This window comes from Nocardioides sp. zg-1308 (genome assembly GCF_013155375.1).
Taxonomy (GTDB): domain Bacteria; phylum Actinomycetota; class Actinomycetes; order Propionibacteriales; family Nocardioidaceae; genus Nocardioides; species Nocardioides renjunii.
The window spans coordinates 563,095-1,467,805 of the sequence record NZ_JABJQY010000002.1 but is presented as its reverse complement, the minus strand read 5'-3'; the positions used below and the strand labels follow the sequence as shown (position 1 = coordinate 1,467,805).

The window sequence follows — 904,711 nt, the reverse complement described above, 5'->3', positions numbered from 1 at the left end:
TGGTCTCCATCTTCTACCTGCTGGCCCAGATGGTCGGCGCGGGCACGCTCGTCGCGCTGCTCCTCGGCGTCGACAGCGAGGCCGTCAAGAACCTCACCATCGTGGGCGTCGGCGCGCTGATGATCTTCTACGTCGTCGTCGGCGGCATGAAGGGCACCACCTACGTCCAGATCGTCAAGGCCGTGCTGCTCATGCTCGGATCGGCGCTGATCGTGGTGCTCGTGCTCGCGGAGTTCGACTTCAACCTGTCGAAGCTCCTCGGCGCGGCGGCCGACAACTCCGGCAAGGGCGAGGCGTTCCTGCAGCCCGGCCTGCAGTACGGCGCGACGCTGACGTCGCAGATCGACTTCCTGTCGCTCGGCCTGGCCCTCGTGCTCGGCACCGCCGGCCTGCCGCACATCCTCATCCGCTTCTACACGGTGCCGACCGCGCAGGACGCGCGGAAGTCGGTGCTCTGGGCGATCGGGCTCATCGGCGCGTTCTACCTGATGACGCTGGTGCTCGGCTTCGGCGCCGCAGCGCTGCTGGACCGCAGCCAGGTCGACCCGCTCGAGGGCGGCAACCAGAACCTCGCCTCCCCGCTCCTCGCCGAGGCCGTCGGTGGCGGCGAGGGATCCACGGGCGGCGCGATCCTGCTCGCCCTCATCGCCGCGGTGGCCTTCGCGACCATCCTCGCGGTGGTCGCCGGGCTGACCCTGGCCAGCTCCTCGTCGGTGGCGCACGACCTCTACAAGGGCGTCATCAAGAAGGACGAGCCCGTCACCGAGAAGGAGGAGGTGCGGGTCGCCCGCATCGCCGCCTTCGTCATCGGAGCGGTCGCCATCGCCCTGTCGATCCCCGCGCAGCGACTCAACATCGCGTTCCTGGTGGCGCTCGCGTTCGCCGTCGCGGCGTCGGCCAACCTGCCGGCGATCATCTTCAACATGTTCTGGAGGCGCTTCAACACGCGCGGCGCCACGTGGAGCATCTACGGCGGCCTCATCGCGGCCGTCGGCCTGGTGTTCTTCTCGCCGGTGATGTCGGGCCTGCCGACGTCGCTCTTCCCGGACTCCGACTGGTCGATCTTCCCGCTCAACAACCCGGGCATCATCTCGATCCCGATCGGCTTCCTGCTCGGCTACATCGGCACCATCACGTCGAAGGAGCCGGAGGCCGAGGACCGCTTCACCGAGCTCGAGGTCCGCGCCCTCACCGGCGCCGGCGCCGAGCAGGCCGTCCAGCACTGACGCCGTACGCGGTCGCCACACCCCCGTGACCCCCTCGCCGAGCCGGAGTAGGTTCGGCGAGGGGGCACGACCCCACACACGCACAGCCCCAGGAGAGAGCCTTGTCCGAGCAGACCCTGTCCAACCTGTCCCGCGAGGAACGACGCTTCGAGCCCCCGGCCGACCTGGCCGCGAACGCCAACGTCACCGAGGAGGCGTACGCCCGTGCCGACGAGGACCGCGAGGCCTTCTGGGCCGCCGCGGCCGACCGGCTGGACTGGGGCCAGCGGTGGGACCAGGTCCTCGACTGGTCGAACCCGCCGTTCGCCAAGTGGTTCGTCGGCGGCACCCTCAACGCGGCGGTCAACTGCGTGGACCGCCACGTCGACGCCGGCAACGGCGACAAGGTCGCGCTGCACTGGGTCGGCGAGCCGGACGACGACACCCGCGACATCACCTACTCACAGCTCAAGGACGAGGTGTCCAGGGCGGCCAACGCGCTCACCGAGCTCGGCGTGCAGAAAGGCGACCGGGTCGCCATCTACATGCCGATGATCCCCGAGGTCGTCGTCGCCATGCTGGCCTGCGCCCGCCTCGGCGCACCCCACACCGTCGTGTTCGGCGGCTTCTCCGCCGACGCCCTCGCCTCCCGCATCACCGACTGCGAGGCGCACGTCGTCATCACCTCCGACGGCGGCTACCGCCGTGGCGCGGCCAGCGCGCTCAAGCCGGCCGTCGACGAGGCCGTCGAGAAGACCGGTGACCTCGTGCGCAACGTCCTGGTCGTGCGCCGGACGGGCCAGGACGTCGACTGGCACGAGGGCCGCGACGTGTGGTGGCACGACGTCGTCGACAACGCCTCGCCCGAGCACGAGGCCGAGATGCACGACTCCGAGCACCCGCTCTACGTCATGTACACCTCCGGCACCACCGGCAAGCCCAAGGGCATCCTGCACACCACCGGCGGCTACCTCACCGGGACGTCGTTCACGCACTGGGAGGTCTTCGACCTCAAGCCGGAGACCGACGTCTACTGGTGCACCGCCGACGTCGGGTGGGTGACCGGCCACTCCTACATGGTCTACGGGCCGCTCGCCAACGGCGCGACGCAGGTGATGTACGAGGGCACGCCCGAGAAGGGCCGCTGGTGGCAGATCGTGCAGGACTACAAGGTGACGATCTTCTACACCGCCCCCACCGCGATCCGGACCTTCATGAAGCAGGGCCGCGAGATCCCCGACGGCTACGACATGTCGTCGCTGCGCCTGCTCGGCTCGGTGGGCGAGCCGATCAACCCCGAGGCCTACGTCTGGTACCGCGAGGTCATCGGCGGCGACCGCTGCCCGGTGGTCGACACCTGGTGGCAGACCGAGACCGGCCAGATCATGATCAGCCCGCTGCCCGGCGTGACCGCCGGCAAGCCCGGCTCGGCGATGAAGGCGCTGCCCGGCGTCGTCGCGGACGTCGTCGACGACGAGGCCCGCTCCGTCGGCAACGGCAACGGCGGCTACCTCGTGCTCAAGGAGCCGTGGCCGGCGATGCTGCGCACGCTGTGGGGCGACGACCAGCGGTTCAAGGACACCTACTGGTCGCGCTGGGAGGGCCTCTACTTCGCCGGCGACGGCGCCAAGCTCGACGAGGACGGCGACGTCTGGCTGCTCGGCCGCGTCGACGACGTGATGAACGTGTCGGGCCACCGGCTCTCCACCACCGAGATCGAGTCGGCCCTCGTCTCCCACCCCAAGGTCGCCGAGGCGGCCGTGGTGGGTGCCGCCGACGAGACGACCGGTCAGGCCGTGTGCGCCTTCGTCATCCTCCGCGAGTCCGCCGGCGACGGCGGCCCCGACATCGTCGAGGAGCTGCGCAAGCACGTGCAGAAGGAGATCGGCGCCATCGCCAAGCCGCGCCAGATCATGGTCGTGCCGGAGCTGCCGAAGACCCGCTCCGGCAAGATCATGCGCCGCCTGCTCAAGGACGTGGCCGAGCACCGCGAGGTCGGCGACGTGACCACCCTCGCCGACTCCACGGTCATGGACCTGATCAAGGACAAGGAGGGCTCGGCGCCCTCGGAGGACTGAGGTCTCGCCCCCTCGCTGGCTGCGTCATACGAGCCCGCACCTGGTGGTGCGGGCTCGTGTGGCGCTCAGGACGACGACGCTCAGGACGACGACGCCGCTGCGTCCTCCGGGACGTCGTCGTGGTCCCGCCCGCGGGTCGCCGCCAGCAGCGCGACCACGCCGAGGACGGCGGCGAGCAGCGAGGCCAGCAGGATCGCGATCTTCGCCTCCTCGGTCAGCAGCTCCTCGCCGGGGAACGACAGGCCCGCGATGAAGATCGAGACGGTGAACCCGATGCCGCCGACCGCGCCGAGCCCGGCGACCATCGGCCAGGTGGTGTGGTCGGGCAGCCGGCCGAGCCCGAGGCGTACGGCCAGGAACGACGCCACCAGGATGCCGACCGGCTTGCCGAGCACCAGGCCCAGCACGATCCCGATCCCCACCGGCTCGGTGAAGACCTTGCCGATGGCCCCGAGCTCGACGCCGGCGTTGGCCAGGGCGAAGACCGGCAGCACGACGTAGGCCGACACCGGGTGCAGCGTGCTCTGCAGCCGCTCGACCACCGACACCGACTCCTTGAGCAGGAAGCGCAGCTTGACCAGCTCCTCCGGGTCGAGGGTGTTGTCGCGCAGCGCCTCGCGGGCGTGCTGGCGCGCCACCTCCTCGTTGAGCAGCGGCACGGCGGGCGCGAGCAGCCCGATCGCGACGCCGGCCAGGGTGGCGTGGACGCCGGACTCGAGCAGGGCGTACCAGACACCGACACCGAGGACGGCGTACAGCACCATCGTCCAGATCCGCAGCCGCCGCGCGACGACCATCACCGCCAGCAGCAGGAGCGCGATCGCGAGCCAGCTCAGCGACAGGTCGCTGGTGTAGAAGACGGCGATGACCAGGATCGCGCCGATGTCGTCGACGATCGCCAGGGTCAGCAGGAACAGCCGGGCCGCCGACGGGATCCGGCGCCCGAGGATGCCCAGGACGCCGACCGCGAACGCGATGTCGGTCGCCATCGGGATGCCCCACCCGGCGGCGCCGTCGCTGCCCGGCGGGTTGAGGGCGAGGTAGAGCCCGGCCGGCACGAGCATCCCGCCGACGGCGGCGACGATCGGCAGGGCCGCGGTCTTGGGGTCACGCAGGTCGCCGTTGACCAGCTCGTACTTGATCTCCAGGCCGACCACGAAGAAGAAGATCACCATGAGCGCGTCGTTGACCCAGTGCTGCAACGACTCGTCGAGGTGCAGCGGGCCGACGTCGAGGACGAGGTGGGTGTGCCACAGCGCGTCGTACGACGACGCCCACGGGCTGTTGGCCCACACCAGCGCGACGGCCGCCGCGAGGAGCAGCAGCAGCGAGCCGGCGGCCTCGACGCGGAGGAACTCGCGCACCGGTCGCGCGACGAGCCGGGCGAGCGGCTTGTCGCTCGCGATGTAGACGGGACCGGACTCCCAGAGGTCGTCGTCCACGCGTGGTGGGACGCGCGGCGAGTCGGTGGGTGAGTCGTGCGGGTCGTGGGGTGAGGCCATGCGGCGGCGCATCCTTCGGGGGTCGTCGGGGCACTGTCACCGCGGACTCGCGCCACGGGCCGACCAGACTTCCCGGCTCACCTGCGGCCCAGTCTAGACGGACACCGGGCGCGGGCAGACCCGTTGGTAGGGTCGCAGAGACAGCCCCCGGCGTACACCGAAGGACCGCATCCCATGTCGACCCGCCTGACGACCGACCCGGTCAAGGACTCCGACCCCACCCTCGGCAAGCTCGTCATGGACGCCCAGCGCGACATCTCGTCCCTGGTCTCCAAGGAGATCCAGCTCGCCAAGACCGAGCTCAAGGTGAGCGTCAAGCACGGCGGCGTCGGCATCGGGCTGTTCGCCGCAGCTGCATTCCTCGGCCTGCTGGCCGTCATCATGCTGTCGGTCGCGTTCGCCTACTTCATCCACTGGAACGGCGACGGGCTCGACCTGCAGTGGGCGTTCCTCATCGTCTTCGCGGTCTACCTCCTCGTCGCCGCCCTCCTGGCCTTCATCGGCGTCCGGCAGGTCAAGAAGGTCAAGGCGCCCGAGCGCGCGATCGAGCAGGGCAAGCAGATCCCGCAGGCACTCAAGGGCCACGGCTGACGCTCAGCGCACGCAGGTCCCGGTGTCGACCGGCGCCTGCCGCGACAGGCCCGACGCCGCAGCCTCGGCGACCTGGTCGGCGGTCAGTGCGTAGCCGGTGTCCGGGTCGCTGACCGACGCGGCGAAGACGACGCCGGCCACGTCACCGGCCGAGGTGATGATCGGCCCGCCGGAGTTGCCGGGCCGGATCAGCGCGCGCAGGGAGAAGACCTGCCGGATGACCGTGCCCTCGCCGTAGATGTCGGGCGAGCGCAGCCGCTGCTCGGAGCGCACCCGGCCGGACTGGACGTCGTAGGGACCGTCCTCGGGGTAGCCGAGGACCGCCACCGGGTCGCGGGGCCGGACCTCGGTGTCGAAGGCCAGCGGCGGCACGCCGGCGTCGGGCAGCGAGAGGACGGCGACGTCGAGGTCGGCGTCGTAGAGCACGACCGACGCGACCACAGAGGACCCGGCCACCTCGACCTCGGGGCGGGTCACGCCCGCGACGACGTGGGCGTTGGTCATCAGGCGCCCGGGCGCGTAGAAGAAGCCGGTGCCCTCGACGCCGCTGCCGCAGCCGTTGGCGCCGCGCACCTTGACCACGCTGCTCTCGGCGGCGAGGACGTCGGGGTCGGTGAGCATGCGCGGGTCGCCGGGCTTGACGGCGACGATGCGCTCGGGGGCGAACGGCTCGAGGTAGCGCGGGAAGAACGTCGTGCCGACCACGTTGTTGAAGGTCTGCAGGACCTTGCTGGAGTCGGACGGCAGCGTGCGGTTGACCTCGGCCAGGATCGTGGAGTCGCGCACCAGCGGCGTGATCGCGCCGATGCGGGTGCCGGAGACCGCGACGCCGAGCGCCCAGGCGACGAGGAGCACGGCCACCGCGCTCAGCACCGAGCCGCCGATCGCGTCCACTGCCCGGATCGGCTGCCAGGTGATGCGGTCGCGGATCTTGGCGCCGACGTACTGCAGGACAGCCTGTCCCAGCGACGCCGAGACGATCACGATGAAGAGCGCGCCGAGGGAGACCCACAGCGACGGGGCCGCGTCGCCGAGCGCGAGCGGCGCGGCCCAGATGCCGACCAGGCCGCCGAGGAGCAGGCCGGCGGTGGCGCAGGCGCCGGTGATGAAGCCCTGCCAGTAGCCGGAGAGGGCATAGATCCCCACGAGTGCGACGAGGCACCAGTCGAGGACGTTCATGCGCTACTCCTCGAGCTTGGTGTTCTGCGCCGGGTCGGGGGCGAGGTCGGTCTGCCGGGGTTCACCTTGCAGCATGTGGTCCGGCAGGTCACGCACCCGCGCCCGGTCCCAGTCCTCGCCCCAGCCGAGGTAGGAGAACAACCGGGCGATGATCCCGGCCGTGAAGCCCCACAGGATGACGTCGCGCCCGGGCCCGATGAGGAACCCCGGACCGGTCCAGCCGCTGGGGTGGCGGACGTTGACCCGGTTGTCGGGGTCGAGCAGCTCGGCGATCGCGACGTGGTGGATCTCGTGCACCTCGTCGGGGCTGGCGATGCGCACCTCACCGCGGTCGCGCCAGTAGCCGAGGACCGGGGTGACCGCGAAGTTGCTGGGCGGCAGCCACAGCTCGGGCAGCTCGCCGAAGACCTCGACCTCCGACGGCTCGAGCCCGATCTCCTCGTGGGCCTCGCGCAGGGCCCCCTCCACCGGCGTCTCCCCCGCGTCGAGCGAGCCGCCCGGGAACGACACCTGGCCGGGGTGGGAGCGCATGTGGTGTGCGCGCTCGGTGAGCAGCAGCTCGCCGCGGTGGGCGAGGTCGTCCGGCGTGGTGGGGTCGGCCTCACGGTCGGCGAAGACCATCAGCACGGCGCCGCGCCGGGGGTCGCTGTCGTCGGGCGGCATGAAGCGGGTGAGCTCGTGGACGGTGATCGTCGAGGCGGCCGTCACGACCGGGGACAGCCAGGCCGGCAGCGCGCTGCTGCCCGCCGGGTCGCTCACAGGTCGATCCCGAGGTGCTCGGCCACGAGGTCCTCGACCTCGCCGACCGACGCCACGCCGCCGGAGTCCTGGCCGACGACCGTGCCGTCGGCGTCGACGAAGAGGAAGACCGGCAGGCCGCGACGGGCGATCGCGAAGGTCTCCTCGGCCATCAGGTCACCGCCCGGGTCGGCGACCGAGGGGTAGGTCGCCCCGGTCTCCTCGGCCAGCGCGAGCGCGCCGTCGGGGTGGACGTCGTTGAAGTCGATGCCGAGCACGGCCACCTGCTCGGCGTGCTGCTGGTGGAACTCCTCCAGCGCCGGCATCTCCTCGCGGCACGGACCGCAGTTGGCCTGCCAGAGGTTGATCACCATCGGCCCGCGCAGCGTCGACAGCTCCACGTCGGGACCGCCGCCGAGGCACGGCAGGGTCACCTCGGGCAGCCCGCCCGCCACGGGCTCACCGGTGCCGGGCCGGCAGTCGTCCATCCCGATGCGCGCCTTGACCTCGCGCAGCGCCGGCGTGTCGACCTCGACGTCGGGAGGGCGTACGTCGACCCCGCCGGCGTCGGACGAGCACGCGGCCAACGAGACGGCGAGCAGCAGGGTCGCGAGCGTCCTGCCGAGGAGCTCGGTCATGCAGGTCCCTGGGTGGTGACCAGCTTCTCCGCCTCGACCGGGTCGGTGGGGCCGGTGCCGTAGGAGGGGCAGAGGCGCGCCACGGGGCAGGCGCCGCACGCGGGCTTCTTGGCGTGGCAGCGGCGCCGGCCGTGCCAGATGAGGTGCTGCGACAGCGGCGTCCAGTCGCGCTTGGGGAACAGGGCGCCGACGGCGTGCTCGACCTTGACCGGGTCGCTCTCCTCGGTCCAGCCGAAGCGGCGCGCCAGCCGGCCGAAGTGGGTGTCGACGGTGATGCCCGGGAGCCCGAACGCCTCGCCGCGGACGACGTTGGCCGTCTTGCGACCCACGCCGGGCAGGGTGACGAGGTCCTCCAGCCTGCTCGGCACCTGGCCGTCGAACCTCTCGACCAGCGCCTGGCTGAGCTTGAGCAGCGACTCGGTCTTCTGCCGGAAGAACCCCAGCGGGCCGAGCAGCTGCTCCATGTGCTCGCGCGGGGCGGCGGCCATCGCCTCGGGCGTCGGGTAGGCCGCGAACAGCGCCGGGCTGGCGGCGTTGACGCGCCGGTCGGTGGTCTGCGCGGAGACCACCGTCACGACGAGGCACTCGAAGGGGTTGGTGAAGTCGAGCTCGGTCGCGGCGTCGGGATAGGTCTCGGCGAGGATGCGGTCCATCTTGCGGGCCCGGCGCACGAGCGACGTGTCGGGCTTGACGGGCACGATCGGAGCAGGCACGCGCTCAGCCTACGGTGGCCCTCCGACACCGCCCGAACGGACGCGATGCGGGGCCGACACCCGTGGGAGTGGCCCTTGTGACCCGGACCACGGCTAGGATCGTGCCGATCCCGGCCGTCCGGCAAGAGGCACGCAACGGGGCGCACCTACATGGAGGAATGACGTGGACAACGACGTGCTTCGGCAGGCACCGCTGTTCAGCTCGCTCGACGACGAGGCGGCGACTGCACTGGGCGGTTCGATGGCCGAGACCACGCTCCGTCGTGGCGACGTCCTCTTCCACGAGGGCGACTCGGGCGACAAGCTCTACGTCGTCACCGAGGGCAAGGTGAAGCTCGGCCGCTCGTCCTCCGACGGCCGCGAGAACCTGCTCGCGATCATGGGTCCTGGTCAGATGTTCGGCGAGCTCTCGCTCTTCGACCCGGGTCCGCGCTCGGCGACCGTCACGGCCGTCACCGACGCCACCTTCGCCTCGCTGTCCCACGACGACCTGCTCAAGTGGCTCGAGGGCCGCCCCCAGGTCGCGCGTGGCCTGCTGTCGCAGCTCGCCGGACGCCTGCGCAAGTCCAACGACGTCGTCGCCGACCTGGTCTTCTCCGACGTCCCCGGCCGCGTCGCCAAGGCGCTGCTCGACCTCGCCGACCGGTTCGGCCGCACCGCCGACGACGGCGTCCACGTGCACCACGACCTCACGCAGGAGGAGCTCGCCCAGCTGGTCGGCGCCTCCCGCGAGACGGTCAACAAGGCCCTCGCCGACTTCGCCTCGCGCGGCTGGCTGCGCCTCGAGCCCCGCTCGGTGGTCATCATGGACCTCGAGCGGCTCTCGCGCCGCGCCCGCTGAGACCTCCTCCCGACTTTCTCCGCCGCACTGACCCCCGAAGCGCCGCCCGCGGGCGTCGTACGTCGTGAAGGGGGTCGACATGATCACGGACGACGAAGCGGGGTTCGACGCGTTCGTGACCGCGCGCGGCGCGGCGCTGTCGCGCACGGCGTACCTGCTGACGGGTGACCACCACCTGGCCCAGGACCTGGTGCAGGCCGCGCTGCTGCAGGCGGCGAAGCACTGGCGGCGGATCCACACCTCGCCGGAGGCCTACGTCCGTCGGGCGATGTACCACCAGAACATCTCGTGGTGGCGCCGCCGCAGGCTGGTGGAGACGCCGCTGCTGTCCCACGACGGCGCGGCCCGGCTCGCGGACACCGACCTGCGGCTCACCCTCGACGAGGCGCTCGCGCGCCTGACCGCCAAGCAGCGAACCGTCCTGGTGCTGCGCTTCTACGAGGACCTCACCGAGGTCGAGACGGCGCGCGCGCTCGGCATCACCGCCGGCACCGTGAAGTCGACGACCCGCCAGGCCCTGTCCCGGCTGCGCACCCTCGCGCCGGAGCTGGCCGAGCTGATCGGAGCAGACGCATGACCACCCCGCCGGACGCAGACCTCCGCACCACCCTCCACCGGCTCGCCGACACGAACGAGCCGCTGCCGGTCTCCGACGACCTGTGGCAGCGCGGACGGGCGGCCCGCCGCCGCGGCCAAGCCCTCCTGGTCGCCGCGGTGCTCGCGCTGATCGTCTCCGTCGGAGGAGTCGCCTCCCTCGTGGTCGGTGACGACCGGGAGGCGCGTACGGCGTCCGGCGAGGTGCCGGGCGGGGCCATCCCCAGCCGGATCACCGACGGCACCAACGAGCCGTTCGAGGACGACCTCGCGATCGGGCGGGCCTCGGTGGCCTTCGTCTCCAACCACATCCGCGTGATCACCGCCGAGGACGGGCGCTACCACCACGTCGCGTTCGACGACCCGGAGCTGGCCCTGTCGCGCGAGCCTGCGGTTGCTCTCTCGCCGGACGGACGACGCCTGGCGTGGTCGACGCCGAGCCGCATCGCCATTGCCGACCTGGAGTCCGGCGACATCGTCACGTTCCACCACAACGGAGGTCGTGGCGCCGAGGTCGCCTCCCTGGTCTGGCTGCCGGACTCGGTCCGCCTCAGGTGGCAGGGCGCACACGACGGCCAGGAGGTGGCGGCGGACATCGACGCGACGGGACCGTCGGAGTCCCCCGCCACCCCGGTCGCGGAGCGTCCCGCGGTGACCGGGATCCCCTCACCCGACCTCGACATCCTCGCCATGCGCGCCGACGTCGTCGTCACGGCCGCGCCGTTCCTGCAGGAGGGCGACGGCCCCGGCGGCGGGCCCGAGAGCGAGAGCATCGATCGTGTCCTCCCGACCGACCTCTACCCGGACGGCGCGACGGTGCGACCGCTGGGCTGGGCCGAGGACGACCTCGTCGTGGCGGTGGTCGACCCGCCGCAGAGCGACGTGGTCGAGCACCCGCGCCTGGCCATCTTCACCTCGCCGGACCGCCCGGAGTCCGAGTGGACCTATCGCGAGTTCCTGCCGCGCCTGCCGCCCGTCGAGTCGCTCAGCATCGCCGTGGACCTGGTGCCGGACCTGACGGGCGATCCCTCCCAGCAGCTGACCCACGACTTCGGCACCCCCTCCGACGACGACCCGCCACGGCCGCTGGGGATCGAGCTCTCGCTGTTCATCGGGCTCGGCGTCGCGGCAGCGATCGCCGTACTGCTGGGGCTGCGGTGGCTCTGGCGCCGGTTCCTGGCGGGGTAGTCCCCATCAAAGGGGTCGCCGGAGGGGCCGCAGCACGACCCGTTTGATGGGGACTACCGACGGGCACGTCGGACGGACCGAACGCACGGGCTACCGACCGCTCACGCGGAGCCCCGGCAGGTCGACAGCCGTTCGGTCCGTACGACGGCCAGGCTCAGGCCCGCGGGTCGCGCCCCGCAAAGGCGACGAGCCGGTCGTAGGGCAGTGCGTCGTCCGGGACGCTGACCGGCGGGCCGAAGGCGCCGGCGCGGTTCTCGTCGGTCAGGCCCTGCTGGAGGAACGCCAGCCCGCGCTCGGCCACCTCCGGGTCGAGCGGCATCGAGTGCCCGGTCGCTCGGAGCAGGTCCCAGGTGTGCACCCCGATCTCGGCGCTCTGCCAGTCCGCCATCCCCGCCTCCTCCTCGGAGCGGTCCGCCCAGTGCTCCACGAGGCGGTCGGCGTCGGCGCGGAAGTGCTGGGCCCACTGGTCGTCGGCCACGTCGGGGACCGCCGACCAGTCCACCTCCTCGCCGCGGGCCATCGCGAGGAAGTTGCCCGGAGCGGCCACCAGGTGCCCGACCAGGTCGCGCACGGTCCAGTCACCGCAGTGCGTCGGCAGGTCGAGGTCCTCGGGGTCGAGGGTCGTGAGGGCGGCGCGCGCCTGGTCGAGGGCGCGGGACAGGACGGTCACGGGACGCGGGATGTCGGCCATCCGCCCACGCTAGGGCGGCGTGCCGGGACCGGCAACGCTCAGGAGGAGGTGAGGTAGGCCAGCTGGGCGCGCACCGACAGCTCCGCCGCGCCCCACAGCACCGGGTCGACGTCGGCATAGACGACCTCGACGATCGCCCGCGGCAGCGTGTCGTGCGGGAAGGACCCTCCCTCGCGCGCGGCCGCGTGCAGCCCGCGCAGCGCCTCGCGCACCTGGGCGAGCCGCTGCTCGCGGTGCGCGAGGTAGGTCTCGAGCGCGCCGAGGGCGTCGTCGATCACCGGGCCGTGGCCGGGCCACACGGTCGTGATCCCCTGCTCGCCGCACAGGGCGTGCAGCCGCTGGAGCGAGGAGAGGTAGGCGCCGAGCTGGCCGTCGGGGTGCGCGACGACCGTGGTGCCGCGGCCGAGCACGGTGTCGCCGGTGAGCACCGCCCGGTCCTGCGGGACGACGAACGACAGCGAGTCGGCCGTGTGGCCGGGCGTGGCCACGACGTGCACCTCGAGGCCGCCGACCACGACGACGTCGCCCTCGCCGAGGCCCTCCGAGCCGAGGCGGTGCGCCGGGTCGAGTGCGCGTACGCCGCAGCCGTGCCGCTCGGCGTACTCGCGGGCCGCCTCGCTGTGGTCGGCGTGGTGGTGGGTCAGCAGCACCACGGCCACGTCGCCCGCGGCGGCGTCGATCGCGTCGAGGTGCGACGCGGTGGACGGGCCCGGGTCCACCACGACGGAGCGTGACGAGTGCGGGTCGCGCAGCACCCAGGTGTTGGTGCCTTCGAGCGTCATCGGGCCGGCGTTGGGCGCGAGCACGCACGTCCCGGTCGACCCGAAGACCCCTCCCGACCAGGTCATCGACGAGCCATCAGGTCGGCGTAGGCGGGCGGCGTGGAGAGGATGAAGTCCTCGCCGTCGGCCACGACCTCCGGCATGAACATCTCCACGGTCCGGTCCCGCGCGGCGGCGAGCACCGCGTCGGGGTCGGCGTGCTGGCCCACCTCGAGGCAGGTCAGCCAGGTCGGCGGGAGCATCATGATCTGCTGCTGCTCCACCTGCGCGACAGCGTCGAGCGCGGCCGCCCAGGTGACGGAGGACGACTCGGTCGAGACGTCGCGGGTGACCTGGCCCTCGGGCAGCCCCGCCACGAAGAACCAGGTGCGGTAGCGCCGCGGCTCGAAGACCGGCGTGAGCCAGCCCGACCACGGCCCGAGCAGGTCGGTGCGCAGGACCAGCGACCGCTTCTCGAGGAAGGCCGTCAGCGACAGCTCGCGCGTCTCGAGCGCGACCCGGTCGGCCTCCCAGTCGTCACCGGTGGTGTCGGCGACCACCTCGTCGGCACCCGCCCCCGCGAGGAGGACGCCCGACTCCTCGAAGGTCTCGCGCACGGCGGCGCACACCAGCGCACGGGCCCTCGGCTCGTCGCACCCCAGGCGCGCGGCCCACTCGGCGGGCGACGGCCCGGCCCACAGACCGCGGTCGACCAGCTCGTCGTCGAAGTCGCGCGGGTCGACGCCGCCGCCGGGGAAGACGCACATCCCGCCGGCGAAGGCCATCGACGTCTGACGCCTCAGCAGGTAGACCTCGGGACCGGACGACGCGGCGCCGTCCGCCCCCGGCCGCAGCAGCACGACCGTGGCCGCGTCGCGCGGCTCGGCCGGCGTGGCGCCGCCCTCGGCGTACGACCGGGCCTGTGCGACGAGGGCGTCGGGAAGCGGCAACCGCTCCACGCTGGCCATGGGGGATCAGACCTCGACGATGATCTCGACCTCGACCGGCACGTCCATCGGCAGCACCGACACGCCGACGGCCGAGCGGGCGTGCTTGCCGGCCTCGCCGAAGATCTCGCCGAGCAGCTCGGACGCACCGTTGGCGACCTTGGGCTGGCCGGTGAAGTCGGGCGTCGAGGCCACGAAGACGACGACCTTGACGACCCGCTTCACGTCGTCGAGCGAGCCGATCTCCGCCTTGACCGCGGCGAGCGCGTTGAGGGCGCACTGGCGCGCGCACTCGTAGCCCTGCTCCTCGGTGACCTCTCCGCCGACCTTGCCGACGGCGATCATCTCGCCGTCGCGGGCGGGCAGCTGGCCCGCGGTGAAGACGAGGTTCCCGGTGCGGGCGGTGGGCTGGTAGGCCGCGACCGGCGGGACGACCTCGGGAACGGTGATGCCCAGCTCGGCCAGGCGTGCCTCGGCGCCCACGTCAGCCCTGGCCCGGGCGCTTGAGGAAGGCGACGAGCCCACCCTGGGCGTTGGTGTGGATGGCCACCAGCTCCCAGCCGTCCTGGCCGAAGTTGTTGAGCATCAGCGCTTCGTTGTGGAGCGGAATCGGCGCCACCTGGTATTCCCACTTCGTCATGGCTCGCACCCTACTCGGGGCCCATCCGCACGGGCAGACGTCCTCCCGCGGACTGACGCGGCGCCTGTCGGCTCCGTCTATCGTCCGCACCATGGACGAGCACCCGTGGCGGCTGGGCCCGCGCGCGCGGCTGTGGTTCGACCGCCTGCTCGTCGGTGTCGTGCTCGTCCTCGGCGGCGTCGGCCACGCCGCGGCGGGCCAGCCGGTCGCGGCGCTGCTCACCGTCGTGGAGGCCGTGCCGCTGCTGTGGCGGCGCCGGCACCCGTGGCCGGTGTTCCTCGCGGTGGCGGGGGCCAGCGTCCTCCAGGCCGCGGTGGAGGCCGAGCCCATCGTCGGCCAGCTCGCCTTCCCCGTCGCGGTCTACTCCGTCGCCCGCTGGTCGCCGCGGTGGCAGTCGGTGACCGCGCTCCTGGTCGGCTACGCCGGCGCCGTGGTCGCGGCGGTGCGCTGGATCCTCGGCTTCGGAGCCGGCGAGCTGACCGTCGCCAACCTCGCGCCCTACACCGTGACGATCAGCGCCATCGTCACCGCCGCGTGGGCGCTCGGCTTCGCCGCGCAGGAGCGGGAGAGGTACGTCGCCTCGCTGGTCGCGCGCGCCGAGCAGGCCGAGCGGATGGCCGAGCGCGAGGTCGAGCTGGCGGCGCGCGACGAGCGGTCGCGCATCGCCCGCGAGATGCACGACGTGGTCGCCCACGGGCTGTCGGTCATCGTCATCCAGGCCGACGGCGCCCGCTACGCCGCCGCGAAGGACCCCGGGGTCGCGGTGGGCACCCTGGAGACGATCTCCACCACCGGCCGCGAGGCGCTCACCGAGATGCGGCGGCTGCTGGGGCTGCTCCGCGACGGCGACACCGGCGTCGCGCCGCAGCCCGGGCTCGGCGACGTACGCCACCTCGTCGACGAGGCACGCGCGGCGGGGACGCGGGTCGAGGCCGACCTCCCGGCGCCCGTGCCGGAGGTGCCCGACGGCGTTGCGCTGGCGGCCTACCGCATCGTGCAGGAGGCCCTCACCAACGTCCGCAAGCACGCCGGCCCCGGCGCGACGGTGCGGGTACGCCTCGCCGTGGGCCGAGCGGTCGAGGTCGAGGTGCGCGACGACGGGCGCGGTGCCGCGGCGGACACCGACGGGCACGGGCTCGGCCTGGCCGGCATGCGCGAGCGCGCCGCGGTCCACGGCGGGACGCTGGAGGCCGGACCGGCTGCGGGCGGCGGGTTCGCGGTGTCTGCGAGGCTGCCGCTGTGACCGAGGGACCAGCAGCAGCGCCCGTCCGCGTCTTCCTCGTCGACGACCAGCAGATGGTGCGCGCGGGCTTCCGGATGCTCGTGGAGAGCCAGGACGACATGGTCGTCGTCGGCGAGGCCGGCGACGGCGGCGAGGCACTCGAGCGGCTGGCCGTCACCACCGCCGACGTCGTCCTGATGGACGTCCGGATGCCGCGGCTCGACGGGGTGGAGACCACCCGGCGGCTGCTCGCGACCGACGCGCCGCCCCGGGTGATCGTGCTGACCACCTTCGACCTCGACGAGTACGCCTTCGCCGCGATCCGCGCCGGCGCCTCGGCCTTCCTGCTCAAGGACGCCGCGCCGCCCGACCTCCTCGGCGCCATCCGGGCGGTGCAGGCCGGCGACGCCGTCGTTGCGCCGAGCACCACCCGCCGGCTGCTCGACCACTTCGCCGCCCTGCCCGACCCCGCTGCTGCGGCGACCACCGACGACCGGCTGGCGCTGCTCACCGAGCGCGAGGTCGAGGTGCTCACCCTCATCGCCCGCGGCCTCAGCAACACCGAGATCGCCGCCGAGCTCGTGGTCGCCGAGACCACCGTCAAGACCCACGTCGGCCGGATCCTGGCCAAGACGGGCTCGCGTGACCGGGTCCAGCTCGTGGTGCTCGGCTACGAGTCGGGGCTCGTGTCGGCCTGACGAGCCTCCCTGGGGTCACCGGACATCCGGTGACACACGACGCTCACCCGGCAGCGACCCGGTCGAGCCACTCGGCCAGCAGCTGCCGCTCGGGCCCGCTGAGGACGTCGAGCCGGGGCGCGACCGCGCGGAGCGAGATCGCGGCAGCGACCGGCGCGTCCCGCACGACGTCCGCCCGCGCCCCGTCGGCGACGACGATCGCGGCCAGGACGGCGTCCATCATGGCCTCCCCCAGCCCGGCGTCACGCGCGTCGGCCGGGGTCGCGAGGAGGGCGTGCACCGCGCCGATCCCCGCAGCGTGGATGAGGTCGACGGCACGGGCCTCGGGCACCCGGAGCAGGCCCGCGACCGCCAGCCGGTGCACGCGGGTGGCCAGGACCTCACGACCTGCCCGGGCCGCCGACGACCCGACAGCCCGGTCCGGGTCGACCAGGAGCCGGAAGACGGCGGGGTTCGCGAGCCCGAACTCGACCTGCCGGCGCCAGCTCGACCGGAGGTCCTCGAGCGGGTCCGCGCCGGCCGCCTCGGCGGCGGCCATCCCGGCCGTCTTGTCGGCGACGAACGTCGTCATCACGTGCTCGGCGACCGACTCGAGGAGCCCGTCCTTGTCGCCGAACAGCCGGTAGATCGTCGGCGCCTGCACGCCGGCGAGCTCCGCCACCCCGCGGGTCGTCATCGCCGCAGGGCCTCCCTCCCGGAGCAGGCTCGCGGCCGCGTCGACGATGGCACGGCGGGTGTCGGTGCGGGCGCCGCCGCGGGTCTCGCCGCCGGGCTCGGCGCTGGTTTCGGCGGGAGTCTCGGAGCCGGTGTCCACGGACCAAGGATAACGGCGTGTTGCTAACGATGGAACGGTCTCCTATGGTGAGTGTTATCACTGATAACACGAAGGACGTACCCATGATTGCGATCACCGGCGCCACCGGCGCCCTCAACGGCGCCACCGTCGACCACCTCCTCCACCGCGTGCCGCCCGACGAGCTCGTCGTCGTCGCGCGCGACGTCGCCAGGGCCGACCGGTTCGCCCGGCTCGGCATCGAGGTCAGGCGGGGCGACTACGCCGACGCCGAGTCCCTGCCTGCGGCCTACGACGGCGCCGACCAGCTGCTCCTGGTCTCGTCCAACGACCGGGGCGCCGACACCGTGGCGCTGCACCGCGCCGCGATCGACGCGGCCGTCGCCGCCCGGGTCGGCCGGATCCTCTACACCAGCCACCAGGCCGCAGCGCCGGACAACCCGTTCCACCCGGGCACGGTGCACGCCGCCACCGAGCAGCTCCTGGCCGGGTCGGGGGTCGCGTGGACCTCGCTGCGCAACGGCTTCTACGCCCACAGCCTCCAGTGGCTGGCCGGGCCGTGGCGCGAGACGGGGGTGATCGCCGTACCCGGTGACGGGCCCGTGTCGTGGACCGCCCGCGAGGACGCCGCCGAGGCCGCGGCCGTCGTGCTCGCGTCCGACGGGGCGTACGACGGCCCCGTCACGCTGACGGCGCCGGCCGCGCCCACGTTCGTCGAGCTGTCCGACGTCGCGTCGGAGCTCGTGGGTCGCAGGATCACCAGCACGGTCCTGACGGAGGACGCGTGGCTCGCCGCCCAGGCGGAGGCGGGCGTGCCGCCCCAGGCGTCGAGCTTCCTCCTCGGGTTCTACCGCGGCGCGCGCGAGGGCTTCTTCGCCGGCACGGACCCGCTGCTGGGAGAGCTCCTGGGCCGCGAGCCGCGCAGCGCACGCGACGCCCTGGCCCTCACCTGACCCCCGAGGACGTCCCGCAGGCCGGTCCGCCCGTCCCGCGGTCACCACGTCCTCAGGCACCGGTGTCCTCCCACGGTCGTACCCCGACCACCAGAGGTGCGACCGCGGACGGACCACAGGTCCGTGCCGGGGACCGACGATCGTGCGGGCCGGTCCGAGGAGGGTCGTCCCCATGACGACGACCCTCCAGCACACCGCCCTCGCCGCGAGCGCCCGCGGCCTCACCCGCACCTACGGCAGCGGCGACAACACGGTGCACGCCCTCCGCGGCGTCGACCTCGACCTGCCCGCCGGCCGGTTCACCGCGATCATGGGCCCGAGCGGCTCCGGCAAGTCCACCCTGATGCACTGCCTCGCCGGGCTCGACGCCGCCACGTCGGGCACGGTCACCGTCGCCGGTCGCGACCTCGCCGGCCTCGACGACACCGCCCTCACCCTCTTCCGGCGCGAGCACATCGGCTTCGTGTTCCAGGCCTTCAACCTGCTGCCCATGCTCACCGCGGGGCAGAACATCGTGCTCCCGCTCGAGCTCGCCGGCCGTCCCGTGGACCGCGAGCGCCACGAGCAGGTCGTCGGCGTGCTGGGCCTCGCCGACCGCCTCGGCCACCTGCCGAGCCAGCTGTCCGGCGGCCAGCAGCAGCGCGTCGCGATCGCCCGCGCGCTGGTCACGCAGCCCGACATCGTCTTCGCCGACGAGCCCACCGGCAACCTCGACAGCGAGGCGAGCGCCGAGGTGCTCGGGCACCTGCGGCGCTCGGTGCGCGAGCTCGGCATGACCGTCGTCATGGTCACCCACGAGCTCGACGCGGCGGCCTACGCCGACGACGTGGTGGTCATCCACGACGGCGTCGTCACCGCCCACCTCACCCGGCCCGGCCAGGACGAGCTGGTCGCCGCACTGCGGGGACGGAGCGCCTGATGCGCAGCGTCCTGCTCGCCTCGCTGCGCCACCACACGCGCAGGTACGTCGCCGCCGCGCTCGCCGTGGTCATCGGCGTCGCCTTCGTCGTCGTCACCGGGATGCTGACGGGCGCGACCCGCGCCGGGCTGACCGCGGACGTCGGCGCGCCCGTCGCGGCGGTCGACCGCGTCGTCACCGTCGACCGGGCCCGCGACGCCACGCGGCTCATCGACGCCGCCGCGAAGGAGGGCGTCCCCGCGCTCACGCTGGGCTACGCCATGGAGACCGTCACCCGCGACGGCGTCCAGCTCGCGGCGACGGCCGACATCGCCGAGGTGTCCCTCGACCCGGCCCTGCAGTGGCAGGAGCTCGAGGACGGCCGGTTCCCCGACGCCGCCGGAGAGGCGGTGGCCGACGCCAACGCGGCCAAGAGCACCGGGGTCGGCCTGGGCGACGTCGTCAGGATCGGGACCGGCGCGGCCGCCGCCGACGTCGAGGTCGTCGGCCTGGTCGACAGCCCGCCCGCGATGGGCGCCTCGCTCTACGTGCCGTGGGAGGTGCTCGAGGGGTTCCGCGCGACGCTGTGGGTGGAGTCGGTCGCCTGGGGCGGCTCCGAGGGGCTCGCGTCGACGGTCGCGCCCGGCTCGACCGTCGAGTCGGCCGACGACTGGGTCGCGGCCAGGCAGGCCGAGATCTCGCGCGGCGTCGACGTGCTCGCCGTGATGGCGCTGATCTTCGTCTTCATCGCGCTGTTCGTCGGCGTGATGGTCATCGCCAACACGTTCGCCATCCTCTTCGCCCAGCGCCAGCGCGACTTCGCCCTGCTGCGGTGCGTCGGCGTCACCCGGCGCCAGCTCCGCCGGGCGGTGCGGCTCGAGGCGTTCGCGCTCGGCGTCGTGGCGTCGCTCGCCGGCGTCGCCGTCGGCGCGGCGTCGGGCTACGGCCTCGTCGCGCTCGTGCGGCACTGGTTCGCCGACATGGGTGCCGCGCGTCTCGACCCGGTGTGGACCGGAGGCGGCTTCGCCATCGGCCTCCTCGTCACGCTCCTCGCTGCCTGGCTGCCAACGCGCGCCGCGACCAAGGTGGCGCCGCTGGCAGCGCTGCGGCCCGACACGGGCGTCGACGTACGCTCCGCCGCCGGCCGCTGGCGGCTCGCGTCCGCCGCGCTCCTCCTGGTCGCGGGCGCGGCGGGGATGGCCGTCTCGGTGGCCACGCAGGCCGTGCCGGTGATGCTCGTCGGCGGCGCTGCCGCCTTCGTCGGCGTGCTCCTGCTGGGCCCCGTCCTGGTGCCGGCGCTCATCCGCCTCGTCGGCCGGCTGGCCGGCAGCGGTCCGGTGCGCACCCTCGCGACGGGCAACGCGGTGCGCAACCCGAGGCGTACGGCGACCACCGCCGCGTCGCTGCTCATCGGCGTCACCCTCACCACGGCCGTCCTCACCGGGCTGGCCTCCTCGCGCACGGAGCTCGACCGGGAGATGGACACCTCGCACCCGCTCGACGCGACGATCACGGCGGTCGACGGCCCGCTCGAGGCAGACCTCGCCGAGCGGACGACGGCGGTCACCGGGGTCGCCGACTCGGCCGTGCTCGACGGCACGATCGCCACCATCGCGGGCGTCGAGCTGCCTGTGGCCGCGGTCCCGCAGGGGCTCGACGTGGTGCGCGGGCCCGACGATCTCGCGCCGGCCGACGGGGTGCTCGTGCTGCCCTCCGACGTCATCGACGAGCTGCCGGGCAAGGTGGGCGACCGCGTGTGGAGGGACCTCGAGGCCACCGTGGCCGTCGACGGCCGGGAGCGCACGCTGGAGGTCGAGCCGGCCAGCGGGTGGGGCCGCGCCGGTCTCGTCTCCGCGGCCACGCTCGCCGCGCTCGACGCGTCGCCGCAGCCGACGGCTCTGTGGGTCCGCGCCACCGACGGTGCGGACGCCGAGGACCTCCGCGGTGACCTGGCCGCGCTCGCCGGCGCCAGCGGCGCCGGGCTCGACGGCGGCTACTCCCAGCGGGCGTGGGTCGGCCTCCAGGTCGACGTCCTGACCGGCGCGGTCGTCGGCCTCCTCGCGATCGCCATCGTGATCGCGCTCGTCGGCATCGCCAACACGCTGGGCCTCTCGGTGCTCGAGCGCGGCCGGGAGAACGCCCTGCTCCGGGCGATGGGCCTGACCCGTACGCAGCTGCGGCGGGCGATGGCGACCGAGGGACTGCTGCTGTCGGCGGTCGCGACGCTGCTCGGCACGGCGCTCGGGCTGGTGTTCGCCTGGGTCGGCGTGCAGGTGCTGATCGCGAGCGTCGTCGACGACGCCCGGCTGACGGTGCCGGTGCTGCAGGTGGGCGGTGTCGCCGTCGTGGCGGCCCTCGCCGGCCTCGCCGCGTGCGTCGTACCGGCGCGCAAGGCCGCACGGGTCACCCCGGCGGCGGGCCTGGCCCTGGACTGAGGGCCGACAGGGTCCCCGGGAACGCCCGGGCACGGCACGGGCCCCGGACCTCCTCGGGGGAGGGGTCCGGGGCCTGTCGTCACTGCCTCAATCTGTCTTGCGCGCCACCAGCACGCCGAGCACGGCGTAGCCGACGACCAGGTGGAGGCAGGCGACCGCGTGACCGACGGTCTCGCCGAAGATGCCGAGCGCCGGGATGGTCACCACGGCCCAGCTCTCGGCGACCATGGGCCAGAAGCGGGTGACGCCCCGCCACCGACCCGCGATGGCGATGCGGATGCCGATGAGGAACATGCCGAGCATCGACAGCGGCCAGAACGCGTCGAGGAGCAGCCACCCGACCTGGTCCATGTCGGTGAACCCCAGGCCGTCGCCGGCGGTGGAGCAGATCGCGAGCAGGACGGCGGCGGCCTCCACGCGCAGCACGGCCCGGGCCAGCCGGCCGACGCCGAGCGCACGGGTCCGCCACAGCGTCCGGAGCAGGAACAACAGGCCGACCTGGAAGAGGCCGGAGGACAGCGAGAACGCCAGCTCGGCACCGCGGGTCTGCGGGTCGAGGCCGACGACGGCCATCGTCGCGGCCCACGCCAGCGCGCCGGTGGTGAGCACCAGGCCGTGGACAGCGTAGGGACGGGTGGGGGTCGCGGTGCCGTTCGCGGCGGCGGCGACGTCCGAGCGGGCGGGGGCGGGTGAGTGCGAGACGGTCACGATCGGGATCCTTCGGTGGCAGGGACGGGGCCGCTGTCTGCGGCACACCCCGACGTTCGCGGACCCGGTGACCCGCCGGTCAGGGAGGAGCGTCCCGACGTCGGTCCCGTCGCCGGGTCCCGTGGACGAGGGACCTCGGTCCCGGGACGACGGGACCCCTCCGCGGTGATACTGCTCGCGTGAGGAAGGTCTTCGAGCCCGTCGCGATCGCCGTGATCTGCCTCGCCGCGGTCGCCGCCTCCCTCTGGCTCGACCTCGCCACCACGGGCGCCGAGCGCGCCGCCGCCTCCACCGAGCAGGCCACCGCCACCGCGGTCCCCGGGCTGCTGCTGGCCGTCGCGGCTGTGGTGGTGCTCGTGCACCGGCCCGGTGACGCCGTCGGCCGCCTTCTCGGCGTGGTCGCCTGCTGGTGGACCCTCGACGGCACGCTCTACGGCTGGGTGCCGTTCAGCCTGGCCCGCGACCTGCCCGGCACCGACCTGGGCTACTGGTTCGTCGCCCGCATGGGCGCGTTCCTGCTGTCCGGCCTGGTCGCGCTGCTCCTGCTCTACCCCACCGGACGGCTGCTGCGCGGCCGCTGGCGGACCGTCGCGATGGTCGTCGCCTGCGCCTCGCTCGCGCTGCCGGTGATGCTGCTGCTCGCCCCGGACCCCGTGGTGTTCTCCGCCGGTGAGCCGGTCGGGTCGACCGAGCTGGTCGACCTGCCGGTCTCCGACGCCACGGCCGCGACCGCCCTGCGGGTCGCCCAGCTGCTGACCTTCGGCTCGGTCATCGGTGCCGTGGCGATGGTGTGGGTGCGGCACCGGCACGCCGACGCCCGTGAGCGTACGCAGCTGAAGTGGCTGCTGTGGGCCGGCATCATGTGCGTGCTGGTGGTGCTGGCCGGCGCCACCTTGTCGGTCGGGGGCACCGTCACCACCGTCCTCCTTGGCCTGGCGGTGGCGGCGCTCGCCGTCTCGGTCTCCGTCGGCCTGCTCCGACCCGGGCTCGGCGACGTCGACGCCCTGGTCGCGTGGACGCTCACCACGGCCGCCGTCGCCGGCGTCGTGGTGGTGGTCGACCTCGCCGTGCTGGCCGCGGGCACCACCCTGCTCGGGGAGCAGCTCGACGAGCGCGACGTCACCCTCGTGGTGCTGGTCCTCGCCGTGGTCGTCTACAGCCCGCTGCGCACGTGGCTGGGCGGGCTCGTGCGCCGCGCGCTGCTGGGGCGTCGCGGCGACCGGTACGGCGCGGTGTCCGCACTCGCCGCCCGGCTGGAGACCACCGGCACGGTGGACGAGCAGCTGCCGGCCCTCGCCGGCGCGTTCGCCGAGACCTTCAAGGTCGGCCACGTGCGCGTGGAGGTGGTGGCGCCCGACGGCGGCGTGCTCTCAGCGTCCCACGGCACCGCACCCGTCGAGGTGCAGGAGATCGACATCGCCTACCAGGGCGAGCGCGTCGGCCGCCTCGTCCTGCCGGCCCAGGGCTTCCGCTCCATGCTGTCCCAGCGGGACCAGGGCCTGCTGGTCGACCTCGTCCGCCAGGCCGCGGTGGCGGTCCGGGCGCGGCTGCTCGCCACCGAGCTGCAGGAGAGCCGCGAACGGCTCGTGCTCGGCCGGGAGGACGACCGGCGGCGCATCCGCCGCGACCTCCACGACGGCCTCGGCCCCGCGCTGGGTGGCGTCGCCCTCCGGCTCCAGGCCGCGGGCAACGCCATCGACGACGACCCCGACCGCGCTCGCGAGCTCGTCGCCCTGGCCCGCACCGAGATCGGCGAGGCGCTGGACGACGTACGCCGGCTCGTGCACGACCTGCGACCGCCCGCCCTGGACGACCTGGGCCTCGAGGCCGCCGTGCGCCAGCAGGCCGACCGGGTCCGCCCGGAGGTCGACGTGGAGGTCGAGGCCGAGGGGACGACGGGGCTGCCGGCCGCCGTCGAGGTCGCGGCCTACCGCATCGTCGCGGAGTCGCTCACCAACGTGGTCCGCCACGCGGGGGCCAGCCGGGCCCGGGTACGCCTGCTGGCCGGTACGTCGGCGCTGGAGGTCGAGGTCGCCGACGACGGCCGCGGCATCGGCCCGGACGTCACCGCCGGGGTCGGCCTGCTGTCGCTGCGCGAGCGCGCCGAGGAGCTCGGCGGGCGCTGCGAGGTGGTCTGCCCCGCGTCCGGCGGCACCACGGTGCGCGCGGTGCTGCCCTACGGCGCGGCGAGGGACGAGACTGGGCGCGTACCTGTGCCAGGGAGGACCATCCCGTGACCGATCCCATCCGGCTGCTCGTCGTCGACGACCACCCCGTCTTCCGCGACGGGCTCGCGTCCCTGCTGGCCCCGCTGCCCGGGATGGAGGTCGTCGCCCGTGCCGCCGACGGCGCCGAGGCCGTCAGGCTGGTCGAGGAACACCGTCCCGACGTGGTGATCATGGACGTGCAGATGCCGGTGATGAACGGCATCGACGCCACCCGCGCGGCCGTCGCGGCCCACCCCGGCGTGGGCGTGCTGGTGCTCACGATGGGCGAGGACGACGGCACCGTGCTCTCCGCGCTGCGCGCGGGAGCGCGGGGCTACCTCCGCAAGGGGGCCGACCAGGACGAGATCGTGCGCGCCGTGTCGACGGTCCACGGGGGCGGGGTCGTGTTCGGCGCCTCGCTGGCCGCCCGGATCGCCGAGGTGCTCGCGCCGACGGCCCGCCCGGAGCGTCCGTTCCCCGAGCTCACCGAGCGGGAGACCGAGGTGCTCGACCTGATCGCCGCCGGGCGCAACAACGCCCAGATCGCCCAGCAGCTCTTCCTGTCCCCCAAGACCATCCGCAACAACATCACCAGCATCCTCGCCAAGCTGCAGGCGACCGGCCGCGCGGACGTCATCATCCGGGCCCGCGACGCAGGACTGGGCCGCCAGGGGTGACGACGCCGGGCGCCGGTGGCACTAGGTTCCGGGCATGGAGCAGCGGACTGATGCGGCCGAGAGCCGCGAGAAGAGCGACGGGCTCGACCCCTTCGAGAGGTTCGTGGAGATCTCGACCAAGCTGATCAGCCGGGCGCCGTTCTTCGCGGTGTGCGTGGCGGTCGTGGTGATCTGGGCCTTCAGCTATCCGCTGTGGACGTCGACCACCAAGTGGGAGCTGGCGATCCACACCTTCGGTGCGGTGCTCTCGCTCCTCCTGCTGGTGCTGCTCGAGAACGCCGGCCGGCGCAACACCGAGGCCATGCAGGAGAAGCTCAACGTGCTGGCCGAGGCGCTCGCCGCGCTGATGGAGTCACGCGCCGCCGACGACCCCGGGCTCGACGAGGCGGTGACCAACCTGCGCGAGGCCGTCGGCCTGGAGGAGCGCCACTCGCTGTGACGTCCAGGGGCGCGGTCCGGCTCAGCCGGCCAGCAGCCGCAGGGTGATCTCCCGGTTGGGTGACGTCGTCGGGTCCGTGCCATCGTGGGCGCCGGCCACGGGGTGCACCATCACCTCGTCGACGCCGTACTCCTGCGCCAGCTCCTCGATCCGGGCCCGCGCCTGCTCGGCCGAGCCGACGATCCAGCGCCCCGACATGGCGTGCCCGACGGAGCGCTGGTCCGGGGTCATCTCGACCACCTCCGCCTCCTCGACGAGCCGCTGCGGGTGGAGCGGGGCGCCGGTGCGGAGCGCGATCATCTGCTGCACGTTGGGCAGCGCCTGGCGGCGCGCCTCCTCCTCGGTCTCGGCGACGACGGCGTTGACGGTGAGGAAGGTGCGGGGCTCCGGGTGCTCCGGGGAGGGCCGGTACGACGACCGGTAGAGGTCGAGCGCGACGCCGGTCCCCTCGCCGGAGAAGTGGTGCGCGAAGACGTACGGCAGGCCCTTCTCCGCCGCGAGGCGGGCGGAGTAGTCCGAGGACCCCAGCAGCCACATCTCGGCGACCGACGTGGCCGCCGGCGTCGCGCGCAGCGGCTGGCGGCGCGGCCCGATCTGGAGCTCCACGCCGTCGGTCGACATCAGCGTGCGGATGTCCTCGACGTACTCCGGGAACTTGCTCACGGCCTCGTCGGCCGACTCGGCGCTGCCGCCGCGCAGGACGTACCTGGTGAGCGGGTCGGTCCCGGGCGCGCGGCCGATGCCGAGGTCGATGCGGCCGGGGAAGGCGGCCTCGAGGAGGGCGAACTGCTCGGCGACCACGAGCGGCGCGTGGTTGGGCAGCATCACGCCGCCGGAGCCGACCCGGATCCGCGACGTCGCCGAGGCGAGCATGGCGATCACGACGGGCGGGTTGGTCGCGGCGACGGCCGGCATGTTGTGGTGCTCGGCGACCCAGTAGCGGCGATAGCCGAGCTCGTCGGCCACCTGCGCCAGGCTGCGGGAGGCGGCCACGGCGTCGCCGGTGGTCTGGTCGCTGCGGACGGGCACGAGGTCGAGGACGGAGAGTGCAGTCACTGCCGACCCAGCGTCGCGGGCGCCGCTCTTATTCCGCGGCAGCGGCCCGGCGGACGTCACAGCCGGTCCGATTGCCCTCACGTGCACGCGAGGTCCTAGCGTCGTCCCGTGAGCACCGAGACGACCGCCGGCACCGACCGGTCCAGCGAGCGGCTGCTCGCGCCGGCCTACGCCGCCACGACCATCGGCCTGTTCTCCCTCATCGCCTTCGCGGCCTTCGAGTCGATGGCGGTCACCACGATCATGCCGACGGTCGCCCGGGCCCTCGACGGCTTCGACTACTACGCGCTGTCCTTCGCCGCCCCCTTCGCGAGCGGCGTCGTCGGCATGGTCGCCGCGGGGATGTGGGCCGACCGACGCGGACCGCTCCGGCCGCTGCTCGTCTCCCTGGTCACCTTCTCGCTCGGGCTCCTGGTGTGCGGCACGGCGCCGGCGATGGAGGTCTTCGTGCTGGGCCGGATCGTGCAGGGCCTCGGCAGCGGCGCGATGGTCGTGGTCGCGTACGTCCTGGTCGGCCTGGTCTACCCGGCGCGCCTGCAGCCGGCGGTCTTCGCCTCCTTCGCGGCCGCCTGGGTGCTGCCGGCGCTGTTCGGGCCGGGCGTCGCGGCGTTCGTGGCGCACGCGGTCGGGTGGCGGTGGGTCTTCCTCGGCATCGTCGTGCTGGTCGCCGTCGCGGCGGCCCTGGTCACCGGCACGGCCCGGCGGCAGCCGGTGCCCGAGGACCCGGCCAAGGCTCCGCTCGCCCGGCTGGGCTGGGCGGTGCTCGCGGCCGTCGCCGTGCTGGCGCTCGAGCTCGTCGGCTCGGGGACGGGGCTGGTGCTCGTCGCCGCGGCGGGCGCCTTCGTGCTCGTCGTCGTCGGGCTCCGCCCGCTGCTGCCGCCCGGCACGCTGAGGGGCGGGCGCGGGCTGCCGTCGGTCATCGCCACCCGCGGCCTGCTCGCCGCGTCGTTCTTCTGCGCCGAGGCCTACATCGTCTACGTGCTTCAGGAGCGCTGGGACCTCACGCCCGGCCAGGCCGGCATCGCGCTCACCTGTGTCGGCGTCGTCTGGGCGACCTCGAGCCAGGTGTCGTCCCGCCTCGGCGAGCGCGTCTCGCACGGCGCCGCCCTGCGGTTCGGGACGAGCGTCGTGCTGGTCGGCGTGGGTGCCATCGCGCTGCTGGTCTGGCTGCGAGCCGGAGGTACGGCGGTGCCGGCGGCCGCGCCCGTCGCGGCGTACGTCCTCGCGAGCGTCGGCATGGGCTTCGCCTACCCCCGCACCGGCGTCGCGATGCTCGCCGACACGACCGACGAGGACCGCGGCTTCAACTCCTCGGCCCTCACGGTGGCCGACTCGCTCGGGGCCGCCCTGGCGCTGTCGGTCAGCGGCATCGCGTACGCGACCGCCGAGCGCGCGGGCCAGGACCCGTTCCCGGTGGTCTACGCCCTCGCGGTCGCGATCGGCGTCCTCGGGGTCCTCGCGGCGATCCGGGCGGCCCAGCCGGCCGGCTCGTCGACCGCCTGACCCGCGCGGGGCTTTGCACCCGGGTTTCGTGCTTCGAGGTCGAGATCTCCACCTGTAGGCAGGGGAGTCACCGGATATCCGGTGACTCCAGGACGGAAGCGCCACCCCGGCGACACCACCCCGGTGACTCCCCTGCCTCCCCCCTCAACGGCGCCGGAGCGCCGCCTCCACGAGGGCCGGCGGTGCGTAACCCCGGTCCGCCTCGTTGAGCGTGGTCCCCGGCGGGACGATCTCGTCGATCCGGTCGAGCACGTCGGCCGGCAGGACCACCTTCTCGACGCCGAGCTGCGACTCGAGCTGGTCGAGGGTGCGGGGCCCGATGATCGCCGACGACACCGCCGGGTGCGCGAGCACGAACCCGAGGGCGAGGTGGATCATCGACAGGCCGGCCTCGTCGGCGAGCTCCTGCAGCTGGTGGACCGCCTCGAGCTTGACCCGGTTCTCCGGGCTGCTGGGGTCGTGGCGCGCCGGCTGGCGCTCGAGCCGGCTCGAGGTGAGCTGCGGCTCCTCGCCGCGCCGGTAGCGGCCCGAGAGCCAGCCGCCCGCGAGCGGGCTCCACGGCAGCACGCCGAGACCGTACTTCTGCGCCGTCGGGAGGATGTCGCGCTCGACCTCGCGGGCGAGGATCGAGTACGGCGGCTGCTCGGTGACGGGACGCTCGCGCTGGCGCTTCTCGGCCACCCACTGGGCCTCGACGACCTGGGACGGCAGGAACGTGGAGGTGCCGATGTAGCGCACCTTGCCCTGCCGGACGAGGTCGGTCAGCGCGCCCAGCGTCTCGTCGATGTCGACCTCCGGCCGCGGCCGGTGCACCTGGTAGAGGTCGATGTGGTCGGTCTGCAGCCGGCGCAGCGAGTCCTCGACCTCGCGGACGATCCAGCGGCGCGAGTTGCCGGCCCGGTTGGGGTCCTCGTCGTGCATGCTGCCGTGGAACTTCGTCGCCAGGACCACCTCGTCGCGGCTGCCCCTGCGGGCCTGCAGCGCCTTGCCGACGATCTCCTCGGACTCGCCGCGGGCATAGACGTCGGCGGTGTCGATGACGTTGATGCCCGCGTCCAGCGCGCGGTGGATGATCGCGATGGACTCGTCGTGGTCGGGATTCCCCCACGCGCCGAACATCATCGCGCCGAGGGTCAGCGGGCTGACCTGGACGCCGGTGCGGCCCAGCGGACGGTAGTGCTCGAACGTCATGCGGTCTCCTGGTGGACTGTGGCGGGCTGGGGTGCGTACTGGCTGGCGGGCCGCTCGAGGCCGAGGTGGTCGCGCAGCGTGCTTCCTGTGTACTCCGTGCGGAACAGGCCGCGGCGGCGCAGGATCGGCACCACCTCCTCGATGAAGACGTCGATGCCCCCCGGCAGCCACGGCGGCATGACGTTGAAGCCGTCGGCCGCACCCTGCTCGGCCCACTCCTGGATGGTGTCGGCGACCTGGTCGGGCGTGCCGGTGACGACGCGGTGCCCGCGCGCGCCGGCGAGCCGGTGGCAGAGCTGGCGCAGGGTCGGCTGCTCGCGGTCGACGATGTCGAGCACGAGCTGGAAGCGGCTGCCCTCGCTGCGCTCGACGTCCGCGTCGATGACCTCGCGCGGGAACGGCCCGTCGAGGTCGTACGACGACAGGTCGACGCCGGTGAGCCGGTGCAGCTGGGCCAGCGAGTACTCCGGCTGCGTGAGGTCGTTGAACTGCTCGTGCAGCTCCTCGGCCTCCCGCGCGGTCGAGGCGATGAACGGGCTGATGCCCGGCAACACCTTGAGGCCGTGCGGGTCACGGCCCTGTGCCCGGGCGCGGGACTTGATGTCGGCGTAGAACTCCTGCGCCGACCCGAGCGTCTGGTGCGCGGTGAAGATGGCCTCCGCCCAGCGGGCGGCGAAGGACCGGCCGTCCTCCGACGACCCGGCCTGCACGTAGACCGGCCGGCCCTGGGGCGAGCGCGGTGCGTTGAGCGGACCCTTGACCCGGAAGAACCGGCCGACGTGGTCGACGGTGTGGATCTTGTCGGTGTCGGCGAAGAGCCCGCTCTCCCGGTCGGCGACGACCGCGTCGTCCTCCCAGCTGTCCCACAGCTTGGTGATGACCTCGACGTACTCCTCGGCGCGGGCGTAGCGGTCGCGGTGCAGCGGGTGGGCGTCCAGACCGAAGTTGAGCGCCGCGTTGGCCGCGCCCGTCGTCACGATGTTCCAGCCAGCGCGGCCCTTGCTCAGGTGGTCAAGCGCGGCGAACTGGCGCGCGAGGTTGTAGGGCTCGGTGTACGTCGTCGACGCCGTGCCGATCACGCCGATCCGCTCGGTCGCCGCCACGATCGCCGTCATCACGGTGATCGGCTCCAGGCGGAAGCGGGCGGCGTACTTGATGTTCTCCGCCAGCGAGGGGCCGTCGGCGAAGAAGACGGCGTCGAACTTGGCGGCCTCCGCCTTCTGCGCGAGCTCCTGGTAGTAGTCGATGTCCAGGATCCGCTCGGTCTGGCTGCCCGGGTGGCGCCAGGCCGCTTCGTGGTGGCCGTCGGGGTAGATGAACAGGTTGAGGGCGAGCTGCTTGCCGGAGCCGGTCACGAGGCCGCCCTCTCGCCGAGGTCGGCGCGCACCGGCCGGCCGGGCGCGTCGTGGTCGTCCTCGACCCCGAGCTCGGACAGCAGCTGGGCCCGGAGCCGGGCGAAGGCGGGGTCGGCCTGCGATCGGCGGCCGTCGAGGTCGATCCGGGCGTCGTGGCGCACCACGCCGTCGTCGAGCACGATCACCCGGTCGGCCAGCACGATCGCCTCGTCGACGTCGTGGGTGACCAGCAGCACGGCCGGCTGGTGCACCTCGCAGAGCTTGCGGAGCAGGGTGTGCATCCGGATGCGGGTGAGCGCGTCGAGGGCGCCGAACGGCTCGTCGGCCAGCAGCAGCTGCGGCTCGCGGACCAGCGAGCGGGCCAGCGAGGCACGCTGCTGCTCGCCGCCGGACAGCTCGTGCGGCCAGGCCGTCTCGCGGCCGGCGAGGCCCACCTCGGCGAGCGCGACGGAGCCGCGCTCGGCGGCGTCGGGGACCCGGAGGCCGAGGGTGACGTTGTCGACCAGGCGCTTCCACGGCAGCAGCCGGGAGTCCTGGAAGACGACCGAGACCTTCTCCGGCACCTCGATCCGGCCGGTGCCGGCGACGCCCCGGTCGAGCCCCGCCAGCGAGCGGAGGAGCGTGCTCTTGCCGGAGCCGCTGCGCCCGAGGAGGGCCACGAACTCCCCGGGGGCGATGTCGAGGTCGAGGCCGTTGAGCACGCCCCCGGCCTCGTTGAAGCTGCGGTGCAGGTTGCGGACCCGGACGGCCGGGGTCAGCTCGCGAGCGTGCGACGCCATGACAGTGCCTTCCTTTCGATGAGGCGGACCGCGCTGTCGGCGGTGACGCCGAGGAGCGCGTAGACGACGAGGCCGACGACGATGATGTCGGTCTGCCCGTAGTTGGACGCGAGCGTGATCATGTGGCCGATCCCGCTGGTGGCGTTGATGACCTCGACCACGACCAGGGCCAGCAGCGACGAGGTCACCGCGAACCGCAGGCCGAGGAGGAAGCCGGGCATCGCACCGGGCAGGACCACGTGGCGGATGAACTCCGCGCGGCTCACGTCCAGGGTCTCGGCGAGCTCGGCGTACCTGCCCTCGATCGAGCGCAGGCCGTTGTGGGTGTGGATGTAGATCGGCACGAAGACCGCGAGGGCGATCGTGATCACCTTCATCGGCTCCCCGATGCCCAGCCACAGGATGAGCAACGGGATCAGCGCCAGCGTCGGGATCGAGCGCTTGACCTGGATGGGACCGTCGATGAGGACCTCACCGAAGCGGGAGAGCCCGGAGATGAGGGCCAGCACCGCGCCGACGAGGACGCCGAGGCCGAGGCCGAGCGCGGCCCGGATGCCCGACGTCACCAGGCTCTCCTGGAGGCGGCCGTTCTCGATGAGCGTGACGGCGGTGCCCACGACGGTCCACGGCTCGGTCAGGGTGCGCGGGTCGAGCAGCCCGGTGGCCGACCCGACCACCCACACCAGGAGCAGCAGGGCGATGCCGATGAGGCCGCCGAAGCGGATGGAAGCGCCCGGGCTGAGCCGGCGCCGCACCGGTCGTACGTCCTCCGTGCCGGCCGCGACGACCGGGCGGGACGGGGCGGTCAGGGTCGTCATGACCCCTCCACCGCGGCCTTGATGGCCTTCTCGAACCGGCGGTCGTAGAGCGTCTCCACGTCCAGCGGCTCCTGGTCCTGCGCCTCCACGAGGGTATCGACGGTCTCCTGGTGGCGGGCGATGAACTCGTCCCAGTCGGTCGGCACGGTGAACTCACCGAGCGCGTCGACGACGTACTGCGCGTCCTCGGGCGAGAGGCCCTCGTGGTCGACGTAGTAGGCCTCGGCGAACTCGTCCGGGTGGTCGGAGATCCACTGCTGGGCCTGCGCCCAGAGGCCGACGTACTCCTTGATGGCGGCGGCCTTGTCGGCGTCCTCGAGGACGGTCGTCGGCGCGTAGAGGGTCCAGGCGTCGTCGCGGACCCCGGGGGCGATGGTGCTGGCGCCGTCGCGCTCGTACTTCGCGAGGTAGGTCTTGACCAGCGTCTGGCCGAGCGGCGCGACGTCGACCTGCTTGCCGGCGAGGGCGACGGAGAAGGCGTCGTCGACGCTCTGCATCTCGACGAACTCGACGTCGTCCTGGGTCAGCCCGGCCTCGCGCAGGACGTTGAGCACGAGCGCGCCCTGCGCCTGGCCGGGGCTGTAGGCGATCTTCTTGCCCGCGAGGTCCTCGATCGAGGTCACGTCGACACCGGGCGCGACGCCCAGCTCGTACGTCGGGTGCTCGGCGGGGTCGACGGTCTCGCGGGCGGCGACGATGCGGACGTCGGTGCCGGTCCAGTGGGCGAAGAGCGGCGGGATGTCGGCGACGGAGCCGATGTCGATCGCGTCGGCGCGGAAGGCCTCGAGCGTCTTGGGGCCACCGGTGATGTTGGCCCACTCGACGTCGACGTCGAGCTCGTCGATGAGGCCGGACGTCTCGAGGGCCACCTGCGTGGCGGGGTCGCCGACCCGGAGGACGGTGTCCTCCGCGGGGGCGTCGGGCAGCGCGGCGCTGAGCTCGAGCTTGGGTCCGGCCTCTGCTCCACCGCAGGCGGACAGGGTCATCAGGCCGACGGTGGTCAGCACGGCGGCACGGATCAGGGGGCGGCTGGGCCCTCGGCGTGGCATCAGGGGGTTCTCCTTCTCGGGGTGAGGACTCAAAAGTACAGTAACTAACTCGACTAACCGCACTATTGGGTGCGACGAGTTGCCTGTCACCGGTGCGCGGGTGTCAGGCGGAGCGCAGCAGCGGCAGCAGCGAGTCGCCGACCCGGGCGATCTCCTGCTCGTACGGGGTGTCGCTGAGGACGAAGTGGGTGACGCCCAGGTCGGCGTAGCGCCGCAGCGCCTTGGCGACGTCGTCCGGCGAGCCGACCAGCCAGGTCGTCCCCGCACCGCCGCCGCCGACCCGTCCCGGAGCGGTGTAGAGGCAGTCGTCGAGGACGTCGCCCTGCCGGGCGAGGTCCAGCAGGCGCTGCTGGCCGACGGCCACCCGGCGCCCGGGGTCGGCGGTCCACTCGTGCTGGCCCTCGGCCATCGCGGCGACCCTGGCCTCCGCGTCCGCCCAGGCCTCCTCGGTCGTGTCACGCACGAGCGTGGTGATCCGCAGTCCGTACTCCAGCGGCGGCAGGTCGCGGTCGAGCTCGGCGCTCAGCGCGCGCAGGTGGTCGATGCGGGCGGCGACGCCGTCGAGCGGCTCGCCCCAGAAGAGCTGGACGTCCGCCTCGGCCGCCGCGGTCCGCTGGGCGGCCTCCGAGGCGCCGCCGAAGTAGAGCTGGGGGTGCGGGCGACCGGGCCGGGCGACCGGCTTGTGCTCGAGCGTCGCGCCGGTCGCGCGGTAGTACGCACCGTCGACCGTGACGTCGTCCTCGGTCCACAGCCGGCGTACGAGCCGCATGAACTCCCGCGTGCGGGCGTAGCGCTGGGCCTGGTCGCCCTCGTCGTCGCCGTACTGCGGCTGGTGGTCGGGCCCGGAGACGACGTTGACCTTGACCCGGCCGCCGCTGAGCTGGTCGAGGGTGGCCGCCGACGACGCGAAGTGGGCCGGCTCCCAGTAGCCGGGGCGGATCGCGATCAGGGGGTTGAACGTCGTCGTGCCGGCCGCGAGCGCCGTGGCGATGGTGAAGGTGTCGGGACGCTTCCAGCCGGTCCCGATGAGCGCGCCTCCCCACCCGTGGTCCTCGACGGCCCGCGCGAGGGCGGTGAGACGCTGCAGGCTGTTGTGGCCCTCGACCGCCGGGTCCAGCCGGTGACCCGGCGCCACCTGGTTGGGGATGTACCAGAGGAACTCCATGGAGCGCGACCTTTCTTGCTTTTGTCTAGTGGGTTACTAGAGATAGCACACCGTCAGCGGCGCTCGCGTCGGCGCGCCGGGGACCGAGACGATCCGGGCCGAAGACGGGACCGAATGCGGACGACGGCTGACCTGATGGCGCCCTAGCCTCGATCCATGGACATGAAGCTGGAGCTGGTGATGGTGCCCGTGACGGACGTCGACCGGGCCAAGGAGTTCTACGAGAAGGTCGGCTTCAGCGCCGACCACGACCAGGTGGTCAGCGACGACGTGCGGTTCGTGCAGATGACGCCGACCGGGTCGGCCTGCTCGATCGCCTTCGGCAAGGGGCTGACGCGGCTCGCGCCCGGGTCGCTGGACAACCTCCAGATGGTTGTCGCCGACGCCGACGCCGTACGCGCCGAGCTGGTGGAGCGCGGCATCGAGGTGAGCGAGGTCGATGAGCTCCAGTGGGGCCGCTTCGTCTTCTTCACCGACCCCGACGGCAACGGCTGGTCGCTCCAGCAGCTGCCCGACTGGTCGGCGGGCGCGGGGGGCGACGGCTACCAGGCGTAGGCGGCGGGGGGCCGGGATCGATCCCCGGGCGCGGGCTTCGCACCCGAGTTCCGTGCTTCGTGGTCGAGATCTCTACCTGTAACCCCGGCGGTCACCGGATATCCGGGGACCGCCGGGCCAGCACCGCCGGGCCAGGACGCGCCCCGCCGGGCCATGCAGGACGACCCCTCACCCCAGCTCGGGCTGCGTCTTCTCCCGCACCTCGTCCTCGGTGACGCCCGGCGCGAGCTCGACGAGCCTGAGCACCCGGTCGCCGGAGGTGCCCGACGGCGCGACCTCGCCGGTCGCCGGGTCGATCACGTCGATGACGGCAAGGTCGGTGATGATCCGCTGCACCACCCGCTTGCCGGTGTAGGGCAGGTCGCACTCGTCGAGGATCTTCAGCGAGCCGTCCTTGGCGGTGTGCTCCATCAGCACGATGACCCGCTTGGCGCCGTGGACCAGGTCCATCGCACCGCCCATGCCCTTGACCATCTTGCCGGGGATCATCCAGTTGGCGATGTCGCCGGCGGCGGAGACCTGCATCGCGCCCAGGATCGCGGCGTCGATCTTGCCGCCGCGGATCATCCCGAACGACTGCGCGGAGTCGAAGAACGACGCGCCCTTGCGCAGCGTCACCGTCTCCTTGCCCGCGTTGATCAGGTCGGGGTCCTCCTCGCCCTCGAAGGGGTACGCCCCCACGCCGAGGATGCCGTTCTCCGACTGCAGCACCAGCTCGACGTCGTCGGGGACGTAGTTGGGCACCAGTGTCGGCAGCCCGATCCCGAGGTTGACGTAGGACCCGTCCTGCAGCTCCGAGGCCGCCCGCGCGGCCATCTCCTCACGTGTCCAGCCCATGTCAGCCTCCCAGTCCGAAGCTCGCCGCGTCGTCCGAACCCTGCACGGGGTCGCCGCCCTGCTGGGGCCGCGGACGCGTGGTGACCTTCTCGATGCGCTTGTCCGCCACCTGCTCCGGGGTCAGCGCGACCACGCGCTGCACGTAGACACCCGGGGTGTGGACGTCGTCGGGGTCGAGCTCGCCCGGCTCGACGAGCTCCTCGACCTCGGCGATCGTCACCCGGCCGCACATCGCGGCGAGCGGGTTGAAGTTGCGCGAGGAGCGCCGGTAGACGAGGTTGCCGTGGCGGTCGCCCTTCCAGGCCCGCACCAGCCCGAAGTCGGCCACGATGGCCTCCTCGAGGACGTACTCCTTCTCCCCCTCGGCGGTCGAGAAGGTCTTGGTCTCCTTCGGCGGCGAGGCCACGACCACGTTGCCGTCAGTGTCGTACTTCCACGGCAGACCGCCCTCGGCGACCTGCGTGCCGACACCGGTCGCGGTGTAGAAGCCGGGGATCCCGGACCCTCCCGCGCGCATCCGCTCGGCGAGCGTGCCCTGGGGCGTCAGCTCCACCTCGAGCTCACCGGAGAGGTACTGCCGGGCGAACTCCTTGTTCTCCCCCACGTAGGAGGAGATCATCCGCCGGATCCGCTTCGCGAACAGGAGCCGACCCAGGCCCCACTCGTCCACGCCGCAGTTGTTGGAGACCGCCTCGAGGTCGGTCGTGCCCGCCTCGAGGATCGCGTCGATGAGCACCGACGGGATGCCGCTCAGCCCGAAACCGCCGACCGCGAGGCGCGCGCCGTCCGGGATGTCGGCCACCGCTTCGGCTGCCGAGGAGACCACTTTGTCCATGCCCGGCACCCTAGCGGCCGTGTGAGGACCGCCACGTCGGGGTACTGGAGGAAACCTCTGCCTGCTATCGAAGGGTTCGCCACATGCGCCGATCGCACATCCTCCCCGCGGCGGCGGTGCTGCTCGTCACGACCGCGTGCACCGGCACCGGCGGCGGGTCCTCCGACGACGGCGGCGACCCGCAGTCGATCATCTGGCTGATCGAGGAGCCGGAGGACGCGGAGGCGCTCCAGGCCCTGAAGGACCACGTCGCGACCTTCACCGAGGAGTCGGGCATCGAGGTGGAGGTCAACTCACTGCCGCTCGACAACATGCGCACGGTCCTGCAGACCCAGCTGCGCTCCGGCGAGGGCCCCGACGTCTTCAGCTGGGGATCCGGTCCGGGCTTCGGCGGCGCGCTCGCCGAGGCGGGCCTGCTGCACGACCTCACCCAGGAGTACGAGGACCGCGGCTGGGAGGTCTACGACTTCGCCCGCGACCGGGTCACCTTCGACGGCAAGGTCTACGGCGTGCCGGGCGAGATGGAGACCATCGGGATCTTCTACAACAAGGACGCCCTCGCCGACCTCGGGCTGTCCGAGCCGCAGAGCCTCGGGGACCTCGAGGCCGCCTCCGAGGCGATCGCCGAGGCGGGCACGATCCCGATGGCCGTCGGCGACAAGGAGGGCTGGGAGGGCGGCCACCTGCTGAGCATGGCCCTGTCCAGCACCGCCGGCCCCGAGACGGCGGAGGCCGTCATCACCGGCGAGGAGTCGTGGGACTCCCCCGAGGTGGCCCAGGCCTTCGAGCTGTGGCGTGACTACAACGAGCAGGGCTTCCTCCCGGAGTCCCCCACGTCGGTCGACTACGACACCTCGATCTCGATGTTCTACTCCGGCGAGGCCGCGATGATCCCCACCGGCAGCTGGCTGGTCGGCGAGATCGACGACAACGTCGACTTCGAGGTCGGCTTCATCCCGTTCCCGGCCCCCGACGGTCCCGGTGTCTTCACCGGCGGCCTCGGCTCCGGCCCCTACGTCTCCGCCGGCACCTCCAAGACCGAGGCGGCGGTCGAGTTCGTCGACTTCCTCGCCTCCCCCGAGCACGGCGAGTGGACGGTGGAGAACCTCCACACGATCCCGCCCGTGCCCGTCGACACCGAGGGCCTCGACGTCTCACCGCTCTTCGCGCAGGTCCTCGAGGACACCGCCACGCTCGGCAGCAGCGGCGAGTTCGGGCAGAACATCGACGTGCTGGTCTCCGACGCCGTCAACGAGGCGATGTACGACGGGTTCCAGGGCGTGCTGACCGGCCAGACCACGCCGGAGGACGCCGCCAGCGGCATGGCGGCCGCGGCGGACCAGTGAGCGGGCCGGCCCCCGCCGCGACGGTCGCGCCACCTCCCGCACCGGCACCGCGCCGTCGCGGTCGGCGCGCCCCGTCCTACGCGTACGTCGCCCCGCCGGCCACCCGGCGCGCGCAGCGGCGGCTCGGCATCGTCTTCGTGCTGCCCCTGGTGGCGATGGTGGCCGTCTTCCTGCTCCTGCCGATGGCCAGCGCCGTCTACTACGTCTTCGTCGACTTCAACGGGATCAACCCGCAGCCGCCGTTCGTCGGGCTCGCCAACATCACCGAGGTCTTCGGCGACCCCGAGGTCTACGACGCACTGTGGAACAACGTCATCTGGATCGTCATCGGCACCCTCGCGCCGCTGCTCCTCGGCCTCGGGCTCGCGCTGCTGCTGACGCAGGTGCGGCGGGGCAGCGTGTTCTACCGCACCGTCTTCTTCGTGCCCTTCGTGCTGCCCCAAGTGGCCGTGGGCGTGGTCTGGGGCTGGATCTACGCGCCGTCGCGCGGCTGGCTCAACAACGTCCTCGAGGCCGTCGGCCTCGACGCCTTCACCACCGGCTGGCTGGGCAACCCCGACACCGCGCTGTACGCCGTCCTCGCGACGGCGGTGTGGTCGCAGGTGGGCTTCGTCTTCGTGATCTTCCTGTCGGCGCTGCGCAACGTCGACGTGGACCTCGTCGACGCGGCGAGGCTCGACGGCGCCAACGGCGGGCAGCGCCTGCGCCACGTCGTCCTCCCGCAGATCATGCCGGTGCTGCTGATGGTCTTCACCATCACGCTGCTCGGCGGGTTCAGCGTCTTCGACATCATCTTCGTGATGACCGGGGGCGGCCCGGCCGGTGCCACCGAGGTGCTCGGCACGTACGCCTACAGCAGCGCGTTCCAGCTCAACCGCATCAGCTACGGCACGACCCTCGCGCTGCTGATCACCGTCATGGCCATCCCGTTCGCGGTGTGGCTCAACCGGCTGCAGCGCCGGACGTCGCTCGAGGGGGGAGCCACGTGAGCCGCGGGGTCCCCCAGGGCCGTCCCCGCACCTCGCGCGCCTGGGCCGGACTGGGCGCCCGCCACCTGGTGCTCGGGATCACCGCGGCGATCATGCTGTTCCCGATCGTGCTCACCGTCTCCACGGCCCTCAAGACGCCGGGCGACGTCAAGGTCAACCCGTTCGGCCTCTTCACGTCCTTCTCCACGGCCAACATCGAGTCGGCGTGGACCACCGGCGCCTTCAGCAGCTACGTCCTCAACAGCTTCCTGCTCTCGGTGCCGAGCACCGCGCTGGTGGTCGTGCTGTCCACCCTCGGCGGGTACGCCTTCGCGCGGCTGCCGTTCCCGGGACGCGACCTGGCCTTCTACCTCGTCGTGGTGGGGCTGCTGGTCCCGTTCTTCACCTACATGATCCCGCTCTACTTCCAGCTGCGCGGGATGGGCCTGCTGGACAGCCTGGTGGGGACCAACCTCGTCCTGGCCAGCACCGGGTTGTCGTTCGGCACGTTCTTCATGCGGGCGTTCTACTCCGACCTGCCCACCGAGCTCGAGCAGGCGGCCCGGATGGACGGCGCCTCGGAGTGGCAGATCTTCCTGCGGGTCATGCTGCCGCTCACCACCTCGGCGGTGGGCGCGCTCGCGGTGTTCACGTTCCTGCAGAACTGGAACAACTTCCTCGTGCCGCTGCTCTACATCCCCAGCGGCGAGTACCGGCCCCTCACCACCGGGCTCTACCTGTTCCTCGGCGGGCGCTCGGTCGACATCGGTCCCCTGGCCGCGGGCACCCTCATCACGATCCTGCCCGTGCTGGTCCTCTTCGTGACCATGCAGCGCCAGGTGACCCAGGGCTTCCTGTCCGGTGCCGTCAAGGGGTAGGCACCCGATGGCTACGCTCGACCCGTGACCGCCCACCCCGACCGGACCGTCGACTGGCCGCGCGTGGCGCTCCACGTGGTCACCGGCAAGGGCGGGACGGGCAAGTCGACCGTGGCCGCGGCGCTCGCGCTGGCGCTGGCGTCGTCGGGCCGCAACGTCCTGCTCTGCGAGGTCGAGGGACGCCAGGGCATCGCCCGGATGTTCGACGTCGACCCGCTGCCCTACGAGGAGCGCCGGATCTCCAAGGGCGCCCCCGACGCGACCGGACGTGCCGGCCAGGTGCACGCGCTGCACATCGACCCGGAGTCAGCGCTGCTGGAGTACCTCGCGATGTACTACCGGCTCGGCCGGGCGGGCAAGGCGCTCGACCGGTTCGGCGTCATCGACTTCGCGACCACGGTCGCCCCCGGCGTCCGCGACGTGCTCCTCACCGGCAAGGTCTACGAGGCGGTGCAGCGCCCGCGCCGGCCGGAGAAGGGCCGCAACACCGGCGTGCTCACGTACGACGCGGTCGTCCTCGACGCCCCGCCGACCGGCCGGATCTCGCAGTTCCTCGGGGTCAACTCCGAGGTCGCTGGCCTCGCCAAGGTGGGCCCGGTGAAGACCCAGGCCGACAAGGTGATGGAGCTGCTGCGCTCCCCGCGCACCGCCGTGCACCTGGTGACGATCCTGGAGGAGATGCCGGTGCAGGAGACGTCCGACGGCATCGCCGAGCTGCGGGCCGCGGGCCTGCCCGTCGGCGGGGTCGTGGTCAACCTGGTCCGCCCGCAAGCGCTCAGCCCGGGTGCGCTGGCGCAGGTGCGCGGCGACGCGGTCGACCCGACGGCGGTGATCTCGGACCTCAAGCGTGCCAACGTCGACGTCGACGCGGAGCTGGTGCGGTCCCTGGTCGAGGAGGCGCACGACCACGCCGTACGCCGGCGCCTCGAGGACGGGCAGCGCGAGCTCGTGCTCGCCGAGGGCGTGCCCACCTACGAGCTGCCCCGGCTCGCCTCGGGGATCGACCGGGGCGCGCTCGTCGAGCTGGCCCAGATGCTGCGCAACCAGGGGATGGCATGAGCACCACTCGCACGGCGCAGCACACGGCGCCCGTCCTCGACGTCGACGCCCTGCTCGACGACCGCTCCACCGAGATCATCGTGTGCTGCGGGTCCGGTGGGGTCGGCAAGACCACGACATCGGCAGCGCTCGCCCTGCGGGCCGCGGAGCGCGGGCGCAAGGTCGTCGTCCTCACGATCGACCCGGCCCGTCGGCTGGCGCAGTCCATGGGGATCGAGCAGCTCGACAACACCCCGCGGCCCGTGCCCGCCGTGGACGCGTCCGCGGGCGGGTCGCTCGACGCGATGATGCTCGACATGAAGCGCACCTTCGACGAGGTCGTCGAGGCGCAGGCCAGCCCGGAGAAGGCCCGGCAGATCCTGGAGAACCCGTTCTACGTCGCCCTGTCGAGCTCGTTCGCCGGGACCCAGGAGTACATGGCGATGGAGAAGCTGGGCCAGCTGCACCGCCAGGCGCTCGCCGACGGCCGGCACGACCTCATCGTGGTCGACACGCCGCCGTCACGCTCGGCGCTCGACTTCCTCGACGCCCCCGAGCGGCTCTCCAGCTTCCTCGACGGACGCCTCATCCGGCTGCTGCTGGCGCCGGCGCGCGGGCCCGCCCGGCTGATGAGCGCCGGCTTCTCGATGATCACCGGCGCGCTGACCAAGGTCCTCGGCGGGCACCTGCTGCGCGACGTGCAGACGTTCGTCGCCGCGCTCGACACGCTGTTCGGCGGCTTCCGCCAGCGCGCGGAGAAGACGTTCGCGCTGCTGCAGGCCGACGAGACGGCGTTCCTCGTGGTCGCCTCGCCCGAGCCCGACGCGCTGCGCGAGGCGGCGTACTTCGTCGACCGGCTCACCGACGACGAGATGCCGCTGGCCGGCCTGGTGGTCAACCGCGCCGTCCCGTCGCTGAGCACCGGGCTCTCGGCGGAGGAGGCGATCGCCGCCGCCGACCGGCTGCGGAGCCAGGACTCGTCCTCGCTCACGGCCGGGCTGCTCCAGCTGCACGCCGACCGCGTCCGCATCATCGAGCGCGAGCAGCACCTGCGCGACCGCTTCGCCGCGTCCTACCCGCAGGTGCCGACGGCGGTCGTGCCGGCGATGGCCGGCGACGTCCACGACCTGGCCGGGCTGCGCGCGATCGGCGACAGCCTCGCCCGGACGTAGCCGGGCCGACGGACCGAGCGGCGACGACAGGCGTCGACGGCTCAGCCGACGGCTCAGGCGTTGACGGAGGGCGCCTCGACCTTGGTGCGCGCGGTCTCCAGGATGGAGCGCCACGACGAGCCGGGACGGCGGCGGAGCAGCGCACGGCGCTCACGCTCGGTCATGCCGCCCCAGACGCCCCACTCGATCTGGTTGTCCAGAGCCTCGGCCAGGCACTCGGTCCGCACGGGGCAGCCCGCGCACACCTGCTTGGCCTTGTTCTGCTCGGCGCCGCGCACGAAGAGCGCGTCCGGCGTGTCGCCCTTGCAAGCGGCGCGTGATGCCCAGTCCTCGACCCACATAGTCAAAATCCCCACGGTGTGTGTGAGCTGGTCGGCCGCCCCCATAGCGGCCATCCCCGACTCGAGTAGAAAAGTAAACGAAATGCCGGTCGCCCCGGCAGGGCCAGGTGGTCCAATTCGAGTAGTCCGATGTGACTATCTGCCTGCGCACGCATGATTGATGGTGGTAGGCCCTCGCCCCGTACTCTGGTGACCATGTCTTCCCGCCCGCAGCGCCCCCACGGACGCCCCGACGCCGGCCGTGTGGCCTCCCACCTCGCCGTGATGGGTGCCGTCGCGGTCGTCATGGGCGTCCTCGCCGCCTGCCTCGCCATCCCATTCGCGGGCCTCGTCGGCGTGGCCGCGAAGGACGTCAGCAAGGGCATGGTCAACCTGCCGGAGTCGATCGAGGCCAAGGACCTGTCGCAGAAGACGCGGATCTACGACGTCAACGGCAACCTGATCGCCTCGCTCTACGACCAGAACCGGATCAACGTCCCGCTGAGCTCGATCTCGCGGCCGATGGTCAAGGCGATCGTCGCGATCGAGGACTACCGCTTCTACGACCACGGTGCGCTCGACCTCAAGGGCACGCTGCGCGCGTTCATCACCAACCAGGCCAACGGCGGCTCGGTGCAGGGCGGGTCGTCGATCACCCAGCAGATGGTCAAGCAGACGCTGCTCTACCAGGCGGAGACCGACGAGGAGCGCAAGGCCGCGACCGAGGAGACCTACGCGCGCAAGATCCGCGAGCTCCGCTACGCGATCGCCTTCGAGAAGAACCACACCAAGGACTGGATCCTCGAGCGCTACCTCAACATCGCCTACTTCGGCGACGGCGCCTTCGGCGTCCAGTCGGCCGCGCGGCACTTCTTCTCCAAGAACGCCAAGGATCTCAACCTCCTCGAGTCCGCGACGCTCGCCGGGCTCGTCAAGAACCCGGTCGGCTACGACCCGATCGACAACCCGGAGCGGGCCGAGAGCCGGCGCAACGTCGTCCTCGACCGGATGGCCCAGCTCGGCATCCTCACCGAGAAGAAGGCCGAGCGGCTCTCCAGCAAGCCGATCGGCAAGACGCTCAAGATCGAGACCTCGCCCAACGGCTGCCAGCAGTCCCGGGCGCCGTTCTTCTGCGACTACGTCGTCAACTGGCTGCTGAAGGACCCGGTCCTCGGCGACACGCCCAAGGAGCGTCGCCGCACGCTCAACAACGGCGGGCTGACGATCAACACCACGATCAACCTCGACATGCAGAAGGGCGCCGACGACGCGGTCTCGAGCCACGTCTTCCAGACCGACCAGGCCATCGGCGGTCTCGCCATGGTCGAGCCCGGCACCGGCGACGTCCGTGCGATCGCGCAGTCGCGCCCGATGGGCAAGGACAAGCAGGGCGGCGAGACCTACCTCAACTACGTGGTGCCGAAGAAGTACGGCGACGCCAACGGGTTCCAGGCCGGGTCGACGTTCAAGGTCTTCGTCCTCGCCGAGGCCATCAACCAGGGCATCCCACTGAGCACCACCATCAGCTCGCCGCAGGAGATGAACATCCCCGACGAGGCGTTCGAGAACTGCGACGGCCCCTACGCCGGTGACGGCGAGGGCTGGAACGTCTCCAACTCCACCGGCTCGGGCACGTTCGACCTCTACTCCGGCACGCAGCAGTCGGTGAACACCTTCTTCGCCCAGCTCGAGACCCAGACCGGGATGTGCGAGCCGCTGCGGCTCGCGGCCGACATGGGCGTGAAGGTCCCGCTGGCCCAGAAGGTGCCGTCGTGGATCCTCGGTGTCTCCGACAGCAACCCGCTCGAGATCGCCCAGGCCTACGCCACCTTCGCCGCCCGCGGCCTGCACTGCGAGCCGCGCCCGGTCACGCAGGTGCTCGACTCGTCCGGCCAGGTGCTCAAGGACTTCGCCCCCGACTGCGAGCAGGTGATGCCGGGTGCGACCGCCGACGCGGTGAACGACATCCTGCGCGGCGTGATGGAGCCCGGTGGGTTCGGCCAGAACATCGCCATCGACAAGCCGTCGGCCGGCAAGACCGGGACGAACCAGAACAACATGTCGGTGTGGTTCGCCGGCTACACGCCCACCATCTCGACGGCCGCGATGGTCGCCGGCGCCAACGAGTTCGGCGAGTGGGTGAGCCTCAACGGCCAGGTCGTCGGAGGCACCTACATCAGCGAGGCCTTCGGATCGACCGTCGCCGGACCCATCTGGGGTGACGCGATGGCCGCTGCGTCGCCGAACCTCCCCGACGAGGACTTCCAGGCCCCGCCCGGCGACGAGATCGCCGGCGTGCTGACCAGCGTCCCCGACGTGACCGGCCAGGCGGTCGAGGCGGCCACGGCCCAGCTCGAGGCGGCCGGCTTCACCGTCGCCGACGGCGGCCAGGTCAACTCGGAGGTCGAGGCCGGACTGGTGGCCTCCACGTCCCCCGAGGCCGGCACAGCGCTCAGCACGGGTGACACCGTGACGATCTACGGCTCCACCGGCTACGTCCCGCCGCCCGCCACCGAGGGCGGCAACGGCAACGGCAACGGCAACGGCAGGGGCCGCGGTCGCGGCCGCGGCTGACCCTCCGCCCCGACCTCGGCGGGCGGGCCTCAGCCCAGCTGGCGGCGTACCTCCGCGGCGACCGCGCCGCCGTCGGCGCGACCCTTGACCTGAGGCGTCACCACGCCCATCACCTTGCCCATCGCGCGCATGCCCTCGCTGGCTGCGCCGGTCTGCTCGACGGCCGCGGTGACGAGGTCGGCGATCTCGGCCTCGGTGAGCGGGGTCGGGAGGTACTCGGCGATCACGCGGCCCTCGGCGGCCTCCTTGGCGGCCATCTCGGCGCGGCCGCCCTCCTCGAAGGCGGTCGCGGCCTCCCGGCGGCGCTTCGCCTCGGTCGACAGCACGCCGAGGACGTCGTCGTCGGTGAGCTCGCGCGCCTCCTTGCCGGCGACCTCGGCGTTGGTGATGGACGTCAGCACCATCCGCAGGGTCGAGGACCGCAGCTCGTCACGCGCCTTGATGGCGGTGGTGAGGTCGGCGCGGAGACGGTCCTTCAGAGCACTCATGCGGCCATTGTGGCAGCCTTGCCGCATGGTCTCCCTCCCCCGCCCGGGCCGCGGCGTGGCCCGAGCGGCGACGCTGGCGGTGGCCGCGGGCGCCGGCCTCGCGTCGTACGCCGCGTGGGAGGCCCGGCAGTACACGCTGCGTCGGGTGAGCGTCCCGCTGCTGCCTCCCGGCCACGCCCCGCTGAAGGTGCTGCACCTCAGCGACATCCACATGGCCCCCGACCAGCGCGCCAAGCAGGAGTGGCTGCGCGGCCTGGCCGACCTGGGTCCCGACCTCGTCGTCAACACTGGTGACAACCTCGCCCACATGCGGTCCGTGCCGGTCGTCACGGATGCGCTGGGCGGCCTGCTCGACGTCCCCGGCGTCTACGTCCTCGGGTCCAACGACTACTACTCCCCCGGCATGCGCAACCCGCTGCGCTACCTCCTGCCCGACGACGGCAGGCGCAACACGCAGGTGCCGCAGCTGCCGTGGCCGGAGCTCAAGGAACGCTTCGGCTCCGCCGGCTGGCTCGACCTCACCAACGGGTTCGGGTCCCTCACAGTGGGCGGCACCACGATCGCGTTCGCGGGCGTGGACGACCCGCACCTCGGCTACGACGACCTCGACCGGGTCGCCGGGCCCGCCGACCCGGCGGCCGACGTGCGGCTCGGGGTCACCCACGCGCCGTACCTCCGCGTCCTCGACCAGCTCGCCCGGGACGGCTACGACGCGATCATCGCCGGGCACACGCACGGCGGCCAGGTGTGCCTGCCCACCCTCGGCGGGACGGGCCGGGCCCTGACCACCAACTGCGACCTCGAGCCGGCCCGGGCCCGCGGCCTGCACCGCCACCCCGCCGACTCGTCCCCCGGCGACGACGGCTCGGCGTGGCTCCACGTCTCGGCCGGCCTGGGCACCAACCCCTACGTCCGCTTCCGGGTGGCCTGCCGGCCGGAGGCGACCCTGCTGACCCTCACCTAGGAGAGCCATGTCGCTCGTGCGCGTCCACAACTTCTCGATCTCGCTCGACGGCTTCGGGGCGGGCGAGCCGCAGAGCCTCGAGACGCCGTTCGGCCACGCCGGGCAGCGCCTGCACGGGTGGATGATGGCCACGCGGTTCTGGGACCCGGCCACGGGCGGGGCGGGGGTCGACGACGTGTTCGCCGAGCGCCACAGCATCGGCATCGGCGCCGAGATCATGGGCGCGAACAAGTTCGGTCCCCCCGGCTGGCAGGACGACACCGACTGGCGCGGCTGGTGGGGTCCGAACCCGCCGTTCCACACACCGACGTACGTCCTCACGCACCGGCCGCGCCCGTCGCTGGAGATGGAGGGCGGCACCACCTTCCACTTCCTCGACGCCTCCCCGGCCGAGGCGCTGGCTGTCGCGACCGAGGCGGCGGGCGACCTCGACGTACGCCTCGGCGGGGGCGCGACCACGATCCGGGAGTTCCTCACCGCCGGCCTGGTCGACCACCTCCACCTGGTGCAGGTGCCGATCGTGCTGGGCCGCGGCACGCGCCTGTGGGACGGCCTGGAGGCCCTGGAGGACACCTACGACGTCGAGGCCGTGTCGTCGCCGAGCGGCGTGGTCCACCTGACGCTGGCGCGCCGGGCGGCGACGTCCGCCTGACGTCAGGTCTCGGTCCCAGCCCGCGGCGTCCACGCCGCCGGGGGCGATTTCGGGACGCCTCGACCGCTCCGGTATGCTCGCCCGCGTTGCCCGGGCCGGTTCCATCGACCCGGGCGGCGGGGTGTGGCGCAGCTTGGTAGCGCGCGTCGTTCGGGACGACGAGGCCGCAGGTTCAAATCCTGTCACCCCGACAGCCGGAGCTCCCGGACCCGTGATCGGGTCCGGGAGCTCCTGTCGTTCGTCCCCCCGCCCTCGGCCCGCGCCGCGTCATACGGAGCGGCGTCCGCCGATCAGCGAGCGGCAGCGATGAGCTCGGCGAGCTGCACCGTGTTGAGGGCGGCGCCCTTGCGCAGGTTGTCGTTGCTGATGAAGAGCGCGAGCCCGCGGTCGCCCGGCACGCCCTGGTCCTGCCGCAGGCGTCCGACGTAGGACGGGTCCTTGCCGGCGGCCTTGAGCGGGGTCGGTACGTCGTCGAGCTCGACGCCGGGGGTCGAGGCGAGGATCTCGCGGGCCCGCTGCGGCGTGATCGCCCGCTCGAACTCGGCGTTGACCGCCAGCGAGTGGCCGGTGAACACCGGGACGCGCACGCAGATGCCGGACACGAGCAGGTCGGGCAGGCCGAGGATCTTGCGGGACTCGTTGCGGAGCTTCTGCTCCTCGTCGGTCTCGCCCAGCCCGTCGTCGACGATGGACCCGGCGAGAGGCAGGACGTTGTAGGCGATGGGCTCGACGTAGGTCGCCGGCTCCGGGAACGTGATCGCCGAGCCGTCGTAGGCGAGCTCGCGGGCCTTGTCGCCCGCCGCCTCGACGCCGCGGGCGAGCTCCTCGACACCGGCGACCCCCGAGCCCGAGACGGCCTGGTAGGTGGAGACGATCAGGCGGCTCAGCCCGGCCTCGTCGTGCAGTGCCTTGAGCACCGGCATGGCGGCCATCGTCGTGCAGTTGGGGTTGGCGACGATGCCGCGCCCGGCCTCGATCACCGGCGCCATCGCGTCGGGGTTGACCTCCGAGACGACCAGCGGGATGTCGGGGTCCTTGCGGAAGGCGGAGGAGTTGTCGACGACGATCACGCCGGCGTCGACGAACCTCGGCACCAGCGCCCGGGAGGTCGTCGCGCCGGCCGAGAACAGCGCGATGTCCAGCCCGGCGGGGTCGGCGGTCGCCGCGTCCTCGACGGTGATGTCGCGGTCGCCGAACGGCAGCACGGTGCCCGCGGAGCGGGAGGAGGCGAAGAAGCGGACCTGGTCGGCCCGGAAGTCGCGCTCGAGCAGGATCTGCCGCATCGCGACGCCCACCTGTCCGGTGGCACCGACGATCCCCAGCGAAACCATCAGGACTCCATCTCGGCACGGGGTCCCCGCGCGGTTGTGGGCGGAGGAGCGAAGCGGAGGAGCACAGAACCGCGTGGGGTGTGCTGTCCGGTGGCGCCGACGATGCCGATGTTGACGCCCGCGCTCATCGGCCGGTCCCTCCGTAGACGACCGCCTCGACCTCGTCGGCGTCGAGGTCGAACGCCGTGTGCGTGGCGCGGACGGCGTCGTCGACGGCGTTCTCGTCGACGATGACGGAGATCCGGATCTCGGAGGTGGAGATCATGCCGATGTTGACGCCGGCCGAGGCGAGGGCGCCGAAGAACTTGGACGTGATGCCGGGGTGCGAGCGCATGCCGGCGCCGATGAGCGAGACCTTGCCGATCTTGTCGTCGTAGAGCAGCTTGTCGTAGCCGACCTCGGCCTGGATGCGGGCCAGCGCGGTCATCGCGGTCTGGCCGTCGGTCCGCGGCAGGGTGAAGGAGATGTCGGTGAGGCTGGTCGCCGCGGCCGAGATGTTCTGCACGATCATGTCGAGGTTGATCTGCGCGTCGGCGAGGGCCTCGAAGATGCGGGCCGCCTCGCCGACCTTGTCGGGCACGCCGACGACGGTGATCTTGGCCTCGCTGCGGTCGTGGGCGACGCCGGCGATGATGGGCTGCTCCATGGTGACTTCCTCGCTGGGTGCACTGAACTGGTCGGGGCGCGCGGGCGTGTCGACGACCCGGGTGCCCTCGAGCTGGCTGAACGACGAGCGGACGTGGATCGGGATGCCGTAGCGGCGGCCGTACTCCACGCAGCGCAGGTGCAGGATCTTGGCGCCGCAGGCGGCCAGCTCGAGCATCTCCTCGTAGGAGACGTGGTCGAGCTTGCGGGCGCTGGGCACGATGCGCGGGTCGGCGGTGAAGACGCCGTCGACGTCGGTGTAGATCTCGCACACGTCGGCCTCGAGCGCAGCGGCCAGGGCGACGGCGGTCGTGTCGGTGCCGCCACGACCCAGCGTGGTGATCTCCTTGGTGTCCGCCGACACGCCCTGGAACCCGGCGACGATCACGATGTGGCCCTCGCCGATCGCCTGGGTGATCCGGCCCGGCGTGACGTCGATGATCTTGGCCTTGCCGTGCACCGAGTCGGTGATGACGCCGGCCTGGGAGCCGGTGAACGACCTGGCGGTGAACCCGAGGTCGCTGATGGCCATCGCGACCAGCGCCATGGAGATGCGCTCGCCGGCGGTGAGCAGCATGTCCATCTCGCGCGCCGGCGGCAGCGGCGAGACGCCGGTGGCGAGGTCGACCAGGTCGTCGGTCGTGTCGCCCATGGCGGAGACGGCGACGACGACGTCGTGGCCGGACTTCTTGACCTCCACGATGCGCCGGGCGACGCGCTTGATGGCGTCGGCGTCGGCGAGCGAGGAGCCGCCGTACTTCTGCACGACAATGCCCACGGTGTGGTCCTCGGGGATCGGGGTGCGGCTCTCGGGCCGCGTCGGGATGGCGGGCCCGCGGCGCCGTTGCCGGCAGGCCGACCCCGATTCTACGGCTGCGTCCCCGGCTCGACCTCGAGCATCTCATCGGCGACCGCGACGGCCTCGGCGTTGGCCTCGAAGTCGGTGTCGAAGCGGTCGTGCGCGACGACCGTCAGCAGTGCGTTGAGCGCCGCCCCGGCGAGGTTGCCCCAGTTGTTGACGTAGGAGAACTGCCACCACCACAGGGCCTCGTCGACGTCGCCGGCGCGGTAGTGGCGCAGGCCGTTCTCGAGGTCGATGGCGATCGAGGCGAGGTCGTCGGAGAGCCGGCTCTCGACGACCTCCGGGACGAAGGGGTCGAAGACGAACGTGTAGGGGTCGATGCTGTCCAGCATGTCGGCGAGCCGCAGCCGCAGCTCGTCGATGTCGGCCTCCGGGCCGACGTCGGGCTGGAACTCCTCGCGGGGCGTGAAGTCGGTCTGCGCCCCGAGCCGCGCGCCGGCGAGCAGCACCTGGCTGATCTCGAGGAGCAGCAGCGAGACCGCCTCCGCGCCGTTGCCCTCGCGGGCGATCGCGCGCAGCGCGATCAGGAAGCTCGTCACCGAGTCGGCGATCTGCTCCTCGAACCTGATCTTCTCGACGCTCATTCGGCTGATCTCCTTCCGGCGAAAGCCCGCCCGAGCGTGACCTCGTCGGCGTACTCGAGGTCACCACCCACCGGCAGTCCACTCGCCAAGCGGGTCACGCGCAACCCCATCGGGAGGAGCAGTCGCGTGAGATAGGTCGCGGTGGCCTCGCCCTCGAGGTTGGGGTCGGTCGCGAGGATGACCTCGGTGACGGTGCCGTCGGCGAGCCGCGGCATCAGCTCCTTGACGTGGAGCTGGTCGGGTCCGATGCCGTCGATGGGCGAGATCGCCCCTCCGAGGACGTGGTAGCGGCCGCGGAACTCGCGGGTGCGCTCGATGGCCACGACGTCCTTGTACTCCTCCACGACGCACAGCACGCTGGGGTCGCGGCGCTCGTCACGGCAGATCCGGCACCGCTCGTCCTCGCTGACGTTGAAGCACGTCGAGCAGAACTTGACCCTGGCCTTGACCTCGATCAGGACGTCGGCGAGGCGGCGCACGTCGACGGGCTCGGCCTGGAGCAGGTGGAACGCGATGCGCTGGGCGCTCTTGGGCCCGACGCCGGGCAGCCGACCGAGCTCGTCGATCAGGTCCTGGACGACACCTTCGTACAACGACGTCGCCTCAGCCCAGGCTGGGCGGCTGGAAGCCGAGGCCGCCGCCGCCCGCGCCGCCCCCGAGGCCGTCGGTCAGCGGGCCCAGGGAGTCACCGGCGAGCGCCTCGGACTTGGCCCGCGCGTCGCGGTAGGCGGCCACGATGAGGTCGGAGAGGTCCGACAGGTCGTCGGGGTCGGTGCCGTCGAACTCACCGGAGCGGATCGTGACGCCCACCAGCTCGCCGACGCCGTTGGCCGTCACCGTGACGGCGCCGCCGGCGACGGTGCCCTCGACGGTCTGCTGGGCGAGGGCGGCCTGGGCCTCCTCGAGCTGCTGCTGCATCTGCTGCGCCTGCTGGAGGAGGGCGTTCATGTCGAAGCCGCCGCCGAGGGCGTCGAACGGGTTCTGGGTCATCGGGTCTCCCACGGGGGATCGGGTGCGCGGACGGGGATGGTGCGGGCGAGCAGGACGGTGCCGGTCAGTCGTTCCTGATCTCCTCGATCAGCTTGGCACCGAGGGTCTGGCTGAGCAGCGACTCGGTGTCGAGGGCGCCCGACTCGGCGTCCGGGTCGTCGGGGTCGACGTCGTCGTCGGCCGACCGCACGGGCTCCGACGGCTCGGGCGGACCCCCGGCGCGGGCAACCTGGAGCGCCTCGCGGGCCGGCGCCGCCGAGACCGAGGGCTGGGGCGCGGCCACGGGGGCCGGGGCGGCGTCGCCCGTCACCCAGGAGGGCGGGCCGTCGGGGGCCTCCTGGGCCGCGCCGCCGGGCGGCCGGCCGGCGAGGTCGGCCACGGACGGCGAGGTCGGGTCGGGGGACGGCGCGGTGGCCGACTGGCGCACGACCGGGGCCTCCGCGGCGGCGCCCGAGGGGTCGACGATCGACTCGACGCGCCAGTCCATGCCGACGATGTCGATGGCGGCCTGCCGCAGGATCTCGTCGCAGCCGCCGTTGACGAACGAGTCGCGGGCACCGGCGTTGGCGAAGCCCACGGTCAGGCGGGTGCCGTCGACGTCGACCACGTGGGCGTGCTGGGAGAGCACCATCCACGCGAGGCGGCGACGGTTCTTGGTCTGCTCGAGGATGTCCGGCCACAGGCGGCGTACGTCGACGAGGCTGAGGCCGCCGCGCGGACCGGCGGGCTGCTCGGCCACCGGGTCACCCGGGGCGGCCGAGGCCGCGGCGACCGGGGCCGGCTCGGCGACCACCGGCGGCGCCTGCGGACCGGGCTCCGACGAGGTCGCGGGGGACGGGGCGTGACCGTCAGCCGGCACCGCCGACGGCATCGGCGGGGGCGGCGGCGGGCCGTCGTCCCGGCCCTCCGCCGGCGCCGCGGTGGGGACCGGCGGCGGGGGTGCGGGCTCGTCGGACCGGGCCGGGGCGGGCCGTGACTGTGCGGGCACTGCCGCGGGCGTTACTGCAGGTGCCGTCGGGGTCGCTGCGGGAGGCGCCGCGTGGGTGGGCGCCGCCGGGGCGACGGGCTGCGGGAGGTCCGTCGCGGGCGCGGCCGCGGCGGGGACGGCCGCCGCGCGGGCCTGGGCGGCCGGGGTCGGCGCGCCGGTGACGTCGAGACGGCGCTCGAGGCGCTCGAGGCGGGCCATCACGCCCTCGGAGGTGTGGTCGGCCCCGGGCAGGAGCACCCGGGCGCACAGCAGCTCGAGCAGGAGCCGCGGAGCCGTCGCGCCGCGCATCTCGGTGAGGCCGGCGGCCACGATGTCGGCGGCACGGCTGAGCTCGATCGCGCCGAACCGGGCGGCCTGCGCGACGAGCCGCTCGCCCGCGTCCTCGGGGACGTCGATGAGCCCGGTGGCCGGGGCGCCGGGCACGGCGGTGACGATGACGAGGTCACGCAGCCGGCGCAGCAGGTCCTCGGTGAAGCGGCGGGGGTCCTGCCCGGTCTCGACGACCTTGTCGACCACGGAGAACACCGAGGCACCGTCGCGCGTCGCGAAGGCCTCGACGACCTCGTCGAGCAGCGAGTCGGGGGTGAAGCCGAGCAGGTCGGTCGTCAGCTTGTGGGTGACGCCGTCGGGGCCGGCGCCGCCGAGCAGCTGGTCGAGCACGGACAGGGTGTCGCGGGCCGAGCCGGCACCGGCGCGCACGACGAGCGGCAGGGCGGCCGGCTCGATGGCCACGCCCTCCTCGGTGGCGAGCTGGGAGAGGTAGTCGCTGAGCAGGCGCGGCGGGATGAGCCGGAAGGGGTAGTGGTGGGTGCGCGAGCGGATCGTCGGCAGTACCTTGTCGGGCTCGGTGGTGGCGAAGATGAACCGGAGGTGCGGCGGCGGCTCCTCGACGAGCTTGAGCAGCGCGTTGAAGGCCTGCGGCGTGACCATGTGGGCCTCGTCGATGATGTAGACCTTGTAGCGGTCGCGCACCGGCGCGAAGAACGCCTTCTCGCGCAGGTCGCGGGCATCGTCCACGCCGTTGTGGCTCGCCGCGTCGATCTCGATCACGTCGAGCGAGCCGGTGCCGCCGCGCGCGAGCTCGCGGCAGCTGTCGCACTCGCCGCACGGGTCGGAGACCGGCGCCTGGGCGCAGTTGAGCGCGCGGGCCAGGATGCGCGCCGAGGTGGTCTTGCCGCAGCCGCGGGGCCCGGAGAAGAGGTAGGCGTGGTTGACGCGGTTGGCGGCGAGGGCCGCGCGCAGGGGCTCCGTCACGTGGTCCTGCCCGATGACCTGCTGGAAGGTCTCGGGCCGGTAGCGGCGATAGAGCGCGAGCGGTGACTCCACGTCGTGAACCCTAACCGGGCGGACCCACAGTGCACACCGGGCGTGGCCCCCGGTCCGTCCCCGGTCCGTCCCCGTGCGAGCCCCGGACATGAAGAGGCCCCCCACGCACCCGTCAGAGCTCACTGACCCTTGCTGCCTTCCGGCCCTGGGGGATTGGGCGAGGTGACGCCGCGTGGGGGGTTGCCGGGAGTCTAGGCGAGCCGATGTCGGGCGCCCAAACCCGGGGACCGGCGGCGTCGGCGTACGCGATTTCACCGGCACCGGGGCGACCGGTACTCTCCTCGGCGGAGGTATCGCCTAGTGGCCTATGGCGCTCGCTTGGAAAGCGGGTTGGGTTAACGCCCTCGGGGGTTCGAATCCCCCTACCTCCGCCGACACGACGGCCCCGCACCTGCTGGTGCGGGGCCGTCGTCGTCCTCGGCTCAGCGCAGCTGGGCGCGCAGGCCGTAGCGCCACTCCTCCGAGATGAGCAGGCTGTTGTCGTCGAGGCGCCGCTCGACGGCGTCGACCAGCATCGCCGACGCCTTCTCCGGGTAGACCCGTTCCCACGACAGCTCGGCGCGGTGCTCGAAGACGTGGTGGATGACGCTGACCATGAGGTCCTTGTGGATCGGCGGCGCGAGGAAGTTGCTGCCGGCCAGGAAGGTCTCGGACCGGTCCGAGCCGAACCGCAGCGTCACGCAGGGCACCTCGAGGACGTTGGCCTCCTCCACGATGCTGCCGGAGTCGGTGACGATCACCGCGCACATCGACATCGCGGCGACCACGTCGAGGTAGCTGTCCCACACGGGCGTCGAGATCAGCGCGTCGCCGTACCTGGCCTCGAGGTCCTCGAGCCACTGGCGGCGGCCGAAGTTGTCGATGGCGGCCTCGGTGCCGAGGAGGCGGATGAACAGGACGTGGTGGCCCTGCTCGAGCAGCTCCTCCATCGCGTCCATCAGCAGGTTGAAGCGGTCACGGTTGGTGGTGTTCTCGCGGCGGTGCACGCAGAAGCGCAGGAACGACCCGTCGCCCATCTGCGGGTACTTCTGCAGGACCTGGTTCTTGTCGCTACCGGCGACCGCCTGCTGCAGCGCGTCGACCACCGAGTTGCCGACCACGTCGATGGCGGCCGGGGCGAAGCCCTCCTCGAGCAGGAACTCGCGGTTGAGCTCGACGGGCGCGGCGTGCAGGTCGGAGCCGGCGTCGGCGACGCGGGTGTTGAACTGCTCCGGCGAGGGCTCCCGGCTGCCCTTGGACCAGCTGGCGCGGTCGATCGACTGCTCGCGGAACGACGCCCAGTCCAGGTCGGCGCCCTGCTCCATCCAGCCGCGCAGGACCTCGGGCTTCGGCGAGAGCGTGCGCAGGCCGGCCTCCACGTGCACGAGCGCCTGCCGCTCGCCGAAGGTGGCCAGCGCGCCGGCCATGGCGGTGGTCGTGTCACCGTGCACGTAGGTGATCGGGAAGCCGCCGCGCTCGGCGAAGCCGCGCAGGTAGAGCGCCAGCTTGGCGGTGATCCCCGACACGAGGTCGTTGACCCCGCCGCGGACCTCGAGGTTGACGTCCTCGCGCACGCCGAACTCGTCGAGCATCGACTGCGAGAGGTTGTGGTCGTAGTGCTGGCCGGTGTGGCACAGCACCACGTCGTGCCCGCGGTTGCGCAGCTCGTGGTAGATCGGCGCCTGCTTGATGATGTCGGGCTTGGTGCCGACGACGACGATGTGCTGGCTGTTCTCGTGCGACATGGGTTCCTTCGCTGGGGAGCGGTGGGAGGTCAGAGGAGATCTTCGCGGGTGCTGGCCGCGAGGAGCGAACGCAGCCGCTCCAGGGTGGGGGTGTCGAGGGCCTTCTTCTTGTCGAGGACGTAGACGGCGTCCTCGTGGGTCACCACGATGAGCCCCCTCGCCCCGAGGGTCACGACCGGCCGGCCGTCCATGCTGGCGACCAGGACGTCCTCGGCGTCGAGCTGGAGCGCCGGGCCGATCGAGGTGACCCGCTGGTCGTGCAGCACGCGCTCGAGGCGCGTCCAGGTGCCGACGTCGGTCCAGCCGAGCCGGCGCGGGACCACCAGGCACTCCATCCCGGCCCACATCAGGGGGTAGATCTCGTGGCCGCCGATGGTGGCGCCGCGGTAGGCCTGGTCGGTGCCCTGGCTGCGGGCGAACCGCTCGATCGAGTCGAAGATCAGCGGGAGGGCGGTGCGGTAGGCCTCGCACGCCTGCCCCACGCGTACGCCGTAGCAGGCGGTGTTCCAGTAGAGCGACCCCGTGCCGGACAGCTCGTCGACGAGCTCCTGGTCGGGCTTCTCGTGGAAGGAGTCGATGACCTCGACGCTGCCGTCGCCGTCCTTGGTGTGGATGTAGCCCAGGCTCGGGTCGTACCTGCTGGGCTCGGCGCCGAGCACCACCATCGACTCGGGGGTCTTCTCCAGCTGCGCGAGCATGTCGCGGGACGCGGCGTTGAAGGCCTCCTCCTCGTTGATCAGGTGGTCGGAGGGGGCGATGAGGGCCGGCGCGTTGCCGTAGAGGTGCGTCAGGGTCGCGACGCTCAGCGCGAAGGCGGTCGCCGGACCGGCCGGGTCCTCCTCGAGGATCAGGTTCTCCGCGGGCACCGGCCCGAGGTTGGCGCGGGCCGCGTCGGCGAAGCGGGCGCGGGTGGAGACGTGGATGCGGCGGGGGTCGACGATCTCGCTGAGCCGCTCGATCGTGCCGGTGAGCAGCGGCCGGTCGCGCACGACGGGCTGGAACTGCTTCGGGGCGCGGTCACGGCTGATCGGCCACAGGCGCGAGCCCTGCCCGCCGGCCAGGATGACGGCAACGGGCTCGTCCGAGGTGTCGGTCATGGGGCGATTCCATCACGCCGCACCACCGCCTGACTCAGCGTCGCAGCAACGGGCGCAGCATGAAGGCGAGCGCCAGCAGCGACCCCGCGACCAGGCCGGCCCACAGCAGGATGGCGCGCGGGGTGCTGAAGAGGTCGACGCGCTCCGGGGCCGGCGGCGCCTGGGCGTCGGCGCGCGTCTCGGCGACGGTCGTCTTCACCGTGCCACGGCGGCTGGGCTGGATCTCGCGCGTCAGCGCGTCGTGGGCCTGGACCACGCCCGCTCCCGTCCAGGGGTTCTCGACCACGGCGTCCGGGCCCTGCGGCGCCCCGGCGCCCTCGGTCGTGGCCTGCAGCCGCGCGACGAGCTGCCGCGGGGTCTCGCGGGGGAAGCGCTCGCGCAGCAGCGCCAGGATGCCGCTCACCTCGGCGGCGGCCCAGGACGTGGCGACCTCGCCGACCACGCACACCTGTCCGGTGGCGTTGGCCGAGATCGCTCCGACCGTGGGTGCCGCGACGTCGGTGTCGAGGTTGGGCACGACGTAGGCACTGGGGTCCTCGCCCTGGGGCGGGGTGGCGCTCACGGCGAGCACGCCGGGGTAGTCGGCGGGGAACACCTCGGCGTCGTTGCCCGGGGTGCCCCGGGACCCCTCGTCGTCGGACCCGTCACCCTCCTCCACGTTGCCGGCGGACGCGACCACGACGACGTCGAGGGCGACCAGACGGGCGACCGCGGCCTTCAACGCGGGGTCGGACGAGTCGACGGCGAGCGAGATGTTGACCACGTCGAAGCCGACCTGGCGGTCGTCGGCGATGACCGCCTCGATCCCGGCCACGATCCCGGCGGAGGTCGGCTGCTTCTGGCCCTGCGACACGTCGGCGGTGTCGGAGTCGTAGACCTTGTAGTCGAAGACCGTCGCGCCGGGCGCCACGCCCCGGGGACCGGCGATGAGCCCGGCGACGATCGTGCCGTGGCCCGACAGCAGGCCGGTGCCGGAGGCGCCGGCGAGGGCGCGGGCACCCCCCACCGTGATGCCGTCGACCCGCATGACGCCGCTGTCGATGACGGCGACGTCGACCCCGCGGCCCATGGCGAGCTCCTGCGCCTGCTCGACGTGCATCCGGTCGAAGACCGGGTTGTCCTTCTCGTGGGTGTCGGCCAGCCGCTCGGAGCCGGGCACCTCGCCGACCGAGCACGGGGCGTCGTGGTCGGCGTGGGCCGGCGATCCGGCCCACAAGGGGACGACCGACGCTGCGACCACGCCGGCCGCGAGCGTCGTACGCAGGCGTGCCGGTCCCATCACCCGGCGTCCGCCTCGGACTCCGGTGGCGGTGCGTCCTCGGAGACCCGACGCGCGCTGTTGGTCGACAGCGCCACCCCGGTGTCGAAGAACTGCAGCCAGGCGCTCGGCACGAGTGGCGGCTCCACCTCGGCGTAGCCGATGAACTCGGGCACGCGGGGGCCGAGCGTGTAGCGCGCGCCCTTGGTGTCGATGACGTAGGGCGTCCCGCCGGGGGCGGCGGTGTCGGACCCGGACAGCACGTAGGCGCCGGCGCTGGGCTCGACGTCGACGTCGTGGCGACCGGCGCGGACCGCGGCGTCGGTCTCGGCGGGGTCGGCGGCACCGGTGGGGTTGGTGGCGAGGGTGACGGCCGGGTCGCCGTCGGTGCCGGGGTGGAGCACCGCGCAGAGCGCGCCGGTGCTGACCGCGGTCGGCAGCTCCGAGGGCCACTCGGCGGGGGAGCTGGTCATGGCGAAGTCGACGACGAGGTCCTCCGACAGCTCGGTGGCCTGGCGGCCGACCACGGAGTAGACCTCCCCGGCGAAGGCCGACAGCCGCTCGGGTCCCTCGTCACCGAGGAGGTAGTAGCGGCCGCTGGCCGAGCGGAGCAGGTCGCCGACCTGGTAGGCCGAGAGGTCTGTGCGGGTGTCGCCGTAGGGCACCGGCTCGCCGTCGCGGGTGACCCCGAAGGCGTCCTTCTCCAGCGCGTCACCGAGCGGGAAGAGGTTGAGCCAGTCCTGGTCGACCTCGACGGGCGCCGACGTGAAGTCGAGCCGGTCACCGATGGTCGAGGCGCTGGTGTCGTCAGCCGGCATCGGGAACCGGTAGGCGCGGCCCTGGGTGGAGCCGACGGGCGGCGCGGTCGCGATCAGCCACTCCTTGCCCTTGGTGGAGACGAGGAACGCCGACCCGGTCAGGTCCTCGACACCCGGCTCCTGCTGGACGGCGACCTTGATGCCGAAGCCGTCGGCGGTGCAGGCGGTCCACCCGTCGTCGACCAGCTCGTCGGCCGCGGGGAGACCCGCGGGGGCGCCCTCGATGCCCAGGTCCTCGCCGAGCTGGACGGTGCGGATGTACTTGTCGCGCACGGTGTAGGGGGTGAGCTCGGCCTGCTCGAGCAGCAGCTGGGCCGAGACGTAGTTGGGCACGCGTTGGATCATCGGGTCGTCGCCGCCGCGCAGGACGACGTACTGCTCGCCGGTGTCCTTGGAGATGATGAAGCTGCCCTCGTCGAGCCACTGCGCCGGCGGGCGCCCGAGCAGGAAGCCGGCGATCGCCGCGCCGGCGAGCAGCAGCACTGACAGGGCCACGCCGCCGATGAGCACCCGGCCGGGTCGCACGGGCTCGACCTCGCGGCCGCCGGGCGCCCCGGAGACGAACGCCGTCACCAGACGGCGGCGGCTGAAGGCGTGCGCCTCGACGAGGTCCTTCTTGGTGGCCATCGGCTCAGCCCGCCACGGCCGCGACGAAGCCGGCCGCCAGCACCATGAGCGGCAGCAGTGCGAGCAGGGTCATCGTCTCCACTACGTCGCCCAGCCGGCCGCGCCGCACGGAGGCCGAGGCGGGGACGAGGGTGAGGGCCAGCAGGAGGGCACCGAGGGCGGCCAGGCCCATCGCGGCACCGGAGCGCCAGCCGTCGTGGATGAGCAGCATCGACACGGCGACCGAGACGAGGCCGAGGATGCCGGACGCGAGGCCCGCCAGCACCTCGGCGCTGGTGCGGTACTGCCGGGTGCGGAACATGACCGCGAGGCAGCAGACCGCGGCCAGGACGGTGCCGTAGACGCCCCGGTCCACCGCGAACGGCGCGAGGAGGACGAGCAGCGTGCCGACCGTCGCCGACACCGCGAGCAGGATCTCGTGGCCGACCCGGGCGTCGTCGGCGACCTCGTCGGGGTCGATCTCGTCGGGGTCGGCGGTGATGTCGTGCAGGGAGTAGAGCTGGTCGACGGTGGTGCCGGTCACCCCGAGGGCCAGCCACGGCAGGACACTGCCGGCGAGCACCACGAGCGTCATCAGCACGGTGAAGACCGGCCCGGGGTCGAGGTCGAAGACCCGGATCACCACGGACCCGGCCACCAGGACGGCACCCACGACCACGGCCGGGATGACCAGGGGACGGCCGTCCTGGAGGCCCACCACGGCAGCGAGACCCACGGCGAGCACGCCCAGCCCGGCGAAGAGCAGCGGGTCGGTGAAGAAGGCGTCGTCCAGCGGCCAGCTCCACGCGGGCAGGTCGCCCGGCGCCAGCAGGAGCCCGGCGACGCCGGCGTAGAGCGCGGCCAGCAGGGAGACGACCACGCCGGCCTCGGGCTCGCCCTGGGCGCGGGCCAGCACGATGCCGCCCACCACCAGCAGGCCCGCGATCACCGCGGCGGCCACGCCGCCCAGCAGGCTCTCGCCCTGGAGCAGCAGCGCCAGCGCGCCCAGGCCGAGCAGGATGCCGCCCGCGCCGAGCGCCGTACGCCGTCCGGCGGCCGGCTCCCACGGCTTGAGCTCGTTCTCCACGACGTCGGCCATCGCCTCGACGACGTCGTCGTAGACGCGGGGCGCCTTCTCGTCGACGCCGGCGGAGACGGTGAGCAGGCCGCCGTCCTCGATCCCCTGCATGGTGAGTCCGGCGTCGGCGGCGAGGATCCGCCCCTCCTGCGTCACCAGGCGGTAGCCGCCGTAGACGGTGGAGGCGTCGAGCAGGCCCACCGAGCGGGCGAGCTCGGGCACCAGCTCGGCGACCGGGATCGACCCGGGCAGCACGAGATCGACCCGTCGAGACCCCGAGGCGATGGTGACCCGGACCAGGCCCGAGGCGACCGAGGACCCCTGACTCATCGATGTTCCCCCTGAACGTGCATCACCTGCGCCGGCCGGCGGGCCGGGCGCTGAACGGAGAGCAGCCTAGGCGACTGCGGCGCGGAAATGGGCCGAGGCCGGCCATCCCCGGAGGGACGACCGGCCTCGGCCGGTGGGCTGCGCTCAGAAGCGGTTGGCACCCCGCGCGTCGGCGGCCTTGTACTCGGCGTTGGACGCGTCGACACCCTGGCTGGCCTGCTGGAGCAGGAGGGTCATCTCGGTCATGGCCTGGTCCCACTTGGCCTTGGCCTGGTCGTAGGCCATCTTGGCGTTACCGTTCCAGTCCGACTTGAGGGGGTTGAGCTCGTTCTCGAGCTGGTCGAGGCGGGCCTCGATGTCCTTGGCCGCCTTCATCACGTCGGCCGCACCGGCGTCGAGGGAGCCGTGCTGGACCTTGATTCCGTCGAAAGTCATGTCGATCTCCTAGATCTCAGAAGGGTGTCGGCGTCAGCCGAGACGGCCCTGGAGGTTGGCGTGGGTGGCGGACTGGTTCTCGTCGGTCGAGACGTTGTCGCGCTCGGTCTCCTTCATCGACGCCGAGAGCTGGTCGAGGGCCTTGAGGATCGTCTCCTGCTTCTGGTCCCAGGCGATCATGAGGTTGTTGAACGCGGTGGCACCCTGGCCGCCCCATCCGCCCATCATCGTCTGGATGTTGCCGGAGAGGACGCCGCACTTGTTCTTGACGTCACCGCGGGCCTGGTCGACGAAGTCAGCGCCCTTGGAGAGGGCCTTCTCTGTCTGGCCGTACATGTCGCTCATGGAAGTTTCCTTCTCCCTCGGCGGTCGAACCGAACCGAGTGTTGTGTTGGTGATCCACTGGTGGTGATCCGGTGCCCGGGGAGACGTCCCGACCCCCCGCGCTGACGTGCATCTACCCGACGAAATCGGGGCTAAACCTAGGAAGTCATTTCCCACAGGCGGCGGAACACGCCGGCCGCCACGACGGCCGAGGCGAACGCGAGGCTGCCGCACAGGGACTCGGCCACCTCCGCCCGGCGCGACCACCACACCGAGCGCCACCCGCGGCCGGTGGCGACGGCCGCCGCGAGGGCGATCGCACCGAGGCCGACAGCGACGTAGAAGAAGGTGTCGACGTGCCCGGCGCCGGCGCCGGCGACGAGGTGCACGGCGAGGGCGGTCAGCGCGCCGAGGCCGGCCATCCGCAGCAGCGCCCGGGCGGCGGCGTGGCGGTAGGACCGGGCGGCCAGCAGCAGCGAGCAGCCGGCGAAGAACACCAGGCAGCGCGCGCCGATGCGGTCGAGGTCGATGGAGGCGGCGTGGAGCAGCAGGGGGCTGGCGACCACCACCGTCACCAGAATCGCTGCCGCGGCGCCGGTCACGATCCGCGAGGCCCGGTGCACCAGCCGCTCCATCGCGTCGGCGGCCACGACGATCCGACCGCGTCGTCCCCGGCGGGTGCTGTCGCGCGCCGACCAGGCGGTGACCGCGAGCCGGTCGAGGTCGAGCAGCGCCTCGTCGGGCACGTCGATCGCGAGCGACGGGGCGAACCGCGCCGCCATCATGGAGAGGAAGACCAGCAGCGTCCAGGCGACCCGGGCGTCCCAGCCCAGCAGCGCCGGGACGGCGCAGCAGACGAACACGGTCAGCCCGGACGCGATCCACACGGTGCTGGTCTCGTCGCTGCCGACCGACAGGGCGCGACCGATGCCGGCGACCACGGCGGCGGCGATGCCGGCCGCCCCCAGGATCGCGGGGAGCAGGTGCACGCCGGGCTCGTAGAGCGCGGCGAACGCCGCAGCCGCGGCGAAGGCCGGAGCGGCGGCGGCGCGCTGACGGGCGTGGCGCCCGACCGGCAGCACACCGACGAGCGCACAGGCCAGCAGCACCCCGACGGCCGTCGTGCGGACGGTCTCGTCCGTCGCGCGGGCGGCGTACCAGGAGGAGAGGACGGCGGCGAGGGCGGCGATCGTGGCGATCATCGAGGCGAGCGCCGGGCTCTCCGGGGCGTTCTTGGCGGCCTCGAGCAGGGTCACCTTGCGCGGGCGGTGCACGCCCGTGGTCGCCACCAGCACGTCACCGGCCTGGATGCCCGCCTCGCTGAGCGGCTGCGCGGCGTTGAGCCGCTGGCCGAGCGACGTCTGCAGCAGCGGGATCCCGCCGCCGGCGCCCGCGAGCCCGGCCTGCTTGGCGTACTCCCGGGCGACGTCCACCGAGGTCGCGCCGGCCGGGACGACGAGGTCGAGCACCCCGGCGGGGCCGTGGACGCTCACGGCGATGGTCGCCTCGGCGGAGCCGGGCATCGCGACCTCCGACAACGGATCCCCCTTCGCGGCAGCGGGCGCTTCCCGGTGCAGGGTAGGCCATCGTCGACCCGCCCGCCCCGGGTCCCGCCCCGACCTGCGGACAGCGCGACGTGCTGCCGGTCGCGGGCGGTGGTGCGCGCACCTATCATCATCGCGACTCCATCAGGTGAGGCAACGGGGGATGCGTGAGCACGACACTGCGTGGCGGCCAGCGGCTCGACGAGCCGGAGATGCCGGGCGGCCAGATCGTCCTGCAGCCTCCGCCGGAGCTGCAGGAGGGCGAGGGCGCCAGCGGCGTGCTGATGAACGCCATCCCGATGCTCGGCAGCCTGGGCTCCATCGTCCTCGTGGCGACCATGGGCAGCGGCTCCAACCGCGGCCGCAGCTTCCTCGCCGCCGGCATGTTCCTCTTCGCCACGCTCGGCTTCATCGTGGTGCAGATCGACCGGCAGCGGAAGCAGCGCGCACAGCAGGTCACGGGCTCGCGCACCGAGTACCTCCGCTACCTCTCCAACATCCGCAAGGTGGCGCGTGAGGCGGCCGACCAGCAGCGCCGTGCCCTCAACTGGCACCACCCCGAGCCGGCCGCGCTCCCCTCGCTGGCCGAGGACCGCACCCGGCTGTGGGAGCACACCGGCTCCGACGACAACTTCCTCCACGTGCGCTACGGCCTGTGCTCGCAGCCGCTGTCGCTCGAGCTGGTGCCGCCCGAGAGCGCGCCCGTCGACCAGGTCGACCCGGCCGCGGCGTCGGCCCTGCACCGGCTGCTCGTCGTGCACCGGCTCCAGCCCAACCTGCCCGCCTCCATCGACCTGCGCGCCTTCGACCGCATCGAGCTGTGCGGCGACGCCGAGGAGGTCCGCTCGACCGCCCGGGCGATGATCTGCTCGGCCACGGCGTTCCAGAACCCCGACCAGCTCGTCGTCGCGGTGCTGAGCTCGGAGCAGAACCTCACGCACTGGGACTGGATCAAGTGGCTGCCCCACGCCCAGAGCAGCCGCGAGGCGGACGCGGTGGGGCCGATGCGGCTGGTCTCGACCTCGCTCGACGACCTGGGCAACCTGCTGCCGCCCGACCTCAGCGACCGCCCGCGCTTCGGCGCCGACGAGCGGGCGGCGACGCCCCACATCCTGCTGGTGATCGACGGGGGCCACCTGCCGCCCGGCAACCACATCGTCCCGCCCGACGGCCTCCACGGCGTGACGCTGCTCGACCTGCCGGCGCGGTGGGACGAGCTCGAGGACTCCACCCGGCTGCGGCTGGAGTTCGCCGGCGGCCCCGACGAGCTCGGCAAGCGCCCGGTGAGCGCGCTGCGGCTGCGCGGCGAGCCGGTCAAGGCCCTCGCCGACCAGTGCGACATCGCCACCGCGGAGGCCTTCGCCCGGCGCATCGCCCCGCTCAAGACCGCCAGCGCCGAGTCCGCCTCGGCGGGCGGCGCCGTCGACATCACCTCGACCACGCCCGACCACATGGACCTGCTCGGGCTCGGCGACATCTTCACCTACGACCCCGCGACCGCGTGGCGCCCGCGCCCGGCGCGCGACCGGCTGCGGGTGCCGATCGGCATCGGCGACTCCGGTGGACTGATCCACCTCGACATCAAGGAGTCCGCCCAGCAGGGCATGGGCCCGCACGGCCTGGTGATCGGCGCGACCGGGTCGGGCAAGTCGGAGTTCCTCCGCACCCTCGTCCTCGGCCTGGTCATGACGCACTCCTCCGAGCAGCTCAACCTGGTCCTGGTGGACTTCAAGGGCGGCGCGACGTTCGCCGGCATGGCCGACATGCCGCACGTCTCGGCCGTCATCACCAACCTGGCCAACGAGCTCACCCTCGTCGACCGCATGCAGGACGCGCTCTCGGGCGAGATGACGCGTCGCCAGGAGCTGCTGCGCGACGCCGGCAACTACGCGTCGGTGCGCGACTACGAGAAGGCCCGCGCCAACGGCGAGCCGCTGGAGCCGATGCCCTCTCTGTTCATCGTGGTCGACGAGTTCTCCGAGATGCTGTCGGCCAAGCCGGAGTTCATCGACCTGTTCGTCGCTATCGGCCGGCTCGGCCGCTCGCTCGGCCTGCACCTGCTGCTCGCCTCGCAGCGCCTCGAGGAGGGCCGCCTGCGCGGCCTGGAGTCCCACCTGTCCTACCGGGTGGGGCTCCGCACCTTCTCGGCCGGTGAGTCGCGCGCGGTCCTCGGCGTCCCGGACGCCTACGAGCTCCCCGCCGTCCCGGGCCTGGGCTACCTCAAGCCCGACCAGTCCACGCTGCTGCGGTTCAAGGCGGCGTACGTCTCGGGGCCGCCGTCGAGCCGCACCCGCGTCACCCGCGACGAGGGCGGAGCCATCCGCGGCATCCTGCCCTTCACGATCTCCGAGGTGCAGGCGCTCGCGCCGACCGCCGAGGAGCGGGCCGACATGCCGGCGCCGCAGCCGCAGCAGCAGGGCGAGCAGCCCTCGCTCCTCGACGTCGCCGTCACCCGGATGATCGGCAAGGGGCCCGAGGCGCACCAGGTGTGGCTGCCGCCGCTCGACGTCCCCGACACCCTCGACGAGCTCATGCCCGACCTGGCCGAGCACCCCGAGCTGGGCCTCACCTCCCAGCAGTGGCGCAACGTGCCGGGCCTGGTCATCCCGCTCGGCACGGTCGACCGCCCGCGCGAGCAGCGTCGCGACACGATGACGCTCAACCTCACCGGAGCCGCCGGCCACGTTGCCGTCGTCGGCGGTCCCCGCTCGGGCAAGAGCACCCTGCTGCGCAGCATCGTGACGAGCATGGCGCTGGTGACGACGCCGCGGGAGTCGCAGTTCTTCGTGCTCGACTTCGGCGGCGGCACGTTCGCCCCGCTGACCCGGCTGCCGCACGTCTCCGGCGTCGCGACGCGCTCCGAGCCCGACGTCGTACGCCGCGTGATGGCGGAGGTCGAGGGCATCGTCGACCGGCGCGAGGCCTACTTCCGCCAGAACGGCATCGACTCCATCGAGACCTACCGCTCGCGCCGCGCTCAGGGCCGCGCCGACGACGGGTGGGGCGACGTCTTCCTCGTCATCGACGGCTGGAGCACGCTGCGCGCCGAGTTCGACGACCTCGAGATGGAGATCCAGCAGCTGGCTGCGCGCGGCCTGACGTTCGGACTCCACATCGTCACCGCGTCGACGCGGTGGGCCGACTACCGCGCCGCGATGCGCGACGTCTTCGGCTCCAAGCTCGAGCTGCGCCTCGGCGACCCGCTCGACTCGGAGGTCGACCGCAAGGTCGCCGCGCTCGTGCCCGTCGGCCGCCCCGGCCGCGGCCTCGTGCCCTCCAAGCTGCACTTCCTCGGCGCGCTCCCCCGCATCGACGGAGACGGCAGCGCCGACACGCTCGGCGACGGCGTCGACGACCTCATCGACAAGATGGCCGCCGCCTGGAAGGGCCCCGAGGGACCCAAGCTGCGACTGCTGCCGGAGATGGTCACGCTCGAGGCGATCCGCGAGGACGCCGTGCGGCGCCAGGTGCCCGAGCGGCACGTCCTGCTCGGGATCAACGAGAAGGAGCTCGCCCCCATCGGTCTCGACGTCGACGCCGAGCCGCACATGCTCATCTTCGGCGACGGCCAGTCGGGCAAGAGCGCCCTGCTGCGGACGTACGTCCACGAGATCATGCGGACCCGCACGCCCAAGGAGGCGCAGATCGTCCTCGTCGACTACCGGCGCTCGCTGCTCGGCGAGGTCCCCGACGAGTACCTGCTCAACTACCTGACGTCCGCCACCCAGGCGACGCCGACGCTCAAGGACATCGCGAGCTACCTCGAGGGCCGCATCCCCGGGCCGGACGTCACCCCGGACCAGCTGCGCAACCGGTCGTGGTGGACCGGCGCCGAGGTCTTCGTGGTGGTCGACGACTACGACCTCGTCGCCACCCAGCAGTCCTCGCCCGTCTCCTCGCTCCAGCCGCTGATGGCGCAGGCCCGCGACGTCGGCCTCCACGTGGTGGTGGCGCGACGCACCGGTGGTGCGTCCCGCGCCCTCTACGAGCCGGTGATCCAGTCGCTGCGCGACCTCGCCATGCCCGGCGTGATGCTCTCCGGCCCGCGCGACGAGGGCATCCTCATCGGCAACCTGCGCCCCCAGCCCGCCCCCGAGGGCCGGGCGCGCGTGGTCACCCGCGACGGGGGGACCCAGACCGCCCAGCTGGCCTGGCTCGACGCGACGATGTGATCCGGGGGTTCGTCTCTTCCTCCGCTCCCCCGCTGCGTCAGACGAAGCCGCGCCCATGCGTCCCGGTTCGTCTGACGCTCGGCTGCAGGGGTCGTCGTAGGTCGCTCGAGGCGGGCTGTGCACCCGGGTTCCGTACCTACAGGTGGAGATCTCTACCTGTCAGCACGGCGGTCACCGGATATCCGGGGACTCCAGACGTCGGCAGCTCCCAGGGCGCGGGTACGTCACACCAACCCGCACCCATGCGTCCCGGTCCGGATGACGCTCGGCTGCGGGAGGGTCGTCGTACGCCCGCACGAGCCGGGGCCTTGCACCCGAGTTCCGTACCTACAGGTGGAGATCTCCACCTGCAAGCACGGCGGTCACCGGATATCCGGGGACTCCAGACCCCGGGAGCAGCACCTACCGCCGCCCGCTCTTGAACATCCCGCGCGCGATCTCCCGGGCGGCGGTGCTCATGAAGTCCTTGAAGGCCCGCGACTTCACGACGTCCATGACCAGGCCGTCGTCCTCCTTGGCCGCCTTCGCCGTCGACTTCTTCGTGACGCGCTCGTTCTTCTGCTCACGGGCCATCTCCTTGACCCGGGCGTCCTCGGCGGCCTTGCGCGCGCCCTCCTCGAGCTTCTTGGCGAGCAGCTCGCGGGCGGACTCGCGGTCGATCGCCTCGGCGTACTTCGCGGTCAGCGGCGACGCCGCCACCGCCGCCTCCATCTGGGCCGTCGGCGCCGGGTCCATCAGGGACTCCGGGGCGCGCAGGCGGGTCCACGCCACGGGGGTCGGCGCGCCGCGCTCGTTCATCACGGTCACGACGGCCTCGCCGATGCCGAGCGACGTGATGACCTCGCCGAGGTCCTCGTAGTCGCTGTTCGGGTAGGTGTTGACGGTCGCCTTGAGCGCCTTCGCGTCGTTGGGCGTGTGCGCGCGGAGCTGGTGCTGGATGCGCGAGCCGAGCTGGGCCAGCACCTCGTCGGGCACGTCGGTGGGCGACTGGGTCACGAAGAAGACGCCGACCCCCTTCGACCGGATCAGCCGCACGGTCTGGGCGATCTGGTCGAGGAAGGCGTCGGAGGCGTCGTTGAAGAGCAGGTGCGCCTCGTCGAAGAAGAAGACCAGCTTGGGCTTGTCGAGGTCGCCCTCCTCCGGCAGGTCGTGGAACAGGTCGGCCAGCAGCCACATGAGGAAGGTGGAGAACAGCGCCGGCCGGTCCTGCAGGTTCGGCAGCTCGAGCAGGCTGATCACGCCACGCCCGTCGTCGGTGGTGCGGAGGAACTCCTTGGTCTCGAGCTCCGGCTCGCCGAAGAAGACGTCCGCACCCTGCGCCTCGAACGCCACCAGCTCGCGCAGGATCACGCCGGCGGTCTGCGGCGACAGGCCGCCGATCGTCTTGAGCTCGGCCTTCCCGGCGGCGTCACCGGTGAGGTACTGCAGCACCGCGCGCAGGTCCGCCAGGTCGAGCAGCGGCAGCCCCTGCTTGTCGCAGTAGTAGAACACCAGGCCGAGGGACGACTCCTGGGTCTCGTTGAGGCCCAGCACCTTGGCCAGCAGGGTCGGCCCGAAGGCGCTCATCGTGACCCGCACGGGTACGCCGACGCCCTCCCCGCCGATCGCGTAGAGCTCGGTCGGGAAGCCGGTCGCCGTCCACTCCTGGCCGACGCTCGCGGTGCGCGCCGTGAGCTTGTCGCTCGCCTCGCCGGGCACGCCGAGACCGGAGAGGTCGCCCTTGATGTCGGCGGCGAAGACGGGTACGCCGTTGGCGCTGAGCTGCTCGGCCAGCAGCTGGAGGGTCTTGGTCTTGCCGGTGCCGGTCGCGCCGGCCACGAGGCCGTGCCGGTTGAGCATCGCGAGCGGGATCCGCACGTGCACGTCGGCGAGGCGGTCCACGTCGAGCATCAGCCCGCCCAGCTCGAGGGCCGCGCCCTCGAAGCTGTAGCCCGCCGCCACGGCCTCCGCGATCGGGTCGCTCGGCGCCGGTGCGTCCTCGGCGGGTGCGGCCGGGGGCGGCGTCGGCTCGGCGGCGGGAGTCTCGGTCATGCCCGGAGCCTAGTCAGCGCGGTGGGCGCCGACGAGGGCGTCGTTATGATCACCGGCGTGATCTTCAAGCGGGTGGGCCTCGGCCGGCCCTACCCCGACCACGGGCTGAGCTCGCGCGCCTGGGCCGACCTGCCCCCGCGCCAGGTCCGGCTCGACGAGCTCGTGACCACCAAGGACACGCTCCACCTCGACACGCTGCTCGACGAGGACTCGACGTTCTACGGCGACCTGTTCGCGCACGTCGTGCAGTGGCGCGGCGACCTCTACCTCGAGGACGGCCTGCACCGCGCGCTGCGCGCGGCCCTCCAGCACCGCAGCGTCCTGCATGCCCGCGTCCACCAGGCGGCCGACCAGTGAGGACCCCATGACCGGCGCCCTGAAGTCGGCCCTGACCCTGGCCGTGCTCGCGGTCCTCGTCCTCATGGCCGCGGTGTGGGGCTGGGCGGCGTTCACCGAGCCGTTCCCCCAGGACGAGCCGGTGGCCATCTGCGAGGACACGGAGGTCACCGCCGGCAGCGAGGTGCGCCGCGACCAGGTCGTGGTCAGCGTCTTCAACGGCAGCGGGCGCAGCGGCCTGGCCAGCTCGACGAGCGCCCAGCTGACCGAGCGCGGGTTCGTCGCCGGCGACGTCGGGGACTCGCCCCAGCCGGCGGCGAGCACCCAGATCTGGGCCGCCGACCCGACCAACCCGGCGGTCGCCCTGGTCCGCAAGCAGTTCAAGGGCGCCCGGATCGTGGGCGGCGACGCCCTCGGTCCCGGCGTGGTGGTCGTGCTGGGCGAAAAGTTCACGGCCCTGCGCAAGAAGCAGGTCGAGTCGGTCGTCGCCGCTCAGGACGCGACGTACTGCCGGGCCACCGGCTCCGAGTAGGACCGCCGATCGGCGTCAGGTCCGTCAGCCGCGGTCGCGGTCGCGGCGCGTCGGGTCGCCCAGCCACTGCGCGAGGCGACCGTTCTGCGACACCTGCCGCAGCCGGCCCTCGGTGACCTCGCGCAGCTTGCGCGGGGTGACCACGAGCAGGTCGTCGCCCGCGCGCAGGACCGTACGACGCTCGGGCACCAGCACCTCCCCGGACCGGATGACCAGCGACACCGAGGCGCCCTTGGGCAGCCGCAGCTCACCGACCTCGACGCCGTGCATCTTCGAGGTGGCGGCGATCGTGACCTGCAGCAGGTCCGCCGCGACCCGGTCGAGCGGAGCCGCCTCGACGTCGAGCCCGCGGGGCTGGAGCCGGTGCGCCACCCCCAGCCGCCGCGCGACCCAGGGCAGGGTCGGGCCGGTGAGCAGGGTGTAGACGACCACCATCACGAAGACGATGTCGAACAGGTCGTCGGCACCGTCGACGCCCTCGGAGAGCGGGATGGTGGCGAGCACGATCGGCACGGCGCCGCGCAGCCCGGCCCACGAGATGAAGGCGAGGTCGCGCGCGGCCATCGGCTGCACGACGCTGCTCACCAGCACCGAGAGCGGCCGGGCGACGACGGTCAGGACGAGGCCGGTCACCAGCGCGTGGACGACCGTGTCGACGTCGATGCGCCCCGGCGAGAGCAGCAGGCCGAGCATGACGAACAGCCCGATCTGGGCCAGCCACGCGATGCCCTCGGCGAACGACCGCGTCGTCATCCGGTGCGGCAGCTCGCTGTTGCCGAGGATGAGCGCCGCGACGTAGATGGCGGCGAACCCGGAGGCGTGCAGCGCGGCCGCGGCGCCGTACGCCGTGAACGCCAGGCACAGGACCGCGAGCGGGTAGAGGCCCGAGGACGGCAGCGCGACCCGCCGCATGATCCACGCCCCGGCGACGCCGCACACCACGCCGACGAGGCCGCCGGCGATCAGCTCGAAGACGATGATGCCCGCGGTCTCGAGCACCCCTGAGTCCGCCGCCGCGCCGGTGGAGATGATGCCGACGAGCACGACGGTCGGGGCGTCGTTGAGCCCCGACTCGGCCTCGAGGGCGCCGGTCAGGCGCTTGGGCAGCGGCAGGGCCCGCAGCACCGAGAACACGGCCGCGGCGTCGGTGGGCGAGCAGATCGCGCCGAGCAGGATGGCGAGCTCCCACGGCAGCCCCAGGAGGTAGTGGGTGCCGACCGCGACCACCGCGACGGACACCGCGACGCCGACGGTCGCCAGCGACAACCCCAGCCGCACGCTCGACCGCATCTGGCGCCAGTCGGTGGTGAGACCACCCTCGGCGAGGATGATCGCGAGCGCGCCGAAGCCGAGCGCGTGGGCGAGCTGCGCGTCTTCGAACGGGATCCCGAACGGCCCGCCCTCGCCGAGCACCACGCCGATCAGCAGGTAGATCAGCAGCGACGGCAGGCCGACGCCCGCCGAGACGCGTACGGCGAGGATCGCCGCCAGGGTCACGACCGCGCCGACCAGCACGAACTCGTCGAGCTGGTGGACGTCGAAGGTCATTGCACCTCGTGCAGGTCGGCTGGGCGAGCCGGAGCCGGCTCGCCGCGGGTCGGCCTGCTGATCCTATCGGCCGAACACCCTTGCGGTTGACGTCGCTCGTGCCCGCGGACGCGGCCCACAAGCGGTCCGCGGCGACCGGTCCGCGGCATCGGCCGGGGTGTACCGAGCGTGCCCCGGTGGTGGACAATCCGGCGCGGGACGACGTTTGGACCGTGCGGGCAGCGGGTAGGCGTCCTCGGACGAAGGGGTGTGATCGATGTACGGCGACACCGCCGCGGGCCGCAAGCGCGTCGCCCAGCTGCGCGAGCAGGGTGGTGACATCCGCGCGCTGGCCGCTCGCCTGGTCTCCCAGGCCGAGGCGGTGCCGTGGCACGGCAAGGCGGCCGAGGCGATGCGCGAGCGGATCAAGGACCGTGCCGACCACCTCCGCACGGCGGCCGCCCAGCACGAGACCGCCGCCGACTCGCTGGCCAAGCACCTCGTCGAGGTCGACACGCTCAAGGAGGCGATCGAGGTCCGGACCCACAAGGCCCGCACGCTCGTCGAGGACGCCCGCACCCGCGCCAGCGAGGCGGCTCCCGCCGACGGCGGCGCCGCGGCCGAGCCCGACGGCGCCGAGGCCGCCCTGCTCGCCTTCGACCCCCCGCCGGCCGGTCACCGCGACTGGCTCACCGTCGACCTCCCGGGGCTCTGACATGGTGACCATCGACCTGACCACCCCGCCCCCGGTGCCCACGACCTTCCTCGAGGGGATGGCCCGCCGGATCGCGCTGACCCTGCCGGAGCTACGGCTGGTCGCCGACCTCGCCGGTGGCGCACCCCTCCCCTTCGACGTGCAGGACCCGCGCGGCGCCGCCCCGGGTGCGGGCTCGCTGTCCGGACGCCTCGGCCAGAGCCGGGGATCCGCCGAGGACTCCGCCTACACCGACGCACTCGGCACCCTCCACGACCCCGAGGACTCGCTGCGCCGCCGCGGGCTGGTGGGCGACCACGGCGCCGACCCCGGCATCGTCGGGGCCGTGGGCCTCCTCGCGACACCGCGGCTCGCGCTCGACATCGACGTCGCCGCCGGCACCACCCAGGTCAAGGCGTGGCACCGCCAGGACGGCGGGGCCGTGGCGAGCCTGTCGACCTGCGACGGCATCGTCTTCGAGCTGGCCTGGTTCCCCGTCGACCAGTGGACCAGCGAGCTGTCCCGCGTCACCGAGGTCCCCGAGGACATGCCGCTCTCGGAGTCCCACGTCCCGGCCCACCTCGACGTGCCCTACGCCCTCGCCGACACGATCGGCGAGGCCCTGCGCTCCGGTCGCTCCGACCTCGTCCCGGTCCTCATCGGCCAGGCCGACGGCGCCGTCCTCGCCGACGGTGACGAGCTCGGCGACGCCGAGGCGGCCGCCGCCGTCTCCGCCGTGCACACGGAGGGACGCGGACGCCTCCGCATCCTGGCCGCCGAGGTCTCCGAGCGCGCCACCACCGCGGTCGGCGTGGTGTCGTGGGTGCTGCTCCGCGACGGCTGGCACTCGCTCACGCCGCGCCACGACGACGGCGCCCGGGTCGCCGTCGCCCGCGTCGACCCCGACGACCTGCCCACCGAGCTGGCCCCGGTCCTGGCGCAGGTCGCCCTCCGAGAGGCGGTCTCCTGATGGGCGACCTCGACATCCCCCGCACCCACGAGGCCGGCGCCCCCGAGTCGTCGGCCGCCGTCGCCGCCGCCGACAAGTACGACCAGATGCTGGCGCTCGCCGACCTCTTCGACGCCACCGGCGGCGAGATGCGCACCCGCGCCCGCCTCGGCGGCGTGATCCTCTCCGACGACGACGTCGTCGACTCCGGCGAGCTGTCGAAGGCCACCTGGGCGCAGGCCGAGGAGGACATCCGGGCCGCGACGACGGGCAAGCACGGGCTGCTGACCCGGTCGGTCGAGCTCGACGCCGACGCGCTCGTCGTACGCGCCACGGTGCTGACCTACCGCTGGATCGACGAGCTCCAGGAGGCGGCCTACAAGACGCTCGGCTCCATCGCGGGCCGTGCCATCGGCTACCTCGCGCCGGAGGTCGCCCTCGGCGGCGCGATCGTGAGCGCCGGCCTCATCGAGACCGACACGCTCGACCGCGACGGCGTCACCGCCTACCTCAGCGAGCTCGCCGACAACAACCCCGACCTCATGGACCACCTGTCGGGTGGCGGCGGGCTGCTCGACGGCCTCCACCTGCGCTCGCTGCTCACCGCCGGCGTGCTGGCCTCCGACCAGGGCGTGGCCGCCGCGCGCGGCGGCCTGCGGGCGATCGGCGTCGAGCCGTTCCCGACCGACGCGATCTCGGCGTTCCGCGACTCCGCCGGCTCCTTCGTCGAGATCGAGCAGCCCGACCCCGAGGTCGGCACCAGCGCCGCCGCGGCGCCGCGCTCGCTCGAGGAGCTGATGGCCAACCTGCTCGCTGAGGACCGGCGGATCAGCGTCCAGCGCGTCGGCACCGGCCGCTACATCGCCTACCTGCCCGGCACGCTCGGCGTGGAGTCCGGACGGCTCCGGCTCGTCGGCGCCGACCCGACGACGACCGCCACGCAGGTGGTCCGCGCGATCGAGAAGGCGGTCACCGACGATGACGCCCGCGTGATGCTCGTCGGCTCCGCGGCCGGCGGGACCGTGGCCGCCGAGATCGCCGCCACCGCGGCGTCGCCGCGCTTCGTCGTCGATCAGGTCGTGACGGCGGGCTCACCGTCGGCGCAGGTGCCGCGGATCCCGGAGGGCACCCGCGTCCTGTCGCTGGAGGACCGCTCCGACCCGGTCGCGCTGCTCGGCTCGCTGATCAACGCGGCGACGACCAACCGGCTCACCGTGGTCTTCGACGGCAGCGAGGCCGACGGCACCGACATCTACGTCGCGGGCGCCAAGGCCGCCGACAGCGCCGGGCACCCCGAGGTGCGCGCGGAGATCACCCGGATGCAGGACCTCGGCTACCTCGCCGGCTAGACGATCTCGTGCACGAACTCGCCCAGCTGGGCGAGGTTGCGGCACTCCACCATGGGCACCACCTCGCCGTACCGGTCCGCCGCGCTGTCCCCGGTGCCCCAGTGCCGCGGGTGCTCGGGGTTGAGCCACCACGCATGACGGGCCCGGCCGGCGAGGTCCGCCAGCACCGGCAGCGCCAGGTCGCTGTAGTTGGAGCGCGCGTCGCCCAGGACCAGCAGCGAGGACCGCGGACCGATCGCGTCGGGGTGGGCCTCGGCGAAGCGCGTGAGCGCCCGGCCATAGCTGGTCCGCCCGAAGAGGGCGGCGTGCGAGATGCTCGCGGCGAGCGAGTCCATCACGTCGACCACGTCGGCACCCGGGCGGAAGGCGTCGGTGACCTCGACGACGTCGTCGACGAAGGTGAACGCCCGCACGCCGCCGAAGGCCTCGCGCAGCGCGAACACCAGCATCAGCGTGAACTGCGCGAAGCTGGCCACCGAGCCGCTCACGTCGCACAGCACCACCAGGTCGGTGCGGTGCGGCCGGCGCGGACGGTGGTGCGTCGTCAGCGGCACGCCGCCGGTGGCGACCGACGCCCGCACCGTGCGGCGTACGTCCAGCGGACCGCGCCGCCGCGCGTGCTGCTCCTTGGTCAGCCGCGCGGCCAGCCGCCGGGCGAGGGGGTAGATCTCGCGGCGCATCTCCTCGAGGTCGGAGCGGCGGGCGGCGGTGAAGTCGAGCCGGTCGATGGTGGGCCGCACCGTCACGTCCGCGACGTGCCGCGGTCCCTTCTCCTCGGCGATGCGCCGGCGGGCGTCACCCTCGACCAGGCGGGTGAAGTCGCCGATGCGCCGGCCGGCGGTGCGCTGCGCCCGCTCACCGTCGAGCCCCTCGGCCAGCAGGCCCTGGACCAGCCGGTCCAGCAGCTCGGAGGGCGAGACGCGCTGCAACGACGTGTACGCCGACCAGCTGGACAGGCCCGGCCCGCGACCGGGCATGGCGCCGAACCGCCCCACCGCCTCCGCCGCGAGGTCCTGCAGGGCCTGCTGGTCGCCCGCCGCCAGCGCGTCGGCCAGCGCCTCGCGGAAGCGCTCGAGGTCCGCACCCGTGTCGCGGGGGCCACCGGCCGGGGCGGAGTCCCCCTCCGCTTCCTCGTCGGTCGTGTCGTCGGCGCGCACCCCGTCGCCGACCAGGCGCGGGTAGTAGATGTCGAAGACCGCGTCGAACGTGACGCGCTGCGGCTGCCGCTTCACCAGCGTGGCGGCGTACGCGGCCCGGACGGTCTCGCGGTCGTCCCAGCGCACCTTCTCCAAGGCGCTGATGGCGTCGAGCCCCTCGGCCAGCGACACCGCCAGGCCCGCGGAGCGCAGCGCCTCCACGAAGCCGATGTGGGTGTCGAGCAGGGTCACCTCACGGCCAGCTTGAGCTCGGTGACGGCCCGTCGCTGGTCCGAGGCGTGCTTGAGGACCACACCGAGCGTCCGGGCGACCGTCGCCTCGTCGAGGTCGCCGATCTGCAGCGCGATCAACGTGCGGGCCCAGTCGACGGACTCCGCGATGGACGGCGCCTTCTTGAGCTCGAGCTCGCGCAGGCGTACGACGACGTCGACGAGCTGGGCGGCGACCCGGTCGTCGAGCCCGGGCACCTGGCTGGTGACGATCTCCCGCTCGCGCTCGGCGTCGGGGTAGCCCAGGCGCAGGAAGAGGCACCGTCGCTTCACCGCCTCGGACAGCTCGCGGCTGGCGTTGGACGTGAGGACCACGAAGGGACGCCGGGTCGCCGCGACCGTGCCCAGCTCGGGGATCGTCACCTGGAAGTCGCTGAGCACCTCGAGCAGGAGCCCCTCCACCTCCACGTCGGTCTTGTCGACCTCGTCGACGAGCAGCACGGTCGGCTCGTCGCGCCGGATCGCGGTGAGCAACGGCCGGGTGAGGAGGAACTCCTCGGTGAAGATGTCGTCTTGGGTCTCGCTCCACGAGTCCGGACCGGCGTCGCGGCCGCCGCTGGCCTGGATCCGGAGCAGCTGCTTCTTGTAGTTCCACTCGTAGAGGGCCCGCGCCTCGTCGAGGCCCTCGTAGCACTGCAGCCGCACCAGCTCGGCGCCCGTCGCCCGGGCGACGGCCTTGGCCAGCTCGGTCTTGCCCACGCCCGCCGGGCCCTCGACGAGCAACGGCTTCTCCAGCGCTCCCGCGAGGTACGTCGTCAGGGCGGTCGCGTCGTCGGTGAGGTAGCCGGCCGCGCGCAGGCGCTCGGCCGCGTCGTCGGCGGACTCGAACCAGGTCGTCACCGGACGGAGCCTAGCCGCGGCCGACTGCGGGAGCGGCGGAGCGCGGGCCGACGCCCCCCCAGCCCGCGCCTCGCTCCGCTTCGCCGTGGCAGAGGGGGCGGGATTCGAACCCGCGGTAGGTCTCCCTACGACCGCTTTCAAGGCGGTTCCGATCGGCCGCTCCGGCACCCCTCCTCGTGCCGCGCCGAGGGCGCCCGCACACCGCGGGACTCTACCGAACGGCGCCCGCCGCGACCCGCGCGCGGGGCGGTGCCGGCACACGTGGTGAAATCGGCGGCGTGACCGACACCGCCACTGTCCACCGCCTCGCTCCCGCCGTCGCGGCGCGACTGCTCGGTGTGGTCCTGTGCACGGTCGCGGTGCTCATCCTGCTCGGCACGCTGGCCATCGCGGTGCTCGACCTGCACACCCTCTTCCTGCTGGTGCCGGTGACGCTGACGATCGCTCTGCTGGTCGCCACCTGGTGGGCGTGGCGGCAGAAGGGCTGGGTCGCGCGGCTGACCCCGGAGGGCTACCGCATCCAGTGGGTGCGCGGTGTCGGCGCCGCGTCGGGCCGGTGGAAGGACGTCGAGGACGCCGTGACCACGACCGTCGCCGGCTCGCCCGTCGTCGTGCTCCGCCTGCGTGACGGGCGGACGACCACGATCCCGGTCGAGATGCTCGCGACGGACCGCGAGGCGTTCGTCCGCGACGTCCAGGACCACCTCCAGCGCGGACACGGCCTGCGCAAGTGGTGACCTGATTCGGCGCAGGCGCGCCGAGCCTTGTAACCTTCTGTGCGCCCGGCCGCGGTCGGGCATGGAGGCGTCGCCTAGTCCGGTCTATGGCGCCCGCCTGCTAAGCGGGTTTGGGGCTACAACCCCATCGAGGGTTCAAATCCCTCCGCCTCCGCAGTGGTCGGCCCCCTTCCTCCGAAGGGGGCCGACGCCGCGCTGCCCGCGTCGTTTGCAGGATCCTGCATTGCACAGACCTGCAGCGACAGGGGTGGGACGCCACGATGGGCCATGGGTGAAGATGGACCACGTCATCCCCTGTGACAACGTGACTTCGAGGTGAAAGCAATGACCCCAGTTCGCCGTATCGCCGCAGCCGCTCTCGTGGCCGCGCTCGGACTCGGTTTCGTCGGAGTGAGCGCAGGCCCCGCCAGCGCCGCCACCGACACCACGTGGGGCGGCAAGGTCAAGGCAAACTTCTGAGCCACACGTGCCATGATGTGCACGCAGTGAAGAGCTGGGACACGGACCCCTCAACCCCCCACGAGTTCTGGTCCGACGGCCTCCCCCACAGGCCCGTCCCGGCAGCAAGGGCAGCAGCTCCCCGAGCTGCTGCCCTTGTCTTTTCCCGAGAACCCGTCAGGGTGTCGGCTCGTCCGTCTCCCGGCCGGAGATGCCCCGCTTGCCCATCTCGTAGCCGAGCTGGAACCTCGTCTCGACCTCGAACTCGTTCTTGAGGTCGGCGACGTAGCCGGCGTACGTCCGCGGGCTGACGCCGAGGCGCTTGGCGCCCGCCGGGTCGGCACGGCCCTCGAGCAGCATCCGGATCGTCATCGCGCGCTGCTCGGCGGCGATGTCACGCATGAGAGAGGTCTCGCTGCTGGTGAAGGGGCGTGCCCGCTCCCAGTGGCGCTCGAACATGTCGACGAGGTAGCCGACCATCGACAGGTCGCTGATGACCATCGCCGCGCTGAGCCCCTCGTGGCTGGGGATGATCGCGATCCGGCGGTCCACCACGATGAGGCGGTTGAAGAACTCGTCGAGGGTGCGGACCTCGGCGCCGGCGGCGGTCACCGCGGCGACGTACTTGCGGGTGTCGGCACCTCGTCGGGCGGCGTGCTGGTAGAGGGTGCGCATCTTGACGCCCCGCTTGAGCGCCGCGATCTCGCGGGCACCGGCCTCGCCGAGCTGCTTGACACCCCGGCGGTCCTGCGGCTGCGCCGTCAGCAGCTCGAGCTCGGCGTCGCCCACGAGCGAGGCGAGGAAGCTGGCGATGGTGCTGAGGCCGCGGATCTCGGCGAACGGACCTCCGACGGCGCTCGGGGAACGACGCCAGGCGTGCGACAGGGTCGAGAACGCCTGCGCCCAGTGGGCCGACTCGGCGATGAGCTCGGCACCCTGCTGCCCCAGCGGGGCGACGACCTGCGCCTGCACCGCGGCGGGATCGACCGCGCGCCACTGCGTGCCGTCGTCGCTCCTGACGACCAGGCCGACCTCGACGAGGAGCTCGAAGGCCTGCTGGAGCTCACCCCGGTCGACGATGCGACGGTCGGTGGTGCTGATGCCCCCCGAGGTCACGATCTCCTCGTAGAGCGGCGTGGCCTGCTCCTCGAAGATCCCGCGCTCCTGCTGCCCCAGGGGCATGACTGACCTCCGCTCGACCCCGTACCCAGTGGGGCGATGGTGCCACACCAGCACAACGCCGACGCCCCGGACGGCGTCGACCCGCCCCCCGGTGGCGCGGGAGGCGGGTCGGCGGCGTACGACGGTGGCTCAGGCCTCGAGCCGGGCCTTCAGCGTGTCGAGCTCGCTCCACAGCACGGCCGGGAGGTCGTCGCCGAACTTCTCGAACCACTCCTCGATCTGCGGGAGCTCGGCCCTCCACTCCTCGGCGTCGACGGCGAGCGCCTGCGCCAGCTGCTCCTCGGTCACGTCGAGCCCGTCGATGTCGAGGGAGCCGGGCGCCGGGACGTGGCCGATGGGCGTCTCGACGGCCGCTGCCTGGCCGTCGATGCGCTCGATGACCCACTTGAGCACGCGGCTGTTCTCGCCGAAGCCCGGCCAGAGGAAGCCACCGTCGTCGTCGCGACGGAACCAGTTGACGTAGAAGATCCTCGGCAGCTTGGCGGCGTCGTTGTCCTTGCCGATGCCGACCCAGTGGCCGAAGTAGTCGCCGGCGTTGTAGCCGATGAACGGCAGCATCGCCATCGGGTCGCGTCGCACCACGCCGACGGCGCCGACGGCGGCCGCGGTGGTCTCCGAGGAGAGCGTCGCGCCCATGAAGGTGCCGTGGTTCCAGTCGCGGGCCTCGGTGACCAGCGGGATGGTCGTCTTTCGGCGGCCGCCGAAGAGGATCGCGTCGATCGGCACGCCACGCGGGTCGTCGTACTCGTCGGCGAGGATCGAGCACTGCTTGATCGGGGTGCAGTAGCGGCTGTTGGCGTGGCTGGACAGCTCGCCGGTCTCGGCGGCGATCTCCGGCGTCCAGGGCTCGCCCTTCCAGCTGGTGGCCCGGGCCGGCGGGTTCTCCAGGCCCTCCCACCACACGTCGCCGTCGGCGGTGAGGGCGACGTTGGTGAAGACCGAGTTGCCCTTGCGGATGGTCTCCATCGCGTAGGGGTTGGTGTCCTCGTTGGTGCCCGGCGCGACGCCGAAGAAGCCGAACTCCGGGTTGACCGCCCACAGGCGGCCGTCCTCGCCGACGCGCATCCAGGCGATGTCGTCGCCGATGGCCTCGACCGTCCAGCCCGGGATGGTCGGCTTGAGCATCGCGAGGTTGGTCTTGCCGCACGCGCTCGGGAAGGCCGCGGCGACGTACTTGGTGACGCCCTGCGGCGAGGTGAGCTTGAGGATCAGCATGTGCTCGGCCAGCCAGCCCTCGTCGCGCGCCATGACGGAGGCGATGCGCAGGGCGTAGCACTTCTTGCCGAGCAGGGCGTTGCCGCCGTAGCCCGAGCCGAAGCTCCAGATCATCCGCTCCTCGGGGAACTGGACGATGTACTTGGTGTCGTTGCACGGCCACGACACGTCGTCCTGGCCCGGCTCGAGCGGCATGCCGACCGAGTGGAGGGCGGGCACCCACTGGGGGTCCTCACCGGCGTCGGCGAGCTCCTCGATCCGGCGCAGGACGTCGGTGCCCATGCGGGCCATGACGCGCATCGACACCGTGACGTAGGCCGAGTCGGTGACCTCGATGCCGAACATCGGGTGGTCGGCCTCGAGGTGACCCATGACGAACGGGACGACGTACATCGTGCGGCCCCGCATGCAGCCGGCGTAGAGCCCGCGCATGAGGTCCTTCATCTCGGCCGGGTCCATCCAGTTGTTGGTGGGGCCGGCGTCACGCTCGCGCACCGAACAGATGTAGGTGCGGTCCTCGACGCGGGCGACGTCGGTCGGGTCCGAGGCGGCGTGGAAGGAGTTGGGCATGAGGTCCGGGTCGAGCCGGGTGAAGGTGCCCGTCGCCTCGAGGGCGGCGGTGAGCTGCTGCCACTCCTCGTCGGACCCGGTGCACCAGTGGATGGCGTCGGGCTGCGTCAGCTCGGCCACCTCGGTGACCCAGGCGAGGATGCCCTGGTGGGTGGTCGGCTGCTCGGTGGGAGGAGTCGTCTGGGTGTCGATGGTGGCGGTCATGACCGGTTCCTTCGGGAAGCGTCGCGGGTGGTTCGCGCGGCGTCGTTGTCGGCGACTTGCGCGGGACGCTAGCCCGTGGATCGGCTCCCCCCTATTGGATCGATCACAGGGGTGTGACGTGGATCTCGGTGCTCCGGCGCATCAAGTCCCGGAGGCCGGTGACCGGTGTACCGACCCCCGTCGGGAGGCCGGTGGGCGGTCCGGAGAGGCTCAGGCCTCGACCGGCGCGCGCATCGCCTCGAGCTCCGCCTCGCGGGCCACGTCGGCCTTGTGGGCGCGCCACGAGTGGTTCACCGCGAAGCCCCACACCGCGGCGATCGCGACGTAGAGGACGACCGCGACGTTGCCCGGCACGGCGACCAGGTCGGCGTTGACGAGGGTGCGGGTGTTGGTCAGCACGATCAGGCCACCGACCAGCGAGCCGAGCATCCGGGCGGGGATGACCTTGACCAGCATCGCGGCGAACGGGGCGACGATCACGCCGCCGATGAGCAGGCCGAGGACGATCTGCCACTGGATACCGGCGAAGCCGAGCGCGGTGAGGAAGCCGATGGAGGCGGCGAGGGTGACGACGAACTCGGAGGTGCTGACCGAGCCGATGACCTTGCGCGGCTCCATCCGGCCGTTGGCGAGGAGAGCAGGGGTGCCGATCGGGCCCCAGCCGCCGCCGGCGGTCGCGTCGACGAAGCCGGCGATCCCGCCGAGCGGGACGAGGAAGCGGCGGCTCACCGGCTGGCCGACCCGGGTGGAGTCGAAGCCCTTCACGGTGAAGCGCACGAGGAGGTAGGAGCCGAGCGCCAGCAGCAGCACCGACATGACGACCTTCGCCAGGTCGACGGGCATGTTGACCAGCAGCGTGGCGCCGACGAACGCGCCGACGGCGCCGGGGAAAGCGATGTTGCGCACGACGCGCCAGTCGACGTTGCCGAAGGAGTGGTGCGCGATGCCCGAGGCGGCCGTCGTGCCGAGCTGCGCGAGCTGGACCATCGCGGAGGCCATGGCCGGGTTGGTGCCGATCATGAGCAGCAGCGTCGTGGAGGTGACGCCGTACGCCATCCCCAGGCTGCCGTCGACGAGCTGGGCGGCGACGCCCACGAGGGCGAACATGACGAGCTTCTGCACGGGGACTCCTCGAGCACGGATCAGGACGTTGTCGCCAAACTACAGTGTGTTGATAGGCAATACCTAATCAGTGGTTGGCGTGTCCTTTCACCTCCGAGGCCTCGGTGGCGGCACTCCCCGGGCGAGTCGCGCTGGTCTCGGCTTCTGCAACGGCCTGGACGTGACGAAGTCCCCGCCTGGGCGGGGACTTCGACAGGGACGAGCGGCAGGGAGGAGGGGTCAGGCCTCGCCCTCGAGCTCGGCGGCGACCCGGCGGTGGGCCTCCCAGATCTCCTCGGGCATCCGGTCGAACTGGGCGAGGTGCTCCTCGCGGAAGCCCATCTCCTGCTGCCACCGCTCCTTGTCGATGGTGAGGATGCGCTCGAGGTCCCGGTCCGGCACGTCCATGCCGGACAGGTCGAGCTCCTCCTCGGTCGGGATGATGCCGACCGCGGTGCGCCGACCCTCGACCTCACCGTTCTTGAGCTGCAGCAGCCACAGCAGCGGGCGCAGGTTGTCGCGGTAGCCGGGCCACAGGAAGTGGCCGTCGTCGGGGTCCTTCTGGAACCAGTTGACGTGCGCGAAGATCGGCTGCTCCTTCGCCGCGCCGACGATGTCGAGGTAGTGGCGGGCGTAGTCACCCTCGCCGTAGGCCATGAACGGCCGGTTCGACATCGGGTCGTAGCGCAGCTGGCCGTCGACGCCCTCGGCCGCGAAGGTCGCCTCCGCGCCGAGCGTCAGACCGTCGTAGACGCCCTCGGCGAGGTCGGTGATCGCCCGGATCAGCGGCTCGCGGTCGCTGGTGCGGCCGCCGAAGATGATCGCGTCGATCGGCACGCCCGCCGGCTCGTCGTAGTCGGGGGCGATGTTGGGGACGTTGTCGAGCGTCGTGGTGAACCGGCTGTTGGGGTGCGCCCACGCCGCGGTGTCGTTGCTCTTGCGGTCGGCGAGCGGCGACCCGGTCCAGTCGAGCCAGCCGCGCACGTTGCTCGGCGGCTTCGGCGTCTTGCCCTCCCACCACACCTCGCCGGTGCTCGGGTTGTAGGCGACGTTGGTGAAGATCGCCTGCGAGCCCTCGTCGATGGAGTGCAGCGCGTTGGGGTTGGTGGTCTCGTTGGTGTCCTTGGCGACCCCGAACACGCCGTACTCCGGGTTCATCCCCATGAGCCGGCCGGTCTCCTCGTCGACCCACAGCCACGCGATGTCGTCGCCGTAGAACGACACGTGGTAGCGGTCGCCGAGGGCGTCGGGGGCGGCCATCATCGCCAGGTTGGTCTTGCCGGAGGCGCTCGGGAAGCCGCCACAGACGTGGTAGGTCCGCCCGGTCTCCTTGTCGTGGATGCCGATGAGCATGTACTGCTCGGCGAGGAACTTCCGGCTCGCCCAGCCGTCGTACGCCCCCTGCCGCAGGCCGTGGGCGATCTTGCCGAGCAGCGCGTTGCCGCCGTAGGACGAGCCGAAGTGGAGGATGGTGCGCTCGTCGGCGACGGTGACGAAGTAGCGCTGGTCGTCGGGGGCGCCCTGGCCGAGGTGCTCCAGGTCGCCGGTGACGTGCACCGCGCGGACGAACGAGCCCTGGTCCTCGAGGTCGTTGACGTAGCGCACGCCGACGCGCGCCATCCGGATCATGTGGAGGACCACGGTGCGGGTGTCGGTGAGCTCGACGCCGGCCGCCCACGGCTCGAGGGCGTTGCCGGCAGGGGCCATCAGGTAGGGGATGACGTACATCGTCCTGCCCTGCGAGGCGCCGCGCATCCGCTCGTGCAGCATCGGCTTCATCTCCGAGGCCGGCCGCCAGTTGTTGTAGACACCGCGGTCCTTCTCGTCGTTGGTCGCGACGATGGTGCGCTCCTCGGAGCGGGCGGTGTCCTTGTGGTAGCTGCGCGAGTAGTAGCGCCCCTCGCCGGCGCGCTGGAGCTCCCCGGCCGCCACGGCCTCCTCCAGGAGCCGGGCGTCGTCGGAGGCGTTGACCACCTCGATGCGCTCGGCGCCGGTGAGCTCGGCGTACTCCTTCACGAACTCACGGACCTGGGTGTTGGTCAGTCCGGCCTCGTCCATGACTGCCTCGAGATCTGCCATCACGCTGCCTCTCATCCTGCGGCGGGTGCGGACCGCCGCGTGTGCGGGTGCTAGGCACCATAGGGCACCGCCGAGGGCCGTCAACCGGCTGACGGGGTGAGCCTGATTTCGCCCGTCCGGACCATGTCGGCTATCCTCGACCAGTCCACGCGGCGCGCAAGCGGTGCACGGACGGGCGCCTGTAGCTCAACGGATAGAGCATCTGACTACGGATCAGAAGGTTTGGGGTTCGAATCCCTACAGGCGCGCAGGACGGAGCAGCCCGGTCATCACGACCGGGCTGTTCTGCGTCCCCGGCCCGGCAGGCGACTCGCCGCCCGCTGTCGGCCCCGGGCCGTAGGCTCGCTCCCGTGCCGCCCATCGACGACGCCAGCCGTCCCCGCGTGTCGGGCTCCGTCGAGCTGACGCCGCGGCAGCGCTCGGGCGGCGACCACCTCCGGATGATCCACGACCACTTCCGCCACGAGCTCGAGGCGCTCACGCGGGCCGTGCAGTCCCTGCAGGACGGGGCGGGGGACGTCGACGCCGTACGGGCCGGGGTCCACGGGCTGGCGCCGTCGCTGACGGCCCAGCAGGTCGCCGGGATGTGCGGGCAGGTGTGTCGCTTCCTCACGATGCACCACTCGATCGAGGACCAGAGCATGTTCCCCGCGGTCGCGACGCTGGAGGCCTACGCCCCCGTCGCGCAGCGGCTGGCCGAGGAGCACCTCGTCGTCCACGCCCACCTCGAGCTGGTCGACGACCTGGCCCTGGCCGTCCGGTCCGACCCCTCCCGCGTCGACGAGCTGGTCGCGGCCGTCGCCGCGCTGCGCGCCGACCTCGAGTCGCACTTCACCTACGAGGAGACCGAGATGGCCGAGCCGCTCGGCCTGCTCGGCCTGGGCGTGTGACGCGGCGGGTCGTGCTCGACGTCGACACCGGCATCGACGACGCCCTGGCCCTGCTCTACGCCGCCGCGAGCCCCTCGCTCGACCTGTGCGGGGTGACGACCGTGGTGGGCAACGTCCCGGCCGAGGTCGCGGCCCGCAACTCCGCGGCGGTCCTCGCGCACGCCGGCGCCCACGACGTACCAGTGGTGACCGGGGCCGCTCGGACGACCTCCGGCGCCGGCCCGCGGACCGGTCCCACCAACCACGGACCCGACGGGCTCGGCGGTGTCCCGGTGCCACCCGGACCCGAGACCACCGGGCCCGAGACCACCGGGCCCGAGACCACCGGGCTCGGCGTCGCGGACGTCGTGGAGGCAGCCGGCGCGGGTGGACCGGTCACCCTGGTCGGGCTCGCCCCGATGACCAACCTCACCGCGCTCGCACCCCTGGCCGACGAGGTCGTCGTGCTGGGTGGCGAGCTGGCGGTGGGCGACCCGCCCGAGCTTAACGCGGCCCACGACCCCGTCGCCACCGCTCGGCTCCTGGCGGGAGACCGGTCCTTCACGCTCTACGTGATCGACGTGTTCGAGCGCGTCTCGGTGCGTGCGGAGGACGTCGCCCGGCTCCGGTCCTCCAGCCGCCCGGCCGCACGCCTGGCCGGGGAGCTCCTCGCCGTGCGACGGGGTCGACTGGTCGGTGACGCGGGCGCGCTCGTGCTGCTCACCCACCCCGGGCTGTTCCGGGTCGAGCCGCGACGGATCGGCCTGGTCGGCGACCGCCTCACCGAGACGCCGGACGGCCGGTGGACCGACGTGGTGGTCGACGTCGACGCCGCGGCCGCGGCGACCGCGTACGTCGACGCGCTCCTGGGCCCGGCCGTTCCGCTCTGAGCGGAACCCGTAGGACCCGGCGCCCGGCCTCGCTACCGTCGATCCATGGGCGAGATCCTGGAGTTCCCCGAGCGTGCGGCCGACCGGTCGGCCGAGGCACCCGAGCCGCTGTGGCGCGAGCTGGTGGGCCGCGAGCTGCACCGCGAGCGCACCCGTCGCGGCGAGCGGCTCGTCGACGTCGCGCAGCGCGCCGGCGTGTCCGTGCAGTACCTCTCCGAGATCGAGCGCGGGCTCAAGGACCCCTCCTCGGAGATGCTCCACGCCGTCGCCGGCGCGCTCGAGCTGGGTGTCCGCGAGCTGGCCGGACGGGTCAACCGGTCCGACGCCTCCTGCCTCGCCGCCTGAACCCACGCCGAGCGACCGCCCGCGGCTCAGACGTACGCCGGGCCCTGCTCGTGCAGGACCGTGTCGACGATGCCGTAGTCGACGGCCGCCGAGCCGGGAAGCACCAGCGTGCGGTCGGTGTCCTGACGGATCTGATCGGCCGTGCGCCCGGTGTGCTGCGCCAGGACCTCCTCGAGCAGCAGGCGCACCCGCGCCACCTCGTCGGCCTCCAGGATGAGGTCGGGGACGGTGCCGCGGCCCTGCGTGGCCGGCTGGTGGAGCACCACCCGGCCGTGCGGCAGGATCGCCCGCTTGCCCGGCGCACCCCCGGCGAGCAGCACGGCGGCGGTCCAGGCCGCCTGGCCCACGCACACCGTCTCGACGGCCGGCCGCACGAACTGCATGGCGTCGTAGACCGCCAGCATCGCCGAGATCGAGCCGCCGGGTGAGTTGATGTAGAGGCTGACGGGGAGGTCGGGGTTCTCCGAGGCGAGGTGGAGCAGCTGGGCGATGACCGCGTTGGCGACGCCGTCGTCGATCTCGGTGCCGAGGTAGATGATCCGCTCGGAGAGCAGCCGCGAGTAGAGGTCGAGCGTGCGCTCGCCCCGCGGCGTCTGCTGGACGACGTACGGGATCGTGTAGGTGCTCATCGCACACCCGCCAGGCCGATGCCCTGCGGTCGCGCCGGGGTGACGTGGTCGATGCTGCTGATCAGCTGGTCGACGAAGCCGTAGTCGAGGGCCTGCTCGGCGCTGAACCACCGGTCGCGCCGGGAGTCGCGCTCGACGGTGTCGCGGTCCTGGCCCGTGTGCGCGGCGATCAACCCGAGCACCGTGTCGCGGGTGTGGCGCAGGTCGTCGGCCTGGATCTCGATGTCGACCGCCGTCCCGCCGATGCCGGCCGAGCCCTGGTGCAGGAGCACCCGGGCGTGGGGCAGGGCGTAGCGCTTGCCGGGCGTACCGGCGGACAGGAGGAACTGGCCGGCGCTGGCGGCCATCCCCATGGCGACCGTGCTCACGTCGTTGGGGATCAGCTGCATGACGTCGTGGATCGCGAGCATCGCCGAGACCGACCCGCCCGGCGAGTTGATCCAGAGGGTGATGTCGGCGCGGGGGTCCTCGGCCGACAGCAGGAGCAGCTGGTGCATCAACCGGTTGCCGTTGCGCTCCTGCAGCTCCTCCCCCAGCACGATGATGCGTTGGTGCATGAGGCGGCGGACCAGCTCGTCCTCGATGCGTTCGGATGTCGGGTTCAGGCTCATGCCGCCAGCCTGCCGTCGGGTGGGGGCGGACCACAGGGTGTTCCGCCCGGGGCGGATCCGCTCCCGGCAGGGCGGCCGACAGCCGTACGCGCGCGGCCCGCGGTCAGCGGTCGAGCAGCGGCCGCGCCGGGTCCCACGTCGTGCCGTCGCGCTCGTCCTGGCGCCGGCGGGCGATCGCGGAGAGCGCCTCGAGGACGACGCGGTTGGCGAGCGCCGCCGTGATGTCGGCGTGGTCGTAGGGCGGGCTCACCTCGACCACGTCGACCCCGACGACGGGCAGCTCGAGGCAGATGCGGCGTACGGAGTCGAGCAGCTGGCGGGCCGAGAGGCCGCCGGGCTCCGGGGTGCCGGTGCCGGGGGCGTGGCCCGGGTCGCACACGTCGATGTCGACGGAGAGGAAGACGCCGTCGCACTCGTCGGTGGCGATCGCGAACGCCTCGGTGAGGCAGTCGTCGAGCCCGCGGTGCACGATCTCGGTCATCTCGTAGGACCGCATCCGCTCGGCGGCCATCCAGTCGAGCGTCTCCGGCCCCGGCCAGTAGCCGCGCAGGCCCATCTGCAGGAACCGGTCGCCGCGCAGGGCGCCCGACTCGATGAGGCGCCGCATCGGCTGGCCGTGGCCCCACAGCGAGCCGAACTCGATGTCGCCGGTGTCGGCGTGCGCGTCGAAGTGGATCATCGACACCCGGCCGTGGCCCAGCACGTTGGCGACGCCCTTCGCGTCGGGGTAGGCGATGGAGTGGTCGCCGCCGAGCACGACCGGGATGGCGCCCGCGCGGGCGATCTTCTCGACCGCCGCCTCGATCCGCGGGAGCGCGACCTCGATGTCGCCCGGCGGGAGCTCGACGTCACCGGCGTCGACGACCCGTAGGTCCTGCAGCCCGTCGGTGCGCAGGGCGAGCGACGGCCGCGAGCCGTCGTGGGGGAGGTAGTCGGTCATCCGGATGGCCTGCGGGCCGAAGCGCGTCCCGGGCCGGTGCGAGGTCCCTCCGTCGAACGGCGCGCCGATCACGACCACGTCGGCACCGGCGTACGTCGCCTCGTCGTCGAGGTCGCAGGCGGGAACCCCCAGGAAGGTGATGTCGGGACCGAACTGAGCGCCGTAGCGAGCCATGGGCCGACTCTAGGGGCGCGGAGGGTGGCGGCACATCGCATCGTCCGGCCTTCCTCGGGTGTGATCTGCCGCCACCCCGAGGGAAGTGAGGCAGCGGCGGCCCTCAGTGCTGCGCGTCGTCCAGGGTGAGGTCGGCGGGGACCAACCGCCAGACGGCGTACGCCGCGAGCGCGGTGAGCAGCGCACCCACCGCACCGACGGTGGCGAAGGCGGTCAGGAACGCGTCGCCCGCCTCCGCGGCCCACGGTCCGCCCGCCGCTCCGGCGACCGACTCGCGCGCGGCGGCGCCGACGCCGTCGGAAAGGCTCGCGCGGTAGACGGCGCCGACGAGGCTGCCGAGGAAGGTGATGCCGAGGACGGCACCGAGCTCGTAGGTGATCTCCTCGACGGCGGCGGCCGAGCCGGCCTGGTCGTCGGTCGCCGCGCCCATGATGAGCGCGGAGCCGAGACCGAGTGCCGACGTGCCGAGCCCCACCACGGCGAACGCCACGGCGATCCAGGGGTAGGTCGCCGGCACGACCGCCAGCAGCGCGAGGCCGGCCGACAGCACGAGCAGGCCACCGGCCAGCACGGCGCGGGGGCTCGTCCGAGCGGCAGCCGCGGGGGCGAACGGCGAGGCCACCATGGCCCCGACCGCGAGCGGCAGCAGGCCGAGACCGGACTCCAGCGGGCCCCAGCCCTCGACGAGCTGCAGCCACTGGCTGCCGACGAAGAGGACCGCGGCCATCGCGGCGCTGCTGGCCAGCGCGGCGACGACGCCCGCGCGCAGCACCCGGCCGCCGAACAGCCGCACGTCGAGCATCGGCCGGTCCGAGGCCAGCGCGATCCGCACGAAGGCGGCGAGAGCGGCCACGCCCGCCGCGAGCAGCACCAGGGTGGGCAGGCTCGGGCCGTGCTTGCCGAGCTGCTTGGCGGCGTAGACGACGGCGGTGAGCCCGCCGGCGGACAGCAGGACGCCGGGGGCGTCGATCCGGCCCGGCACGCGCGAGCGGTTCTCGCGCAGCAGCCATGCGGCGGCAGCGATCGCCACCACCATGAGCGGCACGTTGACGAGGAAGGCGGCGTGCCAGCTGAACGACTGCAGCAGCGCTCCGCCGACGACGGGACCGACCGCGACGCCGAGCGCGGCCGTCGCGCCCCAGATGCTGAGCGCCAGGGTGCGCTCGCGCGGGTCCGCGAAGACGGAGCGGATGAGGGACAGGGTCGACGGCATCACCATGGCCCCGCCGACGCCGAGCAGCGCTCGGATCGCGATGACGGAGGCGGCGCTGTCGGCCCACAGGATCGCGACCGAGCCGACGGCGAAGGCGGCGTAGCCGGTCAGCAGCATCCGCTTGCGGCCCCACCGGTCGCCGAGGGCGGTGACCGGCACGAGGAGGCCGGCGAGGGCGAGGGCGTACGCGTCCACGACCCACAGCTGCGCGACCGAGCCGAGGCCGAGGTCGGCGGCCATCTCGGGCAGCGCGACGTTGAGGATGGTCATGTCCATGACGACCACCAGGAGGCTGGCGGCCAGCACGACCAGGGCCCACCAGCGGCGGGGGTCGGCGGTGGTCCGCGGCACGGCTTGCTGGAGGTCGGTCACGGCGTGCCGACCCCGGTGAGCAGCGACGAGAGGACGAGGTGACCGACGTCGCGGCGGGCGACGTCGCCGATGCGCACGGCCTCGCGCGCCGCCACGAGCAGCCCGTAGACCGCGTGCCCGAGCCACCGCAGCGGGAGATCGGTGCGCAGCACGCCGGCTCGCTGTGCGGCGGCGAAGAGGACCGCCTCGCGACCGGCGAGCGCCTGGGTGCGCTCCACGAGCTCGGCGTTGGCGAGGATCACCTGGTCGGTGAGGGCGAAGCCGAACGCGTCGGAGTCGTCGACGTAGCCGAGCACCAGCGTCTCGAGCGCGGCGCGCAGGCTGGCCGGGGCGGCCTCCGCCGCCAGGGCCTCGACGTCGACGTCGTCGAGCCGCCGCTCCCACCGGTCGAGGGACCGGGTGCCGAGCTCGACCAGCAGCGACTCGCGGGAGTCGACGTGGCGGTGCAGCGTGGCCCGGCTGATGCCGGCGGCCTCGGCCACGGCCGACATCGGCGCGGCCGGGTCGGCGTTGAGCACGCGCTGCGCGGCGCGCAGCACGTCGTCGCGATCGGTTGCCATGACGCCCCCTTCGTAGTGAGACGTCACTGTCTCACATGAGACGTCAGTGTCTCAACTCGAGGCGTCGCCCCGCGCCGTACGCCCTCGCGAGCAGGAGTCAGCGGGGCGGGTCGAGCCTCGCCAGTGCGCGCAGCCACATGCGGTCGACGTCGGCCGGCGGTGTGGCCGGCGCGGGTGCCGGGTCGTCGAGCAGGTCGTCGACGCTGCCGGGAGGTGTGGCGCCGCTCGCGCGGGCGGCACCCACCAGCACGCGGGCGGCCGCGAGGGCGGCCGGCCGGTGGGTGCTGATCACCGACTCGAAGACCGGGTCGCGGTCGGGCGCGCCCGGCACCTCCCACGCCGAGACGACCGCTGCCCGGGTCGCGCTCACGGTCACCACCGTCCACTCGCGGCGCAGCGCGGAGTCCTCCGGGAGCTGGCACCGGGCCGGGCGCGCCGCCGGGTCGGCGGGCAGCGCCTCGTCGAAGTCGGCGACGACGGCGGCCCAGGACGCCGTCCGCGCCAGCTCGTCCCAGCGGTGCCGCGACCGGGAGTAGCGGTGGCCCTCCTGGAAGGAGCCGAGCACCACCGGGCGGTCGGCCCGTGCCAGCGACTCGTCCTCGACCGCGTGGGAGGCCGCGATCAGCGCGCGACGGCCCAGTCGCTGGGGACGCAGCTCGGGGAAGTCGGCCGACAGGGCGGCGTGGACCGAGTCGTGGCCGAGCGACGAGCGACGAGCCACGGAGTCGATGGCGACCTGCAGCGGGACTCCCGAGGCGCGCACGTCGAGCACCTCGCGGACCTGGCGGACGTCGGCCTCGGTGAAGCGGCGGTGCCCCGTCGGGGACCGCTGACCGGCCGGGAAGCCGTAGCGGTTCTCCCACGTGCGCAGGACGGCCGGGGTGAGCCCGGTGCGCGCCGCCAGCACGCCGATGCTGAATCCCTCGGAGGCGCCGACGGTCATGTGAAACCTTCCCGTGCAGGTCTTGTACATAGTGCCGAAATAACTTATACAGGACTGTAGAGGTATTCGCCTCGTCCTACCAGTGCACCAGGAGAATCCCATGGGAACAGTCATCCTGATCGGCACGGTCGCGATCGTCGTCGCGATCGTGGGTTGTGCCGTCATCTGGCGATTCGACGCCTCCCGGGCCGAGGAGGTCGAGCACCAGGCCCCGCCGTCGCCCCCGGCCGAGCCGCGCGGCCGCCTCGACGCCGCCCGCGCCCCCGAGCGACCGCGGTCCCTCGACTCCTGACCGGGACCGCCGCTCCTCCCTCCTCGTCGACGCCACCGATCGCGGGTGGCACCTCCACCCGCACGGGTGTCGCTCGGCACCCACCTGCGTGGCAGGTTGGCAGTGGGCCACCCCGGTCCGCACCGCACCTCACAGGAGGAACGACGATGGGTCTGGACGACAAGTTCGACAACAAGTCCGAGGAGCTCAAGGGCAAGGCCAAGGAAGCCACGGGCAAGGCGACCGACGACGAGAAGCTCGAGGCCGAGGGCAAGGGCGACCAGACGGGCGCCAACCTCAAGCAGGCCGGCGAGAAGATCAAGGACGCCTTCAAGGGCTGATCGGCTCCCCCACCCAGACGTGCCCTCCGTCGCCCGCGTCGGCGACGAGCAGCAGGTCCTCGCCGGCGGCCACCACCAAGGTGTGGTCGCCGGCGGTCTGCGGTTCGAGGGGTACGTCGACCCGCCGCCAGTCGCGACCGTCCCCGGTCTGCCAGAGCTCGTAGTGGTCGCCGGTGCTCACGCTCGCGAGCGCCCCGGCCGTAGTCGTGACCAGCGACGCCACGTAGGGGGCGCCGCGCCACTCCTGCGCCACCTCCCCGAACGACACCCCCTCGCCCCACCCGTCGTCGTCCCGCACCCAGGCGGCGTACCGGCCCTCGTGCAGGCCGACGGCGAGCAGCCGCCCGTCGTCGAGGAGCGTCACCCGGTGGACGTCCTCGGCGCCCTCGGCGGCCGGCATCTCCTCGGGTGTCCAGGTGAGCCCGTCCCGTGACGTCCAGGCCAGGGGGTCCGGGTCGAGGTGCCGGCCCGTCCGGGCACCCGCGCCGACCACGACCCACTCCTCACCCGCCCAGCCGGCGCCCTGCGCGAGCGACTCGAGGTCGCCGTCGTCGGTGAGGCCGGGCTCCGCCTCGACCCGGGTGAATCCTCGGGGGTCGTCGGTCCACCACACGCCGGGTCCTGACGTCCGGTTGCCCGTGATCAGCCAGCCGGTGGGGCCACCGGCGATCGGTCCGACGTTGGTCGCGCTGACGCCGCCGTACTGGGTGAAGACGGCGCGCACGTCGACCAGGCTCGCGCCCTCGGCGTGGAAGGTGGTCACCCGCGGGTTGCCGTGGGCGCCGCCGGAGCGGGCTCCGACGACCGCCACCCGGCCGCGCGAGCAGGCGACCGAGTTGAGGATCGCCCGGCGACCCCAGTAGGTGCGGGCCTCGACGGGGACGGAGCGCCACGTCCCACGGTCCGCCGAGAACCACGCCGCCGGCCGGGTGTCGCGGGTCTCGCTCGGGCGGTCGAGGAAGACGGCGCCCACGACCCACCAGCCGTCGCCGCACTGCACCGCGTCGCGCACGACCGTGCGACCGGGCGCGCCGTCGGGAGGAGGCAGCTGCTTCTCGACCCAGGTGACCCGGACCGGCTCGGGCCGGGCCGGCTCGCGCGGCTCGTCGGTGCACCCGGCCAGCGCGAGCACGCCGATCGCGGCCAGCGCGGCAGGTGTCCGTCGGTGCACGCACAGATCCTCGCCGACGGCGCCACGCCCCGCCAGAGCCGCGGGAGCGTCGGGGCGTACGGCGCATGCGCGGGACGGGGGCGGGTACGGGCACGCCATGAGCCCTCGCGACCCGGACGACGTCGACCCGACCCAGCAGAGCGGTCGCCCCTTCATGGTCACCGGCGCCCTCATCGGCATCCTCGTCGCCCTGGCGATCCTCGTGGTGGTCTACCAGTTCGCGAGCTGACCCGCCCCGGCCGTCCCCCATTGGGGGTAACGCGCCACCGCAGCGCCCCCGAGGTGTGACGACCGCCACACACTCGACGGAATCGGCGCCGCGCCGTCACCGGCGGCACGGCCACGTTCGATCGAGGGGCGAGGTCCATGGTCAGCTCAGCACGTCACGCCGCCAGGTGGGTCCTCCTCGCGCTCCTCGTCCCGCTCCTGCCATCGGTGGCGCTGGTCGCGGCGACCGCTCCGGCGGCCCAGGCGGCGCCGCCCGGGTTCACGATCGAGGACCTCCCCTTCACCGGCCTCGCCCAGCCCGGCAACGTCGAGTTCGCCGCCACCGGGCAGGTGTTCGTCGCCGAGCGGCGCGGCGTGATCAAGGTCTTCGACAACCTCGACGACGCCACCAGCCGCCAGGCGGCGGACCTGCGGCTGCGCGTCTACAACAACGGTGACCGCGGCCTGCTGGGCATGGTGCTCGACCCGGCCTACCCCCAGCGGCCCTACCTGTGGGCGCTCTACACCAAGGACGCCGACCCCGGCGGCACCGTCCCCAAGTACGGCAACGCCACCTCCGACACCGACCCGTGCCCCACCGACGGCGGCGCCAACGACTGTCGCGTCTCCGCCGAGCTGACCCGGCTCACGCTCGACCCCGTCACGGGCGCGTGGACCGGCCAGGAGGCGGTGCTGCTCGGCGGCGGCTGGTGCCAGCAGTACGGCAGCCACACGATCGGCACCGTCGAGTTCGGCACCGACGGCTACCTCTACGTCGGCTCCGGCGACGCCGCCAGCTACAACCAGGTCGACGTCGGCAACCTCGGCTCGCAGCGCTGCGCGGACGTCTCGGGCTGGGGAGGTGCCCTCCGCGCGCAGTCGGCCAGGCAGCCCGCCGGCACGGCGGTCGTCCCGCACGGCTCCATCCTCCGCATCGACCCCGACACCGGCGCCCCGGCGCCGGGCAACCCGTTCATCTCCGACCCCGACCCGATGCGCAAGCGGATCGTGGCCCACGGCATGCGCAACCCGTTCCGGTTCGCCGCCCGTCCCGGCACGTCCGAGATCTGGGTCGGCGACGTCGGCTGGACCCGCTTCGAGGAGCTCAACAAGATCGTCGTCGACGGCACGGCGGAGAACTTCGGCTGGCCCTGCTACGAGGGCAGCGGCCGCCAGCCCGGCTACGACTCCGCCGACGCGCCCGCGTGCGAGTCGCTCTACGCCCAGGGCGCCTCCGCGGTCACCGCCCCGGCGCTCTCGTACGCCCACGGCACCGCGCTCGGGACCGGCTGCGGCTCCGGTGGCTCGTCGGTGTCCGCCGTCGCGTTCGGCAGCCAGTCGCTGGCCTACCCGGCGTCGTACCGCAGCGGCGTGTTCTTCGCCGACTACTCCCGCCGCTGCCTGTGGTTCGCCCAGCTCAACGGGGGTGACGTCGTGGCCGGCAGCACGACCGTCTTCGACAACAGCATGTTCGCCGCCGAGCTCGAGGCGGGCCCCGGCGGCGACCTCTACGCCGTCGACATCGCGACGGGCCAGGTCAAGCGGATCCGCTACAACGCCGGTGGCAACACGCCGCCGATCGCGGTCGCGCGCGCCAACCCGTCCAGCGGGCAGACGCCGCTCGTCGTCCAGCTCGACGGCAGCGGCTCGGCCGACCCCGACGCCGGCAGCAGCATCTCGTACGCGTGGGACCTCGACGGCGACGGCGCCTTCGACGACTCGACCGCGGTGAGCCCGTCGTGGACCTACACCACCGGCGGGACCTTCACCGCCCGCCTGCGGGTGACCGACAACCTGGGCGCGACCGACGTCGACACGGTGAGCATCACCGCCGGCAGCGACGCCCCCACCGTCGTCCTCAACTCCACCGCCTCGACCACGCCGTGGCGGGTGGGCGACGCCATCACCTTCACCGCGTCGGCCACCGACCCCGAGGACGGTGCCCTGCCGGCCGCCTCGCTCAGCACCCAGCTCGTGGTCAAGCACTGCCCCAACGGCAGCGAGTGCCACGAGCACACCCAGGCCAGGTTCGACGGGGTGGGCACCGGGTCGTTCGTGGGCCCGGACCACGAGTACCCCGCCTGGCTGGAGCTGCAGGCCACCGCGACCGACTCCGACGGCCTGGTGGGCACCACGACGCTGCGGCTGGACCCGGCGGTCGTCAACCTCACCGTGCAGACCGTCCCCTCGGGACTGCGCGCGACCGTCGGCTCGGAGGAGCAGACCACGCCCTTCTCCGTCCCGGTGATCCAACGCTCGGTCAACACCGTCGCGGTCGCCTCGCCGCAGACCCGCGGCGGGACCTACGAGTTCGCCTCCTGGTCCGACGGCGGGGCCCGGTCCCACACCGTCACCGCCAACGCCTCGGCGACCTACACCGCCACCTTCACCGAGACCTCGGCGCCGCCCGCGGTGCCCGGGCTGGTGGGTGCCTGGAGCTTCGGCGACGGCACCGGCACGGTGGCGCGCGACTCGTCGGCCACCGGTGCGAACGGCACGCTCGAGGGCGGACCCACGTGGGTGGCCAACGGCCGGCGCGGCGGCGCCCTCTCCTTCGACGGGGTCAACGACCGGGTCTCGATCCCCGACCGCAACGCCTTCGACCTCACCACGAGCTTCTCGCTCACCGCCTGGGCCCGACCCAGCGCCGCCCGCACCTGGGACCAGGTCGTGCTCAAGGAGCAGCCCAACGGACTGACGTACGCGCTCTACGCCAGCGGCGAGCTCGCGGGCCGCCCCAACGGGTCCGCCTTCATCGGTGGCGACCGCTACGTCGACGCACCCTCGGCCCTCGCGCTCAACGCGTGGTCGCACCTCGCCCTCACCTACGACGGCGCCACCATGCGGCTCTACGTCAACGGCACGCAGGTGGCGAGCCGCGCCCAGACCGGGCCCGTGGCCACCAGCAGCGGGCTGCTGCGCATCGGCGGCAACGCGATCTGGGGCGAGTGGTTCGCGGGGCTCCTCGACGAGGTGCGCATCTACGACCGTGCCCTGGGTGCCGCCGAGGTCGTGACCGACTCGACCTCCGATCCGGGCACCGGCGGTGACACCGTGCCGCCGACGGCTCCCACCGCGCTGCAGGCCACCGCCGGGCCGGGCAGCGTCTCGCTCAGCTGGACCGCGTCGACGGACGACGTCGCCACCCCGACCTACGAGGTGCACCGCAGCGGCGTGAGCGGCTTCAGCCCCTCGGCCTCGACCCTCGTCGTCACCGGCCTCACCGCGACGTCGTACGTCGACACCGCGGCGGCGCCCGGCACCCACTACTACCGCGTGGTCGCCTCCGACGGCACCAACGCCAGCGCCCCGTCCGCGCAGGCGCAGGCGGTGGTCACCGCCGACACGGCGGCACCGACGGTGCCCGCCGGCGTCACGGCGCAGGTCTCCGGCAGCACGGCGACGCTGACCTGGTCGGCCTCGACCGACGACCGCGCGGTGACGGCCTACCAGGTGCAGCGCAGCGGCGGACCCGGCGGCGCCGTGACCTTCTCGGTGACGGCGCCCACGACGACGCTCGTCGACGCGGGACTCGCCGGTGGCACCTACTCCTACGAGGTGCGGGCCCGCGACGCCGCCGGCAACTGGTCGGGCTGGTCCTCGCCGGCGACGGCCCAGGTGGTCGTCGACCAGGCCGCGCCGACGGTGACCGTGACCGCACCCGCCAACGGGGCCACCGTCTCCGGCCAGGTGGCGCTGTCGGCGACCGCCACCGACGACGTCGCCGTGGTGGGCGTCCAGCTCCGGGTCGACGGCGTCGCCGTCGGCGCCGAGGACACCGCCGCCCCCTACACCGCGACCTGGTCGTCGACGACCGTCGCCAACGGCCAGCACGCGATCACGGCCGTGGCCCGCGACGCCTCCGGTCGCACCACCACCTCGGCGCCGGTGACCGTCACGGTCGCCAACGCCGGCGTGCCCGGCCTCGTCGGCGGCTGGTCCTTCGACGACGGCACCGGCACCACGGCCGCGGACAGCTCGGGGCGCGGCAACACCGGTACCCTGGCCGGCGGCCCGACGTGGACCGCCCAGGGCAGGTACGGCGGCGCGCTGGTCTTCGACGGGGTCAACGACCTCGTGACGGTGCCCGACGCCGCCAGCCTCGACCTGACGACCGGGATGACGCTGTCGGCGTGGGTCCGTCCCACGACGCTCGGCGCGTGGCGCCAGGTCGTGCTCAAGGAGCGTCCGTCGGGCCTCACCTACGGCCTCTACGCGACCGGCGGGGCCGGCAACCGGCCCAACACCACGCTCGCGATCGCCAACGTCGAGCGCGAGGTCAACGCCCCGGCCGCGCTTGCCGCCGCGACGTGGACCCACCTCGCGGTGACCTACGACGGCGCCGTCGTCCGGCTCTTCGTCGACGGGACGCAGGTGGCGACCCGCACGCAGGCCGGGTCCCTGACCACCAGCACCGGCGCGCTGCGCATCGGGGGCAACACGGTGTGGGGCGAGTGGTTCGCCGGCACCATCGACGACGTACGTGTCTACGACCGGGCCCTCACGGCCGCGGAGATCGGGACGGTGCGCGGCAGCGGACTCTGACCCGACCCACGGGTGTCGGTCGCCGCTCATAGGGTGGCGCCCGTGACCCTCCACCTGCACACCGCCGAGCGCACCGACGCGCTCGCCGACGGGCTCGCGGACCTGCTGGTCACCCCGCTGGCGGACCCCTTCGCCCGCGAGGTCGTGGTGGTCCCCGCCCGCGGGGTCGAGCGCTGGCTCACCCAGCGGCTCTCCCACCGGCTCGGCACCGGGACGCGCGGGGGCGACGGCGTCTGCGCGGGCGTCGACTTCGTGACGCCGCACTCCCTGGTGTCGATGCTGCTCGACCGCGACACGGAGGACCCGTGGAGCCCCGACCGCCTGGCGTGGCCGTTGCTCGAGGTCATCGACGAGGTGATGGGCACCGCGGGCTTCGAGGACCTCACCCACCACCTCGGCGGCGGCGATCCCGACGACGACCGCTCCGCCCGCCGCTACGCCGTTGCGCGCCGGCTCGCGGGGCTCTTCTCCTCCTACGCCGTGCAGCGCCCGGCCCTGCTCAGCGAGTGGCGCGAGGGCCGCCGCACCGACGGCGCCGGGGGCGAGCTCGACCAGGACCTGCTCTGGCAGGCCGCCCTCTGGCGCCGCCTGGTCGACGTGGTGCCCGCTCCTCCTCCCCACGTCCGCCACGCCGACACCGTCGAGCGGCTCCGCTCGGGCGGCGACACGCTCGACCTCCCGCCGCGGCTGTCGCTGTTCGGGCACACCCGGATCCCGGAGACGGAGGTGTCGCTCCTGTCCGCCCTCGGCGAGCTGCGCGAGGTGCACCTCTGGCTGCCGCAGGCCTCGACCGCGCTGTGGGAGGCGTTGGCCCCCGCGGCCCGCGAGGGGCAGGTGCCGCGCACGGCCGACACGTCCGCGGCCGTGGTGGGCCACCCCCTCCTCGGGTCGCTCGGCCGCGACGCGCGCGAGCTGCGCCGCACCCTCGGCGACCTGCCCAGCACCCCGGCGGCCACCGCGCCGCCGGCGAAGGGCACGCTGCTCGGCTGGCTGCAGCACGACCTCCGCGCCAACTCCGCGCCGACGGCGCAGGAGCGCGCCGGCCGCACCGGGCTGGACGACTCCGTGCAGGTCCACGCCTGCCACGGCGCCGCGCGCCAGGTCGACGTGCTGCGCGAGGTGCTCGTCGGGCTGCTCCAGGACAGCGTCGACGACCCGCGGCAGGAGCCGCTCGAGCCGCGCGACATCCTCGTGATGGTCCCCGACATCGAGACCTACGCCCCCCTGATCTCCGCGGCGGTCGGCATGGCCGACGTGGCGGGCGAGGGGGCCGGGCACCCCGGCCACCAGCTGCGGGTCCGGCTGGCGGACCGGTCGCTCGTGGCCACCAACCCGCTGCTGGCGCTCGCGGCGCAGCTCGTCGAGCTGGTGCGGGGCCGGATGACCGCCAGCCAGGTGCTCGACGTGGCCGGCGCCGACCCGGTGCGGGCGCGCTTCGGGCTGGGCGACGAGGAGCTCGAGCGGATCACCCACTGGGTCGGCGTCAGCGGCATCCGCTGGGGCTACGACGCGCAGCACCGCGGCACCTTCGGGCTCGACGGGCTCGAGGCCAACACGTGGGTGACCGGGCTGAGGCGGGTGCTGCTCGGTGCGGCGATGTCGGGCCTCGACCACCGCCAGGTCTCCGGCACGGTCCCCGTGGACGACGTGAGCGACGGCGACCTCGACCTGGTCGGCCGCTTCGCCGAGCTCGTCGAGCGGCTGCACGACTTCGTCGAGAGCGCCGAGCGGGCGCGGACCGTCACCGACTGGACGACGGCGCTGTCCGACGCGGTGCACCGCCTGACCTCCACGCCGCTCACCGAGGTGTGGCAGGTGGCCCAGTTCGACCGCGAGGTGGCCCGGATCGCGGCCGGCGCCGGCGACAGCGGCACCACGCTGCGGCAGGCCGACGTACGCGCGCTGCTGCAGCAGCGGCTGCGCGGGCGGCCCACCCGCGCCAACTTCCGCACCGGCACGCTGACGGTCTGCACGATGGTGCCGATGCGCTCCGTCCCGCACCGGGTGGTCTGCCTGGTCGGGCTGGACGACGGCGTCTTCCCCCGCGTCTCCACGGTGGACGGCGACGACGTCCTGGCCCGCCGACCGCGCACCGGTGAGCGCGACCTCCGCGCGGAGGACCGGCAGCTCTTCCTCGACGCGATCACCGCAGCGACCGACACGCTGGTGATCACCTACACCGGTCGCGGCGAGCACACCGGCGCCGAGCGCCCGCCCGCGGTCCCGCTGGGCGAGCTGCTCGACGCGCTCGACCGCACCGCCGCCGCTCCCGTCCGCTCCCACGTGGTCACCCACCACCCCCTCCAGCCGTTCGACGAGGCCAACTTCGTCGACGGGTCCCTGCGCGAGCGCGGCGCCTTCACGTTCGACCGCTTCGCCCTGGCCGGCGCCCGCGCGGCGCGCGGCGAGCGGGCGCCGGTGGGCGTGCTCGTGCCGTCGCCGCTGCCCGCCCCGGGGCCGGTGGCGCCCGACGTCTCGCTCGCGGACCTCCAGGACTTCTTCGCCCACCCGGTGCGCGGCTTCTTCCGCCGGCTGCGGATCGCGCGCCCCTACGCCGCCGACGAGGTCAAGGACGCCATCCCCATCACCCTCGACGCGCTGGAGAAGTGGGCGGTCGGCGACCGGATCGTCACCAACGTGATGGCGGGAGCGGACCCGCAGTCCGCGATGATGGCCGAGCAGCTCAGCGGCACGCTGCCGCCGCTCGGCCTCGGGGTCGGCGTCCTGACCGACATCGTCAAGAACGCCCGGCCGCTGGTCGAGACCGCACAGTCCCTCCGGCGCGGCGCCCACCGCACGCTCGACGTCGACGTCGACCTCGGTGCCGGCCGCCGGCTCTCCGGGACGGTCGGCGACGTGTGGGGCAACAACGCCGTCACCGTCTCCTTCTCCAACCTCGGCGCGAAGCACCGGCTGGCCGCCTGGATCAACGCACTGGCGCTCGCGGCCGGGCTCCCCGACGAGAACTGGACCGTCCACACCATCGGCAAGCACCGCTCGGGCGGGCAGGTGCAGCAGATCGGCCCCCTCGCCCAGCACGAGGCCGTGCAGTGGCTGCGCGACCTCGTCGCCCTCTTCGACGCCGGACAGCGCGAGCCGCTCCCCCTGCCGGTGAGGACGTCGCTGGCGTGGGCCGAGGAGTGGCGGCGCGTGCGGGCCGGGAGTGACGGCGACCCGGACCTCAAGGGGCGCGCCGAGTGGGAGACGCCCCGCTTCAACGACTCCGGCTTCGCCAAGGAGGACGCCGACCCGTGGCACGTGCGCGCCTTCGGCGAGCACGCCGACTACACGCTGCTCGCCGGGCCCGCGGGCGCCGGCGAGGACGGACCGCACCGGCTGGGCCACGTCGCGTGGCGCCTGTGGGGTCCGCTTATCGACACCGGCCACGAGCAGGTGCGGGGGTTGTGAGCATGCCGATCGACACCTTCGACATCGCCGCCGAGCTCCGGCCGGGCACCACGCTGCTCGAGGCCAGCGCCGGCACCGGCAAGACCTGGGCCATCGCCGCCCTCGTCACCAAGCACATCGCCTCGGGGCAGGTGCGCCTCGACGAGATGCTCGTGGTCACCTTCACCCGGGCCGCCAGCCAGGAGCTGCGTGAGCGCGTACGCCGACAGCTCGACGAGGCCGTCCAGCTCCTCACCGACCCGTCCACCCGCCACCCCGACAACCGGCTCCACGACTGGCTGCTCGACGCCTCCGCCGGCGCGGTCGGCGCGCGCCTCGAACGGCTGACCTCGGCACTGGTGTCCTTCGACGCCGCGACCATCGCGACCATCCACCAGTTCTGCCAGCTCGTGCTGCGCAGCCTCGGCGTCGCCGGCGACACCGACGCGTCGGCGACGTTGGTCGAGGACCTCGAGGAGCTGACCACGGAGGCGGTCGACGACCTCTACCTCGCGCGCTTCGGCGCGGAGGCCGACCCGCCGTGGAGCCGCGCCGACGCCCTGGAGCTCGCCCGTTCCGTCACCAACGACCCGCGGGCGCGCGTCGAGCCGGCGGCGGTGCTCACCGACGCTCCCGACTCGACCGCCGCGATGCGCGTGCGGTTCGCGTGCGACGTGCTCGAGGAGGTCGAGCGGCGCAAGCGACGCCTCGGGATCCTCAGCTACGACGACCTGCTCAGCCAGCTCGCCGACGCCCTCGAGGACACCTCCGCCGCTGCGCGCCGACGCATGCGGCACCGGTGGAAGTTCGTGCTGATCGACGAGTTCCAGGACACCGACCCGGTCCAGTGGCAGGTCTTCCGGCGCGCGTTCTCCGAGACGACCACCATGGTGCTCATCGGCGACCCCAAGCAGGCGATCTACGCGTTCCGCGGCGGTGACGTCGTCACCTACCTCCAGGCGGCCGAGACCGCCACGACGACCCAGACGCTCGGGGTCAACTGGCGCTCTGACCGCCCCCTCCTGCGGTCCGTCCACGCCGTCCTGCAGGGCGCGCAGCTCGGTGACGAGCGCATCGTGGTGCACCCGGTGGAGGCCCACCTCGACGAGTCCCGCCTCCAGGGGGCGGGCGCTCCGTTCCGGCTGCGGGTCGTGCGCCGGGCCGAGCTCGGCAAGGGACCCCGCTCCCGACCACCGGTCGCCGTGTGGCGCGACCACGTCGTCACCGACACCGCCCACGACATCAAGCGCCTCCTCGAGTCGGGGCCGACCTTCGAGGGCCGACCCCTCGAGCCCGGCGACGTGGCGGTGCTGGCGGCTCGGCGCAACGAGCTCGAGGCGGTGCAGCACGCCCTGGCGCTCGTCGGCGTCCCGTCGGTGGTCAACGCAGGCGGCTCGGTCTTCCACACGCCCGCCGCGGGCGAGTGGCTGACCCTGCTCGAGGCGCTCGAGCAGCCGCACCGCGCCGACCGGGTGCGCGCCGCGGCGCTGACGTCCTTCTTCGGGCACACCGCGCAGTCGCTCGACGCGGGCGGCGACGACCTGACCGACGAGCTCACAGCGCGCGTCCGCACGCTCACCGACGTCTTCACGCACCGCGGCGTGGCCGCCGTGGTCGAGGTCGCCGCCGTCGACGGCCTCACCGCGCGGGTGCTCGCGCGCGTCGGTGGCGAGCGCACGCTGACCGACCTGCGCCACGTCGGCGAGTCGCTGCTGCGGGTCTCCACCGAGGAGCGGCTCGGCCTCGTCGGGCTGCTCGCCTGGCTGCGCGAGCAGGTGGCCGACGACAAGCTCGAGGTGTCCTCCGAGCGCACCCGCCGCCTCGACTCCGACGCCGACGCGGTCCAGCTCGTCACCATCCACGGCAGCAAGGGCCTCCAGTACCCCGTCGTCTACCTGCCGACGCTGTGGAACCGCTACACCGGCCGCGACCCCGCCATCCCGCTCTTCCACGACGACGAGGGCCGGCGCTGCCGCGACGTCGGCGGCCCGAGCGCGTTCCACCGCGAGGCGGTGGGGCGCCACTGGCGCGAGGACGCCGGCGAGTCGCTCCGCCTGCTCTACGTCGCCATGACACGGGCGCAGTCGCAGGTGGTGGCCTGGTACGCCGCCGCGGACCGCAACACCCCCGACTCGCCGCTGCACCGGATGCTCTTCGGGCGTCGCCCCGGCATGGCGCCCGTGCCCGACAGCCAGGCCCTCGTCGACGAGGACCGGTTGCTCGCGATCCTCGCGGCGTGGCAGGACGCCGGCGGGCCCAGCGTCGAGCTCGCGGCCCTCACGCCACCGGACCCCACGCCGCTCGAGCGCTCCACCGAGGCGCTGTCGGTGCGGTCGTTCGGCCGGTCGGTCGACACGTCGTGGCGCCGCACCTCCTACTCCTCGCTGTCGGCGGCCAGCGCCGCCCACGCGGCGGCGGCGTCGCTGTCCGAGCCCGAGCTGGTGCCCGACGAGGACTCGGACACCACCCTCGACGACGTGACCGCCGACCTGGGCGGCCTGGTCGTCGACGGCAGCGACGCGGGCGCCGCCTCGGTGCCGTCGCCGATGGCGGACCTGCCGGTCGGCGCGACCTTCGGGTCGCTGGTCCACGCGGTGCTCGAGCACGCCGACCCGGCCGCGGACGACTTCCGCGCCGAGCTGCTGCGGCTGGTCGAGGAGCAGCTGGTCTGGTGGCCGGTCGAGCTCGACCCGGGCGGGCTGGCCGACGCGCTGGTCGCCGTGTGCAGCAGCCCGCTCGGGCCGCTCGCGGGCGACCGGACCCTCCTGTCGCTGGGCCTGCCCGACCGGCTGCGCGAGCTCGACTTCGAGGTGCCGCTGGCCGGTGGCGACACGGTGGCCGCGCCCGCCGACGTACGCCTCGGCGACCTCGCACCGCTGCTGCGCCGACACCTGCCCGAGGGCGACGCCGTGCGGGTCTACGCCGACGCCCTCGACGGCGACCCCGACCTCGCCGCCCAGTCGCTGCGCGGCTACCTCACCGGCTCGATCGACGTCGTGCTGCGCCTCGAGGTGGACGGCGCCCAGCGCTTCCTCACCGTCGACTACAAGACCAACTGGCTGGGGCCGATCGATCAGCCGCTGACGGCACACGACTACCGCCCCGAGATGCTCGACGAGGCGATGGCCCACTCCGACTACCCCCTCCAGGCACTGCTCTACACCGTCGTGCTCCACCGCTACCTGCGGTGGCGGCTGCCCGGCTACGACCCGGCCACCCACCTCGGCGGCGTGCTCTACCTCTACCTCCGGGGCATGTGCGGCCCGGAGACCCCGGTGGTCGACGGGATGCCGTGCGGCGTGTTCTCGTGGCGGCCGCCCGTCCCGCTGGTCGAGGAGCTGTCCGACCTGCTCGACGGGGTCGTGCGCCGATGAGCGAGACCTTCGAACCGGTCGACGCCCACGACCGCGACCTGGCCGTCAACGCCACCGGCCTGCTCCGCACCTTCAACCTCGCCGGGGTGCTGACCGCCGCCGACGTCCACGTCGCCACCAACCTGGGGCGGGTCACGGGCGAGCGCGACGAGGCGGTGCTCCTCGCCGTCGCCCTCGCGGTCCGGGCCGTCCGCCACGGCTCGGTCTGCCTCGACCTCCCAGCCGTCCCGGCGACGCTGCCGGACGTCGACGTGCCGTGGCCCGAGCCGTCGGCGTGGACGGACGCCGTCTCGTCCAGCCGGGTGGTCGCCTCGGGTGTCGTCCATCTCGAGCACGGCCTGGTCTACCTCGACCGCTACCACGAGCAGGAGACGCAGGTCCTGCACGACCTGCGCGACCGCAGCCGCGTGACGCACGCCGTCGACACCTCGCTCCTCGACCGGTCGCTGGCGCGGGTGTTCCCGAGCGCCGAGTCCGACGAGCAGCGAGAGGCCTGCCGCCGGGCGGCGACGCAGGCGACGACCGTCGTCACCGGCGGTCCCGGCACGGGCAAGACGACCGCGGTCGCCGGCCTGCTGGCGGTCCTGGTCGAGCAGGCGGAGGCGCGGGGCCAGACGCTGCGCATCGCGCTGGCCGCCCCGACCGGCAAGGCCGCGGCGCGGCTCGAGCAGTCCGTGCGCGACTCCGCGACCCGGTTCGGCGGGGCCGACCAGGACCGCCTCGCCGACGTCGGCGCGATGACGCTGCACCGCCTCCTGCGCCAGCACCCCGGCAACAGCACCCGCTTCCGCCACCACCGCGGCAACCGGCTGCCCCACGACCTCGTCGTCGTCGACGAGGCCTCGATGGTCTCGCTGACGATGATGGCGCGGCTGCTCGAGGCCGTGCGTCCCGAGGCCCGGCTGGTGCTCGTGGGCGACCCCGACCAGCTCAGCTCGGTCGACGCGGGCGCCGTGCTCACCGACCTCGTCCGCGGCTACGAGCACCGCCCCGACAGCCCCGTGGCGGCCCTCACCACGGCGCACCGCTACGGCGAGGACATCGGCCGGCTCGCCGAGGCGCTGCGGCTCGGCGACGCCGACGCGGCCGTCGCGGCCCTGCGGGCCGGTGGCGGGGCCGTCGAGTGGGTGCCCGAGGGCGACCCCGCGTCGACGATCCGCTCCGCCGTGCTCCCCCACGCCCTCGCGGTGCACGACGCCGCCGTGGCCGGTGACGCGCAGCGGGCGCTCGCCGCCCTCGACCGGCACCGCCTGCTGTGCGCCCACCGCGACGGCCCGTTCGGCGTACGCCACTGGAACCGCCGCATCGAGCAGTGGTTCACCGTCGAGACCGGCGTCTCGGTGCACGACGCGGCCTACCTCGGTCGTCCGGTCCTCGTGTCGTCCAACGACTACTCCCTCGGCATCTACAACGGCGACACCGGCGTGGTCGTGGCCGGCGCGGCGGGTCCGCGGGCCGCGATCGCCACGGGCGTCGGCCACCTCGAGCTGGCGCCGTCACGGCTGGGCGAGGTCGACACCATGCACGCGATGACGATCCACAAGTCACAGGGCAGCCAGGCCGACGAGATCACCGTCCTCCTCCCCGACGAGGAGTCACGGCTGCTGACCCGCGAGCTCTTCTACACCGCGGTGACGCGCGCGCAGCGCAAGGTGCGGGTGATCGGCTCCGAGTCGGCGGTGCGGGCGGCGATCGCGCGGCAGGCGCTGCGCGCCAGCGGCCTGCGTGCCCGGCTGTCGGATGGCTGAGACGTCGCAGACACAGATCCCCGATAGCCTCCACGCATGCCCTACCTGATCCGCGTGGAGCTGCCCGACGTCCCGGGCTCGCTCGGTCGCGTGGCGAGCGCGATCGGTGAGGCGGGCGGCGACATCGAGGCGATCGAGATCGTCGAGAAGCGCGACGGCTTCGCGGTCGACGACGTGCTGCTGGAGATCGCGCCGGGCACCATGCCCGACTCCATCGTCTCGGCGTGCAGCGTGCTCGACGGCGTCAGCGTGCTGTGGGTCAACCGCTACGCCGCCGGCGGCAACCTCTTCCTCGACCTCGAGGTCGTCGAGGCGCTCACCGAGGACCCGGCCAACGCGCAGGACCGGCTCATCGACCTGCTGCCCATCACGTTCCGCGTCGACTGGGCCGCGCGCCTGCGCCGCGACGGCGACGGCTGGGCAGTCGCCCACGCCACCGACGCCGCACCCACCGAGTTCGACCTCGACGAGGTGACCGCCCCGACGCGGCTGCCCGACCACGAGATCTACGTCGAGTGCGCGGCCCCCTTCGGCCGCGACCTCGTGCTCATCGGCCGCCGCGGCGGCCCGGAGTTCCTCGACTCCGAGCTCGCCCGCCTCGAGCACCTGCTGGGGCTGGCCATGACGATCAGCCACGCCTGACACGGGCGTCGTACTCCGGCTCCTGTCGAGCGGTGAGTGAGGCAGGTTCTGCGGCTCGAGAAGCTGCCTCACTCACCGCTGACGCGCGTACGCCCGCGCCGCAGGTCGCCCGACGCATGCGCCGCGGTGGAGCGGGTACGCGAGCGATCCGGTGATCCGACACGGAAGGACCGCGCGATGAGCATCAACGACGGTGACCAGCAGGCTCCCACGGACGTCGACATCGACGCCGAGGACGAGTCGACCGAGCGGCTGGAGCCGGAGGCCCCCGCCCACGTCGATCCCGACCCGGAGGCGGTGGTGCACGACGGGGACCGCGACGACGAGGCCGTCGTCGAGGGCGCGGACCCGACCCCGCCCCAGCCGAGCTGATCCGTCAGGCGCGCTCGAGGAGGAACAGCGGGATCTGGCGGTCCGTCTTCTCCTGGTAGGACGCGTAGGTCGACCAGGTCTCGACGGCCAGCTGCCACCAGTCGGCGCGCTCGTCCCCGCTGAGCTCGCGGACCCGGTAGACGTGCTTCTCCGCCTCGTCCTGCAGCTCCACCTCCGGGTGCTTGCGGAAGTTGTCGGCCCACGCCGGGTCCTCGGGGGCCCCACCCTTGGACGCCACCGCGAGGTAGGCGCCGTCGCGCTCGACCCGCATGACGGGGTTCTTGCGCAGGTTGCCGGACGACGATCCGACCGACGTGATGACGACGATCGGGTACTTCGTGCCGGGCAGCGTGCCGGCCCGCTCGCCGTCGGACGCCTCGTACTCCGCGACCTGGTTGCGGACCCACTCGGCCGAGCTCGGGACATAGGTTCCAGTCAGTGCCATGCCCCCACAACACCACGGGCGGCGGCGAACTTCCAGCGCCTCCCCACTACCCTCGCGCCATGAGTGCGATCGAGGGCGTGAGCGAGATCTTCGACCCCGAGTCCTGGGACGCCGTGCCCGGCTTCGAGGACCTCACCGACCTCACCTACCACCGGGCCCGCGAGCACGGCACCGTCCGCATCGCGTTCGACCGCCCCGACGTCCTCAACGCGTTCCGGCCGCACACCGTCGACGAGCTGCTGCGCACCCTCGAGCACGGTCGTACGTCCGCCGACGTCGGCTGCGTGATCCTCACCGGCAACGGTCCGAGCGCCAAGAACGGCAAGTGGGCCTTCTGCACCGGTGGCGACCAGCGGATCCGCGGCCGGGCCGGCTACCAGTACGAGACCGCGGGCACCGAGCCGCGCACCGGGGGCGACGCCGGGTCCGAGCCCAACCCCATCGACAAGGCGCGGCTCGCCCGCCTCCACATCCTCGAGTGCCAGAGGCTCATCCGCTTCATGCCCAAGGTGGTCATCTGCGTCGTCCCCGGCTGGGCCGCGGGCGGCGGGCACAGCCTGCACGTCGTCGCCGACCTGACGCTCGCCAGCCGCGAGCACGCGCGGTTCAAACAGACCGACGCCGACGTCGGCTCGTTCGACGGCGGCTACGGCTCGGCCTACCTCGCCCGGCAGGTCGGCCAGAAGCGCGCCCGCGAGATCTTCTTCCTCGGCGACGAGTACGACGCCGAGGAGATGCACCGCATGGGCGCGGTCAACCGCGTCGTCGACCACGCCGACCTCGAGAAGGTGGCCCTCGACTGGGGCCGGAAGATCAACGGCAAGTCGCCCACCGCCCAGCGGATGCTGAAGTACTCCTTCAACCTCCTCGACGACGGCCTCGTCGGCCAGCAGCTCTTCGCCGGCGAGACGACGCGGCTGGCCTACATGACCGACGAGGCGCAGGAGGGCCGCGACCAGTTCCTCGAGAAGCGGGAGCCCGACTGGTCGCCGTACCCCTGGTACTACTGATCGGTCCGATCAGGCGACCAGTCGCAGCACGGTGGTCGCACGTCCGATCCGCACCGTCTGGCCCCAGGTCAGCGTGAGGGCGTCCGCCTCGATGCCGTCCCCGAAGGCGACCAGCCGGTCGGACCTGACCGTCAGCTCCAGCTCGCCGGCCGTGAGCTCACCCTCGGTCAGGACGGTCCCCGTGGCGGGCGAGGGCCACGCCTCGCGGACGAACCAGACGAGGCGCGGCTCCTCCGGACCCGGGAGCGTGATCGGGCTGCGGCGCTCCAGAGCCACCGAGCGGCACCACCCGGTGGCACCCGTGCCGCTCGAGACGATCATCCCGGACGACGCCTGCGACTCCCCCGCCGCCTCGGGTGTCAGGAGGTCGTAGCGAGCCGTCTGGTGGCTGGGGTGGCCCACGAAGACCTCGTTGAGGGCGAGCAGCTCCTGGCCGTCGTCGAGGGTGGCACGGACCATGGTGTGCCGGGTGACGCGGTCGGTGCTCCGCAGCAGGCGAGGCAGGTCGCCGGCGGCGTGCGTGACCAGCACGCCGGCGTTGCGTGCCGGGTCCGGGTCGATGCCGATGACCGGCTGGCCGTCGAGGTACTTGGCGACGTTGGCCACGAGCCCGTCCTGCCCGACGACGACGATGACGTCGTCGGGTGAGAACAGGAACCGGGACACGTCACCGCGCTCCACGCTGCCCCGGCGCCAGTCCACCGGGATCGCGGCGGCCACCGTGTCGAGCGCCTCGCGGGTCAGTCGGTGACGTTCCTCCAGCTCGGCGATGTCGCGTCCGCGGGTGCTGAGGAAGAAGGCCGCCTGACCGCGCGTCCCGTGGGTGGCCACGAGCTCGTCGAGCTCGGTGCGCCGGTGGACCACGACGACGCGGGGCGCGAGGCTCACGACGCCGCCGTCCGCCCGCCGGCCAGCTGGGCCAGCGCGGTGCTCACCAGGTCGGGGCTCAGCACGAGGGTGTCGATCGCGGGCAGGTGGGCCGCGAGCTCCTTGGCGGCGAGCGCCCGTCGTTCGAACGTCGCCCGGTCCGACTCCTGCTGCACGCGCTCGCGGGTCGGGGTGCGCAGGGCCTTCTCGACCTCGGGCTCGGGGCGGACCGCGACCACTCGTACGCCGACCACGGCGATGCCGGTCTCGGCCAGTCGCTCGTCGGCCCTCAGGCCGTCGGTGATGACCGAGCGCACGGGCCCGACACCGCCGGCCATCGCGTCGGTCAGGTCGACGGTGGCCAGCATGTCGATCGCGTACTGCTGGGCCGATTCCGTCAGCAGCCCCGCCACCTGGTCCAGCGGGGTGCCGCGCCAGGCGCCGGTCTCCGGGTCGATGGAGAAGTCGATGCGACCGGCCGCCGTGGAGGGGTCGGTCACGCGGTAGGTGATGGTGGCCTGGACCGTGACGTCCTGGAAGTCGCTGGTGCGGGCGTGGAACAGCAGCGGCAGCTCCCGGTCATCGACGGGCACCTCGTGCCGGACCGCGCTGAGCGGCCGGAACCAGAACGAGGCGCCGACACCGGCGTGGATCGTCCTGCCGTTGCGGACGTGACCGACGTGCGTGGTGCTCGAGCCGCGGAGGTGGCGAGCGAAGGGGTAGCGGGCGATGTCAGCCAACAGGTGCTCCTTGTCCGGTGTTAATGTCACTATGACGATAACTACCCTGGCCAGTTCTCGTCAAGTCGACACTAAGTCGGTAGGCTGCCGTCATGACCGACCCCGACGAGCACGCCCCCGTCGCCGTCACCGTCGACCTCGTGGTCCTCACGGTGCGGGACGACCAGCTGCAGGCGCTGACCATCCGTCGAGGGGAGGAGCCGCACCGGGGTCGGTGGGCCCTGCCGGGCGGCTTCCTCCGGCCGGACGAGGACCTGCCGGACGCCGCGGAGCGCGAGCTCCGGGAGGAGACCGGTCTCTCGGCCGACCGCTTCCACCTCGAGCAGCTCGGTTCGTACGGCGCACCCGACCGGGACCCGCGGATGCGCACCGTGACCGTGGCCTACATCGCCCTGGCCGCCGACCTGCCCACGCCCACTGCGGGGACGGACGCGGCGGACGCCCGGTGGCAGCCGGTCAGCCGGCTGCTCGGGACCGACGACGCGCTGGCCTTCGACCACTCGGCGATCCTGGCCGACGGCGTTGAGCGGGCACGCGCGAAGCTCGAGTACACACCCCTGGCGACGGCGTTCTGCGGCGAGGAGTTCACGGTCACGGAGCTGCGGCACGTCTACGAGGTCGTGTGGGGCACGTCCCTGGACCCGCGGAACTTCCACCGCAAGGTCACCGGGACGGCGGGGTTCCTGGAGCCGACCGGGGCGACCACCACCCGTGACGGAGGGCGACCGGCCCGGCTCTTCCGGGCCGGGACGACCAAGCACCTCCACCCGCCGCTCCTGCAGTGACCGGTCGCCGCGCCACCCGGTGCCACCCGGGGGCTGCCGGCGTGAGCCTCAGCTCGTCGCGAGGCTGTGGTTGTCGATCTCCGGGTAGTGCCGCCGGATGTTGATCTTGCGCTCGAGCTCGCCGATGACCGCCGGGGCGAAGTTCACGTCGTAGAGCGCCTGGGCGCTGCCGAGGCCGCCCGGGCTGAAGACGTTGATCTCCATCAGCTTGTCGCCGACGATGTCGAGTCCGACGAGGAACATGCCGTCGGCGACCAGCTTGGGGCGCACCACCTCGACCATCGCGAGCATCTCGTCGGTGACGGTGACCTTCTCGGCCGTGCCGCCGGCGGACATGTTGGAGCGGATGTCCTTGGTCTTGTTGCTGCGGCGGAAGGCGGCGTACTCGCCCTGGTGCACCAGCGGCTCGCCGTTCATCACGAACAGGCGGACGTCGCCGTTGACCGCCTCGGGGAGGTACTCCTGGGCCACGACGTAGCCGTCGCGGGAGATCGCCTCGATGATCTGCGTGAGGTTGGGCGCCTCCTTGCGGTCGACGAGGAACACGCCCGCGCCGCCGGATCCCTGCAGGGGCTTGAGGACGGCCTTGCCGCCGAGCTCCTTGATGAAGGCCTCGATCATCCCCTGGTCGCGCGAGATGAGGGTCCGGGGCCGCACCACCTCGGGGAAGTGCTGGAAGTACGCCTTGGACAGCGCGTTGGCAAGGCTGGTCGGGTCGTTGACCACGAGCACGCCGCTCGAGGCGATCAGCTGGCCGAAGGCGACGCCCGCGTTGTTGCGCCACGGGTCCGACTCGGCGTCGTCGGCCGGGTCGTTGCGCAGCATGACGACGTCGAACTCGTCGAGCCCGAGGAGCTGCTCGACGTCAGGCTTCTGCACGTCGGCGAGGTGGCGCTCGAGGGAGCGGTACGTCTTGGCGTCACCGGCCCGGGCCCGGGTGCTCAGCGACCCGTCCGGCTCGTAGGCGAAGTCGCCGATGCCCATGTACCAGGCCTCGTGGCCCATCTCCTTGGCCGCCATGGCCAGGCGGTTGGTCGTGTACTCCGCCTTCTCCGTCTCGATGTCGTTGACGACGAACCCGATCTTCATGCGTGCTCCTCCAGGAGTGTGCTGAGGTCTTCGGTCCCGGCCGCCCGCGCGAGGTGGGCGTGGGCGTCCGGGTCGTGCAGGTATCGGGGCAGGACGCGCGGCGGCCGGAGCAGCCCGCGGTCCTCGAGGTCGCCGATGAGGGGCAGGTCGCGCAGCGAGAACTTCCCGAGCCACAGCCGGTCGAGCGAGCCGCCCGACCCGAGGTGGTCGAGCAGCTCGACGAGGCCGCGGAGGTAGATCGCGTCCTTGGTCATCCCGCCGGAGCGGTAGACCCGCATCACCGTGGTCCAGGCACTGCCGGCGCGGAAGTCGTCCGCGACGAGCGCCTCGTGCGCCTCGGCGAAGCTCGCCCCGCCGATCATCCGGTGCACGGTCACGACGCGGCTGGCCAGCTGGCGCAGCCGGAACGCCGTCAGCCCGCCGCACGCGATCTCGGCGAGGACGGCCAGGCCCTCCTGCGTCTCGTCGTAGCCGGCGAGCCCGACGCCGAGGACCTTGACCGGCTGGTGGCTGCCGTTGGCCTGCGTCACGAGGTGCGTGCCGACCTCGTGGTGCAGCAGGGCCTGGGCCCGCGCCCGCTGCACCTTGGTCTCCGGACCGATGAGCAGCACGTCGCCGGAGACCATCACGCCGTTGACGTCCGAGCGGACCTCGGCGTGCATGTCGAGGTCCGGGTCCTCGGCGCGGTAGCGGGCGATCTCCTCCTCGGCCAGCGCCAGGAACTCGTCGGCGTCCAGCGGGTCGTCGCTCGGCTCGGTGCGGGTGATGTCCGTCAGCAGCGCCTCGGCCCGGGTGCGCAGCGCGGGGGACACGGCGCCGTACAGCTCGACGCTGAGCGGCAGGAAGTCGTCGGTGTTGCGCGCCTCCAGCATGTCGAGCTGGAGCTCCATCTCCCGGTGCTTGGCGCGCAGGAGCTGCGCGAGCACCGGGTCCTCCACCTCGCCCGGGGTGATCCCGTCCAGCTCGGCACGCACCACGGCCGGGTCGGTCTCGAGCTCGCGGTAGGTGAAGACCGGGTCGCGGTCCCGGCCCTCGAGGAAGTCGTCGCGCAGGTCGTCGGCGTCGACGGGCGTGACGTCGAGGAGGAAGCGGAAGCTCTGGGCGAGCAGCGAGAGGCGGTGGTCGACGGCGAGGTCGGCGGCGCTCAGCGACGGATGCTCATCCTCGTCGCTCACCTCAGCCTCTCCAGCTCGTCGTGGAGCCCGGGCAGGGCGGCGGCGAGGCCCTTCCGGACGGCCTCGAGGCGACCCTCGTCCACCTCGCCCGACCACTCGTCCATGAACGTCTTCTTGAACTCGAGCGCTAGCACGCAGCCCACGCGCGGGTAGCGGTCGTGCACCCACCACGCGAGGTTGCGGCCCTCGAAGGCGACGTTCTCGCGCGCGTCGAGCGGACCGCAGCCCACGGACGCGTCACGGAGGTCGGCGGTGAAGCGCTCGACCAGCGGACCGAACAGGTCGTGGTCGAGGCTGCCGGTGCCGACGTTGACCTCCGGGTTGTCGACCGCCGGGGCCGGCGGGCCGTCGGCCCCGTCGCGGCGGTGGTTGTAGGAGTGCACGTCGAGCAGCACGAACGGGCCGCGCTCGGCCAGAGCGTCGAGGCGCGGCGCAAGGGCGTCGTAGAAGGCGTCGTAGGTCGCCAGGCTGCCCTCGAAGAGCTCGTCGGAGAGCACGCCGTCGCGCCACACCTCGAGCCCCCAGCAGTCCTCGGGCTTGCGGTAGACCGCCTCGCGGCGCGGCCGGTTGAGGTCGGCCTCGAAGCGGGACCGCGACGTCACCACCCGGTCGGGGACGACGGCCGCGATGCGGTCGGTGTGCGGGTCCTCCTCGCGCAGCCGCTCGGACTCCTCGAGCACCATCGCCTCGGCGATCTCGGGCCTCAGCCCGTGGCCGGCGTGCACCGACGTCGCGACCACCGGACCGTGCCACTCTCCCTCGAACGCGACAGCGTCCGACGTCCCTCCCAAGTCCGTCATGGCGGTCTGTCTACCGGAGTGCGGAGGCGCGCTCCACGCGGCGGCACCCCTGAGGGTGAACGGCTGGTAGGACTGGGGCATGGCTCGCCACACGCGCATCGTCGTCCTCACCGGAGCCGGGATCTCCGCCGAGAGCGGGCTGCCGACGTTCCGTGACGCCGACGGGCTGTGGGAGGGCCACGACCCCATGCAGGTGGCGACCCCCGAGGCGTACGCCGACGACCCGGACCTCGTGCAGCGCTTCTACGACGAGCGGCGGGCGGCGCTCTCCCGGGTCGAGCCCAACGCCGCCCACCGGGCCCTCGCGCGGCTCGAGGCGGAGCTCGGGGACGACCTGCTGGTCGTCACCCAGAACGTCGACGACCTCCACGAGCGGGCCGGCTCGCGACGGGTCCACCACGTCCACGGGCGGCTGCGCTCGGCGTGGTGCACGACCTGCGACGAGCGGCACGACTGGTCGGGCCCGCTGGCCGACCGGCCTCCGTGCCCGGCGTGCGGCGCGGCGACGCTGCGCCCCGACATCGTGTGGTTCGGGGAGCTCCCCTACGGCATGGACGTCGTCGAGGAGGCGCTGGAGCACTCTGACCTCTTCGTCTCGATCGGCACCTCGGGCCTGGTCTACCCGGCGGCCGCGTTCGTGCACTGGGCCCGCGGCGCGACCCTCGAGCTCAACCTCGAGCCGAGTGCGGGCGCGACCGACTTCGCGGAGTCGCGCACCGGTCCCGCGACGCGGCTGGTGCCGGCCTGGGTCGGCGAGGTGCTCACCGGGTCGTCGGGCCGGGGCCGGGCTCGGGGGCCGCGCTAGGGCCGGAAGTGCAGGCGCACGGTCGTGCCGTGGCCCAGCGCCGAGCTGATCTCCACCGAGCCGCCGTGGCGCTGCATGATCTCGCGCACGATGCCGAGGCCGAGCCCGGTGCCGGGGCGGAGGAGCGCCTGGTCGTTGGTCGAGCGGAAGAGCGGGGCGAAGAGGTTGGCCTGGTCGGCCTCGGAGATGCCGATCCCCTCGTCGCGGCAGCTGAACGTGAGGCCGCCGTCCTCCCGACGCTCGACCCCCAGCCAGATCTCGTGGTCGGGGTCGGAGTACTTCACCGCGTTGTCGACGAGGTTGGTGACCGCGCCGGCGATCTCGCGCACGTCGCCGAGCACGAAGGCTCCCGTGGTGTCGCCGACGACGTGGAGGGTGATGCCGGCCTTCTCGGCGACGGCCGCCATCGACGAGATGGTCTCCTCGACGACGCCGACGAGGTCGAAGCGCTCCATCGTCGGCGGGCGGTGCGGGTCGCTCACCCGCGACAGCATCGAGAGCCCCTGGAGCAGGTCGCCGAGGCGCTCGGTGCCCCGCAGGATCGCCTGCGCACGGCGTACGTCGCGGTCGTCGGCGGCCGGGTTGGTGGCGAGGAACTCGGCGTTGGCCGCGATGACGGTCATCGGGTTGTTGATCTCGTGGGTCAGCTCGCGCAGGAACCAGTGGCGGGCCGCCTCGAGCTCGCGCAGCTCCTCGAGCAGGCGCCGCTCGCGCTGGGTGGCGTGGGCGTTGGCGACGGCGCGGCCCAGGTCGTGCCCGAGCTCGAGCGCCGCGAGCCCCTCCCCGTCGGTCCAACGCCGGGAGCCGGTGCGCCGCGCGCACAGCAGCATGCCCAGGACGTCGTCGTCGACACCCATCGGCGCGATGACGAGCGCCTCGTAGCCGAGCTGCAGCAGCGGCGCGGTGAACCAGTCGGCGTGCTCGGCGGCAAGGGCGGTGTCGCCCCACACCTGGCCCGGCTCGATGATCACCACCCGCTGCTCGGTCCACGCCCGGGCCGCCGCCTGGTGCAGCGCCCGGCACACGGCGCCGTCGATCTCGAGGCCGAGGCTGTCGGGTTGGTCCACCTCCTCGTCGAGGAAGACGTGGATCTCCAGCTCGTCGACGGCCAGCGCGTCGAGGAGCGTCTCCCGCGCCTCGCGCAGCAGGTGGTTGACGTCGTGGCGCGCGGGGCTGGACTGCACGACCCGGCGGGCCGCGCGGATGCTGCGCACGAGGTGGGCGAACTCCTCGCGCTCGATCACGGTCACGACCGTGCTGAGGGTGAGCGACAGGGACGGCGACAAGGCCTCGAGCTCGGCGCGGGAGGGGCGCTTGAGACCGAACGGCTCGTCGAGGTAGAACAGCGCGCGCAGGCTGCCGCGCTCGTCGCGGACCTCGGCGACGAGCATGTCGAGCGGCTGCCAGTCGCCGGGGTCGTCGGTGCGGGGGATGTCCGGGATCCAGGAGCCGTCCCGCAGGCGCTCCTCGAGCCCGGGCGCGTAGGACTCCTCCGCGACGAAGGTGACGGAGCCGAAGGCCTCGCCGCCACCGATGGCGGCGACCATGTCCTCGAGGCGCGAGCCGGTGCCGAGCAGCTGGCGCGAGCCCTCGGGCTCGCCGGTGATCGCGACGAACTCGAGCAGGCCCTGCGGGCGCACGACCTCGATGGCGGCGACCCTGAACCCGGCCCGCGCCGCGGCGTCCGCCGCGATGTCGTGCAGCAGTGCGCGCGCCCGGGGTCCGCCCCAGCTCAGGTCTCGCATGGTGCACCCCCCTCCCGGGCGTGTCGACCGGCGGACGTCCCCCTCGGCCCGCCACTGCGATGGTAGGGGCGGCCCGAAGCGTCCCGGGGCGCTTTCGACAGGTCTTGACCTTCGCAGCACCCGTCGCCGCGGTGGGCGAGCGGTCGCCCCGACGCCACCGGGAGCCGGCAGAGGTGCCCTAGCGGCCGTTCTGGCTGAAGTGCATGTAGTCCTTCGACCAGCGCCACGCGCCGCCCCACTCCCACCCGATCCGCGCGAACGCGCGCACCACCGGGCCGTCGGCGGTGACCATCCCCGACCGCACCCGGCGGCGGTCGAGGTAGGAGGAGGCGAGCTCGGGCAGCACGACCTCGCCCTTGGCGTAGGGGTTCTGGAAGGAGTTGAGGTCGAGCGCGAGGCCGTAGGCGTGCTGGGAGAAGTACGTCGCCCCGGTCGAGGGCCGGCAGACGAACGCGCCCGTGCCGTTGCCGTCGCCGGTGCTCGGGGCGTCCGGGTCGTAGGACCGGACGATGCCGACCTGCTCCTGCGGGAAGCGCACGCGGTAGAGCGCGCGGAAGACCTGCACGACGTCGGCGGCCACCGAGGCGTGCACCAGCAGCTCGCCGGTGTGCCGGCGGCCGTCGAAGCCCCAGAACGCGAGCCGCAGCCAGGCCAGGTCGCTCGCCGCCACGGGGCACCCCGGCTTCCACGTCGAGCGCCGGACGACGTGGGCCGGCGCCGGCGAGACCACCCTGCTCGCGAACCCCGAGCCCGGCAGCATGCGGACGTCGTCGGGCAGCGTCCAGCGGCGCTCGCGCATCACCGGCGGGGTCGGACGGACCTCGCCGTAGCCGGTCGCCGGGTCCTCGGGCAGCACGCGGGTGCCGAGCCACGCCGGCGGCACGCTGCCGGGGCCGGTGGCCGGTGCGGGCTGGGTCCCGTCGGTGCTGGGCTGGACCGCGACTGGGGCGGCCGCCGGCTCGACCGGGGCCACGGGCAGCGCGGTGACCGCGAGCACGGCCTGGACCAGCGCGGCGACGAGGGCATCGGGGAGCACCCGCTCAACGTACGCCGACGGGTCCCGCGAGCGGCAGCGTCACGGTGAACGTCGTGCCGGCGCCGAGCACGGACTCGACCTCGACCGTGCCGTCGTGGCGGTCGGCCACCCGCTCGGTGATCGCCAGGCCCAGACCGGTGCCCGGACGCCGGCGCGCGTCGGGGCTCGCCGAGCGGAAGAAGGGCGTGAAGACGTGCGCGAGCTCGGCGGCGTCGATGCCGATGCCCGTGTCCGAGCAGGTGAGCCGGACGACGTCGCGCCCCTGCTGGGTGTCGGGCGCCAGGGTGACCGTCACGCTGCCACCGGGTCCGGTGTACTTCACCGCGTTGGACAGCAGGTTGGTGACCAGCCGGTGCAGGCCCTTCTCCTCGCCCGTCACGACCAGGTCGTCGACGACGGTCGTGCGCAGCTCCACCCCGGCCCGCTCGGCCGTGGACGCCATGAAGTCGCAGACCTCGTCCACCAAGGCCGAGAAGTCCACCGGGACCGGCTCGGTCGCACGCGTCGGGTCGCTGGCCGCGGCGAGCGCCAGGAGGTCCTCGATCATGTCCTCGATCCGGCGGGTGGCGCGGTCCATCGCCGCCATCGACTCACGCATCGGGCCGAAGACCATGCCCAGCTGGCCGAGCATCTCGATGTGGGTCCACAGCACGCTCACGGGGTTGCGGAGCTCGTGCGCCAGGGTGTTGACCATGTCGCGGCGGTAGTCGCTGATGGCGCGCAGCTCGGCGTTGAGCGTGCGCTCGCGCTCCATCAGCCGGGCGTCGAGGACGACCTGCGCGAGGTCGCTGGCCACCGCGGCGGCGGCGTTGATCTCGGAGTCGATCCAGCGGGCGCCGCCCACCGTGCGACCCAGGCCCATCGTCCCGAGGTACTCCTCCCCCATCCCGATGGGCACCAGCAGCCAGGAGCCCAGCCCGCGCCGCTCCATGAGCCGCCGCATCACCTCGGGCGTCGGGATCGCGTCGTCGGCAACGCCCCACGCCAGCGCCGGCTCCAGCACGACGTGACCGCCCCGCAGCCAGACCTCGCGCATGTCGGCCTCCAGCGACGCCGTGTGCGGCTCGAGCTCCGGCGCGCCCGCGCCCGCCAGCAGGACGTCGACGCTGTCGAGCGCCATGACGGCGACCATGGCGTCGGCCATCTCGGCCAGGAGGTCGTCGACCCCCAGGCCGGGCCGGATGCTCTGGATCGCGGTGCGGGCCTGCGTGACCATGCGGACCTGCTCGCCGTAGAGCTCGCGCTCGACGATGCTGACGACGGCCTCGTACATCACCTCGACCTCGGCGTTGATGGCGTCGACCACCTCGGCCGTCGGACGCAGCCCGGACAGCGGCTCGTCGAGGTAGAGGGTCGCCCGCAGGTCGCCGTCCTCGTTCTGCAGCAGCCGCACCAGCCGGTCCTCGGCGCGCCAGCCGTCCGGCGCGTCGGACGGGGGCAGGTCGGGGGTGTGGCCGTACTGCGCCATCCAGGCCCGGGTCTCCTCGTCAACCCGCTCCTCCGGCACGTGGACCCAGCCGCCGATGTGCGTGCCGAACGCGATGATCTTGTCCAGCGCCAGCGGCGCGGCACGTCCCAGCAGCTGGTCCCGCGCGTCGTCGTCGCCCGCGATCGCGACGAACTCGAGGTTGCCGTCCGAGCGGAGGACCTCGATGGCCGCCACCCGGTGCCGCGAGCGCCGGGCGACGTCCTCGGCGATGGCATGCAGGACCGCGCGTTGGGCCTCGTTGCCCCACGCCTGTCCTCGCGGGCGCACGTACGCCCCGCCGTCATTGCTCACCGATGCTCCCGCGCCGACAACGAGTCAGCCGGGGTGACGTTACGCGGGTGGCCGGTCGTGCGGGATCGATCTTCAGGATGACTCGTCGCCCAGGTGACCCGCGGGTAACATAGCGGCCATGAAGCGTGACATCTACGACGAGGACCACGAGGCCTTCCGCGCCTCGGTCAAGCAGTTCCTGGACCGCGAGGTGGTCCCGCACCTCGAGACGTACGCCGAGGGCCACGGGCTCGACCGCGACTTCTGGCTCTCCGCCGGCAAGCAGGGCTTCCTCGGCCTGGAGATCCCCGAGGAGTACGGCGGCTCCGAGGCCGGCGACTACCGCTTCAACGCCGTGCTCACCGAGGAGCTGGCGAAGGTCAACATGACCCTGCCGAGCTGCCTCGGCATCCACGCCGACATCACCGTGCCCTACCTCGTGCACCTGACCGACGACGCCCAGAAAACGCGCTGGCTGCCGGCCGCCGCGACCGGCGAGCTGGTCACGGCGATCGGGATGACGGAGCCGGGCGGCGGCTCCGACCTCGCCAACCTCCGCACCACGGCGGTCCGCGACGGCGACGACTGGATCATCAACGGCTCCAAGACCTTCATCACCAACGGCGGCTCGGCCGACCTCGTGCTCGTCGCGGCCCGCACCAGCCCGGAGAAGAAGGCCAAGGGCATCTCGCTCTTCGCCGTCGACACCACCCTCGACGGCTTCAGCGTCGGCCGGGTGCTCGACAAGGTGGGCCAGGACGAGTCCGACACCGCCGAGCTCGCCTTCGACAACGTGCGGGTCAGCAACGACGACCTGGTCGGCCCGCTCGACACCGGGTTCATCTCGATGATGCAGTTCCTCCCGCAGGAGCGCCTCGGCTCGGCCATCACCAACCTGGCCCACGCCAAGCAGATCCTCGAGGAGACGGTCCAGTACGCCAAGGACCGCCAGGCCTTCGGCCAGCCGATCGGCGCCTTCCAGAACACCCAGTTCCTGCTCGCCGACCTCGTCACCCGCGTCGACGTGACCCAGGCCTTCGTCGACCAATGCGTCGTCGCGCACACGAGAAAGGAGCTCACGCCCGTCGACGCGGCGAAGGCGAAGTGGTGGACCTCCCAGGTCCAGAACGACGTCCTCGACCACTGCGTGCAGGTGCACGGCGGCTACGGCTACATGAACGAGTACCGCGTGGCCCGCGCCTGGCGCGACGCCCGCGTCACCAAGATCTGGGCCGGGTCCAACGAGATCATGAAGATGCTGATCGGGCGCGACCTGGGGCTGTGAGGGGCGGAGCGGCGATGCGCATGTTCGTGGCGGTGCAGTCGCCTGCCGAGGCCGTCGAGCACCTCGACGAGTTCCTGTCCCCGCGCCGCGAGGCCGCGGCGTTCCGCTGGTCCGACCCCGAGCAGTGGCACCTCACCCTGGCGTTCTCGGAGTCGGTCCCCGAGCGGGGCCTCGACGAGCTCGGCGAGCGAATGGCGCAGGTCGCCGCCAGGCGGCCCGCCTTCGACCTGCGGGTGGCCGGGGGCGGCGCCTTCCCGGACCCCGACCGGGCGCGGGTCCTCTTCGCCCGGCTCGCCGTCGACGACGACGCGGCGAGCGCCCTCGAGGCGCTCGCCTCGGGCTGCCGCGCGGCGATGTCGGGTGCGGGAGCGCGCGTCGACGGCCAGCGCTTCCGCCCGCACCTCACCCTGGGTCGGCTCGGCCGGCCGGACAACGTCACGTCGTGGGTGCGCCTGCTCGACGCGTACGACGGCCCGGCCTGGCACGTCGACGAGCTGGCCCTGGTGGCCTCGCACCTCGGCGAGGGCCGGCGCCGGCGCCCGCGGCACGAGGTCGTGGAGACGTACGCCCTCGCCTGACGCGACGACCGACGTCAGGCGTCAGGCCGGGGCGGGGCCGGTCGAGCTCCTCAGCACCAGCTCGGGGGCGAAGAGGTACTCCCGCGAGGCGACGGGGTCGCCGCCGATCGCGTCCGCGAGGGCGGCCACGGCGGTGCCGCCCATCTGGGCGACCGGCTGCCGCACGGTGGTGAGCGGCGGGTCGAGGAAGGCCACCAGCGGCGAGTCGTCGAAGCCGACGACGGACACGTCGCCGGGCACGTCGAGGCCGGCGGCGCGGGCCGCCCGGATGGCGCCGATGGCCATCATGTCGGAGCCGCAGACGATCGCGGTCGCACCCTGCTCGAGGAGCTGCTGCGTGGCGGCGGCACCGCCCTCGACCGAGAAGATCGTCTCCGCGATCCAGCCCCTCGCCTCCGCCTCGCCGGTGCCGAAGTGGCGCCCGAGGGCGGCGACGAAGCCCTCGTGCTTGCGCGCCGACGGCATGAAGCGCGCCGGGCCGATGGCCAGGCCGATGCGCCGGTGGCCGACGTCGGCGAGGTGCGCGACGGCGATGTCCATCGCCACGCGGTCGTCGGCCGACAGGAAGGGCGCGTCGAGGCCGTCGACGAAGCCGTTGATGAACACGACGGGCAGCTGGCGCTCGAGCAGCGCCTGGTAGCGCTCGTGGTCGGCCCGGGTGTCGGCGTGCTTGCCGGAGACGAAGATGATGCCGGCGACGCCGTGGTCGAGCAGCGACTCGACGTACTCGTCCTCCGACAGGCTGCCCGGGGACTGGGTGCAGAGCACCGGCGTGAACCGGCGGCGCGCGAGCGCGTCCTCGATCACCTGCGCGAAGGCCGGGAAGATCGGGTTCTCGAGCTCGGGGACGACCAGGCCCACGAGGCCGGCGCTGCGCTGGCGCAGGTGCGTCGGGCGCTCGTAGCCCAGCACGTCGAGGGCGGTGATCACCGACTGGCGGGTGCCCTCGCTGACCCCCGGCTTGGAGTTGAGCACCCGGCTGACGGTGGCTTCGCTGACACCGGCTTCGACGGCGATCTGCGCGAGGGTGGCCATGCCGGAATGAAAGCACCGTTGCAGCAGCCCTGCAAGGTCTTTCATTTCTTGCACACTTCTTGCTAGCCTCCGGTGACCGTCATCACAGCGCCCTCCCCCCGGGCGCGGACATCTGGGAGAAATTCGATGCGTCGACTCAAGGCCGGCTCCGCCGGGATCGCCGTCGCCGCCCTCGCCCTCACGCTTGCGGCGTGCGGCAGCGACGGCGGGGACTCCGACAGCAACAACGACAGCGAGGCGGACAGCGGCTCGACCGAGCTCTCCGCCGAGCTCACCTGGTGGGACACCTCCGACCCCGACAACGAGGCCCCGGCGTACGACGAGCTGATCGCCAAGTTCAACGAGGAGTACCCCGACATCACGATCGACCACCAGATCGTGCCGTTCGACCAGACGCAGAACAAGTTCAAGACCGCGGCCGAGGCCGACTCGGGCGCGCCCGACATCCTGCGCGCCGAGGTCGCCTGGACCCCGGAGTTCGCCTCCCTGGGCTACCTCTACGCCCTCGACGGCACCGCCGCCCTGGAGAACAACTTCCTGGAGACCCCCCTCTCGAGCAACGAGTTCGACGGCAAGACCTACGGCGTCCCGCAGGTCACCGACACCCTCGGCCTCATGTACAACAAGGAGCTCTTCGAGAAGGCCGGCCTCGACCCCGAGGCCCCGCCGACCACGTGGGACGAAGTCCGCGAGGCCGCCGCGGCGCTCAAGAGCGAGGCCGGCGTCGACGGCATCTACCTCAACTCCGGCGGCTACTTCCTCCTGCCGTTCATGTACGGCGAGGGCGCCGACATCGTCGACACCGAGTCGCAGACGATCACCGTCAACAGCCCCGAGGCCGTCACGGGCATCGAGACCGCGCAGAGCCTCGTCGAGGACGGCTCGGCCGTGAAGCCGACCGCCAACGACCCCTACGGCACGATGATGACGCTGTTCAAGGAGCAGAAGGTCGGCATGATCATCAACGGTCCCTGGGAGGTCGCCGGCATCTCCGACGACCCGAAGTTCGGCGGCATCGAGAACCTCGGCGTGGCGCCCGTCCCCGCCGGCGGCGCCGGCCAGGGCGCCCCGGTCGGCGGCCACAACTACGTCGTCTACTCCGGCATGGACGACCAGAAGGCGGAGGCCGCCGCGGCCTTCATCGCCTTCATGAGCTCCGCGGAGTCCGAGGCCTTCATCGCCGACGAGCTAGGCCTGCTGCCCGGCAACGCCGACTCGTACGACATGGTCTCCAACGAGCGCGTCGCCCTGTGGGCCGACGCCATGGAGGTCGCCCAGCCGCGGCCGTGGATCCCCGAGGGCGGCCAGTTCTTCGCCGCGCTCGACACCATGGCCACCGAGGTGCTCATCCAGGACAAGCCCGTCCAGGGTGCGCTCGACAAGGCAGCCGACACCTACAAGAGCGACGTCGTCCCCGACTACTCGCTCCAGTGACGCAGCGCTGACCCTGCTCGACCCGCTGCACCCCGCCGGACCCCGCTGACCGCGGGGGCCGGGCCACGCCGGCCCGGCCCCCGCGGCAGCCCGGTCCCTGCATGGCCCCGCACCTCTCCGACACCCCCAAGGACGACCTCGGATGCGCAAGAGCTTCGACCGGCACTGGTACGCGTGGGCGATGGTGCTGCCCACCGTCATCGTGCTCGGTGTCCTCGTCTTCTACCCGCTCGTCCAGGGCGTGTGGCAGTCGTTCACCAACCTCAACGAGTCCAACCAGCGCGAGGAGATCTGCACGAAGGTCCTCGGCGGCGCCGAGACGTGCGAGCCCAACCCCGACGGGGCGCGCTTCGTCGGCCTCGAGAACTACGTCGACGTCCTCACCGGTCAGCAGGGCCACTTCTGGCTCCAGCTCTCCAACACCCTGGTGTGGACGATCGCCTGTGTCGTCCTGCACTACGGCATCGGGCTGACCCTCGCCGTGATGCTCAACCGCAACTTCCGCGGCCGCGGCTTCTACCGGGTCGCCCTCATCCTGCCGTGGGCCGTGCCGTCGTTCGTCGCGGCCTTCGCGTGGCGCTTCATCTTCGACGAGCGCTTCGGGATCATCAACGGCGTCCTCCGGGCGGTCGGCCTCGACCCGGTGGCGTGGTTCGAGCAGCGCTGGACGTCGCTGTTCACCGCGATCGTCGCCAACGTCTGGCTCGGCGTGCCGTTCATGATGGTCGCGCTGCTCGGCGGCCTCCAGTCGATCAACGGCGACCTCTACGAGGCGGCCGAGATGGACGGGGCCACCCCGTGGCAGCGCTTCGTCAACATCACGCTGCCGGGGCTGCGCCCGGTCAGCTCGACGGTGATCCTGCTCGGCACGATCTGGACCTTCAACATGTTCCCGATCATCTACTTCGTCACCCGCGGGCAGCCGGCGGGTTCGACCGAGATCCTCGTGACCGGCGCCTACCGGGCGGCCTTCGAGGGCATCCGTGACTACTCGCTCGCTGCGACCTACGGCGTGCTGATCCTCTCGATCCTCGTCGTCTACGCCAGCGTCTACAAGCGGATGCTCGCCAAGCAGGGAGAGGTGTTCTGATGACCGGCATGTCCGCCATGCCCCCGGCCGCCGTGGCCGCCGACCCGGTGGAGTCCGTCGCCACCACCCGGACGCGCAGTCCTCGGCGCCGCAGCGAGCGCTCGGTGCTCGCCAGCGTCGGGCTGCACGCCACGCTCATCGTGGCGACGTTCTGCGCGCTGTTCCCGATCCTGTGGGTGGTGCTGAGCTCGATCAAGCCGCCCAGCGAGATCCGCCGCACCGAGATCCAGCTGTTCTCCAGCCCCACCCTCGACAACTACCGGCGCCTGCTCACCAGCACCGACTTCCCGGTCTGGTTCCTCAACTCGGTGATCGTCGCGGCCTTCACCATGGTCATCGGCATCGCGATGTCCGCCACGGCCGGCTACGCGCTGAGCCGGTTCAACTTCCCGGGCAAGCGCGGGCTGATGTGGGTGTTCCTGCTGACCCAGATGTTCCCCGTCGCGATCCTCATCGTCCCGATCTACACGATCATGGCCAACCTCGGGCTCATCGACACCAAGCCGTCGCTGGTCATCGCCTACCTCACCGTGGCGGTGCCGTTCTGCGCCTGGATGCTGCGCGGCTACTTCGACACGATCCCGCGCGAGCTCGACGAGGCGGCGGCCCTCGACGGCCTGGGTCCGTTCGGCACCTTCTGGCGGGTCGTCCTCCCCCTGGCCCGGCCGGGCCTCGCGGTCACGGCGTTCTACACGTTCCTCACCGCGTGGGGCGAGGTGGCGTACGCCATCGCGTTCATGCAGGGCAGCGACCACTACACGCTCGGCGCCGGCCTGCAGACGTTCGTGCCGCAGTTCAGCCCCCGCTGGGACCTGCTCACCGCGGGCGCGGTGCTCATCACCGTCCCGGCCGCGATCGTGTTCTTCTTCGCCCAGAAGCACCTGGTGGCGGGGCTGACCGCCGGAGGCACCAAGGGCTGACCGGAGCGTACGCGCCGCCGCTCCGGTCAGCCGAGGGCGGCGACGATCTCGCTGACCCGGTCCTTGGCGTCACCGAACAGCATCTGGGTGTTGTCCTTGAAGAACAGCGGGTTCTGCACCCCCGCGTAGCCGGTGGCCATCGACCGCTTGAAGACCACCACGTCCCGGGCGTTCCACACCTCGAGCACCGGCATGCCGGCGATGGGTGAGCCCGGCTCCTCGAGGGCGGCGGGGTTGACGGTGTCGTTGGCGCCGATCACCAGCACGACGTCCGTGGCGGGCAGGTCGTCGTTGATCTCGTCCATCTCGAGCACGATGTCGTAGGGGACCTTGGCCTCGGCGAGCAGGACGTTCATGTGGCCGGGCAGGCGTCCCGCGACGGGGTGGATGCCGAAGCGGACGTCGACCCCCTTCTCGCGGAGCTTGCGGGTCATCTCGGCGACGGGGTACTGCGCCTGGGCGACCGCCATGCCGTAGCCCGGCGTGATGACGACCGACGACGCGTCGGCGAGGAGGGCGGCGACCTCGTCGGCCTGGATCTCGCGGTGCTCGCCGTAGTCGCGGTCCTCGCCGCTGCTCGCACCGTCGGAGCCGAAGCCGCCGGCGATGACGCTGATGAACGAGCGGTTCATCGCCTTGCACATGATGTAGCTGAGGATCGCACCCGAGGAGCCGACCAGGGCGCCGGTGATGATCAGCAGGTCGTTGCCGAGCATGAAGCCGGCCGCGGCCGCCGCCCAGCCGGAGTAGCTGTTGAGCATCGACACGACGACCGGCATGTCGCCGCCGCCGATGGCCGCCACGAGGTGGAAGCCGAGGAACAGGGCCAGGGCCGTCATCAGCAGCAGCGGCACCAGGCCCAGCTCGAGCTCGCCGTCGAGGGCGACGAACCAGACCATCAGCAGGACCGAGACCACGATCACGGCCAGGTTGAGCAGGTGGCGCCGGGGCAGGGTGAGCGGCGAGGACGACATCCGCCCGCTGAGCTTGGCCCACGCGACGATCGAGCCGGTCAACGTCACCGCACCGATGAACACCCCGATGAAGACCTCGACGTCGTGCGCGGCGTCGCCGAACCCATCGAGCTCGAGGTAGGAGTTGATGCCGACCAGCACCGCGGCGAGGCCGACGAAGCTGTGCAGCATCGCGACCAGCTCCGGCATCCCGGTCATCTCGACCGTGCGCGCCCGCCAGGCACCGACGGCGGCGCCGGCGCCCATCATGACGAGGACGAGCAGCAGGGTGACGGCGAAGCTGCGCTCGCCGAGGAGCTCGGCCTTCTGGGCGGCGAGCAGCAGGGTGGCGACGAGCGCCAGCCCCATGCCGGCCATGCCGGCGAGGTTGCCGAGCTTGGCCGTCTCGTGGCGCGAGAGGCCGGCGAGCGCGCCGATGAAGAGCAGGCCGGCGATGACGTAGGCCCCGGTGACCAGCCCGTAGAGGTTGTCCGAGGTCAGGAAGTCGCTCACGTCAGTCCTTCCTGAACATCTCGAGCATGCGCAGCGTCACGAGGAAGCCACCGAAGATGTTGATGCTCGCGACGAAGACCGCGACGAGCGCGAGCAGCATCACCGCGACGTTGTCGCTGCCCACCTGGAGGATGCCGCCGACCAGGATGATCCCCGAGATGGCGTTGGTCTCGGCCATGAGCGGCGTGTGCAGCGCGTGCGAGACGTTGGAGATGACGTAGTAGCCGACGACGACGGCCAGCGCGAAGACGGTGAAGTGGCCGAGGAAGCTGGCCGGCGCCAGCGACGCGAGCACCGCGAACGCGACCGCGCCCAGCCCGGCGGCGTACCACTTCCGCCTCGGGTCGACCGGCGTCGGTGGGGGTGCCGCGGCGGCGGCCGGCAGCACCTGCGTGGTGGTGGCGGCGGAGACCTGGACGGGCGGCGGCGGCCACATGACGGCGCCGTCGCGGGTGACCGCGATGCCGCGCTGGACCACGTCGTCCATGTCGAGGACGAGCCGGCCGTCCTTCTCGGGCGTGAGCAGCTTGAGGAGGTTGACGACGTTGGTGCCGTAGAGCTGGCTGGTCTGCGCGGCGAGCCGCCCTGCGAGGTCGGTGTAGCCGAGCACGGTGACGCCGTTCGCGGTGACGACGCGCTGGTCGGGGACCGTCGCGGCGACGTTGCCACCGTTGGCCGCGGCCATGTCGACGACCACCGACCCGGGCCGCATCGCGGCGACGGTCTCGGCGGTGACGAGCTGCGGCGCGGGGCGGCCCGGGATGAGCGCGGTGGTGATGACGATGTCGGCGGCGCGCGCCTCCTCGTCGTACATCGCGGCCGTCGCGGCCTCCTGCTCGGCGGTCATCTCCTTGGCGTAGCCGTCGGTCGAGACCTCCTGCTCCATCTCGACGGTCACGAAGTCCGCGCCCATCGACCGGACCTGCTCGGCCACCTCGGGGCGTACGTCGAAGGCGCGCACGACCGCGCCCAGCGACCCCGCCGCGCCGATGGCGGCGAGTCCGGCGACGCCGGCGCCGACGACGAAGACGCGCGCGGGGGGCACCTTGCCGGCCGCGGTGACCTGGCCCGTGAAGAGCCGGCCGAACTCGTGGGCCGCCTCGATGACGGCGCGGTAGCCGGCGACGTTGGCCATCGAGGACAGCACGTCCATCGACTGGGCCCGCGAGATGCGGGGCACGGCGTCCATCGCCAGCGCGGTGACGCCCGCGGCGGCGAGCCGCTCGACCAGCTCGGGGCTGCGGGCCGGCGCCATGAGGCTGATGACCGTCGCGCCCGGGCGCAGCCGGGCGACCTCGTCGTCGGCCGGCGCGTTGACCTTCACCACGACGTCGCTCGCCCAGACCTCCTCGCCCGTGCCGAGGCGCACGCCCGCGTCGGCGTACGTCGCGTCCGGCTGGTCCGCCGCCGCACCGGCGCCCTGCTCGACCACCACGTCGTAGCCGAGGGCGGCGAGCTGCGCGGCCGTCTTCGCCGTGGCGGCGACGAGCGTCTCGCCGGGTCGTGACTCGCGTGGGATGCCGATGCGCACTGCGTTGCCTCCTGGGTGGGGGCCCGGGTCGGGTCGGGACCTGGGCGGCGTGCGGGCCGGGGCACAAGGTACCGAACCGGACGCCCGTGTCACCCGTGTCTCAGGCCGGGGCAGGCGGCTCGACCACGTCCAGGCGCTCGAGCAGGAACAGCAGCGCGGCGGCGAACGGGCTCTGCGCGGTCTCCTCGCGCACGCGGGCGAAGTCGACCTGCTCGCGCAGGGCACGGACGACCGGGATCATCGGGCCGAGGTCGCAGGTGTGCTCGTCGAGGGCCAGCATCTTCTGCACCACCACCTCCGTGGCCGACAGCACCGGCATCTGCACCGAGAGCACCTCGAGCTCGTCGGCGTCCTCGACGAGCGACCGCGGGGCCGGCCCGCCCGAGTGGCGGTGGATGAGGTCGACCATCGCACCGTCGGTGTAGGCCTTGAACAGCCAGTCCTCCGGCGGCTGCACGACCTCGACCCCTCGCTCCTCGAGCGCCTCCGCGGCCTGCGCGGCGTCCTCGGCGGCCACGAGGAAGTCGACGTCGTGGACCGACTCCGGCCCGCCGCGCGCCCACACGGCATAGCCGCCGGTCAGCGCGAACAGCACGCCCGCCTCCTTCAGGACGACGGCGACGCGCTTGAGCGCCTCGCGCAGCGCCTCCTGCGACTCGGGCTCGGCGGAGCGTGGCATCCGAGGCGGACCTGACCGCACTCGCCGCCGAGGCGATGGGCGCTCAGGAGCACCGCTTCGTCGCGGCGCTCTCGGGGGTGCCCGGCGCGACGTGGATGGTCGCCGACGGCAACGAGCAGCCGGACAGCGCGGCGTACGGCATCGCCCTGCTGTCGCGCTGCCCGGTGCGGGCCTGGCGCACCGTCCGGCTCGCGCCCGTCCCGGTGCGGGTGCCGATGTGGTTCACGGGCTCACGCCGGCCCGAGCTGGTGCGCGACGAGCCGCGGGTGGCGGTCGCGGCCACCATCGAGGGTCCGCACGGCCTCATGACGGTCGTCGACGTCCACCTCACCTTCGTGGAGTGGTGGAACGGCCGACAGCTGGCGCGGGTCCGTGACTCGCTGGCCACCGCCGACCGACCGCTCGTGCTGATGGGCGACCTCAACATGGAGCCCGACCGCGCCGTGCGCATCACCGGCATGCGGCCGCTGGTCTCCGAGCTGACCTTCCCCGCCGACGCCCCGCGGAGCCAGCTCGACCACGTGCTGCTGGACGGCGAGCTGCCGCCCGCGACCGGGCGGGCGGTCGAGCTGTCGCTCTCCGACCACCGCGCCCTCGTGGTCGACCTCTAGCCCGTCCTCCTCAGCCGAGGGTCGAGCGGCGCGCCACCAGCTCCGGGGTGAACACCACCTGCTGGTGCAGGTGCGCGGGGTTGTCGGCCTCGTCCAGCACCAGCTCCGCGGCCCGCTGACCGAGCTCCTGGCGGGGCTGCCGCACGGAGGTCAGCGGCACGGCGGCGGCGCTGGCGTACTCGATGTCGTCGTAGCCCACGATGGCGAGGTCGCCGGGGACGGCGAAGCCGGAGGTGCTCAGCTGCTGGAGCAGCCCCAGCGCGAGCAGGTCGTTGGCGCAGAAGGCGGCCGTCGGGCGGCGGCGCCGGGCCACGCCCATCACCCGCTCGCCGGCCGAGCGGCCCTCGACGACCGTCAGCCCGCTGGTGGGGACGACCGCGAGCTGGTCGTCGGGCAGGCCGGCCTCGGCCCAGGCGCGGCGGGCGCCGGCGAGCCGGTCGCGGACCTGGCCGATCGTGTCCGGGCCGCCGATGAACGCGACGCGGGTGTGGCCGCGCTCGATGAGGTGCTCGACGGCCAGCCGGCCCCCGAGCTCGTCGTCGACGGCCACGGAGCAGAACGCGTCGTCGCTGCGGGTGCGGTCGACGATGACGAGCGGCGTGCCGTTGCGGCGTACGTCGTCGAGGACCGCCGCCTGCGGGTCGACCGGCGTCACGAGGATCCCCTGCACCCGCTGCTCGACGAGGTGGGCGAGGTAGTCGCCCTCGCGGGACGCGCGGTTGTCGGAGTGGCAGAGGAAGAGGGACAGCCCGGCGGTCTCCGCGGCCCGCTCCGCGCCCTCGGCCACGTCGGTGAAGAAGGGGTTGCGGGCGTCGAGCAGGACGTAGGCGAGCGTGCGGCTGCGGCCGGCGCGCAGCTGGCGCGCCGACTCGTTGCGCACGAATCCGAGGTCGTGCATCGCCTGCTCGACCTTGGCGCGGGTCTGCGGCGAGACGCGGTCGGGCCGGTTGAGCACGTTGCTGACGGTGCCGAGGGAGACGCCCGCGCGCGCGGCGACGTCCTTGACCGAGGAGGCCCTGACCACCCGCCGCACCCCCTCCCGTGCCGATCGCGCGCACGTGCTGCCGCCGCCGTTGAAACGATGTGGACCGGAGCGTACGCCACCGGAGGACGTCATGGTGCGTGGTCGCTCCGCCGGCCGCCGCCCATGACGTACGACGACGACGTCCTGGCGAGCGGTCGCCGCGATGACCGCCCGCCATGACGTCCGGCGCGGCCGGACGAGCTGTCCGAAAAACACCGGGAGCGACTCTTGACACCTGTGACGACCCTCACTTACGTTTCGTTGAAACCTTTCAACCGAGGAGCTCCATGTCCGCCAGGAACACCGCCGCACCGGTGCTCGTGCTGCGCGAGGTGACCAAGTCGTTCGGCCCCGTGGTCGCGCTCCGGTCCGGCAGCCTCAGCGTCGACGCCGGCTCGATCCACGCCCTCATCGGCGAGAACGGCGCCGGCAAGTCCACGCTCGTGAAGGTCGTCGCCGGGGTGCACCGCCGCGACGCGGGCGTCTTCGAGCTCGGCGGCGAGGCGGTCGACTTCTCCTCGACCGCCGAGTCCAAGCAGGCCGGCGTCGCGGTGATCTACCAGGAGCCGACGCTCTTCCCCGACCTCTCGGTGACCGAGAACATCTTCATGGGCCGCCAGCTCCTGGCCCGCGGCCGGCGCATCGACCGCGCGGCGATGTACGCGGAGGCCGAGCGGCTCTTCACCCGGCTCGGCGTGCGGATCGACCCGCGCCGCCCCGCCGAGGGCCTGTCCATCGCCGACCAGCAGATCATCGAGATCGCCAAGGCCATCTCCCTCGACGCCCGCCTCCTCGTCATGGACGAGCCGACCGCGGCGCTCAGCGGCGTCGAGGTCGAGCGGCTCTTCTCCGTCGCGCGCAGCCTGCGCGACGAGGGCCGCGCGCTGGTGTTCATCTCCCACCGCTTCGACGAGGTCTTCGAGCTCGCCGACACCGTGACGGTCATGCGCGACGGCGCCTACATCGACACCCGTCGCACCGACGAGACCTCCCCCTCGGAGCTGGTGTCCCTCATGGTCGGACGCGACGTCGACGACCTCTTCCCCAAGGTCGCCGCCACGATCGGCGAGCCGGTGCTCACGGTCCGCGGCCTCAACCGGGCCGGCGTCTTCCACGACATCGACCTCGAGGTGCGCGCCGGCGAGATCGTCGGGCTCGCGGGCCTCGTCGGCGCCGGTCGCAGCGAGGTGGCCCGGGCGGTCTTCGGCGTCGACCCCTACGACTCCGGCTCCGTGTCGGTGGCCGGCCGCGACGTCCGCGCGCACGACCCGCGCGCGGCCATCCGCGCCGGCATGGCCTTCATCCCCGAGGACCGCCGCAAGCAGGGCCTGGTCATCGACTCCTCCGTCAGCCGCAACGTCGCCGGCGTGATCCGGCGCGGCATCGCGAAGGCGGGCCTGCTCACCGCGTCGATGGAGAACCGCGCCGCCGGCCCCTGGGCCGCCCGGCTCGAGGTGAAGACCAGCGCGCTCGACATGAACGCCGCGACGATGAGCGGCGGCAACCAGCAGAAGGTCGTCATCGCCAAGTGGCTGGCCACCAACCCCCGGCTGCTGATCATCGACGAGCCCACCCGCGGCATCGACGTCGGCACCAAGGCCGAGGTCCACCGGCTGCTCTCCGAGCTGGCCGGGCAGGGCCTCGGGATCCTGATGATCTCCTCCGAGCTGCCCGAGGTGCTCGGCATGGCCGACCGCGTGCTGGTCCTGTGCGAGGGCCGGATCACCGCCGAGCTCGACCGTGCCGACGCCACCCCCGAGGCCGTGATGCACGCGGCCACCCACCACCTGGAGACGACCCGATGAGCCACACCGACGTCGAGCGCCCGGACGCGGGGTCGAGCGAGGTCTCCGCCGGCGAGGCGCTGCTTGTGGAGCCCAGCCGGCTCTCCCCGACCCGCCGCGCGCTCACCACCGTGCTCCGCTCGCGCGAGCTCTCGATCTTCCTCGTCCTGGTCGCGGTGGTCGTGCTCGCCACCTCGAAGAACAACAGCTTCCTCTTCAGCGCCGACGGCTGGCGCAACTTCCTGCTCAACCCCTCGATCCTGCTGCTGCTCGCGGTCGGCCAGGCCGTCGTCATCATCACCCGCAACGTCGACCTGTCGGTCGGCTCGGTGATGGCGCTGACCGCCTACCTCACCGGTCGCCTCTTCATCGACCAGCCCGGCATCCCCGTGGTCGCGGTGATCGCCGCCTGCCTCGCGCTGGGCGCCGTGCTCGGGCTCGTCAACGGCGTGCTCGTCGCCTACGGCAACGTACCCGCGCTCGTCATCACGCTCGGAACGCTCTACATCTACCGCGGGATCATGCTGACCTGGGCCGGCAGCGACCGGATCAACGCCGGCGACCTGCCGTCGGGCTTCCTGTCGCTCGGCACCCAGACGTTCCTCACCATCCCGCTTCTCACCATCGTCGCGGTCGTCGTGCTCGCCGCCGTCGGCTACTACCTCCACACCGCGCGCGGCGGACGCGAGCTCTACGCCATCGGCTCCGACCCCGACGCCGCAGTCCTCTACGGCTTGTCCGTACGCCGCCGCCTCCTCGCCGCGTTCGTCCTCAGCGGTGCGCTGGCGGGCCTGGCCGGCGCGCTCTACACCGCCCGCTACGGCACGGTCAGCTCCAACGTGGGCCTCGGCATCGAGCTGCAGGCCGTCGCCGCGGCCGTCATCGGCGGCATCGCGATCTTCGGCGGCAGCGGCACCGTGTGGGGCGCAGCCATCGGCGCCTTCCTGCTCGTCACCATCAACCGGGCCCTGCCCAGCCTCGGCATCGAGGACTTCTGGCAGCGCGCCGTCGTCGGCGTCCTGATCCTCGGCGCGATCGTGCTCGACCGGGTCCTCGCCACCAGACAGGCCCGCCGGCTCGCCGAATCGAGGGACCACGCATGAGCACCTCCACCAGCACCGGCGCCGGCACCGCCGCCCCCGCCCGCACGTACGACGCGTACTCCGCGCCGCTGTGGCAGCGCCTGCTCCTCACCCGCGAGACCGCCGTGATCGCGCTCACCGCGGCGGTGATCCTCTACTCGATCGCCAACGTGCCCAACTTCGACGGGCCGCTGACCCTCAAGTTCCTGCTGCAGGACATCGCTCCGATCCTGCTGATCGCCCTGCCGATGACGCTGGTGATCATCACCGGCGAGATCGACCTGTCCGTGGCCAGCATCATGGGGCTGAGCAGCGTGCTGCTCGGCGTCCTGCACGAGAACGGCATGTCGGTCCCGGCGGCCGCGATGCTCGCGCTGCTCGCCGGCCTGGCCTGCGGCGCCCTCAACGGCTTCCTCATCGCCTACGTCGGACTGCCCTCGCTCGCGGTCACGATCGGGACGCTCGCGCTGTTCCGCGGCATCGCGGTCGGGCTGCTCGGCACCAAGGCCATCACCGACTTCACCGAGACGTGGACCGACCTCGCCACCGACACCATCGGCGAGACCCAGGTCCCGCTGGTGATGATCCCCTTCGCGGTGCTCGCGGTCGGCTTCGTCGTCCTGCTGCACTTCTCGACGTTCGGCCGCGGCGTCTACGACATCGGCCTCAACGACGAGGCCGCCCACTTCACCGGCGTCGACGTCGCCCGCACCAAGCTGGTGCTCTTCGTCCTCTCGGGCGTCGTGTCCGCGCTGGCGGGCATCTACTTCACCCTGCGCTTCGGCTCGGCCCGCGGCGACAACGCGACCGGCTACGAGCTCCAGGTGATCGCCGCCGTCCTGCTCGGTGGGGTCTCGATCTTCGGCGGCCGCGGCCGGCTGCACGGCGTGCTCGCCGGCGTCGTGCTGATCGGCGTCATCTCCAGCGCGCTGCGCCTGGAGAGCGTGACGGTCAACGTCACCAACATCATCGTCGGCCTGCTCCTCGTGGCCTCGGTGATCCTCCCCAACGTCCTTGCCGCGACCTCCTCGAGGTTCTCGCGCAAGCCGGCGGCTCCCCCGGAGCCGCGCCCCCACCAGGACGCGGCACCCGCCGGCGTCGGAACCACGAAAGGCAGTGACTCATGAAGCTCCACACGAAGCGCCCGACCGCGCTGGCCGCGCTCCTGCTCACCGCGACCTTCGCCTTCGCCGGCTGCGGTGGCGACGACAGCGGTGACGGCGGCGGGTCCGGGAGCGAGGGCGGCGGCGACCTCAGCCTGACCATGCTCCCGAAGAACCTCGGCAACCCCTACTTCGACACCAGCACCGCCGGCGCGGAGAAGGCCGCCGAGGAGCTCGGTGCCGACATGGAGGAGGTCGGTCCCGAGACCGCCAGCCCCGACGCCCAGGTCTCCTACATCAACACCGTCGCGCAGCAGGGCCAGGACGCCCTGATCCTCTCCGCCAACGACCCCGAGGCCCTCTGCGACGCCATCGAGGAGGCGCGCAGCGCCGACGTCAAGGTCGTCACCTTCGACGCCGACACCAACCCCGAGTGCCGCGACCTGTTCGTCAACCAGGCCACCGCCGAGGGCATCGCCGCCAAGCAGCTCGAGCTCATCTCCGAGCAGATCGGCGGCGAGGGCGAGATCGCGATCCTCTCGGCCAGCGCCAACGCGACCAACCAGAACGCGTGGATCGAGATGATGGAGACCGAGCTCGCGGACAACCCCGACTACGCGGACATCGAGCTGGTCGACACCGTCTACGGCGACGACGAGGACCAGAAGTCCTTCGACCAGACCGAGGCGCTCCTGCAGAACCACCCCGACCTCAAGGGCATCATCTCCCCGACCACCGTCGGCATCGCCGCCGCCGCCCGCTACCTGTCGGACTCCGACGCCAAGGGCAAGGTCGCGCTGACCGGTCTCGGCACCCCCAACCAGATGCGGGAGTACGTCGAGAACGGCACCGTCGAGTCGTTCGCCCTGTGGAACCCCGAGGACCTCGGCTTCCTGGCGGCGTACGCCGCGGCGGCCCTGGCCAACGGTGACATCACCGGCGAGGAGGGCGACACCTTCGAGGCCGGCGAGCTCGGCGAGTTCGAGGTCGGCGCCGACGGCGTCGTCCTGCTGGGCGAGCCGTTCACCTTCGACGCGGACAACATCGGCGACTTCGACTTCTGATCGGCGGGCCCGAGCTCGCAAGGGCCCGAACAGCCGATCAGGTTGAGGAGGGTCGCGCAGACCCGCACGTAGTGAGGGGCTGCGCGACCCGTCTCGACACCAGATCACGTCGGGTGACCGGCCCTCGGCCCTCCTCGACCAGCGATCCACCACCAGAAAGGAGACCGCGATGCACCGCGTCTGCTTCACCCTGCAGGTCCGCCGGGACCGGATGGAGGAGTACGCCGAGCGCCACGCCGCGGTGTGGCCCGAGATGCTCCGCGCGCTCCACGACACCGGCTGGCACGACTACTCCCTCTTCCTGCGCGACGACGGCCTGCTCGTGGGCTACCTCGAGACGCCCGACCTGGCAGCCGCGCAGGAGGGCATGGCCCGCACCGACGTCAACGCGCGGTGGCAGGCCGAGATGGCCGAATTCTTCGAGGACCTCGACCTCCCACCCGACCAGGGCTTCTGGCAGCTGACCGAGGTGTTCCACCTCGAGGACCAGCTCGCAGACCTGCCCCCGGACACCACCCCGGCCAGCTCTCCGGCAACGCCCGCAGGCACCCCTGCACCCACCGACGCTCCCACCCAGACAGCTCAGGACCAGTGATGACCACCTTCTCCGACATCAGCGACCGGCTCGGCGACCTCGCTATCGAGGTGCCGTCCTGGGCCTACGGAAACTCCGGCACCCGCTTCAAGGTCTTCGGCACCCCCGGCACCCCCCGCACCGTGGAGGAGAAGGTCGCCGACGCCGCCGCCGTGCACCGCTTCACCGGCCTCGCCCCGACGGTCGCGCTCCACATCCCGTGGGACGTGGTCGACGACTTCGGCACGCTGTCGGCGTACGCGAAGGAGCAGGGCGTCGCCCTCGGCACGATCAACTCCAACACCTTCCAGGACGACGACTACAAGCTCGGGGCGCTCACCCACACCGACCCGCGGGTGCGGCAAAAGGCCATCGACCACCACCTCGCGTGCATCGACGTGATGAACCGGACCGGCTCGCGCGACCTGAAGATCTGGCTCGCCGAGGGCACCAACTACCCCGGCCAGGGCGACATGCGCGCCCGCCAGGACCGGCTCGCCGAGGGCCTGCGCACGATCTACGACCAGCTCTCCGAGGATCAGCGGCTCGTGCTCGAGTACAAGTTCTTCGAGCCGGCGTTCTACCACACGGACGTCCCGGACTGGGGCACGTCGTACGTCCACGTCGCCGCCCTCGGCGACCGCGCGAAGGTGTGCCTCGACACCGGCCACCACGCCCCGGGCACCAACATCGAGTTCATCGTCGCCCAGCTGCTGCGGCTCGGGAAGCTCGGCTCGTTCGACTTCAACAGCCGCTTCTACGCCGACGACGACCTGATCGTCGGTGCCGCCGACCCGTTCCAGCTCTTCCGCATCATGGTCGAGGTCATCCGCGGCGGCGGCTTCGGCCACCAGGCCGACGGCACCCCCAACGACGTCGCGCTGATGCTCGACCAGTGCCACAACATCGAGGACAAGATCCCCGGGCAGATCCGCTCGGTGCTCAACGTCCAGGAGATGACGGCCCGCGCCCTCCTCCTCGACACCGACGCGCTCGACGAGGCGCGCAGCGCCGGTGACGTGCTGCTCGCCAACGAGGTGTTCATGGACGCCTTCTACACGGACGTGCGCCGCGACCTGGCTGCCTGGCGCGAGGAGCGCGGCCTGCCGGGCGACCCGATGCGCGCCTACCTCGACTCCGGCTACCAGCAGCAGATCGAGGCGGACCGCGTCGGCGGCTCGCAGGCCGGCTGGAACTGACACCCCCCTACGAATGTCGAAGGAACACGACCGTGACTGACACCAACCCCACCGTCGCCGAGCTCGTCGAGCGCTCGAACCGGCTGGGCGCCGACCCCCGCAACACCAACTACGCCGGCGGCAACACCTCGGCCAAGGGCACCGAGACCGACCCGGTCACCGGCGAGGACGTCGAGCTGCTCTGGGTCAAGGGCTCCGGCGGCGACCTCGGCACCCTGGCCGCGTCGGGCCTCGCGGTCCTGCGGCTGGACCGGATGCGCGCCCTCGTCGACGTCTACCCCGGCGTGGACCGCGAGGACGACATGGTCGCGGCCTTCGACTACTGCCTGCACGGCAAGGGCGGTGCCGCACCGTCGATCGACACCGCGATGCACGGCCTCGTCGACGCCGCGCACGTCGACCACCTGCACCCCGACTCCGGCATCGCGATCGCCACGGCCGCCGACGGCGAGGAGCTCACCCGCACGATCTTCGGCGACGAGGTCGTCTGGGTGCCGTGGCGCCGGCCCGGCTTCCAGCTCGGGCTCGACATCGCCGAGATCAAGGAGAAGAACCCGCAGGCGCGCGGGTGCATCCTCGGCGGGCACGGCATCACCGCCTGGGGCGACACCTCCGAGGAGGCCGAGGCCAACAGCCTCTGGATCATCGACGTCGCCTCCACCTACATCGCCGAGCACTCGAAGGCGGAGCCGTTCGGCCCCGCGCTCGAGGGGTACGCCGCCCTGCCGGAGGACGAGCGCCGCGCCAGGGCCGCAGCCCTCGCGCCCACGATCCGCGGCATCGCCTCGGCCGACCGCCCCATGGTCGGCCACTTCACCGACTCCGACGTCGTCCTGGACTTCCTCGCCCACGCCGAGCACCCCCGCCTCGGCGAGCTCGGCACGTCGTGCCCGGACCACTTCCTCCGCACGAAGGTGAAGCCGCTCGTCCTCGACCTGCCTGCGTCGGCCTCGGTCGAGGACAGCATCGCCCGCCTGCAGGAGCTCGCGGTCTCCTACCGCGAGGACTACCAGGGCTACTACGACCGCCACGCGACCCCCGAGAGCCCGGCGATCCGCGGCAAGGACCCGCTCGTCGTGCTGGTCCCGGGCGTCGGGATGTTCAGCTACGGCAAGGACAAGCAGACCGCCCGCGTCGCCGGTGAGTTCTACGTCAACGCGATCAACGTCATGCGCGGCGCCGAGGGCATCTCGACGTACGCCCCCATCGACGAGTCGGAGAAGTTCCGGATCGAGTACTGGGCGCTCGAGGAGGCCAAGCTCCAGCGGATGCCGAAGCCCAAGCCGCTCGCCACGCGGGTCGCGCTGGTCACCGGCGCGGCGTCGGGCATCGGCCTGGCCACCGCGAAGAAGCTGGCGGGCGAGGGCGCGTGCGTCGTCATCGCCGACCTGTCGCTGGAGAAGGCAGCGGCCGCCGCCGCGGAGATCGGCTCGGGTGACGTCGCCGTCGGCGTGCAGGTCGACGTGTCGGACGCCCCGGCCGTGCAGGCCGCGCTCGACGCGACCGTGCTGGCCTTCGGCGGCGTCGACCTCGTGGTCAACAACGCCGGCCTCTCGCTGTCGCGCTCGCTGCTGGAGACGACCGAGCAGGACTGGGACCTCCAGCACGACGTGATGGCGAAGGGCTCGTTCCTGGTCTCGCGCGCCGCCGCCAAGGCCATGATCGAGCAGGGCATGGGCGGCGACATCGTCTACATCTCTTCGAAGAACTCGATCTTCGCCGGACCCAACAACGTGGCATATGGCGCCGCCAAGGCCGACCAGGCCCACCAGGTGCGGCTGCTCGCGGCCGAGCTCGGCGAGCACGGCATCAAGGTCAACGGCGTCAACCCGGACGGCGTCGTCCAGGGCTCGGGGATCTTCGCCGGCGGGTGGGGCGCCTCGCGCGCCGCCGTCTACGGGGTGGAGGAGAAGGACCTCGGCAAGTTCTACGCCCAGCGCACGCTGCTCAAGCGCGAGGTGCTGCCGGAGAACATCGCCAACGCCGTCTACGTGCTCTGCTCGGACGAGCTCAGCCACACCACCGGCCTGCACGTCCCCGTCGACGCCGGCGTCGCCGCGGCGTTCCTCCGCTGACCGGGACGGGAGGACACGTCGGTGGGCGAGGTGGGAGCGCAGCGGCTCCGGGGGCACTCCCCGGTGTCCGTCGCCGCGATCGACCTGGGGGCGTCGAGCGGCCGGGTGATGCTCGGCGAGGTGGGCGCCGACCGCCTGCGCCTCACGGCGGCCGCGCGCTTCGCCAACGGCCCGGTGCGCCGCGACGACGGCCTGCACTGGGACGTCTCGGCGCTGCACCGCCACGCGCTCGACGGCCTCCGCTCCGCCGCGGCGGCGGCGCCGTCGGCGCTCGCGAGCGTCGGCATCGACTCGTGGGCGGTGGACTACGGCCTGCTCCGGGACGGGCGCCTGCTCGACGAGCCGTTCCACTACCGCGACGAGGAGCGCGGAGCCGTCGGTCCCGGCCTCGTGCACGCCGTGGTGCCCCCCGAAGAGCTCTACGCCCGCAACGGCCTGCAGTTCCTGCCCTTCAACACCGTCTACCAGCTCGCCGCCGACCACGCGCACCCCGGCGCCGACCGGCTGCTGCTAGTGCCCGACCTCCTGGCCCACTGGCTGACCGGGGTCGAGGTCGCCGAGCGGACCAACGCCTCCACCACCGGGCTGCTCGACCTCCGCACCGGCGCGTGGGACGACGACGTGCTCTCCCGCCTGGGGATCTCTCGCTCGCTCCTCGCCGACCTGGTCGAGCCCGGCACGACGATCGGCACCCTCCTGCCCCAGGTGGGCGAGGCGGTCGGCGCGCCCGGCCTGCCGGTCGTGGCCGTCGGCTCGCACGACACCGCCTCGGCCGTCGTCGGCGTGCCGATGGCGGGCGACGAGGCGGCGTACGTCTCCCTCGGCACCTGGGGCCTGGTCGGCCTCGAGCTGACCGAGCCGGTCCTCACCGAGGAGGCGCGCGCCGCCAACTTCACCCACGAGGGCGGCGTGGACGGCACCATCCGGTTCCTCACCAACGTGATGGGCACGTGGCTGCTCAGCGAGACCCTGCGCACCTGGCGCCGCGACGACCTCGGCGCGCTGCTGGCCGCCGCGGCGGACGTCACGGGCGAGGTCCCGCTCTTCGACGTCCAGGACCCGCGGTTCGTCCCGCCCGGCGACATGCCCGCGCGCATCGCCGCGTGGTGCGCCGAGCACGACGTCGCCCCACCGGTCGACGCCGCGAGCCTGGTGCGCTCGGTGGTCGAGAGCCTCGCCGTGGCGTACGCCGACGCGCTGGCGACCGCGGCCTCGCTGACGGGACGCACGGTCCGGCAGGTGCACGTGGTGGGCGGCGGCAGCCAGAACGCGCTGCTGTGCCAGGCCCTCGCCGACCGGACCGGCCTCCCGGTCGTGGCAGGGCCCGTCGAGGCGACCGCCCTGGGCAACGTGCTCGTGCAGGGCCGTGCCGCGGGCGCGATCAGCGGCGGCCTCGACGACCTGCGGGCGCTCGTCGCCCGCACCCAGGACCTCCGCCGGCACGAGCCGCGCGAGGTGAGCGTGCCGTGAACGCGACCGACGAGCCCGTGCTGTCCGAGGACGAGCTCGCCGTGCTGCGCCTGATGGCCGAGGGCCAGACCGTGGAGGCCGTCGCCCGCCGCCTCGAGGTGTCGGAGCGGACCGTGCGCCGCAAGGCCCGCGCCGTCTGCGCCACCGTCGGCGTCGACACCCCCGTCGAGGCGATCGTCTGGGCCGTGCGCCGCCGCCTCATCTGATCACCACCCCCCGACCCACCCGACCCACCCGACCCGCCCCTGCTGCCCGTGGAAGGATGCCGACCGTGAGGGTTGCCCTCCAAGTCACCTGCGTCAACGACGCCATGTTCCCCGACACCGGGAAGGCCGTCGTCCGGCTGCTGCGCCGTCTCGGCGTGGACGTCGACTTCCCGTCCGCGCAGACGTGCTGCGGCCAGCCGATGGTCAACACCGGCTACCTCGACGAGGCGGTCCCGGTGGTGCGCGCGTTCGTCGACGCGTTCGCCGGCTACGACGCCATCGTCACGCCGTCGGGCTCGTGCGCCGGGTCGGCCCGGCACCAGCACTCGATCGTCGCCGACCGGTCCGGCGACCCGCGCCTCGCCGCGGCGGTCGCGGAGACCGCCCCGCGCACCTACGAGCTCTCGGAGCTCCTCGTCGACGTGCTCGGGGTGACCGACGTCGGCGCCTACTTCCCGCACCGGGTGACCTACCACCCGACGTGCCACAGCCTGCGGATGCTCGGCGTCGGCGACCGGCCGCTCCGGCTGCTCGAGAACGTGCGCGGCATCGACCTCGTCGAGCTGCCGAACGCCACCGAGTGCTGCGGCTTCGGCGGCACCTTCGCCCTCAAGAACGCGGACACGTCGGTGGCGATGGGCGGCGACAAGGCGCGCCACGTCCAGGACACCGGCGCCGAGGTCCTCGTCGCCGGCGACAACTCCTGCCTCATGCACATCGGCGGCATGCTGTCGCGCCAGCGGGCCGGCGTACGCGTCATGCACCTCGCCGAGGTGCTCGCCGCCACCGAGGACTCCGAGAGCAAGGCGCCCGGCCCGGTCGTCGGCGCCCGGGTGGAGGACCTGCCGTGAGCGGCACCTTCGTCGGCATGCCGGCGTTCCCGACCGCCGCGCGCGAGGCGCTGGGCGACACGCAGCTGCGCCGTAACCTGGCCCACGCCACCCACACGATCCGCGACAAGCGCGCCCGCGTCGTCGCCGAGGTGGAGGACTGGGAGGACCTGAGGCTCAGCGGCGCCGGGGTCAAGGAGGCCGCCCTGCGCGACCTCGCCACCCACCTCGAGACGCTCGAGGCCTCCCTCGTCCGCGCCGGCGCGACCGTCCACTGGGCCCGCGACGCCGAGGAGGCGTGCGCGATCGTCGCGTCCGTCGCCCGCAGCCACGGCGCCGACGAGGTGGTCAAGGTCAAGTCGATGGCCACACAGGAGATCGGCCTCAACGAGGCGCTCGAGGCCGAGGGCATCGCCGCCTGGGAGACCGACCTCGCCGAGCTCATCGTCCAGCTCGGCGAGGACCTGCCGTCCCACATCCTCGTGCCCGCGATCCACCGCAACCGCGCCGAGATCCGGGAGATCTTCATGCGCCGCATGGCCGACGTCGGCCGCGCGGCCCCCGACGGCCTCACCGACGAGCCGGCCGTCCTGGCCGGCGCGGCGCGCGAGCACCTGCGCGAGAAGTTCCTGCGCGCGCGGGTGGCGGTCAGCGGCGCCAACTTCGCCGTCGCCGACACCGGCACGCTCGTCGTGGTGGAGTCGGAGGGCAACGGCCGGATGTGCCTCACCCTGCCCGACGTGCTCGTCAGCGTCGTCGGGATCGAGAAGGTCGTCGCGACCTGGTCCGACCTCGACCCGATGCTGCGCCTGCTGCCCCGGTCGTCGACCGGCGAGCGGATGAACCCCTACACGTCCACGTGGTCGGGCGTGACGCCCGGCGACGGGCCGCAGGAGGTGCACGTGGTGCTGCTCGACAACGGCCGCACCCGTGCGCTCGCCGACGACGTCGGCCGCCAGGCGCTGCGCTGCATCCGCTGCTCGGCCTGCCTCAACGTGTGCCCGGTCTACGAGCGCGTCGGCGGCCACGCCTACGGCTCGGTCTACCCCGGCCCGATCGGCGCCATCCTCAACCCGCTGCTGCGCGGGGTGTCCGACGAGCAGACCGCGTCGCTGCCCTACGCCTCCTCGCTCTGCGGCGCCTGCTTCGAGGTGTGCCCGGTGCGCATCGACATCCCCTCGGTGCTGGTGGACCAGCGCGCGGCGGTGGTCGACTCGCACCGCGGCGACCGGGTGCCGAAGGCCGAGGCGGTGGCGATGAGGGCAGCGTCCTGGACCTTCTCCGACTCCCGCCGCCTGCGGTGGGCGGAGCGCGCGTCGGGTCTGGCGGGCCGCGTGATCGGCCGCTTCTCGCGCACGTCGCTGCCCGGCGGCCGTCCCGCAGCCGGGCGCCTCCCCGGCCCGGCTGCGGACTGGACCGGCGCGCGCGACCTGCCGGCCCCTCCCGAGGAGTCGTTCCGCGAGTGGTGGGACCGCACCGACGGCGGCCGGGACGGGGGCGGCTCGTGAGCGCCCGCGACGAGATCCTCGGCCGCGTGCGCGCGGCCCTGGCCGACGTGTCGCCCGCCGTGTCCGTGCCCGCCGCGCCGCGCGTCCCCGACCGCGGCGACCTCGCGGCGCTCTTCGTCGAGCGCGTCGAGGACTACCGCGCGGTGGTCACCCGGTGCACCGCCGACGAGCTGGCCGGCGTCGTCGCCGGCGTCCTCGGTGGCGCCAGCAGCGTCGTACCTCCCGCGCTCGGCCTCGACGTCCCCGGCGCCGTCGTCGACGACGGCCTGACCTCCGCCGAGCTCGACCGCGTCGACGCCGTCGTCACCCGCGCCCGCGTGGGCATCGCGGAGACCGGCACGATCGTCCTCGACCACGCTCCCGACCAGGGCCGCCGGGCGATCAGCCTGGTGCCCGACCTGCACGTCTGCATCGTGGCCGCCGACCAGGTCGTGGCCGACGTGCCGGATGCGATCGCTGTCCTCGACCCCGCCCGCCCGCTCACCTGGATCAGCGGCCCGTCCGCCACCAGCGACATCGAGCTCGACCGGGTGGAGGGTGTCCACGGCCCCCGGACGCTCCACGTGGTGCTGGTGGGCTGAGGCCTCCCCGCCCGCCCGCCCGCCCGGCGCTCGCTCGCCGCTCGAGCGGTGAGTGAGTCACCTTTTCGCCGCGCAGGACCTGCCTCACTCACCGCCGCTGCGGCGTGTCTGCCGGGACACGCCGACCAGCGGTGCGTGACGCACCTTCTCCGCGCGCAGAACCTGCCTCACTCACCGCTCGGACGGCGGCGGAGGCGAACCTCAGTGCGCGACGCCGTACAGCCGGTCGCCGGCGTCGCCGAGGCCGGGCACGATGTAGCCCTTGTCGTTGAGCATCTCGTCGAGCGCCGCGGTCACGACGGTGACGGGCACGTCGAGGTCCTTCAGGCCCGCCTCGAGGTTCTCCACGCCCTCCGGCGCGGCCAGGAGGCAGATCGCGGTGATGTCGTCGGCGCCGCGGTGGGTGAGGAACTGGATCGCGGCCGCGAGGGTGCCGCCGGTCGCGAGCATCGGGTCGAGGACGTAGCACTGGCGCCCGGACAGGTCCTCGGGCAGCCGCTCGGCGTACGTCGACGCGGCGAGCGTCTCCTCGTTGCGGACCATGCCGAGGAAGCCGACCTCCGCGGTGGGCAGCAGGCGCATCATGCCGTCGAGCATGCCGAGGCCGGCCCGGAGGATCGGCACGACCATCGGCTTGGGCGCGGCGAGGCGTACGCCCGTCGTCGGGCCGACCGGCGTGGTGATGTCGACCGGCTCGACCCGCACCTCGCGGGTGGCCTCGTAGGCCAGGAGGGTGACCAGCTCGTCGGTCAGCCGCCGGAACGTCGGCGAGTCGGTGTGCTCGTCGCGGAGGACGGTGAGCTTGTGGGAGACGAGGGGGTGGTTCACCACGTGCAGGCGCATGGGCCTCACCCTAGTGGTGACCGCGCTCGGCCCACGAGACGCAGGAGGGCGGCAGGAAAGAGGGTTGGCGCGCCTCGGTGTTTCTGCGACATTGGACGGACAGCTGTCCTGGGGAGGTCGGTCATGTCCGAGCAGACCGGTGGGGTGGACTTCGCGCTGGTCGCGTTCCGCCACGAGGGCGTGTGGGAGGTGCAGGACATCGCCTCCCCCGCCTACGAGACCGTCGAGTCGCTCAGCCACGCGCTGCGACAGGTGGCGCGCGAGGACGGCGCCGTCGCGATGGTCGCGGTCGACGAGGACTTCTTCGTGCTGGTGCGCGTCGACGGCGCCAAGACCCGCGTGCTGCTGTCCGACGTCACCGCGGCCGACGAGTGGGAGCTCGCCCAGTCCGTGATCGACTTCCTCGGCCTCCCGCCCCCCGAGGACGACGACGTCGAGGTGCCGGCCGGCGACCTGGGGCTGCTCGACGACCTCGGCCTGCACGCCGTCGACCTGGGCGCCCTGCTCGACGACGTCGAGCTCTATCCCGACGAGATGCTGTCGGAGATCGCGCGCCAGCTCGGCTTCGGCGAGCTGTTCGACGACGCCGTCGGGCTGACGTCTGCATGAGCTGGGACGACCCGATGCGCCTGGCCCTCGCCGAGGCGCAGGCGGCGCTCGCGGGCGACGACGTACCGGTGGGGGCCGTGGTCCTCGACGCCTCCGGGGCGGTCATCGGCACCGGCCGCAACACGCGCGAGTCGCACGGCGACCCCACCGGCCATGCCGAGGTGGTCGCGCTGCGGGCGGCGGCCGCGACGCGCGGCGAGTGGCGGCTCACCGGCTGCACGCTCGTCGTCACCCTCGAGCCGTGCACCATGTGCGCCGGGGCGCTGGTGCTCGCCCGGGTGGACCGCCTCGTCTTCGGGGCCTACGACGACCAGCTCGGCGCGGTCGGCTCCCTGTGGGACGTCGTCCGCGACCGCCGGCTCAACCACCGCCCGGAGGTCCTCGGCGGTGTGCTGGCGGCCGAGTCCTCGGCCCTGCTCGACGCCTTCTTCGCCCGCCACCGGAACGGCGCCGGGCCCGTCACCGACACCGTCCCCGGAGCCGCCCACACCACCCGGGAGCCCACGTGATCGACGTCCGCCGTGCCACCGTCGCCGACGCCGCCGTGCTCGGACGGATGCTCTGGGACTTCAACACCGAGTTCGACACCGAGACCGACGACGCCGACGTCCTCGAGGAGCGCTTCACCCGGCTGCTGAGCCTCGACGACGTCGTCGCGGTGCTCGCGGAGGACGGCGACCGGCCCGTCGGGTTCGCCCTCATGACCCTGCGCCCGGCGATCTGGTTCGACGGCCCGGTGTCGCAGCTCGAGGAGCTCTACGTCGTGCCCGGGCTCCGCTCCCACGGCATCGGCACCCGCGTGCTCGACCTCTGCAAGCGGCTGGCCCGCGAGCACGGCTCCCCGGAGATGCACATCGGCGTCGACGAGGTGGACGTCGACACCCGGCGCTTCTACGAGCGGCACGGCTACGTCAACATCGAGGACGGCGTCGACTACCGCATGCTCTACTACGTCGGCCCCACCGACTGACCGTCCGCCGCGGGCGCGGCGGACACCATCTCCTCGACCCCCTCGGCCAGGCACTCGGCCAGCGCCTCGAGGTCGGAGACCGCGCTCGCGTCGACGTTGACGCCGATGCAGGCGGTGTCGCCGCACGTCACCAGGCTGACGGTGAGCGCGGCGCCCGGCAGCGGCCCCAGGACGTACATCCCCTGCACCTGCGCGCCCGCCATGTAGCGCCGGCGCGGTGGGCCGGGCAGCGTGAGGACGAACGCGTCGGGAGGTACGGCCGTGCGCAGCGCCGCCGCGCCGACGAAGGACGGCAGCCGGTTGACCACCGGGGCGGCCACGTCGAGCACCTCCAGCGCGCGCTCGGTGTGCAGCGACAGCACCTCGCCGCGCACGGCCGCGACCCGGTCGACCGGGTCCTCGACCGCCAGCGGACCCGAGATCACGGCGCCGGCGAACCGGTTGCCGAGGTCGTCGGCGCGGTCGAGCGAGACGCGTACGCCGACGGGGATCTCCGGCACGGCGCTGCCGCGTCCCTCGTGGTAGCGGCGCAGCCCGCCGAGCACCAGCGCGACGGCGGCGTCGTCGAGCGTGCCGCCGCCCTGCCGCGCCACCGCGCGCAGCGGGTCGAGGGGGGCGTCGAGGGTGAGGAAGGACCACCGCTTGCCGGTCCGCGGCGACAGCTCCGGCGAGGGCGGCGCCGCCTGGGTCATCAGCCGGCGCACCGACGCGCCGTAGCGCAGCGCGGAGGCGACGACCACCTGCGGCCGGGCCGCCGCGTGGGCCAGCGTGCGCGCCGACGCGACCGCGGCCTCGGGCAGCGTCGAGACGTCGACGCGCAGGCCGGCCACCGCGAGCTCGACCGGATCGGCGTCCACCGACGTGGCCGGCTCGGCGCCCAGCGGCTTGCGCGGCGTGTGCTCGCGCCGGCCGGACTGCAGCATCGAGAGCAGCTGCACGGTGCCGAGCGGGTCGGCCAGGGCGTGGTGGATCTTGAGGGCGTACGCCGCCGCTCCGTCGGGCAGCCCCTCGAACAGCACGCCCTCCCACAGCGGCCGCGAGCGGTCGAAGGGGCGCAGGGCGACCTGGGCGGCCTGGGCGAGGACCTCGTCGCGGCTCGAGACCCGCTCGCGGCGCAGGTGGTAGCCGAGGTCGAACGTCGGGTCGTCGGCCCACGTGGGAGGTGCCGTCGGCACGAGCGGGTCGACGACGCGCTGGCGCAGCCGGCGGACGAGACGGGTGCCCCACTCGGCGGCGGCGACGAGGCGCTCCCAGTCGGGCGCCCGGTCGAGGTCGACGACCACCGTCGACGTGGACGACTGCACCGGGTGGCGCTCGGCGCGCCACAGCAGGGTCTGCACGGGGGTCAGCTCGGCCGAGGCGGTCCAGGTGGCGGCCGCCGTCCAGCGCTCGACGTCCTCCTCGCTCATCGGTGCTCTCCCGAGGGCCAGTGGGCGAGGGTCTGCTCGAACGTCGTGTGCAGGGAGGCGATCCGCTCGCTCATGTCCTCCACCCTCCAGTCGGTCTCGGGCTCCAGCACGCACACGTCGACCACGCCGGGGTTGAGCACGAGGGAGCTGCGGCCCATCAGCTCACCCGTGTTGCGCAGCACCACCGGCACGACCGGCACCCCGGCCTGCGCGGCGAGGTGGAACGCGCCCTTGCGGAACGGGCCCAGCACTGGTGTCGGCGACCGCGTGCCCTCGGGGAAGATCATCAGCGAGGTGCCGCCCCGGACCCGCTCGACGACCCCGGCCAGCGTGGCGCGGGCCGACTCGGAGTCGGAGCGGTCGATCCAGGCCGGGTCGATCACCACCGACCCCACCACGGCGCGCGGGTCCCAGCGCGCCTCCTTCTTGGCGACGATCGTGAAGTCGCGCTCGAGCAGCCTGCCCAGCACCGGGATGTCGAGCGAGCTCTGGTGGTTCGCGATGAAGATCGCCGGCCGGTGCGACCACAGCCGCTCACGGTGGAGCACGTCGAGCGAGACACCGGCCAGCGCCATCGGCAGCCGGGTGGCGAGGCCGATCGCCGCGTTGCGCCCGCGGCGGAGGTCGCCGCGCGCGAGCCCGTAGGCCAGGCCGGCCCCCACACCGGCGTTCATCCCGGCGAGGGCGGCGACAGTGCGTCCCGCGGCGAGCAGCGAGCCGCCGACCGGGTCGCTCAGGTCGAGCACCGGCCACCCCAGGCGGGCGGCGGCGGCCCGCAGGTCGCGGTGCGGGCTGAGTGCGGTGGGGTGGCCCACGGAGGAGAGGAAGGCGACGTCCTCGTAGCCGTTGCCGTAGGCGTACGACGCGGTCAGGTCGACGTCGTGCTCGCGGGCGAAGGCGCGCACGCCGCTCGCCTTGTGCCGGCCCCACAGCATCGGGCCGTCGGTGGCGCCGGTGAACTGGCCGTCCTCGACGACCAGCCGGGTGCAGACCAGGTGCTCGACGCCGAGGTCCCGGGCGACCGGCGCGATCTGGTAGGCCGTGGCGGCGGACGCGACGGCGACGGTGTGGCCGGCGCGCTGGTGGGCGTGGACGAGGGCGCGTGACTCGCGGCGGATGGTGCCGGCGATCTTGGAGCGGAACAGCCGCTCGCCGAGGTCGGCGAAGGCCTCCTCGGACTCGCCGCGCATCGCGGAGAAGGCGACGTGGGCGATGCGCGTAGGGTCGCCGCCGAGCTCGCCGTCGACCGCCGTCACCACGGTGCGGACGAACTCGGCCGGCGAGACGGCGCGGCCCCTGAGCCGGTCGCCGTAGAAGGTCGCCGCCGTGTAGCCGGCGACCAGGGTGCCGTCGAGGTCGAAGAAGGCACCGACCGTCGGGCCCTGCGGCCCGGCCCCGATCGCCTCGATCGCCTGCTCGACCTCGGCGGAGAGTCCGCTCACCTGGTCTCCTGCGGCTGCGGCTGCGGCTGCGGTTGGGCTTGCGGCTCCGGACGCGGGTCGGGGTGCCGGACGGGCACGATGTCACCCGCGATCTCACCGATGATGTTGACCCGGCGCACCGAGTCGCGCAGCTCGGCAGCGAACGCCTCCCGGGCGGTGCCGACGCCCTCGCCGGCCTCGAGCAGGCTCTTGTGGCGCGCCAGCGACAGGGCGGTGCGGAAGAGCTCCAGCGAGATCGACTCGGCACTCGCGACCCGTCGCTGCAGCGCCCACTGCTGACCGACAGCCAGCGAGTCGGCGAGCAGGTCGTCCTCGTCGACGGGGCCGTCACCGCGGTCGGCGAGCCGGTCGGCCACGACGAGGTAGGCGTCGAGGAAGGGCCGGAGGACGAGGTGGGCGAGGTGCGGGCGGGCGGTGACGAGCAGCTCGCGTGCCGTGGTCGGCGTCATCTCGGTGACGCCCTCGCCGACGAGCAGGTGCAGCTCGGTGCGCAGGTCGTCCTCGAAGCCGGCGCGGCTGGGGAAGAAGAACTCGAACTTCAGCAGGTCGCGCATCCGCTTGGCCTCCTCCCAGGCCACCTCGAGCTCGCCGCCCGGCGGGAGCTCGGCGTCCGGCTCGAGCTCGCTGACGGTCAGCAGCGCGAGCTCGCCGATGGCGCGCTCGACGAGGATGTGGATGACCGTGTTGCGGTAGAACGCGGCGACCAGGTGCTGGTCGTCCCCGATCTTCCAGACCGGCTCGGTGCCGCCGTCGTACGCCGTCAGCACGCCGCTGCGCGACAGCTCGGCGAGCGCGCGGCGGATGGTCGAGCGGTCCCGCAGGTCGGCGGCCCCGGCGACCGGCCAGTGGCGGGCGTCGATGTAGGACGCGAGCGGCTCGACGGTGTCGAGGACCTCGTCCACGGTCAGGGCGCGGTCGGCGCCGAGGATCGCCAGCGAGACGATGGCGGTGACGGTCACCGGGGTGGCGCGGTTGAGCCGGTGGGAGATGTCGAGGGCGACGCGCTCGACGGCCTGGTTGCCGGTGACCCCCTCGGCGGCGAGCTCCTCCATCCGCGCCCGCAGCGAGAACGGCTCGCCGACGGTGAGGTAGGCCCGCCCGAGCCGGTTGCGCTGGAGCCGCGCGAACCGCACCAGCCAGCGCCAGTCCTCCGGCGTCTTGCTCGCGCCGCGCGACTCCTCGGTCATCGACGAGACCTCGTGCAGCTGGTCGTAGACCACCGAGACCGGCACGACCTGCACGTCGGGGGCCTCGTCGCCCTCCCCGCGGCTCTGCACGGTGTCGGTGAGGTACTTGAGGATCCCGTGGACCGGGGGCCGCAGCTTGCCGGTGCGGGTCCGGCCGCCCTCGATCGACCAGGCGAGGTTGCGCTTGTTGGTCACCATCTGGCGGATGTAGGAGCGCAGGGCGAGCCGGTAGACCGGGATCTCCTGCGTCGAGCGCCGGATGAAGATGAGGCCCGTGCGGCTGGCGACCGAGCCGATCAGCGGCAGGTTGAGGTTGGCGCCGCCGAACGTGTAGGTCGGCGAGAACCGCCGCGCCATCAGCACGTTGGGGATGACCATGCCGTCGAGGTAGGACCGGTGGCTGAAGGCGAGCGCGAGGCTGTGTGTGCGGTCGACCCGCCGCAGCTGGTGCATCTGGTCCTCGTCGACCAGGACGTCGTAGGCCCGGAGGAACCAGTCGCCCATCCGCGCCCAGCCCTGCGAGGCGCGATCGTCGTGCGCCGCCGACATCTCGTGGAGGTAGCCCTCGACCTCCGACCACACCTCGTCCTCGGACCGGCCCTGCTCGGCCGCCGCCTCGGCGACGGCCGCGCGGAAGCGCTCGTCCTGCAGCAGCTCGGTGACCTCCTGCGGCGGGGCGGCCGGCAGCCGCCCGCCCACCGCGCGGGGCAGGGACGACGTGGCGAGCTCACGGATGCGTCGGACGGCAGTCACGGTCGGCACCGCTCCTCTCCCCCGCGCTGCGCGCGGACCCTGCGTGCGCGCAAACTACCTCCCGCACGCGTCCGCTGGCCACGGCAACGGAGAAGTTCCCCCGTGATGGCAGCCGGGTCGCCGGTTTCCGGCTCGCGCTCACCCTCCGGTAATGTTCCGCGCGGTGGCGTGTCCGAGCGGCCGAAGGTGCATCACTCGAAATGATGTGTGGGGTCAAACCCACCGTGGGTTCAAATCCCACCGCCACCGCCAGACAACCGATCGGGCCGGACCCTCACGGGGCCGGCCCGATCGTCGTTCCCGGCGCGTCGCCCTCACACGACCCGGGTGATGCGGCCGCATCGTCCCCGGCCTCCAATGGGAGCCGACGACGGGAGACGAGATGTGCCGATGGCTCGCGTACTCGGGTTCGCCCGTGCTGCTGGAGGACCTGCTCTTCAAGCCGGAGAACTCGCTGGTGGTGCAGAGCATGCACTCCCGGCTGGGGGCGGAGGCCGTGAACGGTGACGGCTTCGGGGTGGGCTGGTACGACGCCCAGGACCGTCCGGGCATCTACAGCAGCACCGAGCCGGCGTGGAACGACCGCAACCTCCGTGAGCTCGCAGGACACGCACGCGCCGACCGGGTGTTCGCCCACATCCGCGCGACCACCGGCACGCCCGTGCAGCAGACGAACTGCCACCCCTTCCGCCACGGGCGCTGGCTGTGGATGCACAACGGCTCCATCGCGGAGTTCCCGACCGTGAAGCGGGACCTGACCGTGGCCGTCGACCCGGCCCTGTTCCCCCACATCGAGGGATCGACGGACTCCGAGCTGTTCTTCCACCTCGCCCTGACGTTCGGCCTCGAGGAGGATCCGCCCGCCGCCGTGGCCCGCGCCGTCGGCCTCATCGAGGAGACCGGACGTCGCCACGGGGTGGAGCACCCGATCCAGATGACCGTGGCGGTGACCGACGGCGAGACCACCTGGGCGTTCCGCTACTCGAGCATGGGCGCCTCGCGCTCGCTGTTCCACAGCACCGACATCTCGACGCTCCGCGCCCAGTACCCCGACCACCCGCTGCTGCACGGGCTGTCCGACGACACCCGGGTCGTCGTGTCGGAGCCCCTCGGCGACCTGCACGGCGCGTGGCGCGAGGTGCCGGAGTCGACGTGCCTGGTCGTGCACGGCGGGCACGAGGAGCTGCGCGACTTCGCGCCCGCACTCGTGCCGGCCTGAACCGGGTCGGCCGAGCTCAGCGGGCGACGGCGTGGCCCGGGTCGCCGCCGGGCTCGGCGCCCGCCCCGCCCCCGATCTCGTCGGCGATGGAGACGACCAGGCCACCCAGCATGAACGCCACGATCGCGGCCACCAGTGTCGAGGTGGCGAAGGCGGGGATGAGGCGACGCGTACCCGTGGGGCTCGAGGCGGCGTGGTGGTACTCGTGGGTCAGCGCGTGTCCCTTGCCGCGGCGCAGCAGGTGGCGGTTGACGGGGTAGGCGGCGAGGAAGGCGGCGGTGAGGGCGATCATCATCGACACCCAGAACACCCAGTTCACCAGCCCGGCGTCCATCGCGCCCGGGATGAGGGCCATCACCGCGTTGTCGACGACCTCCATCGTGGCGATCGACAGGGTGTCCGCGGCGAGGACCACGGACAGGGCGGCGCCGACGCCGAGTCCCGCCCGGAGCAGCGGCAGCGTGGAGAGCGTGTAGCCGAACAGGAAGGCCAGGCCGACGGCCAGCACGACGGTCCAGCCGGTGCTGAGCCCGACGGCGGTGCCGATCATGAGGCCGGCGATCTCTCCGATGGCGCAGCCGGTCAGGCAGTGCAGCGTGGCCGACAGTGCCATCGTGTCGACGCCGCCCGTCCCGTGCCCGGAGTGCGGCTCGTGATGCGCGTCGTGGTGGGCGTCGTGGTCCGTGTGCTGGTGGTGCTGGTCCATCGGTTCGACCCCTCGATGTCTCGAAAGCGGGTGGATACCCCGCCACCGTATACCCCCGGGGGGTATCAGTCCAGGCTCACCGGCACCCGCCTACGGCAGGATCGACCCATGCGTGCAGTCGTCGTCGATGCCGTCCGCTCCCGGCCCGAGGTGCGTGACGTGCCCGAGCCGTCGGCACCCGCGGGAGGCGTCGTCGTACGCGTCGCGGCGACGGGGATGTGCCGCAGCGACTGGCACGCGTGGGCGGGCCACGACGACATCGCCTTCCCGCACGTCCCGGGCCACGAGCTCGCGGGCGAGGTGGTCGAGGTGGGCACCGGCGTCGTCCGGTGGCGGGTCGGCCAGCGGGTCACGGTGCCGTTCGTCTGCGGGTGCGGTCGCTGCGAGTGGTGCCTCGGTGGCGACGCGCAGGTGTGCCCCGACCAGGAGCAGCCGGGCTTCACCCACTGGGGGTCCTTCGCCGAGCTCGTCGCCCTGCACGGCGCGGACACCAACCTCGTCGCCGTCCCCGGGACGGTGGACCTCGCGACCGCTGCCGGCCTGGGCTGCCGGTTCGCCACCGCCTACCGCGCCCTCGTGGGCCGCGCCCGCGTCGCCCCCGGCGAGTGGGTGGCGGTCGTCGGCGCCGGCGGCGTAGGGCTCAGCACGGTGATGATCGCGCGGTCCCTCGGCGCCCGCGTGGTGGCCGTCGACCGCAACCCCGAGGCGCTCGCCGTCGCCACCGACCTCGGCGCCGAGCGCGTCGTGCTGGCCGACGGGACCGACGTGCCGGCCGCCGTCGCGGACCTGACCGGCGGCGGCAGCCACGTCGCGGTCGACGCGGTGGGGAGCGAGCAGACCTGCGCGGACGCGCTGCTGAGCCTCCGTCGGCGAGGTCGGCTGGCGCAGGTCGGCCTGCTGCCGGCGGTCGACGGCCACCCGCGGGTCCCGATGGACCGCGTCATCGCGTGCGAGCTCGACGTCCTCGGCAGCCACGGGATGGCGGCGTCCGACTACCCCGCGATGATGGCGCTGGTCGAGTCGGGCGAGCTGCGGCCGCAGCTCCTGGTCGAGCGCACCATCGGCCTCCAGGAGGCCGCGTCGCTGCTGCCGGTCTTCGACCGGGCGCCCGTGGCCGGCATCACGGTGGTGGACCCCACGCGCTGAGCGGCTGACCGCGGAGGTCAGCTGTCGTACGGCGTGAGGAGCTGGTCGACGGGCGCGTGGTCGTCGGTGAGGACCGGGGCGTCGCCGACCCACGCGGCGAGGTCGTCGCCGGTGAGCGCGCTCCACCCGAGGTCGCGCTCGGCGATCCGCCCGAGCACGGCCTCCACCTCCAGCGGGGAGTGGGACGCCACCACGACGAGGTTGCCGCCGTCGTCGCCCGCGAGCACCTCGGGGTCGGCGAGGAGGGCCACGTGGTCGAAGACCTCACCGGTGGTGCCGACCGCCGCCCGGGCGAAGGCCAGCGGCGGGTTGTCGATGAGGTTGGCGACGTAGACGCCGTCCTGGTCGAGCGCGCGGCCCAGCCCCTCGACGGCGTCGACCGTCGCGAGGTGCCAGGGGACGCTGACCCCGCCGAACGCGTCCCCGACCACGAGGTCGAGGCTCCGCGGCTCGAGGTCGTCGACGGCGAGCCGGCCGTCCTCCACGACGACCTCGGTGCGCTCCGGGAACGCCGCCCCGAGCAGCCGGACGTCGGCGTCCACGACGCCCGCGTCGATCTCCGAGACCCGGCTCGTCGTGCCCGGACGGGTCTCGGCGAGGTAGCGCGGCAGCGTCAGTCCGCCGGCGCCCAGGTGGTAGGCGTCGAGCGGCTCGCCGGTGGGGAAGGCGGTGTCGACCACCGACGCCATCGCCTCGACGTACGCGAAGTCGAGGTAGGTCGCGTCGGCCAGGTCGACGTACGAGTGCCGCAGGCCGTCGAGCACGAGCACCCGCCCGGTCGGGCGCTCGGGGTCCTCCACGACCGCCAGGCAGTGGTAGGTCGTCTCCTCGTCGCAGCCGCTCGGGGCCGCCCAGGCGCCGAGGCCGGCGCCGACCACGACGAGCGCCAGCACGACGTCGCCGCGGCCCCGGCGCCCGGACGCCTGGACGACGACCGACGTCGCCAGCAGCAGGACGCCGAGGCCCACCAGGATCCCGCTGACCGGCACGCGGGAGATGAGGACGAAGCCGGTCAGCACCGTCCCGAAGATGGCGCCGACCGTCCCGATGCCCGAGAGGTGACCGACGACGGTGCCGGTCTCGCGCAGCGTGGTCAGCCGCAGCTTGATGACCACCGGCGTCACGGCCGACAGGAGCGCGCCGGGGACCAGGATGGTCGCGGTCGAGGCGAGGAGCAGCAGCCCGGGGCTGTCGGTCGCGGCGGCACCGCGCACCAGCGCCGGCGTGAGCGCCACCGCGGCCCCCGAGATCCCGAGGAGCGGACCGAGCAGCAGCCGGGGCTCGGCGCGGTCCGCCGTCCAGCCACCGGCCCAGGTGCCGGCCGCGATGGCGGTGAGCGCGAGGCCGATGACCAGCGTGTTGGTCTCGAGCGTCAGCCCGTAGTGCGGCGCCAGCAGCCGCAGCGCCACCAGCTCCACGACGAGCACGGCGGCCGAGGAGCCGAAGACGAGCGCCGCGGCGGCCCACGCCCGCAGGCCGGCGCGCGACTCGTCCGCTGCGTCCGCCATGCTGCCGATCCTGTCAGCCGCCCCCACCCCACCCCGATAGTCCGTATCAAATGGGTCCTTGCTGGCGCCCAGCGACGACTCTTTCGATAGGGACTATCCGGGCGGAGACCCGCCCACTTGCACTGAGTGCAACACTGGGACGGTGAGTACGACGACCCGGCCCCGCGGCCCCAGCCTGCGCGACCAGCGGCACGACGCCATCGTCGACGCGGCGCGCGCACTGGCGACCGGGCGTGGCGCGCAGGGGTTCACCGTCGAGCAGGTCGCGGCCGCGGCCGGCGTCTCGCGGCGCACCGTGTTCAACCACTTCACCGGCCTCGACCAGCTGCTCGTCGCGGTGTGCCAGCAGATCCTCGCCGAGGTCATCGCCGAGCTGCTCGAGCGCGTGGACCGCAGCCTTGCCGACCTCCCCGACGGCGAGGAGGGCGGCCGGCTGGCGCTGGACGCGGTGCACGACGTCACCCGCGGCGCCGACCTGCCCTCCGCGATCGTGGTCATCCACCACGTCCTCGGCCGTCCCGAGGGCGAGGACGAGCGCGCCGAGGCGATCTCCCGCTCCGCCTTCGAGCACGTCGTCGGCCGGCTCCGCGAGCGGCTGCTGACCCGCGCCCCGAGCCTCGACCCCTTCGACGTCGAGCTGTCCCTCGCGCTGCTGACCAGCGGCCTCGCGCTGCTGGCCCGGCACTGGCTCGAGCGCCACCCCGACCTCGACCGCGACGTACCTCGCGAGGCGCGCGCCGACTGGGACCGCCTCCTCGACCGCCTGCTCGACCGCCTCCGGTCCGGCCACTCCGGCCACTCCGGCTGACCGACCGCTCCGCACCCACCCGCGCCAGACCACGACCGCACCCACGAAAGGCCCGCCACCGACATGGCTGAGCTCCTCTACCGCATCGGTCGCTTCGCCGCGCGCCGCCACTGGACCGTCGTCGGCGCCTGGCTGGCGGTGCTGGCCGTCACCGCGACGACGTACGTCGCCTTCGCGGGGACGCTGTCGTCCAACATCACCCTGCCCGACACCCCCACCACCCGCGTCTCGCAGCAGCTGGAGCGGGACTTCGAGGGCACGGGCGGCGGCAACGGCGCGATCGTCGCGGAGACGACCGACGGCTCGGCCTTCACCGAGGAGCAGGAGCGCGAGCTGGCCGACCTCTTCGACCGGGTCGCGGAGGTCGACGACGTCGCGGACGTCACCGACCCCTTCGCCACGCAGCAGCGGCTCGACGAGTCGTGGGACGAGGTGAGCGAGGGTGAGCAGCAGCTCGCCGCGGGAGTGGCACAGCTCGACGGGGCGCAGGCGCAGATCGACGCGGGCCGCGAGGCGCTCGCCGAGCAGCGCGCGCAGGCTCGCGAGGACGGCACGCTCGCGTCGGTGCGCGAGCAGCTGGCGGCCGCCGAGCAACAGCTCGACGACGGCCAGGCCGAGCTGGACCGGCAGCGGGCGAAGGTCGAGGAGCAGTCGGAGCAGCTCGAGGTGGGCAAGAGCCTGACGCGGCTGTCCGTGGCCTACCGGAGCGTCTCCGAGGACGGCAGCGCCGCGGTGGCCAACGTGACCTTCGACGTCGCCATCAACGAGGTCAGCACCGAGGTGAAGACCGAGATCGAGGACCTGGCCGCCGACGCCGACATCGACGGCGTCGAGCTCCACCCCTCGCAGGACATCGCGCAGACCGTCCCCTCCATCCTCGGCCCCGGCGAGATCGCCGGCGTGGTCGTCGCCGCCATCGTGCTCACCGTCATGCTCGGCACCCTGCTCGGCGCCGCCCTGCCGCTGGTGACCGCGCTGCTGGGTGTCGGGGTGGCGTCGCTGGCCTCCCTGTCCTTCTCCGGCGTCGTCCAGTTCGTCTCGGTCACCCCCGTGCTCGGGGTGATGCTGGGGCTCGCGGTGGGCATCGACTACTCCCTCTTCATCATCAACCGCCACCGCCGCCAGCTGAAGCAGGGCGCCGACCTGCACGAGTCCATCGGGCTGGCCAACGGCACGTCCGGCAACGCCGTGGTGTTCGCCGGGGTGACCGTCATCGTCGCGCTGCTCGCGCTCAACGTCACCGGCGTCGGCTTCCTCGGCCTGATGGGCACCGTCGGCGCCGTCGCGGTCCTCGTCGCCATCCTCATGGCCGTCACCCTCACGCCGGCGATCCTGTCGCTCGTCGGTCCGCGCATCCTCCGGCGCCGCGAGCGCGAGCGCCTCGCCGCCGGCGAGCGCGACGACGACGACGCGATCAGCGACCGCGACAAGCCGATGGGCACCGGTCGTGCCTGGGCCGTGCTGGCCCTCGGCGTGGTCGGCCTGCTGCTCGTCGCGGCGCCGGCGACCCAGATGCGCCTCGGGCTGCCGGACGGCTCGACGCAGCCGCCCGAGTCCTCGGGCTTCCGGGCCTACGACGTCCAGGCGGAGAAGTTCGGTGAGGGCTTCAACGGCCCGCTGCTCGTCGTGGCCGACCTGCCGGAGGCCATCGGCGAGGACGAGGTCGCCCGGGAGCAGGCCAACCTCGGCGAGGCGATCGACGAGCTCGGCGACGTCGCCGCGGTGGTGCCGATCGGCGCGTCGCGGGACCGTACGGCGCTCGCGTTCCAGGTCGTCCCGGACTTCTGGCCGTCCAGCGAGTCCACCGAGGCGCTCGTCCACGGCCTGCGCGACCTCACCCCCGAGACGGTCGGCGGTGGCGAGGCCAGCCTCGGCGTGGCCGGCAACGCCAGCGCCAACATCGACATCTCCGAGCAGCTCTCCGACGCGCTGCCGCTCTACCTGGTGCTGGTCGTCGGGCTCTCGCTGCTGATCCTCGTGCTGGTCTTCCGCTCGATCCTCGTGCCGCTGACGGCGACGCTGGGCTTCGTGCTGTCGCTGCTGGCCGCGTTCGGCGGCATCACCGCGATCTTCCAGCTCGGGTGGTTCGCCGACGCCTTCGGCGTGCACGCCCCCGGCCCGGTGCTCAGCTTCCTGCCGATCATCGCGACCGGCATCCTCTTCGGCCTCGCCATGGACTACCAGCTGTTCCTGGTGTCGGGGATGCGGGAGGCGTACGCCCACGGCGCGCCGGCGCGCGTCGCGGTGCAGCACGGACTCCACGCGGGCCGGGCGGTGGTGACCGCGGCGGCGATCATCATGATCTCGGTCTTCGCGGGCTTCGTGTTCTCCCACGACGCCACCATCAAGCCGATCGGCTTCGGCCTGGCGTTCGGGGTGCTGCTCGACGCGTTCGTCGTGCGGATGCTCATCATCCCCGCGGCGATGCACCTGCTCGGCGAGAAGGCCTGGTGGCTCCCGCGCTGGCTGGACCGGATCCTGCCGGACGTCGACGTCGAGGGCGCCGGCCTGGAGCGCAGCCACCCGACGCGTGCCGCGGACGACACGGCGCGCTCGGACGTCGGCTCGGACGAGGGCGGCCAGCCGCTCGCCCGGCACCGCGCCGCGGCGCGGGAGTGACCGACTCCTCCATGGTCGACAATGGCCCGGTGAGCGAATCCCGACCCGTGCGCACCTGGCTGACCGACATGGACGGCGTCCTCGTGCGCGAGGAGGACCCGATCCCGGGGGCGAAGGAGTTCATCGCCGCGCTCCGCGAGCACGACGTCCCCTTCCTGGTCCTGACCAACAACTCGATCTTCACCCCGCGCGACCTGCGGGTGCGCCTGCTGCGCAGCAGCGGCATCGACGTGCCGGAGGACTCCATCTGGACGTCGGCGCTGGCGACCGCGCAGTTCCTCGACGACCAGCGCCCGGGCGGGTCGGCGTACGTCGTGGGCGAGACCGGGCTGACCGCCGCCGTGCACGACATCGGCTACGTGATGACCGACCAGGACCCCGACTATGTCGTGCTCGGCGAGACCCGGACCTACTCGTTCGAGGCGATCACCCGCGCCATCCGGCTCATCAACGACGGCGCCCGCTTCATCGCGACCAACCCGGACCCCAGCGGGCCGAGCGCGCAGGGAATGCTCCCGGCCACGGGCTCGGTCGCCGCGCTGATCAGCACCGCGACCGGACGCTCGCCCTACTTCATCGGCAAGCCCAACCCGCTGATGATGCGCAGCGCCCTCAACCGGCTCGAGGCGCACTCCGAGACGACCGTGATGATCGGCGACCGGATGGACACCGACATCATCAGCGGCCTCGAGGCCGGGATGCGCACCGTCCTCGTCGCCACCGGCGCCACCGAGCGGCACCAGGTGCAGCTCTTCCCCTACCGACCGACGAAGGTCGTCGACTCGATCGCCGACGTGGTGCCCTTCGTGGGCCAGATGTGCCTGCCCGAGGACTCGTGAGTCGCGGCGGAGGGCCGGAGGTCTCCCTCCCGGTCCTCCGCCGCGACGCCCCCACGGAACGGCCCTGTGTCAGGTGCCGAGGTTCAGCAGCCCCAGGATCTGGTTGAGCAGGGTCTGCAGCTGGCCGAGCAGGCCGGCGAGCGGTCCGCCGTCGAGCAGGCCGGCCACCGCGCACAGCAGGTTGCCGAGCAGGTTGCCCGCACCCGGTACGGCGGTGATGTCGAGCACCACCTGGTTGAGGTTGATCTGCAGGCCGAGCACGTTCAGGTCGAGCGGCCCGAGCACCAGGTTGAGGATGTCGCAGGCCGCGACGGACGACGCAGCGCGAGCGCTGGTGACCGGCGAGCCGTTGATCTTCTTGATCGGGATGAGCTGGACACCGGAGAAGCGGGTGTCGGGGCCCTTGTCCTTGATGACGCCCTGGAGGAAGCCCTCCATGTAGAGCACGCCGTTGCTCGTGACGACCTGGGTGGGCGTGAACTTGCCCTTCACCTTGTCACCGGTCGACGTGCGTCCCATCACCTTGCTGGTGATCTTGCCGGCCTCGGACTTGCCGACCACCGACGTGCCGGAGCCCGCCCTGGCCGAGTCCGCGGCGGACGCGGCCCCGACGCCCACGGACGTCAGTCCGACGACCATGGCCAGTGCTGCCACGGCTCCGACGACGATTCCTCGTGCTGTTCGTGCGACTTCTGACATTTCCCCTCCAGAGGTGGTGAAGTGCCTCCCGCGGGAGCGGCATCCGCCGCCCAGCAACCCCGACGCTAAGGACGGCCCCCGGGGACCGCACTACCCGTGGGGCGGCGACCGGTGGTCGAACAGCGGGTCGAACGCCGAGTTACCACCCCTACGGAGCGGTCTCAGGCGGCCAGGGCCAGACCCAGGACGACGCCCGTCGCCGCACACGCGCCCAGGGTGCGCAGCACCGACCAGCGCCGCCAGAAGATCAGCGCGCACCCCAGCACCGTGATCGCGAGCGCCGCCCAGTCGACCGAGGCGAGCCGCGGGTACTCCAGGTCGAGCGGCCCGGCGGTGACGCGGCCGGTCTCGCCGAAGAGGGTGTGGAGCGCGAAGAAGACCGCGAGGCTGGCGATGACGCCCACCACGGCGGCGGTGATGCCCGCCAGCGCGGCGGCCAGGTCGCGGTTGCCGCGGAGGCGCTCGACGTACGGCGCCCCGAGGAGGATGAAGAGGAAGCACGGGACGAACGTCACCCAGGTCGTCAGCAGCGCCGCGACGACCGCCGCCACCCACGGGTCGAGGTCGCCGGGGGCGCGGTAGGCGCCGACGAACGCCACGAACTGCACGACCATGATGAGCGGGCCCGGCGTGGTCTCGGCGAGTGCGAGGCCGCGGACCATCTCGCCGGGCGCCAGCCAGCCGTAGACCTCGACGGCCTGCTGGGCGACGTAGGCCAGGACGGCGTACGCCCCGCCGAAGGTGACCACCGCCGCGCCGGAGAAGAACAGGCCCTGGTCGACGAAGATGCTGGACCGCCCGAACACCGCCGCGGCGAGGGCGACGGGGGCGAACCACACCACCAGCCCGATGACGAGGACCTTGGCGGCGTGCCGGCCGGAGGGGCGTTCGGTGTGCAGCGCGTCGTCGCTGATGAGCGGGGGCGGTCCGTCGTCGACGGCCGCCCTGGCGGGCGCGGTCAGCGTGGGGATCCTGCGGCCGAGCACCCAGCCGAGCACCGCCGCGACCAGCACGACGACCGGGAACGGGACGCCGAAGAAGGTGAGGGCGACGAAGGACAGCACGGCGAGCGCCACGAGCGCGGGGTGCCCCAGCCCCTTGCGCCCCACCCTGATGACCGCCTGGAGGACGATGGCGATGACGGCCGGCGCGAGGCCGAGGAACAGCGACTCGACGAGCGTGGTGTCGCCGTAGGCCACGTAGACGCCCGAGAGCACCAGCAGCGCGACCACGCCTGGGAGGATGAACAGGATGCCCGCGACCAGCGCGCCGCGGACGCCGTTGAGCAGCCACCCGACGTACGTCGCCAGCTGCTGCGCCTCGGGCCCCGGCAGGAGCGTGCAGTAGGACAGCGCGAAGAGGAACCGCTGCTGGCCGATCCAGCGCTTCTCCTCGACCAGCGTGCGCTGCATGACCGCGATCTGGCCGGCCGGGCCGCCGAAGGTCTGCAGCGAGATGGCGAACCACGCCCGCGCGGCCCGGCGAAGCGGGATGACGTCGCGCGTCGACGTCGGAGGTGCGGTCATGGCTGCACCGAACCGCCTCGCCGGGGCTCAGTCAAGTCGTCCGGTGCACTGACGCTCGGCGCCCCGGACGGGCGGCACTCACCCCGCCTGTGTCGCCGCCTCGCCGAGCGCGGCGTCGAGGATCGCCAGGCCGCGACGGGCCTCCTCGTGCGTGATCGTCAGCGGGGGCACCACGTGGATGCGGTTGACGTTCGCGAACGGGATCATCCCGCCCCGACGGCAGGCGGCGAGGACGGCGTCCATCGCCGGGCTGCTCGCGCCGTAGGGCGCCAGCGGCTCGCGGGTCGCGCGGTCGGCGACGAGCTCGAGCGCCCAGAACGCCCCCGTGCCGCGGACCTCGCCCACCCACGCGTGCCGCTCGGCCATCGCGGCGAGCGCGGGTCCGATCACCTCGGCGCCGAGCGCCGCCGCCTGCTCGACGATGCCCTCGTCCTCCATGGTCTCGATCGTGGCGACCGCCGCCGCGCACGCCAGCGGGTGCCCGGAGTACGTCAGCCCGCCGGGGTAGACGCGGTCGCCGAAGGTCCGGTGCACGGCGTCGGAGATGGCGACGCCGCCCAGGGGCACGTAGCCGGAGTTCACCCCCTTGGCGAAGGTGAGGAGGTCGGGCACGACGGTGCCGTCGGAGGCGTGCTCGACGGCGAACCACCTGCCGGCTCGGCCGAACCCCGACATGACCTCGTCGGCGACGAGCAGGATCCCGTTCCGGTCGCAGACCTCCCGCACGCCGGCGAGGTAGCCCGGCGGCGGGACCATGATCCCGGCGGTCCCCGGGATCGACTCGAGGACGACCGCGGCGATGGTGGCGGGGCCCTCCATCGCGACCACCTGCTCGAGGTGCTCGAGGGCGCGCTGGCACTCCTCGGCCTCGGTCGTGGCGTGGAAGGCGCTGCGGTAGAGGTAGGGCCCGAAGAAGTGGACCGTGCCGTCCGAGCCCAGGTCGTTGGCCCACCGCCTCGGGTCGCCGGTCACGTTCACCGCCAGCTGCGTGCCGCCGTGGTAGGACCGGTAGGTCGACAGCACCTTGTGCCGGCCGGTGTGGAGGCGGGCCATCCGGATCGCGTGCTCGTTGGCGTCCGCGCCGCCGTTGGTGAAGAACACCCGGTCGAGGTCCCCCGGGGTGTGGCTCGCGATCAGCCGGGCCGCCTCGGACCGGGCGCCGTTGACGTGCGCCGGCGCGACGGTGCAGAGCGTGGCGGCCTGCTGCTGGATGGCCTCGACGATCCGCGGGTGCTGGTGGCCGAGGTTGGTGAACACCAGCTGCGAGGTGAAGTCGAGGAGCCGGTTGCCGTCCTGGTCCCAGACGTGGGAGCCCTCGGCCTTGGTGACCACCATGGGCCGGCGGCCCTCCTGGGCGGACCAGGAGTGGAAGACGTGCCGGCGGTCGAGCTCGAGGGCGACCTCCGGGTCGTCGTGGGCGCGGGCGGGGCGGGCGCGCTCAGACATTGCGCGGGAACCCCAGCTCGAGGCCGCCCTCCGGGCGGGCGGCGGGATTGATCCAGCGGGTGGTGACGACCTTGGCGCGGGTGAAGAAGTGCACGCCCTCGGTGCCGTGGGCGTGGGTGTCGCCGAACAGCGAGCGCTTCCACCCGCCGAACGAGTAGTAGGCCACGGGCACCGGGATCGGCACGTTGACGCCGATCATCCCGACCTCGACGTCGTTCTCGAAGCGCCGGGCCGCCCCGCCGTCGTTGGTGAAGACGGCCGTGCCGTTGCCGTGGTCGTTGGCGTTGACCAGCGCCACCGCCTCGTCGTACGACGCGACGCGGACCACCGAGAGCACCGGGCCGAAGATCTCCTCGCGGTAGATCTCCATGTCGGGGGTGACGTGGTCGAAGAGGGTCGGGCCCAGCCAGAAGCCCCCGCCGGCGCCGCGGGCCTGCACGTCGCGGCCGTCGACGACCAGCTTGGCGCCGGCCTCCTCGCCCGAGGAGATGAAGCCCGCCACCCGGTCGCGGTGGGCCGCGGTGACGAGGGGACCCATGTCGGCCTCGGTCCGCTCCTCGGAGGTCCGGCCCGCGCCGCCGTCACCGACGAGCAGGGTCCGGGTGCGCTCGGCGATGCGCGCGACCAGGTCGTCCGCGACGGGGTCGACGGCGACCAGCACGCTGATCGCCATGCACCGCTCACCGGCCGAGCCGTAGCCCGCGTTGACCGCTGCGTCCGCCGCGAGGTCGAGGTCGGCGTCGGGCAGCACCACCATGTGGTTCTTCGCGCCGCCGAGGGCCTGCACCCGCTTGCCGTGCCGGCTGGCCTGCTCGTAGACGTACTGCGCGATCGGCGTGGAGCCGACGAAGCTGATCGCCGCCACCTCGGGCGACTCCAGCAGTGCGTCGACGGCGACCTTGTCACCCTGCAGCACGTTGAACACGCCGTCGGGCAGGCCGGCCTCCTTCCAGAGCTCGGCGATCCACAGTGAAGCCGAGGGATCCTTCTCGCTCGGCTTGAGCACGACCGCGTTGCCGGCGGCGATGGCGACCGGGAAGAACCACATCGGCACCATGGCCGGGAAGTTGAACGGGCTGATGATGCCCACCACACCCAGCGGGGCCCGCTTGGAGTGCACGTCGACGCCGGTGGAGGCGTTGTCGCTGTGTCCGCCCTTGAGCAGGTGCGACATGCCGCACGCGAACTCGACGACCTCCTGGCCGCGGGCGATCTCGCCGAGGGCGTCCGAGTGGACCTTGCCGTGCTCGGCGGTGATGAGGTGCGCGAGCTCGTCCTTGCGGCTGTTGAGCAGCTCGCGGAACGTGAAGAGCACCTGCGTGCGACCGGCGAGCGAGGTCTCGCCCCACGCCTTCGCGGCGCGGGCGGCGGAGGCGATGACGGCAGCGGCGTCGGCCGCGTCGGCCAGGGCGACGCGACCGGTGACCTCGCCGGTCGCGGGGTTGGTGACGTCGGCCCACCGGTCGGAGGCGCCGTCGAGGCGGCGGCCGTCGGCCCAGTGCGTGAGGGAGGTGGTCATGCTGCATCATCGGCCGACGCGCCGTGCTGGCCGCCCGACGATCCGTAGGATGCGCCGAGAAGGAGCGACGACCTGTCGGCTCCCGCACTGGTCGGCCGGAGGTGTGCTGTGGCGGTGCTGACCGTCGGCGAGGTGCTCGCCATGCCGCCGCTGCGGGGCGCGCGGGCGCGCGTGGTCGCCGGTGCGTCGGGCCTCGACCGGCCGGTGCGCTGGGTGCACACCACCGAGCTGGCCGACATCGCCCCGCTGCTGCGCGCGGGCGACCTGCTGCTCAGCACCGGCATCGCGATGCCCGACGGCGGGCCCGAGCTCGAGGCGTACGCCGCCAGCCTGGCCGGCACAGCGGCCGCCGGGCTGGTCGTCGAGCTCGGCCGGCGCTGGACCGAGCTGCCGCAGGCGCTGGTGGCGGCGTGCGAGGACCTCGGCCTGCCGCTGGTGGCGCTGCACCGCGAGGTCCGGTTCGCGGCAGTGGCGCAGGCCGTGGGCGAGCGCATCGTCGACCGGCAGGTCGCCGAGCTCCGCGAGGCCCAGCGGGTGCACGAGACCTTCACCGAGCTCGGGATCGCCGAGGCCGGACCGAGCGAGATCCTCGATGCCGTGCAGCGGCTGGCCGGCACCGCGGTGGTCCTCGAGAGCGAGGAGCACCAGGTGCTCGACTACCGGCCCGGGCCGCGGGACGCCGACGGCTTCCTCACCGACTGGGCGGCCCGGTCCCGCGAGGTGCCGCAGGAGGACCGGACCACGTGGGAGGAGTCGCACGGCTGGCTGGTCACCCGGGTCGGCCGGCGGGACCGCCGGTGGGGCCGGCTGGTCGTCCACTCCGCCGACGAGCCGTCCGAGCGGCTGGTCGCGGTGGCCGAGCGCGGCGCCGCGGCGCTCGCCCTGCACCGGCTGCACGACCGGCAGCGCGACGGCGCGGTGCGTCGTACGCACCACGAGCTGGTCCTCCGGCTGCTCACCGAGGCGCCGTCCCCCGACCTGCTGCGGCGGTGCGAGCTGGCCGGGCTGCCGACCAGCGACCGCCAGCTCGTCGGGGTGACCCTCCGCCCCCGCTTCGAGGACGCCGGCCCCGGATCGGCCGCCGCGCTCGTCGAGGACGTGATCGCCGCGACGGTCCACGCCACCCACGAGCTGCGGGTCCCCGCCCTGGTGTGCGAGATGGAGCGCGACGTGCGGGTGCTGCTGTCGTTCCCGCCGTCCACGCGGGTGCGGACGGTCGTCGACGACCTGGCCGCCCGCGTACGCCGGCACCAGCCGCTCGTCGTCGGCGTGGGCCGGCCGGTGGGCCGCGCCGCCGCCATCGACCGGACCCTGCGCGAGGCGCAGCAGGTGGTGCGTTCCGTCCCCGGCGGGGCGGCCGACGGCGTGCACCGTCTCGAGGACGTCCACCTGCGGGGGCTGCTGGCGATGATCGGTGACGACGACCGGCTGCGGCTCTTCGTCGATCGCGAGCTCGACCCGCTGCGCGAGCACGACGAGCGCACCGGGAGCCGGCTGCTCGACGCGGTCCGCGCGCTGGTGACCCACCCGACGAGCAAGTCGGACGCGGCGGCGAGCCTGCACCTCTCCCGACCGGTGTTCTACGACCGGCTGGCGAAGGCGTCGCGCGTGCTCGGCGCCGACCTCGACCACCCCGACGTCCGGGTGTCGCTCCACGTCGCGCTGCTGGCCGACGAGGTCGAGGCGGGGCCGCGTCCCGGTCGGACCTGACGGCGGGGCCCGCGTTCGCTCAGTCGACGTCGAAGATCGTGCTGTGCCACGGCTTGGCGGCCACGCCGGTGATGTCGGCCATCACGTGCTTGACCTGGGTGTAGTCGTCGAAGGAGTACGACGACATGTCCTTGCCGTAGCCCGACGCCTTCATGCCGCCGTGCGGCATCTCCGAGATGATCGGGATGTGGTCGTTGATCCACACGGTGCCGGCGTCGATCTCGCGTGACGCCGTCTGGGCGCGGTAGACGTCGCGGGTCCAGGCCGATGCGGCCAGCCCGAACGGCACGTCGTTGGCCAGCCGGATCGCCTCCTCGTCGGAGTCGAAGGGCAGCACCGCGAGGACGGGGCCGAACGTCTCGGCCTGGACGATCTCGCTGTCCTGCGCGGCGCCGACGAGCAGCGTGGGCTCGTAGTAGGCGCCGCGGGCCAGGTCGCCGCCGGGCGCGCTGCCACCGGTGACCGCCTTGGCCCTGGCGTCGACGGCCCGGTCCACCATCGATGCCACCTTGTCGCGCTGCCGGAACGAGACCAGCGGGCCCTGGTCGGTGGCCGCATCGGTCGGGGCACCGAGTCGGACGCGGCCCATCAGGTCGGCGACCCCTTCGACGAAGTCGTCCAGCACCGAGCGGTGGACGTAGGCCCGGGTCGCCGCGGTGCAGTCCTGGCCGGTGTTGATCAGGCTCGCGGCGACCGCGCCGCGGATCGCGGCCGGCAGGTCGGCGTCGTCGAACACCACGAAGGGCGCCTTGCCGCCGAGCTCGAGGTGCAGGCGGGTGCCGTTGCCCGCCGCCAGCGCGGCGATGTGGCGACCGACGGCGGTCGAGCCGGTGAACGACGTCATCGCGATGCCCGGGTGGGTCACCAGTGCCTCGCCGGTCAGCGGTCCGGGTCCGTTGACGAGGTTGAGGACCCCGGCCGGCATCCCGACGGCGGCGCAGGCCTCGGCCAGCATCAGGGTGGTCAGCGGGGTGTTCTCGGCCGCCTTGAGCACGATCGTGTTGCCCGCGGCGATGGCCGGCAGCACCTTCCACATCGCCATCTGCAGCGGGTAGTTCCACGGTGCGATCGACCCGACGACGCCGATCGGCTGCCGGCGGATCGTCGAGGTGTGGTCGGCGGAGTACTCCCCCGACGCGTGACCGTCGAGCCGACGGGCGGCGCCGGCGAAGAAGGCGACGTTGTCGATCGACCCCGGGACGTCGAACTCCCGGCTGAGCCGGATGGGCTTGCCCGTCTGGGCCGTCTCGGCCTGCGCGAGCTCCTCGGCCATGCCCTCTAGGTGGGCCGCGAGGGCGACCAGCACGCCCGATCGCTCCGCCGGCGTCGCACGCGACCACTCGGCGTACGCCGCTGCGGCCGCGGTGACCGCCGCGTCGACCTGGGCCGGCTCGTCCGCCCGGTAGCGCCAGATCTCCTCGCCCGTCGAGGGGTCGATCACCGACTGCTCGGGCCCGGTCCCGGTGCCGGCGACGCCGCCGATCACGTTGCTGGTCGTGCGGTCGCTGCTCACGGTGGCTCCTCCGGTGTCGGGTCCGGGTGGTCTCCCCCGCGGGGCGGGGGCGAACCGGAGGTCCATCGTCGCGTCCGGCGCCGCCCGGGACAACCGACGGACCGTCGGGAGGGCGGCGCGGCGACGTCGGAGCGTCGGTCCGCTCCGGTCACCAGGTCGCCGCGTGGCACTCCCGCGCCGGGTGCGCCTCGACCTGGAGCGTCGCGTGCTCCATGCCGTGGCCCTCGCGGAGCGTGGCCTGCGCCGCGGCGAGGACCGCCTGGGGCTCGGCGCCCACGCACACGACCAGGTGCGCGGTGGCGACGTTCATCCCCGACGTCAGCGTCCAGGCGTGGAGGTCGTGGACCTCGGCGACGCCGGGGACCCGCTCCAGGTCGCGCACCACCGCCGCGAGGTCGACGTCGTGCGGCGCGTGCTGGCCCAGGACGGCCAGCACCTCGCGGCCGAGCACCAGCGCGCGCACGGCGACGAACGCGCCGATCGCGACCGCGACGGCCGTGTCCCACCAGCTCGCCCCGGTGAGGGCGACCAGCACCCCGGCCGCCAGGACGCCGACGCTGCCGGCGGCGTCGGCGACGACCTCCAGGTAGGCGCCGCGGACGTTGATCGACTCCTGCGCGCCCCCGCGGAGCAGCCCGAGGCAGACGAGGTTGACCAGCAGCCCGACGGCACCGACGACCAGCATCGGCCCGGACGACACCTCGATGGCCGTGCCGGCGCGGCGTACGGCCTCGACCACGACGTAGGCCGAGACCCCCAGCATGAGCAGGACGGTGAAGCCGGAGGCGAGGACCTCGGCCCGGTAGGAGCCGTAGGTCCGCCGGCCGGTGGTGTCGGGCCGGGTGGCGATCGACGTCGCCACCAGTGCAGCGCCCAGGGCCACGACGTCCGCCGCCATGTGGCCGGCGTCGGAGAGCAGCGCGAGGGAGCCGCTCAGCAGGCCGGCGACGAGCTCGACCACGAAGAAGGCAGCGACCAGGCCGAAGGCCACGGCGAGGCGCCAGCGGTGACGCGCGCCGGCATGGGTGTGACCGTGCCCCGATCCCATGTCGCTCCTCCATCGCCACACGCCTGTGTCATCGCCGTACGTCGATGCTAGCCGATGCGTCCCGCTTCGTCGACGGTTGTCCCGATGCCGCAGGATGTACGCGTCCCGCCCCCGTCCGACGAGGAGATCCCTCCACCATGAGCCAGCGCGCCGTCGACGGTGAGCCGCAGGAGCGTCCGCTGGCCATCGGCCTGGTCGTCGGCGGACTGGTCGGCCTGGTCGCGTCGGCCGTGCTGCTGATCGAGCGGATCCGGTTGGCCGAGGACAGCAGCTACGTCCCCTCGTGCAGCATCAACCCGGTCCTGAGCTGCGGCAACGTGATGGAGTCCGCCCAGGCCGCGCTCCTCGGCTTCCCCAACCCGATCATCGGCGTGGCGGCGTTCCCGGTCGTCATCGCGACCGGGATGGCGCTGCTGGCGGGCGGCCGGCTCGCGCGGTGGTACTGGCTCGGCCTGCAGGTCGGCGTCAGCGTCGCGCTGGTGCTGGTCTCGTGGCTGGTCTTCCAGAGCCTCTACCGGATCGGCGCGCTCTGCCCCTACTGCATGGTCGTGTGGGCGGTGGTGATCCCGCTGTTCTGGTACGTCACGCTCCGCAACCTCGCCGCCGGCGTCCTCGGCGCAGGCGCCGCGGGCAGCCGGGCGACGGCCGTCCTGCGGGACTGGCAGGCACCCCTGCTCTTCGGCGCCTACCTCGTCGTCGTGCTGCTGATCCTCGAGCGGTTCTGGTACTACTGGTCGACCCTGTTCTGACCCGCGTCAGGCGGTGCACCCGTCGGGGGTGCAGCCGTCAGGGGTGCCGCTCCTCGTAGTCGTGCCCGGGGGTGACGTCGTCGCCGGTCAGCGCGAGCAGCCGCTCGGCGGTGGCGAGGACCTCCAGCACGGGCTCGCGGTGGTTGAGCGACCACATCGAGGCCCGGCCCTCGGGGCGCGACGTCACCAGCCCGCAGTCCTTGAGGCACGCCAGGTGCTTGGACACGGTGCTCTGCGCGAGGCCGAGGTGGGCGGTCAGGTCGACGACGCGGTGCTCGCCGAGCGCGAGGTGCCGCACGATGAGCAGCCGCGACGGGTCCGACAGCCCGTGGAACAGGGCCGCCGTCACCGCGAGGTCCTCGGCGCGCTCGTCGGTCCCGCTCTCCCGCATCGCCACACGACGATGCTAGGCGACGACCCGAGGTGACGACTGAGGTGACGACTGAGGTGACGACTGGGGTGACGACTGAGGTGACGACGCCGGGCGAGCCGGGCTGCCGACGGAGGCGCCCATCCGGTGACCTAGCCTGCCGACGTGGAGAGGCGACTGCTGGCGGACACCCGCCCGCTCGCCAACCCGCACTTCCGACGGCTCTGGCGCGCCAACATCGTCACGGTCATCGGCGCCCAGCTGACCGTCGTGGCGGTGCCCGCGCAGATCTACGCGATGACCGGCTCGTCGGCGTACGTCGGGCTGACCGGCGTCTTCGGTCTCGTCCCGCTCGTGGTGTTCGGCCTGTGGGGCGGCGCGCTGGCCGACGCCTTCGACCGACGGACGCTCCTCCTCGTCACGACCACCGGGCTGATCGCCACCAGCGCCTGCTTCTGGCTGCAGGCGGCGTTCGGCGGGGAGGACGTGTGGCTGCTGCTGACCCTCTTCGCGGTGCAGCAGGCCTTCTTCGCCGTCAACCAGCCGACGCGGTCCGCGCTGCTCCCGCGGCTGCTCGACGACGACCTGCTGCCTGCGGCGAACTCCCTCAACACCACCGTCATGCAGGCCGGTGGCATCGCCGGGCCGCTCGTCGGCGGCGCGCTGATCCCGTTGATCGGCTACTCGTGGCTCTACCTGCTCGACACGATCACCCTGTTCGCGACCCTCGGTGCCGTCGTACGCCTGCCCCCGCTGCCGGTCATCGGCGCGACGGTGACGCCGGGCATCCGCGCCGTCGTCGACGGCTTCCGCTACCTGCGGCAGCAGCCGGTGCTGATGATGTCCTTCGTCGTCGACATCATCGCGATGGTGTTCGGGATGCCCCGGGCACTGTTCCCCGAGATGGCGCACCTCGACTTCGGCGGTCCCAGCGAGGGCGGGCTCGCCTTCGCGCTGCTCTTCGCCGCCATCCCGGCCGGCGCGGTCGTCGGCGGCGTGCTGTCGGGGTGGGTCTCGCGGGTCGAGCGCCAGGGACTCGCCGTCATCGTCGCGATCCTGGTCTGGGGCTTCGCGATGGTCGGCTTCGGCGTCTCGGCGATGCTCGCGCCCCGGGCGCCGGCGGCCATGCTCGGCGTGGCCGTGCTGATGCTCGCGATCGGCGGTGCCGCCGACATGGCGTCGTCCGCCTTCCGGATGTCGATGCTCCAGGCGGCCACGGACGACTCGGTGCGCGGCCGGCTGCAGGGCATCTTCATCGTCGTGGTCGCCGGCGGGCCCCGCGTCGCCGACGTGGCCCACGGCGCCACCGCGGCCGTCACCGGTGCCGCCGTCGCGGCGGCGGGAGGCGGCGTGCTGGTCGTGGTGCTGACGGTCGTCGCCGCGCTCGCCGTGCCGGCCTTCGTGCGCTACCGGGTGACGCGCCGGGGGTGAGATTCCCGGAACGTCGTGTGGGGCCGGGGCCCGACCCCTAGCGTTCCGATGTCACCCCCACCGCGCATCGGAGTCCCCGTGAAGCTCGTCATCTCGCTCGCCGCGACCGTGGTCGCGCTCACCTCCGTGCCCGCCGCCGCCGTACCCACCGACGCCGTACCCGGCCGATCAGCTGACCGGGCCGCCGCCGCCGCCAAGGCGGTCGTCACCGCGTCGGCCGAGCAGGTGACGGAGGGCGACAGCCTCACGCTGCGGGTGAAGGTGCCGACGTCCAAGGACGCGAAGAAGGTGGTGCTCGAGGAGCGCCGCGACGACGTCTTCGGCGACCCCACGTGGGACCGGATCGACGGCACGCGGGCCAAGGCGCGGCTGGCGTTCGCGACGACGGTCACCGCGCAGAACGAGGCGACCTACCGGGTGACCGTCACCTACCGCGGCCGCGAGAAGCCGGTCGCGTCGCGCCCCGTCACGGTCACCGTGTGGCGGTGGATCGCCCTGCAGGAGTTCGAGCCCTACCTCCAGTCGTCGACCGCGACCTACACCGAGGCGGACATCAACGGCACCAGCTACGCGGTCTGGGGCGGCTACGGCAGCACGGCCCGGTCCTGGGAGGCCCGAGTGACGCCCGGGCGCAACTGCACCAAGTTCCGCGCGGTCCTCGGCCTGTCGGACGGCTCCGACGACGGGTCGTCCGGGGTCGTGTCCTTCACCTCCGACGAGGCCACGACCGTCTACCAGTCCCCGTCGCTCGTCCCGGGCATGACCGTGCCCGTCGCGCTCGACCTGGCCGCGCCGTACCGGTTCGGCATGTCGGCGACGAACACCTCGGCCGACAAGGTCAGGTCCTACCCGATGGTGGCCGACGGTGCGTTCTACTGCACCGGCATCGAGGACTGACCCGCCGGTCGACACGTGTCCGAGATCCTGCCCCCACCCTGGGTAGTCCAGTGACGAGCCGTCGTCAGAAGTGCGTCGTGGGAACGACGCGACACTGGACTACGGCGGAGTGCGGTCGGGGACACGTGTCCGAGATGCTGACCCCGTTCCGGCCGGCCGAGGGCAGGATCTCGGACACGTGTCGAGCCCGCTTACGCCGCCCGCGCCCCAGCGGTGAGTGACGCAGGTTCCGCACCTCCAGAACCTGCCTCACCCACCGCCCGAGCGGCGGGCGGGCACAGGCCGGGCACGCCGGCCGCGAGCCTCAGACGACGCGGGTCTTCGGCGCACCCTCGGCGGTCTTCGCAGGGTCGCGGACGACCACCGAGCCGAGGGCGTCGTCGATGCGCTTCATGACGTCGGCGTCGAGCGTCACGCCGGCGGCCTTGACGTTGTCGGCGACCTGCTCGGGGCGCGAGGCACCGACGAGGGCGGCGGCGACGTTGTCGTTCTGCAGCACCCACGCGATGGCCAGCTGGGCCATCGTCAGGCCGAGGTCGTCCGCGACCGGCTTGAGGTCCTGCACCGCGGTGAGGACGTCGTCCTTCATCCAGCGCGCGATCATGTCCGAGCCGCCCTTGGTGTCGGTGGCGCGGGTGCCCTCCGGCGGCGCCTGGCCGGGGAGGTACTTGCCCGAGAGGACGCCCTGCGCGATGGGGCTCCACACGATCTGGGAGACGCCGAGCTCGCGGGAGGTCGGGACGACCTCGTCCTCGATGACGCGCCAGAGCATGGAGTACTGCGGCTGGCTCGAGATGAGCTGGAAGCCGAGCTCCTTCGACAGCTCCACGCCGGCGCGGATCTGGTCGGCGGTCCACTCGCTGACGCCGATGTAGAGCGCCTTGCCCTGGCGCACGACGTCGGCGAAGGCCTGCATCGTCTCCTCGAGCGGCGTCTCGGTGTCGTAGCGGTGGGCCTGGTAGAGGTCGACGTAGTCGGTCTGCAGCCGCTGCAGCGACCCGTCGATCGCCTCCATGATGTGCTTGCGCGAGAGGCCGGTGTCGTTCTTGCCCTTGGGGCCGGTGGGCCAGTAGACCTTGGTGAAGATCTCCAGCGACTCGCGACGCTCGCCCTTGAGGGCCTCGCCGAGCACCGTCTCCGCGGCCGTGTTGGCGTAGACGTCGGCGGTGTCGAACGTCGAGATGCCCTCGTCGAGCGCGGCGCGCACGCACTGCGTGGCGACGTCGTTCTCGACCTGGGAGCCGTGGGTCAGCCAGTTGCCGTAGGTGATCTCAGAGATCTTCAGTCCGCTGTTGCCGAGGTATCGAAACTCCATGCCTCCAACCTAGCGAGGGGTCGGTCGCAGCCTGCGATCGAGCCACCCGTACAGCGCGAAGAGCAGGATGAAGAGAATCGTGATCCCCACGCAGGCGGAGCCGACCGCCCCCCAGCCGTCCTCGTCCGGGTCGAGGAACGGGTAGGGCACCCAGCCGTCGACCCTGCCGACCACGAGCGTCCACGCCAGCCAGAGCACCGGCCAGACGAGGGCGTACGCCGCCTCGCGCGCGGTGATCCGCGGACGGGGCCCGGCCCAGGCCCACGCGGCGACGGCGAGCGCCGGCACCACCATGTGCAGCAGCTTGTCGACGGCCCAGCTCGGGCCCTCGAGGTCGAGGAGCGGTCGCAGCAGGAAGAAGTGCACCAGCCCCGTCACCGTGATCCCCACCAGCGCCGCCACCCGCGCCACCCGCCACCCGCGGTGGTCCAGCGAGGGGTCGAGGGCCAGCGCCGTCGACGTGACCGCGACGAGGAGGTTGCTCTGGATGGTGAAGTAGGCGAGGAAGCGGTAGACCCGCGCCGCCAGGCCCGGTGGGTCCGTGTCGACGAGGACGGCCTCGCCGGTGAGCGTCAGCACGAGCTGGAAGGCCAGGGAGAACCACGCGACGGCGGCGACGACGAGGTGCACGCTCCGGGCGCGCGCGGGGGTCATGGCAGGAGCGTAGGGCCCTGCTCGCCGCGTGGGATCAGTCGAGCACGACGAGGACGTCGCCGTCCTGCACGACGTCGCCCTCGGTGACCTTGATGGAGGTGACGGTGCCGCCGCGCTCGGCGAGCATGGGGATCTCCATCTTCATCGACTCCAGCAGGACGACGGTGTCGCCGGCCTCGACGCGGTCGCCCTCGGCGACCTCGATGGTGAGGACGTTGGCGACCAGCTCGGAGACGATCTCGAGGGACGTGGGGCGGGCCATACGGCCGACGCTAGCGGTTACCCGGGCGTACCGCCGGACCGGGTCGACCCGGTGCAGCGTGCTGCGGGGCTCAGAGCTCGGCGAAGCGGCGCGGCTCGGGGCGGTGCGGCCCGGCCTCCTCGGCGCGGCGGCCGCGGCGGCCCTTCGGCCCGGTGAGGGCGAGGTCGGCGCGGATCACCAGGTAGCCGAGGGGCAGCCCGAGCACGAGGGAGTAGACCGCCCGCAGGCCGGCCTCGGCGTACGAGCTCTCCGGCGCGACCAGGGCGGTCGCCAGCGGCACCGTCGCCGCGACACCGAAGGCGCACACCCACCAGCCCTGCCGGCGGCGGGCGCGCACGTGCGTGCCCCACACGATCGCGGGGATGCCGAGGAGGACCACGAGCGGACGCGGGAAGGCGCCGATCCGGGCGGCGGTCCAGTCGGCGAAGTCGAGGACGGACGACACGAAGGTCTGGGCGCCGTAGCGGCGCAGCAGCTCGGCGTACGCCAGGGTCAGCACGAGGACGGCCAGCCCGATCGAGACGACGATGAGCCCGCGCCGGCCGAGGCCGTGGAGCCCCGCGCCCAGCCGGTAGACGATCCCGAACGCGAGGACGAGCGCCAGGAACAGCGCGGCGAGGTCGAAGCGCTCCGTCGCCACCGTGGGCTCGAAGCCGACGGCCGCGAACGCGGTCACCGCGGCGACGAGGGTGGCGATCACCGCCTCGCGCCCGGCCTTCCACCACGTGACCGCCGGCACGGTCACCATCACGGCGTAGACGCTCCCGACGACGCAGGTCATCACCGCGGCACCGGTGGGCAGCACGCGTCCGCCGACGAGCAGGCTCGCCACCCCCAGCGCGAGCGCCAGCCCGGCGGAGATCAGGGGACGGCCGGCGGTGCGGGTCGCCAGCAACCACGCCAGCGCGGTCACCACCGCCACCGCTCCCGCGCCGTCGAGCCACGACGGCCCCGGCCCGAGGTCCCTCAGCAGCTGGCTGTCGGCGAAGATCCCCTGCGCCGCCGACCACGCGAGGGCGGCGGTGCCGACGGCGAGCAGGCCGAAGCACAGGGCGAGCAGGGAGCGGCGCGGTCCGGCAGCGGCCGGGGACGCGTCCGGGAGCGCGGCCGACTCGTCGGTCCCGGCCCGCTGCGGAGCAGGCGTCGGTGCCGCCGTGGACCCGGCGCCTGCGGTCCGGCGAGGCCGGTCGACCCGCCGCAGCCGCGACGGCGGCCGCTCGGCAGCCCGCTTGCCACGGGGGGTCCCGCGGGGGCTGTCGGAGGAGGGGGCAGGCACGTCGGAGGAGGCTACAGCCGTCGATTGGCCAGGGACGGATTGGTGCGCCGGGCTGCGTCGAGGTCCGCCCGGTCGAGGACCGCCTCGAGCGTCTCCTCCTCCGCGCCGGCCGCCGCGAGCGTGTCGCCGAGCGGCCCGACGACCGCGGAGTGGCCGCAGTAGCGCGGTCCGGGCTGGGCGGCGCCGACGACGAAGCAGGTGTTCTCGATCGCGCGCGCCGCGAGGAGCGTGCGCCAGTGCTCGACCTTGCGCTCCCCCGGCAGCCACGCGGCGGGGACGACGATCACCTCGGCGCCGGCGTCGACGAGCCGGCGGGCCAGCTCGGGGAACCGCAGGTCGTAGCAGGTCATCAGCCCGACCGCCCACCCCGCGACGTCCACGACGACCGGCTCGAGCGGGCCGCCGGTCAGCCGGTCGGACTCGCGGTAGCCGAAGGAGTCGTAGAGGTGGATCTTGCGGTACGCCGCCCGGCTCGCGCCGCCGACCACGAGCGTGTTGTAGGGCCGGTCGGGGTCTGCCGAGGACTCGAACATCCCCGCCACCACGGTGCACGCCGCCGCGTCGGCGACGTGGGACAGCTCGTGGGCGAACGCGCCGTCGAGCGGCTCGGCGTACGCGCTCACGTCGGAGCCGGCCTCGCCGAAGTCGCGGGCGAACGCCTCGGGGAAGACGACCAGGTCCGCGCCCGACGTGGTGCCCTGCGCGAGGCGGACCCGGTTGGCCTCCGGGTCGAGGCCGCTGGCCCACTGCTGGACGCGGACGCGCAGCCGGGTGCTCATGGCTCCAGAGTGCCAGAGGTGGGGGCTCTCCGACCCGCCGACGACCCCGCCGCTGCGAGGATGGCCGCATGGACCTTGACCCGGCCGCCGGCTTCTGCGGCGTGGTCATCGCGGGCGGCACCGCCGCACGCATGGGCGGGGTCGACAAGGCGAGCATCGAGCTCGACGGCCGAACGCTGCTCGCCCACGCGCTCGACGCCCTCGTCGACGCCGTCGAGGTCGTGGTCGTAGCGCCCACCGCCGTCCCCACCGAGCGCCCGGTGACCACCGTCCTCGAGGACCCGCCGCGCGGCGGACCGGTCGCCGGGCTGCTCACCGGCGTCGACGCCCTTCGCCACCGGCCCACGCTGGTCGGGGTCCTGGCGGTCGACATGCCGCGGGTGACCGCGGCGACGATGCGGCGCCTGCGTGAGGCGGCGGCCGGCCGGGACGGCGCCTTCCTGGTGGGCGCCGACGGTCGTCGGCAGCTGGCGGGCGTGCTGGACGCGGCCCGGCTGGGCGGCGTACGTCCCGACGCGGAGGGGCAGCACGGCATGGCGCTGCACCGGCTGCTCGCGCCCCTCGACCTCGCGGAGGTGCCGGCGACGGACGACGAGGCGCTCGACGTGGACTCCTGGTCCGACCTGCGCGAGCTCGGCGGGTGAGGCCGCGGAGCCGGGTCAGGGTCTCTTGCCCAGCCCGGGTCCGTTGCGAGACATTGGGCCCGTGAACCTCCACGACTGGATCGACGAGCTGAGCGACGTCCTCGACGTCGAGGCCGAGGTCGACGAGGGGCTGATCCTCGACCTCGCGCGAACGGCCGCCCAGAACGTGCAGAAGACCGCGGCACCGGTCACCACCTACCTCCTCGGCCTCGCCGCCGGGTCCGGCAGCGCCGACCCGGAGACCGTCGAGCGGCTGGCCGCCCGCGCGCAGCAGCTCGCGGAGAGCTGGGACCGCCCCGCGGACGCCGCCGACCCCGACGACATCGACGACGACGTGCCGGACGACTCGACCGTCGACCACTCCGACGACCTCTACGAGGACTGATCGCGTGCGTGCTGTGGTGACCACCGGCGCCGGTGGCCCCGAGGTCCTGTCCGTCGGCGACGTCGAGGAGCCGCGCCCGGGCGCCGGCGAGGTGCTCGTCGAGGTCGTCGCGACGGCTGTCAACCGCGCCGACACCCTGCAGCGGCAGGGCTTCTACCCGCCCCCGCCCGGCGCGCCCGACACGATCGGCCTCGAGTGCAGCGGCCGCGTCGCCGCGCTCGGCGAGGGCGTCGAGGGCTGGTCGGTCGGCGACGAGGTCTGCGCGCTCCTCGCCGGTGGCGGGTACGCCGCCCGCGTGGCGGTGCCGGTCGGACAGGTCATGCCGGTGCCGGCCGGCGTACCCCTCGTCGAGGCGGCCTGCCTCCCCGAGGTGGCCGCCACGGTGTGGTCCAACGTCTTCATGACCGCCCACCTGCAGAAGGGCGAGCGCTTCCTCGTCCACGGCGGGGCCGGCGGCATCGGCACCATGGCCATCCAGCTCGCCGCCGCCCGCGGTGCGGAGGTCTTCACCACCGCGGGCTCGCCGGAGAAGCTCGAGCTGTGCCGCTCGCTGGGCGCGGCCCACGCGATCGACTACCGCGAGGACGACTTCGTCGAGGTGCTGGCCGACGCCGGCGGCGCCGACGTCATCCTCGACAACATGGGCGCGACGTACCTCGGCCGCAACGTCTCCGCCCTCGCCACGGGCGGGCGCCTCGTCATCATCGGCATGCAGGGCGGCAGCAAGGGCGAGCTCGACATCAACGCGCTGCTGCGCAAGCGCGCGTCGGTGACCGCCACGTCGCTGCGGGCCCGGCCGCTCGCGGAGAAGGCGGCCATCTGCTGCGGCGTGGTGGAGAACGTGTGGCCGCTGGTCGCCTCCGGCGCGGTCCGGCCGATCGTCGAGGCGACGCTGCCGCTGGAGGAGGTCGGCCGAGCGCACGAGCTCATGGAGGCGGGCGGCCACGCCGGCAAGCTCGTGCTCACCCTCTGAGGGGTCCGGGCCGTCATGCCCGGCGTCATAGTCTGGGGCCCATGACCGAGCACCAGGAGCCCCGTCCCGAGTCGAGCGCGGGAGGCGAGGACCAGGTCGTGGTCGTCGGTCCCGACGGCCAGCCCATCGGCACCATCCCCGCGAGCGCCCTGCCGGAGATGGCCCGCTCCGGCGCGGACGGCGACGGTGACGGCGAGCGCCACATCACCGAGCTGGTCGAGCAGCCGGCCAAGGTGATGCGGATCGGCAGCATGATCCGCCAGCTCCTCGACGAGGTGAAGGCCGCACCGCTCGACGAGGCGAGCCGCCAGCGGCTCAAGGAGATCCACGCCGCGTCGATCAAGGAGCTCGAGTCCGGGCTCGCACCCGAGCTGGTCGAGGAGCTCGAGCGGCTCTCCCTGCCGTTCACCGAGGAGGGCACCCCGTCCGAGGGCGAGCTCCGCATCGCGCAGGCCCAGCTGGTCGGCTGGCTCGAGGGGCTCTTCCACGGCATCCAGACCGCGATCTACGCCCAGCAGATGGCCTCGCGCGCCCAGCTGGAGCAGATGCGCCGCGCACTTCCGATGGGCCAGGGCGGCCAGCCGCAGCCGCAGCCCACGGGCATGCCGACCATGCCGACGGGCGGGCCGGGCGAGGAGTCCGGCAACCCCTCGGGCGGCATGTACCTCTGACCGGCTGAGCCACCGCTGATCGGACTCCGGGGTCCGCTCCGCCCGCTCCGCCCGCTCCGCCCGATAGTCCCCATCAAACGGGCTGCCGCGGACCCGCTCCGACCGCCCGATTGATGGGGACTACGCCGGCGCCGGGCTCAGCGCCGGGCTCCGCGCCGGCGCCGGTCTCAGCGGCGCGCGAGGCGGCGTACGACGACGAGGCCGAGCAGGCCGATCAGCGCGGCCGCGGCACCGGGAGCGGCGGTGCGCGCGAACCCCGCGGGCGGCGAGTCCTCGACCCGGGTCAGCTCCGCCGTCGGCGGCGGGGGCGGCTCGACCGAGGTGCCCTCGCCGAGCAGCGCCTCGATCTTGTCGACCTTGGCGGGGTTGGCGACGCTGGTGCCGCCGCAGCTGTCGGCGTCGTAGGGCGCGGCGTCGCCGGTCGCGAGGAAGACGTAGGTCGTGCCGACGCCGAGCTCGCCGAGGCCGCACGCGTTGCGGCCGCCGACGGACACGACCTGGGTCGAGCGCTCCGGGGTGCCTCGGTAGGCCCGGGAGGCGGTGATGTCGTAGGTGTGGTCGTCGCCGGCGAGCTCGACGTTGTCGACCGTGCCGATGAAGACGACGTCGGCGCGCTGCACCTGCTGCTCGAGCTGGCCCTGCTTGCAGGTGCAGGCGGCCGGCGCTGGCGCGGCGGCCGCGAGGGCCGGGCCGGCGACACCCACGACGAGGCCTGCCAGCAGGCCGAGGCACGCGAGCAGCATGGTGGCAGCAGGACGTACGGCACCGAGCATGCGCGCCAGCCTAGCCATGCGCGGCCGGCGACCCGAGTCGAGCGCGCGTGCCCGTGGCGGCGGCTGCCGTGGGCGCACCCGGACCGGCACTCAGCCCTCCAGCGAGAAGAGGTCGGCGAGCACCGTGGCCACCCCGTCCTCGTCGTTGGCCGGGGCGAGGTGCTCCGCGAGGTCGCGCACCGACTGGTGGCCGTTGGCCATCGCGTAGGACGTGCCGGCCCACTCGAGCATCGGCAGGTCGTTGGGCATGTCGCCGAAGGCGACGACCTCGGCGGCGTCGATGCCCATCTCGGCGGCGATCGTCGCGAGCGTGGTGGCCTTGGTGACGCCCGCCGCGCTGATCTCCACCAGCGCGAAGGTCGAGGACCAGGTCGTCGTCACCAGGTCGCCGACGGCCTCGGCGACGCGGTGCCAGAAGTCCTCGGGGTCGAGCTCGCGGTGCACGGCCAGGACCTTCACCACGTCGTCGGTGTAGATCGACTCCCACTCCCCCTGGTGCGATCCCTGGTCGTCCGGGTGGCGCGGGAACGCCGCCTCGCTCGCCCAGCCGGAGGTGTGCTCGACGGCGAACGTCGTCCCGGGTACGGCGGCGCGCACCAGCTCGGCGACCTCGAGCCCGACCCTGCGCGGCACGGCGCTGAAGTCGCGGACCTTGCGGGCGGCGACGTCGTAGACGATGCCGCCGTTGCTGCAGATCGCGAGCCCGTGGCCGCCGACCGCGTCCCAGAGGTCCTCCATCCACCGCACCGGCCGGCCGGTCGTGAAGACGACGGGCACGCCGAGGTCGTCGAGCTCGTCGAGCACCGCCCGGGTCCGCGCGGTGACGGTCCCGTCGGGGTGCAGCAGGGTGCCGTCGAGGTCGGTGGCGACCAGGCGCGGTCGGGACTCAGCCACCGGTGGTGTCCGCCCGCACCGACAGCGTCACCGTGAGGAGGTCGCCCTCCTCGACGCCGGCAGCCGCGCGCACGGCCTTCTTCACCGGGAGCGCGAAGCTGCCGCTCGCTGCGTCGGGGAACACGCTCGTGTCCCAGGTGGTGTCGCCCACCTCGACGCGCACGCGCACGGACCCGAAGCCCCGCGGCTCACCCGCGCGCTGGCGGACCTCGTCGGCGACGTCGAGGGGCAGCGTCACGAAGCACCACGCCCCCGTGTCGCCGGTGTCCTCGCGCGCGGTCCACCGCCACAGCGGTGCGGTGAAGGTGAACCGGTCGGCCACGGATCAGACCTCACGGGGAGGGAACCACCGCGACATCTCGACGGCGGCGCCCTCGTCGTGGACGGAGGCCGTCACGTCGTCGGCGGCGGCCTTCACCTCCTCGACGGACTGGCCCATCGCCACCCCGCGACCGGCCCACCGCAGCATCTCGATGTCGTTGCGCCCGTCGCCGATCGCCAGGACGTCGGCCGCGCCGAGGCCGAGCGCGTCGCAGACGTGCTGCAGGCCCGACGCCTTCGAGACGCCGACCGGGGACAGGTCCATCCAGGCGGTCCACCCGACGACGTAGTCGGTGCCGTGCAGGCCGAGCCGGGCCGCGAGCTCGATGAAGTCGTCGGCGGTGGCCGCGGGGTCACGGATGATCACGCGGCTGACCGGCTCGCCGACGATGTCGCCGACCTCGGTGATGAGCTGCTCGCCGGAGAGCTCGCCCTCGGGGAAGACGCGGTTGACGCGGTAGCCGCCCACGCCGCGCTCCTCGACCGCGACCAGCGCGTCGGGGTGGTGCTCCAACACCGCGGCCACGGCCGGCGCGGCGTCGAAGGTCTCCTCGTGGACGACCTCCATGGGCGGGTAGCGGAAGACCACGGCGCCGTTGGAGGCGACGACCCACAGCTGGTCGGCGTCCTCGCGCGGGATGTGCAGCAGGTCAGCGATCCGGGTCATGCCGTGCGGCGAGCGGCCGCTGCTGAGCACGATGTGGGCGCCGGCGTCCAGCGCGCGGTGCACCGCGTCGTGGACCGGCGCGGTGATGGTCTCGTAGTCCTCGGTCTGCCCGTCGACCCACTTGAGCAGCGTGCCGTCGATGTCGAGCGCGACGACCCGGGGCGTCCAGTCAGCCAAGGGGCTTGATCACCTCGAGGCCACCCAGGTAGGGGCGCAGCGCCTGCGGGACGGTGACCGAGCCGTCCGCGTTCTGGTGCGTCTCGAGGATCGCGACGATCGCACGGGTGATGGCGGTCAGCGTGCCGTTGAGGGTGGCGACCGGCACCGTCCGGTCGCCCTCGCGGGTGCGGATGTCGAGGCGCCGCGACTGGAAGTCGGTGCAGTTGGAGGCCGACGTCAGCTCGCGGTACTTGCCCTGGGTCGGGATCCACGCCTCGCAGTCGAACTTGCGCTGCGCGCTCAGCCCCAGGTCGCCGGCGGCCACGTCGATGACCCGGTAGGCGAGCTCGAGCTTGTCGAGGAACTCCTTCTCCCAGGCCAGCAGCCGCTCGTGCTCGGCGTACGACTCCTCGACGGTCGTGTAGACGAACATCTCGACCTTGTCGAACCAGTGCACCCGGATGATGCCCTTGGTGTCCTTGCCGTGCGAGCCGGCCTCCTTGCGGAAGCACGGGCTGAACGCGGCGTAGCGTCGCGGGAGCGAGGCGCCGTCGAGGATCTCGTCGGAGTGGTAGGCCGCCATCGCGACCTCGCTGGTGCCGACGAGGTAGAGGTCCTCGCCCTCGATGCGGTAGACGTCGTCGGCCGCCTGGCCGAGGAACCCGGTGCCCTCCATGGCGCGCGGCTTGACCAGCGACGGGGCGATCACCTGCGTGAAGCCGGCGTTGCGGGCCTGGTCCATCGCCATGTTGACCAGCGCCAGCTCGAGCTGCGCGCCGATGCCGGTGAGGAAGTAGAAGCGTGAGCCGCTGACCTTCGCGCCGCGCTCGAGGTCGATCGCGCCGAGCATCCGGCCGAGCTCGATGTGGTCGCGTGGCTCGAAGTCGAACTCGCGCGGCGTGCCGACGTGCTCGAGCACGACGAAGTCGTCCTCCCCGCCGGCGGGCGCCTCGTCGGCCGCGGGGTTGGGAATCGCCTTGATGGCCTCGTCCCACGCGGCCTCGGCCGCGTTGCGGGCGGCCTCGGCCTGCTTGACCCCGGCGGCGAGCTCCTTCACCTGCGCGAGCAGCGCCTGCTTCTCCTCGCCCTGTGCCTTCGCGACGAGCGCGCCGCTGGACTTCTGCTCGGCCCGCTTCGCCTCGAACTCCGCGATCGCCTGCCGCCGGGCGGAGTCGGCCTCGAGCGCCCGGTCGACCGGTTCGGTGGACAGTCCGCGCTTCACCTGACCGGCTCTGACGCGGTCGGGATCGTCACGGAGGAGGCGGGGATCGATCATGGGGTCAGGCTATCGGGAAGGCATACTGCACGACGTGCTGGACGCCCCTCCCCGAGTTCCCCTGACGTGGGCGGCGCTGTGCCTGCTCGGCTTCGCCGCCCTGGCGTGGGCGGTGACCGGGGACCGGTCCCCGCTCGACCAGGTCGACCAGTGGGGCCGGACGGGTGAGGACTGGGCCGACGACTTCGGGCCGTTCGTGCAGGTGCTGCGGGTGGTGGAGCTGGGGTTCAACACGATCGGCATGACGGTCCTCACCACCGTGGCGGCCGCGTGGCTGTTCCTGCGCGGGCAGCGCCGGGCGGCGCTCTTCGCCGTGGTCGTCATGCTCGTCACCGCGCTCGCCACCACCGGGCTCAAGCTCGTGCTGGCCCGCGACCGCCCGGAGTGGCAGGACACCCTCGGACTCCTCGAGACGCACAGCTTCCCGTCCGGGCACGCGTCCTCCGCCGCCGCGTTCGCCGGCATCCTCATCACCCTGTCGACGCTGTTCGTCCGCAAGGCCAACCTGCGGCGCGCCGCGGTCGCCGTCGCCCTCGCGTGGTGGCTGCTGGTCTGCGCCGACCGCGTCTTCCTCGGCCGCCACTACCCCACCGACGTGGCGGCCGGCACGCTGCTGGGCGCCGCCGTCGTGCTCCTCACCATCGCGGTCATCAACCCGCGACCGCGCTCGACCGCGGCCAAGGCCGACCCGCTGCCCGAGGTGTACGCCTCCCAGCGGCGGCTGGCAGTGATCCTCAACCCGATCAAGGTCGAGGACGTCGGCCAGTTCCGCTCGCTCGTCGCCACGATGGCCGAGGAGTCCGGCTGGTCCGAGCCCGCCTGGCAGTACACAACCGTCGAGGACCCGGGCAGGGGGATGGCCGAGCAGGCCGCCGTCAGCGGTGCCGACCTCGTCATGGTCTGCGGCGGCGACGGCACCGTCCGCGAGGTCTGCGCCGAGCTGGCCGGCACCGGCATCCCGGTGGGCATCATCCCGGCGGGCACGGGCAACCTCCTGGCCCGCAACCTCGGCATCCCGCTCTACCTCCGCTCCGCCGTCGACGTCGCGCTCAACGGCCAGGACCGGGCGATCGACCTGGTCAAGGTCGGCGGGGACGCCATCGACGACACCCACTTCATGGTGATGGCCGGCATGGGCTTCGACGCCGCGATCATGGAGGGCGTCAACGAGGACATCAAGAAGAGGATCGGCTGGGTGGCCTACGTCATCTCCGGCATGCGGTCGCTGATGTTCCCCGCGGTCAAGGTGGAGATCCAGATCGACGACCAGGAGCCCACGGTCCACCGCGCGCGCACCGTCGTCGTCGGCAACGTCGGCTTCCTCCAGGCGGGGATGCCACTGCTGCCGGACGCCACCATCGACGACGGCATCCTCGACGTGGTGATCATCCACCCGCGGCAGTTCCTGTCGTGGATCACCGTCGCGCTGCGCGTGCTGCGCAAGAGCCCGGTCGTCGACGAGACGCTCGACCGCCGCACCGGCACGCGGGTCCGGATCAAGGCCTCGTCCGACACCCCGCGCCAGCTCGACGGCGACTCGATCGGCGAGGGCCGCGAGCTGTGGATGGAGTGCGTGCACGGGCGACTGCTGGTGCGCGTCCCGCGCTGAGCCACCGCCCGGCCGCTGTGAGTGGCCCGGGGGTCAGGGGGCGGCGCGGCGGTACTGCACCGGCCACAGGTCGGTGCCGGTCTCGCCCAGCTCGTACGCCGCCCGCAGCGGCCAGTACGGGTCGCGCAGCAGCTCGCGACCCAGCAGCACGACGTCCGCGGACCCGTCGGCCAGGATCTCCTCGGCCTGCTTCGGCTCGGTGATGAGGCCGACGGCACCGGTCGGGACACCGGCCTCGGTGCGGAGGCGCCGGGCGAAGGGCACCTGGTAGCCCGGCTCGACGGGGATGTCGGCGCGGGGCACGTTGCCGCCCGTGGAGGTGTCGACGAGGTCGACGCCCGCCTCGCGCACGAGCTCGGCGAGCCGCACGGTCTCGTCGGCGGTCCAGCCGCCCTCGACCCAGTCGGTCGCGGACACCCGCAGCAGCAGGGGCATCCCGGCAGGCACGCGGCCCCGCACCTCGCGCACGACCTCCAGCACCAGGCGTACGCGGCCCTCGAAGGATCCGCCGTAGCCGTCCTCGCGGTGGTTGGACAGCGGGGAGAGGAACTCGTGGAGGAGGTAACCGTGGGCGCCGTGCAGCTCGATGACGTCGAAGCCGGCCGCGACAGCGCGCTCGGCCGCGTCACCGAAAGCGGTCACGACGCGGGCGATCCCGGCTGCGTCCAGCGGCTCCGGGTCGGGGCGCAGCCCCTCGAAGGGCTCGGCCGAGGGGCCGACGGGCCGCCAGCCGCCGTCGGCGTCGGGCACGCCACCGCGCTCGCCGGTGAAGCCGCTGTAGGTCGACGCCTTGCGGCCGGCGTGGGCCAGCTGGACACCCGCCGCCGCGCCCTGGGCGTGCACGAAGTCCACGATCCGCGACCACGCGGCCCGCTGCTCGTCGTTCCACAGCCCGGTGTCCTCGGGCGAGATCCGCCCCTCCGGCACGACCGCGGTCGCCTCGGTGAGCACGAGCCCGGCGCCGCCGCGCGCGAAGGAGCCGAGGTGCACCAGGTGCCACTCGTCGGGGACCCCGTCGGCCGCGGAGTACTGGCACATCGGCGCGACCCAGACGCGGTTGCGGAGGGTCAGGTCGCGGAGGGTGACGGGGCTGAACAGACGGCTCACGGTGGGTGCTCCTGGGTGCTGCTGGTCGGGGACGTTCCGTGGTCCGCAACCGGGGCGCGTGGCGCTTTGTTCCTTCCGCCCGTCAGGGACGGGCGTGCTCGATCGCCTCCTCCTCCTCCGGGGAGAGCTGCTGCTCGCAGGTCCAGCCGGCCACCGACTTGGCGTAGGTCCGGGCCTCGCTGCGACCGTGGATGGAGGTCAGCACGACGCCGTTGCCGGCGTCGTCGAGCACGGCGAGGCTCCAGCTGAGGTGACCGCCGACGTCGCCGAAGGCGTCGTAGCGCACGACCGAGAGGTGGCGCAGCGCGTCGGCGTTCTCCGCCTTGAGGGCCGCGACCTCCTGCCGCAGGCCGTGCACGTCCTCGGGCAGCGCCTCGACGCCGTCGCCGGTGGAGCGCGAGGGCGTACGACGGAGGGCGAGCCCGGCGAGGACGCAGGCCAGGGCGGCGAGGACGACGGCGAGCACTGCGAGGATCTCGGCGAGCACACCCGCACCCTATGTTCGGGTGCCGGGCACGGCCGGTCGGACACGGCCGGGCGTGCCAGACTCGCCGGCGTGACTCGCCACGTGACGGAGGCCGACGCGCCGGGGCCTGACGTGCCGGTGGCGACCCGACGGATCGCCTACCAGGGCGAGCCGGGCGCCAACTCCCACCTCGTCTGCCGGCAGGCCTACCCCGACTGGGAGCCGGTGCCGTGCGCGTCGTTCGAGGACGCCTTCGCGGCCGTCGAGGGCGGCGACGCCAACCTCGCGATGATCCCCATCGACAACTCGATCGCCGGCCGGGTCGCCGACATCCACCACTTCCTGCCGACGTCGTCGCTGAAGATCGTGGGGGAGCGCTTCCTGCGCATCCAGTTCTCCCTCATGGCGCTGCCGGAGGCGCGCATCTCCACGCTGCGCACCGTGCACAGCCACGTCCACGCGCTCGGCCAGTGCCGCGGCGTGATCCGTGAGCTCGGCCTCACCCCGGTCGTGGCGGGCGACACCGCCGGCGCCGCGCGCGAGGTGGCCGAGTCCGGCGACCCGACCCAGGCCGCGATCGCCCCGCCGCTGGCCGCGGACATCTACGGCCTGCAGGTGCTGCGCGAGGAGATCGAGGACGAGGACCACAACACCACCCGCTTCGTGGTGCTGTCGCGTGACTTCGAGAAGGCGCCGCACGGCGAGGGCCCGGTCGTGACGACGTTCATCTTCAACGTCCGCAACCTCCCCGCCGCGCTCTACAAGGCGCTCGGCGGGTTCGCGACCAACGGTGTCAACATGACCAAGCTCGAGAGCTACATGGTCGGCGGGCACTTCACCGCCACCCAGTTCCTCGCCGAGGTCGACGGCCACCCCGACGACCCACCCGTGCGCAACGCCCTCGAGGAGCTGGCCTTCTTCACCACCGAGGTGAAGGTGCTCGGGGTCTACCCCGCGGACGCGTTCCGGGGGGCGTGAGCCCGGGCTCGGCAGGTGCTTCGCACCCGAGTTCCGTACTTCGTGGTGGAGATCTCCACCTGGAACCCCGGCGGTCCCCGGATATCCGGTGACCGCCCAGCCAGTGCGACACTCCCCGCATGATCGACCTGCTCGTCGTCGCCCTCGCTTTCGGCGCCATCTTCGTCGTCGAGCTCCCCGACAAGACCTTCATCGCCACCCTGGTGATGTCGACGAAGATGCGCCCGCTCCTCGTCTGGATCGGCGTCGGGCTGGCGTTCCTCGTCCAGACCGGCGTCGCGGTCGGCGTCGGCAAGGCCGCGTCCTTCCTGCCCGAGCAGCTCATCCACACGGTCGCCGCGCTGATGTTCGTGGTCGGCGCGATCATCCTGTTCCGCGCGGCCCGCTCCGCCGACACCGAGGAGTCCGAGCAGGAGGACGAGTACGCCGCCCGCGCCGATGCCGGCGCCCACGGCCTGCGGGTCGTGGTCACGTCGTTCCTCGTGCTGTTCGCCGCCGAGTGGGGCGACCTGTCGCAGCTGCTCACGATCTCCCTCGTCGCGAAGTACGACGACCCGGTCTCGGTCTTCATCGGCGCCTGGGGCGCGCTGCTGGCGGTCTCGGGACTGGCGGTCATCGTCGGGCGGCTGCTGCTGCAGCGCGTACGCCTCTCGGTCCTCCACTACGTGGGTGCGACGGTCTGCGTCCTGATGGCAGTGTTGACCGTGTGGGAGATGACACGCTGAGCGGCCGGGTCCTGGCCGAGCTCCGGGACCGCTACGTCGCCGTCAACGGCGCGCACCCGATGACCGCCGAGGACGACGCGTACGTCCGCGAGCACTTCGTGCCGGCGACCCCCGAGGCGATGGCCGAGATGCTCGCGGGCCGCCTCCCGCTGCCGTCGTACGTCCTCTCCGACGGCACGCCGATGGTGCCCGAGGCGCACGGCCGGCTCGCCGACGTGGCCGCCGGGCTCGACGGGCTGCACGACTGGTTCGTGAGGTTCTGGGAGGACGACCCCGCCACGGGGGAGCAGGAGTGGGCGAGCTACCTGTCGGGACAGTACGTCTGCCTGCGCGAGGTCACCCCGGTGCGGATGAAGCAGAAGACCGAGCGCGTCGCCGAGGCCGCGGCCGCGGTCGAAGTGCTGCGGCGCGACCCGCACGACCCGGTGGCCCGCGGGATGATCGGCGAGGCCGTCGACGGGGTCCTCGCCGTGCCCGGCCTCGACTCGCTGCTGCTGCCGATGACGGCGTACGACCGGCTCCGCTTCGGCGGCCCGACGTCGCGCGACACCTGGGTCGACGGGCCGCGCGCGGAGTTCCTCACGCCCGTCCCGCCGGTGTGGCCGCTCGTGACCGAGCGCCTGGTGCTGCGCCCGTTCGAGCCCGGCGACGCCGACGGCTTCGTGGAGGCGTGGGCCTCGGAAGAGTGGACGAGCATGTTGCTGAGCCGTCCGATGAACCGCGCCGAGGTCGAGGAGATGGTCCGTCGTCGGACCGAGCCCGGCGACGGGCGGTTCGTCGGCCTGGCCGTGGTGACGCACGAGGGCACGGTCGTCGGGGACTCGATGCTGCACCTGCAGGGCACCGGCCTCAGCGAGGGCGAGATCGGCTGGACGGTCGTCCCCGGGCAGGGCGGGCGGGGCTACGCCACGGAGGCGGCCGAGGCGGTGCTGCGCCTCGGGTTCGAGCACTACGGCCTGCGCCGCATCGTGGCCAACCTCGACGCCCGCAACGACCGCTCCGCCGCTCTCTGCGAGCGCCTCGGGATGCGCCGCGAGGTGCACCGGGTCGGCGACTTCTGGTCCAAGGGCAGGTGGACGAGCTCGTACGAGTACGCGGTGCTGCGCGAGGAGTGGGCGGCAGCCCGGGGCTGACCGGGGCGCAGGGCTGGTCGGGGCCGGGCTGGCCGGGGACACGTGTCCGAGTTGTTGCCCTCCGCCGCCCGTTCCGAGGGCGACATCTCGGACACGTGTACGCCGCGCGGCGCGACCCTGTGGACGACGCCCGACGCCCGAGCGCCGGATCCTCGACGCTGGCGGCATGGCCTTCGACCCGCAGCAGCCGTTCCTCCGGGCCGTCGGGCTGGAGAACGGGCTCACCGAGAAGGTGATGCGCGGGCCCGGCTACCGGCGGCTGTTCCGCAACGTCCTGGTCTCGGCGTCGACACCGCCCACCGCCGTGCAGCGCGTGCAGGGCGCGCTCGCGCTCCAGCACGAGGACGCCTGGGCGAGCCACGCCTCGGCCGCCCGCCTCAAGGGCGCGCCGATCCCGACGATCGCCGACGAGCACGTGAGCGTCGCGCACCAGAAGATGCGGCGACACCACCGCGGGCTGCGCTGCCACGTCGGGGACCCGTCCGGCGTGGTCGTCGAGCGCGGCCTGCGGGTCTCGGGCGACGTACCGATGTTCATCGAGCTCGGCGGCCAGCTCGGGCTGGTGGACCTGGTGGTGGTCGGCGACTGGTTGGTCCGCCGGCGCGGGATCGACCCGGGGAAGCTGGTCGCGGCCTGCGAGCGCAGCCGGCACAAGGACGCGCGCAAGGCGCTGGCCGCCGCTCGGTTCGTGCGCGCCGACGTCGACTCGCCGATGGAGACCCGCCTGCGGATGCTGCTGGTGCTCGCGGGCCTGCCGGAGCCCGTGGTCAACGCCGTCGTGCGCGACGAGACCGGCGAGGTGATCCGGCGCTACGACCTGTCCTACCTCGTCGTACGGGTGGCGGTGGAGTACAACGGCAGGCTCCACGCCGAGCTGGTCGCCCAGTACGACGACGACCTCGAGCGCCGGGCCGACATGGACGAGGACGGCTGGCGGTTGGTCGTCGTGACTGGTGCCGGCATCTTCCAGGACCCGCTGCGGACGCTGCGCCGGGTGCACCGCGCGCTGCTCGCCCGGCGCATGCCCGGCGTCCCGCTGCGGCTGAGGGACGACTGGCGGCCGCACTTCCCGGGGTTCTCGGACGCTGCGTGAGGCGTCGTACGCACACGTGTCCGGGATGCTGCCCCGACATCGGCCCGCCGAGGGCAGCTTCTCGGACACGTGTCCGGCGCGCCGCCCCGCCACCCCACCTCCCGGGGCAGGTTCGCGGACACGTGTCCCGCGGACCAGCGCTAGAGTCCGGCCTATGGTCTCCACCCCCCACGGCGCGGACAGCGAGGTCGGCCGCCTGGCCACCGTGATGCTGCACCGCCCCGGCAACGAGCTCAAGCGCCTGACCCCGCGCAACAACGACCGGCTGCTGTTCGACGGCATCCCGTGGGTCAGCCGAGCGCAGGAGGAGCACGACGCGTTCGCCGAGACGCTGCGCAACCGCGGCGTCGAGGTCCTCTACCTGACCGAGCTGCTCACCGAGACCCTCGAGAGCGAGCTGGCCCGCAACCACGCCATCACCAGCGCGCTGTCCGGGCTGCACCTCGGCGACACGATGCGCCGCTACCTCGCCCAGGCCCTGCGTGACCTCAGCCCCGCCGAGCTGACCGACGTGCTCACCTCGGGCATCCGCAACGACGAGGTCAGGGGCGGCCACGGCCTGGTCACCAGCCTGCTCGACCCGCACGACTTCCTCGTCGACCCGCTGCCCAACCTGCTCTTCACCCGCGACTCCAGCGTGTGGGTCCGCGACCGCGTCGCCGTGACCAGCCTCGCCATGCCCGCGCGCAAGCGCGAGACGCAGCTGACCGAGCTGATCTACACCGAGCACCCGCGCTTCGCCGGCACCCGCAAGATCCACGGCTGGCACAACGAGCACGTCGAGGGCGGCGACGTCCTCCTGCTCGCCCCCGGCGTCATCGCGGTCGGCGTCGGCGAGCGTACGACGCCCGCGGGCGTGGAGCGGCTGGCCCGCCAGGTCTTCCACGCCGACCTCGCGCACACCGTGCTGGCCGTCCCGATCGCCCAGGAGCGGGCGACCATGCACCTCGACACCGTCTGCACGATGGTCGACGTCGACAAGGTCGTGATGTACCCCAACGTCGCGGACACGCTCCGCGCGGTGACCGTGACGATGGCCGACCCCGGATCGGGCGAGTCCGACCTGACGCTGAGCGTGAGCGACTCCGAGCCCTTCCTCGTCGCGGCCGCCAAGGCGATGCAGATCGACACGCTGCACCAGATCGACACCGGACTCGACCCGGTGACCGCCGAGCGCGAGCAGTGGGACGACGGCAACAACACCCTCGCCCTCGCCCCGCGCGTCGCCGTGGCCTACGAGCGCAACGACGAGACCAACGACCGGCTCGAGGACGCCGGCATCGAGGTCGTCCGGATCGCCGGCTCCGAGCTCGGCTCCGGTCGCGGCGGGCCGCGCTGCATGAGCTGCCCTGTCGCCCGCGAGCCGCTCACCGAGGACTGACCCCCGCCGGTCGGGCGCCGCACCGGGCGCCCGTCCGGTCGGCGCTGCGGTCGACGCCGCCGTTCGAGCCGAGCCGGCAGCGTCCGGACATGTGAGAACCCGGTCGTTGTTGACGGGGGAAACAACAACGACCGGGCACTGACCAAACTACTCCGCTCGCGAGCGCATCCACAATGGTTGGCCCGGTTGTGTTCGACACGTGGTGGAGTCGTGGGCCGATCCTTACCGGATGGTCACCTGGCGGTTGGCGAGTCCGGCCCGGGCGGAGCGCTCGGCAGCGGTGAGCTCGTCGCCCTGCATGGCCTCCTCGAGGTCGGCGGCGAACTTCTTCGCGGGCTCCTCCAAGACCTCGGCGCCCGTGCCGACCGGGAGGTCCCACACCGGGGCGAGCAGGCCGTGGGCGCGGAACATGCCGACGAAGCGCGACCCCTCGGCCACCGAGTCCTGCCCGGCGGCGTGGAGGCGGGCGAGCGCGTCGAGGAGCCGGTCCTCGGGGTGCGGCATGACCCAGCGCAGGTGCTCCTTGGTGCCGACGTTGGTCCAGTACGCCGCCTCGACCGACGTGAGCCGGCTGGTGGGCATCACCCCGCCGTTGGCCTGCTCGAGGGCGGCCTCCATGGTGGCGTCGCGCTCGGGGATGTCGTCGATCCAGTAGTCGAAGCCGTCGTGGACGGTGATGTCGAGGGTCTCGTCGCTGATCAGGTCCTGCAGGGTGGGTCCCTCACCGGGGGCGCTCATCAGGCCGACGATCCCGGCCTCCTCGGTGGCCAGCGCGGCCTCCAGCACAGCGCCGAGGTCGCGCGCCGGGTTGCCGTAGGAGTGCTGCACCTGCAGGCCCAGCCAGATGTCGCCGGAGTCGCGGACCATCGCGGGCGCCGCGCCGGGCAGGAGCGTGGCCAGGCGGACGGTGCGGTCGCTGTCCTTGAGCGTGAGCGGGGCGGTGGCCGCGGGCACGAGCTCGCGCAGCGCGATCACGTCGCACTCGCCCGGCATGCCCTCGAAGGGCCGGGCCACGAAGGTCGGCGCGGCGCCACCGGCAGCGCCGTGGCAGGCCTTGTAGCGCTTGCCCGACCCGCAGGGGCAGGGCTGACGGGGGCCGACCTCGCCGGGAGCGGTGGCGGCGGACGGGGTGCGGTTGCGGGACTTCTTGGCCATACCCGGCAACCTATCCGCCGAGCAGCTCCAGCATGTAGGCCGGCCGGTCGCTGATGACGGCGGTGACGCCGAGGTCGAGGCAGACCTGCAGCTCGTCGGCGGTGTTGACCGTCCACACGTGGATCTCCCGGCCCTCCTTGACCAGGTGCCTGCCGAGGCCCGGGTGGTCGCGCAGCGCCTGGATGCCTGGACCGATCACCCAGTCGGCGCCGGCGACCGGCCGAAGCACCGGCCAGTGGTGGGCCTTGTCGACGAGCAGCACGACCTCGAGGTCGGGGGCGAGCCGGCGCACGCGCGTGACGGCGTTGAGCGAGAAGCTCATCACCCGGGCCGGCGACCCGGGTCCGTCCCACCCGAAGTCGCTGAGCGTCTCCACCAGCCGCCGCTCGACCAGGCCGCCGAAGCGCGTCGGGTGCTTGGTCTCGATCGCCAGGTCGACGTGCCGGTCGTAGTCGGCGACGGTCTCCAGCAGCTTGCGCAGCGTAAGCACCTTGCCGTCGTCGGGGTCGCGGTCGGGAGCCTCGTCGTCGAGGCCGGACCACGGGCTCTTCCACGACGAGAAGTCCAGCTCGTCGAGCTCGGCCAGGTTCATCGTGGACACCAGTCCGGCGGTGGACGCCGTACGCCGGAGGTCGCGGTCGTGCACGCAGACGAGGTGCCCGTCGGCGGTGAGCCGGACGTCGCACTCGAGGCCCTCGGCCCCCTCGTCGAGGGCCCGGACGTAGGCCGCGAGCGTGTGCTCGGCGGCGTCGTGGCTGCTGCCGCGGTGGGCGACCACCTGCGGCACGGTGCGGTCCTCACGGGCGCGGCGGCCGCGCGGCGTACGACGCATGCGCGGAAGCATCGCACGGCGCAGGCGACGCGCGCCCCACCCACGCGAGCACCCGCCCGGGCGGGGCACTGGTCCAGACCGATCCCGGGACCGGCCGCCCGCTATCCCATGGGTTTCCCGTAGATCGCGTCATCCCACTGTCGTTTCCGTCGGCGACCTGGTTAGCCTCCACGGAAGCAGCGGTACTCGCTCTCGGCGCGTGGGGATGCGCCGGGGTGCCGCTCGAAGTGGAGAACCATGGACACAGGCGTGCCTGCGGGCACCGACGTCGTCAGCACCGCGGCCCACGGGGGGACACGGTGCTGAGCTGCCAACGGCTGCTGGGGGGCAGCGTCAGTGGATGTGCTCCCGCCAGTCCTCCGGCACCCGGCCGGCCGGACCGGGGGCCGGCTGGTCGTCGGGGTGGCTCTGCGGGTCGGCCAGGCGGGGACCGGTCACACCGATCGAGCGCGTGAAGTCCCAGAACCAGTCCTCACCGGGCTCGTAGCTCTGCATCACCGGGTGACCGGTTGCCTCGTGGTGCGCGGTCGCGTGCTGTGCCGGGCTGCTGTCGCAGCACCCGACGTGGCCGCACTGCGCGCAGCGGCGCAGGTGCACCCACCAGCCGCCGTCCGCGTCGCACTCCACGCACCCCGGGCCGGACGGTGCCACTGCGGGATCGATGCCTTCTGGGCTGCCACTGGTCATGGGCCCAGCCTGCCGCGTCAGCGCCCGGCAAGGAAGCCCGGCAGCCAGTGCGCCTCCCAGGCCGGGATCTCCTGCTGCTCGACGACCGACCGCACCGGCGCCGCGTCGACCGTGCGGTAGCGACCCGACTCCCGCTGCAGGTAGTGGTAGTTCACCAGCTCGCGGCGCAGGTAGGCGAAGTCCTCGTGCACCGCGAGCAGCACCTCGTTGACCTCGGGCTCGGAGTAGTCCCGCCCCGGCTCGAACCGAGCCAGCACCTCGAGCAGCACGGCCACGCGGACCTTACGCCTGGCCGGCACGCGCTCGATGCGCCCGGCGGTGAACAGCCGCCCGACCAGGCGCTCCTGCTCGGCGCGCGCCGCCTCGTACGCCGGGTCGTACGCCGGGTCGCGGGGCGGCGGCGTCGCCTCGAGCGCCGCGCGGGCGGCGGCGTAGCCCTCACCGGTCTCGGCCATCCGGGCCCGCACGACCTGCTTGAAGTCACTGTCCTTGGTCATCGTCATCACCTTCGACTGCGCTGCGCCCCCAGTGCGCCGCTGCAGCAGGCGTGAACGACGTGGTCAGGACCTCCACCGCCCGAGGATCCGCTCCCCTTCGCCACCTCGCGCGGACTGGGGCCACGCGGTCGGCTGGGCGTTGGACGGCGCCCTGCGCCGGAGTCTCCCAGACCCCGGCGCGCCCGGCAACGCCTTTGCCTGCCGCGAAACGGTGCGACACGTGCTGCGGCGAGGCGCCACACTGGTCCCATGCCGTCGTCCAGCCAGTGGATCGCGTTCCTCGTCGCCTCGATCCTGTTCATCCAGGTCCCGGGCCCGAGCCTGCTGTTCACCATCGGCCGCGCCCTGACGGTCGGTCGCCGCGAGGCGCTCCTGTCGGTGGTCGGCAACGCGCTCGGGCTCGTGGCCCAGGTGGTGCTCGTGGCCGTCGGCCTCGGCGCCGTGGTCGCCGCCAGCGCGACGGCCTACACCGCCGTCAAGGTGGCCGGCGCGGCGTACGTCATCTGGCTCGGCGTGCAGGCGATCCGGCACCGCGGCGACGCCCGGCGGGCGATGGACGCGGGCACCCCGGTGCGCCGCGGCCACCCGGTGCGCATCGGGTTCACCGTCGGTGCGACCAACCCCAAGACCGTCGTCTTCTTCGTCGCCTTCCTCCCGCAGTTCACCGACCCGGCCGGTCCGGTCGCCCTCCAGACGATGCTGCTCGGGCTGGTCTTCGGCGTGCTCGCGGTCGCGTCCGACAGCGCCTGGGCGGTCGCGGCCGGCACCGCGCGCACCTGGTTCGCCCGCCGCCCGACCCGGCTCGACGCCCTGAGCGCGACCGGCGGGACGATGATGATCGGCCTCGGCGCCACGATGCTGGCCAGCGAGTGAGCCCGGTGCGCCTGCTCGCCCCGCTCCTGCTCGTGCTGTCGCTCGCGGCGCCGGCGTCGGCCGACCCGCCGCCCGTGCCGGCCGGGACGGACCTCGACTACCAGCTCGGCGGTCCGGCGGACGTGCCGGACCGGGTCGGGATCGTGGTGCGCGACCGCACCGAGGACCCCGTGCCCGGGCGCTACAACGTCTGCTACGTCAACGGCTTCCAGACCCAGCCGGACGCCCGCCGCTCCTGGCTCCAGCGGCGCCATCTCCTGCTCGCCGACCGCGACGGGCTGGTCGTCGACGAGGCCTGGGGCGAGTGGCTCCTCGACATCCGCACGCCGGCCAGGCGGGAGCGCCTCGCGGTGATCGTCGGCCGGTGGATCGCCGGCTGCGCGCGGGACGGCTTCGACGCCGTGGAGCTCGACAACCTCGACTCGTTCTCGCGCAGCCGGGGCCTCATCGAGACCCGGCACGCCAGGGCCTTCTCGCGACTGCTCGTCGACCGCGCGCACCGGGTCGGCCTCGCCGCCGGGCAGAAGAACTGGGCGACCTGGGACGGCACCGCCGCCGGGTTCGACTTCGCGGTCGCCGAGGAGTGCGGCCGCTACGACGAGTGCGGCGCCTACGTCGACTCGTACGGCGACCAGGTGCTCGTCGTCGAGTACCGCGCACGCGACTTCGCCCGCACCTGCGCGGCCCACGCCGACCTGCTGCCCGTGGTGCTGCGCGACCGGGACGTCACGCCGGACGGCGTACGCCGCTGGTGCTGACGCACGCCGCCGGCGCAGGGTCAGCGGACGCCGACCTCGTCCTCCACGCCGTCCGCGTCGTCGACCCCGCCCGTGCTGCCTGCGCCGCTCGTGCCTCCCGCCGAGCGCTGCCGCCGGTTGGCGAGCAGGCTGGTGGTGACGGTCGTGGCGAGGATCCCGACGATGACGAACAGCGAGGTCAGCGTGGGCACGTCGGGGACCGACGGCCACACCAGGTGCGCCCAGTGCAGCACCAGCTTGAAGCCGATGAAGCCCAGGATCGCCGCCAGGCCGTAGCTGAGGTGGACCAGCGCGCTCAGCGCACCCTCGAGCACGAAGTAGAGCGCGCGCAGGCCCAGGAGGGCGAAGGCGTTGGTGACGAACACGAGGTAGGGGTCGCCGGTGATGCCGTAGACGGCCGGCACCGAGTCGACGGCGAAGACGATGTCGGTGCCGAGCACGGCGACCGTCACCAGCGCGAAGGGCGTCAGGGCCCGCACGCCGTCACGCACCACGGTGAGCCTCGCGCCGTCGTAATCGTCGCTCACCGGCATGACCCGGCGCATCAGCCTGACCAGGCGCATCTCGCCGACGTCGACCTGGTGCTCCTCGCCCCGGACCGCGTCGCGGAGCATCTTGACGCCGGTGACGAGCAGGACGGCGCCGAAGACCAGGAACACCCAGTCGAAGCGGGACAGGGCGGCAGCGCCCAGCGCGATGAAGATCGCCCGCAGCACGAGCGCGCCGATGATGCCGTAGAGCAGCACCCGCTGCTTGAGCACCTCGGGCACGGCGAAGGCCGCCAGCAGCAACATGAAGACGAAGAGGTTGTCGACGCTCAACGTCTTCTCGACGAGGTAGCCGGTGTAGTACTCCAGCCCGCGGTCGCCGCCGTGGACGTTCCACACGTAGAGGCCGAACGTCAGCGGCAGCGCGACGTAGAACGCCGACCAGGCGAGGGCCTCCTTCATCGACACCTCGTGCGGCCGGCGGGTGGCGATGAAGTCGACGACGAGCAGGGCGAGCACCACGCCGATGGTGACGAGCCACAGGGTGGGGGACGCGATGGACGACATGGGTCTCCTCAGGATGGATGTCCTGAGGTCTCCCCCGCCGCCCGGAGGACGGCCGTTCGCCGGGGCGCCTGCGGAGGCGCCGTAGTGACCGACGAGCGTTGGTGGGGTACTCCCCTCGGGTCCGATCCTAGGCGAACCGCCAAGGGTCGCGCCAACCCGCCTGCGTAGGCTCCCCTGCATGGACGAGCTCGAGCACGACGTGGTGGTCATCGGCGGTGGGCCGGCCGGCGAGAACGCGGCGCAGTACGCCGTCGAGGGCACCGACATGACGGCAGCGATCATCGAGCGCGAGCTCCTCGGCGGCGAGTGCAGCTATTGGGCCTGCATGCCGAGCAAGGCGCTGCTGCGACCCGTCGCCGTCGCCGACATCACCGCCGACCTGCAGGGCGTCACGACCGCGCAGGTCGTCCCCTCCGAGCTCCTCGCACGGCGCGACTACTGGGTCTCGAGCTACGACGACTCCGGTCAGGTCGGCTGGGCCGAGGGTGCGGGCCTCGCGGTCGTGCGCGGCGACGGCCGACTGGCCGGCGAGCGCACCGTCGTGGTCACCTCGGCCGAGGGCGAGCGCCTGGTGCGGGCCCGCCACGCGGTGGTGATCGCCACCGGCAGCGCCGCCCACGTGCCGGACATGTACGCCGACGCCCTGCCCTGGGACTCCCGCGACGCCACCGGCGTGGTCGAGGTCCCCGACCGGCTGGTCGTCGTCGGTGGCGGCGTCGTCGCCTGCGAGGCCGCGATCTGGATGGCCGCCCTCGGCTCCGAGGTGACCCTCGTCGTGCGCGACCACCGCCTGCTCGGCCGCACCGAGCCCTTCGCCGGCGAGGCCGTGCTGAAGGGCCTGCGCGAGCGTGGCGTGACCGTGCGGCTCGGCACGTCCGTGGACGGCGTACGCCGCACCGACCCGGCCGCGACCGGCACCGGCCGCATCCACGGCGGCGCGGTCACCCTCACCACCTCGCACGGCGAGCTGCAGGCCGACGAGCTGCTGCTCGCCATCGGCCGCGCGCCGCGGCTCGACGACCTCGGGCTGGACACGGTCGGGCTGTCGGCGGACGACGTCACCTCTGGGCGGCTGCCCGAGTGGCTGCACGCCGTCGGCGACGCCAGCGGCGGGCCGCCGCTCACCCACTGGGGCAAGCACCAGGCCCGCGTCGTGGGCGCGCGCATCGCCGCCGCCGCCTCCGGCGAGGTCGCCTGGGAGCCCGACCGCGAGGCACCCGTCCCGCAGGTCGTGTTCAGCGACCCCGAGGTGGGCAGCGTCGGGATGACCGAGGCCGGGGCCCGCGACGCCGGCCACGACGTCGTCGTCACGCGGGTGCCCACCTCCGCCGCCGCCGGCACCGGGCTCCTGCGCGACCACGTCGCCGGCGAGTCGCAGCTCGTGGTCGACGCGACCACCCGCCTGCTGCTCGGCGCGACCTTCGTGGGCCCGGAGGCCGGCGAGCTGGTGCACGCCGCGACGGTGGCGATCACCGGCGACGTACCCGTCCACGTGCTCCGCCACGCCGTCGCGTCCTACCCAACCGCCTCCGAGCTCTGGCTGAGGCTGCTGGAGGACCTGCCGCGGGACTTCCGCCAGCCGCCCGCATAGACCGTGATCCCCGGCCCGCAGCGGTGAGTGAGACAGGTTCTCGAGCGTCAGAACCTGCGTCACTCACCGCTCGAAGCACCCATCGGGCCCCCAGCGGTGAGTGAGACAGGTTCTCGAGCGTCAGAACCTGCGCCACTCACCGCTCGAAGCACCCATCGGCCCGCAGCGGTGAGTGAGACAGGTTCTCGAGCGTCAGAACCTGCGCCACTCACCGCTGAGAACCCCATCGGCCGGCGGGGGCATGTCCGCGGCGCGCCCGGGAGTGCAGGAGGAGCGCCAAGGCCGGAGGAGCGAAGCGGGGGAGGCCGCGGGCGCGACGACGAACGAGCGGGCCTCCAGCGCCGCGGACACGCGAGCGTAGCGAGCCATCAAACACAGCCCTTAACCCCGCTCGCGCAGGTACCTCCCGAAGTGGGGCACGGTGAAGGCGATCCGGCCCCGCTCGCCGGAGTAGACGAGCCCCTTCTTGAGCAGCGAGTCGCGGGCCGGCGAGAGCGACTGCGGCTTCTTGCCGAGCCGGGCGGCGACGTCGGAGCTCAGCACGGCGTCCCCCTCGGCCTCGCCGGCCGCTGCCTGGTCGGCGGCCACGTCGGCCATGGCCATGAGGTAGTCGCGCTCCCCCGGTGTGGCCCGCTCGTAGCGCGAGCCGAAGAAGCCGACCGCGAGCTCGGACTCCGCCTCGGGGGCGGCGACCGCGACGTCCGCGGCGGTGATGGGCGAGCCCGGCGCCAGGTCCCACACGGCCTTGCCGTAGGCCTGGATGAAGTAGGGGTAGCCGCCCGTGGCGTCGTACATCGCGGCGAGTGCGTCAGGGTCGTACGCCGCGTCCTCGTCGGCGGCGGGCGCCTCCAGCGCGCGGTCGGCGGCGTCGCGGGCGAGCCGGTCGATGCGCTGGTAGCGGAAGAGCCGCTCGCTGTAGGACTTGCTGGCGCTCAGCACGGCCGGCAGGTGCGGCAGGCCCGCGCCGACCACGATGACCGGGAGGCCGGACTGGCTCAGCTCGTGGCACGCCGCGCAGAGGGCGGAGACGTCCTCGGCGCCGAGGTCCTGCATCTCGTCGATGAAGACGGCGACGCCCTTGCCCGCGTCGGCGGCGAGTCCGCCCACGTCGGTGAACAGCTCGACGAGGTCGATCTCGACGTCGCCCGAGTCGGCGCGCCCCCGCACCGCCGGCGCGTCGATGCCGGGGCTCCACTGGTCCTTGAGCCGCGCGCCCGTCCCGGCGTCGCGGTGGGCGAACGACTTGATGACGCCGAGGACGTGGTCGACGGAGTCCTCGTCCGAGCGACCCAGCTCGCGCACGGCCTGGTGCAGCGCGCTGCTCAGCGGCCGCCGCAGCCCCTGTCCCGGCCGGGCCTCGAGCTTGCCGGTGCCCCAGCCCTTGCGCACCGCCGCGCCGCGCAGCGCGTTGAGGAGCACGGTCTTGCCGACGCCGCGCAGACCGGTGAGCACGAGGCTGCGCTCCGGGCGCCCCTTGGCGACGCGCTCAAGGACGACCTCGAACGCGGCGAGCTGCTCGTCGCGGCCGGCGAGCTCGGGCGGGCGCTGGCCCGCGCCGGGGGCGTACGGGTTCCGGATCGGGTCCACGATGTCACCGTATCCGGCTGTCTACGATCATTCGTAGACGTCCGGACAGTGCGCGAGTCGGGTCAGCCCGCCTGCGAGGGACGCTCGAGGCGCTCCACCCGCTCCCGGGCGGCGTCGTAGGCCTCGTCGAGGCCCTGGCGCAGCACGGTGATGAGGTCGGGCACCTCGTCGGCCGCGAGCCGGAACGTCCCGGCGCAGACGTTGTCGCGCCACAGCGACAGCACGACGACCTGCTGCTCCTGGTGCCAGGTCGCGCGCAGCGAGCGCCCGTCACCGCGGGGGTCGAGGAAGACCGTCCCGGTCCGGGGGGTGCGCTGCGGGGCCATGGGACATTGTGACCCGCGACACGGGCTTCCACCAGAGCGGTTCCTGCCTAGACTCGGAGCCGTGCCCGAGCTGCCCGAGGTCGAAGCCCTCGTCCAGGACCTGCGTGGCCGCCTGGTCGGGCGGGCGATCAGCCGCGTCGACCTGGCCGCGTTCAGCGCCCTCAAGACCTTCGACCCGCCCCTCCACGCCCTCCACGGCACGCTCGTGGACGACGTCACCCGCCACGGCAAGTTCCTCGACGTCGACGCCAGCGGCGTGCACCTGGTGATCCACCTCGCCCGCGCCGGGTGGATCCGCTGGCGCGACGAGGTCCCCGCGCTGCCGGCGCGGCCCAACAGCAAGAACCCGCTCGCCGCGCGCGTCGTCATCGACGACCCCGACCTCGACGTCCAGCCCGGCCTCGACATCACCGAGGCCGGCACCCGCAAGGGCCTGGCGATCTACGTCGTCCGCGACCCGCAGGAGGTCGAGGGCATCTCCCGCCTCGGGCCCGACCCGCTCGACGACGCCTTCACCATCGACGTGCTGCGGGGCATCCTCGAGGCGGAGGGCCGCAAGCAGATCAAGGGCGTGCTGCGGATGCAGTCCATCGTGGCCGGGATCGGCAACGCCTACTCCGACGAGATCCTGCACGCGGCCCGGATGTCGCCGTTCAAGCCGGCCAACAGCCTCGAGGACGACGACCTCCAGACCTTGTACGACGCCATCCGCGGCACGTTGGGCGACGCCGTCCGCCGTGCCAGCGGGCTCGCGGCGAGCGAGCTCAAGGGCGAGAAGAAGTCGAACCTCGCGGTCCACGGCCGGACGGGCCAGAAGTGCCCGGTGTGCGGCGACGTGGTGCGCGAGGTGTCCTTCGCCGACTCGAGCCTGCAGTACTGCCCGACGTGCCAGACCGGCGGCAAGCCGCTCGCGGACCGCCGGCTGTCCAAGCTGCTCAAGTAGCCGACGGGCGGCCGTCAGGACGAGGCGGGGAGCCGGTCGGACTCACCCCCGTGAAGACCGACCGGCACCCGCGTCGTCAAGGTTACCCTGACGACGCACCGATCGTCTCACGCGGACGCGCCCTTGTCCCCGGACTTGCGGGCGAACCTCTCCCAGACGGCCTGGCGGGACACGCCCAGGGTGCGGCCGATCTCCGCCCACGAGACGTTGCGCTCACGCAGGAGGTCGACCCACTCCTGCGCGAATCCGACGTTCTGCTCCGCCGAGGCGAGGATCTGCGGCAGCGTCGCCAGCACCTCCGCGTCGGTCATGGTGTCCCACGGGAAGCTGCCGCGAGCCGCGGCCAACGCCTCCTCGTCGTGGATGGTCGCGTGGAAGTCGTCGATGCAGACCCCGCACACCTGCGCACCGAGCCCGCCGATCAGCGGGAGGTCGGTGCCGGGGCCGCCGGGCGTGCCACAGAAGGAGCAGATCCTCCCCGCGCGCGTGATCGCCATGTCCCTGCCTCCCGCCGCGATCCTACTCGCCCCGCGCCGGCCGGGTGGCCGCGTCGCGCGGGCCGGGGGCCGGCACACGGCTGTGGGAGGTCGTCACCCGGTGGACCCGGACGTCTCCGGCAGCTGGGGCAGCTCGATGTCGTCGAGGGGGTTGCCGCACGTCTCGGTGAGGTACGTCGCGAACGCGTCGGCCTGCTTCCGCGCCTCCTCCGACGCGTCGGCACCCCCCGCCTGGAGCTCCTCGAGCTCCTCGATCGAGAAGTCCGACGCGTCGACCTGCGCGGCCTGCTCGACGAGCGCCTCGAAGCCGGCGCGCGCGTCGTCCGGGATGCCCTCGGGCGTCCCGACCTCCGCGAGGTCGGCGCCCCAGGCCTTGACCGCCTGCGCCATCTCCTCGTCGCTCGGCACCTCAGGACGGGTGGTGTCGCGGGGCACGAGGTCGGTGAGGAAGTCGGTCTGCGTCGCGCAGAACTCCGTCGTGGTCGCGCCGGTGGGGGCACCCCTGTCCTCGGCGCCGTTCCCGCCGCCACCCGCGGCGCCGCCGTCGCTCCCGCCGTCGCCCCCGCAGGACGCGGTGACGACGCCGACGAGCAGCACGGCGCTGGTCACGGTGAGGCGGACACAGGCACGGGCAGTCATCGGTTCCCCTTCGCTGGGACGCGGTCGCGTCCCGTCAACGGGGTCCAGCCTCGCGCCCATCGGACCCGTCGTCCAACCCGAGGGCCTCCGGCAGCGGGACGCGCAGGGTGCGCTCGAGCTGCTCGAGGTACTCCGCGCGCGGACGTCGTACGACGCCCAGCGAGGCCAGGTGGGGGGTCTGCCACTGCACGTCGAGGAGCCGGTGCTCGGCGTGGTGGTCGCGCATCAGCTCCACGAGGCCGAGCAGGGCGACCTTGGAGGCGTCGGTCTCGCGGTGGAACATCGACTCGCCGGCGAAGAGGCCGCCGATGCCGACGCCGTAGAGCCCGCCGGCGAGCCGGCCGTCGCGCCACGCCTCCACGGAGTGCGCCCAGCCCAGCCGGTGCAGCCGGCCGTAGGCGTGCACGAAGTCGGAGGTGATCCAGCCGTCGGCGCGGTCCGGGCTGCCGCAGGCGGCCAGCACCTCGTCGAAGGCGGTGTCGACGCGGATCTCGAAGTCGCGGGCCGAGCGCCGCAGCGAACGGCTGACGCGGACGCCGTCGAGCGGCAGGACCCCGCGCTCGACGGGCGAGAACCAGCCGAGGTGCTCCTCGCCCGCGAGGCTGACCGGCATCGGGAACAGGCCCCGGGCGTAGGCGGCGACGAGCGTGCCCGGCTCGAGGTCCGCGCCCAGCGCGACGAGGTCGTCGTCGGGGTCCCAGCTCGCCTGCGGCGGGAACGCCCACGGCGTCGGAGCAGGGGCGATCGGCACGGTCCCCACGCTAGCGACCCGGTCGGCAGGACGAGCGCCTTCGCGCTCGCCGTACGATCGGGGCATGGGCCTCAAGCAGACCGTGAGCCGCCAGCTGGCGCCGAAGATCCCCGAGCTCGCCCCGGGTCTCACGACCACGTTCGTGCGCGTCGCGCTCGACCGCGCCATCCGGGGTGTCGGCCCGCTGGCCCCGGCCGCGGCGGCGGCCGACAAGCAGCTCGCCGAGCAGAAGGGCGACGTCGACCGGGCGATCCACGAGGTCATCGAGAACAACGTCCGCATGGCCGGCGCGCAGGGCTTCGTCACCAACGTCGGCGGGCTCGTGACGATGGCCGTCACCATCCCGGCCAACGTCGCAGGCCTGGCGCTGCTCCAGTGCCGCATGGTCGCCGGGATCGCCCACCTGCGCGGTCACGACCTCTCGGACCCGCGGGTGCGCAACGCGATTCTCGCGCTGCTGCTCGGTGAGGAGCAGGTCAAGACCCTCGTCAAGAAGAAGAAGCTCCCCACCACCCCGATGGCGCTGGCCACCGCCCCGGCCCACGACCCGTCGATCGACGGCATGATCTCCGCCGTCGTCGCCACCGACATCATCGCCCGCATCGCCGGCAAGCGGCTCGCGACGACCGTCGCGCGCCGCGTGCCCGTGGTCGGCGGGGTGGTCGGCGCCGGGGCCGACGGCTTCCTCACCTGGAAGATCGGCCGCTACGCCGACCGGGAGCTGCTGCCCCGCAAGCGCTGAGCCGCAGGCTCAGTGGGCGAGCTTGAGGCCCACGACGCAGCCGACGAGCCCGCACAGCAGCAGCACCCTGGTCAGGCTGGCCGGCTCGTCGCCGGTGACCATGCCCCAGGCCACGGTGAGCGCGGCACCGATCCCGACCCAGACGGCGTACGCCGTCCCGATCGGCAGCGTGCGCATGGCATAGCCGAGCCCGGCCATGCTGGCCGCGATCGCGACGAGGAACACCAGGCTCGGGGCGAGGCGGCTGAACCCCTCGCTCCGGCCGAGCGCGACCGCCCACACCGCCTCGAGCGCACCTGCCAGGACCAGCACGAACCATGCCATGACGACTCCTCGTGGCCGTCTTGTCGCGGTCCGGGTACGGCTCCCTCGTCCGGCAGCCGGGGTTCCCGGCTGACGGGGCCACCGTAGCGAGTCGCCGTCAGCGGCCCGCCGGAGGACCGACGGCGCTCCCTACGTCCGGCCCCGCATGCGCCGGTAGGCGTCGAGCGTCCCGCGGCCGGCCGGAGACTCCTCGAGGGTGGTGACGACCTTGCGGCGGACCCGGAAGGACGGCGTCATCCGGGCCCGGTCGCGCTCCTCGTGGGCCTCGCGGACCTCGGCGTGGAGGCGCTCCTCCACCGCGCGCAGCCGCGCGCCCTCGACCAGCAGGGCGCTGATGGCGTCGAGGGCGGGCCCCAGCAGCTCCTCGGCCGTCGCGGTGTCGGGGTCGGCGAACGTGCCGGGGTCGGGACCGGCGAGGTCGTCGAGCGAGCCCACGACGTCGTAGCCCCGCTCCGCCAGCACGGCCACCCACTCGCGCGAGAGCTGCTGGGCCCACGCGTGGTCGTCGGGCGAGAGACCCAGCCGCGCCGACGACATGCTGCGGGACAGGGTCTGGTGGGCGAGGAGCTCGCGCACCAGCGGGCGGTAGTCCGGCGGCGCGATGACCGAGGTGACCCGCTCGTTGATGCTGCGCAGCAGCGAGATCTCCGGCACGCCGAGGGACGGGTTCTCCCGCTCGGCGGTGAGGTCGAGCGGGAGGTCGTCGAGGCCGAAGGTGCGCGAGAAGCGGCGCCACAGCTCACCGCGGTCCGAGCCCGAGGGCGGCAGGGTGACCAGGTGCACCCGCTCCGGGGGGAGCGAGCCGCCCCACCGCTCGAGGATGTCCGGGATCTCCTGCACCGCCCAGAACCACGACCCGATGCGGGACTCGCGGGCCGGGTCGCGGATGGTGCGAAGGAACTTGGCGTAGGTGATGTGGCTGCGGTGCTTGACGTTCTCCTGCCACTCGGCAGGGATCTGGCGGACCAGGTCCCGCACCGACAGGACGAGGTGGACCTCGGCGTCCCCCAGCGAGGCGAGCGCGCGCTCGACCTGCGTCGGGGTGGCCCGCGCGAAGATCTCGTGGCTGATGATCGAGGTGCCGTGCCACGCACGCACCTCGTCGGCGAGCCGGTCCCACGCGCCGACCGCCTCGGTCTCGATGCCTCCCCACGGCAGCGTCATCAGATCCAGCGCGGCGAGGAAGTGCGCGTCGAAGCGGTCGGCGGGATAGAGGATGTCGTGCTCGCGCAGCACGGACTGGTTGCGGAACAGCACGTCCTGCAGGTAGGACGTGCCGGTCTTGGGGCAGCCCACGTGCAGCAGCACTCGCCTGCTCACCGCTCCACCTGCCTCTCTGCCGTGCCCTCTGCCGTGCCCTCTGCCTGGCTCGCCGTCTGTCGTGCGGCCCGCTCGCGCCACGTCGGGTCGACGACCATCCTGATCGCCAGGTCGAGGACCCGGTCGTCGTCGACGACGCCGCTCGCGGTGACGGACGGCACCGCGCGGGGCGCGAGGTCGGCGAGGTCGCCGACGACAGGGTAGCCAGCGCGGGTCAGTCGGCGGGTCAGCCGGGCCGCGGACGACGCGACCCATGCGCGCTCACGATCGGGCAGGCCGACCGGTGCGGCGCCGGAGTCCGGGATCCGGCGCTGGAGGGTCCGCATGAGGGCGGGACGCTCGGCGACCGGCGCCCGCAGTCCCACCACGGAGGCTACCCGCCGTCCGAGCTCGGCCTGCTCGGCCCCCGGCACGCGGACCTGGGGCAGGTGGCGTACGCCGAGCTGGCGGGGCAGCTGCTCGAGGTCGGTGACGACCCGCACGTAGGGCCGGCGCCCGCCCCAGCGGTGCACGGAGTCGTCGAGGTCCACCCGCGGCGGGAGCTGGTCGCGCTCCCGCCAGTAACGCAGCCAGTCGCCCCAGGGCCGGGAGCCGTGCTCGAAGCACCGTTGCGCCCAGGCGTGCGCCAGCATCACGTCGAGGGGGGCGCCGACCGCGACGACGAACGGTCGCGGCCCACCCTCCGGGCGGCCTCGCCCCACCAGGTGCTCACGGGCCGCCGTGGTGACCAGGGGGTCCCCGACCAGCCGGAACCTCCGCCGCCACGGCCGCGCCCACCGGGTGCGGACCGGGTCGGGACCGAGGGCCACCAGGTCGTCGGCGACCAGCACGCTCGCGACGCGGAGCAGCTCGTGCGCGCTGACCGCCGCGGGGTCGACCGGCTGCGGGCCGAAGGAGGACACCGGGAGGCCGACGAGCGGGAGGTCCGCCTTGCCCCGGCCCGCCGCGGTCGTGGTGAGGACCCGGTCCGCGAGGCGGGCGCGGAAGGCGTCGTCACGCCGGGCCGGGACGCCCGATGCCACGGCGAGGTTGACGCGGCGCAGCAGCTCGAGCTGCTGGGCGCCCGGGAGCCGAGCCCCCTCCGGGCCGCCGCGGTCCGGGCCGGCCGCGTCCGCACGTCCGGGCCACGCCAGCCACGGCGTCGTACCGCCGGCGCGCAGGTGGGCGACCCAGCCGTGTGCGGGCGCGGTCGACGTGGTCAACGGTCGCGCAGCCGACGCGCGGTCTCGCGGAGCCGGCCGCCCACCGTGTCGGCGGAGGCGCGGTTGGCGGCCTCCTGCGTCATCACGGTGAGCGCGTCGAGCGCCGCGCCGAGCTCGAGCTTGGCGCGCACGCGATCGGGGTTGCGCCACTTCTCGTCCTCGGCGGGACGGCGCGGGCGCAGGTCCTCGACGTCGCCGACCACGTCGACGCCGCTGCCCTTGATCCACTCGATCCACACCTGGGCGCGCTCCTCGGCGAAGTCGTAGCGCTCGGGGGGCAGCCGCACCGGGATGGCCGTGCGCGAGACCAGCACCTCCTGCGCGAGGACCTCGCGGATGAGGTTGTCGTAGGCCGGCTCGCGCCACACACCCAGCTCGAGGCGGCGGTTGAGCTTGCGCAGCAGCGAGGTCTCGGCGATGCCGAGGGAGCGGTTGTCGCGCTCGGAGTCGAGCGGCGCCCAGGCCGGGTCGATGCCGAAGGCCCGGCAGAAGCGCAGCCAGAGCTCGTCGCCGTCGGGGCCGCGGTCGTGGGGGACGGTGACGACGTGGAGGCGCTCGGGCGGCAGCTTGGCGCCCCACTGCGACATCACCCGCGGCAGGTCCATGGCGTTGAAGAACCAGGTCTGCCCGCGCTCGACCTTGGTGAGGAAGCGGCGGAAGGGCCACTTGCGGCCCTGCTTGATCGACTCCTGCCACGCCGCCGGCAGCTGGCGGCCCAGGTCGCGCGCGGAGTAGACGACGTGGACCTCGTTGCCGGCCAGGTCGTTCATCGCCTTCGCGATCTTGTCGGGCTTGGCGCCGGCCAGGATCTCGTGGCTGATCACCACGTTGCCGTCGGAGCGGTTGACCCGCTTCACCATCGCGTCCCACGAGCCCTTGGCGTGCCCGGGGACGCCGCCCCAGTCCTGGTCGAGCAGGTCGAGCGCGGCGCGGAAGTGGAACATGTCGGACCTGCCGGCGCGCGGCGACGGGATGACGATGCCGTGCCGCGCGAGCGAGGCCGCGTTGAGCATCAGGCGGTCCTGCAGGTAGGTCGTGCCGGTCTTGGGGGCGCCGATGTGGAGGTGGACGACGCGGCTCATGGCGCTGATTGTGCCCGAGTCGGGGTCGTCCAGTGGGAACCGGTCGTCGACTGGCGCCTCGGGCAACCGTTCGCCACCGGACTACCCCGCGGACCCGAGGGCTCGTACGACGGCGCTGGGGCTGGGGCGACCCAGGCGGCCGGCCATCCACACGCTGGTGGCGACGACGGCGTCGAGGTCGACCCCGTGCTCGATCCCCAGCCCGGTGAGCATCCATACCAGGTCCTCGGTCGCGAGGTTGCCGGTGGCCGACTTGGCGTAGGGGCAGCCGCCGAGCCCGCCCGCGCTGGCGTCGAAGGTCGTGATGCCGGCCTGCAGCGCCGAGAACGTGTTGGCGAGCGCCTGGCCGTAGGTGTCGTGGAAGTGCATCGCCAACCGGTCGGTGCCGACGCCAGCGTCGGCGAAGGCGGCCACGAGGGCCCGCACGTGCCCGGCGGTCGCGACGCCGATCGTGTCACCGAGGCTGAGCTGGCTCGCGCCGAGGTCGAGCAGCCGCGTCCCGGCCGTGACGACCTGCTCGATCGGCACCGCGCCCTCCCAGGGGTCGCCGAAGCACATCGAGACGTAGGCCCGGACGTCCATCCCGGCCTCGCGGGCGCGCGCGACCGTCGGCTCGAACATCGCGAACTGCTCGTCGAAGGTGCGGTTGAGGTTCTTGGACGCGAAGGTCTCCGTGGCGCTGCCGAAGATCGCGATGTGCTCCAACCCGAGCTCGAGGGCCCGGTCGAGGCCGCGCTCGTTGGGCACGAGGACCGGGAGGTGCCGGCCCTCCTTGCCGAGGTCGGCCATCAGCTCGGCGGCGTCGGCGAGCTGCGGCACCCACCGCGGGTGGACGAACGAGGTGGCCTCGACGATCGGCAGCCCCGCGGCGACGAGGCGTCGTACGAACTCGGCCTTGACCTCGACCGGGACGACCGACTGCTCGTTCTGCAGGCCGTCGCGGGGGCCGACCTCGTAGATCGTGACCCGCTCGGGGAGCCCGTCGGCGCGCACGGTCATGGGGAGGTCGCTCATGCGTCCGCCTCGACCGTGAAGAGGACGGCGCCGAGCTTCACGAGGTCGCCGACGGAGGCGCCGACCGTGGTCACGGTGCCGGCGAAGGGCGCCTTGAGCGCGAGCTCCATCTTCATCGCCTCCATCACCCCCAGCGTCTCACCCTCCGCCACGGCCTGGCCCTCGGCGACGCCCACCGCGAGGACGGTGCCGGGCATGGGCGCGAGCAGGGTGCCGTCCCCGGCCGCGGCGGCGTGGTCGCCGAACGGGTCGAGCCGCTCCCACACCCAGCGCTGGCCCCGGTGCACGACCTCGACGACGTCGCGCTGCACGTTGAGCACGGCGCGCTCGGCGCGGCCGTCGACGAGCAGGTGGACGGTGTGGTCGGCCGCCGACATCAGGCGTACGTCGTGCTCGCGACCGGCGCGCGTCACCCGGTCGCGGTGCCGGTCGACCAGCACCGGCTCGTCGCCCAGGACGACCGTGTCGGGTGCGGGGTCGGCTCCCATCCGCCAGCCGTCGGCCTGCCACGGCCCATGCTGCCCCATCGTGTCGAGCAGCACCTCGGTGAAGGCCGCGAACACCACGGCGAGCTCGTCGTCGGGCGCTGGGACCTCGTGCCGGTCGAGCCAGGCGGTGTCGATCGAGGCGTCGCGGAACTCGTCGGAGGCGGCGAGCGTGCGCAGGAAGCCGGTGTTGGTGGTGATGCCGAGGACGGCGGTGTCCTCGAGGGCGGCGACGAGGGTGGAGCGGGCGGCCTCGCGGTCGGCGCCCCAGGCGATCACCTTGCCGAGCATCGGGTCGTAGGAGGTGCTGACCTCCTGCTCGGGCTCGAGGGCGTGGTCGACGCGGACGCCCTCGCCGGACGCCCACCGCACGATCGACGTGCGCCCGGCCTGCGGCAGGAAGCCGTGGAAGGAGTCCTCGGCGTAGACGCGGGCCTCGATGGCGTGGCCGTCGAGGCTGATCTCGTCCTGCCCGAAGGGCAGCGGCTCGCCGGTCGCCACGAGCAGCTGTAGCTCGACGAGGTCCACCCGCTCGCCCGCCACCCGGACGACCTCCTCGGTGACCGGGTGCTCGACCTGGAGCCGGGTGTTCATCTCGAGGAAGTAGAACTCGCCGGTCGCGTCGTCGAGCAGGAACTCGACCGTGCCGGCGCCGGTGTAGCCGCACTGCGCGGCGAGCGCGACGGCCGAGGACGTGATGGCGGCCCGCTGCTCGTCGCTGATGGTCGGTGCGGGCGCCTCCTCCAGCACCTTCTGGTGGCGCCGCTGGGTCGAGCAGTCGCGCTCGAAGAAGTGCAGGACGTGTCCGTGGCCGTCGCCCATCACCTGCACCTCGATGTGGCGCCCGGACTCGACGTAGGTCTCCACCAGGATGGTGTCGTCGCCGAAGGACGAGCGGGCCTCGCGCTGCGCGGCGGCGAACGCCTCGTCGTAGTCGGCCGCCGACCGCACGATCCTCATGCCCTTGCCGCCACCGCCGGCCGCGGCCTTGACCAGGACGGGGTAGGTGAACGTCGCGGGGTCGTCCTCGAGCGCGTACGACGGCACGACCGGCACCCCGGCCGCGGTCGCGACCTCGCGGGCGGCGTCCTTGCGGCCCATCGCGTCCATCACGTCGGCGGACGGGCCGACCAGCGTGATGCCGGCCTCGGCGAGCGCGCGGGCGAACGGCGCCCGCTCGGAGAGGAAGCCGTAGCCGGGGTGGACGTAGCTGGCGCCGCTGTCCCGCGCCGCGGCGACGACCGCGTCGACGTCGAGGTAGGACCCCACCCGCACCGCGAGGTCGGCGGCCCGCACGTGCGGAGCGCCGGCGTCGAGGTCGGTGTGGATGGCGACGGTGCGCCACCCGAGGCGGCGCGCGGTGCGCATGACCCGCAGCGCGATCTCGCCACGGTTGGCGATCAGGACGGTGTTCATGGTCCTCACATCCGGAAGATGCCGTAGCGGGGCTCGGGGATGGGCACGTACGACGTCGCCGCCAGCGCCATGCCCAGCACCCGGCGGGTGTCGGCGGGGTCGATGATCCCGTCGTCCCACAGCCGCGCGCTGGCGTAGTAGGGCGAGCCCTGGGTCTCGTACTGCTCGCGGATCGGGGCCTTGAAGGCCTCGACGGCCGCCTCGTCCTCGAGGTCGCCGCGGGTGTCGTTGCGCACGGTCGCCAGCACCGACGCGGCCTGCTCGCCGCCCATCACCGAGATGCGCGCGTTGGGCCACATCCACAGGAAGCGCGGGTCGTAGGCGCGCCCGCACATGCCGTAGTTGCCGGCGCCGAAGGAGCCGCCGATGACGACGGTGAACTTCGGGACGACGCTGCAGGCGACCGCGGTGACGAGCTTGGCGCCGTCGCGGGCGATGCCCTTGTTCTCGTACTCGCGCCCGACCATGAAGCCGGTGATGTTCTGGAGGAAGACCAGCGGGATCCCGCGCTGGTTGCACAGCTCGATGAAGTGCGCGCCCTTGAGGGCCGACTCGCTGAACAGGATGCCGTTGTTGGCGACGATGCCGACCTCGTAGCCGTGGATCCGGGCGAAGCCGCACACCAGCGTGTCTCCGTAGAGCTTCTTGAACTCGTGGAACCGGCTGCCGTCGACCACGCGCCGCACGACCTCGCGCACGTCGTACGGCGTGCGGGTGTCGGTCGGCACGACGTCGTAGAGCGACTCCGGCGGCTCGTGCGGCTCCTCGACGTCGGCGGCCGGCTCGCGGGCCGGGCGGACGGCGGGCAGGGTGTCGACGATCGAGCGGACGATGGCGAGCGCGTGGGCGTCGTCCTCGGCGAGGTGGTCGACCACCCCGGACGTCCGGGCGTGCACGTCGCCGCCGCCGAGGTCCTCGGCCGTCACGACCTCGCCGGTGGCAGCCTTCACCAGCGGCGGGCCGCCGAGGAAGATCGTGCCCTGGTTGCGCACGATGACCGTCTCGTCCGACATCGCCGGCACGTAGGCGCCGCCGGCCGTGCACGAGCCCATGACGCTGGCGATCTGGGGGATCCCCTGCGCGGACAGGTTCGCCTGGTTGAAGAAGATCCGGCCGAAGTGCTCGCGGTCGGGGAACACCTCGTCCTGCATGGGCAGGAAGGCTCCGCCGGAGTCGACGAGGTAGATGCAGGGCAGGTGGTTCTCCGCGGCGACGGTCTGGGCGCGCAGGTGCTTCTTGACCGTCATCGGGTAGTAGGTGCCGCCCTTGACGGTGGCGTCGTTGGCGACCACGACGCACTCGCGGCCGGACACGCGGCCGATCCCGGCGACCACGCCGGCGGACGGGACGGCGTGGTCCTCGGCCTCGCCGCCCGCTCCGGCGCCGTACATGCCGTACGCCGCCAGCGGCGCCAGCTCGAGGAACGGGCTGCCGGGGTCGAGCAGCCGGTCGACCCGGTCGCGAGCCAGCAGCTTGCCGCGGTCGGTGTGCTTGCGGCGGGCGCTCTCCGAGCCGCCGAGGCGGACCCGCGCGAGCCGCGCGCGCAGGTCGTCGACGAGCTCACGCATCGTGGCGGGGACCGGTGGAGGGGCCGGGGTGGCGCTCAGGGGCTCGGACACCCGGTCAGGTTAGCGATCGTTAACCTCACGCGTCCACCCCGGCGGCGTCCGTCGCCCCTCCTGGTTAGCAGCCACTAACCTCGCCTCCGTGACCCCTCGTCGCCAGCAGATCCTCGACATCGCGGCCGAGCTCTTCGCCGCGCGCGGGTTCCACGGCGTCTCGGTCGCCGAGCTGGGCTCCGCCTGCGGGATCTCGGGGCCCGCGCTCTACAAGCACTTCGAGTCCAAGGACGCGATGCTCGCCGAGATGCTGGTCCGCATCAGCGAGACGCTGCTCGCCGAGGGGCGGGCGCGGGTGGCCAAGGCCGACGGGGCTCGCGAGGCGCTCGCCGCGCTCGTCGAGTGGCACATCGAGTTCGCGCTCGACCACCGCGCCCTCATCGTCGTCCACAACCGCGACTGGAGCAGCCTGCCCGACGAGGCGCGCGAGCGCGTGCGCGCGCTGCAGCGGGCCTACGTCGACGTGTGGGCCACCGAGGTACGCCGCTTCGACGGCGACCTCAGCCCCGAGGCCTCGCGCACCCGGGCCCACGTGCTGTTCGGGCTGCTCAACTCCACGCCGCACAGCGGCCGGCTACCCGACCCGCAGATGCACGACGTGCTGCGCGACATGGCCCACGGCGCGCTCGGGCTCGGCTGAGCCGGTCCCTCCCGGCATCCCGTCCGGGCGTCCCGCGCGGCGGGAAGTGGGGCCCAGCACGCCCGATAGGGTGAGGTCATGAAGCTCAGTGAGAACCTCGAGCACGCCTTCAACGCCCAGATCACGCTGGAGTTCCAGGCGTCGCTGGTCTACCGCCAACTCGCGATCGAACTCGAGCTGATGGACCTGTCCGGCATCGCACGGTGGTTCCGGGCGCAGGCCGACGAGGAGATCCTGCACGCGCACAAGTTCATCGACCACGTCTCCGACCGCGACAACCACCCGCGCATCGGTGCCGTCCAGGCCCCGGTCGCCGAGGTGGGGAGCGTGCTCGACGCCTTCGAGGCGGCGTTCGCCCACGAGCAGAAGGTCTCGGAGTCGATCCGCAGCCTCTACCGCCAAGCCGAGGCCGAGGGCGACCTCGACTCCCGCCCGCTGCTCAACTGGTTCCTCGAGGAGCAGATCGAGGAGGAGGCGACGGTCAGCGAGATCGTCGGCCGGGTCAAGATGATCAACGAGGACGGCCCGGGCCTGCTCCGCCTCGACGAGGAGCTCGGCGCCCGGCTGCCCGTCGCGCCGGCCGAGCCGCGCTGACGCCGCGGGGCTCGTTTGTTGCCGGACGACCCCCCGTGGTGGCGGCACATCGCACCGCGGGGCCCCTCCAGCGTGCGATCCGCCGCCACCCCGCGCCGTACGCCCCCGCTGAGCCGCGACCCGCGTCACCAGGCGTCGAACGGGTGCTCCAGCTGGAGCAGCCGAGCGGCCCGCACCGCCGCGTCCTCGGCCACGACGAGGTCGTCGAGCTGGTCCGGCCCTCCGGCGGGCTCCGTCGCGTCCGCGCCGCCCGGACCGCCGTCGTCGCCCACGGCCACGTGTGGCGTCGTGATCCGGTGCAGGTCGCGCAGCACCCGCTCACGTGAGAGCCCGCGCAGGTGGGTCAGCACGAACGGATCCGCCTGGATGAGCCAGGCCAGCTGCGTCAGCACCGCGAGCGCGTGGGGGCACGGGTCCAGCCAGGCGTCGCAGGTGCACGCCGAACCCAGCTCGCCGCCGTAGGGCAGCAGCTCGACCCCCGCCTCCTCCACCGCCTCGACCATGGAGTGCGGCAGCTGGCCGGTCATCAGGGCCCCGATGCGGCCGGACTCCGCCGCCACCAGCTCGGTGAACGCCGCCGCGTCGGACTCGTCGAGCACCGGGACGGTCACCTCGACGGTCCACGCGTCCTGGCCGTCGGTGACCGCGGCGACCGCCCCGCCCTCGGCGACGGTGATGGAGCCGACCGAGCCGGCGCGAGCCAGCGCGCGCCCCTTCCGCAGGTCCTGGGCGCTGAAGGCCGCCTCCTCGACGGCACGCAGCACCGCCTTGCTCCACCAGGTGCCGGCCCCGGCGCCGCGGCGCGCGGCCAGCCGGGGGTAGGTCGTGCCGCTGGCCGGGGTGGTCACCGGCGCAGCTCCACGAGCTCGCGCAGCTCGGCGTCGGACAGCTCCGTGAGCGCGGTCTCGCCACCGGCCAGCACCGAGTCGGCCAGCGAGCGCTTGCGTGCCAGCAGCTCGGCGATCTTCTCCTCGATGGTGCCCTGCGTGATGAAGCGGTGCACCTGCACCGGCTTGGTCTGCCCGATGCGGTAGGCCCGGTCGGTGGCCTGGTCCTCGACGGCCGGGTTCCACCAGCGGTCGAGGTGGATGACGTGGTCGGCGCGGGTGAGGTTGAGGCCCGTGCCGCCCGCCTTCAGCGACAGCAGGAAGACCGGCGTGCCCCCGGCCTGGAACCTTGCCACCATCGCGTCGCGCTCGCGCACCGGCGTGCCGCCGTGGAGCAGCTGGTGGGGCACGCCGGCCGCGGCGAGGTGGCGCTCGAGCAACCGGGCCATCGCGACGTACTGGGTGAAGACGAGCACGGCCCCGTCCTCGGCGATCACGGTGCCGACCAGCTCGTCCAGGAGCTCGATCTTCTCCGAGCGGCCGCGCATCTTGGGGTTGGGCTGGCGCAGGAAGTGGGCCGGGTGGTTGCAGATCTGCTTGAGGCCGGTCAGCAGCTTGAGCACGAGGCCGCGGCGGGTTTCCTCGTCGGCCTCCTCGATGCGGCGCATCGACTCGCGCACGAGCGTCTCGTAGAGGACGACCTGCTCGCGGGTGAGCCCGAGCAGGTGGTCGGTCTCGGTCTTGGGCGGCAGCTCGGGGGCGACGCCGGGGTCGGACTTGCGCCGCCGCAGCAGGAAGGGACCGATGAGGTCGGCGAACTGGCGCGCCTTGGTGGGCTCGAGGCCCGACTCGATCGGCCCCGCCCACACCTTGCGGAAGGCGTTGCGGCTGCCCAGCAGCCCCGGGATCGCCCAGTCGAGGATCGACCACAGCTCGGTGAGGTCGTTCTCGACCGGCGTGCCGGTCAGGGCGACCCGCGCGGTGCTCGGGATGGTGCGCAGCGCGCGGGCGGCGGCGGACCGCGAGTTCTTGACGTGCTGTGCCTCGTCGGCGACGACGAGGTCCCACGGCACCTCCGCCAGCAGCTCGGCGTCGTTGCGCATCGTGCCGTACGTCGTCAGGACGAAACCGCCGCTGACGCCGTCGAGGTCGCGCGCGCTGCCGTGGTGGCGGCGTACGGCGACCCCGGGCGCGAAGCGGCGGATCTCGGCCTCCCAGTTGCCGAGCAGCGACGCCGGGCAGACCACGAGCGTCGGGGCGCCACCGCCCTCCCCCGCCCGGTGGAGGTGCAGCGCGATGAGGGTGATCGTCTTGCCGAGCCCCATGTCGTCGGCCAGGCAGGCACCGAGCCCGAGCGAGGTGAGCTCCGCCAGCCAGGACAGCCCACGGCGCTGGTAGTCGCGGAGCTCGGCGTCCAGCGCGGCCGGGACGGCCACGAGGTCGCCGGTCACCGCCTCCCGGACCCGGTCGCGGACCTTGAGCAGGCTCGCGCCGACCACGGCCTCGTAGGGAGCGTCCTCGATGTCGACGACGCCGGTGAGGGTGGCGGCGAGGGCCTGCACGGGCGTCACCGTGCGGATCAGCCGCTTGCGGGCGCGCTTGATGACCGCCGAGTCGACCGCGACCCAGTTGTCGCGGAGCTTGATGATCGGGCTGGTCGTGCGCGCCAGCTCGTCCATCTCGTCGGCGGTGAGCTCCTCGCCGTGGAGGGAGAGCTGCCACTCGAACCCGAAGAGGGCCTGCGGTCCGAAGAGCCCGTCCTGCAGCGGCTCCTCGCGTCGGCCGGCGGCCTTCTGGTGCCCGAGCTCGACGCGCTGGGTCACCTCGCGGTCGAGGTACTTCGGCCACATCACCGGGTGGCCCGCCTCGGTCAGCGCAGCGGCGCCGCCGTCGAGGAGGGAGAGGATCTCGTCGGAGTCGAGGGTGATCTCGTCGGGGATGCGGAGGTCGAGCAGCCGGTCGAGCACCGACCACGCGTCGGCCGCCGAGCGCAGCGCGATCGCGGCGTGGGTGCGGGCCCGCTCGCCGAACCCGTGGGCGGCGTCGGGGCCGGCGTCGGCCCACAGCTCGGAGGCGTCGGCGACGTGGGCGGCGTTGTCGACCGCGTGCACCTGCATCACCAGCCGCACGGCGCCGGCGACCAGCTCCTCCTCGTCGGCCTCGATGCGGAAGGAGATCGAGACGAGGTGGGGTCGGTCGTCGCGGCCGCGCGCCCGGATGCGGGCGATGCGCTGCTGGAGCCGGTCGCTGAAGTCGTCGGGGCTCGACGGCGGCGGGGTGCGCACGGTCGCGGCCGGGGCCCGGTGCCGCGACCGGCCGGGAGTCGTGCGGGGCATCGTGTCGACCACGGCGTCGAGGAGCCCGCGCACCATGCCCTCGGCGGTCGCCTCGTCGAAGCCGTCGGAGGCCCGGGCCCGGGCGAGCTCGCCGATGCGGCGCTCGTCGGCGGTGTCGAGCCCGGCGACCTGCCAGTGCCGGCCCTCCGGGTCCGGTGCGAAGCGGCCGGACGCGACGAGCTGCAGGCCCATCAGCGCGGCGCCGGCCAGCAGCGCGACCGAGGGGTGGATGTCGGCCCGGTCGCGGACCTTGCCCAGCACCGGCAGCGCACCGCGGATCGGCATGACGATCGTGCGGCGGTCGTCGGTGAACTCGACCGACCCCTCGCGGGGCGGCTCGCCCACCAGCAGCCTGGCGGGGCCGGTGACCGGGACGACACTCATCCGGTGTTCCTCATGCAGGCACCTCTCGCAGGACGGTCAGCAGGCTAACGCCCCGGACCGACAGGGAGTTCCCGCTACGGTCGGCCCATGGACGTCTCGGGCCTGCTGGCCGCCCACCCGGTCATCGACGGGCACAACGACCTCCTCTGGGCGGCGCGCGAGGCGACGGCGTACGACTTCACCCGCCTCGACGTCGGCGCCGGCGGCACCCCCACCCACACCGACCTCCCGCGGATGCGCGCCGGTGGCGTCGGCGCGCAGTTCTGGTCGGCGTACGTCCCCTGCCGGCTCACCGGCGACGCGGCCGTCAGCGCCACGCTCGAGCAGGTCGACGCCGCCCGCCTCCTCACCAGCACGTACGCCGACCAGCTCGCGTGGGCGACGACCGCCGACGAGGTCGAGCAGGCGTGGGCGACGGACCGGATCGCCTCCCTGGTCGGCGTCGAGGGCGGGCACTCGATCGCCTCCTCGCTCGGCACCCTGCGGGCGCTGCACACGCTCGGCGTGCGCTACCTGACGCTCACCCACAACGCCAACACGCCGTGGGCCGACTCGGCCACCGACGCCCCGGTCGCCGGGGGCCTGACCGCCTTCGGCCGCGAGGTCGTGCGGGAGATGAACCGGATCGGGATCATGGTCGACCTCTCCCACGTCTCGGCCGACACGATGCGCGCGGCGCTGGAGGTGGCGGAGGCGCCGGTCGTGTTCAGCCACAGCTCGGCGCGTGCGGTCACCGACAGCCCGCGCAACGTCCCCGACGACGTGCTCGAGGCGATGGCCCGCGGCGGCGGCGTGTGCATGGTGACCTTCGTGCCGCGGTTCGTGAACGCCGCCTGCGCGGACGCCCACCGGGAGCTCGTCGCGGCGGCGGCGGCCGAGGGGATCCCGGAGTCCGACGGCACCCGGTTCACCGCCTTCGAGGAGGGGTGGGCCCTCGAGCACCCGCGGCCGACGGCCACGCTCGCCGACGTCGTGGCGCACTGCGAGCACGTGCGCGAGGTGGCCGGCATCGACCACGTCGGCCTCGGCGGCGACTACGACGGGTGCGAGGAGCTACCGGTCGGCCTGGAGGACGTCTCCACCTACCCCGCGCTGCTGTCCGGGCTCGCCGACCGCGGCTGGTCGGAGGGCGACCTGGCCCGGCTGACGTGCCGCAACACGCTGCGGGTGATGCGCGAGGTCGAGGACCGCGCCGACGACCTCCAGGAGCGCCGCGGACCCAGCCTCGCCCGCATCGAGGACCTCGACAGGACCCCCGCCACGCCCACCCAGGGGTGATGCAGGCCACCGCGAAAACAATTGCGTCGTTGTCGCACGCAACCAATACCGTTGTCCCCGTGACAGACACCCAGATCCAGTCCGGCGGGATCCAGCCCGACAGCTCCGACAAGCTCGACAAGAGCGTGCTGATGGTGGCCGGCGTCGTCGTCCTCGGCGCCATCATGTCGATCCTCGACATCACCGTCGTCTCGGTCGCGCTGGAGACCTTCCAGCGCGAGTTCGACGCCACGGCGGCCGAGGTCGCATGGACGATGACCGGCTACACCCTGGCCCTCGCCAGCGTCATTCCGCTGACCGGCTGGGCCGCCGACCGCTTCGGCACCAAGCGCCTCTACCTGCTGGCCGTGCTGCTCTTCACCGCCGGCTCCGTGCTGTGCGCGACGGCCACCTCGCTCGAGCTGCTCGTCCTCTACCGCGTCCTCCAGGGCCTCGGCGGCGGCATGCTGATGCCGCTCGGCATGACGATCCTGACCCGCGCCGCCGGTCCCGAGCGGGTCGGTCGCGTGATGGCCGTCCTCGGCATCCCGATGCTGCTCGGCCCGATCTTCGGTCCCATCCTCGGCGGCGCCCTGATCGACAGCGCCTCGTGGCACTGGATCTTCCTCATCAACCTTCCGATCGGCATCGCCGCGATCGTCTACGCCTGGATCGTCCTGCCCAAGGACTCCGTCGAGCCGTCCGAGACGTTCGACTGGCTGGGCATGCTGCTGCTGTCCCCGGGCCTCGCCGCCTTCCTCTACGGCATCAGCTCCATCCCGGAGGAGGGCACCGCCATGGCCGCCCGGGTGCTCGTCCCGATGGTCCTCGGCATCCTGCTCATCGCCGCGTTCGTCCCGTGGGCGCTCAACCGCCGCAACATCCACCCGCTCGTCGAGCTGCGCCTGTTCAAGAACCGCAACATGACGGTCGCGGTGCTGGCGATGATGCTGTTCGCGATCGCCTTCTTCGGCGCCTCGCTGCTCTTCCCGCTCTACTTCATCCAGGTCCGCGGCGAGGACGCCCTCGGCGCCGGTCTGCTGCTCGCCCCGCAGGGCATCGGCGCGATGATCACCATGCCGATCGCCGGCATCCTGGCCGACAAGATCGGCCCCGGGAAGATCGTGATGACCGGCATCACCGTGATCACCATCGGCATGGCGATGTTCACCCAGATCAGCGCCGACACGTCCTACACCTTCATCCTCGGCGCCCTCTTCATCATGGGCCTCGGCATGGGCGGCACGATGATGCCGATCATGACCGCCGCGCTCGCGACGCTGACCGCGCACAACGTGGCCCGCGGCTCGACGCTGCTCAACATCACCCAGCAGGTCGCCGCCTCGATGGGCACCGCGCTCTTCTCGGTGATCCTCACCAACGAGCTCAAGGGCAAGGAGTCCGTCGCCGTCGCCGGCGCGGTGCGTGAGGCGGGTGAGGACCAGACCGCGGTCGCCGCGGTGCTGGAGCAGTTCGGGCTCACCCCCGGCCAGCTCGACGCCGTGCTCGCCCAGGTGCCGACCGACATGGCCGACGCGTTCGCGACGGTCTTCATCGTCGCCACGGTCCTGGTCGCGTGCTGCCTCATCCCGGCCGCCTTCCTGCCCCGCAAGAAGGTCGCGCCCGTCGACCCGACCGCGATGATGGGTCACTGAGCCACCGGCACCACCCCGCGCCACCCGTCGTGCGACCGGCCCGTCCTCCTTCCGGGGGGCGGGCCGTCGTCGTACGTGGGGGTCGGGGTCGTGCCGCTCCTGCCCCGCTGCTGCCCGGCCGCCGCTCCTTCGCATGACGCAGCAGGCGGAAGTCCGGAGCGACGACCCTCCCGCACGCCGCGGAGCCGACCAGCGCCCGACGGTCAGCCCTGCGTCGCCAGGACGAGCGGCAGCACGGCGGCGGCGCCGGCGTCGCGGATCGCGGCAGCGGCGACCGTCAGCGTCCACCCGCTGGCGACCTGGTCGTCGACGAGCAGCACGGTGGCGCCCGGCGGCACCTGGGCGTCGAGGCCGCCGCGACGGCGCACGGCTGCCACGCGCTGGGCGGAGTTGGACTGGCCGGCCCTCGGTGGGACGGAGCCGTCGCGGATCGCCCACGTGCCGACGACCGGGATCTGCATGACGCGGGCGAGGCCGTCGGCGAGGTCGCGGGTGAGCGTGGGGCGGGTCGCGGACTCGACGACGACGATCGCGTCGGGGCGCGAGCGCCACTCGGGCGACCAGTCCTTCATCACGTCCATGACGGCCTGCGCGAGGCCCGGCGGCACGGGCCCGTCGGGGGTGTCCTCGCGGAAGAGCGCCCGGAGGGCCTGGCCGTGGCCGAGGTCGGTCAGCCGGGCGACGGCCCTGCCGGGCTCGGCACCCGCGGCGATCTTGCCCTTGAGGTCGAGGCCGAGGTTGGCGAGGGCGGTCGGCCACATGCGCCGCGGCTCGACGACGACGCCGGGCCGCGCGAGGCGAGCGTCCGCCTCGGCGACGGCCGCCTCGCTGACCTCGGTCGAGAGGGACAGGCCCCCGCAGTTGTCGCACCGCCCGCAGTCGGCGGCGTCGGGGTCGTCGAGCTGCTCGCGGAGGTAGCGCATGCGGCACTCGGTGGTCGAGAGGTAGCCGAGCATCGCCTGCTGCTCCCGCTCCCGGGCCTCGGCCACCCGGGCGTAGCGCTCGGCGTCGTAGGCCCAGGGCCTGCCGGTCGCCACCCAGCCGCCCTGCACGCGCTGCACGGCCCCGTCGACGTCGAGCACCTTGAGCATCGACTCGAGCCGGTTGCGGCCGAGCTCGACGCGGGTCTCGATGGTGGCCGTCGACAGCGGGCGGTCGGACTCGGCGAGGGCGGCCAGCGTCTCGCGCACCTGCTCCTCGCGGGGGAAGCCGAGGGAGGCGAAGTAGGCCCAGATGTCGCGGTCCTCCACCTGCGGCAGCAGGACGACGGTCGCCTCGTCGGTGCCGCGACCGGCTCGGCCGACCTGCTGGTAGTAGGCCACCGGCGACGCCGGTGCGCCGAGGTTGACCACGAAGCCGAGGCTGGCGTCGAAGCCCATGCCCAGGGCGCTGGTCGCGACGAGCGCCTTGACCCGGCCCTCGACCAGCGCCTGCTCGAGGGCGTGCCGCTCGTCGGCCTCGGTCTGGCCGGAGTAGGCCGCGACCTCGAGGCCACGGTCGCGGAGGTAGCCCGCGACCTCCTGCGTCGCGGCGACGGTGAGGCAGTAGACGATGCCGGAGCCGGGCTGCTCCGCGAGGTGGTCGGCGAGCCAGGCGAGGCGCTGCTGCGGCGCCGAGAGGCGTACGACGCCGAGGCGCAGCGACTCGCGGTCGAGGGTGCCGCGCTGGACCAGCACGCTGGCGTCGGAGTCACCCACGCCGTCGGCGTGCACCCCGAGCTGCTCGGCGACGTCGTCGGTGACGCGGGCGTTGGCGGTCGCGGTCGTGGCGAGCACCGGGATGCCCGACGGCAGCTCGGCCAGGAGCGTGCGCAAGCGGCGATAGTCGGGGCGGAAGTCGTGGCCCCAGTCGGAGATGCAGTGGGCCTCGTCGACCACCAGCAGGCCGCAGGTGGCGGCGAGGCGCGGCAGCACCTCGTCGCGGAAGCCGGGATTGTTGAGCCGCTCCGGGCTGACGAGCAGGACGTCGACGTCGCCGGCGTTGATCTGGTCGTTGATCGGCTGCCACTGGTCGATGTTGGTCGAGTTGATGGTGACCGCCCGGATGCCGGCCCGCTCGGCGGCGGCGATCTGGTTGCGCATCAGCGCCAGAAGTGGGCTCACGATGACCGTCGGGCCGGCCCCGCCCTGGCGCAGCAGCTTGGTGGCCACGAAGTAGACCGCCGACTTGCCCCAGCCGGTGCGCTGCACGACCAGCGCGCGACGGCGGTCGACGGCGAGGGCCTCGATGGCGTCCCACTGGTCCTCGCGGAGCACCGCGTCGTCACGGCCCACCAGGGCGCGCAGGTGGCGCTCGGCGTCCTCGCGGGCGGTGCGGCGTACGTCGTCGGTGACGGCAGGGGCGGTGGTCATGCCCCCTGTCTACCAACCGGCACCGACGACGTGCGGGCCGCATCCACAGGCGGGTGCCGCCGGGGTCAGCGACCCCTGCTGCGAGCGAGGAACCGGTCGAGGTCGATGCCGGCCCGGCGCGCGGCCCGACGGGCCTCCGGGGTGGTGAGGTCGGGACGGACGAAGCGCTCGGGCTCGATGCGACGGTCCGCGGCGGCGTACTGGCGCTGGAGGGCGGCCTGGTCGGCGGCGGAGGCGTCGGACGCCGCGCGCACCCGGCCGGTCACGGCGAGCGCCGGGCCGACGACGGAGCTGACCACGGGCGTGTAGCCGGCGGAGTGCCCGAGCGTGTTGGGGTGGTAGCTCTCCGTGACCGGGCTGGAGAGACCGTTGAGGTATTCCGGGTCGTCGCAGACCGCGTGACCGGTGAAGGCGCCGGTCGGGTCGGCGAAGGAGAAGCCACTGGCGGCCGCGGCCGCCGCCGTCCTGCTGTTGAGCAGGTCGGCGGTCTGGTTGAGCCGCGCCTGCTCGGTGGGCGAGAACCACGTGAAGGCGTTGCAGTCCTCCCCCATGAACACGCGGGGGTAGCCGACCACGACGACCTTGGCGGCGGGCGCCCGACCGCGGATGTCGGCGTAGAGGCCGGCGAGCTGCGTCGGGAGCGTGGAGCTGATGTAGGACTGCGCGGTGTTGATGGCACCGGTGCAGTTGCTCATCCAGCCGGGCAGCGCGCAGGTGGTCAGCACGTCGGCGAAGCCCGCGTCGTTGCCGCCGACGGAGATCGTGACGTAGGTCGTCGCCGGGGTGAGCGCGCTGAGCTGGGTCGCGGTGACGTCCGCGATCCGAGCGCCCGAGCAGGCACGGAAGTTGAGCGCGTAGCCGCGGGCCGCGGCGATCAGGCTCGGGTAGGCGCGGGTGGAGCGCTGGCAGGTGGTGCCGTCGCCGATGTAGGACCGCGTGCCGGTGCCCGAGGCGTAGGAGTCGCCGAGGGCGACGTAGACGGGGGCCGCCGCCTGGGCGGGTGTGGCCAGGAGCGGGGTGAGCAGACCGGCGAGTGCGGCACCGAGCACCGCGAGCCGGGAGGACGTGCGCTTCATCGAGGACCTCCGAGACAGGTGACCACCCGAGTGTGGTCACCGTCACACTAGGGCTCGCCACCGACGGTCGGCACCCTCCCGACGTGCGGCCCTCTGTGACGGGAAGGCGCCGTCTGAGGCTAGATCCGGCGCAGGCGCGGGGTGGGCGGGTCCAGCTCGGTGGCGTCGCGGAACGACTCGCCGACCAGCACGGGCACGACCTCGCTGGCGTCGTGCTGCGCAGCGATCTCGACGTCGGCCACGAAGCCGGCCTCGGCGAGCTCCCGTCCGCTCGCGCACTGCAGCAGGTCCAGCGGCAGCAGCGCGGCCTCCCAGGCCGCCATGGCCATCCGCGCCTCGGGGCTGGCGCCGGCCTCGGCCTCCGCGTCGAGCGCCGCGAGGACGGCACCCGCTCCCCACAGGTCCTCGACCGCGGGCCGGAGCGTGTCGTCGTACCACCGCTCGCCCGCGGGTACGACGACCACGCTGGCGCCGTCGGACACCTTGGGCGCCAGCCACCGGGCCACCGCGCCGGCGTTGCGCAGGCACGCGCCCACGACCTGCGCACCGGAGGCCGCGAGGGCGAAGGCGATGCTTGAGCCGTTGGGCGAGGGCAGGACCAGGCGCTGGACGCCCTCGACCTCCGACAGGCTGGCCGGGGAGAGCGAGACGTGGCGCGCGTCGCCGCGCGACAGCGCCTCGAACCGGCCGACCGCGAGCGTGGCACCGTGTCGTACGGCGTGCTCGGCGGCGCGGGAGTCACGCCACCGGAACGGGAACACCTCGATGCCCCGCTCGACCGCGACGTTGAGCGTGGTGGTGAACGACAGCACGTCCACCACGACGGCGTAGTCGGCCGGGACCGCCTCCGCGCCCGTCGGTCCCCACTCCAGGCGGAGCCGATAGCTGGACTGGTCGTGCCCCGGCAGCGTCACGGCGCCCATTCAACCGCCTGTGGCGCCGGTTGGCGGAAATCGGCGCCGCGACGGGCGGTGGCGCCGCCCTCCGTCACCAGATCCGGACGCGCCCCTCCGGCTCCAGCCACAGCCCGTCGCCGGGCTGGGTCTCGAACACCTCGTGGTACTCGTCGAGGTTGCGCACGATGTTGGCGCGGAACTCGGCCGGGCTGTGGGGGTCGATGGTGAGGTACTGCAGCTCCTGCTCCTTGCGGCGCTTGGTGCGCCACACGTGGGCCCAGTTGAGGAACAGCGTGCGGCGGTCCTCGACCGAGGCCTCGCCGCCCCGGCTGATCATGAACGCCTTGTGGGCGATGGTCAGGCCGCCGAGGTCGCCGATGTTCTCGCCGACGGTGAGGCTGCCGTTGACGTGCTCGCCGGGCAGGTTGCGCGGCTCGAAGGCGTCGTACTGCGCGATCAGCGCCTGCGACTTGGCCTCGAAGGCCGACTTGTCGTCGGCGGTCCACCAGTCGTGCAGGTTGCCGTCGCCGTCGTACTGCGCGCCCTGGTCGTCGAAGCCGTGGCCGATCTCGTGGCCGATGACCGCGCCGATGCCGCCGTAGTTCTCGGCCTCCTCGGCGTCGGGGCTGAAGAACGGCGGCTGCAGGATCGCGGCGGGGAAGCAGATCTCGTTGGTGCCCGGGTGGTAGTAGGCGTTGACCGTCTGAGGCAGCATCAGCCACTCGTCGCGGTCGACGGGCTGGCCGACCTTCTCGAGCTGCCGGTCGGTCTCGAACGCCGACGCGGACGCCACGTTGCCGAGCAGGTCGTCGGCGCTGATGACGAGGGCGGAGTAGTCGCGGAACTCCGTCGGGTAGCCGATCTTGGGGTAGAAGCGGTCGAGCTTGTCGTACGCCTTCTGCTTGGTGTCCTCGCCCATCCAGTCCAGCGCCTCGATGGAGCGGCGGTAGGCGGTGACGAGGTTGGCGACGAGCTCGTCCATCATCTGCTTCGAGCGGGGCGGGAAGTGGCGCTCGACGTAGACGCGGCCGACGGCCTCGCCGATGGCGCCCTCCACGAAGTCGACGCCGCGCTTCCAGCGGGCGCGCAGCTCCGGGGTGCCGTTGAGGGTGCGGCCGTAGAAGTCGAAGTTGGCCTGCACGAACTCGTCGGGGAGGTAGGCCGCGGAGCTGCGCACAACGCGGACGTGGACGATGTCGCGCCACGTCTCGATCGGGGTCTCCTCGAGCACCGTGGACAGGTGGGAGAAGAAGTCGGGCTGCATCACGATCGAGGTCCGCAGCGTCTCCTCGGTGCCGCCGAGGCCGGTGACGTAGGTGACCCAGTCGAAGGCGGGGCACAGCTCGCGGAGCTCGTCGAGGCTCTTGTGGTTGGTGGTCTTCTGCACGTCGCGCGTCTCGGCGGCCTCCCAGTGGCCCTCGGCCAGCCGGGTCTCGTAGGCCAGGACGGCGCCCGCCGCGGTCGACGGGTCGGGGTGCTCGCTGAGGGTGAGCAGCGTCGTCAGGTAGTCGACGTACTTGGCGCGGATGTCGGCGAACTTGTCGTCGCGGTAGTAGGACTCGTCGGGCAGCCCGAGCCCGCCCTGGGCGAGGTAGACGATGTTGCGCGAGGCGTCGACGCGGTCGGGGGTGATGTAGGACCCGAACAGGCCGCCGCCGCCGATGCGCTCGAACATGCCGAAGAAGGCCGCGAGGTCGGTGAGGTCGCTGATGCGGTGCGCCCGGTCGAGCAGGCCGCGGACGGGGTCCAGGCCCTTGGCGGCGATGGTCTCGGTGTCCATGAAGGAGGCGAACAGGTCGCCGATCTTGCGCTCGTCCTCGTCGAGCCCGTCGGCGGGACGGTCGGCGAGCTCGGTGATGATGTCGCGCACGTGCTCCTCGGCAGCGTCCGCGAGCGCGATGAACGCGCCCCAGCTCGACTTGTCGGACGGGATCTCGGTCTCGTCCAGCCAGTGGCCGTTGACGTGGCCGAAGAGGTCGTCCTGGGGGCGGATGTCGGGGTTCATGCCCTCGCGGGCGGCGTCGAGGATCGTCACGCGCCCGACCCTAACCCCGTCCGCCCAGCCCCTTCACCCACGCACCCGGGGCAGTGTCCCGTCCAGACCGGGAGCCTGCACCCGTGGCAAGCCCGAGCGGCGCGGCGAGGGTGGACGCAGGACCACCACTCATCGGGGGAGGAACCCATGTCCACACGCACCCGCGCGCTCGCGCTGCTCGCCTCCGGCGGGCTCGCAGCCGCCGCCCTGTCACCCGCCGCCCTGTCACCCGCCCTCGGGGCCGCCGACGCGGCAGCCGACCGTCGTACGCCCGATGCGAGGGTGACGGGCGGCTGGCGGACCGTCTCCTCGGGCGCGGTCGACACGCTCTCCGAGATCACCCTCGCGCGCACCGCGGACGGGGTGCTGCACGCGGTCTACCAGCAGGACGTGGGGTCGGCCGACGAGCTCGAGCACGCCGCGATCGCCACCTCCGGGTCGGTCCTCGCCCGCAGCAAGCCGGTGGGCACCTGGGCGACGCTCGTGCACAACCCCAAGCTGCTGCGGACGCCGACGGGGGGCCTGCGACTGGTGTTCAGCGGCCTGCAGGACACCGACACCGCCAACTTCTACTCGCAGGGCCACGCCTACGACACGGTGAGCGACGCGTCCGGGGCCGCCTGGAGCCTGCAGCCGCGCGCGCTGACCCGCTTCGACGACGCCTACTCCGGCTACGGCACCGGCGCCACGACGCTGTCCGACGGGACCGCGGTGACCGCGGCGTCGCTCAACAGCGAGACCCACTACCGCGTCGGCACGATCGACACGACCGACCCGGCCACCGCCTCGGCCGCGGCGCCGGACGGCGTCGCGAGCGCCGGCGCGGGCGGCTACTACTGGCACACCCAGCTCGTGAACAGCGGCGACACCGTGTGGATGGTGACGTACGTCGACGGTGCCAGCGAGGCGTCCGAGGGGATCTTCGCCCAGCAGGTCCACCCCACGCCCGGGCCGGTGCTGAAGGCGCCGGGATCGACGACCGGCGGCAGCTCGCTCAACCCCGACCAGACGGTCGCGGCGGTGGCCCGGCCCGGTGGCGGCGTCGTCGTCGCCTACAAGACCGGCTATCCCACCGCCGACGCCATCTCGGTGTGGCAGGTCGGTGGCGGCGTCCGGAGGATCCGGTCGGACGACGTCGACCAGGTCGCGCTCGACACGGGAAGCACCGGGCGCCTCTGGCTCGCGTGGGTGGACGGGTCCAACGAGGTCCGCGCCGCTCGCTCGGGTCCCAGCGGCCTCGGCTTCGGTGCGGTGCAGAGCCTCGGCCGACCCGGCTCGGGCGCGGACCTCTGGCGGATCGCCGTGGACGCCTCGTTGGACCAGGGCACCGTGCTGGTCAACGACGTCACCACGCGGCGGGTCTCGCTGCGGACGGTCGAGCCGGGCCTCTCGCTGTCTGCCTCGGGCGGGCTCCGGCGGAGCCGGACGGGATCGGTCAGGGTGAAGGTGACCGACGCCGGTGACGCGGTGAAGGGTGCCAGGGTGACGGGCGGCGGGGACTCGTGCACGACGAACGCCAGGGGCCGGTGCACCATGCGGGTGACGCCCCGCAGGGCGGGCAAGGTGTCCTTCGTCGCCGTCGAGGACGGCTACGGCAGCGGCAGGGACGTGGTGAAGGTCAAGCGGTAGGCAGGCGCCTGGGCCGGCCGGGCTCAGCGCACGCGCACGACCGACTTGCCGAGGGTGCGGCGCTCGTCCATGTCGACGAGCGCCCGCCCGAAGTCGGCGAGCTCGTACGTCGCGCCGATCGGCGGCCGGACCGTGCCGGCCTCGATCATCGGCGCGAGGCGGTGCCACTGCCGCTGCATGTAGCCGGGGCGGGTCATCGCGTAGGCACCCCAGCCGACGCCGCGGACGTCGGTGTTGCCCAGCAGCAGCCGGTTGACCTTGACCTCGGGGATGCCCTGACCGGCGGCGAAGCCGACGACGAGCACGCGGCCCTGCTCGGCCAGGCAGCGCAGCGAGTCGGTGAACGCGGCGCCGCCGACCACGTCCAGCACGACGTCGACGCCCTTGCCGCCGGTCAGCTCCTTGACCGCGTCCCTGAAGTCGGGGCCGACGATCGTCTCGTCGGCGCCGGCCGCCCGGGCGAAGTCCGCCTTCTCCTCGGTGCTGACCACGGCGATGGTGCGCGCGCCGAGGCCCTTGGCCACCTGCAGGGTCGCGGTCCCGACACCGCCCGCCGCGCCGTGCACGAGGACCGTCTCGCGACTGCGCAGGCCCCCGCGCTCCTCGAGCGCGAAGAGGGCGGTGAGGTAGTTCATCGGCAGCGCCGCGCCCTCGTCGTACGACAGCTCGTCGGGCAGCGCGAAGGTGAAGATCGCCGGGTTGGCGACCTGCTCGGCCGCGCCGCCGTGGAGGTTGACGCCCGCCACGCGCTGGCCGACGGTGAAGCCGCTCGACTCCGGCGAGCCGGGGTCGAGGACCACGCCGGCGAAGTCGACGCCGAGGGTGAAGGGCGGCTCGGGCTTGAGCTGGTACTCCCCGCGGCTGAGCAGCAGGTCGGGGAACGCCACCCCCACGCTGTGCACCTCGACGAGCACGTCGCCGTGGCCGGGGACGGGCGCGTCGACCTCGCGCACCTCGACGTCGGCGGGACCGGTGGGCGTGACGACCTGGACTGCGCGCATGGGGTGAGGGTAGTGAGGCGGTGGGGTCGGGGGGTGGCTGGAGTCCGGCTGGCGGGTGGCTGGCGGGTGGCTGGAGTCACCGGATATCCGGGGACCACCGGGCTTGCAGGCGGAGATCTCGACCTCGAAGTACGCAACTCGGGTGCGAAGCACCGCCTCAGCGGACCGCCCGGACCTCGCTCAGCTCGAAGTGCATCGGGTCGGTCCAGCGCCAGTCGCCGCCCCACGCGAAGCCCCAGGTCTTGAAGATCGCCACCACGTCGCGGTCGATCTCGCCGACGGAGCCACGCTGGTTGCCCGACACGTTGAGGTCGAGGGCGAGGCCGAAGGCGTGGTTGGAGAGCGTCGTGGTGTCGGCGATGAAGCGGGGGTAGAAGCAGCCGGCGTACTGGCCGGGGTCGATCTCGTCGGCGAGCCCGCGCTGCTGCACCTCGAGCAGCGCCGCGCGCAGCTGCGGGAACAGGTCCTTGTGGCAGGTGACGGTGCCGAGGATCGGCACCGCCTCGGTGCGGATGTTGGCCGCCACCCACGACTCCTCCGGCGCGATCCGACCGCCGCCGAGCACGCGGTAGCGGTAGGTGCCGACCAGGCTGCCGAGGGTGTCGCCGGTCGGGACCGCCGTCAGCCGGGCGTCGGGGTCGAGCCCGATGCGCGACGCCACGTCGAGCATCTGCACCGACGCGTCCTTGCCCACGAGCCGCTGCAGGGGCTTGCGGATGGTGGCCGGCGCGGCGCCGTCGGTGGAGATCAGCAGGCCGTTGCCGGAGGCCATCTCGATGTCCTCGGCCCACGCGGTGTTGACCACCATGTCGATGGTGGGGATCTGCGGCGTGTACGCGCCCACGTGCAGGCGGGGCGCGTCGGCGTCGGTGCCCAGCCGGATCATCCCGTCGCTATCCGCGAGGCGCTTGGCCACCGACTCGTCGATCGCCATCTCGCCACCGGCGACGCGGTCCCACGCCTCCTGGAGGTCGGCGACCTCGGCGCGGGTGAAGTGACGGTAGTCGCCAGGGTCCACTGCGGCCACCGTGAGCACCCGGTTCTCCAGGCTCACCTGCCCGAGGCCGATGCGCTCGGTGCGGGCCACGCCCCGGAGCCGGTTGATCCGCCTCACGAGCGCGTCGTCGAGGGGCTTGTCCCACTGGACCAGGACGTCGGCGCTCCACAGCCGGCCCTCGCGCTCGCCCGGCGGGTCGACCGCGTGCTCGGGGTCGGCCACGGGCACCGCGGGCATCGAGGAGGTCGCGGTCGCCTCACCCGTCGGGGACGGGGATCCCGACGCAGACGCCGACCCCGACGCCGAGCCAGGGTCCGACCCGTCGGACCCGGCCGACCCGGCCGACCCGTCGGAGGCGCCGTTCCCGCTGCACGCGCCGAGCAGCAGGGTCAGGGCAGCAGCTGCCACCCCGGCCCGCCCGGCCCGCCCGGCTCGGCGTCGTACGCGCATGCGACGAGCCTAGGCAGTCTCCGAAGCGGGCACCGGTCGCACCCGGTGCGGGATCGCGAACCAGGAGATCACCCCGCCGATGGCGAGCAGCGCCGCGCAGGCCACCATCGCCGTGCCGTACGCCGGGTCGAGCTGCGCCGCGTCGCGGTAGTCGTCACCGGCGAGCCCGACGGCCGTCGGCAGCGCGGCGACCGCGAGCAGGGAGCCGGCGCGCGCGACGGCGTTGTTGATGCCGCTGGCGATGCCGGCCACCTCGTCGGGCGCCGCCGCCAGCACCGTGGCCGTGAGCGGCGCGACCATCAGGGCCAGGCCCAGGCCGAACACCGTGAGGCCGGGGGCCACGTCGCGCCACCACACCACGTCGGGGCCGACGGACAGGAGCAGGAGCGTCCCGGCGGCCATCACCAGCGGGCCGAACGTCATCGGGATCCGCGGGCCGATCCGCTCGGCGAGGGCGCCCCCGCGGGCGGCGAGCAGCAGCATGCAGGCGGTGATCGGCAGGGTCGCGAGGCCGGCCTCGAGGGCGTTGTAGCCCCCGACGGTCTGCAGCTGCAGCACGAGGAAGAACAGGATCGCGCCGAGCGCTGCGTAGACCAGCAGCGTCATCAGGTTGGCCGCGCTGAAGGTGCGGTCCCCGAACAGCCCGAGCGGGACCATCGGTCCCCGCGCCCGGCGCTCCACGACCACGAACGCCACCGCCGCGAGCAGGCCGACCGCGGCCGCCCACCACGTCATGGGACCGCCGGCGTCGGTGAGCGCCCAGGTGACGCCGGCCAGCGAGAGCGACGCCAGCGCCGCGCCCGTGACGTCGAAGCGTCCCTGCGCGCGGGGGTCGCGCGTCTCGGGCACCCACGTCTGCGCGAGCCAGACGGTCAGGGCCGCGAGGGGGAGGTTGATGAGGAAGATCCAGCGCCACGACGCGTGGTCGATGAGCAGCCCGCCGACCAGGGGGCCCAGGGCCGCGGCGATCCCGCCGAGGCCGGACCACGCGCCGATGGCGCGGCTGCGGTCCTCGGCCCGGAAGGCACCCTGGATCATCGCCAGGCTCCCCGGCGTCAGCAGCGCGCCTCCGACGCCCTGCAGCACCCGCGCGATGATCAGCACCTCCGCGGTGGGGGCGATCCCGCACAGCAGCGAGGCGAGCGCGAACCAGACCGTGCCGATGACGAACACCCGCCGGCGCCCGAGCCGGTCGCCGAGCGCCCCGCCCAGCAGGATCAGCGAGGCGAGGGAGAGGAAGTAGCCGTTGGTGATCCACTGCAGCTGCTCCAGCGAGGCGTCGAGGTCCTCGCCCATCGAGCGCAGGGCGACGTTGACGACGGTGCCGTCCAGCAGGGTGAGCCCGGACCCGAGGGTCGCGGCCGCCACGATGCCCCGCGCGCTCCGCGTGCCCCACGCGACTCCACTCACGAGGAGAGACTAGGGCCCATGCACAGCCCATCGCATGAACCATCCGTGCGGGCGTCCGTGCCGAACACCGCCGTGACCGTCATCCGCCCTCCCAGCGACGACCCGTCCGCGAGCCTGTACGCGCGCCCGTCCGCCCGTCGTACGACGCCCGCGCAGCGGCTGGCCGAGCACGTCGAGCGCCTCGGCGACCAGCACCCGCCGATCGACCTGGCGAGCGTCGACTTCACCGTCCGCGACCCGGCCGGCCTCTCGCGGCGCTTCGGCCACGTCCTGGACTACATGGCGCGCGTCGAGCTCGAGGTCGACCGCAACGTGCTCGAGCTGCTGACCCTGCTGCCCGACCCGCCGGAGGTGGACCGCCGCTTCTACGCCGACGTCTGGCAGCCCCAAGAGGTGCGGCACGGGCAGATCCTCGACGAGCTGCAGGTGCGCATCGGCCGGCCTCCGTCGACGCCAGAGCGCGACCACGTGTCGGCGAAGCTGCGCGTCCTGGGCGCGCTCGGCCGGCTCGAGGCGGTGCAGGACGTGAGCCGGATGCTCTACTACCTGACCGGCATGTCCACCGAGCGGTCGGCGGTCCTGGCCTACAACCTGCTGCACGACGGCGTGCGCGAGCTGGGCGAGCACGCGGTCGCCGACACCGTCATCGCGCCGATCCGGCGCCAGGAGCCCGGCCACTACGCGTTCTACAAGATGTCCGCGCAGGGACTGGCCACCGAGCTGGCCGGGTGGCAGCGCTGGCTGGTGCGGCGCCTGCGCTCGCTGAGCTACGGCCCGGTCGGGGTCAACGACGACGCCCAGCGCGCGGACTTCGGCGAGGTGATGATCACCCTCGGGATCGACCGCGACGTCGACGCCTTCACCGAGTCGATCGCCCGCGTGGAGCGCGACCTCCTGTGGGCACGCGGGCGGGGCATGCCGGTGCCGGCCTACGTCGTGCGCGCCTTCCGCGAGGCCGTCGAGGCGGCGCACGCCCGGCGGGCCGCCTAGCCCGTCGTGCCGGGCCCCAGCGGTGTGCCGGGGCCCTACGCGTGGCCCGCGTCGCCCGCGCGGCGGCCGGCGGGCACCTTGGTCACGAAGGTGAGCGCCACCGACGCCAGCGCGATGACGCCCACCGTCGTGTAGGCCACCGTGTAGGCCTTGTCCTCGCCGATCAGGGCGGACGCGACGACCGGTCCGAGGATGCCGCCGAGGCTCCACCCGATGAGCATCAGCCCGTAGATGGCGCCGGCGTCACGGAGGCCGAAGTAGTCGCCCGCGGTCGCCGGCATCGTGCCGAAGGCGCCGCCGTAGCAGAGGTAGATGATCGCGGCCAGGACGGTGAACAGCAGCGCGCTCCCGGCGTGCGGCAGCGCGATGAGGCACACACCCTGCAGGACGAGGATCGCGGCGAAGGTGCGCATCCGGCCGATGCGGTCGGAGATGCCGGCCCACACGATGCGGCCGGCCCCGTTGAAGATCGCCAGCACGCCGACCACCGCGGCCGCCCCCGTCACGCTGAAGCCGGCGATGTCGGTGGCGCTGGCCTTGGCCTGCGAGATCAGCGAGATGCCGGCGCTGACGCTGAGGGTGAGGATGGCGGTCAGGAGGTACCACTGCGGCGTGCGCAGCGCCTCGCTGGTGCTGTAGTCCCCGCTGCCGTCGCCGGTCGCGGCCGGTGGCTCGTAGCCCGGGACGGTGTAGCCCTCGGGCGGGTTGCGGAAGACCGACGCCCCGGCCAGCGCCATCACGAGGTAGGCCAGCCCGAGCGGCAGGAACGCGCTGGTCGGGTCCTGCGGGTCGCGGTCGATGAGCCACTGCGCGACGGGCGCCGTGATCACCGCACCGAACCCGAACCCGCCGACGGCGAGGCCGGTGATGAGGCCCTTCTTGTCGGGGAACCACTTCTGCAGCATGGCGATCGGCACGATGTAGGCGAAGCCGAGGCCGAAGCCGCTGACCACGCCGTAGCCGACGATGAGAAGCCAGTAGTCGTCGGAGCCGTTGGCCAGGGAGGCGAGCAGGATCCCGCCGGCGTAGATCGTGCCGCCGGCGAGGGCGACCAGCCGCGGTCCGTGGTCGTCCTGGATCCGGCCGCCGAGGAAGCTGCCGATGAAGATCATCCCGACGCTGACGGTGAAGGGCAGTGCCGCCTGCACCTTCCCCAGCTGCCAGGAGTCAGCCTCACCGAGCGCCCCGCCGATCACCGACCAGGCGTAGACGCCACCGATGGCCAGCTGCAGCAGCAGCGCGCCGGCGACCAGCAGCCAGCGGTTGCGCGTGCGCGCGGAGGGCTCCGACACGCCGGTCCCTGCCGTGTGGGTGTGTGCCATGTCGTCTCCTTCGCCCGTCCCCTCGGCTCTCCCCCAGGGGATCACTCGTGGTGCCGCACCGGTTCCCCGCGCTCGAGCCGCTCACGCTGGGGTACGACGGTGTACCTCGGGTCGCGCGCCGAGGCGATGCCCGCCTCGAAGACCCCCATCCGCGTGCACAGCGAGCCGGCCATCAGCGCCGCCCCCGACACGGCCGACAGCGCGCGGCTGCGCCGGCCCGCCACGGCGCCGACGGCGCCGGCGACGGTCAGGGTGATGCTGGCGCGCACCCAGCGGCCGGCGACCCCGTGGTGGAGGGTCTCGGCCGACAGGCCCATCGCCCGCTCCATCCGGCGCTCGGCCGCGAGCTCGACGAGGGCGCCGCCGACGGCGAAGGCGCGCGCCGGTCCGGCCTCGGCGAGCGGCGACCCGAGGAGGCCCAGGCCGCCCGACGCCGCCGCGGCCGACCCGCAGAAGACGAAGGACAGGTCCTCGTGGGCCGCGTGCCACGCCGGCGTCGCGGTGTCGGCCAGCAGCACCGCGGTGTACGCGGCGACCGGGGGCGCGGTGAGCGCGCCCGCCAGGCCGGCCGGTCGGCCGGCGGCCAGCAGCAGGCGGACCGGTCCGCCCTGCCACCGGCTCGGCAGCATCCCGGCCAGCTCGGCCGCCGACGCCAGCGCGGCGAACGGCCCGTGGATCGAGAGGATCCAGGTGCCGACCGACATCGGGGAGGTCAGCTTGGCGACCCGCAGCATGTTGAGGAAGCGGCTCGGCCGGCCCAGGTCGTGGACGAGGAAGCCGATGCTGGCCAGCAGGCCGCCGAGCGAGCCGAGCCGGGCCACGCGACGCAGGCCCGGGCGGCCCGTGAGGTCCGCGCCGGCTGCGAGCAGCGAGCTGCCGGCCGCGACGCCGCCGGTGAAGAGGTAGTAGGCGATGTCGTGCTCCCACGGAGCCGCCTTGACGATCGGGCGACCGTAGTAGGACGTGAAGTCGGCGTCGGGCACCATCGACTGCTCCGCGCCGCCACCGCGTCCGCGACGCTTCCCGCGCCGGTGGTCGCGCTCCCGCCCCGGGCTGCCACCGTGGGTGACCTCGACCGTCGGCTCGGACGTCGGCCGCGTCATCGCCGTCGCCCCAGGAACGACAGCGCGGCGCCGCCGATCATCGCGACCGCGGCCATCCCGGCCTTCTTGTACATGGCGGGCAGGTCCTTGGTGGTGACGACCGGGTCCGGCGGGAGCCCGTAGACCTCCGGCTCGTCGAGCAGCAGGAACATCGCCCCCGTGCCGCCGACGCCGTCGTCGGGGTCGTTGCCGTAGAGGCGCGCGTCCATGACGCCCTGCTCGTGCAGCGTCGCGACCCGCGCGCTCGCCCGCTCCCGCAGCTCCTCCACGTCGCCGTACTGGATGGACTCCGTCGGGCACGCCTGGGCGCACGCGGGCCGCTGGTCGTCGGTGAGCCGGTCGTAGCAGAGGGTGCACTTCTGGGCGATGCCGACCTTGGGGTCGCCCTCCGGCCCCTTGCGCCGGTCGATCACGCCGTAGGGACAGGCCGCGACGCAGTAGCCGCAGCCGTTGCAGATGTCGTCCTGCACCACGACGGTGCCGAACTCCGAGCGGAACAGCGAGCCGGTCGGGCACACGTCCAGGCAGGCGGCGTGGGTGCAGTGCTTGCAGACGTCCGACGACATCAGCCAGCGGAAGTCCGGCTTCTCCTCCTCCGCCACCCCGGTCGGGGCAGCGCCGACCGTCGGCATGCCGAGGTCGACCTGCTCGCGGGCGGGGCGCTGCGGGCGGCCCGCGGGCTGCTCGATGAACGCCACGTGCCGCCACTGGTTGGCGTTGAGCGAGTGGCTGTTGTCGTAGCTCGTCCCGAGCATCTCGTAGAGGTTCTCCGGGACGTCGTTCCACTCCTTGCAGGCGACCTCGCAGGCCTTGCAGCCGATGCACACGCTGGTGTCGGTGAAGAAGCCCTTGCGCTTCGGCGCGTCGACGTAGCCGGCGTCCCGTGCGGGGTCGAGCGGGCCGAAGAGGCTGTTGGGGCCGGTCACTGGTCCTCCTGCTGCTGCGGTGAGTGCTGGTCCTCGCCGTCCTGGGCGGCCGCCGACCGCTCCTGGGCGTCGGCGGAGGCGGTGACCACGACGTTGCCGCCGATGTCGAGGACGCCCGCCCGGCGGGCGTACCCCTCGACGTACTCGCGCAGCTCGGGACCGGTGGGACGACGTCCGGGACGGACGTCGCAGGTGCCGACCTTGCTCTCCTGGATCAGCACGTTGGGGTCGAGCGAGATGCCGAACAGGTCGTTGGCCGAGTCACCGCTGACCAGGCCGCCCTGACCCCAGTGGTAGGGCAGCCACACCTGGTGCACGGTCCGGTCCTCCACGCGCAGCGGCCGCAGCCGCTCGGTGACCATGACCCGGCCCTCGACCGCCGAACGGGCCGTCACCACGTGGCACCAGCCCATGTGCTCGAGCCCGCGCTCGCGGGCCAGCTCCGGGGACACCTCGATGAACATCTCCGGCTGCAGCTCGGCGAGGTGCTGGACGTAGCGGCTCATCGCACCGGCCGTGTGGTGCTCGGTGAGCCTGCTGGTGGTGAAGACGTAGGGGAAGACCTCGGCCGCCCCCGGCTCCCGGGGGTCCGGGTTCAGCGGGTTGTCGGCGCGGCGGTACTCCTTGCGCGTCGGGTTGCCCTGCTGGCCGTGGAGGAGGTTGCGGAACGGCGACTCGACCGGCTCGTAGTGGGTGGGCATCGGCCCGTCGATCAGTCCCTGCGGCGCGTAGAGCGCACCCTTCCCGTCGCCCTGCATGATGAACGGGTCGATGCCCTCGATGGCCGCGACGCCGTCGGATCCCTCCGGGGCGCGGTAGGACGGCGGCTTCTTCTTCTCGAAGTCCGGCACGTCCTTGCCGGTCCACTCGCCGTTCTCCTCGTCCCACCAGACATAGGCCTTGCGCTCGCTCCACGGCCTGCCCTCGGGGTCGGCCGAGGCGCGGTTGTAGAGCAGCCGCCGGTTCATCGGCCAGGCCCAGCCCCACTCCGGGGCGACGTAGGACTGGTCGTGGCGCGACGTGCGGCGCGCGGCCTGGTTGACGCCGTCGGCGTAGACGCCGCTGTAGATCCAGCAGCCACCCATGGTGGAGCCGTCGTCCTTCATCTCCGCGAAGCCCGACAGCGGCCGACCGGTGGCGATCTCGTAGCCGTTGATCTCCTTGAGGACGGCCTCGGCGCTGGGCTCGCCCCAGCCGGACGAGGCCTCCTCGCCGTGCACGGGGTAGTCCCAGTTGAGGTCCAGCAGCGGTCGGTCGCGCTCGTCGGTGGACTCCGCCAGCCGCTCCCGCATCATCCGGCCGAGGTGGTAGAAGAACCACAGCTCCGAGCGGGCGTCGCCCGGCGGCTCGACGGCCTTCTCCCGCCACTGCAGCATCCGCTGGGTCTGCGTGAAGGTGCCCTCCTTCTCCACGTGGGAGGCGGCGGGGAAGAGGAACACCTCGGTGCGGCACTCCTCCGGCACGATCTCGCCGGTGGCGACCTCCGGCGAGTCCTTCCAGAACGTCGCGCTCTCGATCTCGAAGAGGTCGCGGACGACCACCCAGTCGAGGTTGGCCATGCCGAGCCGTTGCGCGCGGCCGTGGGCAGATCCGACGGCCGGGTTCTGCCCGAGGAGGAAGTAGCCCTGCACCTTGCCGTCGATCATGTCGAGCACCGTCCGGTAGGTGCCGTGGTCGCCGGTGATCTTGGGGACGTAGTCGAAGCAGAAGTCGTTCTCGGGCGTCGCCGCGTCCCCCCAGTAGGCCTTGAGCAGGTTGACGCCGTAGGCGCCCGCGTTGGACCAGAAGCCCTTGCTGCCGGGGTTGCGGACGCTGTCGATCCAGTCGGTGAGCGTCTGGTGGCTCTCCGCGTTCGGCATGGGCAGGTAGCCGGGGAGGATGTTGAAGAGCGTCGGGATGTCGGTGGAGCCCTGGATGCTGGCGTGGCCGCGGAGCGCCATGATCCCACCGCCGGGGCGGCCCATGTTGCCCAGGAGCAGCTGGAGGATCGCACCCGCCCGGATGTACTGCACGCCGACGCTGTGCTGGGTCCAGCCGACGCTGTAGACGAGCGCGGTGGTCCGCTCGCGGCCGGAGTTCTCCGTCCAGGCCCGGCACACCTCGAGGAAGTCCTCCTGCGAGACGCCGCAGATCTGCTCGACGACCTCGGGGGTGTAGCGGGCGTAGTGACGCTTCAGCACCTGGAAGACGCACATCGGGTGCTGCAGCGTCTCGTCGCGGGGCGGGTGGCTGCCGACCTGCATGCCGTGCGACTCGTTCTGCATGCCGGCGGCGGTGTTGCGCTGCTCTGCGGTGTCCCCGGCGTCGTCGGCCTGGGCCGGGCCCAGCTCGCCGTCCTCGTCCTCCTGCGCGAACTGCCAGCTCGTCGGGTCGTAGGTGCGCGACTCGGCGTCGAACCCGGAGAACAGCCCGTCGAGGTCGTCGACGTCCTCGAACGCGTCACTGACGATGTTGGCCGCGTTGGTGTAGCTGACGACGTACTCGCGGAAGTCGAGCTCGTTCTGCAGGACGTGGTTGATGATCCCGCCGAGGAACGCGATGTCGCTGCCGACCCGGATCGGGACGTGCTGGTGCGCCAGCGCGCTGGTGCGGGTGAACCGGGGGTCCACGTGGATGATCCGGGCGCCGCGCTTCTTGGCCTCCATGACCCACTGGAAGCCCACGGGGTGGGCCTCGGCCATGTTGGAGCCCTGGATGACGATGCAGTCAGCCTCCGCCAGGTCCTGCTGGAACCCGGTGGCGCCGCCGCGTCCGAAGCTGGTCCCCAGACCGGGGACGGTGGCGGAGTGTCAAATACGCGCCTGGTTCTCGATCTGGATGGCGCCCATCGCCGTGAAGAGCTTCTTGATGAGGTAGTTCTCCTCGTTGTCCAGCGTGGCGCCGCCGAGGCTGGCGATGCCCATCGTGCGCCGGACCTTGCGGCCGTGCTCGTCGATGTCCTGCCAGCTGTCCTTGCGCGACCTCAGCACGCGGTCGGTGACCATCTCCATCGCCGTGTGGAGCTCGAGGTCCTGCCACTCCGTGGCGTACGGCGCCCGGTAGCGGACCGTCGTCTGGCGGAGGTCGCTCGTGACGAGGTTCTTGCTCGCCGAGCCCTTGGGGCACAGCCGCCCGCGGTTGACCGGGCTGTCGGGGTTGCCCTCGATCTGGACGACCTTCTCGTCCTTGACGAAGACCTTCTGGGCACAGCCCACGGCGCAGTAGGGGCAGACGCTGTGCGCCACCCGGTCGGCGCTCGTGGTGCGCGGCACCACCTCGTCGGTGCGCTTCGAGCGCACCGAGCGGCCGCGGCCGAGGATGTCGCCGTCGGCGAGCTGGCGCAGGACCGGCCACGGCAGCAGCGACCGCTTGGTGCGTCCTGCCTTCTCCGTCGTCACCCGAGCCTCCTGGTGGACCGTCGTCCGGTGCCTGCGGCCGACCCTACGACTGCCGGCGACCCCGTGCACCGCCCCCCGGGGTGGGTCAGCGGACCGTGAGCAGCGCGTCGCGCGCCGGCACGACCTCGCCGATCACCGGGTGACCCGGGAGCTCCCCGACCACCAGGAGCCCGCCCGACGTCTGGGCGTCGGCGAGGAGCACCAGCTCGTCCTCGTCGACGGAGGCGTCGAGGTGCTCGCGGACCCAGTCGAGGTTGCGCCGGCTGCCGCCGGGCACGAACCCCTCGGCGAGCGACTCGCGCGCCCCCGCGACGTAGGGAACCGCCGCGGCGTCCACCACGGCGGAGGTGCCGCTGGCCCGCATCATCTTCATCAGGTGGCCGAGCAGCCCGAACCCGGTCACGTCCGTCGCGGCCCGGACGCCGGCGGCGAGCGCCTGCTCCGACGCCTCGCGGTTGAGCGCGCTCATCACGGCGACCGCCTCCTCGAAGCGCTCTCCCGTCGCCTTGTGCCGGTTGTTGAGCACACCGAGCCCGAGCGGCTTGGTGAGGGTGAGCGGCAGCCCGGGACGCGCCGCGTCGTTGCGGAGCAGCCTGTCGGGGTCGCCCAGGCCGGTGACCGCCAGGCCGTACTTCGGCTCCGGGTCGTCGATGCTGTGACCGCCGGCGAGGTGGGTGCCGGCCGCCGCGCACGCCTCCGCGCCGCCCCGCATCACCTCGGCGGCGAGCTCGAACGGCAATCGGTCACGCGGCCAGCCGAGCAGGTTGACCGCGACCACCGGCGTGCCACCCATCGCGTAGACGTCGGACAGCGCGTTGGTCGCGGCGATCCGGCCCCAGTCGTAGGGGTCGTCGACGACCGGCGTGAAGAAGTCGGTGGTGAGGATGACGACCCGGCCCGTGCCGTCCGCAGCCGGGTGGATGCGCACGGCCGCGGCGTCGTCACCGTGCTCGACGCCGACGACGAGGTCGCCCTCCCGCTCGCCGGCGTCCGGCACGGGCCCGGTCGCGCGGCCGCCGGTCAGGCCGCCCAGGACCCGCTCGAGCTCGCCGGGCGGGACCTTGCAGGCGCAGCCGCCGCCCGCGGCGTACTGGGTGAGTCGGACCGTGGCGTTCATGCGAGCCACGGTACGACGCCGCAGGGTCGGCTCGGGCGTGGGCGGCTACCAGGCGATCGTCCCGGAGGCGTCATGGAACCCGCCCGTCTCGAGGTCGCCGGTCACGACGTCGGCGACCACCTCGGCGGCTTCTGCCGGTGACGTGGGTGCGGCTGCCCTGTTGGCCGCTCCGGCGAGGTCGGTGCGGACCCAGCCGGGGCACACGGAGCTGACGCGGATCCCGTCGCCCCTCAGCGCCTTGGCCATCGCGACGGTGACCCCGTTCAGGGCGGCCTTCGACGTCTGGTAGGCCGGCAGCACCATCGAGTGGTAGGGCGATCGAGGATCGCCCTGGTCCGTGAGCGATCCCATCCTGCTCGACACGTTGACGATGCGGGCGTCGGCCGACACGCGGAGCAGCGGCAGGAACGCCTGCGTCGTGCGCACGGCGCCGAACAGGTTCACGTCGAACGTGTGTCGGAACAGGTCCGCGTCCATGGGCTGCGCCGCGTCCGGCGCGGTCGCCTCCGGCAGGATGCCGGCGTTGTTGACGAGGACGTCGAGGCGCCCGTGGCTGCGGCGTACCTCCTCCGCGGCCTCGGTGACGCTGTCCTGCGACGTCACGTCGAGGACGACGGGGTCGGCCCAGTGACCGGCCGCCCGGAGGTCGCGGCAGGCGTCCTCGGCGTCGCGCGACCGACGGGCGGCGACCAGCACGCCATACCCACGCTGGGCCAGGGCGGTCGCCACGGCGCGACCCAGACCGCGGTTGGCGCCGGTGACGAGGACGAGGGGACGGGGGCTCGGGTGCGTGTGGTCGTGCTCGGTGTCCATGCCCCTCATCGTGGGCGCAACGGCCACCGGGTTCCGGCGGGCATCGGACATCGCGTTCGGCTCCCCATGGTTAGGGTGGACGCGGAGGCGGTTCTCGTCTGGTGACGGACGCGGTCCTCAAAACCGTTGTGGCCCAGCACCTGGGCCAGGCGGGTTCGATTCCCGTCCGCCTCCGCCAGTCGTGAGCACGGGAGGGTGTGTGGCGGATCCGAGACGGGCCGTTCCGCGCACCGACCTGCTCCTCGCCGATCCGCGGCTGCGCGAGGCGGCCGGCCGGCTCGGGCCCGACCTCGTCAAGGCCGCGGTCGTGGCCGCCCAGGACCGGTGCCGCGCCGGTGAGGTCGCTCCCGACGACGTGGCCGACGCGGCCGTGGCGTCCCTCCCGGCCGGTGCCGCGTCGATGCGCCGGGTGCTCAACGCGACGGGCGTCCTGGTCCACACCAACCTCGGCCGGGCACCGCTCTCCGCGGCGGCGGTCGAGGCGGTGCGCACGGCCGCCGGCTCCACCGACGTCGAGCTCGACCTGGCGACCGGCCGGCGCGGGCGACGGGGCCGCGGCGCTCTCGCGGCACTGGCCGCCCGGGTCCCGGCGGCCGGCGGCGTGCACGTGGTCAACAACGGCGCGGCCGCACTGGCGCTGGTCACCCGCGTCCTGTGCCGCGACGGCGGCAGCGTCGTGATCGCGCGCGGCGAGCTGGTCGAGATCGGTGACGGCTTCCGGATCCCCGAGCTGATGGAGTCCGTCGGGGCCCGGCTGCGCGAGGTCGGGACCACCAACCGGGTGCGCCTGGCCGACTACGCCGCCGCGGTCGACGACGACACCGCGTTCGTGCTCAAGGTGCACCCGTCCAACTTCACCGTCCGGGGCTTCACCTCGTCGGTGGACGTGCGCGAGCTGGCGACCCTCGGGGCGACCGTGGTCGCCGACATCGGCTCCGGCCTGCTCGCGCCGCACCACCGCCTGCCCGACGAGCCGGACGCCGCCACCGCGCTGCGGGCCGGCGCCGACCTCGTCACCGCCTCGGGCGACAAGCTCCTGGGCGGGCCTCAGGCCGGACTTCTTCTGGGACGCGCCGACCTCGTCGAGCGACTCCGGCGCGACCCGTTCGCCCGCGCCCTGCGGGTGGACAAGCTGACCCTCGCCGCGCTGGAGGCGACGCTCGCCGGACCGGTGCCGCCCGTCCCGGCCGCGCTGGCGCGGGACGTGGCGGTCCTGCGGCAGCGTGCGGAGGCGGTGGTGGCCGGGCTCCCGGCCGCGCTGGGAGCAGCGGTCGTCGACACCCGCGCCGCCGTCGGTGGCGGCGGTGCCCCCGACGTGGTGCTGCCCAGCGTCGCGGTCGCGCTCCCCGAGGGGCTCGCGCTGCCGCTGCGCACCGGCGAGCCGCCCGTGGTGGGCCGGGTCGAGCGCGGCCGGCTGCTCCTCGACCTGCTCGCCGTCCCGCCCGAGGAGGACGGCGACCTCGCCGACGCCGTACGACGCGTGGCCGGCGAGCCGGTCTGATGCACGTCGTCGCCACCGCGGGTCACGTCGACCACGGGAAGTCCACCTTGGTCGAGGCACTCACCGGGACCCACCCCGACCGCCTCGAGGAGGAGCGGCGCCGCGGCCTCACGATCGAGCTGGGCTACTGCTGGACCGAGTGGGCCGACGTCGGCGAGGTGGCCTTCGTCGACGTGCCCGGCCACGAGCGCTTCCTCACCACCATGCTCGCGGGCGTGGGCCCGGTGCCGGCGGCGCTGCTCGTCGTCGCGGCGGACGACTCGTGGATGCCGCAGGCGGCCGAGCACCTCGCGGCGCTCGACGCGCTGGGCGTGCGGCACGCCGTCGTGGCGGTCACCCGCTCCGACCTCGCCGATCCCTCCGCGGCGCTCGCGCGGGCGTCCGCCGAGGTCGCGCGGACCGGGCTCGCGGGCGCGCCGGTCCTGCCGGTGAGCGCCCGCACCGGCCGAGGCCTCGACGACCTCCGCTCCGCGCTGGCGGCGATGGTGGCCGCGCTGCCCGCGCCCGACCCGGCCTCCGACGTGCGGCTGTGGGTCGACCGCCGGTTCGCGGTCCGCGGCAGCGGCACCGTGGTCACCGGCACCCTGCCCGCCGGGACCGTCCGGCCCGGCGACTCCCTGGCCTTGGGCGAGGAGGTGCTGCGTGTCCGCGGCGTGCAGGCCCTGGGCCGCGACCGGGCGGAGGTCAGCGGGGTCGCCCGCGTCGCCCTCAACGTCTCCGGCCGCACCGACGCGCTCGAGCGCGGCAGCGCGCTCGTCACGCCCGACGCCTGGCACCACACCCGCGTCGTCGACGTACGCCTGACCGGCCCCGGCGAGCCGCCCACCGCCCCGATGCTGCACGTGGGAGCGGCCGACGTGACGACCCACTGCCGCCCGCTCGGCGACTCCCTCGTGCGGCTCACCCTCGACCGCCCACTCCCGCTCCGCGTCGGCGACCGCGCGGTGCTGCGCGACCCGGGCCGCCGGCTGCTGTGGGGCGCCGACGTGCTGGACCCCGACCCGCCGCGGCTGCGGCGACGCGGGGCCGCCGTACGACGCGCGCGGCAGCTGGCCACCGGCTCGCCCGGGCTGGCCGGCGAGCTCGAGCGCCGTGGGCTGGTGCACGCCGACCGGCTGCGTCGTCTGGGGATCGCCCGCGAGGACGCCGGCCAGCTCGAGGTCGGCCCCTGGCTGGTCTCCCCCGCGCTGGCGCAGGCCCTCGCCGACCGGGTGCCCTCGCTGGTGGAGGAGCACGCCCGCGCCCACCCGCTCGACCCGGGCGTCCCGCTGGCCGTGCTCGCCACGCGGCTGCGGCTGCCCTCGTCCGAGCTGGTCCGCGCGGTGGTGCGGGCGCCGCTGCGCATCGCCGAGGGGCGGGTGGTCGCCCCGGGTGGCGGAGGCCTGCCCGAGGCCGTGCAGCGCGGCGTCGACGCCGTACGACGCGACCTGGCGTCCTCGGCGTTCGCGGCGCCGACCGCCGACCGGCTCCGCGAGCTGGGCCTCGACGAGCGGGCCCTCGGCGCGGCGGACCGGGCCGGGCTCCTGCGGCGCCTCGGCAGCGGGATCGTGCTGCTGCCGGACGCCCCCGACCGGGCGGTGGACCTGCTGGGGACGCTCGACCAGCCGTTCACCACCAGCGCGGCCCGCGAGCGGCTGGGCACCACGCGCCGCGTCGTCCTGCCGCTGCTCGAGCACCTCGACCGCGCCGGCCGCACCCGACGGCTGCCGGACGACCGGCGTCAGGTCGTCGGCTGACCGGCAGCGCCGCGTCGGTCGACACGGGCTCTCTCGGTCAGGCGCCGGATCTCACCGGCGTGTCGCCCCCGTCACACCTGCGCGGGGCTGCCGATAGGTTGTGCGCCATGGAGCACCCCTTCGGCATCGACTTCGGCGGCACCGGCATCAAGGGCGCGCCCGTCGACCTCGCGATCGGCGACTTCGCGCACGACCGGGTCCGCATCGACACGCCCAAGCCGGCCACCCCGCAGGCCGTGGCCGGGGTGTTCGGCCAGATCATCGGCAACTTCGAGGCGGCCACGACCCCGGTCGGGGTGACGGTGCCGGGCATCGTGCGCCGCGGCGTGGTGATGTCGGCCGCCAACATCGACAAGTCCTGGATCGGCGAGGACGCCGACGCGATCTTCACCGAGGCCCTCGGCCGTGAGGTCCACGTCGTCAACGACGCGGACGCCGCCGGTCTGGCGGAGGCGGAGTACGGCGCCGCCAAGGGCCGCAAGGGCCTGGTCATGGTCATCACGCTCGGCACCGGCATCGGCTCCGCGCTGATCTGGGACGGCCAGCTCGTGCCCAACTCCGAGATGGGACACCTCGAGATCGACGGGGACGTCGCGGAGGTCCGCGCCGCGACGAGCGCCCGCGAGCGCGAGGGGCTGTCCTGGCAGGACTGGTCCGTGCGGCTCACCACCTACTTCCGCCACCTCGAGCGCCTCTTCACCCCCGACCTGTTCGTGGTCGGCGGTGGGGTGAGCAAGTCGTGGGAGAAGTTCGGCCACCTCATCCAGGTCGACACAGAGATGGTGCCGGCGACCCTGCAGAACCGGGCCGGCATCGTCGGCGCCGCGCTCGTCGCGCACCGCAAGGCCGGCCAGGAGGACTGACCGGTCGGGTCAGCCCTCCAGCACCTGCTCGAACGCCTCGACGGCTCCCCGCAGGTAGCGCTCGACGACCGCGCGCTCCTCGTCGGTGAACCCCCGGTCGAGCCGGTCGAGGGAGACGAACATCGGCAGCAGGTGGGAGACCACCTCGCGCCGGCCGGAGTCGGTCAGCACCAGCTCCGTGCGCCGGCGGTCCGCGGCGTGCGGGCGCCGCTCGACGTGCCCGCGCGAGACCAGGCGGTCCACGATGCCGGTCGCCGCGGCCGTGGACACCTCGAGCCGGCGGGCGACCTCGGCCGGCCCGATCTGCTCGCGGCTCAGGTGCTCGAGCGTCACCAGCTCCGTGTCGCTGATGCCGGCCCGCCGGGCGACCACGTGGTTGACCCGGGCGCCCGTGCTGACCAGGTCGCGCAGGGCGGTGAGCGCACCGGACTCGTCCCAGCCGGGGCGGGGCTCCTGGGGTGCGGTCACGGCTGGTCCTCCTCGGGCGATGCGTCAGGGCTTGCGGGTCCGCGGCAAAATCGCTAACTTACTTAGCAATCTACCTCGTGAACCACCTGATCGTAAGGACCTCTCGTGCCCGGTCACCAGTCCCCTGCTCCCGCCCGCGTCATCGCGGGGCGTCGTACGGCGTGGGTCGTGGCCCTCGTCCCGCTGTTCCTGGCCATCGCCGCGATCCTCTTCGTGCCCGAGGGCGAGCGCGAGACCACGGCCACCGACACGCTGCCCGCCGGCGCCGACAGCACGCTGGCGGTCGAGCTCGCCGAGCAGCTGCCGGACGACGAGGGCCAGGTCGCCATCGTGCTCTGGACCGCCGACTCCGGTGAGCTCGACCAGGGCGCGCAGGGGGACCTGACCCAGCAGGCGGTCCGGCTGCTGTCGGAGGCCGGCGGCGGCCAGGGCGCGCCCGAGGGCGACCGCCCGGGCGAGGCACCGGGCGGGCAGCAGGGTGGCGCAGGCCAGCAGTCCCCCCTCGTCGTCGCCGAGGACGGCACCGCCGCCTTCGTCGCGGTGCCGGTCACGTCGTCCTCGGCCACCGACAACATCGACCGGGTCGAGGAGCTGCGTGAGCAGCTGCGCGACGACGCGCCCGAGGGTGTCACGGTGGAGGTCACCGGGCCGGCCGGGATCCAGGCCGACATCGGCCAGGTCTTCGACGGTGCCGACATCCGGCTGCTCGGCGCCACGGCGGCCGTGGTGGCGATCCTGCTGATCATCACCTACCGCAGCCCGGTGCTGTGGCTGGTGCCGTTGACCGTCGTCGCCGTGGCCGACCGCTTCGCCGCGATCGCCGCCACCAACGTGCTGGAGCTGACCGGCCTCGCCTGGGACGAGTCGACGGTCGGGATCCTCAGCGTCCTGGTGTTCGGCGCGGGCACCGACTACGCCCTGCTGCTCATCTCGCGCTACCGCGACGAGCTGAAGACCACCGAGTCCCGCCACGTCGCGATGGCGCACGCCCTCACCCGCACCACCGAGGCGGTCCTCTCGAGCGCCACGACGGTCGTGCTCGGCGTGCTGACGCTCCTCCTCTCGGCCATCCCGACGACCCGCGGCCTCGGCGCCGCCTGCGCGGTCGGCATCGTCGTGGCGGCGACCTTCGCCCTGGTCGTGCTGCCTGCCGCCCTCGTGCTCTTCGGGCGCTGGGTGTTCTGGCCGCGCGTGCCCCACGTCGGCGACGCCGTCCTCATCGACTCGCGCGGCGTGTGGCGCCGGGTGGGCGACGCCGTGGCACGACGTCCGCGCACCTTCGTCGTCGGCACCGTCGCCGGGCTGGCACTGCTGGCCGTCGGCACGACGTCCATCACGACCGGCCTCGACCCGGCCGACCAGTTCCTCCAGCGCCCCGAGGCCATCTCGGCGGCCGAGCGGCTTGGCGAGTCCTTCCCCGCCGGCACCAGCGACCCGGTCCAGGTGGTCACCCGGGACGACCCCGAGCAGGTGCTCGGCGTTGTCGAGGGCGTCGACGGCGTCGACTCCGCCCGCGTGACGACCAGCGGCGACGGCATCGCCCGCATCGACGCCGTACCCGACGCGGAGCCCGGCAGCGACGCCGCGCAGGGCGTCGTCGTGGACGTCCGCGCGGCCGTGGCCGACTTCACCGACACCCACGTCGGCGGCGGTGACGCGGAGGCCCTCGACGCCAAGGACTACGCCGCCAGCGACCGGCTCACGATCCTCCCGCTCATCCTGCTGCTGGTGCTGGGCGCGCTCTTGCTGCTGCTCCGCTCGATCGTGGCGCCACTGCTCCTGGTCGCCACCGTCGTCGCGACGTACGCCGCGAGCATGGGCGCGTCGTGGTGGCTGTTCCAGACGGTGTTCGGCTTCGAGGCGATGGACACCGGCGTGCCGCTGCTGGCGTTCCTGTTCCTCGTCGCGCTGGGCGTCGACTACAACATCTTCCTCGTCACCCGGGCCCGCGAGGAGGCGGCCGAGCACGGCACCCGCACCGGCATGCTGCGCGCCCTGACCGCCACCGGCGGGGTGATCACCAGCGCCGGCATCCTGCTCGCGGCGGTCTTCGCGGTGCTCGGCGTGCTGCCGCTCGTCGTGCTCGCCCAGCTCGGCGCGATCATCTTCGTCGGCGTGCTGCTCGACACCCTCGTGGTCCGCACCGTGCTCGTCCCGGCGCTCGCGCTGACCCTCGGCGAGACGTTCTGGTGGCCCCGGAAGGTGCGGAGCGACGGGGCCTGAGACGCGCGGACGTCATGGCGGCGGGCGGCTCGGGCGACCGGCTGCGGGTTTCCCCGCATATGCGGGGAAACCCGAACTTCTGGGGGCGTACACACCCCCACAAGCTCGCAATCGCCTCGAGGAGTTCGGCCCCAGGGCTCTCCCGGACCAGCCACCACGCTTGGGGCGATCCGCGGGGTCGTCATGGCGGAGGGCTGCCCCGGCGACCAGCACCCATGACGTCCCGGTACGACGTCATGGCGGGCGGCTGCCCAGGCGACCGCCGCCCATGACGTCGCTCAGCAGCGAGCGCCCTCAGCAGAGAGCCCTCAGCCCTCCCGGCCGCTGATCGCCGACGCCACCCGCTTGGTCACGTCGGGGTGGAAGACGCTGGGGATGATGAAGGACGGGTGCAGCTCCTCGGGCTTCACCGTGTCGGCGATGGCCTGGGCCGCGCGGAGCAGCATGTCGATCGTCACCTCGTCGGCGCCGGCGTCGAGCAGGCCGCGGAACACGCCGGGGAAGGCGAGGACGTTGTTGATCTGGTTGGGGTAGTCCGAGCGCCCCGAGGCCACGACGGCGGCGTACTTGTCGGCCTCGGCCGGGTCGATCTCCGGGTCGGGGTTGGCCAGGGCGAAGACCACCGGCTTGTCCGCCATCGTCGGCAGCCACTCGGGGTCGAGGATGCCCGGTGCGGAGACGCCGACGAAGACGTCGGCACCGACGAGCACGTCCTGCAGCGAGCCGGTGGCGCGGCGCGGGTTGGTGGCGGAGGCCAGCTCGGTGTGGGCGGCTGACAGCGACCCGTCGCCCTCGGCCAACGCCCCCTCGCGGTCGACGACCACGACGTCCTGGGCGCCCGCGGCGAGCAGCAGCGTCACGATCGCCGTACCAGCGGCACCGGCGCCCGAGACCACGATCCGCACGTCGGTCAGCTGCTTGTCGACGCAGCGCAGCGCGTTGGTGAGGGCGGCCAGCACCACGATCGCGGTGCCGTGCTGGTCGTCGTGGAAGACCGGGATGTCGAGCGACTCGCGCAGCCGGGCCTCGATCTCGAAGCACCGGGGCGCGGCGATGTCCTCGAGGTTGATGCCGCCGAAGCCCGGGGCGATCATCTCGACCGCCCGGACGATCTCGTCGGTGTCCTGGCTGGCCAGGCAGATCGGCCAGGCGTCGATGTCGGCGAAGCGCTTGAACAGCGCGGCCTTGCCCTCCATCACCGGCATCGCGGCGCCCGGGCCGATGTTGCCGAGGCCGAGCACCGCCGAGCCGTCGGTGACGACGGCGACGGAGTTGCCCTTGATGGTGAGCTTGCGGACGTCCTCGGGGTTGTCGTGGATCGCCATGGACACCCGGCCGACGCCCGGCGTGTAGGCCATCGAGAGGTCGTCACGGGTGCGCAGCGGCACCTTGGAGGTGACCTCGATCTTGCCGCCGAGGTGCAGCAGGAACGTCCGGTCGCTGACCTTGTGGACGGCCACGCCCTCCACCTCGGCGACCGAGGCGACGAGCTCCTGGCTGTGCGTGGCGTCCGCCGCGGAGCAGGTCACGTCGACGGTCAGGCGGTCGTGGCGCGAGTCGGCGACGTCGATCGCGGTCACCACCCCGCCGTTGCGCGCGATGGTCGTCGCGACAGCGCCGACGACGCTGTGGTCGGGAGCGGTGTACAACCGCATGGTGATCGAGTACGACGATGCGGTTGCTGCCATGCCCCAGACCCTCCCCCTCCGGCGGGGTTACGCACAAGTCACGTCGCGCACGGCCGGTCAGTAGGCTCGGAGTCGGCACGTGTGCCGACGCTCCCTCCGGGGAACCCGTAGTCCGGCCCGGAAGCGAACGGAGGGTGCCGTGGCAGAGACAGACGTCGACGAGGCGGACGCCGTCGTCGCTCGACGCGTGGGCTTCGTCACCCGACCCCTGCGGGCGCTGGTCAACGCGCCGCACCTGCTGGTCGTGCTGGTCCTCGCGATCTGGGTCGGCTGCTCGCTCGCCTACTCCGCGCTCGAGGACAAGGGCCCGGTCGAGGGGCTGTGGTGGGGCATCGTGACCGGCTCGACCGTCGGCTACGGCGACTTCTACCCCGCGACCACGGCGGGCCGCGCGGTCGGCGCCGTCCTCATCGTGTCGATGCTCGTCTTCGTGCCGATCGCCATCGGCCACGTCATCGCCAACCTGGTGCACGACAAGGAGTCGCTCGCGGTGGCGACCGTGCTCGAGGACGTGCACGAGCGCATCGACCGCCTCGAGCACCTCACCCTCGCCTCGCTGGAGTCCCAGCACGGCCGCGCGTGGCTCGAGCAGCAGCTCGCGGCCTACGACGCCGCCGACGCGGCACGCACCGACGTCGCCGAGGAGATGCTCGCCATGTTCGCCCGCAAGAACGACCCCATGGACCCTTCCGGAGGACCCCGATGACCACCGCAGCACGCCGGCCCGTACGCCGCCGCATGAGGTCCACGAGCGTCGCGCTCGGGATCACCGCGGTGATGGCGTCCAACCTGACCGGGTGCTCCTCCTCCAGCGCCGACTACGCCGCGGTGTGCGTCGACCCGGAGACCCAGGAGCGCGTCGACGACGACCAGTGCGACGACGACCGGGACTACAACGGGGCCGGCACCGGCTTCTTCTGGTACTACCTCGGCGCCCGCGCGCTCGTCCCGTCGATCGGCCAGACCGCGACGGGCGGCACCTTCCGCGGCAGCACCCTCAACGGGACCGTGCAGCGCGGCGGCCTCCCGACGACCGGCGGCTCGACCGTGAGGTCCAGCACCACCAAGGGCGGGTTCGGCGGCAGCAGCCGCGGCTTCGGCGGCTGACCCGCCGCCGCCCAGCCACCCCGACCCCCGCACGCCCGACGTACGCCCTCCGGCCACCACCGCCCACCAGGAGAACCCGTGTCCGACCTGATCACCGCCCTGCTGCACGCCGTCGCGTACGCCCTCGTCGGCGGCGCGATGCTCGTCGTCGCCTACTACGTGCTCGACCTGGCCACCCCCGGCCACCTCGGCACCCACCTGCGCGGGGTCGACGAGAACGGCGTCGAGTCGGTGCACGCCCACTCCCGCTCGGCGGGCGTCGTCACGTCTGCCTGGCTGGTCTCGAACGCGCTGGTCATCTTCACCGCGATCTGGACCAACGGCGAGACCTCGCTCGGGTGGGCGCTGGGCTGGACGGTGTCCTTCGCGGTCCTGGGCATCGTGCTCAACACGGTGATGTTCTTCGCCGTCGAGGCGATCACGCCGGGCAACCTGCGCCGGATCGTCACCGAGCCCGGCCCGGTCCGTCCGCTGGCCTACGTCGCCGCGTCGGTCGCGCTGTCGGTCGGCGCCATCGTCTGCGCCAGCATCGCGTGAGCGGGTCCCCCGCGATGTGGTCCCCCACGATGACGTCCCGCGTGCGGAGGGCCGCCTGATGTGGCGGCACCGCTCCCGCCCCCGCCCCGACTGGCGCACCACCGTCGTCGAGCAGGGCCTGGTCTTCCCGACCACGCCCCGGCCCGACGGCTCGGAGCTGCCCTACTGGAACGAGGAGGCGTGGTACGAGCTGACGATGGAGGAGGTCGAGCTCCTCGAGGCCGCCACCGAGGAGCTGTGGGAGATGTGCCTGCAGGCCGTCTCGCACATGGCCACGACGATGACCGACCAGCGCCTCGGCCTGCCCGCCGGCACGCTCGACGTGGTGCGACGCTCCATCGCCGACGGTGACCCCGCGCTCTACGCGCGCTTCGACCTCGCCTACGGCGCCGACGGCTCGGTCAAGATGCTCGAGATCAACGGCGACACCCCCACCGGCCTCGTGGAGACCGGCGTCATCCAGTGGCGCTGGATGGAGGACGTGATGCCGGAGATGGACCAGTGGAACTCCGTGCACGACCGCCTCGTCTCCGGCTGGCGCAAGCTGCGCCGCTCGGGCCACTTCCCGGGCCAGCAGCTGCACCTGCTCTACGACCTCGGCGAGGAGGACAGCTACGACGGCGGCGAGATGGAGATGACCGTCGGCTACCTCATGGACACCGCGGTCCAAGCCGGGTGGATCGCGCTCGCGCACCCGATGGCGGAGGTCGGCTGGAACCCCGACGCGCGGGAGTACCGCGACGTCCACGACGACCCGGTCCGCACCGCCTTCAAGCTCTACGCCTGGGAGCAGATGCTGGCCGAGCCGTTCGGCCGCTTCATCGTGGACCGGGCCGAGCGGATCCCGACGAAGTGGATCGAGCCGGCCTGGAAGGTGCTGCTCAGCACCAAGGCGCTGCTGCCGGTGCTCTGGGAGCTCTACCCGCGCCACCGCCTGCTGCTGCCGGCGTACTTCGACGAGCCGCGCGAGCTCGAGCGCTGGGTGGCCAAGCCGCTCCACGGCCGGGAGGGCGACAACATCCGGATCCACCTCGACGACATGCTCGAGGACGTGGTGATGCCCGGCGACTACGGCGCCGAGGGCTTCGTCTACCAGCAGTACACCGACCTGCCGAGCTTCGAGGGCAACCGCGTGGTGCTCGGGTCGTGGATCGTCGACGGCGAGGCGGCCGGGGTGCTGGTGCGCGAGTCCGACGGGATGGTGACCGACTACTTCTCCCGCGTCGCACCGCACGTCATCAGCGACGGCCTCGCCCCCACCGAGGCGCAGGTCGCGCAGTGGCTCGCCGAGCGGGTCGGCCCCGACGCACCCACGCTGCCGGGGCAGGGGCGCTAGCGCACGACCGAGTCGGTGATCGTCCGGCTCGCACCGAGGAAGAAGATCCCCGGGATCGTCTCGAAGCCCTCGCTCGGGTTGTCGGTCAGCGTCGAGCCGCGCACCGTCAGGGTGCCGGTGCGGTCGTTGGAGACGAAGAAGATCGCGCCGCCGCCCTCGCGCGCGTGGTTGCCGGTGATCGTGGAGTCCTCGACCGTGAGGTGGATGGCGTCGCCGTCGAGGTAGATGGCACCGCCCGACCCGCCGCCGGGCGTCCCGGGTCGCGCCGGGTTGGCCCCGCGTCCGACGGCGCGGTTGTCGGAGAACGTCGAGGACACGACGCGCCACGAGACGCCGATGCTGCTCAGCGCGGAGCCGTTGCTGCACCGGCCGCCGGTGAAGCTCGAGCGGCGTACGACGACGGGGCGGTCGCGGTGCTGGTCGAGCACCCGGACGGCGCCGCCTCCGAGGTCGGGGCCGGTCGGGTCGCAGCGGTTGCCGGCGAACTGCGAGTCCACGATGCGCAGCCGGCCGCCGCGGACGAAGATCGCGCCGCCGCCCCCGCCGTCGGTGGTCTCACCGGTCGCGTCGCCGTCGACGAAGCGCATCCGCCTGACCACCAGCCGGGGCTCGGCCTGGTCGTTGCAGTGCGACGTCGTCCACACCTGCGCGCGGTCGCAGGTGTTCATGTAGAGGATGCGGCGCCGGCCCTGGCCGCTCAGGGTGACCAGGCCGCCGCCGTCGAGCACGACCTTCGCGGAGGTGTTGACCACCTTCGCGGTCTTCTTCATCGCGATCGTGACCGGCTGGGGTCCGCAGTCGAAGGCGACCACGCCGCCCCTGGCCACGGCGCGGACCACGGCCCGCGAGGTGCAGGAGGCGGGGGTGCCGGAGCCGACGACCGTGTCGGCCTGCCGGGTGGCCGGGGCGTCGATCCGGGCACGGGTCTCGGCACGGGCCTCGACGGCGCTCGCCGTCGCAGGAGCCACCAGGCCCGCGACCGCGGCCAGGACCGCAGCGGCGACGGCGCCGGCCCGGGTCACTGCCCCGCCCCGAGCGCCTTCTCGATGTCGTCGGCCAGCTTCTCCGGCTCCGTCGTCGGCGCGTAGCGCTCGATGACCTGCCCGTCGCGACCGACGAGGAACTTGGTGAAGTTCCACTTGATCTTGCTGCCGAGCATGCCGCCCTTGGAGTCCTTCAGCCAGCCGAACAGGGGGTGCTGGCCCGAGCCGTTCACCTCGACCTTCGCGAAGAGCGGGAAGGTGACCCCGAAGTTGCGCTCGCAGAAGTCCGAGATCTCCGCCTCGTCGCCGGGCTCCTGGCCGCCGAACTGGTCGCACGGGAAGCCGAGGACCACCAGGCCGCGCTCCGCGTAGGTGTCGCAGAGCTGCTGGAGGCCCTTGTACTGCCCGGTGAACCCGCACTGCGAGGCGGTGTTGACCACCAGCACGACCTTGCCGGCGTACTGCGAGAGGTCCGCGTCGGTCCCGTCGATGGCGACCGCCGAGAAGTCGGAGAGAGTAGTCATGACGCCGAGTCTGCCAGTCCGTCCGGGATCGGCAGCTCGCCGAAGCGGCCGCCGAAGGCCCACCCGCCCAGCGGGCGCCGCACCCGGTCGCGGTGGTCGCGCGCCGCGGTGCGCTCGTCGACGTCAGCGGGGTCGCCCTGCACGCCGACGGCGATGCCGGTGAGCAGCCGGTGGGTGGGGGGTACGCCGAGCGCGTCGGCGAGCGCGTCGTGGTCGAAGCCGGCGAACTGGTGGGCGTGCAGCCCCATCGCGCGCGCCTGGAGGGTCAGGTGGGCCGCGGCCTGGCCGACGTCGTGCAGGGCGTAGTCGCTGTAGGCCGGGGCGTCCGGCTCGGCGCCGGTGCGGACGTGGGCCGCCGTCACGAAGACCACCGAGGCCCGCGACACCCAGCCGGAGTTGCCCCGGCTGAGCGCGGCGACGAGCCGGTCGTGGTTGGCCGTGCCGGGCACGCACACGAAGAACAGCCACGGCTGGCTGTTGCCCGCGCTCGGCGCCCACTGGGCGGCGCGCAGCAGGGTCTCGACCTCCTCCGGGGTCAGCCGGTGGGAGTCGTCGTACACGCTCACGCTGAAGCGCGACCGCAGCGGCTCGGCGAGGTTCTCGGCGCCGGGCTGGGGGGCTTGGGGGGTCACCCGGCGAGTATCCCCGCCGTTCGTGATCACTTGTCGAGGGCGTCCAGCTCGGCCAGCGCGGACTCCCAGCGCTCGCGGCGCTCGGCGTCGCTCTGCTCCCACCAGGCGGTGCCGCGCTCGCCGAGGCCGACCTTGGCCAGCTGGGTGCGGTGCCGGGTGGCCGCCAGCTCCGCGTCGTCCGCGGCCGTGCGGACCCCTGAGCGTCCGCGCCCGAGGTGCGACTTGAGCCGGGCCAGCTCGTCGTCGGGGATCGAGGGATCCGTGCGCCGCCAGCGCCGGCCGTCGACCACCAGCCACTTCTCGTCCTCGGTCGGCTCGTCCACGCCACCAGTCTGCTGCCGCCCCGCGTCCGGCCGGGCACCCGCCGGGGTGTGGCTGCGGCGTCCCGGGGCGAGTACGACGGGAGGAACCGACTCCCGGAGGCCCCCATGCCCCTGCGTACCCTCATCGGCCCCACCGCCCTCGCCCTGGTGGCCACCGCCCTGGTCGCTCCGTCCTCCGCTGCTGCTGGTCCTGCCGTGGACGACGCGCCGGCGCGCGGGACGAAGAGCCAGTGGACTGAGGCCGACAAGGCGGGGTTCGGCACCGCCCGGACCCGGCGGAGCAACGTCTGGTTCACGCTCCAGGACGGGCGGGTGAGCGAGGTCTTCCACCCCGACCTCTCCACGCCGAGCACCCGCAGCCTCGAGCTCGTGGTCACCGACGGGCGCACGTTCACCGACCTGGAGACCGAGGACGTCGACGTCGTCACGACCCGCCCCGACGAGCGGAGCCTCCGCTTCCGGCAGGTCGGCACCGCGACGTCCGGCCGCTACCGGATCACGAAGACCTTCGTCACCGACCCGCGGCGGGACGCGCTCGTCGTACGGGTCCGCCTGGAGTCCCTCGACGGCGGCCACTACCGCCTGTACGCCGTCCACGACCCGGCACTGGCCAACTCCGGCATGGACGACTCGGGCCGCTCGGGCCGGGACGGACTGGTGGCGACCGACCGCTCCGAGCCGGTCGCCTCCGCCCTGGTGTCCCGGCCGCGGTTCGGCCGCACCAGCACCGGTGTCCTCGGCCGCGACGACGGCTGGACCGACCTCGAGGGCGACCACCGCCTCGACGACGGCGGGCGCCGCGCCGGTCCCGGCAACGTCGTGCAGACCGGCCGGGTCAGCGGCATCACCGGCCTGCCGGGCGAGCAGCGCGCGACGCTGGTCCTCGGCTACGGCACCGACGGGCGCGACGCGCTGCGCACCGCCACGGCGAGCGTGCGCTCCGGGGCCCGCGCGACCGCCGCGCGCTACGACCGCGGCTGGCACCGCTACGTCCGCTCGCTGAAGCGGGTCCCCGACAGCGCGGCCGGCGTGCGGGCGCAGTACCTCGCCTCCGCGCTCGTCCTCGCCGCGGCGGAGGACAAGCTCAACCCGGGCGCGCTGGTCGCGTCGCCGTCGGCCCCGTGGGTCTGGGGCGACGAGGTCAAGGACCTCTCCTCGCCGTCGGGCGCCTACCACCTGGTCTGGTCGCGTGACTCCTACCAGTTCGGCACCGCGCTGTGGGCGATGGGCGACAAGGCGGCCGCGCGTCGGTCGGTCGACTGGCTCTTCGACGTCCAGCAGCAGCCCGACGGCTCCTTCCCGCAGAACTCCGACGTCGAGGGCACGCCGGTGTGGTCGGAGCTCCAGCTCGACGAGGTCGCGCTGCCGATCGTGCTGGCCCACCTCGTCGGCCGCGACGGCCCCCGCACCTACCGGGGCGTCAAGAGGGCGGCGAACTTCCTGGTGCGCTTCCGCGACGAGGAGACCGGCCGCCGGGCGCCGTACTCCCCGCAGGAACGCTGGGAGAACCAGTCGGGCTACTCCCCCAACTCGATCGCCACCCAGGTCGCCGGCCTCGTCTGCGCCGCCGACATCGCCCGCCGCAACGGCGACCGGGCCTCGGCGCGGCGCTGGCTCCGGCTCGCCGACCGCTGGCACGCCAAGGTCAAGGACTGGACGGTCACGACGACCGGCCCGCTGAGCGAGGCGCCGTACTTCCTGCGCATCACCAAGGACGGCCGCCCGGACAGGGGCACGGAGTACGCGATCGGCGACGGCGGGCCGTCCGAGGTCGACCAGCGCCGCGTGGTCGACCCCAGCTTCCTCGACCTGGTGCGCCTGGGCCTGCTCCCACCGGAGGACCGCGACGTTGTCTCCACCCTCGCCGTCGTCGACGCGGACCTGCGCGTCGAGACGCCCAACGGCCCCTACTGGCACCGCTTCAGCTTCGACGGCTACGGCGAGACCCTCGACGGCGGGCAGTGGGAGATCACCGAGGACGACACCGGCACCACGCTGGGTCGCGCGTGGCCGCTGCTCACCGGCGAGCGCGGCGAGTACGCCGTCACCGCTGGCCAGGACGCGACGGTCCACCTCGCCGCCATGGCCGCGGCCGCCGGCAGCAGCGACATGATCTCCGAGCAGGTCTGGGACGGTCGGGCGCCCACCGGCGAGGCGTGCTGCCCCGCCGGCGAGGGCACCCGCGCCGCGACCCCGCTCACGTGGTCGCACGCCGGGCTGGTGCGGCTCGCCTGGACCATGGAGCGCGGCACACCGGTGGACCAGCCGGACGTGGTGGCGAGGCGCTACCTGCGCTGACGGCCGTCCGCGGGAACGCGGAAGATCCGAGTCACCCGGTGGCTCGGATCTTCCGCGTTGTCCCGGCGGTCCCCGGATATCCGGTGACTCCAGACACCGGAGCCCCCGCGTCCCGCCACCGCGCTCCGCCGGCCACCCGTGCGGGAGACTGACCCGCGAGGCAGGGCGCCGGGCACCGACGGGAGGCAACGCATGCTGGTCGCACAACGGCGGGACTTCCTGCTCGCCCGCCTGCGGGACGAGGGGCGGGTCGTGGCCAAGGACGTCGCGGCGGAGCTCGGCGTCACCGAGGACGCCGTACGACGCGACCTGCGCGAGCTGGCCGCGGCCGGGCTGTGCCAGCGGGTCTACGGCGGCGCGCTGCCCGTCTCGCCGGCGGTCGGCGACTACGCCGCCCGGGGCAGCGTCGCGACCGACAGCAAGCGGCGCGTCGCGGCCGCCGCCGTGGCCCTGGTGCCGTCCGGGTCGACCGTGCTCCTCGACGGCGGCACGACCGCGCTGGAGGTGGCCCGGGCGCTCCCCGCGGACCTCGCCGTGACCGTGGTGACCCACAGCGTCACCGTCGCGGCGGCCCTGGTCGAGCACCCCACCGCCGAGGTGGTCGTGCTGGGTGGCCGGCTCTTCAAGCACTCGGCCGTCACGTCCGGGGCCGCGGCAGCCGAGGCCGCGGCGGCGGTCTCCGCCGACCTGTTCTTCCTCGGCGTCACGGGCGTGCACCCCGAGGCCGGGCTCACCACGGGGGACGCAGACGAGGCCGCGATGAAGCGGCTGCTCGCCGACCGAGCCGCCGAGACCTACGTGCTGGCGAGCGTGGAGAAGATGGGCGCCGCCTCCCCGTTCGGCGTGCTCGCCCTGGACCGGGTCGCCGGCGTCATCACCGACGCGTCCGCGGACTCCCGCACCGTCCGCGAGCTGGTGGCCCTCGGCGTGCCGGTGGTGGACGCCGGGGCTGGTTTCGCCTGAGGGGCGGTCAGCGCCGAGCGAAGGGCCCCGACAGAGCCGCCCATTGCAGCAGCAGGACGGTCTTGGCGTCGGCGATGTCGCCGCCCACCCGGGCGAGCGCGTCGTCGACGTCGAGCTCGAGCACCTCGATGTCCTCCCCCTCGTCGGCCAGCCCGCCGCCGGCGCCGGTGCGGTCGGCCGGCGTGTAGGGAGCGGCGTAGAAGTGCAGGCGCTCGGTGACCGACCCGGGGCTCATCCAGAGGTCGAACACGGGTGTCACCTCCCCGACCGTGACCCCGAGCTCCTCCGCGGTCTCGCGGCGGATCGCCGTCAGCGGGTCGTCGTCGTCGAGCAGGCCCGCCGCGGTCTCGACGAACATGCCGTCGGGGTGCCCGTTGACGTAGACCGGGAACCGGAACTGCCGGGTCAGCAGCACCGTGCGCCGGTCGCGGTCGTGCAGGAGGATCGTGGCGCCGTTGCCCCGGTCGTACGTCTCCCGCTGCTGCGTGCTCCACCGTCCGTGGGAGTCGCGGTAGTCGAACGTCGTGCGCCGCAGCACGTGCCACCCGGCGGCCAGCAGCTCGACGTCGCGGACCACCACGTCGGGGTTGCCGCCGAGGCCGCGCCCGACCCGGTCGAGGCCGGTGCGGCCACGCGCGTCGGGGACGTCGATCCCGGGCCGGCCCCTCGCGTCTGTCTGCTCCATGGTCGGAAGTGTACAGAAACGTGGACAAACGCGCATCAGCATTGATCGGCGGCGTCGGCGCACCGCTCGGAGAACGACGAAGGCCCCGGGGTGACCCGGGGCCTTCGCAGTGGTGCGCGAGGGGGGATTTGAACCCCCACGCCCTTTCGGACACTGCGACCTGAACGCAGCGCGTCTGCCGTTCCGCCACTCGCGCGTGAAGCGGGGCTCAGGCTACCCCAAGCCCGCGGGACGCTCCCAATCGGCTGGCGGGCGTCGACGGAGCCACCCGTACGGCCGCCCACACGGCCACCCCCACGGCGGGGCGGTGCCCGCACCTGCCCGTACGCGGCCGGTACGGTTGGCCGCACCGACCGGGCGGTGGCTGATGCCTGCCCACCACGACGAGACGTCACCGCGAGGAGAGGAGGCCTGAGGATGAACCCCCTGCAACGCTTCGAGCAGCGGCTGGAGTCCGCCATCTCCGGGGTCTTCGCCCGCGCCTTCCGCAGCGCCGTGCAGCCGGTGGAGATCGCCGCCGCGCTGCAGCGCGAGTGCGACAACAACGCCCAGGTGCTCAGCCGCCAGCGACGCCTGGTGCCCAACGACTTCCACGTCGAGCTGTCGGCCACCGACCTCGAGCGCATCGTCGGCCTGGGGCGGGCGCTCGAGCAGGACCTCGTCGACCAGCTGCAGGACCACGCCGACGCGCAGGGCTACGTCTTCACCGGCCCGATCTCGATCGCCTTCGAGCCCGCCGAGGACCTCACCACCGGTCGCTTCCGGATCCGCAGCAAGGCGCAGGCGAGCGTGACCGACAACGACCACCGCACGCGGACCCGGTCCTCCCACGCCACGCTCGAGGTCAACGGGACCCGCCACCCGCTGCGCCCGCCCGGCCTGGTGATCGGCCGCGGCACCGAGGCCGACCTGCGCATCAACGACCCCGGCGTCAGCCGGCGCCACCTCGAGCTGGAGGTCAGCATCGACGGCGTCGAGGCGGTCGACCTCGGCTCGACCAACGGCATCCTGGTCGACGGCACCAAGGTCGCCCGCGCCCGCCTGCGCGACGGCTCGACGATCAAGATCGGGCACACCGAGATGACGGTCCGCATCGACGGCGGACGCGACGAGGCCGGGGGATGGAATGTCTGAGCTGACCCTGTTCCTCGTCCGCGTGGCCTTCCTGGCCATCCTCTGGATCTTCGTCCTCTCGGCGATCTCGGTGATCCGCTCCGACATGTTCGGCGCCCGAGTGCCGGAGACAGCGCGCGGCGGCGCGCCCGCGCCCTCCGGTCGCAAGTCCGGCAAGGCCCCCAAGGCCCGCAAGCCCCGCCGCGGCGCCCCCACCCACCTCCTCGTGGTAGACGGCGAGAACAGCGGCATCCGCGCCGAGCTGGCCGACGCGCCCCTCCTCATCGGTCGGGGCAGCGACGCCGCGATCAAGCTCGACGACGACTACGTCTCCACGCGCCACGCCCGGGTCGTCGCCAGCGGCGACGAGTGGTTCGTGGAGGACCTCGGCTCGACCAACGGCACCTACGTCGGCCCCGTCCGGATCACGCAGCCGACCACCATCGGCATCGGCACCCAGGTCCGCGTCGGCAAGACGATCCTGGAGCTGCGCAAGTGATGTACCTCCACTACTCGGCGATCTCGGACGTCGGGCGCGTACGCCGCGAGAACCAGGACAGCGGCTACGCCGGGCCCTGGCTCCTCACCGTCTGCGACGGCGTCGGCGGCGCCGTACGCGGTGACCTCGCCTCGAGCACCGCCGTGCAGGCGCTGCGCAAGCTCGACCAGGAGCCCGACGACGACATCCTCGGCCAGGTCGCCGGCGGCGTGCACCGTGCCGACGACCGGATCGCGGAGCTGGTGGAGGAGGACCCAGCCCTCAACGGCACCTCGACCACCGCGACGATCGCGCTCTTCGACGGCCGCCGCTTCGGCATCGGCCACATCGGCGACAGCCGGGCCTACCTCTACCGCCGCGGCGAGCTGCGCCAGCTCACCCACGACCACACCTTCGTCCAGTCCCTCATCGACGAGGGCCGCATCACCGAGGAGCAGTCGCGGAGCCACCCGCACCGCAACCTCATCCTCAAGGCGCTCGACGGCATCCGCCACGAGGAGCCCGACCTGTTCGAGGTCCCGGCCGAGCCCGGCGACCGCATCTTCATCTGCAGCGACGGCGCCTGCGGCACGCTGGGCCCCGAGCGGATGGCCGACATCCTCTCCACCGGCACCCCCGACTTCGCCGCCGTCGAGATGGTGCGCGCGAGCCTCGAGGCCGGCAGCACCGACAACGTGACCTGCATCGTGGCCGACGTCGCCGAGGAGGCACCCGACCCGGACCTCCAGCCGCTGCTGGTGGGGGCGGCGGCCGACCTGCCGCGGCGGATGCCGCTCGGCGGCGCCGTCGGCGGGCTGTTCCGCGGGCACCGCTCCGGCGACACCGGCGAGATCCCGCCCGTGCCGGCCGACGTGCCGGCTGGAGCCTTCGCCGCCGACCCGATCGACCCCGAGGCCGCCCGCTACGCGCCGCGGCCCCCGGGCCGCTACGCGTGGCTGCGCCGGCTGCTCGTCGCCGCCATCCTGCTCGGCCTGGCCTGGGTCGTCCTCGCAGCGGGGTGGTCGTGGAGCCAGCAGCAGTTCTACGTCGCCGAGCACGACGGCCGGGTCGCGATCTTCCGCGGCATCGACGCCGACCTGCCCGGCCTCTCGCTGTCCCACCCCTACGAGCTCACCGACGTCGACCTCGACCTGCTCAGCGAGATCGACGCCGAAGCGGTGCGTGACGGCATCGAGTCCGACGACCTCGACGACGCCCGGCTGACCGTGGACAACTACGCGGCGCGCCAGGACGTCAGCTCGGAGTGACGGGGGTGAGTCGATGAGCCAGAACGGTGCCCTCATGGGCTTCGTGCACCGGCGCCGCCGGGGCGCGGAGCTGTTCCTGCTCGTCCTGGCGCTGGCCGTCGGGATCGGGGCGTACGCCGCCGTCGGCCTCGGCGTCGAGGGAGTGGTCCCGGCCGACCTGGCCGGCTACGGCGGGTGGCTGACCGCCCTCATCGTGGTCGCCCACGTGACCGTGCGCATCGTCGCGCCCTACGCCGACCCCGTGCTGCTGCCGCTCGTCGCGGCGCTCAACGGCCTCGGCCTCGCCATCCTGCGCCGCCTCGACCTCACCTACGAGGCCAACGGGCTCGACCAGCACACGTTCGCCCGCCAGCAGCTGACCTGGATGACGCTCGGCGTGATCCTCTTCGTCGCCACCCTCGTCCTGCTGCGCGACCACCGCTCCCTGCAGCGGCTCACCTACACCTCCGGCCTGGCCGGCATCCTGCTGCTCATCCTGCCGTTCCTGCCCGTCATCGGCGGCGAGATCAACGGCGCCCGGATCTGGATCAACGTCGCCGGCTTCAGCTTCCAGCCCGGCGAGGTCGCCAAGGTGCTGCTCGTCATCGCCTTCTCCGGCTACCTCGTGCTGCACCGCGACGCCCTGGCGCTCGCGGGGCGGCGGGTGGTCTTCGTCGACCTGCCCCGGGGTCGCGACCTCGGCCCGATCCTGGCGATGTTCGGCGTCTCGATGATGATCCTGGTCCTGCAGAACGACCTCGGGTCGTCGCTGCTGTTCTTCGGGCTGTTCCTCGCCATGCTCTACGTCGCCACCGAGCGGCCCGGCTGGCTGGTCGTCGGCGGACTGCTGTTCGCCGCCGGCGCGCTGGCGGCGTACACCTTCGTCGGCAACGTGCAGAACCGCTTCAACTTCTGGCTGCACCCGATGGACTACTACGAGGCGTCCCCCGGCAGCGGCCAGCTCGTCGAGGCGATGTTCGGCATGGGCTGGGGCGGGCTGATCGGCCGCGGTCTGGGCAACGGCTTCCCGGAGCGGGTGCCGTTCGCCTACTCCGACTTCATCCTCTCCACCGTCGGCGAGGAGCTCGGGCTGACCGCGGTCATGGCGATCGTGCTCTGCTACGGCCTCATCGTGGAGCGGGCGCTGCGCATCGCGCTGATCTCGCGCGACGGCTTCGGCAAGCTGATGGCCCTCGGGCTGGGCGCGATCATCGCGCTGCAGGTGTTCGTCGTCATCGGCGGCGTCACCGGGCTCATCCCGCTGACCGGCCTGACCACCCCGTTCCTCTCCTACGGCGGCTCCTCGCTGGTGGCCAACTGGGTGGTCGTCGCCCTGCTGCTGCGCATCTCCGACCAGGCCCGACGCCCCGCTCCGCGCCTGGACCCGGTCGACGACTCGGTGGCCGACAGCGAGAGCACCCAGGTGGTGAAGCTGCGGTGAACAAGCCCATCCGCGTCGTATCGGTCTTCTGCCTGGTGCTCTTCCTCGCACTCCTGGTCAACTCGACCTACCTGATGTACGTCCGCGCCGACGACCTGTCCGACGACCCGCGCAACCGCCGGGTCGTCACCGCCGCCTACTCGCGCGAGCGCGGCGCGATCCTCGTCGGCAACGACGCGATCGCGCGCAGCGTGCCGTCCGACGACAGGTACGAGTTCCAGCGCACCTACTCCCAGCCGCTCAAGTACGCCCCCGTCACCGGCTACTTCTCCTTCTACGGCCAGACCGGCATCGAGCGGTCGCAGAACGCCGTGCTGTCCGGCGACGACTCGCGGCTGTTCGTCACGCGGCTGGTCGACATGCTCAGCAACAGCGACCCCCAGGGCGGCAACGTCCAGCTGACGATCGACGCCGCTGCACAGGACGCCGCGTGGGAGGGCCTGGAGAACCTGCCGGGCGACGCCCAGGGCGCGGTCGTGGCGCTCGAGCCGACGACCGGACGCGTGCTGGCGATGGCCTCGACGCCGACCTTCGACCCCAACAACCTCGCCTCGCACGACTTCGGGGCGGTGGCCGACCTGAGCAAGGAGCTCAACAACGACCCGCGCCAGCCGCTCATCAACCGCGGCATCGGCACGACGCTGCCGCCGGGGTCGACGTTCAAGCTCGTGACCGCCGCGGCCGCGATCGAGTCGGGCGACTACGACGCCGACTCGATGGTGCCGGGCGGCTTCCGGTTCCAGCTGCCGCAGTCCACCACGTCGGTCGGCAACTACGACGGCGGCGACTGCGGCGGGCGCCGGATCACCCTCACCCAGGCCCTCCAGGTCTCGTGCAACGTGACCTTCCTCAGCCTGGCCAACGAGCTGGGCGTCGAGGCGATGGCCGACCAGGCCGAGGCGTTCGGCTTCAACTCCACCTCGCTCGAGGACCTCGGCGGCCAGGCCACGTCGCTCTACCCCCGCGACATGGACCCGCCGCAGACCGCGCTGTCGGGCATCGGCCAGTCCAACGTGACGGCGACCCCGCTGCAGATGGCGATGGTCGTCGCCGCCATCGCCAACGACGGCGACGTGATGCGCCCCTATGTCGTCGACGAGGTGCGCGCGCCGAACCTCTCGGTGCTCGACCGCACCGACCCCGAGACGATCAGCAAGGCCATCTCCAGCACGACCGCCGACGAGCTGACCCGGATGATGGTGGAGACCGTCAGCTCCGGCACCGCCACGCCGGCGCAGATCCCGGGCGTCGAGGTCGCCGGCAAGACCGGCACCGCGCAGTCCACGCCGGACCGCCCGCCGTACGCCTGGTTCGTCTCCTTCGCCCCGGCCGACGAGCCGCAGGTCGCCGTCGCCGTGCTCGTGCAGTCCAGCGACACCTCCCGCAGCGAGATCGCCGGCGGCCGGCTCGGCGGCCCGATCGCCAAGGCGATCATGGAGGCGGTGATCAGCCAGTGAGCACCCTCTCCCCCGGCGGCCACGTCGACGGCGCCGGCCGCTACGTCCTCGAGTCCCGCATCGCCACCGGCGGCATGGGCGAGGTCTGGGCGGCGCGCGACACCGTCCTCGGGCGCGCGGTCGCGGTCAAGGTCCTCAAGCCGGAGTACGCCGACGACGCGCTCTTCCGCACGCGCTTCGAGACCGAGGCCCGCCACGCCGCTGCGCTCCACCACCCCGGCATCGCGGCCGTCTTCGACTACGGCGCCGGCGCCGCCCCCGACGGGTCCGGCACCCCGCGGCCCTACCTCGTGATGGAGCTCGTCGAGGGCCAGCCGCTCTCGGCGCTGCTGCGACCGGGCGCGCCGCTCGACGCCGCGGCCACGCAGGACCTCCTCGCCCAGGCCGCCGACGCGCTCGGGGTCGCCCACGCCGCCGGCATCGTGCACCGCGACGTCAAGCCGGCCAACCTCATCGTCACCCCCGACCGGCGCGTCAAGGTGACCGACTTCGGCATCGCCCGGGCAGCCGAGGGGATGGCGCTCACCGAGACCGGCCAGGTCCTCGGCACCCCGGCCTACATCTCGCCGGAGCAGGCCGAGGGCCGCACCGCAAGCGCGGCCTCCGACGTCTACTCCCTCGGCGTCGTCGCCTTCGAGTGCCTCGTCGGCCGCAAGCCCTTCGTCGCCGACACCCCGGTCGCCACCGCGATCGCCCACCTCCGCAACCCGGTGCCCGAGCTGCCCGACACGGTGCCCGCCGACCTCGCGCGCGTCGTACGCCGCTCGCTCGCCAAGGCGCCGGAGGACCGGTTCGCCGACGGCTCCGCCTTCGCCGCCGCCCTGCGCGACCCCGCCTCGGTGGACGGCACGGCCACCGTCGCCGCGACCCCGACCGTCGCCGCCGCCCCCGCCACACAGGTCATCCCCGCCGCTGCCCCCGCCGCTGCCCCCGCCGCTGCCCCCGCCGCTGCCACTGGTGCGACCGAGCCCGCGGCGGTCGCCGCGCCGCCACCCGAGCGCGAGCGGCGTACGACGCCGTGGCCGCTCGTCCTCGGCCTCGTGGCCGTCCTGGCCGCCGTGCTGCTGGCCTTCTGGCTCGGCACGCGCGACTCCGACGAGCCCACGGACCCGGCGTCGCAGGACCCGGCTCCGTCCCAGACTCCCGGGGACACCCCGAGCGGGACGCCCACCGGGACACCGACCGACACGCCGTCGGACACCCCGAGCGAGACGCCCACCGAGACGCCCACCGAGACACCGACCGAGACACCGACCGAGACACCCACGGAGACGCCGACCGAGACCGAGCCGGCCACCGTCGAGGTCGACCCGGCCGCGTTCGTCGGGCGGGACGCCAAGGACGTCGAGAAGGATCTGCGCGACCTCGGGCTGACCCCCGAGCGCGTGGAGGTGGCGAATCCCGGTGACCAGCCGGAGGGCGTCGTCGTGTCGGTCGAGCCCAGTGGGGCGCTCCAGGAGGGTGACACGGTGACGGTGAGCTACTGGGCCAAGGTGCCACCGGGTCAGCAGAAGGACGAGGAAGAGGGCGACGAGGGATGACGCAGTCCGATCCGACGCTGATCGGCGGCCGCTACGAGCTCGGGGAGCTGCTCGGCCGGGGCGGGATGGCGGAGGTCCGCAAGGGCAAGGACCTGCGCCTCGGGCGCACCGTGGCGGTCAAGCGGCTGCGCACCGACCTCGCAAGCGACGCCACCTTCCAGGCCCGGTTCCGCCGCGAGGCCCAGTCCTCGGCGTCGCTCAACCACCCCGCCATCGTGTCGACCTACGACACCGGCGAGGAGATGGCCACCGACGGGTCCGGCGTCGCCCAGCCCTACATCGTCATGGAGTGCGTCGAGGGCCGCACGCTGCGCGACATCCTCCGCGAGGGCCGCAAGATCCTGCCCGAGCGGGCCCTGGAGATCACCGCCGGCGTCCTGTCCGCCCTCGACTACAGCCACCGCGCCGGGATCATCCACCGCGACATCAAGCCCGGCAACGTGATGCTCACGCCGACGGGCGACGTCAAGGTGATGGACTTCGGCATCGCGCGCGCCATCTCCGACGCGTCCTCCACGATGACGCAGACCGCGGCCGTCGTCGGCACCGCGCAGTACCTCTCCCCCGAGCAGGCCCGCGGCGAGACCGTCGACTCCCGCTCCGACGTCTACTCGACCGGCTGCATGCTCTACGAGCTGCTGACCGGCCGGCCGCCCTTCGTCGGCGACAGCCCGGTCGCCGTGGCCTACCAGCACGTGCGCGAGCAGGCCGCCCCGCCGTCCGACCTCGACGACCAGCTCGACCCCGAGATCGACGCGATCGTGATGAAGTCCCTCGCCAAGCGCGTCGAGGACCGCTACCAGAGCTCGGCGGCCATGAAGGCAGACATCGAGCGCTACCTCTCCGGCCACCCGATCCAGGCGCCGGCGGTCGTGCCGGCGGCGGAGACGGCGTACGTCGCCGCGGTCCCGCCGGCCGACGCGACCACGACGATGACCTCCGGCCCACCGCCGCGCGAGCCGCAGGAGTCGCGCGGTCGTACGGCCTGGTGGATCCTCGGCGGACTGCTGGCCGTGCTGCTGCTCGGCGCGGGCGCGTGGGCGCTCAACGGGCTGCTGTTCGAGGACTCGCCGGAGCGCCTGCCGGTGCCCAACCTGGTCGGGCTGACCGAGCAGGAGGCGCGGCTGAAGATCGTCGACGCCGGTCTCCGGGTCGGCGAGGTCGACCGCGAGCCGTCGGAGACGGTCGAGGCCGACCTGGTGATCTCGCAGGACCCCAACCGCGACGTCTTCGCCGACCCGGACTCGTCGGTCGACTTCGTGCTCTCGCTCGGCAGGCCCGAGGTCGAGGTGCCCTACGTCGTCGGCACCCTCCGCAAGGACGCGCGCGCCGCGATGATCGAGCAGGGCCTCAAGGTGCGCTTCGAGGAGGAGGACTCCGACGAGCCGCGCAACCAGGTGCTCAGCACCGCGCCGCCCGCCGGCACCTCCGTCGCCGACGGCACCACGATCACGATCGTCTACTCCGACGGCCCCGCGCAGGTGCCGGACGTGCGCGGGCTGCGCCAGGGCGAGGCGGAGCGGACCATCCGCGAGGCCGGCTTCGTGCCCGACGTACGCGTCGACGCGGCGTCGGTCGAGCCGCGGGGCACGGTCGTGGACCAGATCCCGGTGGGCGGCACCGCCGACCAGGGCAGCACGGTGACGATCTTCGTCTCCGCCTTCGTGGAGCCCACCGAGACACCGACCGAGACGCCGACCACGCCGACCGAGACGCCGACCGAGACCCCCACCACGCCGACCGAGACGCCGACGCTCCCGACGGAGACGCCGACCACGCCGACGCCACCGCGGGTCGCTCCCGGGACTACTCCGGGATCGGCGTCGCGTAGGTGAGGTCGAGCAGGCCGGTGTAGGACGGGGCCGTCGCCGTCTCGAGCGGGGTCATGTCCCACGAGACGCCGCCGCCCGGCACGAGCGTGTAGTCGCGGTAGGTCGCGAGGATCGGGTCGGTGGTGAGCTCGGCCTGGATGGCGTCCGGGTCGCCGATGCCGACGATGACGTAGGGCGGGGAGTACGGCAGCCCGTTGAGCGTCACCTGGTTGCCCTCGCACTTGATGCCGGTCGTCGAGATGAGTCGCTGGCCCTGGATGGTGACGGCCGCCGCGCCGGCGTTCCACATGGCATTGGCGACGGCCTGGATGTCCTGCTGGTGCACGACGAGGTCGTTGGGCTCCCCCTCGTAGGCCAGGCGGGCCTCGAGCGGGGCGTCGTCGAGGGTCACCTGCACGGCCGGGCCGGCCATGTCGGTGAGGCCCGCGGGGTCGACGATGGTCGCGATCTCGTCCTGCACCCGGCCGACGGAGCGGTCCCCGAGCTGGGCGCTGAGCGCCTCGACCTCCGCGTTGAGCGCAGCGGCCTGCGCGGTGAGGTCACCGGCCTCGTCGCGCTCGGCACGCACCACCGACGCGAGGTCGGTCAGCCGCCCGGCCCGGAGGTCGAGGCCGTCGCTCTGCTGGGCGCTGACGCCGAAGAGCACCCCGCTGACCAGCACGATGACCGGCGTCGCCACGCGCCAGACGCTGCGGCGTCCGGGGCGATCGTGGGACTCGGGGGGCATGACGACTACGCTAACCCCCCGTCGGGCGCCGCGCCGCCTTGCGACCGGTGCCGCCGAGCGCCGGAGAACCTCCCGCCGAGCCACAGGAGCAGCAGTGTCGAAGTCCCAGACGGTCACCCCCGACGCGAGGAGCACGCTCTTCACCGTCAGGTTCATGATCGCCCTGCTGCTCATGGTGGCCGGCATCGCCTGGCTGGTCTTCTACTACGTCCAGGGCCGCGGCAACCCGCTGGCGGTCCCGCCGGTCCCCGGCAGCCCGAAGGCCGTCTCGGACCTCGGCGACTGGAACTACGCCATCGGCTTCGGCCTGCTCATGCTGGGCCTCATCGTGTCCGCCCACCCCTCCACCCCGCTGGGCCGCGGCCGCGGCGTCGTGGTGGGCATGCTGGCCTGCTTCCTCATCGGCCTGATCTGGATCTGCACCTTCTACGTCTTCTCCGACGACCTCTCCAACCTGTGGGTCTTCAACGACCTCGGGCAGTGGAACCTCGTCGTCGGCATCGCCTTCATGGCGGTGGGCTTCAGCTTTGCCACCAAGTGGGAGTAGGTTCTCCCTCGGCTGGTCGTCACTGACCGGCCGGCACGACTGCACCAGCGCCTCGAGCGGTGAGTGAGGCGCCTTCCTGGGGAAGGGAAGGCGTCTCTCTCACCGCTCGAGTCATTTCGGGGGGCCGTTCGTCGGCTCGCGCGGGATGATCGGCTGTGGAGCGGTGAGTGAGGCAGGTTCGGGGTACGGCGAACCTGCGTGGCTCACCGCTCCTCGGCGCAGAGATATCCACACTGTGGAGAACTCCTGTGGAGGAATTACACCGGTGTAGTTGTCCACAGGTGTGTGCACACCTGTGGGAACAGGGGGGCTCCGTCCCCCGGTGCTCCCTCAGCGTCGTACGAAGGCGTACGCATGCGTGCCGGTCCGTATGACGCAGCCCGCCAGAGGTGAGCGGCGGGCCGCCGGCCTCAGCCCAGCGCGCCGACGCGTACGACGGCAAGCGCGAGCAGCACGACCGTCAGCAGTGCGGTGCCGCCCCACTGGAACAGCGAGCGGTGGGCCTTCGGGGCGTACGCGATGATCGCCGCGACGGCCATCCCGCCGAGCAGCCCGCCGAGGTGGCCCTGCCAGGAGATGTAGCGCCAGCCGACGACGGTGATCACGACACCGAGGGCGAGGTTCTGCATGAGCCACGAGGTGTCGAGGCGGGCCTTGCGGAACGTCACGAGCAGGCCGCCCAGCAGGGCGTAGATCGCTCCTGAGGCGCCGAGGGTGTAGCCGGTCGGGTCGGAGAGCCAGAGCACCATGACGCTGCCGGCCAGTCCCCCGACGAGGTAGACGAGCAGGAAGCGCGCCCGTCCCATGATCCGCTCGAGCGCCGGGCCGAGGATGTAGAGCGCCATCATGTTGAGCGCGATGTGCCACACGTCCACGTGGGTGAACATGCTGGTGACCATCTGCCACCAGGCGCCGTCGGAGACGCCGGACTGCCAGCCGGTGATCGGCAGGGTGGAGCACAGCTCGGCGTCGCCGACGGAGGGGTAGTAGCGACCCGACCCGTCCGTGAGCTCGCACCGGCCGCGCGGGCTGAGCGCCAGCAGCGCGGTCAGCCGCGAGCCGCTGCCGCCGGTCGCCGTGATCGCCAGCCAGACCAGTGCGTTGATCGCGATGAGGACGTACGACGTCAGGCGCGGGTCGGCGCTGCGCTCGCCGCCGTAGAGCGCGCGGTTCTGGCGCGAGCCCTTGGCGGCCTCCTTGACGCAGTCGGGGCACTGGAAGCCCACGGCCGCGTCGCGCATGCAGTCGGGGCAGATCGGCCGGTCGCAGCGCTGGCAGCGGATCCAGGTCTCGCGACCGGGGTGCCGGTAGCAGGTGGGCACCCCGGTCGCGGCCGGGCCGTCGGACGGCTGGGTCATCAGGAGGTGGAGCTCGGCAGGGTGATCAGGAACGTGGTGAGGTCGACGTCAGCGCTCGATCGCGAGCGTCTCGATGACGACCGACTCCACCGGGCGGTCCATCGCGCCGGTCTTGGTGCTGCCGATCGCGTCGACGACGTCGCGGCTGGCCTGGTCAGCCACCTCGCCGAAGATGGTGTGCTTGCCGTTGAGCCACGGGGTGGCGCCGAGGGTGATGAAGAACTGCGAGCCGTTGGTGCCGGGGCCGGCGTTGGCCATGGCGAGCAGGTAGGGCTTGTCGAAGACGAGCTCGGGGTGGATCTCGTCCTTGAACGTGTAGCCCGGGCCGCCGGTGCCGGTGCCGAGCGGGCAGCCGCCCTGGATCATGAAGCCCTCGATGACCCGGTGGAAGCCGAGGCCGTCGTAGTACTTCTCCCCGGTGCGCCCGGCGTCGTCGCGGTAGTCCTTGGTGCCCTCGGCGAGGCCGACGAAGTTGTCGACGGTCTCGGGAGCGTGGTTCGGGAACAGGTTGACGACGATGTCGCCCCGGTTGGTCGTGAAGGTCGCCTGGGGGTCGGCCATGGGAGTGCCTCTCAGCTGTGGGTACGTGTGACGTCTCGTTGTCGTGCGTGCGACCCGATCCTGCCACGCGGGTCCCACGCCCGACCCACGCAGCCCAGACCGGCAGCCCACGCCTGGGCCCCCGCGCGGCGCCCTGCCGCCCGGCCACCCGCGTGCCGCGCGTCTCGCACATCCGGACGGGGCTGGCCGCGTCAGGGAGGGCATGGTGAGATGGACGGACACAGACAGAGGAGGTCACGCATGCCTTTCGGCCGCAAGAAGTCCCTCATGGACCGCGCCCACGACTACGTCGAGCAGCTCTCGGAGACCGTCACCGAGTCCGTCATCCCCCAGCTGGAGCAGGCCTGGGAGCAGGCCGTCGACAAGGCCGGGCCCGCCATCGCCGACGCGCGTGACAAGGCCCAGCCGTTGCTCGCCGAGGGTCGCACCGTCGCCGCCGAGAAGGCGGCCGCCGGAGCCGCGATCGCCGCGGAGCGCGCCGCGGAGGCCCGCGAGAAGGCAGCGCCGCTGCTCGAGGAGGCGCGCGCCCGTGCCGCCGAGACCGCGTCCCTGGCCGCCGCCGTCGCCGCGGCCCGTGCTGCCGAGGGCCGCGACCTCGCGACCGCCAAGGTCAACGAGCTGCGCGGCATCGAGCCCGAGCCGCAGGGCGGCGGCAAGCTCAAGAAGCTGCTGCTCCTCGGCGGCCTGCTGGCCATCGGCGGCGTGATCTTCAGCAAGCTGCGCGGCAAGCAGGATGCGGAGGCCAACTGGCAGTCGACCTACGTCCCCCCGGCACCGCCCGCGTCCTCGACCTCGACGACCTCGACGACCTCGACGGCCGCCGCGGCGTCCGCGCCGGTGACCCCGGCGACGACCGCCCTGGCCGACCCCGTGGGCGACCCGCTCACCGACCCGATCGGGGAGGTCACTGCGGACGACGTCGTCACGGCGGAGCCCCCCGCGTCGGTGGACGTCGGCGGCGGCGCCCCCGGCGAGGCGATCAGCGACTCGGCCGAGGAGGCGCACGACGCCACCACGCCCGACGCCCCCGCGGAGATCATCGACATCGACGACGTGCCGCGCCACACGTAGTCCGGCTCGTCCCGCCCCGGGCGGTGTGCCACCCACGCTCCTGATCCTCGGACGTGGCCGGGACACCGCCCGCGGTCGTTCCAGGAGGAGTCGCACCGCTCAGCGGGCGAGGTCGACCGGCCGGTGCTCCTCGACCCAGTCGTCGATCCGCTCCCACCAGCCGTAGAGCCACTCGATCCGCGCCTCGCGGTCCTCGGGGATCTCCGCGCGCGGCACCTGCCACCAGCGCATGGTGAGCTGCTTGTCCATCGGCAGCTCGCGCCACAGGTCGCCGACCGTGAGCAGGTGGTCGAGCCCCGTGTGCGCCACCATCAGCACGTCGGCCTCCGGCGCCGCCTCGAGGGCCGCGAGCACCCCGCCGGGCCGCGGTGCCAGGACGTGGGTCATCTCCTCGGCGCGGACCGCCATCCGCTCGAGGCCGAGCTTGCGGAGCCGGGCGATCCCCCGGTCTCGGCGTGCCGGGGTGAAGTTGCCGCCCTCGGGGAAGATCACGAAGGCGTCGTTGTCGTCGAGCCCCGACGCGAGGGTGGCGATCTGCGACTCGAGGTCCTCTCCGGCGACCGGGTTCGGCGAGATGAAGCGCGCCGGGATCCGGTTGAGGATGACGTCGATCGCCGGGTCCCAGGCGAGGGTGTTCTTGAGGACGACCCGCGGCTCGCGGTGGTACCAGTGCAGCAGCGCGTACATCAGCGTGAACGAGTCGCCCGGCCCGGCGTGGCGGCACATCACCAGCACCGGCCCGTCCGGCACCCGCGGCGGGTGGGGGCCGTCCGTGCGGATCCGGAGGGCGAGCACCCGGCGGGCCTCCCGGAAGAACACGATCAGCGTCCCCTGCACCAGGTCGTAGTGGATCCCGGCGAAGTACGGCGACCGGATCCGCCAGCCGAAGCCGCTGGCGAGCCAGAGCCCCAGCAGCACGACGAGCAGCAGCGTCTCCATCGTGGCGTAGAGCAGCACCAGCCACAGCAGCCGCAGCGCGCGCCACCGCCCGGGCAGCACCGGCGACAACGCGGCCGCGACCAGCAGCCACGCGGGCATGGTCACCCACAGCAGCACCGTCAGCCCGATGACGGCCGGGGCGACGAGGAGCCGGCGGACGGCCCAGACCGCGCGGCGGCTCACGGACGGCGGTCCGGGCGGGGACCGAGGGCCTCGTCGAGGTGGCTGCGCGAGGCGGCGTACGTCGCGTCGATGCGGGCCTGCACGCCGGCGAAGTCGCGGTGCGCCCACAGCGAGTCGTCGCGCGACGACGTACCGGCGGCAGGCAGGACGTGCGCCTCCACGCCGTCGGGGATCGTCGCCATGTCGCGGGTGAAGCGGTGCCGGCGGGCCACCTCGAAGCTCACCCGCGCCACCTCCCACGGCTTCGTCGGCGGCTTGAGCGGCCGGTCGATGCGACCCACCTGCAGCACGAACACGCGCGTGGCGCCGAGCTCGACCGCGCGACCGACGGGGATGGAGTTGACCAGGCCGCCGTCGAGGAAGTGCTCGCCGTCCACCTCGGCGGGCGGGAGCAGGCCGGGTACGGCGGCGCTGGCGAGGATCGCCGGCACGACCGGGCCGCTGGTGAACCAGTGCTCGGCCGCGCGCTCGATGCTGGCCGCGCACACCTCGAACCGCACCGGCAGGTCCTCGAAGCGGGTCTCGCCGAGCTCCTCCTCGAGGCGACGCCGGAGCGGCGCGGAGGAGTAGATGTGGGTGCCGGTCGTGACGGCCCGGCGCACCGTGCGCAGCGGCCGGTCGCCGTACACGTCGCCGCCCTGCGCCGTCTCGGCCCACAGCTCGGTGAGCCGGTCGACCACCGCGAGCTCGGGCTGGCGCGCCACCAGGGCGCCGTTGAGCGCACCCACGCTCGTGCCCAGCACCAGGTCCGGGACGATGTCGCGCTCGAGCAGCGCGCGCAGCATGCCGACCTCGACCGCGCCGAGCACGCCGCCACCACCGAGCACGAACGCTGTGGTCATGGCCCGACCCTAGTGAGGGCGGGACCGCGGCGGCTACGCGGTCTGCGGGTGCTCGGCGCGCACGCGCTGCGTCGCGCGGTGCTCCGCCCAGAACGACAGCACCGGGATGGTGCCGCAGACCAGCGTCACCAGGGTGAACGGCAGGTCCCAGCCGGCTCGGCGCGAGAGCAGGAAGGCGCAGAACAGGAAGATCATGTAGAGCCAGCCGTGGGCGACGCCGAGGTAGGTCGTGATGGCGTCACCGAGCTCGTTGAGGTCCGACCCGGGCGTGACCCACATGGGCGTGCTGTCGAAGACGCCCCACATCGGGGAGCCGTCGAAGTTGGCCAGCGGGACGCCGATCAGGCAGAGCACCACGAGCAGGACCCCGACGATCGTGGCCATGACGCGGTAGGCGGTGAGGGTGCGGGACACGGCGCTCAACCTATCGGGGGGTCGGTTGCCCGACCTCGGTGGTGCCGAGCGCCTCGGCGACCTCCGGAGCCGTCGCGTCGCGCCGCCAGCGCCACCAGATGAAGGCCGCGAACGCGCCGAAGACCCACCACTCCAGCGCGTAGAGCAGGTTGCGGATCCCGGTGAAGCGGCTCGGGCTGGGCAGGGCCTCGAGCTCGGCCGGACGGAGTCCCTCCGCCGGCTCCTGGGCCACGAGGTAGGCGGAGTAGAGGTCGACGTCCACGCGCTGCACCGCGTCGGCCACGCGGATCTCGGGGAAGACGTCGTCGGAGGGGTCCGCGTCCGTGACCAGGCTGCCGTCGGGCGCCTGCAGCCAGCCGGTGAGGTCGGCGTCCCCGGTCGCCTGCAGCAGTGCCGGGTCGGGCTCGGCCGCCCAGCCGCGTACGACGAGCACGGCGGAGTCGTCGACCTGCAGCGGGGCCACCGCCCAGTAGCCCGCCTCGCCGTCGAGCTCGCGGTCGTCGACCCAGAAGCCCCCGTCGAGCCACTCACCGGCGACCTCGACCGGCCGGCCGAGGTCGGGCGCGGGGAAGCGGTCGTCGCTGCCCATCACGTCGGTCAGCGGCACGGGGGTGATCCCGGTCAGGTCGCGGGCCTCGGCGTCGCGGTGCGCCTGCCACGCGTCGTACTGCCACTTGCCCAGCATCGTGGCGATCGCGACCAGCACCAGCGCGAGGACCGCGGCGCCGAGGTCGGTCAGCAGGCCGGGTCGGCGGGAGGCGGTCACGGCCTCGATTGTCCCGTACGCCGCCCAACGGCCGGCGGCCGGTGGGAGCGGATCGGCCCCGGGTCGGGATGTGGCTCAGGCGTCGCCCTCGGCGGCGGCGAGCTCGTCGCGCCGGCGACGCAGGTACGCCGACTCGGCGCTGTTGCCGGCGAGGTCTATCGCGCGGTCGTACGCCGCCCGCGCGTCGGCGCTGCGGCCCAGCCGGCGCAGCAGGTCGGCCCGGGCGGCGTGGAACGCGTGGTAGCCGTCCAGCGACCCGGCGAGCGCGTCGACCTGCGCGAGCGCGACGTGCGGACCGTCGAGCTCGCCGACCGCGACCGCCCGGTTGAGCGCGACGACCGGCGAGGGGTCGAGGCGGACGAGCTGGTCGTAGAGCGCGACGACCTGCGACCAGTCGGTGTCGCGCGCGTCGCGGGCGTCGGTGTGCACCGCGTTGATGGCGGCCAGCAGCTGGTAGCGACCGGGCGGGCGGCCCGACGCGAGCCGCTCGCGCACGAGGGCGTGCCCCTCGGCGACGAGGTCGCGGTCCCACGCGCCGCGGTCCTGCTGGTCGAGGGTGACGAGCTCGCCGTGCGGGGACACGCGCGCCCCGCGCCTGGCCTCGATGAGCAGCATCAGCGCCAGCAGGCCGGCGACCTCGCCGTCGTCGGGCAGGAGCTCACGCACCAGGCGGGTCAGGCGTACGGCCTCGGCGGTGAGGTCGGCCCGCACCGGGTCGGCGTCGGCGCTCGTGGCGAGGTAGCCCTCGTTGAAGACGAGGTAGAGCACGCCCAGCACCCCGGCGACGCGCGTCGGCAGGTCGTCGGCCTCCGGCACCCGCCAGGGGATGCCGGCGGCCTTGATCTTGGCCTTGGCGCGGGTGATCCGCTGCGCCATCGCCGTCTCCTGGACCAGGAACGCGCGGGCGATCTCGGCGACGGTCAGGCCGCCGACCATCCGCAGCGTGAGCGCGACGCGCGACTCCATGGCGAGCGCGGGATGGGCACAGGTGAACACCAGCCGCAGCCGCTCGTCGGCGACGGCGCCGGTCGGCTCGGGAGGTCCGGAGAGCTGGTCGCCGAGCATGAGCGCCTGCCTCTGCTTCTCGTCGCGCCGGCTCTCGCGTCGTACGCGGTCGAGCGCCTTGCGACCGGCGGTGGTGGTCAGCCACGCGCCCGGGTTGGGGGGTACGCCGTCGACGCGCCACCGCTCGAGTGCGGTGGCGAAGGCCTCGGCGGTGGCGTCCTCGGCGACGTCGAGGTCACCGAAGCGGCGGGCGATCGTGGCCACGACCCGGGCCCACTCGTCGCGGTGGACCCGGGCCACGACCTCGTCGAGACCGCTCACGGACGCAGGCTCAGGCGATCCCGTCGAAGGGACGGACCTCGATCTTGCGGCGGCAGGCCCGGGACCCGCCCTCGGCGAGCGTGAGGGCGACGTCGAGGTCGGACGCCTCGATCACCCAGAAGCCCGCGAGGTACTCCTTGGTCTCGGCGAACGGGCCGTCCGTGACGGTGGTGTCGCCGGAGCGGGCGTCGACGACGGTGGCCGTGTCGAGGGTCTGCAGGCCACCGGCGAAGACCCAGTAGCCGTCCTGCTTGAGCTGGTCGTTGAAACGGTCGACGGCGCCCGGCTCGTCGGCGGGGCCGGGGGTGGCGGTGTCGTCGACCACGGAAAGGAGGTAGTGCATGTCAGTCATCTCCAGCGGTTGCGGCCACCCCTGCTGGGCGGCCTCTCACCACTACCACGAACGGACCTACCGGGGTACGACAGCTTTGGCGGGCCGATCCGCGGATCTTTCGCCGTCAGGGATCATCGCGGAAGTTCCGAGCCACCCGGTGACTCGGATCTTCCGCGATCTCCTGCAGGAGCCCCTCGACCGGTTGCGCGGTGTCGACCCGCAGCACCGGGCAGGCGAGCCCGGCCAGCCACTCCTCGTGCACCGCCCGGCTGCGGCCGTCGAAGGCCGGGTCCTCGTAGCCGGCCGCCCATGCGATGAACTCAGCGTGGGACTCCACCAGGTCACCGCCCGGCTCGATGCGGTCGCCGTAGCGCACCGCCTCGCGGTCCCGGAGCCGCTGGAGGCGTACGTCGGGGGCCAGCGAGCAGAAGACGACCGCGTCCAAGAGCGGCACCACCGGCTCGCCCCAGCCCATGATCGACCCCGACAGCACCCACGCCGGGCGGGGCAGGAACACCTCCTGCATGAGACGGATGCGCTCGGCCTCCGGCCGCTTGTCGACGTACGGCGGGTCGGTGGGCACCCAGAAGTAGTCGTCCGCGTCGGCGTGCGGGACAGCCCACCGCCCGGCCAGCGCGCGGGCCAGCGTCGTGGTGCCGGAGCCGCTGGCGCCCATGACGAGCACGCGCGCGGGGTCCATGGGGTGCTCCGTCTCGTCCGAGGGTCGCCGATCAGGCGGACAAGTCCTACCAGACTCGACAGCGACGACGGGGGCGGACACCCGTCCGGTGCCCGCCCCCGTCGTCGTGAGTGCCTCAGCGGCCGCGGCGGGTGACCACCACGTCGAAGGTGCTGGTGCGGGTGTTGCCCGAGGAGTCGCGGGCGGTGCAGGTCACCGTGGTGGTGCCCACGGGGAACCGCGAGCCCGACGCCGGACGGCAGGTCACCCGACGGGGACCGTCGACGGTGTCGATCGCCGACGGCTCGGCGTAGCGGACCTTGACCGCCCGGTCGCGGCCGCGGACCGTGACGCGCACCGTGGACGTGTCCGCGATCCGGGGCGCCAGCACGTCGGCGGGTCGCGCGGGCAGCCGGGACGGGTCGACGATCCCCCAGTAGGCCGGGGCGGCCTGCAGGTCGTCGTCGAAGGGCAGCGGGTTCTCCCACGGCCGGGGCAGGGGCCACGTACGCAGCCACGTGCGCGCGTTGCTGATGCCCCAGAACGTCACCGAGTCGATGGACCTCGACTGCCGCCCGAGCATCGCGAACAGGTCGCGGTAGTAGTAGCCCAGCTCGATGACGGCGTCGTCGTCATCGGCGAAGGCCCGCTCGTACTCCGGCGTCTCCCCCGAGCTGACGTCCGCCCCGGTGTTCTGCTTCGACAGGTTGACGTCGAGCTCGGTGATGGCCTGCAGCAGGTGCGGGTCCAGCCGGCGTACGGCCGTGATGGAGTCCTCGAGCCACTGCACGGGACGCGCGACGTCGACGTGCGCCTGGTGACCGACGCCGTCGATGGGCACGTGCCGACGCTGCAGTGCCTTGATCAGCGAGAGGTAGTCCGCTCGCTTCTCCGGCATCTCGGTGTTGTAGTCGTTGATGAAGAGCTTGGTGTCGGGGAAGTAGCGGTCGGCCAGCCGGAAGGCCTCGTCCACGAAGCCCTCGCCGAGGACCTGGAACCAGCGGCTGTCCCGCATGTCGTGCGGGTTGGCGTTGTCGCCGTCCGCGATCACCTCGTTGACCACGTCCATCGCCCAGATGGGGCTGTCGCCGTCGGGGTAGCGGGCGTCGATGTGGTCGGCGATGGCCTTGATGTGGGCCCTCATCCGGCTGCGCAGCAGCGCCTGGTCGGCCCGGCTGCTGGTGAGGTCGCGGGTGCCGTCCTTGAAGAACCAGGCCGGCGTCTGCGAGTGCCACACCAGCACGTGCCCGTAGACCTCGACGCCGTTCGCGTCAGCGAAGTCGAGCAGCTGGTCGAGGCCCTGCCAGGTGAACTGGCCCTCGACGGGCTGGACGCTCTCCGGCTTGCCGGCGTTCTCTGGCGTCATCGCGTTGAAGTGGCGCAGGAGCAGCTCGGCGGACCGGCCGGTCGTCTCCCGCTGGTCCACCGCGACGCCCACGTGCTCGATGCCGCGACGCCCCAGCACGTCCTTGAGACCCGGGATGTCCTGCTGCACCGGGGAGAGCTGCCCGCCCTGCGGCAGGGTGAAGATCCACCGCTGCGCGACCTTCTCGGCCAGGACGGTCCGGACGGCGGCGACGGTGTTGTCGCGCACTCCCCCACCGTCGTGCGCGAGGACGACCGCCCCGCGCTGGACCGCCTCGCGCAGGCGCGCCGTCAGGGTCGCGACCGACTGGTCGTTGCCGTCCCAGTCGAAGATGACGTTGCCCAGCCCGAGGGGCTGCATGCCGAGCGCCGCCGCCACGGCGCCGGTCTGGCCCCAGCTGCCGTTGGGCGCGCGGAAGTAGGGCACGGGGAACCGTGGGTCGCTGACGGCCTCGCGGATGATCGCGAGGTTGGCCTTGAGGTCGGCCTCGACCTGCGTCTGCGTCCACTGCCCCATGTCGGCGTAGGACGTGGAGTGGTTGCAGAGCGTGTGGCCCTCGGCCACGATCCGGCGCAGGATCGCTGCACCGCCCGGGGCCTGGACGTTCTGGCCGATGACGCAGAACGTCGCCTTCACGCCCTGCGCCTTCAGGACGTCGAGCAGGTCCTCGGTCTCACCGGGGTTGGGACCGTCATCGAACGTCAGGGCGGCCGTGTTGCCCAGTCCGCGCGCCGCGGCGAGGGGCTCGCTGGTCGGTGCGACCGCTCCTCCGGGGACGAACGCGGGGTCCGGGGTCGGGGTCCACGTGTCGCCGGTGCCGCCCTCGATGACGAGGTCGTCGACCTGGTAGGCGTACGGCGCGGAGCTGCCGGACAGCGCCCCCGAGCCGAGGTAGACCGAGAGGCCGGCGGGGTCAGCGTCGCGCGGGACGGTGAACGTGCCGCTCACGGTGCTCCACGCGTCGCCGGTGACGGTGGTGTTGCCCACCCAGGTGTAGCTCGGCTTCACGACGAACCGGATGTCGGCGGAGCCGGTGGTCCCCGGTGCGAGCCGGGCGCGCATCGACAAGGTGTACGTCCCGCCTGGCCGCAGGAGTCCCGGCGACTGGATGCCGTCGTAGTCGTTGGCCCGACCGGCCACCTGCAGCACCCGGCCGGCGCCGGTGTCGACCACGGACACGGTCGGCCCGCCGCTGACCGTCCACGGGTCGAAGCTGCCGTCCTCGAAGTCCTCGCTGCTCACGACGGGTGCCGCCGTGGCCCCCGTCGACGGGGCCACCGCAGCGGTGACGGCCAGTGCTGCCGCCATCACCCACAGCGCCGTCGTACGCCTCGCACGTCGTCTCATGTCCTGTCCTCCACAGCCGGTCGGTCGATGAGGCGGCAGGCCCAGCCGGCGCCCCGAGATCGTGCTCCGAAAGTGTTTCGGAAACATTTCGGAAACAACGTCAGTGCAGCACGGGGCACCACCGCCGTCAAGGGTCGACGGGGCGGGAGAGCCGGTCGCTCAGCGCGCGGCGGTGCTCTCGCGGACCACGAGCTCGGTGGCCAGCTCGACGCGCGGACCCTCGATGGACTCGCCGCCGACCATGCGCAGCGCCATCTGGCTGGCCATCCGGCCGAGCTCCGTGAGCGGCTGCCGCACGGTGGTCATCGGCGGGGAGGCCCAGCGGGAGCTGGGCAGGTCGTCGAAGCCGACGACGCTCACGTCGTCGGGGACGCGACGGCCGCTGCGGCGCAGGGCCTCGTAGACGCCCATGGCCATCTGATCGTTGGCGGCGAAGACGGCCGTCGGAGGCTCCGCCAGGCCGAGGAGGTGGACCCCGGCGCGGTAGCCCGACTCGTAGCCGAAGTCTCCCTCCACCACCAGCTCCGCCGCCGGCTGCAGCCCGGCGGAGCTGAGCCCGGCGCGGTAGCCGTCGAGCCGGCTGCGGGTGCACCATAGACCGGGTCGACCGCTGATGTGCGCGATCCGGCGGTGGCCGAGCCCGATCAGGTGCTCGGTGGCGGACACGGCCCCGCTCCAATTGGTCACCCCGATCGTGGGCAGGTCGAGCGCCGGCACGCCGGCCGGGTCGATCGCCACGGCCGGTACGTCGAGGCGCTCCAGCTCGGCTCCGAGCTCGCCGTCGAGGTCGGTCAGCACGAGGATCACGGCGTCGGTGGCGCGGACGCGGAGGTTGTCGAGCCACTGCCGTCGGTCGGAGGCGCGGCTGTGGATCGCGGAGACCACGGTGCCCGCCCCCGCGGCGTGCACCACCTCCTCGACCCCGCGCACGATCTCGAGCGCCCACGGGCTGTCCAGGTCGTCGAAGACGAGGTCGATCAGGCACGCCTGGCCCTGGCGCCGCGACGGCCGGCGGTACTCGTGGTGCCGTAGCAGCTGCTCGACCCGCTCACGGGTGCCGGGCGCGACGTCCGAGCGGCCGTTCAGCACGCGCGACACGGTGGGCACCGAGACCCCCGCCTCCGCAGCGATCGCGGAGATGGTGACGGCCCTGCCAGACGCGCGGCCCACTCGTCAGTCCTCTCGATCCGGTCCTGCGGCCAGCCTAGGGCAACGGGGTTGCGGTGCTGTCTCTGCGCGAGGCGGGACGGGGATCGGTGGTGGAGCCTAGGGGACTCGAACCCCTAACCCCCTGCTTGCAAACCCCTCGGACTATCGCTCGAAGCGCCACTCGAGCGTGAAATTGCAGGTCAGGAGCGGTCTTTGTCGGACTCGTTTGGACAGTCCTTCCCCCTAGGTGCCCCATTGCTCAACTGCCAGAGTATGGGGTTAAATCGTAGCCGGTGGATTGCGGGCAAACAGGAGGCGCTGACATGACACGGCGACGAGGTTTCGGCGAGCTCGAGCGACGCTCCGGCGCGACGGGACCGTCCTACCGCGCGCGATACGCGATGCCGGACGGCACGCGCCACTCGCGCAACTTCCAGACCAAGATGGATGCCGAAGCGTGGCTCGCCAACGAGCGATCCCTCATCGACCGCGACGAGTGGACGCCGCCCAAGGCCCGGAAGGTCGCCGAGGCCCGCCGCGAACGCGAGCAGGCGATGAGCACCGTGGAGGCGTTCGCCGAGCGTTACTTGGCCGAGCGCGGCCTGCGGCCGACAACGGTGCGCAGCTACAAAGCCCTGCTCGAGCATCGGATCCTGCCGTACTTCGGCGCGATGCCGCTGCGCGACGTCACCCTCTCCGAGATCAAGGCGTGGCGACGCTCGCTCGATCCAAAGACGGCGTCGTCCAACGCATCGGCGTACCGGCTGTTGCGTTCGATCCTCCAGGCAGCCGAGGAGGAGGAACTGGTCGATCGGGCTCCGCCGAAGATCCGTGGAGCCGGCAGTGCTCCCGTCAAGGCGGTCGTGGTCCCAGCGACCTTCGACGAGATCGCGGTGATCATCAACGAGATGCCCGAGCGGCTGAGGCTGCTCATCGTGCTGGCCGCCTTCGTCGGCTTGCGCGAGGGGGAGCTGCTGGAGCTGCGACGGTCCGACATCGATGGCCTCACTGGCCGGATCACCGTCACCAGGAAGATCGACAAAGACGTCAACCCATCTGTCCGGGGTGCGTGCCCTCAGTGCGGACGGCACATCAGCTCGCCGAAGACCAAGAGCGGAGTGCGGACGGTCCACGTCCCTCCACCGTTCTTGCCGATGCTGCAGAAGCACCTGCTGGAGCACACGGCTACCTGCCCGTCCGGGCTGCTCTTCCCCGGTGACCGCACCGACCACATGAGCGTCCGCTACCTGATGGACCGCTACCGGCCCGCCCGGGAGAAGGCCGGTCGGCCGGACCTGACAATTCACCACCTGCGTCACACTGCTCTGACCCTCGCCGGCCAGCACGGGGCCACTGCCGCCGAGCTGCAGGCGCGGGCCGGCCACGCCTCTCAGGCCGCGATGGCGATCTACCAACATGCCACCCTCGACCGCGACAGGTCGTTGGCCGAGAAGATCGGAGCGACCTACGCGGCTTGGTGCGCGAGTCGACCGTAGTCGGTTCCGCACGAAGCTAGTGACCTGAAGCTGCTGAGTCCTTCCACCGGAACTCCTGACCGGGGGGCGCCCTCGAGTCGCCGGGAGCAGCACTTGAGCATCGAAGAGTCCCCGTTGCGACTCAGCACTTGACTTTTGAGTCTTCTTGAACGACTCTTGAGTCTTCGAGTCACTGCAGCGTGGCTCACCGGACTCAGGAGCAGCAATGAGACAGGTCGAGATCGACGACGCGACGTACGACCGCCTGGTCGTGGCGGCCCGGCTGATGGACCGAACGGTCGGCGAGGTCGTGGCCCGACTGGTGGACCGCCTCGCCAGCGACGCGGCCCCGAGCGTGCCAGTGCCCAACCAGGCAGCGACCGCCGTCTCCAAGTCCTCCACCTACACCCCGCCCGCTCGAGCGACGACCGACCCGACAGTGGAGTGGATCCCCGTCTACAAGGTGTACAAGGCCCACCGCATCGACGGGACGTTCAACCCGCGCAACCACGAGGTCCGGCTGTCCACGGAGCCGTGGGTCAACAAGACCTTCTCGTCGCCCACCGCCGCCGCCGTGGCGGTCGTCGAGCACGTCTCCGGCGACGTCCGCGAGTCGCCCAACACCAACGGTCGGAAGTTCTGGAAGGTCGCCGACACCGGCAAGAACCTGCACTCGATCATCGGCGAGCGGTGACCGTCATGCGACCTGTCCTCTACACGTTCATGACCCTCATAGCGATCATGGCGCCAGCCGCCCCGGCCCCGCTTGCCGTGGGCCACTCGCTTCTCCTCGTGAGGCACGACCGGCGACAGCGCGACCGCAAGCGCGTGGCCGCAAGCCGCGCCCAACAGCGCAAGCGCCAAGTCGAGCGCGAGTGGATCTCGGCCTTGCGGTCGCTTAGATGACGCTCAGTCCTGCAGTAGAGACCTCAGGTCCGGACTCGCGAACCGCCGGTCCCGGGCAATCGACTGACGGAAGTAGTCCGTCGAGGCCGACTGATGAATGGCCCGCGCCATGGTCGCGGCTGCGTGGCCAGAGAGTCCCTCGAGCCAAGACCGCAGGCGATCATTGGGCGTCCACTGGTCCCAGCTCCGGACGGCCTCGCAATAAGGAACTGCGACATCCTCCATCAAGCCGTACTCCTCGACCTCGGGAAGGGCGGCCAGCACCGTGCGGATCAGGTCCATAGGCGCGACGGTCCGGCTGTAACTCAGATAACCCTCGTCCAAGTGACCCGCCATCTTCTCGGCCAGTTCGGCGCCGTTGGAGGGGTGGGAGCGAGTCCACTTGTGCACGGCTGAGGGCTCGATGCGAACGACGTCATCCAGCATGAAGTCGGGATCGTCGAGATTCTCGCGCACGACGTCCCAGAGGGGGTTATCAACCCTGAGTGCCCCGCCCTTTTCACCCACCAAGGTCCTGAAGTTCCCCTTCTCCGATATCGGCATTTCGGTCAGGAGTTCCTCGCTGCGCTCAACGGCCTCCATCATGGACTGAGGGCGGCGTCCGGGGTCATCCATGGTGAGCAGCCTGACCACCGGCCGCCACTTTCCATTCGGGAGAAGTCGCTCCGTGTAAACGGGTGTACGCCCGGTGAGCAGCCACGCGAGGACCCGGCCGACGCTATAGACGTCGGCTGCCTGCGTCACCGCGTGCGGGTCGCCATGGGTCTCAGGTGCGATGTAGCCAGTCGTTCCCATCGTGGTGACGCTGCCCGTGAGGGCATTCGTGGTCTCGCCCAGGGGACGGCGGATGAGCCCGCCGTCTGCGATGACCCAGCGCAGCCCCCGAGGTCGGCTTGGATCCGCGAGGGCCAGCACGTTGTCAGGTTTGATGTCTCTGTGGGTGTAGCCGAGCTCATGCATGAAACCGACGCCCGCGGCCACCTCCTGGAAGACCCACTGACTCAGTGTTTCCAGGTCATACGAGTGCAGGAGAGTGTCCCGCTGCTTCCTCAGTGAGCCCGTAGAGAGGGGCATCGTGTACCAATAGAAGCCCTCCTCGTCGATCCCCGAGTCAAGAATCGGCATGACGTGGTCATGTGCGAGCGACGACATAACGTCGATCTCCCGACGAAGCCGGTCGTTGTTGTTCCCGTCCCACGGCAGCGGTCGCTTAATGGCGACGCTAGGTCCTTCGCCATCCCGACGCTTGGCCAAGGAAACGACGCACTGGCCACCGCGTCCCAAGTCCTCGACCTCGACGTAAGGGCACTCTCCAGGCTTCACGGCCGAAATCTTCTCATCCCCTCTCACCGGGCCCGTGAGTCGTCATGGATAAGTCGGTCGATTCATCACCATCACGGATCGCCGGATCCCAGGACGCCTCGACCGAAGCAGATCTATTGTCGCCGGGTGGCTGACTGGACCCGCGAGGAGCTCGTGATCATCTGCGCCGAACTCAAGGCGAACGACTGGAAGGTCTACCGGGCCAACTCGCCTGAGGCAGAGAGGCTGTCCGCGCTGCTCATAGACGCCAACTTCGTCCCGTTGAGCGAGCGTGACGACGACTTCCGTAGCCCGAACAGCGTTCAGCGCAAGATGTACGACCTCAGCACGCTACTGCCCACATACGGCGGCAAGCCCACCAAGGGCGGGCGGCCCACCCGCGAGGTGCTCCAGGCGTTTCTGGACAGGCCAGACAAGATGGACACGCTGGCCACGAGCCTCGCCGCCGCGATCGAGGCCGGACGGACCCCGAAGGACGCCGCGGTTGATGTCGACTGGGACTCGGACGCCGACTCCCTCAGCGACGACTTCGAGGCCCAAGAGGGCGGCCAGTGGCTCGCGCAGCACTACCGCCGGGAGCGGAACCGCACGATCCGCAAGCGGAAGATCGCCGCTGTCCAAGCTGCTGGCCTGCTGATCGCCTGCGAGGTCTGCGAGTTTGACTTCGGCCGCGCCTACGGAGACCTCGGCGACGGGTACATCGAGGTCCACCATGTCCTGCCACTGCATGCGTCTGGCCCCACGACCACAAGACTGAGCGACCTGGCTCTGCTGTGCAGCAACTGCCACCGGATGATCCATCGCGCGCGACCCTGGCTTACCCCCGAGGAGTTGCGAGATCGCCGAGGCACGACGGTCGCTACTGCCTCCAACTAGCCGTTCGGGTCCGCCCAAGCGCTCTCACGGAGCGGCTCCGTGGCTCGTTCCCTTCCACTCTCGGGCACCTCGTTCTCCCGGACGCGGACGACCCGCCATCCGCGTACATGCCAAACGGTAGGGCCGTGCATGCACCACCGCAGGCTTCGCCCGAGGTCACCACGGCAGCGTGGCGCTGGCGCAGATGCGTCGGACTGCTTCACCAACCTGCCCGTCGATCTCGAGTGCCAATTCTTCGACGACGTCTACGTACCCATCCACATCGCCGAAAGTGGCCCCGATTGAGACCTCGCCATGGGCAATACCGTTCCTGCGCGCAACAGAGCATGCAGACGTTCCGCCTCATCGGACGTTGCCAAGCGGACCCGAAGGAGCCGAGGGGTGGTCCCAGCGACTCTTTTCCGTCGACACGGGTGTACCGGTCGGACGGTTCGCCCTAGTCAACATATGCTGCCGATGCGTCGCCCGTCACGTGACATATCAGTAGGAGCCTCAATGGTCGAACACCTAGGGAGTGCTCCCTTTCGTCCTCGTGCTCGGATCATGCGGACCTTGGGGGCTGAGCTAATCAGCAACGAGCGGGTTGCGTTGATCGAACTAGTGAAGAACGCCTTCGATGCCGACGCCTCGATCTGCCTCATCCGCTTCGAAGGATCCTTGGCACGAGACTCCGGCTCCGTCACGGTGCTTGACGACGGTCACGGCATGGATGCTCAAACGCTCTCGCGCGCGTGGCTCGAGCTCGCCACCACGACGAAGCGCACTGATCGTCGAAGTGAAAGTGGCCGCCGCCGCGTACTGGGCGAGAAGGGCGTGGGGCGACTTGCAGCCGCGCGAATTGCTCACAGCCTCTTGGTCACGACGCGTCGTCAGGACGACTCCGAATTGGAGTTGCTTGTTGAGTGGAGAGACTTTGACCGTTTGGATGCGTTCCTTGATGAGATTGACATCGCGTGGGCCAGCGGAGACCCAGACGAATTTGCTGACGGCGGGGCGGCCGCGCGGATATTCGCGGACGCAGGAATAGAGGGCTACGCGTCTGGACACGGGACGTCGTTGAGGATGGATGGCTTAACGACCGACTGGGACCTGGAGGATTTGCGCGAACTCCGCCGAGCGCTGGAGCGGCTAGCACCTCCCGCACCTCTATCTGAGGCGGCCGGCGCCGCCACACCCGAGTTCCGCATCTTCTTGGAGCTTCCTTCACCATTCGAGGACCTCTCGGGTGAGGTCGGTCCACCGGAGGCCCTTCGCGACCCTCTCTACCAGTTGAATGGAGAGGTCGACGCGACTGGCCGCGCGACACTTAGATATTTCCAAGCCCATCCTCCATCGTCTGAGGATATTGATCTCAACTTATGGGCAAATCCGGAACGCCCACCGTCCTGTGGCCCGTTCAAAATTGCTGTTCGCATTTGGGATCGGGACCGAGCCGGTATCGCCATGGCCGCTCCAGACATGGGCGTCCGCGACTTCCGCCGTCTTTTAGATCCGCTGGCTGGCGTGAGCGTTTACCGAGACGGGTTTCGAGTCTTCCCGTTCGGTGAGCGGGGAGACGACTGGTTACGACTGGACGCGAGGCGGGTGAACAACCCGAGCCTGCGCGTGTCCAACAACCAAATCATGGGAAGCGTCTACATCTCGGCCGACGAAAATCCTGGTCTCCAAGATCAATCGAACCGAGAGGGAATGCAGGAAGGCCCTGCCTACGATGACTTCCGTACCTTGATCATCGCCGCCCTGACGGAGGTCGAAGGACGTCGAAGGGATGCAAGGAAGGACGGTTCGTTAAAGCCCGACGTCGGGAACAGACTATTCGACGTTTTTGAGTTGAGTGACGTGGTGGACGGCGCCAGGGCCGGAGGTGCCAGTCGCCACGTGATCGAGCTAATCGAGGCAAGACAGCGCGAGATGTCGAGCGGCGTCGACAGAGTAAAAGAGGTAATCTCGGCGTTTCAGCTGCAAGCCACTTTGGGCCAACTGGTGGATAGGGTCGTACATGACGGTCGAAACGCGATTGGGCCACTGCGAAACAAGGCCGACCTTTTGAAGAGCGCCGTCGGCTCCGGCGTGGAATCGCGAATCGCGAATAGACGAAGCGAGCTCTTGGAGGTGGTCGAGACGCAGACAGACGTGCTCAGAGCCTTGTTCGACGGACTCGATCCTCTCAGCGGCCGGAAGCGCGGTCGGCCACGAAAGGTCTCTGCGCTCTCCACAGTGCAGAAGTCGATAGTTGGCGCTGACACCTCGCTCAGTCCAGCGACGGTCATTGACGTTGGCGGGGACGACGTTGAGGTGACGTGGGCGGAGTCCGACATAATTATGGCGGTCGTAAACCTTGTCAATAATGCGCTGTACTGGGTGGAGCGGACCGCAGTCGGGGAAAAACGAGTGTCGGTTCGAGTTCGATCTCAGCAGGAAGGAGTCGTGATCATCGAAGTGAGCGACTCTGGGACCGGCGTGCCGGAAGCGTTCAGGGCCTCGATCTTCGAGGCATATTTTTCTATGAAGCCGGACGGAACTGGGTTGGGACTCGCCATTGTGGGAAGTGTCGCAGCACAGTACGACGGCGAGTTGACCTACTCGCCCGCCGGACCTCTGTCCGGCGGCACCTTTTCTCTAGTCATAAGGAAACGCGTATGACCATCCCTCCATTCCGAGTCCTGGTTGTAGATGACAACCCAGCCGCCGTGACGACTGTCCGCGACCGCCTTGGGGAGGTGGAGGATCGCGGGCTAGCGCAGTTCGCAATCGACACGTTCGACGACTTCGCTGACGCCACCCTGGCTCTTCGGAACGGACGGTATGACTTCGCTGTAGTGGATCTGAGGTACGACCAGGACGGCGGCGCTCCTCAAAATGACGCGGGTCTTGACCTTTTCGCGGATATTAGTTCGATGATGTTTTGCCCTGTCATCTTCTATACGGCATACGGTGAAGATGTCGGCGCGGATCTCCGCGAGCTGCCTTTCGTGTGGGTCGTTTCGAAAGTGGATCCCACAAACATCGACATCGTTGTCGCCGAACTTCTTGACAGTGGAATATTGATGACTATTCGTGAACTCACTCGAGAGGTGGAGGGAGAAGTAAGAGAGTACCTGTGGTCCCAACAGAGCCTAGCGCGACTGTTAACCATCGGCGACCAAGTGAAGCCGGTGCTCTTTAGACGCGTTGCTTCCAAACTTGATTGCACTGAGGGTCAGGAAAGGGCGGCTGGCGTGCCCGCGTCGCGCATGTACTTGTACCCTCCCGTTACCGAAACTCTGACTTGCGGTGACGTCTTGCGACGTGGCGACCATTGGGAGGTGCTCCTGACGCCGGCCTGCGATCTAGTGGAGCGCAGCGGAGGAGCGCCCAACGGCGAGTACCTGCGACTGGTGCGCGCCCTTACGGCTGAAAGCGTTGATATGGGCAGAACTGCCGAGGCCGAATGGCTCAAGCGCGTGCACACTGGCGGAAAGCCGCGCTACTCGTTCCTGCCGGCGTTTATCGAGATTCCTCGCCTAATCGTTGACCTACAACAGGCGAGCACGCCGTTGCGGACCCAGGTGATTGCAGATCTTGAACGCGGGTCAGTTGAGCGAGTAGCTACCCTAGACACGCCTTACGCTGAAGAGCTGCTGGTTCGGTCGAGCCAATACTTGGGCAGGGTCGGTTCGCCGGATTTGGCCAACAACAATTTCGGTTGATGGCCGTCCAACGACCCCCTACCTGTGGTGGTTCAGGTCGTAGGTCTTGCCTGCGGTTAAGACAACAGACCAGTGATTCGAACGGTATGTCCACGTCGCGCCAGGGTCCAACCTTCACAGCCGCTCGAGTCGCCCCGCCTACCCGTCGAGGCGCTGGTACTCCGCACAGACAGCCGCAGCTGCCGCCGCCGCAGACTCGTGCTCCCAAAGGCGGAGCACCGTGAGGCCTAGCTCTCGCAGACGAAGGTCGGTCTCGTTGTCGCGAGCGCGGTTGCGCTCGATCTTCGTTACCCAGAATTCCGTCCGAGTCTTGGGTACGACGAAGTGCTGCGGGCACCCGTGCCAGAAGCATCCGTCGATGAACACATAGAGCCCAACCCGGGTGAAAACTAGGTCTGCTCTTCGGCGACGATCGAAGGGCAGAGCCCAGTCGACCCGATAGCGAAGGCCGGCGCGGTGCACACGCGAGCGGATGGCCAGCTCCGGTCCGGTGTCTCGCCTCCGGTTGGCCAGCATGGTGTTGCGGGCCGCTGAGGTCACCGGCGGTGAGGCAATTGTCGGAGGCTTGAAATACGCTGTGCTCGACACGCCCCCGCCGCGCCGGACCGATCGCTCTTCGCCTGGCATGCTTTCCACACTAGGAGGTTGATCTGGTGGCCGGAACCAAGACGTTCGAGGTTGCGCCGTCTGCCGCGCGTCTCACCGGGTCGCTGCGCGACATCGGCTACGACTTCACGACCGCCGTCGCCGACCTCGTCGACAACTCGATCGCCGCTGGTGCTTCTCGCATCAATGTCTACACCCAGTTCGTGCCGCACGGCTCGTACGTGCTTATCAGCGACGACGGGTCGGGCATGTCGCAGAAGGATCTGGTCGAGGCGCTGCGGTTCGGTACGCGACGGGACTACGGCAAGAACGAGTTGGGCCGGTTCGGGCTCGGGCTGAAGACCGGATCGTTCTCGCAGTGTCGGCGCCTCACGGTGGTGACCCGCACGACTCCTGCACAGGCGCGGTTCAACGTGATGACCCTTGATCTGAATCGCATCGCCCGGACGGACACCTGGGACATCACCGCAGACGAGTCCACTCCGGCGATCGAACGGGCGAAGGACCTGTTGCGCGAGTCCCCTGGGACGGTCGTGGTCTGGGAGGACCTCGATCGAGTGCTACCCGAGCGGTACGCGGAGACCGGTTGGGGGCGACGGCGGCTGCGTGCGCTCGCCAACCGCACCGCCGACCATCTCGCCATGGTCTTCCATCGCTTCATCGCCGGCGAAGCATCAGGCCGCAGCGAGGTAGTCATCTGCGTGGACGAAACCAAGCTGCTTCCATGGGACCCCTTCGCTCCCGACGAAGGGGCGCGGTCGGTCCTTCCGGAGCAGGTCTTCGAGGTGGAGGTCGAGGGGGGTAGCTCTGAGGTGCGCTTCCGTGGCGTCGTCTTGCCTGCCCGGGATCGCTTCTCGTCACTTGAACAGTTCGAGCGTCTATCAGGTCCGCAGAAGTGGAACCGACAGCAAGGGCTCTACATCTACCGAGCTGACCGATTGGTTCAGCACGGGGGATGGTCGGGTCTGAGGGGGATCGACGAGCACACGAAGCTCGCGCGGGCGGCCGTCGATTTCGATACCGACCTGGATGAGGCGTTCCAGATCAACGTCGCCAAGATGCACGTCGAACTGCCCCCGGTGGTCAAGCAGATGCTGGAGCGTCCTGTCCATGAGCTGTGCGTCCTGGCCGATGACGCGTACCGCCGATCAGCCAATGCGGCGGGAAGGACTGATGCCCTGATCAAGACGGCCAAGGCGTCGGACACGGCACTCCGCGACGTGGGCATCGCGCTCAAGGCGGCGTTGCTCGAGGATCGGTCGTTGGAGGACTTCCGGTCGGCACTGGAACTGATCCGAACTCGTCACCCCGGTCTCGCTGAGCAGTTGGGACTCTGAGGCACAGATCCTCAGCGTTCGTTGCGGTACTTGCACCACGCGGCGAGCGGGCATACCGAACAGTCGGGCGCTTTCGGCGTGCATATGTGCGCGCCGAGCTCGATGAGCGCGACCTGGGCCTTCGTGCTCTCCTCGTCGAAGCCGATGAGTCGACCCACCGCGATGCGACCGTCCGAGCTCCGGTTCTTGAGCCACCGCTCCGTCCCCTGGAAGTAGCGCCCCGCCACTCGCAACGCACCAGTGCTCGCGATCACCGGCTCCTCGCCCTCCGGGTTCGCCAGCATCGCTAGTTCCGCCGTGCCTCTGCGGAGCATCCCTTGAGCAACCAGCTCCGTGAGGTGGGCGTCGTCCAAGGCACCGTCGGTGGCGGTCACCGACCGCGCGAGCTCGACGAGGCGGGTGGCAAGGTCCGGCTTGCCCAGCCAGCCGGCGAGTTCCTGCACCAGCTCGCTCTCGTCGAGGAGACGACTCGGGTCGTCCCATCCTGAGATAGAGGGCCATAGGGCATTGACCACGGTGTCGGACTCTGCGCCGAGCGCGGTGTCCCCCAGGACGACCAGCCAGCGGGAGCCGGACCGGAGCCACGGACTGATCGCGGGAGAGATGCGGAACCACTCCGCCAGCGCCGACTTGGTGTCCGACGTAGTCACGGCGAGGCCCGGGGCACCTCGCTCCACGACCTCGACGACGGCGGCACCGATGGCGCGCGCCAGTCGGGGGGGAACGGCGTTGCCGATCTGACGGAACGCGGAAGTGGGCGCGCCGGCGAAACGGAAGTGGTCGGGAAAGGTCTGGATGCGTGCGGCTTCCCGGATCGTCAGGGTCCGATTCTGCTCCGGATGGATGTACCAGTAGCCGTCCTTCGCGATGTGCGCCGTGATGGTCCGCGACAGGTCATCAGCGTCCAACCGCTTGTACTTGTCGTCGAAGATGTCGTCCCGGTAGCGCTTGAGCTCGGCGGGGAGTTCGGAGTAGCGGGTCTTGGTGTCGAGTTGTTCAAAGGCCGCCTCGTCATCGTCGCGCACTCGCCGGGTGACGTGGTCGTACACGCGGTCAGCCTGTCCCGCCGGCACGAGACTCCGCATCTCACGCTGGAATTCGGTCCTCGGCCCGGCGTACCTCCGCCAGCCTGCGCGGTTCGCATCGGACGCCCATCCGTCCTTGGGGTCGACCGCGGGGAGGTCACGGATCGCGTTGCCGAGCGTGACCTTCTTCGCGGATTCGGCGGGCCACGTGAACTCGAGGCCCCCCAGCACCGCGACCAGGATGAGTCGTTGACGGAACTGCGGGACGCCGTACCTGTAGGTATCGACGACCCGCTCCTGGACCGAGTACCCCCAGTCCTCCAGTCGGCGCACGATGGATCGAAGGATGAACATCTCGCGGTCGAGTGCCATGTCGGGCACGTTCTCCATGATCACGGCACGGGGGCGGGCCAACCGAACGATCTCGAGGTAGGACTGCCAGAGGTCTCGGCGCTTGTCATGTCGCTCGCGTACGCCGTTCTGGACGAGGAACCTCATCCTGGAGCGGCCGGCCTTGGAGAACGGCTGGCACGGCGGACCGCCGGCCAAGACGTCGATCCTCGCCGAGCGGAGGATGTTCCCCACCTCTTCGACCCGATTCGGGTCACCCAGGTCCCACCCGACGGACATGCCGGCGAAGTGGTGGGCGTGGGTCGTGAGCGCATCCGAGTCGAAGTCGGCACCGAACACGACGCGCATCCCTGCCTGTTCCAGACCGAGGCTCATTCCTCCCGCCCCGGAGAACAGGTCGGCGGCGAGGAGGGTCCGCTCGGACGAGGACCGAAGGCGACGCACGAGACTGGCGAGTTCGGCCGGGTCACTGCAGTGGTCCGGGTGCTTGGGGAGACGCAGCGCCTGACCCCGCGCGGAACGTGGGGCGGCCGGGTCAGCTTCGACAGTCATCGTGGCGATTCTACGAAGAGTCACCGACATCGTTCGCGCGGCGAGCCGCACGTCATCCCGTGCTCTTCATCGCTTCCGCACAGAGGCCGTCGAGGAGCCGGGCGAGGGACTCGTCGTCGAGGCTGTCCAAGGCGATGTGAGACTTCACGGCCCTCAGCCGTCTGGCGAGCTCTCGCATCAGTTCCGACCGGGGCGTCGCCAGGCCACCCAGCTCTGCGCGCCAGATGGCGGCTTGGAGGGCGCCGGCCGTTCGACGGTTCCCGCCGAGTGACGGACGCTCCATGATCTGGACGGACTCGTCCTCGCCGAGTGGCTCGCATCCCTCGGGTGCTCGGCTCAGGTCCGGTCCGAGGGCCCAAGCACGCCACCATGTTCGTCGCAACACGTTGCGCGGCTGACCGATGAGTCGCTCCTCGGCCATTGCTGGGAATCGCCACGGCCCAATCTCGGGTACCAGCACGAGCGTGAGGAAGGACCAGACTCCCTCTTCCGCCGCGTCCGCCGGAACGATGTCCATGAGCGACAGGAGGGCTGTCCCGCACGGGCGGTCGAAGCCTTGGGCTGATCCGCCCAAGGGGTCGGGGTAGCCCGCCTGCTGAGCGACGCGGCGGACGGTCCCTTGGATCTCCCGCAGCTTCTCGCTGTCGACCGGATGACCTCCGGTGGCCGAAGGCTCTGCGTCTGGGTGGCTCACCGTCGCGAGGTCACGCAACTCGGACAGGCTGGCCCCAGCCCTCTCAAGGATCAGTCCCTTGGCCACGGCGCGGGGTAGGCGCGGATAGAGAAGGGTCGAACGTGTCATTTCAGGAGCCTCGAGTGGTGCTGGAGATGAACTTCGATCCGGGCCGGGTCCGTCCGGCGCCAGCCCTGCAAGGTCGACGGGCTCTCGAGGGGCCAGATCCGCGCGAGGAGGTTGCGCAGCACCCCCGCGGTCGTCGTGGTCTCCGGGTCGACGTCGAGCCCGATGACTTCCTCGCACTCCAGAGCGCTCTGCACCATCTGACGCGTCACGTCCCAGTGGAGACTCCTGAGCAGCTGTTCGGTTCCTTCGTCCTTGGATCCGTTCAGCAGCCGCTGGATGGCTGGGTGACCGGCGTTCAGCGTCAGGCGGGCAGTGGACATGAAACGTGCCTCGGGGTCCGTCAGGTCGATCTTGAACTGCCATCCCGCTTCGGGATCCAGGCCGACCGCCTTGAAATCGAGGGTGTCTGTGGGGAACTGGGTCCCGACGCCCTCGAGATCGGTCCACGAGCTGCTCCGCCAGAGGATGCTTCCGGGGTGTTGTGGGGCGAGTCGGTCCTGAGGGCGGGGGGCGGTGGCCACGAGCAGCGTCTCGAGAGTGAGGCGCCCGCCCAGGGTCGCCCCAGCGAGGCGAATGTCCACGGCTAGATCGAACCGTTCGCTCATGGGCAGATCCAGTCGTGCTGCCACGGTCTCCTGATTGGTGTGGTTCGACCTAGCCATCACCAACACCGCTAGTCCGCTGTCGAAGTCGATGCGACAGGCATCGGTCACCGCTCTGCGGTCGACCGAGACGGGCGCGGCGAGTTCCAGGACGGTCTGGTAGTCCCAGTGCGGCACTTCCTTGGGAAGCGGCACGTCGCCGTTGATGGACCTGAGGAGCCAATCGCCGTGACTGATGGCCTCTGAGGGCGGCGTGCGGAACGGAACGATCGGGCGCTTCATCGAACGGAATCTGCTTCCACGTCGAAGAGGACGGTCGTCTCCGCCCCGCGGCTGGCGACGAGCTCGACCTCGAACGGTCCCTTGTTGTCGAGTGTCAGCAGACCCGACCTGCCTTCGACCTCGACGGACCGCCCTGCGACCCGCACCTCGAAGAAGGCCAGGTCGGGGTCGAGGTTCGCGTCGGCCGAGGAGCCGTCGAGGGCAGCCGCCACGCTGAACCGGAGGGTGGTCCCTTTCGAGGCGGTGGCGGGACTTACGCGCACCCGCGCGAGCGTGCCTAGGCCGTCCGCCAGCTCGATCGGCGATGAGTAAGTGAAGTCGACCTTCGGACGCGCAGGACCGGGCTTAGACGGCGTGGGGTCCTTGCGACGTCGGCCTCTACCGCGACCGTCGACAGCCCCCACCAAGTGGGCCAGCTCGTCGGCGACGAGGGCTGTGCTGGCCACGTCCACGTGCGCCGGCTTCTTGCGGGGTGCCCAACGGTTCTCGAGCGCCGCCTTGATCTCGCGGAGGCCGACGTTGACGATGGTCCGCCCGGAGCTCTTCGGGAGGAGCTCGGGGTTCCACGAGTCGTGCGTCGGTGGCTCTGCCGCAGCGAAGTGGGCATCCTGTTCGTCGCTCGCCCGGAACACGCCGGCCCACTCCGTCCCGCCTTCGGGGGGCGGTGGGCCCTCGAGGTAGTCAACGACGAGCTCCGGGGTCCGTAGGAGTGCGACGTGGTGACAGACGCCGGTGATGGCGGCCGCCGGCTGCGGGGCCTCGCCGTCCTCGGGGTCCGAACCGTCGTCGACGGTGACCCGGTCCCTGTGGATGAGCGGGACCGTCGCTAGGACACCCACGTCCGCTCGGGGCCTGCCGCAGCGGATGTCGTCCAGTCGGAGGCCGAGTGTGGCATCGGGCGCATCCTCGTCCAGGAGGGCCTGGAAGGCCTGCGCGAACCCGTGAAGGGGTGGTCGGTCCTGCGGTGCGGGGATGGTCACCTCCTCGCCGTTCCAGGTGACGTAGATGTCCATCGCCCGCTTGCCCCGGCGGGGCGTCAGCTTCGGCCACAGGTGCCAGGTAACGGATTCGGCCACGAACGTCATCGCCTGCTCCGGCGAGCGTCCGCCCAGGTCCGGGGCGACCACCAGAATGTTGGTGCCGGTCTCGTCCCCCTCGAACGCCGGCATGCCCACCAGGTCTGCGATCCGCTCGGCTTCACGGCCGGTGACCGGGATAGGAACCTCGCCGCCGCTCTCCCCCCACCAGTGACGGCCGGTGTACAGCTTCTGGCCACGCGTGAACCTCTCACCGATGGCACAGGCGATGAGGCGGGTCTCAAGACGACCCTGGTGCATGGTGCGCGAGTGGATGACGATCGCATTGGCGCCGGAGACCACGTAGGAGATGGTCTTGCCGAAACCGTACGTCCCCCCCGTGTGACCTTGGGTGTTGGCCTCGCCGACGTTGAGGACGAAGTCGACCCAGTCGTAGGTGCCGGTCGGATTGACCTGGTCGGCCTGCAGGGGACCGCCCAGGCCTTTCGTGTTGCGATCGGAGATATAGAGGCCGATCAGGTCCGGGGCTGCCAGGGCTGGGGCGAGGTTGGTTCCCTTCGCCTGGTCCGCCTGTACGAACACCTCGTCCACCAGGGCCGCGCGCTCGGGTCCGTCGAGCTGGCAGCCCTGCAGGCTGAAGACGACCGGACGTCCGTTCCGGAGGCGGGCATCCCAACTGTTCTGCGCCGTCTCCCTGACGAGAACGGTCAGTGGGTCAAGCCGTGGTCGACCGAGGAGCTTGTAGAAGCCCTCCGCGGCGAGCCCTCCCGAGGGCGGCTTGGGTTCAGGAATCCATCGCATGGGCGACCTCCTCAGCTAGCGAGGCGAGTACTTCGTCGACGAGCGCGTCGCTCAGCGGGATGGGGGGCTCGTTCGTGAGGTCGATGGAGTAGCTGAGACGAAGAGTGCCCGGAGGGAGATCGCCGATCGCGAAGTCCGACCGGACGAGCCGTGGGAACGCCGGTCCGCCGACGTCATAGGCGCGCATGTCGGTGAGCCGGAATCTGCGCGCGCCGTAGGTCGCGAGGTCGTGGGGGTCGGCGCCGACTTCGCGCAGGCGCCGTTCGAGCTCTGGTCGATGGGCGCCCGCGGCCAGGACGCGGGTGATGAGCTCCGTCAGATTAAGTCCCCCGGGGTCGCGGTCGAAACGCAGGTGGAGCAGAACCAGGTCCGATCCTTCCGGCTCCTGCAGCTGATCGATGCTGGAGATGGCCACGATCCGGCCTTCACGCGCGAGGGTGGCCTTCACTTCAATGGCGTGGGTCGCGCTGCGGAGATCGTGCAGGTCGCTGTGGGGTCCCACCCAGAACCGGAGATCCGGAGGCGCGCCGTGGCCGAGAATGCGTTCCACAGCGACGAGCTCGCCCATGAGCCCGATCAGTGCTTCGTCGCTCAACTGATCGTGCTGCTCTGCCTCGGAGAAGAGGGCACGCCACCGGTCGAACGCGGCGGACGCCTCTCGGGCGGGGGAAGCGGCGTCCTCGATCGATTCGACCAGTTCTCGACAGAACTGAGTGAACACGCGGTGCAGTTCTGGGAGCCGGCAGAAGACTGTGAGGTATTGCAACCCTCCCTCGGCGATGCGCGCGAGGTGCACCGCGCGTCCCTTGGTATCCGTCCGTGCCGCTTCGCCGGCGCTCAGTGGGATGAGCAGGTGTCTTCTGCCCTCGCTGTCGATGCCGGCCAACAGGTCTCCCGCCGAGACGCGGTAGCCAGTCGGCGCGGTGACGACACCGGCCGCGGGCGGTCTGGAAGCCAGGACCGTCCAGATGCCGTCGAGGTCCCTTCTACCGGTCACCGAGATTCACCTCGTCCTGCGACCCCTCGGTGTCTTGGTACTCGTCCATCTCGTCCGTTTCGTGCTGGGACTGCTCCGTAAGTGCGACCTGGATGGTGTTGACGGGTTCTGTGCCGGACCCGGCGGTGGGGAAGCAGAGGGCCACTCCGATCAGGTGGTCGACTGCCTCAAGTGGTTCACGGTTGTCCGCACCCTTCTTGGGCAGAGAGTCCCTGTCGATGGGGTAAAGCACCAGCAGCCCGCGCCCGTCGTCATCCCGTAGTTTCTGGAGCTCGGTGTCAGGGGTCTCGCGCCGGACGTCGGCCGCTGGTACGAGGTCGGCCACACGGTCGGGCTTCGACATCAGGGTTCCGATCACCGCGCGCCGCTGCGTGCTCGACAGCGACAGCTTGGATCGACTGATCAGAGGGCTGTCGTCGGCGAGACCCAAGGGGATCGTCCTCTTAGCGTTCTTCACGCCCATGACGACGACGTTCCAGCGATCGAGGGCCCCGTGCTTCAGCTGTCCGTCGATGTACTTGACGACCAGTTGGGACGTGATCTCACTGTCGTCGTGAAACTTGTAGCCCTCGATAAAGTCTCGGATCAGACTGACCGGAACACCGCGGAGGACCGTCCGGCTCTCTTGCCGGTCGGGAACGGCGTCCGCCGCTGTGGCGGCGGTGAGTAGCGATGCCGCGGCCTTCTGGTTGGCGGCGATGATCTTCTCGTCACGGTGGGCGAAGTAGGTCGTCTGCGGCCTCTGTGCGCTAAACGAGGCCTCACCTTGGACGGCGAAGTTCATCTTGACCTTGGCCGTGGCCTGCATCTTCGGGTGCAGTCGGATTCGCACGGGAAGACTTGCTGGGGTTGCGCCGTCCATCGTCCGGTAGCGAGTGATCTCGGCTCGGAGGGAGTCCTCGACGTCGGCGAGGAACTCGAAGTCGTCGGCGAGGTCCTGGGTGGTCCAGATGCGAGGCAGGTCTCCGTAACCGGGGCGGTATCCGAACCACCGGCCCATTTGGAGGAGGGTGTCGTACGTGTTGGAGCTGCGCAGGAAGTAGGAAGAGATCAGTCCTTCGAGAGTTAGTCCCCGGGAAAGTGTGTTACCGCCCACGGCGATCACCGTGGCGGGCTCGTCGCTGTACACGAGGCGATCCGTGGAGAGACCGTTGTCCGCCAACACCTTCACGTCGTCGATCGTGGCGAGCAGCTCCTTCTCGAGCTGGTCGAAGGTCACCGGCTCGACACCGTGCCGATGCGCTGGCTCCTTGGCGATCTCCTCCTCCCACCTGCGGCGAAGGAGGTCGGTACGGCCGGCAGCGACATCGACACCGAGCTGCTTGACGAAGGTCCGGATCGGATCGATGTAGGCGAGTTGAGGCGCCACTCGCATCGTGGTGTGGATGAGCATGCTGGAGTGCTTCGCGACGCCGGAACGGACGCGACGCGCCGTGGTGGCGAGGACGAACCAGGTGATGGCTTGCCCGAGCTCGTGGGTGACCTCGACGCCCTCTGAGATCAGCCTCTTGGTTGCATGCCGCTCGGCCTCCGTCGTCGGCACGATGCGGATCATGTCGTGAGCCGCGTCGGACTCGGCCTCCTCATCCTCGGAGACCTGTTGTCCGAAGAGCTCCCTAGAGCCGAAGTAGGTTGCCGGCTTCGGCAGCGAGTACATGAACGACCGGGGGTAGATGTCGCTTTCGTCGGCGGGATTGACCAGGACGTTCGCGAACGGGGTCGCTGTGTAACCGACGTAGGCCACCCTCGGCAGCTCGAGCAGTTCGGTGATCCGCTGGTTGATCCGCGTACGGTCCAGCTCCGGATCCTTGGCCGCATTGGGGCTCGCCTGATCGGCCTCGTCGTCGATGATCATGATGGGGCAGGAATCCAGGCCGCCGTGCTTCTGGGCCTCCCTCAACCAGTCCCGCAGGTTGGTCAGTCGGGAGACGTTCTTCTTAACGACGGCGATCAGGCGGAGGTCGGGCGAAGCCAGCAGCGGGAGCGCCTTGACAGGCTTGCCGAAGTCACGATGCTCATCGGTTAGGCCCACCCATCGGGTGGGAAACTCGTCGACCAGTTGCTCATCGATCCTCAGCTGCGTCTGCCTGCGGAGCGAGTTGTGCACCCCGGATAGGACGATGAAGAGCCGGTAGCCGGAATCGGCGGCCTTCGCTATGGTGGCGGTGAAGTTGGCGGTCTTGCCGGACTGCACGAATCCGAGGACCAGTCCTCGGGTCCGGATCGTCGGGCTGTGTGGGTCGGCCAGCAGACCGACGATGTCGGTCGACGCCTCGTCCAGACTCGGGACGGCGGCGGCCCATGACGGGTCCGCTTCGAGGTTGGCCCTGAGCCGTGGCCAGAACACGTCCATCGACGTGGGTCCTCCGTACCAAGGTCCGCCATCGTCCTCTGGGTCGAAGATCGCATTGTTCCAAGCCATGGTTCGGCGCTGCTCGGCGATCTCATGACGGAAGGCCACGACGCGAGCGAGCAACTCGTCCTGACCAGGGAGGATCACCGCGAGCGTTGCGGCGGCCTCAGTCTCCGATCGGCCCTGCCGGATCAGCAGTTCCAGTTGCTCGAGCAAGGCTCGTTCCTGCGCACTCAGTTCCACCCGATTGGCCCTTCCCCACGTCGTGACAGAAAGCAGATTAATGCCACTCTTCTCTGAGGTCAGGGGAAGCGCCGCACTCGTGCAACTACTCCGGTGTGGGGTCTCACGGGACTGGCGACGCGCATGCGCACAGGCATCACAGCTAATACGCGAAGATGTGGGCGCTCAGGACGTCGATCTCTCTGCGTGGGTCCCCGAAGAACGCCCCGATACGCCTCGCTACGACTTGGAAAGGTCGCTCCCGGGCCGACCCGTCCGCCTTCCAGTTGTTCCACGGGACGATCAGGAACAGATGATGCGAATCCGGCGACAGGTGCGCCTTCCACAGGTCCTTGAGATCGTGGTTGTTCGTGGTGGTTCCCCCGCGCTCCACCTCGGCGATCACCCCGCGCCCTAACCCCAAGCGGAAGAAGAAGTCCGGCCGGGCCTGCGTCACGAAGCCGCTTTGAGGCGTAAGCACCACCTCCTCGCCGAACCCCAGTTCGAGCCGCAGGAGCTTGGCGAAGTGGGCCTGCACCGCCAGGCTCTTGGCTCCATGGACGTAAATCGCTGCGATCTCCGCGCTCGTGTCGTGGATATGTCCGCGCAGGCGCTCCGCCAACGCGTCGACTTCATCAACCTCTTGGGAGTGCTCGCGCGGGATCGCGGCCTTCACGTGCCGCCGATACCCGTCCACGGGCGTGAGCTTCGCAGCTCGTTCGCGGAGAAGCTAGCCGCCCGCTTCCCCCACCAGTCCCCCTAGCGGCCGATCTCGAAGTCGACCGGAACGGTAGAGAAATGCAAGAAACCGCAGGATGACCTGCGGTTTCTCTGGTGGAGCCTAGGGGACTCGAACCCCTAACCCCCTGCTTGCAAAGCAGGTGCGCTACCAATTGCGCCAAGGCCCCTGGTGTGCCGACCACTCACGGAGGAGCGGCGGCGAACAACGACTGAGCGTCAGGCCCGGTCGACGTTGTCGGTGGCCTCGGCCCAGAGGGCCTGCTCGTTCTTGCCCTCGTCCATCTTCTTCTTCGCAAGGGCCGCGCCGGCGGCGGCGAGGACGACCAGCAGGAGCTTCTTCACGGGACTCTCCTCGGGATCGCGGCGATCGGACGAAGGTGATGCGGGTGGAGTGGGCCTAGGAGGACTTGAACCTCCGACCTCTTCCTTATCAGGGAAGCGCTCTAACCGTCTGAGCTATAGGCCCGCACGCTGCAGCAGCAGCGACGCCGAAGATTACCTGACCCCGGTCGGGCGGTGCCAATCGAGGGTCGGGATCACTTTTCGTCCTCGGCGAGCGTCACCTCGATGCCGCCGAGGAGGGCGGCGGCGAGGTTGTAGAGGAAGGCCGTCAGGGTGGCGATCGCGGTCAGCAGGATCACGTCGAGCACCGACACCAGGAGCGTGAAGCCGAGCACGCGCGACATGCCGACGTAGTCGGTCACGTCGAAGGTCGAGTTGCCGCTGTCGCCCTCGACGATGCTCGCCACGGCGGAGTTGATCGAGTCCCACACGCCGGCGGCGCCGAGCACCGACCAGACCATGAAGATCGCCACGAACGTCACGACGCCGAAGGCGACCGAGAGCAGGAAGGCAGTCTTCATCACCGACCACGGGTCGATGCGGGTCAGCCGCAGCCGGGCACGGCGGGGCTGGCGTCCCGGCTCACGACGGGCGCGGTTGCCCTTGGCGCCCGATGGCCCCGCGTTGGCGCGGTGCTCCTCGGCGGCGCTGGACAGCGTGTCCTGCAGGCGGCCGGTCAGGGACCGCTTGGCAGGCTCGTCCTCAGACGTACGACGGGGAGTCGCGGTGCGTTCCGACACGGGATCACTCACTCCTCGGTGCTCTCGTCGGCGGGCGCCTCGACAGCGTCCTCACCGTCGATTGTTGCATCGTCGACCACGTCGGGCGATTCGGCAGCGGCCTCGCGGGCCTCGGCCTCGACCGCCTCGGCGGTCTCGGCGGTGAGCTGCTCGACCTCCTCGGCGATCTTGGCCTCCACCGAGCGGGCCACGACGGCGACCGAGTCGCCCGACTTGGGGGCGACGAACTTGACGCCCATCGTCGAGCGGCCGGTGGGCCGGAAGTTGGCGTCGATCGGGCTGCGCACGACCTGGCCGCCGCTCGTGATCGAGAGGACCTCGTCGTCCTCCTCCACGATGAAGGCGCCGACGAGGCCGCCGCGGTCCTCGTTGGCCAGGGACATCGCCTTGATGCCGATGCCGCCGCGCGTCTGGAGGCGGTACTCGCTGATCCGGCTGCGCTTGGCGAAGCCGCCGTCGGTGATCGTGAAGACGTACTGCTCCTTCACCTCGTCGGAGTCGGCGGCGTCACCCTCGACGGCCTCCTCGGCCGCCACCTGGGCGGCCCGGATCACCGACATCGACAGGAGCGAGTCGCCGTCGCGGAACTTCATGCCGCGCACACCACCGGTGGCGCGACCCATCGGCCGCAGCTGCTCGTCGTCGGCCTTGAAGCGGATCGACTGGCCTTTGCGGGAGACCAGCAGGATGTCGTCGTCGCCGTTGACCAGCTCGGCGCCGATCAGCTCGTCGTCCTCCTCGCGGAAGTTGATCGCGATGACGCCGGCCTGGCGGGGGCTGTTGTAGTCGCCGAGCTTGGTCTTCTTGACCAGCCCGGTGCGGGTGGCGAGCACGAGGTAGGGGGCCTGCTCGTAGTCACGGATCGCCAGCACCTGCGCGATGTCCTCGTCGGGCTGGAAGCTCAGCAGGCCGGCGACGTGGCCGCCCTTCGCGTCGCGGGCCGCCTCGGGGAGGTTGTAGGCCTTGGTGCGGTAGACCCGGCCGGCGGTGGTGAAGAACAGCAGCCAGTGGTGGTTGGTGGTCGCGATGAAGTGCTGCACCACGTCGTCACCGCGCAGGGTCGCGCCGCGCACGCCCTTGCCGCCACGCTTCTGGAGGCGGTACTGGTCGGCGCGGGTGCGCTTGGCGTAGCCGCCGCGGGTGATCGAGACGACGAGGTCCTCGTCGGGGATCAGGTCCTCCATCGAGAGGTCGCCGTCGGCCGCGATGATCTGCGTACGGCGGTCGTCGCCGTACTTGTCGGTGATCTCCTTGAGCTCGTCAGAGACGATCTGCCGCTGGCGGGGCTCGTTGGCCAGGATGTCCTCGAGGTCGGCGATGACGCGCTCGAGCTCGGCGAGGCGGTCCATGATCTTCTGGCGCTCGAGGGCGGCGAGGCGGCGCAGCTGCATCTCGAGGATGGCGTTGGCCTGCACCTCGTCGATGTCGAGCAGCTCGATCAGGCCGGTGCGGGCCTCCTCGACGTCGGGGCTGCGCCGGATGAGCGCGATGACGTCGTCGAGGGCGTCGAGCGCCTTGACCAGACCGCGGTAGACGTGGGCCTGGCGCTCGGCCTCGGCGAGGCGGAAGCGCGTACGCCGCTGGATGACCTCGATCTGGTGGGTGACCCAGTGGGAGATGAAGGCGTCGATGCTCAGCGTGCGGGGCACGCCGTCGACCAGGGCGAGCATGTTGGCCGAGAAGTTCGACTGCAGCTCGGTGTGCTTGAACAGGTTGTTGAGCACCACGCGCGCGACGGCGTCGCGCTTGAGGATGATCACCAGGCGCTGGCCGGTGCGCGAGGAGGTGTCGTCGCGCACGTCGGAGATGCCCTGGATCCGGCCCGAGTCGGCGAGCTCGGCGATCTTGAGCGCGAGGTTGTCGGGGTTGACCATGTAGGGGAGCTCGCTGATGACCAGCATCGTGCGGCCCTTGGCGTCCTCGTCGATCTCGACGACGGCGCGCTGGGTGATCGACCCCCGCCCGGTGCGGTAGGCCTGCTCGATCCCCTGGCGACCGACGATCAGCGCCCCGTTGGGGAAGTCGGGGCCCTTGACCCGCTCGAGCAGGGCGTCCTGGAGCTCCTGCTTGGTGGCGTCGGGGTGCTCGAGCGCCCAGGTGGCGCCCTCGGCGATCTCGCGGAGGTTGTGCGGCGGGATGTTGGTCGCCATGCCGACCGCGATGCCGGCGGAGCCGTTGACCAGCAGGTTGGGGAAGCGCGAGGGCAGGATGGTCGGCTCCTGCGAGCGACCGTCGTAGTTGGGGCGGAAGTCGACGGTGTCCTCGTCGATGTCGCGCACCATCTCCATGGCCAGCGGCGCCATCCGGCACTCGGTGTAGCGCATGGCCGCGGCGGAGTCGTTGCCCGGCGAGCCGAAGTTGCCCTGACCGTTGATCAGCGGCGCGCGCAGCACCCACGGCTGCGCGAGGCGGACCATGGTGTCGTAGATGGCCGAGTCGCCGTGGGGGTGGTACTGACCCATGACGTCACCGACGACGCGCGAGCACTTCGAGAAGCCGCGGTCGGGGCGGTAGCCGCCGTCGTACATCGCGTAGAGGATGCGCCGGTGCACGGGCTTGAGCCCGTCGCGCACGTCGGGCAGCGCGCGCCCGACGATGACGGTCATCGCGTAGTCGATGTAGGACTGCTGCATCAGCGTCTGCAGCTCGATCGGCTGGATGCGCTCGTCGCCGAAGCCGAAGCCGCCGGCTCCGGTGCCGGTGGGGGTCTCAGTCATGTGGGGTTCTCTCCTGCGTTCTAACGATGTCTAGGGCTGGGCGTAGAGACGGCTAGCGACCTAGATATCGAGGAATCGGACGTCCTTGGCGTTGCGCTGGATGAAGGAGCGCCGCTGCTCGACGTCCTCGCCCATGAGGATCGAGAAGATCTCGTCGGCCTGCGCGGCGTCGTCGAGGCCGACCTGCTTCATCAGGCGGGCGTCGGGGTCCATCGTGGTCTCCCACAGCTCGTCGGCGTTCATCTCGCCGAGCCCCTTGTAGCGCTGGACCGGGTTCTCCTTGGGCAGCTTCTTGCCCTGCGCCAGGCCGTCGGCGAGCAGCGCGTCGCGCTCGGCGTCGGAGTAGACGAACTCGTGGGTCGCCGGCTTGTTCCACCGCAGGCGGTAGAGCGGCGGCTGCGCCATGTAGACGTAGCCGTGCTCGATGAGCGGCTTCATGAACCGGAAGAGCAGCGTCAGCAGGAGCGTGTTGATGTGGTGGCCGTCGACGTCGGCGTCGGCCATCATCACGACCTTGTGGTAGCGCAGCTTCTCGAGGTCGAACTCCTCGTGGATGCCGGTGCCGAGGGCGGAGATGATCGCCTGGACCTCGGTGTTGGCGAGCACGCGGTCGATGCGCGCCTTCTCGACGTTGAGGATCTTGCCGCGGATCGGGAGGATCGCCTGGATGCGCGGGTCGCGGCCCTGACGGGCGGAGCCACCGGCCGAGTCGCCCTCGACGATGAAGACCTCGCACTCCTCCGGGTTGGTCGACTGGCAGTCGCTCAGCTTGCCGGGGAGGCCGCCGCCGCCGAGCAGGCCCTTGCGGCCGCGGGCGAGCTCGCGCGCCTTGCGGGCGGCGATGCGGGCGCTGGCGGCGGCCTGGGACTTGCGGACGATGTCGCGGCCCTCGGCCGGGTTCTGCTCGAACCAGGCACCGAGCTGGTCGTTCATGATCCGCTGGGCGAAGCCCTTGGCCTCGGTGTTGCCGAGCTTGGTCTTGGTCTGGCCCTCGAACTGCGGCTCGGAGAGCTTGATCGAGATGATGGCGGTCAGGCCCTCGCGGATGTCGTCGCCGGAGACCCGGTCCTCCTTCTTCTTGATCAGGCCCCACTCCTCGCCCCAGTTGTTGACCAGCGAGGTCAGGGAGGCGCGGAAGCCCTCCTCGTGGGTCCCGCCCTCGTGGGTGTTGATGTTGTTGGCGAAGGTGTGGACCGACTCGGTGTAGGAGGTGTTCCACTGCATCGCGACCTCGAGGCTCATGTGCTGGCCCGTGGCGCCCTCGGCGGTCTCGGCCTCGAAGGAGATGACGCTCGCGTTGGCCGCGGTCTTGCGGCGGTTGAGGTGTTCGACGTAGTCGACGAGCCCGCGGTCGTACTTGAAGACCTGCTCGAGCCCGCCCGTCTCCGCGCGCTTGATGGCGTCGTGACCGGCGTTGTCGATCTCGCTGTCGACGGTGTCGTCCTCGACGGCGTCGACGCGCGACTCGGCCTCGGGCCGCTCGTCGCGCACGACGAACTCCACGCCCTTGTTGAGGAACGCCATCTCGCGCAGCCGCGAGGTGATGGTCTCGAGGTTGTAGGTGGTCTCCTCGAAGATGTCCTCCGAGGCGTACCAGGTGACCGTCGTGCCGGTCTGCTCGCCGGCCTCCATCGGGCGGACCTGCTCGAGGTCGGCCTCGGGGACGCCGAGCCGGAACGTCTGGCGCCACAGGTGGCCCCGGTTCTTCACCTCGGCGACCAGGCGGGTGGACAGCGCGTTGACGACCGAGACGCCGACACCGTGGAGTCCACCGGACACCTTGTAGCCGCCGCCGCCGAACTTGCCGCCGGCGTGGAGCATGGTCAGGGCCATGGTGAGCGCCGGCATCTCCTGGCCCGGCGCCGTGTCGGTCGGGATGCCGCGACCGTTGTCCTCGACGCGCACCCCGCCGTCGGCCTGCAGCGTGAGCACGATGCGGGTGGCGTAGCCGGCCAGCGCCTCGTCGACGCCGTTGTCCACGATCTCCCAGATCAGGTGGTGCAGGCCGCGCTCGCCGGTCGAGCCGATGTACATGCCCGGTCGCTTGCGGACCGCCTCGAGGCCCTCGAGGACCGTGATCGCGGAGGCGTCGTACTCGACGCTCTTGTCGACGGCCGTCGACGAGCGCTTCTCGGCTGCCGGCTCGTCGGCGGACTCCTCGACCGCTGCCGCGAGCGCAGCGGCGCGCTCGGCCTCGGAGGGCTGCGGGTCAGGAGCGGAATCGGGGGTCGGGGCTGCGGTGGACTCGGGATTCTCTTCGCTCAAGGCACGGCCTTCTGCTCATCGCCCCGGCGCGTGGTCCGGGGGCGCTCGACATGAGTCGAGTCGCTGCGGTTGCGGGGCAACACGACGTGCGACTCGTAAGCCCCATGCTACCCCTCAGCGGGGCTTCACCGAAGTAACCGCCCCGGGCGGGGGATGGATTCGGCGGCAAACATGCCCCCAGCGGCCCCATGGTGCCCGTTCACAGGCCCGAACAGGGGGGTCGGTGGGGCCCCATACGGTCCGGCGGCTCCCAGATCGGCAGATCGGGGCTCCCGGCATCACCCGTAGGTGTCGCGCGGTCCGCGCCCGTCCCGGCTGGAGAGCCGGCCCTTCTTCCAGCTCGGCAGGTGCGGGCCGAGGACCTCGATCAGGGTGACGGTGCCGTGCCCGAGCTCCTCGTTAAGGCGTCGTACGACGGTGGGCGCGAGCAGCTTGAGCTGGGTGGCCCAGGCCGTGGAGTCGGTCCGCACCACGAGCCGCCCGTCGTCGAACGACTCCGGGGTGCAGTGGTCGGCGACCTCGTCGCCGACCAGCTCGGCCCACCGCCCGAACACGCCCTGCACCTTGAGGTCGAGCTCCCAGCCGTGGTTGGCGACGAGCCGGCCCATCGCCTGCCCCAGCAGCTGGGGGTCGCGGTCGTCGGGCCGCGCGCCGGACGACGTCGTGGTCGTCCGCCGCCGGGTGCGGGAGGCCGGCCGCCGCGCGGGCGGCGTACCGGCGCTGGCAGCCGCGGCGCGGGCAGCGGCGCGCGCCAGGTCGAGGCCGTCCGGCTGGTGCTCGGGCTCGGGTGCGGCTCCTGGCTCGGCGACGTCGTCCCCGTCCGCCTCGTGTGGGGGATCGGGGCGCTCGTCACTCATCGCGCGTCACGGTCCCGTCGGCGACCAGGTAGCGCACACCCTGCAGGGACGCAGGTACGTCTGCCGCGACCGCCGCGGTGACCAGCACCTGCTCGGCGCCGGCGACGAGCTGCGCGAGCTGGCTGCGTCGCTCGGTGTCGAGCTCGGCGAAGACGTCGTCGAGGACGAGGATGGGGTCGTCGCCGTCGGCGCGCAGCAGGTCGTACGACGCCAGCCGCAGCGCGAGCGCGAAGGACCAGGACTCCCCGTGCGAGGCGTAGCCCTTGACCGGGAGCCGCAGCTCGGCGTTGCCCAGGGTGAGGAGCAGCTCGTCGCGGTGCGGGCCGACGAGCGAGATGCCGCGGTCGAGCTCCTCCTTGCGCTTCGCGGCGACCGCCTCCAGCAGCGCGGCCTGCAGCGCCTCCGTGGTGGCGGCCACCGACGTGAGGTCGATGCTCGCGCGATACTCGAGGTCGGCGTCGTCGCGGCTCGCGCCGCGTGCGACGGCCTCGTAGGCCTTGCCGAGGTAGGGCCGCAGGTCCTCCACCAGCGCCAGGCGGGCGCCGAGGACCTCGGCGCCGACGCGCGCGAGGTTGTCGTCCCAGATCTCGAGCGTCGACAGCGCCGCGTCACGCGAGGAGCCGCGGGCGAGCCCGGCCGTCTTCAGCAGGCTGTTGCGCTGCTTGAGGATCCGGTCGTAGTCCGAGCGCACCCCCGCCAGGCGGGGCGTACGCAGCATCAGCAGGTCGTCGAGGAGCTTGCGCCGGTCGGACGGGTCGCCCTTGACCAGGGTGAGGTCGTCGGGCGCGAAGACCACCGTCCGCACCAGGCCGATGATCTCGCGGGGGCGCGGCAGCGGGGAGCGGTTGATCCGGGCGCGGTTGGCACGACCCGGGTTGAGCTCGACCTCGAGGAGCGCGGTGCGACCCTCCTTGACCACCGAGGCGCGCACGATCGCCTGGTCGGCGCCGGCGCGGACGAGCGGCGCGTCGGTGGCGACACGGTGGGAGGACAGCCGCGAGAGGTAGTCGATCGCCTCGACGAGGTTGGTCTTGCCCTGGCCGTTGCGGCCGATGAAGGCCGTCGCCCCCGGCTCGAGCGCGACGTCGATGTCGGCGTAGGAGCGGAAGTCGTGGAGGGTGAGGTGGGCTACGTGCAAGGCATGGCCCTAGCTCTCGCTGGGCTCCTCCGTGGTGCCGGCGCCGGCCTTCTGCGACGTCTCGGTCTGGGGAGCCTGGCCGCCGCCCTCGGCGTCGCCGCCCTTGGGGGCCGGGGTCCGCACCGCGTGGCCGCCGAACTGGTTGCGCATCGCCGCGACGGCCTTCATGGCCGGGCTGTCGTCCTGGCGGGAGACGAACCGGGCGTAGAGCGCCGCGGTGATCGCCGGGGTGGCGACGGCGTGCTCGATGCCGGCCTCGACGGTCCACCGGCCCTCGCCGGAGTCCTCGGCGTAGCCGGCGATCTTGCTCAGGCCGGGGTCGTCGTCCAGGGCCGCGACCATGAGGTCGAGCAGCCACGAGCGGATGACGGTGCCCTCGCGCCAGGACCGGAAGACCTCGGTGACGTTGTCGACCATGTCGACCGCCTCGAGCAGCTCCCAGCCCTCGGCGTAGGACTGCATGATCGCGTACTCGATGCCGTTGTGGACCATCTTGGAGAAGTGGCCGGCGCCCACCTTGCCGGCGTGGACCGACCCGAAGTCACCCTCGGGCGCCAGGGCGTCGAAGGCCGGCTGCACCTTGGCGATGTCGGCCTCGTCGCCGCCGTACATCAGCGCGTAGCCGTTCTCCAGGCCCCACACGCCGCCGGAGACGCCGCAGTCGACATAGCCGATCTTCTTCTCCGCGAGCAGCTCGGCGTTGGCGAGGTCGTCGGTCCAGCGGGAGTTGCCGCCGTCGACCACGACGTCGCCCTCGCCGAGCAGCCCGGACAGCTCCCGGACCGTCGCGCGGGTCGGGTCGCCCGCCGGCACCATGACCCACACGACCTTGGGGCTCGGCAACGCCTCCACCAGCGCCTCGAGCGAGTCGACGTCGCTGACGTCGGGGTTGCGGTCGTAGCCGACGACCGTGAGTCCCGCGCGGCGCATGCGCTCGCGCATGTTGCCGCCCATCTTGCCCAGCCCGATGAGTCCGATGTCCATGTCACGAGACTAGCCGGGCACGAGGGGCGAGTGCACGGCGCGTCGAGGGAGGTCGAGTGGCGCCGCGACCCAGGGACGAGGTCGCGACGTGCTGTGTCGAGACCCCCTGATCGGGAAGTCTCGAAACACCGCTCGTGCCTCGCGGCTGCTCGACCAGGTTACGAGAGCAGGCGGCGCGGCATCAGCAGGTAGCGGAACGTGCCCGCGTCGTCGGCGGCGTCCGTCCCGGAGATGACGACCGGCTTGGTCGCCTGGGTGAAGGCGAGGTCGACGAACTCCCCGTCGATGGCGGTCAGGCCATCGAGCAGGAACTGCGGGTTGAAGCCGGTGGTCAGGTCGTCGCCGTTGATGTCGGCGTCGACGGCCTCGGTGGCCATCGCCTCGTCGCCAGACCCGGCGTCGAGCACGATCTGGTCCTCGCCGAACTTCATCTGGACCGCGGTGTTGCGCTCGGCCACCAGCGCGACGCGCTTGACGGTCTCGATGAGCTCGGCCTTGTTGACCTTGGCGACGGTGAGGTGCTCGGCCGGGAACAGCGACCGGACCTTGGGGAACTCCCCGTCGAGGAGGCGGGTCGTCGTACGACGCACGCCGCCCAGGCCGGTGCCCTCGAAGCCGATGAGGCCTTCGCCGGCGCCGCTGGCGCTCAGCGCGATGGTGACCTCGGCGCCCGAGGTGAGCGACTTGGCCGTGTCGCCGAGGACCTTGGCCGGCACGAGCGCCGCGACCGACTCGTCGGGCGACTGTGGGTTCCAGGTCAGCTCGCGGTGCGAGAGGCGGAAGCGGTCGGTGGCCAGCAGCGCCATCGTGGAGCCGTCGATCTCGATGCGTACGCCGGTGAGCACGGGCAGCATGTCGTCGCGGCCGGCCGCCGTGACCGCCTGGGAGACGGCGTGGGCGAAGTCGGCGCTGGACACGGTGCCGGTGGCGGACGGCATCTCGGGGAGCGTGGGGTAGTCAGCGACCGGCATGGTCTGGAGGCTGAACCGGGCCGAGCCGCAGGTCAGCGAGACACGGGGTCCCTCGAGGGTCAGCTCGACCGGCTTGGCGGGCAGGCTGCGGCAGATGTCGGCGAGGAGCCGGCCGCTGACAAGGGCCTTGCCCTCGTCGTTGACCTCGGCGGTCAGCGTGGCGCGGGCCGAGGTCTCGTAGTCGAAGGTGGAGAGCACCAGGCCGGCGTCGCTCGCCTCGATGAGCAGCCCGGCGAGGACCGGCGAGCTCGGGCGGACCGGGAGGCTGCGGGCCGCCCAGGCAACGGCATCGGCGAAGACGTCGCGTTCGACGCGGAACTTCACAAGGGTCTCCTCGAGGAGGGGTGGAGCGTTCGGGTGGCAGGCAGGCAGGAACCACACATGTGCGTGTGGGAAGTGCATCCTGCCACGCGCCGCGGTGGCCGCGGCAGGGTTCTCCCCAGAGGACGGGCCGTTCGGTGTTGGTGGGAGAGGGGACCAGTCTTCAGGTCCATAGTCGTCATAGGGTCCGTGGAAACTGTGGATGAGCGGCGTTCGTGCAGGTCAGGGCCCGGAAACCATGTGGATGACGGGTGTGGACGCAGCACGGCCCCACTGGCGGTGGGTGTGGACGCCGGGCCGGTTCGTGTCGTTCGTCCCGGCGCATCCACAGGGGGTGGGGACGACGGGCCGGACCGAACCACATGTTCTCCACACGCCAGTGGCTGGCGGCACGGTCCGCAGGACCGGCCGCCTCGTGGGGGCGGGCCTCAGGCCTGGCGGGCCTGCATCTTCACCCGGTTGGTCAGCTCGCTGACCTGGTTGAAGACAGCGCGGCGCTCGGCGAGCAGCTGGCGGATCTTGCGGTCTGCGTACATGACCGTCGTGTGGTCGCGCCCACCGAACTCGCGCCCGATCTGGGGCAGCGACATCGAGGTCAGCTCGCGGCAGAGGTACATCCCGATCTGGCGCGCCATCACCAGGTGCCGACCGCGCGAGGGGCCGGTGAGGTCCTCGAGCGAGACGCCGAAGTAGGCGGCGGTCTGGGCGATGATCAGCGCGTGGGTGATCTCCGGCTCGCCGCCCTCGGGGATCAGGTCCTTGAGGACGATCTCGGCCAGCGTCATGTCGACCTCCTGGCGGTTGAGGTTGGCGAACGCCGTGACCCGGATCAGGGCACCCTCGAGCTCGCGGATGTTGGTCTGGATCTTGGAGGCGATGAACTCGAGCACGTCCGGCGGCGCCGTGAGCCGGTCCATCGCCGCCTTCTTGCGCAGGATCGCGATGCGGGTCTCGAGGTCGGGCGGCTGGACGTCGGTGATCAGCCCCCACTCGAACCGGTTGCGCAGCCGGTCCTCGAGCGCCTCGAGCCGCTTGGGCGCCCGGTCGGAGGTCAGCACGATCTGCTTGTTGGCGTTGTGGAGGGTGTTGAACGTGTGGAAGAACTCCTCCTGGGTCTGCGTCTTGCCCTCGAGGAACTGGATGTCGTCGATCAGCAGCACGTCCACGTCGCGGTAGCGCCGCTTGAAGCGGTCCTGGCGGTCGTCACGGATCGCGTTGATGAACTCGTTGGTGAACTCCTCGCTCGAGACGTAGCGCACCTTGGCGTTGCTGTAGAGGCTGCGGACGTAGTGGCCGATCGCGTGCAGCAGGTGGGTCTTGCCGAGGCCGGACTCGCCGTAGACCAGGAGCGGGTTGTAGGCCTTGCCGGGCGCCTCAGCGACGGCCACCGCGGCCGCGTGCGGGAAGCGGTTGGACGACCCGATGACGAACGTCTCGAACGTGTACTTGGGGTTGAGCCGCGTCTCGAGGGCCGACGGGCGGCGCTCGCTCGGGCCGGGGCTCGGCTCGTGCTCGACCATGGCCGGCGGGGTCGGGTCGAAGGCTTGGTGGTCGTTTATCGACAAAGAGACAGATCGATCTGGCGATTCATCGACCGGGACCAGCTGCTGGGCATCCTCGAGCGCGGGGTTGACCGTGACGAGCATCCGGATCTCACGACCGAAGGCCTCGCTGAGCGCGTCCTCGATGTGGTTGCGGAGCCGGCCCTCGAGCTGGTTGCGGGTGAAGTCGTTGGGCACCGCGATGATCGCCGTGTTCTCGTGCACGGTCATCGGGACGCTGGGTCGCAGCCAGGCCCGCTGGTTGGGCTGGAGGTCCTCGACGATCTGCTGCCACGCCGTCTGGAGGTCTACCTGCTGCTCATCCACCGGATCGCCTTGCTTTCCACCGTCATCGTGCCCTGATGCCTGACCCGGTGCGTCTCGCACGGGCTCTTGCAGCCGCAACAGTCCACAGAGTTCTCCACAAGCTGTGAACTGCTTGGCCCGACCATCGGGATCGGGTCTCCAAGCCTGCTGCAGCCGGCGATCCTTCCAGCGTTCGTGCAGGTCAGAGGCGGTTCTCGGTGCCGTGTGACCTGGGTCACGGTGCGGCGCTGACCCTGGATGAACCGTGGTTTCGGCGGACCGCGGAGGGGTGGAACGTAACAAGGCGGCGCGGCCCTGGGCAAGACGTCATCCACAGGCGGCCCCCCAGGCCGACGCCGTGGGTTTGACCCCCTGTTTCCCCACCGCGTACCGTTGGCCGGTCGCTCCGTGTCGACGGGTGCCGCATGTCCACGATCCGCCTCCTGGTGGCCACGTGGGCGGGCGGTGCCGGCCGAAGAATGGACATCCGGGCCAGCACCGATCTCGCTGTGGAGTGGACATCCCTCGAAACCTTCGGAGAAAAAGCCGTGAGCAAGCGTACCTACCAGCCGAACAACCGTCGCCGCCACAAGGTGCACGGCTTCCGCCTGCGCATGCGGACCCGTGCCGGCCGCTCGATCCTGTCCAGCCGCCGCCGCAAGGGCCGCAAGAGCCTGGCCGTCTGACGGCCAGGGCTCGCGGCACCGCGCCGTGCTCTCCGCTGGCCACCGGCTGACAGACAGCGCCGCCTTCCGGCGCACCGTCCGCAGCGGGCGGCGTGCCGGCAGCTCCACGCTCGTCGTCCACCTGTGGGTGGACGGCCAGGCGGCTCCGGGACCTGCGCAGGTGGGTTTCACGGTGAGCAAGGCCGTGGGCAACGCCGCCACGCGCAACCGCGTGAAGAGACGACTGCGGCACCTGACCCGGGAGCACCTCCCGTCACTGGAGGAGCTCCCGGGTCGTGCTGCACTCGTGGTCCGTGCGCTCCCCGCGTCGGCCGAGGCGTCGTACACCGCCCTCGGTGCGGACCTGGGCCGTACGCTCGAGCGCGTGAGCACGGCATGAAGCACCTCCTCATCGCCGTCATCCGCGCGTGGCGGTTCGCGATCAGCCCGCTCTACGGGCAGGTCTGCCGCTACCACCCGAGCTGCTCGGCGTACGCGCTCGAGGCCGTCACCGAGCACGGCGCCACCCGTGGCACCTGGCTGTCCGTACGCCGCCTGACCCGGTGCCACCCCTGGGCCGCCGGCGGCTACGACCCCGTTCCCTCCCGCACCGCACCGGTCGCGGAGTCCCCTGCAACACGAGGAGCTTGAGTGCTCGACTTCTTCGGTGACATCGGCGGCGCCATCATGGCGCCGCTCTACTACGTCATCTCCGCGGTCCTGGTGGGCTTCCACACGCTGTTCGGCAGCATCTTCGGCGAGGCGTCGGGCATCGCCTGGGTGCTGTCGATCATCGGGCTGACCCTCGTGATCCGGATCGCGCTGATCCCGCTGTTCGTGAAGCAGATCAAGTCGAGCCGCAACATGCAGCTGATCCAGCCGAAGGTGCGCGAGCTGCAGAAGAAGTACGGGCACGACCGGGAGAAGCTCGCCCAGGAGACGATGAAGCTCTACAAGGACTCGGGCACCAACCCGTTCGCCTCGTGCCTCCCGATCCTGCTGCAGATGCCGATCTTCCTCGCGCTGTTCCGGCTGATCGACCAGGCCGCGAAGAACCCCGAGGTCGAGCGCGGGCTGATGACCACGCAGCTCAACGAGCAGTTCGGCGACGCGGTGTTCCTCGGCGCCAAGATCTCGGACACCTTCCTCAACACCGACGACCTCGGCGTGCGAGTCCTCGCTGCCGTGCTCGTCCTCGCCATGACGGCGACCACGTTCCTGACCCAGCGCCAGCTGATGAGCAAGAACATGCCGGCGGACGCCCTGTCGGGCCCCTACGCGCAGCAGCAGAAGATGCTGCTCTACGTGCTCCCGGTCGTGTTCGCCGTCGGCGGCATCGCGTTCCCGGTGGGCGTCCTCTTCTACTGGACCACCTCCAACCTGTGGACCATGGGCCAGCAGTTCTACGTCATCCGCAACAACCCCGCCCCCGGCACCCCCGCGGCCCAGGCCAAGGAGGACCGGGACCGGGCGAAGGCCGAGCGCAAGGGCATCAAGACGCCCGCGATGCTCGAGGAGGAGCGGCTGGCGGCCGAGGCCGAGGCCCGTCGCCAGGAGCAGGCGCAGGCGCGGCAGCAGCCGCAGCGGCAGACGCGCTCCCAGCGCAACAACGCCCAGCGCAACAAGAAGAAGCGCTGACCCCACGATTCTCTGCGTGCCGCCGGCGGCACCACATCCCGATCGAAGCAGGAGACACACGTGAGTGAGCAGTTGACCGACGGCGACGCCGTCGAGAACGAGGCCACGGAGCCGCAGGACGAGCTGGACGCGGGCGCCCAGGACGACGGCAAGGCGGGCGACAGCCCCCGCCCGTCCAAGCTGCAGCGCCTCGAGCACGAGGGCGACATCGCCGCGGACTACCTCGAGGAGCTCCTCGACATCGCCGACCTCGACGGTGACCTCGACATGGACGTCGAGGGGGACCGCGCCAGCGTGCAGATCGGCGGCGCCGACCTCAGCCTGCTCGTGGGCCGCAACGGTGAGGTGCTCGAGGCCCTCCAGGAGCTCACCCGCCTGGCTGTCTACCGGGAGACGGGCGAGCGCTCGCGGCTGATGCTCGACGTGGGTGGACACCGCGCGCAGCAGCGGACCCGCCTGCTCGCCCTGGCCGAGACGTCGATCGCCGAGGTCCGCGCGTCGGGTGAGTCGCTCTCGCTCGAGCCGATGAGCGCATTCGAGCGCAAGGTCGTGCACGACGCTGTGGCCACGGCCGGGCTGACCTCCGAGTCCGAGGGCGCCGAGCCGAACCGTCACGTGGTGATCCTCCCGGCGTGAGCGACGACGTTTCACGTGAAACCGAGGGGTCGAGTGGGCCCCCCGGGGCCGCATCGAGACCACCCTCCGTGCCCGCGGTGGCCCGGAGGGTGTTCGCGTCCGACCGCCTGCCGCTCGCCGAGCGCTACACGGAGCTGCTGGCCACGGAGGGAGTGGTGCGCGGCCTGATCGGTCCGCGCGAGGCCCCCCGCCTGTGGGAGCGGCACGTGCTCAACTCGGCGGTGCTGGCCGAGGCGGTCCCCGAGAGCTCGACCGTCTGTGACATCGGGACGGGCGCGGGGCTGCCCGGTCTCGTCCTGGCGATCGCCCGGCCCGACCTGCAGCTGACGCTCGTGGAGCCACTCCTGCGGCGTACGACGTTCCTGGACGAGGTGGTCGCCGAGCTCGGTCTCGACCACGTGCGCGTGGTGCGCGCTCGTGCGGAGGAGCTGCACGGCGCGTCGACCTTCGACGTGGTCACGTCGCGTGCGGTCGCGCCCCTCGAGCGGCTGCTGGGATGGTCGATGCCGCTCGTGGCACCCACCGGTGCGCTCGTCGCGATGAAGGGCTCGTCGGTCCGCGACGAGATCGACGAGGCCCGGGCCTTTCTCGACCGGTGGCGCTGTGCCCCTCCCGAGGTGCTGGAGGCCGGAGTCGACGTCGTCGATCCACCGACCACCCTCGTCCGGGTGTCGTGGGCCGACCCGTCCCGGATAGGTTGGCCCCTTGCTCGAACGTCCGAGCGACGGCGCGACCGTCGCAACCATCGTGCAGTGAAGCGAGAGGTGTCCTGACGTGAGCGAACGTCCCGCCGCCGACATGGACCACGGAACAGCTGCCGGAGCCTCCGATGGGTTATCCACCGGTCCTCACGCCGGTTCTGAGCGCAGTTATCCACAGTCCGCCCCGGTTCCTCCACAGGACGCGGGTGCGGATGGTGTTTCACGTGAAACCTCCGCCGTGTCTGTTTCACGTGAAACACGCCCCATCTGGGCGCCTCACACGGCGGGCGACAAGGCGGAGCAGGACGCCCACTTCGCGGATCCGGGCACGCCGCTCGCCCAGGCGGCTCAGCACTCCGTCCTGGCCCGCACGGGCGGCCTCCGGAAGCAGGGCGTCCCGCGTCCCGAGGCCACCCGCGTGCTCGTCGTCGCGAACCAGAAGGGTGGGGTCGGGAAGACCACCTCCACCGTGAATGTGGCGGCCGGACTGGCGCAGCTCGGGCAGAGGGTCCTCGTCATCGATCTCGACCCCCAGGGCAACGCGTCCACCGCGCTCGGGGTGGAGCACCACCGCGGCGTGCCGTCGACGTACGACATGCTGGTCGAGGGCCGGCCACTGGTCGAGGTGATGACCGAGTGCGCCGACCTGCCGGGGCTGTGGGCCGTACCGGCCACGATCGACCTCGCTGGTGCCGAGATCGAGCTGGTGAGCGTCGTGGCGCGCGAGCAGCGCCTCGCGCGGGCGATCGCTGCGCACCCGCTGGTCGGCAGTGCCGCCGAGGTCGGCGACGACCGGTTCGACTACGTGCTCGTGGACTGCCCACCCTCGCTGGGCCTGCTGACCCTCAATGCGCTGGTCGCCGGTCGGGAGATGTTCATCCCGATCCAGGCGGAGTACTACGCCCTCGAAGGTCTCGGCATGCTCCTCGAGACCGTGGAGATGGTGCGCCAGCACCTCAACCCGGACCTCGTCATCTCGACGATCCTCCTGACGATGTACGACGCCCGCACCCGGCTCGCCGCCGGGGTGGCCGAGGAGGTCCGGAGCCACTTCGGCGACCAGGTCCTCAAGACCGCGGTCCCGCGCTCGGTGCGCGTCTCCGAGGCGCCGTCCTACGGGCAGACCGTGATGACCTACGATCCTGCGTCGGCGGGCGCCCTCTCCTACCTCGAGGCGGCCCGCGAGATCGCCAGCAAGGGAGCACCCGCATGAGCACCGTACGACGTTCCTCTCCGCCGCTCCCCTTCCCCGAACAACGCCGCGAGGACCGCGCATGAACGCCGCCACGCCGCCCCGTCGTGGTCTCGGCCGGGGCCTGGGATCGCTGATCCCGACCTCCCCCAGCCAGCCGACCACGTCCGACGCCCGCAGCGCGGGGTCGCCCGACCACTCCCCGGGCCCCTCGAACGGCACTGCCGTGGCCACCTCGGGCGCCGATGTCGACTCGACCGCCGACGGTGCCGGCCTGACCGCGGTGGCGGGCGCGTACTTCGCCGAGCTCCCGATCACCCAGGTCCGACCCAACGCCCGGCAGCCACGCCAGGTCTTCGACCAGGATGCCCTCGCCGAGCTGGTCCACTCCATCCGCGAGGTGGGGCTGCTGCAGCCGGTCGTCGTGCGCAGGAGCGGCACGGACTCGTACGAACTGATCATGGGCGAGCGCCGATGGCGCGCCTCGCAGGAGGCCGGTCGCGAGACGATCCCCGCCATCGTCCGGGAGACCGACGACGACGACATGCTGCGCGACGCGCTGCTGGAGAACCTCCACCGCTCGCAGCTCAACCCGCTCGAGGAGGCCGCGGCCTACGGCCAGCTGCTCGAGGACTTCGGCTGCACGCACGAGGAGCTCGCGCAGCGCATCGGTCGCTCGCGACCCCAGATCTCCAACACGCTGCGCCTGCTCAAGCTGTCGCCGGCCGTCCAGCGTCGTGTGGCGGCCGGCGTGCTGTCCGCCGGCCACGCGCGCGCCCTGCTCAGCGTCGAGGACGCCGGCCTGCAGGACCGGCTCGCCGCCCGGGTGACCGCCGAGGGCATCTCCGTGCGCGGGTTGGAGGAGATCGTCTCGGTGGGCGTCGAGGACAGCGGCGCTCCGCGCGTCGTACGCCGCAAGCCCGTCGCTCCCGGCCTCGCCGAGCTGGCCGACCGGCTCTCGGACCGGCTGGAGACCCGCGTCAAGGTCGACCTGGGCAAGGCCAAGGGCAAGATCACCGTCGAGTTCGCCAGCCTCGACGACCTCCGTCGCATCGTCGACGTCATGGACCCGCGCAACCGGGACGACCGCCCGATCTGAGGCCGGCGACCGAGATCACCCTCCGGTCCGTCAGCGCGGTAGTCCCCATCAAACGGGTCGTGCCAGGCGCCCACGGGCGACCCGAATGATGGGGACTACCCCGGCCCGAGCCCGAGAAGGACGGGCGGCACGCTCAGAACGCCCCGGAATGTCGACAAATCCACATGACGACCTGTCGACAGGTCGTCATGTCGACCTAGCGCTTTGCCCGCTTCTCGGACCGCCGACGGGCACGGTCTCGCTTCTCGGCGAGGTCCATGGCCGCCGCCTCCTCGGGCGTGGGGGCACCGCCGCCCATCGACGCCGGCACCCACCAGGCGCCCGGCGGCTGCTCGGCGGCCGGGTAGGCGCGCACCGTCTCCGCCAGCAGCTCGACCATCCGCGCCCGCAGCACGGCGGTCTCCGCGACAGGGTCGTCACCGGTGGGGTGCAGCGGCTCGCCGACGCGGATGGCGATGGTCTTGCCGCGGGAGAAGTCGCGCGGGTGGTCCTTGGTCATCATCCGCTGCGTGCCCCACAGGATGACCGGCAGCACCGGTACGCCGGCCGCCGCCGCGATGCGTACGGCTCCGGTCTTGAGCTCCTTGAGCTCCATCGAGCGCGAGATCGTCGCCTCCGGGAAGATGCCGACCGCGTCACCGGCCCGGAGCCGCTCGACGGCGGCGTGGAAGCTGGCGATGCCCTCGCCGCGGTCGACCTCGATGTGGTGCATCGAGCGCATCACCGGGCCGCCCACGGCGTGGTCGAAGATCTCCCGCTTGGCCATGAAGCGCACGAGGCGTCCCGACGGGTTCGCGGCCAGCCCGCCGTAGATGAAGTCCAGGTAGCTCACGTGGTTGAAGGCCAGCAGCACGCCGCCCTCGCGCGGCACGTGCTCGGTGCCCGTCATCTGGAAGCGCTGGCCGAGCGCCCGGAACGCCGCCTTCGCGGTCAGGATGATCGGCGGGTAGGTCACGTCGCGCATGGGGGGAGCCTAGGGTCCCGCGCAGAGGCGGGCGAGCCTTCGTGACAGGCGACTCACCGCGTCGTCAGCGCCGGGTGGCGAGGAAGTCGGCGATCCGGCCGATGGCCTCCTCGAGGACGCTCGCCTCCGGCAGCGTGACGAGCCGGAAGTGGTCGGGGGTGGGCCAGTTGAAGCCCGTCCCGTGCGTCACGAGGATCTTCTTGGCCCGCAGCAGGTCGATGACGAAGGCCTGGTCATCCTCGATCGCGTAGACCTCGGGGTCCAGGCGCGGGAAGCAGTAGAGCGCGCCACGCGGCCTGACGTTGCTGACGCCCGGGATGGCGTTGAGCAGGTCGTGGGCGAGCATCGACTGCTCGTAGAAGCGGCCACCGGGCCCGATGAGCTCCTCGACCGACTGGTAGCCGCCCAGCGCCGTCTGGATCGCGTGCTGCGCCGGGACGTTGGCGCACATCCGCATGTTGGCGATGAGGGTGAGCCCCTCGAGGAAGTCGGTCGCCAGCTCCTTGGGGCCGGAGATCATCACCCAGCCGGCGCGGAAGCCGCAGACGCGGTAGGCCTTCGAGAGCCCGGAGAAGGTCAGGCACAGCACGTCGTTGCCGCCGTGGGTGGCGACGTGGTGGTGCTGCGCGTCCTCGAACAGGATCTTCTCGTAGATCTCGTCGGCCATCACGACCAGCTGGTGCCGGCGCGCGATGTCGACCAACGCCTTGACCGTCGCCTCGCTGTAGACGGCGCCCGTCGGGTTGTTGGGGTTGATGATCACCAGGGCGTGGGTGTTCTCGGTGATCTTCGCCTCGATGTCGGCGAGGTCCGGGTTCCAGTTGTCGTCCTCGTCGCAGCGGTAGTGCACCGGGATGCCGCCGGCGAGCGTGACAGCGCCCGTCCACAGCGGGTAGTCCGGCGACGGGACGAGGATCTCGTTGCCGTCGTCGACGAAGGCCTGCAGCACCATCGAGATCAGCTCGGAGACGCCGTTGCCGATGAAGATGTCCTCCACCCCGACGTCGCGCAGGCCGTGGGACTGGTAGTAGTGCATGACCGCGGTCCGGGCCGACCAGATCCCCTGCGAGTCGGCGTACCCCTGCGACTGCGGCAGGTGGTGCATCATGTCGGCGAGGATCTGCTCGGGGGCCTCGAAGCCGAACGGCGCGGTGTTGCCGATGTTGAGCTTGAGGATCCGGTGGCCCTCGGCCTCGAGCCGCTGCGCCTCGACGAGGATCGGCCCGCGCACGTCGTAGCGGACGCCTTGCAGCTTCTTGCTCTGTCGGATCGGTCGCACGGCGCCATCCTCTCAGGCGCCGTCGTGCCCTAGCATCGAGGACGTGTCCCGCAAGACCGCGCGCCTGACGGTCGACCACCTCGCGGAGCTGGCCGACCCGGTCCGGGCGTGCCTGTTCTGGGAGCTGGGCCCGGTCGACCGGGCCCGGCTCGACGAGCAGCAGCGCGTCGCGGAGAAGGAGCGCTGGCTCTCCGGGGTCCTGCGCGACTGGGGCTCGTGCGGCCGCGTGGTGCGCGTCGACGGCCGGACGGTCGGTCACATCGTCTACGCCCCCGCCGCCTACCTGCCCGGGGCGGCGGCGCTGCCGACCGCGACGACCTCGCCCGAGGTCGTGGTCGCGGCGACCGCGTGGATCGACCCCGGGCTGCGCGGCGGCGGGCTGGGGCGGGTGCTGGTGCAGGCGATGGCCGCCGACCTCGTCGAGCGCGGGCACACCGCGATCGAGGCGTACGGCGACACGCGCGGCCGGCCGGACGGGTGCGTGCTGCCGGCGGAGTTCCTCGGCAGCGTCGGCTTCCGGACGCAGCGCGCCCACCCCACGACCCCGAGGATGCGGATGGACCTGCGCACCACCCTGCGGTGGAAGGACGAGGTGGAGCTGGCGCTGGAGCGCATGTGGGGCGTCGTGCGGCCCACGCAGAAGGCGACCCGCCCGATCGGATCGGTGCGGGCCGCCTCAGGCGACTAGACCACGCCCCCGTCGAGCGCGCCAGCGCGCTCGACTGGGTGTCTCAGATGAGGCCCTCGAGCTCCTTGAGGAGCGCGGCCTTGGGCTTGGCGCCCACGATGGACTTCACGACCTCGCCGCCCTGGTAGACGTTGATGGTCGGGATGCCGGTGACGCGGTAGGACGAGGGGGTCACGGGGTTCTCGTCGACGTTCATCTTGAGGAACGTCAGCTTCTCACCGTGCTCCTTGTTGAGCTCGTCGAGGATCGGGGCGACCTGGCGGCACGGACCGCACCACTCCGCCCAGAAGTCCACCAGGACGGGCTTGTCGGACTTGAGGACCTGCGCCTCGAACTCGGCGTCGGTCACGGCGGCGATGTTGGCCACGGGAGTGCCCTTTCGTTGGTCGTGTGGGGGGACATCCGAGTCAACACCACCCCACCGACACTTGTTCCCGGCGTCGGTGGGCGGGTCGCCCCGGACGGGAGCCTCAGGCTCCGGCGGTCTGGACCTCTTCCTCGATCGCCTGGACCACCGCGGCGGCCTCGCCGGCCGTGGAGGCCTCGTGGTCGAGGGCGGCGATGAAGCGCTCGGCGTCGAGCGCGGCCGCGCAGCCGGTGCCGGCGGCGGTGATCGCCTGGCGGTAGTGGTGGTCGACGAGGTCGCCCGCGGCGAACACCCCGGGCAGGTTGGTCGCGGTCGACGGGTGGCCGACGAGGACGTAGCCGTCGTCGTCGAGGTCGACCTGGCCGGTCAGCAGCTCCGAGCGCGGGTCGTGCCCGATGGCGATGAAGAGGCCCGTGACGTCGAGCTGTCGCTCCTCGCCGGTGATGGTGTCGCGCAGTGTGATCGACTCGAGGCGGTCACCGCCGTTGATCGCGGCGACCTCCGAGTTCCACACCATCTCGAGCTTGGGGTCGGCGAAGGCGCGCTCCTGCATGATCTTCGAGGCGCGCAGCTCGTCGCGGCGGTGGATGAGGTAGACCTTCGAGCCGAAGCGGGTCAGGAAGGTGGCCTCCTCGATCGCGGAGTCGCCGCCGCCCACCACGGCGATGGCCTGCTCGCGGAAGAAGAACCCGTCGCAGGTGGCGCACCACGAGACGCCGCGACCCGAGAGCTCGTCCTCGCGCGGCAGGCCGAGCTTGCGGTAGCCCGAGCCCGTCGCGAGGATCACCGAGCGCGCGGTGTAGGTGTCGGTGGCCGTCTTCACGACCTTCACGTCACCGGTGAGGTCGACCTCGACGACGTCGTCGGCGATCAGCTCGGCGCCGAAGCGCTCGGCCTGGGCGCGCATCTCGTCCATCAGCGCCGGGCCCATGATCCCGTCGCGGAAGCCGGGGAAGTTCTCCACCTCGGTGGTGTTCATCAGCGCGCCGCCGGCCGTCACCGACCCCTCGAGCACGAGCGGCTGGAGAGCTGCACGGGCCGCGTAGACGGCGGCCGTGTAGCCCGAGGGCCCCGAACCGATGATGATGACGTTGCGGGTCTCGGTGCTGGTGCTCATGAGCGGTCAGTGACTCCTGAAGGTGCGGCTGGGTGGGGCTGGAGGTGGGGCGTATGACGTCCTCAACCGATCGTAGGCCAGCGTTCTTCCCGAGGGGGAGTCGTCGCCGGCGCGCTCAGCGTGCGGGCAGCGAGACCGTGCGCACCGGCTCGGGCGTGCCGCACACGTAGACCTCCGCCTGCTGGGCGTAGCCGTCGGCGCGCCGGAACACGACCACGCCGGGTCGGCCGTCGACCTCGGCGACGAGGCGTCGCCCCGGGCCGAGGTCGGGCAGCCCGCAGTCGGCCAGTGCGCGCATCCCGTCGAGCAGCTCCACGCGCGTCGGGTCCGCGCGGAGGCCGCGGCGGAGGGCCACCAGCTGGTCGTCGAGGTCCGCGTCGGCCGAGGACACCGCGGGTACGTCGGCCCCGGGCGCCGCCGCCCCGGAGCTCTTCAACGCCTCGGGCGCCAGCTCGGCGGAGCCGTCGTCGGTCGGGGCAGATCGGTCCTGCCCGGACTGGCCGTCGTCCTGCTGGCTCGAGGTGCTGCTGTCGGCGGCCCCACCGGCGCTCGAGCCGGCGTCGTCACCGCCGCCGACCCCGGGCAGGCCCTGGCCGATCGCGACGCCGGCGACGACCACGGCCGCCGCGGCGAGGAGGCCGACGCCGGCCAGGCGCCGGCGACGCGCACCCAGGTCGACGACCGGCGCGTCCGGTGCCTCGTGCGCGCCCGAGCGACGCGGAGGGCCGTCCACCCGCTCCGCGGCGAGGGCGGCGAGCGTCTCGTCGAGGCGGGCGACGACCTCGGGAGGCGGCGGCCCGTCGTGGCGCGCCTCGGCGAGGAGGCGGCGTACGGCCTCCTGGTCGGGCGGCAGTCCGGCATCGGACATCGGGTCACCTCCTCGGTGCAGGTCAGGGGTCGTGCTGCGGGATGGTGCTGCGGGGTCGTGCTGCGGGGTCGGACAGAAGGGGTCGGTCACACGGGGTCGGGCTCAGGGCACGGGCGGTCCCCGCGGGCGGACGCTGGGTTGGACGGGGCCGTCGGGCGGCGGGTTCCCGTGAGGCGGGTCACCGGCCGGGTGGTGCAGGTCGGCCAGCAGGGTGGCGAGCTTGGTGCGCCCGCGCGAGCAGCGCGACTTCACGGTGCCCTCGGCGCAGCCGAGCATCTCGGCGACCTCCGCGACGGGGTAGCCCTCCATGTCGACGAGCACGAGCGCGGCGCGCTGCTCGGCCGGCAGCGTGGCGAGCGCGTCGAGCACCCGCCGGCGTCGCTCGGCGTCCTCGGCCGCCGCGTCCGGCTGGTCGTCGTGGACGGCGGTCGCCACCAGGGTGCCGCGGTCCTCGACGTCGTCGGGCAGGGCGTCGAGGCGCCGGATCTTGGCGGCGCGGATCCGGTCGAGGCAGGCGTTGACCACCACGCGGTGCAGCCAGGTCGTGACCGCCGCCTCGCCGCGGAAGGAGCCGGCCCGTCGGAAGGCGGCGATCATGCCGTCCTGGAGGCCGTCGGCGGCGTCCTCGGGATTGCCCATCGTGCGGAGCGCGACCGCCCAGAGCCGGTCGCGGTGGCGGGTGAACAGGACGCCGAACGCGTCCGCGTCGCCGTCGACGTGGGCCCGGAGCAGCTCCTGGTCCGACCGCGGATCGGTGCGGGCGTCGCTCGCGCCGGTGGTCATCCGAGCACCTGCACCTCGGAGATCGTCCCCCGGAAGCCGCCGTCGACCGGTGGGAGGAGCGTGAGCCACACCGTGACGTACTGGCCGGACACGGGCTCGGCCAGGTCGACGGTGAGCTCCCCGGTCCCGGACGCGGTGCCGACGGGCGTCAGCTCGGCGACGCCGGTCGGCGCCTCGGAGGTGACGTAGGTGGCGAGCGAGGTCTGGCCGCCCTCCGTCGTCACCCGGACCTGCCGCACCGCACGGGTGCCGCCGAGGTCGATGACGAGGCCCACCCCGGTCTTGAGGCCGGCGGGGCCGAAGTTCTGCTCGTAGGTCGAGGTGGTCCACGACGTGGCGGGGTCGCCGTCGAGGACGGTCGGCACGGTGTCCGGGTTCTCCTGCTGGCCGTCGGTCCCCTGCGGGTCGAAGTCGTCGGCCGCGAGGTCGGTGAACGGCGTCGGCTCGGCCGCCGCGGGGCTCGCGCTGGGCGTCGGGTCGTCGCTGCTGGAGTCGGGGGTCGGCGGCCGCAGCCCCAGCTGGTAGGCGGCCACCGCCGCGACGCCCACGAGCAGGCAGATCGCGACGATCATCGCCAGCCGGATCCAGGTCCGGCCGGGCACCTGGTCGCCGGTGTCCTCGAGTCCCTCGCCGGTGCCCCAGCGGTCCTCCGCCCACGCGCCGGACGCCCACGAGCCGGTGTCCCGCCCGACGGGACGTACGCCGGAGTCCCGGCCGGAGTCCCGGCCCGAGTCCTGGCTGGAGTCCCACGGCCAGTAGTCGCCGCCGGGCGCCCGGCTGCCGGGACGCGGACGGCGTACGGGCTCGCCCTCCGGCGGGTCGGGCGCGAAGAGGGGCTTGGGCTGGGGGTCGGCCAGGGGCGGGGGTGGCGCCGGCTTGTCGGCGCGAGCGCGCAGCCAGTCGACCTCGTCGTCGTCGTGGAAGACCGGCATCCCGGCCTCCGTCGGGAGGTCGGCGACCGGGGTGGGCGCAGCCTCGGCGGGCGCGTCGACTGGCGGCTCGTCGGGCGGGTCGGCGGGCGCGTCGTCGGTCCCGTCACCGCTCGCGCGTTCCTCGGCCGGGACCGGCGCGGTCACCACGGTGGCGGTCGGGTCGGTGCGGACGGCGTGGGTGGCGGTCAGCTCGGCCGGCCCGGCGTCGGTCCCGGTGGCGTCGTCGGTGCCGTCGGCCTCGCCGGCCTCGTCACCCGCCACCGGGACGGTCGTGGTCGGCAGGATGGCCGGCTGGACCTGGGCCGGCGGCGGGGTGGGCCGGAGCGCGGCGACCGGGGGCAGCGTCCCGGTGGTGTCCCCGACGTAGTCGTGGAGCATCTCGCAGATGCGGTGGGCGGTGAAGTCGGAGCCCTCGGTCCCGGGCGCGTGCTGGGGGTTGAGGACCTGGTCGCACAGCGCGTCGAGCATCCGGGGGATGCCGGCCCGCACGCGCCGGGGCCGCAGCACCTCGCCGTGCACCTCCGGCGCCGGTGGCACGGCGGACTCCGAGACGCCGGCCCACTTGCCGGTCAGCGCGCTGTAGAGCAGGCCGGCGAGGTCGACCTCGTCGACGTTGAGGCGACCGGGCGGCAGGCCGCGGAGGGCGGCCTCGACGCCGAAGCCGATGATCCGGATCTGCCCGTGCTGGTCGACCAGGACGTTCTCGGGCGCCAGGCACCCGTGGGCGAGGCCGGACGCGTGCGCCTCGGCGATGCTCTCGGCCACCTCCCCGACCAGCCAGGCCGCGCGCCGCGGGGCCAGCGGACCCTCGCGGGTCAGCAGGATGTCGAGCGACTCGCCCTGCCCCCACTCGTTGACGACGTAGCAGCGGCCGTCGGCGATCTCCGCGTCGAGCACGCGCAGCAGCCGGCGGTTGATGACCGGGCCGGTGCGCCGGGCCGCCTCGAGCATCGCCTCGGCGCGCTCGTCGCCGGCGTCGAGGAGGTGGACCGACACCGGCCGGTGGAGCACGAGGTCGTGGGCACGCCAGAAGCGGCCGGTCCCGTTCTCGGCCAGCAGGTCGTCGAGCCGGTAGCGCTCGGCGAGCACGTCACCTGCCTGCATCGACGTCGGCACCGCTCACCTCGCTCCCACTGACCTGTTGCCCGCCCCGGCACGACCGTCGCACGAGCGCCGTCGCCGTGCTTGCGGCCACTCTAGGCAGTCTCATCGCCTGTGCAGGCGCGCCGCGACCATGTCGACGAGGCTGGTCACCTCGCGCACGTGCAGGAGCCGGGCGCCGAGGAGCAGCACGACGCAGCCGGCGAGCCCGCTCAGCCCGCCCCGTAGGAGCGCGACGAGAGGTCCGGGGCGCTCCCCGAGCCCGGACATCGCGAGCTCGGCGGCCCAGGTGGCCGCGGCGGCGACGGCGAGCACGAGCGCCATCCGGACGAGGAACCGGAGCAGCTGCGAGCCCTCGATGTCGCCCGCGGTGCGCCGCAGCAGCACCGAGCTGATCGCGGCGCCGACGGCGTACGACGACAGGTAGGCCACCACCAGCATGGGGGCGGTGTCCTCGGGCGGCCGGGACGGCACGAGGGCGACGGCGACGGCGACGTTGGTCGCGGAGACGGCGAGCTGGATGAAGAACACGAGCCGGGTCATCTCCATGGCGTAGAAGCCGCGGAGCATGAAGTAGTGGACGGTGAAGAACACCAGCGCCGGCCCGAAGAGGGCGAGGGTGGGGGCGAAGGCCGCCGCGCGCTCCTCGCCACCGCCCCAGCCGAAGGCGGCCGCGGCGACGTCGCCGGCGACGAGCGGCAGGAGGACCGCGAAGGGCAGCACAAGGGCCAGCGCGGTGCGCAGCGTGGAGCCGACCGTGCTCCCGAGCTCGGCCAGGCGGTCCTCGGAGGCCAGGGCGGAGAGCCGCGGCAGGATCGCGGTGGCGAGCGAGACGGTGACGATCGCGTGCGGCACCATCATGATGAGCAGGCTGTTGGAGTAGACCGTCAGCCCCGTGCCGTCGCCGCCGCCGGCGGTGCCGCCCGACGCGAGCCGCACCACCACGAGGTACGCCGCCTGGGTGGCGATGACGAAGAGCACGGTCCACACACCCAGGGACAGGGTGTGCTTGAGCTCGGGGTCGCGGAAGTCGAAGCGCGGGCGGTAGCTGAACCCCGAGGCCCGGAGGTAGGGGACGAGCACCAGGCACTGCGCGACGATGCCGATGGTCGAGCCGAGGCCGAGGAGCACCTCCTGGGGTCCGCTCAGCGGGGCGTACTGGTCGGCGCTGTCCCCGACCGGCCCCCAGACGACGAGGAAGAGGACCAGCACCCCGACCGAGATGAGGTTGTTGGCGATCGGCGCCCACATCATCGGCCCGAACCGGCCCCGTGCGTTGAGGACCTGCCCGATGAGGACGTACATGCCGTAGAAGAACACCTGCGGCAGGCACCAGCGGGTGAGGTTCACGATCGACTCGAGGTGGGCCGCGCGGTCGGGCTCGAGGTAGCGGCTGTCGAGGTAGACCTGGAGGAGCAGGGGAGCCAGCACGACGAGCAGCACGCTGACCGCGCCGAGGAAGAGCGCGGAGAGCGTGATGACGCGGCTGGCGTAGGCGTCGCCCCCGTCGGGGTCGCTGCTGATGCGGCGGACGAGCTGCGGCACGAGGACGGCGTTGAAGATGCCGCCGGCCAGCAGGATGTAGACCATGTTGGGCAGCGTGTTGGCGATGGTGAAGAGGTCGCCGCGGATCGAGGCGCCCAGCGCTGCGACGAGCAGGGCGCTGCGGACGTAGCCCGACGCGCGCGACACCACGGTGCCCGCGGCCATCACGGCCGAGGAGGCCATCACGCGCTGGTCGGTCATGCTCATGCGCCGCTCATGCGCGGTCCGTGGCGGCGTCTTCGAGGTCCGCGACGCGCGAGGTGGCCGGCTCGTCGGGGACCGGTGGGTCACCGGGGTCCCGGTGGTCGGCGTGGTCCTCGCCGGGCGGCGCGTCCTCGGCAGGCTCGGGCTGCTCGTCGGCGGCCTCCGCGGCCGCGAGCTCGGCACGGCGCTGGCGGATCTGGCCCGGCAGACGGTAGCCCACCATGCCGAACAGGACGAGCGCGCCCACTGCCATGACGACCCAGATCAACGCGCTCACCCGGGCCGCGCGGATCGGCACCTGGGCCGTCGAGCCGAGCGCCACGCCGTCCACGCTGGTCACCGACAGCCGGACGTTGTGCACGCCGACCTCGCTCGTGCTCGCCTCGAAGCGGACGACGCTGCGGGCCAGGGGGCCGAGCTCGCGCACGCCGTCGCCGCCGGTCAGGTTCATCTCGCCGTCGGTGCTCACCCGGACCCGGACGGTCACCGGCTGGTCGAGCTCGTTGACGAGGGTCGCGCCGAGCGGTCCGGAGTCGCCGGACAGCGTCACGGCGGGCGGTCCCTCGATCCGCACAGACGCGAGGTCCTCGCGCAGGACCTCGTCGAGCCGGTCGGTGGCGGCGCGGGCCAGACCCGGGCGGGCGCGGTGCTGCTCGGAGAGCAGTACGAGCGCCTGGTCCTCGACGGAGGTCTCGACCATGGTCTGGAGGGTGAGGACCTGCTCGAGGAGGGTGGCCGCGGTCGTCGCCCTGGTGGCCGCGGAGAAGTTGGTCGGGTCGAGCTCCGCGGCCTGGTCGTCCTCGGTGTAGTTGAGGCTGGAGCCCGGCACGTCGACGGCGCTGCGTCCCGCGACGTCGCTGACGGGGACGAGGTCGAGCCACGGCTGGTCGAGGCCGGTGAAGAACGACGCCGCGTCCTCCCCGTTCCACACGGTGGGCAGGGTGACGACGAGCGGCGCCGTGTCGCGGTTCTCGAGGCGGAGCGCCGCCTCGCTGAGCAGGCGCTGACGCAGCGCGAGCGGGTCGGTGGCCGCGGTGGGACCGGGACCACCGGCCTCGGCCCCGGTGCTGGTGACGACGACCTCGTGCCCGAGCAGTCGGACCACGGAGTCGGGGCTGGTCGGCGGGAGGTCGAAGGCGCTGTCACCGAGCAGGATGACGGTGCCCGGCGGCGTGGCGGCGATCGCCTCCTCGCTGAGCCGGTCGCTGATCGGGGACACCGCGGGCTGCGAGGTGAGACCGAGGTCGAGCATCACCTCGGCGCTGCGGTCCACCGCCTGGTCGAGCCGGGTGGCGTCGTTGCGGGCGGCAGCGGCGACGTCGAGGTCGCCGTAGGGCAGCGTCAGCACCGTGTCGGAGCCGACGATGGCCTGGAAGCGGGTGAGCCAGGCGTCCGCCGCCGCGATCAGCCTCGCGTCCTCCTCGCTGAGGTCCTCGGTGGGCTCCGGGGCGGCGGGGGTGATGGTCTCCAGCGTGGGGGTCTCGTCCACGCCGTCGGTCGGCGTCTCGGTCGGGGAGGGCTGCTGGCCCTCGACGCTGGGGTCCGGCGCGATGCTCCGGGCCGGGTTGCCCACCGTCAGCTTCGCCACCGCGTGCAGCACGGCCGGGTCGACCAGCCAGCTGTAGGGCGTCGAGCCCGCGGACTCGGCCATGTCGAGCACGCCGTCGAGGCTGCCGCCGTCGGCCAGTCGGCGGGCCCACCGGTCCAGCCCCGCGACGCGTCCGTCGGCGTCGTACCAGACCCGGCTGCGGACCGGGAGGATGACCGAGGCCTCCTGGGTCCGGTCGCCGGTCGGCTCCTGCGGGATGAACGTGCGGGCCCGGCCCTCGGCGATGTCGTCGCGCGGGACCGAGCCGTCGCCGAGCGCGTGGACGCCGATCCAGTAGACACCGGCCTGGCCGGAAGTGCCGAGCAGCTCGACGGGCACGGAGTCGTAGAAGGACGCCGTCTCGCCGGGCGCGAGCTCGTCCACGGTGTCGAAGGTGCCGGGGACGGTGACCCGGGGACCGACGTAGACCCCCGGGTCGACGCCCGCCGACTCGTTGAGGTTGGGGGAGTCGAGGATCGGCTGCTGGGAGGAGAAGGCGTGGAGGTTGACGCGGGTGAAGGTCTCGTCGCTGACGTTGGTGACCGTGCCGGTGATCTCGACGTCCCCGGTGCTCGGCAGCACCGGCGTGATGGTGTCGAGGTGGACGACGAGGGGGTCGGGCTCCTCGGCGGGACCCCTCGTCGCGGGTGCTCCGGCCGCCCCGAGGGCCGGCCCGGTCGCGACCCCGAGGGTCAGGAGCCCCGCCAGGGCAGCACGGATCACGGACGGGCGGGGCACGCACCGATGCTAGTTGTTCGGACCCACCGGGTCGGCACGTAGACTGGCCCGTCGTGTCCGACGCCGCACTGCAACCGCTCACGATCGTCGAGATCCAGCGCCGGGTCGGGGCCGAGCTCGACCGCATCGGCTCGGTCATCGACGAGCTCGGGGCGCTCTTCGCCGCGGCCGGCGAGGAGCTCGCCCTGGTCGGCGGGCCGGTCCGCGACGCCATGATCGGGCGGCTGCAGAACGACCTCGACTTCACCACCTCGGCCGTGCCGGACGCGACCGAGCGGCTCGTGTCGGGCTGGGCCGACGCGGTGTGGGACATGGGCCGCGACTTCGGCACGATCGGCTGCCGCAAGGGGCCGTGGCAGGTCGAGATCACGACCTACCGCTCGGAGAGCTACGACCCGTCGTCGCGCAAGCCCGACGTGGACTTCGGCGACTCCCTCGAGGGCGACCTGGGCCGGCGCGACTTCACGGTGAACTCGATGGCGGTCCGCGTGCCGAGCCGCGAGTTCGTCGACCCGTTCGGGGGCATCGTCGACCTGGCCGAGCGGGTGCTGCGCACGCCGGGCGCGCCGGAGGACTCCTTCTCCGACGACCCGCTGCGGATGATGCGCGCGGCGCGGTTCGCCGCCCAGCTCGGGTTCTCGGTCGCGCCCGACGTGGTGGCGGCGATGACCGCGATGGCGGGCCGGATCGAGATCATCTCGGCCGAGCGGGTCCGCGACGAGCTGGTCAAGCTGGTCTGCGCGCCGCACCCGCGGCTCGGGCTCACCCTGCTGGTCGACACCGGCCTCGCGGCCCACGTCCTCCCCGAGCTGCCCGCCCTCGCGCTGGAGCGCGACGAGCACCACCGGCACAAGGACGTCTACGAGCACACCCTCACCGTGCTCGAGCAGTCGATCGACCTCGAGCACCGCCTCGGGGACGGTCCCGACTTCGTCGCCCGGTTCGCGGCCCTCATGCACGACGTCGGCAAGCCGCGCACGCGCCGCTTCGAGGCCGGCGGCATCGTCACCTTCCACCACCACGACGTGGTCGGCGCCAAGCTGACCCGCAAGCGGATGAAGGCGCTGCGCTTCTCCAACGCCGACACCGACGCGGTCGCCACGCTGGTCGAGCTGCACCTGCGATTCCACGGCTACGGGTCGGGCGAGTGGACCGACAGTGCCGTACGTCGCTACGTCCGCGACGCGGGCGAGCAGCTCGCGCGGCTGCACATCCTCACCCGCGCCGACTGCACCACCCGCAACCAGCGCAAGGCCGACCGCCTGCGCCGGGCGTACGACTCGCTCGAGGAGCGCATCGCGCGGCTCTCGGAGGAGGAGGAGCTCGCGTCGATCCGTCCGGACCTCGACGGCAACCAGATCATGGAGCTCCTCGGCATCGGCCCTGGCCGCGACGTCGGGCAGGCGTACGCGTTCCTGCTCGAGCTGCGGATGGAGGAGGGACCGAAGTCGCCGGTGGAGGCCGAGGCCGCCCTGCGCGCCTGGTGGGCAGGGCGGACCTCCTAGCGGACCCGCAGGACTGCCGCCGGGTCGGCGTCAGCCCTTGGTGCCCGTGCTCGCCACGCCCTGGATGATCTGCTTCTGCCCGAGGAAGAACACCAGGATCATCGGCACGGTCGTGATGACGCTCGCGGTCACAACGAGCTCCCAGTGCCACTCGCCGCCGAAGCCGAACTGGTCGAGCATCGACTTGAGGCCACGCGGCACCGTGAAGTCCTCGCGGTCGCGCAGGTAGATCAGCCCGCGCATCAGGTCGGTCCACGCCGCCTGGAACTCGAAGAGGGCGACGACCACGAGCGCCGGCTTGGTCAGCGGCAGCGCGACGTGCCAGAACACCTTCCAGTGCCCGGCGCCGTCCATCTCGGCCGCGTCGAAGAGCTCGGTCGGCAGGCCGAGGAAGAACTGGCGCAGCAGGAAGATGTAGAACGCCGTGCCGAACACGTTGCCTGCCCACAGCGGCGTCAGCGTGCCGACCATCCCCAGCGAGTCCCAGATCAGGTAGGTCGGGATCATCGTCGCCGCGCCCGGGATCATCATCGAGGCGAGCACCAGGCCGAAGAGGAAGTTGCGGCCGCGGAACTGGTAGCGCGCGAACCCCCACGCCACGAGCGCGCTGGAGATGGTGACGGTGAGGGTCGCCATGATGGTGACGAAGGCCGTGTTGAGCAGCCACGCCGCCATCGGTGCGGCGTTCCACACCTCGATGTAGTTGTCGAAGGTCAGCGTCTCGGGGATCAGGCGGTTGTCGAAGACGTCGCTGCGCGGCTTGAGCGAGGCGCTGACCAGCCACACGAACGGGTAGACGAACGCGATGGTGGTCACGACCAGCGCGACGGCCACGAAGATGCGGCCGCCGAGGCCGGGTCGCCGGTTCGGCGGCTGCGGGGCGCGGGCCGGAGCGGTCACCGCCTCGTCCGGGTCGACGGGCGGCACGCCCGTGGTGGGTCCGGCCTCGCCGGCGCGGTCGAGGGTGCTCATCGCGCACCGCCCGTGTAGTGGACGTAGCGCCGGCTGAGCATCACCTGCACGGCGGTCACGACCATCACGATGACGAAGAGCAGCATCGCCATCGCCGAGGCGTAGCCCATGTGGAGGAACTCGAAGGCCTGCTGGAACAGGTAGATGGCGTAGAACAGCGCGGCGTCGTTGCTGTAGGTCGTGTTGCCCGCCCCGAAGAACGCCGTGTAGGCCTCGGTGAAGGACTGGAGCGAGGCGATGGTGTCGACCACGACGATGAAGTAGATCGCCGGGCTGATGATTGGCACGGTGACGTGCCACAGCCGGCGCCACCACCCGGCCCCGTCCACCCGGGCGGCGTCGAGGAGCTCCTCGGGCACCTCCTGCAGGGCGGCCAACAGGATGATCACCGATGCCCCAACGGTCCACAGCGACATGATCACCAGGCCGGGCTTCACCCACGCGGGGTCGGTCGTCCAGTTGGGGCCGTTGATCCCGAACCAGCCGAGGAACTCGTTGAGCAGGCCGTTCTGCCCGTTGAGCAGCATGAGCAGCAGGACGCCCACCGCGACCGGCGGCGTCATCTTCGGCAGGAAGAAGGCGGTGCGGAAGAATCCCGCCGCCCGCCCGGCGCGCTGCAGCAGCAGCGCGAGGCCGAGCGAGACGGCGAGCTGCGCCGGCACCGACATCAGGGTGTAGACGAAGGTGTTGCGCAGCGCCAGGCGGATCTTCTCGTCACCCATCAGCTCGCGGTAGTTGTTGAGCCCCACGAAGGACGGGTCGTTGATGACGTCGTAGTCGGTCAGCGAGAGGTAGACGGTGTAGAGGACCGGGTAGGCCATGAACACCACGAACCCGATCAGCCAGGGGCTGATGAAGAGCAGGGCCACGCGGCCCTGGTGGCGTCCGCCGTCGCCGCGGCGGCGCCGGGTGGCGGGTCGGGTACGCCGGCCGGGAGCCGTCGCGGTGCTCACTTCTCGTCCCAGCTCGCCCATGCCTCGTCGAGTGCGTCCTGCGCCGCCTCCTGGGCGTCCGCCAGGGCGTCGGCCGGCTCCTTCTGGCCGTTGAGCACCTTGTTGACCTCGTCCTGCCAGGCCTGCTCGAACTCGTCGCCGGCGGGGTTGGCCGGCATGGCGAAGGTGTGGTCGTTGGCCTCGTACATCGCCGCGACCGCCTGCGACCAGACGGAGTCGCCGTCGGTCGGGGCCATCTCGCGGATCGCCTCGTCGGCCTCCTCGTTGGCGGTGAGGATGCCGGTGAAGAGCCCGCCGCTCTCCTCGCGCAGCCGGACGCGCTCCTCGGCCGCGGCCATCCAGGAGTCGGTCTCGGTCATCACGCGGGCCATCCGGCAGGCGGCCTCGGGGTTGGGGCTGCCCTTGGGGATCGCCCACGCGGAGCCCGACGCCCACGCGAGCGGCTCGCCCTGGAGGTCGCGCACCGTGTCGAAGGCCATCGGGGCGTCGGGGGAGACGTCGTTGAGGACGCTGACGTACCACTGCTCCATCGGCATGGCGCCGAGGGAGCCGCTGGCGAACTGGTTGCCGTCGCCGAAGAAGTCGGCCGAGTCGCGCAGCGCCTTCACCTCGCCGAAGCCACCTTGGGCGTCGTAGACCGAGACGGCGAACTCGAGCGCCTCGACGACCGCCGGGTCGTCGAGCTGGGCGGTGCGACCGTCCTCGGAGATGAGGTCGGCGCCGTTGGCCTTGGCCCACAGCGGCAGGAACTCGGGGAGCTTGCTGTCGTAGCCGATCGTCGCCAGGTCCCCGCCCTGCATCTGCATGAGGTCCTTGTTGGCCTCGAGGACCGCGTCCCAGTCGGAGCCGTTGACGTCCTCGACGGTGTGGCCGGACTGCTCGAGCAGGTCGGCGTTGGCCTGGGTCAGCTGGACGACGTTGAACTCCGGGATGCCGTAGACCTCGTCGTCGAAGGTGACCTCCCCGAGGGCGGACTCGCGGAAGACGGAGGTGTCGATGCCCTCTCCCTCGATGCAGTCGGTCAGGGGGACGACCGCACCGCGGGAGGCGAACGTGCCGATCTGGCTGCGCTCGGCGTAGACCAGCGCGGGCGGTTCGCCCGAGGCGACCGAGGAGAGGAACTGCTGGATGTCGAGGTCGCCCTCGACCAGGTCGACCTTCGCCTCGCCGAGCTCCTCCTCCGCCAGCTCGAGGCGCTCGGTCGCGATCTCGTCGCCGGCGCCGAAGCCCATCACCTGCACCTCGCCGGACAGGTCGGCGCTGCTGTCGAAGGACGCGTCCGAGGTCTCCTCGGAGTCGCCGGTGCCCTGGGCGCACCCTGCCAGCAGGCACGCCGCCACGAACGTGCCCGTCAACGCGGAAAGTCGCATGACCGATCTCCTCCCATGCCCGCGCCGGCACCTCCAGCGGGGTCCATCTCGCTGAGTACCCCGGAGAAGCGCTTCTATCCTCGGGCCTCCCCCGGGCGGCGGGACGGCAACGGCCCCGCGGGTCCGGGACGTGGACCTGCGGGGCCGTGCTGTGGTGGTGCTGGGTCGTGCTGGGGTGGAGCGGTCGGGGACTACTCGCCCCGGATGAACTTCTCGAGCTCGTAGCGACCGACCTCGTCGGCCATCTGCACCGGCGGGGACTTCATCAGGTAGGCCGAGGCCGGGAGGATCGGGCCGCCGATGCCGCGGTCCTTGGCGATCTTCGCGGCGCGGACGGCGTCGATGATGATGCCGGCGGAGTTCGGGGAGTCCCAGACCTCGAGCTTGTACTCGAGGTTGAGGGGGACGTCACCGAACGCGCGACCCTCGAGGCGGACGTAGGCCCACTTGCGGTCGTCGAGCCACGCGACGTAGTCGGACGGGCCGATGTGCACGTTGCGGTCGCTGACCTTGTCGGCGAGCTCGCCCTTGAGGTTGGACGTCACGGCCTGGGTCTTGGAGACCTTCTTGGACTCCAGGCGCTCACGCTCGAGCATGTTCTTGAAGTCCATGTTGCCGCCGACGTTGAGCTGGTAGGTGCGGTCGAGGGCCACGCCGCGGTCCTCGAACAGCTTCGCCATCACGCGGTGGGTGATGGTGGCACCGACCTGGCTCTTGATGTCGTCGCCGACGATCGGGACGCCGGCGTCCTCGAACTTCTTCGCCCACACGGGGTCGGAGGCGATGAAGACGGGCAGCGCGTTGACGAAGGCCACGCCGGCGTCGATCGCGCACTGGGCGTAGAACTTGTCGGCCTCCTCCGAGCCCACCGGTAGGTAGGAGACGAGGACGTCGACGTCGGCGTCCTTGAGCGCCTGGACCACGTCGACCGGCTCCGCGCCGGACTCCTCGATGGTCTGGCGGTAGTACTTGCCGAGGCCGTCGAGGGTCGGGCCACGCTTGACCTCGACGCCGAGGGTCGGCACGTCGGCGATCTTGATGGTGTTGTTCTCGGAGGCGTTGATGGCCTCGGAGAGGTCCTTGCCCACCTTCTTGTCGTCGACGTCGAAGGCGACGACGAACTCGACGTCCTTGACGTGGTAGTCGCCGAAGACGACGTGCATGAGGCCCGGCACGGTCACGGCCGGGTCTGCGTCCCTGTAGTACTCAACGCCCTGGACGAGGGAGGTGGCGCAGTTGCCGACCCCCACGATCCCTACTCGTACCGAACCCATGGGGCTCTCCTCCTCGTTGTGGTCCTCGTGTGCCTGGCTGGTGGTGCGTCTGGTCGTGATGTCGCTGGTCTGGCTGGTCTGGCTGGTCTGGCGTGTCAGTCGGAGCCGGTCGGCGCTCCGGGTGCGGGTGTCCGGGACTCGTCGCCGCGCTCGGCGCGGATCAGGTCGGACAGCCAGCGGACCTCTCGCTCCACGGACTCGACCCCGTGGCGCTGGAGCTCGGCGGCGTAGCGGTTGACCTCGGCCTGGGTGCGCTCGAGCTCGCCCTGCACGCGGGCGAGGCGCTCCTGCAGCCGCGAGCGGCGGCCCTCGAGGACGCGGAGACGGATCTCCATGTCGGTGGAGGAGAAGAACGCGAACCGGATGTCGAAGTTGTCGTCCTCCCACGCGGTGGGGCCGACCTCCGACATGAGCCGCTGGAAGTGCTCGTTGCCGGCCTCGGTGACCTCGTAGGTGATGCGGGGGCGCCGGCTGGTCGGCGTCGTGGTGGCGGCGACCTCGGTGATGAGGTTGGCACGCAGCATCTTCTTCAGGGCGGGGTACAGGGAGCCGTAGGACAGCACCCGGCCCCAGCCGAGCATGAGGTTGAGCCGCTTGCGCAGCTCGTAGCCGTGCATGGGTCCCTCGTGCAGCAGTCCGAGGACTGCGAGCTCGATGGTGTCCCCGCGGCGTGCCATGTGACCTATCGTACTGATATATCCGCAGGTGACGAATCCGGGTTGGCGGACCGGTCCCCGTACCCTGATCCGGTGAGTGCGAAGAAGCGCAGGGCCGACGGAAAGGCCATGACCCGACGGCCCAGCACCCGGCGTACGCCGCGACAGCGAGCGGCCAGGTTCGCCAAGGTCTTCGCCGTCGTCGGCGTGGTCTGCGCCCTGCTGCTGGGCGGCATCGTGGTGGTGCTCTACCAGGCGATCGACATCCCCGAGGAGAACGCGGCCTTCAAGGCGCAGACGACGTTCGTCTACTACCGCGACGGCAAGCAGCAGCTCGGCACCTACTACGAGGACCAGAACCGCGAGTCGATCCCGCTCGCGGAGATGCCGCAGACGATGCAGGACGCGGTGGTCGCCGCGGAGAACCAGTCCTTCTGGACCGACAAGGGCATCGACCCCAAGGGCATCCTGCGCGCGCTCTTCTCCAACGCCCAGGGCAACGCCCGCCAGGGTGCCTCGACGATCACCCAGCAGTACGTGAAGATCCTCTACCTGACCTCCGAGCAGAGCTACAAGCGCAAGATCAAGGAAGCGATCGTCTCGCTCAAGATCCAGCAGCAGCTCAGCAAGTCCGAGGTCCTCGAGGGCTACCTCAACACCATCTACTTCGGTCGTGGCGCCTACGGCATCCAGGCGGCGTCCAAGGCCTACTTCGACCACCCGGCGAGCCAGCTGAGCCTGCGCGAGTCGGCGGTGCTCGCCACGGTGCTCAACAACCCGACGCAGTACGACCCGGCCAACGGCAAGGAGGCCAAGCAGGACCTCAAGGGTCGCTACGAGTACGTCCTCGACAGCATGGCCGAGATGGGCACCATCACCACCGAGGAGCGCGACCAGGCCGTCAAGCGGCTGCCGAAGTTCCCCAAGGTCGCCACCCAGAGCCAGTTCGGCGGGCAGAAGGGCCACATGCTGGCCCTGGTCAAGCAGGAGATCCTCGACCGCGACATCGCCACCGAGGAGCAGATCGACGGCGGCGGCCTGCGGATCACCACCACCTTCGACCCGCAGGTGATGGCCGACGTCGAGGACGCCGTCCTCGAGCAGCGTCCCGACGCCGGCATGCCCGGGCCGGCCGGTGACAAGGACCTCCACGTCGGTGCCGCCACGGTGGACACCCAGACCGGTGAGCTGCTCGGCTTCTACGGCGGGCAGGACTACCTCGACTCGCAGATCAACTGGGCCGTGTCCGGTGGCATGGCCGGCTCGACGATGAAGGCCGCGACCGACGTGGCGGCCATCCGCGACGGGTTCTCGCTCAACGACACCTTCGAGGGCAACAGCCCGATCGACGTCGCCGGCACGGAGTTCGGCAACCAGGGCGACACCGACTACGGCTCGGCCGTCTCGATGGTCACCGCGACGGAGAACTCCGTCAACACCGCGTTCGTCGACATGGTCGACTCGATGGACGACGGGCCGCAGAAGGTCATCCAGGCCGCCGAGGACCTCGGCATCCCGGGCAACGAGCCCGAGCGCTGGGGCATCCCGCGCAGGTCCATCGACTTCCAGGACAACGTCGGCGTCACGCTCGGGACGGCGCAGGTCAGCCCGATCAACATGGCCAACGCCTACGCCACCCTCGCCAACGGCGGCACCCGCAACGAGGTCCACGTCGTGGAGAAGGTCGTGAGCAAGAGCGGCGAGGTCCTCTACGAGGCGAAGGCCCGCAGCAAGGAGACCGTCGACCCCGACATCGCCGCCGACGTGACGTACGCGCTCCAGCAGGTGGTCGAGTCCGGCTCGGGCACCGAGGCGCTGGCGCTGGCGCGTCCCGCAGCCGCCAAGACCGGCACCGCCACCAACGACGACGACGAGGTGTCGTCGTCGTGGTTCGTCGGCTTCACCCCCCAGGTCTCCACCGCGGTGATGTACGTCCGCGGTCGCGGCCGCGAGGGCCTCGACGTCCCCCGGCCCGACGGCGCCGACCTGTGGCTGCCGACGAGCTCCGACGGCCGCTCCGGCTACTTCGGCGGCAACTACCCCGCCAAGACCTGGACCGCGATCATGCAGCGGGTGATGGAGGGCAAGGAGGTCGAGGACTTCCCCGAGCCGGTCTACGTCGACGGCGACGCCCCGGAGGACGGCCACGAGTACACGCCGCCGCCGCCGCCCCCGTCGACGCCGCAGCCCACGCGGACCCCGACCCCGACCCAGACGCCCACGGTCGAGATCCCGACGGAGGAGCCGTCGGAGACGCCGACCGAGACGCCCACGCCGACCGAGACGCCGATCCCGACGGAGACGCCGATCCCGACCGAGACGCCGATCCCGACGGAGACGCCGACGACCCCGGCCCCGACGACGCCGGCGCCCACGACCCCGGTCCCGACGACCCCGACGGCGGCGCCGACCACGCCGGCCGGCCGCTGGCAGGCACGGCTCGCCGCACTCGACGCGCGGCCCTGATCCGGTCGGGGGCACTGGTGGACCACGAGGCACCGACCCGCACGGACCCGGTCGCGACCGCGATGTCCGAGGTGGTGGGTGGGCCGCTCGGCGACCACGCCGGCGGTCACCGCTGGTGGGACGCCTCCCGGACGCTGCTCGGCGCCACGTCCCTCGTGCTGGCCGCGGGCATGCTCAGCAAGGGCGCCTGCGTGCCGTCGGGGTGGGGCCGGCAGGACCAGCCGTTCGCTCAGCTCTGCTGGACCGACCTGGCCGGCACGTCCGCCGCCTCGCGCACGCCGCCGCAGGTGGCCACCTGGCTCGAGCGGCTCGCCGGGACGCTCCCCGGCAGCGGCACGGTCGCGACCACGGCCGCCCTCGCCGTGCTGCTCGCCGCCCTCGCGCTCCTCGCCACGGGCCTCCTGGTGCGGGTCGACCCCCGCCGCCCGTGGGCGGCCGCCGGCTGGGCGCTCGGCCCGGTCCTCCTCGTCCACTGGCTGTCGTGGACGCTGGTGGCCGCGGTCGGCGTCGCCGTGCTGCTGTGGGGATGGACGACCGGGCGCGGCTGGCTGGCCGGCCTCGGTGCCGGCATCGGCGCCGCCTTCGCCCTGCCGGTGGCCGTGGCGTTCCTCGGGGTGGTCGCCGTGGGCGGCCGGACCCGCGACCGCGTCGACGCGGTGCTCGCGGCAGCGGCGGCGTACGTCGTGGTCACGCTGCCCGGCCGGGCCACCAGCCAGGACCCCGACACCGGATCCGTCTGGTTGCTGCTGCAGCAGGCCGGCCTGGGTGGCTCACCCACCTCGCGCGCCGTGGTGCAGGGCCTCGTCCTGGCCCTCGCCGCGGGCGCCGTGTGGTGGCTGGTGCGGCGGTCCGGGCAGCCGAGCCCCATCACGTCCGCGCGGGCCGGGCTGGTGCTGCTGGCCGCCGCGCTCGTGGTGACGCCGTCGGCGCCCCCGGAGCTCGCCCTGCTGGCCCTGCCGCTGGCGGCGATCGCCGTACGCCGCTGGCGCGACCTGCTCGTGTGGCAGGGCCTCCACCTGCTCAGCTGGGTCATCACCGGCTGGTGGCTCGGCCAGGCGCTGGCCCCGACCATCACCGACGACGCCCGCGCCTACTGGCTGGCGATCGTGCTGCGGGTCGCGGGACTCGTCTGGCTGGTGGTCGCGGTGCTCCGCGACGCCGGGTCAGGAGATGACGACGCGGTCGAAGTCGGTCGCGGTGAAGCGGACCCGCACGTCGACCCGCTCGCCGATGTCGGGGACACGCGCGCCTGAGGGCACGAACAGCATCGAGGCCTGCATGTGGGGGGGCTCGGCGAACAGGCGCTGCTTGCCGTCGATCGAGAACGGCGATCGGACGAAGCCGACGGCGTCCATGCCGCCGCGGGCGAGGGTCGCGGCGCGCGCCCGCAGGGACTGGTCGCCGGTCGGCGCCTCGAGGCCGATGCCGTGGGCGGTGCCCCCGCTGACCACCACGATGTGGCCGTGCTTGGGGACGCTGCGTCCGCGGTAGCCGAAGACGTCGCCGCGCTCGACCTCGTGCACGTCGAGCACGGTGGAGGTCACCGAGAGCGCACCGCGGTCGCCGAGCCAGAGGCCCGTGCCGACGCGGGGCCGGACGGTGAAGTCGGGGTAGGTCGTCGCCAGCCGGTCGAGCTCGTCGCTCGTGAGGTGGGAGACGAAGACGGTGCGCGTCGGCAGGCCCGAGGCGACGACGTCGTTGATCAGCCGGGTCACCTCACCGAGGTGGGAGGTGGTGTTGAGCGGCAGGTGCATGGCCACGCCGCGCAGCCGGTGCCGCGCGCCGCCGCCCTGGGCGGCGAGGGTCTCGGCCGCCGCCTCGAGGTCGCGGCGGGTCATGCCGTGGCGGCGCATCGAGGTGAGCTGCTCGAGCACGAAGCGCGCCTCGGGGTCGCGCTCGCGCAGGGCGGCGAGGTCGGCGGGCCGGCTCACGGTGTGCACGACGCGCGAGGCGGTGCGGTCCTGCAGGTCGAGCGCTGCGCCGAAGGGACGCCACGGCGTGAGCACGAGGAGGTCACCGGCGTAGCGGCTGGCGGCCTCCTCGACCTCGTCGTAGGTGCCGACAGCGACGACGTCGAGCGGCGCGCCGGTCTCCTCGGCGTGCTCGGCCAGCCACTGCGCGCGGCGGGCCAGGCGCCCGAGCGAGAGGCCGTAGCCGTTGCCCTTGGCGACCGGCACGATGCCGGGGTGGCGGGTGACCGTCGAGAGGAGGTGCGCGCGCCAGCGCGCGCCGTCCACCGTGAGGACCAGGCTCATCGGCGCGTCACCCCCTGCGCGCCAGGTAGACCTGGAACGCCTTGTAGATCGCGCGGTTGACCGGGAGGTCCCACTCGCCGGCGTGCTCGACCGCCTCGCCGCCGGTGCCGACCTTGAACTGGATCAGGCCCACGTGCGGGTCGTCGGCGTCGAGGGTCTCGGTGATGCCGCGCAGGTCGTAGACGTGCGCACCGGCTGCCAGCGCGTGGCGGATCATCGCCCACTGCACGGCGTTGGAGCCGCGCACCTCGCGCTTCTCGGTGGACGAGGCGCCGTAGGAGTACCACGCGTGCGTGCCGACGCGGATGGCGATGGTGGCCGCCACCAGGTCGCCCTCGTGGCGGGCCAGCCAGACCTGGATCCGGTCCGGGTCCTCGGCGAGGAGGGCGTCGTACATCGTCTCGAAGTAGGACAGCGGTCGCGGTGCGAAGTGGTCGCGCTCGGCGGTGTGGACGTAGAGGTCGTGGAACGCCTTGAGGTCGGCGCGCTCCCCGAGGGCCACCTCGACGCCGCTCTTGTCGGCCTTCTTGATGTTGCGGCGCCACAGCTGGTTCATCCCGGCCAGGACGTCGGCCTCCGTGCGGGGCAGGCCGTCGGCGTCGACCAGGGGGATCTGGAAGTTGAACTGGGGCTGCCCGGCGGAGAAGCCGCCCTCTGCGGACTGCTGCTGCCAGCCGAGCTCGTGCAGCTGGGCAATGACGCGGGCACCGTCCTGCGAGCGCTCGAGGGGAGGTACGTCGCCGAGGCGGCGCACGGACTCGTCGGCGATCCCCGCCTTGACCTGCTCGGCCGACCAGCGGCGCGTCACGACCGGGGGGCCCATCCGCACGGCGAAGGCGCCCTGCGCCTTGAGGTGGGCGACCATCGGCGCCAGCCACGCCTCGAGGTCGTCGCCGGCCCAGTCGATCACCGGGCCCTCGGGCAGGTAGGCGAGGTAGCGCCGCACCTTCGGCAGCTGGCGGTAGAGGACGAGACCGGCGCCGACGAGCGCACCGTCGCGGAACCAGCCGATGGACTCGGCGCGCCACTCGGCCTTCACGCGCGCCCAGCCGGGCGTCTGCAGGAAGCTGGCGGACGACCGGCGAGCGATGAAGTCGCGGTGCTCCTGCGCGGAGACGGGGCGCAGCGTCAGGGAGGTCGTCACCCCGACACGTTACAAGGGACCAGACACGACCCCCGTACGTGTCTGGTCCCCTCGTCAGTACAGACGCCGGACGGCCACGAAGGGTTGCGTCTCCCCGCAACTTTCTCGGACGGGGTGCCTCAGGCGGCGAATGCCGCGACCGGCGCTCCCTCGACGTCCACGTCGACGCAGAAGACCGCACCCGCCGCGGGGTCCTCGGCGTCGCCGAGGCCCTGCCTGGACGTGGTGATGTAGAGGTGGGTGTCGCCCGGGCCGCCGAACGCGCAGGAGGACACCTGGGCCGCGTCCACCTCGACGACCGCGGTGAGCGTGCCGTCGAGGGAGTAGCGGTGCACGGCGGAGCCGCCCCACAGGGCGACCCAGAGACCGCCGTCCGCATCCTGCGCCATGCCGTCGGGGTCGCCCCCGGACACGCGCGCCACCGGTGTCCTGCGCCCCAGGGCCCCGGTGCTGCCGTCGTGCTGCAGCACGTCGACCGAGCCCCGTGGGGTGTCCACGTGGTACGCGTGGCGCCCGTCCACGGACCAGACGAGTCCGTTGGGGATCGTGAGGTCGGTCAGGGCCGGCGTGACCGTGCGGTCCTGGTCGAGCCGCCACAGGGTGCCCTGTCCGGGCAGCGCGTCCACGCCCATCGAGCCGCAGTAGAACCGCCCCTGCCGGTCGCACCCTCCGTCGTTCATGCGGAGGCCCGGCCCGAACAGCGAGGGCGAGGTCCACTCGACCCCGCCCGCGGGGTCGAGCAGGAGGAACCTGTCGTCCACCGCGACCACGACGCCGCCGTCGGCGCGGGGACGCCATGCGCCCACGACGTCGCCCACGTGGAGGCGCGACTCGAGGAGCCCGCCGTCGATGGTGAGGAGGTCGCCCGCGAAGACGTCGACCAGGCGGAGGCGCGACAGGGCGGGATCCCAGCCCATGCCCTCCCCGTGGTGGGTGACGACGTCGGTCAGCTGCTCGGCTCGGATGGCTTCCTCCGGAACGTGGACGGTCGAGCGGTGGTCTGGGGGTGCGGTGATCGTAGTCGGCACACCACTCCAATGGAAGCGATTCCACCGAGCGGACGCAGCTGAGCGGTCCGTGCGGGGCGGGCCCCTTGACGGTCGGTGTGATGGCCGTCATAGTTTCCCGGCAACAGCGGTGGAATCGATTCCACCACCGGCTCGACCGCGAGGAGCACCAGACCATGCGCCACTCCACCACTCCACGAAAGGCCGCTGTCGGTGTCGCCCTGGCACTCGTCGCCGGCACCATGGCCGCCTGCGGCGGCGACTCCGAGGCGAGCCAGGCCTCTCTCGGCAAGGACGACGTCCTCACCATCACGACGTTCAGCGACTTCGGCTACGACGCGCTGATCGAGCAGTGGAACGCCGACCCCGACCGCCCGTTCTCGGTGAAGATGACCAAGATCGCCGACTGGGACCCGTGGAAACAGACGATGACGCAGGCCCTGCAGGCCGGCGACGGCCTGACCGACGTGGTCGCGATCGAGGGCGACGCGATGCCGCAGTTCCTCACCGACGGCGCGTCCGAGCAGTTCGCCGACCTCACCGACCCCTCGCTCGACGACCGCTGGGTGGAGTACGCCTACGAGAACGCCCAGACCGCCGACGGCAAGCAGGTCGCCTACCCGACCGACGCGGGCCCCGAGGGCTTCTGCTACCGCGCCGACCTCTTCGAGAAGGCCGGGCTCCCGAGCGACCGCGAGGAGGTCAAGGCGGTCTTCGAGAGCTGGGACAGCTACTTCGCCGCCGGCGAGCAGCTCACCGAGGAGCTGCCCGAGACCAAGTGGTTCGACTCCAGCGGGGCGATCGCCCAGGCCATGCTGAACCAGACGCAGTTCCCCTTCCAGACCGAGGACAACACGGTCGAGGTGAACAACCCCGAGCTCCAGAACGTGTGGGAGACCGTCACCAGCAAGGTCGACACGCTCTCCCCCCGCGTCGTGCAGTGGGAGGACGACTGGGAGGCCGGGTTCGCCAACGACGGCTTCGCCACGATCCCCTGCCCGGGCTGGATGTTCTCCAACGTGAAGTCGGCCGCCCCGGACGTCGAGGGCTGGGACTTCGTCGACGCCTTCCCCGGCGGCGGCGGCAACTGGGGCGGGTCCTACCTCGCCGTGCCGATGCAGTCCGAGCACCAGGAGGAGGCCAAGGAGCTCGCCAACTGGCTGACCGACACCGAGCAGCAGCTCGCCGCCTTCGAGGCGGCCGGCAACTACCCGGCCAACATCGGGGCGCAGGAGGCGCTCGCCGAGGAGAACATCACCGACCCCTACTTCAACGACGCCCCCACCGCCAAGATCCTCGCCAACCGCGCCGCGGCGGTCGAGCCCGGCCACCCCTACAAGGGCGACAAGTACTCCGACATCCTCGGCCTCTTCCTCACCGCGATCCAGCGTGTCGACGAGGGCATCTCGCCGGACGAGTCGTGGGCGACGTTCGAGCAGGCCGTCGAGAGCCTGTCCTGACCGATGACCCCGTCCAGCACGGACGCTCCCGCCGGGGAGGTCCTCCACGACCTCCCCGGCCCGGGGCACCGTGCCCCACCTCCGAGAAAGGCAGCCCGATGACGACCATCGAGGCCCTCAGGACCGGCGAGCCGGCGCAGCAGACCGGTCCGCCGACGCCGCGGCTGACGTGGCGCCAGAAGCTCTCCCAGTGGGACTTCCGCTTCTCGCCGTACCTCTACTTCCTGCCCTTCTTCCTGGCGTTCCTGCTCGTCGGGGTCTACCCGATGGCCTACTCGGGCTACCTCTCCTTCTTCTCCTGGCCTCGCTACGGGGCCGACCACGGTCCGGGCGTCGGCTTCGCCAACTACGCCCACGTGCTCACGGACCCGGTCTTCCACAAGGCCTTCTGGAACACCATCGGCATCTTCCTGCTCTCCTCGGTGCCGCAGGTCCTGATCGCCACGGTCATCGCCGGGATGCTGGACACGCCGCTGCGGGGACGGACCTGGTGGCGGATGAGCGTCCTGCTGCCGTTCGTCGTCGCGCCGGCAGCGACCGCGCTGATCTTCGGCAGCCTCTTCGCCGACAAGTCCGGCCTGGTCAACGAGATCATCCGCGCGGTCGGCCTGCCCGGCGTCAGCTGGCACTCCGACCGGTTCGCGAGCTGGACCGCGATCGCCACGATGGTCAACTACCGCTGGACCGGCTACAACACGCTCATCATCCTGGCCGCGATGCAGGCGGTCCCGCGCCAGCTCTACGAGGCGGCGGCACTCGACGGCGCCAGCCGCGTGCGGCAGTTCCTCCACGTCACGCTGCCGTCGATCCGGCCGACGATGTTCTTCGTCATCGTCACCGCGACCATCGGCGGGATGCAGATCTTCACCGAGCCCCGGCTCTTCGACACGAACCTGCAGTTCCAGGGCGGCGCGAACTACCAGTACCAGACGCTGACGATGTACGTGTTCAACACCTCCAACAGCGGCACCGACCCCTACCCGCGGGCCGCCGCGGCCACGTGGCTGATCGTGCTGCTCATCATCGGCATCGCGCTGCTCCAGTTCCTCGTCACCCGTCACCTGCAGAGGAGGGCCGAGCGGTGAGCCGGCGTCCCGGGTTCCTGGTCTACGGCCTGCTCTCCGCCTTCGTGGTGGGCTCGGCCTTCCCCCTCTACTGGTCCTTCGTCATCGGCTCGGTGACCAAGGAGCGCGCGATCCAGAGCCCGCCGCCGCTCTACCCGGGCGGCCACTTCCTCGACAACGCGCGGCGCGTCTTCGACCAGATCGACTTCTGGGCGGCGCTGGGCAACTCGGTCGTCATCTCCAGCGTCTCGGCGGCGTCGGTGGTGTTCTTCTCCACCCTGGCCGGCTACTCCCTCGCCAAGCTGCGGTTCCGGGGAGCCAACCTGGCCATGGCCTTCGTCGTCGCCACCTTGGCGGTGCCGACCCAGCTCGCGTTCGTGCCCTTGCTCAAGGAGTTCAGCAACCTCGGGCTCGCAGGGACCCGCACCGCGGTGGTCCTGCCCTTCCTGGTCACCGCGTTCGGCGTCTTCTTCATGCGCCAGTACCTCGTCGACGCGATCCCGGACGAGCTGATCGAGGCGGCGAGGATCGACGGCTGCACCCAGCTGCGCACCTTCTGGACCGTGGCCGTGCCCGCGGCCCGCCCGGCGATGGCCATCCTCGCCCTGTTCACCTTCATGCACACCTGGACCGAGTTCATGTGGCCGCTGCTGATCCTGCAGGGCTCCGACGTGCAGACCCTCCAGACCGCGCTCGACCAGCTCAAGATCGCGCCAGCGGGTGGCATCGCCGACATCGCGCTGCTCCAGGCAGGCACCCTGCTCGCGACGATCCCGCTGCTACTTCTGTTCATCGCGACCGGCCGCCAGCTCGTGGCCGGCATCATGCAAGGAGCCGTCAAGGGATGACGACGACACGACTGTTCCCCACCGACTTCCTCTGGGGAGCCGCTGCGGCGTCCTACCAGATCGAGGGCGCCGTGGCCGCCGACGGACGCACGCCGTCCATCTGGGACACCTTCACCCGGGTCCCCGGCGCGATCCTCCACGGCGACACCGGCGACGTCGCGTGCGAGCACTACGACCGGATGCCGCAGGACGTCGCCCTGATGAAGGAGCTCAACCTCGCGTCCTACCGCTTCTCGGTCGCCTGGCCGCGGGTGTGCCCGGACGGCGGTCCGGTCAACACGGCGGGGCTCGACTTCTACAGCAGGCTCACCGACGAGCTGCTGACGGCCGGGATCACGCCCTGGCTGACGCTCTACCACTGGGACCTCCCGCAGGCGCTGGAGGACCGGGGCGGCTGGACCAACCGCGACACGGCGCACCGCTTCCTCGACTACGCGATGGCCGTGCACGACGCGCTCGGCGACCGCGTCGACAGCTGGACGACCCACAACGAGCCCTGGTGCTCCGCCTTCATGGGCTACACCAGCGGTGGCCACGCGCCCGGACGCCGCGAGGGCGTCGCCGGCGTCGTCGCGGCGCACCACCTGCTCCTCGGGCACGGGCTGTTCGTCGAGGAGTTCCGCAGCCGCGGCGGGACCCCCGACAACGGCAAGGCCGTGGGCATCACCCTCAACCCGACGGTGGCGGACCCCTTCGACCCGACCCGCGAGGACGACGTCGACGCGGCCCGGCGCCTCGACGGCTTCCACAACCGCGTCTTCCTCGACCCGCTGTTCCTCGGCAAGTACGCCGACGACCTCTCCCGCGACACCGAGGGCATGCTCTTCGAGGGCAGGCGCTGGGAGGACTTCGTCCTCGACGGCGACCTCGAGCTGATCAGTGCGCCGACCGACTTCCTCGGCGTGAACTTCTACCACGGTGACCTCCCGGCGGCGCTCCCGTACGACGTCGAGCCGGACGAGCTCCTCGGGAGCCGGATCCAGCACTCCTCGCGCCCCCGCGAGTCGCCGTACCCCGGTGGTGGCTTCGTCTTCCCGCGGACGGGCCGGCCGACCACCGACCGGGACTGGGAGATCGACCCGGACGCACTCACCCGCCTCCTCGTCCGGCTCGGGGAGACCTACGGCGTCCCGCCCATCTACATCACCGAGAACGGCGCGATGGCCGACGACGTGGTGGTCGACGGTGCCATCCACGACACCGGCCGGCAGCAGTTCATCGAGCAGCACCTGCACGCGGTGCTGGACGCGCTGGACGCGGGCGTCGACGTGCGCGGCTACTTCGTGTGGTCGTTGATGGACAACTTCGAGTGGAGCTACGGCTTCGCCCACCGCTTCGGCATCGTCCACGTCGACTACGACACCCAGGTGCGCACGCCGAAGGACAGCGCGCGGTGGTTCGCGGAGGTGGCCGTGGCGAACGGCCTGCCAGTAGCGTGAGCCAGGTGGTGGTGAAGGCGCACGCGTCCACGCTGGACGAGGTGGCCCGGCTGGCGGGGGTCAGCAAGGCGACGGCGTCGCGTGCGATCAACGGCCGGTCCAAGGTGAGCGCGAAGGCGCAGGCGGCGGTCCTCGACGCCGTCCGCGAGCTCGGCTACACGCCCAACGGTGCCGCCCGCTCCCTCGTCATGCAGCGGACCGGCTCCGTCGCGGTGATCCTGCCCGAGTCGGACGAGCGGGTCTTCTCCGACCCGTTCTTCGCGCGGATGCTGCACGCCGTGGCGCGCGCGCTGCGCGAGCGCGACCTGCAGCTCGTGCTCCTGCTCGCCCAGCCCGGCGACGAGAGCCGGATGCTGCTCTACCTGCGCGGGCGCTACGTCGACGGTGCCATCGTCGCGTCCCACCACCGCGACGACCGTCTCGCCGAGCACCTCTCCGACCTCGGGCTGCCGTGCGTGTTCATCGGCACGCCCTGGCTCGGCGCCGACCGGGTCTCCGTCGTCGACAGCGACAACGCCGGTGCGGCGGCCCAGGCCGTACGCGTCCTGGTGGAGAGCGGCCGGCGCAGGATCGCCGCGATCGCCGGACCGCGCGACATGCGCGCCGGTCACGACCGGCTCGCGGGCTGGCGCCAGGAGCTGGAGGCCGCGGGCCTGGACAGCAGCCGGGTCGCCTACGGCGACTTCACCGAGCACAGCGGGACCACGGCCTGCGCCGAGCTCCTCGACGCGGACGGCGACATCGACGGGATCTTCGCGGCCTCCGACCTCATGGCACTCGGTGCGATGCGCGAGCTGGAGGCCCGCGGCCTCCGTGTCCCGGACGACGTCGCGATCGTCGGCTACGACGACCTCGGCGTCGCCGAACGCACCCAGCCGCCCCTCACCACGCTGCGCAACCCGATCGGCCAGATGGTGACCGAGGCGGTCCGGCTCCTCACCGAGACCATCGACCAGGGTGGACGCGGCGCCCCGCGTCACGTCGTCTTCGTGCCCGAGCTCGTGCGTCGTGACACCGTCTGAGCGCGGCGGCTCCGCGGGAGTCGCGGTCGTCACGGGCGCGTCACGGGGGCTGGGCGCGGCGATCGCCCTGCGGCTCGCGGCCTCCGGTCGGCCCGTCGCGGTCAACTACCTGCGTGGCCGGGAGGGCGCCGACTCCGTCGTCGCACGGATCAGGGACGCCGGTGGCGTCGCGGAGGCATTTGCGGCCGACGTCGTCGACGAGGACGGGGTGTCCGGCCTCTTCGACCGGGTCGCCAGCACCCTCGGCCCCGTCACCGCGGTCGTCGCCAACGCCACCGGTCCCCAGCCCGAGGTCGGCGTGGACGACCTGTCCTGGCGCTCCCACCTCGACCAGCTGGAGTTCTTCGTCAAGAGCCCCACGCTGCTCGTGCAGGCGGCGCTCGCGAGCATGCGGGCGTCCGGCGAGGGGCGGGTGATCCTCATCGGGTCCGACCTCGCGGACCGGGCGGCGCCGCGCATGTCGGCGTACGTCGCGGCCAAGAACGCCCAGGTCGGGCTCGTCAAGGTGTGGGCCAAGGAGCTGGGCCCGGACGGCATCACCGTCAACCTCGTCCAGCCCGGGTGGATCCCGGTCGAGCGCCACGCCGGCATCAGCACGGACGCCTACGCGGCCGAGGTGCCGCTGCGACGGATGGGCACGCCCGACGACGTGGCCGCGATGGTGGCCCACCTGGCCTCGGACGCCGGCGGGTTCATCACCGGTCAGCGCATCACGGTGAACGGCGGGCACGTCATCTAGACGGCTGTCTCGTCTGTCCCGTCGGTCACAGGTGGTCAGAGGTGGTCGCGGAGCCAGGCGAAGTCGGCCAGGTGCTCGGCGGCGCCGCCGGGCGTCTCGCAGATGACCGGCGCACCCGCCTCGCGCACCACGCCGGCGAACTCGTCGGCGGGGAGGTGGCCGCTGCCGAAGTTGGCGTGCCGGTCGGCACCGGAGTCGAAGGCGTCGCGCGAGTCGTTGGCGTGGACCAGGTCGATCCGCCCGGTGATGGCCCGGACCTTCTCGACGGCGTCGCCGAGCTCGATGCCGCCGGCCCAGGCGTGGCAGGTGTCGAGGCAGAACCCGACGCGGTCGGACCCGTCGGCGGCGGAGACGGCGTCCCAGACGCCGGCGATCCGGTCGAGGTGGCGCGCCATGGCGTTGTCGCCGCCGGCGGTGTTCTCGATGAGCAGCGGGACCTTGATGTCGGTCGCGTCGATCGCCTTGCGCCAGTTGTCGAAGCCCACCGCCGGGTCGTCGGTCTTGTTGACGTGGCCGCCGTGGACGATGAGGCCCTTGGCGCCGATCTCCGCCGCGGCGTCCATGTGCTGCTGGAGCAGCTTGCGGCTCGGGATGCGGATCCGGTTGTTGGTCGTGGCGACGTTGACGATGTAGGGCGCGTGGACGTAGAGGTCGACGCCGGCGTCCTCGGCGGCCGCGCGCAGCGCCGCGGGACCGCCCTCGAACCGCACCTCCGGGCCCTTGAAGCCCTGCGGGTCGCCCAGGAAGAACTGCACGAGCGTGGTGTCGCGCGCGAGCGCCTCGGCGACGGGGTCGGTCTGCTCGACGTGGGCGCCGATCGGGAGGGCTGACGGCTGCGTGCTCATGCGGGGTCCCTGCGGCGTTGTTCGGGGGAGCGAAGCGGAGGAGAAGAACGTCGTGGGGTGCTCATGGCGCCCAGCCTAGGAGGAGGCACAGACAGCCGGCGACCACGCCGCACAGCGCGGCGACGCCCAGCCAGGCGGCCCACTCGACCCCAGCCCCCGACCCGCCCGTACGCCGTTGCCGCGGGGCCGGCCCGAGGCGGTCGGGCACCGGTGGCGGGACGGCCGGCGGCAGCGGGAGCCTCCGCAGGAGGCGCAGCGCCGCGTCGGCGGTGGCGATGCGCTGCTCGGGGTCACGGACCAGCAGCCGCTCGACGAGCGGCCGCAGCGGGTGGGACGGGATCTCGTGCTGCCGGGCCGGCGGCAGGCCGGTGACCAGCTCGAGGGCCACCCGCCCGACGGCGTACAGGTCCTGCGTCGGCTCCGGCGGCGCCCCCCGCGCCTGCTCGGGAGCCATGTAGCCGTCGGTGCCGATCGCGCCGGGCACCGTGGTGAAGCGGCGGTCCGCCACCGGGGCGGCGACACCGAAGTCACCGAGGCGCAGGTGCGGACCCGCCTCGCCGGTCGCCTCCAGCAGCAGGTTGGCGGGCTTCACGTCGCGGTGCACCAGCCCGGCCGCGTGCACCGCGGCGAGCCCGGACAGCAGCTGCTCGAGCAGCAGGCCGGCCGTGCCGGCGTCGAGCGGCCCGTGCTCGCGGAGCAGGTCGGCGACCGACCCGCCCGGCACCAGCTCCATCGCCAGCACGACGAGCTCGTCCTCGGCCGCCCAGCCCTGCGGCGCGACGACGTGGGGGTGGCGCACCCGGACGGCCTGCTCGCGCACGAACCGCGCGAGCAGCGCCGAGCTGTGCCGGCCGAGCACCTTGACCGCGACCAGGCAGCCCGTGCGCGCGTCGCGGGCCCGCCACACCGAGCCCATCCCGCCGGTGCCGATCTGGTCCAGCAGGACGTAGCGCCCCGCCACCACGGCGGAGGTCCGGACCGGCGCGACTGCGGGCACCGCTCGACGCTAGTCCTCGCCCGCGGCCGGCGGGCCCGTCCTCCACAGGCGGTGGCCCACGATGGTCTGGACCTCTCGCGACGGTCGTGTTGCCGCCGTGCGTCCGGGTGCGGGACCCTCGCGCGATCGGTCCCGACCACGGGACCCTAGCGGGGGAGCACATCCATGTCCGACACCACGCCCGGGGCCGGGCCCACGCCCGACCCCACGCCCGACCCGACGCCCGACGCGACGCCCGACCCGACGCCGGCGCCCGCCTCACCGTCGTACGGCGGCGCGCACCAGCCGCACGAGCCGCACCCGGCCGGCTCCACCCCGGCCGGCTCCACCCCGGCCGTCGAGACGCTCAAGGGAGCCGACCGGCTCGACCTCGGCACCATCGGTGCCGGGGCGCTCGCGTTCCTCGGCTCGCTGCTGCCCTACTACACGGTCTCCGTCGACGCCTTCGGCAGCAGCGTGAGCGAGTCGGCGACCGCCTGGCACGGCTTCTTCGGCTGGTTCGGCGCGGTGCTGGCCCTCGCCGGCGCCGGGCTGCTCCTCGCCCGCCTCCTCGGTGTCAGCCTCTCGCTGCCGGTCCCGGTGCGCACGCTCGTCCTGGGCCTGTTCGCCGTCGCCGCGCTCTGCACCGTCCTCGCGCTCTTCGTCATCCCCGGCGGGTCCTGCGACGAGGACGCCTTCGGTGCCTCGGTCTGCGACCTGATCGACCAGGGCCACGGCTTCGGCTACTGGCTCGCGCTCCTCGCCACGCTCGTCGGCACCGCGCTCGCCGCGGTGCGTCGGTCGGCGGACTGACCCTCGTGAGATCCCCGGCGGTCACCGGATATCCGGTGACCGCCGGGGTTACAGGTGGAGATCTCGACCTGCAAGTACGCAACTCGGGTGCAAAGCTCCGCCGGAGCGGGACCGCTGGGGCCAGCCGAGGCGGCGTACGACGATTCCGGCGGGGCGCCGCGCCGCTGGTAGTCTTCCCCGGTTGCCTTCGGGCGACCTGCACCACCGTGGCCGCGACCGATGTCGCGGCCGCAACGCACAGTCCTCCTGCCACGGAGAGCCCGTGGCCGCTCTAGCCCAGAGGAGGTGGAGACCGCTATGCGTGCCTATGAAGTGATGGTCATCCTCGACCCGAGTCTCGACGAGCGCACCATCGAGCCGTCGCTCGACAAGTACCTCAACGTGATCCGCAAGGACGGTGGCTCGATCGAGTCGCTCGACGTGTGGGGTCGTCGCCGGATGGCGTACGAGATCCAGAAGAACGCCGAGGGCATCTACGCCGTCATCAACCTGACGGCCGAGCCCGCGACGGTCAAGGAGTTCGACCGCCAGCTCACGCTGAACGAGTCGATCCTGCGCACGAAGGTCATGCGTCCCGACGCCCACTGATGCCCGCAGGGGCGTCTGTGGATAGACCCTTCCCGCTGTCGGTCGCTGCCTGTTTGATGGGCAGCACACCGAGAGCAACCCGGACCAGCAGGACATTCTGAGGAGACCTGACATGGCAGGCGAGACCACCATCACCGTGATCGGCAACCTCGTCGACGACCCGGAGCTGCGGTTCACCCCCTCGGGGGCGCCCGTGGCCAACTTCCGGATCGCGTCGACGCCGCGCACCTTCGACCGCCAGAGCAACGAGTGGAAGGACGGCGACACGCTGTTCCTCTCCTGCGCTGTGTGGCGGCAGGCCGCGGAGAACGTCGCCGAGTCCCTCCAGCGGGGCATGCGCGTGATCGTCCAGGGTCGCCTCAAGTCGCGTCAGTACGAGACCCGCGAGGGCGAGAAGCGCACCGTCTTCGAGATCGACGTCGAGGAGGTGGGCCCGTCGCTGCGTTCCGCATCGGCCAAGGTCACCAAGACGACCCGGTCCGGCGGCGGTGGCGGCTACTCCGGCGGCGGCGGTGGCGGCGGCGGCTACTCGGGCGGTGGCGGCCAGTCCGCTCCGGCCGACGACCCGTGGGCCAGCCCGGCGCCCGCGCAGGGTGGCGGCGGCGGCGGTGGTTGGGGCGGCCAGTCCCAGCCCCAGGGTGGCGGCCAGTCCGCGCCGGCCAACGACCCGTGGGCCACGCCCGGGGTCAGCGGCGGCAACGACGAGCCCCCCTTCTGATCCGGACACTTTCCAGCACCACACCACCATTCCGTCCCTGATTGCCTTCAGGGCCGGGCTCACTGAAAGGGAGCACCACAATGGCCAAGGCAATTCTGCGCAAGCCCAAGAAGAAGGTTTGCCAGTTCTGCAAGGAGAAGGCGACCGGTGTCGACTACAAGGACACCACGCTCCTCCGCAAGTTCATCTCCGACCGTGGCAAGATCCGCGCCCGTCGCGTGACCGGCAACTGCGTCCAGCACCAGCGCGACGTGGCCATCGCCGTCAAGAACGCGCGCGAGCTGGCTCTGCTGCCCTACACGTCCACCGGTCGCTGAGAGGGGCACGGAACATGAAGCTCATCCTGACCCAGGAGGTCGACGGCCTCGGCGCCCCCGGCGACGTGGTCGAGGTCAAGGACGGCTACGGCCGCAACTACCTCGTTCCCCGTGGCCTCGGCATCCGCTGGACCCGCGGCGGCGAGAAGACCATCGAGTCGATCAAGACGGCCCGCGCCTCGCGTGCGGCCCGCGACGAGAGCCACGCCCGCGAGATCAAGACCAAGCTCGAGGCCAACGCGGTCAACGTGAAGGTCCGCGCCGGCGAGGGCGGCCGCCTCTTCGGCGCCGTCACCACCTCGGAGATCGCCGACGCGATCACCGAGATCTCGGGCGAGCCGGTCGACCGCCGCACCATCATGGTGGTCAATCCGATCAAGTCGCTCGGCGCCCACGAGGTGTCGGTCAAGCTGCACGACGAGGTGTCCGCCACGGTGGCCCTCAACGTCGTCCCTGCCTGACTCGACGCACGCACCACCTGACGCACCGCACCACCCGGCGGCCCGCCCCTCCTCGGAGGTGGCGGGCCGTTCGGCATCTCCAGGGCTAGCGACCGACCGACGCGCCGGTGACGATCCAGGCGTCCCCGCGGGCCCGCCAGGACAGCAGCACGCCTCGGGCCCCCATGAAGACGAACGTCATCGCCACCCACACCGCGACCAGCCCGTGGGGCAGGGTGGCAGCCCACAGGGCGGCGGGCGCGTACGCAGCCAGCACCACCATCCCGGCCCACGCGAGGAAGGCGCCGTCGCCGGCGCCGATCAGGACCCCGTCGAGCACGAACACCACACCGGCCAGCGGCTGGCCGAGGGCGGCGACGAGGAGCACCGGCACGAGGAGCTCGCGCACCTCCGGGTCGCTTGTGAACAGCGCGCCGAGGAACGGCGACGCGACCGCCAGGCCTACGCCGGCCACGATGCCGCTGCCCCAGCCCCACCGGACCATCCGCCGGGTGAGCCGCCGCGTGCCCTCGACGTCACCGCTGCCGAGGGCGCGTCCGGTGAGGGCCTGCGCCGCGATGGCGATCGCGTCGAGGGCGAACGCCAGGAAGGTCCACAGCGTGATCGCGATCTGGTGTGTGGCGACGTTGACGTCGGTGCCCTGCGTGCCCACCCGCGTCACGGCGTACGTCCCCACGAGCAGGCACGCGCGCAGGGCGAGGGTGCGGATGACGAGCGCGACGGCGGCGTGCGCGGCGGCCAGGATCCCGGCCCGGTCGGGCGAGAGCGGCGCGTCGTGTGCGCGAGCCGCGCGCACCACGACCACGACCAGCCACGCGGCCGACAGCACCTGCGCGACCACCGAGCCGATCGCGGAGCCGGCGATGCCGAGCCCGAGGCCGTAGACGAGCACGACGTTGAGCACGATGTTGAGGCCGTTGCCGACGACGGCGACGAGCAACGGCGTACGCGTGTCCTGCAGGCCGCGCAGCACGCCCGTGGTCGCCAGCATGACGAGCAGCGGCGTCGTCCCGAGGAAGGCGATGGCCAGGTAGGTCTCGGCGTGCCCGGCGACCTCCGAGCCGGTGTCGAAGGCACCGACGAGGACGGGTGTCAGCGCGATGCCACCGACCGTCGCGACGGTGCCGATGACCACGGCCAGCCACACCCCGTCCACCCCCTGGGCGAGGGCGGCGCGCAGGTCGCCGGCGCCGAGGTGGCGCGCGACGCTGGCGGTGGTGCCGTAGGCGAGGAAGACGCACAGGCCGACGACCGTCTGGAGGACGACGGCCGCGACCCCCAGGCCGGCGAGCTCGGGCGTGCCGAGGTGGCCGACGATCGCCGCGTCCGAGAGCAGGAACATCGGCTCGGCGACCAGGGCGAGGAAGGCCGGCACGGCCAGGCGGAGGATCTCGCGGTCGACGGCCTTCACGCCCGCAGCCTAGGAACCGGGGCTATCGAGCCGGGCCGTGGGTGTACATAGTCCCTTCGGACTACCTGTGAATCACCGTGTGGATGATGCTGCGGGTGGTGGGCGTCACGAGGCCGTGTCGACAAAGCAACAGGCATCATCCAGATGTCGGACAGATGAACGACGCGATCGGGGTGGGGATTTTCGTCCACAGCCTGTGGGCATCGTTTCCGCAGGTCAGCGCGCGTGCTCGAGGCGGCGCCGGCACTCTCTCCACAGGTCGGTCCACGGCGAGTGCACGTCGTGCCGCGTGTCGTCCACGGGCGGGAGCACCTTCTCCACAGAACCTGTGGATAACTCGGTGCCGCTGGCTTCCCATCGTCGCCCGGCAGCACGTACGGTCTCGCGCGGGCAGTGATCCGGGAGCTGGTCTCGCGCGCGACGGGTCCGACGTGATGTCGGAGGTCGTCCCTAGCGTGGAGTGCGGTGGGTCGTGGGCAGTGACAGTGGAGGAGCACCGGTGAGCGTCGCATTCGAGGGGGACACCGACCAGGCATGGGGCGATGGTCCGGCGGCCTACGAGCCGGGGGAGTCGCCGCGCTCCGCCGGGGACCGGACGCCTCCGCAGGACAACGCCGCCGAGCAGAGCGTGCTCGGCTCGATGCTGCTGTCCAAGGACGCGATCGCCGACGTGGTCGACGTCATCAAGGGCGTGGACTACTACCGCCCGGCCCACGAGGTCATCCACGACGCGATCATCGACCTCTACGGCCGCGGCGAGCCCGCCGACCCGATCACGGTGGCGGCGGAGCTGCAGAAGCGCGGCGAGCTCCAGCGCATCGGCGGCGCGCCCTACCTCCACACCCTGTCCGCCAACGTGCCGATCGCCGCCAACGCCGGCTACTACGCCGAGATCGTGCGCGACAAGGCGATCCTGCGCCGCCTGGTCGAGGCCGGCACGCGGATCGCCGCCCTCGGCTATGCCGGCGAGGGCCAGATCGACGACGTGGTCGACCACGCCCAGGCCGAGGTCTACAAGGTCACCGACCGTCGCGCGAGCGTCGACTACGCACCGCTCAGCGACATCATGAGCGGCGTCCTCGACGAGATCGAGGCCATCGGCAACCGCGAGGCCGGCCTCTACGGCGTGCCGACCGGGTTCGCCGACCTCGACGACCTCACCAACGGCCTGCACTCCGGCCAGATGATCATCGTCGCGGCCCGCCCCGCGATGGGGAAGTCGACCCTCGCCCTCGACTTCTGCCGCGCCGCCTCGATCCACAACAACCTGACGAGCTGCTTCTTCAGCCTGGAGATGACGCGCTCGGAGATCATGATGCGGCTGCTCTCCGCCGAGGCGAAGGTGCCGCTCAACCACATCCGCAACGGCACCATGCGCGACGACGACTGGGAGAAGCTCGCCCGCAAGATGGGCCAGGTCTCCGGGGCGCCGATGTTCATCGACGACAGCCCCAACATGACCATGATGGAGATCCGCGCCAAGGCCCGGCGCCTCAAGCAGCGCCACGACCTCAAGCTCATCGTCATCGACTACATGCAGCTGATGAGCTCGGGCAAGAAGGTCGAGTCCCGCCAGCTCGAGGTCTCGGAGTTCTCCCGCAACATCAAGCTCCTCGCCAAGGAGCTCGAGCTGCCCATCATCGCGCTGTCGCAGCTCAACCGTGGTCCCGAGCAGCGCGGCGACAAGCGCCCGATGATGAGCGACCTGCGTGAGTCGGGGTCGCTCGAGCAGGACGCCGACATGGTGATCCTGCTCCACCGCGACGACGTCTACGAGAAGGAGTCGACCCGCCCCGGCGAGGCCGACCTGATCGTGGCCAAGCACCGCAACGGCCCGACCCGAGACCTGACGGTGGCCTTCCAGGGTCACTACTCGCGCTTCGTCGACATGGCCCAGGGCTGAGGCCCGCACCGCCGGGCCCACCGTCACGGCCCGGCGGCGCACGACGTGGGGCGACGACGAATCAGCGCCGCCCGCGTGGGTACGGTGGCACCACGTCCTCGCGGCAATCATGAGTGCCCGTCGGCCAGGTCCGAGCACTCATGATGGCGGGTGCTCGGGCCGTCCCGGGGACCGAGCCGCCCGACGAGCCGCCCGACGAGGCGCCGGCTGGAGCTCCAGCACGGTCGTGAGGCTGACGCCGTGCTCACCCGCGGTCGCCGCGCCCGTCTCCCGGAAGCCCAGCTTGTCGAGGACCCGACGCGACGCGGTGTTCCAGTCCCAGACGTCCGCCCACAGGCGGGGCAACCCGGCCTGCTCCGCCCACTCGACGACTGCGCGGGCCGCCTCCGTCGCCAGGCCGTGGCCGTGCACCGATCGGAGCAGCTCGAAGGCGAGCTCCGGCTCGTCGGACGGCCGCCCGTCGACCGTGAACAGACCGCAGTAGCCGATCACCTCGGACGTGTCGCGGCGCACGACAGCCAGGACGACCAGGCCCGACCTCGAGGACTCCGCGCGGACCTGCTCCCTGATGTCGTCGATCGTGGGCCGCCCCTCGGTGTCGATCCTCCGCCGAGCAGGCACGCGCGGATCGCGCTCGGTCCACAGCTGTCGGTAGGTCGCGGCTTCCTCCGGGCGCCGGCGACGCAGGACCAGCCGCGAGGTCTCCAGGCGGCGGAGGGCTGGCGGGTCGGGCACGACTCGAGTGTCGCACTGTGTGGGCGGTCAGGGTTGTGAACCCTTGATCGGCTCGCGGCACCACAACCAGCAATGTTCCACGATGTGGAACGTGGTTCGACATGCTGAACCGACGCCGCTAGCGTGCGAGTCGGCTGTGGCGTGCGTCACAGCGCCCGCAGAGGAGCCCGTCGTGCGTCGTTCCGTCATCCGTCCCGCCCGCCTGCGCCGTGCGTCCACGGCACTCCTGTCCGTGTCGCTCGGGGTCGCCGGACTGGCCGTCGCGGCGGGTTCGGCCGCCGCTGCGCCCGGCGACACCCAGGTCGCCTGGCTCGAGGTGGAGGACGGCCAGATCAGCGGCGGGCCGGCGCTCAACTCCGGCGACCACGGCAACTTCTCCGGCTCCGGGTCCTACACGTTGCGCGAGACCGGGATGACCTCCACCATGACGGTCACCGTGCCGGAGGCCGGCACCTACCCGGTGTGGATCCGGTACGCCGCCGGCCCGCTGAGCGCGGAGGAGAACGTCACCCGCTCCATGGGCCTGGTCGCCAACGGCACCCGGCAGGTCGTGCCCTACCCCCTGACCGGGAGCTGGGAGGACTGGGAGTTCGCCCGCGCCGACGTCGCCCTCGTGCAGGGGACCAACACCCTCGCCGTCAGCTGCGACCGGACGCAGGAGATGTGCCGGCTCAACTTCGACGCGATCCAGGTCGGCGGCACGGCACCCGACACCTGCGCCCCCACCCCGCTCGCCACCGGCGCGGCGCGGCTCTTCGACGGCACCTTCGCCTCCTTCGACCAGTGGCGCAAGGCCGGAGCCGGCGGCTTCGGGCACCAGACCGACTGCACCATCCGCGGGTTCCGCGGTCCGGGCACCACCTGGACCAGAGCCACGACCACCCAGCAGCAGTCCGGCGCCTACACCCTCGGGCTGGACTGGCGGCGGAAGGACGCCGACGACGCCTCGAGCGTGCTCGTCGGCTCGAGCACCAACACCGGCGCCCAGCCCACCGGCGGCTACCGCGTGATGATCGGCGCCACCGACACCGCCACGATCCGGTCCGCGGACGGGAGCGTGGTCCGGGCCGCGGACGCCGCCGCGCTCACGGCGGCGACCAGGCCCGTCGCGCAGTGGAACCGGTTCTCGATCCAGGTCACCCCCGCCCGGATCCGCGTCCTCCTCAACGGCACCCCCGTCAACGCCGTGGACAGGACCGTCGCCGCAGGCGGCTTCATCGGCCTCGAGAACCGCAGCGAGTCCGCGCAGGTCGACTTCCGTGACGTCCAGGTGCAGCCGGGCGTCGCCCTCGGACCGCTCGCCGGGCCCGCCCGCAGGGCCACCCGGGCCAACGGCACGACCCCCAACCCCGGCGGCGAGTCGACCCTCGGCAACCTCGTCGCGGACGCCCAGCGGTGGGCGACCCGCGCCAGCAGCGGGGGCACGGCGCGGATCTCCTTCACCAGTCCCACGGCGCTGAAGGCCGACCTCGTCGCCGGCGGCACCTACCCGGCCACCACGACGTACGCCCAGGCGGCCGCCGCCGTCGCCGACGAGCCGCTGGTCAACATGCGCCTCACCGGCGAGCGGATCAAGACCGTGCTGGAGCAGCAGTGGCAGCTCACGGCCGGCGGCACGGTGCCGAGCCCGGCGTTCCTGCGCCTCGGGGCCTCGTCCGGATTCACCTGGACCCACGACCCCACCCGCCCTCAGGGCGACCGGATCACCGGCATGTGGCTCGACGGAGTCGCGCTCAACCCGACCGGCAACTACTCGGTCACGGTCGGCCAGTCGCTCGCGGCCGGAGCCGACAACTTCCGCGGGTTCACCGCCGGGCTCGTCCCCCAGGTCCGCCAGGCGAGCACGGTGTCGGCCCTCGCGGCCTACGTCGCCGACACCTCCGCCGCCGGCCCGCTCGCCGTGCCGCAGACCCAGCGGGCGATCGGGGTCAGCGTCCCCGGCGGGGCGCAGGCGTCGTACGCCGCCGGCACGACGTACGCCGTCGACCTCAGCTCGTGGTCCTACTCCGCTCCGACGGACCCCCGCGACACCGCCGTCGACGTGACGATCGGGGGCCGGCCCGCCGGGTCGTTCCCGGTGGACGGCACCCGCACCGACAACCTCCTCGACGGGGACGGCACCGTCGCGGTGCGGGCCACGATCCCGGCCGACCTGCCCACCGGTCCCACCACGGTGCGGATCGTCGGCACCACCACCGGGACCACGGTGTCCCTGCCGGTCGCCGTGACCGCCGCCCCGCTCGTCCCGACCCCCACGCCCACTCCCGCGCCCACGCCGACCCCCACGCCGACCCCCACGCCGACGCCCGCCCCGGCGCCGGTCACCCAGGTGAAGCCGACCATGACCGTGAAGGTCAGGCCCGGCACGGTGCTGGCGGGGAGGACGCGAGCGAAGGTGGTGGTCCGCGTGGCTGCCGCCGGGACGACCCCGTCGGGCAAGGTCACGCTGCGGGTCGGGTCGAGGAAGCTCACCGGCCGGCTCCGCGCCGGCCGGGTGACCTTCACCCTGCCGGTCCTCGAGGCGGCAGGCACGACGAGGCTGAGGATCGCCTACGCCGGTGACGACCGCACGCTGGCGGCCGTTCGCACGGTGAAGGTGAGGGTGCACCGGCGCTGACCCGCCCCTGAGTCTCCGACGGTCCGGGGTACCCAGAGCCCCGGGCCGTCGGACCACCACCGCTCGCGGCGGGGCCGTTCGCCGCCGTCGTGGCGGATGGAACCGGTCGGCTCAGGCCGGCGCGAAGGTGAGGCAGTCGGCGGGATCGGCGCCGGCACCCACGTCGACACCGGAGGCGGTGCACTCGAGGTGGTCGTTGTGGCGGCAGTCCGCGCGGTGGCAGGCGCCCACGTGGCCGTGGGCGTCGACGCCGCCCTTGTCGGCGGTGTGGACGAAGGTGCCGCAGGCGGCGCCCGCGGAGCCGGTGACGGTGATCGCACCGGCGTGGCAGTCGTGGTCGTGGTTGTAGGAGCAGCCGTCGACGCTGCACGAGCTGACGATCGGCAGGTTCATGGTGGTCATGTCCCGACGATCCCCCTCGATCGGGCGTCCGTCCAGACAGGACAGGCTTCCCTTGCCGGGACCGGGATCGCCCCGGGCCGTCGGGATGCGCTCGTCCCACGGGGTGGGGCGGTGGCGGTGGAGAGCGACCTAGCGTGGGTGGCCCGTACGCCGAGACCCAGCCTGGAGGAGACGTGGCACACCAGCCCCCGAAGGACGTGCAGGAGGCGGCGCAGCGCGCCGTCCGGTGGATCGAGGAGGGCAGGGCCGGCAAGGGCTTCACCGACGTCGGGCGCCACCGCGCCCACCAGCTCGCCGACGGCAAGGACGTCAGCGACGCCGACGTGAAGAAGATGCAGGGCTACTTCGCGCGGCACACCGTGGACAAGGACGCCGAGGGCTTCACGCAGGGTGGCGACGGCTTCCCCTCGCCCGGTCGCGTGGCCTGGGACGCCTGGGGCGGCGACCCCGGCGAGCGGTGGGTGAAGGGCATCGACGTCGACTGACGCGTCGGGACGGGAACACCACCCGTCCCTGCGACGGTTGTGACCGTGCGGGCGCCGGCGACCGGCGCCCCCGACGACATCAGGAGACCAGCATGCGCGCAGCCAGCTACGACACCTTCGGCGGTCCCGAGGTGCTGACCGTGGGAGAGCGGCCCGACCCGCCCGTCGGGCCGGACTCCGTGCTCGTCCGGGTCCGGGCCACCAGCGTGAACCCCGTCGACTGGAAGGTGCGCGAGGGCCACCTGAGCGGCGCCTTCCCCCACCACCTGCCGATCATCCCCGGCTGGGACGTCGCCGGGGTCGTGGAGGCGGTCGGGCCGGCGGTGCGCACCGGCGTCCGGGTCGGGGACGAGGTCTGGGGCTACGTCCGCCGCGACGACGTCTCCCAGGGCACCGCCGCCGAGCTGGTCCCGGCTCCCGAGCGGACCGTCGCGCTCAAGCCGCCGTCGATGTCCTTCGAGGAGGCGGCCGCCGTCCCGCTCGCGGGCCTCACCGCCCACCAGGCGCTCATCGAGCTGCTCGAGGTCGGTCCCGGCGATCGCGTGCTGGTGCACGCCGCCTCCGGCGGGGTGGGGCAGCTCGCCGTGCAGATCGCCGTGGCCCGCGGTGCCGAGGTCGTCGGCACGGCCTCACCCGCCCACCACGACCTCGTGCGCGAGCTGGGCGCGACCGTCGTGCTCGACCACCACGCCGGTCTCGTCAGCGAGCAGCTCGCCGCCCACGGCGGCCCCGTCGACGCGGTGCTCGACCTGGTGGGCGGCGACGCCCTCGCGGACGCGGCGGCCCAGGTGAAGGACCCGGCCCGGGTGGTCAGCATCATCGACCCGGGCGCGGTGGCCGAGATCGGCGGCCGCTACCTCTTCGTGCGCCCCGATCGTGACGGTCTCGACGCGCTCGCCGCCCTCGTGGAGCAGGGGCAGCTCCGCGTGACCGTGGCGCGCACGTTCCCGCTGGACGAGATCGCCGACGCGCACCGGCTCTCCGAGGAGGGGAGCCCCGGCGGCAAGATCGTCGTCACGGTGTGAGGGGCACACCTGTCTCCCCTGGGGTGATGTCCACCCCCCTCACGGTGGCTAGCGTCGACCGAGCCATGGACAGTGACGACCCGACCCTGCTCACCATCACCTACACCAGCTCCGCGATGCAGCTGATGTCGGTCGCCGAGTTGGTCGACCTCATCGAGCAGATCCGTCCGAAGAACGAGCGGCTCGGTGTGACCGGCCTGCTCCTCTACAGCGGCGGCACCGTCATCCAGACCCTCGAGGGGCCCGAGGACGTCATCGACGGGCTGTTCGGCGTGATCACCGCCGACGCCCGCCACACCGACGTGCGCGTGGTGGACCGCAGGTACGTCGACCAACGGGCGTTCGCGACCTGGTCGATGGGCTTCCGCAACGTCACCGCCCGCGAGATCGCCGACCTGCAGGACTTCGGCGACTTCGCCCGGCAGTCGGTCGGCGACGACCTCAGCTCGCACGCCGTCGCCGCCTTCGGCCTCCTCGACACCTTCCGCGTCAACGCCGTCTGACCCCCGGGGGCGGCTTGGGCCGCGCGTCGTAGGGTCGGATCCATGCAGACTCGCACCCTCGGCAACCAGCAGGTCGGCGCCATCGGCCTGGGCCTGATGACCTTCGACCAGACCGGCACCCAGCCTCGACAGCAGCTCGTCGACACCGTCTCCGCCGCGCTCGACGCCGGCGTCACCCTCTTCGACACCGCCGACGCCTACGGCCCCGGCGACGAGAAGGGGGCCGGCGCGCAGGGCGAGAACGAGCGCCTCATCGCCTCCATCCTCGACGAGCTGGGCGTGCGCGACCGCGTCCTGCTCGCCACCAAGGGCGGCCACGTCCGCACCGAGGGGGGTGGCTGGGACACCGACAGCTCCGCCGACCACCTCCGCAGCGCCGTCGACGAGAGCCTGCAGCGCCTCGGCGTCGAGCAGGTCGCCCTGTGGCAGCACCACCGCCCCGACCCGGAGGTCCCCTACGACGAGGTCATCGGCACGCTCGCGGAGATCGCCGACAGCGGCAAGGTCGCGCACATCGGCCTCTCCAACGCCGACCCCGACCAGATCCGCGCCGCCCACGCCGTGCTGGGCGAGCGCCTGGTCAGCGTGCAGAACCAGTTCAGCCCCAAGTTCCGCTCCAGCCGGCCCGAGATCGAGGTCTGCGAGGAGCTCGGCCTGGCCTTCCTGCCGTGGAGCCCGCTCGGCGGCCTGTCCGACGCCAAGGAGCTTGCTGACAAGCACCCAGCCTTCGCCGAGATCGCGGGCGAGCGCGGGGTGAGCGCCCAGCAGGTGGCGCTCGCCTGGGAGCTCGCGCAGTCGCCGGTGGTCATCCCGATCCCCGGCGCCAAGCGCCCCTCCTCCATCACCGACTCCGCCGCAGCGGCCGACATCGAGCTCAGCGCCGACGAGGTGTCCCGGCTCGACGCCAGCTGACACCCGCCCGACACGTGCCTCCCGCGGGCGTCGTGGGGGATCGACGAACGGTCCCCACGGCGTCCCGCACGGCCGTCCCGACAAACTTGACTCGTTCAAGAAAAGTCGGCAGGGTGGGAGCGATGGACGACAGCGAGTTCGAGCACCTGCTCCGCGGCGCCGACCTGCGGGTCACCCGGCCGCGTCTCGCCGTCCTGCGCGCACTCCGCCAGCACCCCCACGCCGACACCGGCTCCGTCCTCACGGCCGTCCGCCTCGAGGAGCCGGGCGTGTCGCACCAGGCCGTCTACGACGTCCTCGGCGTGCTGTCCGAGTCCGGCCTGGTCCGCAGGATCCAGCCCGCGGGCTCGCCGGCCCGCTACGAGCTGCGCGTGGGCGACAACCACCACCACGTCGTGTGCCGCTCGTGCGGCGTGGTCGCCGACGTCGACTGCGCCGTCGGCGTACGCCCCTGCCTGCACGCCGCCGACACCCACGGCTTCGTCGTCGACGAGGCCGAGGTCACCTACTGGGGCACCTGCCCCGCCTGCACCGCCGCCTGATCCGCACCTGACCCGCACCTGAGCCACATCCGTACCCCCGGAAGGAAAGCCATGACCGACAGCCAGGACAACGACGTCACCGAGAGCCCCCAGGGGGTGGACCGGAAGGCCGCGGCCGGCTGCCCGGTCATGCACGACTCCGCCGCCGCCGAGGGCAGCGAGAGCGAGAACCCGGCGATCGACTCCCCGACCCCCGTGGCCGGCGGCCGTCCGCACAGCATCCGCGACTGGTGGCCCGAGCAGGTCGACCTGTCGGTGCTGCGCGCCCACTCCTCCAAGGTCGACCCGCTGGGCGAGGACTTCGACTACGCCTCGGCCTTTGCCTCCCTCGACGTCGACGCCCTCAAGCGCGACATCGCCGAGGTGCTCACCACCTCCCAGGACTGGTGGCCCGCCGACTTCGGTCACTACGGCGGCCTGATGATCCGGATGAGCTGGCACTCGGCCGGCACCTACCGCATCTACGACGGGCGCGGCGGCGCCGGCGACGGCGGGCAGCGCTTCGCCCCGCTCAACAGCTGGCCCGACAACGCCAACCTCGACAAGGCCCGGCGCCTCCTGTGGCCGGTCAAGCAGAAGTACGGCCAGAAGATCTCGTGGGCCGACCTCATCGTCCTCGCCGGCAACGTCGCGCTGGAGGACATGGGCTTCGAGACCTTCGGCTTCGCCTTCGGCCGGCAGGACGTGTGGGAGCCCGAGGAGATCTTCTGGGGTCCCGAGGACACCTGGCTCGGCGACGAGCGCTACACCGGCGACCGCGAGCTCGAGGAGTCGCTCGGTGCGGTCCAGATGGGCCTGATCTACGTCAACCCCGAGGGCCCCAACGGCAACCCCGACCCGCTCGCCTCGGCGCGCGACATCCGCACCACCTTCGCCCGGATGGCGATGAACGACGAGGAGACCGTCGCCCTCATCGCCGGCGGCCACACCTTCGGCAAGACCCACGGCAACGGCAACCCCGACCTGATCGGTCCCGAGCCCGAGGGCGCCCCGATCGAGAACCAGGGCCTCGGCTGGATCAGCGAGCACGGGTCCGGCAAGGGCGAGGACACCATCACCAGCGGCCTCGAGGTCACCTGGACCGACGTGCCGACCCAGTGGAGCAACCGCTACTTCGAGATCCTCTACGGCTACGAGTGGGAGCTCACCGAGAGCCCCGCGGGCGCCAAGCAGTGGGTGGCCAAGGACGCCGAGGCGATCATCCCCGGCCCCACGCCCGACTCGCCGAAGCGCAAGCCGACGATGCTCACCTCGGACCTCGCCCTGCGCGTCGACCCCGAGTACGACAAGATCTCGCGCCGCTTCCTGGAGAACCCCGAGGAGTTCTCGCTGGCCTTCGCGAAGGCCTGGTACAAGCTGCTCCACCGTGACATGGGCCCCGTCACCCGCTACCTCGGCCCCTGGGTGCCGGAGCCGCAGCTGTGGCAGGACCCGGTGCCGCCGGTCGAGGGTGACCTCGTCGGCGACGACGACGTCGCGACCCTCAAGGCCGCCGTCCTCGACTCCGGCCTGAGCGTGTCGGACCTGGTCAGCACGGCGTGGGCCTCCGCGTCGTCGTACCGCCACACCGACAAGCGCGGCGGCGCCAACGGTGCCCGCATCCGCCTCGAGCCGCAGCGCGGCTGGACGGTCAACCAGCCCGAGGAGCTCGACCGCGTCCTGCAGGTGCTCGAGTCGGTCCGCTCGGACTTCAACGGCCGCGGCGGTGCCCAGGTGTCCCTGGCCGACCTCATCGTGCTCGGTGGGTCGGCGGCGGTCGAGAAGGCCGCCCGCGACGCCGGCGTCGAGGTGGGCGTGCCCTTCCACCCGGGCCGCACCGACGCCACCCAGGAGCAGACCGACGTCGACTCGTTCCGGGTCCTCGAGCCGCGCGCCGACGGGTTCCGCAACTACGTCCGTCCCGGCGAGAAGCTCCAGCCCGAGAAGCTGCTGGTCGACCGCGCCTACATGCTCGACCTCACGGCGCCGCAGATGACCGTCCTGGTCGGCGGTCTCCGCGCGCTGGGCGCCAACCACGGCGGATCGTCGCACGGCGTGCTGACCGACCGGGTCGGTGTGCTGAGCAACGACTTCTTCGCCAACCTGCTCTCCCCGGGCACCCGGTGGAAGGCCTCGCAGGACACGGAGAACGTCTACGAGATCCAGGACCTTGCCACCGGCGACGTGAAGTGGACCGCCACCGCGGTCGACCTCGCGTTCGGCTCGCACTCGCAGCTGCGGGCGCTGGCCGAGGTCTACGCCAGCGAGGACGCCCGCGAGAAGTTCGCGCGCGACTTCGTGACCGCGTGGGTCAAGGTCATGGACAACGACCGGTTCGACCTCCACCGCTGAGGGCCTGACCGGACTCCCGGCCATCATGGGATCGCGGACGGAGCACTTCGAGGGTGACGACCTCGCGGCCGACACGTGGGTGCCGCACTATCTGCCCCACTGGTCGTCCCGCGAGGGCACCCGGGCGTCGTACGACGTCGCGGGCTCGGTGCTCCGTCTGCGCATCCCCACCGGCCAGGGCCTGTGGTGCCCCGAGCGCCACACGCCGGCGCTGCGGACCTCGACCATCGCGTCGGGTCTCTTCGCCGGCGCGCTCGGGTCCACCGTCGGCCAGCAGCCGTTCGCCGACGGCCTGACGGTCACCGAGGATCAGGACCCGTTCCGTGGTTGGCTGCTCACCGGCGGTCGGCTCACGGTGCGCGCCCGCGCCGACGTGACGGCCCGGTCGATGGTCTCGGTGTGGCTGACGGGCTTCGAGGACGAGCCCGAGCGGTGCGGCGAGGTGTGCGTGTTCGAGGTGTTCGGCGACACCGTGGTCACCGACCCGGCCGCTCCGTCGGCGGGCGTCGGAGCAGGCGTGCACGCCTTCCGCGACCCGGCGCTGCGCGAGGACTTCTCGGTCACCCCGCTCGCCCTCGACCTGCGGGAGTGGCACGACTTCACCGTCGAGATGGGCCCGGCCGGTTGCAGGTGGTCGGTCGACGGCAGGCCGGTGCGGACCTCCGACCAGTGCCCGCGCTACCCGCTCCAGCTCTTCGTCGGGGTCTTCGACTTCCCCGACCGCGACGACGGCACGCTGGCCGACCACGAGCCGACGCTCGAGGTCGACTCCATCGAGCACGTCGTCGGCTGACTGTCACACCGGGACGTCGGGCGGCGTCCCATGTCGAGACCCCCTCGACCCAGGAGACCGCCATGACGAGCCCGACCCACCACCCCGGCCACACCGGCCAGACCAGCGAGACCAGCGAGCCGCGCGTGCCGCCGACCGAGATCACCGGCCTCTACGGAGGACTGATGAAGGTCGCGATGCGCCGGGTGCTCGGCGGCGTCCCGTTGGGGGCGCGGGTGATGTGGCACCACCGCGGCGTGCTGGGCGACACCATGAGGTTCGGCCGACGGGCCGAGAAGTGGGACCGGCTCGACCACACGCTGGCGACGCTCGCCACCATGGCGGCGGCCGCCGAGGTCGGCTGCGGCTTCTGCCTCGACCTGCACTACTTCCGCTCCCGCGACCAGGGGCTTTCGCTCGAGAAGGCCTCCGAGGTCCGGCGGTGGCGGACGTCGGAGGCGTACTCGCCGCTGGAGCGCGGCGTGATGGAGTACGCCGCGGCCATGAGCCGCACGCCCGTCGCCGTCACCGACGAGATGGCCGCCGCGCTGCTGGCCGAGCTGGGCCCCGACGGGTTGCTCGAGCTCACCGCCCGCGTCGGGGCGATGAACATGACCGCCCGGGGCAACGTGGCGCTCGGGATCCGCTCCGAGCACTACGCCGAGGCCTGCGGGCTGCCGCCGATGGCGCCGGCCGTGGCCGTGGCGTCGGCGCCATGAGCGGCGACCCGTTCCTCGAGCACCGCAACCTGCTCTTCACCGTGGCCTACGAGCTGCTCGGCTCGGCGGCCGACGCCGAGGACGTCGTGCAGGAGTCGTGGCTCAAGTGGGACCGCGTCGACCGGGACGAGGTGCGCGACCCGCGCGCGTACGTCGTCCGCATCGTGACGCGGACCGCGCTCGACCGGCTGCGCACCGTGGCCCGGCGTCGCGAGGACTACGTCGGGCCGTGGCTGCCGGAGCCGCTGCTCACGGGCCCCGACGTGGCCGACGACGTCGCGCTCGCCGACTCGCTGTCGACCGCCATGCTGCTGGTGCTCGAGACCCTGGCGCCGACCGAGCGGGCCGTCTTCGTCCTGCGCGAGGTCTTCGACCTCCCCTACGACGAGCTGGCCGAGGCGGTCGGCCGCACCCCGGCCGCCGTGCGCCAGATCGCTCGTCGGGCCCGGGCGCACGTGGCGGAGCGCCGACCGCGGGGCGCGGTGTCCCGGGCCGCCACCGAGCGGGCGACCCGGGCGTTCCTCGCGGCCATCGAGACCGGCGACCTGCAGGCACTCGCCGACCTGCTCGCGCCGGACGTGGTGGCGTTCGGCGACGGAGGCGGCGTCAAGCAGGCGATGCCGCGGCCGGTGCTGGGCCAGGACCGGGTGGTGCGGCTGCTGGGCCTGGGCATCACGACCATGGCGGGACGGATGAGCGCCGAGCCGGCCGAGGTCAACGGGTCGCCCGGGCTGCTGCTGCGCCTCGACGGCGAGGTGGACAGCGTGATGACGCTGCAGGTCGAGGACGGTCTCGTGACCGCGCTCTACACCGTGCGCAACCCCGAGAAGCTGGCCCGCCTGCTGGATCCCGCCGACCTGACGCGATGACGCCCTCCGCCGCCGGCCGGCTGTGCCGCTAGGCTCACGCCAGCGTCGCGTGCCGGTGGCAGACCGTGCCAGGCATGGAGGCGCCGGACACGAAGGAGCACGACCATGACGTCGTCCCCTTCGCCCTCACGTGGCTGAGGGCGACACGACCAGGCTGGTGGCCTGGGCCCACGAGATGCGGTCGGTCCACGACCGGCTGCGGGCGGCCCACCGGGTGGCGCAGGACGAGGTGGGCCAGGGACGCGCGCCGTCGGCGAGCCGCGACCTCCTGCTGTTCTGCCGCGGCTTCTGCACCGCCCTCGACGGGCACCACCGGGGTGAGGACACCATCCTCTTCCCCGCAGTGGCGGCCGAGCACCCGGACCTGGCGGAGCCGCTGCGCACGCTGGTGCAGGACCACGCGATAATCGGCCACCTCGTCGGTGCGCTGCGGGCGGCGGTCGACGCGGCCGCGGACCCCGCGACGCTCGGGCGTCACCTCGACGGCATCGGCGCGATCATGGAGTCGCACTTCCGCTACGAGGAGCGGACCCTGCTCGGCCTCCTGGAGCGGCTCGAGCTCACAGCGCCCGTGACGCAGGTCCTCGGTCCGCTCTAGCGTGGGTGCATGGCCGACCACGCGACGCCCAACCTGCCCTCGCGCGACCTCGACGCGACGGCCGGGTTCTACGCCGCGCTCGGCTTCCGCGCGACCTTCCACGACCCCGGCTGGCTGATCGTCGAGCGCGGCACCGTCGTGCTCGAGTTCTTCCGCGACCCGGGCCTCGACCCGGCGAGCACGGCGGCCGGGTGCTGCCTGCGGCTCGACGACGTCGACGCGATGTACGCCGTCTGCGTCGCCGCCGGCCTGCCGCAGACCCACGTGGGCTGGCCGCGCCTGCACCCGCCGCGGGTCGAGGAGTCCGGCATCCGCATCGGGGCGCTGGTCGACGCCGACGGCAACCTGCTGCGCCTGGTGCAGAACCCCTAGCCGTCGACCGCCGCGTCGCCGACGCGGATCGTCCCCGACGACAGCAGCCGGAAGACGGTGCCACCGCGCGGGGAGCGCAGCGCCGTCATCTCCCCCGGGCCCAGCCAGTCGTCGAGGAGGCGGCACGGCGCGGCGATCCGCACGACCTCCAGCTCGACCTCGCCGATCCGGAGGCGCTCGCCCGGCCGGGTCGGCAACGGGCCGTGGGTCAGGGTGACGTTGCGGCGGGTCAGGCCGGGGTCGACCGGTCGGCCGAGCGCCTCGGCCGCGGCCTCGAGGTCGTCGAGCGCCTGCACGGTGACATGCCGGTGCTTCGCGCCGTGGTAGCGGTCGCCGACCAGGCCGACGCCGGCCTCCGCCTCGACGGAGGCGACCGACTTCGTCGGCAGCCTTCGGCCGGGCGCGACGTGGAGTGAGTGCACACGGGAAACCACGGTGCGACCGTACGTCGGGCGCGGCAGGATCTCCTCCGTGACCCCGACCGACCTGCTGGACCCGAAGTCCGCCCTCCTCCACTACCTGCAGGAGGCGCGGGACGCCCTGCTCTGGAAGCTCGAGGGGCTCGGCGAGCGTGACCTGCGGCTGCCCCGCACCCCGACGGGCACGAACCTGCTCGGCATCGTGCGGCACGCGGCCAACGTCGAGGTCGGCTACTTCGGTCCCACCTTCGGACGGGACTGGCCGGACCCCGGTGCGGCGCTGCTCGTCAGCGACGAGGAGGCCGAGGCGGACCCGCAGGCCGACTGGTGGGTCCCCGCGGACGTGCCCGCGGCCGACGTCGTCGCGTTCTACCGCTCGGTGTGGGCGTTCAGCGACGCCACCATCGCCGACCTGCCGCTCGACGCCCGAGGCTCGGTGGCGTGGTGGCACCCGGACCGGCGCGAGGTCTCGCTGCACCGGATCGTCCTGCACGTCATCAGCGACACCACCCGGCACGCCGGCCACGCTGACATACTGCGCGAGGGCGTCGACGGCGGTGCCGGCATGAAGGTCGCCGCGAGCAACCTGCCCGACGACGTCGACTGGCCGTCGTACGTCGCGAGGCTGACGGCGGTCGCCGAGGAGTTCCCGGCGACGTAGGCCCGGGGCCCTCACCGGCCGGGAAAACGGCGGGCGCACTGTCGGTGGCGACACCTAGGCTGCCGGGGTGGCCACGGACGAGATGGACCCGGTCCCCGCAGACCCCTCCGCGCCGCAGCTCGAGGCCCACCTGCCCCCGGGCGTGACGCGCGGTCCCGAGACGCTGCGCGCCTTCCGCGCGGTGCTGGGCAACACCCTCGTCGCCAACGTCACCTCGAGCTACCTGTGGTTCGCCCTGACCTTCTGGGCCTACCTCGAGACCCGCTCGGTGATGGCCACCGCCATCATCGGCGGCGGCTTCATGCTGTTCACGGCCGTCCTCGGGACCTGGTTCGGCACCCTGGTGGACCGCCACCGCAAGAAGCAGGTCATGGTGATCTCCTCGACCGTCACCCTGGTCACCTACGCCGCGTCGGGCGGCCTGTGGCTGCTGCTCGGCGAGGACCGGCTGGCCGACTGGGGCAGCGCCTGGTTCTGGCTGTTCTCCGCGGTGATCCTCGTCGGTGGTGTCGTTGAGAGCCTGCGCAACATCGCGCTGTCCACCACGGTCACGCTGCTCGTGCCCGAGGACGACCGCGACAAGGCCAACGGGCTCGTCGGCACGGTGCAGGGCGTGGCCTTCATGATCACCAGCGTCTTCAGCGGCCTGAGCGTCGGCCTCATCGGCATGGGCTGGACGCTCGCGGTGGCGATCGCGCTGACCGGCGCCTCGCTGCTCCACCTGCTGCCCATCACCATCCCCGAGCTCGAGCCCCAGCCCGAGGAGGGGGCCTCGCGCTTCGACGTCCGGGGAGCGGTCGCGGCGATCCGGGTGGTGCCCGGGCTGGTGGCGCTGATCCTGTTCTCGACGTTCAACAACCTGGTGAGCGGCGTCTACATCGCGCTGATGGACCCCTACGGCCTCACGCTGTTCAGCGTCGAGGCGTGGGGGATCGTCCTCGGCGTCACCGGCATCGGGTTCGTCGTCGGTGGCGGCCTGGTCGCCAAGCTGGGCCTCGGCGCCAACCCGGTGCGCACGCTGCTGCTGGTCAACCTCGGCGTGGCGGTGCTCGGGATGACGTTCACCCTGCGCGAGTGGGCCTGGCTCTACGTCCTGGGCCTGTTCGCCTTCATGTGCATCATCCCCGCGGCCGAGTCGGCCGAGCAGACCATCCTGCAGCGCGTCGTGCCGTTCCGCACCCAGGGCCGGGTCTTCGGCTTCGCGCAGAGCGTGGAGCTCGCCGCGAGCCCCGTCTCCGCCTTCCTCATCGGGCCGATCGCCGAGTTCTGGCTGATCCCCTACATGGACTCCGGATCCGGGCGCGACACGTGGGGCTGGCTGCTCGGTGACGGTGAGGCGCGCGGCATCGCCCTGGTGTTCCTCGCGGCGGGCGCCATCATGCTCGTGACGGTGCTGGTCGCCCTGGCCTCGGCCCCCTACCGGCGGCTCTCGCGGGCCTACGCCGCGGCGCCGCCCCAGCAGCTCGAGGCCCGACCGGCCGACTGACACCGCCGGATCTTTACCCCACGAAGGGTCTGTCCAACGAGGACATCTTCGGCTTAGTGTCGGCCGAGCAGGAAGTCGTCGTGGCCGATCGAGCCCGCCTACCTGCCTCTCGGAAAGGAACAATCTCGTGAGATCCACGACCCTTGGGCTGTCCTTGGCCCTCATCACCGGAGCAGGCGCGCTGACCCTCGCCCCCTCCAGCGCCGCCCCCGCGGCGGACAACCGCAGCACCGGCGGGGAGGCACGTTCGGCCACCTCCGACCACGTCCTGCCCAACCCGGAAGCCGAGAAGCAGGACGCCCTCCGCCAGCAGGCCTGGGCCGACGTGCTGAGCGGCGAGGCCGCGCCGCAGACCATCAGCGGCAACTCCGTGCTCAAGGTCGGCAAGGAGCCCGCCGCACGTCGTGCCAACGCCCGCGCCGGCAAGGCCACGACGCAGGACCAGTACGTCGAGCTGAGCAACGAGCGCACCGACAAGGTGTTCGTGTTCCTCGTCGACTTCGGCACCCAGCGCCACCCGAACTTCCCCGACCGCGACACCGACCCGGCCACCGCCGGTCCCGTCACCTACGAGGGCCCCGGGTTCAACGAGATCCCCAAGCCGGGGGCCAACGACAACTCGACGCAGTGGCGCGAGAAGTACACCAAGCGCTACTACCGCGACCTCTACTTCGGCGACGGTGAGCTCGCCGACTCCCTCAAGAGCTACTACGAGCGCCAGTCCTCGGGCCGCTACAGCGTCGAGGGCATGGTCACCGACTTCACCACCGTCCCCTACAACCAGGCGCGCTACGGCCGCAGCAACGGCTACCCCTGCACCGGCAACGTCTGCAACAACACCTGGAACCTCGTCCAGGACGGCATGACCCAGTGGGTCGCCGACCAGAAGGCCGCCGGCAAGACCGACGCCCAGATCAAGCGCACGGTGTCGCAGTACGACATCCGCGACCGCTACGACTTCGACGGCGACGGCAACTTCGACGAGGCCGACGGCTACATCGACCGCTTCCAGATCATCCACGCCGGCGGCGACCAGGCCGACGGTGACCCGATCTACGGCGAGGACGCCATCTGGAGCCACCGCTGGAAGGCGTTCCAGAACACCGGCCAGGGCCCGTCCGTCGACGGCGTCCCCAACGCCGACGGCGGCACCCAGATCGGCAACACCGGCATCTGGGTCGCCGACTACACCGTGCAGCCCGAGAACGGCGGCATCTCCGTCGTGGCGCACGAGTACGGCCACGACCTCGGCCTGCCCGACCACTACGACACCGCCGCCTCCGGCGACAACCCGGTGAGCTGGTGGACGCTCATGGCGCAGAGCCGGGTCTCCGCCGCCGGCGACCAGGGCATCGGCACGCGTGCCGCTGACCTCGGTGTCTGGGACAAGCTCCAGCTGGGCTGGCTCGACTACGAGACCGTGGTCGCGGGCCAGGACCGCACGATCGACCTCGGCCCCCACGAGTACAACTCCGACAAGGCCCAGGGCGTGGCCGTCGTGCTCCCGGACAAGCAGATCCCGACCGCGCTGCCCGCCCCGCCCGAGGGTGCCAAGCAGTGGTACAGCGGCAGTGGCAACGACTACAAGTCGTCGATGTCCCGCGCCGACCTGGCCGTCCCGGCCGGGACCACCACGCTGTCGCTGAAGGCCGCGTGGAACATCGAGGAGGACTACGACTACGGCTGGTTCGAGGTCGAGTCCCCCGTCGGCAGCGGCACCTGGACGGCGATCGACACCACCTCGATCGACCCCGACACCGACACCGACACCAACCCGACGAACGACCCGGCCAAGGAGCCGGGCATCGACGGGGTCAGCAACGGGTTCGTCACCGCCACGTTCGACCTGTCGGCCTACGCCGGCCAGACGATCGGGTTCCGTGCCCGCTACGCCACCGACGGCGCCGTCCAGGGCCAGAACCCCGCCCTGGCGTGGTCCGGCCTGCTGGTCGACGACATCAAGGTCACCAACGGCACGACGACCGTCTTCGCCGACGGCGCCGAGACGTCGCCCAACGGGTGGACGCTGGCCGGCTTCTCCTCCGTGGGAGCCAGCTTCAACACCGCCTACGACCAGTTCTACCTGGCCAGCAACCGCCAGTACGTCTCCTACGACAAGTACCTCCAGACCGGTCCCTACAACTTCAGCTTCCCGGACCGGCCTGACTTCGTGGAGAAGTTCCCCTACCAGGACGGCCTGCTGGTCAACTACTGGGACTCGTCGTACTCCGACAACAACACCAGCCAGCACCCCGGCAGCGGCCTGGTGCTGCCCGTCGACGCCAACCCGGAGCCGCACTACAACCTCCAGGGCCAGGCGTGGCGCGGTCGCATCCAGACCTACGACGCTCCGTTCGGTCTGGAGAGGTCCGACTCGTTCTACCTCACGGCCGGCGGGCGTCGCAGCCTGATCCGTGGTCGCGGACCGAACCCGGTCTTCGACGACACCGACCCGAACCGCTACTTCGCGCCCTACGTCGCCGCGGGCCTGCCCCGGGTCGGCGTGAAGGTGGCCGGAGCCGGTGTGCAGATCGAGGTGCTCTCGCAGAGCGGCACCAGCATGCGGATCCGCGTGAACTGACCCCGAGGGACCGACTCCGTCGGTCCTGACGACACGGTCGCACGAAGGGCCGGGAGCCGATGGCTCCCGGCCCTTCGTGCGTCAGCCCTCGACCCGTACGACGCTCGCCTCGACCACGGGTCCGCCGCAGCCGGTGGCGACGAGGTCGGGCGCCCCCGTCACGGCCACCCGGTCGCCGGCCACCAGGTCGGCCGCCGGCGGGCCGGTGATCGTCCACGTGATGGCGTTGTCGTCGCGCACGACGACGCAGTCGCCGACCTGGACCACCTCTCCCACGACGCGCACCTTCTCGAGGCCCTCGCTCGGCGGGGTGGTGGTGCCGGCGGTCGGCTCGGTGGGCGGCGGCTTGGTGGGCTCGGTCGTGGGCTCGGTCGTGGGCTCGGTCGTGGGCTCAGTCGTGGGCTCAGCGCTCGTCGTCGGCTCGGTCGCTGACCCGGTCGGGGCGTCGTCCTGCTCGCCGCAGGCGCCGAGCGCCACGGCGAGGAGGAGGACCGACGAGGCGACCGCGGTGGCGCGCCGGCCTGCCCGCGTGCGGGGCTGGATGGGGGGCTGCATGGGGATGGGACGCGGGGCAGCCTCCGACGGCTCCCGTCAGGCGGGCATCCGCGCCCGGAGGAACCGCACGGTGCGGTCCATCGCGGCGACGAAGGCCGGGCCGAACGCGTGGCCGTCGTCGTACCACTCCAGGGTCGCGTCGACGCCGGCCCGGGTGAGCGCCTGCTGGGTGGCGCGCGCCCACGGCGGGGGACAGGTGTCGTCGAAGCGTCCGTGGACCATCAGCACCGGCTCGGTGATGTCGCCGAAGGCGGGCCGCGCGGAGACGCCGCGCCAGAACTCGGGGTCCTCGGCCGGCAGGCCGTGCCGGCCGCGGAAGCCGGCCTCGAGCTCGGCGAGGGGGGCGTCGGGTCGCTGGAACTGGGCGAAGTTCTCCGCCTCCAGGCTCGACACGGAGGCCCAGCCGACGCCCGCGGCGAAGGCGCCGGGCTCGGCGGCGAGCGCCTTGAGCATCACCCCGCCGCCCATGGACCGGCCGAAGAGGGCGATCCGGTCGGGGTCGACGCGGACGCCGGGCGAACTGCGCAGCGCCCGCGCGGCGGCGATGACGTCGGCGCTGTAGCCGAGCCGTACGGCGGTCTCGACCCGCGGGTCGTCGGTGGACTCGGCGTGGTTGCGGTAGTCGACGTGCAGCGCGACGAAGCCGCGGTCGGCGAGGAAGCCCCGCTCGCGCGTCATGCCCTGCCCACGGACGTAGTAGGACGGGTCGATGTAGCCGTGCGCGAGGACGACGGCGGGGAACGGGCCGCGCCCGGTCGGCACGTTGAGGACGCCGCTGATCCGCAGCGGCTCGGTCCCGCGACCGGCGGTCGTGGAGGCGAAGGTGACGTCGTACGACGTCCAGGACGCCGTGCGCTCGCGGACCGCGCCGAGCCGCAGGCCGCCGCCGGTGAGGTCGGCCCGGGCGAGCGAGGCGACGGAGATCGGGTGCGCCGGCTCCTCGGCCTCGGGGGACTCCTCGGGGGCCTCCTCGGTCGGCGTCCCGGTGGCCTCCTCGTTCGGGGTCTCCGGCGGCTCCTCGCCCGGTGTCTCGGACGGAGTCTCGGACGGGGCCTCCGACTCGGCCTCCGACTCGCTGGTCGCCGGGGCGGGTGCTGCCTCGGGTTCGGTGGAGCACCCGACGAGCAGCAGCGCAGCGGCGACGGTCACGACCGGGAGGGCGGCTCGGAGCCGGAGGGCAGCCATGCCGACCAGTGTGCGGGACCGCACCCAGCCGGCCTCGTGTCACACCTGCGCCCGCCCGGACGTCGACGGGGCATGATGCGGACGAGAGAGGGATGAGGGCATGGACCGGACCGAGATCTTCGAGGCCGAGCGGCCGCGGCTGCTGGGCATCGCCAGCCGGGTGCTGGCCGACCACGCCGAGGCCGAGGACGTCGTCCAGCAGGCGTGGCTGCGCCTCGAGCGCGCCGTCGCCCGGGACGGCACCGACATCGAGAACCTGCCGGCCTGGCTGACCACCGTGACGACCCGGCTGTGCCTGGACCGGCTGCGGTCGCGGACGCCGGTGCCGGTCGAGGAGGTCGACCTCGGCGAGACGTTCGGCGCGACCGCCTCCGACCCGGCCGACGACGTGGCGCTCGCGGACACCGTGGGCATCGCCCTCCAGGCCGTGATCGACCGGCTCTCCCCCCGCGAGCGGGTGGCCTTCGTGCTGCACGACAGCTTCGGGTTCGAGTTCGGCACGATCGCCGCCGTCCTCGACACCACGCCGGCGGCGGCCCGCAAGCTCGCCTCACGCGCCCGCGCGAAGGTCGCCCAGCCCGCGGCGGAGGACTCTCTCGCCGACTGGGAGGTCGTCGACGCCTTCATGGACGCCGCCCGCGGCGGCGACCTCGAGCGCCTGCTCCAGCTGCTGGCGCCCGACGCCGTCGTCGGCGCCGACGCGGCCGCGGTGCAGGCCGGCACGCCGGCCTCGATCGAGGGGCGCGGCGAGGTCGCCGCCTTCTTCAACGGCAGCGCCCACGCCGCGATGCCCGTCTTCGTCGGCGACCGGCCGGCGTCGGCGTGGTTCCACCGCGGCGCCGCGGCGGTCGTCTTCGACTTCACCGTCGAGCACGGCATGGTCCGGGGGATCACCTTCCGCGCCGAGCCGGAGGTCCTCGCCCGCGTCGTACGCCGCGACGGCGCGGACCCGCGGTAGCCACCGGTCACACCCGGCCCACGCCCGTCGTCGACACCACGAGAACCACGACACATCACACGACAACCCCACGACACCCAGCAGGAGGGAACCATGAAGACCATGACCTGCCGCCAGCTCGGCGGCCCGTGCGACCTCGCGCACCGCGGCGAGACCCACGACGACGTGATCAACGCCCAGGACCAGCACCTCAAGCGGGCCGAGACGGAGGGCGACACCGCCCACCAGCCGGCGCGCGACGAGATGAAGGGCCGCTGGCGCCACCCGAAGAAGTCGCTCGGGTGGTACCGCGACATGAAGCAGGCCTTCGCCGCCCTGCCGGAGGACTGACCGCCTCGAGGGCGGCCGGACTCAGCGGGGGCGGCGCCGGTCGGCGAGCACCCAGGCGGCGGAGGCCGCGGCCGCGGTCACGCCGAGGACCGACGGCCAGGTGCCGACCTTCTTCGCGAGGGGGTGCGAGACGCCCATCGCGGTCCAGTAGCCGGCGGTCAGGCCGAGGGTCAGGGGCGCTCCGCCCACGGACCACCACTGGCGGGCGGCGAGGGCGTTGGCGCCGAGCATCGCGGCACCGCCGAGGGGGCGTACGCCGGTGCGCTGGGCGAGAGCGAAACCGCCGACGAGCCCGCCGGCGAGCAGGGGAGCGGTGGGGAGGCGGCTGAGGTCGGGCACGCGTCGAGCGTAACCAGTGGACCTCCGCCGCCTCCCCGCGGTCGGTCACCCGCGACCGACGCGGCCCTCGCTCCCGGCGGCCCAGCAGACCTTCGAGACGCAGTCGACGGCGTGGTAGCCCAGCTTGCTGACCCGGGTCCAGGTGGCGCCGCCGTCGCGGGTGATGCTCGAGCCGGCCGAGCCGTCGTAGTCACCGGTGGCGACGGCGTACCTCCAGCCGCGGACGAAGGCGACGTCCTCGCCGACGTGGCGCAGGCTCGCGACGGCGGACCAGGTGCGGCCGTCGCGGGTGGTCGCCACGTTGTCGGTGGTGTCGTCGGCGTCCTCGAAGTCCCCGCCGACCGCGATGCCGCGCCGCGGCGAGGCCATGTCGCCGGCGAACCCGCCGGCCGCGGGACCGGCCGGGATGCCGGAGGTGGTCGCGGACCAGGTGAGTCCCCGGTCGTCGGAGCGCAGCACCCGCGCCCGGGCGCCACCGGAGATGATGAACGCGGACCGGCCCGCCGTCACGAGGCAGTTGCCGCTGGCCGCGAAGCCGAACTCCTTCGCCGAGGCCGGCATGCCCTTGTCGGGCAGCAGCGACCAGGTCCGGCCGCGGTCCTCGGTGGAGAGGACCTGCAGCTTGCCGTCGACCGGGTCGCCGAGGACCAGGCCCCTGCGACCGCCGGGGTAGAACGCCATGCAGTCGTAGAACGCGTCCTCGTCGGTGTTGCGGAAGGACTCGGTCCACGACGCGCCGCCGTCGGCCGACCGGTAGATCCGTGACGCCTCGCCGGGGCCGATCGCCAGGACGTGGGTGACGCTGCCGGTGACCTCGACGTCGCGGAAGGACAGCCCCTCGCTCGCCGGAGGGCTGACGTCGAGCCACGTCGTGCCGCGGTCCGTGGTGCGGTAGACCCGCGCGGCCCCGTCGCTCAGGCTCTCGCCGGTGACCCACGCCTCGCGCTTGCTCACCGCGACCAGGCCGCGGAAGTTCTGGTCGGCGTCGACGACGGTCTCGCGCCAGTCGTCGAAGGGGTCAGGTCCGGGGGCCGGCGCGGCGGTCGCCGCGGACGGGAGCAGCAGGAGGGCGGGGACGAGCGCTGGGATGAGGGCAGGGATGAAGGTGGTGACTCCGAGTCGTCGCATGCGGCCACCCTGCTCCGGCGCTCCCAGCCTGTCCAGACCCGTCGGGAGGGGCAACCGGAAGCGGAGTGTCCGGATCCCGGTCTAGCCTCGGCGACATGAGCATCGACGACAGCACCGCCGAGGACGCAACCGACGCCACGGACGTCTGGGTGCCGCCGCCCTGGGAGCCCCCGCTCGACGGCACCGAGGTCGAGCACCTGCTCGGTGCCCTGGGCCGGCAGCGCGCCACGGTGCGGTGGAAGGCCGACGGCCTCGACGAGGCCGGGCTGCGCCACCGCCTCCCCTCCTCGCAGCTCTCCCTGGGCGGGCTGCTGCTGCACCTGGCGATGGGGGAGGACTACTACCTCGTCACCAAGCTGCGCGGCGAGCGGCTCGTCGAGCCGTGGCGCTCGCTCGGCCACGACGGCACCGACGAGTGGGAGTTCACCACCGAGTCGTTGAGCGCCGCCGAGGTGTACGACGCGTACGACCAGGCGGTCCGCCGAAACGACGCCCGGATTGAGGAGGCCCTCGCCGAGGGCGGGCTCGACCTGGTCGCGCACGTCGACGACGGCAACGGCAACCACCCGCGGCTGCGCCGGTTGCTGTTCGACATGATCGAGGAGTACGCCCGGCACACCGGCCACGCCGACCTCCTGCGGGAGGCCGTCGACGGCCGGGTCGGGGAGGACCCGCCGGACGACTGGCAGCCCCCAGCCGGTCGCTGACCGGCCGCTCGTCGGGCGACCGCCCCGTCGCGCGCGTTTGGGCCGGTGCCGGACGGGGCATCCGGTGACCATGTCGACCTACGAGCTGGAGCCCGACGAGCTCCGGTCCAGCGCCGCCGAGCTGCGGTCGGCGGCGACCAGCGCCCGTGCGGCCGACGCCTCCGACGCCGTGGCCGGACTCGGGAGTGCGCTCCCCGGGAGCAGCACCGCCTCGGTGCTGCCGCAGTTCGCCCAGGCCTGGGACGACGGCATCGACGACTGGGCCGGTGCCGTCGACGACTTCGCCGAGGGCCTCGACGCAGCGGCCGCCGATGCGGAGGCCGCCGACGCGCGGGCCGCCGCGTTCCAGGCCTGGCTCGAGAAGTGGCTGGGGGACGGGTCGTGAGCATCACGTGGGGCGACCTCAGGTCGTGGCGGGCCGCGGGCGTGACCTCGGCGAGCGACGAGCTGCGACGCGACGTCCTCGCCCTCGAGAAGGCGCGCGACGCGGTGGCCGACGAAGCGGTCCCCGCCGCGTGGACCGGCCTGGCCCGGGCGGCCGCCGTCGCCCGCCAGGCGACCCTCGTCGGGCGGATGACCACGCACATCGAGGGGCTCGCTGACTTCGAGCGGCAGGTCTACGCGCAGGTCGGGCCCGTCACGACCATCGAGCGCGCCGTGGTCGACATCGAGAACGACGCCTCGGCGCAGCAGTTCTCGATCGACTCCTCCGGCACGGTGAGCGACACCTCGCCGCCGCAGACCTTCGACAACCAGTTCGAGCGCCGGGAGCACCAGGAGGGCCGCCGCAGCCAGCGGGATGCCCTCGTCGCCCGCATGACCGCCGTGCTCGACCAGGCCTACGCGGTGGACTCTGCGCTGGTCGCCGCCCGGCCCCAGGGCTCGTTCAGCGACGACGGCCCGGACTACGTCGTGGACCCCGCGGTCGAGCGCGAGTGGGCCACGATGTCCAACGAGGAGCGCCGCCGGGTGATCGAGCACATCGCCGAGGAGCAGGCCCGCGAGGCGGGCGTCGACGACTTCGAGGTGCGGGTCGAGGACCTCGAGGACGAGGACGGCGACGGCACGGACGACGACCCCAGCACCGACTCCCGGGGCAGCTGGAGCGAGGACGACCGGGTGCTGCGCATCGACGAGGGCAACCTCGACGACCCGACCATCATCGCCACGGTGGCGCACGAGGTCCGCCATGCCGAGCAGCACAAGGCGATCGACGACCTGCCGTGGTGGCCGTGGGAGGACTTCGACGGCCCGCCGGGGGTCAGCCAGGAGGAGGTCGAGGCGTGGGAGGAGAACTTCGACGACTACAAGACCTCCGACGACGACGGCTTCGACGCGTATCGTGACCAGCCCGTCGAGCGCGACGCGCGCGAGGCCGGTGGGGACTACCTCGACGACCTAGACGCCGACGACCTCGAGCGGATCCGGGAGGAGGCACGATGACCGCCCACGCGACCGAGCCGTCCCTCGGCGACCTCGCCGCCACCTGGGCCGCGACCCGGGCACCCGCCGACCTGAGGGCGCTGCGCGACGCCGTACGCGCCTCGCCCGGCTTCGACGTCGGGCTCGACGTGGTCGCAGCGGTGTCGCCCGCCCTAGCCCGGGGCGCCCACGGCGAGGCCGCCTCGGTCGTCGCGGCACTGATGCCGGGAGCCTTCTTCTCGCCGTCGGCGCACGCAGCGCTGGCCGCGGCCCACGCCGGGATGGGCGATGCCGCGCGGGCGACGACGGAGCGCCGGCTGCAGGCGCTCGCGCTGGAGTCGATCCGCAGCACCGGTGACGGCACCCGCGAGCGGCCGTGGACCGTGATCCGCATCAGCGACGAGTACGACGTCCTGCGCGCCGCGCGCCGCACCTCGCGCGAGCAGGCGCTGCTGACCGTCGACGGCAGGTCCCTCGACCGGCACCTGTGCGACGACGGCAGCGAGGCGTGGTTCGAGGTCGGCCGGCTGGTGCGCGCGTGAGGCTCCGGCGCGCCCGCCTCGCGTCCGCCGCCGTGCTCCTGGTGCTGGCCGGCTGCTCGTCCTCCCAGGACGGACGCGACGAGGGCAGCGCCGGCGGCGGCGGCGGGCAAGGCGCGGAGCAGGGCGACCTGGTGGAGGTGCCCGGCGTCCTCCTCGACGGGGACGCGGCCGCCCTCAGCCCCGACGGGGCACGGCTCGCGGTCACGTGCGACGGGCGGCTGTGCGTGTGGTCGACCGCCGACGGCTCGCTGCAGGAGCAGTGGGACGGCGGAGCGGTCGTCGCCTGGGGTGCCGCGGACCGGGTGGCCACGGACCGCGTCGAGGACGGGTCCGTCGACGTCGTCGTCCTCGACCCGACGACCGGCAGAGAGGTCGCCGCCGCCGAGGCCCACCGGGCCGAGGACGTGCAGGACGGCACCGGCGGCGGGCTGCGCGACCTGGCGTTCGCCCCCGACGGCTCGACCCTGGCCGGGGTCGGCGGCGACGGTGTCGTCCGGCTGTGGCCCGCTGACCTCGCGGACGTCGTCGAGGTCACCGGCACCGGCGACGGCGTCGCGGTGGCCTTCTCACCCGACGGCGAGCGTGTCGCGGTGGCGTCCTCCGACGCGGCGGTGTCCGTGCACGACGCCGCGACCGGCGAGCCGGTCGGCTCCCTCGCGGGACCGGCCCAGGGCGACGTCGCCTGGAGCGACGACGGCGCGTCGATCGCCACCGCCTCCTTCGCGCTCGACGACGCGGCGGCGACGACCGTCTGGGACGCCGACTCCTACGACGAGGTGGCGACGCTTCCCCGCGCCGGCCACCACCTCGCCTTCACGCCCGGCTCCGACGCGCTGGTGCTGAGCGCCAAGGACCAGCTCGACGTCGTGCGGTGGGACTGGGCCGGCGACGACGTACGCACCTTCGCCGGGGCCACCGACCCGCCGCGCGCCGTTGTGGCGTCCGCCGACCGCGTCTACGCCGTCAGCCCGCGCGACGGGGTGCTGGCCTGGGACGGGGACGGCGGCGAGCCCACCGTCTTCGAGCCCGCGGAGTGACGTGCCGGCACCCGAGGGCTTCGCCTACGACGTCCGCGGCGACGAGGTCGTGATCAGCCACCACGGCCGGCGCGCGACCGTGCTGCGAGGCCGGGCGGCGGCGCGCTTCCTCGCCGACGTCGAGGACGGCGACGGCGACACGGACCAGGAGCTGATGGCGCGCGTCACCGGCAACTACCGGCGGGGCAACGAGCGGACGGCGAAGGACCACCCCCGCAACAGCGGCCGCTGAGCGCTACTCCGACGGCTCCGGGACGTCGACGTCGACGTCGGCGCAGGACACCTTGGGGTTGAGCCCGGTGTAGTTGAGCGGACCCGCGACGATGTTGAGCGCGATGTCGCTGGCCTCCGAGCAGTTGGTCCGCGTGTCATCGAAGTAGCCGCGCTGGTAGGCGGCGAAGGCGCCGATGACGAGCCAGATCACGATCAGGATGCCGATCAGTCGTCCCACGGGGACCTCCTCGGGTCAGCCGGCCGGGTGGCCGTCGGTGGAGTATCCGCTCGCCGGGCCCGCCCGTGCCACCCACCCAGGGGTGCCGGTGGCCCTAGGGTCGGCCCATGCAGATCATCGCGGTGGTGCTCGCGGCAGGCGCCGCCCTGCTCCACGTCTACATCTGGGTGCTCGAGTCGTTCCGGTGGACCGAGCCGGCGACGCGCCGCACCTTCGGGGTCTCCGAGGCCGACGCACCGGTGCTGGCGCCGATGGCCTACAACCAGGGGTTCTACAACCTCTTCCTGGCGGTCATCACGCTGGTCGGCCTGGCGCTGATGGGGTCGGAGCACGGCACGGGGACCGCCCTCGCGCTCGCCGGCACCGGGTCGATGCTCGCCGCCGCACTGGTGCTCGTCACCCACGACCGCTCCATGCTCCGCGCCGCGCTCACCCAGGGGACGCTGCCGGCGCTGGCCGTGCTGTTCCTGCTGCTGCAGCTCTGAGGCACGTCGGCCGGCGGCACCCGTCGTACGTCATGGGCGTCGGCCGCTCGGGCAGCTGCCCGCCATGACGTCGCCTCCGTACGTCATGGGCGTCGGTCGCGCGGACAGCCGCCTGCCATGACGTCCGCGCCGGGGCGAGGCCTACTGGCCCAGCCAGGCGTGGACCGACGACACCACCGAGGCGCCCTCGCCCGTCGCCGAGGCGACGCGCTTCATCGAGCCCGCGCGGATGTCGCCGCCGGCGTAGATGCCGGGCACCGTCGTGGCGAGGTCCTCCGGTGGCACGTCCTCGACCCACTGCTCGGAGGGGATGTCGCGCCCGGTGAGCACGAACCCGCGCTCGTCGCGCAGCACGACGTCGGGCAGCCAGCCGCACTCCGGGGCGGCCCCCAGCAGCAGGAACAGCCCGCGCGCCTCGACGCGCTCGTGCTCGCCGGTGGTGACGTCCTCCACGTCGAGCCACGCCAGCTGGCCGACGTCGTCGGGACCACCGTCGACGACGCGTGAGGACCCGCGCACCGTGATGCGCGGGTTCCACTCGATCTCGTCGATGAGGTACGACGACATGGTGGCCGTCAGGTCGGGTCGGCGCACCACGATCGTGACGCTGCTGGCGAAGCGAGCGGCGTGGATGGCGGCCTGCCCGGCGGAGTTGCCGCCGCCGACGACCACGACGTGGTCACCGGCGAGCTCGCGAGCAGCCGCCATCGCGGCGCCGTAGTAGACGCCGCGACCGACGAGCTCCTCGAGGGAGTCGACGCCGAGCCGGCGGTAGTTCACGCCGGTGGCCACGAGCACCGCCCGGGCGTGGACGTCGCCGCCGTCGGTGTGGACGACGTGGGGCCCGCCGTCGACCGCCGGGGTGAGCCCGGTGGCCGGCCACCCGGTGAAGAACCGGGTGCCGAAGCGCAGCGCCTGCCCGCGGGCCCGCTGGGCGAGCCGCATGCCGGAGATGCCGCGCGGGAAGCCGAGGTAGTTGCGGATCATGGAGCTGGTGCCGGCCTGCCCGCCGATGGCCTCGGCCTCCAGGCAGATCGTGGAGAGGCCCTCGCTGGAGGCGTACACGCTCGCGGCGAGCCCGGCGGGACCGGCGCCGACCACCACCAGGTCGACCACCTCGTCGACCTCGATGTCGTCGGGACGGCCGTAGAGCTGGTTGGCCAGCGCCCGCACGCTCGGGCAGTGCCCGCACCAGCCGACCATCGAGGAGACGACGGGCCAGCGGCCCTCGTCCTCGGGGCACTGCTCCAGCACCGCGCGGCCGATCTCGCTGTCGGGGTGGTGCACGCCGGCGGGCATCCCCACCCGGCCGAGGTAGTCGAGCAGCTCGCGGGTGAGCGCGTCCTTCTCGGGGGTGATGATGCGGACGCTCTCGATGACGGGCGCCGCGACGGTGGCGTTCCACTCGTTGAGGAGCTCGCCGACCGCGCCGTGGAACTCCTCGTCGCGCGGGCCCTGCGGCATCAGCAGCAGCGCGTCGACCTTGCCGGCGGCGACCGCGTGGCGGAAGGTGCGGTTGTCGTCGCGGAACCGGCTCACGTGGGTCACGATCAGCCGCCGCGCGGTCGGGACGACCTTGCGGGTGCCCCCGATGAGGGCGTAGAGCCGGTCCTGGTCGTGGTCGGTGTCGACGACGAACAGCGCCACCTGCTTGCCGGAGCCGGTCAGCTCCTTGGCGGTCGCCGTGGCCGCGACCTCGTCACCGACGACGCGGACGTCGTACTCCCGGTCGTAGCGGCCGAAGGCCTCGGCCAGCACGTCCGCGTGGTGGGCCGAGGCGATGACGATCGCGGGCGTTCCCATGCGCGAAGCGTAGTGGGGCGGTGCCAACCCGGGAGGGGGGTCCGGCAGCCGGTCAGCCGGTCAGGTTGTGGACGTAGCACCAGCGCCACGACTCGTCGGGCTGGGCCGACTGGACCACCGGGTGCAGCGTCTCGTGGAAGTGCGCGGTGGCGTGCTTGCCCACCGAGGAGTCGCAGCAGCCGACGTGGTCGCACTCCAGGCACTGGCGCAGCGAGACCCAGCGGGTGCCGTCGGCCAGGCACTCCTCGCAGCCCGGGTCGGGCGCCGTCTCCACGACCGGGTGCTCGACGAGGTCGTCGCACTGCCGCCCGCCGGTGAAGGCGAGGCTGCCGGTGCGTACGCCGGCGCGGGCGTCGCTGCCGGCGTCGAGCATCGACTCCTCGATGTCGAGCATGCCGAGCACCTGGCTCACCACCTCCGACGGCACCTTGCCGTTGCTGCGGACCTTGAGCACCTTGGCCCGCTCGGCCTCGATCATCTCCCCGCGGATGCGGGCGTAGAGCTCCGACGGCGTCTCCTCGTCGACGGTCGTGGCCAGCTGCTCCCACGCCGCGAAGGTGCGCTGGTCGAGCCGCGACCGGATCGTCGCGGCCACGCCGTGGTGGTCCTCGTAGTCGAGCTCCTCGAGACGCCCGAACCCCGCGTCGGCGGCCTGCTGCAGCAGGGTGGCGCGGGCCAGCGCGTCCTCGGCGGGGTCGGGTGCGGGTACGCCGAGGAGCCGGGTGAGCAGGGGCAGGGTCAGCCCCTGGATGAGCAGCGTGCCCGCCACGACCGTGAACGCGATCAGGAGCAGCACCTCACGGTGGGGTGCGTCCTCGGGGATGATGAAGGCGGCCGCCAGGGTCACGACGCCGCGCATGCCGGCCCACCCGATGAGGAAGGTCCAGCTCGGCGGGAGGGGGTCGTGGCGGCGCAGCAGCCAGGTCGTGTGCATGTAGGCGAGGCGGACGACCACGACGGTGACGAGGGTGGCCGCGCAGACCAGCGCGATGCGCCCGGTCGGCAGGGTCGACTCGCTCACGTCCTCGAGGATCCAGTCGAGCTGGAGGCCGATGAGGAGGAAGACGGTGTTCTCCAGGACGAAGGCGACGGTGCGCCAAGTGATCCGCTCGGTGATCCGTGACTGCGCCGTCTGGATGATCGGCGCCTTGTGGCCCAGCAGCAGGCCGGCGACCACCACGGAGATGACGCCGGACGCGTGCAGCTCCTCGGCCGCGACGAAGGCCGCGAAGGGCGTGAGGAACGAGATGGCGGTGTCCATCAGCGGGTCGGTGATCCGCTTGCGCAGCCACGCCACGAGGAGGAAGACGCCGATGCCGATCAGCAGCCCGCCACCGGCCGCCCGGACGAAGTCGACGCCGACCTCCGCCAGCGCGACCCCGCCCGCGAGCGCGGCGACGGCGGTGCGGAGGGCGACGAGTGCAGTGGCGTCGTTGAACAGCGACTCGCCCTCGAGGATCGTCACCACCCGGCGCGGCAGCCCGATCCTGCGGGCGACGGCCGTGGCGGCCACCGCGTCCGGCGGGGCGACGACCGCGCCGATCGCGATCGCGGCGGCCCAGCCCACGCCGGGCACCAGCCACTGCACGACCGCTCCGACGGCCGCGGTGGTGACCACGATCAGCAGGACCGACAACCTCAGGATGGTCCCGCGGTTGGCGTTGAAGTCGACGAGCGAGGTCTGGATGGCCGCCGAGTAGAGCAGCGGCGGGAGGAGTCCGAGCAGGACCACCTCGGACTCGAGGTGGATCGTCGGCACGATCGGCACGTACGACGCCGCGGCGCCGACCACGATCAGCAGCAGCGGCGCGGGGACGTGGAGGCGGTCGCTGACGGCGGCGCCGGCCAGGACGACAGCGGCCATCGACACGAGGAGCAGGGCGAGTTCCACAGCTCGAGTCTGGCAGAGGAACGCAGCGGTCCCCGCCGGTCTCGACCGGCGGGGACCGCGTGCATCAGGTCAGCGCACCACGTCGTAGCGCTGGAGGGTCACGCCGTTGCCGTAGGCCGCGTGCTCGACCAGGGCGAGCCGGGTCTTGTCGCCCTCGGCGAAGAGCCTCTTGCCGCTGCCGAGCAGGACCGGGAACACGAGCAGGTGGTAGCGGTCCACCAGGCCGGCGGCGGCCAGGCCCTGGGCGAGGCGCGCGCTGGCGTGCACGTGGATCTCGCCGCCGTCGGTCTGCTTGAGCTCGGCCACCTCGTCGAGCGAGCGCAGCACCGAGGTGTTGTTCCACTCGGGGTCCTGCAGCGTGCTCGAGACGACGTACTTGGGCATCGCGTTGTAGGTGGCGAACTCCTCCATCGACGGCCAGACCGGGGCGAACTCGTCGTAGGACTGCCGGCCCAGGAGGAGGGCGGTGGCGGCCTCGGTCTCGCGGCCCTTGATCTCGTAGGCCGCCTCGTCGAACTCGACGTCCTCGAACGTCCAGCCCGCGTGCGGGTGGTCCCCGCCGCCGGGGGAGTCGATGATGCCGTCGAGGGTGATGAACTCGGTGACGACGATGGGGCGCATGCGTGGTCCTCTCGTGGTGGGGTGGATCGCCGTCAGGAGGCGAGCAGGTCGTCGATCTGGTTGATGGCGAGCGTCGAGCCCTCGACGGCGCCCATGTCGAGCACCTTCTGCAGGGACTCCGCGTCGGCGTAGGTGGCCACGAAGGTGGCCCGGGTGCCGGCGTCGGTCCCGGTGAACCGGAAGACCTGCGACGACTCGGGCATCTCCTCGTTGGGGGTGAAGGTCTCGTCGAGGGCGAAGCCGTCGGTGAAGGTGAAGCCCGTCGGGGCGCTGACGCTCTCGACGTTCCAGTAGGCGTAGTACTTCTCGCCCTCGGGGCTGGTCATGTAGTAGGTCGTGCGGCTGCCCGGGGCCAGCTCGTGGTCGACGAACGTGGCGGGGTAGCCGGGGGGACCCCAGACGCGCTCCAGCTGGCGCGCGTCGGCGTAGACGTCCCAGACCCGCTCCACGGGCGCTGCGAAGTCGGCGGTGATGGTCAGGGTGCGGGCGTCGAGGTCGTGCTGGACGTCGGTGACAGGCATGGCTCAATCCGTTCGGTGGGTGGGGTGGGTGGGCTGGTTGTGCGGGTCTGGCTGGTTGTCCGACTGGTTGTCGGGCTGGAGCGCGCCAGCGAGGAGCTCGTCCATGCGGGAGATGCGGCCGCGCCAGAGGGACTCCAGCTCGGTGAGCAGGGCGCCCACCGACCGGACCGCCTCCAGGTCGCCGCTGGCCAGGGCCTCGCGACCCTGCCGACGCTTGGTGAGCAGGCCGGCCCGCTCCAGCACGGCGACGTGCTTCTGGACGGCCGCAAAGCTCATGTCGTAGCCCTGCGCCAGCGCCGAGACGGAGTGCTCCCCGGCCAGCACGCGGCGCAGGATGTCGCGCCGGGTGCGGTCGGCGAGCGCGTGGAACCAGGCGTCGGCCCGGTCCTCCTGCTCGTCGCGCTCCCTCTCGGTCATGGGACTAACGTACAACCGAACGGTTGTACGTTGTCAAGGGGTCGGCGCGAGGAAGTTCCCAGGGGTGGGGCGGGCGCATGGAGAGCGGGCTCGCGGGGAACGGCTGCCCGCGTGTCGTGCGTCCCGGACCCGGGCCGCACCGGCGCAGACATCGGCGAGAGAGCGGGGCAGGCAGGTGCACAGACTCGTGGCAGGGCTCCGTCTCGGCGGGCGCTACGTCCTGCGGGAGCGCATCGCCTCCGGTGGCATGGCCGACGTCTGGAGCGCCCTCGACGGCGTGCTGCAGCGGGTCGTCGCGGTCAAGGTCATGCGCGCCGACCCCGACAACGAGGAGGTGTTCGCCGAGCGATTCCGCGACGAGGCGCGGCACTCCGCCGCGCTGCTGCACCCGAACATCACCACGGTGTTCGACTACGGCGAGGACGACCACCTGTCCTACCTCGTGATGGAGCTGGCGGTGGGGCTCCCCCTGTCAGCGGTCATCCGCGACCAGGGCGCCCTCGGGCCCGCGACGGTGCGCTCCGTGCTGGCGCAGGGAGCGCTCGCCCTCGGCACCGCCCACGAGGCCGGGGTGGTCCACCGCGACGTCAAGCCGGCCAACATCCTGGTGCGCCAGGACGGCGTGGTGAAGCTGACCGACTTCGGCATCGCCCGTGCCGTGGACGCGATCGGCCACACCCGCGTCGGCGAGATGCTGGGCACGCCCAACTACCTCAGCCCCGAGCAGGCGGTCGGCGGCCGCGCGACGGGCGCCAGCGACCTCTACGCCCTGGGCGTGGTGGCCCACGAGATGCTCACCGGCACCCGGCCCTTCGACCGGGGCACGCCGATCGCCACGGCCATGTCGCACGTGCACGAGCCACCACCGCCGCTGGGCACCGAGGTGCCAGGAGACCTGCGCGAGGTCGTCGCGACGCTGCTCGAGAAGGACCCCGCCCGGCGTCCGGCCAACGCCCACGCCGTCGCGGCGATGCTCGGCGTCGAGACCAGCGAGCTGGCCGGGCTCCACGTCGGCCGGGCGGCCGGTGTGGCGTCGGGTCTGGCGTCAGGTGTGGCGCCGGGAGTCGCGTCGGACGGGCCGACCGGCCCCCTCGCGGAGCCTGCCCCGACCGGGCCGGCTGCGGTCGAGGAGCTGCTGGACCCCCGGCTCGACTAGCGCACGGAGGTCCGGGCCGACGCGTCGGCGGACCGGCGGGTCGCCTGGTCGAGCAGCGCGGCGAGCGCCGCCGGCTGGGTCCACATCGGCCAGTGCCCCGAGTCGAGGTCGACCAGCTCGAGCGCCGTGGCGTCCGCGAGCTCCGGCACGTCGCCCGACGCGATCCACTCGCGGGCCTGCTCCGGCCCGAACTCCGGGCACACGAGCGTGAGCGGGACGTCGTGGCGCCGCTCGTCGCTCCAGCGCACGACGCCCGTGGTGACGCCGACCGGCACCGGGTGCGCCCCGGCGGCCACCGCCGCCTTGAGCTCGGGCGACATGTCGTCGGAGTCCGGACCGGCGAAGGTCTCCCAGCCCGGGAAGGCGACGGCGTCGCCGTCGGTCTGGAAGAAGTCGGCGTAGGCCTGGCCGTTGGTGGTCGGGAACCCGCCGATCAGCACGACCCCCGTCACGGCGTCGGGCCGGCGGTCCGCCGCCACCCACGCCAGCGTGCTCGCGGCCGAGTGACCGACCACGAGCGGGGCGCCCTCGGCCGCGTCGACTGCCGCGACCACGGCCGCCGCCTGGTCGTCGTACGACGCCGAGGTGGCGCCGTCGCCCTGACCGGGCAGCGTCACGGGGATGCCGCGGTGGCCGAGCGCCTCGAGCTCGGGGAGCACGTCGTCCCAGGCGGTCCCGTCGAGCCAGAGCCCGGCGATCAGCACGATGTCCATCAGCTTCTCCTTCATCGGTGTGTCGACCCTCGTCGTCCACGCTAGGACCGGTTCCGGACGCTCCACGTCCGGAACTCCTGCCAAGATCGGTGGATGAGCGAGATCAGCCCCACCGCCCGGGCCCTGCGGGCCCTCGACGTGCTGCAGGGACGCCCCGGGATCACCGCCGCCGAGCTGGCCCAGCGGCTCGGTGTCACCGAGCGCGCCGCTCGGCGCTACGTCGCGATCCTGCGCGAGGCCGACATCCCGGTGGAGTCCACCCGCGGGCCCTACGGTGGCTACACCCTCGGGCGCGGGCTGCGGCTGCCGCCGCTCGTCTTCTCGGCCACCGAGGCGCTCGGGCTGGTGATGGCGGCGCTGGACTCCCAGCACGCGGCGGCCGACCCCGACGACCCGGTCGGCTCGGCTCTCGGCAAGATCCTCCGCGTCCTGCCGACCAACGTGGCCCGGCAGGCGGTCATGCTCCGCGAGACCGCCCGGTCGGTGCCCGAGAGGGTGCCGGCCAAGCCCGACCCCGGGGTGACCACCGAGCTCGTCGCCGCGGTGGCCGCCCAGCGCCAGGTGCGGCTGGGCTACCGCACGGCGGCGGGCAACCCGCGCACGTTCGAGGTCGACCCGTGGTCGGTGGTGGTGCGCTACGGCCGGTGGTACCTGCTGTGCCACTCCCACCACGCCGCGGCCCTGCGCACGTTCCGCATCGACCGGATCACCGAGGTCGAGGTGCTCGAGGGCACCTTCGAGGTGCCGGCCGACCTCGACCCCGCCGCCGAGCTCGAGGCCAACCTCAGCAAGGGGTGGGAGCACGAGACGCACGTGGTGTTCCACGCGCCCTTCGAGGAGGTGCGACCGTGGATCCGGCCCACGACCGGCGACCTGCGGGCGCTCCCGGACGGGCGGTGCGAGCTCGTCGGCAGCACCAGCAACCCCGAGGCCTACGCCGGGGAGTGGCTGGCCGGCATCCCGTTCGACCTCACCGTCGTCGGCGGCGAGGAGCTGCGGGCCGCGGTCGGGGTCGTCGCCGCGAGGCTGGCGCGGTCGGTGCCCTAGCGCGTGACGGCGACCTCCTGGCCGAGGGTCCAGCCGGGGGAGATGGGCAGGTAGTCGCCGCTCCAGAACGTGCCGGGGTCGTACCAGGTGGCCCGGCGGTCGTCGCGCAGGACGCCCATCTCGATGTAGCAGGACGCCACGACCTCGGCGCAGAACGCCGCCTCCGGCGTGACCCGCCGGACGCGGTGGCGCCGGGGGACGTAGGCGTCGCGGCCCCGCAGCCAGCGCGCGCCGAGACGGGTCAGGCTCGGGAAGGACACGCCGTCGAGGCGCGCGATGGTCCGGAGCATCCCGTCCTCCTCGTCGCGGCCGATCTCCGGCGCGAGCTGGCGCAGCCACGCGTCCTGGCCGTACTCGTCCTGCCACCGCCCGACCGCCTCGCGCAGGTCGTGCAGCTGGACGCCGCGGTGGTGCGCACCGGTCCACATGTCGACCTGCTTGCGGCCCAGCTCGGCGTGGAAGATGAGGGGCGGGAGGTCGTCGACGACGACCGCCATCCCGACGTGGTTGACCGGGGAGTTCGTCACCGCGCGGATGGCCCGGTCGGGGGCCCGGCGGCCGCGGAACAACCAGATGTCGCCGCTGCGGGTCAGGTCGACCGCCTGGTCGAGGGTCAGGGCCGGTGCCATGCGCGGCAGTCTGCCGGATCACCGACGGTGGTGCCCTAGGCTCGCGGCATGCGCGCGTGGAAGTGGCTCGGCCTCGCCGGCGTCCTCGCCGGTGTCGCCACCGGGGCGGCCGTCGCCCGCGACGAGCGCGTACGCCGCCACTACGACGCCGACGAGATCCGCGAGCGGCTGCACGCCCGCCACGACGAGGCCGTCTCCCGCGCCTGGGACAGCGAGCCCGAGGACACCCGCCCCGGCGACTGACCGCCCCCGGCGGGCCGTACGCCGCTCAGGCGCCCAGGGCCAGGCGCAGCGCGATCCCGAACATCACCAGGCCGATGACCACGTCGAGCACCTGCCAGGCCCGCGGGTCCGCGAGCCGCGGCGCGGCCAGCCGCGCGCCGTACCCGAGCCCGGCGAACCACAGGACGCTCGCCACGCACGCGCCCAGGGCGAACCACCACCGCCCCGGCTCGCCGTGCGTCCCCGCGATCGAGCCGAGCAGCAGGACGGTGTCGAGGTAGACGTGCGGGTTGAGCCAGGTCAGCGCGACGGCCCGGGCCAGCACGCCGGCGCGGCGCTCGACGACCGCGTCGCCGGCGGCGAGCGACTGCGGGCGCCGGGCACGCAGCAGGGACCCGACGCCGTAGACGACGAGGAAGGCCACGCCGAGCCAGCGGATCGCCTCCACGGCCCACGGCGCGCGGTCCACCACGACGCCGATGCCGGCGACCCCGGCGACGATCAGCACCACGTCGGACAACGCGCACACCGCGACGACGAGGCCCAGGTGGCTGCGGCGCAGGCCCTGCCGAAGCACGAAGGCGTTCTGCGCGCCGATTGCCACGATCAGGGACAGGCCCGTCAGCAGGCCGGCGACGAGGTCTCCCACGCGCCCAACCTAGGGGTGCCGACGACGCGCGCACGCCCCACCCACCCCCGGCCCCACCCGCGTTCCCACCCCCTGGCCACCCCTGACACATGTCAGGGTCGCCTGCGGGTCTTATCCCATGGCCCGCCTGTCGCGACCCCTGCCAGACTTCGAGCCATGACTGAGAATTCCGCGGGGGAGGCGACGCAGGGCGTCGCGGCGAGTGCGCAGGACCTGATCAAGGTCTACGGGTCGGAGGAGGCGCAGGTCCGCGCCCTCGACGGAGTGACCGTCGACCTGATGACGGGGGAGTTCACCGCCATCATGGGGCCGTCGGGGTCCGGCAAGTCCACGCTCATGCACTGCCTGGCAGCACTGGACACCCCGACCTCGGGGGAGGCGATCGTCGACGGCACGCCGCTGAGCAGGCTCAAGGACAAGGCGCTGACCAATCTGCGCCGCGACCGGATCGGGTTCGTCTTCCAGGCGTTCAACCTGGTCCCGACGCTCACGGCCAAGGAGAACATCCTGCTCCCGCTCGACCTGGCGGGGAAGAAGGCCGACCCCGCGTGGTTCGACGCGGTCATCGACGCCATCGGCCTGCGCCCGCGGCTCGGCCACCGCCCGAGCGAGATGTCGGGCGGGCAGCAGCAGCGCGTCGCCTGCGCCCGCGCGCTGGTGAGCCGGCCCTCGATCGTCTTCGCCGACGAGCCCACCGGCAACCTCGACTCGACCAGCTCGGCCGAGGTGCTGGGCTTCCTGCGCCGCAGCGTCGACGAGTTCGGCCAGACGGTCGTGATGGTGACGCACGACCCCGTCGCGGCGTCGTACACCGACCGCGTCCTCTTCCTCGCCGACGGCAAGATCGTCGACGAGCTGCGCCGCCCCGACCGCGACGCGATCCTCGAGCGCATGGGCCGGCTCCACGACGCCGCCAAGGCGGCCGAGCGCCGGCTCGACGAGAAGGCGGGCTGACGATGTTCCGCCTCACCTGGCGCAACCTGGTGGCCCGCAAGGTCCGCCTCATCATGAGCACCCTGGCCATCGTGCTCGGCATCGGCTTCCTCGGCGGGGTGCTCACCTTCAGCCACGGCCTCGGCGCGACCTTCGACAACATCATCGAGGGCTCCACCTCCGACGCCGTCGTCCGCACCGAGGGCGAGGTGTCCTTCCAGGCCTCCGGCGCCGGCACCACCCGGCTGGTCCAGCCCGACGTCGTCGACCGGCTGGGGGAGCTCCCCGAGGTCGCCGCCGCCGACGGCTCCGTCGACGGCGTCGGCGCCTACCTGCTCGGCGAGGACGGCAAGCTGGTCGGCGGGACCGGTGCCCCCACGCTGGCGTTCAACTACTTCGACGGGGTCAACGTCAACGGCGACCCGATCCTCATCCTGGAGTCCGGCGCGTGGCCCGAGTCACCGGGCGAGATCAACCTCGACGCGTCCTCGGCCGAGCGCGGCGGCTACGCGATCGGCGACCAGGTCACGCTCCTCCTCCCGACCGGTGACCTGCGCCAGGAGTTCGAGCTGGTCGGCACCTCCAACTTCAACGGCGGCGGCACCGCCGGTGCCACCATCGCGCTGCTCGAGACCAGCGAGGCGCAGGAGGTGTTCCTCGACGGGGAGGACGCCTACACGACCGTGTCGCTCACGGCGGCCGAGGGCGTCAGCCAGACCGAGCTCGCCGACGCGGCGAAGGCGGTGCTGCCCGACGGCTTCACCGCGGTGACCGGCCAGAAGGTGATCGACGAGTCGGACGAGCAGATCGGCCAGTTCATCGACGTCATCGGCTACTTCCTCATCGCGTTCGCGGTGATCGCGATCGTGGTCGGCGCCTTCATCATCTTCAACACCTTCTCGATCCTGGTCTCGCAGCGGGTGCGCGAGTCGGCGCTCCTGCGCGCCCTCGGCGCCAGCCGCAAGCAGGTCACCCGGTCGGTGCTCATCGAGGCGTTCCTCATGGCGCTGCTGGGCTCCACGCTCGGGCTGCTGCTCGGCCTCGGGCTCGCCCGCGGGCTGGCGGCGATCTTCCGCTCCCAGGGCCTCGACATCGCCAGCGACGTCCTGGTGCTGACGCCCTCGACCGTCATCGCGGCCTACGTCGTGGGCATCGCGGTGACCATGGTGGCGGCCTTCGTGCCGGCCCGGCGTGCCGCCAAGGTGCCGCCCGTGGCCGCGCTGCGCGACGACCTCGTGGTGCAGGAGAAGGCGCTCGGACGCCGCCGCATCGTCCTGGGCAGCCTGGCGCTGCTCGTCGGTGCCGCCCTGATCGGCGCCGGCCTCGTCGGTGCGCCGGGTGCCGACGCGGGCTGGATCGGCGCCGGCTCGGTCATCTGGGTGATCACCGTCGCGGTGATGGCCCCGGTGCTGGGCCACCCCGTGCTGCTGGCGTGCCGCGCGGTGTTCGGCAGGCTCTTCGGCACCGCGGGCAAGCTCGCCGGGGAGAACGCGCTGCGCAACCCGCGGCGTACGGGTGCCACCGCGTCCGCCCTGATGATCGGCCTCGCCGTGGTGTCGGCGGTGGGCGTGCTGGCCTCGTCGCTGAGCGCCACCAACGACGAGCTGGTCGACCGCGAGTTCCGCAGCGACTTCCTCGTGCAGTCGCCGAGCTTCCAGGGCTTCCCCACCAGGATCGGCGACGACATGGCGGAGGTCGACGGCGTCGAGGTCGTCTCCCGGATGCAGGGCTCGGTCGCGTTGGTCAAGGACGACCAGAGCTTCGTGATGGGCGTGGACGAGGCGTTCGCGGAGATCTACGAGCTCGACATGCGCGACGGCACGCAGCAGATGACCGGCGACCAGACGATCCTCAGCGAGAGCTCGGCCGGCGACCTCGACGCCGAGGTCGGCACCTCGCTGCCGCTCGCCTTCCCCGGCGGGGAGGAGGTCGAGCTCGAGGTGGTCGGCATCTTCGAGGACACCCCGATCACCAACGGGGTGACGCTGCCGATCGGCGTCCTGGAGGACGCCGGGCTGCGCCGCAACGACAGCATGCTGAGCATCAACGTCAGCGAGGGCGCCGACGTCGAGGAGGTCCACGACGCCCTGGACGCGGTGGTCGAGGACACCCCGATCGTCACCGTCCAGGACAAGGAGGGCTTCGCCGACCTCATCAAGCAGCAGGTCAACCAGCTGCTGTTCATGATCTACGGCCTGCTCGCCCTCGCGGTGATCATCGCGGTCATCGGCATCGTCAACACGCTCGGCCTCAGCGTCATCGAGCGCACCCGCGAGGTGGGGCTGCTGCGCGCGGTCGGCCTGTCCCGCCGACGCCTGCGGACGATGATCACCCTCGAGTCGATCGCCATCGCCGTCCTCGGCGCCGTGCTCGGGCTGGTCGTCGGCCTGCTGGTGGGCGTCGCGCTGCGCGAGTCGCTCAAGGAGGACCTGACGGTGCTGTCCCTGCCGCTCGGCTCGCTGGTGGTGTTCCTCGTGATCGCCGTCGTCTTCGGTGTGCTCGCCGCCATCGTCCCGGCGGTCCGCGCGTCACGGATGAAGGTGCTCGACGCCATCGCCACGGAGTGACCACCGGGCCCGTGGCCTGACAGGGAACGGCTCCACGGCACCGACTCCCGGGTGGGGTTCCACCCGGGGGTCGGCGCTCGGACCGGTCGCTCAGTAGCCACCCTCGGGCGGCACCATCTCCCCGCGCACGCCGAGCAGCCGCACCGGGCGGCTGTCGTCGAGCGCGAGGTAGAGGTCGTGAGCGGTGCCCGCGATCACCTCGACGTCGTAGGTCGGCTCGGCGAGCTTGCGGATCCGGGTGAAGGTGAAGAACGGCGCGAACCGGACCTTGAGGTGCACCCGCTGCACCGGACGGTCCTCCCTGCGCACGTCGTCGACGACGCGGACGGCGAGCTCGGTGAGCGCGGCACGGACCTCCTCCGACGTGGTGAGGTCGGACTGGTAGGTCGTCTCCCGGCCGTGGGCGCGCGCCACCCACGGGGTGTCGTCGGGACGCGAGCGGCCACCGCCGCGGCCGAGCCGGGCGAGGTGGGGGCCGTTGGTGGGTCCGAACGCCGCCACGAGCGCGTCCTCGTCGGCCCCCGCCAGGTCGGCGACGGTGCGGATCCCGAGCACCCCCAGCCGTCCGCCGATCTTGGTGCCGACACCCCACAGCGCGGTCGTCGGGCGCTCGCCCATGACCTCCATCCAGTTGTCGCGGGTGAGCTGGAAGGTGCCCTGGGGCTTGCCGAAGTCGGTCGCGATCTTGGCCCGCACGAGGGTGTCGCCGATGCCGACCGAGCAGTGCAGGCTCGTCGCCTCCAGGACCGCCGCCTGGATGCCGCGCGCCGTCGCGACCGGGTCGTCGGTCTCGACGCCGACGAACGCCTCGTCCCACCCCAGCACCTCCACCACGGCGCCGGGCCAGTCCTTGAGCGTCTGCATCACGCGCGCGGACGCCTCCTCGTAGACCGGGAAGTCGACGGGGAGGAAGACCGCCTCGGGGCAGCGCCGCTGGGCCAGCTTGAGCGCCAGCCCGCTGCGTACGCCGTGGGCGCGCGCCTCGTAGGACGCGGTGGACACCACGGCCCGCTCGGTGGGGTCGCCGCGCCCGCCGACCACCACCGGCAGGCCCACCAGCTCGGGTCGGCGCAGCAGCTCGACGGCGACGAGGAACTGGTCCATGTCGACATGGAGCACCCAGGGCCGGCGCGCGGGCTGACTCACCCGGCCATTGTGGCCGAGCCCACCGACAGGCCCACCGACATGCCCACCGACATGCCCACCGACATGCCCACCGACACCGGGGCCCACCCGAGCAGCGCCCGGAAAATCGGGTGCGCCGCCGGTGACCGGGCACCTAGAGTCGCTCACGGCGAGATCAGCGGCAGGGCCGGAGTTCCGGGCCCTGTCCCGCGCGTCGTACCTCGCCACCTGCCCCCGGGCACTGGTATCGGAGCTGTTCACTCCTGTGAGTTCGACTCTCACCCTCCTGCAGGTGGTGGCCGGTGACGACGCTCAGCGCCGAGCCCTGAGGCGGCCCCGGTCAGCACGACGGGTCCGGTCCCCGCTCGCCGCTGTGGTCGCCGGCCACCATCCCGGGGCTGCTCCACCGCCCCACCCGTCCTGTCCACCGACCGCGCTCCGCGAAGGAGGTTCGCCATGTCACTCGTCCCCACATCCCTCGAGCACCTGCTCCTGCCCACCCACACGGTCCAGCCGTGGGAGGTCGCCCTCGTCCGCCGCGACGGCGAGCCCACCGTGGTGCTGCGTCCCGGCCGGCACGTCGTACGCCGCCGGGCGGAGCTCCAGGTCGTCGACCTCCGTGAGCGCATCGACCTCGTGCCGGTGCAGGAGGTGCTGACCGCCGACGGCGTGTCGGCCAAGGTCTCGGCCGTCTTCCGCTGGACGGTGGCCGACCCGATCGCCCACACCGAGCGCGTCCGCGACCCGGTGGGTGCGGTCTACCTCGCCGTGCAGCTCGGCCTCCGCGACGTGCTCGCGGGCCAGGACGCCGAGTCGCTGGTGCGCTCGCCGCGGACCCGGCTGGCCGACGGCGTGCGCGACCGGGCGACCGTCACCGCCGCCGAGGTCGGCATCCGGCTCGTCGACGTCGTCGTCAAGGACGTCGTGCTGCCGGCCGACCTGCGGGCTGCCTATGCCGAGCTGGTCGTCGGCCGGCACCGCGCCCAGGCCCAGCTCGAGGCGGCGCGCGCCGAGACCGCGGCCCTGCGGTCGCTGGCCAACGGCGCCAAGCTGCTCGACGACCACCCGTCGCTCGCGCAGCTGCGGCTGGTCCAGGCGCTGCCGCCCGGCTCGCGCGTCGAGCTGGTGCAGCCCGGCCGCGCCGCCGACCGGTCCGCCGACTGAGCGGTGAGTGAGGCAGGTTCCGAGGTCGTGGAACCTGTCCCACTCACCGCCGCCGCGCGGTCCGCCGACTGAGCGGTGAGTGAGGCAGGTTCCGACGTCGTGGAACCTGTCCCACTCACCGCGCCCGCGCGCCCACACCTCTGCGGGCGGGCCGGGGCGGTACGCCGGCGGCGTACGGTCGGAGGCATGAGCAGCGACGACCGGACCGAGCCCGACCCCTACGCGCCGCACCCCGAGGTGTCGGCCTTCCCCGGCGCCGGTGAGCGGGTCAGCGACGAGGAGCGGCAGGCGGCCCTCGACGCCGAGCCCGCCGGCAACGCCACCGTCGGCGACATGGTCGACACCGACGGCGTCGACTCCCGCGCGCACGAGCAGGGCCCCGGCGCCGAGGAGGTCGCGGAGCAGGTCCGCGGGGACTGACGGGCCAGGGACTCGCGTCAGGACTGGAGGAAGGCCGCCAGCCCGTCCAGCAGCCGGTCGACGTCGGTGTCGTCGTTGTAGGCCGAGAGCCCGATGCGCAGCCCGGAGTCGACGGGCAGCCGCAGCGCGCGGAACGTCTCGTGGGCGTAGAAGGTGCCGGCCGGCACCAGCACGTCGCGCTCGGCGAGGAAGGCGTACGCGTCGGCGGGCGAGCGGTCGTGCAGGGTGAGGAACAGCGTCGAGGTGCGGTCCGCCGCGCGGGAGTGCAGCGTCAGCTGGTCGGCGAACGGGGCGAGCCCCTCCTCGATGCGCAGCCGCAGGCCGAGCTCGTGCCGCTGCACCTCGGCGAACGCGGCGACCAGCCGCTCCCGGCGGGTGCCGCCCGAGGGCGCCAGGCCGGCGATCAGGTCGACGGCCGCCGTCGTGCCGGCTAGGAGCTCGTAGGGCAGCGTGCCGAGCTCGAAGCGCTCCGGCACCACGTCGGTCGAGGGCACCAGCTTGTCGGGCCAGAGCGTCTCGAGCAGGGCCGGGTCGGCGACGAGGGCGCCGCAGTGGGGGCCGAAGAACTTGTAGGGCGAGCACACCAGCAGGTCCGCGCCCAGCGCGGCGATGTCCGGCGCGGCGTGGGCGGCGTGGTGCACCGCGTCGACGTGGACGAGCGCTCCTACCTCGTGCGCCCGGCGGGCGACGGTCGCGACGGCCGGCCGCGTGCCGAGCAGGTTGGACGCGGCGGTGAGCGCGACGAGGCGGGTGCGCCCGGTGACGACCTCGCCGAGGTCGGACAGGTCCAGGTCGGCGGTGGCCGGGTCGAGGCGGAGCCAGCGCACGGCGACGCCCGCCCGCTCGGCGGCCTGGATCCACGGGCGCACGTTGGAGTCGTGGTCGAGCTCGCAGACGACGACCTCGTCGCCGGGCGACCAGCCCTTCGCGAGCGTGCGGGAGAAGTCGTACGTCAGCGCGGTGGCGCTGCGGCCGTGCACCACTCCCTCGGGCACGCCACCGACGAGGTCGGCCACGGCCGAGCGGAACCCGGCGACCGTCGCCTCCGCGTTGCGCTGGCTCACGGTCGCGGCGCCCCGCTGCGACAGCGGTCCGGTCAGCGTGTGGGCGATCGCCTCGCCCACCACGGCGGGCGTCTGGGTGCCGCCCGGGTTGTCGAAGTGCGCGATGCCGGAGGCCAGGGAGGGGAAGCCGGCGCGGAAGCCGGCCACGTCGAAGGACATGGGCCGCACTCAACCAGACGCTCAGCCGGCGATGTGCACCACGGCGTCGCCGGAGTTCACGAGCGGCGCCTCGGTGCGGCCGATCACGATGCCGTCGCGGTTGGCGTAGACCGCGCGCAGGGTCTTGCCGAACGAGTCGAACAGCGTGCCGAGCCGCTCGCCGTCGCTGACCTTCTGCCCGAGCGCGACGTCGAGGTGCAGGATGCCGGTGCGGCGCGCCCGCACCCACCCGCTCGCGCGGCACTCGAGGCTCGGCTCGGGCACCGGCTCGTCGACGGGCTCGGTCATGCCGAGCGCGGCCAGCACGCGTCGTACGCCGACCACGCCGGCGTCGACGGCATAGGCGTCGAAGCGCAACGGCTCGCCGGCCTCGTAGAGCAGCACCTTGGCTCCGTGCTCGCCCGCGGCGTGGCGCAGCGACCCGTCGCGGATCCGGGCGTGCAGCATCACCGGGGCGCCGAAGGCCTGGGCCAGCTCGCGGGTGCGCGCGTCGTCGAGGTCGGCGCGGACCTGCGGCAGGTTGCTGCGGCGGTCCGAGCCGGTGTGCAGGTCGATCCCGACCTCGCACCCGGCGACGATCTCGCGCATGAACAGGTGCGCGATCCGCCCGGCGAGGGAGCCGCGCGCCGAGCCGGGGAAGGAGCGGTTGAGGTCGCGGCGGTCGGGGAGGTAGCGGTCGCCGTTCATGAAGCCGAGGACGTTGACGATGGGCACCGCGACCAGCGTGCCGCGGAACGTCTTGGGGTCGAGGCCCGCCATCACCTGCCGGACGATCTCGATGCCGGCCACCTCGTCGCCGTGGATGGCGGCGTCGATCCAGATCCGCGGCCCGTCCTCGCGGCCGTGGACCACGCGCACCGGCAGCGTCACGTCGGCGCCGGTGACCAGCCGGGTGATCGGCAGCTCCAGCGCCCGCGCGGTGCCCGACCGGATCCGGACGCCGCCGATCGCGAAGGACTCGCGCGCCACTACTTCCCCCAGTTCTTGCGACGTACGGCGCGCCTGGGCCTGCCGCCGGCGTAGGACAGCGACGCGTCGACGAGGAACCCCCGCTCGAGGGCCTCGCGACCGATCAGCATCCGGAAGCCCATCTCGTCGCGGTTGCTGAGCGTCATCACGGTGGTGAGGGGACGACCGGCGAGGACCACGTCCATGGCGACGGCGTACCTCTGCTCGACCTGGCCGTTGCTGGACCGGACCTCGCGGCGGTCGAGCACCGGCACGGTGAGCTCGGTGCGGTCCTCGTCGGAGCGCTGCCAGGGGTGGATGGAGAACCGGACCCACTCGCGTCCGTCGGCCTCGAACGCCTCGAGGTCGAAGGCGTGGATCGAGGAGGAGCGGGCGCCGGTGTCGATCTTGGCCTTCACCCACGGGAGGTCGGCCTGCGGCAGGCCCACCCACTCGCGCCAGCCGACGACGACCCGGTCCGGGTCGGGTGGGGCGGGGGAGGACACGAGCACCATCTTGTCAGGTGGTCCGGCCGCGTCGGCGGCGTGCTTTCATGTGCCGCGTGAAGCTCGCCATCCTCTCCCGCGCGCCGCGCTCCTACAGCACCCAGCGCCTCCGGACGGCCGCCGTCGAGCGCGGACACGACGTCAAGGTGCTCAACACGCTGCGCTTCGGCATCGACCTCTCGGGCGAGGACCCCGACCTGCTGTTCCGCGGCAAGCAGCTCTCGACGTACGACGCCGTGCTGCCGCGCATCGGCAACTCGATCACCTACTTCGGCACCGCCGTCGTGCGCCAGTTCGAGCAGATGGACGTCTACACGCCCAACACCAGCTACGGCATCGCCAACAGCCGCGACAAGCTGCGCGCGACGCAGATCCTCTCGCGCCACCAGATCCCGATGCCGGCCACGACCTTCGTGCGCGACCGCGCCGACGTGATCCCGGCGATCGAGCGGGTCGGCGGTGCGCCGGTCGTGATCAAGCTGCTCGAGGGCACCCAGGGCATCGGCGTCATCCTCGCGCCGACGATCAAGGTCGCCGAGGCGATCATCGAGACGCTGCAGAGCACCCGGCAGAACGTGCTGATCCAGCGCTTCGTCAAGGAGAGCAAGGGCCGCGACATCCGCGCCCTCGTGGTCGGCGACCGCGTGGTGGCGGCGATGCGGCGGGTGGCGCAGGGCGACGAGTTCCGCTCCAACGTGCACCGCGGCGGCAGCGTCGAGCCGGTCGAGCTCGACGAGGAGTTCGAGCGCGTGGCCGTGCGGTCGGCGCAGATCATGGGCCTGCGGGTGGCCGGCGTCGACATGCTCGAGGGCCGGAACGGGCCGCAGGTGATGGAGGTCAACTCCTCCCCCGGCCTGGAGGGGATCGAGTCGGCGACCAAGCTCGACGTCGCCGGCGCGATCATCGACTACATCGACAACCAGGTGGCGTTCCCCGACATCGACGTGCGCCAGCGGCTGACCGTCTCCACCGGCTACGGCGTCGCCGAGATCGGGGTGCACGCCGGCTCCGACATGGTCGGCAAGAAGCTCGGCGACTCCGGGCTCGACGAGCGCGACATCACCGTGCTGACGCTGCACCGCGGCCACCAGGTCATCCCCAACCCGCGCAACAAGACCGTGCTCGAGGCGGAGGACCGGCTGCTGTGCTTCGGCAAGCTGGAGGAGATGCGCTCGATGATCCCCGACCGCAAGCAGAAGCGGGTCAAGCGGCTGATGAAGAAGCACCTGCCGCCGGAGAACCAGTAGCGGGTCGGGTGCGGTCGGGTGCGACGGGCCCGCGTCGGGGACTACGTCGAGCGCGCTCGACCGGTGTGCCAGAGCCAGGCGATGCCGGCGAAGGGAAGCAGCAGCGGCAGCCAGCCGTAGCCGGCGCCGTACGACGACCACACGGTCGCGTCGGGGAACAGCTCCGGGTCGAGGACGGTGAGCGTGCCCACCGTGAGCACGCCGACCAGCTCGAAGCCGACCGCGGCCCAGGCCAGCCGGCGCGGGTCGGGGCCGACCTCGGCCAGGCCGAGGGTCGCGGCGACGTAGACCAGCGCCGCCAGGGCGGAGAGCCCGTAGGCCACAGGCGCCTGGTCGGCCTTGGTGAGCAGCTGGACGAGCGAGCGGGCGGTCGCGGCGAGCGCGAACACGCCGTAGACCGCGACGAGCACCCGACCCGCCCCGGTGCTGGTCCCGGTGCCGGCCGAGCGGCGGTCCCCGCTCACGAGGGCCACACCTGGAGCGCGCGCAGCACCACGAAGGCCTGCGTCAGGCCGGCGACCAGCAGGACGGCGGTCGCGCCACGACTCCGCTCGGCGAGCGACCAGACGAAGCCGATCGGCAGCAGCACCAGCCCGGCGACGAGGTAGCCGAAGAAGGTGACGGCCGACCCGCCCGCGAGGTCGACGTCGCCGACCTGGAACGCCGCGACCACCAGCAGCACGAGCGTGCCCGCCTCGATCAGGCCGGCGAAGCCGAGCAGTCCCCAGTCGGGCGTGCGGTCGAGCGCGACGTAGCCGAGCACCACCGCCGCGAAGACGAGCGAGGCGATGATCAGGGCGAGGGGGAGCGGTCCGTCCACGAGGGTGGATTCTCGCAGAGCCCCGCGCGGCTCAGCCGACCGACGAGCGGAAGCCCCGCAGCCGCAGGCTGTTGGTGACGACGAAGACGCTCGAGAACGCCATCGCCGCGCCGGCGAGCATCGGGTTGAGCAGCCCGGCCGCGGCGAGGGGCAGGGCCGCGACGTTGTAGGCGAAGGCCCAGAACAGGTTGCCCTTGATCGTGCCGAGCGTGCGCCGCGCGAGCCGGATGGCGTCGACGGCGACGAGGAGGTCGCCGCGCACGAGCGTGAGGTCGCTGGCCTCGATGGCGACGTCGGTGCCCGTGCCCATCGCGAGGCCGAGGTCGGCCTGGGCCAGCGCCGCGGCGTCGTTGACGCCGTCACCGACCATCGCCACGACCTTGCCGGCCGCCTGGAGCCGCTGCACCTCGGCGACCTTGTCGGCCGGCAGCACGTCGGCGACCACCGTCTCGATGCCGACCTGGTCGGCGACGTGGCGGGCGGCCGCCTCGTTGTCGCCGGTCAGCAGGACCGGGGTGAGTCCCAGGCCGCGGAGCTCGGCGACCGCACGGGCCGAGGTCGGCTTGACGGTGTCGCCGACGACGATGACGCCGCGGGCCGCACCGTCCCAGCCGACGGCGACCGGCGTGAGGCCCTCGCCCTGCGCGCGGTCGACGGCCGCACGCAGCTCGGGCGCGAGGTGCTGCGCCCACTCCGCGAGGAGCCGCGGGCGTCCCACGAGCACCGCGTGGCCGTCCACCATGCCCTGCACGCCGAGGCCCTCGCGGTTGGCGAAGTCCTCGACCGCGGGCAGCCCGTCCGAGGACCAGTCGGCGGCGATGGCCCGGCCGATGGGGTGCTCGGACGCCGACTCGAGGGCGGCGGCGAGGCGGCGTACGTCGTCGACGGACCCGCCGTCGGCGGCCACGACCTCGTGGACGGTCATCTCGCCGGTGGTCACCGTGCCGGTCTTGTCGAGCACGATGGTGTCGACCCGGCGCGTGGACTCGAGGACCTCCGGACCCTTGATGAGGATGCCGAGCTGGGCGCCCCGGCCGGTGCCGACCATGAGCGCGGTCGGCGTGGCCAGGCCCAGCGCGCACGGGCAGGCGATGATCAGCACCGCGACGGCCGCGGTGAAGGCCGCGGTCGTGCCGCCGCCGGCGCCCAGCCAGAAGCCGAGCGTCGCCACGGCGAGGCCGATCACGATCGGCACGAAGACGCCCGAGACCCGGTCGGCGAGGCGCTGGACCTCGGCCTTGCCGTTCTGCGCGTCCTCGACGAGCCGCGCCATCTGGGCGAGCTGGGTGTCGGCGCCCACGCGGGTCGCCCGCACGAGCAGGCGGCCGCCGGCGTTGACCGTCGCGCCGACCACCGCGTCACCGGGACGCACCTCGACCGGCACGGACTCGCCGGTGAGCATGGAGGCGTCGACCGCCGAGGTGCCCTCGACGACCTCGCCGTCGGTGGCGACCTTCTCGCCCGGTCGGACCACGAACACGTCACCGACGGCCAGCTGGTCGACCGGCACCCGCACCTCGCGGCGGGCGCCGGAGGCGTCGTCGCGCAGCACGGCGACGTCGCGGGCGCCCAGCTCGAGGAGCGCGCGCAGCGCCGCCCCCGACCGGCGCTTGGAGCGGTGCTCCAGCCAGCGCCCCGCCAGCAGGAACGTCGTCACCCCGGCGGCGGCCTCGAGGTAGATGTTGCCCGCCCCGTCGGTGCGGTCGACGGAGATCCGGAACGGGTGGGTCATGCCGGGCTCGCCGGCGGTGCCGAGGAAGAGCGCCCACAGCGACCAGCCGAACGCGGCCAGCACGCCGACCGAGACCAGGGTGTCCATCGTGGTGGCGCCGTGGCGCAGGTTGGTCCACGCGGCGCGGTGGAACGGCAGCGCGCCCCACACCACGACCGGCGCGGCCAGCGCGAGCGAGGCCCACTGCCAGTAGGTGAACTGCCAGTCGGGCACCATCGCCATCGCGACGACGGGGACGGTGAGTGCGGTGCTGACGAGCAGGCGCTGCAGGAGCGGGTCGCGCTCCGGCCCCGCCTCGGTGGTGTCGGTGGCACCCGGCGGCGTCGGCAGGGCGGCGGCGTAGCCGGCGGCCTCCACGGTGGCGAGCAGGTCGTCGGTGGACACCGTTACGGGGTAGGTGACCTTGGCCTTCTCGGTGGCGTAGTTGACCGAGGCCGTGACGCCGTCGAGCTTGTTGAGCTTGCGCTCGATGCGGTTGGCGCACGAGGCGCAGGTCATCCCGGTGATCGCCAGCTCGACGTCGCTGACGGGTCCGGTGGCGGCGTCAGTGGTCATGGCTCTCTCCCTCTTCGCCCTGCTCGTGCGCGTCGTCGCCGGCCCCGTCGGTCGAGTCGCCGCCCGGCACCCCGCCCGCGTCCACCGTGAAGGCGGCCGTGTGCACGGCACCGCGGTGGCGGAAGTCGAGGAACAGGCGATAGGTCCCGTGCGTCGGGAACGCCGTCGCGAACTCGATGCCCGGCCCCGGCTCGCCCGCCTCGGGGTGGACGTGGAGGTAGCCCAGGTCGCCGGCCCGCAGCGCCACCAGGTGCCCGAAGGCGCCGAGGTAGGGCTGGAGGTCGGTCACCGGCTCGCCGTCGAGCTCGACGCGCGTGGTGAGCGTCGTCGCGGAGCCCGGCGCGGTGTCGCCCTCGAGGGTGACCGCGTAGGTGCCCGCCTCGGTGCGGACCCGCGCGGTGCGGTCGTCGGTGGGCATCGGCGTCGGCGCGAAGTCGCCGGCGACGGCCACGTCGTCGGCCAGGGTGAGGCCGTCCCAGCCTGCGGGCGTGAAGTCGGCGACCACCCGCCACACCCCCGGCGTCAGCCGCACGTCCACCGACCACGTGCCCGTCGCCCGGTCGAGCCGCGGGTGCACGTGCTGGAAGCCGGTCAGGTCGCGGCGTACGACGATGAGGTGCAGGTCCTTCTCGTGCTCGCGCGTGTAGTCCAGCAGCGGGCGCCTGCTGCTGGTCAGCACCCGGAAGTCGAGGCGCGTACGACCCGCGCGCACCTCGCGGTCGGCGAGGGCGAGCGTGAAGCCGTCGGCGCGGGCGGTCAGGCCGGTGGCGTCGGCCACCGCCTCGGTCGCGTCGTGGGCACCGTGGCCCGCGTCCTCGCCGCCCGCCTCGCCGCTGGCCTCGCCGCTGGTCTCGTCGCCGGTCTTGTCGTCGTGTCCGCCGGTCCCGCCCTCGTGGGCGACCGGCGCCGGCGCTGCCTCGATCGGGCCGACCAGGCGGCCTCCGCCCCAGGCGAGCGCGAAGGCCGCTGCCAGGGCGGTGACGAAGGCGGCGACGCGCGTCGGTGTGCTCATGCCACGGCGTAGCCGGCCTCCTCGACGGCGGCGCGGACGGCCGAGTCGTCGAGGGGCGCGGTGCTGGTGACGGTGACGGCTCCGGTGTCGAGGACGACGGCGACGTCCTCGACGCCGTCGATCTCGGAGATCTCCTCGGTGACCGACGCGGCGCAGTGGCCGCAGGTCATGCCGGTGACGGTCCAGGTCTGGGTCTCGCTCATGGGGTGCTCCTCTGCTGGTCGGGGTGGCTGGTCCGGGTGGGTGGTCATGACCTCACGAGGCGGGCGATCGCCTCGGAGGCCTCCTTGAGCTTGAGCTCCTGCTCCTCCCCGCCCTGGCGGGCGGCGTCCACGAGGCAGTGCGCCATGTGGTCGTCGAGCAGCGAGAGGGCCAGCGCCTGCAGCGCCTTGGTGGCCGCGGAGACCTGGGTGAGGATGTCGATGCAGTACTTCTCGTCCTCGACCATCCGCTGGATGCCGCGGACCTGGCCCTCGATGCGGCGCAGCCGCTTGAGGTGGGCCTGGACGGCGTCGGTGTTGCCCTCGAGGTGTCCGTGCATGTCGCTCATGCTCGAAACCATACCCCCAGGGGGTATCGAGGACAAGGCCACCCCCACCCCGGGGGGTGGTATTTCGGCCCTGTTTTGCGCTCACGGGAGCGTGGAGGTCGCCCCGGCGTCTCCGCGGAGTCCTACAGTGACGATGACGGTCCTGGGGGGGCGTCTGGGGACATGCGAATGCGGTCCCCTGTGACTGTGAGGACCCTCCATGATCATCCGTGTAGCCCTTCTCGGGGCCGACGAGCTCGTACGACGTGGCCTCGAGGGCATGCTCAGCACGCTGGGGGGCTTCGAGCTCTGCAGCGTCAAGGACCGTGAGGCGCGTCCCATCGACGTGGCCCTGGTCGAGACCTACGGCGCGTCGACCGACGCATCCACCGTGGCCCGCGCGGTCGCGGACCCCTACATCCGCCGCGTCGCGGTCTTCACCTGGAACCACCACCCCGGCCTGGTCAACGAGGTCGTCCGCAGCGGCGTCTCCGGCTACCTCGCGAAGAGCCTGACCGCCCCGCAGCTGGGCCGCGCGCTCCGCGCCATCCACGACGGCGAGCTGGTCGTCGCGCCGGCGCACCTCGGCCGGCGCGAGCAGGACATCGCCTCGCTCAACGACGTCGACCACCTCACCACCCGCGAGCGCGAGACTCTCGCGCTCATCGCGACGGGTCGGAGCAACGACGAGATCGCGCAGGAGATGCGCATCTCGCTCAACTCGGTGAAGTCCTACATCCGCAGCGCCTACCGCAAGACCGGGGTGCAGAGCCGCAGCCAGGCCGTCCTCTGGGCCGTCTCGCACGGGCTCAACGCGCAGGTGCTCGAGCGGGTCTGAGGTCCGCGCCGCTCACGGAGCGGTCGGTGGTCGTCCGGGCGGGGGCCCGGCGGCCACCGCGGCGGGGGCGGCGGCGGGGCGCCGGGGGGGGGGTGGTGGCCCGCCGCCCCGGCTGGTGGGGGGGTGGGGGGGGGGGGGGGCCCCCCCCCCCCCACCGCTCAGGGGACGACGTCGGCGCGCAGCTGCGGCAGCGGCGTCCACTCGCCCCGGGCGATGAGCACCTCGCGCAGCACGTCGGGCCGGTCGGTGATGATCCCGTCGACCCCCATGTCGAGGAGTCCCCGCATGGTGGCCGGGTCGTCGACGGTCCACACGACCACGCGGATGCCGAGCTCGTGGGCCCGGGCGATCACCCGCTCGGAGTGGATCGGCATCCGGCCCAGCCGCAGCGGCACGTGCGCGAAGGCGGCGCCCGTGCCGGGACGCAGGCCGGGAGGACGTACGCCGCCGCGCGAGCACGCGATGAGGGTCGTGAGCGAGCGCCAGCCGAGGGCCGTCGTCACGCCGGGGGCCTCGTCCTGGAGGCGGCGCAGCCAGCGGCTCCAGGCGCCGGCCACGAGGATCCGCTCCGCCCACCCCGGGTGGGCGTGGAGCAGCCGCGCCATCGCGCCGATCGACGCCTCGTCCTTGAGGTCGATGGCGAACCGCGCCCGCGGGAACGTCGCCATCGCCTCGGTCAGCGTCGGGATCTGGTCGGTGCCGTCGACGCGGAGCCGCCGCAGGTCGGCGAGGTCGAGGTCGGCGACTCGGCCGGGGTGCCCGGTGACCCGGCGCAGGCTCGCGTCGTGGAAGCAGACGACGTGGCCGTCGCGCGTGGTGTGCACGTCGGTCTCGAGGTAGGTCAGGCCCAGCGCGGTGGCGCGCGCGAAGGCGGCCAGGGTGTTCTCGGGGGCGAGCGCCATGCCACCGCGGTGCGCGATGGCGAGCGGGCCGGTGTGGTCGCCGTAGCTGGTCACGACCTCAGCATGAGGTGGCGCCTTCGCCCTGTCGCGCGGGAAGTGCCCGGCCGAGCGAGTGTTCACCGAGCCTTCGTCGCCCGGTCCGGGTGCCGACCGCCCGTTCACCTGCTGGTCGCTCGGGTGCCCCACACTCCCGCCGTGCCGCACCCCCTCCTTCCTCCCCTCCTGGCCGGCGACCGGGCGCCGGCGCCCCGCACCCTCGTCGAGGTGGTCCGGGAGGTGGCGGCCCACTGGCCCGACGAGCCGGCGGTCGACAGCGGCGTGGCCGTGCTGACGTACGCCGAGCTGGTCGAGGCGGCCGACGCGCTCGCCGACGAGCTGGCCGGGCTCGGCGCCGGGCCGGGCGCGAAGGTGGCGGTGCGGGTGCGGTCGGGGACGACCGACCTCTACGTCGCGGTGCTCGGGGTGCTGTGGTCGGGCGCGGCCTACGTCCCGATCGACGCGGACGACCCCGACGAGCGCGCGCGGGTCGTCATCGCCGAGTCCGGTGCGGTCGCGGTGGTCGGCAACGACCTGGCGCTCACCCCGACCGGCGAGCGGCCTGCCCGGGAGCGCCGGGACCCGACGCCGCAGGACGACGCATGGGTCATCTTCACCTCCGGCTCCACCGGCACGCCGAAGGGCGTGGCGGTCACCCACCGCAGCGCGGCGGCGTTCGTCGACGCCGAGGCGCGGCTCTTCCTGCAGGACGCCCCGATCGGCCCGGGCGACCGGGTGATGGCCGGGCTCAGCGTCGCCTTCGACGCCAGCTGCGAGGAGATGTGGCTGGCGTGGGCCTACGGCGCCTGCCTGGTCCCGGCCCCGCGGTCGCTGGTGCGCTCCGGCGTCGACGTGGGCCCCTGGCTGGTCGCCAACGACATCACCGTCGTCTCGACGGTGCCGACGCTCGTCTCCCTGTGGCCGGCGTCCTCCCTGGCCCGGGTGCGGCTGCTCATCATGGGCGGGGAGGCGTGCCCGCCCGAGCTCGCGGCGCGGCTGCAGGAGCCGGGCCGGGAGGTGTGGAACACCTACGGACCCACCGAGGCCACGGTCGTGGCCTGCGCCGCGCTGCTCGACGGCTCGGACCCCGTCCGGATCGGGCTGCCGCTGGCCGGGTGGGACCTCGCCGTCGTCGACGCCCACGGGGACCCCGTCGCCGAGGGGGAGTCCGGCGAGCTGATCATCGGCGGCGTCGGGCTGGCGCGCTACCTCGACGCCGAGAAGGACGCGCAGGCCTACGCGCCGATGCCGTCGCTCGGCTGGGACCGCGCCTACCGCTCCGGCGACGTGGTCCGCAACGACCCGCACGGGCTGGTCTTCGGCGGCCGCGCCGACGACCAGGTCAAGGTCGGCGGCCGCCGCATCGAGCTCGGCGAGCTGGACGACCAGCTGCTGCGGCTGCCGGGCGTCGTGTCCGCCGCTGCGGCCGTGCGCGCGACCCGGTCCGGCAACAAGCTCCTCATCGGCTACCTCACCGTCGACGAGTCGTACGACGCCGGCGCGGCCGCGGACCTGCTCCGCGAGCGGCTGCCCGCGGCGCTGGTCCCCCGGCTCGCGGTCGTGGACGACATGCCCACCCGTACCAGCGGCAAGGTCGACCGCGACGCCCTGCCGTGGCCGCTGCCGGGGGCCGCGAGCTCCGGGGGCTCCGGAGGTGGCGGCGCCGGCGGCTCGACCGACGGCGGGCTCGACCCGACGCAGGCCTGGCTCGCCCAGATCTGGTCCGACGTGCTCGGCGCCGAGGTGGCGGGTCCGCAGGACGACTTCTTCGCCTACGGTGGCGGCTCCCTGACGGCCGCGCAGGTGGTCAGCCGGATCCGGGAGCAGTATCCCGAGGTCGTCGTCGGCGACGTCTACGAGCACCCGACGATCGGCGGGCTCGCCGCGGCCCTGCCGCGGACCTCGACGGGTGCGACGCAGACCGACCGCGACGTGGTGCCGCTGCGGCGCAAGACGCAGGTCGGCCAGCTGCTGGCGTTCCTGCCCCTGCGCGCCCTCGCGGGGATGCGGTGGCTGACCTGGCTGATGCTCGGCAGCACCCTGGCGCACGGCGTGCTCGACCTGGCCTGGCTGCCGACGTACCCGGCGTGGGCCCTGGTCGTCCTCGGGTGGTTCTTCCTGGTCCCGCCGGGGCGGATGACCCTGGCCGCTCTCCTGGCCCGCGGGGTCCTGCGCGGCGTGACGGCGGGCGAGCACCCCCGCGGCGGCAAGGTGCACCTCCGCATCTGGCTCGCCGAGCGGATCCAGGACGAGCTCGCGGCCACGTCGCTGGCCGGCGCCCCGTGGTTCCCCGCCTACGCGCGGCTGCTCGGCAACCGGGTCGGCGCGGGCGTCGACCTGCACACCCTGCCCAGCGTCACCGGCCTCCTCACCGTCGGCGACGGTGCCGCGATCGAGCCGGAGGTCGACCTCGCCGGGCACTGGATCGACGGGGACGTGCTGCACGTCGGTCCCGTCACGGTGCGGGCCCGTGCCCGGGTTGGCGCGCGGTGCACCCTCGCCCCGGGGGCGGTGGTCGGCAAGGACGCCGAGGTCGCGCCCGGGTCCTATGTCGACGGGGTCGTGCCGGCCGGCGAGTACTGGTCCGGCGCGCCCGCGGAGCGCCAGTCCGACCGCGCGCGCGGGCCGTGGACGGGCGAGGCCTCCAGCGGCGACGGCGTGTGGCTCGGGGCGTACGGCGCCCTCGCCTGGCTCATCGCGGCGCTGCCCGCCGTGGCGATCGCCTGCGGGGCCCTGGTGCTGCTGCCGGCCGTCCGCGACGCCGGGTCGTTGGGCGACGCGGTCGCCTCCGGCTGGCCCTGGCTGCCCGCGGCGACCCTGGTCGGCTACGCCGTCCTCGCGCTGCTGGTGCTCGTGCTGGTCAGGGCCCTCGGGGCCGGCATGCAGGAGGGCCACGTGCCGGTCCGGTCGGGCACGGGCGTGCGGATCTGGGGGACGCTGCGGGTGCTCGACGAGGCGCGGACCTGGCTGTTCCCGCTCTACTCCAGCGCCCTCACCCCGTCGTGGCTGAGGCTGCTGGGCGCGCGCGTCGGGACCGGGGTCGAGGCCTCGACCGTGCTGCTGATCCCGCGGTTCACCACCATCGGCGACCACGCGTTCCTCGCCGACGACACCCTCGTCGGCTCCTACGAGCTCGGCGGCGGCTGGATGCGCGTGGCGCACGTCAAGATCGGCAAGCGCGCCTTCGTCGGCAACTCCGGCATGGCGGCGCCCGGCCGCAAGGTGCCCAAGGAGTCGCTGGTCGCGGTGCTCTCCGCCGCCCCGTCCCGCGGCGAGGCCAGGGCGCGGTCGTCGTGGGTCGGCAGCCCGCCGACGCGCCTGCGCCGGGCCGCGGCAGGCGGTGACGACTCCCGCACCTATGACCCGCCCACGGGCCTGCGCGTCGCGCGGGGTGCGGTCGAGCTGATGCGGGTGGTGCCGATGCTCGTGCTGGCGTTCCTCGTCGTCGGGGTCGCGGTCTCTCTCGGGTGGTTGCTGCAGCAGGGGCTGTGGCCTGCCGTCCTGCTCGCCGGGCCGGTGCTCCTGCTCGCCGGCGTCGTGGCGGCCGCCGTCGCGACCCTCGCCAAGTGGGTGCTGGTCGGGCGTCACGCGGTGGGGGACCACCCGCTGTGGTCGTCGTTCGTGTGGCGCAACGAGCTGGCCGACACCTTCACCGAGGTCGTCGCGGCACCGTGGTTCGCCGCCCCCGCGCAGGGGACCGTGGCGCTCAACGTCTGGCTCCGGTCGATGGGGGCGCGGATCGGTCGCGGCGTGTGGGTCGACAGCTACTGGCTGCCCGAGACCGACCTCGTCCGGCTCGACGACGGGGCGACGGTCAACCGCGGCTGCGTGGTGCAGACCCACCTCTTCCACGACCGGGTGCTGAGCATGGACGAGGTGGTGCTGCGGGCCGGCGCGACGCTCGGTCCCAACAGCGTGATCCTGCCGGCGGCGTCGATCGGCAAGCACACCACGGTCGGCCCGGTCTCCCTGGTCATGCGGGGCGAGGCGGTCCCGGCGCGCACGTGCTGGATCGGCAACCCCATCGGCCCGTGGGAGGTGTGAGGTGAGCGACGACTATCCTGCGGCGACCATGCCGCAGCCCACGACGGACCCCTACCTGCCCGGCCACGGCGACGCCTCCTACGGCGTGCGCCACTACTCCCTGGGCCTGGCCTACAAGGTCGTGGGCAACCGCCTCGACGGTGACGCCCGGCTCACCTGCGTCGCCCACGAGGACGTCAGCTCGATCGAGCTCGACCTGGCCCACCTGCGGGTCGCCAAGGTGTGGGTCGGGGGCGTCCAGGTCCGCTTCACCCACAAGCGCGACCGGCTCGCCGTCCCGGTCGTCGCCGCGGCGGGCGAGGAGTTCGAGGTCCGCGTCGCCTACGGCGGCAGCCCGCGGCCGCTGCGGGCCCGCCACCTCGGCACCGCCGGGTGGGAGGAGCTCGCCGACGGCGTCATCGTCGCCGCCCAGCCGCACGGCGCCCCCACCTGGTTCCCCTGCAACGACCGCCCGAGCGACAAGGCGACCTGGAGCGCCACCGTGCTGGCCCCGCAGGACTACCACGTCGCGATGTCGGGCGAGCTCGCCGGACGCCGCCGGCGCGGGTCGGGCGTCGAGTGGACCTACGAGATGACCATGCCGATGGCGCCCTACCTCGCCACGTGCCAGATCGGCCGCTACACGGTGCGCGAGCTGGCGGAGCGGGTCGTGGTGGTGGCGCCGGGCGACCTCACCGGCCCGGCGTACGACGCCTCCTTCGCGCAGCAGCCGGCGATGATGAGGTTCTTCGAGGACCGGTTCGGCGCCTACCCGTTCGGCACCTACACCTGCGTGGTGACCGACGACGACCTCGAGATCCCGCTGGAGTCGCAGTCGCTGTCGACGTTCGGCCGCAACTTCGCCTCCGAGGACTGGGACGCCGTGCGCCTGGTCGCGCACGAGCTGGCCCACCAGTGGTTCGGCAACGCCGTGACGCTGACGGAGTGGAAGGACATCTGGCTCCACGAGGGCTTCGCCTGCTACGCCGAGTGGCTGTGGTCGGAGGAGGCCGGGGACCGCTCCGCCAACGACTGGGCGCACCACCACCACGAGCGGCTGGCCGGGCTCGACCAGGACCTCCTGCTGGCCGACCCCGGACCGGAGCTGATGTTCGACGACCGCGTCTACAAGCGCGGAGCCCTCACGCTGCACGCGCTGCGCTCGGTGGTGGGCGACGACGACTTCTTCGAGGTCCTGCGCACCTGGGTGGCCGACCACACCGGTGCGAGCGTGACGACGGCCGACTTCGAGGCGGTGGTCGCGGCCGTCACCGGCGAGGAGCGCACCGACCTCTTCGACGCGTGGCTCAGGGAGCCGGCGCTGCCGGACCTGCCCAGCTGACGGCGGCGACGTGGCCCGCCGGCGCGGCGAGGTCGTGCCACTGCTCCCGGTCGAGCGACACCTCGGTCATCGGCGTGGCCAGGCCGGTGCCGCGCCGCTTGAGCACCGCCTCCTTGCGGCTCCAGGCGCGCGCCCGGGCGAGGTCGTCGTCGGCGGTCTCGCCGGCGGACAGCACCAGCGCGGCGTCCCACCCGCGCGCCACGGCCGCCACGGACTCCACGTCGACGCCGACGGGGCCGTCGGCGACCGCGGTGACCAGATGCGGGCCCGACCGGGAGAGCGACACGTGGAGCGCCGCGCCACCCGCGCGCAGCCAGGGACGCCCGTGGGCCGACGACCCGCACCGCGGGCACAGGCGCCCGCTGGTCACGGCCCGGGCGGGCACCCCGAGGTGGTCGGCGGCGTGCACCTCGAGCGCCCGGGCCGCGCCGGTGCCGGCGGCGTGCCAGCGGACGTCGTACATCGTCAGGTGCGGTAGCCGCCCAGCAGCTCGGCGAGGCGCAGGTGCGGCTGGGCCTCCTCGCGGCGGCCCTTGCGCTGCAGGGACCGGCCGAGCAGCAGGTGGGCGTAGGGCTCGTTGGGGTCGTGCTCGAGCAGCTCGGTGGCGACCCGGATGGTCCCGTCGAGCTGGGCGGAGTGGAAGAGCGAGCGCGCGAGCAGCAGGCGTACGTCGGTGAGCTCGTGCACTACGTCGCCGGGGTCGTCGAGCAGCTCGGTGAGCAGGACGGCGGCCTCGCGGTAGGCGCGCTCCTCGAACAGAGCCTGCGCCCGGACCCACCGGTCGTGGGTGGAGTCCTCGAGCAGGCCCGCGTGTCCGCGCAGCAGGTCCTCGAAGGGGGTGAAGTCGGTCATCGTCGCTCCTCTCAGGAAGCTGTGCCGAAGGTGGTGTTCTCCCGAGCGTGCGCCCGGACGACGGCCCAACGCCGTACGTCGCCCGGCAATTCCGCGGAATACTGGGGGCACCAGCCCCGTTGAAGGTGGTACAAACTTCAACTAGCACCGGAGGAACCATGCAGTTCGGCATCTTCAGCGTCGGCGACGTCACCCCCGACCCGACCGACGGACGCACCCCCTCCGAGGGCGAGCGGATCGCCTCGATGACGGCGCTCGCGCTGAAGGCCGAGGAGGTCGGCCTCGACGTCTTCGCCACCGGCGAGCACCACAACCCGCCGTTCGTGGTGTCCTCGCCCACGACCCACCTCGGCTACATCGCGGCGAAGACCGAGAAGCTGCTGCTCTCGACCAGCACGACGCTCATCACCACCAACGACCCGGTGAAGATCGCGGAGGACTACGCCTTCCTCCAGCACCTCTCCGGCGGTCGCGTGGACCTGATGATGGGCCGCGGCAACACCGGCCCGGTCTACCCCTGGTTCGGCAAGGACATCCGCGACGGGATCAAGCTCGCGGTCGAGAACTACCACCTCCTCCGCACGCTGTGGCGCGAGCCGGTCGTCAACTGGCAGGGCCAGTTCCGCACGCCGCTGCAGGGCTACACCTCCACGCCGGCGCCGCTCGACGGCACGCCGCCCTTCGTGTGGCACGGCTCGATCCGCAGCACCGAGATCGCCGAGCAGGCCGCCTACTACGGCGACGGGTTCTTCCACAACCACATCTTCTGGAACAAGGAGCACACCGAGCAGATGGTGAAGCTCTACCGTCGCCGGTTCGAGCACTACGGGCACGGCGCCGCCGACCAGGCCTACGTCGGGCTCGGGGGCCAGGTGTTCATGGCCGGCAGCGAGGCGGAGGCCAAGCGGGTCTTCCGCCCCTACTTCGACAACGCCCCGGTCTACGGCCACGGCCCGTCGCTGGAGGACTTCACGAAGATGACGCCGCTGACCGTCGGCACGCCGGAGCAGGTCATCGAGCGCACGCTCGGGTTCGCCGACTACGTCGGTGACTACCAGCGCCAGATGTTCCTCGTCGACCACGCCGGCCTGCCCACCTCGCTCGTGCTTGAGCAGGTCGAGATGCTCGGCACCGAGGTCGTGCCGGTCCTGCGCGCGGAGTTCGAGCGCCGCCGCCCGGCCCACGTGCCGAGCGACCCGCCGACCCACGCCTCGCTCGTGGCCGCCGGTCCGGACGCCCCGCACCACCTCGTCGAGCCGGCCCGCGCGCTGGTCGAGGCGGCCCAGGCGGCCCAGGGTGCCTCGCAGGCTTCCTCCCAGGCCGCCGAGGTCTCGGCATGACCCGTCGCATCGTGGTCGTGACGGCGGGGCTGACCGTCCCGTCGTCGACCCGGCTCCTCGCCGACCAGCTGGCCGAGGCCACCTCGACCCAGGTGACCGCCCGCGGCGAGTCGGTCGAGGTCGACTTCGTCGAGCTCCGGGAGGTCGCCGGCGAGCTGGCCACGTTCATGGTCACCGGCGGCATCCCGACGCCGCGGCTGACCGAGCTGCGCGAGCAGGTCGCCGCGGCCGACGGCCTCATCGCCGTGACGCCGGTGTTCAACAGCAGCTACAGCGGGCTGTTCAAGATGTTCTTCGACGCCCTCGACCCGGACTCGCTGACCGGTACGCCGGTGCTGATCGCGGCGACCGCCGGCACCGCGCGGCACCAGCTGGTCCTCGACCACGCGATGCGCCCGCTCTTCGCCTACCTCCGCGCGGTCGTCGTCCCCACCGGGGTCTTCGCGGCGACCGAGGACTTCGGCAGCCACGGGCTCTCCGACCGGATCACCCGGGCCGCGGCCGAGCTGGCCGCCGCGGTGCTGAGCCAGGGCGGCTACGGGGTGGGCGGGTTCGCACCCGACCTGGCCGCGCGCCCGCGGCGTACGTCCGGCACGCAGGTCGAGGTCGAGGTGACGCCCTTCGGCGACCTGCTGCGGGGTCACTCCGGCACCGACTGACCGCCCCTCACCACCCCGAGGCGGGTGGCGGGCGGGCGCGACGGCGTGGTTGCGTCGACAGGTCCCGCACCGCCGACCCTGGAGGAGACCATGAGCGACATCGTCTGGAGCTACCGCGACAGCGAGTGGGCCGAGGACCGCGACCTGGTGGGCTACGACGTCGAGGGCGAGGACGGCTCGCTGGGCAAGGTCGACCAGGCCACGGCCGACACCGACGGGGCGTGGCTGGTCGTCGACACCGGCTTCTGGATCTTCGGCAAGAAGCGGGTGATCCCCGCCGGGACCGTCGTCGGGATGGACCACGAGGGGCAGCGGATCATCGTCAACGTCAGCAAGGACCAGGTCAAGGAAGCGCCCGACTACGACGAGGACACCTGGGACCAGCAGGCCCGCGGCCTCCATGCCGAGCACTACACGCAGCGCACCGGCCACGAGAACCGTGAGGACCTCCCCGGGGGCTCCTGGTCGACCGGCGAGGGAGCCGGCGGGAACGTGGGCGAGCGATGAGCCCCGTGCGGATCCGCCCGCTCGGCGGTGGGATCGGCTGCCTCCTGATGATCCTGGTCTCGGTGGTGCTGTCGGTGCTGCTCACCGTGCTGCTCAACCTGGGCCGCTGACCCGGACTCCCTCGTCCGGGCCCCTCGTCCCCATCCGGGTCCTTCCGCGACCCGTCGCGCTGCTCCTAGGTTGGGACCGACCCGTCCCCGCGCCCGAGGAGCGACCCATGACGATCACCCTGAACCCCTTCGGGGTCAGCTGGATGGTCAACGTGGCGGGGGCCGCCGCGGGCTGAGGCTCAGCCGCGGGCGCCCCGGTCCTTGGTGCCGGCGCGAGCGGTGGGGGTGGCGGCAGATCGCCCACCGGCAGGCCCACGAACTGCGATGTGCCGCCACGTGGGGCGGGGTCGGTGGGGGTGGCGGCAGATTGCCCCCCGGCAGGCCTATGACCTGCGGTGTGCCGCCACCATGGCGGCGGGGTCCGCGGGCCCTTTGGGGCATGCTGGCGCGCCCGCCTCGTGCGGTCACTCACCCGGTCGCGGCCGCCCGGTTCTCCTCCGCCCGCCGGAGCAGGAGACCCCGCTCGCCCTCGTTGCGGGTGCGGGCGGCGGCGTCGGCGAACGCCTCGCTCGCCGCGTGGTGCTGCCCGTCGCGCTCGAGCAGGTCGCCGAGCACGCTCGCCACGAGGGGTGAGTCGCCCAGAGCAGCGGTGTCGACACGGGCGAGCACGGCGAGCCCGGCGTCGGGTCCGAAGGCCCGCCCGTGGGCGACCGCCCGGTTCACCTCGACGACCGGACCGGGCGCGGCGCCGGCGAGGACGTCGTACAGACCGGCGATGCGGGGCCAGCTCGTGTCCTCGGCGCGGGGTGCGCGGGCGTGCTCAGCGGCGATCGAGGCCTGGAGGAAGTACCTGCCCACCGGGACCCCGGTCGCCGCGAGGACCTCGGCGCGGTGCAGGGCGGCGAGGCCGCGGCGGATCATCAGCCGGTCCCAGCGGGAGCGGTCCTGGTCGTCGAGGAGGACGGGTGCGCCGTGCGCGTCGACCCGGGCCGCGGTCCGGGATCCTTGCAGCTCGAGCAGGGCCTGGAGACCGAGCACCTCGGGCTCGTCGGGTGCGAGCACGGCGAGCATGCGGGCCAGGCGCGTCGCCTCGGCGGCCAGGTCGGGACGCATCCAGTCCTCGCCGGCGGTGGCGGTGTATCCCTCGTTGAAGATGAGGTAGATGACGGCCATCACGTCGTCCAGGCGTGCGGTCCGCTCCGCGCCGGTGGGCAGCTCCAGCTCCGCGCGGGCCGCCGTGAGCGTCTTCTTGGCCCGCGAGATCCGCTGGCCCATGGTGGACTCGGTGGTGAGGAAGCCGCGGGCGATCTCGGCCGTGGTCAGACCGCCGACGAGCCGCAGGGTCAGCGCGGCCCGCGACTCGGGGGTCAGGCTCGGGTGGCACGACAGGAAGACGAGGCGCAGGACGTCGTCCTCGATGTGGTCGACCTGTCCGTCGAGGTCCGGCACCTGCGCCTCCTCTCCGCGGCTCGAGCCCTCGAGCTCCGCCACCTTGCGGCGGAGGTTGTCGGCGCGCCGGAAGTGGTCGACGCCGCGACGCTTCGCCGTCGTCATCAACCACGCGGCGGGGTTCTCGGGGACGCCGGTCGTGGGCCACCGCTCGAGCGCGGCGACCAGGGCGTCCTGCGCCAGGTCGGCCGCGAGCTCGACGTCGCGGGTCATCCGCGTGAGGGCGCCGACGAGGCGGGCCCCCTCGGCCCGCCACGCGGCGTGGACGGCCTCGACCGGGTCGTCCGCACGGGAATCTGCCGGCACGTGGCCAGCGTAGTGAGCCGTGCTCAGGCGCTCGGCGTCTCCATGTCCGGGGCCTCGGAGATCTGGCGCATCGTCGCCACCACGGTCGCCTCCGGCCAGTGCTTGGCGTGCAGCTCGGCGAACTCACGCTGGTCGGCGACCGCCTCCTCGAGGCTGTCGTACTGCAGGAGCGACCAGCCGCCGACGACCTCCTTGCCCTCGGCGTACGGTCCGTCGACGCGGGTGACCTCGCCCTGGCGGACGACGAAGTTCACGGCGTCCTCGGTGCCGTAGAGGCCGCCACCGTCGACGAAGGTGCCGTTGGCGGCACGCTCGCCGATGTAGACGTCCATCGCGTCGAACAGCGACTGCGGGGGCATCCCGATGCCCTCTTCCATCCTGACGAATCCCATGAAACGCGGCATGTCGATCACTCCTGCTGGTTGGCGTGGTTGGTTCTCGCCCGTACGTCGATCGGCTGCCGGGTTCCTCGACATCGTCGCGCGAACTTTTTTCGGCCCGGCCGGTCGTACGCCGAAAATTGGTCACATCTCCGCCGCAGGCTGCACCTGCCGCGGTCGCGGAGGCAACATCTGGACATGACGGCGGTGCGTGTCGACGAGCGGGGATCGGTCCTCAGCGCGCTCGTGTGCGCCGCGGACGACTTCGCTGCTCGCGCCGAGTCGCAGGAGGCCCGTCGCGACCGTGCCCGCCCGGGCACCGGCGTGCACCACCTGCACGCCCACTCGGCCACCCTCTGGCGCCAGGCCGAGGGTGACCTGAGGGCGCGGATCGCCGAGCTGCAGCGCTAGGTCCGTCGCGCGTCGACCACGCCTCGTGGTCAGTTCTCGCAGGCGGTGCCGTCCTTGTCGCGGTCGAGCATGCCGTCGTTCTGCCAGTAGACCTGGACGGCGAGCTTGGTGGTCGCCGGGCGGGAGTAGCCGTCGCGGACCGCCTTGGCGGCAGCCGCGGGACCCTTGGCCACGCCGTTGGGCCACTTGGCGGTGAGGGCGTCGCAGGACCGGAAGACGGGGGCGGCCGCCTCGGCGGGGGTCATGGTCAGCAGGGGAGCGGCGAGGGCGAGAGCGGCGAGCGCTCCGCGGAAGGTCCTGGTCATGCCGGGACCGTATGTCGCGCCCGCCGGCCCGCGCAGGGAAAGCCACGAATCGCCCACGAGCTGCACGGATCGGTGAAATCGTGGCCCGGTCAGCGTCATCACCACCACGGGGTTCCACCATGATCCAGCACGTCGCCCGCGCCCTCGCGCTCGTCCTGGCCGCGATCGGCCTCACGACCCTCGCCGCTCCCGCGCACGCGATCGTCGACCGCGACTGCGGTGACTTCGCCACCCAGGCGGCGGCCCAGGCGTTCATGCTGGCCTCGGGACCGGGTGACCCGCACGGCCTCGACGGGAGCGACGACGACGGGCGGGCCTGCGAGTCCAACCCGTGCCCCTGCGGCACCACGGCACCGCAGCCGCTGGTCGGCCCGGGCAGCACGCAGGGCTCCCAGTCGGGCTCGCAGTCGGGCTCCCAGTCGGGCGCCCAGTCCGGCGCCGACGTCGTACGCCGCAACGTCGGCAACGTCGTCAAGGTCACCGACGGCGACACCCTCGAGGTGCGCGTCCGCGGCATCGGCATCCGCGACGTCCGGATCATCGGCATCGACACCCCGGAGGTGTACGGCGGCGCGCAGTGCGGCGGTCGGAGGGCCAGCCAGCGCATGCGCGAGCTCGCGCCGGTCGGCTCCACCGTCACGCTGATCAGCGACCCGAGCCAGGACGACCGCGACCGCTACGGCCGCCTGCTGCGCTACGTCGAGCGACGCGGCAAGGACGTCGGTCGCGCGCAGGTCAACCTCGGACAGGCGAAGGTGTACGTCTACGACCGCACGCCGTTCCGCCGCACCGCCGGCTACGAGCGGGTCGAGCGCAGCGCCCGCACCCACCACCGGGGGTCGTGGGGGACCTGCTGGCGGTAGGGGGCCGTGCTCCGCTCGGCTGCGCGCGTCAGCGGACCGGCGTCGGGTCGAGCGCGGCCAGCTCCTGCGGCCTGACGGTCGTGGGTGCGAAGAGCCTGGCGACCTCGAGGCCGACCGGGGTGAGGGCGTAGTACGCCACGTCGGGACTGGCGTGCTCCATGCCCAGCGGGGGACCGTCGACCGTCTCGACGAGCCCCGCGGCGACCAGGTGGCCGGTGAGCGCGGCACCGGCCGGTCCTGTGAGGACGCCCTCCAGGCCCACCGTGAGGCGGCTTCGCGTGGTGGTCGCGAAGGCCGAGAACTGGTGGATCGTCTGCGGCCCCAGCCCGGCCAGGGCGGCGATCATCGCCGGCGCCTCGTCCGGGTCGGGATAGGTCAGCAGGCGCTGGAGACGTTGCTCCTGCTCAGGGTTTCGGGCGCCACTGGTGTCGATCTGCCATACCCCCGGGCCCTTGTCACCGAGCCCTGCGCGCGGGTTGGTGTGCGTGGCAACGGTCGCGACGACGAGGCTCTGGAAGCGGTCGGGGTCCAGCCGGCCGTGCTGGTCGGTGGCGAGCTCGACCGCGGCGGGCACGGTGACCCGCACCAGCTCACGGACCGCAAACGCCTGCTGTTCCCACGAGGCACGGATCCATCGCTCCTCCTGGCTCGAGTTCGCCATCGTGGCGAGCACTCCCACCACGGCTCCCACCAGTGCGCCGAGCGTGAACGCGATGCCGGTCGACACCACAGTGGTCGCCACGAGCGACGTGACCGAGAAGGCGATCAACCCCGCCACCACGCCCAGCAGCGCACCGAGCGGACCGATCTTCGAACGCATGAGCACCTCCCCCGTTGACGTGACCGGCGACCACCCTAGGAGCCGGGGGCCGGTGCGTCCGGCGGATCGGTGAACGTGTGGCGGTGCAACGGGGCCGGTGCGGACGACACATCTGCAAGGCTCTCCGCCATGGCCGAGTCCTTGATCGTCAGCCTCCCCGAGCTCCGATCTGCTGTCGAGCGGACCCTCGACCTGGTCGAGGCGCACCTCGGAACGGAGGTGACCCTGCCAGTGGACTACTACTGGCACGTTCCGGTCGATGAGGCGTTCGACATGAATCAGCAACCGCGCGAGTTCACGGCGGGGCAGGTGAGCGACGACCTCGCGACGATGCGCGAGGTCCGCTGGCGATCGTCCGGGGAGGCGTGGCACGAGCTGTCCCACGTGATCGGCGTGCTTCGTGCGCTGCAGCTGGTCGCGACAGCCTGAGCACTGCCCCCGGCAGATGCGTGCTCGGCGCTCCGCTCGGCACTAGAAGACGGCATGTCGGTACTCGCGGACGAGGCCGGCACCCACGCCGGCCGAGATGATGTCCGGGTGATCGCCACCGTCCTCGTCGAGCACCGATGGCTGACGACGACCGCGCTCGTGCTGCTGGTCGTGCTGGGTCCCGCGGTGGGCTACTGGCTGACGGACCGGCCGCGTCTGGCAGGAGCGGCGGCGCTGCTGAGCCTGGTGCCCGTTGCTGCGCTGACGCTGGTGCCGACGAGTCGTGACCTCGCGGTCGGCTGCGCCGTGGAGTGGGCCACACCGAGCCTCGGAGCGGTGGAGCCGATGGCCAACCTCGTACTCTTCGTCCCGCCGGCCCTCTTCCTCGGGGTGGCGCTGAGGCGCCCGATCGCCGTGCTCGTCGGGGCGAGCGCGGTGTCCGCGTTGATCGAGCTCGCCCAGGCGTTCCTGACCGGCCTCGGTCGGTCCTGCTCGACCAACGACTGGCTCTCCAACACGCTCGGCGCTGCTCTGGGGGCGGGCCTGGCCGTGGCGGCGCTGTGGCTCCGCTCGTACGTCGACCGCAGTCGCGAGTCCTCCGACCGAGCGACGGTGGACGCACGGGTGTGAGGCGCGCCAGCCGACTCCCGGCGTTCGAACACACTTGCGAATAAGACTCAGGCGGCGTATGCTGGGTGGTACGTCCGCGAGGCTCCGGGCCACCAGTTCGTGAGGGGTGCGCCTTCCCGGTTCTGATGTGGACGAGTTGCGAGGGTGAGTAATAGTCCGCCAAGCCGGGCCTCCAGGAGCGACGACCGTTGTCCGTCACGCATGCCGCGTGGCGTGGACCGTCGTCGGAAGGAGCCCCACGGTGACTCACCCCAGCACCACGCACCCGATCGTGGCAGCAGCTACCGACGTCCGGTCGGTGCTGAAGTCGGTGGCGGACACGAACCCGACGTTCATGACCACGGCCGCCGAGGCGACGGCATTGACCGAGCTCGTGGCTGCGGAGGCGCAGCTGACGGAGCTGCGGCTGCGGATCCTGGCCGACGCCGGCGACCTCGCTGACGCCACCGCTGCGAGGGACGCTGCGGGGTGGCTGGCGCAGGTCACGCGGACGCGGTACGCCGACGCCCGCGCCGACCTGGCCCTCGCCACCGCGCTGGAGCGGGAGCGTCCGGTCCTCGCATCGGCGATGCGCGACGGCGCCGCGACGCTCGCTCAGGCGCACGTGATCCACCGCGCCTTGCAGACCCTGGACGCCCTACCCGCCAGGGTCGACGCCGAGACCGTGGACCGTGCTGAGCAACACCTCGTGCAGCAGGCCACCACGTTCGGACCCAAGGAGCTGGGGCGGATCGGACGCCGCATCCTCGACGTCGTCGCCCCCGACATCGCCGACGCCGCCGAAGCCGCCCGCCTCGCCGCTCTCGAGGCCCACGCCGCCGACCAGACCCGCCTCACCCTGCGCCGGGTCGGGGACGGCACCACCCGCATCACCGGACGTGTCCCCGACACCGTCGGCACCCGGCTCGCCACCTACCTCGAGGCGTTCACCAACCCCCGCCTCCACCAAGCCGCTGGGGACGAGCCCAGCGGTGACCCGCTCACCCGCACCGCCTACCCGAAGAGGCTCGGCCACGCGCTGTGCCAGCTCCTCGAGGCGATTGACCCCACCCGCCTCCCGGTCCACGGCGGCGACGCCACCACCGTGGTCGTCACCATCCCCTTCGCCGGCCTGCGCAATGACCTGGGGACCGCGGACCTCACAGGCGCCGGTCTGGTGCCCGGCGACATGTTCACCGGCGACCGCATCACCGCCGCCGAAGCCAGGAGACTGGCCTGCACCGCGCGGATCCTCCCAGCGGTCCTCGGCGGCGACAGCCTTCCCCTCGACCTCGGCCGCACCCGCCGCCTGTTCACCCCCGCCCAACGCAAGGCGCTCCTGGTCCGCGACCGCACGTGTCGCGCCGAGGGCTGCGACATCCCCGGCACCTGGTGCGGGGCCCACCACCTCCACCCCTGGCACACCGGCGGACCCACCGACCTCACCAACGGCGTACTCCTCTGCTCACACCACCACCACCGAGCCCACCACACCGCACACCGCCCCGACCGCCTCCCCAACGGAGACCTCCGCTTCCACCCCCGCAGATAGGTCCACAGCCGGCGGAGAGCCGCAGCACCCAAACGCCCCTCGCCTGTCGGCACCGGGTGGTTGGATGGCAGCGCCATGAGCCGATGGACCGCCAGCCAGGTGACCGAGGTCGCGCCTGACGCCGCCTCGCTGGCGGCCGGGCGCAAGCTGGCGGTGCCGGGACCGTGGCGCGAGACTGGCTGCAACGACGTGCTCGTGTGGGGCCAGTGCCAGGGCGGCGGCAAGACGCCCTACCAGGTGAGCGTCGACCTCACCGGGCCTGCCTACCGCTGCTCCTGCCCGAGCCGGAAGTTCCCCTGCAAGCACGCCCTCGCCCTGCTGATGCTGTGGTCCGAGGGGCGGATGGACGACTCCGGGCAGGTCGCCGCCTTCGCCGAGGAGTGGGCCGGGCAGCGCGCCGCGCGGGCAGGCGCACCCGCGCCTGCGGCGGACAAGCCGGCGGACCCAGCCGCCCGGGCGAAGCGGCTCGAGCAGCGGCTGGTCCGGATGGACGCCGGCATCGAGGACTTCCGGCTGTGGCTCACCGACCTGGTCCGCAGCGGGCTCGCCGCGGCGCGGGCGCAGCCGTACTCGTTCTGGGACGACGCGGCCGCGCGCCTGGTCGACGCCCAGGTGCCGGCCCTGGCGGAGCGCGTCCGGGAGGCCGGTTCGCTCGTCCACGCGCGACCCGACTGGGCGCACCACCTGCTCGCCGAGGTGGGTCGGTGGTGGACGATCAGCTGCGCGTGGCAGGGCCGGGACCGGCTCGACGCCGACGAGCTGGCCGACGTCCGGGTCGCCGTCGGCTGGGCGCAGTCGAGCGAGGAGGTCCGCGACGGCGACGCCCGGCCGGGACCGTGGACCGTGCTCGGCGCCCACCGCTCCGACGACGGCCGCCTCCAGCAGCAGCGCACCTGGCTGGCGCACGACGACGGCGAGGTCGTCGTCGTGCTGGACTTCGCGGGCTACGGCCAGGCGCTGGCGGTGCCGCAGCTCAGCGGCGCCCGCCTCGACGTCGTGGTGTCGCGCTACCCCGGGTCCGACCCCCGTCGTGCGATGTTCCGCGACCCGCCCGCGGGCGCCGAGCCCGTGACGGCGCTGCCCGGGCGTACGTCGCTCGCCGAGGTGCACGCCGCAGCCGCGGCTGCGCTGGCGCGGGCGCCGTGGCGCGACCGTCACCCCGCGCCGCTGGCCGGCGTGCGCATCGTCGGAGGAGGCGGCGAGGGCGGCGAGGGCGGCGAGGGCGGCGAGTGGCACGCGAGCGACGCGTCGGGATCGGTGCCGCTCGCGGCGGGCGCGCCCGTGTGGATGCTGCTGGCGCTCAGCGGCGGCGAGCCGGTCGACGTCTTCGGCGAGCTCGAGTCGGGCGTCCTGCGCCCGCTGTCGGTGTGGCTCGAGGACCGGGTGGTGGGCCTGTGAGCGGCCTCGGGACGTGGCTGACAGAGGTCGGCACCGCAGCGCTGGTCGGTACGGCGCGGCGCGAGCCACCGGTCGCTCCGTCCGTCCTCGGCCTCGAACCGGACGACCGCTCACCCGCCGAGGAGCGCCTGCTGGCGAGCGCCGCCCTGGTTGACGTGACCACCCGGGCCGGCGCCCTTCTGGCCGAGCCCCGGGCCGACGGCGACACCGCGCCGACCGAGGTCCTGCCTGCGTGCGGCGACACCGCGGCCCAGCTGCTCCACCTCCTCCTCACCCAGCCGCCGGTGTCAGGCAGCGCGCGCGACGACCTGGTGCTCGAGTGGCTGCGGCTGGCCGCCGAGGCGCAGCAGCGGGCGCCGTGGTGGTTGCTGCCCGGTCTCATGGACCTCGCGGCCGGCCGGCGGCCCGTCGCCCTCGCCCTCGCCACGGCGCTCGGCGCCCGCGGCACCTGGCTGGCCGGCCTCAACCCGGCCTGGGCGTCGCTGGTCGCCCCGGCCGGGGACGCACCGGTGGCGGACGGCCCTGCCGACGACTGGACGGCGGCGTGGCCCACGCTGCCGACCGCCGAGGCGATCCCCGCCTTCGCCGCCGGCCGCCGCGCCGACCCCGACGCGGCACGTCTGCTCCTCGACGCCCAGTGGGACAGCGTCTCGGCCAAGGTGCGCGCCGAGGCGCTGCGCTCCTTCCGCCACGGGATCTCGCCCGCCGACGAGCCGCTCCTCGAGCGAGGCCTCGACGACAGGGCCGTCAGCGTGCGCGAGGTCGCTGCTTCCGTGCTGGGGCTGCTGCCCGACAGCGCCCGGAGCGCACGGATGGCCGCGCGCCTCCGCTCCCTGGTGCGGGTCCGGGGCACCATCGTGCGCCACCTCGAGGTCGACGTCCCCGACGCGCCCGACGCCGTCGGGGTCCGCGACGGCCTGACCGCCCCGACGAGGACCGGGACCGTGGCCCCCACCACCTGGCTCGCGCAGGTCGTCCGGGCCGCGCCGCTCCGCACGTGGACCGACATCACCGGCAGGTCCGCGGCCGGGACCCTCAAGATGCTGCGCGACGACGACGTGCGGGGCTGGCTCGTCGATGCCGTCGTCGAGCACCGCGACCGTGAGTGGGCCGTCGCCTGCGTCGGACTCGGCGTCAGCGACCCGCGCCTGGTCTGGCTGCTGCCCGAGCAGGAGCGCACCGACCTCCTCGTCGCCTGGGTGACCCGGCCCCCCAAGGGGCGCGACCTGCGCACCCTCCTGACGGGCGCGCCGCGGCCCTGGCCCGACGAGCTGGGCCGCGCCGTGCTCGCCGGCCTCCGCAGGGAGGGCGGCAACCCGCTGCTCGTGCAGGCCGCGGCCCCGCTGCTGGCCGCGGCGCTCCCCCCGTCGCTGACGCCCGAGACCCGCGTCGCCCTCGAGCGCGCCCCGGCCGACGCCATGTTCCTGCGCCGCGCCCTCACCGAGACCCTGCAGCTCCACGCGTTCCGCACATCCCTCACGGAGGCCTTCAGATGACCACCAGCCAGCCACCCGCCGCAGGAGTGCTGCGCCAGCACGCCGAGGACGCGTACGCCGACGAGCTCGCCGCGCTGGCCGCGGTCGACGACCGGCCCCGGCCGCCCTCGTGGCACCTGTCGCCGTGGGCGGTGGCGACGTACGTCCTGGGCGGCGCGCTGCCCGACGGCACCGTGGTGACGCCGAAGTACCTCGGCCAGCGGCGCCTGGTCGAGGTCGCCATCTCGTCCCTCGCCACCGACCGCGCCCTGCTCCTGCTCGGGGTCCCGGGCACCGCCAAGTCCTGGCTCGGGGAGCACCTCGCCGCCGCCATCAGCGGCCGCTCGACGCTGGTGGTCCAGGGCACCGCCGGGACCCAGGAGGAGGCGCTGCGCTACGGCTGGAACTACGCCCGGCTGCTGGCCGAGGGACCCTCGCGCGAGGCGCTCGTGCCGGGGCCGGTCATGCGCGCCATGGAGACGGGCGCCATCGCCCGCATCGAGGAGCTCACCCGGATCCCCTCCGACGTCCAGGACTCCCTCATCAGCATCCTGTCGGAGAAGACACTGCCGATCCCGGACCTCGACGAGGAGGTGCAGGCGCGGCCCGGCTTCAACGTCATCGCCACCGCCAACAACCGCGACAAGGGCGTCAACGACCTGTCGTCCGCGCTGCGCCGGCGCTTCAACACCGTCGTCCTGCCCCTGCCCGACACCCTCGAGCAGGAGGTCGAGATCGTCCGCACGCGGGTCACCGCGCTCGGCGCCTCGCTCGAGCTGCCCGCCGACCTCGCCTCGCTCTCGGAGATCCAGCGCGTCGTCACCGTGATGCGCGAGCTCCGCAGCGGCGTGACCACCGACCAGCGCACGACGATCAAGTCGCCGAGCTCCACGCTGTCGACCGCCGAGGCGATCTCGGTGATGACCAACGGCCTCGCCCTCGCCGCCCACTTCGGGGACGGCACCGTGCGGGCCGAGGACGTCGCGGGCAGCCTCCTCGGTGCGGTCGTCAAGGACCCCGTGCAGGACCAGCTGGTCTGGCAGGAGTACCTCGAGACGGTCGTCCGCAACCGCCGCGAGTGGAGCGACCTCTACCGCGCCTGCCGGGACCTGGGCTGAGCCGGCTCGCATGACCGTCGACGTCTACGGCGTACGCCACCACGGCCCGGGCTCGGCCCGCGCCGTGCTGGAGGCACTCACCCAGCACCCACCCGACCTGGTGCTGATCGAGGGCTGTCCCGAGCTCGACGCGATCGTCGACCTCCTCGGGGAGGCCGACATGGTGCCGCCGGTCGCCGGCCTCGTGTACGCCGTCGACGAGCCGCGGCAGGCGACGTTCTACCCCCTGGCCCGCTTCTCGCCCGAGTGGGTCGCCGCCCGGTGGGCGCTGTCGCGCGGCGTGCCGGTGCGCTTCCTCGACCTGCCCGCGACCCACGCGTTCGCCCTCGCCGCGCAGGAGCGGGAGGCGCGAGCCGGGACCGGCGCCGCTGCGGAGCCGGACCACCTTCCCGACGCAGCGGCGGACGTTTCGGAGGCGGACGGTCCGGAGGAGTCCCCGGAGGAGTCGACCGCCTCCCTCCCGCCCGAGCGGCTCGACCCCATCGGCACGCTGGCCGCGACGGCCGGCTACGACGACGCCGAACGCTGGTGGGAGGACGCGGTCGAGCAGCGCCACGACTCTCCCGCGGAGCGCTTCGCGGCGATCCGCGACGCGATGGCGGCGGTCCGCGAGGCCGACCGGCGGCCCGCGGACGACCCGGACGTGCACGCCAACGCCCGCCGCGAGGCCTGGATGCGCAAGGTGCTGCGCGCCGAGATCAAGTCCGCGCCCGAGGCGCGGATCGCGGTGGTGTGCGGCGCCTGGCACGCACCGGCGCTGGTGCCGGACGACTTCCCGCCGGTGTCCCGCGACCGCGAGCTCGTGACCAGGCTGCCGCGCACCAAGGTGGCGGCGGCGTGGACACCCTGGACCGCGGGACGGCTCAGCTACGCCTCCGGCTACGGCGCCGGGGTCGGCGCCCCGGGGTGGTACCAGCACCTCTTCGACCACATGATGCAGCCGGACCCCGACCCCCGCGACCTGGCGACGTCATGGCTGGTGCGGGTCGCCCGCACGCTGCGCGAGGAGCGGCTGGACGCCTCGACGGCCTCGATCGTCGAGGCCGCCCGGCTCGCCGAGACCCTGGCCACCGTGCGCGGGCGTCCCTCGGTCGGGCTCAGCGAGCTCGACGACGCCGCGCAGACCGTGCTCTGCGAGGGGTCCCGGCTGCCGCTCGACCTCGTCCACGAGCGGCTCGTGGTCGGCCAGGAGCTCGGGTCGGTGCCCGAGTCCGCGCCCGTCGTGCCGCTCGCCGCCGACCTCGCCCGGCAGCAGCGGTCCCTGCGGCTCAAGCCGTCGGCGTCGGCCCAGCAGCTCGAGCTCGACCTCCGGCTGGAGCGGCCGCTGGCCCGCTCGGTGCTGCTGCACCGCCTCAGCCTGCTCGGCATCGGCTGGGGCGAGCCGACCGAGGGCGGGCGCACCACCGGCACGTTCAAGGAGACCTGGACCCTCGAGTGGCGCCCCGAGCTGGCCGTGGACCTCGTCGAGGCCAGCGTGTGGGGCACGACCGTGGCGGTCGCCGCCGCGGCTCGCGCCGCCGACCGCGCCGCGCGGTCCGCCGACCTGACCGAGCTCGCGACGCTGGTCAGCGCCTGCCTGACCGCGGACCTGCCCGACGGTGTCGACGCGGTCCTCGACGCGCTCGACGCGCGGGCCGCCGTGCAGCACGACGTGCCCGCGCTGCTCTCGACGGTCGAGCCGCTGGCGCGGACGTGCCGCTACGGAGACGTGCGCGGCGTCGACACCGACCGCGTCCGCGCGGTGCTCGCGGCGACGGCGGTGCGCGCCTGCGTCGGGCTGCCGATGGCCTGCGCCAGCCTCGACGAGGACGCCGCCGACGAGATGGTCACCGCCATCGCCGCGGCCCACCGCGGGCTCTCGCTGCTCGCCGACGCCGAGCTCGACGCGGCCTGGGTCAGCGCCCTCGAGTCCGTGTCCGCGCCCGACCACGTCGCCGGGGCCGTCGCCGGGCGCGCGACCCGCATCCTCCTCGACGCCGGCCACCTCGACACCGGTGCGGCGGCCCACCGGATGGGACGACGCCTCTCCCTGACCGCCTCCGCACCCCAGGCGGCCTCCTGGCTGGCCGGGTTCCTCGCCGGCGACGCGGTGCTGCTCGTCCACGACCCGGTCCTGCTCGGGCTGGTCGACGAATGGGTGCGCGGCCTCGACGAGACGGCGTTCGAGGACCTGCTGCCGCTGGTGCGCCGCACCTTCTCGCAGTTCAGCCGCGCCGAGCGCCGCACGATCGGCGAGCAGGTGGCCGGCATAGGCGGCCCGGAGCGCCGGCCCGACGACCACGTCCTCGACCTGGCGCGGGCGATGCCGGCGCTGCGCACCGTGGCCCGGCTGGTCGGGTGGAAGGAGGTCGACCATGACGGAGCAGCCTGACCCGACGACCGCTGAGGGACAGCCGCGCGACCGGCTCACCCGCTGGCGCCTGGTCCTCGGCGGCGGCGAGGCCGACGGCCTGACCGGCGCCGACGGCGCCGGCGCCGGCGTGGGCCTCACCGCCGACGACCAGCGCCGCGACGAGGCGCTCGAGGCCCTCTACGACGGCGAGCGCCGCGGCGGGCTCGGCGGCTCGGCGCCCCGGGTCTCGCGCTGGCTCGGCGACATCCGGACCTACTTCCCGTCGTCGGTCGTGCAGGTGATGCAGGGCGACGCGATGCAGCGCCTCGGGCTGCGGCAGATGCTGCTCGAGCCGGAGATGATGCGGGCGGTCCAGCCTGACGTGGGGCTGGTCAGCACGCTGATCGGGCTGGGCCGCGTCATCCCCGAGCACTCCCGCGAGACGGCGCGCGCCGTCGTACGGCAGGTGACCGACGAGCTCGAGGAGCGGCTGCGGCAGCGGACCGTCCAGGCCGTCTCCGGTGCCCTCGACCGCTCCGCGCGCACCCGCCGCCCGCGCATGCGCGACGTCGACTGGCGGCGCACGGTCGCGGCCAACCTCAAGCACTACCTCCCCGAGCACCGCACCGTCGTGCCCGAGCGGCTGGTGGGCTACGCCCGCCGCTCGACGCAGGTGGAGCGCCAGGTGATCCTCTGCATCGACCAGTCCGGGTCGATGGCCGAGTCGATCGTCTACAGCTCGGTCTTCGGGGCGGTGCTGGCCTCCATCCGCTCGCTCGAGACGCGGCTGGTGGTCTTCGACACCGAGGTGGTCGACCTCACCGACGAGATCGACGACCCGGTCGACGTGCTCTTCGGGGTGCAGCTCGGTGGCGGCACCGACATCAACCGGGCGCTGGCCTACTGCCAGGGTGCGATCACCCAGCCGGCCGACACGGTGCTCGTCCTCATCAGCGACCTCTACGAGGGTGGCATCGCCGAGGAGATGGTGGGCCGGGCGCGGTCCGTGGTGGCCTCCGGCGCGACGATGATCGCGCTGCTGGCGCTGAGCGACTCCGGCCAGCCGTCCTTCGACGCCGACCACGCGGCCGCCCTCGCGGAGGTCGGCGTGCCGTCGTTCGCGTGCACGCCGGACCTCTTCCCCGAGCTGATGGCCGCGGCGATCGAGCGGCGCGACATCGGCGAGTGGGCCGCGAGCAACGACATCGTCACCACGCACGAGACCACCGGGAGCGGCCCGGCCTGACTCACCAGCCCGGTCCGTCGCCCCCGAGCCTCTCCACCAGGCGGTGGCCGACGTGCGCGGCGTTGGCGCGGCGTACGTCCTCGGGCACGGTCGGCAGGTTCTCCTCCCAGTCCAGCAGCGTCGACCCGCGCAGCTGCGGCATCCGGGCGGGCCGCCCGAAGAAGAACGGGTGCAGGTGGGCCCCACCGTCGCCGTAGCGGCCCACGTGGCACCGCCCCACGCTGGGCAGCTCCTCGACGGCGGCGGTGACCGCGACCATGAGCCGGCCCATCTCCGAGGCGAGGTCGTCGGGCAGGTCCGCGAGGTCGTGGTGGTCGCGGGGCTTGAGGATGAAGGCGACCGGGAGGCGCATGTCGAGCAGCTCGAGCATCCAGCGCTCGTTGCTCCACGCCACCCTCGCCGCGTGCTCCGGACCGAGCGGGCCGCGGCACGGGCACTGCTCGGGGTCGTCGCCGACGCGCGGCGGCTCCGCGTCCACCATCGGCTCGAGCGGCTTGATCCGCAGCCCGCCGAGCTCGAACGGGAAGATGTCCCACCCCGGCATCAGCTCGATGGCCACGGGCAGGCGGCCCTCGTCGTCGGTGGCGGCGGCCACCCGGGCGTGGAACTCCTCGGCAGTCTCCAGCGACGTCATGCGCCGAGTCTGGCAGGTCACCAGGGCGAGGGCTGGTAGTCCTTCACGAAGCAGCCGAAGAGGTCCGTGCCGGCCTCGCCCAGCACGATCGGGTCGTAGACCCGGGCCGCGCCGTCGACCAGGTCGAGGGGTGCGTGCCAGCCCTCGGCGGCGATCCGCAGCTTCTCGTGGTGCGGGCGCTCGTCGGTGATCCAGCCGGTGTCGACGGCGGTCATGAGGATGCGGTCGGTCTCGAACATCTCGCCCGACGAGGTGCGGGTCAGCATGTTGAGCGCGGCCTTGGCCATGTTGGTGTGCGGGTGCCCGGCGCCCTTGTAGCGGCGGGAGAACTGCCCCTCCATCGCCGAGACGTTGACGACGTACGCGCGGCCCGACGTGGCGGTCGCGGCCGCCGCGGCCAGGGCCGGGCGCAGCCGCGAGACGAGCAGGAACGGCGCGATCGAGTTGCACAGCTGCACCTCGAGGAGCTCCAGCGGGTCGACCTCGCCGACGGTCCGGGTCCACGAGTTCGTGGTCTGCACGTCCGGCAGCAGGCCGCCGGCGTCCACGGCCGTGCCGGCCAGGTGGGCGTCGAGCGAGGCGTGCCCGGCCCGCAGGGCGAGGGCGGCCAGCGTCGCGGCCGTGTGCACCTGGGTCGCGTGCTCGACCGACTCGCCCTCGTGGTGGGCGACCGGGGTGGGCGCCAGCGCCCCGGCGATGGCGGCCGGGTGGGCCTCGGAGACGTGGTCGAAGGTCACCAGCTCCGGCACGGAGTCCTGCGGCAGCGGGAGCTGCTCGGCCTCCACGAGGGGGGCGTACGCGCCCGGCGTGCGGCGCACCGTCTGACAGGCGTTGTTGACCAGGATGTCGAGCGGACCCGCGGCCGCGACGTCGTCGGCCAGCGAGATCACCTGGGTGGGGTCGCGCAGGTCGATGCCGACCACCTTGAGCCGGTGGATCCAGTCCGCGGCGTCCGGCAGCGAGGAGAACCGGCGCACCGCGTCCCTGGGGAAGCGCGTCGTGATGGTGGTGTGCGCGCCGTCGCGCAGCAGGCGCAGCGCGATGTACATCCCGATCTTGGCGCGGCCGCCGGTGAGCAGCGCGCGCCGCCCGGTCAGGTCGGTGCGCTGGTCGCGCTTGGCGTGGCTCGTCGCGGCGCACGAGGGGCACAGCCAGTGGTAGAACGCGTCGACCAGCGTGAAGTCCTGCTTGCAGATGTAGCAGCCGCGCGGGTTGAGGAGCTCGCCGGCGAAGGCGCCGGGAGCGGTGGAGACGAGCGGGATGCCGGCGGTCTCGTCGTCGATCCGGACCGGTGAGCCGGTCGCCGTGAGTGCGGTGACGGCCCGGTCGTGGGCGAGCTCGGCGGCCCGCTTCTGCTGCTTGCGCTCGAGCTTGATCGACTTGTACATGTGCGAGGCGGCGCGCTTGACCGTGACGTGGTCGGGGTGGTCGCCCGGCAGGTGGTGGAGGCTCTCCAGCACCCGCAGCGTCGCCGCGAGGTCGTCGGGATCGATGCCGGGCGCACCGACGACGTTCTGCTCAGTCACCGGCGAAGGGTACGGCGTGGCGCCGGGCTGGACGGAAACGCCGCGGCCGCCGCGGCTCAGCCCTCGCGGGCGGGGGAGCCGTGGATGCGCACCCGGTCGGCGCGCATGCCGTGCTCGACGCCCCAGAGCACGGCCTTGGAGCGCGAGTCGACGTCGATCTTGCGGTAGGCCGAGCGGATGTAGGACTTGATCGAGTTGATCGAGAGCAGGGTGCGCTCAGCGATGTCCTGGTTGCTCAGGCCCATCGTGATGAGCGAGAGCACCTCGGCCTCGCGGGCGGTCAGGCCCTCCTCGCGACCGGGCCAGTCGCCGCCGACGATCGAGGACCGGTTGCGGGCGGGGGACACGACGACCTGGCCCGAGGCGATCGCACCGAGCGCGTCGACCAGCCGGGCGGCCGGCAGGCTCTTGGAGAGGTAGCCGCGCACGCCCTGGTCGAGGGTGTCGCGGGTCAGCCACGGCTGGAAGTTCCATGTGTAGACCGCGACCTGGCGGACCTGCGGGCTCGCGATGAGCCGGGCCACCGCGGGACCGTTGCCCTGCCCCATGCCGAAGGTGTCGTAGAGGGCGACGTCGACCGGCCTGCTGACCTGCCTGCCGGCCACCAGCTCGACGATCTCAACGCGATGGGGATAGCTGCGCATCATGGCATCGAGGCCCCGCACGACGACCTCGTCGTCGTTGACCAGCGCCACTCGGATGACCATGGGCTCAAGGTACTGGCATTTATGTATGTTGAAGCCCTTGTTCACAGAAGGGGGCGGCGTGCGGGAGAGCGCGACTGCGGTCGAGGAGACCCGCACGGGAGGGCTCGGCGTCCGGTGCGAAGGGGTGGTCCACCTCTACAAGACGTTCGGCGGTCACGACGTCGTGGCCCTGCGGGGCGTCGACCTCACCATCCGCCCCGGTGAGCGGGTCGCCTTCCTCGGGCCCAGCGGGTCCGGCAAGTCCACCCTCCTGGCGCTGCTGGGCGGCATCCAGCGGCCCAGCGCAGGCCGCATCTTCCTCGGCGACGAGGAGATCTCCCGGATGGGGGAGCGCTACCTCGCGCGGATCCGCTCGCGCCAGGTCTCGACGATGCTCCAGGGCGCGACCCGCAACCTGCTGCCCTACGCCACCGCCCGCCAGAACATCGCCTTCGCCCGGCTGTCCCTGTCCGGCGGCGAGCGCGAGGACGCCCTCGCCGACACCGAGCTGCTCGACCGCGTCGGGCTCGTCGACCAGGCCGACCAGGTCGTCAGCACGATGTCCGGCGGCCAGCGCCAGCGACTGGCCCTCGCCTGCGCCGTGTCGACCGCGCCGCGGCTGCTGCTCGCCGATGAGCCCACCAGCCAGCTGAGCCACGCCGACCGCGACCACGTCCTGCACCTGGTCCACTCCCTCGGCGACGACTTCGGCACCACCATCGTGGTCGTCACCCACCAGCCCGAGGTCGCCGCGACGTTCCCGCGCACCGTGACGATGAAGGGCGGCCGGGTCGGCGCGGAGGGCCACGGCGGGTCCGAGTACGCCGTCGTCGGCGAGGACGGCGTGCTCCACCTGCCCGGCCACATCGCCGCCGAGTGGCCTCCCGGGACGCTCGTGCGCTTCGAGGACGACGAGCAGGGCCGCATCGTGGTGACCCGCGCGAGCGCCGAAGGACCCGCAGCATGAGCTTCTCCGGCACGGGCTTCCCCCAGCCGGCGCACCACCTCGAGCCGCAGGCGTCGGCCGGGACCGCGCTGCGCCTCGACTCGATCACGTACGTCAACGGCCGCACGCTGCTCGACGACGTCAGCGTGAGCTTCCCGGCGGGCAAGGTCACCGCCCTCTCCGGCCCCAGCGGCTCCGGCAAGACCACGCTGCTGTCCATCGCCGGCGGGCTGCTCCAGCCGACGTCGGGCACCGCCGAGCTCGACGGCCAGGAGATGTGGACCGGTGCCGGCGACCCGCTGCCCCAGGTCGCCTTCGTCCTCCAGGTCTACGGCCTGGTGCCGATCCTCTCCGCCCGCGAGAACGTCTCGATCGCGCTGCGCGCCCGCGGCGTCGCGCCCGCCGACGCCGACGAGGCGGCCGAGGCCGCGCTGGCCCGGTTCGGCATCGCCGACCTCGGCGAGCGCCAGGTCGAGGAGCTGTCCGGCGGGCAGATGCAGCGCGTCGCCTGCGCCCGCGGCTTCGTCGTCGGCGCCGAGGTGCTGCTGGCCGACGAGCCGACCTCCGAGCTCGACGAGGGCAACCGCGGCGTCGTGCTCGCCGAGCTGCGGGAGGAGGCCGCCCGCGGGGCCGTCGTCGTCGTCGCCACGCACGACCCCGCCGTCGTCGAGGCGTGTGACCTGCACATCGCCCTCGACGAGGGACGGGTCGTCGGGTGAGCCGAGTCCTCCGGGGCGCCTGGAGCCGTCGGGGTGCCCTGACGACGCTGGTGCTGATGACGCTGGTGGTCGTTGGCGGGTCGGTGACCGTGCTGCAGCTCGCCGACGCGGCCGGGACCTCGCGCTGGCTCACCGCGCCGCTGCTCCTCCTCGGCGCGGTCGCCGTGCCGAGCATCGGGGCCGAGCTGGCCGTCGCCCGGCGCGAGGAGATCGGCCTGGCCCGGCTGCGCGGCATCCACGGTGCGCGCCTGTGGCGGTTCCTCCTCGTCGAGCCCCTGCTGGCGATCGTCCTCGGCACCCTCCTCGGGCTCGCCGTGGGCGCCGCCGGCACCGTCGTGGCCACCCGGACCTGGCTCGCCGAGACCGCTCCCGCGCTCGAGCGGCCGGCCCTGCTGGCCGCCGTCGGCATCGCCGGTGCCGGCCTGGCGATCGTCGGCCTCTCCGCCGCGGCCGCGCTGCGTGAGCCGCTGGCCGTCCAGGTGTCGACCCGCCGCCGGCCGCGGCGCGCGACGACCCTCGCGGTGTTCCTCAGCGTCCTCGTCATCGTCGGCGCCGCCGTCGCCGCCTACCGCAGCCGCGCCGCCGACGGCGACCCCGACCTGGTCGTCCTGCTCGGCCCCGCGCTCGTCGGCCTCGCCCTCGGGCAGGTCGCCATCTGGGTGGTCCGGATCGCCGCCCGCGTCCTCACCCCGGCCACCGAGAGGCGTGGCCTCGGCGCCTTCCTCGCCGCCCGGCGGCTGGCCCGCGCCGACGACCTCGTGACGCCCGTACGCCTCGTCGTCGCCGCCGCGGTCGTCGGCACCCTAGCCCTGAGCGGCGCCGTGGCCGTCTCCGGCTGGACCCGCGACCAGGCGGCCGTCGAGGTGCCCGGACAGCGCACGATCGACGCCACCGAGCTGGGCGCGATGGGCGCCGTCGACCTCACGGAACAGGCCGACCCGGAGGGGACGCACCTCCTCGCGACCGCCATCGTCCGCAACGAGACCCGGCTCGGCGAGCGCCGCGCCTACGTCGATGCCGGCCGGTGGGACGCCGTCGTGGGCGACTTCTACGACGGCAGCCCCGCCCGCGCCGCCTCCGACGCCGTGGGGCGCCTCGGCGGCGGGGCCGCGCCGTTCCAGGTCGCCGGCGACCGGCTGACCGTCACCGCCTCGGGCGTCGAGGTGCCGCCCGCCAAGGCGTTCATCGGCCCGGGCGGGCAGGAGGTCCGCTCGGGCGGCGGGCGCGCCGAGGTGGTGCTCAACTTCGTCACCGAGCAGAACACCTCCGGGTCGGCGTCCGTCCAGCTCCGGGTCGCCGCGGACGGGACCGCTGTCAGCCGCCGCGTACGGGTGCCGGACTGCGCCGAGGTGTGCACCGTGACCAGCCTGCAGGTCGGCCGCGACGACCAGTCCTTCTTCGACCGTCGTGACTTCGTGGTCCTGCTCGAGGGCGTGGCGGTCGGCGACACCGACGTCCTCGACCGGGCCTGGGTGCCCGACCTCGCCTCGGTCGCCGGATCGCTCGACAACCGCTTCATCCCTGGCTACGAGGCACCCGACCCGCTCGTGGTGAACCGCACCGACGGTCTCCAGGTGGCGATGCTCCCCGATGCCGCGATCGAGCTGCGCCTCGACATGGCCGGCGACGCGGTCCCGCTGCTGACCGCCGGCGACGCCGGCGAGGGCGGGCCGCAGGCGCTCGACCTCGCCGGGGACGACCGCGCCACCGAGGTCGTCGGCGTCGCCCGCTCGCTGCCGCTGCTCGGCACGGCCGGGTCGCTCGCCGACATCCGCACGGCGGCGGCCGGGTCCGGGCCGACCGTGCCGTCGGCGGAGGTCCAGGTCGTCGCAGGGGACTCGACCCCGCAGGCGGTGCTCGACCAGGTCGCGGAGGCCACCGGCGCCACCTGGCGCACCCGCGAGTCGGTGCAGCAGTCGCTCGGGGACCGGTTCGGCGGCGACCAGTCGGTGGCGTACGCCCTCACCGCTCTGGCCTGCGCCCTCGTCGCGCTGCTCGCGCTGGGCGCCGGCGTGGCCCGGCACCTGCGTGACTACCGTCGCGACGTCGCCTCGCTGCGGGTGCTCGGCATCTCGACCGGCACGGCCCGCCGGGCGGGCCGCGCGGAGCTGGCCAGCCTGACCGTCCTCGTGCTCGTCGCCGTCGTCGCCGGCGGCTGGCTGGCGGTCACCCTGCTGCTCGACGGCCTCCCCCTGCTCGCCGTCCCCGTGGCCGGCCTCGCGCTGGACACCGCGCCCCACCTCTGGCCCCTGGCCGTGCCGGCGGTCGTGGCCGCCGCCGCGATGGTGCTGGTGGGCGGTCGGGCCCGCGCGGTGCGCGCGACCACCACCCGACCGAGCCTGCTCCGTGAGGAGGAGGGCCGGTGATCCAGCTCTTCGGCGCGATCCTGCGCGGGCTCCGCTCGCGCGCCCTGCTCTCCGCCGGCTCCGTGTTGCTCACCACGCTGGCGATCGGGTCGGCGGTGCTCGGCCCCGTGTTCTCGGAGGCCGTCACCAACTCCTACGTCGTGACCCGCCTCCAGGAGACCCCGCCCGGGCTCACCGGCCTGAGTCGGGTCTTCACGCCCGAGTCCGGAGCCACCCTCGAGCAGGCCGAGCGCGACGCCGTGGCGGCCTCCGAGGAGCTGACCGACGGACCCTGGCAGGACCCGGTGGTGATCGCGCAGTCCGAACGGTTCAGCGCCCTGCGCGGGGTCGTGACGTTCTGGTCGCGCGACGGCGGCTGCGAGGCCCTCGAGGTCGAGGGTCGGTGCCCCGAGCGGCTGGGCGAGGTGCTGATGCTCGCCGCCGACGTCGAGAAGACCGGCGCCGAGATCGGCGAGCCGCTGCCCCTCGCGATCTTCGAGACGGGCGGGGTGGAGGCCCTCGGCCTGCCCCGCCCCGGCCTCGCCGAGGTGGTCGTGGTCGGGTCCTACGACACCCCGCGCTCCGGGGACGACTGGCTGATCCCCGGCCGGCTCACCAGCACCAACGAGCAGGAGAGCATCAGCGGCGGCTACCAGCCCTACGCCCCGGCGCCGCTCATCACCACCGACGACACGGTCACCGCCGCCGGCGGCTGGACGGTCCGGGTCGACACCCGGCTCGACGTGCCGCCCGATCTGACGCCCCGCGATCTCGACGAGGCGGCCGACTCCGCGTCGGCGGTGCCCACGGACACCGCGGTCGAGGTCGAGGGCGGCACGCTCGTCGCCGACGACACCAACTCCCTCGCGTCCGTGGTCGAGGAGGTCCGGTTCCAGCAGTCCACCGCGCGCAGCTCGATCGCCCCCGCCGTGCTGTCGCTGGTGCTCGTCGCGCTCGCCCTGCTCATGCGCCTGCTCAACGCCGCGAGCGAGCTGCGCGTCCCCGAGCTCGCCCTGGCGTCGCTGCGCGGCGTAACGGCCCGCAAGCTGTGGGGCCTCGGGCTCGCCGAGCCGCTGACCCTGCTCCTGCTCGCCACGCCGCTCGGCATCGCCTTCGGCCTGGGCCTCGCGGTCGTGCTGGTGCGGAGCTGGCTGGTGCCCGGGCTCCCGCTGCCGGTGCCGCCCGCCAGCTGGGTCGCGGCCGCGCTCGTCCTGCTCGCGGCGGTGGCCGTGGCCTGCATCGCCGTCGGGCTGGTGGTGCGCGAGTCGCTGGCCTCCCAGCTCTCCGGCGTACGCCGCCCCGTCGCCGCCCGCCGCTGGTCGGTCGTCGCCCAGCTCGTCCTCGTGGCGCTCGCCGTCGCCACGCTCGCCAGCAAGCTGTCCGCCAGCGGCCCCGGCGAGCCGGACGCCACCGACCTCGTCCTGCCGGTCCTGCTGGCGGTCGTCGCCGGCCTGGCCGCGACCCGGCTCACCGCGGCGCTGGCGACCTGGTGGACCGGTCGATCGCGCGGTCGTTCGCTGAGCGGCTTCGTCTCGTCACGGGCGATCTCGCGGCGGCAGGAGGGCACGCTGGTGATCCTGCCGATCACCGCGGCGATCGCCGTCGCCGTGTTCGGCGCCGGCGTCTACGACTCCGCCGCCACCTGGCGCACCAGCGTGGCCGCGACGGAGTCGCCGGCCCACACCACGTGGTCGACCAACCTCACCCTCTCCGAGGCGATCGACCTCACCCGCCGCGTGGACCCCGAGGGCGAGTGGGTCATGGCGGCCGCCAGCGTCACCAACCCCGGCGCCAACTTCTCCGTCGTCGACAGCAGCCGGCTGGCTCGGGTCGCCACCTGGCCCCCGACGTGGAGCCCGGGCCGCGACGTGGAGCAGGTCGTGGAGGCGATCGCGCCGGGCGGCGTGGTCCCGACGGTGACCGGCACCCGCCTGTCCCTCACCATCGACAACCGGGCCGACATGGACCGCGACCTCGCCGTCGAGGTCCGGTTCGGCTCTCGCGCGGGCGTCCCGCTCAAGGCGTACGTCGGCCCGTTCCCCCGCGGGGAGCACACGCGGTCGGCGCGGGTCCCGTTCTGCCGGGAGGGCTGTCCCCTCGAGGGGATGACGCTCGGCGGCGGCGCCGGCACCAACACCCGGATGACCGGCACGCTGCGGCTGGACGCGATCGAGGTCGACGGTGCTCCGCTCGACGGCGCGATCGAGGGCGCCGCGTGGACGCCGACCCCGGACCCGGCCGTGCGCAGCTCCATCGTCGAGCTGGAGGAGTCCGGCGGCGGGCTCGACATGACCGTGGACACCGGCGGCTCGGTGGGCATGGCCCGCCTCACCGCCGGCGGCATCACCGAGGAGCGCCCGGCGCTGGCCGGCCCCGGCGTGCAGCAGCGCGCGATCGACAAGCTCGACGAGGGCTACGGCCTGATCCGCGTCGACCCGGTCGGCGGCATCGGCGCCGTCGAGGGCATGCCGTTCACCGGCCCGTCCGGGCTGCTGGTCGACTACTCCTCCTTCGTCACCGACCGCCCCGTCTTCGACAACCTCGTCACGACGCACGTGCTCGCCCGCGAGGGCACCCCCGCGTCGATCACCGACGCGCTGTCCCGTGCGGGCCTCAGCGTCGGCACCTCCCTCGCGCAGGAGCGGCAGGTGCTCGACCAGAGCGCGTACGCCCTCGCGCTGCGGCTCTACGGCGTGGTCGCGGCGATGGTGCTGCTCATGGCCCTGGCCGGCCTCTTCGTCAGCGCGGCGGTGCAGCTGCCCGCCCGCCGCCGTGACGCCGCGGCCTTGCGGGTGGTCGGGGTGCCGCGCGGGGCGGTGATGGCGGCGGTGGTCCGCGAGCTCGGCATCGTGCTCGGCAGCGCCGCGCTGGCCGGGATCCTGGCCGGGTCGCTCGCGCAGTGGGTGGTGCTGCGCACCATCACGCTCGGCTACGCCGACGACCCGACGACGCCCGCGCTCGTGGCCGCCATCTCGCCGCTCCGGCTGGTGGTGCTCGCCATCCTGGCGGCGGCCGTCCTCGGCGCCGTCGCCCTGGCGAGCGCCTCGATGACCGTGCGCGGGGCCCGCGGCGCCACGCTGCGCGAGTCGGCCCGCTGAGGCCGGGCCCCGCTCAGGAGCAGCAGGGGTCGAAGCGGAAGCCCACGCCGCGGATGGTGCGGATCCACTGGTTGTCGGCAGCGGCCGCGCGCAGCTTGCGGCGCAGGTTGGCCAGGTGCACGTCGACGACGTGGGTGCTGTCCGGGACGAAGTCGGTGGCCCAGACCGCGCGCATGAGCTCCTCACGCGGGACCACGACGCCGGGGTTGGTGACGAGGTGGGCGAGCAGGTCGAACTCGGTGCGGGTCAGGTCGACCTCCTCGCCCAGGACGAGCACCTCGCGGGCGTCCTGGTTGAGGCTCAGGTCGTCGCAGCCCACGGAGCCCGGGGCGGGCTCGTGGGGGGACGACGGGTCCGGCGCGGGCGCGGGCCAGCCGGTGGTCGAGCGGGTCGTGGTGGGCCGGGCCGCCTGCTGGCGGTGGGCCACGACCGCGTGCGCCGCGTCGACCCCGGCCGGCACGAGCGCCTCCGACGAGCGCGGCCGGCGGAAGAGCGCGGCCACCCGGGCCTGGAGCTCGCGCATCGAGAACGGCTTGACGAGGTAGTCGTCGGCGCCGACCTCGAGGCCGATGAGCCGGTCGACCTCGGCCGTCCGGGCGCTGATGACGATGACGTAGCAGTCGCTCACCGTCCGGATCTGGCGGCAGACCTCCACCCCGTCGATGTCGGGCAGCGACAGGTCCAGCGTGACGAGGTCGGGTCGACCCTCGCTGATGATCGTCAGCGCCTCGGCGCCCGTGCGGGCGACCACGACGTCGAAGCCGGCCTGGTCGAGCAGTGCGGAAATGGCGTCGCCGACATCGTGGTCGTCCTCGACGACCACGGCGGTGCGTTCGTTCATCATCTGATTGCTCCCAAGTTGATGAATCATCTACCCGGGTGCACGCGTCGTAAACCTGAGTGGATCATCCGGGCGAGGAGCGCCCGGCACACGGACGTCAGAAGTCCAGGCCGCGGGCCCAGTCCTCGGAGTCGATGCGGGCCACCAGGTAGGGCCCGCCACCGGCGCGCCGCTCCTGCGGGCTGCCCTCGCGGTCCATCCGGTAGCCGATGCCGCGGATCGTGTGGATCCAGGTGGCGTCGGAGTGACGGCGCAGCTTGCCGCGCAGGTTGGCCACGTGCACGTCCACCAGGTGGTGGTCGTGGGTGAGCGCGCTGCTCCAGATCGCGAGCACCATCTCCTCGCGGGTGCAGACCCGGGAGAGGTGGGTGGCGAGGTACTCCAGGACGTCGTACTCGATGCGGGTGAGGTCGACGATCGCTCCGTTGACCTGCACCTCGCGCCGCGCGGAGTTGATGACCAGGCCCGCGCCGGCCGCGATGGTGGCCGGCTCGTCGGTGGGCTGAGCCGGAGCCGGCACGTGCGGCGACCGGGCGACCGGGGCCTCCTCGGCCGCGGCGGCCGAGCGGGGGCGCCGGAACAGCGCCGCCACGCGGGCCCGCAGCTCGCGGGGCGAGAACGGCTTGAGCACGAAGTCGTCGGCGCCGACCTCGAGCCCGATCAGCTTGTCGACCTCGTCGGAGCGCGCGGACACGATCACGATGTAGCAGTCGCTGCTCTCGCGGATGCGGCGGCACACCTCGATGCCGTCCATGTGCGGCAGCGTCAGGTCTAGCGTCACGAGGTCGGGCGGGTCCGCGGCGGCCACCTCGACCGCTGCGCGTCCGTCGCGCGCCGTCGTGACGCGGAAGCCGGCCCCCTCGAGGGTCTCCACCAGCGCCGAGGAAATGTCTGGATCGTCTTCGACGACCAATGCATGCAGATCTTGCACGAGTACCCCCACAGAACAGTCAAGACAGGAGCCCCACGCCCCTGCCGTGTCGCCGCCCGAACGGCGTTGGTCGAATGGTAAGGGCTGGAAAGGGCCCGCGACAGCAAGCGATCCCTAGGGGTGAGCCGTGTCTAGACCAGAGCTTTTCACGGGAATCTTCTGTCGCCGATCGATCAAAGTGCGCCGTCCCCGGACGGGCCCAGCTGGATCCCCCGGTTGACCCAGGTGCTGGTCGCCACCATCCCGACACGCTCGTACAGCCCGAGCGCGCCGGTGCGCGAGTCGGTGCTGAGCTCGGAGGTCGACGTGCCGTGCTCGCGGGCCCGCGCGAAGGAGTCCACGAGCAGCGCCTGGGCGAGCCCGCGGTTGCGCTGGTCGCGCCGTACGGCGAGGCGGTCGACGAACCCGGTCGTGCCGTTGTCGGAGACGAGCACCAGCGACACCCCGACGACCGCGCCGTCCGCGTCGACGACGACCCGGAGGTTCCACGGCTCGAAGCCGGGGCGTCCGGTGGTGGCCGCCTCGAAGTCCTCGAAGCTCTCGCGCTCGCGCACCGACCACTCGAGGAAGGCGTCCTCCAGCACGTCGTGCGCCGCGCGCAGCTCGGCCGGCTCGGCCGTGCGTACGACGTGGCCGGGCGGCAGGTCGCGCTCGGGGATCGTCGCCCCCTCCGGCAGCTTCAGCACCCAGCTGGTCCAGCGGACGTGGTAGCCCAGCGACTCCAGCAGCCGGTCGCCCGGGGACCCCTGCGGCACCGGCATCCCGATGACGCTCGAGCCGACGGCTCGCCCGAGGTCCTGGAGCCAGTGGGCCAGCCAGGTCCCGATGCCGCGACCGCGGTGGGAGGGGAGCACGGCGGTGTCGGCGCGGTCGGCGCCCATCAGCTCGGCGTACGCGACGAGCGCCTCGCCCTCGAAGACGCCGACCGAGCGCGCACCCAGGTCGTGGCTGGGCTTGGCCCAGTCGCTGACGATGTCGGCCTCCTCGACGGCGACCTGGCCGATGTCCTCCGCCTCCTGCGCGGCCATCAGCACGAAGACGGCGTGGGCGTCGGACGTCCGGAGCGGGCGGGTGGTGAGGCCCGCGGGCAGGCCGGGGGTGGACGGGGTCGGAGCGGTGGACGCCGGGGTGGACGTCGGGGTGGACGTCGGGGTGGAGGTCGGGGTGGACGTGTCGGTGGAGGAGGACTGCTCTGGCATGGCAGGAAGTGTGCTGCCTCACGCGCCGCGCTGTCGCGCGCTTATCGGGGCGGATCCGGCGTCCCGCGGAATCCCCTAATCCCCCGTGAGGCCCTACCGTATTGAGCGTGAGTGACGACCAGCCCGCAGCGCCCGAGCAGAACTTCTCCGACCTCGGCCTCTCGCCCGAGGTCCTGAAGGCGCTGGCCGACGTCGGCTACGAGACGCCCTCCCAGATCCAGGCCCAGACCATCCCGCCGCTGCTCGAGGGACGCCACGTCGTCGGCCTCGCGCAGACCGGCACCGGCAAGACGGCGGCCTTCGCGCTGCCGATCCTGTCGCAGCTCGACCTGTCGCAGAAGACCCCGCAGGCGCTCGTGCTGGCCCCGACGCGCGAGCTCGCGCTGCAGGTCTCCGAGGCCTTCGAGAAGTACGCCGCCCACATGAAGGGCGTCCGCGTGCTGCCGATCTACGGCGGCCAGGGCTACGGCGTCCAGCTGTCCGCGCTGCGCCGCGGCGTGCACGTCGTCGTCGGCACCCCCGGTCGCATCATGGACCACCTAGAGAAGGGCACGCTCGACCTCTCGGAGCTGCGCTTCCTCGTCCTCGACGAGGCCGACGAGATGCTCAAGATGGGCTTCGCCGAGGACGTCGAGACGATCCTCGCCGACACCCCCGCCGACAAGCACGTGGCGCTGTTCTCGGCCACCATGCCGGCGCAGATCCGCCGGATCTCCAAGAAGTACCTGGAAAACCCCGTCGAGATCACCGTCAAGAACAAGACCTCGACGGTCTCCTCGATCACCCAGCGCTACCTCATCGTGTCCTACCCGCAGAAGGTCGACGCCCTCACGCGCATCCTCGAGGTGGAGAACTTCGAGGGGATGATCGTCTTCGTCCGCACCAAGAACGAGACCGAGACGCTGGCCGAGAAGCTCCGTGCCCGGGGCTACTCCGCGATGGCGATCAACGGCGACGTGGCGCAGGTGCAGCGCGAGCGCACCATCAACCAGCTCAAGGCCGGCAAGCTCGACATCCTCGTGGCCACCGACGTCGCGGCCCGCGGCCTCGACGTCGAGCGGATCAGCCACGTCGTCAACTACGACATCCCGACCGACACCGAGTCCTACGTCCACCGCATCGGTCGCACCGGCCGCGCCGGCCGCACCGGCGACTCGATCGCCTTCGTCACCCCGCGCGAGCGCCACCTGCTGCGGGCCATCGAGAAGGCCACCCGCCAGCCGCTGACCCAGATGCAGCTGCCGACGGTCGACGACGTCAACGCCACCCGCCTCTCGCGCTTCGACGACCAGATCACCCAGGCGCTGTCCGAGCCCGAGCGCATCGACTTCTTCCGCGACGTCGTCTCGCACTACGTCAGCGAGCACGACGTGGCCGAGGTCGACGTGGCCGCCGCCCTCGCGGCGGTGATGCACGGCGAGCAGCCGCTGCTGCTCGAGCCGGAGCCCGAGCAGCGCACCCGCTCGTTCGAGGAGCGCTCCAGCCACGCCGGCAAGGCCGACCGCCCCCCGCGGGAGTCGCGCAGCGGCCAGCCGATGGCGGCGTACCGCATCGAGGTCGGCAAGCGCCACAAGGTCGAGCCGCGCCAGATCGTCGGCGCCCTGGCCAACGAGGGCGGGCTGTCGCGCGGCGACTTCGGCTACATCTCCATCAAGCCGGACTTCTCCGTCGTCGAGCTCCCCGCCGAGCTGCCGCCGGGCACCCTCGACCGGCTCGCCGCCACGCGGATCTCCGGCAAGCTCATCGAGATCAAGCCGGACAACGGGCCGTTCCGCGGTCGCACCGGCGGCGGGCACGCCAAGGGCGGCGGCTACAAGGGCAAGAACCCCCGGTCCTGACGTACGGGTCCTGACGCACAGGAGCCCCGCCGCGATGGTCGCGGGCGGGGCTCCTTGCTCGTCCATGCCGGCCCCGGGCGGCCCCGGGCGGTGCCGGGCCGGTCCCGGGGCGGTCACCGGATATCCGGTGACCACCGGGCCTACAGGTAGAGATCCCTACCTGGAAGCACGGAACTCGGGTGCGAAGGTCACGCGTTCTGGATGGCGGAGACGTCGAACTCGAGCTTGATCTTGTCGGAGACGAGGACGCCGCCGGTCTCGAGCGCGGCGTTCCAGGTGAGGCCCCAGTCCTTGCGGTTGATGGTGGTCTCGCCCTCGAAGCCGACGCGGAGGTTGCCGAAGGGGTCACGGGCCGAGCCGGTCTGCTCGAACTCGATCGTGACGGGCTTCGTGACGTCCTTGATGGTCAGGTCACCGGTGACGGTCCAGTCGCTGCCGGAGCGCTTCACGTCGGTGGAGGTGAAGGTGATGCTGGGGTACTGCTCGGTGTCGAAGAAGTCGCCGGACTTGAGGTGGCCGTCGCGGTCCGGGCTGCCGGTCTCGACCGAGGTGACGTCGATGGAGAGGTCGACCTGGGAGGCGGCGGGGTCGGTCTCGTCGATGCGGGCGGTGCCGGTGAAGGCGCCGAACTGGCCGCGGACCTTGGTGACCATCGCGTGGCGGGCGACGAAGCCGAGGCGGCTGTGGCTGACGTCGATGGTGTAGTCGCCGGTGAGGTCGTCGATGGCGGTGGTGGGGGCGTCGAATCCGGTGGTCATGGCAGGGGCTCCTCGAAGGTGGTGGTTGGTAGAAGATTCAACCACAGGAACGGCGGGGTGTCCGCGTTCATTCCCGATGACTGTGGCGAGTTCTCCGGACCCGCACACGACAGCGAGCCACGCCCCCGGTGGGGCGTGGCTCGCGTGTGGGGGGCCTGCGCTCAGGCGGCCTTCGTGGCGACCGTCGTGGCGATCGACCAGCGTGCCTCCATGTGGGTGCGACCCGTCGCATCCCTGACGGCAACCCAGGTGCAGACCGGTACGTCAGTCATCGTGTGCTCGCTCATGTGACACCTCCCGTTCACCTTCTGTTCACCCAGGGTAGCACATCCCCACTGGCGCGCACAGTGTTCGCTGGCGAATGGGTGCTTCCCCCCACCTGTACCCCTCTGGGTGGGTGAGGACGCCGCTTTCACACCACTTGGGGCTCGTGTGATCCACGCCGCGAGGTAGTCCCCGATGCGTTGGAGGTATGTCTGCCCGATATCGGGCAGGAAGTTGCACTTCGACCTCGAGAACCCGCAGTCTTCGGGTGTGCCCGACCCCGACCTCGTCGCCCACGTGGTGGCGACCACCTCGCTGACCCCCGGCGAGGCGGCCCGCGTGGTCGAGGACGTGATCGCCTTCCACTCCCAGCCGGTGGAGGACTACGTCCGCGAGCGGCACGCGCGCCTGAAGACGTACGGCGCCAGGAATCCCGAGATCTTCGCGCGCATCGCCGAGGAGCTGCAGCACCGCGTGGTCGCGGCGCCACGGCTCTCCGAGCGGCAGCTGCGCCGGATCGTCTACGGCTGAACCCAGGAGGAACACAGCATGTGCGGAATCGTCGGCTACATCGGACGCCAGGACGCGGCCCCCGTCGTCCTCGAGGGACTCACCCGCCTCGAGCACCGCGGCTACGACTCGGCGGGCGTCGCGGTGCTCGGCGGACGCGGGATCAGGATCGCCAAGCAGGCCGGCCGGGTGCGCGAGCTCGGCGACGCCCTGCCGAAGCGCTTCACCGGCAGCACCGGCATCGGGCACACGCGATGGGCGACCCACGGCCCGGCCACCGACGCCAACGCGCACCCGCACGCCGACGAGTCGGGGCGGGTGGCCGTCGTCCACAACGGCATCATCGACAACTCCGCGGCCCTGCGCGCCGAGCTCACCGACGCCGGCATCACCCTGGCCAGCGACACCGACACCGAGGTGCTCGCCCACCTCGTGGCCCGCAGCGAGGCCGACACCCTCGAGGGCAAGGTCCGCGACGCGCTCGGGGCGGTGGTGGGGACGTACGGCCTCGCGGTGCTGCACGCCGACTTCCCCGACCGCATCGTCGCCGCCCGCAACGGCAGCCCCCTGGTGGTGGGGGTGGGGGACAAGGAGATGTACGTCGCCTCCGACCTCGCCGCGATCGTGCGGCACACCACGACGGTGGCGATGCTCGACGACGGCGAGATGGCCACCGTGACCGCCGACGGCTTCACCACCATGCGGCACAGCGACCTGGCCTCCACCGGGAAGACCGCCACGGTCGTCGACATCGACGCGGCGGCGTACGAGGCGGGCGAGCACGAGTCCTTCATGCGCAAGGAGATCCTCGAGCAGCCCACCACCGCCCAGGCGGTCCTGCGGGGTCGCCTCGACGAGCGCTTCGGCACCGCGCACCTCGGCGGGCTCGACATGGACGCACGCGACCTGCGCGCCGTGCGGCGGGTGAAGATCCTCGGGTGCGGCTCGGCCTACTACGTCGGCCAGATGGGCGCCGCGCTCATCGAGGAGCTGGCCCGGATACCGGCGGACGCCGAGGCCGCCAGCGAGTTCCGCTACCGCGACCCGGTCATCGAGCCGGACACCCTCTACGTCGCGGTCAGCCAGTCCGGGGAGACGATCGACACCCTGCTCGCCGTGCAGGAGGTACGCCGCAAGGGCGGCCGGTGCGTCGGGCTCGTCAACGTGGTCGGCTCGGCCATCGCCCGCGAGTGCGACGGCGGCATCTACCTGCACGCCGGCCCCGAGGTCGCCGTCGCGAGCACGAAGGCGCTGACCAACATGTTCCTCGGCTTCGCGCTGCTCGCCCTGCAGCTCGGCCGGGTGCGCGACCTGTCCATCGCCGACGGCAAGCGCCTCGTCGCGGGCCTCGAGCGGCTGCCGGCGCAGATCGAGGAGGTGCTGGCCGGCGAGGCGGACCTCGTGGAGGTGGCCAAGGAGCTCGCGCAGGCGCGCAGCCTGTTCTTCGTCGGGCGGGTGCGCGGCTTCCCGGTCGCGCGCGAGGGCGCGCAGAAGTTCAAGGAGATCAGCTACCGCCACGCCGAGGCCTACCAGACCTCCGAGCTCAAGCACGGTCCGCTCGCGCTCATCGACCCCGAGGTGCCTACCGTCGCGGTGGTGCCGCTCGACGAGCTGACCGACCGCAACGTCGGGGCGCTGCACGAGATCGATGCCCGGCAGGGGCCCCTGGTCGTCATCACCCACGACGAGGTGGACCTCGGCGAGATCGGGGCCCGGAGGGTGGTCGTGCCCCGCAACGAGCCGGAGCTCGACCCGATCCTGCTGACCATCCCGCTCCAGCTGCTCGCCTACCACGCGGCGCAGCACCTCGGCCACGACATCGACAAGCCCCGCAACCTGGCGAAGTCCGTCACGGTGGAGTGACAGGTGGGGGAAAGGTCCCGGGCCTCAGGCGCCGCGGACACCGCGAGCCCATGACATGGACTGGGCGCCCCTTGCCGCATGGGGTCGGCAAGGGGCGCGCCGTGGAGAACCTTCCCAAAGCGGCGCGGCCCGTGTCCGGGGTTCCCTCGAACTCCGGGGGAATTTTGCTGTCCGCTTGATCACAGCTCCGGGAAGCCTGTCGGGATGCGGGTTTCCTAGGATTCCTGTGCCGGCTTCGTGAGGGTGAGGTCCATCGATCCCTGGGCGTCGGGGGGGACCACGAGGAGGGCGAACGACTGGGTGCCGACCCACCAGCTCGGCGGGGTCATGATCCGCAGCCGGCCCGGGTCGAGGTGGTCGGAGACGTACTCGCAGGCCTTGTCCGAGCAGTTCAGCGCGTAGAAGGGGAAGCTGGTGGCCACGGTGATGCCCCACGCCCCGAGCGCGGGTGACACGTTGGACGCCTCGAGATAGGTCAGCGTGCCCGGGGAGGTCTGGCCCCCGCCCGGCGCAGGCACCAGGACGGGCGGCGTCACCGGGTAGCGCCCCACCACCCACTGGCCGGGGGACGTGGCGGCGTACGTCACCGACGGGCCGTTGACGGCCAGGTCGTCGGCGACCGCGGCGGCCCGGATCCGCAGGGTGGTGGGTCGTTCGGCTGCCGGCCCGTCGGCGGCGATCGTCATCGTGTAGTCCCCGGTCGCCGGGAGGCGCCAGGGGCCGCGGACGGTGCACCCGTCGTTGGCGTTCATCTGGCCGCAGTCGTGGAGGATCGCGTCCTGCAGCTCACGGCCGTCGGGGCGGACGACCCGGATGGCGCGCGTGGTGTCGGAGGCGACGGCACCGGTGGCCGGGTCGAGCAGCTCGGCGTAGACCCACTGCCCCGCCTGGCCGGTGAAGCCGACCTCGTGGGTCGTGGCGGCCGTGCCCAGTGCCGGGACCGGGATCCGCGGGCCATCGACCTGCGCCGCGTGCCGGACGGTCAGCACGGTCTCGAAGGCGGTCTCCGGCGGGAGGGCGACCCAGTGCTCACCGGGGGTCGTCAGCACGAGGGGTCCGGTCGCGGGCGGGTGCGTCACCTTCCGGTCCGGGCCGACGACCTCGGTGACCGGCGCGCTCGTCGTCGCCTCGACGCTCTGCGCCTGGCCCACCGGGACGGGGACCAGGTGGGTCACCCGCGTCCTGCGGCCGACGACGCCGGCGACGCCCGGGACGGCGGCCGGGTGCTCGACGACCCGGCGGACCTGGACCCTCACCTTCTGCTCGGGCAGCCGCCGGCACGGCTTGGCCAGTGCGGTGTACGTCGCGGTGCGGGGCAGCCGCCAGTAGCCCCGCGCCCACGGCTGCACGACCCTGCCGCTGCGGGTCCTGAGGACCCTGGCGCCGCACGTCCGTGCCTCGCCCCAGCGCGCGAGATTGACGAGCTGGCCGTCGCGGCCGTCGAATGTCAGGCGCACCCGCGCGCGGCTCGAGGCCCCGACCGAGCGGTGGCCGAGCGCGACGTCGCGGTTCTTCGCCGTGGCCGACGAGGCTGCCGCGTCGCGCGGAGCCGGTGCCGCGGACGACGATGCGGCCTGGGTGGGCACGAGCAGGGCGAGCCCGAGAGCGGTGACTGCCAGTCGATGAAGCATGTGATCCCCCGATCAGGTGGGCGCACGGTGCGCTCGCGGGGGAGACGCCAGCGGCGGCCGGTTGGTTGTGACCCGGCCGGGGCGGCCCTCTCAGCCGGCTGGCGTCGCCCGCGAGAGCAGGGCGAGGGCGCGGCGCGCGAGGGGCTCGGCGACAGCGCGGTCCGCGGCGACCAGGCCCACCCGCGTACGCCGCTCGAGCAGGTCGTCGACGTCGTGCGCGCCCTCGTGGGTGAGGGCGAAGACCAGCTCGGCCAGGGTGACCGGGACCTCCTCGGAGGGGGGCGCCAGGAGCTCGGCGTCGTCCAGCCCGGTGGCCCCGCGCGCCGTGGCCAGCACGAGGTCGCCGTCGGTGCCGAAGCGGCGTACGAGCCGGGCGGGTGCGGCGCACGCGCGCAGCTGCTCGGGCGTGCCCGCGCCGAGCAGCGGGAGCGAGGCGGTGCGGCAGGGACCGGCCGCCAGCCGGGCCGACGCCACGACCGCGTCGAGCGTGTCCTCGGCCATCCGGCGGTAGGTCGTCAGCTTGCCCCCCACCACGGTCGTCACGCCGGTCCGCGAGGTGAGGACGGCGTGGCGGCGCGAGAGGTCGGCCGTCGCGTCGGTGCCGGCCACCTCGAGCAGCGGCCGCAGCCCGGCGTACGCACCGACGACGTCCGCCCGCACCGGCGGCGTCGTGAAGGCTGAGGACACCGCGTCGAGCAGGAAGTCGACCTCCTGCTCGCTCGGCGTGGGCACGTCGGGGACCGGTCCCGCGGCGGGCACGTCGGTGAGGCCGAGGTGGAGGGTGCCGTCCGGCTGGGGCAGCACCATCGCGAAGCGCGAGGCGGAGCCCGGGAGGGGCACGACGACAGCGACCCGGGTGTGCGGGAGCGCCGAGCCCCGGAGCACGAGGTGGGTGCCGCGGCTGGGGCGCAGCCGCACCCGGTCGTCGAGGTCGCCGGCCCACACGCCGGTCGCGTTGACCACGGCCCGGGCGCGGACGGCGTACGTCGCCCCGGTCAGCTCGTCGCGCAGCTCGACGCCGGTCCCGGTGGCGCTCGTGACCGGGGCGCGGGTGCGGACGTCGGCGCCGTACGACGCCGCGGTGCGGGCGACGGTGACCACCAGCCGGGCGTCGTCCTCGAGCTGCCCGTCCCACCCGAGCAGGCCACCGCGCAGGGTGTCGGCGCGCAGGGCGGGCGCCAGGCTGAGGGTCTCGGTGGCGTTGAGGCGCCGGGGCCGGGGCAGCGTCCGCGCGCTGGTGTGGGCGGTGCGGCGCAGCAGGTCGCCGGCGTGGAGCCCGCTCCACGTCAGGGCCGCGCGGCTGCGGGACATCGCGTCGTCGACCGGGGTGAGCATCGGCAGCGGGTGGACGAGGTGTGGCGCGGTGACGTCCATGAGGATGCCGCGCTCGACGGCGCTCTCGCGGGCGATGGCGAGCCGGCCCTGCGCGAGGTAGCGCAGCCCGCCGTGCACCAGCTTGGAGGACCAGCGCGAGGTGCCGAAGGCGAGGTCGTGGGCGTCGACCGCCAGCACGCTGAGGCCGCGGGTCACCGCGTCGAGCGCGACGCCGGCGCCGGTGATGCCCAGCCCGACCACCACGACGTCGACCTCGTCGGGGATGCCGGCCAGGCCCGGCGTCACCGGTCGGGCGGCCGGCATCAGGACTCGGCGGAGAGCGAGGCGGTGACCAACCGGGCGTACTCGGCGTCGAGGTCGGCGAGGCCGATCCCCTCGTCGGTCATGGTCAGTGCGGAGAACACGAAGCCGTGGCCGGCCAGGGTGAGCGAGCGCGCCATCAGGACCGGGTCGCCGCTGCGGATGGCGCCGGGAGCCTGGCCGCTCGCGATCTCGGCGGCGAGGATCTCGATGAGGGCCTCCTGCGAGCGGCCCCGGCGGGAGAGGAGGTAGGGCAGCATCAGGTCGGGGTCGAGCTCGACGATGCGGACGAAGAGCTCGTTGTCGCGCAGCGCGCGGACGGTGCTCAGCGCGGCCGCCGCGATGCCGGTGGGTGTCGTGGTGTCCGCCGCGGCGACACGGGTCGCGGCCGCGATGCCGACCCACTCGCGGGTCATCAGGTCGCCGAGCAGGGAGCCCATGTCGGCCCAGGCGCGGTAGATCGTCATCCGGGACACCCCGGCCCGCCTCGCCACCTCGGTGAGGGTCGTCCGCCGCCAGCCGACGTCCAGGATGCAGTCCCGGGCGGCGTCCAGGTAGCCGTCGAGCCGCGGCTCGGTGATGTGACGAAGTGACGACATGTGTCACACTGTAACGCATGACTCCGGACACGCACGCCGCCGAGATGCACCCGCAGCGGTGGGGCGACCCGGCCGCGGCCACCGTCCTCCCCGACTCCGCCCTCGGGCTGGTCGACCTCGCCTTCGGCCTGCAGGAGCGCCCGGCCGTCACCGGCGCGACGCCGCCCCCGGTCGGACTGGACGACGGTCTCCTCGACGGCCTCCGGGCGGTCGTCGGTGCCGACCACGTGCTGGTCGACGACGCGACGCGCGCGGTGCGCACGCGGGGCAAGTCGACGCCCGACCTGCTGCGCGCCCGCGCCGGCGACCTCGGCGACGCCCCGGACGCGATCGTGCGACCCGACGGGCACGGCGAGGTCGCGGCCGTGCTGGCCTGGGCGGCCGAGCACCGCGTGGCGGTCGTCCCCTTCGGGGGCGGCACGTGCGTGACGGGCGGGCTCGTGGCCCGCCGCGACGGCTTCGCCGGCGTGGTCTCGCTCGACCTCGTGCGGATGAAGCGGCTGCTCGCCGTCGACGACGTCTCGATGACCGCCACCCTGCAGCCGGGTCTGCGCGGACCGGAGGCGGAGGCGCTGCTGGCCGCGCACGGGCTGACGCTCGGCCACCACCCGCAGTCCTTCGAGCACGCCTCGATCGGCGGCTTCGCGGCCACCCGCTCGAGCGGGCAGTCCAGTGCCGGCTACGGCCGCTTCGACGCGATGGTCGTCGGCCTCACCGCGGCCACGCCGACCGGCTCGCTCGACCTCGGCTCGTCGCCCGCCAACGCCGCCGGCCCCGACCTGCGCCAGCTGCTGCTCGGCTCGGAGGGGGCCTTCGGCGTCATCACGTCGGTGACCGTGCGCGTACGCCGCGCGCCCGCCGTGGCGACGTACGAGGGCTGGCGGTGGCCGTCCTTCGACTCAGGCGCCGACGCGATGCGCGCCCTCGCCCAGTCCGGCCTGCTGCCGACGGTGCTGCGGCTCTCCGACGAGAACGAGACGGCCATCAACCTCGCCGACCCCTCCTCGATCGGCGGGACCGACGACCCGGGGTGCCTGATGATCACCGGCTACGAGGGCACCGCCGAGCAGGTGCACGCGCGGCGCGCGGCGGTCACCACGGTGCTCGAACGCCTCGGCGGCACGCCGCGCGGCACCGGGCCGGGCGAGGGGTGGGTGCACGGGCGCTACGGGGCGCCCTACCTGCGCGACGCGCTGCTCGACCACGGCGTCCTCGTCGAGACGCTGGAGACCGCCACCTTCTGGTCGGACCGCTCGCGCCTGCACGCCGACGTGAGGGCCGCCCTGCGGGCCTCGCTCGGCGACGGCGCGCTGGTCCTGTGCCACGTCTCGCACGTCTACGAGACCGGGTGCTCGCTCTACTTCACCGTCGCGGCCCGCCAGGGCGACGACCCCCTCGCACAGTGGCAGGCGGCCAAGGCCGCCGCGAGCGACGCGATCGTCGCCGCGGGCGCCACCATCACCCACCACCACGCGGTCGGCACCGACCACAAGCCGTGGCTGGCCCACGAGATCGGGGAGGTCGGCGTCCGCCTCCTCCGCGCCGTCAAGGCCGAGCTGGACCCGGTGGGGGTGCTGAACCCGGGAGTCCTCATTCCGTAGAACCCAGGGGCGGGTCGTCGGGGTAGTCCAGTGGCGAGCGGTCGTGAGGCACCCCGCGGGACGACGGGTGGCCACTGGACTACCCCGCGGGACGACGGGTGGCCACTGGACTACCCCGCGGGACGACGGGTGGCCACTGGACTACCCCAGGCCCGGCCGTCGGTCGCCGAACGACCAGACCAGCAGCTCGGTCTCCTCGGAGGCCGTGACCACCCGACCCCCCTCGCCGTCGAGGCGTACGGCGTCCCCGGCGCGCAGCGACACGCCCTCGAGGTCGGCGGCGCCGGTGGCCGCGAAGACGTGCTGGCGCGGGTCGTCGGGCAGGGCGACGGCCTGGCCGGGGCGCAGCCGCGCCACGAGGAGCCGGGCGCCGCGGGTGCCGATCGGCAGCCCGGCGTCCCCGACGACCTCGACCAGGTCGGTGGCTGGTGCCGGCGCGTCGCCCAGGACGTACGACGGCGCGCCGCCCGGCTCGGACGGGGCGAGCCACGCCTGGACGAACCGGCAGCGTCCCGACGCCGGGTCGGCGACCTCGCTGTGCCGGACGCCGGCGCCGGCCGACAGCACCTGCGCGTGGCCGGCCGCCACGACGTGCCGCGCCCCGGCGGAGTCGGTGTGGACGAGCGCCCCCTCGAGCACCCACGTGACGATCTCCAGCTCCGAGTGCGGGTGCTCGGGATAGCCCGCCGGCCGAGCCCCGCTGGGGTCGAGCAGGTCGTCGTTGTGGCACACGAGCGGCCCGAAGCCGAGGTTGGCCGGGTCGTAGTACGGGCCGAAGGAGAAGGAGTGGCGCGTGACCCGCCCCGCGTCGGTCGAGGACGACCTCTGCGAAGCGGCGTACAGGGCCATGCTCATGCCGATATCTTCGCGGATGTGGCTCCCCCGCATGACTTCCCCCTGCTCCCGCCCGGGTTCCGGTTCGGCACGAGCACCGCGAGCTACCAGATCGAGGGGGCCGCGGCGGAGGACGGACGCGGACCGAGCATCTGGGACACCTTCTCCGCCGAGCCGGGACGGGTGAGCGACGGCAGCAGCGGCGCGGTCGCGTGCGACCACTACCACCGCGTCGACGAGGACGTGGCGCTGATGCAGCAGCTCGGCACGGGCGGCTACCGGTTCTCGATCGCCTGGCCACGCATCCAGCCCACCGGGCGCGGCCCCGCCAACGCGAAGGGCCTGGAGTTCTACGACCGGCTCATCGACACCCTCCTCGCCCACGGCCAGCAGCCGATGGTCACGCTCTACCACTGGGACCTGCCGCAGGCGCTCGAGGACGACGGCGGCTGGCTCAACCGCGACACGGTGGACCGCTTCGCCGACTACGCCGCCATCGTGGGGGAGAGGTACGCCGACCGGGTCGAGCACTGGATCCCCGTCAACGAGCCCAACGTCGCCTCCATCCTCGGCTACGGCCTGGGCACCCATGCCCCCGGCAAGGCGATGCTCTTCGACTGCCTCCCCGCCGCCCACCACCTGCTCCTCGCCCACGGCCGCGCCGCGATCGAGCTGCGCCGCGCCGGTGCCACGTCCATCGGCTGCGCCAACAACCACGCCCCCATCTGGCCCGCGAGCGACGACGACGCGGACGTCGGGATGAGCAAGATCTTCGACGCCCTGTGGAACGGCACGTTCCTCGAGCCGATGCTGCTCGGGCGCTACCCCGCCGACCTGATGCCGCTGTTCGAGGACGTCATGCAGGACGGCGACCTCGCCACGATCCGTCAGCCGCTCGACTTCTACGGCGTCAACTACTACAACCCGCTGAAGGTCGCGGCCGCCGACGAGGACAGCGAGATCCCCTTCGACCTCCGTCAGGTGGTCGGCTACCCCACGACCGACGTCGGCTGGCCGATCGTGCCCGACGCGCTGCGGGAGTGGCTGGTGATGTTCCGTGCCCGGTTCCGCGCCGCCCTCCCGCCGATCGTCATCACCGAGTCCGGGTGCAGCTACAACATGGGTCCCGACGAGGACGGCGTCGTCGACGACCAGCCCCGCATCGACTACCTCCGCGCGCACCTCAACGCGGTGTCCGAGGCGATCGTCCGCGGCGTCGACGTCCGCGGCTACTACTGCTGGTCGCTGATGGACAACTTCGAGTGGGCCGAGGGCTACACCCAGCGCTTCGGCCTGGTGCACGTCGACTACGAGTCGCTCGAGCGCACCCCCAAGAAGTCGTTCCAGTGGTACGCCGACCTGATCCGGGCCCAGCCGCAGCACCTGTGAGCGGCGCCGGCACGACAGGCACGACCCCACCTATAGGCTCCCCGCCATGAGCACCCGTCGCGTCGTGTACGTCGTCGGCTCGGGCCGCAGCGGCACGAGCACGATGGCGGGAACGCTGCGCACGCTCGGCCTCCACGTGCCCCAGCCGGAGGTCGTCGCCGACGCCACGAACCCCAAGGGGTTCGGCGAGCCTCGGTGGGTCGTCGACCTCCACACCGAGCTCCTCGCCCGCAGCAACGTCCAGGTCTCCGACGCCCGCCCGCGGGCGTGGCTCGACACCGGCACCACCAGCGGCGACCACGCCACCCGCGAGCGGGTGGCGACCTGGCTCGAGGGACAGTTCGAGGCCGGCGACGAGCTGGTCGTCAAGGACCCCCGCGCGTCGTGGTTCCTCGGCCTGTGGCGGGCCGCGGCCGACCGCTGCGGCGCCACGTCGTCGTACGTCACCATGCTCCGACCCGTGACCGAGGTCGTCGGCTCCAAGCAGACCTACTACGGCCAGATGGGCGCCGGCTCCGACCAGGGCGCGATCACCCGCACCGCCGCGTGGGTCAACATGATGCTCCACACCGAGCGCGCCACCCGTGGCCAGCAGCGGGCCTTCGTCCACTACGGCGACCTGCTCGACGACTGGACCCGGCCGGTCTTCGCGCTCGGCGAGGCCTTCGATCTGACGGCGGTGAGGACGGCGATGGCCGTCGACATCGCCGAGGTGCACCGCTTCATCGACCCGTCCCTGCGCCGCGTGACGATGACGTGGGACGACATCGGCGTCCCCGACCGGCTGCGCGAGCTCGCCGACGAGACGTGGCGGGCGCTCGAGGCGGTCGCCGCCGACGACACCACCGCCCACCAGGAGTGGTGCGACCAGCTGCGCACCGCCTACGCCACCCAGTACGCCGAGGCCGAGGCGTTCGCGCACTCGACCGTCGTGGCCCAGCGGCGCACCGCCGCCGCGCAGGCCCGGCGCGAGGCGGCGGGCCAGGCGCCGGAGCCGGCAAGCCGCAGCGGCGCCGACCGGGTGCCCCACGCCGTACGCGCGATGGTGCCGCCCGCGGCGCGCCGGACGCTCCGGCGCGCGATCGGGCGCGAGCGCCCCCGAGGTCCGGGCCAGGGGCCTGCCTGATGCCCGACATCGCCTCCCTCGAGCGCGAGCCCGGCTTCGACGTCACCTGGCCGTGGACCTCCGGTGAGCCGCTCACCCCCGGTCTGACCTGCGTCTTCCGGGTCCGCAACGAGGCGCGCAACCTGCCGTGGGTGCTGCCGCCGATCTTCGCCGCCGTGCAGCAGGTGCTGCTGGTCGACAACGGCTCGGACGACGGCACCGCCGACGTCGCGCGTCGCGTGGCCGAGGAGTGCGGCGCCGCCGACCGGCTGACCGTCCTGGACTACCCCCACCGCGTCGCGCGCGCCGGTGGCGAGCACCTCGCCACTCCCGCGACGAGCGTCCACTCGCTCACCCACTTCTACAACTGGTGCTTCTCGCACGTCCGCACGACCTACTCGATGAAGTGGGACGGCGACATGGTCCTCACCCCCGAGGGCACCGGCATCCTGCGCGACCTCTCGTGGCAGCTGCAGTCGACGCGGGCGATCGTCGCCATGCCGCGGCACCCGCTCACCGTGGTCGACGACTCGACCGGGTGGCTCGACCTGTCCCTGCGCTTCCTCGAGCCGTGGGTCTACCCGATGGGCCCGGAGTTCACCTTCGTCAAGGCCTTCGACTGGGAGCTGCGCGAGTTCCCGCCCGGCATCGAGCGCATCGTGCTCCAGCAGGGCCTGTGCGTCGAGGTGAAGTGGCTCGACGCCGACGAGTACGCCCACTGGCGACGCGACGGCGTCGACTTCACCAACACCCGGCTCTACCGCAAGCTGCGCGAGTTCGAGGTCGACGAGGCGATCCGGCACGGAGACCCCGAGGCGCTCGGCGGCCTGGTCCGGGTGACGGCCCCCGAGGGCGTCCACGTCATCGACCACGTCAGCCGCGACTGGCTCTGGCGCCAGCCGCGCCCCCTCGTGCAGCACTCGCTGCCGGCCTCCCTCAAGCCCCGAGCGCCCAAGGAGCGCGTGCGACCGTGATGCATCCCCTCCACGACCTCCGGCTCCCCGGCCCCACCCTGGTCCTCGTCGACGACTCCGACGCCCTGGCCCTCGAGGCCCTCCACGGCATCGAGGACGTCCCCGGCATCGAGCCGCGCATCGTCACCGTCTCCACCCTCGACGGCCCGCTCAAGGGCTGGGGCTCGGTGCTCGTGGTCGCCGCCGACCGGGCGCGGCTGCGGCGGATGGCGAGCGCCGTACCCCTCCTCGGGCAGTGCAAGGCCGTTGCCTGCTGGCTGACCGACGCCCCCACGCCGTGGGTGCTGGTGCCGCGCCCCGAGTGGCCGCGGCTGCTGCACCTGGTCGCCCGCGAGGCCGGCGACCGCGGCGTGCTCACCGTGGCCCGCTTCGCCTCCGGCGCCCGCGCCCAGCTCGTCGTGATGGAGATGGCCCGCCAGGCCGCCGGCCCCGGCGACACCACGCACGGCGGTCTCGTCGTGGCGTACGCCGGACGCCCCGCCGCGCCGGGCCTCGATGCCCGGGCCCCGCTGCTGCCCGACGTGACCGGCGCCGGCGACCCCGACCGGGACGTGCCGCCGGACGTCGTCGTCGCCCGTCGCGCCGGCTCCGCCCAGGTCGAGGCGGCCGCGCACCACGTCATCGACCGCGCCCCGACCGTGGTCACCGACCCGGGTCCCGAGCCGGTCGACGAGCGGATCTTCAACCCCGTCGGTTTCCGCAAGGACTGGGACCACCCCGTCGTCGACCTCGCGCGGATCGGCAGCGGCCCGGTCACCGAGGGCGTGGTCGCCGCGGCCCGGGCGTTCCAGGGTGTCCGGCTCCCGGCCGACACCCCGACCGCCGACCTGCTTGCTCTGGCGATGTCCGGCGTGCCGGTCGTCAGCCAGGGCGTCCTCGACGTCGCGCCGCCGCTCGCGGCCGCCCTGGACGCGGAGGTCGACCTCGACGACCCGCTGCGTCGCGAGGAGCACAGCCTCGCCGTGCGCCGTGCCGCCTTCGACCACCACTCCACGCTGGCCTGGCGCTCGGCCCTGGCCGCGCGGTCGGGGGTGCGCCACGTCGCGCTGCCGCCGGTCAGCGCGCTGCTGTCGACGAAGCGACCGGAGATGCTCGACTTCGCGCTGCGGCAGGTCGCGCGCCAGCGGGGCGCGGAGGTCGAGCTGGTGCTGGCCGCCCACGGCTTCGAGCCCGACCGCGACGCCGTACGCCGTGCCCTCGGCGACCGCCCGCACCAGGTCCTGTCCTTCGACGAGACGGCGTTCTTCGGCGACGTCCTCACCGCCGCGGCGCGGGCCGCGTCGAGCGAGGTGCTGCTGAAGATCGACGACGACGACTGGTATGCCCCCGACGCCGTGCACGACCTGCTGATGGCGCGCCGGTTCTCCGGCGCCGACGTGGTCGGGATGCCGTCGGAGTTCGTCTTCCTCCACGCCAACGAGCACCGCGGCGACCTCACGGTGCGCCGCAACCACCCCTCGGAGCTCTTCGCCCGCTTCGTCGCCGGCGGCACCCTGCTCCTCGACCGCGGCCTGCTCCGTTCGCTCGGCGACTTCCGGCGGGTGCGCAGGTTCGTCGACGCCCAGCTGCTGTCCGGCGTCGAGGCGGCCGGCGGCCGGATCTACCGCACGCACGGCCTCGGCTACGTCCTGCGCCGGACCGGCGAGGGACACACGTGGGTGCGCGACGACGAGGAGTTCCGCCGACCTGACATCGTGGCCTCCGAGTGGGAGGGTTTCCAGCCGAGCCTGGCGCTGGAGGTCGACCCGCTCGACCGGCCCGGCGCTCGCGGGGCCGTCGCGACGCACGGGGGAGGGTGAGGGATGTCCCGGCAGCCGGTGGTGCGCCACAACGACTGGGGGAGCCTCACCCCGGCGACCCTCGGTGACTGGGAGCCGACGCTCTCGGTGAGCGTCGTGGTGCCGACGTTCAACTACCAGCACACGCTGCCCTACGTCCTCGCCGGCCTGGCCGCGCAGTCCTACCCCGCCCACCTCCTCGAGGTCGTGGTGGTCGACGACCAGAGCTCGCCGGCGCAGGAGCTCCCGGAGGTCCGCCCGGACAACACCCGGCTGGTCCGTGTCGAGGAGGGCTGGGGCCGCGCCAACGCGTGTCACCTCGGGGCGCTCGCGGCAGAGGGCGACGTGCTGCACTGGTACGACGCCGACATGCTCGCCTACCGCGAGGAGGTGGAGGCGCACGCCCGCTGGCACCACCTCGTCGACTACGCCGTCCCGGGCGGGCACAAGCTCTTCGTCGACCCCGAGCCCCTCCTCGGGCTCGACCCCGCAGAGGTACGCGACCGGGTGGCGGCGGGCGCTGCCGGTGACCTGTTCCCCGGCCAGGAGCACGAGGCGCACCAGTGGGTCGAGGACTACTGGGCCAAGACCGACGACCTGCGCCTCGCCGGCCCCCGCGCACAGCGCTTCCACATCGGCATGACCGGCTCGGTCTCCCGAGCCCTCTACGACGACTCCGCGGGCTTCGACCGCACGCTGCGGCTCGGCGAGGACATGCACCTGGGCCACTCGCTCGCCCAGGCGGGCGGCGTCTTCGTCGTGGACCGCGAGGCCAGGAGCTGGCACCTCGGGCGCTCGCAGGTGCTGCGCCGCGCCGAGCAGGTCAACCGCTACAACGATCCCTACCTGGCCGACCTGGTCCCGACGATGCGGCCCAAGCGCAACCGCCGCGGCCGCGCCTACCAGGTCCCCTACCTCGAGGTCGTGCTCCCGGCCGGCCCCGCCGCCGACACGATCCGGGTCGTCGACTCGCTGCTCGACGGCGACGTCCCGGACCTGCGGGTCACGGTCGTCGGACCGTGGTCCGAGGTGCACGAGGACCGCGTCCAGCCGGTCGAGGACCCGGTGCTGGAGACCCGCCTGGTGCACCGGTCCTACCTGCACGAGCCGCGGGTGCGGCTGGTGGAGTCGGTCCCGGCCGGCAGCGCCGCCGAGTTCGTCCTGACGCTGCCCGACGCCTCCCTCGCGCCGCTGCCCGCGACGCTGTCGGCCCTCCTCGACGACCTCGAGCGCACCCACCACGGCGCCCGCCTGCTGGCGTACGGCACCGCCGCGGTCGCGCGGCTGGAGCGGACGTCCGCGCTGGCCCGCGTCGCCCGCCTCGCCGGTGACGGCGACGACCGCGACGCCCTCCTCGACGAGTCGTTCGGCGTGAAGACCTACCCCGCGACGGACGTCGGCTGGGTGCCCGTCGACCAGCGCGTCGTCGAGCGCTTCACCCTCGGCGCGCGGCCCCCCGTCGACCCGGACAAGTCGGAGCACCGGCTGCGCAAGGCCCTCGAGCGGGCCCTCGAGACGGCCCCGGCGGCGGTGCGGGAGCCCGAGGCGCCTGCCGCCCCCGACGCCGGGCGGTCGAACGGCCAGGAGGACTCCCGGCGGGGGTTGTTCCGCCGCCGCTGACGTGTGTTCCTGCGCGAAGCGGAGGCGCAGAGAGTTCAATCTCCGCCGAAGAGGTCCCGCGTGTAGACCTTGTCCGCCACGTCGCGCAGCTCGTCGACCATCCGGTTGGCCACGATGAGGTCGGACCTCTCCTTGAACTTCTCGAGCTTGCGGTAGACCTTCGAGCCGAAGAAGTGCTTGTCCTCGAGCTCGGGCTCGTAGATGACGACCTTCACGCCCTTGGCCTTGAGCCGCTTCATGATCCCCTGCACCGAGGACTCGCGGAAGTTGTCCGAGCCCGACTTCATGATGAGCCGGTGGATGCCGACGACCGCGGGCCTGCGGTCGAGGATGTCGAAGGCGATGAAGTCCTTGCGCGTCGTGTTGGCATCGACGATCGCCGAGATCAGCGTCTGCGGGACGTCGGAGTAGTTGGCCAGCAGCTGCTTGGTGTCCTTGGGCAGGCAGTAGCCGCCGTAGCCGAACGACGGGTTGTTGTAGTGGGTGCCGATCCGCGGGTCGAGCCCGACGCCGTCGATGATCGAGCGCGAGTCGAGGCCGCGGGACAGCGCGAAGGAGTCGAGCTCGTTGAAGTAGGCGACCCGCATCGCGAGGTAGGTGTTGGCGAAGAGCTTGATCGCCTCGGCCTCGGTCGGCGCGGTGAAGAGCACGGGTACGTCGTCCGCGTCGGCGCCCTTGACCAGCAGCTCAGCGAAGCCGCGGGCCCGCTCGGAGTCCTCGCCGACGACGATGCGGGCGGGGTGGAGGTTGTCGTGCAGCGCCCGCCCCTCGCGCAGGAACTCCGGGGAGAAGATGACGTCCGCGGTGCCCAAGCGGGCGCGTACGTCCTCGATGTAGCCCACCGGCACCGTCGACTTCACCACCATCAGGGCGTGCGGGTTGATCCGCAGCACGTCGCGCATGACGGCCTCGATCGAGCCGGTGTCGAAGTAGTTGGTGACCGGGTCGTAGTTGGTCGGCGTCGCGATGATCACCACGTCAGCGCCGGCGTGCGACTCCTCGGCGTCCGTGGTGAAGGTGAGGTCGAGGTCCTCCTCGGCGAGGAAGCGCGAGATGTCCTCGTCGTGGATCGGGCTCTCGCCGCGGCGCAGCCTCTCGATGCGCTCGGCGTCGAGGTCGAGCCCGACGACGGTGTTGTGCCGGGCCAGGAGCACCGCCATGGACAGCCCGACGTAGCCGAGCCCGGCGACGGAGATCTTCGTGGTCACGCGAGCAGTCTGCCGCACGTCGCTGGCGGCGGGGCGTCGCCGAGGTGACCGTCCCCCGTCATGGGTAGCCGGGACGCGTCAGCCGGCGACCGGCGTGACGGCGAACCACGGCTCGTCCCACCCGGAGACGCCGAGGTGTCCACGGCTGAAGTCCTGACGCGACACCGTCCGGGCGCGGCCGGAGGCGGGGTCGTAGAGGGTGAGGTCGTCGCCGGTCCCGCCGATGACCAGGACGACGTGTCCCGGCCTCCTGGCGTTGCCGACGTAGAGCGGGACGTGGTGGCCGCCGTCCACCGCGGCGGCGATGTGGTCCCAGGTCGTCCCACGGTCGCGGGGCGCGACGGTGCGCACCTCGTAGGCCCGGCCCGGGACGCCGCTGCCGCTCGCGGCCGACATCTCGGCCGCCACGGCCCACGGCTGCGTGCCGACGGCCTTGGGCCACGGGAGCTGGAGGCGGCCGTCGCGGCCCGTCGCGCCGTTGGTGCGGTCGTGCATCGCCAGCGACTCGTCGGCGAAGCGCTGCCCAGGGCTGCGCGGGTCGGTGCGGCCGGTCCCTGCGTCGTGGCCGGTGGCGATCCAGGAGGCGTACGCCGGGTCGTGCAGCATCCGTGACATCACCAGGCTCGAGGAGCCGCAGGTGGTCCGGTCGGGCTGGACGTACGAGCCGTCGGTCGGCCGGTCGGGGACCTGATGCTGCCCACGGGCCAGGGCCTCGACGGAGCCGACGCTGGTGCGCCGGGCGTCCCGCCGCGACCGGAGGACGAGGTCCTCGACGGACGCCAGGGCGTCCCTCAGTCGCGCGACCGCCTCGTCGATGTTCCCCATCGGAGCCCTCCCTGTCCGCTGGAAGGGTGCCCCGGCGACGGACCCCGCACAAGGGTCCGCCGCCGGACGGTGCTCGGCTCAGCCGCGGTCGCTGGAGTCGCCGGTCACCACGACGTAGAACCGCTTGCGGTCGGCGTCGGTCGTGACGGTGCCGTCGCTGTTGCGCGGGCTCACCACGAGGTGGTTGGTGTTGCCGGTGCCGGGAGGCGCGCAGTTCACGACGCCGGGCTGGCACATCGCCGCGCTGATCTCGCCGGAGAACTCCGGGTTGGCGTCCGCGCCGGGCGCGCGGCCGTTGGTGATCGCGTCGCCGTTCTGGTCGACGGTGTTCTGCAGCGCCACGACGGCGAGGACGCCGTTGTTGGCCAGGTTCTCGCCCGCGTTGATGTAGACGTTGCCGTTGGCTCGCAGGCCGGTGACGTCGGCGCCCGCGGGGGCGAGGGTCGGGTAGGCGGCGGTCACGGCGAAGCCGCCGGACTGTGCCACGATCGCGCCGGTCGCGTCGACCAGCGCCCACCGACCGACACCGGCGGGACCGGCGGGGCCCTGCGCGCCGGTCGGCAGCTGTCCGGCCTTGAAGTCGCGCGAGCGCAGCGACCCGTCCTTGACCTGCTTGGCACCGATCGTGCCCGACTTCACGTCCGCGGCCTTGATGGTCTTGTTCTTGATGTCCGTGGACGAGACGGAGTTGTTCTTGATGTCCGTGGACGAGACGGAGTTGTTCTTGATGTCCGCGGAGCCGATCAGGCCCGCGGCGTACGACGTACCGGTGGAGGCCACGACCAGGGCCATGACGGCGACGGCCATGGACGGGGACGGGCGGCGGATGGAGGGGAGGCGCATGGGACAAGACCCTTCGTCGACAAGGCCGCCGTCCGGCGGCTCGGGAGGGGTTCGGAGTGACGCAGCACACGGATGGGTGAAGTCGGAGTTGGATTCCACTGGCACTGTGGGACCCATGGGAATGGTGAAGAAGCTGGCGACCCTCGGGATCGCGAAGAAGGTCTACGACGAGGCGCGCAAGCCCCACAACCAGGCGAAGATCAAGGAGGCGGTCCGCAAGGTGCAGGAGCGCCGCAGCGGCGGCAAGCGCTACTGAGCCGCGCCGGCCACCGGGTCAGCCGGGCGGGAAGACACAGAACTCGTTGCCCTCGGGGTCGGCGAGCACCGTCCACCGCGGCATGTCCCAGAGGTGGGTCGCCCCGCGTGCCAGCAGCGCGCCCACGTCGCCCCGCACGTCCCAGTGGACGCGGTTGGGCTCGGTGCGCGGCTCCGGCACGCCGTTGAAGTCGAGGGTCATCCGCTCGTCGACGGCGACCCCGGTCACCGTCCAGGTGCCGAGCTCGTCGTCGCGGGTCGGGTCGGCCCCGAAGAGCTCGCCCCACCAGCGCGCCTGGGCCTCCGGGTCGTGGCAGTCGACGCCGACGCCGTGGAGGCGGTAGTCGGGCAGTCGGTCGGCGGGTCGCACGAACGCGCAGAAGTCGTTGCCCTCCGGGTCGGCCATCCGGGTCCAGCCCAGCCCGGTGTCCTCGGCGCGCGCCGTGACCGTGGCGCCGAGCTCCACGAGGTCCTCCACCGCACCGCAGTCCACGTCGAGGTGGACGCGGTTCTTGGCCCGCCGCGGCCGGTCGACGGGGTTGACCCACACGGTGTGCCCGCTCGTGGGCCCGCGCAGGCTGGCCGGCGGCTCCGGGTCGCCGACCTCGAGGCCGCCGACCGCGGCCCAGAAGCGCGACATCCGCTCGACGTCGAGGGCGTCGAGGCACAGGTCCTGCCAGGTCACCAGGCTCATGCGGGCAGTCAACCACCGGCCGCCGACATCGTGGCCGACCCTCGGCGGGGTCGCCACGACCACCCCACGGCGGCCAGCCCGAACAGCACCGGCCACAGCGCCAGCCGCTCGAGTGCGCCGGCGGTGCGACCCTCTCCTGCGAAGACGAACCCGACCGCTGCCGCCGCCGTGACGACGCCCGCCGCCAGCAGCCCCGTCGCGAGACGGGGCTCCGTCCCACGCAGCCGCGCCCCGAGCAGCAGCAGGGCCGCGGGTTGCGCGACGAACAGCGGTGCGGCCGCGAGCGCGTGCAGCGTCGCGTCCTGGTCGAGCGGCGCCAGCCCGGTGGCGACGGAGCTCACCCCCGAGACGACGAGCAACCCGGTCACCCAGGGTCCGAGCCGGCCGGCCAGCAGCAGTGCGCCGCCCGCCAGCAGCACGCCGTAGACCATGAACGACCCGTTCATCACCGCGTGCCGCGGCGAGCAGTAGGCGGCCGTGCAGCCGACCTCCCCGAGCCGGCTCACCGAGTCGGACACGAAGCCGTAGCCGCCCGTGGTGGCCGCCGCGGTGACCACCTCGGTCGCGATGTAGGTCGGTCGCAGCAGGAGGAGCAGCGCGCCGAACCGGGCAGCGCGGGACGGGGCGTCGGGCACGCGGCCACCGTAGCGACGGCGTCCGCCCACCCCCCGCCCGGCGGCCGCGGACGGCTAGCGTGCGGTCATGGACCTCGACCGCTTCGTGAGGGCGCAGGACGACCGTGGCACGTACGACCGCGCGCTGGCCGAGCTGCGCGCCGGCCGCAAGACGAGCCACTGGATGTGGTTCGTCTTCCCGCAGGTCGCGGGGCTCGGCCGGAGCGGGACCGCGCAGGCGTACGCCATCAGCGGCCTCGCCGAGGCCCAGGCCTACCTCGCCCACGACGTGCTGGGCGCCCGGCTGCGGGAGTGCTGCCACGCGCTCCTCGACCTCGAGGACACGTCGGCGGAGCGGGTGCTCGGGTCGGTCGACGCGATGAAGCTGCGCTCGTCGATGACGCTCTTCGCCCGGGCGGCGCCCGAGGAGCCGCTGTTCACCGACGTGCTGGACCGCTTCCACGACGGTGAGCCCGACGAGCGGACCATCGAGCTGTTGACGTGATGAGGCGCCCCTGACTTCGGCAGCGACGTCAGCTCGGTCGACTGAGCTTTTCCGTTCTCGTCCATCGCAGCTTTCGCGATGCCTAGGGTGTGGCGGTGATCGACTTCCAGAACGGAACCTTCGTCAAGCTCGGCCCCATCGACCCGCAGGGCCTGGCGCATGAGCTCGAGCCGCTGCTGGTGGCGGGTGAGCAGGTCCTGCTCGCCTTCAAAGGGATGCGGGACTCGGTGGTGTTCACCGACAAGCGCCTGATCTCGATCAACGTGCAAGGGCTCACTGGCAAGAAGCGCGACTACACCTCGCTGCCGTTGAATCGGGTGCAGGCGTGGAGCGTGGAGACGGCAGGCACATTCGACCTGGATTCCGAGCTGGACCTGTGGTTCAGCGGCCTCGGGCGGGTGCGCCTGGAGTTCAAGGGCAACGTGAACATTCGACAGATCAGCCAGCTGGTCGGTCAGCACGTCCTCTGACTCCTGTTCCGCCCATCACAAGGGGTGGGGGACCGTTGCGTCCCTCAGGTCACCGGCGTACGACTGGGGGATGACCACCACACCGAACGAGCCCGCGACCGAGCCGACCATCGTGCCGTCCGGCGACCCGGACGTGAACCCGATCGACCCCGGCGAGGTGCCCGACTCGCCGATCCCCGAGACCCGTCCCGACGGCGACCGCTGACCGCTGCCCCGCCCTCTCTATGCTCGCGACATGACGATCCAGCAGCCGACCGAACTGACGCACGCCGCCATGCTGGGCCTGGGCGTGCACCGTCCCGAGCGGGTCGTCACCAACGACGAGGTCTGCGAGGTCCTCGACTCGTCGGACGAGTGGATCCAGACCCGCTCCGGCATCAAGACCCGCCGCTTCGCCGGTGAGGACGAGACGCTGATCGGCATGTCCACGGCCGCCGCGGAGCGCGCGATGGCGGCCGCCGGCGTCACCGCCGAGCAGGTCGGGTGCCTCATCGTCGCCACCTCCACCCACCCCGAGCACACCCCGGCGTCCGCTCCGCAGGTCGCCACCGCGCTCGGCATGACCGGCACCGCGGCCTTCGACATCTCCGCAGGCTGCGCCGGCTTCTGCCACGCCCTCAACCTCGCGTCGTCGATGGTGCGCTCGGGCGCGGAGTCCCACGTCGTCGTGGTCGGCGTCGAGCAGCTGAGCCGCTTCATGGACCCGACCGACCGCGGCACCGCCTTCATCTTCGCCGACGGAGCCGGGGCCGTGGTCGTAGGACCGTCGGACGAGCCCGGCATCGGGCCCGCCGCCTGGGGCTCCGACGGCTCGCAGGCCCACGTGATCACCCAGACCCCCAGCTGCATCGGTGGTCACGGGACGGGCCAGGACCACCCGGTGGTCCAGATGGAGGGCACGGCGGTCTTCCGCTGGGCGCCCTTCGCGATGGCCGAGGTCGCCCACGAGGCGATGCGCCTGGCGGGCGTCGCCCCCGACGACCTCGACGCCTTCATCCCGCACCAGGCCAACCTGCGCATCACGCAGACCCTGGCCAAGAACATCAAGCTGCCCGAGTCCGTGGCGATCGCCACCGACGTCGTGGACGCCGGCAACACCTCGGCCGCCTCCGTCCCGCTCGCCATGGAGGCGATGCTGCGCCAGGACGAGGCGTCCGCCGGCGACACCGCGCTCCTCATCGCCTTCGGCGCGGGGCTCAGCTATGCCGGGCAGGTCGTCACCCTGCCCCCGCTCGGCTGAGCGTCCTCGTGCCGGTCGCGGTGCTCCGGCCCTAGCCGATTCGCTCGGCCAGGGAGACGAGGATGCCCTCGGGCCCGCGGACGTACGCCATCCGCCACACGTCCTCGTACTCGCCGATGCCGCCGACCAGCGAGTAGCCGTCCGCCACGACGGCGTCCACCGCGGCCCGGAGGTCGTGGACCTCGAAGCCCAGGCTGCGCAGGCCCACCACGTTGGCCATCGCGTCGGGTGACCCGTCGACGGTGTCGGGCCGGACGAAGCTGGAGAGCTCGACCGAGCTCCCGCCGCCGGGGGAGTCGAGCATCACGATCTCCGTGCGCGAGTCGGGGATGGCGATCACCGTGTCGATGAACTCGCCCTCGACCGGCTGCCGACCCTGCACCTCCAGCCCGAGGCTGACGAAGAAGTCGGTCGCTCGGTCGAGGTCCCTGACGGTGACGCCGACGTGGTCGAAACGCTTGATGTGGGTCATGACTGCCATCCTCCGTGGGTGTCGTGGTTCCTGCACCGGGGACGGAGCAACCTCTGCGTCCTCGACATCCGGGCCGCGACCGTCAGGCCGGGCCGGTCGGCCTCATGGCAGGCGCCGGCGCCGCGAGCCGGTCGGCGACCACGGCCCACACGTCGGGGTCCACGCCCATGCCGAGGTGGGTGGACGAGACCTCGACGTGCTCCACCGCGGCGGACGCGCGGTCGATGCACGCCTGCCACGCCACGACGCCGTCGCGGCGCGAGAACACCACGGTCAGCGGAACCCGGATGGGCGACTCGGCGTCTAGGCGCTGTGCCACGCGGTCCGCGTCGACGTCCGAGCCGCGGCCGTAGATGCGGGCGATCGTGGTGTGGCCGGCGCCTCCGGTGACGGGCGTGCCGTAGGTGATGACCCGGCGCACGGCAGCCGGGTGCCGGCGCGCGACCTCGCGGGCGATCACGCCGCCGAGGCTCCAGCCGACCAGCGACGCCGGCGAGCCCGTCTCCTCGACGAGCTCGAGGACGCGCTCGGCCAGCCGCTCCACGTCGCGCCGCGGGTCGCCGGTGTTGGTGCCGAAGCCCCAGCCGCGGGCGTCGTACCCCAGCCGGCGCAGGAAGCGGCGCAGCGGCGCTCCAGTCAGCTCGGGTGCCTGCCAGCCCGGGATGTCGACCACCAGGTGGCCGTCGCCGCGGGGTGCCGCGGAGAGGCGGGGGAGCGCGCCGACGAGGCGGACCGCGTCGAGCGCGGAGCCCAGCTCGCCGAGGGCCGTCCACGTGGCGGGTGGTCCCGACGGTCGTTCGAGGTCGTCGGCGTCGGTCGCGGCCCGGGCGCGCGAGCGCACCCCGGCGGTGGCGAGCAGGGCGTGCAACATGTCACGACCGTACGACGCGGCGGGGCGTGCAAGCCGCGCGGGTGAGCCGCCTCACGACCCGGGCGGGGACGCGCGGGACAGCGGCCCGCGGATTCGACATCGGCGGGCCCTCGTGTTGTCGTGGTGGGGCTGCCGGCTGTGCGTCCCACCCGTGAGTGGGGGCCTCCCTTCGTGAGGTGTCGCGCGCCGTGGCCTCGACGCCGGACCCGACGGCGTCGCGTCCGAGCGCCCCCGACGGTGCACCCCCACCCCGCGAGGTACCTCCACGTGCGTCCCACCCCCCGAACCGCCTCCACCTTCTCCTCGACCCCGGTGACCAGCCGCCTGCGCGGCCTCGTCGCCGGCACCGCGGTCGCCGCCCTGGCCCTCGGCCTGGCGCCCGGCGCCACCGCCCAGGTCGCGAGCAGCGAGGCTGCCGACACCCCCGAGCGCGCCCAGGTCGCCGTCCGGCTCAAGGTCGCCACCGAGCCGGTCGTCCGGGTCGCCGTCCCGCGGCGCACCTGGCCCAGCCGCCTGGTGCAGGCCCAGGGCGTCCCCGTGGACGGCAACGACCTCGTCGAGGTCGTGCGCGACGGCCGCGAGGTCCGCGGGAGCGCCAAGCGCGTCCGCCACGGTGACACCGTGCGCCTGGTCGACGTGGAGAAGCGGCGTACGACGAAGCGCACCCGCGTCCGCCCCGGTGTCGTCGAGGTCCCGACGACCAAGCTCGCCCCCGGTCGCCGCAAGGTGGTCCGGGACGGCCGCGCCGGCGTCCAGCGGGTCGAGGTCGTGCGCACGCTGCACAACGGCGAGCCGGAGCGCTATCGCGTCGCGTCGCGCACGTGGGTCCGCAAGCCGCAGCCGCGCCGCGTGCTCGTCGGACGCCAGCCCTTCTCGGTCGACGGCGCCGACGGCCTCAACTGGGGCGCCCTCGCCGGCTGTGAGTCCGGCGGCAACCCGCGCGCGGTGAACCCGGCCGGCTACTACGGCCTCTACCAGTTCAACGTGGCGACCTGGCGCAGCGTCGGCGGCTCCGGCATGCCCCACCACGCGTCGCCCGGTGAGCAGACCTACCGCGCCAAGCTGCTCTACAAGTCCCGCGGGCGCTCCCCGTGGCCGCACTGCGGCCGCCTGCTCTGACAGGGCACACTGGGGCACGACCCGCGAAAGGACCCGCCATGCCGCGTCTCACCGACGACCTCGACGCCCTGTACGCGCACTACGTCGACGCCATCAACACCGCCATCTCCTCCGACGACCCGGTGCTGGCCGCCGAGCTCGCCGGCGACTACGACCGCGACGCCCTGCTGCTCATGGCCGAGCACGAGGGCCGGCCCGACCTGCTGCCGCTGTTCGGCCTGGACAGCGACGGCGGGACCCTGACCGTCCACCGCGACACCCGGCTGCGGAGGCTGGTGGCGAAGGTCGCCGCGCTGGGGTCCTGACCGGCCCCCGGGCTCAGAGGGCGGCGACGACCTCCGTGCCCTGCTTGATCGCCCGCTTGGCGTCGAGCTCGGCCGAGACGTCGGCGCCGCCGATGAGGTGGGCCTCGCGGTCGAGGCCGTCGTAGAGCCCGCGCACCGAGTCCTGGCCCGCGCACACCACGACCGTGTCCACCTCGATGACCCGGGCGACGCCGTCCACGGTCACGTGGAGGCCCGCGTCGTCGATGCGGTCGTAGGTCGCCCCGCTGACCTGGGTGACCTGCGACTGCTTGAGGACGGCGCGGTGCGCCCAGCCGGACGTCCTGCCCAGGCCGATGCCGATCGGGGTGGTCTTGCGCTGCACCAGCGTCACCTCGCGAGCCGGCGTGCGGGGCTTGCGCTCGGTCAGCCCGCCCTCGTGCAGGGTCGGGTCGCCGACGCCCCAGTGGGCCATCCAGTCGTCGAGGTCCTCCTCGGTGTGGGTGAGGAAGACGCTGACGTCGACGCCGATGCCGCCGGCCCCGATCACTGCGACCCGGCGGCCCGGGACGACCGCGCCGCTCAGCACGTCGGCGTACGACGCCACACTGGGGTGGTCGATGCCCGGGATGGCCGGCATCCGCGGCTGGACGCCGGTGGCGACGACCACCTCGTCGAACCCGGCCAGGTCCTCGGACGTGGCCTCCGCGCCGAGGCGTACGTCGACCCCGAGGACCTCGAGCCGGCGGGTGAAGTAGCGCAGCGTGTCGGCGAAGTCCTCCTTGCCGGGCACGGCCATCGCCAGCCGGAACTGGCCGCCCAGCTCGGACGACCGCTCGAACAGGGTCACGGCGAAGCCGCGCTCGGCGGCGCTGGTCGCGGCGGCGAGGCCGGCGGGGCCCGCCCCGACGACGGCCACCGTGCGCCTGCGCAGCGTCGGCACCAGGACCAGCTCGGTCTCGTGGCAGGCGCGCGGGTTGACCAGGCAGGACGCCCGGTCGTTGGAGAACACGTGGTCGAGGCAGGCCTGGTTGCAGGCGATGCAGGTGTTGATCTCGTCCGCGCGCTCGTCCATCGCCTTGGCCACGAACGCCGGGTCGGCGAGCAGCGGGCGGGCCATGGAGACGAGGTCGGCGTCCCCCGAGGCGAGGATGTCCTCGGCCAGCTCGGGGGTGTTGATCCGGTTGGAGGCACAGACCGGGACGTCGACGAGCTGCTTCAGCCGCGCGGTGTGCGAGCGCCAGGCGCCGCGGGGGACCTGCGTGATGATCGTCGGCACGCGGGCCTCGTGCCAGCCGATGCCGGTGTTGAGCACGGTGACGCCGGCCGCCTGCAGGTGCAGGGCGAGCTCGGCGGTCTCCTCCCAGGTCTGGCCGCCCTCGACCAGGTCGAGCAGCGAGATCCGGTAGACGATGGGGAAGTCGTCGTCCACCAGCTCGCGCGAGCGACGGACGACCTCGACGGCGAAGTGCATGCGCCGGGCCGCGGAGCCGCCCCACTGGTCGTCGCGGTCGTTGGTGCGCGCGGCGAGGAACTGGTTGATGAGGTAGCCCTCGGAGCCCATGATCTCGACCGCGTCGTAGCCGGCCTTGCGGGCCAGCGCGACGCTCTTCGCGAAGGCGGTCGCGGTGTGGTCGACCTCCTTGCTCGACATGGCGCTCGGCTTGAACGGCGTGATCGGCGACTTCTTGTCCGATGCGCTCTGCGAGAGCGGGTGGTAGCCGTAGCGGCCGGCGTGCAGGACCTGCAGCGCGATCGCGCCGCCCGCGTCGTGCACCGCGCCGGTGATCCGCTCGTGCCGCATCGCGTGGAGGCGGTTGGTCATCTCCGAGGCGAACGGCTTGAGCCAGCCGCGCTTGGTGGGGGCGTACCCGCCCGTGATGATGAGCCCGACGCCGCCGCGCGCCCGCTCGACGAAGAAGGCGCTGAGCTTGTCGATGTCCCACGGGTGGTCCTCGAGGCCGGTGTGCATGGAGCCCATCACGACGCGGTTGCGCAGCACGAGCGCGTCGGGTCCCGTGCCGAGGGTCAGCGGCTCGAGGAGGTGGGGGTAGCGGGGGTGCGTCATGCGGATGCCTCACGGGTCGGGGAGGTGTGGTGGGCCTGCAGGTACTCGGTGATCCAGTCGATCCAGAACCGCTCCAGCCGGATGCCGCCGCGCAGCACCAGCCACTGGTCGAGCGCCGGCTCGTCGAGCGTGGTCGGGTCGGGGAACTGGTCGCGCTCCATCTGCTCGTAGTGCGCGAGCCGGGCGGCGTGGTCCGCGCGGGTCTCGACCAGGTGGCGGGTCAGCGTCGCGCGGTCGCCGTACGACGCCCCGCGGAGCTTGACGGCGAGCTCGCTCCGGAAGGTCTCCATGGGCATCGGGGTCGCCAGCCACTCGGCGAGGGCGCGCCGGCCCTCGGCCGACGGCGTGTGCACGCGCTTGTCGGGGCGGCCATCCTGCTCGACCACCTCCACCGTCACCCAGCCGTCGGACTCCATCCGCGCCAGCACGCGGTAGACCTGCTGGTGGGTGGCGTGCCAGAAGAACCCCAGCGACCGCTCGAACCGCCGGGTCAGCTCGAGCCCGCTCGCGGGGCGCTCGCTGAGCGCGACGAGGAGGGCGTGCTCGAGGGCCATGGGAGGAGTGTGGCCGACCTATGCAACGAGTTGCAAGCCGGTGGTGGCGGTGGCGGTTGTCGTGGTGGTGGTTGTTGTCGTCGCCGCCGGGGCGGGGTAGTCCAGTGAGCTTCTGTCCCGGAACTCGTCTCCGCGCAGCAGGAACCCACTGGACTACCACGACAGGCAGCAGGAACCCACTGGACTACCCCGACAGGCAACGGGAACTCACTGGACTACCCCCACCACACTCACGCCGGTGCAAGGTGCCATCGCCCTCAATCCGGATCGACCACCCGCCGGGGGTGTCGATGAGGACGCCGTGCTCGGTGTCGACCGACGCGACGACGTCGCCGTCGGGGATGGAAGCACCGGCCCGGTGATGTGCGGGATGAGCGGCTGGAGCGCGCGGAGCGCGGCCGGCCGGACGTCGTCTCCGAACACAGTGAACCGGATGAGCTCGAGGTCGCCCTCGACGTCGTGCAGCACCGCAGCCACGCCCACGGCGTCATCGGTGCGTTGGAGAAGGGCCATCACGGACTGGAGTCTTGCCTGCAGCGCGTCGAGATCGGCCTCACCGTCCGCGAAGGCGCGTACAACGTCTCAGGTCTCGCGGAGGAGGGCCCGGTTGTCATCAACGCGTGGGTGCCGGGCCGCCGTCGGACGTGTCCACCTCGGCGAGCTCGCGTGCGTCGGCGTAGAGCCGCTCCTTCTCCTCGGGCGAGAGGGAGGCGAGGTGGTCCTCGTACTGGCGGACCCCGCCGCGCACCAGCGCCATGAAGTCGGCGTCGTGCTCGAGGTCGCCGAGATCCCGCTGGCCGGCCAGCACGTCACGCACCAGGCGCCCCGTGGCCGTGCCACGGTTCTCGTCCGCGATGGCCGTGAGGTTGCGGCGCAGCAGCGACGCCGCCTCGGGGCTGCCGGTGTGAGCGACGAACGGATCGTCAGGAGTGACGCTCATGTCACTCGAAGCCAGGCGGCACGTGGGCGAGCCGCTCCTCGGTGGTCAGCCCGTCGTGCGGTTCGTCGGGGTCGGACCACGGCGCACCCTTGGCCAGCCACGCGGCACGGTAGGCCTTCGACGACTCCACGTCTCCGTCCTCGTATCCCGCCTCGACCTCGCAGCAGGGGCAGATCCAGAACGTCGGTTCCTGCCCGGAAGCGCCCCACGGGGGCTCGCCCCAGTCGTAGCCGCAGACCCGGCAGTTGTTCTCGCTACCCATGGAGGAAATAGTCCCAGACGTCCGAGAACTTCTTCGGCAGCTTTGCAGGGTCAGGCTTGAACATCGTCTTCATGACGCCGTCCTTGGTCATGATGCCGAGCGTCCCCGACCTCGGGTCGTAGCGCAGGATGTCGCCGCCTGGCTCGCGGACCCGCGTGTAGGTGCCCGCAGGAGGGTCGGTCATGAACTTCTTCGCCGCATCGACGTACTCCTTGGCGTTGTTGACGCCGGGGAACTCGTCCTTGTGCTTCTGGAAGTGCTTGTAGGCGTTCTTGGGGTTGGACTTCCACTTGCCCGGCGACCACAGCTGCTTGTCGATCTTCTTCGCGGCACGCCGCACGGCCCGGATGTTCTGGAACTTCTTCAGCGCGGTGCGGATCCCGCGGATCTTCGGCAGCGTGCGGGCCATCACGGCCACGACCCGGAATGCCTTCAACGCGGCGAGGACACTGATGATCTTTCGCGCGCACGAGATGGCCCGCGCCGTCGCGACACCGGCGCCCACGGCTGCGGCGCCGCCGAACGTCACGACGCTGAGCACGCCGCTCACGACAGCGGTCGCGCCGATCTCGATGGCGAGGTCGCGGACGAGGTCCTTGATCGTCTGGCGCGTCTGGTCGACCTGCTCGGCATAGTCGTCGCAGGCGGTCGCGAGCTCGCGGCACTGGTCGGCCAGGTCGCCGGCCTGGGTGCTGACGTCGCGCAGCGCCGCCTTGGCGTAGGGGACCTCGGGGGAGCGCTGTGCGCCCAGCTGCGTCGAGGCCACGGTGGCGTAGGACGGCGCCCGGTCGATGACGCCGGCGGCGTCGCGCCAGGCCGACGCCGCCTCGCGCAGCTTTCCGGTGTCGGCGCTGGGCCAGGCGTAGCCCTGGAGGTGGTCGACGATGAGGTTCCAGAACTCCGGCATGTCGGCGTTGTCCCCGCCGAGCGAGCTGGGCGGGGTGTACGTCGACACGGTCTCGGGCTGCGGCTCCGGGGGCTCGTCGCCGGCGGGGGCGTTGCGGGCGTAGACCGAGCTCCGGTTGGCGTCGCGGTGGTTGGCGCCGCTGGCGCTGCTGAGCACGGCGAGGTTGCCGTAGGCGGTGGTCAGCTCGGCGAACGCGGCGACAGTGTCGGCGGCCGCGGAGTCGTAGGTGCGGACGAAGTCCTCCGACGTGGTGTCGTCGCCGGCCATCGCGGAGTAGCCGCCGAGCTTGCCGGTGAGCGAGGTGTAGCCGCTCGCCAGGACGGTGTTGCCGCCCACGAGCGCGTCGGCCGCGGAGTCGTAGCCGCCCGAGTCGACGTCGATCCTCATCCGAGCTCCTCCCACATCGAGCGGTTGGTGTCGGCAGCCTCGGCGTAGTTGCGGCTCGCCTGCGCCGCTGCGACCCGCAGGTCCGCGAGAGCCTGCCGCATGGTCAGCAGCCCCTGCTCCCACTCCTGCTGGGCCTCGCGCTGCGCGACGGCCGCGAGCCCCTCCCAGGTCTCGTGCAGCCTGGCGATCTGCCGCTCGATGTCGTTGGTCAACGTCTCCAGCGCCTGCTCGGTGCGAGCGATGTCGGCCACCACGGCGTCGAGCTCGTCGGGGTCGACGGCGAAGGCATCGGTCATCGCTCAGCCCAGCCGATCGACGATGCGGGCCGCAACCTGGTTCATGGCCTGCTCGGAGGCGTCGTCCTGCTGGATGAAGTCCTTCTGGGTGGCGTCGAGCAGCTCGCCCATCGCGACGAGGCCCTCGAGCACGTCGGTCGCGCCGGACTTCCACTCCGCCCACGCCTCGACGAAGGAGTCGGCAGCGATCCCGGTCCAACCGCTGCCGAGATATCCCGACACGCGGTCGTCGATCCGGTCGCGGTCACGGTGCAGCCGCGCCGCAGCGTCCTGGACGTCGCGGATGGCTTCCGAGAACGCCGCGTGCGTCAGGTTGACCTGGTCCATGGATGCGTTCTTCCCGCCCACCGCCCCGTGAAACCCCGGTCCTCCGACGACAGTCCCGGTGCCATGATCAGCCGCATGACGTACGAGCTGGGTCAGGGCACCGGTCCGCTACGGGGCGTGCGGGTGGTCGAGATCGCCGGGATCGGCCCCGGCCCGCACGCGTGCATGCTCCTGGCCGACCTCGGCGCCGACGTGGTCCGCGTCGACCGCCCCGGCGGCGGCATGTTCGCGATGGGGGACCAGGACCTCCTCAACCGCGGCAGGCCCAGCGTCGCGCTGGACCTCAAGCGCCCCAAGGCGGTCGCGGCCGTCCTCGACCTGGTCGAGCACGCCGACGTGCTGGTCGAGGGCCTGCGCCCCGGCGCGATCGAGCGCATCGGCCTCGGGCCCGCCGAGTGCCACGCGCGCAACCCACGACTGGTCTACGGCCGGATGACCGGCTGGGGCCAGGACGGGCCGTGGAGCCGGGCCGCTGGCCACGACCTCAACTACGTCGCCGTCACCGGCGCCCTCCACGGGCTGGGCCAGGACCGGGACCGCCCGCACTTCCCCGGCAACCTGCTCGGCGACTTCGGCGGCGGGTCGACCTACCTCGTCGTCGGCGTCCTCGCCGCGCTCCTCGAGGCGCGCACCAGCGGCCGCGGCCAGGTCGTCGACGCGGCGATCGTCGACGGCACCGCGCACCTCAACGCCATCGCCTCCACCTTCGCCGCGATCGGCCTCGACACCGGCCGGCGGCGCTCGGGGCTGCTCGACGGCGGCACGCCCTGGTACGACGTCTACGAGACCGCAGACGGCCGCCACGTCAGCGTCGGGGCGCTCGAGCCGCAGTTCTGGGCGGACCTGGTCGCCCGCATCGGCGTGGAGCTGCCGGACCGCGACGACCCGGCCAACCACGCCACGATCCGCGGCGCCCTGACCCGGCGCTTCCGGGAGCGGACGCAGGCCGAGTGGGCCGAGGTCTTCGACGGCACGGACGCGTGCGTCGCACCCGTCGTACCTCTCGCCGAGGCGCCCGACCACCCGCACCTCGCCGCGCGCGGCACCTTCGTCGCCCCGGGAGGCGTCACCCAGCCGGCTCCCGCGCCGCGCTTCTCCCGCACCCCCGCGAGCCTCGGCGCACCCCCGCCGCGGCCCGGCGAGCACACCCGCGAGGCGCTCGCCGCGTGGGGCGTCCGAGACGTCGACGCGCTGATCGCCGGCGGCGCCGCCGTCCAGGCGTGAGGGGCACGGACACGTCATGAAGCCCTTCCTCTTCCTCGGCACCCGCGCCGAGGACGACGTCGCCCAGCAGGAGTACGACGCCGTGCTGGCCGGGTGCGGCCTGCGCGCCGACGAGCTCGTGCGGGTCCGGCTCGAGCAGGGGCCGCTCGGGGAGGTCGACCTCGACGACTGGTCCGGCATCGTCCTCGGCGGCGGGCCGTTCAACGTGTCCGACCCCGACGACCTCAAGACGCCGGCGCAGCGGCAGGCCGAGGCCGACCTGCGCGACCTCGCCGAGCGGGTGGTCGCGGCGGACTTCCCCTTCCTCGGCGCCTGCTACGGGATCGGGGTGCTCGGCGGGCTGCGCGGCGGTCTCGTCGACCGGAGGTGGGGCGAGCCGATCGGGGCGCTGCCGGTGCGGCTGACCGAGGCCGGCCGGCAGGACGACCTCTTCGGCGGGCTGCCCGCGGAGTTCACCGCCTACCTCGGCCACAAGGAGGCGGTCGCGCGCCTGCCGGAGGGGGCGGTGCTCCTGGCCGGCACCGCCACGTGTCCCGTGCACGCCTTCCGGATCGGCCGCAACGTCTACGCGACCCAGTTCCACCCCGAGCTCGACGCCGTCGCCATCTGCGACCGCATCGACGCCTACAGCGCCCACGGCTACTACGAGCCGCACGAGCAGGAGCTCCTCAAGTCCGCGGCGCGGGAGGCGCTGGTGACCGAGCCGGTGCGGCTGCTGGCCCGCTTCGTCGAGCTCCACGCCAGCGTGTAACTCCCAGTTACGATTCGCGGGTCCGATCGCCTACGCTCGGAGGTGTGAGCACCGCTGAGCACGTGGACGTGCTGATCATCGGGGCGGGCCTGTCGGGCATCGGCGCCGCGGCCCACCTCGCCAAGGACCTGCCGGGGACGTCGTACGCCGTGCTGGAGCGCCGCGGGACCAGCGGCGGCACCTGGGACCTGTTCCGCTACCCCGGCGTGCGGTCGGACTCCGACATGCACACGCTCGGCTACCGGTTCCGCCCGTGGCGCGGCGACACCGCGCTCGCCGACGGGGCGTCCATCCTCGACTACGTCCGCGACACCGCCCGCGAGTTCGGCGTCGACCGCCACATCCGCTACGGGCACCGCGTCACGCGCGCCGCGTGGGACTCGGGCACGGCCCGCTGGACCGTCACCGTGGAGGTCGACGGCACCACCCGCACACTCACGGCCGACTTCCTCTGGGCGTGCAGCGGCTACTACGACTACGACCAGGGCTACTCGCCGCGCTTCGAGGGGCAGGAGCGCTTCCGTGGCCGGCTGGTGCACCCCCAGCACTGGCCCGACGACCTCGACCACACCGGTAAGCGGGTCGTGGTGATCGGCTCCGGAGCGACGGCCGTCACCCTCGTCCCGGCGCTCGCCGCGAGCGGCGCCGCCCACGTCACCATGCTGCAGCGCTCACCGACCTACGTCCTCTCCGTCCCCGCCAGGGACGCCGTGAAGCGGCGCCTCACCTCGCTGGTCGGTGAGCGGGCGTCCTACTCCGTCACGCGCTGGAAGAACATCGTGGTGCAGTCGGCGCTCTACCGGCTCAGCCGGCAGCGCCCCGACCTCGTGCGGAGCGTGGTCCGCAAGGCCAACGTCGCCCTGCTCCCGCCGGGCTACGCCGTGGACACCCACTTCCGCCCGACGTACGACCCCTGGGACCAGCGCATGTGCCTGGTGCCGGACGGCGACCTGTTCACCGCGATCTCCGAGGGCACCGCGTCGGTGGTGACCGACCGCATCGAGGCGTTCACCGAGACCGGGATCCGGCTGGTCTCGGGCGAGCACCTCGAGGCCGACGTCGTGGTCACCGCCACCGGGCTCAACCTGCAGGTCTTCGGCGGCGCCGAGCTCAGCGTGGACGGGGAGACCGTCGAGCCGCACGAGACCATGGCCTACCGCGCCATGATGCTCTCGGACGTGCCCAACTTCGCCTTCACCATCGGCTACACCAACGCGTCGTGGACGCTCAAGGCGGACCTCGTCGCCGAGTACGTCGTCCGGGTGCTGCGGCGGATGCGGACCACCGGCACGCGCTCAGTGGTCCCGGTGCGCGACGAGTCGGTCGGTGAGGTGCCGCTGATGGACTTCGACGCCGGCTACGTCCAGCGGGTGGTGCACACGCTGCCCCGCCAGGGCACGGTCGCGCCGTGGACGCTCAAGCAGAGCTACGTCCGCGACGCCGTCGCCCTGCGCAGCGCGCGGCTCGACGACGGCGTGCTGCGCTGGTCCTGACCGGTCTTCCGGGCGGTCGCGACGACCGATCGGGGCGCCGTGGATGCACGCGCAACGAGGACGAGGACGCGCACGATTATGGAAGCGCTCTCACGATTGGGTCACGACTTGCCAGCGCCCCGTTGACACTGCCGTGTGACGCACGCCATAGTGGCGCTCGGACGAAAGTGGAAGCGCTCTCACACCCCGCTCCCGTCCACCTTCCCGGCCGGGCACCTCGCCCCGGCGATCCGCAGGACGGCAGGAGTGCAGTGGTGCAGACATCCAGGAACCGGCGAGCTCGGCTCGCCACCAGCGCGCTGTTGGCGCTGACCCTCGCGTCGACGTTGGCCGCGTGCGGCGGCAGCGACGACGACGCGACCACGTCGGACGGCAAGACCAAGATCACCGTCGCGACGTTCAACGAGTTCGGCTACGAGGGCCTCATCGAGGAGTACAACGAGATGCAGGACGAGGTCGTCCTGGAGCAGGTGAAGGTCGGCACCTGGGACGACGCCAAGGCCAACCTCTACACCAAGCTCGCCGCGGGCTCGGGACTCTCCGACATCGAGGCCATCGAGGGCGACGCGATCGCCGCCGTGCTGGCCGAGAGCGACGCCTTCGCCGACCTCACCGACCCGGAGCTGGAGGGCCGCTGGCTCGACTTCGTCGCCGAGAAGGGCACCAACTCCGAGGGCCAGATGATCGGCTACGGCACCGACGTCGGCCCCGAGGGCGTGTGCTACCGCGCCGACCTCTTCGAGAAGGCCGGCCTGCCCACCGACCGCGAGGAGGTGGCCAAGCTGATGGGCACCTGGGAGGACTACTTCGCCCTGGGCGAGGAGTTCGTTGAGAAGGTGCCCGACACCGCGTGGTACGACTCCTCCGGGGCCCTCGGCCAGGCGATGCTCAACCAGGTCGAGAACCCGTTCGAGGCCGACGACAACACCATCCAGACCGACAACCCCGACCTCAAGAAGGTCTGGGACGACGTCACGGGCCACTCCGACACCCTGTCGACGCAGCTCGCGCAGTGGGGCGACGACTGGACCGCCTCGTTCCAGAACGACGGCTTCGCCACGACCTTCTGCCCCGGCTGGATGCTCGGCATCATCGAGGGCAACGCCGAGGGCGTCGAGGGCTGGGACATCGCCGACGTCTTCCCCGGCGGCGGCGGCAACTGGGGCGGGTCCTACCTGACCGTCCCGGCGCAGGGCGACAACATCGAGAAGGCCAAGGAGATCGCCGCCTGGCTCTCCGCGCCGGAGCAGCAGGCCAAGGCGTTCGCCGCCAAGGGCCCCTTCCCGAGCCAGCTCGAGGCCCAGGACGCGCCTGAGATCACCGACGCGGTCAACCCGTACTTCAACGACGCCGAGATCGGCAAGATCTACGCCAACCGGGCGGAGGCCATCACCGTCCAGCCCTACAAGGGTCCGAAGTACTCCGACATCCTGACGGCGTTCCAGGCGGCGGTCCTCCGCGTCGACGAGGGCGCCCAGGAGCCCGACGAGTCGTGGGAGCAGTTCCAGGCCGACGTGGCAGCGCTGGGCTGAGTCCCTTGTCCCAGCAGACACTCGACCCCACCGGGTCGCGGGGCGGGGAGGCCACCACCTCCCCGCCCCGGGCGGGTCGGCCCGGCGGGACGGAGCCGGTCGTCCGGCGCTCGTGGCGCGAGCGCCGCGCGGCGTGGGACGTGCGCTCCGCGCCCTACCTCTACATCTCCCCGTTCTTCATCGTGTTCGCGATCGTGGGGGCGTTCCCGCTGGCCTACACCGCCTACGTGTCCGTCCACGACTGGAGCCTGCTGGGTGGCCAGGGCGACTTCGTCGGACTCCAGAACTACCGCGACGTCTGGGCCAACCCCTACTTCTCCAAGCAGGTCGTCAACACCCTGAGCATCTTCGTGCTCTCGTCCGTGCCGCAGGTCATCATCGCGGTGGTCCTCGCCGGCCTGCTCGACAACCAGCTGCGCGGTCGGACCTGGTGGCGGATGAGCATCCTGCTCCCGTTCGTGGTCTCCCCGGTCGCGGTGGCGATCATCTTCGGCAGCGTCTTCGGTGACCGCTACGGCCTGCTCAACGAGCTGCTCGGCACCGTGGGGATCGGCCCCATCTCCTGGCACACCGACCGGTTCGCCAGCCACGTGGCCATCGCCACGATGGTCAACTGGCGCTGGACCGGCTTCAACGCCCTGATCTTCCTCGCCGCGATGCAGGCGGTGCCGCGCGACCTCTACGAGTCGGCCTCGCTCGACGGCGCCAGCCGCGTGCGGCAGTTCCTCTCCATCACGCTGCCGATGATCCGGCCCACGATGATCTTCGTCATCATCACCTCCACGATCGGCGGCCTGCAGATCTTCGCCGAGCCGCGGCTCTTCGACGAGACGACCGCGCGCAACGGCGGCAGCGACCGCCAGTTCGGCACGATCACGATGCTGGTCTACGACTTCGGCTGGCAGCTGCGCGACCTCGGCCGCGCCTCGGCGACCGCCTGGATGCTCTTCGTGCTCATCCTCCTGATCGCCCTGGTCAACCTCGTCCTCATCAAGCGCATCGGGAGCCTGGGGGCGGACAAGTGACCAGACGTCCCGGCTTCCTCGTCTACGGCCTGCTCGCGGCCTTCGTCATCGGCTCCGCAGCCCCGTTCTACTGGTCCTTCCTGCTCGGCTCCCACACCGCGCAGGTGGCTGCCCAGGGCGTGCCCCCGCTGCTGCCCGGCGGCCACTTCCTCGACAACGCGAGCCGGGTCATCGACACCGTCCCGTTCTGGAAGGCCGTCGGCAACAGCGTGCTGGTCGCCTCGGTCTGCGCCACCTCGACCGTCATCTTCGGCACCCTGGCCGGCTACGCCTTCGCCAAGCTGCGGTTCCGCGGCCGGTCCCTGCTGCTGGCCGGGGTGGTGGCCACCATGGCCGTCCCCACCCAGCTCGGCGTCGTACCCCTCTTCATCCTGATGTCCGAGCTCGGCTGGACCGGCACGACGTGGTCGATCATCGTGCCCACGCTCGTGACGGCGTTCGGGGTGTTCTTCATGCGCCAGTACCTCGTCGACGCCGTGCCCGACGAGCTCATCGAGGCCGCGCGGATGGACGGGTGCTCGCAGATCCGGGTCGTGTGGCACGTCGTGGGCCCGGCGGCCCGGCCGGCCGCGGCCATCCTGTGGCTCTTCACGTTCATGGCCACCTGGACCGACTTCTTCTGGCCCTTCATCGCCCTGCCGGCGGACAACCCCACCGTCCAGGTCGCGCTCAACCAGCTGCAGAGCGGCTTCTTCAAGGACTACAGCCTGGTCCTCACCGGAGCCACGTTGGCCACCGTGCCGCTGCTGATCCTGTTCGTCCTCACCGGCCGCCAGCTGGTCGCCGGCATCATGCAAGGAGCAGTCAAGGGATGACCGTCCAGAGCAAGCCCCTCGACGACGCGGTGGGCACCGGGGAGGTCCGCTTCCCGGCGGACTTCACCTGGGGCATGGCCACCGCGTCCTACCAGATCGAGGGGGCCGTCGCCGAGGACGGACGCACGCCCTCCATCTGGGACACCTTCTCCCGCGTCCCCGGCGCCGTGATGGGAGGGGACACCGGCGACGTCGCGTGCGAGCACTACCACCGCATGCCCTCCGACGTTGCCCTGCTCGCCGACCTCGGCGCCACGTCCTACCGGTTCTCCGTGAGCTGGCCGCGCGTGCGACCGGACGCGGGCCCGGTCAACCCGGCCGGACTGGCCTTCTACGACCGGCTCGTCGACGAGCTCCTGGGCCACGGCATCGCCCCCTGGCTGACGCTCTACCACTGGGACCTGCCGCAGGCACTCGAGGACGCGGGCGGGTGGACCAACCGCGACACCGCCCACCGCTTCGTCGACTACGCGCTGGCCGTGCACGACGTGCTCGGCGACCGCGTGCCGACGTGGACGACGCTCAACGAGCCGTTCTGCTCCTCGCTGCTGGGCTACACCGCGGGCCACCACGCCCCGGGCCGGCAGGAGGGGGCGGCCGGGCTGGTCGCGGCGCACCACCTGCTGCTGGGCCACGGCCTGGTCACCACCGAGCTGCGCAGCCGCGGCGCCGACCGCCTCGGCCTCAGCCTCAACCTCACCGTGCCGGACCCGAGCGACCCCGACGACCTGGTGGACGTCGACGCGGCCCGCCGCATCGACGCGCTGCACAACCGGCTGTTCCTCGACCCGGTCTTCCGCGGCTCCTACCCCGCCGACCTGCTCGAGGACACCTCCCACCTGACGTGGCAGCGCAAGCCCTGGTACGACGTCGTGCGCGACGGCGACCTGGCCATCACCTCCGCGCCGATCGACGTGCTGGGCGTGAACTACTACCACGGCAACGAGGTCTCGGGGCACCTGCGCACCGACGTCGTCGGCGTCGGCGCGGACGGACCCGACCGCGTCGCGGTGTCGCCGTTCGTCGGCTCCGAGCACGTGACCTTCCCGAGCCGGGGGCTTCCGGTCACCGACATGGGCTGGGAGATCCAGCCCGAGGGCCTCCACCGCCTGCTGCGCCGCCTCCACGACGACTACCCGCGCCTGCCGATCTACCTCACCGAGACCGGCGCCGCCTTCGCGGACGTCCCCGACGAGCACGGCGTGGTCCACGACCCCGACCGGATCGCGTTCCTCGACTCCTACCTCCGCGCGGTGCACCTGGCCGTGGACGAGGGCGTCGACGTCCGCGGCTTCTTCCAGTGGTCGTTCTGCGACAACTTCGAGTGGGCCTTCGGCTACGCCAAGCGGTTCGGCCTGGTCCACGTCGACTACGACACGCAGCTGCGCACCCCCAAGTCGAGCGCCCACTGGTACGCCGAGCTCTCGCGGACCGGCATGCTGCCCGCGACCGAGTCGCTGGGCGGCTAGCGTGGCGCGGGTGACCACGCCGCGCACCTCGTCGGGCCAGGGTTCGCCCACGCTCGACGAGGTGGCGCGCGTCGCCGGCGTCTCGCGCGCCACGGCCTCGCGGGCGATCAACGGAGGCGAGCGGGTCAGTGCCCGGGCGCAGTCCGCGGTCGACACGGCGGTGCGCACGCTCGGCTACGTCCCCAACCCGGCGGCCCGCAGCCTGGTCACCCGGCGCACGGACTCGATCGCGGTGATGGTGCCCGAGCCCGACGACCGCGTCTTCAGCGACCCGTTCTTCGCCGGCACCCTGCGCGGGGTCACCCGGGTGCTCGGCGAGCGTGACATCCAGCTGGTGCTGCTGCTCGCCCGTCCGGGCGCCTCGACGGCCAGGACGCTGCGCTACCTCACCAACCGCCACGTCGACGGCGCGCTCGTCGTGTCCCACCACCGCGAGGACCGGCTCGCCGAGCACCTCGCCGACATCGGCCTGCCCTGCGTCTTCGGCGGCCGGCCGTGGACGGGCGGCGACCAGGTGGCCTACGTCGACGTCGACAACACCGCCGGCGAGCGCGAGGCGACCGAGGTGCTGATCGGCCGCGGGTGCACGCGGATCGGCACCATCGCGGGTCCGTCCGACATGACCGCCGCCGCCGACCGCCTCGCCGGGTGGCGCCAGGCCATGACGGCCGCCGGCCTGCCGGTCGACGCGGTCGCCCACGGCGACTTCACCGAGGAGAGCGGCGTGTTCGCCGCCCGGGAGCTGATGGAGCGCTTCCCCGACCTCGACGGCCTCGTGGTCGCCTCGGACCTGATGGCCGCGGGCGCGCTGCGGGTGCTGGCCGAGCTGGGCCGCCGGGTGCCGGACGACATCGCGGTCGTCGGCTACGACGACCTCGGGGTCGCCGAGCGCACGTCCCCGTCGCTGACGACGGTGCGGCAACCGGTCGTCGAGATGGCCGAGCGCGCGACGCGGCTGCTGCTCGAGCGGGTCGACCACGTCGGCACCAGCCACCCGATGCGGCTGATCATCCCGCCGACCCTCGTGCGCCGCGCCAGCGCCTGAGCTTCAGGCGAGGGACGCCACGAGCTCCTCGACACGCCGCCGCACCTCGTCACGGATCGGTCGGACGGCCTCGATGCCCTGTCCGGCCGGGTCGTCGAGAGCCCAGTCCTCGTAGCGCGTGCCGGGGTAGAAGGGGCAGGCGTCGCCGCACCCCATCGTGACCACCACGTCGGAGGTCTGCACCGCCTCGGGGGTGAGCACCTTGGGCTGCTGGCCGGAGATGTCGATGCCGACCTCGGCCATCGCCTCGACCGCCACGGGGTTGATCGACCCCGCCGGGGCCGAGCCCGCCGAGAGGACCTCCACCCGGTCCCCGGCGAGGTGGCGCAACCAGCCGGCGGCCATCTGGGAGCGGCCGGCGTTGTGGACGCAGACGAACAGGACGGTGGGCGTGGTCATCGGGCGCTCTCCTGGACGGACGGGACGGGGTCGGTGTCGGGGTCGGGGAAGCGGTCGCGCAGGGCAAGGCTGACGTAGACGAGGGCGACGAGCACGGGGACCTCGATGAGCGGACCCACGACGCCCGCGAGGGCCTGACCCGACGTGACCCCGAAGGTCGCGATGGCGACGGCGATGGCCAGCTCGAAGTTGTTGCCGGCGGCGGTGAAGGCCAGCGTGGTGGTACGGGCGTACGACATGCCGAGGAGGCGGCCGAGCACGAAGCCGCCTCCCCACATGAGCGCGAAGTAGACCAGCAGCGGGAGCGCGATGCGTGCCACGTCGAGCGGCCGGTCGGTCACCTGCTCGCCCTGGAGCGCGAACAGCACGACGATCGTGAAGAGCAGGCCGATGAGCGCCCACGGCCCGACCCGCGGCAGGAACGCCGACTCGTACCACTCCCGGCCCCGGACCCGCTCACCGTAGGTCCGTGACAGCCAGCCCAGCAGCAGTGGCACCCCCAGGAAGACCAGCACGGACGCGGCGATCTCCCACGCCGAGATGTCGAGCGCCGCACCGTCGAGACCCAGCAGGCGCGGCAGGGCCTCGAGGTAGAACCAGCCGAGACCGGCGAAGGCGACGACCTGGAACACCGAGTTGAGGGCCACGAGCACCGCCGCGGCCTCCCGGTCGCCGCAGGCGAGGTCGTTCCAGATGATGACCATGGCGATGCAGCGCGCGAGGCCGACGATGATGAGCCCCGTGCGGTAGGCGGGGAGGTCCGGCAGCATCGTCCAGGCCAGCGCGAACATCAGCGCCGGGCCGACGAGCCAGTTGAGCGCGAGCGACGCCACGAGCAGGCGCCTGTCAGCGGTGACGGTGTCGAGGCGGTCGTAGCGGACCTTGGCGAGCACCGGGTACCTCATCACCAGCAGTCCGACGGCGATGGGCAGCGAGACCCCGCCGACCTCGACCGCCGAGAGTGCGTCGTCGATTCCGGGCACCGTGCGGCCGAGGAGCAGCCCGCCCGCCATGGCCAGACCGATCCACAGTGGCAGGAAGCGGTCGAGGGTCGAGAGCCGGTCGACGACCTCGCCGTCAGCGCTCACGCGCTCCCGCCGATGAGGGCGGCCACGTCGGCGAGCACCTCGCGGCGTACGGCGTAGTAGACCCACACGCCCCGCTTGGTGCGGTCGAGCAGGCCTGCGTCGTGCAGCACCTTGAGGTGGTGGCTGATGGTCGGCTGGGAGAGGTCGAAGGCGTCGTTGAGGTCGCACACGCAGGCCTCGCCGCCCTCGCTGGCCGCGACGATCGACACGAGCCGCAGCCGGACGGGATCGGCCAGCGCCTTGAGGAGCGGGGCGACGCGCTCGGCCTGGACGGTGGAGAGGGGCTCGCGCAGCAGGGGGGAGCAGCACGCCGCGGTCTCGACGGGGGTCAGGGTGAGTACAGACTTCGACACCCGTCGATATTGACAGACGTCGATGCGTGGTGCAACCTCGGGACATCGACATCCATCTATATGAACCCACGTGAACGGAGCGCCACCATGTCCCGCCTGCAGCTCGCCCTCAACGTCGACGACCTCGAGACGTCGATCGCCTTCTACTCCACCCTCTTCGGCACGGCGCCGCACAAGGTCCGTCCCGGCTACGCGAACTTCGCGGTCGCCGAGCCGCCCCTCAAGCTCGTCCTCATCGAGAACGCCGGGCACGGCGGCAGCGTGAACCACCTCGGCGTAGAGGTGTCGGACGTCGACACGGTCGACGCCGAGCTCACCCGCCTGGCCGCGGCCGGCCTCGCCACGACCGAGGAGCGCGACACCACGTGCTGCTACGCCAAGCAGGACAAGTTCTGGGTGCAGGGCACGCCCGACGGCGAGCGCTGGGAGGTCTACACGATCACCGACGACCTCACCGAGGTGACGGTCGAGGAGTCCCGCGAGCAGCTGGTCGGGGACGCCGCGCCCTGCTGCGCCTGAGGGGTCGACCTGCGTCCGAGGCGGGACTCACACCGCAAACGATTCACGGGAACACCACCCGTCACGCTAGCGTTGGGTCCACAGACGCCCGGCCGGTCTTGCCCCGGGCGCAGGTCGCCGCTTGACCGCGGCTCCTTCCCTCACTTCTGAGGCACGTACGCCGCACACGTCCAGCGCAGCGGCTCACGGTGGCGAGACGCCAACCGAAAGCAACTCACATGACCTTCGCCGCCCTCGGCGTCCCGTCCTCGCTCGCCCAGATCCTGGAGCAGCAGGGCATCACCACTCCCACCCCGATCCAGGCCGCGACGCTGCCCGACAGCCTCGCCGGCCGCGACGTCCTCGGCCGTGGCCGCACCGGCTCCGGCAAGACGTACGCCTTCCTCCTCCCCCTGGTGGCTCGCCTCGACAAGAGCAAGCTGCCGGCCATGCCGCGCAAGCCGCGCGCGCTGATCCTCGCCCCGACCCGCGAGCTCGTGGGCCAGATCCACGCCTCGCTCGCCCCGCTCGCCAAGGCCGCCGGCCTCTCGACCGTCGTGATCTACGGCGGCGTCGGCCAGGGCCCGCAGACCACCGCGCTCAAGAAGGGCGTCGACGTCGTCATCGCCTGCCCCGGCCGCCTCGAGGACCTCATGGGCCAGGGCTACGCCGACCTCTCGGCGATCGAGGTCACCATCCTGGACGAGGCCGACCACATGGCCGACCTCGGCTTCCTGCCCGGCGTGCGGCGCATCATGGACAAGACCCCTCGCAACGGCCAGCGGATGCTGTTCTCGGCCACGCTCGACAAGGCGATCGACGTCCTCGTCAAGCGCTTCCTCACCGACCCGGCCACGCATGAGGCCGACTCGGCGCAGTCGCCCGTCGGCACCATGCACCACCACGTGCTGCACCTGAGCCGCGAGCAGCGCGTGCCGGTGCTGGTCGACCTGACGAGCGCCCCCGGTCGCACCGTCGTCTTCACCCGCACCAAGTACGGCGCCAAGGCCCTCGCCCGCCAGCTCAACAAGTCGGGCGTGCCGAGCGTCGAGCTGCACGGCAACCTGTCGCAGAACGCGCGCACCCGCAACATGGAGGCGTTCCACGCCGGCACCGCCACGACGCTGGTCGCCACCGACATCGCTGCCCGCGGCATCCACGTCGACGACGTCGCGCTGGTTGTGCACGCCGACCCGCCGGTCGAGCACAAGGCCTACCTGCACCGCTCGGGTCGTACGGCGCGCGCCGGCGCCGAGGGCACCGTCATCACCCTCATGACCGACGAGCAGCAGCGCGACGTGCGCGACCTGACCCGCCTGGCCGGCATCAAGCCGACCACCACCAAGGTCAACGGTCCCGGCCACCCGGTGCTCGAGCAGCTCGCGCCCGGCGAGCGGACGCTGGTGCCCGGCGGCCTGGTCGTCGACGTCCCGGTCTCCACCGGGGGCGGTCGCTCCACCGGTGGCAACGCGCAGCGCAAGCGCGCCCGCCGCACCGGCCAGACCAACGGCCAGTCGCGCCGCGGCAACCCGACCACCTACACCAGCGAGAGCGGCAGCGCCCCCGCCGGTGGCGGCCAGCGTCGTCGCTCCGGCGGCGGCCAGGGCTCGGCCGGCGGCCAGGGCGGTCAGGCCTCCGGCGGCGGCCAGGGCGGTGGCGGCAACCGCCGTCGTCGCGGCGGCCAGGGTGGGCAGTCCGGCGCCTCGGCCCCGCGCTCCGGCGGCCACAGCGCGTCGTCGTTCAGCCGCGGTCGCTGACCCGCACCGGCTGACACACCAGCTCAGCGGTTCGCCCGTGAGTCCCCGAGGGACTCACGGGCGAACCCCATTTCGAGGGCCGCTCACATCCCTGCCCGAAGAGATGGGCCGCGGCCACGCCGGGCGGTGCTTGGATCGACGCATGCGGTCACTGGGGGTGGAGGAGGAGCTGGTCCTCGTCGACGCGCGCTCGGGAGAGCCGCGCAACGTCGCCTCGGAGGTGATCCGGGCCGCGGAGGCGAGGGAGCGGCAGGACCCGGCACCCAGCGACGACCACGGTGGCTCGATCGGGCACGAGCTCCACAAGACCCAGGTCGAGACCGACACCCCGCCCGTCCGCAGCCTGGCAGCGCTCGAGGACGCCCTGCGCGCGTGGCGCGAGCGTGCCCGCGCCGGCGCGCTCGAGGTCGGCGCCCGGGTCCTCGCGTCCGGGACCTCGCCGCTCGCCGGCGACACCCGCGTCATGCGCAGTCCGCGCTACGACGTGATGGCGCAGCGCTACGGCCTCACCATCGCCGAGCAGCTCGTGTGCGGGTGCCACGTCCACGTCGAGGTCTCGGGTGCCGACGAGGGGGTGGGGGTCCTCGACCGGATCCGCACGTGGCTGCCGCTGCTGCTCGCGATCAGCGCCAACTCCCCGTGGTCGCAGTCGCTCGACACCGCCTACGAGAGCTACCGGTCGCAGATGATGATGCGCTGGGCGAGCTCCGGGCCCACGCCGCTGCTCGGCTCGGCCGACGCCTACCGCCGCTACGTCGAGGCGATGCTGGCCACCGACGTCCTGGTGGACGAGGCGATGGTCTACACCGACGCGCGGCTGTCCGCACGGCACCCGACCGTGGAGATCCGCACGGCCGACGTCTGCCTCGACGTCCGCGACACCGTCGTGGTCGCCGCCCTCGCCCGGGCGCTGGTCGAGACCGCCGCACGCCACTGGTCCGAGGGAGTGGCGGCTCCGGACGTACCGGCGCCGTTGATCCGCCTCGCGGGGTGGAAGGCCGGTCGCTACGGGCTGACCGGCGAGCTCGTGCACCCGCCCACGGGCACCTCGCGGCCCGCCGCCGACGTCGTGGCCGACCTCCTCGAGCACGTCGGGGACGCGTTGCGCGACGCCGGCGACCACGACCTCGTGTCGGCGGGGCTGGCGCGGCTCCTCGCCGACGGCACGGGTGCCCGCCGGCAGCGCGAGCTGCTGGAGGCGGCGCAGGACGACGAGTCCCGCGCGCAGGCGGTGGTGGCGCTGGCCCGCATCACGGCCGGGGAGTGAGGCCCGCCGGCTGTCGGGAATGGCCGCCTCGCGGCCATGGTTCACTCTTCAACCAACCTTGAGGAGTCCGATGTCCGGCTCGACCGCCCCCTTCGACCACAGCGTGCTCGGCACGAGGGAGCACCCCTCGCTCGGGCTCGACACCTTCGGCGACGCCCCGCTCGACGGTGCGCCGGGCAACCACGCCGAGACGCTCCGCGAGGTCGTGGCCGAGGCGGTGCTCGCCGACCGGGTGGGCATCGACTACGTCGGCCTCGGTGAGCACCACCGCCCCGACTACGCCATCACCGCACCCGACGTGGTGCTGGCCGCGATCGCCGGCCGCACCGAGCGGATCCGCCTCGGCACGGGCGTCACGGTGCTCTCCTCCGACGACCCGATCCGCGTCTACGAGCGGTTCGCGACGCTGGACGCCGTCTCCGGTGGGCGCGCCGAGGTGCAGCTGGGCCGCGGCTCGTTCATCGAGTCGTTCGGCCTGTTCGGCCTCGACCTCGCTGACTACGACCGGCTGTTCTCCGAGAAGCTCGACCTCTTCGCCGCGCTCCAGTCCGAGCAGCCGGTGTCGTGGGAGGGCAGCTTCCGCCCGCCGCTGGTCGACCAGCGGGTCTATCCCACCACGGCGGCCGGTCGGGTGCCCGCGTGGATCGGGGTCGGTGGCACGCCGGAGTCCGTGGTGCGCCCGGCGCGCTACGGCATGCCGTTGATGCTCGCCGTCATCGGCGGCTCGCCCGCGGCGTTCGTCCCGCTGGCCGACCTCTACCGCGACGCGCTCGGCCAGCTGGGTCTCCCGGAGCTGCCCATCGGCATGCACTCCCCGGGCCACGTCGCCGCCACCGACGACGAGGCCCGCGCCCAGCTCTACCCCCACCAGGCCGAGGTCGTGACCCGCATCGGCCGCGAGCGCGGCTGGGGTCCCTACAGCCGGATCGCCTTCGAGCAGGCCGCCAGCCCGCAGGGCGCCCTCTTCGTCGGCTCGCCGGAGACGGTGGCCCAGAAGATCGCCTGGGCGGTCCGCACCCTGGGCCTGTCCCGCTTCCAGCTCAAGTACTCCGTCGGCTCCCTGCCGCACGAGCAGCGGCTCGAGTCGATCCGCCTCTACGGCGAGGAAGTCATCCCTCGCGTCCGCGAGCTCTTGACCGTTTCCTAGGGTGGGTGGCATGCGCACCTTCATCCAGCGGTCCCTGTGGGACGTGGTCCCGCGCGACCAGCGCGACAGCGCCGAGGCGTTCCGCCGCCGGCAGCTGGTCGCGGCCGTCGTCGTCCTGGTCGGAGCGGCGGTGCTGGGGTACTCGCTGCGCCTCGAGCCGGGCGGCAACACCTTCTACGTCGCCGCCATCGTGCTGGCGGGGGTGTGGGCCGCGGGCGCCTTCCTCTCCGGCCGCCTCCACCTCGGCCGGATCGCCGGCGAGGGCGAGGTCTTCATCCGCCCGATCCTCGCGCCGATCCTGCTCGGGCTGCTCATGGTCGGCATCTTCGTCCTCGGCTCGCTGGTGGTGCGCGAGATCGACCCGCTCGCGCGCTACGTCAGCTCCGTGCTCGAGTACGCCGACGAGGGCTCGCTGACGGTGCTGGCGATCATCACGTTCTTCAACGGCATCGCCGAGGAGCTGTTCTTCCGCGGCGCGATGTACGCCGCCATCCCGCGGCACCCCGTGCTGTGGACCACCCTCGCCTACGTCGTCGCGACCCTCGCGACCGGCAACGTCATGCTCGCCTTCGCGGCCATCCTGCTGGGAGCGGTGTGCGGCCTGGAGCGGCGGGCCAGCGGCGGCATCCTGGCGCCGATCCTGACCCACATCACGTGGTCGCTGTCGATGCTGTTCCTGCTACCGCTGCTCTTCTGAGGCCTGCCGCTCGGCCAGCGCCCGGCGTACGGACTCGCGGTAGGACAGCGGCTCGCCGGGCACGACGTCGCGGATCGAGGTGTCGGTGACGACGACCTCGTGCGTCATCGAGTCGATGAGGTTGCGCCCGGTCGTGGCGTCGACGTCGGTGACCAGCGCCAGCCAGCGCGACGACAGGCGCGGCGTCAGCACGGGCACGGTGATGATCGGGATGGTGCGGCCGTTCATGGCCTGCGCGGCGACCTTCATCATGTCGAGGTAGGTGAGCTGCTCGGTGCCGCCGATCTCGAACACCCGGTCCATCGCCTGCTCGTTGCCGACCACGCCGACGATGTAGCGGACCACGTCGTCGAGCGCGATGGGCTGCGTGCGGGTGCCGACCCACCTGGGCACGACCATCGCCGGCAGGTTCTTGACCAGCTGGCGGGTGATCTCCCACGAGATGCCGCCGTGGCCCACCACGATGGCGGCGCGCAGCACCGTGACCGGTACGCCGTCCGCGCCGAGCAGGCCCTCCACCTCGCGTCGCGAGCGCAGGTGCGCGGACAGGTCGTCGTCGTCGTCGCCGAGCCCGCCCATGTAGATGATCTGGCCGACGCCCGCGGCCGCCGCGGCCGCGCTGAAGTTGCGGGCGGCCTGGGCGTCCTTGCGCTCGAAGTCGGGGTCGTCGAGGGAATGGACGAGGTAGATCGCGACGTCGGCGCCCTCGAGGGCCCGGTCCAGCGACGCGCGGTCGGACACGTCGGCCCCGACCGCCGTCCCGGGACCGTCGTAGGAGTCGGGACGCCGGGTCATCGCGCGGACGTCGTGGCCCTCCTCGACGAGGGCCGGGACCAGGCGGCGTCCGATGAAGCCGGTGGCGCCGGTGACGAGAACGGTGGTCATGGGACCACCCTCTCAGCCGGACCCTCGCGCGGGCCTCAGCCGGTGCCGGCCTCGCGCTCGCGGCGCGCGTCGAGGCGTGCCATCGCCGGGGTCGCGGTGACCCCGTGGAGCAGCACCGAGACGATGATCGTGAAGGCGACCGTCGACCAGAGCCACGGCTCGTCGGGCAGGTGCTCGTGGCTGGCGGCGTAGCCCAGGTAGAACAGGGAGCCGATGCCGCGCACGCCGAAGAAGGCCACCGCGGCGAGCTCGCCGCGGTCCAGCCCGCCCTCCTCGTCCTCGTCGCGCGCGAGCACCGCGAGGGAGAGGTAGCCGGCGAGGGGGCGCACCACCAGCACGAGCGCGAGCGCCACGACGACCCCACGCCAGTCCAGGTGCTCGAGCAGGCCCTGGGTCATCGCCATGCCGAGGACGAGCAGCACCAGCAGCGTCATCAGGCGCTCGAGGCGCTCGACCACACCGTGCATGGCGCGCTGGTAGGAGTGGCCGCGCGAGGACGAGCGCAGCCGCACCGCGCAGGCGAAGACGGCGAGGAAGCCGTAGCCGCCGACCAGCTCCGCCGCGCCGTACGACGTCAGCAGCGCCGCGAGGGCGAGGAGCGGCTCCCCGGCGTCGGCCAGGCGCAGCTTCTCGTTGCGGGCGTGGAACGCCTGGCGTCCGAACAGCCAGCCGGCGCCCACGCCGACGACGAGGCCGACGGCGATCTTGCCGACGACGTACCAGCCCAGCCAGGTGCCGACGTCGGCCAGCCCGAAGCCACCGGCGAGCAGCAGGAGCGCGAGGTGCACGAAGGGGAAGGCGAGGCCGTCGTTGAGCCCGGCCTCCGCGGTGAGGGAGAACCGGATGTCGTCGTCCTCCTCGACCTCCTCCTCGTCCTCGGTCTCCGCCTCGGCCTCGGCGACGTCCTCGGTGAGGGGCTCGCCGACCTGGACGTCGGAGGCCAGCACCGGGTCGGTCGGCGCGAGGACGGCGCCGAGCAGGAGGGCGACGGCGGGCGCGAGACCGGCCACCCACCAGCCGAGCAGCATCGTGCCGAGGATGGTGAGGGGCATGGCCACCAGCAGCAGCCGCCACACCGGCGACCAGGTGCGCCACGAGCGCCACGACCGCACGTCGAGGATCCGGTCGATCGCCAGGCCGACGCCCATCAGGGAGACCAGCACGGTGAACTCCGTGACGTGGGTGATGAGCGCGTGGTTGTCCTCCGGGCGCAGGTTCACGTCGTCGGCCATGGGCAGCAGGCCGATCGCGAGGCCGACCCCGACGAGCACCATGGGCGGCGAGAGCGCGACCCGGCGGGTGATGTGCGGCAGGAGCGTGGCCAGCAGCAGCGACAGGCCGAGGACGAGGTAGACGACGGCGCCGGTCATCGGGGCGCCGACCGCTTGCCGTCGTAGGAGGCCTGGCTCTCGTCGATCGCCTGCTCGTAGGCGGTCACCAGCCCGGCGATCGTCAACGGCTTGAGCCGGTGGATGAACTCGCGCAGCTGCTCGGCGGTGTAGCCGTGCTCGCGGAACTGCGGCCACACCATGGTGCGGACGATCTCCGAGAGCTCGTGGGCGACCTGCCGTCCGTGCTCGGCGTACACCTCGGCGACGGCCGCGGCCGCCTCGGGCGAGATGCCCATCCCGGAGAGGCCGCCCGGCACGTCGACGTCGCGGTCGCCGGTGACCGGGGCGAGGAGCGAGAGGTGACGAGCGATGTCGGAGGGCGTGGCCGTCGCCGGGATCTGCTCGACGTACTTCTCGATCGCGGCGAGGGTGAAGCCGTGGCCCTGCAGCTCGCGCACGAGCTCGAGGCGCGCGACGTGGTCGGGCCCGTAGTAGCCGGAGCGGCCGCGGCGCACGGGCGGCGGCACCAGGCCGCGGGAGGCGTAGAACCGGACGTTGCGGGCGCTGACGCCGGTGCGCTCGGTGAGCTCGTCGAGGGTGAGCAGCTCGTCGGTCTCCCCGCCGGTCGTCCTGTCGGTGCCCACGTCGGTCTCCACCTCGCCATCCTCCCCTCTGCGGGCCCAACGACCCACTTCCGGTGACCCGCGCCACACCCCTTTGACTGTGACAGTAATGCTGTCACAATCGCCGGTATGGCAGAAGCATTCGTCTACGACCACATCCGCACACCTCGCGGCCGCGGCAAGGCCGTCGGTTCGCTGCACGAGGTGAAGCCGGTGGACCTGGTCGTCGGACTCCTCGACGAGCTCAAGACCCGCAACCCCACCCTGGACACCGCGCGCGTCGACGACGTCGTGCTGGGCGTCGTGACCCCCATCGGCGACCAGGGCGGCGACATCGCCAAGACCGCCGCCCTCAAGGCCGGCTACCCCGAGACCGTCGCGGGCGTGCAGCTCAACCGCTTCTGCGCCTCCGGCCTCGAGGCCGTCAACCAGGCCGCGGGCCGGGTGCGCTCGGGCTTCGAGGACCTCATCATCGCCGGCGGCGTGGAGTCCATGAGCCGCGTGCCGATGGGCAGCGACGGCGGCGCCTGGGCGATGGACCCGGCCACCGCGCTCCAGACCGGCTTCGTGCCGCAGGGCATCGGCGCCGACCTCATCGCCACGATCGAGGGCTGGAGCCGGGCGGACGTCGACGCCTACGCCGCCGAGTCCCACCACCGCGCCGCGAAGGCCTGGGCCAACGGCTACTTCGACGACGCCGTCGTCCCGGTCAAGGACCTCAGCGGCGTCACCGTGCTGGACCGCGACGAGACCGTGCGCCCCGACACCTCGGTCGAGGGCCTCGCCGGCCTGAAGCCGTCGTTCGCGCAGATCGGCCGCGACGCCGGCTTCGACGACGTCGCGCTGGAGAAGTACCACTGGGTCCCCGCGATCGACCACGTCCACCACGCCGGCAACTCCTCGGGCATCGTCGACGGCGCCGCCGTGATGGCGATCGGCACCGAGGAGGTCGGTACGTCGCTCGGGCTGACCCCGCGGGCGCGCATCGTCTCGACCGCCGTCTCGGGCGCCGACCCGACGATCATGCTCACCGGCCCGGCGCCCGCCGCCCGCAAGGCGCTCGCCCGCGCCGGCCTCGAGGTCGAGGACATCGACCTGTGGGAGATCAACGAGGCCTTCGCCGCGGTCGCGATGCGGTTCATGCGCGACATGGGCATCAGCCACGACGTCACCAACGTCAACGGCGGCGCCATCGCCATGGGCCACCCGCTCGGCGCCACCGGCGCGATGATCCTCGGCACCCTCGTCGACGAGCTCGCCCGCCGCGACCTCAGGCGCGGCCTCGCCACGCTCTGCGTAGGCGGCGGGATGGGCATCGCGACCATCGTCGAGCTCGTCTGACACGCCGGCCCCCCGGGTAGTCCAGTGAGAACTGGCTGTCCCAGGGCCGCTCGGACGACCACTCGCCACTGGACTACCCCGGCAGAACAGGAACACCCATGACTTCCACCGACACCCAGACCGCCGTCCGCTACGACCGCGACGCCGACGGCATCGTCACCCTGACCCTCGACGACCCCACGGCCAGCGCCAACACCATGAACGAGCTCTACCAGTCGTCCATGGAGGCGGCGGTCGCCCGCCTGCACGAGGAGCAGGACGACGTCACCGGCGTGGTGCTCGCGAGCGCCAAGAAGACCTTCTTCGCCGGCGGCAACCTCAAGAACATGATGAGCGCCACCCCGGACGACGCCGAGGAGATCTTCGCGATGGGCGAGGCCGTCAAGGCCAGCCTGCGACGGCTCGAGACCTTCCCCCGCCCGGTGGTCGCAGCGATCAACGGCGCCGCGCTCGGCGGCGGCCTGGAGATCGCACTGGCCGCGAACCACCGCATCGCCGTCGACGACCGCTCGGTGAAGATCGGCCTGCCGGAGTCGACGCTCGGCCTGCTGCCCGGCGGCGGCGGGGTCACCCGCGTCGTACGCATGCTGGGGCTCCAGTCGGCCCTGATGGACGTCCTCATGCCCGGCACGCAGTTCGACCCGCAGGGCGCGCTCGCCAAGGGCCTCGTCGACGAGCTCGTGCCGACCCGCGAGGAGCTGTTGCCGGCCGCGCGGGCGTGGGTCCTCGAGCACCGCGACGACGAGGACGCGGCGCGCAACCCGTGGGACCGCGCGGGCTACAAGATGCCCGGCGGCACTCCCAGGACCCCGGCGCTCGCGCAGTTCCTGCCGGCCTTCCCGGCGCTTCTGCGCAAGCAGACCAAGGGCGCCGTCTACCCCGCCCCGCGCGCCATCATGAGCGCCGCGGTCGAGGGCGCGCAGGTGGACTTCGACACCGCCTCGCGCATCGAGAGCCGCTACTTCACCAACCTCGTGGTGAGCCAGCAGGCCAAGAACATGATCCAGGCCTTCTTCTTCGACCTCCAGGCCATCAACTCGGGCTCGCTGCGCCCGCAGGGCATCGAGCGCTGGCAGGCCACCAAGGTGGGCGTGCTCGGCGCCGGGATGATGGGCGCCGGGATCGCCTACTCCTGCGCCCGCGCCGGCATGGAGGTCGTCCTCAAGGACGTCTCGGTCGAGGCCGCCGAGAAGGGCAGGGCCTACACCGCCAAGCTCAACGCCAAGGGTGTCGAGCGCGGGAAGATCAGGGCCGAGAAGGCCGACGAGCTGCTCGGCCGGATCACCGCCACCGCCTCGCCCGAGGACCTCGCCGGCTGCGACCTGGTGATCGAGGCCGTCTTCGAGGACCCCTCGCTCAAGGCCAAGGTCTTCGCCGAGGTGGCGCCGTACGTCGACGCCGACGCGCTGCTGTGCTCCAACACCTCCACCCTGCCGATCACCGAGCTGGCCACCGGCGTCGACCGCCCGGCCGACTTCATCGGGCTGCACTTCTTCAGCCCCGTCGACAAGATGCCGCTGGTCGAGATCATCCGCGGCGCGGAGACCTCGGACGCGGCGCTCGCCAGGGCCTACGACGTCGTGCAGCAGATCCGCAAGACGCCGATCGTGGTCAACGACGCGCGCGGCTTCTACACCTCCCGCGTCATCGGCACCCAGATCAACGAGGGCCTGACGATGCTCGCCGAGGGCGTGCACCCGGTCTCCCTGGAGCGGGCCGCGACGTCGGCCGGCTTCCCGGTCGGGCCGCTGCAGATCAGCGACGAGCTCAACATGGAGCTGATGGCCAAGATCCGCAAGGCCACCGAGGACGCCGCCGAGCGCGAGGGCATCGAGCTCGGCGACCACCCCGCCGGCGAGGTCATCGCCACGATGATCGGCCTCGGCCGTCCCTCACGCCTCAAGGGCGCCGGGTTCTACGACTACGACGAGGACGGCCGGCGTACGACGCTGTGGCCCGGGCTCGCCGAGACGTTCCCCGTCGCCGAGCAGCAGCCGCCGATCCGCGACGTGCGCGACCGGATGCTGTTCATCGAGGCGCTCGAGACCGCGAAGTGCTTCGAGGAGGGCGTCATCACCTCCGCCGCCGCGGCCAACATCGGCTCGATCATGGGCATCGGCTTCCCGGCGCTCACCGGCGGCGCGGCCCAGTTCATGACCGGCTGGCAGGCGCTCGACGAGACCGGCCACGGCGTCGGCCCGATCGGCTTGGACGCCTTCCTGGCCCGCGCCGACGAGCTCGCCGAGGCCTACGGCGAGCGCTTCCGCCCCACGGCCCACCTCCGCGAGCTGGCGGCGAGCGGCCGGTCCTTCCCCGCCTGACCTCCCGAACTACACGTGACCGGGCACTTCGTGCCCGTCACGCGCACCGACCGGGCACTTCGTGCCGCACCACGGGCAGGAAGTGCCCGGTCGGCGCTGAGGACGGGCACAAAGTGCCCGGTCGGGGGTCAGGACGGGCAGGAAGTGCCCGGTCGGGGGTCAAGACGGGCACGAAGTGCCCATTCGGCTGCAGGGCGTGGTGGCCAGGCGGCAGAATCGAGCGGTGGACCAGCCCCTCTCCCAGCCGGCCGTCGTGGTGCGCGACCTGCACGTGCGCTTCGGTGACGTCGAGGCCGTCTCCGGCGTCGACCTGAGCGCCGACAGCGGCCAGGCCACGGCGCTCCTCGGCCGCAACGGAGCCGGCAAGTCGACCACCATGAAGGTGCTCGCCGGCGTGGTCCCGCCCACCGCCGGCGTGGTCACCGTCGCCGGCCACGACGCCGCCACCGAGGCGCTCGCCGTCAAGCGGTCGGTGGGCTACTGCCCCGACGTCGGCGGCCTGGTCCCGCGCGCGACCCCGTGGGAGCACCTCCAGCTCAGCGCCCGCCTGCGCCGGATGGACGAGTGGGAGGAGCGCGGGCGCGACCTGCTCGAGCGCTTCGAGCTCGGCGACGTCGCGCACAGGGTCGTCGGCGGGTTCAGCCACGGTATGAGCCGCCGCCTCAGCGTCGTCCTCGCCGCCCTGCACGAGCCGGCCGTGCTGCTCCTCGACGAGCCGTTCGACGGCGTCGACCCCCTCGGCGTCGAGGCCACCCTGGAGGTCGTCGCCGACGCCCGCGCCCGCGGCGCCTGCGTGCTGCTCTCCACCCACCTGCGTGACCTGGCCCTCGAGGCCTGCGGTGACGCGGTCGTCCTGCGCGGCGGCAACCGGGTCGCCGCCATGGACGCAGCGGACCTCACCGGCGAGGCCTACCGTGCGCTCCTCGACTGACACCTGGTTCGAGGCCGCCCGCGACACCCGTCACCTGCTGGCCTTCCGCACCGCGGGCGTACGACGTCCGGGTGCCGCCGTCGCCGGCCTGGTCGTGGTCCTCGCCCTCACTGCCGCCTTCGGCGTCGGGCCGGCGGGCTTCGACCCCGCCTCGGTGGAGTCGACGCGTCTCACCCGGGCGCTCGCCACGCTGGAGGGCAACCTCGGCGCCACCTACGTCGGCGTCCTCCTGCTGGCGATCAGCGCCTCGATGGGCAGCGGCGGTGGCCGCGAGCTCCTGTCGCGCGGCGAGGCGGCGATCCACCCCGTCAGCCCGGTCACCGAGCACCTCGGGGCCCTCCTCCTCGCGCCGCTCAACCTCGCCTGGCTCGTCCAGACGTGGGCGCTGCTCGCGGTCACCGCGCTCGTCAGCGCCCCCGGACGCCTCCTCGGCGCCCAGCTCGTGGTGCTGGCCTGGGTCCTCGCCGCCACTGCGCTCGGCCAGGCGGTCGGCTGGGCCGCCGAGGGCGTGCGTCGTACGGCCCACGGGGTGGTCGTGGTCCGGGTGGTCGCCGGCGGCGTCGTCCTCCTCCTCGCGGGCCTGCACCTGGCCGGTGCGCTCGGCCCGCTCGTCCGGTCGCTGCCGACGACGTGGGTCGCCGAGACCGGCCAGACCCCCGACTGGCCCGTCGCCGTCCTGGCCCTCCTGGTCCTCGCGGTCGCCGCCGTCGTGCTCGGCGCCCGCCCGGCGGCCTGGGCGCTCGGCCTCCCGCCGCGCGAGGAGCTGCGGGTGCAGTCCGGCGTCCACGAGGCACGCCCCGCGCCCGAGCCCCGCTGGGGCTCGCCCGACCGCGCGCTGCTGCACCGGCTCGACCGTGACTCGGTGTGGCGCTCGGTCGGCATGCGCCGGGGCCTGCTGGTGCTCGGTCTCGGACCGGGGCTGGTTGCCCTCGTCGCCGGGCTCGAGTGGAGCTCGGTGATGCTGCTCCCCGGCCTCACCGCGAGCGGCGCGGCGCTGCTCTTCGGCGTCAACGCCTGGTGCCTCGATGGCAAGGGCATGGTGTGGCGCGAGACCCTCCCGGTCGGCGCCGCCGACGTGTTCGACGTCCGCACCCTCGTGGTCGCCGAGTGCATGGCCATGGTGTCGGGCGTGACGATCGTGCTGGCCCTCCTGCGCAACGGGCTGCCGCCGCTCGTCGTCGGCGTCTCCGTCGCCGCGTGCTGGCTGGTCGTGCTGCTCCAGGTGCTGGCGATCGTGATGACCTGGTCGGTCCGCTCGCCCTACTCCGTCGACCTGGCCTCGCCCCGCGCGACGCCCGCGCCGCACGCCGCGATGGCCGGCTACGCCGGCAAGCTGTCGCTGGTGACGACGCTGACCGGCATCGTCTTCACCACCGCCGCGGCCAGCCCGTGGGTGTGGCTCCCCCTCGTGCTCGCCGTGCCGTTCCTCGCCTGGTCGGGCGTACGCCTGGCCCGGGCACGCCGTCGCTGGCTGGTCGGCGAGGAGCGGGCGCGGATCGTGCTCACCGTCGCCGCCGTGTGACCGCCAGCAGAAAAAGTCAGGCTTGACTGTTTGTTTGTACGACGGCAGGCTGGCGCCGTGTCCTCCGTGCATGCCATTCCCCAGGCTCCGTCGCGGGTGCCGCAGGCTGATCGCACCCGGGCCATGCGGGCCCGGCTGCTCGAGGCGACCGTCGAGCTGCTGGTGGAGCGCGGCTTCGCCGGGACCACGACCACCCTCGTCTCCGAGCGGGCCGGCGTCAGCCGGGGAGCGCAGCTGCACCACTTCCCGACCAAGAACGACCTCGTCGTCGCCGCCGTCGAGCACCTCACCGAGCGCCGCGGGGCCGAGCTCGCGGAGGCGGTGGCCCAGCTCCCGGCCGGCGGGCGGCGCACGCGCGCCGTGGTCGAGGTGCTCGGCGACCACTTCTCGTCCCCGGTCTTCGCCGCGGCGCTCGAGCTCTGGGTCGCCGCCCGCACCGACGAGGCCCTGCTCGCCGCGCTGCGGCCGCTCGAGCAGCGCGTCGGCCGGGAGGCGCACCGGATGACCGTCGCCGCGCTCGGCGCTGACGAGTCCCGGCCCGGCGTGCGCGAGCTCGTCCAGGCGACCCTCGACCTGGTCCGCGGCCTCGGCCTGGCCTCCACCATCTCCGACGACTCGGCGCGGCGCCGCCGGATCCTGCGCGAGTGGGCCGACGTGCTCGACAAGGAGCTGGCGCCGTGACGCCCCCGAAGGTCCTCGCCCAGGTGCTCGCCGACCTCGCCGAGGAGGGCGACCGGCTCGAGCAGCTCGTCGCCGGGCTGGACGACGACGGCTGGCGCACCCCGACCCCGGCGCCGGGCTGGGACGTCGCCGCGCAGGTGGCGCACCTCGCCTGGACCGACGAGGTCGCGCTGAAGGCGGCCACCGACAAGGAGGCGTGGGACGGAGCGGTCCTCGCCGCCATGGCCGACCCCGAGGGCTTCGTCGACCGGGAGGCGCTGGCCATCGCCGCGTCCGAGCCCGACCTGCTCGCCCGCTGGCGCCGCTCCCGGGCCGACCTGCGCGCCGCGCTGACGGCGTACCCCGCGGGCGAGCGGATGCCGTGGTTCGGCCCGCCCATGTCGGCGACCTCGATGGCGACCGCGCGGCTGATGGAGACCTGGGCGCACAGCCTCGACGTCCACGAGGCCCTCGGCGCGCCCGTCCGCGACACCGACCGGATCCGCCACGTCGCGCACCTCGGCGTCCGCACGCGCGACTTCGCCTTCGCGGTGCACGGCACGGACGCGCCCGCGGAGGAGTTCCGCATCGACCTGGTCGCGCCCTCCGAGGACGTCTGGTCGTGGGGCCCGGAGGACGCCGCCCAGACCCTGACCGGCAGCGCCGGCGACTTCTGCCGGCTGGTCACCCAGCGCGTGCACCGCGCCGACACCGACCTCGTCGCCACGGGACCCGACGTCGACCGCTGGCTCGACATCGCGCAGGCCTTCGCGGGCCGGCCGGGCACGGGCAGGCCGCCGCGATGACCGCACCGATCCGGATCGGCAACTGCTCCGGCTTCTACGGCGACCGGCTCAGCGCGATGCGCGAGATGCTCGAGGGAGGCGAGCTCGACGTCCTCACCGGCGACTACCTCGCCGAGCTCACCATGCTGATCCTCGGCAAGGACCAGCTCAAGGACCCCGCGCTCGGCTATGCCCGCACCTTCGTCCGCCAGCTCGAGGACTGCCTGGGGCTCGCGCTCGAGCGAGGCGTGCGGATCGTCGCCAACGCCGGTGGCCTCAACCCGGCCGGTCTCGCCGACAAGGTCCGCGAGGCCGCGGCCGGCCTCGGGCTCGACCCGCAGGTCGCCCACGTCGAGGGCGACGACGTCCGTCACCTGGCCGGCGGCCTGGGCCTCGACCACGCGCTCACCGCCAACGCCTACCTCGGCGGCTTCGGGATCGCCGCCGCGCTGTCGGCGGGCGCCGACGTCGTCGTCACCGGACGTGTCAGCGACGCCTCGCTCGTCGTCGGCCCGGCCGTCGCCCACCACGGCTGGAGCGCGACGTCGTACGACGAGCTGGCCGGTGCCGTCGTGGCCGGCCACGTCATCGAGTGCGGCACGCAGGCGACGGGCGGCAACTTCAGCGGCTTCCTCGACCTGCCCCGCCGCGACCGCCCCCTGGGGTTCCCGGTCGCCGAGGTCGCCGCCGACGGCTCGAGCACCATCACCAAGCACCCGGGCACCGGCGGCGCGGTCACCCTCGGCACCGTCACCGCCCAGCTCGTCTACGAGATCCAGTCGACGCGCTACCTCGGCCCCGACGTGACCGTGCAGCTCGACGCCGTGCGCCTCGAGCAGGCGGGCGAGGACCGGGTGCGGATCTCCGGCGCGGTCGGCGAGGCGCCCCCCGAGCAGCTCAAGGTCTGCGTCAACGAGCTCGGCGGGTGGCGCAACAGCGTCGAGCTGGTGCTCACCGGGCTCGACGTCGAGGCGAAGGCGCAGTGGGTGCGCGAGCAGCTGGGGCCGCGGATCACCGCGGCCGAGGTGGTGTGGTCGGACGTCACCCCACCGCCGCCCGACGCCGACACCGAGGAGGCCGCCTCCGCGCTACTGCGCTGCACGGTCAAGGACGTCACGCCCGACCCCGTCGGCCGCGCGTTCACCTCAGCGGTCGTCGAGCTCGCGCTCGGGTCCTACCCCGGGTTCACCATGACCGGACCGCCCGCACCTGCGACCCCCTACGGCGTCTACCGCGCCGCCTTCGTCGACCGCGCCCACGTCACCCACACGGTCGTCCACGCCGACGGCCGACGCGAGGTCGTCGCCGACCCGGACCACGTGGTCGCGCCGGCGGAGGCACCCGGAGCCCGCCCGTCGCCGTACCCGGCCCGCCCCGACGTGCTCACCCGCCGCCTGCCGCTGGGCACCTTCGTCCACGCCCGCTCCGGCGACAAGGGCGGCGACGCCAACATCGGGCTGTGGGTCGCGCACGACGGCGTCGACCCCGCGACGTACGACGCCCGCGTGCAGTGGCTCTTCAAGATGATGTCGCCGCGCGGGATCCCGATGCTGCTGCCCGAGGCGGCCGACCTCGACGTCGACGTGTGGCTGCTGCCCCACCTCGGCGCGGTCAACGTCGTGGTCCACGGCCTGCTCGGCGAGGGCGTCGCCGCCTCCACGCGCTTCGACCCCCAGGCCAAGGGCCTCGGCGAGTGGCTGCGCTCGCGGGTCGTCTCGATCGAGGACTCGCTGCTGTGACCACCGAGCGAGACGCGCTGCGCGCCACCGCGGCCGGCTTCGTCCGCCGCGAGGTCGTGCCGCACCTGCAGGACTGGGAGGACGCCGGCGAGGTCCCGCGCTCGCTGCACCGCACCGCGGGCGACCTCGGACTGATCGGGGTGGGCTTCGCCGAGGGGGTCGGCGGCAGCGGCGGCGACCTCCTCGACTCCGTCGCGATGCAGGAGGCGATGTTCGACGTCGGCGCCTCCAGCGGCCTGATGGCCGCCCTCTTCACCGCCGGCATCGCCCTGCCGCACCTCGCCGCCAGCGGCGACGCCGACCTCGTCGACCGCTTCGTGCGCCCCACGCTGGCCGGCGAGGCGATCGGCTCGCTCGCGATCACCGAGCCCGGCGGCGGCTCGGACGTCGCGCGTCTCCGGACGACGGCCGTGCGCGACGGCGACCACTACGTCGTCACCGGCGCCAAGACGTTCATCACCTCCGGCGTCCGGGCCGACTTCGTGACGACGGCCGTCCGCACGGGCGCACCCGGCCACGGCGGCATCTCCCTGCTGGTGGTGGAGAAGGGCACGCCCGGCTTCAGCGTCGACCGGTCGCTGCGCAAGATGGGCTGGCACTGCTCCGACACCGCCGAGCTGTCCTTCGTCGGCTGCCGGGTGCCGGTGGCCAACCTCGTCGGGGCGGAGGGCTCGGGCTTCGCGCAGGTCGCCGACCAGTTCGTCGTGGAGCGGATCGCCCTCGCCGTGCACGGCTACGGCATCGCGGCGCGCTCGCTCGACCTCGCGGCGGCGTACTGCCGCGAGCGCACGACGTTCGGCCGGCCCCTGCTCGCGAACCAGTCGGTGCAGCACACGCTCGTCGAGATGCGCCGCCACGTCGAGGTGGCCCGGACCTACACGCGCGACGTCGCCGCCCGGCACGTGGCCGGCGACTTCGTGGTCGCCGAGGCCTGCCTGGCCAAGCAGACCGCCGTGGACTGCGCGGCCTTCGTCTGCGACCGGGCCGTGCAGCTCTTCGGCGGCACCGGCTACATGCACGGCACCGAGGTGGAGCGGCACTACCGCGACGCCCGGATCCTGCCGATCGGGGGCGGCGCCGACGAGGTGCTGCGCGACCTGACGGCCAAGCTGATGGGCTACGCGTCATGAGAGGAAGCTCGATGGTCAAGCTGCCGTCCCTGGGGGACGAGGTCTCGGTGTGGATGGACGCCCCGCCCGCCGAGGTCTGGGACCTCGTCAGTGACGTGACCCGGATCGGCGAGTTCAGTCCGGAGACGTTCGAGGCGCGGTGGACCCGCGGCTCCACCGGCCCCGAGGTGGGGGCGTACTTCAAGGGCCACGTGAAGCGCAACGGCGTCGGTCCGACCTACTGGTCCGGCTGCCGGGTCACCGCCTGCGAGCCGGAGCGGGTCTTCGAGTTCTCCGTCGGCACCGACGCGATCACCGTCAACAACTGGGGCTACCGGCTCGAGCCCCAGGACGGCGGCACCCTCGTCACGGAGTACTTCCGCCTCGACCCCAACCTGCCCACGCGGCTCTACTGGCTCGTCCTGGGACCGCTGCGGCGGCGTACGAACCGGCGCGGGATGCGCACCACGCTGGAGCGGATGAAGGCGGTGGTGGAGTGAATCTCGATACGCCACCTCGTTCCTCGGCGGCTACTCGATCACCGAACGCGGTTGCGATGCTCGACAAGCTCGCCGACCTCGAGGCGCAGCACGCGGTCGCGGTGGCCGGCGGCGGGCAGAAGTACGTCGAGCGCCACCACGCGCGCGGCAAGCTGACCGCCCGCGAGCGGATCGAGCTGCTCGTCGACCCGGGCTCGGCGTTCCTCGAGCTCTCCCCGCTGGCCGGCTGGGGCTCCGACTTCACCGTCGGGGCGTCGGTCGTCACCGGCATCGGCGTGGTCGAGGGCGTGGAGTGCCTGATCAGCGCCAACGACCCGACCGTCAAGGGCGGCGCGAGCAACCCGTGGACGGTGAAGAAGATCTTCCGCGCCTCGCAGATCGCCGAGGAGAACAACCTCCCGACGATCTCCCTCGTCGAGTCCGGCGGCGCCGACCTGCCGACGCAGAAGGAGATCTTCATCCCCGGCGGCCGGCTGTTCCGCGACCTGACCCGGTCCTCGGCGCGCAAGCAGCCCACGATCGCCCTGGTGTTCGGCAACTCGACCGCCGGCGGGGCGTACGTCCCCGGGATGAGCGACTACACGGTGTTCGTGCGCGGCGCCGCCAAGGTGTTCCTCGGCGGCCCGCCGCTGGTGAAGATGGCCACCGGCGAGGAGTCGGACGACGAGTCGCTCGGCGGCGCCGAGATGCACGCCCGGGTGTCCGGCCTGGCCGACTACCTCGCCGAGGACGAGCACGACGCGCTCCGCATCGGGCGGCGGATCGTGGCGCGGCTCAACCGGCGCAGGCCGGAGCTTCGCACCCGAGTTCCGTACTTCGAGGCCGAGATCTCCACCTCGAAGCACGGCGGTCCCCGGATATCCGGGGACTCCAGAGCCTTCGCCGACCCCGACGCCGACCCCGAGGGCCTCCTCGACCTCATCCCCGCCGACCTCAGGGAGCCGTTCGACCCGCGCGAGGTGATCGTGCGCGTCGTCGACGGCGCGAGTGAGCACAACGGCCGGCCCTTCGACGAGTTCAAGCCGCTCTACGGCACCTCGCTGGTCACCGGCTGGGCGCAGCTCCACGGCCACCCGATCGGCATCCTGGCCAACGCCCAGGGCGTGCTGTTCTCCGAGGAGGCGCAGAAGGCGACGCAGTTCATCCAGCTCGCCAACCAGTCGGACACGCCGCTGCTGTTCCTGCACAACACCACCGGCTACATGGTCGGCAAGGACTACGAGCAGGGCGGGATCATCAAGCACGGCGCCCAGATGCTCAACGCCGTCTCCAACAGCACCGTCCCCCACCTCAGCGTGGTCATGGGGGCGTCCTACGGCGCCGGCAACTACGGCATGAACGGCCGCGCCTTCGACCCGCGCTTCCTGTTCACCTGGCCGAGCGCGAAGTCCGCCGTGATGGGCCCCGCGCAGCTCGCGGGGGTGCTGTCGATCGTCGCCCGCGCCGCCGCCGAGGCCAAGGGACAGGCGTACGACGAGGACGGCGACGCCGGCATGCGCGCGATGGTCGAGCAGATGGTCGAGGAGCAGTCGCTGCCCTACGCGCTGTCGGGGATGCTCTACGACGACGGCGTCATCGACCCCCGTGACACCCGTACGGTGCTGGCCATCTGCCTGTCAGTCATCAGCAACACGACGTGGACCGGTGCCGGCGGATACGGGGTGTTCAGGCCGTGACGACTCCCATCCAGCTGGTCGCCGTCGCCAACCGCGGTGAGATCGCCAGCCGCGTCTTCGCCACGTGCCGCCGCCTGGGCATCGAGACGATGGCGGTCTTCTCTGACGCCGACGCCGACCTCCCGTTCGTGGCGGACGCCGACTACGCCGCCCGCCTCCCGGGCAGCATCCCGAGCGAGACGTACCTGCAGGGCGAGCGCATCGTCCGGCTCGTGCGCGCCAGCGGAGGCCAGGCGGTGCACCCCGGCTACGGCTTCCTGTCGGAGAGTGCCGACTTCGCACGCGCCGTGCTCGACGGTCAGCTCGTCTGGATCGGTCCGCCCCCTGAGGCCATCGAGGCGATGGGATCCAAGGTCCGCTCCAAGGAGCTCATGCGCGCCGCCGGTGTGCCGACCCTCGAGGCGCCCGCCGAGCCCACCGAGTCCGACCTCCCGCTCCTGGTCAAGGCCAGCGCCGGCGGCGGGGGGCGCGGGATGCGGGTCGTCCGGCGGCTCGACGACCTGGGGTCCGAGGTGGCTGCGGCGGAGGCGGAGGCACGCAGCGCCTTCGGCGACGGCACCGTCTTCGTCGAGCCCTACGTCGAGTCCGGACGCCACGTCGAGGTGCAGGTGCTGTTCGACACCTACGGCTCCGGCGTCGCGCTCGGTGACCGCGACTGCTCGCTCCAGCGCCGCCACCAGAAGGTGATGGAGGAGGCGCCGGCCCCAGGATTGACCGACGAGGTCCGCGAGGGGATGCACCAGGCCGCGGTGGAGGCGGGCCGGGCCGTCGGCTACGCTGGCGCCGGGACCGTCGAGTTCCTGTACGACCCTGCCACCGGGCGCTTCTGGTTCCTGGAGATGAACACCCGGCTCCAGGTCGAGCACCCGGTGACCGAGTGCGTCATCGGTCTGGACCTGGTGGCCCTCCAGATCGGCGTGGCGGAGGGTCGGACCCTGGCCGAGCTGCTCCCCGACGGCGTACCCGCGCCCAGCGGCCACGCCGTCGAGGTACGCCTCTACGCCGAGGACCCCGCAGCCGACTGGCAGCCGACGGCGGGGCGGCTCGCGCGCTTCGACGTCCCTGCCGACACGTCCTTCGGCCTCCTGGCCCGCCACGGCATCCGGGTCGACGCGGGCTACGCCTCGGGCGACGTCGTGGGTACGCACTACGACGCGATGCTCGCGAAGGTGATCAGCTGGGGTCCCGACCGCGGGTCGGCCCTGCGCTCGCTCAGGGGCGCGTTGAGGCGTGCCCGGCTGCACGGCATCGCCACCAACCGGGACCTCCTCATCGCCGCTCTCGGCGACCGCGACACCCTCGCGGGCACGATGACGACCTCGACGCTCGAACACCGGCTGGCCAAGGAGTTCGCGGACCTCGCCCCGGCTGGCGACCCGGACTTCGCTCCGTTCGTGGCCGCGATCGCGCTCGCCGCCCGGGACACCGAGCAGCGCACCGTGCAGCGTGGCGTGCCGACCGGCTGGCGCAACGTCGTCTCGCAGCCGCACCGCACCACCTTCCTGGTCAGCGGGCGCGACGAGCCGGTCGTGGCCGAGTGGTACGGCGATCGGGACGGCTTCCGGAGTGCGGGCGAGGAGGACCTCCACGTGATCGAGGCGACCCCGCGACGTGTGGTGGTCGAGCGGGGCGGCTTCCGTCAGTCCATCGACGTGCACATAGACCCGGTGACGGGCGAGGTGCACCTCGACGACGACTCGATGGTTCGGCAGAGCCTGCGCCTGCTGCCCCGTTTCACCGACCCGGCCGACGCGGTGGCGAGCGGCTCGCTGCTCGCGCCGATGCCCGGCACCGTCGTCACGGTGGCCGTCGAGCCCGGGGACGCGGTCGCCGCCGGCGACGTCGTCCTGGTCCTCGAGGCGATGAAGATGCAGCACACCGTGACCGCGCCGCACGACGGCACGGTCGCCGAGGTCAACGTCGAGCCCGGGGCGCAGGTCGCGTCCGGGGAGGTCCTGGCAGTCGTGGCCAGCGAGGAACCCGAGGAGAGCCCATGAGCACGTTCACCGAGTCCGAGGAGCGCCAGGAGCTGCGCCGCCAGGTCGCCAAGATGGCGGCCGGCTACGGCCGCGAGTGGTTCGTCGAGCGCGCCCGCTCGGGCGAGAAGACCACCGAGCTGTGGCTCGACATCGCCCGCGCGGGCTACCTCGGCGTCAACCTCCCCGAGGAGTACGGCGGCGGGGGCGGCGGCATCGGCGACGTGGCCGCGGTCTGCGAGGAGCTCGCCGCGCAGGGCTGCCCGCTGCTGATGATGGTTGTCAGCCCGGCGATCTGCGGGACGGTCATCGCCCGCTACGGCACCGAGGAGCAGAAGCAGCGGTGGCTGCCCGGCATCTGCGACGGCACCGCGACGATGGCGTTCGCGATCACCGAGCCCGACGCCGGGACCAACTCCCACAACATCACCACCACCGCGCGCCGCGACGGCGACGGCTGGGTGCTCCGCGGGCAGAAGGTCTACATCTCCGGCGTCGACGAGGCCGCCCACGTCCTCGTGGTCGCCCGCGCCGAGGACGCGCGGACCGGCAAGCTCAAGCCGTGCCTGTTCGTGGTGCCGACCGACGCGGCGGGCTTCGACTTCACCGCCATCGCGATGGAGATCGTCAGCCCGGAGAAGCAGTTCCAGGTGTTCATCGACGACGTCCGGCTGCCGGCCGACGCGCTCGTCGGCGACGAGGACGGCGGGCTGGTCCAGCTCTTCGCCGGCCTCAACCCCGAGCGGATCATGGCGGCCTCGTTCTCGACCGGCCTCGCCCGGCACGCGTTGGAGAAGGCGTCGGCGTACGCCCGCGAGCGCATCGTCTTCCAGGTGCCCATCGGCGCCCACCAGGCCATCGCCCACCCGCTCGCCATGGCCCACGTGGAGAACGAGCTCGCCCGCCTGATGACGCAGAAGGCGTCTGCGCTCGTCGACGCCGGCGACGACCTCGCGGCCGGAGAGGCCGCCAACATGGCGAAGTACGCCGCCGCGGAGGCCGCCGTCCACGCGGTCGACGCGGCCGTCCAGACCCACGGTGGCAACGGGATCACGCAGGAGTACGGCATGGCCGGCATGCTCGTCGCCGCCCGTGCCGGCCGGATCGCGCCAGTGAGCCGGGAGATGATCCTCAACTTCGTCGCGATGCACAGCCTGGGGCTGCCGAAGTCCTACTGAGGGTTCCAGGCGCGCGGTGTCGGTCCCCGGTGGCAGGCTGGGTGCCGTGGCCCTCGCCGACCGTCCCCTCGTGCCCGAGGAGTGGGTGCTGCGGATCGACGCGGTCCTGGGCGCGCTGCCCCGGTGCCGCCAGGAGCCGGCATGGACCGGCACCCGGTGGCGCGTCGGGAGCGCGACGGTCGCCCACGTCTTCGGTGGCGAGGACCAGCTCTTCCGGATCACCTTCCGCGGCGAGCCCGACGAGGTGGCCGCCTTCGAGCACATGGGTGAGCCCTACTTCCGCTCCGGCTGGGGTGGCAACTCGATCGGCATGCTGCTCGACGACGACACCGACTGGGCCGAGCTGGCCGAGCTGCTCACCGACTCCTACTGCATCCAGGCGCCCGCCACGCTCGCCGAGCAGGTCGCCCGCCCCGGCGGCTGAGGACCGGCGGCTGAGGCGCAGCCCGGCAGGATGGGGCCATGACCGGGACGCCGCGAGCCCGCCTCGTCGGGCTGGACGTCGCCCGGTGCGTGGCGCTGCTCGGCATGGTCGCCACCCACGTCATGGATGCGCGCACCCCCGCCGGCGGGCTCACCACCGGCCAGTGGCTGGCCGGTGGCCGGGCCTCGGCGCTCTTCGCGGTGCTGGCCGGGGTGAGCCTGGCCCTGATGACCCGCGAGCCGCTGCGCGGTGGCCCGCTCGCGCTGCGGTCCGCGGGCATCGCCGGCAGGGCGCTGCTCATCGCACTGCTCGGGCTGTTCCTCGGCGGTCTCGACAGCGGCATCGCGGTGATCCTGACCTACTACGGCGTGCTCTTCGTGCTGGGCCTGCCGTTCACGCTGCTCGGCGCCCGGGCGCTCGTGGTGCTCGCCGCCGGGTGGGTGGCGCTCGCGCCCGTGCTCTCGCACCTCGTCCGCCCGCACCTCCCTCCCCGCGGCTTCGAGAGCCCGACGTTCGACCAGCTGGCCGACCCGGGTCAGCTGGCCTCGGAGCTGCTCCTCACGGGCTACTACCCGGTCGTGCCGTGGCTCGCCTACCTGCTCGTCGGGCTGGCGCTGGGCCGGGCCGACCTGCGCGACACGTCGCTGCTCGGCGGGCTGGCCCTCGGCGGCCTCGGGACCGCGGTGCTCGCCACCCAGGTGTCGCGATCGCTCGTCGACCCGGCAGTGGCGTCGGAGAAGGCCACCGGGATGTTCGGCACCACGCCCGCCGACGGCGACTGGAGCTGGCTGCTCGTCGTCGCGCCGCACTCGGCGACGCCGTTCGACCTCGCCCAGACCATCGGCAGCGCGCTCCTCGTCATCTCCTGCTGCCTGCTCCTCGAACAGCTGCTGCCGCGCGTCGCGACCGTGGTGCTCGCGGTCGTCTTCGGCGCGGGCGCGATGACGCTCACGCTCTACTCGCTGCACGTCGTCATGCGTACGCCGGGCGTGTGGCCGCCCGAGGAGCCGTCGGCCTACCTCTCCCACGTCGTCGTCCTGCTTGCCTTCGGGGCCGCCTTCCGGCTGCTGCGGCGCCGCGGTCCGCTCGAGGTGGTCGCGAGCCTGCCCGTCCGCCTCAGCAGGCGAGCCGCCCGGGAGGAGGGCAGCGTTCCTCAGCGCAGCGGCACGAAGCGGTAGCGCCCGTGCTCGGTCACGACCCGCCCGGGGTTGGCGACCCGCAGCATCGTGCCCGCGACGGGGATGACGAGCACGCCGTCGTCACCGAGCTGGGCGACCAGCTCGCCGGGCAGCTCGTCCGGCTCGGCGGAGACCAGCACCCGGTCGTACGGCGCCCCGCCGGGATCGCCGAGCACCCCCGGGGCAGCCGCCCGGATCGAGGCCCACGGGCGGTCGGACCGCGCGAGGTTGGTGGCGCCGAAGGCGACCAGCTCGGGCTCGAGCTCGACGCCGAGCACGGATCCCGCGGGTCCGACCAGGTGGGCCAGCAGGGCGGTGGTCCAGCCCGACCCCGACCCGACGTCGAGGACCCGCTGCCCGGCGCGGACGTCGAGCAGCCGCAGCATCGCCTCGACGGTGGCCGGCTGGGAGTTGGTCTGACCGGCCGCGATCCGCAGCGGACCGTCGTACGCCTCCTGCGCCCGCGCCCCGGGCGGGAGGAAGTCCCGCCGCGGGGTCGCGGCGAAGGCGGCGGTGACGGCGTCCATCAGCGGCTCACCAGCGGCTCGTCAGAGCCAGGTGTTGTCGTGCTCGCGCATGAACCGATCGTAGGCGTCCTCGTCGAAGTCGCCGATCCCCGCGGCCAGTCCCTCGAAGTAGGCCTCCCGCGGGGCGCCCGGCGCGAAGTGGAGCAGCATCTTCGCCGCGCCGTCCTCGTTGCGGAAGCCGTGGATGCCCCCGGCGGGCACGTGGGCGAAGTCGCCCGCGTGGGTCTTCACCCAGTCCGTGCCGTCGTAGATCGAGACGGTCCCCTCGAGGACGTAGAACGACTCGGTGATCGTGCGGTGGAAGTGGGCGCCGGGACCGCTCTCGGGCCCGGCGAACTCCCAGCGGTAGAGGCCGAACGTCCCCGTGGTCTCGGTGCCCCTGGCGAGGTAGAACACCTTGTTGCCGTTGGGGTAGACGACGGCCGGCTCGACCGCCGCCCGCACCACGTGGGCGGAGACCTTGCCGGAGTCGCCGTGGTAGATCGGCGGCGGATAGCTCACTGCGTGCCCGCCGCGTCGTAGGTCTCTTGGACCTCGGTGGTGCCGGCGCCGTTGGGCTGGCTGATGCGGACGTGGTTGCCGAAGGGGTCGCGGATCCCGAAGTCGGTGCCGTAGGGCTGCTCGACCGGCTCCTGGGTGACCTCCACGCCGGCGTCGCGGAGCGAGGCGTACGTCGCGTGCACGTCGCTGCTGTGCAGGAAGAGCCCGCCGAGCGCGCCCTTGGTGACGAGCTCGCGCACCTGCGTGGCGGTGGACTCGTCGTGCTGGGGTCCGCCGACGAGCTCGAGGAGCAGGGACGTGTCCTGCCCGGGGACGCCGACGGTGAGCCAGCGCATGAAGCCGAGGTCGATGTCGTCGCGCACCTCGAAGCCGAGGTGGGTCGTGTAGAAGTCGAGCGCCTCGTCCTGGTCGAGCACGGGCACGCTGCGGATGTGGAGGCTGGTGATGTGGTTGGTGGTCATGACGAGGACGCTAGTCAGCCACGAGGTGGTCGTGCTTCTCCGAAACCGCTGTCGTCGGCGGTGTGACCGAGGCGCTGCTCGACCCCGCGCGGGGCCGCGTCCACGCCGCGATGAAGCAGGACGGCACCGCGACCGGGGCGTGACGGGCGCGGAACTCGGTCGGTGAGCAGCCCACGATGTTGCTGAACGTGCGGCTGAACGTGCCGAGGCTCGCGAAGCCGACGTCCCAGGCGACGTCGGTGACGGGCCGGTCGGTCTGCCGCAGCAGGGTCATCGCGCGCTCGACGCGACGCCGCTGCAGGTAGCGGTGCGGCGTCTCGCCGTAGACCTCCTTGAACACCCGCCCGAACTGCGAGGCGGAGAGGTGGGCGATGGCGGCCAGCGTCGGCACGTCGAGCGGCTCGGCGTAGCGGCGGTCCATCTCGTCGCGGGCGCGGAGCATCCGCCGGTTGGTGTCCTCCTGGGGGGAGGGCTGCCGCGGGGCCATGGGCACGAACCTAGTCGGTGGCGCTGACAAGAGCAGCGGCACGACCCGGGGGTTGGGCCGTGCCGCTGCAGTGCGTTGGGGACCTCGTCGTGCGGGGATCCGTGCAGCGGCGGGAGCTCGAGGCACGGGTACGACGGATGCAGGTCCGCGGAACGCGGCCGCTCCGGTTCAGGAACCGGACGTCATGGGTGCAAGGTCTCCTCCGTTGCCGTTGCCGTTGCCGTTGCCGTTGCCGTTGCCGTTGCCGTTGCCGTTGCCGTTGCCGTTGCCGTTGCCGTTGCCGTTGCCCTGGCCGTTCCCGTTCCCGTTGCCGGGCTGGGTGGGGCTGGCGGTCGGGGTGAGCGTCGGACTGGCGGTGGGCGTCGCGAGGGGGGTGGCGGGGCCCGTGGTCGGGCTGGTGGTCGAGGGGGTGATGGTCGGCGCGCCGATCAGCGCGACGCAGAACGCCGCGACCTGCTCGCGCCCGCCGGCCGCCTGCACCAGCACCTGGAAGGACGCGCTGTCGAGGGAGGCACCGCTGCCTCCCTGCGAGGCCTGGTAGGCCCGGCACAGGGCACGGAGGTTGGGGTTCGGGGTCTGCGTCGGGCTCTGCGACGGCGTCTGGCTGGGCGTCTGGGACGGCGACTGGGACGGCGACTGGCTGGGCGACTGGGACTGCGACTGGGACGGGGACTGCGACGGGCTCTGGCTGGGCGTCTGCGACGGCGACTGTGACGGGCTCTGGCTGGGGGACTGGCCGGGCGTCTGGGTAGGGCTGGACCCACCCGGGGTGCTCCCGCCCTCGGTCGGGGACTCCGAGGAGCCGCCCGTGCCGCCGTCGGTGGTCGTGCCGTCACCGGGATCGGTGCCGCCGGTGCCGTCGGTGCCATCCGTCCCGTCGGTCGTTCCGGTGTCGTCACCGGACCCGTCACCCGATCCGTCGCCAGAGGTCGGCGCGTCGCTGCCGGAGCCCGGCTCGGAGGCGGACTCGGACGTGGACTGCGAGCTGTCGCCGCCGATCTGGCTGGGCAGCGAGGGCAGGTCGATCGAGCCGGAGAGCGCGAAGCCGCCCGAGGCGAGCGCGACCACGGCCGCCGTGGCGACGAGCGCCTGAGCGGCCGCGCGGCTGCCGAGTCGCTTCGGCGACACGAACCCGGAGCGGGACGCCGGTGGCGGGGACAGCCGGGCGGAGTGGAACTGCGCCACCGTGGCGTCCTCGCCCCGCAGCTCGGCGGCCTGCGCGGGCGCGGCGGCCGAGGAGAGCGTCGTGCCCAGGGCGCTGTCGTGCGACGCCGGCTCGTCGAGCAGGCGCTCGGCGTCGCGTCGCGACAGACGGGGGGCCGGTTCGGTCATCTCACTCCTCTCAGCGTCGTGGCGGTCACAGGTGTTACGGCTCCTCGGACAGTCTCTTGGCCAGCTGCTTGAGACCACGGTGCGCCGCCGCCCGGACCGCGCCGGGGCGCTTGCCGAGGATGCGGGCCGCGGTCGGGGCGTCGAACCCCAGGACCGTACGCAGCATGATGGCCTCCGCCTGGTCACGCGGGAGGCTGCCGATCAGCCGGATCGCCGCCTCAGACTGCACGCGGCCGAGGCTGTCGACCTCGACGTCGACCGGGTCGGGGAGGTCGACGAGCTCGTCGGCCGGCTGGTGGCTGACCGGGCGCCGGTTGCGGTGACGGACGTGGTCCATGGCCCGGTTGCGCCCGATCGTGGTGACCCAGCCGCGGAAGCCGTCGGCGTCGCCGCTGAAGCGGTCGAGGTCGCGGAACGCCTGGGCCCAGGCCTCGCTGGCGACGTCCTCCGCGTCGCCCACGCCCACCAGGACGGTGAGGTAGCGCAGCAGCCGCGGCTGCACGTCGCGGTAGACCAACCGGAACGCCGCCTCGTCGCCGGAGAGCATCCGCTCCACGGCGTCGTCGAGCGGATCGGGACCGGGCACCCGAGATTGTTACCCGGGACGGGGGTGCGGGGCACGTCTTCGCGCCTCCGACACGTCGAAAGTTCAGCCGCGGGTCACCCGCCGGGCGGGTGACCGGCGGCTGGACCGGACGCTGGGATGGTGCGTGAGCGGTGCGTGTCAGGCGAGCTCGAAGAGGGCGATGGGCGCCGAGCTGGGCTCGTCGGACCCGCCGTCGGGCTCGACGGTGATGCCGACGGCGACGGCGTCGGCCGCCGAGCCCTCGAGCACCACGGTCTGGTCCGGGTCGTCGGGCATGAGCCCCGCCGGGACGAACTCCTCGTCCGGCGACATGAACCACAGCTCGTAGTCCTTGCCGTCCGGCGCGGGCACCATGTCCTCGGTCGTGATGACGGCGCGGTCCTCGGCCTTGGACCGGACGACCGTCGCGCGGCCGGCCTCACCGAGGTCGAGGAACACCTTCTCGGCGTCCTCGGCCTGCAGCACCTGCTCGGCAGCGGTCAGCTGCGGGACCTCGTCGGACCACGGCTGCCACACCACAGCGCCGAGTCCGGCGATCAGGACCAGGGCGGCAGCCACGAGAAGAGGGAGGCGGCGCCGCACGGACGTCGTGGCGGTGGCCGGGACGACCGGCGGGAGCGGGCGGACCTGCGAGATGCCGGAGAGCACGGACTCGCGCAGGGAGACGGGGGCGGCGACGGCCGTGGTCTCGGCCAGCAGCGCGGCGGTCTCGCGGAGCTCCCTGACCTCGGCGCGGCAGTCCTCGCACTCCGACAGGTGCTGCTCGAAGCGGGCACGCTCGAGGTCGTCGACGGCGTCGACGGCGTAGGCGCCCGTGAGCTTGTGCATGTCGCTCATGAGCCAACTCCCATCAGGTCTCGCAGGCGGATGAGTCCGTCGCGTATTCGTGTCTTCGCTGTGCCCAACGGGACGTCGAGCAGGGTGGCGACCTCAGTGTGCGTGTAGCCGCCGAAGTAGGTGAGCTCGACCGCCTGGCGTTGCACGTCGGTCAGGGTGGCGACGGCGCTGCGTACGCGCGCGGCCTCCAGGGAGGCGTGCGCCGACTCGGCGGTCTGGTCGTGGTCGACCGGCTCGGTCTCACGGTTCCAGGTCTCGTCGCGGGTGGTGGCCGACTCGACCGAGCGGACCCGGTCGACGGCCTTGCGGTGGACGATGGTCAGGAGCCAGCCGGCGGCGCTGCCGCGGGCGGGGTCGAACCGGGTGCTGGAGCGCCAGGCGTCGAGGTAGGCCTCCTGGGCGACCTCCTCGGCGTGGGCCGGGTTGCGCACCACGCGCAGGGCCAGGCCGTACGCCCGTGCGGACGTCGCGTCGTAGAAGGCGGCGAAGGCCGCCTCGTCCCCGAGCGCCGACCGCTGGAGCAGGTCGGACAGCCGGGCTGGTTCGCCCCCGGACGGGACGCCCTGGGGCGCCCCGTCCGGTACGGGCCTCACGTGGTCCACGTCAGCATCCTTGCAGTGTTCGTCCGGGGACGAATCACATCTGCGGCATCATCACCGAGTCGATGACGTACACGGTGGCGTTGGCGGTGGAGACGTTGCCGCAGACGACGGCTGCGCCCTCGGCGGTGAACTCCTCACCCTCGCCCTCGACGGTGATCATGTCGCCCGCGAGGGTCTCGTGCTCGCCCGCGACGTCCTCGGGGGACAGCTGGCCGGCGACGACGTGGTGGGTGAGCACCGTGGTCAGCGCCTCCTTGTCGGCGAGGAGCGCGTTGAGGTCCTTCTTCGGGATCTTGGCGAAGGCGTCGTCGGTCGGGGCGAAGACGGTGAGCGCCTCGGCCGAGTTGAGCGTGTCGACGAGGTCGGCCTCGGTCACCGCGGCGACCAGGGTCTTGAGGAGCGGGTTGTTGGAGGCGGCGGTCGCGACCGGGTCGTCGGCCATGCCCTCGACGGAACCCTCACCCTCGGTGGGGACGCCGGCGCAGCCGGGACCGAACGGGCCGGAGGCGGCGGGCTCGGCCGACTCGGACTCCATCGACTCCTCGGCGGGGGCCTCGGAGGTCGACTCGGAGGTGGTGGGCTCGTCGGCTGCGGTGTCGGAGTCGCTCTCGCTGCCACAGGCAGCCAGGCTCATGGACGCGGTCAGCGCGAGGGCGGCGATGCCCATGGTGCGGGTGCGGAGCTTGGTGTTCATGGCGTTGCCTTTCATTGGAAGCCACTGGGGTGGGCCGTCGTGGCCCGCTTTCAGGAGGTGTTCGGGGCCGTGGGACGACCGGATGGGTCGGATCTGGGAAATGTTTGTCCAATCTCGGAGGAACGACGTCGGGCGGTGGGTGGCGCAGGTCCTGGAGGCTCAGGACCTGCGTCACCCACCGCCCGACGGCAGTGCGGCACAGGGATCGGATCAGGGATCGGACCCCCGCTCAGGGGATGCGCACCGAGATCTCCTGGACCCCGCTCGAGCCCTCCGGGAACGGCGTCATCCGCACGTCGGACTGGACGTCGCCGTCCTTGTTGGTGGCGCGGCAGGCGATGAGGTAGCGGCCGGGCTCGGCGTCCCACTCGAGGTACCACTGGCGCCAGTAGTCGTCGGTCACCTGGGGGCCGAGCTGGGCCGGGCGCCAGGCCTCGCCGTCGATGCGCACCTCGACCTTGTCGATGCCGACGCCCTGCGCCCAGGCGATGCCGCCCACGATGACCTTGCCGCCGGCGGTGCTCGAGAGCGGCTTGGGGGTGTCGATCCGGCTCGAGATCTTGATCGGCGCGTCGATCGCCCACTCGCGCTCGGTCCAGTAGGCCTGCTCGGCCTCGTAGGTGGTCAGCGTCATCCGGGTGATCCACTTGCAGGCGGAGACGAAGCCGTAGAGGCCGGGCACGACCATGCGCGCCGGGAAGCCGTTGGTGCGCGGCAGCGGGCCGCCGTTCATGCCGATGGCGATGAGGGCGTCGCGACCGTCCAGGGCCACGTCGAGCGGCGTCGAGATGGTCATGCCGTCGACGTCGGTGGACAGGATCTGGTCGGCCTTCGTGGCGTCGATCCCGGCGCGGTCGAGGATGTCGCGCAGCGGCACGCCCAGCCAGCGGGCGCCGCCGACGTAGGGCCCGCCGACCTCGTTGGAGACGCAGGTGAGCGTGATGTCGCGCTCGACCGTGCGCATCTTCGTCAGGTCGTCGAAGGTCAGGGTGACCTCGCGCTCGACGTCGCCGTCGATGGTGAGGGTCCAGGAGTCGACGTCGACGGCCGGGACGCTGAGCCGCGTGTCGACCCGGTAGAAGTCGGCCGTGGGGGTGCGCAGCGGCGTGATGCCGTCGTACATCTCCTCCAGGCCGGCGGGGAAGGACGACGCGGGGTCGGTGGCGACCGGCAGCGCGACGTCGGTGCCGCCGAGGCGGTACGACGTCACCCAGCGGCCGAGGGCCCCCATGGTCACTGCGGCTGCGGCGAGGCCGCCGCTCGCCAGCACGACCCCGCGCCGGGTCGGTCCGTCGCCCCCCTGTGGCGACGGTTCGACGCTGCCCCGGTCGTCGACGCGGTGCAGCCACCACAACGACGTGGCGGCCACGACCGCGGCGACCAGGGCAGGGACCACGTCCAGCGGCCCGGAACCCGGGCGCAGGACGGCGAGCAGGCCGGCGATGCCGGCCAGCCCCACGACGATGAGCAGACCCGGTGTCTCGCGACGTGCGGCGACGACGCCCGCGACGGCGGCGAGGACCAGCACGACCACGATGACCGAGCCGACGAGGATCAGCTTGTCGGCGGTGCCGAACTGCCGGATCGCCCACTCCTTCAGCGGGGTCGGCGTGAGGTCGATGACGGTCGACCCGACGGCGAGGACGGGCGACGCGGCCGGCACGGTCAGCGCCGCGACGAGGTGCGCGGCGGCCAGGCCGACGACCGTGGCGAGCACGCCGTACGCCGCGTGGCGCAGGAGGTGCCAGCGGGACTGCCGCTCAGGGGTCTGCATGGTCGGTGTTCGGAGCCGGAGCCCCGACGGATGGGGTGCGGGGTGGGGGTGGGGGGTGCGGCAGGATGACGGCCATGACCGATGCGCCCACCCCACTGGTCCGGGACGAGGCGGTCCACGACGAGCTGGTCCACTACGCCGTCGCGGACTCCGTCGCCAGGATCACCCTCGACAGCCCCGCCAACCGCAACGCGCTGAGTCGCCGGCTGGTCACCGAGCTGGTCGCCCACCTCGAGCGGGCGGGGGAGGACGGGGACGTCCGCGTGGTGCTCGTCGAGAGCTCCGGCCGGGTGTTCTGCTCCGGCGCCGACCTGGCCGAGGCGACCACCGAGGGCATGGAGGTGGGTGCCCGGCGCATCGTCGACCTCCAGCGGCTCATCGCCACCCTCGACAAGCCGGTGGTCACCAAGAACCTCGGCGCGGTGCGGGCGGGCGGCATCGGCATCGTCGCCGCCGCCGACGTCGCGGTCAGCGCCGAGGACGCGACCTTCGCGCTCACCGAGGTCAAGCTGGGGCTGGCGGCCGCCATCATCAGCCTCACCGTCCACCACCGGATGAGCCCCCGCGCGGCCGCCCTCACCACGCTCGGCGGCGAGGTGTTCAGCGGCGCCGAGGCGGCGGCGTACGGCCTCGTGACCCGCACGGTGCCCGCCGACCGCCTCGATGACGAGGTCGCCGCGATCTGCGCGAGCCTCGCCACCGGGGCCGCCCAGGGGCTGCGCGAGTCCAAGCGCATCCTCAACCGCGACCTCGTGGCCCGCATCGACGCGCTCGGCGACGAGATGGCCACCACCAGCGCGCGGCTGTTCGCCAGCGACGAGGCGCGCGAGGCGATGACCGCGTTCCTGTCGCGGAAGAAGTAGCGGCGCAACCGGCCCCGGGTGCATCCGATCGGCCTCCTCCGGCGGAGAAGCAGGTGAGACCTGCCGAGGAGGACGTCATGGCCGAGCAACGCACGGGTGCCGCACGTGAGCTGTCGGGTGCCCGCATCGCCGTGGTCGGCGCGAGCGGCGCCCTCGGGTCGCTCCTCGTCGCGGAGCTCGCCGGACGTGGCGCCCGCCTCCTCGTGGTCGGTCGCGACGCCGACCGGCTGGCGGCCCTCGGCACCGGCACGCCCGTGGTGGCCGACCTCGGCGACGCGCGGGCGGGCGACGCCGTCGCCGCCGCGGCCCGCGAGCACCTCGGTGGCCTCGACGGGCTGGTCAACGCCGCCGGCGTCGTGGCCTTCGGATCCCTCGTCGAGACCCCCGACGAGGTCGTCGAGGAGCTGTTCCTCACCAACGTGGTGGGCCCGCTCTTCCTGCTGCGCCGGGTGCTCCCGCTGCTCGAGGAGTCGCAGGGCTGGGTCGTGCAGCTGAGCGCCGTGGTCGCCGAGCAGCCGCTCCCGCGGATGGCCGCCTACTCGGCGAGCAAGGCCGCCCTGAGCGCGGCCACGACCGCCCTGCGCACCGAGCTGCGACGCAGCCGGGTGGACGTGGTCGACGTACGCCCGCCGCACACCGAGACCGGCCTCGCGGGTCGGCCGATCTCCGGCGCCGCGCCGCGGCTGCCGGCCGGCAAGGACCCCGCCGAGGTGGCCCGCCGCATCGTCGACGCGCTCGCCGCGGGCGAGCACGACCTGGGCGCGGACGCCTTCGGATGACCCTGTCCGGCCCCGCCCCGTGGTTGCTCCTCGTCGCAGGGGCGCACCTCGGCTTCCAGCTCACCGTCGCCCTCGTGGTCTACCCGGCGCTCGCCGACGTCCCGGACGCGGGCTGGGCGACGGCCCACGAGCGGCACTCGCGACGGATCACCCCGCTGGTCGCGGTGATCTACCTGCCCTTCGTGGCGCTGCTCGCCTGGACCGCGGTCGTCGAGCCGGGGGCGGAGGGCACCTGGCTCGCGCTCGCCGGCGGCGCCGTGGCGGTCCTCACCACAGCCGCGGTGGCGGCGCCGACCCACGGTCGCCTGGCCACCGCCCCGGCGGCCGAGCGACCCGAGCTGCTGCGCGGCCTCCGCCTCGCCGACCAGGTCCGCACCGCCGGGGCGGTGGTCTGCGCGGTGGGAGCGGTCGTGCTGGTGTGGTGACGCCGACGTGGTGAGGTCAGGGACCGCTGCGCGCGACGAGGCGGACCAGTCGCCGGGTCGCCAGGCCGAGGTGCGTGTCGACCGGTGGGGTGCCGACCGCGGCGCGCAGCGGCGAGCACGCGGTCGGGTCGAGGGTGAGCGTCCGGGCGGTGCCGGTGGCGTCGGTCAGGACGACGACGTACGACGTCAGCCCGGGCGCGGGCTCGCAGTCGGCCATCGCGCCCGGGACGTGCTGCAGGGTGGCGGCCGCGCGGACCTGCTCCGACGTCGGCGGGCCGACCTGCCACTGGTCCGCCAGCCGGCGCACCTCGCCGCTCCCGGAGTAGGCGCAGACGTCGACCGCGACGGCCGGCAGCGGCAGGAGCGGGACGGTGGCGGGGTCGCCGGCCAGCCGGGGGGCGGAGGCGCCGTCGCGGTTGGTGGCGGTGGTCGTGAAGCGCTCGGGGCAGGTGACGGGCGCCGGCGCGGCCGACGGCGGGCCGCTGCCCGCGGCCGCCTCCATCAGCAGGGTGGTCTCGAGCTGGCTGAACAGCAGCTCGTCGCGGGTGCTGCAGCCGGTGTCGCCGTCCAGCTCGGCGACGCGGCCGTCGGCGAGGCCGACCTCGATGCGGAACAGGCCCGTGGGCCCGGGAGTCGCCGCGCCCGCCGTGCACACCGGGCGTCCGGCCTCCGTCTGCGCCAGGGTGGCCGCGACCGAGGCGGCGAGCCCGCCGGTGATGACGCCCTGCGGGTGGCGCACGCGCTGCGCGGCCCCCTCGTCGGCGAGCGGGCAGAAGCGCACCCAGGTCGCCTCCTGCTCGCCGATCGCGCCCGCGGGGGCGTCGGGGGAGTCCACGCACACGGGCCGCACGCCGGTCGGTGCCGGCTCGTCCTCGGCCAGCAGCCGGGGCAGCGCCACGACGAGCGCCGCGACGAGCGCGCCGGCGACAGCGGGCGACCACCGGGTGCGTCCCCGCGCCTGCTCGTGCTCCACGTCGTGGTCCGCCCGTCCTCCGTGCCGTCGCTCGTGCCGTCCTCGAGGCCATCCAACACCGCCGGCCCCGCGCCGACGGTGGTGCCGCCGTTCGTCGGTAAGTCGGCGATGGTCGGTGCTCGCCGGTACGCTTGTCGGTCTGCCCGGGGAGCAGGGGCAGTGGTGCGCGGGGGATCCGCGGGGCGATTCGTGGGGGATGAGGAGCGGGAGTGAGCGAGCAGCTCGAAGCGCGGGAGATCGCGGCTGAGCAGGCCTACGTGGACGAGGTCTACGTCCAGCTCGAGGCGTCGACGCGCAGCGCCAGGGCGCTGGCGGCGGAGGGCCACCAGCGCGGCAGGTTGGAGCACGAGGGCGGCCTCGTGGAGCGCGACGCGATGGTCTTCCAGGCCGCCAAGCGGATCGCCCAGCTCGACGCCGCCCACGAGGGGCTGGTCTTCGGCCGCCTCGACCTCGACCCGTCGATCGACTCGCTGCCGCGCTACATCGGCCGCATCGGCGTGCGCAACGCCGACCGCGACGTGCTGCTCATCGACTGGCGTGCGCCGGCCGCCGGCGTGTTCTACCAGGCCACGGCCGCGACCCCGCAGGGCGTCGTACGCCGCCGGGTGCTGCGCTCGCTGCACCGCACCGTGATCGGTGTCGAGGACGAGCTGCTCGACGACCAGGCCGAGACGGACCTGCCGATCGTCGGCGAGGGCGCCCTGATGGCCCAGCTCTCGCGCGCCCGCGACCGCTCGATGCACTCCATCGTCGCGACCATCCAGGCCGAGCAGGACAAGGCGATCCGCGCACCGGGCAAGGGCGTCGTGTCGATCTCCGGCGGCCCCGGCACCGGCAAGACCGTCGTCGCGCTGCACCGCGCGGCCTTCCTGCTCTACTCCGACCGCCGCCGCTACGAGGGTGGCGGCGTGCTCGTCGTCGGCCCCAGCGGCGTGTTCATGCGCTACATCGAGCGCGTGCTGCCGAGCCTCGGCGAGACGGCCGTGGCCCTGCGCTCGCTCGGCGAGGTCGTCGGCGGCATCCGGGCCAGCCGCCACGACGAGCCGGCCGTCGCCGACGTCAAGGGCGCCACCAAGATGGCCGAGCTGATGCGGCGCACCGCCCGTCAGCACGCGCCGGGGGCGCCGACCAGCTTCCGCATCTACTGGCGCGACGAGACCATCGTGCTCGACCCCGGCCTGCTCGGTCGGCTGCGCCGCCAGCTGATGTCGCAGGGGCGCCGCAACCGCCAGCTGCCCCGCGTCGCGCGCACGCTGCTCGACGCCATGTGGCGCCAGGTCACGGGCGAGCGCGGCAAGGAGCGCGGCCGCGAGGCCTTCGACGACGACATGCTCGGCCACGCCGGGTTCGTCGAGTTCGCCAGCGCGTGGTGGCCGCCGCTCGACGCCCGCACGGTGTTCGGCTGGCTGCGCGACCCCGAGTTCCTGGCCCGTGTCGGCGAGGGCGTGGTGACGCGTGAGGAGCAGATGCTGCTCACCAAGTCGTGGGCCGCGGGCGAGCTCTCCATCGAGGACGTGCCGCTGCTCGACGAGCTGCGCTACGCCATCGGCGACGTCCCGCAGCGCACCGACGACGAGCGCGACCTCGACGAGACCGGCCTGCTCGAGGGCGGGGTCGACCTCCAGGAGCTCACCACGATCTCCGAGCGCGAGTACGCCCCCGGCGGCCTCGCGTGGTCGGCGCCGACCCACCGGATCGAGGACGACGGCTATGCCCACGTCCTCATCGACGAGGCGCAGGACCTCACGCCGATGCAGTGGCGGATGGTCGGGCGGCGCGGTCGCACCGCGAGCTGGACGATCGTCGGCGACCCGGCGCAGTCCTCGTGGCCCGATGCCCCCGAGGCCGCCGCCGCGCGCGCCGAGGCCCTCGAGGGCAAGGAGCTGCACGAGTTCCACCTGTCCACCAACTACCGCAACTCGGCCGAGATCTACGCGTTCGCCGCCGACTACGCCCGCCGCGTGGGCCTCGACGCCGACCTGCCCGACGCCGTACGCCGCACGGGCGAGGAGCCGCGGGTCGTGGGTCCGGTCGACGACCTCGAGGCTGCCGTGCGCGAGGCCGTGGTGTCGACCAGCCGCCGGGTCGAGGGCACCGTGGGCATCGTCGTGCCGGTCGCCCGGCGCTCCGAGGTCAACGCCTGGCTGGCGTCGTGGTCCGAGGTCGCCGACGACGCCGCCGGCGCCCGGGCGGCCGTGGACTCGAGCGTCACGCCGAGCGGCGAGGACCGCATCGTCGTGCTCACCGGCCTCGACACCAAGGGCCTCGAGTTCGACGGCATCGTCGTGGTCTCCCCGCAGGAGATCGAGGACGAGTCCGCCACCGGCCGCGCCACGCTCTACGTCGTGCTCACCCGCGCCACGCAGCTGCTGACGACGGTCGGCTGAGCCTCCGACCATCCCTTGTCGCGGATGCGTAGCATCGCCGGACGAGGATCGCGACACCCGTCCCGTCACCCGACCGACACCACTGACCATCCTGGGGGAGGCTGATGTCCCGGCTCGCGCGCCATCAGGTGGGTGGCAGGACGGCCTGGCGCGCAGCGGTGCTGGTCGGCGCGCTGCTGCTCCTGGCCACGGCGTGCCTGGGCCCGGGCACGTGGCCCACCAAGGTGTCCGGCCCCCGGCGCGCGGCACCGCCCGCCACGACGGCGCCCACGACGGCCCCCACCGAGGCGCCGCCGACCACCGCGCCGCCCACGGCAGCGCCACCCACCCCGGCGCCGCCCGCGTGGGAGACCCTCTTCGCCGACCACTTCGACGGCCCCGCCGGCACCTGGCCCGACCAGTGGCACCACATGACCAACTGGAACGCGGCCGCGCTCAACGGCCTCGGCCAGCTCGAGGTGGGGCACGTCGCCCAGATCCGCTCGACACCCGGGTGGATGCTCCCGGCCGGGACGCGCGTCCGGGTGTCGGCGAGCCTGGTGATGCCCGACACGAGCAGGAACTACGCCGCGCTGTGGGTCCAGCACCCCAACCCGGTCGACCCCCGCGAGATCGACGTCATCGAGAGCTACGGCCCGCGCAAGGTCGCGGGCGCCCAGCTGGGCTCGCACATCTGCTACGACGAGAGCGTCGAGAACGACGTCGACGAGTGCGGCGCCGCCGGCCTCTCGCCCGAGCTGTGGCCGGTCGGGCAGGCCTTCGCCGACGGCGCGAAGCCGTGGGAGACGTTCTGGGAGTACCACGCGGAGTTCACGGTCGGTGGGGAGCAGGTGCACTACGAGGCCAAGGACGGCTCGGGCAACCAGGCCTACACCGTGGACTCCACGCCCGACGCCCGCCGCGTGCCCGGCAACGCCGTGCCGTTCCACCTGCGGCTGTCCAACAAGGACGTCGAGCCGGAGCACATGCTGCCCGGCGGCTCGCGGCACAGCATGTTCGTGGACTGGGTGACCGTGCAGGTGCTCTACCCGACCGCCGCCAGCTGAGCACCGCTCAGCCGCGGCCCGGGTCCGGGTCGGGCAGCACCGGCCCCGCCGCGGCGGCCGGCCGGCCGAGCCCGGCCACCGCTCCGAGGACGAGCAGGATGCCGACGACCGCGGCCGGACCGAGCGACTCCCCGAGCACCACGGCCGCCACCACGGCGGCGGTCACCGGCTCCACGAGGCTGGCCGTGACGGCGGTGCTCGGCGCGACGACGCGCAGCCCGGAGTAGAGCAGCACGTAGGCCAGCGCCATCGTCATCACCCCGAGGTAGGCCAGCCACGCCAGCGCGGCCGCGTTGGTCGTCACCCGCGGCCCGTCGACGAGGGCCAGGCACGGCAGCAGCACGGCCGCTCCCACCAGGGTCATCCCGGAGGTCAGCGCCAGCGGGGACGTCGTACGGCTGATGGAGCCGCCCGCCGCCGTCGTGAGGGCGTACGTCGTCCCGGACGCGACCGCGAGCAGCACGCCGGCGACGGGGGCCGGGCCGGTCGCGGACTCGTGGCCCGCGACGCTCACCAGCAGCAGCCCGGCCAGCGCCGCCACGAGGACGGTCAGCCGCCCGCGCGCGGGCGCCCGCCGGTGGCGTACGGACTCGGCGACGGTCAGCAGCACCGGCGCGAGGCCGAGGCTGACGACCGTCGAGACGGCGACCCCGACCTGGGTGACGGAGACGAAGTAGAAGCCCTGGTAGGCGGCGGTGCCGACGCCCACGACCACCAGCTGGCGGGGGCGGGCGCGGGCCAGCTCGAGCAGCTCGCCGCCCCGCCGGAGCGCGAGGAGCGCCCCGAGGAGCACGGCGGCGGCGATCGCCATCCGCCACGCGCTGATGGTGACGGGGGACAGGCGGTCCTGCTCGCGGATGAGCTGGACCGCGAGGCCGCCGGTGCCCCACAGGACGCTGGCGGCGGCGACCTCGACGAGGCCGCGCAGGTGGGTGGTGCGGTGCTGCGAGGGGGACGTGCTGGACAGGGTGGGCATGCTGGGACGCTCCGTCGGGCGAGTCGGGACGAAAGGCTCGGTGCGGAGCGGCGGACCGCTCCGGTCAGGCGACCGGAGGCGGGAGCAGGCGGGGCTGCAGCGTCATGCGGGCGAGTCTGCCACCCGGCGCGGGGCGTGACACCCGGGTTTCGTCGTCCGTCTCATAGGGTCGGGCCATGGCTTCCTCTCCTCAGGCCGGCGGCCGGGTGCTCGTCACGGGCGGCGCCGGCTTCATCGGTACGACCCTGGCGCGCGAGCTCGCGGACTCCACCGAGCAGTGGGCCGTGCTCGACAACCTGCACCCCCAGGTGCACCCCGGGTCGGAGCCGCCGGCCGACCTGCCCGCGTCGGTGGACCTGCGGGTCGGCGACGTCACCAGCGCCGAGGACCTGGACGCCGTCGTCGCCGACCTCCGCCCGGACACGGTGGTCCACCTGGCCGCCGAGACCGGCACCGCGCAGTCGCTCTCGGAGAGCACCCGCCACGGCATGGTCAATGTCGTCGGCACCACCCAGCTCCTCGACGCGCTCACCCGTGCCGGCCACGTGCCGTCGCACTTCGTGCTGACCAGCTCGCGCGCGGTCTACGGCGAGGGCGTGTGGCGCAACCGCGACGGCTCGACCTTCCAGCCCGGCCTGCGCACCCACGCCCAGCTCGAGGCGGGCACGTGGGACCACGGCGACGGGGCGGCGCACGTGCCCAACTCCGTGGCCGGCACCCACCCGAACCCGATCAACGTCTACGGCGCCACCAAGCTCGCGCAGGAGCAGATCCTCGCGGCGTGGACAGGCTCGCACGACACCCGGCTGTCGGTGCTGCGGCTCCAGAACGTCTACGGCCCCCGCCAGTCGCTGTCGAACCCCTACACCGGCATCGTGTCCCTCTTCTCGCGCCTGGCTCGCGAGGGCCGGTCGATCCCGCTCTACGAGGACGGCGAGATCACCCGCGACTTCGTCTACATCGACGACGTCGTCAGCGCCCTCGTCGCCGCGATCGCCCACAAGCCGGCCGACCACATGCGCACGGTCGACATCGGCAGCGGCGTCAAGACGACCATCGGCGACCTCGCCCGCGAGATCGCTCGCTACCACTCCGCGCCCGAGCCCCACGTCACCGGCCAGTACCGCGACGGCGACGTCCGGCACGCCTCCTGCACGGTCGAGACGACGCTCCGCCAGCTCGACTGGCAGCCGCGGGTCAGCCTGCGTGACGGCGTGGCGTCGCTGCAGGAGTGGATCGCGACGCAGCTGGACTGAGGGCGACCGCCGGCCGGATCTGCGGGCGTACGACGGCTCCGTCGCGATCCCAGCGATCCCGGCGCGCCGGGATAGCATCAGGTCCGGATTGTCTGCACGGGATCGGAGCTGGTGGGTCCCGCGAGCCACGCACCGACCGACGGGGACCACGGAATGTTGAGCAACGGGTTGATACGCAGGAGCACCCTCGCCCTCTGGGACGTCCTGTGCTGGACCCTGGGTGCGTTCTTCGTGATCGGGCTGCGCTACTCGTTCCGGATCACCGAGGTCCAGTGGGAGGCGGTCCTCCGCTACCTGGTGCTGTCGTGGCTGCTGCTCCTGGTCGTCGGTGCGGCCACCAAGTTCTACCGCGGCCGCTTCCTCGTGGGCTCCTTCGAGGAGGCCCTCGGGCTGGCCCTGCACTTCTTCGGGGTCGCGGCCGTCATGGTCGTCACCGCACCGTTCCTCAACCCTGACCTCCCTCGCAGCCTCCCGGTGCTGGCGCCGCCGATCGCGTTGGTCGGCGCTGCCGCCGGCCGCTGGTGCTACCGCGCGGTGCGCTCGCGCGGCGCCGGGCACAGCACGGACGAGCGGCGCCCCGTCCTCATCTATGGCGCCGGCGACGCCGGCCGCCAGGTCCTGCGCCTCGTCCGCTCCGACCGCACGCCGGCCCTCACCCCGGTCGGCTTCCTCGACGACAACCCGGGCAAGCGGCACCTGCGCATCCACGGCGTGCCGGTGCTCGGCCCCGGCGCCGACCTCGCGCACGTCGCGGAGTCGTCGGGTGCCGAGGCCGTCATCCTGGCCGTACCGGGCGCCTCCGGCGACCTCGTCGACCGCGTGCAGAAGGACGCCGCAGCGGCCGGGCTCGAGGTCTTCGTCCTGCCCCGGCTCGGCGACCTGATCGGCGGTCAGGTGAAGGCGGGCGACATCCGTCCAGTCGAGATCAGCGACGTGCTCGGCCGCCACCAGATCAAGACCGACGTCAGCTCCATCGCCGACTACATCGCCGGCAAGCGGGTGCTGATCACCGGGGCGGGCGGCTCGATCGGTTCCGAGCTCGCACGCCAGCTGCGCCGCTTCGGACCCGCGACGATGGTCATGCTCGACCGCGACGAGTCGGCCCTCCATGCCGTCCAGCTCTCGATCTACGGCCACGGGATGCTCGACACGCCTGAGACGGTCCTCGTCGACATCCGCGACACCGAGGGCCTGCGCGCGATCTTCGCCGACGTGCGCCCCGAGATCGTCTTCCACGCCGCCGCGCTCAAGCACCTGCCGATGCTCGAGCGCTTCCCGGCCGAGGGCTGGAAGACCAACGTGCTCGGGACGCTCAACCTGCTCGAGCTGTCCCGCGAGATGGGCGTGCAGCGCTTCGTGAACATCTCCACCGACAAGGCCGCCGACGCCTCGAGCGTGCTGGGCTCCACCAAGCGGCTCGCCGAGCAGCTCACGGCCTGGTACGCCCACGAGACCGGCCTGCCCTACATCTCCGTGCGGTTCGGCAACGTCCTCGGGTCCCGCGGCTCGATGTTGCACACCTTCACCACCCAGATCGCCCAGGGCGGTCCCGTCACCGTCACGCACCCCGACGTGACGCGCTTCTTCATGACCATCCCGGAGGCGTGCGAGCTGGTCATCCAGGCCGGTGCGCTCGGCAAGGGTGGCGAGGCGATGGTGCTCGACATGGGCGAGCCCGTCGAGATCCTGGCCGTCGCCAAGCGGATGATCGAGCTCTCCGGCGCCTCGGGCATCGAGATCGTGTTCTCCGGTCTGCGGCAGGGCGAGAAGCTGCACGAGACCCTCTTCGGCGAGCAGGAGGCCGCCGAGCCGACCGAGCACGCCCTCATCCGTCGCGTCCCCGTCGCGGCCGTCGCGCCGGACACCCTGGTCACGCCCGCCTTCGTCGACGAGCACTGAGCAGTCGGTGACGACGGCCGCGCGCTACTCCAGCCGACGGACCCTCCGCAACGGAGCACTGTCGGCCGCGCAGGTGGTGGTCGTCGGGGCCACGCTCCTCCTGGCCTACCGACTGGCCCTGACCGAGGTCACGCGCGAGGAGTTCGGCCTCTACGCCACCCTGTTCGCCCTCGGCACGCTGACGCAGGTCGGGACGCTCGGCTTCGCCGGCGGCGCCGCGCGCCACATGGCACGCGCGGCCGGCGAGGGCGACGCGGCCGCCCGGCTGCAGGTCGCCGTGACCTCGGTCGGCGTCTCGCTCGGCGGCAGCCTCGTGGTCGCCGTGGGCCTGCTCGTCGGGCTGGAGGTCTACGGGGCGAGCCTCGACCCAGAGCTCGCCGAGGTCGCCTCCCGCCTGGTGCCGGTGGTCGTGGCCGCGGCGGTCGTCACTCCCGTGTCCACCGCCGTCCAGGGGCTGGTCGACGGGCTAGGCCAAGCCCACGTCCGCAGCGCCGTCGTGATCGCGGCCTCCCTCGTGTTCTACGTCGTGGTCGCCGTGACCCTGTCCGGTCAGGGGGCGGTGTCCCTCGCCCTGGCCGCGCTCGTGCAGCAGTCGTTCGTCGTGCTCGTCCTCGTGGCGCTCGTCGTGCGTGAGTGCCGCCCGTCGCGTGCGACATGGCGCTGGGCGCCGTCGCTGTGGCGCGAGGTGCGGACGTTCAACCTCAAGCTCCAGGTCATGACACTGCCCGCCCTCGGCCTCGAGCCGCTGGCCAAGCTGCTGCTCGGGGCGTTCGCGGGCTTCTCGGCGGTCGCGACCTACGAGGTGGTGAACCGGCTCATGCAGCAGGTCAACGCCGTGGTCCTGGCCGCCAACCAGGCTGTCGTCCCTCTGGTCGCGTTCCGCTCGGCGTCCGGCGGGCTGCAGGATGCGTCGGTGTTCCGTCAGCTCTTCCGGGCGGCGTGGACCCTGTGTGTGACCGCCTTCGCCGCCGCGCTCATCGTCCTCGTCCCGCTCGGGGCCTTCGTCTTCGGCGAGACCGACCCGGCCCTGGTCGGCTTCGGCGTCGTGCTCTGCCTGGGCTGGCTGGCCAACGCCCTCAGCGGGCCGGCGTACTTCATCAGCGTGACCACCAACAGGTTCGCGGCCAACGTCGTCGCCAACTACCTCATGATCGCCGTCCCTGCGGTCCTCGGCACGCTGCTCGGGTGGCTGCTCGGCGGCATCGGTGTCGCCGCCGCGGTCGCCCTCGGCCTCGTGGTCGCGGGCGTGGTGATGAACCAGGCGTTCCTCGCCCACCGCGACCTCGGCTGGTCCACGCTCCTGTCCGGCCGGGACGCCGCCTTCGGTCTCGTCGCCACTGTCCTGGTCGCCGTGACACTCGTCGCGATGCCGCGCCTCGGCGCCGCCGGCCTCCTCGTCGCGGCCTCGGCCCTGGTAGCCCTCGGTGCGGCCGGCCTCGTCCACCTCCGTCACGGCCCGGTGTGGCCGGTCCTGACCCGAAGGGAAGCCTGATGACCCCCGATCCTGACGGGCCGCTCCTGTCCGTCGTCATCCCCACCCGCAACCGGATGGCGACCCTCGTGCACTCGATCGCCAACGTGCTCGAGTCGGGGGACGACCTCGAGGTGGTGGTGCATGACACGAGCGACGACCCCCACGCCTGGGACGACGTGGCCCTGCGCTTCAGGGGCGAACCGCGCCTGCGCTACGCCTACACGTCTCCGCCGCAGTCGTTCGCCGAGACCTTCGACAAGGCCGTCTCGCTGGCCCGAGGGCGCTACGTCACGATCATCGGCGACGACGACGGCGTGCTGCCCCAGCTGCTCGACTGCACCCGGATGATCGACCGGCTCGGCTGGGAGGCGCTCACCCCGTCGACGCCCGCGGCGTACAACTGGCCCGACTTCCGACACCTCTACTACGGCGACGCCGACGCCGGCCGGTTGTCGGTGCGGCCCTTCACCGGGGAGTGGGAGCAGGTCGTCGTCGCCCGCGAGCTGGACAGGACCGCTCGCGGCGGCTTCCAGGAGTTCGGCCGGCTGCCGCGGATCTACTACGGCGTCGTGCGCCGGGACAGGCTCGAGCTGCTGCGCGAGCGCGCAGGCGCCCACTTCGTGGGCACCAGCCCGGACATCTCGGGTGCCGTCGGCCTCGCGACGGTCGTGAGCAGGCTGGTACGTCTCGACTACCCGGTCTTCCTGCCGGGCAGCTCGGCCAACAGCGGGGCCGGCCGCAGCGGCATGAAGAAGCACGTCGGCACCCTCGAGGACACGCCGCAGACCGCGGCGTTCGCAGCCACCTGGCCGGACGAGGTGCCTCCGTTCTACGCGGTGCAGACCGTGTGGGCGCAGGCCGCGCTCGCCACGCTCGACGCGCTCGGCGAGACCGCCACGAAGTCGCACTTCGGGATGGCCCGGCTCCACGCGCAGGCGCTGGTGCACAACCACCACCACCGGGGGACGATCATGCGAAGCCTCCGCAGCAACGTCGCGCGAATGTCCGTGGCGCGTCGCGTCACGACGTGGGCGACCTTCGGCGTCGCGGTGGGCCGCGAGGTGCTGGTCCGCGCGCGAGGGCTCTTCTACCGGGTCACCAAGCGCGGCTACTACCAGCACGACCACACCCAGTCGGACCTGCCCGACATCGCGGCAGCGGGGGTGGCCCTCCAGCAGCACCTCTCCGGGTCGCACTCGGACCTGCCGGTCATCGGCCCGCCGCACTGACTTGCTCACACCCCGGGCGTGAAGGCCCTCGGCTGGTGGCCGAGGTCAGCCGCGGCCGCGCTGTGGTCGAAGACCATGTCGGTGCCCATCCGGTCGACCATGCCGGCCGCCAGCGACGCCTTGCGGGAGCGGGGGAGCGTCCGCTCGAGCAGCCGGAACGGCCACCCGGGGACGCGGACGACCAGGGTCGGGCCCGGCACCGTGCCGCGGATCCGGTCGACGAGGCGGCGATAGGCGAGCACCTCTCCGCCGGAGATGTCGTAGGCCGTGCGTGGGGTGCGGTCCGCCAGGAGTGCTCGCGCAGCGGTCGCGGCCACGTCGCCCATGTGCACAGGCTGGCGCAGGCCCGAGCCCGACCCGACGAGCGGCACCACCCGGAACCTGCGCAGCACCCGCGTCAGCTCGGAGACGTTGCCGTCGGCGGGGCCTCCGTAGACCATCGTCGGCCGCAGGATCGTCAGGGCCACGCCGGCGTCGGCGGCCCAGGCCTCGACGGCGTCCTCACCCCCGGCGAGTCGCGCCGCGAGGTCGCGGTCGTGCGCACGCGCAGACGCGGTCTTGGTGAACCTGCTGGTCGACGAGAGGACGACGAGCCGGCGGCAACCCCGCTCCGCGAGCCAGTCGAAGTAGGCGGGCAGCTCCCAGACCGGCATCAGGCTGACCGCGCGAGCGACGTCGAGGTCGGCCGGCGCGTCGGCGTAGGTCGTGGTGGCGGCGGTCGGCGGGGCGGCGGCGAGCCTGCGCGAGACCAGGGTGACCGACCCGTCCTGCGGCAGGTGCTCGAGCAGGTAGGGGACGAGCGGGCTGCTGCCGCCCAGCACTGCGACGCCGGTCATGCGCGGCCCGCCTCGTTCAGGACCCCCGCCAGCTCGAACCACTGCGCGCGGAACGGTGCGACGTCGACGGGGTCGACCGGCTCCAGGGGCGCCAGCAGCTCGTCGAGGTCGACGGCGGCAGGGTCGTCGGTCAGCCAGACCGGTCGGCGACCGAGGCGCTCGACCATCTCGCCGTGCACCGGGATGGGCAGGGCCGCCACGCGCGGCGAGAGCAGCAGCGCCTCGGCCATGCTGAAGCTGAGGCTCTCGAGCCGGCTCGGGACGAGCGTCAGCTGCGCGTGGGCGAGCAGCCACTTCATCGTCGGTCGCTCGGCAGGCCCGATCCACGCCTCGATGCCCGCGGCGGCTGCCCGGGAGCGGGTGTCCTGCGCGCAGCCGGACCCGTCGTCGGTGCCCGCCAGGACCAGCAGCGGCCGCTCCGCGGCAGGGATCCGGGCGAGGAGGTCGAGCGCGTAGCCGGGCGACTTGTACCAGGTGAGCGTCCCCGGCACCAGGACAAACGGCCGGTGGACGGGCGGCAGTCCGGTGGCCGACGAGGCGGCCGCGCGGAGGGAGCCAGCGCCGGCCGAGGCCACGTCGTCCGCGGTGCAGAGATCCCAGGGCAGGGTCACCTCCGCGAGCGTCGTACGCCGTCCGCGGGCGGCGAGCAGGTCGCGCATGTAGGTGGAGAGGACGACGTTGGTGCGGGCACGTCGGGTGTTGTGCGCCGCCACGCGCCGCCGCGCGAGGTAGAGCGCCCGGCGGCGGGGGGCGTACTCGGTCACCAGGCGCGCGTAGTGGTCGCGCGGCAGGAAGTTCCAGGCGTTCTGGCACACGACGGCGTCGTACGGCGTCCGGCCGGGCCGGGCCGTCTCGACGAGCGCGATGCGTGGGTCGGCCACGAAGCCGGCGGCGGCCAGCGAGTCGCTCACGGCGTAGCCGCCCGGCGAGGACCGCCGGGTCGTCGACGGCTCGGTCATCGCGGTCGGACGCCGAACCACTCGTGCTGCCGGGCGGCGGTCGAGAGGATGAAGTTGACGGTCCGGCGGGCCGTGTCCGGCACGTCGTAACCCGACGGGACCGCGCGGGAGGGAGCGCTGATCGCGGCCCGCACGTTGCGGACCAGCTCGTCGGCATCGAGCCCCGACATCAGGACCGTGCCGGCCTCGAGGGCCTCCGGCCGCTCCATCGAGTCGCGCAGGGTGACGGAGGGGAAGTCGAGCATCGCCGACTCCTCCGAGATCGTGCCGCTGTCGGAGATCACGCACGCGGCGGACTGCTGCAGAGCGATGTAGTCGAAGAACCCGAACGGCTCGAGGAACCGGACGCGCTGGTCGGCGGGATCGAGGCCGAGCTGCTCGAGCCGCTTGCGGGTGCGCGGGTGGGTCGACATCACGACGGGCCGGTCGAACGTCTCCGCCAGCCCCTGGAGGCAGGCGACGAGCGCGGTCAGCCGCTCGGCGGTGTCGACGTTCTCCTCGCGGTGCGCGCTCGCCATGAAGTACGCCCCGGGCTCGAGCCCGAGGTCGCCGACGATCGTCGACTGCGCGATCCGTGGGGCGTAGTGGTCGAGGACCTCTCGCATGGGGGAGCCGGTGACGGCGACCTTGCGGGGGTGCAGGCCCTCGGCGAGCAGGTTGCGTCGGGCGTGCTCGGTGTAGGCGATGTTGAAGTCGGCGATGTGGTCGACCAGGCGGCGGTTGGTCTCCTCCGGGACGTTCTCGTCGAACGACCGGTTGCCGGCCTCCATGTGGTAGACGGGGACGTGCAGCCGCTTCGCGATCACCGCCGACAGGGCGCTGTTGGTGTCGCCCAGCACGAGGAAGGCGTCGGGTCGCTCCTCGGTGATCACCGCGAAGGACTTGCTCAGCACGTCGCCGAGCGCGTCGCCCAGCGAGCCGCGGGAGATGCCGAGCAGGTGGTCGGGCCTGCGCACGCCGAGGTCGGCGAAGAAGACGTCGCTCAGCTTCGCGTCCCAGTTCTGGCCGGTGTGGACCAGGACGTGGTCGCAGAGCTCGTCGAGCAGTGGGATGACGCGCGAGAGTCGGATGATCTCCGGGCGCGTGCCGAGCACGGTCATGACCTTCACCGGACCGGCTCCAGCTCGTTCCAGCGGACGTGTGCCGCGTGCATGTCACGCACCAGCCGCGGCCAGTCCGGCGGGGCGTAGCCGATCTCCTCGCGCAGCCGGTCGGCGCGCAACGAGCGGTCGATGACGAAGGCGTCGTCGGCGACGATGTCTCCCGCCCAGTCGTACGCCTCGGCCACCAGTCGCAGCAGGGCGTCCTTGTCGATCGGGTCGGAGGCCACGTGCCACAGCCCGGTGAGGTCGGGGTGCGAGACGATCAGGTCGCCGATGAGGGTGGCCATCTCGACGGTCGGTAGCCCGCTGTAGATCGCCTTCCGGAAGCCGCGGACGGTCGTGCCGCGCTGCGCGAGGAACCACTCGACGAGCGAGGCCTTGCCGGTGAGCTCGGGGCCGATGATCGAGGTGCGCAGCGTGAGGTGCGGCTCGGCGACGACCTCGCCGAGCAGTTTGCTGCGACCGTAGAAGTCGATGGGGTCGGGCACGTCGGACTCGTCGTAGGCGCCGCGGCGGCCGGAGAAGACGCAGTCGGTGCTCAGGTGGATCAGCCGGGACGAGCTCTCCGTGCAGGCCTGCGCGAGGACGTGGGGCAGCAGGCCGTTGATCTCTGCGGTGAGTGCCGTGTCGGCAACCGTCGGCACCTGCTTGATCACGCCGATCGCGTTGACGACGACGTCCGGGCGACGAGACGACAGGATCTCGTGCACCGAGCTGCGGTCGCGAACGTCGACGCCGGAGGTCAACCTGTCTCCGAACGTCTCGGCGAACGTGGCGGGGACCCCCTCGAGCGAACGAACGGTTCCGTGCACGTCGAGGTCGGGCCGTGAGCCCAGCTCGTGCATCAGCGCGTGTCCGAGCATGCCGGTGGCACCGAGCACGAGGACGGACATGGCGGGGTGGGCGTCAGGCACGACTGTTGGTCACCTTCGGAGTGGGTTCGGCGTCGTGCGATGCTATCCGCAGTCGAGCTGCTGCCTCGCAGCAGCGGTCACCGCAGTGGGACGTCCGAGGGGGAACGAGCATCGACATCGGTCTTCTGACGCAGTGGTTCGCTCCGGAGCCCGGCGGCGCACTCGTCCCCACGGTGCTGGCGTCCGGTCTCCGATCGCGCGGGCACGACGTCAGCGTCCTGACGGGCTTCCCCAACTACCCCACCGGCGCGATCTACCCGGGATACACCCAGGCCTGGCGGGGCCACGAGCGGCTCCCGGACGGCGTGGTGGTGCACCGGGTCCCGCTGTTCCCCAGCCATGACGGCCGAGCCGTCCCCCGTGGCCTCAACTACCTCTCCTTCGCCGCGTCGGCCGCCACGGCGGCACGGTCGGCACTGGAGTCGCGCGAGGCCCTCTGGGTGTTCAACTCGCCGGGGACGGTCCCTCTGGTGGCCGCGCGCGAGCGCCGACGCAGGGGCCTGCCCTACCTGCTGCACATCATGGACGTGTGGCCCGACTCGGTGCTGGACAGCGGCATGGTCGGGGGACGCGTGGGACGGATGGTCGGCTCGGCGCTCGACCGGGTCGTGGGACGCGGGTACGCCGAGGCGTCGCGCATCGCCGTGACCTCGCGGGGCCAGGCAGACCTGCTGGTCTCCCGCGGGGTGCCCCCCGCCAAGGTGGAGTACTGCCCGGTGTGGGTCGACGAGGACGTCTTCCGTCCGCGACCCCACGACCGGAGCGTGCTGCCCGAGGGCCTGCGCGACTCGGGCCGCATCGTGATGTACGCCGGCGCGATCGGTCACGTGCAGCAGCTCGACGTCGCGGTGCGAGCGGCCGTGGCGGTGGCGGGGACCGGACTGCAGCTCGTCCTCGTCGGGTCGGGCATCGCCGAGCAGGGCCTCCGCGACCTCGTCGACGAGCTCGGTGGCACCAACGTGCACTTCCTCGGCAGGTGGGCACCGGAGGAGATGGGCCGGCTGGGCGCCGCCGCCGACGCCCACCTCGTCTCGCTGGCCGACACGCCGTTGCTCCGCATCACCATGCCGAGCAAGCTCCCCGCCGTCCTCGCCATGGAGCGCCCGGTGGTCATGTTCGGGTCCGGCGACGCTGCCGACGTCGTGCGCGACTCCGGAGGCGGTCTGTGCGCCACCGACCTCGACGGGCTGATCGACTCCTTCGACACCCTCGCCGGTGCGACGGACACGCAGCTCGCCGAGTGGGGGAGCGCCGGTCGGCGACGCTACGAGGAGGAGTTCTCCCTCGCCCGCGGACTCACGGCGGTCGAGCACATGCTGGCGGACATCGTCGGTCCCTGAGCGGGCACCGATCGCCGGATCAGGCGTTGACGCTGCTCGTGCGCCCGACGAGGTGTGGCATGGCGACATACGCGCCGCCCAGGATCATCCACGTGACCGCGAGTGCGATCGGGGGCAGTGCGGCGCTCGCGACGAAGGCGGCGCCGAACAACGCCGTGACGATCGCCGGGAGTGGTGATCCCGGCACCGTGGTGAGGCGCTGGTAGACGTGCTCTCGATGTGCCTCCATGAGGGACTCGCCCCGCCGGGCACGCCGCACGAGGGTCAGGCTCGTGTCGAGCAGGACGAGCACCGTCGGCGCCAGGCACCAGGCGTAGCGGTCGGTCGTCAGCACGCCGACCAGCCCAAGCCAGGCGACGAGGAAGCCCGTGGAGTAGCTGCCGACGTCCCCCAGGAAGATCCGAGCCACGGGGAAGTTCCACGGCAGGAACCCCGCGGCTGCTCCCAGCAGCACCGAGCCGCCGACGAGCAACGTCGGCTCGGACTCCGCCCAGCCAACCCAGGCGAAGGTCGCGCCGGCGATGAGCGCGCTGAGTCCGGCGAGACCGTTGGAGCCGTCCATGAAGTTGAAGACGTTGACGTATCCGGTGAGCCAGAGCGTCGCCGCTGCGGTGACGGTGATCCCCACCGCGAGGTCCATGTCGAGCGCACGGACGAGCACGGCCGCGGCGAGCGCCGCGACCACCACCTGGGCCACCAGCCGGAGCAGGGCCGGCAGCGAGCGCACGTCGTCGACGAACCCGAGGACGGCCAGCGCGACAGCCGCCGCCAGGCCGATGGCCAGCTGCTGGTCCGGGGCGCTCACCAGCAACCCGGTGAGCAGACCGGCCACGACGCCGATCCCCCCGCCACGCGGAACCGGGCGGGCGTGAGAGGACCGGTGGTTCGGCACGTCGACCACACCCAGCCGCGGCAGCAGCGCGGCGACGACTCCCGTGACGACGACCGATGCGAGGGCGGCGGCCGCGACGGTGGTCGCGTCCATCAGGACAGCAGTCGGGTGAAGGCGGGGAGGCCTTCGAGCACGCCGCACACCTCGTCGATGTCGAGGCGCTGGGTGTTGTGCGAGTGGTAGTCGCCGGTGTGCTCGACGACGTCGCCCTCCTCGAAGTACTGGCTGTAGTTCAGGTCGCGGGAGTCCACGGGCACGCGGAAGTAGTCACCTTGGTCGGACCCACGGTGCAGCTCCTCCTCGGTGGCAAGGGTCTCATAGAGCTTCTCGCCGTGCCGGGTGCCGATGACCTCGATGCGGTCCTCGGCTCCCAAGAGTCGCGCGACCGCCTTGGCCAGCGTCTCGATGGTGGAGGCCGGCGCCTTGCGGATGAAGAGGTCGCCGGGCTTCGAGGCACGGAAGGCGTGGTCGACCAGGTCGACCGCCTCGTCCAGCGACATGAGGAAGCGGGTCATGCCCGGGTCGGTGACCGTCATGGGCTTGCCGGCGCGCAGCTGCTCGACGAAGAGGGGGACGACGGAGCCGCGGGACAGGAGCACGTTGCCGTAGCGCACCGTCGAGACGACCGTCGTGGACGTCGGGTTGTTGCGGGCGAAGGCCTGGGCGGTCTTCTCCATGAGGGCCTTGCTGTGTCCCATCGCGTTGACGGGGTAGACGGCCTTGTCCGTGCCGAGGCAGACCACGCGCTCGACACCGTTCGCGTTGCTCGCCTCGATGACGTTGGCCGAGCCCAGGACGTTCGTGCGTACGGCCTCGAGGGGGAAGAACTCGCAGGACGGCACCTGCTTCAGCGCGGCGGCGTGGAAGACGTAGTCGATGCCACGCGTCGCGCGCTCGACGCTGTCCCGGTCACGCACGTCGCCGAGGTAGAAGGAGACCCGGCTGTCGTTCACCAGGCGTCGCATGTCGTCCTGCTTCAGCTCGTCGCGGCTGAGGATGCGCACCTCTCGCGCGTCCCGCTCGAGAAGGTGGCGGACCATCGTGGATCCGAAGGACCCGGTGCCGCCGGTCACCAGCACCGATCGCTGGGAGAACTCGCTCACGTCAACCTCACTGTTCGAACGGGTGCGCTCATGCGCCTGAGACCTTACAAGGAGGCGGGCGGGCGGAGAGATTCCCCGCGCCTCGCCGGTTCGGGGGCCACGTCCGGCCGCCGTATGATCGGCTGATGCTCGGAAAATTGGGGGAGTTCGCTGCGTCGCGCCTTGCGCCCGTGTGGGTGACGGCGTGCGTCGCTGCGGTGATGGGGCCCTACCTCGTCTCCGGACTGAGGACGGAGCAGCTCGCCTTCTACGGGTCCGCGGCCTTCGTGGTGCTCACCCAAGCCCGCTCGCTGCTCCGCGTGCTCGCCCCGGTGCGGTGGTTGCTCGCCGTCTGGGGCGCCTATGCCGTCATCGCCGTGGTCGGTGGGCTCCTGCCCGTCGACAACGCCACTCCGTGGGAGTCCGGCTCGCTCCTGGCGGGGCTCGACAACGCCCTCCTGCCGCTCGCGACGATCGTGACGGTGGCGTACTGGTGCTCGGTGCACCCCCTTCCTCGGATCATGGCCGCTGTCGCCAGGACCCTCGTCGTGGTGATGTCGCTCAACGCGGTCGTGGCCCTGGTCGGGTGCGTCCTCGGTCTGGGGTCGCTGCCGTGGCTGCGGCGGTTCTGGGCGGCGGACGGGTCGTCGACCTACGTCGCCGAGCTCGCCCAGCAGATGGGTCGCTTCAGCGGGGTCTTCAACCAGCCGGCGGAGGCAGGCATCGCCTACACGCTCGCGGCCTTCTCGCTCGCCTATCTCCAGAAGCGCGGTCTGACGTCCCCGACGTGGGCGACGGTGGGCTGGGTCCTCGTCGTCGTGGGCGGGATGCTGACGCTCTCGAAGGTCTTCGTCGGCGGACTCGTCATCGCCCTCGTCCTGGTCCTGGCCTACCGGACGCGCGTCGTGCGCACGGGCGTGGTGGCCGTCGGCACGGTCGCCGCCATGGTCGCGCTGAGTGCAGCCGGGTGGTTCGCCTCGTGGGGTGCGAGCACGATGGTCGGCTGGTACCGCTCGAGCATCGAGGCCGGCGACTCGCCTCTCTACACGCTGACCGCGGGTCGCTTCGGAGCGGCGGGCACGACCGGACCGCCGAGCATCGCCGTCCCGGTCGCGCCGACCGAGGGCGCGACGGGTGGCGTCGACGCCGGCGCTGAACCGGCCGCGGCCCTGCCGACCGGCGTCGGTGAGCTGGCGCGGGTGATCTACGACGAGCACCCCGTCTTCGGTGTCGGGGCTCGCGGGCTGCAGGTCGCCTACGACTCGGCCTGGTCCGAGGCGCTGGTCGTCGGCGGGCTGGCGGGGCTCGCGCTGGTGGTGATCGCGCACCTGCTGGTCGTGGGGTCGTCACTGCTGCGCATGCGCGCCCTCGATCGGGTGCACGCGCTCCTCCTCGCCGCCGTGCTGGTCCTGACGCTCGCCGGCTCGATGGGGATGCCGGCGCTCACTGGCAACCGGGAGAGCACGCTCCTGTGGATCTTCCTCGTCACGCTGGGATTCGCCGGCAGGACCGAGAGCACACGCCTCGACGAGGAGCACGCACAGGAGGTGGACCCGTCAGCGTACGGCGATCGCCGCCCGGCGACCCCGGCTGGAGCGACGTCGACCGACGCCTGACGTCGGCTCGAGGTCGGCGGCCTCGACCACCACCCGCTGTCGAGCGGTCGCGACCACGAGCGTCAACGACCACCACCCGAGCGGCACGGTGAGCATCGGTTCGGTGATGCCCGAGACCAGGAGCGCCACGAGCACGAGGAGCACCAGCCGGCCGGACTCGTCGGTCCGCAGGCCGCGCCTGCGGACCTCGCGCACGGCGTACGCCACCATGACGAGGGCGATGGTGACGCCGAGGACCCCCAGCTCGGGCAGGACGTCGACGAAGAAGTTGTGACCGTGCGGCAGGGCGTAGTCGGCTCGGACGTAGATGTCGTTGGCCACGTCGTTGGGTGGCGTCGGGTCCCACGGGTGCTCCCAGACCGCGCCCCACCCGGAACCGATCAGGGGAGCCCGGTCGAACGTCGACTCGATCGCCGCCCTCCAGAAGGCCGCGCGGCCGGAGAAGGTGGACAGCTCCTTGCCGAGGAGCACGGTGGTGACCAGGAGGCCGACGACGAGCACGAGCCCGATCGCGGCCGTCCACAGGAGGACCACCCGCCGGCGGGCGTTCCGCAGGCGCGGCCACGCGCTGACCAGCACCGCTGCAACCACGATGCTGAGGACCGACACGTAGCCGGTGCCCGACGCCGCCGCGACGACTCCAGCACCCTGCATGCACAGCGCCCCGATCCACAGGGCGAGTGCGCCGGCACCTCGGGGAACGCCGAGCGCGAGCGTCGCCGCCAGCGACACGGCCAGGGTGTAGGCGAGAATGTTCTCGTTGGTCCCGATGCCGGCGATCTCGGCCCCGCCGATCGGCGTGTTCGAGGCGCCTGGGACCTCGAGGGCGTACGCGTACAGCGACAGGAACGCCACCGAGACGCCGCCGAGCGCGAGTCCCCAGCACACCACCACCGGCTCGCAGTTGGCCGCAACGATGACCGCGAGGGCGGTCATCTGGAGATAGACCGTGTTGGAGACGTCGGTGTGGAAGTCGTTGATCGTCCAGAGCTGGGACAAGAGGCACAGTCCCAGGAACAGCAGCCAGGGCCACGGCACACGCGGCAGGCGCAGCCACAGCAGGCTGATGACCACCACGATCTTCGTCCAGATCATGGCCTCGCCCAGTGACAAGTAGAAGCTCGGGATGAACACGACCGGGTTGGACATCCAGACGAACGTCGCGCCGATGAGCGCCGTCCACCACCATCCCTGCGCGGTGTCGTACGACGCCCGGGGCCGTCGGGCGTGCCAGTCCACGAGCGCAGAGAACAGCTGCCGGGGGCGACTCACGTCACCGGCAACAGCGTGCTGCGGCATGGTTTCGAAACTCCGGTCGGTCCGTGCTGGCTCGTCGCGGCCCTGGAGACCGGCGCCCCAGCGTAAGGGCAGCCAGCGTCGCGTCGGTGATCCTCGGGCTCACTCCCGCTGCCGGTTGCGCTGCCGCTGCTTCCTCAATCGCTCCTCGAGCTCGGCGATCCGCTCGCGCAGCGCCACCACCGCCTCGTTGACGGTCACGAGGTCGCGGGCCGCCTGCTCGTTGAGCCCGGCGAACCGGAACTTCTCGGCCCGCTCGTCGAGCAGCGCCTGGCGCAGGTCGCGTACGTCCTGCGCGGCCCCGGGCGGCAGCAGGGCGACCTCCCGGTCGATGGTCGCCAGGACCGCCGCGCGGCCGGCGGCCCAGTGGTCCGCGTCGTGCAGGTGGCGCGAACCCTCGCCGTCGGTCCACACGCGGTAGACCGCCGTCACCGCCGGGGTGCTCGTCACCCCGGCCACGGCAGCGGCGCGGACGAGGAACTCCCAGTCCTCGGTGGTGTCGAGCGCCTCGTCGAAGCGGTGCCCGAGGTCGGCGAAGACACCCCGCGGGACGGCGAACGTCATGGGGGGCGACTCGTTGTCGTGCAGGTGGTCCACGAGGCTGAAGAGGGCGGGCCAGACCGGGTGCGCGGGTCCGACCTCGACCGGCGCCGGCCCGGCAGCAGCGTCGACGGTCTCGGGCCGCACCTCCTGCGCCAGCGCGACGGAGCGGAGGACGGTGCCAGGGCCCTGTGCCTCGGCCTCCGCGAAGGCGGCGACCCAGTCAGCCGTCACCGCGTCGTCGTCGTCGAGCATCACGGCATACCGACCGCGGGCGGCCTCGAGGGCGTCGTTGAGCGGGGCCGACCGGCCGGGGCGCTCGACCTCCAGCACCCGGGTCCTCTCCCGGAGCCACGCGGGCATCTCCCCGACCAGCACGCGCACCGCGTCGAGTGCCTCGGGGGCCAACCGGTGGCAGGCGAGGACGAGCTCGAAGTCGCGCGACGACTGCCCGGCCAGGCAGGTGAGCGTCTCCTCGAGGCACTGCAGCCGGGTGCCCTGGGTCCGGGTGAGCACCGTCAGGAGCGGCCGCTGCTCCAGGTCCGGCGGCAGCTCGGGCGGCGTGAGCCCGGTGCGGAGCAGCAGCTGGTGCAGCGGCGTGGCGGGCAGGGACGCGGGGTGACCGTAGGGCGGCGGTCCGGCGTGGCCGGGCTCGACCGGGGCGGCGCTGCCATCGGGGCGACGGTCGGCGAACACCGCAGCGGAGACGAGTCGTCGTACGTCGGATCCGGCGCTGCGCAGCGCGGTGACCGCTTCGGCGGCGGAGCGCCCGCCATCCGGCCCGGCGCCCGCCGGGAGCGCCACGCACAGCACCGGAGCCGCGGAGGGTTCTGCGTCCGGGCCGGCCGCGGTCGCGGCGAACGGGAGGACCCGGGTCTCGTGGGCCGTCCCGCTCCGTGCCGCCGCCGCCACCAGGCGCTGGAGCGAGCGCGGCGCCGCGAGGTCCGCCGCGGAGGCGAGGACGCGCACGTCCGCCGCCCGGGGGTCGTCGGTGAGGTCGACCGCGGCGAGCCGGCACCACTCGGCGAGCTCGGCAGGCGCGGCGGTCCGGTCGACGAGGTGCAGCGAGCGGCTCGATGCGACGACGCGGCCCAGGGCCTCGACCCAGGCTCGGAGGCGGTCGGGCGAGCCGCGCCCCGACAGGTGGAGGGCCACGGTCGGGTCAGTCACTCGGTCCCTCCTGGGTGCGCGGCGACGCTGGGTCGAGCGCCGACTCTAGGCCATCGCCGGTGGCCCCTGAGACGCCCGCCAACCCGCCGCAGCACCCGCCGTAGGGTTTCCGCCATGACCGAGACCCCGTCCGTCGCCGACCTCCTCAAGCAGGTGCAGGGGTACGGCGCGTGGGCGGTCATCCGCCGCAAGGCCGCCCCCACCGTGGGCCTGGTCGGCGGCACCCCGCACGAGGTCGCGAGCCTGCTCGACATCCCGCTGGAGAGCGGGGCGCCGGAGCCCGGGCGCAGCGCCGACCGGCTGGTCGCGGTGCCGTTCCGCCAGGTGCGCGAGCGCGGCTTCGCGGCCATCGACGACGGGACGCCGCTGACGGTCGTGGACATCGAGGCCGAGCACGAGGTGTCGGTCGACGACCTGCTCGCCGCACTGCCGGACGTGCCCGTCGAGTTCGCCGACCGCGGTGGCTTCACGACCTCCGACGAGGACTACGGCACGGTCGTCGAGGCGATCATCCGCGACGAGATCGGCCAGGGCGAGGGCGCCAACCTGGTGATCGGGCGGCACTACCGCGCCGTGCTCGCCGACTGGGACGCCACCCGGGCGCTCACCGTGCTGCGCCGGCTGATGGAGCGCGAGCGCGGTGCCTACTGGACGTTCTGCTTCTTCACCGGCGAGCGCTTCCTCATCGGCGCCAGCCCCGAGCGGCACGTGTCCGTGCGCTCCGGCGACGTCCGGATGAACCCGATCTCCGGGACCTTCCGGGTGCGCGCCGCCGACGACGAGACCCGCTACGTCAAGGACCGGCTGCTGGAGTTCCTCGCCGACGAGAAGGAGGTCTTCGAGCTCTTCATGGTCGTCGACGAGGAGCTGAAGATGATGTGCGACATCTGCCAGGAGGGCGGCCAGGTGCTCGGGCCGTTCCTCAAGCCGATGACCCACCTCATCCACACCGAGTACCTCCTCGCCGGCCGCTCCGACCGCGACCACCGCGAGATCCTGCGCGACACGATGTACGCCGCCACGGTGACGGGCGCGCCGGTCGAGAACGCCTGCCGGCTGATCGCCGACTACGAGCCTGAGGGTCGGGGCTACTACGGCGCCGCGCTGGCCCTCTTCGGCCGCTCGCCCGACGGAACGCCGACGATGGACAGCCCGATCCTCATCCGCACCGCCGACGTCTCGCCGGAGGGCGAGCTCAAGGTCACCGCCGGTGCGACGCTGGTGCGCGACTCCGACGCCGCCTACGAGGTCGCCGAGACGCGGGCCAAGGCCGGCGGCATCCTCAGCGCCTTCGGACTGGCGCCGGCGGCGACCTCCGACGGCGCGGACATCGCCGAGCTCGCGCGGGACGAGGACGTCGTACTGGCGCTGGGCTCTCGCAACCAGCGGCTCTCGCGCTTCTGGCTGACCGACCAGGCCGGCGAGCCGGCCGACCCGGGGCTGGCCGGTCGCAGCGTGGTGATCCTGCACGGCGAGGACGACTTCGTGAACATGCTGGTCCACGTGCTCGGGGTCTTCGGGATGACCGCGCGCGTCGTGCGGCACGAGGACTACGTGGCCGGTGCCTTCGACGGGGCCGACCTGGTGATCGTCGGCCCCGGCCCGGGCGACCCGCGCGAGGGCGAGCACCCCAAGATCGCGTCGTTCCGCCGGGCCGTCGACGACCTGCTGGCCTCGGAGCAGCCGTTCCTCGCGGTCTGCCTCGGCCATCAGACGCTGTGCGAGCGGCTCGGCCTCGACCTCGGCTACAAGGACGTGGTGTTCCAAGGCACGCAGTCGCCGGTGCGCCTCGACGGCCGCACCGAGCGGGTGGGGTTCTACAACACCTTCGTCGGCCGCGTCCCGGCCGGCGGCGCGCTGCCCGAGGGCGTACGCGTGGAGGCAGACGAGGCCACGGGTGACATCCACGCCGTCGTCGGTCCGCACTACCGCGGCATCCAGTTCCACGCCGAGTCGATCCTCACCGAGAACGGCTACGACCTGCTGCACACGGCGGTGCGCGACCTCCTGGCCGGCGCGGTCGGCTAAAGTGCACTGATCTACTGGACAATGATGCTCGGCGTGGCAGGCAACCGATCGCGGTCGTGACGCGTCACTCTGTACAGCCAGCTCGGGACACGACGGGGGAGACGTGCAGCACTTGAAGCGAGCCTGGGCGGGCCTGTGCCTGCTCGCACTCATCACCGGCACCGCGGCGTGCGGGTCGGGTGACGGGTCCGTCCCGCCCGACGGCGTCCGCCCGCCGGCCACGACGAGCAACGTCTCGTCCGTCGCCGAGGTGGCGCCGGCGTCGAGCAGGGCCGGGCGCCCCAACATGGTCGTGGTCGTCCTCGACGACTTCTCGATGGACCTCGTCCAGACGATGCGCTCCATGCAGCGGATGCGCAGGACCGGCGCCAGCTATCCCTGGTCCTTCGTCACCGACTCGCTGTGCTGTGTGTCCCGGTCGAGCTTCTTCACCGGGCAGTACCCCCACCAGACCGGCGTCCTGACCAACACCTCGCACCAGGGCACCTCGACGCTCGGCGGCTGGCCGGCCTACGACGTGCACGGCAACCCCGAGCGCGCCTTCAACGTGCGGCTGCAGGAGGCCGGCTACAACACCGGCTTCGTCGGCAAGTTCCTCAACGAGTACGAGTGGTCGCCGGGTCGGGCGCTGCCGCCGGTGGTGCCGGGCTGGAGCACCTTCAACACCGTCTTCGGCTCCGCCTACGACGGCTGGGACTTCGCCAGCACGTCGCTCGTCGACCAGCGCCTCCAGCTGACCCAGCACCTCGCCCCGCCCGCGAGCGCCAGCAACGCCGACAAGGACCGGGCCTACGCCGGCACCGTCATCGGCGACCTGGCCATGGACTTCCTCACCCGCGGCGAGGCGGCGGACGCGCCGTACTTCCTCGAGGTGGCGCTGTACGCCCCGCACAACCGCACCAACCCGAAGGGCCACTATCCCGGCGACCCGCTCTTCCCGCCGATGTTCCGCGACCGCACCGGCGAGCGCAGCTGCGGGCGGGTCGCGTGCCGCAAGCTGACCGTCGACGACCTGCCCGGCCACGGCGACGACCGCAGCGACAACCGGCCGCGGTTGGCCAACGGCAAGGTCGGCCGGGCGTGGAACACCGCCGGCACGCTGTCCGCAGCCGTCGCCGTGCGGGACCTGCGCGACCGCGCGCGGATGGCCCGGTCCGCCGACCGGCTCATCACGCGGATCCTCGACTCCGTCGGCCCCGACACCTACGTCGTGCTCACCTCCGACAACGGGTTCCACCTCGGCCAGAACGGCATGGGTCGCGGCAAGGGCACGCCGTACGACACCGACGTCCGGGTGCCGCTGCTGGTCACCGGCCCGGGCGTCGTGCCGGGCAAGCGGCGCGAGGTCACGAGCAACATCGACCTCGCCTCGACCTTCGAGGAGCTCGCCGGCCTGGTGCCCGCGCCGTTCCGCAGCGGCCAGTCGCTGGTGCCGACGTTCGCGCAGCCGAAGCTGGTGCGACAGGGCTACGCGTTCCTCGAGCACACCCAGCAGACGCTCACCGGAGGAGATCCCGACGCCGCCTTCACCGGCTCCGAGCTCGACCGGATCCCGTCCTTCACCGCGGTGCGCAGCCGGACCGCGCTGCTGGCGCGCTTCGACCTCGACCCGCGGGCGAAGCGGACGACCTGGGGCTACGAGTTCTACCGCTACACCGGCAAGGAGTACGAGGTCGCCAACGAGGTGACGAGGAGGAAGCACCGTGACGAGGTCGCCGTGCTGATGGCCAAGCTGGCCGCCTTCGACGCGTGCGGCGTGGCCGGGGACCAGCCGGTGCCGGCCGAGTGCCGCACGCTTCGGCAGTAGGCGCCGTCCTCCCGCCGGCCTCCCGCGGGATGCCCTAGCCTCGGCGGGTGACGCCGGACGTGATCGTGGTGGACCACCACGACTCCTACACGTGGAACCTGGTGCACCTCGTCGCCCGGGTCACCGGCGTGCTGCCCCGCGTCGTGCAGCACGACGAGGTGACGGCCGACCACGTGCTCGCGCACTCCCACGTGGTGCTCTCGCCCGGGCCCGGCCACCCCGCGGACCCCGCCGACTTCTCCGTCGGCGCCGCGGTGCTGCGCGCCGGGAGCCGCCCGGTGCTGGGGGTCTGCCTCGGGATGCAGGGCCTGGTGACGGCGTACGGCGGCACCGTCACGCGGCTGGAGCCGGCACACGGCGAGGTCGCCACCATCCGGCACGACGGCGCCGGCGTCTTCGACGGCGTGCCGCAGGACTTCGCGGCCGTGCGCTACCACTCGCTCGGCGCGGTCGCGCTGCCGCCGGGGCTGGTCGCGACGGCGTGGAGCGAGGACGGCGTGGTGATGGGCGTACGGCACGTCGACCTGCCGCTCGAGGGCGTGCAGTTCCACCCCGAGTCGGTGCTCTCGGAGCACGGCGAGGCGATCGTGCGGAACTTCCTCTCGTGAGCGACCCGGTCCCCTTCTTCCGCGATGTCGCGGCCCGGCACGCCCGGTGCTTCTGGCTCGACGGCGGCGGTGCCCGCGAGTGGTCGGGTCGGCGCTCGATCATCGGCTGGCTCGAGGACGACGACGTGTCGCTGACCTGGTCGGCGGCTCGGCGGGAGGTCCGCGAGCACTCCGGCGGGACGTCGAGGGTCGTCGGCGACGACGTCTTCGCGGTCCTCGAGGAGCGGATGCGCCCCGGCGAGCAGTGGTTCGGCTACCTCGGCTACGCCTCGCGCCCCGACCTCCCCGCCGAGCCCGACGCCCTCCTCCCCGACGCGATGTGGATGCGGCCGCGGGAGGTGCGGGTGTTCGAGCACGGGGTCGGTCCTTCTATGTCTGTGGTTTCCCCGCATATGCGGGGAAACCCGAACATCTCGAGGCGTGCACACCCCCAGAAGCTCGAAAGTGCCTCGGGCAGTCGGGGCCCGACGCCCCCGCCCGAGTCGTACGCCGCCGCCTTCGCGCGCGTCCAGGAGCACCTGCGCGCGGGCAACTCCTACGAGGTCAACCTGACCCACCGCCTGACCCGCGTCGCCGACCTCGACCCGGTGACGGCGTACCTCCGGCTGCGCGAGCTCAACCCCGCGCCGTACTCCGGGTTCCTCCAGCACGACGTCGCGGACGCGCGCGGGTGGCTGCTGTCGAGCTCGCCGGAGAGGTACGCCCTCGTGACGCCCGACCGGCACCTGGAGACCAAGCCGATCAAGGGGACCACCCCGCGCGGCGACACGGCCGAGGAGGACGAGGCGCACCGCACCCGCCTGGCCGCCGACCCCAAGACGCGCGCGGAGAACCTGATGATCGTCGACCTGCTGCGCAACGACCTCTCGCTCGTGTGCGACGTCGGGTCGGTCGAGGTGCCGGCGCTGATGGAGGTCGAGTCCTACGAGTCGGTGCACCAGCTGGTCTCCACCGTGCGCGGGCACCTGCGCGAGGGCGTGACGACGGTGGGCGCGCTGCGGGCGCTGTTCCCGGCCGGGTCCATGACCGGCGCACCCAAGCTGCGCACGATGCAGGTCATCGAGGAGGTCGAGTCGTCACCACGCGGGGTGTACGCCGGCGCGTTCGGCTGGATCAGCGGCGACGGCCCGGCGGACCTCGGGGTCGTCATCCGGTCGCTCACGACCGACGGCGGCGGGACGTGGACGCTCGGCACCGGCGGGGGCATCACGGTGAAGTCCGACGTGGCCGAGGAGTGGGCCGAGTCGGAGTGGAAGGCCGAGCGGCTGCTGCGCGTGTTCGAGTGAGCTGTGCACCCGAGTTCCGTGCTTATGGGTGGAGATCTCTACCTGTAAGGACGGTGGTCACCGGATATCCGGGGACTCCAGAGAGCCCGCAGCCCCCACCGACTCCACCCCCGCCACCCCCGGCAGCGACACCACGAACCGGGCGCCGCCGCCCGGCGCGTCCGACACCTCGACCTGCCCGCCGTGGCGGTCGATGACCTGCCGCACGATGGCGAGGCCGAGGCCCGAGCCGGGCATGGCCCGCGACTCCTCCGCGCGGTAGAACCGCTCGAAGACGTGCGGCCGGTCGGTCTCGGCGACGCCCGAGCCCTCGTCATCCACGGTCAGCACCCCGTCGGCCAGGCGGACGGTGACCGTGCCGTCCGGAGGGCTCCACTTCGCGGCGTTGTCGAGGAGGTTGGTCAAGGCGCGCTCGAGGCCGTTGGAGTCGCCGACGACCCGCCACGCCGCCAGGTCGACGTCGAACGACACGCCGTGGGCGCGACGGCGTACGCGCGTCACCGCCCGCTCGACGACGTCGGCGAGGTCCACCTCGGCGACCACGCGGGTCGTGGGCTCGTCGCGCGCCAGCTCGACCAGGTCGCCGACGAGCGCGCTGAGCTCCTCGATCTGGCCGCGCACGTCGTCGAGCAGCTCGAGCCGCGTCTCCGGCGGCAGGGCGGAGTTGCCCTCGGCCTGGCGCAGCAGGTCGAGGTTGGTGCGCAGGGAGGTCAGCGGCGTCCGCAGCTCGTGGCTGGCGTCGGCCACGAGGCGGCGCTGCCGGTCGCGGGAGGCGGCGAGCGCCAGGAGCATCTGGTTGAACGCCGTGGCGAGGCGGGCGACCTCGTCGTCGCCCTCGACGCGCAGCGGCGTCAGGTCCTCGGTGACCGCGATGTGCTCGACGGCGGAGGTGAGTCGTCGGACGGGCCTGAGCCCGTTGCGTGCCACCAGCCACCCGACCATGAGGGCGGTCAGCACCCCGAGGGCGCCGAAGGTGAAGAGGACGCCGCCGAGCTTCTCCAGCGTGCGGTCGTTGGGGGCGAGCGGCTGCGCGAGCATCAGCGCGGGGCCGCCCGGGGACGGCACGGTCGCGACCCGGAAACGCTCACCCTCGGCGGTCACGAGGGTGCGCACCGACCAGTCCCGGTCCCCGGCCGCCACCTCGAGCTCCGGGCGACCGACCGTGAAGTTCGGGATGTGGTCGCCGGCCATGCCGCGACCCTCGGCGTTGAGGAAGATGATGCGCACGTCGGCCGCACCCAGCACCCATGCCGGCGTCCCCTGGGCGGTGGCGTCGCGGAGGTCGCTGAACGCGGCGGCCTTGTGGGCGCGGTTGAGCAGCGACTGGTCGAGCGAGCTCATCAGCTGCTGCCGCATCACGAGGTACGCCGTGAGCGCGAGGATGGCGATCGTGATGCCCAGCGTGACGGTGGTCAGCACCGCGACGCGCGACGCGAGCGACCTGCGGTAGTGCCAGCGTGTCGGGGGCCAGGTGCCCGAGGAGCTCATGATTCCTTCAGCACGTAGCCGACGCCGCGCACGGTCTGGATGAGCCGCGGCTCGCCGTCCGCCTCGGTCTTGCGGCGCAGGTAGCCGACGTAGACCTCGAGGGAGTTGGCGCTGGTCGGGAAGTCGTAGCCCCAGACCTCCTCCAGGATGAACGAGCGGTCGAGCACCCGGCGCGGGCGCCGCAGGAACATCTCCAGCAGCGTGAACTCCGTGCGGGTGAGCTCGATCGGCCGGCCGCCGCGCGACACGTCGCGGCTGGACACGTCCATGGTGAGGTCGGCGAAGGTCAGCACCTCGCCGTCGGCGTCGGGGTCCGGCACGACGCGGCGCAGCAGCGCCCGCAGCCGGGCCAGCAGCTCCTCGAGCGCGAACGGCTTGGTGAGGTAGTCGTCGGCGCCGGCGTCGAGGCCCTCCACCCGGTCGCCCACGGCGTCGCGGGCGGTGAGGACCAGCACGGGTACGTCGTTGCCCGCCGCGCGCAGCGCCCGCGTGGTCTCGATCCCGTCGAGGCGCGGCATCATCACGTCGATCACCACCACGTCGGGCTGGTGCGCACCGATGGCGACGAGGCCCTCGGCGCCGTCCGCGGCGAGCACGACGTCGTAGCCGTTGAACTCCAGCGAGCGGCGCAGCGAGTCGCGGACGGCGCGGTCGTCGTCGACGACCAGCACGCGGGACCGGGACTCGTTCACAGCGCAAGGATGCCAGCCGCGCCTGAGCGCACGCTGAGCGTCGCGGCGGCCGGCCGGTTGACTACGCTCGGCGGCATGGATCGCCGACTCGCGCTCGTCCGTCGTCCGTCGCCGTCCCTGGCAGACGGGCTGGTCACCCACATCGAGCGGGCCCCGGTCGACCTCGACCTGGCGCTGCGCCAGTGGCGGGCGTACGTCGACGCGTTCACCGAGCACGGCTGGGAGGTCGTCGAGGCGCCGGCCTCCGACGCGCACCCCGACGGCGTCTTCATCGAGGACCCGGTGTTCGTGCACGGGGACCTCGCCGTGCTGATGCGCCCCGGCGCCGAGGAGCGGCGCGGCGAGACGGAGGGGCTGGCGGACCTGCTCGCCGCCCGCGGCTACCGGATCGCCGCGATCGAGGCGCCGGGGACCATCGACGGCGGCGACGCGCTGACCCACGGCGACCAGGTGTGGGTGGGCCTCGGCGGTCGCACCAACCAGGCGGGCGTCGACCAGCTGGCCGCGCTGCTCAGCGAGCTCGGCGCCACCGTCACCGGCGTACCCGTCACCAAGGTGCTGCACCTCAAGTCCGCGGTCACGGCCCTGCCCGACGGCACCGTCATCGGCCACGAGCCGCTGGTGGACGACCCGGGCGCCTGGCCGCGCTTCCTCGCCGTGCCGGAGGAGCAGGGTGCCCACGTCGTGCTCCTCGGCGACGACCGCGTGCTCATGTCGGCCGCGGCGCCCGAGTCCGCCGCCCTGCTCGCGGCGCGCGGCCTGGACGTGGTGACGGTCGACATCACCGAGTTCGAGAAGCTCGAGGGGTGCGTCACGTGCCTCTCCGTGCGCCTGCGCGGCGCACCCGCCTAGGGCTCGGGTCCGAGGTCAGCCGCCGGCGCCGGCCATCAGGCGTACCGCGCTGCGATCGCCCCGGCCCGGGCGCCGTAGCCGCCGCCGAACATGCACGCGTGCACGAGGAGCGGGAAGAGCTGGTGGAGGCCCATCCGGTCCTCCCAGCCGTCGGCGAGCGGGTGCGCCTCGTCGTAGGCCGCCATCACCCGCGGCAGGTGCGTGAGCCCGAAGAGGTGGAGCATCGCCAGGTCGACCTCGCGGTGGCCGCCGTAGGCCGCCGGGTCGATGACGTGGATGGCGAGGTCCTGGCCCCACAGGCAGTTGCCGTTCCAGAGGTCGCCGTGCAGGCGGGCCGGCGTCTCCTCGGGGATCAGGTCGGCCAGCCGGCCCACGACCGCCTCGACGGCGGCCGCGTCGGGGTCGGTGATCGCACCGCGGTCGCGCGCCAGCTTGAGGTAGGGCAGCACCCGGCGCACGGCGTAGAACTCCGGCCACGACCCGGCCGTCCGGTTGGGCATCGGGAGGCGGCCGATGAAGCCGTCGTGCGCGAGCCCCCACTCCTCCGCGCCGGCGGCGTGGGTGGTGGCGAGCTGCTGGCCGAACGCGACGGCCGCCTCGGGGGGCGTCTTGGAGCTCTGCTCGACCCAGGCCAGGACCACGCAGTCGCTGGCGGCCGCGAGCACCTCGGGCAGCGGGACGCCACCCTCGACCTCGGAGAGCCACCGCAAGCCGGCGGCCTCGGCCTCGAAGAACCCCTCCGGCGCGTGCGGCAGCGTCTTCATCAGCGCCGTCTGGCCGCTCGAGAGCCGCAGCCGGGTCGCGGTGGCGATGTCGCCGCCGGCCACGGGAGCCGTCGCGACCACGGGCGTGCCGAGGAGCTCCTCCGCACGCCGGGCGGCCAGTGGCTGACGGGCCATCAGCCGGGGTCCGCCACCGCGCCGTGCAGTGCCGTCACGATCGCGTCGTTCGTGCGCTCGACCATCGCCAGCACCTCCTCGAAGCCGTCGGCCCCACCGTAGTACGGGTCGGGTACCTCGGCCCCGGGATCGATCGGATCGAAGTCACGGAACAGGCCCACCCGGTCGGTGCGTCCCCGCACGTCGGCCAGGTTGGCCTCGTCCATCACCAGGACGAGGTCGTACGCCTCGGGCCAGCTGGCGTCGTACTGCCGGGCGCGGTGCCGGCTGGGGTCGTAGCCCGCGGCGGTGAGGGTCGCGGCGGCGCGGTCGTCCATCGGGTTGCCGACGTGCCAGCCGCCGGTGCCGGACGAGGCGACCTCGACGCGGTCGGCGAGCCCAGCCTCGACCAGCCGGCGCTCGAGCACGACGTGGGCCGTGGGCGAGCGGCAGATGTTGCCCAGGCAGACCAGGGCGATGCGGTAGCGCCCCGGCGTGCGCGGGGGAGGGAGCTGCGGTGGGTGCTGGGTCACGGGTCAGTCCCGCGCCGGCAGCGCCGTCCGGACGCCCCAGCCGACGACGGTGATGATCAGGGCGCCGACGAGCGCGCTCCAGAAGCCGTCGACGTGGAAGCCGAGGTCGAAGGCGTCGGCGAGCCGCGCGGTCAGCAGCAGCATGAGCGCGTTGATCACGAGCAGCAGGAAGCCGAGCGTCAGGATGATGAACGGCAGCGACAGCAGCTTGATCACCGGCTCGATGAAGGTCGACACCAGGCCGAGGATCAGCGCGACCAGCAGCAGCGGCAGGATCTTGTCCTGCAGCTCGGCCTGCCCGGTGGCGGGCCCGTCGAACCGGATGCCGTCGAGCAGCTGCGCGGCCACAGCCAGGCCGGCGGCGTACGTCAGCAGCCAGGTCACGAAACGCATGCCACGACAGTAGCGGGGGCGCTCGCGGCTAACCTCGCCCGATGGTCTCCATCGGCGGCGTGGGTGTGATGGTGCTCGGCGCCCTCGTGGCCGGGACCGCCGCGGTGCTGCTCGCGCTCGCGCTGCGTGCGCGGCTCGGCACGGTGACCGCGGTGTCCGTGTCCGGGCTCCTCTGGTCGCTGGTCGCCATCGCGCTCGTGACGCTCGTGCCGACCCGTCCCGACGTCGGCATCGTCCCCGCGGAGAGCCGCAGCGAGTCCTGCTCGTGGGACTACGGCGGCCCGACCGGGGCGGCCTTCGAGGTCCTCGGCTTCGACCAGCGCACCCTCAACGTGCTGCTGTTCGTCCCCGCCGGCGCGTTCCTCGTGCTGGCCCTCGGTCGCTGGTGGTCGGGGCTGGTGCTCGCGCCGGTCGGCCTCGGGCTGCTCGCGGCCTACAGCCTCGCCATCGAGCTCACCCAGCTCCAGCTCGCCCGGATCGACCGCGCCTGCGACGTCACCGACCTGGTCGACAACGTCCTCGGCGCGGGCATCGGGTTCGTCGTCGGGCTCGTGCTGCTGCCGGTCCTGACGCCGTGGCGTGGCCGTCGGGCCGATCACTAGGGTGCGGGCATGTCCACCGACGCGCCCCAGCCCCGGCCCAACGTGCTCGCCATCCCTGCGTACGTCGCCGGCAAGCCGCCTGTCGCCCGACCCGGGCTGACGTCCTACAAGCTGTCCTCGAACGAGAACCCCTACCCGCCGCTGCCCGGTGTGCTCGAGGCCGCCACGGCGGCCGCGGCGGAGATGAACCGCTATCCCGACATGGGCAGCACCGCGCTCTACGCCGCCCTCGGCGAGGCGATGGGCGTCCCGGTCGAGCACCTCGCCGCGGCCACGGGGTCCGTCGGGCTGATCTACCAGGTGGTCAACGCCTTCTGCGATCCCGGCGACGAGGTCGTCTACGCCTGGCGCTCCTTCGAGGCCTACCCCATCGCCGTCACGGCCGGCGGCGCGACGAGCGTGCGGGTGCCCGTCACCGCCGACGGCCGCCACGACCTCGACGCGATGGCGGCCGCGGTCACCGACCGCACGAAGGTCGTCATCGTCTGCACCCCCAACAACCCGACCGGACCGGCGGTGACGCAGTCCGAGCTCGACGCGTTCATCGCACGCATCCCCTCCCACGTGCTGGTCGTCGTGGACGAGGCCTACCTCGAGTTCGTGCGGATGGACGACGCCATCGACGGGATCGCGACCTACCAGCGCCACGACAACGTGGTCCTGACCCGCACGTTCTCCAAGGCCTACGGCCTCGCCGGCTTCCGCGTCGGCTATGCCGTCGGGCCGGCGCCGCTGGCCGCCGCGCTTCGCGCGGTCTCGCTGCCGTTCGGGGTCAGCCACGTCGCGCAGGCGGCGGCGATCGCCTCCCTCGAGGCCCGCGACGAGCTCTTCGAGCGGGTCGAGGACCTCGTGGCGCGTCGCGCCGACCTGGTCACCCGTCTCCGGGACGTCGGCTGGGACCTGCCCGACGCCCAGGGCAACTTCGTGTGGTTCCCGCTCGGCGACCGGTCCCTCGACTTCGCGGCCGCGTGCGGCGAGGTCGGGATCTCCGTGCGGCCCTTCGCCGGCGACGGCGTCCGCGTCAGCATCGGCGAGACCGAGGCGTTCGACCGGGTCGTCGAGGTGGCCGCCCGCTTCGCGCCGGCGTAGACGCGAGTACGGTTGAAGAGTGAACGACAAGGCGAGCTACACGACCAAGGGCCAGCCCTTCGAGCGCGACATGTCCTACATCCCCGACCGGGTCCTGGCCGGGGAGCGGTCCGCGGACCCGCTCGACGACCGCTTCCCGAGCGGCTCCAAGGACAGCCCGCGCGACGTGCAGGTGTGGGACGTCGCGCCCGGGCGCTACCGCCTCGTCGCCGCGCGCGCCTGCCCCTGGGCGCACCGCTCGATCATCGTCCGCCAGCTCCTCGGCCTCGAGGACGTCATCTCGTGGGGCGCGCCCGGTCCGACGCACGACGAGCGCAGCTGGACCTTCGACCTCGACCCCGACGGCCGCGACCCGGTGCTCGAGATCGAGCGGCTGCAGGAGGCCTACTTCGCGCGCCAGCCCGACTACCCGCGCGGGATCACCGTCCCGGCCGTCGTCGACGTCGAGTCGGGCGCGGTCGTCACCAACGACTTCCCGCAGATCACCCACGACCTGTTCTTCGAGTGGCGCGAGCACCACCGCCCCGACGCCCCGGACCTGTGGCCCGCCGAGCTCCGCGAGGAGATGGAGGAGGTCATGAAGCGGGTCTTCACCGAGGTCAACAACGGCGTCTACCGCTGCGGGTTCGCCGGCTCGCAGGAGGCGTACGAGGACGCGTACGCGCGGCTGTGGACGGCGATGGACTGGCTCGAGGAGCGGCTCGCCGACCGCCGCTACCTGATGGGTGACGCGATCACCGAGGCCGACGTGCGGCTGTTCACGACGCTGGCCCGCTTCGACGCGGTCTACCACGGCCACTTCAAGTGCAACCGCAACAAGCTCACCGAGATGCCGAACCTGTGGGGCTACGCCCGCGACCTGTTCCAGACGCCCGGCTTCGGCGACGAGGTCGACTTCGACCAGATCAAGCAGCACTACTACGTCGTGCACACCGACATCAACCCGACGCAGATCGTCCCCGCGGGACCCGACCCGGAGGTCTGGCGCACCCCCCACGGACGCGGCTGACCGAGGCCTGAGCGAGGCCTGCAAGGGGTCGCCGCAGCCCCACCCAGATTGGTGCTGGCAGGCTGCGGCCGATACGTTGAGCCCCATCATGTGGTCGGGGTCACACACGCCGACGACCACGCTGCAAGCCGTCGGCGTCCGGCGATCCCGCGACTGCCGCTAGCTGTTGAAGGAGAGTGCGTTGTCCGACCCTGCCTCCCCCCGGAGTGACACCTTCGGCCCCGACCTTGCGGAGGTCTTCGGACCCTCCCAGTCCGACGGTGGCCCCGACCTCGTCCAGCTGCTGACGCCCGAGGGCGAGCGCGTCCACCACCCCGAGTTCGACCACGACTTCTCCGCCGAGGAGCTGCGCGGGCTCTACCGCGACATGGTCCTGACCCGGCGCATCGACGTCGAGGCCACCGCGCTCCAGCGCCACGGCGAGCTCGGCATCTGGGCCCAGCTGCTCGGCCAGGAAGCCGCCCAGATCGGCGCCGGCCGCGCGCTGCGCCCGCAGGACTACGTCTTCCCGACCTACCGCGAGCACGGCGTCGCCTACTGCAAGGGCGTCGACCCGCTGCGGCTGCTCGGACTCTTCCGCGGGGTCGACCAGGGCGGCTGGGACCCCAACGAGAACAACTTCGGCCTCTACACGATCGTCATCGGCGCCCAGACGCTCCACGCAACGGGCTACGCCATGGGCATGCAGCGCGACGGCGTCGTCGGCACCGGCGACCCGGAGCGCGACGCTGCCGTGATCGCCCACTTCGGCGACGGCGCGTCCTCGCAGGGCGACGTCAACGAGGCGTTCATCTTCGCCGCGTCCTACAACGCCCCCGTCGTGTTCTTCTGCCAGAACAACCAGTGGGCCATCTCGGAGCCGATCGAGCGCCAGACCCGGATCCCGCTCTACCAGCGAGCGCTGGGCTTCGGCTTCCCGGGCATCCGCGTCGACGGCAACGACGTGCTGGCGACGTACGCGGTCACCAAGGCCGCGCTGCAGCGGGCGCGCGAGGGCAACGGTCCGTCGTTCGTCGAGGCCTACACCTACCGGATGGGGGCGCACACCACGACGGACGACCCGACGCGCTACCGCCTCAACGACGAGCTCGAGCACTGGAAGCTCAAGGACCCGATCGAGCGGCTCAAGGTCTACCTGCGCCGCAACGGCTTGGTCGACCAGGAGTTCTTCGACAGCCTCGACGCCGAGGCCAAGGAGCTGGGCCACCACCTCCGCGAGGGCTGCAAGGCGCTGCCCGACCCCAAGCCGCTGGACCAGTTCGGCTACGTCTTCAGCGAGATGACCGAGGAGATCGCCGCCCAGCGCGACGGCTTCGCGGCCTACCTCGAGTCGTTTGAGGAGTCCCACGCATGAGCACCGCCACCACGCAGAAGATCACCCTCGCCAAGGGCCTCAACATGGGCCTGCGCAAGGCGATGGAGGACGACGACAAGGTCCTGCTGATGGGCGAGGACGTCGGCAAGCTCGGCGGCGTCTTCCGCATCACCGACGGCCTGCAGAAGGACTTCGGCGAGGACCGCGTCATCGACAGCCCCCTCGCGGAGTCCGGCATCGTCGGCACCGCGGTCGGCATGGCGCTGCGCGGCTACCGCCCCGTCGTGGAGATCCAGTTCGACGGCTTCGTCTACCCCGCCTACGACCAGATCGTGTGCCAGGTCGCGAAGTACACCTACCGCTCGCAGGGCAAGGTGAAGATGCCGATCGTCATCCGCATCCCCTTCGGCGGCGGCATCGGCGCGGTCGAGCACCACTCCGAGAGCCCCGAGGCGCAGTTCGCGCACACGCCCGGCCTCAAGGTCGTCGCCTGCTCCAACCCGGTCGACGGCTACTGGATGATCCAGCAGGCCATCGCCCACGACGACCCGGTGATCTTCCTCGAGCCCAAGCGGCAGTACCACGCCGACAAGGCCGAGCTCGACGAGTCGGCCACCCCCGAGCCGCTGTTCACCTCGCGCGTCGTCCGGCCCGGCACCGATGCCACGGTGCTCGCCTACGGCCCGACGGTGAAGACGGCGCTCAAGTGCGCCGAGGCCGCCGAGTCCGAGGGCCGCAGCCTCGAGGTCATCGACCTGCGCACCCTCTCGCCGCTCGACATGGCGCCGGTCTACGAGTCCGTACGCCGCACCGGTCGCTGCGTGGTCACCCACGAGGCCCACGTCAACCTCGGCATGGGCGCCGAGCTCGCGGCCCGGGTCACCGAGCAGTGCTTCTACTCCCTCGAGGCGCCGGTGCTCCGCGTCGGCGCGTTCGACACGCCCTACCCGCCGTCGCGGATCGAGGAGGAGTACCTCCCCGACCTCGACCGGGTGCTCGACGCCGTCGACCGCAGCTTCTCGTACTGATGGGCTCGTTCCGCTTCGCCGTGTCCGCGTCGCTGGGAGACGGCGCCGTCGTCGTCGTTGCGGCGACCTCCCCCGCTGCGCTCCTCCGGGCGCAGCCCTCCTCCTGCAGGCGCCGTCGCGACGCGGACGGCTCACTGGGCCGTGTTCCTGCCCGAAAGGTCATGTGATGTCTGAGTTCCTCCTCCCCGACGTCGGTGAGGGCCTCACCGAGGCCGAGATCGTCGCCTGGAAGGTCAAGGTCGGCGACACTATCGAGATCAACGACGTGGTCGTCGAGATCGAGACCGCGAAGTCGCTCGTCGAGCTGCCCTCGCCGTTCGAGGGCACCGTCCTGGCGCTGCTCGTCCCCGAGGGCGAGACCGTGCCCGTCGGCACGCCGATCATTTCGATCGGTGCTCCCGGCGAGGAGCCGGCGCCCGCGGCCCCGCAGACCGAGTCCGACCCCTACCTCGGCATGGCCCAGAAGGCCGGCGCGGCGGACGGTGCGGCCACGGCTGCCCCGGCCCAGGTCGACGCGGCCGACATCGACCTGTCCAACCCGGCGGCGTCCGGCTCGATGGAGGGCGCCTCGCTGGTCGGCCGGATCAAGGCCGACCGCGGCCCGATGCGCCGGGCCCGCCGCGGCTCCGCGTCGCCCAGCACCGACGCCGGCGCGCAGACGCAGATGCAGGTGCAGGGCGCCTTCGCGCCCGGCGGCGCCCAGTCCGACGAGGTCATGCCCGCCGACGAGTCCCCGGTGCCCGCCGTCGACCAGCGACGTGCGGCACCGCCGGCGCCCGCCGAGGCGCTGGTCCCGGCGGCCGCGCAGGTCGAGCCCAGCGTCGTACGCGCGCTGGCGAAGCCGCCGGTCCGCAAGCTGGCCAAGGACCTCGGCGTCGACCTCACCACCCTGACCGGCTCCGGCCCGTCGGGCTCGATCACGCGCGACGACGTCCAGGGCGCCGGCTCGCGCGGCGGCTCTGCCGGCGGTGCGAGTGGGGGTGCTGAGTCCGCGGCGGCCGCGTTCAGTGGCGCGGACGCCCCCGGTGCGTCCTACGGCGGCTCGACCCAGCGTGGGCTGTCCGGCGCGGCGTCGGGCGAGCGGGAGACCCGCGAGCCCATCAAGGGCGTGCGCAAGATGATGGCGGCGGCGATGAGCCAGTCGGCCTTCACCAGCCCGCACGTCACCGAGTGGATCACCGTCGACGTGACGGCGGCGATGCAGCTGGTGGCCCGGCTCAAGAAGCGCCCGGAGCTCCGGGACGTCCGGGTCAGCCCGCTGCTGGTCCTGGCTCGGGCGGTCATCCTGGCGATGCAGCGCACGCCGGAGATCAACTCGGTCTGGGACGAGGCGGCGCAGGAGGTCGTCTACAAGCACTACGTCAACCTCGGCATCGCGGCCGCCACGCCGCGCGGCCTGGTGGTGCCCAACGTCAAGGACGCCGACTCCCTGTCGATGACCGAGCTGGCGGCCGCGCTCGGCGAGCTCACCGCCACGGCCCGCGAGGGCCGGACGCAGCCGGCGGAGATGGCGGGCGGCACGTTCACCATCACCAACGTCGGCGTCTTCGGCGTCGACGCCGGGACCCCGATCATCAACCCCGGCGAGTCCGCGATCCTGTGCTTCGGCGCGATCAACAAGCGCCCGTGGGTCGACGAGGAGACCGGCGAGATCGTGGTCCGCGACGTCACCACGCTGGCGCTGTCCTTCGACCACCGCCACATCGACGGCGAGAAGGGCTCGCGCTTCCTCGCCGACGTCGCTGGCATCCTCCGGGACCCCGGCACGGCGCTGCTCTTCTGACCGACCACTACACGTGACCGGGCACTTCGTGCCCGTCCGGCCCCCCGACCGGGCACTTCCTGCCGCACCACGGGCACGAAGTGCCCGGTCGGCGCCGAGGACGGGCACGAAGTGCCCGGTCGCGGGTCAGCGGGCGTGCCAGGCCACCAGGACCTCCGCCTCCCGCTCGGCCGACAAGGCCGTGACGGGCGAGTCGAGGCAGCCGGGGGCGGTCTCGGCGACCGGTCGCAGCCGCAGCCCGGCGGCGACGGCCGGGGCGGGGTCGTGCGCCAGCATCCCGTCGTACTCAGGACGCGGCAGCCACAGCGGCAGCGACCCCTCGCCCGCCCAGGGCGCGACCCCCTGCGCCTCGAGGAACGCGGTGTCGACCCACGTCAGCCCGGGGGAGGCGTCAGCCACGCCCGAGGCCGCCTCGGTGAGCATCCGCTCCAGGGGCATCGGCGTCCCGACGGCGTCGTAGGTGCCGGTGGTGCGGGCCTCGGCGAGGTCGAGCACCCACGCCGCGAGGTCGCGCACGTCGATGACCTGCACCACGTCGGCGGGCGCGCCGGGGGCGAGCACCTCGCCGCCGCGGGCCAGGCGCTGGGGCCAGTAGGCGAAGCGTCCGGTCGGGTCTCCGGGGCCGACGATGAGCCCCGGGCGTACGACGACCGACGAGGCGGCCCGTGACTGCACGAGCTGCTCACAGGCCACCTTCATGCCGCCGTAGGCCTCCGGGTCGACGGCCAGGTCGACGTCGTCGGTGATCGGCTCGAGCAGCGGCTCCATGGCAGCGGAGGAGCTGTCGGCGTAGACGCTGATCGTCGAGACGAAGACCCAGTGCGCGTCGCGCGTGGCCGCGACGGCGCTGCGCACCTGGGACGGCAGCCGGGCGACGTCGACGACGGCGTCCCACCCGCCTTCGGCCAGGGCGGCGGGCGGCTCGTCCGCACGGTCCCACGGCAGGTGCGTGGCGCCGTCGGGCACCGGCCCGGACTCGCCGCGGCACGCGCAGGTGACGTCCCACTCCCTCGTCACGGCCTGGACGGCCACCTCGCGGGACAGGAACCGGGTGCCGCCGAGGACGAGGAGCTTCATGGCCCACACTCCAGCGGGCCGCGGGTCGGGCGGCAAGGGGCTTTCGCTGTGAGCGGAACGGACGAGCGCTTTGTCAGCGAGGTGGTCGCGCTGCGACAATGACCGCCTCGGATCGTGTGTGAGAGGAGCGGGCATGTCCCTCGATGCCGCGACGGCGTCCTCCGGCGAGCCCACCACCGCAGCCCTGCTCGCGCGGGCGCAGCAGGTCGCCGACCAGCTGCAGAGCGAGGCCAGGCAGGAGGCGGAGCGGCTGACCGCCGACCTCGCCCGGCTGCGCGAGGAGGCCCGCCAGCTCCGTGCGGAGGCCGAGCGCGACCGCGCCGAGGCGGGCCGGGCGCGCCGGCAGGCCGAGGAGGTGCTGGCCGGCGCCTCGGAGGAGGCGGCGACGATCGTCGTCGACGCCAACGAGCAGGCAGCCCTGCTGATGAGCTCCGCCTCCGACGCCCGCGACCAGCAGGTGGAGGCGGCCCGCATCGAGGGCGACAAGCTGCGCGCCCAGGCCCGCGACGACGCGGTCGCGCTCCGCGCCGAGTCGCAGGAGCTGCGCGACACCGCGGCCACCGAGAAGTCCATGCTCCTCGTGGCCGCCCGCGCCGAGGCCCACGACACCGTCGACGCCGCCCAGCGGACCGCCGTCCGCCTGGTGGAGGAGGCACGGTCCGCCGGCCAGCAGCACCTCACCTCCGCGACCGCCGAGGCCGAGTCGCTGCGTGCCAGCGCGTCCACGGAGTCCGCCCGGATGCGCGACGAGGCGGCGCTGCACGTCGAGGAGCTGCGGCGCACGACCGGCGCCGAGGTCGACCGAATGCGCCAGGTCGCCGAGCAGACCCTCGCCGCGGCCCGGGCCGAGAGCGAGGAGAAGCTGCGCCAGGCCGCCGAGCAGACCGAGTGGGCGACGCGCACGGTCGAGTCGGTGCTGGCCGGCGCGGCCACCGAGGCCGACGCCATCCGGCGCGCCGGGCACGCCGAGGTCGGCGCCCACGCCCGGCTCGTACGCCGTCGCCTGCAGGGCGTGATCTCCGCCGTCGCCGGCCGGATGGCCCTCGCGATCGCGGAGATCCAGCAGCGCGCCGATGACATCACGCAGGTGGCCGCCCTCGCCGCGGGCGAGCTCGAGAGCGACGCCCGCGCCACCCTCCAGCGGGCCGAGGCGGAGGCCGCGCGGATCATCGCCGACGCGACCGACGAGTCCGAGCGCGCGGTCGAGCGCCTCGAGCGCCGCCGGGCCGAGGCCGAGTCCGGTGCCGCCAGCCTGCGTGCCCTCGTGGCCCAGGAGGTCACCCGCACCCGGGCCGAGGCCGCCGAGCAGCGGCGCAGCGCGCGCGAGGAGTCGGTCGCCCTCGTCGCCGAGGGCCGGGCCGAGGCCGACCGGCTGCGCGACGGTGCCCGTCGCGCCGTCGAGCGCGCCCGCGCCGAGATCACCGAGCTGCAGGGCCGGCGCGACCGCATCGCGGCCGAGCTCGGCCAGCTCTCCGGCGTGATCGAGGCGCTCTCCGTCCCCGAGCGCCAGCAGCCGCCCGACGGCCCCGTGGCCGTCTCGCCCGACCCGTCCCCGGACCCCCACGCCCCCACCCACCAGGAGACCCCCGATGCCTGAAGAGATGTTCACGACGGTGCGCCGCGGCTACGACCCGGCCGAGGTCGAACGCGCCGTGACCCAGGCGCAGGGCGAGGTCGCCGACCTGCGCCGCCGGCTCGAGGCCGCCGAGGCGGCCGCGGAGGCCGCCCGCCAGGAGGCCGTCACCTCCCGGGACGCCCTGGTCGCCCAGCAGCAGCAGGAGCCGGAGGCGCCGGGGTTCGAGCACCTCGGCGAGCGGGTCGGGCAGATCCTGTCCCTCGCCGAGGCGGAGGCCGCCGACATCCGTGACCGCGTGGTGGGCGAGGTCGAGGCGCTCCGCAAGGAGGCCGAGGCCGAGGCCGGCGCCGTGCGCGCGGACGCCGACCGCTACGCCGACGAGACCCGTCGCGACGCCGACGCCGAGGCCGCCCGCGTGCTCTCGGACGCGCGTACGGCAGCCGAGTCCGAGCGCGACGCCGCCGAGCGCGACGCGTCCGCCCGCCGCGCGGAGGCCGAGGCGCTCCACGAGGACGCGCGCGCGAAGGCTGCCCAGTCCGCCGCCGACTTCGAGACCACGCTGGCCGAGCGCCGGCAGAAGGCCACCTCGGAGTTCCAGGCCCAGCAGGCCGCCACTCAGGCCGAGCTCGACGCGATGGCCGCGCGCAACCGCGACACCGAGGCCGCGATGGAGCGCAGCCGCGCCGAGGCCGAGGCCCGCATCGCCCGGATGCTCTCCGACGCCGAGGAGCGCTCGACGACGATGGTCGCCGAGGCCCGCGCCACCGCCGACCGGGTGCGCTCGGAGTCCGAGCGCGAGCTCGCCGCGGCCGCCCAGCGGCGCGACAGCATCAACGCCCAGCTGTCCAACGTCCGCCAGATGCTCGCCACGCTCACCGGCACTGTCCCCGGCGTGGCGCTGCCCGAGCCGGCCGCGGAGCCGGCGGTCTCGGAGCCGGAGGCCGCCGAGGCGCCGGAGGAGCAGGCCGAGGAGCAGCCCGAGCAGCAGGCCAAGTAGCACTGAGCGCTAGGCGCCCGGCACGCCCGGCCGCGGCGTCGTGCGGCCGGTGATCCAGCGGTCGAAGAAGGCCGACAGCTCGAGGCCGGTCTCGTCCTCCCAGTGGGCGTAGATCTGCTCGCGGGACGCGGAGGTGTTGTCGTTCTCGCTCAGCCACGAGCGGGCGACCCGGTAGAACTCGTCGTCGCCGAGCGCCCGGCGCAGCTCGTTCCACATCAGGGCGGGCGTGTAGTAGATGTTGGAGCTGCCGAACTGCCGCGGGTCGTAGTCGCCGGGCGGTCCGTACGCGTCGCGCAGCTGCTGGTCGGACGCGCGGGCGCTGCGCAGGCTGGCGTCGAGCGGCTGGCCCTCGTGCTCGTCCTGGTAGATCCACTGCATCAGCATCGTCATGCCCTCGTTGAGCCACACGTCGCGCCAGTCCGACGGCGAGACCTGGTCGCCGTACCACTGGTGCACGATCTCGTGGGCGACGACCTCGGGCGACAGGACGTACTCGTTGTTGCCGAGCGTGACCATGGTCTGGGTCTCCATCGCGCTCTGCGACGCGGTCACCACCAGGCCGAGCGAGTCGAAGGGGTAGTCGCCCAGCCGGGACTCGACCCAGTCGACGGTGGCAGCCGCCGTCTGCACCTGGTCGACGCGCTGCACCATCCCGCGCGGCGTCCAGTAGGCGACCTCCATGCCGTCGTCGGTGGAGTTGCTGCTGTGGGCGTAGTCGCCGATCGCGAGGGTGACGAGGTAGGACGAGGCCGGCTCGACGAGCTGCCACGACGTCGTCGTGCGGTCCTCCTCGACCGTGTGCTCGGTGAGCCGGCCGTTGGCGACGCCGGTCCACGGGGACGGCGCGTGGACGGTGATGTCGTAGAGCGCCTTGTCGGCCGGCTGGTCGTTGACCGGATACCAGGTGTAGGCGCCGAACGGCTCCTGCATCGTCCACACCTCGCCGGTGTCGGTGACGGTGAACCCGGTGGTCGAGAAGTCGCTGCGCGTCGTCGGGGCGGGTGCCGGCCGCGGCGTGCCGGCGTAGGACACGACGAGCTCGTGGCGGCCGTCGGCCTCGAGCGGCGCGCGGACGACGAGGTCCTTGCCGCGGTGCGCCGTGCGCACCACCTCACCGTCGAGGGTCACCTCGCCGACCTCGAGCGGCGCGCCGAGGTCGAGCTGGAAGCGCGGGGCTGCTCGCGTCGCGCGGAAGGTGATCGTCGCCTCGCCCGTCAGCCGGGACCCGTCGGGGTCCCAGGCGAGGTCGAGGCCGTAGTGCAGCGCGTCGACGCTGGGGTCGCCGGCCTGGGGGTAGACGCTGTCCTCGACCGGCTCGGAGAGCGCGAGGTCGAGGTCCGGCTCGACCCGGTCGACGACCGTGGGCGCCGACGCCGGCGCCACCGAACCGTCCTCGCCGGCGGCCGCCCGCGACGGGCTCGGCGTCACGAGCTCGTCGGAGACCTCGGTTCCCGACGAGCAACCGGCGAGCAGCACGGTCGACAGGGCGGTCGACAGCACGGTCGACAGGGCGCCCGGACGTGTCACCGATCGCCCCGGAGCAGGGGCCGGGCCAGCTTGCGGCCGTGGTGGATCTGCGCCTTGACCGTGCCCAGCGGGGCGTCGACCAGCGTGGCGATCTCGTCGTAGGGCAGGCCGTAGACGTCGCGCAGCAGCAGCGGCTCGACGAACTGCGGGTGGTCGCGCTCGATGGTCTCCATCGCGTCGAGCAGGTCGAGCCGGGTGCCGGCGATCACGCTCGTGGTGCGCGGGTCGGGACGGTCGTGGGCGCCGTCCTCGAAGTCGGTGGGGGTGGCGAGGTTCTTCATCCGGCGGTACGTCGTCCGCGCGCTGTTGACGGCCACGATGTGCAGCCAGGTCGTGAAGCGTCCGCGACCGCCCCAGGAGTCGATCTTGGTGGCGACGTTGAGCATCGCCTCCTGGCACGCGTCCTCGGCGTCACCGGAGTAGGGCAGCACCCCGCGGCAGATGTTCAGCACGCGTGGACGGACCGCCGAGAGCAGCCGCTCGAGCGCATCACGGTCCCCGTCGCGCGCGTGTCGCGCCAGGTCGTCGATGTCGTCCGGCGACAGCGCGCCGCCCTCGTCCCCGGAATAGCTCACCCCTGCACGATAATGCCCGGGTGTCCGCTCCCTCTCGTCTCGGTCGGTACCCGGTGCGGCGCCGCATCGGGTCAGGGGCGTTCGCGACCGTGTGGCTCGCCTACGACGAGCACCTCGACTGCCCGGTGGCGATCAAGGTGCTGGCCGACAACTGGAGCGGCGACCTGCACATCCGCCAGCGGTTCCTCGAGGAGGGGCGCTTCCTGCGCAAGGTCGAGTCGCCCCACGTCGTGCCCGTCTACGACGCGGGGGAGCTGGCCGACGACCGTCCCTACCTCGTGATGGCGTACGCCGACCAGGGCACGCTGGCCGACCGCCTCGAGCTCTCGGCCCTCGAGCCCTCGCAGGCGCTGACCGTCATCGAGCAGGTCGGACGCGGCCTGACCGCGCTGCACGACCGCGGGGTGCTCCACCGCGACGTCAAGCCGGCCAACGTGCTGTTCCGCACCGTCGACAACGGCCGCGGCTCGCGCGTGCTGGCGATGCTCGGCGACCTCGGGCTCGGCAAGGCGATGGACATGTCGTCACGGCTCACCATGGTCGGCGGCACCCCGACCTACGTCGCCCCCGAGCAGGCGCTGGGGGAGGGCCTGGACCCGCGGGCCGACCAGTTCTCCCTGGCCGCTCTGAGCTACTACCTCCTCGCCGGCCGGCAGCCCTACCACCACACCAGCCTGGCCGCCGCGGAGGACCCCCCGCCCCCGCCGCCGATGGAGATCGACAACCCCGACGCCGAGGCCGTCGTGCGCAGGGGACTGGCCAAGGACCGCCGCGACCGGTTCGAGGACGTCGAGGCGTTCACGGCCGCCCTGGCCGCCACGATGGGGGGACGTGTCGACGAGCTGCCGCAGGCCTGGGTCCCGACCGACCCCGACCTCACGCAGGCAGCCCCGCGAACCGACGTGACCGACCGCGACGAGGACGCGCCGGCCGACCCGGCCCCGTCGCGGCGGCGCTGGCCGTGGCTGGTCGCCGCGGTGGTGGCGCTCTCCCTGGGCGCCGGCGCCGGCTGGGGTCTCGAGCAGGCGATGACCTCCGAGCGCAGGCTCACCGACAGCACCGGCACGATCTTCGTCACCGTCCCGGACGACTGGACGGCGCAGGTCGACCCCCAGCAGTGGGTCCCGCTCGAGGGTCAGCGCGAGCACCCGGCGCTCGCCAGCGGTAGCAAGGACGGCTGGAACACCGACGAGGACCCGGCGCCCGGCGTCTTCATCGGGATCCTCGCGGGTGACAAGCTGCCGTCCCGGGTGCCCCAGCACCCGACTTGCGAGGAGACCGGGTCGCTCATCGAGGACCAGCGCGACGGCCGCGACTCCATGCAGGTCACCTTCACCGGCTGCCCGGGCGTCGACGTCATCATCGAGCGCGTCGTGCAGCTGACGTCCAACCGGTTGCTCTGGGTGCAGGTGCGCAGCACGGACCGGCCGACCGCCAACCGGGTGCTGGCCTCGGTGGACACCCAGGGGATGGGCCTCTGACCGCCGCGGTCAGCCCAGCTCGATCCCCGCGGCGACGCGGTCGACCAGGTCGGCCATCCCCGGTGAGTCGACGATGCGGCCGGTCACCGCGACCTCGACCTGCGCGTTGTCCGACCCGGTCAGGTCGAGCCACCTGAGGTAGCCGCTGCGCAGGTGGTTGCTGGCGACGAAGCGGAAGTGGAGCCCGGCGGTGCCCTGGTCCAGCACCTCGAAGTTCTCCTCGTCCTCGTCGAGCTCGTCGATGCGCCGGTCGAGGGTCCAGTCGATCGAGCGCCGGTTGCTCAGCACCTGCTCCACCCGCAGCAGGTAGCCGAAGGACGGCTGGCCCGGCGGGCGCCACTGCCACTCGTTGAGTGAGTTCTCGGTGAAGTCCCAGCCCTCGGGCACGGGCACCGTCATCCGGAAGCTGCCGCTGCCGACCTGCTGGCGCACGAGCGGGACGCCCGGCTCGAGGGGCGGGTAGGCCGGGTCCGGCAGCAGCTCGGGCACCGGGTCGACGGGCAGGCTGGGCGACGCGGCGGCCACCGGCTGCGCGGGCCGGTCCCCGCCGAGGTCCCGGCGGAGCCCCCAGGACGCGCCGAACCCGCCGACGGCGCCGACCAGCACCAGCAGCGCGAGCACAGCGACCCCCCGCGACCTCACGACGCGACCCTAGGGCACCGCTCAGGGCACCGCTCAGGGCAGCGCTCAGGGCAGCGGGATCTCTGTGGCGCCCGCCCCGCCCATGCCGTCGCCGACCCGGCGGATCAGGTCCTCGGCGCCCTCGACGTCGACCTCGCGACCGTGCACCACGATCTCGACGTCGGCCTGGCCGCTCATGTCGAGGTCGAGCCACCGCATGAAGCTGTGCCGCGCGTTGCCCTCGTTGCTGCGGTAGGTGTACTCGAGGGTGTCGGCCCCGCGCTCGATGATCACGACGTCCTCCTGCTCGTCGCGCAGCCGCTCGATCCGGATGTCGATCGCGTCCTCGATGGTGATGTCCTGGCTGTTGATCTGCTCGATGCGCATCACGTAGGTGTTGTTGGACGTGCCCGGCTTCTTCCACTTCCACTCGTTGCTCGCGTTGGCGTTGGTGGTCCAGCCGACGGGGGCGGGGAAGGTGATCTCGAACTTGCCGGAGCCGAGTGTGGCGGGCTTCATCGCGATGCCCGGCAGGAGCGCGGGATCGTCGGGGTCCGTCTCGTAGGGCCTCGGTGCCTCGACCGGCATGTCCGGGCGCGAGGCCGGGACGGGCGAGGGCACCCCCTCGCCGAGCGTGGCGTCGCGGGTCTGGGCGGACGCGGCGAAGCCGCTCCCGGCGCCGATCGCCAGGAGCGCGACCAGCACTGCAGGCCCCCGCCAGTTCACGGGTGCAGTATCCCGGGCCGGAGCCGGTCTGGTCCACCGGCCTCGACAGGTGCGGTCCGCGCCCGTCAGGCGGACCATCGGGAGGATGGGCCAGCGGTGGGCGCTCCGGGTCGCGAGGGCGTACGACGGCGAGCGCTTCCGCCGGGACGGCGCGACCGTCGTCGTGGACGGCGACCGCATCGCGGGCGTCGAGCCGGCCGCGTTCTCGCCGCCCGGCGACGTGCCCGTCACCGACCTCGACGGCACCCTCCTGCCGGGGCTGGTCGACTGCCACGTCCACCTGGTCGCCGCGGGCGCGTTCCCCGGCGCGCAGGGGAGCCTGGAGTGGGCGGGGACCGCGGACCCCGCCTCGGTGGACCTCGTCGTCACCGCCGCGCTGGAGGACCACGTCGCTGCCGGCGTGACGACCGTGCGCGACCTGGGTGACGCCGGCTTCCGGGTGCTGGCGCACCGGGGCCGCCATCCCGAGAGGCTGCCCCGGGTGGTGGCCGCCGGCCCGCCCCTCACCACCCCCGCCGGGCACTGCCACTTCCTGGGCGGCGCGGTCGACCCGGACGACCCGGTCGCGCTGGACCGCGCCGTCGCGGACCGCGTCGAGCGCGGTGTCGACCTGGTCAAGGTGATGGCGAGCGGCGGCTTCCTGACGCCGGGCAGCGACCAGCTCGGCGCCCAGTTCGAGGTGGCGCCGCTGCGGCACCTGGTCGACGCCGCCCACACCGCGGGACTGCGGGTGGTGGCCCACACGCACTCGGTCACGGGCGCCGAGGTCGCGCTCGACGCCGGCGTCGACGGCCTCGAGCACTTCACCTGCCTGGCGCCCGGCGGCGTGCACGCCCCGGCCGAGCTCCTCGACCGGGTGGCGTCGGCAGGCGTGACGGTCGACCCGACGCTCGGCCACGACGCCGCCCGGTTCCCACCCGTCTCCCAGATGCCGCCGCACGTCCTGGAGATGCTCACCCGCATCGGGATCACCGACCGCGACGCCCACTTCGCGCAGGTCGCGCGCGGCTCGCTCCGGCTGCGTGAGCACGGCGTGCGCGTGGTGTCGGGGCTGGACGCCGGGGCGATGCCCGCCAAGCCGCACGGACACCTGTGGCGCTCGGTCGCCGCGCTCGTCGAGGGCGGCTGGCCCGTCGACGAGGCGCTCGCGACGGCGACCTCCGCGGCGGCCGACGACTGCGGCGTGGACGCCGGGCGCCTCGCCACCGGGCGCCTCGCCGACCTCCTCGTCGTGGACGGCGACGTGGCGACCGACGTGGCGGCCCTCGGCCGGCCGGTCGCCGTCTGGCTCGGCGGGGTCGCCGTCGGGACGTGAGCCACACCTCATACGGTGGGCCCGTGCTGATCAGCAACGTCCACCTGGTGGCGGTCTCGGGACCGCTCCCGGCCCCTGTCGCGGGGCTGCTCGACGTCCGCGTCGACGGCGACCGGGTCGTGGAGGTCGGCCCCGGGCTGGCCGCCGCCCCCGGCGAGGCGTCGTACGACGGGGGCGGGCGGTGGCTGGCGCCGGGGCTGTGGGACCAGCACGTGCACCTCGGCCAGTGGACCCTGAGCTCGGCCCGGCTCGACCTGGCGCCGGCCCGGTCGAGCGCCGAGGCGGTCGACCTCGTCCGCGAGCGGCTCGAGCAGTGGCCCGACCTGCCGGTCATCGGCTGGGGGCACCGGCCGACCGCGTGGCCCGCCAACCCCACCGTGTCCGACCTGGACGCCATCGGGACCGACCAGCCGATCGTCCTGATCGCCGGGGACGGCCACCACGGGTGGCTCAACACCACCGCCCTCCACATGCTCGCCCTCTCGAGCCGCGACACCGTGGTGAGCGAGACCGAGTGGTTCCTGGCCTACGGCCGGCTGGCCAGCGTGCTCGGCACCGACGGCACGGGCCCCGAGGCCTACCGCCGCTCGATGGAGGCCGCCGCGGCGCAGGGCGTCGTCGGGCTGGTCGACCTCGAGTTCAGCGGCGGCGTGGCCGACTGGGCCGCGCGCTGGGCCGGCGGCGCCGACCTGCTCCGGATCCGCCACGCCTGCTACGCCGACGGCCTCGACGACGTGCTCGCCCGCGGCCTCCGGTCCGGCGACCCGCTCGACGGCGACCCGCGCCTGACCATGGGGCCGCTCAAGATCATCAGCGACGGCTCCCTCAACACGCGCACCGCCTGGTGCTGCGAGCCCTACGCCGACAAGGCCGTCCCCGGTCACGAGGAGGGCCAGCCCAACCAGACGCCGGAGGAGCTCCGGGCTCTCCTCGGCCGAGCCGTGGCCGGTGGCCTCGAGGTCGCCGTGCACGCCATCGGCGACCGTGCCGTCACCGAGGCGCTCGCCGCCTTCGAGGAGACCGGCGCGCGCGGCAGCGTCGAGCACGTGCAGCTCACCACGCGCGACGACGTTCGCCGGATGGCCGCGCTCGGCGTCCGCGCCAGCGTGCAGCCGGCCCACCTCCTCGACGACCGCGACGTCACCGAGCGGCTGTGGCCCGGCCGAGCCGAGCGCTGCTTCCCGCTGCGGTGGATGCTCGACGACGGCGTCGAGGTGGTGCTCGGCTCCGACGCGCCCGTCTCGCCGCTCGACCCGTGGCTGGCGATCGCCGCGGCCGTGCACCGCTCCGGCGACGAGCGGGAGCCGTGGCACCCGGAGCAGGCGATCACCGCCCGCGAGGCGCTGGCCGCCTCGACCGACGGCTGGGGGACGGTCGCCCCCGGCCACCCGGCAGACCTGGTGCTGCTCGACGCCGACCCGTTGGACGGCGGCTCCGACCGCGAGCACGCCACGGCGCTCCGCGGCTTCGCCGACCGTGTCGCCGTCACCTGGGTGGCGGGGCAGGTGGCCCACGCCCGGTCCTGACCGCCCGGCGGGCATGCGGCGGCCGCCGGCCGGGTCAGGCCAGCGCGAGCGTCGCGTCGAGGACGAACGCCGGGTCCTCCAGCCGGTCGCCGTAGACCTCGCGCAGCTGCCCGACCCGGTAGCGCACGGTCTGGGCGTGGACGAAGAGCTCCTCGGCCACCGCCTCGCGCCGGCCGTGGTGGAGCAGCCAGCTGCGGAGGGTGTCGGTGAGCTTCTCCGCGGTCGAGGGCCGCAGCTCCGCCAGTGGCGCGAGCACCCGGGCGCGCAGGTCGGCGCGGGCGTCGGGGTCGGCGGCCAGCAGGAGCGCGGCGAGGTGCTCGTCGGAGTCGACCAGCCCCTCGAGGCCGAGGGCGGCGCACCGCAGCGCCCGGCGGTAGGACGCCGACGCCTCGAGCCACGGGACGCTCGGGCCGACGACGGCGTCGGTGCCCTGCAGCGCCCGCAGCAGCGCCGGCCGCGCGGCGGCCGACCCGGTGCCGGGCACCAGCAGCGAGGCGTGTCCCTCCGGCAGGCCCGGCACGTCGTCGGTCGGCTGGAGCGTGCGGGGGTCGAGGGCGGTGAGCGCGGCGGACATCTGCGACTCGGCCAGGACGACGGCGGTCAGCGCCCCCGGCGGCTCCCAGTCGGCCCGCTCCGCCGCGGCGTTCACGGCGTCGGCCGGCGCGCCGGTGAGGAGGGCCCGGGCCAGGCGCTCGAGGTTGCGCTGGCGCACCCGGCCGCTGCTCTCGAGCTCGTCGGTGTGACCGGCGACCGAGGCGGCCGAGAGCTCGTCGATGTAGGCGAAGACCAGCTCGGCGAACCGCGCCAGCTGGCCGGCGTCCACCCCGGCCTCGACCGCCACGTCGGCCATGTCGCGCCACGAGGCGCGGGCGCCGATCCGGTAGGCGGAGAGCAGCGCCTCGACGGTGCGACCGCTGCGCGCCTCCCCGCGGCCGAGCTGGTAGGCACCCTCGATCGCCGGCGCCTTGGGGGCGTCGGCGTCCTGCCGGGTCGCCAGCGTGAGGAAGCCGCCGAGCGCGAGCTGGACCGCGTTGCGGATCACCGCTCCCATCCGCCCGCTCCAGGCCCCGGCATAGCTGGGCACCTCCTCGACGATCCGCAGCACCGCGCTGTCGGCCACCTCGGCCAGCCGCTCGCGCAGCGCGTCGGCGACCTCGGGGTCGAGGCCGACCACGGTCTGTAATTGTGTGGCCGGGCGCACAGGGCGGTTGCTCATCGAGGCTCCTGGGGTCGGTCTTGTTCGCGACGAACAAGACTGTACGCCTCGATTCACGTGCGCAGGGCAGGAACCGTGGCCGCTCATCGGGCACATTGGGTGTCATGAGCACGACTCTCGAACCTCAGGCGCCCGGCACGTCGCGCAGCCGACGCCTGGGCGACCAGCTGGTGCGGGTCGCCGAGGCGGCGACGACGCCCTACCTGCCGGCCGACTTCATGGACCTCTTCGCCCCGCTGCGCTCGGGCGCCGACCTCCGCGGCCGCATCGAGTCCGTGCACCCCGAGACCGCCGACGCGGCCACCATCGTGATCCGTCCCGGCGCCGACTGGGCCGGCCACGTGCCCGGCCAGTACCTCCGGATCGGCATCGACGTCGACGGCGTACGCCAGTGGCGTGCGTACTCGCTCACCCACGGTCCGCGCCGCGACGGCCGCATCTCGATCACCGTCAAGGCCGTCCCCGACGGCCTGGTCAGCAACCACCTCGTCCACGAGGCCCGCCCCGGCACGCTGGTGCACCTCGAGCAGGCCGCGGGCGAGTTCGTCCTCCCGCCGGAGGGCGGCAAGTTCCTCATGGTGACCGCCGGATCGGGCATCACGCCGGTCATCGGCATGCTGCGCAACCTCTTCCCGAGCACCGACGACGGCGTCCTGCGGCCCGCCCGCAGCGCCGAGCACGACATCGTGGTCGTGCACGTGGCGCCCAGCCACCCCCACTCGATCTTCATCCGCGACCTCGAGGCGCTCGACGCCGCGGGCGCGATCCGCCTCGTCGCGCGCTACGACGACGAGCACGGCGTCCTCGACGTCGCCGACCTCGGCGACCTCGTGCCCGACCTCGCCGAGCGCCAGACCCTGGCGTGCGGCCCGGCCGGCCTGCTCGACGCCCTCGCCGCGCACCACGACGCCGCCGGCATCACCCTCACCACCGAGCAGTTCCGCACCGCCCGCGTCGAGCCCGGCGACGGCGGCACCGTGACCTTCGCCTCCGGCACCACCCTCGACCTCGACGGCGCGACGCCCATCCTCGACGCGGCCGAGGCCGCCGGGGTGCTGATGCCGAGCGGCTGCCGGATGGGCATCTGCATGGGCTGCGTCATCCCGCTGCGCGAGGGCAGCGTCCGCGACCTCCGCAACGGCGCCATCACCACCGCCGTACCCGGCGAGACCGGCGACCTCAAGGTGCAGACCTGCATCAACGCCGCCGCCGGCCCCTGCCACATCGACCACTGACCGCAGACCTCCCCGACACCCCCAGGAGATCGACATGACCACCGTCCAGAAGAAGGCCGTCCTCGGCCAGGCCAACCCCATCGCGCACCTCACCGAGGCCGACATCGAGCAGATCGGCATCGAGCTCGACGCGATCCGCCAGGACGTCATCGACGAGCGCGGTGCCAGCGACGCGGCCTACATCCGGCGCGTCATCGACACCCAGCGCAAGATCGAGCTCGGCTCGCGCGCGGTGCTCCTGTTCAGCGCCTTCCCGCCGGCCTGGGTGCTCGGCACCCTCGGCCTGAGCATCTCCAAGATCCTGGACAACATGGAGATCGGCCACAACATCCTGCACGGCCAGTGGGACTGGATGCGCGACCCCAAGATCCACTCCAGCACCTGGGAGTGGGACATGGCCTCGCCCGCCGAGCAGTGGAAGCACAGCCACAACGAGCTCCACCACACCTACACCAACGTCATCGGCAAGGACAACGACCTCGGCTACGGCATCATGCGCGTCGACGAGGACCAGCCGTGGACGCCCGCGTCGCTGGCGCAGCCGGTCTTCTGCTTCATCAACGCCGTCTTCTTCGAGTACGGCATCGCCGCCTACGACCTCGAGCTCGGCGCGGTCATCGCCAAGAAGCAGACCAAGGACCCCGAGTTCCGCCGTCGCGCCAAGCAGGTGCTCACCAAGATCCGCAAGCAGGCGACCAAGGACTACGTCGTCCACCCCGCCCTGTCGATCCCGACCGGCTCGTTCCTGCCCACGCTGGCGGCCAACGTCACCGCCAACATCGTGCGCAACCTCTGGTCCAATTCCGTCATCCTCTGCGGGCACTTCCCCGAGGGTGTCGAGACCTTCGAGAAGCGCTCCATCGAGGGCGAGACCAAGGGCGAGTGGTACGTCCGCCAGATGCTCGGCAGCGCCAACATCTCCGGCTCGAAGGCCTTGCACCTCATGACCGGCAACCTCTCGCACCAGATCGAGCACCACCTCTTCCCCGACCTGCCGTCCAACCGCTACGCCGAGATCGCGCCCAAGGTGCAGGCCCTCTTCGAGAAGTACGACCTCACCTACTGCGCGCGCCCGATGGTCCCGCAGGTCGCCTCGGCCTGGCACAAGGTCATCCGGCTCTCGCTGCCCAACGGCTGGCTCGCCACGACCACCAGGAAGAACGCCCCGCAGCAGCTCGCCATCCTCTACAAGATGGCCACCGGCGACCGTCGTACGCGTCGCCTGCTCGGGCGCAAGCTCGAGAGCGAGGCGCGCGCGGCTGCCTGATCAGCCGGCGCGCTGCGGCGGCGCCGTCGAGCCCCGCAGCACCAGGGACAGCGGCAGCAGCACGGAGCGGGCCGCGCGGTCCGGCTCGGCGATCGCGTCGAGCAGCATCCGCGCGGCCTCCGCACCGATCTGCTGGTGCGGGACCGAGATGGTGGTCAGCGGCGGCGCCAGCTTGTCGAGGAACGGCATGTCGTTGAAGCCGACGACGCTGATCCGGTCCGGGCAGGCGATGCCCCGCTCCGCGAAGACGTCGTAGCAGCCGAGGGCGATCAGGTCGTTGCCGGCGACGACGGCGGTGACGTCGGGTCGGCGGTCGAGGAGCTCGCGCAGGGCGTCGGCCCCCGACTCCTCGGTCCAGTGCTCGCAGGTCACGACGAGGGCCGGGTCGCCGTCGAGGTCCCGGTCGCGCACCGCGTTGCGGAACGCACGGCGCCGCGCGACGCCGGTCGACGTGGTCAGCGGCCCCGCGAGGTGGCCGATCCGGGTGTGGCCGAGCGCGACGAGGTGGGCGACGGCGAGCTCGATGCCGGCCGCGTCGTCCGGGGTGATCGAGGGCAGGTCGACCCCGTCGGGACGACGGTTGACCATCACCATGGGCACGCCCTCGCGGCGCAGCCTGGCCAGCAGCGGGTGGTCGATCAGCGCCGTCGCGACGATGAGGCCCTCGACCTGGCGCGAGCGCAGCAGCTCGATCTGGGCGCTCTCCCGCTGGGGGTCGTTGTCGGTGTTGACGATCAGCCCGCTGTAGCCGGCCGGCTCGAGGACGTCCTCGATGCCCCGCACGATCGGCGGGAAGAGCGGGTTGGTCAGGTCGGGGATGACCAGCCCGACGGTGCCGGACTTCGACGTCTTCAGGCCGCGGGCGATGGGGTTGGGCCGGTAGCCCAGGCCCTCGGCCACCTTCATCACCCGCCGCGCCGTCTCGGCGTTGACCAGCCCACGCGTGGCGGGGTTCAGGGCGCGGGAGGCGGTGGCCGGGTGGACCCCGGCGGCATCGGCCACGTCCCGGAGCGTGGGGGTCTGCACAGCAGGCATCCTAGGGTTCCTGCTGCTCGACGGGCCGGTGCCATCTCCTGCGGGCCGCCCAGGCGCCGATCCCGAGGGGCACGGCGAGGGCCGCGTAAGCGCCGTAGACGACCGCGAAGCGGCCCTCGTCCGCGAGGCCCGCCACGACGATCGCCCCGATGGCGCTGCCGACGAAGAGCGCTGCGGCGAAGAACGACACCACCACCGCGCGCGACTGCGGCAGCACCTCGGTGGCCCAGGTCTGCAGCGAGGAGTGCATCGCCGGCCAGGCGATGCCGAGCAGCACCGCCACGACGACCGCCACCGCGGGTCGCTGGGAGACCGCGAGGAGGCCGGTGGCGAGGGCGGCACACGCCGCGCCGAGCAGGATCAGCCGGGCCGGGTGCCACGCCAGCGAGAGCCGCCCCACCGACGACGAGCCGAGGAGGACGGCGAGCCCGTAGACCCCCGTCACCGCCCCGGCCACGGTGGTGGAGGCGCCGGAGCTCTCGACGGCCGTGGGCAGCAGGGTCAGCGCGCCGAGCAGCACGACGCCCTCGACGAAGGCGAAGAGCAGCACCAGCAGCGTCACCCGCGAGCGCGCGATCGTGGCCACGGAGGCTCGCGCGGTGGTGCGGGCGGCGGCACCGGCCGGCTCGGGCAGCCGGGCCAGGAGCACCGACAGCACCAGCGCCGCGCCGCCGGTGATGACGAAGGGGAGCCGCCAGGTGGCGATGTCCGCGAGGAGCCCGGCACCGGCGGAGGCCGCTGCCGTGCCGACGGCGACGCCGACCATGAGACCGGTGATGGCCTGCTGGCGTCGTGCGGGCGCCACCGTGTCACCCAGGTAGATCAGCGCGGACGGGTACGCCGCACCGAAGAACCCGCCGGCCAGCCCGCGGAGGATGCCCAGCACCAGCACCGTCGGGCTCAGCGCGGAGACGAGGCTCAGCGCGCCGGCGACGACGAGGCTCGTGCGCAGCACCCGGACGCGGCCGTAGCGGTCGGAGGCGAAGCCCCACAGCGGCTGCCCGAGCCCGTAGACGAGGAAGTACGCCCCCGCGGCGGTGACGACCTGCGTGAGCGGGACGTCGAGGCTCGCCGCGATCGCGACCAGCATCGGCGGCATCGCGAACCGGTCCAGCGTGCTGACCAGCGTGGTGGCCTGCAGCAGGCGCAGCTGTGCCCTCACCCGTGCCGGCTCACCAGGCCGGAGTCAGCCTCGAGGGCGGCGTCCAGCACGTCGCCGCCGTCGTCCGAGGGGGTGGGCAGGTACGTCGTGCGCAACCGGACGAGCGTCACGAGGCTCCCGCGGTCGACGTCCCCGTCGGGGACCAGGCCGTCACGGGGATCGCGCAGCCGGGCGAGGTAGCGCCGGGCGAGGTCGTCGTCGAGGTCGAGCCGTCGCGCCGCCGACTCCGTCACCTCGTCGTCGAGCCCGCCCGAGACGATCTCGCGAGCCGTCTCCAGGAGCGCGTCGGCGAGCAGGCGCGCCTCCTCGGTGCGAGCCGTGCCGGCCACGGCGACGACCGTCCCGAGGTAGGGCGAGAGCTGCTCCGCACCGGAGGCCAGCCGCACGCACCCGTGCTGCTCGGCGACCAGCTCGTTGCCGGCGTTGAGCATCGTCGCCGTGCAGCTGCCGGCCAGCAGCGCCTCCAGGCGTCGCGGGGTGGAGCCGAGCTGGACGAGCTCGTACTGGTCGCGCGCGACGCCGAGCGAGTCGGCCAGCGCGTAGAGGGCGAGCGCGAACCCGGAGGTGGCGACGTCGACGCCGACGCGGGCGCCGACCAGGTCCGCCGCCGTCGTGCCCGGCCGGCCGTAGAGACCCAGCCCCATCCCGCGGTCGACGGCCGCGACGATCCGGACGTCCGCGACCTCGCCCAGCGGGTTGAGGGGGTTGAACCGGTAGGCCAGGACGTTGTCCGGGCTGGTCAGGGCGACGTCGAGCTCCTCGTCGATCAGCGAGCGGAACTGTGCCGGCGACGAGGTCACCGGGACCTCCTCGACCTCGAGGCCGCGCTCCCGGAGCCGGCCGGCGCGGTCGGCCACGTCGAGCAGGACCGACGGGGTGAAGGAACCGATGACGATGCGTGGCACCGGCGCACCATAGCCGATGACGCAGTCGTTTGCGGCGCGTCGTGGACGCGCGACGAGACCTTCTCAGCGTGGCTGGCGCCCATGCGGCATGTGACGCTTGACACAGTGGTGGACCTCGGGATACAAAGCGCGCAATCGATTGCTGCGCGGAGGTCCCATGAGTCAGGAGCTGGTGACCCGCCGCGGCACGATCGCGGTGCACGACGTGGTCAAGCGCTTCGACGGCGGCGTCCTCGCGGTCGACCGCGTGAGCCTCGACGTCCGCCCGGGCGAGTTCGTCTCGCTCATCGGCCCCAGCGGCTGCGGCAAGTCCACGCTGCTCCGCCTGATGGCCGGGCTGCTGCCGCTGACCGAGGGGCGGATCGAGATCAACGGCACCGAGGTGACCGATGCGCGCCAGGACGTCGCCCTGATGTTCCAGAAGCCCACCCTCCTGCCGTGGCGCACGACGCTGCAGAACGCGATGCTGCCGGCGGCCCTGCAGGGGAAGGCGGACCGGGCCGCCGAGGACCGGGCGATGCAGCTGCTGGACCTCGTCGGGCTCGCCGGCTTCGAGCACACCTACCCGCGCCACCTCTCGGGAGGCATGCAGCAGCGCGTCGCCCTCGCCCGGCTGCTGATGGTCGGTGCGGAGGTGCTCCTGCTCGACGAGCCGTTCGCGGCGGTCGACCAGATCACGCGCGAACGACTCAACCTGGAGCTGCTCAAGATCCACGAGCGCACCGCGGCCACGTCCGTGCTGGTCACCCACAACCTCACCGAGGCGCTCCTCCTCGCCGACCGGGTGGTCGTGATGAGCCCGCGCCCGGGTCGGATCTCGGACGTCATCGACGTCCCGTTCGCACGGCCCCGGGTCGCCGAGATGGCGATGGAGTCGGAGTTCCAGGAGCTCGTGCTGCGTGCCCACGCGGGCCTGCACGGGCCGGGGAGCAGCGACGTCGCCACCAAGGAGGACGCTCGTGGCGTCTAGGTTCGTGCCCAGCGTGCGGCGCATCCGCCAAGAGGTCACGCCCCCGCTCATCTTCCTCGTCTTCCTCGTCCTGCTCTGGAAGCTGGCGCTGTGGAACGAGTGGGTGTCGGACACCGTGATCCCGCACCCGGAGGACGTCGTCGTGTCGTTCTTCGAGCTCGTCTTCAGCGACATCATCTGGGACGACACCCTGGCCACGCTGTGGGAGACCGTGGCCGGGTTCCTCCTCGGCGCCCTGATCGCGCTGTCGCTCGCGGTGCCCTCCGGCCTCTGGCCGACGATGCGCCGGATGCTGCACCCCTACGCGATCGGTCTCCAGGTCACCCCGCGCATCGCGGTCGCGCCGATCATCATCGCCTGGGCCGGCTTCGGCTACAGCTCCAAGATCTGGATCGCGGCCATCATCGCGTTCTTCCCGATCTACGTGAACGCCCTGACCGGCATCCTCACCGTCGACGAGGAGTCGCGGGAGATGTTCCGGTCCCTCGGCGCCACCCGCTGGCAGTCGTTCAGCCGCCTCGTCGTGCCCAGCTCGCTCCCCATCATGTTCGCGGGGCTCAAGACCGCCGCCGGCCTGGCGCTCGTCGGCGCCGTCGTCGGGGAGTTCATCTCCGCGCAGCGCGGCCTCGGCGTGCTCGTCCAGCAGTTCAGCTACCAGCTCGCCGTGGACGACGCGTTCGCCGTCATCCTCATCCTGATGCTGATGGGCCTGCTGCTCTTCGCGGTCATGGAGTGGCTGGAGCGGGTGACGGTCTTCTGGCTGCACGACGCGCGGCTGGTGGCGCGCACCCGACGGCTCCAGGCCAGGGCGCAGAAGCGCCGGCCCTCCCCGTCCGCCCCGTCCGACCCGACGGCCACGCCTGCCGAGACAGCCGGTCTCGTCCGATAGAGGAGGAACCTCCATGCGCACTTCCAACAGACGGGCGTGGGTGCCCCTCGTGGTGACCGGTGCCCTCCTCCTCGCCGCGGGCTGCGGCGGCGACGACGACTCGGGCGGCGACGACGCCATGAAGATCACCTACTCGCTGCCGACGCCCGAGAGCCTGCTCTTCTACCCACCGATCGTGGCCGAGGAGCTGGGCTTCTTCGAGCAGGAGGGCGTCAAGGCGGAGTTCGTGACCGCGGGCGAGGAGATCCCGAGCACCGCGCTGGTCGAGAACGGCGACGTCGACATCGCCATGGCCGACATCGACGAGCTGGTGATCTCGCACGCCCAGGGCGGCACGCAGCAGGTGCCCTTCAGCCCCCAGCACAGCAACACCGCCGGCACGGTCGTGCCCGAGGACAGCCCGATCCAGGACTTCTCCGAGCTGGCGGGCCAGACGGTGGGACTCGCCTCGGAGGAGGACACCGCACAGGTCGAGGCGCAGCTGCTGGCGGCCGGACTGTCCGGGGACGACATCGAGACGATCGTCGTCGGGACGAGCGGTGGCCTCATCAAGCAGACCTTCGACGAGGGGGAGATCGACGCCTACGTCGGAGCGCGGTCGGACTTCACCGCGATCGAGGCGACCGGCACGCCGCTGCGCAACATCACCCCGGAGGACGTCCAGGCGATCGACGGCAACCCCGTCGCCGTCATGCCCGAGACGCTCGAGTCCAAGCGCGACGCGCTCGTGGGCTTCTTCCGCGCCTGGGCGATGGGGCAGTACGTCGGGCTGGAGCACCCGGACGTCGTCGAGCAGATCGTGCGCGACCAGGTCCCGGCCGAGTGGCGCAACGAGGCGGTCGCAGAGGCGGCGCTCGAGGGCTCGATCGAGCTCATGCAGCCCGACGACCCCGAGCGCATCGGGGACGTCCGCCCGGAGGTCTGGACGACCGCGCAGGACCTGCTCGCCAGCGTCGGCATCATCGAGGAGAAGGCCGACATCGCGGACATCCTCGACGACTCGTTGATCGAGGAGATCAACGACTTCGACCGCGCCGAGGTCGACGCCGCGGTCGAGGAGTGGCAGCAGGAGAACGGCGGGTAGGTCGCGGGGTCCGTGCAGTCGATTGCACCGGCCCGGCGCACTGTGGTCGGCGGCTTGACACACCGACGCGGACCGACAATGCTGCAGTCGATTGCAGTGACGTCGCACGAGGACCGGAGAGACATGGACGAGCTGGTGCGCTCCGCCATCGCCCACTGGGGCCCGCGCTTCACCACCAACGGCGTCACGGCTGCCGACTTCGCCCGGATCACCGCGGGCATCGAGCGGTGGGACGACTGGTGTCGCGTGTGGTCGGCCGAGGGCGCCGCGCACGAGTCCCTCGGGCGCGAGGCGCTGGCCGAGGGAAGGTCCCGCTCGGCCGGTGAGCACCTCGCCCGCGCCGCGGTCCACCACCACTTCGCGAAGTTCGTCTTCGTCGCCGACCCCGAGCAGATGCGGGCCGCGCACGCCCGGGCGGTCTCGTGCCTCACCGACGCCCTGCCCCACCTCGACCCACCCGGACGGCGCCTGGAGATCGCGTTCGAGGGCTCGCACCTGGTGGCCGTCGTACGGGTCCCGCGCGGCGAGGGCCCGCACCCCGTCGTGCTGATGCTGCCGGGCCTGGACTCGGCCAAGGAGGAGCTCGGCTCGACCGAGCAGACGTTCCTCGACCGCGGGATGGCGACGGTCACGCTTGACGGCCCCGGCCAGGGCGAGGCGGAGTACGCGCTGCCGTTGCGTGGCGACTGGGCCCCGGTGGCCGAGGTGGCCTGGGAGGCGATCGGCACCCAGCCCGACCTCGACCGCGACCGCCTCGCGGTGTGGGGCGTCAGCCTGGGCGGCTACTACGCTCCCCGGGTCGCCGCGGCGCTGGGCGACCGGGTCAGCGCCTGCGTCTCCCTCGCCGGCCCCTTCAACTTCGGCGAGCACTGGTCGTCCCTGCCCCAGCTCACCCGCGACACGTTGCGGGTCCGCTCCGGGTCCGTCAACGACGAGGAGGCACGGCGGCGCGCGCTCGAGCTCGACCTGTCGGAGGCGGCCGCTCACCTCGTCGCGCCGCTGCTGATCGTCTTCGGCCGGCAGGACCGGCTGATCCCCTGGGAGGACGCCGTCCGGATGCGCGACGCCGTCGCCGGGCCGGTCACCCTCCTCCTGCTCGAGGACGGCAACCACGGCTGCGCCAACGTCGCGCCGCAGCACCGACCCACGACCGCCGACTGGCTGGCCGCCCGCCTGCTCGGCGCACCCGAGCCCCACATCGCGTCGTACACCGCTGGTGCCACCACCGATCCCAACGCCGACCTCACCACCGACCTCACCGCTGCAACGAAGGCAGGCTGACTGATGAACACCACCGACGCCCACACGCCCGGATCCCTGCGGGTCGGCTGGATCGGCGCGGGCCGCATGGGTGCCGCCATGGCCTCCCGCCTGGCACGGGCCGGCGAGGACGTCACCGTCTGGAACCGCACCCGTGCCAAGGCCGAGGCGCTCACCGAGCACGGCTGCGCGGTCGCCGACACGATCGCGGACCTCCGCGGCCTCGACGTGGTCTTCACCATGGTCTCGACGCCGGCCGACCTCGTGCAGGTGCTCACCGGCCCGGACGGCCTGCTGGCCGACCCGGACCGGGTGCCGGGGTGCGTCGTCGACTGCTCCACGGTCTCGACCGAGTCGTCGGCCGCGATGCGCGCCGCCTGCGACGAGCGCGGCGTCGCCTTCCTCGCCTCGCCGGTGAGCGGCAACGGCAAGGTGGTGCGCGCCGGCGGACTGAGCCTGGTGGTGTCCGGCCCCGAGGAGACCTACGAGCGCGTCGCCCCGCTGCTCGACCACCTCGGCAAGGGCGCGACGTACGTCGGCGAGGGCGAGCTGGCGCGGCTGGCGAAGATCTGCCACAACGTGATGCTCGGCGTCGTCACCCAGAACCTCGCCGAGATCACCGTGCTCGCCGAGAAGGGCGGCATGTCGCGGTCCGCGTTCCTCGAGTTCCTCAACAAGTCGGTGATGGGCTCGGTCTTCACGACCTACAAGAGCCCGGCGTTCGTCCACCTCGACTACACGCCGACCTTCACGCCGATCCTGCTGCGCAAGGACTTCGACCTCGGCTTCGCCGCCGCCCACGAGCTCGACGTGCCGATGCCGGTCGCCGCCGCCGCGGCCGCCGCCGTGCAGGGCACCGTCAGCAGCGGGAGGGTCGAGGAGGACTTCGCCATCCTGCTCGACCAGCAGGCGATGCTCTCCGGGTTGACGTTGAAGCCTGAGGACGCCTTCGTCGACGACGGCCTCTCCGCAGCGGACGAGGCCTGAGGATGAGCACGGGGGCGCGCCCGCTGTCGGCGCCGGGGCACATGGGCGTCGACTACGAGGAGCGCGTCGACTTCGACCGGCTCCGGAGGTATCGCATCGCGCGGGCGCGCGAGGCCCTCGACACGAGCGAGTGCGGGGCGTTCCTGCTCTTCGACTTCTACAACATCCGCTACACCACGCAGACGTGGATCGGTGGTGCGCTCGGCGACAAGATGATCCGCTACGCACTGCTGGCCCGCGGCAAGGACCCGGTCCTGTGGGACTTCGGGTCCGCGGTCAAGCACCACAAGATCTACTCGCAGTGGGTGCCGGAGGAGAACTACCGCGCCGGCTTCCTCGGGTTCCGGGGGGCCGTCGCGCCGTCCGTCGGGCTGATGGTCGACGCGGTCGCCGAGATCAAGTCGCTGCTGGTCGAGGCCGGCGTGGCCGACATGCCGGTCGGCATGGACATCGTCGAGCCGCCGTTCCTCTTCGAGATGCAGCGGCAGGGCCTCACGGTCGTCGACGCGCAGCAGCTGATGCTCGACGCCCGCTGCATCAAGAGCGGCGACGAGATCATGCTGCTCAACCAGGCGGCCGCGATGGTTGACGGCGTCTACCAGGACATCACCGAGGCGCTGAAGCCCGGCGTGCGTGAGAACGAGATCGTCGCGCTCGCCAACAAGCGGCTCTACGAGATGGGCTCCGACCAGGTCGAGGCCGTGAACGCCATCTCCGGCGAGCGGTGCAACCCGCACCCCCACAACTTCACCGACCGGCTGGTCCGGCCAGGCGACCAGGCGTTCTTCGACATCATCCACTCCTTCAACGGCTACCGCACCTGCTACTACCGCACCTTCGCCGTGGGCAGCTCGACGCCGGCCCAGCGCGACGCGTACGCCCGCGCGCGGGAGTGGATGGACCGCGGCATCGACGGCATCGCGGCCGGCGTCGGCACGGACGAGGTCGCCGCGCTGCTGCCGAAGGCGGAGGAGTTCGGCTTCGGCAGCGAGATGGAGGCCTTCGGCCTGCAGTTCGCCCACGGCCTCGGGCTCGGCCTCCACGAGCGCCCGATCATCTCGCGGCTCAACTCGATGAAGGAGCCGGTCGAGCTCCGGGTCGGCATGGTCTTCGCGCTCGAGACCTACTGCCCCGCCTCCGACGGCTTCTCAGCGGCCCGGATCGAGGAGGAGGTCGTCATCACCGAGGACGGCCCCCGCATCCTCACGCTGTTCCCGGCGCAGGAGCTCTTCGTCACCAACCCCTACTGATCCTCTCCGGCCGATCCTGCCCTGCCGATCCTCCGAAAGGCCTCCTCGTGGCTGACTTCTCGCTCTCCTCCGTCCCCGACCTGCCGCTCGACCTCTGGGTGGGCGGCGTCGAGCGCGCCGCCTCCGACGGCGGGCGCTTCGACGTCCTCGACCCCGCGACGGGGAAGGTCGTCGCGTCGGTGGCCAACGGCACGGTCGACGACGCGATGGCGTGCGTGGAGGCGGCCGACGCGGCTGCCGCGTCGTGGGCCGCGACCGCGCCGCGCGAGCGAGCCGAGATCCTCCGCAGGGCGTTCGAGCTGATGACCGAGCGCGCCGACGAGATCGCCCACCTGATCTCGCTGGAGAACGGCAAGGCGCTGCCCGACGCGCGCGGCGAGACGGCGTACGCGGCCGAGTTCTTCCGCTGGTACGCCGAGGAGGCGGTGCGCGCCTCGGGCACCGTGATGACCGCCCCGTCGGGCGCCAACCGGATCCTGGTGCTGCAGCAGCCCGTCGGCATCGCCGTGCTGGTGACCCCGTGGAACTTCCCGGCCGCGATGGCGACGCGCAAGATCGGGCCGGCACTGGCCGCCGGGTGCACGGTGATCCTCAAGCCCGCCTCGGACACGCCCCTCACGGCCCTGCTGATGGCGAAGGTCCTCGCCGACGCCGGGGTGCCGGAGGGCGTGGTGTCGGTGCTGCCGGCGCGGCGCTCGGGCGCCGTCGTCTCGGCGATGGTGCACGACCCGCGGGTGCGCAAGCTGTCCTTCACCGGCTCGACCGAGGTGGGCCGGGTGCTGCTCAAGGAGGCGGCCGACCAGGTCGTGAACTGCTCGATGGAGCTCGGCGGCAACGCGCCGTTCCTGGTCTTCGAGGACGCCGACCTGGACGCCGCGATCGACGGCGCGATGATCGCCAAGATGCGCAACGCCGGCGAGGCCTGCACCGCGGCCAACCGGTTCTACATCCACGCCGACGTCGCCGAGGAGTTCAGCAGCCGCCTCGCCGAGCGGATGAGGGCCCTCACCGTCGGTCCGGGCACAGCCGACGACACCCAGGTCGGACCGCTGGTCAACGAGGAGTCGGCCGCCAAGGTCGACGAGCTCGTCAGGGGCGCCGTGTCGGCGGGAGCGCGCGTCGTGCTCGGGGGCGAGCGCCCCGACCGCGAGGGCTTCTACTACTCACCGACCGTCCTGCTCGACGTCCCCCGCGGCGCGGACATCCTGGGCGAGGAGATCTTCGGCCCGGTCGCCCCGGTGCTGACCTTCACCGACGAGGACGACGCGATCGCGATGGCCAACGACACGGAGTACGGCCTGGTCTCCTACGTCTACACCCGTGACCTGGCCCGCGGCCTCCGCGTCAGCGAGCGCCTCGACGCCGGCATGGTCGGGCTCAACCGCGGCCTCGTCTCCGACCCCGCCGCGCCGTTCGGCGGCACGAAGCAGTCCGGGATCGGTCGGGAGGGCGGGCACGAGGGGATGCTCGACTACATGGAGAGCAAGTACGTCGCCGTGAGCTGGTGAGGGCGACGGGCCCGGTAGCGTCCGGGCGTGGCCAGTCGTCGACGTTCCGGTGCACGTCGACGCACCGCCTCCGCGCCGGCCCCGCCGCCGACCGCCGGGCCGGGTGAGCGCATCTGGGTGCTCGACGTCCCCTACGGGACACAGGTCGACGGCGCCACCTGGCACCCGGCCGTCAGGACCCACCTCCACGTCGGCCGCACCCTGCCCGAGCACCTGGCGCCATATGCCCCGGGGCCGCACACCCTCGGGCGGTTCATCGAGAACCACCTCAACCCCGACCACCCCGCGCCCGTCCCCGAGCCGGCCGAGGAGCTCGAGCCCCGGCGGATCCAGTTCGAGGCGGCCGACGCGATCGCGGCACGCGCCCTGGCGGGCGGACGGCAGTTCCTGCTCGCCGACGAGCCGGGCGTGGGCAAGACGATCGCCGCGGTCCTCGGGGCGGTGGCGGTCGGCGACCTCCGCGGCGCGCGACGCGTGCTCGTCGTGGCCGACCGGCCCGCCGCGATCACGATCGGCCACTGGTGCCGCACGATCGCGGCGCTGGGGGACGGCGGCCTGGAGTGGGTGGTGATCACGTGGGACCGGCTGGAGAAGGTCAAGGACCACACGTGGGACGTGATCATCGCGGACGAGGCGCACGCCCTGCGGCGTACGACGACCAAGCGGTGGAAGCTGTGGGTGCGGGTCTCCGGACACGGCCGGCCGCACGACGAGGCCCCGTTCGTCATCGCCACCACCGCGACGCCCGGGCACACGCCGTTCGAGCTGCCCTACCTGGCCCCGGCCTACGCACAGGCGCTGGGCGAGCCGATGAAGGCCTGGACCTCGACGACCCGACCCGGGCAGGCCTTCGCCGACGCGCTCGAGCGGCACGGCGTCGGCGTGGAGCAGGGACGCCACGGCGCCTCGTGGACCACTGACCCGGCGCGACGCGCCGCCGACCTCGGGCTCGTGCGCGGCTGGCTCGAGGACGAGCGGCCCCCGGCGATGCTGCACCGGGCAGCGCCGTGGGGGCCGGTGCCGATCTCGGGCATGCCCGTCGCGCTGACGCCGGCCGAGCGGGAGGCGTACGAGGCGGAGTGGGGCGAGTTCTGCCGGGAGATGGACCTCGCCCGGCGTGGCCGCAACGTCGCCCGGGGGCGGGCCGCCCTCCTGCGGTTCCGCCAGAAGGCCGGACTGATCCGCGTCGACTCGACGGTCGCCTGGATCACCCAGCAGGTCGAGAGCGAGCGGCAGGTCGCGTGCTCGGTCGAGTTCGTCGCGACCGCTGCCGACCCGATCGCCGACAGGCTGCGCGACTCGGGGATCCAGGTCGCCACCATCTACGGCCGCGGCCGGTTCGACCCGGAGGCCGAGCGACTGCGGTTCCAGACCGGGCAGGCGAAGGTCTGCGTCTTCACCACGGTCGCCTCGATCAGCCTGCACGCCGGCGAGACGCTCGCCGACGGCCGCCGCGCCAGCACGGAGCCGCGGGTCGGGGTCTTCCACCAGGCCCGCTTCTCGGGCATCGCCGGACGGCAGGTGACGGGTCGTACGCACCGCGACCACCAGGTCTCGCCGTGGCACATCGCCTACGCCGAGGGCACCGTGGAGGAGCAGGTCGGCAAGGTCATGGTGGAGCGGATCGCCGCGGCCTCCGACACCGTGGGCGGCGACACCAGCGGCCTCGTGGACGTCGCCGAGCTCCTCGGAGCCGACTGGCTCCCCGTCACGACCCTGACCGAGGACGGCGCCTGACGGCGGCTAGGTCCTGCCGTTCGCGCCGAGGTCGACGCAGATCTCGCCGGACACGGTCTCCGTGAAGCGCCCTGCCGGGTCCAGCAGGTCCTGCACGCCGGCGAGGGTGAGCGTGCCGGTGGCTCCCTCGAGCTTGCCGCTGGCCCCGCTCACATCGCCCGACGCACGGAACTCGCCGGTCGTCAGGTCGAGCGTGCCGTCGAGGTCGACCGACAGTGTCGCTCGGTTGGTGGTGAAGGTGATGTCACCGGCGAAGACGATCCCGGTCGGTGTGGCCCCGACGACCTGGAACGCAGCCTCCGTCGTGCCCTGCAGCAGGCCCCCGCCGCGGATCTGCGCCACGGTCCGGATCAGGCCCGGGGGATCGCCTGCCTGCGGAGCCGCACCCTGGCCCGCGCCGGTCGCGGTGATCTGGTGGCACGACACCGCGGCCGTCGCCGGTCCGACCCGGACCAGCACCAGCAGGGGCAGCAGCACGGCCAGGACAGCAGTACGTCGCATGGGTTCGCCCTCCCCGACGCCAGTGGGCTCGCCCTCGCTGGCTCCATCCAACCTAGCGAGGCGGCGGGGGGCGTCAAGGGTGGTGAGCGGGTGGTCCGCTCCGGCCGACGGGTGCGTGCGAAGGTCTTCGGGTGTTGTTGCCACGACTCGATGGCCCGCGCCTGACGTTGCGCCCTGCCAGGGTCGACGACCTCGAGTTCTTCGCCGACCTGAACAGCGACGCGGAGGTGATGGCGCACGTCTCGGGTCGCGCTGCCTCCCGGTCGGACACGGTCGAGGAATGGACACGACGGGTGGGTGAGCGCTCGGATCGCGCCGCCGGTCTCGGCTACTGGGTCGGTTCGGCCGATGGCCGAGCGATCGGCCGGTGGGGACTGGGCCGCACCGAGTCCGATCCTCGTGCGGCTGAGCTCGGGTTCCGTCTCCGACGTGAGCACTGGCGCAAGGGATTCGGCGCGGAAGGCGCTCGCATGCTGCTGGCCCACGCATTCACCGACCTGGCCGTGACTCGTGTGTGGGCGGGGACCGTCACCGCGAACATCGCCTCGAGGAGAACGCTGGAGGCTGTGGGACTGGAGCAGGTCGACGAACCATCCCCGGGCGTGCTCACCTTTGAGGTGACGCGGTCCCAGTGGCGTGAGCGGGCCTAGCCCGGATAGATGTCCACCCCGGCCGGAGCCTCGAGGATCATCCGGGCCTTCTCGGGGTGGATCCGGTGGGTGCCCGTGTGGTCGACGAGGAAGCCGAGCCCGTGCGGGGTCAGCCAGACGTAGCGTCCCTCGCCGCACTGGCGCGACCGGTAGCCCGCGTGGGTCTTGCAGCGGTGGTGCCGTCGGCCGAGCGGGCCGGAGTTGTGGGAGCCGGTCTGGTCCGGCGGGGGTTCTCGGCCGTCGCCGTGGTCGAACGGCGTGGGATGGTCGAGGTCGACGTTGCGGCTGGTCGACGTGGCGTAGGGCCAGTAGTCGCCGCCCGCGACGAGGTGGACCTGGTCGCGGAGCGACTCGGGGTGCTCGTAGGCGGTGTGGCGGACCCGGTCGGAGAGGTCCTTGACCGGCTGGATCCTCAGGTCCACCCGCGCGAGGAGCTCGGCGAGCCGACCGAAGGTGACCGGACCGAGTCCCTCGACTCGAGCCACCCCGTCGCGACCGTGGAGGGCGGCTTCGTGGAGGTGGACGTGGAGCACGCCCTTCGGCGCCAGGGGAGTCAGGTCGATCTCGCGCAGTGCGTCGAGGAGGTCGGCGGGGAACGCCAGGGCACGCGGCAGGACGGGCTCCGGGTCGAGCTCCGGGTCGAGCTCACCGTCCGGCGCAGCGGTGTGCTCGAGGAGGAGCGTCATCAGCTCGGCCGGACGGGCCAGCCACGCGACGGCGAGGGCGCGGAGCTCATCGGGGTGCGCCTCGGGGTGGAGCGGCTCGATGACCTCCGCGACCCGGCGGACCGTGGCCTCGACGGCAGCCGCGTCGCCGGCGTCGAGGCGGGCGATCAGCATCCTCAGGCCGAGCTCGTCCGTGCGGCCGAGGTGGACGAAGCGGCGGCGTCGCTCGGCCTCCGACCGCTCGTCGTGCAGGTCGGGGTCGGCCTCGATGACGTTGGCCTCCGCGACCTCGAGCACGCGCCCTGCGGACTCCGTGGCGATCATCCGCGACATGGCGGAGTCGACGAGGCCGACGCGGTCGGCGCCCAGGTGGCGCGACAGCTTGGCGATCCGACGCGCCACCCATGGCTCGCACTCCCCGCGACGGCACACCGCCCAGGTGAGCGGCAGGCGGTGCTGCAGGTCGAGCACGTCGGCGAGCGCGTGGCGCGACGCCATCACGCCGGTGCCGCGGGCGAGGGCGATCTCGCCGAGGCAGAAGTCCTGCACCCCGGGGGTGCCGTCTCCGCCGACCTGGACCAGCACGTTGCCCAGCCGACGGGCCGTCGCGCCGTCCGGTCCCTCGGTCGGGTCGCTCGAGTGGACGGCGGCCCACTGGGCGAGCACCTCGAGGTCACGCACCTCCGCCTGCCGGCGAGCGTGCACGGCCTCGGTCGCCAGGGCGAGCAGGCCCGTGACATCGAGGTCGGGCAGCGTGTCGATCATGTGTTCGATTCTACCGCTCGCCACCGACACCCGGAATGCCTGTGGACGCCGGGTGGCTCGCGATCTTTGCGCAGGTCAGCGGCCTGGCGGTAGTGCCTCAGCAACCGCCGACGAGCCACCGCCGACGAGCTCCACCCCGACCTCCCCGAGCCCGGGCGCGACGACCGACCACGAGCCGCCACCGCTGACGTCGATCGGAGGCACCACCGACCCGGTGATCACCACGTCCCCGGCACCCAGGCCGGCACCGCACGCAGCCAGCGTCGAGGCGGCGGACGCCAGGATCGACCCCAGCGAGCCGGTGAGCTCGAAGGGAGTGGACGTCGACGCGACCGCGACCCCGTCTCGCAGGACGGAGAAGGACAGGTCCTCAGGGAGCAGAGGGACGACAGGACCGAGCAGGACGTGCCGGTGGTAGATGTTGCCGCCCAGCACCTCCTCGATGTCCGCGGGCGCGAACGACAGGTCGGCCAGCTCGATCGCGACCGACCACGCGGACACGGCGGCGAGCGCCTCCGACGCCGAGGCGGTCGACGCCACGGGGGAGCCGAGGTGCGCGGCCACCTCCGCCTCCAGCAACGGCTTCGTCCACCCGGACACCGGGACAGAGGAGTCGGAGGCGAGCAGCCGGTCGCTCGTCAGGCACCCGACCAGCGGCCGGTCGGTGCCGAGCGTGGACAACGCCGCCGGCGCCCCGAAGCCGAGCTTCCACCCGAGCGACTCCGCCCCCGCGGCCAGCGCGGCAGCACGCCGCGCCAGCATCCGCGTCGTACCGGCCGCGATCCGCGGGTCGAGGCTCACGAGGGGTCGTCGAACTCGTCGTCCGGACCCGGCATCCCGTAGCCCGCGGCGGCCAGCGAGCCGGCGCCGCTCCAGCCCCAGATGAGCAGCACGTCCTCGTCGCCGGTGTTGACGAACCCGTGGTAGTTGCCGCGCGGGGTGAAGATGACGTCGCCCGCCTGCGACGGCTCGCGCCCGGAGTTGGTGTGGATCTCGCCGCGCCCCGACATCACCACCAGGAACTCGTCGGCGTCGGTGTGCAGGTGGCGGTCGTGGCGGGCGCCGGGCGGCAGCACCGTCCGACCGACGGTGAGGCCGTCGGAGCCACCGCGCTCGGAGTTGATGAGGTACTGCACCTGCATGTCGACCCACCCCTCCTCCTCGCGCAGGCCCTGCTCGAGGGGGACGTCGTCGACGGTGGTGCGGAACGGGGGCTTCGGGTCGGTCACGGGATCTCCACTCCTGCGGCTCGGCGGTAGACGTCAGCGACGCTGACGAGGAAGTCACGGTCGGCGAGGTCGCTGCTGCGCGCCGCGCTGAGCATCTCGCTGGTGGCCGAGCAGGTCGGCAGCATCACGCCGAGCTTGCGGCCGAGCTCCTGGGCCAGGACGAGGTCCTTCTGCTGCAGCTCGACGTCGGCGTAGACGGTGTCGTCGTCGACCAGCAGGGGAGCGCGGTAGCCGATGACAGGTGAGGCGATCACGCTCTTGAGCGCGGCGTCGACCACCGCGGCCCGGTCGACGCCGGCCTTCTCGACCAGCGTCACCGCCTCCGCGAAGGCCGTCACCGAGACCACGAGCGAGAGGTTGATCGCGACCTTGGTGAGGATCGCGTGGCCGTTGGGGCCGATGTAGGTGACCTTCGGCCCGATCGCGTGCAGCAGCGCCTCGACGTGGTCGTACGCCGACCGCTCGCCGCCGACCATGACCGACATCTGCCCCGCCGCCAGCGTGGCCGGCGAGCCCGAGACCGGGGTGTCGAGGTAGCGGGCGCCGGTCGCGGCGACCTCCTCGGCCAGCGCGACGCTGCGCTCCGGCGCGATCGTGCTCAGGTCGGCCCACACCTTGCCGGCGGCGAGGCCGGCGAGCAGGCCGTCGTCGCCGTGCGCGGCGCCCTCGACGGCCGCGGTGTTGGTGAGCATGGTGAACACGACGTCGCACTGCGCCGCGACCTCGCGGGGCGTGTCGGCCCAGCCCATGCCGGCGTCCAGCAGGTCCTGCGCCTTGCTCCGCGTGCGGTTCCAGCCGACCACGGTGTGGCCGGCGCCCATGATCCGCCGGGCGATGCCCGAGCCCATGGCGCCGAGCCCCACGAACCCCACGCGTCCGATGTCGTCGTACATGCCTCGCTCCTCTCGTGCCGGCCGGCCGGTCACCTGCTGTGCCTGTCCAGGAAGTCGACGACCACGGCGAGCGCCTCGCGCTGCACATCGTCGACCCGTGCCACCCCGTCGGCATCCGACTCGGGGTAGATGTAGCCGTGCACGTCGTGCGACCACGACCGCCACTCGACGTCGTCGCGCTTCTCGGCGAGCAGCTCGTAGGTCAGCCGGAAGACGCCCTGCAGCTCGTCCTCGTCGCGGCCGAGCACCAGCACCGGGATGTCCACCGCGTCCAGCCGCGCCGACACCGCGTCGGGGTCGGCGATGCGGTCGCGGGCCCGGTCGGTGCTGCGGATCTCCATGCGCTCGATGTCGCGCAGGCCGCCGTCGCTCGTCACCGTCGGCACGTCGTCGAGGCGCAGGGTGAGCAGCTCGTGCGAGGCGGGCTCGGCCGCGACTCCGGCGCGCAGCAGTCCGGGGTGCTGCGACAGCAGCTTGAGGAGCATCTCGCCGGCGTGGCTCACGCCGAGGTGGAACAGCCGGTCGGCGTCGATCGCCGGGTGGATGGCGACGTGACGCAGGATCGCCACCTCGTCCTCGTACTCCAGCGGCGCACGGTTCAGCAGCCCCATCCCCTGCCGCACGGTGCTGCGCAGCGGTCCGCCGGTCTGGTAGCCGAGCTCGACCTCGGTCCGGTAGCGGACCCACGCGCAGGCGTAGCCCGCCTCGAGCAACACGTCCGTCACGTGGCGGAAGCGGTGCACGCGGTCGCGGAGCCACCCCATCCCGCCGCCGCCGTTGCCGTAGGCCACCAGCACGAACGGGTGGGGCCCGGGGCCGTCGGGCAGCCGGAGCGCGTACGGCGCGTAGAGCCCGTCGAGCGTCTCGGCGAGCAGGTAGTGCGCCGGGCTGTCCGACCCGGCGAGCGGTTCGACCAGGACGGGCGCGAGCGGGTCCCAGCTGGCGGCGCTCACCGGGTCGCGCCCGGGGCGCCGGCCGCCCAGTAGTCCTCCTTGGCCTTGGAGGCCGCCAGGGCCTCGGCGTCCTCGAAGCCGGGAGCCATCGAGGCCGACGTGCCGGCCATGTACTGGTGGTGGTCGACGTCGAGCAGCCGGATCCAGCTCTGCTGGCCGAAGGTCAGCGCGATCACGCAGCCGAGCTCCACCAGCTCGTCCTCGCTGAAGTGGGCGTGCAGCCGGTCCCACAGCCCGTCACGGTCGTCCTCGTTCCAGGCGATCGCCTGCGCGTAGGCGAGCGCGGCCTTCTGCCGGTCGTCGAACCGGTCGGAGGACTCGAAGTTGAGCAGGTCGTCGTACTGCCCCTCCTGCAGGCCCTGCTGGCTGCCCTTGACCGAGCGCTGGTTGCCGCAGAACTCGCAGGTGACCGTGCGGGAGATGTAGACCCGGCACAGCTCCTTGACTGCGTGGTCGACGACGCCGTTGCGGAACATCGTCTCCCAGGGCTCGGCGAAGGCCCAGAACGCCGCGGGCACGTGGGCGCGGATGGCGTTGGTCTCCGGGCGCGGCGTCCCCTCGCGGGCGCTGCGGTCCATCTCGGCCTGCATGCGTGGGTCCATGTCGTCGTAGGCGACGTAGGAGATGCGGGGCGTGCTCATGGTGGCTCCTCGGGTCAGTCGGACTGGTCGATGGCGCGGACGATGGCGGCCGCGTCGAGGGGGAGGTCGCGCACGCGGACGCCGAGCGCGCGGTGGACAGCGTTCGCGATGGCGGCGGACGTGGGTCCCTGGGCCGCCTCGCCGGCGCCCGTCGAGGGCGCGTCGCTGTCGACGAGGTGGACCGAGACCTCGGGCGCCTCGGAGAACCGCAGGACCGGGTACGCCTCCCAGTCGGTGCCGAGCAGGCGGCGGCGGTCGAAGGGCATCCGCTCCTTGAGCGTCCACGACGTCGCCTGGGTCGCGCCGCCCTCGAGCTGGTTGCGCGCACCGTCGGGGCTGACCACGCGACCGACGTCGGCGACGACCAGCAGGCGGGTCACGACGACCTCGCCGGTGACCTCGACGTCGGCGACGACGGCGCAGTAGGCACCGCGGTCCTTGTAGCGGGCCCAGCCCAGGCCGCGACCGGTGTCCTCGGGCAGCGCCTCGTCCCATCCCGCGAGCCGCGCCGCCTCGGCCACCACGTGCCGGGCGCGCGGGTCGGTGAGGTGGTCGAGCCTGAACGAGACCGGGTCGACGCCGGCCGCGTCGGCGAGCTCGTCCATGAAGGACTCGATGGCGAAGACGTTGAGGTGGGCGCCGAGCGCGCGCATCGCCGAGGTGCGCAGCGCCGAGTCGGTCTTGCGGTGGCCGACCACCCGGCGAGGTCCGACGTCGTAGCCCGGCACCGCGTTGCGGGTCGTCCCGCCGCCCGCGGCCGACGGCGGGTCGGTCGCCGGCGGCAGCGGCACCGGCCGGGCGAGGTCGCCGCCAGCGAGCAGGCCCGGGTTGCCGGCGTAGCCGGGCCGCGCGGTGTGGCCCTGGCTCCACACGTCGTAGGACCAGCCGGTGATGCGCCGGCCGTCGAGGCGGGCCCGCACCGTCGCCGTCATCGCCGGCGCCAGCGGTCCCCAGGTGAGCTCGTCGGGCCGCGTCCAGCGCAGCAGCACCGGGCGCCCGGGCACGGCCCGGGCCAGCAGCACCGCGTCAAGGGCCGCGTCGTCCGCGGCGTTGTGGCCGTAGCACCCGGCGTTCTCGACGTGCTCGACCACCACCGTCGCCGGGACGAGGTCGAGGGTGGCGGCGATCGCGTCCCGCAGGCCGTGGATCCCCTGGCTGTGCGACCAGACGTGGACGCCGTCCTCGCCCCACACGGCCATCCCGGCGCTCGGGGCGATCGAGGCGTGCACCAGGAACGGCCGGGAGTACGACGCCTCGACGACCGCAGCCGCCCCCTCGGCGCCGGTGCCGGGAGCGCCCGGCTCGTCGAGCACCGGCACCTCCTCGTGCGTGCCGGACCGGAGCCAGGCGGGCAGGTCGTCGGTGGCGGGCAGCAGGTCGCGCTCGTCCCACGTGGCCTCGCGCCGCAGCAGCTCCAGCGCCCGGTCGACGTCGGCCTCGCGCTCGCCGACCACGCCCACGAACGAGCCGTCCCGCACCAGGCTCGCCCCGGGCGCAGTCCAGTCGTCCGGGAGGGACCGCAGCACGGCGCCCACCGACGGCGGGCGGAGGACGCGGCCGTGGAGCAGGCCCGCGGGCCGCAGGTCGGTGAGGAAGCGCGGCCGGCCGAGCACCTTGTCGGGCAGGTCGGTGCGGGGCGCGCTCCTCCCGACCTCCAGGGCGCGACCGGGCGCGAGCGGCTCGACGGTGGTGAGGTCGAGCTCCGGGTCGAGGGCCGCGATGCGTGCGACGTACGCCTCGGTCGGCGACGGCGGGCCGGCGAGCGCGCGCACCGCCCCACCGACGTGGGCCAGCGCGGGGCCCGTCTGCAGCACCGACAGGCTGCCGGCCGTGAGCCCCTGGTCGGGCCCGAGGGCGGTGTGCGGGGCGATCACCCGCACCGCCTCGAGGGGGAGCGCGAGGGCGTCCGCGGCGAGCTGGGCGAGCGCGGTGGCGATCCCCTGGCCGAGCTCGGCCTTGCCGGTCCGCACCTCCACCACCCCGTCGCGCACCGCCACCCAGCTCCCCAGCCGGGGGTTCGTGACGACGTGGGGAGGCAGGTCGGTCACGCTGACGGCCCCCGGGCTGCGAGGACCGCGTCGACGATCCGGCGGTGGGCGCCGCAGCGGCACAGGTTGCCGTCGAGCGCCTCCGCGACGCGCGCGGCGTCGGGGTGTGGCTCCTCGTCGAGGAGGGCGGCGGCCCGCACGACGATGCCGGAGATGCAGAAGCCGCACTGGGCGGCCTGGCGGGCGAGGATCTCGCGCTGGACCGGGTGGGGTCCGCCGTCGTCGCCCGTGAGGCCCTCGACGGTGGTGACCGACCTGCCCTCGGCCTGCCACACCGGGGTCTGGCACGAGGGCACGACGACGTCGTCGAGCCGCACGTGGCACGCCCCGCACAGGCCCTGGCCGCACCCGAACCGGGTGCCGACGAGCCCGAGGTCGTCGCGCAGCACCGTCAGGAGCGGGGTGTCCGGGTCGCCGCCGACCTCGACGGGGGAGCCGTTGACCGCGAACGCCGTCACCCGAAGACCTCCGGGTGGTGCGAGAGCTCGATGCGCGTACGCCGGATGTGCCCGCCGAGGAAGCGCTCGCCGTCGTCGGGGTCGCGGCGCACGACGGCGTCGAGGATCAGCCGGTGCTCGGAGTTGACCACCCACATCCGGCTGCGACCGCCGAGCGCGACGTAGGCGCGTCGGTGGTGCTGGGTGGAGTTCCACAGCCGCGTCACGCTGGTCATCAGCGGGTCGAGGTGGCAGCCGGAGTAGGTGAGCATGTGGAACTCGCGGTCGAGGTCGAGGAACTTCTCGAGGTCCTCGTTGTCCTCGATCCGACGCTGCAGCTCCTCGAGCTGGGCGTGGTCGTCCGGGCCCAGCCGGGGCATGCTCTCGGCAAGGGCCAGCGGCTCGAGCCGCTCGCGCATCCGGTAGACCACGTCGACCTCGTGCTGCGACAGGCGCGGCACGCGGGCGCCCTTGCGGGCCTCGTGCTCGGTGAGGCCCTCGGCCTCGAGCATCCGCAGCGCCTCCCGCACCGGCAGCCGGCTCGCGCCGAGGCGCTCGGCGATGTCCTCCTGGCGGATCCGGTCGCCCGGCTTCAGCTCGCCGCTCAGGATCGCCTCGCGGAGGTAGGCCGCGACGCGGGTGCTGCCGATGTCGGTGCTGGGGGTCCCGCTCGTCTCGCTCATGGACGCGGATTCTCCCGGTCGAAGCGCTTGCCCTGCGGCGCCGACACCAGCTCCATCTGCATCCCCCACGGGGCGAGGAAGTAGATCCAGCGGTTGCCCTCGGCCGGGCCGCGGCTCGCGGTCGGCCCGTCGAGGACCTCGATGCCCGCCCCGCGGAGGTGGTCGACTGCGGCGTCGAGGTCGTCGACGTACAGGGCGACGTGGTGCCCGCCCACGTCGCTGTTGCGCGGCACGTGCGTGCGCTGGTCGGGGGAGGAGTAGTGGAAGACCTCGAGCAGCGTCTCGCCGCCGAGCCGGAACCATCGGTTCTCGACCATCACCGCGTCCGGGTGGACGGCCAGGTGGCGCGTCATCCAGTCGTCCCCCTCGTCGGGGTGCGAGAAGGGCCCGAGGGAGTAGAGGAACTCGCAGCCGAGGACGTCCACGAGGAACCGGTGGGCCTGCTCGAGGTCGGGCACGGTGAAGCCCAGGTGGTCGATCCGACGCAGTCCTGGCAACGGCACGCACGGCCTCCTTGGATCCCAAACGGCTTCTGCGCCAGCAAAGCACGCAGGCCGGTGTGGTGTCCATCACTCACACCTCTAGATTTTGGATCCAAACTTGTGCCACAGTGACGGCGCCCGTCACGAAGGAGTGTCATGCCCCAGCACCGTCAGCTCACGCCCGCGGCCCCGTGGGTCGAGGTCGTCGTCTCCGACGAGGACTGGGACGGTGCCGACCCGGCGCTGCTGCGGACGTTCCTCGCCCAGCTGGTCTGGATCCGCGCCTTCGAGCAGCACGTCCTCGACCTCTCGGGCGCGGGGCTGATCCACGGCCCCGCCCACTCGAGCATCGGGCAGGAGGGCGGCGCCGTCGGCTCCGTGCTCGCCCTCACCAGCCGGGACTCGGTCAACGGCTCCCACCGCGGACACCACCAGTTCCTCGCCAAGGCGCTGCACCACGTCGAGCCCGACGGCATGGACCCGCTCGCGGGGCCGTCGGACGCGGTCCGCGACGTGCTGCTGCGCACCCTCGCCGAGATCGCCGGCCTCGACCGCGGCTGGAGCCACGGCCGCGGCGGCTCGATGCACCTGCAGTGGAAGGCCGCCGGCGCCATGGGCACCAACGCCATCGTCGGCGGCGGCGTCCCGCAGGCGGCCGGGTTCGCCTTCGCCCACCAGCGTGCCGGCACCGACGCGGTCTCGGTCACCTACTTCGGCGACGGCGCGGTCAACATCGGGTCCACGCTCGAGACCATGAACCTCGCCGGCGCCTGGGCGCTGCCGGTGTGCTTCTTCATCGAGAACAACCGCTATGCCGTGTCGACCTCCGTGGAGGAGGCGACCGCCGAGCCGCGGCTGTCGGCGCGCGGCCTCGGCTTCAACCTGGCGTCCTGGAAGGTCGACGGGCAGGACCCCCTCGCGGTCCACCTCGCCATGTCCGAGGCCGTCGAGCACATGCGGGCCGGCCGCGGCTCGACAGTGGTCGAGGTCGACACCTACCGCTTCTTCCACCAGAACGGCGGCTTCGCGGGCAGCGCCTTCGGCTACCGCGACAAGGAGGAGGAGAAGGAGTGGCGCCGGCGCGACCCGCTGACGATCACGTCCGCCCACCTCGAGCGGCTCGGCCTGCTCGGCGAGGGCGACGCCGACCGCGCGCTCGCCCAGGCGCGGGCCGTGATGGAGGAGATCAGTGAGGTCCTGCTCGAGCCCGTGCCGGGCGGCAAGCCCGGCCAGCGCCGGATCCGTGCGGAGGAGTGGCCGGACCCCGCCTGGGTCGACGTCGGTGTCCGCGGCGACCTCAGCGAGATGGACGACGCCCGCGTCGTCCCGGCCGAGGGCCACGCGGTCCCCGTGCAGGAGATGAAGCTCGTCGAGTCCATCGCCGCCGTGCTCGGGCGCCGGATGGAGACCGACGAGGGCGTGGTCGTCATGGGTGAGGACGTGCACCGGCTCAACGGCGGCACCAACGGCGCCACCCGCGGCCTCGCGGAGCGCTTCCCCGACCGCATCCTCGGCACGCCCATCAGCGAGAACGCCTTCACCGGGCTGGCCTGCGGCGTCGCCCTCGACGGGCGGTTCACGCCGGTCGTGGAGTTCATGTACGCCGACTTCATGTGGGTGGCCGCCGACCAGCTGTTCAACCAGGTGGCGCGGGCCCGGCACATGTACGGCGGAGACGGCCCCGTCCCCCTCGTCCTGCGCAGCAAGGTGGCGATGGGCACGGGCTACGGCTCCCAGCACTCGATGGACCCCGCCGGGATCCTCGCCACGTCCGCCGGCTGGCGCATCGTGGCGCCGACCACGCCCTACGACTACGTCGGGCTGATGAACACCGCGCTCCGCTGCCAGGACCCGGTCGTCGTGCTCGAGCACGTCGACCTCTACAACGCCGTCGGTCCCGGCCCGGTGGACGACCTCGACTACTGCCTGCCCGTCGGCAAGGCGGCGATCCGCCGCGAGGGCAAGGACGCCACGATTCTCACCTACCTCGGGATGGTGCCCTTCGTGCTCGAGGCCGTCGAGGAGTTCGCCGAGGTCGACGCCGAGGTCATCGACCTGCGGTGGCTCGACCGCGCCAGCATCGACTGGGACACGATCGAGGCGAGCATCACCAAGACCAACCAGGTGATGATCGCCGAGCAGGGCGCGGTCGGCACGTCGTACGGCGGGTGGCTGGCCGACGAGATCCACCGGCGCTTCTTCGACCTGCTCGACGCCCCCGTGCGCCGCGTCACCGGCGCCGAGGCCTCGCCGAGCATCAGCAAGGTGCTCGAGCGCGCGGCGATCGCCCAGAAGGACGAGGTCATCGCCGAGCTCACCGAGATCGCGAGGTACTGAGGTGCCCCGGGTGCTGCGGATGCCGAGCGTCTCCGCCAACGCCACCGAGGCCGTCCTGGCCGAGTGGCTGGTGGCCGAGGCCGTCGACTTCGACGCCGCCGACGCGCTGGCGACCGTCGAGACCGACAAGGCACTCGTCGACATCGAGGCCGACGCCCCGGGCGTGGTCCTCACGACGCTGGTGGCGGCCGGGGCGCAGGTCGAGGTGGGCGCCCCGATCGCCGTCCTCGGCACACCCGGCGAGCGGGTCGACGACCTGCCCGCGCTGCTGCGTGAGCTGGGGGTCGGCGACCCGGCCGACCAGGCCGCGCAGCCCGAGCCGGTCGACCAGGCCGAGCAGGTCGAGCGGGCGGAGCCCGACGTCGACCCCGGGTCCGGCAGCCCGATCACCGAGGAGGCCCCGGTCGAGCCGCCCGTGCCGGCCGCCCCGCCCGTGCCGCCGAGCACCCCGGCTCCGTCCCGTCGCGGCGGTCGGGTCTTCGCCAGCCCGCTCGCGCGCAAGATCGCCCGCGACGCGGGCCTGGGCATCGACGACATCCCCGGCACCGGCCCCAAGCAGCGGATCCTGCGCCGCGACGTCGAGGCCGCCCTGGCCGCGCGCAGTGCCGCTCCCGTAGCGGCACCCGTCGCTGCACCCGTCGCTCCTGCTGCGCCGGCGCCCGTGCCGGCGCCGACCGACGCCGGCTACGAGGACGTCCCGCACACCCGGCTGCGTCGTGCCGTCGCCGAGCGCCTCGCCTCGAGCAAGCAGGACGCCCCGCACTTCTACGTCCGCACCACCATCCGCGCCGAGCGGCTGCTCGCGCTGCGGGCCGAGCTCAACGAGGCCCTCGACGGCGAGGTGAAGGTGTCGGTCAACGACCTGGTCGTCAAGGCGGTGGCCATCGCCCACCAGCGGGTGCCCGACCTTAACGTCACCTGGCGCGACGACGCCGTACGCCGGTGGCAGCGCGCCGATGTCGCCGTCGCCGTCGCCACCGACCGCGGCCTCCTCACGCCGGTGGTGCGTGACGTCGGCTCCCTGTCGGTCTCCGCGCTGGCGTCCGGCGTGCGCGAGCTCGCCGACCGCGCGCGACGAGGGCGGCTGCGGCAGGACGAGCTCGAGGGCGGGTCGATCACCGTGACCAACCTCGGCATGTTCGGCGTGGAGGAGTTCGCCGCGATCATCAACCCGCCCCACGCCGCGATCCTCGCGGTGGGCGCCGTGCGGGACGAGCCGGTCGTCGAGGACGGCCGCGTCGTCCCCGGCTCGGTGATGAGCCTGACCCTCTCGGTCGACCACCGGCCCGTCGACGGCGTCGTCGCCGCGCGCTGGCTGGCGGAGCTGACCGCGTTGCTGGAGCGCCCCGTGCGGCTCCTCGCCTGACGACGGCGCCGACCGGCGCCCGGGGTCCCCAGGAGGACACCAGATGGACGACATGCAGGACGACAAGCAGGACGAGAACCAGAGGACCGGCATCAACCGGCGCTCGATGCTGGGCGGCGCTGCGGCGGCCGCCGGGGCGCTCGGGGCCGCCGCGGTGGCCTCGCCCGCCGCGGCCGGGCGCGGGCGCGGGTCGCACCCCGACCACGGGCACGACCACGGCCGGGGTCCGCGCGAGTACGTCCTCACCGGTGGCTACGTCGTGTCGATGGACCCGACGGTCGGCGACCTCGACGGCGGGGACGTGCACGTCAAGGACGGCCGCATCGTCGCGGTCGGACGCGGCCTCCGTGCCCGGGGCAGCCGCATCGACGCGCGCGGCATGGTCGTCATGCCCGGCCTCGTCGACACCCACTGGCACCTGTGGACCACGCTGTTCAGGTCCATGGCCAGCTCGTCGCCCGCGACGGCCTACTTCGCCCTCAACGTCGCCAACGGCGTGCGTGCGCTGCCCTCGGACCTCTACCAGGGAGCGCGCCTCGCGCTGGTCGACGCCCTCAACACCGGGGTCACGACCGTCAACGACTGGTCGCACAACATCCGCACGCCCGACCACGCGGACGCCAACCTGCAGGCCCACCGCGAGGTCGGCCTGCGCGGCCGGTTCTCCTACGGGACCCCGCAGGGCTACCCCGGCACGTCGGTGATCGACCTGGCCGACATCGCCCGCGTGCAGCGCGAGTGGTTCGACAGCGGACGCGTGCCGCTCATGCACCTCGGCCTGGCCGGGCGGCCGCCGGGGCTCGTCGGTGAGGCCGTCTTCCGCCCCGAGTACGACGCGGCGCGCGGCCTGGGACTCCCGGTGAGCTACCACGCGAACTCCACGCGCGCCCAGGGCGCGCTGCAGATGGTGCGGCAGCTGGCCGAGCAGGACATGCTCGGCCCGGACACGCAGCTGATCCACGCGCTCTACACCACCCCGGAGGAGCGGGCGGCGATCCGCGACTCGGGTGCCAGCGTGAGCATCTCGCCGATGTCGGAGCTCCTCATCGGCTACGGCATCTCGCCCGTGAAGGACATGGTCGACAGCGGCGTGCTGCTGACGCTCTCGGTCGACACCCTGTCGCTGGTGGGGTCGGCCGACATGTGGGCGGTGATGCGCCTGACGACGGGCCTGCACCGCGGCGTCGCCGAGCAGGAGCTGTCCATCAACACGCGCCGGGTGCTCCAGATGGCGACCATCGACGGCGCCCGCAGCCTCGGCCTCGGCGACGTCACCGGCTCGCTGACCCCGGGCAAGCGGGCCGACGTCGTCATGGTCCGGCGCCACGACGTCGCCACGGCGCCGGTCATCGACGTCGCCAACACCCTCGCGCTCGCGGCGGGAGCGGAGAACGTCGACACCGTCATCGTCGACGGACGGTTCCGCAAGCGCGGTGGCCGGCTGCTCGACGTCGACACCGAGCGGGTGGTGCGCAGCACCGAGCAGGCGATCGCGGCGCTGCTGGCCCGCTGACCATCCCCCGCGGGGAGTCGGCTCAGGCGGGGCCCATCACGTCGAGGGGGTCCCGCCCCAGGGCGGTCAGGACGGTCCGTGCCGCGTTGCGGCCGGGCCGTCCTGACACCGACCCGCCGGGGTGCGTGGTCGAGCCGGTGAGGAAGAGGCCCTCGATGCCCGTGTCGTAGCGGGGCCACCCCGGCAGCACCGCGTCACCGAGGAGGAACTCGCCGCCGTGGCACGAGCCGCCGAGGTTCTGCGGGTTGTGCGCGGCGACGTCGGGAGGTGACTCGGTCCGCACGGACAGGACGTCCGCGTCGGCCAGGCCGCCGGTCCGCCGGCGGACGAGGTCGACGAGGGCTGCGCCGTGCTCGTCACGGGTGTCCGCCCACGAGCGACCGTCGGCGCGCTGCCACGGCGCCATCGTGAGGATCTTGAACGTGCCCCCGGTGCCGGCCACCCGCCCGGGGTCGACCACGGTCTGGTTCACGACCAGCAGCCACGGGTCGTCGGCGTCGACCTCGCCCGCGGCGCACCGGTCGAGGTGGCGCGCCATGCCGTCGGTGGTGCCGAGGCCCGCTGCGGCGCTGGCGATCCCGGCGTCGCCGTACGAGAGGTCGCCGCGGAGGGCGGCGTGGACGGCCAGCACGCTGAGTCCCGGCCGCCAGGTGTCGCGCGCCTCGACGAGGTCGGGCGTCGGTGCCGCGCCGACCACCTGGTCGGCCACCCGGGCGAGGTGGCCACCGGCGACGACGGCGCGGTCCGCGGCCACCGTCCGCCCGCCGACGCGGACGCCGGTGATGCGGCGCCCGTCGCTGACGTAGCCGTCCACGGGGGAGGAGCAGAGCACCCGACCGCCGTGGGCGACGACCACGCGGGCCAGCGCGTCGGGCAGCGCCTGGCTGCCGCCGACGGGCGTGGACCAGCCGTGGTCGAGCCGGCCGACGGCCAGCGAGGACGGCAGGAAGCCCGTGCCCCGCCGACGGGGGTCCTGGATCGTGGCCATCGCCAGCCACAGCACGAACGAGCGCACGACCGGGTGCACGTAGGTCTCGTGGACGACGTCCCAGGCGCTGCGGGCGCGGAGCGCGACGTACGCCGCGGTGGTGGCGTCGTCGGGCTGCGCCAGCGCGGAGCTCCACCTGCCGTGCGCCGCGCCCAGGCCGCCGCGCCACGTCGCCACCATCTCCGCGAACGCGCGCGCGTCCCGCGAGGAGAACCGGGCCAGCTCGTCGCACGTCGCCTCCAGGTCCGGTCGCATCACCAGCACGTCGCCGTCCGGCTGCGGCATCACGACGGCCGGGTCCGTCGTCAGGTAGCGCAGTCCCTGGTCGGCGACGAGCCCCAGCTCGTCGTCGCGGACGAGGGGGTTGTTCTGGATCAGCACGTGGGCGCTGCTGCACGAGTCGTGGGCGAATCCGGGCAGCGTCAGCTCCTCGGTGCGGGTGTTGCCGCCGATGCCGGGCGAGGCCTCCAGCACCAGCACCTCGAGACCGGCGCGGGCGAGATAGGCCGCCGCGACCAGCGAGTTGTGACCGGCACCGACCACCACCACCTCGGCGCGCGCGGGCAGGTCGTCCGGGACGGGCTCCAGCACCATGTCGCTCTCCTCTCGGTCGGCTCAGGCTGACAGGGGCCACAACCGATTGCAAGGGTGGCGGTGCCGCTTGCCGAGCCGTCGGGCCCCACGACGCGGGTGCGGGGCGGCGTACCGAAAGACGCAGCGGCACGGTCGTTGCCGCCGCTCGGCCCGCCTTGCGGGACTTTTGACGGGGGATCCCTTGACACGTGTGGCGTAGTTCACAACACTGGCGATGCCGCAATCGATTGCGGATCGACCGAGGAGGAAACATGGTCCACACTTCCCGAGGCGGACGTCGGAGCCTCATGGCCGCGGCGGTGACCGGTGTCCTGGTCACCAGCCTGGCCGCCTGCGGCGGCGACGACGGCGGAGGTGGCGGCAGCGACGACCCGATCGTCATCGGCACCTCCCTGCCGCTGACCGGCGAGTTCTCCCAGCCGGGCCAGGCCGCCGAGCAGGGCTACAAGGTCTGGCAGGAGATGGTCAACGCCGACGGCGGCCTGCTCGGACGCCAGGTCGAGCTCGTCATCAAGGACGACGCGTCCAACCAGAACACGATCGTCACCGACTACAACGCGCTCATCAGCCAGGACCGCGTGGACCTCCTCCTCGGGACCTTCTCCTCGCTGCTCAACCTCCCCGCCTCCGCAGTGGCCGAGCGCAACCAGATGCTCTACGTCGAGCCGGCCGGCGGCTCGCCCGACATGTTCAACCGCGGCTTCGAGTACCTCTTCTTCGCCCAGCAGTCCACGGCTGACAAGCAGGGCAAGGTGTTCGCCGAGTGGGTCGCGCAGCTCCCCGAGGGCGAGATCCCCGAGACCGCCGCCTACCCGACCCTCGACGACCCCTTCGCCGCCCCCAACGTGGCCGGCATCCAGGCCATGCTCGAGGAGGCGGGGGTCGAGACGGTCTACGAGGAGACCTACGCGATCGACACCAAGAACTTCGACACGATCGTCAGCGCCATGAAGAACGCCGACCCGGACCTGGTCGTCCACGGCGCCCAGTTCGAGGACGGCATCGGCATGACGCGCGCCATGCTCAAGGCCGACTTCACGCCCGACATGTTCTTCCAGACCAACGCGCCGTCCTTCGGCAGCCAGTTCACCGAGGGCATCGGGGAGGACAACACCGAGGGCGTCTTCTACGCCGTGAGCCACTCGCCCGACGCGGACACCCCCGGCAACGCCGAGTTCGTCGCGAAGTACGAGGAGATGTACGGCGGAGGCGAGGTCCCCGAGGACGCCGCCGACGCCTACGCCGCCGCCGAGGTGCTCCAGGCAGCCGTCGAGGCGGTCGGCAGCATCGACGACCAGCAGGCGCTCGCCGACTGGCTGCACGAGAACGAGGTGGAGACGATCCTCGGCCCGCTGTCGTGGGACGAGACCGGCGCACCGCAGGGCGACTTCCTCATCGGCCAGTGGCAGGACGGCGCCCCGCAGATCGTGCTCCCCGAGGACGCCGCGACCGCGGAGATCACCCGGAACTGGACGCCGGGCGGCGCCGGCTGATGACCGTCTTCCTCCAGAGCCTGGTCCTCGGGCTGCTGCTGGGCGGCGTCTACGCCCTGGCGGCCAGCGGGCTGACCCTGATCTTCGGGGTGATGAAGGTGATCAACATCGCCCACGGGGCGTTCCTGGTCCTCGCCTCCTTCATCACCTACACGCTGTGGGACGTGGTGGGCATCGACCCGCTCCTGGCCATCGTGATCACCACCCCGCTGGTGTTCGCGATCGGCTGGGCGACCTACAAGGTCGTCGTCTCGCCGATCCGGTCGGCGCCCATGGCCTCCACCGTGCTGCTGACCTTCGGGCTGGCGCTGGTGCTGGAGGGGGCGATGGGCGAGATCTGGGGGAACAACTCGACCGCCATCCGGCCGTCGTACGCCGACGAGTCGTTCACCATCGGCGGGATCTTCCTGCCCAAGGCGCAGGTCTTCGGCGGCCTCATCGCCGTCGCCGTGCTGGTCGTGCTCTGGATCGTGCTCACCCGCACCTGGCTGGGCCGCGCGATCCGGGCGGCGGCGAGCAACCCGTCCTCGGCCCAGCTCGTCGGCATCCGCACGGCGTCGGTCGCGGCCCTCGTCTTCGCCATCGGCATCGCCGCCGCGGGCGCGGGCGGGGCCATCACCGGCGTGCTCTACCCGTTCGTCCCGGGCTCGCACTACCAGTGGATCGCCCGCCTGCTGGCCATCGTCGTCCTCGGAGGGCTCGGCAGCCTCAACGGCGCCGTGCTCGGGGCGATCCTCTTCGGCCTCGCCGAGGTCTTCACCTCGACCTACGTCTCGCCGTCCTGGGCCACCGCCGTGCCCTACGCCATCGTCTTCGCCGTCCTGCTCATCCGCCCGCAGGGCCTGCTCGGGACCCGACTGAGAGAGGACGCCGTCGCCGCATGAGCAGCAGTCCTGCCCCCGCCCCGGTGTGGGCCCAGACCCTGTGGTGGGGACGCGCCGTGGCGCTCCTCGCCGCGATCGCGCTCCTCGTCTACCCGCTCGTGACCGAGGACCTCTACTACCAGAACATGATCATCCTCTCGCTGGTCTTCGCCATCGGCGCCAGCGGGCTCAACATCATCTCCGGCTTCGCCGGCTACATCTCCCTGGGCCAGGGGGCGTTCCTCGGCCTCGGTGGCTACACGATCGGGGTGCTCGCCGCCCGCAACCCCGACACCTCGGTCTGGCTCTGGGTCCCGGTGGCCGGCGTGGTGGCGGCGCTGATCGCGCTGGTGCTCGGCCTGGTCTCCCTGCGCTCGTCGGGACCGGCGTTCGTGATCATCACCGTCGCGTTCCTCTTCCTGGTGCAGGTGTTCGCGGTCAACTGGGTCTCGGTCACCAACGGCACCGCCGGCCTCACCATGCCGCTGCCCGACTGGGACCGCGACATCATCAACCTGCCGTTCTACTACGCCCTCGCGGCCGTGCTCGGCCTCCAGCTCCTCATGACGTGGTGGATCCGCCGCACCAAGCTCGGCATGGGCCTCATCGCGATCCGCGAGGACGAGACCAAGGCCGCCACCATCGGCATCAACCTGCCCGTCGAGAAGATCATCGCCTTCATGGCGAGCGCCGTGTTCGTCGGCATGGCGGGCGCGATCTACGGCTACTACCTGACCTTCATCGACCCCCGCGGCATGTTCAGCATCCTCATCAGCGTGCAGCTGGTGCTCTCGATGCTCATCGGCGGGAAGGCCACCCTCTGGGGCCCGGTCCTCGGTGCGTTCCTCATCGAGCCGCTCAACGAGATCGCCAACAACAGCTTCGGTGGCGGCAACGCGCGCCTGTTCCTCTTCGGCGGACTGCTGGTGCTGGTCGTGATCTTCCTGCCGCGCGGCATCCTCCCGGCGATCGAGTCGGCGCTGAGCTGGCGGCGGACCCGCAACAAGGCCGGACTGGTCGGCGCCCGGATCGGCACCGGCGGCAGCCTCGCCTCGCTCACCGACCGGGTCCAGGTCGTCGACCGCAGCGAGATCCCCGACCGGCCCCTCCTCGAGGTCACCGGGCTGGTCAAGCACTTCGGCGGGGTGAAGGCCGTCGACGGCGCGAGCCTCGTCGTGCCCGAGGGCTCCATCACGGGCCTCATCGGGCCCAACGGCTCGGGCAAGACCACGCTGTTCAACCTCATCGACGACACCATCCGCGCCGACGGCGGCCAGATCGTGCTCGACGGCGAGCGGATCGACGGGATGCGCTCGTGGCAGCGGGCCCACCGCGGCCTGGGCCGCACGTTCCAGATCACCCGGCTGTTCCGCGAGATGACGGTCCTGGAGAACGTCGTCGCCGCGCAGGCCGAGTTCTCGTTCCGCGGCCTCGGCAGGATCGCCGTCAGCGGCAGCGAGGCCCGCGCGGCGGAGGAGCTGCTGGAGTTCGTGGGGATGCGCGACTTCCGCGACCAGCGGGCACAGGCCCTGTCCTACGGCCAGCAGAAGCTCGTCGAGCTCGCGCAGGTCCTCATGCTCGACCCCAAGCTGATCCTGCTCGACGAGCCCGCCGGCGGCATCAACCCGGTCCTCATCGACCGGATGGGCGAGATGATCCGCGAGCTCAACTCCTACGGCAAGACGTTCCTCATCGTGGAGCACAACATGCCCTTCGTGCTCGGTCTGTGCGACCCGGTGCACGTCCTGGGCCGCGGCCGGACCATGGCCTCGGGCACCGCCGACCAGATCAAGAACGACCCCGCCGTGATCGATGCCTACCTCGGCGAGGACTTCCACATCGAGGAGGCCCGGCGATGACCGGCACCGGCACGGCACACCCGATGCTCCGCATGCAGGGCATCGTCGCCGGCTACGGAGGCGGCGATGTGCTGCAGGGCGTCGACATCTCGGTCGCCAAGGGCTCGGTGGCGTGCATCGTCGGGCCCAACGGCGCCGGCAAGTCGACGGTCCTCAAGACCGTCAGCGGTCTGCTCACCCCGCGGCTCGGGGAGGTCCACCTCGACGGCGAGCCCATCCACGCACGTTCCGCGGCCCAGATCCTCGAGCTCGGCGTCTCCCAGGTGCCGCAGTCCAACGCCCTCTTCCCGTCGATGTCGGTGCGCGAGAACGTGCTTCTCGGTGCCTACATCATCCGCCGCGACAAGGCGCTCGTCCGGCAGCGCTACGACATGGTCGCCTCCATGTTCCCGATCGTGGCCGACCGGTCCGCCGACAACGCCGGCAACCTGTCGGGCGGCCAGCGGCGGATGGTGGAGTTCGCCCGGTCGCTCATGCTCGACCCCGTCCTGCTGCTCCTCGACGAGCCGTCGCTCGGACTCGACCCCAAGTCGTTGCAGGTCCTCTACGACTCGGTGATGCTGCTGTCCGACAGCGGCAAGACGATCCTGCTCGTCGAGCAGAACGTCCGGTTCGGCATGCGGATGGCCACCGACGGCATCGTGATGGAGAGCGGCCGGGTGATCACCCAGCGTCCCGCCGCCGCCGTGCTGAACGACCCCGAGCTGGCCCAGATGTACTTCGGCGGCTCGGTGTCCGAGGTGAAGGCCGAGGAGCCGGTCGTCCCGCCGAGCTGAGTGCAGACCGCTCTCCTGAACCACTGATCTCGTCGTGCCACACCCGTGACGCCGTGGAACCGCTGGTCTGGACCTCCGTAGATGTACGGATGTATCAGGACGGGTACGGGAGCATCCTTGATCGTGACAGGGAGCACATGGGGGAGAGATGAGCACGAGCATGACCACCAGCACGACCACCAGCACGACCAGGGTGACAGGGGCCGGACGATGATCCGCATCGGTTCGGTGGAGCAGGGCGCGTACGACGTGCGCGCCGACGTGCGGCCCGGCGGCCTCCAGCCGTCGCTGCCGCGTCCGCGGCCGTCCGCCGACTCGGGCACAGGGGCCCGCCAGGCGGGCGCCTGACGGGGCGCCTGACGCAGGGAGCTTCGAGCGGCGGCCCGGTCTGGACCGTCTCTCGAAGACTTCCCGCAGGGTCTCACGAGTAAAGGAAACCCGCGGCGCGTGCTCCTAGCCTCGTCGTCAGGCGGTCCGTGGGGGATCGCCGGGTGCCGAGGAGGAGTCCGCCATGAAGGACAAGGACGACGACCGGGTCGGGGACCTGGGGGACCTCGCCGGACGGATCAGGTACCTCGAGCAGTTCACCGGGTCGCTGGTCGCGCGGGAACCCCGCTCGGGCACCGACGCGCAGGTGATCCCGCTCCACGACGCCCCGACGCACCGCGTCCCGGCACCGCGTCGGGCGCGCATCTTCCTGCGCCACGGCGAGGGGCACGGGACGTTCGCCGACGTCACCATCACGGCCCCGAGGCCTCGCGCCGCCAGCGACTGAGAGCCGCCGGGGCGCCTCCCCGGGCCGGGCCGCGCGCTCACCTAGAGTCGCCCGGTGGTCTGGCTGGTCGGTGTGCTGCTCCTGCTCTGGATGGCCTGGGGGCCGGTCGTGCTGGTCGCCGCGGCCGCGGCGCTCTGCGTGCCGCGGGTCCGCTGGTGGGTGCAGGACCGGACCTTCCTCGACCGCCGGACCACCGCCTGGGTGACGGGTGCGGTGGTCGTCCTCGTGGGCGTCGTCGTCGCCGTGCCCGACGGCCGGCTGCCCGTCCCGCCGGCACCGGGCGCCTGGGCGGGACCGTCGTACGTCGGTCGTCCGGCCATGCCGCGCCCGGTCGTCGCCGAGACCCCGTCCCACCCGCACCGCGCCGCCGGCAGCCCGCTCCAGCGCCCCGGGCCGCTCGGCCTCCAGCCGGAGGTCGAGACCGCGTGGCTGGGGCTCGAGCGCTGCGGGCGCCTCGAGGTCGCCTCCACCGACGCCCTCGTGGCGCTGTGCTCGACCCGGTCGGGCAGCAACCTGCGGCTGGTGGACCCCGAGACGCTGCGGCCGACCGGGACGCGCGAGCTGCCCGCGCGGAGCGACGGGTCGGCGTGCGGGGAGGACGCCTTCTACCTCGACGCCGCCGACCGGGCCGTCGTCGCGACCGCCGACCGCCGGGTGCTGGCGGTCCCGACCCGGACGGAGGAGGGCGAGCCGGGGCTCGGGGAGCCCACCACCTGGGACCTCCGGCCCTACGTGCCCGACCGCGACTGCCTGGTCGCGCTGGCCCCGGACTGGTCGGGCCGGCTGTGGTGGGTCTCCCGGCGTGGTCTCGTCGGCACCATCGCCGCCGACACCGGACAGGTCGCTGTGACCGACCTCGGCGAGGAGGTGCGCCGCGACATCGCCGTCGACGAGGCGGGCGGCGTCTACGTCGTCACCGACGCCGCGCTGCACCGGTTGGCCGCCGGCCCGGACGGCACGCCGCAGCCCGTGTGGCGCACGGCGTACGACGGCTCGAGCGGCTCCGCGCCGGTCCCGGTCGGCGCCGCCGGACCGGGCGGCGCGGTCGCGATCACCGACACCTCCGATGACCGGCTCGGCGTGCTGTTCCTCGCTCGCGACGACGGCCGGACGCTGTGCCGCCAGCCGGTCTTCGAGGAGGGGGACGGCGCCACCGACAGCACGCTGGCCCCGCTGGCGAGCGGCGTCGTCGTCGCCAACAACCACGGCTGGTCCTCGCCCCGCAGCACCCTGCTCGGGTTCACCGGCAGCCCCGGCCTCGCCCGCGTCGACCTGGCGGCCGACGGCTGCGCGCTGCGGTGGACGAGCGACGCCGTCTCGCCGAGCTCGGGCGCGACGGCCAGCTGGCCCACCGGGCTGCTCTACGCCTGGACCAAGCGGCCCTCCCTCGCCGGGGTGAGCGCGTGGTACCTCACCGCCGTCGACGCCGAGTCGGGCCGCAGCATGTGGAGCGTGCGCACCGGCACCGGGCTGCTCGCCGGCAGCAACGGCTCCGAGGTCCTGGTCGGACCCGAGGGGTCGGCCTGGCTCGGCACCATGGCCGGCCTGGTCCGCGTGCGCGACCGCCGCTAGCCGCGCGCCGGCCAGGCCAGGCCGACGGTCTCCTCGCTCGTCTCCCACAGCCGGCGCTGGGCCATCTCGTCGCGCGCCAGCGCCGTGGTGTCGACGACCTGCGGCGGGCCGCTGGCCTGCCCGGGACCGCCGGGGCCGACGTAGGTCCCTCCCGGCAGGTCGGCCGTGGCGGCCATGAGGGTCGGCCACGCGCCGGCCTCGGCCGACTGCGAGACCGCCTTGACCGCGGCGTCGAGGATGGCGGCGCGTCGCCCCTGCGTCGTGCCGAGCTGGCCGTTGACGGCGAGGTGGGTGCCGGCGAGACCGGGATGCGCGGCCAGTGCGGTGACCGGCAGCGCAGCCCGACGCAGGCGCCGGTCGAGCTCGAAGGTGAAGAGCAGGTTGGCGAGCTTGGTCTGGGCGTAGACGCGCCACCGGCTGTGGCGCCGGCGCGCGTGGGGGTCAGCCAGGGGAGCCGACCGGGCGAGGCGGTGCATCTGCGAGGAGAGGGTGACGACGCGGCCGTCGCCGGAGGCGGTGAGCTGGTCGAGGAGCAGGCCGGTGAGGAGGAAGGGGCCGAAGTGGTTGGTCGCCATCTGCGACTCCAGCCCGTCCGGGGTGCGGCGGTAGGGGCTGGCCATGATGCCGGCATTGTTGACGAGGATGTGGATCGGTCCCAGCCGGGCGGCGTCGCGACCGGCGGCACGGACCGACTCGAGGTCGGACAGGTCGACCAGGAGGGTGTCGAGGGCGGCGCCCGGCACCTCGGCGGTGATCGCCTCGGCCGCGGCGTCGAGCTTGGCCGGCGTACGTCCCGCGAGCGTCACGCGGGCACCGTGGCGCGCCAGCTCGAGCGCGGTGTGGAAGCCCAGCCCGCCCAGCGTCGGCCCGGTGACCAGGGCGCTGCGACCGGTCTGGTCGCCCACGTCGGCCGGGGTCCAGCCCGCGCTCACGGCGTCACCCGCATCGAGGCGAGCACCCGCTCGCCGAGCGCGCGGTCCCCCGTGACCTCCACACGGCCGGGCGCGGCCGGCCGGCGACCGCCGGCCAGGACGACGAAGGTCTCCCGGTCCATCGCCAGCGTCGCGGTCGGCGCCGCGTGCGCCTCGTCCGCGCCGGCCGCACGCCCCCGGCCGTCGTCACCCACCACCACGGTCACCGGGTCGTGCCCGACGACCAGGAGCCGTACGACGCTGCCCGCCGGCGCCCCGGCGCGCTTGGCGACGACGTAGGGGAGGCTCTCCATGAGGTAGTCGGTCGCGTGCCGCGCCGGCGCCGAGTCGAGGTTGCCGGGCAGGTCCAGGGCGCGGCGGACGTCCTGCTCGTGCATCCACACGTCGAGCGGGCGGTTGCGCAGCAGCAGGCCCGTGGTCCAGCCGATCGCGCCGAAGGCACCGGGCGCCGGCGCCGAGGCGTCGGTCGGCGGGTCCGCGAGGAGCTGCGTGTGGCGGGCGGTCGTCGACTCGCGGATCTCGGTGATCAACGCGTCCGGGTCGTGGGAGCGGCGCGCGGCCACCCCCTGCTCGGTGAAGCGGCCCATGGAGCCGTGCGCGTGCGGCGCCTCGCCGATCTCGACCTCGTCGTGGTCGCGCCCCGCGAGGAGCGCCTCGAGGTGGGCGGTGTGCGCCGCGACGGCGTGCACGTCCCAGCCGGGCAGGTCGGTCGGCGTGGCCCACTGGTCCTGGCCGACGTGCTCGAGCAGCCGGGTGAAGGAGTCGACAGCCTCCCACCACACGGCGACGAGCGAGGCCAGGCGCTCCTGATCGGTCATGCTGCAGAGACTAGGACGTGGCGGGCACGGTCCCGCGGCGGCGGGGGCCCCTGCCCTACGCTGCGGTGACGGTCGCGCACCCCACGAAGGAGTCGTCATGGGTATCGGAATCGGCATCTTGCTGCTCGTCATCGGCCTGATCCTCCTCTTCGCCATCAAGGAGTTCCCCGACTCGGTGCAGGAGGTCGTCGACCCCACCACCGTCGGCTGGATCCTGGTGGTCGCGGGCGTCCTCGCGCTCGTGCTGGCGCTCGTCATGAACAACCAGCGCTCGCGCACCACGCACGTCGAGGAGCGCCGCGACCTCTGACCGGGCCTGCCCGTGATTTGGGTACGTCTGGTAACGAACGACGCCGACGTCCCCCCGGGCTGACAAGACTGGCCCATGACCGCACGGCAGGCTCCGCTCGACGGGGTCCGCGGCGTGGCCGTCCTGACGATCGTGGCGTTCCACGCGATGTCGGACCGGCTTCCCGGGGGCTACGTCGGGGTCGACCTGTTCTTCGTCCTGAGCGGCTTCCTGATCACCCGGCTGCTCCTCGCGGAGCTCGGGGCGAGCGGGCGGGTCGACCTGCGCGCCTTCTTCGTACGCCGCGCGCTGCGGCTCCTGCCCGCCCTGCTGCTGTGCTGCGCGGTGGCGGCGCCCCTGTTCGCGCTGCTCCCCGTCACGGACAGGTCGGCGTCCCTGCTGGGTGCCCTCGCGGCCGTCACCTACACGTCGTCGGCCCTCGCCGCGGCCGGCACCGACCTCGGCTGGATGCTCCACACCTGGTCGCTCTCGGTCGAGGAGTACTTCTACCTCGTCTGGCCGCTGGCGCTCACCACGTTCGCGCTGCGCCGGCACCGGGTGGCGATCATGGGCGCGGTCGTCCTCGTCGCCGTCGGCTACCGGCTCGCGGTCGGGGCCGGCACCGACTGGAGCGCGCAGCGCATCGCCTACGCGCCCGACACCCGCGCCGAGCAGCTGCTCATCGGCGCCCTCGTCGCCTTCCTCCTCGCCCGGCGGTCGCTGCGCGTCCCCACAGGGCTCCTCGTCGTGGCCGCGCTGGTGTTCCCGGTCTTCGCCGTCCTCCCGGCGCACCTCGGCGAGCCGTTCTACTTCCGCTTCGGGGGGTCCACCGCGGTGGCCCTCGCTGCCGCGGTCCTCGTCGCGGGACTGGTGGACGGCCGATCGACGCCGCTGCACCGGCTGGCGTCGCTGCGCCCGCTGACGTGGGTGGGCGAGCGGTCCTACGGCATCTACCTCTGGAACCTGCCCGTCGTCGCGATCATCGCCGCGACCCCGGTCCCGGGTCCCGCGCAGATGCCGGTCAAGCTCCTGCTCACCTTCCTGGTCCCCGCGCTCTCGTTCCGCTACGTGGAGCGACCGTGCCTGCGGGCCAGGGGCCGGTTCGGAGCCGGTCGCTCACAGCCAGCCGCGGTCCTGGGCGATCCGGGCAGCCTCGCTGCGCGTGGTGGCGCCGGTCTTGCCGATCGCGGCGGAGAGATGGTTGCGCACCGTGCCCTCCGAGAGGTGCACCCGCGCGGCGATCGCCGCCACGGGTGAGCCGTCGAGGGCGTGCGTGAGCAGCTCGCGCTCGCGCCCGGTGAGCGGGCTCGGCCCGTCGATCAGCGACTCGGCCGCGAGGTCCGGGTCGACGACCCGGAGCCCGGAGTGCACCCGGCGCACGGCGTCGGCGAGCTGCCGGGCGGGCGTGTCCTTGACGACGAAGCCGGAGGCCCCGGCCTCGATGGCGCGGCGGACGTAGCCCGGCCGCCCGAAGGTGGTGACGATGAGGGACCGCACGCCGGGCAGGTCACGGCGTACGGCGGCCGCGGCGTCGATGCCGTTGAGGCCCGGCATCTCGATGTCGAGCAGGCAGACGTCGGCCGCGGAGGTCCGCGCGGCCTCGACGACCTCGTCGCCGCGTCCGACCTGCGCCACGACCTCCAGGTCGGTCTCGAGGTCGAGCAGCGCGGCCAGGGCGCCGCGCACGAGGGCCTGGTCGTCGGCGAGCAGCAGCCTGATCACGGCAGACCCACCTCGACCCGGGTCCCGGGGGTGGTCGCGGTGACGCTGAGGGTGCCGCCCACGCCGGCGACGCGCTCCCGCATGCCGCGCAGGCCGTTGCCCTCCGCGCCGGCGCACCCCGCGCCGTCGTCGGTGACGCTCATGCCGCGGGCGCCGAGCTCGATGACGACCGACCCGGCCCGCGCGTGGCGCACGACGTTGGTGACCGACTCGCGCAGCACCCAGGCGAGCAGCGCGCGATGCCGCGGGTCGGTGTCGGCGACAGCGCCGACGACCTGGGTCGTCACCCCCGCGTCGGCCAGGACGCGCGGCGCCGCGGCGAGCTCGGCCTCGAGGTTGCCGGCCCGCAGCCCGCCGACGGTCGCGCGGACCTCGGCGAGCGCCTGCCGCGCCGTGGTCTGGATCGACTCGAGCTCCTGCTTGGCCCGGTCGGGGTCGAGGTCGATCAGGCGGGCGGCGAGCTCGGCCTTGACCGACAGCGCGGTGAGGGAGTGCCCGAGGACGTCGTGGACGTCGCGGGCGACGCGCTCCCGCTCGGCGACGAGGGCGTGCTCGCCGCGTGCCTCGTGGGCGAGCTCCTCGCGCTCGCCGAAGATGCGGAGCATCACGCCGCCGACCATGATCGGCCAGAGCATGAGGAAGAAGAACGTCGGGAACCCGTCGATGTCCATCAGCGACAGCACGGGGAACGCCGCCCACAGCGCGACCGCCCACTTCCACGCCGGGCTCGGCAGCTCGAGGGCCGAGAGGATGGCGAGGTAGGGCGTGAAGGAGATGACGCCGATCCCGATGACCGGCAGCGTGGCGAGGGCGAGGGCGAGCATGACGCCCAGCGCCAGCCAGGTGCTGCAGCGCTGGGAGTAGCCCAGCACGTTGGCCACCGCGAAGCCCGCGATGCAGAGCAGGGCGGCCACCTTGCCGGCGAGGGGGACGTCGGACTCGACGGCGGCGGTGATGGGGAAGACGAGGAAGACCAGCCAGATGGACGCGAACGCCCACCCCCACTTCTCCCAGGGGTTGACCGGCAGCGCCTCCGTCGTCACGTGCGCGCCCGGCTCCGTCGTACGCCCCACAGGGCGAGCAGGGAGAAGATGACGGTCCACGCGAGCACGTTAGCGACCGGCAGCCACAGGGGGTCGCTCCCACCGAGCGGCAGCGTCCCCTCGGACAGCGGGTAGCGGGCCAGGGCGGCGTAGCCGTAGAGCGGGGTGAGCCGCCCGACCTCGAGCAGCAGGCCGCTCATCGGGGCGAAGACGTTGCCGAGGAAGGCCATCACCACGATCATCCCCGACGCGATGCCCGGGGCGTTCGGCCCGCGGAAGACCAGGCAGATGGCGAGGCCGTAGACCGCGAAGAGCGCCGACCCGAGCCACACGAGCGCACCGGACAGCAGCCAGTCCGACCAGTCGCCGCGCGCGCCGGTCGCGGCGCCGATGGCGTAGATCGCGGTGATCGGCACGAGGGCCACCACCATCGCGATGGCGGCCTTGGTCGCGAGGAAGGCCAGTGGCCGCATGGGGGTCAGCCCGAGCTGGCGCCCCCAGCCCATCAGCTGCTCGGTCGCGGCGCTGCCGGCCACGTTGGTGGTCGCTGTGACGGCGCCGTACGCCGCCATCGACACCATGACGTACATCGCGACGTTGCCGGTGCCGACCGGGTCGTCGGAGCCGAGGCCGAAGACGAGGTACATGAAGGCGGGCAGCACCACGATGAAGAACATCCCGATCCGGTCGCGCAGCTGCCGGCGCAGGTCGAGGCGGGCGTAGACGGCCATGGCCGGCCGGGGCAGCGGTCGCGTGGCGCGGTCGCGGGTGTGGTCCCCCGCGAGGACGGTGGCGGTCATCGGGCCGCTCCGACCAGCGCGGCGGTCGTCGCGTCGTCCTCGGCGGTCAGCGCGAGGAACGCGGCCTCCAGGCTGGCGGCCGAGACCTCGAGGTCGGTGACGCCGAGCGGCGCCAGCGCGCGTCGTACGTCGGCGAGCCAGGCGGGGTCGATGCCGTCGCCCCCGACCGCGTGGGCGGGTGGTCGGAAGGTGAGGGTGCGCCCGCCGTACGCCGCCCGCACGTCGGCGGTCGCGGCGTCGTGGACGACCCGGCCGTGGTTCATCAGTACCGTCCGCTGGGCGAACTCGTCGGCCTCGGCGAGGTAGTGGGTGGCGAAGACGATCGTGCGGCCGCGGGCGGCGTCTGCTCGCATCGCGCCCCAGAACTCCTGGCGGGCGCCGACGTCCATGCCCGTGGTGGGCTCGTCGAGGATCACCAGGTCCGGGTCCGGCACCAGCGCGAGCGCGAACTTGAGCCGCTGCTGCTCGCCGCCGGAGCAGGCCTCCACGCGGCGCGCGGCCAGGTCGGTGAGCCGGGCCCGCTCGAGCACGACCGCCACCCGGTCGGAGCGGCCGTGCAGCGCGGCGATGGCCCGCACGGTCTCCTCGACGGTGAAGTCGTTGAGCAGTCCGCCGGTCTGCATGACGGCCGACACGAGGCCCCGCCGGACCGCCTGCGCCGGCGCCATGCCGTAGACCTCGAGGGTCCCGGCGTCGGGCCGGGTGAGGCCGAGCAGCATGTCGACGGTGGTGGTCTTGCCGGCGCCGTTGGGGCCGAGGAACGCCACGATCTCGCCCGGCCGCACCGTCAGGTCGATGTCGTCGACGGCCACCACGGGGGTGCCGTCGGTGGAGCGGAAGGCCTTGCGGAGCCCGGAGGCGTGGATGGCTGGGGTGCTCATGCCCCCCAGCCTCACGCCGTCCGGTCCCCGCGGCCCCCGGGAAGTGTCACGACCTGGCCGTGACAGGTGTCATCCCGCGACGGTCAGAACGACGCCTCGTCGAGGTCCATCAGCTCGAGGGTGATGCCCTCGGCGATGGCCCGCTCGGCGGCGATGCGGGGCAGGTTGGTCTGCGCGAAGAACTGCGCCGCCGCGACCTTGCCCTCGTAGAACGCCTTGTCCTTGGCCGAGACCTCGCCGGCGAGCCTGCCGAGCGCCACGTCGGCCTGGCGGAGCAGCAGCCAGCCGCAGACCACGTCACCGAGCGCCATCAGCAGGCGCGAGGTGTTGAGGCCGACCTTGTAGATGTTGCGCACCTCGTCCTGCGAGGACATCAGGTCGTTGATCATGTGCCCGACGATCGCGTTGGCGTCCTCGAGGGCGGTGGCGAGCAGCGCGCGCTCGTTCTTGAGCCGGCCGTTGCCCGCCTCGGAGGTGATGAAGCCCTCGATCTCCTTGGCCAGGTGGCCCAGGGCGCGGCCTTGGTCCTTGACGATCTTGCGGAAGAAGAAGTCCTGGCCCTGGATGGCGGTCGTGCCCTCGTAGAGGGTGTCGATCTTGGCGTCGCGGACATACTGCTCGACGGGGTACTCCTGCAGGAAGCCCGAACCGCCGAAGGTCTGCAGCGACTCGGTGCCCAGGAGCACCCACGAGCGCTCGGAGCCGTAGCCCTTGACGATCGGGAGCAGCAGGTCGTTGACGGCGGCGGCGAGGCGGGCCTCGTCGGAGTCGGCGGTGCCGGCGTGCTCGGCCATCATCACCTGGTCCTGCCAGGTGGCGGTGTAGAGCACCAGCGCGCGCATGGCCTCGGCGAACGACTTCTGCGTCATCAGCGACCGGCGTACGTCGGGGTGGTGGGTGATCGTCACGCGCGGGGCCGTCTTGTCGGCGGCCTGGGTGAGGTCGGCGCCCTGGACGCGCTCCTTGGCGTAGTCGAGGGCGTTGAGGTAGCCGGTCGACAGGGTGGCGATGGCCTTGGTGCCGACCATCATCCGGGCGTTCTCGATGACCTGGAACATCTGCGCGATGCCGTCGTGGACCTCGCCGAGCAGCCAGCCCCTGGCCGGCTCGCCGCCGCCGACCTGCGGGTCGCCGAAGGTGACCTCGCAGGTGTTGGACACCTTGATGCCCATCTTGTGCTCGACGTTGGTGACGTAGACGCCGTTGCGCTCGCCGGTCAGCTCGCCGGTCTCGGGGTCGAAGTGGTGCTCGGGCATCCAGAAGAGGGACAGGCCCTTGGTGCCGGGGCCGCCGACGCCCTCGACGCCCTCGGGGCGCGCGAGGACGAGGTGCATGATGTTCTCGCTCATGTCGTGCGTCGCGCTGGTGATGAAGCGCTTGACGCCCGTGATGTTCCACGAGCCGTCCTCGTTGGGCACGGCCTTGGCGCGGCCGGCGCCGACGTCGGAGCCGGCGTCGGGCTCGGTGAGCACCATGGTGCAGCCCCACTGGCGGTCGACCATCAGCTGCGCGACGTGCCTGTCGCGCTCGTTGCCGTTGCGGTGCACGACGTTGGCGAACGCGGGACCGGCGGCGTACATCCACACGGGGGCGTTGGCGCCGAGCACCATCTCGCCGATCGCCCAGATCAGCGACGAGGGGGCGGGCGTGCCGCCCATCTCCTCGAACACCTGCAGGCGCCAGAACTCCGAGTCCATCCAGGCCTGGTAGCTGGCCCTGAACGACTCCGGCACGGGAGCGGTGTGCGTGGCCGGGTCGAAGACGGGCGGGTTGCGGTCACTGTCCTCGTAGGACGCCGCGAGGTCCTCGCGGGAGAGGCGCTCGACCTCGCGCAGGATCTCGCGGGCGCTCTCGCCGTCGACCTCGCCGAAGGGGCCGGTGCCGAGGACGTCGTCGCGGCCGAGGACCTCGAAGAGGTTGAACTCGATGTCGCGGAGGTTGCTCTTGTAGTGGCTCACAGCTTCCACCTGTTCCGTGTGCGGGCTCGGGGGCGAGCGAGTGGCTACTCGCCGGTAACAAAATCATGCCTCGCCGACGGCCGTCACGCAACACGAACGCCCGATGTCACCGATCACAGCCGCTGATCGGCGTCGAACCACGCCTCTCGGGACGGGTCGGGGCGGGTGCTGTCGCCCGAGAGGACTGTCTTGGGCGACATATCTGACAAACTGGCCATATGCGCGTCTCCGCCAAAGCCGACTACGCCCTGCGGGCACTGATCGAGATCGCGGTGCGCACCGACGGGGCGGCCGTCAGCGCCGAGCAGCTCGGCAAGGCGCAGGGCATCCCGCACGGCTTCCTCCAGGCCATCCTCGCCGACCTGCGTCGTGCCGACGTCGTGGTGTCGCAGCGGGGGCAGTCCGGCGGGTGGCGCTTCGCACGCAAGCCCGAGACGGTCACCGTCGCCGACGTGATCCGGGCCGTCGACGGCCCGCTGGTGTCGGTCTACGGCCTGCGGCCCGAGGCGGTGGAGTACGACGACTCGGCCGAGGTCCTGCAGCACGTGTGGATCGCCGCGCGCCGGTCCCTGCGGATGGTCTTCGAGCAGGTCACCATCCAGGACCTCGCCGACGGCAAGCTGCCCCAGGGCGTCGCGGCGCTGACCGAGGACGACGACGCCTGGCAGCCGCACTGAGGGAGTGACCTCAGGCAGCCAGCTTCCGGTTCACCTGCTTGCGCCGCCGCGACACCTTGGCCAGGCGCCTGTCGAGGCGGGCCTCCTCCTCGATGAGCGCGATGCGCGCCACCTGCGCGGCGAGCTGCGCGTCGGTGAGCCGCGACGGGAGCAGGTGCGTACGGCCGCCCTTCACGAGCGACGTCCACGCGGCCGGCGGCTCGACGGTGAAGCCGCTGGTGAGCACGAGGACGACCTTGAACCCGTCGAGCCCGTCGAGCGCGAGCGCCGCCTGCTCCGGGGTGGCGTCGAAGAACGCCGGCACGCTGACGAAGCAGTCGTGCTTGGCCTTGCGGGCCCGGCGGCAGACCCGGGCCCACGCGCCCTCGACCTGCTTGCGCTTGAGCCCGGCCGCCTTGTGCGAGCGGCGGATCTCGATGCCGGCGTGCTCCAGGTCCTCGGCTGTCGCGTCCGGCACGACGACGCCGCCGAGGCCCAGCGCGTCGGTCATCGTCGCGACGTCGACGCTGCCGGGGCCGACGTGGAGCAGGAACAGTCTCTTGGCCATGGCGCCAGCCTCGCGAGGACAGGCGTCACGGACGTGAACGCGGACCGACGCCCGCGTGTGGCTCCAGTGATCAGTCGACGGCCCGCAGCCAGCTGACGAGCGGGCGCAGGGCGCGCCAGTCCTCGCGGACCCGGTCGACGAGCCCGGCGTCGATGGCGTCCTGCTCGAAGCCGTAGGAGCGGCCGACGAAGAGCTGCTTGCGGCGCAGCAGGTGGATGCGCGGGTGGTCGGCGTCGTAGCCGCGCGGTGAGGTCTTGAGCTGGTCGCCACCCACCTCGAACCCGTCCTTCTCCAGCCTCCGGAGCAGCCGGTCGATGGCCCTGCCGGTCTTCTCGTCGGCCATCGCCGCCCGGATCGCGGCGAGCTGGGGCCCGTCCGCCTCGTAGAAGCCGGCCCCGACCCGGGTGCCACGCGCGGAGATCTCGACGTACCAGCCCGTGCGCGGCCCGGCGGCGACGAAGGCGCCCTGGTGCGTCTTGAAGGGCGTCTTGTCCTTCGCGAAGCGGACGTCGCGGTAGGGGCGGAACACCTTGGCGGCGCCGAACTCCGGCTCGAGCGCGCCGACGAGGGCCTTCATCGGCGCCTCGACGGCGTCCTTGTAGACGGCCCGGTGGGCCTCCCAGAAGGACTTGGAGTTGTCCATCTCGAGGTCGTCGTAGAAGTCGAGCGCGGCGACGGGGAATCCGGTGAAGCTCACTCCGCGACGCTAGCCCACACGCTCTCGTCGCCCTCCTCGCCGAACGCGGACAGGGTGAGCACGCCCTCGGCGCAGGCGGGCTCGCCGAGGAAGGCGTTGCCGACGGACGCGGACTCGTAGGCCACCTCGAGCGTGCGGTCCGGCGTCCACCGCACCAGGCGGGCCGGCTCGTCGCTGTCCTGCGGGTCGCGGACGAAGAACACGGAGTCGCCGCACGGGACCAGCGAGCCGGTCGTGCCGGGGCCGAGGTCGAAGAAGGCGCCGTCAGCCGAGGCCCGGAAGTGCGCCTCCTCCTGCCGGCTCGGGTCGGTCACCTCGGACCACACGGCGCCGTCGGCGGTGCCCGCCACGTCCCAGGCCACGCAGTCGACCGGCCCCTCGACCGGCTGCGGCGTGCCGGCGTCGTCGATGAGGTTCGCGGTGCGGCACGCGACCGGGCGCGCGTCGTCGAACGTCATCACGCCGATGCCGTGCTCGCTGGCGGTCAGGCCGGAGAAGCCGGTGCGGGCGGGCGCGCACCAGCCGTCCTCGCCGTTGTCGTCGTCCAGCGCGTAGGTGGCGAGGCAGTACGCCCGCGCGTCGCCGTACGTCGGGTAGTGGAGGTCGCCACCCGTGAGCGCCCACGAGCCGCCGCTCGCCGCGGGCGGCTGGGTGATCTCGCGCCGGTCGCCGCTCGCGAGGTCGACCACGGTCACCCGGCTGGACGCCCGCTCCGCCGTGTCCTGGCGCACGACCACCACCCGGCCCGCGTCCATGAGGACCTCGGAGATGGTGCGTCCGCGCCCGGCGGCGACGGAGAGGGTCCGGTCACCGGACCGGAGGTCGACCCGGCTACGGCCGTCGGCGGTGGACGCGTCCCACTCGGGACCCTTGGCGTACGGCGTGCCGGCTGCGACGCCGGTGTCCTGCCAGTCCAGCAGCGCCGGTGTCGGCTCGACCGCCACCGGGTCCTCGAGCGGGCCGCCGGACGGGGCGCTGCGGGGTGCCGGGTCGTCGCCGCTGCAGCCGGCCAGCGCGACGACCAGCGCCAGCGCGAGCGTCGTACGGGCCCGCACGTCAGACGCCGACGTTGTGCTGGAAGTGGTCGAGGTTGGCACGGTAGGACTTGTAGGCGTTGCGCCACTGGACGCGCCCGATGGCCGGCTCGCTGGGGTCGAAGCGCGACTGGTCCCACGGCTCGAAGTAGCCGATCCTGCGGTTGCCGTCCGGGTCCTGGTCGAAGCCGCGGCCGACCTGGAAGTGCCCGCTCGCGTCGTCGTCGAGGTAGGGGTAGAACTGCTTGAGCAGCACCGGGTGGAGGACGACCGGGGCGCGGTAGTCGTGCACGTGCCGCATCATCAGGCGGTACCACTGCTTGAACGTGAAGTCGCTGATGTCGAGCACGATGTAGGGCCCGGCGTGGTCCGCGTCGTCGTAGTGGGTCTTGTTGTTGACCACGCGCACCATGTCGGTGATCGCCGTGCCGGCGGTGGTGGTGCCGAGGCGTCGCGCCCAGTAGGACTGGTTCTTGCGCCGCTTCTGGGAGCTCCAGCCGATGGACTGCATGGCGGCCGGGCCGCACCAGTAGGTCTGGTTCTGGGCCAGGGCGCGCGACTCGTCGAGGATCGCGAACGACTCGGGGTACTTCCCGCCGAACCCGCCCCGCGCGCTGGCGGACGGGACGCCGGCGAGGTCGGGGTGCCTCTCGGCGAAGTCGTCGGGGAGGGGCACGCCCTGGATCTCGTGGCGGAGCAGCCACACCTTCCCGACCGAGCGGGCCGCCATGGTGAGCTCCTCGCGCTCGGCCTCGCCGCGGGCGGCCGCGGTGCGCGCGCTCGCCCGCGACAGCAGGCCCTCGGCGTCGAGGCCGCCGGTGCGCTCGCGGCCGGCCGGGGTGGGGGCGGCCGTCCGGGCGACCAGGTCGTCGCGCGACCGGGTGGTCCAGCCGAAGCCGAGGCAGTAGCGCTGGCCCTCGAAGACCGCGCACCGCACCGCCGCGCGCGCGGTCGCCGTACGTCCTCGGGCGCGGTCGAGCGCCGCGCCCTCCGCGACCACGCGGTCGATCTCGGCCCGCATCGCCGGCGTGATCGCGCTGGTGCCCACCGCTCCGGGGCGCTCCGTCGTCTCCGTCGTCTCGGCGGTGGGGGCGATCGAGCCCTGCTCCGCGTCGCCGTCCGGCAGCAGCGGGACGGCGCCCAGGGTCAGTGCCAGGGCAGCGGCGGCGACGGTGACCGGGTGCCGCCAGAGGGGGCGCGAGGCGTCCTCCGTGGCGATGCGGTGGGCGATGAGGTGGGCGAGCTGGCGGGTCGTGCGGCGGGTCGTACGGCGGGTCGTACGGCGGGTCGTACGGCGGGGAAGTGCAGGCATGGGGAAGGGACCTCTGGTGCTAGATGATCGCCTCACTGTCCCCTCTGGCCCCAGCAGGCGCAAGTCTCCCTGCGGTCACACGCTGGTCCGACCGGCGGTGCGTGAGGCGGGTTCTGCGGCGCGGAAAGCCGCCTCACTCACCGCTCGTACGACGACACGCGACGACAACCCGCAGCGGGGACGGCGGGCTTTCGAAGAACTGGAGCGGATGACGAGATTCGAACTCGCGACATCGACCTTGGGAAGGTCGCGCTCTACCAGCTGAGCTACATCCGCAGTGCCGTCCGTGGACGGCGGGGGAATGCTACCCGACCTCGGAGCGGCGGACCTCCGCGAGGTGGGGGTGCTTGGGGGAGACCGTGTCGCCGGAGGACCGGCCGGTGATGCGGCGGTGCACCCACGGCACGAGGAACTCGCGCGTCCACTGGGCGTTGGCGGCCCACGCCTCGCGGCGCCCGAGCACCGGCAGCGGTCCGACGGTGACGGGCTCGAGGCCGTGCTCGACGCCGATCGCCTCGAGGACGGCATGGGCGATGTGGGTGTGGCCGGAGCCGTTGAGGTGCATCCGGTCGGTGTCCATGACGCCGGCGATCTCGATGTCGCGCATCCGCCACATGTCGACGATGGTGGCGTCGTGGCGGTCGGCGATCTCGCGGACCCACTCGTTGAAGATCGCCATCCGCCCGCGTACGGGGCCGTAGATGCCGCCGGCGCCCGGGTCGAAGAGCGTGAACATCACGACCCGCGCGCCCGTGGTGGTCAGCCGCGCGATCGCGTCGTCGTACGTCCGGGCGAGCGCGTCGAGGTCGACGCGGGGGCGCAGCACGTCGTTGCCACCGCCGTGGATGGTGATCAGGTCGGGCTCGAGCGCGATGGCGGCGTCGACCTGCTCGGCCACGATGGGGGCGAGCTTGCGCCCGCGGATCGCGAGGTTGGCGTAGCCGAAGTCGTCGGTCTGCCGGGCCAGCACCTCGGCGACGCGGTCGGCCCAGCCGCGCAGGCCGTTGGGGCGCGAGGGGTCGGGGTCGCCGACGCCCTCGGTGAACGAGTCGCCCAGGGCGACGTAGCGGTGGAAGGTCACCGATCCATTGTGGCCACCCCTCCGCGGCGGCGGAAACTGAGGCTAGGGTCGGCCGGGTGCTGCTCTCCGACCGCGACATCACCGCAGAGATCGACGCCGGCCGCATCGCGCTGGAGCCGTGGGATCCGCAGATGATGCAGCCGTCCAGCGTGGACGTGCGGCTCGACCGCTTCTTCCGGGTCTTCGAGAACCACCGCTACCCGCACATCGACCCCGCGGCCGACCAGTCCGAGCTGACCCGCGAGGTCGAGCCGGAGGGCGACGAGCCGTTCATCCTGCACCCGGGCGAGTTCGTGCTCGGCTCGACGTACGAGGTGGTGTCGCTGCCCGACGACGTCGCCGCCCGGGTGGAGGGCAAGTCGTCCCTCGGCCGGCTCGGTCTGCTGACCCACGCGACGGCCGGCTTCGTCGACCCCGGGTTCTCGGGGCACGTGACGCTCGAGCTCGCCAACGTCGCGACCCTGCCGATCAAGCTCTACCCCGGGATGAAGATCGGGCAGTTCTGCTTCTTCCGGCTGTCCTCGCCGAGCGAGCACCCCTACGGCTCGGAGAAGTACGGCTCGCGCTACCAGGGCCAGCGCGGGCCCACGCCGAGCCGCTCCTTCCAGGGGTTCCACCGTACGCCGATCTGAGGACCCGTCGGCGGTGCGACGGATTAGGTCACTGCTCCGTTGCCTAATTCGGGCCATGTGTGGTTAGGCTCTCCTAAGTCAGCCTGACCGTCACCCGCACAACGGAGTCCCGATGAAGCGTTCCCTCGCCACCCCGCTCGCCGCGGCCACCCTCCTCGTCGCCGCCCTCACCGGCTGCAGCACGGGGTCGACCAGCGGCAGCGACTCCGCCGCCGAGCCGACCGCCACGACGACCGCCGAGGCCGACGCCTTTCCGGTCACCATCGAGCACGCCTTCGGCGAGACGACGATCGAGTCCGAGCCCACCCGCGTGGCGACCCTCGGCTGGACCGACCACGACCACGCCGTCGCGCTGGGCGTCGTCCCGGTCGGCGCCACCAAGATCACCTGGGGCGGCAACGAGGGCGGCTCGACCGACTGGTTCGACGCGGCCGTCGAGGAGGCCGGTGCCGAGGCGCCCGTGCGCTACGACGACGCCGACGGCGCCCCGATCGACGAGATCGCCGAGCTGGCGCCCGACCTGATCCTGGCCACCAACTCCGGTGTCACCGAGGCGGAGTACGCCAAGCTCTCCAAGATCGCACCGGTCGTCGCCTACCCCGAGTTCCCGTGGACCACTGACTGGCGCACCTCGCTCGAGACGGTCGGCAAGGCGCTCGGCCGCGCCGACCTCGCCGAGGACGTCGCCGCTGACACCGAGGCCACCATCGAGGAGGGCAAGCAGGCCCACCCCCAGCTCGAGGGTGCCGAGCTCATCTACGGCTACCTCGCCGCGACCGACCTGTCCTCGATCGGCATGTACGCCCCCGAGGACCCGCGCGTGTCCCTGATGCGTGACTTCGGCATGGTCGACGCGCCCGTCGTGGCCGACGCGATCAAGCCGGGCGAGTTCTACGGCATGGTCTCGGCCGAGAAGGCCACCGAGCTGGAGTCCGACGTCTTCCTCACCTGGGTCGACTCCGAGAAGAGCCTCGAGACCATCGAGGGCGACAAGCTGCTCAGCCAGATCCCCGCGATCGCCGAGGGCCACTTCTACGCCGAGACCGACATGGAGCGGACGATGGCGGCGACCAACCCCACGCCGCTGTCGATCCCCGTCATCGTCGAGGACTTCCTCCCCCACGTGGCGAAGGCCATCGAGGGCGCCTGAGCCCATGACGGCCCTCGTACCGACGCGGGAGGACGTCAGCCGGTCCCCGGGGGGAGGCCGCCGACGTCAGCTCGCACTGCCGGCCAGTGCCGCGATCACCATTGCGGCGCTGGCCGGTGCCGGCGTGCTCTCGCTGGTCGTCGGAGCCACCTGGGTGCCGGTCGAGGCGATCTGGGACTCCGGCCACCCGCTCCACCCGGTCGTCGAGGCCCGCCTCGAGCGCACGGTCCTCGGGTTCGCCGTCGGCGCGGCCCTCGGGCTCGCCGGCGCGCTCATGCAGGGCCTGACCCGCAACCCGCTGGCCGACCCCGGCATCCTCGGCGTCAACGCCGGTGCCACCTTCGCGATGGTCGTCGGGATGACGTCGTTCGGGCTCACCGCGATGGGCCAGTTCCTGCCGATGGCGTTCCTCGGCGCAGCCCTCGCGGCGCTGCTGGTGCACGGCATCGCCGCGTTCGGCCGGGACGGTGCGACCCCGATGAAGCTCGCCATCACCGGCGCCGCGCTCAGCGCCGGGCTCGCCAGCTGGACCACCGGGCTCCTGCTGGCCGACCGCAAGACCATGGAGACCTTCCGCTTCTGGCAGGTCGGCACCATCGGCGGGCGCGGCTTCGAGGTGCTGCTCACCGGCCTGCCGTTCCTCGTCGTCGGCGCGCTGCTCGCCCTGGCCGGCGCCCGCCTGCTCAACACCCTCGCGCTGGGCGAGGACCTCGCCCGTGGCCTGGGTCGCCACACCACCCGCGACCGCGTCGTCATCGGGGTCGCCATCGTCCTGCTCGCCGGCACGGCGACCGCGCTGGCCGGGCCCATCGCCTTCGTCGGGCTCGTCGTCCCTCACGTCGTGCGCGGCCTCGTCGGTCCCGACTACGCGCGGGTGCTGCCGTTCTCGATGGTGGCCGGCGCGGTGCTCGTGGTCGTGGCCGACACGGTCGGCCGCATCGTGCTCCCGCCGTCGGAGGTCCAGGTCGGCATCATGGCCGCCGTCGTCGGCGTACCCGTCTTCATCGCCCTGATCCGCCGCACGGGGAGGGCGTTGTGACCGTGACCGTCGACCCCGGACCCGTGACGACGGGGCCCTCCGCCCGCGAGGCCGCCGATGTCGTACGCCGTGCGCGCCGCGGACCCGCACGCCACCACCGTCGCCTCGTCGGCGGGCTGGTGCTCGTCGTGGTCGGCGCCTTCGCGGTGCGCGTGCTGCTCGGCGACTACACGGTCACCATCCCCGACTTCCTGCGCATCCTCGCCGGCGAGCAGATCCCCGGCGCCACCTACATAGTGATGGAGTCCAAGCTCCCGCGCGCGGTCCTCGCGGTCCTCTCCGGGCTCGCGTTCGGCATCGGCGGCGCCATCTTCCAGACCACGCTGCGCAACCCCCTCGCCAGCCCCGACATCGTCGGCGTCAGCCTCGGCGCCAGCGCCGCGGCCGTGTCCGCCATCGCGCTCGCCGGCTGGACGGGCTGGCCGGTCTCGGCCGCCGCCGTCGCCGGGGCGCTGGGTGTCGCGCTGGCCGTCCGGCTCGTCGCCGGCGACCACGGTGGCTTCCGCCTCGTGCTGGCCGGCATCGGGCTGGCCGCCGCCATGCAGTCGGTCATCCAGTACGTCTTCACCCGCGTCGACGAGTACGACGTCCAGCTGGTGCTGCGCTGGCTGACCGGCAGCGTCAACGGCGTCGCCTGGTCGAGCATCGGCCTCTTCGCCGCGGCCCTCGCCGTGCTGCTGCCCGCCACGGCGTGGGCGGCACGCTCGCTCGCCGTCACCGAGCTCGGCGAGGACGCCGCCGCCGGCCTCGGCGTCGGGCGCCGGCGCACCGACGTGCTGATGTTCCTGGCCGTGCTGCTCATCGCGGTGGCCGTCGCCGCCGCCGGGCCCATCGCGTTCGTCGCGTTCCTGTCCGGCCCGATCGCCCGGGCGCTCAACCAGGGGCGTACGACGCTGCTCGGCGCCGGCCTCGTCGGCGCGGCCATCGTCCTGGTCGGCGACCACGCCGGGGCCTACGCCTTCGCCGGCCTCAACCTGCCCGTGGGCATCGTCACCGGCGCCTTCGGCGCGCCGTTCCTGCTCTGGCTGCTCGCCCGCGGCCGCACCGGAAGGAGGGCGGGATGACCGCCACCACCGCCAGGCTCGAGGCCAGCCGGCTGACGCTGGGCTACACCGAGACCGCCGTCGTGAGCGACCTCGACCTGCAGGTCCCGCACGGCAAGGTCACCGTCATCGTCGGCGCCAACGCGTGCGGCAAGTCGACGCTCCTGCGCGGCCTGGCCCGGCTCCTGCGGCCGCGGTCGGGCGCGGTGCTGCTCGACGGCGACGCGATCCACCGCCTGCCGACCAAGCAGGTCGCCAAGGCCCTCGGCCTGCTCCCGCAGAACCCCATCGCGCCCGAGGGCGTCACCGTCGCCGACCTCGTTGGTCGCGGCCGACACCCCCACCACGGCGCCTTCGGCCGCTGGACCACCGAGGACGAGGAGGCCGTCGCCGAGGCGCTCGTGCTCACCGACACCCTCGGCCTGGCCGACCGCGTGGTCGACGAGCTGTCCGGCGGCCAGCGCCAGCGGGTGTGGATCGCGATGGCGCTCGCGCAGGGCACCGACCTGCTCCTGCTCGACGAGCCGACGACGTACCTCGACGTCGCGCACCAGGTCGAGATGCTCGACCTGCTCGCCGAGCTCAACGCGCGGCGCGGCACGACGATCGTGATGGTGCTGCACGACCTCAACCTCTCGGCGCGCTACGCCGACCACCTCGTCGCCCTGCGGACCGGCCGGATCGTGGCCGAGGGCACGCCCCGCGAGGTCGTCACCGAGGAGGTCGTGCGCACCGTGTTCGGCCTCGACAACCGCGTCATCGACGACCCCGTCTCGCACACCCCGTTGGTGGTCCCGGTGGGCCGCCGCCAACGACTCGCTCCCGAGGAGATCTGATGACCGTGACGTCCACCCCGAGCGCGACCGTGCTGCCCATGCTTTTCACCGAGGTGGAGGTGGTCTCGGTCGAGCGGCTGAGCCCGAGCTTCGCGCGCGTCGAGCTCGGCAGCCCCGAGCTCGCGCACTTCGGCGTCGACGGCGACCGCTTCGACCAGCGGATCAAGCTGATCTTCCCCGACCCGGAGACCGGCGGCATCACCTCGACCGAGGCCGCCGACGAGTCGTGGCTGGCGACCTGGCTGGACCAGCCGGCCAGCGAGCGCGGCCACATGCGCACCTACACGATCCGCGACGTCCGGGGCTCCGGCGAGCAGACCACGTTCGTGGTCGACATCGTGCTCCACCTCGAGGGCGACCTCGTGGGTCCGGGCTCGACGTGGGCTTCGACGGCCACCGTCGGCGACCGGATCGTGCTGCTGGCGCCGCGGAAGGGCTACCCCTACGGCGGCATCGAGTTCACCCCCGCCCCCGGTGCCGACCTGCTGCTGGTGGGCGACGAGACGGCGGTGCCGGCGATCTGCACGGTGCTCGAGCAGCTGCCGGCCGACGCCCGTGGCAAGGCCTTCCTCGAGGTGCCGGTGGCCGGTGACGTCCAGGACGTACGCGGCCCGGCCGGCGTCGACGTGGTCTGGCTGGCCCGGGAGGACGCCGAGCTGGGCGTCCCGCTGCACGACGCGGTCGTCGCGCACCTCGGCATCCCGGACGCCCACGTCGACGTGGCGGCCGAGGAGGTCGACCCGGACCTGTGGGAGACGCCCTACTACTCGTCCTCCGGCGAGGACGTCCCCGGCGACGTCGCCGGGGTGACCTACGCCTGGATCGCCGGGGAGTCGAAGGTCGTGACCGGCCTGCGCCGGCACCTCGTCAACGAGCTCGGCTTCGACCGCCGCCAGGTGGCCTTCATGGGCTACTGGCGCCGCGGCGTCTCCATGCGGTCCTGAGGGGTCAGCGGCGCTTGGGGGCGCGCGGGGAGTAGCGCACACGCTCGGCGATGCGGTGCCGGGCGATGAGCTCGATGTCGGTGAGTGACTCGTACATGGCCGTCCTCCTTCCGGTGTCGGGTGGCTCGTGGGTGGGTGGTGTCCCGGGTGGGTGTCAGCTCTGGTGCAGCGACACGTCGCCGGAGGCGGTGGTGGCGCGCACCTCGAGGTAGGGCTGGTCGGGCGCCGGCTCGCCGGTGCTCGGCAGGCTCGAGGACAGGCGGCCGCTCGCGGTGCGGACGTCGGTCCACACCGGGACCCCGGCGCGCACCCCGATCCGCACGTCGCCGCTCGCGGTCTTGGCGGTGACCCGACCGGCGGCGGTCTCGTCGATCACGAGGTCGCCCGAGCCGGTGGTGAAGACGGCCTCGCCCTGCATGCTGCGCACGTGGGCGTCGCCCGAGCCGGTCTTGATGGCCAGCTCGTCGCCGGCCCTCTCGACGCGTACGTCGCCGCTGCCCGTGGTGACGACCAGCGCGGAGTCCACGCGGCGGACCAGCACGTCGCCGGAGCCGGTCTTGACCCGGGCGTCGCCGGCGAGGTGCGCGGCGACGAGGTCGCCGGAGCCGGACTGGACGACCGTGTCGCCGTCGACGACGTCGAGGGTCACGTCGCCCGAGCCGGTGTCGACGCGGGTGTCGGCGAACCGGCCGTGCGCGGCGACGTCGCTGCTGCCCGCCTTGACGTTGAGGCCGCTGGCCACCGGCACCTCGACGTGGATCTCGGCCCGCGGGTCCTTGCCGAGGAAGCCGCCGTGGCGGGGCGGGGCGATGATGGCGATCCGGCGCGTCCCCACGCCGTCGGCGAGGTCGCGGACGTCGTACTCCTCGGCGCGCTCGCCGACGATGCGGACGATGGTCTCGGTGGTGTCGGTGGCGGTCACGTCGATGCTGCCGCGGCCGTTCTCGACGTAGAGGTCGATCGGCTCGGGCGTGTCGAAGGTGGCGTCCAGGCGGTTGCTCATCGGGGTCTCCGGTTCGGGGTGTCGTCGTCCGACGGGCCGGCCGGGTGCCGGTCCGCTGCGTGGGCGGGTGGGGGGTCGGTCCGGTCAGGACCGCGGCGGCGTCAGAGCCAGCCGGTCATTCGTCGGTTGCCGTGCTTGCGGTTGGCGGCGAAGGGGTCGTAGCCGACGAAGGGGACGCTGCTCAGGTCGATGTCGACGTTGATGGCGTGCTCGTTGGTGGCGTTGCGGACCAGCCCGACCATCCAGGTGTTGAGGCTCTGGCCGGCGGCGGCCGCCTTCTCCTCGGCGCGGGCCTTGACGGCCTCGGGGATGCGGAGGGTGATCCGGGCGAGGTCGCCGTCCTCCTCCTCGGCAGGTGCCGGGGGTGCGGGCGGCGGGGGCGGCGCGGGGAGCTCGCTCGGCGGGGCCATCTCGACGACGAAGTCGAGCTCGCGCCCGACGAGGCGGACGTCGACGCTGCCCTCGGGCAGCTCGGCGGTGATCTCCGCCGCGGCGTGGGAGATGGCCTCCATCAGCGCGAGCCGGGCGCTGGGGTCCAGCGCGTAGGCCAGCCGCTCGGCGGCCTGCTTCAGCTCGTCGCTGCCCGCCTCGGCCGCGGCGACCAGGTCGCGGCGCAGGGTGTCGACGTAGGGGGTGATGTCCATGTGCACCATCGTGACATCACCATGACGTCATGTCAATGGATCGTGATGTCACGATGGTGCGGCGATGACGTCGCGTGTCGTCAGAGGTCGAAGAGGGAGCCCGATCCGCTGATGTCGACGTCCGTGCGCGGGGCGGGGCCGCCCTGGCTCGGAGCCGGCTTGGCGGGGGCCTTCTCGGCCTCCTCCTCGGGCTCCTCGTCCGGCTCGTCGAGGATCGTCTCGGGCTCGGCCGGGACGTGTGACGATCCGGTCGCCGGGGCAGCCGCATCGTCACTCGTCACGGCCGTCGGCTCCGGCGAGGCGGGCGCCTCGAGGTCGAACAGCGACCCGACCCCGGACAGGCCGGTCGCGCCGGCCTGCGCCGCGGGCTCCTCGGGCTTGGCCTCGACCTCCTGCTCGACGGGCTCGACGGGCTCGACGGGCTCCGCCTTCGCGGCGGGCTCCGCCTTCGTGGCGGGCTCGACCGGTGCCGGGGCGGCGATGTCGAAGAGCGACCCACCGCTGCCCAGGTTCGCGGCCGGGGCGGCCGGCGCGGCCGGTGCGGCCGGTGCGGGCGGTGCGGCCGGTGCGGCCTCGGGTGCGGGCGCCGCTGCGGGCGCCGGCTTATCCGGCGTACCGAGATCGAAAAGCGAGCCGCCGCCGCCGAGCTCGGTCGACGCGGCCTGGCTCGCTGGTGCGGGTGCGGGTGCGGGTGCGGGCGCTGGCGCGGGGGCCTCCGGCTCGGCCGGGCCGAGGTCGAAGAGCGACGACCCACCGGGGCCGCCCGCGGCCTTCGCCTCGGGCGCCTTCTCGGCCGGGGCCGCGGGTGCCTCGGGGGCGGGGGTGTCGAAGAGCGACCCGCCGGACGCGGGCGCCTTCTCGGCCGGGGCCGCGGGTGCCTCGGCGGCGGGGGTGTCGAAGAGCGACCCGCCGGACGCGGGCGCCTTCTCGGCCGGAGCGGCCGGGGTGGCGGGTGCCTCGGGAGCCGGAGTGTCGAAGAGCGACGAGCCGCCCGAGGCCTTGGCCAGCGGACCGGCGTCGGCGGTCTCGGTGACGGTGTTCTCGGTGACGGTGACGTCGCCGGCCTCCGGCTCGTCCTTGGTCGCCACGTCGGTCGCGACGCCGCTGGCCTTCGCGGTCGGAGCGGCTGCGGCAGGAGACGACGCCGGGGCGGCCTTCGTGGCCGACTCGCCCTTCACCGAGGCGAGCAGCATCTGCGCGACGTCGAGGACCTCGACCTCCTCGCGGGCCTCGCCGGCCGCCTGCTGGGCGGTCAGCCCGTCCGACAGCATCACGCGGCAGAAGGGGCAGCCCACGGCGATCTGGTCGGCGCCGGTGCCGACGGCCTCGCGGGTGCGGTTGACGTTGATCCGCTCGCCGAGGTTCTCCTCCATCCACATGCGCGCGCCGCCGGCGCCGCAGCAGAACGACCGCTCCGCGCTGCGCTCCATCTCGACGTACTCGGCGCCGGGCAGCACCTGCAGCAGCTCGCGCGGCGGGGAGTAGACCTGGTTGTGGCGGCCGACGTAGCAGGGGTCGTGGTAGGTGATCGAGCGCTTCGCGGCACCCGCGCCGTCCTTGACCGGCGTCAGCTTTCCCTCGCGCACGAGGCGGTTGAGGAGCTGGGTGTGGTGCACGACCTCGAGCTCGATGCCGAAGTCCTTGTACTCGTTCTTGAGCGTGTTGAAACAGTGGGCGCAGGTCGAGACGACCTTCTTGACCTTGTACTCCTTGAAGGTCTCCACGTTCTGCTGGGCCAGGCCCTGGAAGACGAACTCGTTGCCGGCGCGGCGGGCCGGGTCACCGGTGCAGGTCTCGCCGTTGCCGAGGACGCCGAAGGAGATGCCGGCGATGTCCAGCAGCTCGGCGACCGCACGCGTGGTCTTCTTCGCGCGGTCCTCGTAGGCCCCCGCGCAGCCGACCCAGAACAGCCAGTCGACCGACTCGAGGGACTCGAGGTCCTCGCCGACGACCGGCACGTCGAACTCGAGGCCCTTGGCCCAGTCCATCCGCGCGGTGGCCGACATGTTCCACGGGTTGCCCTTGTTCTCCAGGCCCTTGAAGAGCTGGTTGAGCTCGGCCGGGAAGTTGGACTCCACGAGCAGCTGGTAGCGCCGCATGTCCATGATGTGGTCGACGTGCTCGATGTCGACGGGGCACTGCTGGACGCACGCACCGCACGAGGTGCAGTTCCACAGCACGTCCTCGTCGATCACGAACGGCGCGTCGTCGGGGTTGTAGAAGTAGTCGATGACGTCGGTCCCGGCGCCCGCGGTCTCGCCCTTGGAGCCGACGCCGACGAGCTGCCGCTCGGTGTGGGCCGGGTCGCCGTCGGCCTTGGCGTACGCGTGGTCGCGCAGGGCCGTGATGAGGAGCTTGGGCGAGAGGGGCTTCTCGGTGTTCCAGGCGGGGCACTGCGACTGGCAGCGGCCGCACTCGGTGCAGGTGGTGAAGTCGAGGATGCCCTTCCAGGAGAAGTCCTCCAGCTTCCCCGCGCCGAGCACCGACTCCTCGTCGAGGTCGTCGATGTCGTCGAGGGTGACCGGCTTGCCCTCGGACGTCAGCGGCTTCATCGCACCGATGGCGGTGCTGCCGTCGTCCTCGCGCTTGAACCAGATGTTGGGCCAGGCGGTGAAGCGGTGCCAGGCGATGCCCATCGTGAGGTTGCGGGCGATCACCATCAGCCAGATCATCGCCAGCACGATCTTGAAGGCGGCGATGGCGTAGATCGTGTTCTCGAGGGCGCCGACCGAGTTGGGGTAGAACGCGTCGCCGATCCACGAGGAGATCGGGTAGTGGCTGCGCCCGGCGTCCTCGTCGAGCTTCCACTCGGCGGCACGCACGAAGAGGATCGCCGCGCCCTCGAGGAGCGCCAGCGCCTCGACGAAGTAGGCCTGCCAGAAGTTCGAGCCGAAGAACCGGCTGCCGCGACCCTCGGAGCGGGGGTGGTGCCGCTGGCGGACGAGGATGAGGAAGACGATGCCGACGGTGCTCAGCAGGCCGATGAGCTCGCTGAACCACTCGTACGGGTACCAGTGGCCGATCAGCGGCCAGGCGAACGACGGTTCGAAGAGCTGGAAGTACGCCGCTCCGACGGCCGTGCTGAGGAAGAGGAACGCGGCGTAGACGAACCAGTGCATGACGCCGATCCACGGGCGCTGCAGCATCCGCGTGTGGAGGAAGGTCTCCTTCAGCATCGTCGTGGAGCGCCCGACGGGGTTGCCCGTGCGGCCGGGGGCGGGCTGGCCCGCGCGGATCACGCCCAGCATCCGCCGTGTCGCCGGGACCAGGATGGCCATCGCGGCGACGGTCATGGCGAACGAGACGACGATCGCGAAGATCTGCATGGGGGAGGGCTCCTCGGTCGGGCGTACAGAGCCGGAGCATATGACCGCCGGTCGTGCCGACGGCAGGGCCCTCACGCGTGAGAAGAATCCTACCCGGGGGTAACTTCAACCGGTAACGACCGCCGGGTCAGTTGACGATCGCCACGTTCTCGACCTCGATCTCCCGGGCGTCCTCGCGGTAGGTCGCGAGCTTGGACCGCACCTGGTCGAGCGCCTCGGTGAGCTTCTGCACGCCGTCGCGCAGCTTCTGCTGGTGCTCGAGGTGGGACATGTGCGACTCGCTCGTCTCGTCCCAGCCGGGCGTGAGCGTCTCGACCTGCTCGAGGAGCTCGTCGACCTGGGTCGTGATGGCGGTGGTCGCGGTGGACAGCGCGGTCTCCATCGCGGACAGCGAGCCCTGGTGCACGACGAGCCCGCGGTCGCTCATCGGGGACCTCCGCCGAGGCGGTCGGCGAGCTGGCCGGCGCGCGTGGCCTGCTCGACGTCGTTGGTGGCGTGCTCCTGGGCGACGTACATCAGGCTCTGGGAGTAGCCCTCGAGGATCGGGCCGAGCGTCACCGCGATGGTGAACCACTCGTTGACGGCCTCGCCGAAGCCGGCCGCGGCCTGGCCCTTGAAGCCCTTGCCCGCCTCGGTCTCGATCGTCGCGCCGAGCTCGCGCAACGTCTCCTGCAGCGGCTCCACGGCGTCGGCGGCGGCCTGGGCGGCAGCCTGCATCTCCGCGTAGACAAGTCCGACGGCCACGGCCGCCCCCTTTCGTCGGTTGGGTCCCCCGGCTCCTACCCCGGTGGACGCAGTCTCACACCCGGCAGGATCACGAGGGCGCTGCCGGTTTGGGAGGCCGCACCGCGGGGAAGTCAGGAGCCATGCCGTCCTACGACTACGAAGTCGACCTCGAGAGCATGGGCAAGGCCGCCCAGGGGCTCAACGAGACGCTGCAGCTGTTCAAGGACAAGGACGTCGAGGACCTGGTCCCGTCCAAGGGCGACGTGGGCAGCGACGTGGTGTGGGACGCGCTCGACGAGTTCAAGGGCCGCTGGGAGGAGGGCGTCAACAACCTCTGCCAGGACGTGGAGGAGATGGCCGGCCGCCTGGGCAAGATCGCCATGAACTACTTCGAGACCGACAAGGCCGGCTACGACGCGCTGTCCGGCCTCAAGGGCACGATCGCCGCGATCAAGGTGATGTGACATGCCGGACTTCGAGGTCGAGGGCAACCCCGGCAACATCCGGTCCCGGGCCGTCACCATGGAGCAGAAGGGCCAGCTCTTCTACGACACCGGCGACGCGCTCGCCAAGATCGACGTCTCCGGGTGGACCGGCCGGGCCGCCGACGAGTTCCGCGAGGCCCACGACCTCGAGCCCGAGCGCTGGTACAAGTCCGGCAACGGCTTCAAGAAGGCCGCCGCCGGGCTGACGACGTACGCCGGGGTGCTCGAGGACGCGCAGCGCCGCGCCGCCGAGGCGAAGGCCGAGTACGAGCGCGGCCAGCGCGAGTCGGAGAGCGCCCGCACCCAGTACGACTCCTACATGGGACGGATGCGCACCTACTGGAGCAGCGGCGGCACCGACCAGGCGGAGCCGTTCGTCGACTGGGGCGACCCGATCCAGCAGGACGCGCTCCGCGCGCTGCAGGCGGCGAGGGCCGACCTCGACAACGCTGCCGCCGTCTGCGCGGGCGAGGTGCGGGCGGGCTGCGCCGACGCCCCGGAGGAGCCCAACTGGCTCGAGTCCGGCCTCAAGTTCGTCGGCGGCATCCTCGAGGGCGCGGGCGAGGCCGTCTGGGACCTGCTCACGATGGTGCCGTTCAGCCCGGTCAACATGGTCATCGACGCCTACAAGCTGGCCACGGGCGACCTGACGCCCGAGGAGCTGATGACGAAGTACGAGCTCTCCGCCGAGAACGCGTGGACCATGGCGCAGGGCATCTACACCGGGCTCACCACCGACCCGGTGGGCTTCGGCAAGGAGCTCGGCAAGAGCCTGCTCGACTGGGACACGTGGGCCGACGACCCGGCCCGCGCCATCGGCCACCTCGTCCCGGACGCCGTCGCGGCCGTCGCGACCGCCGGCACCGGTGCCCTCGCGACCCGTGGCGCCAAGGGCGGCATGGACCTCCTCGACGGGCTCTCCGACCTGTCCCGGCTCGACGAGCTGGCCGACCTCAACAAGCTCGACAACCTCGACGACCTGGGTGGCCTCAACCGGCTCGACGACCTCGGCGGCCTCCACAGGTACGACGACGTGCCCGCGGCGCCGCAGGGGGTCGGGCGCACCCTCGGCGACTCCGAGCTGGACCCGTGGCTCGACGAGGTCTCCCGGGCACACCCCGAGCTCGACCGCGAGGGCGTGCGCGGCATCTGGGACTACACCACCAACGACGGCTACGACACGATGAACAACGCGATGCGCCAGATCGGGCCCAACGAGGCGCACGTGCAGGCGAGGATCGACGCGACCAACCGCGGGCTCGACCAGCTGCCCGACTACGAGGGCACGACCTATCGCGGCACCAACCTGCCCGACGACGTGGTGGAGCGGATCAACAACGGCGGCAACCTCTCCGACGGCGCGTTCACCAGCAGCTCGACCAACCCCAACGTCGCCGAGGGCTTCCTCAACCCCAGCAAGGACAACCCCACCCGGATCACGATCGAGGGCCACTCCGGCAGCAACGTGGGCCCCTTCTCCGCGGCGCAGAAGGAGGCTGAGATCCTGTTCCGTGGAGGCACCGAGTTCGAGGTGCTCAGCAACACGGTGGGCCCGGACGGCGTCCGCCAGCTGGTGGTCAGGGAGATCCCATGAGTGGTCGCGAGGACCTCGACAACATGAGTCCCGAGGAGATCGCCGCCTGGGCGGCCCGGGACTGGGCCGAGGCCAAGGCGGCCCACGCCGACGACCCGCTGCCCGAGTTCAGCCGGGTCAAGCGCGACGACCACCCGCACTGGAACGTCACCTCCTACGAGTTCCACACCCGGGCCGGCGAGCGGGTCCTGGTGGACCGCGGCGGGGAGCGGGTGGAGGCCACCCTGGGCGGCGTACGCCCCGCCCGGGGCCAGGACGAGCTGCTCGTCGAGCTGGACGGCACCGTGTGGGCCTGCACCCGGGCCGACGGCAGCAGCTGGTCGCCCAAGCCCAACGGGCGCGTGCGCGTGGCGACCCTGACCGTTGCGGTGCGGGCGCGCCGTGAGGACGACCCGGCCGACGCGCAGGAGTGGACCCTGCAGACCAACATGGAGGGGCAGCCGTGACGCAGACGCCCGACCTCGGGGCGCTGCTCTCGACGCTGGAGCAGCTCCCACCCCACCAAGGCATCGTCTTCCGCGGCTGCGAGGCCCGCAGCCACGAGCGGTGGCCCGGTCGCGCCCGCGTCACCGAGACGCTGCTGTCGACCTCGCGCGACCCGCGCGTCGCGACGGAGAACTTCACCACCGACGCCGTCTACGCGATCCTCTGCCGCACCGGCCGGTCGATCGAGCCCTTCTCGGCGGCCCGCCACGAGCGCGAGGTCGTCCTGCTCCCGGGCACGGTCCTCACCCTGGTCACCCGGGTGCGGGTCAAGGACCTCGGCGTGATCGTCGTCGAGGAGTTCGACCCGGCCGCCGGGCCGGACCCGGAGCCGGTCGACCTCGGTGCGCTCCAGGTCGAGATCGGTCGCGCGATCCTCGAGGCCGAGCTGCGCGAGCCGGTCCCGGCCCCGATCGAGGGCAAGTTCGCGGGCGACATCGCGTGACACCGTCGCCGGACCGGGTCGAGGGGGCACTCCTCGGCCTGGCCTGCGGCGACGCCCTCGGCGTGCCGTACGAGTTCGGCGCGGCGCCGCTGGCCGCGTCCGAGGCGCCACGGATGATCGGCGGCGGCCTCGGCCCCTACGAGCCCGGCGAGTGGAGCGACGACACCCAGATGGCCGCCGTCATCGCCCGGGTGGCGGCCGACCGCGGGCTCGCGGACGAGACGGCGCTCGACGCGGTCGTCGAGGGCTGGGTCGGCTGGCTGCGCGACGGCGCCTCCGACGTCGGCACCCAGACTCGCCACGTCCTCGGAGCCGTCGCCGCACGGACCGGCGCCCCGCGACCCGCCGAGCGCGCCCGGGCGGCGGCCCGGGAGCTGCACCGCAGCACCGGCCGCACGGCCGGCAACGGGTCGCTGATGCGTACGGCGCCGGTCGCGCTCGCCTTCCTCGACGACCGCGACGCGCTGACGGTGCACGCACGAGCGGTCTCCGACCTCACCCACCCGGACCCCCTCGCCGGTGACGCGTGCGTGCTGTGGTGCCACGCGATCCGCGTCGCGGTGGTCGAGGCGACGATGCCCGCCCTGGAGGACCTGGTCGGCGAGGTGCCGACCCCGCGCCGGGACGCGTGGGCGGGCTGGATCGCGGACGCCGGGCGACGTCCTCCCGCGGACTTCGCCCCCAACGGCTACGTCGTGACCGCCCTCCAGGCGGCCTGGTCGGCGGTGCTGCACCCGCGAGGTGAAGGCGCACCCCCGGTCGCGTCGCTGACCGCGGCGGTGCACGCCGGCGACGACACCGACACGGTCGCGGCCATCGCCGGCGCACTGCTCGGTGCGCGGTGGGGGGCGTCGTCGCTGCCGGAGGAGTGGGTGGCGGCCGTGCACGGCTGGCCGGGCCTGCGGTCCGCCGACCTGCGCGACCTCGCCCGGCGGGTGGCCGGGCTCTCCTGACCCGCGCGCGTCAGGTCGCGACCGGGCCGCTCACCCGTCGGGTGAGGCGGGCCGCCGTCGCCGTCACCGCGGCGGCGATCGCCGCCACGTCGGCGCCGCCGTCGCTCGGGAACGTCACCGCGACACCGGCGACCGGGTGCGCGTTGTGGTCGAGCACCGGCGCCGCCACGCTCTGCAGCCCCGGCGTGACCTCGCCGTCCTCGGTGGCGTGGCCGCGCTGGCGCGTGGCGGCCAGCACGGTGCGCAGCGCGCTCAGCGAGGCCGGCCCCTTCCCGTGGCGGTCGACGAACGCGGTGCGGTCGGGATAGAGCGCGCGGACCTGGCTGGGCGGGAGCGCGGCGAGGATGGTGCGGCCCGATGCGGTGAGGTGCGCCGGAAGGCGCACCCCGACGTCGGTGACCAGCGGCGGGCGCCCGGGAGCGCGCTCCTCGATGACGTAGAGGACGTCACGTCCGTGCAGCACCGCGAGGTGGGCGCCGTGGCCGGTGCGGTCGACGAGCTCCGCGAGCGGGCGCCGGGCCAGGCGCGCCAGCGGCTCCTGGCGGGTGAAGCCGCTGCCCACCTCGAAGGCCGCGACGCCGAGGCCGTAGCGGTGCTCGTCGGGCAGGTGCACGACGAAGCCCTCGTCGATCATGGTGTTGAGCAGGTGGTAGGCCGTGCTGCGCGGCAGGTCGCACGCGCGCAGGATCCGCTCGAGCGGGACGGGGTCGGCCTGGGTCGCGAGGAACCGCAGCACGCGCAGGGCGCGGGTGGCGGCCGGGACCTGGCTCACCGGTGGCCCTCCGCTCGCTCGCGCCGGCGTCGGCCGGTGCCCGAGGTCAGGGCTTGTCGGCGGTCGAGCCCGGGGTGGGGTCCGTGGCGGAGTCCGGGGTGGTGTCCGTCGTGGAGTTTGCGTCGGCGTCCTTGCGCGTGAACCAGCCGCCACCGCCGTCGGTCTGCTCGATCGGCTTGCCCGGCATCTCCTGCGCGCCCGGCGTACGACGGGGCAGCAGCGGCGTGCGGCCGTCGGCGACGGCGGCGTCGGTGGCGCCACCGGATGCTGTCTCGGCGGGGGTGTCGGTGCGGGTCTCGGTGGTGGTCTCGGTGGTGGTGACGGCGGCGGGCTCCTCGACGGCGACGGTCCGGGTCTCGGTCGCGGCCGGAGCGTCGACCTCGGAGGGCGGCGTCGGCTGCTGGTCGGTGGTGCCGGCGACCTGGGGGGTGTAGTCGGCGGCCTTGTGGTCGACGCGCGGGTCGAGCCGGTCGGCGTCACGCACCTGCGCCTCGTGGGTCGCCTCGACCTGGGCGGCCTCGGCGCGGGCGGCGCGGGCCTCCTCCTCCGCCCGCTCCGCGCGGGCGCGGACCTCCGCGGCCTCCGCCTCCGCTGCGGCGGCGCGCTCCTGCGCCGGCGCGATCGTGGTGCGCGCCTCGGCCGCGGCCCGGTTGCGCAGCTCGTCGGCGCGCTCCATGTTGGCCTGCCGGCTCTTGCGACGGACCACGAAGGCCGCCACGGCGAGCACGACGACGATGACGGCGATGATGACGATGAGCGTGGTCACGAGGCACCTCTCCTACGACACGGGAGCCCTCAGTCTGTCAGTGGCCGCCGTCTTGTCCAGCGGCGCGCCGCAGGCAGGACTCACGCGCGGTGCGTGCCCCCGGGGTCGTCGGTGCTGCGGTAGTCGTCGGAGCGCGTGTCGACATGGGGGTCGATCTCGTCCGCGGTGCGGAGCCGGTCCTCGTGCACGGCCTGCTGCTGCGTGGCGGCGACCTGCGCCTCACGTGCCTGCTGCTCCGCGCGCTCGGCCTCGAGCCTGGCCCGCTCGGCCTGTGCCTCGGCCTCCTTGGCGCGCACCTGCTGCTCCGGAATCTCGGTGGCGTGCTGCTGTGCCTCGTGCCGCAGGTGCTCGGCGTGCTCGTGCTGCTTCTTCTTGCGCTGCTGCGCCACCAGCCAGGCGACGAGTGCCGCCACGACCAGGACGACGACCAGGACGATGATCCACTCGGTGGTTCCCATGGCGTTCCTCCTGCTCCGGCGACCCCGGACGGGTCGCCCTCCGGCTCACGGTGCCACAAGCCGTGACGGCCCGCCCGTGGGCTCCATCCGTACGGGTGGGCCGCGCCGGGCCGGTCGTCAGGTCACTCGAGGGCCTGCATGACGGCCCTGGCTGTGCGGCGCCCGACGGCGTACGCGTCGGTCATCGCGTCGCGGAAGTGCAGGCCTCCCCAGATCCGCGAGCCGAGTGCGTCGTGCTCGAGCGCGCCCAGGGTGGCGTAGGTCCGGGGAGCGGTGGGCGCGACGCTCGAGCGCAGCTCCAGCGGGACGGTCTCGCCGAACCTGGCCCGGATCACCTCGACCTGGGGCGAGGTGACGCAGCCGTGGCCGCTGACGTAGTCGGAGTAGGGCGGGGTGGGGGACAGCAGCGGTGTCCAGCCGGCCTCGGGCCGGGTGTCGGGGTTGCCGTCGGCGGCGGCGGCGGCCACGGCCTCGATCGGCCGCCAGAAGCCGACGTCGCGCTTGAGCTGCCAGCACCTGATGATCGAGTCCGTCATCGCGCCGTGCATGGCGGCGAAGGTCCAGGCGGTCTCCTCGAGACTGACGGGGTGCCCCTCGAGGTAGCGGACGAGCGCGTCGCCGACCATCGTGGCCGAGTTGGCGCTGAAGAACCGGGCGGTCTCGGTCTGGGCCGAGGTGCGGATCGTGGACGTGGCCGACCCGAGCAGCCTGACCTCGTCGTAGTCGGTGGCGTAGTCGTCACTGGTGAGCTTGTCGGGCCCGTCGACGCGGGCGAGCCTGCGGACCACGAGCGGGTCCATCGAGCCGAGCCAGGCGCCGAGCATGTCGGTCGCCGGAGCCACGGGCTGCCACGTGCCGATCCCCGGAGGCAGGGTGTAGTGGACGGTCGGGTCGCCGTAGCCGTCGTCGGCGCGGTCCTCGATGAGTCGCGCGGCGACCTTCTCGCCGATCCGCACACCTCGGTCCTCCGCCGCGCCGTCGGGGACATCGGTGAGCGTGGCGGTCAGCCGCGCGTCGAGGGCGCCGGCGGCAGCGGGCACGTAGTGGACCAGCACGGCATGGGCCGCGGCGGCCACCGCGGCGGTCTCCGAGCTGTCGTGGCGCCACGTCGACCAGCGCACGGCGTCGTACATGGCGGTGGACGTGTAGCCGAGCAGCGGGACGCCGACGGGCACGGGGTTGGCCGGGTAGACGGTGGCGAAGGCGGTCCGCTGCCAGTCCAGCACCACCTGGGCGCTCTCCGTGCTCGCAGGGTGGCGGTCCCGCGTGGGGGTGCCCGACGTGGCGGCGGGGGCGGCGAGGAGCGACCCGGCCAGCACGACGGTCGAGACCACGGCGAGGCGTGGGCGGTGCAGGTTCATGGCGAGGTCCCTTTCGTCGGAGCAGGCCGGAGTGCCCGTCCTGGCAGTGTCCCGACGCCGCGGACGGGGCGGTATTCGCGTCGAGGCGTACTTCGCCCGGAGGTCTAGCCCAGGCGGGCGAGGCGCTCGCGCAGGTCGATGCCCGGTGCGTCCCGGCCCTGCAGCCGCGCGACCGCGGCCACCCGGCTCGTGACGCCGAGCTTGCGGTAGACGTGCTCGAGGTGCTTGCGGACCGTCGAGGGCGCAATGAACAGCCCTGCGGCGATCTGGGCGTTGGACTGTCCGGCGGCCACCCGGCTCAGCACCCGGCGCTCCTGGGTGGTGAGCGCCGAAGGGAGGGTCGGGGTCGGCCGCTCGCGCACGAGGCGCGCCAGGACCGGGGTGATCATCCGGAGGACGGCCACGTCGCGCTCGGCGAACGGCGAGCGGTCCCGACGCCTCAAGGTGAACTGCACCATGCCGTCGACGCCGTTGCGGAAGCTGACCACCAGACCGTCGCCGGGCCGCAGGATGCCTTCGATCGCGCGGTGGGGTCGGTCCTGGTAGGCGACGCCGATCTCGTCCGCGGGCAGCAGGACCGCGATGCTCTCGAGCACCTTGCGGGGAGGGAGCGGGGACCCCGGGCAGGGGTCGCTCCCCAGCAGGTCGCGGAGGGCCTGCTGCTGGACGTCGTTGAGGACAAGATCCGGCATCGCTGTGCTCCCGCCCCGCACGCTACGCCGGACCGCGTGACGGGGCATCCCCTTATCCGGAGGAGCCGGTCGCCGGATCTCGGATCCGAGACAGGCGACGCCGGGCACGGGTGGTTCGAAGCATCCGGCCAGGGGTTTGATGGGCCGCATGCACAGCAGCCAGGTCGGGAGCATTCACGTCGGGGTCGGCCCCGTCTCGTTCGAGGACCTCGTCCGCGTCGCCCGGGACGGAGCGCCCGTCGAGCTGACCGGCGAGGCGCTCGAGGCCATCGACCGCGCGCGCGAGGTCGTGGAGGCGCTGGCGGCGGCGAAGACCCCGACCTACGGCGTCAGCACCGGCTTCGGCGCGCTCGCCACCCGGCACATCCCGACCAAGATGCGCGCCCAGCTGCAGCGCTCCCTCGTCCGCTCCCACGCCGCCGGCTCCGGCCCCGAGGTCGAGCGGGAGGTGGTCCGGGCCCTGATGCTGCTGCGCCTCTCGACGCTCGCGACGGGACGCACCGGCGTACGGCGGGAGACGGCGCAGCTGATGGCCGGCCTGCTCACCCACGGCATCACGCCGGTGGTGCGCGAGCACGGCTCGCTCGGGTGCTCCGGCGACCTGGCGCCGCTGTCCCACTGCGCGCTCGCGCTGATGGGGGAGGGCGAGGTGCGCGACGCCTCCGGCACGCTCCTGCCGGCCGCCGAGGCGCTGGCCGCCGCCGGGCTCGAGCCGGTGGAGCTCGTCGCCAAGGAGGGCCTCGCCCTCATCAACGGCACCGACGGCATGCTCGGCATGCTGGTCCTGGCGATCACCGACCTGCGGATGCTGCTGCGCACCGCCGACGTCGCCGCCGCGATGAGCGTCGAGGGCCAGCTCGGCACCGACCGGGTCTTCGCCCCCGAGCTGCAGGCGATCCGCCCGCACCCCGGGCAGGCGCTGTCGGCCGCCAACCTCACCGCGCTCATGGCCGACTCGGCCGTCGTCGCCTCGCACCGCACCGGCGACTGCAACCGGGTCCAGGACGCGTACTCGCTGCGCTGCTCGCCGCAGGTGCACGGAGCGGCCCGCGACACCGTGGAGCACGCGGCGCTCGTGGCCGGCCGCGAGCTCGCCAGCGCCGTCGACAACCCGGTGGTCCTGGGTGACGCGGTCGAGTCCAACGGCAACTTCCACGGGGCGCCGGTGGGCTACGTCCTCGACTTCCTGGCGATCGTCGCCGCCGACGTCGCCTCGATGAGCGAGCGGCGCACCGACCGGTTCCTCGACACGTCGCGCAACCACGGCCTGCCGCCGTTCCTCGCCGACGACCCCGGCGTCGACAGCGGCCTGATGATCGCGCAGTACACCCAGGCCTCGATCGTCTCCGAGCTCAAGCGGCTCGCCGTCCCCGCCTCGGTCGACTCCATCCCCTCCAGCGCCATGCAGGAGGACCACGTGTCGATGGGCTGGAACGCCGCCCGCAAGCTGCGCCGCTCGGTCGACGGGCTCGCCCGGGTCGTCGCCGTCGAGGTGATGACCGCCGCCCGCGCCCTCGACCTGCGCGCCCCGCTGACCCCGTCGCCCGCGACCGGCGCCGTGGTCGACCTGCTCCGCAGCTCCGGCGTCGCCGGCCCCGGCCCGGACCGCCACCTCTCGCCCGAGATCGAGGCCGTCGTCGGCCTCGTCCAGTCCGGCGCGGTCCTCGCCGCCGCCGCATCCGTGATCGGAGAGCTCCAGTGACCGACCCGACCAACCCGCGCCTGCCCATCCACGCCGCCCACGGCACCGAGCTGACCGCGAAGTCGTGGCAGACCGAGGCGCCGCTGCGGATGCTGATGAACAATCTCGACCCCGACAACGCGGAGCGCCCCGAGGACCTCGTGGTCTACGGCGGGACCGGAAAGGCGGCGCGGGACTGGCCGTCGTACGACGCCCTCGTCCGCACGCTGCGCGACCTCGAGGCCGACGAGACACTGCTCGTGCAGTCCGGCAAGCCGGTCGGCGTCATGCGGACCCACGAGTGGGCGCCCCGCGTGCTGATCGCCAACTCCAACCTCGTCGGCGACTGGGCCGACTGGGAGGAGTTCCGCAGGCTCGAGGACCTCGGGCTGACGATGTACGGCCAGATGACCGCGGGCTCGTGGATCTACATCGGCACGCAGGGCATCCTCCAGGGCACCTTCGAGACGTTCGCCGCGATCGCCGACAAGACGTTCGGCGGGACGCTCGCCGGCACGATCACCGTCACCGCCGGACTGGGCGGCATGGGTGGCGCCCAGCCGCTCGCCGTCACGATGAACGACGGCGTCGCCATCTGCGTCGAGTGCGATCAGCACCGCATCGTCCGGCGCCTCGAGACGCGCTACCTCGACGTGCAGGCGCGCGACCTCGACCACGCGCTCGAGCTCGCCCTGCAGGCCCGCGACGAGCGCCGCGCCCTGTCCATCGGCCTGCTCGGCAACGCCGCGGAGGTGCTGCCCGAGCTGCTCGAGCGCCACCTCGCGCGCGCCGAGCAGGGCGACGGCCCGCTGGTCGACATCGTCACCGACCAGACCTCGGCCCACGACCCGCTCTTCTACCTGCCCGCCGGGACGTCGTACGACGACTGGGAGCGCGAGCGCACCGAGGACCCGCGCGGGTTCACCAAGCGCAGCCAGGAGTCGATGGCCCGCCACGTCCGGGCGATGGTGGAGCTGCAGGACGCCGGCGCGGAGGTCTTCGACTACGGCAACTCGATCCGCGACGAGGCCCGCAAGGGTGGCTACGACCGCGCCTTCGAGTTCCCCGGCTTCGTGCCCGCCTACATCCGGCCGCTGTTCTGCGAGGGCAAGGGCCCGTTCAGGTGGGCGGCCCTGTCCGGCGACCCCGAGGACATCCACGCCACCGACCGCGCCATCAAGGAGCTGTTCCCCGCCGACGAGAAGCCGGAGTACGCCCGGCTCCACGCCTGGCTCGACATGGCCGCCGAGCGGGTCCAGTTCCAGGGCCTGCCCGCGCGGATCTGCTGGCTCGGCCACGGCGACCGCGCGAAGGCGGGCGCGAGGTTCAACGAGATGGTCGCCAGCGGCGAGCTCAAGGCGCCGGTCGTCATCGGCCGCGACCACCTCGACTGCGGCTCGGTCGCCTCGCCCTACCGCGAGACCGAGGCGATGCTCGACGGCTCGGACGCGATCGCCGACTGGGCGATCCTCAACGCGCTGGTCAACACCGCGTCGGGCGCCACCTGGGTGTCGTTCCACCACGGCGGCGGCGTCGGCATCGGCCGCTCCCTGCACGCCGGCCAGGTGACCGTCGCCGACGGCACCGCCCTGGCCGCCGAGAAGATCGAGCGGGTGCTCACCAACGATCCGGGCATGGGCGTCATCCGCCACGTCGACGCGGGATACGACCGCGCGGTGGAGGTCGCCGAGGAGCGCGGCGTCCGGGTTCCGATGCGGGAGGGCGCAAACGGCTGACTTTCGCGGCCGCGTACGTCAGGATCCCTCCATGGCATCGGGGGACAAGAAGCCGGCGCGTGCGCGCGTCGTGCTCACGGACATCAGCTCGCGGGCGTGGGAGCACCCCGCCGACAGGGGCGCGCTGGTCGCGCTGCGCAAGCTCAAGGGCTTCGACGTCCTGCTCAAGACGATGTCGGGGGTCTTCCGCGAGCGGGCGTGGCGCCTCACGCTGCTCGGCTCCGCGGTGCGGGTCGACGAGCGCCAGTTCGCCCGGCTGCACCGGCTCCTCGCGGAGGTCGGCCGCAGCCTCGACGCGGCGTACCTCCCGGAGATGTACGTCCAGGCCGACCCGCGGCTGAGCGCCATGACCGTCGGCATGGACCGGCCGATCATCGTGCTGTCCTCCGGCATCGTGCACCACCTCGACGACGACGAGCTGCGCTTCGTCATCGGCCACGAGCTCGGCCACGCCATCAGCGGCCACGCGATCTACCGCACGCTCCTGATCCGCCTGCTCGGCCTGGGCGGCCTGCTCTACGCCGTCCCCGGCGGCGCGATCGGCATCCGGATGGTCACCGTGGCGCTGCTCGAGTGGTCCCGCAAGGCCGAGCTGTCGGCCGACCGCGCCGGCCTGCTGGCCAGCCAGGACCCCACGGCCGCGCTGCGCACGCACATGAAGATCGCGAGCGGCGGCACGCTCGAGGAGCTCGACGTCACCTCGTTCCTGTCGCAGGGCGCGGAGTACGACGAGGGCGGCGACGTGCGCGAGTCCCTCATCAAGCTGTCGCTGCTCCAGCAGCAGTCCCACCCGTTCGCGGTCGTCCGGGCCACCGAGCTGCGCCGCTGGATCGACAGCGGCACCTACACCGCCATCCTCGGCGGCGACTACCCCCGTCGCGCTGACGACGACACGGCCTCGGTCAGCGAGGCGGCGCAGGAGGCCGCGGCCAGCTACGCCGTGTCGTTCGAGCGGACCCAGGACACCCTCGGCAGGCTGGTCCACGACCTCGCCGGCTGGATGGGCTCGGCGAGCACGTGGCTCAACGACCGGTTCCGCCGGGGCAGCGAGAGCGCCTGAGGCTCACCCGGCGGGCGTCGGCTCGCCGGTCGCCGGGTCCGCCGAGACGACCGGCGGCTCCTCGATGCCGTTGACGCGCGGGGAGATCAGACGCTCCACGACCAGGGCGAGCACCGCGATGAGGCCGCAGCCCGCCACCAGCACCGCGACGTACGCCGTGGACCACCCGTGGTGGAGCAGGAAGCCGGCGAAGGCCGGGCCGGCGATCGCGCCGCCCTGGAACGCGCCGGCGTTGACCGCGTTGTAGCGCCCGCGGAGGTGGTCGGGCGCCATGTCGTTGGTGATCGCCGGCACGGTCGGCTGCAGCATCGTCTCGCCGAGCGCGAAGACCGCGGCGAAGGCCAGCACGCCGACCGCGGCCACGGTGCCGGGCACGGCAGCGGTGACGCCGAGCAGCACCCACGACGCGGCCCAGAGCGCGGCCATCACCAGCATGACGCGCGTACGGCGGTGGCCGGCGATGCGCCGCAGCACGAGGAACTGCAGCAGCACGATGACCGCGGTGTTGACCGCGAACGAGAAGCCGATCACGCGCGTGGAGACCTCGCCGACCTCCCGGGCGAAGGCGGGGAACCCGGCCTCGAGCTGGCCGTAGCCGACGAAGACGCCGGTGAAGGTGAGGGCCGTCATCCACAGCACGGCGGGCTGGCGGAGGATGGCGAGGTAGGAGCCGGCCGCCGGGTCGGCGTCGTCCGGGGCCTCGTGCAGCCCGGTCACGTGGCGCAGCGGGCCGAGCATCAACGCGATCGGGACGAGCATGCTGGCCGCGTCGGCGAGGAAGATCACCGTGAACGTGCGCGGCTCGCCGACGTCGGCGTAGAGCCCGCCGACGACACCACCGAGGCCGATGCCGAGGTTGACGAGGGCGAAGTTGATGCCGAAGTACTGCTGGCGGGTCTCCCCGGTGGTGACGGCGGCGATCAGCGAGTTGAAGGCGGGCCACGAGACGCCGAAGTTGAGCCCGAGGAATACGAAGGCGAGGGCGGCCATCCACGGCGTGGTGGCGAACGCCAGGACGGTGCACCCGATCATCTGGGCCGTGGTGGCGAACAGGATCATCCGCCGCGCGCCGATGCGGTCGGTGAGCGCTCCGCCGGGGCCGGTGACCAGGAGGGCGACGACGGCGATGAACGACATCAGCGTGCCCGCGAGGTCGAGGGAGAAGCCGCGGACCTCGTGGAGGTAGATGACGGTGAAGGGCAGGGTCAGGCCGCGGCCGAGGGTCTGGATCGCGACGGTGGAGAGCAGCCACCGCCCCTCGGTGGACAGCTGGGACCAGAAGGTGCGAAGGGTCGCCGAGGAGCTCACCCCAGCATTGTCGCGGCCGCCACCGACGGTCCGCACGCGGGTTTCGGACCCTGCCGTCGAGCCGGGTGCGGACACGGCAGCGCCGCCCGGTCCGCGAGGGACGGGGCGGCGCGCGTCGGCTGCTGTGCCGGTGCCGGTGGGCTACCAGCCTGCGGTCGATGTCCGGAAATCGGACGCCCTCACGCTCCGAGCGCAGAGACCGCCTCGTGGATGGCCAGCGTGCGCCGGGCCGACTCGACGTGCAGGTTCTCGACCATCCGTCCGTTCCAGGTGACGACGCCGGCGCCGGCGCCGTCCTCCCAGGCGCCGATCAGCCCCCGTGCGTCCTCGACGGCCTGCTCGCTGGGGGCGAAGGCGGCGTTGGCGCCCTCGACCTGGCCGGGGTGGATCAGCGTCTTGCCGTCGAAGCCCATCTGGCGGCCCTGCTCGCACTCGGCGAGGAAGCCCTCGGTGTCCTTGACGTCGTTGTAGACGCCGTCGATGACCGCGATCCCGGCGGCTCGGCCGGCGAGCAGGGCGGTGTGGAGGCTGGGCAGGATCGGGCCGCGACCGGGGACGTGCTCGGCGTACAGCTCCTTGACGAGGTCGTTGGTGCCGAGCACGAAGGCGCCGAGCCGGTCGGAGGCGCGGGCGATGGACAGGGCGTCGAGGATGGCGACGGGGGTCTCGACCATCGCCCACAGCGCGGTGTGGGCGGGTGCGCCGGCCTTCTCCATGGCCGACACCAGCGCGGCGACGTCGTCGGCGCTGCCCACCTTCGGCACCACGATGGCGGCGGGCCCGGCCTGGCTGGCGGCCACGAGGTCGGCGTCGTGCCACTCGGTGCCGATGGCGTTGACGCGGATGGTGACCGCGCGCCGGCCGTAGTCGTCGCTCCCCGCGGCCGCCGCGACCGCCTCGCGTGCGGCGGGCTTGGCGTCGGGGGCGACGGAGTCCTCGAGGTCGAGGATGAGCGCGTCGCAGGCGATGCCCTTCGCCTTCTCCAGCGCCCGCTCGTTGGAGCCGGGCATGTAGAGCACGGAGCGCAACGGCGTGAACGGTGCCGTCTCGTGGGCGGCCATGTCAGTCCTCGATCCGGATCGCGGCGTACTGCTGCCTGAGCTCGGGGTCGATGGCGGCCAGCTCGTCGGCGAGGGCGACCATCACCTGGCACTGCTTGACCGAGGCGTCGTCCTCCATCTTGCCGTCGATCATCACCGCTCCGGTCCCGTCGCCCATCGCGGCGATCACCCGGCGGGCGTGGGCCACGTCCCCGACGCTGGGAGAGAAGACGCGGTTCGCGATCTGGATCTGCACCGGGTGCAGGCTCCAGGCGCCGACGCAGCCGAGCAGGAACGCGTTGCGGAACTGGTCCTCGCACGCGACGGTGTCCAGGATGTCCCCGAACGGCCCGTAGTAGGGGTAGATCCCGTGCATCGCGCACGCGTCGACCATCCGGGCGATCGTGTAGTGCCACAGGTCCTGCTGGTACGACGCCCGCTCGGCGTCGTACTGCGTCTCGCCGTCGACCCGGGGCGCGTCCTGGCGCACGAGGTAGCCGGGGTGGCCGCCGCCGACCCGGGTGGTCTTCATCCGGCGGTCAGCGGCCAGGTCGGCCGGGCCGAGCGAGAGGCCCTGCATGCGCGGGCTGGCTGCGCAGATCTCCTCGATGTTGGCCACGCCGCGGGCCGTCTCGAGGATCGCGTGGACCAGGATCGGCCGGCTCAGGCCGGCCTTCGCCTCGAGCTGGGCGAGCAGCCGGTCGACGTAGTGGATGTCCTCGGCGCCCTGCACCTTCGGCACCATGACGACGTCGAGCTTGTCGCCGATCTCCGGCACCAGGGTGGTCAGGTCGTCGAGCACCCACGGGCTGTCGAGGGAGTTGATCCGGGTCCAGAGCTGGGTCGGCCCGAAGTCGGTGGCCTTCGCGATGTCGACGAGGCCCTGCCGCGACCGCTCCTTGTTCTCCGCCTTGACCGCGTCCTCGAGGTTGCCGAGGAGGACGTCGACGGTGCCGACCATGGCGGGCACCTTGGCGGCCATCTTCTCGTTGCCCGGGTCGAAGAAGTGGATCGCCCGGCTCGGCCGGGCCGGGATCTCGCGCGGCGGGGCGGGGGCCCCGACGGCGAGCGGGGCGAAGAAGTCCTTGGCGGTTCGCGACATGCGCGCAAACTACCGCCGCCGGGGGACGGGTCGATATGACGGATGTCTCGCGGGTGGGGTGCTGCGGTGGGTGCTGCGGTGTCTGGAGTCCCCGGATATCCGGGGACCGTCGTGCCTACAGGTGGAGATCTCGACCGATAACTACGGAACTCGGGTGCGAAGCTCCGGTCAGGACCGGCCGAAGAGCCGCCGCCAGCCCCGCTGCGGCCGGGCCGCGGCCTCGGCCGCCTCGCGCTCGGCCCGAGCGGCGCGCTGGGCCTCGATGCGCGCCGTACGCCGCTCGCGCCACGCGACCACCTCGGCGTCGACGTCGCGCTGCTGGGTGATCACCGGCGGCCCGGACGGGCCGACGGGAGGGGTGTAGATCGCCTTGCGGACGCGCGCGTTGAACTCCTCGACCTCGCGGCGCACCTCCGACTCGACGTTGATCCGGTCGAGCCGGCCGTCGAGCTCGGCATCGTCCTTGCGGATCGCGAGGGCGGGCGGCAGCAGGGCGATGTTCTCCCGCTCGACGAGCTTCTTCACCCACCAGTCCGGGTCGTGCTCGACGCCGAGGTCCTCGATGGGCTTGCCCTGGCCGGGCAGGTTGTCGAACTCGCCGCGCTCCATCGCCAGCCGGACCTGCTGGTCGACCCAGCTCGACTGGTGCGCGATGCGCGCGGCGGCGGCGGAGCGCCCCGTGCGGCTGTCGCGCTCCTGCTCGCGGCGGACCGATTCGGGCGCCGCGGTCTCCCAGTCGTCGTCCTTCGACATGGCCTCCATGCTACGAGGGGGCCGAAGACCCGGTCCTCGAGGACAGCGCATCGGCACCTCAGGCGGAGGCGCGGACCACCCGCCGACCGCGAGCGTTGCTGCCATGACGATCCTGCTCTCCGACCCGCGGGTCGCGGCCGTGCCGGTGCGCGACTCCGGCCACCCCCTGGTCCGCCTCGACGCCTCGTTCGGGCCGGCGCGCGCGCTCGTGCGCCGCGGCCTGGCCGACCGCCTCGCACTCGCTCAGGCGGACCTCCCGCGCGGCATCTCCCTGCGCGTCGTCGAGGGGCACCGCACCGTGGCCGACCAGCAGGCGATCATCTCGGCGTACTCCGCCGAGGTCTGTGCCGCCCACCCCGGCATCTCGCCCGAGCAGCTCGCGGTCCTCACGAGCCGCTTCGTCGCGCCGGTCGCCGTCGCGCCGCACGTCGCGGGCGCGGCCGTCGACCTCACGCTGGTCGACGCCCGCGGCGACGAGCTCGACATGGGCACGGCCATCGACGCGACGCCGGAGCAGTCCGATGGCGCCTGCTGGTTCGCGGCCGACAGGATCAGCGCGGACGCTCGCGCCCACCGCGACCTCCTCGCGCGGGTGCTCGGCGAGGCCGGCCTGGTCAACTACCCCACCGAGTGGTGGCACTGGAGCCACGGTGACCGCTACTGGGCCCTGCTCACCGGCGCGGACGCCGCCCTCCACGGCCCGGTCGCGGCTGCCGCAGCCGAGCACGCCGGGACGGCGGCGTGAGCGTCCTCGCCGCGATGCCCGGGCCGGCCCGGACGCACGGACCCCGGCTCGAGGTGGACCTGTCGGCCGTCGCCGCCAACACCCGCCTCCTCGCCGACCGCACGGACGCCGAGGTGATGGCGGTGGTCAAGGCCGACGGCTTCGGGCACGGCGCCGCGGACGTGGCGCGTACGGCGCTCGCGCACGGCGCCACGTCGCTCGGGGTCACCAGCATCGACGAGGCGCTCGCCCTGCGGTCCGACGGGCTCCGCGCACCCGTGCTGAGCTGGCTCAACCCCCTCGACGCGGCGTACGACGACGCGCTCGCCGCCGACGTCGACCTGGCCGTCCCGTCCCGCGAGCACCTCGACGTCGTCGTCCGCGCCGCCACCTCGGCGCCCGCGCGGCCGGCAGGGATCCACCTGCACCTCGACACGGGGATGTCCCGCGACGGCGCCGAGCCGTCCGCCTGGCCGGCCCTGTGCCGGGCCGCGCGGAGGGCGGAGCGCGCCGGGCTGGTCCGGGTCGTCGGCGTGATGGGCCACCTCGGCTGCGCCGACGACCCTTCCGACGGGTGCAACGCGCTCGGCCGGCGGCGGTTCGCCTGGGGCCTCGACGTCGCCCGCGCGGCCGGCCTCCGACCGCCGCTGCGACACCTCGCGGCCACGGCCGCCACGGTCCTCGACGTCCGCAGCCACCACACCACGGTGCGGGTCGGCGCCGGCCTGGTCGGCATCGACCCGACCGGCACCACGCCGCTGCGCTCGGGGCTGACCCTCACCGCGCCGGTCGTCAGCGTGCGCCGGGTCCGGGCGGGGGCGGGCGTCGGCTATGGCCACGCCTGGACGGCGCCGGTCGCCACGCACCTCGCCCTCCTGCCGCTCGGCTACGCCGACGGGCTGCCCCGGGTGGCCGCCGGCCGCGCCGAGGTGCTGCTGCGCGGCCGCCGTCGACCCGTCGTCGGCCGGATCTCGATGGACCAGGTCGTCGTCGACCTCGGCGACGACCCGGTGCAGCCCGGGGAGACCGCCACCGTCCTCGGCCCCGGCGCCGCCGGCGAGCCGACGGTCGCCGACTGGGCGGCCTGGGCCGACACCATCCCGAACGAGGTCGTCACCGGCCTCGGGCCCCGCATCCGGCGCGTCCACCGTCCCGCCGTGCCGTTCGGGCAGGCCGCACAGGCCACGCCCACCCACCTCAGGAGCATCCCGTGACCCGCCCGATCCCGGCTCCGGCCACCGACCCGACCCCCAGCCGCACCCGCGTCGCCGTCGTCGGCGGCGGGCAGAGCTGCGAGCACGAGGTGTCCCTCGCCTCCGCCGCCGCGGTCGCCGGCGCGCTCGACCCGTCGGCCTACGACGTCGTCCGGCTGACCATCGGCCGCGACGGCACCTGGCGCGACGGCGACGACCGCCCGCTCGGGCTCGCCGCTGCCGTCACGGTCCTCCAGTCCTGCGCCGCGGTCCTCCCGGTCGTCCACGGCCCGCGCGGGGAGGACGGCTCGCTCGCCGCGCTCTGCGAGCTCGCCGGCGTGCCCTACGTCGGGTCGGGCGTCCGGGCCGGCGCCCTGGCCATGGACAAGTGGGCGACCAAGCTGGTGGCCGGGGCCGTCGGCGTCGCCACCGCTCCCGGCGTCCTGCTGTCCGCGGCCGGCGCGGCGACGTACGCCTGGACCCACCCGGTCGTCGTGAAGCCGGTCGCCGCCGGCTCCAGCCACGGCGTCACGCTGGTGCGCGAGGCCGGGGACCTGGCCGCGGCTCTGGACACCGCGCTCGCCCTCGACGACCGCATCCTCGTCGAGGACCTCCTCGTCGGCCGCGAGATCGACGTGGCCGTGCTCGGCACCGCCGACGAGGGCCGCGTCGTCGCGCCGGCGCTCGAGGTCGTCGTCGACGGCCCGTTCGACTACGAGGCGAAGTACGGCGGCGGCGCCGACTTCCGCGTGCCGGCCGCGCTCGACGACGTCGAGCGCAAGGCGCTCGAGGAGGCCGCGGTGGCGGTCTACGACGCGCTCGGCTGCGCCGGCGTGGCCCGCGTCGACTTCTTCCTCACCGACGCGGGCCCGGTGCTCAACGAGGTCAACACGATGCCCGGCTTCACCGAGCAGTCGCAGGTGCCGAGGATGTTCGCGGCGGCCGGGACGTCGTACGCCGCGCTGCTCGACCGGCTCGTCCGCGACGTCCTGCCCGCGTGAGCCGGCGCGTCGAGGGCATCGACCTCCTGCGCGGTATCGCGGTCGGCCTGGTGGTGCTGCGGCACGCCTGGCCCGATCTCTTCCCGGGCGCCGGCGTGGTCGGTGTCGTGATGTTCTTCGCCCTCAGCGGCTACCTCATCACCGGCCTCCTGGTCGACGAGCTGCACCGGACCGGCCGGGTGGACCTCCGCCGGTTCTACGTACGACGGGCGCGCCGGCTGGTGCCCGCGCTGCTGTTCCTCGTGGCGGGGGTGGTCGTCGTGACGCTGCTGCTGGACCCGCTGGGCGACCGGGACGAGCTCGGCCGGACCGTGCTCGTCGCGCTGACGTGGACGGGCAACCTGCCCTTCGGGCACGCGAGCGACGCCACCTTCCACCTCTGGACCCTCGCGACCGAGGAGCAGTTCTACCTGCTCTGGCCCGCCGTCCTCGCGCTGGCCTGGGCGCGCGGGCGCGTGCGTGCGACGGTGCTGCTGGCGGGCGCCGGGTGCCTGCTGGCCTGCCTCGCGACGGTGCTGTGGCTGCGGGGGGAGCCGGACCTCGCCTACTCCCTGCCGACGTCGTGGGCGGTCTGCTTCGTCGTCGGTGCCGCCGCCCGGGTGCTGGCCGATCCGTCATCCCGACCGGCACGCATCGGTGCGGCACCGAATGACGCAACCGCTTGCCGGGCCGCGCGAAGGGCCGCTCGCTGGGCGGCACCCGTGGCGCTCACCGGGTTGCTCGTCCTCAGCGTGGTTCCATTGCGGGGTCACGCCCTCACCTACCTGGCAGGAGGTCCCGCCATCGCTGCGCTGACCGCGGTGCTGCTGCTGTCGTGGCGGGGCTGGACCGAGGTGACCGGGCCGGCGCGGGCGCTGGTCCTGCTCGGCACGGTGTCCTACGGGGCCTACCTCTGGAACTACCCGCTCACCCTGTGGCTGCGCCCGGGCCTCGACGGCCTGGCCGGTCCCGTCGCCGCGGTCCTCACCCTCGTGATGGCGGCCCTGAGCTGGCGCCTCGTCGAGTCGCGGGCGCCGCGCACCGCGCGTACGCCCGAGGCGGTCGCGCGATGAGCACCGCGGCGACCGGCCGGCCCGGGCCCGACCAGCTCCGGGAGTGGGCCCCCGACGTCGCGCTCGGCGGCGGCGTGCTCGTGCTCGGGATGATCGAGGCCTCGCGGACGAAGCCGTTCTGGGAGGACTGGTGGGACCTCGCGCTCGTGGTCCTCGGCATCGCGGTGGCCGTCGCGCTCAGCCGGCGCGCCCCAGGACTGGCCCTTGGTCTCGTGTGGGTCGTCTGCCTGCTCCAGCTCCTCACCGGCACCCCCGTCCTGCTGGCGCAGCTCGCCATCGCGGCCGTCGCGTTCGGCGGCGCCCGGTGGGGCAGCACGGCCGTGGTGTGGCTCAGCGGCCTCTCGATCCCGCTCGGGGCGGTCGTCGTGGTGCTGTTCGCGGCCTCGGAGGTCTACGACGTCATCGACGACGTCGTCGACTACAACAGCGTGATCGACTCGGCCTACCGCCTCGGCTCGACCTGGCAGGTGGCGGCGGCGGTCCTGGGGATGTTCGTCCTGGGCTCGCCGTGGTTGGCGGGCCTCGCGCTCCGGTTCGTGTCCCGCGCCGAGCAGTCGCGCGTCTCGCAGGTGGCGGCGGAGGAGGACGCGGCCCGCGCCGTACGGATGTCCGAGCAGGCCCGCGAGATCGCGCGGCTCCGCGAGGAGCAGGCCAGGATGGCGCGCGACGTGCACGACGTCGTCGGCCACTCGCTCGCGGTGATCCTGGCCCAGGCTGAGTCGGCGCAGTACATCGACGACGCCGACCCCGAGCGGCTCAAGCAGACGATGGCGACCATCGCCACGTCGGCGCGGACCTCCCTGCAGGACGTGCGCCAGGTCCTCACGACGACGCAGGCCCCGGACGCCGCGGTCCGCAGCGGTGGCCTCGACAGCCTCGTGGACGGCGTCCGCGCCAGCGGCCACGAGGTGGTCTCCACCGTCGTGGGCCAGCCGCGACCGCTCCCGCCGGAGCTGGAGACGGTGGCCTACCGCGTGCTCCAGGAGATGCTGACCAACGCCATCAAGCACGGCCGGCGCGACACCCCGGTCTCCGTCGAGCGCCACTGGGAGGGCGAGCTGCGCATCGAGGTCCGCAACGTGGTGCAGGCGGCCGTCGCCGACGACGTCACGCAGCCGATCCGTCCGGTCCCTGCCGGTGCTGCGCGTGCCGAGGAGCAGCCGGTCCGCGAGGTGCCCGGCCAGGGGCTCGACGGGATGCGCCGCCGGCTCGCGGCGGTCGGCGGGCGGCTCGACGTACGGCGTCGCGACGAGGCCGGCGTCCAGACGTTCACGGCCACCGCCTGGGTGCCGGTGCGAGGTGGCGCGTGATCCGCGTCGTGCTGGTCGACGACCAGGAGCTCTTCCGCGAGGGCGTCCGCGTGATCGTCGACGCCCAGGACGGGATGGAGGTCGTCGGGGTCGCCGGTGACGGCCTCGAGGCGGTCCAGGTCGTCGACGACCTCGAGCCCGACGTGGTGCTCATGGACATCCGGATGCCGGAGATGGACGGCGTGGAGGCCACCCGGCAGCTGTTCCTGCCCGACCGGGTGTCCCGGCGCGAGCACCCGCTGCGCGTGGTCGTGCTCACCACCTTCAACCTCGACGACCGCGCGGCCACCGCCATCCGCCACGGTGCCAGCGGGTTCCTGCTCAAGGACACCACGCCGGTGATGCTGCGCGACGCGATCCGCACGGTGCACGCCGGGAACGCCGTGCTCGCGCCCGCCGACCTGTCCCTGCTGCTCGCAGACCAGTTCGTGGCGCGCGCGCCCGCGCCGGCGGCGTACCTCACCCTGACCGAGAAGGAGCGCGAGGTGTTCGCCGCCGTCGCCCGCGGCATGTCCAACACCGAGATCGCGGGACTGGTGTTCGCCTCGGAGTCGACGGTCAAGACCCACGTCGGGTCGGTGCTGCGCAAGCTGGCGCTGCGCGACCGGGTGCAGGTCGTCGTGTTCGCCCACGAGCACGGGCTGGTCGGGCCCGCCTAGCAGCGTCCCGGGGGCGGCCTCGGGGTCGAGCAGGGGCAGATCCCGATGGCGCACGGCCGCCGCGCGGAGGAGGCTGGACCCATCAGTCGACCCACCGGAGGAACCATGGACAACATCCGCGCCGCACTCGCCCGCCAGGGCCTCGTCCGCTCGCAGGACCGAGGGATCATCGGCGGTGTCTGCGCCGGCGTCGGGCGCCGGCTGGGACTCACGCCGTGGGTCACCCGTCTGCTGTTCATCGTGACGCTGTTCGCGGTGCCGGGCAGCCAGCTGCTGATCTACCCGCTGCTGTGGTTCCTCATGCCCGCCGAGGACAGCCTCGTCGCGACGACCGCGCAGCACCGGACCCGCTGAAGGCCGGGCGCACCGCCCCCGAATGGGGATGCGCCCGCGCGCCGCATGCGGTGGACTGTCCCCATGGGCGTCGACGAGCCGGGGCTGCCGAGCCTCTACGACTGGGCCGGCGGCCTGGTCGCGCTGCGGCGGATGATCGACTGCTTCTACGACCGGGTGGAGGCCGACGACGCCCTGTCGGGCTTCTTCCCCGGAGGGGTCACCGAGCACCACCGCGGCCACGTCACCGACTGGTGGGCCGAGGTCCTCGGGGGGCCGGACACCTACACGCAGCGCCACGGCGGCTACGAGTCGATGCTGCGCCACCACCTCGGCCTGGCCATCACGCCGGCACAGCGGCACCGGTTCGCCACGACGATGAGCCTGGCCGCCGACGACGCCGAACTGCCCGCCGACCCGGAGTTCCGGGCGGCGATCATCGGCTACCTCGAGTGGGGGACCCGGCTCGCCATGGAGAACTCCCAGCCCGGCCCCGGCGCCGTCGAGCACGCCCCGACCCCGCGGTGGGGCTGGGGCGTCGCGCCGCCCTACCAGGGCTGAGCCGCGGCGCGACGCAGCAGCGGCGCTAGCCGTGGTGCACGCGGTAGGTCGTCTGGACCATGCCGCCGCCGAGCACGGCGCTCCTCTCGACGCTGAGGTCGATGTCGTGCGGAAGCGAGCCGAAGAGCGGGATGCCGGCGCCGATGAGGACCGGGACCTGCGAGATGGTGAGCTCGTCGACCAGGCCCGCCGCCAGGCAGGACCGGACGGTCGAGGCGCCGTCGACGTAGACGCCGCCGGCCCGCATGCCGTCGAACAGGTCCGATGCCTCATCGAGGCTGCGGACCACGCGCACCCGGTCGTCCTGTCCGGCTGCGAGCGTCGTGCTGAGGACCACGACGGGCGTCTCCGCATAGGGCCAGGGGTCGAAGCCGCGAGCCACCTCGTAGGTCGCCCGACCCATGAGGATGACGTCGACGCGCTCCATGAACGCCGCGTAGCCGGCGTCCCCCGCGGCCTCGCCCCGGGTCACCAGCCAGTCGAGCGACCCGTCGGCCCGAGCCACCTGGCCGTCGACGCTCGTCCCGATGAAGACGAGTCCTTCCCACGTCTTCGTCACGGCTCTCTCCACCTCTCCATGTCGTTGTCGATGACGGCGAGCGCACGGGTCGCCGCCTGTCCTGTCCTGTCGATGGCGCTCGCGACGGCGACGCCGGCGAGCAGGTCCAGCCACAGCGCTGCCGTGTCCGCCGGGGGCTCGCGGCGCAGCTGCCCGCGGTCGTACGCGTCGCGCAGCGCGGACCGCAGGTAGGCGGCCTGGCCCTCCCGGCCACGGGCGAGCAGCGGGCGCGTCTCGTCGTCGACGATCTCGTCGAGCAGCAGCGTCAGGTGACCCACCACCTGACCCGGGTCGGCCGTGGTGGCCAGCCACCCGGTCACCCAGTCCCGGACGTGTCCGAGCGGGTCGTCGACCGACGCCGGGTCGTATACGGGCAGGTCGCGGACCCACGCCGTCACCACGGCCAGCAGCAACCCGCGCTTCGAGCCGAACCGCTTGACGACGGCAGCGGGCGTCACGCCGACCTCCGCCGCCACCTCGGACAGCGACCAGGAGCCGTCGCCCCGACGGGCGGCGGCCGTCGCCGCGGCCGCGACGAAGTCGTCGTCGGACACGGTGCGGGGGCGGGCCATGGCAGTTAGTGTATGTCTGTTCACTAACGGCCGCAACTGGGTGGGAGGGTCTGTCCCACGCTTTCGGGGGAGGACGGCGCCGGCGACACGCGGGAGGATGACCGCGTGCCGAGCCCCCCGACCCGACGGAGCGGCACGCCGTCGGCTCCGCACCACCTGCTGGTGGGGGCGGACACGCACGGCGTGACCCGCTACGCCGGCGAGGTCGCCGCCGCGACCGGCGCACCTGTCGTCCGCGACATCGGCGACCTGGCCGCGGGGGCCGCGGTCCACCTGCACCTCACCGACCGGCTGTTCGGACGCGATCCCGCGGAGGCCGCGGCGACGGTGGAGTCGCTGACGCGACTGGTGCACCTGACCGTGACGCTCCACGACGTCCCCCAACCCACCGACGGACCGGTCTTCCGGGCCCGCGCCGCGGCCTACGGCCGCATCGTGCGCGCCAGCCGCGCCTGGGCCACGAACTCGTGGCACGAGCATGCGCTCGTCAACCGCTGGAGCGACGCGGACGCTCAGGGGACGGTGATCCCGCTGCCGGTCTCGCGCCCCGGTGACCACGGTGGGACGGGCGACGAGCCGGCCGTGCACCGGGCCCCGGCGGAGCCGGTCCTCGGGGTGTTCGGCTTCGTCTATCCCGGCAAGGGCCACCGTCAGGTGGTCAGGGCCGCGGCCGCCCTGCGGCGGGCCGGGACGCCGGCGCGGGTGCGCGTCCTCGGCGGCGCCGCCCCCGGTCACGCCGACGAGGTCGAGGAGCTCATCCGGTCGAGCCGCGCGCGCGGGGTGCCGGTGGAGGTCACCGGCCGGGTGCCCGAGGCGGACCTCGTCCGCGCGCTGCGCGGGGTGACCGTGCCCGTGGCGGCGCACCGCAACGTGTCCGCGTCGGGCAGCCTGAACTCGTGGATCGCCGCGGGACGCCGGCCGCTCGTCCGCGACGGCGCCTACGCCCGTGAGATGTCCGCGCTGCGCCCCGGGACGACCACGATCTTCGACGACGCGACGCTGGTCCCGCGCCTGGAGTCCGCGCTGCTGGGGCCTGCTGCGACCTGGACGCCGCCGGGCGCCGACCTGGGGCCGCAGCTCGAGCACACCGCCGCGGCCTACCGGGCGTGGTGGGCGTCGGTGACGGGGTGACGGCCCCGCCCTGGGGCACGAGCGTCCCGGGCAACCGCTGGGACCTCGCACCGTCCGCAGCAGCGCGACGTACGGTCTCGGTGGTCGTCGCGCACTACGAGCAGCAGGACGAGCTCGACCGGACCCTCGCCGCGCTGTCTCGGCAGACGCGGGTGCCCGACGAGGTGGTGGTCGCCGACGACGGGTCGCGGCAGGCGCCGGTCGTCCCGCCCGGGGTGTGGCTGGTGCGGCAGGACGACCGCGGGTTCCGCGCCGCCGCCGCCCGCAACCTCGGCGTGGGCGCGACCTCGGGCGAGGTGCTGGTGCTCCTCGACGCAGACACCGCGCCCGAGCCGGAGTTCGTCGAGCGCATGGTGGCCCTGCCGGAGGCCCTCCCCGAGGCGCTGGTCGTCGGGCGCCGCCGGCACGCCGACCTGGCCGGCAGCGACCCCTCCGATCCCGTCGAGCGCGTCGCCCCGCCGCTCGAGCTGCCCGAGCCGGACTGGCTGCGATCCGCCTACGTCGACTCCCGTGACCTCCTCGACGCCGACGCCACCAGCCACCGCTTCGTGATCAGCGCCGTCCTCGCGTGCAGCCGGTGGTGGTACGACGAGGTCGGCGGCTTCGACGAGGACTTCCGCGCCTACGGCGGCGAGGACTGGGAGCTCGCGCACCGGTCCTGGGCCGCCGGTGGCCTGGTGGCGCACCGTCCCGACGCCGTCGCCTGGCACGACGGCCCGGATGCCGGCGCGCGCGACCGCGACCCCGGCTCGCGCCTCGCCGAGACCGTGGGCGTGGCCGACCGCACCTCGGCCACCGGCACCACGTGGCGCGGCCTGGCGCGTGGTCCCGCCGACCTCGTCGTGACCTGCGCCCCGGGCCTGGAGGACACGGAGCTGCTGGTCACGGTCGACTCGCTGCTGGCGGCGCTGCCACGTGCCGTCGTACGCCTCGGCGACGCGCACCTCGCACTCGTCGGCCCGGACCCGCGCGTGGTCTCCTCGGCGGAGCCGGTGCCGGCGACGGCGCTGCGCCACCTCGACGTACGCCGTGGGGTGACCGGGGACGCCGCGGCGTGGGCCGCCCTGGCGGCGGGCCTCGACGGCCGCACGGGCTGCCGGGCGGTGGCCGACGGCTGCGCCGAGCTGCAGGACCTCCGCCTGCTCCGCCGCGCGGCGCGGTGGGGTCGTCCCGACCTCGCACCGCAGGGCGGTCCCCTCGAGACGCGGCTGCGGCCCTGGACTCCCGACGTCACGCTGGCGGCGTGGTTCGGGGGTTGGGCCGGCGCCTGACCGGCTCGGTTGTCAGGGCGGGCTGGCAGGGTCATCCGCATGACCGACGTGTGGCAGCTGGTGGCCCAGGAGCGCTGGGCGCTCATCGACGACCTGACCGGGCTGGACGACGACCAGTGGGAGACGCCGAGCCTGTGCCCCGGCTGGACGGTGCACGACGTCGCGGCGCACCTGGTCGACAACGCGCGCACCACCCGGCTCAGCATCGTGCGCGACATGGCGCGGGCGCGCTTCGACTTCGACAGGCAGAACGCACGCGGCGTCGCCCGGGCGAAGGGCGCGACGCCGCAGGAGACCCTGGACCGGCTGCGCGTGGTGGCGGACCGCAGGACCACTCCGCCGGCGCCGCTCGACAGCCGCCTGGTCGAGGAGGTCGTCCACGGGGAGGACGCGCGGCGACCGCTCGGCCTGGCCCGCGCCCACCCCTCGGAGCCTGTCGAGCGCGCGCTGTCCCACCAGCTGCGGACGTCCGTCGGTCTGGGCGGCGGCAGGCAGCGCGCGGCCGGGGTGCGGCTGCGGGCCACCGACAGGGACCTCGTGCACGGGGACGGGCCCGAGGTGGCAGGACCTGCGCTGTCCCTGCTGATGGTGGTCTCCGGGCGGGGGCAGGCGCTCACCGACCTTGATGGACCGGGGGTGGCGCAGCTCGCCGCCGCGGTCGGCTGAGCTCGGGCCTCAGGACCTAGACGATCTCCGTCACCTCGGGCCGGTCGCCGAAGGCGTGCCTGGGCGCGGCCATCAGCGCGAGGGCGGCGAGGAACGACGCACCGGCGCAGACCGCCCAGACCGTGAGGTAGCCGCTGAGCGGGGCGACCTTCTCCGCCGCCGCGTCGAGCGAGCCGGTCGCGGTGAGGGCGATCGCGAAGATCGCCGAGGCGATGGCGCCGCCGACCGTCTTGGTGCCGTTGGTCATGCCGGTGGCGATGCCCGTGCGCTCCGGCGGGGCAGCGGCCGCGGCCGCGGCGGGCAGCGCGGCGACCAGGGCCCCCGAGCCCAGGCCCGCGACGCCCATGTTGATGAGGGCCTGCCAGGTCTCGTCGTGGAACGGCAGCCAGAGCAGGTAGCCGACGCCGACGAGGCAGCACGCGACCACCAGCGCACGGCGTACGCCGCCCAGCAGCCGCGTGGTGAGAGGCAGGGTGAAGGCGCCGATCGCCAGCGTCACGACGTAGAGACCGATCAGCGTGGAGATGAACGCCGGGTCGGCGCCGAGCCCGTAGCCGCGCTCGGCCGGGTCCGCCTGGGCGTACGTCGACAGCGGGATCTGGCCGCCCAGCACGGGGATGCCGAAGAGGAACGCCGTGAGCTGGATCGGCCACTGCGCCGGGCTGGCGAGCAGTCGCACGTCGACGATCGGCTGGGCGTGACGCTGCTCGAAGCGCCAGAAGGCGACGAACGCGGCCACGGCGAGCACGATGGTGAGCCAGCCGCGCGCCGAGCCGGGGCCGTCGAGGCGCAGCAGCACCAGTCCGCCCATGAGCACCCCGAGGGCGACCGTGACCAGGCCGAGGCCGGTCCAGTCGATGCTGCCGCCGGCGTCGTCACCGGGCGCCTGCTCCACCCCGGCGAGGATGACGAAGAAGACCGCCGTCACGACGACGGCCGGCAGGGCGAGCAGGAGGTTCATGTCGAGGGTCTCGACGAGCAGCCCGCTGGTGACCGCGCCGATGATGACCGCGAGCTCGAGCGAGCCCACGAGGATCGCGGCACCGCGCCGGGTGAGCAGCTCCTGGCGCCCTGACGCCCGCGTGCGGCGGTGGACGATCGCGATCTCCAGCGGCAGCCAGACGACGTACGCGCCCTGGATCGCCCAGCCGATGAGGAAGGTCGTGAAGCCCGGCGCGAACGCCAGCCACCACGAGCCCAGGGCGGTGACGGCGGTCGAGAGCAGCAGGACGCGCTTGTGGCCGACGAGGTCGCCGAGCCGCGCGAGCAGCGGGATGCAGAGGGCGCTGACGATCAGCTGCGCGGCCTCGAACCAGTTGACGTCGCCCTCGCTGATCGAGAGGTGCTCGGCGATCTGCGGGTAGATCGGCGTGTAGTAGCCCTGCAGGATGCCGCTCGCGACCTCGACCAGCACGAGGAAGCCGACGACCGCCGCCAGCCCCTTGACGGCCGTGTGCGCCGGTGGCACCTGGATCGGTGCCGGCGGGATCTCCGTCATGCGGGAAGCCTCTCGATGAGCAGCTGGTACCACCGGGCGCCGTCGACGAGGTCGGCGACGCCGATGTGCTCGTCGTAGGAGTGGATCGCCTGCCGCTGCGCCTTGGTCATCCGGAAGGGGGCGAAGCGGTAGACGTGCTCGCTGATCGCGCAGAAGTGGCGCGAGTCGGTGGCCGCCATCATCACGTAGGGCGTCGCCACCGCCTCGGGGAACACCTCCGCGATGCACTCCTCGACGAGCTCGAACGGCGCGTCCATCGGAGAGACCGGCGACGGTTCACCGGCGTCCACCACGTCGATGCGGATGGAGTCGTCGGCCACCGCCTTGCGCACGTGCTCGACGACTCCCTCCACGGTGTCCCCGACCATCACGCGGACGTTGAGACCGGCCCTGGCGGTCGAGGCGATCACGTTGAGGGCGGGGGAGCCGCTCAGCGTCGTGGTGGCGACCGTGGTGCGCGTCATGGCGGCGGCCTCCGGACCCGCCGCGAGCAGCGCCCGGGTGACCACCGGTGCCAGCCGGTCGGCGCGGCCCAGCAGCGGCGCGAGGACCGGGCGCAGCGGCATCGGGACGTGCGGGGCCAGGCGGCGCATGAGCTCGAGCGTCGGTGGAGGTGCGGACGCGGGGAACGGCGCCTTCTCGATCCGCAGGATCGCGCGGGCGATCCGGGCGGTCGGGCCGTTCCTGGCGGGGGTCGAGGCGTGCCCGCCGCGTCCCTCGGCGACCAGCTCGAGCGACGTCGTGCCCTTCTCCGTCACCCCGATGACGCCGAGAGGGGCCCGCACGCCGGGGAAGGCGCCACCCGCGATGGCCCCGCCCTCGTCGAGCACCAGCCACGGGGTCACGCCCCGCTCGCGGAGCACCTCGACCGCGTCGACGGCCGAGGGGCCGCTCACCTCCTCGTCGCAGCCGAAGGACAGCCACACGTCCTGCGCCGGGACGTGCCCGGCCTCGAGCAGCGACTCCACGGCCTCGCAGATGCCGGCCACGCAGCCCTTGTCGTCGAGCGTGCCACGCCCCCAGATCGCAGGACCCACCGCGGAGTCGTGGACCTCGCCGCCGAAGGGGTCGTGCTGCCAGGGTGCCTCGCCGTCGACCGGTACGACGTCGAGGTGGGCCATCAGCACCACCGGCCGCTCGGCGCTGGCGCCGGCCCACCGGAACAGCAGGCCGTGCGAGCCGACCCGCGTCAGCTCGAGCCGCTCGTGGAGCAGCGGGAACCAGGTGGCCAGCTCGGCCAGGAGGCGGTCGAAGGCCGCGGCGTCAACCCGCGACGGGTCGCGGTCGGAGACGGTCGGGATGCGGACGAGGGCCTGCAGGGCGCCCACCACGCGTTCGGTCATGCGCAGACCGTAGCGCCGGGCGGCCCCCGGCGGTCCGGGTTGCCGGACGACGGTGATGAGGACCCTCTCATCGTCGCCTCATGACCGCGTCATGCACCGGCTCCAGAGTCTTCCTCGTCAGCCGGGAAGTCCCGGGTACCGAAACCGAAGGAGGCCACCATGGCCCGCTCCGGAATCCTCACCGCCCTCGCGCCGGCCGTCCAGGCCCGTCGGGGCGACTCCTCCAGCGACGACGGGCGCCGCCGCCGGCGCCGCCGGCGTCGCCGCAACCGCAGCCGGTCGCGCTCGCGCTCGAGCTGAACCGAGCCCCACCGCGACGGGTGGGCGGCCGCTCCCGGCCGCCCACCCGTCGTGCTCGTCCCACCCCCCTTCCCCCGACCGAGCAGGAGCGCCCGATGTCCGTACGCCGTCGCCTCGGCAGCCGCCTGCGCGGTGCCCTCCGAGCCGCCCCCGAGCAGGAGGCGCTCGTCGACGTCGCCGCCTCGATGCGGCTCGTCGACATCGCCCGCCGCTTCTGGCCGCGGCTGCGGCCCCTGCGCTGGTGGCTCCTCCTCGGGCTCGTCCTGCTCACCGCCGCGCCCCTGGTCTCGGTCGCGGAGGCGCTGCTCTACCAGCGCCTCGTCGACGACGTTCTGGTCCCTGCGGCGTTGGAGCCGCTCCTCCTGCTCGCGCTGCTCTACGTCGCGCTCAACCTGACCAGCGGGGTCGTCTCGGGGGCCGACGACTACCTGTCGACGTACGTCTCCCAGCGGTTCCTCGTCGACCTGCGCCGCGACGTGTTCTCGCACGTGCTGTCGCTCCCGGCCGCCACGCACGACCGCCGCCGCCTCGGCGACACCCTCACCCGCCTGACCTCCGACGTCGCCGCCGTCGAGCGGTTCATGGTGACCCAGGTGAGCGAGGGCGTCGGCGCGCTGGTGCGGCTGCTCGTCCTGGTCGGCGCCCTGGTCTGGATGCAGTGGCAGCTCGCGCTGGCCTCGCTCGTCGTCGCGCCCCTCTTCTGGTGGGTCTCCACCCGCTTCGCCCGCCTCACCCGCGACGTCTCGCGCGAGCGCCGCCGCCGCGGCGGGTCGCTGGGCAGCGTGACCGAGGAGGCCCTGGGCAACGCCGCGCTCGTGCAGTCCTACGGTCGCGAGGACCGCGCGGTCGCGTCGTACGACGGCCACAACCGCGCCATCGCCGGCGCCGAGCTCGCCGCGAGCCGGATCCGCGCGCTGTTCCTCCCGCTCGTCGACCTCGCCGAGCTCGTCGGGGTGCTGCTGGTCGTCGGGCTGGGCGTCTGGGCGCTCGCCACTGACCGGCTCACCCTCGGCGGGCTGCTGGCCTTCCTCACGCTGCTCATGCAGTGCTTCGGCCCGGTGCGCACGCTGGCCGACCTGGTCCCCGCCCTCTACTCCGCCAGTGCCGGCGTCGAGCGGGTGGTCGAGCTGCTCGACGAGCCCGCCGGCGGCGACCGTCCGAGCGCGACCGCCCTGCCGCCCGGTCGCGGTGCCCTCGCGATGCACGCGGTGTCGTTCACCTACCCCGGCGCCCCGCGCCCGGTGCTCTCCGACTTCTCCCTCGAGGTCGGTGCCGGCGAGGTCGTCGCGCTGGTCGGGCCGAGCGGGTCGGGCAAGTCGACGCTCGGCCGGCTCGTGGCGCGCCAGCTCGTCGCGGACGCGGGTCGGGTGACGATCGACGGGCACGACGTGGCCGCGCACACCGCCGCGTCGGTGCGCGACGCCGTCACCGTGGTCCACCAGGAGCAGCTGATGCTCGACGCGACCGTCCACGACAACCTCGTCCTCGGGCGGCCCGACGCCACCCGCGCGGAGGTGCGCGACGCTGCCCGGACCGCCGGTGCGCACGAGTTCGTCGAACGTCTGCCCCACGGCTACCAGACCCGCATCGGCCAGCGCGGCCGTACGCTCTCCGGCGGGCAGCGTCAGCGGCTGTCGGTGGCGCGAGCCCTTCTGCGTCCGAGCCGCGTGCTGGTGCTGGACGAGCCGACGACCGGCCTCGACGCGGACGCCGCCCACCGGCTGATGGCTGCGCTGACCGAGGGTCCACGCGATCGCACGGTGATCGTGCTGACCCACGACCCCGTCGTGCTCGAGCACGTCGACCGTGTGGTGTCGCTCGACGCGGTGGACCGGGTGCTGTCGGAGGCTGCGCGGTGACGCGCCGGCACTCGCCCACCGGAGACCTGCCCGCCGGCTACCGACCGATCGCCCTGCTGGCGGACGGTCGGCGGCTGGAGACCTGGGACGCCTGGGACGAGGACCGCGGCACCCGCTGCGTGGTCAAGCTCCTGCGCGCGGACCGGCGTGACGACCCGCGCGTGCGCCAGGCGGTGCTGCTCGAGGGGCACCTCGCCACGACGCTCGCCCACCCCCACCTCGTACGGGGCTACGACGTGCTGGACGACCCGCCCACGGTCGTGCTGGAGACGCTGCGCGGGGCGACCCTCTCGGCGCTCGTCGAGGAGGAGCCGCTCGGCCTTGCCGATGCCGCCGAGCTCGGCTGCCAGCTCGCCTCGGTCCTCGGCTACCTCCACCGCCACGGCTGGCTGCACCTCGACCTCAAGCCCGACAACGTCGTGGTCGACCACGGCAAGGCGGTCCTCATCGACCTCAGCCTCGCCGGTCGTCCCGGGACCGGTCGGCCCGGTGCGGGGACGCGCGGCTGGCTGGCGCCGGAGCAGGCCACCGGTCGCGGGCTGTCGGCCGCCACCGACGTCTGGGGCCTCGGCATGACGCTCATCGACGCGCTCGCCCGCACCGCGCCGTACGGCGACGAGGCGACGTGGGACAGCCGGCGCCGCTGGCCGCTGGTGCACCGGCGGATGCCGGTCACGCCGAGCGGTCTCGACGAGGTGCCGGCGCCGGTGCGCGACCTCCTGCGCGCCTGCGTCGACCTCGACCCGGCGGCGCGACCGCTGCTGGCCCAGGTGCGCGAGGCGCTCGACCCGCTGCGCTCACCAGCGGCCGCGGTGGACGACGTCGTCGCGCCGCTCCCGACGCGCGGGTGAGCCCGACGAGCCGGTGTCCGTCAGCCGGTGCCCGACCGTGATCGCCCCGACGGGCGCGTGGTCGTCCGGGACCCCGAACGCCGCCCGGAACGTCGCGACGTGCTCGCCGGGGATGCCGAAGAAGCACGCTCCGAGGCCCTCGTCGACGGCCGTCTGGAGGATCAGCAGCGACGCCATCCCGGTGTCGACCCACCAGTACGGCACCGGCCACCGGTCCTCGCTCCGGTCGGTCCAGCCCTTGTCGTCCTCGGCGTAGCGCTCGAGGTAGGCCCGCCTGCTGGCCAGCGGCACGATCACCACCGGCGCGGTGCGCATCCCGTCGAGCCACGCGTTGTGGGTGTCGGGGTCGGCGCCGGTCGACTCCCAGAACAGCGCGACGTCCGCGGGCGTGTCGAGGACGAGGAACGCCCAGCCCTGCGTGAAGCCGGCATTGGGCGCGCGCTGCGCGTGGGCCACCATCCGGTCGACGACCGCCGGGTCCACCGGGTCGGGTGCGTAGCGGCGGACCATCCGGCGGCGGCGTACGACCTCGCGGAACTCCATGGAGGCCATACTGTCCTGCGCCTCCGCTTCGCCCTCGGCGCGTGCCCGAGGCGTCGTACGTACACGTTCCTAGATGCCGCCCCGCCACCGGACCGCCGAGGGCAGCTTCTCGGACACGTGTCCGCTGTGTGTCAGCGAGCCTGAGGGCACACCCTGTCTGGCATCCGAGACTACATGCCGACGTCCTGCGTTGACCGGGATCGGCGATCCCGGTGGACTGGCGCCATGCCCAGCAGCCGAGCGTTCGAGGACATGTGGCGCGACCTGGCGCCGGTGGGGCGGTCGGCCTCGTCGGGAGGCTACTTCCGGCAGCCGTGGGCCTCGGCCGAGACCGAGCTGCGCGCGTGGTTCGCCGAGTCGTGCGCGTCGCGTGGCCTCACGGTCGGGACCGACGGCATCGGCAATCAGGTGGCGTGGTGGGAGCCGAGCACCCCGAGCGGCGCGCCGGGCGTGCTCACCGGGTCGCACCTCGACTCGGTGCTCGACGGCGGGGCGTACGACGGCCCGCTCGGGGTGGTCTCGGCGCTGGCTGCGGTCGACGTCCTGCGCGATCGCGGCTTCGAGCCGTCGCGGCCCCTCGGGCTGGGCGTCTTCGTCGAGGAGGAGGGCTCCCGCTTCGGACGCGCCTGCCTGGGATCCCGGCTGGTCACCGGCGCGACGACGTGGGACGAGGCGCGCGAGCTGCGGGACCGCGACGGGGTGTTCCTCGCCGACGCCGTCGCCGACGCCGGGCTGGACCCGTCCGCCGGTCTGCTCTCCGTTGACCGGGTCGGGACATTCGTCGAGCTGCACGTCGAGCAGGGCCGCGACCTCGTCGACCGCGAGGTCGCCGTCGGGCTGGCCAGCGAGATCTGGCCGCACGGCCGCTGGCGCTTCGACTTCGCCGGCCAGGCCAACCACGCCGGCACGACGCGCATGGAGGACCGGCGCGACCCGATGCTGACCTGTGCGATGACGGTGCTGGCCGCCAACAAGCAGGCCCGGCTGGCCGGTCAGCGCGCCACCTTCGGACGCCTCGCCGTCGAGCCCAACGGCACCAACGCCGTGCCGTCGCGGGTCACCGCGTGGCTCGACGCCCGCGCCTCCTCCGACGACGGCCTGGCGACCATGGTCGCCGAGATCAGCCGGCAGGCCGACGACCGCGCGGGCCGCGACGGCACCTCGCTGGTCGTGACGCCCGAGTCGGTGTCCGGCTCCGTCGGCTTCGACCCTGACCTCGCCGCCCGGCTCGCCCGCCTCGGCGACTGGCCGGTCGTCCCCACCCAGGCGGGGCACGACGCCGGGATCCTGTCGGACGCCGGCATCCCCACCGCGATGCTCTTCGTGCGCAACCCCACCGGCGTCTCGCACTCGCCCGACGAGCACGCCGAGACGGCTGACTGCCTGGCCGGCGTCGACGCGCTGGCCGACGTGCTCGCCGAGCTGGCGGGTGCGCCCGCGTGACGGCGTACCTCCTCGAGCACGCCTGGCTCGGCGACCGCTTCCACGACGACGTGCTGGTCGAGGTCGAGGACGGCCGGTTCACGTCGGTGACGCCCGACTCGGACCCGCCCCGCGCGGTCCCGGTGCGCGGCCTGGTGGTCCCCGGGCTGGCGAACACCCACAGCCACGCCTTCCACCGGGCGCTGCGCGGCCGCACCCAGCGCGGGCGCGGCACGTTCTGGACCTGGCGCGAGCGGATGTACGACGTCGCCGCGCGGCTCGACCCCGACACCCACCTCGCCCTCGCGCGGGCGACGTACCGCGAGATGGCGGCCGCCGGGATCACCTGCGTCGGCGAGTTCCACTACCTCCACCACCAGCCCGACGGGCGGCGCTACGACCACCCCGACGAGATGGGCCTGGCCCTCGTCGAGGCCGCGCGGCAGGCCGGGATCCGGGTCACGCTGCTTGACACGCTCTATCTGTCTTCGGGGTTCGGTGCTCCGCCCGAGGGAGCGCAGGTGCGCTACAGCGACGGCTCGGTGGACGCCTGGGCCGACCGCGTCGACGCCCTGGCCGTCGGCCCGCATGCCGTGGTCGGGGCGGCGGCCCACTCCGTCAGGGCCGTGCCCGCCGACGACCTCGGCGCCGTGGCCGGCCGTCTCGGTGACCGACCGTTCCACGTCCACCTCTCCGAGCAGGTCGCCGAGAACGAGGCCTGCCTCGAGGCGTACGGCGTCACGCCCGCGCGCCTCCTGGCCGACCGCGGCCTCCTCGACGGGCGTACGACGCTGGTGCACGCCACCCACCTGACCGACGCCGACGTCGCGCTCGTCGGCGACGCCGGTGCCCACGTCTCCTTCTGCCCCACGACCGAGCGCGACCTCGGGGACGGCACCGGCCCGAGCCGGCGCCTCCACGACGCCGGTGCCCGGCTGACCCTGGGGTCCGACAGCCACGCGGTCATCGACCTGTTCGAGGAGATGCGCGCCGTCGAGCTCGACGAGCGGCTGGCCACGCAGCAGCGCGGGCACTGGTCCGCGGCGGAGCTGCTGACGGCCGTGACCACCACCGGGCACGCGTCGCTCGGCTGGGACGACGCGGGCGCCATCGCGGTCGGCCGGCGCGCCGACCTCGTGGTGCTCGACCCGACCTCGCCGCGCACCGCCGGCACCGGCCGCGACGAGAACACCGTCGTGTTCGCGGCGACCGCCGAGGACGTGCGGCGGGTCATGGCCGACGGTAGGTGGGTCGTCGAGGACGGCGACCGTGCCGCCATCGGCCGGGAGCTCGACGACGTCGTCAGCCGCATCTGGGAGGACCTCCGATGACCACCCCGACCACCGCCTCCATGACCACCGTGATCACCGGGATCGGCGAGCTGGTCACCAACGACCCGGCCCGCGCCGAGCAGGGCGGACTGCTGGGCCTCGTGCGGGACGCGGCCGTCGTGCTCGAGGGCAGCCGGGTCGCCTGGGTCGGCCCGGCCGCCGACGCCCCCGCGGCCGACGTGCAGGTCGACGCCGGCGGTCGCGCCGTCATCCCCGGCTTCGTGGACTCCCACAGCCACCTCGTCTTCGCGGGGGACCGGTCGGCGGAGTTCGAGGCGCGGATGACCGGGCAGCCCTACACCGCAGGCGGCATCCGCACCACGGTCGAGCGGACCCGTGCCGCCACCGACGAGCAGCTCACCTCTCACGTCGCCCGGCTCGTCGCCGAGATGCGGGCCCAGGGCACCACCTCGCTGGAGATCAAGAGCGGCTACGGGTTGTCGGTCCACGACGAGGCACGCAGTCTCGCGGTGGCCCGCCAGTTCACCGACGAGACCACCTTCCTCGGTGCCCACGTCGTGCCGGCCGGCACCACTCCCGCGGACTACGTCGACCTGGTCACCGGCCCCATGCTCGCGGCGGCGGCGCCGCACGCCCGGTGGATCGACGTGTTCTGCGAGGACGGCGCCTTCGACGTCGACCAGGCGCGCACCATCCTGGCGGCGGGGTCCGACAGCGGCCTGCGCGGACGGCTCCACGCCAACCAGCTGACGTACGGCGCCGGCGTGCGGCTGGCCTGCGAGCTCGGCCTCGTCGCGGTCGACCACTGCACCTTCGTCTCCGACGACGACGTCGCGGCGCTGAGCGATTCCGGCACCATCGCGACCCTGCTGCCGGGCGTGGAGTTCTCCACCCGGCAGCCCTACCCCGACGCCCGCGGGCTGATCGACGCCGGCGTACGCGTCGCGCTCGCCAGCGACTGCAACCCCGGCTCGTCCTTCACCTCCTCGATGGCCCTCTGCATCGCCCTCGCGGTCCGCGAGATGCGGATGAGCCCGGCCGAGGCGCTGCACGCCGCCACCGCGACGGGCGCCGCCGCGCTCGACCGCGACGACGTCGGGGTGCTCGTGCCCGGGAAGGCGGCCGACCTCGTCCTCCTCGACGCGCCGTCGTACGTCCACCTCGCCTACCGCCCCGGCGTCCCGCTCGTGGCCGGGGTGTGGCAGGCCGGCCGCCCGGTCGTCGCCGCCCCCACCCCCGGATAGTCCCCATCGAACGGGCTGCGCGGAGACCTCGCGCACGACCCGATCGATGGGGACTACCGGCCGGTGGGCTACCTCAGGGACCCCCGTACGCCACCGCGCGCCGCATCTGAGGTAGCCGGACCACCGCGAATAGGGCACGCGCCCGATGTCCGCGCCTACCTCACGGACGGAATCTCTCCTCACGGCCCACAACGGGCCGGACGAGAAGAGGAGAAGCACATGTTCAGCACCGACAGCTTCCTGGGCGCCGAGATCACCTACCGGCAGGACCGGATCAGGAAGGACTACGGGCACCGTCGCTGGACCCGGGTCCGCACCGACGACACCCAGAAGTGACCCGCACCGCGATCGACCCGCCGATGTCGGAGCGGCACGACACAATGTCGTCCGTGCCGGCCCTGCGGACCACCGATCTCATCGGACGCGATGCCGAGCTGGAGCAACTCACCGCCCAGCTCGGCATTCGCACGTCCGGAGCCGACCGGACGGTGCGCGCGATGCTGGTCGCCGGCGACGCCGGTGTCGGCAAGACCCGGGTGCTGATGGCGCTGCGCGACGTCGCCCTCGAGGCCGGCTGGCAGGTCGTCGCCGGCCACTGCCTCGACCTCGCCGACAGCTCCCTGCCCTACCTCCCCTTCTCCGAGGTGCTCGGCCGGATGATGGCCGACGAGCCCGACGTCGCCGCTCGCGTCCTCGAGCAGCACCCCACGCTCGCCCGCCTCCAGCCGGGCCGGCGCATCCGCAGCAGCGAGACCGCGTCGGGCGACCAGGCCCTCGACCGCGGCAACGTCTACGACGCGTTCGGCGACCTCCTCTCCGCCGTCGCCGCGCAGGCGCCGCTCCTCGTGATCGTCGAGGACGCCCACTGGGCCGACGAGTCCACGCGCGACATGCTCAGCTTCCTGTTCTCCCGCCCGGTCCCGGGCGTCTCGCTGGTCGTCTCCTACCGCGCCGACGACCTGCACCGCCGCCACCCGCTCCGCCGCCAGGTCGCGGAGTGGATGCGGATGCGTGGCATCGACCGGCTCCAGGTCGAGCCGCTCGCCGACGACGACGTACGCATCCTCGTGAAGGCGCTGCACCCCTCGACGATGTCCGAGGCGGAGTACGCCTCCATCGTCGACCGCGCCGAGGGCAACCCGTTCTTCATCGAGGAGCTCGTCGGCGCGTCGTGGTCAGGCCAGGTGCCCGGCGAGCTCGCCGACGTCCTGCTCGTCCACCTCGACCGGCTCGACGAGACGACGCGCAAGGTCGTCCGCATCGTCTCCGTGGCGGGCCGGCAGGTCAGCCACGGCCTCCTCGCCGCGGTCTCCGACCTCGGCGCCGCCGAGCTCGAGACCGCCCTCCGCAACGCCGTCGAGTCGCACGTCCTGGTCGCCTCCCGCGGCGGCACCTACGCCTTCCGCCACGCGCTGCTCGGCGAGGCGGTCTACGACGACCTGCTGCCCGGCGAGCGGATGCGGCTCCACGCCGACTTCGTCGCCGCGCTGGGGGAGGGCCGCGCCGTCGGCACCGCCGCCGAGCTCGCGCAGCACGCGCGTCGCGCCGACGACCGTCCCGTCGCCATCCGCGCCTCGATCGAGGCGGGCGAGGAGGCGCTGGCCGTGGGTGGCCCCTCCGAGGCCGCCACCCACTTCCTCGACGCGCTCGAGCTCGTCGACACCGCCCGCGTGCCGGTGACCGACGTGGACGTCCTGGCCCTGGCCCGGCGCTGCGCGGAGGCGCTCGTCGCCTCCGGCCGGGTGCCCAAGGCGGTCAAGGTGCTGCGGGCCCGCCTGGCGACGCTGCCCACCGAGGGCGCCGAGATCCAGCGTGGGCAGCTGCTCACGGCGCTCGCCTCGGCGCTGCTGCTCACCGACACCACCGACTCACCGCACGAGACTGCGGCCGAGGCGGTCGAGCTGCTGCGCGGCGCGCCGCCCAAGCTCCTGGCCCGCGCGCTGCTCGTGCACGCCCAGAGCCTCGGCGGCTGGCACGCCGACGAGGCGCGGGCCATCGCCGTGCAGGCGCTCGAGATCGCCGAGCGCAACGACCTCACCAGCCTGGCCGTCGAGCTGCACACCACCGTCGCGGGCCTCGACCCCGACGGCAGCGCCAGCCCCAGCGCCGGCTGGCGGGCGGCGGCCGAGCGGGCCCGCCGGGCCGGCCTCATCGAGCCCGAGCTCCGCGCGCTCTACCTGCTCGGCCGCCTGCACCAGGACGAGGGCGACCTCGACCGGGCGGTCGAGGTCTACCGCGAGGTGATCGAGCGCAGCGAGGTCGGCGGCCTGACGTGGTCCCCCTACCCCGCCGAGTCGCGGCTCCTCCTCGCCGTCGCGCTCACCCACCAGGGCCGGCTCGACGAGGCGTGGGACCTGCTCGACGTGAGCGGGCAGAACCCGCCGATGGTCTTCGAGTGGCTCTACTTCGCCCACCAGATGCTCATCTGCATCGGCATCCGCGGCGACGACCACGGCAAGGCCCTCGACCGGCTCCGCGACTACTGGGGCACCGACGGCCTGACCGCGATCTCGGCCGGCAGCGCCGAGCTGATGCGGGCGGCCGCGCGCGGCGACGCGGCGGGCGCGGTCGCGGTCTACGACGAGGTGGTCGCCACCGTCGTGCCCCTGTGGCACGACTGGTTCCAGGCCCGGCTGCGCCTCGCCACCCTCGTGGTCGGCGCCCTCGCCAACGCGGCGCCGCACCAGTCCGCCGACGAGCGCGACGCGGCCCGCGCCGACGTCGAGCGGATGATGTCCGACGGCGGGCGGGTCATCGACTTCTACGCCCCCTACGACGGCAGCCACGGCCCCGAATACCGGATGTGGGTGGCCCGCCGCAGCGCCGAGCACCTCCGCTGGCGCTGGCTCGCGCAGGTCGACCCGCCCAGCAGCGACGAGCTGGTCGCCGCGTGGCGCTCGGCCGAGGAGACGGCGGTCGCCTACGGCAGCGTGCCCGAGGTCGCGCAGGCCCGCGTCCGCCTCGCTGGCGTGCTCCGCGCGGCGGGCGACGCCCCGGGTGCCCGGGAGGTGGCCGACCTCGCCCGCGCGTCCGCCCACGCCATGCGCGCCACCGCGCTGCTCGCCGAGCTCACCGCGCTGGGGTCCGCGCCCGCGCCGGCCACGGGTGCCGGCGACGACACGGTGCTCACCCCGCGTGAGCGCGAGATCCTCGCGCTCGTCGCGGAGGGCCGGAGCAACGGCGAGATCGGCAAGCAGCTCTTCATCAGCACCAAGACCGTCTCGGTGCACGTCTCCAACATCCTCGCCAAGCTCGACGCCGCCTCGCGCACCGAGGCGGCCGCGGTGGCGAGGCGTCGCGGACTGCTCTGACACAGTGCGGGCACGACCGTTTGCCGGTGGACCACCACGGGTAGGCAGCACTCGACCGTCCCCCGGACCACGGAGCAGCCCATGACCTCAGGCCGACGCCTGACCGCAGCACTCGCCGCGACAGCCCTGTCCCTCCTCGCCGCACCCGCCGTGGCGGGGCCCGCCGACGGTCGCGGCGCCGCTCCCGATGCCCTCCTGTCCACCCGGGACGTGCCGGAGGTGGTGCCGCCGGTGCTGACCGCGCCGGAGCGCTCCGCGAGCGCCACGGGCGACCGGGGCGACCGGGCACCGTCCGCCCGCGCCTACCGTCGTCCTCTCTTCGCCTTCTGGGGCGCGAAGTACAACCGGATCGACGGCTTCGCCTTCACCACCGCGACCCGCGGCTCGGGCACCGGCATCCAGGTCGAGGCAGCCTGGAAGACCTACCGCGGCGTCCGGCCGATCCTGCCGAAAGTGTTCGTGCAGGCGCGCGTCGACGGCGGGAAGTGGACCAAGGTCGCGGGCACCAAGGGCAGCATCGGCAAGCAGTACGTCGCCGCCCGGGTGCCGGCCCACGTGGTGCCGACGGGCGTGGCGGCCCAGACCGTCGACTACCGGCTCACGACCAAGAAGCCGACGAAGGGCCCCCGGCGCGCCCGGCGCAGCGTGTCGTCGAAGCCGGTCTCGGTCCGCTTCGAGAACCCGGCGGCCTACACCGGCGACGCCGCACGCTTCTACGCCCCGATCGCGGGCCTGTGCCCCAACGCGAGCGTCACCATCGACACCACGGGCCTGACCGGCGACCGGACGGGCGTGTTCAACTGGCAGCACGGCATCGTCATCGACGCCGCCACCCTGGCCACCCTCACCGCCGAGCCCGAGGTGTCGAAGCTCGGGATCGCGATCCACGAGTGCGCGCACATGAAGCAGTTCTACAACTGGGGCGGCACCCGGCAGACCTGGGACCAGCTCGTCGCGCGCTCGGCCGAGGTGTTCGTGCCGGACGTCAACCCCGACCCGGCGGTCCCGACCATCCCGATGGCGCCCGACTGGGCCCCGCTCGAGCACGCCGCCGACTGCGCCAAGGAGCTCATCTCCCCCGAGCGCTACCGGACCTACGGCGGCTACTGCAACCCGACGGAGTCGGCCGCCGCCGGGCTGCTCTGGCAGAACCAGCGCTACTGACGCGGGCCCACACCCACGGAGGGTCTGGCCGACCAGGCGTCGGCCAGACTTCTCCCATGCCTGACTTCCGGTGCTCCTCGGCCAGCGTGGAGGACGCCGAGCCCATCGCCGGCACGGCGCCCACCGACACCGACATCCTGTTGGTCGAGGCGCCCGGGCCGTGGGGACGCGACGCCGTCACCGACAACCGGCTCCCCGGACTGGTGCGCGACCACCTGGCCTCGCTCGAGGCCAAGGTCCTGCTGGTGCGCCGCTGCGACGGCAGCGCCGGCCCCGGCACGCGCGTCTACCGGGCGCGGGCGACCGAGGGCGGCTACGACGTCCGCACCGCGGTGCTCGACCGGCCCGAGGACCTCCTCGAGCCGTCCCTCCTGCGCGACCCCGCGGCCCTCACGGCGTACGACGGCCCGCTCTGGCTGGTCTGCACCAACGGCAAGCGCGACCGGTGCTGCGCCGAGATCGGCCGGCCGATCGCCGGGCGGCTCAGCGCGCGGTGGCCCGAGGGGACCTGGGAGACGACGCACCTGGGCGGGCACCGGTTCTCCGGCACGCTCCTGGCGCTCCCGAGCGGGCTGACCCTGGGCCGGTTGGACCCGGACACCGCGCTGGCCGTGTGCGAGGCGGTCGAGCGGGGCGAGGTGCCGGTGCCGTGGATGCGTGGCCGCGCGGGCCGGTCCGGGACGGAGCAGGTGCGCGAGCTGCACCTCATCGGTGGCGGTCACCCCGACGACGAGGTGGTGCCGGCGCCGGGCCCCGCGCGCCGCCAGTCGTGCGGCGACGACAAGGTCAAGGGCACCACCCGCTACGAGGTCCGCACCGCCTGATCCGCCTGCCCCTGGCGGACCGCTGGACGGCCCGGTGACCCCGCCCCGCGGGGTGTGGGACGGTGGAAGCGGCGAGCACCAGACTCGACGCGTATCCCGGGACGGACGGTCCGCCCGGGCAGACGAGGAGGATCCATGACGACGACTCCTGACAACCCGCTCGGCGACGACGAGATGAGCACCGAGGGCGTCGACCCCACCGGTGTGGCGGCAGGCCCGAGCACCGACGCGGACGGCACGGACGCCGACGCGACGGACGGTGACTCCACCGACGCGACCGACGGCGACTCGACCGACGCCGACTCGACCGACGCCGACGGCACGGACGCCGGCGGCACGGACGCCGACGGGACCGACAGCGACTCCACGGACGCCGACGGCACGGACGGGACCGCGCTCTGAGCGCTCTCGACCGCCTGACGGGCGACGCCCAGACCTTCATCGACAAGGTCTGGGCGTCGCGTGTCCACGTCCACCGCACCGACCCCGGCCACGGCGCCGAGGTGCTCTCGCTGGCGCACGTCGACCACCTGCTCACCGAGACCGCCATCCGCGCGCCGGCGGTGCGCGTGGCCCGCAACGGCTCGGTGCTGCCCGAGTCGGCCTTCACGCGCGGCGGCAGCCTGGCGGGCAAGCCGCTGACCGGCCTCGTCGACCCCGTGAAGCTGATGGGGCTGCACGACGAGGGCGCGACGATCGTGCTGCAGGGGCTGCAGCGCTACTGGACGCCCGTGGGCGACCTCGTCGCCGAGCTCGAGCTCGAGCTGGGCCACCCGTGCCAGGCCAACGCCTACCTGACCCCGCCCGGTGCGCAGGGCTTCGCGGTCCACTCCGACTCCCACGACGTCTTCGTCCTGCAGACCCACGGCACCAAGCTCTGGGAGATCCACGGCGACGGTGGTCCGGGCGAGCTGCTGCTCGAGCCCGGCGTGGTGGCCTACCTCCCCACCGGCACGCCGCACGCCGCCCGCGCGCAGGAGGAGGTCTCCCTCCACCTGACCATCGGGATCAACCAGCTCACGTGGCGCAGCCTGCTGACCCGCGAGGTCGGCCGCCTGCTCGCCCAGGTCCCCGACGAGCACCTGCCGGCCGGCTACCTCGACGACCCGTCCCGGTTGGCCGACGGCCTGACCGACCGGCTCGCCTCCCTCACCGACGCCGTACGACGCCTCGATCCCGCGGTGCTGGCCACCGACCAGGCGACCGAGTTCCTCGGCAGCCGCCCGCCCCGCGTGGCGGGGGCCCTGCTGGACCGCGCCGCCCTGGGCACGATCGACGCCGACACCCGGCTGCGACGGCGCCGGGGGCACCCCTGCGAGCTGATCGACGACGGCGACAGCGTCCGGGTCCTGCTCGGCGACCGGGTCCTGCGCGTCCCGGCCCGCGTGCGTCCCGCGCTGGAGCACGTCGCCGCGCACGCCGAGCTCACCCCCGGTGCGCTCACCATGCTCGACGCCGGGAGCGCCCTGGTCCTCTGCCGGCGCCTGGTGCGGGAAGGGCTGCTCGAGGTCGTCCGGTGACCGCGTTCCGCTGTGCGGTCGCCAGTCGCGCCCGCGGCGACGAGCTGGCCGGCACCGCCTCGACGGTGCGGAGCTGGCTCCTGGTGGAGCGCGGCGGCCCGTGGGGCAGCGACGCCCTCCGCGACGCCCGCCTGCCCGAGGGTGTCGGAGCCCACCTGCGGGACCAGGCGCGCCGCCACCGGGTGCGGGTCCTGCTCGTCCGTCGCCCCGGCCGGCAGCAGGACGGCGGGACCACCCGCGTCTTCGCCGCCCGCTCAGCCGGAGCGGGCTCCTGGCTGGAGACGGCGGCGCTCGACCGGGTCGCCGACGTCGCCGACCTCGACCTGGCCGCGCTCGGTGCCGGCCGCTCGCCGGGTCTCGAGCCCCAGGCTGCGCCGGTGCTCGCGGTGTGCACCCACGGCCGCCACGACGCCTGCTGCGCCGAGCTCGGCCGCCCCCTCGCGCGGGCACTGGCCGACGGCCCGCACGCCGACCAGGTCTGGGAGTCCTCGCACGTGGGAGGCGACCGGTTCGCCGGCAACGTCGTCGTGCTGCCGCGGGGTCTCTACTACGGCGGGCTCGACGCCGACACCGGGCCCGCCGTCGCGGCCGCGACCGCGTCCGGCGAGCTCCTGCTCGACCACCTCCGCGGGCGCTCCGACCTGCCGATGGCCGTGCAGGCCGCCGACGTCGCGCTGCGCCGCTCGCTCGGGCTGGTCGGCCTCGACGACGTCCGCGTCCTCGGCGCCCGCGCCGACGGCGACCTGACGACGACCAGGCTCGATGCCGTCGGGCACGGGGTGCGGGAGGTCGTCGTACGCCGGGTGCTCGGCGAGGAGTGGCACCTGCTCACCTGCTCGGCCCGGGGCGAGAACGCGATCCCGCGGCACGAGGTCGTCGAGGTCCGCGAGACCGCCTGACGCGGAGGAGTGCCCGGCTCAGCCCAGGCGGTCCTTGAGGTCGGCGGGCTGGGCTGCGGTCCGCGGCCCCTGCGGCAGGTCGGCGCGCTCCCCGACGACGCGCGTGCGGCCCTCCTCGGCCGCCTCGAGGTTGCGGGCGGCCCGGTCCGCCTGGGCCACCTCGCGCTCGGCGACAGCCTCCGCGTCGCGGGCCTCGACCCGTGCCTCGGTGAGCTCGCGGTGGAGCGCCTGGACCTTCGCGGCCTGCGCCTGGATCTCCTCGGGCGGCCGCTCGGCGAGCACCATCTCCTCGAGGTCACCCAACGCCGCCTGCTCGCGACGCTTGAGCGCCTCGACCGTGTGCCGGGCGGCGTCCGCCGCGTCGTTGGCCTGGACGGCCTCCATCGCCTCCTCGGCGGCCTCGCGCCGGAGCTCGCCGAACCGCACCTGGTGGACGTTGCGTGCGACCAGCTTGGCCTTGTCCTTGTCGGGGTGGACGCCGGCGTGCTCGGCGAGCGCCCGGGCCAGGTCGCGGGTGGCGGCGCGGCGGGCGTCGCGGAGCTCGACCTTGGCCTCGAAGCACGTCTGGTAGGCCTTCCAGTCCCGCTCCCAGGCGTCGACCTCCTTCTGGGGAGCGTCGCCGGCGATGGTCTCGACGGGTGGCCAGATGCGCTGGTCGCGGATCTCGAGGCCCGCGGAGACGGCGTAGGCGCGGAGCTGCTCGAGCCCCTCGCGGTAGCGGCGCAGGGCGTCGGAGTAGGCGTTGATGGCGCGGCCGAGGCCGCGCAGGTTGTCACGGACCGCCGCCGACTCCTCGTGGCGGCGAGCGGCACGGTCGCGCAGGGTGTCGGCGGCCTCGCCCGCGAACACCTCCTCGGAGAGGTGGGCGGTGCGCTCGAAGCCGTCGACGGCGAGCTCGACCTTGCCGGCCAGGCGACGCACGGAGTCGCCGTAGCCGTCGATCCTGTCGGGCTCGAGCCAGTGGTAGTGGCAGCCGATGGGGTTGCCGAACGTCAGCCCGTCCTGCTGGGCCTCGGCCCTGTCGGCGACGACCTTGGTCATGGCTTCACCTGGTCCAGCTTGATGGCCACCGCGGCGGCCTCGCCGACCATGATGTCGAGCTCGTCGAAGTCGATGATCGACTCGTCGATGGCACTCGCGATGTTGCGGCACCTCGTGGCGACCTGCTCGGCGTCCTGGACCAGGCTGCGCACCCCCTCGACCATGAGGTCGCGCCAGGGGAAGTCGTCGGCGGGGTGGTCGATCTCGCCGAGCGCGGCCCGCAGCTCCTCACGAGCGGAGTCGAGCTCCTCCTTGGCGCCCCGCAGCGCCCGCTGGTTGACAGCAATCGGCCTCATGGCGACCTTCTGCCCCGATGAACGGCGTCGAAACCCGAAGTCGTGAAACTGTGAACGACCCGCGTGCACCCGGTCTGGACCGCGCCGCGCCGACCGGGGGTGGGGCGGCCTCAGACGTGGCCGGACAGCTGCGCCATCCGCAGCTCGAGCCGGCCCAGCAGGTCGGTGCACGCCTTGTCCGACAGCGACGTCGGCTCGACGAGCTTCTTGCCGGCACCCTGGGCGCACACCGGGAGCACGTCGATCGAGAGCTTGGCGCCGCCGGCCAGGGCGCGCAGCTCGTCGAGGCGGTCGCCGAACGGCGAGCCGCTGCCGGGGGAGTAGTAGTCGACGGCGGCGTCGACGTCGTCGGCGAAGAGGTCGGCCTTCGTCACCGCGATGACCAGCCACGTGGGGCGGTCGCGGCGTACGGCCATGCTGGCGATGCGGTGGGCGGTGATCGCCCAGTCCTCGAGCTCGGCGGCGAGCTGGTCCTCCCGTGAGGCGAGCGCCGCGCCGCTCGTGCCCGCGGGGCGTCGCGGGGTCGCATAGCCGTTGGCGACGACGTGCAGCACGCCGTCGACCGGCTCGTCGTGGAACACCTCGTCGAGGGCGCCGAGGCGGGTGGCGGCGTTCTCGCCCGGCACCACGCGGAAGCGGTAGCCGCGCAGCCTGGCGTTGCGCCGCGTACGCCGCTCCATCACCGCGGAGCCGACGTCCGGGCCCTGGTCCGCGGACTGGGCGCTCGCGCGTCGCGAGAGGCGGTCGGCCAGCCGGGTCTTGCCCACGCCGGTCATCCCGGTGACCGCGACCGTCGGGTAGCGGTGCCGCAGCAGCCGGGTGGCGCGCTCGGGCGCCTGGGAGAGTGCGGCGAGGGCACCCCCGGCGATCGTGGTGCCGATGGCTGCCTTGCCGTGCCGCAACGGTGACTGCATGGCCCCATCCTGCCAACTCCGCCGTGACGGGAGCCCGGCGGAGCGGTGCCCGGACGCGCGCCGGTTGGCCATGCAACCGGCCGTCCCGGACAATGGCGTCACTGCCCCACCCTGCCGAGAGGTCTCCATGGACACCGAGAACCGCCCCGTCCTGACCGGGCTGGTCGCCCTGGTCGCGGTCGCCGTGGCGATCGGGCTGCTCGGAGGGCTCGCCGTCATGGTCGGCGTCAAGGCCACCGGCATCGGCGAGACCTCCAGCGCGAGCGACGACACGTCGACGCCGTCGACGTTCAACCTCCCGCAGCCCAGCGACACCACCAGCAGCGAGCCCGCCCCCGAGGGCACCGAGCCCAGCCCGAGCACCGAGACGACGTCGGAGGCGCCGGCCGAGGCCATCTCCCTCACCGCGGCGCAGCAGTCGGTCAGCCCGATGCAGCAGATCGACCTGACCGGCACCTACCAGGCCGGTGAGGGCGCGATCCTGCAGGTGCAGCGCATGGAGAGCGGCACGTGGTCGGACTTCCCGGTGACGATGTCGGTCAGCGGCGGCACCTTCGCGACGTACGTCCAGACGAGCCGGGTCGGGCCCAACAAGTTCCGGGTGGTCGACACCGACTCCGACGTGGTGTCCAACGAGGTCACCGTCACCGTCGGGTGAGCTCGGCGGTCCTGGCCAGGTCCACGCGACGGGTCCAGTAGCCGACCCAGCCGGCACCGGCGATCCCGAGCACGCCGACCACGAGGCAGGCGGTCGCCAGGGGCGCCACCGCGGCCACCGCGCTGACGAGCAGCGGCCCGCCGGTGTTGCCGATGTCGCCGCACAGGCGCCACGCGCCGAGGAACTGGGAGCGGCCCGCGTCCGGCGCGGAGTCCGCGCCGAGCGTCATCACGATGCCGGAGCCCAGTCCGTTGCCGCACGCGATCAGCGCCATCACCAGCGCCACGGAGACCGCGTCGGTCGCGAGCGGCAGCAGCAGGCACGCGATGCCCATGGACAGCACGACCGGCACGGCCACGACCATCCGCCCGCGGGTGTCCATCAGCCACCCGCCGGGCCAGATGAAGGCGACGTCGATCGCGGCGGCCCCGGCGAAGATCAGGGAGATCGTGGAGGCGGACAGTCCGAGGTGGTCGGCCCACAGGGGGAGGAGGCTGAGCCGGAGCGAGCGGCTCATGCCGAGGATGACCACCGCGGTGCCGACGGTCGCCAAGACGCGGCGGTGCGCGGCGATGACCGTCCACACGCCGAGGTGGCCGCTCGCGCGGGCCGCGGCGCGCTTCTCCTCCCCGAGGTCGGGCATCGTGGCGGCGAGGCAGGACGCCGTCACGGACATGGCGGCACCGAGCCAGAAGACGCTGGTGAGGTCGCTGACCCGGATCAGGCCGGCGCCGATCAGCGGCCCGATCAGCACGCCGACGCGGTAGGACCCGCCCAGCAGCGACATCGCGCGGGCCCGGTGGGTGGTCGGGACGACGTCGATCATGAAGCCCTGGCGCGCGATGAGGAACAGCGTCCAGCACACGCCGCTCAGCAGGACGCCGACCGCGAGGCCGAGGACCGAGTCGGTGAGCGCGATCCCCGCCATCGCGACCGCGTCCACGAGCCCGGCCCCGACCAGCGCGCGCCGCTCGCCGATCCGGGCCACGAGCGCCCCGGCCGGCAGGCTGGCCAGGAGCATCCCGACGCCGGTCATGGCCACGATCGCGGCCGCCGTGCTGACGTCAGCGCCGAGGTCGCGGGCCCGGACCGCGAGCACGGGCAGCATGGCGCCGTGCCCGATCGCGGAGACGATCGAGGGGCCGTACGCGACCACCCAGATGTCGCGGAAGCGGAACGCTGCGTCCCCCGGGCTGCTCACCCGGACACGCTACGGGGCGCCGTCCCCAGGCTCCGCCCCACCCGGTGGTACGTCCCGCGCCGCGCCCGTAGGCTCCGTGGGCGTGGCCCACGACACCGACACGCAGCCCACCTCCGCCAGCCCCGGCCCCGCGCCGGCGACCGAGCCGATCGCGCTCCCCGGCACCGGCGACTGGCTCGGGTGGGTCGCCGGGCGCTGCGAGGAGCAGCTCGCCGAGGCCAGGCGCCTGGTCGACCTGGTGAAGACCGGCCCCGTCCGCGCCGCCGAGGTGCTCGCGGCGTGGAACCGGGCCGAGACCGCCCTCGCCAACGCCGAGGCGGTGTCGCTCTGGTCGGAGGTGCACCCCGACGCGGCGGTGCGCGACCGGGCCGACGAGCTGAGTCAGGACGTCCAGAAGTACGTCACCGAGCTCGGCCAGGACCGCGACCTGTTCGCCGTCCTCGACGGCCTCTCCGCCTCCTCCGACCTCGCGGAGCTCGACGCCGACGCCCGCCGCGTGCTGGAGCAGACGCTCCGCGACTTCCGCCGCACCGGCGTCGACCGCGACGAGGCGACGCGCGGGCGGCTGCGCGAGCTCAGCGAGCAGGGCGTGCGGCTCTCGCAGGACTTCGGGCGCCACATCCGCGACGACGTGCGCTCCGTCCGGATCGCGCCCGAGCGGCTGGCCGGTCTGCCCGACGACTACCGCGCGGCCCACCCGGCGGATGAGGACGGCCTCGTCACGATCACCACCGACTATCCGGACCTGGTGCCGTTCATGACCTTCGGCGCCGACGGCGAGGCCCGCCGCGAGCTCGCGCTGGCCCAGAACAACGTCGCCTGGCCGGCCAACGACCAGGTCCTCCAGGACATCTTCGCCGTCCGCCGCGAGACCGCCGCCCTGCTCGGCTACGACTCCTGGCCCGACTACGACACCGAGGTCAAGATGATCGGCAGCGGCCGGGCCGTCGCCGACTTCATCGACCGCATCGGTGACGCAGCGGCCGAGCGCGCCGGCCAGGAGGTCGCGGTGCTCCTCGAGCGCAAGCGACTCGACGACCCGACCGCCGACACCGTGACGACCTACGACTCGCGCTACTACTCCGAGCTCGTCCGCCGCGAGCAGTACGACGTCGACGGCCAGGTCGTGCGCACCTACTTCCCCTTCGAGCAGGTCCGCCAGGGCCTCCTCGACGTCACCGGCCGGCTGTTCGGCCTCGAGTGGACGCCGGTCGACCGGGCCGAGGCCGGCACGTGGCACGACGACGTCGCGACCTACGACGTCGGGCTCGACGGCCGGAGGATCGGCCGCATCCACCTCGACCTCCACCCGCGCGAGGGCAAGTTCAAGCACGCCGCCCAGTTCGACCTGGTGAGGGGCGTCGCGGGACGCCAGCTCCCCGAGGGCGTGCTGGTCTGCAACTTCGCCCGCGGGCTGATGGAGCACGACGAGGTGGTGACCCTCTTCCACGAGTTCGGGCACCTCGTCCACCACGTGCTCGGCGGCCAGGGGGAGTGGATCCGCTTCTCCGGTGTCGCCACCGAGTGGGACTTCGTCGAGGCGCCGAGCCAGATGCTCGAGGAGTGGGCCTGGGACACCGACGTGCTCGCCACCTTCGCCCGCAACGCCGACGGCGAGACGATCCCCGCCGACCTCGTCGCCGCGATGCGCCGGGCGGACCACTTCGGCAAGGGCCTCTACGCCGCCCAGCAGATGGCCTACGCCGCCCGGTCCTACTGGTTCCACGCCCGTCAGCACGACGACCTCACGGCCTACGGCGACGAGCTGCAGCGCCGCTACTCCGCCTTCCCGCCGCTCGAGGGCGCGCACATGCACTGCGCCTTCGGCCACCTCGACGGCTACTCCTCGGGCTACTACACCTACATGTGGTCGCTGGTCATCGCCAAGGACCTGTTCTCCGCCTTCGACGCCGACGACCTGTTCGCCGTCGACGTGGCCACCGCCTACCGCGACAGGGTGCTGGCGATGGGCGGGCGCAAGGACGCCGCCGACCTGGTCGCCGACTTCCTGGGCCGGCCCTACTCCTTCGACAGCTGGGCTGCCTGGCTGGCGGAGTGACGCCGCGTCAGCGGAGGTCCAGCGCCGGCCGGGCCGGCTCGAGGGCCGCGATCCGCTCCGCCACGGCGAGGCCGTACTCGCGGTGCCCGCCCTCGGTGAGGTGCAGCCGGTCGCCGAGGTAGGCCAGGTCGAGGTCGGTCGTGGCGACGTACGGCACCTCGTGGTCGTCGGCCAGCGAGGCGAGCAGGGCGTCGACGCGGCCGACGGCGTGCGAGCGCGAGGGAGCGTCGGCGGGACCCACGACCACGACGTGGTGACCGGCGAGGTCGGCCATGAGGTCGGCGAAGCCGCGCGTGATCGCGGCCGACGGCTGGTCGTGGTCGTTGAGCCCGCCCTGGACGACGACCAGCTGTGGCCGGGTGGCGAGCGCGGTCGTCGCGCGGTCGTGGAACGAGACGCGGCCGCACCCGCTGGCGCCGGCGCTGTAGCCGGAGCCGGAGAAGCCGGCGACGTGGACCTCGCCGGGCAGCTGGGCGGCCCAGGAGCGGCCGAGGTCGGCCTGGCCGAGCCCGACGGACCAGGAGTCGCCGATCACCAGCGTGCGCGTGCCCTCGCCGGTGACCAGGGTCGCGCGCTCGCGCGAGTCGATCCGGTGCTGCTGGCAGCGGGCCGGGCCGGCGCCCGCGCGGTCGGCGACCCAGAACGCCAGCAGGGCAGCGAGCAGCACGACGACGGCCGAGGCGCCGACGACCCGGCGCAGGTTCCCCCGATGGAGCACACGAGAAGTGTGCGGCCTCCCGGCCGTCCTGTGCAGGGAAATATCCCTGAGATTTCCCGGAGTCCGCACGCCTAGGGTTCGGCCCATGACGACCACCGACCTCCTCGCGGCCTACGACGAACAGCTCCGCACCGACGCCGAGATGAACCGCGCGATCGACGTCCAGCGGGAGGGCCCGCTCCACTGGGGGGTCTTCGACCACGGCGGCTTCGTCACCTACCGCGACCTCGGCGGCCTCGACGGTGCGGACCTCGACGCCCTGGTCGAGCGCACCGTCGCCCACTACCGCGACGACACCGACGTCGACTCGTTCGAGTGGAAGTCGCGCGGGCACGACCTGCCCGCCGACCTCGGCGAGCGCCTCGTCGCCCACGGCCTGGCCGCCGAGCCGGCCGAGACGGTGATGATCGGGGAGGCGTCGCTGCTCGCTGTCGACGTGCCCCTCGCCGACACGCCCGAGGGCCCGGTCGTCGTACGCCGGATCGAGCCGGGCCCGAGCGCCGTCGACGAACTCACCCGCATGCTCGCCGCGCAGGAGTCGGTGTTCGGCACCGGGCGCGGGCCCTCCCTGGCCTCCTCGCTGGCCGAGCTGGAGGGCGGCGACTCGGAGTTCTGGGTCGCCGAGGTGGGCGGCCGGATCGTCTCGGGCGGGCGGCTCGCGCCGGTGCCCGGCACCGACTTCGCCGGTGTCTGGGGCGGCTCGACCTTGCCGGAGTTCCGCGGTCGTGGGATCTACCGCGCCCTCGTCGCCGCCCGCGCCCGCTCCGCGGTCGCCCGTGGCATCCGGCTCATCCACTCCGACTGCACCGACATGTCGCGCCCGATCCTCGAGCGCTCCGGGCTCCGTGCGGTGACGACCACGACGCCGTACGTCTGGGAGCGCTGAGCGGGTCTCCTCCGTCGTCGTCCTCGTGCGGTTTCCCCGCCTATGCGGGGAAACCCGAACTTCTGGGGGCGTACACACTCCCAGAAGTTCGAACATCCCTCGAGGGGTCCGCCGTCGGCCGGGTGCGGTCGTACGTTCGACGCCCCCGCCCGGGGGGACTCCGCACGTCCGGGGTGTAGGCACGGGGGCCGAGCGGTGGAGGACTCACCCACGGAGTGGCCCCGCGCCGGACCACCGCGCGCCGAAGTTCTCGCCGGATCCGGGAACATCTCGGCCCGCCATGCGTTGGAACCCATGAACAGAGTTGAGTGACATCGGCTCAAGTGTTTTGCCACTCCGTCCGCAGCGCGGCAGGATGGCTGACATACCCAAGCATCCAACGCAGGAGGTAACACACCATGGCTCGAGCGGTCGGCATCGACCTCGGCACGACGAACTCCGTCGTCGCCGTCCTTGAGGGTGGCGAACCCACCGTCATCGCCAACGCCGAGGGCGCCCGGACCACCCCGTCCGTCGTCGCCTTCACCAAGTCCGGCGAGGTCCTCGTCGGCGAGGTCGCCAAGCGACAGGCGGTCACCAACGTCGACCGCACCATCCGGTCCGTCAAGCGCCACATGGGCGAGGACTGGAAGGTCGACGTCGACGACAAGACCTTCACCCCCCAGCAGATCAGCGCGTTCGTGCTCCAGAAGCTCAAGCGCGACGCCGAGGCCTACCTCGGCGAGACGGTGACCGACGCGGTCATCACCGTCCCGGCCTACTTCTCCGACGCGCAGCGCCAGGCCACCAAGGAGGCCGGCGAGATCGCGGGCCTCAACGTCAGCCGCATCGTCAACGAGCCCACCGCGGCCGCCCTGGCCTACGGCCTCGACAAGGGCGAGGACCAGACCATCCTCGTCTTCGACCTCGGTGGCGGCACGTTCGACGTGTCCCTCCTCGAGATCGGCGAGGGCGTCGTCGAGGTCAAGGCGACCTCCGGCGACAACCACCTCGGTGGCGACGACTGGGACAACCGCGTCGTCGAGTGGATGGTCAAGAAGTTCAAGGACTCCAACGGCGTCGACCTCGCAGCCGACAAGATCGCCAAGCAGCGCCTCCAGGAGGCCGCGGAGAAGGCGAAGATCGAGCTGTCCTCGTCCAGCGAGACCACGGTCCACCTGCCCTACATCACCCACGGCGAGTCCGGCCCGCTGCACTTCGAGGAGAAGCTGACCCGCAGCGAGTTCCAGAAGCTCACGGCCGACCTGCTCGAGCGCACCAAGGCGCCCTTCCAGAACGTCCTCAAGGACGGCGGCGTCGCGATCGACAAGATCGACCACGTGGTCCTCGTCGGCGGCTCGACCCGCATGCCGGCCGTGACCGAGGTCGTCACCGAGCTCCTCGGCGGCAAGCAGCCCAACAAGGGCGTCAACCCGGACGAGGTCGTGGCCGTCGGTGCCGCGCTTCAGGCCGGTGTCCTCAAGGGCGAGGTCAAGGACGTGCTGCTCCTCGACGTCACCCCGCTGTCCCTCGGCATCGAGACCAAGGGCGGCGTGATGACCACGCTGATCGAGCGCAACACCACCATCCCGACCAAGCGCTCGGAGATCTTCACCACCGCCGACGACAACCAGCCGTCGGTGGAGATCAAGGTCGCGCAGGGCGAGCGCCAGATGTGGTCGCAGAACCAGCCGCTCGGCAACTTCGAGCTGACCGGCCTCCCGCCGGCTCCCCGTGGCGTGCCGAAGATCGAGGTCACCTTCGACATCGACGCCAACGGCATCGTGCACGTCTCGGCCAAGGACCAGGCGTCCGGCCGCGAGCAGTCGATGACCATCTCCGGTGGCTCCGCGCTCGGCAAGGACGAGATCGACCGCATGGTCAAGGAGGCCGAGCAGTACGCCGAGGAGGACGCCCGTCGTCGCGAGGCCGTCGAGGCCCGCAACCAGGGTGACCAGCTGGTCTACACGACCGAGAAGTTCCTCGCCGACAACTCCGAGAAGCTCCCCGAGGACGTGAAGACCGAGGTCCAGGCCGACGTCGACGCGCTCAAGGAGGCGCTCGCCAAGGAGGACGCCACCTCCGAGGAGATCACCGCCGCGGCCGCCAAGCTCAACGAGTCGAGCCAGAAGATGGGCGCGGCCCTCTACGCCGCTGCCGAGGCCGACCAGGCCGCCGCGGGTGGTGCCACCGGCGCCACCGGTGAGTCCGACGACGACGTCGTGGACGCCGAGATCGTCGACGAGCCCGCCGACGACACGGCCGGCTCGAGCGACAGCGAGGGTGAGAACAAGTGACCGATCGCCCCGACGAGCCCACGACGGGCACCGAGGCGTACGACCCGACGGAGGGGGAGCCCACCGCGGCTCCCTCTCCGGAGGGCGGGTCCGGCTTCGGCGACGCGGCCGGCGAGGCGCCGGAGCAGACCGAGGTCGAGGAGCAGGTGGCCGGTGACGTCGTCGCGGGCGACGACGCCGGCACCGCCGAGGACCGCGGCCGGGAGGGTGTTGACGGCGTGGACGGCGACGAGCAGTCGTCGATGCGCGCCGCCATCGCCGACCTGACCAACGACCTCCAGCGCCTGCAGGCCGAGTACGCCAACTACCGCAAGCGCGTCGAGCGCGACCGCCAGCTGGTGGCGGAGACCGCCGCCTACAAGGCGCTCACGCCCGTGGTCGAGGTGCTCGACACCATCGACCGCGCCAAGGAGCACGGCGAGCTCGAGGGCGGCTTCAAGGCCGTCGCCGACCAGCTGGAGCGGGTCGTCGCGGCCGCGGGACTCGTCCGCTTCGGCGAGCCCGGCGACGCCTTCGACCCGACGTTCCACGAGGCGCTGAGCCACCTCGGCGCCGACCCGGACGTCCAGGTGACCACCGTCAAGCACGTCGCCAAGGGCGGCTACCGCCTCGGCGAGCGCGTCGTACGCGCCGCCCAGGTGCTCGTGGTCGACCCGGCCGACGCCTGACCACGACCAGCCGGTCCAGCCGTTGAGGGAGAGGAGGTCGATCCATGGCTGACAACGAGGGTTTCCGCAACGACTGGGCGACCAAGGACTTCTACCAGGTCCTCGGCGTCGCCCAGGACGCGAGCGCGGCCGACGTCAAGAAGGCCTACCGCAAGCTCGCGCGGGAGAACCACCCCGACTCCAACCCCGGCGACGACGCCAAGCACGAGGTGTTCAAGTCCGTCGCCGAGGCCTACGACGTCGTCGGTGACGAGGCCAAGCGCGCCAAGTACGACGAGTTCCGCTCGCTGCAGGCACGTGGCGGCTTCGGCCCCGGCATGGGCGGCGGGTTCGGCGGCAGCGGCGGCGGCTTCAACCTCGACGACCTGCTGCGTGACCGCGCCGGCGCCGGCGGGGGGCTCGGCGACATGTTCGGCGACCTCTTCGGCGGTGGCCAGCGCACCCGCACCCAGCAGCCGCGCGTCCAGCGGGGCGCCGACGTCGAGAGCACGGCGACGATCGCATTCACCGACGCGCTCGACGGCGTGACGGTGTCGCTGCGCCTGACGTCGGACTCGGCGTGCCCCACCTGCCAGGGCACCGGCGGCAAGCCGGGCACCCGCCCGCACATCTGCCCCGAGTGCGAAGGCGCCGGCTTCGTCGTGTCCGGCACCGGCGGCGCGTTCTCCATCAACGAGACGTGCCCGCGGTGCGGCGGCCGCCAGCTCGTCTACGACGAGGCGTGCCCGACCTGCCACGGCAGCGGGCGCGGCACCTCGGCCCGCACGATCCAGGCCCGCATCCCGGCCGGCGTCAAGGACGGCGCCCGGATCCGGCTCAAGGGCAAGGGCAGCCCCGGCGCCAACGGCGGCCCGGCCGGTGACCTCTTCGTCACGGTCAAGGTCACCCCGCACCGGGTCTTCGGGCGCAAGGGCGACAACCTCACCATCGACGTCCCCGTCTCCTTCGACGAGGCCGCGCTCGGTGCCGAGGTGAAGATCCCGACGCTCGGCGGCGCCCCCGTGACGCTCAAGCTGCCGCCCGGCACGCCCAACGGGCGCACCTTCCGGGTGCGCGGCAAGGGTGCCACCCGGCGCGACGGCTCCAAGGGCGACCTGCTCGCCACCGTCGTGGTGCAGGTCCCGGCCACGCTCGACCCCACCGCGCGCGAGGCCCTCGAGGCCTACCGCGCGGCGACCGCCGGCAAGCCGCTGCGTGAGGGGCTCTTCGAGGCATGAACACCCCACGGCGTTCTCCGTCTCCCCCGCTCCGCTCCTCCGTCGGACAACGCCGCGGGGACCCCGCATGAGCGGCTTCACCCCCTCTCCCGACGCGGCGGTCTACGTCATCAGCGTCGCCGCCGAGCTGACGGGCCTGCACCCGCAGACCCTGCGCGCCTACGAGCGGATGGGCCTGATCGCCCCCGGTCGCACCGGGGGCGGGGGCCGGCGCTACTCCCACCGCGACATCGAGCGGCTGCGCGAGATCGCCGACCTCACCAGTGCCGGCATCGGCATCGAGGGCGTGCGTCGGATCATGGCGCTCGAGCACCAGGTCGACGCCCTGCGGGCCCGCAACGAGGAGCTCGTCGCCGAGCTCGACGCCGTACGCCGGGTGCTGGCCGCCCGCGCGGCCGTGCAGCCGCACGCCCCGTCCAACAAGCTGCCCGTGCTGCACCAGGCGGCGGGGCAGTCGATGGTGGTCTGGCGCCGGCCGAGCTGACGGCCCGCGCGCCGAGGTCGGTCCCGGCCGCTATCGTGCCCCGCGTGCGGCAGCGCTATCTCGAGACGGCGGACCGGTGCGCGTCACCGGTCGGCCTCCCCGGGGATACCCCGGGGACCACCGGTACGTCCGGGCACGGCACCGCGCGCGGCTCGCTGCGCTCCGCTGCAGGCCACCGCGCGCACGACGGGACAGGTCGAGCAGCGCTGCCGCACGTCAGCCCGCGCCCCGCATGAGGGACGACCTCGCGCGGGCGCTCGCCTCGGGCTTCCTCGCCGGCGAGTGGACGCAGGACGCGCTGGTGGCGAGCGGGACCGTCGTCCTCGGCCGCCGTCACCCCTGGCTGCCGCCGCTCGTGCGACGGGTGCTCACGGCCTACCCGCGTCCCCCGGCCGACCGCCCACGGGAGCTCGCCGCCGTCATCGCCGCCCTCCCGGCCGCCGCCCGGGCGAGGAACGCCGCGCCAGTGGTCCACCCCGTCGCCGAGACGCGGATGCTGACCAACCGGTGGCGGCTGCCGGTCCTCGACGGGCTCGACGACGTCGCCGCCTTCCTCCGCCTGGAGCCGTCGGAGCTCGACTGGTTCGCCGATCCCCGGCGCCTGGCGCGCAGCGCCTCCGACGTGCCCCTGCAGCACTACCGGGTCAGCCACCGCGTCACGCCCAGCGGCGCGATCCGCGTCCTCGAGGCGCCCAAGCCGCGGCTCAAGGCGCTGCAGCGTCGGGTCCTCACCGAGGTCGCCTCGCTCATCCCGCCGCACGACGCGGCCACCGGCTTCCGGCCCGGCGGCTCGATCCGGCGCTACACCGCACCGCACGCCGGCCGGAGCATCGTCCTGCGCCTCGACCTCGAGGCGTTCTTCGCCACCGTGAGCGTCTCCCGCGTCTACGGCATCTGGCGCACCGCCGGCTACCCCGAGCCGGTGGCGCACTGCCTCGCCGGCCTGGTCACCTGCGTCCTGCCCCGCAGCGCCTGGCGCGCCGTCCCGCGACCCGCCGACGAGCGGCTGCTCGACGCCCACTGGCGGCTGGGCCGCCGGCTGGCCGCGCCGCACCTCCCGCAGGGCGCACCCACGTCGCCGGCGATGGCCAACCTCGCCGCGTTCCGGCTCGACGTACGCCTCTCCGCGCTGGCCCGTTCGTGGGGCGGGGGCTACACGCGCTACGCCGACGACCTGGCCTTCTCCGGCGATGCCGGCTGGGGCACCGGCACCTCACGCCTGCTCGACGCGGTCGAGGCGATCGTGCGCGACGAGGGGTTCCGGCTCAACCAGCGCAAGACGGGCGTCATGCCGCGCGCCGGCCGGCAGGTCCTCGGCGGGCTCGTCGTCAACGAGCACCCCCGCGTCGCCCGTCACCAGGTCGACCTGCTGCGGGCGATCCTGCACAACTGCCGCAGGTTCGGCCCCAGCAGCCAGAACCGCGACGACGTCCCGGCCTTCGAGGACCACCTGCGCGGCCGGATCGCCTGGGTGGCGCAGCACGACCCGGTGCGCGGCGCCCGGCTGCAGGCCGTCCACGACGCCGTCGACTGGAGCCGATGAGCCCCCGCGCCGGTGTCGCCGCCCGCGCTGTCGGTGCGAGCGCGTAGGTTCAGGGGGTGAAGCGAGCGGTGAGCCAGCGATGAGCAAGATGGACAACCTGCGCGCGATGCGCGAGGCGAAGTACGCCGCCGCGCAGAAGCGCACGGCCGAGACCCCTGCGAAGGCGGCGACCCGGGCTCCGGTCGCGCCTCCGGCCCCGAAGGCGCAGCGGTCGCCCAGCCCGGCGGCTCCGACGACCGAGACCGCCCCGGCAGACACCGACGAGCTGTGCGGTCACCGCAACATGTCCGGTCGCACCTGCACCCGCGAGCGCGGCCACGCCGCCAAGAGCCACCGCTACTCCTGACCGACCGGCCTCACGCCGACAGCCTCTTGTCCGACAGCCTCTTGTCCGACACCGGCTTGCCGGACAGCGCCTCCTCCGGGACGCCCATCGGGTGGGGCGCGGCCTCCCCGCGGAGCTCGGCCACCTGACTGACGAGCACGGCCATCACCTCGTCGGCGACGCGGCGCACGGTGGCGTCGTCGGGCATCTGGCCGTCCGCGACGCCCGCCAGGCGGCGTACGTCGATCGGCGCCCCCACCGCGACCGCGACGCGGGGCCGCAGCACGGTGTTGCGCAGCAACCGGCCGACGATCCCCGTGCGGCCGACCACCTGCTGCGCGCCGACGAGGGCCACCGGCACGACCGGCGCGCCGGTGCGGATCGCGAGCCGGACGGCGCCCGTCTTGGAGCGCTCCGGCCAGTGGTCGGCGTCGCGGGTGATGCGGCCCTCGGGGAAGAGGCCGACCGCCTCGCCGACTGAGAGCGCCGTGGCCGCCGCGTCGAGCGAGCCCGCGGCCGAGCCGGTGCCGCGCAGCACCGGGATGAAGCCGAGCCGGCGGACGACCGGCCCGACGAGGCCGGAGCGGAAGACGCCGCCCGTGGCCATGAGTCGCAGCGAGCGACCCAGGCGGCGGCCGACGAGGGCGAGCAGGATGCCGTCGGCGAAGCTCGTGTGGTTGGCGACGACGATGACGGGCCCGTCGGGGAGCGCGGCGTCGGGGACCGCGCGGCGGGTGAGCTCGAGCCGGCTGACGGCCGAGACGACGGTGCCGAGGAGACCGGCGGCGAACGCGTAGAGGAGGGCGGCGCGGAGACCGGGGCGCTGCCAGGTGCTGGGATCCATGCGCCGAGTGTGGGGGATCGTCGGCGCCCGTGGCCTGAGTACGCGACCTCGGCTCCGGGTGGCTCGTCCGCGGCGTGGGACCGCGAGCACGGGACTGCCACAACTGGGCCACGGGAGTGCCACGCGGTCGGCATTCGACTGAAGGTTCAACCAGAACCGTCTGGGATGGCCGCATGCGAACCCACTCGACCGCGTCCCCGCCGCGCCGCCACTGGCTGCGCTCCGCGACGGCGCTCGTCCTTCCCGCCACCGCGCTGGCCCTCGTGGGCACCGCTGCCCCGGCCTCCGCGGCCAACCCTGCCGAGGACTGCGTCATCTCCGGCGATGCCTTCGCCTGCACCCTGACCTACGCCTACACGGGCGCCCAGCAGACCTTCGAGGTCCCCGACGACGTCGACAGCGTCACCGTCGTGGCAGTCGGTGCCGCCGGCGGTGCGAGCAGCAACTCCACCCCCGGTCGCGGAGCGGTCGTGACGGGCGAGGTGCCCGTCACGGCCGGCGCCACCTATTACGTGGAGGTCGGTGGCACCGGCTCTGCCGCGGGCAACGCCTTCAACGGTGGCGGAAACCGCGTCGGCGACTCGAGCACCCACGGCGGTGGCGGGGCCACCGACCTGCGCACCGTCTCCCGGACGGCTGCCGGCTCGCTCGAGTCGCGCCTCGTGGTGGCCGGCGGCGGTGGCGGCACGGACGTCAACGGCTCCAACGGAGGCGACGCCGGGCTCAACGGCGCAGCCGGCACCGCGGGATCCGGAGCAACCGGTGGCCCCGGCCAGGGCGGCACGCAGACCGCCGGCGGTGCCGGCGGCAGCGGAGCCACCGCTGGTTCCCTCGGCGTCGGCGGCAACGGCGGCAGCAGCTTCGGCGCCGGCGGCGGCGGCGGCTTCTACGGCGGTGGCGGTGGTGGCGGCTCCAGCACCGGCACCGGCAACGGCGGTGGCGGCGGCTCGTCCCTCGTCCCCGCCGGTGGCAGCGTGGTCGTCAACACGACCGGCCAGGCCCCGCAGCTCCGCATCACCTACACCTCGCAGCTCACGGCCGCGGACCTCACCATCGGCGCCCCGTCCGTCGCGGCCGGCGTGGCCAACCCCGTCGCGATGACGGTCACCGACGGCGTGGTCACGAAGTCGGTCACCCCGACCTCGCTCACCATCTCGCCCAACGGCACCGGCACCGGCGCGTCCTGCACCGCCACGGCGTGCTCGGCCACGGACATCGGGACCTACACGGTCACCGCGACCTTCGGCAACCAGACCCGCAAGGTCACCTTCGCCGTCGTCGCGGGCCCGGCCGCCTCGATCGAGCTGTCGCCCGCCGACACCACGGTCGCGGCCGGCGGCCAGGCGGCGTACACCGTCACCGGCACCGACCAGTACGGCAACGACCTCGGCGACCTCACCCTCGACTCCCTGGTGACCACCACCGGCCCCAGCGGCTCGAACGTCGCCTGCCCGCAGGGCGTCTGCAAGCCCACCGCCACCGGTGACCACGTCGTCACCGCCAGCACCCCCGGTGCCGGCGGCGTCGCGGTGACCGACACCGCGGTCCTGCACGTCGAGGCCGACGACCTGGCCTCGATCCAGCTCTCGCCCGGCTCGGCGACCGTCGCCGCGGGCGGCTCCCGGACGTACGCCGTCACCGGCGCCGACCGCTTCGGCAACGACCTCGGCGACGTGACGGCGGACGCCACGTTCGCCTTCGCCCCGGTCGGCGGCGGCGCCTCGACGCCGTGCGCCGCGGCCGCGTGCGCCCCGACCGCCGCGGGCACCTACGTGGTGACCGCGACCCTCGGTGGCCTCACCGACACCGCGACCCTGGTCGTGCAGGCACAGTCCACCTCCGTCGCCGTGCAGCCCGTCTCTGGCGTCGTGTTCGGCGAGGACGTCCCGGTCTCCGCGACCGTGACCTCGCCGTCGGGCCCGGTGACCGGGACCGTGCAGTTCGCCCTCGACGGCACCGACCTCGGTGCCCCGGTCACGCTCGTCTCCGGTGCGGCCACCCTGCCGGCCGTCTCCGGCCTCCACGCCGGCCTGCACACGATTCGCGCGTCGTACTCCTCGGCCGACGGCTCCTTCGAGCGCGGCGACGACGTCACGGCGTTCGTCATCGAGAAGGCGGAGACCACCACCACGGTGACCGCCACCCCCGGCCGCATCGCCGCGGCGGTGACCGGCGTCGGTGAGCCGACCGGCTCGGTGCGCTTCTACGTCGACGGCGTCGAGGTCGGCACCGCGCCGCTCGTCGACGGCGCGGCCGTCCTCGAGGGCACCGCCAACGACGGCGGCTCGGTCGTCGCGGCGGCCTACAGCGGTGACGCCGACCACCAGGCGTCCGGCTCCTCGACCGCGCGCAGCGCGCCGGTCGTCACCACCCGCGTGAGCGGCAACGGCGGCTCGGGCTGGTTCTCCGGCCCGGTGACGGTGAGCTTCGTGTGCGGTGACGACGTCACCGACTGCCCGGCGCCCGTGGTCCTCGCCAAGGAGGGCGTCGGCCAGTACGTCAGCCGGACCGTCATCGGCACCGACGGCGGCGTGGCCGTGGTCGCGGCCGGTCCGTTCAACCTCGACCTGACCGCTCCCACCGCCTCGCTGACGCGGGTCGGCGACGGCCGCACCTACAAGGGTCGTGCCCGTATCGCCCAGTGCAGCGGCTCCGACGCGCTGTCCGGTGTCGCGTCGTGCACGGTGACGACGACGGGTGGCCCCTTCGGGTCGATGACGTCGACCGCGACGGTCACCGACCTGGCGGGCAACACCGCCACGTCGAGCGCGACGTACGAGGTGCTCGACGTGTGGGTGGCGCGGTCGAAGCAGGACGGGTCCTCGTGGACCGTGCGCAAGGGCACGTGGAGCAGCCTCCACGTGATGTCGACCAAGGCCCCGAAGCTGCGCCACTCCGGCGCGGTCAAGGCGTCCCGCTTCAGGATGGTCGGCCGGCGCGGCGACATCACCCACTGGGTGGCCTCGGTGCGACCGGAGCGGTCCACCAAGCTGCAGGTCGTCACCTCGGCCGGCAACCGGTCGCTGCAGCTGCGCGTGACGCGCTGATCCTCAGCGGCCCCGCACCAGCGGGGACGTGAACGAGCCAGGAGGCCGGGCGGCCATCGTGCCGCCCGGCCTCCTGTGCGTGCTGCGGGTCAGTCGGGGATGTAGTCGAACGAGTCGGGGTTGGGGCCGGTCCGGCCCTTCTCGCCCTTGTCGAGCGCGGAGATGCGCTCGACCTCGTCGTCGGTGAGGGAGAAGTCGAAGATCTCGAAGTTCTCCTGCATCCGGCTCGGCGTCACCGACTTGGGGAACACGATGTCGCCCCGCTCGATGTGCCAGCGCAGCGTGACCTGGGCGGCGGACTTGCCCTTGGCCGACGCGATCTCGGTGAGGACCTGGTCGTCGAGGACCTGGCCCTGGGCGATCGGCGACCACGCCTCGGTGGCCACCCGGTGGGAGGCGTTGGCGGCGCGCACGTCCTCGTTGGTGAAGTAGGGGTGCACCTCCACCTGGTTGATCACGGGGGCGACGCCGGTCTCGTCGACGATGCGCTGCAGGTGCGCGGGCTGGAAGTTGGACACACCGACGGACGTGGCCCGGCCGTCCTCGACGAACGAGGTCAACGTGCGCCAGGTCGAGACGAAGTCGCCGTCGTAGCGGGTGGGCAGCGGCCAGTGGATGAGGAAGAGGTCGATGCGGTCCAGGCCGAGGTCGGTCAGCGTCTGCTCGAACGCGCGCTCGGCGGCGTCGGGCTCGTGGAAGCCGTTGTTGAGCTTGGACGTGACGTAGACCTGCTCGCGCGAGACCCCGGCGGTGCGCAGCGCCTCGCCGACCTCCTTCTCGTTGCCGTACATCTCGGCGGTGTCGATGTGGCGGTAGCCGACCTCGAGGGCCCGCGTCACCGCCTCGACGGTGCCGGCGGGTTCGATCTGGAACACGCCGAAGCCGAGCTGCGGGATGGTCGTGCCGTCATGGAGCGTGATGCTGGGAACGGTCATGTGAGGCACAGCACGGCGGCTCGCGGGGGTATTCCGGCGCTCACCCCTTGTGGTGAGGTCCCGACACGCCCGCTCGCCGGCGCTCGACTACTCGACCACCGAGGGAGCGCCTCCCCAGTGGCCGGGGCGGGAGAGGCCCGGCGGCAGGGCGGTGGCGGCGTCGCCGATCGCCCCGTTGACCTGCGGCTGGGTGAGGAAGAGCGTGGTCGAGAGGTCGCAGCCGCGTACGTCGGCGTCGCGCAGGTCCGCGCCCAGCAGGTCGGCGTCGGCCAGCCGGGCGCCGCGCAGGTCGGCGCGGATCATCAGGGCGCCGCGGAACGTCCAGCCCCGGTGGTCGCCGCCCAGGCGACGCCCGGCCAGGTCCCGGTGCGAGCGGTCGCCCGCGGCCGGCCACGACTGGCGTACGCGGGTGCTGGCGTCGGCGAGGAGGCGGCCCACCCGCCCCTGGAGCCCGTCGACGTCGGAGGTGAGGAGGGTCTCGGGGTCGGCGCCGGTCAGCGCCTCGATCTCCGCCCGCACCGCGGCCGTCGCCGGGTCGGGCGAGCGCCGGTCGACCTCGGTGAGGTGGACGAGCATCTCGTGGAGCTGTCGCATCACCGACAGGACGGCGCCCATCTCGGCCCGGCGGTGGGGCGGGCCCGGTTCCCGCCACGAGACGCCGGCGTAGGTGACCTGCGAGACCTGCTGGCCGGCGCCGAAGCACTCGAACACCGTGCAGCCCGGCCAGCCGTCCTCGCGGAGCGTGGCGTGGATGCCACAGCGGTCCTCGTCGAGGAGGTTGAGGCACGGGCGGCCGCCGGGCTTGTCGACGCCGAAGCCCGCCGCGGCCGAGAAGGGGAGGAGGACGCAGCACAGCCCGAAGCACTGCGCGCAGTCCGAGACCAACCCAGGTGTCGCCACCTGGGCATCATTTCACGCGAGTGGGGAGCCGGTGCGCCTCAGTGGTACCAGTTGTTCTGGATCGCGAACGCGTTCAGAACGGTCAGCACGAAGAAGAGCACCGCGACCACTCGGTTGTCGAGGAGGAGCTTGGTCATACAACGATTCTCTCCCGTCGTCCCGAGAACGAAACAAGTCGCAGGCAAAATCTTCCCCGACTGTGGGTACGCCGCCCGCGCGACGCCGCCCGCCGGTCCGCCTCGGGGGTTCGGCTCTCTAGGCTGGCGACCGTGAGTGCGCTGCTGGTCGCCGGTACGACGTCCGATGCCGGCAAGACCATCGTCACCACCGCCCTCTGCCGCGCCTTCGCCCGCCGGGGCGTCGCGGTCGCGCCGTTCAAGGCGCAGAACATGTCCAACAACTCGATGGTGTGCGCCGACGGCGCCGAGATCGGCCGCGCCCAGTGGGTCCAGGCGGTCGCGGCCGGCGTCGAGCCGGAGGCCGCGATGAACCCGGTGCTGCTCAAGCCGGGCGGCGACCGGCGCAGCCACGTCGTGGTGATGGGCCGGCCGGCGGGGACGCTGGACTCCCGCGACTTCGTCGGCGGGCGCACCCACCTGCGCGACGCGGCGTACGCCGCCTTCGACGAGCTGCGCTCGCGGCACGACGTCGTCGTCGTCGAGGGTGCGGGCAGCCCGGCGGAGATCAACCTGCGCGCCGGCGACTACGTCAACATGGGCCTGGCCCGACACGGGGACGTGCCGACGGTCGTCGTCGGCGACATCGACCGTGGCGGCGTCTTCGCCGCGATGTTCGGCACGGTCGCGCTGCTCTCCGCGGCCGACCAGGCGCTGGTCGCGGGCTTCGTGGTCAACAAGTTCCGCGGCGACCTCGACCTGCTCCGGCCCGGGCTCGACGAGCTCCGGTCGCTGACCGGGCGGGCGGTGTACGGCGTGCTGCCCTGGCACCCGGGCCTGTGGCTCGACTCCGAGGACGCGCTCGACCTCGAGGGTCGCCGCGCCGAGGAGGCGGAGGCCCGGCTGCGGGTCGCGGTCGTCCGGCTGCCGCGGATCTCCAACTTCACCGACGTCGACGCGCTGGGCATCGAGCCGGGCGTCGACGTCACCTTCGCGTCCGAGGCGCGCGCGCTCGCCGGCGCCGACCTCGTCGTGCTGCCCGGCACCCGGGCGACCCTGGAGGACCTGGCGTGGCTGCGGGCCCGCGGGCTCGACCGGGCCGTGCTCGCGCACGCCGCGGCCGGCCGGCCCGTGCTCGGGATCTGCGGCGGCTTCCAGATGCTCGGCACCCGGATCTGCGACCCCGACGGGATCGAGGGCGAGGCCGGCGCCGACGTGCCGGGGCTCGGGCTGCTCGACGTGACCACCACCTTCGGCACCGAGAAGGTGCTGCGGCTCCCGAGCGGGACCGCGCTCGGGGCGCCCGCCCACGGCTACGAGATCCACCACGGCCGCACCACCCGCCACGGCGGGGAGGAGTTCCTCGGCGGCGCCCGCTCGGGGGCCGTGCTCGGCACCATGTGGCACGGCAGCCTCGAGGGCGACGAGCTCCGGCGGGCCGTCCTCCGCGAGGCGGCCGCGGCGGCAGGGGCGGCGTACGAGCCCGCGACCGTGAGCTTCGCCGAGCAGCGCGGACGCCGGCTCGACCTCCTCGGCGACCTGGCCGAGGAGCACCTCGACGTCGACGCGCTGCTCGACCTCGCCACCTCGGGCGCGCCCGCCGGGCTGCCCGCCCTCGCCCCAGGAGCGTCGCGATGAAGGTCCTGCTGCTCGGCGGCACCAGCGAGGCGCGCGAGCTCGCGGCGCTGCTCGTCGACACCGAGATCGACGCGGTGTCGTCGCTCGCCGGCCGGGTCGAGCGCCCGCGGTTGCCCGCCGGGGAGGTCCGGATCGGCGGCTTCGGCGGCGTCGACGGGCTGCGGTCGTGGCTGCGCGAGGAGGCCGTCGAGGCGGTCGTCGACGCCACCCACCCCTTCGCGGGCGGCATGACCGCCAACGCCGTGGCGGCCTGCGCGGCCGAGGGCCTGCCGCTGCTGCGGCTGGCCCGGCCCGGCTGGGCGGGGGAGCCCGGCTCGGACGACTGGCACTGGGTCGACGACCACGACGAGGCCGCCGGGCTCGCCGCCCGGCTGGGTGGGCGCCCCCTCCTCACCGTGGGTCGCCAGCCGCTCGACCGCTTCGTCGGCCCGCTGGCCGGGCACCGCGCCGTCGCCCGGGTGGTGGACCCGCCGACGATCGAGGTGCCCGACCCGTGGACCGTGCTGCTCGACCGCGGCCCCTACACGCTGGCCGGCGAGCTGGAGCTGTTTGGGGACCACGCCGTCGACGTGCTGGTGACCAAGGACTCGGGCGGCACCTACACCTGGCCGAAGATGCAGGCCGCCGGCCAGCTCGGCGTGCCGGTGGTCGTCGTACGCCGTCGCGGTGCCCGTCCCGACGGCAGCGATCCCGTCGAGAGCGTCCCCGACGCCGCCGGCGCGCTGAGGTGGCTCCGGGGCGAGTGATGAGTTCTGGCGCCCGTCGCCGTCACAACCACGACAGGATGTCGAGGGAAGGACGAAGCGATGAGTGTGGACACGCAACTGGAGGAGCGGACCGTGGGCGAGCTCGACGAGCAGGCGTTCTCGGCGCAGGCGGAGCGGCACCGGCGCGAGCTGCACGTGCACTGCTACCGGATGCTGGGGTCGTTCCAGGACGCTGAGGACGCCGTGCAGGAGACGTTCCTGCGCGCCTGGCGTCGGCGCGAGACCTTCGAGGGGAGGTCGACGCTGCGGGCCTGGCTCTACAAGATCGCCACCAACGCCTGCCTCGACCTGCTCGACAAGCGCCGGCCCGAGCCGGCGACCGGCGGCGAGGTGATGTGGCTGCAGCCCTACCCCGACCGGCTGCTCGACGAGCTGCCCGCGGCGGACGCGGACGAGCCGGAGGTGGTCGCCGTGGCGCGCGAGACGATCGAGCTGGCGTACGTCGTCGCGGTGCAGCACCTCGCCCCGCGACCGCGCGCCGTGCTGATCCTGCGCGACGTGCTGGGCTGGCCCGCCAAGGAGGTCGCCGAGCTGCTGGGCGACTCGGTCAACTCGGTCAACAGCGCCCTGCAGCGGGCCCGGGCCGGGATGCGCGAGCACCTGCCGGCCGAGCGGCAGGAGTGGACCGGCGCCGAGGACGACGCCGACAACCGCGAGCTCGTGCGCCGGTTCACCGAGGCCAGCGTGGGCCCGGACCTCGGCGCGCTCGCCACGATGCTGCGCGACGACGTGCGCTACTCCATGCCGCCCTACGAGGGGCTCATCGTAGGGCGGGACGCGGTGGTCGCGGACTGGACGGCCAACGGCTACCCGGAGATGACCGGCCTGCGGTCCGTCGTCACGTCGGTCAACCGGCAGCCCGCGGTGGGCTACTACCTGTGGCGCGAGACGGCCGGTGCCTTCCTGCCGATCACGATCGACGTGCTGCGGATCAGCGGCGGTGCGGTCACCGAGGTCACCATCTTCGGCGAGGAGCAGTTCGCGCTGCTCGGCCTCCCGGAGCGGCTGGAGGTGGACGGCGATGAGTGACACCTCGATCGACGACACCGCGCTCGCCACGCGCGCCGGCTTCGGCGCGCGGGTGGGCAGGCTGGTCGTGGGCGGCCTCGTCGCGACGGTCGGGACGGTGGTGGTCACGACCGTCGCAGCGGCCGCGATGGAGGCGCTCGGCGTCGACTTCCGGGTCGAGGGCGGGGAGGTGATCCCGGTCTCGGGCATCGGCTTCCAGGCGGGTGTCTGGTCGCTGGTCGGCGTCGTCATCGCCGCCGCGCTGCTGCGCTGGAGCGGGCGTCCGGCGGACCGCTTCCTCCGGACCGCGGTCGTGCTGACGGCGCTGTCGCTGGTGCCGCCGGTCCTGTGGGGATCGGGCACGGACACCGTTGTCGGGCTGGTCGTGCTGCACCTGGTGGCGGCGGCCGTGATGGTCCCGGCGCTCACCCGGCTCCTGCGGAGGGTCAGCGGCCCTTCCTGAGGGCCAGCAGCACCGCGACGACGACCGCTCCGGTCCCGACCTGGTCAGCCAGGTGGACGGAGCGGTCGATGTCGTCCGTGGTGGGAGGCGGGCCGTCGCCGAGCAGGACCCGGTCCTCGACGCCGTGCGGGTAGTGGTTGCGCCCACCCAGCCGTACGCCGAGCGCGCCGGCGAAGGCCGCCTCGACCACGCCGGCGTTGGGGCTCGGGTGGTGGCGCGCGTCGCGGGCCCAGGCGCCGATCGCGGCCGTTGGCGAGCCGCCGACGACCGGGGCGAGGGCCGCGGCGAGCAGGCCGCTGAGCCGCGCGCCGGGGAGGTTGAGCAGGTCGTCGAACCGCGCGGACGCCCACCCGAACCGGCCGTAGCGCTCGCCGCGGTGGCCGACCATCGCGTCCAGCGTGTTGGCGGCGCGGTAGCCGAGCAGCCCCGGCGCGCCGAGCACCGCACCCCAGACGAGGGGCGCGACCACGGCGTCGGAGGTGTTCTCCGCGACCGACTCGACGGTCGCCCGGCTGACCTCGGCTGCGTCGAGGTGGGTCGGGTCGCGGCCGACGAGGTGGGTCAGCCGCTGCCGGGCGCCGGGCAGGTCGCCGCTGGCGAGGAGGTCGTGTACGGCGCGGGCTTCCCGGCCGAGCGAGGTGCCGCCGAGGACGGTCCAGGTGGCGGCGGCGGTGAGGAGGGTGTGCACGACGAAACGGTTGCCCGCCCGCCGCTCCGCGATCGCGCCGGTCGCCGTCACCGCGCCGACGAGCACGGCGAGGTGGACCACGCCGCGGGCGCGCGAGTCGGCGTACAGCCGCCGCTCGAGCGCTGCGGCCGCGGTGCCGAAGAGCGCGACGGGGTGGCCTCGGCGCGGGTCGCCGAACGCCCGGTCCGCGAGGTGGCCGAGCACCAGGCCGAGCGCGCGGCTGTGCCGCCGGTCAGGTGACATCCGCCAGCGCCTCCATCGCGTCCAGGAGGGGGGCGGACACCTCGGGCGGGCGCACAGCGATTCGGACCCAGGAGTCGTCGAGGCCCGGGAACGTGTCGCAGCGGCGTAGGGCGAAACCCCGGGCACGCAGGGCCGCGTGCACGCCGGCGCCGGGCCGGGCGAGGACGAACGGCGCGGTGCTCGGGACGTGCGGGATGCCCGCCTCCGTGAGGCCGTGCTGGAGGTGGTCGCGCCACGCGGCGACCCGGGCGTCGCGCACCTGCGCCTCGATCCGCGCGGCGTCGCTCGTGCAGGCGACCATTGCCGCGGCGGCCGGGGTGGAGACGGACCAGGGCGGCTGCAGCTCCCGGAGGGCGGCGACGGTGTCGGGCTCGCCGAGCACGTAGCCCGCCCGGAGCCCGGCGATGGCCCACAGCTTGGTGAGGCTGCGGACGACGAGCAGCCCGGGGACGGGCGCGTCCGCGAGGGTCTCGGCGCCGTCGTCGTTGAAGGCCTCGTCGACGACGACGAGCCGGCCGGGCCGGGTCAGGCTGCGCAGGGCGGCGGCCGGGTGACGTACGCCGGTCGGGTTGGTCGGGTTGCCGACGACCACGAGGTCGGCGTCGTCGGGGACGTGGGTGGGATCGAGGGTGAAGAGGCAGTCGATGTTCAGCGACACGTGCACGGGAGTGGTCCCGGCCGCCTGCAGGGCCACGTCGGGCTCGGTGAACTGGGGGTGCACGACGACCGGCCTGCGCCAGCGCCGGAGCCGGGCCACGAGGGTGAAGGCCTCCGCGGCGCCTGAGGTCGCGAGCACGTCGGCGGGGTCGCGGCGGTGGCAATCGGCGAGCGCCGCCTCGGCCGGCGCGGCGTCCGGGTAGCGGGCGAGGTCGGTCATCGACGCGGCGATCGCGGTGTGCAGCCACGGGGGCATCGGCGCGGGGTGGACGTTGACGGCGAAGTCGACGAGACCGGCGGTGGCCTCGCGGTCGCCGTGGTGGCGCAGGTCGCTCACCGCGCTCACCGCAGCGCTGCGGTCACCGGCACCGCGGCCGCGGCCGCCTCCGCGAACCGCGCGGCCAGGTGCGGGTGGCCGGCCCAGTGCACGTGGAGGTACGACGCGTGCAACGTCCGCGTCGCGACGCCGGCCGGGAGCGGGCCGTCCGGGCCGTCGAGCCACCATGCGGGCCGACCGCCGGGGTCGCCGAGGAGCCCGGTCCGGTGGAACTCGTGGCCGGTGGCCCGCTCGCCCGGCCGCGACAGGAGGTCGTGGCCGACGGCCCTCGCGGTGCGGTAGGACAGCGTCAGGCGCGGCGCCATCGCGGCGTCGGCACCGATCGCGCCGACCATGTGCGCCGGCTGGCCGGACGGGCCGGCGACGGTGCGGCAGAGGTAGAGCAGCCCGGCGCACTCGGCCACGGTCGGCAGGCCGCGCTGGACGGCGCCGCGGATGTCGTCGAGGAGCTCCGCGTTGGCGGCGAGGTCGAGCGCGTGCATCTCGGGGAACCCGCCGCCGAGGTAGAGCCCGGTGGTGCCCTCCGTCAGCCGCCTGTCGGTCAGCGGGTCGAGGTCGACGACCTCCGCCCCGGCGGCCTCGAGGAGCTCGACGGTCTCGGCGTAGCGGAAGGTGAAGGCCCGGCCGGCTGCGACGGCGATCCGCGCCCCCCGCCCGGGTAGTCCAGTGACCCGCGGTCGTCCGGACGGCCCATCCGCAGCCGTTTGCCACTGGACTACCCCGGCGGCGGCGTTCCACGGCCGCTCGTGCAGGTCCGGCGCCGCCGACGCCAGCCGTACGACCGCCTCGAGGTCCACCCGCTCGGCGATCTGCCCCGCCAGCCGGTCGAGCGCAGCCGCCGCGTCGCCGCGCTCGGCGGCCGGCACGAGCCCGAGGTGCCGCGACGGCGCCTCGATCCCGTCGTCGCGCTGGAGGATGCCGAGCACCGGCACCTGGTCGCCGATCGACCGGACGACCTCGTCGGCGTGACGGGCAGAGCCGGCCTTGTTGAGGATCACGCCGACCACGTCGACCGGCGGCTGCGCCCAGGTGCGGAGTCCGTGGATCGTCGCCGCGACGGTGCGCGAGGCCGACGAGATGTCGACGACCAGCACGACGGGGGTGCGCGTCACGGCGGCCACATGGGCCGTCGACGCGAAGCCGTCACCGCCGATCTGGCCGTCGTACAGCCCCATCACGCCCTCGACCACCGCGAGGTCCGCGCCGGCGGCGCCGTGGAGGAGGAGGGGTACGAGGCGCTCCTCGCCGACGAGGTGCGGGTCGAGGTTGCGGCCGGGGCGGCCGGTGGCGAGCGCGTGGTAGCCGGGGTCGATGTAGTCGGGGCCGACCTTGTGGCCGCTGACGGTGTGCCCGGCGCGGGCGAGCGCGGCCATCAGGCCGGTGGCGACGGTGGTCTTGCCGTGGCCGGAGGCGGGCGCCGCGACCATGAGGCGGGGCAGCGTCACCACTCGATGCCTCGCTGGCCCTTCTGCCCGACCTCCATCGGGTGCTTGACCTGGCCCATCTCGGTGACGAGGTTGGCGGCCTCGACGAGCCGCGGGTCGGCGTGGCGGCCGGTGATGACGACGTGCTGGCGGCCGGGCCTCTCGACCAGGGTGGAGACCACGTCGTCGACGTCGACCCAGCCCCACTTCATGGGATAGGTGAACTCGTCGAGCACGTAGAGGTCGTGCCGCTCCTCGGCCAGCGCCCGCTTGATCTCCTGCCAGCCCTCGGCGGCGTCGGCGGCGTGGTCCTCCTCGGTGCCGGCCTTGCGCGACCATGACCAGCCCGAGCCCATCTTGTGCCAGGCGACGGGCCCGCCCTCGCCGGTCTCCTCGTGCAGCTCACCGAGGCGCTCGAGGACGGTCTGCTCGCCGATGCGCCACTTGGCGGACTTCACGAACTGGAAGACCCCGATGCTGAAGCCTTGGTTCCACCCGCGCATCGCCAGGCCGAAGGCGGCCGTCGACTTGCCCTTGCCGGGGCCGGTGTGGACGACGATGAGCGGGCGGTTGCGGCGCTCGCGCGTGGTCAGGCCGTCGTCGGGGACGGTGGTCGGGACTCCCTGCGGCATCTCAGCCCCTCCAGCTCTCGAGGTGGACGGCGTCGTCGAGCGAGCGCCCCTTCCGCCAGCCGTGCCGGACCAGGTCGGGCACCTCCTGCAGCTTGCTGACCGGTCCGAGGCAGAGCCACGCCACTGGTCGTACGCCGTCGGGCAGGCCGACGAGGTCGGCGAGGAACTCCTCGCGGTAGAACGACACCCACCCGACGCCGAGGCCCTCGGCGGTCGCGGCGAGCCAGAGGTTCTGGATGGCGAGGCAGGTGGAGTAGAGGCCGGTGTCGGCGATCGCGTGGCGGCCGAGCACGTGCTGCCCGCCGCGTGCCCGGTCGTAGGTGACGACGACGCCGAGGCCCGACTCGCGGATGCCCTCGACCTTGATCCCGTCGAAGGCCTCGCGGCGCTCGCCCTCCAGCTGCTCGGCGAAGACCCGGCGCTCGGCCTCGACGTGCTCGGCGAACGTGTCTCGCGTGGCCTCGTCGGCGACGAGGACGAAGTCCCACGGCTGGCTGTGTCCGACGCTCGGCGCCTCGTGCGCCGCCTGCAGGACCCGGCGCAGGACGTCGCAGTCGACGGCCTCGCCGCAGAACTCGGCCCGTACGTCGCGCCGGCGGGCGATGACGTCGTAGAGGTCCCGGCTGGAAACGGTGAGCTCCTCGGAGGTCTCGGGGTCCCCGCGGCGTTGTTCGGGGGAGCGGAGCGGAGGAGAAGAACGTCGTGGGGTGAGTTTCATGCCACCCTCGCCACGCCCGCCAGCGCCTGGGCGCTGACCTCCGCGATCGGGAGGTGGGTGGCCCGCATGTGCGTCGCGAGCTGGCCGGCGAGGCCGAGCCGCATCGGGCCCTGCTCGCAGTCGACGACGACCGCGCTGGTGCCCTGCTCGGCGATCCACCCTGCTGCCTGTCGGCTCCTCGTCACGGCGTCCGTGCCGTGCGTCGCGCGGCCGTCGGTGATGACGATGAGCAGCGGGCGGCGCCGCGGGTCGCGCACCCGCTCGATCCGCAGCACCTCGGCCGCGGCCAGCAGGCCCTCGGCGAGGGGCGTACGCCCTCCCGCGGGCAGGTCCGCGAGCCGCTTCGCCGCGATGTCGACCGAGTGGGTCGGCGGCAGCGCGACCTCGGCCGAGTCGGCGCGGAAGGTGACGAGACCGACCTTGTCGCGGCGCTGGTAGGCGTCGAGCAGCAGGCTGAGGATCGCGGTCTTGACCTGCTCCATCCGCTTGCGCGCCGCCATCGAGCCGGAGGCATCGACGCAGAAGAGGACCAGGTTGGCCTCGCGGCCCTCGCGTCGCGCAGTGCGGAGGTCCGCCTGCTCGAACCTGATCCGCCCGTCAGTCCTGCCCCGGTTCCGCTGGTGCGGCGCGGCCGCGCGGATCGTCTCGACGAGGTGGAGCCCGCCCTGACCGGTGGGGTCGACCCCGGCCCGGCGGCCGTTGGTCGTCAGTGCGCGGGACCGCTTGCCCGACTCCCCGGCGCCCGTGCCGGTCACCTCGAACCGGCGGACCTTGTAGGGGTCGGTGGCGCCGATGACACTCTCCATCGCTGGTCGAGTAGCCCCCTCACCCTCACTCGGTGGTCGAGTAGCCCCCGAGGAACGAGGGGGCGTATCGAGACCCTGATCCTCGGTCTCACTCGGTTGATCGGCGCCGTTGCTCTCACTCGGTGGTCGAGTAGCCCCCGAGGAACGAGGGGGCGTATCGAGACCCTCCCCATCCGAGTCCGGGCCCTCACCGTCACCCTCCCCCTCCGGCTCCGGCGGAAGCGGCGGCTCGGGCTCCGGCTCCTCGTCCCCGAGGACAGCGTCGAGCAGCTCCTCGTCCAGCCCCGGCGCGTCGAAGGGGTTCCGCCGCCGCCGGTGCGGCAGCGCGAGGAGCGCGGCCTGGCGGATGTCGGCCCTCGTGACGGTGGTCCGGCCGTGCCACGCGGCGTGCGCGACCGCCGTACGCGTGGTGACGATGTCGGCGCGCATCCCGTCGACCTCGAAGGCGGCGCACACCTCGGCGACCTTCGTGAGCACCGCGTCGGTGAGCTCGACCTCGGGGAGCAGCTTGCGGGCGGCGACGATCCGGTCCGTCAGCGCGCGCTCGGCGTCGGCGTACGACGCGACGAAGGCCTCGGGGTCGGCGTCGAAGGCGAGCCGTCTGCGGACGACCTCGGCGCGCAGGCGGGGGTCACGCGGTGCGGCGATCTCGACGGTGAGGCCGAAGCGGTCGAGGAGCTGGGGGCGGAGCTCACCCTCCTCGGGGTTCATGGTGCCGACGAGCACGAAGCGGGCGGCGTGCGCGACCGAGACGCCGTCGCGCTCGACGGTCGAGCGGCCCATCGCGGCGGCGTCGAGCAGCAGGTCCACGAGGTGGTCGTGGAGGAGGTTGACCTCGTCGACGTAGAGGATGCCGCGGTGCGCGCGGGCGAGCAGGCCGGGCTCGTACTCGGCGACACCGTCGGCCAGCACCTTCGAGAGGTGCAGCGAGCCGAGCACGCGGTCCTCGGTGGCGCCGACGGGCAGCTCGACGAGGCGTACGGGCCGGGTCTCGGTCTCCGCGTCGAGCGGCCAGGTGCCGTCTGGGGAGGTGTCGCCGGGCGCGCTGGAGAACCGGTCGCCGGTGACCACCTCGATCGGCGGCAGCACGGAGGCGAGGGCGCGGACGGTCGTGGACTTCGCCGTGCCCTTCTCGCCGCGCACGAGGACACCGCCGACCTCGGGGGAGATGGTCGTGAGGACCAGGGCGAGCGTCATGTCGTCGGCCCGGTCGGCCCGGGGGGCGACGACGGCAGACAGGGGGTACTGCAGTGGCATGGGGGCTCCCGCTCTCGTTGCCAGCTCAATGGGTGGCGGGAGGCCGGTCTTCGGACTTCTCGGATCGCCATCTTCGACGTCTCGAGTCACCGCAGCGGGCCCTGTGCCGGATTCTCACCGGCTTCCCAGATTCTCCCCAGACTTCGGGGCACCTCTCGCCTTGTGCGCGTCACGATAGCGTCTGCGGTCGTGTCTGCCACTGGGGTGCCCACGGAGGTCGTGGTCGTCGGGATCGGGGCCGACGGCTGGGCCTCGCTGCCTCCGTCCTCCCGTGATCTCGTGCTCGGGGCGTCGGTGCTGTGGGGTGGCGCGCGGCACCTGTCGCTGGTGCCTTCCGTCCCGGGTCAGGAGCGGGTGCCGTGGCCCTCGCCCCTGGCTGCCTCTCTGCCTGGGCTCCTGTCGGAGTACGCCGGCCGCGCGGTCGTCGCGCTGGCGTCGGGGGACCCGCTGGTGTCGGGGATCGCCACGACGCTCCTCGACCTCGGGGCTCCGGTACGGGTGCTGCCGGCCGTGTCGTCCGTCGCGCTGGCGCGGGCTCGGATGGGCTGGTCGGCGGAGTCGTGCGTCGTGGTGTCGCTGGTGGGCCGGCCTCTTGAGCGTCTGGTGCTAGAGCTAGCACCGGGCCGTCGGATCCTGGTGCTGTCGTCGGACGCTTCGACGCCCGCTGCCGTCGCATCTCTGCTGACCTCGTCCGGCTGGGGCTCGTCGCGGCTGACCGTCCTTGGCGAACTGGGCTCGCGGTCCGAGTCATCGACTTCCGGGGTCGCGTCGTCGTGGTCGGCGGAGTCACCAGCGTTGAACGTCATCGCGATCGAGGTCTCTGGAAACGGCCTGGCGTCTTGGGCGCCTGGCCTGCCCGACGACGCGTACGAGAACGACGGTCAGCTCACCAAGCGCGACCTCCGCGCCTCCGCCCTCGCCCGGCTCATGCCCGCCCCCGGCCAGCTGCTTTGGGACGTCGGCGCGGGGGCCGGTTCGGTTGGTATCGAGTGGATGCGCGCACACTCGACCTGTCGCACGATCGCGATCGAGTCCGACCCCGAACGAGCCGCGCGTATCGGTCGGAACGCTCACACCTTGGGCGTTCCCGACCTGCAGGTCGTCGCGGGCCGGGCACCTGACGCCCTGTCCGGGCTACTGGCGCCGGATGCGATCTTCATCGGCGGCGGCGCCACCCGCGAAGGCGTCTTCGACGCCTGCCTCGCGGCGTTGAAGACCGGCGGCCACCTCGTCGTCCACGGCGTGACCCTCGAGACGGACACGCTCCTCGCCAAGGCGTTTGCCGACCACGGTGGCGAGCTCACGCGCATCAGCGTCGAGACGGCTGCGCCGGTCGGCGCCTTCACCGGCTGGACGCCAGCGCGAGCCGTCACCCAATGGGCGTTAATCAGCACCCCTTCTAGTTGAGGCACTCGACCTACGACCCTTCGCCCAGAATGGACGCCTCCCAAGACGCAGCCAGGAAGAGTGGCCCGACACATCGGACCGAGGTGCGACGCTGATCCGCTTCGTGACAGGTTCCTAGCGCCCCGCCCGTTCTTACGTCTGCCCGAAGCCGGTTCGGCCCGTCGGCTTCGCGTCCGTCGGGTTTGCTGAGCGCGAGCCTCCTCAACCAGCCTGATGCCGAGTTCGCCCCCTCGCCAACTCCGGAGTGTCGGTGCCAAGCCGAGCAGGGCCCTCTACCTTTGCTCCATGTCGTCTCAGCGTTTCACTCTCGCCCTTCGTGAACTGGATCCATCCGACTGGCGCCTATTCGAGAGGCTGTGCTCGGAGTTCTTGTCCGTCGAATTCCCAAGTCTGCGGACGATGGCTGCACCGATGGGCGACAAGGGCCGCGACGCACAGTTGTTCGTGCCAACTGAGGCCGTTAAGACCGCCTTCCAGTACTCCGTGGCGGAGGACTGGGAAGCCAAGATCAACAGGACGGCCGCTCGACTAGCAGAAACAATGCCGGAAACCACCGAGCTGGTTTACTGCACGAACCAGGTGATTGGGCCTGCCGGTGACGCGCTCGTGGAGCGGTTCCGGAAGAACCGAAAGATCGCGCTCGACATCCGTGACCGATCCTGGTTCGTCGAGCGTGAAAATTCGCACGAACAGCGCCAAATCGCCGCCGAAGAGTTGGCCAAACGTGTGGTAGATCCTTTTCTCAGTCGTAAAGGCATCACGAGCCGAACTGCGACAGCCCTATCCGAGGACGATTCGCGGCTAGCGCTGCTCCATCTTGGACTTGAGGGTTACGACGCCGAGACCGACCGCAATCTCACGAAAAGTTCGTTCGAGGCGTTAGCGCTGGCCGCGCTTCACGGCTCTAGTGCCGAGAAGGCGGTTAGTCGGGAGAATATCGTCTCGGCCGTGAAACAGTTCGTGCCAAGCGATAACGCGTCCCAAGTGGAAGCTCATATCGACGGGGCCCTGAGAAGATTGTCCGCAAAGAATGGGCGGGTGAAGTTTCTGGCGAAGACTGACGAGTATCACCTCGCCTTCGTTGAGCAAGTACGTCACCGAGAGGCACAAGCGGACTTCGTCGCAAACGAACTGCAACTCCAAGACGAGTTGACCGACGCTATCATAAAGCTTGGCTTGGCCGTCCCGGATGATGCCTGCGTCGCGCTGGCGGCAAATCTTCGTGAGGGCGTCGAGAGAGTGCTTTTCAACCGAGGTGAGGCCTTTGCGCGGGCGGTCCGAACCTCTGTGATGTCGCAGCTGGACGTAGACGAAGTGCTCTATGTGTTGACGGCGCAGGGGATCAGCGTCGAACCTCTGAGTAAGGCTGCAGCCGCGGAGGTGATGTTCTCAGTTCTGGAGGACCCCTCGCGGTCGACTCAGGCGCACCTGAACCGCCTCGCCGACGCGTACACATTGTTTGCCTTCCTGCGCCAAACCCCCGACGTTCAAAAGGTGGTCCTCAGCATCTTTTCTGACGGCGAGATATGGCTCGACTCGACCATCGTCTTGCCGCTTCTGGTCGAGACCCTTCTGGAAGACGAGGCTGAGAGACATTACACCGTGCTTTTGCGCGCCGCGGTCGATGCAGGATTCCGTCTGTACGTTACAGAAGGGATCATCGAGGAGATTGAGCGTCACCTAAACCGCTCACTTACCTTTGCTCGCACCGAATCGTCAGAATGGCGGTCGGGTGTTCCATTCGTCTACGCCGGATTTGCACTGTCGGGGCGATCGCGCGGCGAGCTCTTCGATTGGCTCTCTGAGTTCCGCGGCAGAGTGAGCCCGGAGGAAGACATCTCGGAGTATCTCGAAGAAGAGTTCAACATCCGAACTCGAAACCTGACCGCGGAGGCCGACGCAGCCCCTCAGGAGCTTCGAGGGGCCATCCAGGAAGTCTGGATGGAAGCGCACGAGCGCCGACGACAGCGAAGCGATCGTGCCGACATGGGCGTTGAGATCGCGAATCGCTTGGTTGCTCACGACGTTGAGAACAGCGTTGGAGTCATCATGCTGCGCTCGCGCGCCGCTCGATCAGGCACGGGATACCAGCAATGGTGGCTGACGCTAGACCGAATCGCCTTCTCGCTTCGCGAAGCACTGAAGGACCGCCTCTCCGGCCAGGCTCCTCAGTCTCCCGCGCTTAGCCCCGATTTCTTAGTGCAGTTGCTGCGGCTAGGACCACTCAGAACGGCAGTTGAGCGAGAACAGCGGGTGGCGCTGCCATTCGTCACCGCTCTTAGCCGGTACGACTCCATCCCGAAGGAGCTGATCGAGCTTGCGGACGAAACCCGACGTCGCTACGAGGGCCAATCGGAGCGTGTTGTGCGCCGCCGGGTTCGGGACGCGCTCAACGAGATGCGCTGGAAAGAAGGGCCGGAGGCTCGCGGTGGCGTTAAGGCCGTAGAGGCGCGGGTAAAGGCACGCCTTCAAGCCCAGGCGGAGCGGCTGTCTTGAATTGAACACAGCAATAAACTAGTGCTATCCGCCGGTTAGTCGACGCCGACCGGGCGTTCTTTTGCAACACGAGGGCGTGGTTGCTGTGAGGGCGCGGCTGGCTCTACGATCGTCCGCGGCCGAGGAGACGCCGTGCGCTTCACGCAGCGTCCGTCAGCCTGCGTCGTTTCGCCGCTTGTCGACTACGGCCTGGTTCCGGAAGCGGCGGACGAAGTGTGCCGGCCCGCTCGTCGACCAATCGACGATGGGTTCGGAGCACCCCGGCCCGCAGGGGAACCGTCGATTCTTGAACGCCAAGTATGATTACGGCCTCCGGCAACCGCACCGAACCGGGGCTTGCGTTGAAGTTGGTGGCATCGGAACCGCCCATCCACCGGCGAAGTCATTCGACTTTCGATGTCGCATTCGCGGTCCATGTCGGTCGAGCGGTTCCCCAGCTCTCGCTCTGCGAAGAATCAGTCGGACTAGCCAACTTTGGAAGGTGTTCAAGCACCTGGTTTACTGCCACGACTGCGATCGCGGCAATGACTCCCAACCACGTCCAATACGCCAACCAAGATTCAAGGCCGCCGTTGGCGGCGCCGTACAGCACGACCGCCTCCATGAGCGCCAGGTACGGCGCCAACGCGACGTTGTAGAAGGGATCCCAGATCCGAACCCCCGAACGCGTGGTCACCTCACGGCCGGGAATGACCGCGACTAGCCAGAAGACCGGAAGTACTTGGGCGACGAGAGCGCACATGCCCCTGTCCATCTGGCGAAACGCTGGCAGTATGAGACCGCCGCCGAGGAACCAGTCATAACCGCGAAGCCACCACTCGAGCAGGTCCATGCGACTACTCTGGTCCATTCGGCCCGCGAGCGCGTCGCTATTGTCATGTCGACTTCTCCGGTCGGCCGAGCGTGTGCCCGCGACCTCCGGACTCCTGAGGAGTCAGTGACGGTTAGGGATAGCCCATTCCGCCGCCTGGCGGCGCGGCTGGCCATCGGGCGTGCCGGAATCCGAGTGGGCGTTCAGTCGTTCTGTTGGTTGGCGTGCTGAACGTTTTCGATCAACCATGTTGCGATCACCGCGGTGAGCGATCCCACGAGCGCGATGCCGACGAGCATGAGCCCAACCGCGATGAACCGGCCTTGAGTCGTCACGGGGAAGTGGTCGCCGTAGCCGACCGTGGTGACGGTGGTGCAGGCCCACCACAGCGCGTCTCCCGCAGTCGTGATGTTGGCATCGGGGGCGTCCCGTTCTGCGTCAAGCACGGCGAGTGCTCCGAGCGAGACCGCGAAGAGAGCCGAGCCCGCGACGTAGACCGCGACCTTCCCCGCGAGTCCACCGACCGCTGATCGGTTGATGATCCGAGCAAAGGCCAAGAGCCTCAGTAGGCGGAGGGGCCGAAACATTGGCGCGGCGATGAGCACTACGTCGTACCAATGGCGCAGTGCATAGGAGCGACGCCGGTCCGATAGCGCGAGCCGGATAACGAAGTCGATTGTGAACGCCAGCCAGACGGTCCAGGAGGCGTAGAAGAAGAACGTTGCGAGGTCTGGGTGGAGGTCGGGATTGAGAATCGGCCATGCGTACGCGACGAGGAAGGCCCCCGCGAGCAGGAGCAACGGAACCTCGCTCGTCTTCTCCCACGTCTCCACGCGGCTGAGTTCCCGAGACACGGCTGCACGCTACTCCGGAGCGACCGCACGGTTGAGTAGATCCGTCCAGCGGGCGCAGGCGGCGATCTCAGATTTCGTTCATCCGCTCCACGCTTGCAGTGCACAGTCCGGCGAGCGCGCCCCGCCGCAGCCACCTGCGGTAGTTCTCAGGTTGTTGACCCTGAGAGCCACCGAGCAGGCGCGTCCTTCCACCGTGTCGGCGGTCCTAAAATGGGGCGTTGCCCCGGCCGCCGTGAGGTCTTGCCCCGCCGCCGCCGTCGCCGCCAGTCCTTTGGGGGGATTCGCCTCAAACCGACAACGGCGCGGCCCTCGCTCGGATTAAATTGACACCCACGTCGTCTCTGGAGTCTCAATGCCGAAGCACCACCCCTACTCCCGTCTCGAGTTCAGGCGGCGGCTGAGGGCCTGGCTTCTGCGCAACCTCAAGCTTGTCGCCGGCCTGACCGGCGCCCTTGTCCTGTCAGTCGGTTTTCTCGCTGGGTTACTGCTGCTCACCGCTCCGGATTCTCGCCTGTCGTGGTGGCTGCTCGGCGCGGTGCCCACTGCCCTGGCGGCCGGATATCTGCACCTTCTCCACACGGCGTTCCTGGCGCATGACTCCGAAGCCATCTGGCACGTTCGAGGTGCGGGGCGAGGACAACACTCGTGACGAGTTGCGGCGGGCCAAGCGGAAGAAGCTCGTGTGGGGTTGGATCGACAGCTTCGGCCTGCAGGCCGGCGACATCGACCATCTCGTCGTGACCCGCAGGGGCGGCCTGGTGGCTGTCGACTCGAAGTGGCGGAGCCGGGTTGATGACGCGACCGAGATGGCGCGGGCGGCGCAGAAGGTACGACTGCGGGCCGAGGCGTTGACCCGCGATTTCCTCAAGGGCGATTCGCGAGGCAGCCGACGCGCGAAGGTCAATCCGCTCAGTGTCACCTCGGTCGTCGTCCTGTGGGGCCCCGCTCAGCATGGCATTCCAGACGGCGCGAGCATCGACGGAATCGAGTTCATTGCCGGCAGGAAGCTCGTGCACTGGCTACGACGCCTCGACGGCGAGCATGTCGACGAGGCTGCGGCCGACGACGTCCTTCGACAGCTGGAAGCGCGCCGCGCCTCGACCAAGAGCCGAAGCGCTGCATCGTCGTGAACAGCGCCGCCGGACCCCCCACGGCCCGGCGGCGTACTGCAGCAGACCTCACCCGCGCTTCGCCGGCGAGAAGATCAGCACCGTGAACACCACCGTCACCACGACTCCGGCAGCGACGAGGACCTTGAGCGCGGCCGGAACGTCGACGAAGAACGCGGGCAGTGAGGTCAGGGTGACGATGATCAGGCTGGCGGCGGTCAGGCGGGCGGCGGGGCGGCTGCCGGTGCGCCAGGCCATGACGCCACCGACGAGGGCGACGGCGGCGAGGACCGTGCAGACCCAGAGGATCGCCATCGGCGGACCGTCCTCCCCGTTGGGAGTCGGCATGAAGGCGCTGGGCAGGTTCGTCAGCGCGTAGAAGATCGCGATGCCGAGGCCGACCTTGTTCTTGGTGCTCCAGGTCGCGGTCGGGGAGGTGGCGGCGGGTGCGGTGGTGGTCATCAGAAGCTCCTTGGTCGGGTGGTGGTGCTTCCAGAGTCGTGGCGCGCCCGCCGGCGGGCATCGGCGTACATTCCCCATCATCGAGGACGACTCCCGGCTCGGGTAGGTGCAGGATCCCGGGCCAAAGGCGCCCCGAGGCGGGACGATGAGCACATGAGCCCGATCCGCGTCGTCCTGGTCGACGACCACCCGGTCGTCCTCGGCGGATTGCGCGCGCTGCTCGAGTCGCTGCCGGACTTCGAGGTGGTCGGGACGGCGACCGACGGCGAGGCGGGCGTGCGCGAGGTCGTGCTGACCAAGCCGGACGTCGTGCTGATGGACATCCGGATGCCGGGGATCGACGGCCTGGAGGCCACGCGCCGGATCCGGGAGAGCACGAGCGGCGTACCGGTCCTCGTGCTCACCATGTTCGACGACGACGACACGGTGTTCGGGGCGATGCGCGCGGGCGCCCAGGGCTACCTGCTCAAGGGGGCTGACCAGGCGGAGATCGATCGGGCGATCCGGGCCGTCGTCGCAGGGGAGGCGATCTTCAGCCCGGGCGTCGCCCAGCGGGTGCTCGGCTACTTCGCCGTACCACCGCCGGTGGCCGAGCCGTTCCCCGAGCTCACCGCTCGCGAGCGCGAGGTCCTCGACCTGATGGCCGCCGGCGAGCGCAACCAGGCCATTGCGGACCGGCTCTTCCTCTCACCGAAGACCGTCGCCAACCACATCTCCTCGATCTTCGTGAAGCTCGCCGTCGCCGACCGGTCCGCCGCCATCGTGCGTGCGCGGCGCGAGGGGCTCGGCGGGTCATGACGCCCGTCCTCGCGGCCACGGCCTTCCTCGGCGTGGTGACGACGGCGTCGGGCTGGTTCATCCGGCAGAGTGGCCGGTCTCTGTGGTCTGCCGCCTGCCTGGTGCTCGGTGGCATCACGCTGCTCCTCGGGTGCGCGGCCGTCGTGCTCGACCTGGACGGGGTCCCCTCGCCGGTCCTCCGGCTGGCCGGCTGCCTGCTGCTCCCGCTCGCCGTGCTGGCGTACCCGCGCCTCTCCTGGCGCGAGCCGGTCTCCTTCGTGCTCCTCGTGGTCGTCATCGGCGCGGGAGTGCTGAGCGTCGCCTGGGAGGACGCGTTCGGGCTGATGGGGTTCGTCCTCGTCGGCGCACTGCTGGTCCACGTGTGGTGGGCGCTCGAGCAGGGCGACGTCGAGGACCGCCGCGCGCTGACGTGGAGCTCGCTGGCCTGGATCGGCGCCGGGCTCGCGGCGGCGTTCGTCGCCTTCCTCAGCGAGTCGGCGGGCGTTGTGGAGTTTCCCGACCTCGACGCCGCCTTCGTCGCCGTCATGGCGCTCGGCCCGGCCGCGATGGTCGTCGGCGTGGTGCGCCCCGAGGTGGTCGACGTACGCGGTCTCGTGACGCGCGCCGTCGTGGCGGCGACCGTCGTGGTGGCGTACGTCGCCGTCGCGGTCGGGCTCACCTCGGCGGTCGAGGCGGCCCGCGGCCGTTCCCTGGAGGCCACCCCGACGATCGTGCTGTGCGCGGTGCTCGCCTTCGGGGTGCGGCCGCTGCAGGTGATGCTGCGCGGCGTCGTCGACCAGCTGCTCTTCGGCGACCGACCCGACCCGCTGGCGGCCGCGACGTCGCTGGCGGACCGGATCGGTGACGACCCGGCGCTCGCGCTGGACGCCGTGCGCGAGGCGCTGGTGCTGCCATACGCGAGCATCCGTGCCGGCGGGGAGGTGCTGGCGTCGTCGGGGACAGCGGTCACGCACACGCGGGTGCTTCCGTTGCGGCTGGGCGACGACGAGGTGGGCGAGGTCGTCGTCGGCCTGCGGGCCGGGGACTTCGGGCTGTCGGCCGCGGACGAGGACGTGCTGCGGATCGTCGCGCCCCTGCTGGCGCAGACCCTGCGTGCGCGGCAGATGAGCCGGGACCTGCAGAGGTCGCGCGAGGCCGTCGTGGCCGCCGTCGAGGAGGAACGACGCCGGCTGCGGCGCGACCTGCACGACGGCCTCGGGCCGACGCTCAGCGGCGTCGCGTTCGCGACCGACGCCGCGCGCAACCAGGTGCGGTCCGACCCCGACAAGGCCGACGCGCTGCTCGTGCAGCTCCGCGCCGACACTGCCGAGGCGATCACCGAGATCCGCCGACTCGTCGACGGCCTGCGGCCGCCGGCGCTCGACGAGCTCGGGCTCGAAGGGGCGATCCGGCAGCACGCGGCGACCCTGCACTCGGCCGCTGGCACGCCGCTGCCGGTGACGGTCCGGGTGCCCGAGCCGCTGCCCGCACTGAGCGCGGCCACCGAGGTGGCGGCGTACCGCATCCTCGTCGAGGCGCTGACGAACGTCGTACGCCACTCGGCCGCGTCGCACGCCGACGTGTCGCTCCACGTCGAGGACCATTCGCTCGTCCTGGCGGTGCGCGACGACGGCGGGTCTGCGAACGGCTGGACCCCGGGCGTCGGGATCACGTCGATGCGCGAGCGGTCGCTGCAGGTCGGCGGGACGCTGACGGCGTACGCCACGCGCGACGGTGGGCTGGTGGAGGCGGCGATCCCGCTGGGGCCGTCGGGGTGAGGCTCGGTAGTTCTCCATCACCCCCCACGGCAGCGGCACGACGTACCACTCCTCGACGTCCTGGACGGCTGGCGTCGCGCGGACGCCGGTGACCTTCTCGCTCATCGCCTGGGCGACTGCGGACCAGTCGGCCGTCTCCACCATGCGACCCTCGAGGTCGTCCCACGCGAGGGCAGCGAGGTCGCGCACCTCGGCCGGGATCTCGTCGAGGCTGTCGACGAAGGCGTACTCCGCTCATGCCCGGACGCGGTCGGCCGTGTAGAGCCAGGACTCCGCGCCGTCGCGGGCGAGGGCCCAGCCGACGAGGATGACCGCGGCTTGCTTGAGCCCCGCCTCCTCGACCTGGTCGGCGATGTCGGCGAGCGTGGCGCGGAGGACCAGCTCCTCCGGCTGTGAAGCGCGGTGGACGACGACGGCGGGGCAGTCGGCGCCATACTCGTCGACCAGCGACGCCGCGAGCTCGCGGGTGCGGGTGATGGCGAGGTGGAGGACGAGCGTCGCGCGCGTCGCCGCGAAGGCGGCGAGTGACTCGGTCGCCGGCATGGCCGTCGAGCGGGCTTGCGTCCGGGTCAGGACCACCGACTGCGCGACGAGCGGGACGGTGAGCTCGCGGCCGACGGCGGCGGCAGCGGCGGCGTACGCCGGGACTCCCGGACACACGTCCCATGCGACGCCCGCCGCGTCGAGGCGGGCGGTCTGCTCCGCGAGGGCGGAGTAGAGGGACGGGTCGCCGGACGTGAGGCGGACGACCTCGAGCCCCTCGGCAGCGGCATCGACCATGACGGCGGTGATCTGGTCGAGGTCGAGGCGCTGGGTGTCGACCTGGCGGGCGTCGGGGCAGTGGGAGAGAACGTCGGAGTCGAGGTAGGTGCCCGGGTAGAGCACGACGTCGGCGGCCGCCAGCAACGACGCCGCGCGCAGGGTGATGAGGTCGGCCGCACCCGGGCCGGCGCCGACGAAGTGGACGGTCACTCCACGAACCTCGGCGTCCAGACTTGGCCGGCCGCGGTCACGGTGGTCGACGAGGCGCCGACGATGAGCAGGCACTTCATGTCGACCGTGTCGGCCTCGAGCTCGGCGAGGGTGGTCACGGTCAGCGACTCCTCGTCGCGGCCGACGTCGCGGCCGACCACCACCACCGTGTCGGGGCTGCGGTGCTCGAGGAACAGCTTCTGCAGGTCGGCGACCTGGGTGGTGCGGCTGCGCGAGGCGGGGTTGTAGACCGCGAGCACCATGTCCGCCTCGGCGATCGCGCGCAGACGTCTCTCGATCACCGGCCACGGCTTGAGCCGGTCGCTCAGCGACACGACCGCGAAGTCCGCGCCGATCGGGGCCCCGGCCTTGGCCGCGACGGCCTGGACGGCGCTGACGCCGGGGAGGACCTCGACGGGTACGTCGGGGTAGTCGGCGGCTGCCTCGAACACGGCACTCGCCATCCCGAAGACTCCCGCGTCGCCACCGGACACGACGGCCACGCGCTCGCCGCGCTGGGCGAGGTCGAAGGCGAGGCGGGCGCGGTCGACCTCGACCGTGTTGCCGGAGGCGTGGCGGGTGAGGCCCTCGCGCTGGGGGACGCGGTGGACGTAGGGGGCGTAGCCGACGACGTGGTCGACGTTGCTGAGCGCCTCGGCGGCCTCGGGGGTGAGCCACGTGTCCGGGCCGGGGCCGAGGCCGATCACGCGAAGGGTGGCGGGTCTCGATACGCCCGCTCGTTCCTCACGGGCTGCTCGACCGGCGAGGGAGGAGTCCGACGAGGTCCTTCGGCCGTGGGGGTCCTCCGCGACGCTGTCGCCCGGGACGACGATCAGCGAGAAGTACGGCACCGATGCGGGGTCGACGTCGACCACGGGCATCCAGCGCTCGGCGGGCATCGAGGCGCGCTCGACGTACAGCGCATGCTCGAGGCGCCCGGCCTGGCGCAGCGCGTCGACGACGCCGGGGAAGGTGCGGCCGAGCTTCATGATGATCGCGCCGTCGGTGTCGGCGAGGCGGCGGGCCAGCTCGGGGACCGGGAGGGTGCCGGGCAGCACGGTGAGGACGTCGGTCTGGCGCACCAGCGGCGAGGCGAGGACGGCGGTCGCGGCGGCGAAGGCAGGCACGCCGGGGACGACCTCGGTCTCGAAGCGCGGGGAGAGGCGGTCGTGGAGGTACATGAAGGAGCCGTAGAACAGCGGGTCGCCCTCGGCCAGCACGACGACCGTCCGCCCGGCCTCGAGGTGGGCGCTCAGCCGCGCGGAACACTGCTCGTAGAACTCGGCCATCGCCCCGGCGTACCCGCCCGGGTGCGCGGTCGGGCCGGTCGTGACGGGGTAGCGGAGCTCCTCCTCGATCGCGCCGGCCGGGATGAGGTCGACGGCGATCGTGCGCGCGTTGGAGGTCTTGCCGACGCCGGCGTGGAAGGCGATCACGTCGGCGGACCCGATGAGCCGCGCTGCCTTGAGGGTGATCAGCTCGGGGTCACCGGGGCCGAGGCCGACGCCGTAGAGCCGCCCGGGCAGCCGCCCGATCACTCCCGCTCCTGGGCCAGCGCGTTGAGGGCGGAGGCGGCCATCGCCGAGCCGCCGCGGCGGCCGCGGACGGTGAGGAAGGGGACGTCGATCGGAGCCTCCTCGAGCGCCTGCTTGGACTCGGCGGCGCCGATGAAGCCGACGGGTACGCCGACGATGGCGGCCGGTCGCGGCGCCCCGTCGAGCAGCATCTCGAGGAGGTGGAAGAGCGCGGTGGGGGCGTTGCCGATCGCGACGACCGCACCGTCGAGGCGGTCGGCGAGGAGGGACAGCGCGGCGGCGGAGCGGGTGGTGCTCATCGTCCGCGCCAGCGCCGGGACCTCCGGGTCGCGCAGCGCGCAGAGGACGTCGTTGTCGCGCGGGAGGCGGGCGCGGGTGACGCCGCTCGCGACCATGTGGGCGTCGGTGATGATCGGCGCGCCGGCCTTGAGCGCCGTACGCGCTGCCGCAACGAGCCCCGAGTGGACGACGAGGTCGCGGGTGAGGTCGGTCTGGCCGGTGCCGTGGACCATGCGGACGGCGATGCGCTCGGCGTCGGCGGGCAGGTGGTCGAACGACGCCTCCCGGCGGATCGTCGCGAACGACTCGTCGTAGATCGCGGCGCCGTCATCGACGTAGTCGTAGCGGCGCGGCGGGCGCGCGGGAAGGCTCATCACTGCTCCTCGGGGTTCTCGCCCCTGGTCGGCGGGTACGTCGCGCGGGCAGTGTCTGGCTGGTCCCCCCGATAGGGCTGGAGGGAGTGACAGTGGCGGAACCGCCCCGGACTCGCACCGGGTTCCTGCGTCGCGTGACGGGGGCAGCCTAGGGCAGTCCCTGTCCGGTGTCGCCGCTGGTGACTAGGGTCCGGACATGGACATGATCAGGAGCGCGCAGATCGCCGAGGCCGGGCTGACCGACTGGCGCAAGCTGGCCCAGGGCCTGCACGCCCGCTACGTCGTGGACGACTTCGCCGGGGCCGTGCGTTTCGTCGCCGCCGTCGGCGAGGCCGGCGACGCGGTCGGCCACCACCCGCGCGTCGTGATCGGCCGCGGGCACGTCGACCTCGAGCTGGTCACGCCCGACGCGATCTACCGCGACGACGACGGCACGGAGTACGTCGTCGAGTGGCCGACGCAGCAGGACGTCGACCTCGCGCGCCGGATCTCCGAGGTCGCCGCCGAGCATGGCCTCCTCGCCGACCCGGCCGCCGTGAGCGAGATCGAGCTGGGGCTCGACACCGCGCAGTCGGCGACGATCGCGCCGGTCTGGGCGGCGCTGCTGACCGGGGACGGTGACTCCGTGGGTCGCGGGTCGCCCGGCGACGAGGTCCGCGACGCGACGGTGCGGGTGCCGAACCTGTGGTTCGACGACGGCGCGTCCGACTCGTCCGAGGGTCAGCGGTTCCACCTCGAGGTCTATGTCGCGGCCGAGGCGCGCGAGCAGCGGATCGCTGCTGCGGTCGCCGCGGGCGGGACCGTCGTGGACGACAGCGATGCGCCCGGGATGACGGTCATTGCCGACCAGGACGGGAACCGGGGCGTGATCTGCGTGGACGTGGCGGCGGCCGGCTGAGGGGTCTCGATACGCCCGCTCGTTCCTCGCGGGCTACTCGACCAGCGAGTGAGCTGGGGTCTCGATCAGCGAGGGACCGAGCGACAGGAGGGACTTCCACGGGGTGACGACCAGCTGCTCCCCGAGCGTGCAGGCAACGTTCCTCTCGACGACACCGCCCTCGATCGGCACGTGCGCGACTCCTGGCACCACCTCGCCGTACGCCGGCGGGCCCGACGACACGAGCGCCCGCGGGTCCGGCTCCTGCGACGGCCTGAAGCCCGGCACCTCGTCGACGTGCCACGCCGCTCCGCGGACCTCCTGGAAGTCCTGCGCCAGCTCGGTCAAGGCAGCGGCCGCCTCGGACAGCGGGACCACCGGTCCCCAGCGGTCGCTGCCGACCCGCAGCTGAGCGGTGTCCTCGGACAGCGCGACCAGTCCCAGATCGGTCGAGCGGGAGGTGAGGTCGCCGCGGCCGTCGTCGAGGACGAGCAGGAACCGCCCCGACAGGTCGGCGAGCGACGGCGTCGCGCACATCCGCTCGTCCAGCTCGCGGGTGATCGGCCGCAGGTCGGCGCGGCCGCCCACCAGCCCGGTCAGCGGCGAGACGAGGACGTTGCGGACCAGCTCGTGCGCCGGGTGCGGGAGCAGGCCGGTCGCGCGGATCGCCTCGACCACCTCGTCCGGCAGGGCGCCGTCGATCGACGGCAGCGCGCGCAGCTGGAGGTTGGCCCGCTTGGTCAGGTGCACCCGCCCGTCGCCGTACGTCTCGGCGACGTCGAGCAGCGAGGTGAGCGTCGTACGGCCGAGGTGACCGCCCGGCAGCCGCAGCCGCACGAGCGCGCCGTCGTCGGCCGGCCAGGGGCGCAAGACGCCCGGGCAGAGGTCGCCTCGGGTCCGGTCGGTCATGGGGCGAGATCTTGGCACGGCCCTGGTTTCGACTTCCTCGTTCCTCGTTCCTCGCTGCTCAACCAGCGGTGGAGGGTCAGACGAGAGACCGGCTAGGCTCGCGGCACCACTCCGCGTGGGACCCAGGAACCCGGTGCAAGCCCGGGGCGGTTCCGCCACTGTGAGGCCTGCCGAGCGCAGGCCGTAGCCAGACACTGGCCCACGCGGATCCCATCACGAGGGGCGAGAACCCCGAGGAGGATCCGTGCGGATCGCGCTGTTGCCGAAGACCGTCCTGTCCGTCACCGCTCTGCTCGTCCTGAGCGGTTGCGCCGGGGCTCCGGAAGCGGACAGCGCGTCCGATACGGGCCCGGCCGACACGAGCGGCGGCGCGTCGATCTTCCCCGTCGAGGTCACCAGCTGCGCCCGCACCACGACGCTGGCCGCGCGACCGCGACGGGCCGTCACCCTCAACCAGGGCGCGACCGAGGTCGCCCTCGCCCTGGGCGTCGAGGACCAGCTGGCCGGCACCGCCTACCTCGACGACGCCGTGCCGGCGAAGTGGCAGGCGGCCTACGAGTCGGTCGACGTGCTTGCGAAGGAGTATCCCTCCCGCGAGGACCTCCTCGCGGCCCAGCCGGACTTCGTCTACGCGTCCTACGGCAGCGCCTTCGACGCCAAGGTGGCCGGTACCCGCGACGAGCTCGACGCGGCGGGCACGCCGTCGTACCTCTCGCCCTTCGGCTGCGAGGAGGCCGCCGACCGTCCCGAGCCCTCATTCGACGCGGTCTGGGACGAGGTCGAGTCGGTCGCCACCGCCTTCGGCGTCCCCGAGCGGGCCGAGGAGCTCGTCGCCGAGCAGCAGGCGCTGCTCGACGGGATCGAGGAGAGCGCGGCGGGCACGGGGCTCGACGTCCTCTGGTTCGACTCCGGCGACCGCACGCCGTACGTCGGCGCGGGTGGCGGCGGGCCGCAGCTCGTGCTCGACGCGGTCGGCGCGAGCAACGTCTTCGGTGGCCTCGACGACGGCTGGGCCGACGGCACGTGGGAGAAGGTCGTCGCCGCGAACCCCGACGTGATCGTGCTCGCCGACGCCTCCTGGTCCAGTGCCGAGGACAAGATCGACTACCTGGAGGCCGACCCGGTGCTCCGGCAGCTCGACGCCGTCGCCGCCGAGGTGTACGTCGTCGTCCCCTTCTCGGAGACCACACCGGGGGTGCGTCTCGCCGACGGCGCCGCCTCGGTCTCCGACCAGCTCCTCGAGCTCGCCGCCGCACGGTGACCCGGACCCTGGGTCGCCTCGGCACCCTCGCCCTCGGGCTGGTGGTGCTCGGGGTCGCCATGGCGGTGTCGCTCGGGGTGGGAGCGGTCCCCGTCCCTGTTCCGCAGGTGCTGGAGGTCGTCGGCCGACGGATGCACCTCGGCGACTTCGACGTCGCGCTCTTCCACGACCAGATCGTGTGGCAGCTGCGGATGCCGCGCGTGCTGGGTGCGGCCGCGGTCGGCGCCGCGCTCGCGCTCTGCGGAGCGGTGCTGCAGTCGCTGACCCGCAACGACCTCGCCGACCCCTACCTCCTCGGCATCTCCGGGGGTGCGGCCGTCGGCGCGGTGACGGTCATCGTGCTCGGCGTGCCCTTCGCCGGCCTCGTCGGCTCGGCTGCGGTCGCGGGGGCCGGCTTCGCGGGAGCGCTGGCGGCGCTGCTCGCCGTGCTGCTGCTCGCCGCCGGCCGGTCGGGCAGCCTGCCCCCGACCCGCACGATCCTCGCCGGCGTCGCCGTCGGCCAGGTCTGCGCGGCCTACACCGCCTTCCTCGTCATCGTCAGCGGCGACAGCCAGGCCGCACGCCGGGTGCTGTCGTGGACCCTCGGCTCCGTCGCGGGGCTGCGGTGGGAGTCGTCGGTGTTCCTCGCCGTCGTCGCGCTCGTCGCCACGGTCGGCATCGTCGCCCTGGCCGACCAGCTCGACGCCTTCGCGTTCGGGGAGGTGTCCGCCCGCTCGCTCGGCGTCGACGTGACCCGGCTGCGCTGGCTGCTGCTCGTCGGCACGGCCCTGGTCACCGCATGCCTCGTGGCGTACGCCGGCCTGATCGGCTTCGTCGGGCTGGTCGTGCCCCACATGGTGCGGCTCGTCACCGGTCCCGGCCACCGGCTGCTGCTGCCGATGTGCGCCGTCGTCGGCGCGATCACGCTCGTGCTCGCCGACACCGTCGCGCGGTCGGTCGTCGAGGGGCAGGAGGTGCCGCTCGGCGTCGTCACCGGCGTCGTCGGGGCGCCGTTCTTCGCCTGGCTCCTGCGCCGCGGGAGGCACCATGCCTGACGCGCACGGCGTACGCCTCGAGGTGCGCGGCGCGGCCTGGCGGGCCGGCGGCCGCGACATCGTCCGTGACATCGACCTCATCTGCGAGCCCGGCACGGTCACCGGGCTCCTCGGGCCCAACGGGTCGGGCAAGACCACGCTGATCAACCTCGTCGCGGGCCAGACCCGGCCGGCCGCGGGCGACGTCCTGCTCGACGGCCGCGACCTCCACGCCCTGCCACCGCGCGAGCGCGCCCGGCTGGTGGGGCTGGTCGAGCAGCAGGCGTCGACCACGCTCGACCTCACCGTCCGGCAGGTCGTCGAGCTCGGCCGGATCCCGCACCGCACCGGGCGTCTCGCTGTCTTCGACACCCCGCCGGGCGAGCGCGAGGCGGTCGACGAGGCGCTGCGCTTCGCCGACGTCGCCGAGCTGGCCGACCGCAGCTGGCAGACACTGTCGGGCGGTGAGCGCCAGCGCACCCAGCTGGCCCGCGCGGTGGCCCAGCGACCGGCCGTGCTGCTCCTCGACGAGCCCACCAACCACCTCGACCTCGGCCACCAGCTCGACTTCCTCGACCGCGTCCGCGGGCTCGGCCTCACCACCGTCGCGGCCCTGCACGACCTCGAGTTGGCCGCCGCCTACTGCGACCGGCTCGCGGTCCTCGACGCCGGCCGGCTGGTCGCCGCCGGCCCGGTGCACGAGGTGCTCACCTCGGCGCTGATCGCCGACGTCTACGGCGTCGACGCCACTGTCGAGCCGCACCCGGTCCACGACCGGCCGCACGTGCGCTGGAACGGACCCCGGCGGGAGGTGCGCATGTGAGCGCCCACGACCTCCTCGTCGGGATGTCGGCCCTCGAGGTCGCCGAGCACGCGCGCCTCGCCGACGCGGCGAGCCGCCTCGGCGGCAGCGTCGGCTACCTCCAGCTCGGCGACCCGTCCCTCTCCGCCGAGCTCACCCGGCTCGCCGACGCCGGCGCGACGACGATCTCGCTCGCCGGCGTCAGCCTCGGCACGCACGCCCCGGCGCAGTCCTGGCTGCGGCGCGTGGCCGGTCACTGGTGGCGCGAGCGCGACGGCGTACGCCCCGACGTGCGGGTCGCCACCGCGGTGCTGCGCAACGACCTCGACGGCCACGACCCGGCCACGCTGCGCGGCCTCCTCGACCTCGCTCGACCGATCACCGGGAACGAGGCGGCGCTGGCGTCGTCCGCGTGGGACGCCGTCCCCGGCCACCGGCACCAGGTGCTGGTGTGCCGCGGGCCCCGCTGCACCGCCGCCGGCTCCGACCGGACCGCTACTGCGCTCGGCCGGCTCCTCGCCGAGCACGGGCTCGGTGACGACGACGTGCTCGTCACCCAGACCGGCTGCCAGTTCCCCTGCAACCACGCACCCGTCGTCAGCATCCAGCCCGACGACGTCTGGTACGGCGGCGTGGACGCCGCCGTCGCCGAGGACCTCGTCTCCCAGCACCTCGTCGGCGGGACGCCCGTCGACGGCCACCGGCTCGCCCGCACCCGCGCAGCGGCCACCACCCCGACCACCACCCCGACCACCGCACCGCCCGTCACCCCGGAGGACCCGTCATGACCCGGATCGCGCTCCTGTCCACGTCCGACACCGACCTGCTCAGCGCGCGGGCGTCGGGTGCGGACTACGTCCTCGCCAACCCGGCGCGGCCCGGCCACCAGTCGATGGCCGAGGTGATCGAGGGCTGCGACCTCGTCGTCGGCCGGCTCCTCGGGTCGCCGCAGGACCTCTGCTCCGGCTTCACGCGCGTCGCCGCGACCGGCATGCCCGTCGTCGTCCTCGGAGGCGAGCAGACCCCGAGCGCCGAGCTGATGGAGCTGTCGTCGGTGCCGATCGGCGTCGCCGCCGAGGCGCACCGCTACCTCGCCGAGGGCGGCCCGGACAACCTCGCCCAGCTGCACGCCTTCCTCTCCGACACCGTGCTGCTGACCGGCGAGGGGTTCGCGCCGCCGGCGGTGCTGCCGCAGTGGGGGTTCGCGGAGCGGCCGGCGGTCGACGAGGACCTGCCGCGGATCGGGGTCCTCTACTACCGGGCGCACGAGGCGAGCGGCAACACCGCCTTCGCCCACGCCCTTGCCGACGCGGTGGACGCGACCGGCCACGCGGTCGGCGTACCCATCTTCGCCGGCTCGCTCCGCTCCGCGCCCGACGAGCTCTACGAGGCGTTCGGCACGCTGGACGCGCTGATCGTGACCGTCCTCGCGGCCGGCGGCAGCGTGCCGTCGAGCGCGAGCGCCGGCGGGGACGACGAGTCGTGGGACGTGGCGCGGATGTCGGCGCTCGACATCCCGATCATCCAGGGCCTGTGCCTGACCTCGAGCCGCGCCGAGTGGGAGGCCTCCGACGACGGTGTCAGCCCGCTCGACTCGGCGACGCAGATCGCCATCCCGGAGTTCGACGGCCGCATCATCACCGCGCCGTTCTCCTTCAAGGAGGTCGACGCCGACGGGCTGCCGCACTACGTCGCCGACCCCGAGCGCTGCGCCCGCGTCGCCGGCATCGCGGTGCGGCACGCGCGCCTGCGGACGACCCCGAACGCCGAGAAGAGGCTCGCCCTCGTGCTCTCGGCCTACCCCACCAAGCACGCCCGCATCGGCAACGCCGTCGGCCTCGACACCCCGGTCTCGACCATCCGGCTGCTCCAGCGGCTGCGGGCGGAGGGGTACGACCTGGGGTCGGAGAACGTGGTGACGGACATCCTGGGCCGGGACGCGAGCGACACCGAGAAGGGGGACGCGCTGATCCACGCCCTCATCGCCGCCGGCGGCCAGGACGAGGAGTGGCTGACCCACGCGCAGCTGACGGACGCGCACGTGCGGATCACGCCGGAGCAGTACGCCGCCTGGACCCGCGACCTCCCGCAGGACATCCGCGACGCGATGGTGGAGGCGTGGGGGCCGGGCGTCGGGTCGCTCTTCGTCAACGACGCGGGCGAGCTCGTCCTCGCCACGGTGCGGGCCGGCAACGTCGTCCTGCTCATCCAGCCGCCGCGCGGCTTCGGGGAGAACCCGATCGCGATCTACCACGACCCGGATCTCGCGCCGACGCACCACTACCTCGCCGCCTACCGCTGGTTGGACTGTGCTGTCGAGGAGGGGGGCTTTCAGGCGGACGCGGTGGTCCACCTCGGCAAGCACGGCTCGCTGGAGTGGCTGCCCGGCAAGAACGCCGCGCTGTCGGCGAGCTGCGGCACCGACGCGGCGCTCGGCGACCTGCCGCTGGTCTACCCGTTCCTGGTCAACGACCCGGGCGAGGGCGCGCAGGCCAAGCGCCGCGCGCACGCCACGATCGTCGACCACCTCGTGCCGCCGATGGCCCGCGCGGAGTCGTACGGCGACATCGCCCGCCTCGAGCAGCTCCTCGACGAGCACGCCAACATCGCCGCGATGGACCCGGCCAAGCTGCCGGCGATCCGCGGCGAGATCTGGCAGCTCATGCACGCCGCCGAGATGCACCGCGACCTGGGGCTGGAGGAGCAGCCGGACGCCGAGGAGTTCGACGACTTCATCATGCACGTGGACGGGTGGCTCTGCGAGATCAAGGACGCGCAGATCCGCGACGGGCTGCACGTGCTCGGCGAGGCGCCCGCCGGCGAGGCGCGGGTCAACCTCGTGCTCGCGATCATGCGGGCGGCGCAGGTGTTCGGCGGGCAGGCCCAGGCGGTGCCGGGGCTGCGGGCGGCGCTCGGCCTCAAGGAGGGCGCCGAGGCGACCTCCGCGGTCGACACGATCGAGGCCAGGGCCCGCGAGCTCGTGCAAGGCATGGACGACGCCGGGTGGGACGTCGCGGCCGCCGCGCGCCTCCACGACGACCCGGAGGTCCAGCGGGTGCTGGAGTTCGCGGCGACCCAGGTCGTGCCGCGGCTGGCGCGCACGACCGACGAGCTCGACGCGGTGGTGCACGCGCTCGACGGCGGCTTCGTCGCGGCCGGTCCGTCCGGCTCGCCGCTGCGCGGGCTGGTCAACGTGCTGCCGACGGGCCGCAACTTCTACACCGTCGACCCGCGTGCGGTGCCCTCACGGCTGGCCTGGCAGACCGGGCACGCGATGGCCGAGTCGCTCGTCGCGAAGTACCTCGACGAGACCGGCACCTACCCGCAGTCCGTCGGCCTGTCGGTGTGGGGCACGAGCGCGATGCGCACCAGCGGCGACGACATCGCCGAGGTGCTCGCCCTGCTCGGCGTCCGGCCGGTGTGGGACGAGGCGTCGCGCCGCGTCAACGACCTCCAGGTGGTCCCGCTCGACGAGCTCGGGCGGCCGCGCATCGACGTCACGGTCCGGATCTCCGGCTTCTTCCGCGACGCCTTCCCGCACGTGGTCGCGATGCTCGACGACGCCGTCCGACTCGTGGCGGGCCTCGAGGAGCCGGACGAGCACAACTACGTCCGCGCCCACGCGCGCGCCGACCTGGCCGAGCACGGCGACGAGCGGCGCTCGACCACCCGGATCTTCGGGTCCAAGCCGGGGTCGTACGGCGCCGGGATCCTGCAGGTCGTCGAGTCGGGCAACTGGCGCAGCGACCAGGACCTCGCCGAGGTCTACACGACCTGGGGCGGCTTCGCCTACGGCCGCGACCTCGACGGGGCGCCGGCCGCCGACGACATGCGCGCCAACTACCGGCGGATCAAGGTGGCGGCGAAGAACATCGACACCCGCGAGCACGACATCGCCGACAGCGATGACTACTTCCAGTACCACGGCGGCATGGTCGCCACGGTCCGCGCGCTGACCGGCAGCGACCCCAAGGCCTACGTCGGCGACTCGACGACGCCGGACGCGGTGCGCACCCGCACGCTGCAAGAGGAGACCAACCGCGTCTTCCGGGCGCGCGTGGTCAACCCGCGCTGGATCGCCGCGATGCAGCGCCACGGCTACAAGGGGGCCTTCGAGCTCGCCGCGACCGTCGACTACCTCTTCGGCTTCGACGCCACGACGGGGGTCGTGCACGACTGGATGTACGAGACGCTGGCCAAGGAGTACGTCCTCGACGAGACCAACCAGCAGTTCCTGCGCACCTCCAACCCGTGGGCGCTGCGTGGCATCGTCGAGCGGCTCCACGAGGCCGCCGAGCGCGGGCTGTGGGAGTCGCCTGACGCCGACCTGGTGGCGGCGCTGCAGCAGGTCTACCTCGACGTCGAGGGCGAGCTGGAGGACCGGTGATCGAGGCGGGACCGGCCGTGCGGGTCAGGATCGTCGGCATCGGCTGCCACCCCGGGCAGCTGACGGCCGAGGCCCGCGAAGCCATCGCGGGGTGCGACTACGTCATCGCCGCCGACAAGGGCCCGGGTGATCCCCTGCTCGCGCTGCGCCGCGCGGTCTGCGAGGACGTCGGCGTCGAGCTGGTCGCCGTCCCCGACCCGCCACGAGACCGCGACGCGGGCCTCGACGGCGCCGGCTACGACGGCGCGGTCCTCGACTGGCACGACGCCCGCGCGGCGGCGTACGGATCGGTGATCGCGCAGCGGCCCGGCGCGGTGGGGTTCCTGGTGTGGGGCGACCCGGCGTTCTACGACTCGACGATCCGCGTGGTCGACCGCCTGGTCGACCGCCTCGGCGTGGCCTACGACGTCGTGCCCGGCATCTCCGCGCTCTCCCTCCTCGCCGCCCGGCACCGGGTCGTGCTCCACGAGGTCGGCCGGCCGGTGCTGGTGACGACCGGGCGCCGGCTCGCCGACGAGGTCGCCGCCGGCCACGACAACCTCGTCGTGATGCTGGACGGCCGGCTGCAGGCAACGTTGCTTCCAGCGGAGGAGGGCGAGTGGGACATCTGGTGGGGCGCCAACCTCGGCAGCCCCCACGAGGAGCTCGTCGCCGGCCGGCTCGGCGAGGTCGCCGAGGAGGTCAGGGCCGCCCGCGCGCGGGCCAAGGACGCCGACGGCTGGGTGATGGACACCTACCTCCTGCGGCGCGCGGACACCGTGCGACGTTCCCAGAGTTGAGGGGAATCGACTCAACTTCTGGCGCGTTGGACGAGGTGGGACCACAGTGGTCCCCACCACGCACACAGAGGAGATGAGTTGAGCCAGTTCGGTGCCGAGAAGTTCACCACCCGCAGCCGTGAAGTCATCGAGGCTGCCCAGCTCGCCGCCACCACCGGCGGCAACACCAACACCGAGCCGATCCACCTGCTCGTCGCCCTGCTCCAGCAGGAGGACGGCGCCACCCGCAGCCTCGTCCAGAAGGCCGGCGTCGACGCCGCCGACCTGCTGGCGAAGGCAGTCCGGATGCAGCGCGCCCTGCCCAGCGCCACCGGCTCGACCGTCCAGCAACCGAGCGCCTCGGCGGCGCTGACCCGCGTCCTCGCCTCGTCGCTCGACCTGGCCGGCTCGATGCGCGACGACTACGTCGCCACCGACCACCTGCTCGTGGCCCTCGCCACCGTCGAGTCCTCGGCCCAGAAGGTCCTGACCGACGCCGGTCTCGACGCGGCCGGCCTGCGCGAGGCGATCACGGCCGTCCGCGGCAACCGTCGGGTGACCAGCGAGAGCGCCGAGGCGTCGTACGAGTCGCTGGAGAAGTACAGCGTCGACCTCACCCGGGCAGCGGAGGACGGGCGCCTCGACCCCGTGATCGGCCGCGACGCCGAGATCCGACGGGTGGTCCAGGTCCTCTCGCGGCGCACCAAGAACAACCCCGTGCTCATCGGCGAGCCGGGCGTCGGCAAGACCGCCGTCGTCGAGGGCCTCGCCCAGCGCGTCGTCGCCGGTGACGTCCCCGACTCCCTCAAGGGTCGTCGCGTGCTGTCGCTCGACCTGGCCGCGATGGTGGCCGGCGCGAAGTACCGCGGCGAGTTCGAGGAGCGGCTCAAGGCCGTGCTCGAGGAGATCAAGGACGCCGGCGGGCAGGTCATCACGTTCATCGACGAGCTGCACACGGTCGTCGGCGCGGGCGCCGGCGGCGACTCCGCGATGGACGCCGGCAACATGCTCAAGCCGATGCTCGCGCGCGGCGAGCTGCACATGATCGGCGCGACCACGCTCGACGAGTACCGCGAGCGGATCGAGAAGGACCCCGCCCTCGAGCGCCGCTTCCAGCAGGTCTTCGTCGGCGAGCCCACCGTCGAGGACACCATCCAGATCCTGCGCGGCATCCAGGAGAAGTACGAGGCGCACCACGGCGTGCGCATCACCGACGCCGCGCTCGTCGCCGCCGCGACGCTGTCCGACCGCTACATCACCGGCCGCCAGCTGCCCGACAAGGCGATCGACCTCATCGACGAGGCCGCCTCGCGGCTGCGGATGGAGCACGAGTCCTCCCCGGAGGAGATCGACGTGCTGCGCCGCCAGGTCGACCGGCTCAAGATGGAGCAGTTCGCGCTCGAGAAGGAGACCGACCCCGCGTCGGTCGAGCGGCTCGAGGTGCTGCAGAAGGACCTCGCCGACCGCGAGGAGGAGCTGCGCGGGCTCGAGGCCCGCTGGGAGCGCGAGAAGGACCAGCTCCAGGGCGAGGGCGAGCTGCGCCGCCAGCTCGACCAGCTCAAGATCGAGGCCGAGAAAAAGCTGCGCGAGGGCGACCTCGCCGGCGCCAGCGAGATCCAGTACGGCCGGATCCCCGAGCTCGAGAAGCAGATCGCCGAGGTGGAGAAGGCCGAGCAGCTCGACCTCGAGCCGCTGGTCGGCGAGGAGGTCGGGGCCGAGCAGATCGCCGACGTCGTCGAGGCGTGGACCGGCATCCCGACCGGCAGGATGCTGCAGGGCGAGACGGCCAAGCTGCTCGAGATGGAGCAGGTGATCGGTGAGCGCCTCATCGGCCAGCGCGAGGCCGTGACCGCGGTCAGCGACGCCGTACGCCGCTCGCGGGCCGGGATCTCCGACCCCAACCGGCCGACCGGGTCGTTCCTCTTCCTCGGCCCGACCGGCACCGGCAAGACCGAGCTGGCCAAGTCGCTGGCCGACTTCCTCTTCGACGACGAGCGGGCGATCGTCCGCATCGACATGAGCGAGTACAGCGAGAAGCACTCGGTCTCGCGGCTCGTCGGTGCGCCCCCCGGCTACGTCGGCTACGACGAGGGCGGCCAGCTCACCGAGGCGGTGCGCCGCCGGCCCTACAGCGTGGTGCTGCTCGACGAGGTCGAGAAGGCGCACCCGGAGGTCTTCGACATCCTGCTGCAGGTGCTCGACGACGGCCGGCTCACCGACGGCCAGGGCCGCACGGTCGACTTCCGCAACACGCTGCTGATCCTGACCTCCAACCTCGGCTCGAACTTCCTGGTCGACCCGCTCATGGAGCCGGAGGTCAAGAAGGAGTCGGTGATGGGCGTGGTCCGGGCGCACTTCAAGCCCGAGTTCCTCAACCGGCTCGACGAGGTCGTCATGTTCGACGCGCTCACCAAGGACGACCTGGCCCACATCGTCGACCTCCAGCTCACGCTGCTCGAGAAGCGGCTCGCCGTCCGGCGGATCAACATCTCGGTGACCGACGCGGCACGCGCCTGGCTGGCCGAGACCGGCTACGACCCGGCGTACGGCGCCCGGCCCCTGCGGCGGCTGATCCAGTCCGCCATCGGCGACCCGCTCGCCCGGAAGCTGATCGGCGGCGAGATCACCGATGGCGGCTCGGTCACGGTCGACGCCGGACCCGACGGGCTCGTGCTCGCCTAGGCGGGGGTGACGACGACCTTGCCGCGCAGCCGTCCGGCGGCCGCCCGGGCGTGTACCGCGGGGAGGTCCTCGAGGGCCACCCTCTCGTCGACGTCGACCAGCAGCTCGCCGCGGTCCACCCGGGCCACGAGACCGGCGAGCTGCTCGGCGTCGCTGCGGACGTAGAGGTCGATGCCGCGCACGCCACGCGACTCGTCGCTCGGCGCGGGCATCCAGACGGTCGTGTTGACCACGACCCCGCCGTCGGCGACGAGGGTGGCGAGGTCGGCGAGCTGCTCCGGCGTGACCGGCGCGAGGTTGAGCAGGACGTCGACGGACTCGGTCACCGCGGAGCGTACGTCCGTGCTGGTGTGGTCGACGACCTGCTCCGCGCCGAGGGCGAGGAGGTGGTCGCGGACGTCGCTGCCCCCGGTGGCGACGACGTGGGCCGACGCGGCCGCGGCGAGCTGGACGGCATAGCGCCCGACTGCACCGCCGGCGCCGTTGACCAGGATGCGCTGCCCGGCCTGGAGGGCGGCGTGCTCGTGCACGGCCTGCCACGCGGTCAGGCCGACCACGGGCAGCGCGGCGGCGTCGGCGAGCGGGATCGTGGTCGGCGCCGCGGTCAGGCTCTCGGCGTCGACCACGACGTGCTCGGCCGAGGCGCCGTCGACGACGAAGGGCAGGAAGCCGATCACGCGGTCGCCGACCCGGAGGTCGGTGACGCCGTCGCCGAGCTGGTCGACGGTGCCCGCGACGTCGAGGCCGGGGGTGTGCGGGAGGGTCAGCGGCATCGGGCCCTGCATGTTGCCCGCGCGGATGTTGGCGTCGACGCCGTTGAACGACGTGCCAGCGACGCGGACCCGCACCTGGCCGGGGCCGGGCTCCGGGAGCTGGACCTCCTCGAGGCGCAGGACTTCGGCGTCGCCGTACTGGTGGAAGCGGATGGCCTTCATGGTCGTGTCCTTGTCTGGAGTGGGTGTGCTTCGAGTTCGAAGCACATGGTCGACGGTAGAAATGCTTTGAACTCAAAGCAAGTGCTTCGAAGATGAAGCATCGCTAGGATGGGTGCATGCCCGACTCCTCCTCGTCCCTCGACTCCGAGCAGCTCAGCGCCTACTTCGCCCTGATGGACGTGGCCGGGTTGCTCAAGCACGCCGTCGAGCAGCAGCTGCGCGAGGAGGGCGACCTGAGCTACGTGCAGTTCCAGCTGCTGGCCCGGCTGGCGCTGAACTCGCCCACCGGCAGTGAGCGGATGACCGACCTCGCCGACGGCGTGGTCTACAGCCGCAGCGGCCTGACCTACCAGGCAGGACTCCTCGAGAAGGCGGGCCTCGTCAGCCGTGCGCCCTCGGCCGACGACGAGCGGAGCGTGACCGTCACGGTGACCGACGCCGGCCGCGAGGTGATCGCGCGCGTCATCCCCGGCCACGTCGAGGTGCTGCGCCAGCAGCTCTTCTCGCCGCTGTCGGGCGCCGACACGCGGCGCCTGCGCGACCTGCTGGTGCCGGTGCGCGACCACATGCGGGCGGCGCCGCCCCGCTCCGCGGGCCCGCGTCGCCGGCGCTGACCGTCGTAGACGCTCGGACCCCGTCCCTCAGCCGTCGCTCAGCCGTCGCTCAGCCGGCTGCGGGATGCTGTCCCCCGTGAGCACGTCGACCGTCGACAAGCGCCCGTGGTGGCGGCTGCCCGACACCCCCGTGCCCGGCGGGGTGCCCGACCTCGCCCGCGCGCTGCTGTGGACCGAGCTCGCGATCGTGCTGCTCGTCTCGCTGGGGCGCTCGGCGGTCTACTCGATCGTCAGCATCGTCTCCGCGCTCACCGCGCCCGGCCCGCTGTCCTCGCAGGCGGCCAACCTCAACAACTCGCTGGCCCCCGACCGGCCGTGGCTCGACCTGACCTACCAGCTGCTGCGGATCGGCTTCGCGCTCGTGCCCGTCGCGCTGGCGGCCTACCTGCTGGTGCGCTCGGGCACACGGCTGCGCGAGGTGTGGGCACGCGACGGGGGCTGGGCCACGTGGCGCGACCTCGGTCGCGGCGCCTGGCTCGCGCTGGGCGTGGGCTCGGTCGGCGTCGTGTTCTACCTCGCGACCTTCGCGCTCGGCACCAACCTCACCGTGGTGGCGCAGTCGCTGCCGGGGGAGTGGTGGCAGGTCCCGGTGCTCGTCCTCGCGGCCGCCGAGAACGCGGTGCTCGAGGAGTTCCTCGTCCTCGGCTTCGTGCAGGTCCGGCTGCGCCAGCTCGGCCTCGGCGACTCCGCGGCCATCGGCCTCGCGGCGCTGCTGCGCGGCAGCTACCACCTCTACCAGGGCCTCGGCGGCTTCGTCGGCAACCTCGCGATGGGGCTGCTCTTCGGCTGGCTGTTCCGCCGGTGGGGCCGGGTGCTGCCGTTCGTGGTGGCGCACACCCTGCTCGACGTGGGTGCGTTCGTAGGGTACGCCGCCCTCGCCGGGCGGGTCGACTGGCTGCCGACCCTGTGACCCGCCCGGCGGGGTGCGCGACCAGCACGCCTAGCGGCGGATCTTGACCTTCTTCGACGACCGCTTGGCCTTCTCGTAGCCCTTGGCCTTGACCGTGACCTTGACGGAGATCTTCTTGCCGCGGTCCTTGGCGCGGACGCGGTAGGTCGACTTCTTGGCGCCCTTGATCTTCTTGCCGTTCTTGAGCCACTGGTAGCGGACCTTGACGCTCTTCTTCGACGGCTTGGGCTTCCAGCCCTTCACCGACGCCGAGAGCACCCGCCCGGCCCGCGGCAGGCCGCGCAGCTTGGGACGCTTGGTCTTGAAGAGCGCCTTGCCGACCACCACCGGACCGGTGTCCGCGATCACGGCCGGGTAGTAGGGAGCCGACCCGGTGACCCGCAGGGTCAGCGTGCTGCCGATGTCCTTGCGCTTGAGCCTGAACGTGCCCTCCGTGGCGCCCGCGACGGGCGAGCCGTCGAGGAACCACTGGTAGCCGAGGGTGACGGCCGGGGCCCAGGGGGTGGTGCTGGCGGCCGCCTTGCCCTTCCAGCGGGCCTGGCCCGCGATCGACACGGCGCCGGGGTAGATCTGCGACTGCCGGTAGTTGGCGACGGCGCTGATCTGCTCGGCGATCGCCTGGGCGTTGTTGGCGGCGGGCGTACCCGTGGGGCGGGCGTTGTAGAGCACGGCGGGGTTGGAGAAGTAGCCGATGCGCGTGCAGGTGGGGCAGCTGTTGGCGTAGGCCATCACCGTCGTGAACGCCCCGGCCGCGTCGACGTAGCCGCGGGCGTAGGGCTTGCTGCCGTTGGGCGGTGCTGACGCCGCGGCGTCGTGGTCGGCACTGAGGTTGTGGCCGAGCTCGTGCGCGAAGGTGAGGTTGCCCGTCGCGCACCTGTCGGCCCACACCACCGTCCATGCCGCGCGGTCCGGGTCGTACTGCGGGTTGGTGCCGCCGAGCGAGCCGAGGCCGCAGGTGGTGCCCGAGGGGTAGGTGCCGCCGAGCCACAGGCTCACGAGGTCGGCGTGCGTCTCCTCGCGCAGCGCCTGCGCCTCGTCGAAGACGCCGTCGCCGGCGGTGCCGAGGGCGTAGTAGTTCGCGGTCAGCGTGGAGAGCTGCGCCGCGGCGACCTGGCGCGTCCCCACCAGTCGCACCGTGGTGCTGACTCCCGACGCGGCCAGCGCCTGGTTGGTCTGCGTGATGCCGAGGGCGAACTGCGCCTGCATGGCGGGGGCGCCCACCGTGGCGGGCAGGGAGGCGGGATAGACGATGGCGACGTCGATGACCGAGGGGTCGTCGGCCGCGGCCGGCTGCACCCTGCCGCGCCGCTCGGACCCTGCGTGCTCGTGCCCGTGCTGGTCCTCGGGACGCACCGCGTCGTCGCCGGCTGCGGTGGTGGGGGCGATCTCGACGGCCTCGTAGCCGCCGTCGCGCGTGCTGCTCACCTCGAACGAGCCGTCCTCGGCGGACGCGAGGCTGACGTGGAAGACGCCTCCGGCCTCGACGGCGCTGAACGTGCCGGTCGTGCCGACGAGCGTCCCGGTCCACGACGTGATGCCGTCGACGGTGGTCCGCTCCCCGATCTCCGCGGTGACGCTGGTGTCGTCGAAGAGGTCGAGGGTCAGGCGGTCGCCGGCGCGGGTGCCGGCGAGCGCGGCGGGGTCGAGCTCGACGGCGCGTGAGCGCTCACCGGAGCCTCCGGCCTTCGTGGTCGCCGACGCCGCCTCGAGCAGCTCGACGGGACGGTCGCGCTCGGCGGGCGAGGCGACGGCCGTGGGCAGCGGTGCGGCGGTGGCCGCCAGCGCGATGGTGCAGAGGCCGGCTATTCCGACCATGGTGTGGGTCCTGGGCATGGGTGAGGTCCCCCTTCTCTCGACCCCTACCTGCCCTCAGCGGCGCCGCGCAAACCTCTCGAGCAGTCCGCCCGCCCACAAGGCCCACAGCACGAGCAACGGCTGGAAGAACAGCCGCACGAGCCGAGCGCGGTCGGTGTCGAGGCCGAACGCGTCGGTTCCCTCGACGTACTGCGCGACGTTGCCGGGGAATATCGCGACGAAGAACGCCGCCAGCAGCGCGCCCACGGTGCGGCGGTGTCGCGGCAGGGCGACGAAGGCGCTGCCGAGCGCGATCTCCACGACTCCCGACGCGAGGACGGTGAGGTCTTCGTCGACCGGGAACCAGCCCGGCACCTGCGCGCGGAACTCCTCGCGCTGGGTGGTCAGGTGGAGCACCCCCGCGCCGACCATCGCCGAGCCGAGCAGGACACGTCCGACGGTCTGCGCCTTCATGCCCACCAGCCTAGGGCGGCGGCAGCAGGGCGCCCGGGTTCATCAGGCCGTCGGGGTCCAGCGCCCGCTTGACCGCCCGCATCAGGTCGACCTCGACCTCGGACTTGTACGACGCCGCGGCCGCCGCCTTCGTCCGCCCGAGGCCGTGCTCGGCGCTGATGGAGCCGTTGGCGACCGCCACGGAGTCGTAGATCGCCGTGGACAGGTCCGCCGCGGCGGCTCGGAGGTCCGCGTCGCCGTCCCGGCCCTTGGTGGATGCGGGGGAGGAGGCGGGGGCGCTCAGGTTGTAGTGCAGGTTGCCGTCGCCGACGTGGCCGTAGGTCACCGGCCGGACGCCGGGGAGCACGCCCGCCACCCGCGGGCCGATCTCGGCGACCCACTCCGCGAGCCGCGCGATCGGCAGGGTGACGTCCTGCTTGAGGGTGGCGCCCTCCACCTTCTGCGCCTCGGAGATGCCCTCGCGCAGCGCCCAGAGCGCCGAGCGCCGGACGGGGCTGCTCGCCACGGCCGCGTCCGTGGCGAGGTCCGCCTCGACCGCGTCGCCGAGGATCGCCTCGAGGGAGTCGTCGAGCCCGTCGTCGGTCGCCGTCCCGGCGAGCTCGACGAGGACGTACCAGTCGCTCGGCTCGGTCAGCGGGTCCGAGGCGCCCGGCAGGTGGGCGAGCACCAGCTCGAGGGCCTGGCGGTTGGCGATCTCGAAGGTGGAGAGGTGCGCCCCGGCGCGCTCCTGCGCGAGGCCGAGCAGCGCCACCGCGGCGGTCACGCCGGGGACCGCGACCCAGGCGGTCGCGTGGCGCGGCGTGGCCGGGAAGAGCCGCAGCACAGCGCCGGTGATGACGCCGAGGGTGCCCTCGGACCCGACGAACAGCTGGGTGAGGTCGTAGCCGGTGTTGTCCTTGCGCAGCCCGCGCAGGCCGTCCCACACCTGGCCGTCGGGCAGCACGACCTCGAGCCCGAGCACCAGCTCGCGCGTCATGCCGTAGCGCAGCACCGCGGTGCCGCCGGCGTTGGTGGCGAGGTTGCCGCCGATGGTGCAGCTGCCCTCGGAGCCCAGCGACATGGGGAAGAGGCGGCCGGCCCGCTCGGCGGCGGCCTGCACGTCGGCGAGGACGACGCCGGCGTCGACGGTGATGGTGCCGGCGACCGGGTCGACGTCGCGCACCGTGCGCATCCGGCCCAGCGAGAGGACCACCTGGCTGCCCGATGCGTCGGGCACGCCGCCCGCGACGAGCCCGGTGTTGCCGCCCTGCGGCACGACCGGCGCACCCGCCTCGTGGCAGGCGGCCACCACGGCCGCCACCTCGTCGGTCGAACCGGGCCGCACCACGGCGAGGGCGGCGCCGGCGTGCACGCCCGTCCAGTCCACGACGTACGCCGCCACGTCGTCGGCCGCAGTGAGGACGTGGTCGTCGCCGACGACGTCGCGGAGGCGGTCGAGCAGGTCGGTCACGGGTTCTCCTCGTGGGTCGGGCGGCGGGTGTCGTCGTGGTGGGGCGCCGGCTCAGCCGAGCACGACGGCGACGAGCAGCGCCACCGGGAGCGAGGCCAGGGTGGTGACCAGGATGGTCTCCCGCGCCACATCCTCACCCACGCGGTAGCGGGTGGCGTGCAGGAAGATGTTCTGCGCGGTGGGCAGGGCGGCGGTGATGACGACACCGAGCAGCACCCGCCCGTCGAGGCCGAGCGCGACGCCGACTGCCCACGCGACGACGGGCATGACGGCGAGCTTGAGCGCGCTCGCCAGCAGCACCTCGCCGTTGTGGCCGGCGCGGCCGAGCGGCGGGCTCAGCCTCAGCGCGGCGCCGTACGACATCAGCATGAGCGGGATGGCGGCGCCGGCCATCAGCTCCAGCGGGTCCTCGACGGCCTGCGGGAGCGACCAGCCGGTGAGGGCCAGGACCACGCCGACGACGGCGGAGATGGTCAGCGGGTTGGTGACCAGCCGGCGCAGCGCTGCGCCGACGCCCTCGCCGCGGCCGGTGATGCGGTCGAGCACGATCAGGGCGACCGGCTGGACGACCATCATCTGCACCAGCAGCGTCGGCACGACGACGGTGATGTCGCCGACGACGTAGGCCGCCATCGCGATGCCGAGGTTGCCGGCGTTGACGTAGGACGAGGTGAGCGCGCCGATCAGCAGCGGTCCGGTCGACAGCCCCCAGCGCAGCCGCGCGAGGACGACGTACGCCGCGAAGCACGCGGCCAGCGACACCGACGAGGCGACGAGGTTGGCGGCCGCCGCCTCGAGGTGGACCTGGCTGATGGTGACGACCATCAGCGCCGGCGAGGCCACGAAGAAGGCGATCTCGCCGAGGGTGCGCTGCGAGCGGCGGTCGAGCACCCCGGCGTGGGCGAGGCCGGCGCCGGCGGCGATCACGACGAGGATCGTGGTGAAGCCGATCAGCAGGTCCATCGGGTGTCCGTCTCCTGCGGGTCGGTCGTCCACGTCGTCTCACCGGGCATCGCGCGATAGCGAGGTCGTCTTGGACGGGCCGACCCCCGTCCGACAAGGATGGCGGGGTGACGTCCCACAGCGAGCACCAGGTCCGTGTCGTCCAGCTCGGGGGGCTGATGCCCTTCCTGCGCAAGTGGCTCGACGAGCGGTACGCCGCCCCGGAGCTCGCCGACCTCGGCGACCCCGCGGGCGTCGTGGTCGCCGTCGCCGGCGGCGGTGCCCCGGTCGGCGCCGCCGAGATGGACGCCCTGCCCGACCTCCGGGCGGTCGCCAACTTCGGCGTGGGCTACGACAACGTCGACGTCGACGAGGCGCGTCGTCGCGGGATCGCGGTGTCCAACACGCCGGACGTGCTGACCGACGCGGTGGCCGACCTCGCGGCGTTCCTGGTCGTCGACGTGCTGCGCGGCCTCACGGCCGCGGACCGCTTCGTGCGCAGCGGGGCGTGGGCCCGCGGGGAGCGGCTGCCGCTCACCCGGGACGTGCGGGGCGCCGTGGTCGGGGTGCTCGGCCTCGGGCGCATCGGCACCGCCGCGGCCGAGCGGCTGGAGGCCTTCGGCGCCGAGGTCCACTACCACTCGCGCAGCCCCAAGGACGTGGCGTGGACCCACCACTCGAGCCCGGTCGAGCTGGCGGCGGCGAGCGACGTGCTGGTCGTGCTGACGCCCGGCGGTGCCGGCACCGAGGGGCTGGTGGACGCCGCGGTCCTCGACGCGCTCGGCCCGGACGGCTACCTGGTCAACGTCGCCCGCGGGTCGGTGGTGGACGAGGACGCGCTGGTCGCCGCGCTCGAGGCGGGCCGGATCGCCGGCGCCGGCCTCGACGTCTTCGCCGACGAGCCGCACGTGCCGGAGGCGCTGCTGGGCCGCGACGACGTGGTGCTGCTGCCCCACGTCGGCAGCGCGACGGTCCAGACCCGCGAGGCGATGGGCCGGCTCGTGCTCGACAACGTCGACGCCTTCCTCGGCCGGGGCGAGCTCGTCACGCCGGTCCCCGAGTGACACAGCGACCTCCTGGGACGGGTTGACGAAGTTGTAGGACGAGTTGCACACTCATCATACAAGTTCGTGACGACCCGAGGAAGCCCCATGTCGCAGACCGCCACCCCGCCCGCCGCCGCCGCCCCCACCGCCGCCCCGACCGCCCCGGCGAGCACCGGCGACCGCATCCGCAGCATCACGCTGTCGCACGTCGTGCTGCCGCTGCCCAACCCCGTCAGCGACGCCAAGGTGCTCACCGGCCGGCAGAAGCCGCTCACCGAGACGGTCATGCTCTTCGTCGAGCTCACCACCGAGCAGGGGCTCGAGGGCATGGGGTTCAGCTACTCCAAGCGCGCCGGCGGCAAGGCGCAGTACGCCCACCTCAAGGAGGTCCTGGACGTCGCGATCGGCCAGGACCCGAGCGACATCGCCAAGATCTACGAGTCGCTGATGTGGGCCGGCGCCTCGGTCGGTCGCTCGGGTGTCGCCACCCAGGCGGTCGCCGCCCTCGACGTCGCTCTCTACGACCTCAAGGCCCGGCGCGCCGGCCTGCCGCTGGCCAAGCTCCTCGGGGCGCACCGCGACTCCTGCCGGGTCTACAACACCTCCGGCGGATTCCTCCAGGCCTCGGTCGAGGAGATCAAGGAGAGGGCGACGGCCTCGCTCGAGTCGGGCATCGGGGGCATCAAGGTCAAGGTGGGCCAGCCCGACTGGCGCGAGGACCTGCGCCGCGTCACTGCCCTGCGTGAGCACCTCGGCGACGGACCGTTCATGGTCGACGCCAACCAGCAGTGGGACCGCGCCCGTGCCCGCCGGATGTGCCGCGAGCTCGAGCGGTTCGACCTGGTGTGGATCGAGGAGCCGCTCGACGCGTGGGACCACGTCGGCCACGCCGACCTGTCGCGGACCTTCGACACCCCCATCGCCACCGGCGAGATGCTGACGTCGGTCGACGAGCACATGGGCCTGGTCGACGCCGGCTACCGCGGCATCGTGCAGCCCGACGCCCCGCGCATCGGCGGCATCACGCCGTTCCTCCGCTTCGCCACCCTCGCCGCGCACCACCGCCTCGACCTCGCCCCGCACTACGCGATGGAGATCCACCTGCACCTCGCGGCGACGTACCCGACCGAGCCGTGGGTCGAGCACTTCGAGTGGCTGGACCCGCTGTTCGAGGAGCGCATCGAGATCCGCGACGGCCGCATCTTCGTGCCGGACCGGCCGGGCCTCGGCTTCACGCTGACCGACGAGATGCGCTCCCTCACCGTGGACACCGCTACCTTCGGCGCGTGAACACGACCCTCGCGCAGCGCGTGGTCGCCGGGCTCAAGGACAAGATCCTGGCCGGCGACCTGGCCCCCGGCGCGAAGCTGCCGTCGGAGGCCGAGCTCATCGAGGAGTACGCCGTCTCGCGCACCGTCGTGCGCGAGGCGGTGACCCGGCTCCGGGCGGAGGGCCTCGTCGAGACCCAGCAGGGTCGGGGGTCGTTCGTGCTCGCCGTGCCCGAGCCGTCGACGTTCAGCGTCGAGTCGTCCGCGATCCGCACGCACGCCGACGTGATGGCGATGCTCGACTTCCGCATCGGGGTGGAGAGCGAGGCCGCGGGCCTGGCTGCGCGCCACCACACCGCGGCGGACGCCGAGGCCATCTCGGCGGCCATGGACGGCTTCGTGCGGGCGGGCCACGAGGGGGCGGTGGAGGCCGACTTCGCCTTCCACCTCGCCGTCGCGGGGGCGACCCACAACCGGTTCTACGTCGACCTGCTCGGCTCGCTCGGGCCGATGATGATCATGCTGCCCCGCACGCGCCTGCGGGAGGCGTACTCCATGACCGACGCCTCCCACGTCGAGCGCGTCCAGCGCGAGCACGACAACGTCGCCGCCGCGGTGCTGGCCGGCGACGTGGAGACCGCCCGCGCCGCGATGCGGCTGCACCTGGGCAACACCCGCCGCCGCGTCACCTGAGCGGGCACTTCGTGCCCGTCCTGCACGCCGACCGGGCACTTCGTGCCCGTCAGCGGCGGCGGGACTTCTTGCCGCGGGCGATCTCGGTCCCGAGAGCGTCGAGCCTGGTGTCCCAGAAGACCCGGAACTGCTCGACCCAGGCGTCGACCTCCTGCATCCCCGTGGGGTCGACCGAGTAGAGCCGGCGGGCGCCCTCGGCTCGTACGCTCGCGAACCCGTGCTCACGCAGCACCTTGAGGTGCTGGCTCACCGCCGGCTGGCTGATGCCGAACTCATCGCGCACCTGCGCGGCCACGTCCCCGGCGCTCGCCTCGCCGGCCGCGAGCAGCTCGAGGATGCGGCGGCGTACGGGATCGCCGAGGACGTCGAAGGCGTGCACGGTTCAGGCCGGCGCCTCGGCGCCGGTGTAGAACGCCGCGGTGCGCGCGGCCGCCGCGCGGGAGGCGTCCGGGTCGTCGGAGACGGCGGCGTCGGCCTCGCCCCACTGCGTCGCCGCGCCGCTCATGAAGGCCTGGCCGTCGGGGGACGCGCCCCAGCCCTCGACCTCCTCGTGCGGGATCGAGCTGCCGGTGGCGAGGTGCTCGGCGAGACCCATCAGGCCGAGCTCCCAGCCGACACCGACCGCGCCCGGGCCGTACGTCGACCAGTGCTCGTTGCCGGACACGTCGGCCGCGTGGCGCAGCGTCAGCGTGGCGCCGTCCGGGCTCTCCTCGAGGTGGACGTCGACCCACGTCGTGTCACCGCCGAACTCCCAGGTGATGGCGAGGTGCCGCGGCTGGTCGCAGGCGATCACTTCGCCGCCGGCGTTGCCCTCGACCTGGAAGCGGCCGCCGAGCCGCAGGTCGCCCGAGACGGGGGCGAACCAGCGGGGGATCCGTTCGGGGTCGGTCACGGCCTGCCAGAGGTCGTCGACGTCCGTGGGGTAGGTGCGGGAGGCGACCACGACCTTGACGGGCGTGCCCTCGTGGGTGCTGTCCTCGACGGCGCGGGTGGTGGCGCCCAGGTGCTTGGCTACATCGAACATGCGCCCACTGTTTCATGTCGGCCTTATATAAGGCAAGAACGAATAACGTATCCGTGCCAGGACGGGCGCGAAGTGCCCGGTCGGCGTGCAGGACGGGCACGAACCGCCCGTCGGCGGCCAGGACGGGCACGAAGTGCCCGGTCACGTGTAGTGGGGCCGGACTACCAGCGCGAGGTGTTCGGGGTGAAGCCCGGCTCGATCGAGCGCATGTAGACGGTGTCCTCGCGCCGGCGGACGCCGCAGGAGAGGTAGAGCTCGTGCAGCTCGCCGAGGGCGTCGCGGTCGAGCTCCACGCCGAGTCCGGGCCCCGTCGGCACCGCGACCGACCCGCCCGAGAACGACAGCACCCCGTCCGCCACCACGTCTTGGGTCTTCCACGGGTAGTGGGTGTCGCAGGCGTAGGTGAGGTTCGGCGTCGCCGACGCGAGGTGGACCATGGCGGCGAGCGAGACGCCGAGGTGGGAGTTGCTGTGCATCGACAGCCCGAGGCCCCAGACGTCGGTGATCCCGCCGAGCAGCGCGGACTTGCGCAGCCCGCCCCACAGGTGGTGGTCGGACAGGACCACCTGGACCGCGTCCTGCGCGATCGCGGGCGGCAGGTGCTCCATCGCGATGACGCACATGTTGGTGGCCAGCGGCACGTCGGTGCCGGCGGCGACCGCGGCCATCCCCTCGATGCCCGGCGTCGGGTCCTCGAGGTACTCCACGACACCGGCGAGGCGCGAGGCCACCTCCAGCGACGTCTCGACGGTCCACGCGCCGTTGGGGTCGAGCCGCAGCGGCATCTCCGGGAAGGCGTCGCGCAGCGCCTCGATCGCGGCGCACTCCTCCTCCGGGGGGAACACGCCGCCCTTGAGCTTGAGCGAGCCGAAGCCCCAGCCGTCGACCATCCGGTGGGCCTGGGCGACGACCTGCTCGGGCGTCAGCGCCTCGCCCCACGCGTCGTCGGCGTGACCGGGGTGCCCGGCCCACTTGTAGAAGAGGTAGCCGCTGAACGGCACCCGCTCGCGCACGGCGCCGCCGAGCAGGTCGCTCACCGGCACGCCGGCCTCGCGGCCCTGCAGGTCGAGGCTCGCGACCTCGAAGGGGGAGTAGACCGTGTCGACGGCGGAGTCGACGTCGAGCATCCCGCCGAACGACGCACCGCCGCCGCCCACCTCGCGGCCGAGCACGTCGGTGACCAGCCGGCGCAGGCCGTGCAGGTCGTACGGGTCATGGCCGGGCAGCGCGGTCGCGACGGCGTCCAGCCGGGCGAGGTGCGCCTCGTCGGCGTAGGTCTCGCCGAGGCCGAGCAGGCCGGAGTCGGTGTGCAGCTCGACGATCGCGCGCAGCGCGTAGGGCTGGTGCACGCCGACGACGTTGAGCAGGGGCGGGTCGCCGAACGCGACGGGGGTGACGACGACCCGGGAGATGCGGCTGCGGCTCACCGGCGCGCTCAGCTCGCGGGCTTGACGGCCAGGATCGGCACGTCGAGGTCGAGCAGGAGGCGCTGCGCGTCGCTGCCGGTGACGAGCTTGCCGACCGGGGAGCGGCGGCGCAGGCCGATGACCACGAGCCGGGCGGACGTGGCGGCGACCAGGGCGCGGAACGTCTCGACCAGGTCGTCGCCGTGGTCGGCGTGGTCGACGCGCGCCGTCACGCCGGCCTGCTCGGCACGCGCGACGAGCTCGTCCGCGGCCGTCTCGTCGATGAGCTCGACGTCGACGGTGCTGCGCCGGCGCGGGCTGTTGAGGATGACGACGTCCTCGCCGTGGGCCGCCGCCTCGGCCAGGCCGGCCTCGAGGGCCGCCTCCCCGACGGCGCTGGGAACGTAGCCGATCACGATGGTCATCGCAGGGCGTCCTCTCGGTGGGTGGTCTCGTCCGGGACGGTGGCGGCACGCCGGTGGCGCACGGCCTGGACGACGGGGAACACGGCGGCGACCAGGAACAGCGCGAGGATCGTGCCGGAGATCGGGCGGGTGACGAAGCCGGTCGGGTCGCCCTCGAAGATGAGCAGCGCGCGGCGGACGTTGTTCTCCAGCAGTGCGCCGAGCACGAACGCCAGCACCATCGGGCCGGGCTCGAAGCCGACCTTCTTCATCAGGTAGCCGAGGATGCCGAACGCGATCATCACGAAGATGTCGAAGACCGAGTTGTTGATCGTGTAGACGCCCAGGACCGTGATGAGGGCGGTGATCGGCGCCAGGATCGCGGGTCGCACCCGCAGGATCCGCACGAAGACGCCCACCAGCGGCAGGCTCAGCAGGAGCAGCAGCAGGTTGCCGATGTACATCGAGTTCACCACGCCCCAGAACAGGTCGGGGCGCTCCTCGAGCAGCTGCGGTCCGGGCGTGATGCCGAGGACGAGCAGGGCGGCGAACAGCATGCCCATCGAGGCGTTGGCCGGGATGCCGAGCGTCAGCAGCGGGATGAAGGACGACGTCGCGGCGGCGTTGTTGGCGGTCTCCGGCGCGGCGACGCCCTCGATGGCGCCGCGGCCGAACCGCTCGGGCGTCTTCGAGACGCGCTTCTCGGTGGCGTACGCCGCGAGCGAGGCCATCACGGCGCCACCGCCGGGCAGCACGCCGAGGAAGAACCCGATGACCGAGCCACGGCCGATGGCGGGCGCCGCCACGCGGAGCTCCTTGCGCGACGGCCAGATGTTGGCGACCGCCGCCGGCACGTGGACCTTCCCGTGCCGCTCCTCGAGGTTGTAGAGGATCTCGCCGACGCCGAAGAGGCCCATCGCGACGACGACGAAGTCGAGGCCGTCGGCGAGCTGCAGGCTGTCGAAGGTGAAGCGCTGCGAGTTGTTGAAGCTGTCGCGCCCGACCGTGGCGAGGAGCAGGCCGATCGAGGCGGCGATCAGCGCCTTGACCGGGTGGCCGCTGCCGATGGTGGCGATCAGCAGCACGCCGAGCAGCGCGAGGGCGGCGTACTCGGCGGGGCCGAAGTCAAGCGCCCAGCCGGCCACGACGGGCGCGGCCAGGCTCAGGGCCACGATGGAGACGGTGGCGCCGACGAACGAGCCGATCGCGGCGATGCCGAGCGCGGTGCCCGCCTTGCCCTGCTTGGCGAGGGCGAACCCGTCGAAGACCGTGACCACCGACGACGCCTCGCCCGGCAGCCGGAGGAGCACCGAGGTGATCGTCCCGCCGTACTGGGCGCCGTAGTAGATCCCGGCGAGCATGATCACCGCGGCGACCGGGTCGACCGTGACGACGATCGGCAGCAGGATCGCCATCGTGGCGGCCGGGCCGAGGCCGGGGAGCACGCCGATGAGCATGCCGATCAGCACGCCGATCAGGCAGTAGAGCAGGTTGCCGGGCTGGGTGACGACGGCGAAGCCGTCGAGGAACGCGTCCATGTCGGTCCGCCTCTCAGAACAGGTGCGGCAGCGGGATCCGCAGGCCGTAGAGGAACAGGGCGTAGAAGGCGGCGACGGTGCCGAGGGAGACGGCGAGCGTGGAGCGCCACGACTCCCCGCCCAGGAACCGCAGCCACACCACGCACAGCAGGAAGGCCGGGATCTCGAAGCCGAGGGTGGGGATGAGGAAGGCGAGCGCGATGAACGTCGCGACCCCCACCAGCGGCAGCACGCTCGCGCGGCTGAACCGCTCGCTGTCCCTCAGCCCGCGGCCGACGAGCAGCAGCGTGAGCGACAGCACGACGATGACCACCGACACCACCATCGGCCACAGGCCCGGGCCGGGTCGTTCCAGCGACCCGAGCCCGTAGCCCTGGGCGAGCACCGCGCCGACGAGGCCGATGGCGAGGGTGACCAGCGCGGCGACGACCTGGTAGGCCGGTCCTCCCGCGGGTGGTCGGTGCTCCTCGAGCTCGTGGGCGACCTCGGCCTCGAGCTCGGCGAGGATGTCGCCCTCGCCGGCCCGGGGTGTCGTGCGCTCGTCGCTCATCGTCGGTCCTTCTGCGCTGGTGTCGTGGTGGTGCGGGTGCGAGCCGGGCGGCCGTGGCCGCCCGGGGGCGTGGTCAGCTGGCGTCGCCCAGGTCGATGTCGTACTCCTCGACCAGGTCGGCGTAGCGCTGCTTGTCGGTCTCGAGGGCCTCGGCCACCTCGTCGCCGGGGACCTCCATCGGCGTGAGGCTGTTCTGCTCGTTGAAGGCCTGGTAGTCCTCGGACTCGAACGTCGTCTGCATCGCCTCCCAGATGGTGTCCTTGACGTCCTGGGGCGTGCCCTTCGGGGTCGTCATGAAGCGGTACTGGTAGACCTCGACGTCGAGGCCCTGCTCGGTGGCGGTGGGCACGTCGGGGAGGAACTCGATGCGCTCGGGGGCGAAGACCGACAGGGCGGTGAGCTTGCCGTTCTCGATGTTCTCGATCGCCTCGCCGGTCTGCAGGCAGGCGGTGTCGACCTGGTTGCCGAGCAGTGCGGTGAGGGCGGGGGCGCCGCCGTCGAACGGCACGGCCTCGGAGTCGATGTCGCCGCTCTCGTAGGTCAGCGCGCAGGCGAGCTGGGCCCCCGTGCCGACGCCGGTGGTGCCGTAGGTGACCTTCTTGCCGGCGCCCTTGAGATCGTCGATCGTCTTCCAGGGGTTCTCAGAGTTGGTGACGAGCACGTAGTCGTCGCGCGAGACGCCCCCGACGACGTCGAAGTCGTCGATGCTGGTGACCTCGTCCTCGGCCACCGCGAGGGGCGTGATGGCGAAGAGCGAGGCGTTCTGCACGGAGATGATGTTGCCGTCGGGCTCGGCCTGCTGCACCTCGGCAGCGGCGAGCGCGCCGTTGGAGCCGGAGCGGTTGAGCACCGAGAACGTCTCGCCGAGCTCGTCGGAGAGCCCGGTGGCGATCTGGCGCGAGATCAGGTCGGATGAGCCGCCCGGGTCGGCGCCGACGTACATCTCGACGGAGCCCGAGGGGTACTCGCCGCCGTCGTCGCCACCGGTGGTGGTGGAGACGCCGCCGCAGGCCGAGAGGGCGAGGGCCGTGCCGGTGGCGACGGCCGCCAGGCTGAGGGTCTGCTTGCGCATGGTGGTGCTCCTTGTCAGGGGTGTGACCACCGACACTAGGTTTGCACGACGATGCCGGTCCAAGCCCGATTCGGCATGGACTGATCCAACTCGTGCATCGTAGCCTCGGCTCGTGATCACCCTCGACCAGGTCCGCTCCTTCGTCGCGGTGGCCGAGGAGCTGCACTTCGGGCGGGCCGCCGAGCGCCTCCGGATGACGCAGCCGCCGCTGTCGCGCCAGATCCAGAAGCTCGAGAAGTCGGTGGGTGCGCGGTTGCTCGAGCGCGACAACCGTCGCGTCGAGCTGACGGGCGCGGGCGTCGCCTTCCTCGACGAGGCCTACCGGCTGCTCAACCTCGTCGAGGGCGCCGGCGACCTGGCCCGGCGCGTCGACGCCGGGGCCGCGGGCGTCGTACGCCTCGGCTTCACCGCCGTCTCCGCGATCTCGATCCTCGGGCCGCTGCTGCGCCGCCTCACCGCCGAGCTGCCGGACGTCGAGGTGGTGCTGTCGGAGCGCGTGACCAACGCCCAGGTCGACGGCATCCGTCGCGGCGAGCTCGACGTCGGGCTGGCCCGGCCGCCCTTCGACACCTCGCTGCTGCGCTCGCGGGTGGTGCTGCGCGAGCCGTTGATGGCGGTCGTGCCGGCCTCGCACCCGCTCGCCTCGGTCGCGCGGCCGCTGGCCGCCGGCGACTTCGACGGCGAGGCGGTGATCGGCTACAACCCCGACCAGTCGCGCTACTTCCACGAGCTGTCGGTGCGGTTCTTCGCCAATGCCCACCCCCGCGTCGACCAGCGGGTGCACCAGGTGCTGACCGCGATGCTCCTCGTCTCCGCGGAGCGGGGGGTGACCCTGGCCCCCGCCTCGGCGGCGTCGCTGCACGTCGACGGGGTGGTCTTCAAGGAGCTGGCCCACCACGGCGGCGACACCCGCGTGGACGCCGACCCCGACCGGCCGGTCGAGCTGCACGCGATCTGGTCGCGGGAGGCGATCACCCCCGTCGTACGACGGGTGCTGGACGTCGTGACGGCGCGCGTCGAACCGTAGGCGCGCGCGGCGCGGTGTCAAGGCTTCCTTGCGCGTCCTGCGCCGAACCGCCCCTGCGGTGACCGCCGACGTGGTGGAATCGACCCCGGAGAGGGGTGCGATGCACGACGAACCAGACGCCGGCCGCACCGGCGAGCCCAGCGCGGACGGTCCCGCGGCGCTCGCCCCGTGGGCCGACGACCAGACCCGGCAGCACCTGCAGGTGCTCGTCGAGGGCGTGGCGACGCTGGCCGGCTTCGAGCAGTCGGCGGTCCTGCTGCGCCGCGACGGGGTCTTCCAGGTGGTCGCCGCGGCCAGCGTCGCCGACGGCTTCATCGGCTCCACGACGCCGACCTGGGCCATCGAGCGCGAGCTCGCCCGCTCCGACGACTGGGGCGCCTGGCGCTTCGTGCCGCACGACCGCGTCGGCGACGAGGTGCTCGACTACAGCCACATCCCCGACATCACACCGCTCGAGGGTGAGGACGCGTGGCACCCGCTGGACTGGCTCTTCGCCCCCCTCCACGACGACCAGGGCGAGCTGCGCGGCGTGCTGGGCGTGGACAGCCCGGGCGACGGCCGCCTGCCGGGGCCGGAGAAGCTCGAGGTCCTCACCCGCTACGCCGGCGTCGCCCGCACCCTGATCCTGCTCGCCCTCGAGCGCGAGGACCTGCACGAGCGGGTGCGCATGGCCACAGAGGCCCGCGCGATCGTCCGGCAGGCGCTGACCGAGCCGACGCTCGACCTCGTCCTCGAGGCCTGCCGCGCGACGCTGGTGTCGTGCTTCGACGCCATCGGCATGTGGCTGACCGCCTTCGACGAGCACGGCAGCGGCACCTCGACGACGTTCTACTCCCGCGACAGCGACATCGCGCCGCCCTTCTCCGAGATCGACGACGTCGTGGTGGGGCTGGCGCACCGCTACTGGGCCGACCAGTACGTCGCGCCGTTCTCGTCCGCCAACCGCGACCAGCCGGGACTGCCGCCCGAGGACGCCGAGCGGCTCGTGCAGTTCCTCGACCGGATCGGCCTCGGCTCGGTCCTCTTCGTCCCCCTCGGCGTCGGTCCCGCGTGCCTCGGCTTCCTCGTGCTCACCCGGGCCCCGGACGCCCGGCCGTGGACGGACCTCGAGCGCGACGCCGCGCTCGACATCGGCCGCGACCTCGGGCTCGCCGTCGCCAACGCCCGGCAGCTGGAGCTCGAGCGCGCGGTCATCGACCGGCTGCGCCGCCTCGACAGCTATCGCGTCGAGGTGGTCAACACCCTCGGCCACGAGCTGCGCAACCCCCTCTTCTCGATGAGCGCCAACCTCGAGCTGCTCGACATGGCGAGCCTGGACCCCGACGCCCGGCGGTCGGTGGAGGCCGCCACCCGCGGTGCGGTGCGGATGCGCGCCGTCATCGAGGACATGCTCACCATGGCCCAGGTCTCCGACCCGCGGCGCGAGTTCGACCCGGTGGCGGTCGACCTGCGCCGGGTGGTGCACGACGTGATCGACGAGTGCCGCGCCGGCGCCGACGCGGGGTCGGTCACGGTCGAGGCCGACCTGCCCGAGGCGCCGGCCATGGTGGCCGGCCAGCCCGACGAGCTGCACCGGCTGCTGACCAACCTGATGAGCAACGCCATCAAGTACACCGACCCCGGCGGCCGGGTCGTCGTCCGCATCGCGAGCGACGGCGCGGACGTCGTCACCACCGTCACCGACACCGGCATCGGGATCTCCGCCTCCGACCAGGAGCAGCTCTTCCGCGAGTTCTTCCGCTCCACCAACCCGGCCGCCCTGACCCGGCCCGGCACCGGGCTCGGCCTGGCGATCGTGGCCCGGATCGTCAACCGGCACGGCGGCACCGTCGGGCTCGACTCCGAGCGAGGCCGCGGGACGACGGCCACGGTCACGCTGCCGGCGTACACCGGCGTCCTCGTCGAGGACGTCGTCAGCGCGGACTGAGCGCGAGCGTCAGCGCGCAGTGAGCGCGAGCGTCATGAAGGTGCTCATCGGGTCCTCGACGTAGGGCCCGAACGGCGGGCAGGGCTCGAAGCCCGCCCGCGCGTAGAAGGTCCGCGCCGCCTCGAAGAACGCCATGCTGCCCGTCTCGAGCGAGACCCGCTCGACCCCGCGCGACCGAGCGTCGTCCAGGACGTGGGCGAGCAGCGCCGAGGCGATCCCGCGGCCGCGGAGGCGGGGGTCCGTACGCATGCTCTTGAGCTCCTCGTGCCGCTCGTCGAGCCCCGCCAGTGCCGCCGTGCCGGCGACGCCCTCGACGTCGGGGACGGCGGCCACCCAGAGGCGTACGTGCTCCGCCTGCAGCGCGTGCAGGTCGAGCGCGTGCCGGCTCTCCGGCGGTGCCGTGGGCTCCATGTCGTCGAGGTGGGCCTGGAGGAAGGCGGCGAGCCGGGGGTCGGCGAAGTCGGCGCGGGTGATGGTCACGTCCACGGGGGAAGTGTGGCCGGTCGGTGGTGCGGGACGCGTCGTGGGTCGTGCCTCAGGGGCGCGGGTTGGTCCGGGTCCACGGCCTGCTGTCGCGCTTCTCGCCCATCCCGGCCGCGCAGCGGCGGCACGCCTCGCGCACCTCGTCGGCGTCGCGGCCGGTGGCGGGCTGGGCGTCCACCCACTGCACGTGCGGGAACCGGTGCAGCCGGGCCTTGCTGAGCGGCACCCCGCAGAGCGTCTGGTTGGTGCCGCGCAGCCAGGCGTGGACCAGGCCGGCGGGCGCGCGGAAGCCGTCGGGGTCGGTCCAGCGGTCGGTCGCGGCCACGGCTGCGTCCTTCGGTGCCATGCCCTCCGGTGCCCTCGCATCGACCGTCGTATGCCGGGTACGGAGGCGTCTCCAGACCGGCCCGACGATGCGACGAACCACGAGGAAGGACCTGCCATGAGCGACGAGGGACAGTCCGAGCAGACCCGACAGGACCCGACCCAGGTGCACGAGCAGCCGGACACCGAGGGCGAGCAGCTGCCGGAGCCGGGTGACGAGGCCTCGGTCACGAGTGAGATGGACGAGAAGCCCGACCACGGCGAGGAGACCTACCGCGGCCACGACCGCCTGCTCGACCAGGTCGCGGTCATCACCGGAGGGGACTCCGGCATCGGCCGCGCCGTCGCCCTGGCCTTCGCCCGCGAGGGCGCCGACGTGGTCATCGCCTACCTCGACGGCGAGGACGAGGACGCCGAGGAGACCGCGCGCCTCGTCGAGGACGCCGGGCGTCGGGTCGTGCTGGTCCCGACCGACCTCGTGGAGGAGGAGGCCTGCCGGGCGCTCGTGGACCGCGCGATCGAGGAGTTCGGCCGCATCGACGTCCTAGTCAACAACGCGGCCTACCAGATGGCGCAGCCCGGCGGCATCGCCGACATCACGACCGAGCAGCTCGACCGGGTGATGCGCACCAACATCTACGCCATGTTCTGGCTGTGCAAGATGGCGCTGCCGCACATGAAGGCCGGGGCCAGCATCATCAACACCTCCTCGGTGCAGTCGAGCTCGCCGTCGCCGGAGCTGCTCGACTACGCCACCACGAAGGCCGGGATCGTGAACTTCACCCGCGGGCTCGCGCAGTTCGTCGCCGAGCAGGGGATCCGCGTCAACGCGGTGGCGCCGGGCCCGATCTGGACGCCGCTCATCCCGGCGACCATGCCGCCGGAGAAGGTCGAGACGTTCGGCCAGCAGACCCCGATGGGCCGGGCCGGGCAGCCCGCCGAGGTGGCGACGGCGTTCGTCTACCTCGCCTCGCCCGAGTCCAGCTACATCACCGGCGAGGTCATCGCGGTGACCGGGGGACAGCCCGTCACCATGTGACGCGTCGTGCGCCGGCTGGGCGCGGCGGGCTTGGACCCGGCGCCCCGCCGGTGCGACGGTGACCCCATGGAGACCCTGCTCGACGTCGACTACCTCGTCGTGGGGGCCGGTGCCATGGGCATGGCCTTCACCGACGCGCTGGTCGACCACGCCGACGTCCGCGTCGCGGTCGTCGACCGGCGCCACGGTGCCGGCGGCCACTGGCTCGAGGCCTACCCCTTCGTCCGGCTGCACCAGGCCTCGGCCTTCTACGGCGTGGCCTCGACGGTCCTCGGCGGCGGTCGGCTGCAGCAGCAGGGCCCCGAGGCGGGCCTGCAGGAGCGCGCCTCGCAGCCCGAGATCGTGGCCTACTACGACCGGGTGGTCGAGCGGCTGCGGCAGACCGGACGGGTGGAGCTGCTCACGGGCGCGGACCACGTCGGTGACCGGACCGTCGTCTCGCGGGTGTCCGGGCAGCGGTTCGTGGTGCCGGAGCGGTGCCGCGTCGTCAACGCCCACCACCTGGCGCCCGGCATCCCCGCCGAGGTGCCGCCGCCCTTCGCCGTGTCCGCGGGCGCGCACGTGGTGCCGGCCAACGACGTCGTACGCCTCGAGGCCGCGCCGAGCCAGTACGTCGTCGTGGGCTCCGGCAAGACTGCCACCGACACCTGCGTCTGGCTGCTGCAGCACGGCGTCGACCCCGACGCGATCTGCTGGGTGCGACCGCGCGACCCGTGGATGCTCGACCGGGCCCTCATCCAGCCCGACCCGGAGATCTTCCTCGGCGTGCCGGCGGCGATCCTCGAGGCGGCGGCGGCCTCGTCGAGCCTGGACGAGGTGTTCCTCCGGCTCGAGGAGGCCGGCGTGATGATGCGGATCGACCGCTCGGCCACGCCGACCATGGCCAAGGCGCCGACGCTGGGCACGTGGGAGCTCGAGCTGCTGCGCAGCATCGAGGACGTCGTACGACGCGGGCACCTGCGCGCGGTGGACCGCGGTCGCCTCACCTTCACCGACGGCTCGACCGTGCGGGTCGCCGACGACGCGGTCGTCGTGCACTGCGCGGCGGACGGGCTGAAGAACCCGCCGCTGGTGCCGGTGTGGCGACCCGAGGACATCACGCTGCAGCCGGTCCGTGCGGGGTTCCCGTGCTTCGGCGCGGCCGTGACCGGCTACGTCGAGGCGACGCGCACCGACGACGACGAGAAGAACCGGCTCTGCCCGCCGTCGCACTACGGCAACACGCTCGCCCAGTGGGCGGCGATGAACGTCCTCGGCACGCGCGCCTCGACGTCATTCTCCGCGGAGCCGGACATCGCCGCGTGGGCCAGTCGGGTCGCGCTCAACCCGGCCCGGGTCCCGCCGGACCACCCGGCGACGGCCGCTCTCGACCACGTCCGGGAGCGGATCGCGGCCAGCACCGGGCCGGGCCTGGCGAGGCTCGCGGAGCTGTCCGGCCTGTCCGGGCTGTCCGGCCTGTCCGGGCTGGCTGGGCCGTCCTCGCCCGCCGGCTAGTCCCCGACCGCGGCGTACCCCTCGCGGTAGGTCGGCAGTGCCGGCGCCCAGCCCGTCGCCCGGAGCCGGGCGTTGGACAGCCGCTTGCCGTGACCGCGGGCCGGGTCGGCGCGCGGGGGAGTGGGCGCGCCGAGCCGCTGTGCGAGGAAGGCCGCGACGTCGCCCAGCTGCGCCGGCTCGTCGTCGGTGCCGAGGTAGAGCCGGTCCGGCTGCCCCACCATCGTCAGGAGGTGGACGACCGCGGCCGCCGCGTCGCCGCGGTGGATGCGGTTGGTCCAGCGGTGCGGGTCCTCGACGCGACCCTCGCGCACCCGGTCGACGAGCCGGGTGCTGCTGCCGCCGTAGAGGCCGGAGAGCCGCAGGACCGTCCCGCCCGGGACCCGCTCGTGGAACGCCTCCTCGGCCGCCACCAGCATCCGGCCGGGTCCGTCCGCCGGCGTGGTCGGCGCCGTCTCGTCCTCCAGCGGCGGCTGGTCACGGCTGCCGTGGACGGCGGTCGAGGACACCAGCACCGCCCGCTCGGGGGCGACCGGCAGCGCGTCGAGCGCCCGCGCCATCCCGTCGACGTACGTCGCGCGGTAGGACTCCTCGGTGCGCGGCCGCGCGGTCAGCGCCACGACCACGAAGCGGGGGCGTACGTCGGTCAGGTCCGGCGCACCGGCTGTCAGGTCGACCGACCGGCCGACGAGCGGCGCCGGCACCTTGGCGGCGTCGCGGCGCAGTGCGAGCACGTCGTGGCCGAGGTCGGCGAGCCGGAGGCCCACGGCGGCACCGAGGTCGCCGGCGCCGACGAGGAGGACGTCGGAGGTCATGGGGCGCAACCTATCGAGCGGCCCGAGGCATGATGCCGTCGACGCATCACGGGATTCAGAAACGGGCTTGGACAGGCATCGTCGCTCGTTCCTAGGTTGGTGAGCACCGCCACATCAGTGGCGGGACCACCGGCCTCGGACTGAAGGACGCAGCGTGACGAAGTACAGCCCCACCGAGCTCGTCGAGACCCTGGGGAGCGGCCTGCTGTCGTTCCCGGTGACCCACTTCGACGCCGACCTGCAGTTCGACGAGCCCGCCTACCGCGAGCACCTCGAGTGGCTCAGCGGCTACCCGGTGGCCGGGCTGTTCGCCGCCGGCGGCACCGGCGAGGGCTTCTCGCTCACCCCCGAGGAGACCGACCGGGTCGTCCGGAGCGCCATCGCCGGCGCCGGCGGCAAGGTGCCCGTGCTGGCACCCGCCACCGGCTCGACGGTCAACGCCGTGGCCCAGGTCCGGGCGGCCGAGGAGGCCGGCGCGGACGGCATCCTGCTCATGCCGCCCTACCTCACCGAGGCGGGCCAGCGCGGGCTGGTCGAGCACGTCAGCGCCGTGTGCGCCGCGACCGGCCTCGGCGTCATCTACTACTCGCGCGCCAACGCGGTGCTCGGCACCGACGCCCTCGAGCAGGCGTGCCAGCGCAACGACAACCTCGTCGGCTTCAAGGACGGCGTCGGCTCGATCGAGCAGATGACCCGCACCTACGCCCAGCTCGGCGACCGGCTCGTCTACGTCGGCGGCCTGCCCACCGCGGAGGTCTTCGCGCTGCCGCTGCTGCAGCTCGGGGTGACCACCTACAGCTCTGCGATCTTCAACTTCGTGCCGCAGTTCGCGCTCGACTTCTACTCCGCCGTCCGTCGCCAGGACCAGGCGACGGTCTACGCGATGCTCAACGACTTCGTCATCCCCTACACCAAGATCCGCGACCGCGAGTCCGGCTACGCGGTGTCCATCGTCAAGGCCGGCCTGGCCGCCGTGGGACGTCCGGCCGGTCCGGTGCGCCCGCCACTGTCGGACCTGCTCGAGGCCGAGCGCGACGAGCTCCAGACGCTCGTCGACAAGGTGGCAGGCTCGAACGCCTGACCCGCCGCACCACGAGCACGAGCAGCACGAGCAGCACAGCTACCGAGAGGACCCCATGTCCGACAGCCAGACGATCGCCGCGACCTCCGTCATCGCCGGCGCCGACTCCGAGCAGCCCGACGTCCCCGCCGCCACCGCGGCAGCCGTCGAGGCGTTCGCCGCCTACCGCGCCACCTCGCCCGCCGAGCGCGGCGCCTTCCTCGAGGCGGTGGCCGCCGAGATCGAGGCCGACAAGGACGCGATCATCGTCGAGGCCGTGCGGGAGAGCGGACTGCCCGAGGGCCGCATCACCGGGGAGGTGGGGCGTACGACGGGACAGCTGCGGATGTTCGCCGGCGTCGTCCGGTCCGGTGACCACCTGGGCGTCCGCATCGACCCGGCGCTGCCGGACCGTGCGCCGCTGCCGCGGGCCGACATCCGCCAGCGGATGGTGCCGCTCGGGCCGGTCGCCGTCTTCGGCGCCAGCAACTTCCCGCTCGCGTTCTCCACCGCCGGCGGCGACACCGCCTCGGCGTTGGCGGCCGGCTGCCCGGTCGTCGTCAAGGGCCACCCGGCCCACCCCGTCACCGGCACGCTCGTCGCCCGCGCCATCACTCGCGCGGTGCAGGCGTCCGGGCTGCCGGCCGGGGTCTTCTCCTTCGTCCTCGGCGGCATCGAGACGGGCCAGGAGCTCGTCGTCGACCCGCGGATCACCGCGGTCGGGTTCACCGGGTCCCGCGGTGGCGGCCTCGCCCTCGTCCGGGCCGCCGCCGGCCGGGAGGTGCCGATCCCGGTCTACGCCGAGATGTCCTCGATCAACCCCGTGGTGGTGCTGCCCGGGGCGCTCGACGGCGACGTCGACGCGCTCGCGACGGCCTACGTCGGCAGCCTGACGCTGGGCGCCGGCCAGTTCTGCACCAACCCCGGCCTGCTCTTCCTGCCGAGCGGCGAGCAGGGTGACGCCTTCCTCCGGGCCGCCGGCCGGGCCGTCACGGACGCCGCCGGCCAGCCCATGCTCACGCCCGGCATCGCCGAGGCGTACGCCAGCGGCACCGCCAGCCTCCGCGGCACCGAGGGCATCCGCGTCGTCGGCGAGGGCTCCGCCGCCGGCGACCACGCGCCCGCGCCTGTGATCTACGAGGCGCCGGCCGAGCTGCTGGCGCTCGACGACAGCAGCGTGACCGACGAGGTGTTCGGTGCCTCCGGCGTCGTCGTGCGCTACGACGACGTGGCCGACCTGCTGCCGCGCCTCGAGCAGCTCGAGGGCCAGCTGACCGCGACCGTCCACGCCGACCCGGCCAGCTCCGCCGACGCCGACGCAGCCGCCGCGCTGCTGCCCGTGCTCGAGCTCAGGGCGGGCCGGATCCTCTTCAACGGCTGGCCGACCGGTGTGGAGGTCGGGCACGCGATGGTCCACGGCGGGCCCTACCCCGCCACCTCCGACAGCCGCACCACGAGCGTCGGCAGCCTCGCCATCGAGCGCTTCCAGCGCCCGGTCGCCTACCAGGACGTCCCGGCCGCGCTCCAGCCCGAGGCCGTGCGCGACGACAACCCGTGGGGGCTGCGCCGCCGCATCGACGGAGACCTCGAGTGAACGCCAGCATCGCGAGCGTCGAGGCGGTGCCGGTCGCCGGCCACGACTCGATGCTGCTCAACCTCAGCGGTGCGCACGGTCCGTTCTTCACCCGCAACATCGCCATCCTCACCGACTCCGAGGGCCGCACGGGGCTCGGCGAGGTGCCGGGCGGCGAGGCGATCAGGACGACGATCGAGGACGCCGCCGACCTCCTCGTCGGCCAGCCGGTGGCGCGGTTCCGCTCGCTGCTGCGCGAGGTCGCCGCCCGCTTCGCGGACCGCGACGCCGGCGGTCGCGGCCTGCAGACCTTCGACCTCCGCACGACGATCCACGCCGTGACCGCGCTGGAGTCGGCGCTGCTCGACCTGTCGGGCCAGGCGCTCGGCGTCCCCGTGGCCGAGCTGCTCGGCGACGGCCAGCAGCGCGACAGCGTGCCGATGCTGGGTTACCTCTTCTACGTCGGCGACCCCGACCGCACCGACCTGCCCTACCTGCGTCCGACCGACGAGCCGGGCGGCCCCGACGACTGGGAGAAGGTGCGGCGCGAGGAGGCGATGACCCCCGCGGCCGTCGTACGCCTCGCCGAGGCCGCGCAGGCCCGCTACGGGTTCAGCGACTTCAAGCTCAAGGGCGGCGTGCTGGCCGGTGATCAGGAGGTCGCGGCCGTCACGGCGCTGCACGAGCGGTTCCCCGACGCCCGCATCACGCTCGACCCCAACGGCGGGTGGCTCCTCGAGGACGCGGTCCGGCTGCTGCAGGGCACGGACGACGTCCTGGCCTACGCCGAGGACCCGTGCGGGGCCGAGGGCGGCTACTCCGGACGCGAGGTGATGGCGCAGTTCAAGCGCCGCACCGGCCTGCGCACGGCCACCAACATGGTCGCCACCGACTGGCGGCAGATGGCCGACGCGGTGCGCACGAACGCCGTCGACATCCCGCTGGCCGACCCGCACTTCTGGACGATGGCGGGGTCCGTGCGGGTCGCGCAGCTCTGCCACGACTTCGGCCTCACCTGGGGCTCGCACTCCAACAACCACTTCGACGTCTCGCTCGCGATGTTCACCCAGGTCGGTGCCGCCGCGCCGGGGCAGATCACCGCGCTCGACACGCACTGGATCTGGCAGGACGGCCAGGGCCTGACGACCGAGCCGCTCGAGATCCGCGACGGTGCCGTCGCGGTCCCGACGACCCCCGGCCTCGGCGTCACGCTCGACCGCGACCGGCTGGCCGCGGCGCACGAGCTCTACCTCGAGCACGGGCTGGGGGCGCGCGACGACGCCGTCGCGATGCAGTACCTCTTGCCGGACTGGAGCTTCGACCCCAAGCGTCCCTGCCTCGTGCGCTGACCGGGGTCGGTCGGCCGCCGGGGCGATCGGTCGCCGGGTCGGTGGGCCGCCGTGTCGATCAGGTGCGCGCGAGGAAGTCGTCGACCTCCGCCGCGGTGGGCGCGGACTCCGGCCCGCGCCGCGTCACCTTGATCGCCGCCGCGGCGTTGGCCCGTCGGCAGCCCTCGACCCACGGCGTACCGGCGGCGACCTCGGCCAGCAGGGCGCCGGTGTGGGTGTCGCCCGCGCCGTTGGTGTCGACCGGCGTCTGCGGGAAGCCGGCGACGTACGTCGTGGTGCCGCCGACGCGCACGGCGCAGCCGGCCGGGCCGTCGCGGACGATCGCGACGGCGTCGCCGCGGAGGAGGGGAGCGACGGCGGTGGTGAGGTCCGCGAGGTCCGTCGGCGGCTCCTCGCCGACGGCCCGCAGGACGTCCTCGGCCTCCTCGGAGTTGCTCGACCAGACGTCGGTGACCTCGAGCATCGCCGCTCGTACGTCCTCCGGCAGGCCGGCGAACGCGGCGCCCGGGTCGAGCACGACGACGACGTCGGGGTGCAGCGTGGGCAGCCAGGCCAGCAGCGGGTCGCGGGTGCTGGCCAGGGCGAGCGAGAAGCCGGTGACGCACACCAGGTCGCCGGGCCGGGGCTCGGAGGTGGCGAGCGAGTCGACCGAGATCCGGCGCTCGGCGCCGAGGGTGGTGACGAACGTCCGCTCGGCGCTGGGCTCGACCATCACGACGCAGATGCCGGTGTCGAGGTCGGCGACCGGCGGCGCCGACGCCGCGATGCCCTCGGCGGCGAGGGCGGCCCGGACCAGGTCACCGAGCGGGCCGGTGCCGTGCGCCCCGGCGTGCACGCAGTCCGCGCCGAAGCGGGCCGCGGCCACGAGCACCGTCACGGAGCCGCCGGCGTAGTCGGTGGCCGAGGACGCCATCACGTTCTGCCCGCGGACCGGGAGGTCGGGCACCTCGACGACGACGTCGACCAGGGCCTGGCCGGTGTGGATGACCCGGCTCACCTCGACCTGCCCGCGAGGACCTCGTCGGTGGTGGCGAGCGTGATCTGCGGCGGGTAGAGCGCCATCACCTCCATCGCCGAGCGGTGGTTGGCGGGCGACGACCCCGCGCAGGCGTCGGTGACGACGGTGATGGTCGCGCCCGCGTCGGCGGCGGCCAGGGCGGTCGACACGACGCAGCAGTCGGTGGAGACGCCGGCGAGCACGAGGTGGGGGACCGGACCGGTGACGGCCTCGAGCTCGGGGCCCCACTTGCCGAAGGTCGGCACGGACACGACCTCGGTGGCGAGGTCACCCATGTCGTCGACCAGCTCGAGCAGCGGGTGCCCCTCCGGCACGTCGGCGAACGGCCACGCCTGGAGGTACGAGCGCCAGCTGCCCTGCGGGTCGGTCGCGGGCACCCAGCGCGTGACGACGGTGCGCCGACCGGCCGCGGCGGCGAGTCGGCGTACGGGCTCCACGATGTCGGGGAACATCGGCGAGCCCCACTGGCTCGCCGGGTCGGCGAAGATCCGCTGCGGGTCGATGACGACCAGCCAGGCGTCAGGATGCATGCGCCCAGCCTGTCAGAGGCGGGCGGTGGTCCGTCGCCGGTCATCGTCCGGCGGGAGCTTTGCACCCGAGTTCCGTGCTTCGAGGTGGAGATCTCTACCTGCAAGGACGGTGGTCCCCGGATATCCGGGGACTCCAGACCCCGCCCCCCACACATGCAGCCAGCGGCCACCGGTCCCCCGACCGGCAGCCGCTGACCCGCCTGAGGTGCGTTACTTCACCTCGGCCCGCAGGACCGCGCGCAGCCCGAGGGCGAGCGGGATCCAGAGCCACACGAGCGTCGTGACGCCCAGCTGCTGCCAGTTCTCGGCCGTCATGGTGTCCTCGAAGAGCCGGGTGGTGGCGAAGTTGATGTCCACCCACGGCTGCAGGTCGCGGAACCACTCCTGGAAGGCGGCGAGCGCCCCGAGGGCGGCCGGCAGGACCAGGGAGTAGATGAAGTAGCCGACGATCGCGGCGGCGGAGCTCCGCATCAGGACACCGAGGGTGAAGCCGATGAGCATGCCGAGGACGTTGGCGAGCACGATCTGGCCGAACTCCCCGACCGAGACGTTCCACACCGGGTCGAGCCCGGTGATGGCGGAGCCGACCAGGTTGCCGACGGCGCCGACGGCCAGCGCGAGGAACATCGAGGCGACGCCGATGGCGAGGGTGACGAGCATCTTGGCGGTGATCACCCGGCCGCGCCAGGGCACGAGCGTGTAGGTCGTCAGTCCGGTGCGCTGGCTGTACTCACTGGTGACGGACAGCAGGCCGATGATCGGCAGGATCACCGACAGCGGGAACCCGATCGCGCTGGAGAAGGTCTCCTGGTCGATCGCGGAGTCGGGTGCCCACAGGATGACCGCGGCGGTCGCGAGGACCGCGACGATCCCGACGCTGGCCATCAGCCAGAAGCCGGCACGGGTGTCGAACATCTTGCGCAGCTCGACCTTGGCGAGCCGGGTCATCGGGATGGGCCGGATCGTCCGCGCGGGTGCCGTCGACCGGTGCGCGGGTACGGCGTGGGCCGGCGCCGCAGGCTCGGCCGGGGTCTGGACGGGGATCGTGGTGCTCATGCTGCTGCTCCTTCGAGAGCGGTCTCTTCGCGGGCGGTCAGGGCGGTGAGCTCGAGGAACATCTCCTCGAGGCCGGCGCCGTCGGCGGCGCGCAGCTCCCGCAGGACGACGCCGGCACGGTGTGCCGTCTCGCCGACGAGCTCGGGGTCGGCGTCGACCCGGAGGCCGCCGTCGATCGGGGTGGTCACGACGGCCGCCTCGTGCAGGGCGCGGGCCAGCCGGTCGGGGTCGGCGGTGCGGACGAGCGTGCCGGCCGCGGCGAGCAGCTCGGACTTGCTGCCCTGGGCCACGATGCGGCCCTGGCCGATGACGACGAGGTCGTCGGCGATGACCTCGATCTCGTGCAGCAGGTGCGAGGACAGCAGCACGGTGCCGCCGTCGTCGGCGAAGCCGCGGAGCAGGTCGCGCATCCAGCGGATGCCGGCGGGGTCCAGGCCGTTGGCGGGCTCGTCGAGGATGAGCACCTCCGGGTCGCCGATGAGGGCGGTGGCCAGGCCGAGGCGCTGGCGCATGCCGAGGGAGTAGTTGCGCACCCGGCGCTGCGCCTCGTCCTCGGTGAGCCCGACCCGGGCGAGGGTCTCGGGCACGGTGGCCTTGGGCAGTCCCATGGTCTGCTGCGCGATCGTGAGGATCTCGCGGCCGGTGCGGCCGGCGTGCTGGGCCGAGGCGTCCAGCAGGACGCCGACCTCGAGGCCCGGGTTGACGAGGTCGCGGTAGTCGCGACCGGTGATCGTGACCCGGCCGGTGCTGGGCCGGGTCAGGCCGACCATGATGCGCATGGTGGTGGACTTGCCGGCTCCGTTGGGACCGAGGAACCCGGTCACGCGACCGGTGGCGGCCGTGAACGACACGTTGTCGACGGCCGTGAACCGGCCGTACTGCTTGCTGAGGGACTCGACGCTGATCATGGGTCAACCCTGGCGGCGCGGAGGGCGCCACCGCATCGGGGACAGTGCCGGGTCGACCCCTGAGAGCGACCCTGAGAAACCCCCCAGCGGCCGCGCCTACGGCCCCGGTGGCGCCGCGATGCAGCGGCGTTGGGGCGTCCTTGGGACAATGGCTCCGTGAGCCAGCCCACCGAGCAGCGTCCGCCCCAGGTCACCCTGGCCTCGGGCATCGTCATGTTCGCCTCCGTGATGGTGCTGCTCACCGCCTGGGAGCGCGTCGCCTCGCTGGGGTCGCTCGAGACCCAACAGTCGATCCGCGACCTCCTCGCGGAGCCGCCCTTCTCCTCCCTGGGCCTCGACGTCGAGGGCGCGACCGGTCTCCTCCGCATCAGCGGGATGGTCGCCGCGGCCGCCGCCTGCGGCACCGCGATCCTCGGCTGGTACGTCCGCAAGCCGGACCGCTCGGCCCGCCTCGGCCTCAGCCTGCTGGCCGTCCCGGTCTTCGTCACCGGCCTCACCGCCGGCGGGCTCGCGGGCTCCTTCGTCGCCGCAGGAGCTGCGATGCTCTGGGTGAACCCGGCCCGCGAGTGGTTCGCCACCGGCCGGTGGACGCCGCCCGCCCCCGCCCGCGACGTCGAGAAGCCGGGCCGTTCCGGCAAGGCCGACAGGGGTGCGGCCGGCGCCACGCAGGACTACCGCGGGTCCTGGGGTGCCGGTCCGCAGGCGCCCCAGGACCAGCCGGGTGCGGGCGCGGCCCAGCCGCCGGGCCCGCCGCCGGCGGACCGGCCGTTCGGCCAGCACCAGCCCGTGCCGCACAACGCCTACGGCCAGCCGGTCCCGCCGGGGGCGTACGCCGAGGCCCCGACGCAGGACCCGAGCCGGCCGCCGCAGCCCTGGGCGCAGGACCGGCTCCCGCAGGTGCCGCCGCCGTGGCAGCAGCACCGTCCCCTCGACACGCGTCCCGGGGCGATGGTCGCGGCGTTCGTCATCACGGTGGTCACGGCCGGTGGGCTGCTCGCGCTGTCCCTGCTCTGGTTCGCGATCGCCGGCTTCTCGCCCGACTTCTTGATGAGCGTGCTCGAGGAGCAGCAGCCGCAGATGATGGAGGACGGCCTGACGCGTGGGGAGGTGCGCACGACGGTGTTCGCCCTCGCCAGCGGTGCCTTCGTGTGGGGCTCGGCGGCGCTCGTCCTCGCCGGCTTCGCGATGGCGCGGCGCGACTGGGCCCGGCGTGGCCTGATGGTCAGCGCCGCCTTCAGCGCCGGCGCGTGCTTCGCCCTAATGCTGACCGCACCCTTCGTGCTGGTGCCGGCGGTGGCCGCCGTCGCGACGGTCGTATGCCTGCGGCGGGTCGAGGTCCGGCGCTGGTTCTCGCCCGACCCGCGCTGAGCCTGCGGCACTGCCGTGGAGGACCGCGGACATGGTGAGATAGGACCATGAGCGACCCCTACGGCCAGAACAGTCCCTACGGCCAGCAGCCGTCCTACGGCCAGCCCTCCTACGGGCAGCCGGCCTACGGCCAGCCCGTGTCGGACAAGCGTCCCGGCACGGTGACCGCCGCGGCCTGGATCACGATCGTGTTCTCCGCGCTCACCGCGGCCCTGTTCGGCTTCGCGGCCCTGGCGCTGTTCGTCGCGCGCGACGAGGTCATCGACGAGATGGAGCGGGTCCCGGAGTTCCAGGACGCCAACATCGACGCGGACACCGCCATCGGTGCCGTCGTGGCCGTCGTCGGTGGGCTCGTCATCTGGGCGATCATCGCGATCGTGCTGGCCGTGCTGGTGCTGCGGCGGTCCAACGTGGCCCGCATCCTCCTCGTCATCTCCGCCGTCGTGACCGCGCTGTTCTCCCTCCTCTCCGTCTCCAGCGGCATCTCGCTCGTCACGCTGGTCGCGGCGGTCGCGGTGATCGTGCTGCTCTTCGTGGGCGGTGCCGGTGACTGGTTCAAGCGCACCGGCTCCTCCGGCGGCGACTACCCCGGCGGCCAGTACGGCGGCTACGCGGGCGGCTACGGCGGTGGGTCCTACGGCCAGCCCGGCCAGCCCGACCAGTACGGCGGCGGCTACGGCCAGCCCGGGTCCCAGACGGGTGCCCAGCCGGGCATCGAGCCCGGCCCGGACGCCGGCCCGCAGTACCCCTCGTCCGGGGACAACCCCTACGGCCAGCAGCCGCCGGCCGAGGGCGGCTCCGACCACCCGCCGAGGGAGTACCCGGGCCGCTGACGCGCCCGGTCCGCCGGTCCGCTCAGCGGGCCAGCTCGGCCTCGCCCAGCCGGCGTACGCCCTCCCGGATCACGTCGGGCTCCTTGCAGAACGCCCAGCGCACCAGCTGGCGCCCGGCCTCGGTGTCGTCGTAGAACCCCTGCGTGGGGATCGCGACGACACCGGCGCGCTCGGGCAGGGCCAGGCAGAACTCGCGCCCGTCGGCCCACCCGAGGTGGGAGATGTCGGTGGTCGCGAAGTAGGTGCCCTCGGGCACCCGCGGCGTGAGCCCGGCAGCGGCGAGCCCGTCGCACAGCAGGTCGCGCCGGGCCTGGAGGTCGCGGGCGAGCGTCCGCGGCCAGTCGGGCTCGTGGTCGAGGGCGTGCGCGACCGCGGGCTGCAGCGGCGCACCGGAGGTGAAGGTGAGCCACTGCTTGGCCGCGAGCAGCGCCTGCACCAGGGGCGCGGGTCCGGTGGCCCAGCCGACCTTCCAGCCGGTGAACGAGTACGACTTGCCCGCGCTGGACAGCGTCAGCGTGCGGTGCCACATCCCCGGCAGCGTGGCGATCGGGACGTGTCCCTCCGGGGAGCGGGCGTCGTCGAAGACGAGGTGCTCGTAGACCTCGTCGGTCAGCACGAGGACGTCGTGCTCGATCGCGAGGTCGGCCACGACCTGCAGCTCCTCGCGGGTGAGGACGGTGCCGGTGGGGTTGTGCGGGGTGTTGAGGAGGATCGCCTTCGTCCGGTCGCCCACCACCGCCCGCAGCTCGTCGAGGTCCGGTCGGAAGTCCGGGGCGCGCAGCGTGACCGGGCGGCGGACGGCGCCGCACACGTCGAGCATGGCGACGTACGAGTCGTAGTAGGGCTCGAGCACGACCACCTCGTCGCCGGGGTCGACGAGGCCGAGCAGCGCCGCCGCGACGGCCTCGGTGCACCCCGTCGTCACGACCACCTCGCGGTCGGGGTCGACGTCGAGACCGTAGTGGCGCTGCTGGTGGCGCGCGATGGCGCCGCGCAGGGACGGGATGCCGATGCCCGGTGCGTACTGGTTGGCGCCCGCCTCCAGCGCCGCCTCGGCGGCGGCGACCACGGACGCCGGACCGTCCACGTCGGGGAAGCCCTGGCCGAGGTTGAGGGCGCCGGTGCGCACCGCGAGCGCGGACATCTCGCTGAAGACGGTCGGCGGGACGTGGGCGAGGCGGCGGGCGACGACGGACATGCACCCGAGGCTAGCCCGGCGCCGTGCCGTCCCCGTGGGGCAGACTCGGGGCATGTCCGCAGCCTCCGCCCGAGCCCGCTGGACGGGGGTGCTGGGTGCGGTGCTGGTCGTGGCCGGGCTGGTGCTCGGGGGCTGGGTGGCGTGGCAGGTGTGGGGGACCAACGTCGTCGCGCAGCGCACCCACCGCGACCTGGTCGAGGGTGCCCGGCGTGAGTGGGACCGGGCCGCCGAGGTCGACGGGACCGCACCGGCGCAGGAGGTCACCTTCACCGAGCACGGCGCGATGACGGCGATCGTGCGGATCCCGCGCTTCGGCGAGGACTACGCCGTGCCGCTGCTCGAGGGGACGGACGACGAGGTGCTCGCGGCGGGCTTCGGCCGCTTCACGGACGCGGCGGCCGCCGGGGGCCTCGGCAACTTCGCGATCGCCGCCCATCGGGTCACGCACGGCGAGCCGCTGCGCGACATGCCCGAGCTCGAGCCCGGCGACGAGGTGCTGGTCGAGACCCCGCGGTGGACCTACCGCTACGTCCTCGACACGGGCGGCGACGACCTGACGGTGCCGTTCACCGCGGGCTGGGTGCTCGACGACCTCCCTGCGAACCCCGAGGGCGGTGTGCAGCCCGAGCAGCGTCCGGGCCAGCGGCTCATCACCGTCACCACCTGCTCGGAGCTGTTCCACACCGACGACCGGCTGGTGGCGTTCGGCCACCTGGCGTCGCGGGAGCCGACCGGACGGTGACGCCGGCGACGGGCCGCGTCGCTAGGCTGCGGGCGTGGTTGACGAGACGCTCGCACGCGACATCGACGCGGCCTGCCGCCTGACCGGGGAGTTCACCCTCAGGTCGGGACAGGTCGCCGACACCTACTTCGACAAGTACCTCTTCGAGGCCCAGCCGGCGCTGCTCGACCGCGTCGCCACACGGATGCTCGACCTGCTGCCGCCGGACACCGAGCTGCTCGGCGGACTCGAGCTGGGCGGCATCCCGATCGCCACCATGGTGTCGGCCAAGTCCGGGCTGCCGGCGCTCTTCGTGCGCAAGCAGGCCAAGGAGTACGGCACCTGCAAGCTCGCCGAGGGCCCGGACGTGGCGGGCCGCCGCATCACCGTCATCGAGGACGTCATCACCACGGGCGGTGCCGTGCGCGACGCGACCCGCGCGCTGCGCGACGCCGGCGCGACGGTCGAGGTGGTCGTCTGCGCCATCGACCGCTCACCGGCCGGCGAGGACCCCCTGGCCGACGTCGGCCTGGAGGTCCGCTCCGTCCTCACCCGCGCGGACCTGGACTCCGTCCACCGCTGACGGGGCCGCCCCGCACGCGGGCAGGGCTGGCCGGTCAGTCCAGGTCGCGGCCCGTGATGTCGCGGTCCGGCCCGCCGTCGTGGGGGCCGATCTCGGCGCCCGGTGCGTGGGTGCGCCGGTGGCGTACCCACTCGATGGCGATCGGCACGACGGAGAACGCCAGGATCGCGATGATCAGCTTGTCGATGCTCTCGCCGAGGGCCGGGAACGCGTCGCCGAGGAAGAAGCCGAGCAGGCAGATGGACGCCACCCACAGCAGCGCGCCGACCAGGCTCCACAGGAAGAAGCGGCGCCGGTCCATCCGGGTCACCCCGGCCACGACGGTGATGTAGGTGCGCACGAACGGGACGAAGCGGCCGATGACCAGCGCCTTGTTGCCGTGGCGGTCGAAGAACGCCGTCGTCTGGTCGAAGTACTTGCGCTTGATGATCCTGCCGTCGCGCTCGTAGAGCGGTGGTCCGAGCTTGCGGCCGATCTCGTAGCCGACGACGTTGCCGAGGAAGCCGGCCGCGACGAGCGCGGCCATCACGACCAGGAGCTCGGCGAAGGCCGGTCCCGGGACGAGGTCGAGCTGTTCGGTCGCGATGAAGAGGCCGAGCGCGAACAGGAGCGTGTCGCCGGGCAGGACCGGGAAGAACAGCCCGCACTCGATGAAGACGATGGCCAGGCTGATCCAGAAGAGCTCGGCGCCGAAGCGGTCCAGGAGCCAGTTGGGGTCCATCCAGTCGATGCCGAGGAGCATCGGCAGTACGACGGCAGGCAGGTCCCCCAGTGCGCTCACGGGCGCCACCCTAGCCAGCGGCGCCCCGTCCGGGCCTGCCTAGGGTGCTCCCATGCAGCCAGGATCCGGCGACGAGGAGCGGGCGCCGTACGACCCGATGCCGCACGGCCCGCCCGAGGTCGGGCTGGGGCCGTGGGAGGGCCCGTGGCCGGAAGGCGCGCACTGGGACCCCGAGCTGCTGCGCGACGGGGACCGGCGCAACGTCGTCGACCGCTACCGCTACTGGACGCTCGAGGCGATCGTCGCCGACCTCGACACCCGGCGGCACGACTTCCACGTCGCGATCGAGAACTGGCAGCACGACTTCAACATCGGCACGATCGTCCGCACCGCCAACGCCTTCCTCGCCGCCGAGGTCCACATCGTCGGCAACCGGCGGTGGAACCGGCGCGGGGCGATGGTCACCGACCGCTACCAGCACGTCCGCCACCACGCCGACGCCGCCGGCCTGGCGGCGTACCTCCACGACCTGCCGACGCCCGACGGCGAGCCCATGCGGCTGCTCGGCATCGACAACCTGCCCGGGTCGCTGCACCTCGAGACGATGGAGCTGCCGCGGCGGGTGTGCTTCCTGTTCGGGCAGGAGGGGCCGGGGCTCTCCACCACCGCGCGGGAGGTCTGCGACGCCACCTTCTCGATCGCGCAGTTCGGCTCCACCCGCTCGATCAACGCCAGCGCGGCCGCGGCCATCGCGATGCACGGCTGGGTGCGCGCCCACGCCGACCTCGGTGGCGATGACGCCTGGCGGGGGTAGGCCGCGACCGGCCGGTCGTCACGTGGTGAGACGCCGTCGGGCGAGGATCGCGACTGGCCGGTAGCCACTAGGGTTGTCAGCGCCTGCCGGACCGTACGAGCCGCTCACGAGGAGATCTCCCGATGCCCATCGCCACCCCCGAGGTGTACGCGCAGATGCTGGACGCCGCGAAGTCGAAGTCCTTCGCCTACCCGGCCATCAACGTGTCGTCCTCCCAGACCCTCAACGCCGCGCTGAAGGGCTTCGCCGACGCCGACTCCGACGGGATCATCCAGGTCAGCACCGGTGGTGCGGAGTACCTCTCCGGGCCGTCGGTCAAGGACATGGTCAGCGGCTCGGTCGCCTTCGCCGCCTACGCCGCCGAGGTCGCCAAGAACTACCCCGTCAACATCGCGCTGCACACCGACCACTGCCCGCAGGGCAAGCTCGACGGCTTTGTGCGCCCGCTGCTCGACATCTCCGCCGAGCGGGTCGCCCGCGGCGAGGCGCCGCTCTTCCAGTCGCACATGTGGGACGGCTCCGCGGTGCCGCTGGAGGAGAACCTCCAGATCGCCGAGGAGCTGCTGGCCAAGTGCGCGGCCGCGCGGATCATCCTCGAGATCGAGGTCGGCGTGGTCGGTGGCGAGGAGGACGGCGTCGCCAACGAGATCAACGACCAGCTCTACACCACCCCCGAGGACGCGGTCGCCACGATCAAGGCTCTCGGCGCCGGCGAGAACGGCCGCTACCTGACCGCGCTCACCTTCGGCAACGTGCACGGGGTCTACAAGCCGGGCAACGTCAAGCTGCGCCCCGAGATCCTCAAGATCGCCCAGGAGGCCGCCGCCTCCGAGCTCGGCCGCGGCGCCGACGACCGGCCCTTCGACCTGGTCTTCCACGGCGGGTCCGGCTCGACCGCTCAGGAGATCAGCGACGCCGTCGACTTCGGCGTGGTGAAGATGAACGTCGACACCGACACGCAGTACGCCTTCACCCGCCCCGTCGCGGCCCACATGTTCGCCAACTACGACGGCGTGCTGAAGGTCGACGGCGAGGTCGGCAACAAGAAGGCCTACGACCCGCGCGCCTGGGGCAAGGCCGCCGAGGCCGGCATGGCCGAGCGCATCGTCGAGGCGTGCCAGCACCTGCGCTCCGCCGGGACCTCGCTCGCGGGCTGAGTCCCGCCCGGACCCCGGACCGAGCGGTGGCCGGGCCACGTTCCACTCGCGCGGAACGTGGCTGGGCCACCGCTCGATCGCGTTCAGGCCGCGGAGGTCTCCTTGGTGCCCGGACGCGCGGCGAAGTGGCGGGGCCGCTCGAAGAAGACCACTGCCAGCAGGCCCAGCAGCAGCACCGCCGGCAGGAGCAGCAGTGACTGCGCCATCGCCTCGGTGAACGGCTCGGCGACCTGCGCCGGCAGCGTGCCGCCACCGGCCGAGCCCTCGGAGGGCGAGAACGTCAGCCCGTTGGCCGCGAGGCGGGCGTCGATGAGCACCGCGATCGCGGCGGAGCCGAGGACGGCCCCGACCTGGCGCGTCGCGTTGTAGACCCCGGAGCCGGCGCCGGCACGCTGCGGGGGCAGGTTGCGGTTGGCCGTGGTGGCCAGCGGGCCCCAGAGGAACGAGCTGCCCACGCCCATCAGCGCGAACGCCGCGACCAGCTGCCACAGCGGGGTGTCGGGCGTGAGGACGGCCTGCAGGACCAGCAGCGCCACCCCGAGGCCGGCGAACCCGCCGAGCGTCAGCACCCGCGGGTGCACCCGGTCGGTGAGCCGCCCGGCCACGGGTGCGGCCAGGATGGAGGTGATCGCCATCGGCGCGAGCAGCAGGCCCGCCTGGGTGGGGGAGTAGCCGCGCACCAGCTGGGCCCACAGCATCAGCGGGAACCCCATCGCGGTGAAGGCGAACGACACGGTCGTGATCGCGAGGTTGGACACCGAGAAGTTGCGGTCGGCGAACAGGCTCAGCGGCACCAGCGGCTCGGCACGGTTGCGCGCCTGCCACAGCACGAAGAGCGCCAGCACCACGAGGCCCGCGACGATCAGCGACCACACCGTGATGGGCCCGACGATCGTCGACCAGTCGTACTGCTCGCCCTCCTGGATGCCGAAGACCAGCAGGAACATGCCGGCGCCGCTGAGCGCGACCCCGAGCCAGTCGAAGCGGTGGTCGCTGGTCTCCAGCCGCGGGACCAGCCGCCAGGCGAGCGCGAACGCGACCACGCCGACCGGCACGTTGACGAAGAAGATCCACTCCCAGCCCAGCGTGTCGACCAGGACGCCGCCCGCGATCGGGCCGACCAGGGTCGCGACACCGGCGGTGGCCCCCCACAGCGCCATGGCGGAGCCGCGGCGCTCGATCGGGAAGATGCGGGTGATCACCGACATCGTCTGCGGCGTCATCATCGACGCGCCGAGCCCCTGCGCGACGCGCGCGACGATCAGGCCCTCGATGGTCGAGGTGAGCCCGCACGCCAGCGAGGCGACGGTGAAGACGACGAGGCCGACGAGGTAGAGGTTCTTGGGGCCGTAGCGGTCGCCCAGCCGGCCGGTGATCAGCACGGGCACGGCGTAGGCGAGCAGGTAGGCGCTGGTCACCCACACGACCTCGTTGACCCCGGCCTGGAGGTCCTCGATGATCGCCGGCGTCGCGACCGTCACGATCGTGGTGTCGACCAGGATCATGAAGAACCCGATGCACAGCGCCACCAGGGCGGGCCACGGGCTGGTCTGGTCGGTCCGGTCGGTCGTCCCTCGGGCGTCGGTCGCAGTCACGGTCCCAGTGAACACCGGGCCGCGGACATCGATTCCGCCGGCGTCCGACAGGCAGCGGTGGGGGGGGGCGGGGTCCCCCGGGGGGTAACGGGCACCCCCCCCCCCCCCGGGGGGGGGTCGGGGGGCGCGGGGCGTGAGGCAGGTTCCCCGCGTCGAGAACCTGCCTCACCCACCGCCCGGTGGAGTCGTACGGCGTCAGCGGGCCGGTGTGCTGCCCGGTACGTCGTCGCCGTCGGCCTCGTGGTGCGGCGCCCGGGCGTCGGTGGCGACGTCCGCGTCGTGCTCGACGAGGTCCTTCTGCACGCGCGGGTCGTCCGCGTCGGCGAAGTAGTCGAACGGGATGGTCTCGTCGTGGCCGTTGGAGACCTTCATCGCGCGCATGACTGCGGTCACCACGACGGCGACGACCACGTTGAGCACGAACGCCGTCACGGCGATGTAGCCGAGCTCGCCGATGCCCGGGATGAGGGCCGTCGAGCCGCCGAAGTGCTTGCCGGTGACCGGGTTGACGACCTGGTAGGCCTCGACGGTCCCGTAGACGAGGCCGACCGCCCAGCCGAGCAGCAGGCCGTAGCGGTGGAACCACCGGGTGAAGAGGCTGAACACGATGGCCGGGAACGTCTGCATGATCCAGATGCCGCCGAGGAGCTGGAAGTTGATCGCGTTCTGCTTGTCGAGCGTCAGGACGAACACGAGGGCGAAGGCCTTGACCAGCAGCGACATCAGCTTTGAGACCTTCGCCTCCTGGGCCGGGGTGGCGCCCTTGTTGATCCACTCCTTGTAGATGTTGCGGCTGAACGTGTTGGCCGCGGCGATCGACATGATCGCGGCCGGCACGAGCGCGCCGATCGCGATGGCGGCGAAGGCCACGCCCGCGAACCACGACGGGAACATGTCCTCGAACAGCTGCGGGATCACCAGCTGGGCGTTGGGCTCGCCGTCGAGCCCGATCGGCTGCGTGCCGGCCGCGATGGCGACCCAGCCGAGCAGGGCCAGCAGGCCGAGCACGAAGGAGTACGCCGGCAGGATCGAGGCGTTGCGGCGGATCGTGTTCCGCGAGTTCGACGACAGCGACGCGGTCACCGAGTGCGGGTACATGAACAGCGCCATGGCCGAGCCGAGCGCCAGGGTGGCGTACGCCCAGAAGGCACCGGAGCCGGGCACGAACGAGGAGGTCGGGTTCAGCCCGGCCTCGACCGCCGCCGCGTTGTTGGCGTCCATCTTGTCCTCGGCCGCCCCGAAGATCGCCTCCCAGCCGCCGACCTGCCCGGGCAGGTAGATGACCGCGACGATGATGACGAGGTAGATGAGGATGTCCTTGACGAACGCGATCACCGCCGGCGCGCGCAGGCCGCTGGAGTAGGTGTAGGCCGCCAGCACCGCGAAGGCGATGAAGAGCGGCGCGTCCTTGGCGATGATGTTGTCGCCGCCACCGAGCCCGACGACCTCGAGCACCGCCTGGATGCCGACGAGCTGCAGCGCGATGTAGGGCATGGTCGCCACGAAGCCGGTGACCGCGACGGCGAGCGACAGCCCGCGGTCGTCGTACCTGCCGCGGACGAAGTCGGCCGGCGTGACGTAGCCGTGGCGGTGGCTCACCGACCACAGCCGCGCCATGAAGATGAAGATGATCGGGTAGAGGATGATCGTGTAGGGGACCGCGAAGAAGCCGGCCACCGCCCCGGTGGCGAACATCGCCGCCGGCACCGCGACGAAGGTGTAGGCCGTGTAGAGGTCGCCGCCGAGCAGGAACCACGTGATCCACGTGCCGAACGAGCGCCCGCCCAGGCCCCACTCGTCGAGCGACTCCATCGAGTCGGCGCGCTTGAACCGGCTGGCCATGAACCCGGCCACGGTGACGATCAGGAACAGCACGACCAGCACGGCCAGGGCGACGCCGTTGACGCCGTCGGTGTCGGCGGCCAGCACGGTGAGCTCGGGGGTCATCGGTCCTCACCGGCCTTGTGCGAGGTCTTGCCGCGGGCCGAGAGCGTCAGGCGGAAGGCCGCGTAGGTCATCGCGGAGCACAGGAAGACCCAGAGGAACTGGTACCAGAAGAAGAAGGGGAAGCCGAAGAGCGTCGGCTCCACCTTCGCGTAGTGCGGCACCCACAGGAGCACGACGATCGGGATGGCGAGCAGGACGCCGGCCAGCGCCATCTTGCGCATGTCGGTGGGCGGCACCTCGGGATCCGGGCGCGACTGAGGGGAGTTGTTGCCGAGACTCATGCGCGCGACCCTACGCCCGCGGTGACGGTCGTCACTCCGCCCGCAGGTGCCGTGTCGCGGCCAGCGGTCCGTCTGACGCGACGAACGGTCAGGTCAGCCGAGCAGCTCGTCCGCCGCCGTGGCGCTGGAGTCGCGCAGGAAGCTGGAGCAGCGCTCCCACTCCTCGGTCTCGCCGATGGCACGGGCGGCCAGGGCGAGGAGCGCGAGCGAGCGCAGGAAGCCGCGGTTGGCCTCGTGCTCCCACGGCACCGGCCCGTGGCCCTTCCACCCGTTGCGCCGCAGCATGTCGAGGGAGCGGTGGTAGCCGACCCGCGCGTAGGCGTAGACGGTCACGTCGTCGGCGCCGGCGTCCTTGGCCTGCAGCGCCAGCGCGGCCCAGGCGGCCGGCGACGCCGGGTGACGGCGTACGACCGCGGCCGGGGCGTCGCCTCCGGCGAGCTCGGCGTCGGCGGGGTCGGCGGGCAGGTGGGTGGGCGGGGGACCGGCCATCAGGTCGCCGCCGAAGGGTCCGGAGGTCATGCCCGCCAGCCTAGGCCCGGACCCGGTCGGACAGACTTCCGCCATGGGCGAGACGTTCACGACCGAGATCCAGGCGCGCTACCGCGACATCAACCTCGCCGGCCACGTCGACAACGTCGAGGCGGTGCGGGTGCTCGACGAGGCGCGCTACGAGTTCCTGCGCTTCGCCCGCCTGCCCGGCCTCCCGCCGGAGGCGACCGGCCTGCTGCACGCCGCCGGCCCGGGGGTGTCCGAGCTGGTGGCGTCCCAGTCGATCGAGTACCACGGCGAGATGCGCTTCGTGCCCTACCAGCCGTTCCTGGCCTCGCTCTGGGTGACGCGGGTCGGCCGGTCCTCCTTCACCGTCGCCGCAGAGCTGCGCGTCGAGTCGGGCGGCGCGCCGGCCGCGGTCTGGGAGTGCGTGAACGTCCTCTGGGACCACGCGGCACAGGCCGCGTGGCCCATCAGCGACGCCGTGCGCGCCGACCTCGAGCGCTACCTCGGCGAGCCGCCGACGTTCCGCCGCTGACCGCGCTGACCGCGCTGACCGCGCTGACCGCGCTGACCGCGCTGACCGCGCTGACCGCGCTGACCGCGCTGACCGCGCTGACCGCGCTGACCGCGCTGACGCGCAGGGCCGTGCGGGCCGGGCCGTCAGGCGCCGAGCAGCCTTCGCACCTTCGCCGGCCCGAGCGCCACGATCAGCGTGGGCAGCCGCGGGCCGCGGTCGGCGGAGACGAGCAGGTTGTAGAGCAGCCGGAAGAAGTCCTTCTGGTCGGCCTTCACCTGGTCGGTGGGGGCGTCCTCGAAGCCGAGGCCGCGGGCGACCTTGGGCACGCCGTAGACGACGCTCGTGACCGCGTCGAGGTCGGCCTCCTCCGGCAGGCGGTCGAGGAAGATCCGCAGCCACAGCTCCTCGTCCTCGCCGAGCGAGGCGAGGCGCTCCGTGTCCGGGCTCTCGCGGACCGTGGTGCGCTGGTCCTCCGGCAGCGACGCGGTCCACGACATCGCACGCCCCAGGCGCGGCTGGAGGTCCTCGACGCTGTCGTGCTCGAACCCGAGGTCGTCGATGACCCGGCTGATCAGCTCGCTCGAGCCGGCGGTCACGTCGGCGACCGACGACAGCGTGCGGAACGGCACGGCGACCTTCGAGGTCGGCAGCGGTCCTGACGCCACGCGCGCGGCCCGCTCCCGGGCGAGCACGGCGCCGTCGCGCTTCGCCGGGTCGGCGGCCTTGCGGGCCAGTGCGTCCCACTCGTCGTAGAGCCGGACCACCTCGGGACCGAAGTCGACGGTGAAGGTCTGCTTGGGCGCGCGCCGGACGTAGAGCCAGCGCAGGATCGGCGCCTCCAGCACCTCCAGCGCGTCGATCGCGGTCGGGACACCGCCCGCCGACGACGACATCTTCTGCACGCCGGCGAAGCCGACGAAGCCGTAGCCGAACCACGCGGGCCGCGGCATGTCGAAGAAGCGCTCGACGAGCTCGTGCCCGACCGTGAACGAGGAGCCGGGGGTCGCGTGGTCGGCGCCGGCGGCCTCGAAGTCGACGTGGTAGTGCGCCCAGCGCATCGGCCAGTCGACCTTCCACACGAGCTTGCCCTCGTCCTGCGTCGCGAGGTTGGTGACGAAGGAGCCGCCGCACTCGCACGTGTAGGCGAGGTCGGCCGTCTCGTCGTCGTAGGAGGTGATGGTGACGGTGTCGCGGCCGCAGTCGCGGCAGTAGGGCTTGAAGGGGAAGCGGGCCAGCTCGGTCGTGCCAGTCTCCTCGTCGGCGGCCACCGAGTCCGCCAGGGCCGCGGCCTCCTGCGACTCCAGCTCGCTGCCCGGCTCGGCGTCGGTGGCCGCGGCGGGCTTCTTGGTGCGGTAGCGGGCGAGCACGGCGTCGATCTCGTGGCGTGCGCGCACGGCGCGGAGGACGTCGTCGCGGTAGGTGCCGGTGCCGTAGAGCTCGGTCTGGGAGATCTCCTCCATCTCCACCCCGAGGTCGGACAGCGCCTGCTGCAGCGGTGCCTTGAAGTGGGTGGCCCACGAGTCGTGGCAGTCCCACGGGTCCGGCACGGCGGTCAGCGGTCGTCCAATGTGCTCGGACCACTCGGCCGGCACGCCGGCGGGCACCTTGCGGAACCGGTCGTAGTCGTCCCACACGTGGAGGTGGCGCACCTCGATGCCCCTGCGGCGCAGCTCGTCGGCGACGAAGTGGGTGGTGAGGAACTCGCGCAGGTTGCCCAGGTGCACCGGTCCGGACGGCGAGGCGCCGGACGAGACGGTCACGGGCTTGCCCTCGCCGGCGTGGCGTACGGCGTCGTCCGCCGCCCGCGTCACCCAGTCGACCGGATCGCCCTGCTGCCTGCCTCGCGCCATGGCCGCAAGGCTATCGGTGGGACGCCGACAGGGGAGCGCCGGAGTCGTCCCCCGTGGCGACTCCGACGCTGTGCTCCGTCGGAGCAGGCCTTGCCGCACACCCCCGTACGCGACTCGGCGGCCCCAGTATGGAGTGGCCGGTCCCTGCCACCTAGGTCGCGAGTGCCGACGGCACTAAACTGCCAGCATGGCTCGCGACCCGTCCTCGGTGCTGGCGGCCCTCGGCCTCGACCGGCGGGCCGAGCAGCTCTACTTCCGCCTGGTCCCCGTGTCGGGCCACACCGTCGCCGGCGCCGCCCGCCTGGTGCAGCAGCCGCCCGCCCAGCTGCTGCGCGCCCTGGCACCGCTGCAGCAGCTCGGGCTGGTCACCTTCACCGGCGACCGCATCGTGGTGCCGCCCCTCGCCGAGGCCCTCTCCGCGCTGGTGCAGCAGGAGTCGCGGCAGGCCGCGCTGTCGGCCGCCCGTCTCGGCGAGCTCGCTGCGGCGATGCCGCACCTGGTCGCGGCGGCCACCCGCCCCGACGAGGGCGACCTCACCGACGTGCACCCGCTCGACGGCGAGCTCAGCTCGGGCGGCAACCCGCTCGAGCTGCTGCAGCTGATGATCCGGACGAGCCGCGGCGACATGCTGTGGCTGCGCCCCGACGCGTGGGCCATGCCGCGGGAGTCGCGGGTCAGCGAGGTGCTGGCCGAGGCGATGGCGACCGGGCGGCGGTCCCGGGCGATCTACCCCGTCCGCGCCCTCGACGAGGCGCCCGAGGCGCTGCGCACGCGCGCTCGCCTCGGCGAGCAGGTGCGGGTGATGTCGGAGGTCTCGACGCGCATGTTCATCTTCGGCGACGCCCACGCGGTGCTGCCCGAGCCGCTGGGCTTCTCCGACGAGCCGCGCGTGCACGTGCGGCAGCGCTCGATCGTCGCCGCGCTCACCCTGTGGTTCGAGCTGCTCTGGTCGCGAGCCGCCCCCGTGCCGGAGCTCGAGGCGGGCCGGGGCCGTCCCGACGAGCGGCAGTTCCTCCTCGAGCAGCTCATGGCCGGTGCCACCGACGAGGTCATCGCGCGCAAGCTCGGCATCGGACTGCGCACGGTCCGTCGCCGGGTCGCCGGGCTGATGACCGAGCTCGGCGTCGAGACCCGCTTCCAGGCCGGTGTGGAGGCCGTGCGCCGCGGCTGGCTCTGACGGCTCGCGGAGCGCGTCAGGGCAGGATCATGGAGTACGCCGCCGACTCCAGGCGCCAGCTCCGGCTGCGCTCCGGTCCGGAGATCTCGCCGTCCGCGGACAGCCAGAACTCGTCGCCGCTGACCTTGACCGACCTCCCGCGCAGCGTGACGACGTCGTCGCGCTCGTCGTGCTCGCCCTTGCGCAGCCGGGCGACGTAGCCGAGCTTGGCGAGCGGCTCGACGGAGCGGCTGATCATCACGTCGAGCAGGCCGTCCTCGGTGTCGGCGTCCGGGTTGAGCTCCGTGCCGCCGCCGACGTTGCTCCCGTTGCCGATCGCGACCATCAGCACCGGGCGGTCGACGTCGTTGACGACCGTGCCGTCGAGCTCGACGCGCAGCCGCCAGCTCGGCGGGTGGAAGGCCGACAGGAGCGTGCCGATGGGGTAGCCGAGCTTGCCGAGGTTGACCTTGCCGACGCCGACCGCGCCGAGCCGGCCCTTCCACTTGGCGCCCTTGCGGCTGGCCTGCGCCCCGACGCCCACGTGGACGTTGTTGACCACCACGCTGCCGGTCTCGTCGATGATGAGGTCGACCGGTCGCGGGCGACCGGACAGCACCAGCCGGGCGGCCTCCTCGATGTCGAGCGGGATGTCGTTGCCGCGGGCGAAGTCGTTGCCGGTGCCCATCGGCAGCAGCGCGAGCGTCGCCTCGGCGAGCTCGTGGCGCCGGTGCAGGGCGGTCACGACGGCGTGCATGCTGCCGTCGCCGCCCGCCACCACGACCGTACGTCCGCCGGCCCGGTGCAGCACGCCGTCGAGCTCACCCGGGTTGGTCGTCCTCGCGACCTCCACCGACGCCTTCTCGCGGAGCACGTCGAGGGCCGAGGCCAGGCGCTCCTCGTCGGAGGTACCGGCCTCGGCATTGGTGATCACGAGAAGCGAACGCACGGCCGGACACTAGCCCACCGTCGGCGGGCCGCAGTCCACCCGCACGGCGCGGTCCCCGAGGTGCGGTAGCGTGGCGTCGCAAGAGCCCCGGCGCCTTGTGCCCGGGGCACTTGCCATTTCACACCCGCACCATGCTGACCGACTGCTCACCAAACTGCTGACGTGACTTGAGGAGGGCTGAGATGCCCGCGATCGTCGTGCTCGGCGCCCAGTGGGGCGACGAGGGCAAGGGGAAGGCCACCGACCTGCTGGCCACCACGGACCCGATCGACTACGTGGTCCGCACCAGCGGCGGCCACAACGCCGGCCACACCATCGTCGTCAACGGCGAGAAGTACGCCACCCACCTGCTGCCCAGCGGCATCCTGACGCCGGGAGCCACCTCGGTCATCGCCGGTGGCGTGGTGGTCTCGCCGGAGGCGCTCTTCCGCGAGCTCGACGGGCTCATCGCCCGCGGCGTCGAGGTGGCCGACCTCAAGGTCAGCGCCAACGCGCACGTGATCGCGAGCTACCACGCCACGATCGACAAGGTCACCGAGCGCTTCCTCGGCAAGAACCAGATCGGCACCACGGGCCGCGGCATCGGCCCGGCCTACGCCGACAAGATCAACCGCGTCGGCGTACGCATCGCCGACCTCTTCGACGAGAAGATCCTGACCCAGAAGGTCGAGGCGGCGCTCGACGTCCGCAACCACCTGCTGACCAAGGTCTACAACCGTCGCGCCATCGAGGTCGACGCGGTGGTCGAGGAGCTGCTGTCCTACGCCGACCGGCTGCGCCCGATGGTGTGCGACACCTCGCTGCTGCTCAACAAGGCCCTCGACGCCGACCAGACCGTCCTCTTCGAGGGCGCCCAGGCGACGATGCTCGACGTCGACCACGGCACCTATCCGTTCGTCACGTCCTCCAACCCGGTCGCCGGCGGCGTGTGCGTGGGCGCCGGCATCGGCCCGACCCGCATCGACCGGGTCGTCGGCGTCATCAAGGCCTACACCACCCGCGTCGGGTCGGGACCGTTCCCGACCGAGCTCTTCGACGACGACGGCGTCCAGCTCCAGCAGCTCGGCGGCGAGATCGGCGTCTCCACCGGCCGCACCCGCCGCTGCGGCTGGTACGACGCCGTCGTGGCGCGCTACGCCAGCCGGGTCAACGGCCTCACCGAGCTGTTCCTCACCAAGCTCGACATCCTCGGCGCGTGGGAGCAGATCCCGGTCTGCGTGGCCTACGAGATCGACGGCCAGCGCGTCGAGGAGATGCCGATGACGCAGACCGAGTTCCACCACGCCACCCCCGTCTACGAGTACTTCGAGGGCTGGCAGAGCGACATCTCCGGGTGCCGCTCGTTCGACGAGCTGCCCAAGAACGCCCAGGCCTACGTCCAGGCGCTCGAGGAGATGTCGGGTGCCCCGATCTGGGGCGTCGGCGTCGGCCCCGGACGCGAGCAGACCGTGGTGGTGCGCGGGTGAGGACGCTCGTCGTCGGCACCGGCGGACGCGAGCACGCCCTCGCCCTCGCGTTGTCGCGCGACCCGGCGGTGACCGAGGTGCACGCCGCCCCCGGCAACCCGGGGATCAGTGAGGTCGCCACCCTCCACGCGGTGGACCCGATGGACGGGCCGGCCGTCGCGGCGCTGGCCACCTCGATCGGCGCGGACCTCGTGGTCGTCGGGCCCGAGGCTCCGCTCGTCGCCGGCGTCGCGGACGCCGTACGCGCCGCCGGGATCGCGGTCTTCGGCCCGTCGGGCGACGCCGCCCGCCTCGAGGGCTCGAAGGACTTCTCCAAGCGGGTGATGGCCGCCGCGGGCGTGCCCACGGCCGGCTCACGCACCTGCACGTCGCCGGAGGAGGTGGCCGCGGCGCTCGACGCCTTCGGCGCGCCGTACGTCGTCAAGGACGACGCCCTCGCGGCCGGCAAGGGCGTGGTCGTGACGAGCGACCGCGACGAGGCGCTGGCCCACGCCGCGGGCTGCGCGCGGGTCGTCGTCGAGGAGTTCCTCGACGGGCCCGAGTTCTCGCTGTTCGTGGTCTGCGACGGCACGCAGGGGCGCCCGCTGCTCCCGGCCCAGGACTTCAAGCGCGTCTTCGACGGTGGCCGGGGCCCCAACACGGGCGGGATGGGCTCCTACTCGCCGCTCCCGTGGCTCCCCGCGGGCACCGTCGAGACGGTCATGGCCGACGTGGTCGCGCCGACCCTCGCCGAGATGCGCCGCCTCGGCTCGCCCTTCGTGGGCTGCCTCTACGTCGGGCTAGCGCTGACCTCGAGCGGCCCCCAGGTCATCGAGTTCAACTGCCGCTTCGGCGACCCCGACGTGCAGCCGGTCCTGGCGCTGCTCACCTCGCCGCTCGGCGCGCTGCTCAGGGCGGCCGCCGACGGAGACCTGTCGACCGCCCCCCAGCCGACCTTCGCGGCCGGTGCCGCCGTCTCCGTGGTGATGGCCAGCGCCGGCTATCCCGAGGGCACCAGCACCGGCGACGTCGTCGTCGGCACCGAGACCCTCACGGTCGAGACCGACGTCGACGTGATCCACGCCGGCACCGCGCGCACCGACGCCGGGCTGGTGACCGCGGGCGGCCGGGTGCTGGCCGTCCGCGCGACCGGGGCGGACGTCGCCGACGCCCGCGCGAAGGCGTACGAGGGCATCAGGACCATCAGCTTCCCCGGCGCCCAGTGGCGGCGCGACATCGCCGCCGAGCCGCTCGGCGTCGTCGAGGGCGCCCTGTCCCGTGGCTGAGCAGCCACGGTTCGACCCGGGCGCCGACGTGCGCGTGCGCGAGGTGCTGCACGGCGCGGAGTGGGCGTCGTGGTCCGAGACGGCCGTCTCCGACGACCCGGCCGAGGGCGGGGTGCTGGCCACCCTGCAGCGCGACGGCACGGCCCTGACGTTCCCCGAGCACCCGTTCCCGCACCCGTGGGGCCACCTCGACGCCTGGGAGGGCACCACGGTGCTCAAGCTGCGCCGCGCCGGTGACTGGTACTCCGTGTGGCGGTTCTTCGACGACACCGGCTTCCGGTCGGCCTACGTCAACTTCGAGACGCCCTACGTCCGGGGCGCCGACGGGATCGACGTCAACGACCTCCAGCTCGACATCGTCGTCCCGCGCGAGGGCGCGTGGCGGTGGAAGGACGTGCAGGACCTCGCGCCCACGCTCGCCAACGGCCGGATCACCCACGACGAGCTGCTCGCGGTGCTCACCGCGGCGGCCGAGGTCGCCGACCTGCTCGACCGCGACGACCGGTGGTGGGCGCCGTGGGACGACTGGTCCCCCGCGGATGGGAGGATCGCGCCGTGAGCGTCCCCACCGTCCCCAACGTGCTGGCCACCCGCTACGCCGGCGCCGACCTCGCCCGGATCTGGTCGCCCGAGCACAAGATCGTCCTCGAGCGGCAGCTCTGGGTCGCGGTGCTCAAGGCGCAGCGCGACCTCGGCATCGACGTGCCCGACGGGGTCGTCGAGGCCTACGAGGCGGTCCTCGAGCAGGTCGACCTCGACTCCATCGCCGCGCGCGAGCGGGTCACCCGCCACGACGTGAAGGCACGGATCGAGGAGTTCTCCGCGCTCGCCGGCCACGAGCACGTCCACAAGGGCATGACCTCGCGCGACCTCACCGAGAACGTCGAGCAGCTGCAGGTACGCCGCTCGCTCGAGGTGGTCCGCGACCGCGCGGTCGCCGCGCTGGTCCGCCTCGGCCGGCTCGCCGCCGAGCACGAGACCACCGTGATGGCCGGTCGCTCGCACAACGTCGCCGCCCAGGCGACCACCCTCGGCAAGCGCTTCGCCACGGTCGCCGACGAGATGCTCATCGCGGTGCAGCGGGTCGAGGAGCTGCTCGCCCGCTACCCGCTGCGCGGGATCAAGGGGCCGATGGGCACCGCGCAGGACATGCTCGACCTGCTCGATGGCGACGCCGACAAGCTCGACGACCTCGAGCAGCGCGTGGCCGCCCACCTCGGCTTCGACGAGGTCCTCACCAGCGTCGGCCAGGTCTACCCCCGCTCCCTCGACCTCGACGTCGTGTCCGCGCTGGTCCAGCTGGTCAGCGCCCCCTCCAACCTCGCCACCACCGTCCGGCTGATGGCCGGCAACGAGCTGGTGACGGAGGGGTTCAAGGAGGGCCAGGTCGGCTCCTCGGCGATGCCGCACAAGATGAACAGCCGCTCGTGCGAGCGGGTCAACGGCCTCGCGGTCGTCCTGCGCGGCCACCTCTCCATGGTCAGCGAGCTCGCCGGCGACCAGTGGAACGAGGGCGACGTCTCCGACTCCGTCGTGCGCCGGGTCGCCCTGCCCGACGCGTTCTTCGCCACCGATGGGCTCTTCCAGACCTTCCTCACCGTGCTCGACGAGTTCGGCGCCTTCCCGGCCGTCATCCAGCGCGAGCTCGACCGCTACCTGCCCTTCCTCACCACCACCAAGGTGCTGATGGCCGCGGTCCGCAACGGGGTCGGCCGCGAGGCCGCCCACGAGGCGATCAAGGAGGCGGCCGTCGGCACCGCACTCGCGATGCGCGGCGGCCAGGCCGACAACGACGTCTTCGCCAAGCTCGCCGCCGACGAGCGGCTGGGCCTGACCCGCGACCAGATCGAGGCGCTCGTCGCCGACCCGATCGAGTTCACCGGCGCCGCGGTGGCCCAGACCCGTGCGGTCGTCGCCCGGGTCGAGGCGCTCGCGGCCCGCCACCCCGACGCGGCGGCGTACGTCCCGGGCGCGATCCTCTGACCCAGGCTCTCCGGCCCGGCTGCGGTCAGTCCCCGAGCCGCCAGGACCGTACGGCGGCAGCGAGGGCGACCGCGAGCACGGCGAGCGCGGCGAGCAGGGCCGAGCGCGCGGCGACCGGCGCCGACGCGACCGAGCTGACGGCCTGGTAGACGGTCATCAGCAGGGCCGCCCCCAGCGCGGACCCGATGCGCTGGCCGGTCTGCAGCGCCCCGCCCGCGGCGCCGCCCATCCGGGGCGGCACCTCGGCGAGGGTGAGCGTGAAGTTGGGCGAGATCACCCCGCCACCGCCCACGCCGGCGAGGAACATCGCGGGGGCGAGGGTCCACCACAGCGAGTCGGACGGTGACGTGACCAGCCAGGCCGCGAGGGCCGTGCCGGTCATCATCACCGACAGCGCCAGCAGCGTGATCCGGCGCCCGATGCGCCCGACGAGCCGGCCCGCGAGCGGCGAGGTGGTCGCCGCGCCGACCGCGAACGGCGTCATCAGCAGCGCGGCCTGCAGCGGCGAGAAGCCCTCGCCGTCCTGGAGGTGCACCGAGAGCACGAGGAAGATGCCGGTGAACCCGGTGAAGTAGAGCGTCCCGACGAGCAGGCCGTTGGCGTAGCCGGGCAGGCCGCGCAGCAGCGACACGTCGAGCAGCGGCGGCCGTTCGAGGCGCACGGTGCGCACCTCCCAGCGCACGAAGGCCCAGGCCAGGGGCGGGAAGGCGAGCAAGAGCAGCAGCGGCAGGCCGGCCCCGGCCTCCAGGCTGATCAGCGGGTAGAGCACCGACAGGACGGTGAGGCCGAGCAGCAGGGCGCCCGGAAGGTCGACACGGGTGTCGCGCTCGGTCGCGTCGGCGCCCGCGGTCCCGGCGTCGTTGTCCGGCACGAGCCGCCGGATCAGCACCAGCGCCACCAGACCGATCGGGACGTTGATGAGGAAGAGCGACCGCCAGCCGTTCTCCTCGCCGAGCAGGCCGATCAGCGCCCCGCCGATCAACGGACCCGTCGCCGAGGCGACCGCCACGGTGAAGCCGAACATGCCGAAGGCGCGGCCGCGCTCCTCGCCGCGGAACAGCTGCTGGATGAGGCCCGAGTTCTGCGGCGTCAGGAGGCCGGCGCTGGCGCCCTGCGCCAGCCGGGCCACGACGATGGCCGCCGCGTTGGGCGCGAGCCCGACGGCGGCGCTCGAGACGATGAAGCCGACCAGGCCGATCGTCATCATCCGGCGTCGCCCGTGCGCGTCACCGAGCCGCCCGCCCGCGACGAGGGTCATGCCGAACGCCAGGGCGTAGCCGGAGACGACCCACTGGATGGTGGCCGCGGACGTCTCGAGGCTCGCGCGGATGGAGGGGACCGCGACGTTGACGATGGTGACGTCGAGCAGCGACATGAAGCCCACCACGAGGGACACCGCGAGCACCCGCCAGCGGCGTGGGTCCGGCTCGTACGCCGGCTCGTCGGTGGCGGCGCCGTCCGCCTGCTCGCGCTGGGTCATCGTCGCCAGCCTGCCACCGGGCCCCACGGCGCTCGGACTTTGGTCCGGGAAACGTTCGTCGAAGGTCGCATGATGGGGGCATGAAGGCGATACAGGCGCGGGTGACCGGACGGGTCCAGGGCGTCTCGTTCCGGTGGTACACGCAGGAGCGGGCCCGCTCGCTCGGCGTCACCGGATGGGTGCGCAACGAGCCCGACGGCTCGGTGCTCCTGCACGCGGAGGGCGAGGACGACGCCGTGGACGCGCTGGCGGCCTGGTGCGCGACGGGCCCCTCGACCGCCCGGGTCGCAGACGTCGCCGTGCGCCCGGCCACCCCCACCGGTGCTGCCTCGTTCGACGTCACCGGTTGATCTCCTCGCGGGTCGCCAAACTCGACTGGGTTTGTCGACTATCGTGGCCACATGACCACGGCCACCGCGACCCTGCCCTCCTACGACGACGTCGAGGTCGTGGTGCCCGCGCCGGGCCCCGGCGCCGGCAACTGGGCTGGCGCGGCGAGCGCCGTCCTGGTCGACGGAGTCTTCTGGCTCACCTGGCGCGTGCGACGTCCGCTCACCGACGGCCGCGGCGTCGCCGTCGTGGTGGCCCGCTCGACCGACGGCGTCGCCTTCGAGCCCGTCGCCGAGGTGGCGCGGGAGGCGTTCGGTGCCGAGTCGTTCGAGCGCCCCGTGCTCGTGCCGCTCCGCGAGGGCGGGTGGAGGCTCTACCTCTCGTGCGCGACGCCGGGCTCCAAGCACTGGTGGGTCGACAGCCTCACGGCCGACACCGTGGAGGCGCTCGCCGACGGCGTACGCCGACGGGTGCACGAGGGTGACGCGCACACCGGCGTGAAGGACCCGGTCATCACCGTGGGCGACGACGGCTACGAGATGTGGCTGTGCTGCCACCCGCTCGACGAGCCCGGCCACGAGGACCGCATGACGACCCGGCGGCTCACCAGCCCCGACGGTCTCGCGTGGGAGGACCACGGCGAGGTGCTGGCCGGCCGCGACGGTGAGTGGGACGCGCGCGGGGCACGGGTCAGCGCGGTCCTGCCCGACGGGACGGTGCTCTACGACGGTCGCCCGGACGCGGAGTCCAACTGGTTCGAGACCACCGGGGTGGCGACCTGGGACGGGACCACCGTGACCCGCCTCGACCACCCGCCGATCGCCTCGCCGCACTCCGACGGGGCCTTCCGCTACGCCACCGCCGTGCCGCTGCCGGACGGTCGGGTCCGCTACTACGTCGAGGCCGCGCGCGACGACGGCGCGCACGACCTCGTCACCTGCGTGCGCTGATCGACGTCACCGTCGCGCTGCCGGCCCGCTCCGCGTAGGAGCCGCGGCTCTCGGGTGAGAGCCAGTCCTCGAAGTCCTGACCGGTGAGCTCGCTCAGCAGGCCGATGTCGTCGGCGTACGTGTCCACCAGCCGCTGGCGGTGCACGGCGTCGAGCCTCGGCCGGGCGGCCTCGGCGTGGTCGCTCAGCAGGCCGATCGACAGCGGGTGGAGGCGTCGCCACACCTGGGGCGGCGCGAACTGGCCGAGGCGCGCGCCGCTCCGCACGACCGGCCCGAAGACCTTGGGGCGCCACCCCGGCGGGACGAACCCGCGCGAGTTGTCGCGCGGGATCGACTCCACGAGCCCCTCGCGGATGCCGAGGAACCGGCTCACCCGGTCGACCGTCGCTCGCGGCTCGTCGACGAGGTCGCGGTAGCGGACCACCAGGATCCGCTGCGGGTCGACGTAGCGGTGGAGGTGCTGGAGCTGCTCGCCATAGCGGCCGAGCTCGCGGTAGCGCCAGAACGGCGCCCAGCCCGCGCGGACCCGCTCGTCCTCGCGCTCGAGCGCGGTGGCGAAGTCCGAGACGGGCTCGAGGCCGTCGGACCAGAGGTGCATCCAGTTGCTGTAGGCGCGGTCGATGGGATCGCGGACCACGGCGACGAGCCTCACCTCGGGGAGGTCCTCGGCGATGCGCCGGTGGGCTCCGCGGCTCCAGAGGTAGAAGGGCGTGCTCTCGCCGCGCACCTGGTGGTCGGCAGCGGGCTCGAACAGCCGGAAGTAGCGATCGGCGCGCCAGATCCACTCCTGCTGCGAGTGCTTGTCGCCGGGCCCGCACCACGCCGGCGGAGGTGCGCCGTCGCAGAGCCAGTACTTCGGCTCCTTGGGGTCGGTGACGAAGACGTCCGGGTGCTGGGCGAGCGCCGCGTGCAGCGCGGTGGTGCCGGCCTTGGGGGCGCCGATGACGAGGAAGTCGGGACGCGGGGCTCGGGTCATGGTGGCTCCGGGGGTGGCAAGGGTGTGTTTGTAGACTAGGTCACTGCACAATCGTGCGCCACGGGCCACGTGGCCGGGATCTCGTCGTCGTCGGCTTCGCCGCGCGCCGTCGATCGCCCGACACTGGGCGCATGACCGCCCCCGTCACCGTGTCCGTGACCCGCCACGTCGACCCGTCGCGCTCCAGCGAGATGCTGGCGTGGGTGCAGGCCGGGACGTCGCTGGCGGAGCGGTTCGACGGCTTCCTCGGCTCGGGGTGGGTGCGGCCGAGCGAGGACTCGGCCGACTGGCACATGCTCTACCGCTTCGCCGACACCGACTCGCTCGCCGCGTGGGAGGCCTCCCCGCAGCGGGCGTGGTGGCTCGAGGCCGCGCAGGGGAGCGTGGAGGAGAGGCGCCGCGAGCGGCGGACGGGCATCGAGGGCTGGTTCGACGAGCCGGCGTCGGTCGAGTCGCTCAGCGCCGCCCCCGTGCCGCCGCCCCGCTGGAAGCAGATGGTCGTCATCTCCATGGTCTTCCTGCCGCTGAGCCTGCTCGCCAACTTCGTCGCCTCGCGCACCATCTCGGGCTGGCCGCTCGTGCCGCGCGTGGTGCTGGTGACCTCGGTGATGACCCCGCTCATGACGTACGTCTTCCTCCCGTGGATGACGCGCCGGATGAGCTGGTGGCTGCACCGCGCGTGAGGGCTAGGCTCCTCGCGTGGCCGACCTCAACATCCCCGCCGCCTCGGTGATCGAGGGCGCCACCCACGTCCACTCGGGCAAGGTGCGCGACCTCTACCGCATCGACGCAGGCGAGCACGAGGGTCGCCTGCTCATGGTCGCGAGCGACCGGATCTCGGCCTACGACTTCGTCCTCGACACGACGATCCCCGACAAGGGCGAGATCCTCACCCGCATGTCGCTGTGGTGGTTCGCGCAGCTCGACGGGCTGGTCGGCAACCACGTCGTCTCGACCGACGTGCCCGCCGCCGTGGCCGGACGGGCCGTGGTCTGCGAGCGGCTGGAGATGTTCCCGGTCGAGTGCGTGGCGCGCGGCTACCTGACCGGGTCGGGGCTGCTCGACTACCAGCGATCCGGCGAGGTGTGCGGCATCCCGCTGCCGGCCGGCCTCCAGGACGGCAGCCGCCTGCCCGAGCCGATCTTCACCCCCGCCACGAAGGCCGACCTCGGCGACCACGACGAGAACGTCGACTACGAGGCCGTCGTGGAGGCGGTCGGCGACGACGCCGCAGCCGAGCTGCGGATGCTGACCATGGAGGTCTACGACCGGGCCCACGACATCGCGAGGGACCGCGGGATCCTCCTCGCCGACACCAAGCTGGAGTTCGGCAGGCGGGCCGACGGCACGACGATCCTCGCCGACGAGGTGCTCACGCCCGACTCGAGCCGCTTCTGGCCGGCGGACGCGTGGCAGCCGGGCCGCGCCCAGGCGTCGTACGACAAGCAGGTGGTGCGCGACTGGCTGACCGGCGAGTCCGGGTGGGACCGGTCCTCCGGCGAGGCGCCGCCGCCGCTCCCCGACGCCGTCGTCGAGCGCACGCGCTCGCGCTACGTCGAGGCCTACGAGCTGCTGACCGGGGAGACCTGGTGAGCGCACGCACGATCTCGGCCACGGTCGAGATGTCGGTCCCCGCCGCGGAGGCGTTCCGCTACCTCTGCGACCCGCGCAACCGCCCGGAGTGGCAGTCCTCCCTGCTGTCCGTCGAGGTGCCGGCCGACGAGGAGCCGCACCTCGGCCAAACGTGGCGCGAGCGCACGGCCGTCGGCGTACGACCCCACATGGAGACGACCGTGCTGACGCCCTTCCGGGTGTGGGCCGAGCGCGGCCACTGGCGCGGGGTCAGCGCGACCCTCGAGCTGCACTTCACCGAGCGGCCCGGCGGCTGCCGGGTGCGCGCCACCGGCGAGGTCGCCGGCCGCGGCCTGTGGTCGCTGCCGGCCGGCGCGGCGGGACTGATGGCCTCGGCCGCGATCGCCGCCGACCTCCGCAAGGCGGGGCGGATCCTCGAGGCGCGCGGCGGTGCGTGACGGGCGTCACGCGGCCTGAGTAGGTTGGCGCCATGGCCAACCTCTCCTCGCTCCTCGAAGGCTCCGCGCAGGCGCACCCCGACCGTACGGCGGTGGTGCTGGGCGACACCCGGCTCACCTACGCGCAGGTGGACGCCGCAGCCAACCAGGTGGCCAACCTGCTGGTCTCGCGCGGCATCGAGGCGGGCGACAAGGTGGCGCTGAGCTGCCCGAACCTGCCCTACTTCCCGATCGTCTACTACGGCATCCTCAAGGCCGGGGCGACCGTCGTGCCGCTCAACGTCCTGCTCAAGGGCCGCGAGGTGGCCTACCACCTCGACGACTCCGACGCGAAGGCCTACTTCTGCTTCCAGGGCACCCCCGAGCTCCCCATCGGGGCCGAGGGTCACGCCGGCTTCGAGCAGACCGACGGGTGCGAGCACTTCTTCGTGATCACCGCCGACCCGGCCGCCGAGTCGCCCATCGAGGGGGCGCAGACGCTGGGCCAGGCCCTGAAGGGCCAGTCGCCGGTCTTCGAGACGCGCGAGGTCGGCGCCGACGACACGGCCGTCATCCTCTACACGTCCGGCACCACCGGCCAGCCCAAGGGCGCCGAGCTCATGCACCGCAACATGATCTCCAACGCCCTCGTCAGCGACGCGCTGTTCGGCGCCGACGCGGACGACCCCGACACGCTGCTCTGCGTGCTGCCGCTGTTCCACTCCTTCGGCCAGACCGTGATCATGAACGCCGGCTTCGCGTTCGGCGGCACGGTCGTGCTGCTGCCGCGGTTCGAAGCGGGTCCGGCGCTGGCGCTCATGGACAAGGAGGACGTCACCTTCTTCGCGGGGGTGCCGACGATGTACTGGGGCCTGCTGGGCGCCCTCGACGACTCCGGCGTCGACGTGAAGAAGCTCGCCGACACGCTGCGGGTCGCGGCGGCCGGCGGCTCCGCGCTGCCCGTGGAGGTGCACAAGGAGTTCGAGCGCCGCTTCGGCGTGACCATCCTCGAGGGCTACGGCCTGTCCGAGACCTCGCCCGTCTCGAGCTTCTCGGTCTGGGGCGAGCCCGCGCGCGTCGGCTCGATCGGCAAGCCGATCCCGGGCGTGGAGATGAAGCTGATCAGTCCCGAGCCCGGGGTGCGCGAGGACCTGCGGGACGCGGAGGACGGCGAGGACCCCGAGAAGGTCGTCGGCGAGATCGCGATCAAGGGCCCCAACATCATGAAGGGCTACCACGGCCGCCCCGACGCCACCGCCGAGGCGATCGTCGACGGCTGGTTCCGCTCGGGCGACCTCGCCCGCAAGGACGCCGACGGCTGGTACTACATCGTCGACCGGTCCAAGGACATGATCATCCGCGGCGGCTACAACGTCTACCCGCGCGAGATCGAGGAGGTCCTGCTGACCCACCCGGACGTCTCGCTCGCGGCCGTCATCGGCGTGCCCCACGAGAGCCACGGCGAGGAGATCAAGGCCGTCGTCATCCGCAACGACGGCGCCACGGTGACCGAGGACGAGCTGGTGGAGTGGGGCAAGGAGCAGATGGCGGGCTACAAGTACCCCCGCGTCGTCCAGTTCGTCGACGCCCTCCCGATGACCGCGACCGGCAAGATCCTCAAGCGCGAGCTGAGCTGATGCGCGCGCTGCTCGTCGCGCTCGGCGTCGCGATGGTGCTGGTCGGTGCCGTCTGGACGTTCCAGGGCCTCGGCTACCTCGAGGGCAGCCCGATGACCGACCAGAGCATCTGGGCGGTCCTCGGCCCGCTGCTGGCCGGGCTCGGTGTCGGCCTGGTCATCGTCGCGGCGCGTCGCCGCGGGTGAGGCTCAGCCGGACGGGGTGATCCCCAGCCGCTCCTGCAGCGCGATGGCGTCGAAGGGCGCATGGACCTTGGCGTCGTTGTCGAAGTAGACGTAGACGTCGAGCCCGTCGGCCTCCCACGCCCGGACCTTGGCGGCCCACTGGTCGAGCGCGGCCTCCGAGTAGCCGCTGGCGTAGAGCTCGGTGTCGCCGTGCAGCCGGACGTACGCCACCGTGCTGGTGACCTCGTCGAACATCGGCCACGTGCCCGCGGAGTCGGCGACCACCATGCCGATGTCGTGGGCGCGCAGCAGCTCGCAGAACTCCGGCGTGCGGAACGACCGGTGCCGCACCTCGAGGACGTGCCGGAGCGGCCGGTCGACCGGGGTGGTCGTGGCGGCCGGCTCCTTGAGCTTGGTGGCGTCGTGGTGCGCGGCGGCGTACGCGGCGGCCTCGCCGGTGGTGCGGGGGAGGAGGTCGAAGAAGCCCGCGAGCCGGTCCGGGTGGAAGCCGAGGTTGGGCGGCAGCTGCCACAGCATCGGACCGAGGCGCTGTCCGAGGGAGAGGACGCCGGAGGCGAGGAACGTCCCCAGCGGCGCCTCGACGTCGACCAGCTTCTTCATGTGCGTGATGAAGCGGGGGCCCTTCACGGACAGCACGAAGTAGTCGGGCACCTGCTCGGCCCAGGAGGCCCAGCTCGACGGTCGCTGCAGGGAGTAGAACGACCCGTTCACCTCGACGGTGGACATGCGCTGGCCGACGTAGGAGAGCTCGGCGCGCTGCGGCAGCCCGGGCGGGTAGAAGCGGCCGCGCCAGCCGGCGTAGCGCCACCCCGAGATGCCGACCCGCGCCATGCCGACTCCCGTCGCCCGTCCTGCGTCCTGCGTCCTCTGCTCGCCGTACCGGGTACCCGGCTCGTCCGCGGGCATGCCCGATGCCCGAGATGGCGCCCAGGCTCACTAGAATCGGTGCCGCCCACCTCCGCCCGTCCCCAGGAGCACTCCGTGGCCCGAGTCGTCGTCGACGTCATGCCCAAGCCCGAGATCCTCGACCCGCAGGGCAAGGCGGTGCTCGGTGCACTGCCCCGCCTCGGGTTCGACCTCGTCACCGACGTCCGGCAGGGCAAGCGGTTCGAGCTCCAGGTCGACGGCGAGATCACCGCCGAGGTGCTCGCCGACATCGACCGGGTGGCCGAGACGCTGCTGTCCAACCCGGTGATCGAGGACTACGAGGTCCACGTCGAGGACCACTCCGTCTCCGAGGTCGCCCACGAGGCGGGACGCGCATGAAGGTCGGCGTCGTCACCTTCCCCGGCTCGCTCGACGACGTCGACGCGCGCCGCGCGGTGCGCATCGGCGGCAACGAGGCCGTTGCGCTCTGGCACGGCGACGAGGACCTGCGCGGCGTCGACGCGGTCGTGCTGCCGGGCGGCTTCTCCTACGGCGACTACCTCCGCGCGGGCGCGATCTCGAGCTTCTCGCCGGTCATGGCCGCGGTCGTCGACGCGGCCGGCAGGGGCATGCCCGTCCTGGGCATCTGCAACGGCTTCCAGATCCTCTGCGAGGCGCACCTCCTGCCGGGTGCCCTCATCCGCAACGACCACCGCAAGTTCAACTGCGTCGACCAGCGGCTGCGCATGGAGCGTGTCGACACGCCCTGGACGTCGGCGTACGCCGAGGGTGCCGAGGTCACGATCGTGCTGAAGAACGGCGAGGGTGGCTTCGTCGCCGACGAGGCGACCCTCGACCGGCTCGAGGGGGAGGGCCTCGTGGTGGCCCGCTACCTCGGCGGCAACCCCAACGGCTCGTTGCGCGACATCGCCGGCATCTCCAACGAGCAGGGCAACGTCGTGGGCCTCATGCCGCACCCCGAGCACGCGGTCGAGGACCTCACCGGTCCCGGCACCGACGGGCTGGGCTTCTTCACCTCGCTCGCGGAGCGGGCCTTCGCGTGAGCGCGCTGGGCACCCCGCGACGCCTCTACCGGGTCGTCGCCGTCGCCGAGGCGGTCACGTGGGCGCTGCTGCTGACCGGGATGTTCCTCAAGTACGTCACCGAGACCACCGAGCTCGGCGTCCAGGTCTTCGGGATGGTGCACGGCGTCGTCTTCATCGCCTACTGCCTGACCACCGTGCTGCTGTGGGTCGACCAGAAGTGGCCGCTCAGCCGGCTGGTGCTCGGCCTGGCTGCGGCGATCCCGCCCTTCGCGACCGTGCCGTTCGAGCGGTACGCCGAGCGTGCGGGGCTGCTCGGTGACACTTGGCGGCTGCGCTCCGAGGCACCCCGCGGTGCGGTCGAGCGGCTGACGTCGTGGCTGCTGCGGCGACCCGCACAGGGTGCGCTCGTCGGCGTGCTGGCGGTCGCGGGCCTGACCGGCATCGCGCTGGTCGTGGGCCCGCCGGCCTGACCGTCCGCCCGATCTACCTGCCCTGCTGCAGCTTGGTCCACGTCTGCGGCGTGGCCACGCCCGACACCGGGATCCGCAGACGCGACTGGTAGGCACGCAGCGCCGCCTCGGTCTTCGCGTCGACGACGCCCGTCGCCCGGAACCGGCCGGCCCCCGCGGCGTTGAGGGCCCGCTGCAGGCGGTGGACCGCCTCGCCCGTCGAGCCCCGCTTGACCGTCGTACGCGCTCCGGCGGCGAGCAGGGCGGTCCAGTGCCGCTTCTCGAAGGTGTCCGTCGCGGTGAACTTGCGCGACGCCTGCCAGGCGCGAGCAGCGGCGACGGTGGCGGCGTCGTACGACCCGTCGAGCGGGCCCGAGTAGGTGCCCTGCTCGGTGAGCAGGCACTGGAGGACCTTGACCCGCGTCGGCTTCGCGGAGCCCGGCGAGAGCGACGGGTACTTCCAGTAGCCGAGCCTGGTGCCGGGGCAGCGGCCCTCGGGCACGGCGACGGAGCCGGTGCCGAGGTCGATGAAGTTGCTGTCGATGTTGATGGTGACGCCGCCCCACGTCTCGTTGTGGCCGCCGCGGTACTGCTTCATGCGACCACCCGGGCGCCACCCGTCCTCGGTGATGTAGGTCGTCGAGGTGTTGGCGGCGCCGTCCCAGCGGGCGATCCAGATGCGGTCCGGCAGCGCGAACTGGCCCGGGCGCAGCCGCCGCGCGTCGTCGAGCATCTTGATGCCGGAGCTGGCGCTGGAGTAGAAGCCGGCGACGTAGCCGAGCTCCTTGATCCGCGTGACCCAGGCGCTGGTGAACACCAGCGCGGACTCGCGGCAGTGGGTGTCGCCGAGGTCGAACCCCTCGAGGTCGTACCAGATCGTGCTGCCCGGACCGATGCCGTACGCCGTCGCGTCCGCCGCGTTCTTCTCGGCCTCCGCCGCGCCCTGGCCGGCCGCGGCGGAGTAGCCGCCGGTCGGCCGGGGGCTGATGGTGACGTCGTCGGAGTAGCGCGGGAACCGCGGCTGGCAGGAGGCCTGGGGACCGAGGGCGATCGGCAGCAGCCGCCAGCCACGCGCGACCTGCGTCGCGACCCACGTCGGGCTGAGGTTGGGCTGCGAGCGGCAGGCGCGCGAGTCCCCGGAGATGTAGATGCCCACCGCCGAGAAGGGCGACTTTCGCCACCAGGTGTCCATCGCCGACTGGGTCGGGGCCAGGCACTGGTCGAAGCCGTGGCCGGTGAAGTCGCCGGGCGTCGCCTGGGCGATCTGCCGCTGGCTGGCGAGCCGCGGGCTCGGTGCCGACGAGTCCCCGGCCGTCGCCGGTGCCGGCCCGACCAGGGGTGCTGCCAGGAGCAGGGCGAGGGCGGCGAGGAGGGCGCGAGGACGACTGCGGGCGGGGCGGGGCATGGTGACTCCAGCTGCGGGGAAGTGGCGAGCGAACGCCAGCGAACCACAGCAGTCACACCCGTAACAGTGGTTCGCCAGAACTACTGGGCTGTAGTTCGGACGCGTCTCCTCAGGCGTCGCTGGTCGGCACCTCGTCGAAGATGAAGTTGCCCTTGGCCTCCTCCTCCTCGATGAGCTCCTCGAACGCCAGCGCGATGTCCTCCTTGTGCTCCTCGAACATCCGGGTCAGGTGACCCTGCAGGAGGGCGCCGTGCGGGGACTCGCCGGAGAAGACCCGCTCCCAGGTGTCCTCGCCGCCGCGGATCTTCTCGACGAGGGTCTTCATGTCCTCGCCGAGGTCGCCGGCCTCCGCCTGCTCCTCGAGGGCCTTCTTCTCCTCGTCGGTGAGCAGCGGCCGGGCGTTGAGCTGGTCGACCGTGGCCCGGAGGTCGGCCAGGCCGGCGGTCAGGTCCTCGCGGGCCGCGCTGATGGCCGCCAGGATCTCGGCCTGGCTGCGGGGGTCGTTCATGAGGCGGATCGTACGGGGGCGACCGGGGCTGCCGGGGCGACCGGAGCGGGCCGCTGGCCGATGGTCGGCGTGGTCACCGAGCCCGGGTCGCGCGTCACGCTGCGGGGTGCGCCGCTCGCGGTCGGCGCGGTGGGCGTGGACACCGGTGCCTTGTCGCCGTCGAAGAAGTTCTTCACCGTCTCGATGAAGGACGCGACCTGCTTGAGGATGCTGATGAGCTTCATGATCGCCTTGTAGGCCTTCATCACGGCCTGGAAGGCCTGGTAGACGGCCTGGACGACGCGGGCCCAGCCGACGCCGGGGATGCTCATCGTCGCGAGCGCGGACGACACGGTCTGCACGGCCGCCTTCACGCACTGCACGACGGCGAGCGCGGTCTGCCACGCGTCGCGGCAGATCTGCACGACGTTCTGCCCCATCTGCACGAGCTGGCCGGCCTGGGTGTCGAGGGAGCCCACCCACGTGCCGATCTGCTTGATGGCGGCGTCGGACGCGCCGCCCTGCCAGGTCTGCGAGATCGTCCGGCCGCCGCTCTCGAGGTTGGCGGCGACGCCCTTCATCGACGTGCCGAGGCTGCCGAAGCACGAGCCCTGCGTCGAGGCGGTCACGACGTCGCCGCCGATCTTCTCGGCGAGCTCGGCGCGGATGTCGAAGCCGGTGAGCATGCGGACGAGGTCGCACACGGTGTCGTAGGGGAACCCGAAGCTGATCTGCGGGAGGCTGGACTCGGTGGGGGCGGCGCGGCGGATGGTGGTGTCGGCGACGTCCCAGAAGCTGCTCGACCCGTCGCGGCCGTCGACGCCCTGGGCGTTGTGGCGCCGCACGACTCCGTCCTCGGTCAGCGTGAAGTCGCGGGCGGTCGCCCTCAGCGCCTCGGCGTGGTCGCGCATCCCGGTGCCGTTGTCCTCCAGCGATTGGGTCACCGACGGGAGCAGGGCGTGGTAGGCGCCCATCATCGTCTCGAGGATCGGGCCGAAGTCGGTCTGGACGAGGCCGTGGCCGCCGTTGCGGGCGATGCCGCTGAGGTCGTCGCTGGCGCGCTGCACCTGGGCGGACCAGGCGTCGAGCTCGGAGAGGTCGACGGTCATCACGGCGTTCATCGCAGCTCCTGGAGCGTCCGGGGGGAGTCGGGCTGGTGTGGTGACTTCCCCGCGGGGCGCCACTCGAAACCAGCGCGCGCCCGAATTTCCTCGCCCACAGGTTTCGCGACGCCGTGTTTGGGTCCTCGATCCGCGGGTATCCCGCAGAGGTGAGCGGAACCGCGAAGCGATCGCTGTTGCAGGTCGAGCCGACCCGGCTGGTCGAGCTCGCCGCAGAGTCCGAGGGCACCCTGGCCGCGATGGTCGAGGACTGGAACGCCGCGCTCGGCGACCTGTCCGCGGCCTGCACCGCCCTGGGCGACGCCCAGGGGACGCTCAACGTCACGTCGTCCTACGCCGACTCGCTCACCGATGCCGGCGAGGTCGTCAAGGCCCTCGCCCAGACGCTCGGCATGGGCGTCGCCGGGCTGCTCGACGCGGCGCACGACGCCGTGCGCGCCGACGACACGGTGGCCGCCGAGCTCGACCGGACCACTCACCTGGTGGAGATCGAGCCCGGTTCGACGGCCCAGCCGGGTGGTCGCTGACATGCCCGCCAACCCCTGGGAGCTGCGGGCGGACGTCCGCCCGCTCGAGGTGGCCGCGACGCGGTGGGACGAGCTCAGCACGCTGATGACCCGGCGCGGCGACGAGATCGTCGACGCTGCGCGTCGCGCCACCGAGGGGTGGGACGCCTCGGCCGCCGAGAGCTACGAGCTGCACCGGCGCCAGGTGCTGGCCAACCTCGACCGGTTCACCGCGCTGGCCGACCAGGTGTCCGGTGCCCTCCGGGCGGTCAGCACCATCCTGACCTCCTTCCAGAAGGAGCTCGACCAGGCCTGGGTGAAGGTCGCGATGGTGCCGCACGAGGTGGTCGGGGAGTCCCGGCACCTCGTCTTCCACCCGTCGGCGGACGACGAGCGCGGCACGGTCACCCTGGGCCAGCAGGAGACCGAGGAGATCCGCGGCCGGATGGCGCTGGCCCTCGACCAAGAGAGCGCCCGGCTGCGCGCCGCCCGTGCCGAGCTCGTCGACGTACGCATCGTGCTCGAGACGCTGGGCGGGAGCGCGTTCCCCGGGATGCCGGGCCCCGGCCAGGAGGAGTCCGGCGTCGGGATGGTGGCGCCGCCGTCCACGTCGGTGGTCGGCACAGCCCAGGGTGGCGTCGCGGGCGGGGCCGGCGTGGCCGGCCTTCCCCCGGTCGCTCCCATCTCGGTGTCCGTGCCCGACCTCACCGGCCTCTCCGCGGCCGCCCTCGGCACCGTCGCGGCGACGGCAGCCGGAGCGGTCGCGGGGCGGCGCGGGGCGAGCCGCGCGCCGAGCGGCACGCCACCCGTCGGTGCCATGGGCGCGGGAGCGATGGCCGCGCGGGCCGGCACGATGTCGCGCGGGATGGCCAGCGGTCGCTCGGGTCCGCACCGGCTCGCGACGCCCCAGCTGGAGCGCACGCCGGCCGAGGACGCCGCCGCGCGCGCCGCCCGCGAGAAGGAGGCCGTCCGGGAGGCCAAGCGCGCTGCGCTCGAGGAGAAGCGCGCGGAGCGGGCCGCCCGGCGGGCCGAGCGGCGGGCCGAGCGGGAGTCCGAGCGCGAGCGGCGCGACGGCGAGCAGGAGCCGGTCGACGAGCACGAGGACGAGCGCGAGGACCAGCACGAGGACGGGCGGGACGACGCGGTCGACGAGGGCGCGCAGGCTCCGGCCAGCGCCGAGGGGGGTGGACCGGCCGACCTCCGGGTGGTGGAGGTGTCGGTCGAGGATCTCGCGGCCGACACCGACGCGGCCGACACGGAGGGCCGCCGGTAGATTGGCGCCGTGCCCGACACGAGCGCCGCCCCGCAGTCCCCTGCCCTCACGGGCTCCCGCCTGACGACGTCCGGTGCGACCGGCACCCTCGACACCGTCGACGTGGCCTCCACCGACGCCGAGCGCGACCAGCCGTGGGCCGAGCTCGGCCTCAAGGTCGACGAGTACGCCCGGATCCGCGAGATCCTCGGCCGTCGACCGACCAGCTCGGAGCTGGCGATGTACTCGGTCATGTGGAGCGAGCACTGCTCCTACAAGTCGACCAAGGTGCACCTCAAGCAGTTCGGCGAGATCCCGCAGACGACGCCCGTCGGCGAGATGCTCGCCGGCATCGGTGAGAACGCCGGCGTCCTCGACATCGGCCAGGGCTACGCGGTCACCTTCAAGGTCGAGAGCCACAACCACCCGTCGTTCGTCGAGCCCTACCAGGGCGCCGCCACCGGCGTTGGCGGCATCGTCCGCGACATCCTCGCCATGGGTGCCCGCCCGGTCGCCGTGATGGACCCGCTGCGCTTCGGCCCGCTCGACGCCCCGGACACCGCGCGCGTGCTGCCGGGGATCGTGGCCGGCGTCGGCGGCTACGGCAACTGCCTCGGGCTTCCCAACATCGGCGGCGAGGCCGTCTTCGACGAGACCTACGCCGGCAACCCCCTCGTCAACGCGCTCTGCGTCGGCGTCCTGCGCCACGAGGACCTCCACCTCGCCAAGGCGTCGGGCGTGGGCAACCAGGTCGTGCTCTACGGCGCCCGCACAGGCGGCGACGGCATCGGTGGCGTGTCCGTCCTGGCCTCGGAGACCTTCGACGAGGGCGGCCCGGCCAAGCGGCCGAGCGTCCAGGTCGGCGACCCGTTCATGGAGAAGCTGCTCATCGAGTGCACGCTGGAGCTCTTCGCCGCGGGCGTCATCGCCGGCATCCAGGACCTCGGCGGCGCGGGCCTGTCGTGCGCCACCTCCGAGCTGGCCTCGGCCGGTGACGGCGGGATGCACGTCGAGCTCGACCGGGTCCCGCTGCGCGACTCCACGCTCGCGCCGGAGGAGATCCTCATGAGCGAGTCGCAGGAGCGGATGATGGCGGTCGTCGAGCCCGCCGACGTCGAGGCGTTCATGACGATCTGCGAGAAGTGGGACGTCGAGGCCGTCGTCATCGGCGAGGTGACCGACACCGGCCGCCTGCACATCGACTGGCACGGCGAGCGCGTGGTCGACGTACCTCCCCGGTCGGTGGCGCACGACGGCCCGACCTACCAGCGGCCCTACGCCCGCCCGGACTGGCAGGACGCCCTCCAGGCCGACCGCGCCGAGGCGCTGGCGCGGCCCTCGAGCGGCGCCGAGCTGCGCGAGACGCTGCTGCGCCTCGTCGCCAGCCCCAACTTGTGCGACAAGTCGTGGATCACCGACCAGTACGACCGCTACGTCCAGGGAAACACCGTGCTGTCCCAGCCCGCCGACTCCGGCATGGTGCGGGTCGACGCGGAGACCAACCTCGGCGTCTCGGTCTCGACCGACTGCAACGGCCGCTTCGCGCTGCTCGACCCCTACACCGGGGCACAGCTCGCGCTGGCCGAGTCGTTCCGCAACGTCGCCACCGGCGGCGCCCGCCCGCTCGCCGTCTCCGACTGCCTCAACTTCGGCTCGCCGGAGGACCCGGCCGTGATGTGGCAGTTCGCCGAGGCCTGCCGCGGCCTCAAGGACGCCTGCCTCGAGCTCGGCATCCCGGTCACCGGCGGCAACGTCAGCCTCTACAACCAGACCGGCGAGACCGCGATCCTGCCCACCCCGGTCGTCGCCGTGCTCGGCGTCATCGACGACGTCACCCGGCGTACGCCGACCGGCTTCGGCGCCGCCGGCGAGCGGGTCTTCCTGCTCGGCGAGACCCGCGAGGAGCTGTCCGGCTCCGAGTGGGCCCACGTCGTGCACGGCCACGTCGGCGGCCTCCCGCCGCGCCTGGACCTCGCGGCCGAGCAGGCGCTCGCCGCCCTGCTCCAGGACGCCGCTGGCGACGGCGTCGTCACCAGCGCCCACGACCTGTCCGACGGCGGGCTCGCCCAGGCGCTGGTCGAGTCGACCTTCCGCGCCGACGTCGGCGTCTCCGTCTCGCTCGCCTCGGTGGCCGGCGGCGACACCTTCCTCGCCCTCTTCGCCGAGTCGACCGCCCGCGCGATCGTCACGGTGACCGACGAGCAGGCCGACGCGCTCGTCGCGCTCGCCGAGCGGCACGACGTACCCCTCACCCCGATCGGGCGCACCGGCGGCGACACCCTCTCGGTCGAGGGCGTCCTCGACCTCCCCGTCGCCGAGGCCAAGGCGGCCTGGCGGGCGACGCTGCCCGCCGCTCTGGGGTCCTGACGCCGGTCCGCCGGTGGTGGGTGGCGGCACCTTGCGGCTGACGGGGCCTCGGGGGTGCGGTCTGCCGCCACCTTGGGCCGGCGACGGTGGTGGGTGGCGGCACCTTGCGGCTGAGGGGGCCTCGGGGGTGCGGTCTGCCGCCACCTTGGGCCGGCGCCGTACTTAGCACCCGAGTTACGTGCTTCGAGGTAGAGATCTCTACCTGTAGGTACGGGAGTCCCCGGATATCCGGGGACTCCCGCCACGTCAGACGGCACTGAACGAGTGAGGCCGACCCCTCAGCTCGACCGCCGCATCGCCCGTACGCCGACCCACAGCCCCAGCGCCGCCACGACGGCGGCGCCGGCGACCCCCTGCGCGACCACGTCGGCGGGGTAGGTCCCGGCGAAGAGCGCGCGCGTCGCGTCGACGACGTACGTCATCGGGTTGAGCATCGAGACCACCTCGAGCCAGCGGGGCGCGCCCTCCATCGGCAGCAGCACCCCGGCCGTCAGCAGCGCCGGGAAGAGGAGGGTCTGCTGGACCGTCCAGAACATCCAGTCCTGCCCCTTGGAGGCCAGCGCGAGCGCGAACGACAGCGCGCCCACGCCGATGCTGAACAGCGACAGGATGAGAGCCGCGGCCAGGACGCCGCCGAGGTGCAGGTCGAAGCTGAACGGCGTGACGACCGCGACGATGATCGCGACCTGCATCAGCATCGGGACGACCTCCTTGAGCGCGCGGCCGACGAGCAGCGCCGGGCGGCCCAGCGGCGAGACGAGCTGGCGCTCGTGCGAGCCCGACTGCATCTCCTCCATCAGGTTGGAGCCGGTGAAGGACGCGCCCATCAGGGCGGTCATCGCGACGATGCCGGGCACGAACCACTGCAGCGCCGAGCCCTCCGCCACCTGCGGCAGCAGCGGTGCGAAGAGGCCGAGGAAGACCAGCGGCTGGATCATCGCGAACACGACGGCCATCGGCTCGCGCCAGACGGGCTTGAGCTCGCGGTTCATCACGTTGACGGTGTCGGACACGAACGTGCTCATGCGGCAACCTCGCTGTCGATCTCGGTGGAGTGGATGGGCTCGTCGGAGGGGTCGGTGGTCTGCTGCGTCTCGCGCAGGCTGCGGCCGGTGAGGTCGAGGAAGACGTCGTCCAGCGTCGGGCGCGCGACCTCCACCCGGGCGGGGGGTACGCCGTCCGCGGCCAGGTCGGCGAGCAGCTCGCCGACCATCGCCGAGCCGTCCTTGACCCTCAGGTCGACGGCGTCGTCGGTCACCTCGACGCGGGAGTCGGGGATCCGTTCGAGGCGGGCCGCGGCACGGGCCGCCTGCGCCGGGTCGGCGTACCCGAGCCGGACGAGGTCGCCCAGCCCGCTCTTGAGGCTGACGGCCGAGTCGTCGGCGATCACCCGCCCGTGGTCGACCACGATGACGCGACCGGCCAGCGCGTCGGCCTCCTCGAGGTAGTGGGTGGTGAGCACCACCGTGCTGCCGCTCTCGGCGTGCAGGCGGCGGATGAGCTCCTGGAGGTTCGCGCGGTTCTGCGGGTCGAGCCCCGTCGAGGGCTCGTCGAGGAAGAGCACGCGCGGGAGGTGCACCAGCCCCATCGCGATGTCGAGGCGGCGGCGCTGACCCCCCGACAGCGAGGAGACCTTGCGGTCGGCGACCGCGCCGAGGTCGAGGTCCTCGACGAGCTCGGCCGCCCGGCGGCGGGCGTCGACGCGCGAGAGGCCGTGGGCACGGCCCTGGCTGATCAGCTCGTCGCGGCCGAGCTGGCGGTGCCCGGCGCCGTTGCCCTGGCCGACGAAGCCGATCTCCTGGCGCACGGCGCGCTGGCCGGTCACCACGTCGTGCCCGGCGACGCTCGCCGAGCCGGAGGTGGGCGGGATGAGGGTGGTGAGCATGCGGAGGGTGGTCGACTTCCCGGCCCCGTTGGGGCCGAGGAAGGCGACGAGCTCGCCCTGCTCGATCTCGAGGTCGAGGCCCTGGACGGCCTCGACGGTCTGCTTGCGCGAGGTGAAGTGGCGGGTCAGGCCACGCGTCACGATCGCCGGTCCTGTGTGGTGGTGGTGGGTCATGACCACCACGCTAGGAACGCATGCGGTCACATTGTGACCGCATTGCGAATATTCTGGGAGGCATGAGCACGAGCGAGCGGATGCTGCGGTTGCTGTCCCTGCTCCAGACCCACCGCTACTGGCCGGGCCCGGAGCTCTCCGACCGGCTGGAGGTGAGCCCCCGGACGCTGCGGCGCGACGTCGAGCGGCTGCGCGACCTGGGCTACACCGTCGACGCGGTGCGGGGCGCGGCCGGCGGCTACCAGCTGCGGGCCGGTGGCTCCCTGCCGCCGTTGCTCCTGGAGGACGAGGAGGCCGTCGCGGTCGCCGTCGGGCTGCGTACGGCGGCGGCCGGCGCGGTGGCCGGGATGGACGACTGGTCGGTGCAGGCGCTCTCCAAGGTCCTGTCCCTGATGCCCCCGCGGCTGCGCCGCCAGATGGACGCGGTCGCCTCGCAGACGGAGTCGCCCGGGCCGTGGGAGGGCGCCCCCGTCTTCGACGCGGCGGTCCTCACCACGCTCGCGCAGGCGTGCCGCGACAGCGAGCTGCTGCGCTTCGACTACGCCGCGCGCGGGTCCGAGGTGACCCACCGCCGGGTCGAGCCGCTGCGGCTGGTGTCGCTGGGCCGCCGGTGGTACCTCGTGGCCTGGGACCGCGACCGGATGGACTGGCGCAGCTTCCGGCTCGACCGGATCTCCGGCCCCGAGCCGACCGGGCAGCGCTTCCGCGCGCGCGAGCTGCCGGCCGAGGACGCGCTCGCCTTCGTCCAGCAGGGCATCCGCCGGATGCCCCAGCGCTGGGCCGTGCGCGTGCGGGTGTCGATGGCGGCCGAGGACCTGGCCGCCCAGGTCGGCCGCTGGGGGACGGTGACGCCGGACGGGACCGGCGCGGGCTGCGTGCTGGAGATGAACGTCGACGACCTCGACTGGCCGGTGATGGTGCTGGCGGGATCCGGCGCCGCCTTCGTCGTGGAGTCGCCTCCCGAGCTGGTGGCCAAGGTCGCCGAGGTGGGTGCGCGCTTCTCCCGCGCGGGGTGAGCCTCAGGCCGCCCCACTCGTCGAGACGGGCTCCGGCTCCGCGTCCACCACCCACTCCGAGGGCCGCGGGACGGACCGGATCGACCGGCTCGAGGTGAGCAGCACGGCCAGCAGGGCCGAGGCGGCGACGAGCACCCCGATGGTGGTCGCGCCACCTTCCCGCTCGAGGAGGAAGCCGCCGAGCAGGGGCGCGAGCGGCATCACCGACATCGACACGAACTGGCTCGTCGAGCCGACCCGGCCCTGGAGCCGGGCGGGCGTGACGGCCATCCGGTAGGAGCCGATGCCGGCGTTGCCGACCGGGTTGAGCAGGAGCAGGAGGAACACGCTGAGGCAGGCGGTCCACACGCTGGCCGACATCGTCAGCGGCACCAGCGGCAGGCAGCACATCCAGCCGATGAGGACGGTCAGCCGACCGGTCGGCATGCGGTGGATGATGCTCGGCGCGATGACGGCCCCGATGATGCCGCCCACGCCGGCGGCGGTCGAGACCAGTCCGACCTGCGCGGCCGGGACCCCGTCCTGCACCATCCGGAGCACGACCACGAAGAAGATCGCGTTGGTGACCAGGTTGGTGAGCGACGACCAGGCCAGCAGCACCCGGAAGAACGGCCGCGACCACATGAACGTGAACCCCTCCGACAGCTGGCGGCGCAGCGGCTCCTGACGGCGGTGCGGCGCGGACAGGTCGGTCCGCACCCGGCTGACGGTCACGCACGCGACGGCGAACGTGACCGCGTCGACCGCGAACGGCAGCCACCGCGTGACCGCGTACAACGCACCGCCGAGCGGGCCGCCGAGCAGGGAGGCGACGTGCTGGCGGGCCTGGTTCTGGCTCAGGGCGGTCGGCAGGTCCTCGGTGGTGACGACCGACCGGATCGCGGAGGTCTGCGCGGGGTTGAACGCGCCCGCCGCGACGCCGGCGACCAGCGCGACCCCGACGAGGTGGGGGAGGGTGAGGCGGCCGGCAGCGCCGGCGACCGCGAGCGAGGTGTACGCCACGCAGCCGGTCGCGCTGGACACGAGCATGATCCGCCTGCGGTCGACGCGGTCGGCGAGCACCCCCGCGGGCAGCAGGGTCGCGCACAGTCCGCCGAGGTAGGCCGCCTCCACGAGCGCGGCGGTCAGCGCCGAGCCGCTCAGCGCGTAGGCGATGAGCGGGAAGACGAACGTCGACAGCGCGGTGCCGAGCTCGCTGACGGTGTCGCCGATCCAGAGGACGGTGAAGTCCCGGTTGCGGGCGAGCTGGCGGTATCCGGGCATATCCGCACCATATGATGCGCACGTGTTGTTGCGCAACAGTATGTGCGCAACTCGGCTACCATTCCCGCATGCCAGAGCCGCAGCCCCTCAGCGACCCTCGCGTCCTGCGCGCCATCGCCCACCCGGTGCGCACCCGGATCCTCGAGGAGCTCTCGGCCACCGGGCCGGTGCGGGCCGCGGACGTCGCCCGGGAGCTCGGCATCCCGGCCAACCAGGCGAGCTTCCACCTGCGCCAGCTGGCCAAGTACGGCCTGGTCGAGGAGGCGCCCGAGGAGGCCCGCGACAAGCGCGACCGGGTGTGGCGGGCGACCTCGGCCGAGGGCTTCACCGTCAACCTCAAGCAGCTCACCGACGCGCCCGGCGGCGCGGCCGCGGTGGACGTCTTCCGGGCCAGCAAGCTGGCCCAGCTCCACGAGCTGGTCGAGCGGACCTTCGTCCTCGACCGCCCCGAGGGCAGCGGGGTGTTCTCCACCTCCGACCACGCGATCAAGCTCACCGACGAGGAGGCCCACCAGCTGCGCCAGGACCTAGACGACGTCGTGCAGTCGTGGGTCGACCGCACGCGCGGCCGCGCGCCCGGGCGACGGACCTACCACCTGGTCCACATCGTCCAGCCCTACCCCGAGGGCGGCGCACCGGAGTGAGCCTGTCGCGACGATCGGCCCTCGTGCTGACCGGCGTCGTCGGCGTGGCGCCGGCCCTCGCCGCCTGCACGGGCGAGCCGTCCGGCAGGGTGGGGGAGGTGGAGAACGGACCAGGCGCCGGCACCGAGCGGATCACCTACGGGGACGACCCCAGCCAGTGGGTCGACCTGCACCGCCCCGAGGGCCCCAGTCTCGGCCTCGTGGTGGTGATCCACGGCGGGTTCTGGAAGGCGCAGTACGGCGCCGACTACGGCGCCCCGCTGGCCGAGGACCTCGCAGCTCGCGGGTGGACCGCGGCCAACGTGGAGTACCGCCGGGTCGGCAACGGCGGCGGCTTCCCGGCCACCCTCGACGACGTCCACGCCGCCATCGGCGCAGCGGCCGGTGCGGCCGGCGCCGCCGCTGCCACCGGGCCGCTCGTCACCCTCGGCCACTCGGCCGGCGGCCACCTCGCCACGTGGGCCGGCGCGTGTGGACGCTCCGACCGCTGGGCCGGCGGTCCGGCGGTCACCCACGTCGTGAGCCAGGCCGGCGTCCTCGACCTGCGGGCGGCCGTCGAGCTCGGCCTCGGCGAGGACGCGGCGCTCGCCTTCCTCGGTGACGCCGATGCCACGACGTACGAGCAGGCGGACCCGCTGTCGCAGGTGCCGCTCGAGGCCCCGGTGTGGGCGGTGCACGCCCGCGACGACGACGTCGTGCCCTTCGACCAGGCGACGACCTACGTCGACGCCGCCACCGCGGCCGGCGCCGACGCGGTCCTCGTCGAGGTGACCGGCGGCCACTTCGACGTCATCGACCCGACGAGCGACGCGTGGGCGGCCTGCGTGGCGGTCCTCGACTCCGTCGCGTCCGACCGACGGGCCCGCAGCTAGGCTCGGACGGTGCCCGCCCGACTCAGGAAGCTCGCCCCCGCAGCCCTCGCGACGGCGGACACCCGGGCGCTGGTCAAGCACTACCTCGCGGTGCTCGAGGAGCGCGCACCCGGCCGCTCGGTCGAGGTGCGGGTGCCGCCCTACGCGGCGGTCCAGGTGGTGCCCGGCGTGCGCCACACGCGCGGCACGCCGCCGGCCGTCGTGGAGACCGACGCCGAGACGTGGCTCGCCGTCGCGACCGGGCGTACGACGTGGGCCGAGGCGCTCGCGTCGGGTGCCGTGCTGGCCAGCGGCGAGCGCACCGACCTCTCGCCCTACCTGCCGCTGGACGGCGAGGCCACGGGCGGCGCCGCCAGCGGCTAGCCTCCGCCCATGCACGTGAGCTCCCTCGGCTTCCGCACCGACCTGGCCCTGCTGACCGCCTCCGGCAGCATCGTCGAGGACCGCGGCACGCACCTCGTCGTCCGCACGCCGGCCAATCCGTCGTTCTTCTGGGGCAACTTCCTCCTGCTCGCGCGGCCCCCGTTCCCTGGCGGCGAGCGCGAGGTCGTCGCCGCCTTCCGCACCGAGTTCCCGCAGGCCGACCACGTCAGCATCGGCATCGACTCGGCCGACCTGGCACCCGAGTGCCGCGCGGCCTTCGAGGCGGCCGGCATGACCGTGGACGTCGCGTCGGTGCTCACCGCCGAGCACCTCACCCCTCCCCGCGAGGTCGAGGCGGAGGTCCGGCCGCTGGTCTCCGACGAGGACTGGGAGGGGCGCGCCCGGCTCAGCCACGCGCTCTACGGCGGGATGGACGACGACACGTTCATGGAGTTCGCCCGGGGTCGCAACGTCCAGGAGAAGGCCCTCGTGGCCGCCGCCCGCGGGACCAGGTTCGGCGCCTTCGTCGACGGCGTGGTCGTCGCCACCGCCGCCGTGTTCCGCACGGAGGAGGGCGTCGCCCGGTTCCAGAGCGTCGAGACCCACCCCGACCACCGGCGCCGAGGGCTGGCCGCCGCCACGGTGCACGCCGCCGGCGCCCACGCCCGCGAGCAGCTCGGCGCACGCACGCTGGTGATCGTCGCGGACGCCGACGGGGACGCCATCCGGGTCTACCGCTCGCTGGGGTTCGCCGAGACCGAGCAGCAGCTCATGATGGAGAAGCGCAGCGGGGCCTGGGCCCACATGGAGGACCGCTGAGGCTGGTCCTAGTGTTGCGGCCATGACTGTCGACATCGCCGCCCGCCTCGCCGAGGTCATGCCCGGCATCCGCCGTGACCTCGAGGACCTGGTCCGCATCCAGTCCGTCTCCGCCGACCCGGCGCGCGCCGGTGAGGTCGAGCGCAGCGCCGAGGCCACCCGCGACCTGTTCGCCGCCGAGGGCTTCGAGACCGAGATCGTCCGCGCGCACGACGGCGCCCCGCCGGCCGTGATCGCGCGCAAGGCCGGACCCGAGGGCGCACCGACCGTCCTGCTCTACGCCCACCACGACGTCCAGCCGGAGAACGACCATGCCGACTGGGACTCCCCGCCGTGGGAGCCCACCGAGCGCGGCGACCGGCTCTACGGCCGCGGCGCCGCCGACGACAAGGCCGGCATCGCCGCGCACCTCGGCGCCGTACGGATCTTCGGCGACGACCTGCCGGTCAACCTGGTGATGTTCATCGAGGGCGAGGAGGAGGTCGGGTCCGACACGCTCGTCGAGCTGCTCGAGGCCCACAAGGACCGCCTCGAGGCCGACGTCATCGTCATCGCCGACTCCGGCAACTGGGACATCGGCGAGCCCGCGCTCACCACGAGCCTGCGTGGCCTGGTGCGGATGGACGTGGAGGTCCGCACCCTCACCCACGCCGTCCACAGCGGCATGTGGGGCGGCCTGGTGCCCGACTCGATCATGACCCTCAGCCGGCTGATCGCCAGCCTCAACGACGACGCCGGCGACGTGGTCGTCGAGGGCCTGCACGCGGGCCCGGCCGCCGACGTGGAGTACCCCGAGGCACGTCTCCGCGCCGAGTCCGGTGCGGCCGAGGGCATCGAGTGGATCGGGAGCGGCTCGGTCGTCGAGCGGCTGTGGACCAAGCCGTCGATCAGCATCACCGGCTTCGACGCCCCCAAGGTGGAGGGCGCCTCCAACACCCTGATCCCGGCCGCCCGCTGCCGGATCAGCATGCGCATCGCCCCGGGCGACACCACCGCCAACGCCGTCCAGTGCCTCCAGGCACACCTCGAGAAGCACACGCCGTGGGGAGCCACGCTCACCACCACGGTGGTCGACACCGGCGAGGCGACGCAGATCGACGCCACCGGTCCGGCGTACGACGCCGCCCGCGCCGCCTTCGCGGAGGCATGGGACGGCACCGAGCCGGTCGACATGGGCGTCGGCGGGTCGATCCCCTTCATCGCCGAGTTCCTCGAGGCGTTCCCGCGCGCCAGCGTGCTCGTCACCGGGGTCGAGGACCCCGACACCCGCGCGCACGGCGCCAACGAGGGCCTGCACCTCGCGGAGTTCGAGCGGGTCGTCAAGGCCGAGGCGCTGCTCCTGCGCAACCTCGGTGCTCTCACGGAGGGGTGAGCCCGCGCTGTGGGGGCCGTCGGTAGCGTGACGGCATGGCGACCTTCCGTGCCCGCAACCGCTCCTCGGCCGTGCTGCGCTCCTCGCGCGGCGAGGTCTGGGCCGCGCTGACCGACGCCGACCTGGTCGCCCGCATCACGCCCTTCGTCACCGCCATCGACGTCGCCGGTGACCGCTGGACGTGGCGGATGGGCACCATCCCGGTGCTGGGGATCTCGGTGGCGCCGACCTTCACCGAGGTGATGGAGCTGCACCCCCGGGACCGGATCGTGTTCACCCACGACCCCGAGCGGCCCGAGGAGATGACCTCGGTGATGGGAACCTACGACCTGGCCGACCACCCCGGCGGCGGCACCGAGGTCAGCATCGACCTGCAGATCTCGTGCGCCCTCCCGCTGCCGGGGCTTGCCCGTCCCGCGGTCGAGCGGGTGATGGCCGGGGTCGTCAAGCACATGGGCACGGTGTTCTCCCGCAACCTCCTCGAGCACCTCGGCGAAGCCGAGGCCGCCTGATGCGCGTCCTCGTCCTCGGCGCCACCGGCTACGTCGGCTCCCGGCTGGTCCCGCACCTGGTCGAGCGCGGCCACGAGGTGGTCGCCGCCTCGTCCTCCGTGCCGAACCCGGGCCGCTTCGGCTGGGACGACCGGGTCCACGCGATCCGGTGCGACGTCACCGACGCGGACGCGGTCGCGCGGGCCGTCACGGACGTCGACGCCGTGGTCTACCTCGTCCACTCCCTCGACCGCGCCGACTTCACCGAGCGGGACCGGCTGGCGGCCGAGATCGTGGCGGCTGCCGTCGCCGACAGCGACGTACGCCGGCTCGTCTACCTCTCCGGCCTGGTGCCGCAGGTGCCCGAGGCCGACCTGTCGGCCCACATCGCCTCCCGGCTCGAGGTCGAGCGGATCCTGCTGGGCGCCATCGACGGCTCGGTCGCCCTGCGCGCCGGCGTGGTCATCGGTGCCGGGTCGACGTCGTTCGAGATCATCCGGCAGATCGCGACGCTGTTCCTCGTGCAGCCGGTCCCGACGTGGATGCACAGCTCGGTGCAGCCGGTCGCGGTGTCCGACGTGCTCCGCGCCTTCGACGCCGCCCTCGGCGACGACGGCCCGCGGGGCGCCGTCGACCTCGGTGGCCCCGACGTCCTGTCCTACCCCGACCTGATGCGCGCCTGCGGGCGCGGCGCCGGCCTGTCGAGGGTCCGGGTGCCGGCGCCCGTCGCGCCGTCGGCGCTGGTCGGCCTGGCGACGGCCCTCGTGACGACCGCGCCGTTCCGGACGGTGACGTCGCTGATCGAGTCGCTGCGCCACGACATGGTCTGCCGCCCCGGCCGGACGTGGACGCCGGACGGCGGCGGTCCGCTCCTCGGCGTGGAGGAGGCAGTGGACCGGGCGCTCACGCCGATGTACGCCGGCCCGGAGGGTGCGCTGTCCTCCGACCCGGGCTGGACGCGCCCGCTGCCGGCGCTCGACCTCGTACCCCTGCCGGCCTCGGGCCGGGCCGTGGCCCGCCTGGCGCTGCACACCCTGCGCTCGGTCCTGCCCGGCACCTGAGACGGCCACGCGTCGCCGGTGCGGCGCTGGGGCGCCGCGCCCGTAGACTGGGGTCGTGCCCGATGCGACGAGCAAGCGGAAGGGCGGCGACGGCCGTCTCACCACGGCGATCGACCCCCACGACCAGGGCCCGCAGGACGCCTGCGGCGTCTTCGGTGTCTGGGCCCCCGGCGAGGACGTCGCCAAGCTGACCTACTTCGGCCTCTACGCCCTGCAGCACCGCGGGCAGGAGTCCGCGGGCATCGCGGTCAGCAACGGACGCCAGATCCTCGTCTACAAGGACATGGGCCTGGTCTCGCAGGTCTTCGACGAGTCGACGCTCGACTCGCTCAAGGGCCACCTCGCGATCGGCCACTCGCGCTACTCCACCACCGGCGCCTCCACGTGGCACAACGCCCAGCCGACCTTCCGGCCCACCGCCGACGGCTCGATCGCGCTCGGCCACAACGGCAACCTGATCAACACCCACGAGCTGCGCGAGATGGTCCAGGCGCTGCCCGGCCCGGCGGGCGAGCTGGAGATCAGGGGCGTCGAGGGCGCGACCAACGACACCAGCCTCGTCACCGCCCTGCTCGCCCACCACCCCGACACCTCGCTCGAGCAGCGGGCCCTCGAGGTGCTGCCCCAGCTGCGCGGCGCCTACTGCTTCGTGTGGATGAACGAGCACACCCTCTACGCCGCCCGCGACCCGCAGGGCATCCGCCCGCTCGTCCTCGGCCGCCTCGACCGCGGCTGGGTCGTCGCCAGCGAGGACGCCGCCCTCGCCACGATCGGCGCCAGCGTGGTCCGCGAGGTCGAGCCCGGCGAGATGATCGTCATCGACGAGAACGGGCTCCGCTCGCACAAGTTCGCCGAGCCCGCGCGCAAGGGCTGCGTCTTCGAGTACGTCTACCTCGCCCGCCCCGACGCCACGATCAGCGGCCGCAACGTCCACGAGGCCCGCGTCGAGATGGGTCGCCGACTCGCCCGGGAGTTCCCCGTCGATGCCGACCTGGTCATGCCCGTGCCGGAGTCCGGCACCCCCGCCGCGTCCGGCTACGCCGCCGAGTCGGGGATCCCGTTCGGCCAGGGCTTCGTCAAGAACGCCTACGTCGGCCGCACCTTCATCCAGCCCAGCCAGACCCTGCGCCAGCTCGGGATCCGGCTCAAGCTCAACGCCCTCGAGCACATGATCCGCGGCAAGCGCATCGTCGTCGTCGACGACTCGATCGTGCGCGGCAACACCCAGCGCGCCCAGGTCCGGATGCTGCGCGAGGCCGGTGCGCTCGAGGTCCACGTGCGGATCTCCAGCCCGCCGGTGAAGTGGCCGTGCTTCTACGGCATCGACTTCGCCACCCGCGCCGAGCTGATCGCCAACGGCCTCACGCCGGAGGAGATCGCGGCCAGCGTCGGCGCCGACACCCTCGGCTACATCTCCCTCGAGGGCATGATCGAGGCGACCGACCAGCCGGCCGACTCGCTGTGCCAGGCCTGCTTCACGGGTCAGTACCCGATCGAGCTGCCCGACGAGAGCCTGCTCGGCAAGCACCTGCTCGAGGCGACGCTCCAGTCGCCGACGATGGGCCGCGCGCTGCCGGTCCTCAACAACCCCTGACCCGCGCCCCGCCTGCCGCCACCCGAGGAGCCTCGTGACCCAGCAGCCCGACAACGCCTACGCCGCGGCCGGAGTCTCCATCGAGGCCGCCGACCGCGCGATCGACCTGATGAAGGGCTGGGTCGACAAGGCGCGCCGGCCGGAGATGATCGGCGGCCTGGGTGGCTTCGCGGGGCTCTTCGACGCCTCCGCGCTCACCCGCTACGAGCGTCCGCTGCTGGCCACCTCGACCGACGGCGTCGGCACCAAGGTCGCCATCGCCCAGCTCATGGACGTCCACGACACCATCGGCTTCGACCTGGTGGGCATGGTCGTCGACGACCTGGTGGTGTGCGGCGCGGAGCCGCTGTTCATGACCGACTACATCGCCTGCGGCCGCGTCGTCCCCGAGCGGATCGCCGCCATCGTCAAGGGCATCGCCGAGGCCTGCGTGGTCGCCGGCTGCGCGCTCATCGGTGGCGAGACCGCCGAGCACCCCGGCCTGCTCGACCCGGACGACTACGACGTCGCCGGCGCCACCACCGGTGTGGTGGAGGCCAGCAAGCTCCTCGGCCCCGGCCGGGTCCGCCCCGGCGACGTGGTGATCGCCATGGAGGCCAGCGGCCTGCACTCCAACGGCTACTCCCTCGTCCGCCACGTCCTGCTGGAGAGGGCCGGCTGGACGGTGGACCGCCAGGTCGACGACTTCGGCCGCACCCTCGGCGAGGAGCTCCTCGAGCCGACCCGCATCTACGCCAAGGCCTGCCTCGACCTCGCCGACCGCACCGAGACTCACGCCATGTCGCACGTGACCGGCGGGGGGCTCGCCGCCAACCTCGAGCGGGTGCTCCCCGAGGAGCTGTCGGTGCGCATCGACCGCTCGACGTGGACTCCGCAGCCGGTCTTCGACGTCGTACGCCGGATGGGCGAGGTGTCGCAGCGCGACCTCGAGGCGACCCTCAACTGCGGGGTGGGCATGGTGTCCCTCACCGCGCCCGAGTCGGTCGACACCGCGATCTCCGTGCTGGCCGGCCACGGCGTGCGCGCGTGGGTCGCGGGCGAGGCGCGGGCGGACGCCGACAACGGCGGCCGCGTGCTGCTCGAGGGCCAGCACCCCGGCTGGTGAGGAGATTCGTCACTTCGAGGACGAATCTCCCGGACAGGGTGTGCGGGAACAGCCACCGCTCAGGTAGCGTTGTGCCCACGATATGTAACCGATCAGACCGGGCGCGTCGGGGGATTCCCCCGGCAGCCCCGGCCAAGTGTGCGAGGGGGTCGACCCTATGGGGCGCGGCCGAGCGAAGGCGAAGCAGACCAAGGTTGCCCGCGACCTGAAGTACCGGACTCACGAGACGGACTTCGGCGCGCTGGCGAAGGAGCTGCACGGCGAGGACCATCACTCCACGACGAGTGAGGTCCCACCTGACGAGGACGAGTGGTCGGACTATGCCGATCCCCGTCGTCGCGCAGACTGACTGACTGATCACCTCCACCGTCACCGCCCTCGGGCCGGTGACCGGGCGTACGACCGCGCCCCGACGGAGGTCACCGGGCACGTCGTGCCGGTCTGACGCACCGACCGGGCACGTCGTGCCGGTGTGACGCACCGACCGGGCACGTCGTTGCGCAACGAAGTGCCCGGTCAGTGTCCAGGACGGGCAGGAAGTGCCCGGTCGGCGTGCGGGACGGGCAGGAAGTGCCCGGTCAGCGGAGGTAGACGCCGCGCAGGCGGCCGACCTCGCGCATCCGGCGCTCGGCGAGGCGGTCGGCGGCCTCGGCCGAGGTGACCCCGTCGGCCTTGGCGAGCTCGAAGACCTTGCGGGTGGTGTCGAGGATCCCGGCGGCACGCTGCTGCGCGCGCTCGAACGAGAAGCCCTCGAGCTCGTCGGCGACCTGGATGACGCCGCCGGAGTTCACGCAGTAGTCGGGGGCGTAGAGGATGCCGCGCTCCTCGATCTGCTTCTCGATGCCCGGGTGCGCGAGCTGGTTGTTGGCCGCGCCGCAGATGATCCTGGCGCGCAGGACCTCGAGCACCTCGTCGCTGATCGCGCCGCCCATGGCGCACGGGGCGTAGACGTCGAGCTCGCTCGCGACCAGCTCGTCGGTGGTCGCGACGGCCTGGACCTGCGGGAACTGCTCGCGGATCGCCTCGACCGACGGGGCGTGCACGTCGGTGACGACCACGGTGGCGCCGTCCTCGATCAGGTGGCGCACGAGGTGGCGCCCGACCTTGCCGACGCCGGCGACGCCGACGGTGCGACCGGCGAGGGTGGGCTCGCCCCAGGCCTGCTCGGCGGCGGCCCGCATCCCCTGGAAGGTGCCGAAGGCGGTGAGCACCGAGCTGTCGCCGGCGCCGCCGTGGGCCACCGTGCGGCCGGTGACGAAGTCGCACTCGCGGGCGATGTGGTCCATGTCCTCGCTGAAGGTGCCCACGTCGCAGGCGGTGAAGTAGCGCCCGTCGAGCGACTGCACGAACCGGCCGTAGGCGCGGAGCAGCGCCTCGGTCTTCAGCTCGGCCGGGTCACCGATGATGACGGCCTTGCCGCCGCCGAGGTCGAGGCCGGCGAGCGCGTTCTTGTAGGACATCCCGCGGGCGAGGTTGAGGACGTCGACGATGGCGTCGTCGGTGCTGGCGTAGGGGTAGAACCGCGTCCCGCCGAGGGCCGGGCCGAGTGCCGTGGAGTGGATCGCGACGATGGCCCGCAGGCCCGTCGCGCGGTCGTTGCAGAAGACGACCTGCTCGTGCTCGCTGCCGAGCTCGAAGACGTCGACGCCGGAACTGGGTACTCCAGACATGCTCTTGGGTCCTTTTCTGGTGGGTGCGGCCGCGGGGTGTGCGGACCTGGTCAGCGCGGTCGAGGGGTGGTGACCGCCGTCACCTCAGCGTAGACCCGGCCGATCCCTTGGCACGCATCAGCACCAGGTCGCCGTGGGTGCCGTAGCCGAGGATCCGGCCGCCCCTCGGCGTGCCGTCGAAGGTCGCCATCAGCCACCCGCCGTCCACCTGCGCGATGGACGGCCAGGGCAGGTTCGTGGGGTACGGCGCGTCGAGAAGGTCGACGTCGGCCATCGCCAGGTCGAGGACGGGGAAGCGTCCCCGCTGGGCCCGGCGCGAGTCACGCCCGTCGCTCGCGAGGACCACCGTCCGGCCGTCGACCTCGACGAGGGTCGTGCCCTCGGTCGAGCGGCGGTCCGTGGCCGCACCCCGCAGCCGGAGGTCGTCGAGGGACGGCCCCGACGCGAGGGCCGGGTGGAAGTCGAAGAACCGCCGCGCGCTGACGAACCCCACCAGCCACTCGCCGTCGCGCCGCACCAGGTGGGGGTCCCACGTCGCGATGGAGCGCAGCCCGTCGGTGGGGAGGGGCAGCTCGCGCGTGTCAAGCACGTGCGCGCCGTGCAGCAGGTCGGCGTCCGACTCCGCGAGCGTCACCCGCAACCCCGCCGGCGTACGACGCCCCGCGCGCGAGGCCGGCTTCTCGAAGTCGCCCCACGTGCTGGTCGCCACCAGCCAACTCCCGCCGCTGCGGACGAGGTGGGTCGCGTGGTCGCCGAACACCCCGGGCCGGTCGGGCCTGCGGAAGAAGAGGTCAGCGGTGTGGGTCGCCTCGAGGCCCTCGAGCCGCCACACGCTGGTGTGCGCCGTGTCGAAGAACCCGGGCCCGGCGGACGTGGCCGTGAGCCACAGCGCGCTGCCGTCCCGCAGCGGGCGGCCGTCCTCCGTCGTGACGAAGCGGACGTCGCGCAGCCCGAGCTGGCCGAAGCGGCCGGCGACCCCGCCGCCCTTGGGCAGCTCGACCCGGAGGTCGGCCAGCGCCGCCTCGTCGCGGGTGTCGAGGACCTCGCGCAGGTCGTGGCGCGCGCGGGCCACCCAGCTCGATCCCTCGCGGACCCACGCCGTCACGTGCGTCCCGGTGAGGGTCAGCCCCGTCGCGGACGGGCCGACCGTGCGGTGGAAGCGTCGGCTCCGCAGCTCGCGCGACGTCCGTCCGTCCGCGACGTCGAGGACCACCGAGCCGTCCCGCACGGACGCCGCGAAGCGGTGCCCGGCCAGGTGGAGCGCAGGCCCGGCCGGTGAGGACGTCGTGGCGCCGACGTCCGGCCCCACGACCGGCATCGGCACCGTGCCCGCAGTCGCCACCTCGACCTGCACGGCGCCCGGAGCCACGAGGTCCACCGGACGCAACCGGCGGACGACCTCGAAGCGGGGGAGCACCGGGTCATCCTCCCCGACCTGCACGGCGCCCGGAGCCACGAGGTCCACCGGACGCAACCGGCGGACGACCTCGAAGCGGGGGAGCACCGGGTCATCCTCCCCGACCGCCGGAACCCGCCGTCGCACCGACCATCAGAACGACCACCGGACCAGACCACCGGCCCCCAATCACCCACAGTGACCACCCCTCCTGGCCCGATCGGGCCAGGCGGCCGGGCGTGTTCCGTCAGTGGGACGCAACCGTTGTCCGGGCGTTCACCTGGGACGGCGGCGCCGTTCGACCGCGCTCCCCAACACTTGCTCTCGCTCACCAGCCGGCAGGGCGACCTCCGTCGGCGCGTGGCAACCGTCAGCAAGTTCTCTCGGGCCCGTGTCGAAAGTGCAACGTGACAACTCTCCCTGCCCAGGACCGCATCGTGCCCACCGGGCCGCCGGTCCCGCGCCGGCTGGCTCGCAAGGCCACCGGTGCCGATCGCGTCTTCGAGGTCGGCGCCCGCACCGTCGGTGCGACGGTGCTCGTCGTCACGGGCGGGATCGGCGTCTTCCTCGCCTGGCAGTCCGTGCCGACGCTGCAGCGCTACGGCTGGAGCTTCTTCACCGAGAGCGCCTGGCAGCCCGAGTCCGACGTGCTCGGCATCGCCGCCGTCCTGGTCGGCACGGTGTCGATCGCCGGCGTGGCGATGGTCCTCGCCTTCCCGCTGGCACTGCTGACGGCCCTCTACATCAGCGAGTACGCCCCCGCCGGCGTCAAGCCGACCCTCGTCTCGCTCGTCGACCTGATGGCCGCCGTCCCCTCGATCATCTACGGGATGTGGGGCTACTTCCTCGTCATGCCCCACGCGGCGGCGTTCAGCCTCTGGCTGCACCAGCACCTCGGCTGGATCCCGGTCTTCGCGGTGGGAGCGGACCCCGACGCGGCCGTCTGGGACCAGTCGCGCTACATCGGCAGCGCGTTCTGCGCCGGCATCGCCGTGGCGATGATGGTGCTGCCGATGTCCTGCGCGGTGATGCGCCAGGTGTTCTCGCAGACGCCGCCCGGCGAGAAGGAGGCGGCCCTCGCGCTCGGCGCGACCCGCTGGGGCATGGTCCGCGCCGTCGTGCTGCCCTTCGGTCGCGGCGGCATCATCGGCGGGACGATGCTCGGCCTCGGCCGGGCCCTCGGCGAGACCATCGCCGTGCTCCTCATCATCTCGCCGGACTTCGTCATCAAGCCGCGTGTCCTCGAGGTGGGCACCAGCTCGGTCAGCGCGCTGATCGCCGGCCGCTTCGGCGACGCGAGCGCTGCCCAGCTCTCCGCGCTCCTGACCGCCGGCTTCGTGCTGTTCCTCATCACGCTCGTCGTCAACACGCTCGCCGCGATGATCGTCGCCCGCAGCCGCTCCGGGGCGGGGACCGACGCATGAGCGCCCCGTCCACGACTGCGACGACGACGCTGAGCGGTGCGCCGACGGCGACCACCCACCTCCCGCAGCGCGACCTGGACGCGCCGCCTCCGGTCGCCCGCCCCGGCCTGGGCAGGCCGACGGCCGAGGAGCGGTTCACCGTCGTCGGCGCCTGGGTCAGCGCGCTGGCCCTGGCCTGGTTGATCACCCAGCGACTCCTGCCGCTCGGCGGCGCCGCGTGGCTGCTGGTCACCTGGTTCGCCCTCGGTCTGGTCGTCAGCGCGGTGACCACCTCGATGACGGGCCGGCGCGTCGACGTCGTGGACCGGGTCGTGAGCGGTGTCGTGACCTCGGGCGCGCTGCTCGTCGGCGCTGCGCTGGTCAGTGCCGTGGTGTTCGTGGTCTACCGCGGCTGGGAGCCCCTGCTGCACCTCAACTTCTTCACCGACGACATGGCCGGTGTCGGCCCTCGGGACCCGTTCGACAAGGGCGGCATCGGGCACGCCATCGTCGGCTCCGCGATCCAGCTCGGCATCGCCGTCGCAGTGACCCTGCCGCTGGGCATCGGCACCGCGGTCTTCATGACCGAGGTCGGCGGCCGCTTCGCGGCAGTCGTGCGCACGATCGTCGAGGCGATGACCGCGCTGCCCTCGATCGTGGCCGGGCTCTTCGTCTACACGGTGCTCATCGTCGCGCTGGGCTTCCCGCGGTCCGGCTTCGCCGCGGCGATGGCCCTGTCGGTGATGATGCTGCCGATCATCGCCCGCGCCGCCGACGTCGTGCTGCGGGTCGTGCCCGGAGGCCTGCGCGAGGCGAGCCTGGCGCTGGGCGCCAGTCGGTGGCGCACGGTGTGGCACGTCGTGCTCCCCACGGCTCGGCCAGGACTCGCGACCGCGCTGATCCTCGGGGTCGCCCGGGGTGTCGGCGAGACGTCGCCGGTCCTCCTGACGTCGGGCGTCGCGTCGTTCCTCGTCACCGACCCGACCGACGGCGTCATGAACTCGCTCCCGCTCTTCATCTTCAAGGGAGCCCGCAGCCCCGAGCCGATGGACATCGAGCGGGCCTTCGCCGCCGCGACCGCGCTGCTGGTGCTGGTGCTGGTCCTGTTCGTCATCGCCCGGCTCCTCGCCCGCCCCGCGCGCGCGAGCGCCCGTCCCCGCCCCCGTCGTACGACCCGCGCGCAGCGCGTCGCCCCCGAGGAGTCCTCATGACCACCCGTTCCCTCCGCCTCGTGGCCGCGCTCGCGGCCGTCGCGCTGCTCTCCGCGCCGGGGCTCTCCGCGGCCGCCCAGGCCGACGTGCCCGGCGAGCCCGACGACGGTCGCCTCGGCAGCACCTCGGCGCGCGCGGCGTACGCCCAGATCGAGGGCTCCGGCTCCACCTGGTCCGAGGTGATCGTCCAGCAGTGGATCTCCGACGTCGACGCGCTCGGCATGAAGGTCACCTACAACGGCGGCGGCTCGTCGCAGGGGCGCAAGAACTTCGCGCAGAACGTGACCGACTTCGGCATCTCGGAGATCCCCTACCCGGGCGTCGACGAGTTCGGCAACGCCGACAACAGCAACGGCCGCGAGTTCGCCTACCTGCCCATCGTGGCCGGCGGCACGGCCTTCACCTACCAGCTCAAGATCGGCGACGAGCTGGTCCGCAACCTGCGGCTCTCCGGCGAGACGCTGACGAAGATCTTCACCGGCGAGATCACCGACTGGTCGGATCCGGCGATCACCGACGACAACAACGGACGGGCGTTCCCCAAGGTCGCCATCACCCCGGTGGTGCGTTCCGACGGCTCCGGCACCACGGCCCAGCTGACCACCTGGATGGACGCGGAGCACCCCGACATCTGGCGGCCCTACTTCGGCAAGAGCGGCTACACGTCCTACTACCCGCGCAAGGGCCGGATGCTGGCCCAGTCGGGCTCGGACCAGGTGATGAACACGATCTCCGGGTTCGCCGGCAACGGCACGATCGGCTACGTCGAGTACGCCTACCCGCTCAACAAGGACTACCCGGTCGTCAAGGTCCTCAACGAGGGCGGCTACTACGTCGAGCCGACGCAGTACAACGTCGCCGTCGCGCTGACGAAGGCGCGGATCAACGAGGACACGAGCTCGCCGCTCTACCTCACCCAGATCCTGGACGGTGTCTACAACGCCACGGACCCCCGCGCCTACCCGCTGTCGTCCTACAGCTACATGATCGTCCCGACCGGTGCGCAGGACCAGCGCATGTCGACGGCGAAGCGCCAGACGCTCGGCGACTTCATGTACTACTCGCTGTGCGAGGGCCAGGCCAAGGCCGGTCCCTACGGCTACTCGCCGCTGCCGCTCAACCTCGTGCAGGCCGGCTTCACCCAGCTCGCGAAGCTCAAGACCGCCGACCCGGCGGTGGACATCGAGAACCGCGACGCCACGCGCTGCAACAACCCGACGTTCGTGGCCGGCAACCTCGAGCAGAACAAGCTCGCCCAGATCGCGCCGCAGCCGGCTGCCTGTGACGAGCAGGGCGAGGGCCCGTGCGGCACCTCCACGGGCACCGGTGAGCCGTCGACCGACGAGGAGCAGCCGGAGGAGCCCGCCGAGAGTGGGGAGGAGGCCGGGACGCCCACGACGGACAAGCAGGGCGGCGCGGGCGGTCCGGGCGGCGGCGACGCGAACCAGGGGACGGGCGGCGGCGCCGGTGGGGGAGGTGGCGAGGAGCCTCCCGCCACCGAGGTCGACCCGATCACCGGCGAGGCCGTGGCGGCCGAGGGCAGTGCCGCAGCCGCGGCGGGCACGGCCACCACGACCGACCCGATCTACGCCACGCCGACCGAGCTCTCCGCCAGCCGGCCCGACGACGGCCGGGCCTTCGGTGCCCTGGCCGCCCTCGAGCTGTTGGCCCTCATCCTCGTCCCCGGCCTGCTGCTCGCCCGCGGCGTACGACGTCGGGGAGCGGGCCGATGAGCCGCCGCCTGCGCCTGGTGGCCACGGCGCTGCTCGCGGTCGCCGTCGTGCTCCCGGCGGCGGTCGCCGGGACCGGGGAGGCGGCGCAGGCCGCGCCCGACGCGACCGAGCCGGCGTTCACCCAGACGAAGCACCTCGACCGCACGATCACGGTGCAGGGCCAGGAGCTCGAGATCGACTCCCGGGACGTGACCGTCACCGTCGACCGCACGACCGAGCTGCGTGGTCGGGAGCGGGTGAACATCTCCTGGACCGGGGCGCACCCCACCGGAGGCCGCTCGTCCAGCCCGTTCGGCGAGCAGGGGCAGCTCCAGGAGTACCCCGTCGTGATCCTGCAGTGCCGCGGCCTCGACGACCCGTCGCTGCCGCCGGAGCAGCAGCTCTCCCCGGAGACCTGCTGGACGTCCTCGCGGACCCAGCGCACGCAGGTCGCGGACGAGTCCGAGGCGGCCTGGCGCCACGACAAACACGCCACCGAGGAGCAGCGCGGGCAGAAGTTCGGCCTCGCGCCGATCCCGCCCGAGTGCAACGACGTCTCCACCTTCTCCACCCACGTGACCCCGTTCCGGGCCGCCAACGGCACCGTCCACGCCAGCTGCACCTCGGAGACGATGCCCCCCGAAGCCGCGATCGGCGCCGCGTTCCCACCCGCCGAGCAGGCGGCGTTCACCGACCTCGAGGGCAACGGCCACGCCAAGTTCGAGGTGCGCTCGGCCGTGGAGAACGAGTCGCTCGGCTGCTCCGACACCGTCGCCTGCTCGATCGTGGTGATCCCGATCCAGGGCATCAGCTGCCTCGACGACCACGCCGCCTGCAACCGCGGCGGACAGTTCGAGGCCGGCGCCAGCAACTACTCCAACCAAGGTGTCGACCTGACGGCGTCGCCGATGCTGTGGTGGTCGGCGTCCAACTGGCGCAACCGCTTCTCGGTGCCGATCACCTTCGGGCTGCCCCCGGACGCCTGCACGGTCCTCGACTCGCGGGCGCCCACGGGCTTCTACGGCTCCGAGCTGATGGCGCAGGCATCCCTGCAGTGGTCGCCCAGCTTCTGCCTGGACAAGGAGCGCTTCAAGTTCCAGCACAACCGGATGGCGGACGCCGCAGGCTTCGCCCTGGCCGAGAACGGCGGCGGCGCGGCGGCGTTCGTGTCCGGCAAGCACGAGGCCAAGGGGTCCGACCCGATCGCGTACGCGCCGACCGCCGTCACCGGCTTCTCGATCGGCTACGTCATCGACCTGCCCGGCAACGCCGGCGAGTACACCGGTCTCAAGCTCAACCCGCGGCTCATCGCCAAGCTGATGACGCAGTCCTACCTGGGCAGCGAGCTCGGCCGCGGCCACCCGGGCATGGCCCAGAACCCGGTGGGCATCAACCTCGACCCGGAGTTCCAGGCACTCAACCCGGGCCTCGACACCGTCACCCGGGAGGCGGCCGCGACCCTGCTGTCGCTGTCGGAGTCCAGCGACGTGATCGAGGCGCTGACGTCCTACATCGCCCAGGACGAGGCGGCGATGAGGTGGGTCGACGGCAAGCCGGACGAGTGGGGCATGCGGGTCAACCCGAGCTACGAGAAGATCGAGCTGCCGACGGCCGAGTGGCCGCTGCTCGACGACTTCGTGCCGGTGACCAACGACGAGTGCCGCCAGCAGAACCCCACCCCGTACTTCACCCAGCTCGCCGCGCCGGTCCCGTCGATGCGCAAGATCGCCGAGGCCATCCTCGACGCCTGGCCCAACGTGCAGACCAAGTGCGAGCGCGCCACGGTCACCGACCCGTGGAAGATCGGCCGGGTCGACCGCCAGGGCGTCGGCTCCCGGTTCATGCTCGGCGTGGTGAGCATGGGTGACGCCCAGCGGCTCGGCCTCGACGAGGCGCTCCTCGCCACCCGCGACGACTTCGTCGCCCCCACCGCCACGGGGATCGGCCGTGCCCTCCGGCTGGCCGAGCCCAGCACGAGCGGGCAGGAGCCGTTCCGCATGGACATGGCCGACCTCGTCAAGGCGGACGCCTACCCCGGGACGGTGATCGTCTACACCGCGGCCCGGACGGCCAACCTGCCGCAGGAGGACGCGGACAAGGTCGCGCAGTTCATCCAGGTCGCCACGACGGAGGGCCAGCAGGAGGGCTTCGGCAACGGCGAGCTGCCGCCGGGCTACGTCCCGCTGCGCAAGACCGGTGTCACCGGTCCGCTCTGGAAGCAGGCCCAGGCGGTCGCCACCGCGATCGGCGAGCAGGCGGGTGCGACGGAGACCGACGAGGACGGCACGGACGAGGCGGACGGGGACGGCACGGACGGCGAGGACGGCGGCGGTGTCGGCGCCGGAGGCGGCGGCGTCACCCCGGGCCCGGGCAGCGTCACCACGCTCGAGGAGACGACCGACGACGACGGCGGGGCCGGCAACGGAGGGGGCCGCGACAAGGAGCGGGGCACCAAGGGGGATCGCAGGGACGCGGACGCGGACAAGGACGACGAGGAGGAGCTCCTCGTCATGCCGCCGACCACCGCGGTCTCCTCCCCGGTGGCCGCACGCACCCTGCCGCTGCTCCTCCTCGTCACGATGGTGAGCGCCCTCGGCGCCAACCTGCTGCGGCTGCGACACCTCCGCAGGAGGCGGTCGTGACGATGACGAGCAGCAGGCCCCGAGCCGGCGCCGAGCCGGCGGTCCGTCCCCCCGCGCCTCGTACGACGCCCGTGCGCCCGACGGCGCCGGCCGGCGACGACGTCTGGTCGGTCATCACGACGACCTCGGTGATGTGCTGCCTGGTCGCCGGCTGGATGGTCGCGCAGATGGTCTACCTCGGTGGGCTGTCGCAGGACCGCGCCCAGGACACGCTGTACTCGCAGTTCCGCGCGGAGCTCGCCGCCGGCACGGCCCCCATCGGTCCCGTCACGGAGGTGGGGCAGCCCGTCGCCACCCTCTCCATCCCGCACATCGGCGTGGAGCAGGTGGTCGTCGAGGGGACGGCCTCCGGCGACCTGCTGGTCGGCCCGGGACACCTCCGCAACACGGTGCTGCCCGGCCAGCGCGGCACGTCGGCCGTCCTCGGCCGGGCGAGCACCTACGGGGCGCCCTTCGCGCGCATCGGCGAGCTCGTGCCCGGCGACCAGGTCAACGTCACGACCGCCCAGGGCGCCACCCGCTTCCGCGTCATCGGCGTACGTCGTGCGGGCGACCCGCTGCCGCAGCCGCGCCCGGACGACGCCGCCCGGCTGGTCCTCGTCAGCGGCGAGGCCAGCGGCTCCCGGCTCCCGTCGCTGTCGCCGGGCGAGGTCGTCTACGTCGACGCCGAGGCCGACGAGGCCTTCGACACCCCCGCGGGCCTGCCCCGCGTGGTCCCTGATCCGGAGCAGGCGATGGGCACCGAGTCGGGCGCGGTCATGCCGCTCCTGACGCTGTGCCTGGCCCTGCTCCTGGCGCTGGCCTTCGGGGTCATCGCCGCCCGGCAGCGGTTCGGAGCCGCCCTGGTGTGGGTGGTCGCGACCCCGGTCGTGCTCGCCGTCGCCTGGCTCACGACCGACGTGGTCATGCGCCTGCTGCCCAACCTGATGTGACACCCGCATGTGATCGACGTCAGCTCCACCCAGTGCACGACCACCAGAGAAGGAAGACCCACATGTCTGTTCGCAGGCTCCTCGCGGGCGTGGCCACCACGTCCGTCCTGGCGGCGGCCCTCGCCCTCGCCGCTCCGGCCCAGGCCGACCCGGCGTTCGTCCCGGACGCCGACGACATCGTCGGCGTCGGCTCCGACACCACGATGTACGCCCTGGGCTACCTGGCCGACGGCCACAGCGGCGTGGCCGGCTACAACGCCGGCGCGCCCGCGCAGCGACTGGTGTCCTTCGACGCCCGTACGTTCGACTCCGCCGGCGCCCAGACCAACTCGGCCAACGTCACCCTGCGCGCCGGCGCCGCCCCGATCGTCCGTCCCAACGGCTCGGGCGGCGGCAAGGGCCTGCTCTACGGGGCGGGCAACAACCCGGACGTGAGCTTCGCGCGGTCCTCCTCGGGCAACAACGCCAACGAGACCGCCGCCAACCTCCAGGCGTTCCCGTTCGCCAAGGACACCCTCGCGGTCGCCACCGCGCAGTCGTCCAACGCGCCGGCCGCGCTGACGCCGGCCCAGATCGTGCAGATCTTCGAGGGCACCGTCACCAACTGGAGCCAGGTCGGCGGCGCCGCGGGCGTCATCAAGCCGCTCGCCCCGCAGACGAGCTCCGGCACGGGTGACTTCTTCAAGAAGGAGCTCGACAAGATCAAGGGCTCGACCGTCACCTACGGGCCCGCCGTCACCTTCGTGCAGGAGCACGACGACGCCCCGATCAAGTCCGACCCCAACGCGATCGCGCCGTTCTCCGTGGGCCGTGCGGGCCTGCTCGGCACCCTGCGCATCGAGCAGGGCTGGCAGGTGGGTCGCGCGCTCTACAACGTGGTCCGGCAGGCCGACGCCGGCAGCGCCTGGGCGCAGGGCCTGTTCGGCCCCAACGGCTACGTCTGCTCGCCGGCCGCCGCCTCGCTGATCCTCGACGCGGGCTTCGAGCAGCTGCTCTCCTCCGCCCAGGGCGGCAAGTGCGGCGTGGCCACCACGACGGCCACCGCGGCCAGTGACCTGCTGACCGCCAAGGTCACCACCACCACGACCGTCGCCGGCACCTCCAACGCCGCTGGTGCGGCGACCCTCACCGCCACCGTCGGCGGCGGCGGGCAGCTCAAGCCCCAGGGCGTCGTGGCGTTCTCCGTCGACGGCGCCGTCAAGGGCCAGGGCGTCGTCACCGGCGGTCGCGCGACCTACACCGCCACCGGGCTCACCCCCGGCGTGCACCAGGTCACCGCCACCTTCACGCCCACCGGCGCGGCCTTCAACGGCTCCACCTCCGCCCCGGTCGACGTCACGGTGAGGGCTGCCGCCCCGGTCCCGGTCACCACCCCCACCACCAAGGCCGCGACCAAGCTGGCGGTGTCGTTCAAGAAGAGCTACGCCAAGGGCGCCGCCGTCAAGGGCAAGGTCAAGGTCAAGGAGTCCGCTGCCGGCAAGGCCGCCGGCAAGGTCGTCATCAAGCTCGGCAAGAAGACCGTCGGCAAGGGCAAGGTCACCGGTGGCGTCGCCACGGTCACCCTGAAGGCGCTCGCGAAGGGCAAGAACAAGCTCGTTGCGGAGTACGCCGGCAACGCGTCGTTCGCCGCGTCGAAGGTCAGGTTCGTCATCACCATCAAGTGACGCCCGACCCTCCCGAGTCGGAGGCGGGCGGTCCGCTGACAGCCGCCCGCCTCCATCCCGGACCGGTCACGGAGGTGACCCCGCCCGGGCCCCGCCCCAGCTCCCCGACGCGAAGAAGATCCCGCCATGCCCCAGTCCACGCTGCCCGCCTCCGCCGTCCCCGCCGCCCCTGCCGCGCCGAGCGGCGGAGCTCCACCGGCCGGCCCTGCGACCCTCGAGGCCCGCGACATCACCGCGTGGTTCGGCAGCCACCAGGTCCTCGACCGGGTGTCGCTCACCATGCCCGCCTCGGGCATCACCGCCCTCATCGGCCCGTCGGGCTGCGGGAAGTCCACCTTCCTCCGCATCCTCAACCGGATGCACGAGCTGGTCCCGTCTGCGGCGCTGGCCGGTGAGGTGCTGCTCGACGGCGATGACATCTACGACCCCCAGCGCAAGCTGACCGACGCGCGCCGTGCCATCGGCATGGTCTTCCAGAAGCCGAACCCGTTCCCGGCGATGTCCATCCGGGAGAACGTGGTGGCCGGGCTGCGGCTGACCGGGACGAGGCTGGGGAGGTCGGCCAAGGAGGAGCTCGTCGAGGAGTGCCTGGTCCGCGGGGGTCTGTGGAACGAGGTGAAGGACCGTCTCGACAGCCCCGGCGGCGGCCTCTCCGGCGGCCAGCAGCAACGCCTCTGCATCGCGCGCTCGCTGGCCATCAAGCCCCGCGTGCTGCTCATGGACGAGCCGTGCTCGGCCCTCGACCCGACGTCCACACGGGTCATCGAGGAGACGATGAAGGACCTGGCGCGACAGGTCACGGTCGTCATCGTCACGCACAACATGCAGCAGGCGGCCCGCGTCTCGGACACCTGCGCCTTCTTCCTGGCCTCGCAGGGCACGCCGGGGGTCATCGTCGAGCACGGCGACACCGAGGCGATGTTCTCCAGCCCGCGCGACCAGCGCACCTCCGACTACGTCAACGGACGGTTCGGCTGACGACACGCACCGCCGAGACGCAGAAAGGCCCCGACCGGGACGTGGTCGGGGCCCTTCTGTGCTTGTGGGCAGGGGCGGGGTCGAACCGCCGACCTATCACTTTTCAGGCGATCGCTCGTACCAACTGAGCTACCTGCCCAAGCGGGACGAGAATACAACAGCGACGGGGGCGGTGCGGAATCGGCTCGGCGCGGCTCAGGACCTGCGCACCGGCAGCTCGACCCAGAACGACGAGCCGGTGTCCGCGGTCGACTCCCCGCGCACCGCTCCGCCGTCACGCTCGGCGATCGTGCGGGACATCGAGAGCCCGAGCCCGCTCCCCGTCGTGCCGGGCGCGGCGAAGCGCACGAACGGCTCGAAGGCGTGCTGGAGCTGCTCCGGGGTGAGCCCCGGGCCGTCGTCGCGGACGATGATGCGCACCATCGGCCGGCCGCTCTCGCCGAGCAGGGAAGACGTGGACAGGTGGACCGACCCGCCCGTCGGGCGGTGGTGGGCGATCGCGTTGCCGAGCAGGTTGCTGAGCACCTGGCGCACGCCGGACGGGTGGGCCCAGGCCGTCGCCGCCGGGTCGATGTCGGCGTCGACCGAGACGCCGGCGGCCTGGGCCGGGTTGCGGTGCCAGTGGACGACGTCGGCCACCGCGTCGGCGACCGAGACGTCCTGGCGCTGGTCGTCGCTGCCGAGCGCGCGGCCGGCTCCGAGCAGTCCGTCGACGATGGTGAGCAGCTGCTCGCAGGCGCGGAGCATCACCGGCCCGTCGCGACGCATGCCCGCCGCCACCGACTCCGCGGGCCCGTGCTCGGCGTCGTCGAGGAGCACCTCGGTGTAGCCCATGACCGACGCGAGGGGCGTACGCAGCTCGTGGCCGACCGAGCCGAAGAAGTGCTGGTAGCCGAGCTGGGCCTCGGCGCCCGCGTCGATGGCCTCGGCCAGCGCCCGCCGGGACTGCTCCAGCATGATCCGCGAGGTCAGGGCGGCGTTGAGCAGGCGCAGGTCGTCGATGAGGGTCTGCGGCCACGAGCCGGTGTCGCCGCTGACGACCGACATGCTGCCGAACATCTCGCCTCGCGAGAGGAAGGTCGTCGCCACCAGGCTGCGCACCCGCATCCGCTCGAGCTCGACGCGGTCGCGCTCCTCCGGGATGGCGGACCTGTCCACGACGGCGGCCAGCCCGTGGGCGCGCGCGTGCCGCGAGACCCACGGCATGCTCAGCGCCGCGTCCGGACCGGCGCCGCTGGGCGGGAGGACCGAGCGGTCGTCCTCCGCTCGCAGCCACTCGCGCACCCACGCCCGCCCGCCGAGCTTCACCCAGCCCGTGGCGTCCTCCGGCGCGAAGATGGTCAGCGCGGCCACCACCGCCTCGACCCGTGGCTCGGTGAGGAAGTGGGTGGCGATCCGGCCGATGCCGTCGTCCACGCTGATCGCACCCGAGAGGATGGTGCCGGCGAGGGCGGCGGCCTCCGGGGAGACCGGCCCGCAGACAGTCGTGTCCTGCAGGGCGGGATGCTCGGTCACGGTGACGGCCCCCTCCTCGGGGCAAGGGTGAAGCGGCACGGCGAGGGAAGGATGCCCCGACTCTGGTCGACCGAGACGTCCTCCACCAGGGCGATTTCCTGGGCGCTGGCCCACTGTGCCACGTGGACCAGCTGCGCCAGACCGAGGGTACGGCCCGGGCACGCGTGTGGTCCCGCGCCGAACGGGAGCCACGCGCCCGGGCGCCGGTCCGGGTCGGTCCAGCGGGCGGGGTCGAAGTCCGCCAGGCGCTCGCCGTCGCCGGGCACCAGCTCCTCCGAGCGGCCCAGGAGGAGGGGGCTCACCAGGACGACGCGGCCCTGCGGGACGAGCTGTCCGTCGAGGTCGACCTCCGCAGTCGTGATGCGTGCGGTGACCCAGGTGGGCGGCGTCAGCCGCAGGGTCTCCCACACCGCGTGGACGGGGTCGACGGTCTCTCCCGGCGCCTCCGACGGGTGCTGGGCCAGCCAGGCGATGAGCCACGCGCCGGCCGCGACCGGGACCTGCGTCCCGGCCGCCAGCATGGTCGCGAGCTGGGTGGCGGACCGGTCGCGGTCGGCGACCGGGTCGAGCGCGTCCTCGAGGGCGACGCGCGTGACGCGCTCGGCCCGCCGGGCGCGGCTCCACCGGTGCGGCGGTCGCCGCGCCGCGATGACGGGACCGAGGGCGTCGACCCAGGCGAGGACGAGGTCCGCCACGAGGTCACGCTCCGGCGTGGCGAGGCCCGGGAGCACGGCGGCGGCGGTCGACCGGGCCACGGGGCGACGCAGCAGCGCCATGGCGTCGTACGGCGTCGCGGGCTCGGAGCGGTCGTGCGCGAGGAGGGCTGCGCGCCACTCGTCGCCGAAGACCGCCCGGCCGCGCGCGACGTCCTCGGCGGCCAGGGGCGCGAAGACCGTGTGCCCGGACCGCGTGTCGCCGGTGCTCCCGGACAGGTCGCCGCTGCGGCTGACGTCGCCGGGGAAGTCGAAGGAGGCGGGGTCGGTCAGGACCCGCTTGGCCAGGCCGGGGGTCGTGGCCAGCCAGGGGCCGTGGGGACCGAGCGCGACGGCCCCGGTCCGCGGAGCGGAGAGGACAGCGCCGAGCCGGCCACCGGCCGACTCGGCGCTGCCCACGTGCACCACTAGGGGTGCCTCACGGGTGGTGAGTCCCCCGAGCGTCAGCCACGCGGCGGCGCGGGGCGCCACGCGTAGGCGGCCTGCAGCTGGGTGGCGGCACGCTTGGAGTCGAGGTGGGTGCGGATGCGCTTCATCATGGGCTTCTCCAGGGTTGTGTTGGGGTTGGTGCGAACCGGACGGCTCGCGGGGTGACACTCCAGAGATCGGGACCCGGTGGTGCGTTCAGGGATGGGTCACGGACTCTGGACCACTCGGGGACCAGCACCCGGAAACGGGACAGGGCCGGGTTCAGGCCTCCGAGTCGCGCAGGGTTTGCTCGATCAGGTCGCTCAGCTGCTGGATGCGCAGCGGTTTCTGCATCACGGTGACGATTCCCAGCTCCTGGAGGACGGCTCGGTGCTCGCCGGCCCAGGCGCTGATCACCACGATCTTCATCGTCGGAGCGACCTCCGGACGAGCCCGGAGCCACCGCACCACGTCGACGCCGTTCATGCGCGGCATGGTGAGGTCGAGAAGCATCACGTCGAAGGACTCGACCTCCAGCTTCTCGACCGCGTCCATGCCGTCGACGGCGGTGGACGCGACGTGCCCGGCACGCTCGATGAGCCGGCAGAAGACGTCACGGATGTCCTCGTTGTCATCGACGACGAGGAAGCGCAGCTCCCGTGACTCCTGGCTCACGCGGCAAGTTTAGTAAAGTCGAGTGGCAAATCGCTGGCAGTCTTGCGAAGTCGTGTCCCCAATCACCCGGTCGGACCCGTTGGTTGGGAGGCCGGAGCGCGGTGGCCCTATGCTGGTCGACGCTCGATCGGGCCCGCCCGGTGAGCTGGCCCCCATCGTCTAGCGGCCCAGGACCCCGCCCTTTCACGGCGGTAGCGCCGGTTCGAATCCGGTTGGGGGTGCGACCCGGGGCGAGGGTGCCGCCGATTGTGTGGCGCCGGAGACCATGGGTTAGAGTTCCACCCGCTTCACCAGTTCCACCGAAGTTCCACCTGGCCCCGTAGCGCAGTTGGTTAGCGCGCCGCCCTGTCACGGCGGAGGCCGCGGGTTCGAGTCCCGTCGGGGTCGCCAACGCATGACCGAGCAGGGTGAGCCTCAGGCTCACCCTGTTCGGCATTTCGGGCCGCTGAGCCCGTGTTGCGGGGATTATCTACGCTGAGGCCATGCCGATCGACCTGGATCCCGCCGCGTTCGACGCCATGGTGGGGCGGGCTCTCGACGGCCTCCCCGACGACCTCGCCCGCCTCGTCGACAACGTCGTGGTGCTGGTCGAGCCGGAGGCGCCGGCCGACGACCCGGACCTCCTGGGGCTCTACGACGGGCTGGCGCTGACGGAGCGGCCGGCCAACCACGCCGGCATGCTCCCGGACCGGATCCTGCTCTTCCGAGGACCGCTCCTGGACATGGCCGACACGGTCGACGACCTCGAGGAGGAGGTGCGGATCACCGTCGTGCACGAGGTCGCCCACCACTTCGGTCTCGACGACGCGCGGCTCCACGAGCTCGGCTGGGGCTAAGCCTCGCACCTTGACGATCGTCAAGATTTAACCAAGTGGCCTAGCCCAGAAGGGTGACCCCGGTCCATCCGACCGCGCATGCGGCGATGGACAGCACGGTGGTGGCGACGACATAGGTCCCTCCGACGGCCGACGGACGCTCGACCGCCTGCACGGCGAAGGACGAGAACGACGTGAAGGCGCCGCAGAATCCCGTGCCGAGCAGCGCCCAGGCGGCGTCGCCCAGGGACAGCGCGGCGAAGACGCCGAACAGCCCGGACCCCACCGTGTTGACCAGCAGCATCCCGGTGGGGAAGGTGCCGTCGAGCCTCGACAGCGCGAAGCGCAGCGGGGCGCCGACAGCGGCGCCCAGCGCGACCAGGAGCGCCGTCACCGCAGGACCTCCTCGGGCTCGCGCGGCCGGGCGAGCCGCCGTCCCAGCGCGGCAGCGAGCAGACCGGCTGCGAGCGTGCCGACGAGGTAGGCGCCGGCCGTGGGGACGTGCCCCGAGGCGGCGAGCTCGCGGACCTGTCCGGCCCACGCCGACACCGTGGTGAAGCCGCCCAGGAATCCCGGCCCCAGCGTCACCGCGACGCGGGGCGAGCGGCGTACGACGGCCAGCGCGGGCAGCACGCCGAGCACGAACGCTCCCACCACGTTGATCGCCAGCGTCGGCCACGGGACGAGCGTGTCGGGTGCCACCGTGTCGACCGCGAGGCGCAGCAGCGCGCCCGCACCACCACCCGCCGCGACGAGGGCCAGGTCGGACGAGCGGCGGGTGGTCACCCGACCTGGCTGGCGATGGGCGGGCCGGTGTCGGTGTCGGGATGGCCGGGCCACGGCTGCGCGCCGGCGCCGTCCAGCTGGTGGACGAGCTCGCCGAGGAGCCAGTTGTGCAGGGACCGCTGTGCCGAGGTGCGGGCCATCGAGAGCAGCCGCTCGGCCTTGCAGAAGGCGTCGGCGACGTCGAACATCTCCGTCATCGTGACGAAGATCGGCCCGGCCTCACGCATCATCGGGAAGCTGACGTCGACCTGGTGCAGCCCCTGCGACTCGGCGGCGCGGAGCTGGTCGCGGTAGGAGTCGGGGAACTGCCGCTCGAAGTTGGTGAACATCGCGGTCAGGTCGCCGGCGAGGGGGTAGTCGGACTGGTGCGAGAGCGAGAGCAGGCGCAGCTCGCGCCGCAGCTCGTGGTACTGCCGGCGCAGGCTCGCGTGCAGCGGCACGTCCACGCCGACGAGGCGCACCTCGACCGTGGCCTCGCTGGTCGGCTCCGGCGGCACCTGGTCGTGCTGGTCGATCACCCACTCGGCGGCCGCGTCCTCGCTGACCTCGGGCGCGGGCTCGAACCACACGATCTTGCCGTCGGACTCGATCGTGGCGCCCCATGCCACGGCGCACTGCGCGACCATCGACAGCCCGCGGCCGAAGGTGAGCAGCAGGTCGAGGTCGTCGACCTCGACAGGGGCCGGCGGCACGGGCGGGACCGGGGACCCGTCGACGACCTCGATGCGCGGGTGCGTGGCCGTGCCCCGCACGCGGACCTTGTAGGGGGCGGTGGCGTGGAGCAGGGCGTTGGCGACGAGCTCGGAGACGCCCAGCTCGGCGCACTCGACGAGGTCGGGACGCTCGAGCCGGTGGCAGACCTGACCGACCCAGCGACGCGCGTCGGCCGCAGCGCGCGGCGACGACGCCAGCGTCAACTCGGAGCTCAGCGGCACTGGGACTCTTTTCAGGGGGGTGTCGACAGTCCAGTGGGGCGGTCTCTACCCGGTGTCGGGTGCTTCAAACCTCGACCACACCATAGTTTCTCGGGGCGCTGGGTAGTGGGGTGTGAGCAAGAAGACGCGCCCGGCGTTTCGCGGTCGGTGCTGCGCGGAGGAGAATGGGTACAGCGGAACCAGTGAGCGCACCTACGACACCAGGAGCATCCATGACCTCGACGCAGGACTCCCACCGCCACAAGGTGGTGGTGATCGGATCCGGCTTCGGCGGGCTCTTCGGCACCAAGGCGCTGCGACGGGCCGACGTGGACGTGACGGTCATCGCGAAGACCACCCACCACCTCTTCCAGCCGCTGCTCTACCAGGTGGCGACGGGCATCCTCTCCGAGGGCGAGATCGCACCGCCCACCCGCGAGGTCCTCAGCGGCCAGGACAACGCGCGGGTCATCCTCGGCGAGGTCACCGGCATCGACCTGACGGCCCGCACCGTCACCTCGCAGGTGCTCGGCCGCGACACCGTGACGTCGTACGACTCGCTGCTGGTCGCCGCCGGCGCCGGCCAGTCCTACTTCGGCAACGACCACTTCGCCGAGTTCGCCCCCGGCATGAAGAGCATCGACGACGCCCTGGAGCTGCGCGGGCGCATCTTCGGCGCCTTCGAGATGGCCGAGCTCGGCGCCACGCGCGGCGACGACGTCGACCACCTGCTGACCTTCGTCGTGGTGGGTGCCGGACCGACCGGTGTGGAGATGGCCGGCCAGATCGCCGAGCTCGCGCACCGCACCCTCAACAAGGACTTCCGGGCGATCAACACCCGCCACGCCCGCGTCGTGCTCATCGACGCGGCCGGCCAGGTGCTGCCGCCCTTCGGCGCCAAGCTCGGCGCCAAGGCCCAGCGCGAGCTCGAGAAGCTCGGTGTCGAGGTGATGCTCGGCGCGATGGTCACCGACGTGGACGAGCGCGGCCTCGAGGTCAAGTTCAAGGACGGCCGGGTCGAGCGGATCAACTCGGTCGCCAAGATCTGGGCCGCCGGCGTGCAGGCCAACGCGCTGGGCAGGACGCTGTCGGAGCAGAGCGGCGCGCCGCTGGACCGCGCGGGCCGGATCTCGGTCAACCCCGACCTCACCCTCCCCGGGCACCCCGAGGTGTTCGTCGTCGGCGACATGATCGCCCTCGACAACCTCCCCGGCGTCGCGCAGGTCGCGATCCAGGGCGCGAAGTACGCCGCCAAGGAGATCCGCAACCGCGTCGAGGGCAGGCAGCCGCAGCCGCCGTTCAAGTACTTCGACAAGGGCTCGATGGCCATCATCAGCCGGTTCCGCGCGGTCGCGATGGTCGGCAAGCTCCGGCTCACCGGCATCGTCGCCTGGCTGATGTGGCTCGGGGTCCACCTCGTCTACCTCACCGGCTTCAAGAACCAGGTCTCCGCGCTGATGCGGTGGGCGATCACGTTCATCAGCAACAACCGGTCCGAGCGCACCACCACCGAGCAGCAGATCTTCGCGCGCGCCGCGCTGGCCCGGCTGCGTCGCGGTGCCGCCGACCTGGTGAGCGACCCCGGCATCTACGACGCCACGCGGGCGATGATGGTGGAGACCCGCCGCCAGGAGCTCGAGCAGGCCGCCGAGCGCGAGTCGCAGCTCACCGACTCCGGCGCCCGCGGCGTGCCGGCCGACCGCGTCGGCGGCGCCTGACCGGCAGCCGCTCGACCCGGAGCCGCCGGGTTGAGGCCCGGCGGTCCGGGCCTGCCCGCGGCGAGCGAGTGCTGCGCGGTAGGCCTCCAGGGGCTCGAACCCTGAACCAACGGATTAAAAGTCCGCTGCTCTACCCATTGAGCTAGAGGCCCGGGGGAGGGGTGCGTCCGCGCGACGAGCGCCCGGCGCGACCTCACACCTTGAGGCGCATCCTCTCAGAGGAGGCTGGCCGGCCCGGTCAGAGGGACAGCTTGAAGCCGTCGGCGAGGCCACGAAGCCGAGCTCCTCGTAGAACCCGTGCGCCCGCGTGCGCTGCTTGTCGCTCGTCAGCTGCACCAGCGCGCACCCGCGGGTGCGCGCCTCGTCGACCGCCCAGGTCAGCATGGCCCGTCCGAGGCCGCTGCCGCGCAGGTCCGCGTGCACGCGTACGCCCTCCACCTGCGCCCGCAGCGCACCGCGGCGGGACAGGCCGGGGATGAACGACAGCTGCATCGTGGCGACCACCCGGCCCTCGGCCGCCGCGACGACGAGGAGCTGGGCGGGATCGGCGTCGATCGCCTCGAACGCGGTGACGTACGGCGTCAGCCCACCGTCGACGGTGGGTCCGTCCCGGGTCGCGCCGAGCGGGTCGTCGCTCAGCAGCGCGACGACGGCCGGCAGGTCGCCGGCAGTCGCCCGGCGCAGGGTGACCGACCGGTCGGAGAGCTCGAGGGTCGCCGGCAGGCTCACCTCCACGTGGTGCCGCACGGGACCCGGGCTCCCGGTCAGGCCTTGACCGCGAGCACCGGCCGCGGGGCGTCCAGCAGGATCTGCTGCTCGGTGCTGCCCATGATCAGCTTGCCGACCTGCGTGCGGTGGCGGATCCCGAGCACGAGCAGCTCCACGCCCGCCGTGTCGGCGGCGGCGAGGAACGCGTCGACGGGAGAGCCGTCGGCAGGCTCGGGGACGGTCCGGAGCGGCACCCCGGCACCGGTGGCGGCGCCCGAGGCCAGGGCCACGACCTTCTCCTCCTCGGCCGCGTCCAGGGGCACGTTGTGCACGACGAGGTCCGTGCGGTGGAAGGCCGCCTGGGTCGCGCCGGCCCGGATGGCCTCGGCGCCCTCGGGGGTGGGCTTGTAGAAGACGAGGACGCTCACGGGCTCTCCTGCTCGGGACGGGGTCGGGGTCGGGCACGAACGTAGTGGACCGAGCACCCGGGCATAGCGTGGGTCCATGACCGCCGCACGCCTTGCCGCACCCCTGGCCGAGACCCTGGTGGAGATCTGCCTCGAGGACGTCGGGGGAGCGCGGCTCGCCGCCGAGGCGGGTGCCGACGCGCTGGAGGTGTGCGCCGGCCTCGTCGACGGCGGCACGACGCCCACGCTCGGGTTCGTCCACCACTGCGCCGCGCACGCACCCGGACTCGAGATCCGCGTGCTCGTGCGGGTCCGCGCCGGGGACTTCGTGCACTCCGAGCAGGAGGTCGACGTGATGGTGGCCGACATCGAGGCGGTCCGCGCGTCCGCGGACGGCTCGGTGCGGCTCGGCTTCGTGGTCGGCACGCTGACCCCCGACGGCACCGTCGACGCCGACGCCGTACGACGCCTCGTCGCCGCCAGCGCGGACGCACCGGTCACCTTCCACAAGGCCTTCGACTCCGTGCCGGACAAGCCCTCGGCGCTGCGCCTGCTCGGCGACCTCGGCGTGACGAGGGTGCTGACGTCCGGCGGCGCCGGTCCCGCGGTGGACCACCTGCCGCTCCTCGCCGACCTCGTGCGGCGAGGTGGCGACGACGTGAGGATCGCGGTCGGTGGCGGCGTGCGCCCGGGCAACGTCGCGCAGGTCGTCACGGAGACCGGGGCGCGCGAGGTGCACCTGCGGGCGCCGGGGACGGTGGTGTCCACCGGGGTGTCGGCGGGCTACGACGAGGGGAGTCGCAGCGTGACGAGCGCGGCGGTGCTGGCCGACGTGATGGCGGCGCTCGGCCGCTGATCCTCAGCCCCCGGTGTCACCGGGGAACAGCACGGCGTCCGCCACCGGGTCGACCGACGACACGTCGTCGAGGGGGAACATCGGTCGTCGGACGCGGCGGTGGCCGAGCCGGGACAGGTGCTGGTCGACACCGCCCGGGGTCAGCGCCAGCATCCAGTCCGCCGCCAGGTCGAACAGCTCCGGCTCGAGGTAGCCGATCTTCACCACGACGATGTCGGCGGTGCGCGGGTCCAGCCCGAGCCGGGTGAAGTCCGACTCGAGGTGGTAGGGCCGCCGGCGCCGGGTCACGACCACGTCCACCGCGGGCGTGCGCACGACGACCTCGACGTTGTCCTCCGAGGGCACGACCGCCACGACCCGGCCCGACACCTGGACGGGTGGGGCCGGCCGCGGGTCGATCCGGGCGCCCAGCGTGAGGCGTACGTCCGCCCCGACGCCCACCTCGGCGGCCGCGAGCGCCGCCGGCGCGTCGGGGATGGAGGCGTAGATCGCGCGCTTGCCGCTGGCTGCCAGCTCCTCGCTGGCGAGCAGCGCCGCGAGGGTCCAGGTGACGTCACCCGCGCCGCCGGCGGTCGGGTTGTCGCCGGAGTCGGAGATGACGAAGGGCCCCGTCGGGGCGGCGACGGCCCGCGCGAGCACCTCCGCCAGCGTGCCGGTGGGCGCGACGAAGCCGAACTCCTCGCGCCGGGCCCAGAGCTCGCGGGCCAGCGCGGCGGCCTCCCTCGTCGCGCGGCCGGCGTCGTCGCCGATCACCATGACGACCGCGCAGTTGCGCGGCTCGTCCGCCCACGGGTAGCCGATCCAGATCCCGGCGTCGAGGATCCCGTCCAGCGCCTCGATCTCGGGGACCCGGGCGTAGAGGCTCGTCGCCGGCTCCTGGCGGGTGCTGGTCATCTCGCCCGGCAGCAGGATCGGCACCGGCACCCAGGCCTTGGCCGGACGCCGCCGACCGGGCGGCAGGGCGAGCCGGTCGAGCAGGTTGCGGGCCGCGCGCTCCTTGGTCTCCTGCCAGTCCACGTGGGGGGCGGTGCGGTACGTCGTCAGCAGGTCCACCGTCCCGGCCAGGGTGCGGGACACGTTGCCGTGCAGGTCCATCCCGCTGCTGATCAGGCAGTCCGGACCGACGACCGCCCGCACCGCCACGGCGAGGTCACCCTCCATGTCGTCGAGGCCGACCACGCTCGCCGCGCCGTGGATGTCGAGGACCACGCCGTCGAGCGGTGCCTCGGCGATCGCGGCGACGAGGCCGGCGAGGATCTCGGCCTTCAGGAGGGCGTGGTCGTCGGCCGGGATCGCGCCGCCCGCGATGTTCCGTGCCTGCAGGATGCCGATCCACTCGGCGCGGTCGGCCAGCGAGCCGCCGGGGCGCCAGAAGTCCCACGCGTCCAGCACCTCGCGTCCGCGACGGGGCGCGAGCATCGCCGCCGTGGTGAGGGCCGGCGAGAACGTGGAGGCCTCGAGGCTGATCCCGCAGACCGCGACCCGCGGGAGGGCCGGCGGACGGGTCGGCGTGGTCACCGGCCGATCGTGACAGGTGGGCGCTGGCCCCGGCGCGGCGGCCCCGTTGGCCCAACGTTCACGAACAGGTGGTTCTCAGACGGTGACGTGCGGCGATTTGTTGGTAGTGTTCGTGGCGCAACAGGTGCAAGTTCCAGCAGGTTGACGCCCGCGGAGTTTGTGATCCAACGGCGTTTCCATCTTCGGGCCCTCCAGCTTGTGAGTCGGAGCGACGTGTCACCGCACTTGGTGCGGAGTCGTCGAAGTGACGGCTTCTCGTTCCGATAACAGGAGTACCGAGCACATGGCTCAAGGCACCGTGAAGTGGTTCAACGCCGAGAAGGGTTTCGGCTTCATTGCGCAGGAGGACGGCGGCGACGACGTCTTCGTGCACTACTCGGCCATCCAGACCAACGGCTACAAGTCGCTGGACGAGAACCAGAAGGTCGAGTTCGACGTCACCCAGGGCCCGAAGGGCCCGCAGGCGGAGAACGTCCGCCCGCTCTGATCGGCAGAAGGCTGGACCTGTTCCAGACCTGATCGCGAGTTCGGCCCCATCCCCTCTTTAGGGGTGGGGCCGGATTCCATTTCGGGGCAGACTACGCACACGAGTAGCACGTTCGGGTCATTCCGCCGGTCGTGGCTCTCCGCCAGACTTGGCTGGGACGCCTAGACTTGGGTGATCGGAGCACCGAACGCGACAAAGGGGAGGGTGACGTGCACGACCAGTTCGACGTGACCCTCGAGGACGGCGACCTCCTCGGCGAGGTCGAGCTCACCACGACGCTCATCATCGCCGCGAGCGAGTCCGACGAGCACCTCTCGCAGGAGCAGATCGACCAGCTGCTCGGGGTCATCCCCAAGCCCCGCCAGGACTCCTCCGGCTCCTGATCCGCCTGCGCGCGCCCTGCCTCGGGACGGGGTCTCCTCAGGCCGGCGGCGAGGTGTGAGACTACGTCCATGGAGCCCCGCGACGTGCGCGCTGCCGGTGCCGTGGTGACGCGCAGGGGCGGTGACGTGCTGCTGGTGCACCGTCCCAAGTACGACGACTGGTCCTTCCCCAAGGGCAAGCTCGACCCCGGCGAGCACGCCGTGACCGCGGCCGTGCGCGAGGTGGCCGAGGAGACCGGGCTGCACGTCCGGCTGGGCCCGGCCCTGTCGCCGCAGCGCTACCGGCTCACCAACGGCCGGTGGAAGTCCGTCGCCTACTGGACCGCCCGCGCGGTCGGCAGCGACGACGTCAGCCGCTACTGCCCCAACGACGAGATCGACCGGGTCGAGTGGGTCGACTGGTCGGAGGCGGTCGTGCGGCTCACCTATCCCCACGACCGCGAGACGCTCGCCGAGGCCCGGCCGCTGCGGCGTCGTACGCGCGCCCTCGTCGTGCTGCGGCACGGCAAGGCCAGGTCCCGCGCCGCGTGGCGCGGGGACGACCGGCTGCGGCCGCTGCTCCGCGTCGGTGAGGTCCAGGCCCAGCGGCTGGTGCCGCTGCTCGCCGCCTTCGACGTGACAGCCGTGCACTCCTCCTCGAGCACCCGCTGCACGCAGACGGTGGCGCCGTACGTCGACACCACCGGCTGGCCGGTGAAGCTCTACGACGAGCTCAGCGAGGAGGACTCCTCGGTCGACGCCGTCGTCGAGCTGGTCGACGACCTGCTCGACGGCGACGAGGCCGCGGTGCTCTGCACCCACCGCCCGGTGCTGCCGACCGTGCTGGACGCCCTGCAGGTGCCCGACGTCAGCCTGGAGCCGGGCTCGATGCTGGTGGTCCACCACCGCAAGGGCAAGGTCGTGGCCACCGAGGTCGTCGATCCCTGACGCAGGGCTGCTCGGGCGGCACCTCTAGACCCGCTCGTCCGTGTTCGTCAAGCCCGGCCGGGCGAGTTCATGTGATCGTCGTCTCACGCCCGAATGGGTGACGCCAACCGGTCCAGCCGAGTTCACCGCGCGTTCACCGACGGCGCCGCGGTCGTTCTCCTGCCCTGCTTAGCGTCCTCGCTGTCAACACACCGAGATCTTCAGGAGTAACGAAGTGAAGCGCACTTCTCACCGCTGGGCCACCGCGTCCGGTGCGGCCGTCCTGGCCATCACCCTGGCCGCCTGCGGCGGCGGCGACGCCGGCGCATCCGACGGTGGCGAGTCGGGTGGCTCGTCCAGCGGCGTCAGCGGCAGCGTCGCCGTCGACGGCTCGTCGACCGTCTACCCGATGAGCGTGGCGGCCCAGGAGCTGCTCAACGAGGAGAACCCGGAGATCCAGGTCACCGTCGGCGAGGCCGGCACCGGTGGCGGGTTCGAGGTCTTCTGCACGGGCGACACCGACATCTCCGACGCCTCGCGTCCCATCGAGGAGGACGAGGTCGCGGTGTGCGAGGAGAACGGGATCGAGTACACCGAGCTCCAGGTCGCCACCGACGCCCTGACGGTTGCGGTCCACCCCGACCTCGAGGTCGACTGCCTCACCACGGACCAGCTCATCGACCTCGTCGGCCCGCAGTCGAAGGCCACCAACTGGAACGAGATCGACCCGAGCTTCCCCGACCAGGAGATCTCCTTCTTCTTCCCGGGCACCGACTCCGGCACCTACGACTACATGGCCGCCGACGTCGTCGGTGACGAGTCGGAGACGCTGCGCGACGACGTCGAGTCCTCCGAGGACGACAACGTGCTGGTCCAGGGCGTCGGGGGCACCGAGGGTGCGGTCGGCTTCTTCGGCTACACCTACTACGAGGAGAACCAGGACACGCTGAAGGCACTGTCGATCGACGACGGCAACGGCTGCGTCGAGCCCTCCGCCGAGACCGCTCAGGCCGGCGAGTACACGCCTCTGGCCCGCCCCCTCTTCATCTACGTCAACAACGCGAAGTACACCGACAACGAGGCGACGAAGGCCTATGTCGACTTCTACATCGAGAACCTCGCGGACATCGCCGAGATCGGTCAGTTCATCCCGCTGAGCGACGAGCTCTACTCGGAGACGCAGTCCGCTCTCGAGTCCCTCGGTTCCTGAAGCCAGGCCTGATCCCTGACATGAGCAACAACGCCACCACTGGCGCCGCAGGCCCGTCCTCCGGGACGGGCCTGCCGGCCGGTGTCGACCTCCGGGCGAAGTCGCGCCCGGGCGAGCGTGTGATCACGGTCGTCCTGCGGCTCTCCGCCTACGCGTCGATAGCCATCACGTTCGGCATCGTCGCGGCACTCATCCAACCGGTGATCGAGTTCTTCGGCGACGTCCCGGTCGGTGACTTCTTCGCGATGGAGGGCAAGTTCGCCGTCCTGCCGCTGGTGACGGCGACCCTCATGGTCACCGTGATCGCGCTGCTGGTCGCCGTGCCGCTGGGCCTCGGTGCCGCGCTCTACCTCTCCGAGTACGCCTCGAAGCGGGCCCGCAAGATCCTCAAGCCGACCGTCGAGCTGCTCGCGGGCGTCCCGTCGGTGGTCTACGGATTCTTCGCGCTCACCTTCGTGACCCCCACGCTGCTGCAGGAGATCCTCGACATCGGCGTCGGCTTCACCAACGCGTTGGCAGCCGGGCTGGTGCTGGGGGTGATGATCATCCCGACGATCGCCTCCCTGGCCGAGGACGCGTTCTCGGCAGTGCCGCACTCGATGCGGCAGGGCTCGTACGCCATGGGCGCCAACCGGATGCAGACGAGCCTGCGGGTGGTCTTCCCGGCTGCGCTCTCCGGTGTTGCTGCCGCGGTCGTCCTGGGGATGTCCCGGGCAGTCGGCGAGACGATGATCGTGGCGCTCGCGGCCGGGGCGCTCAAGAACTTCAGCCTCGACCCGCGCGAGGGGATGCAGACGATGACGGGCTTCATGGCCCAGACAGCAGGCGGCGAGAACCCGGTCGGCTCGATCGAGTACAACAACCTCTTCGCCGTGGGCATGCTGCTCTTCGTCATCACCCTGGTGCTGAACCTCTTCAGCATCAGCTTCGTACGACGCTTCAGGCAGGTCTACTGATGAGCAGCATCGCCTCGACCACTGCTCGCGAGGTCACGCGGAGCCTGGCGACGGGCCGCAACAAGGACCGCACTCCCGTGTCGCTGATCTTCCTCATCGGCCTGTGGTTCTCGCTCTTCTTCGGCGTTCTCGTGCTGGTGGCACTGATCGTCGACACCGCCATCGCGGGTGCCCCGCGGTTCGACATGGAGCTCCTCACCAACTACACCTCCATCGTCCGGCCCGAGACGGCCGGGTTCCGGGCAGGCATCCTCGGCAGCCTGTGGCTGATGGTCTTCACCGCACTGATGGCCGTGCCGCTCGGCATCGCGGCCGCCCTCTACCTGGAGGAGTTCGCCGACTCGACCACGAGGTGGAACCGCTTCGTCGAGGTCAACCTCCAGAACCTCGCGGCCGTACCGGCCATCGTCTACGGGCTCCTGGCCGTCGCGATCATGGCGCTCATGGGCTTCAGCAACGCCGGCACCGTGCTCGGTGGCGCGCTGGCGCTCGCGCTGCTCATCCTGCCGGTCATCATCATCACGACCCGCGAAGCGGTGCGGGCGGTCCCGCGGGACATCCGCCAGGGTTCCCTGGCCCTGGGCGCCACCGTGTGGCAGACGACGTGGCGGCAGACGCTGCCCTCCGCGATCCCCGGGATCGCGACCGGGACCATCCTGGGTCTCTCCCGTGCCATCGGAGAAGCAGCCCCCCTGGTGATCGTCGGGCTGGCCGGCTCCGTGCTCTTCGACCCCACCGGGGTCATGAGCCCGATCACCGCCCTCCCGATGCAGATCTACTCGCTGACCTCCCAGTCCCGCGAGGAGCTGAGGCAGGCCGCCTCGGCCGCCATCATCGTCCTGCTTGCGATGGTCCTCGGGCTGAACGCCCTGGCCATCTTCATCCGCAACAAGTTCCAGCGATCCTGGTGAGAGAGACACTCGACATGGCTTCAGCCACTTCCTCCGACACGTTCCCCCAGATGGGCACGCTCGGCGACGTCCACGTCAACGCCGAGCGGCGGCTCCCCGAGTCCCCGGTCAACCCGGTGATGGAGACGCGCGACCTCAACGTGTTCTACGGCGACTTCCACGCCGTGCACGACGTGAACCTCTCCTACGGCCGGCACGAGATCACCGCGATGATCGGGCCGTCAGGCTGTGGCAAGTCCACGGTCCTGCGGTGCCTGAACAGGATGAACGACCTCGTCACCGGCGCGCGCGTCGAGGGAGAGGTGCTCTACCACGGCCAGGACATCTACGAGAAGAACGTGGACCCCATCGCCGTCCGCACCCAGATCGGGATGGTCTTCCAGAAGCCCAACCCGTTCCCCAAGTCGATCTACGACAACATCGCCTACGGCCCGCGGGTCACCGGCATGAAGGTCGACGACATGGACGACCTGGTCGAGGGGGCGCTGCGCGGCGCCGCGCTCTGGGACGAGGTCAAGGACAAGCTCAAGCAGTCGGCGTACGGTCTCTCCGGCGGTCAGCAGCAGCGGCTGTGCATCGCCCGCACCATCGCCACGAAGCCCGACGTCATCCTCATGGACGAGCCGTGCTCCGCGCTCGACCCGATCGCCACGGCCCGCGTCGAGGACCTCATGCTCGAGCTGCGCAACGAGTACACGATCATCGTCGTGACCCACAACATGCAGCAGGCGGCACGCGTCTCGGACCGGACGGCGTTCTTCACCGCCCGCCCCGACGAGACCACGGGCAACCGGACCGGCCTGCTCGTCGAGTACGACCTCACCTCGACGATCTTCTCCAACCCCAACGACAAGCGCACCGAGGACTACATCTCCGGCCGCTTCGGCTGATCGCCTCTGCGGCGGGTCGGCGCCCACCGTGCCCCGGCACGCGCGCGCCGGCACCGCCGGTCCGGGGTGGTGAGGCGCGTCCTGGTGGCTCGATCGGGGGGTCAACCCACCAGGACGTCCCTCGCCACCCCGGGTCTGCTCATCCCTCCCTGCGTCATACGGATCCGACCCGATGGGTGCGGATCCGGATGACGCAGTTCTGCGTCCGGCTGGGGGTGGTGGGCCACCCGCCGTCCACAGGTCGGCTCCCGCCCTGGGGATCCACAGGCGGGAGCGATCTCGCGCACGCAGCTCTACGCCGCGGGCCTCAGCCGCGCCGAGGTCCGGGCCGACGTGCGAACCGCGCGCATGGGTGCGGCTCCGTATGACGCAGCGGGGGAGGAGGGCGGGCGGGTCAGGGGAGGAAGATGCGCGCGATCCAGTAGCAGACCGCCGCGACGAAGGCGGCGGCCGGGAAGGTGAGGACCCACGCGGTCAGGATCGACTTCGCCACGCCCCAGCGCACGGCCGAGAGCCGCTTGGTGGCGCCCACGCCCATGACCGCGGAGGTGATGGTGTGGGTGGTCGAGATCGGCGCCTCGAAGACGTAGGCCGTCGAGTAGAGGACCGAGGCCGCCACCGACTCCGCCGCGAACCCGCGGGCCGGGTCGAGGTGGATGATGCGGCGGCCCAGGGTGCGCATGATGCGCCAGCCGCCCGACCAGGTGCCGAGCGAGATCGCGGTCGCGGCGGCGACGATGACCCACAGGGGGAGGGGGTCGTCGGCGGCGACGTAGCCGCCGGTGAGCAGCGCCAGGAAGATCACGCCCATCGTCTTCTGGGCGTCCTGGAGGCCGTGGCCGAGCGCCATCGCCGCGGCGGACACCGTCTGGGCGACCTTGAAGCCTCGGTTGGCGCGGCCGGGGTTGGCGTTGCGGAAGGCCCACATGATCCCGAGCATCACCGCGAACCCGAGGCTGAAGGCCACCAGCGGCGAGATGAACATGGGCAGCACGACCTTCTCCAGCACCACGGACCAGTTGGCGGTGGCGCCGGCGGCCACGGCTGCGCCGACCAGGCCGCCGATGAGGGCGTGCGAGGACGAGGACGGCAGGCCGTAGTACCAGGTGATGAGGTTCCAGGTGATCGCGCCCAGCAGGCCGCACATCACGATGACGAGGCCGTGGACCCCGTCTCCGGGGTCGATCGTCTCCGACACGGTCTGGGCGACCTTCTGCCCGAGGAAGGCGCCCACGAAGTTCATGACCGCCGCCATGGCCAGGGCCACCCGGGGCTTGAGCGCGCCGGTGGACACGGACGTCGCGATCGCGTTGGCCGCATCGTGGAACCCGTTGGTGTAGTCGAACACCAGGGCGACGACGACGACGGCGATGATGATGCCGATCTCCATCAGTCTTACGACTCCTTGACGGCGATCTGCTCCACGATGTTGGCGACCTTCTCGAAGGCGTCGATCGCCCCCTCGAGCGACTCGACGATGTCCTTGAGCTTCATCACCTCGAGGGCCTCGTACTCGCCGCTGAAGAGGTTGGCGAGGATCCGGCGGTAGGACTTGTCACCGGTGTTCTCGAGGCGGTTGATCTCGATCCAGTACTCGTCGAGCGAGCCCATCGACTCCAGCATCGGCATGGCGGCGGCGGTGAGCTCGGCACAGCGCTGCAGCACCTCGACCTGCTGGGTCGTCTCGGGCGGCAGCGAGGTGACCTCGTAGAGGAGGACCAGGTCGACGGCCTCGTCCATCATGTCCATCACGTCGTCGAGCGCCGAGGCGAGGGAGTAGATGTCCTCGCGGTCGAACGGGGTCACGAACGTGCTGTTGACCCGGCGGATGATCGAGTGGGTGGTCTCGTCCGCGGCGTGCTCGGCCTCGCGCATGCGCTGGGCGATCTCGGCCTTGGAGTTGCCCGCGGACAGCATCTCGCTGAGGAGCTGGGACCCGACGACCAGGTGGGCTGCGGCTTCGCTGAACAAGTCGTAGAACGAGCTGTCGACAGGGCGGAACTTCAAACGCACGGTGAACTCCGAACGGGGGGCGGATGAACCGGGCTCATGCTAGGGGGTCAGGCGCCTCGGGACGCAACCGTGAGCCCCGGTGCGGCCCCGGGTGTGACCCGTGCCGCACGCGCGGGGGCGCCGCCGTCCGGGCGCTGCCTCAGCGACGCCTGCTGCGCTGCCGGGCGATGAGCTCGTCCTGCAGGTGCCGCTCACCGGTGCGCAGCGTCCACTCGCCGTCGGGGCCCAGGTCCCACGCCGTCGTGGCGGGGTCGAGGGACAGGTCCAGCAGCTCGCGGACCTGCTCGACGACGTGCGTGTCACGCAGGCGTACGAGCACCTCGACACGACGGTCGAGGTTGCGGTGCATCATGTCGGCCGAGCCGATCCACGCGGCCGGGTCGCCGGCGTTCTCGAACCAGAAGACCCGGCTGTGCTCGAGGAACCGGCCCAGGACCGACCGCACCCGGATGCTCTCGGACAGCCCGGGCACGCCCGGGCGCAGCGCACAGATGCCGCGCACGACCAGCTCGACCGGCACGCCGGCCTGCGAGGCGAGGTAGAGCGCGTCGATGACGGCCTCGTCGACGATCGAGTTGGCCTTGATGCGTACGCCGGACCGGCGCCCGGCCTCGTGGTGGGCGATCTCCTGGTGGATCTGGGCGACCAGGCCCTCGCGCACGCTGTGGGGCGCGACCATGAGGTGGTCGTAGGTGCGGTTGCGGCTGATCCCCGAGAGGTTGTTGAAGAGCAGCGCCACGTCCTCGCCGATCTCGGGGTCCGCGGTGAGCAGGCCGAGGTCCTCGTAGACGCGGGCCGTCTTGGGGTTGTAGTTGCCAGTCCCGAGGTGGACGTAGCGCTTGATGCCGTCCGGCTCGTCGCGGACGACCATGGACAGCTTGCAGTGGGTCTTGAGCCCGACGAGCCCGTAGACCACGTGGCAGCCGGCGTGCTCGAGCTTGCGCGCCCAGCGGATGTTGGCCTGCTCGTCGAACCGGGCCTTGATCTCCACGATCACCAGGACCTGCTTGCCGGCCTGCGCCGCGTCGATGAGCGCCTCGATGATCGGGCTGTCGCCGGAGGTGCGGTAGAGGGTCTGCTTGATCGCCAGCACGTGCGGGTCGGCGGCCGCCTGCTCGAGGAAGCGCTGCACCGACGTGGCGAAGGAGTCGTAGGGGTGGTGCAGCAGCACGTCGTGACGGGCCACCGAGTCGAACACGTCGACGGGCGACGACGACTCGACCTCGGCCAGCTGCAGGTGCGTCGTGGGCAGGAACGCGGCGTACTTGAGGTCGTCACGGGGCAGGTCGGCGATGGAGTGCAGACCGGTCAGGTCGAGCGGACCCGGCAGGGAGACCACCTCGCCCCGGCCGACACCGAGCTCGGACACCAGCAGGTCGAGCACCTTGGGGTCGATCGACTCCTCGACCTCCAGCCGCACGGGCGCGCCGAAGCGCCGGCGCAGCAGCTCCTTCTCGAGGGCCTTGAGCAGGTTCTCGGCGTCGTCCTCCTCGACCTCGAGGTCCTCGTTGCGGGTGACCCGGAACGTGTGGGCGCCGAGCACCTCCATACCGGGGAAGAGCTTCTTGAGGTGCTCGCCGATGACGTCCTCGATCGGCACGAAGCGCTGGTTGCCCAGCCCGACGAACCGGCCGAAGGTGGGCGGCACCTTGACCCGCGCGAAGTGCTCCGTGCCGGTCTTGGGGTGGCGGACCACGACGGCGAGGTTGAGCGAGAGCCCGGAGATGTAGGGGAAGGGGTGCGCCGGGTCGACGGCCAGCGGCGTGAGGACGGGGAAGATCCGGTCCTTGAAGAGCTTCTTGCAGACCTTCTGCTCCTCGCGGTCGAGCTCGGACCAGCGCACGATCTCGATCCCCTGCGCGCCGAGCTCGGGGAGCAGGTCGGCGAGGGCGCGGGCGTGCCGCTCCATCAGCGCGCGGCTGCCGGTCCAGAGCTGCTCGAGCTGCTCGCGCGGCATGAGGCCGCTCGCCGCGCGGACCGCGACGCCCGCGTCGATGCGCCGCTTGAGGCCGGCCACGCGCACCATGAAGAACTCGTCGAGGTTGCTGGCGAAGATCGCCAGGAAGCGGGCCCGCTCCAGCAGCGGGAGTCGCGGGTCCTCGGCCAGCTCCAGCACGCGCTGGTTGAACCGGACCCACGAGGTCTCGCGGTCGATGAAGCGGTCCTCGAACTTCTCCACCGCCTCGATGGCGGCGGCGTCGGGCAGGTAGGGCGGCTCGACGTCGAAGGTGTCGGTGGGGTGGCCGAACGGCTCGGCCACCGGCCCTTCCTCGACCGACGGGGAGGCTGCGCTGGTCAGGGTGGCCGGGTCGGACATGCCGCCCAGTGTGGCACCGGAAGGTGAACGCGCGGTGACGTCGCGAGCAGCCGGATCAGTAGACGAGCGCCTGCACGCCGTCGCCCAGCACCTGCTCGGCGAACACCGCCGCGCCGGCGATGCGGACGCCCTCGCGCAGGTCGGCCTCGACGATGCCGCGGCGGGCGGCGCACTGCGAGCAGACGGTGATCGACCCGCTCATCAGGACCGCCGCCACGAGCTGGTCGAGCGGCGTGGCGAGGTCGAGCCGGAACTCCTCGGCGCGTCCGGGGACCCCGAACCAGGCGGCCTGCCCCGTGAGCCAGAGCGAGACCTCGGCGCCGGCAGCGGCGGCGGCCGCCGCCACCGTGAATCCCTGGTTGCACCGCTCGGCGTCCTCGGCTCCGCAGGTGACCTTGACGACGAGTGAGCGAGCCATGGAGCCACACTAGAGTGAGGCCATGCCCTTCGAGCTGCCGGACAACCTGCACCCCAACTGCGGCCCCGTCGCGTGGCTGCTCGGCACGTGGCGCGGCAACGGCCACGGGGCGTACCCGACGATCGAGTCCTTCCAGTTCGGCCAGGAGCTCATCTTCACCCACGACGGCCGGCCGTTCTTCCACTACATGTCGCGCGCCTGGATCGTCGACGGGGCCGGCGAGTTCGTCCGCGACGGCGCGATGGAGACCGGCTTCCTGCGCTGCCCCGAGCCGGGCAAGGTCGAGCTGCTCCTCGCGCACAACACCGGCATCTCCGAGATCTGGTACGGCGAGGCCGAGGGCGGCAAGCTGGAGATCCACACGGCCGGCGTCTCCTTCACCGAGACCGCCAAGGAGGTCACGGCGGGGTCGCGCATGTACGGCAACGTCGAGGGCGACCTGCTCTACGCCAACGACCTCGCCGCGGTCGGCCAGGAGCTCCAGCCGCACACGTGGGCGCGCCTGCAACGGGCCTGAGCACATGAGCCACCGATGAGCGACGACGCGGCGACAGGGTCCGAGGAGAGCCTGGCCACCCGGCTCCGCGAGCAGGGCCTGCGGCTCACCCCGCAGCGCCAGCTGATCCTGCGGGCGGTCGAGGAGCTGCGGCACGCCACCCCGGACGAGGTGCTCGCCCACGTCCGCGGCCAGGTCAGCTCCGTGAACGCCTCCACTGTCTACCGCACCCTGGAGGTGCTCGAGGAGCTCGGGCTGGTGCGCCACGCCCACCTGAGCGACCGGGCGCCGACCTACCACTCGACCCTGGAGCATGAGCACGTCCACGTCGTGTGCCGGCGCTGCGACTCGGTGCGCTCCTACGACACCGAGCTCGTGGGCCCGCTCGTGGCCGCGCTGGCGGAGGACGGCTTCACCGTCGACGTGGGCCACCTGGCCATCTTCGGCGAGTGCGCGTCCTGCGCCGCTCAGGCCGAGGATCCCTGACGAGACCTATTGCAAGACGTCTTTCGAAAGGGTACTTTCCATGCATGACGGAGTACCGACGCCTGCGTGACCCGCGCGCCCTCACCGCCGTGGCGCACCCGGTCCGGATGGGGATCCTCGAGCTGCTCACGATCGAGGGACCGCTGACCGCGACCCAGCTCGCCGACGGACTCGGTGAGACGCCGGCGAACTGCTCGTGGCACCTGCGCAAGCTCGCCGAGCACGACTTCATCGAGGAGGCCGACGGCGGCACCGGGCGGCAGCGTCCGTGGCGGATGAGCCGGATCGGGCTCAGCTGGGGCGACGAGGACGACACCGGCCCGGAAGAGCGCCGGGCCGGCGAGGCACTGGCGCGGGCGATGCTCGAGCGCTGGGTGGACCGCTACCTCGACGCGTCCGCGCGGCTCGCGGAGTCCGACCCACCGTGGCGCGCCGCGGGGGAGCTCACGCAGACGATGGGGTGGCTGACGCTGGAGGAGCTGCGCGAGGTCAACGAGCAGGTGGCCGGGATCATCCGGTCCTACGAGGACCGGCTCGCCGACCCGGCCAAGCGACCCGAGGGGTCGCGGCTTGTGGAGATGGTCGCGTGGGGCGCAGCGATCGAGGTGTCCCGGTGAGGGCCGCCTTCGCCCAACCGGGCTTCACGCGACTGTTCGCCGGGCTGTCGACCTCGATGCTCGGCGACTCCATCATGCTGCTGGTCCTCAGCATCTGGGTGAAGACGCTCACCGGCTCGAGCGCGATGGCCGGGTTCACGTTCTTCTTCATGTGCATCCCCGCGATCTTCGCCCCGCTCGTCGGCGTGTGGATCGACCGCATCAGGCGCAAGCCGATGCTGGTGTGGGGCAACCTCCTCTCGGCCGTCGCGGTGCTGCCGCTCCTGCTCGTGCGAGACGCCGGCGACGTGTGGATCATCTGGACGGTCGCCGGGCTCTACGGCGTCAGCTTCGTGGTCCTGCCCGCCGGCCTCAACGGACTGCTCAAGGAGCTGATGCCCGAGCAGATGCTCGTCGACGCCAACTCCAGCATCCAGACCGTCAAGGAGTCCTACCGGCTGTTCGGGCCGCTCCTCGGCGCCGCGCTCTTCGCCTGGCTCGGCGGCTGGGCGGTCGCGCTCGTGGACGCGGCGTCGTTCCTCGTCGCCGCGGCCGTGATCGCCACGATCAGGGTCGAGGAGGAGGCGCCCGAGCCGGAGGAGGGCGCCTACTGGGACCAGCTCACCGACGGCCTGCGGCACCTCGTCCGTGACCGGGTGCTCGGCCACCTGCTCATCGGCTTCGGGCTCTCCATGCTGGTGCTCGGCTTCACCGAGTCGGCCATCTTCGCCCTCACCGACCACTTCGGCGAGCCGGCGACCTACGTCAGCGTCATCGTCTCGGTCCAGGGCATCGGGGCGATCGTCGGAGGCGTCACCTCCGCCCGGCTCGTACGCCGCTTCGGCGAGGTCGCGACGAGCACGCTCGGGCTGGTGCTCCTCGGGCTCAGCGCCCTGGGCATCGCCGCCTCGCCGGCCATGGCGGGCGTGCTGGTGAGCATCGTGCTGTTCGGGGCGTCCCTGCCACTGCTGGTGGTGGCCTACATGACCATCCTCCAGCGGCGCACGCCGCAGCGGCTCATGGGCCGGGTCTCGACGGCCGCCGAGGTGGTCATGACGGTGCCGAGCGCCGTGTCGCTCGCCGGCGGCGCCGCTCTGGTGACGCTGGTGGACTGGCGGTGGATCTTCCTGGTCATCGGGGTCGCGACGCTGGCCGGCGCGGGTCACGTCGCCTTCTGGCTGCGCGACGAGCTGCGCGGGCGTACGACGGAGCCGGACCCCCGGGCCGAGGAGGAACCGCCCCTCGACGCCCCGGCGCCGCTCGACCCGTCGTCGCCGCTGGGGCCGGGTGTGGGGGCGGCCTAGACTCGGGTCATGGCCAGCCCCCTCCTCGCCCTTCCCGGGGCCGTCGCCGGCGACGGCATCGACGCCCCGGTGGCCGCGCACTACGGCTCCTTCAACACCGAGCAGCGCAGCCTCGCCTCCGGCGACGGGTTCGTGGACCTTTCGCACCGCGACGTCCTGCGGATCAGCGGACCCGAGCGGCTGTCCTGGCTCCACAACCTCACGACGCAGTACTTCGACGGACTGGCCCCCGGGGTGTGGACGCAGGCGCTGGTGCTCAGCCCGCAGGGGCACGTCGAGCACGCCTTCGCCGGCGTCGACGACGGTGAGGCGTTCACGGCGCACACCGAGCCCGGCGCCGGTGCCGCGCTCGTGGAGTGGCTCGAGCGGATGAAGTTCATGACGCGCGTCGAGGTATCGCTGGTCGACGACCTCGCGGTCATGTGGCGCCCGAGCGACGACGCCGGGCGCTACGACCTCGTGCCGCGCGACCGGATGGAGGCCTACGCCGACGCCGCCGGCCCCGCGGCGGGGCTGTGGGCGTTCGAGGCGCTGCGGATCGAGCGCGGCGAGCCACGCTTCGGCATCGACACCGACCACCGCACCATCCCCAACGAGGTGGGCTGGATCGGCCCCGCCGTGCACCTCGACAAGGGCTGCTACCGCGGCCAGGAGACGGTCGCGCGCGTGCACACGCTGGGCCGTCCGCCGCGCCGACTGGTGCTGCTGCACCTCGACGGCTCCGAGAACCGGCTGCCTCCCGCGGGGTCACCGGTCTCCCTCGACGGACGCGACGTCGGGTTCGTCGGCTCCAGCGCCCGCCACCACGAGCTGGGGCCGATCGCCCTGGCCCTGGTCAAGCGCAACGTCGCGGTGGACGCCACCGTGGAGGTCGACTCGATGCCGGCGACCCAGGAGGTCCTCGTCGACCCCGAGGTCGGCCTGCACGTCCGACCCCTGCGCTAGGGCGTCAGCCGCGCCGGTACTGCACGTGCGTGTCGGCGGCGGCGTGCTCGAAGCCGAGGCGTGAGTAGACCGCGACCGCGGGAGCGTTGTCGGACTCGACGTAGAGCAGGACCTCCTCGACACCGAGGCGCGAGAGGTGGTGCAGCCCGGCCAGGGTGAGCAGCCGGCCGAGCCCGCGCCCCTGCGCGGTCGGTGCCACACCCACGACGTAGACCTCGCCGAGCCGGGCGTCGTGCTGCTTGGTCCAGTGGAAGCCGAGCATCCCGGAGTCGTCCTCCGCGACGAGCAGGCCGGCCGGGTCGAACCACGGCTCCGCCATCCGCCGGGCGAGGTTGTCGAGGTCCATGGCGCCCTGCTCCGGGTGGTGCGCGAAGGCAGCGGCGTTGACGGCGACCACGTCGGCGGCGTCGCTGTCGCGGTAGCCCCGGATCGTGACGCCGTCGGGGGGCACGACCGGCGGCAGCGGGAGCGCCGCGGCGCGCCGCATCACCCACAGGTCGCGCACCCGGCTCCACCCGTGCCGCGCCGCGAGCCGGGCGGCGGCGGGGTGGTTGCCGTGCGACCAGGCGGTCAGCTCGCCGTCGTACGCCGTCGTGCTGCGCAGCAGGTCGGCGCCGAGGCCCCGGCCGCGGTCGTCCGGGTGCACCGCGAGGCTGAGGTCGCCGTCGTGCAGCAGCGCGAAGCCACCGGGTCGCACCGTGACGGCGGCCGCCCCGTCGGCGAGGGCGATGCGGGCCGCCTCGTCGACGGGCGAGGCGCCGTCGACCTCCTCGGCGGCTGCTGCGATCCGGATGACCTCGACGTGCTCGTCCACGTGCCGACCCTAGCGACGGGCGGTCCGGCCGGCGGACCGGCCGGGTGCCGGACGACCGGCGATTCCGCCGACTTGCCTGCGGGGACCGGGGTGATCGGGCAGCATGAGGCCTGCTCGGGACCCGGGAACGCCCGGCGAGCCACGGGACGCACGGGGAACAACAGGGAACACAGGGGAGGCTCGGATGCTGGCGCGACTGCGCACGGCGGTCGCCGTCGCGATGCTGGTCGGGATCTTCGTGCTCGCAGCCGGCGTGCTCGGTGGCCTGGTCGTCGCCCTCGTGTGGGTCCTCCGCAACGCGCCGGCCGGCGCGGCGGGACTCGGCTTCCTCCTGTCGTCCGTCGGCTTCGTGCTCGTGGTGGCGCTGCTGCGGGTCTTCCGGCAGGCGACGCCGGACGCGCCCGGCGGCGTGGCGCTCTCCCCGGAGCGGGAACCCGCCCTGTGGTCGCTGGTGCGTCAGGCCGCCGAGGCCGTGGCGACCCACCCGCCGGACGAGATCCGCCTGGTGGCGGACGCCAACGCCGCCGTGTCCGAGGACTCCCGCTGGCTGGGACTGGTCCCCGGCACCCGCATCCTCTACGTCGGCGTCCCGCTCCTCCAGACCCTGACGCGCTCGCAGCTGGTGTTCGTCCTCGGACACGAGATGGGCCACTACAGCGAGCGCCACACGGCGCTCTCCGGGGTGACGCGGCGTGGTCTCGTCGCGCTGGTGGAGGTCGTCGACGGCTTCGGCCCGCGGCGCCCGCTCGGCCGCCTGTTCGGCGCCTACCTCGCGCTCTACGCCCGGGTCGTGCGCGCGGTCGCGCGCGGCCAGGAGCTCGACGCCGACCGCTGGGCGGCCGCCCTGGCCGGTCCCGAGGCGAGCGTCTCCGCGTTGCGTGCCATCGTCGGCACGGCGGCGTCGTGGGACCGGTTCGTGCAGGACCACGCGACCGTGGGCAACAGCGTCGGCATGGTGCCCCACGGCGTCTTCGCCGGCTACGCGCAGTTCCTCTCGGTGCCTGCCCACCGCGACGTCGACGTGGACCGGATGATGGCCGAGGAGCGTCGGTCCCCGCTCGACACGCACCCGCCCACCGCGCGCCGCGTGCAGCGCATCGAGAAGCAGGCGCCCGAGCTGGGGACCGCAGCCGTGGTGCCGGACGGCGACGAGCCGGCCCTGCGCGTGCTGACCGACCCGGTCGGGGCGATCGCCGAGGTGGAGGCGCACATCGCCCGCGAGAGCTCGCTCACCCCCGTGGCGTGGGAGGGCGCCGTCGAGGTCGGCGGGCGGCGGCGCAACGAGGAGCGCGCCGTCCGGGTGATGTCGCTGGTCGACTCCCTCACGCCGGAGGTCGCCGACCTGAGCCTCGTCGTCCACCTCGCCACCCACGGCCGGCGGCGCGAGCTCGCCGAGCGGCTGGCCGGTCACGAGCTGGACGATCCCCAGGCCCTCGACGTGTTGCGGTCGGTGCTGGAGCTGCTCGTGCGCTGCGCCCTCGTCGGCGCCGGGCACGCGACGTACGTCCACCGCTGGGACCGCCCCGACGTGGTCGTCGACGAGGCGGGCACCGAGGTCGACGTCGCCGGCCTGGTCGAGGCGGTGCCGGGCAACCCGGCGGGCGGGGAGTGGCTCCTCGAGGTGCTGCGCGCCGAGGGGATCTCCCGCACCTGGAACCCCGCCGTCAGCAGCCGGGTGCAGGGCCCGGCCGGCCCCGAGGTGCTGGCCGTGCTCGTGACGAAGCAGAACTGGCGCTACGCCCACCCGGTCCTCTACGTGACGGACGCCGGCCTCGCGATCAGGACGCTGGGCTACCGCGAGTACCACTCGATCCCGCCGATCAGCCCGCAGAAGACGCCGGCGCAGCTGCTCGAGCACTCGACCCGCGTCGACGGCCTGCGGCTGCTGGTGGATCCGACCACGGAGCTCGTGCCCTGGGACGAGGTCGAGCACGTGACGTACGTCGACGGGGCACGCCCGCGCCTCACTGTGCGCAGGAGCGGCCGCACCACGTCCTACAGCGCCGTCGGTGTCGCCGGCGACGTGGTCCAGGCGTTCGGGACGTTCGTCTACGGACGCATCTCGCTCGGCTGACCCGACGAGCCGACGGCAGCGTCCTCGTCCTTGTCGCGCGACGGCACCACGAAGCGGTAGCCGACGTTGCGGACGGTGCCGATGTGGTGCTCGTGCTCGGTGCCGAGCTTGGCCCGCAGGCGTCGTACGTGCACGTCGACCGTGCGGGTGCCGCCGAAGTAGTCGTAGCCCCACACCTCCTGGAGCAGCTGCTCGCGGCTGAAGACGCGACCGGGGTGCTGGGCGAGGTACTTGAGGAGCTCGAACTCCTTGTAGGTGAGGTCCAGCGCCCGCCCGCCGATGCGCGCGGTGTAGGTGGCGTCGTCGACGACGACCTCGCCCCGGCGGATGACGTGGGCCGAGGGGTCCTCGGGGGTGGCGGCCCCCGCGCGGCCGATGGCGAGCCGGATCCGGGCGTCGAGCTCGGCCGGGCCGCACGTGTGCAGCACGACGTCGTCCATGCCCCAGTCGTGGGCGACCACGGCGAGACCGCCCTCGGTGACGACCAGCAGGACCGGGGCGTCGGCGCCGGTGGTGCGGATCAGGCGGCACAGGTCGCGCGCGGCCGCGAGGTCCTGGCGCCCGTCGACGAGGACGAGGTCCGACTCCGGCGCGTCGAGCAGGGCGCTGCCCTGGGCCGGGACGATCTTGACCGTGTGGGCCAGCAGCGCGAGCCCCGGCAGCACCTCGGCGGAGGGCTGCAGGGCGCTGGTGATCAGCAGCAGTGCGCTCATGACCGGGCCCTCCTCTCGTGCTGGGCTACCCACCGGGGATGAGGAAGGATATCCCGCATGGACGCCGCAGCCGGGCCCGATCAGGGGAGTGAGACGGTCACCGTGCGCTACTGGGCCGGTGCCCGCGCGGCCGCCGGGACGGCCGAGGACGTCTTCCCGGTCACCGGCGAGACGACCCTCGACGTGCTGGTCCGGCGTGTGCTGGAGCGGCACCCGGACGAGCGGATGGAGCGCACGGTGGCGGTCTGCTCCGTGCTCGTCGGTGACCGGCCGGTCCGCTCGCAGGACCCCGCGACGGTCGTCCTGGCCCCCGGCGCGGTCGTCGAGCTGCTGCCCCCGTTCGCGGGCGGCTGACAACTCCTGGGGCGTTGAGGGTTTGATGTCGCCCCGGTGGGGGATTCCTCACCTGCGACCCACGGAGGGTCGCGCACTAGGTCCAAGGGGGACACAGGATGAATTCAGTTCCAGGGGGAGCGCTCGCGCGCCTCGTGGCAGGGGGCGTCGCCGGAGCGGTCGCCCTCGCCGGGATGACGGTCGGCCTCGCCGCGCCCGCCCACGCGGCGCCGGTGGCCGTGACCACCACGCTCACCGATGCCGCCGGCAACGCGATCGACGGCTACGTGAGGTACGACCAGCTGCAGGCGGACGGCAGCTACACCAACGGCGGCTTCAAGTACGTCGCCGACGGCGTCGTGTCGCTGGCCCTCGAGCCGGGCACCTACAAGCTTCAGTTCGGTGACGACGACGGGCTCTTCGTCCCGGAGTACTACAACGACAAGGCCACGTTCGACACGGCCGACGCGGTCGTCGTCAGCGGCGCCACCGTCCTGGCGCCCGTGTCACTGGTCGCCGCGCCCACCCTGTCGGGCCAGGTGGTCGCCCCCGACGGCAAGCCGATCGAGGACGCCTCGGTCTCGCTCTACCGCGAGGGTGACACGTTCCCCTTCCGCTCCTTCTCCACGAACTCGCAGGGCGGGTTCGCGTTCGGTGTCCCCGCGGGCAGCTACAAGCTGTCCTTCGCCGCCTCCGGCTATGCACCGGAGTTCTTCAACAACAAGCCCGACCTCGCCAGCGCCGACCTCGTCGCCGTGGGCGCCGGTGGCGCCGGTGTGGGTCAGGTCGTCCTGACCGAGGGCAGCGTCGTGGCAGGTCGGGTGACCGGCCCCGGTGGGGTGCCGCTCGAGCGCGCCCGCGTGGACGTCTTCCCCGAGGGCAACGGCAACAGCTACAGCGACCTGACCGACGCCAACGGCGTCTACCGGGTCGACGGTGTGCGCGCCGGCAGCTACAAGGTCCAGTTCAGCGACCCGGTCGGCGAGTACCTCGGCGAGTGGTACGCGGACAAGGCCGACCGGGCCACCGCCGACCCCGTCGCGGTCGGCATCGAGCAGGCCGTCTCCCTCGACGCCGAGCTCGCTCTGGACCCGAACCGCCGGGTCGTGGACCCCGCCACGGTCGACATCTACGGCCAGGTGGTCGACTCGGCCGGCGCGCCCGTGATCGGCGCCCAGGTGGTCGCCTACGACACGCCCGCCGACGCGGACCGTCCCGAGGCGTGGAGCTTCGTCCGCACCAACCGTGCCGGGCAGTACTTCTTCGACGAGCTCGACGACTCCACCGAGGACGCGTGGAAGCTGCTGGCCTCCGACGTGCTGGAGCGGGAGGAGGGTCAGTACGACCGCCTCGACCGCTGGTTCGGTGGCGCCCAGTCCTACGACGTCGCCAAGGTCCTCGCCACCTCGACGCCCGGTGCCAACATCACGTTGCCCCTGACCGGCGGGATCAGCGGCACGGTCACCTCCGAGTCCGCTCTCCCCGTTGACGGCGTGGTCGTCAGCTTCTTCGACGAGAAGGGCAACCCGGTCAACGCCTCCTCGGGCGTCGGCACCGAGAAGAACGGCACCTACACCACCACCGACCTCGTCCCGGGCACCTACAAGGTCCAGTTCGTCGACTACGGCAACTACTTCGGCTCGGGCGTCGTCGTACGGCACGCGCCCGAGTGGTACGACGACGCGACGTTCGCCAAGGCCAAGACGGTCACCGTCACCAGCGGGCAGACCGCCACCGGGATCAACGCGGCGCTGGGCAAGGACCTCAAGGCGCTGCGCGCACCGGAGATCCGGGGCAAGCAGTACCTCGGCGGCAAGCTGACGGCGTACGCCGGCGTGTGGGCGATCGAGAGCGGCACCACCTACAGCCACCAGTGGCTCCGTGACGGGGCTGTCGTGGGCACCGGTCCGACCTACCAGGTCACCAGCGCCGACAAGAACGAGCGCCTGGTGCTGCGCACGGTCGCCGAGAACGACGGGCTGTCCGGCATCGCGCTGACCAGCTCCCAGGTGATCAAGAAGAAGCCGAAGATCAAGGTCTCGGTCACGGGCAAGACGGCCTCGATCGTGGTCAAGGCCAAGAAGAAGCAGGCCAAGAAGATCAAGGGCACCGTCGTCGTCAAGAAGCTCGTCCGCGAGGACGAGTACGGCGCCCCGGTCTACACGTCGATCGGCAAGGGCAAGCTCCGCAAGGGCAAGGCCTCCGTGAAGCTCAAGAAGCTGGCCAAGGGCAAGAACAAGCTCGTCTTCGTGGTCACCTTCAAGCAGGGCAAGCTCGGCGACGCCGAGATCGCCAAGACCGTCAAGGTCAAGAAGGGCTGACCCTTCGCTGCGCCACCGACAGGGCCCCGGGATCCTTCCCGGGGCCCTGTCGCCCGTCCGGCCGGAACAAAACCACCCGCCCGACCCGTTGCCCCGGGGTGAGCACCGGAGCCTGGATCGCCGTCGCGGCCGTCGTCGTGGCGCTGGCCGTCGGCGGGTGGCGGCTCGCGACCGACGGTCGCTTCCGCGGCACGCACGTCGTACGCCGCGGGGCAGGCGCCCCGGACTCCGCCTCCCGTGAGGCGCCGCGCGAGGCCTCGACCGGGGAGTCCGACGTGGTCCCGCCCGGCGCGGCCCTCGTCACGGCCGTCGGGGGCTCCCTCGGTCAGCGGGCCACCCTGCTGCAGTTCTCCAGCGCCTTCTGCGCCCCCTGCCGGGCCACCCGTCGCGTCCTCGACGACGTGAGCGGGCTCGTGGACGGCGTCGTGCACGTGGAGGTGGACGCCGAGCAGCACCTCGACGCGACGCGGGCCCTCGGCATCCTGCGCACGCCCACCACGATCGTCCTCGACCGCACGGGCGCCGAGGTGACCCGCGCGACCGGCGCGCCTACTAAGGACCAGGTCCTCACCGCCCTGGCTGCCGCCGTGTCTCACCATCCGGATGGGACGACCACATCATGAGACTGGCGACAGGGCGCGTGTCCGGACGGCCTACTGTCATCGTCATGTCCTCGACCATGCTCACCAAGCGCCGCGCAGTGGACCACTGCCGCGTGCGCTCGGCGCTGTGTCGAATGTCGTAGTGGCCCCACCGCACGACTGAGCACCGCTGTCCGGCACCTGCCGGACCCTGCTCACGGTGGGACCCGGCGCCGGGCCATGCCCCGGCGCGCCCGGCCAGGTGCCGCGACGACCACCCAGGAGAGACATGTCCACCACTGCCACGCCGCGCCCCGCGGCGACCGCGGGGCCGCCGCACGGCGCCATCGACCCGCGGGGCCCGCAGCTCGCCGCCGGCCTGACCGCCGTGGTGCTCGTCGCCGTCCTGCTGCTGCCGGCCCCGTACTCCGTGGCGCTGCTCGCCGTCCAGGCGGCGCTGTTCGCGCTCGGCGCCGTCCGCGGCGTCCAGGCGACGCCCCACGCCTGGGCGTTCCGCACCCTGGTGCGTCCCCGCCTGGGCCCGCCGCGCGAGTGGGAGGCGCCCGAGCCGCCGCGATTCGCGCAGGCCGTGGGCCTCGGTTTCGCGGTCGTGGGGCTCGTCGCCCTGCTGGCCGGCGCGACGGTCGTGGGCCAGGTCGCCGTGGGCGCAGCGCTCGTCGCGGCCCTGCTCAACGCCGTCTTCGCCCTCTGCCTGGGGTGCGAGGTCTACCTCCTGCTGCGCCGCGCCACCGCCCGACGCATCGCCGCCTGACCGAGCCGCCCGACCGGGCGGCGCACCCATCCACGACTGTTCACCACCAGCAAGGAGCACACCACCATGAGCCGCGAGAACTCTCTCGTCACCGCCCAGTGGGTCGAGGACAACCTCGACACCGACGGCGTCGTCCTCATCGAGGTCGACGAGGACACCACCGCCTACGACAAGGGCCACATCCGGGGAGCTATCAAGCTCGACTGGACCACGGACCTCCAGGACCAGGTCCGCCGCGACTTCGTCAGCAAGGAGCAGTTCGAGGCCCTGCTGTCCGAGCGTGGGGTGTCCAACGACGACACCGTCGTCCTCTACGGCGGCAACAACAACTGGTTCGCCGCCTACGCCTACTGGTACTTCAAGCTCTACGGCCACCAGGACGTCAAGCTGCTCGACGGCGGCCGCAAGAAGTGGGAGCTCGACTCCCGTGAGCTGACCGACGAGCCGGTCCAGCGCGCCGCGACCTCCTACACCGCGAGCGAGCAGGACTCCTCGATCCGCGCCTTCCGCGACGAGACGGTCGCCGCGATCGGCGTGAAGAACCTCGTCGACGTGCGCAGCCCCGACGAGTACGCCGGACGCCTCCTCGCCCCCGCCCACCTCCCGCAGGAGCAGGCCCAGCGCGCCGGCCACGTCCCGACGTCCATCAACGTCCCGTGGTCCAAGGCCGCCAACGACGACGGCACCTTCAAGTCCGACGACGAGCTGCGCGAGCTGTACGCCTCCGCGGGCCTCGACGACAGCCGGGACACCATCGCGCTGTGCCGGATCGGCGAGCGCTCCTCGCACACGTGGTTCGTGCTGCACGAGCTGCTCGGCCACCAGAACGTGAAGAACTACGACGGCTCGTGGACCGAGTACGGCTCCCTCGTCGGCGTCCCGGTGGCCCTCGGCGACGAGCCCGGGGAGGCCTGACATGTGCGGAGCCAAGGAGGGTGGACTCTCGCTCGACGGCGTGAACGTCGCCAAGGAGGCCGTGATCCAGGGCCAGGTGCTGCGCGGTGGTGCGGCGGACGGCGAGCCCGTCTCCAACGCCTACGTGCGGCTGCTCGACCGCTCGGGCGAGTTCACCGCGGAGGTCCCGACCTCGGCCACCGGCCACTTCCGGTTCTTCGCGGGCGACGGTGAGTGGACGCTGCGCACCCTCGCGCCGAAGGCCCAGCCGGTGGACACCCGCGTCGTCGCGGCGACCGGTTCCGTCGCCGAGGTGCAGGTGCTCGTCAGCGCCTGACGCGTCGACTGGTCCAGTCCGAGGATCGCCCTGCGCCGCGTGCGCAGGGCGATTCCCTCATTTTCCCCTCCGTTTCCCGCAAGGTCGCACCGCCCGCGGCACCGGCCTCGTACCGTGGATCACCGGTCGCGTGTGCAGGGAGGTGTCGTCGTGGTCGCTTCGCGCGTCGACGTGCCCTCGACCGACGACCTGTGGCGCCTGACCATGGAGCACTCCCCGGTCGGCATGGCCATCGTGTCGCCCGCCGGCGACATCCTCACGACCAACGCCGCGCTGTGCGACATGCTCGGCTACGAGCCGGACGCGCTGGCCACGATGAGCTTCCAGGACCTCACCCACCCCGACGACCTCGCCGCCGACCTCCGCCTGGTCGACCAGGCCCTCGCCGGCGACATCAGCAGCTACCGGGTCACCAAGCGCTACCTGTGCGCCGACGGTGGCGTGGTGATCGGCGACCTGTCGGTGGCGCTGCTGCGCACGCCGGGCGGTGAGCCGGTCCACTTCATCTCGCAGGTCGCCGACATCACCGAACGGCAGGCGTTCGTCGAGCGCCTCGACGCGGCGGAGGCGGCGGCCGACGCCGAGCGCCGCACGGCCCACGCGGTGTTCGAGAGCCTCACGGTCGGCATCCTCCAGCTCGGCGCCGACGGCAGCTTCCTCGCCCACAACGCCCGGCTGCGCGACTTCATCGGGCTCGCGTTCCCCGAGGGCCACCCCGGTGGCACCGGACTCGTCGGCTTCACCTACGACGCCGACCAGCAACGGCTCCTGACGGTCGAGGAGCTGCCGTCGGTGCGGGCCGTGACCGGCGAGTCCTTCGACGACGTCCTCCTCTGGATCGGCGAGGACGCCGGCTCCCGCCGCGCGCTCTCGGTGTCCTCGCGACCGCTCCACGACCGCGTCGGGGCACTGACCGGCGCCGTCCTGGCCTACCACGACGTCACGGACTCGGTGCGCGCCACCAAGGCCAAGGACGACTTCGTCTCCACGGTGTCGCACGAGCTGCGTACGCCGCTGACGACCGCGCTCGCCTACCTCGAGCTGCTCGACGAGTCCGACGACGTGAGCGTCGAGGGCCACCAGCAGGTGGCCGCCGCCCGCCGCAGCATGCTGCGCCTGTCGCACCTCGTCGCCGACCTGCTCTTCGTCACCCGCGCGGCGTCCGGCTCCCAGCTCGTCGACCCCTACCGGGTCGACGTCGCCACGATCCTCGCCGAGGCCGTCGAGGCGGCCTCGCTGGACGCCGAGCGCGCCGGGGTCGGGCTGGTCCTCCACTGCCCGCGGAGCGTCGTCGCCGTTGCGGACGGCATGCGGCTGCGCCAGGTCGTGGACAACCTGCTGGCCAACGCCGTCTCCTTCAGCCCGCCCGGCGGCTGCGTCACGACGACCCTCGTCGAGGGCGCCGACACCGACGACGCCCAGCTCGTGCTCACCGTCGCCGACGAGGGCGAGGGCATCGATGCCGCGGACCTCGAGCACGTCTTCGAGCGCTTCCACCGCGGCGACAACGCCCGGCGCCTGGGAGTGCCCGGCAGCGGCCTGGGGCTCGACATCGTGCGGACCATCGTCGAGGCGCACGGCGGCCGGGTGACCATCGAGAGCAGCCCCGTCGCGGGCACCTCGGTGTCCGTCGTGCTGCCGCGCTGACCGCTCGACGCTCCCGTCACGCGCGAGGACCCCCCGCATCGAGTGCGAGGGGTCCGGGTCGCGACCGGGTGGGGACCGGTGCGTGTCCCGCGATGGGGGATCGCGGGGGCGTCGCCATGGCCGATACGAGGTATTTGCCAACGGGACTTGCCCAAGTTTGCCAAACCGGAACAGACTCGGCACTGCTTTTGACAATATTTCTCGTGCAGGCCGCTCGGGACGGTTGACGCACCCATTCAGCACCTAGCCCCTGGAGACACCATGAACCGCAAGGCCACCCGCATCCTCGTCGCCGCCGTCGCCCTCGTCAGCCTGGCCGGATTCGCCGCGCCCGCCGAGGCGCAGGTCCGTCAGACCGCGCGGACGGGCTGGTGCTGCTGAGCGAACACGGCCCTCACGGGCTGGATCCGGCGGCGATCGGTCAGCTGCGGGCGAGCGTGGGTGAAGCCACGCGCGCCCGCAGCCCGGTCGAGGCCGCCGCACGCCGGTAGGCGTCCGACGCGGCCTCGGTCAGACCCACGCCCTGGAGGAGGTCGGCCAGCTCGAACCAGAGCTGCGCGGCGACCCGGTCGGCACCGATCGCCGACAGGGTGAGGACCGCTCGCTGGAAGCACGAGCTCGCCTCGGCCGAGTCGCCCTCCGATGCGTACGTGCTGCCGAGCAGCGCCCATGCCTCGGCCTCGGCGAGCGGCAGGTGTCCGTTGGCGACGACGTGCACCTGGGCGACGAGGTCGCGACTCGCCGACACGTCGCCGGACAGGAAGGCGGCTCGGGCCAGTCCGAGCAGCACCTGGGCCCGGTCGGAGGACGTGGACGGGCTCCACTCCATCTCGGCGGCTGCCTGCTCGAGGTTGTGCCGCGCGTCGTCGAGGGCCGGGGGGTCGAGCTCGAGCTGGAGCCGGCCCACCTCGCCACGCAGCAGGGCGAGGTTGCGGGCGTCCTGTCCCTCGCCCAGCAGCGCGAGGGCGCGCTCGGCGAGCGGGACGGCGGTGGCGACGTCACCGCGCCGTGCCTGCATGGCACTCGCGTTCCAGTAGGCCGAGGCGCGCGCCTTCGACGTGCCCAGCGACTCCGCTCGGGCGATGGCCTTGCTGCACATGCGGACGGCGTGACCGGTGTCGCCGCGCTCGAAGTGGGCGGCGGCCAGGGTGACCGCGAGCTGCACGGCCTCGTCGCAGGCATCGAGGCCCGCGTCCTCGACGTAGGTGAGGATCCGCTCGCCGCACTCGATCGCGCGACCGAGGTCGCCGGACTCGCGGTAGATCCGGCTGAGCGCGATGCCGGCCTTGATCCTGGTCAGGCCGTCGGTGTCGTCGTCGACCAGTGCCTCGAGCTCGAGGATGGCGTCGTCCTCGCGGTCGGTGGCCTCGAGCGCGCGGGCGCGGAGCAGCCTCGCCCGATCACGCATCCCCGCGACGGCAGAGCCCTGCAGCTGCTCGATCGCCCGGGCGAGGTGCGTCTCGGCGTCGCGGGGCTGGCCCGACTCCAGCGACAGCTCCGCGTAGTCGAGCGCCAGGCGGATCTCGTCGACCACCTGGCGCTCCGGCTCGCCGAGGAGTGACTCGACGGTGACGTCGAGGCGCTCGGCCAGCGCGACGAGGAGCGGGAACGTCGGCCCGCGGTGCCCTGCCTCGATGCGCGAGAGGTAGGCGACCGACATGAGGTCGCCGGCCACCTCACCCTGGGTGAGTCCACGGGCCTGGCGCTCGGACCGCAGGCGACGGCCCAGTGCCTCACGGTCGGTCTGCGCGAGCAGCTCGGCTTGACGCGAGTCCATCGGGCCATTGTGGTGCACGTTTGCCAACGAGGAGTTGATTTCAGTCAACTTTGTCCTGACGGCATGTCCGGAGCCGCCTCGAGCGGCCCCGGACACGTGCGCTCAGCTGCCGCTGTTGATCATCCCGGCGCCGACGGTCACGCCGGTGGCCTCGTCGATCAGGATGAACGAGCCGGTGGTCCGGTTCTTCGAGTACGGGTCGCACAGCAGCGGCACGGTGGTGCGCAGCTGGACGCGGCCGATCTCGTTGAGACCGAGCTCCTTGGTGTCCTGGTCGCGGTGGAGCGTGTTGACGTCGAGGCGGTACTGGATGTCCTTGACCATCGCCCGACCGGTGCGGGTGGTGTGCTTGATCGCGAGCTTCTGGCGGGGCCGGAGCGGCTCGTTGGTCATCCAGCAGATCATGGCGTCGATGTCCTGGCTGGGCTTCGGCGCGTTCTTGGGACGGGCGATCATGTCGCCGCGCGAGACGTCGACGTCGTCCTCGAGGTGGACGGTCACCGACATGGGCGGGAACGCCTCGGCGACCTCGGTGTCGAAGAGCTCGACCTTCGCGATCTTCGAGGGCATGCCGCTGGGGAGCACGACGACGTCGTCGCCCTTCTTCAGCACGCCGCCGGCCACCTGGCCGGCGTAGCCGCGGAAGTCGTGGTACTGGTCGGACTTGGGGCGGATGACGTACTGCACCGGGAAGCGGGTGTCGACGAGGTCGCGGTCGGAGGCCACGTGCACGTGCTCGAGGTGGTGCATCAGCGTCGGGCCGGAGTACCACGGGGTGTTCTCGGAGCGGTTCACCACGTTGTCACCCTGCAGGGCCGAGATCGGGATGACCTCGAGGTCGGGGATGTTGAGCTTCGTCGCGAACTGCGTGAACTCCTTGTGGATCTTCTCGTAGACCTCCTCCGACCAGTCGACGAGGTCCATCTTGTTGATCGCCAGCACGAGGTGCGGCACCCGCAGCAGCGAGAGCAGCACGGCGTGACGGCGGGACTGCTCGGTGAGGCCCTGCCGGGCGTCGACCAGGACGAGCCCGAGGTCGGCGGTCGAGGCGCCGGTCACCATGTTGCGGGTGTACTGGATGTGGCCCGGGGTGTCGGCGATGATGAACTTGCGGGTGGGCGTCGCGAAGTAGCGGTAGGCCACGTCGATGGTGATGCCCTGCTCGCGCTCGGAGCGCAGCCCGTCGGTCAGCAGCGCGAGGTCGGTGTAGTCGTAGCCCTTGGACTGGCTCGTCGACTCGACCGCCTCGAGCTGGTCCTCGAAGATGGACTTGGAGTCCAGGAGCAGACGCCCGATGAGGGTCGACTTGCCGTCGTCCACGGAGCCGGCGGTCGCGAAGCGGAGCAGGTCCATCTCGCCCTGGGCGGTCGTGTGGGAGTCAGTGGTCTGCGGGGTGCTGGCCATCAGAAGTAGCCTTCCTTCTTGCGGTCTTCCATGGCTGCCTCGGAGAACCGGTCGTCGCCACGGGTGGCGCCGCGCTCGGTCACTCGGGCGATGGCGATCTCGTCGATGATGGCGGCCGTGTCGGTGGCCACGGACTCCACGCACCCGGTCTGGGTGCGGTCACCCACCGTGCGGAACCGCACCATCTTGGTCTCGGCCGTCTCGCCGCCCTTGGGCTGGATCTCGGGACCGATCGAGAGCAGCATGCCGTCGCGCTCGACGACCTCGCGCTCGTGGGCGAAGTAGATCGACGGGATCTCGATCTGCTCGCGGTGGATGTAGTGCCAGATGTCGAGCTCGGTCCAGTTGGAGAGCGGGAAGATCCGCATGTGCTCGCCGGCGTGGATGCGGCCGTTGTAGAGGCTCCACAGCTCGGGGCGCTGCATCTTGGGGTCCCACTGGCCGAAGTCGTCGCGGTGGGAGTAGACGCGCTCCTTGGCGCGGGCCTTCTCCTCGTCGCGACGGCCACCGCCGAAGGCGGCGGTGAAGCCGTTCTCCTCGATGGCGTTGAGCAGGGCGCCGATCTGCTGGCGGTTGCGGCTGGTCTTGCCGTCGTCGACGACGTGGCCGGCCGCGATCGCGTCCTCGACGGAGGCGACGATGATGCGCGCGCCGAGCCGCTCGACCCACGAGTCGCGGGTCTCGAGCACCTCGGCGAAGTCGAGTCCGGTGTCGACCTGCAGCAGGGGGAAGGGCAGCTTGGCCGGGAAGAAGGCCTTCTCCGCGAGGCGGAGCATGACGATGGAGTCCTTGCCCCCGGAGAACATGAGGACCGGCTTCTCGAACTCGGCGGCGACCTCACGGAAGATGTGGATCGACTCGGCTTCGAGCTGGTCGAGCTGACTCAGCCGGTAGTCGACGTGGGTGTTGGTCATGGCGTGGCAAGGACCTCTCTAGGGACAGCAGCGCTCATCGTAGCGACGTCGCAAGCCCCGGTGAATTCGCGTCGCCGGACGTGGTCGGCCAGACTCGGCCGAATGAGCCGAACCTCCCGACTCGTGCCCCGCACCCCGCTGCGTCAGCGCCTGCTCTGCGGGCTGCTCGCGGTGGCCTTCGTCACGGCCGGCTGCTCCGCGTCGTCCTCCGGGGACGCCGAGCCGCCGACGTACGAGACCGGTGACGGTGTGAAGGCCCGTGTCCTCCCGCAGCTGGCCGCGACCGGCGAGGACGTCGAGGCGGCCGACGACGCGGGGTGGGTCGTGGACGCCACGGTCGCGGACGCGGAGGAGGGCACGACCGTCCGTCTCGTCGCGAAGGAGGAGGACGGCTGGAGCGACGTCGACGAGCAGGAGACCGACGCCGAGGGACACGTCTCGCTGACGAGCCGGGTGTCGGGCGACCTCCACGTCGTGGTCGGTGACGGTGACGACGCCGTGGGGGCCGAGGTCTCCACCGACGAGGCGCCCGAGCCGACGTTCACCGACGACTTCGACGAGGACACCGTGGACGGTGTCGGCGCCAGCTGGCACACCCGCGACCAGGGCTACATCGACATCCGGACGTGCTCGCGTGCCGACGGCAGCGCCGCGGAGGTGACCGACGGCGTCCTGCGGCTGAGCGTGCTCGAGGACCCCGAGCGCACCGACGACGAGTGCCAGCTGCCCGGCCGGCGCAAGAAGTACGCCTACCGCCTCAACGGCCACGTGGGCACCGAGGGCGTCATGTCGTTCACCTACGGCTACGCCGCCGCCCGCATCAGGACCCAGTCCGCCCGCGGACAGCACGCCGCCTTCTGGATGCAGACGGTCGGCGGGCAGAAGTCCGGCGGGGCGAAGAAGGGCGGCGCCGAGATCGACGTCATCGAGTACTTCGGCGACGACCACCCCGAGGGCGGCCTGACCAGCTTCACCTACTTCCTCGACAAGAGCGGCAAGAAGCAGACGGTGGGCGGCTGGCTCCCCGACGTCGAGCAGTACGGCGACGACTGGGCGGAGGAGTACCACGTGTTCTCCGTCGAGTGGACGCCCGACGAGTACGTCTTCCGCATCGACGGCCAGGTCACGCAGCGGCTCGAGGGGGAGACGTCCGGGCAGCCCGAGTTCCTCATCCTCAGCCTGCTGTCCTCGGACTACGAGCTGCCCCGCTTCGACGGTGAGCTGCCCCAGCACATGGACGTCGACTGGGCGCGGGTGTGGGAGACCGGACCGAGGTGACCCAGCCCGAGCAGCGCCGCCTCAGGGGCTGTCGAGCACGAGGGTGATCGGCCCGTCGTTCACGCTCTCCACCCGCATGTCGGCGCCGAAGCGGCCCCGCTCCACCCGGGCGCCGAGGCGCTCCAGCTCCGCGCACACCGCGTCGTAGACGGGCTCGCTCACCGGGCCGGGCGCTGCCGCCTGCCAGGTCGGGCGGCGACCCCTGCGCGCGTCGCCGTAGAGCGTGAACTGGCTGACCACCAGCACGGGCGCCCCGACGTCGCTCGCGCTCCGCTCCTCGCGCAGCAGCCGGAGGTCCCAGATCTTGCGGGCGGTCCACGTCACCTCGGTCGGCCCGTCGTCGTGGGTGACGCCGAGGTAGACGAGGAGACCCGGGGCGTCGAGCTCCCCGACCACCTCACCCTCGACCCGGACGCTGGCGGAGAGCACTCGCTGGATGACCGCACGCATGAGGACATGGTCTCGATACGCTCGCTTCGCTCGCTACTCGACCACCGAGGAACTCATGTCTGACGCTCTGCTGATCACCGTGGCCCCGACCGGCGCCGAGACGGCGAAGGCCGACTGGCCACAGCTGCCCACCACTCCCGAGGAGATCGCCCGCACCGCGGCCGAGTGCGAGGAGGCCGGCGCGGCGATGATCCACCTCCACGTCCGCGACGGCGACCACCAGCCGACGCTGGACCGGTCCCTCCTGCGCGAGTGGGTGGCCGCCGTGCGCGAGTCGTCGTCGCTGGTGGTGCAGCTCTCCACGGGCGGCTCGGTGCACGACCCGCTCGACGAGCGGCTCGAGGTGCTGGACGCCATGCCCGACTCCTGCTCGCTGACGATGGGCACCACCAACTTCGGCGACGACGTCTTCCTCAACCCGTGGCCCTTCGTGAAGGACCTCTACCAGCTCGCCCTCGAGCGCGGGGTGGCCCCGGAGTTCGAGCTGTTCGACCTCGGCCAGGTGCACGCCCTCGGGCGCCTCATCCGGGAGCACGGCACCCCTGTCGGCGGTCGGGTGCACGTGGACTTCGTGATGGGCGTGCCGGGCGGGATGCCCGGCACCGCCCCCGCCCTCGTCGCCGGGGTCGCCGCCCTGCCCCCCGAGGTGACGTCGTGGTCGGCCACCGGCATCGGCCGCTCGACGCTCGCCGTCGCGATGGCCTCGCTGTCCATGGGCGGCCACCTCCGCGTCGGCATGGAGGACGTGCTCACGATCAGCCGCGGGGTGCCGGTGGAGTCCAACGCCCAGCTCGTCTCCCGCGCCATCGACCTCGGTCGGATCGCGCAGCGCACGCCCATGAGCCCCGCCCAGTGCCGGGAGCTGCTCGGGCTGTCCTGAGGGCCGCACCAGGGCCTGTGGAGGAACGTTTCCCGCGGGCGTCAGTCGCGGGTGGAGTGGTGCCATGCACTAGTGACTCGCGCAGCGACGAGAAGCGCTTGGTGCTGAGGCTGGTCGCAGCCCGCCGTCAGACCTACCCGCCCGGTTCCGTCTCGGATGGGTGGGCCCGAGGGCCCGTGGCGCTTCTGCCCGAGAACTCCCAGTGGGTCAGGAGTCGTCGACGCGCTTCATGCCGACCAGTCCGGGTCGGTAGGCGGGATCCTCGAGCTGGGCGATGGTGGGGGAGCCGAACATCGGGAGGCCCTGCTGCTTGCGCAGGAAGCCCCAGACGACGGGCAGGACCACGAGCACCGCCACCCCGACCCCGGCGATGAGGATCGGGTGGGTCTCCTCCTTGCCGAGCGGCGCCCAGCCGGCCTTGTCGAGCAGGGCGACGCCGCTCATGGTCAGGACGACGACGATGCCGCGGCGGATGAAGGACTGCGGCACGCGCGGGGCGATGGCGGAGCCGATGAGCGTTCCCGGCACGGATCCCAGGACGAGCGGGATGAGGATGCCCCAGTCGAGGCCGTGCAGCGCGATGTTGGAGATCGCCGCGGCCAGCACCAGCGGGACGGCCTGGACCAAGTCGGTGCCGACGAGCCTCACCGCCGACAGGCCGGGGTAGAGCATCAGGAGCGCGATCATGATGACCGATCCCGAGCCGACGCTGGTGATGCCGACGAGCAGGCCGCCGAGGGCTCCCACCAGGAGTGTCGGCACCGGCCGGATGGCCGGGTTGTCGTCGGGGTGCTCGCCGCCGCGGACCCGCCGGAGGTTGAGGTAGAGCCGCATGGCGTACGTCGCCGCGGCGAGCAGGAGCGCGAAGCCGATGCAGAGCTTGAGGGCGTCGTCGATGTCCTCGGGGGAGACCACCCACGAGACGAGGTGCGGGCCGAGCAGCGCCATCGGGATGGAGCCGATCATCAGCCACTTGGCCAGCTGCATGTTGGGCGAGCCCTCGCGCTTGTGCACGATCGCGCCGCCGGTCTTGTAGACCGCGGCCGCGGTGAGGTCCGCCGTCACGACCGTGGCCGCCTCGCCGACGCCGAGGAAGATCAGCGCCGGTGTCATCAGCGCACCGCCGCCCATGCCGGTCAGCCCGACCACGATGCCGACGACGAAGCCGGCCGCGAGGATCGAGAAGAAGGTCACGGTGAGGAACTCGAGCATCAGCGGTCTCCGACGAGTCTGGGAACGACGACGCTCAGCATGTCAGTGATTGTGCCGGTCGCCCTCTCGGCGGCTGCCTTCCCGCGCCGGTAGGGGTCGGCGACGTCGTGCTCCGGCAGGGCGGGCGTGCTCCGCTGTCCCGCGGCGGCCACGAGCTCGCGTCCGCTGAGCCCCGGGAGGTCGGCGACGGCCGCCTGGAACTGCCCCAGGGTGAACACCCGGCGGTGCAGCTGCGGGTGGTCGTCGAGGATGTGTCGGCGGTGGACGGCCTCCGCCGTGAGGACCAGGTCGGCCTCGTCGAGCACCGCAGTGGAGAGGTGCCGGCTGCGGAACGCGTCGACGGAGCCGGACGTGCCCGTGGGCAGGCTGGCGGTCATCTCGGGGTTCATCGGGTGGCCGTCGCGGGCGTGGGTGCCGGAGCTGCTGAAGACGACGTCCGCGTCGCCCGCGAGGTCGCGTGCGATGACCTCCATGGCGGGCGAGCGGCAGATGTTGGCGGTGCACACGAAGAGCACCCTGAGCGGTTCGCTCATGCGCCCGCCGGGACCGCTCCGGCGAGGTGGAGGTAGCCCGCCTCGTCCAGTGCGACCAGCACGTCCTCGAGCGCGTCCTCGATCGTGCGGTCCGTGGTGTCCACGCGCACGGCCGGGTCCTCGGGCTCCTCGTAGGGCGAGGAGATGCCGGTGAACTCCGGGATCTCGCCGGCTCGCGCCTTGGCGTACAGACCCTTGCGGTCGCGGCGCTCGCACTCCTCGAGGGGGGTCGCGACGTGGACCAGGAAGAACGCGCCGCCGGCCGCCTCGACCATCTGCCGCACCTGCTCGCGGGTCTCGGCGAACGGGGCGATGGGCGAGCAGACCGCGACCCCGCCGTGCCGGGCCACCTCGGCGGCCACCCAGCCGATCCGGCGGATGTTGGTCTCGCGGTCGGCCTTGGAGAAGGTCAGCCCGGCCGACAGGTGCCGGCGCACGACGTCGCCGTCGAGGCTGGTCACGGAGCGGCCGCCGCGTTCGAGCAGCCGGTCGATGAGGGCCTGCGCGAGCGTCGACTTCCCGCTGCCGGACAGGCCGGTGAAGAAGAGGACGAGTCCCTGCTCGTCCGGCGCGGGGCGGTCCTCGTCGACGATCGCTGCGACGGCGGCGGGGTAGGGGCCGGAGGAGTCGCCCAGGGCGTGCACCGGATCGGGGCCCGCGTAGGTGCCGACCACCTGGGCGCCGAGGGCGTGGTCGGCCTCGGCGTCGCCGTGGGAGGGCAGGGGTACGGCGACCACGCCGGCGTCGTCGAGGAGCTCGGCGGCGGCCAGCGTGGCGCGGACGAGCGCGACCGGGGACAGCGACGGCGTGCCGGTGCCCATGAGCGCCACCAGGACGACACGGCCGAGGCCGCGCAGCTCGTCGACGTCGCCCTCGGTGAGCGCGTCGGCGACCGGGACGAACGTCGCGCCGGCGTACGCCTCCCGGACCTGCGCGGGGGTGAGGTGCAGCCGGCGGAAGGGGCCGTGCTGCGCGTGGGTCAGCTGCTCCAGCGTGCCGTCGCTCGAGACGCGGGCGAGCGGTAGGCCCTCGGGGTCCACCAGCTCGGCCTCCGTGTGGCCCTCCGGCAGGGCGAGGGTGACCGGGCTGCCGGGCTCGTTGAACCGCGTCAGGGGGGCGTAGGCACCGGAGACCAGGAGCTCCAGGTCGTCGAGCTCGGTCGGCGTCGGGCAGTGCTGGATCACCCGCGCATCCTCTCAGACCGGCGGTCGGTAGCCTTCGCGCATGCCTGCCGCTGGTCTGCCCGTCGTGGCCGAGATCGTCCGCTCCGGATTCGTGGAGGGGCACCACTACGGCTCCGTCGTAGCGCTGGCCGCCGACGGCTCGGTCGACTGGTCCGTGGGCGAGGTGGCCGCACCGGTGCTGCCCCGCTCGAGCAACAAGCCGGTCCAGGCGCTCGCGATGGTGGAGCTCGGGCTCGACCTCCCGCCGGACCTGCTCGCCCTCGCCTGCGCCTCCCACTCCGGTGAGCCCTTCCACGTCGAGGGCGTACGCCGCGTCCTCGCCTCGGCGGGCCTGGACGAGTCGGCCCTGCAGACCCCGCCCGACCACCCGCTCGACGACGCCGCGCGCGACGCCGTGATCCGGGCGGGCGGCGAGAAGACGTCGATCCTCATGAACTGCTCGGGCAAGCACGCCGCGATGCTGGCGACCTGCGTCCTGCGCGGCTGGGACACCGCCACCTACCTCGATCCCGCGCACCCCCTGCAGGTCGCCATCCGCGAGACCTTCGAGCGCCTGACGGGCGAGCCGGTCGCGACGGTCGCGGTCGACGGGTGCGGTGCCCCGCTGCTGTCGGCCTCGCTGACCGGGCTCGCCCGCGCCTTCGCCACCCTGGCCACCGCGTCCGAGGGCCCGGCCCACCGGGTGGCCGAGGCGATCCGCCGGCACCCGGAGAACGTCAGCGGCACCACGCGAGACGAGCTCGCGCTGCACCGGGCCGTCCCCGGCCTGATCGGCAAGGCCGGCGCGGAGTCCTGCTACGCCGTCGCTCTCCCCGACGGTCGGGCGTGGGCGCTCAAGACCGACGACGGCGCCGCACGCGTACGCCCCGTGCTGATGGCCGAGGCGCTGCGTCGTTCGGGCGTGCTGGAGGAGGACGGGGTCGACGCGGACGCCGTCGCGCGGACCGGCCGGCTCGAGCTGCTCGGTGGCGGCGTCCCCGTCGGCGAGATCCGTGCTGCCTTCTAGCTAGCGCCCGGAACCGCGGGGTATCCGGCTTTGTGACGGTCCTCACCGCCGTTTGGTTTGCATTTCGCTAACAGGTGTTAGCACACTGCAGGCATGGCCAAGGACAAGAGCGCGAAGACGAGCGCGAAGACGAGCGCCGTCGTCGACTCCATCGGGTCGCTCGGCGACTACCTCCGTGAGCAGCGGCTCGCCGCCCAGCTCTCGCTGCGCCAGCTCGCCGACCAGGTCGGCGTGAGCAACCCCTACCTCAGCCAGATCGAGCGCGGCCTGCGGAAGCCGTCGGCGGAGGTCTTGCAGCAGCTGGCCCGGGCGCTCCGCGTCTCCGCCGAGCAGCTCTACGTCCGCGCCGGCATCGTCCACCCCGATCCCGGCCAGGCCGGCTCGGTGGAGCTGGCGATCCTCGCCGACACCGGACTCACCGAGCGTCAGAAGCACTCGCTGCTCGACGTCTACGCCTCGTTCCTGGCCCTCAACGACCGCCCACCGGGCCCCGACCAGCCACCAGCTCAGTAGCACCCACCCAGCAGCACCCACCCAGGAGAAGGAGAAGGACATGGCGACCGCCAAGTTCGACATCAAGACCGAAGCCCTCAAGCCCGTGCTCGCGGGCGTCGGTGTCACCGACCTCGCCGTCGAGGCCGTCCGTGACGCTGTCGCCGACGTCCAGAAGGTCCTCACCGCCGTGCAGAAGGACGTCACCGAGCTCGTCGCAGAGGTGCAGAAGCGTGACGTCACGTCCGTCCGCGCCGCCGTCGAGGCGCGCGTCGCCGAGCTGCAGGCCGAGGCCAAGGCCTACCCCGCCAAGGTGTCGACCCTCGTCGACGACAACGTGGCCGTGGCCAACGCGACGTACGCCGAGCTGGTCAAGCGCGGCGAGTCCCTCGTGGGCCGCATCCGCCGCCAGGAGTCGACCACCACCACCGTGGCGTCGGCCCGGACCACCGTCTCGAAGGCGAAGACCACCGCGACCCAGGCCCGCAAGGCCGCCGACGCCACCGTCACCGCCGCCGACAAGGTCGCCGCCACCAAGGCTGCCCCCAAGCCCCCCGCGAAGCCCGCCGCGAAGAAGGCCGCCCAGAAGTCGGCTGCCACGAAGGCGTCGGCCACGACCGCGCGCAAGAGCGCCGCGAGGAAGACGACCGCGGCCCAGAGCAGCGCCAAGGCCACCGGCACCGCCGCCACGAAGACCGCCGCCAGCGCCGTCAAGGCCGCCGCGGACGCCGCCGAGAAGGTCGGCGACTGAAGAGACGTCGAGGCTGACCCCGGTCAGCTCGCGCTGTTCTAGGAGAAGGGCCCCGTCCACGTCGGACGGGGCCCTTCGTCTCGTCGCCTACGCTGTGTCCTGTGAACATCTACGAGCTCCAGGGCACGCTGTTCCTCGTCGTGCTCGTGGTGCTGCTCGCGATCAAGGGCTTCGCGTTCATCAACTCGCTGACCTACTCCGCCGAGGCCTACGACGCGGCCGGCAAGCTGACCAAGACCGCGTGGTGCGCGATCACGGGCCTCGGCTTCGCCGCGCAGCTGATCCTGCTGGGCTCGCCGCTCAACATCATCAGCCTGGCGTTCACCATCGCCGCGCTGGTCTACCTCGCCGACGTCCGTCCCGCCCTGCGAGAGGTGACGTCCCACCGCAGGTGAGTGGCGGTCACCCCAGGTAGCGGTCCAGCGCTGCCAGTGCGTCCTCGGGCTCGAAGCCGGTCGCGCGGATCTTCTCCAGCGAGAGCGCCGAGTTGAGGGGCCGGGGGGCGAACGGGTTGCCCTGGGCGAGCACGCCCTCGGCGTACGCCTCCGTGGTCGTCCCCGACACGTCGTCGGCGCTGCGACCCGAGCGCTCGAAGACCGCCTGCGCGATCTCGCGCCACGACATGGGTGCCCCGCCGTTGGAGAGGTTGTAGGTCCCGAACGGCGCACCGGTCTCGAGGAGGTGGCGGGTGCCCCGCACCAGCTCCTCGGTGAACGTCAGCCGCCCGACCTGGTCGTCGACCACGCTGGGGGAGACGCCCTTCTCGGCCAGCGCCCGCATCGTGCGGACGAAGTTCTTGCCCTCCCCGATCACCCATGAGGTGCGCAGGAGGTAGTGGCGCGGGGCCAGGCCGACCGCGAGGTCGCCGGCCGCCTTGGACTGGGCGTAGACCCCGAGCGGCGAGAGCGGCTCGTCCTCCCTGTGGCCCGGGTCGAGCGGTGCGGTGCCGTCGAAGACGTAGTCGGAGGAGTAGTGCACGAGCGTGAAGCCGTGCTCGCGGGCCAGGCCGGCCAGCGTCGCGGGACCGGTGGCGTTCGCCGACCAGGAGGCGACCCGGCCCTCGGAGGTCTCGGCCGCGTCGACGGCGGTGTACGCCGCGGCGTTGAGCACGACGGCGTACTCGTGCCACGGCCACGCCGAGACGGCCGCTGCGTCGGCGAGGTCGAGCTGGGAGACGCCCTCGCCGGGGAACAGGTCGACCCGGTCGGCGTCGGGGTGCGCGGCGTGCAGCGCGCGACCGAGCTGGCCGAGGGCCCCGACGATCAGCACCTTCTTGGGCGCGATGGCCGTGGCCGGGTCGAGGCGGGGGTTGTTCTGGTCCTTCTCGCTGATGATCGCCTCGGCCAGCGGGATCGGCCAGTCGATGGCCACCGTCGGGTCGTCCAGGGCGAGCGCGGGGTAGGCGATGCCGGGGCGCCAGTGCTCGTTGACGAGGTAGGTGTAGGCCGTGGCGTCCTCGAGCGTCTGGTAGCTGTTGCCGACGCCGCGCGGAACGAACACGGCGACGGAGGTGTCCATCTCCAGCGTGAAGGTCGCGCCGAAGGTCTCGCCCTGCCGCATGTCGACCCACGCGCCGAAGATGCGTCCGGTCGCCAGCGAGATGAACTTGTCCCACGGCTCGGTGTGGATGCCCCGGGTGACGCCACGGTCGCTGTTGAACGACACGTTGTTCTGCACCGGACCGAAGTCGGGCAGCCCGACGGCGAGCATCTTCTCGCGCTGCCAGTTCTCCTTGAAGAACCCGCGGTCGTCGTCGCGTCGGTCGAGCCGGACGACGACGAGGCCCGGGATCGCCGTCTTCTCCAGACGGGGCAGTGTCTCGGGGGAGGGGAGGCTCACTGGCCCTTCTCCGCGTACTTGGCCTCGGTCGCGTCCTTGTGGGGGCGCCACCAGTCCTCGTGCTCCTGGTACCACGCGATGGTGTCGGCGAGGCCGGACTCGAAGTCCTGGAACTTCGGTGCCCAGCCGAGCTCTTGGCGGAGCTTGCCCGACTCGATCGCGTAGCGCAGGTCGTGGCCGGCGCGGTCGTTGACGTGGTCGAAGTCGTCCTCGGGACGGCCCATCAGCTTGAGGATCAGGCGCACCACCTCGAGGTTGTTCTTCTCGCCGTCGGCGCCGATGAGGTAGGTCTCGCCGACGCGGCCCTGCTCGAGGATCCGCAGCACCGCGGAGGAGTGGTCGTCGGCGTGGATCCAGTCGCGGACGTTCTCGCCCGAGCCGTAGAGCTTGGGGCGGACGCCGTCGATGACGTTGGTGATCTGGCGCGGGATGAACTTCTCGATGTGCTGCCAGGGACCGTAGTTGTTGGAGCAGTTCGAGACGGTGGCCCGGACGCCGAAGCTGCGGACCCAGGCGCGGACGAGGTGGTCCGAGCCGGCCTTCGAGGCGGAGTAGGGGGAGGACGGGTTGTAGGGGGTGTCCTCGGTGAAGCGCTTGGGGTCGTCGAGCTCGAGGTCGCCGTAGACCTCGTCCGTCGACACGTGGTGCAGGCGCCGGTCGTGCCGGCGGACCGCCTCGAGGATCGTGTAGGTCCCGAGGATGTTGGTCCGGATGAACGGGCTCGGGTCGTGGAGCGAGTTGTCGTTGTGCGACTCCGCCGCGAAGTGCACGACCGCGTCGTGCTCGGCGACGAGGGGGTCGACGACCTCGGCCTCGGCGATGTCACCGACGACGAGCTCGACCCGGTCCTCCGGCAGCCCGGCGAGCGCCTCGCGGCTGGCGGCGTAGGTGAGCTTGTCCAGCACGGTCACGCGCAGGTCGGTGTGGGCGATGACGTGGTGCACGAAGTTCGAGCCGATGAACCCCGCGCCGCCGGTCACAAGAAGGCGATCCATGCGCGGGAGTCTAGGGGGAGCCGACCGGTTCAGGAGGAGGAGGCCGAGCCGGTGATGCTGAAGCGGGGCTGCTCCACCAGCGCCGGCACCTCGTACGACGCCCGGCCCCGCCCGGCCCGCGTCCAGCCCTCGGGCAGGTCGTCCACGCGGTAGCCCTCGGGCCACTGCACCGAGACCGCGAGCGACTGCGGGACGACCATGCCCTGCGGGGTCGCGTCGAGCCGGTAGGTCAGCGTGCCGTCACCGGGGGCGTCCGCGGCGGCAGGGACGTCGTACTCCAGGACCGCCTCGCGCGTCTCGCCCGGCGGCAGGACCAGGCGCAGCAGCTTGTAGGGGCGCCCGAAGTAGTCGAAGACGTCGGTGCCCTGGGGCTTGCCGGCGGCCGTGGCGCTGGTGACCTCGGCGCCCTGGGGCAGGAAGACGCCGAGCGTCATCCCGTTCCAGCGCGTGGCGTAGGTGCCGCGGCGCGGGTCGGCGAACGCCTGCGCATAGGGCGGGGAGTCGTTGTGGACCGAGATGGTGAGCCGGACCCTGGCCGAGCCGTCCTCGCGCAGGACGACCCGGCTGCTCACGCTGCGACGCTGCCAGTAGTCGGCCTTGCTGGCGTTGGTGTTCTGGTTGAAGACGGCGAGGTAGTCGTGGCTGGTGTCGGAGAGGTCGCCGGACAGCCCGACCTCGGCCACGGCGGCCTGGAGGTCGGGGTCGCGCATCCACATCGCGAAGTGACGTCCGCGGGCCGAGTCGCGCAGGGACTCGATCTTCTCGATGCCGTTGCCGGGCTCGAAGAGCCGCTCGGCGAACACCGGCACGATGGCCCGGTTGAGGTCGTGGCGCGCCTCGTTGTCGGGGAAGGCGTCGTAGTCGCCGACCATCTTCTGGGTGAAGTTGGAGGCGTCGAGCCGGCCGTAGGTCGGCGCCTCGACCGGTCCGGTGATCCGCAGCATGTCGGCCAGCGCGACGACGTCGACCGCGACGAGCCCGTCGACCTCCTGGCCGGTGCGCCGCTCCCAGCCGCGCAGGAGCGTCTCGCCCGAGACCGACCAGTCGGGGGCGAAGGTCGAGGTGGACAGGCGCAGCTTGCCGTCGTGGAACGGGTTGCCCTCGACCTTCTCCCACCGGCCGACGCGGTAGAGGTCGGGGTCGGAGGTGTCGCGGGCCTTGCCCATCTCGAGCCGGCCGTCCGAGACGTTCATCGGCGCGAGCGTCAGCGCGGCACCGCCGGAGAAGCGCTGCTCGCTCGGGTTGAGCAGGGCGAGCAGGAAGGTCTGGTCGCCCTCGGCGCCGAAGAGCCGGGGCAGCACGTCGGCCAGCGGCTTGGCGCGCCTCGCGCCGGACGCGAGGGGGGCGACGGTCGTGGCCGCCTCGTCGCGGGCCTCGGCCAGCCGGGTGCCCACGCCGAGGGCGGAGTCCCCGACCTCGCCGAGCTCGAGCTGGGCGGCGTCGAGGTGGACGCTCGCCTCGTCGACCGCGCCCACCACCTTCTCCAGCGTCGGCACGTCGACGGAGCGTTCGCCGAAGAGGGTGGCGTCCTTGCCGTTGACCGCCGGCCACGTCGCGACGGCGACCTCGGCCGCCGTGGTCAGGTGGTCGAGGGCGTTGCCGAGGTGGCGTACGTCGCCCACCGGCCGGCCCACGACGGGGACGAGGCTCCAGATGTCGCCGCCCACACCCTGCATCGCGTCCTGGACCTGGTCGGCGTGGCGCCGCGCGCTCTGCACGCTGGCCTCCGCCGCCGCCACGTCGCCCGCCGCGAGGGACGTGCGCGCCGCCTCGAGGTCCGTGCGGGCGCCCTCGGCGTGGCCCGGTGCCTTGAGGAAGGGGATGGCGAGCAGGGCCAGCCCGACGAGGAGGAGCAGGAGGCCACCGACGACCGTCGAGGGCCGGACCCGCCGGCGCGTCGACGTACGGCGGCTGGACGGCATGCGCCCATGGTGCCAAACCGCTGCGAACCCCGTGGCGCAACGGGAGGTCCGCGGACCCCTAGGGTGGTTGCATGCGCGGAATCATCCTGGCCGGTGGCACCGGCTCCCGACTGCACCCGATCACGCAGGGCATCAGCAAGCAGCTGGTGCCGGTCTACGACAAGCCGATGATCTACTACCCGCTCTCCACGCTGATGCTCGCGGGCATCCGGGACATCCTCATCATCACCACGCCCCACGAGGCCGAGGGCTTCCACCGGCTGCTCGGCGACGGGTCGCAGTTCGGGATCGACCTCACGTTCGCCGTCCAGCCGAGCCCCGACGGGCTCGCGCAGGCCTTCATCATCGGGGCCGACCACATCGGCGGCGAGCGGTCCGCGCTCGTGCTCGGTGACAACATCTTCTACGGCTCGGGACTCGGCTCGCAGCTGCTGCGCTTCAAGGACCTCGACGGCGCGGCCGTCTTCGGCTACCACGTCGCCGACCCCCGCGCCTACGGCGTCGTCGAGTTCGACGACCAGGGCCGTGCGCTGTCGCTGGAGGAGAAGCCGGAGCACCCGAAGAGCGACTACGCCGTCCCGGGGCTCTACTTCTACGACAACGACGTGGTGGAGTACGCCGCCGAGCTGGAGCCGTCGGCGCGCGGCGAGCTGGAGATCACCGACCTCAACCGTCGCTACCTCGAGGAGGGGCGCCTGCACGTGGAGGTGCTGCCCCGCGGCACCGCCTGGCTCGACACCGGCACCTTCGACTCGCTCAACGACGCCTCCAACTTCGTGCGGACCATCGAGGGCCGACAGGGCTTCAAGGTCGGCGCGCCGGAGGAGGTCGCCTGGCGGATGGGGTTCCTGTCCGACGACGAGCTGCTCGAGCGCGCCGAGCCGCTGCGCAAGAGCGGCTACGGGGAGTACCTCCGGGGGTTGCTGCAGCACGGGTGAGGGCTGGCCCGCGCTGGCTCTGGGCCGCGCTGGCTCTGGGCCGCGCTCGCTCTGGAGTCCCCGGATATCCGGTGACCGCCGTGGTTGCAGGTAGAGATCTCGACCGACAAGTACGGAACTCGGGTGCACACCTCAGCGGAGGTCGGCGGCCACCATCCGGGCCACCAGCTCCTCGAAGGCCACCGTGGGCTCCCAGCCGAGCTCGTCGCGCAGCTTCGAGGCGTCGCCCACGAGCTCGGTCGGGTCGGCGGGCCGGAAGAAGGCCGCGTCCTGGCGGACGAGGCGCTCCCAGTCGCTGATCCCCGCGGCCGCGAAGGCGGCGGCGACGAAGTCGCGCACCGAGTGCGCGCGGCCGGTGGCCACGACGTAGTCGGCCGGCTCGTCGGCGCGGGCGGCCCGCACCATCGCGTCGACGTAGTCCGGCGCCCACCCCCAGTCGCGGCGGGCGTCGAGGTTGCCGAGCACCAGCTCGTCGGCCTCGCCGCGGGCGATCGCGGCGACCGTCGAGGTGATCTTGCGGGTCACGAACCGCTCGGCGCGACGCGGCGACTCGTGGTTGTAGAGGATCGCGCTCGAGACGTGGAGGTCGCGCTGGCGGAAGACGTGGGCCGACAGGTGCGCGAACGCCTTCGCGGCGCCGTACGGGTTCACCGGCCGGATCGCGGTCGACTCGGTCTGCGGGCTGGCGGCGGGCTCGCCGAAGATCTCGGCGCTCGAGGCCTGCACGAGTCGTACGCCGTCGAGGTGGCGGACCGACTCCATGAGGGCGACGGCGGCCTGCCCGTTGACGTGGGCCGTGCGGTCGGGCTCGTCCCACGACTGCGCCACGGAGCTGATCGCGGCGAGGTTGTAGACCTCCTGCGGCGCGACGTCGAGGACGAGCCGGCGGGTCCCGGCGAGGTCGCCGAGGTCGCCGGTGTGCAGCACCACCTCGTCGGGGCAGTGCGGGGGGTGCCCGTCGGCGGAGTAGACGAGGGCGTGGACCTCCACGCCCTCGCCCACCAGGCGCTCAGCGAGGTAGGTGCCGTCCTGGCCGCCGATCCCCGTGACGAACGCGCGAGCGGTCACCAGCCCGCCTTGACCGCCGCGATGTCGCTGTCGACCATCATCGCCACGAGCTCGGGGAAGGACACGGTCGGCGTCCAGCCGAGCTGCTCCCTGGCCTTCGAGGCGTCGCCGATGAGGAGCTCGACCTCGGCCGGGCGCATGAAGCGCGGGTCCTGGGTGACGTGCTCGGACCAGTCGTCGACGCCGACGTGCGCGAAGGCCAGGTCGAGGAAGTCGCGGATGGAGTGGGTCTCGCCGGTGGCGATGACGTAGTCGTCGGCCTCGTCCTGCTGCAGCATCCGCCACATCGCCTCGACGTAGTCGCCGGCGTAGCCCCAGTCGCGCTGCGCGTCGAGGTTGCCGAGCGCCATCGTCTTCTGCTGGCCGAGGTGGATGCGGGCCACCGCCTGGCTGATCTTGCGGGTCACGAACTCAGGGCCGCGGCGCGGCGACTCGTGGTTGAACAGGATCCCCGAGGAGGCGTGCATGCCGTAGGACTCGCGGTAGTTGATGGTCATGTAGTGGCCGTAGACCTTGCTCACGCCGTAGGGCGAGCGCGGCCACAGCAGGGTGGTCTCCTTCTGCGGGACCTCCTGCACCTTGCCGAACATCTCCGAGCTCGACGCCTGGTAGAACCGGATGCTGCCGGGCTCGTCGCCGGCGTGGAGCCGGACGGCCTCGAGCATGTTGAGCACGCCCATGCCGGTCACGTCGCTGGTGACGAACGCGTTCTCCCAGGAGTAGGCGACGAACGAGATCGCGCCGAGGTTGTAGACCTCGTCGGGCTGCGAGTCGCGCATCGCCCGCATCAGGCTGGACAGGTCGGTCAGGTCGCCGTTGTGCAGCTCGACGTCGGGAACCACCTTGGACACCAGCTCGCGCCGCGGGTTGTTCTGGCCGCGGATCAGGCCGTGGACGTCGTACCCCTTCTCGAGCAGCAGCTCGGCGAGGTAGAGGCCGTCCTGGCCGGTGATTCCGGTGATGAGAGCACTGGGCATGACGGGCATTCTGTCAGCCGCGTCGGTCGTTAGGGTGGGGTCATGAAGATCCTCGTCAGCGGCGGTGCCGGCTACATCGGCTCGCACACCGTCATCCAGCTCATCGCTGCCGGCCACGACGTCGTGATCGTCGACAACTTCAGCAACGCCAACCCGACCGTGCTCGGCCGCCTCGAGGCGTTGACCGGGACGAGCATCGCGGCGCACTCCTTCGACCTCACCGACCTCGACAAGACCGAGCACCTCTTCGCCACCGAGGACTTCGACGGCGTCATCCACTTCGCCGGGCACAAGGCCGTCGGCGAGAGCGTGGAGAAGCCGCTCGACTACTACGAGAACAACCTCGGCTCGACCTTCTCCCTCGTCCGCGCGATGCAGCGCTACGACGTCGACAAGATGGTGTTCTCGAGCAGCGCCACCGTCTACGGCGAGGAGCAGGCGGGCGCGACCGAGGACCGGCGCACCTACGCCACCAACCCCTACGGCTGGACCAAGGTGATGCAGGAGCAGATCCTGCGCGACGTGGCGGTGGCGGCGCCGCAGATGCGCTTCGCGCTGCTGCGCTACTTCAACCCGGTCGGCGCCCATCCCTCCGGCACCATCGGCGAGGACCCCTCGGGCATCCCCAACAACCTCGTGCCGTTCATCGCGCAGGTCGCCGTCGGCAAGCGCGACCGGCTGCTGGTCTTCGGCGACGACTACGACACCGTCGACGGCACCGGCGTGCGCGACTACATCCACGTCGAGGACCTCGCTGCCGGGCACATCGCGGCGCTGGAGGCGCTCGAGCGCTCCGACGTCGCGGTGCACACCTGGAACCTCGGCTCCGGCCGGGGCACCAGCGTGCTGGAGATGCTGCGCGCCTTCGAGAAGGCCGTCGGCCGGCCGATCCCCTACGAGATCGTGCCGCGCCGGGCCGGCGACATCGCCACGTCCTACGCCGACCCCTCCAAGGCCAACGCCGAGCTGGGGTGGAGCACGAAGAAGACGATCGAGGACATGTGCGAGGACGTCTGGCGCTGGCAGTCGCAGAACCCGCAGGGCTTCGCCGGCTGACCCGCTCGGCCCGTCAGCGGACCTCGAGCTCCGCGAGGGCCTTGAGGACCACGCGCAGGTGGGCCACCTCGTGGGTGCGCAGCAGGTGCGTGCCGCCGATGCCGGCGAACGTGCCGTAGAACCCCTCGGCCTTGCGGAACTCGTCGCCGAAGATGTCGTAGGTGTGTGGCACCGCGTTGCACACCGGTACGCCGAGCGGGCGCAGGCGGAAGGTCTGCGCGAGCACCCGGGCCTGGTGGCGCGCGCGCGTCATGGGGTCGACGAGGTTGCCGTAGTAGAAGCCCATGCCGGGGTCGACGACGACCTTGTCGACGCCCGCGGCCCGGGCGCGCTCGACCCGCGGCGCGAAGTGGTCGAGCAGCACGGGCATCGGGTCGGCGTC

The 904,711-nt window shown here is 72.8% G+C and carries 850 protein-coding genes, 15 tRNA genes, 1 other RNA gene, 3 pseudogenes and 3 riboswitches (2 of these 872 running past the window's edge); of the genes and pseudogenes, 452 read left to right on the top strand and 417 right to left on the bottom strand.

Annotation, left to right across the window (positions count from 1 at the left end; translation table 11 throughout):
* Together HN031_RS08785 and acs are read left to right on the top strand one after the other, a co-directional pair.
* Positions 1-1,226, top strand: the 3' portion of a protein-coding gene (locus HN031_RS08785) for a cation acetate symporter (protein WP_172269008.1). Its footprint begins 382 nt before the window's first position; the window shows 1,226 of its 1,608 coding nt (coding positions 383-1,608); the start codon falls outside the window, past its left edge; it ends in the stop codon at positions 1,224-1,226.
* 101 nt (positions 1,227-1,327) lie between these two features.
* On the top strand, positions 1,328-3,283 hold the full coding sequence (gene acs, locus HN031_RS08780) for an acetate--CoA ligase (RefSeq protein ID WP_172269005.1): 1,956 nt from the start codon (positions 1,328-1,330) through the stop codon (positions 3,281-3,283).
* 80 nt (positions 3,284-3,363) lie between these two features.
* Here the strand turns inward: acs and nhaA are convergent, their stop codons facing one another.
* Entirely contained in the window at positions 3,364-4,785 is a 1,422-nt protein-coding gene (gene nhaA, locus HN031_RS08775) for a Na+/H+ antiporter NhaA (protein ID WP_172269003.1), read from the bottom strand.
* A gap of 174 nt (positions 4,786-4,959) precedes the next feature.
* Between nhaA and HN031_RS08770 the strand changes: the two genes are divergently transcribed.
* On the top strand, positions 4,960-5,376 hold the full coding sequence (locus tag HN031_RS08770; protein ID WP_172269001.1) for a phage holin family protein: 417 nt from the start codon (positions 4,960-4,962) through the stop codon (positions 5,374-5,376).
* Between the two features lie 3 nt (positions 5,377-5,379).
* Here the strand turns inward: HN031_RS08770 and HN031_RS08765 are convergent, their stop codons facing one another.
* From HN031_RS08765 to nth, 4 genes are read right to left on the bottom strand one after another with little or no spacing between them, the layout of a single operon-like run.
* Positions 5,380-6,555 carry a MarP family serine protease gene (locus tag HN031_RS08765; protein WP_172268999.1) on the bottom strand — a complete coding sequence of 392 codons (1,176 nt, stop codon included), beginning with the start codon at positions 6,553-6,555 and terminating at the stop codon, positions 5,380-5,382.
* Positions 6,556-6,558: 3 nt separating this feature from the next.
* Positions 6,559-7,314: a CoA pyrophosphatase gene (locus HN031_RS08760; protein ID WP_367650704.1), complete on the bottom strand. Its 756-nt coding sequence runs from the start codon at positions 7,312-7,314 to the stop codon at positions 6,559-6,561.
* Positions 7,311-7,931 (bottom strand): TlpA disulfide reductase family protein, encoded by a 621-nt coding sequence (locus HN031_RS08755; RefSeq protein ID WP_172268997.1) that lies wholly within the window; start codon positions 7,929-7,931, stop codon positions 7,311-7,313. The genes HN031_RS08760 and HN031_RS08755 overlap by 4 nt, the downstream gene beginning before the upstream one ends.
* Positions 7,928-8,584 carry an endonuclease III gene (gene nth, locus HN031_RS08750; RefSeq protein ID WP_172271498.1) on the bottom strand — a complete coding sequence of 219 codons (657 nt, stop codon included), beginning with the start codon at positions 8,582-8,584 and terminating at the stop codon, positions 7,928-7,930. Before nth ends, HN031_RS08755 begins: the two co-directional genes overlap by 4 nt.
* Positions 8,585-8,807: 223 nt before the next feature.
* Here nth and HN031_RS08745 point away from each other — a divergent pair, with 223 nt between their 5' ends.
* From HN031_RS08745 to HN031_RS08735, 3 genes are all read left to right on the top strand, one after another.
* Positions 8,808-9,485, top strand: a complete 678-nt coding sequence (locus tag HN031_RS08745) for a Crp/Fnr family transcriptional regulator (RefSeq protein WP_056601912.1) — start codon at positions 8,808-8,810, stop codon at positions 9,483-9,485.
* A 79-nt stretch (positions 9,486-9,564) separates the two neighbouring features.
* Positions 9,565-10,062 carry a SigE family RNA polymerase sigma factor gene (locus HN031_RS08740; protein WP_172268995.1) on the top strand — a complete coding sequence of 166 codons (498 nt, stop codon included), beginning with the start codon at positions 9,565-9,567 and terminating at the stop codon, positions 10,060-10,062.
* Positions 10,059-11,267, top strand: coding sequence for a hypothetical protein (locus tag HN031_RS08735; protein ID WP_172268993.1), 1,209 nt, complete (start codon positions 10,059-10,061; stop codon positions 11,265-11,267). The genes HN031_RS08740 and HN031_RS08735 overlap by 4 nt, the downstream gene beginning before the upstream one ends.
* A gap of 154 nt (positions 11,268-11,421) precedes the next feature.
* On the opposite strand, the gene HN031_RS08730 is transcribed toward HN031_RS08735, so the two are convergent.
* The 5 genes from HN031_RS08730 to HN031_RS08710 are packed head-to-tail and all read right to left on the bottom strand — an operon-like array spanning position 11,422 to position 14,306.
* Positions 11,422-11,958, bottom strand: a complete 537-nt coding sequence (locus HN031_RS08730; RefSeq protein ID WP_172268991.1) for a TIGR03086 family metal-binding protein — start codon at positions 11,956-11,958, stop codon at positions 11,422-11,424.
* A 38-nt stretch (positions 11,959-11,996) separates the two neighbouring features.
* Entirely contained in the window at positions 11,997-12,806 is an 810-nt protein-coding gene (locus tag HN031_RS08725) for an MBL fold metallo-hydrolase (RefSeq protein WP_172268989.1), read from the bottom strand.
* Positions 12,803-13,687: an NUDIX hydrolase gene (locus HN031_RS08720; protein ID WP_172268986.1), complete on the bottom strand. Its 885-nt coding sequence runs from the start codon at positions 13,685-13,687 to the stop codon at positions 12,803-12,805. Before HN031_RS08720 ends, HN031_RS08725 begins: the two co-directional genes overlap by 4 nt.
* A gap of 6 nt (positions 13,688-13,693) precedes the next feature.
* Positions 13,694-14,149, bottom strand: coding sequence for an Atu1372/SO_1960 family protein (locus HN031_RS08715; RefSeq protein ID WP_172268983.1), 456 nt, complete (start codon positions 14,147-14,149; stop codon positions 13,694-13,696).
* A gap of 1 nt (position 14,150) precedes the next feature.
* Positions 14,151-14,306 (bottom strand): hypothetical protein, encoded by a 156-nt coding sequence (locus HN031_RS08710; RefSeq protein ID WP_172268980.1) that lies wholly within the window; start codon positions 14,304-14,306, stop codon positions 14,151-14,153.
* A gap of 91 nt (positions 14,307-14,397) precedes the next feature.
* Here HN031_RS08710 and HN031_RS08705 point away from each other — a divergent pair, with 91 nt between their 5' ends.
* Positions 14,398-15,549, top strand: coding sequence for a sensor histidine kinase (locus HN031_RS08705; RefSeq protein ID WP_172268977.1), 1,152 nt, complete (start codon positions 14,398-14,400; stop codon positions 15,547-15,549).
* Positions 15,546-16,226 carry a response regulator transcription factor gene (locus HN031_RS08700; protein ID WP_172268974.1) on the top strand — a complete coding sequence of 227 codons (681 nt, stop codon included), beginning with the start codon at positions 15,546-15,548 and terminating at the stop codon, positions 16,224-16,226. The genes HN031_RS08705 and HN031_RS08700 overlap by 4 nt, the downstream gene beginning before the upstream one ends.
* A gap of 43 nt (positions 16,227-16,269) precedes the next feature.
* Here HN031_RS08700 and HN031_RS08695 read toward each other — a convergent pair whose 3' ends face one another.
* Positions 16,270-17,040: a TetR/AcrR family transcriptional regulator gene (locus HN031_RS08695; protein ID WP_172268971.1), complete on the bottom strand. Its 771-nt coding sequence runs from the start codon at positions 17,038-17,040 to the stop codon at positions 16,270-16,272.
* Between the two features lie 83 nt (positions 17,041-17,123).
* Here HN031_RS08695 and HN031_RS08690 point away from each other — a divergent pair, with 83 nt between their 5' ends.
* The 3 genes from HN031_RS08690 to HN031_RS08680 all read left to right on the top strand — a co-directional run bounded on the left by HN031_RS08690 (position 17,124) and on the right by HN031_RS08680 (position 21,305).
* Entirely contained in the window at positions 17,124-17,972 is an 849-nt protein-coding gene (locus HN031_RS08690; RefSeq protein WP_172268968.1) for an NAD(P)H-binding protein, read from the top strand.
* A gap of 172 nt (positions 17,973-18,144) precedes the next feature.
* Positions 18,145-18,891, top strand: coding sequence for an ABC transporter ATP-binding protein (locus HN031_RS08685; protein WP_172268965.1), 747 nt, complete (start codon positions 18,145-18,147; stop codon positions 18,889-18,891).
* Positions 18,891-21,305, top strand: a complete 2,415-nt coding sequence (locus HN031_RS08680; protein ID WP_172268962.1) for an ABC transporter permease — start codon at positions 18,891-18,893, stop codon at positions 21,303-21,305. Before HN031_RS08685 ends, HN031_RS08680 begins: the two co-directional genes overlap by 1 nt.
* An 87-nt stretch (positions 21,306-21,392) precedes the next feature.
* Here HN031_RS08680 and HN031_RS08675 read toward each other — a convergent pair whose 3' ends face one another.
* Positions 21,393-22,013 carry a hypothetical protein gene (locus tag HN031_RS08675; protein WP_172268959.1) on the bottom strand — a complete coding sequence of 207 codons (621 nt, stop codon included), beginning with the start codon at positions 22,011-22,013 and terminating at the stop codon, positions 21,393-21,395.
* 179 nt (positions 22,014-22,192) lie between these two features.
* On the opposite strand from HN031_RS08675, the gene HN031_RS22275 reads away from it, so the two are divergent.
* From HN031_RS22275 to HN031_RS08660, 3 genes are read left to right on the top strand one after another with little or no spacing between them, the layout of a single operon-like run.
* Positions 22,193-24,250, top strand: coding sequence for a sensor histidine kinase (locus HN031_RS22275; protein WP_172268956.1), 2,058 nt, complete (start codon positions 22,193-22,195; stop codon positions 24,248-24,250).
* Positions 24,247-24,897 carry a response regulator transcription factor gene (locus HN031_RS08665; RefSeq protein WP_172268953.1) on the top strand — a complete coding sequence of 217 codons (651 nt, stop codon included), beginning with the start codon at positions 24,247-24,249 and terminating at the stop codon, positions 24,895-24,897. The genes HN031_RS22275 and HN031_RS08665 overlap by 4 nt, the downstream gene beginning before the upstream one ends.
* Positions 24,898-24,931: 34 nt before the next feature.
* Positions 24,932-25,336, top strand: a complete 405-nt coding sequence (locus tag HN031_RS08660) for a low affinity iron permease family protein (protein WP_172268950.1) — start codon at positions 24,932-24,934, stop codon at positions 25,334-25,336.
* Between the two features lie 21 nt (positions 25,337-25,357).
* On the opposite strand, the gene HN031_RS08655 is transcribed toward HN031_RS08660, so the two are convergent.
* Positions 25,358-26,392 carry an LLM class flavin-dependent oxidoreductase gene (locus HN031_RS08655; protein ID WP_172268947.1) on the bottom strand — a complete coding sequence of 345 codons (1,035 nt, stop codon included), beginning with the start codon at positions 26,390-26,392 and terminating at the stop codon, positions 25,358-25,360.
* Positions 26,393-26,500: 108 nt separating this feature from the next.
* Here HN031_RS08655 and HN031_RS08650 point away from each other — a divergent pair, with 108 nt between their 5' ends.
* Positions 26,501-27,895: an MFS transporter gene (locus HN031_RS08650; RefSeq protein WP_216652090.1), complete on the top strand. Its 1,395-nt coding sequence runs from the start codon at positions 26,501-26,503 to the stop codon at positions 27,893-27,895.
* 144 nt (positions 27,896-28,039) lie between these two features.
* Here HN031_RS08650 and HN031_RS08645 read toward each other — a convergent pair whose 3' ends face one another.
* From HN031_RS08645 to HN031_RS08620, 6 genes are all read right to left on the bottom strand, one after another.
* Entirely contained in the window at positions 28,040-29,086 is a 1,047-nt protein-coding gene (locus HN031_RS08645) for an aldo/keto reductase (protein WP_172268944.1), read from the bottom strand.
* Entirely contained in the window at positions 29,083-30,441 is a 1,359-nt protein-coding gene (locus HN031_RS08640; protein ID WP_172268941.1) for an LLM class flavin-dependent oxidoreductase, read from the bottom strand. The genes HN031_RS08645 and HN031_RS08640 overlap by 4 nt, the downstream gene beginning before the upstream one ends.
* The gene (locus tag HN031_RS08635) at positions 30,438-31,220 is read right to left on the bottom strand and encodes an ABC transporter ATP-binding protein (RefSeq protein ID WP_172268938.1); all 783 of its coding nucleotides are present in this window, start codon (positions 31,218-31,220) and stop codon (positions 30,438-30,440) included. The genes HN031_RS08640 and HN031_RS08635 overlap by 4 nt, the downstream gene beginning before the upstream one ends.
* Positions 31,196-32,038 carry an ABC transporter permease gene (locus HN031_RS08630; RefSeq protein WP_172268935.1) on the bottom strand — a complete coding sequence of 281 codons (843 nt, stop codon included), beginning with the start codon at positions 32,036-32,038 and terminating at the stop codon, positions 31,196-31,198. Before HN031_RS08630 ends, HN031_RS08635 begins: the two co-directional genes overlap by 25 nt.
* Positions 32,035-33,087 (bottom strand): ABC transporter substrate-binding protein, encoded by a 1,053-nt coding sequence (locus HN031_RS08625; protein WP_172268932.1) that lies wholly within the window; start codon positions 33,085-33,087, stop codon positions 32,035-32,037. Before HN031_RS08625 ends, HN031_RS08630 begins: the two co-directional genes overlap by 4 nt.
* 103 nt (positions 33,088-33,190) lie before the next feature.
* On the bottom strand, positions 33,191-34,252 hold the full coding sequence (locus HN031_RS08620; RefSeq protein ID WP_172268929.1) for an LLM class flavin-dependent oxidoreductase: 1,062 nt from the start codon (positions 34,250-34,252) through the stop codon (positions 33,191-33,193).
* Positions 34,253-34,408: 156 nt separating this feature from the next.
* Here HN031_RS08620 and HN031_RS08615 point away from each other — a divergent pair, with 156 nt between their 5' ends.
* A complete protein-coding gene (locus HN031_RS08615) occupies positions 34,409-34,807 on the top strand; it encodes a VOC family protein (RefSeq protein WP_172268926.1) in 399 nt (132 codons plus the stop codon).
* A gap of 168 nt (positions 34,808-34,975) precedes the next feature.
* Here the strand turns inward: HN031_RS08615 and HN031_RS08610 are convergent, their stop codons facing one another.
* Both HN031_RS08610 and HN031_RS08605 read right to left on the bottom strand, forming a co-directional pair.
* Positions 34,976-35,644, bottom strand: coding sequence for a 3-oxoacid CoA-transferase subunit B (locus HN031_RS08610; RefSeq protein WP_172268923.1), 669 nt, complete (start codon positions 35,642-35,644; stop codon positions 34,976-34,978).
* A 1-nt stretch (position 35,645) separates the two neighbouring features.
* Positions 35,646-36,479, bottom strand: a complete 834-nt coding sequence (locus tag HN031_RS08605; protein WP_172268920.1) for a CoA transferase subunit A — start codon at positions 36,477-36,479, stop codon at positions 35,646-35,648.
* Between the two features lie 83 nt (positions 36,480-36,562).
* On the opposite strand from HN031_RS08605, the gene HN031_RS08600 reads away from it, so the two are divergent.
* The 5 genes from HN031_RS08600 to HN031_RS08580 are packed head-to-tail and all read left to right on the top strand — an operon-like array spanning position 36,563 to position 41,881.
* Positions 36,563-37,825, top strand: coding sequence for an ABC transporter substrate-binding protein (locus tag HN031_RS08600; RefSeq protein WP_172268917.1), 1,263 nt, complete (start codon positions 36,563-36,565; stop codon positions 37,823-37,825).
* On the top strand, positions 37,822-38,814 hold the full coding sequence (locus HN031_RS08595; RefSeq protein WP_172268914.1) for a carbohydrate ABC transporter permease: 993 nt from the start codon (positions 37,822-37,824) through the stop codon (positions 38,812-38,814). Before HN031_RS08600 ends, HN031_RS08595 begins: the two co-directional genes overlap by 4 nt.
* Positions 38,811-39,671, top strand: coding sequence for a carbohydrate ABC transporter permease (locus HN031_RS08590; RefSeq protein WP_172268911.1), 861 nt, complete (start codon positions 38,811-38,813; stop codon positions 39,669-39,671). Before HN031_RS08595 ends, HN031_RS08590 begins: the two co-directional genes overlap by 4 nt.
* Positions 39,672-39,695: 24 nt before the next feature.
* A complete protein-coding gene (locus tag HN031_RS08585; protein WP_367650703.1) occupies positions 39,696-40,730 on the top strand; it encodes an ArsA-related P-loop ATPase in 1,035 nt (344 codons plus the stop codon).
* Positions 40,727-41,881, top strand: coding sequence for an ArsA-related P-loop ATPase (locus tag HN031_RS08580; RefSeq protein WP_172268908.1), 1,155 nt, complete (start codon positions 40,727-40,729; stop codon positions 41,879-41,881). Before HN031_RS08585 ends, HN031_RS08580 begins: the two co-directional genes overlap by 4 nt.
* 53 nt (positions 41,882-41,934) lie before the next feature.
* On the opposite strand, the gene HN031_RS08575 is transcribed toward HN031_RS08580, so the two are convergent.
* Positions 41,935-42,222, bottom strand: a complete 288-nt coding sequence (locus HN031_RS08575) for a WhiB family transcriptional regulator (RefSeq protein WP_172268905.1) — start codon at positions 42,220-42,222, stop codon at positions 41,935-41,937.
* Positions 42,223-42,417: 195 nt separating this feature from the next.
* Here HN031_RS08575 and HN031_RS08570 point away from each other — a divergent pair, with 195 nt between their 5' ends.
* Positions 42,418-44,775 carry a transglycosylase domain-containing protein gene (locus tag HN031_RS08570; protein ID WP_172268902.1) on the top strand — a complete coding sequence of 786 codons (2,358 nt, stop codon included), beginning with the start codon at positions 42,418-42,420 and terminating at the stop codon, positions 44,773-44,775.
* A 29-nt stretch (positions 44,776-44,804) separates the two neighbouring features.
* On the opposite strand, the gene HN031_RS08565 is transcribed toward HN031_RS08570, so the two are convergent.
* A complete protein-coding gene (locus tag HN031_RS08565) occupies positions 44,805-45,263 on the bottom strand; it encodes a GatB/YqeY domain-containing protein (protein WP_172268899.1) in 459 nt (152 codons plus the stop codon).
* A gap of 25 nt (positions 45,264-45,288) precedes the next feature.
* On the opposite strand from HN031_RS08565, the gene HN031_RS08560 reads away from it, so the two are divergent.
* The 3 genes from HN031_RS08560 to HN031_RS08550 all read left to right on the top strand — a co-directional run bounded on the left by HN031_RS08560 (position 45,289) and on the right by HN031_RS08550 (position 47,070).
* On the top strand, positions 45,289-46,227 hold the full coding sequence (locus HN031_RS08560; protein WP_172268896.1) for a metallophosphoesterase: 939 nt from the start codon (positions 45,289-45,291) through the stop codon (positions 46,225-46,227).
* Positions 46,228-46,234: 7 nt separating this feature from the next.
* A complete protein-coding gene (locus HN031_RS08555; protein WP_172268893.1) occupies positions 46,235-46,879 on the top strand; it encodes a dihydrofolate reductase family protein in 645 nt (214 codons plus the stop codon).
* Between the two features lie 117 nt (positions 46,880-46,996).
* Positions 46,997-47,070 (top strand) — tRNA-Pro (locus HN031_RS08550).
* A 99-nt stretch (positions 47,071-47,169) separates the two neighbouring features.
* Here the strand turns inward: HN031_RS08550 and HN031_RS08545 are convergent.
* From HN031_RS08545 to ffs, 7 genes are all read right to left on the bottom strand, one after another.
* Positions 47,170-48,210: an aspartate-semialdehyde dehydrogenase gene (locus tag HN031_RS08545; protein WP_172268888.1), complete on the bottom strand. Its 1,041-nt coding sequence runs from the start codon at positions 48,208-48,210 to the stop codon at positions 47,170-47,172.
* A gap of 124 nt (positions 48,211-48,334) precedes the next feature.
* Positions 48,335-49,633, bottom strand: a complete 1,299-nt coding sequence (locus HN031_RS08540) for an aspartate kinase (protein ID WP_172268885.1) — start codon at positions 49,631-49,633, stop codon at positions 48,335-48,337.
* Positions 49,634-49,722: 89 nt separating this feature from the next.
* On the bottom strand, positions 49,723-50,301 hold the full coding sequence (locus tag HN031_RS08535) for a DUF5063 domain-containing protein (RefSeq protein WP_172268882.1): 579 nt from the start codon (positions 50,299-50,301) through the stop codon (positions 49,723-49,725).
* Positions 50,298-50,894 (bottom strand): recombination mediator RecR, encoded by a 597-nt coding sequence (gene recR / locus HN031_RS08530; protein ID WP_172268879.1) that lies wholly within the window; start codon positions 50,892-50,894, stop codon positions 50,298-50,300. Before recR ends, HN031_RS08535 begins: the two co-directional genes overlap by 4 nt.
* Before the next feature lie 10 nt (positions 50,895-50,904).
* Positions 50,905-51,291: a YbaB/EbfC family nucleoid-associated protein gene (locus tag HN031_RS08525; RefSeq protein ID WP_172268876.1), complete on the bottom strand. Its 387-nt coding sequence runs from the start codon at positions 51,289-51,291 to the stop codon at positions 50,905-50,907.
* A 64-nt stretch (positions 51,292-51,355) separates the two neighbouring features.
* Positions 51,356-53,605: a DNA polymerase III subunit gamma and tau gene (locus tag HN031_RS08520; protein WP_367650702.1), complete on the bottom strand. Its 2,250-nt coding sequence runs from the start codon at positions 53,603-53,605 to the stop codon at positions 51,356-51,358.
* Positions 53,606-53,697: 92 nt separating this feature from the next.
* An RNA gene (gene ffs / locus HN031_RS08515) (signal recognition particle sRNA small type) lies at positions 53,698-53,787 on the bottom strand.
* A gap of 104 nt (positions 53,788-53,891) precedes the next feature.
* Between ffs and HN031_RS08510 the strand changes: the two genes are divergently transcribed.
* Positions 53,892-53,976, top strand: a tRNA-Ser gene (locus HN031_RS08510).
* Positions 53,977-54,027: 51 nt separating this feature from the next.
* Here the strand turns inward: HN031_RS08510 and HN031_RS08505 are convergent.
* The 8 genes from HN031_RS08505 to HN031_RS08470 all read right to left on the bottom strand — a co-directional run bounded on the left by HN031_RS08505 (position 54,028) and on the right by HN031_RS08470 (position 62,813).
* Complete coding sequence (locus HN031_RS08505; protein ID WP_172268870.1) at positions 54,028-55,329, bottom strand: UDP-N-acetyl glucosamine 2-epimerase; 1,302 nt, start codon at positions 55,327-55,329, stop codon at positions 54,028-54,030.
* A gap of 29 nt (positions 55,330-55,358) precedes the next feature.
* Positions 55,359-56,426: a sugar phosphate nucleotidyltransferase gene (locus HN031_RS08500; protein WP_172268867.1), complete on the bottom strand. Its 1,068-nt coding sequence runs from the start codon at positions 56,424-56,426 to the stop codon at positions 55,359-55,361.
* Positions 56,427-56,460: 34 nt separating this feature from the next.
* Positions 56,461-57,705 carry a S8 family serine peptidase gene (locus HN031_RS08495; RefSeq protein ID WP_172268864.1) on the bottom strand — a complete coding sequence of 415 codons (1,245 nt, stop codon included), beginning with the start codon at positions 57,703-57,705 and terminating at the stop codon, positions 56,461-56,463.
* Positions 57,705-59,129 (bottom strand): type VII secretion protein EccB, encoded by a 1,425-nt coding sequence (locus HN031_RS08490; RefSeq protein ID WP_172268861.1) that lies wholly within the window; start codon positions 59,127-59,129, stop codon positions 57,705-57,707. Before HN031_RS08490 ends, HN031_RS08495 begins: the two co-directional genes overlap by 1 nt.
* A 4-nt stretch (positions 59,130-59,133) precedes the next feature.
* Positions 59,134-60,516, bottom strand: coding sequence for a type VII secretion integral membrane protein EccD (gene eccD, locus HN031_RS08485; protein ID WP_172268858.1), 1,383 nt, complete (start codon positions 60,514-60,516; stop codon positions 59,134-59,136).
* Positions 60,517-60,660: 144 nt separating this feature from the next.
* A complete protein-coding gene (locus HN031_RS08480) occupies positions 60,661-60,951 on the bottom strand; it encodes a WXG100 family type VII secretion target (RefSeq protein ID WP_172257656.1) in 291 nt (96 codons plus the stop codon).
* A 33-nt stretch (positions 60,952-60,984) separates the two neighbouring features.
* Entirely contained in the window at positions 60,985-61,296 is a 312-nt protein-coding gene (locus tag HN031_RS08475; protein ID WP_172268855.1) for a WXG100 family type VII secretion target, read from the bottom strand.
* Positions 61,297-61,433: 137 nt separating this feature from the next.
* The gene (locus tag HN031_RS08470; protein ID WP_172268852.1) at positions 61,434-62,813 is read right to left on the bottom strand and encodes a hypothetical protein; all 1,380 of its coding nucleotides are present in this window, start codon (positions 62,811-62,813) and stop codon (positions 61,434-61,436) included.
* A 173-nt stretch (positions 62,814-62,986) separates the two neighbouring features.
* On the opposite strand from HN031_RS08470, the gene eccCa reads away from it, so the two are divergent.
* Positions 62,987-66,991, top strand: a complete 4,005-nt coding sequence (eccCa, locus tag HN031_RS08465) for a type VII secretion protein EccCa (protein ID WP_367650701.1) — start codon at positions 62,987-62,989, stop codon at positions 66,989-66,991.
* Positions 66,992-67,393: 402 nt separating this feature from the next.
* Here eccCa and HN031_RS08460 read toward each other — a convergent pair whose 3' ends face one another.
* Complete coding sequence (locus tag HN031_RS08460) at positions 67,394-69,022, bottom strand: helicase HerA-like domain-containing protein (protein WP_172268849.1); 1,629 nt, start codon at positions 69,020-69,022, stop codon at positions 67,394-67,396.
* Between the two features lie 57 nt (positions 69,023-69,079).
* On the opposite strand from HN031_RS08460, the gene HN031_RS08455 reads away from it, so the two are divergent.
* Both HN031_RS08455 and HN031_RS08450 read left to right on the top strand, forming a co-directional pair.
* Positions 69,080-69,379 (top strand): type II toxin-antitoxin system VapB family antitoxin, encoded by a 300-nt coding sequence (locus HN031_RS08455; RefSeq protein ID WP_172268846.1) that lies wholly within the window; start codon positions 69,080-69,082, stop codon positions 69,377-69,379.
* A 7-nt stretch (positions 69,380-69,386) separates the two neighbouring features.
* Entirely contained in the window at positions 69,387-69,890 is a 504-nt protein-coding gene (locus tag HN031_RS08450; RefSeq protein WP_172268843.1) for a LytR C-terminal domain-containing protein, read from the top strand.
* 24 nt (positions 69,891-69,914) lie between these two features.
* Here the strand turns inward: HN031_RS08450 and HN031_RS08445 are convergent, their stop codons facing one another.
* On the bottom strand, positions 69,915-71,438 hold the full coding sequence (locus HN031_RS08445) for a potassium/proton antiporter (protein ID WP_172268840.1): 1,524 nt from the start codon (positions 71,436-71,438) through the stop codon (positions 69,915-69,917).
* Positions 71,439-71,694: 256 nt separating this feature from the next.
* Between HN031_RS08445 and HN031_RS08440 the strand changes: the two genes are divergently transcribed.
* Genes HN031_RS08440 through HN031_RS08430 form a run of 3 tightly spaced genes read left to right on the top strand, consistent with a single transcriptional unit; the run spans position 71,695 to position 74,409 of the window.
* Positions 71,695-72,132 carry a hypothetical protein gene (locus HN031_RS08440; RefSeq protein ID WP_172268837.1) on the top strand — a complete coding sequence of 146 codons (438 nt, stop codon included), beginning with the start codon at positions 71,695-71,697 and terminating at the stop codon, positions 72,130-72,132.
* A gap of 1 nt (position 72,133) precedes the next feature.
* Positions 72,134-73,081 (top strand): hypothetical protein, encoded by a 948-nt coding sequence (locus HN031_RS08435; RefSeq protein ID WP_172268834.1) that lies wholly within the window; start codon positions 72,134-72,136, stop codon positions 73,079-73,081.
* Entirely contained in the window at positions 73,081-74,409 is a 1,329-nt protein-coding gene (locus HN031_RS08430) for a hypothetical protein (protein ID WP_172268831.1), read from the top strand. The genes HN031_RS08435 and HN031_RS08430 overlap by 1 nt, the downstream gene beginning before the upstream one ends.
* Here HN031_RS08430 and HN031_RS08425 read toward each other — a convergent pair.
* The 3 genes from HN031_RS08425 to HN031_RS08415 all read right to left on the bottom strand — a co-directional run bounded on the left by HN031_RS08425 (position 74,406) and on the right by HN031_RS08415 (position 76,849).
* Positions 74,406-75,797 (bottom strand): VWA domain-containing protein, encoded by a 1,392-nt coding sequence (locus tag HN031_RS08425; RefSeq protein ID WP_172268828.1) that lies wholly within the window; start codon positions 75,795-75,797, stop codon positions 74,406-74,408. The genes HN031_RS08430 and HN031_RS08425 overlap by 4 nt on opposite strands.
* Positions 75,794-76,675, bottom strand: a complete 882-nt coding sequence (locus HN031_RS08420; RefSeq protein WP_172268825.1) for a MoxR family ATPase — start codon at positions 76,673-76,675, stop codon at positions 75,794-75,796. Before HN031_RS08420 ends, HN031_RS08425 begins: the two co-directional genes overlap by 4 nt.
* A gap of 86 nt (positions 76,676-76,761) precedes the next feature.
* Positions 76,762-76,849, bottom strand: a tRNA-Ser gene (locus HN031_RS08415).
* A gap of 104 nt (positions 76,850-76,953) precedes the next feature.
* Between HN031_RS08415 and HN031_RS08410 the strand changes: the two genes are divergently transcribed.
* The 3 genes from HN031_RS08410 to HN031_RS21970 all read left to right on the top strand — a co-directional run bounded on the left by HN031_RS08410 (position 76,954) and on the right by HN031_RS21970 (position 77,871).
* Positions 76,954-77,412 (top strand): hypothetical protein, encoded by a 459-nt coding sequence (locus HN031_RS08410; protein ID WP_172268822.1) that lies wholly within the window; start codon positions 76,954-76,956, stop codon positions 77,410-77,412.
* Positions 77,413-77,475: 63 nt separating this feature from the next.
* A tRNA-Ser gene (locus HN031_RS08405) sits at positions 77,476-77,566 on the top strand.
* A gap of 170 nt (positions 77,567-77,736) precedes the next feature.
* Positions 77,737-77,871, top strand: a complete 135-nt coding sequence (locus HN031_RS21970) for a hypothetical protein (protein WP_301539407.1) — start codon at positions 77,737-77,739, stop codon at positions 77,869-77,871.
* Between the two features lie 156 nt (positions 77,872-78,027).
* On the opposite strand, the gene HN031_RS08400 is transcribed toward HN031_RS21970, so the two are convergent.
* The 4 genes from HN031_RS08400 to HN031_RS08385 form a co-directional block, all read right to left on the bottom strand.
* A complete protein-coding gene (locus HN031_RS08400) occupies positions 78,028-79,032 on the bottom strand; it encodes a TrmB family transcriptional regulator (protein ID WP_172268819.1) in 1,005 nt (334 codons plus the stop codon).
* Positions 79,033-79,161: 129 nt separating this feature from the next.
* The gene (locus HN031_RS08395) at positions 79,162-81,021 is read right to left on the bottom strand and encodes a phosphoenolpyruvate carboxykinase (GTP) (protein WP_172268816.1); all 1,860 of its coding nucleotides are present in this window, start codon (positions 81,019-81,021) and stop codon (positions 79,162-79,164) included.
* 210 nt (positions 81,022-81,231) lie between these two features.
* The gene (locus tag HN031_RS08390; RefSeq protein WP_172268813.1) at positions 81,232-82,143 is read right to left on the bottom strand and encodes a sulfite exporter TauE/SafE family protein; all 912 of its coding nucleotides are present in this window, start codon (positions 82,141-82,143) and stop codon (positions 81,232-81,234) included.
* Between the two features lie 219 nt (positions 82,144-82,362).
* Positions 82,363-84,201 (bottom strand): phosphoenolpyruvate carboxykinase (GTP), encoded by a 1,839-nt coding sequence (locus tag HN031_RS08385; protein ID WP_172268810.1) that lies wholly within the window; start codon positions 84,199-84,201, stop codon positions 82,363-82,365.
* 175 nt (positions 84,202-84,376) lie between these two features.
* Here HN031_RS08385 and HN031_RS08380 point away from each other — a divergent pair.
* The 4 genes from HN031_RS08380 (at position 84,377) to HN031_RS08365 (ending at position 86,305) form a co-directional block, all read left to right on the top strand.
* Positions 84,377-84,449, top strand: a tRNA-Arg gene (locus tag HN031_RS08380).
* A 102-nt stretch (positions 84,450-84,551) separates the two neighbouring features.
* Entirely contained in the window at positions 84,552-85,091 is a 540-nt protein-coding gene (locus tag HN031_RS08375) for a hemerythrin domain-containing protein (protein WP_172268807.1), read from the top strand.
* An 11-nt stretch (positions 85,092-85,102) separates the two neighbouring features.
* Positions 85,103-85,960: a nucleoside hydrolase gene (locus HN031_RS08370; RefSeq protein WP_172268805.1), complete on the top strand. Its 858-nt coding sequence runs from the start codon at positions 85,103-85,105 to the stop codon at positions 85,958-85,960.
* Positions 85,961-86,005: 45 nt separating this feature from the next.
* Positions 86,006-86,305 carry a helix-turn-helix domain-containing protein gene (locus HN031_RS08365; protein ID WP_172268803.1) on the top strand — a complete coding sequence of 100 codons (300 nt, stop codon included), beginning with the start codon at positions 86,006-86,008 and terminating at the stop codon, positions 86,303-86,305.
* A gap of 26 nt (positions 86,306-86,331) precedes the next feature.
* Here the strand turns inward: HN031_RS08365 and HN031_RS08360 are convergent, their stop codons facing one another.
* The 6 genes from HN031_RS08360 to HN031_RS08335 form a co-directional block, all read right to left on the bottom strand.
* The gene (locus HN031_RS08360; RefSeq protein WP_172268801.1) at positions 86,332-86,934 is read right to left on the bottom strand and encodes a ClpP family protease; all 603 of its coding nucleotides are present in this window, start codon (positions 86,932-86,934) and stop codon (positions 86,332-86,334) included.
* Positions 86,931-87,545 (bottom strand): ClpP family protease, encoded by a 615-nt coding sequence (locus HN031_RS08355; protein WP_172268799.1) that lies wholly within the window; start codon positions 87,543-87,545, stop codon positions 86,931-86,933. Before HN031_RS08355 ends, HN031_RS08360 begins: the two co-directional genes overlap by 4 nt.
* Positions 87,546-87,648: 103 nt before the next feature.
* Positions 87,649-88,659, bottom strand: coding sequence for an agmatinase (speB, locus tag HN031_RS08350; protein ID WP_172268797.1), 1,011 nt, complete (start codon positions 88,657-88,659; stop codon positions 87,649-87,651).
* Positions 88,660-88,762: 103 nt separating this feature from the next.
* Positions 88,763-90,244, bottom strand: coding sequence for an MFS transporter (locus HN031_RS08345; RefSeq protein WP_216652088.1), 1,482 nt, complete (start codon positions 90,242-90,244; stop codon positions 88,763-88,765).
* Complete coding sequence (locus HN031_RS08340; RefSeq protein ID WP_172268795.1) at positions 90,241-90,804, bottom strand: TetR/AcrR family transcriptional regulator; 564 nt, start codon at positions 90,802-90,804, stop codon at positions 90,241-90,243. Before HN031_RS08340 ends, HN031_RS08345 begins: the two co-directional genes overlap by 4 nt.
* A 97-nt stretch (positions 90,805-90,901) precedes the next feature.
* Positions 90,902-91,747 carry a DICT sensory domain-containing protein gene (locus tag HN031_RS08335; RefSeq protein WP_172268793.1) on the bottom strand — a complete coding sequence of 282 codons (846 nt, stop codon included), beginning with the start codon at positions 91,745-91,747 and terminating at the stop codon, positions 90,902-90,904.
* Between the two features lie 100 nt (positions 91,748-91,847).
* On the opposite strand from HN031_RS08335, the gene HN031_RS08330 reads away from it, so the two are divergent.
* On the top strand, positions 91,848-92,039 hold the full coding sequence (locus tag HN031_RS08330; protein WP_172268790.1) for a hypothetical protein: 192 nt from the start codon (positions 91,848-91,850) through the stop codon (positions 92,037-92,039).
* Positions 92,040-92,185: 146 nt separating this feature from the next.
* A complete protein-coding gene (locus tag HN031_RS08325; RefSeq protein WP_172268787.1) occupies positions 92,186-92,359 on the top strand; it encodes a CsbD family protein in 174 nt (57 codons plus the stop codon).
* Here the strand turns inward: HN031_RS08325 and HN031_RS08320 are convergent.
* Entirely contained in the window at positions 92,349-93,530 is a 1,182-nt protein-coding gene (locus HN031_RS08320) for a hypothetical protein (RefSeq protein ID WP_172268784.1), read from the bottom strand. The genes HN031_RS08325 and HN031_RS08320 overlap by 11 nt on opposite strands.
* 97 nt (positions 93,531-93,627) lie before the next feature.
* Here HN031_RS08320 and HN031_RS21965 point away from each other — a divergent pair, with 97 nt between their 5' ends.
* From HN031_RS21965 to HN031_RS08290, 7 genes are all read left to right on the top strand, one after another.
* Positions 93,628-93,759: a hypothetical protein gene (locus tag HN031_RS21965; RefSeq protein WP_301539406.1), complete on the top strand. Its 132-nt coding sequence runs from the start codon at positions 93,628-93,630 to the stop codon at positions 93,757-93,759.
* A 137-nt stretch (positions 93,760-93,896) separates the two neighbouring features.
* Positions 93,897-98,282: a LamG-like jellyroll fold domain-containing protein gene (locus HN031_RS08315; protein ID WP_172268781.1), complete on the top strand. Its 4,386-nt coding sequence runs from the start codon at positions 93,897-93,899 to the stop codon at positions 98,280-98,282.
* 42 nt (positions 98,283-98,324) lie between these two features.
* On the top strand, positions 98,325-101,690 hold the full coding sequence (gene recC / locus HN031_RS08310) for an exodeoxyribonuclease V subunit gamma (protein WP_172268778.1): 3,366 nt from the start codon (positions 98,325-98,327) through the stop codon (positions 101,688-101,690).
* 2 nt (positions 101,691-101,692) lie between these two features.
* On the top strand, positions 101,693-105,043 hold the full coding sequence (locus HN031_RS08305; RefSeq protein ID WP_172268775.1) for a UvrD-helicase domain-containing protein: 3,351 nt from the start codon (positions 101,693-101,695) through the stop codon (positions 105,041-105,043).
* Entirely contained in the window at positions 105,040-106,791 is a 1,752-nt protein-coding gene (gene recD, locus HN031_RS08300; protein WP_172268772.1) for an exodeoxyribonuclease V subunit alpha, read from the top strand. The genes HN031_RS08305 and recD overlap by 4 nt, the downstream gene beginning before the upstream one ends.
* A 36-nt stretch (positions 106,792-106,827) precedes the next feature.
* Positions 106,828-107,433: an ACT domain-containing protein gene (locus HN031_RS08295; protein WP_172268769.1), complete on the top strand. Its 606-nt coding sequence runs from the start codon at positions 106,828-106,830 to the stop codon at positions 107,431-107,433.
* A gap of 177 nt (positions 107,434-107,610) precedes the next feature.
* Positions 107,611-107,805, top strand: coding sequence for a hypothetical protein (locus HN031_RS08290; RefSeq protein ID WP_172268766.1), 195 nt, complete (start codon positions 107,611-107,613; stop codon positions 107,803-107,805).
* A 4-nt stretch (positions 107,806-107,809) separates the two neighbouring features.
* Here HN031_RS08290 and HN031_RS08285 read toward each other — a convergent pair whose 3' ends face one another.
* Entirely contained in the window at positions 107,810-108,250 is a 441-nt protein-coding gene (locus HN031_RS08285) for a nitroreductase family deazaflavin-dependent oxidoreductase (RefSeq protein WP_172268763.1), read from the bottom strand.
* A gap of 59 nt (positions 108,251-108,309) precedes the next feature.
* On the opposite strand from HN031_RS08285, the gene HN031_RS08280 reads away from it, so the two are divergent.
* On the top strand, positions 108,310-109,260 hold the full coding sequence (locus HN031_RS08280) for a 1,4-dihydroxy-2-naphthoyl-CoA synthase (protein WP_172268760.1): 951 nt from the start codon (positions 108,310-108,312) through the stop codon (positions 109,258-109,260).
* A 9-nt stretch (positions 109,261-109,269) separates the two neighbouring features.
* Here the strand turns inward: HN031_RS08280 and HN031_RS08275 are convergent, their stop codons facing one another.
* Positions 109,270-110,148: a hypothetical protein gene (locus HN031_RS08275; RefSeq protein WP_172268757.1), complete on the bottom strand. Its 879-nt coding sequence runs from the start codon at positions 110,146-110,148 to the stop codon at positions 109,270-109,272.
* The gene (locus tag HN031_RS08270) at positions 110,145-110,867 is read right to left on the bottom strand and encodes an SPFH domain-containing protein (RefSeq protein WP_172268754.1); all 723 of its coding nucleotides are present in this window, start codon (positions 110,865-110,867) and stop codon (positions 110,145-110,147) included. The genes HN031_RS08275 and HN031_RS08270 overlap by 4 nt, the downstream gene beginning before the upstream one ends.
* Before the next feature lie 92 nt (positions 110,868-110,959).
* Between HN031_RS08270 and HN031_RS08265 the strand changes: the two genes are divergently transcribed.
* Positions 110,960-111,652: an NUDIX domain-containing protein gene (locus HN031_RS08265; RefSeq protein ID WP_172268751.1), complete on the top strand. Its 693-nt coding sequence runs from the start codon at positions 110,960-110,962 to the stop codon at positions 111,650-111,652.
* A 48-nt stretch (positions 111,653-111,700) separates the two neighbouring features.
* Here the strand turns inward: HN031_RS08265 and HN031_RS08260 are convergent, their stop codons facing one another.
* From HN031_RS08260 to HN031_RS08250, 3 genes are read right to left on the bottom strand one after another with little or no spacing between them, the layout of a single operon-like run.
* Positions 111,701-112,741 (bottom strand): glutathione synthetase, encoded by a 1,041-nt coding sequence (locus HN031_RS08260; protein ID WP_172268748.1) that lies wholly within the window; start codon positions 112,739-112,741, stop codon positions 111,701-111,703.
* Entirely contained in the window at positions 112,738-113,916 is a 1,179-nt protein-coding gene (locus tag HN031_RS08255) for a tyrosine/phenylalanine carboxypeptidase domain-containing protein (protein ID WP_172268745.1), read from the bottom strand. Before HN031_RS08255 ends, HN031_RS08260 begins: the two co-directional genes overlap by 4 nt.
* Complete coding sequence (locus HN031_RS08250; RefSeq protein ID WP_216652087.1) at positions 113,913-114,716, bottom strand: N-formylglutamate amidohydrolase; 804 nt, start codon at positions 114,714-114,716, stop codon at positions 113,913-113,915. Before HN031_RS08250 ends, HN031_RS08255 begins: the two co-directional genes overlap by 4 nt.
* A gap of 79 nt (positions 114,717-114,795) precedes the next feature.
* Here HN031_RS08250 and HN031_RS08245 point away from each other — a divergent pair, with 79 nt between their 5' ends.
* Positions 114,796-115,521, top strand: coding sequence for an NAD-dependent deacylase (locus HN031_RS08245; protein ID WP_172268742.1), 726 nt, complete (start codon positions 114,796-114,798; stop codon positions 115,519-115,521).
* On the opposite strand, the gene HN031_RS08240 is transcribed toward HN031_RS08245, so the two are convergent.
* From HN031_RS08240 to HN031_RS22270, 3 genes are all read right to left on the bottom strand, one after another.
* Positions 115,518-117,266: a GAF domain-containing sensor histidine kinase gene (locus HN031_RS08240; protein ID WP_172268739.1), complete on the bottom strand. Its 1,749-nt coding sequence runs from the start codon at positions 117,264-117,266 to the stop codon at positions 115,518-115,520. The genes HN031_RS08245 and HN031_RS08240 overlap by 4 nt on opposite strands.
* 178 nt (positions 117,267-117,444) lie before the next feature.
* Positions 117,445-118,302: a M15 family metallopeptidase gene (locus tag HN031_RS08235; protein WP_367650700.1), complete on the bottom strand. Its 858-nt coding sequence runs from the start codon at positions 118,300-118,302 to the stop codon at positions 117,445-117,447.
* 4 nt (positions 118,303-118,306) lie between these two features.
* Entirely contained in the window at positions 118,307-120,082 is a 1,776-nt protein-coding gene (locus tag HN031_RS22270; protein ID WP_172268736.1) for a HAMP domain-containing sensor histidine kinase, read from the bottom strand.
* A 118-nt stretch (positions 120,083-120,200) separates the two neighbouring features.
* Here HN031_RS22270 and HN031_RS08225 point away from each other — a divergent pair, with 118 nt between their 5' ends.
* A complete protein-coding gene (locus HN031_RS08225) occupies positions 120,201-121,346 on the top strand; it encodes an acyl-CoA dehydrogenase family protein (protein WP_172268733.1) in 1,146 nt (381 codons plus the stop codon).
* Between the two features lie 14 nt (positions 121,347-121,360).
* Positions 121,361-121,924, top strand: a complete 564-nt coding sequence (gene thpR, locus HN031_RS08220) for an RNA 2',3'-cyclic phosphodiesterase (RefSeq protein ID WP_172268730.1) — start codon at positions 121,361-121,363, stop codon at positions 121,922-121,924.
* A gap of 21 nt (positions 121,925-121,945) precedes the next feature.
* On the opposite strand, the gene HN031_RS08215 is transcribed toward thpR, so the two are convergent.
* On the bottom strand, positions 121,946-122,959 hold the full coding sequence (locus HN031_RS08215) for a LacI family DNA-binding transcriptional regulator (RefSeq protein WP_172268727.1): 1,014 nt from the start codon (positions 122,957-122,959) through the stop codon (positions 121,946-121,948).
* 126 nt (positions 122,960-123,085) lie between these two features.
* Between HN031_RS08215 and HN031_RS08210 the strand changes: the two genes are divergently transcribed.
* From HN031_RS08210 to HN031_RS08200, 3 genes are all read left to right on the top strand, one after another.
* Positions 123,086-124,393, top strand: coding sequence for an extracellular solute-binding protein (locus tag HN031_RS08210; RefSeq protein WP_172268724.1), 1,308 nt, complete (start codon positions 123,086-123,088; stop codon positions 124,391-124,393).
* A gap of 142 nt (positions 124,394-124,535) precedes the next feature.
* Positions 124,536-125,483 (top strand): carbohydrate ABC transporter permease, encoded by a 948-nt coding sequence (locus HN031_RS08205; RefSeq protein ID WP_216652086.1) that lies wholly within the window; start codon positions 124,536-124,538, stop codon positions 125,481-125,483.
* Positions 125,483-126,403: a sugar ABC transporter permease gene (locus tag HN031_RS08200; RefSeq protein ID WP_172268721.1), complete on the top strand. Its 921-nt coding sequence runs from the start codon at positions 125,483-125,485 to the stop codon at positions 126,401-126,403. Before HN031_RS08205 ends, HN031_RS08200 begins: the two co-directional genes overlap by 1 nt.
* Before the next feature lie 26 nt (positions 126,404-126,429).
* Here HN031_RS08200 and pntB read toward each other — a convergent pair whose 3' ends face one another.
* The 3 genes from pntB to HN031_RS08185 form a co-directional block, all read right to left on the bottom strand.
* Positions 126,430-127,869: a Re/Si-specific NAD(P)(+) transhydrogenase subunit beta gene (pntB, locus tag HN031_RS08195; protein ID WP_367650699.1), complete on the bottom strand. Its 1,440-nt coding sequence runs from the start codon at positions 127,867-127,869 to the stop codon at positions 126,430-126,432.
* A gap of 1 nt (position 127,870) precedes the next feature.
* Positions 127,871-129,400 (bottom strand): Re/Si-specific NAD(P)(+) transhydrogenase subunit alpha, encoded by a 1,530-nt coding sequence (locus tag HN031_RS08190; protein WP_172268718.1) that lies wholly within the window; start codon positions 129,398-129,400, stop codon positions 127,871-127,873.
* 100 nt (positions 129,401-129,500) lie between these two features.
* Positions 129,501-130,079, bottom strand: a complete 579-nt coding sequence (locus tag HN031_RS08185) for a nucleotidyltransferase family protein (protein WP_172268715.1) — start codon at positions 130,077-130,079, stop codon at positions 129,501-129,503.
* Between HN031_RS08185 and HN031_RS08180 the strand changes: the two genes are divergently transcribed.
* Entirely contained in the window at positions 130,073-130,690 is a 618-nt protein-coding gene (locus HN031_RS08180; RefSeq protein ID WP_367650698.1) for an endonuclease/exonuclease/phosphatase family protein, read from the top strand. The genes HN031_RS08185 and HN031_RS08180 overlap by 7 nt on opposite strands.
* Positions 130,691-130,700: 10 nt before the next feature.
* On the opposite strand, the gene HN031_RS08175 is transcribed toward HN031_RS08180, so the two are convergent.
* Complete coding sequence (locus HN031_RS08175) at positions 130,701-131,714, bottom strand: LacI family DNA-binding transcriptional regulator (RefSeq protein ID WP_367650697.1); 1,014 nt, start codon at positions 131,712-131,714, stop codon at positions 130,701-130,703.
* Between the two features lie 287 nt (positions 131,715-132,001).
* Here HN031_RS08175 and HN031_RS08170 point away from each other — a divergent pair, with 287 nt between their 5' ends.
* The 12 genes from HN031_RS08170 (at position 132,002) to HN031_RS08115 (ending at position 145,190) form a co-directional block, all read left to right on the top strand.
* Positions 132,002-133,519, top strand: a complete 1,518-nt coding sequence (locus tag HN031_RS08170) for a sugar ABC transporter ATP-binding protein (protein WP_172268709.1) — start codon at positions 132,002-132,004, stop codon at positions 133,517-133,519.
* Positions 133,516-134,601: an ABC transporter permease gene (locus HN031_RS08165; RefSeq protein ID WP_172268706.1), complete on the top strand. Its 1,086-nt coding sequence runs from the start codon at positions 133,516-133,518 to the stop codon at positions 134,599-134,601. Before HN031_RS08170 ends, HN031_RS08165 begins: the two co-directional genes overlap by 4 nt.
* On the top strand, positions 134,598-135,707 hold the full coding sequence (locus HN031_RS08160) for an ABC transporter permease (RefSeq protein ID WP_172268703.1): 1,110 nt from the start codon (positions 134,598-134,600) through the stop codon (positions 135,705-135,707). The genes HN031_RS08165 and HN031_RS08160 overlap by 4 nt, the downstream gene beginning before the upstream one ends.
* Positions 135,704-136,747, top strand: coding sequence for a rhamnose ABC transporter substrate-binding protein (gene rhaS / locus HN031_RS08155; RefSeq protein ID WP_172268700.1), 1,044 nt, complete (start codon positions 135,704-135,706; stop codon positions 136,745-136,747). Before HN031_RS08160 ends, rhaS begins: the two co-directional genes overlap by 4 nt.
* Before the next feature lie 169 nt (positions 136,748-136,916).
* Positions 136,917-137,342 (top strand): L-rhamnose mutarotase, encoded by a 426-nt coding sequence (locus HN031_RS08150; protein WP_172268697.1) that lies wholly within the window; start codon positions 136,917-136,919, stop codon positions 137,340-137,342.
* The gene (rhaI, locus tag HN031_RS08145; protein WP_172268694.1) at positions 137,342-138,520 is read left to right on the top strand and encodes an L-rhamnose isomerase; all 1,179 of its coding nucleotides are present in this window, start codon (positions 137,342-137,344) and stop codon (positions 138,518-138,520) included. Before HN031_RS08150 ends, rhaI begins: the two co-directional genes overlap by 1 nt.
* Positions 138,521-138,552: 32 nt before the next feature.
* The gene (locus tag HN031_RS08140; protein ID WP_172268691.1) at positions 138,553-140,595 is read left to right on the top strand and encodes a bifunctional aldolase/short-chain dehydrogenase; all 2,043 of its coding nucleotides are present in this window, start codon (positions 138,553-138,555) and stop codon (positions 140,593-140,595) included.
* 21 nt (positions 140,596-140,616) lie between these two features.
* Positions 140,617-142,065 carry a rhamnulokinase family protein gene (locus HN031_RS08135; protein WP_367650696.1) on the top strand — a complete coding sequence of 483 codons (1,449 nt, stop codon included), beginning with the start codon at positions 140,617-140,619 and terminating at the stop codon, positions 142,063-142,065.
* A complete protein-coding gene (locus tag HN031_RS08130) occupies positions 142,062-142,271 on the top strand; it encodes a helix-turn-helix domain-containing protein (protein ID WP_216652085.1) in 210 nt (69 codons plus the stop codon). The genes HN031_RS08135 and HN031_RS08130 overlap by 4 nt, the downstream gene beginning before the upstream one ends.
* A 65-nt stretch (positions 142,272-142,336) precedes the next feature.
* The gene (locus tag HN031_RS08125; protein WP_367650695.1) at positions 142,337-143,122 is read left to right on the top strand and encodes a (Fe-S)-binding protein; all 786 of its coding nucleotides are present in this window, start codon (positions 142,337-142,339) and stop codon (positions 143,120-143,122) included.
* A complete protein-coding gene (locus tag HN031_RS08120; protein WP_367650694.1) occupies positions 143,119-144,609 on the top strand; it encodes a lactate utilization protein B in 1,491 nt (496 codons plus the stop codon). The genes HN031_RS08125 and HN031_RS08120 overlap by 4 nt, the downstream gene beginning before the upstream one ends.
* Positions 144,606-145,190: a lactate utilization protein C gene (locus tag HN031_RS08115; protein ID WP_172268685.1), complete on the top strand. Its 585-nt coding sequence runs from the start codon at positions 144,606-144,608 to the stop codon at positions 145,188-145,190. Before HN031_RS08120 ends, HN031_RS08115 begins: the two co-directional genes overlap by 4 nt.
* Positions 145,191-145,391: 201 nt before the next feature.
* Here HN031_RS08115 and upp read toward each other — a convergent pair whose 3' ends face one another.
* On the bottom strand, positions 145,392-146,033 hold the full coding sequence (gene upp / locus HN031_RS08110; RefSeq protein ID WP_172268682.1) for a uracil phosphoribosyltransferase: 642 nt from the start codon (positions 146,031-146,033) through the stop codon (positions 145,392-145,394).
* A 123-nt stretch (positions 146,034-146,156) separates the two neighbouring features.
* Between upp and HN031_RS08105 the strand changes: the two genes are divergently transcribed.
* Genes HN031_RS08105 through HN031_RS08095 form a run of 3 tightly spaced genes read left to right on the top strand, consistent with a single transcriptional unit; the run spans position 146,157 to position 147,612 of the window.
* A complete protein-coding gene (locus HN031_RS08105; RefSeq protein ID WP_172268679.1) occupies positions 146,157-146,642 on the top strand; it encodes a tRNA adenosine deaminase-associated protein in 486 nt (161 codons plus the stop codon).
* Complete coding sequence (locus HN031_RS08100; protein ID WP_172268676.1) at positions 146,639-147,151, top strand: nucleoside deaminase; 513 nt, start codon at positions 146,639-146,641, stop codon at positions 147,149-147,151. Before HN031_RS08105 ends, HN031_RS08100 begins: the two co-directional genes overlap by 4 nt.
* Positions 147,152-147,198: 47 nt before the next feature.
* Positions 147,199-147,612 (top strand): GNAT family N-acetyltransferase, encoded by a 414-nt coding sequence (locus HN031_RS08095; protein WP_172271455.1) that lies wholly within the window; start codon positions 147,199-147,201, stop codon positions 147,610-147,612.
* Here the strand turns inward: HN031_RS08095 and HN031_RS08090 are convergent.
* From HN031_RS08090 to HN031_RS08080, 3 genes are read right to left on the bottom strand one after another with little or no spacing between them, the layout of a single operon-like run.
* Positions 147,591-149,021 carry a wax ester/triacylglycerol synthase domain-containing protein gene (locus HN031_RS08090; RefSeq protein ID WP_172268673.1) on the bottom strand — a complete coding sequence of 477 codons (1,431 nt, stop codon included), beginning with the start codon at positions 149,019-149,021 and terminating at the stop codon, positions 147,591-147,593. The two genes, HN031_RS08095 and HN031_RS08090, sit on opposite strands and share 22 nt — an antisense overlap.
* On the bottom strand, positions 149,018-150,463 hold the full coding sequence (locus HN031_RS22265; protein WP_172268670.1) for an HAD-IB family hydrolase: 1,446 nt from the start codon (positions 150,461-150,463) through the stop codon (positions 149,018-149,020). Before HN031_RS22265 ends, HN031_RS08090 begins: the two co-directional genes overlap by 4 nt.
* Positions 150,460-152,403 (bottom strand): lysophospholipid acyltransferase, encoded by a 1,944-nt coding sequence (locus HN031_RS08080; protein WP_172268667.1) that lies wholly within the window; start codon positions 152,401-152,403, stop codon positions 150,460-150,462. The genes HN031_RS22265 and HN031_RS08080 overlap by 4 nt, the downstream gene beginning before the upstream one ends.
* A gap of 162 nt (positions 152,404-152,565) precedes the next feature.
* Between HN031_RS08080 and HN031_RS08075 the strand changes: the two genes are divergently transcribed.
* Both HN031_RS08075 and HN031_RS08070 read left to right on the top strand, forming a co-directional pair.
* Positions 152,566-152,655 (top strand) — tRNA-Ser (locus tag HN031_RS08075).
* A gap of 163 nt (positions 152,656-152,818) precedes the next feature.
* Positions 152,819-153,622 carry a class II glutamine amidotransferase gene (locus HN031_RS08070; protein ID WP_216652084.1) on the top strand — a complete coding sequence of 268 codons (804 nt, stop codon included), beginning with the start codon at positions 152,819-152,821 and terminating at the stop codon, positions 153,620-153,622.
* A 16-nt stretch (positions 153,623-153,638) separates the two neighbouring features.
* Here the strand turns inward: HN031_RS08070 and HN031_RS08065 are convergent, their stop codons facing one another.
* Positions 153,639-154,328, bottom strand: coding sequence for a DUF4396 domain-containing protein (locus tag HN031_RS08065; protein WP_253943036.1), 690 nt, complete (start codon positions 154,326-154,328; stop codon positions 153,639-153,641).
* A 108-nt stretch (positions 154,329-154,436) separates the two neighbouring features.
* Here HN031_RS08065 and HN031_RS08060 point away from each other — a divergent pair, with 108 nt between their 5' ends.
* Positions 154,437-155,474 carry a zinc-binding dehydrogenase gene (locus tag HN031_RS08060; RefSeq protein WP_172268661.1) on the top strand — a complete coding sequence of 346 codons (1,038 nt, stop codon included), beginning with the start codon at positions 154,437-154,439 and terminating at the stop codon, positions 155,472-155,474.
* A 17-nt stretch (positions 155,475-155,491) separates the two neighbouring features.
* On the opposite strand, the gene HN031_RS08055 is transcribed toward HN031_RS08060, so the two are convergent.
* Positions 155,492-156,982 carry a fused MFS/spermidine synthase gene (locus HN031_RS08055; protein WP_172268658.1) on the bottom strand — a complete coding sequence of 497 codons (1,491 nt, stop codon included), beginning with the start codon at positions 156,980-156,982 and terminating at the stop codon, positions 155,492-155,494.
* 142 nt (positions 156,983-157,124) lie between these two features.
* On the opposite strand from HN031_RS08055, the gene HN031_RS08050 reads away from it, so the two are divergent.
* The 3 genes from HN031_RS08050 (at position 157,125) to HN031_RS08040 (ending at position 161,248) form a co-directional block, all read left to right on the top strand.
* Positions 157,125-157,790, top strand: a complete 666-nt coding sequence (locus HN031_RS08050) for a TetR/AcrR family transcriptional regulator (RefSeq protein WP_172268656.1) — start codon at positions 157,125-157,127, stop codon at positions 157,788-157,790.
* A 63-nt stretch (positions 157,791-157,853) separates the two neighbouring features.
* A complete protein-coding gene (locus HN031_RS08045; protein ID WP_172268654.1) occupies positions 157,854-160,409 on the top strand; it encodes an MMPL family transporter in 2,556 nt (851 codons plus the stop codon).
* Positions 160,410-160,477: 68 nt separating this feature from the next.
* Complete coding sequence (locus HN031_RS08040; protein WP_253943281.1) at positions 160,478-161,248, top strand: HAD-IIA family hydrolase; 771 nt, start codon at positions 160,478-160,480, stop codon at positions 161,246-161,248.
* A 69-nt stretch (positions 161,249-161,317) separates the two neighbouring features.
* On the opposite strand, the gene HN031_RS21045 is transcribed toward HN031_RS08040, so the two are convergent.
* The 4 genes from HN031_RS21045 to HN031_RS08020 form a co-directional block, all read right to left on the bottom strand.
* Entirely contained in the window at positions 161,318-161,902 is a 585-nt protein-coding gene (locus tag HN031_RS21045) for a hypothetical protein (RefSeq protein ID WP_216652083.1), read from the bottom strand.
* Between the two features lie 206 nt (positions 161,903-162,108).
* Positions 162,109-163,473: a chromate efflux transporter gene (gene chrA, locus HN031_RS08030; RefSeq protein ID WP_172268650.1), complete on the bottom strand. Its 1,365-nt coding sequence runs from the start codon at positions 163,471-163,473 to the stop codon at positions 162,109-162,111.
* A gap of 78 nt (positions 163,474-163,551) precedes the next feature.
* Positions 163,552-164,919 carry an aspartate aminotransferase family protein gene (locus HN031_RS08025; protein WP_172268648.1) on the bottom strand — a complete coding sequence of 456 codons (1,368 nt, stop codon included), beginning with the start codon at positions 164,917-164,919 and terminating at the stop codon, positions 163,552-163,554.
* Positions 164,912-166,438 carry a CoA-acylating methylmalonate-semialdehyde dehydrogenase gene (locus HN031_RS08020; RefSeq protein WP_172268646.1) on the bottom strand — a complete coding sequence of 509 codons (1,527 nt, stop codon included), beginning with the start codon at positions 166,436-166,438 and terminating at the stop codon, positions 164,912-164,914. The genes HN031_RS08025 and HN031_RS08020 overlap by 8 nt, the downstream gene beginning before the upstream one ends.
* A gap of 114 nt (positions 166,439-166,552) precedes the next feature.
* Between HN031_RS08020 and HN031_RS08015 the strand changes: the two genes are divergently transcribed.
* Positions 166,553-168,148 carry a PucR family transcriptional regulator gene (locus HN031_RS08015; RefSeq protein WP_367650693.1) on the top strand — a complete coding sequence of 532 codons (1,596 nt, stop codon included), beginning with the start codon at positions 166,553-166,555 and terminating at the stop codon, positions 168,146-168,148.
* A gap of 19 nt (positions 168,149-168,167) precedes the next feature.
* On the opposite strand, the gene HN031_RS08010 is transcribed toward HN031_RS08015, so the two are convergent.
* Positions 168,168-169,661 carry a gamma-aminobutyraldehyde dehydrogenase gene (locus tag HN031_RS08010; RefSeq protein ID WP_216652082.1) on the bottom strand — a complete coding sequence of 498 codons (1,494 nt, stop codon included), beginning with the start codon at positions 169,659-169,661 and terminating at the stop codon, positions 168,168-168,170.
* A 148-nt stretch (positions 169,662-169,809) separates the two neighbouring features.
* Positions 169,810-170,709 (bottom strand): cation diffusion facilitator family transporter, encoded by a 900-nt coding sequence (locus tag HN031_RS08005; protein ID WP_172268642.1) that lies wholly within the window; start codon positions 170,707-170,709, stop codon positions 169,810-169,812.
* 137 nt (positions 170,710-170,846) lie between these two features.
* Between HN031_RS08005 and HN031_RS08000 the strand changes: the two genes are divergently transcribed.
* Positions 170,847-171,458 (top strand): vitamin K epoxide reductase family protein, encoded by a 612-nt coding sequence (locus HN031_RS08000; RefSeq protein ID WP_172268639.1) that lies wholly within the window; start codon positions 170,847-170,849, stop codon positions 171,456-171,458.
* Positions 171,459-171,495: 37 nt separating this feature from the next.
* On the opposite strand, the gene HN031_RS07995 is transcribed toward HN031_RS08000, so the two are convergent.
* On the bottom strand, positions 171,496-171,849 hold the full coding sequence (locus tag HN031_RS07995; protein WP_172271449.1) for a helix-turn-helix transcriptional regulator: 354 nt from the start codon (positions 171,847-171,849) through the stop codon (positions 171,496-171,498).
* A 144-nt stretch (positions 171,850-171,993) separates the two neighbouring features.
* Here HN031_RS07995 and HN031_RS07990 point away from each other — a divergent pair, with 144 nt between their 5' ends.
* Complete coding sequence (locus tag HN031_RS07990; RefSeq protein ID WP_172268635.1) at positions 171,994-173,259, top strand: MFS transporter; 1,266 nt, start codon at positions 171,994-171,996, stop codon at positions 173,257-173,259.
* A 78-nt stretch (positions 173,260-173,337) separates the two neighbouring features.
* Positions 173,338-174,156: a hypothetical protein gene (locus HN031_RS07985; protein WP_172268632.1), complete on the top strand. Its 819-nt coding sequence runs from the start codon at positions 173,338-173,340 to the stop codon at positions 174,154-174,156.
* 304 nt (positions 174,157-174,460) lie between these two features.
* Here the strand turns inward: HN031_RS07985 and HN031_RS07980 are convergent, their stop codons facing one another.
* From HN031_RS07980 to HN031_RS07960, 5 genes are all read right to left on the bottom strand, one after another.
* Positions 174,461-175,471, bottom strand: coding sequence for an aldo/keto reductase family protein (locus HN031_RS07980; protein ID WP_172268629.1), 1,011 nt, complete (start codon positions 175,469-175,471; stop codon positions 174,461-174,463).
* Between the two features lie 9 nt (positions 175,472-175,480).
* Entirely contained in the window at positions 175,481-176,125 is a 645-nt protein-coding gene (locus tag HN031_RS07975; protein ID WP_172268626.1) for a Pr6Pr family membrane protein, read from the bottom strand.
* 34 nt (positions 176,126-176,159) lie between these two features.
* Positions 176,160-176,387, bottom strand: coding sequence for a biotin/lipoyl-binding carrier protein (locus HN031_RS07970; RefSeq protein ID WP_172268623.1), 228 nt, complete (start codon positions 176,385-176,387; stop codon positions 176,160-176,162).
* A gap of 70 nt (positions 176,388-176,457) precedes the next feature.
* Entirely contained in the window at positions 176,458-177,663 is a 1,206-nt protein-coding gene (locus HN031_RS07965) for a hypothetical protein (RefSeq protein WP_172268620.1), read from the bottom strand.
* A gap of 11 nt (positions 177,664-177,674) precedes the next feature.
* Positions 177,675-178,442 carry a carbon-nitrogen hydrolase family protein gene (locus HN031_RS07960; RefSeq protein ID WP_172268617.1) on the bottom strand — a complete coding sequence of 256 codons (768 nt, stop codon included), beginning with the start codon at positions 178,440-178,442 and terminating at the stop codon, positions 177,675-177,677.
* 68 nt (positions 178,443-178,510) lie between these two features.
* On the opposite strand from HN031_RS07960, the gene HN031_RS07955 reads away from it, so the two are divergent.
* From HN031_RS07955 to HN031_RS07940, 4 genes are all read left to right on the top strand, one after another.
* The gene (locus tag HN031_RS07955) at positions 178,511-179,086 is read left to right on the top strand and encodes a molybdenum cofactor guanylyltransferase (protein WP_172268614.1); all 576 of its coding nucleotides are present in this window, start codon (positions 178,511-178,513) and stop codon (positions 179,084-179,086) included.
* Positions 179,087-179,147: 61 nt separating this feature from the next.
* Positions 179,148-179,471, top strand: a complete 324-nt coding sequence (locus tag HN031_RS07950; RefSeq protein WP_172268611.1) for a DUF6457 domain-containing protein — start codon at positions 179,148-179,150, stop codon at positions 179,469-179,471.
* Between the two features lie 4 nt (positions 179,472-179,475).
* Complete coding sequence (locus HN031_RS07945; RefSeq protein WP_172268608.1) at positions 179,476-180,444, top strand: NAD(P)H-quinone oxidoreductase; 969 nt, start codon at positions 179,476-179,478, stop codon at positions 180,442-180,444.
* Between the two features lie 158 nt (positions 180,445-180,602).
* Positions 180,603-181,115, top strand: coding sequence for a bacterial proteasome activator family protein (locus tag HN031_RS07940; protein ID WP_216652297.1), 513 nt, complete (start codon positions 180,603-180,605; stop codon positions 181,113-181,115).
* A gap of 167 nt (positions 181,116-181,282) precedes the next feature.
* Here the strand turns inward: HN031_RS07940 and HN031_RS07935 are convergent, their stop codons facing one another.
* The 5 genes from HN031_RS07935 to serS form a co-directional block, all read right to left on the bottom strand.
* Complete coding sequence (locus HN031_RS07935; protein ID WP_172268601.1) at positions 181,283-181,888, bottom strand: hypothetical protein; 606 nt, start codon at positions 181,886-181,888, stop codon at positions 181,283-181,285.
* 90 nt (positions 181,889-181,978) lie between these two features.
* Positions 181,979-182,782, bottom strand: coding sequence for an HAD family hydrolase (locus HN031_RS07930; RefSeq protein WP_172268598.1), 804 nt, complete (start codon positions 182,780-182,782; stop codon positions 181,979-181,981).
* Positions 182,775-183,104: a DUF1905 domain-containing protein gene (locus tag HN031_RS07925; RefSeq protein WP_322423766.1), complete on the bottom strand. Its 330-nt coding sequence runs from the start codon at positions 183,102-183,104 to the stop codon at positions 182,775-182,777. The genes HN031_RS07930 and HN031_RS07925 overlap by 8 nt, the downstream gene beginning before the upstream one ends.
* 3 nt (positions 183,105-183,107) lie before the next feature.
* Positions 183,108-183,947: an HAD family hydrolase gene (locus HN031_RS07920; protein WP_172268595.1), complete on the bottom strand. Its 840-nt coding sequence runs from the start codon at positions 183,945-183,947 to the stop codon at positions 183,108-183,110.
* Positions 183,940-185,205 carry a serine--tRNA ligase gene (serS, locus tag HN031_RS07915; protein WP_172268592.1) on the bottom strand — a complete coding sequence of 422 codons (1,266 nt, stop codon included), beginning with the start codon at positions 185,203-185,205 and terminating at the stop codon, positions 183,940-183,942. Before serS ends, HN031_RS07920 begins: the two co-directional genes overlap by 8 nt.
* 34 nt (positions 185,206-185,239) lie before the next feature.
* Here serS and HN031_RS07910 point away from each other — a divergent pair, with 34 nt between their 5' ends.
* Entirely contained in the window at positions 185,240-186,814 is a 1,575-nt protein-coding gene (locus HN031_RS07910; RefSeq protein WP_367650692.1) for a YegS/Rv2252/BmrU family lipid kinase, read from the top strand.
* A 33-nt stretch (positions 186,815-186,847) separates the two neighbouring features.
* Here HN031_RS07910 and HN031_RS07905 read toward each other — a convergent pair whose 3' ends face one another.
* Entirely contained in the window at positions 186,848-187,912 is a 1,065-nt protein-coding gene (locus HN031_RS07905; protein WP_216652295.1) for an NADH:flavin oxidoreductase/NADH oxidase, read from the bottom strand.
* 91 nt (positions 187,913-188,003) lie between these two features.
* Entirely contained in the window at positions 188,004-188,408 is a 405-nt protein-coding gene (locus tag HN031_RS07900; RefSeq protein WP_367650691.1) for a DUF4446 family protein, read from the bottom strand.
* Positions 188,409-188,525: 117 nt separating this feature from the next.
* On the opposite strand from HN031_RS07900, the gene HN031_RS07895 reads away from it, so the two are divergent.
* The 5 genes from HN031_RS07895 to HN031_RS07875 all read left to right on the top strand — a co-directional run bounded on the left by HN031_RS07895 (position 188,526) and on the right by HN031_RS07875 (position 193,697).
* Positions 188,526-189,365, top strand: coding sequence for a prephenate dehydratase (locus HN031_RS07895; RefSeq protein WP_172271442.1), 840 nt, complete (start codon positions 188,526-188,528; stop codon positions 189,363-189,365).
* A 119-nt stretch (positions 189,366-189,484) separates the two neighbouring features.
* Positions 189,485-190,090 (top strand): TMEM165/GDT1 family protein, encoded by a 606-nt coding sequence (locus tag HN031_RS07890; RefSeq protein WP_172268583.1) that lies wholly within the window; start codon positions 189,485-189,487, stop codon positions 190,088-190,090.
* On the top strand, positions 190,072-191,223 hold the full coding sequence (locus HN031_RS21040) for a GNAT family N-acetyltransferase (RefSeq protein ID WP_216652081.1): 1,152 nt from the start codon (positions 190,072-190,074) through the stop codon (positions 191,221-191,223). Before HN031_RS07890 ends, HN031_RS21040 begins: the two co-directional genes overlap by 19 nt.
* A gap of 166 nt (positions 191,224-191,389) precedes the next feature.
* Positions 191,390-192,316, top strand: a complete 927-nt coding sequence (locus HN031_RS07880; protein ID WP_172268580.1) for a hypothetical protein — start codon at positions 191,390-191,392, stop codon at positions 192,314-192,316.
* A 154-nt stretch (positions 192,317-192,470) separates the two neighbouring features.
* On the top strand, positions 192,471-193,697 hold the full coding sequence (locus tag HN031_RS07875) for an arginine deiminase (RefSeq protein ID WP_172268577.1): 1,227 nt from the start codon (positions 192,471-192,473) through the stop codon (positions 193,695-193,697).
* A 222-nt stretch (positions 193,698-193,919) separates the two neighbouring features.
* Here the strand turns inward: HN031_RS07875 and HN031_RS07870 are convergent, their stop codons facing one another.
* The 4 genes from HN031_RS07870 to HN031_RS07855 form a co-directional block, all read right to left on the bottom strand.
* Positions 193,920-194,852, bottom strand: coding sequence for a DUF5926 family protein (locus tag HN031_RS07870; protein WP_172268574.1), 933 nt, complete (start codon positions 194,850-194,852; stop codon positions 193,920-193,922).
* Between the two features lie 10 nt (positions 194,853-194,862).
* Positions 194,863-195,684 (bottom strand): glycerophosphodiester phosphodiesterase family protein, encoded by an 822-nt coding sequence (locus tag HN031_RS07865; RefSeq protein WP_172268571.1) that lies wholly within the window; start codon positions 195,682-195,684, stop codon positions 194,863-194,865.
* A gap of 333 nt (positions 195,685-196,017) precedes the next feature.
* Positions 196,018-196,371: a UBP-type zinc finger domain-containing protein gene (locus tag HN031_RS07860; RefSeq protein WP_172268568.1), complete on the bottom strand. Its 354-nt coding sequence runs from the start codon at positions 196,369-196,371 to the stop codon at positions 196,018-196,020.
* 17 nt (positions 196,372-196,388) lie between these two features.
* The gene (locus HN031_RS07855; RefSeq protein ID WP_172268566.1) at positions 196,389-196,868 is read right to left on the bottom strand and encodes a DUF2087 domain-containing protein; all 480 of its coding nucleotides are present in this window, start codon (positions 196,866-196,868) and stop codon (positions 196,389-196,391) included.
* A gap of 249 nt (positions 196,869-197,117) precedes the next feature.
* Between HN031_RS07855 and HN031_RS07850 the strand changes: the two genes are divergently transcribed.
* Complete coding sequence (locus HN031_RS07850) at positions 197,118-197,741, top strand: LysE family translocator (protein WP_172268564.1); 624 nt, start codon at positions 197,118-197,120, stop codon at positions 197,739-197,741.
* Positions 197,738-198,499 carry an endo alpha-1,4 polygalactosaminidase gene (locus HN031_RS07845; protein WP_172268562.1) on the top strand — a complete coding sequence of 254 codons (762 nt, stop codon included), beginning with the start codon at positions 197,738-197,740 and terminating at the stop codon, positions 198,497-198,499. The genes HN031_RS07850 and HN031_RS07845 overlap by 4 nt, the downstream gene beginning before the upstream one ends.
* A 20-nt stretch (positions 198,500-198,519) precedes the next feature.
* Here the strand turns inward: HN031_RS07845 and HN031_RS07840 are convergent, their stop codons facing one another.
* On the bottom strand, positions 198,520-199,554 hold the full coding sequence (locus tag HN031_RS07840; RefSeq protein WP_172268560.1) for a TerC family protein: 1,035 nt from the start codon (positions 199,552-199,554) through the stop codon (positions 198,520-198,522).
* Between the two features lie 178 nt (positions 199,555-199,732).
* Between HN031_RS07840 and HN031_RS07835 the strand changes: the two genes are divergently transcribed.
* Complete coding sequence (locus HN031_RS07835) at positions 199,733-201,145, top strand: NAD(P)/FAD-dependent oxidoreductase (RefSeq protein WP_172268558.1); 1,413 nt, start codon at positions 199,733-199,735, stop codon at positions 201,143-201,145.
* Positions 201,146-201,526: 381 nt separating this feature from the next.
* Here the strand turns inward: HN031_RS07835 and HN031_RS07830 are convergent, their stop codons facing one another.
* A complete protein-coding gene (locus HN031_RS07830) occupies positions 201,527-202,732 on the bottom strand; it encodes an ATP-binding protein (RefSeq protein WP_172268556.1) in 1,206 nt (401 codons plus the stop codon).
* Positions 202,733-202,794: 62 nt separating this feature from the next.
* Complete coding sequence (locus tag HN031_RS07825; RefSeq protein WP_172268554.1) at positions 202,795-203,058, bottom strand: hypothetical protein; 264 nt, start codon at positions 203,056-203,058, stop codon at positions 202,795-202,797.
* Positions 203,059-203,119: 61 nt separating this feature from the next.
* Here HN031_RS07825 and HN031_RS07820 point away from each other — a divergent pair, with 61 nt between their 5' ends.
* Positions 203,120-204,001: an Fpg/Nei family DNA glycosylase gene (locus HN031_RS07820; protein ID WP_172268552.1), complete on the top strand. Its 882-nt coding sequence runs from the start codon at positions 203,120-203,122 to the stop codon at positions 203,999-204,001.
* A gap of 107 nt (positions 204,002-204,108) precedes the next feature.
* Here HN031_RS07820 and HN031_RS07815 read toward each other — a convergent pair whose 3' ends face one another.
* The 3 genes from HN031_RS07815 to aat form a co-directional block, all read right to left on the bottom strand.
* Positions 204,109-204,498, bottom strand: coding sequence for a hypothetical protein (locus HN031_RS07815; RefSeq protein ID WP_172268550.1), 390 nt, complete (start codon positions 204,496-204,498; stop codon positions 204,109-204,111).
* Positions 204,499-204,591: 93 nt separating this feature from the next.
* Positions 204,592-205,137: a hypothetical protein gene (locus HN031_RS07810; RefSeq protein ID WP_172268548.1), complete on the bottom strand. Its 546-nt coding sequence runs from the start codon at positions 205,135-205,137 to the stop codon at positions 204,592-204,594.
* A gap of 34 nt (positions 205,138-205,171) precedes the next feature.
* A complete protein-coding gene (aat, locus tag HN031_RS07805) occupies positions 205,172-205,888 on the bottom strand; it encodes a leucyl/phenylalanyl-tRNA--protein transferase (protein WP_322423749.1) in 717 nt (238 codons plus the stop codon).
* 64 nt (positions 205,889-205,952) lie between these two features.
* Between aat and HN031_RS07800 the strand changes: the two genes are divergently transcribed.
* Positions 205,953-206,630: an EcsC family protein gene (locus tag HN031_RS07800; protein ID WP_172268543.1), complete on the top strand. Its 678-nt coding sequence runs from the start codon at positions 205,953-205,955 to the stop codon at positions 206,628-206,630.
* A gap of 9 nt (positions 206,631-206,639) precedes the next feature.
* On the opposite strand, the gene HN031_RS07795 is transcribed toward HN031_RS07800, so the two are convergent.
* From HN031_RS07795 to HN031_RS07765, 7 genes are all read right to left on the bottom strand, one after another.
* The gene (locus HN031_RS07795) at positions 206,640-206,954 is read right to left on the bottom strand and encodes a multidrug efflux SMR transporter (RefSeq protein WP_172268540.1); all 315 of its coding nucleotides are present in this window, start codon (positions 206,952-206,954) and stop codon (positions 206,640-206,642) included.
* Between the two features lie 10 nt (positions 206,955-206,964).
* A riboswitch (guanidine-III (ykkC-III) riboswitch) is annotated at positions 206,965-207,029 on the bottom strand.
* Positions 207,030-207,083: 54 nt separating this feature from the next.
* Positions 207,084-208,274: a hypothetical protein gene (locus HN031_RS07790; protein ID WP_172268537.1), complete on the bottom strand. Its 1,191-nt coding sequence runs from the start codon at positions 208,272-208,274 to the stop codon at positions 207,084-207,086.
* On the bottom strand, positions 208,271-209,476 hold the full coding sequence (locus HN031_RS07785) for a hypothetical protein (RefSeq protein WP_172268534.1): 1,206 nt from the start codon (positions 209,474-209,476) through the stop codon (positions 208,271-208,273). The genes HN031_RS07790 and HN031_RS07785 overlap by 4 nt, the downstream gene beginning before the upstream one ends.
* The gene (locus HN031_RS07780) at positions 209,473-210,558 is read right to left on the bottom strand and encodes a hypothetical protein (protein WP_172268531.1); all 1,086 of its coding nucleotides are present in this window, start codon (positions 210,556-210,558) and stop codon (positions 209,473-209,475) included. Before HN031_RS07780 ends, HN031_RS07785 begins: the two co-directional genes overlap by 4 nt.
* An 81-nt stretch (positions 210,559-210,639) precedes the next feature.
* A complete protein-coding gene (locus HN031_RS07775; RefSeq protein WP_172268529.1) occupies positions 210,640-211,572 on the bottom strand; it encodes a hydroxymethylglutaryl-CoA lyase in 933 nt (310 codons plus the stop codon).
* Positions 211,569-213,473, bottom strand: a complete 1,905-nt coding sequence (locus tag HN031_RS07770) for a biotin carboxylase N-terminal domain-containing protein (protein ID WP_172268527.1) — start codon at positions 213,471-213,473, stop codon at positions 211,569-211,571. Before HN031_RS07770 ends, HN031_RS07775 begins: the two co-directional genes overlap by 4 nt.
* A gap of 5 nt (positions 213,474-213,478) precedes the next feature.
* Positions 213,479-215,041: a carboxyl transferase domain-containing protein gene (locus HN031_RS07765; protein WP_172271437.1), complete on the bottom strand. Its 1,563-nt coding sequence runs from the start codon at positions 215,039-215,041 to the stop codon at positions 213,479-213,481.
* Between the two features lie 139 nt (positions 215,042-215,180).
* Between HN031_RS07765 and HN031_RS07760 the strand changes: the two genes are divergently transcribed.
* Both HN031_RS07760 and HN031_RS07755 read left to right on the top strand, forming a co-directional pair.
* Entirely contained in the window at positions 215,181-215,732 is a 552-nt protein-coding gene (locus HN031_RS07760; protein WP_172268525.1) for a TetR/AcrR family transcriptional regulator, read from the top strand.
* A gap of 78 nt (positions 215,733-215,810) precedes the next feature.
* On the top strand, positions 215,811-216,326 hold the full coding sequence (locus HN031_RS07755) for a ferritin (RefSeq protein WP_172268523.1): 516 nt from the start codon (positions 215,811-215,813) through the stop codon (positions 216,324-216,326).
* 125 nt (positions 216,327-216,451) lie between these two features.
* Here the strand turns inward: HN031_RS07755 and HN031_RS07750 are convergent, their stop codons facing one another.
* Both HN031_RS07750 and HN031_RS07745 read right to left on the bottom strand, forming a co-directional pair.
* Positions 216,452-217,174, bottom strand: coding sequence for a hypothetical protein (locus tag HN031_RS07750; RefSeq protein WP_172268521.1), 723 nt, complete (start codon positions 217,172-217,174; stop codon positions 216,452-216,454).
* Positions 217,171-219,873: a DEAD/DEAH box helicase gene (locus HN031_RS07745; RefSeq protein ID WP_172268519.1), complete on the bottom strand. Its 2,703-nt coding sequence runs from the start codon at positions 219,871-219,873 to the stop codon at positions 217,171-217,173. The genes HN031_RS07750 and HN031_RS07745 overlap by 4 nt, the downstream gene beginning before the upstream one ends.
* 87 nt (positions 219,874-219,960) lie before the next feature.
* On the opposite strand from HN031_RS07745, the gene HN031_RS07740 reads away from it, so the two are divergent.
* Together HN031_RS07740 and HN031_RS07735 are read left to right on the top strand one after the other, a co-directional pair.
* Complete coding sequence (locus HN031_RS07740; RefSeq protein WP_172268517.1) at positions 219,961-221,151, top strand: dipeptidase; 1,191 nt, start codon at positions 219,961-219,963, stop codon at positions 221,149-221,151.
* Between the two features lie 59 nt (positions 221,152-221,210).
* On the top strand, positions 221,211-222,785 hold the full coding sequence (locus HN031_RS07735; protein WP_322423738.1) for a DHA2 family efflux MFS transporter permease subunit: 1,575 nt from the start codon (positions 221,211-221,213) through the stop codon (positions 222,783-222,785).
* A 203-nt stretch (positions 222,786-222,988) separates the two neighbouring features.
* Here the strand turns inward: HN031_RS07735 and HN031_RS07730 are convergent, their stop codons facing one another.
* From HN031_RS07730 to HN031_RS07715, 4 genes are all read right to left on the bottom strand, one after another.
* Positions 222,989-225,136, bottom strand: coding sequence for an ATP-dependent DNA helicase RecQ (locus HN031_RS07730; protein ID WP_172268512.1), 2,148 nt, complete (start codon positions 225,134-225,136; stop codon positions 222,989-222,991).
* Between the two features lie 65 nt (positions 225,137-225,201).
* Entirely contained in the window at positions 225,202-226,212 is a 1,011-nt protein-coding gene (locus tag HN031_RS07725; protein WP_172268509.1) for an SGNH/GDSL hydrolase family protein, read from the bottom strand.
* A gap of 119 nt (positions 226,213-226,331) precedes the next feature.
* Complete coding sequence (locus HN031_RS07720; protein ID WP_322423736.1) at positions 226,332-227,126, bottom strand: 2-phosphosulfolactate phosphatase; 795 nt, start codon at positions 227,124-227,126, stop codon at positions 226,332-226,334.
* 73 nt (positions 227,127-227,199) lie between these two features.
* Positions 227,200-229,143 (bottom strand): M13 family metallopeptidase, encoded by a 1,944-nt coding sequence (locus tag HN031_RS07715; RefSeq protein WP_367650690.1) that lies wholly within the window; start codon positions 229,141-229,143, stop codon positions 227,200-227,202.
* A 147-nt stretch (positions 229,144-229,290) separates the two neighbouring features.
* On the opposite strand from HN031_RS07715, the gene HN031_RS07710 reads away from it, so the two are divergent.
* The gene (locus HN031_RS07710) at positions 229,291-230,772 is read left to right on the top strand and encodes a hypothetical protein (protein ID WP_172268503.1); all 1,482 of its coding nucleotides are present in this window, start codon (positions 229,291-229,293) and stop codon (positions 230,770-230,772) included.
* 23 nt (positions 230,773-230,795) lie between these two features.
* Here HN031_RS07710 and HN031_RS07705 read toward each other — a convergent pair whose 3' ends face one another.
* From HN031_RS07705 to HN031_RS07695, 3 genes are all read right to left on the bottom strand, one after another.
* Entirely contained in the window at positions 230,796-231,773 is a 978-nt protein-coding gene (locus tag HN031_RS07705) for an NADPH:quinone oxidoreductase family protein (protein ID WP_172268500.1), read from the bottom strand.
* A gap of 157 nt (positions 231,774-231,930) precedes the next feature.
* On the bottom strand, positions 231,931-233,220 hold the full coding sequence (locus HN031_RS07700; RefSeq protein WP_172268497.1) for a M15 family metallopeptidase: 1,290 nt from the start codon (positions 233,218-233,220) through the stop codon (positions 231,931-231,933).
* A gap of 9 nt (positions 233,221-233,229) precedes the next feature.
* The gene (locus tag HN031_RS07695; RefSeq protein ID WP_172268494.1) at positions 233,230-234,630 is read right to left on the bottom strand and encodes an MFS transporter; all 1,401 of its coding nucleotides are present in this window, start codon (positions 234,628-234,630) and stop codon (positions 233,230-233,232) included.
* A gap of 57 nt (positions 234,631-234,687) precedes the next feature.
* Here HN031_RS07695 and HN031_RS07690 point away from each other — a divergent pair, with 57 nt between their 5' ends.
* A complete protein-coding gene (locus tag HN031_RS07690) occupies positions 234,688-235,620 on the top strand; it encodes a GTP-binding protein LepA (RefSeq protein WP_367650689.1) in 933 nt (310 codons plus the stop codon).
* A gap of 35 nt (positions 235,621-235,655) precedes the next feature.
* Here the strand turns inward: HN031_RS07690 and HN031_RS07685 are convergent, their stop codons facing one another.
* From HN031_RS07685 to HN031_RS07655, 6 genes are all read right to left on the bottom strand, one after another.
* Positions 235,656-236,942 (bottom strand): OFA family MFS transporter, encoded by a 1,287-nt coding sequence (locus tag HN031_RS07685; protein WP_172268491.1) that lies wholly within the window; start codon positions 236,940-236,942, stop codon positions 235,656-235,658.
* A gap of 41 nt (positions 236,943-236,983) precedes the next feature.
* Positions 236,984-238,045: an NrfD/PsrC family molybdoenzyme membrane anchor subunit gene (gene nrfD / locus HN031_RS07680; RefSeq protein ID WP_172268488.1), complete on the bottom strand. Its 1,062-nt coding sequence runs from the start codon at positions 238,043-238,045 to the stop codon at positions 236,984-236,986.
* Entirely contained in the window at positions 238,042-238,971 is a 930-nt protein-coding gene (locus tag HN031_RS22260) for a 4Fe-4S dicluster domain-containing protein (RefSeq protein ID WP_172268485.1), read from the bottom strand. The genes nrfD and HN031_RS22260 overlap by 4 nt, the downstream gene beginning before the upstream one ends.
* Positions 238,968-242,348, bottom strand: a complete 3,381-nt coding sequence (gene fdh, locus HN031_RS21450) for a formate dehydrogenase (protein WP_322423727.1) — start codon at positions 242,346-242,348, stop codon at positions 238,968-238,970. Before fdh ends, HN031_RS22260 begins: the two co-directional genes overlap by 4 nt.
* An 85-nt stretch (positions 242,349-242,433) precedes the next feature.
* Positions 242,434-243,474, bottom strand: a complete 1,041-nt coding sequence (selD, locus tag HN031_RS07660; RefSeq protein WP_367650688.1) for a selenide, water dikinase SelD — start codon at positions 243,472-243,474, stop codon at positions 242,434-242,436.
* 36 nt (positions 243,475-243,510) lie between these two features.
* Positions 243,511-244,278, bottom strand: a complete 768-nt coding sequence (locus HN031_RS07655; protein WP_172268476.1) for an SDR family NAD(P)-dependent oxidoreductase — start codon at positions 244,276-244,278, stop codon at positions 243,511-243,513.
* Between the two features lie 83 nt (positions 244,279-244,361).
* On the opposite strand from HN031_RS07655, the gene HN031_RS07650 reads away from it, so the two are divergent.
* From HN031_RS07650 to ppgK, 4 genes are all read left to right on the top strand, one after another.
* Positions 244,362-244,456, top strand: a tRNA-Sec gene (locus HN031_RS07650).
* 21 nt (positions 244,457-244,477) lie between these two features.
* Positions 244,478-245,779, top strand: a complete 1,302-nt coding sequence (gene selA, locus HN031_RS07645; RefSeq protein WP_172268473.1) for an L-seryl-tRNA(Sec) selenium transferase — start codon at positions 244,478-244,480, stop codon at positions 245,777-245,779.
* On the top strand, positions 245,779-247,515 hold the full coding sequence (gene selB / locus HN031_RS07640; RefSeq protein ID WP_172268470.1) for a selenocysteine-specific translation elongation factor: 1,737 nt from the start codon (positions 245,779-245,781) through the stop codon (positions 247,513-247,515). Before selA ends, selB begins: the two co-directional genes overlap by 1 nt.
* Before the next feature lie 107 nt (positions 247,516-247,622).
* Positions 247,623-248,378: a polyphosphate--glucose phosphotransferase gene (ppgK, locus tag HN031_RS07635; protein WP_172268467.1), complete on the top strand. Its 756-nt coding sequence runs from the start codon at positions 247,623-247,625 to the stop codon at positions 248,376-248,378.
* Between the two features lie 9 nt (positions 248,379-248,387).
* Here the strand turns inward: ppgK and HN031_RS07630 are convergent, their stop codons facing one another.
* Positions 248,388-248,846 (bottom strand): MarR family transcriptional regulator, encoded by a 459-nt coding sequence (locus tag HN031_RS07630; RefSeq protein WP_172268463.1) that lies wholly within the window; start codon positions 248,844-248,846, stop codon positions 248,388-248,390.
* A gap of 105 nt (positions 248,847-248,951) precedes the next feature.
* Between HN031_RS07630 and HN031_RS07625 the strand changes: the two genes are divergently transcribed.
* A complete protein-coding gene (locus tag HN031_RS07625; RefSeq protein ID WP_172268460.1) occupies positions 248,952-251,069 on the top strand; it encodes an MMPL family transporter in 2,118 nt (705 codons plus the stop codon).
* Between the two features lie 308 nt (positions 251,070-251,377).
* Here the strand turns inward: HN031_RS07625 and HN031_RS07620 are convergent, their stop codons facing one another.
* Positions 251,378-252,757 carry an NAD-dependent malic enzyme gene (locus HN031_RS07620; protein ID WP_172268457.1) on the bottom strand — a complete coding sequence of 460 codons (1,380 nt, stop codon included), beginning with the start codon at positions 252,755-252,757 and terminating at the stop codon, positions 251,378-251,380.
* 139 nt (positions 252,758-252,896) lie between these two features.
* On the opposite strand from HN031_RS07620, the gene HN031_RS21940 reads away from it, so the two are divergent.
* From HN031_RS21940 to HN031_RS07600, 4 genes are all read left to right on the top strand, one after another.
* Positions 252,897-253,463, top strand: a complete 567-nt coding sequence (locus HN031_RS21940; protein WP_367650687.1) for a potassium channel family protein — start codon at positions 252,897-252,899, stop codon at positions 253,461-253,463.
* Positions 253,460-253,864 carry a hypothetical protein gene (locus HN031_RS07610; protein WP_253943033.1) on the top strand — a complete coding sequence of 135 codons (405 nt, stop codon included), beginning with the start codon at positions 253,460-253,462 and terminating at the stop codon, positions 253,862-253,864. The genes HN031_RS21940 and HN031_RS07610 overlap by 4 nt, the downstream gene beginning before the upstream one ends.
* A 78-nt stretch (positions 253,865-253,942) precedes the next feature.
* A complete protein-coding gene (locus HN031_RS07605; RefSeq protein ID WP_172268454.1) occupies positions 253,943-254,401 on the top strand; it encodes a DUF350 domain-containing protein in 459 nt (152 codons plus the stop codon).
* Between the two features lie 58 nt (positions 254,402-254,459).
* On the top strand, positions 254,460-255,737 hold the full coding sequence (locus HN031_RS07600; RefSeq protein WP_172268451.1) for a glutathionylspermidine synthase family protein: 1,278 nt from the start codon (positions 254,460-254,462) through the stop codon (positions 255,735-255,737).
* Here HN031_RS07600 and HN031_RS07595 read toward each other — a convergent pair.
* Genes HN031_RS07595 through HN031_RS07580 form a run of 4 tightly spaced genes read right to left on the bottom strand, consistent with a single transcriptional unit; the run spans position 255,734 to position 258,199 of the window.
* A complete protein-coding gene (locus HN031_RS07595; RefSeq protein ID WP_172268448.1) occupies positions 255,734-256,759 on the bottom strand; it encodes a hypothetical protein in 1,026 nt (341 codons plus the stop codon). The two genes, HN031_RS07600 and HN031_RS07595, sit on opposite strands and share 4 nt — an antisense overlap.
* Positions 256,756-257,244, bottom strand: coding sequence for a glutathione peroxidase (locus HN031_RS07590; protein ID WP_172268445.1), 489 nt, complete (start codon positions 257,242-257,244; stop codon positions 256,756-256,758). The genes HN031_RS07595 and HN031_RS07590 overlap by 4 nt, the downstream gene beginning before the upstream one ends.
* Entirely contained in the window at positions 257,241-257,876 is a 636-nt protein-coding gene (locus HN031_RS07585) for a nitroreductase family protein (protein ID WP_172268442.1), read from the bottom strand. The genes HN031_RS07590 and HN031_RS07585 overlap by 4 nt, the downstream gene beginning before the upstream one ends.
* 26 nt (positions 257,877-257,902) lie before the next feature.
* Complete coding sequence (locus HN031_RS07580) at positions 257,903-258,199, bottom strand: biopolymer transporter Tol (protein ID WP_172268439.1); 297 nt, start codon at positions 258,197-258,199, stop codon at positions 257,903-257,905.
* A 105-nt stretch (positions 258,200-258,304) separates the two neighbouring features.
* Between HN031_RS07580 and HN031_RS07575 the strand changes: the two genes are divergently transcribed.
* Positions 258,305-260,497, top strand: coding sequence for a glycoside hydrolase family 15 protein (locus tag HN031_RS07575; protein ID WP_172268436.1), 2,193 nt, complete (start codon positions 258,305-258,307; stop codon positions 260,495-260,497).
* Positions 260,498-260,689: 192 nt separating this feature from the next.
* Entirely contained in the window at positions 260,690-261,460 is a 771-nt protein-coding gene (locus tag HN031_RS07570; protein ID WP_172268433.1) for a DeoR/GlpR family DNA-binding transcription regulator, read from the top strand.
* 7 nt (positions 261,461-261,467) lie between these two features.
* On the opposite strand, the gene HN031_RS07565 is transcribed toward HN031_RS07570, so the two are convergent.
* On the bottom strand, positions 261,468-262,145 hold the full coding sequence (locus tag HN031_RS07565; protein ID WP_172268430.1) for an NUDIX domain-containing protein: 678 nt from the start codon (positions 262,143-262,145) through the stop codon (positions 261,468-261,470).
* A 110-nt stretch (positions 262,146-262,255) separates the two neighbouring features.
* Positions 262,256-262,341, bottom strand: a tRNA-Leu gene (locus tag HN031_RS07560).
* A gap of 221 nt (positions 262,342-262,562) precedes the next feature.
* Between HN031_RS07560 and HN031_RS07555 the strand changes: the two genes are divergently transcribed.
* Genes HN031_RS07555 through pknB form a run of 7 tightly spaced genes read left to right on the top strand, consistent with a single transcriptional unit; the run spans position 262,563 to position 271,257 of the window.
* Positions 262,563-263,279, top strand: a complete 717-nt coding sequence (locus tag HN031_RS07555; protein ID WP_172268427.1) for a DUF3662 and FHA domain-containing protein — start codon at positions 262,563-262,565, stop codon at positions 263,277-263,279.
* Positions 263,272-263,757, top strand: a complete 486-nt coding sequence (locus tag HN031_RS07550) for an FHA domain-containing protein (protein WP_172268424.1) — start codon at positions 263,272-263,274, stop codon at positions 263,755-263,757. Before HN031_RS07555 ends, HN031_RS07550 begins: the two co-directional genes overlap by 8 nt.
* Complete coding sequence (locus tag HN031_RS07545; protein WP_172268421.1) at positions 263,757-265,004, top strand: PP2C family serine/threonine-protein phosphatase; 1,248 nt, start codon at positions 263,757-263,759, stop codon at positions 265,002-265,004. Before HN031_RS07550 ends, HN031_RS07545 begins: the two co-directional genes overlap by 1 nt.
* Before the next feature lie 13 nt (positions 265,005-265,017).
* The gene (locus HN031_RS07540; RefSeq protein ID WP_172268418.1) at positions 265,018-266,424 is read left to right on the top strand and encodes an FtsW/RodA/SpoVE family cell cycle protein; all 1,407 of its coding nucleotides are present in this window, start codon (positions 265,018-265,020) and stop codon (positions 266,422-266,424) included.
* Positions 266,421-267,881, top strand: a complete 1,461-nt coding sequence (locus HN031_RS07535) for a penicillin-binding transpeptidase domain-containing protein (RefSeq protein WP_172268415.1) — start codon at positions 266,421-266,423, stop codon at positions 267,879-267,881. The genes HN031_RS07540 and HN031_RS07535 overlap by 4 nt, the downstream gene beginning before the upstream one ends.
* Positions 267,878-269,422, top strand: coding sequence for a serine/threonine protein kinase (locus HN031_RS22255; RefSeq protein WP_172268412.1), 1,545 nt, complete (start codon positions 267,878-267,880; stop codon positions 269,420-269,422). The genes HN031_RS07535 and HN031_RS22255 overlap by 4 nt, the downstream gene beginning before the upstream one ends.
* The gene (gene pknB, locus HN031_RS07525) at positions 269,419-271,257 is read left to right on the top strand and encodes a Stk1 family PASTA domain-containing Ser/Thr kinase (protein WP_172268409.1); all 1,839 of its coding nucleotides are present in this window, start codon (positions 269,419-269,421) and stop codon (positions 271,255-271,257) included. The genes HN031_RS22255 and pknB overlap by 4 nt, the downstream gene beginning before the upstream one ends.
* Here the strand turns inward: pknB and HN031_RS07520 are convergent.
* Complete coding sequence (locus tag HN031_RS07520; protein WP_172268406.1) at positions 271,229-271,981, bottom strand: DUF881 domain-containing protein; 753 nt, start codon at positions 271,979-271,981, stop codon at positions 271,229-271,231. The two genes, pknB and HN031_RS07520, sit on opposite strands and share 29 nt — an antisense overlap.
* Here HN031_RS07520 and HN031_RS07515 point away from each other — a divergent pair.
* Complete coding sequence (locus HN031_RS07515; RefSeq protein ID WP_322423702.1) at positions 271,917-272,528, top strand: cell division protein CrgA; 612 nt, start codon at positions 271,917-271,919, stop codon at positions 272,526-272,528. The two genes, HN031_RS07520 and HN031_RS07515, sit on opposite strands and share 65 nt — an antisense overlap.
* Positions 272,529-272,938: 410 nt before the next feature.
* Here HN031_RS07515 and HN031_RS07510 read toward each other — a convergent pair whose 3' ends face one another.
* Both HN031_RS07510 and HN031_RS07505 read right to left on the bottom strand, forming a co-directional pair.
* On the bottom strand, positions 272,939-273,886 hold the full coding sequence (locus HN031_RS07510) for a rhomboid family intramembrane serine protease (RefSeq protein WP_172268400.1): 948 nt from the start codon (positions 273,884-273,886) through the stop codon (positions 272,939-272,941).
* Between the two features lie 48 nt (positions 273,887-273,934).
* On the bottom strand, positions 273,935-274,447 hold the full coding sequence (locus HN031_RS07505; RefSeq protein WP_172268397.1) for a peptidylprolyl isomerase: 513 nt from the start codon (positions 274,445-274,447) through the stop codon (positions 273,935-273,937).
* 240 nt (positions 274,448-274,687) lie between these two features.
* Here HN031_RS07505 and HN031_RS07500 point away from each other — a divergent pair, with 240 nt between their 5' ends.
* Positions 274,688-275,518: a hypothetical protein gene (locus HN031_RS07500; RefSeq protein ID WP_172268394.1), complete on the top strand. Its 831-nt coding sequence runs from the start codon at positions 274,688-274,690 to the stop codon at positions 275,516-275,518.
* A gap of 99 nt (positions 275,519-275,617) precedes the next feature.
* On the opposite strand, the gene HN031_RS07495 is transcribed toward HN031_RS07500, so the two are convergent.
* From HN031_RS07495 to HN031_RS07455, 9 genes are all read right to left on the bottom strand, one after another.
* Positions 275,618-276,640: a 1-acyl-sn-glycerol-3-phosphate acyltransferase gene (locus tag HN031_RS07495; protein WP_322423699.1), complete on the bottom strand. Its 1,023-nt coding sequence runs from the start codon at positions 276,638-276,640 to the stop codon at positions 275,618-275,620.
* Positions 276,637-277,482 carry a patatin-like phospholipase family protein gene (locus HN031_RS07490; protein ID WP_172268391.1) on the bottom strand — a complete coding sequence of 282 codons (846 nt, stop codon included), beginning with the start codon at positions 277,480-277,482 and terminating at the stop codon, positions 276,637-276,639. The genes HN031_RS07495 and HN031_RS07490 overlap by 4 nt, the downstream gene beginning before the upstream one ends.
* Positions 277,483-277,515: 33 nt before the next feature.
* Positions 277,516-277,896, bottom strand: coding sequence for a DUF3817 domain-containing protein (locus tag HN031_RS07485; RefSeq protein WP_216652079.1), 381 nt, complete (start codon positions 277,894-277,896; stop codon positions 277,516-277,518).
* A 10-nt stretch (positions 277,897-277,906) separates the two neighbouring features.
* A complete protein-coding gene (locus HN031_RS07480) occupies positions 277,907-278,662 on the bottom strand; it encodes an SURF1 family protein (RefSeq protein ID WP_172268388.1) in 756 nt (251 codons plus the stop codon).
* A 75-nt stretch (positions 278,663-278,737) separates the two neighbouring features.
* Entirely contained in the window at positions 278,738-279,988 is a 1,251-nt protein-coding gene (locus tag HN031_RS07475; RefSeq protein ID WP_172268385.1) for a sigma-70 family RNA polymerase sigma factor, read from the bottom strand.
* A gap of 10 nt (positions 279,989-279,998) precedes the next feature.
* Entirely contained in the window at positions 279,999-280,331 is a 333-nt protein-coding gene (locus tag HN031_RS07470) for a YciI family protein (protein ID WP_172268382.1), read from the bottom strand.
* Between the two features lie 115 nt (positions 280,332-280,446).
* A complete protein-coding gene (locus tag HN031_RS07465; RefSeq protein WP_172268379.1) occupies positions 280,447-281,022 on the bottom strand; it encodes a hypothetical protein in 576 nt (191 codons plus the stop codon).
* A gap of 115 nt (positions 281,023-281,137) precedes the next feature.
* Positions 281,138-283,714 carry an endo-1,4-beta-xylanase gene (locus HN031_RS07460; RefSeq protein ID WP_172268376.1) on the bottom strand — a complete coding sequence of 859 codons (2,577 nt, stop codon included), beginning with the start codon at positions 283,712-283,714 and terminating at the stop codon, positions 281,138-281,140.
* Between the two features lie 159 nt (positions 283,715-283,873).
* Positions 283,874-284,884: a LacI family DNA-binding transcriptional regulator gene (locus HN031_RS07455; RefSeq protein ID WP_172268373.1), complete on the bottom strand. Its 1,011-nt coding sequence runs from the start codon at positions 284,882-284,884 to the stop codon at positions 283,874-283,876.
* 302 nt (positions 284,885-285,186) lie between these two features.
* Between HN031_RS07455 and HN031_RS07450 the strand changes: the two genes are divergently transcribed.
* Together HN031_RS07450 and HN031_RS07445 are read left to right on the top strand one after the other, a co-directional pair.
* On the top strand, positions 285,187-286,359 hold the full coding sequence (locus HN031_RS07450) for a site-specific integrase (protein ID WP_172268370.1): 1,173 nt from the start codon (positions 285,187-285,189) through the stop codon (positions 286,357-286,359).
* Between the two features lie 205 nt (positions 286,360-286,564).
* Positions 286,565-287,032 carry a hypothetical protein gene (locus HN031_RS07445; RefSeq protein ID WP_172268367.1) on the top strand — a complete coding sequence of 156 codons (468 nt, stop codon included), beginning with the start codon at positions 286,565-286,567 and terminating at the stop codon, positions 287,030-287,032.
* A gap of 215 nt (positions 287,033-287,247) precedes the next feature.
* Here the strand turns inward: HN031_RS07445 and HN031_RS07440 are convergent, their stop codons facing one another.
* A complete protein-coding gene (locus HN031_RS07440) occupies positions 287,248-288,567 on the bottom strand; it encodes a protein kinase (RefSeq protein WP_172268364.1) in 1,320 nt (439 codons plus the stop codon).
* Positions 288,568-288,693: 126 nt separating this feature from the next.
* On the opposite strand from HN031_RS07440, the gene HN031_RS22250 reads away from it, so the two are divergent.
* The 3 genes from HN031_RS22250 (at position 288,694) to HN031_RS07425 (ending at position 293,132) form a co-directional block, all read left to right on the top strand.
* Positions 288,694-289,443 (top strand): HNH endonuclease, encoded by a 750-nt coding sequence (locus tag HN031_RS22250; RefSeq protein ID WP_172268361.1) that lies wholly within the window; start codon positions 288,694-288,696, stop codon positions 289,441-289,443.
* Between the two features lie 543 nt (positions 289,444-289,986).
* Entirely contained in the window at positions 289,987-292,086 is a 2,100-nt protein-coding gene (locus HN031_RS07430) for a sensor histidine kinase (protein ID WP_172268358.1), read from the top strand.
* Complete coding sequence (locus tag HN031_RS07425) at positions 292,083-293,132, top strand: hypothetical protein (RefSeq protein WP_172268355.1); 1,050 nt, start codon at positions 292,083-292,085, stop codon at positions 293,130-293,132. Before HN031_RS07430 ends, HN031_RS07425 begins: the two co-directional genes overlap by 4 nt.
* A gap of 138 nt (positions 293,133-293,270) precedes the next feature.
* Here HN031_RS07425 and HN031_RS07420 read toward each other — a convergent pair whose 3' ends face one another.
* On the bottom strand, positions 293,271-293,648 hold the full coding sequence (locus tag HN031_RS07420; RefSeq protein ID WP_172271418.1) for a very short patch repair endonuclease: 378 nt from the start codon (positions 293,646-293,648) through the stop codon (positions 293,271-293,273).
* A 137-nt stretch (positions 293,649-293,785) separates the two neighbouring features.
* On the opposite strand from HN031_RS07420, the gene HN031_RS07415 reads away from it, so the two are divergent.
* Positions 293,786-295,075 (top strand): ATP-binding protein, encoded by a 1,290-nt coding sequence (locus HN031_RS07415; RefSeq protein WP_172268352.1) that lies wholly within the window; start codon positions 293,786-293,788, stop codon positions 295,073-295,075.
* A gap of 11 nt (positions 295,076-295,086) precedes the next feature.
* Here HN031_RS07415 and dcm read toward each other — a convergent pair whose 3' ends face one another.
* The 18 genes from dcm to dnaA all read right to left on the bottom strand — a co-directional run bounded on the left by dcm (position 295,087) and on the right by dnaA (position 317,001).
* Positions 295,087-297,003, bottom strand: coding sequence for a DNA cytosine methyltransferase (dcm, locus tag HN031_RS07410; protein WP_172268349.1), 1,917 nt, complete (start codon positions 297,001-297,003; stop codon positions 295,087-295,089).
* Positions 297,004-297,055: 52 nt separating this feature from the next.
* Positions 297,056-297,763: a hypothetical protein gene (locus tag HN031_RS07405; protein ID WP_172268346.1), complete on the bottom strand. Its 708-nt coding sequence runs from the start codon at positions 297,761-297,763 to the stop codon at positions 297,056-297,058.
* A gap of 38 nt (positions 297,764-297,801) precedes the next feature.
* Positions 297,802-298,689, bottom strand: coding sequence for a hypothetical protein (locus tag HN031_RS07400; RefSeq protein ID WP_172268343.1), 888 nt, complete (start codon positions 298,687-298,689; stop codon positions 297,802-297,804).
* Entirely contained in the window at positions 298,686-300,527 is a 1,842-nt protein-coding gene (locus HN031_RS07395) for a hypothetical protein (RefSeq protein WP_172268340.1), read from the bottom strand. Before HN031_RS07395 ends, HN031_RS07400 begins: the two co-directional genes overlap by 4 nt.
* Positions 300,511-301,524, bottom strand: coding sequence for a PD-(D/E)XK motif protein (locus HN031_RS07390; RefSeq protein WP_172268337.1), 1,014 nt, complete (start codon positions 301,522-301,524; stop codon positions 300,511-300,513). Before HN031_RS07390 ends, HN031_RS07395 begins: the two co-directional genes overlap by 17 nt.
* On the bottom strand, positions 301,514-304,093 hold the full coding sequence (locus HN031_RS07385) for a Z1 domain-containing protein (protein WP_172268334.1): 2,580 nt from the start codon (positions 304,091-304,093) through the stop codon (positions 301,514-301,516). The genes HN031_RS07390 and HN031_RS07385 overlap by 11 nt, the downstream gene beginning before the upstream one ends.
* Before the next feature lie 169 nt (positions 304,094-304,262).
* The gene (locus HN031_RS07380; RefSeq protein ID WP_216652077.1) at positions 304,263-304,775 is read right to left on the bottom strand and encodes a hypothetical protein; all 513 of its coding nucleotides are present in this window, start codon (positions 304,773-304,775) and stop codon (positions 304,263-304,265) included.
* A 156-nt stretch (positions 304,776-304,931) separates the two neighbouring features.
* A tRNA-Ala gene (locus HN031_RS07375) sits at positions 304,932-305,007 on the bottom strand.
* A 49-nt stretch (positions 305,008-305,056) separates the two neighbouring features.
* The gene (locus HN031_RS21035) at positions 305,057-305,182 is read right to left on the bottom strand and encodes a DLW-39 family protein (RefSeq protein ID WP_216652076.1); all 126 of its coding nucleotides are present in this window, start codon (positions 305,180-305,182) and stop codon (positions 305,057-305,059) included.
* 50 nt (positions 305,183-305,232) lie between these two features.
* Positions 305,233-305,306 (bottom strand) — tRNA-Ile (locus HN031_RS07370).
* 70 nt (positions 305,307-305,376) lie between these two features.
* The gene (locus HN031_RS07365; RefSeq protein WP_322920639.1) at positions 305,377-305,922 is read right to left on the bottom strand and encodes a DUF3566 domain-containing protein; all 546 of its coding nucleotides are present in this window, start codon (positions 305,920-305,922) and stop codon (positions 305,377-305,379) included.
* Between the two features lie 8 nt (positions 305,923-305,930).
* On the bottom strand, positions 305,931-308,639 hold the full coding sequence (gene gyrA, locus HN031_RS07360) for a DNA gyrase subunit A (protein WP_172268325.1): 2,709 nt from the start codon (positions 308,637-308,639) through the stop codon (positions 305,931-305,933).
* Between the two features lie 60 nt (positions 308,640-308,699).
* Complete coding sequence (gene gyrB / locus HN031_RS07355; RefSeq protein ID WP_172268322.1) at positions 308,700-310,904, bottom strand: DNA topoisomerase (ATP-hydrolyzing) subunit B; 2,205 nt, start codon at positions 310,902-310,904, stop codon at positions 308,700-308,702.
* A gap of 278 nt (positions 310,905-311,182) precedes the next feature.
* The gene (locus HN031_RS07350) at positions 311,183-311,761 is read right to left on the bottom strand and encodes a DUF721 domain-containing protein (RefSeq protein ID WP_172268319.1); all 579 of its coding nucleotides are present in this window, start codon (positions 311,759-311,761) and stop codon (positions 311,183-311,185) included.
* A complete protein-coding gene (gene recF, locus HN031_RS07345) occupies positions 311,754-312,899 on the bottom strand; it encodes a DNA replication/repair protein RecF (RefSeq protein WP_172268316.1) in 1,146 nt (381 codons plus the stop codon). Before recF ends, HN031_RS07350 begins: the two co-directional genes overlap by 8 nt.
* Positions 312,900-312,908: 9 nt before the next feature.
* Positions 312,909-313,883 carry a phosphogluconate dehydrogenase (NAD(+)-dependent, decarboxylating) gene (gene gnd, locus HN031_RS07340; RefSeq protein ID WP_172268313.1) on the bottom strand — a complete coding sequence of 325 codons (975 nt, stop codon included), beginning with the start codon at positions 313,881-313,883 and terminating at the stop codon, positions 312,909-312,911.
* A 158-nt stretch (positions 313,884-314,041) separates the two neighbouring features.
* Entirely contained in the window at positions 314,042-315,178 is a 1,137-nt protein-coding gene (gene dnaN, locus HN031_RS07335) for a DNA polymerase III subunit beta (protein WP_172268310.1), read from the bottom strand.
* Between the two features lie 425 nt (positions 315,179-315,603).
* Positions 315,604-317,001 carry a chromosomal replication initiator protein DnaA gene (gene dnaA, locus HN031_RS07330; protein ID WP_367650773.1) on the bottom strand — a complete coding sequence of 466 codons (1,398 nt, stop codon included), beginning with the start codon at positions 316,999-317,001 and terminating at the stop codon, positions 315,604-315,606.
* 569 nt (positions 317,002-317,570) lie between these two features.
* On the opposite strand from dnaA, the gene rpmH reads away from it, so the two are divergent.
* The 8 genes from rpmH (at position 317,571) to HN031_RS07290 (ending at position 322,953) form a co-directional block, all read left to right on the top strand.
* Positions 317,571-317,708, top strand: a complete 138-nt coding sequence (gene rpmH / locus HN031_RS07325; protein ID WP_056156542.1) for a 50S ribosomal protein L34 — start codon at positions 317,571-317,573, stop codon at positions 317,706-317,708.
* Positions 317,647-318,087, top strand: coding sequence for a ribonuclease P protein component (gene rnpA / locus HN031_RS07320; protein WP_367650686.1), 441 nt, complete (start codon positions 317,647-317,649; stop codon positions 318,085-318,087). Before rpmH ends, rnpA begins: the two co-directional genes overlap by 62 nt.
* Complete coding sequence (gene yidD, locus HN031_RS07315; RefSeq protein ID WP_172268301.1) at positions 318,084-318,338, top strand: membrane protein insertion efficiency factor YidD; 255 nt, start codon at positions 318,084-318,086, stop codon at positions 318,336-318,338. The genes rnpA and yidD overlap by 4 nt, the downstream gene beginning before the upstream one ends.
* Positions 318,339-319,325 (top strand): membrane protein insertase YidC, encoded by a 987-nt coding sequence (yidC, locus tag HN031_RS07310; protein ID WP_367650685.1) that lies wholly within the window; start codon positions 318,339-318,341, stop codon positions 319,323-319,325.
* A gap of 180 nt (positions 319,326-319,505) precedes the next feature.
* Complete coding sequence (locus tag HN031_RS07305) at positions 319,506-319,961, top strand: R3H domain-containing nucleic acid-binding protein (RefSeq protein WP_253943249.1); 456 nt, start codon at positions 319,506-319,508, stop codon at positions 319,959-319,961.
* Positions 319,962-320,038: 77 nt separating this feature from the next.
* Complete coding sequence (gene rsmG / locus HN031_RS07300) at positions 320,039-320,734, top strand: 16S rRNA (guanine(527)-N(7))-methyltransferase RsmG (RefSeq protein WP_367650684.1); 696 nt, start codon at positions 320,039-320,041, stop codon at positions 320,732-320,734.
* Positions 320,735-321,023: 289 nt separating this feature from the next.
* Positions 321,024-321,875, top strand: coding sequence for a ParA family protein (locus tag HN031_RS07295; RefSeq protein ID WP_216652278.1), 852 nt, complete (start codon positions 321,024-321,026; stop codon positions 321,873-321,875).
* Positions 321,876-321,936: 61 nt separating this feature from the next.
* Positions 321,937-322,953: a ParB/RepB/Spo0J family partition protein gene (locus tag HN031_RS07290; protein ID WP_172268295.1), complete on the top strand. Its 1,017-nt coding sequence runs from the start codon at positions 321,937-321,939 to the stop codon at positions 322,951-322,953.
* A gap of 196 nt (positions 322,954-323,149) precedes the next feature.
* Here HN031_RS07290 and HN031_RS07285 read toward each other — a convergent pair whose 3' ends face one another.
* Positions 323,150-323,917: a 1-acyl-sn-glycerol-3-phosphate acyltransferase gene (locus HN031_RS07285; protein ID WP_172268292.1), complete on the bottom strand. Its 768-nt coding sequence runs from the start codon at positions 323,915-323,917 to the stop codon at positions 323,150-323,152.
* A gap of 64 nt (positions 323,918-323,981) precedes the next feature.
* Positions 323,982-325,196 carry a pyridoxal phosphate-dependent aminotransferase gene (locus HN031_RS07280; RefSeq protein WP_172268289.1) on the bottom strand — a complete coding sequence of 405 codons (1,215 nt, stop codon included), beginning with the start codon at positions 325,194-325,196 and terminating at the stop codon, positions 323,982-323,984.
* Between the two features lie 43 nt (positions 325,197-325,239).
* Here HN031_RS07280 and HN031_RS07275 point away from each other — a divergent pair, with 43 nt between their 5' ends.
* A complete protein-coding gene (locus HN031_RS07275; RefSeq protein WP_172268286.1) occupies positions 325,240-325,884 on the top strand; it encodes a GNAT family N-acetyltransferase in 645 nt (214 codons plus the stop codon).
* A gap of 43 nt (positions 325,885-325,927) precedes the next feature.
* On the opposite strand, the gene trxA is transcribed toward HN031_RS07275, so the two are convergent.
* From trxA to HN031_RS07240, 7 genes and pseudogenes are all read right to left on the bottom strand, one after another.
* On the bottom strand, positions 325,928-326,251 hold the full coding sequence (gene trxA / locus HN031_RS07270; RefSeq protein WP_322423660.1) for a thioredoxin: 324 nt from the start codon (positions 326,249-326,251) through the stop codon (positions 325,928-325,930).
* A gap of 103 nt (positions 326,252-326,354) precedes the next feature.
* Positions 326,355-327,423 (bottom strand): annotated as a pseudogene (gene trxB, locus HN031_RS07265) (thioredoxin-disulfide reductase).
* A 60-nt stretch (positions 327,424-327,483) separates the two neighbouring features.
* A complete protein-coding gene (locus tag HN031_RS07260) occupies positions 327,484-328,236 on the bottom strand; it encodes a hypothetical protein (RefSeq protein WP_172268280.1) in 753 nt (250 codons plus the stop codon).
* A gap of 102 nt (positions 328,237-328,338) precedes the next feature.
* Entirely contained in the window at positions 328,339-329,019 is a 681-nt protein-coding gene (sigM, locus tag HN031_RS07255; protein ID WP_172268277.1) for an RNA polymerase sigma factor SigM, read from the bottom strand.
* The gene (locus HN031_RS07250) at positions 329,016-331,067 is read right to left on the bottom strand and encodes a protein kinase family protein (protein WP_172268274.1); all 2,052 of its coding nucleotides are present in this window, start codon (positions 331,065-331,067) and stop codon (positions 329,016-329,018) included. The genes sigM and HN031_RS07250 overlap by 4 nt, the downstream gene beginning before the upstream one ends.
* Before the next feature lie 90 nt (positions 331,068-331,157).
* The gene (gene murJ / locus HN031_RS07245; protein ID WP_172268271.1) at positions 331,158-332,804 is read right to left on the bottom strand and encodes a murein biosynthesis integral membrane protein MurJ; all 1,647 of its coding nucleotides are present in this window, start codon (positions 332,802-332,804) and stop codon (positions 331,158-331,160) included.
* A gap of 7 nt (positions 332,805-332,811) precedes the next feature.
* Positions 332,812-335,127, bottom strand: coding sequence for a DUF6049 family protein (locus HN031_RS07240; RefSeq protein WP_172268268.1), 2,316 nt, complete (start codon positions 335,125-335,127; stop codon positions 332,812-332,814).
* Positions 335,128-335,180: 53 nt separating this feature from the next.
* Between HN031_RS07240 and HN031_RS07235 the strand changes: the two genes are divergently transcribed.
* Complete coding sequence (locus tag HN031_RS07235; protein WP_172268265.1) at positions 335,181-336,632, top strand: CCA tRNA nucleotidyltransferase; 1,452 nt, start codon at positions 335,181-335,183, stop codon at positions 336,630-336,632.
* Between the two features lie 30 nt (positions 336,633-336,662).
* Here HN031_RS07235 and HN031_RS07230 read toward each other — a convergent pair whose 3' ends face one another.
* The 5 genes from HN031_RS07230 to HN031_RS07210 all read right to left on the bottom strand — a co-directional run bounded on the left by HN031_RS07230 (position 336,663) and on the right by HN031_RS07210 (position 341,878).
* Positions 336,663-337,604 (bottom strand): carbohydrate ABC transporter permease, encoded by a 942-nt coding sequence (locus HN031_RS07230; RefSeq protein WP_172268262.1) that lies wholly within the window; start codon positions 337,602-337,604, stop codon positions 336,663-336,665.
* Positions 337,601-338,557, bottom strand: a complete 957-nt coding sequence (locus HN031_RS07225; protein WP_216652073.1) for a carbohydrate ABC transporter permease — start codon at positions 338,555-338,557, stop codon at positions 337,601-337,603. Before HN031_RS07225 ends, HN031_RS07230 begins: the two co-directional genes overlap by 4 nt.
* Positions 338,554-339,927, bottom strand: a complete 1,374-nt coding sequence (locus HN031_RS07220) for an extracellular solute-binding protein (RefSeq protein WP_172268256.1) — start codon at positions 339,925-339,927, stop codon at positions 338,554-338,556. The genes HN031_RS07225 and HN031_RS07220 overlap by 4 nt, the downstream gene beginning before the upstream one ends.
* Positions 339,928-340,118: 191 nt before the next feature.
* Positions 340,119-341,201 (bottom strand): inositol-3-phosphate synthase, encoded by a 1,083-nt coding sequence (locus HN031_RS07215; RefSeq protein WP_172268253.1) that lies wholly within the window; start codon positions 341,199-341,201, stop codon positions 340,119-340,121.
* A gap of 95 nt (positions 341,202-341,296) precedes the next feature.
* Positions 341,297-341,878, bottom strand: coding sequence for a PadR family transcriptional regulator (locus tag HN031_RS07210; RefSeq protein ID WP_172268250.1), 582 nt, complete (start codon positions 341,876-341,878; stop codon positions 341,297-341,299).
* 72 nt (positions 341,879-341,950) lie between these two features.
* Here HN031_RS07210 and HN031_RS07205 point away from each other — a divergent pair, with 72 nt between their 5' ends.
* Together HN031_RS07205 and HN031_RS07200 are read left to right on the top strand one after the other, a co-directional pair.
* Complete coding sequence (locus HN031_RS07205; RefSeq protein WP_367650683.1) at positions 341,951-344,323, top strand: transglycosylase domain-containing protein; 2,373 nt, start codon at positions 341,951-341,953, stop codon at positions 344,321-344,323.
* 17 nt (positions 344,324-344,340) lie between these two features.
* A complete protein-coding gene (locus HN031_RS07200) occupies positions 344,341-345,576 on the top strand; it encodes a hypothetical protein (RefSeq protein ID WP_172268247.1) in 1,236 nt (411 codons plus the stop codon).
* On the opposite strand, the gene HN031_RS07195 is transcribed toward HN031_RS07200, so the two are convergent.
* From HN031_RS07195 to HN031_RS07185, 3 genes are all read right to left on the bottom strand, one after another.
* Positions 345,487-346,578, bottom strand: a complete 1,092-nt coding sequence (locus HN031_RS07195) for an alanine racemase (protein ID WP_172268244.1) — start codon at positions 346,576-346,578, stop codon at positions 345,487-345,489. The genes HN031_RS07200 and HN031_RS07195 overlap by 90 nt on opposite strands.
* A gap of 7 nt (positions 346,579-346,585) precedes the next feature.
* On the bottom strand, positions 346,586-347,722 hold the full coding sequence (locus HN031_RS07190) for a lipid II:glycine glycyltransferase FemX (RefSeq protein WP_367650682.1): 1,137 nt from the start codon (positions 347,720-347,722) through the stop codon (positions 346,586-346,588).
* Between the two features lie 119 nt (positions 347,723-347,841).
* Positions 347,842-348,750, bottom strand: a complete 909-nt coding sequence (locus HN031_RS07185) for an SMP-30/gluconolactonase/LRE family protein (protein ID WP_367650681.1) — start codon at positions 348,748-348,750, stop codon at positions 347,842-347,844.
* A gap of 155 nt (positions 348,751-348,905) precedes the next feature.
* Between HN031_RS07185 and HN031_RS07180 the strand changes: the two genes are divergently transcribed.
* The 6 genes from HN031_RS07180 (at position 348,906) to HN031_RS07155 (ending at position 355,301) form a co-directional block, all read left to right on the top strand.
* Positions 348,906-350,189: an ABC transporter substrate-binding protein gene (locus HN031_RS07180; RefSeq protein WP_172268241.1), complete on the top strand. Its 1,284-nt coding sequence runs from the start codon at positions 348,906-348,908 to the stop codon at positions 350,187-350,189.
* A 98-nt stretch (positions 350,190-350,287) separates the two neighbouring features.
* A complete protein-coding gene (locus HN031_RS07175; protein ID WP_172268238.1) occupies positions 350,288-351,274 on the top strand; it encodes a carbohydrate ABC transporter permease in 987 nt (328 codons plus the stop codon).
* Complete coding sequence (locus tag HN031_RS07170) at positions 351,271-352,101, top strand: carbohydrate ABC transporter permease (RefSeq protein ID WP_172268235.1); 831 nt, start codon at positions 351,271-351,273, stop codon at positions 352,099-352,101. Before HN031_RS07175 ends, HN031_RS07170 begins: the two co-directional genes overlap by 4 nt.
* Positions 352,098-353,540, top strand: coding sequence for a GH1 family beta-glucosidase (locus HN031_RS07165; RefSeq protein ID WP_172268232.1), 1,443 nt, complete (start codon positions 352,098-352,100; stop codon positions 353,538-353,540). The genes HN031_RS07170 and HN031_RS07165 overlap by 4 nt, the downstream gene beginning before the upstream one ends.
* Before the next feature lie 5 nt (positions 353,541-353,545).
* Positions 353,546-354,562, top strand: a complete 1,017-nt coding sequence (locus tag HN031_RS07160; RefSeq protein WP_322423645.1) for a LacI family DNA-binding transcriptional regulator — start codon at positions 353,546-353,548, stop codon at positions 354,560-354,562.
* Complete coding sequence (locus tag HN031_RS07155) at positions 354,549-355,301, top strand: SDR family oxidoreductase (RefSeq protein ID WP_172268225.1); 753 nt, start codon at positions 354,549-354,551, stop codon at positions 355,299-355,301. Before HN031_RS07160 ends, HN031_RS07155 begins: the two co-directional genes overlap by 14 nt.
* A gap of 35 nt (positions 355,302-355,336) precedes the next feature.
* On the opposite strand, the gene HN031_RS07150 is transcribed toward HN031_RS07155, so the two are convergent.
* Complete coding sequence (locus HN031_RS07150) at positions 355,337-356,146, bottom strand: deoxyribonuclease IV (protein WP_172268222.1); 810 nt, start codon at positions 356,144-356,146, stop codon at positions 355,337-355,339.
* Between the two features lie 61 nt (positions 356,147-356,207).
* On the bottom strand, positions 356,208-357,143 hold the full coding sequence (locus tag HN031_RS07145; protein WP_172268219.1) for a serine/threonine-protein kinase: 936 nt from the start codon (positions 357,141-357,143) through the stop codon (positions 356,208-356,210).
* Between the two features lie 165 nt (positions 357,144-357,308).
* Here HN031_RS07145 and HN031_RS21030 point away from each other — a divergent pair, with 165 nt between their 5' ends.
* The 5 genes from HN031_RS21030 to rplI all read left to right on the top strand — a co-directional run bounded on the left by HN031_RS21030 (position 357,309) and on the right by rplI (position 360,019).
* Positions 357,309-357,935, top strand: a complete 627-nt coding sequence (locus HN031_RS21030; protein ID WP_216652072.1) for a hypothetical protein — start codon at positions 357,309-357,311, stop codon at positions 357,933-357,935.
* 297 nt (positions 357,936-358,232) lie between these two features.
* Positions 358,233-358,523: a 30S ribosomal protein S6 gene (gene rpsF, locus HN031_RS07135; protein ID WP_172268216.1), complete on the top strand. Its 291-nt coding sequence runs from the start codon at positions 358,233-358,235 to the stop codon at positions 358,521-358,523.
* Positions 358,524-358,635: 112 nt separating this feature from the next.
* Entirely contained in the window at positions 358,636-359,241 is a 606-nt protein-coding gene (locus tag HN031_RS07130) for a single-stranded DNA-binding protein (protein ID WP_172268213.1), read from the top strand.
* A gap of 80 nt (positions 359,242-359,321) precedes the next feature.
* Positions 359,322-359,558, top strand: coding sequence for a 30S ribosomal protein S18 (gene rpsR, locus HN031_RS07125; RefSeq protein WP_056603689.1), 237 nt, complete (start codon positions 359,322-359,324; stop codon positions 359,556-359,558).
* A gap of 14 nt (positions 359,559-359,572) precedes the next feature.
* Positions 359,573-360,019 carry a 50S ribosomal protein L9 gene (gene rplI, locus HN031_RS07120; RefSeq protein ID WP_172268210.1) on the top strand — a complete coding sequence of 149 codons (447 nt, stop codon included), beginning with the start codon at positions 359,573-359,575 and terminating at the stop codon, positions 360,017-360,019.
* Positions 360,020-360,104: 85 nt separating this feature from the next.
* Here rplI and HN031_RS07115 read toward each other — a convergent pair whose 3' ends face one another.
* The gene (locus tag HN031_RS07115; protein ID WP_172268207.1) at positions 360,105-361,430 is read right to left on the bottom strand and encodes an MATE family efflux transporter; all 1,326 of its coding nucleotides are present in this window, start codon (positions 361,428-361,430) and stop codon (positions 360,105-360,107) included.
* 499 nt (positions 361,431-361,929) lie between these two features.
* Here HN031_RS07115 and dnaB point away from each other — a divergent pair, with 499 nt between their 5' ends.
* The gene (gene dnaB, locus HN031_RS07110) at positions 361,930-363,333 is read left to right on the top strand and encodes a replicative DNA helicase (protein WP_322423637.1); all 1,404 of its coding nucleotides are present in this window, start codon (positions 361,930-361,932) and stop codon (positions 363,331-363,333) included.
* Between the two features lie 138 nt (positions 363,334-363,471).
* Here the strand turns inward: dnaB and HN031_RS07105 are convergent, their stop codons facing one another.
* Positions 363,472-364,068: a GNAT family N-acetyltransferase gene (locus HN031_RS07105; protein ID WP_172268203.1), complete on the bottom strand. Its 597-nt coding sequence runs from the start codon at positions 364,066-364,068 to the stop codon at positions 363,472-363,474.
* Positions 364,069-364,240: 172 nt separating this feature from the next.
* On the opposite strand from HN031_RS07105, the gene HN031_RS07100 reads away from it, so the two are divergent.
* Positions 364,241-366,685: a 5'-nucleotidase C-terminal domain-containing protein gene (locus tag HN031_RS07100; protein ID WP_172268201.1), complete on the top strand. Its 2,445-nt coding sequence runs from the start codon at positions 364,241-364,243 to the stop codon at positions 366,683-366,685.
* A gap of 111 nt (positions 366,686-366,796) precedes the next feature.
* Here the strand turns inward: HN031_RS07100 and HN031_RS07095 are convergent, their stop codons facing one another.
* Positions 366,797-367,108 (bottom strand): DUF1540 domain-containing protein, encoded by a 312-nt coding sequence (locus HN031_RS07095; RefSeq protein WP_322423870.1) that lies wholly within the window; start codon positions 367,106-367,108, stop codon positions 366,797-366,799.
* A gap of 152 nt (positions 367,109-367,260) precedes the next feature.
* Here HN031_RS07095 and HN031_RS07090 point away from each other — a divergent pair, with 152 nt between their 5' ends.
* The 11 genes from HN031_RS07090 to HN031_RS07040 all read left to right on the top strand — a co-directional run bounded on the left by HN031_RS07090 (position 367,261) and on the right by HN031_RS07040 (position 376,215).
* Positions 367,261-367,572: a hypothetical protein gene (locus tag HN031_RS07090; protein ID WP_172268197.1), complete on the top strand. Its 312-nt coding sequence runs from the start codon at positions 367,261-367,263 to the stop codon at positions 367,570-367,572.
* A gap of 92 nt (positions 367,573-367,664) precedes the next feature.
* A complete protein-coding gene (locus HN031_RS07085; protein ID WP_172268195.1) occupies positions 367,665-368,597 on the top strand; it encodes an NADP-dependent oxidoreductase in 933 nt (310 codons plus the stop codon).
* 65 nt (positions 368,598-368,662) lie between these two features.
* Positions 368,663-369,100: a BLUF domain-containing protein gene (locus HN031_RS07080; protein WP_172268193.1), complete on the top strand. Its 438-nt coding sequence runs from the start codon at positions 368,663-368,665 to the stop codon at positions 369,098-369,100.
* A 42-nt stretch (positions 369,101-369,142) separates the two neighbouring features.
* Positions 369,143-370,012: an aldo/keto reductase gene (locus HN031_RS07075; protein WP_172268191.1), complete on the top strand. Its 870-nt coding sequence runs from the start codon at positions 369,143-369,145 to the stop codon at positions 370,010-370,012.
* Positions 370,013-370,134: 122 nt separating this feature from the next.
* A complete protein-coding gene (locus tag HN031_RS07070) occupies positions 370,135-370,554 on the top strand; it encodes a Fur family transcriptional regulator (protein WP_172268189.1) in 420 nt (139 codons plus the stop codon).
* Positions 370,555-370,605: 51 nt separating this feature from the next.
* Positions 370,606-372,885: a catalase/peroxidase HPI gene (gene katG, locus HN031_RS07065; RefSeq protein ID WP_172268186.1), complete on the top strand. Its 2,280-nt coding sequence runs from the start codon at positions 370,606-370,608 to the stop codon at positions 372,883-372,885.
* Between the two features lie 25 nt (positions 372,886-372,910).
* Positions 372,911-373,678 (top strand): glycoside hydrolase family 16 protein, encoded by a 768-nt coding sequence (locus tag HN031_RS07060; RefSeq protein ID WP_172268183.1) that lies wholly within the window; start codon positions 372,911-372,913, stop codon positions 373,676-373,678.
* Positions 373,679-373,740: 62 nt separating this feature from the next.
* Positions 373,741-374,376, top strand: a complete 636-nt coding sequence (locus tag HN031_RS07055; RefSeq protein ID WP_172268180.1) for a carboxymuconolactone decarboxylase family protein — start codon at positions 373,741-373,743, stop codon at positions 374,374-374,376.
* Complete coding sequence (locus HN031_RS07050) at positions 374,373-375,245, top strand: RNA polymerase sigma-70 factor (RefSeq protein ID WP_172268177.1); 873 nt, start codon at positions 374,373-374,375, stop codon at positions 375,243-375,245. The genes HN031_RS07055 and HN031_RS07050 overlap by 4 nt, the downstream gene beginning before the upstream one ends.
* 130 nt (positions 375,246-375,375) lie before the next feature.
* Entirely contained in the window at positions 375,376-375,843 is a 468-nt protein-coding gene (locus tag HN031_RS07045; protein ID WP_172268174.1) for a hemerythrin domain-containing protein, read from the top strand.
* Positions 375,844-375,852: 9 nt separating this feature from the next.
* The gene (locus tag HN031_RS07040; protein WP_172268171.1) at positions 375,853-376,215 is read left to right on the top strand and encodes a bleomycin resistance protein; all 363 of its coding nucleotides are present in this window, start codon (positions 375,853-375,855) and stop codon (positions 376,213-376,215) included.
* Here HN031_RS07040 and HN031_RS07035 read toward each other — a convergent pair.
* A complete protein-coding gene (locus HN031_RS07035; protein WP_172268168.1) occupies positions 376,212-376,649 on the bottom strand; it encodes an MOSC domain-containing protein in 438 nt (145 codons plus the stop codon). The two genes, HN031_RS07040 and HN031_RS07035, sit on opposite strands and share 4 nt — an antisense overlap.
* A gap of 37 nt (positions 376,650-376,686) precedes the next feature.
* Here HN031_RS07035 and HN031_RS07030 point away from each other — a divergent pair, with 37 nt between their 5' ends.
* The 3 genes from HN031_RS07030 (at position 376,687) to HN031_RS07020 (ending at position 381,362) form a co-directional block, all read left to right on the top strand.
* Entirely contained in the window at positions 376,687-377,295 is a 609-nt protein-coding gene (locus HN031_RS07030; RefSeq protein ID WP_322423627.1) for a DinB family protein, read from the top strand.
* A 67-nt stretch (positions 377,296-377,362) separates the two neighbouring features.
* On the top strand, positions 377,363-378,781 hold the full coding sequence (locus HN031_RS07025) for an MFS transporter (protein WP_367650680.1): 1,419 nt from the start codon (positions 377,363-377,365) through the stop codon (positions 378,779-378,781).
* A gap of 127 nt (positions 378,782-378,908) precedes the next feature.
* Positions 378,909-381,362, top strand: a complete 2,454-nt coding sequence (locus HN031_RS07020; RefSeq protein ID WP_172268165.1) for an immune inhibitor A domain-containing protein — start codon at positions 378,909-378,911, stop codon at positions 381,360-381,362.
* 81 nt (positions 381,363-381,443) lie between these two features.
* Here HN031_RS07020 and HN031_RS21025 read toward each other — a convergent pair whose 3' ends face one another.
* Positions 381,444-381,917, bottom strand: coding sequence for a hypothetical protein (locus HN031_RS21025; protein ID WP_216652071.1), 474 nt, complete (start codon positions 381,915-381,917; stop codon positions 381,444-381,446).
* A 36-nt stretch (positions 381,918-381,953) separates the two neighbouring features.
* Positions 381,954-383,102, bottom strand: coding sequence for a S9 family peptidase (locus HN031_RS07010; RefSeq protein ID WP_216652070.1), 1,149 nt, complete (start codon positions 383,100-383,102; stop codon positions 381,954-381,956).
* A 100-nt stretch (positions 383,103-383,202) separates the two neighbouring features.
* Between HN031_RS07010 and HN031_RS07005 the strand changes: the two genes are divergently transcribed.
* Both HN031_RS07005 and HN031_RS07000 read left to right on the top strand, forming a co-directional pair.
* Complete coding sequence (locus HN031_RS07005; protein WP_172268162.1) at positions 383,203-384,060, top strand: sigma-70 family RNA polymerase sigma factor; 858 nt, start codon at positions 383,203-383,205, stop codon at positions 384,058-384,060.
* A gap of 93 nt (positions 384,061-384,153) precedes the next feature.
* Entirely contained in the window at positions 384,154-384,390 is a 237-nt protein-coding gene (locus HN031_RS07000) for a DUF1059 domain-containing protein (protein WP_172268159.1), read from the top strand.
* A 21-nt stretch (positions 384,391-384,411) separates the two neighbouring features.
* Here HN031_RS07000 and HN031_RS06995 read toward each other — a convergent pair whose 3' ends face one another.
* Both HN031_RS06995 and HN031_RS06990 read right to left on the bottom strand, forming a co-directional pair.
* Positions 384,412-384,729, bottom strand: coding sequence for a hypothetical protein (locus HN031_RS06995; protein WP_172268155.1), 318 nt, complete (start codon positions 384,727-384,729; stop codon positions 384,412-384,414).
* Positions 384,730-384,774: 45 nt separating this feature from the next.
* Positions 384,775-385,857, bottom strand: a complete 1,083-nt coding sequence (locus tag HN031_RS06990; RefSeq protein WP_216652069.1) for an oxidoreductase — start codon at positions 385,855-385,857, stop codon at positions 384,775-384,777.
* A 95-nt stretch (positions 385,858-385,952) separates the two neighbouring features.
* Here HN031_RS06990 and HN031_RS06985 point away from each other — a divergent pair, with 95 nt between their 5' ends.
* The 6 genes from HN031_RS06985 (at position 385,953) to HN031_RS06960 (ending at position 389,797) form a co-directional block, all read left to right on the top strand.
* Positions 385,953-386,564 (top strand): DUF664 domain-containing protein, encoded by a 612-nt coding sequence (locus HN031_RS06985; protein ID WP_172268152.1) that lies wholly within the window; start codon positions 385,953-385,955, stop codon positions 386,562-386,564.
* Positions 386,565-386,628: 64 nt separating this feature from the next.
* Entirely contained in the window at positions 386,629-386,949 is a 321-nt protein-coding gene (locus HN031_RS06980; protein ID WP_172268149.1) for a hypothetical protein, read from the top strand.
* Positions 386,946-388,007, top strand: coding sequence for a hypothetical protein (locus HN031_RS06975; RefSeq protein WP_172268146.1), 1,062 nt, complete (start codon positions 386,946-386,948; stop codon positions 388,005-388,007). The genes HN031_RS06980 and HN031_RS06975 overlap by 4 nt, the downstream gene beginning before the upstream one ends.
* Positions 388,004-388,528: a DUF4919 domain-containing protein gene (locus HN031_RS06970; protein WP_172268143.1), complete on the top strand. Its 525-nt coding sequence runs from the start codon at positions 388,004-388,006 to the stop codon at positions 388,526-388,528. The genes HN031_RS06975 and HN031_RS06970 overlap by 4 nt, the downstream gene beginning before the upstream one ends.
* On the top strand, positions 388,525-389,565 hold the full coding sequence (locus HN031_RS22245; RefSeq protein ID WP_172268140.1) for a hypothetical protein: 1,041 nt from the start codon (positions 388,525-388,527) through the stop codon (positions 389,563-389,565). The genes HN031_RS06970 and HN031_RS22245 overlap by 4 nt, the downstream gene beginning before the upstream one ends.
* Before the next feature lies 1 nt (position 389,566).
* Positions 389,567-389,797, top strand: coding sequence for a hypothetical protein (locus tag HN031_RS06960; protein WP_172268137.1), 231 nt, complete (start codon positions 389,567-389,569; stop codon positions 389,795-389,797).
* 3 nt (positions 389,798-389,800) lie between these two features.
* Here HN031_RS06960 and HN031_RS06955 read toward each other — a convergent pair whose 3' ends face one another.
* A complete protein-coding gene (locus HN031_RS06955; protein ID WP_172268134.1) occupies positions 389,801-390,016 on the bottom strand; it encodes a hypothetical protein in 216 nt (71 codons plus the stop codon).
* Positions 390,017-390,123: 107 nt separating this feature from the next.
* On the opposite strand from HN031_RS06955, the gene HN031_RS06950 reads away from it, so the two are divergent.
* Entirely contained in the window at positions 390,124-390,501 is a 378-nt protein-coding gene (locus HN031_RS06950) for a DUF1304 domain-containing protein (RefSeq protein WP_172268131.1), read from the top strand.
* Positions 390,502-390,642: 141 nt separating this feature from the next.
* Here HN031_RS06950 and HN031_RS06945 read toward each other — a convergent pair whose 3' ends face one another.
* The 5 genes from HN031_RS06945 to HN031_RS06925 all read right to left on the bottom strand — a co-directional run bounded on the left by HN031_RS06945 (position 390,643) and on the right by HN031_RS06925 (position 395,754).
* A complete protein-coding gene (locus tag HN031_RS06945) occupies positions 390,643-392,304 on the bottom strand; it encodes an FAD-dependent oxidoreductase (protein WP_172268128.1) in 1,662 nt (553 codons plus the stop codon).
* Positions 392,305-392,356: 52 nt separating this feature from the next.
* A complete protein-coding gene (locus tag HN031_RS06940; protein WP_172268125.1) occupies positions 392,357-394,195 on the bottom strand; it encodes a Na+/H+ antiporter in 1,839 nt (612 codons plus the stop codon).
* Between the two features lie 69 nt (positions 394,196-394,264).
* Positions 394,265-394,816 carry a dihydrofolate reductase family protein gene (locus tag HN031_RS06935; protein ID WP_172268122.1) on the bottom strand — a complete coding sequence of 184 codons (552 nt, stop codon included), beginning with the start codon at positions 394,814-394,816 and terminating at the stop codon, positions 394,265-394,267.
* A 32-nt stretch (positions 394,817-394,848) separates the two neighbouring features.
* Entirely contained in the window at positions 394,849-395,337 is a 489-nt protein-coding gene (locus HN031_RS06930) for an SRPBCC domain-containing protein (RefSeq protein ID WP_172268119.1), read from the bottom strand.
* 3 nt (positions 395,338-395,340) lie between these two features.
* On the bottom strand, positions 395,341-395,754 hold the full coding sequence (locus HN031_RS06925) for a helix-turn-helix transcriptional regulator (RefSeq protein ID WP_172268116.1): 414 nt from the start codon (positions 395,752-395,754) through the stop codon (positions 395,341-395,343).
* Between the two features lie 187 nt (positions 395,755-395,941).
* Here HN031_RS06925 and HN031_RS06920 point away from each other — a divergent pair, with 187 nt between their 5' ends.
* A complete protein-coding gene (locus tag HN031_RS06920) occupies positions 395,942-396,910 on the top strand; it encodes a serine/threonine-protein kinase (RefSeq protein WP_216652068.1) in 969 nt (322 codons plus the stop codon).
* Here the strand turns inward: HN031_RS06920 and HN031_RS06915 are convergent.
* Positions 396,907-397,638 carry an alpha/beta fold hydrolase gene (locus HN031_RS06915; RefSeq protein ID WP_216652067.1) on the bottom strand — a complete coding sequence of 244 codons (732 nt, stop codon included), beginning with the start codon at positions 397,636-397,638 and terminating at the stop codon, positions 396,907-396,909. The two genes, HN031_RS06920 and HN031_RS06915, sit on opposite strands and share 4 nt — an antisense overlap.
* Before the next feature lie 78 nt (positions 397,639-397,716).
* Here HN031_RS06915 and HN031_RS06910 point away from each other — a divergent pair, with 78 nt between their 5' ends.
* The gene (locus HN031_RS06910) at positions 397,717-398,670 is read left to right on the top strand and encodes a YafY family protein (protein WP_172268110.1); all 954 of its coding nucleotides are present in this window, start codon (positions 397,717-397,719) and stop codon (positions 398,668-398,670) included.
* Here the strand turns inward: HN031_RS06910 and HN031_RS06905 are convergent.
* Entirely contained in the window at positions 398,667-399,299 is a 633-nt protein-coding gene (locus HN031_RS06905) for a hypothetical protein (RefSeq protein ID WP_172268107.1), read from the bottom strand. The two genes, HN031_RS06910 and HN031_RS06905, sit on opposite strands and share 4 nt — an antisense overlap.
* 48 nt (positions 399,300-399,347) lie before the next feature.
* Here HN031_RS06905 and HN031_RS06900 point away from each other — a divergent pair, with 48 nt between their 5' ends.
* Entirely contained in the window at positions 399,348-399,542 is a 195-nt protein-coding gene (locus HN031_RS06900) for a hypothetical protein (protein WP_172268104.1), read from the top strand.
* A 25-nt stretch (positions 399,543-399,567) separates the two neighbouring features.
* Here HN031_RS06900 and HN031_RS06895 read toward each other — a convergent pair whose 3' ends face one another.
* Positions 399,568-400,170, bottom strand: coding sequence for a LysE/ArgO family amino acid transporter (locus HN031_RS06895; RefSeq protein WP_172268101.1), 603 nt, complete (start codon positions 400,168-400,170; stop codon positions 399,568-399,570).
* Between the two features lie 156 nt (positions 400,171-400,326).
* Here HN031_RS06895 and HN031_RS06890 point away from each other — a divergent pair, with 156 nt between their 5' ends.
* Together HN031_RS06890 and HN031_RS06885 are read left to right on the top strand one after the other, a co-directional pair.
* Entirely contained in the window at positions 400,327-401,124 is a 798-nt protein-coding gene (locus HN031_RS06890; RefSeq protein ID WP_172268098.1) for an ABC transporter ATP-binding protein, read from the top strand.
* 2 nt (positions 401,125-401,126) lie between these two features.
* On the top strand, positions 401,127-403,670 hold the full coding sequence (locus HN031_RS06885) for an ABC transporter permease (RefSeq protein ID WP_172268095.1): 2,544 nt from the start codon (positions 401,127-401,129) through the stop codon (positions 403,668-403,670).
* 90 nt (positions 403,671-403,760) lie between these two features.
* On the opposite strand, the gene HN031_RS06880 is transcribed toward HN031_RS06885, so the two are convergent.
* Positions 403,761-404,816, bottom strand: a complete 1,056-nt coding sequence (locus tag HN031_RS06880; RefSeq protein ID WP_367650679.1) for a DNA polymerase IV — start codon at positions 404,814-404,816, stop codon at positions 403,761-403,763.
* Between the two features lie 435 nt (positions 404,817-405,251).
* Here HN031_RS06880 and HN031_RS06875 point away from each other — a divergent pair, with 435 nt between their 5' ends.
* Complete coding sequence (locus tag HN031_RS06875) at positions 405,252-405,959, top strand: SPFH domain-containing protein (protein ID WP_172268092.1); 708 nt, start codon at positions 405,252-405,254, stop codon at positions 405,957-405,959.
* Positions 405,960-406,145: 186 nt separating this feature from the next.
* The gene (locus tag HN031_RS06870) at positions 406,146-406,379 is read left to right on the top strand and encodes a hypothetical protein (protein WP_172268089.1); all 234 of its coding nucleotides are present in this window, start codon (positions 406,146-406,148) and stop codon (positions 406,377-406,379) included.
* 17 nt (positions 406,380-406,396) lie between these two features.
* Here HN031_RS06870 and HN031_RS06865 read toward each other — a convergent pair whose 3' ends face one another.
* The 3 genes from HN031_RS06865 to HN031_RS06855 are packed head-to-tail and all read right to left on the bottom strand — an operon-like array spanning position 406,397 to position 409,056.
* A complete protein-coding gene (locus HN031_RS06865; RefSeq protein WP_172268086.1) occupies positions 406,397-407,602 on the bottom strand; it encodes a cysteine desulfurase-like protein in 1,206 nt (401 codons plus the stop codon).
* Between the two features lie 21 nt (positions 407,603-407,623).
* Positions 407,624-408,571: a succinylglutamate desuccinylase/aspartoacylase family protein gene (locus tag HN031_RS06860; protein ID WP_172268083.1), complete on the bottom strand. Its 948-nt coding sequence runs from the start codon at positions 408,569-408,571 to the stop codon at positions 407,624-407,626.
* Positions 408,571-409,056 carry an ATP-dependent zinc protease gene (locus HN031_RS06855; protein WP_367650678.1) on the bottom strand — a complete coding sequence of 162 codons (486 nt, stop codon included), beginning with the start codon at positions 409,054-409,056 and terminating at the stop codon, positions 408,571-408,573. Before HN031_RS06855 ends, HN031_RS06860 begins: the two co-directional genes overlap by 1 nt.
* 56 nt (positions 409,057-409,112) lie before the next feature.
* Here HN031_RS06855 and HN031_RS06850 point away from each other — a divergent pair.
* A pseudogene (locus tag HN031_RS06850) lies at positions 409,113-409,973 on the top strand (RimK family alpha-L-glutamate ligase); the annotation flags it as partial.
* 6 nt (positions 409,974-409,979) lie between these two features.
* A complete protein-coding gene (locus tag HN031_RS22240; protein ID WP_367650772.1) occupies positions 409,980-410,303 on the top strand; it encodes a cation:proton antiporter regulatory subunit in 324 nt (107 codons plus the stop codon).
* A gap of 41 nt (positions 410,304-410,344) precedes the next feature.
* Here HN031_RS22240 and HN031_RS06845 read toward each other — a convergent pair whose 3' ends face one another.
* From HN031_RS06845 to HN031_RS06820, 6 genes are read right to left on the bottom strand one after another with little or no spacing between them, the layout of a single operon-like run.
* The gene (locus HN031_RS06845) at positions 410,345-410,767 is read right to left on the bottom strand and encodes a hypothetical protein (RefSeq protein WP_172268074.1); all 423 of its coding nucleotides are present in this window, start codon (positions 410,765-410,767) and stop codon (positions 410,345-410,347) included.
* Positions 410,764-411,123: a hypothetical protein gene (locus HN031_RS06840; protein WP_172268071.1), complete on the bottom strand. Its 360-nt coding sequence runs from the start codon at positions 411,121-411,123 to the stop codon at positions 410,764-410,766. The genes HN031_RS06845 and HN031_RS06840 overlap by 4 nt, the downstream gene beginning before the upstream one ends.
* A 31-nt stretch (positions 411,124-411,154) precedes the next feature.
* Positions 411,155-413,410 carry a cation-translocating P-type ATPase gene (locus HN031_RS06835; protein ID WP_172268068.1) on the bottom strand — a complete coding sequence of 752 codons (2,256 nt, stop codon included), beginning with the start codon at positions 413,408-413,410 and terminating at the stop codon, positions 411,155-411,157.
* Positions 413,400-414,422 carry a hypothetical protein gene (locus HN031_RS06830; RefSeq protein ID WP_216652065.1) on the bottom strand — a complete coding sequence of 341 codons (1,023 nt, stop codon included), beginning with the start codon at positions 414,420-414,422 and terminating at the stop codon, positions 413,400-413,402. The genes HN031_RS06835 and HN031_RS06830 overlap by 11 nt, the downstream gene beginning before the upstream one ends.
* Positions 414,419-414,625 (bottom strand): heavy-metal-associated domain-containing protein, encoded by a 207-nt coding sequence (locus tag HN031_RS06825; RefSeq protein WP_172268065.1) that lies wholly within the window; start codon positions 414,623-414,625, stop codon positions 414,419-414,421. The genes HN031_RS06830 and HN031_RS06825 overlap by 4 nt, the downstream gene beginning before the upstream one ends.
* 44 nt (positions 414,626-414,669) lie before the next feature.
* Positions 414,670-414,972, bottom strand: a complete 303-nt coding sequence (locus tag HN031_RS06820; RefSeq protein ID WP_172268062.1) for a metal-sensitive transcriptional regulator — start codon at positions 414,970-414,972, stop codon at positions 414,670-414,672.
* Between the two features lie 199 nt (positions 414,973-415,171).
* On the opposite strand from HN031_RS06820, the gene HN031_RS06815 reads away from it, so the two are divergent.
* Complete coding sequence (locus tag HN031_RS06815) at positions 415,172-415,789, top strand: response regulator transcription factor (protein ID WP_172268059.1); 618 nt, start codon at positions 415,172-415,174, stop codon at positions 415,787-415,789.
* A gap of 158 nt (positions 415,790-415,947) precedes the next feature.
* Here the strand turns inward: HN031_RS06815 and HN031_RS06810 are convergent, their stop codons facing one another.
* Complete coding sequence (locus HN031_RS06810; protein WP_216652064.1) at positions 415,948-416,745, bottom strand: glycerophosphodiester phosphodiesterase family protein; 798 nt, start codon at positions 416,743-416,745, stop codon at positions 415,948-415,950.
* A gap of 141 nt (positions 416,746-416,886) precedes the next feature.
* Between HN031_RS06810 and HN031_RS06805 the strand changes: the two genes are divergently transcribed.
* Positions 416,887-420,771 (top strand): Pls/PosA family non-ribosomal peptide synthetase, encoded by a 3,885-nt coding sequence (locus tag HN031_RS06805; RefSeq protein ID WP_367650677.1) that lies wholly within the window; start codon positions 416,887-416,889, stop codon positions 420,769-420,771.
* Positions 420,772-420,799: 28 nt separating this feature from the next.
* The gene (locus tag HN031_RS06800; RefSeq protein WP_172268053.1) at positions 420,800-422,092 is read left to right on the top strand and encodes a M1 family metallopeptidase; all 1,293 of its coding nucleotides are present in this window, start codon (positions 420,800-420,802) and stop codon (positions 422,090-422,092) included.
* Here HN031_RS06800 and HN031_RS06795 read toward each other — a convergent pair.
* Complete coding sequence (locus tag HN031_RS06795; protein ID WP_172268050.1) at positions 422,058-422,555, bottom strand: 4'-phosphopantetheinyl transferase superfamily protein; 498 nt, start codon at positions 422,553-422,555, stop codon at positions 422,058-422,060. The two genes, HN031_RS06800 and HN031_RS06795, sit on opposite strands and share 35 nt — an antisense overlap.
* A 2-nt stretch (positions 422,556-422,557) precedes the next feature.
* On the bottom strand, positions 422,558-422,944 hold the full coding sequence (locus HN031_RS06790) for a M48 family metallopeptidase (protein ID WP_172268046.1): 387 nt from the start codon (positions 422,942-422,944) through the stop codon (positions 422,558-422,560).
* Between the two features lie 158 nt (positions 422,945-423,102).
* Here HN031_RS06790 and HN031_RS06785 point away from each other — a divergent pair, with 158 nt between their 5' ends.
* The 3 genes from HN031_RS06785 (at position 423,103) to HN031_RS06775 (ending at position 425,450) form a co-directional block, all read left to right on the top strand.
* A complete protein-coding gene (locus HN031_RS06785) occupies positions 423,103-424,284 on the top strand; it encodes an LLM class flavin-dependent oxidoreductase (protein ID WP_172268020.1) in 1,182 nt (393 codons plus the stop codon).
* Positions 424,281-424,943, top strand: coding sequence for an FMN reductase (locus tag HN031_RS06780; RefSeq protein ID WP_172268017.1), 663 nt, complete (start codon positions 424,281-424,283; stop codon positions 424,941-424,943). Before HN031_RS06785 ends, HN031_RS06780 begins: the two co-directional genes overlap by 4 nt.
* A 90-nt stretch (positions 424,944-425,033) precedes the next feature.
* Positions 425,034-425,450, top strand: a complete 417-nt coding sequence (locus HN031_RS06775) for a PRC-barrel domain-containing protein (RefSeq protein WP_172268014.1) — start codon at positions 425,034-425,036, stop codon at positions 425,448-425,450.
* A 518-nt stretch (positions 425,451-425,968) separates the two neighbouring features.
* Here HN031_RS06775 and HN031_RS06770 read toward each other — a convergent pair.
* The gene (locus HN031_RS06770) at positions 425,969-427,255 is read right to left on the bottom strand and encodes a sigma-70 family RNA polymerase sigma factor (protein ID WP_172268011.1); all 1,287 of its coding nucleotides are present in this window, start codon (positions 427,253-427,255) and stop codon (positions 425,969-425,971) included.
* Positions 427,256-427,278: 23 nt separating this feature from the next.
* Positions 427,279-427,632 carry a YciI family protein gene (locus HN031_RS06765; RefSeq protein ID WP_253943032.1) on the bottom strand — a complete coding sequence of 118 codons (354 nt, stop codon included), beginning with the start codon at positions 427,630-427,632 and terminating at the stop codon, positions 427,279-427,281.
* Positions 427,633-427,833: 201 nt separating this feature from the next.
* Here HN031_RS06765 and HN031_RS06760 point away from each other — a divergent pair, with 201 nt between their 5' ends.
* Positions 427,834-428,046, top strand: a complete 213-nt coding sequence (locus HN031_RS06760; RefSeq protein WP_172268005.1) for a hypothetical protein — start codon at positions 427,834-427,836, stop codon at positions 428,044-428,046.
* Positions 428,047-428,075: 29 nt separating this feature from the next.
* Here HN031_RS06760 and HN031_RS06755 read toward each other — a convergent pair whose 3' ends face one another.
* Complete coding sequence (locus HN031_RS06755) at positions 428,076-428,351, bottom strand: excalibur calcium-binding domain-containing protein (protein ID WP_172268002.1); 276 nt, start codon at positions 428,349-428,351, stop codon at positions 428,076-428,078.
* A 119-nt stretch (positions 428,352-428,470) separates the two neighbouring features.
* On the opposite strand from HN031_RS06755, the gene HN031_RS06750 reads away from it, so the two are divergent.
* Positions 428,471-429,214, top strand: a complete 744-nt coding sequence (locus HN031_RS06750; protein WP_172267999.1) for a thermonuclease family protein — start codon at positions 428,471-428,473, stop codon at positions 429,212-429,214.
* Between the two features lie 28 nt (positions 429,215-429,242).
* Here the strand turns inward: HN031_RS06750 and HN031_RS06745 are convergent, their stop codons facing one another.
* Positions 429,243-430,034, bottom strand: a complete 792-nt coding sequence (locus HN031_RS06745) for a hypothetical protein (RefSeq protein WP_172267996.1) — start codon at positions 430,032-430,034, stop codon at positions 429,243-429,245.
* A 129-nt stretch (positions 430,035-430,163) separates the two neighbouring features.
* Here HN031_RS06745 and HN031_RS06740 point away from each other — a divergent pair, with 129 nt between their 5' ends.
* The 8 genes from HN031_RS06740 (at position 430,164) to HN031_RS06705 (ending at position 440,193) form a co-directional block, all read left to right on the top strand.
* Positions 430,164-430,463, top strand: a complete 300-nt coding sequence (locus tag HN031_RS06740) for a hypothetical protein (RefSeq protein ID WP_172267993.1) — start codon at positions 430,164-430,166, stop codon at positions 430,461-430,463.
* A 54-nt stretch (positions 430,464-430,517) separates the two neighbouring features.
* Positions 430,518-431,093, top strand: a complete 576-nt coding sequence (locus HN031_RS06735) for a VanZ family protein (protein ID WP_172267990.1) — start codon at positions 430,518-430,520, stop codon at positions 431,091-431,093.
* 241 nt (positions 431,094-431,334) lie between these two features.
* Positions 431,335-432,624, top strand: a complete 1,290-nt coding sequence (locus HN031_RS06730; protein ID WP_172267987.1) for an HNH endonuclease signature motif containing protein — start codon at positions 431,335-431,337, stop codon at positions 432,622-432,624.
* A 75-nt stretch (positions 432,625-432,699) separates the two neighbouring features.
* Positions 432,700-434,022, top strand: coding sequence for an SWIM zinc finger family protein (locus tag HN031_RS06725; protein WP_172267984.1), 1,323 nt, complete (start codon positions 432,700-432,702; stop codon positions 434,020-434,022).
* Entirely contained in the window at positions 434,019-435,518 is a 1,500-nt protein-coding gene (locus HN031_RS06720; protein ID WP_172267980.1) for a DUF5691 domain-containing protein, read from the top strand. The genes HN031_RS06725 and HN031_RS06720 overlap by 4 nt, the downstream gene beginning before the upstream one ends.
* Positions 435,515-436,615, top strand: a complete 1,101-nt coding sequence (locus HN031_RS06715) for an AAA family ATPase (protein WP_172267977.1) — start codon at positions 435,515-435,517, stop codon at positions 436,613-436,615. The genes HN031_RS06720 and HN031_RS06715 overlap by 4 nt, the downstream gene beginning before the upstream one ends.
* A gap of 10 nt (positions 436,616-436,625) precedes the next feature.
* A complete protein-coding gene (locus HN031_RS06710; protein WP_172267974.1) occupies positions 436,626-438,986 on the top strand; it encodes a DUF5682 family protein in 2,361 nt (786 codons plus the stop codon).
* A complete protein-coding gene (locus HN031_RS06705; RefSeq protein WP_172267971.1) occupies positions 438,970-440,193 on the top strand; it encodes a VWA domain-containing protein in 1,224 nt (407 codons plus the stop codon). The genes HN031_RS06710 and HN031_RS06705 overlap by 17 nt, the downstream gene beginning before the upstream one ends.
* 1 nt (position 440,194) lies before the next feature.
* Here HN031_RS06705 and HN031_RS06700 read toward each other — a convergent pair whose 3' ends face one another.
* The 3 genes from HN031_RS06700 to HN031_RS06690 are packed head-to-tail and all read right to left on the bottom strand — an operon-like array spanning position 440,195 to position 443,060.
* Entirely contained in the window at positions 440,195-440,827 is a 633-nt protein-coding gene (locus HN031_RS06700; RefSeq protein WP_172267968.1) for a hypothetical protein, read from the bottom strand.
* A 17-nt stretch (positions 440,828-440,844) separates the two neighbouring features.
* On the bottom strand, positions 440,845-442,353 hold the full coding sequence (locus HN031_RS06695; protein WP_367650675.1) for an SDR family NAD(P)-dependent oxidoreductase: 1,509 nt from the start codon (positions 442,351-442,353) through the stop codon (positions 440,845-440,847).
* A 56-nt stretch (positions 442,354-442,409) separates the two neighbouring features.
* Complete coding sequence (locus HN031_RS06690) at positions 442,410-443,060, bottom strand: response regulator transcription factor (protein WP_172267965.1); 651 nt, start codon at positions 443,058-443,060, stop codon at positions 442,410-442,412.
* Between the two features lie 58 nt (positions 443,061-443,118).
* Between HN031_RS06690 and HN031_RS06685 the strand changes: the two genes are divergently transcribed.
* The 4 genes from HN031_RS06685 to HN031_RS06670 are packed head-to-tail and all read left to right on the top strand — an operon-like array spanning position 443,119 to position 450,147.
* Complete coding sequence (locus HN031_RS06685) at positions 443,119-444,006, top strand: ABC transporter ATP-binding protein (RefSeq protein WP_322423577.1); 888 nt, start codon at positions 443,119-443,121, stop codon at positions 444,004-444,006.
* Positions 444,003-444,704 carry an ATP-binding cassette domain-containing protein gene (locus HN031_RS06680; protein WP_172267959.1) on the top strand — a complete coding sequence of 234 codons (702 nt, stop codon included), beginning with the start codon at positions 444,003-444,005 and terminating at the stop codon, positions 444,702-444,704. The genes HN031_RS06685 and HN031_RS06680 overlap by 4 nt, the downstream gene beginning before the upstream one ends.
* Positions 444,701-447,070 (top strand): ABC transporter permease, encoded by a 2,370-nt coding sequence (locus tag HN031_RS06675; protein WP_172267957.1) that lies wholly within the window; start codon positions 444,701-444,703, stop codon positions 447,068-447,070. The genes HN031_RS06680 and HN031_RS06675 overlap by 4 nt, the downstream gene beginning before the upstream one ends.
* Entirely contained in the window at positions 447,067-450,147 is a 3,081-nt protein-coding gene (locus HN031_RS06670) for an FtsX-like permease family protein (RefSeq protein WP_172267955.1), read from the top strand. The genes HN031_RS06675 and HN031_RS06670 overlap by 4 nt, the downstream gene beginning before the upstream one ends.
* Before the next feature lie 13 nt (positions 450,148-450,160).
* On the opposite strand, the gene HN031_RS06665 is transcribed toward HN031_RS06670, so the two are convergent.
* From HN031_RS06665 to HN031_RS06655, 3 genes are all read right to left on the bottom strand, one after another.
* Complete coding sequence (locus HN031_RS06665) at positions 450,161-450,988, bottom strand: response regulator transcription factor (RefSeq protein ID WP_172267953.1); 828 nt, start codon at positions 450,986-450,988, stop codon at positions 450,161-450,163.
* Between the two features lie 97 nt (positions 450,989-451,085).
* A complete protein-coding gene (locus HN031_RS06660) occupies positions 451,086-451,919 on the bottom strand; it encodes a response regulator transcription factor (protein ID WP_322423573.1) in 834 nt (277 codons plus the stop codon).
* Positions 451,920-452,092: 173 nt separating this feature from the next.
* On the bottom strand, positions 452,093-453,118 hold the full coding sequence (locus tag HN031_RS06655) for a GNAT family N-acetyltransferase (protein ID WP_172267948.1): 1,026 nt from the start codon (positions 453,116-453,118) through the stop codon (positions 452,093-452,095).
* A gap of 107 nt (positions 453,119-453,225) precedes the next feature.
* On the opposite strand from HN031_RS06655, the gene HN031_RS06650 reads away from it, so the two are divergent.
* Positions 453,226-454,956 carry a DEAD/DEAH box helicase gene (locus HN031_RS06650; RefSeq protein ID WP_367650674.1) on the top strand — a complete coding sequence of 577 codons (1,731 nt, stop codon included), beginning with the start codon at positions 453,226-453,228 and terminating at the stop codon, positions 454,954-454,956.
* A 188-nt stretch (positions 454,957-455,144) separates the two neighbouring features.
* On the opposite strand, the gene HN031_RS06645 is transcribed toward HN031_RS06650, so the two are convergent.
* Together HN031_RS06645 and HN031_RS21920 are read right to left on the bottom strand one after the other, a co-directional pair.
* Entirely contained in the window at positions 455,145-455,714 is a 570-nt protein-coding gene (locus HN031_RS06645; protein ID WP_172267944.1) for a YceI family protein, read from the bottom strand.
* A gap of 161 nt (positions 455,715-455,875) precedes the next feature.
* Entirely contained in the window at positions 455,876-456,001 is a 126-nt protein-coding gene (locus HN031_RS21920) for a hypothetical protein (protein WP_301539403.1), read from the bottom strand.
* A 247-nt stretch (positions 456,002-456,248) separates the two neighbouring features.
* Between HN031_RS21920 and HN031_RS06640 the strand changes: the two genes are divergently transcribed.
* Together HN031_RS06640 and glmS are read left to right on the top strand one after the other, a co-directional pair.
* Complete coding sequence (locus HN031_RS06640; protein WP_322920559.1) at positions 456,249-456,509, top strand: hypothetical protein; 261 nt, start codon at positions 456,249-456,251, stop codon at positions 456,507-456,509.
* A gap of 18 nt (positions 456,510-456,527) precedes the next feature.
* Positions 456,528-458,351 carry a glutamine--fructose-6-phosphate transaminase (isomerizing) gene (glmS, locus tag HN031_RS06635; protein WP_172267938.1) on the top strand — a complete coding sequence of 608 codons (1,824 nt, stop codon included), beginning with the start codon at positions 456,528-456,530 and terminating at the stop codon, positions 458,349-458,351.
* Positions 458,352-458,566: 215 nt separating this feature from the next.
* On the opposite strand, the gene HN031_RS06630 is transcribed toward glmS, so the two are convergent.
* From HN031_RS06630 to HN031_RS06620, 3 genes are all read right to left on the bottom strand, one after another.
* The gene (locus HN031_RS06630) at positions 458,567-459,982 is read right to left on the bottom strand and encodes a hypothetical protein (protein WP_172267934.1); all 1,416 of its coding nucleotides are present in this window, start codon (positions 459,980-459,982) and stop codon (positions 458,567-458,569) included.
* A gap of 90 nt (positions 459,983-460,072) precedes the next feature.
* Complete coding sequence (locus tag HN031_RS06625; protein ID WP_172267930.1) at positions 460,073-461,620, bottom strand: glycerol-3-phosphate dehydrogenase/oxidase; 1,548 nt, start codon at positions 461,618-461,620, stop codon at positions 460,073-460,075.
* Positions 461,620-462,216, bottom strand: a complete 597-nt coding sequence (locus tag HN031_RS06620) for a TetR/AcrR family transcriptional regulator (protein WP_172267927.1) — start codon at positions 462,214-462,216, stop codon at positions 461,620-461,622. Before HN031_RS06620 ends, HN031_RS06625 begins: the two co-directional genes overlap by 1 nt.
* Positions 462,217-462,233: 17 nt before the next feature.
* On the opposite strand from HN031_RS06620, the gene HN031_RS06615 reads away from it, so the two are divergent.
* The gene (locus HN031_RS06615; protein WP_253943029.1) at positions 462,234-463,817 is read left to right on the top strand and encodes an FAD-binding oxidoreductase; all 1,584 of its coding nucleotides are present in this window, start codon (positions 462,234-462,236) and stop codon (positions 463,815-463,817) included.
* A 141-nt stretch (positions 463,818-463,958) separates the two neighbouring features.
* Here the strand turns inward: HN031_RS06615 and HN031_RS06610 are convergent, their stop codons facing one another.
* The gene (locus HN031_RS06610; RefSeq protein ID WP_172267923.1) at positions 463,959-464,672 is read right to left on the bottom strand and encodes a pirin family protein; all 714 of its coding nucleotides are present in this window, start codon (positions 464,670-464,672) and stop codon (positions 463,959-463,961) included.
* 18 nt (positions 464,673-464,690) lie between these two features.
* Between HN031_RS06610 and HN031_RS06605 the strand changes: the two genes are divergently transcribed.
* Genes HN031_RS06605 through HN031_RS06585 form a run of 5 tightly spaced genes read left to right on the top strand, consistent with a single transcriptional unit; the run spans position 464,691 to position 471,517 of the window.
* Positions 464,691-466,040, top strand: a complete 1,350-nt coding sequence (locus HN031_RS06605) for a GH1 family beta-glucosidase (RefSeq protein WP_172267919.1) — start codon at positions 464,691-464,693, stop codon at positions 466,038-466,040.
* Between the two features lie 46 nt (positions 466,041-466,086).
* Positions 466,087-467,166 (top strand): sulfotransferase family protein, encoded by a 1,080-nt coding sequence (locus HN031_RS06600; RefSeq protein ID WP_172267915.1) that lies wholly within the window; start codon positions 466,087-466,089, stop codon positions 467,164-467,166.
* Positions 467,166-468,119 carry a glycosyltransferase gene (locus HN031_RS06595; protein ID WP_172267911.1) on the top strand — a complete coding sequence of 318 codons (954 nt, stop codon included), beginning with the start codon at positions 467,166-467,168 and terminating at the stop codon, positions 468,117-468,119. The genes HN031_RS06600 and HN031_RS06595 overlap by 1 nt, the downstream gene beginning before the upstream one ends.
* The gene (locus HN031_RS06590; RefSeq protein WP_172267907.1) at positions 468,116-469,918 is read left to right on the top strand and encodes a glycosyltransferase family A protein; all 1,803 of its coding nucleotides are present in this window, start codon (positions 468,116-468,118) and stop codon (positions 469,916-469,918) included. The genes HN031_RS06595 and HN031_RS06590 overlap by 4 nt, the downstream gene beginning before the upstream one ends.
* Before the next feature lie 3 nt (positions 469,919-469,921).
* The gene (locus HN031_RS06585) at positions 469,922-471,517 is read left to right on the top strand and encodes a glycosyltransferase family A protein (RefSeq protein ID WP_172267904.1); all 1,596 of its coding nucleotides are present in this window, start codon (positions 469,922-469,924) and stop codon (positions 471,515-471,517) included.
* A 35-nt stretch (positions 471,518-471,552) separates the two neighbouring features.
* Here the strand turns inward: HN031_RS06585 and HN031_RS06580 are convergent, their stop codons facing one another.
* The 3 genes from HN031_RS06580 to HN031_RS06570 all read right to left on the bottom strand — a co-directional run bounded on the left by HN031_RS06580 (position 471,553) and on the right by HN031_RS06570 (position 474,393).
* Positions 471,553-472,725, bottom strand: coding sequence for a nucleotide sugar dehydrogenase (locus tag HN031_RS06580; RefSeq protein ID WP_322920547.1), 1,173 nt, complete (start codon positions 472,723-472,725; stop codon positions 471,553-471,555).
* Between the two features lie 78 nt (positions 472,726-472,803).
* Positions 472,804-473,550: a hypothetical protein gene (locus HN031_RS06575; RefSeq protein WP_172267902.1), complete on the bottom strand. Its 747-nt coding sequence runs from the start codon at positions 473,548-473,550 to the stop codon at positions 472,804-472,806.
* A 78-nt stretch (positions 473,551-473,628) separates the two neighbouring features.
* Entirely contained in the window at positions 473,629-474,393 is a 765-nt protein-coding gene (locus tag HN031_RS06570) for a hypothetical protein (RefSeq protein WP_172267899.1), read from the bottom strand.
* Positions 474,394-474,508: 115 nt separating this feature from the next.
* On the opposite strand from HN031_RS06570, the gene HN031_RS06565 reads away from it, so the two are divergent.
* The gene (locus tag HN031_RS06565; RefSeq protein ID WP_172267897.1) at positions 474,509-474,649 is read left to right on the top strand and encodes a hypothetical protein; all 141 of its coding nucleotides are present in this window, start codon (positions 474,509-474,511) and stop codon (positions 474,647-474,649) included.
* Positions 474,650-474,667: 18 nt separating this feature from the next.
* Here HN031_RS06565 and HN031_RS06560 read toward each other — a convergent pair whose 3' ends face one another.
* On the bottom strand, positions 474,668-475,342 hold the full coding sequence (locus tag HN031_RS06560) for a VOC family protein (RefSeq protein WP_172267894.1): 675 nt from the start codon (positions 475,340-475,342) through the stop codon (positions 474,668-474,670).
* Between the two features lie 8 nt (positions 475,343-475,350).
* On the bottom strand, positions 475,351-475,977 hold the full coding sequence (locus HN031_RS06555; protein ID WP_172267892.1) for a DUF998 domain-containing protein: 627 nt from the start codon (positions 475,975-475,977) through the stop codon (positions 475,351-475,353).
* 67 nt (positions 475,978-476,044) lie between these two features.
* Between HN031_RS06555 and HN031_RS06550 the strand changes: the two genes are divergently transcribed.
* The 4 genes from HN031_RS06550 to HN031_RS06540 all read left to right on the top strand — a co-directional run bounded on the left by HN031_RS06550 (position 476,045) and on the right by HN031_RS06540 (position 478,171).
* A complete protein-coding gene (locus HN031_RS06550) occupies positions 476,045-476,461 on the top strand; it encodes a DUF1810 domain-containing protein (protein ID WP_172267890.1) in 417 nt (138 codons plus the stop codon).
* 95 nt (positions 476,462-476,556) lie between these two features.
* Positions 476,557-476,931 carry a PH domain-containing protein gene (locus tag HN031_RS06545; RefSeq protein WP_172267888.1) on the top strand — a complete coding sequence of 125 codons (375 nt, stop codon included), beginning with the start codon at positions 476,557-476,559 and terminating at the stop codon, positions 476,929-476,931.
* Positions 476,932-477,001: 70 nt separating this feature from the next.
* Positions 477,002-477,136 carry a hypothetical protein gene (locus HN031_RS21915; RefSeq protein WP_301539402.1) on the top strand — a complete coding sequence of 45 codons (135 nt, stop codon included), beginning with the start codon at positions 477,002-477,004 and terminating at the stop codon, positions 477,134-477,136.
* Positions 477,137-477,166: 30 nt separating this feature from the next.
* Complete coding sequence (locus HN031_RS06540) at positions 477,167-478,171, top strand: beta-ketoacyl-ACP synthase III (RefSeq protein ID WP_172267885.1); 1,005 nt, start codon at positions 477,167-477,169, stop codon at positions 478,169-478,171.
* Positions 478,172-478,202: 31 nt separating this feature from the next.
* On the opposite strand, the gene HN031_RS06535 is transcribed toward HN031_RS06540, so the two are convergent.
* The gene (locus HN031_RS06535; RefSeq protein WP_172267882.1) at positions 478,203-478,643 is read right to left on the bottom strand and encodes a VOC family protein; all 441 of its coding nucleotides are present in this window, start codon (positions 478,641-478,643) and stop codon (positions 478,203-478,205) included.
* Between the two features lie 82 nt (positions 478,644-478,725).
* Positions 478,726-479,514, bottom strand: coding sequence for an alpha/beta hydrolase (locus tag HN031_RS06530; protein WP_172267879.1), 789 nt, complete (start codon positions 479,512-479,514; stop codon positions 478,726-478,728).
* Positions 479,515-479,781: 267 nt separating this feature from the next.
* Here HN031_RS06530 and HN031_RS21910 point away from each other — a divergent pair, with 267 nt between their 5' ends.
* Positions 479,782-480,633 (top strand): transglycosylase family protein, encoded by an 852-nt coding sequence (locus HN031_RS21910; protein WP_367650673.1) that lies wholly within the window; start codon positions 479,782-479,784, stop codon positions 480,631-480,633.
* Between the two features lie 38 nt (positions 480,634-480,671).
* Entirely contained in the window at positions 480,672-480,938 is a 267-nt protein-coding gene (locus HN031_RS06520) for a hypothetical protein (protein ID WP_172267876.1), read from the top strand.
* 13 nt (positions 480,939-480,951) lie between these two features.
* On the opposite strand, the gene HN031_RS06515 is transcribed toward HN031_RS06520, so the two are convergent.
* The 7 genes from HN031_RS06515 to HN031_RS06485 form a co-directional block, all read right to left on the bottom strand.
* Positions 480,952-482,964: an NADPH-dependent 2,4-dienoyl-CoA reductase gene (locus HN031_RS06515; protein ID WP_172267873.1), complete on the bottom strand. Its 2,013-nt coding sequence runs from the start codon at positions 482,962-482,964 to the stop codon at positions 480,952-480,954.
* The gene (locus HN031_RS06510; RefSeq protein ID WP_172267870.1) at positions 482,961-483,518 is read right to left on the bottom strand and encodes a PadR family transcriptional regulator; all 558 of its coding nucleotides are present in this window, start codon (positions 483,516-483,518) and stop codon (positions 482,961-482,963) included. The genes HN031_RS06515 and HN031_RS06510 overlap by 4 nt, the downstream gene beginning before the upstream one ends.
* Before the next feature lie 613 nt (positions 483,519-484,131).
* Positions 484,132-484,458 carry a hypothetical protein gene (locus HN031_RS06505; RefSeq protein ID WP_172267867.1) on the bottom strand — a complete coding sequence of 109 codons (327 nt, stop codon included), beginning with the start codon at positions 484,456-484,458 and terminating at the stop codon, positions 484,132-484,134.
* A 1-nt stretch (position 484,459) separates the two neighbouring features.
* Positions 484,460-484,720, bottom strand: a complete 261-nt coding sequence (locus HN031_RS06500) for a hypothetical protein (protein ID WP_172267864.1) — start codon at positions 484,718-484,720, stop codon at positions 484,460-484,462.
* Positions 484,713-486,014, bottom strand: coding sequence for a hypothetical protein (locus HN031_RS06495; RefSeq protein WP_172267861.1), 1,302 nt, complete (start codon positions 486,012-486,014; stop codon positions 484,713-484,715). Before HN031_RS06495 ends, HN031_RS06500 begins: the two co-directional genes overlap by 8 nt.
* Positions 486,011-486,310 (bottom strand): WXG100 family type VII secretion target, encoded by a 300-nt coding sequence (locus tag HN031_RS06490; protein ID WP_172267858.1) that lies wholly within the window; start codon positions 486,308-486,310, stop codon positions 486,011-486,013. Before HN031_RS06490 ends, HN031_RS06495 begins: the two co-directional genes overlap by 4 nt.
* 3 nt (positions 486,311-486,313) lie before the next feature.
* Complete coding sequence (locus HN031_RS06485) at positions 486,314-486,637, bottom strand: WXG100 family type VII secretion target (RefSeq protein WP_172267855.1); 324 nt, start codon at positions 486,635-486,637, stop codon at positions 486,314-486,316.
* Between the two features lie 75 nt (positions 486,638-486,712).
* Here HN031_RS06485 and HN031_RS06480 point away from each other — a divergent pair, with 75 nt between their 5' ends.
* The 8 genes from HN031_RS06480 to HN031_RS06445 all read left to right on the top strand — a co-directional run bounded on the left by HN031_RS06480 (position 486,713) and on the right by HN031_RS06445 (position 495,991).
* Positions 486,713-487,861 carry a CaiB/BaiF CoA-transferase family protein gene (locus tag HN031_RS06480; RefSeq protein ID WP_301539401.1) on the top strand — a complete coding sequence of 383 codons (1,149 nt, stop codon included), beginning with the start codon at positions 486,713-486,715 and terminating at the stop codon, positions 487,859-487,861.
* 16 nt (positions 487,862-487,877) lie between these two features.
* Positions 487,878-488,612, top strand: a complete 735-nt coding sequence (locus tag HN031_RS06475) for a glutamine amidotransferase (RefSeq protein ID WP_172267852.1) — start codon at positions 487,878-487,880, stop codon at positions 488,610-488,612.
* A 44-nt stretch (positions 488,613-488,656) separates the two neighbouring features.
* Positions 488,657-490,105 (top strand): NAD(P)/FAD-dependent oxidoreductase, encoded by a 1,449-nt coding sequence (locus tag HN031_RS06470; protein ID WP_172267849.1) that lies wholly within the window; start codon positions 488,657-488,659, stop codon positions 490,103-490,105.
* A 254-nt stretch (positions 490,106-490,359) separates the two neighbouring features.
* Positions 490,360-491,637 carry an ABC transporter substrate-binding protein gene (locus HN031_RS06465; RefSeq protein WP_367650672.1) on the top strand — a complete coding sequence of 426 codons (1,278 nt, stop codon included), beginning with the start codon at positions 490,360-490,362 and terminating at the stop codon, positions 491,635-491,637.
* Positions 491,638-491,642: 5 nt separating this feature from the next.
* Entirely contained in the window at positions 491,643-492,662 is a 1,020-nt protein-coding gene (locus HN031_RS06460) for a carbohydrate ABC transporter permease (RefSeq protein WP_253943028.1), read from the top strand.
* Positions 492,659-493,477 (top strand): carbohydrate ABC transporter permease, encoded by an 819-nt coding sequence (locus HN031_RS06455; protein WP_322423536.1) that lies wholly within the window; start codon positions 492,659-492,661, stop codon positions 493,475-493,477. The genes HN031_RS06460 and HN031_RS06455 overlap by 4 nt, the downstream gene beginning before the upstream one ends.
* A complete protein-coding gene (locus HN031_RS06450; RefSeq protein ID WP_172267846.1) occupies positions 493,474-494,946 on the top strand; it encodes a GH1 family beta-glucosidase in 1,473 nt (490 codons plus the stop codon). The genes HN031_RS06455 and HN031_RS06450 overlap by 4 nt, the downstream gene beginning before the upstream one ends.
* Positions 494,947-494,956: 10 nt before the next feature.
* On the top strand, positions 494,957-495,991 hold the full coding sequence (locus HN031_RS06445) for a LacI family DNA-binding transcriptional regulator (RefSeq protein WP_172267843.1): 1,035 nt from the start codon (positions 494,957-494,959) through the stop codon (positions 495,989-495,991).
* 3 nt (positions 495,992-495,994) lie between these two features.
* Here HN031_RS06445 and HN031_RS06440 read toward each other — a convergent pair whose 3' ends face one another.
* From HN031_RS06440 to HN031_RS21420, 3 genes are read right to left on the bottom strand one after another with little or no spacing between them, the layout of a single operon-like run.
* Positions 495,995-496,390 (bottom strand): arsenate reductase ArsC, encoded by a 396-nt coding sequence (locus HN031_RS06440; RefSeq protein ID WP_172267840.1) that lies wholly within the window; start codon positions 496,388-496,390, stop codon positions 495,995-495,997.
* Positions 496,387-497,478, bottom strand: a complete 1,092-nt coding sequence (gene arsB, locus HN031_RS06435) for an ACR3 family arsenite efflux transporter (RefSeq protein WP_367650671.1) — start codon at positions 497,476-497,478, stop codon at positions 496,387-496,389. Before arsB ends, HN031_RS06440 begins: the two co-directional genes overlap by 4 nt.
* Positions 497,475-497,831, bottom strand: coding sequence for an ArsR/SmtB family transcription factor (locus HN031_RS21420; RefSeq protein WP_367650670.1), 357 nt, complete (start codon positions 497,829-497,831; stop codon positions 497,475-497,477). Before HN031_RS21420 ends, arsB begins: the two co-directional genes overlap by 4 nt.
* Before the next feature lie 87 nt (positions 497,832-497,918).
* Between HN031_RS21420 and HN031_RS06425 the strand changes: the two genes are divergently transcribed.
* The 5 genes from HN031_RS06425 to HN031_RS06405 all read left to right on the top strand — a co-directional run bounded on the left by HN031_RS06425 (position 497,919) and on the right by HN031_RS06405 (position 503,197).
* Positions 497,919-498,350, top strand: a complete 432-nt coding sequence (locus HN031_RS06425; RefSeq protein ID WP_172267837.1) for an ArsI/CadI family heavy metal resistance metalloenzyme — start codon at positions 497,919-497,921, stop codon at positions 498,348-498,350.
* Positions 498,351-498,568: 218 nt separating this feature from the next.
* A complete protein-coding gene (locus HN031_RS06420) occupies positions 498,569-500,086 on the top strand; it encodes a DEAD/DEAH box helicase (RefSeq protein WP_172267834.1) in 1,518 nt (505 codons plus the stop codon).
* A 142-nt stretch (positions 500,087-500,228) separates the two neighbouring features.
* Positions 500,229-501,353, top strand: coding sequence for a glutamate--cysteine ligase (locus tag HN031_RS06415; RefSeq protein ID WP_172267831.1), 1,125 nt, complete (start codon positions 500,229-500,231; stop codon positions 501,351-501,353).
* Between the two features lie 70 nt (positions 501,354-501,423).
* Positions 501,424-502,500, top strand: a complete 1,077-nt coding sequence (locus HN031_RS06410) for an LLM class flavin-dependent oxidoreductase (RefSeq protein ID WP_172267828.1) — start codon at positions 501,424-501,426, stop codon at positions 502,498-502,500.
* Positions 502,501-502,510: 10 nt separating this feature from the next.
* Positions 502,511-503,197, top strand: a complete 687-nt coding sequence (locus HN031_RS06405) for a CPBP family intramembrane glutamic endopeptidase (RefSeq protein WP_172267825.1) — start codon at positions 502,511-502,513, stop codon at positions 503,195-503,197.
* Here the strand turns inward: HN031_RS06405 and HN031_RS06400 are convergent.
* From HN031_RS06400 to HN031_RS06390, 3 genes are read right to left on the bottom strand one after another with little or no spacing between them, the layout of a single operon-like run.
* Positions 503,180-504,082, bottom strand: coding sequence for an NAD(P)H-binding protein (locus HN031_RS06400; RefSeq protein WP_172267822.1), 903 nt, complete (start codon positions 504,080-504,082; stop codon positions 503,180-503,182). The genes HN031_RS06405 and HN031_RS06400 overlap by 18 nt on opposite strands.
* Before the next feature lie 35 nt (positions 504,083-504,117).
* On the bottom strand, positions 504,118-505,452 hold the full coding sequence (locus HN031_RS06395; RefSeq protein ID WP_172267819.1) for a sodium:proton antiporter: 1,335 nt from the start codon (positions 505,450-505,452) through the stop codon (positions 504,118-504,120).
* On the bottom strand, positions 505,449-506,069 hold the full coding sequence (locus HN031_RS06390) for a helix-turn-helix domain-containing protein (protein WP_322423528.1): 621 nt from the start codon (positions 506,067-506,069) through the stop codon (positions 505,449-505,451). Before HN031_RS06390 ends, HN031_RS06395 begins: the two co-directional genes overlap by 4 nt.
* A gap of 96 nt (positions 506,070-506,165) precedes the next feature.
* Here HN031_RS06390 and HN031_RS06385 point away from each other — a divergent pair, with 96 nt between their 5' ends.
* From HN031_RS06385 to HN031_RS06320, 14 genes are all read left to right on the top strand, one after another.
* Positions 506,166-507,377 (top strand): acetyl-CoA C-acetyltransferase, encoded by a 1,212-nt coding sequence (locus HN031_RS06385; protein WP_172267816.1) that lies wholly within the window; start codon positions 506,166-506,168, stop codon positions 507,375-507,377.
* Positions 507,378-507,475: 98 nt separating this feature from the next.
* The gene (locus HN031_RS06380) at positions 507,476-509,698 is read left to right on the top strand and encodes a 3-hydroxyacyl-CoA dehydrogenase NAD-binding domain-containing protein (protein ID WP_172267813.1); all 2,223 of its coding nucleotides are present in this window, start codon (positions 507,476-507,478) and stop codon (positions 509,696-509,698) included.
* 223 nt (positions 509,699-509,921) lie between these two features.
* On the top strand, positions 509,922-510,629 hold the full coding sequence (locus HN031_RS06375) for an ABC transporter ATP-binding protein (protein ID WP_172267810.1): 708 nt from the start codon (positions 509,922-509,924) through the stop codon (positions 510,627-510,629).
* A complete protein-coding gene (locus HN031_RS06370; RefSeq protein ID WP_172267807.1) occupies positions 510,613-512,151 on the top strand; it encodes a hypothetical protein in 1,539 nt (512 codons plus the stop codon). The genes HN031_RS06375 and HN031_RS06370 overlap by 17 nt, the downstream gene beginning before the upstream one ends.
* 96 nt (positions 512,152-512,247) lie before the next feature.
* On the top strand, positions 512,248-512,832 hold the full coding sequence (locus HN031_RS06365; protein WP_322423524.1) for a TetR family transcriptional regulator: 585 nt from the start codon (positions 512,248-512,250) through the stop codon (positions 512,830-512,832).
* Complete coding sequence (locus HN031_RS06360) at positions 512,829-513,617, top strand: TIGR03084 family metal-binding protein (protein ID WP_367650669.1); 789 nt, start codon at positions 512,829-512,831, stop codon at positions 513,615-513,617. The genes HN031_RS06365 and HN031_RS06360 overlap by 4 nt, the downstream gene beginning before the upstream one ends.
* Positions 513,614-515,335 (top strand): acyclic terpene utilization AtuA family protein, encoded by a 1,722-nt coding sequence (locus tag HN031_RS21415; RefSeq protein WP_172267804.1) that lies wholly within the window; start codon positions 513,614-513,616, stop codon positions 515,333-515,335. The genes HN031_RS06360 and HN031_RS21415 overlap by 4 nt, the downstream gene beginning before the upstream one ends.
* Positions 515,332-516,465, top strand: a complete 1,134-nt coding sequence (locus HN031_RS21410) for an acyl-CoA dehydrogenase family protein (RefSeq protein WP_172267801.1) — start codon at positions 515,332-515,334, stop codon at positions 516,463-516,465. Before HN031_RS21415 ends, HN031_RS21410 begins: the two co-directional genes overlap by 4 nt.
* Positions 516,466-516,476: 11 nt before the next feature.
* On the top strand, positions 516,477-516,944 hold the full coding sequence (locus HN031_RS06345) for an SRPBCC family protein (protein WP_172267798.1): 468 nt from the start codon (positions 516,477-516,479) through the stop codon (positions 516,942-516,944).
* Between the two features lie 56 nt (positions 516,945-517,000).
* Complete coding sequence (locus HN031_RS06340; protein WP_172267795.1) at positions 517,001-518,620, top strand: acyl-CoA carboxylase subunit beta; 1,620 nt, start codon at positions 517,001-517,003, stop codon at positions 518,618-518,620.
* Positions 518,617-520,617 (top strand): biotin carboxylase N-terminal domain-containing protein, encoded by a 2,001-nt coding sequence (locus tag HN031_RS06335; RefSeq protein WP_367650668.1) that lies wholly within the window; start codon positions 518,617-518,619, stop codon positions 520,615-520,617. The genes HN031_RS06340 and HN031_RS06335 overlap by 4 nt, the downstream gene beginning before the upstream one ends.
* Positions 520,614-521,774 carry an acyl-CoA dehydrogenase family protein gene (locus HN031_RS06330; protein WP_172267792.1) on the top strand — a complete coding sequence of 387 codons (1,161 nt, stop codon included), beginning with the start codon at positions 520,614-520,616 and terminating at the stop codon, positions 521,772-521,774. The genes HN031_RS06335 and HN031_RS06330 overlap by 4 nt, the downstream gene beginning before the upstream one ends.
* Positions 521,775-521,820: 46 nt before the next feature.
* Positions 521,821-522,198 (top strand): MmcQ/YjbR family DNA-binding protein, encoded by a 378-nt coding sequence (locus HN031_RS06325; RefSeq protein WP_367650667.1) that lies wholly within the window; start codon positions 521,821-521,823, stop codon positions 522,196-522,198.
* A 38-nt stretch (positions 522,199-522,236) separates the two neighbouring features.
* Positions 522,237-523,376 carry a heparan-alpha-glucosaminide N-acetyltransferase domain-containing protein gene (locus tag HN031_RS06320; protein WP_172267789.1) on the top strand — a complete coding sequence of 380 codons (1,140 nt, stop codon included), beginning with the start codon at positions 522,237-522,239 and terminating at the stop codon, positions 523,374-523,376.
* Here HN031_RS06320 and HN031_RS06315 read toward each other — a convergent pair.
* From HN031_RS06315 to HN031_RS06270, 10 genes are all read right to left on the bottom strand, one after another.
* Positions 523,352-523,903, bottom strand: a complete 552-nt coding sequence (locus HN031_RS06315; RefSeq protein ID WP_172267786.1) for a protein-L-isoaspartate O-methyltransferase — start codon at positions 523,901-523,903, stop codon at positions 523,352-523,354. The two genes, HN031_RS06320 and HN031_RS06315, sit on opposite strands and share 25 nt — an antisense overlap.
* 21 nt (positions 523,904-523,924) lie before the next feature.
* On the bottom strand, positions 523,925-524,404 hold the full coding sequence (locus HN031_RS22235; RefSeq protein WP_172267783.1) for a cupin domain-containing protein: 480 nt from the start codon (positions 524,402-524,404) through the stop codon (positions 523,925-523,927).
* Positions 524,401-524,865, bottom strand: coding sequence for a VOC family protein (locus HN031_RS06305; RefSeq protein ID WP_172267780.1), 465 nt, complete (start codon positions 524,863-524,865; stop codon positions 524,401-524,403). The genes HN031_RS22235 and HN031_RS06305 overlap by 4 nt, the downstream gene beginning before the upstream one ends.
* Before the next feature lie 10 nt (positions 524,866-524,875).
* Positions 524,876-525,352 (bottom strand): helix-turn-helix domain-containing protein, encoded by a 477-nt coding sequence (locus HN031_RS06300; RefSeq protein ID WP_172267778.1) that lies wholly within the window; start codon positions 525,350-525,352, stop codon positions 524,876-524,878.
* A gap of 168 nt (positions 525,353-525,520) precedes the next feature.
* The gene (locus HN031_RS06295) at positions 525,521-526,684 is read right to left on the bottom strand and encodes a hypothetical protein (RefSeq protein WP_172267776.1); all 1,164 of its coding nucleotides are present in this window, start codon (positions 526,682-526,684) and stop codon (positions 525,521-525,523) included.
* A gap of 34 nt (positions 526,685-526,718) precedes the next feature.
* Positions 526,719-527,270 carry an RNA polymerase sigma factor gene (locus HN031_RS06290; RefSeq protein ID WP_216652060.1) on the bottom strand — a complete coding sequence of 184 codons (552 nt, stop codon included), beginning with the start codon at positions 527,268-527,270 and terminating at the stop codon, positions 526,719-526,721.
* Between the two features lie 138 nt (positions 527,271-527,408).
* On the bottom strand, positions 527,409-528,107 hold the full coding sequence (locus HN031_RS06285; RefSeq protein ID WP_172267774.1) for an anti-sigma factor: 699 nt from the start codon (positions 528,105-528,107) through the stop codon (positions 527,409-527,411).
* The gene (sigK, locus tag HN031_RS06280; protein WP_172267771.1) at positions 528,104-528,709 is read right to left on the bottom strand and encodes an ECF RNA polymerase sigma factor SigK; all 606 of its coding nucleotides are present in this window, start codon (positions 528,707-528,709) and stop codon (positions 528,104-528,106) included. Before sigK ends, HN031_RS06285 begins: the two co-directional genes overlap by 4 nt.
* A gap of 34 nt (positions 528,710-528,743) precedes the next feature.
* Positions 528,744-529,403 (bottom strand): fasciclin domain-containing protein, encoded by a 660-nt coding sequence (locus HN031_RS06275; protein WP_172267769.1) that lies wholly within the window; start codon positions 529,401-529,403, stop codon positions 528,744-528,746.
* 229 nt (positions 529,404-529,632) lie between these two features.
* Positions 529,633-531,177: a molybdopterin-dependent oxidoreductase gene (locus HN031_RS06270; protein ID WP_172267767.1), complete on the bottom strand. Its 1,545-nt coding sequence runs from the start codon at positions 531,175-531,177 to the stop codon at positions 529,633-529,635.
* A 74-nt stretch (positions 531,178-531,251) separates the two neighbouring features.
* Here HN031_RS06270 and HN031_RS06265 point away from each other — a divergent pair, with 74 nt between their 5' ends.
* From HN031_RS06265 to HN031_RS06255, 3 genes are all read left to right on the top strand, one after another.
* The gene (locus HN031_RS06265; RefSeq protein WP_172267765.1) at positions 531,252-532,040 is read left to right on the top strand and encodes an enoyl-CoA hydratase-related protein; all 789 of its coding nucleotides are present in this window, start codon (positions 531,252-531,254) and stop codon (positions 532,038-532,040) included.
* Positions 532,041-532,117: 77 nt separating this feature from the next.
* Positions 532,118-532,819: an SDR family oxidoreductase gene (locus tag HN031_RS06260; protein WP_172267763.1), complete on the top strand. Its 702-nt coding sequence runs from the start codon at positions 532,118-532,120 to the stop codon at positions 532,817-532,819.
* Entirely contained in the window at positions 532,816-533,244 is a 429-nt protein-coding gene (locus tag HN031_RS06255; protein ID WP_172267761.1) for a hypothetical protein, read from the top strand. The genes HN031_RS06260 and HN031_RS06255 overlap by 4 nt, the downstream gene beginning before the upstream one ends.
* A gap of 16 nt (positions 533,245-533,260) precedes the next feature.
* On the opposite strand, the gene HN031_RS06250 is transcribed toward HN031_RS06255, so the two are convergent.
* Complete coding sequence (locus tag HN031_RS06250) at positions 533,261-534,217, bottom strand: hypothetical protein (protein ID WP_172267759.1); 957 nt, start codon at positions 534,215-534,217, stop codon at positions 533,261-533,263.
* Positions 534,218-534,426: 209 nt separating this feature from the next.
* On the opposite strand from HN031_RS06250, the gene HN031_RS06245 reads away from it, so the two are divergent.
* Together HN031_RS06245 and HN031_RS06240 are read left to right on the top strand one after the other, a co-directional pair.
* Positions 534,427-536,604, top strand: coding sequence for a UvrD-helicase domain-containing protein (locus tag HN031_RS06245; protein WP_172267757.1), 2,178 nt, complete (start codon positions 534,427-534,429; stop codon positions 536,602-536,604).
* 104 nt (positions 536,605-536,708) lie between these two features.
* Positions 536,709-537,650: a hypothetical protein gene (locus tag HN031_RS06240; RefSeq protein ID WP_172265513.1), complete on the top strand. Its 942-nt coding sequence runs from the start codon at positions 536,709-536,711 to the stop codon at positions 537,648-537,650.
* 7 nt (positions 537,651-537,657) lie between these two features.
* On the opposite strand, the gene HN031_RS06235 is transcribed toward HN031_RS06240, so the two are convergent.
* Positions 537,658-538,626 carry a DMT family transporter gene (locus HN031_RS06235; protein WP_172267755.1) on the bottom strand — a complete coding sequence of 323 codons (969 nt, stop codon included), beginning with the start codon at positions 538,624-538,626 and terminating at the stop codon, positions 537,658-537,660.
* A 176-nt stretch (positions 538,627-538,802) separates the two neighbouring features.
* On the opposite strand from HN031_RS06235, the gene HN031_RS06230 reads away from it, so the two are divergent.
* The 4 genes from HN031_RS06230 to HN031_RS06215 all read left to right on the top strand — a co-directional run bounded on the left by HN031_RS06230 (position 538,803) and on the right by HN031_RS06215 (position 544,484).
* Positions 538,803-539,882: an NAD(P)-dependent oxidoreductase gene (locus HN031_RS06230; protein WP_216652059.1), complete on the top strand. Its 1,080-nt coding sequence runs from the start codon at positions 538,803-538,805 to the stop codon at positions 539,880-539,882.
* Positions 539,883-540,035: 153 nt separating this feature from the next.
* Entirely contained in the window at positions 540,036-541,781 is a 1,746-nt protein-coding gene (locus HN031_RS06225) for a nucleoside-diphosphate sugar epimerase/dehydratase (RefSeq protein ID WP_172267753.1), read from the top strand.
* A gap of 7 nt (positions 541,782-541,788) precedes the next feature.
* Entirely contained in the window at positions 541,789-543,273 is a 1,485-nt protein-coding gene (locus HN031_RS06220) for an oligosaccharide flippase family protein (protein ID WP_172267751.1), read from the top strand.
* Positions 543,273-544,484 (top strand): glycosyltransferase, encoded by a 1,212-nt coding sequence (locus HN031_RS06215; RefSeq protein WP_172267749.1) that lies wholly within the window; start codon positions 543,273-543,275, stop codon positions 544,482-544,484. The genes HN031_RS06220 and HN031_RS06215 overlap by 1 nt, the downstream gene beginning before the upstream one ends.
* Positions 544,485-544,489: 5 nt before the next feature.
* Here HN031_RS06215 and HN031_RS06210 read toward each other — a convergent pair whose 3' ends face one another.
* Genes HN031_RS06210 through HN031_RS06195 form a run of 4 tightly spaced genes read right to left on the bottom strand, consistent with a single transcriptional unit; the run spans position 544,490 to position 548,296 of the window.
* The gene (locus tag HN031_RS06210; RefSeq protein WP_172267747.1) at positions 544,490-545,320 is read right to left on the bottom strand and encodes an NAD(P)-dependent oxidoreductase; all 831 of its coding nucleotides are present in this window, start codon (positions 545,318-545,320) and stop codon (positions 544,490-544,492) included.
* Positions 545,317-546,279 (bottom strand): glycosyltransferase, encoded by a 963-nt coding sequence (locus tag HN031_RS06205; RefSeq protein WP_172267745.1) that lies wholly within the window; start codon positions 546,277-546,279, stop codon positions 545,317-545,319. Before HN031_RS06205 ends, HN031_RS06210 begins: the two co-directional genes overlap by 4 nt.
* The gene (gene wecB / locus HN031_RS06200) at positions 546,276-547,379 is read right to left on the bottom strand and encodes a non-hydrolyzing UDP-N-acetylglucosamine 2-epimerase (RefSeq protein ID WP_172271339.1); all 1,104 of its coding nucleotides are present in this window, start codon (positions 547,377-547,379) and stop codon (positions 546,276-546,278) included. The genes HN031_RS06205 and wecB overlap by 4 nt, the downstream gene beginning before the upstream one ends.
* Before the next feature lie 5 nt (positions 547,380-547,384).
* Positions 547,385-548,296 (bottom strand): SDR family oxidoreductase, encoded by a 912-nt coding sequence (locus HN031_RS06195; RefSeq protein WP_216652057.1) that lies wholly within the window; start codon positions 548,294-548,296, stop codon positions 547,385-547,387.
* A 173-nt stretch (positions 548,297-548,469) separates the two neighbouring features.
* Between HN031_RS06195 and HN031_RS06190 the strand changes: the two genes are divergently transcribed.
* On the top strand, positions 548,470-549,636 hold the full coding sequence (locus HN031_RS06190; RefSeq protein WP_172267743.1) for a glycosyltransferase family 4 protein: 1,167 nt from the start codon (positions 548,470-548,472) through the stop codon (positions 549,634-549,636).
* A gap of 19 nt (positions 549,637-549,655) precedes the next feature.
* On the opposite strand, the gene HN031_RS06185 is transcribed toward HN031_RS06190, so the two are convergent.
* Both HN031_RS06185 and HN031_RS06180 read right to left on the bottom strand, forming a co-directional pair.
* Positions 549,656-550,621: a glycosyltransferase family 4 protein gene (locus tag HN031_RS06185; RefSeq protein WP_172267741.1), complete on the bottom strand. Its 966-nt coding sequence runs from the start codon at positions 550,619-550,621 to the stop codon at positions 549,656-549,658.
* Positions 550,621-551,631, bottom strand: a complete 1,011-nt coding sequence (locus HN031_RS06180) for a polysaccharide biosynthesis protein (RefSeq protein ID WP_172267739.1) — start codon at positions 551,629-551,631, stop codon at positions 550,621-550,623. Before HN031_RS06180 ends, HN031_RS06185 begins: the two co-directional genes overlap by 1 nt.
* Before the next feature lie 125 nt (positions 551,632-551,756).
* Here HN031_RS06180 and HN031_RS06175 point away from each other — a divergent pair, with 125 nt between their 5' ends.
* Complete coding sequence (locus tag HN031_RS06175; protein ID WP_172267736.1) at positions 551,757-553,226, top strand: hypothetical protein; 1,470 nt, start codon at positions 551,757-551,759, stop codon at positions 553,224-553,226.
* On the opposite strand, the gene HN031_RS22230 is transcribed toward HN031_RS06175, so the two are convergent.
* Both HN031_RS22230 and HN031_RS22225 read right to left on the bottom strand, forming a co-directional pair.
* Positions 553,167-554,465 carry an O-antigen ligase family protein gene (locus HN031_RS22230; RefSeq protein WP_172267733.1) on the bottom strand — a complete coding sequence of 433 codons (1,299 nt, stop codon included), beginning with the start codon at positions 554,463-554,465 and terminating at the stop codon, positions 553,167-553,169. The two genes, HN031_RS06175 and HN031_RS22230, sit on opposite strands and share 60 nt — an antisense overlap.
* A gap of 159 nt (positions 554,466-554,624) precedes the next feature.
* Positions 554,625-556,232 carry a glycosyltransferase gene (locus HN031_RS22225; protein WP_172267730.1) on the bottom strand — a complete coding sequence of 536 codons (1,608 nt, stop codon included), beginning with the start codon at positions 556,230-556,232 and terminating at the stop codon, positions 554,625-554,627.
* Positions 556,233-556,346: 114 nt separating this feature from the next.
* Between HN031_RS22225 and HN031_RS06160 the strand changes: the two genes are divergently transcribed.
* From HN031_RS06160 to HN031_RS06145, 4 genes are all read left to right on the top strand, one after another.
* Complete coding sequence (locus HN031_RS06160; protein WP_172267728.1) at positions 556,347-558,260, top strand: anthranilate synthase family protein; 1,914 nt, start codon at positions 556,347-556,349, stop codon at positions 558,258-558,260.
* Between the two features lie 103 nt (positions 558,261-558,363).
* Entirely contained in the window at positions 558,364-560,067 is a 1,704-nt protein-coding gene (locus tag HN031_RS06155) for a sulfatase-like hydrolase/transferase (RefSeq protein ID WP_172267726.1), read from the top strand.
* A 47-nt stretch (positions 560,068-560,114) separates the two neighbouring features.
* Entirely contained in the window at positions 560,115-560,675 is a 561-nt protein-coding gene (locus tag HN031_RS06150; RefSeq protein ID WP_172267724.1) for an aminodeoxychorismate/anthranilate synthase component II, read from the top strand.
* Positions 560,672-561,961, top strand: a complete 1,290-nt coding sequence (locus HN031_RS06145) for an anthranilate synthase component I family protein (RefSeq protein ID WP_172267721.1) — start codon at positions 560,672-560,674, stop codon at positions 561,959-561,961. Before HN031_RS06150 ends, HN031_RS06145 begins: the two co-directional genes overlap by 4 nt.
* A 57-nt stretch (positions 561,962-562,018) precedes the next feature.
* On the opposite strand, the gene HN031_RS06140 is transcribed toward HN031_RS06145, so the two are convergent.
* Together HN031_RS06140 and HN031_RS06135 are read right to left on the bottom strand one after the other, a co-directional pair.
* Positions 562,019-563,449 carry a HAMP domain-containing sensor histidine kinase gene (locus tag HN031_RS06140; RefSeq protein WP_172267718.1) on the bottom strand — a complete coding sequence of 477 codons (1,431 nt, stop codon included), beginning with the start codon at positions 563,447-563,449 and terminating at the stop codon, positions 562,019-562,021.
* A complete protein-coding gene (locus tag HN031_RS06135; RefSeq protein ID WP_172267715.1) occupies positions 563,446-564,141 on the bottom strand; it encodes a response regulator transcription factor in 696 nt (231 codons plus the stop codon). The genes HN031_RS06140 and HN031_RS06135 overlap by 4 nt, the downstream gene beginning before the upstream one ends.
* Positions 564,142-564,216: 75 nt before the next feature.
* On the opposite strand from HN031_RS06135, the gene ddaH reads away from it, so the two are divergent.
* Positions 564,217-564,993: a dimethylargininase gene (gene ddaH / locus HN031_RS06130; RefSeq protein WP_172267712.1), complete on the top strand. Its 777-nt coding sequence runs from the start codon at positions 564,217-564,219 to the stop codon at positions 564,991-564,993.
* Positions 564,994-565,028: 35 nt separating this feature from the next.
* Here ddaH and HN031_RS06125 read toward each other — a convergent pair whose 3' ends face one another.
* Genes HN031_RS06125 through HN031_RS06115 form a run of 3 tightly spaced genes read right to left on the bottom strand, consistent with a single transcriptional unit; the run spans position 565,029 to position 566,797 of the window.
* On the bottom strand, positions 565,029-565,892 hold the full coding sequence (locus HN031_RS06125) for a fructosamine kinase family protein (protein WP_172267709.1): 864 nt from the start codon (positions 565,890-565,892) through the stop codon (positions 565,029-565,031).
* Positions 565,892-566,404: a low molecular weight protein-tyrosine-phosphatase gene (locus HN031_RS06120; RefSeq protein ID WP_367650666.1), complete on the bottom strand. Its 513-nt coding sequence runs from the start codon at positions 566,402-566,404 to the stop codon at positions 565,892-565,894. The genes HN031_RS06125 and HN031_RS06120 overlap by 1 nt, the downstream gene beginning before the upstream one ends.
* 3 nt (positions 566,405-566,407) lie before the next feature.
* Positions 566,408-566,797: a phage holin family protein gene (locus tag HN031_RS06115; RefSeq protein WP_172267706.1), complete on the bottom strand. Its 390-nt coding sequence runs from the start codon at positions 566,795-566,797 to the stop codon at positions 566,408-566,410.
* 41 nt (positions 566,798-566,838) lie between these two features.
* Here HN031_RS06115 and HN031_RS06110 point away from each other — a divergent pair, with 41 nt between their 5' ends.
* The 6 genes from HN031_RS06110 (at position 566,839) to HN031_RS06085 (ending at position 573,623) form a co-directional block, all read left to right on the top strand.
* Positions 566,839-567,399 carry a VanZ family protein gene (locus tag HN031_RS06110; RefSeq protein ID WP_172267703.1) on the top strand — a complete coding sequence of 187 codons (561 nt, stop codon included), beginning with the start codon at positions 566,839-566,841 and terminating at the stop codon, positions 567,397-567,399.
* A 9-nt stretch (positions 567,400-567,408) separates the two neighbouring features.
* Positions 567,409-568,488, top strand: a complete 1,080-nt coding sequence (locus tag HN031_RS06105; protein ID WP_172267700.1) for a histidinol-phosphate transaminase — start codon at positions 567,409-567,411, stop codon at positions 568,486-568,488.
* A gap of 19 nt (positions 568,489-568,507) precedes the next feature.
* Positions 568,508-569,497, top strand: coding sequence for a glutathione S-transferase family protein (locus HN031_RS06100; protein ID WP_367650665.1), 990 nt, complete (start codon positions 568,508-568,510; stop codon positions 569,495-569,497).
* 280 nt (positions 569,498-569,777) lie between these two features.
* Positions 569,778-570,851, top strand: a complete 1,074-nt coding sequence (gene pdhA / locus HN031_RS06095) for a pyruvate dehydrogenase (acetyl-transferring) E1 component subunit alpha (RefSeq protein WP_301539456.1) — start codon at positions 569,778-569,780, stop codon at positions 570,849-570,851.
* The gene (locus HN031_RS06090; protein WP_172267697.1) at positions 570,848-571,840 is read left to right on the top strand and encodes an alpha-ketoacid dehydrogenase subunit beta; all 993 of its coding nucleotides are present in this window, start codon (positions 570,848-570,850) and stop codon (positions 571,838-571,840) included. Before pdhA ends, HN031_RS06090 begins: the two co-directional genes overlap by 4 nt.
* A 166-nt stretch (positions 571,841-572,006) precedes the next feature.
* Positions 572,007-573,623, top strand: a complete 1,617-nt coding sequence (locus tag HN031_RS06085) for a dihydrolipoamide acetyltransferase family protein (RefSeq protein WP_172267694.1) — start codon at positions 572,007-572,009, stop codon at positions 573,621-573,623.
* A gap of 126 nt (positions 573,624-573,749) precedes the next feature.
* On the opposite strand, the gene HN031_RS06080 is transcribed toward HN031_RS06085, so the two are convergent.
* Positions 573,750-574,700 carry an NAD-dependent epimerase/dehydratase family protein gene (locus HN031_RS06080; protein ID WP_172267691.1) on the bottom strand — a complete coding sequence of 317 codons (951 nt, stop codon included), beginning with the start codon at positions 574,698-574,700 and terminating at the stop codon, positions 573,750-573,752.
* A gap of 133 nt (positions 574,701-574,833) precedes the next feature.
* Here HN031_RS06080 and HN031_RS06075 point away from each other — a divergent pair, with 133 nt between their 5' ends.
* Positions 574,834-576,297: a hypothetical protein gene (locus HN031_RS06075; protein ID WP_172267688.1), complete on the top strand. Its 1,464-nt coding sequence runs from the start codon at positions 574,834-574,836 to the stop codon at positions 576,295-576,297.
* Positions 576,290-577,273: a hypothetical protein gene (locus HN031_RS06070; RefSeq protein ID WP_172267685.1), complete on the top strand. Its 984-nt coding sequence runs from the start codon at positions 576,290-576,292 to the stop codon at positions 577,271-577,273. The genes HN031_RS06075 and HN031_RS06070 overlap by 8 nt, the downstream gene beginning before the upstream one ends.
* A 9-nt stretch (positions 577,274-577,282) precedes the next feature.
* Here HN031_RS06070 and HN031_RS06065 read toward each other — a convergent pair whose 3' ends face one another.
* On the bottom strand, positions 577,283-578,773 hold the full coding sequence (locus tag HN031_RS06065) for a M1 family metallopeptidase (protein ID WP_172267682.1): 1,491 nt from the start codon (positions 578,771-578,773) through the stop codon (positions 577,283-577,285).
* A 23-nt stretch (positions 578,774-578,796) separates the two neighbouring features.
* Positions 578,797-579,375, bottom strand: coding sequence for an RNA polymerase sigma factor (locus HN031_RS06060; RefSeq protein WP_172267679.1), 579 nt, complete (start codon positions 579,373-579,375; stop codon positions 578,797-578,799).
* A gap of 20 nt (positions 579,376-579,395) precedes the next feature.
* Between HN031_RS06060 and HN031_RS06055 the strand changes: the two genes are divergently transcribed.
* Positions 579,396-580,856, top strand: a complete 1,461-nt coding sequence (locus HN031_RS06055; protein ID WP_172267676.1) for a serine/threonine-protein kinase — start codon at positions 579,396-579,398, stop codon at positions 580,854-580,856.
* A 9-nt stretch (positions 580,857-580,865) separates the two neighbouring features.
* Here the strand turns inward: HN031_RS06055 and HN031_RS06050 are convergent, their stop codons facing one another.
* Both HN031_RS06050 and HN031_RS06045 read right to left on the bottom strand, forming a co-directional pair.
* Entirely contained in the window at positions 580,866-581,498 is a 633-nt protein-coding gene (locus HN031_RS06050) for a hypothetical protein (RefSeq protein WP_172267673.1), read from the bottom strand.
* Between the two features lie 45 nt (positions 581,499-581,543).
* Positions 581,544-582,203, bottom strand: coding sequence for a hypothetical protein (locus tag HN031_RS06045; RefSeq protein WP_172267670.1), 660 nt, complete (start codon positions 582,201-582,203; stop codon positions 581,544-581,546).
* A gap of 85 nt (positions 582,204-582,288) precedes the next feature.
* Here HN031_RS06045 and HN031_RS06040 point away from each other — a divergent pair, with 85 nt between their 5' ends.
* Together HN031_RS06040 and HN031_RS06035 are read left to right on the top strand one after the other, a co-directional pair.
* A complete protein-coding gene (locus tag HN031_RS06040; protein WP_172267667.1) occupies positions 582,289-583,518 on the top strand; it encodes an amidohydrolase family protein in 1,230 nt (409 codons plus the stop codon).
* 23 nt (positions 583,519-583,541) lie between these two features.
* Positions 583,542-585,044 (top strand): amidohydrolase, encoded by a 1,503-nt coding sequence (locus HN031_RS06035; RefSeq protein ID WP_172267664.1) that lies wholly within the window; start codon positions 583,542-583,544, stop codon positions 585,042-585,044.
* Between the two features lie 34 nt (positions 585,045-585,078).
* On the opposite strand, the gene HN031_RS06030 is transcribed toward HN031_RS06035, so the two are convergent.
* Positions 585,079-586,260: a helix-turn-helix domain-containing protein gene (locus HN031_RS06030; RefSeq protein ID WP_172267661.1), complete on the bottom strand. Its 1,182-nt coding sequence runs from the start codon at positions 586,258-586,260 to the stop codon at positions 585,079-585,081.
* 104 nt (positions 586,261-586,364) lie between these two features.
* Between HN031_RS06030 and HN031_RS06025 the strand changes: the two genes are divergently transcribed.
* Together HN031_RS06025 and HN031_RS06020 are read left to right on the top strand one after the other, a co-directional pair.
* Positions 586,365-587,495, top strand: a complete 1,131-nt coding sequence (locus HN031_RS06025) for a ferredoxin reductase (RefSeq protein ID WP_172267658.1) — start codon at positions 586,365-586,367, stop codon at positions 587,493-587,495.
* A 34-nt stretch (positions 587,496-587,529) separates the two neighbouring features.
* Positions 587,530-588,762 carry an acyl-CoA desaturase gene (locus tag HN031_RS06020; protein WP_172267655.1) on the top strand — a complete coding sequence of 411 codons (1,233 nt, stop codon included), beginning with the start codon at positions 587,530-587,532 and terminating at the stop codon, positions 588,760-588,762.
* Here the strand turns inward: HN031_RS06020 and HN031_RS06015 are convergent, their stop codons facing one another.
* Genes HN031_RS06015 through HN031_RS06005 form a run of 3 tightly spaced genes read right to left on the bottom strand, consistent with a single transcriptional unit; the run spans position 588,763 to position 591,864 of the window.
* Entirely contained in the window at positions 588,763-589,788 is a 1,026-nt protein-coding gene (locus HN031_RS06015; RefSeq protein ID WP_367650664.1) for a LacI family DNA-binding transcriptional regulator, read from the bottom strand.
* A 10-nt stretch (positions 589,789-589,798) separates the two neighbouring features.
* Positions 589,799-590,959, bottom strand: a complete 1,161-nt coding sequence (locus HN031_RS06010) for an MFS transporter (RefSeq protein ID WP_172267648.1) — start codon at positions 590,957-590,959, stop codon at positions 589,799-589,801.
* Positions 590,956-591,864 (bottom strand): ABC transporter substrate-binding protein, encoded by a 909-nt coding sequence (locus HN031_RS06005; protein WP_172267645.1) that lies wholly within the window; start codon positions 591,862-591,864, stop codon positions 590,956-590,958. Before HN031_RS06005 ends, HN031_RS06010 begins: the two co-directional genes overlap by 4 nt.
* A 157-nt stretch (positions 591,865-592,021) precedes the next feature.
* Between HN031_RS06005 and HN031_RS06000 the strand changes: the two genes are divergently transcribed.
* The 8 genes from HN031_RS06000 to HN031_RS05965 all read left to right on the top strand — a co-directional run bounded on the left by HN031_RS06000 (position 592,022) and on the right by HN031_RS05965 (position 601,549).
* Complete coding sequence (locus HN031_RS06000) at positions 592,022-592,834, top strand: ABC transporter ATP-binding protein (protein WP_172267642.1); 813 nt, start codon at positions 592,022-592,024, stop codon at positions 592,832-592,834.
* Positions 592,824-593,723: an ABC transporter permease gene (locus HN031_RS05995; protein WP_172267639.1), complete on the top strand. Its 900-nt coding sequence runs from the start codon at positions 592,824-592,826 to the stop codon at positions 593,721-593,723. The genes HN031_RS06000 and HN031_RS05995 overlap by 11 nt, the downstream gene beginning before the upstream one ends.
* A 13-nt stretch (positions 593,724-593,736) precedes the next feature.
* The gene (locus HN031_RS05990) at positions 593,737-594,807 is read left to right on the top strand and encodes an ABC transporter substrate-binding protein (protein WP_172267637.1); all 1,071 of its coding nucleotides are present in this window, start codon (positions 593,737-593,739) and stop codon (positions 594,805-594,807) included.
* Between the two features lie 123 nt (positions 594,808-594,930).
* Positions 594,931-596,088 (top strand): S9 family peptidase, encoded by a 1,158-nt coding sequence (locus tag HN031_RS05985; RefSeq protein ID WP_172267635.1) that lies wholly within the window; start codon positions 594,931-594,933, stop codon positions 596,086-596,088.
* 3 nt (positions 596,089-596,091) lie between these two features.
* Positions 596,092-597,054: an NAD(P)-dependent oxidoreductase gene (locus tag HN031_RS05980; RefSeq protein ID WP_172267633.1), complete on the top strand. Its 963-nt coding sequence runs from the start codon at positions 596,092-596,094 to the stop codon at positions 597,052-597,054.
* A gap of 2 nt (positions 597,055-597,056) precedes the next feature.
* A complete protein-coding gene (locus HN031_RS05975) occupies positions 597,057-598,304 on the top strand; it encodes a Xaa-Pro peptidase family protein (protein WP_172267631.1) in 1,248 nt (415 codons plus the stop codon).
* 47 nt (positions 598,305-598,351) lie between these two features.
* Positions 598,352-599,812, top strand: a complete 1,461-nt coding sequence (locus HN031_RS05970; RefSeq protein WP_172267629.1) for an NAD-dependent succinate-semialdehyde dehydrogenase — start codon at positions 598,352-598,354, stop codon at positions 599,810-599,812.
* Positions 599,813-599,839: 27 nt separating this feature from the next.
* Complete coding sequence (locus HN031_RS05965) at positions 599,840-601,549, top strand: DEAD/DEAH box helicase family protein (RefSeq protein WP_216652056.1); 1,710 nt, start codon at positions 599,840-599,842, stop codon at positions 601,547-601,549.
* A 6-nt stretch (positions 601,550-601,555) separates the two neighbouring features.
* On the opposite strand, the gene HN031_RS05960 is transcribed toward HN031_RS05965, so the two are convergent.
* Positions 601,556-602,050, bottom strand: a complete 495-nt coding sequence (locus HN031_RS05960; protein WP_172267627.1) for a hypothetical protein — start codon at positions 602,048-602,050, stop codon at positions 601,556-601,558.
* 131 nt (positions 602,051-602,181) lie between these two features.
* Between HN031_RS05960 and HN031_RS05955 the strand changes: the two genes are divergently transcribed.
* On the top strand, positions 602,182-602,700 hold the full coding sequence (locus tag HN031_RS05955) for a GNAT family N-acetyltransferase (RefSeq protein WP_172267625.1): 519 nt from the start codon (positions 602,182-602,184) through the stop codon (positions 602,698-602,700).
* On the opposite strand, the gene HN031_RS05950 is transcribed toward HN031_RS05955, so the two are convergent.
* The 10 genes from HN031_RS05950 to HN031_RS05905 all read right to left on the bottom strand — a co-directional run bounded on the left by HN031_RS05950 (position 602,697) and on the right by HN031_RS05905 (position 611,517).
* Complete coding sequence (locus tag HN031_RS05950; RefSeq protein ID WP_172267622.1) at positions 602,697-604,130, bottom strand: hypothetical protein; 1,434 nt, start codon at positions 604,128-604,130, stop codon at positions 602,697-602,699. The two genes, HN031_RS05955 and HN031_RS05950, sit on opposite strands and share 4 nt — an antisense overlap.
* A gap of 75 nt (positions 604,131-604,205) precedes the next feature.
* Positions 604,206-604,931, bottom strand: coding sequence for a fumarylacetoacetate hydrolase family protein (locus HN031_RS05945; protein WP_172267619.1), 726 nt, complete (start codon positions 604,929-604,931; stop codon positions 604,206-604,208).
* Positions 604,928-605,359, bottom strand: coding sequence for a cupin domain-containing protein (locus tag HN031_RS05940; RefSeq protein ID WP_172267616.1), 432 nt, complete (start codon positions 605,357-605,359; stop codon positions 604,928-604,930). Before HN031_RS05940 ends, HN031_RS05945 begins: the two co-directional genes overlap by 4 nt.
* Complete coding sequence (locus tag HN031_RS05935) at positions 605,356-606,252, bottom strand: NAD(P)-dependent oxidoreductase (RefSeq protein WP_172267613.1); 897 nt, start codon at positions 606,250-606,252, stop codon at positions 605,356-605,358. Before HN031_RS05935 ends, HN031_RS05940 begins: the two co-directional genes overlap by 4 nt.
* A 29-nt stretch (positions 606,253-606,281) precedes the next feature.
* Positions 606,282-607,205 (bottom strand): S9 family peptidase, encoded by a 924-nt coding sequence (locus HN031_RS05930; protein WP_172267610.1) that lies wholly within the window; start codon positions 607,203-607,205, stop codon positions 606,282-606,284.
* Positions 607,202-607,846 (bottom strand): carboxymuconolactone decarboxylase family protein, encoded by a 645-nt coding sequence (locus tag HN031_RS05925; protein WP_172267607.1) that lies wholly within the window; start codon positions 607,844-607,846, stop codon positions 607,202-607,204. Before HN031_RS05925 ends, HN031_RS05930 begins: the two co-directional genes overlap by 4 nt.
* Before the next feature lie 14 nt (positions 607,847-607,860).
* Entirely contained in the window at positions 607,861-609,894 is a 2,034-nt protein-coding gene (locus HN031_RS05920; protein ID WP_172267604.1) for a molybdopterin cofactor-binding domain-containing protein, read from the bottom strand.
* Positions 609,891-610,352: a (2Fe-2S)-binding protein gene (locus tag HN031_RS05915; protein WP_172267601.1), complete on the bottom strand. Its 462-nt coding sequence runs from the start codon at positions 610,350-610,352 to the stop codon at positions 609,891-609,893. The genes HN031_RS05920 and HN031_RS05915 overlap by 4 nt, the downstream gene beginning before the upstream one ends.
* Positions 610,349-611,014: a GntR family transcriptional regulator gene (locus HN031_RS05910; protein WP_172267598.1), complete on the bottom strand. Its 666-nt coding sequence runs from the start codon at positions 611,012-611,014 to the stop codon at positions 610,349-610,351. Before HN031_RS05910 ends, HN031_RS05915 begins: the two co-directional genes overlap by 4 nt.
* A complete protein-coding gene (locus tag HN031_RS05905; protein ID WP_172267595.1) occupies positions 611,011-611,517 on the bottom strand; it encodes a VOC family protein in 507 nt (168 codons plus the stop codon). Before HN031_RS05905 ends, HN031_RS05910 begins: the two co-directional genes overlap by 4 nt.
* Before the next feature lie 135 nt (positions 611,518-611,652).
* Here HN031_RS05905 and HN031_RS05900 point away from each other — a divergent pair, with 135 nt between their 5' ends.
* The 3 genes from HN031_RS05900 to HN031_RS05890 are packed head-to-tail and all read left to right on the top strand — an operon-like array spanning position 611,653 to position 616,712.
* Positions 611,653-613,833 (top strand): thiamine pyrophosphate-dependent enzyme, encoded by a 2,181-nt coding sequence (locus HN031_RS05900; protein ID WP_172267592.1) that lies wholly within the window; start codon positions 611,653-611,655, stop codon positions 613,831-613,833.
* A gap of 1 nt (position 613,834) precedes the next feature.
* On the top strand, positions 613,835-615,199 hold the full coding sequence (locus HN031_RS05895) for a dihydrolipoamide acetyltransferase family protein (protein ID WP_172267589.1): 1,365 nt from the start codon (positions 613,835-613,837) through the stop codon (positions 615,197-615,199).
* A 43-nt stretch (positions 615,200-615,242) separates the two neighbouring features.
* Positions 615,243-616,712: an amidohydrolase family protein gene (locus HN031_RS05890; RefSeq protein WP_172267586.1), complete on the top strand. Its 1,470-nt coding sequence runs from the start codon at positions 615,243-615,245 to the stop codon at positions 616,710-616,712.
* 22 nt (positions 616,713-616,734) lie between these two features.
* Here HN031_RS05890 and HN031_RS05885 read toward each other — a convergent pair whose 3' ends face one another.
* Complete coding sequence (locus HN031_RS05885; RefSeq protein WP_172267583.1) at positions 616,735-618,294, bottom strand: NAD(P)/FAD-dependent oxidoreductase; 1,560 nt, start codon at positions 618,292-618,294, stop codon at positions 616,735-616,737.
* A 251-nt stretch (positions 618,295-618,545) separates the two neighbouring features.
* On the opposite strand from HN031_RS05885, the gene HN031_RS05880 reads away from it, so the two are divergent.
* The 7 genes from HN031_RS05880 to HN031_RS05850 all read left to right on the top strand — a co-directional run bounded on the left by HN031_RS05880 (position 618,546) and on the right by HN031_RS05850 (position 625,632).
* The gene (locus HN031_RS05880; RefSeq protein WP_172267580.1) at positions 618,546-619,787 is read left to right on the top strand and encodes an amino acid ABC transporter substrate-binding protein; all 1,242 of its coding nucleotides are present in this window, start codon (positions 618,546-618,548) and stop codon (positions 619,785-619,787) included.
* A complete protein-coding gene (locus HN031_RS05875) occupies positions 619,787-620,671 on the top strand; it encodes a branched-chain amino acid ABC transporter permease (RefSeq protein WP_172267578.1) in 885 nt (294 codons plus the stop codon). The genes HN031_RS05880 and HN031_RS05875 overlap by 1 nt, the downstream gene beginning before the upstream one ends.
* Positions 620,668-622,509, top strand: coding sequence for a branched-chain amino acid ABC transporter ATP-binding protein/permease (locus tag HN031_RS05870; protein ID WP_172267576.1), 1,842 nt, complete (start codon positions 620,668-620,670; stop codon positions 622,507-622,509). Before HN031_RS05875 ends, HN031_RS05870 begins: the two co-directional genes overlap by 4 nt.
* Positions 622,506-623,285 carry an ABC transporter ATP-binding protein gene (locus HN031_RS05865; protein ID WP_172267574.1) on the top strand — a complete coding sequence of 260 codons (780 nt, stop codon included), beginning with the start codon at positions 622,506-622,508 and terminating at the stop codon, positions 623,283-623,285. Before HN031_RS05870 ends, HN031_RS05865 begins: the two co-directional genes overlap by 4 nt.
* Positions 623,286-623,495: 210 nt before the next feature.
* Positions 623,496-623,633, top strand: a complete 138-nt coding sequence (locus tag HN031_RS05860; protein WP_172267572.1) for a hypothetical protein — start codon at positions 623,496-623,498, stop codon at positions 623,631-623,633.
* Positions 623,634-623,796: 163 nt separating this feature from the next.
* On the top strand, positions 623,797-624,060 hold the full coding sequence (locus tag HN031_RS05855; protein ID WP_172267570.1) for a hypothetical protein: 264 nt from the start codon (positions 623,797-623,799) through the stop codon (positions 624,058-624,060).
* A gap of 54 nt (positions 624,061-624,114) precedes the next feature.
* Complete coding sequence (locus HN031_RS05850; protein ID WP_172267568.1) at positions 624,115-625,632, top strand: hypothetical protein; 1,518 nt, start codon at positions 624,115-624,117, stop codon at positions 625,630-625,632.
* Here HN031_RS05850 and HN031_RS05845 read toward each other — a convergent pair.
* Both HN031_RS05845 and HN031_RS05840 read right to left on the bottom strand, forming a co-directional pair.
* A complete protein-coding gene (locus HN031_RS05845) occupies positions 625,629-626,564 on the bottom strand; it encodes an oxidoreductase (protein WP_172267566.1) in 936 nt (311 codons plus the stop codon). The two genes, HN031_RS05850 and HN031_RS05845, sit on opposite strands and share 4 nt — an antisense overlap.
* The gene (locus HN031_RS05840) at positions 626,561-627,382 is read right to left on the bottom strand and encodes a maleylpyruvate isomerase family mycothiol-dependent enzyme (protein WP_172267564.1); all 822 of its coding nucleotides are present in this window, start codon (positions 627,380-627,382) and stop codon (positions 626,561-626,563) included. Before HN031_RS05840 ends, HN031_RS05845 begins: the two co-directional genes overlap by 4 nt.
* 97 nt (positions 627,383-627,479) lie before the next feature.
* Here HN031_RS05840 and HN031_RS05835 point away from each other — a divergent pair, with 97 nt between their 5' ends.
* Both HN031_RS05835 and HN031_RS21390 read left to right on the top strand, forming a co-directional pair.
* Entirely contained in the window at positions 627,480-627,692 is a 213-nt protein-coding gene (locus tag HN031_RS05835) for a DUF6458 family protein (RefSeq protein WP_172267561.1), read from the top strand.
* A gap of 75 nt (positions 627,693-627,767) precedes the next feature.
* Positions 627,768-628,706: pseudogene (locus HN031_RS21390) on the top strand (acyltransferase family protein); the annotation flags it as partial.
* 81 nt (positions 628,707-628,787) lie between these two features.
* Here the strand turns inward: HN031_RS21390 and HN031_RS05830 are convergent.
* The 5 genes from HN031_RS05830 to HN031_RS05810 form a co-directional block, all read right to left on the bottom strand.
* On the bottom strand, positions 628,788-629,393 hold the full coding sequence (locus tag HN031_RS05830; protein ID WP_172267558.1) for a response regulator transcription factor: 606 nt from the start codon (positions 629,391-629,393) through the stop codon (positions 628,788-628,790).
* Positions 629,390-630,466, bottom strand: a complete 1,077-nt coding sequence (locus HN031_RS22220; RefSeq protein ID WP_172267555.1) for a sensor histidine kinase — start codon at positions 630,464-630,466, stop codon at positions 629,390-629,392. The genes HN031_RS05830 and HN031_RS22220 overlap by 4 nt, the downstream gene beginning before the upstream one ends.
* Entirely contained in the window at positions 630,433-631,236 is an 804-nt protein-coding gene (locus HN031_RS05820) for an ABC transporter permease (protein ID WP_253943026.1), read from the bottom strand. The genes HN031_RS22220 and HN031_RS05820 overlap by 34 nt, the downstream gene beginning before the upstream one ends.
* Positions 631,233-632,117, bottom strand: coding sequence for an ABC transporter ATP-binding protein (locus HN031_RS05815; RefSeq protein ID WP_172267552.1), 885 nt, complete (start codon positions 632,115-632,117; stop codon positions 631,233-631,235). Before HN031_RS05815 ends, HN031_RS05820 begins: the two co-directional genes overlap by 4 nt.
* 83 nt (positions 632,118-632,200) lie before the next feature.
* Complete coding sequence (locus HN031_RS05810; protein ID WP_172267549.1) at positions 632,201-634,075, bottom strand: acyl-CoA dehydrogenase; 1,875 nt, start codon at positions 634,073-634,075, stop codon at positions 632,201-632,203.
* A 218-nt stretch (positions 634,076-634,293) separates the two neighbouring features.
* Here HN031_RS05810 and HN031_RS05805 point away from each other — a divergent pair, with 218 nt between their 5' ends.
* Positions 634,294-634,752 carry an Rrf2 family transcriptional regulator gene (locus HN031_RS05805; RefSeq protein ID WP_172267546.1) on the top strand — a complete coding sequence of 153 codons (459 nt, stop codon included), beginning with the start codon at positions 634,294-634,296 and terminating at the stop codon, positions 634,750-634,752.
* 10 nt (positions 634,753-634,762) lie between these two features.
* Here the strand turns inward: HN031_RS05805 and HN031_RS05800 are convergent, their stop codons facing one another.
* The 6 genes from HN031_RS05800 to HN031_RS05775 form a co-directional block, all read right to left on the bottom strand.
* Positions 634,763-635,299: a hypothetical protein gene (locus tag HN031_RS05800; protein ID WP_172267543.1), complete on the bottom strand. Its 537-nt coding sequence runs from the start codon at positions 635,297-635,299 to the stop codon at positions 634,763-634,765.
* Positions 635,300-635,369: 70 nt separating this feature from the next.
* Positions 635,370-635,996 carry a DUF2461 domain-containing protein gene (locus tag HN031_RS05795; RefSeq protein WP_172267540.1) on the bottom strand — a complete coding sequence of 209 codons (627 nt, stop codon included), beginning with the start codon at positions 635,994-635,996 and terminating at the stop codon, positions 635,370-635,372.
* A complete protein-coding gene (locus HN031_RS05790) occupies positions 635,993-637,051 on the bottom strand; it encodes a hypothetical protein (protein ID WP_172267537.1) in 1,059 nt (352 codons plus the stop codon). The genes HN031_RS05795 and HN031_RS05790 overlap by 4 nt, the downstream gene beginning before the upstream one ends.
* 1 nt (position 637,052) lies before the next feature.
* Positions 637,053-638,342 (bottom strand): hypothetical protein, encoded by a 1,290-nt coding sequence (locus tag HN031_RS05785; protein WP_172267534.1) that lies wholly within the window; start codon positions 638,340-638,342, stop codon positions 637,053-637,055.
* Between the two features lie 200 nt (positions 638,343-638,542).
* Positions 638,543-638,618 (bottom strand) — tRNA-Gly (locus tag HN031_RS05780).
* A 28-nt stretch (positions 638,619-638,646) separates the two neighbouring features.
* On the bottom strand, positions 638,647-639,423 hold the full coding sequence (locus HN031_RS05775) for a GDSL-type esterase/lipase family protein (RefSeq protein ID WP_172267531.1): 777 nt from the start codon (positions 639,421-639,423) through the stop codon (positions 638,647-638,649).
* Between the two features lie 56 nt (positions 639,424-639,479).
* Here HN031_RS05775 and dcd point away from each other — a divergent pair, with 56 nt between their 5' ends.
* The 6 genes from dcd to HN031_RS05745 all read left to right on the top strand — a co-directional run bounded on the left by dcd (position 639,480) and on the right by HN031_RS05745 (position 645,067).
* Positions 639,480-640,055, top strand: a complete 576-nt coding sequence (gene dcd / locus HN031_RS05770; protein ID WP_172267528.1) for a dCTP deaminase — start codon at positions 639,480-639,482, stop codon at positions 640,053-640,055.
* Between the two features lie 112 nt (positions 640,056-640,167).
* Entirely contained in the window at positions 640,168-641,205 is a 1,038-nt protein-coding gene (locus HN031_RS05765) for an iron-siderophore ABC transporter substrate-binding protein (protein WP_172267525.1), read from the top strand.
* Between the two features lie 4 nt (positions 641,206-641,209).
* Positions 641,210-642,244 (top strand): iron ABC transporter permease, encoded by a 1,035-nt coding sequence (locus HN031_RS05760; protein WP_172267522.1) that lies wholly within the window; start codon positions 641,210-641,212, stop codon positions 642,242-642,244.
* Positions 642,241-643,308 carry a FecCD family ABC transporter permease gene (locus HN031_RS05755; RefSeq protein ID WP_367650663.1) on the top strand — a complete coding sequence of 356 codons (1,068 nt, stop codon included), beginning with the start codon at positions 642,241-642,243 and terminating at the stop codon, positions 643,306-643,308. The genes HN031_RS05760 and HN031_RS05755 overlap by 4 nt, the downstream gene beginning before the upstream one ends.
* Complete coding sequence (locus tag HN031_RS05750) at positions 643,305-644,123, top strand: ABC transporter ATP-binding protein (RefSeq protein ID WP_172267519.1); 819 nt, start codon at positions 643,305-643,307, stop codon at positions 644,121-644,123. The genes HN031_RS05755 and HN031_RS05750 overlap by 4 nt, the downstream gene beginning before the upstream one ends.
* The gene (locus HN031_RS05745; RefSeq protein WP_253943025.1) at positions 644,123-645,067 is read left to right on the top strand and encodes a siderophore-interacting protein; all 945 of its coding nucleotides are present in this window, start codon (positions 644,123-644,125) and stop codon (positions 645,065-645,067) included. The genes HN031_RS05750 and HN031_RS05745 overlap by 1 nt, the downstream gene beginning before the upstream one ends.
* A 154-nt stretch (positions 645,068-645,221) precedes the next feature.
* On the opposite strand, the gene HN031_RS05740 is transcribed toward HN031_RS05745, so the two are convergent.
* From HN031_RS05740 to HN031_RS05720, 5 genes are all read right to left on the bottom strand, one after another.
* Positions 645,222-646,070, bottom strand: coding sequence for a DUF4097 family beta strand repeat-containing protein (locus HN031_RS05740; RefSeq protein WP_172267516.1), 849 nt, complete (start codon positions 646,068-646,070; stop codon positions 645,222-645,224).
* Positions 646,071-646,171: 101 nt separating this feature from the next.
* Positions 646,172-646,714, bottom strand: a complete 543-nt coding sequence (locus tag HN031_RS05735; RefSeq protein ID WP_253943024.1) for a toxin-antitoxin system HicB family antitoxin — start codon at positions 646,712-646,714, stop codon at positions 646,172-646,174.
* An 80-nt stretch (positions 646,715-646,794) separates the two neighbouring features.
* A complete protein-coding gene (locus tag HN031_RS05730; RefSeq protein WP_172267511.1) occupies positions 646,795-650,040 on the bottom strand; it encodes a (Fe-S)-binding protein in 3,246 nt (1,081 codons plus the stop codon).
* Between the two features lie 127 nt (positions 650,041-650,167).
* Positions 650,168-650,467, bottom strand: coding sequence for a WXG100 family type VII secretion target (locus HN031_RS05725; protein ID WP_172267508.1), 300 nt, complete (start codon positions 650,465-650,467; stop codon positions 650,168-650,170).
* Positions 650,464-650,784 (bottom strand): WXG100 family type VII secretion target, encoded by a 321-nt coding sequence (locus HN031_RS05720; protein ID WP_172267505.1) that lies wholly within the window; start codon positions 650,782-650,784, stop codon positions 650,464-650,466. Before HN031_RS05720 ends, HN031_RS05725 begins: the two co-directional genes overlap by 4 nt.
* 122 nt (positions 650,785-650,906) lie before the next feature.
* On the opposite strand from HN031_RS05720, the gene HN031_RS05715 reads away from it, so the two are divergent.
* From HN031_RS05715 to HN031_RS05695, 5 genes are read left to right on the top strand one after another with little or no spacing between them, the layout of a single operon-like run.
* Positions 650,907-651,230 (top strand): hypothetical protein, encoded by a 324-nt coding sequence (locus HN031_RS05715; protein WP_172267502.1) that lies wholly within the window; start codon positions 650,907-650,909, stop codon positions 651,228-651,230.
* Position 651,231: 1 nt separating this feature from the next.
* On the top strand, positions 651,232-652,845 hold the full coding sequence (locus HN031_RS05710; RefSeq protein ID WP_172267499.1) for a putative T7SS-secreted protein: 1,614 nt from the start codon (positions 651,232-651,234) through the stop codon (positions 652,843-652,845).
* Positions 652,842-653,291, top strand: coding sequence for a hypothetical protein (locus HN031_RS05705; RefSeq protein WP_172267496.1), 450 nt, complete (start codon positions 652,842-652,844; stop codon positions 653,289-653,291). Before HN031_RS05710 ends, HN031_RS05705 begins: the two co-directional genes overlap by 4 nt.
* Complete coding sequence (locus tag HN031_RS22215; RefSeq protein ID WP_172267493.1) at positions 653,288-653,773, top strand: ADP-ribosyltransferase domain-containing protein; 486 nt, start codon at positions 653,288-653,290, stop codon at positions 653,771-653,773. The genes HN031_RS05705 and HN031_RS22215 overlap by 4 nt, the downstream gene beginning before the upstream one ends.
* The gene (locus HN031_RS05695; protein WP_172267490.1) at positions 653,770-654,726 is read left to right on the top strand and encodes an ADP-ribosylglycohydrolase family protein; all 957 of its coding nucleotides are present in this window, start codon (positions 653,770-653,772) and stop codon (positions 654,724-654,726) included. The genes HN031_RS22215 and HN031_RS05695 overlap by 4 nt, the downstream gene beginning before the upstream one ends.
* 10 nt (positions 654,727-654,736) lie before the next feature.
* Here the strand turns inward: HN031_RS05695 and HN031_RS05690 are convergent, their stop codons facing one another.
* From HN031_RS05690 to HN031_RS05670, 5 genes are all read right to left on the bottom strand, one after another.
* Positions 654,737-655,498, bottom strand: a complete 762-nt coding sequence (locus HN031_RS05690) for an IclR family transcriptional regulator (RefSeq protein WP_172267488.1) — start codon at positions 655,496-655,498, stop codon at positions 654,737-654,739.
* A 46-nt stretch (positions 655,499-655,544) separates the two neighbouring features.
* The gene (locus HN031_RS05685; RefSeq protein WP_172267486.1) at positions 655,545-656,264 is read right to left on the bottom strand and encodes a hypothetical protein; all 720 of its coding nucleotides are present in this window, start codon (positions 656,262-656,264) and stop codon (positions 655,545-655,547) included.
* Positions 656,265-656,344: 80 nt separating this feature from the next.
* Positions 656,345-656,722 carry a hypothetical protein gene (locus tag HN031_RS05680; protein ID WP_172267484.1) on the bottom strand — a complete coding sequence of 126 codons (378 nt, stop codon included), beginning with the start codon at positions 656,720-656,722 and terminating at the stop codon, positions 656,345-656,347.
* 122 nt (positions 656,723-656,844) lie between these two features.
* A complete protein-coding gene (locus HN031_RS05675; protein ID WP_172267482.1) occupies positions 656,845-658,083 on the bottom strand; it encodes a vanadium-dependent haloperoxidase in 1,239 nt (412 codons plus the stop codon).
* Between the two features lie 104 nt (positions 658,084-658,187).
* Positions 658,188-658,775: a helix-turn-helix transcriptional regulator gene (locus HN031_RS05670; protein WP_172267480.1), complete on the bottom strand. Its 588-nt coding sequence runs from the start codon at positions 658,773-658,775 to the stop codon at positions 658,188-658,190.
* A 148-nt stretch (positions 658,776-658,923) separates the two neighbouring features.
* Here HN031_RS05670 and hutH point away from each other — a divergent pair, with 148 nt between their 5' ends.
* The 3 genes from hutH to HN031_RS05655 are packed head-to-tail and all read left to right on the top strand — an operon-like array spanning position 658,924 to position 663,252.
* Entirely contained in the window at positions 658,924-660,477 is a 1,554-nt protein-coding gene (gene hutH / locus HN031_RS05665) for a histidine ammonia-lyase (protein ID WP_172267477.1), read from the top strand.
* The gene (gene hutU / locus HN031_RS05660; protein WP_172267475.1) at positions 660,474-662,192 is read left to right on the top strand and encodes a urocanate hydratase; all 1,719 of its coding nucleotides are present in this window, start codon (positions 660,474-660,476) and stop codon (positions 662,190-662,192) included. The genes hutH and hutU overlap by 4 nt, the downstream gene beginning before the upstream one ends.
* A 31-nt stretch (positions 662,193-662,223) precedes the next feature.
* Entirely contained in the window at positions 662,224-663,252 is a 1,029-nt protein-coding gene (locus HN031_RS05655) for a M48 family metallopeptidase (protein ID WP_172267473.1), read from the top strand.
* A gap of 3 nt (positions 663,253-663,255) precedes the next feature.
* Here the strand turns inward: HN031_RS05655 and HN031_RS05650 are convergent, their stop codons facing one another.
* The 4 genes from HN031_RS05650 to HN031_RS05635 all read right to left on the bottom strand — a co-directional run bounded on the left by HN031_RS05650 (position 663,256) and on the right by HN031_RS05635 (position 667,455).
* The gene (locus HN031_RS05650) at positions 663,256-664,560 is read right to left on the bottom strand and encodes an MFS transporter (RefSeq protein WP_172267470.1); all 1,305 of its coding nucleotides are present in this window, start codon (positions 664,558-664,560) and stop codon (positions 663,256-663,258) included.
* A 179-nt stretch (positions 664,561-664,739) separates the two neighbouring features.
* Complete coding sequence (locus HN031_RS05645) at positions 664,740-665,621, bottom strand: CoA ester lyase (protein ID WP_172267467.1); 882 nt, start codon at positions 665,619-665,621, stop codon at positions 664,740-664,742.
* 1 nt (position 665,622) lies between these two features.
* A complete protein-coding gene (locus tag HN031_RS05640) occupies positions 665,623-666,702 on the bottom strand; it encodes a CoA ester lyase (protein ID WP_172267464.1) in 1,080 nt (359 codons plus the stop codon).
* Positions 666,703-666,870: 168 nt separating this feature from the next.
* A complete protein-coding gene (locus tag HN031_RS05635; protein ID WP_172267461.1) occupies positions 666,871-667,455 on the bottom strand; it encodes a DUF1992 domain-containing protein in 585 nt (194 codons plus the stop codon).
* Between the two features lie 103 nt (positions 667,456-667,558).
* On the opposite strand from HN031_RS05635, the gene HN031_RS05630 reads away from it, so the two are divergent.
* The 8 genes from HN031_RS05630 (at position 667,559) to HN031_RS05595 (ending at position 674,288) form a co-directional block, all read left to right on the top strand.
* Positions 667,559-668,200, top strand: a complete 642-nt coding sequence (locus tag HN031_RS05630; protein WP_172267458.1) for a M15 family metallopeptidase — start codon at positions 667,559-667,561, stop codon at positions 668,198-668,200.
* Complete coding sequence (gene alr, locus HN031_RS05625) at positions 668,197-669,393, top strand: alanine racemase (RefSeq protein ID WP_367650662.1); 1,197 nt, start codon at positions 668,197-668,199, stop codon at positions 669,391-669,393. Before HN031_RS05630 ends, alr begins: the two co-directional genes overlap by 4 nt.
* A complete protein-coding gene (locus HN031_RS05620; protein ID WP_216652484.1) occupies positions 669,390-670,373 on the top strand; it encodes a D-alanine--D-alanine ligase in 984 nt (327 codons plus the stop codon). The genes alr and HN031_RS05620 overlap by 4 nt, the downstream gene beginning before the upstream one ends.
* On the top strand, positions 670,370-671,425 hold the full coding sequence (locus HN031_RS05615; RefSeq protein ID WP_172267455.1) for an acyltransferase: 1,056 nt from the start codon (positions 670,370-670,372) through the stop codon (positions 671,423-671,425). The genes HN031_RS05620 and HN031_RS05615 overlap by 4 nt, the downstream gene beginning before the upstream one ends.
* Positions 671,422-672,735 carry a sensor histidine kinase gene (locus HN031_RS05610; RefSeq protein ID WP_172267452.1) on the top strand — a complete coding sequence of 438 codons (1,314 nt, stop codon included), beginning with the start codon at positions 671,422-671,424 and terminating at the stop codon, positions 672,733-672,735. The genes HN031_RS05615 and HN031_RS05610 overlap by 4 nt, the downstream gene beginning before the upstream one ends.
* A complete protein-coding gene (locus tag HN031_RS05605; RefSeq protein WP_172267449.1) occupies positions 672,732-673,394 on the top strand; it encodes a response regulator transcription factor in 663 nt (220 codons plus the stop codon). The genes HN031_RS05610 and HN031_RS05605 overlap by 4 nt, the downstream gene beginning before the upstream one ends.
* 105 nt (positions 673,395-673,499) lie before the next feature.
* Positions 673,500-673,748 (top strand): PspC domain-containing protein, encoded by a 249-nt coding sequence (locus tag HN031_RS05600; RefSeq protein WP_172267446.1) that lies wholly within the window; start codon positions 673,500-673,502, stop codon positions 673,746-673,748.
* 63 nt (positions 673,749-673,811) lie between these two features.
* Positions 673,812-674,288 carry a group II truncated hemoglobin gene (locus tag HN031_RS05595; protein ID WP_172267443.1) on the top strand — a complete coding sequence of 159 codons (477 nt, stop codon included), beginning with the start codon at positions 673,812-673,814 and terminating at the stop codon, positions 674,286-674,288.
* A gap of 25 nt (positions 674,289-674,313) precedes the next feature.
* Here the strand turns inward: HN031_RS05595 and HN031_RS21380 are convergent, their stop codons facing one another.
* Entirely contained in the window at positions 674,314-674,847 is a 534-nt protein-coding gene (locus tag HN031_RS21380) for a dihydrofolate reductase family protein (protein WP_172267440.1), read from the bottom strand.
* Positions 674,844-675,419 (bottom strand): TetR/AcrR family transcriptional regulator, encoded by a 576-nt coding sequence (locus tag HN031_RS21375; RefSeq protein ID WP_172267437.1) that lies wholly within the window; start codon positions 675,417-675,419, stop codon positions 674,844-674,846. Before HN031_RS21375 ends, HN031_RS21380 begins: the two co-directional genes overlap by 4 nt.
* A 105-nt stretch (positions 675,420-675,524) precedes the next feature.
* Here HN031_RS21375 and HN031_RS05580 point away from each other — a divergent pair, with 105 nt between their 5' ends.
* Genes HN031_RS05580 through HN031_RS05570 form a run of 3 tightly spaced genes read left to right on the top strand, consistent with a single transcriptional unit; the run spans position 675,525 to position 678,487 of the window.
* Positions 675,525-676,550 carry a hypothetical protein gene (locus HN031_RS05580; RefSeq protein ID WP_172267434.1) on the top strand — a complete coding sequence of 342 codons (1,026 nt, stop codon included), beginning with the start codon at positions 675,525-675,527 and terminating at the stop codon, positions 676,548-676,550.
* Positions 676,547-677,821 (top strand): glycosyltransferase, encoded by a 1,275-nt coding sequence (locus tag HN031_RS05575; protein ID WP_172267431.1) that lies wholly within the window; start codon positions 676,547-676,549, stop codon positions 677,819-677,821. Before HN031_RS05580 ends, HN031_RS05575 begins: the two co-directional genes overlap by 4 nt.
* 39 nt (positions 677,822-677,860) lie before the next feature.
* Positions 677,861-678,487 (top strand): maleylpyruvate isomerase family mycothiol-dependent enzyme, encoded by a 627-nt coding sequence (locus tag HN031_RS05570; RefSeq protein WP_172267428.1) that lies wholly within the window; start codon positions 677,861-677,863, stop codon positions 678,485-678,487.
* Between the two features lie 16 nt (positions 678,488-678,503).
* On the opposite strand, the gene HN031_RS05565 is transcribed toward HN031_RS05570, so the two are convergent.
* Both HN031_RS05565 and HN031_RS05560 read right to left on the bottom strand, forming a co-directional pair.
* Positions 678,504-679,985 (bottom strand): MFS transporter, encoded by a 1,482-nt coding sequence (locus tag HN031_RS05565; RefSeq protein ID WP_172267425.1) that lies wholly within the window; start codon positions 679,983-679,985, stop codon positions 678,504-678,506.
* Entirely contained in the window at positions 679,982-681,328 is a 1,347-nt protein-coding gene (locus HN031_RS05560) for a M20/M25/M40 family metallo-hydrolase (protein ID WP_172267422.1), read from the bottom strand. Before HN031_RS05560 ends, HN031_RS05565 begins: the two co-directional genes overlap by 4 nt.
* Before the next feature lie 159 nt (positions 681,329-681,487).
* Between HN031_RS05560 and HN031_RS05555 the strand changes: the two genes are divergently transcribed.
* The 3 genes from HN031_RS05555 (at position 681,488) to HN031_RS05545 (ending at position 684,338) form a co-directional block, all read left to right on the top strand.
* Positions 681,488-681,628: a hypothetical protein gene (locus tag HN031_RS05555; protein WP_172267419.1), complete on the top strand. Its 141-nt coding sequence runs from the start codon at positions 681,488-681,490 to the stop codon at positions 681,626-681,628.
* Between the two features lie 95 nt (positions 681,629-681,723).
* Positions 681,724-683,487 carry an ABC transporter ATP-binding protein gene (locus tag HN031_RS05550; RefSeq protein ID WP_172267416.1) on the top strand — a complete coding sequence of 588 codons (1,764 nt, stop codon included), beginning with the start codon at positions 681,724-681,726 and terminating at the stop codon, positions 683,485-683,487.
* Positions 683,484-684,338, top strand: a complete 855-nt coding sequence (locus HN031_RS05545; protein ID WP_172267413.1) for a serine/threonine-protein kinase — start codon at positions 683,484-683,486, stop codon at positions 684,336-684,338. Before HN031_RS05550 ends, HN031_RS05545 begins: the two co-directional genes overlap by 4 nt.
* Here HN031_RS05545 and HN031_RS05540 read toward each other — a convergent pair.
* The gene (locus HN031_RS05540; protein WP_172267410.1) at positions 684,285-684,881 is read right to left on the bottom strand and encodes a nitroreductase family protein; all 597 of its coding nucleotides are present in this window, start codon (positions 684,879-684,881) and stop codon (positions 684,285-684,287) included. The two genes, HN031_RS05545 and HN031_RS05540, sit on opposite strands and share 54 nt — an antisense overlap.
* 225 nt (positions 684,882-685,106) lie before the next feature.
* On the opposite strand from HN031_RS05540, the gene HN031_RS05535 reads away from it, so the two are divergent.
* The 9 genes from HN031_RS05535 (at position 685,107) to HN031_RS05495 (ending at position 696,557) form a co-directional block, all read left to right on the top strand.
* The gene (locus tag HN031_RS05535; RefSeq protein ID WP_253943023.1) at positions 685,107-686,324 is read left to right on the top strand and encodes an allantoate amidohydrolase; all 1,218 of its coding nucleotides are present in this window, start codon (positions 685,107-685,109) and stop codon (positions 686,322-686,324) included.
* On the top strand, positions 686,321-687,634 hold the full coding sequence (locus HN031_RS05530) for a formimidoylglutamate deiminase (protein ID WP_172267407.1): 1,314 nt from the start codon (positions 686,321-686,323) through the stop codon (positions 687,632-687,634). The genes HN031_RS05535 and HN031_RS05530 overlap by 4 nt, the downstream gene beginning before the upstream one ends.
* A gap of 20 nt (positions 687,635-687,654) precedes the next feature.
* Positions 687,655-688,839 carry an imidazolonepropionase gene (gene hutI / locus HN031_RS05525; RefSeq protein ID WP_172271311.1) on the top strand — a complete coding sequence of 395 codons (1,185 nt, stop codon included), beginning with the start codon at positions 687,655-687,657 and terminating at the stop codon, positions 688,837-688,839.
* Between the two features lie 389 nt (positions 688,840-689,228).
* Complete coding sequence (locus tag HN031_RS21890; protein WP_172267404.1) at positions 689,229-692,150, top strand: AAA family ATPase; 2,922 nt, start codon at positions 689,229-689,231, stop codon at positions 692,148-692,150.
* Positions 692,151-692,231: 81 nt separating this feature from the next.
* Positions 692,232-693,314 carry a hypothetical protein gene (locus HN031_RS05515; RefSeq protein ID WP_172267401.1) on the top strand — a complete coding sequence of 361 codons (1,083 nt, stop codon included), beginning with the start codon at positions 692,232-692,234 and terminating at the stop codon, positions 693,312-693,314.
* Between the two features lie 56 nt (positions 693,315-693,370).
* The gene (locus tag HN031_RS05510; RefSeq protein ID WP_172267398.1) at positions 693,371-694,138 is read left to right on the top strand and encodes a sucrase ferredoxin; all 768 of its coding nucleotides are present in this window, start codon (positions 693,371-693,373) and stop codon (positions 694,136-694,138) included.
* A 135-nt stretch (positions 694,139-694,273) separates the two neighbouring features.
* The gene (locus tag HN031_RS05505) at positions 694,274-694,540 is read left to right on the top strand and encodes a hypothetical protein (RefSeq protein ID WP_172265510.1); all 267 of its coding nucleotides are present in this window, start codon (positions 694,274-694,276) and stop codon (positions 694,538-694,540) included.
* Between the two features lie 101 nt (positions 694,541-694,641).
* Positions 694,642-695,658 (top strand): cupin domain-containing protein, encoded by a 1,017-nt coding sequence (locus HN031_RS05500; protein ID WP_367650661.1) that lies wholly within the window; start codon positions 694,642-694,644, stop codon positions 695,656-695,658.
* On the top strand, positions 695,655-696,557 hold the full coding sequence (locus tag HN031_RS05495; RefSeq protein WP_172267395.1) for a sucrase ferredoxin: 903 nt from the start codon (positions 695,655-695,657) through the stop codon (positions 696,555-696,557). The genes HN031_RS05500 and HN031_RS05495 overlap by 4 nt, the downstream gene beginning before the upstream one ends.
* A gap of 18 nt (positions 696,558-696,575) precedes the next feature.
* Here HN031_RS05495 and HN031_RS05490 read toward each other — a convergent pair whose 3' ends face one another.
* From HN031_RS05490 to HN031_RS05480, 3 genes are all read right to left on the bottom strand, one after another.
* Positions 696,576-697,598 carry a hypothetical protein gene (locus HN031_RS05490; protein WP_172267392.1) on the bottom strand — a complete coding sequence of 341 codons (1,023 nt, stop codon included), beginning with the start codon at positions 697,596-697,598 and terminating at the stop codon, positions 696,576-696,578.
* A complete protein-coding gene (locus HN031_RS05485; protein ID WP_172267389.1) occupies positions 697,595-697,894 on the bottom strand; it encodes a hypothetical protein in 300 nt (99 codons plus the stop codon). The genes HN031_RS05490 and HN031_RS05485 overlap by 4 nt, the downstream gene beginning before the upstream one ends.
* Positions 697,895-698,004: 110 nt before the next feature.
* Entirely contained in the window at positions 698,005-698,808 is an 804-nt protein-coding gene (locus tag HN031_RS05480; RefSeq protein WP_172267386.1) for a hypothetical protein, read from the bottom strand.
* 127 nt (positions 698,809-698,935) lie between these two features.
* Here HN031_RS05480 and HN031_RS05475 point away from each other — a divergent pair, with 127 nt between their 5' ends.
* On the top strand, positions 698,936-699,466 hold the full coding sequence (locus tag HN031_RS05475) for a hypothetical protein (RefSeq protein WP_172267383.1): 531 nt from the start codon (positions 698,936-698,938) through the stop codon (positions 699,464-699,466).
* On the opposite strand, the gene HN031_RS05470 is transcribed toward HN031_RS05475, so the two are convergent.
* Positions 699,453-700,667, bottom strand: coding sequence for an MFS transporter (locus HN031_RS05470; protein ID WP_322423389.1), 1,215 nt, complete (start codon positions 700,665-700,667; stop codon positions 699,453-699,455). The two genes, HN031_RS05475 and HN031_RS05470, sit on opposite strands and share 14 nt — an antisense overlap.
* Before the next feature lie 82 nt (positions 700,668-700,749).
* Between HN031_RS05470 and HN031_RS21360 the strand changes: the two genes are divergently transcribed.
* On the top strand, positions 700,750-702,726 hold the full coding sequence (locus HN031_RS21360; protein WP_367650660.1) for a M3 family metallopeptidase: 1,977 nt from the start codon (positions 700,750-700,752) through the stop codon (positions 702,724-702,726).
* A gap of 7 nt (positions 702,727-702,733) precedes the next feature.
* Here the strand turns inward: HN031_RS21360 and HN031_RS05460 are convergent, their stop codons facing one another.
* Positions 702,734-703,444, bottom strand: coding sequence for an SGNH/GDSL hydrolase family protein (locus tag HN031_RS05460; RefSeq protein WP_172267377.1), 711 nt, complete (start codon positions 703,442-703,444; stop codon positions 702,734-702,736).
* A gap of 85 nt (positions 703,445-703,529) precedes the next feature.
* Between HN031_RS05460 and HN031_RS05455 the strand changes: the two genes are divergently transcribed.
* The 7 genes from HN031_RS05455 (at position 703,530) to HN031_RS05425 (ending at position 710,864) form a co-directional block, all read left to right on the top strand.
* Entirely contained in the window at positions 703,530-704,330 is an 801-nt protein-coding gene (locus HN031_RS05455; protein WP_172267374.1) for a GNAT family N-acetyltransferase, read from the top strand.
* Positions 704,331-704,728: 398 nt separating this feature from the next.
* A complete protein-coding gene (dnaK, locus tag HN031_RS05450; protein WP_172267371.1) occupies positions 704,729-706,606 on the top strand; it encodes a molecular chaperone DnaK in 1,878 nt (625 codons plus the stop codon).
* Positions 706,603-707,274: a nucleotide exchange factor GrpE gene (gene grpE, locus HN031_RS22210; protein WP_367650659.1), complete on the top strand. Its 672-nt coding sequence runs from the start codon at positions 706,603-706,605 to the stop codon at positions 707,272-707,274. The genes dnaK and grpE overlap by 4 nt, the downstream gene beginning before the upstream one ends.
* Positions 707,275-707,318: 44 nt before the next feature.
* Positions 707,319-708,491: a molecular chaperone DnaJ gene (gene dnaJ, locus HN031_RS05440; RefSeq protein WP_172267368.1), complete on the top strand. Its 1,173-nt coding sequence runs from the start codon at positions 707,319-707,321 to the stop codon at positions 708,489-708,491.
* 67 nt (positions 708,492-708,558) lie between these two features.
* Positions 708,559-708,975, top strand: coding sequence for a MerR family transcriptional regulator (locus tag HN031_RS05435; protein ID WP_172267365.1), 417 nt, complete (start codon positions 708,559-708,561; stop codon positions 708,973-708,975).
* A 232-nt stretch (positions 708,976-709,207) separates the two neighbouring features.
* Positions 709,208-710,518 carry a reverse transcriptase family protein gene (locus HN031_RS05430; protein WP_172267362.1) on the top strand — a complete coding sequence of 437 codons (1,311 nt, stop codon included), beginning with the start codon at positions 709,208-709,210 and terminating at the stop codon, positions 710,516-710,518.
* Between the two features lie 79 nt (positions 710,519-710,597).
* Positions 710,598-710,864 carry a hypothetical protein gene (locus HN031_RS05425; RefSeq protein ID WP_172267359.1) on the top strand — a complete coding sequence of 89 codons (267 nt, stop codon included), beginning with the start codon at positions 710,598-710,600 and terminating at the stop codon, positions 710,862-710,864.
* Positions 710,865-710,874: 10 nt separating this feature from the next.
* Here the strand turns inward: HN031_RS05425 and HN031_RS05420 are convergent, their stop codons facing one another.
* On the bottom strand, positions 710,875-711,687 hold the full coding sequence (locus tag HN031_RS05420; protein WP_172267356.1) for a 1-acyl-sn-glycerol-3-phosphate acyltransferase: 813 nt from the start codon (positions 711,685-711,687) through the stop codon (positions 710,875-710,877).
* A 173-nt stretch (positions 711,688-711,860) separates the two neighbouring features.
* On the opposite strand from HN031_RS05420, the gene HN031_RS05415 reads away from it, so the two are divergent.
* Positions 711,861-714,734: an Ig-like domain-containing protein gene (locus HN031_RS05415; protein WP_172267353.1), complete on the top strand. Its 2,874-nt coding sequence runs from the start codon at positions 711,861-711,863 to the stop codon at positions 714,732-714,734.
* 89 nt (positions 714,735-714,823) lie between these two features.
* Here HN031_RS05415 and HN031_RS05410 read toward each other — a convergent pair whose 3' ends face one another.
* Together HN031_RS05410 and HN031_RS05405 are read right to left on the bottom strand one after the other, a co-directional pair.
* On the bottom strand, positions 714,824-715,669 hold the full coding sequence (locus HN031_RS05410; RefSeq protein WP_172267350.1) for an aldo/keto reductase: 846 nt from the start codon (positions 715,667-715,669) through the stop codon (positions 714,824-714,826).
* 87 nt (positions 715,670-715,756) lie between these two features.
* The gene (locus HN031_RS05405) at positions 715,757-716,569 is read right to left on the bottom strand and encodes a pentapeptide repeat-containing protein (protein ID WP_172267347.1); all 813 of its coding nucleotides are present in this window, start codon (positions 716,567-716,569) and stop codon (positions 715,757-715,759) included.
* 269 nt (positions 716,570-716,838) lie between these two features.
* Here HN031_RS05405 and HN031_RS05400 point away from each other — a divergent pair, with 269 nt between their 5' ends.
* From HN031_RS05400 to HN031_RS05385, 4 genes are read left to right on the top strand one after another with little or no spacing between them, the layout of a single operon-like run.
* Positions 716,839-718,323, top strand: coding sequence for a cobyric acid synthase (locus HN031_RS05400; protein WP_172267345.1), 1,485 nt, complete (start codon positions 716,839-716,841; stop codon positions 718,321-718,323).
* Positions 718,320-719,069, top strand: coding sequence for a cobalt-precorrin-6A reductase (locus HN031_RS05395; protein WP_172267342.1), 750 nt, complete (start codon positions 718,320-718,322; stop codon positions 719,067-719,069). Before HN031_RS05400 ends, HN031_RS05395 begins: the two co-directional genes overlap by 4 nt.
* A 60-nt stretch (positions 719,070-719,129) precedes the next feature.
* On the top strand, positions 719,130-720,119 hold the full coding sequence (locus HN031_RS05390; protein WP_172267339.1) for an RNA polymerase subunit sigma-70: 990 nt from the start codon (positions 719,130-719,132) through the stop codon (positions 720,117-720,119).
* Positions 720,112-720,561 (top strand): DUF6069 family protein, encoded by a 450-nt coding sequence (locus tag HN031_RS05385; RefSeq protein ID WP_172267336.1) that lies wholly within the window; start codon positions 720,112-720,114, stop codon positions 720,559-720,561. The genes HN031_RS05390 and HN031_RS05385 overlap by 8 nt, the downstream gene beginning before the upstream one ends.
* On the opposite strand, the gene HN031_RS05380 is transcribed toward HN031_RS05385, so the two are convergent.
* Genes HN031_RS05380 through HN031_RS05355 form a run of 6 tightly spaced genes read right to left on the bottom strand, consistent with a single transcriptional unit; the run spans position 720,545 to position 727,323 of the window.
* Entirely contained in the window at positions 720,545-721,492 is a 948-nt protein-coding gene (locus tag HN031_RS05380) for a cobalamin biosynthesis protein (RefSeq protein ID WP_172267333.1), read from the bottom strand. The genes HN031_RS05385 and HN031_RS05380 overlap by 17 nt on opposite strands.
* Positions 721,482-722,486 carry an Rv2231c family pyridoxal phosphate-dependent protein CobC gene (cobC, locus tag HN031_RS21885; protein ID WP_172267330.1) on the bottom strand — a complete coding sequence of 335 codons (1,005 nt, stop codon included), beginning with the start codon at positions 722,484-722,486 and terminating at the stop codon, positions 721,482-721,484. Before cobC ends, HN031_RS05380 begins: the two co-directional genes overlap by 11 nt.
* Before the next feature lie 5 nt (positions 722,487-722,491).
* A complete protein-coding gene (locus tag HN031_RS21880; protein ID WP_367650658.1) occupies positions 722,492-723,931 on the bottom strand; it encodes a cobyrinate a,c-diamide synthase in 1,440 nt (479 codons plus the stop codon).
* Complete coding sequence (cobO, locus tag HN031_RS05365; RefSeq protein ID WP_172267326.1) at positions 723,928-724,542, bottom strand: cob(I)yrinic acid a,c-diamide adenosyltransferase; 615 nt, start codon at positions 724,540-724,542, stop codon at positions 723,928-723,930. The genes HN031_RS21880 and cobO overlap by 4 nt, the downstream gene beginning before the upstream one ends.
* A 1-nt stretch (position 724,543) precedes the next feature.
* Complete coding sequence (bluB, locus tag HN031_RS05360) at positions 724,544-725,260, bottom strand: 5,6-dimethylbenzimidazole synthase (RefSeq protein ID WP_172267323.1); 717 nt, start codon at positions 725,258-725,260, stop codon at positions 724,544-724,546.
* Positions 725,257-727,323, bottom strand: a complete 2,067-nt coding sequence (locus tag HN031_RS05355) for a magnesium chelatase subunit D family protein (protein ID WP_172267320.1) — start codon at positions 727,321-727,323, stop codon at positions 725,257-725,259. Before HN031_RS05355 ends, bluB begins: the two co-directional genes overlap by 4 nt.
* A 23-nt stretch (positions 727,324-727,346) precedes the next feature.
* Positions 727,347-727,494: riboswitch (cobalamin riboswitch) on the bottom strand.
* 18 nt (positions 727,495-727,512) lie between these two features.
* Here HN031_RS05355 and cbiE point away from each other — a divergent pair.
* Together cbiE and HN031_RS05345 are read left to right on the top strand one after the other, a co-directional pair.
* Positions 727,513-728,730 carry a precorrin-6y C5,15-methyltransferase (decarboxylating) subunit CbiE gene (gene cbiE / locus HN031_RS22205; protein WP_172267317.1) on the top strand — a complete coding sequence of 406 codons (1,218 nt, stop codon included), beginning with the start codon at positions 727,513-727,515 and terminating at the stop codon, positions 728,728-728,730.
* A 399-nt stretch (positions 728,731-729,129) separates the two neighbouring features.
* A complete protein-coding gene (locus HN031_RS05345; RefSeq protein ID WP_172267314.1) occupies positions 729,130-731,226 on the top strand; it encodes a hypothetical protein in 2,097 nt (698 codons plus the stop codon).
* 382 nt (positions 731,227-731,608) lie between these two features.
* Here the strand turns inward: HN031_RS05345 and HN031_RS05340 are convergent, their stop codons facing one another.
* Positions 731,609-732,058: a hypothetical protein gene (locus tag HN031_RS05340; protein WP_172267311.1), complete on the bottom strand. Its 450-nt coding sequence runs from the start codon at positions 732,056-732,058 to the stop codon at positions 731,609-731,611.
* 182 nt (positions 732,059-732,240) lie between these two features.
* Positions 732,241-732,891, bottom strand: a complete 651-nt coding sequence (locus HN031_RS05335) for a potassium channel family protein (RefSeq protein ID WP_216652055.1) — start codon at positions 732,889-732,891, stop codon at positions 732,241-732,243.
* Positions 732,892-733,484: 593 nt separating this feature from the next.
* On the opposite strand from HN031_RS05335, the gene HN031_RS05330 reads away from it, so the two are divergent.
* The gene (locus HN031_RS05330; RefSeq protein WP_172267308.1) at positions 733,485-734,021 is read left to right on the top strand and encodes a hypothetical protein; all 537 of its coding nucleotides are present in this window, start codon (positions 733,485-733,487) and stop codon (positions 734,019-734,021) included.
* Positions 734,022-734,069: 48 nt separating this feature from the next.
* On the opposite strand, the gene HN031_RS05325 is transcribed toward HN031_RS05330, so the two are convergent.
* Positions 734,070-734,462 carry a hypothetical protein gene (locus HN031_RS05325; protein WP_172267305.1) on the bottom strand — a complete coding sequence of 131 codons (393 nt, stop codon included), beginning with the start codon at positions 734,460-734,462 and terminating at the stop codon, positions 734,070-734,072.
* A 153-nt stretch (positions 734,463-734,615) separates the two neighbouring features.
* Here HN031_RS05325 and HN031_RS05320 point away from each other — a divergent pair, with 153 nt between their 5' ends.
* Positions 734,616-735,260, top strand: a complete 645-nt coding sequence (locus HN031_RS05320) for a response regulator transcription factor (RefSeq protein WP_172267302.1) — start codon at positions 734,616-734,618, stop codon at positions 735,258-735,260.
* Positions 735,257-737,017 carry a sensor histidine kinase gene (locus HN031_RS05315; protein ID WP_172267299.1) on the top strand — a complete coding sequence of 587 codons (1,761 nt, stop codon included), beginning with the start codon at positions 735,257-735,259 and terminating at the stop codon, positions 737,015-737,017. The genes HN031_RS05320 and HN031_RS05315 overlap by 4 nt, the downstream gene beginning before the upstream one ends.
* Positions 737,018-737,251: 234 nt before the next feature.
* Here HN031_RS05315 and HN031_RS05310 read toward each other — a convergent pair whose 3' ends face one another.
* Genes HN031_RS05310 through HN031_RS05300 form a run of 3 tightly spaced genes read right to left on the bottom strand, consistent with a single transcriptional unit; the run spans position 737,252 to position 740,177 of the window.
* Positions 737,252-737,989, bottom strand: coding sequence for an SAM-dependent methyltransferase (locus HN031_RS05310; RefSeq protein ID WP_172267296.1), 738 nt, complete (start codon positions 737,987-737,989; stop codon positions 737,252-737,254).
* Positions 737,986-739,527: a precorrin-2 C(20)-methyltransferase gene (locus tag HN031_RS05305; protein WP_367650657.1), complete on the bottom strand. Its 1,542-nt coding sequence runs from the start codon at positions 739,525-739,527 to the stop codon at positions 737,986-737,988. Before HN031_RS05305 ends, HN031_RS05310 begins: the two co-directional genes overlap by 4 nt.
* Positions 739,524-740,177 carry a precorrin-8X methylmutase gene (locus tag HN031_RS05300; RefSeq protein ID WP_172267293.1) on the bottom strand — a complete coding sequence of 218 codons (654 nt, stop codon included), beginning with the start codon at positions 740,175-740,177 and terminating at the stop codon, positions 739,524-739,526. Before HN031_RS05300 ends, HN031_RS05305 begins: the two co-directional genes overlap by 4 nt.
* A gap of 196 nt (positions 740,178-740,373) precedes the next feature.
* On the opposite strand from HN031_RS05300, the gene HN031_RS05295 reads away from it, so the two are divergent.
* Positions 740,374-741,075, top strand: a complete 702-nt coding sequence (locus HN031_RS05295; RefSeq protein ID WP_172267290.1) for a 4a-hydroxytetrahydrobiopterin dehydratase — start codon at positions 740,374-740,376, stop codon at positions 741,073-741,075.
* Between the two features lie 33 nt (positions 741,076-741,108).
* On the opposite strand, the gene HN031_RS05290 is transcribed toward HN031_RS05295, so the two are convergent.
* Positions 741,109-741,963, bottom strand: a complete 855-nt coding sequence (locus tag HN031_RS05290; RefSeq protein WP_172267287.1) for a hypothetical protein — start codon at positions 741,961-741,963, stop codon at positions 741,109-741,111.
* A 77-nt stretch (positions 741,964-742,040) separates the two neighbouring features.
* Positions 742,041-742,181: riboswitch (cobalamin riboswitch) on the top strand.
* A gap of 26 nt (positions 742,182-742,207) precedes the next feature.
* On the opposite strand from HN031_RS05290, the gene HN031_RS05285 reads away from it, so the two are divergent.
* From HN031_RS05285 to clpB, 7 genes are all read left to right on the top strand, one after another.
* The gene (locus tag HN031_RS05285; protein ID WP_367650656.1) at positions 742,208-743,224 is read left to right on the top strand and encodes an ABC transporter substrate-binding protein; all 1,017 of its coding nucleotides are present in this window, start codon (positions 742,208-742,210) and stop codon (positions 743,222-743,224) included.
* Positions 743,225-743,232: 8 nt separating this feature from the next.
* Positions 743,233-744,258, top strand: a complete 1,026-nt coding sequence (locus tag HN031_RS05280) for an iron chelate uptake ABC transporter family permease subunit (RefSeq protein ID WP_172271292.1) — start codon at positions 743,233-743,235, stop codon at positions 744,256-744,258.
* Positions 744,251-745,060 (top strand): ABC transporter ATP-binding protein, encoded by an 810-nt coding sequence (locus tag HN031_RS05275; RefSeq protein WP_172267283.1) that lies wholly within the window; start codon positions 744,251-744,253, stop codon positions 745,058-745,060. The genes HN031_RS05280 and HN031_RS05275 overlap by 8 nt, the downstream gene beginning before the upstream one ends.
* Positions 745,057-745,827, top strand: coding sequence for a (2Fe-2S) ferredoxin domain-containing protein (locus tag HN031_RS05270; RefSeq protein WP_216652054.1), 771 nt, complete (start codon positions 745,057-745,059; stop codon positions 745,825-745,827). Before HN031_RS05275 ends, HN031_RS05270 begins: the two co-directional genes overlap by 4 nt.
* Positions 745,824-749,426, top strand: a complete 3,603-nt coding sequence (cobN, locus tag HN031_RS05265; RefSeq protein WP_172267280.1) for a cobaltochelatase subunit CobN — start codon at positions 745,824-745,826, stop codon at positions 749,424-749,426. Before HN031_RS05270 ends, cobN begins: the two co-directional genes overlap by 4 nt.
* On the top strand, positions 749,423-750,205 hold the full coding sequence (cobF, locus tag HN031_RS05260) for a precorrin-6A synthase (deacetylating) (protein WP_367650655.1): 783 nt from the start codon (positions 749,423-749,425) through the stop codon (positions 750,203-750,205). The genes cobN and cobF overlap by 4 nt, the downstream gene beginning before the upstream one ends.
* Positions 750,206-750,283: 78 nt before the next feature.
* On the top strand, positions 750,284-752,866 hold the full coding sequence (gene clpB, locus HN031_RS05255) for an ATP-dependent chaperone ClpB (protein ID WP_172267277.1): 2,583 nt from the start codon (positions 750,284-750,286) through the stop codon (positions 752,864-752,866).
* Here clpB and HN031_RS05250 read toward each other — a convergent pair.
* A complete protein-coding gene (locus HN031_RS05250; RefSeq protein ID WP_172267274.1) occupies positions 752,863-753,801 on the bottom strand; it encodes an NADP-dependent oxidoreductase in 939 nt (312 codons plus the stop codon). The two genes, clpB and HN031_RS05250, sit on opposite strands and share 4 nt — an antisense overlap.
* A gap of 116 nt (positions 753,802-753,917) precedes the next feature.
* Here HN031_RS05250 and HN031_RS05245 point away from each other — a divergent pair, with 116 nt between their 5' ends.
* Together HN031_RS05245 and HN031_RS05240 are read left to right on the top strand one after the other, a co-directional pair.
* Positions 753,918-754,415 carry a MarR family winged helix-turn-helix transcriptional regulator gene (locus HN031_RS05245; protein WP_172267271.1) on the top strand — a complete coding sequence of 166 codons (498 nt, stop codon included), beginning with the start codon at positions 753,918-753,920 and terminating at the stop codon, positions 754,413-754,415.
* 76 nt (positions 754,416-754,491) lie between these two features.
* On the top strand, positions 754,492-755,325 hold the full coding sequence (locus tag HN031_RS05240) for a CPBP family intramembrane glutamic endopeptidase (RefSeq protein WP_322423343.1): 834 nt from the start codon (positions 754,492-754,494) through the stop codon (positions 755,323-755,325).
* Between the two features lie 30 nt (positions 755,326-755,355).
* Here the strand turns inward: HN031_RS05240 and HN031_RS05235 are convergent, their stop codons facing one another.
* From HN031_RS05235 to HN031_RS05220, 4 genes are read right to left on the bottom strand one after another with little or no spacing between them, the layout of a single operon-like run.
* Positions 755,356-757,140: a M12 family metallo-peptidase gene (locus HN031_RS05235; RefSeq protein ID WP_172267265.1), complete on the bottom strand. Its 1,785-nt coding sequence runs from the start codon at positions 757,138-757,140 to the stop codon at positions 755,356-755,358.
* Positions 757,141-757,194: 54 nt separating this feature from the next.
* On the bottom strand, positions 757,195-757,593 hold the full coding sequence (locus HN031_RS05230; protein ID WP_172267262.1) for a hypothetical protein: 399 nt from the start codon (positions 757,591-757,593) through the stop codon (positions 757,195-757,197).
* Between the two features lie 10 nt (positions 757,594-757,603).
* The gene (locus HN031_RS05225) at positions 757,604-759,043 is read right to left on the bottom strand and encodes an FAD-binding oxidoreductase (RefSeq protein ID WP_172267259.1); all 1,440 of its coding nucleotides are present in this window, start codon (positions 759,041-759,043) and stop codon (positions 757,604-757,606) included.
* A 51-nt stretch (positions 759,044-759,094) separates the two neighbouring features.
* A complete protein-coding gene (locus HN031_RS05220; RefSeq protein ID WP_172267256.1) occupies positions 759,095-760,006 on the bottom strand; it encodes an AEC family transporter in 912 nt (303 codons plus the stop codon).
* 107 nt (positions 760,007-760,113) lie between these two features.
* Between HN031_RS05220 and HN031_RS05215 the strand changes: the two genes are divergently transcribed.
* The 3 genes from HN031_RS05215 (at position 760,114) to HN031_RS22200 (ending at position 762,992) form a co-directional block, all read left to right on the top strand.
* Positions 760,114-761,049 carry a 2-hydroxyacid dehydrogenase gene (locus tag HN031_RS05215; protein WP_367650654.1) on the top strand — a complete coding sequence of 312 codons (936 nt, stop codon included), beginning with the start codon at positions 760,114-760,116 and terminating at the stop codon, positions 761,047-761,049.
* Between the two features lie 87 nt (positions 761,050-761,136).
* Entirely contained in the window at positions 761,137-762,321 is a 1,185-nt protein-coding gene (locus tag HN031_RS05210; protein WP_172267253.1) for a mandelate racemase/muconate lactonizing enzyme family protein, read from the top strand.
* A complete protein-coding gene (locus HN031_RS22200) occupies positions 762,318-762,992 on the top strand; it encodes a FadR/GntR family transcriptional regulator (protein ID WP_172267250.1) in 675 nt (224 codons plus the stop codon). The genes HN031_RS05210 and HN031_RS22200 overlap by 4 nt, the downstream gene beginning before the upstream one ends.
* A 49-nt stretch (positions 762,993-763,041) precedes the next feature.
* On the opposite strand, the gene HN031_RS05200 is transcribed toward HN031_RS22200, so the two are convergent.
* The 7 genes from HN031_RS05200 to HN031_RS05170 form a co-directional block, all read right to left on the bottom strand.
* Positions 763,042-763,371, bottom strand: coding sequence for a metalloregulator ArsR/SmtB family transcription factor (locus HN031_RS05200; protein ID WP_172267247.1), 330 nt, complete (start codon positions 763,369-763,371; stop codon positions 763,042-763,044).
* Positions 763,372-763,374: 3 nt separating this feature from the next.
* A complete protein-coding gene (locus HN031_RS05195) occupies positions 763,375-764,016 on the bottom strand; it encodes an SRPBCC family protein (RefSeq protein WP_172267244.1) in 642 nt (213 codons plus the stop codon).
* A 161-nt stretch (positions 764,017-764,177) separates the two neighbouring features.
* Entirely contained in the window at positions 764,178-765,443 is a 1,266-nt protein-coding gene (locus tag HN031_RS05190; protein WP_172267241.1) for a glucarate dehydratase, read from the bottom strand.
* Positions 765,444-765,451: 8 nt separating this feature from the next.
* Positions 765,452-765,847, bottom strand: coding sequence for a universal stress protein (locus HN031_RS05185; protein WP_172267238.1), 396 nt, complete (start codon positions 765,845-765,847; stop codon positions 765,452-765,454).
* The gene (locus HN031_RS05180; RefSeq protein WP_172267235.1) at positions 765,844-767,364 is read right to left on the bottom strand and encodes a tripartite tricarboxylate transporter permease; all 1,521 of its coding nucleotides are present in this window, start codon (positions 767,362-767,364) and stop codon (positions 765,844-765,846) included. Before HN031_RS05180 ends, HN031_RS05185 begins: the two co-directional genes overlap by 4 nt.
* Positions 767,365-767,377: 13 nt before the next feature.
* Complete coding sequence (locus HN031_RS05175; RefSeq protein ID WP_172267232.1) at positions 767,378-767,914, bottom strand: tripartite tricarboxylate transporter TctB family protein; 537 nt, start codon at positions 767,912-767,914, stop codon at positions 767,378-767,380.
* Positions 767,915-767,987: 73 nt separating this feature from the next.
* On the bottom strand, positions 767,988-768,986 hold the full coding sequence (locus tag HN031_RS05170; RefSeq protein WP_172267229.1) for a tripartite tricarboxylate transporter substrate binding protein: 999 nt from the start codon (positions 768,984-768,986) through the stop codon (positions 767,988-767,990).
* Between the two features lie 112 nt (positions 768,987-769,098).
* On the opposite strand from HN031_RS05170, the gene HN031_RS05165 reads away from it, so the two are divergent.
* Both HN031_RS05165 and HN031_RS05160 read left to right on the top strand, forming a co-directional pair.
* A complete protein-coding gene (locus HN031_RS05165) occupies positions 769,099-770,013 on the top strand; it encodes a LysR family transcriptional regulator (protein ID WP_172267226.1) in 915 nt (304 codons plus the stop codon).
* A gap of 100 nt (positions 770,014-770,113) precedes the next feature.
* Entirely contained in the window at positions 770,114-771,940 is a 1,827-nt protein-coding gene (locus HN031_RS05160) for a cell wall metabolism sensor histidine kinase WalK (RefSeq protein WP_172267223.1), read from the top strand.
* A 9-nt stretch (positions 771,941-771,949) separates the two neighbouring features.
* Here the strand turns inward: HN031_RS05160 and HN031_RS05155 are convergent, their stop codons facing one another.
* Positions 771,950-772,426: a GNAT family N-acetyltransferase gene (locus tag HN031_RS05155; protein ID WP_172267220.1), complete on the bottom strand. Its 477-nt coding sequence runs from the start codon at positions 772,424-772,426 to the stop codon at positions 771,950-771,952.
* Between the two features lie 49 nt (positions 772,427-772,475).
* Entirely contained in the window at positions 772,476-772,748 is a 273-nt protein-coding gene (locus tag HN031_RS05150) for a hypothetical protein (protein ID WP_367650653.1), read from the bottom strand.
* 117 nt (positions 772,749-772,865) lie between these two features.
* Between HN031_RS05150 and HN031_RS05145 the strand changes: the two genes are divergently transcribed.
* Positions 772,866-773,786, top strand: a complete 921-nt coding sequence (locus HN031_RS05145; protein ID WP_172267214.1) for a glucose 1-dehydrogenase — start codon at positions 772,866-772,868, stop codon at positions 773,784-773,786.
* Between the two features lie 66 nt (positions 773,787-773,852).
* The gene (locus tag HN031_RS05140) at positions 773,853-775,280 is read left to right on the top strand and encodes an NAD(P)-binding protein (RefSeq protein WP_172267211.1); all 1,428 of its coding nucleotides are present in this window, start codon (positions 773,853-773,855) and stop codon (positions 775,278-775,280) included.
* On the opposite strand, the gene HN031_RS05135 is transcribed toward HN031_RS05140, so the two are convergent.
* Positions 775,277-776,092: an NAD-dependent epimerase/dehydratase family protein gene (locus HN031_RS05135; protein ID WP_172267208.1), complete on the bottom strand. Its 816-nt coding sequence runs from the start codon at positions 776,090-776,092 to the stop codon at positions 775,277-775,279. The genes HN031_RS05140 and HN031_RS05135 overlap by 4 nt on opposite strands.
* Before the next feature lie 154 nt (positions 776,093-776,246).
* Between HN031_RS05135 and kdgD the strand changes: the two genes are divergently transcribed.
* The 3 genes from kdgD to HN031_RS05120 are packed head-to-tail and all read left to right on the top strand — an operon-like array spanning position 776,247 to position 780,074.
* A complete protein-coding gene (gene kdgD / locus HN031_RS05130; protein ID WP_172267205.1) occupies positions 776,247-777,173 on the top strand; it encodes a 5-dehydro-4-deoxyglucarate dehydratase in 927 nt (308 codons plus the stop codon).
* Positions 777,174-777,228: 55 nt separating this feature from the next.
* Positions 777,229-778,746 (top strand): aldehyde dehydrogenase (NADP(+)), encoded by a 1,518-nt coding sequence (locus HN031_RS05125; protein WP_172267202.1) that lies wholly within the window; start codon positions 777,229-777,231, stop codon positions 778,744-778,746.
* Positions 778,743-780,074, top strand: coding sequence for an enolase C-terminal domain-like protein (locus HN031_RS05120; RefSeq protein WP_367650652.1), 1,332 nt, complete (start codon positions 778,743-778,745; stop codon positions 780,072-780,074). Before HN031_RS05125 ends, HN031_RS05120 begins: the two co-directional genes overlap by 4 nt.
* 58 nt (positions 780,075-780,132) lie before the next feature.
* Here HN031_RS05120 and HN031_RS05115 read toward each other — a convergent pair whose 3' ends face one another.
* From HN031_RS05115 to HN031_RS05100, 4 genes are all read right to left on the bottom strand, one after another.
* Positions 780,133-781,071, bottom strand: coding sequence for a PfkB family carbohydrate kinase (locus HN031_RS05115; RefSeq protein WP_172267199.1), 939 nt, complete (start codon positions 781,069-781,071; stop codon positions 780,133-780,135).
* Complete coding sequence (locus HN031_RS05110; RefSeq protein WP_172267196.1) at positions 781,068-781,622, bottom strand: cysteine hydrolase family protein; 555 nt, start codon at positions 781,620-781,622, stop codon at positions 781,068-781,070. Before HN031_RS05110 ends, HN031_RS05115 begins: the two co-directional genes overlap by 4 nt.
* A 210-nt stretch (positions 781,623-781,832) precedes the next feature.
* Complete coding sequence (locus HN031_RS05105) at positions 781,833-782,678, bottom strand: ABC transporter permease (RefSeq protein WP_172267193.1); 846 nt, start codon at positions 782,676-782,678, stop codon at positions 781,833-781,835.
* On the bottom strand, positions 782,675-783,586 hold the full coding sequence (locus HN031_RS05100; protein WP_172267190.1) for an ABC transporter ATP-binding protein: 912 nt from the start codon (positions 783,584-783,586) through the stop codon (positions 782,675-782,677). Before HN031_RS05100 ends, HN031_RS05105 begins: the two co-directional genes overlap by 4 nt.
* A 156-nt stretch (positions 783,587-783,742) precedes the next feature.
* Here HN031_RS05100 and HN031_RS05095 point away from each other — a divergent pair, with 156 nt between their 5' ends.
* Together HN031_RS05095 and HN031_RS21005 are read left to right on the top strand one after the other, a co-directional pair.
* The gene (locus HN031_RS05095; protein ID WP_172267187.1) at positions 783,743-784,954 is read left to right on the top strand and encodes a hypothetical protein; all 1,212 of its coding nucleotides are present in this window, start codon (positions 783,743-783,745) and stop codon (positions 784,952-784,954) included.
* 47 nt (positions 784,955-785,001) lie between these two features.
* Entirely contained in the window at positions 785,002-785,787 is a 786-nt protein-coding gene (locus HN031_RS21005; RefSeq protein WP_216652053.1) for a hypothetical protein, read from the top strand.
* 22 nt (positions 785,788-785,809) lie between these two features.
* On the opposite strand, the gene HN031_RS05085 is transcribed toward HN031_RS21005, so the two are convergent.
* Entirely contained in the window at positions 785,810-786,985 is a 1,176-nt protein-coding gene (locus HN031_RS05085) for a pyridoxal phosphate-dependent aminotransferase (RefSeq protein ID WP_172267184.1), read from the bottom strand.
* A gap of 52 nt (positions 786,986-787,037) precedes the next feature.
* Between HN031_RS05085 and HN031_RS05080 the strand changes: the two genes are divergently transcribed.
* Together HN031_RS05080 and pyrE are read left to right on the top strand one after the other, a co-directional pair.
* Positions 787,038-787,727, top strand: coding sequence for a class E sortase (locus HN031_RS05080; RefSeq protein WP_172267181.1), 690 nt, complete (start codon positions 787,038-787,040; stop codon positions 787,725-787,727).
* Positions 787,728-787,761: 34 nt separating this feature from the next.
* Positions 787,762-788,289: an orotate phosphoribosyltransferase gene (gene pyrE, locus HN031_RS05075; RefSeq protein ID WP_172267178.1), complete on the top strand. Its 528-nt coding sequence runs from the start codon at positions 787,762-787,764 to the stop codon at positions 788,287-788,289.
* A 34-nt stretch (positions 788,290-788,323) separates the two neighbouring features.
* Here the strand turns inward: pyrE and HN031_RS05070 are convergent, their stop codons facing one another.
* Entirely contained in the window at positions 788,324-789,070 is a 747-nt protein-coding gene (locus tag HN031_RS05070; RefSeq protein ID WP_367650651.1) for a DedA family protein, read from the bottom strand.
* 97 nt (positions 789,071-789,167) lie between these two features.
* On the opposite strand from HN031_RS05070, the gene HN031_RS05065 reads away from it, so the two are divergent.
* Both HN031_RS05065 and fbaA read left to right on the top strand, forming a co-directional pair.
* A complete protein-coding gene (locus HN031_RS05065; protein WP_172271280.1) occupies positions 789,168-789,824 on the top strand; it encodes a TrmH family RNA methyltransferase in 657 nt (218 codons plus the stop codon).
* 122 nt (positions 789,825-789,946) lie between these two features.
* Positions 789,947-790,981, top strand: a complete 1,035-nt coding sequence (gene fbaA, locus HN031_RS05060) for a class II fructose-bisphosphate aldolase (RefSeq protein WP_172267175.1) — start codon at positions 789,947-789,949, stop codon at positions 790,979-790,981.
* Positions 790,982-791,064: 83 nt separating this feature from the next.
* On the opposite strand, the gene HN031_RS05055 is transcribed toward fbaA, so the two are convergent.
* The 4 genes from HN031_RS05055 to HN031_RS05040 form a co-directional block, all read right to left on the bottom strand.
* Complete coding sequence (locus HN031_RS05055; protein WP_367650650.1) at positions 791,065-792,576, bottom strand: DHA2 family efflux MFS transporter permease subunit; 1,512 nt, start codon at positions 792,574-792,576, stop codon at positions 791,065-791,067.
* Positions 792,577-792,771: 195 nt separating this feature from the next.
* Positions 792,772-794,523: a monocarboxylate uptake permease MctP gene (gene mctP / locus HN031_RS05050; protein ID WP_172267172.1), complete on the bottom strand. Its 1,752-nt coding sequence runs from the start codon at positions 794,521-794,523 to the stop codon at positions 792,772-792,774.
* On the bottom strand, positions 794,520-794,804 hold the full coding sequence (locus HN031_RS05045) for a DUF3311 domain-containing protein (RefSeq protein WP_253943021.1): 285 nt from the start codon (positions 794,802-794,804) through the stop codon (positions 794,520-794,522). Before HN031_RS05045 ends, mctP begins: the two co-directional genes overlap by 4 nt.
* 93 nt (positions 794,805-794,897) lie before the next feature.
* Positions 794,898-795,323, bottom strand: coding sequence for a DUF3151 domain-containing protein (locus HN031_RS05040; protein ID WP_172267169.1), 426 nt, complete (start codon positions 795,321-795,323; stop codon positions 794,898-794,900).
* A gap of 43 nt (positions 795,324-795,366) precedes the next feature.
* Between HN031_RS05040 and HN031_RS05035 the strand changes: the two genes are divergently transcribed.
* Positions 795,367-795,831 (top strand): thioesterase family protein, encoded by a 465-nt coding sequence (locus HN031_RS05035; protein ID WP_172267166.1) that lies wholly within the window; start codon positions 795,367-795,369, stop codon positions 795,829-795,831.
* A gap of 125 nt (positions 795,832-795,956) precedes the next feature.
* Here the strand turns inward: HN031_RS05035 and lysS are convergent, their stop codons facing one another.
* Entirely contained in the window at positions 795,957-797,663 is a 1,707-nt protein-coding gene (gene lysS, locus HN031_RS05025) for a lysine--tRNA ligase (protein ID WP_172267163.1), read from the bottom strand.
* A gap of 187 nt (positions 797,664-797,850) precedes the next feature.
* Here lysS and HN031_RS05020 point away from each other — a divergent pair, with 187 nt between their 5' ends.
* The gene (locus HN031_RS05020; RefSeq protein ID WP_172267160.1) at positions 797,851-798,840 is read left to right on the top strand and encodes a DNA-binding response regulator; all 990 of its coding nucleotides are present in this window, start codon (positions 797,851-797,853) and stop codon (positions 798,838-798,840) included.
* Positions 798,841-798,856: 16 nt separating this feature from the next.
* On the opposite strand, the gene HN031_RS05015 is transcribed toward HN031_RS05020, so the two are convergent.
* A complete protein-coding gene (locus tag HN031_RS05015) occupies positions 798,857-799,768 on the bottom strand; it encodes a diacylglycerol kinase family protein (RefSeq protein ID WP_367650649.1) in 912 nt (303 codons plus the stop codon).
* Positions 799,769-799,950: 182 nt separating this feature from the next.
* On the opposite strand from HN031_RS05015, the gene HN031_RS05010 reads away from it, so the two are divergent.
* From HN031_RS05010 to purB, 4 genes are read left to right on the top strand one after another with little or no spacing between them, the layout of a single operon-like run.
* Positions 799,951-801,234, top strand: a complete 1,284-nt coding sequence (locus HN031_RS05010; protein ID WP_172267157.1) for an adenylosuccinate synthase — start codon at positions 799,951-799,953, stop codon at positions 801,232-801,234.
* Positions 801,231-802,499, top strand: a complete 1,269-nt coding sequence (gene purD / locus HN031_RS05005) for a phosphoribosylamine--glycine ligase (protein ID WP_172267154.1) — start codon at positions 801,231-801,233, stop codon at positions 802,497-802,499. The genes HN031_RS05010 and purD overlap by 4 nt, the downstream gene beginning before the upstream one ends.
* A complete protein-coding gene (locus HN031_RS22195; protein ID WP_172267151.1) occupies positions 802,492-803,058 on the top strand; it encodes a DUF402 domain-containing protein in 567 nt (188 codons plus the stop codon). Before purD ends, HN031_RS22195 begins: the two co-directional genes overlap by 8 nt.
* Positions 803,055-804,482: an adenylosuccinate lyase gene (gene purB, locus HN031_RS04995; RefSeq protein ID WP_172267149.1), complete on the top strand. Its 1,428-nt coding sequence runs from the start codon at positions 803,055-803,057 to the stop codon at positions 804,480-804,482. Before HN031_RS22195 ends, purB begins: the two co-directional genes overlap by 4 nt.
* A 25-nt stretch (positions 804,483-804,507) precedes the next feature.
* Here purB and HN031_RS04990 read toward each other — a convergent pair whose 3' ends face one another.
* A complete protein-coding gene (locus tag HN031_RS04990) occupies positions 804,508-805,962 on the bottom strand; it encodes an MFS transporter (protein WP_172267147.1) in 1,455 nt (484 codons plus the stop codon).
* 80 nt (positions 805,963-806,042) lie between these two features.
* On the opposite strand from HN031_RS04990, the gene HN031_RS04985 reads away from it, so the two are divergent.
* Complete coding sequence (locus HN031_RS04985) at positions 806,043-806,312, top strand: acylphosphatase (RefSeq protein WP_172267145.1); 270 nt, start codon at positions 806,043-806,045, stop codon at positions 806,310-806,312.
* Between the two features lie 51 nt (positions 806,313-806,363).
* Positions 806,364-807,242, top strand: a complete 879-nt coding sequence (locus HN031_RS04980) for a hypothetical protein (RefSeq protein ID WP_172267143.1) — start codon at positions 806,364-806,366, stop codon at positions 807,240-807,242.
* Here HN031_RS04980 and HN031_RS04975 read toward each other — a convergent pair.
* Positions 807,226-808,218 carry a sulfotransferase gene (locus HN031_RS04975; RefSeq protein WP_172267141.1) on the bottom strand — a complete coding sequence of 331 codons (993 nt, stop codon included), beginning with the start codon at positions 808,216-808,218 and terminating at the stop codon, positions 807,226-807,228. The genes HN031_RS04980 and HN031_RS04975 overlap by 17 nt on opposite strands.
* A gap of 131 nt (positions 808,219-808,349) precedes the next feature.
* On the opposite strand from HN031_RS04975, the gene HN031_RS04970 reads away from it, so the two are divergent.
* From HN031_RS04970 to HN031_RS04950, 5 genes are read left to right on the top strand one after another with little or no spacing between them, the layout of a single operon-like run.
* Positions 808,350-808,901, top strand: a complete 552-nt coding sequence (locus HN031_RS04970; protein ID WP_172267139.1) for an antibiotic biosynthesis monooxygenase — start codon at positions 808,350-808,352, stop codon at positions 808,899-808,901.
* 16 nt (positions 808,902-808,917) lie between these two features.
* Complete coding sequence (locus tag HN031_RS04965; RefSeq protein WP_172267137.1) at positions 808,918-809,811, top strand: phosphoribosylaminoimidazolesuccinocarboxamide synthase; 894 nt, start codon at positions 808,918-808,920, stop codon at positions 809,809-809,811.
* A complete protein-coding gene (locus tag HN031_RS04960; protein WP_172267135.1) occupies positions 809,808-810,248 on the top strand; it encodes an SRPBCC family protein in 441 nt (146 codons plus the stop codon). The genes HN031_RS04965 and HN031_RS04960 overlap by 4 nt, the downstream gene beginning before the upstream one ends.
* A 32-nt stretch (positions 810,249-810,280) precedes the next feature.
* Entirely contained in the window at positions 810,281-811,864 is a 1,584-nt protein-coding gene (locus HN031_RS04955) for a long-chain fatty acid--CoA ligase (RefSeq protein ID WP_172267133.1), read from the top strand.
* Positions 811,864-812,049 (top strand): hypothetical protein, encoded by a 186-nt coding sequence (locus HN031_RS04950; protein ID WP_172267131.1) that lies wholly within the window; start codon positions 811,864-811,866, stop codon positions 812,047-812,049. Before HN031_RS04955 ends, HN031_RS04950 begins: the two co-directional genes overlap by 1 nt.
* Before the next feature lie 3 nt (positions 812,050-812,052).
* On the opposite strand, the gene HN031_RS04945 is transcribed toward HN031_RS04950, so the two are convergent.
* Positions 812,053-812,880, bottom strand: a complete 828-nt coding sequence (locus tag HN031_RS04945) for a DUF72 domain-containing protein (RefSeq protein WP_172267129.1) — start codon at positions 812,878-812,880, stop codon at positions 812,053-812,055.
* A gap of 150 nt (positions 812,881-813,030) precedes the next feature.
* Here HN031_RS04945 and purS point away from each other — a divergent pair, with 150 nt between their 5' ends.
* Genes purS through HN031_RS04930 form a run of 3 tightly spaced genes read left to right on the top strand, consistent with a single transcriptional unit; the run spans position 813,031 to position 814,432 of the window.
* Positions 813,031-813,315 carry a phosphoribosylformylglycinamidine synthase subunit PurS gene (gene purS / locus HN031_RS04940; RefSeq protein WP_172267128.1) on the top strand — a complete coding sequence of 95 codons (285 nt, stop codon included), beginning with the start codon at positions 813,031-813,033 and terminating at the stop codon, positions 813,313-813,315.
* Complete coding sequence (purQ, locus tag HN031_RS04935; protein ID WP_172267127.1) at positions 813,312-813,980, top strand: phosphoribosylformylglycinamidine synthase subunit PurQ; 669 nt, start codon at positions 813,312-813,314, stop codon at positions 813,978-813,980. The genes purS and purQ overlap by 4 nt, the downstream gene beginning before the upstream one ends.
* A complete protein-coding gene (locus HN031_RS04930; RefSeq protein ID WP_172267126.1) occupies positions 813,977-814,432 on the top strand; it encodes a DUF3817 domain-containing protein in 456 nt (151 codons plus the stop codon). Before purQ ends, HN031_RS04930 begins: the two co-directional genes overlap by 4 nt.
* 13 nt (positions 814,433-814,445) lie before the next feature.
* On the opposite strand, the gene HN031_RS04925 is transcribed toward HN031_RS04930, so the two are convergent.
* The 3 genes from HN031_RS04925 to HN031_RS04915 form a co-directional block, all read right to left on the bottom strand.
* Positions 814,446-815,816, bottom strand: a complete 1,371-nt coding sequence (locus HN031_RS04925) for a glycoside hydrolase domain-containing protein (RefSeq protein WP_172267125.1) — start codon at positions 815,814-815,816, stop codon at positions 814,446-814,448.
* A gap of 109 nt (positions 815,817-815,925) precedes the next feature.
* Positions 815,926-816,324 carry a hypothetical protein gene (locus HN031_RS04920; RefSeq protein WP_172267124.1) on the bottom strand — a complete coding sequence of 133 codons (399 nt, stop codon included), beginning with the start codon at positions 816,322-816,324 and terminating at the stop codon, positions 815,926-815,928.
* A complete protein-coding gene (locus tag HN031_RS04915) occupies positions 816,321-817,424 on the bottom strand; it encodes a hypothetical protein (protein WP_172267123.1) in 1,104 nt (367 codons plus the stop codon). The genes HN031_RS04920 and HN031_RS04915 overlap by 4 nt, the downstream gene beginning before the upstream one ends.
* A gap of 149 nt (positions 817,425-817,573) precedes the next feature.
* On the opposite strand from HN031_RS04915, the gene HN031_RS04910 reads away from it, so the two are divergent.
* From HN031_RS04910 to purL, 3 genes are read left to right on the top strand one after another with little or no spacing between them, the layout of a single operon-like run.
* The gene (locus tag HN031_RS04910; RefSeq protein ID WP_172267122.1) at positions 817,574-817,951 is read left to right on the top strand and encodes a hypothetical protein; all 378 of its coding nucleotides are present in this window, start codon (positions 817,574-817,576) and stop codon (positions 817,949-817,951) included.
* 1 nt (position 817,952) lies between these two features.
* Positions 817,953-819,203: a hypothetical protein gene (locus tag HN031_RS04905; protein WP_172267121.1), complete on the top strand. Its 1,251-nt coding sequence runs from the start codon at positions 817,953-817,955 to the stop codon at positions 819,201-819,203.
* A gap of 60 nt (positions 819,204-819,263) precedes the next feature.
* Entirely contained in the window at positions 819,264-821,549 is a 2,286-nt protein-coding gene (gene purL / locus HN031_RS04900) for a phosphoribosylformylglycinamidine synthase subunit PurL (RefSeq protein ID WP_172271265.1), read from the top strand.
* Between the two features lie 278 nt (positions 821,550-821,827).
* Here the strand turns inward: purL and HN031_RS04895 are convergent, their stop codons facing one another.
* Both HN031_RS04895 and HN031_RS04890 read right to left on the bottom strand, forming a co-directional pair.
* Positions 821,828-822,574, bottom strand: a complete 747-nt coding sequence (locus HN031_RS04895; RefSeq protein ID WP_172267120.1) for an ABC transporter permease — start codon at positions 822,572-822,574, stop codon at positions 821,828-821,830.
* Positions 822,571-823,608 carry an ATP-binding cassette domain-containing protein gene (locus HN031_RS04890; protein ID WP_172267119.1) on the bottom strand — a complete coding sequence of 346 codons (1,038 nt, stop codon included), beginning with the start codon at positions 823,606-823,608 and terminating at the stop codon, positions 822,571-822,573. The genes HN031_RS04895 and HN031_RS04890 overlap by 4 nt, the downstream gene beginning before the upstream one ends.
* A gap of 62 nt (positions 823,609-823,670) precedes the next feature.
* On the opposite strand from HN031_RS04890, the gene HN031_RS04885 reads away from it, so the two are divergent.
* Entirely contained in the window at positions 823,671-824,624 is a 954-nt protein-coding gene (locus tag HN031_RS04885; protein WP_216652052.1) for a YafY family protein, read from the top strand.
* A gap of 3 nt (positions 824,625-824,627) precedes the next feature.
* Here the strand turns inward: HN031_RS04885 and HN031_RS04880 are convergent, their stop codons facing one another.
* Positions 824,628-825,887: an MFS transporter gene (locus tag HN031_RS04880; protein ID WP_172267117.1), complete on the bottom strand. Its 1,260-nt coding sequence runs from the start codon at positions 825,885-825,887 to the stop codon at positions 824,628-824,630.
* 68 nt (positions 825,888-825,955) lie between these two features.
* On the opposite strand from HN031_RS04880, the gene HN031_RS04875 reads away from it, so the two are divergent.
* From HN031_RS04875 to HN031_RS04830, 10 genes are all read left to right on the top strand, one after another.
* Positions 825,956-826,531, top strand: a complete 576-nt coding sequence (locus tag HN031_RS04875; protein WP_172267114.1) for a helix-turn-helix domain-containing protein — start codon at positions 825,956-825,958, stop codon at positions 826,529-826,531.
* A 23-nt stretch (positions 826,532-826,554) separates the two neighbouring features.
* A complete protein-coding gene (locus HN031_RS04870; RefSeq protein WP_216652051.1) occupies positions 826,555-827,403 on the top strand; it encodes an alpha/beta hydrolase in 849 nt (282 codons plus the stop codon).
* 9 nt (positions 827,404-827,412) lie between these two features.
* Positions 827,413-827,766, top strand: coding sequence for a sterol carrier family protein (locus HN031_RS04865; RefSeq protein ID WP_172267111.1), 354 nt, complete (start codon positions 827,413-827,415; stop codon positions 827,764-827,766).
* 9 nt (positions 827,767-827,775) lie between these two features.
* A complete protein-coding gene (locus HN031_RS04860) occupies positions 827,776-828,585 on the top strand; it encodes a GNAT family N-acetyltransferase (protein ID WP_172267108.1) in 810 nt (269 codons plus the stop codon).
* Between the two features lie 22 nt (positions 828,586-828,607).
* Positions 828,608-829,957: a dipeptidase gene (locus HN031_RS04855; protein ID WP_172267105.1), complete on the top strand. Its 1,350-nt coding sequence runs from the start codon at positions 828,608-828,610 to the stop codon at positions 829,955-829,957.
* A gap of 35 nt (positions 829,958-829,992) precedes the next feature.
* The gene (locus HN031_RS04850) at positions 829,993-830,469 is read left to right on the top strand and encodes an SRPBCC domain-containing protein (protein WP_172267102.1); all 477 of its coding nucleotides are present in this window, start codon (positions 829,993-829,995) and stop codon (positions 830,467-830,469) included.
* On the top strand, positions 830,469-831,509 hold the full coding sequence (locus HN031_RS04845; protein ID WP_172267099.1) for an NAD-dependent epimerase/dehydratase family protein: 1,041 nt from the start codon (positions 830,469-830,471) through the stop codon (positions 831,507-831,509). Before HN031_RS04850 ends, HN031_RS04845 begins: the two co-directional genes overlap by 1 nt.
* Before the next feature lie 55 nt (positions 831,510-831,564).
* Positions 831,565-833,103: an amidophosphoribosyltransferase gene (purF, locus tag HN031_RS04840; RefSeq protein WP_172267096.1), complete on the top strand. Its 1,539-nt coding sequence runs from the start codon at positions 831,565-831,567 to the stop codon at positions 833,101-833,103.
* A gap of 34 nt (positions 833,104-833,137) precedes the next feature.
* The gene (purM, locus tag HN031_RS04835; protein ID WP_172267093.1) at positions 833,138-834,208 is read left to right on the top strand and encodes a phosphoribosylformylglycinamidine cyclo-ligase; all 1,071 of its coding nucleotides are present in this window, start codon (positions 833,138-833,140) and stop codon (positions 834,206-834,208) included.
* A gap of 157 nt (positions 834,209-834,365) precedes the next feature.
* Complete coding sequence (locus HN031_RS04830; protein ID WP_172267090.1) at positions 834,366-834,557, top strand: DUF3073 domain-containing protein; 192 nt, start codon at positions 834,366-834,368, stop codon at positions 834,555-834,557.
* A gap of 229 nt (positions 834,558-834,786) precedes the next feature.
* Here HN031_RS04830 and HN031_RS04825 read toward each other — a convergent pair whose 3' ends face one another.
* Together HN031_RS04825 and HN031_RS04820 are read right to left on the bottom strand one after the other, a co-directional pair.
* On the bottom strand, positions 834,787-835,878 hold the full coding sequence (locus HN031_RS04825; protein ID WP_172267087.1) for a Glu/Leu/Phe/Val dehydrogenase: 1,092 nt from the start codon (positions 835,876-835,878) through the stop codon (positions 834,787-834,789).
* 79 nt (positions 835,879-835,957) lie between these two features.
* Positions 835,958-837,382, bottom strand: a complete 1,425-nt coding sequence (locus HN031_RS04820; RefSeq protein ID WP_367650648.1) for a hypothetical protein — start codon at positions 837,380-837,382, stop codon at positions 835,958-835,960.
* A gap of 299 nt (positions 837,383-837,681) precedes the next feature.
* Between HN031_RS04820 and pstC (HN031_RS04815) the strand changes: the two genes are divergently transcribed.
* The 7 genes from pstC (HN031_RS04815) (at position 837,682) to HN031_RS04785 (ending at position 847,816) form a co-directional block, all read left to right on the top strand.
* Positions 837,682-838,698, top strand: a complete 1,017-nt coding sequence (pstC, locus tag HN031_RS04815; RefSeq protein ID WP_367650647.1) for a phosphate ABC transporter permease subunit PstC — start codon at positions 837,682-837,684, stop codon at positions 838,696-838,698.
* Positions 838,695-839,888 carry a phosphate ABC transporter permease PstA gene (pstA, locus tag HN031_RS04810; RefSeq protein ID WP_172267081.1) on the top strand — a complete coding sequence of 398 codons (1,194 nt, stop codon included), beginning with the start codon at positions 838,695-838,697 and terminating at the stop codon, positions 839,886-839,888. The genes pstC (HN031_RS04815) and pstA (HN031_RS04810) overlap by 4 nt, the downstream gene beginning before the upstream one ends.
* Positions 839,885-841,621, top strand: coding sequence for a substrate-binding domain-containing protein (locus tag HN031_RS04805; protein WP_172267078.1), 1,737 nt, complete (start codon positions 839,885-839,887; stop codon positions 841,619-841,621). The genes pstA (HN031_RS04810) and HN031_RS04805 overlap by 4 nt, the downstream gene beginning before the upstream one ends.
* The gene (locus HN031_RS04800; RefSeq protein ID WP_172267075.1) at positions 841,618-844,242 is read left to right on the top strand and encodes a hypothetical protein; all 2,625 of its coding nucleotides are present in this window, start codon (positions 841,618-841,620) and stop codon (positions 844,240-844,242) included. The genes HN031_RS04805 and HN031_RS04800 overlap by 4 nt, the downstream gene beginning before the upstream one ends.
* Before the next feature lie 2 nt (positions 844,243-844,244).
* Positions 844,245-845,174, top strand: a complete 930-nt coding sequence (locus HN031_RS04795) for a sortase (protein ID WP_253943171.1) — start codon at positions 844,245-844,247, stop codon at positions 845,172-845,174.
* 62 nt (positions 845,175-845,236) lie between these two features.
* Positions 845,237-846,838, top strand: a complete 1,602-nt coding sequence (locus tag HN031_RS04790; protein WP_172267069.1) for an Ig-like domain repeat protein — start codon at positions 845,237-845,239, stop codon at positions 846,836-846,838.
* A gap of 126 nt (positions 846,839-846,964) precedes the next feature.
* Positions 846,965-847,816: a phosphate ABC transporter ATP-binding protein gene (locus tag HN031_RS04785; RefSeq protein WP_172267066.1), complete on the top strand. Its 852-nt coding sequence runs from the start codon at positions 846,965-846,967 to the stop codon at positions 847,814-847,816.
* 65 nt (positions 847,817-847,881) lie between these two features.
* Here the strand turns inward: HN031_RS04785 and HN031_RS04780 are convergent.
* The 4 genes from HN031_RS04780 to HN031_RS04765 all read right to left on the bottom strand — a co-directional run bounded on the left by HN031_RS04780 (position 847,882) and on the right by HN031_RS04765 (position 851,127).
* Positions 847,882-847,955, bottom strand: a tRNA-Phe gene (locus tag HN031_RS04780).
* A gap of 56 nt (positions 847,956-848,011) precedes the next feature.
* Positions 848,012-849,331, bottom strand: a complete 1,320-nt coding sequence (locus HN031_RS22190) for a HAMP domain-containing sensor histidine kinase (protein ID WP_172267063.1) — start codon at positions 849,329-849,331, stop codon at positions 848,012-848,014.
* Complete coding sequence (locus HN031_RS22185) at positions 849,328-850,443, bottom strand: cytochrome P450 (protein WP_172267060.1); 1,116 nt, start codon at positions 850,441-850,443, stop codon at positions 849,328-849,330. Before HN031_RS22185 ends, HN031_RS22190 begins: the two co-directional genes overlap by 4 nt.
* 291 nt (positions 850,444-850,734) lie before the next feature.
* A complete protein-coding gene (locus tag HN031_RS04765) occupies positions 850,735-851,127 on the bottom strand; it encodes a response regulator (protein WP_172267057.1) in 393 nt (130 codons plus the stop codon).
* A gap of 148 nt (positions 851,128-851,275) precedes the next feature.
* On the opposite strand from HN031_RS04765, the gene HN031_RS04760 reads away from it, so the two are divergent.
* The 3 genes from HN031_RS04760 to HN031_RS04750 all read left to right on the top strand — a co-directional run bounded on the left by HN031_RS04760 (position 851,276) and on the right by HN031_RS04750 (position 851,963).
* Positions 851,276-851,348 (top strand) — tRNA-Glu (locus HN031_RS04760).
* Positions 851,349-851,440: 92 nt separating this feature from the next.
* A tRNA-Asp gene (locus tag HN031_RS04755) sits at positions 851,441-851,517 on the top strand.
* 92 nt (positions 851,518-851,609) lie between these two features.
* Positions 851,610-851,963 carry a metallopeptidase family protein gene (locus tag HN031_RS04750; protein WP_172267054.1) on the top strand — a complete coding sequence of 118 codons (354 nt, stop codon included), beginning with the start codon at positions 851,610-851,612 and terminating at the stop codon, positions 851,961-851,963.
* Between the two features lie 40 nt (positions 851,964-852,003).
* Here HN031_RS04750 and HN031_RS04745 read toward each other — a convergent pair whose 3' ends face one another.
* Genes HN031_RS04745 through HN031_RS04735 form a run of 3 tightly spaced genes read right to left on the bottom strand, consistent with a single transcriptional unit; the run spans position 852,004 to position 853,663 of the window.
* Entirely contained in the window at positions 852,004-852,336 is a 333-nt protein-coding gene (locus HN031_RS04745; protein WP_172267051.1) for a CrcB family protein, read from the bottom strand.
* Positions 852,333-852,728 carry a CrcB family protein gene (locus tag HN031_RS04740; protein ID WP_172267048.1) on the bottom strand — a complete coding sequence of 132 codons (396 nt, stop codon included), beginning with the start codon at positions 852,726-852,728 and terminating at the stop codon, positions 852,333-852,335. Before HN031_RS04740 ends, HN031_RS04745 begins: the two co-directional genes overlap by 4 nt.
* Positions 852,725-853,663 carry an ATP-binding protein gene (locus HN031_RS04735; protein WP_172267045.1) on the bottom strand — a complete coding sequence of 313 codons (939 nt, stop codon included), beginning with the start codon at positions 853,661-853,663 and terminating at the stop codon, positions 852,725-852,727. The genes HN031_RS04740 and HN031_RS04735 overlap by 4 nt, the downstream gene beginning before the upstream one ends.
* Positions 853,664-853,875: 212 nt before the next feature.
* Here HN031_RS04735 and HN031_RS04730 point away from each other — a divergent pair, with 212 nt between their 5' ends.
* On the top strand, positions 853,876-855,360 hold the full coding sequence (locus HN031_RS04730) for an NAD(P)/FAD-dependent oxidoreductase (protein ID WP_172267042.1): 1,485 nt from the start codon (positions 853,876-853,878) through the stop codon (positions 855,358-855,360).
* Between the two features lie 79 nt (positions 855,361-855,439).
* On the opposite strand, the gene HN031_RS04725 is transcribed toward HN031_RS04730, so the two are convergent.
* From HN031_RS04725 to HN031_RS04715, 3 genes are all read right to left on the bottom strand, one after another.
* Positions 855,440-855,512, bottom strand: a tRNA-Lys gene (locus HN031_RS04725).
* Entirely contained in the window at positions 855,475-856,089 is a 615-nt protein-coding gene (locus HN031_RS04720) for a GNAT family N-acetyltransferase (protein WP_367650771.1), read from the bottom strand. The genes HN031_RS04725 and HN031_RS04720 overlap by 38 nt, the downstream gene beginning before the upstream one ends.
* Positions 856,090-856,124: 35 nt before the next feature.
* Positions 856,125-856,496: a universal stress protein gene (locus HN031_RS04715; RefSeq protein WP_172267038.1), complete on the bottom strand. Its 372-nt coding sequence runs from the start codon at positions 856,494-856,496 to the stop codon at positions 856,125-856,127.
* Between the two features lie 76 nt (positions 856,497-856,572).
* Between HN031_RS04715 and HN031_RS04710 the strand changes: the two genes are divergently transcribed.
* The gene (locus HN031_RS04710; protein WP_172267035.1) at positions 856,573-857,331 is read left to right on the top strand and encodes a copper homeostasis protein CutC; all 759 of its coding nucleotides are present in this window, start codon (positions 856,573-856,575) and stop codon (positions 857,329-857,331) included.
* A gap of 3 nt (positions 857,332-857,334) precedes the next feature.
* On the opposite strand, the gene HN031_RS22180 is transcribed toward HN031_RS04710, so the two are convergent.
* Positions 857,335-858,849, bottom strand: coding sequence for a M81 family metallopeptidase (locus tag HN031_RS22180; protein ID WP_322920279.1), 1,515 nt, complete (start codon positions 858,847-858,849; stop codon positions 857,335-857,337).
* A 283-nt stretch (positions 858,850-859,132) separates the two neighbouring features.
* Between HN031_RS22180 and HN031_RS04700 the strand changes: the two genes are divergently transcribed.
* The 7 genes from HN031_RS04700 to pstB all read left to right on the top strand — a co-directional run bounded on the left by HN031_RS04700 (position 859,133) and on the right by pstB (position 864,592).
* A complete protein-coding gene (locus tag HN031_RS04700) occupies positions 859,133-859,336 on the top strand; it encodes a cold-shock protein (protein ID WP_045548871.1) in 204 nt (67 codons plus the stop codon).
* Positions 859,337-859,545: 209 nt separating this feature from the next.
* Positions 859,546-859,719 carry a hypothetical protein gene (locus tag HN031_RS04695; protein WP_172267030.1) on the top strand — a complete coding sequence of 58 codons (174 nt, stop codon included), beginning with the start codon at positions 859,546-859,548 and terminating at the stop codon, positions 859,717-859,719.
* Positions 859,720-859,788: 69 nt separating this feature from the next.
* Complete coding sequence (locus tag HN031_RS04690) at positions 859,789-860,646, top strand: NUDIX hydrolase (protein ID WP_172267027.1); 858 nt, start codon at positions 859,789-859,791, stop codon at positions 860,644-860,646.
* 214 nt (positions 860,647-860,860) lie between these two features.
* A complete protein-coding gene (locus HN031_RS04685) occupies positions 860,861-861,835 on the top strand; it encodes a PstS family phosphate ABC transporter substrate-binding protein (RefSeq protein WP_172267024.1) in 975 nt (324 codons plus the stop codon).
* A gap of 20 nt (positions 861,836-861,855) precedes the next feature.
* On the top strand, positions 861,856-862,791 hold the full coding sequence (pstC, locus tag HN031_RS04680) for a phosphate ABC transporter permease subunit PstC (RefSeq protein WP_172267021.1): 936 nt from the start codon (positions 861,856-861,858) through the stop codon (positions 862,789-862,791).
* The gene (gene pstA / locus HN031_RS04675; protein ID WP_172267018.1) at positions 862,791-863,702 is read left to right on the top strand and encodes a phosphate ABC transporter permease PstA; all 912 of its coding nucleotides are present in this window, start codon (positions 862,791-862,793) and stop codon (positions 863,700-863,702) included. Before pstC (HN031_RS04680) ends, pstA (HN031_RS04675) begins: the two co-directional genes overlap by 1 nt.
* A gap of 119 nt (positions 863,703-863,821) precedes the next feature.
* Positions 863,822-864,592 (top strand): phosphate ABC transporter ATP-binding protein PstB, encoded by a 771-nt coding sequence (gene pstB / locus HN031_RS04670; protein ID WP_301539435.1) that lies wholly within the window; start codon positions 863,822-863,824, stop codon positions 864,590-864,592.
* A 394-nt stretch (positions 864,593-864,986) separates the two neighbouring features.
* Here pstB and HN031_RS04665 read toward each other — a convergent pair whose 3' ends face one another.
* The 4 genes from HN031_RS04665 to HN031_RS04650 form a co-directional block, all read right to left on the bottom strand.
* A complete protein-coding gene (locus tag HN031_RS04665; RefSeq protein WP_172267015.1) occupies positions 864,987-865,982 on the bottom strand; it encodes an inorganic phosphate transporter in 996 nt (331 codons plus the stop codon).
* A gap of 5 nt (positions 865,983-865,987) precedes the next feature.
* Positions 865,988-866,605 carry a DUF47 family protein gene (locus HN031_RS04660; protein WP_172267012.1) on the bottom strand — a complete coding sequence of 206 codons (618 nt, stop codon included), beginning with the start codon at positions 866,603-866,605 and terminating at the stop codon, positions 865,988-865,990.
* A 139-nt stretch (positions 866,606-866,744) separates the two neighbouring features.
* Positions 866,745-868,922: an RNA degradosome polyphosphate kinase gene (locus tag HN031_RS04655; RefSeq protein ID WP_172267009.1), complete on the bottom strand. Its 2,178-nt coding sequence runs from the start codon at positions 868,920-868,922 to the stop codon at positions 866,745-866,747.
* Positions 868,923-868,977: 55 nt separating this feature from the next.
* A complete protein-coding gene (locus tag HN031_RS04650) occupies positions 868,978-869,340 on the bottom strand; it encodes a DsrE family protein (protein WP_172267006.1) in 363 nt (120 codons plus the stop codon).
* A gap of 22 nt (positions 869,341-869,362) precedes the next feature.
* Between HN031_RS04650 and HN031_RS04645 the strand changes: the two genes are divergently transcribed.
* Genes HN031_RS04645 through HN031_RS04625 form a run of 5 tightly spaced genes read left to right on the top strand, consistent with a single transcriptional unit; the run spans position 869,363 to position 873,167 of the window.
* A complete protein-coding gene (locus HN031_RS04645; protein ID WP_172267003.1) occupies positions 869,363-869,857 on the top strand; it encodes an FABP family protein in 495 nt (164 codons plus the stop codon).
* A 15-nt stretch (positions 869,858-869,872) separates the two neighbouring features.
* Positions 869,873-870,322, top strand: coding sequence for a Fur family transcriptional regulator (locus tag HN031_RS04640; protein WP_172267000.1), 450 nt, complete (start codon positions 869,873-869,875; stop codon positions 870,320-870,322).
* 44 nt (positions 870,323-870,366) lie between these two features.
* A complete protein-coding gene (locus HN031_RS04635) occupies positions 870,367-870,939 on the top strand; it encodes a helix-turn-helix domain-containing protein (protein WP_172266997.1) in 573 nt (190 codons plus the stop codon).
* Entirely contained in the window at positions 870,936-872,222 is a 1,287-nt protein-coding gene (locus HN031_RS04630; protein ID WP_172266994.1) for an MFS transporter, read from the top strand. The genes HN031_RS04635 and HN031_RS04630 overlap by 4 nt, the downstream gene beginning before the upstream one ends.
* Positions 872,223-872,231: 9 nt before the next feature.
* A complete protein-coding gene (locus tag HN031_RS04625) occupies positions 872,232-873,167 on the top strand; it encodes a folate-binding protein YgfZ (RefSeq protein WP_172266991.1) in 936 nt (311 codons plus the stop codon).
* 4 nt (positions 873,168-873,171) lie between these two features.
* Here HN031_RS04625 and mshD read toward each other — a convergent pair whose 3' ends face one another.
* Positions 873,172-873,981: a mycothiol synthase gene (gene mshD, locus HN031_RS04620; RefSeq protein ID WP_172266988.1), complete on the bottom strand. Its 810-nt coding sequence runs from the start codon at positions 873,979-873,981 to the stop codon at positions 873,172-873,174.
* A 184-nt stretch (positions 873,982-874,165) separates the two neighbouring features.
* Here mshD and HN031_RS04615 point away from each other — a divergent pair, with 184 nt between their 5' ends.
* Positions 874,166-876,055, top strand: coding sequence for a M48 family metallopeptidase (locus tag HN031_RS04615; RefSeq protein ID WP_172266984.1), 1,890 nt, complete (start codon positions 874,166-874,168; stop codon positions 876,053-876,055).
* On the opposite strand, the gene HN031_RS04610 is transcribed toward HN031_RS04615, so the two are convergent.
* A complete protein-coding gene (locus HN031_RS04610) occupies positions 876,031-876,768 on the bottom strand; it encodes a response regulator transcription factor (RefSeq protein ID WP_172266981.1) in 738 nt (245 codons plus the stop codon). The two genes, HN031_RS04615 and HN031_RS04610, sit on opposite strands and share 25 nt — an antisense overlap.
* 57 nt (positions 876,769-876,825) lie before the next feature.
* Between HN031_RS04610 and HN031_RS04605 the strand changes: the two genes are divergently transcribed.
* The 7 genes from HN031_RS04605 to HN031_RS04575 all read left to right on the top strand — a co-directional run bounded on the left by HN031_RS04605 (position 876,826) and on the right by HN031_RS04575 (position 883,653).
* Complete coding sequence (locus HN031_RS04605) at positions 876,826-877,122, top strand: MoaD/ThiS family protein (protein WP_172266978.1); 297 nt, start codon at positions 876,826-876,828, stop codon at positions 877,120-877,122.
* 98 nt (positions 877,123-877,220) lie between these two features.
* Positions 877,221-879,422 (top strand): carboxypeptidase-like regulatory domain-containing protein, encoded by a 2,202-nt coding sequence (locus HN031_RS04600; RefSeq protein ID WP_172266975.1) that lies wholly within the window; start codon positions 877,221-877,223, stop codon positions 879,420-879,422.
* Positions 879,423-879,520: 98 nt separating this feature from the next.
* Positions 879,521-880,045, top strand: coding sequence for a thioredoxin domain-containing protein (locus HN031_RS04595; RefSeq protein WP_172266972.1), 525 nt, complete (start codon positions 879,521-879,523; stop codon positions 880,043-880,045).
* 247 nt (positions 880,046-880,292) lie between these two features.
* Entirely contained in the window at positions 880,293-880,775 is a 483-nt protein-coding gene (locus HN031_RS04590) for a DUF4395 domain-containing protein (protein WP_172266969.1), read from the top strand.
* A gap of 66 nt (positions 880,776-880,841) precedes the next feature.
* Complete coding sequence (locus tag HN031_RS04585) at positions 880,842-881,690, top strand: sulfurtransferase (protein ID WP_172266965.1); 849 nt, start codon at positions 880,842-880,844, stop codon at positions 881,688-881,690.
* A gap of 1 nt (position 881,691) precedes the next feature.
* Complete coding sequence (locus HN031_RS04580; RefSeq protein WP_172266962.1) at positions 881,692-882,006, top strand: DUF1416 domain-containing protein; 315 nt, start codon at positions 881,692-881,694, stop codon at positions 882,004-882,006.
* A 150-nt stretch (positions 882,007-882,156) separates the two neighbouring features.
* The gene (locus tag HN031_RS04575; protein WP_172266959.1) at positions 882,157-883,653 is read left to right on the top strand and encodes a PAS domain-containing sensor histidine kinase; all 1,497 of its coding nucleotides are present in this window, start codon (positions 882,157-882,159) and stop codon (positions 883,651-883,653) included.
* 421 nt (positions 883,654-884,074) lie between these two features.
* Here HN031_RS04575 and HN031_RS04570 read toward each other — a convergent pair whose 3' ends face one another.
* The 3 genes from HN031_RS04570 to cysD form a co-directional block, all read right to left on the bottom strand.
* Complete coding sequence (locus tag HN031_RS04570; RefSeq protein ID WP_172266955.1) at positions 884,075-885,430, bottom strand: helix-turn-helix domain-containing protein; 1,356 nt, start codon at positions 885,428-885,430, stop codon at positions 884,075-884,077.
* A 102-nt stretch (positions 885,431-885,532) separates the two neighbouring features.
* Positions 885,533-886,834, bottom strand: coding sequence for a sulfate adenylyltransferase subunit CysN (gene cysN / locus HN031_RS04565; protein ID WP_172266952.1), 1,302 nt, complete (start codon positions 886,832-886,834; stop codon positions 885,533-885,535).
* Positions 886,834-887,748: a sulfate adenylyltransferase subunit CysD gene (gene cysD, locus HN031_RS04560; RefSeq protein ID WP_172266948.1), complete on the bottom strand. Its 915-nt coding sequence runs from the start codon at positions 887,746-887,748 to the stop codon at positions 886,834-886,836. Before cysD ends, cysN begins: the two co-directional genes overlap by 1 nt.
* Before the next feature lie 102 nt (positions 887,749-887,850).
* Here cysD and HN031_RS04555 point away from each other — a divergent pair, with 102 nt between their 5' ends.
* Positions 887,851-889,026, top strand: coding sequence for a family 16 glycosylhydrolase (locus tag HN031_RS04555; protein WP_172266945.1), 1,176 nt, complete (start codon positions 887,851-887,853; stop codon positions 889,024-889,026).
* Between the two features lie 21 nt (positions 889,027-889,047).
* Here the strand turns inward: HN031_RS04555 and dtd are convergent, their stop codons facing one another.
* Positions 889,048-889,476: a D-aminoacyl-tRNA deacylase gene (gene dtd, locus HN031_RS04550; protein ID WP_172266942.1), complete on the bottom strand. Its 429-nt coding sequence runs from the start codon at positions 889,474-889,476 to the stop codon at positions 889,048-889,050.
* A 55-nt stretch (positions 889,477-889,531) separates the two neighbouring features.
* Between dtd and HN031_RS04545 the strand changes: the two genes are divergently transcribed.
* A complete protein-coding gene (locus HN031_RS04545; RefSeq protein WP_172266939.1) occupies positions 889,532-890,356 on the top strand; it encodes a 3-keto-5-aminohexanoate cleavage protein in 825 nt (274 codons plus the stop codon).
* Positions 890,357-890,563: 207 nt separating this feature from the next.
* Here HN031_RS04545 and HN031_RS04540 read toward each other — a convergent pair whose 3' ends face one another.
* The 3 genes from HN031_RS04540 to cysC are packed head-to-tail and all read right to left on the bottom strand — an operon-like array spanning position 890,564 to position 893,285.
* Positions 890,564-891,568 (bottom strand): sulfite exporter TauE/SafE family protein, encoded by a 1,005-nt coding sequence (locus HN031_RS04540; protein WP_172266936.1) that lies wholly within the window; start codon positions 891,566-891,568, stop codon positions 890,564-890,566.
* Positions 891,568-892,101: a low molecular weight phosphatase family protein gene (locus HN031_RS04535; RefSeq protein WP_172266933.1), complete on the bottom strand. Its 534-nt coding sequence runs from the start codon at positions 892,099-892,101 to the stop codon at positions 891,568-891,570. Before HN031_RS04535 ends, HN031_RS04540 begins: the two co-directional genes overlap by 1 nt.
* Positions 892,098-893,285, bottom strand: a complete 1,188-nt coding sequence (gene cysC / locus HN031_RS04530; RefSeq protein ID WP_216652049.1) for an adenylyl-sulfate kinase — start codon at positions 893,283-893,285, stop codon at positions 892,098-892,100. Before cysC ends, HN031_RS04535 begins: the two co-directional genes overlap by 4 nt.
* A gap of 40 nt (positions 893,286-893,325) precedes the next feature.
* Here cysC and HN031_RS04525 point away from each other — a divergent pair, with 40 nt between their 5' ends.
* The 4 genes from HN031_RS04525 to HN031_RS04510 all read left to right on the top strand — a co-directional run bounded on the left by HN031_RS04525 (position 893,326) and on the right by HN031_RS04510 (position 895,929).
* On the top strand, positions 893,326-894,291 hold the full coding sequence (locus HN031_RS04525; protein ID WP_172266930.1) for an asparaginase: 966 nt from the start codon (positions 893,326-893,328) through the stop codon (positions 894,289-894,291).
* A gap of 93 nt (positions 894,292-894,384) precedes the next feature.
* Positions 894,385-894,804 (top strand): helix-turn-helix domain-containing protein, encoded by a 420-nt coding sequence (locus tag HN031_RS04520; RefSeq protein WP_172266926.1) that lies wholly within the window; start codon positions 894,385-894,387, stop codon positions 894,802-894,804.
* Positions 894,805-894,844: 40 nt separating this feature from the next.
* Entirely contained in the window at positions 894,845-895,534 is a 690-nt protein-coding gene (locus tag HN031_RS04515; protein WP_172266923.1) for a hypothetical protein, read from the top strand.
* A gap of 101 nt (positions 895,535-895,635) precedes the next feature.
* Entirely contained in the window at positions 895,636-895,929 is a 294-nt protein-coding gene (locus tag HN031_RS04510; protein WP_172266920.1) for a DUF2516 family protein, read from the top strand.
* Between the two features lie 7 nt (positions 895,930-895,936).
* Here HN031_RS04510 and HN031_RS04505 read toward each other — a convergent pair whose 3' ends face one another.
* The 3 genes from HN031_RS04505 to HN031_RS04495 are packed head-to-tail and all read right to left on the bottom strand — an operon-like array spanning position 895,937 to position 900,290.
* Positions 895,937-897,373 carry a sugar nucleotide-binding protein gene (locus HN031_RS04505; protein WP_172266917.1) on the bottom strand — a complete coding sequence of 479 codons (1,437 nt, stop codon included), beginning with the start codon at positions 897,371-897,373 and terminating at the stop codon, positions 895,937-895,939.
* Positions 897,370-898,368, bottom strand: a complete 999-nt coding sequence (gene rfbB / locus HN031_RS04500) for a dTDP-glucose 4,6-dehydratase (protein WP_172266914.1) — start codon at positions 898,366-898,368, stop codon at positions 897,370-897,372. Before rfbB ends, HN031_RS04505 begins: the two co-directional genes overlap by 4 nt.
* Before the next feature lie 29 nt (positions 898,369-898,397).
* Complete coding sequence (locus tag HN031_RS04495) at positions 898,398-900,290, bottom strand: DUF4012 domain-containing protein (protein WP_172266911.1); 1,893 nt, start codon at positions 900,288-900,290, stop codon at positions 898,398-898,400.
* Positions 900,291-900,361: 71 nt separating this feature from the next.
* On the opposite strand from HN031_RS04495, the gene rfbA reads away from it, so the two are divergent.
* Positions 900,362-901,228, top strand: a complete 867-nt coding sequence (gene rfbA, locus HN031_RS04490; RefSeq protein ID WP_172266909.1) for a glucose-1-phosphate thymidylyltransferase RfbA — start codon at positions 900,362-900,364, stop codon at positions 901,226-901,228.
* A gap of 132 nt (positions 901,229-901,360) precedes the next feature.
* Here rfbA and HN031_RS04485 read toward each other — a convergent pair whose 3' ends face one another.
* Together HN031_RS04485 and gmd are read right to left on the bottom strand one after the other, a co-directional pair.
* On the bottom strand, positions 901,361-902,296 hold the full coding sequence (locus tag HN031_RS04485; protein ID WP_367650646.1) for a GDP-mannose 4,6-dehydratase: 936 nt from the start codon (positions 902,294-902,296) through the stop codon (positions 901,361-901,363).
* On the bottom strand, positions 902,293-903,273 hold the full coding sequence (gene gmd / locus HN031_RS04480; RefSeq protein WP_172266907.1) for a GDP-mannose 4,6-dehydratase: 981 nt from the start codon (positions 903,271-903,273) through the stop codon (positions 902,293-902,295). Before gmd ends, HN031_RS04485 begins: the two co-directional genes overlap by 4 nt.
* Before the next feature lie 42 nt (positions 903,274-903,315).
* Between gmd and galE the strand changes: the two genes are divergently transcribed.
* Positions 903,316-904,329 (top strand): UDP-glucose 4-epimerase GalE, encoded by a 1,014-nt coding sequence (galE, locus tag HN031_RS04475; protein ID WP_172266905.1) that lies wholly within the window; start codon positions 903,316-903,318, stop codon positions 904,327-904,329.
* A gap of 13 nt (positions 904,330-904,342) precedes the next feature.
* Here galE and HN031_RS04470 read toward each other — a convergent pair whose 3' ends face one another.
* Positions 904,343-904,711, bottom strand: partial view of a dihydropteroate synthase gene (locus tag HN031_RS04470; RefSeq protein ID WP_172266902.1) — the end only. It continues 534 nt past the right edge of the window; 369 of the gene's 903 nt are visible here — the last part of the coding sequence; its start codon lies beyond the right edge, outside the window — the gene reads right to left on this strand; its stop codon occupies positions 904,343-904,345.

What these genes read in the sequence shown, in the direction of transcription:
- HN031_RS06025 (WP_172267658.1), top strand. Translation starts at nt 586,365, where the DNA reads ATGAGCACGACTCTCGAACCTCAGGCGCCCGGCACGTCGCGCAGCCGA.
- HN031_RS07290 (WP_172268295.1), top strand. Translation starts at nt 321,937, where the DNA reads ATGAACGCCGCCACGCCGCCCCGTCGTGGTCTCGGCCGGGGCCTGGGA.
- HN031_RS05220 (WP_172267256.1), bottom strand. Translation starts at nt 760,006, where the DNA reads ATGGACCTGCTGATCGGCTTCACCACGATCCTCGTCGTGATCGCCGCC.
- HN031_RS07835 (WP_172268558.1), top strand. Translation starts at nt 199,733, where the DNA reads ATGGACGAGCTCGAGCACGACGTGGTGGTCATCGGCGGTGGGCCGGCC.
- HN031_RS06040 (WP_172267667.1), top strand. Translation starts at nt 582,289, where the DNA reads ATGGGCCAGCGGTGGGCGCTCCGGGTCGCGAGGGCGTACGACGGCGAG.
- HN031_RS05480 (WP_172267386.1), bottom strand. Translation starts at nt 698,808, where the DNA reads ATGCAGTCACCGTTGCGGCACGGCAAGGCAGCCATCGGCACCACGATC.
- HN031_RS08545 (WP_172268888.1), bottom strand. Translation starts at nt 48,210, where the DNA reads ATGGTTTCGCTGGGGATCGTCGGTGCCACCGGACAGGTGGGCGTCGCG.
- HN031_RS04540 (WP_172266936.1), bottom strand. Translation starts at nt 891,568, where the DNA reads ATGCTCGAGTTCCTCACCGTGACCTTCTTCTCGATCCTCGCGGCCGGC.
- HN031_RS05745 (WP_253943025.1), top strand. Translation starts at nt 644,123, where the DNA reads ATGACCGTGACGTCCACCCCGAGCGCGACCGTGCTGCCCATGCTTTTC.
- HN031_RS05135 (WP_172267208.1), bottom strand. Translation starts at nt 776,092, where the DNA reads ATGACCTCCGACGTCCTCCTCGTCGGCGCCGGCGACCTCGGTGCCGCC.
- HN031_RS04945 (WP_172267129.1), bottom strand. Translation starts at nt 812,880, where the DNA reads ATGGCGCGGGTCGGCATCTCGGGGTGGCGCTACGCCGGCTGGCGCGGC.
- HN031_RS04495 (WP_172266911.1), bottom strand. Translation starts at nt 900,290, where the DNA reads ATGCCGTCCAGCCGCCGTACGTCGACGCGCCGGCGGGTCCGGCCCTCG.
- HN031_RS07130 (WP_172268213.1), top strand. Translation starts at nt 358,636, where the DNA reads ATGGCAGGCGAGACCACCATCACCGTGATCGGCAACCTCGTCGACGAC.
- HN031_RS05765 (WP_172267525.1), top strand. Translation starts at nt 640,168, where the DNA reads ATGAAGCGTTCCCTCGCCACCCCGCTCGCCGCGGCCACCCTCCTCGTC.
- HN031_RS07420 (WP_172271418.1), bottom strand. Translation starts at nt 293,648, where the DNA reads ATGCTGGCCAACCGGAGGCGAGACACCGGACCGGAGCTGGCCATCCGC.
- HN031_RS06725 (WP_172267984.1), top strand. Translation starts at nt 432,700, where the DNA reads ATGAGCCGATGGACCGCCAGCCAGGTGACCGAGGTCGCGCCTGACGCC.
- HN031_RS07570 (WP_172268433.1), top strand. Translation starts at nt 260,690, where the DNA reads ATGCTGGTCGCACAACGGCGGGACTTCCTGCTCGCCCGCCTGCGGGAC.
- HN031_RS06910 (WP_172268110.1), top strand. Translation starts at nt 397,717, where the DNA reads ATGAGCGAGATCAGCCCCACCGCCCGGGCCCTGCGGGCCCTCGACGTG.
- HN031_RS06905 (WP_172268107.1), bottom strand. Translation starts at nt 399,299, where the DNA reads ATGGCACCGGCCCTGACCCTCGACCAGGCGGTCGACCTGACCCGCAGC.
- HN031_RS07655 (WP_172268476.1), bottom strand. Translation starts at nt 244,278, where the DNA reads ATGGACACCGAGCACGACCACACGCACCCGAGCCCCCGTCCCCTCGTC.
- HN031_RS06275 (WP_172267769.1), bottom strand. Translation starts at nt 529,403, where the DNA reads ATGAACACCAAGCTCCGCACCCGCACCATGGGCATCGCCGCCCTCGCG.
- HN031_RS06765 (WP_253943032.1), bottom strand. Translation starts at nt 427,632, where the DNA reads ATGGAAGAGGGCATCGGGATGCCCCCGCAGTCGCTGTTCGACGCGATG.
- HN031_RS07060 (WP_172268183.1), top strand. Translation starts at nt 372,911, where the DNA reads ATGGGATCGCGGACGGAGCACTTCGAGGGTGACGACCTCGCGGCCGAC.
- HN031_RS06530 (WP_172267879.1), bottom strand. Translation starts at nt 479,514, where the DNA reads ATGTTGCACGCCCTGCTCGCCACCGCCGGGGTGCGCTCGCGCGCCCGG.
- HN031_RS08395 (WP_172268816.1), bottom strand. Translation starts at nt 81,021, where the DNA reads ATGACCGCCACCATCGACACCCAGACGACTCCTCCCACCGAGCAGCCG.
- HN031_RS05355 (WP_172267320.1), bottom strand. Translation starts at nt 727,323, where the DNA reads ATGCCACTGCAGTACCCCCTGTCTGCCGTCGTCGCCCCCCGGGCCGAC.
- HN031_RS05080 (WP_172267181.1), top strand. Translation starts at nt 787,038, where the DNA reads ATGTCCGCAGCCTCCGCCCGAGCCCGCTGGACGGGGGTGCTGGGTGCG.
- HN031_RS06125 (WP_172267709.1), bottom strand. Translation starts at nt 565,892, where the DNA reads ATGGCCCGTCAGCCACTGGCCGCCCGGCGTGCGGAGGAGCTCCTCGGC.
- HN031_RS07465 (WP_172268379.1), bottom strand. Translation starts at nt 281,022, where the DNA reads ATGGACCCCGCGCGCGTGCTCGTCATGGGCGCCAGCGGCTCCGGCACC.
- HN031_RS06750 (WP_172267999.1), top strand. Translation starts at nt 428,471, where the DNA reads ATGATCCAGCACGTCGCCCGCGCCCTCGCGCTCGTCCTGGCCGCGATC.
- HN031_RS06740 (WP_172267993.1), top strand. Translation starts at nt 430,164, where the DNA reads ATGGCCGAGTCCTTGATCGTCAGCCTCCCCGAGCTCCGATCTGCTGTC.
- HN031_RS04950 (WP_172267131.1), top strand. Translation starts at nt 811,864, where the DNA reads ATGCGCGCGCTGCTCGTCGCGCTCGGCGTCGCGATGGTGCTGGTCGGT.
- HN031_RS06090 (WP_172267697.1), top strand. Translation starts at nt 570,848, where the DNA reads ATGAGCACCGCCACCACGCAGAAGATCACCCTCGCCAAGGGCCTCAAC.
- HN031_RS05670 (WP_172267480.1), bottom strand. Translation starts at nt 658,775, where the DNA reads ATGCCGGATCTTGTCCTCAACGACGTCCAGCAGCAGGCCCTCCGCGAC.
- HN031_RS06285 (WP_172267774.1), bottom strand. Translation starts at nt 528,107, where the DNA reads ATGAGCGACATGCACAAGCTCACGGGCGCCTACGCCGTCGACGCCGTC.
- HN031_RS04845 (WP_172267099.1), top strand. Translation starts at nt 830,469, where the DNA reads ATGCGCGTCCTCGTCCTCGGCGCCACCGGCTACGTCGGCTCCCGGCTG.
- HN031_RS08105 (WP_172268679.1), top strand. Translation starts at nt 146,157, where the DNA reads ATGTCCGAGCAGACCGGTGGGGTGGACTTCGCGCTGGTCGCGTTCCGC.
- HN031_RS05210 (WP_172267253.1), top strand. Translation starts at nt 761,137, where the DNA reads ATGTCGCAGACCGCCACCCCGCCCGCCGCCGCCGCCCCCACCGCCGCC.
- HN031_RS05180 (WP_172267235.1), bottom strand. Translation starts at nt 767,364, where the DNA reads ATGGACGCGTTCCTCGACGGCTTCGCCGTCGTCACCCAGCCCGGCAAC.
- HN031_RS08330 (WP_172268790.1), top strand. Translation starts at nt 91,848, where the DNA reads ATGGGAACAGTCATCCTGATCGGCACGGTCGCGATCGTCGTCGCGATC.
- HN031_RS08340 (WP_172268795.1), bottom strand. Translation starts at nt 90,804, where the DNA reads ATGGCAACCGATCGCGACGACGTGCTGCGCGCCGCGCAGCGCGTGCTC.
- HN031_RS04990 (WP_172267147.1), bottom strand. Translation starts at nt 805,962, where the DNA reads ATGACCCAGCGCGAGCAGGCGGACGGCGCCGCCACCGACGAGCCGGCG.
- HN031_RS06400 (WP_172267822.1), bottom strand. Translation starts at nt 504,082, where the DNA reads ATGACCACCGTTCTCGTCACCGGCGCCACCGGCTTCATCGGACGCCGC.
- HN031_RS08565 (WP_172268899.1), bottom strand. Translation starts at nt 45,263, where the DNA reads ATGAGTGCTCTGAAGGACCGTCTCCGCGCCGACCTCACCACCGCCATC.
- HN031_RS08555 (WP_172268893.1), top strand. Translation starts at nt 46,235, where the DNA reads ATGTCGCTCGTGCGCGTCCACAACTTCTCGATCTCGCTCGACGGCTTC.
- HN031_RS04955 (WP_172267133.1), top strand. Translation starts at nt 810,281, where the DNA reads ATGGCCAACCTCTCCTCGCTCCTCGAAGGCTCCGCGCAGGCGCACCCC.
- hutI (WP_172271311.1), top strand. Translation starts at nt 687,655, where the DNA reads ATGACCACCGTGATCACCGGGATCGGCGAGCTGGTCACCAACGACCCG.
- HN031_RS05415 (WP_172267353.1), top strand. Translation starts at nt 711,861, where the DNA reads ATGCGAACCCACTCGACCGCGTCCCCGCCGCGCCGCCACTGGCTGCGC.
- HN031_RS08285 (WP_172268763.1), bottom strand. Translation starts at nt 108,250, where the DNA reads ATGGCACTGACTGGAACCTATGTCCCGAGCTCGGCCGAGTGGGTCCGC.
- HN031_RS06485 (WP_172267855.1), bottom strand. Translation starts at nt 486,637, where the DNA reads ATGGACCAGGTCAACCTGACGCACGCGGCGTTCTCGGAAGCCATCCGC.
- HN031_RS06780 (WP_172268017.1), top strand. Translation starts at nt 424,281, where the DNA reads ATGACCCGTCGCATCGTGGTCGTGACGGCGGGGCTGACCGTCCCGTCG.
- HN031_RS04520 (WP_172266926.1), top strand. Translation starts at nt 894,385, where the DNA reads ATGGCCAAGGACAAGAGCGCGAAGACGAGCGCGAAGACGAGCGCCGTC.
- HN031_RS07685 (WP_172268491.1), bottom strand. Translation starts at nt 236,942, where the DNA reads ATGGCACACACCCACACGGCAGGGACCGGCGTGTCGGAGCCCTCCGCG.
- speB (WP_172268797.1), bottom strand. Translation starts at nt 88,659, where the DNA reads ATGGCTCGCTACGGCGCTCAGTTCGGTCCCGACATCACCTTCCTGGGG.
- HN031_RS05535 (WP_253943023.1), top strand. Translation starts at nt 685,107, where the DNA reads ATGCCCAGCAGCCGAGCGTTCGAGGACATGTGGCGCGACCTGGCGCCG.
- HN031_RS04690 (WP_172267027.1), top strand. Translation starts at nt 859,789, where the DNA reads ATGGAGCCCCGCGACGTGCGCGCTGCCGGTGCCGTGGTGACGCGCAGG.
- HN031_RS06240 (WP_172265513.1), top strand. Translation starts at nt 536,709, where the DNA reads ATGTCCCGGCTCGCGCGCCATCAGGTGGGTGGCAGGACGGCCTGGCGC.
- HN031_RS05910 (WP_172267598.1), bottom strand. Translation starts at nt 611,014, where the DNA reads ATGAGCGAGACGAGCGGGACCCCCAGCACCGACATCGGCAGCACCCGC.
- HN031_RS06535 (WP_172267882.1), bottom strand. Translation starts at nt 478,643, where the DNA reads ATGACCCACATCAAGCGTTTCGACCACGTCGGCGTCACCGTCAGGGAC.
- HN031_RS04555 (WP_172266945.1), top strand. Translation starts at nt 887,851, where the DNA reads ATGAGCCGAACCTCCCGACTCGTGCCCCGCACCCCGCTGCGTCAGCGC.
- HN031_RS05875 (WP_172267578.1), top strand. Translation starts at nt 619,787, where the DNA reads ATGACCGTCTTCCTCCAGAGCCTGGTCCTCGGGCTGCTGCTGGGCGGC.
- HN031_RS06985 (WP_172268152.1), top strand. Translation starts at nt 385,953, where the DNA reads ATGAGCATCGACGACAGCACCGCCGAGGACGCAACCGACGCCACGGAC.
- HN031_RS08435 (WP_172268834.1), top strand. Translation starts at nt 72,134, where the DNA reads ATGGTGACCATCGACCTGACCACCCCGCCCCCGGTGCCCACGACCTTC.
- cysN (WP_172266952.1), bottom strand. Translation starts at nt 886,834, where the DNA reads ATGGCCAGCACCCCGCAGACCACTGACTCCCACACGACCGCCCAGGGC.
- HN031_RS04850 (WP_172267102.1), top strand. Translation starts at nt 829,993, where the DNA reads ATGGCGACCTTCCGTGCCCGCAACCGCTCCTCGGCCGTGCTGCGCTCC.
- HN031_RS05170 (WP_172267229.1), bottom strand. Translation starts at nt 768,986, where the DNA reads ATGCGCAAGCAGACCCTCAGCCTGGCGGCCGTCGCCACCGGCACGGCC.
- HN031_RS05880 (WP_172267580.1), top strand. Translation starts at nt 618,546, where the DNA reads ATGGTCCACACTTCCCGAGGCGGACGTCGGAGCCTCATGGCCGCGGCG.
- HN031_RS08040 (WP_253943281.1), top strand. Translation starts at nt 160,478, where the DNA reads ATGGACGGCGTCCTCGTGCGCGAGGAGGACCCGATCCCGGGGGCGAAG.
- HN031_RS06475 (WP_172267852.1), top strand. Translation starts at nt 487,878, where the DNA reads ATGAAGCCCTTCCTCTTCCTCGGCACCCGCGCCGAGGACGACGTCGCC.
- HN031_RS07165 (WP_172268232.1), top strand. Translation starts at nt 352,098, where the DNA reads ATGACGACGACACGACTGTTCCCCACCGACTTCCTCTGGGGAGCCGCT.
- HN031_RS05785 (WP_172267534.1), bottom strand. Translation starts at nt 638,342, where the DNA reads ATGCCTGCACTTCCCCGCCGTACGACCCGCCGTACGACCCGCCGTACG.
- HN031_RS07745 (WP_172268519.1), bottom strand. Translation starts at nt 219,873, where the DNA reads ATGAGTGTCGTCCCGGTCACCGGCCCCGCCAGGCTGCTGGTGGGCGAG.
- HN031_RS06560 (WP_172267894.1), bottom strand. Translation starts at nt 475,342, where the DNA reads ATGAGCCTGGTGACCTGGCAGGACCTGTGCCTCGACGCCCTCGACGTC.
- HN031_RS04980 (WP_172267143.1), top strand. Translation starts at nt 806,364, where the DNA reads ATGACCACGGCCACCGCGACCCTGCCCTCCTACGACGACGTCGAGGTC.
- HN031_RS05510 (WP_172267398.1), top strand. Translation starts at nt 693,371, where the DNA reads ATGCCTGACTTCCGGTGCTCCTCGGCCAGCGTGGAGGACGCCGAGCCC.
- HN031_RS04825 (WP_172267087.1), bottom strand. Translation starts at nt 835,878, where the DNA reads ATGTCTGGAGTACCCAGTTCCGGCGTCGACGTCTTCGAGCTCGGCAGC.
- HN031_RS06835 (WP_172268068.1), bottom strand. Translation starts at nt 413,410, where the DNA reads ATGACCACTGACGCCGCCACCGGACCCGTCAGCGACGTCGAGCTGGCG.
- HN031_RS05490 (WP_172267392.1), bottom strand. Translation starts at nt 697,598, where the DNA reads ATGACCAAGGTCGTCGCCGACAGGGCCGAGGCCCAGCAGGACGGGCTG.
- HN031_RS06030 (WP_172267661.1), bottom strand. Translation starts at nt 586,260, where the DNA reads ATGAGCAACCGCCCTGTGCGCCCGGCCACACAATTACAGACCGTGGTC.
- HN031_RS05290 (WP_172267287.1), bottom strand. Translation starts at nt 741,963, where the DNA reads ATGACCGACCGGACCCGAGGCGACCTCTGCCCGGGCGTCTTGCGCCCC.
- HN031_RS07550 (WP_172268424.1), top strand. Translation starts at nt 263,272, where the DNA reads ATGTCTGAGCTGACCCTGTTCCTCGTCCGCGTGGCCTTCCTGGCCATC.
- HN031_RS07555 (WP_172268427.1), top strand. Translation starts at nt 262,563, where the DNA reads ATGAACCCCCTGCAACGCTTCGAGCAGCGGCTGGAGTCCGCCATCTCC.
- HN031_RS08730 (WP_172268991.1), bottom strand. Translation starts at nt 11,958, where the DNA reads ATGGCCGACATCCCGCGTCCCGTGACCGTCCTGTCCCGCGCCCTCGAC.
- rpsR (WP_056603689.1), top strand. Translation starts at nt 359,322, where the DNA reads ATGGCCAAGGCAATTCTGCGCAAGCCCAAGAAGAAGGTTTGCCAGTTC.
- HN031_RS06595 (WP_172267911.1), top strand. Translation starts at nt 467,166, where the DNA reads ATGCCCGACATCGCCTCCCTCGAGCGCGAGCCCGGCTTCGACGTCACC.
- HN031_RS05380 (WP_172267333.1), bottom strand. Translation starts at nt 721,492, where the DNA reads ATGTCACCTGACCGGCGGCACAGCCGCGCGCTCGGCCTGGTGCTCGGC.
- HN031_RS06540 (WP_172267885.1), top strand. Translation starts at nt 477,167, where the DNA reads ATGACGATCCAGCAGCCGACCGAACTGACGCACGCCGCCATGCTGGGC.
- HN031_RS04905 (WP_172267121.1), top strand. Translation starts at nt 817,953, where the DNA reads ATGCCCGCCAACCCCTGGGAGCTGCGGGCGGACGTCCGCCCGCTCGAG.
- HN031_RS08450 (WP_172268843.1), top strand. Translation starts at nt 69,387, where the DNA reads ATGACCGGCGCCCTGAAGTCGGCCCTGACCCTGGCCGTGCTCGCGGTC.
- HN031_RS07450 (WP_172268370.1), top strand. Translation starts at nt 285,187, where the DNA reads ATGACACGGCGACGAGGTTTCGGCGAGCTCGAGCGACGCTCCGGCGCG.
- HN031_RS08100 (WP_172268676.1), top strand. Translation starts at nt 146,639, where the DNA reads ATGAGCTGGGACGACCCGATGCGCCTGGCCCTCGCCGAGGCGCAGGCG.
- HN031_RS06775 (WP_172268014.1), top strand. Translation starts at nt 425,034, where the DNA reads ATGAGCGACATCGTCTGGAGCTACCGCGACAGCGAGTGGGCCGAGGAC.
- HN031_RS08625 (WP_172268932.1), bottom strand. Translation starts at nt 33,087, where the DNA reads ATGCCACGCCGAGGGCCCAGCCGCCCCCTGATCCGTGCCGCCGTGCTG.
- HN031_RS08440 (WP_172268837.1), top strand. Translation starts at nt 71,695, where the DNA reads ATGTACGGCGACACCGCCGCGGGCCGCAAGCGCGTCGCCCAGCTGCGC.
- HN031_RS05065 (WP_172271280.1), top strand. Translation starts at nt 789,168, where the DNA reads ATGCCGCACGGCCCGCCCGAGGTCGGGCTGGGGCCGTGGGAGGGCCCG.
- HN031_RS04730 (WP_172267042.1), top strand. Translation starts at nt 853,876, where the DNA reads ATGACCTCGACGCAGGACTCCCACCGCCACAAGGTGGTGGTGATCGGA.
- HN031_RS04590 (WP_172266969.1), top strand. Translation starts at nt 880,293, where the DNA reads ATGTCCACCACTGCCACGCCGCGCCCCGCGGCGACCGCGGGGCCGCCG.
- HN031_RS08065 (WP_253943036.1), bottom strand. Translation starts at nt 154,328, where the DNA reads ATGGACCAGCACCACCAGCACACGGACCACGACGCCCACCACGACGCG.
- glmS (WP_172267938.1), top strand. Translation starts at nt 456,528, where the DNA reads ATGTGCGGAATCGTCGGCTACATCGGACGCCAGGACGCGGCCCCCGTC.
- HN031_RS08575 (WP_172268905.1), bottom strand. Translation starts at nt 42,222, where the DNA reads ATGTGGGTCGAGGACTGGGCATCACGCGCCGCTTGCAAGGGCGACACG.
- HN031_RS05125 (WP_172267202.1), top strand. Translation starts at nt 777,229, where the DNA reads ATGTCCGACAGCCAGACGATCGCCGCGACCTCCGTCATCGCCGGCGCC.
- HN031_RS05390 (WP_172267339.1), top strand. Translation starts at nt 719,130, where the DNA reads ATGAGTGTGGACACGCAACTGGAGGAGCGGACCGTGGGCGAGCTCGAC.
- HN031_RS07755 (WP_172268523.1), top strand. Translation starts at nt 215,811, where the DNA reads ATGAAGCTCAGTGAGAACCTCGAGCACGCCTTCAACGCCCAGATCACG.
- chrA (WP_172268650.1), bottom strand. Translation starts at nt 163,473, where the DNA reads ATGACCGCACCTCCGACGTCGACGCGCGACGTCATCCCGCTTCGCCGG.
- nth (WP_172271498.1), bottom strand. Translation starts at nt 8,584, where the DNA reads ATGGACCGCATCCTCGCCGAGACCTATCCCGACGCCGCGACCGAGCTC.
- HN031_RS06000 (WP_172267642.1), top strand. Translation starts at nt 592,022, where the DNA reads ATGAGTCAGGAGCTGGTGACCCGCCGCGGCACGATCGCGGTGCACGAC.
- HN031_RS08295 (WP_172268769.1), top strand. Translation starts at nt 106,828, where the DNA reads ATGCCCTACCTGATCCGCGTGGAGCTGCCCGACGTCCCGGGCTCGCTC.
- HN031_RS06075 (WP_172267688.1), top strand. Translation starts at nt 574,834, where the DNA reads ATGTCCCTCGATGCCGCGACGGCGTCCTCCGGCGAGCCCACCACCGCA.
- HN031_RS06255 (WP_172267761.1), top strand. Translation starts at nt 532,816, where the DNA reads ATGACCCTGTCCGGCCCCGCCCCGTGGTTGCTCCTCGTCGCAGGGGCG.
- HN031_RS06420 (WP_172267834.1), top strand. Translation starts at nt 498,569, where the DNA reads ATGACCTTCGCCGCCCTCGGCGTCCCGTCCTCGCTCGCCCAGATCCTG.
- HN031_RS06820 (WP_172268062.1), bottom strand. Translation starts at nt 414,972, where the DNA reads ATGAGCGACATGCACGGACACCTCGAGGGCAACACCGACGCCGTCCAG.
- HN031_RS04790 (WP_172267069.1), top strand. Translation starts at nt 845,237, where the DNA reads ATGTCTGTTCGCAGGCTCCTCGCGGGCGTGGCCACCACGTCCGTCCTG.
- HN031_RS06735 (WP_172267990.1), top strand. Translation starts at nt 430,518, where the DNA reads ATGTCGGTACTCGCGGACGAGGCCGGCACCCACGCCGGCCGAGATGAT.
- HN031_RS07770 (WP_172268527.1), bottom strand. Translation starts at nt 213,473, where the DNA reads ATGAACACCGTCCTGATCGCCAACCGTGGCGAGATCGCGCTGCGGGTC.
- HN031_RS08365 (WP_172268803.1), top strand. Translation starts at nt 86,006, where the DNA reads ATGGGCGAGATCCTGGAGTTCCCCGAGCGTGCGGCCGACCGGTCGGCC.
- HN031_RS05715 (WP_172267502.1), top strand. Translation starts at nt 650,907, where the DNA reads ATGCCGTCCTACGACTACGAAGTCGACCTCGAGAGCATGGGCAAGGCC.
- HN031_RS05630 (WP_172267458.1), top strand. Translation starts at nt 667,559, where the DNA reads ATGACGATCCTGCTCTCCGACCCGCGGGTCGCGGCCGTGCCGGTGCGC.
- HN031_RS06885 (WP_172268095.1), top strand. Translation starts at nt 401,127, where the DNA reads ATGTTCCGCCTCACCTGGCGCAACCTGGTGGCCCGCAAGGTCCGCCTC.
- HN031_RS07865 (WP_172268571.1), bottom strand. Translation starts at nt 195,684, where the DNA reads ATGCGTCGTACGCCGCGCGGCCGCCGCGCCCGTGAGGACCGCACCGTG.
- HN031_RS06295 (WP_172267776.1), bottom strand. Translation starts at nt 526,684, where the DNA reads ATGACCGAACCGGCCCCCCGTCTGTCGCGACGCGACGCCGAGCGCCTG.
- HN031_RS07070 (WP_172268189.1), top strand. Translation starts at nt 370,135, where the DNA reads ATGGACGACAGCGAGTTCGAGCACCTGCTCCGCGGCGCCGACCTGCGG.
- HN031_RS06935 (WP_172268122.1), bottom strand. Translation starts at nt 394,816, where the DNA reads ATGCGCCCCATCGTCGTCACCGAGTTCATCACCCTCGACGGCATCATC.
- HN031_RS06480 (WP_301539401.1), top strand. Translation starts at nt 486,713, where the DNA reads ATGACGTACGAGCTGGGTCAGGGCACCGGTCCGCTACGGGGCGTGCGG.
- upp (WP_172268682.1), bottom strand. Translation starts at nt 146,033, where the DNA reads ATGCGCCTGCACGTGGTGAACCACCCCCTCGTCTCCCACAAGCTCACC.
- HN031_RS08215 (WP_172268727.1), bottom strand. Translation starts at nt 122,959, where the DNA reads ATGGCCACCCTCGCGCAGATCGCCGTCGAAGCCGGTGTCAGCGAAGCC.
- HN031_RS04710 (WP_172267035.1), top strand. Translation starts at nt 856,573, where the DNA reads ATGACCGCCGCACGCCTTGCCGCACCCCTGGCCGAGACCCTGGTGGAG.
- HN031_RS06395 (WP_172267819.1), bottom strand. Translation starts at nt 505,452, where the DNA reads ATGACCGGCGCCGTCGTCTACCTCGTCCTCGGCCTGTCGCTGCTGCTG.
- HN031_RS05655 (WP_172267473.1), top strand. Translation starts at nt 662,224, where the DNA reads ATGGCATCGGGGGACAAGAAGCCGGCGCGTGCGCGCGTCGTGCTCACG.
- HN031_RS04785 (WP_172267066.1), top strand. Translation starts at nt 846,965, where the DNA reads ATGCCCCAGTCCACGCTGCCCGCCTCCGCCGTCCCCGCCGCCCCTGCC.
- HN031_RS08685 (WP_172268965.1), top strand. Translation starts at nt 18,145, where the DNA reads ATGACGACGACCCTCCAGCACACCGCCCTCGCCGCGAGCGCCCGCGGC.
- HN031_RS07470 (WP_172268382.1), bottom strand. Translation starts at nt 280,331, where the DNA reads ATGCACTACCTCCTTTCCGTGGTCGACGACACCGCCACCCCCGGCCCC.
- HN031_RS06260 (WP_172267763.1), top strand. Translation starts at nt 532,118, where the DNA reads ATGGCCGAGCAACGCACGGGTGCCGCACGTGAGCTGTCGGGTGCCCGC.
- HN031_RS06700 (WP_172267968.1), bottom strand. Translation starts at nt 440,827, where the DNA reads ATGACGTCGCTGGAGACTGCCGAGGAGTTCCACGCCCGGGTGGCCGCC.
- galE (WP_172266905.1), top strand. Translation starts at nt 903,316, where the DNA reads ATGAAGATCCTCGTCAGCGGCGGTGCCGGCTACATCGGCTCGCACACC.
- HN031_RS06625 (WP_172267930.1), bottom strand. Translation starts at nt 461,620, where the DNA reads ATGCCGGCCGCCCGACCGGTGACGCCGGGCCTGGCCGGCATCCCCGAC.
- HN031_RS08095 (WP_172271455.1), top strand. Translation starts at nt 147,199, where the DNA reads ATGCTCTGGGACTTCAACACCGAGTTCGACACCGAGACCGACGACGCC.
- HN031_RS05750 (WP_172267519.1), top strand. Translation starts at nt 643,305, where the DNA reads ATGACCGCCACCACCGCCAGGCTCGAGGCCAGCCGGCTGACGCTGGGC.
- HN031_RS07590 (WP_172268445.1), bottom strand. Translation starts at nt 257,244, where the DNA reads ATGACTACTCTCTCCGACTTCTCGGCGGTCGCCATCGACGGGACCGAC.
- mctP (WP_172267172.1), bottom strand. Translation starts at nt 794,523, where the DNA reads ATGACCCCCGAGCTCACCGTGCTGGCCGCCGACACCGACGGCGTCAAC.
- HN031_RS06655 (WP_172267948.1), bottom strand. Translation starts at nt 453,118, where the DNA reads ATGCCAGAGCAGTCCTCCTCCACCGACACGTCCACCCCGACCTCCACC.
- HN031_RS08185 (WP_172268715.1), bottom strand. Translation starts at nt 130,079, where the DNA reads ATGCCACGCTCCGCCGAGCCCGAGTCGCAGGAGGCGCTGCGCGAGGCG.
- HN031_RS05645 (WP_172267467.1), bottom strand. Translation starts at nt 665,621, where the DNA reads ATGGCCGCCCACGAGACGGCACCGTTCACGCCGTTGCGCTCCGTGCTC.
- HN031_RS07975 (WP_172268626.1), bottom strand. Translation starts at nt 176,125, where the DNA reads ATGACCCCCGCGCGCGCCCGGAGCGTGCACCTCGTCGTCGCCGCCGTC.
- HN031_RS06900 (WP_172268104.1), top strand. Translation starts at nt 399,348, where the DNA reads ATGCGCGCGTGGAAGTGGCTCGGCCTCGCCGGCGTCCTCGCCGGTGTC.
- cysD (WP_172266948.1), bottom strand. Translation starts at nt 887,748, where the DNA reads ATGACCAACACCCACGTCGACTACCGGCTGAGTCAGCTCGACCAGCTC.
- rfbA (WP_172266909.1), top strand. Translation starts at nt 900,362, where the DNA reads ATGCGCGGAATCATCCTGGCCGGTGGCACCGGCTCCCGACTGCACCCG.
- HN031_RS06710 (WP_172267974.1), top strand. Translation starts at nt 436,626, where the DNA reads ATGACCGTCGACGTCTACGGCGTACGCCACCACGGCCCGGGCTCGGCC.
- HN031_RS05185 (WP_172267238.1), bottom strand. Translation starts at nt 765,847, where the DNA reads ATGACCATCGTGATCGGCTACGTTCCCAGCGCCGTCGGGGAGGCGGCC.
- recD (WP_172268772.1), top strand. Translation starts at nt 105,040, where the DNA reads ATGAGCGAGACCTTCGAACCGGTCGACGCCCACGACCGCGACCTGGCC.
- HN031_RS08755 (WP_172268997.1), bottom strand. Translation starts at nt 7,931, where the DNA reads ATGACCGAGCTCCTCGGCAGGACGCTCGCGACCCTGCTGCTCGCCGTC.
- HN031_RS06300 (WP_172267778.1), bottom strand. Translation starts at nt 525,352, where the DNA reads ATGGCCCCGCGGCAGCCCTCCCCCCAGGAGGACACCAACCGGCGGATG.
- HN031_RS06620 (WP_172267927.1), bottom strand. Translation starts at nt 462,216, where the DNA reads ATGTCGTCACTTCGTCACATCACCGAGCCGCGGCTCGACGGCTACCTG.
- HN031_RS08705 (WP_172268977.1), top strand. Translation starts at nt 14,398, where the DNA reads ATGGACGAGCACCCGTGGCGGCTGGGCCCGCGCGCGCGGCTGTGGTTC.
- HN031_RS06315 (WP_172267786.1), bottom strand. Translation starts at nt 523,903, where the DNA reads ATGGACGCCGTCACCGCCGCCTTCGCCGCGACCCCGCGGCGGGACTTC.
- HN031_RS21025 (WP_216652071.1), bottom strand. Translation starts at nt 381,917, where the DNA reads ATGCAGCCCCCCATCCAGCCCCGCACGCGGGCAGGCCGGCGCGCCACC.
- HN031_RS06175 (WP_172267736.1), top strand. Translation starts at nt 551,757, where the DNA reads ATGCTCGGAAAATTGGGGGAGTTCGCTGCGTCGCGCCTTGCGCCCGTG.
- HN031_RS04805 (WP_172267078.1), top strand. Translation starts at nt 839,885, where the DNA reads ATGACCACCCGTTCCCTCCGCCTCGTGGCCGCGCTCGCGGCCGTCGCG.
- HN031_RS05540 (WP_172267410.1), bottom strand. Translation starts at nt 684,881, where the DNA reads ATGGAGTTCCGCGAGGTCGTACGCCGCCGCCGGATGGTCCGCCGCTAC.
- HN031_RS07230 (WP_172268262.1), bottom strand. Translation starts at nt 337,604, where the DNA reads ATGAGCACCCTCGACCGCGCCGGCGAGGCCGGACCCACCACGGGCGTG.
- HN031_RS07575 (WP_172268436.1), top strand. Translation starts at nt 258,305, where the DNA reads ATGCCCCTGCGTACCCTCATCGGCCCCACCGCCCTCGCCCTGGTGGCC.
- HN031_RS04985 (WP_172267145.1), top strand. Translation starts at nt 806,043, where the DNA reads ATGAAGGCGATACAGGCGCGGGTGACCGGACGGGTCCAGGGCGTCTCG.
- HN031_RS08475 (WP_172268855.1), bottom strand. Translation starts at nt 61,296, where the DNA reads ATGAGCGACATGTACGGCCAGACAGAGAAGGCCCTCTCCAAGGGCGCT.
- HN031_RS04615 (WP_172266984.1), top strand. Translation starts at nt 874,166, where the DNA reads ATGCTGGCGCGACTGCGCACGGCGGTCGCCGTCGCGATGCTGGTCGGG.
- HN031_RS04515 (WP_172266923.1), top strand. Translation starts at nt 894,845, where the DNA reads ATGGCGACCGCCAAGTTCGACATCAAGACCGAAGCCCTCAAGCCCGTG.
- HN031_RS05320 (WP_172267302.1), top strand. Translation starts at nt 734,616, where the DNA reads ATGAGCCCGATCCGCGTCGTCCTGGTCGACGACCACCCGGTCGTCCTC.
- murJ (WP_172268271.1), bottom strand. Translation starts at nt 332,804, where the DNA reads ATGAGCATGACCGACCAGCGCGTGATGGCCTCCTCGGCCGTGATGGCC.
- HN031_RS21965 (WP_301539406.1), top strand. Translation starts at nt 93,628, where the DNA reads ATGAGCCCTCGCGACCCGGACGACGTCGACCCGACCCAGCAGAGCGGT.
- HN031_RS07460 (WP_172268376.1), bottom strand. Translation starts at nt 283,714, where the DNA reads ATGAGACGACGTGCGAGGCGTACGACGGCGCTGTGGGTGATGGCGGCA.
- HN031_RS06500 (WP_172267864.1), bottom strand. Translation starts at nt 484,720, where the DNA reads ATGGGTAGCGAGAACAACTGCCGGGTCTGCGGCTACGACTGGGGCGAG.
- HN031_RS06950 (WP_172268131.1), top strand. Translation starts at nt 390,124, where the DNA reads ATGCAGATCATCGCGGTGGTGCTCGCGGCAGGCGCCGCCCTGCTCCAC.
- HN031_RS06505 (WP_172267867.1), bottom strand. Translation starts at nt 484,458, where the DNA reads ATGAGCGTCACTCCTGACGATCCGTTCGTCGCTCACACCGGCAGCCCC.
- HN031_RS04535 (WP_172266933.1), bottom strand. Translation starts at nt 892,101, where the DNA reads ATGAGCGAACCGCTCAGGGTGCTCTTCGTGTGCACCGCCAACATCTGC.
- HN031_RS08600 (WP_172268917.1), top strand. Translation starts at nt 36,563, where the DNA reads ATGCGCCGATCGCACATCCTCCCCGCGGCGGCGGTGCTGCTCGTCACG.
- HN031_RS06415 (WP_172267831.1), top strand. Translation starts at nt 500,229, where the DNA reads ATGCGGTCACTGGGGGTGGAGGAGGAGCTGGTCCTCGTCGACGCGCGC.
- HN031_RS05145 (WP_172267214.1), top strand. Translation starts at nt 772,866, where the DNA reads ATGAGCGACGAGGGACAGTCCGAGCAGACCCGACAGGACCCGACCCAG.
- HN031_RS07725 (WP_172268509.1), bottom strand. Translation starts at nt 226,212, where the DNA reads ATGAAGCGCACGTCCTCCCGGCTCGCGGTGCTCGGTGCCGCACTCGCC.
- HN031_RS06385 (WP_172267816.1), top strand. Translation starts at nt 506,166, where the DNA reads ATGGCAGAAGCATTCGTCTACGACCACATCCGCACACCTCGCGGCCGC.
- HN031_RS04975 (WP_172267141.1), bottom strand. Translation starts at nt 808,218, where the DNA reads ATGACCCGAGCCCCGCGTCCCGACTTCCTCGTCATCGGCGCCCCCAAG.
- HN031_RS08605 (WP_172268920.1), bottom strand. Translation starts at nt 36,479, where the DNA reads ATGGACAAAGTGGTCTCCTCGGCAGCCGAAGCGGTGGCCGACATCCCG.
- HN031_RS06450 (WP_172267846.1), top strand. Translation starts at nt 493,474, where the DNA reads ATGACCGTCCAGAGCAAGCCCCTCGACGACGCGGTGGGCACCGGGGAG.
- HN031_RS05890 (WP_172267586.1), top strand. Translation starts at nt 615,243, where the DNA reads ATGGACGACATGCAGGACGACAAGCAGGACGAGAACCAGAGGACCGGC.
- HN031_RS21920 (WP_301539403.1), bottom strand. Translation starts at nt 456,001, where the DNA reads ATGAGCGAGCACACGATGACTGACGTACCGGTCTGCACCTGGGTTGCC.
- HN031_RS06080 (WP_172267691.1), bottom strand. Translation starts at nt 574,700, where the DNA reads ATGAAGCTCCTCGTCCTCGGCGGCACCCGGTTCCTGTCCCGCGAGGTG.
- HN031_RS08240 (WP_172268739.1), bottom strand. Translation starts at nt 117,266, where the DNA reads ATGCGAGACCTGAGCTGGGGCGGACCCCGGGCGCGCGCACTGCTGCAC.
- HN031_RS05020 (WP_172267160.1), top strand. Translation starts at nt 797,851, where the DNA reads ATGGCTCGCGACCCGTCCTCGGTGCTGGCGGCCCTCGGCCTCGACCGG.
- HN031_RS05140 (WP_172267211.1), top strand. Translation starts at nt 773,853, where the DNA reads ATGGAGACCCTGCTCGACGTCGACTACCTCGTCGTGGGGGCCGGTGCC.
- HN031_RS07445 (WP_172268367.1), top strand. Translation starts at nt 286,565, where the DNA reads ATGAGACAGGTCGAGATCGACGACGCGACGTACGACCGCCTGGTCGTG.
- HN031_RS04625 (WP_172266991.1), top strand. Translation starts at nt 872,232, where the DNA reads ATGGCCAGCCCCCTCCTCGCCCTTCCCGGGGCCGTCGCCGGCGACGGC.
- HN031_RS07620 (WP_172268457.1), bottom strand. Translation starts at nt 252,757, where the DNA reads ATGGCAGCAACCGCATCGTCGTACTCGATCACCATGCGGTTGTACACC.
- HN031_RS07995 (WP_172271449.1), bottom strand. Translation starts at nt 171,849, where the DNA reads ATGCGGGAGAGCGGGACCGACGAGCGCGCCGAGGACCTCGCGGTGACG.
- HN031_RS08280 (WP_172268760.1), top strand. Translation starts at nt 108,310, where the DNA reads ATGAGTGCGATCGAGGGCGTGAGCGAGATCTTCGACCCCGAGTCCTGG.
- HN031_RS05315 (WP_172267299.1), top strand. Translation starts at nt 735,257, where the DNA reads ATGACGCCCGTCCTCGCGGCCACGGCCTTCCTCGGCGTGGTGACGACG.
- HN031_RS07540 (WP_172268418.1), top strand. Translation starts at nt 265,018, where the DNA reads ATGAGCCAGAACGGTGCCCTCATGGGCTTCGTGCACCGGCGCCGCCGG.
- HN031_RS06265 (WP_172267765.1), top strand. Translation starts at nt 531,252, where the DNA reads ATGACCGATGCGCCCACCCCACTGGTCCGGGACGAGGCGGTCCACGAC.
- hutH (WP_172267477.1), top strand. Translation starts at nt 658,924, where the DNA reads ATGCACAGCAGCCAGGTCGGGAGCATTCACGTCGGGGTCGGCCCCGTC.
- HN031_RS08045 (WP_172268654.1), top strand. Translation starts at nt 157,854, where the DNA reads ATGGCTGAGCTCCTCTACCGCATCGGTCGCTTCGCCGCGCGCCGCCAC.
- HN031_RS06945 (WP_172268128.1), bottom strand. Translation starts at nt 392,304, where the DNA reads ATGGGAACGCCCGCGATCGTCATCGCCTCGGCCCACCACGCGGACGTG.
- eccD (WP_172268858.1), bottom strand. Translation starts at nt 60,516, where the DNA reads ATGAGTCAGGGGTCCTCGGTCGCCTCGGGCCTGGTCCGGGTCACCATC.
- HN031_RS05600 (WP_172267446.1), top strand. Translation starts at nt 673,500, where the DNA reads ATGGACAACATCCGCGCCGCACTCGCCCGCCAGGGCCTCGTCCGCTCG.
- gnd (WP_172268313.1), bottom strand. Translation starts at nt 313,883, where the DNA reads ATGGACATCGGACTCATCGGGCTGGGCAAGATGGGCGGCAACATGCGC.
- HN031_RS08490 (WP_172268861.1), bottom strand. Translation starts at nt 59,129, where the DNA reads ATGGCCACCAAGAAGGACCTCGTCGAGGCGCACGCCTTCAGCCGCCGC.
- HN031_RS04650 (WP_172267006.1), bottom strand. Translation starts at nt 869,340, where the DNA reads ATGGCTCGCTCACTCGTCGTCAAGGTCACCTGCGGAGCCGAGGACGCC.
- HN031_RS05975 (WP_172267631.1), top strand. Translation starts at nt 597,057, where the DNA reads ATGAGCACGGGGGCGCGCCCGCTGTCGGCGCCGGGGCACATGGGCGTC.
- HN031_RS08290 (WP_172268766.1), top strand. Translation starts at nt 107,611, where the DNA reads ATGAGCATCAACGACGGTGACCAGCAGGCTCCCACGGACGTCGACATC.
- HN031_RS05105 (WP_172267193.1), bottom strand. Translation starts at nt 782,678, where the DNA reads ATGAGCACCACGATCCCCGTCCAGACCCCGGCCGAGCCTGCGGCGCCG.
- HN031_RS07425 (WP_172268355.1), top strand. Translation starts at nt 292,083, where the DNA reads ATGACCATCCCTCCATTCCGAGTCCTGGTTGTAGATGACAACCCAGCC.
- HN031_RS08740 (WP_172268995.1), top strand. Translation starts at nt 9,565, where the DNA reads ATGATCACGGACGACGAAGCGGGGTTCGACGCGTTCGTGACCGCGCGC.
- HN031_RS05430 (WP_172267362.1), top strand. Translation starts at nt 709,208, where the DNA reads ATGAGGGACGACCTCGCGCGGGCGCTCGCCTCGGGCTTCCTCGCCGGC.
- HN031_RS07795 (WP_172268540.1), bottom strand. Translation starts at nt 206,954, where the DNA reads ATGGCATGGTTCGTGCTGGTCCTGGCAGGTGCGCTCGAGGCGGTGTGG.
- nrfD (WP_172268488.1), bottom strand. Translation starts at nt 238,045, where the DNA reads ATGACGCGGCCGACGTCCGAGCCGACGGTCGAGGTCACCCACGGTGGC.
- HN031_RS07430 (WP_172268358.1), top strand. Translation starts at nt 289,987, where the DNA reads ATGCGGACCTTGGGGGCTGAGCTAATCAGCAACGAGCGGGTTGCGTTG.
- HN031_RS06575 (WP_172267902.1), bottom strand. Translation starts at nt 473,550, where the DNA reads ATGGGGAACATCGACGAGGCGGTCGCGCGACTGAGGGACGCCCTGGCG.
- HN031_RS06570 (WP_172267899.1), bottom strand. Translation starts at nt 474,393, where the DNA reads ATGCGCCTCCCCTCCATCCGCCGCCCGTCCCCGTCCATGGCCGTCGCC.
- HN031_RS08355 (WP_172268799.1), bottom strand. Translation starts at nt 87,545, where the DNA reads ATGAGCCTGAACCCGACATCCGAACGCATCGAGGACGAGCTGGTCCGC.
- lysS (WP_172267163.1), bottom strand. Translation starts at nt 797,663, where the DNA reads ATGGCGCGAGGCAGGCAGCAGGGCGATCCGGTCGACTGGGTGACGCGG.
- HN031_RS06405 (WP_172267825.1), top strand. Translation starts at nt 502,511, where the DNA reads ATGCGCACCTTCATCCAGCGGTCCCTGTGGGACGTGGTCCCGCGCGAC.
- HN031_RS06925 (WP_172268116.1), bottom strand. Translation starts at nt 395,754, where the DNA reads ATGACCGAGAGGGAGCGCGACGAGCAGGAGGACCGGGCCGACGCCTGG.
- HN031_RS07940 (WP_216652297.1), top strand. Translation starts at nt 180,603, where the DNA reads ATGGCCCGCTCCGGCGCGGACGGCGACGGTGACGGCGAGCGCCACATC.
- HN031_RS08000 (WP_172268639.1), top strand. Translation starts at nt 170,847, where the DNA reads ATGAGCCAGCGCGCCGTCGACGGTGAGCCGCAGGAGCGTCCGCTGGCC.
- HN031_RS05640 (WP_172267464.1), bottom strand. Translation starts at nt 666,702, where the DNA reads ATGTCGCGAACCGCCAAGGACTTCTTCGCCCCGCTCGCCGTCGGGGCC.
- ppgK (WP_172268467.1), top strand. Translation starts at nt 247,623, where the DNA reads ATGGAGCACCCCTTCGGCATCGACTTCGGCGGCACCGGCATCAAGGGC.
- HN031_RS04605 (WP_172266978.1), top strand. Translation starts at nt 876,826, where the DNA reads ATGGACGCCGCAGCCGGGCCCGATCAGGGGAGTGAGACGGTCACCGTG.
- HN031_RS05010 (WP_172267157.1), top strand. Translation starts at nt 799,951, where the DNA reads ATGCCCGCGATCGTCGTGCTCGGCGCCCAGTGGGGCGACGAGGGCAAG.
- HN031_RS08260 (WP_172268748.1), bottom strand. Translation starts at nt 112,741, where the DNA reads ATGAAGATCGGGTTCGTCGTCAACGACATCGAGACGGAGAAGGCGGAG.
- HN031_RS07005 (WP_172268162.1), top strand. Translation starts at nt 383,203, where the DNA reads ATGGACCGGACCGAGATCTTCGAGGCCGAGCGGCCGCGGCTGCTGGGC.
- HN031_RS08265 (WP_172268751.1), top strand. Translation starts at nt 110,960, where the DNA reads ATGACCGACCCCGACGAGCACGCCCCCGTCGCCGTCACCGTCGACCTC.
- HN031_RS06215 (WP_172267749.1), top strand. Translation starts at nt 543,273, where the DNA reads ATGACCCCCGATCCTGACGGGCCGCTCCTGTCCGTCGTCATCCCCACC.
- HN031_RS05385 (WP_172267336.1), top strand. Translation starts at nt 720,112, where the DNA reads ATGAGTGACACCTCGATCGACGACACCGCGCTCGCCACGCGCGCCGGC.
- HN031_RS08160 (WP_172268703.1), top strand. Translation starts at nt 134,598, where the DNA reads ATGAGCACCTCCACCAGCACCGGCGCCGGCACCGCCGCCCCCGCCCGC.
- HN031_RS05410 (WP_172267350.1), bottom strand. Translation starts at nt 715,669, where the DNA reads ATGACCGTTCCCAGCATCACGCTCCATGACGGCACGACCATCCCGCAG.
- HN031_RS07870 (WP_172268574.1), bottom strand. Translation starts at nt 194,852, where the DNA reads ATGGCCAAGAAGTCCCGCAACCGCACCCCGTCCGCCGCCACCGCTCCC.
- HN031_RS05950 (WP_172267622.1), bottom strand. Translation starts at nt 604,130, where the DNA reads ATGATCGACACGCTGCCCGACCTCGATGTCACGGGCCTGCTCGCCCTG.
- yidD (WP_172268301.1), top strand. Translation starts at nt 318,084, where the DNA reads ATGAAGCACCTCCTCATCGCCGTCATCCGCGCGTGGCGGTTCGCGATC.
- HN031_RS06490 (WP_172267858.1), bottom strand. Translation starts at nt 486,310, where the DNA reads ATGACCGATGCCTTCGCCGTCGACCCCGACGAGCTCGACGCCGTGGTG.
- HN031_RS07220 (WP_172268256.1), bottom strand. Translation starts at nt 339,927, where the DNA reads ATGCGACTTTCCGCGTTGACGGGCACGTTCGTGGCGGCGTGCCTGCTG.
- HN031_RS21375 (WP_172267437.1), bottom strand. Translation starts at nt 675,419, where the DNA reads ATGGCCCGCCCCCGCACCGTGTCCGACGACGACTTCGTCGCGGCCGCG.
- HN031_RS06610 (WP_172267923.1), bottom strand. Translation starts at nt 464,672, where the DNA reads ATGAGCATGGCCCTGTACGCCGCTTCGCAGAGGTCGTCCTCGACCGAC.
- HN031_RS07705 (WP_172268500.1), bottom strand. Translation starts at nt 231,773, where the DNA reads ATGCGCGCAGTCCAGGTCGTCACGCCCACCGGTCCCGCCGACGTCGAG.
- HN031_RS05245 (WP_172267271.1), top strand. Translation starts at nt 753,918, where the DNA reads ATGCCCGACTCCTCCTCGTCCCTCGACTCCGAGCAGCTCAGCGCCTAC.
- HN031_RS05835 (WP_172267561.1), top strand. Translation starts at nt 627,480, where the DNA reads ATGGGTATCGGAATCGGCATCTTGCTGCTCGTCATCGGCCTGATCCTC.
- HN031_RS05740 (WP_172267516.1), bottom strand. Translation starts at nt 646,070, where the DNA reads ATGAGCAACCGCCTGGACGCCACCTTCGACACGCCCGAGCCGATCGAC.
- HN031_RS08060 (WP_172268661.1), top strand. Translation starts at nt 154,437, where the DNA reads ATGCGTGCAGTCGTCGTCGATGCCGTCCGCTCCCGGCCCGAGGTGCGT.
- HN031_RS04570 (WP_172266955.1), bottom strand. Translation starts at nt 885,430, where the DNA reads ATGGACTCGCGTCAAGCCGAGCTGCTCGCGCAGACCGACCGTGAGGCA.
- HN031_RS05705 (WP_172267496.1), top strand. Translation starts at nt 652,842, where the DNA reads ATGAGTGGTCGCGAGGACCTCGACAACATGAGTCCCGAGGAGATCGCC.
- HN031_RS04700 (WP_045548871.1), top strand. Translation starts at nt 859,133, where the DNA reads ATGGCTCAAGGCACCGTGAAGTGGTTCAACGCCGAGAAGGGTTTCGGC.
- HN031_RS05505 (WP_172265510.1), top strand. Translation starts at nt 694,274, where the DNA reads ATGACGACGACTCCTGACAACCCGCTCGGCGACGACGAGATGAGCACC.
- HN031_RS05610 (WP_172267452.1), top strand. Translation starts at nt 671,422, where the DNA reads ATGAGCACCGCGGCGACCGGCCGGCCCGGGCCCGACCAGCTCCGGGAG.
- HN031_RS08620 (WP_172268929.1), bottom strand. Translation starts at nt 34,252, where the DNA reads ATGGAGTTCCTCTGGTACATCCCCAACCAGGTGGCGCCGGGTCACCGG.
- HN031_RS05455 (WP_172267374.1), top strand. Translation starts at nt 703,530, where the DNA reads ATGACGACCACCGACCTCCTCGCGGCCTACGACGAACAGCTCCGCACC.
- HN031_RS07510 (WP_172268400.1), bottom strand. Translation starts at nt 273,886, where the DNA reads ATGACCCAGCCGTCCGACGGCCCGGCCGCGACCGGGGTGCCCACCTGC.
- HN031_RS06665 (WP_172267953.1), bottom strand. Translation starts at nt 450,988, where the DNA reads ATGAACGAACGCACCGCCGTGGTCGTCGAGGACGACCACGATGTCGGC.
- HN031_RS08680 (WP_172268962.1), top strand. Translation starts at nt 18,891, where the DNA reads ATGCGCAGCGTCCTGCTCGCCTCGCTGCGCCACCACACGCGCAGGTAC.
- HN031_RS06380 (WP_172267813.1), top strand. Translation starts at nt 507,476, where the DNA reads ATGACTTCCACCGACACCCAGACCGCCGTCCGCTACGACCGCGACGCC.
- HN031_RS07775 (WP_172268529.1), bottom strand. Translation starts at nt 211,572, where the DNA reads ATGAGCGACCTCCCCATGACCGTGCGCGCCGACGGGCTCCCCGAGCGG.
- HN031_RS05870 (WP_172267576.1), top strand. Translation starts at nt 620,668, where the DNA reads ATGAGCAGCAGTCCTGCCCCCGCCCCGGTGTGGGCCCAGACCCTGTGG.
- HN031_RS06645 (WP_172267944.1), bottom strand. Translation starts at nt 455,714, where the DNA reads ATGACCACCGGATTCGACGCCCCCACCACCGCCATCGACGACCTCACC.
- HN031_RS05295 (WP_172267290.1), top strand. Translation starts at nt 740,374, where the DNA reads ATGGACATGATCAGGAGCGCGCAGATCGCCGAGGCCGGGCTGACCGAC.
- HN031_RS04610 (WP_172266981.1), bottom strand. Translation starts at nt 876,768, where the DNA reads ATGAGCGCACTGCTGCTGATCACCAGCGCCCTGCAGCCCTCCGCCGAG.
- HN031_RS07500 (WP_172268394.1), top strand. Translation starts at nt 274,688, where the DNA reads ATGCCTTTCGGCCGCAAGAAGTCCCTCATGGACCGCGCCCACGACTAC.
- HN031_RS05820 (WP_253943026.1), bottom strand. Translation starts at nt 631,236, where the DNA reads ATGACCGCCACCGTCCTCGCGGGGGACCACACCCGCGACCGCGCCACG.
- HN031_RS07840 (WP_172268560.1), bottom strand. Translation starts at nt 199,554, where the DNA reads ATGTCGTCCATCGCGTCCCCCACCCTGTGGCTCGTCACCATCGGCGTG.
- HN031_RS05980 (WP_172267633.1), top strand. Translation starts at nt 596,092, where the DNA reads ATGAACACCACCGACGCCCACACGCCCGGATCCCTGCGGGTCGGCTGG.
- HN031_RS05110 (WP_172267196.1), bottom strand. Translation starts at nt 781,622, where the DNA reads ATGCATCCTGACGCCTGGCTGGTCGTCATCGACCCGCAGCGGATCTTC.
- HN031_RS06760 (WP_172268005.1), top strand. Translation starts at nt 427,834, where the DNA reads ATGACGGCGGTGCGTGTCGACGAGCGGGGATCGGTCCTCAGCGCGCTC.
- gyrA (WP_172268325.1), bottom strand. Translation starts at nt 308,639, where the DNA reads ATGACTGAGACCCCCACCGGCACCGGAGCCGGCGGCTTCGGCTTCGGC.
- HN031_RS08315 (WP_172268781.1), top strand. Translation starts at nt 93,897, where the DNA reads ATGGTCAGCTCAGCACGTCACGCCGCCAGGTGGGTCCTCCTCGCGCTC.
- HN031_RS04655 (WP_172267009.1), bottom strand. Translation starts at nt 868,922, where the DNA reads ATGTCCGACCCGGCCACCCTGACCAGCGCAGCCTCCCCGTCGGTCGAG.
- HN031_RS08525 (WP_172268876.1), bottom strand. Translation starts at nt 51,291, where the DNA reads ATGACCCAGAACCCGTTCGACGCCCTCGGCGGCGGCTTCGACATGAAC.
- HN031_RS06990 (WP_216652069.1), bottom strand. Translation starts at nt 385,857, where the DNA reads ATGCGACGACTCGGAGTCACCACCTTCATCCCTGCCCTCATCCCAGCG.
- HN031_RS07210 (WP_172268250.1), bottom strand. Translation starts at nt 341,878, where the DNA reads ATGGCACGCCGCGGGGACACCATCGAGCTCGCAGTCCTCGGACTGCTG.
- sigM (WP_172268277.1), bottom strand. Translation starts at nt 329,019, where the DNA reads ATGACCACCGGCGCGAGCGACGCCCGCACCGATCCGCGGTCGGACCAG.
- HN031_RS04585 (WP_172266965.1), top strand. Translation starts at nt 880,842, where the DNA reads ATGAGCCGCGAGAACTCTCTCGTCACCGCCCAGTGGGTCGAGGACAAC.
- HN031_RS07855 (WP_172268566.1), bottom strand. Translation starts at nt 196,868, where the DNA reads ATGACCAAGGACAGTGACTTCAAGCAGGTCGTGCGGGCCCGGATGGCC.
- HN031_RS08445 (WP_172268840.1), bottom strand. Translation starts at nt 71,438, where the DNA reads ATGACCTTCGACGTCCACCAGCTCGACGAGTTCGTGCTGGTCGGCGCG.
- bluB (WP_172267323.1), bottom strand. Translation starts at nt 725,260, where the DNA reads ATGAAACTCACCCCACGACGTTCTTCTCCTCCGCTCCGCTCCCCCGAA.
- HN031_RS08025 (WP_172268648.1), bottom strand. Translation starts at nt 164,919, where the DNA reads ATGTCTGAGCGCGCCCGCCCCGCCCGCGCCCACGACGACCCGGAGGTC.
- HN031_RS08165 (WP_172268706.1), top strand. Translation starts at nt 133,516, where the DNA reads ATGAGCCACACCGACGTCGAGCGCCCGGACGCGGGGTCGAGCGAGGTC.
- HN031_RS08400 (WP_172268819.1), bottom strand. Translation starts at nt 79,032, where the DNA reads ATGCCCCTGGGGCAGCAGGAGCGCGGGATCTTCGAGGAGCAGGCCACG.
- HN031_RS08305 (WP_172268775.1), top strand. Translation starts at nt 101,693, where the DNA reads ATGCCGATCGACACCTTCGACATCGCCGCCGAGCTCCGGCCGGGCACC.
- dcm (WP_172268349.1), bottom strand. Translation starts at nt 297,003, where the DNA reads ATGACTGTCGAAGCTGACCCGGCCGCCCCACGTTCCGCGCGGGGTCAG.
- HN031_RS08005 (WP_172268642.1), bottom strand. Translation starts at nt 170,709, where the DNA reads ATGGGATCGGGGCACGGTCACACCCATGCCGGCGCGCGTCACCGCTGG.
- HN031_RS05570 (WP_172267428.1), top strand. Translation starts at nt 677,861, where the DNA reads ATGACCGACGTGTGGCAGCTGGTGGCCCAGGAGCGCTGGGCGCTCATC.
- HN031_RS08505 (WP_172268870.1), bottom strand. Translation starts at nt 55,329, where the DNA reads ATGTCGCACGAGAACAGCCAGCACATCGTCGTCGTCGGCACCAAGCCC.
- HN031_RS04920 (WP_172267124.1), bottom strand. Translation starts at nt 816,324, where the DNA reads ATGAACGACCCCCGCAGCCAGGCCGAGATCCTGGCGGCCATCAGCGCG.
- HN031_RS06715 (WP_172267977.1), top strand. Translation starts at nt 435,515, where the DNA reads ATGACCACCAGCCAGCCACCCGCCGCAGGAGTGCTGCGCCAGCACGCC.
- HN031_RS05860 (WP_172267572.1), top strand. Translation starts at nt 623,496, where the DNA reads ATGATCCGCATCGGTTCGGTGGAGCAGGGCGCGTACGACGTGCGCGCC.
- HN031_RS06875 (WP_172268092.1), top strand. Translation starts at nt 405,252, where the DNA reads ATGTCACTCGTCCCCACATCCCTCGAGCACCTGCTCCTGCCCACCCAC.
- HN031_RS04875 (WP_172267114.1), top strand. Translation starts at nt 825,956, where the DNA reads ATGCCAGAGCCGCAGCCCCTCAGCGACCCTCGCGTCCTGCGCGCCATC.
- HN031_RS07050 (WP_172268177.1), top strand. Translation starts at nt 374,373, where the DNA reads ATGAGCGGCGACCCGTTCCTCGAGCACCGCAACCTGCTCTTCACCGTG.
- HN031_RS07055 (WP_172268180.1), top strand. Translation starts at nt 373,741, where the DNA reads ATGACGAGCCCGACCCACCACCCCGGCCACACCGGCCAGACCAGCGAG.
- HN031_RS06230 (WP_216652059.1), top strand. Translation starts at nt 538,803, where the DNA reads ATGGCTTCCTCTCCTCAGGCCGGCGGCCGGGTGCTCGTCACGGGCGGC.
- HN031_RS07400 (WP_172268343.1), bottom strand. Translation starts at nt 298,689, where the DNA reads ATGAAGCGCCCGATCGTTCCGTTCCGCACGCCGCCCTCAGAGGCCATC.
- HN031_RS07710 (WP_172268503.1), top strand. Translation starts at nt 229,291, where the DNA reads ATGTCCACACGCACCCGCGCGCTCGCGCTGCTCGCCTCCGGCGGGCTC.
- HN031_RS06235 (WP_172267755.1), bottom strand. Translation starts at nt 538,626, where the DNA reads ATGCCCACCCTGTCCAGCACGTCCCCCTCGCAGCACCGCACCACCCAC.
- rplI (WP_172268210.1), top strand. Translation starts at nt 359,573, where the DNA reads ATGAAGCTCATCCTGACCCAGGAGGTCGACGGCCTCGGCGCCCCCGGC.
- HN031_RS05675 (WP_172267482.1), bottom strand. Translation starts at nt 658,083, where the DNA reads ATGAACCTGCACCGCCCACGCCTCGCCGTGGTCTCGACCGTCGTGCTG.
- HN031_RS06890 (WP_172268098.1), top strand. Translation starts at nt 400,327, where the DNA reads ATGACTGAGAATTCCGCGGGGGAGGCGACGCAGGGCGTCGCGGCGAGT.
- HN031_RS07880 (WP_172268580.1), top strand. Translation starts at nt 191,390, where the DNA reads ATGGCCTTCGACCCGCAGCAGCCGTTCCTCCGGGCCGTCGGGCTGGAG.
- HN031_RS07150 (WP_172268222.1), bottom strand. Translation starts at nt 356,146, where the DNA reads ATGAGCACGCAGCCGTCAGCCCTCCCGATCGGCGCCCACGTCGAGCAG.
- HN031_RS07195 (WP_172268244.1), bottom strand. Translation starts at nt 346,578, where the DNA reads ATGAGCCTGGTCCTCACGGTGGACGGCGCGCGCTGGCGCGCGCACCTC.
- HN031_RS05085 (WP_172267184.1), bottom strand. Translation starts at nt 786,985, where the DNA reads ATGTCCGTCGTCGCCCGCCGCCTCGCCCACGTCCCGCCGACCGTCTTC.
- HN031_RS06070 (WP_172267685.1), top strand. Translation starts at nt 576,290, where the DNA reads ATGCCTGAAGAGATGTTCACGACGGTGCGCCGCGGCTACGACCCGGCC.
- HN031_RS08430 (WP_172268831.1), top strand. Translation starts at nt 73,081, where the DNA reads ATGGGCGACCTCGACATCCCCCGCACCCACGAGGCCGGCGCCCCCGAG.
- HN031_RS05855 (WP_172267570.1), top strand. Translation starts at nt 623,797, where the DNA reads ATGAAGGACAAGGACGACGACCGGGTCGGGGACCTGGGGGACCTCGCC.
- HN031_RS05175 (WP_172267232.1), bottom strand. Translation starts at nt 767,914, where the DNA reads ATGAGCGACGAGCGCACGACACCCCGGGCCGGCGAGGGCGACATCCTC.
- HN031_RS05435 (WP_172267365.1), top strand. Translation starts at nt 708,559, where the DNA reads ATGAGCGGCTTCACCCCCTCTCCCGACGCGGCGGTCTACGTCATCAGC.
- HN031_RS05840 (WP_172267564.1), bottom strand. Translation starts at nt 627,382, where the DNA reads ATGACCGATCAGGAGCGCCTGGCCTCGCTCGTCGCCGTGTGGTGGGAG.
- HN031_RS06160 (WP_172267728.1), top strand. Translation starts at nt 556,347, where the DNA reads ATGACCGAGACCCCGTCCGTCGCCGACCTCCTCAAGCAGGTGCAGGGG.
- HN031_RS05330 (WP_172267308.1), top strand. Translation starts at nt 733,485, where the DNA reads ATGACTCCGAAGCCATCTGGCACGTTCGAGGTGCGGGGCGAGGACAAC.
- HN031_RS08360 (WP_172268801.1), bottom strand. Translation starts at nt 86,934, where the DNA reads ATGAGCACCTACACGATCCCGTACGTCGTCCAGCAGACGCCGCGGGGC.
- HN031_RS06800 (WP_172268053.1), top strand. Translation starts at nt 420,800, where the DNA reads ATGCCGCAGCCCACGACGGACCCCTACCTGCCCGGCCACGGCGACGCC.
- HN031_RS04580 (WP_172266962.1), top strand. Translation starts at nt 881,692, where the DNA reads ATGTGCGGAGCCAAGGAGGGTGGACTCTCGCTCGACGGCGTGAACGTC.
- HN031_RS05195 (WP_172267244.1), bottom strand. Translation starts at nt 764,016, where the DNA reads ATGTTCGATGTAGCCAAGCACCTGGGCGCCACCACCCGCGCCGTCGAG.
- HN031_RS06915 (WP_216652067.1), bottom strand. Translation starts at nt 397,638, where the DNA reads ATGAAGGAGAAGCTGATGGACATCGTGCTGATCGCCGGGCTCTGGCTC.
- HN031_RS05985 (WP_172267635.1), top strand. Translation starts at nt 594,931, where the DNA reads ATGGACGAGCTGGTGCGCTCCGCCATCGCCCACTGGGGCCCGCGCTTC.
- HN031_RS06515 (WP_172267873.1), bottom strand. Translation starts at nt 482,964, where the DNA reads ATGACGCACCCCCGCTACCCCCACCTCCTCGAGCCGCTGACCCTCGGC.
- HN031_RS04600 (WP_172266975.1), top strand. Translation starts at nt 877,221, where the DNA reads ATGAATTCAGTTCCAGGGGGAGCGCTCGCGCGCCTCGTGGCAGGGGGC.
- HN031_RS06185 (WP_172267741.1), bottom strand. Translation starts at nt 550,621, where the DNA reads ATGGACGCGACCACCGTCGCGGCCGCCGCCCTCGCATCGGTCGTCGTC.
- HN031_RS06270 (WP_172267767.1), bottom strand. Translation starts at nt 531,177, where the DNA reads ATGCAGACCCCTGAGCGGCAGTCCCGCTGGCACCTCCTGCGCCACGCG.
- HN031_RS05760 (WP_172267522.1), top strand. Translation starts at nt 641,210, where the DNA reads ATGACGGCCCTCGTACCGACGCGGGAGGACGTCAGCCGGTCCCCGGGG.
- HN031_RS06225 (WP_172267753.1), top strand. Translation starts at nt 540,036, where the DNA reads ATGTTGAGCAACGGGTTGATACGCAGGAGCACCCTCGCCCTCTGGGAC.
- HN031_RS07800 (WP_172268543.1), top strand. Translation starts at nt 205,953, where the DNA reads ATGGGCCTCAAGCAGACCGTGAGCCGCCAGCTGGCGCCGAAGATCCCC.
- HN031_RS05485 (WP_172267389.1), bottom strand. Translation starts at nt 697,894, where the DNA reads ATGAGGCCGATTGCTGTCAACCAGCGGGCGCTGCGGGGCGCCAAGGAG.
- HN031_RS08570 (WP_172268902.1), top strand. Translation starts at nt 42,418, where the DNA reads ATGTCTTCCCGCCCGCAGCGCCCCCACGGACGCCCCGACGCCGGCCGT.
- HN031_RS08020 (WP_172268646.1), bottom strand. Translation starts at nt 166,438, where the DNA reads ATGACCACCTCCCTCACGCACTGGGCCGACGGCCGCCGCCTCGACGGC.
- HN031_RS05635 (WP_172267461.1), bottom strand. Translation starts at nt 667,455, where the DNA reads ATGTCGAAGGACGACGACTGGGAGACCGCGGCGCCCGAATCGGTCCGC.
- HN031_RS05555 (WP_172267419.1), top strand. Translation starts at nt 681,488, where the DNA reads ATGGCCCGCTCCGGAATCCTCACCGCCCTCGCGCCGGCCGTCCAGGCC.
- HN031_RS07740 (WP_172268517.1), top strand. Translation starts at nt 219,961, where the DNA reads ATGGACGTCTCGGGCCTGCTGGCCGCCCACCCGGTCATCGACGGGCAC.
- HN031_RS08660 (WP_172268950.1), top strand. Translation starts at nt 24,932, where the DNA reads ATGGAGCAGCGGACTGATGCGGCCGAGAGCCGCGAGAAGAGCGACGGG.
- HN031_RS04750 (WP_172267054.1), top strand. Translation starts at nt 851,610, where the DNA reads ATGCCGATCGACCTGGATCCCGCCGCGTTCGACGCCATGGTGGGGCGG.
- HN031_RS05815 (WP_172267552.1), bottom strand. Translation starts at nt 632,117, where the DNA reads ATGAGCACCCCAGCCATCCACGCCTCCGGGCTCCGCAAGGCCTTCCGC.
- HN031_RS06815 (WP_172268059.1), top strand. Translation starts at nt 415,172, where the DNA reads ATGATCATCCGTGTAGCCCTTCTCGGGGCCGACGAGCTCGTACGACGT.
- HN031_RS05475 (WP_172267383.1), top strand. Translation starts at nt 698,936, where the DNA reads ATGGACACCGAGAACCGCCCCGTCCTGACCGGGCTGGTCGCCCTGGTC.
- HN031_RS04855 (WP_172267105.1), top strand. Translation starts at nt 828,608, where the DNA reads ATGACTGTCGACATCGCCGCCCGCCTCGCCGAGGTCATGCCCGGCATC.
- HN031_RS06425 (WP_172267837.1), top strand. Translation starts at nt 497,919, where the DNA reads ATGTCCCGCCTGCAGCTCGCCCTCAACGTCGACGACCTCGAGACGTCG.
- HN031_RS08055 (WP_172268658.1), bottom strand. Translation starts at nt 156,982, where the DNA reads ATGGCGGACGCAGCGGACGAGTCGCGCGCCGGCCTGCGGGCGTGGGCC.
- HN031_RS04860 (WP_172267108.1), top strand. Translation starts at nt 827,776, where the DNA reads ATGCACGTGAGCTCCCTCGGCTTCCGCACCGACCTGGCCCTGCTGACC.
- HN031_RS07080 (WP_172268193.1), top strand. Translation starts at nt 368,663, where the DNA reads ATGGACAGTGACGACCCGACCCTGCTCACCATCACCTACACCAGCTCC.
- HN031_RS08500 (WP_172268867.1), bottom strand. Translation starts at nt 56,426, where the DNA reads ATGACCGACACCTCGGACGAGCCCGTTGCCGTCATCCTGGCCGGCGGG.
- HN031_RS08495 (WP_172268864.1), bottom strand. Translation starts at nt 57,705, where the DNA reads ATGGGACCGGCACGCCTGCGTACGACGCTCGCGGCCGGCGTGGTCGCA.
- HN031_RS07935 (WP_172268601.1), bottom strand. Translation starts at nt 181,888, where the DNA reads ATGCTCGGTGCCGTACGTCCTGCTGCCACCATGCTGCTCGCGTGCCTC.
- pstA (WP_172267018.1), top strand. Translation starts at nt 862,791, where the DNA reads ATGAGCAGCATCGCCTCGACCACTGCTCGCGAGGTCACGCGGAGCCTG.
- cobO (WP_172267326.1), bottom strand. Translation starts at nt 724,542, where the DNA reads ATGCCGCAGGGAGTCCCGACCACCGTCCCCGACGACGGCCTGACCACG.
- HN031_RS08690 (WP_172268968.1), top strand. Translation starts at nt 17,124, where the DNA reads ATGATTGCGATCACCGGCGCCACCGGCGCCCTCAACGGCGCCACCGTC.
- HN031_RS08765 (WP_172268999.1), bottom strand. Translation starts at nt 6,555, where the DNA reads ATGAACGTCCTCGACTGGTGCCTCGTCGCACTCGTGGGGATCTATGCC.
- HN031_RS04635 (WP_172266997.1), top strand. Translation starts at nt 870,367, where the DNA reads ATGACGGAGTACCGACGCCTGCGTGACCCGCGCGCCCTCACCGCCGTG.
- HN031_RS05925 (WP_172267607.1), bottom strand. Translation starts at nt 607,846, where the DNA reads ATGAGCACGCCCCGCATCTCCTACGTCGCCTACGACGACATGGACCCA.
- HN031_RS04970 (WP_172267139.1), top strand. Translation starts at nt 808,350, where the DNA reads ATGACCGCCCCCGTCACCGTGTCCGTGACCCGCCACGTCGACCCGTCG.
- HN031_RS05100 (WP_172267190.1), bottom strand. Translation starts at nt 783,586, where the DNA reads ATGATCAGCGTCGAGTCCCTCAGCAAGCAGTACGGCCGGTTCACGGCC.
- HN031_RS06115 (WP_172267706.1), bottom strand. Translation starts at nt 566,797, where the DNA reads ATGCGTTTCGTGACCTGGCTGCTGACGTACGCCGCCGGCCTGGCTGTG.
- rhaI (WP_172268694.1), top strand. Translation starts at nt 137,342, where the DNA reads ATGACCACCTTCTCCGACATCAGCGACCGGCTCGGCGACCTCGCTATC.
- HN031_RS04925 (WP_172267125.1), bottom strand. Translation starts at nt 815,816, where the DNA reads ATGCCCCGCCCCGCCCGCAGTCGTCCTCGCGCCCTCCTCGCCGCCCTC.
- HN031_RS07285 (WP_172268292.1), bottom strand. Translation starts at nt 323,917, where the DNA reads ATGCGCGACGTGACCTACCCGCCGATCATCCTGACCGCGAAGGCGGCG.
- HN031_RS06085 (WP_172267694.1), top strand. Translation starts at nt 572,007, where the DNA reads ATGTCTGAGTTCCTCCTCCCCGACGTCGGTGAGGGCCTCACCGAGGCC.
- rpsF (WP_172268216.1), top strand. Translation starts at nt 358,233, where the DNA reads ATGCGTGCCTATGAAGTGATGGTCATCCTCGACCCGAGTCTCGACGAG.
- HN031_RS07860 (WP_172268568.1), bottom strand. Translation starts at nt 196,371, where the DNA reads ATGACCAGTGGCAGCCCAGAAGGCATCGATCCCGCAGTGGCACCGTCC.
- HN031_RS05040 (WP_172267169.1), bottom strand. Translation starts at nt 795,323, where the DNA reads ATGACCTCCGGACCCTTCGGCGGCGACCTGATGGCCGGTCCCCCGCCC.
- HN031_RS05680 (WP_172267484.1), bottom strand. Translation starts at nt 656,722, where the DNA reads ATGGGAACCACCGAGTGGATCATCGTCCTGGTCGTCGTCCTGGTCGTG.
- HN031_RS06705 (WP_172267971.1), top strand. Translation starts at nt 438,970, where the DNA reads ATGACGGAGCAGCCTGACCCGACGACCGCTGAGGGACAGCCGCGCGAC.
- HN031_RS05990 (WP_172267637.1), top strand. Translation starts at nt 593,737, where the DNA reads ATGCGCACTTCCAACAGACGGGCGTGGGTGCCCCTCGTGGTGACCGGT.
- ddaH (WP_172267712.1), top strand. Translation starts at nt 564,217, where the DNA reads ATGGATCGCCGACTCGCGCTCGTCCGTCGTCCGTCGCCGTCCCTGGCA.
- HN031_RS05420 (WP_172267356.1), bottom strand. Translation starts at nt 711,687, where the DNA reads ATGGATCCCAGCACCTGGCAGCGCCCCGGTCTCCGCGCCGCCCTCCTC.
- HN031_RS07730 (WP_172268512.1), bottom strand. Translation starts at nt 225,136, where the DNA reads ATGACCACCGCCCCTGCCGTCACCGACGACGTACGCCGCACCGCCCGC.
- HN031_RS04525 (WP_172266930.1), top strand. Translation starts at nt 893,326, where the DNA reads ATGCCTGCCGCTGGTCTGCCCGTCGTGGCCGAGATCGTCCGCTCCGGA.
- HN031_RS07980 (WP_172268629.1), bottom strand. Translation starts at nt 175,471, where the DNA reads ATGGAGTTTCGATACCTCGGCAACAGCGGACTGAAGATCTCTGAGATC.
- HN031_RS06510 (WP_172267870.1), bottom strand. Translation starts at nt 483,518, where the DNA reads ATGGCCCTCGAGCACGCCCTCCTCGTCGCGCTCAGCGAGCGCCCCGCG.
- HN031_RS08205 (WP_216652086.1), top strand. Translation starts at nt 124,536, where the DNA reads ATGCGCAAGAGCTTCGACCGGCACTGGTACGCGTGGGCGATGGTGCTG.
- HN031_RS06600 (WP_172267915.1), top strand. Translation starts at nt 466,087, where the DNA reads ATGAGCACCCGTCGCGTCGTGTACGTCGTCGGCTCGGGCCGCAGCGGC.
- HN031_RS07075 (WP_172268191.1), top strand. Translation starts at nt 369,143, where the DNA reads ATGCAGACTCGCACCCTCGGCAACCAGCAGGTCGGCGCCATCGGCCTG.
- HN031_RS08335 (WP_172268793.1), bottom strand. Translation starts at nt 91,747, where the DNA reads ATGACCGTCGGCGCCTCCGAGGGATTCAGCATCGGCGTGCTGGCGGCG.
- HN031_RS07085 (WP_172268195.1), top strand. Translation starts at nt 367,665, where the DNA reads ATGCGCGCAGCCAGCTACGACACCTTCGGCGGTCCCGAGGTGCTGACC.
- HN031_RS07815 (WP_172268550.1), bottom strand. Translation starts at nt 204,498, where the DNA reads ATGGCGATCACGCGCGCGGGGAGGATCTGCTCCTTCTGTGGCACGCCC.
- dnaJ (WP_172267368.1), top strand. Translation starts at nt 707,319, where the DNA reads ATGGCTGACAACGAGGGTTTCCGCAACGACTGGGCGACCAAGGACTTC.
- HN031_RS08645 (WP_172268944.1), bottom strand. Translation starts at nt 29,086, where the DNA reads ATGACGTTCGAGCACTACCGTCCGCTGGGCCGCACCGGCGTCCAGGTC.
- HN031_RS08720 (WP_172268986.1), bottom strand. Translation starts at nt 13,687, where the DNA reads ATGGCCAGCGTGGAGCGGTTGCCGCTTCCCGACGCCCTCGTCGCACAG.
- HN031_RS05250 (WP_172267274.1), bottom strand. Translation starts at nt 753,801, where the DNA reads ATGAAGGCCATCCGCTTCCACCAGTACGGCGACGCCGAAGTCCTGCGC.
- HN031_RS05865 (WP_172267574.1), top strand. Translation starts at nt 622,506, where the DNA reads ATGACCGGCACCGGCACGGCACACCCGATGCTCCGCATGCAGGGCATC.
- HN031_RS05595 (WP_172267443.1), top strand. Translation starts at nt 673,812, where the DNA reads ATGGGCGTCGACGAGCCGGGGCTGCCGAGCCTCTACGACTGGGCCGGC.
- HN031_RS08725 (WP_172268989.1), bottom strand. Translation starts at nt 12,806, where the DNA reads ATGACCTGGTCGGGAGGGGTCTTCGGGTCGACCGGGACGTGCGTGCTC.
- HN031_RS08735 (WP_172268993.1), top strand. Translation starts at nt 10,059, where the DNA reads ATGACCACCCCGCCGGACGCAGACCTCCGCACCACCCTCCACCGGCTC.
- HN031_RS07215 (WP_172268253.1), bottom strand. Translation starts at nt 341,201, where the DNA reads ATGGGTTCGGTACGAGTAGGGATCGTGGGGGTCGGCAACTGCGCCACC.
- HN031_RS07955 (WP_172268614.1), top strand. Translation starts at nt 178,511, where the DNA reads ATGGACCTTGACCCGGCCGCCGGCTTCTGCGGCGTGGTCATCGCGGGC.
- HN031_RS08210 (WP_172268724.1), top strand. Translation starts at nt 123,086, where the DNA reads ATGCGTCGACTCAAGGCCGGCTCCGCCGGGATCGCCGTCGCCGCCCTC.
- HN031_RS06795 (WP_172268050.1), bottom strand. Translation starts at nt 422,555, where the DNA reads ATGTACGACGTCCGCTGGCACGCCGCCGGCACCGGCGCGGCCCGGGCG.
- HN031_RS06865 (WP_172268086.1), bottom strand. Translation starts at nt 407,602, where the DNA reads ATGTCCTTCGACGTGGCCGGCTTCCGCGCCGGCTTCCCCTCCCTGGCC.
- HN031_RS04915 (WP_172267123.1), bottom strand. Translation starts at nt 817,424, where the DNA reads ATGAACGCCGTGATGACCGTCGACCTCTCCGAGCTCGACGCCTGGTCC.
- HN031_RS08630 (WP_172268935.1), bottom strand. Translation starts at nt 32,038, where the DNA reads ATGACGACCCTGACCGCCCCGTCCCGCCCGGTCGTCGCGGCCGGCACG.
- HN031_RS06745 (WP_172267996.1), bottom strand. Translation starts at nt 430,034, where the DNA reads ATGCGTTCGAAGATCGGTCCGCTCGGTGCGCTGCTGGGCGTGGTGGCG.
- HN031_RS04800 (WP_172267075.1), top strand. Translation starts at nt 841,618, where the DNA reads ATGAGCCGCCGCCTGCGCCTGGTGGCCACGGCGCTGCTCGCGGTCGCC.
- HN031_RS06550 (WP_172267890.1), top strand. Translation starts at nt 476,045, where the DNA reads ATGGACCTCGACCGCTTCGTGAGGGCGCAGGACGACCGTGGCACGTAC.
- wecB (WP_172271339.1), bottom strand. Translation starts at nt 547,379, where the DNA reads ATGACCGTGCTCGGCACGCGCCCGGAGATCATCCGACTCTCGCGCGTC.
- HN031_RS04880 (WP_172267117.1), bottom strand. Translation starts at nt 825,887, where the DNA reads ATGCCCGGATACCGCCAGCTCGCCCGCAACCGGGACTTCACCGTCCTC.
- rhaS (WP_172268700.1), top strand. Translation starts at nt 135,704, where the DNA reads ATGAAGCTCCACACGAAGCGCCCGACCGCGCTGGCCGCGCTCCTGCTC.
- HN031_RS06105 (WP_172267700.1), top strand. Translation starts at nt 567,409, where the DNA reads ATGTCCACCGACGCGCCCCAGCCCCGGCCCAACGTGCTCGCCATCCCT.
- HN031_RS05800 (WP_172267543.1), bottom strand. Translation starts at nt 635,299, where the DNA reads ATGGCCAAGAGACTGTTCCTGCTCCACGTCGGCCCCGGCAGCGTCGAC.
- HN031_RS08245 (WP_172268742.1), top strand. Translation starts at nt 114,796, where the DNA reads ATGGCTCGCCACACGCGCATCGTCGTCCTCACCGGAGCCGGGATCTCC.
- HN031_RS06340 (WP_172267795.1), top strand. Translation starts at nt 517,001, where the DNA reads ATGCTCGACAAGCTCGCCGACCTCGAGGCGCAGCACGCGGTCGCGGTG.
- HN031_RS06320 (WP_172267789.1), top strand. Translation starts at nt 522,237, where the DNA reads ATGACCGGGACGCCGCGAGCCCGCCTCGTCGGGCTGGACGTCGCCCGG.
- HN031_RS04645 (WP_172267003.1), top strand. Translation starts at nt 869,363, where the DNA reads ATGCCCTTCGAGCTGCCGGACAACCTGCACCCCAACTGCGGCCCCGTC.
- HN031_RS05345 (WP_172267314.1), top strand. Translation starts at nt 729,130, where the DNA reads ATGGCTGCACCGATGGGCGACAAGGGCCGCGACGCACAGTTGTTCGTG.
- HN031_RS06440 (WP_172267840.1), bottom strand. Translation starts at nt 496,390, where the DNA reads ATGACCACGCCCACCGTCCTGTTCGTCTGCGTCCACAACGCCGGCCGC.
- HN031_RS05725 (WP_172267508.1), bottom strand. Translation starts at nt 650,467, where the DNA reads ATGAGCGACCGCGGGCTCGTCGTGCACCAGGGCTCGCTGTCCGCGATG.
- HN031_RS08535 (WP_172268882.1), bottom strand. Translation starts at nt 50,301, where the DNA reads ATGAGCGTCGAGAAGATCAGGTTCGAGGAGCAGATCGCCGACTCGGTG.
- pstA (WP_172267081.1), top strand. Translation starts at nt 838,695, where the DNA reads ATGAGCGCCCCGTCCACGACTGCGACGACGACGCTGAGCGGTGCGCCG.
- HN031_RS05230 (WP_172267262.1), bottom strand. Translation starts at nt 757,593, where the DNA reads ATGAAGGCGCAGACCGTCGGACGTGTCCTGCTCGGCTCGGCGATGGTC.
- HN031_RS06520 (WP_172267876.1), top strand. Translation starts at nt 480,672, where the DNA reads ATGCCGCGTCTCACCGACGACCTCGACGCCCTGTACGCGCACTACGTC.
- HN031_RS06495 (WP_172267861.1), bottom strand. Translation starts at nt 486,014, where the DNA reads ATGAGGATCGACGTCGACTCGGGCGGCTACGACTCCGCGGCCGACGCG.
- HN031_RS07565 (WP_172268430.1), bottom strand. Translation starts at nt 262,145, where the DNA reads ATGGAGCAGACAGACGCGAGGGGCCGGCCCGGGATCGACGTCCCCGAC.
- HN031_RS06785 (WP_172268020.1), top strand. Translation starts at nt 423,103, where the DNA reads ATGCAGTTCGGCATCTTCAGCGTCGGCGACGTCACCCCCGACCCGACC.
- HN031_RS07515 (WP_322423702.1), top strand. Translation starts at nt 271,917, where the DNA reads ATGACCGGCGTCGCCACGCGCCAGACGCTGCGGCGTCCGGGGCGATCG.
- HN031_RS07825 (WP_172268554.1), bottom strand. Translation starts at nt 203,058, where the DNA reads ATGGCCCCGCAGCGCACCCCCCGGACCGGGACGGTCTTCCTCGACCCC.
- HN031_RS05325 (WP_172267305.1), bottom strand. Translation starts at nt 734,462, where the DNA reads ATGACCACCACCGCACCCGCCGCCACCTCCCCGACCGCGACCTGGAGC.
- HN031_RS21415 (WP_172267804.1), top strand. Translation starts at nt 513,614, where the DNA reads ATGACCGCACCGATCCGGATCGGCAACTGCTCCGGCTTCTACGGCGAC.
- HN031_RS04885 (WP_216652052.1), top strand. Translation starts at nt 823,671, where the DNA reads ATGAGCACGAGCGAGCGGATGCTGCGGTTGCTGTCCCTGCTCCAGACC.
- HN031_RS05565 (WP_172267425.1), bottom strand. Translation starts at nt 679,985, where the DNA reads ATGACGGAGATCCCGCCGGCACCGATCCAGGTGCCACCGGCGCACACG.
- HN031_RS06790 (WP_172268046.1), bottom strand. Translation starts at nt 422,944, where the DNA reads ATGACCGACTTCACCCCCTTCGAGGACCTGCTGCGCGGACACGCGGGC.
- HN031_RS06755 (WP_172268002.1), bottom strand. Translation starts at nt 428,351, where the DNA reads ATGACCAGGACCTTCCGCGGAGCGCTCGCCGCTCTCGCCCTCGCCGCT.
- cobN (WP_172267280.1), top strand. Translation starts at nt 745,824, where the DNA reads ATGACCCGGATCGCGCTCCTGTCCACGTCCGACACCGACCTGCTCAGC.
- HN031_RS05550 (WP_172267416.1), top strand. Translation starts at nt 681,724, where the DNA reads ATGTCCGTACGCCGTCGCCTCGGCAGCCGCCTGCGCGGTGCCCTCCGA.
- HN031_RS07780 (WP_172268531.1), bottom strand. Translation starts at nt 210,558, where the DNA reads ATGAGCCGCGTCGTCCACCTCCACATCGGCGCCCCCAAGACCGGCACG.
- HN031_RS06930 (WP_172268119.1), bottom strand. Translation starts at nt 395,337, where the DNA reads ATGCCTGTCACCGACGTCCAGCACGACCTCGACGCCCGCACCCTGACC.
- HN031_RS08635 (WP_172268938.1), bottom strand. Translation starts at nt 31,220, where the DNA reads ATGGCGTCGCACGCTCGCGAGCTGACCCCGGCCGTCCGGGTCCGCAAC.
- HN031_RS06110 (WP_172267703.1), top strand. Translation starts at nt 566,839, where the DNA reads ATGGTCTCCATCGGCGGCGTGGGTGTGATGGTGCTCGGCGCCCTCGTG.
- HN031_RS07765 (WP_172271437.1), bottom strand. Translation starts at nt 215,041, where the DNA reads ATGCGTGAGCTCGTCGACGACCTGCGCGCGCGGCTCGCGCGGGTCCGC.
- HN031_RS07175 (WP_172268238.1), top strand. Translation starts at nt 350,288, where the DNA reads ATGACGACCATCGAGGCCCTCAGGACCGGCGAGCCGGCGCAGCAGACC.
- HN031_RS06205 (WP_172267745.1), bottom strand. Translation starts at nt 546,279, where the DNA reads ATGACCGAGCCGTCGACGACCCGGCGGTCCTCGCCGGGCGGCTACGCC.
- HN031_RS08560 (WP_172268896.1), top strand. Translation starts at nt 45,289, where the DNA reads ATGGTCTCCCTCCCCCGCCCGGGCCGCGGCGTGGCCCGAGCGGCGACG.
- HN031_RS05235 (WP_172267265.1), bottom strand. Translation starts at nt 757,140, where the DNA reads ATGGTCGGAATAGCCGGCCTCTGCACCATCGCGCTGGCGGCCACCGCC.
- fbaA (WP_172267175.1), top strand. Translation starts at nt 789,947, where the DNA reads ATGCCCATCGCCACCCCCGAGGTGTACGCGCAGATGCTGGACGCCGCG.
- HN031_RS07890 (WP_172268583.1), top strand. Translation starts at nt 189,485, where the DNA reads ATGATCGACCTGCTCGTCGTCGCCCTCGCTTTCGGCGCCATCTTCGTC.
- HN031_RS05300 (WP_172267293.1), bottom strand. Translation starts at nt 740,177, where the DNA reads ATGAGCCTTCCCGCGCGCCCGCCGCGCCGCTACGACTACGTCGATGAC.
- HN031_RS07700 (WP_172268497.1), bottom strand. Translation starts at nt 233,220, where the DNA reads ATGCGCGTACGACGCCGAGCCGGGCGGGCCGGGCGGGCCGGGGTGGCA.
- HN031_RS08460 (WP_172268849.1), bottom strand. Translation starts at nt 69,022, where the DNA reads ATGACCGAGACTCCCGCCGCCGAGCCGACGCCGCCCCCGGCCGCACCC.
- HN031_RS06680 (WP_172267959.1), top strand. Translation starts at nt 444,003, where the DNA reads ATGAGCTTCTCCGGCACGGGCTTCCCCCAGCCGGCGCACCACCTCGAG.
- HN031_RS04830 (WP_172267090.1), top strand. Translation starts at nt 834,366, where the DNA reads ATGGGGCGCGGCCGAGCGAAGGCGAAGCAGACCAAGGTTGCCCGCGAC.
- HN031_RS04895 (WP_172267120.1), bottom strand. Translation starts at nt 822,574, where the DNA reads ATGAGCACGTTCGTGTCCGACACCGTCAACGTGATGAACCGCGAGCTC.
- thpR (WP_172268730.1), top strand. Translation starts at nt 121,361, where the DNA reads ATGCGCATGTTCGTGGCGGTGCAGTCGCCTGCCGAGGCCGTCGAGCAC.
- HN031_RS07395 (WP_172268340.1), bottom strand. Translation starts at nt 300,527, where the DNA reads ATGCGATGGATTCCTGAACCCAAGCCGCCCTCGGGAGGGCTCGCCGCG.
- HN031_RS08325 (WP_172268787.1), top strand. Translation starts at nt 92,186, where the DNA reads ATGGGTCTGGACGACAAGTTCGACAACAAGTCCGAGGAGCTCAAGGGC.
- HN031_RS06020 (WP_172267655.1), top strand. Translation starts at nt 587,530, where the DNA reads ATGACCACCGTCCAGAAGAAGGCCGTCCTCGGCCAGGCCAACCCCATC.
- HN031_RS06970 (WP_172268143.1), top strand. Translation starts at nt 388,004, where the DNA reads ATGACCGCCCACGCGACCGAGCCGTCCCTCGGCGACCTCGCCGCCACC.
- HN031_RS21970 (WP_301539407.1), top strand. Translation starts at nt 77,737, where the DNA reads ATGACCCCAGTTCGCCGTATCGCCGCAGCCGCTCTCGTGGCCGCGCTC.
- HN031_RS05805 (WP_172267546.1), top strand. Translation starts at nt 634,294, where the DNA reads ATGCGCGTCTCCGCCAAAGCCGACTACGCCCTGCGGGCACTGATCGAG.
- HN031_RS06210 (WP_172267747.1), bottom strand. Translation starts at nt 545,320, where the DNA reads ATGACCGGCGTCGCAGTGCTGGGCGGCAGCAGCCCGCTCGTCCCCTAC.
- HN031_RS08090 (WP_172268673.1), bottom strand. Translation starts at nt 149,021, where the DNA reads ATGAGCGAGGAGGACGTCGAGCGCTGGACGGCGGCCGCCACCTGGACC.
- katG (WP_172268186.1), top strand. Translation starts at nt 370,606, where the DNA reads ATGACCGACAGCCAGGACAACGACGTCACCGAGAGCCCCCAGGGGGTG.
- selB (WP_172268470.1), top strand. Translation starts at nt 245,779, where the DNA reads ATGCACGTCGTCGCCACCGCGGGTCACGTCGACCACGGGAAGTCCACC.
- dnaK (WP_172267371.1), top strand. Translation starts at nt 704,729, where the DNA reads ATGGCTCGAGCGGTCGGCATCGACCTCGGCACGACGAACTCCGTCGTC.
- HN031_RS04545 (WP_172266939.1), top strand. Translation starts at nt 889,532, where the DNA reads ATGTCTGACGCTCTGCTGATCACCGTGGCCCCGACCGGCGCCGAGACG.
- HN031_RS06140 (WP_172267718.1), bottom strand. Translation starts at nt 563,449, where the DNA reads ATGAGCTCCTCGGGCACCTGGCCCCCGACACGCTGGCACTACCGCAGG.
- HN031_RS05035 (WP_172267166.1), top strand. Translation starts at nt 795,367, where the DNA reads ATGGGCGAGACGTTCACGACCGAGATCCAGGCGCGCTACCGCGACATC.
- HN031_RS21005 (WP_216652053.1), top strand. Translation starts at nt 785,002, where the DNA reads ATGAGCGACCCCTACGGCCAGAACAGTCCCTACGGCCAGCAGCCGTCC.
- HN031_RS07600 (WP_172268451.1), top strand. Translation starts at nt 254,460, where the DNA reads ATGTGGCGGCACCGCTCCCGCCCCCGCCCCGACTGGCGCACCACCGTC.
- HN031_RS07350 (WP_172268319.1), bottom strand. Translation starts at nt 311,761, where the DNA reads ATGAGTGACGAGCGCCCCGATCCCCCACACGAGGCGGACGGGGACGAC.
- HN031_RS08170 (WP_172268709.1), top strand. Translation starts at nt 132,002, where the DNA reads ATGTCCGCCAGGAACACCGCCGCACCGGTGCTCGTGCTGCGCGAGGTG.
- HN031_RS05045 (WP_253943021.1), bottom strand. Translation starts at nt 794,804, where the DNA reads ATGAGTCTCGGCAACAACTCCCCTCAGTCGCGCCCGGATCCCGAGGTG.
- HN031_RS05160 (WP_172267223.1), top strand. Translation starts at nt 770,114, where the DNA reads ATGCACGACGAACCAGACGCCGGCCGCACCGGCGAGCCCAGCGCGGAC.
- HN031_RS05560 (WP_172267422.1), bottom strand. Translation starts at nt 681,328, where the DNA reads ATGACCGAACGCGTGGTGGGCGCCCTGCAGGCCCTCGTCCGCATCCCG.
- purQ (WP_172267127.1), top strand. Translation starts at nt 813,312, where the DNA reads ATGAAGGTCGGCGTCGTCACCTTCCCCGGCTCGCTCGACGACGTCGAC.
- HN031_RS05900 (WP_172267592.1), top strand. Translation starts at nt 611,653, where the DNA reads ATGCCCCAGCACCGTCAGCTCACGCCCGCGGCCCCGTGGGTCGAGGTC.
- HN031_RS06615 (WP_253943029.1), top strand. Translation starts at nt 462,234, where the DNA reads ATGACTCCGGACACGCACGCCGCCGAGATGCACCCGCAGCGGTGGGGC.
- HN031_RS08225 (WP_172268733.1), top strand. Translation starts at nt 120,201, where the DNA reads ATGAAGCGTGACATCTACGACGAGGACCACGAGGCCTTCCGCGCCTCG.
- pstC (WP_172267021.1), top strand. Translation starts at nt 861,856, where the DNA reads ATGAGCAACAACGCCACCACTGGCGCCGCAGGCCCGTCCTCCGGGACG.
- HN031_RS04795 (WP_253943171.1), top strand. Translation starts at nt 844,245, where the DNA reads ATGACGAGCAGCAGGCCCCGAGCCGGCGCCGAGCCGGCGGTCCGTCCC.
- HN031_RS05730 (WP_172267511.1), bottom strand. Translation starts at nt 650,040, where the DNA reads ATGCAGATCTTCGCGATCGTCGTCTCGTTCGCCATGACCGTCGCCGCG.
- HN031_RS07505 (WP_172268397.1), bottom strand. Translation starts at nt 274,447, where the DNA reads ATGGCCGACCCCCAGGCGACCTTCACGACCAACCGGGGCGACATCGTC.
- HN031_RS07000 (WP_172268159.1), top strand. Translation starts at nt 384,154, where the DNA reads ATGAAGACCATGACCTGCCGCCAGCTCGGCGGCCCGTGCGACCTCGCG.
- HN031_RS05340 (WP_172267311.1), bottom strand. Translation starts at nt 732,058, where the DNA reads ATGGACCTGCTCGAGTGGTGGCTTCGCGGTTATGACTGGTTCCTCGGC.
- HN031_RS04890 (WP_172267119.1), bottom strand. Translation starts at nt 823,608, where the DNA reads ATGACCCACCACCACCACACAGGACCGGCGATCGTGACGCGTGGCCTG.
- HN031_RS07490 (WP_172268391.1), bottom strand. Translation starts at nt 277,482, where the DNA reads ATGACCACAGCGTTCGTGCTCGGTGGTGGCGGCGTGCTCGGCGCGGTC.
- HN031_RS08385 (WP_172268810.1), bottom strand. Translation starts at nt 84,201, where the DNA reads ATGGCAGATCTCGAGGCAGTCATGGACGAGGCCGGACTGACCAACACC.
- HN031_RS08610 (WP_172268923.1), bottom strand. Translation starts at nt 35,644, where the DNA reads ATGGGCTGGACACGTGAGGAGATGGCCGCGCGGGCGGCCTCGGAGCTG.
- HN031_RS06305 (WP_172267780.1), bottom strand. Translation starts at nt 524,865, where the DNA reads ATGACCACCAACCACATCACCAGCCTCCACATCCGCAGCGTGCCCGTG.
- HN031_RS06830 (WP_216652065.1), bottom strand. Translation starts at nt 414,422, where the DNA reads ATGAGCACACCGACGCGCGTCGCCGCCTTCGTCACCGCCCTGGCAGCG.
- HN031_RS06410 (WP_172267828.1), top strand. Translation starts at nt 501,424, where the DNA reads ATGTCCGGCTCGACCGCCCCCTTCGACCACAGCGTGCTCGGCACGAGG.
- HN031_RS06345 (WP_172267798.1), top strand. Translation starts at nt 516,477, where the DNA reads ATGGTCAAGCTGCCGTCCCTGGGGGACGAGGTCTCGGTGTGGATGGAC.
- HN031_RS08770 (WP_172269001.1), top strand. Translation starts at nt 4,960, where the DNA reads ATGTCGACCCGCCTGACGACCGACCCGGTCAAGGACTCCGACCCCACC.
- HN031_RS05935 (WP_172267613.1), bottom strand. Translation starts at nt 606,252, where the DNA reads ATGTACGACGACATCGGACGCGTGGGGTTCGTGGGGCTCGGCGCCATG.
- HN031_RS06585 (WP_172267904.1), top strand. Translation starts at nt 469,922, where the DNA reads ATGTCCCGGCAGCCGGTGGTGCGCCACAACGACTGGGGGAGCCTCACC.
- HN031_RS05735 (WP_253943024.1), bottom strand. Translation starts at nt 646,714, where the DNA reads ATGGACATCACCCCCTACGTCGACACCCTGCGCCGCGACCTGGTCGCC.
- HN031_RS08250 (WP_216652087.1), bottom strand. Translation starts at nt 114,716, where the DNA reads ATGACGGACTTGGGAGGGACGTCGGACGCTGTCGCGTTCGAGGGAGAG.
- pknB (WP_172268409.1), top strand. Translation starts at nt 269,419, where the DNA reads ATGACGCAGTCCGATCCGACGCTGATCGGCGGCCGCTACGAGCTCGGG.
- HN031_RS07970 (WP_172268623.1), bottom strand. Translation starts at nt 176,387, where the DNA reads ATGGCCCGCCCCACGTCCCTCGAGATCGTCTCCGAGCTGGTCGCCAAC.
- HN031_RS05960 (WP_172267627.1), bottom strand. Translation starts at nt 602,050, where the DNA reads ATGCGACGTACTGCTGTCCTGGCCGTGCTGCTGCCCCTGCTGGTGCTG.
- nhaA (WP_172269003.1), bottom strand. Translation starts at nt 4,785, where the DNA reads ATGGCCTCACCCCACGACCCGCACGACTCACCCACCGACTCGCCGCGC.
- HN031_RS08150 (WP_172268697.1), top strand. Translation starts at nt 136,917, where the DNA reads ATGCACCGCGTCTGCTTCACCCTGCAGGTCCGCCGGGACCGGATGGAG.
- HN031_RS08615 (WP_172268926.1), top strand. Translation starts at nt 34,409, where the DNA reads ATGGACATGAAGCTGGAGCTGGTGATGGTGCCCGTGACGGACGTCGAC.
- rfbB (WP_172266914.1), bottom strand. Translation starts at nt 898,368, where the DNA reads ATGGATCGCCTTCTTGTGACCGGCGGCGCGGGGTTCATCGGCTCGAAC.
- HN031_RS07960 (WP_172268617.1), bottom strand. Translation starts at nt 178,442, where the DNA reads ATGAGCACCCGGCTGCGCGTCCGCGTCCAGCAGTGGGCCAGCGGCCTC.
- HN031_RS07875 (WP_172268577.1), top strand. Translation starts at nt 192,471, where the DNA reads ATGGTCTCCACCCCCCACGGCGCGGACAGCGAGGTCGGCCGCCTGGCC.
- HN031_RS07850 (WP_172268564.1), top strand. Translation starts at nt 197,118, where the DNA reads ATGCCGTCGTCCAGCCAGTGGATCGCGTTCCTCGTCGCCTCGATCCTG.
- HN031_RS06870 (WP_172268089.1), top strand. Translation starts at nt 406,146, where the DNA reads ATGAGCAGCGACGACCGGACCGAGCCCGACCCCTACGCGCCGCACCCC.
- HN031_RS06825 (WP_172268065.1), bottom strand. Translation starts at nt 414,625, where the DNA reads ATGAGCGAGACCCAGACCTGGACCGTCACCGGCATGACCTGCGGCCAC.
- HN031_RS07010 (WP_216652070.1), bottom strand. Translation starts at nt 383,102, where the DNA reads ATGGCTGCCCTCCGGCTCCGAGCCGCCCTCCCGGTCGTGACCGTCGCC.
- pstB (WP_301539435.1), top strand. Translation starts at nt 863,822, where the DNA reads ATGGAGACGCGCGACCTCAACGTGTTCTACGGCGACTTCCACGCCGTG.
- HN031_RS05885 (WP_172267583.1), bottom strand. Translation starts at nt 618,294, where the DNA reads ATGGTGCTGGAGCCCGTCCCGGACGACCTGCCCGCGCGCGCCGAGGTG.
- HN031_RS08200 (WP_172268721.1), top strand. Translation starts at nt 125,483, where the DNA reads ATGACCGGCATGTCCGCCATGCCCCCGGCCGCCGTGGCCGCCGACCCG.
- HN031_RS07520 (WP_172268406.1), bottom strand. Translation starts at nt 271,981, where the DNA reads ATGCCCCCCGAGTCCCACGATCGCCCCGGACGCCGCAGCGTCTGGCGC.
- HN031_RS04665 (WP_172267015.1), bottom strand. Translation starts at nt 865,982, where the DNA reads ATGGAGATCGGCATCATCATCGCCGTCGTCGTCGTCGCCCTGGTGTTC.
- HN031_RS07810 (WP_172268548.1), bottom strand. Translation starts at nt 205,137, where the DNA reads ATGACTGCCCGTGCCTGTGTCCGCCTCACCGTGACCAGCGCCGTGCTG.
- HN031_RS06330 (WP_172267792.1), top strand. Translation starts at nt 520,614, where the DNA reads ATGAGCACGTTCACCGAGTCCGAGGAGCGCCAGGAGCTGCGCCGCCAG.
- HN031_RS08580 (WP_172268908.1), top strand. Translation starts at nt 40,727, where the DNA reads ATGAGCACCACTCGCACGGCGCAGCACACGGCGCCCGTCCTCGACGTC.
- HN031_RS21030 (WP_216652072.1), top strand. Translation starts at nt 357,309, where the DNA reads ATGTCCGACACCACGCCCGGGGCCGGGCCCACGCCCGACCCCACGCCC.
- HN031_RS05275 (WP_172267283.1), top strand. Translation starts at nt 744,251, where the DNA reads ATGCCTGACGCGCACGGCGTACGCCTCGAGGTGCGCGGCGCGGCCTGG.
- HN031_RS05710 (WP_172267499.1), top strand. Translation starts at nt 651,232, where the DNA reads ATGCCGGACTTCGAGGTCGAGGGCAACCCCGGCAACATCCGGTCCCGG.
- HN031_RS07260 (WP_172268280.1), bottom strand. Translation starts at nt 328,236, where the DNA reads ATGTCCGATGCCGGACTGCCGCCCGACCAGGAGGCCGTACGCCGCCTC.
- gmd (WP_172266907.1), bottom strand. Translation starts at nt 903,273, where the DNA reads ATGCCCAGTGCTCTCATCACCGGAATCACCGGCCAGGACGGCCTCTAC.
- HN031_RS07610 (WP_253943033.1), top strand. Translation starts at nt 253,460, where the DNA reads ATGACCACCGCAGCACGCCGGCCCGTACGCCGCCGCATGAGGTCCACG.
- serS (WP_172268592.1), bottom strand. Translation starts at nt 185,205, where the DNA reads ATGATCGATCCCCGCCTCCTCCGTGACGATCCCGACCGCGTCAGAGCC.
- HN031_RS06690 (WP_172267965.1), bottom strand. Translation starts at nt 443,060, where the DNA reads ATGGTCATCCGAGTGGCGCTGGTCAACGACGACGAGGTCGTCGTGCGG.
- HN031_RS04640 (WP_172267000.1), top strand. Translation starts at nt 869,873, where the DNA reads ATGAGCGACGACGCGGCGACAGGGTCCGAGGAGAGCCTGGCCACCCGG.
- dtd (WP_172266942.1), bottom strand. Translation starts at nt 889,476, where the DNA reads ATGCGTGCGGTCATCCAGCGAGTGCTCTCCGCCAGCGTCCGGGTCGAG.
- HN031_RS06565 (WP_172267897.1), top strand. Translation starts at nt 474,509, where the DNA reads ATGGGAATGGTGAAGAAGCTGGCGACCCTCGGGATCGCGAAGAAGGTC.
- HN031_RS07545 (WP_172268421.1), top strand. Translation starts at nt 263,757, where the DNA reads ATGTACCTCCACTACTCGGCGATCTCGGACGTCGGGCGCGTACGCCGC.
- HN031_RS05395 (WP_172267342.1), top strand. Translation starts at nt 718,320, where the DNA reads ATGAAGGTCCTGCTGCTCGGCGGCACCAGCGAGGCGCGCGAGCTCGCG.
- HN031_RS06630 (WP_172267934.1), bottom strand. Translation starts at nt 459,982, where the DNA reads ATGCTTCATCGACTGGCAGTCACCGCTCTCGGGCTCGCCCTGCTCGTG.
- HN031_RS05515 (WP_172267401.1), top strand. Translation starts at nt 692,232, where the DNA reads ATGACCTCAGGCCGACGCCTGACCGCAGCACTCGCCGCGACAGCCCTG.
- HN031_RS21915 (WP_301539402.1), top strand. Translation starts at nt 477,002, where the DNA reads ATGACCACCACACCGAACGAGCCCGCGACCGAGCCGACCATCGTGCCG.
- HN031_RS08480 (WP_172257656.1), bottom strand. Translation starts at nt 60,951, where the DNA reads ATGACTTTCGACGGAATCAAGGTCCAGCACGGCTCCCTCGACGCCGGT.
- HN031_RS05425 (WP_172267359.1), top strand. Translation starts at nt 710,598, where the DNA reads ATGAGCAAGATGGACAACCTGCGCGCGATGCGCGAGGCGAAGTACGCC.
- HN031_RS07040 (WP_172268171.1), top strand. Translation starts at nt 375,853, where the DNA reads ATGGCCGACCACGCGACGCCCAACCTGCCCTCGCGCGACCTCGACGCG.
- HN031_RS08710 (WP_172268980.1), bottom strand. Translation starts at nt 14,306, where the DNA reads ATGACGAAGTGGGAATACCAGGTGGCGCCGATTCCGCTCCACAACGAA.
- HN031_RS07180 (WP_172268241.1), top strand. Translation starts at nt 348,906, where the DNA reads ATGCGCCACTCCACCACTCCACGAAAGGCCGCTGTCGGTGTCGCCCTG.